This is a genomic window from Chryseobacterium lineare (assembly GCF_977014045.1).
Window position 1 is genome coordinate 2,652,889 of sequence record NZ_CDRNIQ010000001.1, and the last position, 922,746, is coordinate 3,575,634.

At 37.0% G+C, this 922,746-nt stretch carries 834 protein-coding genes, 15 tRNA genes, 6 rRNA genes, 5 pseudogenes and 2 riboswitches (2 of these 862 cut by a window edge); of the genes and pseudogenes, 401 read left to right on the forward strand and 459 right to left on the reverse strand.

Going from position 1 to position 922,746, the window contains the following annotated elements:
* The 3 genes in view from ACWNCI_RS11750 to ACWNCI_RS11760 are tightly spaced (at most 35 nt apart) and all read left to right on the forward strand, a layout consistent with a single transcriptional unit that may run on beyond the window.
* Positions 1-1,181, forward strand: partial view of a metallophosphoesterase family protein gene (locus ACWNCI_RS11750; RefSeq protein ID WP_449388452.1) — the 3' portion only. 25 nt of this gene lie to the left of the window's left edge; only the last 1,181 of its 1,206 coding nucleotides appear in the window; the start codon falls outside the window, past its left edge; the stop codon is at positions 1,179-1,181.
* A 3-nt stretch (positions 1,182-1,184) separates the two neighbouring features.
* Complete coding sequence (locus tag ACWNCI_RS11755; RefSeq protein WP_449388453.1) at positions 1,185-4,220, forward strand: AAA family ATPase; 3,036 nt, start codon at positions 1,185-1,187, stop codon at positions 4,218-4,220.
* 35 nt (positions 4,221-4,255) lie between these two features.
* Positions 4,256-4,702 (forward strand): STM3941 family protein, encoded by a 447-nt coding sequence (locus tag ACWNCI_RS11760; protein WP_449388454.1) that lies wholly within the window; start codon positions 4,256-4,258, stop codon positions 4,700-4,702.
* A 318-nt stretch (positions 4,703-5,020) separates the two neighbouring features.
* Here the strand turns inward: ACWNCI_RS11760 and ACWNCI_RS11765 are convergent, their stop codons facing one another.
* Together ACWNCI_RS11765 and ACWNCI_RS11770 are read right to left on the reverse strand one after the other, a co-directional pair.
* A complete protein-coding gene (locus ACWNCI_RS11765) occupies positions 5,021-6,040 on the reverse strand; it encodes an LLM class flavin-dependent oxidoreductase (RefSeq protein WP_449388455.1) in 1,020 nt (339 codons plus the stop codon).
* 167 nt (positions 6,041-6,207) lie between these two features.
* Positions 6,208-8,349, reverse strand: a complete 2,142-nt coding sequence (locus ACWNCI_RS11770; protein WP_449388456.1) for a DPP IV N-terminal domain-containing protein — start codon at positions 8,347-8,349, stop codon at positions 6,208-6,210.
* Between the two features lie 235 nt (positions 8,350-8,584).
* On the opposite strand from ACWNCI_RS11770, the gene ACWNCI_RS11775 reads away from it, so the two are divergent.
* Both ACWNCI_RS11775 and ygiD read left to right on the forward strand, forming a co-directional pair.
* Complete coding sequence (locus tag ACWNCI_RS11775) at positions 8,585-9,097, forward strand: YceI family protein (RefSeq protein WP_042722281.1); 513 nt, start codon at positions 8,585-8,587, stop codon at positions 9,095-9,097.
* 149 nt (positions 9,098-9,246) lie between these two features.
* Positions 9,247-10,074, forward strand: a complete 828-nt coding sequence (ygiD, locus tag ACWNCI_RS11780; RefSeq protein WP_449388457.1) for a 4,5-DOPA-extradiol-dioxygenase — start codon at positions 9,247-9,249, stop codon at positions 10,072-10,074.
* 65 nt (positions 10,075-10,139) lie between these two features.
* On the opposite strand, the gene ACWNCI_RS11785 is transcribed toward ygiD, so the two are convergent.
* On the reverse strand, positions 10,140-10,415 hold the full coding sequence (locus ACWNCI_RS11785) for a hypothetical protein (RefSeq protein WP_449388458.1): 276 nt from the start codon (positions 10,413-10,415) through the stop codon (positions 10,140-10,142).
* A gap of 546 nt (positions 10,416-10,961) precedes the next feature.
* Between ACWNCI_RS11785 and ACWNCI_RS11790 the strand changes: the two genes are divergently transcribed.
* Complete coding sequence (locus ACWNCI_RS11790) at positions 10,962-12,131, forward strand: hypothetical protein (RefSeq protein WP_449388459.1); 1,170 nt, start codon at positions 10,962-10,964, stop codon at positions 12,129-12,131.
* 32 nt (positions 12,132-12,163) lie between these two features.
* Here ACWNCI_RS11790 and ACWNCI_RS11795 read toward each other — a convergent pair whose 3' ends face one another.
* Entirely contained in the window at positions 12,164-13,663 is a 1,500-nt protein-coding gene (locus ACWNCI_RS11795; protein ID WP_449388460.1) for a S8 family peptidase, read from the reverse strand.
* 185 nt (positions 13,664-13,848) lie between these two features.
* On the reverse strand, positions 13,849-15,336 hold the full coding sequence (hutH, locus tag ACWNCI_RS11800; RefSeq protein ID WP_449388461.1) for a histidine ammonia-lyase: 1,488 nt from the start codon (positions 15,334-15,336) through the stop codon (positions 13,849-13,851).
* 131 nt (positions 15,337-15,467) lie between these two features.
* On the opposite strand from hutH, the gene ACWNCI_RS11805 reads away from it, so the two are divergent.
* From ACWNCI_RS11805 to ACWNCI_RS11815, 3 genes are all read left to right on the forward strand, one after another.
* Positions 15,468-16,229: a hypothetical protein gene (locus ACWNCI_RS11805; protein ID WP_449388462.1), complete on the forward strand. Its 762-nt coding sequence runs from the start codon at positions 15,468-15,470 to the stop codon at positions 16,227-16,229.
* 189 nt (positions 16,230-16,418) lie between these two features.
* Positions 16,419-17,540, forward strand: a complete 1,122-nt coding sequence (locus ACWNCI_RS11810) for a vWA domain-containing protein (protein WP_449388463.1) — start codon at positions 16,419-16,421, stop codon at positions 17,538-17,540.
* Positions 17,541-17,586: 46 nt separating this feature from the next.
* Entirely contained in the window at positions 17,587-19,026 is a 1,440-nt protein-coding gene (locus ACWNCI_RS11815) for an AAA family ATPase (protein WP_346984110.1), read from the forward strand.
* A gap of 280 nt (positions 19,027-19,306) precedes the next feature.
* On the opposite strand, the gene ACWNCI_RS11820 is transcribed toward ACWNCI_RS11815, so the two are convergent.
* The gene (locus ACWNCI_RS11820) at positions 19,307-20,935 is read right to left on the reverse strand and encodes an acyl-CoA carboxylase subunit beta (RefSeq protein WP_449388464.1); all 1,629 of its coding nucleotides are present in this window, start codon (positions 20,933-20,935) and stop codon (positions 19,307-19,309) included.
* Positions 20,936-21,322: 387 nt separating this feature from the next.
* On the opposite strand from ACWNCI_RS11820, the gene ACWNCI_RS11825 reads away from it, so the two are divergent.
* From ACWNCI_RS11825 to ACWNCI_RS11835, 3 genes are read left to right on the forward strand one after another with little or no spacing between them, the layout of a single operon-like run.
* Positions 21,323-22,201: a DMT family transporter gene (locus ACWNCI_RS11825; RefSeq protein ID WP_449388465.1), complete on the forward strand. Its 879-nt coding sequence runs from the start codon at positions 21,323-21,325 to the stop codon at positions 22,199-22,201.
* A gap of 12 nt (positions 22,202-22,213) precedes the next feature.
* Positions 22,214-23,296, forward strand: a complete 1,083-nt coding sequence (locus tag ACWNCI_RS11830; protein ID WP_449388466.1) for a putative type IX sorting system protein PorV2 — start codon at positions 22,214-22,216, stop codon at positions 23,294-23,296.
* Between the two features lie 11 nt (positions 23,297-23,307).
* Positions 23,308-24,048 (forward strand): hypothetical protein, encoded by a 741-nt coding sequence (locus tag ACWNCI_RS11835; protein ID WP_449388467.1) that lies wholly within the window; start codon positions 23,308-23,310, stop codon positions 24,046-24,048.
* A gap of 39 nt (positions 24,049-24,087) precedes the next feature.
* Here the strand turns inward: ACWNCI_RS11835 and uvrC are convergent, their stop codons facing one another.
* From uvrC to ACWNCI_RS11950, 23 genes are all read right to left on the reverse strand, one after another.
* Positions 24,088-25,881, reverse strand: a complete 1,794-nt coding sequence (gene uvrC, locus ACWNCI_RS11840; protein ID WP_449388468.1) for an excinuclease ABC subunit UvrC — start codon at positions 25,879-25,881, stop codon at positions 24,088-24,090.
* A 684-nt stretch (positions 25,882-26,565) separates the two neighbouring features.
* Positions 26,566-26,673: ribosomal RNA gene (gene rrf, locus ACWNCI_RS11845) — 5S ribosomal RNA — on the reverse strand.
* A 161-nt stretch (positions 26,674-26,834) separates the two neighbouring features.
* Positions 26,835-29,589, reverse strand: a 23S ribosomal RNA gene (locus tag ACWNCI_RS11850).
* A gap of 204 nt (positions 29,590-29,793) precedes the next feature.
* Positions 29,794-29,867, reverse strand: a tRNA-Ala gene (locus ACWNCI_RS11855).
* 84 nt (positions 29,868-29,951) lie between these two features.
* A tRNA-Ile gene (locus tag ACWNCI_RS11860) sits at positions 29,952-30,025 on the reverse strand.
* Positions 30,026-30,238: 213 nt separating this feature from the next.
* Positions 30,239-31,755 (reverse strand): 16S ribosomal RNA (locus ACWNCI_RS11865).
* A gap of 1,818 nt (positions 31,756-33,573) precedes the next feature.
* Positions 33,574-33,681: ribosomal RNA gene (gene rrf, locus ACWNCI_RS11870) — 5S ribosomal RNA — on the reverse strand.
* A 161-nt stretch (positions 33,682-33,842) separates the two neighbouring features.
* Positions 33,843-36,597 (reverse strand): 23S ribosomal RNA (locus ACWNCI_RS11875).
* A 204-nt stretch (positions 36,598-36,801) separates the two neighbouring features.
* Positions 36,802-36,875: transfer RNA gene (locus ACWNCI_RS11880), tRNA-Ala, on the reverse strand.
* 84 nt (positions 36,876-36,959) lie between these two features.
* Positions 36,960-37,033 (reverse strand) — tRNA-Ile (locus ACWNCI_RS11885).
* A gap of 213 nt (positions 37,034-37,246) precedes the next feature.
* Positions 37,247-38,763, reverse strand: a 16S ribosomal RNA gene (locus tag ACWNCI_RS11890).
* The 16S, 23S and 5S rRNA genes sit together here with 4 tRNA genes alongside, the layout of an rRNA operon.
* A gap of 978 nt (positions 38,764-39,741) precedes the next feature.
* Positions 39,742-40,068 carry a VanZ family protein gene (locus tag ACWNCI_RS11895; protein ID WP_449389494.1) on the reverse strand — a complete coding sequence of 109 codons (327 nt, stop codon included), beginning with the start codon at positions 40,066-40,068 and terminating at the stop codon, positions 39,742-39,744.
* Between the two features lie 25 nt (positions 40,069-40,093).
* Positions 40,094-40,471 (reverse strand): glycine cleavage system protein GcvH, encoded by a 378-nt coding sequence (gene gcvH / locus ACWNCI_RS11900; RefSeq protein WP_449388469.1) that lies wholly within the window; start codon positions 40,469-40,471, stop codon positions 40,094-40,096.
* Between the two features lie 111 nt (positions 40,472-40,582).
* Complete coding sequence (sov, locus tag ACWNCI_RS11905) at positions 40,583-47,638, reverse strand: T9SS outer membrane translocon Sov/SprA (RefSeq protein ID WP_449389495.1); 7,056 nt, start codon at positions 47,636-47,638, stop codon at positions 40,583-40,585.
* Between the two features lie 51 nt (positions 47,639-47,689).
* Positions 47,690-48,274, reverse strand: a complete 585-nt coding sequence (gene ruvA, locus ACWNCI_RS11910; protein WP_449388470.1) for a Holliday junction branch migration protein RuvA — start codon at positions 48,272-48,274, stop codon at positions 47,690-47,692.
* Between the two features lie 315 nt (positions 48,275-48,589).
* A complete protein-coding gene (locus ACWNCI_RS11915) occupies positions 48,590-50,884 on the reverse strand; it encodes an NADP-dependent malic enzyme (RefSeq protein WP_346984103.1) in 2,295 nt (764 codons plus the stop codon).
* A 19-nt stretch (positions 50,885-50,903) separates the two neighbouring features.
* Positions 50,904-51,755, reverse strand: coding sequence for a BadF/BadG/BcrA/BcrD ATPase family protein (locus ACWNCI_RS11920; protein WP_449389496.1), 852 nt, complete (start codon positions 51,753-51,755; stop codon positions 50,904-50,906).
* Positions 51,756-52,510: 755 nt separating this feature from the next.
* The gene (locus tag ACWNCI_RS11925; protein WP_449388471.1) at positions 52,511-53,233 is read right to left on the reverse strand and encodes a hypothetical protein; all 723 of its coding nucleotides are present in this window, start codon (positions 53,231-53,233) and stop codon (positions 52,511-52,513) included.
* Between the two features lie 98 nt (positions 53,234-53,331).
* Positions 53,332-54,198, reverse strand: coding sequence for a WG repeat-containing protein (locus ACWNCI_RS11930; protein WP_449388472.1), 867 nt, complete (start codon positions 54,196-54,198; stop codon positions 53,332-53,334).
* 157 nt (positions 54,199-54,355) lie between these two features.
* Positions 54,356-55,138: a hypothetical protein gene (locus ACWNCI_RS11935; RefSeq protein WP_449388473.1), complete on the reverse strand. Its 783-nt coding sequence runs from the start codon at positions 55,136-55,138 to the stop codon at positions 54,356-54,358.
* Between the two features lie 3 nt (positions 55,139-55,141).
* On the reverse strand, positions 55,142-55,621 hold the full coding sequence (locus ACWNCI_RS11940) for a hypothetical protein (protein WP_449388474.1): 480 nt from the start codon (positions 55,619-55,621) through the stop codon (positions 55,142-55,144).
* Positions 55,597-57,120, reverse strand: a complete 1,524-nt coding sequence (locus tag ACWNCI_RS11945) for a hypothetical protein (protein WP_449388475.1) — start codon at positions 57,118-57,120, stop codon at positions 55,597-55,599. The genes ACWNCI_RS11940 and ACWNCI_RS11945 overlap by 25 nt, the downstream gene beginning before the upstream one ends.
* Complete coding sequence (locus tag ACWNCI_RS11950; protein ID WP_449388476.1) at positions 57,017-57,634, reverse strand: hypothetical protein; 618 nt, start codon at positions 57,632-57,634, stop codon at positions 57,017-57,019. The genes ACWNCI_RS11945 and ACWNCI_RS11950 overlap by 104 nt, the downstream gene beginning before the upstream one ends.
* 106 nt (positions 57,635-57,740) lie before the next feature.
* On the opposite strand from ACWNCI_RS11950, the gene ACWNCI_RS11955 reads away from it, so the two are divergent.
* A complete protein-coding gene (locus ACWNCI_RS11955) occupies positions 57,741-58,106 on the forward strand; it encodes a helix-turn-helix domain-containing protein (protein WP_449388477.1) in 366 nt (121 codons plus the stop codon).
* A gap of 108 nt (positions 58,107-58,214) precedes the next feature.
* On the opposite strand, the gene ACWNCI_RS11960 is transcribed toward ACWNCI_RS11955, so the two are convergent.
* Complete coding sequence (locus tag ACWNCI_RS11960) at positions 58,215-58,478, reverse strand: hypothetical protein (RefSeq protein ID WP_346984095.1); 264 nt, start codon at positions 58,476-58,478, stop codon at positions 58,215-58,217.
* Positions 58,479-58,708: 230 nt separating this feature from the next.
* Between ACWNCI_RS11960 and ACWNCI_RS11965 the strand changes: the two genes are divergently transcribed.
* The 9 genes from ACWNCI_RS11965 to ACWNCI_RS12005 all read left to right on the forward strand — a co-directional run bounded on the left by ACWNCI_RS11965 (position 58,709) and on the right by ACWNCI_RS12005 (position 68,606).
* The gene (locus ACWNCI_RS11965; RefSeq protein WP_449388478.1) at positions 58,709-59,167 is read left to right on the forward strand and encodes a GtrA family protein; all 459 of its coding nucleotides are present in this window, start codon (positions 58,709-58,711) and stop codon (positions 59,165-59,167) included.
* 2 nt (positions 59,168-59,169) lie between these two features.
* Positions 59,170-59,898 (forward strand): lysophospholipid acyltransferase family protein, encoded by a 729-nt coding sequence (locus tag ACWNCI_RS11970; protein WP_449388479.1) that lies wholly within the window; start codon positions 59,170-59,172, stop codon positions 59,896-59,898.
* Positions 59,899-59,939: 41 nt separating this feature from the next.
* The gene (locus ACWNCI_RS11975) at positions 59,940-61,385 is read left to right on the forward strand and encodes a sugar MFS transporter (protein ID WP_346984093.1); all 1,446 of its coding nucleotides are present in this window, start codon (positions 59,940-59,942) and stop codon (positions 61,383-61,385) included.
* Entirely contained in the window at positions 61,375-62,436 is a 1,062-nt protein-coding gene (locus ACWNCI_RS11980; protein WP_449388480.1) for a DUF3810 domain-containing protein, read from the forward strand. The genes ACWNCI_RS11975 and ACWNCI_RS11980 overlap by 11 nt, the downstream gene beginning before the upstream one ends.
* Before the next feature lie 447 nt (positions 62,437-62,883).
* Complete coding sequence (locus ACWNCI_RS11985; RefSeq protein WP_449388481.1) at positions 62,884-64,389, forward strand: vitamin K epoxide reductase family protein; 1,506 nt, start codon at positions 62,884-62,886, stop codon at positions 64,387-64,389.
* A gap of 98 nt (positions 64,390-64,487) precedes the next feature.
* Positions 64,488-64,739 (forward strand): bacteriocin-like protein, encoded by a 252-nt coding sequence (locus ACWNCI_RS11990; RefSeq protein WP_449388482.1) that lies wholly within the window; start codon positions 64,488-64,490, stop codon positions 64,737-64,739.
* Between the two features lie 61 nt (positions 64,740-64,800).
* Complete coding sequence (locus ACWNCI_RS11995) at positions 64,801-66,993, forward strand: peptidase domain-containing ABC transporter (protein WP_449388483.1); 2,193 nt, start codon at positions 64,801-64,803, stop codon at positions 66,991-66,993.
* A 47-nt stretch (positions 66,994-67,040) separates the two neighbouring features.
* Positions 67,041-67,244, forward strand: coding sequence for a hypothetical protein (locus tag ACWNCI_RS12000; protein ID WP_042722904.1), 204 nt, complete (start codon positions 67,041-67,043; stop codon positions 67,242-67,244).
* A 63-nt stretch (positions 67,245-67,307) separates the two neighbouring features.
* Positions 67,308-68,606, forward strand: a complete 1,299-nt coding sequence (locus ACWNCI_RS12005) for an HlyD family secretion protein (RefSeq protein WP_346984085.1) — start codon at positions 67,308-67,310, stop codon at positions 68,604-68,606.
* Between the two features lie 133 nt (positions 68,607-68,739).
* Here ACWNCI_RS12005 and ACWNCI_RS12010 read toward each other — a convergent pair whose 3' ends face one another.
* The 8 genes from ACWNCI_RS12010 to greA form a co-directional block, all read right to left on the reverse strand.
* A complete protein-coding gene (locus ACWNCI_RS12010; protein ID WP_449388484.1) occupies positions 68,740-69,849 on the reverse strand; it encodes a hypothetical protein in 1,110 nt (369 codons plus the stop codon).
* Positions 69,850-70,329: 480 nt separating this feature from the next.
* Positions 70,330-70,403 (reverse strand) — tRNA-Met (locus ACWNCI_RS12015).
* Positions 70,404-70,447: 44 nt separating this feature from the next.
* Entirely contained in the window at positions 70,448-71,734 is a 1,287-nt protein-coding gene (locus ACWNCI_RS12020; protein ID WP_449388485.1) for a peroxiredoxin family protein, read from the reverse strand.
* 60 nt (positions 71,735-71,794) lie between these two features.
* On the reverse strand, positions 71,795-72,022 hold the full coding sequence (locus ACWNCI_RS12025; RefSeq protein WP_449388486.1) for a signal peptidase: 228 nt from the start codon (positions 72,020-72,022) through the stop codon (positions 71,795-71,797).
* Between the two features lie 5 nt (positions 72,023-72,027).
* The gene (locus ACWNCI_RS12030) at positions 72,028-73,983 is read right to left on the reverse strand and encodes a T9SS type A sorting domain-containing protein (protein ID WP_449388487.1); all 1,956 of its coding nucleotides are present in this window, start codon (positions 73,981-73,983) and stop codon (positions 72,028-72,030) included.
* A gap of 76 nt (positions 73,984-74,059) precedes the next feature.
* Positions 74,060-75,247, reverse strand: a complete 1,188-nt coding sequence (gene clpX, locus ACWNCI_RS12035) for an ATP-dependent Clp protease ATP-binding subunit ClpX (RefSeq protein ID WP_346984081.1) — start codon at positions 75,245-75,247, stop codon at positions 74,060-74,062.
* 60 nt (positions 75,248-75,307) lie between these two features.
* Positions 75,308-75,697 (reverse strand): HIT family protein, encoded by a 390-nt coding sequence (locus ACWNCI_RS12040; RefSeq protein WP_449388488.1) that lies wholly within the window; start codon positions 75,695-75,697, stop codon positions 75,308-75,310.
* A 36-nt stretch (positions 75,698-75,733) separates the two neighbouring features.
* Positions 75,734-76,204: a transcription elongation factor GreA gene (gene greA / locus ACWNCI_RS12045; protein ID WP_042721222.1), complete on the reverse strand. Its 471-nt coding sequence runs from the start codon at positions 76,202-76,204 to the stop codon at positions 75,734-75,736.
* Between the two features lie 109 nt (positions 76,205-76,313).
* Between greA and ACWNCI_RS12050 the strand changes: the two genes are divergently transcribed.
* The 3 genes from ACWNCI_RS12050 to ACWNCI_RS12060 are packed head-to-tail and all read left to right on the forward strand — an operon-like array spanning position 76,314 to position 77,931.
* The gene (locus ACWNCI_RS12050) at positions 76,314-76,766 is read left to right on the forward strand and encodes a hypothetical protein (RefSeq protein ID WP_346984079.1); all 453 of its coding nucleotides are present in this window, start codon (positions 76,314-76,316) and stop codon (positions 76,764-76,766) included.
* A gap of 2 nt (positions 76,767-76,768) precedes the next feature.
* The gene (dtd, locus tag ACWNCI_RS12055; RefSeq protein WP_346984078.1) at positions 76,769-77,218 is read left to right on the forward strand and encodes a D-aminoacyl-tRNA deacylase; all 450 of its coding nucleotides are present in this window, start codon (positions 76,769-76,771) and stop codon (positions 77,216-77,218) included.
* Between the two features lie 29 nt (positions 77,219-77,247).
* Positions 77,248-77,931 carry an FKBP-type peptidyl-prolyl cis-trans isomerase N-terminal domain-containing protein gene (locus tag ACWNCI_RS12060; protein WP_449388489.1) on the forward strand — a complete coding sequence of 228 codons (684 nt, stop codon included), beginning with the start codon at positions 77,248-77,250 and terminating at the stop codon, positions 77,929-77,931.
* Positions 77,932-78,008: 77 nt separating this feature from the next.
* On the opposite strand, the gene ACWNCI_RS12065 is transcribed toward ACWNCI_RS12060, so the two are convergent.
* The 9 genes from ACWNCI_RS12065 to ACWNCI_RS12105 all read right to left on the reverse strand — a co-directional run bounded on the left by ACWNCI_RS12065 (position 78,009) and on the right by ACWNCI_RS12105 (position 83,716).
* A complete protein-coding gene (locus ACWNCI_RS12065) occupies positions 78,009-78,521 on the reverse strand; it encodes a hypothetical protein (protein ID WP_346984076.1) in 513 nt (170 codons plus the stop codon).
* Between the two features lie 52 nt (positions 78,522-78,573).
* Entirely contained in the window at positions 78,574-79,116 is a 543-nt protein-coding gene (locus ACWNCI_RS12070) for a hypothetical protein (protein ID WP_449388490.1), read from the reverse strand.
* A gap of 180 nt (positions 79,117-79,296) precedes the next feature.
* Entirely contained in the window at positions 79,297-80,667 is a 1,371-nt protein-coding gene (locus ACWNCI_RS12075) for a DUF4153 domain-containing protein (RefSeq protein ID WP_449388491.1), read from the reverse strand.
* A 19-nt stretch (positions 80,668-80,686) separates the two neighbouring features.
* On the reverse strand, positions 80,687-81,172 hold the full coding sequence (locus tag ACWNCI_RS12080) for a Coq4 family protein (RefSeq protein ID WP_449388492.1): 486 nt from the start codon (positions 81,170-81,172) through the stop codon (positions 80,687-80,689).
* 10 nt (positions 81,173-81,182) lie between these two features.
* Positions 81,183-81,482: a hypothetical protein gene (locus ACWNCI_RS12085; RefSeq protein ID WP_346984072.1), complete on the reverse strand. Its 300-nt coding sequence runs from the start codon at positions 81,480-81,482 to the stop codon at positions 81,183-81,185.
* 22 nt (positions 81,483-81,504) lie between these two features.
* Positions 81,505-81,795, reverse strand: coding sequence for a hypothetical protein (locus ACWNCI_RS12090; RefSeq protein WP_449388493.1), 291 nt, complete (start codon positions 81,793-81,795; stop codon positions 81,505-81,507).
* A 64-nt stretch (positions 81,796-81,859) separates the two neighbouring features.
* Positions 81,860-82,150, reverse strand: coding sequence for a winged helix-turn-helix domain-containing protein (locus tag ACWNCI_RS12095; RefSeq protein WP_449388494.1), 291 nt, complete (start codon positions 82,148-82,150; stop codon positions 81,860-81,862).
* A gap of 32 nt (positions 82,151-82,182) precedes the next feature.
* Positions 82,183-82,800: a hypothetical protein gene (locus ACWNCI_RS12100; protein WP_346984069.1), complete on the reverse strand. Its 618-nt coding sequence runs from the start codon at positions 82,798-82,800 to the stop codon at positions 82,183-82,185.
* Positions 82,801-82,951: 151 nt separating this feature from the next.
* Positions 82,952-83,716: an enoyl-CoA hydratase/isomerase family protein gene (locus tag ACWNCI_RS12105; RefSeq protein WP_449388495.1), complete on the reverse strand. Its 765-nt coding sequence runs from the start codon at positions 83,714-83,716 to the stop codon at positions 82,952-82,954.
* Positions 83,717-84,177: 461 nt separating this feature from the next.
* Here ACWNCI_RS12105 and ACWNCI_RS12110 point away from each other — a divergent pair, with 461 nt between their 5' ends.
* The 3 genes from ACWNCI_RS12110 to ACWNCI_RS12120 are packed head-to-tail and all read left to right on the forward strand — an operon-like array spanning position 84,178 to position 86,156.
* Positions 84,178-84,723, forward strand: coding sequence for a phage tail protein (locus ACWNCI_RS12110; RefSeq protein ID WP_449388496.1), 546 nt, complete (start codon positions 84,178-84,180; stop codon positions 84,721-84,723).
* A gap of 37 nt (positions 84,724-84,760) precedes the next feature.
* Positions 84,761-85,306 (forward strand): phage tail protein, encoded by a 546-nt coding sequence (locus tag ACWNCI_RS12115; protein WP_449388497.1) that lies wholly within the window; start codon positions 84,761-84,763, stop codon positions 85,304-85,306.
* 22 nt (positions 85,307-85,328) lie between these two features.
* Positions 85,329-86,156, forward strand: coding sequence for a T9SS type A sorting domain-containing protein (locus ACWNCI_RS12120; protein WP_449388498.1), 828 nt, complete (start codon positions 85,329-85,331; stop codon positions 86,154-86,156).
* Positions 86,157-86,280: 124 nt separating this feature from the next.
* On the opposite strand, the gene ACWNCI_RS12125 is transcribed toward ACWNCI_RS12120, so the two are convergent.
* The 14 genes from ACWNCI_RS12125 to ACWNCI_RS12190 all read right to left on the reverse strand — a co-directional run bounded on the left by ACWNCI_RS12125 (position 86,281) and on the right by ACWNCI_RS12190 (position 100,088).
* Complete coding sequence (locus tag ACWNCI_RS12125; RefSeq protein WP_449388499.1) at positions 86,281-86,964, reverse strand: SMUG2 DNA glycosylase family protein; 684 nt, start codon at positions 86,962-86,964, stop codon at positions 86,281-86,283.
* Positions 86,965-87,021: 57 nt separating this feature from the next.
* Positions 87,022-89,517, reverse strand: coding sequence for a phenylacetic acid degradation bifunctional protein PaaZ (gene paaZ / locus ACWNCI_RS12130; protein WP_449388500.1), 2,496 nt, complete (start codon positions 89,515-89,517; stop codon positions 87,022-87,024).
* Between the two features lie 78 nt (positions 89,518-89,595).
* Entirely contained in the window at positions 89,596-90,189 is a 594-nt protein-coding gene (locus ACWNCI_RS12135) for an acyltransferase (protein ID WP_449388501.1), read from the reverse strand.
* Positions 90,190-90,328: 139 nt separating this feature from the next.
* Entirely contained in the window at positions 90,329-91,534 is a 1,206-nt protein-coding gene (gene pcaF, locus ACWNCI_RS12140) for a 3-oxoadipyl-CoA thiolase (RefSeq protein ID WP_449388502.1), read from the reverse strand.
* Between the two features lie 89 nt (positions 91,535-91,623).
* Complete coding sequence (locus tag ACWNCI_RS12145) at positions 91,624-92,037, reverse strand: PaaI family thioesterase (protein WP_449388503.1); 414 nt, start codon at positions 92,035-92,037, stop codon at positions 91,624-91,626.
* 274 nt (positions 92,038-92,311) lie between these two features.
* Complete coding sequence (locus ACWNCI_RS12150) at positions 92,312-92,623, reverse strand: hypothetical protein (protein WP_449388504.1); 312 nt, start codon at positions 92,621-92,623, stop codon at positions 92,312-92,314.
* 76 nt (positions 92,624-92,699) lie between these two features.
* Positions 92,700-93,833 (reverse strand): 3-hydroxyacyl-CoA dehydrogenase NAD-binding domain-containing protein, encoded by a 1,134-nt coding sequence (locus ACWNCI_RS12155; protein WP_449388505.1) that lies wholly within the window; start codon positions 93,831-93,833, stop codon positions 92,700-92,702.
* Positions 93,834-93,939: 106 nt separating this feature from the next.
* Entirely contained in the window at positions 93,940-94,740 is an 801-nt protein-coding gene (locus ACWNCI_RS12160; RefSeq protein ID WP_449388506.1) for an enoyl-CoA hydratase/isomerase family protein, read from the reverse strand.
* 125 nt (positions 94,741-94,865) lie between these two features.
* Positions 94,866-95,330 carry a 1,2-phenylacetyl-CoA epoxidase subunit PaaD gene (paaD, locus tag ACWNCI_RS12165; RefSeq protein WP_346984057.1) on the reverse strand — a complete coding sequence of 155 codons (465 nt, stop codon included), beginning with the start codon at positions 95,328-95,330 and terminating at the stop codon, positions 94,866-94,868.
* A 78-nt stretch (positions 95,331-95,408) separates the two neighbouring features.
* Complete coding sequence (paaC, locus tag ACWNCI_RS12170; RefSeq protein WP_449388507.1) at positions 95,409-96,158, reverse strand: 1,2-phenylacetyl-CoA epoxidase subunit PaaC; 750 nt, start codon at positions 96,156-96,158, stop codon at positions 95,409-95,411.
* Between the two features lie 84 nt (positions 96,159-96,242).
* On the reverse strand, positions 96,243-96,524 hold the full coding sequence (gene paaB / locus ACWNCI_RS12175) for a 1,2-phenylacetyl-CoA epoxidase subunit PaaB (RefSeq protein WP_263601573.1): 282 nt from the start codon (positions 96,522-96,524) through the stop codon (positions 96,243-96,245).
* 110 nt (positions 96,525-96,634) lie between these two features.
* Positions 96,635-97,573: a 1,2-phenylacetyl-CoA epoxidase subunit PaaA gene (gene paaA / locus ACWNCI_RS12180; protein ID WP_346984055.1), complete on the reverse strand. Its 939-nt coding sequence runs from the start codon at positions 97,571-97,573 to the stop codon at positions 96,635-96,637.
* Positions 97,574-97,685: 112 nt separating this feature from the next.
* A complete protein-coding gene (locus ACWNCI_RS12185; RefSeq protein ID WP_449388508.1) occupies positions 97,686-98,771 on the reverse strand; it encodes a 2Fe-2S iron-sulfur cluster-binding protein in 1,086 nt (361 codons plus the stop codon).
* Positions 98,772-100,088 carry a phenylacetate--CoA ligase family protein gene (locus ACWNCI_RS12190; RefSeq protein ID WP_449388509.1) on the reverse strand — a complete coding sequence of 439 codons (1,317 nt, stop codon included), beginning with the start codon at positions 100,086-100,088 and terminating at the stop codon, positions 98,772-98,774. It lies immediately after the preceding gene.
* Positions 100,089-100,492: 404 nt separating this feature from the next.
* On the opposite strand from ACWNCI_RS12190, the gene ACWNCI_RS12195 reads away from it, so the two are divergent.
* Positions 100,493-102,355: a M1 family metallopeptidase gene (locus tag ACWNCI_RS12195; RefSeq protein ID WP_449388510.1), complete on the forward strand. Its 1,863-nt coding sequence runs from the start codon at positions 100,493-100,495 to the stop codon at positions 102,353-102,355.
* Positions 102,356-102,414: 59 nt separating this feature from the next.
* Here ACWNCI_RS12195 and ACWNCI_RS12200 read toward each other — a convergent pair whose 3' ends face one another.
* From ACWNCI_RS12200 to clpB, 6 genes are all read right to left on the reverse strand, one after another.
* On the reverse strand, positions 102,415-103,407 hold the full coding sequence (locus tag ACWNCI_RS12200) for a zinc metalloprotease (protein WP_346984050.1): 993 nt from the start codon (positions 103,405-103,407) through the stop codon (positions 102,415-102,417).
* Between the two features lie 189 nt (positions 103,408-103,596).
* Positions 103,597-104,235, reverse strand: coding sequence for a response regulator transcription factor (locus ACWNCI_RS12205; protein ID WP_346984049.1), 639 nt, complete (start codon positions 104,233-104,235; stop codon positions 103,597-103,599).
* Positions 104,232-105,017, reverse strand: coding sequence for a sensor histidine kinase (locus ACWNCI_RS12210; RefSeq protein WP_449388511.1), 786 nt, complete (start codon positions 105,015-105,017; stop codon positions 104,232-104,234). Before ACWNCI_RS12210 ends, ACWNCI_RS12205 begins: the two co-directional genes overlap by 4 nt.
* Positions 104,996-105,643: a hypothetical protein gene (locus ACWNCI_RS12215; RefSeq protein ID WP_346984047.1), complete on the reverse strand. Its 648-nt coding sequence runs from the start codon at positions 105,641-105,643 to the stop codon at positions 104,996-104,998. Before ACWNCI_RS12215 ends, ACWNCI_RS12210 begins: the two co-directional genes overlap by 22 nt.
* A gap of 32 nt (positions 105,644-105,675) precedes the next feature.
* Complete coding sequence (locus ACWNCI_RS12220) at positions 105,676-106,218, reverse strand: hypothetical protein (protein WP_449388512.1); 543 nt, start codon at positions 106,216-106,218, stop codon at positions 105,676-105,678.
* Between the two features lie 210 nt (positions 106,219-106,428).
* A complete protein-coding gene (clpB, locus tag ACWNCI_RS12225) occupies positions 106,429-109,023 on the reverse strand; it encodes an ATP-dependent chaperone ClpB (protein WP_449388513.1) in 2,595 nt (864 codons plus the stop codon).
* A gap of 901 nt (positions 109,024-109,924) precedes the next feature.
* Here clpB and ACWNCI_RS12230 point away from each other — a divergent pair.
* Entirely contained in the window at positions 109,925-110,503 is a 579-nt protein-coding gene (locus ACWNCI_RS12230) for a TetR/AcrR family transcriptional regulator (RefSeq protein ID WP_449388514.1), read from the forward strand.
* 68 nt (positions 110,504-110,571) lie between these two features.
* Here the strand turns inward: ACWNCI_RS12230 and ACWNCI_RS12235 are convergent, their stop codons facing one another.
* The gene (locus tag ACWNCI_RS12235) at positions 110,572-111,399 is read right to left on the reverse strand and encodes an endonuclease/exonuclease/phosphatase family protein (RefSeq protein ID WP_449388515.1); all 828 of its coding nucleotides are present in this window, start codon (positions 111,397-111,399) and stop codon (positions 110,572-110,574) included.
* A gap of 134 nt (positions 111,400-111,533) precedes the next feature.
* A complete protein-coding gene (locus ACWNCI_RS12240) occupies positions 111,534-113,483 on the reverse strand; it encodes a M1 family metallopeptidase (protein ID WP_449388516.1) in 1,950 nt (649 codons plus the stop codon).
* Positions 113,484-114,075: 592 nt separating this feature from the next.
* Here ACWNCI_RS12240 and ACWNCI_RS12245 point away from each other — a divergent pair.
* From ACWNCI_RS12245 to ACWNCI_RS12255, 3 genes are all read left to right on the forward strand, one after another.
* Entirely contained in the window at positions 114,076-114,525 is a 450-nt protein-coding gene (locus tag ACWNCI_RS12245; RefSeq protein WP_449388517.1) for a hypothetical protein, read from the forward strand.
* Positions 114,526-115,115: 590 nt separating this feature from the next.
* Positions 115,116-116,708: a hypothetical protein gene (locus tag ACWNCI_RS12250; RefSeq protein WP_449388518.1), complete on the forward strand. Its 1,593-nt coding sequence runs from the start codon at positions 115,116-115,118 to the stop codon at positions 116,706-116,708.
* 98 nt (positions 116,709-116,806) lie between these two features.
* The gene (locus ACWNCI_RS12255) at positions 116,807-117,541 is read left to right on the forward strand and encodes a DNA-binding domain-containing protein (protein WP_449388519.1); all 735 of its coding nucleotides are present in this window, start codon (positions 116,807-116,809) and stop codon (positions 117,539-117,541) included.
* A 593-nt stretch (positions 117,542-118,134) separates the two neighbouring features.
* On the opposite strand, the gene ACWNCI_RS12260 is transcribed toward ACWNCI_RS12255, so the two are convergent.
* Entirely contained in the window at positions 118,135-119,016 is an 882-nt protein-coding gene (locus tag ACWNCI_RS12260) for an SDR family oxidoreductase (RefSeq protein WP_346984037.1), read from the reverse strand.
* 158 nt (positions 119,017-119,174) lie between these two features.
* On the opposite strand from ACWNCI_RS12260, the gene ACWNCI_RS12265 reads away from it, so the two are divergent.
* From ACWNCI_RS12265 to ACWNCI_RS12275, 3 genes are all read left to right on the forward strand, one after another.
* Complete coding sequence (locus ACWNCI_RS12265) at positions 119,175-121,472, forward strand: GH92 family glycosyl hydrolase (RefSeq protein ID WP_449388520.1); 2,298 nt, start codon at positions 119,175-119,177, stop codon at positions 121,470-121,472.
* A gap of 417 nt (positions 121,473-121,889) precedes the next feature.
* Complete coding sequence (locus ACWNCI_RS12270; RefSeq protein ID WP_449388521.1) at positions 121,890-122,897, forward strand: aldo/keto reductase; 1,008 nt, start codon at positions 121,890-121,892, stop codon at positions 122,895-122,897.
* A gap of 277 nt (positions 122,898-123,174) precedes the next feature.
* Positions 123,175-124,071, forward strand: coding sequence for a helix-turn-helix domain-containing protein (locus ACWNCI_RS12275; protein WP_449388522.1), 897 nt, complete (start codon positions 123,175-123,177; stop codon positions 124,069-124,071).
* Positions 124,072-124,203: 132 nt separating this feature from the next.
* Here ACWNCI_RS12275 and ACWNCI_RS12280 read toward each other — a convergent pair whose 3' ends face one another.
* On the reverse strand, positions 124,204-124,581 hold the full coding sequence (locus ACWNCI_RS12280; RefSeq protein WP_449388523.1) for a winged helix-turn-helix transcriptional regulator: 378 nt from the start codon (positions 124,579-124,581) through the stop codon (positions 124,204-124,206).
* 111 nt (positions 124,582-124,692) lie between these two features.
* Here ACWNCI_RS12280 and ACWNCI_RS12285 point away from each other — a divergent pair, with 111 nt between their 5' ends.
* On the forward strand, positions 124,693-125,295 hold the full coding sequence (locus tag ACWNCI_RS12285; protein ID WP_449388524.1) for an FMN-dependent NADH-azoreductase: 603 nt from the start codon (positions 124,693-124,695) through the stop codon (positions 125,293-125,295).
* 110 nt (positions 125,296-125,405) lie between these two features.
* Here ACWNCI_RS12285 and ACWNCI_RS12290 read toward each other — a convergent pair whose 3' ends face one another.
* Positions 125,406-126,743 (reverse strand): dihydroorotase, encoded by a 1,338-nt coding sequence (locus ACWNCI_RS12290; RefSeq protein ID WP_449388525.1) that lies wholly within the window; start codon positions 126,741-126,743, stop codon positions 125,406-125,408.
* Between the two features lie 202 nt (positions 126,744-126,945).
* Between ACWNCI_RS12290 and ACWNCI_RS12295 the strand changes: the two genes are divergently transcribed.
* The 8 genes from ACWNCI_RS12295 (at position 126,946) to ribA (ending at position 133,953) form a co-directional block, all read left to right on the forward strand.
* Entirely contained in the window at positions 126,946-128,364 is a 1,419-nt protein-coding gene (locus ACWNCI_RS12295; protein WP_449388526.1) for an oligosaccharide flippase family protein, read from the forward strand.
* Between the two features lie 119 nt (positions 128,365-128,483).
* Positions 128,484-129,500: a sugar phosphate nucleotidyltransferase gene (locus ACWNCI_RS12300; RefSeq protein ID WP_346984028.1), complete on the forward strand. Its 1,017-nt coding sequence runs from the start codon at positions 128,484-128,486 to the stop codon at positions 129,498-129,500.
* A 108-nt stretch (positions 129,501-129,608) separates the two neighbouring features.
* Positions 129,609-130,457: a DUF4292 domain-containing protein gene (locus ACWNCI_RS12305; RefSeq protein ID WP_449388527.1), complete on the forward strand. Its 849-nt coding sequence runs from the start codon at positions 129,609-129,611 to the stop codon at positions 130,455-130,457.
* Complete coding sequence (locus tag ACWNCI_RS12310) at positions 130,454-132,019, forward strand: peptidoglycan DD-metalloendopeptidase family protein (RefSeq protein WP_449388528.1); 1,566 nt, start codon at positions 130,454-130,456, stop codon at positions 132,017-132,019. The genes ACWNCI_RS12305 and ACWNCI_RS12310 overlap by 4 nt, the downstream gene beginning before the upstream one ends.
* 29 nt (positions 132,020-132,048) lie before the next feature.
* Entirely contained in the window at positions 132,049-132,255 is a 207-nt protein-coding gene (locus ACWNCI_RS12315) for a twin-arginine translocase TatA/TatE family subunit (protein ID WP_042721620.1), read from the forward strand.
* 16 nt (positions 132,256-132,271) lie between these two features.
* Positions 132,272-132,886: a DUF4254 domain-containing protein gene (locus tag ACWNCI_RS12320; protein WP_449388529.1), complete on the forward strand. Its 615-nt coding sequence runs from the start codon at positions 132,272-132,274 to the stop codon at positions 132,884-132,886.
* Positions 132,883-133,338 (forward strand): hypothetical protein, encoded by a 456-nt coding sequence (locus tag ACWNCI_RS12325; protein ID WP_449388530.1) that lies wholly within the window; start codon positions 132,883-132,885, stop codon positions 133,336-133,338. The genes ACWNCI_RS12320 and ACWNCI_RS12325 overlap by 4 nt, the downstream gene beginning before the upstream one ends.
* 18 nt (positions 133,339-133,356) lie before the next feature.
* Positions 133,357-133,953: a GTP cyclohydrolase II gene (gene ribA, locus ACWNCI_RS12330; protein ID WP_346984022.1), complete on the forward strand. Its 597-nt coding sequence runs from the start codon at positions 133,357-133,359 to the stop codon at positions 133,951-133,953.
* 65 nt (positions 133,954-134,018) lie between these two features.
* Here ribA and ACWNCI_RS12335 read toward each other — a convergent pair whose 3' ends face one another.
* The gene (locus ACWNCI_RS12335; RefSeq protein ID WP_449388531.1) at positions 134,019-134,534 is read right to left on the reverse strand and encodes a hypothetical protein; all 516 of its coding nucleotides are present in this window, start codon (positions 134,532-134,534) and stop codon (positions 134,019-134,021) included.
* A gap of 120 nt (positions 134,535-134,654) precedes the next feature.
* Here ACWNCI_RS12335 and ACWNCI_RS12340 point away from each other — a divergent pair, with 120 nt between their 5' ends.
* The 10 genes from ACWNCI_RS12340 (at position 134,655) to ACWNCI_RS12385 (ending at position 144,154) form a co-directional block, all read left to right on the forward strand.
* Positions 134,655-136,349 carry a glycoside hydrolase family 3 protein gene (locus tag ACWNCI_RS12340; protein ID WP_449388532.1) on the forward strand — a complete coding sequence of 565 codons (1,695 nt, stop codon included), beginning with the start codon at positions 134,655-134,657 and terminating at the stop codon, positions 136,347-136,349.
* Between the two features lie 37 nt (positions 136,350-136,386).
* Entirely contained in the window at positions 136,387-137,535 is a 1,149-nt protein-coding gene (gene bshA / locus ACWNCI_RS12345; protein ID WP_346984019.1) for an N-acetyl-alpha-D-glucosaminyl L-malate synthase BshA, read from the forward strand.
* Between the two features lie 229 nt (positions 137,536-137,764).
* Complete coding sequence (locus tag ACWNCI_RS12350; RefSeq protein WP_449388533.1) at positions 137,765-138,247, forward strand: hypothetical protein; 483 nt, start codon at positions 137,765-137,767, stop codon at positions 138,245-138,247.
* 380 nt (positions 138,248-138,627) lie between these two features.
* Positions 138,628-140,229, forward strand: a complete 1,602-nt coding sequence (locus ACWNCI_RS12355; RefSeq protein WP_449388534.1) for a hypothetical protein — start codon at positions 138,628-138,630, stop codon at positions 140,227-140,229.
* Positions 140,230-140,254: 25 nt separating this feature from the next.
* The gene (locus ACWNCI_RS12360; RefSeq protein WP_449388535.1) at positions 140,255-140,827 is read left to right on the forward strand and encodes a DUF6705 family protein; all 573 of its coding nucleotides are present in this window, start codon (positions 140,255-140,257) and stop codon (positions 140,825-140,827) included.
* Positions 140,828-140,864: 37 nt separating this feature from the next.
* Entirely contained in the window at positions 140,865-141,428 is a 564-nt protein-coding gene (locus tag ACWNCI_RS12365) for a DUF6705 family protein (RefSeq protein ID WP_449388536.1), read from the forward strand.
* 49 nt (positions 141,429-141,477) lie between these two features.
* Complete coding sequence (locus ACWNCI_RS12370; protein ID WP_449388537.1) at positions 141,478-141,951, forward strand: DUF6705 family protein; 474 nt, start codon at positions 141,478-141,480, stop codon at positions 141,949-141,951.
* Positions 141,952-142,149: 198 nt separating this feature from the next.
* On the forward strand, positions 142,150-143,427 hold the full coding sequence (locus ACWNCI_RS12375) for a DUF2851 family protein (RefSeq protein ID WP_449388538.1): 1,278 nt from the start codon (positions 142,150-142,152) through the stop codon (positions 143,425-143,427).
* The gene (locus tag ACWNCI_RS12380) at positions 143,417-143,638 is read left to right on the forward strand and encodes a PspC family transcriptional regulator (RefSeq protein ID WP_042721627.1); all 222 of its coding nucleotides are present in this window, start codon (positions 143,417-143,419) and stop codon (positions 143,636-143,638) included. Before ACWNCI_RS12375 ends, ACWNCI_RS12380 begins: the two co-directional genes overlap by 11 nt.
* A 3-nt stretch (positions 143,639-143,641) precedes the next feature.
* Positions 143,642-144,154 (forward strand): GNAT family N-acetyltransferase, encoded by a 513-nt coding sequence (locus ACWNCI_RS12385; RefSeq protein WP_449388539.1) that lies wholly within the window; start codon positions 143,642-143,644, stop codon positions 144,152-144,154.
* 16 nt (positions 144,155-144,170) lie between these two features.
* On the opposite strand, the gene ACWNCI_RS12390 is transcribed toward ACWNCI_RS12385, so the two are convergent.
* On the reverse strand, positions 144,171-144,947 hold the full coding sequence (locus ACWNCI_RS12390) for a carboxypeptidase regulatory-like domain-containing protein (RefSeq protein WP_449388540.1): 777 nt from the start codon (positions 144,945-144,947) through the stop codon (positions 144,171-144,173).
* Between the two features lie 24 nt (positions 144,948-144,971).
* Positions 144,972-145,709, reverse strand: a complete 738-nt coding sequence (locus ACWNCI_RS12395) for a hypothetical protein (protein ID WP_449388541.1) — start codon at positions 145,707-145,709, stop codon at positions 144,972-144,974.
* A gap of 181 nt (positions 145,710-145,890) precedes the next feature.
* Between ACWNCI_RS12395 and ACWNCI_RS12400 the strand changes: the two genes are divergently transcribed.
* Positions 145,891-149,031, forward strand: a complete 3,141-nt coding sequence (locus ACWNCI_RS12400; protein ID WP_449388542.1) for a UvrD-helicase domain-containing protein — start codon at positions 145,891-145,893, stop codon at positions 149,029-149,031.
* Positions 149,032-149,093: 62 nt separating this feature from the next.
* Here ACWNCI_RS12400 and ACWNCI_RS12405 read toward each other — a convergent pair whose 3' ends face one another.
* The 7 genes from ACWNCI_RS12405 to folE form a co-directional block, all read right to left on the reverse strand.
* Positions 149,094-149,603: a ferritin gene (locus ACWNCI_RS12405; RefSeq protein ID WP_346984010.1), complete on the reverse strand. Its 510-nt coding sequence runs from the start codon at positions 149,601-149,603 to the stop codon at positions 149,094-149,096.
* Positions 149,604-149,725: 122 nt separating this feature from the next.
* On the reverse strand, positions 149,726-150,178 hold the full coding sequence (locus ACWNCI_RS12410; RefSeq protein WP_449388543.1) for a hypothetical protein: 453 nt from the start codon (positions 150,176-150,178) through the stop codon (positions 149,726-149,728).
* Between the two features lie 173 nt (positions 150,179-150,351).
* A complete protein-coding gene (locus ACWNCI_RS12415) occupies positions 150,352-151,332 on the reverse strand; it encodes a hypothetical protein (protein WP_449388544.1) in 981 nt (326 codons plus the stop codon).
* Positions 151,333-151,471: 139 nt separating this feature from the next.
* Complete coding sequence (locus tag ACWNCI_RS12420; protein WP_449388545.1) at positions 151,472-154,123, reverse strand: 4-alpha-glucanotransferase; 2,652 nt, start codon at positions 154,121-154,123, stop codon at positions 151,472-151,474.
* Between the two features lie 123 nt (positions 154,124-154,246).
* Positions 154,247-155,413 (reverse strand): T9SS type A sorting domain-containing protein, encoded by a 1,167-nt coding sequence (locus ACWNCI_RS12425; RefSeq protein WP_449388546.1) that lies wholly within the window; start codon positions 155,411-155,413, stop codon positions 154,247-154,249.
* A 246-nt stretch (positions 155,414-155,659) separates the two neighbouring features.
* Positions 155,660-157,126, reverse strand: a complete 1,467-nt coding sequence (cysS, locus tag ACWNCI_RS12430) for a cysteine--tRNA ligase (protein WP_449388547.1) — start codon at positions 157,124-157,126, stop codon at positions 155,660-155,662.
* Between the two features lie 144 nt (positions 157,127-157,270).
* Positions 157,271-157,936, reverse strand: a complete 666-nt coding sequence (gene folE, locus ACWNCI_RS12435; protein ID WP_449388548.1) for a GTP cyclohydrolase I FolE — start codon at positions 157,934-157,936, stop codon at positions 157,271-157,273.
* A gap of 98 nt (positions 157,937-158,034) precedes the next feature.
* Here folE and ACWNCI_RS12440 point away from each other — a divergent pair, with 98 nt between their 5' ends.
* The 3 genes from ACWNCI_RS12440 to ACWNCI_RS12450 all read left to right on the forward strand — a co-directional run bounded on the left by ACWNCI_RS12440 (position 158,035) and on the right by ACWNCI_RS12450 (position 161,095).
* The gene (locus tag ACWNCI_RS12440) at positions 158,035-159,189 is read left to right on the forward strand and encodes a hypothetical protein (protein ID WP_449388549.1); all 1,155 of its coding nucleotides are present in this window, start codon (positions 158,035-158,037) and stop codon (positions 159,187-159,189) included.
* A gap of 17 nt (positions 159,190-159,206) precedes the next feature.
* Positions 159,207-159,695 (forward strand): hypothetical protein, encoded by a 489-nt coding sequence (locus tag ACWNCI_RS12445; RefSeq protein ID WP_346984001.1) that lies wholly within the window; start codon positions 159,207-159,209, stop codon positions 159,693-159,695.
* A gap of 182 nt (positions 159,696-159,877) precedes the next feature.
* Positions 159,878-161,095, forward strand: coding sequence for an IS4 family transposase (locus ACWNCI_RS12450; protein ID WP_449387048.1), 1,218 nt, complete (start codon positions 159,878-159,880; stop codon positions 161,093-161,095).
* Positions 161,096-161,213: 118 nt separating this feature from the next.
* Here ACWNCI_RS12450 and metF read toward each other — a convergent pair whose 3' ends face one another.
* The 6 genes from metF to ACWNCI_RS12480 form a co-directional block, all read right to left on the reverse strand.
* Positions 161,214-162,173 carry a methylenetetrahydrofolate reductase [NAD(P)H] gene (metF, locus tag ACWNCI_RS12455; RefSeq protein WP_449388550.1) on the reverse strand — a complete coding sequence of 320 codons (960 nt, stop codon included), beginning with the start codon at positions 162,171-162,173 and terminating at the stop codon, positions 161,214-161,216.
* 87 nt (positions 162,174-162,260) lie between these two features.
* Positions 162,261-164,927, reverse strand: coding sequence for a methionine synthase (gene metH / locus ACWNCI_RS12460; RefSeq protein ID WP_449388551.1), 2,667 nt, complete (start codon positions 164,925-164,927; stop codon positions 162,261-162,263).
* A gap of 90 nt (positions 164,928-165,017) precedes the next feature.
* Positions 165,018-166,028 carry a homocysteine S-methyltransferase family protein gene (locus tag ACWNCI_RS12465; protein WP_346983997.1) on the reverse strand — a complete coding sequence of 337 codons (1,011 nt, stop codon included), beginning with the start codon at positions 166,026-166,028 and terminating at the stop codon, positions 165,018-165,020.
* Between the two features lie 22 nt (positions 166,029-166,050).
* Entirely contained in the window at positions 166,051-167,211 is a 1,161-nt protein-coding gene (locus ACWNCI_RS12470) for an O-succinylhomoserine sulfhydrylase (RefSeq protein ID WP_449388552.1), read from the reverse strand.
* 112 nt (positions 167,212-167,323) lie between these two features.
* Positions 167,324-168,862 carry an ACT domain-containing protein gene (locus ACWNCI_RS12475; protein WP_449388553.1) on the reverse strand — a complete coding sequence of 513 codons (1,539 nt, stop codon included), beginning with the start codon at positions 168,860-168,862 and terminating at the stop codon, positions 167,324-167,326.
* A gap of 3 nt (positions 168,863-168,865) precedes the next feature.
* Positions 168,866-169,804, reverse strand: a complete 939-nt coding sequence (locus tag ACWNCI_RS12480) for an alpha/beta fold hydrolase (protein ID WP_449388554.1) — start codon at positions 169,802-169,804, stop codon at positions 168,866-168,868.
* A gap of 58 nt (positions 169,805-169,862) precedes the next feature.
* Positions 169,863-169,970, reverse strand: a riboswitch (SAM riboswitch).
* Between the two features lie 188 nt (positions 169,971-170,158).
* Between ACWNCI_RS12480 and ACWNCI_RS12485 the strand changes: the two genes are divergently transcribed.
* Both ACWNCI_RS12485 and ACWNCI_RS12490 read left to right on the forward strand, forming a co-directional pair.
* A complete protein-coding gene (locus tag ACWNCI_RS12485; RefSeq protein ID WP_449388555.1) occupies positions 170,159-172,774 on the forward strand; it encodes an MGH1-like glycoside hydrolase domain-containing protein in 2,616 nt (871 codons plus the stop codon).
* Between the two features lie 236 nt (positions 172,775-173,010).
* Positions 173,011-174,690, forward strand: coding sequence for a T9SS type A sorting domain-containing protein (locus ACWNCI_RS12490; RefSeq protein ID WP_449388556.1), 1,680 nt, complete (start codon positions 173,011-173,013; stop codon positions 174,688-174,690).
* Positions 174,691-174,767: 77 nt separating this feature from the next.
* Here the strand turns inward: ACWNCI_RS12490 and ACWNCI_RS12495 are convergent, their stop codons facing one another.
* The 7 genes from ACWNCI_RS12495 to ACWNCI_RS12525 all read right to left on the reverse strand — a co-directional run bounded on the left by ACWNCI_RS12495 (position 174,768) and on the right by ACWNCI_RS12525 (position 181,857).
* Positions 174,768-175,193, reverse strand: coding sequence for an OsmC family protein (locus ACWNCI_RS12495; RefSeq protein WP_346983990.1), 426 nt, complete (start codon positions 175,191-175,193; stop codon positions 174,768-174,770).
* 268 nt (positions 175,194-175,461) lie between these two features.
* Entirely contained in the window at positions 175,462-176,784 is a 1,323-nt protein-coding gene (locus tag ACWNCI_RS12500) for a DUF58 domain-containing protein (RefSeq protein WP_449388557.1), read from the reverse strand.
* A gap of 73 nt (positions 176,785-176,857) precedes the next feature.
* On the reverse strand, positions 176,858-177,889 hold the full coding sequence (locus ACWNCI_RS12505; RefSeq protein WP_449388558.1) for an AAA family ATPase: 1,032 nt from the start codon (positions 177,887-177,889) through the stop codon (positions 176,858-176,860).
* Positions 177,890-177,975: 86 nt separating this feature from the next.
* Positions 177,976-179,127, reverse strand: a complete 1,152-nt coding sequence (locus ACWNCI_RS12510; protein ID WP_449388559.1) for a hypothetical protein — start codon at positions 179,125-179,127, stop codon at positions 177,976-177,978.
* 7 nt (positions 179,128-179,134) lie between these two features.
* Positions 179,135-179,935, reverse strand: coding sequence for a DUF4129 domain-containing protein (locus ACWNCI_RS12515; RefSeq protein WP_449388560.1), 801 nt, complete (start codon positions 179,933-179,935; stop codon positions 179,135-179,137).
* Positions 179,928-180,890, reverse strand: a complete 963-nt coding sequence (locus ACWNCI_RS12520) for a DUF4013 domain-containing protein (RefSeq protein ID WP_449388561.1) — start codon at positions 180,888-180,890, stop codon at positions 179,928-179,930. Before ACWNCI_RS12520 ends, ACWNCI_RS12515 begins: the two co-directional genes overlap by 8 nt.
* Positions 180,874-181,857, reverse strand: a complete 984-nt coding sequence (locus ACWNCI_RS12525; RefSeq protein WP_449388562.1) for a stage II sporulation protein M — start codon at positions 181,855-181,857, stop codon at positions 180,874-180,876. Before ACWNCI_RS12525 ends, ACWNCI_RS12520 begins: the two co-directional genes overlap by 17 nt.
* Before the next feature lie 27 nt (positions 181,858-181,884).
* Between ACWNCI_RS12525 and ACWNCI_RS12530 the strand changes: the two genes are divergently transcribed.
* Both ACWNCI_RS12530 and ACWNCI_RS12535 read left to right on the forward strand, forming a co-directional pair.
* Positions 181,885-182,634 (forward strand): RDD family protein, encoded by a 750-nt coding sequence (locus ACWNCI_RS12530; protein ID WP_449388563.1) that lies wholly within the window; start codon positions 181,885-181,887, stop codon positions 182,632-182,634.
* 134 nt (positions 182,635-182,768) lie between these two features.
* A complete protein-coding gene (locus tag ACWNCI_RS12535; protein WP_449388564.1) occupies positions 182,769-183,059 on the forward strand; it encodes a GNAT family N-acetyltransferase in 291 nt (96 codons plus the stop codon).
* A gap of 65 nt (positions 183,060-183,124) precedes the next feature.
* On the opposite strand, the gene ACWNCI_RS12540 is transcribed toward ACWNCI_RS12535, so the two are convergent.
* The 6 genes from ACWNCI_RS12540 to smpB all read right to left on the reverse strand — a co-directional run bounded on the left by ACWNCI_RS12540 (position 183,125) and on the right by smpB (position 188,111).
* Entirely contained in the window at positions 183,125-183,304 is a 180-nt protein-coding gene (locus ACWNCI_RS12540; protein ID WP_449388565.1) for a hypothetical protein, read from the reverse strand.
* A 91-nt stretch (positions 183,305-183,395) separates the two neighbouring features.
* Positions 183,396-184,367: a glycosyltransferase family protein gene (locus ACWNCI_RS12545; RefSeq protein WP_449388566.1), complete on the reverse strand. Its 972-nt coding sequence runs from the start codon at positions 184,365-184,367 to the stop codon at positions 183,396-183,398.
* Positions 184,364-185,191, reverse strand: coding sequence for a UDP-2,3-diacylglucosamine diphosphatase (locus ACWNCI_RS12550; RefSeq protein ID WP_346983980.1), 828 nt, complete (start codon positions 185,189-185,191; stop codon positions 184,364-184,366). The genes ACWNCI_RS12545 and ACWNCI_RS12550 overlap by 4 nt, the downstream gene beginning before the upstream one ends.
* Before the next feature lie 57 nt (positions 185,192-185,248).
* On the reverse strand, positions 185,249-185,989 hold the full coding sequence (locus ACWNCI_RS12555; protein ID WP_346983979.1) for a YebC/PmpR family DNA-binding transcriptional regulator: 741 nt from the start codon (positions 185,987-185,989) through the stop codon (positions 185,249-185,251).
* A gap of 92 nt (positions 185,990-186,081) precedes the next feature.
* The gene (locus ACWNCI_RS12560; protein ID WP_449388567.1) at positions 186,082-187,575 is read right to left on the reverse strand and encodes an OmpA family protein; all 1,494 of its coding nucleotides are present in this window, start codon (positions 187,573-187,575) and stop codon (positions 186,082-186,084) included.
* A gap of 77 nt (positions 187,576-187,652) precedes the next feature.
* The gene (gene smpB / locus ACWNCI_RS12565) at positions 187,653-188,111 is read right to left on the reverse strand and encodes an SsrA-binding protein SmpB (protein ID WP_076391926.1); all 459 of its coding nucleotides are present in this window, start codon (positions 188,109-188,111) and stop codon (positions 187,653-187,655) included.
* A gap of 116 nt (positions 188,112-188,227) precedes the next feature.
* Here smpB and ACWNCI_RS12570 point away from each other — a divergent pair, with 116 nt between their 5' ends.
* The 5 genes from ACWNCI_RS12570 to ACWNCI_RS12590 all read left to right on the forward strand — a co-directional run bounded on the left by ACWNCI_RS12570 (position 188,228) and on the right by ACWNCI_RS12590 (position 195,303).
* Positions 188,228-189,850, forward strand: coding sequence for an ABC-F family ATP-binding cassette domain-containing protein (locus ACWNCI_RS12570; RefSeq protein ID WP_346983977.1), 1,623 nt, complete (start codon positions 188,228-188,230; stop codon positions 189,848-189,850).
* A gap of 96 nt (positions 189,851-189,946) precedes the next feature.
* Positions 189,947-191,659 (forward strand): single-stranded-DNA-specific exonuclease RecJ, encoded by a 1,713-nt coding sequence (recJ, locus tag ACWNCI_RS12575; protein WP_449388568.1) that lies wholly within the window; start codon positions 189,947-189,949, stop codon positions 191,657-191,659.
* A 36-nt stretch (positions 191,660-191,695) separates the two neighbouring features.
* On the forward strand, positions 191,696-192,280 hold the full coding sequence (nadD, locus tag ACWNCI_RS12580) for a nicotinate (nicotinamide) nucleotide adenylyltransferase (RefSeq protein WP_449388569.1): 585 nt from the start codon (positions 191,696-191,698) through the stop codon (positions 192,278-192,280).
* Positions 192,281-192,373: 93 nt separating this feature from the next.
* A complete protein-coding gene (locus ACWNCI_RS12585) occupies positions 192,374-192,712 on the forward strand; it encodes a DUF3817 domain-containing protein (protein ID WP_346983974.1) in 339 nt (112 codons plus the stop codon).
* A gap of 299 nt (positions 192,713-193,011) precedes the next feature.
* Positions 193,012-195,303 carry a TonB-dependent receptor domain-containing protein gene (locus ACWNCI_RS12590; RefSeq protein WP_449388570.1) on the forward strand — a complete coding sequence of 764 codons (2,292 nt, stop codon included), beginning with the start codon at positions 193,012-193,014 and terminating at the stop codon, positions 195,301-195,303.
* Positions 195,304-195,507: 204 nt separating this feature from the next.
* On the opposite strand, the gene ACWNCI_RS12595 is transcribed toward ACWNCI_RS12590, so the two are convergent.
* Positions 195,508-197,265: a discoidin domain-containing protein gene (locus ACWNCI_RS12595; RefSeq protein WP_449388571.1), complete on the reverse strand. Its 1,758-nt coding sequence runs from the start codon at positions 197,263-197,265 to the stop codon at positions 195,508-195,510.
* Positions 197,266-197,492: 227 nt separating this feature from the next.
* Here ACWNCI_RS12595 and ACWNCI_RS12600 point away from each other — a divergent pair.
* Positions 197,493-198,583 (forward strand): IS3 family transposase gene (locus tag ACWNCI_RS12600; RefSeq protein ID WP_449386732.1). Its coding sequence is split into 2 segments (ribosomal slippage): positions 197,493-197,745 and positions 197,745-198,583, totalling 1,092 coding nucleotides; the frame shifts between segments, so codons are not numbered across the junction.
* Between the two features lie 28 nt (positions 198,584-198,611).
* On the opposite strand, the pseudogene ACWNCI_RS12605 reads toward ACWNCI_RS12600, so the two are convergent.
* The 9 genes and pseudogenes from ACWNCI_RS12605 to ACWNCI_RS12645 form a co-directional block, all read right to left on the reverse strand.
* Positions 198,612-198,785: pseudogene (locus ACWNCI_RS12605) on the reverse strand (RHS repeat-associated core domain-containing protein); the annotation flags it as partial.
* A 122-nt stretch (positions 198,786-198,907) separates the two neighbouring features.
* A complete protein-coding gene (locus ACWNCI_RS12610) occupies positions 198,908-199,360 on the reverse strand; it encodes a hypothetical protein (protein ID WP_449388572.1) in 453 nt (150 codons plus the stop codon).
* Positions 199,332-202,907, reverse strand: a complete 3,576-nt coding sequence (locus ACWNCI_RS12615; protein ID WP_449388573.1) for a DUF6443 domain-containing protein — start codon at positions 202,905-202,907, stop codon at positions 199,332-199,334. Before ACWNCI_RS12615 ends, ACWNCI_RS12610 begins: the two co-directional genes overlap by 29 nt.
* Positions 202,908-202,912: 5 nt before the next feature.
* Positions 202,913-206,272, reverse strand: a complete 3,360-nt coding sequence (locus tag ACWNCI_RS12620; protein WP_449388574.1) for a hypothetical protein — start codon at positions 206,270-206,272, stop codon at positions 202,913-202,915.
* 7 nt (positions 206,273-206,279) lie between these two features.
* Complete coding sequence (locus tag ACWNCI_RS12625) at positions 206,280-207,977, reverse strand: T9SS type A sorting domain-containing protein (protein ID WP_449388575.1); 1,698 nt, start codon at positions 207,975-207,977, stop codon at positions 206,280-206,282.
* 927 nt (positions 207,978-208,904) lie between these two features.
* Positions 208,905-209,588 carry a hypothetical protein gene (locus ACWNCI_RS12630; protein ID WP_346983961.1) on the reverse strand — a complete coding sequence of 228 codons (684 nt, stop codon included), beginning with the start codon at positions 209,586-209,588 and terminating at the stop codon, positions 208,905-208,907.
* A 114-nt stretch (positions 209,589-209,702) separates the two neighbouring features.
* Positions 209,703-209,993: a hypothetical protein gene (locus tag ACWNCI_RS12635; protein ID WP_449388576.1), complete on the reverse strand. Its 291-nt coding sequence runs from the start codon at positions 209,991-209,993 to the stop codon at positions 209,703-209,705.
* A 231-nt stretch (positions 209,994-210,224) separates the two neighbouring features.
* Positions 210,225-211,451: a glycoside hydrolase family 16 protein gene (locus ACWNCI_RS12640; protein WP_449388577.1), complete on the reverse strand. Its 1,227-nt coding sequence runs from the start codon at positions 211,449-211,451 to the stop codon at positions 210,225-210,227.
* Positions 211,452-211,488: 37 nt separating this feature from the next.
* Positions 211,489-213,237 carry a hypothetical protein gene (locus ACWNCI_RS12645; protein ID WP_449388578.1) on the reverse strand — a complete coding sequence of 583 codons (1,749 nt, stop codon included), beginning with the start codon at positions 213,235-213,237 and terminating at the stop codon, positions 211,489-211,491.
* A 265-nt stretch (positions 213,238-213,502) separates the two neighbouring features.
* Here ACWNCI_RS12645 and ACWNCI_RS12650 point away from each other — a divergent pair, with 265 nt between their 5' ends.
* Positions 213,503-214,345 carry a tyrosine-type recombinase/integrase gene (locus ACWNCI_RS12650; RefSeq protein ID WP_449388579.1) on the forward strand — a complete coding sequence of 281 codons (843 nt, stop codon included), beginning with the start codon at positions 213,503-213,505 and terminating at the stop codon, positions 214,343-214,345.
* A 93-nt stretch (positions 214,346-214,438) separates the two neighbouring features.
* Here ACWNCI_RS12650 and ctlX read toward each other — a convergent pair whose 3' ends face one another.
* The 11 genes from ctlX to ACWNCI_RS12705 form a co-directional block, all read right to left on the reverse strand.
* Positions 214,439-215,362, reverse strand: a complete 924-nt coding sequence (ctlX, locus tag ACWNCI_RS12655; protein ID WP_449388580.1) for a citrulline utilization hydrolase CtlX — start codon at positions 215,360-215,362, stop codon at positions 214,439-214,441.
* Positions 215,363-215,469: 107 nt separating this feature from the next.
* Positions 215,470-215,862: a four helix bundle protein gene (locus ACWNCI_RS12660; RefSeq protein ID WP_449388581.1), complete on the reverse strand. Its 393-nt coding sequence runs from the start codon at positions 215,860-215,862 to the stop codon at positions 215,470-215,472.
* Positions 215,863-215,963: 101 nt separating this feature from the next.
* Positions 215,964-216,878, reverse strand: a complete 915-nt coding sequence (locus ACWNCI_RS12665; protein WP_449388582.1) for a dimethylarginine dimethylaminohydrolase family protein — start codon at positions 216,876-216,878, stop codon at positions 215,964-215,966.
* A gap of 1,077 nt (positions 216,879-217,955) precedes the next feature.
* A complete protein-coding gene (locus tag ACWNCI_RS12670) occupies positions 217,956-219,242 on the reverse strand; it encodes a citrate synthase (RefSeq protein ID WP_042719957.1) in 1,287 nt (428 codons plus the stop codon).
* Positions 219,243-219,328: 86 nt separating this feature from the next.
* Positions 219,329-220,621: a phosphopyruvate hydratase gene (eno, locus tag ACWNCI_RS12675; RefSeq protein ID WP_346983954.1), complete on the reverse strand. Its 1,293-nt coding sequence runs from the start codon at positions 220,619-220,621 to the stop codon at positions 219,329-219,331.
* A gap of 118 nt (positions 220,622-220,739) precedes the next feature.
* Positions 220,740-221,294 carry a hypothetical protein gene (locus tag ACWNCI_RS12680; protein WP_449388583.1) on the reverse strand — a complete coding sequence of 185 codons (555 nt, stop codon included), beginning with the start codon at positions 221,292-221,294 and terminating at the stop codon, positions 220,740-220,742.
* Complete coding sequence (locus tag ACWNCI_RS12685) at positions 221,291-221,491, reverse strand: hypothetical protein (RefSeq protein WP_346983952.1); 201 nt, start codon at positions 221,489-221,491, stop codon at positions 221,291-221,293. The genes ACWNCI_RS12680 and ACWNCI_RS12685 overlap by 4 nt, the downstream gene beginning before the upstream one ends.
* Before the next feature lie 71 nt (positions 221,492-221,562).
* Entirely contained in the window at positions 221,563-222,117 is a 555-nt protein-coding gene (locus ACWNCI_RS12690) for a hypothetical protein (protein WP_449388584.1), read from the reverse strand.
* 104 nt (positions 222,118-222,221) lie between these two features.
* Entirely contained in the window at positions 222,222-223,022 is an 801-nt protein-coding gene (locus ACWNCI_RS12695) for a sensor histidine kinase (RefSeq protein ID WP_449388585.1), read from the reverse strand.
* A 622-nt stretch (positions 223,023-223,644) separates the two neighbouring features.
* Positions 223,645-224,364 (reverse strand): hypothetical protein, encoded by a 720-nt coding sequence (locus tag ACWNCI_RS12700; protein WP_449388586.1) that lies wholly within the window; start codon positions 224,362-224,364, stop codon positions 223,645-223,647.
* Between the two features lie 5 nt (positions 224,365-224,369).
* Positions 224,370-225,002 carry a response regulator gene (locus ACWNCI_RS12705; protein WP_449388587.1) on the reverse strand — a complete coding sequence of 211 codons (633 nt, stop codon included), beginning with the start codon at positions 225,000-225,002 and terminating at the stop codon, positions 224,370-224,372.
* Positions 225,003-225,184: 182 nt separating this feature from the next.
* Between ACWNCI_RS12705 and ACWNCI_RS12710 the strand changes: the two genes are divergently transcribed.
* Complete coding sequence (locus ACWNCI_RS12710) at positions 225,185-225,604, forward strand: hypothetical protein (protein ID WP_449388588.1); 420 nt, start codon at positions 225,185-225,187, stop codon at positions 225,602-225,604.
* A 56-nt stretch (positions 225,605-225,660) separates the two neighbouring features.
* Here ACWNCI_RS12710 and rplQ read toward each other — a convergent pair whose 3' ends face one another.
* The 28 genes from rplQ to rplC form a co-directional block, all read right to left on the reverse strand.
* Positions 225,661-226,185 (reverse strand): 50S ribosomal protein L17, encoded by a 525-nt coding sequence (gene rplQ, locus ACWNCI_RS12715; protein WP_449388589.1) that lies wholly within the window; start codon positions 226,183-226,185, stop codon positions 225,661-225,663.
* 6 nt (positions 226,186-226,191) lie between these two features.
* Entirely contained in the window at positions 226,192-227,187 is a 996-nt protein-coding gene (locus ACWNCI_RS12720; RefSeq protein WP_346983946.1) for a DNA-directed RNA polymerase subunit alpha, read from the reverse strand.
* A gap of 33 nt (positions 227,188-227,220) precedes the next feature.
* Entirely contained in the window at positions 227,221-227,829 is a 609-nt protein-coding gene (gene rpsD, locus ACWNCI_RS12725) for a 30S ribosomal protein S4 (protein ID WP_169231317.1), read from the reverse strand.
* Positions 227,830-227,848: 19 nt separating this feature from the next.
* Positions 227,849-228,238, reverse strand: a complete 390-nt coding sequence (gene rpsK / locus ACWNCI_RS12730) for a 30S ribosomal protein S11 (protein WP_002983263.1) — start codon at positions 228,236-228,238, stop codon at positions 227,849-227,851.
* 12 nt (positions 228,239-228,250) lie between these two features.
* Entirely contained in the window at positions 228,251-228,628 is a 378-nt protein-coding gene (gene rpsM / locus ACWNCI_RS12735) for a 30S ribosomal protein S13 (protein WP_027381318.1), read from the reverse strand.
* A 9-nt stretch (positions 228,629-228,637) separates the two neighbouring features.
* Positions 228,638-228,754 (reverse strand): 50S ribosomal protein L36, encoded by a 117-nt coding sequence (gene rpmJ / locus ACWNCI_RS12740; protein ID WP_007839480.1) that lies wholly within the window; start codon positions 228,752-228,754, stop codon positions 228,638-228,640.
* 63 nt (positions 228,755-228,817) lie between these two features.
* The gene (gene infA, locus ACWNCI_RS12745) at positions 228,818-229,033 is read right to left on the reverse strand and encodes a translation initiation factor IF-1 (protein WP_029297754.1); all 216 of its coding nucleotides are present in this window, start codon (positions 229,031-229,033) and stop codon (positions 228,818-228,820) included.
* A 3-nt stretch (positions 229,034-229,036) separates the two neighbouring features.
* Complete coding sequence (secY, locus tag ACWNCI_RS12750; protein ID WP_346983945.1) at positions 229,037-230,416, reverse strand: preprotein translocase subunit SecY; 1,380 nt, start codon at positions 230,414-230,416, stop codon at positions 229,037-229,039.
* 9 nt (positions 230,417-230,425) lie between these two features.
* Complete coding sequence (rplO, locus tag ACWNCI_RS12755) at positions 230,426-230,875, reverse strand: 50S ribosomal protein L15 (RefSeq protein ID WP_449388590.1); 450 nt, start codon at positions 230,873-230,875, stop codon at positions 230,426-230,428.
* A gap of 19 nt (positions 230,876-230,894) precedes the next feature.
* On the reverse strand, positions 230,895-231,071 hold the full coding sequence (rpmD, locus tag ACWNCI_RS12760; RefSeq protein WP_029297759.1) for a 50S ribosomal protein L30: 177 nt from the start codon (positions 231,069-231,071) through the stop codon (positions 230,895-230,897).
* A 10-nt stretch (positions 231,072-231,081) separates the two neighbouring features.
* A complete protein-coding gene (rpsE, locus tag ACWNCI_RS12765) occupies positions 231,082-231,603 on the reverse strand; it encodes a 30S ribosomal protein S5 (RefSeq protein WP_034712988.1) in 522 nt (173 codons plus the stop codon).
* 19 nt (positions 231,604-231,622) lie between these two features.
* On the reverse strand, positions 231,623-231,976 hold the full coding sequence (gene rplR, locus ACWNCI_RS12770; RefSeq protein ID WP_346983944.1) for a 50S ribosomal protein L18: 354 nt from the start codon (positions 231,974-231,976) through the stop codon (positions 231,623-231,625).
* 15 nt (positions 231,977-231,991) lie between these two features.
* Positions 231,992-232,537 (reverse strand): 50S ribosomal protein L6, encoded by a 546-nt coding sequence (rplF, locus tag ACWNCI_RS12775; protein ID WP_346983943.1) that lies wholly within the window; start codon positions 232,535-232,537, stop codon positions 231,992-231,994.
* Positions 232,538-232,554: 17 nt separating this feature from the next.
* Positions 232,555-232,953, reverse strand: a complete 399-nt coding sequence (gene rpsH / locus ACWNCI_RS12780; protein WP_062162720.1) for a 30S ribosomal protein S8 — start codon at positions 232,951-232,953, stop codon at positions 232,555-232,557.
* Between the two features lie 148 nt (positions 232,954-233,101).
* On the reverse strand, positions 233,102-233,371 hold the full coding sequence (rpsN, locus tag ACWNCI_RS12785) for a 30S ribosomal protein S14 (RefSeq protein ID WP_007839501.1): 270 nt from the start codon (positions 233,369-233,371) through the stop codon (positions 233,102-233,104).
* 3 nt (positions 233,372-233,374) lie between these two features.
* The gene (gene rplE / locus ACWNCI_RS12790) at positions 233,375-233,926 is read right to left on the reverse strand and encodes a 50S ribosomal protein L5 (RefSeq protein ID WP_346983942.1); all 552 of its coding nucleotides are present in this window, start codon (positions 233,924-233,926) and stop codon (positions 233,375-233,377) included.
* A 13-nt stretch (positions 233,927-233,939) separates the two neighbouring features.
* On the reverse strand, positions 233,940-234,266 hold the full coding sequence (gene rplX / locus ACWNCI_RS12795; RefSeq protein ID WP_034678023.1) for a 50S ribosomal protein L24: 327 nt from the start codon (positions 234,264-234,266) through the stop codon (positions 233,940-233,942).
* A 20-nt stretch (positions 234,267-234,286) separates the two neighbouring features.
* Positions 234,287-234,655 (reverse strand): 50S ribosomal protein L14, encoded by a 369-nt coding sequence (rplN, locus tag ACWNCI_RS12800; protein ID WP_007839504.1) that lies wholly within the window; start codon positions 234,653-234,655, stop codon positions 234,287-234,289.
* Between the two features lie 2 nt (positions 234,656-234,657).
* Positions 234,658-234,912: a 30S ribosomal protein S17 gene (gene rpsQ, locus ACWNCI_RS12805; protein WP_042720938.1), complete on the reverse strand. Its 255-nt coding sequence runs from the start codon at positions 234,910-234,912 to the stop codon at positions 234,658-234,660.
* A 12-nt stretch (positions 234,913-234,924) separates the two neighbouring features.
* A complete protein-coding gene (gene rpmC / locus ACWNCI_RS12810) occupies positions 234,925-235,110 on the reverse strand; it encodes a 50S ribosomal protein L29 (protein ID WP_027381309.1) in 186 nt (61 codons plus the stop codon).
* 12 nt (positions 235,111-235,122) lie between these two features.
* Positions 235,123-235,548, reverse strand: a complete 426-nt coding sequence (gene rplP / locus ACWNCI_RS12815; protein WP_449388591.1) for a 50S ribosomal protein L16 — start codon at positions 235,546-235,548, stop codon at positions 235,123-235,125.
* Positions 235,549-235,648: 100 nt separating this feature from the next.
* Entirely contained in the window at positions 235,649-236,410 is a 762-nt protein-coding gene (gene rpsC / locus ACWNCI_RS12820; protein WP_042720940.1) for a 30S ribosomal protein S3, read from the reverse strand.
* Positions 236,411-236,417: 7 nt separating this feature from the next.
* The gene (gene rplV, locus ACWNCI_RS12825; RefSeq protein WP_027387214.1) at positions 236,418-236,816 is read right to left on the reverse strand and encodes a 50S ribosomal protein L22; all 399 of its coding nucleotides are present in this window, start codon (positions 236,814-236,816) and stop codon (positions 236,418-236,420) included.
* Between the two features lie 2 nt (positions 236,817-236,818).
* A complete protein-coding gene (gene rpsS, locus ACWNCI_RS12830) occupies positions 236,819-237,097 on the reverse strand; it encodes a 30S ribosomal protein S19 (RefSeq protein WP_002983209.1) in 279 nt (92 codons plus the stop codon).
* 2 nt (positions 237,098-237,099) lie between these two features.
* A complete protein-coding gene (gene rplB / locus ACWNCI_RS12835) occupies positions 237,100-237,921 on the reverse strand; it encodes a 50S ribosomal protein L2 (RefSeq protein ID WP_034678013.1) in 822 nt (273 codons plus the stop codon).
* A gap of 22 nt (positions 237,922-237,943) precedes the next feature.
* Positions 237,944-238,234: a 50S ribosomal protein L23 gene (gene rplW, locus ACWNCI_RS12840; protein WP_042720941.1), complete on the reverse strand. Its 291-nt coding sequence runs from the start codon at positions 238,232-238,234 to the stop codon at positions 237,944-237,946.
* A 3-nt stretch (positions 238,235-238,237) separates the two neighbouring features.
* Entirely contained in the window at positions 238,238-238,867 is a 630-nt protein-coding gene (gene rplD / locus ACWNCI_RS12845) for a 50S ribosomal protein L4 (protein WP_042720942.1), read from the reverse strand.
* The gene (rplC, locus tag ACWNCI_RS12850; protein ID WP_042720943.1) at positions 238,858-239,484 is read right to left on the reverse strand and encodes a 50S ribosomal protein L3; all 627 of its coding nucleotides are present in this window, start codon (positions 239,482-239,484) and stop codon (positions 238,858-238,860) included. The genes rplD and rplC overlap by 10 nt, the downstream gene beginning before the upstream one ends.
* 558 nt (positions 239,485-240,042) lie before the next feature.
* Here rplC and ACWNCI_RS12855 point away from each other — a divergent pair.
* Positions 240,043-241,020: a hypothetical protein gene (locus tag ACWNCI_RS12855; RefSeq protein WP_449388592.1), complete on the forward strand. Its 978-nt coding sequence runs from the start codon at positions 240,043-240,045 to the stop codon at positions 241,018-241,020.
* Between the two features lie 51 nt (positions 241,021-241,071).
* Positions 241,072-243,777: a hypothetical protein gene (locus tag ACWNCI_RS12860; RefSeq protein ID WP_449388593.1), complete on the forward strand. Its 2,706-nt coding sequence runs from the start codon at positions 241,072-241,074 to the stop codon at positions 243,775-243,777.
* 18 nt (positions 243,778-243,795) lie between these two features.
* Here the strand turns inward: ACWNCI_RS12860 and ACWNCI_RS12865 are convergent, their stop codons facing one another.
* The 6 genes from ACWNCI_RS12865 to ACWNCI_RS12890 all read right to left on the reverse strand — a co-directional run bounded on the left by ACWNCI_RS12865 (position 243,796) and on the right by ACWNCI_RS12890 (position 249,358).
* Positions 243,796-244,296 carry a low affinity iron permease family protein gene (locus ACWNCI_RS12865; RefSeq protein WP_449388594.1) on the reverse strand — a complete coding sequence of 167 codons (501 nt, stop codon included), beginning with the start codon at positions 244,294-244,296 and terminating at the stop codon, positions 243,796-243,798.
* Positions 244,297-244,483: 187 nt separating this feature from the next.
* Entirely contained in the window at positions 244,484-244,789 is a 306-nt protein-coding gene (gene rpsJ / locus ACWNCI_RS12870; RefSeq protein WP_002661363.1) for a 30S ribosomal protein S10, read from the reverse strand.
* Between the two features lie 17 nt (positions 244,790-244,806).
* Positions 244,807-246,924: an elongation factor G gene (gene fusA, locus ACWNCI_RS12875; RefSeq protein ID WP_346983933.1), complete on the reverse strand. Its 2,118-nt coding sequence runs from the start codon at positions 246,922-246,924 to the stop codon at positions 244,807-244,809.
* A 6-nt stretch (positions 246,925-246,930) separates the two neighbouring features.
* Positions 246,931-247,407, reverse strand: a complete 477-nt coding sequence (gene rpsG, locus ACWNCI_RS12880; protein ID WP_042722989.1) for a 30S ribosomal protein S7 — start codon at positions 247,405-247,407, stop codon at positions 246,931-246,933.
* 23 nt (positions 247,408-247,430) lie between these two features.
* Positions 247,431-247,844: a 30S ribosomal protein S12 gene (gene rpsL, locus ACWNCI_RS12885; RefSeq protein WP_027381287.1), complete on the reverse strand. Its 414-nt coding sequence runs from the start codon at positions 247,842-247,844 to the stop codon at positions 247,431-247,433.
* A 143-nt stretch (positions 247,845-247,987) separates the two neighbouring features.
* Positions 247,988-249,358, reverse strand: a complete 1,371-nt coding sequence (locus ACWNCI_RS12890; RefSeq protein ID WP_449388595.1) for a hypothetical protein — start codon at positions 249,356-249,358, stop codon at positions 247,988-247,990.
* 134 nt (positions 249,359-249,492) lie between these two features.
* Here ACWNCI_RS12890 and ACWNCI_RS12895 point away from each other — a divergent pair, with 134 nt between their 5' ends.
* The 3 genes from ACWNCI_RS12895 (at position 249,493) to ACWNCI_RS12905 (ending at position 251,840) form a co-directional block, all read left to right on the forward strand.
* Positions 249,493-249,969: a Dps family protein gene (locus tag ACWNCI_RS12895; RefSeq protein WP_449388596.1), complete on the forward strand. Its 477-nt coding sequence runs from the start codon at positions 249,493-249,495 to the stop codon at positions 249,967-249,969.
* An 86-nt stretch (positions 249,970-250,055) separates the two neighbouring features.
* Positions 250,056-251,234 (forward strand): nicotinate phosphoribosyltransferase, encoded by a 1,179-nt coding sequence (gene pncB / locus ACWNCI_RS12900; RefSeq protein ID WP_449388597.1) that lies wholly within the window; start codon positions 250,056-250,058, stop codon positions 251,232-251,234.
* A gap of 12 nt (positions 251,235-251,246) precedes the next feature.
* Positions 251,247-251,840, forward strand: coding sequence for a hypothetical protein (locus ACWNCI_RS12905; RefSeq protein WP_449388598.1), 594 nt, complete (start codon positions 251,247-251,249; stop codon positions 251,838-251,840).
* 8 nt (positions 251,841-251,848) lie between these two features.
* On the opposite strand, the gene ACWNCI_RS12910 is transcribed toward ACWNCI_RS12905, so the two are convergent.
* Entirely contained in the window at positions 251,849-252,508 is a 660-nt protein-coding gene (locus tag ACWNCI_RS12910; protein WP_449388599.1) for an SGNH/GDSL hydrolase family protein, read from the reverse strand.
* A 149-nt stretch (positions 252,509-252,657) separates the two neighbouring features.
* On the opposite strand from ACWNCI_RS12910, the gene rmuC reads away from it, so the two are divergent.
* Both rmuC and ACWNCI_RS12920 read left to right on the forward strand, forming a co-directional pair.
* Positions 252,658-254,166 carry a DNA recombination protein RmuC gene (rmuC, locus tag ACWNCI_RS12915; protein ID WP_449388600.1) on the forward strand — a complete coding sequence of 503 codons (1,509 nt, stop codon included), beginning with the start codon at positions 252,658-252,660 and terminating at the stop codon, positions 254,164-254,166.
* Between the two features lie 98 nt (positions 254,167-254,264).
* Positions 254,265-255,032 carry a TrmH family RNA methyltransferase gene (locus tag ACWNCI_RS12920; RefSeq protein WP_449388601.1) on the forward strand — a complete coding sequence of 256 codons (768 nt, stop codon included), beginning with the start codon at positions 254,265-254,267 and terminating at the stop codon, positions 255,030-255,032.
* 81 nt (positions 255,033-255,113) lie between these two features.
* On the opposite strand, the gene ACWNCI_RS12925 is transcribed toward ACWNCI_RS12920, so the two are convergent.
* On the reverse strand, positions 255,114-255,383 hold the full coding sequence (locus tag ACWNCI_RS12925) for a hypothetical protein (protein WP_449388602.1): 270 nt from the start codon (positions 255,381-255,383) through the stop codon (positions 255,114-255,116).
* Between the two features lie 184 nt (positions 255,384-255,567).
* Between ACWNCI_RS12925 and ACWNCI_RS12930 the strand changes: the two genes are divergently transcribed.
* Positions 255,568-256,731, forward strand: a complete 1,164-nt coding sequence (locus tag ACWNCI_RS12930) for a hypothetical protein (protein WP_449388603.1) — start codon at positions 255,568-255,570, stop codon at positions 256,729-256,731.
* Positions 256,715-257,299 (forward strand): hypothetical protein, encoded by a 585-nt coding sequence (locus tag ACWNCI_RS12935; protein ID WP_346983926.1) that lies wholly within the window; start codon positions 256,715-256,717, stop codon positions 257,297-257,299. The genes ACWNCI_RS12930 and ACWNCI_RS12935 overlap by 17 nt, the downstream gene beginning before the upstream one ends.
* Here the strand turns inward: ACWNCI_RS12935 and ACWNCI_RS12940 are convergent.
* The 3 genes from ACWNCI_RS12940 to ACWNCI_RS12950 are packed head-to-tail and all read right to left on the reverse strand — an operon-like array spanning position 257,245 to position 259,309.
* Positions 257,245-257,793: a 5-formyltetrahydrofolate cyclo-ligase gene (locus ACWNCI_RS12940; RefSeq protein WP_449388604.1), complete on the reverse strand. Its 549-nt coding sequence runs from the start codon at positions 257,791-257,793 to the stop codon at positions 257,245-257,247. The two genes, ACWNCI_RS12935 and ACWNCI_RS12940, sit on opposite strands and share 55 nt — an antisense overlap.
* 35 nt (positions 257,794-257,828) lie before the next feature.
* Positions 257,829-258,059 carry a ferredoxin gene (locus ACWNCI_RS12945; RefSeq protein ID WP_042722999.1) on the reverse strand — a complete coding sequence of 77 codons (231 nt, stop codon included), beginning with the start codon at positions 258,057-258,059 and terminating at the stop codon, positions 257,829-257,831.
* Positions 258,059-259,309 carry a peptidase U32 family protein gene (locus ACWNCI_RS12950; RefSeq protein ID WP_449388605.1) on the reverse strand — a complete coding sequence of 417 codons (1,251 nt, stop codon included), beginning with the start codon at positions 259,307-259,309 and terminating at the stop codon, positions 258,059-258,061. Before ACWNCI_RS12950 ends, ACWNCI_RS12945 begins: the two co-directional genes overlap by 1 nt.
* Before the next feature lie 322 nt (positions 259,310-259,631).
* Between ACWNCI_RS12950 and ACWNCI_RS12955 the strand changes: the two genes are divergently transcribed.
* Entirely contained in the window at positions 259,632-261,164 is a 1,533-nt protein-coding gene (locus ACWNCI_RS12955) for a trypsin-like peptidase domain-containing protein (RefSeq protein ID WP_449388606.1), read from the forward strand.
* A gap of 64 nt (positions 261,165-261,228) precedes the next feature.
* Here ACWNCI_RS12955 and ACWNCI_RS12960 read toward each other — a convergent pair whose 3' ends face one another.
* From ACWNCI_RS12960 to ACWNCI_RS12970, 3 genes are all read right to left on the reverse strand, one after another.
* Complete coding sequence (locus ACWNCI_RS12960) at positions 261,229-261,681, reverse strand: hypothetical protein (RefSeq protein WP_346983922.1); 453 nt, start codon at positions 261,679-261,681, stop codon at positions 261,229-261,231.
* Positions 261,681-262,061: a RidA family protein gene (locus ACWNCI_RS12965; protein ID WP_042723003.1), complete on the reverse strand. Its 381-nt coding sequence runs from the start codon at positions 262,059-262,061 to the stop codon at positions 261,681-261,683. Before ACWNCI_RS12965 ends, ACWNCI_RS12960 begins: the two co-directional genes overlap by 1 nt.
* Before the next feature lie 68 nt (positions 262,062-262,129).
* Complete coding sequence (locus ACWNCI_RS12970) at positions 262,130-264,718, reverse strand: putative LPS assembly protein LptD (RefSeq protein ID WP_449388607.1); 2,589 nt, start codon at positions 264,716-264,718, stop codon at positions 262,130-262,132.
* A 66-nt stretch (positions 264,719-264,784) separates the two neighbouring features.
* On the opposite strand from ACWNCI_RS12970, the gene ACWNCI_RS12975 reads away from it, so the two are divergent.
* The 4 genes from ACWNCI_RS12975 (at position 264,785) to ACWNCI_RS12990 (ending at position 269,100) form a co-directional block, all read left to right on the forward strand.
* Positions 264,785-266,071 (forward strand): N-acetylmuramoyl-L-alanine amidase family protein, encoded by a 1,287-nt coding sequence (locus tag ACWNCI_RS12975; protein ID WP_449388608.1) that lies wholly within the window; start codon positions 264,785-264,787, stop codon positions 266,069-266,071.
* A gap of 56 nt (positions 266,072-266,127) precedes the next feature.
* Positions 266,128-266,199: transfer RNA gene (locus ACWNCI_RS12980), tRNA-Glu, on the forward strand.
* Between the two features lie 330 nt (positions 266,200-266,529).
* Positions 266,530-267,309, forward strand: coding sequence for a hypothetical protein (locus ACWNCI_RS12985; RefSeq protein WP_449388609.1), 780 nt, complete (start codon positions 266,530-266,532; stop codon positions 267,307-267,309).
* Positions 267,310-267,393: 84 nt separating this feature from the next.
* Positions 267,394-269,100 (forward strand): PIN-like domain-containing protein, encoded by a 1,707-nt coding sequence (locus ACWNCI_RS12990; RefSeq protein ID WP_449388610.1) that lies wholly within the window; start codon positions 267,394-267,396, stop codon positions 269,098-269,100.
* A gap of 297 nt (positions 269,101-269,397) precedes the next feature.
* Here ACWNCI_RS12990 and ACWNCI_RS12995 read toward each other — a convergent pair whose 3' ends face one another.
* From ACWNCI_RS12995 to ACWNCI_RS13005, 3 genes are read right to left on the reverse strand one after another with little or no spacing between them, the layout of a single operon-like run.
* Complete coding sequence (locus ACWNCI_RS12995; protein ID WP_449388611.1) at positions 269,398-270,048, reverse strand: SEC-C metal-binding domain-containing protein; 651 nt, start codon at positions 270,046-270,048, stop codon at positions 269,398-269,400.
* Positions 270,033-271,025 (reverse strand): hypothetical protein, encoded by a 993-nt coding sequence (locus ACWNCI_RS13000; protein ID WP_449388612.1) that lies wholly within the window; start codon positions 271,023-271,025, stop codon positions 270,033-270,035. The genes ACWNCI_RS12995 and ACWNCI_RS13000 overlap by 16 nt, the downstream gene beginning before the upstream one ends.
* A 4-nt stretch (positions 271,026-271,029) precedes the next feature.
* Positions 271,030-271,515 (reverse strand): Pycsar system effector family protein, encoded by a 486-nt coding sequence (locus ACWNCI_RS13005; protein ID WP_449388613.1) that lies wholly within the window; start codon positions 271,513-271,515, stop codon positions 271,030-271,032.
* Between the two features lie 195 nt (positions 271,516-271,710).
* On the opposite strand from ACWNCI_RS13005, the gene ACWNCI_RS13010 reads away from it, so the two are divergent.
* Together ACWNCI_RS13010 and ACWNCI_RS13015 are read left to right on the forward strand one after the other, a co-directional pair.
* A complete protein-coding gene (locus ACWNCI_RS13010; RefSeq protein ID WP_449388614.1) occupies positions 271,711-272,067 on the forward strand; it encodes a helix-turn-helix domain-containing protein in 357 nt (118 codons plus the stop codon).
* Positions 272,060-272,590: an ImmA/IrrE family metallo-endopeptidase gene (locus ACWNCI_RS13015; RefSeq protein ID WP_103232457.1), complete on the forward strand. Its 531-nt coding sequence runs from the start codon at positions 272,060-272,062 to the stop codon at positions 272,588-272,590. The genes ACWNCI_RS13010 and ACWNCI_RS13015 overlap by 8 nt, the downstream gene beginning before the upstream one ends.
* Positions 272,591-272,615: 25 nt before the next feature.
* Here ACWNCI_RS13015 and ACWNCI_RS13020 read toward each other — a convergent pair whose 3' ends face one another.
* The 8 genes from ACWNCI_RS13020 to ACWNCI_RS13055 form a co-directional block, all read right to left on the reverse strand.
* A complete protein-coding gene (locus ACWNCI_RS13020; protein WP_449388615.1) occupies positions 272,616-273,197 on the reverse strand; it encodes a hypothetical protein in 582 nt (193 codons plus the stop codon).
* A gap of 76 nt (positions 273,198-273,273) precedes the next feature.
* Complete coding sequence (locus ACWNCI_RS13025) at positions 273,274-273,618, reverse strand: hypothetical protein (RefSeq protein WP_449388616.1); 345 nt, start codon at positions 273,616-273,618, stop codon at positions 273,274-273,276.
* Positions 273,615-274,298 carry a hypothetical protein gene (locus ACWNCI_RS13030; RefSeq protein WP_449388617.1) on the reverse strand — a complete coding sequence of 228 codons (684 nt, stop codon included), beginning with the start codon at positions 274,296-274,298 and terminating at the stop codon, positions 273,615-273,617. The genes ACWNCI_RS13025 and ACWNCI_RS13030 overlap by 4 nt, the downstream gene beginning before the upstream one ends.
* On the reverse strand, positions 274,298-275,260 hold the full coding sequence (locus ACWNCI_RS13035) for a hypothetical protein (RefSeq protein WP_449388618.1): 963 nt from the start codon (positions 275,258-275,260) through the stop codon (positions 274,298-274,300). The genes ACWNCI_RS13030 and ACWNCI_RS13035 overlap by 1 nt, the downstream gene beginning before the upstream one ends.
* Before the next feature lie 419 nt (positions 275,261-275,679).
* On the reverse strand, positions 275,680-276,579 hold the full coding sequence (locus tag ACWNCI_RS13040) for a phage/plasmid replication domain-containing protein (RefSeq protein WP_449388619.1): 900 nt from the start codon (positions 276,577-276,579) through the stop codon (positions 275,680-275,682).
* A gap of 353 nt (positions 276,580-276,932) precedes the next feature.
* Positions 276,933-277,388 carry a hypothetical protein gene (locus ACWNCI_RS13045; RefSeq protein WP_449388620.1) on the reverse strand — a complete coding sequence of 152 codons (456 nt, stop codon included), beginning with the start codon at positions 277,386-277,388 and terminating at the stop codon, positions 276,933-276,935.
* Positions 277,378-277,677 carry a helix-turn-helix transcriptional regulator gene (locus ACWNCI_RS13050; RefSeq protein WP_449388621.1) on the reverse strand — a complete coding sequence of 100 codons (300 nt, stop codon included), beginning with the start codon at positions 277,675-277,677 and terminating at the stop codon, positions 277,378-277,380. Before ACWNCI_RS13050 ends, ACWNCI_RS13045 begins: the two co-directional genes overlap by 11 nt.
* Positions 277,667-278,779, reverse strand: a complete 1,113-nt coding sequence (locus ACWNCI_RS13055; RefSeq protein ID WP_449388622.1) for a site-specific integrase — start codon at positions 278,777-278,779, stop codon at positions 277,667-277,669. Before ACWNCI_RS13055 ends, ACWNCI_RS13050 begins: the two co-directional genes overlap by 11 nt.
* Before the next feature lie 579 nt (positions 278,780-279,358).
* Here ACWNCI_RS13055 and ACWNCI_RS13060 point away from each other — a divergent pair.
* On the forward strand, positions 279,359-281,449 hold the full coding sequence (locus tag ACWNCI_RS13060; RefSeq protein ID WP_449388623.1) for a TonB-dependent receptor domain-containing protein: 2,091 nt from the start codon (positions 279,359-279,361) through the stop codon (positions 281,447-281,449).
* 128 nt (positions 281,450-281,577) lie between these two features.
* On the opposite strand, the gene ACWNCI_RS13065 is transcribed toward ACWNCI_RS13060, so the two are convergent.
* The 8 genes from ACWNCI_RS13065 to ACWNCI_RS13100 form a co-directional block, all read right to left on the reverse strand.
* On the reverse strand, positions 281,578-281,832 hold the full coding sequence (locus tag ACWNCI_RS13065; protein WP_449388624.1) for a hypothetical protein: 255 nt from the start codon (positions 281,830-281,832) through the stop codon (positions 281,578-281,580).
* Positions 281,833-281,881: 49 nt separating this feature from the next.
* Positions 281,882-282,103 carry a hypothetical protein gene (locus tag ACWNCI_RS13070; protein ID WP_449388625.1) on the reverse strand — a complete coding sequence of 74 codons (222 nt, stop codon included), beginning with the start codon at positions 282,101-282,103 and terminating at the stop codon, positions 281,882-281,884.
* 7 nt (positions 282,104-282,110) lie between these two features.
* Complete coding sequence (locus ACWNCI_RS13075) at positions 282,111-282,329, reverse strand: hypothetical protein (protein ID WP_449388626.1); 219 nt, start codon at positions 282,327-282,329, stop codon at positions 282,111-282,113.
* 124 nt (positions 282,330-282,453) lie between these two features.
* Positions 282,454-283,167: a hypothetical protein gene (locus ACWNCI_RS13080; RefSeq protein WP_449388627.1), complete on the reverse strand. Its 714-nt coding sequence runs from the start codon at positions 283,165-283,167 to the stop codon at positions 282,454-282,456.
* Between the two features lie 51 nt (positions 283,168-283,218).
* Positions 283,219-285,429 (reverse strand): peptidase domain-containing ABC transporter, encoded by a 2,211-nt coding sequence (locus ACWNCI_RS13085; protein WP_449388628.1) that lies wholly within the window; start codon positions 285,427-285,429, stop codon positions 283,219-283,221.
* Positions 285,419-286,741 carry a radical SAM protein gene (locus ACWNCI_RS13090; RefSeq protein WP_449388629.1) on the reverse strand — a complete coding sequence of 441 codons (1,323 nt, stop codon included), beginning with the start codon at positions 286,739-286,741 and terminating at the stop codon, positions 285,419-285,421. Before ACWNCI_RS13090 ends, ACWNCI_RS13085 begins: the two co-directional genes overlap by 11 nt.
* A gap of 287 nt (positions 286,742-287,028) precedes the next feature.
* Complete coding sequence (locus ACWNCI_RS13095) at positions 287,029-287,256, reverse strand: hypothetical protein (protein WP_346983912.1); 228 nt, start codon at positions 287,254-287,256, stop codon at positions 287,029-287,031.
* Positions 287,257-287,450: 194 nt separating this feature from the next.
* The gene (locus ACWNCI_RS13100) at positions 287,451-287,669 is read right to left on the reverse strand and encodes a hypothetical protein (RefSeq protein WP_346983911.1); all 219 of its coding nucleotides are present in this window, start codon (positions 287,667-287,669) and stop codon (positions 287,451-287,453) included.
* A 380-nt stretch (positions 287,670-288,049) separates the two neighbouring features.
* Here ACWNCI_RS13100 and ACWNCI_RS13105 point away from each other — a divergent pair, with 380 nt between their 5' ends.
* The 4 genes from ACWNCI_RS13105 (at position 288,050) to ACWNCI_RS13120 (ending at position 288,938) form a co-directional block, all read left to right on the forward strand.
* Positions 288,050-288,370 carry a hypothetical protein gene (locus ACWNCI_RS13105; RefSeq protein WP_449388630.1) on the forward strand — a complete coding sequence of 107 codons (321 nt, stop codon included), beginning with the start codon at positions 288,050-288,052 and terminating at the stop codon, positions 288,368-288,370.
* A gap of 66 nt (positions 288,371-288,436) precedes the next feature.
* Positions 288,437-288,691, forward strand: a complete 255-nt coding sequence (gene rpsT, locus ACWNCI_RS13110; protein ID WP_042721082.1) for a 30S ribosomal protein S20 — start codon at positions 288,437-288,439, stop codon at positions 288,689-288,691.
* Positions 288,692-288,702: 11 nt separating this feature from the next.
* Positions 288,703-288,774, forward strand: a tRNA-Glu gene (locus tag ACWNCI_RS13115).
* A gap of 92 nt (positions 288,775-288,866) precedes the next feature.
* Positions 288,867-288,938: transfer RNA gene (locus ACWNCI_RS13120), tRNA-Glu, on the forward strand.
* Between the two features lie 309 nt (positions 288,939-289,247).
* Here the strand turns inward: ACWNCI_RS13120 and ACWNCI_RS13125 are convergent.
* The 13 genes from ACWNCI_RS13125 to ACWNCI_RS13185 form a co-directional block, all read right to left on the reverse strand.
* Positions 289,248-290,195: a transporter gene (locus ACWNCI_RS13125; RefSeq protein ID WP_449388631.1), complete on the reverse strand. Its 948-nt coding sequence runs from the start codon at positions 290,193-290,195 to the stop codon at positions 289,248-289,250.
* A gap of 3 nt (positions 290,196-290,198) precedes the next feature.
* Positions 290,199-291,272, reverse strand: coding sequence for a cytochrome-c peroxidase (locus tag ACWNCI_RS13130; protein ID WP_449389497.1), 1,074 nt, complete (start codon positions 291,270-291,272; stop codon positions 290,199-290,201).
* A complete protein-coding gene (locus ACWNCI_RS13135) occupies positions 291,265-292,092 on the reverse strand; it encodes an MbnP family protein (RefSeq protein ID WP_449388632.1) in 828 nt (275 codons plus the stop codon). The genes ACWNCI_RS13130 and ACWNCI_RS13135 overlap by 8 nt, the downstream gene beginning before the upstream one ends.
* Positions 292,093-292,273: 181 nt before the next feature.
* Positions 292,274-292,645 (reverse strand): hypothetical protein, encoded by a 372-nt coding sequence (locus ACWNCI_RS13140; RefSeq protein ID WP_449388633.1) that lies wholly within the window; start codon positions 292,643-292,645, stop codon positions 292,274-292,276.
* Positions 292,646-292,654: 9 nt separating this feature from the next.
* Positions 292,655-293,329: a superoxide dismutase gene (locus tag ACWNCI_RS13145; protein ID WP_449388634.1), complete on the reverse strand. Its 675-nt coding sequence runs from the start codon at positions 293,327-293,329 to the stop codon at positions 292,655-292,657.
* A 109-nt stretch (positions 293,330-293,438) separates the two neighbouring features.
* Positions 293,439-294,119: an SCO family protein gene (locus ACWNCI_RS13150; protein ID WP_449388635.1), complete on the reverse strand. Its 681-nt coding sequence runs from the start codon at positions 294,117-294,119 to the stop codon at positions 293,439-293,441.
* Entirely contained in the window at positions 294,106-294,381 is a 276-nt protein-coding gene (locus ACWNCI_RS13155; protein WP_449388636.1) for a YHS domain-containing protein, read from the reverse strand. The genes ACWNCI_RS13150 and ACWNCI_RS13155 overlap by 14 nt, the downstream gene beginning before the upstream one ends.
* A gap of 232 nt (positions 294,382-294,613) precedes the next feature.
* A complete protein-coding gene (locus ACWNCI_RS13160) occupies positions 294,614-294,976 on the reverse strand; it encodes a hypothetical protein (protein WP_449388637.1) in 363 nt (120 codons plus the stop codon).
* Between the two features lie 553 nt (positions 294,977-295,529).
* Entirely contained in the window at positions 295,530-297,488 is a 1,959-nt protein-coding gene (locus tag ACWNCI_RS13165; protein WP_449388638.1) for a heavy metal translocating P-type ATPase, read from the reverse strand.
* Between the two features lie 45 nt (positions 297,489-297,533).
* Positions 297,534-297,953, reverse strand: a complete 420-nt coding sequence (locus ACWNCI_RS13170; protein WP_346983898.1) for a Fur family transcriptional regulator — start codon at positions 297,951-297,953, stop codon at positions 297,534-297,536.
* Positions 297,954-297,965: 12 nt separating this feature from the next.
* Positions 297,966-299,201 (reverse strand): efflux RND transporter periplasmic adaptor subunit, encoded by a 1,236-nt coding sequence (locus tag ACWNCI_RS13175; RefSeq protein ID WP_449388639.1) that lies wholly within the window; start codon positions 299,199-299,201, stop codon positions 297,966-297,968.
* Between the two features lies 1 nt (position 299,202).
* Positions 299,203-303,561 carry a CusA/CzcA family heavy metal efflux RND transporter gene (locus ACWNCI_RS13180; protein ID WP_449388640.1) on the reverse strand — a complete coding sequence of 1,453 codons (4,359 nt, stop codon included), beginning with the start codon at positions 303,559-303,561 and terminating at the stop codon, positions 299,203-299,205.
* A 220-nt stretch (positions 303,562-303,781) separates the two neighbouring features.
* On the reverse strand, positions 303,782-304,105 hold the full coding sequence (locus tag ACWNCI_RS13185) for a DUF6660 family protein (RefSeq protein ID WP_449388641.1): 324 nt from the start codon (positions 304,103-304,105) through the stop codon (positions 303,782-303,784).
* Between the two features lie 96 nt (positions 304,106-304,201).
* Between ACWNCI_RS13185 and ACWNCI_RS13190 the strand changes: the two genes are divergently transcribed.
* Entirely contained in the window at positions 304,202-304,615 is a 414-nt protein-coding gene (locus ACWNCI_RS13190) for a type II 3-dehydroquinate dehydratase (RefSeq protein ID WP_449388642.1), read from the forward strand.
* Positions 304,616-304,736: 121 nt separating this feature from the next.
* Here the strand turns inward: ACWNCI_RS13190 and pckA are convergent, their stop codons facing one another.
* The 13 genes from pckA to rimP all read right to left on the reverse strand — a co-directional run bounded on the left by pckA (position 304,737) and on the right by rimP (position 328,330).
* Positions 304,737-306,353, reverse strand: a complete 1,617-nt coding sequence (gene pckA, locus ACWNCI_RS13195; protein ID WP_449388643.1) for a phosphoenolpyruvate carboxykinase (ATP) — start codon at positions 306,351-306,353, stop codon at positions 304,737-304,739.
* A 128-nt stretch (positions 306,354-306,481) separates the two neighbouring features.
* The gene (locus tag ACWNCI_RS13200; RefSeq protein WP_449388644.1) at positions 306,482-307,387 is read right to left on the reverse strand and encodes a GYDIA family GHMP kinase; all 906 of its coding nucleotides are present in this window, start codon (positions 307,385-307,387) and stop codon (positions 306,482-306,484) included.
* Between the two features lie 13 nt (positions 307,388-307,400).
* On the reverse strand, positions 307,401-308,276 hold the full coding sequence (fabD, locus tag ACWNCI_RS13205) for an ACP S-malonyltransferase (protein ID WP_346983893.1): 876 nt from the start codon (positions 308,274-308,276) through the stop codon (positions 307,401-307,403).
* Between the two features lie 70 nt (positions 308,277-308,346).
* Complete coding sequence (locus ACWNCI_RS13210) at positions 308,347-310,281, reverse strand: LysM peptidoglycan-binding domain-containing protein (protein ID WP_449388645.1); 1,935 nt, start codon at positions 310,279-310,281, stop codon at positions 308,347-308,349.
* Positions 310,282-310,318: 37 nt separating this feature from the next.
* Entirely contained in the window at positions 310,319-311,905 is a 1,587-nt protein-coding gene (gene bshC / locus ACWNCI_RS13215; protein ID WP_449388646.1) for a bacillithiol biosynthesis cysteine-adding enzyme BshC, read from the reverse strand.
* An 11-nt stretch (positions 311,906-311,916) separates the two neighbouring features.
* Positions 311,917-313,860 (reverse strand): putative porin, encoded by a 1,944-nt coding sequence (locus tag ACWNCI_RS13220; RefSeq protein ID WP_449388647.1) that lies wholly within the window; start codon positions 313,858-313,860, stop codon positions 311,917-311,919.
* Between the two features lie 88 nt (positions 313,861-313,948).
* A complete protein-coding gene (locus tag ACWNCI_RS13225; protein ID WP_449388648.1) occupies positions 313,949-315,610 on the reverse strand; it encodes a SusD/RagB family nutrient-binding outer membrane lipoprotein in 1,662 nt (553 codons plus the stop codon).
* A 12-nt stretch (positions 315,611-315,622) separates the two neighbouring features.
* Positions 315,623-318,667, reverse strand: coding sequence for a SusC/RagA family TonB-linked outer membrane protein (locus tag ACWNCI_RS13230; RefSeq protein WP_449388649.1), 3,045 nt, complete (start codon positions 318,665-318,667; stop codon positions 315,623-315,625).
* A 328-nt stretch (positions 318,668-318,995) separates the two neighbouring features.
* Positions 318,996-320,360 carry a RagB/SusD family nutrient uptake outer membrane protein gene (locus ACWNCI_RS13235; RefSeq protein WP_449388650.1) on the reverse strand — a complete coding sequence of 455 codons (1,365 nt, stop codon included), beginning with the start codon at positions 320,358-320,360 and terminating at the stop codon, positions 318,996-318,998.
* Positions 320,361-320,380: 20 nt separating this feature from the next.
* Positions 320,381-323,215 (reverse strand): SusC/RagA family TonB-linked outer membrane protein, encoded by a 2,835-nt coding sequence (locus ACWNCI_RS13240; protein WP_449388651.1) that lies wholly within the window; start codon positions 323,213-323,215, stop codon positions 320,381-320,383.
* A gap of 308 nt (positions 323,216-323,523) precedes the next feature.
* The gene (infB, locus tag ACWNCI_RS13245) at positions 323,524-326,535 is read right to left on the reverse strand and encodes a translation initiation factor IF-2 (RefSeq protein ID WP_449388652.1); all 3,012 of its coding nucleotides are present in this window, start codon (positions 326,533-326,535) and stop codon (positions 323,524-323,526) included.
* A 77-nt stretch (positions 326,536-326,612) separates the two neighbouring features.
* A complete protein-coding gene (gene nusA / locus ACWNCI_RS13250; RefSeq protein WP_346983884.1) occupies positions 326,613-327,848 on the reverse strand; it encodes a transcription termination factor NusA in 1,236 nt (411 codons plus the stop codon).
* Positions 327,849-327,862: 14 nt separating this feature from the next.
* On the reverse strand, positions 327,863-328,330 hold the full coding sequence (rimP, locus tag ACWNCI_RS13255; protein WP_346983883.1) for a ribosome assembly cofactor RimP: 468 nt from the start codon (positions 328,328-328,330) through the stop codon (positions 327,863-327,865).
* Positions 328,331-328,540: 210 nt separating this feature from the next.
* On the opposite strand from rimP, the gene ACWNCI_RS13260 reads away from it, so the two are divergent.
* From ACWNCI_RS13260 to ACWNCI_RS13330, 15 genes are all read left to right on the forward strand, one after another.
* Complete coding sequence (locus ACWNCI_RS13260) at positions 328,541-329,854, forward strand: UDP-glucose dehydrogenase family protein (RefSeq protein ID WP_346983882.1); 1,314 nt, start codon at positions 328,541-328,543, stop codon at positions 329,852-329,854.
* Positions 329,855-329,859: 5 nt separating this feature from the next.
* Positions 329,860-330,939, forward strand: coding sequence for a dTDP-glucose 4,6-dehydratase (gene rfbB, locus ACWNCI_RS13265; protein ID WP_449388653.1), 1,080 nt, complete (start codon positions 329,860-329,862; stop codon positions 330,937-330,939).
* Positions 330,940-330,950: 11 nt separating this feature from the next.
* Positions 330,951-331,811: a glucose-1-phosphate thymidylyltransferase RfbA gene (gene rfbA, locus ACWNCI_RS13270; RefSeq protein ID WP_449388654.1), complete on the forward strand. Its 861-nt coding sequence runs from the start codon at positions 330,951-330,953 to the stop codon at positions 331,809-331,811.
* A gap of 175 nt (positions 331,812-331,986) precedes the next feature.
* Positions 331,987-332,835 carry an ABC transporter permease gene (locus tag ACWNCI_RS13275; RefSeq protein ID WP_449388655.1) on the forward strand — a complete coding sequence of 283 codons (849 nt, stop codon included), beginning with the start codon at positions 331,987-331,989 and terminating at the stop codon, positions 332,833-332,835.
* Between the two features lie 26 nt (positions 332,836-332,861).
* The gene (locus ACWNCI_RS13280) at positions 332,862-334,118 is read left to right on the forward strand and encodes an ABC transporter ATP-binding protein (protein WP_449388656.1); all 1,257 of its coding nucleotides are present in this window, start codon (positions 332,862-332,864) and stop codon (positions 334,116-334,118) included.
* Complete coding sequence (locus ACWNCI_RS13285) at positions 334,118-334,525, forward strand: sugar 3,4-ketoisomerase (protein ID WP_449388657.1); 408 nt, start codon at positions 334,118-334,120, stop codon at positions 334,523-334,525. The genes ACWNCI_RS13280 and ACWNCI_RS13285 overlap by 1 nt, the downstream gene beginning before the upstream one ends.
* Positions 334,515-335,294 carry a DapH/DapD/GlmU-related protein gene (locus ACWNCI_RS13290; protein WP_449388658.1) on the forward strand — a complete coding sequence of 260 codons (780 nt, stop codon included), beginning with the start codon at positions 334,515-334,517 and terminating at the stop codon, positions 335,292-335,294. Before ACWNCI_RS13285 ends, ACWNCI_RS13290 begins: the two co-directional genes overlap by 11 nt.
* A 46-nt stretch (positions 335,295-335,340) precedes the next feature.
* Entirely contained in the window at positions 335,341-336,441 is a 1,101-nt protein-coding gene (locus ACWNCI_RS13295; protein ID WP_449388659.1) for a DegT/DnrJ/EryC1/StrS family aminotransferase, read from the forward strand.
* An 8-nt stretch (positions 336,442-336,449) separates the two neighbouring features.
* Positions 336,450-337,370, forward strand: coding sequence for a glycosyltransferase family 2 protein (locus tag ACWNCI_RS13300; protein WP_449388660.1), 921 nt, complete (start codon positions 336,450-336,452; stop codon positions 337,368-337,370).
* A 19-nt stretch (positions 337,371-337,389) separates the two neighbouring features.
* Positions 337,390-338,508: a glycosyltransferase WbsX family protein gene (locus tag ACWNCI_RS13305; protein WP_449388661.1), complete on the forward strand. Its 1,119-nt coding sequence runs from the start codon at positions 337,390-337,392 to the stop codon at positions 338,506-338,508.
* Positions 338,477-339,418 (forward strand): glycosyltransferase family 2 protein, encoded by a 942-nt coding sequence (locus ACWNCI_RS13310; protein WP_449388662.1) that lies wholly within the window; start codon positions 338,477-338,479, stop codon positions 339,416-339,418. Before ACWNCI_RS13305 ends, ACWNCI_RS13310 begins: the two co-directional genes overlap by 32 nt.
* Before the next feature lie 35 nt (positions 339,419-339,453).
* Entirely contained in the window at positions 339,454-340,122 is a 669-nt protein-coding gene (locus ACWNCI_RS13315) for an NAD-dependent epimerase/dehydratase family protein (protein ID WP_449388663.1), read from the forward strand.
* A gap of 45 nt (positions 340,123-340,167) precedes the next feature.
* Positions 340,168-341,964: an asparagine synthase (glutamine-hydrolyzing) gene (gene asnB / locus ACWNCI_RS13320; protein WP_449388664.1), complete on the forward strand. Its 1,797-nt coding sequence runs from the start codon at positions 340,168-340,170 to the stop codon at positions 341,962-341,964.
* Entirely contained in the window at positions 341,964-342,899 is a 936-nt protein-coding gene (locus ACWNCI_RS13325) for a glycosyltransferase family 2 protein (RefSeq protein WP_449388665.1), read from the forward strand. The genes asnB and ACWNCI_RS13325 overlap by 1 nt, the downstream gene beginning before the upstream one ends.
* 5 nt (positions 342,900-342,904) lie before the next feature.
* Complete coding sequence (locus ACWNCI_RS13330; RefSeq protein WP_449388666.1) at positions 342,905-343,843, forward strand: glycosyltransferase family 2 protein; 939 nt, start codon at positions 342,905-342,907, stop codon at positions 343,841-343,843.
* A 1-nt stretch (position 343,844) separates the two neighbouring features.
* Here ACWNCI_RS13330 and ACWNCI_RS13335 read toward each other — a convergent pair whose 3' ends face one another.
* Both ACWNCI_RS13335 and ACWNCI_RS13340 read right to left on the reverse strand, forming a co-directional pair.
* The gene (locus ACWNCI_RS13335) at positions 343,845-344,888 is read right to left on the reverse strand and encodes an acyltransferase family protein (RefSeq protein WP_449388667.1); all 1,044 of its coding nucleotides are present in this window, start codon (positions 344,886-344,888) and stop codon (positions 343,845-343,847) included.
* Positions 344,889-344,896: 8 nt separating this feature from the next.
* Positions 344,897-345,667, reverse strand: a complete 771-nt coding sequence (locus ACWNCI_RS13340; RefSeq protein ID WP_449388668.1) for a class I SAM-dependent methyltransferase — start codon at positions 345,665-345,667, stop codon at positions 344,897-344,899.
* Positions 345,668-345,758: 91 nt separating this feature from the next.
* Here ACWNCI_RS13340 and ACWNCI_RS13345 point away from each other — a divergent pair, with 91 nt between their 5' ends.
* From ACWNCI_RS13345 to ACWNCI_RS13385, 9 genes are all read left to right on the forward strand, one after another.
* A complete protein-coding gene (locus ACWNCI_RS13345; RefSeq protein WP_449388669.1) occupies positions 345,759-346,304 on the forward strand; it encodes an acyltransferase in 546 nt (181 codons plus the stop codon).
* A gap of 32 nt (positions 346,305-346,336) precedes the next feature.
* On the forward strand, positions 346,337-347,176 hold the full coding sequence (locus tag ACWNCI_RS13350; protein ID WP_449388670.1) for a glycosyltransferase family 2 protein: 840 nt from the start codon (positions 346,337-346,339) through the stop codon (positions 347,174-347,176).
* Positions 347,176-348,339, forward strand: a complete 1,164-nt coding sequence (locus ACWNCI_RS13355) for a glycosyltransferase (protein WP_449388671.1) — start codon at positions 347,176-347,178, stop codon at positions 348,337-348,339. The genes ACWNCI_RS13350 and ACWNCI_RS13355 overlap by 1 nt, the downstream gene beginning before the upstream one ends.
* 23 nt (positions 348,340-348,362) lie before the next feature.
* On the forward strand, positions 348,363-349,517 hold the full coding sequence (locus tag ACWNCI_RS13360) for a glycosyltransferase (RefSeq protein ID WP_449388672.1): 1,155 nt from the start codon (positions 348,363-348,365) through the stop codon (positions 349,515-349,517).
* A gap of 10 nt (positions 349,518-349,527) precedes the next feature.
* Positions 349,528-350,079 carry a serine acetyltransferase gene (locus tag ACWNCI_RS13365; protein ID WP_449388673.1) on the forward strand — a complete coding sequence of 184 codons (552 nt, stop codon included), beginning with the start codon at positions 349,528-349,530 and terminating at the stop codon, positions 350,077-350,079.
* A 260-nt stretch (positions 350,080-350,339) separates the two neighbouring features.
* A complete protein-coding gene (locus ACWNCI_RS13370) occupies positions 350,340-351,008 on the forward strand; it encodes a carbonic anhydrase (protein ID WP_449388674.1) in 669 nt (222 codons plus the stop codon).
* 22 nt (positions 351,009-351,030) lie between these two features.
* A complete protein-coding gene (locus ACWNCI_RS13375) occupies positions 351,031-351,330 on the forward strand; it encodes a hypothetical protein (protein ID WP_346983857.1) in 300 nt (99 codons plus the stop codon).
* A 146-nt stretch (positions 351,331-351,476) separates the two neighbouring features.
* The gene (locus tag ACWNCI_RS13380; protein WP_449388675.1) at positions 351,477-353,069 is read left to right on the forward strand and encodes a SulP family inorganic anion transporter; all 1,593 of its coding nucleotides are present in this window, start codon (positions 351,477-351,479) and stop codon (positions 353,067-353,069) included.
* A 51-nt stretch (positions 353,070-353,120) separates the two neighbouring features.
* A complete protein-coding gene (locus tag ACWNCI_RS13385) occupies positions 353,121-353,756 on the forward strand; it encodes a carbonic anhydrase family protein (RefSeq protein WP_449388676.1) in 636 nt (211 codons plus the stop codon).
* 1,154 nt (positions 353,757-354,910) lie between these two features.
* Here the strand turns inward: ACWNCI_RS13385 and ACWNCI_RS13390 are convergent.
* Both ACWNCI_RS13390 and ACWNCI_RS13395 read right to left on the reverse strand, forming a co-directional pair.
* The gene (locus ACWNCI_RS13390) at positions 354,911-356,473 is read right to left on the reverse strand and encodes a fibrinogen-like YCDxxxxGGGW domain-containing protein (protein ID WP_449388677.1); all 1,563 of its coding nucleotides are present in this window, start codon (positions 356,471-356,473) and stop codon (positions 354,911-354,913) included.
* 638 nt (positions 356,474-357,111) lie between these two features.
* A complete protein-coding gene (locus ACWNCI_RS13395) occupies positions 357,112-357,561 on the reverse strand; it encodes a hypothetical protein (RefSeq protein ID WP_449388678.1) in 450 nt (149 codons plus the stop codon).
* 573 nt (positions 357,562-358,134) lie between these two features.
* Here ACWNCI_RS13395 and ACWNCI_RS13400 point away from each other — a divergent pair.
* Positions 358,135-358,572: a hypothetical protein gene (locus ACWNCI_RS13400; RefSeq protein WP_449388679.1), complete on the forward strand. Its 438-nt coding sequence runs from the start codon at positions 358,135-358,137 to the stop codon at positions 358,570-358,572.
* A gap of 28 nt (positions 358,573-358,600) precedes the next feature.
* Here ACWNCI_RS13400 and pth read toward each other — a convergent pair whose 3' ends face one another.
* From pth to mfd, 7 genes are all read right to left on the reverse strand, one after another.
* On the reverse strand, positions 358,601-359,164 hold the full coding sequence (gene pth, locus ACWNCI_RS13405; RefSeq protein WP_449388680.1) for an aminoacyl-tRNA hydrolase: 564 nt from the start codon (positions 359,162-359,164) through the stop codon (positions 358,601-358,603).
* An 87-nt stretch (positions 359,165-359,251) separates the two neighbouring features.
* Positions 359,252-360,187 (reverse strand): hypothetical protein, encoded by a 936-nt coding sequence (locus tag ACWNCI_RS13410; protein WP_449388681.1) that lies wholly within the window; start codon positions 360,185-360,187, stop codon positions 359,252-359,254.
* A gap of 102 nt (positions 360,188-360,289) precedes the next feature.
* Entirely contained in the window at positions 360,290-361,147 is an 858-nt protein-coding gene (locus ACWNCI_RS13415; RefSeq protein ID WP_449388682.1) for a hypothetical protein, read from the reverse strand.
* A gap of 74 nt (positions 361,148-361,221) precedes the next feature.
* Positions 361,222-361,971, reverse strand: coding sequence for a hypothetical protein (locus ACWNCI_RS13420; protein ID WP_449388683.1), 750 nt, complete (start codon positions 361,969-361,971; stop codon positions 361,222-361,224).
* A 3-nt stretch (positions 361,972-361,974) separates the two neighbouring features.
* Positions 361,975-362,796, reverse strand: a complete 822-nt coding sequence (locus ACWNCI_RS13425) for a hypothetical protein (protein ID WP_449388684.1) — start codon at positions 362,794-362,796, stop codon at positions 361,975-361,977.
* 20 nt (positions 362,797-362,816) lie between these two features.
* Positions 362,817-363,638 carry a hypothetical protein gene (locus tag ACWNCI_RS13430; protein ID WP_449388685.1) on the reverse strand — a complete coding sequence of 274 codons (822 nt, stop codon included), beginning with the start codon at positions 363,636-363,638 and terminating at the stop codon, positions 362,817-362,819.
* A 121-nt stretch (positions 363,639-363,759) separates the two neighbouring features.
* On the reverse strand, positions 363,760-367,128 hold the full coding sequence (gene mfd, locus ACWNCI_RS13435) for a transcription-repair coupling factor (RefSeq protein ID WP_449389498.1): 3,369 nt from the start codon (positions 367,126-367,128) through the stop codon (positions 363,760-363,762).
* A gap of 236 nt (positions 367,129-367,364) precedes the next feature.
* On the opposite strand from mfd, the gene ACWNCI_RS13440 reads away from it, so the two are divergent.
* From ACWNCI_RS13440 to ACWNCI_RS13540, 21 genes are all read left to right on the forward strand, one after another.
* Positions 367,365-367,757 carry a hypothetical protein gene (locus ACWNCI_RS13440; protein ID WP_346983845.1) on the forward strand — a complete coding sequence of 131 codons (393 nt, stop codon included), beginning with the start codon at positions 367,365-367,367 and terminating at the stop codon, positions 367,755-367,757.
* A 196-nt stretch (positions 367,758-367,953) separates the two neighbouring features.
* The gene (locus ACWNCI_RS13445; RefSeq protein ID WP_449388686.1) at positions 367,954-368,166 is read left to right on the forward strand and encodes a hypothetical protein; all 213 of its coding nucleotides are present in this window, start codon (positions 367,954-367,956) and stop codon (positions 368,164-368,166) included.
* 129 nt (positions 368,167-368,295) lie between these two features.
* The gene (locus ACWNCI_RS13450; RefSeq protein ID WP_449388687.1) at positions 368,296-369,795 is read left to right on the forward strand and encodes a GH3 auxin-responsive promoter family protein; all 1,500 of its coding nucleotides are present in this window, start codon (positions 368,296-368,298) and stop codon (positions 369,793-369,795) included.
* A 69-nt stretch (positions 369,796-369,864) separates the two neighbouring features.
* Positions 369,865-370,230 carry a hypothetical protein gene (locus ACWNCI_RS13455; protein ID WP_449388688.1) on the forward strand — a complete coding sequence of 122 codons (366 nt, stop codon included), beginning with the start codon at positions 369,865-369,867 and terminating at the stop codon, positions 370,228-370,230.
* A gap of 94 nt (positions 370,231-370,324) precedes the next feature.
* Positions 370,325-371,560, forward strand: coding sequence for an MFS transporter (locus ACWNCI_RS13460; protein ID WP_449388689.1), 1,236 nt, complete (start codon positions 370,325-370,327; stop codon positions 371,558-371,560).
* 90 nt (positions 371,561-371,650) lie between these two features.
* Entirely contained in the window at positions 371,651-372,313 is a 663-nt protein-coding gene (locus ACWNCI_RS13465) for a hypothetical protein (protein WP_346983841.1), read from the forward strand.
* Positions 372,314-372,339: 26 nt separating this feature from the next.
* A complete protein-coding gene (locus ACWNCI_RS13470) occupies positions 372,340-374,436 on the forward strand; it encodes a T9SS type B sorting domain-containing protein (RefSeq protein WP_449388690.1) in 2,097 nt (698 codons plus the stop codon).
* A gap of 83 nt (positions 374,437-374,519) precedes the next feature.
* Positions 374,520-376,868: a T9SS type B sorting domain-containing protein gene (locus ACWNCI_RS13475; RefSeq protein WP_449388691.1), complete on the forward strand. Its 2,349-nt coding sequence runs from the start codon at positions 374,520-374,522 to the stop codon at positions 376,866-376,868.
* A gap of 166 nt (positions 376,869-377,034) precedes the next feature.
* Positions 377,035-378,621: a replicative DNA helicase gene (gene dnaB / locus ACWNCI_RS13480; RefSeq protein ID WP_346983837.1), complete on the forward strand. Its 1,587-nt coding sequence runs from the start codon at positions 377,035-377,037 to the stop codon at positions 378,619-378,621.
* 62 nt (positions 378,622-378,683) lie between these two features.
* Positions 378,684-379,139, forward strand: coding sequence for a ribonuclease HI (rnhA, locus tag ACWNCI_RS13485; RefSeq protein WP_449388692.1), 456 nt, complete (start codon positions 378,684-378,686; stop codon positions 379,137-379,139).
* A 183-nt stretch (positions 379,140-379,322) separates the two neighbouring features.
* The gene (locus ACWNCI_RS13490; protein ID WP_449388693.1) at positions 379,323-381,578 is read left to right on the forward strand and encodes a T9SS type B sorting domain-containing protein; all 2,256 of its coding nucleotides are present in this window, start codon (positions 379,323-379,325) and stop codon (positions 381,576-381,578) included.
* A 79-nt stretch (positions 381,579-381,657) separates the two neighbouring features.
* On the forward strand, positions 381,658-383,913 hold the full coding sequence (locus tag ACWNCI_RS13495; protein ID WP_449388694.1) for a T9SS type B sorting domain-containing protein: 2,256 nt from the start codon (positions 381,658-381,660) through the stop codon (positions 383,911-383,913).
* Between the two features lie 176 nt (positions 383,914-384,089).
* Complete coding sequence (locus ACWNCI_RS13500) at positions 384,090-386,081, forward strand: T9SS type B sorting domain-containing protein (RefSeq protein WP_449388695.1); 1,992 nt, start codon at positions 384,090-384,092, stop codon at positions 386,079-386,081.
* A gap of 315 nt (positions 386,082-386,396) precedes the next feature.
* Positions 386,397-387,023 carry an NAD(P)H-dependent oxidoreductase gene (locus tag ACWNCI_RS13505; protein ID WP_449388696.1) on the forward strand — a complete coding sequence of 209 codons (627 nt, stop codon included), beginning with the start codon at positions 386,397-386,399 and terminating at the stop codon, positions 387,021-387,023.
* 30 nt (positions 387,024-387,053) lie between these two features.
* Positions 387,054-388,625: an L-aspartate oxidase gene (nadB, locus tag ACWNCI_RS13510; RefSeq protein ID WP_449388697.1), complete on the forward strand. Its 1,572-nt coding sequence runs from the start codon at positions 387,054-387,056 to the stop codon at positions 388,623-388,625.
* A gap of 18 nt (positions 388,626-388,643) precedes the next feature.
* The gene (locus ACWNCI_RS13515; RefSeq protein WP_449388698.1) at positions 388,644-389,282 is read left to right on the forward strand and encodes a hypothetical protein; all 639 of its coding nucleotides are present in this window, start codon (positions 388,644-388,646) and stop codon (positions 389,280-389,282) included.
* A 10-nt stretch (positions 389,283-389,292) separates the two neighbouring features.
* Entirely contained in the window at positions 389,293-390,153 is an 861-nt protein-coding gene (gene nadC / locus ACWNCI_RS13520) for a carboxylating nicotinate-nucleotide diphosphorylase (protein WP_449388699.1), read from the forward strand.
* A 209-nt stretch (positions 390,154-390,362) separates the two neighbouring features.
* Complete coding sequence (locus ACWNCI_RS13525; RefSeq protein ID WP_449388700.1) at positions 390,363-393,080, forward strand: TonB-dependent receptor; 2,718 nt, start codon at positions 390,363-390,365, stop codon at positions 393,078-393,080.
* Between the two features lie 98 nt (positions 393,081-393,178).
* Positions 393,179-393,619, forward strand: a complete 441-nt coding sequence (locus ACWNCI_RS13530) for a hypothetical protein (RefSeq protein ID WP_042720158.1) — start codon at positions 393,179-393,181, stop codon at positions 393,617-393,619.
* A gap of 33 nt (positions 393,620-393,652) precedes the next feature.
* Complete coding sequence (locus tag ACWNCI_RS13535) at positions 393,653-394,645, forward strand: aspartate-semialdehyde dehydrogenase (protein ID WP_346983830.1); 993 nt, start codon at positions 393,653-393,655, stop codon at positions 394,643-394,645.
* A 53-nt stretch (positions 394,646-394,698) separates the two neighbouring features.
* Complete coding sequence (locus ACWNCI_RS13540) at positions 394,699-395,697, forward strand: cation diffusion facilitator family transporter (protein WP_449388701.1); 999 nt, start codon at positions 394,699-394,701, stop codon at positions 395,695-395,697.
* A gap of 12 nt (positions 395,698-395,709) precedes the next feature.
* Here ACWNCI_RS13540 and ACWNCI_RS13545 read toward each other — a convergent pair whose 3' ends face one another.
* The 3 genes from ACWNCI_RS13545 to xrtF form a co-directional block, all read right to left on the reverse strand.
* A complete protein-coding gene (locus tag ACWNCI_RS13545) occupies positions 395,710-396,072 on the reverse strand; it encodes a helix-turn-helix transcriptional regulator (protein ID WP_346983828.1) in 363 nt (120 codons plus the stop codon).
* A 204-nt stretch (positions 396,073-396,276) separates the two neighbouring features.
* Complete coding sequence (locus ACWNCI_RS13550; protein WP_449388702.1) at positions 396,277-396,714, reverse strand: exosortase F system-associated membrane protein; 438 nt, start codon at positions 396,712-396,714, stop codon at positions 396,277-396,279.
* Complete coding sequence (gene xrtF, locus ACWNCI_RS13555) at positions 396,711-397,232, reverse strand: exosortase family protein XrtF (protein ID WP_449388703.1); 522 nt, start codon at positions 397,230-397,232, stop codon at positions 396,711-396,713. Before xrtF ends, ACWNCI_RS13550 begins: the two co-directional genes overlap by 4 nt.
* Positions 397,233-397,280: 48 nt before the next feature.
* Here xrtF and ACWNCI_RS13560 point away from each other — a divergent pair, with 48 nt between their 5' ends.
* The 5 genes from ACWNCI_RS13560 to ACWNCI_RS13580 all read left to right on the forward strand — a co-directional run bounded on the left by ACWNCI_RS13560 (position 397,281) and on the right by ACWNCI_RS13580 (position 400,866).
* Positions 397,281-398,300, forward strand: a complete 1,020-nt coding sequence (locus tag ACWNCI_RS13560; protein ID WP_449388704.1) for an aminoglycoside phosphotransferase family protein — start codon at positions 397,281-397,283, stop codon at positions 398,298-398,300.
* A gap of 43 nt (positions 398,301-398,343) precedes the next feature.
* Positions 398,344-398,763, forward strand: a complete 420-nt coding sequence (locus ACWNCI_RS13565) for a RapZ C-terminal domain-containing protein (RefSeq protein ID WP_449388705.1) — start codon at positions 398,344-398,346, stop codon at positions 398,761-398,763.
* 101 nt (positions 398,764-398,864) lie between these two features.
* The gene (locus ACWNCI_RS13570) at positions 398,865-399,578 is read left to right on the forward strand and encodes a nucleotidyltransferase family protein (protein WP_449388706.1); all 714 of its coding nucleotides are present in this window, start codon (positions 398,865-398,867) and stop codon (positions 399,576-399,578) included.
* A gap of 6 nt (positions 399,579-399,584) precedes the next feature.
* The gene (locus ACWNCI_RS13575) at positions 399,585-400,337 is read left to right on the forward strand and encodes an LOG family protein (RefSeq protein ID WP_346983822.1); all 753 of its coding nucleotides are present in this window, start codon (positions 399,585-399,587) and stop codon (positions 400,335-400,337) included.
* 58 nt (positions 400,338-400,395) lie between these two features.
* Positions 400,396-400,866 carry a DUF6702 family protein gene (locus ACWNCI_RS13580; protein ID WP_449388707.1) on the forward strand — a complete coding sequence of 157 codons (471 nt, stop codon included), beginning with the start codon at positions 400,396-400,398 and terminating at the stop codon, positions 400,864-400,866.
* A 107-nt stretch (positions 400,867-400,973) separates the two neighbouring features.
* Here the strand turns inward: ACWNCI_RS13580 and ACWNCI_RS13585 are convergent, their stop codons facing one another.
* Both ACWNCI_RS13585 and ACWNCI_RS13590 read right to left on the reverse strand, forming a co-directional pair.
* Positions 400,974-402,392, reverse strand: coding sequence for a DUF5689 domain-containing protein (locus ACWNCI_RS13585; protein WP_449388708.1), 1,419 nt, complete (start codon positions 402,390-402,392; stop codon positions 400,974-400,976).
* Between the two features lie 22 nt (positions 402,393-402,414).
* Complete coding sequence (locus ACWNCI_RS13590) at positions 402,415-405,258, reverse strand: carboxypeptidase regulatory-like domain-containing protein (RefSeq protein ID WP_449388709.1); 2,844 nt, start codon at positions 405,256-405,258, stop codon at positions 402,415-402,417.
* Between the two features lie 238 nt (positions 405,259-405,496).
* Between ACWNCI_RS13590 and ACWNCI_RS13595 the strand changes: the two genes are divergently transcribed.
* Both ACWNCI_RS13595 and ACWNCI_RS13600 read left to right on the forward strand, forming a co-directional pair.
* Positions 405,497-406,687: an endonuclease/exonuclease/phosphatase family protein gene (locus ACWNCI_RS13595; RefSeq protein WP_449388710.1), complete on the forward strand. Its 1,191-nt coding sequence runs from the start codon at positions 405,497-405,499 to the stop codon at positions 406,685-406,687.
* 41 nt (positions 406,688-406,728) lie between these two features.
* Entirely contained in the window at positions 406,729-407,151 is a 423-nt protein-coding gene (locus ACWNCI_RS13600) for a DUF6146 family protein (RefSeq protein ID WP_449388711.1), read from the forward strand.
* Between the two features lie 50 nt (positions 407,152-407,201).
* Here ACWNCI_RS13600 and ACWNCI_RS13605 read toward each other — a convergent pair whose 3' ends face one another.
* Positions 407,202-407,798, reverse strand: coding sequence for a superoxide dismutase (locus tag ACWNCI_RS13605; RefSeq protein WP_346983817.1), 597 nt, complete (start codon positions 407,796-407,798; stop codon positions 407,202-407,204).
* Between the two features lie 215 nt (positions 407,799-408,013).
* Positions 408,014-409,831 carry a transcription termination factor Rho gene (rho, locus tag ACWNCI_RS13610; RefSeq protein WP_449388712.1) on the reverse strand — a complete coding sequence of 606 codons (1,818 nt, stop codon included), beginning with the start codon at positions 409,829-409,831 and terminating at the stop codon, positions 408,014-408,016.
* Positions 409,832-409,976: 145 nt separating this feature from the next.
* Between rho and ACWNCI_RS13615 the strand changes: the two genes are divergently transcribed.
* From ACWNCI_RS13615 to ACWNCI_RS13625, 3 genes are all read left to right on the forward strand, one after another.
* Positions 409,977-410,366 (forward strand): DUF4293 family protein, encoded by a 390-nt coding sequence (locus tag ACWNCI_RS13615; protein WP_449388713.1) that lies wholly within the window; start codon positions 409,977-409,979, stop codon positions 410,364-410,366.
* Positions 410,367-410,623: 257 nt separating this feature from the next.
* A complete protein-coding gene (locus ACWNCI_RS13620; protein WP_449388714.1) occupies positions 410,624-412,462 on the forward strand; it encodes an ABC transporter ATP-binding protein in 1,839 nt (612 codons plus the stop codon).
* 24 nt (positions 412,463-412,486) lie between these two features.
* Positions 412,487-412,834 (forward strand): DUF1801 domain-containing protein, encoded by a 348-nt coding sequence (locus ACWNCI_RS13625; protein WP_449388715.1) that lies wholly within the window; start codon positions 412,487-412,489, stop codon positions 412,832-412,834.
* Positions 412,835-412,890: 56 nt separating this feature from the next.
* Here ACWNCI_RS13625 and ACWNCI_RS13630 read toward each other — a convergent pair whose 3' ends face one another.
* The 6 genes from ACWNCI_RS13630 to rsfS all read right to left on the reverse strand — a co-directional run bounded on the left by ACWNCI_RS13630 (position 412,891) and on the right by rsfS (position 419,075).
* Complete coding sequence (locus ACWNCI_RS13630) at positions 412,891-414,219, reverse strand: peptide-N-glycosidase F-related protein (RefSeq protein WP_449388716.1); 1,329 nt, start codon at positions 414,217-414,219, stop codon at positions 412,891-412,893.
* A 185-nt stretch (positions 414,220-414,404) separates the two neighbouring features.
* The gene (locus ACWNCI_RS13635) at positions 414,405-415,058 is read right to left on the reverse strand and encodes a phosphatidylserine decarboxylase family protein (RefSeq protein WP_346983812.1); all 654 of its coding nucleotides are present in this window, start codon (positions 415,056-415,058) and stop codon (positions 414,405-414,407) included.
* A 4-nt stretch (positions 415,059-415,062) separates the two neighbouring features.
* The gene (locus ACWNCI_RS13640; RefSeq protein ID WP_449388717.1) at positions 415,063-415,935 is read right to left on the reverse strand and encodes a phosphatidate cytidylyltransferase; all 873 of its coding nucleotides are present in this window, start codon (positions 415,933-415,935) and stop codon (positions 415,063-415,065) included.
* A gap of 26 nt (positions 415,936-415,961) precedes the next feature.
* The gene (locus ACWNCI_RS13645) at positions 415,962-416,543 is read right to left on the reverse strand and encodes an LUD domain-containing protein (protein ID WP_346983810.1); all 582 of its coding nucleotides are present in this window, start codon (positions 416,541-416,543) and stop codon (positions 415,962-415,964) included.
* Positions 416,544-416,677: 134 nt separating this feature from the next.
* Positions 416,678-418,690 carry an ATP-dependent zinc metalloprotease FtsH gene (gene ftsH, locus ACWNCI_RS13650; protein WP_449388718.1) on the reverse strand — a complete coding sequence of 671 codons (2,013 nt, stop codon included), beginning with the start codon at positions 418,688-418,690 and terminating at the stop codon, positions 416,678-416,680.
* 16 nt (positions 418,691-418,706) lie between these two features.
* A complete protein-coding gene (rsfS, locus tag ACWNCI_RS13655) occupies positions 418,707-419,075 on the reverse strand; it encodes a ribosome silencing factor (RefSeq protein ID WP_346983808.1) in 369 nt (122 codons plus the stop codon).
* 86 nt (positions 419,076-419,161) lie between these two features.
* Here rsfS and ACWNCI_RS13660 point away from each other — a divergent pair, with 86 nt between their 5' ends.
* Positions 419,162-419,878 (forward strand): biotin--[acetyl-CoA-carboxylase] ligase, encoded by a 717-nt coding sequence (locus ACWNCI_RS13660; protein ID WP_449388719.1) that lies wholly within the window; start codon positions 419,162-419,164, stop codon positions 419,876-419,878.
* Here the strand turns inward: ACWNCI_RS13660 and ACWNCI_RS13665 are convergent.
* The 4 genes from ACWNCI_RS13665 to ACWNCI_RS13680 form a co-directional block, all read right to left on the reverse strand.
* Complete coding sequence (locus ACWNCI_RS13665; RefSeq protein WP_346986624.1) at positions 419,872-420,981, reverse strand: LptF/LptG family permease; 1,110 nt, start codon at positions 420,979-420,981, stop codon at positions 419,872-419,874. The genes ACWNCI_RS13660 and ACWNCI_RS13665 overlap by 7 nt on opposite strands.
* A gap of 144 nt (positions 420,982-421,125) precedes the next feature.
* A complete protein-coding gene (tgt, locus tag ACWNCI_RS13670) occupies positions 421,126-422,259 on the reverse strand; it encodes a tRNA guanosine(34) transglycosylase Tgt (protein WP_449388720.1) in 1,134 nt (377 codons plus the stop codon).
* A gap of 7 nt (positions 422,260-422,266) precedes the next feature.
* Positions 422,267-422,647: a DUF4296 domain-containing protein gene (locus ACWNCI_RS13675; protein ID WP_449388721.1), complete on the reverse strand. Its 381-nt coding sequence runs from the start codon at positions 422,645-422,647 to the stop codon at positions 422,267-422,269.
* Positions 422,644-423,360 carry a polyprenol monophosphomannose synthase gene (locus tag ACWNCI_RS13680; RefSeq protein ID WP_346983804.1) on the reverse strand — a complete coding sequence of 239 codons (717 nt, stop codon included), beginning with the start codon at positions 423,358-423,360 and terminating at the stop codon, positions 422,644-422,646. The genes ACWNCI_RS13675 and ACWNCI_RS13680 overlap by 4 nt, the downstream gene beginning before the upstream one ends.
* A gap of 77 nt (positions 423,361-423,437) precedes the next feature.
* On the opposite strand from ACWNCI_RS13680, the gene ACWNCI_RS13685 reads away from it, so the two are divergent.
* From ACWNCI_RS13685 to fabF, 15 genes are all read left to right on the forward strand, one after another.
* Positions 423,438-424,106 carry a DUF4271 domain-containing protein gene (locus tag ACWNCI_RS13685; RefSeq protein ID WP_449389499.1) on the forward strand — a complete coding sequence of 223 codons (669 nt, stop codon included), beginning with the start codon at positions 423,438-423,440 and terminating at the stop codon, positions 424,104-424,106.
* A gap of 11 nt (positions 424,107-424,117) precedes the next feature.
* Positions 424,118-424,858, forward strand: a complete 741-nt coding sequence (locus ACWNCI_RS13690) for a uroporphyrinogen-III synthase (protein WP_346986623.1) — start codon at positions 424,118-424,120, stop codon at positions 424,856-424,858.
* Positions 424,859-424,944: 86 nt separating this feature from the next.
* A complete protein-coding gene (locus tag ACWNCI_RS13695) occupies positions 424,945-426,996 on the forward strand; it encodes a S9 family peptidase (protein WP_449388722.1) in 2,052 nt (683 codons plus the stop codon).
* Positions 426,989-427,333 carry a hypothetical protein gene (locus ACWNCI_RS13700; RefSeq protein WP_449388723.1) on the forward strand — a complete coding sequence of 115 codons (345 nt, stop codon included), beginning with the start codon at positions 426,989-426,991 and terminating at the stop codon, positions 427,331-427,333. Before ACWNCI_RS13695 ends, ACWNCI_RS13700 begins: the two co-directional genes overlap by 8 nt.
* 342 nt (positions 427,334-427,675) lie before the next feature.
* Positions 427,676-429,223 carry a sensor histidine kinase gene (locus ACWNCI_RS13705; protein ID WP_449388724.1) on the forward strand — a complete coding sequence of 516 codons (1,548 nt, stop codon included), beginning with the start codon at positions 427,676-427,678 and terminating at the stop codon, positions 429,221-429,223.
* Between the two features lie 92 nt (positions 429,224-429,315).
* Positions 429,316-430,002, forward strand: coding sequence for a response regulator transcription factor (locus ACWNCI_RS13710; protein WP_042721576.1), 687 nt, complete (start codon positions 429,316-429,318; stop codon positions 430,000-430,002).
* 68 nt (positions 430,003-430,070) lie between these two features.
* Positions 430,071-430,709 (forward strand): hypothetical protein, encoded by a 639-nt coding sequence (locus tag ACWNCI_RS13715; protein ID WP_449388725.1) that lies wholly within the window; start codon positions 430,071-430,073, stop codon positions 430,707-430,709.
* Positions 430,710-430,728: 19 nt separating this feature from the next.
* Positions 430,729-431,094, forward strand: coding sequence for a hypothetical protein (locus tag ACWNCI_RS13720; RefSeq protein WP_346983799.1), 366 nt, complete (start codon positions 430,729-430,731; stop codon positions 431,092-431,094).
* Positions 431,095-431,202: 108 nt separating this feature from the next.
* Complete coding sequence (locus tag ACWNCI_RS13725; RefSeq protein WP_449388726.1) at positions 431,203-433,875, forward strand: TonB-dependent receptor domain-containing protein; 2,673 nt, start codon at positions 431,203-431,205, stop codon at positions 433,873-433,875.
* A gap of 116 nt (positions 433,876-433,991) precedes the next feature.
* Complete coding sequence (locus ACWNCI_RS13730; protein WP_449388727.1) at positions 433,992-434,858, forward strand: helix-turn-helix domain-containing protein; 867 nt, start codon at positions 433,992-433,994, stop codon at positions 434,856-434,858.
* Positions 434,859-434,943: 85 nt separating this feature from the next.
* The gene (locus ACWNCI_RS13735) at positions 434,944-435,363 is read left to right on the forward strand and encodes an OsmC family protein (protein ID WP_346983795.1); all 420 of its coding nucleotides are present in this window, start codon (positions 434,944-434,946) and stop codon (positions 435,361-435,363) included.
* Positions 435,364-435,572: 209 nt separating this feature from the next.
* Positions 435,573-436,178, forward strand: a complete 606-nt coding sequence (locus ACWNCI_RS13740; protein WP_449388728.1) for a TetR/AcrR family transcriptional regulator — start codon at positions 435,573-435,575, stop codon at positions 436,176-436,178.
* A 10-nt stretch (positions 436,179-436,188) separates the two neighbouring features.
* The gene (locus ACWNCI_RS13745) at positions 436,189-437,457 is read left to right on the forward strand and encodes an acetyl-CoA C-acetyltransferase (protein ID WP_449388729.1); all 1,269 of its coding nucleotides are present in this window, start codon (positions 436,189-436,191) and stop codon (positions 437,455-437,457) included.
* A gap of 7 nt (positions 437,458-437,464) precedes the next feature.
* Positions 437,465-437,890: a PaaI family thioesterase gene (locus ACWNCI_RS13750; RefSeq protein WP_449388730.1), complete on the forward strand. Its 426-nt coding sequence runs from the start codon at positions 437,465-437,467 to the stop codon at positions 437,888-437,890.
* Positions 437,891-439,132 carry a beta-ketoacyl-ACP synthase II gene (fabF, locus tag ACWNCI_RS13755; RefSeq protein WP_449388731.1) on the forward strand — a complete coding sequence of 414 codons (1,242 nt, stop codon included), beginning with the start codon at positions 437,891-437,893 and terminating at the stop codon, positions 439,130-439,132.
* 233 nt (positions 439,133-439,365) lie between these two features.
* Here the strand turns inward: fabF and ACWNCI_RS13760 are convergent, their stop codons facing one another.
* From ACWNCI_RS13760 to msrB, 3 genes are all read right to left on the reverse strand, one after another.
* Complete coding sequence (locus ACWNCI_RS13760; protein ID WP_449388732.1) at positions 439,366-439,746, reverse strand: hypothetical protein; 381 nt, start codon at positions 439,744-439,746, stop codon at positions 439,366-439,368.
* A 7-nt stretch (positions 439,747-439,753) separates the two neighbouring features.
* A complete protein-coding gene (locus tag ACWNCI_RS13765; RefSeq protein WP_449388733.1) occupies positions 439,754-440,512 on the reverse strand; it encodes a murein L,D-transpeptidase catalytic domain family protein in 759 nt (252 codons plus the stop codon).
* 127 nt (positions 440,513-440,639) lie between these two features.
* Positions 440,640-441,083, reverse strand: a complete 444-nt coding sequence (msrB, locus tag ACWNCI_RS13770) for a peptide-methionine (R)-S-oxide reductase MsrB (RefSeq protein WP_449388734.1) — start codon at positions 441,081-441,083, stop codon at positions 440,640-440,642.
* Positions 441,084-441,230: 147 nt separating this feature from the next.
* On the opposite strand from msrB, the gene ACWNCI_RS13775 reads away from it, so the two are divergent.
* A complete protein-coding gene (locus ACWNCI_RS13775; RefSeq protein WP_346986622.1) occupies positions 441,231-442,475 on the forward strand; it encodes a DUF445 domain-containing protein in 1,245 nt (414 codons plus the stop codon).
* 9 nt (positions 442,476-442,484) lie between these two features.
* Positions 442,485-443,366 (forward strand): hypothetical protein, encoded by an 882-nt coding sequence (locus tag ACWNCI_RS13780; RefSeq protein WP_449388735.1) that lies wholly within the window; start codon positions 442,485-442,487, stop codon positions 443,364-443,366.
* 67 nt (positions 443,367-443,433) lie between these two features.
* On the opposite strand, the gene ACWNCI_RS13785 is transcribed toward ACWNCI_RS13780, so the two are convergent.
* Together ACWNCI_RS13785 and ACWNCI_RS13790 are read right to left on the reverse strand one after the other, a co-directional pair.
* The gene (locus ACWNCI_RS13785; protein WP_449388736.1) at positions 443,434-444,456 is read right to left on the reverse strand and encodes a quinone-dependent dihydroorotate dehydrogenase; all 1,023 of its coding nucleotides are present in this window, start codon (positions 444,454-444,456) and stop codon (positions 443,434-443,436) included.
* A 327-nt stretch (positions 444,457-444,783) separates the two neighbouring features.
* Positions 444,784-445,515, reverse strand: coding sequence for a pseudouridine synthase (locus ACWNCI_RS13790; RefSeq protein WP_449388737.1), 732 nt, complete (start codon positions 445,513-445,515; stop codon positions 444,784-444,786).
* Between the two features lie 231 nt (positions 445,516-445,746).
* Between ACWNCI_RS13790 and ACWNCI_RS13795 the strand changes: the two genes are divergently transcribed.
* Together ACWNCI_RS13795 and ACWNCI_RS13800 are read left to right on the forward strand one after the other, a co-directional pair.
* Positions 445,747-447,288 carry a glycine--tRNA ligase gene (locus ACWNCI_RS13795; RefSeq protein ID WP_449388738.1) on the forward strand — a complete coding sequence of 514 codons (1,542 nt, stop codon included), beginning with the start codon at positions 445,747-445,749 and terminating at the stop codon, positions 447,286-447,288.
* 101 nt (positions 447,289-447,389) lie between these two features.
* The gene (locus ACWNCI_RS13800; protein ID WP_449388739.1) at positions 447,390-448,523 is read left to right on the forward strand and encodes a serine hydrolase domain-containing protein; all 1,134 of its coding nucleotides are present in this window, start codon (positions 447,390-447,392) and stop codon (positions 448,521-448,523) included.
* A 1-nt stretch (position 448,524) separates the two neighbouring features.
* Here the strand turns inward: ACWNCI_RS13800 and ACWNCI_RS13805 are convergent, their stop codons facing one another.
* Positions 448,525-449,823, reverse strand: coding sequence for a Y-family DNA polymerase (locus ACWNCI_RS13805; RefSeq protein ID WP_449388740.1), 1,299 nt, complete (start codon positions 449,821-449,823; stop codon positions 448,525-448,527).
* Between the two features lie 155 nt (positions 449,824-449,978).
* On the opposite strand from ACWNCI_RS13805, the gene ACWNCI_RS13810 reads away from it, so the two are divergent.
* The 10 genes from ACWNCI_RS13810 (at position 449,979) to ACWNCI_RS13855 (ending at position 456,796) form a co-directional block, all read left to right on the forward strand.
* Positions 449,979-450,479, forward strand: a complete 501-nt coding sequence (locus ACWNCI_RS13810) for a M15 family metallopeptidase (protein WP_449388741.1) — start codon at positions 449,979-449,981, stop codon at positions 450,477-450,479.
* 187 nt (positions 450,480-450,666) lie between these two features.
* Positions 450,667-451,704 (forward strand): patatin-like phospholipase family protein, encoded by a 1,038-nt coding sequence (locus ACWNCI_RS13815; protein WP_449388742.1) that lies wholly within the window; start codon positions 450,667-450,669, stop codon positions 451,702-451,704.
* A 343-nt stretch (positions 451,705-452,047) separates the two neighbouring features.
* On the forward strand, positions 452,048-452,644 hold the full coding sequence (locus tag ACWNCI_RS13820) for a DUF2589 domain-containing protein (RefSeq protein ID WP_449388743.1): 597 nt from the start codon (positions 452,048-452,050) through the stop codon (positions 452,642-452,644).
* A 68-nt stretch (positions 452,645-452,712) separates the two neighbouring features.
* Positions 452,713-453,396 (forward strand): hypothetical protein, encoded by a 684-nt coding sequence (locus tag ACWNCI_RS13825; protein ID WP_346983776.1) that lies wholly within the window; start codon positions 452,713-452,715, stop codon positions 453,394-453,396.
* Positions 453,396-453,950, forward strand: a complete 555-nt coding sequence (locus tag ACWNCI_RS13830; protein WP_449388744.1) for a hypothetical protein — start codon at positions 453,396-453,398, stop codon at positions 453,948-453,950. Before ACWNCI_RS13825 ends, ACWNCI_RS13830 begins: the two co-directional genes overlap by 1 nt.
* 169 nt (positions 453,951-454,119) lie before the next feature.
* Positions 454,120-454,287 carry a hypothetical protein gene (locus ACWNCI_RS13835; RefSeq protein ID WP_449388745.1) on the forward strand — a complete coding sequence of 56 codons (168 nt, stop codon included), beginning with the start codon at positions 454,120-454,122 and terminating at the stop codon, positions 454,285-454,287.
* Between the two features lie 151 nt (positions 454,288-454,438).
* A complete protein-coding gene (locus ACWNCI_RS13840; RefSeq protein ID WP_346983773.1) occupies positions 454,439-455,359 on the forward strand; it encodes a helix-turn-helix transcriptional regulator in 921 nt (306 codons plus the stop codon).
* A 42-nt stretch (positions 455,360-455,401) separates the two neighbouring features.
* Positions 455,402-456,031, forward strand: coding sequence for an energy transducer TonB (locus tag ACWNCI_RS13845; RefSeq protein WP_449388746.1), 630 nt, complete (start codon positions 455,402-455,404; stop codon positions 456,029-456,031).
* 5 nt (positions 456,032-456,036) lie between these two features.
* Entirely contained in the window at positions 456,037-456,363 is a 327-nt protein-coding gene (locus ACWNCI_RS13850; protein ID WP_449388747.1) for a hypothetical protein, read from the forward strand.
* A gap of 1 nt (position 456,364) precedes the next feature.
* Complete coding sequence (locus tag ACWNCI_RS13855; protein ID WP_346983770.1) at positions 456,365-456,796, forward strand: nucleoside deaminase; 432 nt, start codon at positions 456,365-456,367, stop codon at positions 456,794-456,796.
* Positions 456,797-456,902: 106 nt separating this feature from the next.
* On the opposite strand, the gene ACWNCI_RS13860 is transcribed toward ACWNCI_RS13855, so the two are convergent.
* From ACWNCI_RS13860 to ACWNCI_RS13875, 4 genes are all read right to left on the reverse strand, one after another.
* A complete protein-coding gene (locus ACWNCI_RS13860) occupies positions 456,903-457,661 on the reverse strand; it encodes a type III pantothenate kinase (RefSeq protein WP_346983769.1) in 759 nt (252 codons plus the stop codon).
* A gap of 302 nt (positions 457,662-457,963) precedes the next feature.
* Complete coding sequence (locus ACWNCI_RS13865) at positions 457,964-459,805, reverse strand: M1 family metallopeptidase (RefSeq protein ID WP_449388748.1); 1,842 nt, start codon at positions 459,803-459,805, stop codon at positions 457,964-457,966.
* 230 nt (positions 459,806-460,035) lie between these two features.
* Positions 460,036-460,500 (reverse strand): DUF1572 domain-containing protein, encoded by a 465-nt coding sequence (locus ACWNCI_RS13870; RefSeq protein WP_449388749.1) that lies wholly within the window; start codon positions 460,498-460,500, stop codon positions 460,036-460,038.
* Between the two features lie 209 nt (positions 460,501-460,709).
* A complete protein-coding gene (locus ACWNCI_RS13875; RefSeq protein ID WP_449388750.1) occupies positions 460,710-462,398 on the reverse strand; it encodes a DUF6909 family protein in 1,689 nt (562 codons plus the stop codon).
* A gap of 280 nt (positions 462,399-462,678) precedes the next feature.
* Here ACWNCI_RS13875 and ACWNCI_RS13880 point away from each other — a divergent pair, with 280 nt between their 5' ends.
* Together ACWNCI_RS13880 and ACWNCI_RS13885 are read left to right on the forward strand one after the other, a co-directional pair.
* Positions 462,679-464,874 carry a glutamine synthetase III family protein gene (locus ACWNCI_RS13880; RefSeq protein WP_449388751.1) on the forward strand — a complete coding sequence of 732 codons (2,196 nt, stop codon included), beginning with the start codon at positions 462,679-462,681 and terminating at the stop codon, positions 464,872-464,874.
* A 416-nt stretch (positions 464,875-465,290) separates the two neighbouring features.
* Complete coding sequence (locus ACWNCI_RS13885) at positions 465,291-466,004, forward strand: C40 family peptidase (protein WP_449388752.1); 714 nt, start codon at positions 465,291-465,293, stop codon at positions 466,002-466,004.
* 749 nt (positions 466,005-466,753) lie between these two features.
* Here the strand turns inward: ACWNCI_RS13885 and ACWNCI_RS13890 are convergent.
* From ACWNCI_RS13890 to ACWNCI_RS13930, 9 genes are all read right to left on the reverse strand, one after another.
* Positions 466,754-467,488, reverse strand: coding sequence for a DNA-binding domain-containing protein (locus ACWNCI_RS13890; RefSeq protein ID WP_449388753.1), 735 nt, complete (start codon positions 467,486-467,488; stop codon positions 466,754-466,756).
* Positions 467,489-467,700: 212 nt separating this feature from the next.
* Positions 467,701-469,356, reverse strand: coding sequence for a hypothetical protein (locus ACWNCI_RS13895; RefSeq protein WP_449388754.1), 1,656 nt, complete (start codon positions 469,354-469,356; stop codon positions 467,701-467,703).
* A 140-nt stretch (positions 469,357-469,496) separates the two neighbouring features.
* Positions 469,497-470,105 (reverse strand): hypothetical protein, encoded by a 609-nt coding sequence (locus ACWNCI_RS13900; protein WP_449388755.1) that lies wholly within the window; start codon positions 470,103-470,105, stop codon positions 469,497-469,499.
* Between the two features lie 510 nt (positions 470,106-470,615).
* Positions 470,616-471,191 (reverse strand): pentapeptide repeat-containing protein, encoded by a 576-nt coding sequence (locus tag ACWNCI_RS13905; RefSeq protein WP_449388756.1) that lies wholly within the window; start codon positions 471,189-471,191, stop codon positions 470,616-470,618.
* Positions 471,192-471,296: 105 nt separating this feature from the next.
* Positions 471,297-472,526 (reverse strand): rod shape-determining protein RodA, encoded by a 1,230-nt coding sequence (rodA, locus tag ACWNCI_RS13910; protein WP_346983760.1) that lies wholly within the window; start codon positions 472,524-472,526, stop codon positions 471,297-471,299.
* Positions 472,523-474,562 (reverse strand): penicillin-binding transpeptidase domain-containing protein, encoded by a 2,040-nt coding sequence (locus tag ACWNCI_RS13915; protein WP_449388757.1) that lies wholly within the window; start codon positions 474,560-474,562, stop codon positions 472,523-472,525. Before ACWNCI_RS13915 ends, rodA begins: the two co-directional genes overlap by 4 nt.
* Entirely contained in the window at positions 474,559-475,065 is a 507-nt protein-coding gene (locus ACWNCI_RS13920; protein WP_346983759.1) for a rod shape-determining protein MreD, read from the reverse strand. Before ACWNCI_RS13920 ends, ACWNCI_RS13915 begins: the two co-directional genes overlap by 4 nt.
* Positions 475,058-475,912, reverse strand: coding sequence for a rod shape-determining protein MreC (mreC, locus tag ACWNCI_RS13925; RefSeq protein WP_346983758.1), 855 nt, complete (start codon positions 475,910-475,912; stop codon positions 475,058-475,060). The genes ACWNCI_RS13920 and mreC overlap by 8 nt, the downstream gene beginning before the upstream one ends.
* A gap of 27 nt (positions 475,913-475,939) precedes the next feature.
* Complete coding sequence (locus tag ACWNCI_RS13930) at positions 475,940-476,965, reverse strand: rod shape-determining protein (protein ID WP_027381028.1); 1,026 nt, start codon at positions 476,963-476,965, stop codon at positions 475,940-475,942.
* Between the two features lie 398 nt (positions 476,966-477,363).
* Here ACWNCI_RS13930 and hemA point away from each other — a divergent pair, with 398 nt between their 5' ends.
* The 6 genes from hemA to ACWNCI_RS13960 all read left to right on the forward strand — a co-directional run bounded on the left by hemA (position 477,364) and on the right by ACWNCI_RS13960 (position 481,974).
* Positions 477,364-478,638: a glutamyl-tRNA reductase gene (gene hemA, locus ACWNCI_RS13935; protein WP_449388758.1), complete on the forward strand. Its 1,275-nt coding sequence runs from the start codon at positions 477,364-477,366 to the stop codon at positions 478,636-478,638.
* A complete protein-coding gene (hemC, locus tag ACWNCI_RS13940) occupies positions 478,625-479,533 on the forward strand; it encodes a hydroxymethylbilane synthase (protein ID WP_449388759.1) in 909 nt (302 codons plus the stop codon). The genes hemA and hemC overlap by 14 nt, the downstream gene beginning before the upstream one ends.
* 38 nt (positions 479,534-479,571) lie before the next feature.
* Positions 479,572-480,255, forward strand: a complete 684-nt coding sequence (locus ACWNCI_RS13945; protein ID WP_449388760.1) for a uroporphyrinogen-III synthase — start codon at positions 479,572-479,574, stop codon at positions 480,253-480,255.
* A 40-nt stretch (positions 480,256-480,295) separates the two neighbouring features.
* The gene (gene hemE, locus ACWNCI_RS13950) at positions 480,296-481,327 is read left to right on the forward strand and encodes a uroporphyrinogen decarboxylase (protein ID WP_449388761.1); all 1,032 of its coding nucleotides are present in this window, start codon (positions 480,296-480,298) and stop codon (positions 481,325-481,327) included.
* 97 nt (positions 481,328-481,424) lie between these two features.
* Entirely contained in the window at positions 481,425-481,664 is a 240-nt protein-coding gene (locus ACWNCI_RS13955; protein ID WP_346983753.1) for a hypothetical protein, read from the forward strand.
* Entirely contained in the window at positions 481,654-481,974 is a 321-nt protein-coding gene (locus ACWNCI_RS13960; protein WP_346983752.1) for a type II toxin-antitoxin system RelE/ParE family toxin, read from the forward strand. The genes ACWNCI_RS13955 and ACWNCI_RS13960 overlap by 11 nt, the downstream gene beginning before the upstream one ends.
* A 58-nt stretch (positions 481,975-482,032) precedes the next feature.
* Here ACWNCI_RS13960 and ACWNCI_RS13965 read toward each other — a convergent pair whose 3' ends face one another.
* From ACWNCI_RS13965 to ACWNCI_RS14005, 9 genes are all read right to left on the reverse strand, one after another.
* Complete coding sequence (locus ACWNCI_RS13965) at positions 482,033-482,776, reverse strand: ABC transporter ATP-binding protein (RefSeq protein ID WP_346983751.1); 744 nt, start codon at positions 482,774-482,776, stop codon at positions 482,033-482,035.
* A gap of 1 nt (position 482,777) precedes the next feature.
* The gene (locus ACWNCI_RS13970; RefSeq protein ID WP_449388762.1) at positions 482,778-484,244 is read right to left on the reverse strand and encodes a DUF5687 family protein; all 1,467 of its coding nucleotides are present in this window, start codon (positions 484,242-484,244) and stop codon (positions 482,778-482,780) included.
* 103 nt (positions 484,245-484,347) lie between these two features.
* Positions 484,348-484,500, reverse strand: coding sequence for a hypothetical protein (locus ACWNCI_RS13975; RefSeq protein ID WP_449388763.1), 153 nt, complete (start codon positions 484,498-484,500; stop codon positions 484,348-484,350).
* Positions 484,501-484,642: 142 nt separating this feature from the next.
* On the reverse strand, positions 484,643-486,292 hold the full coding sequence (locus ACWNCI_RS13980) for a DNA repair protein RecN (RefSeq protein WP_449388764.1): 1,650 nt from the start codon (positions 486,290-486,292) through the stop codon (positions 484,643-484,645).
* Between the two features lie 64 nt (positions 486,293-486,356).
* Complete coding sequence (porD, locus tag ACWNCI_RS13985; protein ID WP_449388765.1) at positions 486,357-487,265, reverse strand: type IX secretion system protein PorD; 909 nt, start codon at positions 487,263-487,265, stop codon at positions 486,357-486,359.
* A 37-nt stretch (positions 487,266-487,302) separates the two neighbouring features.
* Positions 487,303-488,505 (reverse strand): bifunctional phosphopantothenoylcysteine decarboxylase/phosphopantothenate--cysteine ligase CoaBC, encoded by a 1,203-nt coding sequence (gene coaBC / locus ACWNCI_RS13990; RefSeq protein ID WP_449388766.1) that lies wholly within the window; start codon positions 488,503-488,505, stop codon positions 487,303-487,305.
* Between the two features lie 121 nt (positions 488,506-488,626).
* Complete coding sequence (locus tag ACWNCI_RS13995; RefSeq protein WP_034681463.1) at positions 488,627-488,950, reverse strand: DNA-directed RNA polymerase subunit omega; 324 nt, start codon at positions 488,948-488,950, stop codon at positions 488,627-488,629.
* Between the two features lie 41 nt (positions 488,951-488,991).
* Complete coding sequence (locus ACWNCI_RS14000) at positions 488,992-489,987, reverse strand: outer membrane protein assembly factor BamD (protein WP_449388767.1); 996 nt, start codon at positions 489,985-489,987, stop codon at positions 488,992-488,994.
* 103 nt (positions 489,988-490,090) lie between these two features.
* The gene (locus tag ACWNCI_RS14005; protein WP_346983746.1) at positions 490,091-490,720 is read right to left on the reverse strand and encodes a TetR/AcrR family transcriptional regulator; all 630 of its coding nucleotides are present in this window, start codon (positions 490,718-490,720) and stop codon (positions 490,091-490,093) included.
* 97 nt (positions 490,721-490,817) lie between these two features.
* Between ACWNCI_RS14005 and ACWNCI_RS14010 the strand changes: the two genes are divergently transcribed.
* From ACWNCI_RS14010 to rnpA, 3 genes are all read left to right on the forward strand, one after another.
* Positions 490,818-491,444, forward strand: coding sequence for a TatD family hydrolase (locus tag ACWNCI_RS14010; protein WP_449388768.1), 627 nt, complete (start codon positions 490,818-490,820; stop codon positions 491,442-491,444).
* Positions 491,437-492,162, forward strand: a complete 726-nt coding sequence (locus ACWNCI_RS14015) for a tRNA threonylcarbamoyladenosine dehydratase (protein ID WP_449388769.1) — start codon at positions 491,437-491,439, stop codon at positions 492,160-492,162. Before ACWNCI_RS14010 ends, ACWNCI_RS14015 begins: the two co-directional genes overlap by 8 nt.
* Before the next feature lie 113 nt (positions 492,163-492,275).
* The gene (gene rnpA, locus ACWNCI_RS14020; protein WP_449388770.1) at positions 492,276-492,650 is read left to right on the forward strand and encodes a ribonuclease P protein component; all 375 of its coding nucleotides are present in this window, start codon (positions 492,276-492,278) and stop codon (positions 492,648-492,650) included.
* Between the two features lie 88 nt (positions 492,651-492,738).
* Here the strand turns inward: rnpA and ACWNCI_RS14025 are convergent, their stop codons facing one another.
* From ACWNCI_RS14025 to ACWNCI_RS14080, 12 genes are all read right to left on the reverse strand, one after another.
* Positions 492,739-494,850 carry a hypothetical protein gene (locus ACWNCI_RS14025; RefSeq protein ID WP_449388771.1) on the reverse strand — a complete coding sequence of 704 codons (2,112 nt, stop codon included), beginning with the start codon at positions 494,848-494,850 and terminating at the stop codon, positions 492,739-492,741.
* A 1-nt stretch (position 494,851) separates the two neighbouring features.
* The gene (gene lptE, locus ACWNCI_RS14030) at positions 494,852-495,400 is read right to left on the reverse strand and encodes an LPS assembly lipoprotein LptE (protein WP_449388772.1); all 549 of its coding nucleotides are present in this window, start codon (positions 495,398-495,400) and stop codon (positions 494,852-494,854) included.
* Entirely contained in the window at positions 495,390-496,079 is a 690-nt protein-coding gene (locus tag ACWNCI_RS14035; RefSeq protein WP_449388773.1) for a hypothetical protein, read from the reverse strand. The genes lptE and ACWNCI_RS14035 overlap by 11 nt, the downstream gene beginning before the upstream one ends.
* A 16-nt stretch (positions 496,080-496,095) precedes the next feature.
* On the reverse strand, positions 496,096-497,388 hold the full coding sequence (locus tag ACWNCI_RS14040; RefSeq protein WP_449388774.1) for a sigma-54 interaction domain-containing protein: 1,293 nt from the start codon (positions 497,386-497,388) through the stop codon (positions 496,096-496,098).
* A gap of 84 nt (positions 497,389-497,472) precedes the next feature.
* Positions 497,473-497,904 carry a hypothetical protein gene (locus ACWNCI_RS14045; RefSeq protein ID WP_449388775.1) on the reverse strand — a complete coding sequence of 144 codons (432 nt, stop codon included), beginning with the start codon at positions 497,902-497,904 and terminating at the stop codon, positions 497,473-497,475.
* A complete protein-coding gene (locus ACWNCI_RS14050) occupies positions 497,888-498,982 on the reverse strand; it encodes a PDDEXK nuclease domain-containing protein (protein ID WP_449388776.1) in 1,095 nt (364 codons plus the stop codon). The genes ACWNCI_RS14045 and ACWNCI_RS14050 overlap by 17 nt, the downstream gene beginning before the upstream one ends.
* An 8-nt stretch (positions 498,983-498,990) precedes the next feature.
* Positions 498,991-500,430 (reverse strand): tRNA (N6-isopentenyl adenosine(37)-C2)-methylthiotransferase MiaB, encoded by a 1,440-nt coding sequence (gene miaB / locus ACWNCI_RS14055; RefSeq protein WP_449388777.1) that lies wholly within the window; start codon positions 500,428-500,430, stop codon positions 498,991-498,993.
* Between the two features lie 243 nt (positions 500,431-500,673).
* Positions 500,674-502,407: a thiamine pyrophosphate-dependent enzyme gene (locus ACWNCI_RS14060; RefSeq protein WP_449388778.1), complete on the reverse strand. Its 1,734-nt coding sequence runs from the start codon at positions 502,405-502,407 to the stop codon at positions 500,674-500,676.
* 166 nt (positions 502,408-502,573) lie between these two features.
* Positions 502,574-503,773, reverse strand: coding sequence for a diaminopimelate decarboxylase (lysA, locus tag ACWNCI_RS14065; RefSeq protein WP_346983734.1), 1,200 nt, complete (start codon positions 503,771-503,773; stop codon positions 502,574-502,576).
* 157 nt (positions 503,774-503,930) lie between these two features.
* Complete coding sequence (locus ACWNCI_RS14070; protein ID WP_449388779.1) at positions 503,931-504,122, reverse strand: DUF5808 domain-containing protein; 192 nt, start codon at positions 504,120-504,122, stop codon at positions 503,931-503,933.
* A 27-nt stretch (positions 504,123-504,149) separates the two neighbouring features.
* Positions 504,150-505,373, reverse strand: coding sequence for a 3'-5' exonuclease (locus ACWNCI_RS14075; RefSeq protein ID WP_449388780.1), 1,224 nt, complete (start codon positions 505,371-505,373; stop codon positions 504,150-504,152).
* Between the two features lie 191 nt (positions 505,374-505,564).
* Entirely contained in the window at positions 505,565-507,091 is a 1,527-nt protein-coding gene (locus ACWNCI_RS14080; protein WP_449388781.1) for a helicase HerA-like domain-containing protein, read from the reverse strand.
* Positions 507,092-507,351: 260 nt separating this feature from the next.
* Here ACWNCI_RS14080 and ACWNCI_RS14085 point away from each other — a divergent pair, with 260 nt between their 5' ends.
* Both ACWNCI_RS14085 and ACWNCI_RS14090 read left to right on the forward strand, forming a co-directional pair.
* Positions 507,352-508,761: an MBL fold metallo-hydrolase gene (locus ACWNCI_RS14085; protein ID WP_449388782.1), complete on the forward strand. Its 1,410-nt coding sequence runs from the start codon at positions 507,352-507,354 to the stop codon at positions 508,759-508,761.
* An 11-nt stretch (positions 508,762-508,772) separates the two neighbouring features.
* Entirely contained in the window at positions 508,773-509,072 is a 300-nt protein-coding gene (locus ACWNCI_RS14090; protein ID WP_449388783.1) for a thioredoxin family protein, read from the forward strand.
* Positions 509,073-509,371: 299 nt separating this feature from the next.
* Here ACWNCI_RS14090 and ACWNCI_RS14095 read toward each other — a convergent pair whose 3' ends face one another.
* Positions 509,372-510,130 (reverse strand): nitrilase family protein, encoded by a 759-nt coding sequence (locus tag ACWNCI_RS14095; protein ID WP_449388784.1) that lies wholly within the window; start codon positions 510,128-510,130, stop codon positions 509,372-509,374.
* Positions 510,131-510,228: 98 nt separating this feature from the next.
* Here ACWNCI_RS14095 and ACWNCI_RS14100 point away from each other — a divergent pair, with 98 nt between their 5' ends.
* The 4 genes from ACWNCI_RS14100 to ACWNCI_RS14115 all read left to right on the forward strand — a co-directional run bounded on the left by ACWNCI_RS14100 (position 510,229) and on the right by ACWNCI_RS14115 (position 512,544).
* A complete protein-coding gene (locus ACWNCI_RS14100; RefSeq protein WP_449388785.1) occupies positions 510,229-510,669 on the forward strand; it encodes a DUF6646 family protein in 441 nt (146 codons plus the stop codon).
* A 105-nt stretch (positions 510,670-510,774) separates the two neighbouring features.
* A complete protein-coding gene (rseP, locus tag ACWNCI_RS14105) occupies positions 510,775-512,124 on the forward strand; it encodes an RIP metalloprotease RseP (protein WP_449388786.1) in 1,350 nt (449 codons plus the stop codon).
* 77 nt (positions 512,125-512,201) lie between these two features.
* Positions 512,202-512,275: transfer RNA gene (locus ACWNCI_RS14110), tRNA-Asn, on the forward strand.
* 195 nt (positions 512,276-512,470) lie between these two features.
* Positions 512,471-512,544, forward strand: a tRNA-Asn gene (locus tag ACWNCI_RS14115).
* 64 nt (positions 512,545-512,608) lie between these two features.
* Here ACWNCI_RS14115 and ACWNCI_RS14120 read toward each other — a convergent pair.
* Positions 512,609-513,847, reverse strand: a complete 1,239-nt coding sequence (locus ACWNCI_RS14120) for an AbiH family protein (protein ID WP_449388787.1) — start codon at positions 513,845-513,847, stop codon at positions 512,609-512,611.
* A 354-nt stretch (positions 513,848-514,201) separates the two neighbouring features.
* Between ACWNCI_RS14120 and ACWNCI_RS14125 the strand changes: the two genes are divergently transcribed.
* Complete coding sequence (locus tag ACWNCI_RS14125) at positions 514,202-516,730, forward strand: DUF5686 family protein (protein ID WP_449388788.1); 2,529 nt, start codon at positions 514,202-514,204, stop codon at positions 516,728-516,730.
* A 40-nt stretch (positions 516,731-516,770) separates the two neighbouring features.
* Here the strand turns inward: ACWNCI_RS14125 and ACWNCI_RS14130 are convergent, their stop codons facing one another.
* The 3 genes and pseudogenes from ACWNCI_RS14130 to rplU all read right to left on the reverse strand — a co-directional run.
* Positions 516,771-516,956, reverse strand: coding sequence for a bacteriocin-like protein (locus ACWNCI_RS14130; protein ID WP_346983723.1), 186 nt, complete (start codon positions 516,954-516,956; stop codon positions 516,771-516,773).
* Between the two features lie 193 nt (positions 516,957-517,149).
* Entirely contained in the window at positions 517,150-517,407 is a 258-nt protein-coding gene (rpmA, locus tag ACWNCI_RS14135) for a 50S ribosomal protein L27 (protein WP_100076262.1), read from the reverse strand.
* A gap of 55 nt (positions 517,408-517,462) precedes the next feature.
* Positions 517,463-517,825 (reverse strand): annotated as a pseudogene (gene rplU / locus ACWNCI_RS14140) (50S ribosomal protein L21); the annotation flags it as partial.
* Positions 517,826-518,005: 180 nt separating this feature from the next.
* Between rplU and ACWNCI_RS14145 the strand changes: the two are divergent.
* On the forward strand, positions 518,006-518,893 hold the full coding sequence (locus ACWNCI_RS14145; RefSeq protein WP_449388789.1) for a metalloprotease: 888 nt from the start codon (positions 518,006-518,008) through the stop codon (positions 518,891-518,893).
* A gap of 110 nt (positions 518,894-519,003) precedes the next feature.
* Entirely contained in the window at positions 519,004-520,095 is a 1,092-nt protein-coding gene (locus tag ACWNCI_RS14150) for an acyltransferase family protein (RefSeq protein WP_449388790.1), read from the forward strand.
* Positions 520,096-520,103: 8 nt separating this feature from the next.
* Here the strand turns inward: ACWNCI_RS14150 and ACWNCI_RS14155 are convergent, their stop codons facing one another.
* Positions 520,104-520,337 (reverse strand): hypothetical protein, encoded by a 234-nt coding sequence (locus ACWNCI_RS14155; protein ID WP_346983720.1) that lies wholly within the window; start codon positions 520,335-520,337, stop codon positions 520,104-520,106.
* Between the two features lie 160 nt (positions 520,338-520,497).
* Here ACWNCI_RS14155 and miaE point away from each other — a divergent pair, with 160 nt between their 5' ends.
* The 3 genes from miaE (at position 520,498) to ACWNCI_RS14170 (ending at position 523,167) form a co-directional block, all read left to right on the forward strand.
* Positions 520,498-521,079, forward strand: coding sequence for a tRNA isopentenyl-2-thiomethyl-A-37 hydroxylase MiaE (gene miaE / locus ACWNCI_RS14160; protein WP_449388791.1), 582 nt, complete (start codon positions 520,498-520,500; stop codon positions 521,077-521,079).
* Between the two features lie 12 nt (positions 521,080-521,091).
* Positions 521,092-521,709, forward strand: coding sequence for a DUF502 domain-containing protein (locus ACWNCI_RS14165; RefSeq protein WP_042720253.1), 618 nt, complete (start codon positions 521,092-521,094; stop codon positions 521,707-521,709).
* Between the two features lie 81 nt (positions 521,710-521,790).
* Positions 521,791-523,167, forward strand: a complete 1,377-nt coding sequence (locus ACWNCI_RS14170) for a tryptophanase (protein WP_449388792.1) — start codon at positions 521,791-521,793, stop codon at positions 523,165-523,167.
* 54 nt (positions 523,168-523,221) lie between these two features.
* On the opposite strand, the gene ACWNCI_RS14175 is transcribed toward ACWNCI_RS14170, so the two are convergent.
* Positions 523,222-524,442 carry a PQQ-dependent sugar dehydrogenase gene (locus ACWNCI_RS14175; protein ID WP_449388793.1) on the reverse strand — a complete coding sequence of 407 codons (1,221 nt, stop codon included), beginning with the start codon at positions 524,440-524,442 and terminating at the stop codon, positions 523,222-523,224.
* A gap of 109 nt (positions 524,443-524,551) precedes the next feature.
* Here ACWNCI_RS14175 and ACWNCI_RS14180 point away from each other — a divergent pair, with 109 nt between their 5' ends.
* From ACWNCI_RS14180 to uvrB, 3 genes are all read left to right on the forward strand, one after another.
* Positions 524,552-524,926, forward strand: coding sequence for a BlaI/MecI/CopY family transcriptional regulator (locus ACWNCI_RS14180; protein ID WP_346983716.1), 375 nt, complete (start codon positions 524,552-524,554; stop codon positions 524,924-524,926).
* Positions 524,923-526,341, forward strand: coding sequence for a M56 family metallopeptidase (locus tag ACWNCI_RS14185; RefSeq protein ID WP_449388794.1), 1,419 nt, complete (start codon positions 524,923-524,925; stop codon positions 526,339-526,341). The genes ACWNCI_RS14180 and ACWNCI_RS14185 overlap by 4 nt, the downstream gene beginning before the upstream one ends.
* 143 nt (positions 526,342-526,484) lie before the next feature.
* Positions 526,485-528,476 carry an excinuclease ABC subunit UvrB gene (gene uvrB, locus ACWNCI_RS14190; protein ID WP_449388795.1) on the forward strand — a complete coding sequence of 664 codons (1,992 nt, stop codon included), beginning with the start codon at positions 526,485-526,487 and terminating at the stop codon, positions 528,474-528,476.
* Between the two features lie 39 nt (positions 528,477-528,515).
* On the opposite strand, the gene ACWNCI_RS14195 is transcribed toward uvrB, so the two are convergent.
* From ACWNCI_RS14195 to ACWNCI_RS14210, 4 genes are all read right to left on the reverse strand, one after another.
* On the reverse strand, positions 528,516-528,767 hold the full coding sequence (locus ACWNCI_RS14195; protein WP_449389500.1) for a DUF3820 family protein: 252 nt from the start codon (positions 528,765-528,767) through the stop codon (positions 528,516-528,518).
* Between the two features lie 13 nt (positions 528,768-528,780).
* Complete coding sequence (locus ACWNCI_RS14200; protein WP_449388796.1) at positions 528,781-529,866, reverse strand: AI-2E family transporter; 1,086 nt, start codon at positions 529,864-529,866, stop codon at positions 528,781-528,783.
* Positions 529,866-530,600 (reverse strand): beta-carotene 15,15'-monooxygenase, encoded by a 735-nt coding sequence (locus ACWNCI_RS14205; RefSeq protein WP_449388797.1) that lies wholly within the window; start codon positions 530,598-530,600, stop codon positions 529,866-529,868. The genes ACWNCI_RS14200 and ACWNCI_RS14205 overlap by 1 nt, the downstream gene beginning before the upstream one ends.
* Before the next feature lie 74 nt (positions 530,601-530,674).
* Entirely contained in the window at positions 530,675-531,397 is a 723-nt protein-coding gene (locus tag ACWNCI_RS14210) for a hypothetical protein (protein ID WP_346983711.1), read from the reverse strand.
* 47 nt (positions 531,398-531,444) lie between these two features.
* Here ACWNCI_RS14210 and ACWNCI_RS14215 point away from each other — a divergent pair, with 47 nt between their 5' ends.
* Both ACWNCI_RS14215 and ACWNCI_RS14220 read left to right on the forward strand, forming a co-directional pair.
* Positions 531,445-532,422: an aminodeoxychorismate synthase component I gene (locus ACWNCI_RS14215; RefSeq protein ID WP_449388798.1), complete on the forward strand. Its 978-nt coding sequence runs from the start codon at positions 531,445-531,447 to the stop codon at positions 532,420-532,422.
* Positions 532,406-533,032 carry an aminotransferase class IV gene (locus ACWNCI_RS14220; protein WP_449388799.1) on the forward strand — a complete coding sequence of 209 codons (627 nt, stop codon included), beginning with the start codon at positions 532,406-532,408 and terminating at the stop codon, positions 533,030-533,032. Before ACWNCI_RS14215 ends, ACWNCI_RS14220 begins: the two co-directional genes overlap by 17 nt.
* On the opposite strand, the gene menD is transcribed toward ACWNCI_RS14220, so the two are convergent.
* Positions 533,029-534,705 carry a 2-succinyl-5-enolpyruvyl-6-hydroxy-3-cyclohexene-1-carboxylic-acid synthase gene (gene menD / locus ACWNCI_RS14225; RefSeq protein WP_449388800.1) on the reverse strand — a complete coding sequence of 559 codons (1,677 nt, stop codon included), beginning with the start codon at positions 534,703-534,705 and terminating at the stop codon, positions 533,029-533,031. The genes ACWNCI_RS14220 and menD overlap by 4 nt on opposite strands.
* Positions 534,706-534,791: 86 nt before the next feature.
* Here menD and ACWNCI_RS14230 point away from each other — a divergent pair, with 86 nt between their 5' ends.
* Positions 534,792-535,742, forward strand: coding sequence for an isopenicillin N synthase family dioxygenase (locus tag ACWNCI_RS14230; RefSeq protein ID WP_449388801.1), 951 nt, complete (start codon positions 534,792-534,794; stop codon positions 535,740-535,742).
* A 36-nt stretch (positions 535,743-535,778) separates the two neighbouring features.
* On the opposite strand, the gene ACWNCI_RS14235 is transcribed toward ACWNCI_RS14230, so the two are convergent.
* Positions 535,779-536,669 (reverse strand): hypothetical protein, encoded by an 891-nt coding sequence (locus ACWNCI_RS14235; RefSeq protein WP_449388802.1) that lies wholly within the window; start codon positions 536,667-536,669, stop codon positions 535,779-535,781.
* 119 nt (positions 536,670-536,788) lie between these two features.
* Here ACWNCI_RS14235 and ACWNCI_RS14240 point away from each other — a divergent pair, with 119 nt between their 5' ends.
* Positions 536,789-536,950, forward strand: coding sequence for a bacteriocin-like protein (locus ACWNCI_RS14240; protein ID WP_346983706.1), 162 nt, complete (start codon positions 536,789-536,791; stop codon positions 536,948-536,950).
* A 54-nt stretch (positions 536,951-537,004) separates the two neighbouring features.
* Here the strand turns inward: ACWNCI_RS14240 and ACWNCI_RS14245 are convergent, their stop codons facing one another.
* Together ACWNCI_RS14245 and ACWNCI_RS14250 are read right to left on the reverse strand one after the other, a co-directional pair.
* Positions 537,005-538,051, reverse strand: coding sequence for a PA0069 family radical SAM protein (locus ACWNCI_RS14245; RefSeq protein ID WP_449388803.1), 1,047 nt, complete (start codon positions 538,049-538,051; stop codon positions 537,005-537,007).
* A gap of 117 nt (positions 538,052-538,168) precedes the next feature.
* Positions 538,169-538,363: a hypothetical protein gene (locus tag ACWNCI_RS14250; RefSeq protein WP_042720274.1), complete on the reverse strand. Its 195-nt coding sequence runs from the start codon at positions 538,361-538,363 to the stop codon at positions 538,169-538,171.
* Positions 538,364-538,514: 151 nt separating this feature from the next.
* Between ACWNCI_RS14250 and ACWNCI_RS14255 the strand changes: the two genes are divergently transcribed.
* Positions 538,515-538,865, forward strand: a complete 351-nt coding sequence (locus tag ACWNCI_RS14255; RefSeq protein WP_042720280.1) for a hypothetical protein — start codon at positions 538,515-538,517, stop codon at positions 538,863-538,865.
* 17 nt (positions 538,866-538,882) lie between these two features.
* On the opposite strand, the gene ACWNCI_RS14260 is transcribed toward ACWNCI_RS14255, so the two are convergent.
* Both ACWNCI_RS14260 and ACWNCI_RS14265 read right to left on the reverse strand, forming a co-directional pair.
* Positions 538,883-541,564, reverse strand: coding sequence for a hypothetical protein (locus ACWNCI_RS14260; RefSeq protein WP_449388804.1), 2,682 nt, complete (start codon positions 541,562-541,564; stop codon positions 538,883-538,885).
* Between the two features lie 31 nt (positions 541,565-541,595).
* The gene (locus tag ACWNCI_RS14265) at positions 541,596-542,393 is read right to left on the reverse strand and encodes a DUF2797 domain-containing protein (RefSeq protein ID WP_449388805.1); all 798 of its coding nucleotides are present in this window, start codon (positions 542,391-542,393) and stop codon (positions 541,596-541,598) included.
* A gap of 85 nt (positions 542,394-542,478) precedes the next feature.
* On the opposite strand from ACWNCI_RS14265, the gene ACWNCI_RS14270 reads away from it, so the two are divergent.
* The 9 genes from ACWNCI_RS14270 (at position 542,479) to msrA (ending at position 556,092) form a co-directional block, all read left to right on the forward strand.
* Positions 542,479-543,501, forward strand: a complete 1,023-nt coding sequence (locus tag ACWNCI_RS14270) for a GDP-mannose 4,6-dehydratase (RefSeq protein WP_346983702.1) — start codon at positions 542,479-542,481, stop codon at positions 543,499-543,501.
* A gap of 142 nt (positions 543,502-543,643) precedes the next feature.
* Positions 543,644-543,865, forward strand: coding sequence for a DUF2795 domain-containing protein (locus tag ACWNCI_RS14275; protein ID WP_027382805.1), 222 nt, complete (start codon positions 543,644-543,646; stop codon positions 543,863-543,865).
* A gap of 126 nt (positions 543,866-543,991) precedes the next feature.
* Complete coding sequence (secA, locus tag ACWNCI_RS14280; RefSeq protein WP_449388806.1) at positions 543,992-547,066, forward strand: preprotein translocase subunit SecA; 3,075 nt, start codon at positions 543,992-543,994, stop codon at positions 547,064-547,066.
* A gap of 151 nt (positions 547,067-547,217) precedes the next feature.
* Positions 547,218-549,386: a TonB-dependent siderophore receptor gene (locus ACWNCI_RS14285; RefSeq protein WP_449388807.1), complete on the forward strand. Its 2,169-nt coding sequence runs from the start codon at positions 547,218-547,220 to the stop codon at positions 549,384-549,386.
* 46 nt (positions 549,387-549,432) lie between these two features.
* Positions 549,433-550,638, forward strand: a complete 1,206-nt coding sequence (locus ACWNCI_RS14290; RefSeq protein ID WP_449388808.1) for a PepSY-associated TM helix domain-containing protein — start codon at positions 549,433-549,435, stop codon at positions 550,636-550,638.
* Positions 550,635-552,752 (forward strand): TonB-dependent receptor, encoded by a 2,118-nt coding sequence (locus tag ACWNCI_RS14295; RefSeq protein WP_449388809.1) that lies wholly within the window; start codon positions 550,635-550,637, stop codon positions 552,750-552,752. Before ACWNCI_RS14290 ends, ACWNCI_RS14295 begins: the two co-directional genes overlap by 4 nt.
* Before the next feature lie 65 nt (positions 552,753-552,817).
* Positions 552,818-554,029: a PepSY-associated TM helix domain-containing protein gene (locus tag ACWNCI_RS14300; protein ID WP_449388810.1), complete on the forward strand. Its 1,212-nt coding sequence runs from the start codon at positions 552,818-552,820 to the stop codon at positions 554,027-554,029.
* An 87-nt stretch (positions 554,030-554,116) separates the two neighbouring features.
* Positions 554,117-555,085 (forward strand): ROK family protein, encoded by a 969-nt coding sequence (locus ACWNCI_RS14305; RefSeq protein WP_346983697.1) that lies wholly within the window; start codon positions 554,117-554,119, stop codon positions 555,083-555,085.
* A 455-nt stretch (positions 555,086-555,540) separates the two neighbouring features.
* A complete protein-coding gene (gene msrA / locus ACWNCI_RS14310) occupies positions 555,541-556,092 on the forward strand; it encodes a peptide-methionine (S)-S-oxide reductase MsrA (protein ID WP_449388811.1) in 552 nt (183 codons plus the stop codon).
* Positions 556,093-556,406: 314 nt separating this feature from the next.
* Here msrA and ACWNCI_RS14315 read toward each other — a convergent pair whose 3' ends face one another.
* The 3 genes from ACWNCI_RS14315 to ACWNCI_RS14325 form a co-directional block, all read right to left on the reverse strand.
* Entirely contained in the window at positions 556,407-556,862 is a 456-nt protein-coding gene (locus tag ACWNCI_RS14315; protein WP_449388812.1) for a GNAT family N-acetyltransferase, read from the reverse strand.
* Positions 556,855-557,478 (reverse strand): ribosome biogenesis GTP-binding protein YihA/YsxC, encoded by a 624-nt coding sequence (gene yihA, locus ACWNCI_RS14320; protein WP_346983695.1) that lies wholly within the window; start codon positions 557,476-557,478, stop codon positions 556,855-556,857. Before yihA ends, ACWNCI_RS14315 begins: the two co-directional genes overlap by 8 nt.
* 64 nt (positions 557,479-557,542) lie before the next feature.
* The gene (locus tag ACWNCI_RS14325; RefSeq protein ID WP_346983694.1) at positions 557,543-558,304 is read right to left on the reverse strand and encodes an alpha/beta fold hydrolase; all 762 of its coding nucleotides are present in this window, start codon (positions 558,302-558,304) and stop codon (positions 557,543-557,545) included.
* A 273-nt stretch (positions 558,305-558,577) separates the two neighbouring features.
* Between ACWNCI_RS14325 and mraZ the strand changes: the two genes are divergently transcribed.
* The 15 genes from mraZ to ACWNCI_RS14400 all read left to right on the forward strand — a co-directional run bounded on the left by mraZ (position 558,578) and on the right by ACWNCI_RS14400 (position 576,681).
* Positions 558,578-559,036, forward strand: coding sequence for a division/cell wall cluster transcriptional repressor MraZ (gene mraZ / locus ACWNCI_RS14330; protein WP_449388813.1), 459 nt, complete (start codon positions 558,578-558,580; stop codon positions 559,034-559,036).
* Between the two features lie 41 nt (positions 559,037-559,077).
* Positions 559,078-559,971 (forward strand): 16S rRNA (cytosine(1402)-N(4))-methyltransferase RsmH, encoded by an 894-nt coding sequence (rsmH, locus tag ACWNCI_RS14335; RefSeq protein WP_449388814.1) that lies wholly within the window; start codon positions 559,078-559,080, stop codon positions 559,969-559,971.
* 88 nt (positions 559,972-560,059) lie between these two features.
* Positions 560,060-560,425 carry an FtsL-like putative cell division protein gene (locus tag ACWNCI_RS14340; RefSeq protein WP_346983691.1) on the forward strand — a complete coding sequence of 122 codons (366 nt, stop codon included), beginning with the start codon at positions 560,060-560,062 and terminating at the stop codon, positions 560,423-560,425.
* Positions 560,409-562,400, forward strand: a complete 1,992-nt coding sequence (locus tag ACWNCI_RS14345; RefSeq protein ID WP_346983690.1) for a penicillin-binding transpeptidase domain-containing protein — start codon at positions 560,409-560,411, stop codon at positions 562,398-562,400. Before ACWNCI_RS14340 ends, ACWNCI_RS14345 begins: the two co-directional genes overlap by 17 nt.
* Positions 562,401-562,489: 89 nt before the next feature.
* Entirely contained in the window at positions 562,490-563,950 is a 1,461-nt protein-coding gene (locus tag ACWNCI_RS14350) for a UDP-N-acetylmuramoyl-L-alanyl-D-glutamate--2,6-diaminopimelate ligase (protein WP_449388815.1), read from the forward strand.
* 83 nt (positions 563,951-564,033) lie between these two features.
* Positions 564,034-565,275 (forward strand): phospho-N-acetylmuramoyl-pentapeptide-transferase, encoded by a 1,242-nt coding sequence (gene mraY, locus ACWNCI_RS14355; RefSeq protein ID WP_346983688.1) that lies wholly within the window; start codon positions 564,034-564,036, stop codon positions 565,273-565,275.
* Between the two features lie 42 nt (positions 565,276-565,317).
* On the forward strand, positions 565,318-566,649 hold the full coding sequence (murD, locus tag ACWNCI_RS14360; RefSeq protein WP_449388816.1) for a UDP-N-acetylmuramoyl-L-alanine--D-glutamate ligase: 1,332 nt from the start codon (positions 565,318-565,320) through the stop codon (positions 566,647-566,649).
* A 48-nt stretch (positions 566,650-566,697) separates the two neighbouring features.
* A complete protein-coding gene (locus tag ACWNCI_RS14365) occupies positions 566,698-567,936 on the forward strand; it encodes an FtsW/RodA/SpoVE family cell cycle protein (RefSeq protein WP_346983687.1) in 1,239 nt (412 codons plus the stop codon).
* Positions 567,937-568,035: 99 nt separating this feature from the next.
* Positions 568,036-569,187, forward strand: a complete 1,152-nt coding sequence (murG, locus tag ACWNCI_RS14370; protein WP_449388817.1) for an undecaprenyldiphospho-muramoylpentapeptide beta-N-acetylglucosaminyltransferase — start codon at positions 568,036-568,038, stop codon at positions 569,185-569,187.
* A gap of 9 nt (positions 569,188-569,196) precedes the next feature.
* Positions 569,197-569,847 carry a hypothetical protein gene (locus ACWNCI_RS14375; protein WP_449388818.1) on the forward strand — a complete coding sequence of 217 codons (651 nt, stop codon included), beginning with the start codon at positions 569,197-569,199 and terminating at the stop codon, positions 569,845-569,847.
* Positions 569,848-569,857: 10 nt separating this feature from the next.
* Positions 569,858-571,216 (forward strand): UDP-N-acetylmuramate--L-alanine ligase, encoded by a 1,359-nt coding sequence (gene murC, locus ACWNCI_RS14380; RefSeq protein ID WP_449388819.1) that lies wholly within the window; start codon positions 569,858-569,860, stop codon positions 571,214-571,216.
* Between the two features lie 102 nt (positions 571,217-571,318).
* Positions 571,319-572,281, forward strand: a complete 963-nt coding sequence (locus ACWNCI_RS14385; RefSeq protein WP_449388820.1) for a cell division protein FtsQ/DivIB — start codon at positions 571,319-571,321, stop codon at positions 572,279-572,281.
* Positions 572,282-572,301: 20 nt separating this feature from the next.
* Positions 572,302-573,690 (forward strand): cell division protein FtsA, encoded by a 1,389-nt coding sequence (ftsA, locus tag ACWNCI_RS14390; protein ID WP_449388821.1) that lies wholly within the window; start codon positions 572,302-572,304, stop codon positions 573,688-573,690.
* Between the two features lie 90 nt (positions 573,691-573,780).
* Entirely contained in the window at positions 573,781-575,682 is a 1,902-nt protein-coding gene (ftsZ, locus tag ACWNCI_RS14395) for a cell division protein FtsZ (RefSeq protein ID WP_449388822.1), read from the forward strand.
* A 552-nt stretch (positions 575,683-576,234) separates the two neighbouring features.
* Positions 576,235-576,681 (forward strand): GatB/YqeY domain-containing protein, encoded by a 447-nt coding sequence (locus ACWNCI_RS14400; protein WP_346983682.1) that lies wholly within the window; start codon positions 576,235-576,237, stop codon positions 576,679-576,681.
* Positions 576,682-577,778: 1,097 nt separating this feature from the next.
* On the opposite strand, the gene ACWNCI_RS14405 is transcribed toward ACWNCI_RS14400, so the two are convergent.
* The gene (locus ACWNCI_RS14405) at positions 577,779-579,020 is read right to left on the reverse strand and encodes a tyrosine-type recombinase/integrase (RefSeq protein ID WP_449388823.1); all 1,242 of its coding nucleotides are present in this window, start codon (positions 579,018-579,020) and stop codon (positions 577,779-577,781) included.
* A 305-nt stretch (positions 579,021-579,325) separates the two neighbouring features.
* On the opposite strand from ACWNCI_RS14405, the gene ACWNCI_RS14410 reads away from it, so the two are divergent.
* The 3 genes from ACWNCI_RS14410 (at position 579,326) to ACWNCI_RS14420 (ending at position 583,061) form a co-directional block, all read left to right on the forward strand.
* Positions 579,326-579,868 (forward strand): hypothetical protein, encoded by a 543-nt coding sequence (locus ACWNCI_RS14410; RefSeq protein WP_449388824.1) that lies wholly within the window; start codon positions 579,326-579,328, stop codon positions 579,866-579,868.
* 1,181 nt (positions 579,869-581,049) lie between these two features.
* The gene (locus ACWNCI_RS14415; RefSeq protein ID WP_449388825.1) at positions 581,050-582,174 is read left to right on the forward strand and encodes a hypothetical protein; all 1,125 of its coding nucleotides are present in this window, start codon (positions 581,050-581,052) and stop codon (positions 582,172-582,174) included.
* 152 nt (positions 582,175-582,326) lie between these two features.
* On the forward strand, positions 582,327-583,061 hold the full coding sequence (locus ACWNCI_RS14420; protein WP_449388826.1) for a DNA-binding domain-containing protein: 735 nt from the start codon (positions 582,327-582,329) through the stop codon (positions 583,059-583,061).
* A gap of 1,966 nt (positions 583,062-585,027) precedes the next feature.
* Here the strand turns inward: ACWNCI_RS14420 and ACWNCI_RS14425 are convergent.
* The 7 genes from ACWNCI_RS14425 to ACWNCI_RS14455 form a co-directional block, all read right to left on the reverse strand.
* On the reverse strand, positions 585,028-585,567 hold the full coding sequence (locus ACWNCI_RS14425; protein ID WP_449388827.1) for an RNA 2'-phosphotransferase: 540 nt from the start codon (positions 585,565-585,567) through the stop codon (positions 585,028-585,030).
* 947 nt (positions 585,568-586,514) lie between these two features.
* A complete protein-coding gene (locus ACWNCI_RS14430) occupies positions 586,515-587,201 on the reverse strand; it encodes an SIR2 family NAD-dependent protein deacylase (protein ID WP_449388828.1) in 687 nt (228 codons plus the stop codon).
* Between the two features lie 427 nt (positions 587,202-587,628).
* A complete protein-coding gene (locus ACWNCI_RS14435) occupies positions 587,629-588,138 on the reverse strand; it encodes an O-acetyl-ADP-ribose deacetylase (protein WP_449388829.1) in 510 nt (169 codons plus the stop codon).
* Between the two features lie 14 nt (positions 588,139-588,152).
* A complete protein-coding gene (locus ACWNCI_RS14440; protein ID WP_449388830.1) occupies positions 588,153-588,566 on the reverse strand; it encodes an ADP-ribosylation/crystallin J1 in 414 nt (137 codons plus the stop codon).
* A gap of 178 nt (positions 588,567-588,744) precedes the next feature.
* On the reverse strand, positions 588,745-589,818 hold the full coding sequence (locus ACWNCI_RS14445) for an adenylosuccinate synthetase (protein WP_449388831.1): 1,074 nt from the start codon (positions 589,816-589,818) through the stop codon (positions 588,745-588,747).
* Between the two features lie 3 nt (positions 589,819-589,821).
* Positions 589,822-590,670 carry a hypothetical protein gene (locus ACWNCI_RS14450; RefSeq protein ID WP_449388832.1) on the reverse strand — a complete coding sequence of 283 codons (849 nt, stop codon included), beginning with the start codon at positions 590,668-590,670 and terminating at the stop codon, positions 589,822-589,824.
* A gap of 413 nt (positions 590,671-591,083) precedes the next feature.
* The gene (locus ACWNCI_RS14455; protein WP_449388833.1) at positions 591,084-591,779 is read right to left on the reverse strand and encodes an NUDIX hydrolase; all 696 of its coding nucleotides are present in this window, start codon (positions 591,777-591,779) and stop codon (positions 591,084-591,086) included.
* 289 nt (positions 591,780-592,068) lie between these two features.
* On the opposite strand from ACWNCI_RS14455, the gene ACWNCI_RS14460 reads away from it, so the two are divergent.
* Positions 592,069-592,278: a hypothetical protein gene (locus ACWNCI_RS14460; RefSeq protein ID WP_449388834.1), complete on the forward strand. Its 210-nt coding sequence runs from the start codon at positions 592,069-592,071 to the stop codon at positions 592,276-592,278.
* Between the two features lie 36 nt (positions 592,279-592,314).
* Here the strand turns inward: ACWNCI_RS14460 and lepA are convergent, their stop codons facing one another.
* From lepA to ACWNCI_RS14485, 5 genes are all read right to left on the reverse strand, one after another.
* Entirely contained in the window at positions 592,315-594,111 is a 1,797-nt protein-coding gene (gene lepA, locus ACWNCI_RS14465; protein WP_346983670.1) for a translation elongation factor 4, read from the reverse strand.
* A gap of 173 nt (positions 594,112-594,284) precedes the next feature.
* Positions 594,285-595,340, reverse strand: a complete 1,056-nt coding sequence (locus ACWNCI_RS14470; protein WP_449388835.1) for a hypothetical protein — start codon at positions 595,338-595,340, stop codon at positions 594,285-594,287.
* Positions 595,341-595,481: 141 nt separating this feature from the next.
* On the reverse strand, positions 595,482-595,982 hold the full coding sequence (locus ACWNCI_RS14475) for a hypothetical protein (RefSeq protein ID WP_346983668.1): 501 nt from the start codon (positions 595,980-595,982) through the stop codon (positions 595,482-595,484).
* Positions 595,983-595,991: 9 nt separating this feature from the next.
* The gene (locus tag ACWNCI_RS14480; RefSeq protein ID WP_449388836.1) at positions 595,992-596,624 is read right to left on the reverse strand and encodes a hypothetical protein; all 633 of its coding nucleotides are present in this window, start codon (positions 596,622-596,624) and stop codon (positions 595,992-595,994) included.
* A 17-nt stretch (positions 596,625-596,641) separates the two neighbouring features.
* The gene (locus ACWNCI_RS14485; protein WP_346983666.1) at positions 596,642-597,193 is read right to left on the reverse strand and encodes an RNA polymerase sigma factor; all 552 of its coding nucleotides are present in this window, start codon (positions 597,191-597,193) and stop codon (positions 596,642-596,644) included.
* Between the two features lie 514 nt (positions 597,194-597,707).
* On the opposite strand from ACWNCI_RS14485, the gene ACWNCI_RS14490 reads away from it, so the two are divergent.
* The 5 genes from ACWNCI_RS14490 (at position 597,708) to porW (ending at position 603,045) form a co-directional block, all read left to right on the forward strand.
* Positions 597,708-598,460 carry a Rossmann-like and DUF2520 domain-containing protein gene (locus ACWNCI_RS14490; RefSeq protein WP_449388837.1) on the forward strand — a complete coding sequence of 251 codons (753 nt, stop codon included), beginning with the start codon at positions 597,708-597,710 and terminating at the stop codon, positions 598,458-598,460.
* Positions 598,461-598,488: 28 nt separating this feature from the next.
* Positions 598,489-599,244, forward strand: coding sequence for an SIMPL domain-containing protein (locus ACWNCI_RS14495; RefSeq protein ID WP_449388838.1), 756 nt, complete (start codon positions 598,489-598,491; stop codon positions 599,242-599,244).
* A 21-nt stretch (positions 599,245-599,265) separates the two neighbouring features.
* Positions 599,266-599,784, forward strand: coding sequence for a KdsC family phosphatase (locus tag ACWNCI_RS14500; protein WP_449388839.1), 519 nt, complete (start codon positions 599,266-599,268; stop codon positions 599,782-599,784).
* A 9-nt stretch (positions 599,785-599,793) separates the two neighbouring features.
* On the forward strand, positions 599,794-600,348 hold the full coding sequence (locus ACWNCI_RS14505; protein WP_449388840.1) for a Maf family protein: 555 nt from the start codon (positions 599,794-599,796) through the stop codon (positions 600,346-600,348).
* Between the two features lie 87 nt (positions 600,349-600,435).
* Complete coding sequence (gene porW, locus ACWNCI_RS14510; protein ID WP_449388841.1) at positions 600,436-603,045, forward strand: type IX secretion system periplasmic lipoprotein PorW/SprE; 2,610 nt, start codon at positions 600,436-600,438, stop codon at positions 603,043-603,045.
* 54 nt (positions 603,046-603,099) lie between these two features.
* Here the strand turns inward: porW and tsaB are convergent, their stop codons facing one another.
* The 7 genes from tsaB to rpiB form a co-directional block, all read right to left on the reverse strand.
* Positions 603,100-603,786, reverse strand: a complete 687-nt coding sequence (gene tsaB / locus ACWNCI_RS14515; RefSeq protein ID WP_449388842.1) for a tRNA (adenosine(37)-N6)-threonylcarbamoyltransferase complex dimerization subunit type 1 TsaB — start codon at positions 603,784-603,786, stop codon at positions 603,100-603,102.
* 88 nt (positions 603,787-603,874) lie between these two features.
* The gene (locus tag ACWNCI_RS14520) at positions 603,875-604,624 is read right to left on the reverse strand and encodes an SDR family NAD(P)-dependent oxidoreductase (protein ID WP_449388843.1); all 750 of its coding nucleotides are present in this window, start codon (positions 604,622-604,624) and stop codon (positions 603,875-603,877) included.
* A 111-nt stretch (positions 604,625-604,735) separates the two neighbouring features.
* Positions 604,736-605,107, reverse strand: coding sequence for a YraN family protein (locus tag ACWNCI_RS14525; RefSeq protein ID WP_449388844.1), 372 nt, complete (start codon positions 605,105-605,107; stop codon positions 604,736-604,738).
* Between the two features lie 87 nt (positions 605,108-605,194).
* Entirely contained in the window at positions 605,195-606,130 is a 936-nt protein-coding gene (locus ACWNCI_RS14530) for a S66 peptidase family protein (RefSeq protein ID WP_449388845.1), read from the reverse strand.
* The gene (locus ACWNCI_RS14535) at positions 606,127-606,813 is read right to left on the reverse strand and encodes a LysE family translocator (RefSeq protein WP_346983658.1); all 687 of its coding nucleotides are present in this window, start codon (positions 606,811-606,813) and stop codon (positions 606,127-606,129) included. Before ACWNCI_RS14535 ends, ACWNCI_RS14530 begins: the two co-directional genes overlap by 4 nt.
* Positions 606,814-607,006: 193 nt before the next feature.
* Positions 607,007-609,160, reverse strand: a complete 2,154-nt coding sequence (gene rnr, locus ACWNCI_RS14540) for a ribonuclease R (protein WP_449388846.1) — start codon at positions 609,158-609,160, stop codon at positions 607,007-607,009.
* A gap of 366 nt (positions 609,161-609,526) precedes the next feature.
* Positions 609,527-609,961 (reverse strand): ribose 5-phosphate isomerase B, encoded by a 435-nt coding sequence (gene rpiB, locus ACWNCI_RS14545; protein WP_449388847.1) that lies wholly within the window; start codon positions 609,959-609,961, stop codon positions 609,527-609,529.
* A 643-nt stretch (positions 609,962-610,604) separates the two neighbouring features.
* Here rpiB and ACWNCI_RS14550 point away from each other — a divergent pair.
* Positions 610,605-611,795: a phosphoglycerate kinase gene (locus ACWNCI_RS14550; protein WP_449388848.1), complete on the forward strand. Its 1,191-nt coding sequence runs from the start codon at positions 610,605-610,607 to the stop codon at positions 611,793-611,795.
* A 51-nt stretch (positions 611,796-611,846) separates the two neighbouring features.
* On the opposite strand, the gene ACWNCI_RS14555 is transcribed toward ACWNCI_RS14550, so the two are convergent.
* From ACWNCI_RS14555 to ACWNCI_RS14595, 9 genes are all read right to left on the reverse strand, one after another.
* On the reverse strand, positions 611,847-613,595 hold the full coding sequence (locus tag ACWNCI_RS14555; protein WP_449388849.1) for a hypothetical protein: 1,749 nt from the start codon (positions 613,593-613,595) through the stop codon (positions 611,847-611,849).
* A gap of 163 nt (positions 613,596-613,758) precedes the next feature.
* Positions 613,759-614,580, reverse strand: coding sequence for a class I SAM-dependent methyltransferase (locus tag ACWNCI_RS14560; protein ID WP_449388850.1), 822 nt, complete (start codon positions 614,578-614,580; stop codon positions 613,759-613,761).
* 114 nt (positions 614,581-614,694) lie between these two features.
* On the reverse strand, positions 614,695-616,557 hold the full coding sequence (gene mnmG, locus ACWNCI_RS14565; protein ID WP_449388851.1) for a tRNA uridine-5-carboxymethylaminomethyl(34) synthesis enzyme MnmG: 1,863 nt from the start codon (positions 616,555-616,557) through the stop codon (positions 614,695-614,697).
* A 234-nt stretch (positions 616,558-616,791) separates the two neighbouring features.
* Positions 616,792-617,202 carry an rRNA maturation RNase YbeY gene (ybeY, locus tag ACWNCI_RS14570; protein WP_346983653.1) on the reverse strand — a complete coding sequence of 137 codons (411 nt, stop codon included), beginning with the start codon at positions 617,200-617,202 and terminating at the stop codon, positions 616,792-616,794.
* Positions 617,203-617,206: 4 nt separating this feature from the next.
* Positions 617,207-619,366, reverse strand: coding sequence for a patatin-like phospholipase family protein (locus ACWNCI_RS14575; protein ID WP_449388852.1), 2,160 nt, complete (start codon positions 619,364-619,366; stop codon positions 617,207-617,209).
* Between the two features lie 3 nt (positions 619,367-619,369).
* Positions 619,370-621,817 carry a bifunctional UDP-N-acetylmuramoyl-tripeptide:D-alanyl-D-alanine ligase/alanine racemase gene (locus tag ACWNCI_RS14580; protein ID WP_449388853.1) on the reverse strand — a complete coding sequence of 816 codons (2,448 nt, stop codon included), beginning with the start codon at positions 621,815-621,817 and terminating at the stop codon, positions 619,370-619,372.
* Positions 621,818-622,120: a type II toxin-antitoxin system RelE/ParE family toxin gene (locus ACWNCI_RS14585; protein WP_449388854.1), complete on the reverse strand. Its 303-nt coding sequence runs from the start codon at positions 622,118-622,120 to the stop codon at positions 621,818-621,820.
* Positions 622,101-622,421, reverse strand: a complete 321-nt coding sequence (locus tag ACWNCI_RS14590; RefSeq protein WP_346983650.1) for a hypothetical protein — start codon at positions 622,419-622,421, stop codon at positions 622,101-622,103. Before ACWNCI_RS14590 ends, ACWNCI_RS14585 begins: the two co-directional genes overlap by 20 nt.
* 59 nt (positions 622,422-622,480) lie before the next feature.
* Complete coding sequence (locus ACWNCI_RS14595; RefSeq protein ID WP_449388855.1) at positions 622,481-623,065, reverse strand: thymidine kinase; 585 nt, start codon at positions 623,063-623,065, stop codon at positions 622,481-622,483.
* A gap of 62 nt (positions 623,066-623,127) precedes the next feature.
* On the opposite strand from ACWNCI_RS14595, the gene ACWNCI_RS14600 reads away from it, so the two are divergent.
* The 4 genes from ACWNCI_RS14600 to fabG all read left to right on the forward strand — a co-directional run bounded on the left by ACWNCI_RS14600 (position 623,128) and on the right by fabG (position 627,706).
* Positions 623,128-624,633, forward strand: a complete 1,506-nt coding sequence (locus ACWNCI_RS14600) for a hypothetical protein (protein WP_449388856.1) — start codon at positions 623,128-623,130, stop codon at positions 624,631-624,633.
* A 7-nt stretch (positions 624,634-624,640) separates the two neighbouring features.
* The gene (gene rsmI, locus ACWNCI_RS14605; protein ID WP_346983647.1) at positions 624,641-625,315 is read left to right on the forward strand and encodes a 16S rRNA (cytidine(1402)-2'-O)-methyltransferase; all 675 of its coding nucleotides are present in this window, start codon (positions 624,641-624,643) and stop codon (positions 625,313-625,315) included.
* Complete coding sequence (locus ACWNCI_RS14610) at positions 625,316-626,791, forward strand: WG repeat-containing protein (protein WP_449388857.1); 1,476 nt, start codon at positions 625,316-625,318, stop codon at positions 626,789-626,791. It begins immediately after the preceding gene.
* A 171-nt stretch (positions 626,792-626,962) separates the two neighbouring features.
* Positions 626,963-627,706, forward strand: coding sequence for a 3-oxoacyl-[acyl-carrier-protein] reductase (gene fabG, locus ACWNCI_RS14615; protein WP_449388858.1), 744 nt, complete (start codon positions 626,963-626,965; stop codon positions 627,704-627,706).
* A 135-nt stretch (positions 627,707-627,841) separates the two neighbouring features.
* On the opposite strand, the gene ACWNCI_RS14620 is transcribed toward fabG, so the two are convergent.
* Positions 627,842-628,882: a GMP reductase gene (locus tag ACWNCI_RS14620; protein WP_449388859.1), complete on the reverse strand. Its 1,041-nt coding sequence runs from the start codon at positions 628,880-628,882 to the stop codon at positions 627,842-627,844.
* A gap of 357 nt (positions 628,883-629,239) precedes the next feature.
* Between ACWNCI_RS14620 and ACWNCI_RS14625 the strand changes: the two genes are divergently transcribed.
* The 4 genes from ACWNCI_RS14625 to ACWNCI_RS14640 are packed head-to-tail and all read left to right on the forward strand — an operon-like array spanning position 629,240 to position 631,907.
* Positions 629,240-629,473, forward strand: coding sequence for a hypothetical protein (locus ACWNCI_RS14625; protein WP_449388860.1), 234 nt, complete (start codon positions 629,240-629,242; stop codon positions 629,471-629,473).
* A gap of 24 nt (positions 629,474-629,497) precedes the next feature.
* Entirely contained in the window at positions 629,498-630,283 is a 786-nt protein-coding gene (locus ACWNCI_RS14630) for a prolipoprotein diacylglyceryl transferase (RefSeq protein WP_449388861.1), read from the forward strand.
* A complete protein-coding gene (locus ACWNCI_RS14635; RefSeq protein WP_449388862.1) occupies positions 630,261-630,494 on the forward strand; it encodes a hypothetical protein in 234 nt (77 codons plus the stop codon). Before ACWNCI_RS14630 ends, ACWNCI_RS14635 begins: the two co-directional genes overlap by 23 nt.
* Positions 630,495-630,503: 9 nt before the next feature.
* Complete coding sequence (locus ACWNCI_RS14640; protein WP_449388863.1) at positions 630,504-631,907, forward strand: radical SAM protein; 1,404 nt, start codon at positions 630,504-630,506, stop codon at positions 631,905-631,907.
* Positions 631,908-632,212: 305 nt separating this feature from the next.
* On the opposite strand, the gene surE is transcribed toward ACWNCI_RS14640, so the two are convergent.
* Positions 632,213-632,983, reverse strand: coding sequence for a 5'/3'-nucleotidase SurE (surE, locus tag ACWNCI_RS14645; RefSeq protein ID WP_346983639.1), 771 nt, complete (start codon positions 632,981-632,983; stop codon positions 632,213-632,215).
* Positions 632,984-633,130: 147 nt separating this feature from the next.
* Between surE and ACWNCI_RS14650 the strand changes: the two genes are divergently transcribed.
* Positions 633,131-635,260 (forward strand): carboxy terminal-processing peptidase, encoded by a 2,130-nt coding sequence (locus tag ACWNCI_RS14650; RefSeq protein ID WP_449388864.1) that lies wholly within the window; start codon positions 633,131-633,133, stop codon positions 635,258-635,260.
* Positions 635,261-635,336: 76 nt separating this feature from the next.
* Here the strand turns inward: ACWNCI_RS14650 and ACWNCI_RS14655 are convergent, their stop codons facing one another.
* Positions 635,337-635,840, reverse strand: coding sequence for a superoxide dismutase family protein (locus ACWNCI_RS14655; RefSeq protein WP_449388865.1), 504 nt, complete (start codon positions 635,838-635,840; stop codon positions 635,337-635,339).
* A 237-nt stretch (positions 635,841-636,077) separates the two neighbouring features.
* On the opposite strand from ACWNCI_RS14655, the gene ACWNCI_RS14660 reads away from it, so the two are divergent.
* The 8 genes from ACWNCI_RS14660 to ACWNCI_RS14695 all read left to right on the forward strand — a co-directional run bounded on the left by ACWNCI_RS14660 (position 636,078) and on the right by ACWNCI_RS14695 (position 642,983).
* Positions 636,078-638,318 (forward strand): TonB-dependent receptor, encoded by a 2,241-nt coding sequence (locus ACWNCI_RS14660; protein WP_449388866.1) that lies wholly within the window; start codon positions 636,078-636,080, stop codon positions 638,316-638,318.
* Positions 638,319-638,377: 59 nt separating this feature from the next.
* Positions 638,378-639,028, forward strand: a complete 651-nt coding sequence (locus tag ACWNCI_RS14665) for a hypothetical protein (RefSeq protein WP_449388867.1) — start codon at positions 638,378-638,380, stop codon at positions 639,026-639,028.
* Between the two features lie 140 nt (positions 639,029-639,168).
* Positions 639,169-640,485 carry a 2TM domain-containing protein gene (locus tag ACWNCI_RS14670; protein WP_449388868.1) on the forward strand — a complete coding sequence of 439 codons (1,317 nt, stop codon included), beginning with the start codon at positions 639,169-639,171 and terminating at the stop codon, positions 640,483-640,485.
* 5 nt (positions 640,486-640,490) lie between these two features.
* The gene (locus ACWNCI_RS14675) at positions 640,491-640,796 is read left to right on the forward strand and encodes a 2TM domain-containing protein (protein ID WP_449388869.1); all 306 of its coding nucleotides are present in this window, start codon (positions 640,491-640,493) and stop codon (positions 640,794-640,796) included.
* Between the two features lie 23 nt (positions 640,797-640,819).
* Positions 640,820-641,389 (forward strand): methyltransferase family protein, encoded by a 570-nt coding sequence (locus tag ACWNCI_RS14680; protein WP_449388870.1) that lies wholly within the window; start codon positions 640,820-640,822, stop codon positions 641,387-641,389.
* A 189-nt stretch (positions 641,390-641,578) separates the two neighbouring features.
* Positions 641,579-641,872 carry a 2TM domain-containing protein gene (locus tag ACWNCI_RS14685; protein ID WP_346983632.1) on the forward strand — a complete coding sequence of 98 codons (294 nt, stop codon included), beginning with the start codon at positions 641,579-641,581 and terminating at the stop codon, positions 641,870-641,872.
* On the forward strand, positions 641,841-642,182 hold the full coding sequence (locus tag ACWNCI_RS14690) for a 2TM domain-containing protein (protein ID WP_449388871.1): 342 nt from the start codon (positions 641,841-641,843) through the stop codon (positions 642,180-642,182). Before ACWNCI_RS14685 ends, ACWNCI_RS14690 begins: the two co-directional genes overlap by 32 nt.
* Positions 642,183-642,239: 57 nt before the next feature.
* On the forward strand, positions 642,240-642,983 hold the full coding sequence (locus tag ACWNCI_RS14695) for a LytR/AlgR family response regulator transcription factor (RefSeq protein WP_346983630.1): 744 nt from the start codon (positions 642,240-642,242) through the stop codon (positions 642,981-642,983).
* A 123-nt stretch (positions 642,984-643,106) separates the two neighbouring features.
* On the opposite strand, the gene ACWNCI_RS14700 is transcribed toward ACWNCI_RS14695, so the two are convergent.
* Complete coding sequence (locus tag ACWNCI_RS14700) at positions 643,107-643,391, reverse strand: hypothetical protein (RefSeq protein WP_449388872.1); 285 nt, start codon at positions 643,389-643,391, stop codon at positions 643,107-643,109.
* A gap of 110 nt (positions 643,392-643,501) precedes the next feature.
* The gene (gene mnmA, locus ACWNCI_RS14705) at positions 643,502-644,689 is read right to left on the reverse strand and encodes a tRNA 2-thiouridine(34) synthase MnmA (RefSeq protein WP_449388873.1); all 1,188 of its coding nucleotides are present in this window, start codon (positions 644,687-644,689) and stop codon (positions 643,502-643,504) included.
* Positions 644,690-644,805: 116 nt separating this feature from the next.
* Between mnmA and ACWNCI_RS14710 the strand changes: the two genes are divergently transcribed.
* A complete protein-coding gene (locus ACWNCI_RS14710) occupies positions 644,806-645,333 on the forward strand; it encodes a hypothetical protein (protein WP_346983626.1) in 528 nt (175 codons plus the stop codon).
* Between the two features lie 191 nt (positions 645,334-645,524).
* On the opposite strand, the gene ACWNCI_RS14715 is transcribed toward ACWNCI_RS14710, so the two are convergent.
* The gene (locus ACWNCI_RS14715) at positions 645,525-648,062 is read right to left on the reverse strand and encodes an ATP-dependent Clp protease ATP-binding subunit (RefSeq protein WP_346983625.1); all 2,538 of its coding nucleotides are present in this window, start codon (positions 648,060-648,062) and stop codon (positions 645,525-645,527) included.
* A gap of 153 nt (positions 648,063-648,215) precedes the next feature.
* Between ACWNCI_RS14715 and ACWNCI_RS14720 the strand changes: the two genes are divergently transcribed.
* The 4 genes from ACWNCI_RS14720 to ACWNCI_RS14735 are packed head-to-tail and all read left to right on the forward strand — an operon-like array spanning position 648,216 to position 650,984.
* Complete coding sequence (locus ACWNCI_RS14720; protein WP_027378606.1) at positions 648,216-648,440, forward strand: hypothetical protein; 225 nt, start codon at positions 648,216-648,218, stop codon at positions 648,438-648,440.
* Positions 648,440-649,561, forward strand: a complete 1,122-nt coding sequence (locus ACWNCI_RS14725; RefSeq protein ID WP_449388874.1) for a glycosyltransferase — start codon at positions 648,440-648,442, stop codon at positions 649,559-649,561. Before ACWNCI_RS14720 ends, ACWNCI_RS14725 begins: the two co-directional genes overlap by 1 nt.
* Before the next feature lie 32 nt (positions 649,562-649,593).
* Positions 649,594-650,013 (forward strand): SufE family protein, encoded by a 420-nt coding sequence (locus tag ACWNCI_RS14730; protein ID WP_346983623.1) that lies wholly within the window; start codon positions 649,594-649,596, stop codon positions 650,011-650,013.
* 2 nt (positions 650,014-650,015) lie between these two features.
* Positions 650,016-650,984: a glycosyltransferase family 9 protein gene (locus ACWNCI_RS14735; protein WP_449388875.1), complete on the forward strand. Its 969-nt coding sequence runs from the start codon at positions 650,016-650,018 to the stop codon at positions 650,982-650,984.
* Between the two features lie 61 nt (positions 650,985-651,045).
* Here ACWNCI_RS14735 and ACWNCI_RS14740 read toward each other — a convergent pair whose 3' ends face one another.
* The 8 genes from ACWNCI_RS14740 to ACWNCI_RS14775 all read right to left on the reverse strand — a co-directional run bounded on the left by ACWNCI_RS14740 (position 651,046) and on the right by ACWNCI_RS14775 (position 658,250).
* Entirely contained in the window at positions 651,046-651,522 is a 477-nt protein-coding gene (locus ACWNCI_RS14740) for a DUF3592 domain-containing protein (protein WP_449388876.1), read from the reverse strand.
* A gap of 11 nt (positions 651,523-651,533) precedes the next feature.
* Positions 651,534-652,511, reverse strand: coding sequence for a hypothetical protein (locus ACWNCI_RS14745; RefSeq protein WP_449388877.1), 978 nt, complete (start codon positions 652,509-652,511; stop codon positions 651,534-651,536).
* Positions 652,504-655,170 carry a hypothetical protein gene (locus ACWNCI_RS14750; protein WP_449388878.1) on the reverse strand — a complete coding sequence of 889 codons (2,667 nt, stop codon included), beginning with the start codon at positions 655,168-655,170 and terminating at the stop codon, positions 652,504-652,506. Before ACWNCI_RS14750 ends, ACWNCI_RS14745 begins: the two co-directional genes overlap by 8 nt.
* Before the next feature lies 1 nt (position 655,171).
* Positions 655,172-655,642 (reverse strand): DUF4280 domain-containing protein, encoded by a 471-nt coding sequence (locus ACWNCI_RS14755; RefSeq protein WP_346983618.1) that lies wholly within the window; start codon positions 655,640-655,642, stop codon positions 655,172-655,174.
* Positions 655,643-655,692: 50 nt separating this feature from the next.
* Entirely contained in the window at positions 655,693-656,673 is a 981-nt protein-coding gene (locus ACWNCI_RS14760) for a hypothetical protein (protein ID WP_449388879.1), read from the reverse strand.
* A gap of 108 nt (positions 656,674-656,781) precedes the next feature.
* Positions 656,782-656,856 (reverse strand) — tRNA-Val (locus ACWNCI_RS14765).
* 33 nt (positions 656,857-656,889) lie between these two features.
* Positions 656,890-656,964, reverse strand: a tRNA-Val gene (locus tag ACWNCI_RS14770).
* Positions 656,965-657,005: 41 nt separating this feature from the next.
* Complete coding sequence (locus ACWNCI_RS14775; RefSeq protein WP_449388880.1) at positions 657,006-658,250, reverse strand: bifunctional folylpolyglutamate synthase/dihydrofolate synthase; 1,245 nt, start codon at positions 658,248-658,250, stop codon at positions 657,006-657,008.
* Between the two features lie 98 nt (positions 658,251-658,348).
* Between ACWNCI_RS14775 and ACWNCI_RS14780 the strand changes: the two genes are divergently transcribed.
* The 5 genes from ACWNCI_RS14780 to ACWNCI_RS14800 are packed head-to-tail and all read left to right on the forward strand — an operon-like array spanning position 658,349 to position 662,581.
* Positions 658,349-659,695, forward strand: coding sequence for a TolC family protein (locus ACWNCI_RS14780; RefSeq protein ID WP_346983614.1), 1,347 nt, complete (start codon positions 658,349-658,351; stop codon positions 659,693-659,695).
* A gap of 1 nt (position 659,696) precedes the next feature.
* Positions 659,697-660,287 carry a SprT-like domain-containing protein gene (locus ACWNCI_RS14785; protein ID WP_449388881.1) on the forward strand — a complete coding sequence of 197 codons (591 nt, stop codon included), beginning with the start codon at positions 659,697-659,699 and terminating at the stop codon, positions 660,285-660,287.
* Positions 660,288-660,289: 2 nt separating this feature from the next.
* On the forward strand, positions 660,290-661,372 hold the full coding sequence (locus ACWNCI_RS14790) for a mannose-1-phosphate guanylyltransferase (RefSeq protein WP_346983612.1): 1,083 nt from the start codon (positions 660,290-660,292) through the stop codon (positions 661,370-661,372).
* 32 nt (positions 661,373-661,404) lie between these two features.
* On the forward strand, positions 661,405-662,079 hold the full coding sequence (locus tag ACWNCI_RS14795; RefSeq protein ID WP_449388882.1) for a hypothetical protein: 675 nt from the start codon (positions 661,405-661,407) through the stop codon (positions 662,077-662,079).
* Positions 662,039-662,581: a GNAT family N-acetyltransferase gene (locus ACWNCI_RS14800; protein ID WP_449388883.1), complete on the forward strand. Its 543-nt coding sequence runs from the start codon at positions 662,039-662,041 to the stop codon at positions 662,579-662,581. Before ACWNCI_RS14795 ends, ACWNCI_RS14800 begins: the two co-directional genes overlap by 41 nt.
* Before the next feature lie 136 nt (positions 662,582-662,717).
* Here ACWNCI_RS14800 and bcp read toward each other — a convergent pair whose 3' ends face one another.
* Positions 662,718-663,167 (reverse strand): thioredoxin-dependent thiol peroxidase, encoded by a 450-nt coding sequence (bcp, locus tag ACWNCI_RS14805; RefSeq protein ID WP_449388884.1) that lies wholly within the window; start codon positions 663,165-663,167, stop codon positions 662,718-662,720.
* A gap of 33 nt (positions 663,168-663,200) precedes the next feature.
* Between bcp and ACWNCI_RS14810 the strand changes: the two genes are divergently transcribed.
* Positions 663,201-663,821 carry an endonuclease III domain-containing protein gene (locus ACWNCI_RS14810; RefSeq protein ID WP_449388885.1) on the forward strand — a complete coding sequence of 207 codons (621 nt, stop codon included), beginning with the start codon at positions 663,201-663,203 and terminating at the stop codon, positions 663,819-663,821.
* Between the two features lie 85 nt (positions 663,822-663,906).
* On the opposite strand, the gene ACWNCI_RS14815 is transcribed toward ACWNCI_RS14810, so the two are convergent.
* From ACWNCI_RS14815 to ACWNCI_RS14825, 3 genes are all read right to left on the reverse strand, one after another.
* Positions 663,907-664,353, reverse strand: coding sequence for a DinB family protein (locus ACWNCI_RS14815; RefSeq protein WP_449388886.1), 447 nt, complete (start codon positions 664,351-664,353; stop codon positions 663,907-663,909).
* Positions 664,354-664,432: 79 nt separating this feature from the next.
* Positions 664,433-664,822 (reverse strand): DUF1398 domain-containing protein, encoded by a 390-nt coding sequence (locus tag ACWNCI_RS14820; protein ID WP_449388887.1) that lies wholly within the window; start codon positions 664,820-664,822, stop codon positions 664,433-664,435.
* Positions 664,823-665,002: 180 nt separating this feature from the next.
* Entirely contained in the window at positions 665,003-666,799 is a 1,797-nt protein-coding gene (locus tag ACWNCI_RS14825; protein WP_449388888.1) for a DUF885 domain-containing protein, read from the reverse strand.
* Between the two features lie 258 nt (positions 666,800-667,057).
* Here ACWNCI_RS14825 and ACWNCI_RS14830 point away from each other — a divergent pair, with 258 nt between their 5' ends.
* The 4 genes from ACWNCI_RS14830 (at position 667,058) to ACWNCI_RS14845 (ending at position 669,774) form a co-directional block, all read left to right on the forward strand.
* Positions 667,058-667,519, forward strand: coding sequence for a hypothetical protein (locus ACWNCI_RS14830; RefSeq protein WP_449388889.1), 462 nt, complete (start codon positions 667,058-667,060; stop codon positions 667,517-667,519).
* 176 nt (positions 667,520-667,695) lie between these two features.
* Entirely contained in the window at positions 667,696-668,400 is a 705-nt protein-coding gene (locus ACWNCI_RS14835; RefSeq protein ID WP_449388890.1) for a MotA/TolQ/ExbB proton channel family protein, read from the forward strand.
* Between the two features lie 59 nt (positions 668,401-668,459).
* Positions 668,460-668,858 carry an ExbD/TolR family protein gene (locus ACWNCI_RS14840; protein ID WP_346983604.1) on the forward strand — a complete coding sequence of 133 codons (399 nt, stop codon included), beginning with the start codon at positions 668,460-668,462 and terminating at the stop codon, positions 668,856-668,858.
* A gap of 34 nt (positions 668,859-668,892) precedes the next feature.
* Positions 668,893-669,774 carry a ferric siderophore ABC transporter substrate-binding protein gene (locus ACWNCI_RS14845; protein ID WP_449388891.1) on the forward strand — a complete coding sequence of 294 codons (882 nt, stop codon included), beginning with the start codon at positions 668,893-668,895 and terminating at the stop codon, positions 669,772-669,774.
* A gap of 15 nt (positions 669,775-669,789) precedes the next feature.
* Here the strand turns inward: ACWNCI_RS14845 and ACWNCI_RS14850 are convergent, their stop codons facing one another.
* Both ACWNCI_RS14850 and ACWNCI_RS14855 read right to left on the reverse strand, forming a co-directional pair.
* Positions 669,790-670,182, reverse strand: a complete 393-nt coding sequence (locus ACWNCI_RS14850; RefSeq protein WP_449388892.1) for a hypothetical protein — start codon at positions 670,180-670,182, stop codon at positions 669,790-669,792.
* 119 nt (positions 670,183-670,301) lie between these two features.
* A complete protein-coding gene (locus ACWNCI_RS14855) occupies positions 670,302-671,705 on the reverse strand; it encodes a nucleoside recognition domain-containing protein (RefSeq protein ID WP_449388893.1) in 1,404 nt (467 codons plus the stop codon).
* Between the two features lie 296 nt (positions 671,706-672,001).
* Here ACWNCI_RS14855 and ACWNCI_RS14860 point away from each other — a divergent pair, with 296 nt between their 5' ends.
* Together ACWNCI_RS14860 and ACWNCI_RS14865 are read left to right on the forward strand one after the other, a co-directional pair.
* Positions 672,002-672,343, forward strand: a complete 342-nt coding sequence (locus ACWNCI_RS14860) for a hypothetical protein (RefSeq protein WP_449388894.1) — start codon at positions 672,002-672,004, stop codon at positions 672,341-672,343.
* A 92-nt stretch (positions 672,344-672,435) separates the two neighbouring features.
* On the forward strand, positions 672,436-672,813 hold the full coding sequence (locus ACWNCI_RS14865) for a hypothetical protein (protein WP_449388895.1): 378 nt from the start codon (positions 672,436-672,438) through the stop codon (positions 672,811-672,813).
* Between the two features lie 60 nt (positions 672,814-672,873).
* Here ACWNCI_RS14865 and ACWNCI_RS14870 read toward each other — a convergent pair whose 3' ends face one another.
* The 7 genes from ACWNCI_RS14870 to ACWNCI_RS14900 form a co-directional block, all read right to left on the reverse strand.
* Positions 672,874-674,388, reverse strand: a complete 1,515-nt coding sequence (locus ACWNCI_RS14870; protein ID WP_449388896.1) for a GH3 auxin-responsive promoter family protein — start codon at positions 674,386-674,388, stop codon at positions 672,874-672,876.
* 239 nt (positions 674,389-674,627) lie between these two features.
* A complete protein-coding gene (locus ACWNCI_RS14875) occupies positions 674,628-675,038 on the reverse strand; it encodes a BrxA/BrxB family bacilliredoxin (RefSeq protein ID WP_042722826.1) in 411 nt (136 codons plus the stop codon).
* Between the two features lie 1,140 nt (positions 675,039-676,178).
* A complete protein-coding gene (locus tag ACWNCI_RS14880; protein WP_449388897.1) occupies positions 676,179-676,913 on the reverse strand; it encodes a DNA-binding domain-containing protein in 735 nt (244 codons plus the stop codon).
* Positions 676,914-677,124: 211 nt separating this feature from the next.
* Entirely contained in the window at positions 677,125-678,009 is an 885-nt protein-coding gene (locus ACWNCI_RS14885; RefSeq protein ID WP_449388898.1) for a hypothetical protein, read from the reverse strand.
* 577 nt (positions 678,010-678,586) lie between these two features.
* The gene (locus ACWNCI_RS14890) at positions 678,587-679,078 is read right to left on the reverse strand and encodes a hypothetical protein (protein ID WP_449388899.1); all 492 of its coding nucleotides are present in this window, start codon (positions 679,076-679,078) and stop codon (positions 678,587-678,589) included.
* Positions 679,079-679,455: 377 nt separating this feature from the next.
* Positions 679,456-681,246, reverse strand: coding sequence for a metallophosphoesterase family protein (locus ACWNCI_RS14895; RefSeq protein ID WP_449388900.1), 1,791 nt, complete (start codon positions 681,244-681,246; stop codon positions 679,456-679,458).
* Positions 681,247-681,321: 75 nt separating this feature from the next.
* Positions 681,322-682,176 carry a hypothetical protein gene (locus tag ACWNCI_RS14900; RefSeq protein ID WP_449388901.1) on the reverse strand — a complete coding sequence of 285 codons (855 nt, stop codon included), beginning with the start codon at positions 682,174-682,176 and terminating at the stop codon, positions 681,322-681,324.
* A 394-nt stretch (positions 682,177-682,570) separates the two neighbouring features.
* Between ACWNCI_RS14900 and ACWNCI_RS14905 the strand changes: the two genes are divergently transcribed.
* The 14 genes from ACWNCI_RS14905 (at position 682,571) to ACWNCI_RS14970 (ending at position 692,247) form a co-directional block, all read left to right on the forward strand.
* The gene (locus tag ACWNCI_RS14905) at positions 682,571-682,789 is read left to right on the forward strand and encodes a hypothetical protein (protein ID WP_449388902.1); all 219 of its coding nucleotides are present in this window, start codon (positions 682,571-682,573) and stop codon (positions 682,787-682,789) included.
* An 80-nt stretch (positions 682,790-682,869) separates the two neighbouring features.
* A complete protein-coding gene (locus tag ACWNCI_RS14910; protein ID WP_449388903.1) occupies positions 682,870-684,498 on the forward strand; it encodes an ATP-binding protein in 1,629 nt (542 codons plus the stop codon).
* Between the two features lie 10 nt (positions 684,499-684,508).
* Positions 684,509-685,171: a response regulator gene (locus ACWNCI_RS14915; protein WP_449388904.1), complete on the forward strand. Its 663-nt coding sequence runs from the start codon at positions 684,509-684,511 to the stop codon at positions 685,169-685,171.
* Positions 685,172-685,275: 104 nt separating this feature from the next.
* Complete coding sequence (locus tag ACWNCI_RS14920) at positions 685,276-685,443, forward strand: hypothetical protein (protein WP_449388905.1); 168 nt, start codon at positions 685,276-685,278, stop codon at positions 685,441-685,443.
* Between the two features lie 172 nt (positions 685,444-685,615).
* Positions 685,616-686,281: a response regulator gene (locus ACWNCI_RS14925; protein WP_449388906.1), complete on the forward strand. Its 666-nt coding sequence runs from the start codon at positions 685,616-685,618 to the stop codon at positions 686,279-686,281.
* Between the two features lie 139 nt (positions 686,282-686,420).
* The gene (locus tag ACWNCI_RS14930) at positions 686,421-686,753 is read left to right on the forward strand and encodes a YegP family protein (protein WP_449388907.1); all 333 of its coding nucleotides are present in this window, start codon (positions 686,421-686,423) and stop codon (positions 686,751-686,753) included.
* A gap of 10 nt (positions 686,754-686,763) precedes the next feature.
* Positions 686,764-687,834 (forward strand): type I restriction endonuclease, encoded by a 1,071-nt coding sequence (locus ACWNCI_RS14935; RefSeq protein WP_449388908.1) that lies wholly within the window; start codon positions 686,764-686,766, stop codon positions 687,832-687,834.
* Between the two features lie 5 nt (positions 687,835-687,839).
* Entirely contained in the window at positions 687,840-688,358 is a 519-nt protein-coding gene (locus tag ACWNCI_RS14940; RefSeq protein ID WP_449388909.1) for an SH3 domain-containing protein, read from the forward strand.
* On the forward strand, positions 688,355-688,804 hold the full coding sequence (locus ACWNCI_RS14945; RefSeq protein WP_449388910.1) for a hypothetical protein: 450 nt from the start codon (positions 688,355-688,357) through the stop codon (positions 688,802-688,804). The genes ACWNCI_RS14940 and ACWNCI_RS14945 overlap by 4 nt, the downstream gene beginning before the upstream one ends.
* On the forward strand, positions 688,791-689,183 hold the full coding sequence (locus ACWNCI_RS14950) for a hypothetical protein (protein ID WP_449388911.1): 393 nt from the start codon (positions 688,791-688,793) through the stop codon (positions 689,181-689,183). Before ACWNCI_RS14945 ends, ACWNCI_RS14950 begins: the two co-directional genes overlap by 14 nt.
* The gene (locus ACWNCI_RS14955) at positions 689,180-689,620 is read left to right on the forward strand and encodes a DUF6804 family protein (protein WP_449388912.1); all 441 of its coding nucleotides are present in this window, start codon (positions 689,180-689,182) and stop codon (positions 689,618-689,620) included. The genes ACWNCI_RS14950 and ACWNCI_RS14955 overlap by 4 nt, the downstream gene beginning before the upstream one ends.
* On the forward strand, positions 689,589-689,996 hold the full coding sequence (locus tag ACWNCI_RS14960) for a hypothetical protein (RefSeq protein WP_449388913.1): 408 nt from the start codon (positions 689,589-689,591) through the stop codon (positions 689,994-689,996). The genes ACWNCI_RS14955 and ACWNCI_RS14960 overlap by 32 nt, the downstream gene beginning before the upstream one ends.
* Positions 689,997-690,002: 6 nt before the next feature.
* The gene (locus ACWNCI_RS14965) at positions 690,003-691,343 is read left to right on the forward strand and encodes a beta-carotene 15,15'-monooxygenase (protein ID WP_449388914.1); all 1,341 of its coding nucleotides are present in this window, start codon (positions 690,003-690,005) and stop codon (positions 691,341-691,343) included.
* A 10-nt stretch (positions 691,344-691,353) separates the two neighbouring features.
* Positions 691,354-692,247: a hypothetical protein gene (locus ACWNCI_RS14970; RefSeq protein ID WP_449388915.1), complete on the forward strand. Its 894-nt coding sequence runs from the start codon at positions 691,354-691,356 to the stop codon at positions 692,245-692,247.
* Between the two features lie 404 nt (positions 692,248-692,651).
* Here ACWNCI_RS14970 and ACWNCI_RS14975 read toward each other — a convergent pair whose 3' ends face one another.
* Positions 692,652-693,107 carry an META domain-containing protein gene (locus ACWNCI_RS14975; protein WP_449388916.1) on the reverse strand — a complete coding sequence of 152 codons (456 nt, stop codon included), beginning with the start codon at positions 693,105-693,107 and terminating at the stop codon, positions 692,652-692,654.
* An 87-nt stretch (positions 693,108-693,194) separates the two neighbouring features.
* Between ACWNCI_RS14975 and ACWNCI_RS14980 the strand changes: the two genes are divergently transcribed.
* Both ACWNCI_RS14980 and ACWNCI_RS14985 read left to right on the forward strand, forming a co-directional pair.
* Entirely contained in the window at positions 693,195-695,396 is a 2,202-nt protein-coding gene (locus ACWNCI_RS14980; protein ID WP_449388917.1) for a S46 family peptidase, read from the forward strand.
* A gap of 93 nt (positions 695,397-695,489) precedes the next feature.
* Positions 695,490-695,966, forward strand: a complete 477-nt coding sequence (locus tag ACWNCI_RS14985; RefSeq protein WP_449388918.1) for a DUF1905 domain-containing protein — start codon at positions 695,490-695,492, stop codon at positions 695,964-695,966.
* A gap of 1,001 nt (positions 695,967-696,967) precedes the next feature.
* Here ACWNCI_RS14985 and ACWNCI_RS14990 read toward each other — a convergent pair.
* The 6 genes from ACWNCI_RS14990 to ACWNCI_RS15015 all read right to left on the reverse strand — a co-directional run bounded on the left by ACWNCI_RS14990 (position 696,968) and on the right by ACWNCI_RS15015 (position 702,220).
* Positions 696,968-698,503: a YifB family Mg chelatase-like AAA ATPase gene (locus tag ACWNCI_RS14990; RefSeq protein WP_346983579.1), complete on the reverse strand. Its 1,536-nt coding sequence runs from the start codon at positions 698,501-698,503 to the stop codon at positions 696,968-696,970.
* Between the two features lie 130 nt (positions 698,504-698,633).
* On the reverse strand, positions 698,634-698,960 hold the full coding sequence (locus ACWNCI_RS14995; protein WP_449388919.1) for a T9SS type A sorting domain-containing protein: 327 nt from the start codon (positions 698,958-698,960) through the stop codon (positions 698,634-698,636).
* Entirely contained in the window at positions 698,930-699,553 is a 624-nt protein-coding gene (locus ACWNCI_RS15000) for a hypothetical protein (protein ID WP_449388920.1), read from the reverse strand. The genes ACWNCI_RS14995 and ACWNCI_RS15000 overlap by 31 nt, the downstream gene beginning before the upstream one ends.
* Positions 699,554-699,634: 81 nt before the next feature.
* On the reverse strand, positions 699,635-700,987 hold the full coding sequence (locus ACWNCI_RS15005) for an outer membrane beta-barrel protein (RefSeq protein WP_449388921.1): 1,353 nt from the start codon (positions 700,985-700,987) through the stop codon (positions 699,635-699,637).
* Positions 700,980-701,546, reverse strand: a complete 567-nt coding sequence (locus ACWNCI_RS15010; RefSeq protein WP_449388922.1) for an RNA polymerase sigma factor — start codon at positions 701,544-701,546, stop codon at positions 700,980-700,982. The genes ACWNCI_RS15005 and ACWNCI_RS15010 overlap by 8 nt, the downstream gene beginning before the upstream one ends.
* 98 nt (positions 701,547-701,644) lie before the next feature.
* Positions 701,645-702,220, reverse strand: a complete 576-nt coding sequence (locus ACWNCI_RS15015; protein WP_449388923.1) for a DUF4840 domain-containing protein — start codon at positions 702,218-702,220, stop codon at positions 701,645-701,647.
* A gap of 229 nt (positions 702,221-702,449) precedes the next feature.
* Between ACWNCI_RS15015 and ACWNCI_RS15020 the strand changes: the two genes are divergently transcribed.
* The 3 genes from ACWNCI_RS15020 to ACWNCI_RS15030 are packed head-to-tail and all read left to right on the forward strand — an operon-like array spanning position 702,450 to position 703,843.
* Entirely contained in the window at positions 702,450-702,797 is a 348-nt protein-coding gene (locus ACWNCI_RS15020) for a tRNA-binding protein (protein WP_449388924.1), read from the forward strand.
* Between the two features lie 11 nt (positions 702,798-702,808).
* Positions 702,809-703,513: a 3'-5' exonuclease gene (locus ACWNCI_RS15025; protein WP_449388925.1), complete on the forward strand. Its 705-nt coding sequence runs from the start codon at positions 702,809-702,811 to the stop codon at positions 703,511-703,513.
* A 3-nt stretch (positions 703,514-703,516) separates the two neighbouring features.
* Complete coding sequence (locus ACWNCI_RS15030; protein ID WP_042722805.1) at positions 703,517-703,843, forward strand: SUF system Fe-S cluster assembly protein; 327 nt, start codon at positions 703,517-703,519, stop codon at positions 703,841-703,843.
* A 76-nt stretch (positions 703,844-703,919) separates the two neighbouring features.
* Here the strand turns inward: ACWNCI_RS15030 and ACWNCI_RS15035 are convergent, their stop codons facing one another.
* Together ACWNCI_RS15035 and ACWNCI_RS15040 are read right to left on the reverse strand one after the other, a co-directional pair.
* Positions 703,920-704,756, reverse strand: coding sequence for a sulfurtransferase (locus ACWNCI_RS15035; protein ID WP_449388926.1), 837 nt, complete (start codon positions 704,754-704,756; stop codon positions 703,920-703,922).
* Between the two features lie 118 nt (positions 704,757-704,874).
* Positions 704,875-705,723 (reverse strand): hydroxymethylglutaryl-CoA lyase, encoded by an 849-nt coding sequence (locus ACWNCI_RS15040; RefSeq protein WP_449388927.1) that lies wholly within the window; start codon positions 705,721-705,723, stop codon positions 704,875-704,877.
* Positions 705,724-705,910: 187 nt separating this feature from the next.
* Here ACWNCI_RS15040 and pepT point away from each other — a divergent pair, with 187 nt between their 5' ends.
* Positions 705,911-707,158, forward strand: coding sequence for a peptidase T (gene pepT / locus ACWNCI_RS15045; protein WP_449388928.1), 1,248 nt, complete (start codon positions 705,911-705,913; stop codon positions 707,156-707,158).
* Between the two features lie 271 nt (positions 707,159-707,429).
* On the opposite strand, the gene thiL is transcribed toward pepT, so the two are convergent.
* Both thiL and ACWNCI_RS15055 read right to left on the reverse strand, forming a co-directional pair.
* The gene (thiL, locus tag ACWNCI_RS15050; protein ID WP_449388929.1) at positions 707,430-708,485 is read right to left on the reverse strand and encodes a thiamine-phosphate kinase; all 1,056 of its coding nucleotides are present in this window, start codon (positions 708,483-708,485) and stop codon (positions 707,430-707,432) included.
* An 83-nt stretch (positions 708,486-708,568) separates the two neighbouring features.
* Positions 708,569-709,060, reverse strand: coding sequence for an acyl-CoA thioesterase (locus tag ACWNCI_RS15055; RefSeq protein ID WP_449388930.1), 492 nt, complete (start codon positions 709,058-709,060; stop codon positions 708,569-708,571).
* A 104-nt stretch (positions 709,061-709,164) separates the two neighbouring features.
* Between ACWNCI_RS15055 and ACWNCI_RS15060 the strand changes: the two genes are divergently transcribed.
* The 4 genes from ACWNCI_RS15060 to ACWNCI_RS15075 are packed head-to-tail and all read left to right on the forward strand — an operon-like array spanning position 709,165 to position 712,371.
* A complete protein-coding gene (locus ACWNCI_RS15060; RefSeq protein WP_449388931.1) occupies positions 709,165-710,364 on the forward strand; it encodes an NAD(P)/FAD-dependent oxidoreductase in 1,200 nt (399 codons plus the stop codon).
* Positions 710,365-710,375: 11 nt separating this feature from the next.
* Entirely contained in the window at positions 710,376-710,780 is a 405-nt protein-coding gene (locus ACWNCI_RS15065; RefSeq protein WP_449388932.1) for a hypothetical protein, read from the forward strand.
* An 8-nt stretch (positions 710,781-710,788) separates the two neighbouring features.
* On the forward strand, positions 710,789-711,418 hold the full coding sequence (locus ACWNCI_RS15070; RefSeq protein WP_449388933.1) for a DUF2306 domain-containing protein: 630 nt from the start codon (positions 710,789-710,791) through the stop codon (positions 711,416-711,418).
* A gap of 35 nt (positions 711,419-711,453) precedes the next feature.
* Positions 711,454-712,371, forward strand: a complete 918-nt coding sequence (locus ACWNCI_RS15075; RefSeq protein ID WP_449388934.1) for a YARHG domain-containing protein — start codon at positions 711,454-711,456, stop codon at positions 712,369-712,371.
* Here ACWNCI_RS15075 and ACWNCI_RS15080 read toward each other — a convergent pair whose 3' ends face one another.
* Complete coding sequence (locus ACWNCI_RS15080) at positions 712,372-712,755, reverse strand: ribosomal maturation YjgA family protein (protein ID WP_449388935.1); 384 nt, start codon at positions 712,753-712,755, stop codon at positions 712,372-712,374.
* A gap of 196 nt (positions 712,756-712,951) precedes the next feature.
* On the opposite strand from ACWNCI_RS15080, the gene ACWNCI_RS15085 reads away from it, so the two are divergent.
* The gene (locus ACWNCI_RS15085) at positions 712,952-713,749 is read left to right on the forward strand and encodes a hypothetical protein (RefSeq protein WP_449388936.1); all 798 of its coding nucleotides are present in this window, start codon (positions 712,952-712,954) and stop codon (positions 713,747-713,749) included.
* Positions 713,750-713,804: 55 nt separating this feature from the next.
* Complete coding sequence (locus ACWNCI_RS15090) at positions 713,805-714,233, forward strand: energy transducer TonB (protein ID WP_449388937.1); 429 nt, start codon at positions 713,805-713,807, stop codon at positions 714,231-714,233.
* A gap of 40 nt (positions 714,234-714,273) precedes the next feature.
* Here ACWNCI_RS15090 and mutS read toward each other — a convergent pair whose 3' ends face one another.
* Entirely contained in the window at positions 714,274-716,862 is a 2,589-nt protein-coding gene (gene mutS / locus ACWNCI_RS15095) for a DNA mismatch repair protein MutS (protein ID WP_449388938.1), read from the reverse strand.
* A gap of 195 nt (positions 716,863-717,057) precedes the next feature.
* On the reverse strand, positions 717,058-717,939 hold the full coding sequence (locus ACWNCI_RS15100) for a cupin-like domain-containing protein (protein ID WP_449388939.1): 882 nt from the start codon (positions 717,937-717,939) through the stop codon (positions 717,058-717,060).
* 467 nt (positions 717,940-718,406) lie between these two features.
* On the opposite strand from ACWNCI_RS15100, the gene ACWNCI_RS15105 reads away from it, so the two are divergent.
* Entirely contained in the window at positions 718,407-721,073 is a 2,667-nt protein-coding gene (locus ACWNCI_RS15105; RefSeq protein WP_449388940.1) for a carboxypeptidase regulatory-like domain-containing protein, read from the forward strand.
* Between the two features lie 55 nt (positions 721,074-721,128).
* On the opposite strand, the gene ACWNCI_RS15110 is transcribed toward ACWNCI_RS15105, so the two are convergent.
* The 5 genes from ACWNCI_RS15110 to ACWNCI_RS15130 form a co-directional block, all read right to left on the reverse strand.
* A complete protein-coding gene (locus ACWNCI_RS15110; protein ID WP_449388941.1) occupies positions 721,129-722,538 on the reverse strand; it encodes a sensor histidine kinase in 1,410 nt (469 codons plus the stop codon).
* Positions 722,539-722,541: 3 nt separating this feature from the next.
* Positions 722,542-723,249 (reverse strand): response regulator transcription factor, encoded by a 708-nt coding sequence (locus ACWNCI_RS15115; protein WP_346983558.1) that lies wholly within the window; start codon positions 723,247-723,249, stop codon positions 722,542-722,544.
* A gap of 292 nt (positions 723,250-723,541) precedes the next feature.
* Positions 723,542-723,625: transfer RNA gene (locus tag ACWNCI_RS15120), tRNA-Leu, on the reverse strand.
* Positions 723,626-723,630: 5 nt separating this feature from the next.
* Positions 723,631-723,706, reverse strand: a tRNA-Gly gene (locus ACWNCI_RS15125).
* Between the two features lie 6 nt (positions 723,707-723,712).
* Positions 723,713-723,794, reverse strand: a tRNA-Leu gene (locus ACWNCI_RS15130).
* Between the two features lie 182 nt (positions 723,795-723,976).
* Between ACWNCI_RS15130 and ACWNCI_RS15135 the strand changes: the two genes are divergently transcribed.
* From ACWNCI_RS15135 to ACWNCI_RS15145, 3 genes are all read left to right on the forward strand, one after another.
* Entirely contained in the window at positions 723,977-724,354 is a 378-nt protein-coding gene (locus ACWNCI_RS15135; protein ID WP_042722786.1) for a DUF3127 domain-containing protein, read from the forward strand.
* 62 nt (positions 724,355-724,416) lie between these two features.
* Positions 724,417-725,070, forward strand: coding sequence for a leucyl/phenylalanyl-tRNA--protein transferase (aat, locus tag ACWNCI_RS15140; RefSeq protein ID WP_449388942.1), 654 nt, complete (start codon positions 724,417-724,419; stop codon positions 725,068-725,070).
* A complete protein-coding gene (locus ACWNCI_RS15145) occupies positions 725,057-725,947 on the forward strand; it encodes a DMT family transporter (protein WP_449388943.1) in 891 nt (296 codons plus the stop codon). The genes aat and ACWNCI_RS15145 overlap by 14 nt, the downstream gene beginning before the upstream one ends.
* 58 nt (positions 725,948-726,005) lie before the next feature.
* Here ACWNCI_RS15145 and ACWNCI_RS15150 read toward each other — a convergent pair whose 3' ends face one another.
* The 6 genes and pseudogenes from ACWNCI_RS15150 to ACWNCI_RS15175 form a co-directional block, all read right to left on the reverse strand.
* The gene (locus ACWNCI_RS15150; RefSeq protein WP_449388944.1) at positions 726,006-727,394 is read right to left on the reverse strand and encodes a tetratricopeptide repeat protein; all 1,389 of its coding nucleotides are present in this window, start codon (positions 727,392-727,394) and stop codon (positions 726,006-726,008) included.
* 122 nt (positions 727,395-727,516) lie between these two features.
* Positions 727,517-728,899 (reverse strand): phosphoglucosamine mutase, encoded by a 1,383-nt coding sequence (gene glmM / locus ACWNCI_RS15155; protein ID WP_449388945.1) that lies wholly within the window; start codon positions 728,897-728,899, stop codon positions 727,517-727,519.
* Positions 728,900-729,244 (reverse strand): annotated as a pseudogene (locus ACWNCI_RS15160) (DNA damage-inducible protein D); the annotation flags it as partial. It abuts the gene before it with no gap.
* Between the two features lie 250 nt (positions 729,245-729,494).
* Complete coding sequence (gene feoB, locus ACWNCI_RS15165) at positions 729,495-731,528, reverse strand: ferrous iron transport protein B (protein WP_449388946.1); 2,034 nt, start codon at positions 731,526-731,528, stop codon at positions 729,495-729,497.
* Positions 731,528-731,773 (reverse strand): FeoA family protein, encoded by a 246-nt coding sequence (locus ACWNCI_RS15170; protein WP_449389501.1) that lies wholly within the window; start codon positions 731,771-731,773, stop codon positions 731,528-731,530. The genes feoB and ACWNCI_RS15170 overlap by 1 nt, the downstream gene beginning before the upstream one ends.
* A 137-nt stretch (positions 731,774-731,910) precedes the next feature.
* The gene (locus tag ACWNCI_RS15175) at positions 731,911-732,840 is read right to left on the reverse strand and encodes a GLPGLI family protein (RefSeq protein ID WP_449388947.1); all 930 of its coding nucleotides are present in this window, start codon (positions 732,838-732,840) and stop codon (positions 731,911-731,913) included.
* 205 nt (positions 732,841-733,045) lie between these two features.
* Between ACWNCI_RS15175 and ACWNCI_RS15180 the strand changes: the two genes are divergently transcribed.
* The 5 genes from ACWNCI_RS15180 (at position 733,046) to ACWNCI_RS15200 (ending at position 738,183) form a co-directional block, all read left to right on the forward strand.
* On the forward strand, positions 733,046-733,540 hold the full coding sequence (locus ACWNCI_RS15180; protein ID WP_449388948.1) for a hypothetical protein: 495 nt from the start codon (positions 733,046-733,048) through the stop codon (positions 733,538-733,540).
* 24 nt (positions 733,541-733,564) lie between these two features.
* Positions 733,565-734,404 carry a YoaK family protein gene (locus ACWNCI_RS15185; protein ID WP_346983549.1) on the forward strand — a complete coding sequence of 280 codons (840 nt, stop codon included), beginning with the start codon at positions 733,565-733,567 and terminating at the stop codon, positions 734,402-734,404.
* A gap of 258 nt (positions 734,405-734,662) precedes the next feature.
* Positions 734,663-736,450, forward strand: coding sequence for a DNA mismatch repair endonuclease MutL (gene mutL / locus ACWNCI_RS15190; RefSeq protein ID WP_449388949.1), 1,788 nt, complete (start codon positions 734,663-734,665; stop codon positions 736,448-736,450).
* Between the two features lie 2 nt (positions 736,451-736,452).
* Positions 736,453-737,181 carry a rhomboid family intramembrane serine protease gene (locus ACWNCI_RS15195; RefSeq protein ID WP_449388950.1) on the forward strand — a complete coding sequence of 243 codons (729 nt, stop codon included), beginning with the start codon at positions 736,453-736,455 and terminating at the stop codon, positions 737,179-737,181.
* 36 nt (positions 737,182-737,217) lie between these two features.
* Complete coding sequence (locus tag ACWNCI_RS15200; RefSeq protein WP_449388951.1) at positions 737,218-738,183, forward strand: endonuclease/exonuclease/phosphatase family protein; 966 nt, start codon at positions 737,218-737,220, stop codon at positions 738,181-738,183.
* A 5-nt stretch (positions 738,184-738,188) separates the two neighbouring features.
* Here ACWNCI_RS15200 and ACWNCI_RS15205 read toward each other — a convergent pair whose 3' ends face one another.
* The 7 genes from ACWNCI_RS15205 to ACWNCI_RS15235 form a co-directional block, all read right to left on the reverse strand.
* Complete coding sequence (locus ACWNCI_RS15205) at positions 738,189-738,698, reverse strand: DUF6973 domain-containing protein (RefSeq protein WP_449388952.1); 510 nt, start codon at positions 738,696-738,698, stop codon at positions 738,189-738,191.
* 54 nt (positions 738,699-738,752) lie between these two features.
* On the reverse strand, positions 738,753-739,607 hold the full coding sequence (gene accD, locus ACWNCI_RS15210) for an acetyl-CoA carboxylase, carboxyltransferase subunit beta (protein WP_346983545.1): 855 nt from the start codon (positions 739,605-739,607) through the stop codon (positions 738,753-738,755).
* Positions 739,608-739,711: 104 nt separating this feature from the next.
* Entirely contained in the window at positions 739,712-740,782 is a 1,071-nt protein-coding gene (gene fbaA / locus ACWNCI_RS15215; RefSeq protein ID WP_346983544.1) for a class II fructose-bisphosphate aldolase, read from the reverse strand.
* Positions 740,783-740,852: 70 nt separating this feature from the next.
* On the reverse strand, positions 740,853-741,719 hold the full coding sequence (locus tag ACWNCI_RS15220) for an NAD kinase (protein ID WP_042722768.1): 867 nt from the start codon (positions 741,717-741,719) through the stop codon (positions 740,853-740,855).
* 7 nt (positions 741,720-741,726) lie between these two features.
* Positions 741,727-742,377, reverse strand: coding sequence for a CBS domain-containing protein (locus tag ACWNCI_RS15225; RefSeq protein ID WP_042722767.1), 651 nt, complete (start codon positions 742,375-742,377; stop codon positions 741,727-741,729).
* Positions 742,378-742,562: 185 nt separating this feature from the next.
* Positions 742,563-743,093 (reverse strand): RNA methyltransferase, encoded by a 531-nt coding sequence (locus ACWNCI_RS15230; RefSeq protein ID WP_449388953.1) that lies wholly within the window; start codon positions 743,091-743,093, stop codon positions 742,563-742,565.
* Between the two features lie 62 nt (positions 743,094-743,155).
* Positions 743,156-744,037, reverse strand: a complete 882-nt coding sequence (locus ACWNCI_RS15235) for a bestrophin family protein (RefSeq protein WP_449388954.1) — start codon at positions 744,035-744,037, stop codon at positions 743,156-743,158.
* Between the two features lie 111 nt (positions 744,038-744,148).
* Here ACWNCI_RS15235 and ACWNCI_RS15240 point away from each other — a divergent pair, with 111 nt between their 5' ends.
* The 11 genes from ACWNCI_RS15240 to ACWNCI_RS15290 all read left to right on the forward strand — a co-directional run bounded on the left by ACWNCI_RS15240 (position 744,149) and on the right by ACWNCI_RS15290 (position 754,850).
* Positions 744,149-744,310, forward strand: a complete 162-nt coding sequence (locus tag ACWNCI_RS15240; protein WP_346983541.1) for a hypothetical protein — start codon at positions 744,149-744,151, stop codon at positions 744,308-744,310.
* A gap of 104 nt (positions 744,311-744,414) precedes the next feature.
* Positions 744,415-745,299: a cupin-like domain-containing protein gene (locus ACWNCI_RS15245; protein ID WP_449388955.1), complete on the forward strand. Its 885-nt coding sequence runs from the start codon at positions 744,415-744,417 to the stop codon at positions 745,297-745,299.
* 128 nt (positions 745,300-745,427) lie between these two features.
* Positions 745,428-746,657, forward strand: a complete 1,230-nt coding sequence (gene hflX, locus ACWNCI_RS15250) for a GTPase HflX (RefSeq protein ID WP_449388956.1) — start codon at positions 745,428-745,430, stop codon at positions 746,655-746,657.
* Positions 746,657-747,286: a DUF4919 domain-containing protein gene (locus ACWNCI_RS15255; protein ID WP_449388957.1), complete on the forward strand. Its 630-nt coding sequence runs from the start codon at positions 746,657-746,659 to the stop codon at positions 747,284-747,286. The genes hflX and ACWNCI_RS15255 overlap by 1 nt, the downstream gene beginning before the upstream one ends.
* A 27-nt stretch (positions 747,287-747,313) precedes the next feature.
* Entirely contained in the window at positions 747,314-748,594 is a 1,281-nt protein-coding gene (locus ACWNCI_RS15260) for a cation:proton antiporter (protein ID WP_346983537.1), read from the forward strand.
* Between the two features lie 73 nt (positions 748,595-748,667).
* Positions 748,668-749,384, forward strand: coding sequence for a DNA alkylation repair protein (locus ACWNCI_RS15265; protein WP_449388958.1), 717 nt, complete (start codon positions 748,668-748,670; stop codon positions 749,382-749,384).
* Between the two features lie 16 nt (positions 749,385-749,400).
* Positions 749,401-750,069, forward strand: coding sequence for a hypothetical protein (locus ACWNCI_RS15270; protein WP_449388959.1), 669 nt, complete (start codon positions 749,401-749,403; stop codon positions 750,067-750,069).
* A gap of 15 nt (positions 750,070-750,084) precedes the next feature.
* Complete coding sequence (locus ACWNCI_RS15275) at positions 750,085-752,130, forward strand: hypothetical protein (protein WP_449388960.1); 2,046 nt, start codon at positions 750,085-750,087, stop codon at positions 752,128-752,130.
* Positions 752,130-753,362 carry a hypothetical protein gene (locus ACWNCI_RS15280; RefSeq protein ID WP_449388961.1) on the forward strand — a complete coding sequence of 411 codons (1,233 nt, stop codon included), beginning with the start codon at positions 752,130-752,132 and terminating at the stop codon, positions 753,360-753,362. The genes ACWNCI_RS15275 and ACWNCI_RS15280 overlap by 1 nt, the downstream gene beginning before the upstream one ends.
* A gap of 13 nt (positions 753,363-753,375) precedes the next feature.
* Positions 753,376-753,714: a DUF6122 family protein gene (locus ACWNCI_RS15285; protein WP_449388962.1), complete on the forward strand. Its 339-nt coding sequence runs from the start codon at positions 753,376-753,378 to the stop codon at positions 753,712-753,714.
* Between the two features lie 65 nt (positions 753,715-753,779).
* Positions 753,780-754,850: a calcium:proton antiporter gene (locus ACWNCI_RS15290; protein ID WP_346983532.1), complete on the forward strand. Its 1,071-nt coding sequence runs from the start codon at positions 753,780-753,782 to the stop codon at positions 754,848-754,850.
* A gap of 23 nt (positions 754,851-754,873) precedes the next feature.
* Here ACWNCI_RS15290 and ACWNCI_RS15295 read toward each other — a convergent pair whose 3' ends face one another.
* Positions 754,874-755,254 (reverse strand): group III truncated hemoglobin, encoded by a 381-nt coding sequence (locus ACWNCI_RS15295; protein WP_449388963.1) that lies wholly within the window; start codon positions 755,252-755,254, stop codon positions 754,874-754,876.
* Between the two features lie 125 nt (positions 755,255-755,379).
* On the opposite strand from ACWNCI_RS15295, the gene ACWNCI_RS15300 reads away from it, so the two are divergent.
* The 7 genes from ACWNCI_RS15300 (at position 755,380) to ACWNCI_RS15330 (ending at position 761,348) form a co-directional block, all read left to right on the forward strand.
* Positions 755,380-756,351 (forward strand): ion channel, encoded by a 972-nt coding sequence (locus ACWNCI_RS15300; protein ID WP_449388964.1) that lies wholly within the window; start codon positions 755,380-755,382, stop codon positions 756,349-756,351.
* The gene (locus tag ACWNCI_RS15305) at positions 756,351-756,839 is read left to right on the forward strand and encodes a YkgJ family cysteine cluster protein (RefSeq protein ID WP_449388965.1); all 489 of its coding nucleotides are present in this window, start codon (positions 756,351-756,353) and stop codon (positions 756,837-756,839) included. The genes ACWNCI_RS15300 and ACWNCI_RS15305 overlap by 1 nt, the downstream gene beginning before the upstream one ends.
* A 122-nt stretch (positions 756,840-756,961) precedes the next feature.
* Positions 756,962-757,303, forward strand: coding sequence for a hypothetical protein (locus ACWNCI_RS15310; RefSeq protein WP_449388966.1), 342 nt, complete (start codon positions 756,962-756,964; stop codon positions 757,301-757,303).
* 179 nt (positions 757,304-757,482) lie between these two features.
* On the forward strand, positions 757,483-757,773 hold the full coding sequence (locus ACWNCI_RS15315) for a hypothetical protein (RefSeq protein ID WP_449388967.1): 291 nt from the start codon (positions 757,483-757,485) through the stop codon (positions 757,771-757,773).
* Between the two features lie 414 nt (positions 757,774-758,187).
* The gene (locus ACWNCI_RS15320; protein WP_449388968.1) at positions 758,188-758,721 is read left to right on the forward strand and encodes a hypothetical protein; all 534 of its coding nucleotides are present in this window, start codon (positions 758,188-758,190) and stop codon (positions 758,719-758,721) included.
* A gap of 579 nt (positions 758,722-759,300) precedes the next feature.
* The gene (locus ACWNCI_RS15325) at positions 759,301-760,485 is read left to right on the forward strand and encodes a hypothetical protein (RefSeq protein WP_449388969.1); all 1,185 of its coding nucleotides are present in this window, start codon (positions 759,301-759,303) and stop codon (positions 760,483-760,485) included.
* A 128-nt stretch (positions 760,486-760,613) separates the two neighbouring features.
* Positions 760,614-761,348 carry a DNA-binding domain-containing protein gene (locus tag ACWNCI_RS15330; RefSeq protein ID WP_449388753.1) on the forward strand — a complete coding sequence of 245 codons (735 nt, stop codon included), beginning with the start codon at positions 760,614-760,616 and terminating at the stop codon, positions 761,346-761,348.
* Between the two features lie 1,052 nt (positions 761,349-762,400).
* On the opposite strand, the gene gdhA is transcribed toward ACWNCI_RS15330, so the two are convergent.
* From gdhA to ACWNCI_RS15345, 3 genes are all read right to left on the reverse strand, one after another.
* Positions 762,401-763,759: an NADP-specific glutamate dehydrogenase gene (gene gdhA, locus ACWNCI_RS15335; protein WP_346983522.1), complete on the reverse strand. Its 1,359-nt coding sequence runs from the start codon at positions 763,757-763,759 to the stop codon at positions 762,401-762,403.
* A 190-nt stretch (positions 763,760-763,949) separates the two neighbouring features.
* On the reverse strand, positions 763,950-765,059 hold the full coding sequence (gene dprA / locus ACWNCI_RS15340; protein ID WP_449388970.1) for a DNA-processing protein DprA: 1,110 nt from the start codon (positions 765,057-765,059) through the stop codon (positions 763,950-763,952).
* A gap of 57 nt (positions 765,060-765,116) precedes the next feature.
* Entirely contained in the window at positions 765,117-765,893 is a 777-nt protein-coding gene (locus ACWNCI_RS15345; protein ID WP_449388971.1) for a rhomboid family intramembrane serine protease, read from the reverse strand.
* 266 nt (positions 765,894-766,159) lie between these two features.
* Between ACWNCI_RS15345 and ACWNCI_RS15350 the strand changes: the two genes are divergently transcribed.
* Positions 766,160-767,086 (forward strand): DUF3078 domain-containing protein, encoded by a 927-nt coding sequence (locus tag ACWNCI_RS15350; RefSeq protein WP_449388972.1) that lies wholly within the window; start codon positions 766,160-766,162, stop codon positions 767,084-767,086.
* Between the two features lie 378 nt (positions 767,087-767,464).
* Here ACWNCI_RS15350 and sufD read toward each other — a convergent pair whose 3' ends face one another.
* From sufD to ACWNCI_RS15370, 4 genes are all read right to left on the reverse strand, one after another.
* Positions 767,465-768,772, reverse strand: coding sequence for a Fe-S cluster assembly protein SufD (gene sufD / locus ACWNCI_RS15355; RefSeq protein ID WP_449389502.1), 1,308 nt, complete (start codon positions 768,770-768,772; stop codon positions 767,465-767,467).
* Between the two features lie 102 nt (positions 768,773-768,874).
* Complete coding sequence (sufC, locus tag ACWNCI_RS15360; protein WP_089857901.1) at positions 768,875-769,618, reverse strand: Fe-S cluster assembly ATPase SufC; 744 nt, start codon at positions 769,616-769,618, stop codon at positions 768,875-768,877.
* Between the two features lie 272 nt (positions 769,619-769,890).
* The gene (sufB, locus tag ACWNCI_RS15365) at positions 769,891-771,339 is read right to left on the reverse strand and encodes a Fe-S cluster assembly protein SufB (RefSeq protein WP_449388973.1); all 1,449 of its coding nucleotides are present in this window, start codon (positions 771,337-771,339) and stop codon (positions 769,891-769,893) included.
* 80 nt (positions 771,340-771,419) lie between these two features.
* Positions 771,420-771,749 (reverse strand): HesB/IscA family protein, encoded by a 330-nt coding sequence (locus ACWNCI_RS15370; RefSeq protein WP_346983517.1) that lies wholly within the window; start codon positions 771,747-771,749, stop codon positions 771,420-771,422.
* A gap of 144 nt (positions 771,750-771,893) precedes the next feature.
* Between ACWNCI_RS15370 and ACWNCI_RS15375 the strand changes: the two genes are divergently transcribed.
* Positions 771,894-772,715 (forward strand): GLPGLI family protein, encoded by an 822-nt coding sequence (locus tag ACWNCI_RS15375; protein ID WP_449388974.1) that lies wholly within the window; start codon positions 771,894-771,896, stop codon positions 772,713-772,715.
* Positions 772,716-772,760: 45 nt separating this feature from the next.
* On the opposite strand, the gene ypfJ is transcribed toward ACWNCI_RS15375, so the two are convergent.
* The 18 genes and pseudogenes from ypfJ to ACWNCI_RS15465 all read right to left on the reverse strand — a co-directional run bounded on the left by ypfJ (position 772,761) and on the right by ACWNCI_RS15465 (position 792,078).
* On the reverse strand, positions 772,761-773,612 hold the full coding sequence (gene ypfJ, locus ACWNCI_RS15380) for a KPN_02809 family neutral zinc metallopeptidase (RefSeq protein WP_449388975.1): 852 nt from the start codon (positions 773,610-773,612) through the stop codon (positions 772,761-772,763).
* A gap of 76 nt (positions 773,613-773,688) precedes the next feature.
* Positions 773,689-775,773, reverse strand: a complete 2,085-nt coding sequence (locus tag ACWNCI_RS15385; protein ID WP_449388976.1) for an LTA synthase family protein — start codon at positions 775,771-775,773, stop codon at positions 773,689-773,691.
* A gap of 217 nt (positions 775,774-775,990) precedes the next feature.
* The gene (gene ribH, locus ACWNCI_RS15390) at positions 775,991-776,509 is read right to left on the reverse strand and encodes a 6,7-dimethyl-8-ribityllumazine synthase (RefSeq protein ID WP_449388977.1); all 519 of its coding nucleotides are present in this window, start codon (positions 776,507-776,509) and stop codon (positions 775,991-775,993) included.
* A gap of 3 nt (positions 776,510-776,512) precedes the next feature.
* A complete protein-coding gene (locus ACWNCI_RS15395; protein WP_449388978.1) occupies positions 776,513-777,220 on the reverse strand; it encodes a tetratricopeptide repeat protein in 708 nt (235 codons plus the stop codon).
* A gap of 158 nt (positions 777,221-777,378) precedes the next feature.
* On the reverse strand, positions 777,379-777,918 hold the full coding sequence (locus tag ACWNCI_RS15400; RefSeq protein WP_449388979.1) for an adenine phosphoribosyltransferase: 540 nt from the start codon (positions 777,916-777,918) through the stop codon (positions 777,379-777,381).
* A complete protein-coding gene (locus tag ACWNCI_RS15405; RefSeq protein WP_449388980.1) occupies positions 777,919-779,103 on the reverse strand; it encodes a hypothetical protein in 1,185 nt (394 codons plus the stop codon).
* 200 nt (positions 779,104-779,303) lie between these two features.
* On the reverse strand, positions 779,304-779,444 hold the full coding sequence (locus ACWNCI_RS15410; protein ID WP_449388981.1) for a hypothetical protein: 141 nt from the start codon (positions 779,442-779,444) through the stop codon (positions 779,304-779,306).
* A 42-nt stretch (positions 779,445-779,486) separates the two neighbouring features.
* Positions 779,487-779,801: pseudogene (locus ACWNCI_RS15415) on the reverse strand (GLPGLI family protein); the annotation flags it as partial.
* Positions 779,802-779,816: 15 nt separating this feature from the next.
* Complete coding sequence (locus tag ACWNCI_RS15420) at positions 779,817-780,173, reverse strand: hypothetical protein (RefSeq protein WP_449388982.1); 357 nt, start codon at positions 780,171-780,173, stop codon at positions 779,817-779,819.
* 25 nt (positions 780,174-780,198) lie between these two features.
* Entirely contained in the window at positions 780,199-781,020 is an 822-nt protein-coding gene (locus ACWNCI_RS15425; protein ID WP_449388983.1) for a hypothetical protein, read from the reverse strand.
* A 224-nt stretch (positions 781,021-781,244) separates the two neighbouring features.
* Positions 781,245-782,261, reverse strand: coding sequence for a hypothetical protein (locus ACWNCI_RS15430; protein WP_449388984.1), 1,017 nt, complete (start codon positions 782,259-782,261; stop codon positions 781,245-781,247).
* 224 nt (positions 782,262-782,485) lie between these two features.
* Positions 782,486-783,487: a hypothetical protein gene (locus ACWNCI_RS15435; RefSeq protein ID WP_449388985.1), complete on the reverse strand. Its 1,002-nt coding sequence runs from the start codon at positions 783,485-783,487 to the stop codon at positions 782,486-782,488.
* Between the two features lie 158 nt (positions 783,488-783,645).
* Positions 783,646-784,977: a quinol:cytochrome C oxidoreductase gene (locus tag ACWNCI_RS15440; RefSeq protein ID WP_346983510.1), complete on the reverse strand. Its 1,332-nt coding sequence runs from the start codon at positions 784,975-784,977 to the stop codon at positions 783,646-783,648.
* Positions 784,978-784,985: 8 nt separating this feature from the next.
* Positions 784,986-785,711: a c-type cytochrome gene (locus ACWNCI_RS15445; protein ID WP_346983509.1), complete on the reverse strand. Its 726-nt coding sequence runs from the start codon at positions 785,709-785,711 to the stop codon at positions 784,986-784,988.
* Complete coding sequence (locus ACWNCI_RS15450; protein WP_042722727.1) at positions 785,704-786,225, reverse strand: DUF3341 domain-containing protein; 522 nt, start codon at positions 786,223-786,225, stop codon at positions 785,704-785,706. Before ACWNCI_RS15450 ends, ACWNCI_RS15445 begins: the two co-directional genes overlap by 8 nt.
* Positions 786,212-787,609, reverse strand: a complete 1,398-nt coding sequence (gene nrfD, locus ACWNCI_RS15455) for an NrfD/PsrC family molybdoenzyme membrane anchor subunit (protein ID WP_346983508.1) — start codon at positions 787,607-787,609, stop codon at positions 786,212-786,214. Before nrfD ends, ACWNCI_RS15450 begins: the two co-directional genes overlap by 14 nt.
* 25 nt (positions 787,610-787,634) lie before the next feature.
* Positions 787,635-790,694, reverse strand: coding sequence for a TAT-variant-translocated molybdopterin oxidoreductase (locus tag ACWNCI_RS15460; RefSeq protein ID WP_449388986.1), 3,060 nt, complete (start codon positions 790,692-790,694; stop codon positions 787,635-787,637).
* Between the two features lie 22 nt (positions 790,695-790,716).
* Entirely contained in the window at positions 790,717-792,078 is a 1,362-nt protein-coding gene (locus ACWNCI_RS15465) for a c-type cytochrome (RefSeq protein WP_346983506.1), read from the reverse strand.
* Positions 792,079-792,262: 184 nt separating this feature from the next.
* Between ACWNCI_RS15465 and ACWNCI_RS15470 the strand changes: the two genes are divergently transcribed.
* Complete coding sequence (locus ACWNCI_RS15470; RefSeq protein ID WP_346983505.1) at positions 792,263-792,802, forward strand: SPOR domain-containing protein; 540 nt, start codon at positions 792,263-792,265, stop codon at positions 792,800-792,802.
* Positions 792,803-792,904: 102 nt separating this feature from the next.
* Here the strand turns inward: ACWNCI_RS15470 and ACWNCI_RS15475 are convergent, their stop codons facing one another.
* The 5 genes from ACWNCI_RS15475 to ACWNCI_RS15495 all read right to left on the reverse strand — a co-directional run bounded on the left by ACWNCI_RS15475 (position 792,905) and on the right by ACWNCI_RS15495 (position 800,114).
* Entirely contained in the window at positions 792,905-794,179 is a 1,275-nt protein-coding gene (locus ACWNCI_RS15475; protein WP_449388987.1) for a DUF6080 domain-containing protein, read from the reverse strand.
* Between the two features lie 66 nt (positions 794,180-794,245).
* Positions 794,246-795,787, reverse strand: coding sequence for a protein adenylyltransferase SelO (locus ACWNCI_RS15480; protein WP_449388988.1), 1,542 nt, complete (start codon positions 795,785-795,787; stop codon positions 794,246-794,248).
* Between the two features lie 75 nt (positions 795,788-795,862).
* Positions 795,863-798,241 (reverse strand): transglycosylase domain-containing protein, encoded by a 2,379-nt coding sequence (locus ACWNCI_RS15485; protein WP_449388989.1) that lies wholly within the window; start codon positions 798,239-798,241, stop codon positions 795,863-795,865.
* 6 nt (positions 798,242-798,247) lie between these two features.
* Positions 798,248-798,712, reverse strand: a complete 465-nt coding sequence (locus ACWNCI_RS15490) for a gliding motility lipoprotein GldH (protein WP_449388990.1) — start codon at positions 798,710-798,712, stop codon at positions 798,248-798,250.
* Positions 798,705-800,114 carry a PSP1 domain-containing protein gene (locus ACWNCI_RS15495; RefSeq protein WP_449388991.1) on the reverse strand — a complete coding sequence of 470 codons (1,410 nt, stop codon included), beginning with the start codon at positions 800,112-800,114 and terminating at the stop codon, positions 798,705-798,707. Before ACWNCI_RS15495 ends, ACWNCI_RS15490 begins: the two co-directional genes overlap by 8 nt.
* 274 nt (positions 800,115-800,388) lie before the next feature.
* Here ACWNCI_RS15495 and ACWNCI_RS15500 point away from each other — a divergent pair, with 274 nt between their 5' ends.
* The 8 genes from ACWNCI_RS15500 to ACWNCI_RS15535 all read left to right on the forward strand — a co-directional run bounded on the left by ACWNCI_RS15500 (position 800,389) and on the right by ACWNCI_RS15535 (position 808,940).
* A complete protein-coding gene (locus tag ACWNCI_RS15500; RefSeq protein WP_346983500.1) occupies positions 800,389-801,621 on the forward strand; it encodes an OmpP1/FadL family transporter in 1,233 nt (410 codons plus the stop codon).
* Positions 801,622-801,630: 9 nt separating this feature from the next.
* Positions 801,631-803,190 (forward strand): G-D-S-L family lipolytic protein, encoded by a 1,560-nt coding sequence (locus ACWNCI_RS15505; RefSeq protein WP_449388992.1) that lies wholly within the window; start codon positions 801,631-801,633, stop codon positions 803,188-803,190.
* Between the two features lie 85 nt (positions 803,191-803,275).
* Complete coding sequence (locus tag ACWNCI_RS15510) at positions 803,276-804,214, forward strand: ribose-phosphate pyrophosphokinase (RefSeq protein ID WP_042720775.1); 939 nt, start codon at positions 803,276-803,278, stop codon at positions 804,212-804,214.
* Positions 804,215-804,269: 55 nt separating this feature from the next.
* Complete coding sequence (locus ACWNCI_RS15515) at positions 804,270-804,914, forward strand: 50S ribosomal protein L25/general stress protein Ctc (RefSeq protein ID WP_346983498.1); 645 nt, start codon at positions 804,270-804,272, stop codon at positions 804,912-804,914.
* Positions 804,915-805,342: 428 nt separating this feature from the next.
* The gene (locus ACWNCI_RS15520; RefSeq protein ID WP_449388993.1) at positions 805,343-806,563 is read left to right on the forward strand and encodes an aminotransferase class V-fold PLP-dependent enzyme; all 1,221 of its coding nucleotides are present in this window, start codon (positions 805,343-805,345) and stop codon (positions 806,561-806,563) included.
* Between the two features lie 141 nt (positions 806,564-806,704).
* Positions 806,705-807,265, forward strand: coding sequence for an RNA polymerase sigma factor (locus ACWNCI_RS15525; RefSeq protein WP_449388994.1), 561 nt, complete (start codon positions 806,705-806,707; stop codon positions 807,263-807,265).
* Positions 807,252-807,869, forward strand: coding sequence for a hypothetical protein (locus tag ACWNCI_RS15530; RefSeq protein ID WP_449388995.1), 618 nt, complete (start codon positions 807,252-807,254; stop codon positions 807,867-807,869). The genes ACWNCI_RS15525 and ACWNCI_RS15530 overlap by 14 nt, the downstream gene beginning before the upstream one ends.
* 33 nt (positions 807,870-807,902) lie before the next feature.
* Positions 807,903-808,940, forward strand: coding sequence for an outer membrane beta-barrel protein (locus ACWNCI_RS15535; protein ID WP_449388996.1), 1,038 nt, complete (start codon positions 807,903-807,905; stop codon positions 808,938-808,940).
* Positions 808,941-809,140: 200 nt separating this feature from the next.
* On the opposite strand, the gene fumC is transcribed toward ACWNCI_RS15535, so the two are convergent.
* On the reverse strand, positions 809,141-810,535 hold the full coding sequence (gene fumC / locus ACWNCI_RS15540) for a class II fumarate hydratase (protein ID WP_449388997.1): 1,395 nt from the start codon (positions 810,533-810,535) through the stop codon (positions 809,141-809,143).
* Between the two features lie 305 nt (positions 810,536-810,840).
* Here fumC and ACWNCI_RS15545 point away from each other — a divergent pair, with 305 nt between their 5' ends.
* From ACWNCI_RS15545 to ACWNCI_RS15555, 3 genes are all read left to right on the forward strand, one after another.
* A complete protein-coding gene (locus ACWNCI_RS15545; protein ID WP_449388998.1) occupies positions 810,841-812,448 on the forward strand; it encodes a fumarate hydratase in 1,608 nt (535 codons plus the stop codon).
* Between the two features lie 584 nt (positions 812,449-813,032).
* Positions 813,033-814,112 carry a serine hydrolase domain-containing protein gene (locus ACWNCI_RS15550; RefSeq protein ID WP_449388999.1) on the forward strand — a complete coding sequence of 360 codons (1,080 nt, stop codon included), beginning with the start codon at positions 813,033-813,035 and terminating at the stop codon, positions 814,110-814,112.
* 102 nt (positions 814,113-814,214) lie between these two features.
* Positions 814,215-814,505, forward strand: a complete 291-nt coding sequence (locus ACWNCI_RS15555) for a hypothetical protein (protein WP_346986618.1) — start codon at positions 814,215-814,217, stop codon at positions 814,503-814,505.
* A gap of 96 nt (positions 814,506-814,601) precedes the next feature.
* Here the strand turns inward: ACWNCI_RS15555 and ACWNCI_RS15560 are convergent, their stop codons facing one another.
* The gene (locus tag ACWNCI_RS15560; protein ID WP_346983489.1) at positions 814,602-815,471 is read right to left on the reverse strand and encodes a helix-turn-helix transcriptional regulator; all 870 of its coding nucleotides are present in this window, start codon (positions 815,469-815,471) and stop codon (positions 814,602-814,604) included.
* Between the two features lie 154 nt (positions 815,472-815,625).
* On the opposite strand from ACWNCI_RS15560, the gene ACWNCI_RS15565 reads away from it, so the two are divergent.
* The 10 genes from ACWNCI_RS15565 to ACWNCI_RS15610 all read left to right on the forward strand — a co-directional run bounded on the left by ACWNCI_RS15565 (position 815,626) and on the right by ACWNCI_RS15610 (position 832,255).
* Positions 815,626-817,653, forward strand: a complete 2,028-nt coding sequence (locus ACWNCI_RS15565) for a T9SS type A sorting domain-containing protein (protein WP_449389000.1) — start codon at positions 815,626-815,628, stop codon at positions 817,651-817,653.
* 235 nt (positions 817,654-817,888) lie between these two features.
* Positions 817,889-820,726, forward strand: a complete 2,838-nt coding sequence (locus ACWNCI_RS15570; protein ID WP_449389001.1) for an alpha-amylase family glycosyl hydrolase — start codon at positions 817,889-817,891, stop codon at positions 820,724-820,726.
* Positions 820,727-820,864: 138 nt separating this feature from the next.
* Positions 820,865-821,950, forward strand: a complete 1,086-nt coding sequence (gene prfA, locus ACWNCI_RS15575) for a peptide chain release factor 1 (protein WP_089858019.1) — start codon at positions 820,865-820,867, stop codon at positions 821,948-821,950.
* Between the two features lie 138 nt (positions 821,951-822,088).
* Complete coding sequence (locus tag ACWNCI_RS15580; RefSeq protein WP_449389002.1) at positions 822,089-823,618, forward strand: T9SS type A sorting domain-containing protein; 1,530 nt, start codon at positions 822,089-822,091, stop codon at positions 823,616-823,618.
* A gap of 92 nt (positions 823,619-823,710) precedes the next feature.
* Complete coding sequence (locus ACWNCI_RS15585) at positions 823,711-825,822, forward strand: prolyl oligopeptidase family serine peptidase (protein WP_449389003.1); 2,112 nt, start codon at positions 823,711-823,713, stop codon at positions 825,820-825,822.
* A gap of 415 nt (positions 825,823-826,237) precedes the next feature.
* A complete protein-coding gene (gene scpA, locus ACWNCI_RS15590) occupies positions 826,238-828,355 on the forward strand; it encodes a methylmalonyl-CoA mutase (protein WP_449389004.1) in 2,118 nt (705 codons plus the stop codon).
* Positions 828,356-828,415: 60 nt separating this feature from the next.
* The gene (locus ACWNCI_RS15595; protein WP_449389005.1) at positions 828,416-828,916 is read left to right on the forward strand and encodes a hypothetical protein; all 501 of its coding nucleotides are present in this window, start codon (positions 828,416-828,418) and stop codon (positions 828,914-828,916) included.
* A 661-nt stretch (positions 828,917-829,577) separates the two neighbouring features.
* Positions 829,578-830,969: an RtcB family protein gene (locus ACWNCI_RS15600; RefSeq protein ID WP_449389006.1), complete on the forward strand. Its 1,392-nt coding sequence runs from the start codon at positions 829,578-829,580 to the stop codon at positions 830,967-830,969.
* A gap of 85 nt (positions 830,970-831,054) precedes the next feature.
* Complete coding sequence (gene prfH, locus ACWNCI_RS15605; protein WP_449389007.1) at positions 831,055-831,753, forward strand: peptide chain release factor H; 699 nt, start codon at positions 831,055-831,057, stop codon at positions 831,751-831,753.
* Positions 831,740-832,255 (forward strand): tetratricopeptide repeat protein, encoded by a 516-nt coding sequence (locus ACWNCI_RS15610; RefSeq protein ID WP_449389008.1) that lies wholly within the window; start codon positions 831,740-831,742, stop codon positions 832,253-832,255. Before prfH ends, ACWNCI_RS15610 begins: the two co-directional genes overlap by 14 nt.
* Positions 832,256-832,290: 35 nt before the next feature.
* Here the strand turns inward: ACWNCI_RS15610 and ACWNCI_RS15615 are convergent, their stop codons facing one another.
* Entirely contained in the window at positions 832,291-832,581 is a 291-nt protein-coding gene (locus ACWNCI_RS15615) for a cytochrome C (RefSeq protein WP_346983478.1), read from the reverse strand.
* A gap of 19 nt (positions 832,582-832,600) precedes the next feature.
* The gene (locus ACWNCI_RS15620; RefSeq protein WP_042722567.1) at positions 832,601-832,891 is read right to left on the reverse strand and encodes a c-type cytochrome; all 291 of its coding nucleotides are present in this window, start codon (positions 832,889-832,891) and stop codon (positions 832,601-832,603) included.
* Positions 832,892-833,339: 448 nt separating this feature from the next.
* Between ACWNCI_RS15620 and meaB the strand changes: the two genes are divergently transcribed.
* Complete coding sequence (gene meaB, locus ACWNCI_RS15625; protein ID WP_449389009.1) at positions 833,340-834,323, forward strand: methylmalonyl Co-A mutase-associated GTPase MeaB; 984 nt, start codon at positions 833,340-833,342, stop codon at positions 834,321-834,323.
* 2 nt (positions 834,324-834,325) lie between these two features.
* On the opposite strand, the gene ACWNCI_RS15630 is transcribed toward meaB, so the two are convergent.
* Positions 834,326-834,871, reverse strand: a complete 546-nt coding sequence (locus ACWNCI_RS15630; RefSeq protein ID WP_449389010.1) for a DUF4251 domain-containing protein — start codon at positions 834,869-834,871, stop codon at positions 834,326-834,328.
* A 107-nt stretch (positions 834,872-834,978) separates the two neighbouring features.
* On the opposite strand from ACWNCI_RS15630, the gene ACWNCI_RS15635 reads away from it, so the two are divergent.
* Positions 834,979-835,785 (forward strand): M48 family metalloprotease, encoded by an 807-nt coding sequence (locus tag ACWNCI_RS15635; RefSeq protein ID WP_449389011.1) that lies wholly within the window; start codon positions 834,979-834,981, stop codon positions 835,783-835,785.
* A 96-nt stretch (positions 835,786-835,881) separates the two neighbouring features.
* Positions 835,882-836,196, forward strand: a complete 315-nt coding sequence (locus ACWNCI_RS15640) for a hypothetical protein (RefSeq protein ID WP_346983475.1) — start codon at positions 835,882-835,884, stop codon at positions 836,194-836,196.
* Between the two features lie 36 nt (positions 836,197-836,232).
* On the opposite strand, the gene ACWNCI_RS15645 is transcribed toward ACWNCI_RS15640, so the two are convergent.
* From ACWNCI_RS15645 to pgi, 9 genes are all read right to left on the reverse strand, one after another.
* Positions 836,233-836,844, reverse strand: a complete 612-nt coding sequence (locus ACWNCI_RS15645) for an outer membrane beta-barrel protein (RefSeq protein ID WP_346983474.1) — start codon at positions 836,842-836,844, stop codon at positions 836,233-836,235.
* A complete protein-coding gene (locus ACWNCI_RS15650; protein ID WP_449389012.1) occupies positions 836,828-837,643 on the reverse strand; it encodes an ABC transporter ATP-binding protein in 816 nt (271 codons plus the stop codon). The genes ACWNCI_RS15645 and ACWNCI_RS15650 overlap by 17 nt, the downstream gene beginning before the upstream one ends.
* On the reverse strand, positions 837,643-838,395 hold the full coding sequence (locus ACWNCI_RS15655) for an MlaE family ABC transporter permease (RefSeq protein ID WP_346983473.1): 753 nt from the start codon (positions 838,393-838,395) through the stop codon (positions 837,643-837,645). Before ACWNCI_RS15655 ends, ACWNCI_RS15650 begins: the two co-directional genes overlap by 1 nt.
* A gap of 104 nt (positions 838,396-838,499) precedes the next feature.
* A complete protein-coding gene (locus ACWNCI_RS15660; RefSeq protein WP_449389013.1) occupies positions 838,500-839,870 on the reverse strand; it encodes an exopolysaccharide biosynthesis polyprenyl glycosylphosphotransferase in 1,371 nt (456 codons plus the stop codon).
* Between the two features lie 40 nt (positions 839,871-839,910).
* On the reverse strand, positions 839,911-840,540 hold the full coding sequence (locus ACWNCI_RS15665; RefSeq protein ID WP_449389014.1) for a 7-carboxy-7-deazaguanine synthase QueE: 630 nt from the start codon (positions 840,538-840,540) through the stop codon (positions 839,911-839,913).
* Between the two features lie 7 nt (positions 840,541-840,547).
* Complete coding sequence (locus ACWNCI_RS15670) at positions 840,548-841,432, reverse strand: bifunctional 5,10-methylenetetrahydrofolate dehydrogenase/5,10-methenyltetrahydrofolate cyclohydrolase (protein WP_089856500.1); 885 nt, start codon at positions 841,430-841,432, stop codon at positions 840,548-840,550.
* A gap of 29 nt (positions 841,433-841,461) precedes the next feature.
* Positions 841,462-841,752, reverse strand: a complete 291-nt coding sequence (locus ACWNCI_RS15675) for a type II toxin-antitoxin system RelE/ParE family toxin (RefSeq protein WP_449389015.1) — start codon at positions 841,750-841,752, stop codon at positions 841,462-841,464.
* Positions 841,742-841,960: a hypothetical protein gene (locus ACWNCI_RS15680; protein WP_449389016.1), complete on the reverse strand. Its 219-nt coding sequence runs from the start codon at positions 841,958-841,960 to the stop codon at positions 841,742-841,744. Before ACWNCI_RS15680 ends, ACWNCI_RS15675 begins: the two co-directional genes overlap by 11 nt.
* 40 nt (positions 841,961-842,000) lie before the next feature.
* Positions 842,001-843,641 (reverse strand): glucose-6-phosphate isomerase, encoded by a 1,641-nt coding sequence (gene pgi / locus ACWNCI_RS15685; protein WP_449389017.1) that lies wholly within the window; start codon positions 843,639-843,641, stop codon positions 842,001-842,003.
* 191 nt (positions 843,642-843,832) lie between these two features.
* Here pgi and ACWNCI_RS15690 point away from each other — a divergent pair, with 191 nt between their 5' ends.
* Entirely contained in the window at positions 843,833-845,260 is a 1,428-nt protein-coding gene (locus ACWNCI_RS15690) for a glycoside hydrolase family 125 protein (RefSeq protein ID WP_449389503.1), read from the forward strand.
* Positions 845,261-845,332: 72 nt separating this feature from the next.
* Here ACWNCI_RS15690 and ACWNCI_RS15695 read toward each other — a convergent pair whose 3' ends face one another.
* On the reverse strand, positions 845,333-846,241 hold the full coding sequence (locus ACWNCI_RS15695) for a DUF4349 domain-containing protein (protein ID WP_449389018.1): 909 nt from the start codon (positions 846,239-846,241) through the stop codon (positions 845,333-845,335).
* Positions 846,242-846,444: 203 nt separating this feature from the next.
* Between ACWNCI_RS15695 and ACWNCI_RS15700 the strand changes: the two genes are divergently transcribed.
* Complete coding sequence (locus tag ACWNCI_RS15700) at positions 846,445-847,803, forward strand: acyl-CoA dehydrogenase family protein (protein ID WP_449389019.1); 1,359 nt, start codon at positions 846,445-846,447, stop codon at positions 847,801-847,803.
* Between the two features lie 91 nt (positions 847,804-847,894).
* Here ACWNCI_RS15700 and ACWNCI_RS15705 read toward each other — a convergent pair whose 3' ends face one another.
* The 3 genes from ACWNCI_RS15705 to lon all read right to left on the reverse strand — a co-directional run bounded on the left by ACWNCI_RS15705 (position 847,895) and on the right by lon (position 852,032).
* Positions 847,895-848,272: a DoxX family protein gene (locus tag ACWNCI_RS15705; protein WP_449389020.1), complete on the reverse strand. Its 378-nt coding sequence runs from the start codon at positions 848,270-848,272 to the stop codon at positions 847,895-847,897.
* A 67-nt stretch (positions 848,273-848,339) separates the two neighbouring features.
* Positions 848,340-849,452 (reverse strand): AI-2E family transporter, encoded by a 1,113-nt coding sequence (locus ACWNCI_RS15710; protein ID WP_346983464.1) that lies wholly within the window; start codon positions 849,450-849,452, stop codon positions 848,340-848,342.
* A gap of 174 nt (positions 849,453-849,626) precedes the next feature.
* A complete protein-coding gene (gene lon / locus ACWNCI_RS15715) occupies positions 849,627-852,032 on the reverse strand; it encodes an endopeptidase La (RefSeq protein WP_449389021.1) in 2,406 nt (801 codons plus the stop codon).
* A gap of 260 nt (positions 852,033-852,292) precedes the next feature.
* Here lon and ACWNCI_RS15720 point away from each other — a divergent pair, with 260 nt between their 5' ends.
* From ACWNCI_RS15720 to serS, 10 genes are all read left to right on the forward strand, one after another.
* The gene (locus ACWNCI_RS15720) at positions 852,293-854,440 is read left to right on the forward strand and encodes a peptidylprolyl isomerase (protein WP_449389022.1); all 2,148 of its coding nucleotides are present in this window, start codon (positions 852,293-852,295) and stop codon (positions 854,438-854,440) included.
* 128 nt (positions 854,441-854,568) lie between these two features.
* Positions 854,569-855,519, forward strand: a complete 951-nt coding sequence (locus tag ACWNCI_RS15725) for an MlaD family protein (protein ID WP_346983463.1) — start codon at positions 854,569-854,571, stop codon at positions 855,517-855,519.
* A 10-nt stretch (positions 855,520-855,529) separates the two neighbouring features.
* Positions 855,530-856,867 carry a 4Fe-4S dicluster domain-containing protein gene (locus ACWNCI_RS15730; RefSeq protein WP_449389023.1) on the forward strand — a complete coding sequence of 446 codons (1,338 nt, stop codon included), beginning with the start codon at positions 855,530-855,532 and terminating at the stop codon, positions 856,865-856,867.
* A 53-nt stretch (positions 856,868-856,920) separates the two neighbouring features.
* Entirely contained in the window at positions 856,921-857,706 is a 786-nt protein-coding gene (locus tag ACWNCI_RS15735) for a (Fe-S)-binding protein (RefSeq protein ID WP_449389024.1), read from the forward strand.
* A 19-nt stretch (positions 857,707-857,725) separates the two neighbouring features.
* Positions 857,726-858,865, forward strand: coding sequence for a hypothetical protein (locus tag ACWNCI_RS15740; protein ID WP_449389025.1), 1,140 nt, complete (start codon positions 857,726-857,728; stop codon positions 858,863-858,865).
* Positions 858,866-858,890: 25 nt separating this feature from the next.
* A complete protein-coding gene (locus ACWNCI_RS15745; RefSeq protein WP_346983459.1) occupies positions 858,891-859,379 on the forward strand; it encodes a hypothetical protein in 489 nt (162 codons plus the stop codon).
* Between the two features lie 109 nt (positions 859,380-859,488).
* The gene (locus ACWNCI_RS15750; protein ID WP_449389026.1) at positions 859,489-860,619 is read left to right on the forward strand and encodes a glycosyltransferase; all 1,131 of its coding nucleotides are present in this window, start codon (positions 859,489-859,491) and stop codon (positions 860,617-860,619) included.
* 1 nt (position 860,620) lies between these two features.
* Positions 860,621-861,874 carry a lipopolysaccharide biosynthesis protein gene (locus tag ACWNCI_RS15755; protein ID WP_449389027.1) on the forward strand — a complete coding sequence of 418 codons (1,254 nt, stop codon included), beginning with the start codon at positions 860,621-860,623 and terminating at the stop codon, positions 861,872-861,874.
* 72 nt (positions 861,875-861,946) lie between these two features.
* The gene (locus ACWNCI_RS15760) at positions 861,947-862,450 is read left to right on the forward strand and encodes a hypothetical protein (RefSeq protein WP_449389028.1); all 504 of its coding nucleotides are present in this window, start codon (positions 861,947-861,949) and stop codon (positions 862,448-862,450) included.
* A 66-nt stretch (positions 862,451-862,516) separates the two neighbouring features.
* Complete coding sequence (gene serS, locus ACWNCI_RS15765) at positions 862,517-863,785, forward strand: serine--tRNA ligase (RefSeq protein WP_449389029.1); 1,269 nt, start codon at positions 862,517-862,519, stop codon at positions 863,783-863,785.
* Positions 863,786-863,883: 98 nt separating this feature from the next.
* Here the strand turns inward: serS and ACWNCI_RS15770 are convergent, their stop codons facing one another.
* The 9 genes from ACWNCI_RS15770 to ACWNCI_RS15810 all read right to left on the reverse strand — a co-directional run bounded on the left by ACWNCI_RS15770 (position 863,884) and on the right by ACWNCI_RS15810 (position 874,175).
* Entirely contained in the window at positions 863,884-864,828 is a 945-nt protein-coding gene (locus ACWNCI_RS15770) for a T9SS type A sorting domain-containing protein (protein ID WP_449389030.1), read from the reverse strand.
* A gap of 426 nt (positions 864,829-865,254) precedes the next feature.
* Entirely contained in the window at positions 865,255-866,022 is a 768-nt protein-coding gene (locus ACWNCI_RS15775) for a sulfite exporter TauE/SafE family protein (RefSeq protein ID WP_449389031.1), read from the reverse strand.
* Positions 866,013-866,465 carry a FixH family protein gene (locus tag ACWNCI_RS15780; protein ID WP_346983453.1) on the reverse strand — a complete coding sequence of 151 codons (453 nt, stop codon included), beginning with the start codon at positions 866,463-866,465 and terminating at the stop codon, positions 866,013-866,015. Before ACWNCI_RS15780 ends, ACWNCI_RS15775 begins: the two co-directional genes overlap by 10 nt.
* Before the next feature lie 74 nt (positions 866,466-866,539).
* A complete protein-coding gene (ccoG, locus tag ACWNCI_RS15785) occupies positions 866,540-867,994 on the reverse strand; it encodes a cytochrome c oxidase accessory protein CcoG (protein ID WP_346983452.1) in 1,455 nt (484 codons plus the stop codon).
* 99 nt (positions 867,995-868,093) lie between these two features.
* On the reverse strand, positions 868,094-868,975 hold the full coding sequence (locus ACWNCI_RS15790; RefSeq protein ID WP_449389032.1) for a cbb3-type cytochrome c oxidase N-terminal domain-containing protein: 882 nt from the start codon (positions 868,973-868,975) through the stop codon (positions 868,094-868,096).
* 10 nt (positions 868,976-868,985) lie between these two features.
* Entirely contained in the window at positions 868,986-869,186 is a 201-nt protein-coding gene (locus ACWNCI_RS15795) for a cbb3-type cytochrome oxidase subunit 3 (RefSeq protein ID WP_042720415.1), read from the reverse strand.
* Between the two features lie 18 nt (positions 869,187-869,204).
* Positions 869,205-871,463 (reverse strand): cytochrome-c oxidase, cbb3-type subunit I, encoded by a 2,259-nt coding sequence (gene ccoN / locus ACWNCI_RS15800; protein ID WP_346983450.1) that lies wholly within the window; start codon positions 871,461-871,463, stop codon positions 869,205-869,207.
* 5 nt (positions 871,464-871,468) lie between these two features.
* Positions 871,469-871,690, reverse strand: a complete 222-nt coding sequence (gene ccoS / locus ACWNCI_RS15805; protein WP_346983449.1) for a cbb3-type cytochrome oxidase assembly protein CcoS — start codon at positions 871,688-871,690, stop codon at positions 871,469-871,471.
* A gap of 109 nt (positions 871,691-871,799) precedes the next feature.
* Positions 871,800-874,175, reverse strand: coding sequence for a heavy metal translocating P-type ATPase (locus tag ACWNCI_RS15810; RefSeq protein WP_449389033.1), 2,376 nt, complete (start codon positions 874,173-874,175; stop codon positions 871,800-871,802).
* An 89-nt stretch (positions 874,176-874,264) separates the two neighbouring features.
* Between ACWNCI_RS15810 and ACWNCI_RS15815 the strand changes: the two genes are divergently transcribed.
* From ACWNCI_RS15815 to ACWNCI_RS15885, 15 genes and pseudogenes are all read left to right on the forward strand, one after another.
* The gene (locus ACWNCI_RS15815; protein ID WP_042720418.1) at positions 874,265-874,978 is read left to right on the forward strand and encodes a Crp/Fnr family transcriptional regulator; all 714 of its coding nucleotides are present in this window, start codon (positions 874,265-874,267) and stop codon (positions 874,976-874,978) included.
* 61 nt (positions 874,979-875,039) lie between these two features.
* Positions 875,040-875,855, forward strand: coding sequence for a 3-methyl-2-oxobutanoate hydroxymethyltransferase (gene panB, locus ACWNCI_RS15820; protein WP_449389034.1), 816 nt, complete (start codon positions 875,040-875,042; stop codon positions 875,853-875,855).
* A 17-nt stretch (positions 875,856-875,872) separates the two neighbouring features.
* The gene (locus tag ACWNCI_RS15825) at positions 875,873-876,196 is read left to right on the forward strand and encodes a hypothetical protein (RefSeq protein WP_346983447.1); all 324 of its coding nucleotides are present in this window, start codon (positions 875,873-875,875) and stop codon (positions 876,194-876,196) included.
* Positions 876,197-876,877, forward strand: coding sequence for an RluA family pseudouridine synthase (locus tag ACWNCI_RS15830; RefSeq protein WP_449389504.1), 681 nt, complete (start codon positions 876,197-876,199; stop codon positions 876,875-876,877).
* Positions 876,878-876,890: 13 nt separating this feature from the next.
* On the forward strand, positions 876,891-877,748 hold the full coding sequence (locus ACWNCI_RS15835; protein ID WP_449389035.1) for a hypothetical protein: 858 nt from the start codon (positions 876,891-876,893) through the stop codon (positions 877,746-877,748).
* Between the two features lie 102 nt (positions 877,749-877,850).
* Positions 877,851-877,950: riboswitch (TPP riboswitch) on the forward strand.
* 57 nt (positions 877,951-878,007) lie between these two features.
* Positions 878,008-878,214: a sulfur carrier protein ThiS gene (thiS, locus tag ACWNCI_RS15840; protein WP_449389036.1), complete on the forward strand. Its 207-nt coding sequence runs from the start codon at positions 878,008-878,010 to the stop codon at positions 878,212-878,214.
* 23 nt (positions 878,215-878,237) lie between these two features.
* A complete protein-coding gene (thiC, locus tag ACWNCI_RS15845) occupies positions 878,238-880,049 on the forward strand; it encodes a phosphomethylpyrimidine synthase ThiC (RefSeq protein ID WP_449389037.1) in 1,812 nt (603 codons plus the stop codon).
* Positions 880,046-880,633, forward strand: coding sequence for a thiamine phosphate synthase (locus ACWNCI_RS15850; RefSeq protein ID WP_449389038.1), 588 nt, complete (start codon positions 880,046-880,048; stop codon positions 880,631-880,633). The genes thiC and ACWNCI_RS15850 overlap by 4 nt, the downstream gene beginning before the upstream one ends.
* Positions 880,606-881,349 (forward strand): hydroxymethylpyrimidine/phosphomethylpyrimidine kinase, encoded by a 744-nt coding sequence (locus ACWNCI_RS15855; RefSeq protein ID WP_449389039.1) that lies wholly within the window; start codon positions 880,606-880,608, stop codon positions 881,347-881,349. Before ACWNCI_RS15850 ends, ACWNCI_RS15855 begins: the two co-directional genes overlap by 28 nt.
* A gap of 37 nt (positions 881,350-881,386) precedes the next feature.
* A complete protein-coding gene (gene thiE, locus ACWNCI_RS15860) occupies positions 881,387-882,001 on the forward strand; it encodes a thiamine phosphate synthase (protein ID WP_449389040.1) in 615 nt (204 codons plus the stop codon).
* Entirely contained in the window at positions 881,998-882,774 is a 777-nt protein-coding gene (locus ACWNCI_RS15865) for a HisA/HisF-related TIM barrel protein (protein ID WP_449389041.1), read from the forward strand. Before thiE ends, ACWNCI_RS15865 begins: the two co-directional genes overlap by 4 nt.
* A gap of 265 nt (positions 882,775-883,039) precedes the next feature.
* Positions 883,040-884,158 carry a 2-iminoacetate synthase ThiH gene (thiH, locus tag ACWNCI_RS15870; RefSeq protein ID WP_449389042.1) on the forward strand — a complete coding sequence of 373 codons (1,119 nt, stop codon included), beginning with the start codon at positions 883,040-883,042 and terminating at the stop codon, positions 884,156-884,158.
* Between the two features lie 368 nt (positions 884,159-884,526).
* Positions 884,527-885,236: pseudogene (locus ACWNCI_RS15875) on the forward strand (HesA/MoeB/ThiF family protein).
* 486 nt (positions 885,237-885,722) lie between these two features.
* Positions 885,723-887,621: a hypothetical protein gene (locus tag ACWNCI_RS15880; RefSeq protein WP_449389043.1), complete on the forward strand. Its 1,899-nt coding sequence runs from the start codon at positions 885,723-885,725 to the stop codon at positions 887,619-887,621.
* Between the two features lie 126 nt (positions 887,622-887,747).
* A complete protein-coding gene (locus ACWNCI_RS15885; RefSeq protein ID WP_449389044.1) occupies positions 887,748-888,482 on the forward strand; it encodes a DNA-binding domain-containing protein in 735 nt (244 codons plus the stop codon).
* Positions 888,483-889,469: 987 nt separating this feature from the next.
* Here the strand turns inward: ACWNCI_RS15885 and ACWNCI_RS15890 are convergent.
* From ACWNCI_RS15890 to ACWNCI_RS15900, 3 genes are all read right to left on the reverse strand, one after another.
* Positions 889,470-891,704, reverse strand: coding sequence for an outer membrane beta-barrel protein (locus ACWNCI_RS15890; protein ID WP_449389045.1), 2,235 nt, complete (start codon positions 891,702-891,704; stop codon positions 889,470-889,472).
* Positions 891,705-891,761: 57 nt separating this feature from the next.
* Positions 891,762-892,577, reverse strand: coding sequence for a DUF5694 domain-containing protein (locus tag ACWNCI_RS15895; RefSeq protein ID WP_449389046.1), 816 nt, complete (start codon positions 892,575-892,577; stop codon positions 891,762-891,764).
* A gap of 285 nt (positions 892,578-892,862) precedes the next feature.
* Positions 892,863-893,702, reverse strand: a complete 840-nt coding sequence (locus ACWNCI_RS15900) for a DUF5694 domain-containing protein (RefSeq protein ID WP_449389047.1) — start codon at positions 893,700-893,702, stop codon at positions 892,863-892,865.
* A 189-nt stretch (positions 893,703-893,891) separates the two neighbouring features.
* Between ACWNCI_RS15900 and ACWNCI_RS15905 the strand changes: the two genes are divergently transcribed.
* The gene (locus tag ACWNCI_RS15905) at positions 893,892-894,908 is read left to right on the forward strand and encodes a sensor histidine kinase (RefSeq protein WP_346983434.1); all 1,017 of its coding nucleotides are present in this window, start codon (positions 893,892-893,894) and stop codon (positions 894,906-894,908) included.
* Entirely contained in the window at positions 894,895-895,578 is a 684-nt protein-coding gene (locus tag ACWNCI_RS15910; RefSeq protein ID WP_449389048.1) for a LytR/AlgR family response regulator transcription factor, read from the forward strand. Before ACWNCI_RS15905 ends, ACWNCI_RS15910 begins: the two co-directional genes overlap by 14 nt.
* 52 nt (positions 895,579-895,630) lie before the next feature.
* On the opposite strand, the gene ACWNCI_RS15915 is transcribed toward ACWNCI_RS15910, so the two are convergent.
* Positions 895,631-897,898, reverse strand: a complete 2,268-nt coding sequence (locus ACWNCI_RS15915; RefSeq protein WP_449389049.1) for an aconitate hydratase — start codon at positions 897,896-897,898, stop codon at positions 895,631-895,633.
* A 102-nt stretch (positions 897,899-898,000) separates the two neighbouring features.
* On the opposite strand from ACWNCI_RS15915, the gene ACWNCI_RS15920 reads away from it, so the two are divergent.
* The 9 genes from ACWNCI_RS15920 (at position 898,001) to ACWNCI_RS15960 (ending at position 907,887) form a co-directional block, all read left to right on the forward strand.
* Entirely contained in the window at positions 898,001-898,798 is a 798-nt protein-coding gene (locus ACWNCI_RS15920) for a WG repeat-containing protein (RefSeq protein ID WP_449389050.1), read from the forward strand.
* 297 nt (positions 898,799-899,095) lie between these two features.
* The gene (locus ACWNCI_RS15925) at positions 899,096-901,201 is read left to right on the forward strand and encodes a TonB-dependent receptor (protein ID WP_449389051.1); all 2,106 of its coding nucleotides are present in this window, start codon (positions 899,096-899,098) and stop codon (positions 901,199-901,201) included.
* Positions 901,202-901,510: 309 nt separating this feature from the next.
* Complete coding sequence (locus ACWNCI_RS15930; RefSeq protein WP_449389052.1) at positions 901,511-902,281, forward strand: hypothetical protein; 771 nt, start codon at positions 901,511-901,513, stop codon at positions 902,279-902,281.
* Positions 902,269-902,793 (forward strand): acyl-CoA thioesterase, encoded by a 525-nt coding sequence (locus ACWNCI_RS15935; protein ID WP_042720718.1) that lies wholly within the window; start codon positions 902,269-902,271, stop codon positions 902,791-902,793. Before ACWNCI_RS15930 ends, ACWNCI_RS15935 begins: the two co-directional genes overlap by 13 nt.
* An 87-nt stretch (positions 902,794-902,880) precedes the next feature.
* Complete coding sequence (locus ACWNCI_RS15940; RefSeq protein WP_449389053.1) at positions 902,881-903,186, forward strand: GxxExxY protein; 306 nt, start codon at positions 902,881-902,883, stop codon at positions 903,184-903,186.
* A gap of 143 nt (positions 903,187-903,329) precedes the next feature.
* On the forward strand, positions 903,330-904,259 hold the full coding sequence (locus ACWNCI_RS15945) for a 2-hydroxyacid dehydrogenase (protein ID WP_449389054.1): 930 nt from the start codon (positions 903,330-903,332) through the stop codon (positions 904,257-904,259).
* A 139-nt stretch (positions 904,260-904,398) separates the two neighbouring features.
* The gene (locus ACWNCI_RS15950; RefSeq protein ID WP_449389055.1) at positions 904,399-905,655 is read left to right on the forward strand and encodes a serine hydrolase domain-containing protein; all 1,257 of its coding nucleotides are present in this window, start codon (positions 904,399-904,401) and stop codon (positions 905,653-905,655) included.
* 25 nt (positions 905,656-905,680) lie between these two features.
* Positions 905,681-907,426, forward strand: a complete 1,746-nt coding sequence (locus tag ACWNCI_RS15955) for an Ig-like domain-containing protein (protein ID WP_449389056.1) — start codon at positions 905,681-905,683, stop codon at positions 907,424-907,426.
* Between the two features lie 2 nt (positions 907,427-907,428).
* Positions 907,429-907,887 (forward strand): heme-binding domain-containing protein, encoded by a 459-nt coding sequence (locus ACWNCI_RS15960; protein ID WP_449389057.1) that lies wholly within the window; start codon positions 907,429-907,431, stop codon positions 907,885-907,887.
* Between the two features lie 87 nt (positions 907,888-907,974).
* On the opposite strand, the gene ACWNCI_RS15965 is transcribed toward ACWNCI_RS15960, so the two are convergent.
* From ACWNCI_RS15965 to ACWNCI_RS15985, 5 genes are all read right to left on the reverse strand, one after another.
* A complete protein-coding gene (locus tag ACWNCI_RS15965; protein ID WP_449389058.1) occupies positions 907,975-908,490 on the reverse strand; it encodes an NUDIX hydrolase in 516 nt (171 codons plus the stop codon).
* On the reverse strand, positions 908,490-909,401 hold the full coding sequence (xerD, locus tag ACWNCI_RS15970; protein ID WP_346983421.1) for a site-specific tyrosine recombinase XerD: 912 nt from the start codon (positions 909,399-909,401) through the stop codon (positions 908,490-908,492). The genes ACWNCI_RS15965 and xerD overlap by 1 nt, the downstream gene beginning before the upstream one ends.
* Positions 909,402-909,407: 6 nt before the next feature.
* Entirely contained in the window at positions 909,408-909,830 is a 423-nt protein-coding gene (locus ACWNCI_RS15975) for a deoxycytidylate deaminase (protein WP_042720726.1), read from the reverse strand.
* Between the two features lie 49 nt (positions 909,831-909,879).
* Positions 909,880-910,647: an enoyl-CoA hydratase-related protein gene (locus ACWNCI_RS15980; RefSeq protein ID WP_449389059.1), complete on the reverse strand. Its 768-nt coding sequence runs from the start codon at positions 910,645-910,647 to the stop codon at positions 909,880-909,882.
* Between the two features lie 105 nt (positions 910,648-910,752).
* On the reverse strand, positions 910,753-912,240 hold the full coding sequence (locus ACWNCI_RS15985; protein ID WP_449389060.1) for a catalase: 1,488 nt from the start codon (positions 912,238-912,240) through the stop codon (positions 910,753-910,755).
* Positions 912,241-912,372: 132 nt separating this feature from the next.
* On the opposite strand from ACWNCI_RS15985, the gene ACWNCI_RS15990 reads away from it, so the two are divergent.
* The 5 genes from ACWNCI_RS15990 to ACWNCI_RS16010 all read left to right on the forward strand — a co-directional run bounded on the left by ACWNCI_RS15990 (position 912,373) and on the right by ACWNCI_RS16010 (position 917,106).
* The gene (locus ACWNCI_RS15990; RefSeq protein WP_449389061.1) at positions 912,373-913,323 is read left to right on the forward strand and encodes a LysR substrate-binding domain-containing protein; all 951 of its coding nucleotides are present in this window, start codon (positions 912,373-912,375) and stop codon (positions 913,321-913,323) included.
* A 236-nt stretch (positions 913,324-913,559) separates the two neighbouring features.
* Positions 913,560-914,840, forward strand: coding sequence for a methionine adenosyltransferase (gene metK, locus ACWNCI_RS15995; RefSeq protein WP_449389062.1), 1,281 nt, complete (start codon positions 913,560-913,562; stop codon positions 914,838-914,840).
* Positions 914,841-914,931: 91 nt separating this feature from the next.
* Complete coding sequence (locus ACWNCI_RS16000; protein WP_449389063.1) at positions 914,932-915,423, forward strand: hypothetical protein; 492 nt, start codon at positions 914,932-914,934, stop codon at positions 915,421-915,423.
* 195 nt (positions 915,424-915,618) lie between these two features.
* Positions 915,619-916,209, forward strand: coding sequence for an RNA polymerase sigma factor (locus tag ACWNCI_RS16005; RefSeq protein WP_346983417.1), 591 nt, complete (start codon positions 915,619-915,621; stop codon positions 916,207-916,209).
* A gap of 201 nt (positions 916,210-916,410) precedes the next feature.
* Positions 916,411-917,106 (forward strand): YjjG family noncanonical pyrimidine nucleotidase, encoded by a 696-nt coding sequence (locus ACWNCI_RS16010; RefSeq protein ID WP_449389064.1) that lies wholly within the window; start codon positions 916,411-916,413, stop codon positions 917,104-917,106.
* Between the two features lie 55 nt (positions 917,107-917,161).
* Here the strand turns inward: ACWNCI_RS16010 and trpS are convergent, their stop codons facing one another.
* From trpS to ileS, 7 genes are all read right to left on the reverse strand, one after another.
* The gene (trpS, locus tag ACWNCI_RS16015; RefSeq protein WP_346983415.1) at positions 917,162-918,130 is read right to left on the reverse strand and encodes a tryptophan--tRNA ligase; all 969 of its coding nucleotides are present in this window, start codon (positions 918,128-918,130) and stop codon (positions 917,162-917,164) included.
* A 283-nt stretch (positions 918,131-918,413) separates the two neighbouring features.
* Positions 918,414-919,058 carry a SanA/YdcF family protein gene (locus ACWNCI_RS16020; protein WP_449389065.1) on the reverse strand — a complete coding sequence of 215 codons (645 nt, stop codon included), beginning with the start codon at positions 919,056-919,058 and terminating at the stop codon, positions 918,414-918,416.
* Between the two features lie 15 nt (positions 919,059-919,073).
* On the reverse strand, positions 919,074-919,712 hold the full coding sequence (locus ACWNCI_RS16025; RefSeq protein ID WP_346983413.1) for a lipoprotein signal peptidase: 639 nt from the start codon (positions 919,710-919,712) through the stop codon (positions 919,074-919,076).
* Positions 919,712-919,903, reverse strand: a complete 192-nt coding sequence (locus tag ACWNCI_RS16030; protein WP_042720737.1) for a DUF2683 family protein — start codon at positions 919,901-919,903, stop codon at positions 919,712-919,714. The genes ACWNCI_RS16025 and ACWNCI_RS16030 overlap by 1 nt, the downstream gene beginning before the upstream one ends.
* A gap of 16 nt (positions 919,904-919,919) precedes the next feature.
* Entirely contained in the window at positions 919,920-920,165 is a 246-nt protein-coding gene (locus ACWNCI_RS16035; protein ID WP_346983412.1) for a DUF6576 domain-containing protein, read from the reverse strand.
* A gap of 82 nt (positions 920,166-920,247) precedes the next feature.
* Entirely contained in the window at positions 920,248-920,628 is a 381-nt protein-coding gene (locus tag ACWNCI_RS16040) for a TraR/DksA family transcriptional regulator (RefSeq protein WP_027378898.1), read from the reverse strand.
* 60 nt (positions 920,629-920,688) lie between these two features.
* On the reverse strand, positions 920,689-922,746 hold the 3' portion of the coding sequence (gene ileS, locus ACWNCI_RS16045) for an isoleucine--tRNA ligase (RefSeq protein ID WP_449389066.1). Its footprint extends 1,407 nt past the window's final position; the window shows 2,058 of its 3,465 coding nt (coding positions 1,408-3,465); the start codon falls outside the window, past its right edge — the gene reads right to left on this strand; its stop codon occupies positions 920,689-920,691.

Consider the following 922,746-nt stretch of genomic DNA (forward strand, 5'->3'; position numbering starts at 1 on the left):
GGCATTTGGGAAAACGTCTTGATCGCTTTTCAAGACTGGAAGAGCAGGTTCTGGTGATGGACGAGCTTGTACAGATCGCTGATGAAGAAAATGTTGATCTGGTGCTTATTGCCGGAGATTTATTCGACAACTTCAATCCCGGTGTTGAGGCGGTTCAATTATTTTATAAAACGTTAAAAAGATTATCGTTAAACGGAAAACGGCCTGTCATTGCTATCTCAGGCAACCACGATTCTCCCAGCCTTATTGATGCTCCCGATCCTTTGGCCCGCGAATGCGGCATTATCCTGATCGGCCATCCCAAAGCGATCATCAACCCTTTTGAGCTGGAGCATTTTAAAATCTTAAAATCAACGGAAGGATTTATTGAACTTACCTTAAAAAATCATGATTTTCCCATAAGAATTCTTCATACCCCTTATGCTAATGAAATAAGATTGAAACAATATTTCGGGGAACAAAAAGAAGCAGAACTGAATCAGGTTCTTGCGGAACACTGGCAGAAAAATGCAGATGAATTCTGCGACGAAAATGGAGTTAATTTACTCATGACCCATTTGTACATGAACAAAAAAGGAGCTCCACTGCTGGACGAGCCCGAAGGCGAAAAACCACTCAAAATAGGAAATGCAGATCTTATTTTTTCAGATAGTATTCCTCCGCAGATTCAATATACAGCGCTCGGGCATCTTCATCGTTTTCAGAACATCGGAACGGACGAAAAACCTGTGGTGTATTCATCTTCCCCGCTTTGCTACAGCTTCAGTGAATCAGGACAGACTAAATATATTTCCATCCTTAAGGCAGTACCCAATCAACCCGTTCAGTTTACAAAAATTCCGATCAAAAACGGAAAATGTCTCGAAAGAAAAAGCTTTGACTGTTTCGAAAAAACGATAGAATGGCTCACCGAAAATCAAAATGCCTTTGTAGAACTTACTTTGGAAAGCAGAACCTTTTTGAAAGCCGATGAAAGAAAACTTTTGTACCAGACCCACAGCGGAATCGTACATCTTATTCCGAAGGTTAAAAATCAGGAATTAAATGAAAATCAGCTTCGGGATATTAACCTCAGCCAGGATATTCAGTCATTGTTTAAAGATTATTTTAAATCTAAAAACGGTGGACAGGAGGCCAATAAGGAACTTATCGATCTGTTTAACGAAATTCTTAATCCTTAGCCCATGATTCCGATTCAACTCACTTTAGAAGGTATTTATTCTTATCAGGAGCGCCAGAAAATAGACTTTGAAAATCTGACGAAAGCCGGACTTTTTGGTATTTTCGGAGCAGTCGGCTCCGGAAAGTCGTCAATCCTGGAAGCGATTTCCTTTGCACTGTATGGGGAAACCGAAAGGCTTAACGCCAGAGATAAGCGTGCTTATAATATGATGAATCTGAAATCGAACAGATCATATATTGAGTTTGATTTCATCAATTTTGAGAATAAAAAATACCGTGCTACCCGCGAATTTAGAAGGAATTCTAAAAACTTTGAAGATGTAAAAACGCCTTCGGTCACATTTTATGAATGGAAAAATGAAAACTGGATTCCGCTCGACCATGCAAATGCAGAAGAGATTGTAGGCTTAAGCTATGCTAATTTTAAACGGACCATCATTATTCCGCAGGGTCAGTTTAAAGAGTTTCTGGAACTGGGAGCCGCGGAACGCACGAATATGATGAAGGAAATCTTCGGACTTCAACGTTTTGATCTTCAGAACAATGTTTCCCTTATCAATGCCAAAAACAGATCGGAGCTTGATCAACTGGAAGGTCAACTGAAAGGATTTGAGGAAATTACAGAGGAACAGATTACAGCCACAAAAGAAAATTTAAGCCTCGAAGAACTGAAGTTTAAGGAAACACTGAAAAGATTCCGCGAAACCGAAGAAAAATATATCAAGCTGAAAGGTTTAAAAGATGATTTTGAATGGCTGAATCAGAAAAAATCTGATTTTGAAAAAGTCACCCAACAGAAATCCGAAATAGATATTCTGGAAACAAGAACGGAAATCTACGACCGCATCTCAAGGATTTTCACGCCTCTTCTTTCGGAGAAAAAGAAACTTGCCCAGGAGATTTCTGAACAGCACCAGCAAAAAGAACGTCAGCAGAAAATTCTTAACACCACCGAACTTCAGTTTGAAAAGCTGAAAAGCGAACTGGCATCAATCCAGCCTCAATATGAAGCCTTGTCACAATCGAGAATTCAGGAAAACGATTTGAACCTGATCCTGCAGATGATGAAAGTTGCTGATGAAATTAAAATCTTAAAAGAAAGAACGGAAAACGGTTTCCAGAAAGTAAAAGAAGTCGAAGCACAACAAAAAGTGATTCAGCAGAAAATTGAAGAACTTTCTAAAAATGCCGAACTGCTTAAGCCAGGAAAGCTGGATCCAGGATTGCTCGTCAACGTAGGAAACTGGTTTCTCGAAAATAAAAAATTGCAGGAAAACCTCAGCGGACAGATCAAAAAAGCAGACACTAAAAAAATTGAAATCCACAGAATTTCTGAAGAGCTGGAGGTTTTAAAAATCAATCCCGAAACCTTTAAAGATGATTTCAGGATTCAGATCGAAAATCTGGAAAACAGAAAGAAAGAACTTTCAGAAAAACGAAATCATCTGGAAGTTCAGCAGAAGCTGGCTCATTTTGCCAGTGAACTTCATGACGGAGAATCTTGTCCGCTGTGTGGAGCTCTGGAGCACCCGAATATTTTGGAATACGATGATGTCACTTCAGAATTAAATGAAATTCAGCAACAGCTCAGCAAGATTGATCATCAGAGAGAAGAGATCCAGAAACAGTTATCAGAAGCGGAAAAGATTATTGACAGAAAAAAAATCTTTGAAGAACAGTTGAAATCCGAAGAAGAACTGGCTACACAGATTCAGATTCAAACGGAAATTCATCGTAAAAATTTTATCTGGGAAGGATTTCAGTCAGATAAAGAAAGTGATTTTGAAGCCAAAAGGCAACATTCTTTTGCGATCGAAAAACAAATGGAGGAGCTGAATCTGCAGATTAGTCAGGAACAGAAAAACCTAGATAAAGAAAGGAGCAACCTCGACAGCTACAATAAAGCACTGGAAAAATTCAGGCTGGATGAAGCGAAAAAAGAAGAGCAGATAAGGACTAATGAATCCAATCTTAAAGTGCTGGAATGGAAAAATTATGCTGAAAAAGAAGTTTCGGAGGTGGAAGAAATTTTCCATAAACTTTCTGAATCCAACCGCGAGACGGAGCGGAATTATCAGCAATTGCTGAAAGAAGAAAAGGAAATTTCGCCAAAGCTCGCCGAGCATAAAACCATTGTTACCCAACTGGAAAAACGCATTTCCGAACTGGAAAAAGAAATCGCAAACAATAATCTTTTGATCGAAACCGCTCTTGCAGAACAGCAATCTGACCAGCATAAAGTACTGGAAATTCTGGCAGAGAAAATTGATGTTCAGAAAGAAAAAAATGTCATCCAGCAATTCAGAATCATGTTTGAGACGCTGAAGAACAGCATTCTTGAACTGGAGCATAAACTGAAGGATTTTGCTTTTGATAAAGAAGAGTTTTTGGTAGCTGAAACTCATTTTACGTCTCTTGAAGTTGAGGTAAAAACAGCCAATGATTCGGTTGTAAAGATTCAGGCAGAAATTGAAAGGCTTGAAAAAGAATTTAAGAAAAAAGAAGATCTTTTAAAAATTTTTGTGCAGCTTCAGAAACGTGCGGATAATCTTAAGATCATGATGAACCTCTTTAAAGGAGCCGGATTTGTACAATATGTTTCGTCCATTTATCTTCGTCAGCTTTGTGATCATGCCAATGTGCGTTTTCATAGGATGACACGAAATCAGCTCAGCCTGCAACTTAATGACAATAACGATTTTGAGATCATCGATTACCTCAACGAAGGCCGCAGCAGAAGCGTGAAAACCCTTTCTGGCGGACAGGCGTTCCAGGTTTCTTTAAGCCTTGCTCTTGCGCTGGCAGAAAGTGTTCAGAGCAATGCAAAAGCGGAAAAGAATTTCTTCTTTATTGATGAAGGCTTCGGTACACAGGATCTGGAGTCAGTGAATATTGTATTTGAAACATTGGTGAACCTTCAGAAGGAAAACAGAATTGTAGGCATCATTTCCCATGTGGAAGAGCTGAAAGAAAAAATCCCCGTATCACTGAATATTATTAAAGATGAGGAAAGAGGCAGCCTTATCGAGGTTATTTAATCTGATAATCATATATTAAATTTTAAACTCCCATTATGCAAAATTTACCCCTTATTTTAAAACCCGGAAAAGTAAAAAGCATTGTTTTACTGATAATCAGTATAGGCTTTGTTATTTTAGGAATTTCCCTTTTAGACAAAAGTAAACTCATTGCGATTCTGAATATTGTTTTTTTCGGGATGTGCTTTATGGTCTTTCTTCTCAACCTTATTCCCGGTTCGTCTTATATCAAGATCGATGAAAAGGGAATTGAAATGAAAAATCTTTTCAGGATCACTTTTATCCCGTGGCAGGCAGTCAATACCTTTAAAACAAAATGGGTGGTTTTCAACAAGCTTGTGGTTTTTGACCTTAATAAAACTCTGGTAGGTAATAATATGAAGCTACGTCAGGGCGGTTTTCCAGACACTTATGGAATGTCCGCTGCAAAGCTCGCCCAACTTCTGAATGAATACAAATCAAAATTTGACCCTGAAGCATAAATTAAAAGAAGCTGTCCTACAAGTTTGGATAGTACTTTTTTATTTAGACTTTTTTCAGTTTTTTTACAGCATAGCCTAGGATAACCTTCATTTTAATTTGCTCCGAAGGAGCAATATCTGTGTAGATCAATATCAGCATCTTGTACCGGAACTCCGTAGGAGTTCTATCTTATTATAGCACACCTCCGGCGTGCTTGCGATATTGTATTGTTTTTTCTGCTACACAGATATTGCTCCTCTGGAGCATAAAAATTACTTTGTCTATTTACGGTAGCAAAAAAAGAGACTGCCAAACTTTTAAGACAGTCTCTTCTTGTATTATTTTACCTGCGGACCAACCTTTTCGCCAAAAAGTTCGATTGATTTTCTCATGATATCATCAGCCGGATCTCCGACATCCATATGCCCGATAAATCTTGTAATTCCGAAAATCTCTTTCATGTAAGCTACTTTATCGGCAACTTCATTGGCATTTCCTATGAATAAAGCACCATCCTTGCTCCTTCCCCCTTCATACTGCATTTTGGTATAGGGAGCCCAGCCTCTTGATGACCCGATCCTGTCCATCTGTGATTTATAATTATGGAAATATCCGTCTACAACATTCATATCATCACTTACAAATGTATGTGAGTGAATGGCAATCTGCATTTCAGATTCGGAGTGACCTGCTTTAAGATATTCCTGCTTGTAGAAATCTATAAGGCTCTTGAATTGTATTGGCATTCCGCCAATAATCGCTACCACTAATGGCATTCCTAATTTTGCAGCACTCAAAACAGATTGTGGAGTTCCGCCGACTGCTCTCCAGATCGGAAGCTTTCCGTCGTTTTTAGCCCTGGGATAAACAGTTTGATTCTGCATCGGAGCACGCAGTTTTCCTGACCAGGAAACGTTTTCTTCCGAATTGATTTTTAACAGCAATTCTAACTTTTCATCAAAAAGTTCTTCGTAATCATTCAGAGAGTATCCGTAAAGAGGAAAGGATTCAATAAAACTTCCGCGACCTACGAAAATTTCTGCGCGGCCATCTGAAATTAAATCCAGTGTTGAGAAATCTTCATAAACTTTTACGGGTTCAGATGAACTTAGAACTGTTACACCACTTGCCAGCTTTATATTTTGGGTAACACTTGCCGCAGCAGCCAACACCATCTCCGGTGAGGAAACCGCATAGTCGGGACGGTGATGCTCCCCCATGGCAAAAACGTCAATTCCCACTTCATCCATCAGTTTTACCTGATCAATGATCTCACGGATTTTTACGCCTGCGTCTTTATATTTTCCGGTAGTTTGGTCGAAGCCCAAATCACCGAACATTCCAATTCCTAATTCCATATTGTTGATTTTTATACAACAAAGATAGTTCAGCTAAAAAATTTATGCATTGATGTTTGATAAGAAACAAATGAATGGTGATCGGTACTTTTAATATCCTGAAAACAAAGAAGACAGAAACCTCAACATATGAGGCTCTGTCTTTTATAATTTATTTCAGACCGAAATTATTTTTTCAGATACAGGTCAAAATAATCGGTTACTTTCTGCATCAGATGTACTCTGTCTTTTCCGATCACATTGTGCGGATGTCCCGGATACACGAAATAGTCCAGCTGTACACCATTGTCAACCGCTGATTTGATAAACTTAACCGAATGCTGCCAAACCACGACATCATCCTGCGCACCATGAATCATGAGAAGCTTTCCTTTTAGATTCTGTACTTTATCCAGCAGATTGGCCTTAGCATATCCCTGTGGATTTTCCTGTGGGGTATCCATATATCGTTCCCCGTACATTATTTCGTACATGCTCCAGTCAATTACAGGTCCGCCGGCAACACCTACTTTGAAAATTTCCGGGTGGCGAAGCATAAAACTTGTCGTCATGAAACCTCCGAAGCTCCATCCGTGAATTCCCATTCTTGCTGAATCTACATAAGGTAGAGATTTCAGGTAATCGACCCCTTTCATCTGATCGTTCATCTCAGTAGTTCCCAGGTTTCTGAAAACGGCCTGTTCAAACTTTAGTCCACGGTTGGAAGAACCTCTTCCGTCCATCGTGAAAATGATATAGCCATTCTGTGCCATATATTCATACCAGAGATTTCCGGAAGCCGGGAACGAATTGGTCACAAGCTGCAGGTGCGGACCATTGTATAAATAAACAATTACCGGATATTTTTTATTCTGATCAAAATTGGTCGGCAGAATGATCTTTCCGTATAATGGAGTTCCGTCGTCAGCTTTTAAGACTACATTTTGAATTTCCGGTCGCTGATAGTTTCTCAACGGGTTCTCTGCGGTAAGAATAGTTGTTGATTTCAGTGTATTTGTGTTAATGATATTGGCTACTCTCGGAGTATTTGCATTCGTATAAATATCGTAGAGATGGTTTCCGTCACTGCTTAAAACACCTGCATGAACTCCTTCAGTATTATCCAGACGCTGCATTTTAAAGTTGACCCAGTTGATTCTGTACAAATGCTTTTCAAGCGGAGTTTCTTTTGTAGAAGTAAAATAAATTTCCTTTTTCTTTTCATTAAAGCCTAAAATATCGGTAACCAGCCAATCTCCCTTCGTGATCTGGGCTATAAGACCTTTTTCCAGACTGTAATGGAACAGGTGATTATAACCTGTTCTCTGACTTTGCCAGATAAAATCGGTATTAGAATTCGGGAAGAAGGTAAGCGGATGTTGTGGTTCAACATATTTGTCGCTGGTTTCTTCAAAAAGTGTTTTTACTAAATTTCCCGTAACGGCATCGTACTGATTCATTTTCATATGGTTTTGTCCTCTGTTCAGAACGCCTACAAAAATGTATTTAGAGTCCGGGCTCCAGGTCACTGCCGTCAGGTATTGGTCTTTTTCCCCTTCAATATTAAGGAATGTAGTGGATTGTGTTCTGATATTAAAAACACCCAACGTCACCTGATGAGAAGTTTGCCCCGCCATCGGGTATTTGATATTGTGGTTCACCGCCGGTGTTACCGACCAGTCGATGATCGGGTAATCGGCCACCATAGTTTGATCCATCCTGTAAAAGGCAACGCTTTCAGAATTCGGGGCCGGGAAAATTCCTGTATCGATGCCAAATTCGTTTCGGTGTACGTTGGATGCTCCGTTTAGAATATTTTCATCAGTATCATTCGTTACGGCGATTGTTTTACCGTTTTTATTAACGAATAAATTATTTTTTACCGTAAAAGCAAAAGTTTCATTATCCCCGAAAAGTTTCAGATCGGATGCATTCTGATCTATTTCAATCTGATTTTTTATTTTCCAGTCATTTCCGGATTTTTCAACCCAGATCATCTTTCCTTCTTTATTGAAATACCCTTTCGAATTGCTGATGAATTTGATCTGCGGAACGGCTTTAAATTTATTGTCTGTAAGAGTTCTGTTCAGTTGTGTTAAAGAAACCAGGGTATCCTGTTTGCTCGTTTTCAGATCTGTAATGAGATAACCTCCTTTCACAGCCTGAATGTAAGATTTTCCGTCTCCGGACCATGAAAACTGGGAAATATTTTTCACCGCAAGATTAGTTCTCAATCCATTTACAGCCTCCGCCATCGTAAATTTCTGAGTCTGGGCAAATGCAGAACTGCCCAAAATCAGCATCAGTAAAGAAAATTTATATAATTTCATTTGATAAAAATTGAATGGCTCAAAAATAAGAAATAAATATCATCTCTTAAGAAATGTTAAAATAAAAGATTTACAAATAAAATGATGGTATCAGATGAAATATTAATTAACTTAATGAAGTAATAATCTTACTTAAAAACAACACCAAAATCATTTCTTATCCTACGTCAATGACTTGAGTAGGTTTCCTGATATAAATTTGCATCATTAATAACAATCAAAAAATATAAATACAATGGCAACAAAATGGACATTAGACCCAGCGCATAGTGAACTTACTTTTAAAGTGAAACACATGATGATTTCTAACATTAAAGGAAACTTCACCAACTTTACAGCAGAGATCGATGCTGATGACGATACTTTTGCAAATGCAAAAACTACCGCTACGATTCAGACAGATTCTATCTCTACACACAATACAGACAGAGATAATCACCTGAAGTCTGCAGAATTTTTCAACGCAGAAGTAAATCCTACGATTACTTTCGAATCTTCAGCGTTGAATAACGAAGTAACAGGAAATCTTACCATCAACGGAATTACAAAGCCTGTAACATTAGACGTAGATTTCAACGGAATCAATGTAGACCCATGGGGTAATACAAAAGCAGGTTTTTCTTTTGAAGGAAAAATCAACAGAAAAGATTTCGGGCTAAACTGGAACGCTGCTCTTGAAGCGGGTGGTGTTATGGTAAGCGAAGAAGTGAAAATCGCCGGTGAATTACAGTTTGTAAAACAAGCGTAATTGAAAGGAAGTTTTTGGGGAGTCCCGAAGGGACGACTTATTTTAGAACAGGATGACAGTCCTGTTTAACTTCAACAAAATATAAATTAAAACATAAAGGTTCAGGGAGCAAAAGCCTTGAACCTTTTTAACGAATAGGAGATAAAAAAATGAACCTCAACGATCTTCAAAATATAAGCGATCTTTTCAGTAACACTCCTAAAATGCCGGTGTTGTTTCTGGGACACGGATCACCCATGAACGCTATTGAGGAAAACCAGTTTGTACAGGGATTCCGAAAAGCGGCATCTGAAATTCCCAAACCTAATGCCATACTTTGTATTTCTGCCCATTGGTTTACAACCGGAACGAAAGTAACCGCCATGTCAATGCCGAGAACCATTCACGATTTCGGAGGTTTTCCGCAGGCATTATTTGATGTACAATATCCCGCTCCCGGATCTCCGGAGCTGGCGAAAGAAACGGCTGAGCTTCTGACTCCCATCCCGGTAGAAGAAGACCATAGCTGGGGCCTGGATCATGGTGCATGGTCGGTGATTAAACATATGTATCCCGAGGCAGATATACCGGTGATCCAGATGAGTATTGATTATTCAAAACCTCCGCAATATCATTTTGATTTAGCTAAAAAGCTAAGCAAACTACGGGAAAAAGGAATTCTGATTATCGGAAGCGGCAATATCGTTCACAATTTAAGACTCATCGACTGGAAAAACATCAATACCGTAGGTGCCGGCTGGGATTGGGCTGTGGAAGCCCGTGAGAAAACCAACAACTGGCTTTTGGATGGGAATTTCAATAATATTATTGAGTATCATAAGCAGGGAACAGCTCTGCAGTATGCTGTACCAAGTCCTGATCATTACCTCCCGCTGATCTACACGCTGGGACTGAAAAACCAGTCGGACGATCTGTCTTTATTTAATGATGAGCTCATCGGCGGCTCACTGAGTATGACGAGCGTAAGGATAGGGTAAGAATATATAAAAAAAGAAAATCGGAAGATAAAAATCCTCCGATTAAAGATATATGTAAGTCTTATTTAGATTCTTGTGATACCGACAACGTGTGGCTTACCATCAATTGGCTGATAGATCTCCACAATTGCCTGCCAAATTACTTCTGAAGGCGGCATAGAAGCATTACACTTGTAACGGTAATTAACTCCGTTTACAACCTGTGTTGATACTTCAAGAGGAGTATATACAACTCCTACGAAGCCGTGCATCGCTTCTTCAAATACTTTTTTATCTTCCGGAGTTAATGGGTGAAAAGCTGTCCAACCCCCTACTAGTGCTTGTTCTTGTTCTGTTGACATGATTAATATTTTTATTTATTTTTCCTACTCTTATGGCCTTTCGGATACGCCCCGTTTGAATGGTTTCTGGTCTCCACAGTTATAGTTTTTTTACAGTACTGCTCCTGACATTATTGAATTCCAATTCTGTCATGACCAATACATGCATTGTTGTGATCACATGACAAAGCTACTTCAGTTCACAGATATTCTGTAGAGTAGATTTACTCATTTTTTGGAATACGTATAATTACTTATCAATGTACTTAATCTACTCCCTTTGTTTCCAGACTTACTTACTTTGAGTATTGTTCTACTTACCTTGGGTATGAGTCTATTGACCTTGGGTATTGCTCTACTTACCTTGAGTATGAGTCTACTGACCTCGGGTATTGCTCTATTTACCTTGGGTAATGCTTTACTTACCTCGGGTATCATTCTACTTACCTTGGGTATGAGTCTACTGACCTTGGGTATTGCTCTGCTTACTTTGAGTATGAGCCTACTTCACCCTTTGCATAACAGTAACTTTTTTTATCACTAAAAATTTAGTAATATTGTTTTACCATGAAAAAATCAACCATACTACTCTTACTATTGCTTCCTTTCTGCTTTTCATTTGCCCAAATGATTAAAGGAACTGTTGTGAATGATGCCGGAATGAAAATCGGAAATGTGAATATTTATATTGACGGAACCAAAACAGGAACGATTTCCCATGAAGACGGAAGCTTTACTTTAGATGTTTCCGGTAAAAATTTGGGAAATGTTATTTTCAGGAAAGAAAATTATGAAACTTTTGCAGCACCGGTTTCGGAAGTTGTAAACAAAACCCTGAAAGTCGTACTTCTCAAAAGCAACGACATCGAAGAAGTGAGAATCGTTCCGTACACGGAAGCAGCGTATAAAAATTATATCAATTATTTTCTGGATCAATTCATCGGGTACGACAAAGAACACGTAAGAATTAAAAATCAAAGATCCCTGAAGTTCTCTTTCGATAGTAAAAATAAAATCCTGAAAGTAAAAGCTCCGAAAACATTAATCATTGAAAATAAAAATCTTGGCTACGAAATAGAATATAATCTTGTGAATTTCTCCGCAGATTTTAATACTAAAATTGTGAACTGTTCAGGAACGAGCCTTTTTAAAGAGACAAAAAACAATAACAAGATCAGGCTTAACAGAATGAATGCTTTTGACGGAAGCCTGCTTCATTTTTTCAGAAGTGTTTACAATAATACGGTAAGCACCGACAAGTTTGTGGTGAATCATGTTGTTAAAGTTCCCAATCCGAAATATCCAACGGAAGAAGAATTAAAAACGTTAAAAGACTATATGGAGGTTGTAAGAAGTACAAAAGTGATAACGGTTGCTGACAACATCCGTGATATCGCTGAGAGAAAAAACAGCCAGAAACCCTATGCTCTTGCGATTGTAAAAACATTGATTCCCGATTCTGCCTATGTAAAAAGAAATAATGAAGAAGTTCTTTTTTCTTTTGAAGATATGCTACAGGTAAATTATCAGAAATATTACTATGAGCTTAAAGGGAATGATTTTGTTAAAAGTAAAATTCCTGTAGTTCAGTCTTCATTTCTTCATCCTGAGGGGGAAACTTTTGAAGTATCAAAAGACGGTAATATTACAAATCCTGATCTGCTGATCACCGAAGGAGAATTTGTAAAAAATAAAATTGAAAATATGCTTCCCTTGGATTATCAGCTGGGAGATTAAATCTTAATACTACCGCCTTTTTTTATCTTTAATTACTGCACAGCCTGCAGCACATTGATATTACCATATCCGTAACTTGAATTCGGAGTCGGATAATAGGTTGCCGATTGTCTCATTTTATTCAGCACCTGATCTCTTGTCCACGAAGGATTCTTAGCCCAAACTAAAGCGGCAATTCCTGCAGTAGAAGCTGTAGCAACAGAAGAGCCACCGACGTAATCGGTCTGCCCATTGTAGTAACTCAGTACAGGAATGCTGTTTCCTGAAGCCCTTTCCATCTGGTATGTAAAATCAATCTCGTCACCGGAATGACAGACATCACATTTCTGATTGGAAGTATTTTCCTTTACTCCTGTGATAGCCTGTGTTTCTGACATCCACGCAGGAAAAATTACTCCAACAAAGTTCGTAAAGCTGGTAGAAGTTCCGCCTGCACAAAAGATCAGTTTACCTTTTGAATAGGCATATTTTACTCCGTCCTCGATTTTACCTACTGAAAAAATATGTCCCATCGACATGGAAATGATCTTTACATTATTGTTATTCCCTAATTCGGTGAAGGCAATTTTTACTCCGTTTTGTTCATGATAACCGTCAAGAACTACATTAGAAGCCGCTCTATAGGTTACAAGATTGGCATTATAAGCAACCCCGACCGGTTGTCCCATATTATTTCTTGGAGCTGCCATTGCGGAAGCCATGCTCGTACCGTGGCCGCATTGATCCGCAGGGCCATCATATCCAGCAGAACTCCAAGGCCATACAGAATCTACATACACTCCGTTTTTACTGATGCTTCTACCTGAAGAAAGTCCGTTGTTGAAAGATGATCCCAATAAAGACTGCTCCGGGGAAACTCCGCTGTCGATCACACCAATAGTGATTCCCGCGCCGGTACTGTAGCTCCATGCATTGATGATATTGTGTTTTGTAAATGACCACGGTGCCTTTGCATTGGGAGAAACGGTTGTATAATCTGATGCGCTTAATGCAGTAGATTCAAATCCGCAGCCTGATGACGAGCTGCTTGATTTCGCTGCATTTCCGAATTGTTTTTCATTTTCAAAATACCGGTAATCTGCAGGTTCTACGTAACGGATATTTTTCATCTTGCGTAAAGCAACTATCGTTTCCTGCTTTTCTATCGCGACATCCATCTGGTTGAGATACTGGTCGGATGAAAGGAGAATCCTGTCACTTTTCCCTTCATACTGCTCAATTACTTTCATGATCTCCGCTTCAATTGCTTTGCTGTCAGAAGTCAAACTTCTATCGAAAGACGAGCCAAAACCGATAGAAGCAATTTTATTTCCCTGAAAAATAGCGCTCCATACGAAATGATCGGATGATTCCTTCCATGAAAATCTTCCTTTGGTTTTGGTGATTTCGTTAATTTTCTCGTTGATCTGCCTGGCCGTTAAAGGATCTTTCTGAGTGATCTCAACGTTTGCCGCAGAATTCTGCAGATCGTCTCTGTTACATGCCGTAAAAACAAAGAACAGCATGAATAAGTAAAATACATTTTTCTTCATGTTAAAATAATATTTGATTGGTAAAACCAAGATATCACTTTACATTGAATTACAGAACGTTGAACATTAAATTATGCCTATTTATTGTTATGCTTTAAATAATATCAAACAAAACATACGTTATCATCTGCGGACTCTGCGAATAAGAAAGGCTTTCATTTCTGGAAGCCTTTTTATCTATTGGATTAATTTACTACAAATTTTCTTTCATGAATCAATTCTGCGATGGCCAGCATATCTTCACCGATCAGCCGGTCGTCTTCAAGTTTTGCAACCTTTGAGCGGAGAATTGCATAATTTTCTTCAATAATTTTAGAACATTTTGCAGGTCTTCTGAATTCTAATCCCTGCGCCGCAAACATTAATTCTACCGCCAAAATATTTACCAGATTTCCCAGCACCTGATTAAACTTACGTCCTGAGATACTTCCCATGGAAACGTGATCTTCCTGCCCAAGACTGGTCGGGATCGAATCTGCCGAAGCCGGGAAACACAAGGTTTTATTCTCCGTAACCAATGCCGCAGAAGTATACTGAGGAATCATAAACCCTGAATTCAATCCTGAACTTTCCGTCAACAATCTTGGTAATCCGTATTTCCCTTCCAATAATAAATAACTTCTTCTATCTGAAATATTGCCAAGCTCAGCCGCAGCCAGCGTTGCATAATCCAACGGCAGGGCCATCAGCTGTCCATGGAAATTCCCTCCTGAGATCGACTCTTCAGCACTTAAAACGATCGGGTTATCTGTAACGGAATTCAATTCTGTTTCGGCCATTATTTTAAGATGTTCAAATGCGTTTCTGCTTGCCCCGTGAACCTGGGGAACACATCGCATAGAATACGGGTCCTGAACTCTCTCGCAATCTTCATGCGCCTGCAGGTTTTCCGAACCTTTTAAAAATTTCAGCATTCTTGCGGCTACTTTTTTACTTCCTTCAAAAGGCCTGATCTCGTGAAGCTCCTTTTTAAACGGACTGGCAGATCCTCTGTACGCTTCAAGGCTCATGGCTGCCGTCATATCCGCAAGATCCAGTAAATATCCAAATTTCTCTAGACCTTTAATAGCGTGAGACAAAATAAACTGGGTTCCGTTAATCAGCCCAAGTCCTTCTTTAGGGCCCAATGACAATGGTAAAAGATCGTTTTTATCTAATATTTCAGCCGTATTGAAAATTTCATTTCCAACCCATACTTTTCCTAATCCTAAAAGTGGCAGCACCAAATGTGCCAGCGGTGCCAGATCTCCTGAAGCTCCTACAGATCCCTGCTCAGGAACAACGGGAATAATATCTTTTTCCAGCATGAGAATCATCCTTTCGATGACCTCAAGAGAAACTCCCGAAAAACCTTTCGACAGCGCATGAACCTTCGCGATTATCATGATCTTAGACAATTCTTTATCAATGGGCTTTCCAACGCCTACTGCATGGGAAATAATCAGGTTATACTGCAAAAGTGCAGTTTCATCCGCTGAAATTTTTGTATCACAAAGAGGGCCAAATCCTGTGTTGATCCCATAAACACAACGGTCTGACTCTACAATTTTCTGAACATTCTTTTGTGATTTTAAAATCTGTTCTTTGGCTACTTTATTAAGTTTAGCTTTATTGGGAGTTTTACAGATCTCCAGAACATCATGGAAACTCAAAACATCTACACCGTATATCATTCTCTAAATTTTGTCCTAAAATTACACATTTGGCGATAATTGCGAAAACTAATTTTCCATGATGAAAATTTTCTGAAAACAAGCAGATTAATTTCCTATTTTTACCGCCGAAATAAAAAATTAATATCCTTATGAAACTAAAAACTTTGATGCTTGCATTAGTTCTCGCAAGTACTGCTTCTTTCGCACAGAAAGTAAAATATTCCAAAGAAGAAATCAAAAAGATGGAACAATATCTTTTCAACGAAGGGTTCAATACACCATCTCCTAAAAAGACATCTACTGTTATTCTGAAAGACGGTAGCGTTCACAAAGGTTTTTGCAGTAAAACAGATACCAAAAAAGGACAGATCTTTGAAGTTTCCCTTAAAGACAGCATTACAAAAAAGAGCCAGATTTTTGAAGCAGACCAGATCGCTGAAATGTACATTTACCCAAGTAACGCTGAGAAAATGGCAAAAGTGGCAAAATACATGGGCAACATCAGAAATTACAGCACAAGAAAATTAACCAAAACAACCAACAACGACAGAATCTACTTTGTAAATCAAACCGTTTCGTTGAAAAATAAAAAAGACGAGAAAGAATTCTTAATGCAGGTTATAAATCCCGGATTTGATGATATTATTTCCGTTTATCATGATCCGAGAGCGAAAGAAACAGGGGGTGTTTCATTTGGTTATGGCCCACAGCTTGGAGGTGGTGTGATCAAATCCTTTTATGTAAAAAAAGGTGATAAAGTGCTATGGCTCCACAAAGATGATTTTGAAGACAATTATGACTTTCTTTTCGGCGACAATGCAGAATTCATGAAAAAATATCCTAAAAAATCTGTGGAATGGGATTACTTCAGCTTTCTGGTAAATGAGTACACTGAAATGAGCAACGGATAAAACCGTAAGAAAAATTATACAATAAAAGGCTGCCTGTAAATCGGGCAGCCTTTTGTATGAAAAAAAATTAATTTAAGTTAATACTAAATCCTACACTCGATTATTATTTGTTAAGCCATTTTTTATCTTAAAAACTAAAATAGATGAAATCTCTTAACCAGTCGCGAATTTATATTGTAACTTTATGATATGAAAGAGCACATTGTGAGAGGTTTCAGGTTTGAAACATACAAAGCACCGGAACTATCCGTTTTCGACCGATTGCTGGAGGTTTTTACAGATCTGCTGACTCATACCTCAGGGGATTTTGATGAAGCGATCGACTGGCTCCGAATGCTGGATGAAGAATATCAGCTTACTACACCGGATTATACGATCGATGATTTTATTGAAGACCTTAAAAAGAAGGGATACATCCGTGAAGAAGTTGATTCCAATGGCAACGGAAATGGCATAAGGCTAAGTTCGAAAATGGAGCAGAATATCCGCAAACAGGCTCTCAATCAGATTTTCGGAAATCTTGGAAAAAGCGGGAACGGAAATCATAAAACCAAAAAAAGCGGAGCAGGAGAAGATACGACCGGAGAATTCCGCAATTATAATTTCGGAGATCCTGTAGAGAAGATTTCCATTACTGAAAGTTTAAAAAACGCACAGATCAATAACGGAATCGGAGATTTTCATCTTACGGAAAATGATCTGATTGTGGAAGACAGTATTCATCAGTCTCAGATGAGTACAGTGCTGATGATCGATATCAGCCATAGCATGATTCTGTATGGTGAAGACCGCATAACACCTGCTAAAAAGGTAGCTATGGCTCTTGCGGAACTCATTACAACACGTTATCCGAAAGATACGTTAGATATCATTGTCTTTGGAGATGATGCGTGGCCGGTGAAAATCAAAGAACTCCCTTATTTGCAGGTAGGACCTTATCATACCAATACAGTGGCCGGACTTCAGCTGGCAATGGATATTCTGCGTAGAAAACGGAATACCAATAAACAGATCTTTATGATCACCGACGGAAAACCAAGTTGTGTACGTGAGCCTGACGGTACGTACTATATGAATTCCTATGGACTGGATGAATATGTGGTGCAGAAATGCTATAATATGGCTGCTCAGGCGCGCAGGCTGCATATTCCGATCACCACTTTTATGATTGCTCAGGATCCTTATTTACAGCATTTTGTAAGTGAATTTACGGAAGCCAATCAAGGGAAAGCATTTTATACAGGACTCAACGGTTTAGGACAGATGATTTTTGAAGATTATGAATCCAACCGTAAGAAAAAAATACGTTAACTGATTTTTTAACATTAATCAAATATTATAAATCATATTAATTACAATGACTGCAAAGCCAGATATAAAAACACTAGGTTCGCTGAAAGCATCAGGATACAAAACCAAAAGCATTAAAGACGAGCTGAGAGATAATTTAAGAACTAAAATAAAAAATAAAGAATCGGTATTTGAGGGAATTTTCGGATATGAAAATACAGTGATTCCTCAATTGGAACATGCTATTCTCAGCCGTCACAATATTAACTTACTAGGTTTAAGAGGACAGGCAAAAACCCGACTGGCAAGAATGATGACGAATCTGCTGGATGAGTGGATTCCGTTTGTAGGAGGAAGTGAAATCAATGATGATCCTCTTAATCCTATTTCACGTTATGCAAAAGAGCTGATTGAAGCAGAAAGTGACAATACGCCGATAGAATGGCTTCACCGTGATGAACGGTTTTTTGAAAAACTGGCGACTCCGGATGTGACAGTTGCCGATCTCATCGGTGATGTTGACCCTATCAAAGCTGCCAATCTCAAACTTTCGTATGCAGATGACCGTGTGATTCATTTCGGAATGATTCCGCGTGCGAACCGCAGTATTTTTGTGATTAATGAATTGCCGGATCTTCAGGCGAGAATTCAGGTTTCTTTGTTTAATATTTTACAGGAAGGGGATGTTCAGATCCGTGGGTTCAAGGTGAGAATGCCGCTGGATATCCAGTTTATTTTTACTGCCAACCCCGAAGATTATACCAACAGAGGAAGCATCGTTACTCCATTGAAAGACCGTATAGGATCACAGATTTTGACCCATTATCCGGAAAATATTCATATTGCAAAAGAAATCACCAATTATGAATCCAGTTTAGACAGCCGTCAGAAAAACGGAGTATATGTTCCTGCACTGGCAAAAGACCTTCTCGAGCAGATCGGTTTTGAAGCCCGTGAAAGCGAATATGTAGATTCTAAAAGCGGGGTGAGCGCGCGTATGAGCATTACTGCTTTTGAAAATTTACTGAGTACAGCAGAACGCAGATCTCTGTTAACGGGTGATGAAAAAACTTCTGTTCGATTAAGTGATTTTGCCGGAGTTATTCCTGCGATTACCGGAAAGGTTGAGTTAGTCTATGAAGGTGAACAGGAAGGCGCAGAAGCTGTTGCCCAGCTTTTAATTGATAATGCAATCAGAACTTTATTTACTTCTCATTTCCCGAAAGTTGAAAAACTTGAAAAAAAGAATGCAGACGGCCCATTTAGCAAGATTACAGACTGGTTTTTGGAAGACGATGGTTTCTTGGAAATTACTGATGAATCTGCAGATGAAATGTATGCTAAAAGTTTAAATAAAATCAGTTCGCTCAATGAATTGATAGAAAAATACCAGCCGGATACAAAGCCAGAAGACCTATTGTTTTTGAAAGAATTTATCCTTTGGGGACTGGCAGTCAACAAAAAATTGAATAAAGAAAGGTTCAGGACAGGAATTTTCTTCTCGTAATTTTATTTGAAGCTTTTCCTGCTTTCCGCACTCGCTATTTAATAGATTAGGCTGCGGCGGCTTCGCCGCCGCAGCCTAATCTATTAAATGAGCTCAGACAATTGCTGCAATCAGGGCTAAGGGTTTTAGTCATTCATTTAAATATTAAAGAGTTTAGCAAAGTTAGATCATTATAGCAATAGTAAAATCAAGACTTAATTTTCAAAGCAAAATTCAAAACATAAAAAAAGATGTGGAAAGCAACTCCACATCTTTTTTATTAGCTATAACCGATTCATCATCAAACCTGAATAACTCCCAAATTAAATTTCTCTGTAATCGGAGAATGATTTGCGGCTTCAATTCCCATAGAAATCCATTTTCTGGTATCTACCGGATTAATGATGGCATCTGTCCAAAGTCTTGCAGCTGCATAAGTAGCTTCTGTCTGTTTTTTATACTTTTCTGAAATTGAATCTAAAATTTCTTTATGTTCTTTTTCAGTAATTTCTTTCCCTTGCTTTTTCAACGTAGATTCCTGAATCTGTGCCAACACTTTTGCAGCCTGCGCGCCACCCATTACCGCAAGATCTGCCCATGGCCACGAAACAATCAGACGTGGATCATAAGCCTTTCCGCACATCGCATAATTTCCGGCACCATAGGAATTTCCGGTAATGATCGTGAATTTCGGAACCACAGAATTGGAAACGGCATTCACCATTTTTGCTCCGTCTTTAATGATTCCGCCATGTTCAGATTTCGACCCCACCATAAAACCCGTAACATCCTGCAAGAAAACCAAAGGAATTTTTCTCTGATTACAGTTGGCAATAAATCTTGTCGCCTTATCCGCAGAATCAGAATAAATTACACCTCCGAACTGCATTTCACCTTTCCCGTTTTTCACCAGTTTTCTTTGATTGGCGACAATTCCTACGGACCAGCCGTCGATTCTTGCGGTAGCGCAGATAATACTTTTGCCGTAATCAGGCTTATATTCTTCGTATTCAGAATGATCAACTAAACATTTGATAATATCATATGTATCATATTGTTCTGCTCGTGAAACAGGCATGATTCCGAAAATATTCTCAGGTTTTTCTTTTGGCTGAAAACTTTCTATTCTGTCGAAGCCTGCTTTTTCAGTACTTCCGAGCGACTTCATTATATTTTTGATTCTGTTTAAAGCATCCTTATCATCCTTAGCTTTATAATCCGTCACCCCGGAAATCGAACAGTGTGTGGTTGCTCCGCCCAGCGTTTCATTATCAATAGTTTCTCCAATAGCAGCTTTCACAAGATAACTTCCTGCGAGAAAAATAGATCCCGTTCCCTCAACAATCATTGCTTCATCGCTCATGATCGGAAGATAAGCTCCGCCAGCAACACAACTTCCCATCACAGCTGAAATCTGGATAATTCCGGCAGCACTCATTTTAGCATTATTTCTGAAAATCCTTCCGAACATCTCTTTGTCCGGAAAAATTTCATCCTGCATTGGCAAATAAACACCTGCAGAATCTACAAGATATATAATCGGAAGTCTGTTCTCCATGGCAATTTCCTGAGCTCTGAGATTTTTCTTTCCGGTAATCGGAAACCAGGCCCCGGCTTTTACGGAAGCGTCATTGGCAACAATGATACACTGTCTTCCTGAAACATATCCCATAACCACTACAACACCGCCGCTTGGACAGCCGCCATGGTCTTCGTACATTTCGTATCCGGCAAAAGCACCTATCTCTATGGAATCTGAATCTTTGTCGAGAAGATATTCAATTCTTTCTCTTGCCGTCATTTTTCCTTCATCACGAAGTTTTTGAAGTCTTTTTTCACCACCTCCTTTTTTGATTTCTGAAAACAGTCGATTGATTTCTGATAATTTTAATCTGTTCTGATCTTCTCTTTTGTTGAATTCAATGTCCATAAAAATTTCTATTTTTTCCGTTTAAAGATACTATTTTTGAATGGAATGAAAATTGATGTAAACAATTGTTTAATAAATTGGTTTTCAGAAATTTATGAAATATTTAACAAAATAAATATTTTTTATGGTTCGTAATTTGCTAACTTTACAATAGAGTAAGTGAGAGTGAAATCTCATACTTATTCTAGTTCCTAGTTTATTTTTTTAATAGTTTATTATTTGAAGGCCCTGAAAGTTGAATAAATTTTCAGGGTTTTTGTATTTATATAGTAATAATGCGCTGAAAAACTAAATTTCTCAAAAAAAACAATTGCTTTATTATAAATTATTATCCAACTTGTAAAACCTATTTGTAAATTTGCAAAAATATTTTTAAGAAGATAGGATATGCATAAATTGGCTCTTTTCAGATTGCATTTGATTGTGTTTTTATGGGGATTTACGGCAATTTTGGGAAAACTGATTCATGCAAACGCAGAAATTCTCGTTTTTTACCGAATGTTATTTGCGGCGATATGTCTTTTTGTGTACATCCGTATTTTCAAAAAAGAAAGTATTAAGGTTTCAAAGAAAGTATTTTTTCAGTTGGCCGCAATTGGATTTTCCATGGCGCTGCACTGGTATTGCTTCTTTCATTCCATTAAGATATCAAATGTTTCGATTGCGCTTAGTTGCCTTTCATTATCAACATTATTTGCTTCGATTCTGGAACCTTTGATTTTTAAAAGAAAGATTGATATTTCGGAAGTCGTGATGGGGGTTGTGATTGTCGCCTGTATATTATTGATATTTAAAACTGAATTTCAATATAAAGAAGGAATCTTTTATGGTGTTCTATGTGCCGTTTTCGGAACTATATTTTCTGTTTTCAATGGAAAAATGTTTGGAAAGACCAGTTCAGGAAACATCATTTTTTATGAAATATTCTCCGGATGGTTTATAATTATGGTGATTTATCTGTTTACAGGACAATTTTTTCACTTAAATGAAATAAGTTACCGTGATATTGCGTTAATATGCTTGTTAGCAAGTGTTTTCACAGCTTTTCCGATGCTGGAATCGGTGAATCTCATGAAATATATTTCGCCTTTTACACTAATTTTAACAGTTAATTTAGAACCGGTTTACGGAATTATACTAGCTTTTTTTATCTTTGGAGAATCAGAACATATGAGTCCTGTTTTTTATGTGGCTTCAGGAGTTATGATACTGGCAATCATTGCCAACGGATTAATAAAAGCTAAGAAACAAAAAACTTTAAATTAAGCATCAATTTATATGATGAAAAAATATTTTTTACTTGTATTTTGTCTGACCTTCGGGATATCTCAATCCCAGATCATCAGGAAATATTCTAATGAATTTTTGAATATCGGAGCAGGAGCGCGAGGTTTAGCAATGGGAGGAGCTGTAGTTTCCAACCAGGATGATGTCTATTCTCCAATGTGGAATCCGGCAGGCCTTATGACTATCGAAAGAGACTGGCAGGGCGCAGCAATGCACGCAGAATACTTTGAATCCATCGCCAAATATGATTACTTAGCGTATGCTAAAGTCTTGGAAACTGGTGTTTTTGGAGTATCTGTGGTAAGATTGGGAGTTGACAATATCTTAAACACAACGCAATTAATTGATACGGAAGGAAATATTGATTACGACAAAATCACGAAATTTTCTCAGTCAGATTACGCTGCAATTCTTTCTTACGCCTTTAATCCGGGAGGAAATACGAAACTGGATGTCGGTATTAATGCCAAGATTGTTTACAGAAATGTCGGGAAATTTGCCAACGGCTATGGTTTTGGTTTTGATATCGGTGCGATCTATAAAATGGACAACGGTTGGAAATTAGGCGGTATGCTGAGAGATGCCACTACTACAGTGAACTTCTGGAGTGTCAATCAGAAAGAGCTTTCAACAATTGTAAACGGGGAAGAATTCAACCCTGCGCCAAAAGATAAAATGGAGCTTACGATGCCTAAATTAAATGTTGGCGCAAGTAAACTGTTTGAAATCAACAGCAGCGTATATGTATTGCCCGAAGCCGGAATCAACGTAGATTTTGCTAAAACAGCAGCTTTGGTTTCCACAGATTTCGCAAGTCTAACGCCTTATGCCGGAGCGGAATTGGGCTATCAGAAAATGATTTTTGTGAGATTGGGTGTCAACAGGTTCCAGTCCATTACTGATATTGAAGACCTTAGGAGAAAAGTATCCTTTCAGCCCAGTGCCGGGATCGGAATCAAATACAGAGGTCTTACCTTAGATTATGCTATTACCAACTCAGGAATCGGCGGATCAAATTTTTATTCCAACTTTTTTTCCCTGAAACTGGATATGGGGCAATTTAGAAATGATTAATTTAATTAAAAATGAAAAAACTTACACTTGTTATACTAACAGCCTGCTCAATGCTAGCTTTCGGACAAAAGGTTTCCGATTATAAATACATCTCACTTCCCGTGAAATTTGAAACTTTTAAGGAAGATTTCGGATTAGCTGATTTGCTGACCAAAATTTTAAGAAGTAAGAATTATACCGTAATCCCATCCGACAAATTACAGTGGCCGTCGGAAGCACAGGCTAATCCCTGCAATGTTTTAATGGCTGATGTAGTAAATGACAGTGGCTTTTTGAGAAATAAAGTATTGCTCCAGTTCAAAGACTGTAATAGCAAAGTAATATCGTCAGCGAAAGGAGCTTCCAATATAAAAGATTTCAAGGAAGGTTATCAGGATGCGTTGAAGCAGACTTTTGTATCGGTTTCTCCCGCTAATCCGGTAAACAATCAGACTGTCGCTCAGACAGGCGTTCAGGAAACGGCGGTTTCGGCTCAGCCTTCTTCAGCAGTAACCGATAACTCTGCTGTACGATTTAGTAATGGTAAAATTGATCTTCAGAAAGTTCAGATTGATAATACTCAATTTATTTTAGTGAATTCAGGTAGCTCCTCACCATTCGCTACTTTTAAAACAACAACAAAAAGTGATGTTTTCAGAGTGAAATTGCAAAACGGAGATGCAACTTTAGGTTATTATGAGAATGGAAATATCGTGATCGAAACTCCACAGCCGAGCGGAGAGTATATCAAAGAGATTTTTGTAAAGAAATAATTATAAAAAGGTTGCAAATTAATTTTTTCCAGTCTTTTTTTATTCACTATGAAAAAACTCCCAAACAATCTTCGCCTTACTTTTCCCTAAAATCTCCTCCAGTGTTTCCAGGCTAGATTCTTTAATTCTTTTTACAGATTTTAATTTAGATAAAAGCAGTTCAATCGTCTTACCCCCAACACCAGGAATTTCCTCAAGCTCAGATTTTATGGTTGAATTTTTTCTTCTCGTTCTGTGATGTTTTACCCCAAATCGGTGGGCTTCATCCCTAACCCTTTGCAGAATTTTCAGTGTTTCAGATTTTTTATCAAGATATAAAGGAATAGAATCTTCAGGAAAGAAAATCTCTTCCAATCTCTTGGCAATTCCCACAATAGTAATTTTACCGTATAGACCCAGTAAACGTAAACTTTTTACAGCTGAAGAAAGCTGTCCTTTTCCACCATCAATAAGAATCAGCTGGGGTAAATTTTCACCTTCATCCAAAAGCCTTTTGTAACGGCGATAGATCACTTCTTCCATAGTAGCAAAGTCGTTCGCTCCTTCCACGGTTTTAGGGTGAAAGATTCTGTAATCGGCCTTACTGGGCTTTCCGTCTTTGAAAACAACGCATGCGGAAACGGGATTCGTACCCTGAATATTCGAGTTATCAAAGCCTTCAATATGACGCGGCTCAACAGGCATTCTAAGCAGTTTCTGCATTTCTGCCATTATTCGGTTCGTATGCCTTTCCGGGTCTATGATCTGCACCTGCTTTAATTTTTCAAGACGATATTCTTTCGCATTTTTTTCGGAAAGTTCAACAATACGCTTTTTATCTCCCACTTTAGGAACAATAAGTTTTACGTTGGGGATTTCAATGGGCAAATGGAATGGTAGCAGCACTTCCTTTGAATTTGAATCAAACTTTTGCCGGATCTCAATTAAAGCCTGTTCCATGATTTCATCATCCGTTTCCTCAAGGACTTTCTTAATCTCAGTCGTAAAGCTCTGAATGATATTTCCGTTTCTGATCTTAAAAAAGTTGACATAAGCAGCCGTCTCATCGCTCGTCATTCCGAAAACATCAACATCATCAATGCTCGGATTTACAACCGTATTCTTTGCTTGATAATCTTCAAGAGCATCCAGCCTTTCCTTTACAATTTGTGCATTTTCAAACTGCAGATTCGTTGCATATTTCATCATCTGGTTCATCAGATAATCTTTTGCTTTTCGGAAATCTCCTTTTATAATTCCACGGATAGCATCGATCTTCTCGTCATAATCTTCTTTACCTTCTAAGCCTTCACAGGGGCCTTCACAATTTTTAATATGATATTCCAGACAGACTTTATATTTTCCTTCTTCGATTTTGGAGGGAGCCAGATTCAGATTACAGGTTCTAAGCTTGTATATATGTTTTATAGTATCCAGCAGTATCTTAGCCGGACGTACTTTGGCATAAGGGCCATAATATTCCGATCCATCCCTTATTTTTGTCCTTGTTAGAAAGATTCTCGGAAAATCTTCATTCTTTATACAGATCCATGGATAGGTTTTGTCATCCTTCAGCATTACATTATAAAAAGGCTGATGTTCTTTGATCAGATTATTTTCCAGTAGTAGAGCATCATACTCACTATTTACAATGGTCGTTTCCAGACGCTGAATTTTTCCTACCATTATTCTGGTTCTGTAGCCAGAAAGATTTCTATTAAAATAAGAAAGGACTCTTTTCTTAAGATTTTTTGCCTTGCCCACATATAACAGCTGATCTTTTTTATCATAATAGCGATAAACACCGGGTTCAGATGGTAAAGTTTTGAGCTGTAATTCTAAAGAAGGATTCATATAACAAAATTACGGAATTTAAAGCCATAAAAAAAGACATAAAATTATTACGGATTAGAATTTATATTAAACAAAATGATTCTAAATCAAATTAGAAATATCTATTATCCAGAATTATTTTATTATACTTCATTCATTTTTAATTAGCAGTATATCTTTAATTTTTTTCAGGAGCTTACTCTCGCTATCCGCTTATACTCCTCACGCCGATGCTTTCCGACACCTGACCCAACGGCCTTCGCTACCCGTTGCGGGGTAACCGCTTCTATCGAGGCTAGGGTGGCAGTCCGTAAACTATAAATATTGATTTCCTTAAGAAAAAACAATCAGCTTTTTAGGCGCTGACCATTTCATTCAGCAAATAAATCCGACATTTTTCTGTAGCTTTTTTCGCTTATAGCTATAGTTTAGTTTATTCAACTATCATCTTTGGTTCAGTTCAGGATCGTTTTATTCAGATTCGCATTGTGTGTTAGCAGAATAAAGGGAGTAGAGCGCGTTAAGATGCAGAATGTAGAGGTGTGAGGTTGAAGATGATGGGATATAGGGAATACAGGATTGTGGGTATCGGGGTGTGGGAGTCTTGTTCTAAAAAAGGAGAAGGCTTTTTGGGGATATATGATATTTTAGAGTATGGTAAAAACAAAAAAGTCTCACAGAGTATTCTGTGAGACTTTAAATAAAAACTGGCGGCGACCTACTCTCCCGCGTTAGCAGTACCATCGGCGCTGGTGGGCTTAACTTCTGTGTTCGGAATGGGAACAGGTGAGCCCCACCGCTAAAACCACCCTAAAAGTTGTATATAGCTGTAGGCAGTAGGCTATAAGCTTTAGGCTTACAGCGTAAAGCATACTGCTTTTTATCGGTAAATTTCATCACAAAGGCAAAACCAGTATTCGCACTTATAAGGCTTGGCTTACAGCATATTGCTTTAAGCTTACTGCAACCTTATAGGCTATAAATCTACGGGTAATTAGTACTACTCGGCTATGACATTACTGTCTTTACACCTGTAGCCTATCAACGTGGTCATCTCCCACGACCCTTAAAAGATGTCTCATCTTGAGGCGAGTTTCACACTTATATGCTTTCAGTGTTTATCTCTTCCAAACATAGCTACTCAGCGGTGCACCTGGCGGTACAACTGATACACCAGAGGTTTGTTCAATTCGGTCCTCTCGTACTAGAATCAAGCCCTCTCAAACATCTAACGCCCGCAATAGATAGAGACCGAACTGTCTCACGACGTTCTGAACCCAGCTCGCGTGCCACTTTAATGGGCGAACAGCCCAACCCTTGGGACCTTCTCCAGCCCCAGGATGTGACGAGCCGACATCGAGGTGCCGAACCTCCCCGTCGATGTGAGCTCTTGGGGGAGACTAGCCTGTTATCCCCGGAGTACCTTTTATCCTATGAGCGATGGCCCTTCCATACGGAACCACCGGATCACTATGTCCTGCTTTCGCACCTGATCGACTTGTTGGTCTCACAGTCAAGCACCCTTATGCCATTACACTCTACGCACGGTTACCAAGCGTGCTGAGGGTACCTTTGAAAGCCTCCGTTACTCTTTTGGAGGCGACCACCCCAGTCAAACTACCCACCACGCAATGTCCTTCTGAAAGAAGTTAGGCTCCAAGTAAGTAAAGGGTGGTATTTCAACGTCGGCTCCACCAACACTAGCGTGCCGGCTTCAAAGCCTCCCACCTATCCTACACATTACTTACTCAAAGTCAATACGAAGTTATAGTAAAGGTTCACAGGGTCTTTTCGTCCCATTGCGGGTAATCGGCATCTTCACCGATACTACAATTTCACCGAGCTCGTGGCTGAGACAGTGCCCAGATCGTTACACCATTCGTGCAGGTCGGAACTTACCCGACAAGGAATTTCGCTACCTTAGGACCGTTATAGTTACGGCCGCCGTTTACTGGGGCTTCAGTCAAACGCTTCGCTTACGCTAACGCCCTTCCTTAACCTTCCAGCACCGGGCAGGTGTCAGACCCTATACAGCATCTTTCGATTTAGCAGAGTCCTGTGTTTTTGATAAACAGTCGCCTGGGCCTCTTCACTGCGGCCAACATTGCTGTTGGCGTCTCTTCTTCCGAAGTTACGAGACTATTTTGCCTAGTTCCTTAGCCACGACTCACTCGAGCACCTTAGGATTCTCTCCTCGACCACCTGTGTCGGTTTTGGTACGGGTTGCTTCACTTCGGCTTTTCTTGGATCCGATTTCACTATAACAGCTTCGCCCGAAGGCTAGGCCTTGACACTTCCGTCCGTCTTCAATAGCTACGTCGAACCGTCCCCTTTTTAGTGTGAGCAAGTATGGGAATATTAACCCATTGTCCATCCACTTCCCCTTTCGGGTGCGCGTTAGGTCCCGACTAACCCTCAGCTGATTAGCATGGCTGAGGAAACCTTAGTCTTTCGGTGAGGGGGTTTCTCGCCCCCTTTATCGTTACTTATGCCTACATTTTCTTTTCTATAAGCTCCACCAAGCCTCACGACTCAGCTTCTACGCCGATAGAATGCTCTCCTACCAGATATAATTAATTATAAATCCATAGCTTCGGTATTCTGTTTATGCCCGATTATTATCCATGCCGGACCGCTCGACTAGTGAGCTGTTACGCACTCTTTAAATGAATGGCTGCTTCCAAGCCAACATCCTAGCTGTCAATGCAGTCCAACCGCGTTGCTTCAACTTAACAGAAATTTGGGGACCTTAGCTGTTGGTCTGGGTTCTTTCCCTCTCGGACATGGACCTTAGCACCCATGCCCTCACTGCCGACCATCATTTATTAGCATTCGGAGTTTGTCAGGAATTGGTAGGCGATGAAACCCCCGCATCCAATCAGTAGCTCTACCTCTAATAAACTATAAATCGACGCTGCACCTAAATGCATTTCGGAGAGTACGAGCTATCTCCCAGTTTGATTGGCCTTTCACCCCTACCCACAGGTCATCCGAAGACTTTTCAACGTCAACCGGTTCGGTCCTCCACTTTGTGTTACCAAAGCTTCAACCTGCCCATGGGTAGATCACAAGGTTTCGCGTCTAATCCTACTAACTATGCGCCCTATTCAGACTCGCTTTCGCTCCGGCTCCGGACCTGAAGTCCTTAACCTCGCTAGTAAAATTAACTCGTAGGCTCATTATGCAAAAGGCACGCCGTCACAGAATTAATCTGCTCCGACCGCTTGTAGGCGTACGGTTTCAGGTTCTATTTCACCCTTCTATTCGAAGTGCTTTTCACCTTTCCTTCACAGTACTTGTTCACTATCGGTCTTTCAGGAGTATTTAGCCTTGGAGGATGGTCCCCCCATATTCAGACAGGATTTCACGTGTCCCGCCCTACTCATTTATCATCTATATATGCCTTTCAAATACGGGGCTATCACCCTCTATGGCTGTTCTTTCCAGAACATTCTTCTAAACATATAAAGACTTTTGGGCTAATCCGCTTTCGCTCGCCACTACTTACGGAATCTCTTCGATTTCTTTTCCTCCGGGTACTTAGATGTTTCAGTTCTCCGGGTTTGCTTCCCCTAAGGGATGACAGGTCTTCAACCTGACGGGTTGCCCCATTCGGACATCTGCGGATCAATTCGTGTGTGCCAATCCCCGCAGCTTTTCGCAGCTTACCACGTCCTTCTTCGCCTCTGAAAGCCTAGGCATCCGCCATACGCCCTTAACGATTTCTTTCCTATTTTTAGGTTACTCAAGCACTTATAAGTGCTCGGTTTTCTCTTTGTGATGTCTTTACCGGTAATGTCAATGATCTTTATGCTTGTAATCCTGTAATCAAGTAAAATGTACTAATGACGGCTCCGTCATTATGTAGATATACAATTTCTTTTATTACACTCTTACAATTATACTCTGTACTTACGTACATCATATAATATGTGGAGAATAAGGGAGTCGAACCCTTGACCTCCTGCGTGCAAGGCAGGCGCTCTAGCCAGCTGAGCTAATTCCCCGCTAGTGTAGATGTTAGTAGTTAGAAGTTAGAGATTAGTTAAAACTAACTTCTAATTTCTAGATTCTAACCTCTATATAATTAGTAGTCTCGGGCAGGCTCGAACTGCCGACCTCTACATTATCAGTGTAGCGCTCTAACCAGCTGAGCTACGAGACTTCATCTAATTTTAAATTTTAAATTTTGAATTTTAAATTAATTTTCAAATCTAAAATCTATCATTTATAATCTAAAATCTCTTCCTCCCTTTTACTAATTTCTAGTGGGTTTGTATTTTTAATATAAGCAACCAATAAAAAACTAAAGCTTTACTTTAAGTAAGTACAATGTATCTTGCGATACTTTTTTTGTTTATCGTCAATAGACGCTCTAAAATGAGATGTTCCAGCCGCACCTTCCGGTACGGCTACCTTGTTACGACTTAGCCCTAGTTACCTGTTTTACCCTAGGCAGCTCCTTTTACGGTCACCGACTTCAGGTACCCCAGACTTCCATGGCTTGACGGGCGGTGTGTACAAGGCCCGGGAACGTATTCACCGCGCCATGGCTGATGCGCGATTACTAGCGATTCCAGCTTCATAGAGTCGAGTTGCAGACTCCAATCCGAACTGAGACCGGCTTTCGAGATTCGCATCACATCGCTGTGTAGCTGCCCTCTGTACCGGCCATTGTATTACGTGTGTGGCCCAAGGCGTAAGGGCCGTGATGATTTGACGTCATCCCCACCTTCCTCTCTACTTGCGTAGGCAGTCTTACTAGAGTCCTCAACTTAATGGTAGCAACTAGTAACAGGGGTTGCGCTCGTTGCAGGACTTAACCTAACACCTCACGGCACGAGCTGACGACAACCATGCAGCACCTTGAAAATTGTCCGAAGAAAAACCCATTTCTGAGCCTGTCAATTCCCATTTAAGCCTTGGTAAGGTTCCTCGCGTATCATCGAATTAAACCACATAATCCACCGCTTGTGCGGGCCCCCGTCAATTCCTTTGAGTTTCATTCTTGCGAACGTACTCCCCAGGTGGCTAACTTATCACTTTCGCTTAGTCTCTGAACCCGAAAGCCCAAAAACGAGTTAGCATCGTTTACGGCGTGGACTACCAGGGTATCTAATCCTGTTCGCTCCCCACGCTTTCGTCCATCAGCGTCAGTTAAGACATAGTGACCTGCCTTCGCAATTGGTGTTCTAAGTAATATCTATGCATTTCACCGCTACACTACTTATTCCAGCCACTTCTACCTTACTCAAGACCCGCAGTATCAATGGCAGTTTCACAGTTAAGCTGTGAGATTTCACCACTGACTTACGGATCCGCCTACGGACCCTTTAAACCCAATAAATCCGGATAACGCTTGCACCCTCCGTATTACCGCGGCTGCTGGCACGGAGTTAGCCGGTGCTTATTCGTACAGTACCTTCAGCTATCTACACGTAGATAGGTTTATCCCTGTACAAAAGAAGTTTACAACCCATAGGGCCGTCGTCCTTCACGCGGGATGGCTGGATCAGGCGCTAACCCATTGTCCAATATTCCTCACTGCTGCCTCCCGTAGGAGTCTGGTCCGTGTCTCAGTACCAGTGTGGGGGATCACCCTCTCAGGCCCCCTAAAGATCATCGACTTGGTGAGCCGTTACCTCACCAACTATCTAATCTTGCGCGTGCCCATCTCTATCCACCTCAGTTTTCAATAATAAATGATGCCATCTATTATATTATGGAGTATTAATCTTCCTTTCGAAAGGCTATCCCCCTGATAAAGGCAGGTTGCACACGTGTTCCGCACCCGTACGCCGCTCTCAAGATCCCGAAAGATCTCTACCGCTCAGCTTGCATGTGTTAGGCCTCCCGCTAGCGTTCATCCTGAGCCAGGATCAAACTCTCCATTGTATGTTTGTTCTTGACTCACTCAAAGTTTTTTAACGCTTTAGTTTTTCCTTACTTGGTTGTTATATTGTATGTCAATGATCTTCAAATCTTCCGCTTCATACTCCGCTACTTTCTCTGTCAGTTTCACGCCGTATTTGCGAGTGCAAAAGTAATAAATTATTTCTTATCAACCAAATGTTTTTTAAAGAATTTTTAACAACCCTAATCTCCATTCAAACATCCGTCAAACCTACTCCTGCGCTCCCGTTTTATCGGGACTGCAAAGATACTAATCTTTTTTATTCTCACAAATATTTTCTTAAAAAAATTCATGAACTAAATCCGACTTTTAAAAGTATCCTTATTAAATATAAAGGAGTTCTTTCTAATTTATCCGCTCTTCTTAAAAGCTCTTCTGCGCTTACTGAGATACTCTCGTTTTCAGTGGGGCAAAAGTAGTTCTTTTATCCCCTATAATCCTAATTTATTTAAGACAAAATTGGCTCTATGATTAGGCTTGTGGAAAATAACAGGTATAATACACTATTATCTAAACGGTTATCTTAATATTATAGTTATCCACATTAAACGATTACGAATCGATTAAATAATTAAATAAGAATTTGTGTGGAAAAATAATACCAAAAAACAACGAATTCCAGGTAATAGAAGATGAAAATAGCATTGAAAAAAGTGAAAGTATTTTCGTGTATAAAGACTATGGTTACACAAGTAGGATGATTCGCATGGTGTTCTATTCAAAAACAGTCAAGAATTTTCGGTAGATTTTATATTTAATAATTTTACTAGATTTTACAACTAGCAAAAATAATTCAATATGTATAAGGTATGTGAAAGAGAACGTTTTTGCAAGTTTTGTTATTATTTGGGATATTCAAACTCAGGAATGAGCATAAGATTACAATATTCCGTAATGGTACAGGGTAATACAGATCGGGATATTAAAATTCAAGCGACAAATATAGTAATTGATTACTGGTATTGTGTTGAAATAAAAAATGTAGGTTAGAATTTATAGCGTAGATGTATCATATAGAAAGATAAAGTTGACTAAATATAAATAAGAATAAATATGAAAATATTATTCAGTTGATTGAATACAATCCAAAAAAATAAGGATTGATGAAAAAAAATTAAGTAAACTGGTTTAGTAACAACGAGGATATTGCCGGTGATTTATTGAATTTATTCCTCTGAATAAGATCATAAATCCGGGTATTCTAAAATGGTGGTGTTTGACCGATGGCTAATTATTAATCCTATACTATAAGACATTCTACTATCATAAAGCCTGAGAACAACAATCAGCCAGCAGCTTACGGTAGAGATAATAAACCATATGCAAAACAGATGGCTACACAAAGAGTCAAATTAATCTGAAGAGAAAATGACTGTATCTCATTTTACCTAATCTGCTTTCCGAAGTTTTTTATCCTGGATAAGATAGTGGCTAGCACTAAACGAGCTAAAAAAATCTATCACATCTTAAATTTTATAAAATCCGACATTTTTCTGTAGCTTTTTTCGCTTATAGCTATAGTTTAGTTTATTCAACTATCATCTTTGGTTCAGTTCAGGATCGTTTTATTCAGATTCGCATTGTGTGTTAGCAGAATAAAGGGAGTAGAGCGCGTTAAGATGCAGAATGTAGAGGTGTGAGGTTGAAGATGATGGGATATAGGGAATACAGGATTGTGGGTATCGGGGTGTGGGAGTCTTGTTCTAAAAAAGGAGAAGGCTTTTTGGGGATATATGATATTTTAGAGTATGGTAAAAACAAAAAAGTCTCACAGAGTATTCTGTGAGACTTTAAATAAAAACTGGCGGCGACCTACTCTCCCGCGTTAGCAGTACCATCGGCGCTGGTGGGCTTAACTTCTGTGTTCGGAATGGGAACAGGTGAGCCCCACCGCTAAAACCACCCTAAAAGTTGTATATAGCTGTAGGCAGTAGGCTATAAGCTTTAGGCTTACAGCGTAAAGCATACTGCTTTTTATCGGTAAATTTCATCACAAAGGCAAAACCAGTATTCGCACTTATAAGGCTTGGCTTACAGCATATTGCTTTAAGCTTACTGCAACCTTATAGGCTATAAATCTACGGGTAATTAGTACTACTCGGCTATGACATTACTGTCTTTACACCTGTAGCCTATCAACGTGGTCATCTCCCACGACCCTTAAAAGATGTCTCATCTTGAGGCGAGTTTCACACTTATATGCTTTCAGTGTTTATCTCTTCCAAACATAGCTACTCAGCGGTGCACCTGGCGGTACAACTGATACACCAGAGGTTTGTTCAATTCGGTCCTCTCGTACTAGAATCAAGCCCTCTCAAACATCTAACGCCCGCAATAGATAGAGACCGAACTGTCTCACGACGTTCTGAACCCAGCTCGCGTGCCACTTTAATGGGCGAACAGCCCAACCCTTGGGACCTTCTCCAGCCCCAGGATGTGACGAGCCGACATCGAGGTGCCGAACCTCCCCGTCGATGTGAGCTCTTGGGGGAGACTAGCCTGTTATCCCCGGAGTACCTTTTATCCTATGAGCGATGGCCCTTCCATACGGAACCACCGGATCACTATGTCCTGCTTTCGCACCTGATCGACTTGTTGGTCTCACAGTCAAGCACCCTTATGCCATTACACTCTACGCACGGTTACCAAGCGTGCTGAGGGTACCTTTGAAAGCCTCCGTTACTCTTTTGGAGGCGACCACCCCAGTCAAACTACCCACCACGCAATGTCCTTCTGAAAGAAGTTAGGCTCCAAGTAAGTAAAGGGTGGTATTTCAACGTCGGCTCCACCAACACTAGCGTGCCGGCTTCAAAGCCTCCCACCTATCCTACACATTACTTACTCAAAGTCAATACGAAGTTATAGTAAAGGTTCACAGGGTCTTTTCGTCCCATTGCGGGTAATCGGCATCTTCACCGATACTACAATTTCACCGAGCTCGTGGCTGAGACAGTGCCCAGATCGTTACACCATTCGTGCAGGTCGGAACTTACCCGACAAGGAATTTCGCTACCTTAGGACCGTTATAGTTACGGCCGCCGTTTACTGGGGCTTCAGTCAAACGCTTCGCTTACGCTAACGCCCTTCCTTAACCTTCCAGCACCGGGCAGGTGTCAGACCCTATACAGCATCTTTCGATTTAGCAGAGTCCTGTGTTTTTGATAAACAGTCGCCTGGGCCTCTTCACTGCGGCCAACATTGCTGTTGGCGTCTCTTCTTCCGAAGTTACGAGACTATTTTGCCTAGTTCCTTAGCCACGACTCACTCGAGCACCTTAGGATTCTCTCCTCGACCACCTGTGTCGGTTTTGGTACGGGTTGCTTCACTTCGGCTTTTCTTGGATCCGATTTCACTATAACAGCTTCGCCCGAAGGCTAGGCCTTGACACTTCCGTCCGTCTTCAATAGCTACGTCGAACCGTCCCCTTTTTAGTGTGAGCAAGTATGGGAATATTAACCCATTGTCCATCCACTTCCCCTTTCGGGTGCGCGTTAGGTCCCGACTAACCCTCAGCTGATTAGCATGGCTGAGGAAACCTTAGTCTTTCGGTGAGGGGGTTTCTCGCCCCCTTTATCGTTACTTATGCCTACATTTTCTTTTCTATAAGCTCCACCAAGCCTCACGACTCAGCTTCTACGCCGATAGAATGCTCTCCTACCAGATATAATTAATTATAAATCCATAGCTTCGGTATTCTGTTTATGCCCGATTATTATCCATGCCGGACCGCTCGACTAGTGAGCTGTTACGCACTCTTTAAATGAATGGCTGCTTCCAAGCCAACATCCTAGCTGTCAATGCAGTCCAACCGCGTTGCTTCAACTTAACAGAAATTTGGGGACCTTAGCTGTTGGTCTGGGTTCTTTCCCTCTCGGACATGGACCTTAGCACCCATGCCCTCACTGCCGACCATCATTTATTAGCATTCGGAGTTTGTCAGGAATTGGTAGGCGATGAAACCCCCGCATCCAATCAGTAGCTCTACCTCTAATAAACTATAAATCGACGCTGCACCTAAATGCATTTCGGAGAGTACGAGCTATCTCCCAGTTTGATTGGCCTTTCACCCCTACCCACAGGTCATCCGAAGACTTTTCAACGTCAACCGGTTCGGTCCTCCACTTTGTGTTACCAAAGCTTCAACCTGCCCATGGGTAGATCACAAGGTTTCGCGTCTAATCCTACTAACTATGCGCCCTATTCAGACTCGCTTTCGCTCCGGCTCCGGACCTGAAGTCCTTAACCTCGCTAGTAAAATTAACTCGTAGGCTCATTATGCAAAAGGCACGCCGTCACAGAATTAATCTGCTCCGACCGCTTGTAGGCGTACGGTTTCAGGTTCTATTTCACCCTTCTATTCGAAGTGCTTTTCACCTTTCCTTCACAGTACTTGTTCACTATCGGTCTTTCAGGAGTATTTAGCCTTGGAGGATGGTCCCCCCATATTCAGACAGGATTTCACGTGTCCCGCCCTACTCATTTATCATCTATATATGCCTTTCAAATACGGGGCTATCACCCTCTATGGCTGTTCTTTCCAGAACATTCTTCTAAACATATAAAGACTTTTGGGCTAATCCGCTTTCGCTCGCCACTACTTACGGAATCTCTTCGATTTCTTTTCCTCCGGGTACTTAGATGTTTCAGTTCTCCGGGTTTGCTTCCCCTAAGGGATGACAGGTCTTCAACCTGACGGGTTGCCCCATTCGGACATCTGCGGATCAATTCGTGTGTGCCAATCCCCGCAGCTTTTCGCAGCTTACCACGTCCTTCTTCGCCTCTGAAAGCCTAGGCATCCGCCATACGCCCTTAACGATTTCTTTCCTATTTTTAGGTTACTCAAGCACTTATAAGTGCTCGGTTTTCTCTTTGTGATGTCTTTACCGGTAATGTCAATGATCTTTATGCTTGTAATCCTGTAATCAAGTAAAATGTACTAATGACGGCTCCGTCATTATGTAGATATACAATTTCTTTTATTACACTCTTACAATTATACTCTGTACTTACGTACATCATATAATATGTGGAGAATAAGGGAGTCGAACCCTTGACCTCCTGCGTGCAAGGCAGGCGCTCTAGCCAGCTGAGCTAATTCCCCGCTAGTGTAGATGTTAGTAGTTAGAAGTTAGAGATTAGTTAAAACTAACTTCTAATTTCTAGATTCTAACCTCTATATAATTAGTAGTCTCGGGCAGGCTCGAACTGCCGACCTCTACATTATCAGTGTAGCGCTCTAACCAGCTGAGCTACGAGACTTCATCTAATTTTAAATTTTAAATTTTGAATTTTAAATTAATTTTCAAATCTAAAATCTATCATTTATAATCTAAAATCTCTTCCTCCCTTTTACTAATTTCTAGTGGGTTTGTATTTTTAATATAAGCAACCAATAAAAAACTAAAGCTTTACTTTAAGTAAGTACAATGTATCTTGCGATACTTTTTTTGTTTATCGTCAATAGACGCTCTAAAATGAGATGTTCCAGCCGCACCTTCCGGTACGGCTACCTTGTTACGACTTAGCCCTAGTTACCTGTTTTACCCTAGGCAGCTCCTTTTACGGTCACCGACTTCAGGTACCCCAGACTTCCATGGCTTGACGGGCGGTGTGTACAAGGCCCGGGAACGTATTCACCGCGCCATGGCTGATGCGCGATTACTAGCGATTCCAGCTTCATAGAGTCGAGTTGCAGACTCCAATCCGAACTGAGACCGGCTTTCGAGATTCGCATCACATCGCTGTGTAGCTGCCCTCTGTACCGGCCATTGTATTACGTGTGTGGCCCAAGGCGTAAGGGCCGTGATGATTTGACGTCATCCCCACCTTCCTCTCTACTTGCGTAGGCAGTCTTACTAGAGTCCTCAACTTAATGGTAGCAACTAGTAACAGGGGTTGCGCTCGTTGCAGGACTTAACCTAACACCTCACGGCACGAGCTGACGACAACCATGCAGCACCTTGAAAATTGTCCGAAGAAAAACCCATTTCTGAGCCTGTCAATTCCCATTTAAGCCTTGGTAAGGTTCCTCGCGTATCATCGAATTAAACCACATAATCCACCGCTTGTGCGGGCCCCCGTCAATTCCTTTGAGTTTCATTCTTGCGAACGTACTCCCCAGGTGGCTAACTTATCACTTTCGCTTAGTCTCTGAACCCGAAAGCCCAAAAACGAGTTAGCATCGTTTACGGCGTGGACTACCAGGGTATCTAATCCTGTTCGCTCCCCACGCTTTCGTCCATCAGCGTCAGTTAAGACATAGTGACCTGCCTTCGCAATTGGTGTTCTAAGTAATATCTATGCATTTCACCGCTACACTACTTATTCCAGCCACTTCTACCTTACTCAAGACCCGCAGTATCAATGGCAGTTTCACAGTTAAGCTGTGAGATTTCACCACTGACTTACGGATCCGCCTACGGACCCTTTAAACCCAATAAATCCGGATAACGCTTGCACCCTCCGTATTACCGCGGCTGCTGGCACGGAGTTAGCCGGTGCTTATTCGTACAGTACCTTCAGCTATCTACACGTAGATAGGTTTATCCCTGTACAAAAGAAGTTTACAACCCATAGGGCCGTCGTCCTTCACGCGGGATGGCTGGATCAGGCGCTAACCCATTGTCCAATATTCCTCACTGCTGCCTCCCGTAGGAGTCTGGTCCGTGTCTCAGTACCAGTGTGGGGGATCACCCTCTCAGGCCCCCTAAAGATCATCGACTTGGTGAGCCGTTACCTCACCAACTATCTAATCTTGCGCGTGCCCATCTCTATCCACCTCAGTTTTCAATAATAAATGATGCCATCTATTATATTATGGAGTATTAATCTTCCTTTCGAAAGGCTATCCCCCTGATAAAGGCAGGTTGCACACGTGTTCCGCACCCGTACGCCGCTCTCAAGATCCCGAAAGATCTCTACCGCTCAGCTTGCATGTGTTAGGCCTCCCGCTAGCGTTCATCCTGAGCCAGGATCAAACTCTCCATTGTATGTTTGTTCTTGACTCACTCAAAGTTTTTTAACGCTTTAGTTTTTCCTTACTTGGTTGTTATATTGTATGTCAATGATCTTCAAATCTTCCGCTTCATACTCCGCTACTTTCTCTGTCAGTTTCACGCCGTATTTGCGAGTGCAAAAGTAATAAATTATTTCTTATCAACCAAATGTTTTTTAAAGAATTTTTAAAGTTTTTTTGACAACCCTAATCTCCATTCAAACATCCGTCAAACCTACTCCTGCGCTCCCGTTTTATCGGGACTGCAAAGATACTAATCTTTTTTATTCTCACAAATATTTTCTTAAAAAAATTCATGAACTAAATCCGACTTTTAAAAGTATCCTTATTAAATATAAAGGAGTTCTTTCTAATTTATCCGCTCTTCTTAAAAGCTCTTCTGCGCTACCTAATCAACTCTCCGTTTTTCAGTGGGGCAAAAGTAGTACTTTTATCCCCTATAATCCTAATTTACTTAACATAAAGTTTACTTTTGATTCACATTTACCCCTTAACCCACTGAATACTAAAGAGAATAATTTTAAACTAATGTTTAGCTTTTGGGGTATAGAGGATAAATGTTGGAGGATGTTAGTGTTTCGGGAGTGTGTGTATGGTTTGTTTTTGTATTTAAGCTCTCGCAGATTTTGCAGATGGCGCAGATGGTGAATTTAAATAGTAAAGGTTTTTTTTATTCTAAGAAAAGAGTTGGAGGGTTTAGATCATATGTTTTTGAGTGGTGACCGTTGAAATCAAGCACCCACAACCTAGCCCGGATAGTAGCGGATACCCCACAGCGGAGTTGGAGCGGTTGGGAAGGAATGGGTTTAGCGGTGGGGAGCATGGGAAGTTGCGGCGCGAGGAGTATGAGCGGATAGCCGGAAAAGCTCCCAGAAAATGAGTGTGATCATTGGAGGGTTGAGAAAAGTGAACGTAGGCTTATGTGGAAGCTGGTGAAGGCTTGTGAATAAGATTAGAAAAATCTTTTGACAAGTAGCTTATATGTATAGTAGCCTATGAGACAGCCGATGGTATCTGCAACAACATCCAGAGTCTCCATAGATCTGCCGAGTCTCATTTCCTGTTGGAGAATTTCTGTAAGGAAGGCATAAATCAAGATAATCTGAATGAAGTAGTAAAATTTTATTTTGGGAAATGCAGCTATGAAACAGAAACCAAGTGCCGCAAAAATGCTTAGATGCAAAACTTTATCAATTCCATTGAACATGAACCAGTATTCGTGGTTCTCTTCACCGGGTTTGAGAAGCATATAAGTAAGAAATGCCCAATAAATGGGCAGTATCTTACTCAATATTTTTGAAATTTTATCCAATGATTGCCTGATATTCTTCAGCGGAAAGTAATTCTGAATGATCTGCACCTTCAGCAACTTCTATTTTGATGATCCATCCGTTTCCATAAGGATCTGAATTTAAAAGTTCAGGTTGATCTTCAAGTTCTGAATTGAACTCAATCACTTTTCCTGAAATAGGCAAGAATAAGTCTGAAACTGTTTTTACAGCTTCTACACTTCCGAAAACCGCTCCTCCTTCCAATTCATCATCTACAGTATCAACATCTACATAAACGATATCGCCAAGCTCTCCCTGAGCGAAGTCTGTAATACCGATTGTAGCAATGTTACCCTCGATCTTAATCCATTCGTGATCTTTAGTGTACTTTAATTCTGATGGTGTGTTCATTTTTAATTTTTTATTTGGTACAAATGTATTCAAAATTCTACAAGCTTCAAATATCGGATATAAAAAATGTCCTCCAAAATTGAAGGACATTTAAATTTATTCTGATTCTCATCAGAAACCTCCTGAATCCCCGAAGGTGAACGTAGCGGAAATCCCTGCTCTTATGGTTGACAGCGGGAATGCTGTTGAGATTTTGTATTTCGAAGTCATCTGTTCATAGAACACTCTAAGATTCAGATTTTCTGATACATTATAGTCTGCAGATATTTTAATATTCATCAGTCTTTGCCCTCCGGTAACCTGTGAGTCATCCAGCAGGATGTTGGTGATACTGGTTCGGCTGTCTCTTAAGGAGAAATCTCCTCTAATATTGAGATCGCTTCCTTTGGCTTTTCCTCTTCCTCCTGTGTTGGCCATTCCCAGTCTGAAGTTTCTGATGATATATCCAACTCTCACCACATATTCGCTGTTTGAGTCTTCGGTTAACGTATGATTCACCAATCCTAGCAATAATGTCCTTAATCTGTTGTACTGGATACCGAACTGCATGTTATTTCTCATCGTCATATCTACTCCGATCAATGGTGAGAAGTTTTCTACGTATCCCACCTGAGCAAATGTAAATGGATTGATATAATCATCATTGATGTCTCTCTGGGTTGCATTAAAATTATTAAGTGAATTAAAATAATCTATACTCGACTGAACTCCCGTAGCTGTGTAGGTCGCCTGATAAGCATGAAGAAGATCAAACTTGGAAAACTGACCATTAATAATCGGGACATTTCTTAATCCTGAATACGTGATCTTCCAGTTAGGAATCGGAAATCCGGCTTTTTTAGGATTATCCATCATTTTCGGAGATTTACCTTCTACGGCGGCCCTGAACGCAGGAATCAGAATATAAGCATTTGATATTCCGTAGCCGTCTTTGAAACCGTTTGGTTCCAGGGCGCCCGGCATTTGTTGTGATAAAATCATTGCATTTTCCCGTATTGCCTGATAGATTGCAGCACCATCTTTAAATGCTGTTTTAAGTAACACCACAGAATTGGAATAGGTAACCATATCATTGGCAAATGTATAGTTAGGATCAGCAATTCCCGTATTCGAATCTCTATAATTAAATCCGGTATGGGTAAAGTTTCTGTTGTAATTATGAAGAGCGCTGATATCAATTCTAAGGTCATTCATTGGCATTATCTGAAGATTTGCACGAAGCTCTCTTGTTGACATCCGGACATAAGGATCAGTCATGAACTCCGAGTCACTTACCCAGCCATTCTCCATCACTGTTCTTCTGATATCTGCCTGTGAACCGAAAAGGAATCCGATCGTAGGGCCACCTAATGTCTGCCCATATCCATACCAGTTCGGCGCAGAAAGCAATCCCGGAAGTACGGTACCATTGTTTTCGGAATAGTTGATGTCTAACTGCTTCATTGACGTTAATAAATATGCCATGCTCTGAAGCGGAGTAAGCCTGTTTTTAAATTTGTATTTTTTATAGGCGTATTTGTTTTTCTCCCATTGCTGGGTATAAGCATTGTTTAACGAATCGACTTCCTGTTTACGTTTCTGAAGTTTTGCTGAAATATTTTTAAAATATTTAAACTGACCGAAGAACTTCGTAAAGTCTGCTGTTGCAGTAGCCTGAATTACATTGGTATTCTGCCCGACCGATCCAAGACTTCCATCCGGACTTGATAAAAGAACGGTGGATCTTGCATTCCAATTGTAGGTAAATCCGTACCCTAGTTCTGCATCAATGAAATCTAAATAGGGAAGATACTGGAACGGCAGTTTATAATTTAACTGAACTCTGTGATTATACAATACAGGTCTTCCGGCTCTGAACACATTTCCAAAGATCGATTTGTTATTCATTGTATTAACATCCACATTATCATTCAATGTTCTCGTGGCCGAGTTGATTTCCAGTTTTAATGATTTAGTGAAATTAAACCCTAAGCCGTACTGCCATCCAAAGTAGAAATTTCTGTTTTTGATTGCCCCGAAGTCATCATTATAGTTTCCATTTAAAATGGCATCAATATTACGGAACTCCAGTTCATTATAATTTCTGTCAATCTCAGTTCTGAAAGAGAATCTTGTCGGTACGGGATTAAAGTTAAATTCTTTTACCCATTTCAGATATTTTGTGGATTTAGCCGTATCACTGATCATTTTATTGAAAGGACGGATTACCCACGGTTTGAAAGTGTAGTTGTAATCCACATATCCTCTCAAATACTGTCTGTAGTTTCTTTTGGTATAAATATCTCTGTAAAAGTCATCGTTATAAACGGCAGTCACAGAAATATTTTCAACATCATAGAATTTTGGCTTTCTATTTTGATTTACTCTTTCTTTGTGCATATTTACAACCCCGATGCTTCTCTGTTGAGTGTATGTTCGTGCTACTTTTTTAAGTTCGTCCCTGTTGGCAGCTTTCTTAAATTCAACATCAGTATCCAGAGGATTATATTTAGGATCTTCGATGGTTTGCGAATATGAGTAGTTCAATGGGATTTTCACCCCAGTTTTTTCAGGTAAGAATTTATCAACATTAACGGCTGTATTGATACTGAAAGCAGACTGTGTAGACTGGTTTCTTTCTGCCGGCTTAGAATCAATATTTCCGAATCCTACGGACGTGTAGGATGCACTTGTATTTACCGTGGCAAAATCTCCAAGATTAAAGTTTAAACTTGCATTTCCTGCGTAGCCTCCGTCGTTTTCGATTTCAGAAAGACGGATTTCGTTTACCCAAAGGATTCTGTCTATAGAAACAGCCCCTAATTCTCCTCTCTCATAACCATTTCTAATACCAATCATTATAGTGGTGACATTTCCTAAGCTAGGACGTCCCTTGATATATAATTTCTTATAAGTTCCTCCTTCATCAAATAAAGGATCCATAATTCTTTTGTTGATATCGCCAGGATTATTTTTATCTCTTCTTATTTTAGCATCTACAAAATCCTGAATATTCAAATCCACATCATTTTCCGTCGGCCAGATTTCCAATGGTGCGGTTGCTGTAGTTGGTGTCATTTTCAAGGCAGACTCATACTCATAGTAGTTGTCTGTAGCATCATTTCCAAAACGGATGAAGAATTTTGTATTCTTATCAAGGCCCTGAACCCTGTTGGTAGGATCTTGTGCATGAACAAAAAGCTTCAGTTTTTTATATCTTCTCATATCGAGGCTGGTATTTTTAAATACTCCTTTTGCCTCGGTAGCAGCTAATTCTTTAACTTTTAAATATAAAGAAGCTTCGTTTTGTCTTTGTGCCCCTGCATTTCCACTAAGAATCTGTCTGTCGATTCCCGGAGGCAATACATAAGGAGGCTGATTTAACGCATTTTCTTCAATATTTACACTTCCTACTTCAAGATTACCAATAGTAACATCATCAGTTGAACCCTCATTTGTAGCCGGATCTGCTGTAGTATTACTTCCGAAGACGGCAACATTTTTAGGGTATTTTCTCCAGTCTGATCTTACAAGATCCATTGTTCCGAATCTTAATGTAGAAGTCTGATCAAATCCTGTCAATAATAATCTTGCAAATCTTACATTATTTAAAATTGAAGCATCATGATCTCCCGCAGTGGTCACATATTGTGAAACCGGAACTCTAAATAAATACCATTTTACCTGAGAAGTCTGCCCGTTCTGGAATTGTGCCTGAACTGTTTTAACATCAACGATATTATTTTGTCCCAATGCCAAACTCCCCTGATCCAGTTTTACTTCATACTGATTGTAGCTTTCGCTCTGATCTAAGTTATAATCTTTATTAATATCTTCAGAATCCGGAGTCTGCGTAGCAACCTCCAGAGAGTTGCTCTGTGAATTTCCTTCCGGCCCTCTGAAATATTTATAACGCTGTACTACTGAAGCTGCCTGATTTCCTGTAAATTTATTAGACATATAAAATACGAAATCATCTACAGCAGGATCCGACACATTGGTAACCGGATTGACAAATGTATTTCCAAACAAGGCAGCTTCCTGATCTGAACCTAACCCATCATATCCTAAATCCTGAGCAGTTCTATCTGCACCTTCGCTTGAGAAAGCATACAAAATCGGCGGTTGCTTAGGCTGTGTTCCCCAGTTTGAAGTTGTAGTAACAGAAGGCGCCGAAGGCGTAGGCAATCCATTTTCATATTGCATTTGTCCATCTTTCAGGATATCTTCGGACACGTTTCCTAACTGTAATAAAAGTTTTGGATTTGTACCTAAAGTATTTCCATCTGCATAAGGATCCATCATCCAGAATTCTACATATTCAATATTGGAACTTACAAAATTGGAAACTGAGATCGGTCTCATAATACCCGCCCATCTTTGCGCTGTACTTTCTGCAACAGGATTAGCATTATAAGGTCCCTTTTCTGCCGGATAATATGAAATATCAAAAGTATTGGTATAGGTCTGCTCGCCGGCTACAAAATCTCTGTTATTGAAAATCTCAGAAAACTGAACTCTTCTGGAAGCATGGTTAGAAACCGACTGAGGAGTAATACCGTTGGGTGCCTTACCTCCTACTCCCCAGAACCTAGGATCGATATTATACCAGGATAAAAGACCTCTTCCGTAACCTTCTCTAATGTCATTATTTTTACCTGCTCCCGCAAAAAGTTGATCAGATTGGTTTTTTTCAGGTTTTGAAGCCAGACTCCACGCTGTTGGTTCTTTTAAAGTAATCTTTGAAGTAGTCTGCTCGAAATCGTCGATATAAGACTGGTCATTAATTCCTTTATTTAGACCCGGAAGTAAATAAGCAGTCTCCATTTTGAAATTTAAATTGGAAGGTGCTTCCGTATTTACAAACGGAATTTTATCCGTTAATCTTGTCAGAAACGGCAACTGATTGTTGTACATCAAATTGATTCCTGCCATGGTATTGTTGACGGCTTCCTGTCCGTAATTTACCTTTTGGGTAAGTGGTGACTCAGAATAATTAACAACCGTTGCCCCTAAAATAAAGTTTTCATTAAATCTTCTTTCTAAATTTAATCCTAAGAAACGCTTTCTCTGGGTATTGAACGTAAGCTGATTTTCTAATGAAATATTAATAGCCTGACCGGATTGTTTCACCTGTTCATTAATGATGGTCACAGTACCCAGCATATAATCTACGGTATAGTCGATCCCTTCTGTCAGCTGAACACCATTTGCAGAGACTTTTACAGAACCTTGAGGAACGTTTACGGCTCCTAAAGATATTCCCTGTCCCTGCGTTCCTTTATAACGCCCTTCAATGGTATATCTCTGGGCGAGGTTACTGGATATGGCAACCTGCTTTTGCTGGCTGTACAGATCCGAGAAAACATACTGCGGATCATTACTTCCGATCACCGACTGAATATAATTACCAAACGGCTGTGCTTTTGTAAAGATCACCCTTCCGGTTTCCGGTCTGATGGTAATTCCGTTGACAAAGTCGAAAATTCCGTCTCCTGTTGTATTTCCATTGGATTGTAAGTCACCGTTGGCATTGAGTCGGTCCCAATTCAGTAATTTGATTAAAGGAACATTGTTTACCTGAGGATTATTGGCCACAGGAAGATAATTTAATTTACCTCCGGACTGCGGATCCCTGTATAAAACATTCAGCATAAACCCATCCTGAATGACCTGTCCGGCATCCAGAGAATAGATATTTTTCATCATCAGATCCCACATCGGAGAGGAAGTCTTTACAGTGGTATTCGGCTTTAAAAGTTTTGCCACCAACACCGTACTTTCTTCGGAGAATTCCCCGACTTTGTACACCTGGTTGCTTCCGTTTACCGTATATGAGAATGAAACTGCCAAAAGCTGATTGTCATTCAATTTCTGATTCAATGAAATATACCCTAATTGTGGCTGAAGGATGTATTCGTTGGTATTTAATCTTCTTGCTTTTTTATTAAAGATAAACTCTTCTCCGTCCTGATATGTTGCTGTCCCGCCGGATGCAACAGGGAGATTAGCACCTTTGATAGCATTGTAAGCCGTGCTGGCATCCCTTAATCCCGGTAATGCGTTCACTGCAGAGTAAAGATTAAATCCGGACTGGTCGTTATTTGGAAGTACTCCCGGAGCGTCTCCAAGGTCCCTAACCCCAACGATACTTTTCTGATATTGTAAGTTAGTATTTCCCTGATCCAGTACCCAAACTTCCATTCTGGTGATGCTGATCTTCGAATTGATCTGAGGATAATTTAGCAAAGAATTATCATAGTTGTTAAGAAAATAATGTCCTACGAAGTAATGCTGATTATCTTCATAATCAATAGCATTCAGCTTAAATGTATTCATTACACCGCCACCCTGAACGGTAATATTCCTGGATTCACCCTGTTGCTGAGATAACACAACGGTTCCATAAGTTTTTCCTAACTGGAATTCTGTCTTTACTCCAAATAATGACTGCGATCCACGGATCAGACTGGTTGAAAGCGGCATATTTACGTTACCGAATTCTACTCTTTTGATGATCTTGTCTTCGCCACCGGCGCTTGGTTTATCAACATCCTGAAGCCCTTTCTGCTGAAGATCTTTCCAGCTTCCTTTGGCCTGCCATACGAGGTTCATCCTGTTTTCAAAAGCGAAACCGCTTTGTGTATCATAATTGGCCTTCAACTGAAGATTTTCTCCCACTTTTCCTAATAAACCCAGCTGAATTCTCTGATCTATATCAAACGTAAAACTTTTCCTGTTTTGAGGTAAAATCAATGGGTTGTCAATCTTCTGGTAAAGTCCCGCAAAGTCGAAAGAAACATATCCTGTCGGAATAATTTCAATTTTATTGCTTCCGAAAAGCGTTTCAAAAAGCCTGTTGTTGATGGTAAGAGAAGGAATTAATCCTTTTCTGGCAGCATCACTTTTATCTTTTCTGAACATCAAACTGTAACGGTCTGATTTTTCCTTATAGTAAGCTCTCGTCTGCTCCGCCATCATAAATTCTTTATAATCTTCGGGCGACATGGCTGTAGGAGGTCCGGTAATAGTATTTCCGATCTTCGGATATACGTAATACATACCGCTTTTTATATCATAATAGGCTTCATACTGTGTAGGATCTGCCAGCTGATAGTCTTTTTTTATTATTGCTGTGTCGCGAACCGCCGGTCTCTGCTGTGCAAACGTCATTACTGACATGCACATGAACGACAGGAACAGGAATATATTGAAATACTTAATATTTGCCACCAAATGTTAAATGTTTTTTAAAATTTGTTTTACCAACTCTTCGATTGAAATCTCCGGATTTTGCTTTATGATGCTGTCTGCAAGCTTCTCACTCATCCTTTTAGGAATACCCAAAACTTCTAATGCAGATAACGATTCTTCCTTCACTTTATTATTCGCCAGCGTAGAAATATTTTCCTCCGGATTACTGAATTTCTGGACTTTATCTTTAAGATCTACTATAATTCTTTCGGCTGTTTTGGCACCAATCCCCTTAGCTTTCTGAATCAATGCACTGTTCCTTGAAAGAATGGCTGAAGCGATCTCATCAAGGGCTAAAGTAGATAGTAAAATGAGGGCAGATACCGCCCCCACTCCATTAACGCTTATTAACAGATTGAACATCTCTTTTTCTGATCTGGTTTTAAATCCGAAAAGCAAATGAGCATCTTCCCTGATGATCTGCTGAATAAAAAGAACGGTTTCCTGATTGGTGGTAAGGGTTTGCGAGGTCATTAAACTAATACCTACATAGTAACCAACTCCCTGGACGTTGATCACTGCGTAAGTAGGCGTAAGTTCCTGAACAATGCCTTGTAGTGAAAATATCATTATTAATTTTTAAAACTCCCAAATATAGCAAATTAAACTAATTAATGTTTTCATTTCATAGACGAATGATTTTTAACTTAATTTTTAATTTGAATTTTAAAGATATGCCACAAAAACAAAAGACTTGAAAAACATCATCCGGCACAGATTTTAAATTCATCCTGATGAATTAAGAAAATCATCAGGATAAATCCGGGAAATTATCAGGATAAATTCCAAAAGTTATCAGGATAATATTTTCGGACTATATATAAAAAAAACAAAGACTCCGGAAATGAAGTCTTTGTTTTACTATTTGGGAAATATATTGTAAGTCTATTTCTTGTCTTTAATTTCCCTTCTCTGGGCATCCAGAACAGCTATAGTTGCCAGATTCACAATTTCATCAACGCTTGAACGCATCTGGAGTACGTGAACAGGCTGTTTTAATCCCATTAAAACAGGTCCTATCACCTGTGCCAGTTTCATTCCTCTGAGGATTTTGTAAGAAAGATTGGCACTTTCAAGATTCGGGAAGATGAAAGTATTGGCCGGTGTATTTCCTAATTTTGAGAACGGATAATCACTCAGGTGATCGGAATCCATTGCGAAATCCGGTTGTATTTCTCCGTCAACAATCATTTTAGGATACTTTTCGTGAAGGATACTCACTGCTTTTGCCACTTTTTTAGAAGTTTCAGAAATCGCAGCAAAGTTTTCAAATCCCAGCATGGCGATTCTTGGCTCGATCGCAAAAGATTTTACCGTTAACTCTGCCATTTTAGCAATATTCACAAGATCTTCGGCGGTAGGATTCTGATTGATGGAAGTATCTGCAAAGAAAATCGGTTTCTTCTCAGATAAGATCATCATCATTGCGGCTACTTTATCAACGCCTTTATCTTTTTCGATCACTTCTAAAACCGGTCTTAATGTAGACACATAGTTTTTGGAGAAACCAACGATCAATCCGTCGGTATCACCATGTCTCAGCATCAAAGGGCCGAAATAATCTCTCTGACGAACGAATCTTTTGGCTTTATATTCGTTCATGCCTTTTCTCTGGCGAAGTTTCCACAGCGTTTCTCTGTATCTTTTTCTGTTTTCCTTCTGGTCGTCATCACTTGGGTCAATAATCGGAACATCAAGGGTAATTCCAAAACGCTCCATCTGTTCTTTGATGTATTTTTTGCTTCCTAAAAGGCTTGGGTAAGCAATTCCTTCTTCATAAAGGATCTGTGCAGCTTTCAGTACGTTGTACTCTTCAGCATTCCCTAAAGTAATTCTCTTAGGGTTTGCTTTTGCACGGTTCTGCATCATTCTCACCAGCTTTTCATCTCTTCCCATTCTGTCGAGAAGACTGTTTTCGTATTCGTCGAAGTCTGTGATGATCTTTCTCGCTACTCCACTTTCTACTGCAGCTTTTGCTACGGCACTTGAAACCTTTGTAATCAAACGGTTGTCAAACGGTTTCGGGATAAAATATTCTCTTCCGAACTGAAGATTCTGAAGATTATACGCTAAAATTACCGCTTCAGGTACCGGTTCTTTGGCAAGATCGGCAATCGCATGAACAGCAGCCAGCTTCATTTCTTCATTAATAGTTTTTGCCTGCACATCCAATGCTCCACGGAAGATATATGGGAAACCAAGAACGTTGTTTACCTGGTTAGGATAATCACTTCTTCCCGTTGCCATGATCACATCTTTTCGTGTTTCAATGGCAAGATCATAGGCAATTTCCGGATCCGGGTTGGCTAATGCAAATACGATAGGATTTTCGTTCATGCTTGAAAGCATGGAAGGAGTCATCACATTTCCTTTAGATAATCCTACAAAAACATCCGATCCTTTTACGGCATCTTCCAGGGTATCGATATCGGTTTGGGCGATAAAATCAAGCTTTTCAGAGGTAAGGTTTTCTCTTCTCTGGTTGATCACTCCTTTACTGTCACACATCATTACGTTTTCTCTTTTTAACCCTAAAGAAATATAAAGGTTGGTACAGGCAATCGCGGCGGCTCCTGCTCCGTTTACCACCATTTTTACTTCTTCGATCTTTTTATTGGCTATTTTTAAAGAGTTGATTAATGCTGCAGCAGAAATGATGGCTGTTCCGTGCTGATCGTCGTGCATTAAAGGAATATCCAGCTCTTCTTTTAATCTCTGCTCGATATAAAATGCTTCCGGGGCTTTAATATCTTCAAGGTTGATTCCTCCGAAAGTAGGGGCAATTCCTTTTACAATATCAATGAATTTATCAGGATCTTTTTCATCGATCTCGATATCAAAAACATTGATGTCTGCGAAAATTTTGAACAAAAGACCTTTCCCTTCCATTACCGGCTTTGAAGCCTCTGCACCGATATCTCCCAAACCGAGAACCGCTGTACCGTTGGAAATAACAGCTACCAGATTTCCTTTTCCTGTGTAATCGTAAACGGTTTCCGGCTTATGGTGAATTTCCATACAAGGAACTGCAACTCCCGGCGAATAGGCCAATGACAGGTCTCTCTGAGAAGAGTGCGGTTTTGAAGGAATCACTTCGATTTTTCCTTTAGGTTCGGCTTTATGGTAATCTAACGCGGCCTGATTAAAGTTCTTTTCGTCGCGGTGGTTTTTACTTGACATATAGAATTTTGTTTTTTGATTATAATATATATTGAATGTGGTAACTGACTAAACTTTCGATAGGTTTCTGTACAATCTGTCCCACATTTAAATTGAGTTCTGCCGCTGCTGCACGCAGAATATCTTCATAGTAATAGGCAATGGAGCCAATGAAATTGATTTCGGCTTCTCCTGATTCTTTGTAGGGAATCACCTGATAGTCGAAGAAATTAAGCATTTCTTCATGTACCATTTTTTTCAGGTACGGATGTTCTTTTCTTTCTACCACAAATTTATTGAAATCTGCAAGAAAGGCATTAGGCCGGGTGGTATGGTACATGTTTTTCAGCACTTCATCCAGGGTGAGGTTATACGTTTGCTCAAATTCGGATGAAAGATCTTCAGGAAGTTTCTGCATAAAGAATCTACGCACCAATTGTTTCCCGATGGCGCTTCCGCTTCCTTCATCACCGACAAGGAAACCTAGTGACGGTAATTGGATTTTTATGTTTTTGCCATCAAAATAGCATGAATTTGAACCTGTTCCTAAAATGCAGACGATGGCAGGCTTTCCTCTATACGCGGCATACGCTGCTGCCGTTAGATCTTCTTTTACAATGATTTCTGCATCGGTAAATACTCTTCCCAATTCTTCAATAATAGTGTCACAGTTCTGCTGTACCCCACATCCTGAACCATAAAAGTATATTTTCCGGATGGAATTTTTAACGGAGGTGATGCTTGTATTTTTTTCAATTTCGGGAACGATAAGTTCTCTGCTGATAAAGTTCGGGTTGAAGCCAATGGTTTCTGTTTTCAGGAAGATTTGTTTAAAATCGTCCAGAATCACCCAATCTGATTTTGTAGAACCACTATCAACAATAGCAACCATATTTTCCATTTTAGTTTAAGGATGCTAAATTATGAATTTATCTTGTAAGATGTGGGATAATTGACATGACATATGTGTTGTTTTTGGTCTGCAGAGTTCTTATGTATTTTGAATAATGAAGGAAATTGTTGAGAGTATGCGTGTTTTAGTTTGGCGGAAGGCTTATCTATTTTGGACGGTGTTATAAAGATTCCGGACGATGCTTTATCTATTTGAGACAAAGCCTTATATACCCTGGACAAGGCAATATATATTCCGGACAAGGTCTTATATATCCTGGACAATGCCTTATCTATTTTGGACGGAGCCTTATCTACTTTTGACTAAGCTTCATGTATTCTGGACAAAGCTTTATTTATTTTTTCAAAGGATAAAATTTGCTTTTAATTATCGCAAAGGTAGACAAAGCTTTTTTTAATAAACTATTTTATTAAGGTAAACAAAGGCACTTCGTTTATGGAAGTAATACAAGGAGCTAGTGCTTGAGCATATTTTAAACCATTAAGATTATTTAAGGAGCTAAGATATATTAAGAATATCAAGATATTTTATAAGTGCAGATGTTTTTACTTAAATTTTATTGTTAAAACTTTCGAGGATTTTTCTAGCGGCAATGAGTTTTCTAATACTATGCATAGATTTCTACGGAGATGACAAACAGATTGATAATGACGGAAGATTTAAAATATAAAAAAACTAAAGTAGGTTTTTATATAAAAAGAGCTTACATAAAAATTATATAAGCTCTTATCGTTTTAACGTTTTTTGAATTTTATTTTGGAGATAGCTTTGTATTCGGGGGAGTGGCTGTCGAGAATGGTAAATAGATAGTCTTTTGCTTTGTTGAAGATATCTATAAGATTATCATCTGCGTTATAGACCGTCTGATTTCTCAAACTCCTGGCAGCATTTAAAGGAATAAAGGCATCTGTAACAGCTTGCGTTGCCTGAAACATTTCATTTTTCTCCTGCTGTAATGTTAAGACCTGATATTCTGTTTCGTTGGGATTGTAATTGGGCGTATTCTGAAGAAGTGATATGAGCTGATCGTAATTGTTGGTTCTGAAATCATAGCTCATCTGCGAAACGGAGTTTTGTTTCTGCTCTTCTTCCGCATCTGTTGTTGCTACGGGTTTTACTTTTCTTATGCCTTTGAGCTTTCTGGCAATGGTCATAAAGTCTTCGAGCTGAGCCTGCGTCACTCCTTCCGTTACTTTATACATTTTGCGAAGCTTGGTGATTTTCTTACTTATGGGAGCAAAGGTTTTTTCGCGATGGTCTACGGCTAAAGAATAAGGTGCTACGGAATTATTTACGGTTTCCTGACTTGCAAAAGCGGAACTATAAATATTATGAAGATTGGCGAGTGATAATTTCTGATTAGAAGGATTGTATTTTGCCCCCAAATCGGCAATGTGAGAACATAATAGGTTGGCGTTTGCAATGTTTTTTGCATGCCCTGTTTCATTTTTTGACATATATGTGTTTTTTAAACTGTGGTAAATTTAGAAAAAATTTTGGTTTGAAGATAAAACCGCAGAAAGTTTTTTACGCTTTTTTAATTTGTGAAAAATCTCTAATTCATACTATTAAGAATTTTTTTCACATCTTCATATGAATCTTTAGGCTGTACTATTACTTTTCCTTTTTTATTTATAGCCAACCATTTTTTATTTAAGGTAACAACTGATAACCCATTAATAAATTCATTGCAATAATTATATTTGATAGGAATTACGACTTCACCTAATTCATTAATAAATCCATATTTATCTCCTATTCTAGCCTTCGCTAAGCCATCATGAAAATCTCCAAATACCATATAAATGAACTTGGTCAATGCAATACCTTTATAATTGAACAATGCCTGTAAATTATCTTTTTCTGCAACAATTAAATTATCATTTAAAAATATAATTTGATCATATATACATGAAATAACCTCTTTCCCATCAAGATCAAACAAGCCATATAAACTTTTTACTGATCGTAGATCTCCTGAATCATTTGACTTTAAAATTGTGTCAACATTTTTAGTAACCTTATAGAAGTTTTTATTTTTTTGTATATAATAAAAGCTTCCTGGAATTATTATTTTTAAATTTTTATCTATAATCCCCATATTATATTCTCCAAAATATTTTGCATGATATCCAAATAAGAAATGATCATTTTCTATATATTGAAGAAGATTGTATTTAAAGGGAATAATTACATTATTTTTTTTATCAATAATTCCTGCGGAATCATTTTTATAAACGACAGCATAGTTATTCATGAATTTTTTCGCAAATTGGTATTGGGGTTTTATTACAATACTATCCATTTTATCTTTATATCCCCACAATGTATCCTGATTAAAAACAGTCAATTCTTGGCTTTTTAAAATTAATGGCAAAAGCAGAAGAAATAATGATATAAGTAGGAGCTTATTTCTCTTCATAAATCCATTTTTTAAAAAAATAATAAATTATACTCGAAAAAGTAAATATTATTAATATTGATCACCAATACCAGTATCATAAAAAAAGTCCTTTCTTTCATATAAAAACTTGTAAGCATTTTAAATTGAGCCGTTCATTTCCACTATCAATATATTTTTAATTCATTTCATGCAAAATTATTTTTCTGATCATTCCCGGACTTTGAGAACTTTTCTCTTCTATATATAAAGGATAATATTTCTCTAAAATTTCGCGTACCTTAAAAGCAGGGTGATAAATGGATTTTATTTCTTCTGCTACCCACATATCCGCTTCTATTTTGTATATATCATCAGGAATTTTTTCTCCATTATCTTCCTTTTGATGTTCTATAATCCGAGAGTAGCTACATTTTATTCTGAAACATTCTACTCCTTGAATACTTTTCCTATCCTTTCGAAATTCTTTTATTTTTAAACTTTTTATTTTATCAAAAATATAAGAATACTGATCTATTCCATCATATGGATAACGATAATATTCTTTTTCTTTCGAAAGATCCATAAATACAGGAAGTGATAGTGTGTCACCATTTTCTTTTGCTTCCCATCGCTTCCATATGCTTTTGTCGATATTTTTATAATGATACACTATAATGGATTTGTCCAATTCATTTTGAGACATAGAATTCACTAAGCTATCCACTAAGTATCTGTTTGTTTCGCTTATTTTTTCAGAACTTCTACCTGTTAAAGATTGTGTAAAATCCACCGTTTTATTCTCCAACTGGGTAATTATTTCTCTCTGTCCTTTTTTATATTCTTCTAAATTAGTGATTGAATCTTTTTGGGTGAAAGAGATGCTTTTAAAGCTATCCTGCTTTTGTGAAAACAAATAGAAAGGAAAGAGCACAAAAAGTATAAAAAATTTGTTAAAAATCACTTTAGCTATATCTTTCATAAGTTATTTCATTTTTTGATAATACAATGTATATGCATAATCACTATTATCATCAGGGGATTTTAATCGAATGTAGAAATATACTTTTTTTCCTTTTTTAAAGCCACTTGTTCCACCAATGTATTGTGATCCATCAGGATACCCTTTAAAAATCAATATATTTTTTTCTGTTGGATATACTGTAAATTTATCTGTAAAATTTTTCGTTTTTATAGCCTTATCATGATAAAAATAATTAAAGATGAATGTTGAATCATTCTTTATCTCTAATTTTAATGTATCTCCTTTTCTAAGATTAAGGTATTTGAAATCATTCCTATTATATTCAATATTTTGTTGTGGAATATATACATAATCCCCAACCGCTTCATTAAGAGAAATATGATAATCAGGAAGATCATCGGGATACTCTTCTACATTACTACAGCCTATAAAAGTTGACACTATAATTATTAATATTAAAACACTATAACTTCTTCCCATGTGTAAGTATTTATTAAATTTCCACCTAAATGTAATCCCTCCCCTATTTCTTTATTAGGAATCACACCAATGGTTCCATTATTTGTTTGAACAAATCTAGTTCCCGAATCCCAACCTAAAATATTATAAATATAAAATCTTATAACAGCTGAATTACCTGATTTTGAAATAACAGTAGCTTTTGTTGGATAAGATCCTAACATTTGTATGCCTACATTTTGATTAGATAATGTAGCATAATATTGCGTGAAATTATAATGAAAATATCTTGTTATACTATCACCTACATTAAGACTTCCATTGTTTAAACCATTCTTAACATCATTCATCATATCTGGTTCACCTTTTGGAAATTTATAAACAGCATTAGTTGTTGAATTATAAAGTGTATTACCATTTATAACATTCGAACTCCATGTAAAATTAATACCGCTATAAGGATTTGGCATTAATTCAAAAAGCCAAATATTAAATAAATCTTGCCAATTCATTGTATCTTTATTCATATTGGTAGCCTGCTTTATTTCATTTCTAAGAGCATCAATATATGTATTTAGTACAACTCTGGTTGCTGCATTATTAGTATATGGATTACTACTTACTTCATCATAATATGTTTTTACAATTTTTGCTGTTTGATGCACACCATGAGCTATTGAATTCTTTATATTTTGCTTAACTTTTTCCCAATTTGGCCAACTAGCTTGCAATTGATTTAGTGTACCATTTTGATTTGCAATTAATAGATCATGAGAAAGTGCAGATAAATCTCCAGCAAATGCCACGTCTAAACTATTCTGGTAATCTAATTGACCTTTAATAAACCAATTTTCCAACTGTTGCCAAGTTACATTAGAATTATTTGCAGTAAAAGATTTAAAAAAATTAAAAAAGGGTTGAAATTCCAACCATGATATATTAGTATTTTGAATAAGAAAATTTAAAACTCCAATTCCTAAATCAGGATTATGCTCAACTAAAATATCATTAATTAATGCCCAACTATCTTGATAACTACCATTTTGTCTTAAAAAATTCATAATGTTGGCATATAACAAATTATCCTGAACATTATTTGAGGTTTTCATATAATCAATTACTGATCTAAGAAAGGTGAGGTGTTGTATAGTTTTATCAGTATTATATAATCTCGCAAGAGCCATTCCTAATGTAAGATGAGCGTCATACCACGAAAGCTGAGATGAATTTAGCTTCAATCTGAAAACCCTATTCATTTCTATCAATTCGGCTTCAGTATCTGAATAAGGTGTAGTATCATAACCTCCTCCTGAAGCCCCATCACCTGGAAATGGATTTGGATAGGAAGGCATCCCTCCATCGTCGATCGTTCCAGATCCACCACCACATGTATTCACTATAGATATAATTGTAGGATTAGGTGCTCCTCCTACAGTACATTCCAGCATCATTTCCTGATGAGTGTATTCCTTCTGAACACCACCCGGTTTCCCAAGTAATTGAATAACATCCAATAGCATCAGTCTGCACTCTTGAATTCAAATTTATTCTTATAGCATCAATATCAAAAATTTTTATTTTATTTTTAACATCAATATCATGACCGGAAATAAAGAGTTCTTTTTCTTTATCTGTAATATCATATTGTATCAGTACACCTGAAAAAATATTGTCTGATTTTTGTTTTAATACTAAATTTTCAATTTTTGAACTCTTAATAGATCTGCTTACGGGAAATGTATAAGTCTTCTGAGTTTCGTTTTCTACTAACATTACATTTTCTGTAGAGATGATTGCTCCATATAAAACAGAATCCTGAATACTTTTAGAAAATGAGTAAGTAGAAAATTTTTCATTTTGAATTTTTGAAATCTCATTAAAAAGAGTTGTATTCTTTATAATTTCATTGCTCTTAAGGATCGAAATTTTAAGTTCCTTTTTTGAAGTTTCGTCGTTTTGAATAATATCTAGTTCCCGACATCCTAACAAGAACAATCCCAATATAAATAGCTTTACAAAACTAATTTTTTTCATAGTTGCGTTTTGTTATTAATTTTCCCCAAAACTAAAATTAATTTCGTTAGACATCTCTCACTTTTTCGGAAAAATTATTACTTTTACGAAAAATATTTTTACTATTATGGAAAAAATTATCAAAAAGATAGCGGAGATCCGCAGTAAAAAAGGATTCTCTTATGAGAATATGGCTCATGATCTGGATCTGAGTGCCTCAGCCTATAGAAAAATAGAAACAGGTGAAACAAAACTTACTGTGGAAAGGCTTGTTGATATTTCTAAAATACTAGAAACTCCTTTGAATGAACTATTGGAAACTGATTCACAAAAAAATTTTAATCAAGAAATAAAAGAACAATCTACAGGATATCAAGGAGTAGACAATAGGGTTTATCATGAAAATTCCGAATTATCACAAAAACTCATTGCAATTTACGAGCAACAAATTAAAGATCTGAAGGCAGAGATTGAAGAATTGAATGCAAAGTGAAATAGATGCTTCGACTGCGCTCAGCATGACATTGCTAATAAAAAATTTAAATAAAAAAGAGAACTTAAAAATTTTAAGTTCTCTTTTTTATGATAATCGATTCATTTACTACTGTTTTATCTCTGCTTTTTTATCGTTGAACTGTATCAGCCAGTCTTCGATTTCGTCTTCGAGATAGGAGGCCTGAAGGATCATGGCATTGATAAAATCATCGGGAACCGGTTCGTTATCGGAATTTTCAAGATTCCAAAGCTCCTCAGACATATTTTCATACTCGGAATAGACACGTTTAAAGCGTGAATTATCTCTTTCAAGAGCTTCAATATTTTTCTGCTGAAGCTGGAATTTTCTGTATTTGTTTTGACGTTTCATACAAATATTATTAAAATGTGGTCGTAAAATTTTTTGGATCGTATGATTTAATCATATTACAAGATAGAAAAAACCATCAACACAAGGAGTTGAAAATGAATTTATTATCAGGTGGGGTTTACATCATTCTGAAAACTAAAATTAGAAATTATTTTGAATCTAAAAAAATTTTTAACATCTTTTTTCAGTGTTTAACATATAGTTATAAATTTGCACATTATATCATTCGGATGAGAGATTTACTATTACGGCAGAAACAGGTTTTATTCTTCATTATCGCAGGAGGGCTTAGCGCTGTCGTTGAAATCGGGAGTTTTAAACTTTTCAGCACTACGATACCGCAGTTTTTCCCTCGCGAGATTAATTTTCACGGAATTCACTATCCTTTAAGTAATATTTTCTCGACAAGCTGCGGAATTATCACCAATTATTTTCTGAGTATCTGGTTTGTTTTTGAAAGAGGAAAACATTCTAAAAGAAAGGAATTTGCCTATTTTATGGTAGTCTCTTTTATTTCAACTTTATTAAGCTTAGGTTTCTTTCAGGTTTTTTACAGCTATGTTTTTAAAGATACTATTGATCTCTTCGTCTATGCATTAAGTCCTGAAATAACGAGCAAGATTGCGGCGATTCTATTGGTTTCCGTTCTTAATTATTCGATTAAGAAAAAAGTAATTTTTAACGGATAGAAATGACAAAGATTTTAAACTATCTCTGGAGAGCATGGCTTCTGATACTGGCATTTGTTTTTACCCTTATTTTCGGGCTTCCTGTTTATCTGTTATCATTTAATAAAAAGCATTATAAATATGCCTACCGATTCGTGAGGTACTGGAGCTACTGCATCTTTTACGGTATGGGGCTGCGGTATGAGCTGACTAAACTTTCCGATGAAAGACTTGATAAGAATCAGCAGTATGTTTTTATTTCCAATCATACTTCGATTATGGATATTATGCTGATGTGCATCTTATGTGCCGATCATCCGATCTGTTTTGTGGGAAAAAAAGAACTCGTAAAAATCCCGATCTTCGGAACGATTTATAAAAGGATATGTGTAATGGTAGACCGGGGAAGCGCCCGAAGCCGCGCAGATGTTTACAGAAGGTGCGCCGAAAAAATGGAGGAAGGAAACAGTATTGTGATCTTTCCGGAAGGCGGTGTTCCGGATGACACTTCGATAATTCTGGATGAATTTAAAGACGGTGCTTTTACACTTTCTTCAAAGCATCATTCGCCAATCGTGATCTATACTTTCGTCGGATTAAAGGAAATTTTTCCGTTTGATAATTCAAAAGGTTATCCGGGTAAAGCAAAAGTATATTTTAACGGAATTTTATACCCTTCCGCGTCTCCAAAAGAGCTTAAATTGTCTTCTTTTGAGACAATAAAAAAAACATTGCTAAAACACTATAATTAAAAGAAATAATATATATTTGTTTTCAGAAATTTTCAACAAATATGTCAAATTATTCTAAACAAACCAATTGGGGACAATTCATCCCATTGGTTACTGTGTTTTTCTTCTGGGGATTTGTGGCGGCAAGTAATGACATTTTGATCCCGGTTTTCCAAAAAGCTTTTAAATTATCACAAACCGAAAGTATGCTGGTTCAAATATGCTTCTATGTGGCATATACAGTGGGTTCTTTAATTTATATGGCAATTTCCAAAGGTATAAAACAGGATTTGGTAAACAAAATCGGTTACAAAAATGGTCTTATTGTAGGACTTCTTATTTCTGCAGCAGGAACACTTTTATTTTATCCCGCAGCCAATCTGCATTCTTTCACGTTGATGATCTCAGGCCTTTTTATTGTAGGGTTAGGATTTTCATTGCAGCAAATTGTAGCGAATCCTTTAGCTATTGAAGTAGGACCTGCTGAAACAGGCTCTCAGAGACTTACCATGGCAGGAGGAATAAATAATCTGGGCACAACGATAGGTCCACTTATTGTTTCTTTCGCGATTTTCGGCTCTGCAGCAGCTGCTACGACTGACGTAAGTGTTGAAAGTGTAAAGGTCCCTTATCTTATATTAGGAGTAGCATTTGTTCTGGTTGCTATTATGTTGAAATTTTCTTCTCTTCCGGCTATTACGCCAACCGTTACTGAAAATACGGATGATTTGGTTCCCGGCGAACACAGAAAATCAGCTTTTCAGTATCCGCAGCTTTTCATGGGGATGATTGCCATATTTGTGTATGTGGGTGTGGAAGTTTCTACAGCGAGTAACCTTCCTGCCTACATGGAAAAAAGTTTAGGTTTTGAAACTAAAGATGTGGCTCCTTACATCTCTCTATATTGGGCTTCTTTGATGATCGGACGTTGGACAGGAGCTGTAGAAGCTTTTGATGTAAGCGCAGGAATCAAAAAAATCTTAAGATTTTTGGCACCTTATCTGGCCTTCGGGGTGTTCTTACTGGTGAATGCCATTGCGAAGCACGATCTTTCCCATTTCTACGTATATGGATTAATCATTATTGCGATGATCATCTGCGATATCATGAGTAAAGGTAACCCGGCGAGAATGCTTCTTATATTCTCTGTTGCAGGTATCGCTTCTTTATTAATAGGAATGTTTACTTCAGGGATGGTCTCTGTATATGCCTTCACCAGTGTAGGTTTATTCTGCTCTACCCTTTGGCCTTGTATTTTTGCATTGGCAATCAACGGTCTTGGAAAACATACGAATGAAGGATCCGGTCTTTTGATTATGATGATTATGGGAGGCGGAATCGTAAGTCTTATCCAGGGATATGTTGCGGATCTTACTAATATTCACTTTAGCTATATTGTAGGGGTAATCTGTTTTGCGTATCTTGCTTTCTATGCCATAAGAGTAAGCGGAATCCTAAAATCTCAGGGTATTGATCTTGACAAAATCACAAAAGGCAGTGGACACTAATACAACAAAAAAATTACATAAGAAAAGAGTTTGGGCAGGTTTATTACTTGCCCAATTTCTTTTGTTTTTCATGTTTTCCAGATCTGCGATCATGATTTCTTTTTTTGAACGGTTTTTTGAAATTCAAAAGAAACTTCATCAGCTTATTTTCGCATGGATTCCTTTTTCATTTGGCGATGTGCTTTATATTCTTTTGGGAGTTTTTCTCCTTTATCATGTTGTAAGATGTTTCAGCAAAAAGACTTGGAAAAATGCTTTATTAAAGATTTTTGTATCTGTCAATATCTTTTACTTTATATATCAGATATTTTGGGGAATGTTGTATTTTCAGACTCCGATTATTAATAAACTCCCTTCTCAAAAGGCGCCCACACTTGATAAAGCTAAAGCTTTAGCATTACAGTATCTGCAAAAATGTAAAGACACCAGAAAACTTACCGAAGAAGATAAAAACGGAATATTCATCATAACTGATTTGAAATCTGTTCAGGAAGAAATTTTATTTCGACAAACTTTACTTCCTGAAAATATTTCCAATAAAAAAGCATCTGGAATCAATTCTTTCAAGCCAAGCATCTTTAAAAACATCATGAGCTTTACCGGTATTTTAGGATATTATAATCCTTTTACGGCTGAATCACAATTTAATTCTCAGTTGCCCAACACGCTTATCCCTTTCACATCTGCTCACGAAAGCGCACATCAACTGGGGTTTGCCAGAGAACAGGAAGCTAATTTTATAGGATATCTAATTGGAGTTAATTCAAAAAATCCAGAATTACGCTACAGTACAGAATATTTTACGTTAAAAAGTTTATTAAATTATATAGTCGATAAAGATCCTGAATTTGTAAAAAATGTACTCCGGAATTATCCTCCAGAAATGAAAAAAGACAGGGCTTATGAAAAAGCTTTCATCCTGAAGCACCAAGGGCTACTTGACGATTTCTTTGGATTTACCAACAATATTTTTCTTAAAAGTAATCAGCAGGAAGGTTCCGTAACGTATTCTTATTTTATTGATCTTCTCCTGAATTACGAAAAGGGTTAAAAAACAAAAGAACCGTATCAGGCGATACGATTCTAAAAACACAAATGATGAAAAAAAATTTATTACCTTGACTTGTTCCCTCATTCAAGGCGTTGTAAAAGTACAATATATTTTATTAAAAAAAAAATATTTTAAAGTTTTTTTTCACAAATTTAGGAGAATTTGAAAACTGAAATTTCAGTCTGTACTTCATGTAACGTTAATTTTTCTTTTAAAATCGCCCATTATTACTCATTAAAAGGTGATTATATCGAATAATTTATTTTAGAAATACTTCTCATTTTGAAAGTGAATAGAATTTATAATAAAAGTTCTCAAAATTAAATCAGGCGAAATTTCAAAAATAAAGACCTTAATTATATTTACTAAAAAACAATATATCACATAAAATTGAAAATATATTTGTTATTTTGAAACATCTCCTTATTTTAGAGGAAAAATATTAATATGCTATTGGAAAAACTCATTAACCATCTCAAGCTCGACAAACAGGAGTTTCTTTTTCAGTTCAATTCGCATCCGAATTACCCTTCAGCATTAGCATTTAGTGACACACTTAATTTTATGGGAGTCAGAAACGATGCGTATGAGCTTGACAAAGAATATTGGGATGAACTTCCTGAGGAATTTATCGCCATTGTGGATAATTCTTTCTCCATCGTAAAAAAATCGGGGAATCAATATTCCATTTATTCTGATAAGGCAAAGACTTTAAACAAAGAAGAACTTCATCAAAAAGCCACGGACTTCGTCTTGCTGTTTGAAAAAGATAAAACAGAGAGTAAATCTGTTACAAGTTATAAGCCGTTTGTTTATGCCATTTTTGCAATTGTACTTGTATATTCAATTTTGACACAGACCTGGTATGAGGCTTTATTTAATATCCTTTCCCTCGCCGGAGTTTATATTTCTCTTGAAATTTTCAATCAGAAATTCGGAAATACGTCTGCGGTCATCGGAAGTATTTGCGGCGATACAGCGGGTAATCAGTCTGTCAATTCATGTAACAAAATTATTACTCAGGATAAAACAAGTATTCTCGGTCTTAAGTTTTCCGATTTTTCTCTGATTTATTTTATAGGAATTACCATTTTGGGATTATTTTTACCTGCAACATCTTTGGTAGTGAAAGGCTTTTCACTCGCTTCGGTCGTTGCTATCGGCTATTCCCTGTATATCCAGGGATTTGTGGAAAGGACTTTCTGTCGCGTTTGCCTTTTGATTATTTCTGTTCTTTTAGCTCAGCTATTCATCAGCGCTTTTCTGTTTGAAAATATTTATTTTGACACAGGGATTGCCTTATTAAGTATTATTTTATGGATCGTTCTGTTTTCTTCTGTTTTATACCTTAATAATACACTAGAAGAAAAAGAAAGTCTTCAGAAATCTAACGCTAAAAATTTAAGATTTAAAAGAAATTATGATCTTTTTAAAAGAGAACTGCTGGAAAAAGAAAAGGTAACTTTCAGTAATAATGAAACTTTTTTTGTTGGAAATAAAGAAGCAAAAATTCATCTTTCCATCATCTCAAACCCTTATTGTGGGTTTTGTAAAGATGCCCACAAAATCATGGAAAATTTACTTGAAAAATATCCTGATGAGGTTTCAGTTCAGATGAGATTCAATTATTCACCCGATAAACAGAACGAAAAATTTACGAATCTGATTTCCGATTTTATGTACATTTATCAACATAAAACCCAACAGGAATTTTTAAATCTTATTGAATATTGGTTTGAAAACAGGGATGAAAATAAATTAAGACAGAAAGCAGGAACCAATTCAAACAATGAAGACCTGACTTCACTTATTGAAATGTCAGCAGAAAACAGGGATGCAGGGCTTAATTTTACCCCGATAATTTTGATCAACGGATATCAGTTTCCGGATAAGTATGACCGTGAAGATATTTATTATTTCATTGATGAATTAGCCGAAGATGAAGAGATTTAATAAGAATCTTTTTAGTATTTCTAAATTCACTAAATTAGGAAAAAAGCGGAATCCGAAAAGCTAAATAGAGTAGGAAAAAATTAAAGAATTATTTTATCATGAAAAATTTAAAAAAGTTGTCTCGTAATTATTTAAAAAAAATAGATGGAGGAAAAAGGATTAATTTTGATCCAACCTTAACAATCTGTTATAATGTAACATACTGTTACCAAATTCCAGGTGATGTTATGGGTAGTACAGGTATACCAGTTCAACATACCGGTTCGGAGGTTCCATCGGATGCGACTAATGTTATGCCATGCGGTTACTCACCGGTGTACCCATTTCCTGCAGGATGTGGATCTTTATAATAATAATCAAAAATATAAAAATTTTAAAGGCTGGTTTTTACAGCCTTTTATTTAATTATTAATGAAGCAATTCCCCTTTTACCGCCAGCCGGATTCCAAAGACTGTGGGCCAACCTGCCTGCGAATCGTAAGTAAACATTACGGCAAAAGTATTTCTTTACAGCAAATCCGTAACCTTTCGGAGACAACCCGTGAAGGAAGCAGCCTGCTGGGCCTGAGTGATGCTGCTGAAGATCTGGGCTTCCGCTCATTAGGTGTTCAGATTAATTTTGAATCTCTTGCCGAAGAAGTCCCGCTTCCGTGTATCGTTCACTGGAACAAAAATCATTTCGTCGTTGTATATCATATAGATAAGAACAAAAAAATATATGTATCAGATCCCGGTTATGGCTTAATTACTTACACGAAAGAAGAATTCATAAAATTATGGATCGGCGAAAATGCTGATGAGAAAACAGAAGAAGGTATTGTTTTAATATTAGAAACCACGCCCGCTTTTTTTCAAACGGAATTTGATGATAAGGAAAGTAAAGCGAGTTTTTCTTTTCTCTCAAAATATTTATTAAAATATAAATCGCTTGTTATTCAGCTGGCGATAGGACTTTTGGCAGGAAGTTTATTATCATTGATTTTCCCTTTTCTTACCCAAAGTATTGTCGATGTCGGTATTCAGAATCAGGATCTGAATTTTATTTATCTGGTTTTGCTCGCACAAATCATGCTTTTTGTAGGAAGAATGGGAATTGAAGTCATCCGAAGCTGGATTTTACTGCATCTTTCCGCCAGAATTAATATTTCTATCATCTCCGATTTCTTTATAAAATTAATGAAACTTCCCATCAGCTTCTTTGATACCAGAATGACGGGAGATATTATGCAGAGGATTAATGATCATCACAGAATAGAACAGCTTTTAACAAGTTCTTCTTTAAATACTCTGTTTTCATTAGTCAATCTCATCATATTCAGCATTGTTCTTTTATTTTACGACTACAGACTATTTGTCGTTTATCTTGTGGGAGCTGGGGCGTATGTCGGATGGATCAGCTTCTTTCTTGGCAAAAGAAAAGAACTTGATTACAAAAGATTTTTTCAGGTTTCCCAGGAACAGAGTAAAGTCATCGAATTGATTAACGGAATGCAGGAAATAAAAATGCATAATGCCGAAAAGCAAAAAAGATGGGATTGGGAATTTCTGCAGGTAAAATTATTTAAAATAAGGATAAAATCTTTGTCGCTTGAACAGTGGCAGTCCGTCGGTGGAAATTTTATTAATCAGATGAAAGACATTCTGGTAAGTTTTCTTTCTGCAAAACTGGTGCTTAGCGGTAATCTTACGCTCGGGATGATGCTTTCTGTACAATATATTATTGGCCAGCTTAACAGCCCATTATTGCAATTGATCGATTTCATAAAGCAGACTCAGGATGCTAAAATTTCTCTTGAGAGGCTGGGAGAAATTCATGATAAGGAAGATGAAGAAAGCAAAGATGAGCAATATGCTCACGATCTTCCGCAGAAGGATATCGAAATAGAGAATCTTTCCTTCAGATATATCGGTTCGGATGCTTATGTTTTTGAGAATTTAAATTTAAATATTCCTTACCAGAAAACAACTGCCATTGTAGGTGCCAGTGGAAGCGGAAAAACAACATTATTGAAACTACTGATGAAGTTCTATGAACCCAATGAAGGCGAAATAAAACTTGGAAATACAAAGCTTAAAAATGTTTCTCCAAGATTCTGGAGAGATCATTGCGGAGTTGTGATGCAGGAAGGATATGTATTTAACGACACTATTGCTAATAATATCGCCGTAGGCGAGGATTACGTGGATAAACAAAAACTCAGAAAAGCGGTAGAAATAGCTCATATTAAGGATTTTATTGAAGAGCTTCCTTTAAGCTATAATACTAAAATAGGTAATGAAGGTCTTGGAGTAAGTGGCGGACAAAAACAAAGATTATTCATTGCCAGAGCCGTTTACAAATCTCCTGAATACATCTTTTTTGATGAGGCAACTTCAGCACTTGACGCCAACAATGAAAAAATCATTATGGAAAATCTGGAGCAGTTTTTTAAAGGTAAAACCGCTATTGTTATAGCCCACAGACTTTCCACCGTAAAGCATGCTGATAAAATTATCGTTTTAGATAAAGGTAAAGTCGTTGAAGAGGGAAATCATTCTGAACTGGTCGCTTTAAGAGGTGAATATTACAGGCTCGTAAAAAATCAACTTGAACTTGGAAACTGATCATTATTTTCACTAATTTTAATCAACCAACTCAAAATCTATCAGTTATGAAAAATTTACAAAAAATTGAAAGAAAGAAACTTAGAGAAATTCACGGTGCAGGACCAGTTCCGGTATTTCCGTGCAATTGTTTCTGCTACATCAACAATGTAAAACAGTGGAATGCATGCAACCGTTACTGTCCCGATGGTGACATTCCGGGAGTAGAACCCGGCAATAATCCGAAATGCGATTATACACTGCCGTTATAAGATTATTTTAAAACATACTCAATAATCTTCAGCTCCTTGGAGATTATTGAGTTTTATTTTTATATGGAAAAAGACGTATTAGACAATATTGAACTACGCTCAGAAAGTGTTCAGGATATCCTTACACAGCCCCCACATTGGATGATCCGATGGGGAAATACGATTATATTTTTAATTATTGTACTCATTCTTATCATGAGCTACATTATACGTTATCCGGAATTTATTCCTGCCCCGATTGTGGTAACCTCTCAAAATCCGCCGGAGAAGCTGGAAGCCCGTACCAATTCCAAAATCGAGAAAATATTTATAAAAGATCATCAGCATGTTAAAAAGAATGATGTTCTGATGGTCATGCAATCGACAGCCAATTATAAAGATATATTAGAACTGAAAAAACTTATTGATTCCATCACACCGGATCAGCTCGCTTCATTTCCTTTAAGCAAAACCTCTCATTTCAAACTTGGAGAACTTCAGGGAGATTACAACAGTTTTGCAAAGGCATTTCAGGATGAGGCTTTATTCAAAAGACTTCAGCCTTACGCTCCGGAAAATCTGGCCGCCAATCAAAGTCTTTCTGAATATAAAATAAGAATTTCAACTCTTAAGCAACAAAAAAGCCTAGAACAGGCCAAGTATGAAATTACCAAAAAGAATTATCAGCGCTCTCAGGAATTGTTTAAGCAGGGTGTCATCGCCGCAGTTGAGCTGGAAAATGAAAAAATAAAATTTCTCCAGGCCCAACAAAATTTAGAAAATATTACTATTTCTCTTTCACAGATTGAAGAAGGTATTTCCAATGTTAATAAGACAAAAAGCGGCGCCGCCATTAATACGGAAAAAGATAAAATTACCTATTCCTCACAGACTTTACAGCTTTTTGAACAGCTCAGAAAATCATTAAAACAATGGGAACAGAGTTATCTGATTATTTCTAATACCGATGGTGAAGCCAGCTTTCAGCAGTTTTTTGGCGAAAACCAGTTCGTAAAAGCCGGAGATGCTATTTTATCCATTTTACCGGATCATAAAGAAAAACTTGTGGGGAGAATGGCTGTACCTGCAGCTAATTCCGGTAAGATAATCACAGGAGAAAAAGTTTTAATTAAACTTGATAATTACCGGTATCAGGAGTATGGCATTGTGGAAGGAAAAGTACAAAACATTTCATTATCTCCCGATAAAGATGGAAATTACTATGTAGACGTCGCCCTTCCAAAAGGACTGAAAACTTCTTATAATAAAAATCTGGTTTTCGATAAGGAATTAAAAGGCAATGCTGAAATTGTAACTCAGGATTTACGATTAATTGAAAGGTTCTTTTATCAGATGAGAAAATTGCTGGGATATCAGAGTTGAAGAAAATGAAAGCCGGAGCATTGGCTTCGGCTTTACTATATTTTTTCTTTCTTTTTATTGAGATAAAAAATTAGTATGATATAAAAAATCATAATCAATTAAAAAATTCTCTGATTTTTGGTTCCCAATCTGGTCAGAAATTAAAATCCTTTGGTTCTCCGTTGAGTTCTCTTCCTCTTAGTATCGCTTCTTTCCACTTTTTGCCAATATCCATATAGATTTTAAATTGTTCCTTTTCTCTTTCTGTACCTAGTGAAATTCCTAACTGATGGGTCGCCTTATATTTTTGGAAAGCCATAGGCAAATGCTCTATGGTCCTTTTCAATCTATAGTTTTCCACTGCCCTGCTCAAAGCAATGCGATAGTCGTCATGAGCTTCTATGGGAACCATTTCATCTTTTATTTCGGATAGGTATTGCAGATTCTCATTTGCTCTTTCATTTTCATAGGTATGATGATGTTCTGTTCCTTTTAGGTATTCTGTTATGAGTTTACTGGTTTTTTTATCTTCTATGACTTGTGCTAAAGCTATATGTAAGTTGGTATCAAAAATATTCATATAAGGTTTTTCCAATTCCGGATCTTTTACATATAAATTAGCAGGGGCATGCTTCCGAGAATCTTCAATACTTAGGTTTTGATAAAATTTTTCTTTTTTTCCTCGTATATCGGGAAGGGTGAGGAGTACTTCATTACCCGTTTTTCCATTATGATAATCATACCATTCAGGAAAGTTTCGGTTTTCGTTATTGGTTTCATAAGCTTCTTTTATTTCCTCATAATTCTGCCAATCCTGAAACCCGTATTGTTCAAACTCTACATTGTTTTGTGAGAGGTATTGGCAATACCAGTCTACCTCATGATGAGTAATTGGAGGTATAAAAGAACAATTGAGTATATCTTCTTCCCAAGCTCTAAAGTCAAAAGTGATTTCTATTTCCTTTATTTCCAGTTGCTCGGCTCGCCAAAGACATTGCGCATCAAAAAGTTTTTTTTGTTGTATGATGCACAGATGTTCGAATGCAACATCAATCCATTCGTTTTGTTTTTGCTCATTTAATCTTTGGTACATTTCGCCCCATTTTAAACCGGACGCTTTTATGTTCGCATAAGCTTTACAAAAGCTTTCCATGGAATATTTTTGATAAGTCTTGCAGTATTCCTGTACGGCAGGGTTTTCCATGAGCTCTTTTGTCCATTGCTCACAAAATTGGTGATAATCTGTTTTTTTTTCTTCGTTCATTGTTTTTAGAAATTAGGGATGAAGGTAAAATTAAAAACTTTTGCACTGTTTTCAAATCTCTACTTACTCAAATTTACAAATTATTATGCTTTGATGATATTTTGACGTATATTATCTTCAGCATCCGGAATGGGAGCGCCTAATGATAAAGCTCTTGATGGTTCAGGTATTGTTTGGTTTAACCTACAAAATATTTATGATCTACATATTATAGTAGAATAAACAAGAAATAGCCGGACAAAAAGAATTGAAATTTGGACCTTCTATACTTAAGCTTATGAACTAAATCTATGAAGAATTCTTCTCTAATTCTTTTGCTTAAAAAAAGAATGAATGGCATGTGGCGAAAGCTTTGAAATATCGATATTCCATAGCGGCTCACTTTGATTAACAACGACCAACGATTGTACTAAAAAGATTAAAGCACAAAAAACTCTCTTGAAAAAGAGAGTTAAATAGCTAAAATCAGCTTATTATTTGTAGCGAAGACGGGAATTGAACCCGTGACCTCAGGGTTATGAATCCTGCGCTCTAACCAACTGAGCTACCTCGCCGTTTTGGTGGTGCAAATATAGAAAATATTTACAATTTACCAAAATTATTTTAACTTAAAATATTCCAAAACATCTCCTACATGCTCTGGTTTGCTGATAATCTTATTGTTAGCATCCAAAATAAAATAAGTCGGTGTTGCATGAACATTATACGTATCTGCATAGCTACTGTTCCATCCTCTTAATTCAGTATCATTCACCCATGGAAATGCGCTGATTTTTTTAGCGTAAGAATCTTTATCCACATCCAGCGATAAGCCTATAACCTGAATATTTTTCGATTTTAAATCGTTGTATTTCGCCAACAGTTGCGGAAGCTCACTCTCACAATGAGAGCAGGTAGATGACCAGAATATTACAACTTTTTGATCAGCTTTTATATCATGAAGGGTTTTAGCATTTGTATTCGCCGGAGATTGAAATTTATAATTAGGAAAAACAGCACCGATTTCAACATTAGCGTTTGATTTTAAGGTAGAGGCTAATCTATCTGTAATCGTACACTTCAGATTTTTAGCCAAACCTAGATATTTATCCTTAAAATCCTGCATGTCATAAACATCGAAAATGTCAATGAGTTCAGAAAGAACTGTTTGCCCTCTCGGTGTTTCTACTTTTAATCTGTCAAGAAGCTTATCGACCGATGTACTAACATTCGTGTTGCCTCCTGAATTAAGATAGGAAACCAAAATCGGTCTTAACAACGATGATGTTTCAAGCATATCATTCGACTTATCAATAAAATTAATAATATCGTCCTGAGTTACTTTCTTGGAAGTATCATTAGAGAGAAATTTATTGTAATTCGTATTATAGTAATAGATGAAAGGATGTTGAGCCTGATTTATCCCATCTGAACTACCACTAAGCCTGCTAATTTCAGTTCTAATAGCCTTACCAAAGTCGGTATTATCTTTATAGTATTCTTTTATCTGGGTGAGTGCAGGAAGTATAAGCTCCTTTTTCTGAGAGCCTTCCTGAAACTTGCTCATAAGGTCATTAGCTTCATCAAGATAAATAATATCCTTAATTTTATTAGCTTGTGTATCAAGTTTTACACTAACGTTTTTATTTTCAGAAATAAAATTAAATGTGTTATTTGAGCTTGGGAAATAAACTTTCATCATTCCCATGTAGTTTTTAGGGTATTTAAATGTCCAGGTATTATTCTTACTTTGCTCTTTTGAAAAGATAATATCTTTGGAACCATTTAAAGTATATAAAATCGCATCCTGATCTTTAAAATCAGCAGGCGCCTGAATAGTAACTGTAAACTGTGCCTGTAATGAAAATGCAACTATTAAAGTCGTTAATGTAAAAATCTTTTTCATAAGGTAAAAATAAAAAAACTCTCCGAGTAATCAGAGAGTTTAATATTATTTTAATAAAAATTATATTTTCTTCGGTGTGTATTTCTTACTGAAGAATGTTATTAGTATAATAGCTACAATAGCTAAAACATATATATACATGTCAACTGGTGAAGATTGTACTCCTGGCCCAACAATTCCTTTGGCATTTGAATTAGAATTAGGTGGCGGAACTTTATCCTGAGCACTGATAATCAGTTGAAATCCAAAGAAAAAAATAACGGGAATAAATTTATTTATTGATTTCATATTTATTATTTTAAGATTTTGGCAGTAACGATTTCTCCTTTTTCGGAAACAACTTTTACTAAATAAGCATTTTTAATTTTATTATCCAGTTCAATGACAAAATCTGTTGAAGTATCCACCGCTTTTTTAGTGATAACCAGCTTACCACTCATATCATAAACGTCAATATCTGCTTTTTTCCAGTTAGGATCAAATCTTACAATGTAATTGGTTATTGCAGGATTATAAACGACCATAGTTCGAGAAGGTGTAGATGTATCAACTGTTGACAATACAATATTGCTAGGTTCTCCATAATAGAGATCAAATTCAGCTATATTCGCAGGAATCACAGCTCCCTGAACAGCCTGTTGAACGGTTCCGTTTTGAGGCTTATAGTAGAACCCAATTCCTGAAGATAACGCATGAGTTCCATTAGCCACGAGATTGGCATTTTCTCTGATCTCAAACTTATAGGATTTTATTTTGTTAAGATCATAATTTACCATCTTAATATTTTTTCCTGTAAAGTTATTCTCATTTGCCTCATTAATATATAACCAGTATTGTCCTGAATAATTGGTATCATATCCACCTGTAGGAGCTTCCTCAAAAGTTCCTAAAAGATTAGAACTTCCTGCTTTTACTTGTGTTAAAGCTTCGGTAGTAGAGTGCCCTGTGGTACCATCAGAATAAACAACATAGTAAGTTCTTGCCACCTCGTTACCATTAGCGTCAAGCCCAATAACTCCTAATTGTTTTACTGTATTTGTTAATATATTTTTATTAGCAGTGACATTATAAGCCGTACCTGCGCTTCTACTATTATAATTGAATCTTCTAAGATTTGCAAAATTAATCTTATTATCATCTGGATTAACTACGTTATCACTGGTAAGCTTAATAACAAAAGTCCCCAATGGTCTTACCATTACATACTCAACATCACCTGTAGGAGCACCTGCAGAAAAAGTAATATACTTGTACGCACCATTTCCCACTGCAAAAGTACCTCCTGATGTACTCTGAACGGCATTAGGAGCAACTTCAAGCCTTACCCCTTGAATAGTTTTCAAGTTGACACCATCACCATTCGCATCGTCTATAGCTATTTGTGATAAATCAAGGTTCGTCAAAAATGGATTTGCATATTGATACATATATCTTCCGTATGTCCCGGACCAAGGTGTTGTTACAAATTCGTCTTGAAGATAGGTATAGTACTTTTCATGATATTGATTTTCAGCATTACCATTAGTTCCAAAATTTACGGAAGCACCTGCGCCTTGAAGCGTAATAACATTGCCCTCACTTAAAGGACGTCCTTTGATTGTTCTGGTAGTACTCAAATCAAGACCAGCTGCACCCAACATATAATAAGCTATACTAGGATATTCAGGACTTCCTATATATGAAGAAATACTAACACTCATTGGAACAGCAGTAGTGTTATTTACCATGAGAACGTCATTTTGCTGGCGTCTCAAATTGTTAAAGGTTTTACCCAATTCGGCACTCAAGCTTCCTACTCTTTTATAATAAAATGGTAATCCTATTTGTTGATACGTACCATGCGGAATAGCTCTAAACTCCTGATCTACAATACCTATAATATTCAATTGATCAAGTCCTGAGATGTAGAGCTGGCCGTAAGTGTAGGGAAAACTGTTATCGTTGTAGTGTTCATAATTGTCCGGTTCATTCAATTTATTGATAAAATTACCTCCTCCATTCGCTTCCGTTTTATCGTTGTTTGAACCATCAATTGTCTTAAAATAATCAGAGGTGGTTCCCTCAATCATAAAATTACCATGATTTTCAATTACACCGGTACTTTTCATTTGTAAGCCTCCCCCCGTATAAAACAGAGTTCCTTTCCCTACATAAGCAACAGCGGTATCATCCACGTGTACTAATATATTCTGCGCCTGAACAGAACAACTAGCTGCTATTAAGCTAATAGCAAATAAATTTTTTCTCATTGTATGTAATTATTTGTGTGTTATACAATATTTCAATTGCAAAGTTATATTTTTTTCATTAAAAAACAAAAATATTTTACTTATTAACAAAAATGTTATCCTCCGTTAATATAATTTCCTTTTCTTCCCCAATGGAAAACATATAATCTTCGAGAACTTTTTCAGTTGTACCTCTCAATCCTCTGGCACCTAATCCTTTTTCAATAGTTTCTTCCACAATTTTTTCAATGGCGCCGTCTGTGAAAACAAGCTTTGTTCCATCCATTTTGAAAAGTTCTATAAACTGATTAACGATAGAATTTTTAGGTTCTTTCATAATTCTTACCATAGTTTCCTTGGTCAGTTTATCAAGATAAGTAATGATTGGGAATCGTCCTAAAAGCTCAGGAATCAGCCCGAATGAACGAAGATCAATGGCGTTGATATTCGTTAAAACATATTCATCTTCATCTGTCTTATTGATTTTCTCTGCGCTGAAACCAATCGCCTGCTTGTTCATTCTTCGTTCAATAATTTCTTTGATTCCGTCGAATGCTCCACCTGCTATGAAAAGGATATTCTGGGTATTCACCTGAATATATTTCTGGTCAGGATGTTTTCTTCCTCCTTGTGGCGGAACGTTTACAATACTTCCTTCAAGCAGCTTTAATAAACCCTGCTGCACTCCTTCTCCGGATACATCTCTCGTGATACTCGGATTATCTGATTTTCTTGCGATTTTGTCGATCTCATCAATAAAAACAATTCCTCTTTCAGCTTTTTCTACATCATAATCTGCGACCATTAAGAGTCTCGACAGAATACTTTCAACGTCTTCACCTACATATCCAGCCTCCGTTAAAATCGTTGCATCTACGATACAGAAGGGCACATTAAGTTCCCTTGCAATGGTTTTTGCCAAAAGGGTTTTTCCTGTTCCGGTTTCGCCGATCATGATAATATTGGATTTTTCAAGCTCAACTTCGCGGTTTTCGTCCTGAGCGTGAAGCAATCTTTTATAATGGTTATACACGGCAACAGATAATTGTTTTTTTGCCTGATCCTGCCCGATAACATATTGATCCAGAAACATTTTAATTTCTTTGGGCTTTTTTAATTCTTCTATATTTTCGGCAGGAGAAAATCCTGTTTTTGCGGAACTGTCTTTTACAATAGCATGCGCCTGCTCGATACAGTTTTCACAAATAAAACCATTCTGACCGGAAATCAGCATCTGCACTTCATTTCTCTTTCTTCCGCAGAAAGAACACTGGTTTGAATTCATTTTTATATATAGATAAGTATAGATTAAATAAACTCGTAAAATTTACGAGTTTATATTGTTTTAAGGATTAATTATTGAGTCTTGAATTTCAGTATATTCTTCATGCGCCAGTTTCAATCTTTCGTTTCTGAAATTCATATCTTCTATTTTTTGTAAAGGAATTAAATGGATATGAGCGTGAGGTACTTCCAACCCCACAACAGCCACTCCTACTCTTATACAAGGGATTGCACTTTTTACTTTTTTGGCAACTTCCTGAGCAAACCCCCAAAGATTTTTATATTCTTCACTATCCAGATCAAAAATAAGATCTACTTCTTTTTTCGGAACTACCAAAGTGTGTCCTTTTACCAGAGGCATTGCATCAAGAAAAGCGATAAAATTCTCATCTTCGGCAATCTTATATGAGGGAATTTCACCATTGATGATCTTTGTAAATATTGTGCTCATTTTTTCAAATGTTTAGAGATTGGAAGTCCGATTTATTTACAGGGTAATTTCTAATACTTCAAAAGACAGCTTGTTTCCGTTTGGCAAAGTAATATCTGCAGTTTCGCCAACAGCTTTGCCTAAAAGCCCTTTTGCAATCGGGGTATTCACAGAAATTTTTCCAGCCTTAAGATCGCTTTCATTATCAGGAACCAAAGTAAACATCTGCTCCTGTTGTGTTGCATTATTCTTCAGTTTTACTGTTGTAAGAATTGAAACTTTTGAAGTATCCAGTTGACTTTCGTCTATGATTTTTGAAGTCGAAATAACATCTTTCAGCTTGGAAATTCTCATTTCAAGCATTCCCTGAGCTTCTTTAGCAGCATCGTATTCTGCATTTTCCGACAAATCGCCTTTGTCTCTGGCTTCTGCAATCTGCTGTGTGATTTTTGGTCTTTCTACAGTTTCCAACTGTTCCAGCTCAGCTTTCATTTTCTCTAATCCCTCCTTTGTAACATAGCTTGCCATAATTTTCAAAATTTAGTTTTAGTATAAAAAAATAATCCGACATTTGCCGGACAATGTTTTCGAGTTGTAATCGTTTAATTTTTACAAATATATAAAAATTTAAATTGAAATGAAAAAAACTTTTTCAATATTATCATTAATTACATTATTGATTTTCAGTATTTTATCAATAAAATCATGTGGAAGCAGAGAAGATACCGTAAGTTGCTTCCCCAGCAGCCCCATTAATGTCACACTTAATCTTAATCTTCCTGCGTATTATGCTCTGAATCAGGTGGGAGGATGGGTTTATATTAATGAACAACAGTCTGGCACCAGAGGGCTTATCGTTGTGAGGGCTTCGGATGCAACTTTTAAAGCATATGACCGTAATGCACCCCATATCTGCCCGGATAATAACACCACACTGGAAGTTCAGGATAACATCAGGGTAATATGTCCAAAAGATAATGCACAGTGGATTCTGTTGACGGGACAACCGACTGCCGTGGCCAATGTTCCTCCGAAGACTTACCTTTATAACTACGATCCTTCCGGAAAAATTTTAAATATTTATTATTAAAAATGAAAGTTGTCATACAAAGAGTTTCCGAATCCAGCGTAAAAGTAGACGGGAAAATTGTCGGAGAAATCGGAAAAGGGTTGATGCTTTTGGTAGGAATTGATGAAAACGATGAAAAAAGTGATGCAGACTGGCTCGTACAGAAAATTTTAAATCTAAGAATCTTCAGGGACGAGAATGGAAAACTGAACCTTTCTATACAGGAGATTAAAGGAGAAATCCTGTGTATCAGTCAGTTTACATTAATTGCGGATTACAAGAAAGGAAACCGTCCATCTTTCATTAAAGCTGCAAAACCGGATAAAGCGATTCCGCTATTTGATTATTTTAAAGATGAAATATCAAAATCCGGGTTAAAAACCGAGAGCGGTATTTTCGGCGCCGACATGAAAGTTTCACTGATTAATGACGGACCTGTAACAATTGTGATGGATTCTGCAATAAAATCTTAAATTTGCACCGAATTTTTAATTAACAAAAAATGAAAAAAACATTCGTTACTTTACTTATCCTCGCAGGAATAGGCTCTGTGTATGCTCAAAAAAATTATACTGAAGATCAAAAAGCGTCTTACTACATCGGTCTTGATATTGCACAGAATATGAAAAGACAAGGCTTTGCCGTAGATCCCGACTTACTTGCCCAGGCCATGAAAGATGAATTTGGAGATAAACCGAAGTTGTTTCCCAAAGAAGAAATGAGCAATTTCATGCAGGGCTTTATGCAAAAGCAGAATGAAAAAAGAATGGCTGCCGAAAAGGTAAAGGCAGAAGAAAACAAAAAGAAAGGCAATGATTTTCTTGCTAAAAATAAACTTAATAAGAATATAAAAACCACAGCCAGCGGCCTGCAGTATGAAGTTCTTAAAGAAGGCGACGGAAAAACCAAACCAACGGCAACAAGCACAGTAACTGTCGTCTATGCAGGTAAACTGATGGACGGAACGGTATTCGACTCTACAGAGAAAAATGGCGGAAAGCCGGCTGAGCTTAACCTTTCCGGGGTAATAAAAGGATGGACAGAAGGCATACAGTTAATGAGCGAAGGCGCGAAATACAGATTCTATCTGCCTGCTGACCTAGCGTACGGAGATAATGGAGCAGGAAACATCATTCCTCCCGGATCAACACTTATTTTTGATGTTGAACTGGTAGATTTCAAATAATTATTACTGATATAAAAAATAAAAACGTCTTTCATATTGCTGAAAGACGTTTTTTCAAATAAACTTTTATAAAAAAATTAATTCGCAGGAATACTGCTGAAATTAAGTGCAATTTTAAGATTCATGTCTGAACTCGTTTGATTTTTCAGTTCATAAACCGTTCTTACGGTAACCCCCGTACTTTTCACCACTTCATCAAGAAACCCTGAATTTTCAAGGTCAAGATTTAAGCTTGATGCGTTTGTTGATATATTTGCTCTGGAAGCGACCAGTCTTTCACCTGTACCGCTTGAAGAAATGTAAACCTTAATGGATTTAAAAGCGCTAAGATTTCCTCCCGAAGGTGACACTACAGAAACTTTAGCATCAGAAATTCTTACATCTTTAATTTTCGCATTGTTGTTTCCCCCAAACCAGGTCTGCACATTCGATGCCGTAGCGGTAGAAGAAACTTCTTTATCTGCAGGAACGCCGGTTGAAATCAAAACATTAGCTGTATAAGGAAATGTATTCTGAACCAACGACTGCACTGTTCCGCAGCTTACCAAAGCGAGCGAGGCTACTGCCGCTGTCAAAATTATATTTTTCATAATGATAAATTTTAAAGTTTTTTAAGCAGAAATTATACCAAATTGTTAAATGTTATTCAATACTTACTGTGAAATTTCCTTTGGTATTTCCAGAAGCCATATTGCTTTTCCCAATAATCAGCCATATCTCGCCTTTAGCCTTTAGTTCGTAGGTAAGATCTCTTCCGAAAGGCCCGTCATAATCGCCATTTGGAAGTTTTATCTGGTTAAATCTTATATTAAAATCTTTTTCTTTTGTTGAAATTTTGGCCTTTATTTCCGGATTCGTGTAGTCGGTGATCTTGAGAACAAGCTCCTGATTGTCTTTAGTAAATTCCTCACCCAGTGTTATCGGAAGATGTTCACCATCTACAGTTCTGACGATTTGTCCGTCTTTTACTTCTCTCATAACGCCGGTTCGTAAGACTTCTTTTGTTTTCGGAGCGTTGTTGATGACGGAATCTTTTATCTTTATGGCAGAAGAATCTGTTTTTTCTGCAGGTGCAGTTTGTTCCGTTGCTGTTGACAATGAATCTGTATTTTGTGTTTCCTGTATTTTCGATTCTTTTTTACACGATATGATGATCAGCGGGATAAGCAAAAGTATCTTTTTCATAATAGTTATTTTAATGATAAACTTAAATTTAAAATCCTCTGACATTTTAAAAGACTTCAAACTTTGAGTATATGGAGATGCCAAAATTATTCCATTAAGGTTATTCTTAGCTTAAAAAAATATTAGGATTTAATTTAAAGGAAATCAATTATGGTTTATCATATTCTAAGTTTTTCATCATTATTTTATAGTTTGATAATATAAAATCTTTGAAAGCATTTTCTCTTCGTGTTGTGGTTTCACCTTATTTAGTATTTCCTGCTTAAGCTTCCCGTCATGCCTTTTTTCAGCATATTCCAACAATTGTTTTTCATTGAAATTAACTGTTGTTTCATAATAACTCAGTACAAAATCTTTACGTTTCATATTTTGGGAGGTAATGATTCCGCCCCAGTTGATGTAGCTGCAGGTCAGAATTGTTCCATAAATATACCATGTCATCGTATTGAAAAGGAATGCATTTCTTTTTCTGAGCTGTATTTTCATGAACGTCATCACCAGGCCTATGAATGAAAGAATTAAAAATGCATATACTCCAAGCCTTTTGTAAGTAAAGCCATAATTTTCAATGTATTCCGAGTTCTTTACCAGCGCTGAAATTACGAGAGCGGCATTCAGGAAGATCCATATTTTTGCTAAAATTCTCATTAAACGTGCTTTAGAATCAAAATTAAAGCTGGATTTAAAATAAAACATAATCACAAAAATGGCCATAACGATAGATATAATTACAACATTTACTCTCTCATGAGTTTCCTGTGAAAGCCGTGATGGACTTTTTACAGTTTCAAAAAACTGTTCATAGTTATAGGTGATAATGAAAAATATCAACAGAATATTCAAAGCCAGCAAGGAAATCACGCCACTCATTCTTTCCGTATCAAGGTCAAAGAAAGAATAGGTAGGTTTCAGAATTTTATCCCTTTCATTAAAATCATTATTTAAAATGGAATTGGTTTTATAAATAGTTTTTTCAACAACATAATTCCAATAATTAAATGCAACAAAAAGTCCCAGCGCTATCATGGCGATAAGCTGCCAGAAATTAATGTCAATTTCAATATTTGTGAAAAGATTGGCAAAATGATCACTTCCGGCTGAATAAATTCCAAAGAAAACAGCAATCAACAGTAACGGAATAAAGATAAACGCAAACATTTTCTGCCAGAATCCCGGAATTTTTCTTTTTGGCAGCCATTTGTCAAAGCTGAAGAACCTGCATAAAAATGTAGAACAGTTGGTAACAATAACCGGGATAAGCAAAAGAATTTTCATTCTTCTGTTTCTTGAGCGGTAGCCCAAAAGAATCACCGAGCTTACGACAGCCAGAAATGAAGGAAAATCTCCGTACCAGGCAAATGCTCCTGCCGATAATAAACTTGTGATCAAAAGGAAAAAGAAGGTGGTTGTTTTATTTTTCGCGGGTGTTCTGAAAAACGTAAGGACGGAATATATTACGGCTATAATTCCAAGATTCAGTCCGATATTTTGGTCATAAAACAGAATGATAAATAAAATAGTTGTGAGAAAGATATAATGATGTGTTTTCATAGTTTTTTTCATTTAAATATTAATACAAAACTTGTGTATTTTTCTGTTGAATAAACTCATTCAGATGTTCAAAATTCTGCCACAGTAATGCTTCAAAATCCCATTGATGAAAGGGGCGCATGTTCTGTCCTTTTTTGTATGCTTTGATATAAATCTTGTAGTATTCCGGTAAAATAATACTTCCCAAAACGATAGCCGCCAAAAGATGAGCGTTGAGTTTTCCATTTCCCAAAAGCAGGAACTGCATGGCAATTTCATCCTCGAAATTGGTTCCGCAGCCTGTGATCAGATGATGAACATCATGATTTTCCATCTTTGGAATCATGGTGAAACCGTGTTTCTTATAAAATTCACCTAATTTCCTACCTAATGAATCTTCCTGAAATTCAAGCAGCTGTTTTTCTGTAAACTGCCATTGTCTCTTCTTTTTCTTAAAATATTTTCGGTAAAGCTTTTGGGTTTTGTTGTAAATGAAAAGCAGAAATTGAACGCGTATTTTTTTCATAAAACAATTATTAAAGTTTAACAAGTTCGAAACCTATAAATGAATATAGCAATGCAATGGGAATATTGACAGTGAGAATCACTGCAGATTTTCGACATAAAGAAAACTGTCGTTTATTAAAGAATCCATACAGCAGCAAAATCCCTATGATTAATAGATTAATAGCGGTTGCAGCAAAAAGGTATAGATAACCAAATATCGCAAAATCAATATTTTCCGTAAAAATGTATCCGAAAAGAAAAATATTTCCGAGAACAAAAGAAAGTAATGTCGTAAACTTTCCTATATTTTGAATTGTTGAATCTTTCATGATTGATATTTTGAAATTAAATTCAGCTCCCCGCCAAAAAGCTCCCGAAAATACCTACAGCCAACTCGATCCAAACCAGACAAACGATCATCAGTATAACCAATGAAATCAGCACTTTGGTGATAAATGCCTTGTTGGAAAGCGCCACAAGATTTACGAAAAAAGCAGTTCCGAAAAGAATTACTGTTGCGACAATGAAATCAAAGATGGACCAATTCCAGTCTTTCATCAAAAGGTTCGCAAAAAATGCTGTAGCAAGCAATAAAGCAGGAACAGCGAAAATAATTGTTGTTTTTTGTTGTTTTGTAATCATTATTTCAATATTAAAATTATAAAGTACTTTGTATTTCAAAGTTTAAAATCAAAAAAAATTTGAGCTATTTTTCCAGCAATTTTTCCAGTCCATTCAAATGATCAGTGAAAGCCTTTCTCCCGTTTTGTGTAACACGATACGATGTTTTGGGTTTCTTCCCGACAAATTCTTTTTTCACTTCAATATAACCCGCCTTTTCCAATGCGTTACTGTGGCTTGCCAAATTGCCATCTGTGATCTCGAGCAGACTTTTCATTTCAGAAAAATCAACCCAGTCGTTGACCATCAGAACAGACATAATGCCCAATCTTACACGGCTTTCGAATTCTTTGTTGAGTTGATTTATCTTTATCATTATTATATCAATTTAGATCCGCAAAAGTAGTATTATTTATACTTAATATGCATGATCGTTCCATAAACAATATGCAGCACTCCGAACCCAATGGTCCAGAAAAGCAATCCCCAGCCCAAAATAAATAGTGAGATTAATCCCAAAATAATCTGGCAATATCCCAAATATTTTATATCGGTCAAAGTATATCTTTCCGCACTTACCAAAGCCAATCCATAAAAAATAAGGGTTGCCGGTGCTACAAAAACAAACAGATGATGATAAAGAAGGCCCAAGCAAAATAATCCACCGGTAACCAGCGGAACTGCAAAAGTGACAAGCAGTCGTTTTGTCGTTGCATCCCAGATCTTCAGTCCTTTCTTTCTACTTTTATGAGCTGTAAATAGATATCCGCTCAGAATGGCGACAATAAGGATAGCGGTTCCAATGAAAATCAGTTCTTTTACCAAAGAAGGTCCGAAAATATTCCTGTCACCATCAAAATAGTCGATCCCTTCTCTTTTAAAAACAAAATAGACATAAACGGCACCAATAATAGCAGCCAAACCCGCAACAACACCTGATAATCCGCTTAAAGAAATAAATCTTGAAGAACGCTCCATCATGGAACGAATGTGTGATAAGTCTTCGTGATAATTTTTTGATTCCATAAAAAGAACTTTGAATTACAAAGTTATTATTTTTTTTGAATATTCAAAATTTTTTTCAAAAAACTGTTTTAAATTAATGTTGAATTTTAAAATTTATATGAAAAACCGCCGAAAAATCCGACGGTTGTATTCAGAATAAAAAGACTTTGTTTTATTTCGTTCTTAGTCTTTCCTTAATAGATTCAATATTTTTCTTTGCTGAATCTTCCAGAATCAGGCTGGCGCTCATGTGAATCCTTGCCGGCATCAATTCATTAAAATGTTCAGTACCTTCCCAGGAAACTTTCTTGATTAAAGCTAAAGCATCACTACTTCTTGAAGCTAATGTATCAAGGAATTTCTCAAGCTTAGCATCCATTTGTTCAATATTTTCAGAAACGGAATGATAAATATTATGCTGTTCCGCCCATTCTGCCGACCTGAAATCTGCATCAATAGCCATTGCCGAAAACTGCGATTTCCCGATTTTTCTTTCTACATAAGGACCTATTACAAATGGGCCGATTCCCAGATTAATTTCCGTTAATGCCAACGCAGCATCCTTTGTTGCAAAACAGTAATCCGCGCCGCAGGCAATTCCTACTCCGCCGCCGGTAGTTTTTCCCTGAACCCTTACAACGACAATTTTACCGCAGCTTCTCATGGCATTCAGAACTTTGGCAAAACCTCCGAAAAATTTCGTAGATTTTTCCAGTTCTTCAATTTCCAGCAATTCATCAAAGCTAGCTCCGGCACAGAATGCTTTTTCGCCTTCGCTTTTTATAAGAATTGCTTTTACCTCATCTTTTGCGCCTTCGTCAAGAATGTTTTGAGCTAATTTTTCAAGAATCTCTCCGGGAAGAGAATTGCTTTTCGGGGTTCCGAAAGTAATTTCGGCGATATTGTTTTTCAGTTCGGATACTACGAATTCGTTCATTTTTAGTTTCATTGGATTTCTACAAAAATAATAAATAGAAAGCGTTCTGCCTGAATAAAATTTGATAAAATAATTGCTTGAAAAGCTTATTTGTCCGGTTAAAAATTTAAGCCTATCATCAGTATGCTTAGTATATTTTTAATCATTTTCTTTTAATAAGTTTACACGTAAGAGAATTTGTCAATTTTATTTTAATAAGCTATAAATAATTATCATTAGTAATAATTCAAAAATAAGCAAAAATAATAATCGAAAATTCATCATAATTAACAAATTATTAATATATTTGTTATGCATCCGTAGAAATACGGAATGTTCAATTTGGTATTTTCTACTCTATTTGAGCTTTCATGATTGTTGTTACTTTGAGGTGTGAATAATTATAGCAATTCACAATTAAAAGGCGGAATCCGAAAAGCCCAAAAAGAGTAGGAATTTAAAACTGAAAAAAATTAATAATCATGGACGACGAATTAATGGGCGTAATCAAAGTATTCTCAGGAAACTTTGCACCCAGAGGTTACATGCTATGCGACGGCAGCCTTTTAAGCATCGCAGAGTACACTGCTCTTTATTCAATTCTGGGAACAACCTACGGAGGTGACGGAAGAACAACATTTGGTCTGCCTAATCTAAATGGGCGTATTCCAATCGGTACAGGAACTTCAACTACAGGATTATCTTATGAATTGGGAGAAGAAGACGGATCACCTACGAATACGCTTCTTGCATCCAACCTGCCAAGTTTCGCAAGCCAGCTAAAGGTTTCTTCATCGAATGCGACAACAGCCGTACCTTCGATTACAACATCGCTTGCTGTAAGCGGAACGCAGGCCGGAAGAGATTTTATAACTGTTCCAAGCTTCATAGATGCAGCTCCGGATACAATGATATATCCGCAGTCTGTTGTTTTTATCGGTCAAAATATGCCTGTCAACAACATGCCTCCTTATTTAGGAATCAATTATATTATATGCGTAGAGGGAATTTATCCTTCAAGACCATAATTTTTTTTACAAGTACTAACAACCAAATACAATAATCATGGACGAAGAATTAATAGGAACCATCAAGCTTTTTGCAGGAAATTTTGCACCAAGAGGATATATGCTATGCAACGGTGCAATATTAAGTATAAATCAGAATCAGGCACTTTTTGCTATTCTGGGTACCACTTATGGTGGAGACGGAAGAACAACATTCGCTTTACCTAACCTGAACGGGCGTATGCCAATTGGCGCTGGAACTTCAAATACAGGCAAAAGTGCTGCTTTAGGTGAAGCTTCAGGAACACCTCAGACTACGATTCTCAATTCAAATCTTCCTTCAATGGTAAGCCAGATGAGAGTTTCAAAATCTAATGCAACCTCTGCTTCACCGTCATCATCTTCTTCAATTGCTGTATCAGGAACACAGGCTGGAAGAGATTTCATTTCAGTTCCGAGCTTTGTAGATGCAGCTCCCGATACGGTAATCAATCCGGGTTCAGTGACTTTTACAGGGCAGAATTTACCAATCAATAATATGCCTCCTTACTTAGGACTCAACTATATCATTTGTACAATAGGCATTTACCCATCGAGACAATAATAATAACCTTAAAATTTAAATCATGAAAAGTACTTTACTTTCTACCATCTGTGGTCTTTTCATTTCAATCCTTTCATTTGGACAGACCAGTACAGAACAGTTTGAAACAGAATCTAACGGAAGCACAAGCTTTACGGATAACGGAGTGATCTTCAATATTATATCAAATGTAAATACTTACGACATTCAGGCTGCTTATCCCGGCACAGGATGGAATGGCACCGCAGCCGACGGCAGGTATATCGACAATTCAGGATCGGGCAATCAATCAGCAGGGACATCTTTTAGTATTAAAACCACTTCCAACCTGTTTAAAGTCAACAGATTCTGGGTGTATGCTGCTGCTGCAAACACAACACTGGGAGTTGCCGGTACGCTTACTATCACAGGAAAACTTTCAGGAGTAACAAAGTTTACACAAACTAAAACAACAGGGTTTACTGCAACAACGGCTACTGCTAATGGATATACTTTGATTGATCTTACTAACCTAAACGGTCAAAATTACAGCAACATTGTCATTGATCAAATACAGGTTACTGCCGGTGGGAACTTCCAATATCTTGCTTTGGATGCATTTACCTGGGTAAAAGACAGCGGATTGGTATTGGCTGCCAATGAAGCAAAACCTTCTAAAAAGGAAATCAAAATGTATCCGAATCCTACGAGCGGACCTCTTACGATAGAAGCTGCAGAGAATTCTAAATTTGAAGTTTACAGCCAATCCGGGCAACTGGTGAAAACCGTTGAAGCCAGAAAAGGTGTAAATCAAACAGATATCAGCGAACTTCCAAAAGGAGTTTATATAGTAAAATCTTCTTCGGAATCATATAAAATCATCAAGAAGTAGTAAACTCTAAGTATATCAATAAGAACTAATAACCAGGAAAACTTTTGATATAATAATTTATACCGGGAAGATTCTAATACATAAGTGTGTGATGTAAGATCCTCTGAAATAATTCAGGGGATTTTTATTTTTTCAATGCTAAAATATATTTGTCAATATACAATTGCTTCTCTTTCGATTTATATTGCTGAATATATCGTGGATGTTCCAGAACTGTCATTTTTTTAAACAAATCGGCTTCCTGATTGAGCTTTGAGATGAAATCGGCATTCTTCTTTCCCATGATAAAAACTTCTGACGTATCAAGATTAAGACTAATATGCTTTTTTAAGGATTCAATCATGAAATTTTTCACGTCATTAAACAAAGATTTATCATCATAATAATTGGCATTGATCCAACCGCCTTTTGACTTTCTTACGATCGCCAGAGGAAATGGAGAATTGATGTAAACGTCTTTATAAAACGCTTCTGCACCACCATATTCTGCAATCATATCATATACAAATACCGATGAAACTTCATGTGTACGCGCTGAGACCATTGGAATTCCACAGACACTTTCCAGACGTTTGGTATCGGTGAAAGGTACACCTGTAACACCGGCTCCGTGTCGGCTAGGATTGATCCCGATAAGAAATTTCCGCGGATGAGAATCGTTATAAAATTTATGGTAAAATTGCTGCATTACTTTCAGTGTTTCAGGATTATCCAGATAAGGATTTAAAACCTGAAAATCATCAGGAAGTTTTCCTGAATAATGAAGATTACGGTTAAATTCTATTATTTTGTCTGCTAAATTTTCCACAATACAATATAAAAAAAATGTAGCAATTTATTGCTAAACTGCTACACGGGTAAATTGTTATATTAAATCAAACTGTTCAAAATGATGCGTGAAATGCTTCTTGTGCATCAGTTCCCACATTTCTTTATTCAGTTTTCCGAATACGAAATTCATATGTTCCGCCTGCGGATTTTCTTTGTAATAAATTATAAATCTTTTCAGATTATCCATAAAAGACTGTTTTGCCGCTTCCAGATTTTTATATCTCAAATCCAATAATTTTCCGTCTTCAGCTAAGAACGGAGCAGGGAAATCTTTCGGCATTTTTCGGTGGTTGTACAGGGAATCCTGCCATTTTTCCAGTTGTTCTTCCGGCGTGAAACATTTGTCAGCTTCCGGCTCACCAAGACTTACCAGAATACCGTGTTCCAAATGCTCGATCATTTGCTGAGGCGACATTTCCCCCCATTTTGGCTGCGTTGTTTCCGTTAAACCATTCAATGTTTTTTGAATACTTTTCACATTTAAATCAATGAAAGGAGACTGTTTGGCCACCAACGTTAAAATCGTTGCAACACAAACTGTTTCTTCTCTTTGGTTTACCACCTCAACCAGCCATTTCACCACTCCTGAAGGAATATTTCTTCCTTTTACACCGCGGTTGATCTTTTCTTTTGCCGTTAAATAAACAGTGATCGTATCTCCTGCATAAACAGGCTTGAAGAATGAACAGTTTTCCAGTCCGTAGTTGGCAATTACCGGTCCTTTTTTACCGGAAACAAACAGTCCTGCAGCTGCAGAAAGGATGAAATATCCGTGAGCAACTGTTTTATCAAAGATAGTTCCTGTTAAACTTGTTGCATCGGTGTGTGCGTAAAAATGATCCCAGGAAACATTGGAGAAATTCACAATATCGGCATCAGTTACGGTTCTTCCTGCAGTTTCAAGGGAATCACCAACTTCTACTTCTTCAAAATATTTCTGGAAAGGATGTTTGTCTGAATATTTCTTTTCGGCACCCTGCTGATATACTTTGGTTATCGCCGTCAAAATATCCGGGGAACCCTGAATCGCTGTTTTCTGAAGGAAGAAATGAAGACCGTTCAGTCCACCCATTTCCTCTCCTCCCCCGGCTCTTCCGGGACCGCCATGCATTAACGTTGGAAGTGGTGAGCCGTGACCCGTGCTTTCTTTCGCACTGTCTCTGTTTAACACAAAAATTCTACCATGTTGAGAAGCCATTTTCCAGGAAGTTTCTGCTACAAAATTGTTATCATGAGAAACAATTGAACCTACCAAACTTCCTTTTCCTTTTTTTGCCAAAGCGGCAGCTTCTTCCGCATCTTTATATGGCATTAACGTAGAAACCGGTCCGAACGCTTCCACATCGTGAGAGATATTTTTTTCGAAAGGTTTGTCATTTAAGAATAATTTCGGACTCATAAATGCTCCGTTTTCATAGTTGGCATCTACCAATTCGTGCTGGCCGTCATAGATCAGTTCGGTTTCAGCTTTCAGCAGATTGATCTTTCTTAAAACTTCATCATACTGCTGTTTTCCTACCAGAGAACCCATTCTTGTTTCTCTGCTTAACGGATTTCCGATTTTGGTCTGGTCTAAAGCTTTAGATAAAGCATACTGGACATCTCCGATTAAATTTTCAGGAACGATAATTCTTCGGATCGCCGTACATTTTTGTCCGGCTTTTGTGGTCATTTCGTTACGGACTTCTTTGATAAATAAATCGAATTCAGGCGTTCCGGGTTTTGCATCAAGTCCAAGAATTGAACAATTTAAAGAATCTGCTTCCATATTGAAGCGAACAGCATTTCCTGCCACCGACGGTAAGGATTTTAGCTTTCTTCCGGTCGTCGCAGAACCAGTGAATAACACAGAATCTCCATCCTGAACATAATCCAGAATATTTCCGGGCTCTCCGCAAACTAATTGTATGGCTCCTTCCGGAAGAATTCCGCTTTCGATCATATCCTGGAAAACAGCGTTCGTCAAATAAGATCCAAACGGAGAAGGCTTTACAATGGATGGAACACCTGCCAACAGTGAAGTCGACAGTTTTTCCAACATTCCCCAAACCGGAAAGTTGTAGGCATTGATCTGCACAGAAACTCCTTCACTCGGTGTCAGAATATGAGTTCCCAAGAAGGTCCCGTTTGCCGAAATTTTCTGAGTATCCCCATCTACCCAGAATGGTGTGTTCGGAAGCATTCTTTTTGCCAACCCTGAATATGTAAAGAAAGTACCGAAACCTCCTTCAATATCTACCCAGGAATCTACGTGTGTTGCCCCTGTTTTATAAGATAATTCGTAATATTTTTTCTTTCTTTCTAAAAGATAGAGTGCTACTTTTTTCAGCATTTCTCCACGGTCGTAGAAGGTCATGGAGGAAAGATTTTTGTAGCCTACTGTTCTTCCATAGTCAAGCGCCTGTTCAAAATTCAGGCCTTCTGTGTCGGAAATGGCAACCTGCTCGCCTGTAACAGCATTATACAGAGGAATTCCGTTTCCATTTCCTTCGATCCATTCGCCGTAGATATAGTTTTTTAGTTTTTGCATAAAATTTAATTTAACAATGTAGCAATATAACAGTTTACCAATTTAATTGTTACATTTATACACTGGTATATTGTTATATTATTTAACGTCATCCCAGATACTGTAATCCACAACTTTCGTAGGAATCTGCTGAACATATTCTGTGAAAGGTTCACAAGGCAAAATTGCGTCTTTGCCTTCTCTTGCCAGTTCCTGATATAGTCTTGTTCCTTCTGTTTTCCATTTGATCATTTCATCTGAAACATCACGGATAATTTTTGCAGGACTTCCGACAATTAATTTTCTTGAATCACATTTAAAATTTGCAGGAACAAAAGCCAAAGCCCCGATGATACATTCATCTCCGATGACAGCTTTGTCCATCACGACTGAATTCATTCCGACCAGACAGTTTTTTCCGATATGTCCGGAATGGATAATCGCACCGTGACCGATGTGTGCAGATTCTTCCAAAACAGTTTCAATACCCGGAAAAACATGAAGCGTGCAGTTTTCCTGAACATTGGCACCGTCTTTAACGATAATCTTTCCCCAATCTCCACGGATTATGGCATTGGGACCCACGTAAACTTCTTCACCGATTTCTACATTTCCAATAATAACCGCCTGCGGATGAACGTAAGCGGACGGTTTAATAATAGGTTTTATCCCGTGATATGAGTAGATATTCATAAATTTTTTTGTTAAAATTCAATGTAACAATGAATCAGTTTACCAATTTACCAATTGAAATTATTCTACAATTCAGTAGTAACTGACTTACAAAAACACTACATTGCTAAATTGGTATATTGTTACATTTATTGAAAAATTATACTTTTTCAATCACCATTGCATACCCTTGTCCGACACCGATACAAAGGGTGCACAGGGCATATTTTTTATTCTGTTTCTGCAATTCCATGGCGGCAGAGCCTACGATTCTCGCACCGGAAACTCCGAGTGGATGACCGATGGCAATGGCTCCTCCGTTTGGATTGACTCTTGAATCATCATCTTTTAAGCCCAAAGTTCTTGTTACCGCTAAAGCCTGAGCGGCAAAAGCTTCATTCAGTTCGATGACGTCCATATCTTCCAACGAAAGATTCAGTCTGTTCAATACTTTCTGAGCGGCCTCTACCGGACCAATTCCCATGATTCTAGGCTCAACACCGGCAACGGCTGAACCTAAAACTTTAGCAATAGGATGAAGACCATATTTTTTTACAGCCTCTTCGCCGGCTAAAATTAATGCTGCTGCACCATCGTTCATTCCTGAAGCATTTCCTGCTGTTACTGTTCCTTCTTTTCTGAAAGCCGGACGAAGTTTTCCCAAACCTTCCATTGAAGATGCCGGTTTGATGAATTCATCGGTATCAAAAACTTTAGGATCACCTTTTTTCTGTGGAATTTCAACTTTTACGATTTCTTCTGCCAGTCTTCCGCTTTCCTGAGCTTTGGTTGCTTTCTGCTGTGACCAAAGCGCAAATTTATCCTGATCTTCACGGCTGATGTTATGCATTTCTGCTAAATTTTCAGCAGTATCTCCCATACTGTCAACACCATACATCTCTTTCATTTTAGGATTTACAAATCTCCATCCGAAAGTAGTATCGAACATCTGGCTGTCTCTTCCGAAAGCCGTACTTGGTTTTGACATTACATATGGTGAACGCGTCATATGCTCTACACCACCCGCAATATAAATTTCACCCTCCCCGGCAGCAATGGCACGGAAAGCATTAGCTACCGCCGACATTCCCGAAGCACAAAGCCTGTTTACCGTTTCACCACCAATTTTATAAGGAAGTCCGGCCAACAGCAACGCCATTCTCGCCACGTTTCTGTTATCTTCGCCTGCCTGATTCGCACACCCGAAAATAACATCTTCAATTTCCTCAACGGGAACTTCCGGGTTTCTTGCCATAATTTCTTTAATAACTACCGCTGCCAGATCATCTGCACGAACTTCTGAAAGCCCTCCGCCTAATTTTGAAATGGGAGTTCTGATGTAGTCTATAATGTAAACGTTGTTCATTGTATTTGCTTTAGGCTTTAGGCTTTAAGCAGTAGGCTTGTCCAGCTTCGAAAAAGCTTACTGTCTATTGCTTAAAGCTTACTGCTTATTTATAATTCTGTTACTTTCTTCCCTATTTTGTACACTGTTCCGACAAATTTGGCAATCAGTTCGTCACTTTGATTGGTAATTTTGATGTCGTAAACAGCAGTTTTTCTGGTGTTGTTGACTAAGATGCTTTCTGCTCTGAAAACGTCTCCTTCTTTTCCGGCTTTGGTAAAATTGATGATACAATTCAATGCAACGGCAGCATCTCCCAAATTGTTGGACGAAAATGCCAGTGCAGAATCTGCAAAAGCAAAGGTAATTCCTCCGTGAACTGTTTTCAGCCCGTTGATCATTTCCTTTTTGATGGGCATTTCCAGTAAGCAATAATGCTCTTTAACTTCGATCAGTCTGATATTCATCCATTGGGAAAAAAAATCCTGATCGAACATATATTCTGCAACCTGTCTTGGTGTCATTTATTTTTATTTAAATTTTTAAACTTTATCACATCTTTCCAAGTATAGTCTCTACCATCTAAAATGAAGAAAGCTAAAAACATAAAGACGAAATAAAATATAAAACCGTACATATTCATGCTTTTTTCATCATCCCATCCGAAATAGTAAAAAAGAAATTTAATGATAGAAAAACCAATAACAAAAATGATTGCGTTTATTAGAGAGCGCAGAAAGTTTTTCTTTGTAAAAATTCTTTTAAGCATAATTTTCTAATATTTCAGATTTAAGTGTATTAGTGATGTGTTATTTTTTCATATAACTCATCCACTAATTGATCATAAATACTCATAGTTTTACCTAAGATCATCTGTCCATAAGTAAGACTTCCTGAATTTGATGGATTTTCTGTGGGATAAGAATCAGTCAAATTAATACCTTCTTCATTAGCAATTCTTTTAATCACCTCTTTATATTTTTCATTGAATTTCCCTAACAGCTCCAATCTTTCATCATATTTATCTGTCGAAGAAATTTCCTGAAGAATATATTCTTTTTCAATGAAAAGCCTGATTTTCAATTCGGCTCTGAATGATTCTATATTCATTTTAATGTAACAATTTATCAATGTAACAGTTTACCAATAGTTTTATTAATATTGATAAACTGTTACATTGGTACATTTATAATCTACGCAGTAACGGGCTTTGTCTGTATCTGTCTTCCTGATATTCATCATAAAGATTTTCAAGGACTTCAGAAACTAAATCGTAGCCAATTTCCTTACCCCACTGTAAAAGCCCTTTTGGATAATTTACGCCTTTCTGCATGGCTAATTCAAGATCTTCATCACTGGCGATGCCTAATCTTTTTGCTTCAACAGCTTCATTAATAAGCATGGAAAGAATTCTGTGGAAAATATCATCGTATAATACTTCATCTTTCTGAGGAACAGGCTTTTCTGCCCCTTCAGAATAATCGTAAAAGCCTTTTCCTGTCTTTCTGCCGTGAAGTTTGGCTTCCGACATCCTTTGCTGCAATAAAGACGGCTTATATTTCGGATCGTAAAAATATTCTTTATACACCGTTGTAGTCACGGAAAAATTCACATCAACGCCGATAAGATCCATTAATTCAAAAGGTCCCATTTTAAAGTTTCCTAAAGTTTTCATGGCATCATCCACCTGATCAGGAGTGGCAATATTTTCTTCAACAATTCTCAATGCTTCCCCGTAATAAGGACGCGCAATTCTATTCACGATGAATCCCGGAATATCTTTAGCGATGACAGGAGTTTTACCCCATTCTTTCATCAGGTTATAGATTTTCTCGGGTAAAGATTTATCCGTAAGCAGAGAAGGAATTACTTCTACTAAAGGCATCAGAGGAGCCGGGTTGAAGAAATGAATCCCGATAAACCGCTCAGGTTTTTTCAATTCGGCACCGAGAGAAGTGATAGAAATGGAAGATGTATTGGAACCAATGATACACGATTCGGAAACGTGGTTTTCCAGTTCTGTAAATACTTTGGTTTTGATTTCTTTATTTTCAACGATGGCTTCAATAATGAGTTCACAATCTTTGAAATCCTTTAATTCTGTAGCGATAGAGATATTGGTTAAAATTTCAGTCATTGTCTCGGCTGAAATTTTTTGCTTATCTACCAGTTTGGTCAGTGTTTTTTCAAGACCGACGGTCGCCGTTTCCACCTGTTTCGGATTGGCATCATAGACCCAAACTTTACAGCCGTTCGTGGCGGCCACCTGCGCGATGCCTATTCCCATAGTTCCGGCACCGATGATTCCTATATTCGTCATAATGTAACAGTGTATCAATGTAACAATGTAACAATCACTGTCATGCTGAGATTGTCGGAGCATCTCATTGGTAAACTGCTACATTGGTACATCGTTATATTAATTCTTATTTCCCTTTATAATCAGGTTTTCTTTTTTGTAAAAATGCATTTACGCCTTCAATGAAATCTTCGGTGGCTGCGGCTTCCTGTTGCAGGTCGGCCTCCAGTTCCAGCTGTTCTTTCAGTGTATTGTCGTAAGAATTAGCGAATGCTTTTTTGGTTAATTTAATTGCTGCAGTCGGCATATTGGCCATCTTTTCGAGAATTTCCATTGATTTTGAGTTGAATTCCTCTTCAGGGAAAACTTCTGCAACCAATCCATAGGCTTTTGATTCTTCTGCGGATAGCTTTTTGCCGGTAAAGGCAAGATAATTGGCCATTTGACGACCCAATAATCTAGGTAAAAAATACGTTCCTCCCGTATCAGGAATTAGTCCGATATTGGAGAAAGCCTGCGCAAAATAGGCTTTATCATTAGCTAAAACAAAATCACTGATCAACGCCAGCATGGCTCCGGCTCCTACTGCAGGGCCGTTTACCAATGCAACGACCGGTTTACGGCAACGGGTAATTTCCAGTACCAATGGATTGTAATAATCGGTTACAATTTTCCTGATGATATCATGATCGTGATGCTCTTTACCGTTTACGAAGGCATCATCGAGATTTTGGCCTGAACAGAAAGCTCTCCCTCTACCGGAGATCGCAACACATCGTACAGTCGGGTCTTCATTACATTCTTTAACAAAATCCTTCAGATCTGATAATGATGGCTTTGTAAGCGCATTCATGGTGTCAGGCTGGTTGAGATAAGCGATTTTTAATTTTCCTTCAAAGTGGCTCTCAATATCGAGTTGTGTGTACATAGTATTATTTTTTTTATTTAACAAATATAAAATAATGTAACAATGTAGCAGTATAACAATTTAACAATTATTATTCACTGCAATTTCATTGGTAAACTATTACATTGATACATTGTTATACTAATTTAATGGCATTTAAAATAATCAAAAGGTTCTAAGCAATCTAAACATTGATACGAAGCTTTACATAATGTAGATCCGAACCTGCTGATCTGTTTTGAATTCATAGAACCACATCGCGGACATTTCTTAGGTTTGCCGATATGATGTTCATCTGCTCCTTTTTCAGGAGGAGTAATTCCGTAAACGCGAAGTTTTTCCCTTGCTTCATCGGTCAGCCAGTCTGTTGTCCAGATCGGAAACATTTTGGTGACGACTTTTGTCTCCCACCCGTTTTGTTTCATGATCTTGATGATGTCTTCCTCAATAGTAAACATGGCGGGACAGGCCGAATAAGTAGGCGTGATCGTTACTTCGCAAGAATTCTCACCAGTAACTTTCGCCTCTCTTACAATGCCTAATTCCACAATATTGATCACAGGAATTTCCGGATCGGGAACGAGTTCTAATATGTCTAAAGGATCTCTCAATTTAATCTAACAATTTAACAGTCTATCAATATACCAATCATTGCCAGACTGCTACATTGATATATTGGTACATTTTATTTACCACGTACAACCCGGATATGCTCGCTGCATATACTGCAATTCACAAAGGATATATCCAAAATATTCTGTGTGATAACCTGTTCTGGATTTTGGCTGCATGAAAGGATTTGCCGGATATTCTAAGCCGAAATCTGCAAAATCTTTTTGGGTGATAGCCAGAAAATCTTCATAAAGCGCATCTGCATTAGGAGCAATATTTAATGCTACCAAATCATTTTCACCTTCTGTTTTTGCGAATAGACCTTTTGTATATTCCCAGATATTTTCGATTGTTTTTACCAGTCGGGATTTACTTTCTTCCGTTCCCTGAGCAAAAATTTTCATCCAGGAAGCTGCGTGCGTATAATGATATCTTACTTCTTTCAAAGACTTTTGAGCAATGGCAGAAAGTTCTTCATTCGCAGAATTTGATAATGCTTCATACATCAGCTTTTGATATACTGCGAAAACATACACTTTCAAAATTGTCTGTGCATAATCTTCGTTGGGAAGTTCAGTCCAGTGTGCATTTACGTATTCATGTTCATATCTTAAAAAGGCAAGATCATCTTCGCTTTTTCCGTCATCAATAAGCCTTGAAGCGTACACATAAAAGTTGTTGGCCTGTCCAAGTTCATCCAGTGCGATATTCGTCAGCGCAATATCTTCCTCAAGATAAGGACCTTCACCGCACCACTCAGACAAACGTTGTCCCATGATGAAGCTGTCGTCTGCCAGTTTTAATAAATAATTGTATAATGGATTCATTGTTTATAGATTTAAAGACTGAGAGACATGAGACGAAGAGATTTTAAAATCTCATATCTGTTGTCTATTGATCTCATGTCTCATTTACATATTTTTTACATCATTCGGAATTTCGTAGAACGTCGGGTGACGGTACAACTTGTCATCAGCCGGATCGAAGAAAGCTTCTTTATCAATCCCTTCTGAAGTGACAATATATTTACTTGGAACCACCCAAACTGAAGTCCCTTCTTTTCTCCTTGTGTAAACGTCTCTTGCATTCTGCAAAGCCATTTCAGCTGTTGGTGCCTGTACCACTCCAACGTGTTTGTGAGATAATCCCGGTTTAGTCTGAATAAACACTTCCCACATATCTAAATTTGCCATAATTAAAATTAATTTAACAATGTATCAATGTAACAGTTTAACAATAATGAGATTTCTTCGCTTCGCTTAGAATAACAATAGGATTGTTACATTTTTACATTGGTATATTGTTATATTGAAATTTTTTCCTGTTTTTCTGCAAAAGCTGCTGCGGCTTCTTTTACCCAAGAATTTTCTCTTTGAGCTTTTCTTTTTGTTTCAATACGCTTCTTGTTGCAAGGTCCGTTACCTTTTAAGATTTCCATGAATTCATCCCAAGGAAGCTCTCCGAAATCATAATGCTGTCTTTCTTCATTCCATTTCAGATCTTTATCAGGAATGGTTAATCCTAAAAACTCTGCCTGAGCAACCGTAACATCGATGAATCTCTGACGAAGACTGTCGTTGCTTTCTCTTTTCACTCTGTAATTCATAGATATTTTAGAGTTGGGTGAGCTGTCGTCATTCGGTCCGAACATCATTAAAGCCGGCCACCAGAAACGGTTTAACGAAGCCTGAGCCATTTCTTTCTGTTGTTTGGTTCCACGGCAAAGGGCCATTAAAATCTCATAGCCTTGTCTTTGATGAAAAGATTCTTCTTTACAGATTTTCACCATTGCTCTTGAATAAGGACCGTAAGAATTTCCCATCAGCATCACTTGGTTCATAATTGCAGCACCGTCTACCAGCCAACCGATTGCGCCGATATCTGCCCAACTCAACGTCGGATAATTGAATATGCTGGAATATTTTGCTTTTCCTGAAAGCATATCGTCATACGTAGCATCTCTGTCTGCCCTTACCGTTCCGTCACCTAAAGTTTCTGTTGCGGAATAAAGGTATAAACCATGACCTGCCTCGTCCTGAACTTTTGCCAAAAGAGCCATTTTTCTTCTCAATGACGGCGCTCTGGAAATCCAGTTGGCTTCCGGCAACATTCCCACGATTTCGGAATGCGCGTGCTGTGAGATCTGACGAACCAATAATTTCCTGTAATCGTCAGGCATTACATCTTTTGGCTCTACTTTATTTTCATCGTGTACGTATTGTACAAATTTTTCTAAATCCATAATTTTTTAATTTGAAAATTAATTAATTTGAAAATTTGAGAATTAGGCAATTTGAAAATTAACATAATAATAGCATTTTCAAATTAGCACATTGACTCATTTTCAAATTGAATTAAACATCATAATTCAACATCACCACATTCGTTGTCGGGTGACACTGGCAGGTAAGAACGTAACCTCTGGCTACTTCTTCTTCGGTAAGCGCGTAGTTTTTCTCCATGAAAACTTCTCCTTCCAAAACTTCCGCTTTACACGTACAGCACACTCCTCCTTTACACGCAAAAGGTACGGGAAGATTGTCTTTCAATGCTTTATCTAAGATACTCTCTTTTTTTGAGTTGAGGTGGAACGAATATTCATCATCATCAATAATTACCGTTACCATACTTTCGATATTGGCAATAGCTTTGAATTCATCACTCATTTCTTCCGTATTTTCTTCATCCGGAGCAGTAAAATATTCAAATAAAACCTGAATGGCCGGTACTTTTTTATCTTTTTTAAGATAATCTGCAACGCTCTTAATCATCTCTGAAGGACCACAAATGAAATAGGTAGATTCTTTAACGTCAATTTCAGGATGTCTTTCAAACAGCTGCTCCAGCTTATCCGGACAGATTCTTCCTTCAAATAATTGATCTTCATGCTTTTCGCGGCTAACCATATAGATTACTTTCAGCCTTCCGTTGAATTGTTGTACCAGTTTATCAATTTCAGCTTTTTTCATAACGTGATTCATGCCTCTGTTGCTGTAGAACAGGTACGCGTTTGAATTCGGCTCCTGGTAAAGGCTTTCTTTAATATTGGACAACACCGGAGAAATTCCGCTTCCTGCCGCCAAACCAATATAGGTTTTCACATTGGTCGGGTGATAAGACGTGTTAAAACCGCCCATCGGGGGCATCACTTCCAGCAGTTCATCCATGTGAAGATGTTCGTTGAAATATCCTGAAACTTTTCCGCCTTCCAATAATTTTACCAATACTTCCAATGTATTGCTTTTTTCGCTGGGTGCATTGCAGATAGAATAAGAACGTCTTTCTTCATTTCCGTCGATCATCATTCTGAAATTAAGATACTGTCCCTGCTTAAACCTGAATTTATCCTTCAGCTCCTCAGGAATTTCCACGGCTACGTTTACGGCATCCGTTGTATCTTTCTGAACCTTAACCGTTTTTAGTTTATAAAATGAATTCATTTATTTTTTAAGTATTCTGTTAATTTTTCCACCTTCGCATTTCGGAAGACTGTCTTGGGCATGAATTTTTACTTTCGTTGTGATTCCTACCCGCTTTTTAATTTCGTTTTCTATATTTTTTCCGAAATTTCCGACAAAAATAGCATAATCATCGGTATTTAAACTTAAATTTTGCGCCCTGACCAATTCATCATCTACTTCCACATCAATATCCAGCGCGACACACATTTGTTCTTTTTCAACAGGTGTCAGATAATAATTTGGAACAACACCTTCCACATGAGAGAATGCTTCTTCAATCTGGCTTGGGTAAACATTTACGCCTCTCACAATCAGCATATCATCCGCTCTTCCAAGAATAGGTTTCATCTTCACCATAGTTCTTTTACCGTTTTCATCGTAGTAAAGACTGGTAATATCGTTCGTCCAGTAACGCAACAGCGGCATTGCCTTTTTCGTTAAAGTTGTGATTACCAAAACTCCTTCTTCCCCAAATGGAACCGGCTGTTTCGTAACCGGATCTAAGATTTCAGGATAAAAATGATCTTCCCATATGTAAGAACCTCCTTTTTCTTCAAAATCCTCTACCGACACTCCCGGACCGATTATTTCACTTAAACCATAAATATTGGTCGCATGAACGCCTAATCTTTCTTCAATATGATGCCTGATAATTTCCGTCCATGGTTCTGAACCTAAAACGGCATATTGTAAGCTGATTTCCTCTGCGGAAATTCCACGTTTTGCAAATTCATCAGCCAGCGTTAAAGCATAAGAAGGTGAACAGCAAAGAACTTCAGGTTTAAAATCTATAATTAAATCCACCTGTCTGGCTGTCATTCCTCCTGAAATCGGCAACACACTCATTCCTAATTTCTCGGCTCCGTAATGAAGTCCCAGTCCGCCGGTGAAAATCCCATAACCATAAGCATTGTGTAACTGCATTCCTGGTTTTGCTCCCGCTGCGTTTAACGATCTCGCCACTACTTCGCTGAATAAATCAACATCTTCTCTGGTATATCCTACTACTGTCGGTTTTCCCGTTGTTCCGCTGGAGCAGTGAATTCTCTGCAGCTCATTTTTCGGAACGGTAAATAATCCGAACGGATAATTGTCTCTCAAATCCTGTTTGTAAGTAATCGGCAGTTTAGCAATATCATCAATGGATTGTATATCTTCCGGTGCGAGCCCAGACTCCATGAATTTCCCTGCATAAAACTCCGATTTCTCACCAAGATAATGTACCAAATTAACCAATCTTTCAGACTGTAAAGCCCGCAACTGATTCAATTCTAAATATTCCACTGAAAAATCCATACTAAACTAACTAACACTTGTTAGGTGTAAATGTAAAAAGATTTTTTGTTTCTGACAAATTTTTATGATTTTCGTCATGTGCGTTTATTTTAATTGTAAAAAGATTGGAATCATTTAAGAAAATCTCCTAAGCAGTTTCATTTACCAGAGTGAAAAAAAACAATATCCTATTTACGAGAAAAAAGGAATTTAAAGTACAGTTGTTTTCCATTTATTCTATATTTCCGTCAGGGCAAAATAGTTTATCTTTGTCGTTCTGTTGTGATGATTTTTTGGCAATCAAATGAAGAGATGACAGCAGAAATGGTTTAAATATTTTGTAGTTAATAAATAATTGACAGTCATTATTTTATTGTCTTTTTTTGCTACTTTTATGGTAAATTAAAAATGATAACAAAACTTAAATGAGAAGATTGGTTTGGGGTTTGTTGCTATTGAATTCATGGCAACTTTCCGCTCAGGAACTTTATATGCCCAGAAATATTAAAAAAGCATATGAAAACGGAACCCGCGATTTGTCGGGCGCTCCAGGGAAAAATTACTGGCAGAATAAAGGAATTTATAATGTAGACGTAAAAGTAGACGCCACTACAAAAATGGTTTCGGGGAAAGAAACTATTCTTTATACCAATAACAGCCCTAACAGTCTTAACGAACTGGCCATCCGATTTGTAAATAATTTACATAAACCTCAGTCTCCGAGATCAGGAATGGTTTCCAAAGATTTTCTATCGTCCGGATTACATATCAAATCATTTGTGGTAAATGGTGAAAAATATAACGTCAACAGTGAAAATTGGGGAACTGTTGAAAAGGTAAAATTGCATTCAGCTTTAAAATCTAAAACGAAAGCGGAAATAAAAATAGAATGGGAATACCCACTCTCGGTACAAAGCGGAAGAGAGGGACAGATTGATCCGGAAACCTTCTATGTGGCCTATTCTTTTCCAAGGATTTCTGTGTATGATGATTACAATGGCTGGGATATGCTTCCTCATTCCGACAGGCAGGAGTTTTATAATGATTTTAATGATTACAGCTTTGCCATCACTGCTCCCAAAAACTATGTAGTCTGGGCAACAGGAGATTTCCTGAACCCTGAAGCAGTTCTTCAGCCTTTATATTTAAAAAAATACAAATCTTCATTAAAAAGCGACAAGATAATTCATGTCGCTACTGAGCATGAAATGAAATCCGGTAAAGTTACCAAGCAGAATAAATGGAATGTCTGGAAATTTAAAGCCAGCCACATTACGGATTTCTGCTTTGCATTAAGCAATCATTACGCGTGGGATGCATCCAGTGTTCAGCTAAAAACAAAAAGAGCCAGCGTACAGGCCGCTTACAAAGCCGATGCAAAGGATTTTGAACATTATGTAGAATGGATGCGCTACAACCTGGATTGGTTTTCAAAAAACTGGCCGGGCGTGGAATATCCTTATAATGTAATGACAGCAGTTCAGGGATACGCAGATATGGAATACCCGATGATGATCAACGACACCAGTATTCCTGATGATTTTCAGGATGCAAGGTTAACGGCGGATCACGAAATTGCACATACTTATTTCCCTTTTTATATGGGAATTAACGAAACCCGATATGCTTTCATGGATGAAGGCTGGGCAACTACGCTGGAATATCTCATCGGAATTGATGAGAACGGCGAGGCAAAGGCTAAAGAGTTTTATAAAAATTTCAGGGTAAAAAGATGGATCAACGATCCTTCTGCAGAACAGGATCAACCGCTCATTACAATGAGTACGCAGGTAAGTGGTGCGGGATATGGCAACAACTCTTATGTAAAAGCATCTTTATCTTATTTAGCTTTGAAAGATTATCTCGGAGACGATCTGTTTAAAAAAGCACTTCATCATTATATGAACAACTGGAATGGGAAACATCCGATTCCGTGGGACTATTTTTATTCGATGAATACAGGTTCAGGGAAAAACCTCAACTGGTTTTTCAATAATTGGTTTTATACGAATAATTATATTGATCTTAAGGCTGCAGGAGCCAGCCAGGCAAATAATCTTCTTACCGTAAACATCAGCAATATCGGCGGCTTTGCCATTCCTTTTGATGCAGAAATAAAGTATGATGACGAAACGGTTGAAAAACTGCACTTCTCACCTTCTGTATGGGAAAAAGACCAGAAACAGACCATGCTGACGATTCCCATCACAAAGAAAGTAAAATCTGTGAATATCGACGGTGGCATCTTTATGGATTACACACCCGAAGACAATCAGAAAATGCTTTAAAATACAACCGGCTGTTTCAATCTGAAACAGCCGGTTTTTTATAAAAATTAATGAAAAGATTAGTATAGTCTCAATCCTGATCTTGCACCTGAAGATGCTACAACAGACTGCATTCTTGTTTTTTGCCCGGATGAGAACATAAACATCGCCGCATCGTCCACATAATCCATATAATTCATGAACATAACGGATCTCTGTACACCACCGCAGGTATTATACAACGGATAGCTCGGTGTTCCGTAATTAGGTCCCGTCTGCGTAGGTGTATCTGAAACAAGGTCGTTTCCACAGTTGGCATCTCCCCAGATATGTCTCAGATTCAGGTAATGCCCTACTTCGTGTGTCGCAGTTCTTCCTTTGTTAAACGGAGCTGAGGCGCCGGTTTTTCCGAAATAAGAAGCGGCGATTACGACACCGTCATTCCATAATCCTGAAGATTCCGGGAAAGTGGCATAGCCTAAGATCTGTCCCATATTTCCAACCACCCAAATATTAAGATAATTGGAAGGGCTTGTAGCATCAATACCTCCGCTTGAAGATTTTTTCATTGCATCATTGGTACTCCAGCTTGTTTTGGTTGTCGATTTTCTTACCGTATTGGCCAGTCTGAATCTTACTTTTACATCGCCAGCTTTTAAGCTTTGAAATGCTGTCGGAATATTGGCAGCATCACTGTTTGTACCTCCATAATCTGCATTCAGTACAGCAATCTGCTCGGCAATACGGGAAGCAGAAATATTTTCTGAAGAAGTTCTGTAGAGAACATTTACCACAACAGGGATTTCAACAGTTCCGTCAGAAAGTACTTTACCGAGCTTAAGATCATTTACAAATTTTTCAGTTTTAGTTTCAAGCTCAGAATATCTCTGCCTGAGTTCAGGGCTACTCTGAAGGGCGATTTTCCTGATTTCTTCAGACGGACAGCCTCTTTTCAAAGCAGATCCTCCTAAATTTTCTGTGTTGTTTGATGACTCTTCAGTTTGGTTGTTAATGTTGTCACTGTTACAGGACAAGAAGCTCAACATGAGAACTCCGAATAGTAGTTTTTTCATAAAAGGAATATTTTGTTACAAAAATGAAATTATAAAATTTGGAGTTCACACACAAGTATTTCACCAAAATGTTATTTATTTTTATTATTCAATCAATAACATTTTTTAATTTACACTGATTATAAAACACTTTTAAACCGCTATCAATACATATTATTAAATGATTTTAAACATTCATTAAACCCTAACTTAAACAGCAAAACCGTTTTTAATCGCAAATACCGCCAATCCCACACGCGTTTTGAGATCCAGTTTGTCGCAAAGCTGATCTCTGTAACTTTCTACTGTTCTCGGACTGCAGCACATTTTATCTGCGATTTCTTTATAGCTAAGCTCGGTGACCGTATATTTCAAAAATTCTTTTTCACGCTCCGAAATCCTGATATTGCCGGCAGATTCATCGTTATTCATCGTAGAGAAAATAATTTTTGACGCCCAGTCCGGATAGAAAAATCCGTCGGTATTAAGCTTGATTAAAGCATTTTCCAGTTCCTGAGGGTGCGTATTTTTCAGTAAATATCCTTTCGCACCGTTTTTAATCATTTTAATAACACTTTTGTCATCACCCTGCATGCTCAATGCCATCACTTTGATTTTTGGGTGGTTTTCTCTGAGCCACAGCACAGTTTCAAATCCGTCCATAATCGGCATACTGATATCGAGTAAAATAATATCCGGAATCCTGTTGTTATTTTCAAGTTTCTGAATCAGATCTTTACCGTTTTCAGCAACATAAATCACTTCAAAATCTTTAAAGTTACCGATGATTCCTTCCAATGCTTTTGCGATAAGGATATGGTCGTCTACAATAACTATCGTTTTTTTCATGGCTGTTTTTTTAAAATAATGTTGAGTGTTGTTCCTAAATTTTCTCCGCTTTCGAGTCTGAAATCGGCTCCGATAATTTCGGCTCTGTTTTTCATGTTGGTAAGACCGATGCCGTTTGACTTAACATCTGAAGGATCGAAGCCAATACCGTCATCTTTAATATTCAGTTCCCAAAGTATTTTTTCCGAAGTGTTAAGATTAATGAAAATATTCTTGCAATTGGCATGCTTCATACTGTTCTGAATAAATTCCTGAGTAATTCTCAATAAAACATTTTTATGCACAAACCCTAAATCCAGCTGTTGAAAATTATGCTTAAAATCAACATGACACTTTTGAAAAGCGTTGGTATTATCTACCTCTTCCTGTATTAAAGTTACAATTTCCTTTTGATTAATGTTGTCATCGGTCAACGTTTTCGACAGGCTCCTCAGATCGTGCAGTGTCTGATTGATAATCTGCGAAACCTGTTCGATTCTTTCAATCACTTCAGGAACTTTATTTTCGTATAAAAGCTGTTGCGTGTAAAGGCTGACAAGGGTAAGCTTTTGCCCTATGTTATCATGAAGTTCGCGCCCGATCTGCTGCATGGTAACCTGCTGTATTTCCAGCTGGGTAGCCAGAAGCTCACGTTGATGGATCTCGTTTTTTATCTCAATTTCATTCAGATATTCTTTCTTTCGCTGTCTGTATTTTCGGATGTACACCATTACAGCTGCTACAAACAACACGAAAAACATGTTGAATAGCATAATTGTGATCAGGAGTTCTGTTTTCCCCATATGAATGAAATTGAAAATAATACATACATAGTGATTCCTGAAATCAGGAAATAATTAAAATAAATATTCCATAGCTCCGGATATTTGCTTAATAAATTAAAAAATGTCCAGAATGGCAACGTTCCGATATAAAATAAGGTGACTCCAAGATTAATGTAAAACATTTTATTTTTATTAAAATGTAAAATATCCGAAGAATTAATCTGTCTGTAATATTCCATTATTACAAGCACCATAAGAATAAGGCAGCCAAATGTATAATTGAACGAAAAAATTATTTTTCCAGCTTCAAAAAAATATTCATTGGGAATAAAGGAAAGCAAATAAAGAACAGACAAAATATAAAATAATTTAGGCCTTTTAAATGTTTTTGAAGCATATAGCCAATAGAGAAATAAAAATTCAATGGGAATGACAAAATAATTAAAAAATTTTGGTTTGCTATATTCTATCAGATTGCCACCCCATTTCCCAAACACTTCACTTAAAAACATGAGTATTAAATAAATGGAAAAGTACTTCCAGTAAGAATCCTTTGCATTCCTATAAAATATAATAGAAATAATGGCGGCCAGCCCTTCAGTCCAGATTAAAGATTGCTGTAGTACTTCTTGAAATTCACTCATTGTGCCTGTTCGTATAAATATAAATTTCTATCCTAAAACAATTGTGTTATTTTTGTTGCAGGAGGGGATAATGTACCATGGTTCTGGCAAATAAACTCAAGATCCGTATCTGAATCCTTTCCAAAAGTCCTCGCATTCACACCATTCCGGTTCATGTCTAAAGGATTGAAATCATAATTACCCACTTCGCCGTTTTCTTCCATTCTTTTAATCGTAGGAATCATCACCAGCGTATGCATTTGTGCACATTCTATCCCAATTGGCGTACCAGCCATGATATCCCAGTTTTCAGCATTCGGATAAGCAGCATAATAAAACCTGATGCCGAGATCTTCTGTGGTAACATCAGGATTATTTGCCATCGTTTCAGTTTCAATTTCGGAAATAAATCTCTTTAATGTTGCGAGATCAAACTGGATGGAATCTGCATCTTCAATCCCCATTGTTTCTTTTACAGAAAGCAGCTGGTTTGTTCTGTAGTTATTCACCAGAGTCTGAATAAGATCAGTCGTCATCATGCTTAAAGGCTGTTTAAGCCCTTGCGCTTCAGTTTCTAGCTTAGCTTTTGGTTTCATAATGTTAGTTTTTAATAAATGTTAGTTTTGATATGCTAATTTCGTAAAAAATCCTTTTGCTAAGACACGGTTTTTTCCTGATTATTTATGGGGTTTTTACGGATTGTAAAATTGAATTAAATCTTCAGAGTACTTATAAACAAAAAAATAAGTGCCGCAGAAATCATCTACAGCACTTACTTACAAAAATAATATATATGAAAAAACTACTTATAAATCTGTTGGCCTGAATACCAATCCTGTCTCTTCAAAATAATCCAGGGTGATACGGTCGCCATCATTTACCTTGCCTGCAAGGATCTCTCTGGAAAGTCTGTTCAGAACCTCCTGCTGAATCACTCTTTTCAAAGGTCTTGCTCCGAAAACCGGGTCGTAACCTTTGTTGGTCAGATAATCCAAAGCATCTTGTGTTGCAGTCATAATGATGTTTCGTTTTGCCAGCATATCATTGAAACTTCTCAACTGATACTGAACGATTTTTCCAATTTCTTTTTTTCTTAAAGGCTGGAACAACACTGTTTCATCAATTCTGTTTAAGAATTCCGGACGCAAAGTCTGTTTCAACAAATCGAAAACCTGAATTTTCGTTTTCTCAACAATTTCATCCTGGTTTTCTTCCGTAATATTCTCAAAATTCTCCTGAATGATATGAGACCCCAAATTGGAAGTCATAATGATGATCGAGTTTTTAAAATTCACGACTCTACCTTTGTTATCCGTCAAACGACCGTCGTCCAAGACCTGCAACAATGTATTGAAAACATCAGGATGCGCTTTTTCAATCTCATCTAAAAGCACTACAGAATACGGTCTTCTCCTCACCGCTTCCGTCAGTTGTCCGCCTTCATCATAACCCACATATCCGGGAGGCGCACCTACCAATCTTGAAACACTGTGACGTTCCTGATACTCACTCATATCAATTCTTGTCATATTGTTTTCATCATCGAATAAAAACTCTGCCAGCGCCTTGGCCAGCTCGGTTTTCCCGACTCCGGTTGTTCCTAAGAATAAGAAACTTCCAATTGGTTTTTTATCATCACTCAATCCTGCTCTGTTTCTTCTGATCGCATCAGCCACCGCTGTAATAGCTTCATCCTGTCCGACTACTCGATGATGAAGTTCGGTTTCAAGATTTAATAATTTTTCTCTTTCCGACTGCAACAATTTTGTAACAGGAATTCCCGTCCACTTAGCAATTACCTCAGAAATATTTTCAGAAGTAACTTCCTCTTTAATCAGCTCATTCTGATGATTCTGCATTTCAATTTCAAGCTTGGAAAGTTCTTCCTCTTTTTCACGAAGTTTTCCGTACTGGATTTCAGCTACTTTAGCATAATCTCCGGCTCTTGAAGCTCTTTCGGCCTCTAATTTCAGAGATTCTATTTCCTTCTTTATATTCGTTAAATCTTCCGATTTTTGTTTTTCTTTCAGCCATTTGGCATTGATCTCGTTTCTCTGTTCAGAAATTTTCGCAATATCTTCTTTTAAATGGTCGATTTTAGTCTGGTTTCCTTCTCTTGAAATGGCCGCCAATTCAATCTCCAGCTGCATTAATTTTCTGTCTAAAACATCCAGTTCCTCAGGTTTTGAATTGATCTCCATTCTCAGTTTAGCCGAAGCCTCATCAATCAAATCAATCGCTTTATCCGGTAAAAATCTGTCGGAGATATATCGCTGAGACATTTCCACCGCTGCGATAATCGCCTCATCTTTGATTCTTACTTTATGGTGGGCTTCATATTTATCTTTAATTCCACGAAGAATGGAGATTGCGGATTCCGTATCCGGTTCTTCCACCATCACTTTCTGGAAACGTCTTTCTAATGCCTTATCTTTTTCAAAATATTTCTGATATTCATTTAAAGTGGTTGCACCGATCGCTCTTAACTCACCTCTTGCCAGGGCTGGTTTTAAGATATTGGCAGCATCCATCGCACCTTCACCGCCTCCGGCTCCCACCAAAGTGTGGATTTCATCAATAAAAAGGATGATTTGACCGTCCGATTTAATAACCTCATTTACGACAGATTTTAACCTCTCTTCAAATTCTCCTTTGTATTTTGCACCGGCGATCAATGCTCCCATATCCAATGAATACAAAGTTTTATCCATCAGATTTTCAGGAATATCTCCGCTGATAATTCTGTGCGCGATTCCTTCGGCGATGGCTGTTTTACCAACACCCGGCTCACCAATCAGGATCGGATTATTTTTTGTTCTTCTCGAAAGAATTTGCAAAACCCTTCTGATCTCTTCATCACGGCCGATTACAGGATCAAGTTTCCCTTCCGCAGCCAGCTCATTAAAGTTTTTAGCATATTTATTTAAGGACTGATACGTTTCTTCCGAGCTTGCAGAAGTCGCCTTGCTTCCTTTTCTTAATTCTTTAATTCCACCTTCCAGAAGGTTTTTCGTAACGCCCATATCTTTCAGCATTTTCGAAACTTCTGAATTGGTTTCTAACAATGAAAGCCACAAATGCTCGATTGTTACATATTCGTCGCCCATTTTTTTGGCAATGTTTGGCGCATCAAGCAAAACTTTATTGGCCGATTGCGAAAGATAAATGCTTCCTCCCTGCACTTTTGGAAGTTTTTCTAAATTCTCCCGGTTGCGCTCTCTTACCAAAGTAGCGTCTGCTTCAGACTTTTTCAGTAAGAAAGGCGAAATATTTTCATCCACCTGAAAAATACCTTCAAGAAGATGTTGCGGCTCAATACTTTGGTTGCCAAATTCCATAGCTACCTGTTGTGCGGCCTGGATGGCTTCCTGCGATTTTACGGTATATTGGTTTAAATTCATATTATTTATTTGATTATTGTTGGTTTATAGTTAATAGATTATCATCAAAATTTATACAATTCTCAGTTTTAAAATGATGATTTTTGTTATTAAAAAACATTAAGACCAAAGTTGCTAAGTCTAATCTTAATGTCTTATCAATCATTTAATTCGAGAACTATATCACAAAAAGTATTCAATTATTGAATTTTCAAAAAATACAGACAAATTTTCCGAAATATTCATTATTAACAACACTTACAAAGACAAATTTTCCGATTATGAGGGTATTGAATAAAATTTATCGGAAGAAGAGTCATAGTCGGAAACAAGTACGAAAGCAATAATCATCTAAAATTAAGAGCCAGTTTAAATTTTATCTAATAATTTTATGGACTTATAATTAATGTGCTTTATCCAAATAAACAAAGTTTATTCTTAACATTAAGGAATTCAGTTTATTAAGTGGGAAAAATTAAGAAATCAATTGATTGATTTAAATTAAGTTAATTAAGAAATTATACCTTAATTCTTAATGTTGAAAATATATTTAGAATTTAGACAGGCTCTAAGGCATCACTCAGTTTTATTTAACGCAAAGATTTATATAATTTATGCATAATGAGAGGAAGCAAAGAAAGGATCAGCAAGCTGATTTGATCAAGCTTACACATTATCCACGCTTAATCAGCGGCTTTGCCGTCTTACTTCGCTTCCTTAAAAATATACGGAATGATGATCAAACTTTGCGTTAATACTATGAATTTTAAGATGAACTTCGCTTTTAGCTTAATGTTTTAAATGAATTTTATTTGAGTTTATTCTGAATCAACTCAATCGGCGTTAAGAGTCCCTAATCCCAAAATCAGAATCCAAAAATCAGAATATTACAATCAAAATAATTACTTTTGCGTTTTACCTGATGGAACTTAAAGAAAAACAAAAGAAAATACTGGATGTTGCCGTAGAACTTTTCAAGGAAAAAGGCTATATGGGAAGCTCTGTGCGGGATCTGGCCACAAGACTGAACATCAAAGCCGCTTCACTATACGCACACATCCGTTCTAAAGAGGAGATCCTGGAATGGATCTGTTTCGGTATTGCCCGGGAATTTTTCGACGAGCTTCAGGCAGTAAAAAATACGGATATCGCTCCTAGAGAAAAACTAAACCTGTTTATTGAAAAACATTTATCCGTAGTTCTTCAGAACCGCGATGTCACGCATATTTATTCCAACGAATGGAAACATCTGGAAGAGCGACTTCCCGAGTTTGTAGAGCTGAGGAAGAGCTACCAGCAGGAAGTAGAGCAGCTGATTTCGGATATCTATAAAGCTGAGCAGTGGGAGCTTCGTTCACCATCGTTTACCACACGTTTTATCCTTCACACGCTGAACAATTCTTATTTCTGGTTCAAGAGAAACACAGAATCTACCACGGAAATTACGGATGAGATCAGAGATAAAATCCTGTTTGGTCTTTTGGGAAAGCATAAAAAGTAATGGAGCCTTTTATCATTACGACAAAAAGCTCCATTTTATTTTAGCTTACCTTTAAATTGGTATCTTTTCTAAAACTGCAGATCCACAAGAACCGGGAAATGATCTGACGGGTACAGCAGGTTTTCCCTTCTGTCATTGATATGCCTGTGAGATTTAATCTTAAATCCTTTTACGAAAATATAATCAATCCTTTCTTTAGGAACCTCATTCACATTGAAACCTGTGAAAGTGCCTTTTGGACCGTAATGTTTGGTTTCAGAATGATAGAAGCTGTCCTGCATATTCTGCGACATGATTTTAATAGGTTCGGAATCTTCCGTTAAATTAAAATCGCCGCTCACCGTTACCGGTAAATTTTTAGGATTCAGTTCTTTGACCTTTTTTAAGATCAATTCTGAAGATTTTACCCTGGCTACGTTTCCGATATGATCAAAATGAAGATTCATGGCTATAAATTCCTTGTTGGATTTTTTATCCTTAAAAACCGCATAGGTACAGATTCTGTTCAGCGCGGCATCCCATCCTTTAGAAGGTTTTTCGGGCGTTTCGGAAAGCCAGAACGTCCCGGATTTCAGCACCTGAAGCCTTCCGGTATCATAAAAAATAGCAGAAAACTCACCTTTTTCTTTACCGTCGTCTCTTCCTACTCCTACATAATCATAGTTTTTCAATCCGTTTTTAATGTCCTTCATCTGCTCCGGCAATGCCTCCTGAACGCCAAAATAATCCGGGTGGTAATACATAAGAAGATCTGCAACATCCTGTTTTCTGTTCGTCCAGGAATTCTCTTTATCCGAATCTACATTCAGACGGATATTGAAACTCATTACTTTAAGATCCTGCGAGAACCCTAGGGCAAACATCATAAGGCATACGATTGAAAGTCTGAAATTCATATTCATATATATTTTAATTAGTTCACACAAAAGTAAGGCTTATCATGAACACAACACTCAGTTTGAACTTAATTTAAAATAAAAAACTCCGGTATTTCCGGAGTTTGATGATGAAGTAATTTTTTAATTTCTCTTTACGGCTTAGCGTCTGCTGAATTCCAGGTATTATTTGTACTGTTGATATCAGGGAGCTGTGAGGCCGGATCAAGCTTTACCTGATCTATTTCTTTTGTCGAATCAACCCTGAATGTCCATTCGGTGTTTCTTTTCCAGACTTCGATCGGCAGCTTCACCGTTTGCTCCGTTCCGTCTTTAAACTTTACCTGGACGGTAGTCGGCATCGGCAGTTGCCCGATATTCTCAACGGTGATTTGTGCTCCGTTTTTAAAGTCTCCGTTTACATACTTCACATTTTTTACCGCCTGATCGATTTTCCATTTATTCATAAACCATCCTCTCCAGAACCAGTTCAGCTCTTCCCCTGAAACATTTTCCATCGTGTGGAAAAAATCCCATGGTGTAGGATGCTTAAAAGCCCAACGGTCTATATATGTTCTGAAAGCTTTATCAAACTTTTCGGGTCCGAGAACAGATTCCCTTAACACCTGCAACCCAAGTCCCGGTTTAAAGTAAGCCAGAACACCGATGCTGCTTTCCTTCATATTATCGGCTCCTACCATGATCGGCTCAAAGCGATCGTTCATCAGGAAGCCACCCATCTGGGCAATATTTTTCCTGTAGTAGTATTCCCCCTTATTGAAAGCCTCTGTAGACAGTTCGTTGATGAATGTATTAAAGCCTTCATCCATCCAGGCAAACAATCTTTCGTTGGAGCCCACGATCATTGGGAACCAGTTGTGTCCGAATTCATGATCGGTTACCCCCCAAAGTTCTGAGCCTTTAGAATTCATATGGCAGAATACGATTCCGGGATACTCCATACCGCCTTCATTTCCGGCTACGTTGGTGGCGGCAGGATAGGTATAGGGATACCATTTTACAGAATAATGTTCAATGGCAGCTTTAGTGTACTCTGTAGATCTTCCCCAGGCTTTTTCTCCGGCACTTTCTACGGGATAGGCAGAAATAGCGAGTGATTTCTTACCGTCCGGAAGATTGATTCTGGCGGCATCCAGCATAAAAGCAGGGGAAGATGCCCAGGCAAAATCTCTTGCCTGTCTGATTTTAAATTTCCAGGTTTTCGTTCCGGTTTGCTGGTTTTTACCAACCTCGGATTCGGGGCGGATCATAACGGTTTTATCGCTGCTCTTTGCCTGTTCCCATCGGCTGTTTTCTTCTTTGGTGTAGACTTCTTTAGCATTCAGCAGTTCTCCGGATGCCACGACGTAATGACTGGCCGGCACTGTAATATTGGCTGTAATATCCCCATATTCAAGATAAAACTCCGAAGCTCCCAGATAGGGCAACGTATTCCATCCCAGCACATCATCGTAAACGCACATTCTCGGATACCATTGCGCCACGGTAAAAACCTTCCCGTTTTTGGTATCCTCAATTCCCATTCTGTCGGATCCGTATTTAGGGGAAAGGAAAGAATATTCTATGGTTATTTTGGCAACACCTCCCCGGGCTTTCAGTTCCGAAGGAAGGTCGATCTGCATTCTGGTATCGGTAATGGTATATTTCACGGCTTTACCGTCAAGCTTTACCGATTTTATATGATATCCGCCTTCAAACTCTTCACCATGAGAGCCATTCCTACTTCCGGACATAGGAATTAATGCATTCCCCCTTGAATCTTTTTCAAATAAATTCTGGTCAAGCTGCAGCCACAGGAAGCCCAATCTGTCGGGGCTGTTGTTGGTATAGGTAATTTCTGCCGTGCCGGCAATCTCGTTTTTAGCCTCGTTAAGACTTACATTAAGATGATAATCTGCAGAGTTTTGCCAGTAGGCATGCCCGGGCTGGCCGCTGGCCGATCTTGTTTCGGTACCTGTCTGGGTGTAAAAGAATGGCTTGAAAGCTTCTACGTAATCATATTTTGGGGCTTCCTGCGCAAGTGCTGAATGTGAAAAAAACATCACGGCAAGAGCAGAAACGAGAGTTTGAAACTTGCTGTTCATAATTAATTTTTGTTTCACCAAGGTAACAAAAAAATAATACATTTTTGAGGTGTGTTAGCAATGACTATTTTACCCTCCGCAGCTTCTGAATTGTGACATCAGGTAACTCACCGTGTTTAGCTTTTAGAAGGTATCTTAGCCGAAAACCAAAGACATTGCACTCAATTATTTAGTCTGCAATACCCAACAGCTTCCTTTTCTCTGAAACTCTTTATTGATGCGCTTTCCTGAGGGACGGTAGAACATCACAAAAAAAGTAGTCTAGATTAGACTACTTTTTTCATCTACAAATGTAAACAAATTCTTTTTACTTCCAAACACAAGATATTGTTTTCTAATTTCTTGCTTTTTTGCATCATAAATCTGTTCATTACAAATTTTTGGAGCAAAACAACCGGAATTTTGCACCCGTTTTTCACCTGCTTTTTACTACGTTTTATATTGGTCAGTTTGTTATGTGAAAAAGTAGTCTAATCTAGACTACTTTTTACCAAAAATGAGACTACAAATGATATTTCCCTCTAAAGCCCTCTCCCTCAAACGCTTTTGCGTGGTATTGCTGTGCTTTTTTGTGGTCTTAGTATCATCATTGTTGAGCGCTCAAACCTTTTTACACTCCGATTCTGTAGTCTTTGTGTCCGAAGACTCGTATTTGTATGTAGAATCTCCAATATATATTTCCAGTCAAAACCTGAGAAAAGCATCTTTTAAGAAGTGGTCCGGGGTTTTGATCAAAACATCTTGTTCCAAAGTTTCCCATAAGAAGTTCACAAATACTCCAACAGAAAATACTTGCTATAAAAATGGTCCAATAGGCAAACATAGTCTTGGACTCCTTTTCAATTCTTCACTTACAGCTATTATCGGAAATCCTTCTCCGATAAAGCTTCAGCATAAAATAATACCATTATCTTTTATTCTATTTATAAGCACAAGAAGGGATGAGGAAAAACATGTTCATATCATTTCTTATCCTTTCCAGCTAAAACATATCACCATCAATCATTTCGGGCGCCCTCCGCCCAATTTTAAACATGGATAACACGAATCTTTTATCACAAATGACACTAATGGTTGAAAGCCAATAAAAACAAATGCTTTAGCAAAGGAGATTATCCACTCTGTTTGTCATCCCGTAGGGATCTCAGCAAAGAATTCCACATAACATTTGTGAAATTAGTGTTCAACCATTAGTGCCATTCGTGTTTCGTCAATTCGAGTGTTTTTTCGTAACAAGGTGAAGAAAAAATGTATCGAGAATGAATTTATCTTCAAACTCACAAACTTCTCGATACGATTTTTTCAAAATCTACTCGAAGTGATGAGCCTGTCGAAGCTATTATTGAGTCGGAGGGTTTGAGAGTGGGAGGGTTTTAGGGTGGAGTGAAATATGGGAGAATTTGAGAAGGGAAATAGTGGCTTCGGCTCCGCTCAGCCACCAAGACTCTCCCACGCTCAAACTCTAAAACTCTCCGACCCTCCAACTCTAAAAACTCTGCGAACTCTTATAAGTCAAACGCCTTTGTTAAACTTAAAAACACATCATATATAAAAAAATCTTCGTGCACTTAGTGTTCAAATAAACGCTGACTAAGTCACCAAAAACATAAACAAACCCATAAATACAAAACAATGAAACAATTAATTACAACAGCTGTTCTGCTCTTCAGTATGACAGTATTTGCGCAGGTGGGGATCAACAATACCTCTCCAAAAGCCACCCTCGACATCACCGCTAAAACCAGCGGAACCAAACCTGAAGGATTGATTATCCCACAATTAACCGGCGACCAGATTCGAGCAGCCACTACCGCTACACCTACACCGGTGTACGGATCAAACCAGAAGGGACTCATCATTTATGCAACCGTCGCTGATTCGGCTCCCAGTGGAGCAACTGCTAATATTACTACCCCTGGATATTATTATTTTGACGGCAGTGTATGGCAGAAAATGAACGGTGCAGCAGCGGGTGACACCACCAATGATGCGTGGATTAATGATACTACCAATGGCTTAATAAAATTAGGAACAAAAGCAGATGGTACAGCCAGAGCCGCAGGTGCGGATTTTGTCGCCAAAGATAATGGACAAGTGGGAATAGGAACAAGCAGTCCGGATGCCAGCGCAGCCTTAGAAGTGGCTTCTACCAATAAGGGAATGCTTATTCCACGGGTGGCGCTAACAGGATCTACTGATCAAACGACGATACCTTCTCCGGCGACTGGATTATTGGTTTACAATATAGGGAGTTCGGGATTAAGTTATGAAGGTTACGTTTTCTGGAACGGTTTAGAATGGAGAACCTTTAATAACTCTAGTTCTTTATCTGGTACAATAGGGGATATTAATTGTAATTCGGTATCCATTACACCTAATACATATACTGCTGGTATAATGTACAATGGGGTATTATCCGTGCCTTATACAGGAGGAAATGGTGGAGCTTATGCTGCACAAACCATTTCATCCACTGGAGTTACAGGGCTTACTGCCACACTTACTGCTGGCAATTTTGAAAATGGTTCAGGTATATTACAGTATATAGTATCTGGCATACCTTCAGGCTCTAGTCCCTCTTTAGCAACTTTTGCTATTAATATTGGAGGAAAAACTTGTAGTGCATCAATAGGAGATAGTAGTAATATAGCTACTGAAACGAGTAGTGCTGTAATGGGAGCTTTAACCTTGTCGAATGATAATGGTAAAGTAGGATATGGAATAACTGCAACAACTCCGGATGGTAAATTTTCAATTAGAATATTTGTCGCATCAGGACAAAGCTATGGAAAAGCGAACGTCCAAATAAGGAGTAATTTAGGAACTCCTACTATTACCTGGACTAGCTCAACTTTTTATGCCAATGCGGACGCTTCAAGCAATGGAGTTTGGGAGCTTCACAATAATGCAACTCCATTTCCTGTAGCTAATGAATGGTGTGGAACCTTTAATGAAGGTTCTTCTACAATGAACAGAATAACAACTGATAGTAGTGATTATGGTTCGGTTGCATTTGGCGATAGAGGTATTGGTGATGGTGGTAGAGTAGAATACAGAAGATATTCTTGGACGAGTACTGATGTTAATGATAAAACTTTATATGAAGCTTATATTACAATGGGATCTAACAATTTATCTACAATAGCTAATACGACGAATTGTCCTTCAGGAAAATGTATAGGTCCAAAAGGTTATATAAGAATAGTTCAAGTTTCGTCTAATTAGAAATAAATATCAACAAACCTAATCCTCACAGGTTTTGAAAACCTGTGAGGGTTTAATAACAACAATTCAATACCTCAACAATCAAAAAACAATTAAGAATGTCCAATATACTACATAAAATAAAAGCCTATTTATACGATAACGTTTTAACGAAAGACAATCCCAATGATTTCACGGCAAGAACCATCAGCGAGCGAAGCCTCAATGTCAAAAGAATTTGCCAGTCGGCGGTAAGCCGCGGGGGTGCCGATATCTCCGCCGCTTCGATGGAGCATGCCACAGAGCTGTTCCTTCAGGAAATGGCGTATCAATTGTGCGATGGGTATTCCATCAATACCGGTTACTTTACGGCAAACACTACCATCCGCGGGGTGTTCGACAGCCCTTCGGAGAAGTTTAATAAGGATAAACACAGTATTATTTTCCAGTTCAACCAAGGAGAAAAGCTACGAGCAGAGATCCCCAATATTGAAGTCGACATCCTTGGCCTGGCAGAAGCTTCTTCTGTCATCCTACAGGTGACGGATGTGAAGAGTGGTTCGGTCAACGACCTGCTTACTCCCGGTAAAAACCTGAAAATCGTGGGCAGTAAGATCAAAATCATGGGCGATGATCCCACTCGGGGCGTGTATTTCGTCAATACCGCTACCCAATCCAGAATCCAGGTAGAAGCGTTCGATATTGTCGTCAACAATCCTTCGGAGCTTATTGTGGTCATTCCTATACTACCTGCCGGAAGCTATACCCTGGAAGTACTGACCCAATACACGGAAGGTAGCCTTCTGAAGCAAACCAGAACGGCTTCTCTGGATAAATTGCTGACGGTAGAATAGCCATCATTGTACAGCCTTTCCAGATCGGTCGATCCCACAGGTACGTGTGGGTAGGTCCCACAGCCTCGGACCGGTTAGTCCCACAGGTATGGGTGGGATGGTGCCACAGGCGGGAGGTTATTCTGATGTTTTGAAGAAAGGGGATTATTATTGGTTTTTTGACTCCGGTTTGGGTAATAGTATTCCCGACCGGAGTTTTTTTGTGGCTTCGACTCCGCTCAGCCACCATGGAGTCGGAGATTGGGAGTTTGATTGTCGGAGAGTTTTAGAGTATCTGGGTATGGGAGTTTCTACAGAACGACAAAAGGTTGTCGGCTGGCGGACCCTGAGGCTCTCGAAGGGTTGCGTACACTGGAAGGAACTGGTGGCTTCGAGAACCTCGGCCACCATTGAACAGAGACCACCATTTCCCTCGTAATAGCAACCCGAAATTTCACCGTAAGAAAAGAGTAGGAAAAATTCCCCTCCCTTGGAGGGGTGGCGAAAATTCAGAGAATTTTTGACGGGGTGGTTCAAGGAGAGTAACTGGTTTAATAACAAAAAAATGGCGGCTTCGATTTCCTCAGCCACCATTTAGAAAGTTTTATCTCAGATTAATTCGATTTCTTCGCTTTGATCATTGCTTCCAAAGCATCCCACATCTCCTGCGGAATATCTTCCAGCATATTGAATTCTCCGGCGCCCTGCAGCCATTCTCCACCATCAATGGTCACAACTTCACCATTCATATACGCGGAATAATCGGAAACGAGGTATGCCGCAAGATTGGCCAGCTCCTGATGCTCTCCTACTCTTCTCAGCGGAACTTTTTTTCTCATATCGAACTTCTCCTGCAGATCTCCCGGAAGTAACCTGTCCCAAGCCCCTTTGGTAGGGAACGGTCCCGGTGCAATGGCATTGAAACGGATTCCATATTTAGCCCATTCTACTGCCAGAGATCTTGTCATAGCCAGCACACCCGCTTTTGCACAAGCAGATGGAACAACGTAGGCAGACCCCGTCCATGCATAAGTGGTAACGATATTCAAAACCGTACCCGGAGTTTTAGAGTCGATCCAGTGTTTTCCGATGGAAAGGGTGCAGTTTTTAGTTCCCTTCAATACGATATCCAGAATAGAATCAAAAGCGGAATGCGTTAATCTTTCCGTTGGAGAAATGAAATTCCCCGCTGCATTATTTAATAAGATATCTATTCTTCCGAATTCTTTTAAAGTGGCTTCTTTCATAGCTTCTACCTCATCCCAGTTTCGTACATCGCAGGCCACGCAAAGCACTTTACCTCCGGTTTCCTCTTCCAGCTCTTTGGCTGTTCCCTGTAATTTCTCCAGATTCCTGGAAGTGATAACTACTTTTGCGCCTAATTGAAGGAAATATCGGGTCATGGCCTTCCCGAGGCCGCTTCCCCCTCCTGTAACGATGGCTACTTTATCTTTCAGGGCATCTTCGCGCAACATGGGCTGTGTATATAGATTCATAATTTTATTGTTTCAGTAAATTTAAGATTTTAAGTTATTTGATGCGTTATAAATAATATGCTAGCAATAAGAGGTTGTGATTAGTATAGCCATAATAATATCTGTTTATTACATTTTAAATTTAACTAAATTTACGTTCCCACAAAAAATATGTATTCATGAAAAAGCCGCAAGCTTCTTTTTTTCTATTTCTTTTGCTTTTCAGCGTATATGGTAAAGCCCAACAATTTGAAAAACTGATTCAGTATGTGAATCCTCTGATCGGAACGGAAAAGATGGGGCATACTTATCCCGGAGCAACGGCACCCTTTGGAGCGATACAGCTAAGCCCGGAAACCGATACGATCTCTTATGCCCTGAACGGCAAATACAATGGAGAGGTGTACAAATATTGCGCGGGATACCGCTATGAGGACAAAACCATTGTAGGCTTCAGCTCGACACACTTCAGCGGTACAGGGCATTCTGATCTGGGAGATTTCTTAATCATGCCGACGGTGGGAATATTACAACTGAATCCGGGGACTGCAACTCATCCTGAAAGTGGCTACAGAAGTCGATTTTCACACCAAACCGAAAAAGCAGAAGCCGGATATTATAAAGTAAGACTGGATGACCACAATATTTTGGCAGAACTTACCGCAACAACCAGAGTGGGCATTCACCGTTATACATTTCCAAAATCTGATCAGGCACATATCATTCTTGATCTGATGGCCGGCATTTATAATTACGACGGTAAAAACGTATGGACCTACGTTCGCGTGGAAAATGGAAACACCGTAACAGGTTACCGACAGACCAACGGATGGGCGAGAACGAGAACGGTTTATTTTGCTATGACGTTTTCAAAGCCTTTCAAATCATACGGGCAGAAGAATTACGACGGTAAACAAGTGTACAACGGATTCTGGAGAAAGTTTGACCAAACCAAAAACTTCCCTGAAATCGCCGGAAAGAATCTGAAAATGTATTTTGACTTCGATACTGCCGAAAATGAAGCCATTGAAGTGAAGCTGGCTATTTCACCAGTCAGCCAAGCCAACGCCTTGGAAAACTTAGAGAAAGAAACCGGCAATTTGTCTTTTAACCAGATCAGAGCACAAACCCAGGAAAATTGGGATAAAGAATTAAATAAAATCGTCATAAAAAGCTCTGAAACAGAGAAAACCAATTTTTATACAGCCTTATATCACACGTTTATTAATCCTACCGTGTATATGGATATAAATGGAGAATATAAAGGATTAGATCAAAACATTCACAAAGCAGAAAACTTTACCAATTACACCACTTTTTCGCTTTGGGATACCTATCGGGCGCTTCATCCTTTCTTTAATATTATTCAACCTAAAAGAAATGGTGACATGGTACAATCAATGATGGCTCATTATGATCAGTTTTCTATGAAAATGTTGCCGATCTGGTCGCATTATGCCAACGACAACTGGTGTATGAGCGGCTATCACAGTGTAAGTGTGGTGGCTGATGCAATCATTAAAGGAAATTACTCCGGCAATGCCAGAAAAGCGTTGATGGCCTGTGTAGAAACAGCCAACAAAAGAGATTATGAAGGAATCGGGCAGTATATTGATCTGGGCTATATTCCTGCAGAGAAAAACGGAACTTCAGTATCCAATACCCTGGAATATGCTTATGACGACTGGGCTATTGCTCAACTGGCGAAGCATCTCGGGGAAACGGAAATTTATAATCAATTCAGCAAACGGTCTGAAAACTGGAAAAACAACTTCGACCAGTCGACCGGATTTATGCGCCCGCGTTTGGCAGACGGCAGCTTTAAAAAAGATTTTAATGCATTAAGCACACACGGACAAGGCTTCATTGAAGGAAACTCCTGGAATTACAGCTTCTTCGTTCCGCAAAATCCGGATGAATTAATTCAGCTCATGGGTGGGAAGAAAAAATTTGCATCAAAGCTGGATGAACTGTTTGCCATGCATCTGCCGGACGAGTTTTTTGCAGATACGGAAGACATTACAAGAGAGGGAATTATCGGCGGCTATGTTCACGGAAACGAGCCCGCACATCACGTAGCCTATCTTTATAACTGGGCCGGGCAACCGTGGAAAACTCAGGCGCAGATCAGAAAAATACTGGCGATGCAGTACAAAGCAACGCCCGATGGGCTAGGCGGAAATGATGATGCAGGACAAATGAGCGCCTGGTATATTCTGAGCTCACTTGGCTTTTATCCTGTTGCGCCCGGTTCGGAGGATTATGCAATCGGAAGCCCAGCAGTAAATCATGCCGTATTGAATTTAGAAAACGGAAAGACATTTACCATTGAAGCGATCAGTCAGAGTCCGAAGAATATATATGTACAGAAAATTCTTTTGAATGGTAAGGAGATTAAAAATTTCACGCTAAAGCATTCTGATATTATGAATGGCGGAAAATTGAGTTTTTATATGATTGCTAAGCCAAGAAAGTAATCTTGTAAATATGAATTTTAATCTTACTTGATTTTTCACAGATGATTCCGCTGTACTTTTGTCATCCTGAACACAGCGATGTGGAATGAAGAATCTCTACTTATAATTTTATCTCCCGCTGATGTTGCAGATAACGCAGATTATTATAATGTTAAAACTTTTTATTTAACCGCAAAAGCCACAAAAGATTTTCAGCGTGTTTAGATATTCAAAAGGTTACAAAATTTTTCATTCTGCTTTTTTGAACTTTTGCCAATCTAAATGTTTTCCCGATTTTTCTTTTGTAACTTTTGCGGTTAAATAAAATATCAGTTAACATTATATTATAACTTCCGTAATTTGCATACGACAATCAGCGTTTTGCATACATCCGGTTTTGAATTTCTGCTGAATTTTGTATCAATAAAAATCAACAATATGAAATTGAAACAGGTAAAATTAGGAAGTCAGGGCTTAACAGTTCCCAATATCGGTTTGGGATGTATGGGAATGACCGGTTTTGGCGATGCAGATATGTACGGTAAAACCGATGAGAAAGAAGCCATCGCCACCATTCACCGTTCTTTGGAGCTGGGTGGAAATTTTCTTGACACTGCCGATTTGTACGGCCCCTTCAAGAATGAACAATTGATTGCCAAAGCCATTGAGGGCAATCGCGATCAGTATATCATCGCCACCAAATTCGGATGGGAAATTGATGATAATGACCAGGTAACCTGGAAGATCAACGGAACTAAAGACTACGTAAAAAAATCGGTAGAACGCTCTCTGAAAAACTTAAAGACAGACTATATCGATCTTTACTACATGCACCGTCTTGACAAGAACACCCCTATCGAGGAAACCGTAGGGGCAATGAGTGAGTTGGTAAAAGAAGGCAAAATCGGGTATATCGGTTTATCGGAAGTATCTTCTGAAACGGTGAAAAAGGCCCATGCCGTTCATCCCATTTCCGCAGTGCAGAGTGAATATTCTCTTTTTGAAAGAACGGTCGAAGAAAAAGGTGTCATCAAAACGCTGAATGAGCTGGGAATTGGTTTTGTGGCCTATTCGCCTTTAGGAAGAGGTTTCTTATCCGGACAAATCCGCACGATTGATGATCTTCCGGAAAATGATTTCAGAAGAGGAATTCCCCGTTTTCAGGAACAGCATTTTTATAAAAATATCGAGCTGGTGGACGCGATTGAAAGTCTGGCTAAAGAAAAGAATATCACTTCATCTCAACTGGCTCTGGCATGGATTATTAGCAAAGGGATTCTTCCTATCCCGGGAACGAAACGCAGAAAATATATCGAGCAAAATATCGAAGCCGCCAATATTCAGCTGAGTGAGTCTGAAATCCAACAACTGGAAAGTATTGTTCCACTGGGAACGGATACGGGAGCTACCTATGACGAATTCGGAATGGGATTGCTGGATTATTAATTTGTAATTTTAACTGTTTAAATTATTCTACAGTTTGTCATTCTGAACATAGACTGAAGGTCTACGAATGTAGTTCAGAAATGTAGTGAAGAATCTCCCCCTTATTTATTTGTGAGATTCTTCCTTCGTCAGAATGACAGACTGCTAGATTTATAAACGCAGTAATGTCGCGTCCCGGCTTGAACGGAGCTCTTTTTGTGGAGCGAAGCGGAACAAAAAAGCGGGAGTGGAAGACGGAAAAAGGCGCCCAAATTATCATTAAAAAGGTTTAAAAGCTATGAACACAATAAAATCTATTTCGGCATTTCATAAATTGCTTTCTCTGCCGGAACCGAAGCATCCTATGGTAAGTATAATCAATCTTTATGAAAGTATTTTTATTGAAGATAAAGTGTGGGATGGTTTTGTAAGCAAGCATTATTGTGTCGCTCTGAAACGCAATGCGAAGGGAAAAATAAAATACGGACAGCAGCATTATGATTATGATAAAGGTGTCCTGAGCTTTACAGCACCTAACCAGGTTCAGTATCTGGATCTGAAGACGATGGATTGCGAAAATACAGGCTACCTGTTGGTTTTTCATGAAGATTTTCTATTGAAACATCCTTTGGCAAAAACTATTTCTTCTTATGGTTTTTTCTCATATGCCGTGAATGAAGCTTTGCATTTATCTGAAGATGAAGAGAATGATCTGCTTGAAATCATGTATAAAATTGATAAGGAATGTCAGCATATCGATCATCATACCCAGGAAATTATCCTGTCGCAGATTGAATTGCTGTTGAATTATTCCAAACGTTTCTACGAAAGGCAGTTTATTACCCGAAAAAGCGGCAGTCATCAGCTTTTAGCAAAATTTGAGTCTTTCCTGAATGAGTATTTTGATAGAGAATCATCTGAAAAAGGTTTATTAACCGTTCATCAAATTGCAGAGGCAATGAATCTTTCTCCGAATTACTTAAGTGATCTTTTAAGAGTTCATACCGGGCAAAATACGCAGCAGCATATTCACGAAAAGCTGATCAGTAAAGCCAAAGAGAAGCTTTCGACAACAGAACTTTCGGTGAGCGAGATTGCTTACGAACTCGGGTTCGAGCATTCACAGTCTTTCAGTACGCTGTTTAAAAAGAAAACGAATATGTCGCCGCTGGAATTCAGGCAGTCTTTTAATTAATAGCCTTCTAATTCTTTCCCACAGATTTTTCTCAGATCTTCACAGATGATTGCGGTAAAATTTAATTCATTTGTTAATCTGTAAGAGACAATATGTTCGGTTAAATTTAATCTTGATAATTTTAATTAAATTTTAAAAAGCATCTTCTCTGATGTTTCGTTTATGCGTCTTGCCCCAATCTGAAAGGGCCATGATCACAGGCTGTAGCGTTCGGCTGTAATCGGTTGAAATATATTCTACTACCACAGGCGTCTGTTCTGCATGGACTACCCTTTTTACAAATCCGTTCAGCTCTAAATCTTTCAGCTCGTTCGACAAAACTCTCGCAGAAATTCCGGGAATCAGTCTCTGTAATTCGTTAAACCGAATATTACCCATTTCCTGCAGTACGATAATGATCTTCAGTTTCCATTTTCCTGAAATCACATACAATGCATCTTCTACCGCAGCAAGATTCTCGCTACAGGTAACCTTACATGCATTTTTACAAATCTGATCCTGATTTTCCATACGTTTAAAGATTATAACTAACAAAAAGGTTACTACTAACCTTTTGTTCACTACTTACTTTTCATAAGCAAATGTACATAATTTTGCTGAAGAAATTTTAATATTCAAACAATGAAAAATGTACTTCATATTATTTCAAGTCCGAGAACGAACGGTTCGGCGAGCAGAACATTAGGAAATGCCATCGAGGTAAAATTGCAGGAAGCATATCCTGAGCATACCATAACAACATTAGATCTGTTAAAAAATCCGTTCCCTCATTTGGGTGAAGAACAGGTAGATTCCTGGTTCATTCCTGCAGAGAGCAGAACTCCTGAACAAAATGCAGCCGTACAACGCTCTGATGATGCGATTGCGCAATTACATGCTTCAGATGTTATTATTATCTCTGTTCCGATCTATAATTTTGGAATTCCTTCTGCCTTGAAAGCCTATATTGATCATATTGCACGCGGCGGAATGACTTTCCGTTATTCAGAAAATGGTTTTGAAGGATTGGTAAAAAACAAAAAAGCTTATATCGCGGTGGCCAGCGGTTCCATTTTTTCAGAAGGTGATTATCAATCATATGATTTCGTAGTGCCTTATCTGAAAAGTGTTTTAGGATTCATCGGAATTACAGACATTAGTGTTTTCCGCGCAGAAGGCCTTGGACTTCCTGTTGTGCAGGATACCGCATTAAGCAAAGGAATTGAAAGTATTGTCATTGCTTAACTTAAATCATAAAAAACTCTCGCAGATCCGGAAAGTTATCCTGAAATCTGTGAGAGTTTACTAATAAAGTGAATTAAAGCCAGCCTCTATTGGTTCAGCTTTACTATAATTTATTCCTGAACTTCAAAGAGCAAACGTTCCCCGAATTTCTGTTCATTAATCTTTCCGTTTTCATAAACAAGATTTCCATTAACGAAAGTGTGAGTTACTTTAGAGCCGAAATTCATCCCTTCCAACGGACTCCATCCGCATTTGTAAAGGATATTTTCCTTAGCGACCGTCCAGTTGTCGTTCAGATCAACCAATACCAGATCTGCTTTGTAGCCTTCTCTTACAAAACCTCTTTTTTCAATTCTGAAAAGAATAGCCGGATTGTGCGCCATTTTTTCAACAATCTTTTCTAAAGAAATCTTGCCATTTTTATAATTCTCCAGCATCACAACTAATGAATGCTGTACAAGTGGTGCCCCGGAAGGACATTTGGTATAAACATTCTGCTTTTCTTCCCAAGTGTGCGGCGCGTGATCGGTGGCAATAACATCAATCCTGTCGTCTAGCAATGCTTCCCAGAGACCGTCTTTGTCTTTTTGTGTTTTTACGGCAGGATTCCATTTGATCAGTCCGCCTTTGGTATCGTAATCTTCATTGGTAAAAGTAAGATGGTGAACACAAACTTCTGCCGTTATTTTTTTATCTTTTAAAGGAATGTCATTTCTGAAAAGTTCCGTTTCCTTAGCCGTTGACAAGTGGAAAACATGGAGTCTCGCCCCTGTTTTTTTCGCAAGTTCGATGGCTTTTGAGGAAGATTTGTAACATGCCTCTTCACTTCTGATCAAATGGTGAAATTTTACCGGAATATCTTCCCCGTATTCATCTATATATTTTTGTGTATTGGCTTTGATAGTCGCTTCATCTTCACAATGCACCGCGATCAGCATTTTGGTATTGCTGAAAATATTTTCCAGGGTTTCCGGATTATCAACCAGCATATTTCCGGTGGAAGAGCCTAGAAATAATTTAATTCCCGGAACATTTCTCGGATTTGTTTTCAGGACTTCTTCAAGATTATCATTGGTTCCACCCATCATAAAGCCATAGTTCGCATATGCTTTTTGAGAAGCTATCTCATATTTATCCGCTAATAATTCCTGTGTTACGGCATTCGGAACGGTATTGGGCTGATCGATAAAGCTTGTCGTTCCGCCCGCAATGGCAGCTTTTGATTCTGTTTCAATATCTCCTTTATGGGTAAGTCCCGGCTCACGAAAATGCACCTGATCGTCGATCACTCCCGGCAGAAGATATTTTCCTGCCCCATCAATGATTTGGTCTGCATCGTCAGAAATTTGGGTGTCTATTTTGGAGATTAAATCGTTTTCAATTAAAACATCACCTTCAACGATTTTACCTTCGTTGACGATTTTTACATTTTTGATTAAGGTCTTCATTTTTACCGAGAAATTAGATGTTAGAATTAGAAGCTAGTTTTAAAGATTATACATTATAATTAAGACATCAAGTTGATCACTAATTTCTAACTTCTAATCTCTAGATTCTATAAAAGCAAAATTAAGGTTTATGAATGAATTTTAACCCCGCCGACAACAAATCAATTTCTAAATATTTACATTTGCATAAAAATTTCAGACTTTGAAGAAGCTTCTTAACGAAACAATTATATATGGTATCGGGGCTATTATGCCGAGAGTCATTCTATTTGTTTTAAATCCATTATATATTGATCAGATTGATAAAAAAGATTTTGCTATATTTTCAAATCTTTATGCCTTAATTTCTTTTATTAATATTCTTCTTTCTTTTGGATTTGAAACTGCCTTCTTCCGTTTTTCCTCTGAGAAAGATAATCAGAAGAAAACATTCAACACTTCGTTTTGGGTTCTGTTCGGATTATCCACACTTTTTCTACTGGGATGTCTTATTTTCACTCAACCTATTGCAGACACTTTAAAGTATTCTTCAAACCCGGAATATATCCGCTGGTTTGCATGGATAGCATTTTTTGATAGCCTTTGTGTTATTCCTTTTGCCTGGCTCCGTTACAACAATAAACCCATAAAGTATTCGATGGTAAGGGTATTACAATCGTTGTTTCAGACCGTTTTGACTCTTGCTTTGTTTCTCTATATTCCTTTAAAAATATCTCATGATTTCGGGTTAAAAGAAAAAGTTTCTTTTCCTTTCTACAGCAATCTGGCGGCAAGTTTTATGGGTTTTGTTTTGCTGCTTCCAGTAGTTTTCAAAGTCAGGATTGAGTTTTCTGTTGATCTTTTCAAGAAGATGATAAAGTATTCGTGGCCCATCATGATTGCCGGCCTTGCTTTTATGTTTAATGAAAATTTTGATAAGGCCATTCAGATTTGGTTTATTCCTGAAGAAGATGCCGGAGCTTATGGCGGATGTTATAAACTGGCAGTTCTGATGACTTTATTTGTAACCGCTTACAGGATGGGAATCGAGCCATTTTTCTTTAAGCAAATGAATAATGAAAATGCTAAAAATACGTATGCTAAAGTAACAGAATATTTCACGTTCTTCGCATCAACTGTTGCGATGGGCATTATTGCCAATATTTCATGGCTGAAACAGATTTTAATTCCCAACAGCTCATATTGGACAGCAATTGACATTATCCCGATTATCGTAATTGCTAATCTTTGCTTTGGAATTTATTATAACTTTTCAACCTGGTATAAAGTAACGGACAGGACTAAAATCGGAACTGTGATTTCTTGGCTAGGAGCCGGGTTAACCATTGTATTAAACCTCGTCTTCTTAAAGAAATATGGTTTTATGGTTTCGGCCTGGGTCACTTTTATAGCCTATTTTGTGATGATGGTAACATCTTATTTATTAGGTCAGAAATATTATCCTATCCCTTACCGTATCCGTAAAATGACGTTATTTTTGGGAATGCTGATAATTTTCAGCTACGCAATCGTAGAATTTTTCGATTACAATCTGTGGGTTGGCAACTTACTTTTCGCTGTGTATGCGGGTATGCTGATTTATTCTGAAAAAGATATGCTGCTGTCGAGAATTAAAAAATAACTTTGGCCTTTTATTTGTTGCTTATGGATTCCGTGAAATAAGAAGGACGCGATCTCAGCATTGGTTTTATTACTATCTTTATACAAAATTATAACTCAACGAAACATATTAAATAATTTATGAAAATTATCGTTCCTATGGCTGGACGTGGTTCCAGATTACGTCCACATACTCTTACCGTTCCGAAACCTCTGATTCCTATCGCCGGAAAGCCAATCGTACAGAGGCTGGTAGAAGATATTGCCAAAGTCGCAGGAGAAGAAATTGAAGAAGTCGCTTTCATTATCGGAGATTTTGGGCAGGAAATTGAAAAATCCCTGATTCAGATTGCTGAAAAGCTGGGAGCGAAGGGCAGCATCTATTATCAGAATGACCCGCTTGGTACCGCACACGCCATCAAATGCGCCGAACAGTCTATGACCGGAAATGTGGTGATTGCTTTTGCTGATACTTTATTCCGTGCAGATTTTATTTTAGATAAAAATTCCGACGGGGTAATCTGGGTAAAAAGCGTGGAAGATCCTTCTGCCTTTGGAGTTGTAAAACTGGATAATTACGGATTTATCACAGATTTTGTTGAAAAGCCCCAGACCTTCGTTTCAGATCTTGCTATCATCGGAATTTATTATTTCAACAGCGCAGAAAAGCTGATGAACGAGATCAACTATCTGATGGATAACGACATTAAAAACGGCGGAGAATATCAGTTGACAACCGCTTTAGAAAATCTGAGAGCGAAAGGTGCAAAATTCACACTCGGAAAAGTAAACGACTGGATGGATTGCGGAAATAAAAATGCTACCGTAGAAACTAACAGCAAAATTCTGGCTTACGAGCAGGAAGAAATGTCTCACTTTCCGGCTTCGGCCCAGATTGAAAATTCATTGATCATTCCACCGTGTTTTATAGGAGAAAATGTAAAAATATCCAATTCAAAAGTGGGTCCTGGTGTTTCTTTGGGAAATAATACGGTGATTGTCAATTCAAACATCGAAAACTCTCTGATTCAGGAAAATACAAAAATCAATCACGGAAATCTTTCCAATTCAATGATCGGAAATTCTGCACAGTATTTCGGTGTGGCAAGGGAAATTTCTTTGGGAGATTATTCGGTTCTTGATTTCTTATCGAAATAATTAAGAGGAATATTCAACGTAAATAATTATCTTCAGACCACACAAAATGTTTTGTGTGGTTTGGCGTTAATATTGCAAGGTAATTTTTAAAATTGAAAAGGTAAATACATGAAAAACTGGATCATAGTACTATTATTGCTCTTTGTTGTAACTTCTTGTAAAACGAGAAATTCAGCTAAAAAAGTTAATAAAAATATTAATATTGACAGCGCATTTGTATTGGGCGAAGACCAAAATCCCAAAGACAACAATGAGCCAATAAGAAATAAACTTCCATTTTTTGAGCATGTAATTCCCACGCCTCAGTTTGAGCAGATCAAAATAAACAGTAAAGTTAATGTAGAAACAGGAAGTTTTATTCCGACTCTTGACGCTACTATTTATATTGAAAAAGATAAAAAAGTATGGATGAACCTTACGGCATTCATCATTACCGTAGCCCGCGGAATCGCTACTCCTGAAGGCATTAAAGGACAGGACAAAACCAGCAAAACATACATCGACTCAGATTTTGATTATCTCAACAACCTTCTGAATGTTAATTTCTTTGATTACAAATCATTAGAAAAAATCCTGTTAGGACGCACTTTTGTTAAAATAAACGATTCCCAGTTTACATTAACTCAAAATGCTCAGGGCTTTAGAATGGCATCCAATGTCACTCAGAAAATTGTTACAGATGAAAAAACAAGAGAATACAATATTATTTTGAATTATGATACCAATTATGATTTATTAAACGTAAATCTTAAAGATGTTTTGTCTCCTGATGAGCTTGATGTATCATACAGCAATTGGGAAGAAATCAACGGAATTCGCTTACCCAGAAATGTTAAAATAATTATAAAAGGCTCAAAAAACAGTCAGATTTTACTGGAAAATACGAAATTTGACTTTTCGAGGATGGACACACCCTATTCTGTGCCGTCTAGTTATAAGAAAATTGAGATTAAATGATTAAGAAATTTAGCTTTTTAATAGGTATTTTATTCTTTGGTCTCCATCAGGGCCAAAGCAGCAAAAAGGAACAATTGCAGAAGCAAAATGCTGAACTTAAAAAACAAATTGCACAGATAAATACAGATTTAGCAAAAACAAGAAATGAATCTAAACTTTCTATAGCCTATCTTGATAATGTTAACAAGAAACTGGTATTGAGAGAAAAGGTTTACAATAATACTCAGAAGGAAAAGAGATTTATTGAAGACGAAATCTATCTTCGTCAGTTGGAAATCAACCGTCAGAACAGAGAACTGAAAATCCTCCGGGAAAATTATGCTAAAGTTCTGGTCAACGCCTACAAAAACAAAGGTGTTCAGAATAAAGTTACTTTTATTCTGTCCGCCAAAAATATGGGTGAAGCTATACGAAGAGTTCAATATTTAAAGCAATACTCCGATTATCAGGACAAAAAAGCAGCAGAAATTACTACTGCCGCCACAAAAATAAAACAGTCTATCGCACAGAAACAGAATTCTGTGAAAGAGAAGGCGAATCTGCTTGTCAATCAACAAAAAGATTTAACGACAATTAATGCTGAAAGGGCTCAAAAAGAACAACTCGTAGCAGATTTTAAGAAAAACGAATCTAAACTTACCAGCGAGCTGAGACAAAAACAAACACAGTCTAAGGTGCTGGAAGGACAAATCAGATCGATTATTGCGGAAGAAATCAGGATTGCAAAAGCGGAGGAAGAAGCCAGAAAAAAGGCAGAAGCTGAGAAAATACGCCTTGCCAAGATTGCTGCAGAACGAGAAAAAGCAAGAATTGAAGCTGAAAACAAAGCAAGGGCTGAAGCTTTGGAAAAAGAAAGACTTATCGCTGAAGCCGAATCCAGAAAAGCATCTGAGCTAGCCACTAAACGCGCCGAGGAAGAAAGAAAGCGCAATGAAGAGGCAGCAAGAGCAGAATCTACTACCCGGGATGAGGCAAGAAAAGTAGCCGCTAAAAAAGCATCTGATGAAGCAAGCGCAAAGGCCAAAGAAGCATCTGAAAAACTAGCAGCAGCAAGAGCAGCCGAAGCTGCACTGGCCAAAAAGAAAGAAGACGACAAAAAAGCTGCAGAAACAAAGGCAATGACCAGCTATGGTGTTACAACAGTTGCCGGAAGTAATTTTGCAGACAATAAAGGCAGATTAGGCTACCCTGCAGATAAGATCGGGCAGATTACTCACCGCTTTGGAAGACATCCACACCCAGTATTCAAAAATATTGATGAAGAAAACAATGGTATTAAAATTTCTGTACCATCCGGAACAAGGGCAAGATCTGTATTTCCGGGAACCGTTTCATCCGTATTGGCAAACAGTGACGGAACCAAGACTGTTATCCTTAAACATGGTAATTATTTCACCATATATTCCAATTTAGGAAGCGTGAATGTTTCAAAAGGACAGCAGGTATCAGCAGGAACCCCGGTAGGAGTGATCGGCCAGGATTTCGACGGAACCTATACCCTTGATTTTCAGGTATGGAACGGAAGCACACCTGTTGATCCTTTAGGTTGGGTTTCTTATTAAAAAAGATTAACTTTGTAAAAAATTTAGCAATGAATACATTAACAATATTGTCATTATCTTGGCAACACATCCTGATCGTGGCTATCATTCTTCTGTTACTTTTCGGAGGTAAAAAAATCCCTGAATTAATGAGAGGAGTTGGTTCCGGTATTAAAGAATTTAAAGATGCTGTAAAGGAAGAGGACAAGCCTGGTTCTGAAAACAAGACCACCAATAATAATTCTTCTAGCAACTAAAAATTTCTAAAACCCGATGAATTTTACTGAGACCGCATGGAAAGTCTTTAATAAGTCTATTGAAGATTATCACGTGTCTGATGACGTTAACACTCTAATTAATAACCCGTTCGAAAAAGACACTTTGGAACGAATTTTGTATGCAAAGAACTGGATTGATACCGTTCAATGGCATTTGGAAGATATAATTAGAGATGAAAATATTGATCCGGCTGAAGCTCTTAAGATTAAAAGAGTGATCGATGCCTCCAATCAGAAAAGAACTGATCTGGTAGAATTTATAGACAGCTGGTTTCTTAAAAAATTTGAAAGTGTAACTCCTAAACCTAACGCAAAAATCAATACGGAAACTATCGCATGGGCGGTAGACAGGCTATCAATTCTTGCACTCAAGGTTTATCATATGTCGTTAGAAGCAAACAGAGATTCAGCTTCAGAAGAACACAGAGCCAATTGTAAGGCAAAACTGGATGTCCTTCTTGTTCAACATGAAGATCTTTCGACTTCTATTAATCAGTTGCTTACTGATATTGAGAACGGTGATGTTAAGATGAAAGTGTACAAACAGATGAAAATGTACAACGATGAAAGTCTTAACCCAGTCCTATATCAAAAGGGGCAACAAAAATGAAACGATTACTTTTTTTTGGAGTATTACTGATTATAACATCCTGCGCAACGGAAAAGCCAAATTTTTCTCCGTTGTCGACCAGCTTTTATAGCGAAACCAAAGGATCAGATTCTGAAAATGGAGCAGAAAACAGTATTGATATCAATATAAAAAGTAATGTAAATGCTTCAGAAATTTCCAATCTGATCGCTACTTTCCCAAAATTCAAAGACACAGCTTTAAACAGTGAAATTACTACGTTAAAGTACAGCCTGCAAAACTATCTTTATGCAATAGATGCCGCTAATGTGAATGGGAAAAATAAAGCTATTAAAGACTTTGAAAAATCATATAAAAAAGTTCAGAAACTGAGGGTAAATCTCAATAAAGATGATAACGAGGTTCTTAATCGGTATCTTGTAAGATTAAAAACCAATGTTTCTGCAATTGAAGACTATATCAAGGGAAATTAAACTAATTAAGGGGTATCAATGATTAAAATTCAGGCGGAGTCCAACGTTCCTACGGAATATGGCACTTTCCGAATGATTGCTTTATCCGAAAACGAGAATGACTGGATGCCTCATATGGCAATTATCGCAGAAAAAACAGATTTTTCAAAGCCTGTGAACGTGCGTTTCCATTCAGAATGTATTACCGGAGAAGTTTTCCATTCAAAAAAATGTGAATGTGGTCAGCAACTCGACGCTGCCATGAAATACATCCATGAAAATGGAGGAGTTATCATCTACCTTCGACAGGAAGGAAGAAATATCGGAATCATCAATAAATTAAAAGCATATTCTTTACAGGAAAAAGGATTTGATACAGTGGAAGCCAATCTGAAACTGGGACTTCCCGCTGATGACAGAAATTTTGGGGTAGCCATTGAGATCCTGAATTTACTGGAAATAAAAGATATCAATCTACTTACCAATAATCCTGAAAAGGTAAAATATGTAGAGGAAAGTAATATTCATCTGAATTCAAGAATTCCTCTGCAAATACCGGCCAACGAAATCAGCAGAGGTTATCTGCAGACAAAGAAAGATTATTTTGGCCATCTCCTTGATGACAACGATAAATAAAGCAAAAGCTCCGAAATAAATTCCGGAGCTTTTTTGTAATTATAAAAAACTGAAAAGATATATTTTTATTTAAATGAATAAGTCTTTATTCTTGATTCATCAATATTATAATATTTGATCACTGCATTGTAATCGGTTTTATCAACAGTGTTTACATTTTTACCTGCACTTGCCGGAACCAAAACGATTCTGAAAGTTTGGTTTGATAAATATTGTGTTGCCTCTGAAGGTGACATCTGTGTCTGCTGATTAAAGTTTGCAGCTGTTGTGATGTTTACTTCCTGCGTATTGAAATCAAAGTTGTAATCAAGCTCTCTTCCCGTAGGATATCCTGAAACATCATCTAAATAATAAGTCTTAGGAATACTCTGCCATGTATTGCCTACCCTTCTGTACACCAATACAACATCTGTACTCTCAATTCTAATATCTAATGATAATGTCCAGTTTCCTGCACTGGTAAATGTCCCTGTGGCATCCGTAGATTTTGAATAAGTATCGTAATCTGTATCATCATCCTTGCAGCTGAATATAAATAAGCCTACAAAGGCTAATAGTAAAATTGGAAGAAATTTTTTCATTTTATAAAAGTTTAGTTATTGTTTGTTATTTATAAAGCGTATTCAAATCATATACCAAAAAATTCAAAAACATTGTTTTCATCATTATTTTAATTGTATTTTTGTTATTATTCAATAATTATGAAGAAACTGGTTTATACATCACTCTTTGTTTTCTTATTTTTAAGCTCAAAACTTACAGCCCAATACACCCCGCAAAACCTTTCTAAAGATGATCTTAGAAAAGCAAATCATTGGGTCGACAAAACCTATAAACATCTTTCACAGGACGAAAAACTTGGCCAGTTGTTTATTGTTGCATTATATACAAACAAAGGAGAAAATGAGATCAGTAACGTCAGAAACATTGTCGTTAAAGAAAAAATCGGCGGGCTTATCCTGATGCAGGATGATGCAGCAAGAGAAATAAATCTTGTCAACGAATTCCAACAGAAATCAAAAGTTCCTTTGATGATCGGGATGGATGCCGAATGGGGAGTATATCAGAGAATTGCAACGGCTCACAAATTTCCCTGGGCAATGACATTGGGAGCTATTCAGGATAAAAACCTGATTCACCAGATGTCTGCCAAAATTGCGGAAGATTGCCACAGAATGGGGATCAATTGGGATTTTGCGCCTGTTGTGGATGTCAATACCAATCCCGATAATCCAATTATTGGCAACAGAAGTTTCGGATCCGAGGTGAATAATGTCATCAGTTCTGCTTTGGCCTATGCAAACGGGCTTCAGGACAATAATATTTTAGCGGCCATTAAACATTTTCCGGGACACGGCGATACCAGCACAGATTCGCATCTTGACCTTCCTGTCGTTTCTCACCATTTGGAAAGACTGAATACTATTGAACTCGCTCCTTTTAAAGCATTAATGAATAAAGGCATTGGTGGTGTAATGGTAGCGCATTTATACGTTCCAGCCTTGGAATCAGGAAAAGGAATTCCGGCTTCGGTTTCCAAAAATGTTATTACAGGTCTGTTGAAAGATCAATTAGGCTATAAGGGTTTAATCATTACTGACGCATTAAATATGGGCGCAGTCGCCAACAAATACAAACCCGGCGAACTGGATGCCATGGCTTTTAAAGCAGGAAACGACATCATGCTTTTTTCACAAGGTGTTTCTGAAGGTAAAAAATTAATTCAAAAGGCTATTGATAATGGCGAAATTCCTCAGTCAAGGGTAGAAGAAAGTGTAAAAAAGATTCTTCTGACAAAATACTTTTTAGGATTAGATAAATACAGTCCCAGAAATCCTGACAATATCAATTCAGATTTAAATAATGATTCGCATAAAACATTAGTTCAAAATTTATATGCTAATGCTTTAACATTAATAAAAGATGATAAAAACCTTCTTCCTTTACAAGGCAAACAGACTTATTATGTTCCTTTAGAAGAAGCCCCGTACCAGACTTTTGCCAATGAAATGAGTTCTGGGATAATCATTAAAAAAGGAAATGAAATCAATACAATTCCTGCGAATTCTACTGTGATTGTCGGGTTCCATAAAGATAATACAACAGCTTATAAGCCTTATAAAATTTCAGAAGCTTCAAAAAAGGTTTTAGCCGAGCTTACAAAGAATCAAAATATTATCCTTACCGTTTTCGGAAGTGCGTATGCTTTGAAAGACATTGATATTTCAAAAGTTTCCACGGTGTTGGTTTCTTACGAAAACAATGACGACTCTATGACGGCCACAGCCGATGCATTAAAAGGCCAGACAAAAATATGGGGCAGGCTTCCGGTTCTGGTAAATGATGAATTAAAAGCCGGGATGGGAATTGATCTTGAACCAAAGGCTAAAAAATAAGTGAATTTATATTTACAAATCAAACAACAATACATCAATGAAAATAGGCATACTTTGCTATCCGACATACGGAGGAAGCGGAATCGTAGCAACAGAACTGGGAATGTCCCTTGCCAATAAAGGCTACGAGGTACATTTTATCAGCAATGCGCTTCCGGCGAGATTAGATATTACAAATCCGAATATTTTCTTTCACAGGGTAAATGTTCAGACGTATCCTCTTTTCCAGTATCAGCCTTATGATATTGCGCTGAGTTCAATGATCTATCGTGTAGTGAACCTTTACAAGCTGGATCTCCTTCATGCGCATTATGCGATCCCTTATGCTTATGCCGCTTTTACGGCAAAGCAGATGCTGAAGGAAGATGATAATGACATCCCGTTGGTCACTACCCTTCACGGAACAGATATTACGTTGGTTGGCCAACATCCAAGTTATAAACATGCAGTAGAATTTTCCATCAATCAATCCGATGCCATTACTTCCGTTTCCGAAAGTCTGAAAAGAGATACCTTACAGTTCTTTAAAATCAAAAAAGAAATTCAGGTCATTACCAATTTTATTGATAATTCTGAATTTGATGAGCCCAGTGATTGCCAAAGGACACAATTTGCGAACCCTGATGAAAAAATTCTGATTCACGTTTCAAACCTTCGTCCGGTAAAACGGGTAGATGAAGTACTACAGATCTTCAAAAATGTTCAGAAAAAAGTAAAATCGAAATTAATTATTATCGGCGAAGGGCCCGATATGGAAAAAGTCAATCAGTTTCTGGAAGAAAATCCTGATCTGATTTCAAAGATCCGTCTCCTCGGAAAAGTAAATGACCTGTACCGAATTCTTCAGCTTTCGGATGTATTTTTACTACCGTCGGAACAGGAAAGTTTTGGATTGGCAGCATTAGAAGCAATGGCCGCCAATACACCGGTGATCAGCTCCAATGCAGGAGGAATTCCGGAAGTAAACATCCAGGGAGAAACCGGATTTCTCGCAGAAATCGGAAATGTGGAAGCCATGAGCAATTACACCATTAAACTGCTGAGCAATGAAGAACTTTTAACCAAAATGAAAAAGAATGCGAAGGAACAAGCCATAAAATTCGATTTGAAAAACATTCTTCCTATCTACGAAGCGATGTACAGAACGACCATCGAAAATTTTAAAAATGAGCTGACGAAAGCATAGGCATTTTTACAGTATAAAATACAGGCTGCATTTCTTGATAATGTGGCCTTTTTTAATTGCTTTACTCTTAATTGACTGATTTTTTAAATATAAATCTGAAATTCCATTACAATTATAAACGTATTTAATATTTTAAAGCAATAAATTTCTTATTACTCTGATTTTTAAATATTTAAAGCAAATTAAAAAGTTTTTTTACTATTTTAGTTTCATTAATTAAAAATTATAAATGATGAGTACAAACAATCAAATCAGTGTAGAAATCCCACAGACTGTACTTAATGACGTAGCGCAAAAGCTACAGGACTGCAAAACATTATTGGCTCCTTATCTACAGGGGCTAACGGTAGACCAGAGAAAAAAACTTTTTAAAATGGGCGACAAAACCGTTGCTACCGTACAGAAAGTAAAAGACTACCTTAAAACCAATCCTGAATTTGCGCCGGCCTATATGGACAAAGCAGAATTTCTGAAAGATGAAGCCGTGGTTACCGGTCTCAGCCCATTAGGAAATCTGGCAACTCAACTGGCTTCTGACATAGCCGACACCGTAACGATCGCGGGAAGTGAGGCTTTAGTCTCTGCCTTGTTTTATTACGGAACGACCAAAGAAGCTGCCGATAAAGGAATTGCTTCTGCGAAACCAATTTATGACGATCTTAGCCAAAGATTTGTAAGAAAGGGAAGCAAAGCTGTTTCTAAAAAAGAATAAATTGTCATTTCTTATCTGAAAAACGACTCTTTTACACTCGCCATTGAGTATAAAAGAGTCGTTTTTCAATATAAAAGACTCAACGTTGTCACAAAAAGACTCACCGACGAGGTAAAAAGACTCAAAAACCAGCCTTTGAGATTCGTTTTTGAGATAAAAAGACTGGATCGCCAGTCTTTTTGCCTGAACGGCGAATGCTTCAGTCTAATTTTGTTGAGATCGTAACAAATTGTTTTTCTTACTGAAGTTTTAGGATTATGCGAATAAACCCCGAATAAAATTCCTTGAAAAATTTCAGGATTTTATTTTAGATTTGCAGCAACACATCGAAGTGATAAAAAAATTTATATATTTAACCCCTTTAAAAAACTAAATTAACTATGAAGAGAAAAGTTATTCTCAGTCTATCTTTCCTGATAGTCTTTCTCGCTATTCTATGGTCTTGTCACAATGAAGATTTTACCAAAGGCGAAACCAACCCTCAACGAAACAATACCAATTTCTTTAAACATTCTCAAAAAGGCGGTATGAATGCCAGAGCAGGGGTAGATTATGTGGCTATTCTGGAAGCCTACAACAGAGAAACTGATTTCTTATCTAAAATGCCCGATCAAAGAGGAATGCCTATTTGGGACAAAATGCAGGTGGTAGATACGGAACAAGCAACAGGACTGATGATTCCACTTTCGTATGATAATGAGACGATGAGTTCTGTACTTTTTGTCACTTTGGATGACAAAAATTCGGTAACAGGAGTGAAAGATTATGATAATACAATGCTGAAAGATATCGTTTATAATGAAGGTATTGACATCAAATTACGAGAACAGATGTTTTTTACCTTTATGTATATGGATAACAAAACTTTTGGAACAATTCTTTTTACCAATGCCCCCGAAGGTATATTGGATGAAATGAAGTTTGATAAGGAGAATGGAAGGATTTTGATAAAAGATTTTGAAGAACCTAAACCTGTTCATAGTGAATCTTCAAAGATTCTGTTCTTTGAGAGTTGCGGTCTCAGTTGGTCCTGCAAAAATCATGAAACCTGGTCGAAATGCGATCATTGCCCTGCTTGCTATTCAACGTCCTGCAATACCATTATGGTCTACATCCCGGACGAAAGTTTCCCGGGGTCTCCCGGATTGCCCGGCGGCGGAGGGGGCGGGGGCGGCGGAACTCCCGGTTCAGGAACACCACCGAAGGATCCTTGTACTTTAAGTACGGACGTATTTTACAGATTAGCTCCCGGATGTAATGGCGGCGGCGTAAATCCGGATTTGCCATCTCTTGATGATCCGTGTCAAAAAACAAATGATATGTTAGCCAGACCAAATGTTCAACAAGGTATTGCTAATGTAAAATCACAAGCATTACAAACTCTTAGTAATATAAATGCAGGAGAAACAGGCTTTAAAGAAAAAAAGGACGGAACAGTAGTTCCAGCAGATGTAAACTCAGCGCACCAAGTTGTTTTTAATAATGTAACAGATGGTTACGGAGGCTATCATAATCATACTGCAACAGGAACCCACATGTTTTCCCCCCCTGATATTGTTGATACTTTATTCGGATTTGCATCTTCTCAAAGTATAAATGATGGAGTTGGAAATGCATATTTTGGTATGATTGCAGCGGAATGGTGTAATACTTGCCCCAACAATGTACAATATATACATTATATAATATCCTATTCAGGAACTGGTACAGAATTAGGGGGCTATGTTTATACTCCTGCACAAATGAATCAATTTTTAATAGATTATCGAAAAAAAGTTAATAAATTATTAAAAGATCCACTAAATTCAAACAATAATGGTGCAAGTCTTAATAATGTAGGTTTAGAAAAATTATTCTTTGATACTTTAAAAAATATCGGATTAAATGGAAAAGTAAATTTACAACGTGTGGAAAGTAATGGAATTGTAAAAAATATTACTGAAAATAGTAATGGTACTATTAATGCGACTCCATGCCCATAGATATTAATTAAATAATAAATAAGATATGAAAACAATATATTTAAGAACAGTAATTTTTATTTTAATCACAAATTTTATTTCTTGTAAAGCTCAGCAAGTTTATCCATTAAATGAAGACTATGAAGAGATTCCTCAAAATTCATATTTAAAAGACCTGAATAATGAACTCACACCTTACGTTGGAGTTTATAAAGCAAATTTTAATGGCAACGAAACCACACTCTACATAACCAAACAAGAACAAAAATTAGAAAAAACTGGGCAAAAGAATTACTATATGGATGCTTTAGTAATAAAGTATATTATAAAAAGTTCAACAGGGGTAATTTTACAAGACACTAAAAACAATAATTATCCAAATATTGAATTATACAGTATTGGAACAACCCCTGCTCAAAATACAGTGAATTTTATTTATACTGGTACAAATTGTCATGTTGGATGGGGCGACATTTATTTAAAAAAAATAAATGCAACTCAAATCTCTTGGGAATATCGTCCTGATGATATATCATCTACCTCACAAAGTTGTCCAAACAATCTTGACACAACAATTTATTTACCAGAAACAAAGGATTTAATTTTTACGAAGCAGTGATAAAAGCCTCCAAAGAGGCTTTTTAGCTTATGATATTATGAAAAATATAATTTTAATATCAATTATGTTGCTGACCATCTCTTGTAAGGCACAGCAGATACTTCCTTTAAGTACTTTTTTGGATGATATTCCTCCTAATGCATATGTTAAGGACTTAAATCATGAATTAGATCCTTATGTTGGAATTTATAAAGCTAATAATCAAGGACAAGAGATTACTTTATATATTAATAAAATTGAGAATAAACTGGAAGAGAGTTTTAAGAAAAATTATTATTTGGATGCTTTGGTTATGAAATATATAGTTAAAAACTCTTCAGGAACTGTTCTGCAAGATACCCAAAATAATAATTTACAAACTAATCGTATTTCCAGTTTTAGAATAAGATCTTACGACAGCACTGTTCTCTTAGCTTATGAAGGGACAAACTGTAGGGTTGGATGGGGTACTATTTTATTAAAAAAGATAAATGCTACCCAGATTTCCTGGTTGTATGAGCCTAATGACAGAGTCATTCTTCCCGGACAATGCCCCGGAAATCCTGATTTGAAGATCTACCTTCCCATAACGGAGAATCCTTTAATCTTTACGAAACAATAAAATCAAAAGAGGCTGCCAAATACAGCCTCTTAATTCGTGACACAAAATCATGAAAAATACAATTTTTAAAACATTTCTTTCAATCGTTTTGATGAGCAATTTTTTGTGTTGTAAAGCACAACAATATCCATTGAATACCGATTATGATGATATTGCAAATAATTCTTATTTAAAAGATCTAAATAATGAATTAGATCCTTATATAGGAGTTTACAAGGCAAACTATAATGGTAAAGAAATTATATTATATATAACAAAAGTCAATAATAAATTAGAAAAACGTCCAAATAAAGTTTTTTACCGAGACGTTTTAATAATAAAATATATAGTAAAAAATTCTTCTGGCACAACTTTACAAGATACCCAAAATAATAATTTACAAACTAATCGTATTTCCAGTTTTAGAATAAGATCTTACGACAGTACTGTTCTCTTAAGTTATGAAGGGACAAACTGTAGGGTTGGATGTGGTACTATTTTATTAAAAAAGATAAAATGCTACTCAAATTTCCTGGCTGTATGAACCTAATGACAGAGTCATTCTTCCCGGACAATGCCCCGGAAATCCTGATTTGAAGATCTACCTTCCTATAACGGAGAATCCTTTAATCTTTACTAAAAATCAAAAGAGGCTGCCAAATACAGCCTCTTAATTCGTGAAACAAAATCATGAAAAGTAACAGCAATTCCCTAAATTAGCCCAACACAAAAAAAAACACTCATGACAGAAAAATTACTCCAATACCTTTGGAACTATAAGGTTTTCACGCATTTTGACTTCAGGGATATTGAAGGAAATCTCGTTGAAATTTTAGATTTTGGAAAATGGAATACCGATTCCGGCCCGGATTTTTTAACGGCAAAAATAAAAGTTAACAACATCATTTTAGCCGGTCATATAGAGCTGCATGTAAAAGCTTCCGACTGGATTTTTCATAACCATTCTCACGATCCCAATTATCAGAACATTATTCTGCACGTCGTTTACCACAACGATATGGAAATAGATGAACTAAAGAATAAAAATATTCCGACTCTTGAGCTTAAAAGCTACATCAACCAGAATATTCTCTGGAAATACGAAAAACTGTCGAGCGGAAACCAGTTCATTGCCTGCGAGAATATCTTTAATACTGATAAAATTCCGTTACATTTTCATGAAGAAAATATTCTTAAAAAACTTAATGAAAAATCTGCCGAACTGGAGAAAAGTCTCGAAAAATTTAAAAATAATTTTGAAGCGGTATTATTCCACAGTTTAGCCTATTCTTTTGGGCTGAAAGTAAATGCTGATATTTTCAGACAAATTGCAGAAAGCATTGACTTTAGTATTATTCTCAAAATCCGCCAGAACAAAACACAGCTGGAAGCATTATTATTTGGAGCTTCAGGATGGCTGGAAGATCCAAAGGATGAATTTATGAAAATCTGGAAAAGAGAGTTTGATTTCCTGAAAGCAAAATTCAACATCCCTGATTTGAAACTCTTTCCTAAATTTCTAAGACTGCGACCTCCCAATTTTCCGACCATTCGCCTGGCCCAACTTGCAGATCTGTACCATCAGCAACAAAATTTATTTTCCAGGATTATCCATGTTAAATCAACTGAAGAATTATTCGATTTATTTAAAAATATAAAAGCTTCCGATTATTGGAACAACCATTTCAACTTCGGGAAAATTTCAAGTGTAGATCAGCCGAAAGCTGTAAGCAGAGATTTTATTGAGCTTGTAATATTGAATACCGTTTTGCCATTGAAATATACTTATCACAAATACCACAGCGAAGAAATTACTGAAGATCTTATTGCTTTGTATAATAATTTGCCTGCAGAAAAAAATTCGATAGTCGAAAGCTGGAAAACCCTGAAAGCACCGGTGAATACATCTCTTGAAAGCCAGAGTTTCATTTATCATTTCAATCATTTTTGCTTACAAAAAAATTGCTTACATTGCGGTATTGGATTTAAACTTTTAAAAGAATCTAAAAATGCTAGATAACATCCGTCACAAAATGGAAAGAGAATGGTTCGGTGTTCTTACCAGAACCGGCGCAAAATTGGGTATTCCGGTATCCAAGCTCAGAGTTTTCTTTATTTACTCTACTTTTGCTACGGCAGGTTTTTTCTTTTTAATTTATCTCGGAATGGCATTCACACTGTGGGTGAAAGATATTTTCATCACCAGAAGACCTAATGTTTTTGATCTTTAAACTATGGAATTTTTACAGATTACATCTTCTGAAGACTACAGAGTTCAGGAAATTTACGATGCTTACTGCTCTACCTTTCCTAAAGATGAAAGAAGAGATTGGGATAAACTTTCCACATTATTTTCACATCCAAAAGTGAAAATACTTTCCGTGCTGCATGAATCTGAGAATATCGGTTACCTCATTCTGTGGGAGCTCAGCAGCTATACTTTTGTAGAGCATTTTGAAGTTTTTGAAAAATTCCGAAGCCAAAAGCTGGGATCACATATTACCAAGTATCTTTTTGAAAATTACCCGAGAATTATCTTAGAAATAGAACCTGAACATACCGGAGAAGATGCCGCAAGGCGCTACTCTTTTTATCAGAGAAACGGTTTTCGCCTGATCGATGAAATGTATGTACAGCCAAGTTACGGAAAAGGTAAAAAACCAATGGATCTGTGGCTGCTTTCTAATTATACTCCGGAAAATTTAAAAGAAATTAAGGACGAGATTTATGATATCGTATATCATTAAATTGCTGTTGAAGAAATCATTTTCCATTTGAGCTTTCTTTTAATCTTTTAACGAAAACAACAAAAGATTCTTCCATTCTTGACAAAGCACCCGTTAAGTTTTTAGCCCTTACAAAAGTTCTTGTCTGAGGTTTATTCAGGAACGAAAACTCGATGAATTCTGAAATTCTTTCCTTCGGAATTCCTTCTTTCACAAAGTAATCATCCTCTACTCTGTCCCGGATCCACGAAATATCTTCCTGGAGATCGTCGTATCTGTACTGACGTTTCATTCTTCTTGCATCCCCGCTGACAAGATCATACAATCCCTGAACATTCAGGTTTCCTAAAAGGATGGGAAACAGAACTTGTTTTACGGTAGCCGGCTCCTCACGCATTTTTCCTTTCGGTTCCGGAAGTCCTACTGCATCCTCGACAATTTTACCCTTATCTATTTTTGCTACCGCACGGGAATCTTTGGCAATATCACCTGTAATTTTGGCAACTTCTACCTCCTCGATAGGCTGCGCTACCCTTATTAGTTTAATATTCAAATTATTATTTACAAGATATTTTGCCTTTATAGAAGATCTTTCGAAACCCTGACGTACAAAACGCAGCTCATCTTCCGGTGCAGCTTCTATGGAAAAAGTTCCGTCAGAAGAAGTGTAAGCTTTCTTTTCCGAGGATACATTCATAACCGTAACGGCCGGGAGTAAAACTCCGTCTTCATCGGTAACAATTCCCTTCACAGTTTCTTGTGAAAATATATTTAAAAACGGAAATAAAAGAAAAATTAAAAGTTTTACTCTCATCACTTTTAAATTACACTTACAAATTTAAGGAGTTTTATAGGCAGCAATTCTATTCAGGACAGCATTTTTGAATCTGTTCATATCTGCTTCGGTAACATATCCGTATTTCAGAATATTTTTTCTTTCAAAGCCAGTCCTCAGAATATAAAGAATAAAGTGTTGTATCTGAGATTTATCGATTTTAAGTTCTTGAAAAAATTCATTTCCAAGAGCATTCTGAAGATAATTCAGCAGGTCAACATCATCCCATTTGTTTTTAATTTTTCCGAGCGAGAATATGCCTTTCGTGACCGGCTGCACAAACTCACCAGGCCTTGGCGCCAGAACAGAAGGATCAGATTTTCTGGACATGTAAATAGCCAAATCACTCTTCAGCTTCTGCACTTTTCTCGGTGGATTCAGGTTCTTGGAATCTATTTTAATATCTCCTGTAATTTCTTTTTTTATTTCAACCTCAGCGATCAGTTCGGCAGATCTGATGAGACTTACATTGATGGATTCACTGATATTTTCTTTGGTAATTTTCCTGTATGCCCGCTCGTAACCGTTTTTTATGAAACGAAGCTCGTCTCCGCTTCTTCCCGAAATCATAAAATGGCCGTCGCGGTTGGTAAGAACCCGTTCGTCAGTTCTGATATTGATGATCGTAACGCCAGAAATTTCGGCACTATCCTCAGAAGTTACTTTTCCGAAAATGTAATCCTGAGCCTGAGCATTAATAAAAAAAATAGTAAATAAGAGAAAGAATAGTTTAATTTTCACGGACAGTTTTTTGTTAGAGCAAAACTAAAATTATTTTTAAATAGTACGGCAAGTTTAACCACACTTAACTCGTTTTAGGATTTCTTTTAGATTTTTCTTTCTAAAACTGTTAAATCCTGATCCATAATTGTTAAAATTTCATTTAAAAATTAATTAACTTGCAAATTGAATTCCTCTCAAAATGCAAAATTCTTACACAGTTATCAATGCTTCAGCCGGCTCAGGGAAAACATATGCCCTGGTGCAGCGGCTTTTGATGATCTGTCTCCGCTATCCCAATCAACAACAGTCGATCAGGAATATTCTGGCATTGACTTTTACCAACAAAGCCGCCAATGAAATGAAGGAAAGAATCCTGACGTGGCTGGGAAATTTTTCTTCGGAAGACTTTGCTGAAAACGGAGACCTTAAGAATATTCAGAAAGCATTTGAGCAGGAAGGTTTAAAAATTACTATCGATGAGCTCCATATACGCGCCAAAAAGCTGCTGGATTATGTTCTTCATAATTATTCTACCCTGAATATCGGAACGATTGACCGTTTCAATTCACGGTTGGTAAGAAGTTTCTCATATGAATTAGGATTAGCTAAAAACTTCAATCTCGAAATTGAAGCCGAACCTTTCCTGATAGAAGCTGTTGACAAAATGCTTGATCAGATCGGGGAAAACGAAGTGATTTCCGAGTCTTTCATGGATTATGTAGATTACAGCCTTGAAAACAATGAGAGAATCAATTTAAATAAAAACCTGTACGATTCTGCGAAGGAATTTGTGAAAGATATTCACTACGAACATCTGAAAAACAATAAAGATTTCGACAGCACGAATTATGAAAACATTAAAAATACACTCCGCAAAGAGATCGTATTACATAAAAAACAGGCTGTTGAACTCGCCGAAAAATCAATTGAATTATTCAGATCAAGAAATATTGAGATTGAAGATTTTGCGCAGGGAAAAAACGGAATCGGCGGATTTTTCACGAAGGTTTTAGACTTTTACCAGCAAAAACGCTCGGGTTTTCCTTTTCCGACCACAGCGGAAGAATCGGTAGTTAACAATTACCGAAAAGGATCTTCTGCAAAATCAAAACATAAGGAAAACGACATTCTGGAAATTCTTGATCAGTTGCTGGACAATAGAATGCAGCTGATTCTTCTTTACATCGAAACGCAGAAAAAAGAGAAAATTCTTTCTGCGCTTTTGCCCCTGAAAGTCAATAAAGACATTCAGGATGAGCTGAAAAAGATAGAGGAAGAAAATGATCTTGTTCTCCTGTCAAAATTCAATATTCTTATCAATGAAAATTTAAAAAACGAGCCTTCTGCTTTCATTTATGAGAAGGTAGGATCTCAGTTTCAGCATTATTTCTTTGATGAATTTCAGGATACTTCCGAACTGCAGTGGCAGAATTTCCTTCCGCTGAGAGATCATTCGATTTCAACTGAAAACACTTCATTCACTTTGGTAGGTGATCCAAAACAAAGTATTTATCGTTTCCGCGGTGGGGAAAGTAAGCTGATGCTTGACATTATCAACAAAAAAGAAGTTACTCCGAAGGAAGCCGAACTTTTGGTTTTAAAAGACAACTGGCGCAGTGCTAGAAATATCGTCCATTTTAATAATGACCTGTACAGATTTCACTCTGAAATTCTGGAAGAAGAGCACAAAAATATTTTCGGAACCGACGCCGAGCAAAACCCAAAATCTTCGATGGAAGGACGGGTGAAAGTCAATCTAATTGAAAACCTTACCAACGATGATTTTTACAATGACACTTCCGAAAGAATGCGGAAAGATATTCAGGAAAGTCTGGATAATGGTTTTAAATTTTCTGATATTACCATTCTTTGCCGGGGGAATTTCGATATTTTCAGCTATTCCCAGAAACTGGGAAATCTAAAAGTAATTTACAAAGGTGAAGAAACCAATATTAAAACGATCTCTGACAAAGGACTTACCCTGGAACTTTCAAACACACTAAAGGCTGTCATTGAATTCCTGAAATGGGAAGTTAATCCCAAAAGCAAAACCAATCTGATTATGATGATGTATTATCTGAATCAGCTGGGAAGAATCCGCATGGCAGATTTCACATTGGAGATGAAAGAAATCCTTGATATCAATTCTCATGAGGAAATTTTGCTATTCATACAAAGTAAATATTCTTTAAGCCTTAAACAAGATCATTTTCCGAGGTTCAACTTATATAATTTTGTAGAATACTATATCAATGAATTTTCGGTTGAAAATAAAGAAACAGACTTTTTGCTGAATTTTCTTGAAATGCTTTTCAACTTTACCCAAAATGCAGGTGCAAGTACAAAAGAATTTTTAAAGTATTGGGATGAAGAGGCTTCTTCATACACCATTCAGGCTTCCGAAAATATTGATGCGGTACAGATCATGACGATTCATAAAGCAAAAGGTCTTGAGTTCCCTATTGTTTTTATTCCGATGATGAATAAAAACCGTGATGCCGAATTTAGCAACTGGTTTGAAACTTCGAATGACACTCCTCTGAAATCCGTTAACATCAATCAATTCAATAAAAATCTGGAGGTTTACGATGAGGAGATTGAAAAATTTAATAAACAAAATTCCTACAAAAATTTTGTTGACCGGCTATGCCTGCAATATGTTGCCACTACCCGGCCTGTTGAGCAGTTGTTTTTCTATATTCAAAAGGCCAATAAAACCTCCAACAATCTTGAGCTTTTAGAATTTCTCCAATCGAAAAACACTGAGAATCTTGATGAGTTTGATCTGTATGAGGTAAATCCTGAACTATTAAAGAAATATTCAAAAGAGAAAACCTCATCTTTTAAAACCAAAGATATCCGTGTCCTGAAAAATATCAGCGAGAATACTACTTCAATAAAGATTGCCACCCCATCTAAAAATTATCAGGTAAGAAATGAAAAGGTGAGAATCGGTGTTTTTGTACATGAACTTTTGTCACAGATCAATACGGCAAAAGATATTTCTAAGGTTGTAGAGTGCTATATTCTTGAAGGGCAGATCACCATTGAAGAAAGCCAGACAATACAACTTGAGCTCGAAAAAATACTGGAAACCCACGCTGAATTTTTTGATGAGGGATGGAAAGTGATTAATGAAAAAGATATCATGATCACTGAAAATGGAGAAAGCAGAGTGTACAGGCCGGACCGTATTTTAAAAAGCGATGAAGGCTACATGATTGTCGATTTTAAAACAGGAGAAGAGTCTGTTAAAAATGAACGCCAGATCGAGAATTACCGGAACATTCTGGAATCTCTTGGCAAAAAAGTTCTGAAGACACAGCTTATTTACCTGTAAATAATAAAGCTTCGGCGGCACCAAAGGTGCCGCCGAAGCTTTATTATTGTATGATGGCCAGATTAAGCCGTTGTATTCGGATTGAAAACTCTCTGTGCAAGCTCCTGATCAAAAAGATACAGAGCTGACGGGTTGTCACTTACCATTTTAATTTTTGTAACCAGTTGGGAAGCATTTGCTTCTTCCTCTACCTGCTCGTTGATGAACCATTGAAGAAAAGAAGTAGTCGCAAAATCTCCTTCATCATTAGCATTTTTCACGATATTGAAAATACTTTTTGTCACTTTCCTTTCGTGTTCCAATGCTCTTTCAAAAATATCGATAGCCCCCAGAAATTCGTGGGGTGGCTTTGGTATTTCACCAATGATAATCTCTCCCCCTACGTCATTAAGATAATCAAACATTTTGTCGGCGTGCATTAATTCTTCTTTGCTCTGCACTCTGAAATAGTTGGCAATACCGTCCAGGTCTTTTCCGGAAAACCATGCAGACATTGACAGGTAATATTGAGCAGCGTATTGTTCGTGAGCTATTTGTTCGTTAAGTAATTTCGCAATTTTCTCGCTAATCATAAGAAATAAATTTACAGTCAAAATTAGGGAATAAAACCCCGAAATCAAAAGTTTTAATAAAAATTAGTAAAAAGGACGGATTTTTTCCGTCCTCTAACACATTAAAAAATCAAAATTATAAACTACTTTGTTGCATCCGGAGCCACCGTATTCATTGGCCTGTGCATTTTAGCTCCTCTTTCTTTCATTGCTACTTTTCTCTTCTCCATTTCAGCTTTTCTGTCAGCCTGCCATTTATCATATTGCTGAGGCGTTAAGATCTGTTTCATTTCAGCATCCATCTGCGCTCTTTTAGCTTTCATCTGCTCCATTCTAGCCTGTCTTTCACCTTTGTTTTTTTCAAACTCGGCCTTCATATCCTCTTTTCTTTTATCCTGTAGCGCCTTGATTTTATCAACCTGAGCCTGGTTTAAATTTAAATCCTTCTGCATTTTTGCCAGATGCTCCTGCTCTCTTTGCTGAAACTTCTGCTGCATTTCTGCTCTCTTCGCCTGTTTGTCCTGTGGAGTAGTTTGTTGAGCCATTGCTAAACCTCCGAATCCGATAAATGCTATCGCTAATACTAATTTTTTCATATTCTAAAATCTTTAATTATTTCTTTTATATCTTTTTGATTATTAGTTAAAACAAAAGTTAAACGATAAAATTCATAAATTTTGTTAAAATTAAATACCAATGCAATAATTAAAAAAAAAGAGCAGATTATAAAAACCCGCTCTTCACACCACTTAAATATAATATATGAAAATTAATTCTTTGCAAATCCGTTTCTGAAACCACCATTACTTTTTCTTTCACCCCCATTATTCTCCTGTCTCGGTGCCGGACTTTCATTTCTTCTGAAACCTCCGTTGTTTTCTCTTTTCGGAGCTTCTTCTCTTTTTACCTCTCCGCCTCTGAATCCGCCGCGGTTTCCATTATTTTCAGCTCTTTCATTTCGGAATCCTCCATTATTTCTAACTCCTGCGTTATCATTCCCTCTGAAACCTCCATTATTTTTGGGCGCATTGTTATCACTTCTGAAACCGGAATTGTCATTATTTCTTTTATCTGCCTGGCCACGGAAGCCTCCGTTGTTTCCATCTCTTACCGGACCTCTGAAACCGTTGTTCGGTCTGTCGGACCTAACGATATTGAAGGTCGGGTTATCCATTCTTCTGAATTTCACTCTATCGACCCTGTAGATATTGATGTTTACATTTCTGTATCTCGGCATAGGTCTACAGATAGCAGCATAATGTGTTCTTCTGTAGTTTTGGAAATAAACTACCGGACTATATCCTCTGTAATAATTGTTCTGGAAGACAACAAATACTCTCGGTCCCATGATTCTCTGTAAAGCGTAGAATCTGTCGTAGTACCATCTGTCCGGATTGTATCTGTAGAATCTATTCCATGATGAAAAACTCACATACAGATTGTTTAATCTGATAATCTGATCAACCTGCCATGGGCTCAATCTGTTTTGGGTAAAGAAAACATTCCAGTTGATATTCACGATACTGTTTCGGTAATCGTTGTAATTGCTCTGGTAATAATTCTGTGGGTAATAGTCCTGTGGATAGTTGTAATAATAATCATCAGGGAAATAGTTCTGATCATCTTCGTCGCTGTAATATCCTCCATCATTCTGATAATATCCGTCATCCTCCCAACCGTTGTTTGGATACTGCTGAGCAAAGGAAAAAAACCCAAGGCTCAAAGCAAAACCGATCAATATTTTTTTCATTTTTATAGTTGTTAATTGGTTAATATATAGTCGAATTTCTTATTCTACCTTTTTGATATAAATGAAAAAAAGAAGTTAAATCTCACGATAAAACTTCTTTTTAATTTAATATTAATCAATTGATAATCAAATGTTAAATTTACAATCTTCCGCTATCTTTCACCCAATTGGATATTTTTTCATTAAAGTCTTTTCTGTGTTTGAGATCTTCAAGCTTAAGATGCATACGATACCTCCAGTAATGCGGAAAAACAGCAGGATTATTGATTCTTTCATTATCCATTTCTGCATTCGCAAGCTCTTTATCAGTAGCCAAAAACTCCTGTATCGGGAAAATAGCCAGCATAGCATCATTATACAAATGCTGCTTCATAATGATCTCAGCCAGATGTGGATCAAGATCTGCAGGCGCCTGGCCAAACTGGATCAGCTGAAGATTAAAATATTCCTGAGTAAGAGCAGGATTTTCTTTCCACCACTGTCTCAGCGTTGAGCTGTCATGAGAAGAAGCTGTCACAACATTCAGATAACCGGCATTTTTAGGATTATAAAAAGGAATATTCTCCGACGGCATTCTCTGAACTTTTAAAGCAACGATCGCCAACTCATCCATCACAGCAGGAACGCAAGCAGGAACAAGTCCCAGATCTTCACCACAAATCAACATTTTTGTTGCATTGAGTATGACAGGAAGTTTCTCCATAGCCTTTTCGTACCACAAGCCATCCTGTCTTTTAAAGAAATAATCCTGATATAAATCGTAGATCGCTTTCTTTTCCCAATCTGAAAGATATTGATAAGAATCTGTATGAAACACATTAAACCTTGGATGATAAACTACCTGTCCGTTTCTTTCTTCAATTAAAAATAAAACATTGGCACAAAGTGAAATCAGCTGTTTTTCTATAGGACCCCTCGGATTGTTTTTGAAGAAATCAGATAACTTTCTCTGTGTATTAAATTCTTCTTTAAATAAATAAGTCCCGTCGTGATTGTTGTTGATGAATTCAAGAGCCTTGTCGGTATCTTCTCCAAAATACTTCCATAAAATCTGATCATTGATAAACGGCTTGCAATATCTGTCAAAATTAAACGGAATATGCCAAGCATTGAATTCCTCCAGCGTCACAGGTACAGCAGGATAAAAATAGCCAAGAATTCCCTGTGTCGCAGAAATCGGCATTCTCCAGATCCTGAAAAAGCCGAGAATATGATCGATTCTCATTGCATCAAAATACTGCTCCAATGCTTTAAACCTGTTTTTCCACCACTTATAATCGTCGGCTTTCATGGCCTCCCAGTTGTAGGTCGGGAATTCCCAGTTTTGACCAAGTTCTGTAAACTGATCAGGTGGCGCTCCCGCCTGGAAATCCATTCCGAATAACTCAGGTTCCGTCCATGCCTCTACGGAATATCTGTAAATTCCGATTGGCAGATCTCCTTTTATCGAGACACCTAAACCATGCATATAATCAACCGCCTCTTTCAGCTGTTTATGAAGCTGGTACTGCACCCATGCATGAAGCATAGAAGCATCATAATCTTTACTTTTTGGAGTAAAGAACGGAGCTATTTTTCCCGGAATGTATTTCTTGTGCGTTTTCCATTCATTAAAATTCGGAGTTTTATATTTATCTCTTAAAACACAGAATGCGGAGTAAGGAATCAGCCAGGATTCATTGTCTTTAATAAACTTTTTGAAGTTCCTGTCTTTGTAGATTTTATCTTTATCTTCATTAAAAACCGCTTTCAGATATTTCCATTTACCGGAGATCATTTTTTCATAATCGATCAGCTCAAGAGAATTCAATTCAGACTTTTCAATTTCGTATTCTGAAGTAAGATTTTCAGGTAAAGGAAAATCAAGATTTTCAAGAGAAATATATTGCGGATGCAGTGCATACACCGAAACAGCTGCGTAAGGATAAGAATCCGTCCATGTATAATTTGCCGTTGTATCATTAATCGGCAGAATCTGAATGATCCCAAGATCGGTTTCATTCGTCCAGTCTGCAAGTTTTTTCAGATCAGAAAATTCACCCACTCCAAAGCCGTCATCAGTTCTCAAGGAAAATATAGGAACGGCAACACCAGCATCATGATAAAGCTGATACAGCTTAAATTTAAAATAATGATCCGAAACGATCTGCAGAGTATCTTTTGAATTATTAGGTAAGGCAAAACGATTCTCTCCGGTTTCCACATCAACAATCTTTCCGGTTTCCTTATCATAAAGACAATATTTATACTGAATAAATTCGTTTTCAGGAATTTCTACAGATGCTTCCCAGACTCCGAAATCTGTCTGTGATAAGTGAATTGCTTTTTCGTAATCCCAATTCCCGAGAGAAGACGTACTCCCGAATAATGCGATTTCCCAATTCGAATTGTAGACTGGTGCTTCAATTCTGAATAAATGAGAATGTTTTTTTAAAACTGATATTTTTTCAGGCTTAAATGCGTTCAGTTTATTATAAAGAATTTTATTATTCAGATAATTTTCAGGAAAATTTTTATTATTCCAATGGTCATAAATGATAAATTCTTTATAATTATGAGGAAAATTCAGACGATGCGGAACAAATTCTTCACGCAGGATATCTCCTTTATCACCTATAAGCTGATATTGGTAAGAAATAGTTTTTGAAAAGTAATCAACCTCACATTTCCAAAGATCATTTTCTGTATAAAACATAGGATGAATCTGTGATACAGCATCTTCTTCGCTAATAACCAACTGAAGTCTTTCTCCAACTTTTGTACTGTACCCTACATTAAAATATAGCTTCATTTACATTTTTTTATAAAAATACATTATAATATCGAAAAATAAAACTTATTGAATATCAAATATTCATTAAAAAAGCCTTCTCAAAATTATTTGAAAAGGCTTCTGTTTTATTAAAATAAAAGACTATTCTGTCACGATAATTTTTTTATTAAGCAATACTTTTCCGGATTCGTCGGTAATGTTTACCAAATAAGCTCCACTTACAAGATTTTTCAGGTAAACCTGTTGATTCAAAGCGCCACCTTTCACAGATAAATTCTGACTCATTACATTTTTCCCTGATATATCGAAAATATTCAGTTTAATATTTCCTTTAATGCTTTTATCATTCACATTTACGTTGATTAATTTTTCATCAACTCTTGTCGGATAAATATCAAGATTTGTAAAAATATTGTTTGAGGCCGCCCTGTCATTAGCGAAATATTTACTTGCTAAATCATAAATATGTAAGTTCTCTTCGCCGGGAAGCTGTTTTGCCTGTAAAGTATTCAGATCGACTTCATATAAAGGCGCGCCTTTTGCGCTTGCGATCACCACTTTTCCTTTTGAATTCACCGCGGAACCATTGACCGAATAATTATCCGGAATTCCGGAAATTTTGCCAACAAACTTTGCTTTTAATTCTTTCGTTGAAATTTTAAATACATTTCCTGCGGCCGAGAATACATAAAAATTGCCATCAGCATCAGCAATTATATCGCCACCAAAACCTGTTTCAATCTTTGTGAAGGAATTTTTACCGTTAGAAGCATCATCCATAATGATCCCGAGATCAGTGACTGCATATTGATTTCCTTTTCTGCTGATCTGTAAAAACTGCGTTCCAGCATTATTGATTGCGTAAATATTACCGTTATAGCCCGTTGCCATTCTTGTAAAATGTGAATTAATATCACATGAGGTAACTCTTGCTACGCTGTTTTCCACCAAAGTAATTTCCTTGGATTTTGCATTCAACACATAAATATTCGAGGAGAACATCGGCATATATACCAAATTATTATTGGAAGATTCATAAGCCAACGTTGCCATATTGATTGCCTGAGCGTTATTGTATGTATTTTTATCCTCAGTTACAGAACCATTTCTGTTCTGCGAGAAGACTTTAGCGGAAGAATCTGATGTAAATATTCTTTCTCCGGAAATACCATTGGCAGCGTCAATCGCTCGGAAATCATTGAAAATAATGCTTGGAGTATCTTTACCGACAAGCGCAAAAAAATCCTGCTGAGCAGATGTATTAATACCGATTAAAACCAGAAATAAAGGGAGTAAATGTTTTTTCATAGATATAAATTTTAATTTTTAATCATTTTATTATGACTAAGTTACGTAATTTTTGAATTGAATTTTAAAAAATTTTTGAGGTTAAAAAAGAATTTTGAAAAGGAATCTCTGTCATTCTGACGAAGGAAGAATCTCATGCAAATTATATAAGAGATTCTTCATTTCGCTTTGCTTCCTTCAGAATGACATTTGCGCATAAAAAAACTCCCGCAAAAATTGCAGGAGTTTATATAAATATTTTAAATTCTAGTTCAAAACATAAGTCGTTCCGTCTCTTCCGTCCTTCAGCTCAATTCCTTCTGCAAGGAGCTTATCACGAATCTGGTCTGAAAGCTCGAAATTTTTAGATTTTCTTGCCTGGTTTCTTAATTCAATTAAAACCTTCAAAGTCTGATCAAGTTTTTCATTGTTATTTTCTTCAATGGTCTGAAGTCCTAAAACATCAAAAACAAGCGCATTTAAAGTGAATTTTAATTCTTCTAAATCTTTCGTTGAAATGGTTTCTTTACCATCATTCAAAGCAAAAATATATTTTACCGCTTCAAATAAATGCGCAATCATAACCGGCGAATTAAAATCATCTGTTAAGGCATCGTAAGCTTTATTTTTCCATTCTTCCAGACTGAAAGCAGATTGTTTTTCATCATTAGGAACAATATTATTTAAAACTTTAATGGCTTCCATCAATCTGATGAATCCTTTTTCACTGGCCAGCATCGCATCATTGGAAATATCCAGCACACTTCTGTAATGCGCCTGCAGAAAGCAGAAACGTACAATTGACGGATGGAAAGGTTTCTCAAAAAAATCATTTTCACCAGTCACCAACTGCATTGGCAAAATATAATTCCCTGTAGACTTGCTCATCCGTTGAGAATTCATCGTCAGCATATTGGCATGCATCCAGTAATTTACCGGAGCTGCATCATTGCATGCCTTTCCCTGTGCGATTTCACATTCGTGGTGCGGAAATTTAAGATCCATTCCTCCGCCGTGAATATCAAAAGTTTCGCCTAAATATTTCGTGCTCATGGCAGTACATTCCAGATGCCATCCCGGGAAACCTTCTCCCCAAGGCGAATTCCACCTCATGATGTGCGCCGGGGAAGCTTTTTTCCACAATGCAAAATCCTGCGGGTTTTTCTTTTCTCCCTGCCCATCCAGATCGCGGGTATTGGCGAACAGCTCTTCAATATTTCTTTTGGATAGTTCACCGTAGTTCAGGCCTCTCCTATTGTATTCCAACACATCGAAATACACAGAACCGTTGCTTTCGTAAGCGAATCCTCTTTCAATTAATTTTTGGGTTAATTCAATTTGCTCTACGATATGTCCGGTTGCGGTCGGCTCGATATTAGGCGGCAATAAATTAAACATCTCCAGCACTTTATGAAAATCTACGGTATATTTCTGTACGATTTCCATAGGTTCCAGCTTTTCCAATCGCGTTTGTTTTACGAAACGGTCGTTGTTTACGTCTCCATCGTCGGTAAGGTGTCCTGCATCGGTGATATTTCTTACGTATCTTACTTTGTAGCCAAGATGCATCAAACTTCTGTAAATGAAGTCGAAAGAAAGAAAGGTTCTTACATTTCCTAAATGCACATTACTGTAAACGGTTGGTCCACAGACATACATTCCAACATTTCCTTCTAAAATCGGTTTAAATATTTCTTTTTCGCCCGCAAGCGAGTTGTATATTTTTAATTGCATGATTCTTTATAAATGATAATTAATGATTGATAAGTGATTTTTAAAACTAATTCAAGACAAATCTTTCACAACAAATAATTGTTGTAATAAAAATTTTATTTGAAACTTTTTTAAATTTTATCATATAACAAACTCTGTATTAATTTAATCCAATTTTGCATGGCTTCCCACATAATGAAGGAATTCCTGTCTTGTAATGGGATTTGTCCTGAAAATTCCGCTCAATTCGGCGGTAATGGTAGAACTTGCCGTATCTTTTATTCCTCTGCAATTTACACAAAGATGTTTAGCATCAATAATACATGCAACATCTTTTGTACCTAAAGCTTCTTTTAAGGCATCCACGATCTGCATGGTAAGTCTTTCCTGAACCTGCGGCCTTTTTGCATAATAATCGACAATTCTGTTGATTTTCGAAAGACCGATCACTTCTCCATTTGAAATATAAGCAACATGCGCCCTCCCAATAATTGGCAAAAAATGATGTTCACAGAACGAATATACTGTAATATCTTTTTCCACCAACATCTGGCGGTATTTGTATTTATTTGAAAATGTAGAAATTCCGGGTTTGTTTTCAGGTAAAAGACCTCCGAAAATTTCATTGACATACATTTTGGCAACTCTTCTGGGAGAATCTTTCAAAGAATCATCCGTCATGTCTAAACCTAACGTCTCCATGATTTCACCAAAGAGTTTCGTGATTTTTTCTATTTTTTCCTCTGGCGATTTATCAAAAGCATTTTCCCTTATTGGCGTGTGTTCTTTTCCCGTGAAAATATCATCGTCGTTGTCCGTAAAATCAACCATTTTTATTTAATTTGCACAAAAATACGGATAATATCTTTTTAATTGATTTTGATTTAAATGAAAAATATTATCTTTCTTATTCACTACCAAAACGAAATATGATTACTGTAGAAGAAGTACGAAATGAAAATCAGAAACGAGAATTTTTAGAGTTTCCCCCGAAACTTTATCAGCATGATAAGAACTACATAAGACCTTTAGACAAAGATATTGAAGCTATTTTTAATCCTCTTAAAAATAAATTTTTCAAAACCGGTGAATGTGAGAGATTTTTATTTAAAAACAAAAAAAATGAAACCGTAGGAAAAGTTGCCGTTTTTATAAACGAAAATTATCCCCAAAAACAGCCAACGGGCGGAATCGGGTTTTTCGACTGCATCAACAATCAGGAGACGGCAAATTTTATTTTTGATCACTGCAAAGACTGGCTTCAGAAAAGAGGAATGGAAGCCATGGACGGACCGATAAATTTTGGGGAACGGGATAAATTCTGGGGACTTGTCATTGAAGGCTTTACTGAGCCTTTATACGGAATGAATTACAATTTCCCTTATTACAAAGATCTTTTTGAGAACTATGGCTTTAAGATTTACTTTGAGCAGCTCTGTTTTTCAAGATCTATTTTTGCCGAGGTTTCGAGAGTTTTTACGGTAATGCATGCCAAGCACAGCAAGAATCCCAATATTTCGGCAAGACCTATGACAAAGGACAATCTGGAAAAATTTGCCGCAGATTTTACTGAAATTTATAATAAAGCCTGGGAATCTCATGGTGAAGGGAAATGTATGGATGAGTCGAAAGTCCTGAAAATGTTCAGAACAATGAAACCCATTATTAATGAACATATTTCATGGTTTGTATATGAAAATGAAAAACCTGTTGCCATGTGGATGAATATTCCGGATACGAATCAATGGCTTAAATATTTAAATGGAAAATTCGGGATTTGGGAAAAACTAAAATTTCTTTGGGTTAAAAGGTTTAAGAAAAACGAAAAAATGGTTGGCCTTGTTTTTGGTGTTGTTCCGGAATGGCAAAAGAAAGGTCTTGAAGGCTACATGATCTGGGAAGGAACGCAGCATCTTAGAAAGCATACCGATTTCAAAGTCACCGAAATGCAGTGGATTGGGGATTTTAATCCTAAAATGATCAAGATTGCAGAAAATCTGGATACACGTGTTACAAGAAAATTGGCAACGTATCGCTATCTTTTTGACAGAAGTAAAAATTTTGAACGTCATCCTGAATTATAATTTTAGATATAAACCATATGGATTCATCAGTAATTATTTTAATTATTTTTCTCCTCCTTTTCTTATTATCAATTCCTGCGATTATTTTTCTGATTGCTTATCTTGCTGCGAGAAGCCGAAAGAAGAAACAGAAACTTTTGCTTGAACAAATCGGAACTCCGGAGTATTACGCTTTTGTCCGCTACAATATGGGAAATGCTCAAAACGAGTTTTTCAAGATCAAAGCTTTTCAAGGAAGCGGAATGCTTTATGTTGAAGGCGAAAATATTCACTTTGTAGATACTTTACATCAAAATCCCCATACTTTTCCTTTACATGAAAGTTCAATAAAATGGGAAGACATTAATATTGTCAATGGTCTTTTAAAATGGTTTTCGATATCAGATCAGGAAAAGAAATATTATTTTAATATCGAAAGTGGAATGTTTATTTTCAATTTAAATTCTTCAAAACCGACCACTAAAAGTGTTTTTGAAAGACTCTTAAAATATCAGACTGAGATCTGATCATTAATTTATTGTTTTCGGCGGCGGCAAAGCCGCTAGTCATGGTCGGAAGATTTTTTCTTCCGATTTTTTTATGTTAAATTAAGGAATATTCAAACTGAAAAAAGATATAACTTTTTGTCTTCCAGTTAATTGTGTTTTTTTTGAATTTCCGTATCTTTAAATCTGATAATCAATATTTTATGTCAGTTTTTAACGATCACAAAATCTCTCTTAAGCAAGTTTTGGAATTTATTCCAAAAGCCTTATTGCAGCATCTTTCGGCAACTACAAATGTAGATTACTACAGCAAGGTTTTACATGGTGAAAAAATGTTTTATCTTTTATTATTCTGTATTTTCGATAACGAAAGACTGAGCCAAAGAACTCTGGAAGATACTTTCAACGCAAGTGGATTTAAGGCTTTATTCGGCTTGGGCGAAGAAGAAAAAATAAGACGAAGTTCTATTTCTGAAAGATTATCAAAAATTGATCCCAATTATTTTAGAGAGATTTATGAGCATATGTATAATCGGTTTCGGGAGTATTATTCCGGTTCTGAAATCGAGGGGTACAATCTTATTCGTGTAGACAGTACTATTGTCTCGGATACCTGCGTAAAACTAAAAGAAGGAATAGACCAAAAAAGCGGTAAAAAACTAGTGAAATTTAGTTTTTCATTTGATGGAATTTTACCCTCGGGCGTGAAAGTTTTTAATACTCAAACCTATTCTTCTGAAGATATGGCTCTTCCAGAAGCAATTTTAAACCATACCCTGAAAGAAAAAGACCATGATAATATTTACGTTATGGACAGAGGCGTACAATCTGCTCGAACGATGAAAAACTTTGATGAAAATGGAGTAAAATTTATTGTTCGTTTAAAGGAAAACAGGAAATTTGAGGAGGTAGCGTCTTTTTTAAATTCCGAATATGAACAAAAATGGGATGATTGGCATGTTGCTAAAGATTCTAAAGTAAAGCTTTATACAAAAGCAACCCCTGAAAACAACCCTAAAAATATACATTATCATAATGGGAAGGTAGAAACAGAGTTTCGTTTAGTGGTGATAAGAAACCGAAAAACGAATAAAGAGCTATGGTTTTCAACAAATGAATTTGAGTTGACCCCTAAAGAGATTGCTGATTACTATCGTAAAAGATGGGACATTGAGGTTTTCTTCAGGTTTATGAAGCAAGAGCTTAATCTTAGTCATTTGGTATCACTCAACAAAAATGGTATTGAGGTAATGCTTTACATGACTATGATTGCGGCAATGCTGCTTTTAATCTATAAAAAAGCGAACAACCTGGGTTACAAAACTGCTAAAAGGCGTATTAAGATGGAGCTTGGAGAAATGATTACAGTAATTTTAATAATCTTTGCCGGTGGAGATCCAAAGAAAGTTTTTAAAACTTAAAAATGGCCGGAATTTTCTTCCGACCATGACTACAAAGGCTCCGCCGAAACTAAAAAAACCAAAAAAAGAAAAGCTCTGCTACTCGGCAAAGCTCAAAATCAAATATCATTTTACTTTATTAGAATAGCGCTCCTGCTATTTTTTTGATATTATCACTTTTCCCCATGGAATAGAAATGTAAAACCGGAACTCCAAAATCCAGCAGTTCCCTGCACTGATTGATTGCCCATTCAATTCCTATTTGTTTGACAGCTTCATTATTTTTAGCGTTTTCCACTTCATTAATCAATTCTTCCGGTAAATCAATTTTAAAAATTTGCGGTAAAATCTTCAAATGCTTTTTCATGGCAATCGGTTTTATTCCCGGAATGATGGGAACAGTGATCCCCATTTCCCGGGCTTTTTTCACAAATTCAATATATTTTTTATTGTCGAAAAACATTTGCGTAACAATATAATCTGCTCCGGCATCTACTTTTTGTTTTAACCATTTCAAATCGTAATTCATAGAGGGTGCTTCCATGTGTTTCTCCGGATAACCCGCCACTCCTACACAGAATTTATTGTGTTCCTGACATTCTTCTTCCTGATTATGCAGATATTTCCCTCTTCCTAAATCATTGATCTGATGTACAAGATCCATTGCACTGGCATGGCCCCCATTTGTTGGCTCAAAATATTGATGTCCCTTCATCGCATCACCCCTAAGCGCCATAATATTTTCGATTCCGAGGTACATACAGTCGACCAGAAGATATTCGGTTTCTTCTTTGGTAAAACCTCCGCAAAGCAAATGAGGAACAGTATCTACATTATATTTATGCTGAATAGCCGCACAAATTCCCAATGTTCCGGGACGCATTCTCGTAATTCGGCGTTCCATTAAACCATTTCCTTTGTCGATATAAATATACTCCTCCCGGGAAGTCGTCACATCAATGAATGGTGGTTTAAATTCCATCAAAGGATCAATATTTTTATATAAATCTTCAATACCAATTCCTTTTTGCGGCGGAACCACTTCGAGGGAAAACAACGTTTTTCCGTTAGCGTTTTTTATATGATCGGTGATTTTCATTATTAGTTAATCGTAAGTTTTGTTTTAATTTATTTTTTTTGGGTTTTATTTTCGCGGCGGCTTCGCTGCCGCGAAAACTAAACCCAATCAGATACCATCTGCCAAATTTGGATTTAACCATTTTCTTGCTTCCTGTAAAGAAATTCCTTTTCTTTCGGAATAATCTTTCAATTGATCTTCTGCAATTTTTCCTAAGCCAAAATATTTCGCATGCGGACTTCCGAAATAATATCCGGAAACCGAAGCGGTCGGAAACATGGCTAAACTTTCCGTTAGATAGACTCCGATATTTTCCTCCACTTTTAATAGATCCCAAATTGCATGTTTCTCCAAATGATCAGGACAAGCGGGATAACCCGGAGCAGGACGAATACCTTTATATTTTTCAGCGATTAATTCTTCGTTGCTTAAATTTTCCTGATTCGCGTAGCCCCAATATTCAGCTCTTACTTTTTTATGTAAAAACTCGGCGTAGGCTTCTGCAAAACGGTCTGCCAAAGCTTTTACCATAATGGCATTATAGTCGTCACCGGCTTTTTCATATTCTGCTGCCAGCTCATCCGTTCCAAAACCTGTCGTAACGCAGAAAGCGCCCATATAATCGACTTTTCCTGAATTTTGAGGTGCAATAAAATCACTTAATGCCATATAATCTTTCCCTTTTGAACGTTGGGCCTGTTGTCTTAAAGTGATGAATTTTACTTTCTGTTCATTATCTTCATCAAAAATTAAAATGTCATCCTTGTCAGTAGAATTGGCTTTAAAAATTCCAAAAATAGCTTTTGCCGTCAATAATTTTTCGTCTAAAATTCTTTTTAAAATACCCTGTGCATCTTTGAACAGTTCTTTCGCCTGGGTTCCTACAACCTCATCTTCCAAAATATTCGGATATTTCCCATGAAGATCCCAGCTTCTGAAAAACGGCGACCAGTCTATAAAAGGTAACAATTCTCCTAAATCCTGATTTTCAAAAACCTGAATTCCCAAACGATTTGGGGTAAAGATATCTTCATTGTTCCAATCAATTTTAAACTTATTTTCTCTTGCTTCTTCAATAGAAACATAATCTTTTTCGACCTGCCTGTTGAGAAATTTTTCCCTGAATTCCGAATATTCGCTTTTAAGATCGTCGACGTATTCTTTATTTCTATCGCCCAATAATGAACTGACCACGTTTACCGCTCTGGAAGCATCATTTACATGAACAACAGCATTTTTATATTTTAAATCAATTTTCACAGCGGTATGTGCTTTGGAAGTTGTCGCACCGCCAATCAGTAAAGGAAAATTCAAGTTTTGTCTTTCCAGTTCTGAAGCAATGTACACCATTTCATCCAAACTTGGCGTAATCAATCCGCTTAAACCAATAACATCTACCTGATGTTCAATTGCAGCCTGAATAATTTTTTCGGCCGGCACCATCACTCCAAGATCCACAATTTCATAGTTGTTACAGCCCAACACAACGCTCACAATATTTTTACCGATATCATGAACGTCACCTTTTACCGTTGCCATCAGAATTTTTCCATTCGCAGGTTTCGCACCGTCTTTTTCAGCTTCGATGAACGGCTGTAAATAAGCTACTGCTTTTTTCATTACCCGCGCCGATTTTACGACTTGCGGCAAGAACATTTTCCCGCTCCCGAAAAGATCTCCCACAACACCCATTCCCGTCATTAAATTAATTTCAATAACATGAAGCGGTTTTTCTGCATGCAATCTTGCTTCCTCAACATCTTCTTCGATGAAACGGTCAATTCCTTTTACCAGAGAATGCGTAATTCTTTCCTGGAGGGGATAATTTCGCCATTCAAGATCCTCAACTTTTTCTTTTTTTACCGATTTATGCTTTTCAGAATAATCTAATAGTCTTTCTGTGGCATCTTCTCTTTTGTCAAGGATAACGTCTTCAACTAATCCGAGCAGTTCTTTATTAATTTCATCATAAACCTCAAGCATTGCAGGGTTTACGATTCCCATATTCATCCCCGCCTGAATGGCATGATAAAGAAATACCGAATGCATCGCCTCTCTCACCGTATCATTTCCCCTGAAAGAGAATGAAACATTACTAACACCTCCACTTACAGAGGCATACGGAAGATTTTGCCGCACCCATCTTGTCGCTTCGATAAAATCAATGGCGTTTCTACGGTGTTCATCCATTCCTGTTGCAACAGGGAAAATATTTAAATCGAAAATAATATCTTCCGCCGGGAAATTTAAACGATTCACTAAAATATCATAAGACCGTTTTGAAATTTCGATTCTGCGTTTATACGTATCCGCCTGCCCGACTTCGTCAAATGCCATAACAATCACAGCTGCACCATATCTTTTGATACGTTTTGCCTGTCTGATAAATTCTTCTTCACCACCTTTAAGGCTTATTGAATTTACCACGCATTTCCCCTGCGCCACCTGCAATCCCGCCTCCAGAATTTCCCATTTTGAAGAATCGATCATCAATGGAATTCTGGAAATATCAGGCTCGGAAGCAATTAAATTTAGAAACTTAATCATGGAAGCTTTTCCGTCGATTAATCCATCATCGAAATTAACGTCCAGAATCTGCGCTCCGCCTTCCACCTGGTGACGCGCAATATCTAATGCTTCTGCAAATTTTTCTTCTTTTATTAATCTTAAAAATTTCTTTGATCCTGCAACATTGGTTCTTTCACCAATATTGATAAAGTTACTTTCCGGCGTAATAATCAAAGGCTCAAGCCCCGATAATCTTAAATATTTCATAGTTTAATTTACCAATGTATCAATGTAACAGTTTATCAATTAGATTCTTTATTTCGCTAAGAATGACACTGATTGTTACATGGATAAATATTAGATTGTTATATTAACTTTCCTCGGCTCGTATTTTTCTACCAAATCAGCTATTGCTTTTATATGGTCAGGCGTTGTGCCACAACAACCCCCAATAATATTGATTAATCCTTTTTCCACATATTCCTTGATCTGGCTTGCCATATCTTCAGGCGTTTCATCATACTTCCCGAAAGCGTTTGGTAAACCGGCGTTGGGGTAAGCCGAAACATGGAATTCTGAATTATGCGCCAATGTTTCCAGATACGGCGTTAATTGGTTCGCTCCCAGTGCGCAATTAAAGCCAACACTCAACAGGTTCAGATGTGAAACAGAAATTAAAAATGCTTCTGCAGTTTGTCCGCTCAGCGTTCTTCCCGAAGCATCAGTAATCGTTCCCGAAACCATTATAGGGATTTCAATTCCTCTTTCATCCTGAATTTCATCGATTGCGAATAAAGCAGCTTTTGCATTCAATGTATCGAAAATAGTTTCTACTAAAAGAATATCCGAACCTCCGTCTAATAATGCTTCGCACTGCTGCTTGTAAGCAATTCGCAATTCTTCAAATGTAATCGCTCTGTATCCTGGATCATTTACATCAGGACTCAGACTTGCCGTTCTGTTGGTCGGACCGATAGAACCCGCAACAAATCTTGGTTTATCAGGGTTTTGAAAAGTAAATTCATCACATACTTTTCTTGCGATTTTTGCAGATTCATAGTTCAATTCATAAACCAGATCTTCCATGTGATAATCTGCCATGGCTATTGTCGTTCCCGAAAAAGTATTCGTTTCCAGAATATCAGCTCCGGCTTCAAGGTATTTTCTGTGTACTTCTTCAATCGCCTGGGGTTGCGTAAGGGAAAGCAGATCATTATTTCCTTTCACAGGATGTTCCCAATCTTTGAAACGTTCGCCACGATAATCTTCTTCCTCGAATTTGTATCGCTGAAGCATCGTTCCCATCGCTCCGTCCAGAATCAAAATTCTTTCGGATAATGCTTTATATAATTGTTCTGAATTTTTCATTTTTTATTATTTCATCGTTGAATTAATCCAATGCCTGTTTTAAATCTGCGATAATATCCTCCACATTTTCCAGACCAACTGAGCAACGAACCAATCCGGCAGTAATTCCTACTTCATTTCTTTCTTCGTCCGTTAATTTAGAATGTGTTGTTGAAGCAGGATGCGTAACAATTGTTCTCGTATCTCCCAGGTTTGCGGAAAGCGAGCACATTTTTATGTTATCTAAAAAGTTTCTTCCGCCTTCAATACCTCCTTTGATTTCGAATGCGACGATATTTCCACCCAATCTCATTTGTTTTTTTGCTACTTCATAACTTGGATGAGATTTCAGGAAAGGGTATTTCACCAATTCAACATTGGGATGGCTTTCTAAAAATTCAGCAACTTTTAAAGCATTTTCACAATGCTTTTCAACACGAATTGCTAATGTTTCCAAGCTTTTTGATAAAACCCAAGCGTTAAAAGGTGACATTGCAGGTCCCGTATTTCTTGCGAAAAGATAAATTTCACGAATCAGATCTTCTCTGCCGACAGCTACTCCACCCAGAACACGGCCCTGACCGTCAATTAATTTTGTTGCTGAATGAACGACGATGTCTGCTCCGTATTTTATCGGTTGCTGTAAATAAGGTGTTGCAAAACAGTTATCCACGATGAAAATTAAATTATGCTTTTCCGCAATTTTTCCGAAAAATTCCAAATCCAATACTTCAATAGCGGGATTGGTAGGTGTTTCCAGATATAAAATTTTTGTATTAGGCTTAATATATTTTTCAACGTTTTCCGCATCTTCTGCCTTGAAATAGGTAGTTTCAATATTCCATTTCGGGAAGTATTTTGTGAATAAAGTATGTGTAGAACCAAAAACAGACTGGCAGCTCACGATATGATCCCCCGCATTCAATAAAGTGGCAAAAGTGGAATAAATAGCGGCCATCCCGGTAGCGAAAGCATAACCTGCTTCTGCGCCTTCCATCTTCGTAATTTTATCGGTAAATTCCGTTACATTAGGATTTGAAAAACGGCTGTATAAGTTCTTTGATTTTTCTTCCGCAAAACTTGCTCTCATATCTTCCGCATCTTCAAAAACAAAGCTTGAAGTCAGAAAAAGCGGCGTTGAATGTTCCTCAAACTGCGTTCTCTCAGTTTGGGTTCTTATGGCTATGGTCTCAAAATTTTCCATAATATATTTAATTTACCAATGTAGCAGTGTATCAATGAGATTCTTCACTTCGTTCAGAATGACAAAGGTTAGATATTGGTAAACTGCTACATTGTTATATTGTTACATTTAATTACTTTGTTTCACTTACTCTTAAAATATCTCCGAAAACTCCTCTTGCGGTCACTTTTGCACCAGCTCCGGCCCCCATAATGACAATAGGGTTTTCACCGTAACTTTCTGTATAAATCTCAAAGATTGAATCAGAACCTTTTAATTGTCCTAAAGCTGAGCTTGCAGGAACGGAAATTAAATTTACATCCAGTTCACCTTTTTCTTTCTGTAGATCTCCATGCAGATCACCAACGTATCTTAACACATGACCAGGTTCCTGATTTTCTTTTATTTTTTGGTATTCTACATCCAGCTCATTCAATCTTGAGAGAAATTCTGATTTTGAAACTGAAAGCAGATTTTCAGGAACTAAATTCTGAATATTGATATCTTCAAATTCATTAATCAAATCTAATTCTCTAGCTAAGATCAATAATTTTCTTGCGACATCATTTCCGGATAGGTCTTCTCTTGGATCCGGTTCTGTATAACCTTTTTCCAATGCTTCGTTGATGATGGTTGAAAAATTATCATTCCTCAAAGAAAAATTATTGAATACATAACTTAGTGTTCCTGAGAAAACACCTTTAATTCTTGTGATATTTTCCCCCGAAAGGTGTAACAATTTTATCGTATCAATTAACGGCAAACCTGCACCAACGTTCGTTTCATATAAATAGCGTCTGTTATTTTTGTTCAACGTATATCTTAGTTTACGGTATTCTTCAATCGGAAGGGTATTGAAAATTTTGTTTGAAGAAACGAGATCAAAACCATTTTCTGCCAAAGCATGATAATTATGAACAAAATCTTTACTTGCCGTATTATCAACAACGATAAGATTTTCCAGCTGATTTTCTTTTGAAAAATTAATCAATTCCTGAACTTCCGATGGATTTCCTGCCGCTAAAACATCATTACTCCAATTGCTGTCAAAACCTTTTTTGTTAAAAGCCATTCTTTTGGAATTCGCCACCGCCACAACTTTTAAATCGATCTTTTTTCGTCTTTTAATTTCTTCTGAAGATTCCAGAACTTGCTCTATCAAAGTCTTTCCAACGTTTCCGTGACCGATGATGGCTAGGTGTACCGTTTTAGGTTTTTTAGAAATTTCAGATTCGATGATATTTTTTGCCTTTTCGTCCTGAGAAGAAGTGACAACGATGTTTACTCTTTTTTCCGCCGCAATCTGATTTAAAAGTAACGGGAAAACATTGTTTCTTGCCAGTTCTGCCAAAACTTTGTTGAAATCTTCTGCCACAAAGCCCAAAACCGACACGTTATTTATGCTGTAAATCTGGGAAACTTTACCCGATTTTCTTTCTGCTTCAAATTCATCAATCAGACAATTTACCGCCTTTTCAGAATCCGCTTCCTGAACGAGAATAGAAAGCCCGTTTTCGATTGCCTGTTGAGAAATTACTCCCACACTGATTCGCGCCAAAGTAAGCGCTTTAAAAATTCGTCCGTCAATCCCGATTTCACCTAAGAAATCTTCTCCTTCAAATTTGATGATTGATCTGTTTTTCAAAAATTTTATTTCGTTTACATTCTTCATCTTCTACAAAATATTTTTAATGATAGTATTTAATTGTTCATATTCCATTAAGAAGGCATCATGCCCATGAATTGAGGTGATCTCGTGATAGAAAACATTTTCCTTTTTCTCTTTAAGCCTTTTAAAACACATTCTGATTTCGGAAGCGGGGAAAAACAAATCTGTATCTACAGAGATCATGTGCATTCGTGCCTGAATTTTTTCCAATTGATACTCGTCAGCATTAATATTCATCAGCAAATGATTCATCAGCTTGTAAGATTTTAAACTAAATCTTCCGTTTAAAGCATTTCCGTGATAAACCAACCAGTCTTCAGACTCTAATCTCTGTTTTTCCTGATTGTATTTGTTTTGAAATCTGTCATTTAACGATTCCGGCGTTCGATAGCACAGCATTGCATGAATTCTGGCTTTTTGTAAAGGTTCATCATCCTGATTCAACAAAAATTTCTGTACCAGACATTGCGCATGAAGCCAGTCATGGGTTTTAAAATCGCAGGCAATAGGAATGAAAAATTCGGCAAGCTGTGGTTTTTTCACCAGCATTTCCCAACCGATTCCGCCTCCTAGAGAGCCTCCGATAATGGTGTGTAATGTTTTTATATTTAAAATTTCAAGACCCTGCAGAAATATATTGGCAATATCTGAAACTGTAAAATCTTCATATTCATCAATAAAAAAATCATCGTAACCATTTCCCGGAATATTGAAACATAAAATGGTGTATTTTTTTGTATCAATTGCTTCACCATCACCTATCAATTTTTTCCACCAGCCTTTTTCTCCCGAAACATCTGAGTTTCCGGTTAAAGCATGATTTACCAGAAAAATAGGAGCGGAAAACAATTCTTTCCCGAAAAGCCGGTAGCTCAACGGGATATGATATTCCTTACCGGAATTTGTGCGATACGAAAAATTGATATGTTTTAGTTCTGCTTTCAATTCTATTATTTATTAATACAATTGAAAATGCCACAGGAATGGCTGAAAGAACTTCAGTAAGTTATCTGTCCAAAATAATTTTGGTAGAACGTAGCACCTTCTCCGCTTTCGCGAAGGGTTGCTAAGGTTTCATAGGGTCTAATCCCTCAACCTTTCTTGATAACATTTTCAATATTTGAATGAACGAATGGTGCAAAGATAAAACTTTTCTTTTAAAATTTTATAAAAATTTAATTTAATATCACAAACACCCTTCAGCAGGCGGTTTGCAGAAAGATATTAAGTTTAATTCAAATTTGTGAAGTTGGAATTTTTTACCAAAAAAACTAACTTCGTAATGAAAAGTGACGACATATGATTGCAGAAAAACAAAGATTACAAGATACAGACTGGAAAAACTGGGGTCCTTATGTGAGTAACCGGCAGTGGGGAAACGTACGGGAAGACTATAGCTCAAACGGTGACGCATGGAATTTTGCCAATCATAATAATGCGGAAAGCTATGCTTACCGCTGGGGAGAAGAAGGAATCGCCGGAATCTCCGATGCCAAGCAACTTTTCTGTTTTGCCCTTTCATTCTGGAATAAGAAAGACAAGATCGTGAAAGAGCGTTTTTTCGGGCTGAGCAATCCTCAGGGAAATCACGGTGAAGATATCAAGGAAATTTTCTACTATCTGGATAATACGCCTACTCACAGCTACATGAAAATGCTGTATAAATATCCTATTAATGCTTTTCCTTACGATGATATCCGCGCAGAAAATGCGAGACGAAGCAAAAAAGAACCTGAATATGAGATTATTGACACCGGAATTTTTGATAAGGACGAGTATTTTGATATTTTCATTGAATATGCAAAGGCCGATCATAATGACTTGTTAGTACGTGTAACTATTTTTAACAGAAGTAGTGTTGACGCTCCTATTGTTGTGGCACCCACCGTGTGGTTCAGAAATAACTGGAAATGGGGCTACAATACTTATAAAGGTCAGACAGCCGCTTCGCACGAAGGTTGTATTAATATTGATCACGATAGTATTTCCATAAAAAAGTTTTATTCCAGAAATACTGATGCGGAAAGTGTTTTTTGTGAAAATGAAACCAACACCCCCAAACTATACGGAGCTCCATATCTTGGAAATACTTATTTTAAAGATGGAATTAATGACTACATTATTTATGGCAGTAACACGGTAAATCCTGAAAAAAAGGGAACAAAGGCTTCCTTTCTTTTGGATGAAATCATAGAAGCAGGAAGTTCAAAATCTTTTGACTTTAGACTTTCTCCGGATCATTTGGATGAGCCCTTTGAAAATTTTGATAAAATTTTTAATACCAGAATTGCCGAAGCGGATGAATTTTACCATGAAATTCAGAATGATGTGATGAATGATGATGAGAGAAATGTCCAAAGACAGGCTTTTGCAGGATTACTCTGGAATAAACAGTTTTATCATTACAATGTAGGAAAATGGCTGAAAGGTGATCCGAATTTTGAGGCTCCGAGAGATTTCAACAATTATGTACGAAACACGGAATGGAACCATATGCATAATAAGGATATCATTTCCATGCCCGACAAATGGGAATATCCGTGGTATGCCACCTGGGACCTGGCCTTCCATTGTGTTCCGTTTGCGATTATTGATGCAGATTTTGCTAAAAACCAATTGCTTTTGCTCACTAAAGAATGGTATATGCACCCGAACGGACAAATGCCTGCTTACGAGTGGAACCTGAGTGACGTAAACCCTCCTGTTCATGCTTGGTCATGCTTCAGGGTTTTTAAAATTGATGAAAAGCAGAACGGAAAACCGGATCTTTTATTTTTAGAAAAAGTCTTCCAGAAATTGCTCCTTAATTTCACATGGTGGGTAAACCGAAAGGATAAAAATGGTAAAAATATCTTTGGTGGAGGCTTCCTGGGTCTTGATAATATCGGAGCTTTTGACCGAAATATGATCCTGAAGGACGGCCAACATCTGGAACAGGCCGACGGTACAAGCTGGATGGCCATGTATGCATTAAATATGATGCGTATTGCTATGGAACTGGCTCAATATTATCAGGTGTATGAAGATATGGCGATTAAATTTTTTGAGCATTATTTATATATTGCAGAGGCCATGGAAAATCTTGGAGAAGGAACCAAAGGACTTTGGAATGAAGAAGACGGATTTTTCTACGATGTGCTTCAGCTTGGAAACGGAGATAGTGTTTCATTAAAATTACGAAGCATCGTAGGGCTTATCCCGATGTTTGCCGTAGAAATTATAGATCACCATCTGCTCGACAAAATGCCTAATTTTGTGGAAAGGATGGATTGGGTACTAAAAAACAAACCCGAACTTACCAAACTTGTATCCCATTGGGAAGAGGAAGGCCAGGGAAGAAAACATCTGATGAGTATTCTCCGCAAAACAAGACTCACAAAAGTGCTGAGCCGTATGCTTGATGAAAAGGAATTTCTAAGCGATTACGGAATTCGTGCCATGTCTAAAGTATATGAAGAAAATCCGTTTGTATTCTCTGTACACGGGACAGAAAATGTTGTTTATTACACACCGGGCGAAAGCGACAGCCGGATGTTCGGAGGAAACAGTAACTGGAGAGGACCCATTTGGTTTCCTATCAACTTCCTGATTGTAGAGAGCTTACAGAGATTCCATTTTTATTACGGAAACAGCATGAAAGTTGAACTGCCTACCGGAAGCGGAGATAAGAAAAATCTTGACGAAGTCGCACAGAATATCAGCAACAGACTGTGTTCTATTTTCCTCAAAGATGCAGTGGGCCAAAGAGCATTCAACGGAGGGAATGCAAAATTTAATTATGATGAAAACTTTAAAGACTATATAACATTCTTCGAGTATTTCCATGGTGATAACGGACGCGGAATCGGGGCATCTCATCAGACAGGATGGACTGCTACGGTTGCAAAACTGATGAAACCAAGAATGACATTTTAACATTATTTCTCCATACAATACAGGCCTCTTAATACAGAGGCTTTTTTATATCAAAAAAAACAAAATATTTATTATTTCAATATAAAATCATTGATGCAATAGTTACCATCTATTCACATTAAGCAAAAATCATTATATATTGCATATATGTAAAAAATTATCATCAATTTTTAATTTATAATAATTTTTTATCAATAAAATATCTATATTAGCCAAATAAACCTAATATAAACTTTATGAAAGGAAAATTACTACCTCTAGCAGTCGTGGCATTATCGGCTGTTTGTACTCATCAGCTTAAAGCTCAGGAATATCAGCCGATGCCGGTTCAAAGTGGCTTTAATGCAGATGTCATTGCCAACGGAGTGGGACCGTCTGCTTCTTCAACCAACAATGATGTCGATGGAGTAAGCTATGCTTTTATCTCAAGAGATTTTCAATTGACAGCTGCAAGTACACCGCTTACCTATGGTCTCCCTATCAATGGAATTATTAATTCGGCTGTATCTTCAACATCAGGATTATCTTATCAGATGGCTCCTTACAGCTCAAATAACAGCCTTCGATTAGAAACTGCCGGCGAAAACGGAACCTTAGTTTTTTCAACACCTCTTCAGGCTCTTACTGTGTATATGCTTGCAACGGGAGGAAGCGGTAGCTGTACCGTAGATGTAGACGTAAATTTTACAGATAATACTTCACAGACTCTCTCGGGAATCAGTATTTCCGACTGGTACGGAGGAAGCAGCTACGCAATCCAGGGGATCGGAAGAATTAACATCTCCAATGACAACCTTGAGTCAGGCTCGGGGACCAATCCAAGACTATATCAGATTCCTTTGGCAATCAGCACAGAGAATCAATCAAAGAGCGTAAAAAGTGTAACAGTAACAAAGGTAGGAACAGGAGGAATCCCAAATATTTTTGCTTTCGCGGCCGACGCCTATAATGCCTGCAGTACTCCGACAGACATTACTGCTACGACTACCATGTCGGATGCAACGTTAAGCTGGACAGCACCTACCAATGCCCCGGCTTCAGGATATCAATATTACTACAGCACTTCGCCTACTGCCCCTACAGCAACGACAACTCCTACCGGGAATGTGACCTCAGGTACTTCTGTAACTCTTAATTCACTTACTACCGGACAAACTTATTATTTCTGGGTAAGATCCAATTGCGGTGGCTCATCTCAAAGCTTCTGGAAAATGAAAGAATTTACACCGGGGCAGATCAGTACCATTTATACAGCCGGGGATATCAATACACAATATAACAATTCGGGAGTTTCCACTTCATCTACTACAGACTGTGCAGGAAGTGTAAGCATCAATGTTCCGGCAGGATATAAAATAAAATCTACAGCAGTTTCTTATAAAATGTCTACCGTTTCCAACGGATGGATGGGAGAGCAAAGAAGCCTTTTGGTTTGTACAACAAACAATACCACCGAATCTTCTGTAACCTCCGGATCCGGATCGTCCACAGGTACCTATTCTTATAACAGAACCGGACTTACTCTCGCCAATGAGCTTACAGGAACTGTAAACTACGAGCTGAGAGCATGGAGAACATATGGCGGATCAGGCTGTAGTGCAGATTATAACAAAGTTGATAATAACACATTAACGGTAACCATTACTCTGGAGCCATTATCTCTGGCAACAAGCGAGGTGACCGCAAAAGAAAAAGAAAGAATTGCTTATCCGAATCCGTTCGCTGATACCTTATATCTTGAAAAAGCGGAAAATGTGAAAAAAGCTGTTTTAACAGATCTTTCGGGAATTGTAGTTAAAACCGTTGAAAATCCTTCTTCAGCATTATTCTTAGGAGGAATAAGATCCGGAATGTATATTCTGACTTTAACCATGAAAGACGGATCTTTAAAAAGCATGAAAACAATTAAAAGATAATACATACACTTCCATATTCATAATGAAAACGCGGATATTTTATCCGCGTTTTTTGTTTTGTATGAGATTGGAAAAGATTAAGCCTCAACAATTTCTCCATTCACGAAAACCTCGTAGCCAATTTCCACATTGGGTTCCAGGGTCTTAGAAACAGAACAGTATTTTTCGAATGAAAGCTGAGCTGCTTTTAATGCTTTCTTAGGATCCATATTACCTTCAAGAAAAAACTTTACTTTGATTGATTTAAAAGGCTTGGCATCATCCACCGGGATTCTTTCTCCTTCAACTTCAGCCTTAAAACCGGTGATTTCCTGTCTTTGCTTTTTCAGAATTGAAACCACATCGATGCCGCTACAGCCTGCAACCGCCATCAAAACGCTTTCCATAGGAGAAACTCCTTTTGCTCCCGGCTGAGTCGTATTATCTAAAAGAATTGAATTTCCCTGAGAATTGGTACATTCAAACAAAAAATCGTCGTTGATTCTGTTAAGTGTTATTTTCATTATATGTATGCTTGATTTAATGATTATTAATTGCTGTTTATACTACATGATTAAACTCCGCCCCTCGGAATTTAGGTGATTTGATGAAAATTTTACGCTTTAGTATTAAAAGTTTAAGCTTAAGGTTTAAAATTTTATACATTATACTCAAAACTTTAGCCACAACATCTAAAACTTTAGCCTTAAGGCTTAAATTTTTACCTGTCAGACCTAAAATTTCCGCTTAGAGCTTACTGCTTATAGCCTACAGCTTAATGCTTATAGCAAGTTATAAAATTCCCCTGGCTTTGATCTCCAGATATTTATTGATAACCTCAATATTTAAATTTTCGGGCAATGTATAAACAGTATAAATTCCATATTTGCGGAGTTCCTGAATGATCAGTTTCTTTTCAAACTCAAATTTTTCGGCAATGATCTCATCATAAATTTCCTGCATGCTTTCAGGATTTTTATGGATTAATGTCTGAAGTTCGGAGTTTTTAAAGAAAACCACCACCAGCAAATGGTTTTTGGCAATTCCGCGAAGATATTTTAACTGCCGGTTAAGGCCATCAAGAGTTTCAAAATTAGTAAACAGTAAAATTAAGCTTCTCTGATTTAATGAATATTTTACATCCTGATACAACCGGTTAAAATCACTTTCAAAAAAATCTGTTTTGATATTATAAAGCGCCTCTGAGATTTTCCTTAGTTGTCCCGATTTATTTTCGGCAGCAATTTTATTTTCTGTTTTTTTAGAGAAGGTCATCATTCCTGCACGATCGCCCTTTTTCAGGATAATATGGGATAAAGCCATTGTCGCATTGATGGAATAATCCAGCAGGCTTAATCCTTTGAAAGGCATTTTCATCGTCCGTCCGGTATCAATCAGCATAAAGATGCGTTGCGATTTTTCATCCTGAAACTGATTAACCATCAATCGGTTAGTTTTAGAAGTCGCTTTCCAGTTAATTGTCCTGATATCGTCTCCGGGAACATATTCTTTGATCTGCTCGAATTCCATCGTATGTCCCAGCTTCCTTATTTTCTTGATTCCCCCTAACAAAAACTCGCTCTGAATAGCCATCAGCTCATATTTTCTCAAATGGATAAATGACGGATAGGAAGGTAAATTGGCATCTTTCTGAAAATTAAACCTTTTGGAAACAAAGCCTAATGGCGAAGAAACATATACGTTCAGGCTTCCGAAATTGTATTCCCCGCGTTCTTTAGGTTCCAGAAGATATTGAAAGAACGTATTTTTTCCGGGCACAATCTGTTTTTCAATCATGAAATCCCGCTTCTGAAACTGGAACGGAATTTCATCGATTACTTTAACATTAATCTTAAAATCGTAATTATTTTTAATGTCGATTTTCACAGGATTTTCATCGCCGTTTGATAGTTTTTCGGGCAAAATTCTCTGTGCTGCAATGCCTTTATTTTTGTTAAAGACAAAAAGATAATCTACCATTACCGCCAAAAAACATAACAACAAAAGACTATGTGCCCCCCACATCAGAAAAGGGAAGAAAAATGCAAAGACATACAGTATTCCCACTGCAATGAGTGTGTAAAAAAAGCGGGTATTGATGTATAAGTTTTTCATTGGCTATATGCTGTAAGCAATATGCCGTAAGCTTAAAACTGTCAACCGACAACTCTGAGCCAACAGCCAATTTTTATCTTGGAATTTCTATTCCTTCTAAAATCTGTCTGATAATTTCATCGGCGGTAAGACCTTCCATTTCCCTTTCCGGCGACACGATCACTCGGTGTCTTAATACGGCGTAGCTTGCTTCTTTAATATCTTCAGGAGTTACAAAATCTCTTCCTCTTAATGCAGCAAAAGCTTTAGAAGCGGTTAATAACGCAAGACTCGCCCGCGGAGAAGCTCCGAGATACAGGAATTGGTTCTCCCTGGTATTGACAATGATCTTGGCAATATATTCCATCAACTGGGCCTCTACAATGATTTCTTTTACAAGCTGCTGATAATTCTTCAATTGCTGCGCAGTGATTACACGGTTCACAACCTCTGTTTTATCTTCATTCCTGCTTTCGTGCTGATTTTTAATAATCGAAATTTCCTGTGCCAGATCAGGGTAACCAACGTTTATTTTAAACAGAAAACGATCCAGCTGAGCTTCCGGAAGCCTGTACGTCCCTTCGTGTTCAATTGGGTTTTGGGTAGCAACAACCAGGAAAGGCTCATCCATCGTGTAACGTGTACCATCCATCGTAATTTGTCTTTCCTCCATTACCTCGAATAATGCAGCCTGCGTTTTTGCAGGAGACCTGTTGATCTCATCAATTAAGATAAAGCTTGAGAAAATAGGACCTTTCTTAAATTCAAATTCAGAATTTTTTACGTTGAAAACAGAAGTTCCCAAAATATCGGAAGGCATAAGATCCGGCGTAAACTGAATTCTGCTGAAGCCTACATCAATAGTTTTGGCCAGCAATTTTGCAGTAATCGTCTTTGCCACTCCCGGAACGCCTTCAATAAGGACATGTCCGTTTGACAGGAGTGCAGCCAGAAGATGATCTACCATACTCTCCTGCCCTACAATCACTTTGGCAATTTCAGATTTTACCTTATCAAGACTTGTACGAAGCTCAATCATATCAATTCTCGACTGAAACTGATCTTCTTTTTTATCAAGATGTATAGAAGACTGATCTTCTATATTTGGGTTTTCAAAGTTTTCCATATAATATAATTTAACAATTTACCGATGTACCAATTTATCAATCAAGAGAATTGTTACATTGTTATATTTTTAGATTGTTATATTTTTTAAATTATTTCGTCCAGCAATTTATTCATTTTTGCAAGATCTTCTTTCATCACCTGCGCGTAAGGATCCTGTGCTTTTTTGATCAGATTCAGAGCTTCGGCGATCATTTCAACCGGTTTTCCTGTTTTTAGATGAAGCTTTTTTGCAAATTCTTCGTCCAGATGCTGGGTATCAATCAGAAGATCCATTCTCACTTTATTCAGAAAATACTGAGCTTTTTTGGCCATCATATCATGAAAATCACCTTCCTGAAGATACAGATTACCAATACTTTTCACAAAGTCGACGGACGTATTTTTTAAGGGTTCTATGATTGGTACAATACGCTGTTTCCTTTTCGCATTAAAGAAAATAAATAGCACAAGCCCACCCAGCAATATCCACCATGCATATTTCAGGGCCGGATGAGATAGGATAAACCTCAGGAAAAACTGTGAAACTTTCGCATCACTTTCTACAAACCATACGGTTTCCCGGTCTTTCAGGTATGAAAAAACATCCTGTGTATATTTTACGTTTCCGCGTTTTAAAAGATAATAATTCGTGACAAAAAGCGGCTCGCAATGAACATAAATGTTTCCTTTTCCGAATGTAATTTTAATAAAATTGGCCTGATCGGAATTATTCTTCTCAACCGTTTTACCTAACACCTCAACCCCTTTTTTTATATAGGTAAAACCTCTTCCTGACGGAAATTTATCGAGATGAATAAAATCATTCTGATACGTTTTATCCGTAAGCTTTAAAACATTTTCGTCTTCAAAAGAAATCTGTGAATCATAAAAGCCTATGCTGTCTGAAATGTCTTTCGGCATTTCACTCACAATCAGCATTGCGTCAGATCCTTTTGAAACTTCATCGAGAATTTTATTCCATGACTGCTTGTCGATTTCTTCTTCTATGACAAGAATGTTATGGATTTCCTTTTCAGACTGATAATAATCGTAGGGTGTCTGTTCTATTTTTTTAACCTTATTTTTAAAAAGCGTATTGATTTCCCTGTTAAAAACAAACAAACCGAAAGGCGACTTCTGATTGATATCGAAATTTTTTCTCCAGTCCGTACTTTCCGTTTTGTTCACTTCAAACAACGCCAGAATAATCATCACAACGATGAAAATCACAGCATATATTTTGAAAGTTTTTTTCATGATAAAGTTACGGTTTAAAGGATTGATACTGGTTTTTAAATTTCTGATAGCTTTCCTCAGAAATACTGAATTCTCCGTACCATACATAATCAAAAATGTATGACAGATTAAAAAATTCGTCCTTGAGAGGCGCAGATTTCAATTCTGCAACATAATCTTTATTGGTTTTTTCGGGATTCCAGATAATCAGTTTTTTATCGCTTAATTTTTTTAATACAAACAAAAACTGGTACCGCACCGCAGAACGGAAATCTCCGGATTTTTCAAATTTCAGGATGCTCTCAGGAAAATTGATTTCATGGATGTTTTCATGAAGCTCCTCGTCTTTGATATTTACCTTTCTATTTTTCTTTCCAAACAGGAAGTTTCCATCTTTTCCGATAAGATATTTAATGATAAAATAAAGCAGAAAACCGACCAGGATGATCGCAAATAAACGCACGAGAATTCCAGCAATATCGCCGGACTTTGTGAACACAGTTTCACCAAAAATGCTGTTCAGGATTTTTGCAATCTTTGCCATGAGCTTTTGCCACAAAGACAATCGCGGTTTTACTGTCGTATAGTCAAAATCTTTCCCTTTGTATCTCGACTGAATATTGTCTTTAAATTTTTTAGGGTAAAGTGTATTTTCAGTAACGGGCTTTTGCAGCAGGACAGAATCTGCGCGGTACATATTTTTGTAGTGTCCCGTATTCAGAGAATCGATATAAACTTCCGCGACCGGTGGCGGCGGATCGTCCTGTGTCTGCGCATTAATAGGGCCTGCAGAGATAAGAATCAGTAAAATTAAAAAAAACTTATTCATTAATTCCGATGGTATCTATTTCTGCCAGTTCCACTTTTTGATGAAGGTCTGTACGGCTGTCGTAATACATTAATCCAGAATTGATATACAGAACGTTCATCAGCAAAGTTGAAACAATTGAAGAAATCCCGTATAGAATAAAAAATAACATTCCGAAACTTCCCACAAACGGATTATTCTCAAATTGTGCATCAGGAGCAGTGGTAGAAAGTTTTATAAAGAACAGAATCATCGGAATTGAAGAGAAAAATATACTTACGATATAAAACAAAATTGCCATGATAAGTGTCCCTCCCCAATATTTCCAGTATGGAGATTTTTCTCTGCCGTTCATATATGAAAATTGTGAACGTACAGCATAACTCAGTGATTCAAAAAAGCCTCTCTTGCCATTAAAATAATCATAGCAGAGAAATGTAATAATATTGAATAACGTAGGCCCGACAAAAAGCATCAGCGCAAGCCCTATGATAATGAAAATAAGGATGTATGAAATTCCGAAAATAATGGTTGCGCCCGGCAGCACCAGGAAAGTCAATCCGAAATAGGTTGCGATAACTTTTTTCCTGTTTGACTTGAAATCACTTAAAATGTCATCTGCTTTAATATTGATTTCCCCTTCGGCAATTCTTCTCATGTAGAAAACCGGAAATAGGAAATTGATAGTGATCAGTGCTGTAGAAAGTATAAACAGTACTATTCCGGAAATAATAAATACTCCGAGATTATCATTGAAGAACTGTTCAAAATAATAGCTTTGCCCGCTGATATTAGACCCGAAAATAACTCCGAAAAACTCCTTGTAACCGAAGACTATGACAATGACCATAAGAATCAACAGCAAGCCGTTGAGAAGTAAAAAATTTTTAAAGTAATTCTTTCCGTATAATTTGAAAAATGCGAAACTATCTGTTATGAAAGTTCCAAAATCTCTCTTTTTATATAACTGCATCATGGATTTGGGTATTAATTTTTCTGTTGACAATAGAAGGATATATGCAATAGTAAAATCCTATTACGAACAAAGATCCGAAGATAATGATTAAGTTTAAAAACAAAGGCATTTTCAATGCGTGTCTTGTGACATATCCTTCGATAATTCCGGCACAAATGGTAAATGGCACTGTACTTAAGAATATTTTAAATGAATCTTTAAATCCGTACTTAAAAGAATTAAACCTTGAAAACGTACGCGGAAATAAAATAGATGCTCCCAGGATCAATCCGCACATCGCTTCTACTACCATGGAAAATATTTCGAAAACGCCATGAAGCCAGATCCCTCTCGCGCTGTCCTGCAATGCTCCGTAATCATAAAAAAAGTATTGGAAAGAGCCGAGCATCACACTGTTTGATAAAAGCGCCCATAACGTACCCACACCGCCGAAAATTCCATAAATATAAAGTTTGGCTCCAACTCCGATATTGTTGAATATAATTCCGATCGTACTTCCCCAGGTCGAACCACTTTGGTATATGCCGACCGCATTTCCTGATTTTATATTTTCAATCGTCTGATTAACGTATCCTTCTCCTAAAATAACATTGGCGAAATCTTTATCATAGATCGCCGAAAGCACCCCGATAAGCGTAAATAGTGTAAAAAACAAAAAGGCATATCCAAGATATCTTCTATACTGATAAACCAGCAACGGAACCTCAGTTTTGAAGAAATACAGAAGGCGGTTTTCCTCAACCCTTTTTGTTTTGTAAATTTTCTGAAAGATCTGTGAAGACAGATGATTCAGGTAGACTGTCGTGTTACTTTTCGGGTAATAGGTCTGTGCAAAAGAAAGGTCATTGATAAGATTAATGTACAGCGATGACAGGTCATCAGGATTTTTTTTAATTTTCCCCTGGATAACCTGTTCGATTCCCAACCATTTTTCTTTATTTTGTTTAATAAAATAAACTTCTCTCATAACTGTAAGGCTAAAATAATAAAAATTATGTCTCAAATTGCGATTAATACTTCACAAAATGTAAATATTAATTTCAACATTGCCAGTGTTGGAGACCGGATCGTTGCGTTTATTATTGATCTGATGATAAAAATAGCATACGGAATTGCTGTGCTTTATACTTTTTTCAATATACTCGACCTTGGTTATCTGTTTTCCGGTATGGATCAATGGTCGATAATGGCCATCTATATTATCCTTCTTTTCCCTATATTCGTTTATCCGGTCGTTCTTGAAAGCCTTATGGAAGGGCAGACTCCGGGAAAGAAAGTAATGAAAATCCGGGTGGTAAAGATCGACGGTTATCAGGCTGGATTCGGAGATTATCTCATTCGCTGGGTTTTCAGAATCATTGACACCTCTTTTGCGGGAGTAGTTGCCCTGGTTTCTATGATTGTTTCTAAAAACAACCAACGTTTGGGAGATATTGCATCAGGAACGGCGGTCATTTCTTTAAAGAATAAAATCAATATTTCTCACACTATTCTGGAAAATATTAAAGAAGATTATATCCCGACATTCCCTCAGGTTATCGCACTGAGTGATAATGATATGAGAATCATAAAAGATAATTATTTAAAAGCTTTAAGAGTAGATGACCGGCAAATCATCAATAAACTGTCAGATAAAATCAAAAGCATCCTGAAACTGGAAGTCGACCCTACCAAAATGACAGAAAGACAGTTTATAGGCGTTATTATTAAAGATTATAATTATTATACCGGGAAAGATAATTAATTGAGTCAATTATCTATTGGGCTTTGCCAATGAATAGTGAATTAATTCAATCTTAAATTGACGAACGAAAACGAATTGACAATTCACCATCTCGGTGTGGTTTTTGTAGTTTTATGGTCATTAAAACTTATGATATGAAATTTGAAAATAATAAATCAGGAAACGGAGGAGTCATTACTTTAAATAATGAAATTAAAGAAGTAGGCAGGTTAACGTACACGATTTTTCCCGAAGAAAATAAATTAATTATTTCATTTGTATTGGTTCATCCTGAATTTGAAGGTCGCGGAATGGGAAAATATCTCGTAGAAGAAGCCATAAAATTCGCAAGAGAAAACAACTGGAAAGTTTATCCTCACTGCTCTTACGCCAGATCTGTGATGACGAGAATGAATGATGTTGATGATATTTTTTTGAATAAATAAGAATATTTAATTCCCTATAGATTAACAAAGACCGTTTTTAGCGGTCTTTTTTGATTTAATACGATTTATTTCGGAACAGTTGGTATTCTAGGACATTGTACGCCATTACAATTCACAAATCCGCACGGTGGCAGCTTTGGATCACAACATGAGATCACACATGGAGAATTTTTATCTCCTGCATACAGATTTTTCAATTCATTTTTAGACAGAGCCTTAAATTTTTCGATTCCTGATTTTTTCATTTAATAATTTTTTGGTGGTAATAAAATATTGGCTTTCAATAACGTAAAGATAGTTATTTATCTTTTACAATATCAAACCCTTAAGAGATAACTAAAAATGCAAGACCTCATTCAATAGTATGCTTTCAATGTCGTCAGGATAATCTACATGAAAATAAAGATCAGAATTTACCCAATTTTCAATTTCTGTTTTATCTAAAATCTTAGAATTCGGAATTCCCATTTTATCTAAAGCACAGGCATTACATTCCTGCTCATACTGGTTATGGATCGGAATGACAAACAGCTTTTTATCCATAAATAGTGCTTCCGCAGGACTTTCAAAACCTGCGTTACAAAGAATCCCTTCGCAGTTTTCAAAGCTTTTTAGATATTGAATTTCGTCAATAGGAAAAATCTCAACATTATCTTCTTTAAACTGAAGTTTCGAATATTTGGAAAAAACTTTCCACTCAATAGGAATTTGCTTTAAAACTTTAATGATATTTTCATCCGAAAAACTTGGAAGATATACCAGGTAAAAACCTTTTTTGTTTGGATTTAGATTTCTGATTTTTCTTCTGATAACAGGCTTTTTGATCTGCGGATGATAACTTTCAAAATGAAAACCAATTCTTTTTTTACTGGGAACATAATATTTCAGCACCAATTCTCCAAAAAAGTCTCTCTTTTCCGGCTTAGGAGTTTCTTTGAATAGCATGGAAGCTTGGTGACTCAGTTCAATCATCGGGTATTTTCTCATTTTACATGCCCAGCCGGTAAGTGGTTCGTAATCATTAATGATCAGATCATATTTTGAAAGCTCAATTTCATTAATGGTCTTAATTGCTTCAATAAAACTATTATCCGTAAATGTTTTCCGATAGGATAAGCCGCCTGCTTTATTATAGAGTAAGGAAATACCTTTATGTTGATAATTAACATCAAAATCGGCCTTTAATTGTGACTGGTGACCACTTATCAAAGTCTCGACTGAAGCATATTTTTTTAAAAGGGGAACAATTTCCTGTGCTCGCGCTACATGACCATTTCCTGTTCCCTGAAATGCATACAGGATTTTCATTTCGTAAAATTGGTTACTATTTTTAAAAGCTCCTCGCTGTCAATATCTTTGATTTCATCTGTTGTGTCGTCTTTCAGCAAATGTTTGTGATCTTCATAATAAAAGATTTTCCATTCTTTATCATGATATTCCAGAGCGGAAAGATTTTCGATCCAGTCTCCTGAATTCAGATAAGTACAGGAACCTTTTTTATTAACTACTTCACGGATTTGTGGCTGATGGATGTGTCCACAAATTACATAGTCATAATGATTGTCGATAGCCAGTTCAGAAGCGGTAAGTTCAAAATCACCGATATATTTTACGGCTTTTTTCACATTATTTTTAATCTTTTTTGAAAACGAATATTTTTCCCTACCCATTTTCTCCAGAAACCAATTTACAACATTATTGATAACAATTAAAAGATCATATCCTTTTCCGCCGAGTTTGGCAATCCATTTTGAATGCTGAACAGATGCATCGAAAACGTCACCATGGAAAATCCATGTTTTTTTATCGTTAATATCTAAGCAGATTTTGTTGCAGACTTTCAGCTTACCCAATTCGAAGTCGGTAAACTTCCGGAACATCTCGTCATGGTTTCCGGTGATGTAGTACACATCGGTATTTTTTGTCGCCAATGAAAGGATCTTCCTGATCACCTTCAGATGAGGCTTAGGAAAGTAAGACTTTTTGAATTGCCAGATATCAATGATATCACCGTTCAAGACTAAAGTTTCAGGCTGAACAGAATTAAGATATCTCAGTAACTCTTTAGCCTTACATCCATAAGTTCCCAAATGAACATCCGATATGACAACTAATTCAACGTTTCTTTTCATAATCTTATGCAAAGAAACTAATTGAAAATTAACTGTATATGAATGTTATATTATTTTTTACAGCGTTTCCATCATCTCTTCTGTAATTTCCATGTTGTGATAAACGTTTTGTACGTCATCATCATCTTCGAAACGCTCAAGCATTTTCATATTAGCTTTAAACTGCTCTTCATTCACTTCTTTTGTATTATTCGGAATTCTTTGAAGTTCTGCGCTTTTCGCTTCAATTCCTAACTCGTCCAGTTTGTGAGATAAAGAACCGAAATCTTCAAAAGCCGTTGTAATCATTACTTCTTCCTCATCTTTTTCCACATCTTCCGCACCTCCGTCAATCATTTCCATTTCAAAATCATCCCAATCCATTTTGATTTGGGCTAAATCGATGGTAAAAATACCTTTTCTATCGAATATAAATGCGAGTTCACCATTTTTACCAAGGTTACCGTCAAACTTATTAAAAACAGCTCTTACGTTGGCAACAGTTCTTGTAGGATTATTTGTTGTACATTCAACAAAAAAAGCAACTCCGCCTTGTCCATATCCTTCGTAAGTAATTTCTTCGTAGTTTTCTGCATCTGCACCGCTTGCTTTCTTAATAGCTCTTTCAACATTATCTTTTGGCATGTTGGCTCCTTTTGCATTCTGGATACATCTCCTCAATGCAGGATTGGCTTCAGGATCTGATCCTCCCGCTTTTACTGCCAGCGCAATATCCTTTCCTATTTTAGAGAAAGTTTTGGCCATCTTATCCCATCTGGCCATTTTAGAAGCTTTTCTATATTCAAACGCTCTTCCCATTTTATTTTTAAATTTTTAACAAAATTACTTAAAAGTCAACAAAAAAAAATACCCCCAGAAGACTGGAGGTATTTATATTTAGAAAAATTTAATTATTTTTTCTTTTTAACTACTTTTTTCTTAGTAGTTTTTTTAGCAGCAGCTTTTTTAACTTTTACTGGAGCTGGATCTTCGTAGTCTCTTTTCTTAAGAGATTCCCACTGAGCAGCATCTTCAATGGCAGTTACAACTACTTTTCTGTCTACTTGTCTTTCTGCATCAGAAGCGGTAGCAGGGATAGTAGCTTTAGCTTTACCAACACCGATAGATTTAAGAGCATTAGCATCTACACCTCTTGCATCTAAAGCAGCAACTACAGCAGCAGCTCTTTCTCTAGATAATTTCAAGTTGTAAGCTTCAGATCCTTTAGCATCTGTTCTACCTTCTAGTAGATAGTTACCTCCATCTTTCTTAATGATTTCAGCAGCTTCATCTAGAGCTGGTTTAGATTCAGCTTTAATAGTTGCTTTGTTGAAATCGAAGAATACACTTCCTAATTTAGTTTCAACATCTTTAGCTGTTACAGTTTTAGGTTTAGGACATCCGTTGTATTCTGGAAGACCTGGAACTGTAGGACAAGCATCATCTTTATCTAAGATTCCATCGCCGTCAGTATCTGGCCAAGGACATCCGTTATTTTCTGCAGGACCTGCAACTGTAGGACAAGCATCATCTTTATCGATTACACCGTCACCATCAGTATCTGGCCAAGGGCATCCGTTGTTTTCAACCGGACCTGCCACATCTGGACATTGATCGTCTTTATCTGGAACTCCGTCACCGTCAGTATCAGGACATCCCTGAAATTCTGGTAAACCTGGTGTATCAGGACACAAATCGTCTTTATCTAGGATACCGTCCTTATCTCTGTCTCTGTTACCGAATCTGAAGTTTAATGAAGCAGAAGCTTGCCAGAAGTTTGCAACATTAGACTTATCTCCAGGTGTAGAAACGTAATCTCCCTGAACTCCTAAACCGAAGTTTTTAGTTACCCAAAAGTTAACACCAGCACCTGTAGCAACAGTAAAGAAATTTGCTTTACCATTTTCATTACCATTTTCTCCATTACTGATCATCTCACCGTTAGCATCAGTTCTAGGGAAAGTAAGAGACGTATAGTCATGTCTAAGGTAGTTGGCACCAACTCTTAAATACGGATCGAACCAAGATTCTTCATCCCATAAAAGACCTGCAGCTTTTGCCTGGAAACCAAGACCTGTCATTAACATGAATTCTTTACCCATGTTAAATCTCTTGTTTTCAACGTTACCTACAGTAGTTTGCCAATCGATTACTAAACCTTTACCTATGTTTCTAGCAACAGTAAGCTTAGATAATGGAGGAGTAATAGAGAAGTTGTTCATGTTGAACATTGTCTTCGTCAAATTATTAGCAGAGAACGTATTACTGAAGTTACCTCTCTGTGCCATATGGTTTTCCGCGTGAGCACCAACTCCGATTAACCACGGATTGTTGGTAGTCTGAGCGAACACAGTAGAAGCGACAGTAAGCGCCAATGCTGAAATTCCTAATTTTAGATTTTTCATAGAATTAAATGATTAAATAATTGATAATGCAAAATAAATATAATTTTTCTTTATATACAAAGTTTTTCCGATGATTTTTAACTTTTCTTTAATATTCTGTCGAGGTTTCTTTTATTTTCTCTATCTTTAATGCTCTCCCTTTTATCAAAGAGTTTTTTCCCTCTTCCAAGAGCAATCAGCACCTTTGCTTTTCCTCTGTCGTTAATATATAATTTTAAAGGTATAATTGTGTTTCCTGCATCCTTTAATTTCTTCTCGAGTTTCTGAAGTTCTTTTTTGTGCAACAGCAATTTCCGTTCCCTTTTTGTTTTATGGTTGTAAAATGTACCCAATTTATACTCATCAATCATCATGTTAATAATGTACAGTTCCCCATCAATAAACTGGCAGAACGATTCTGCGATGGAAGCCTTGGAAGAACGCAAAGATTTTATTTCCGTACCTGTAAGCACCATTCCTGCCTCATATTCTTCCAGAATTTCGTACTCGAATCTGGCTCTTCTGTTAAATATATTAACTGTCTTTTCGATCTTCATCTTAAAAATTTCTTTTTAAATATATAAAAAATACCCCACATTAAAAACTTGAATATTACATTATTACGAAATACCCAAATTCTTTTCGTATTTTTGCGCCAAATTTACAAAACTATATGTTAACAGTATCTAACTTATCTTTACAATTCGGGAAAAGAGTTCTTTTTGACGAGGTAAACATTATGTTTACGAAAGGAAACTGCTACGGGATTATCGGAGCAAATGGTGCAGGAAAGTCTACATTCCTTAAAATATTGACAGGAAAACAAGACCCAACAACAGGACACGTATCTTTGGAACCTGGGAAAAGAATGTCGGTTCTGGAGCAGGATCACTTTGCTTATGACCAATATACGGTGCTAGAAGCGGTTTTGAGAGGTAACAAGAAATTATTCGAGATAAAAGAAGAGATGGACGCGCTTTATGCGAAAGAAGACTTCTCTGACGAAGACGGAATTAAAGCAGGAGAACTAGGTGTAATCTACGACGAAATGGGTGGCTGGACTGCCGAATCTGATGCGCAGACAATGCTTTCAAACGTCGGTATTAAAGATGATATGCACTGGCAGATGATGAGCGAGCTTGAAAACAAGGACAAAGTAAAAGTTCTTTTGGCCCAGGCGCTTTTCGGAAATCCTGATGTGTTGATTCTGGATGAACCTACGAATGACCTTGACATCGATACAATTTCATGGCTCGAGGATTTCCTTGCAGATTATGAAAACACAGTAATCGTTGTATCTCACGACCGTCACTTCTTAGACACAGTATGTACACATATCGGTGACCTTGATTATGCTAAGTTAAACCTTTATACAGGTAACTATACTTTCTGGTACCAAGCGTCACAATTAGCAACAAGACAAAGAGCCCAGGCTAATAAAAAAGCGGAAGAGAAGAAAAAAGAACTTCAGGACTTCATTGCGAGATTCAGCTCAAACGTTGCTAAAGCCAAGCAGGCAACGGCGAGAAAGAAAATGATCGATAAATTAAACATCGATGATATTAAACCATCTTCAAGAAGATACCCGGCAATCATTTTCGAAATGGAAAGAGAGGCGGGAGATCAGATTTTAGATGTTAAAGGTTTAGAAAAAACGAAAGATGGCGAATTATTGTTCTCAAATATCGATTTAAATCTTAAAAAAGGAGACAAAGTTGCGGTATTGTCTAAAAACTCATTAGCCATTACAGAATTTTTTGAAATTCTAGCAGGAAATACTGAAGCAGACAAGGGAACTGTTGCCTGGGGAGTTACCACAACACAGTCTCATATGCCTTTAGACAACACCAATTTCTTTCAGGAAGATTTAAGCTTGGTTGACTGGTTGAGACAATTCACCAAAAATGATGAAGAGCGCCATGAAGAATTCGTAAGAGGATTTTTAGGAAGAATGCTTTTTTCAGGTGATGAAGCCTTAAAATCTTGTAAAGTACTTTCCGGAGGCGAAAAAATGAGATGTATGTTCAGCCGAATGATGCTTCAGAAAGCAAACATTCTTTTGCTGGATGAACCGACCAACCACTTAGACCTTGAAAGTATCACGACTTTGAACAACTCATTGTCTAATTTCAAAGGAAACATTCTATTGTCTTCTCATGACCACGAAATGCTTTCCACAGTCTGTAACAGAATCATTGAGTTGACTCCGCAGGGAATCATCGACAGAGAAATGACTTACGACGAATATCTTGCCGATAAAAAGGTAAAAGAATTAAGAGAAAAAATGTATTCTTAAATATTTAGAAACCGTTCATCCACTGAGCGGTTTTTTTTAACATTTAGCCCAAACAATAAACTTTCCTTTTAAAATATATTTCCCTATTTTTGTGAAATGAGTCAAAAATGGATTTACAAGCCTGAACCCGATGAAGAAATTGTGGATGGATTAAGTTCGTCTCTTGGTTTTGGAACTTTTGAATCTAAACTCCTCGTTCTTAGAGGAATTGACAATTATCAAAAGGCCAGAGAATTTTTTAAACCGAACCTTACCGACATTCACAATCCTTTCCTGATGGCAGATATGCAGAAAGCGGTAGAGCGCATTGCAAACGCCATTGAAAACGGAGAAAAAATACTGGTGTATGGAGATTACGACGTAGACGGAACTACAGCCGTCGCGCTGATGTATCTGTATCTCAGCAAAATTGTACAGAAAAAATATCTTGATTTTTATATTCCCGACAGAAATTCTGAAGGGTACGGAATTTCCACAGAGGGAATTGATTTTGCCAAAGAAAACGGATTTTCTTTAATTATTGCCCTGGATTGCGGAATCAAGGCATTGGATATGATTAATTATGCCCAAAGCCTGGGAATTGATTTTATCATTTGCGATCACCATTTACCCGGTGAAGAAATTCCAAATGCAGTTGCAGTACTTGATCCGAAGAGAAGCGATTGCCGTTATCCCTTCAAAGAACTTTCCGGATGCGGAGTAGGATTTAAACTTTGTCAGGGTTTAAATACGATCTACAAACTCCCCGAAGCGGAACTATTTGAACTTACGGATCTTCTGGCCATTTCCATTGCGGCCGATATTGTATCCATGACCGGCGAAAACAGGGTTTTGGCTAAAATGGGACTTAAAATACTCCGTAAAACACGGAATTTAGGACTAAGATTACTCATTCCTGAAGATAAACTTTCCCATTTTGAAATTTCAAATATTGTTTTCGAAATCGCTCCAAAGATCAATGCTGCCGGAAGAATTTCCCATGGAAAAGCCGCCGTTGAATTAATGGTTTCCGATAATCTGAAGCATGCCCATCAGATTGTAAGCGACATCATGAATCTTAATGATGAAAGAAGAGAACTTGATATGAACTCTACCCTTTCAGCTTTAAACCAAATCATTGAATCTCAGCAGGAAACAAAATACACAACAATTGTTTATCATCCGGAATGGAACAAAGGAGTGATCGGAATTGTGGCTTCAAGACTGATTGAAACTTATTACAAACCAACTTTGGTTTTTACCGACGGAAATAATGGAGAAATGGTTGCTTCGGCGAGATCCGTTTCGGATTTTGATGTTCATGAAGCGCTCGATATGTGTTCCGAGTACTTTTTAAAGTTCGGAGGACATCACGCAGCAGCAGGACTGTCGATGGAAAAAGATAAATTTGATGCCTTTAAGGAAAAATTTGAAAGAGTGGTTTCCGAGAAAATCAAAGAGCATCAAAAAGAACCTTCAATTACCATTGATTCTGAAATTCAGATTGATGAGATCAACCGGGAATTTATTAATTTCCACCGGAAACTGGGGCCATTCGGGCCACACAATATGAAGCCGATCCTGGCGCTCACCAACCAAAAGCTTTCAGGATATATTAAGACTATGGGAAAAGATAATAATCACCTGAAGTTTTATATCAGACAGGAGTCTACCGGAAGAAATATTGAATGTGTAGGGTTCAAACTTGGTCAGTTTGCAGATGATTTCAGAACGAAAAGCTTCGATCTGGTTTTTACACTGGAAGAAAATCATTGGAAGGGAAATGTGACCCACTATCTGAATATTAAAGATGTTAAATTTAGAGATTAATACTATACAGGAAATTTTATTTATCCACCAGCTTAAATGAAAAAAATCGGACTTTTTTTCGGTTCATTCAATCCTATTCATATCGGGCATTTGATCCTTGCCAATTACATTCTGGAACATTCGGATATGGATGAATTGTGGTTTGTGGTAAGTCCGCAAAATCCTTTTAAAGAGAAGAAATCTTTGCTGAAAGATCATAACCGTCTTGATATGGTGCAGCTCGCAGTGAAAAATTATCCGAAAATGCGCGCTTCCAATGTCGAATTTTCTTTACCTCAGCCAAGTTATACCATCGAAACATTAACTTATCTTCATGAAAAATACCCGGATCATTCTTTCAGTTTAATCATGGGAGAAGATAATCTTAAAAATTTTCATAAATGGAAAAATGCTGAAACTTTGGTTAAAAATCACCACATTATTGTATATCCAAGGGTTTTTGAAGGAGATAGAAAAGATTCAGAATACCTGCAGCACGAAAATATTTCTTTGATAAAAGCACCTGTTATTGAGCTGTCTGCAACGGAAATCCGGAATATGATCAAAACCGGAAAAAATGTAAGACCTATGCTGCCGCCGGAAGTTTTTGAGTATTTGGACGGAAGCAGTTTTTATAAGTAAATTTGTAGACGTGTAAGGCGGATGAATGGAATTGGATACTGGAAATTTTCTTAGTCTTAGTTCTGAATTATCTCTAATGATCAATTAACAATTATGAATTTCTTAGAAAAATTATTCTCAAAATATCCACAGGAAAAAGTGATCAGATGGTTCAAGAACATTTGCCTGGCAGAAGCGGTTTCCTGGTTCTTCCTTTTTACGGCGATGATCTGGATCCGTACCAATCCTGAAGACATCTTCCCTATTGTCTATATCAGTACGATTGGCAGTATTCACGGTTTGTTTTTTACACTTTATCTTTTGTTCCTGCCAGCGATCAGAAAAATATTTGTCTGGGACGATGAAGACAGCGTCTTTTCGCTGATTGCAGCCTTCTTCCCTTTCGCTACAATCTGGATTGATAAAAAACTCGCACGTTTCGACAGAGAATAAAATATACAGGATCTTTTTCAGATCCTTTTTTTGTCCTTTATTTTAAAAAACTTTTCAGAAGTTTTATTTTTTTTAGGTTAAGATGTAACAGAATTCTGACCAGAATTGTCTATTTAAATAACAAAGACAGTATAGGCTAAAATTTTATTTAAAATTTTATTTACTGAAAATCAACCAGTTAAATAATATTTAAAAACATTTTAAGTACTTTGTATTGCAAGATACTTAATTTATTATATATCTTTGCAATGTTAAATAATAACAAATACAAGCTATTAAACTCTCAAAAAAAATAAAACATGAAAACGACCATTCTTATTGCAGCTATATTTTTCAGTGGGCTTACTTTCGCTCAGGAAAAAAAACAGGACACTTTAAAAACAAAAAGTATTGAAGAAGTGACTTTAACCAAACAGGTTTTCAAAAAACAAAGCGACCGTTTTGTGTATGATGTTGCAGCTTCTCCGGTAGCCAAAGGAAATACAACGTTTGATCTTTTGAAACAAACTCCCCTTTTGTCGACTACTGACGATAAAACATTGAAAATTGTAGGAAAGAATAACGCTCTTATCTACATCAATGGCAGAAAAACAAATATGGATGCGGAATCTTTAACACAATTCCTGAAAAACACCCCTGCTGAAAATATCCAGAAAATTGAAGTGATTACCGTACCGGGCAGTGAATACCAGGTAGAATCTTCCGACGGGATTATTAACATCATTCTAAAGAAAAAAATGAGCGACGGCACAAGTGGAAACATGAGAATGTCTAATACTCAAAATAAATATAATGCGAGCAATGCAAGTTTCTCAGTGAATTACAGAAAAGACAAGCTGGGAATCAATGCCAATCTTAGTGGTGGAGAAAATATCAATCCACAATCGTATATACTTAGAAATGGGACGGATAAAATGCAGAATGAATCTGTAGGAAACATTGATGATCCGAATAAAAACCTTGGAGGGTATTTAAATATTGATTATCAACTGAATGAAAAGAGCAATCTTGCATTATCATGGAACTCCTGGGCCAATAAAAGCTATAATTCCACAATTGATTTATACAATACCCTTATACAACCAAATAATGCAGGAGTAATGACCACTACTCACAGCTGGACGAAAAATAAGGAAGATGCCAGAAACTATAATAATTCTGTTAATTTAAATTATGAAATAAAACTTGATTCTTTAGGCAGTAAATTCAATGCAAATGCTGCTTATCTGAACTATAAGAGGTTTCAGTTTTCAAATAACAATACGCTCGTTTATGATAATCAGGATGAGATTACAACAGGTAAGACCATCACTCAGAATATTCCGCAGATCATCAATAACTTTTCAGGAACAGTGGATTACATTCAAAAGTTTAAAAATGATTTTACGTTTTCCATAGGAGGAAATTTTAATAAAACAAAAACGGACAATGATACTCAGAACAACACCTATCTTTTTGTAAATGAACAGGGAGAACACATTCCTAATGTGCAGCCAGATCCTGATTTCAATCACTTTATCTACGACGAAAATATTTATGGAGCTTATCTGACTCTTGAAAAGAAATTCTCAGATAAATTTTCCGGGAAAGTGGGAGCAAGATATGAAATTACTAACAGTCTGGGCACGGCAGATGGTTGGCGCAATGACAAACCGTCTCATCAGGAAATCGAAAGAAACTATAACAACCTGCTTCCTTATTTAAGCTTTAACTATGCGATCAACGATAAAAACAATATTTCTTATTCTTTCTCAAGCAGAATGCGCAGACCAAGCTTCTGGGAGTTGAATCCGGTAAGAAATTACATTACCGATTTCAACTACACTCAGAACAATCCATTTGTAAAGGCATCTTCAACGTATAACCAGGAACTTACCTATATGTATAAAAATTCGTATTTCCTGATCGTGAATCATACCTATGTTAAAGATCAGATTACACAGGTACCATTGCAGGGTTACGTAAAATCAGTGGACGGTCAGATCGGGTCTCAGAATGTATTACGATACATCAGAACCAATTTTGGTGACAAGCAGGAAATGTCTGCCATGCTGGGTGTTCAAAAATCTTTATTTAAACAGTATTTAACTTTGAATTTCAACGCAGGGGTACAGCACAATATCAACAACGGCACGCTAGCCCAGGATCCTACAACGGGAGATACTTTTGTAAATAAAGACGGAAATCCATTAGTATATAGAAATAATGTGAAATCAACCAGCCTTATCATCACGAGTAACAATACCATCCGTTTAGACAAGAAGAAAACATGGTTCCTGGGAGTAAATTATTTCTATGTTGACAAACAACAGATCGAACTTGGAATGCTGAAAAACCTGATGAGTCTTGACCTCAGCATCAAGAAAAACTGGAACGACTGGACGTTTGCCGTGAATGTAAATGATGTACTAAGAACAAACGTTGTAGAAATCGAAGATTATCAGGCTAATGGAAATTACAATTATATCAGAAACGATCAGTACAGAAGAAGTATAACTGTAAGCCTTACCTATAACTTCGGAAATCAGAAAGTGAAAAAAGTAAGAGATATTGAAAGTGCTTCTGATGCTATCAAAAACAGAACAAGATAAATCAATCATTCTTCATATAGATTATTTTTTGTGGTAACTCATCGGTTTTCCGGTGAGTTTTTATATTTATTACGAATTTAATGGCGATCATCTCGGCTGGGAAAAAGATTCCAACGCAGAATTTTTAATCCAAAAAACAGATGAATTTCTAAAAAATATTGACAAAAAATAAACGCTCTGAAAAATTTCAAAGCGTTTACTATTTTATTCTGATTTAAAAACTTCCGATCGTTCCGAAACTCCGTTCGCATTGAATGCTTCGATCTGGAAATAATAGGCATCCGTTCTGTCGGCTCCGGTGAAGAAATATTCATTTTTGCCGTACACCATGATGCTTCCGTACAATTTCTCAGGAGATTTGCCCCAGTAAATTACATATCCGTCGGCATCAGAGTTTTGTTGCCACTTCATCCAGATGCTTCTTCTTTCGCCATATTTTTTAGGATCAGATCTCAACGGAACAAAATTCTGAACTTTTCCCGGCACTGCCCCTGCTCCTTTTCCGAATACCCTGAAACCGCTTAACGCAAATTTTCCGGTCGGCATTTTCAGATTTTCCATTTTCAGGTATCTTGCTTTGGCAGGTTTTTCCAGTTCTACATAATCATGAGGAACATCTTTTGTATTTTTGCTTTTATCTACAATTACATTCCATTTCTTACCATCATTGGAGCCGTAAATCTTATACTGATGCATTTTACCCTGCGTTTTACCCATAAACTCAACATCCTGATCAGCATAATTGATCTGAATGGCATTAATGGTGGAAACCTCTCCTAAATCCGTCTGAAACCATTCTCCCGAATTTCCTGTTTTGGCACTCCAATATGTTTTAATATCTTCATCCACCGCATAATTTGAATGGTAACCTCCTAATGTTGACGAAACCTGAACCGGTTTATTATAATTCAACAACATCCATCCGGCAAAAAGTCCTTTCGAAAAATCCTTTCCCTGGGCATACTGCGGAAGATAGGTCGGATAATCTCCGTACGCCGTGTTACAGTACATCACATCATCCTTATCAAATCCTGCAGGCCAGATTCCCAGCCGTCTTTCAAAATTATTTTTAGTGGAAATAAATATCGTGGAAATATGCCACCAGTTTTTATAGTTGTCCTCAAAAGTGGCACCGTGTCCCGCTCCTCTGGCAAAGCCTCCCGGCTTATACGAAAAAGGATTGTGCTGCTGATACTCGAAGCCTTCCAATGGTTTGTCACTCACATATACTCCATCTGAATAACCGCTGAATTCAGTTGCCGGCGCTCCATACTGCATATAATATTTACCGTTATGCTTGGTCATCCACGCTCCTTCTACAAAAGGTTGAAGGAAAACATTGTCATTGTATTCCCCGAATCTTTCCCAGCCGTGATCTTCAGGCTTCAATCTTACAATCGGCTTTACAAAACCTTCCGACTGCAGGGTATTCACTTTTACTTCCGTTCCTAACAGTGGCCACTCGTTACTGGAACCCCAATACAGATACAGCTTATTTTTGTCTTCATCATAATGAAAAGCAGGATCCCAGGCTCCGACTTTCAGGGTGTCAACGGCAATTTTCCAGTCGTCTTTTGCAGGATTGGTACTTTTCCAGATTGGGAAATCCTGTTCCCACGTTGATCCGAAAACATACAAAGTGTCCTTCATCGCCCAAACGGCCGGCGCATTCAGGTCGTGAATATATTTGTTATCTCTCAGGAATTTCCTTTTCACGAATTTCCAGTCGAGCATATCGTCGCTGTACCAGTATCCTTCCTGATTAGTAGAGAAAAGGAACAGTTTATTTTTAAAATTAACAATCACCGGATCAGCTGTGGCACGGTGTTTTCCCTGTTTTGAAAAAACCTCGAACGGTGTATATCCGTAATCAATATTGATTGGGTTACAAAATGTCTTCTGCTGAGCGTTCATACTGAATATTGCCAACAAAAACATTAATGAAAGAAGATACTTCTGCATTTTCATACGTTTTAACTTTAAAAACAAAAATAGGTAAGTTTTTTGGGTTCTTTAATTGAGTGGTGGAATTTTTTGTAGTGGCCTTGTTGTAAATTTAGTTAGAATCTTCTCGATAATTTAACTTGATTTAAACAAATGAATAAAAAAGCAAGCTCAAATGTAAACTTCCCTGAAAATGTATCCATTTAAAGATAGAGTTTTTGCTTTAAAAAACTTTAAATTTAAATATGAAAAAGAGTAAGTATTCAGAGAGTCAGGTTTTTGGAATTTTGAAAGAACAAGAACTTGGGAAGAGTGTGATAGAAATATGCCGTACTCATGGTATTACACAAGGTACATTTTATCGTTGGAAGAGTAAATATTCTGGGATGGAAAGTTCGGATATTCAAAAGATGCGGGATCTGGAATCCGAAAATTCTAAACTTAAAAAACTTTATGCAGAAAGATGTTTAGAGATTGAAGCTTTAAAAGATGTTCTGTCAAAAAAGTGGTAAAGCCTTCTGGACGGCGTGAAATTGTCAACTTTATCCGGGAGAAATATAATTTCAGTGAGAGGAAAAGTTGTTTAACAATTGGTATCAGCAGGCGCAGCTATCGGTACAAAAGCAGAAAGAACGACGATGAATTAATTGATGCTCTGACCAGACTTTCGCAAGAGCATCCAGGTTATGGTTTTTGGAAGCTATATCATAAACTTAGGAATTTGGGATATATTTGGAATCATAAACGGGTTCATAGGGTTTATGTGGCCTTAAAAATGAGCATTCGCAGAAGGGTAAGAAAAAGACTTCCCACCAGAATCAAAGAAAACATCAATATTCCTCTGGAGCCTGATGAATGTTGGAGTATGGATTTTATGAGCGACAGTTTATATGACGGGAGAAGATTCAGAATATTAAATATTGCTGATGATTATAACCGGGAATTACTGTCTATGGAAATTGATACAAGTATCTGTTCTGCAAGAGTAGTGAGAGTTTTAGAACAGTTAAAACAACAAGGGCGTAAGCCTAAACGCATAAGAGTTGACAATGGCCCTGAGTTTATATCTAAAAATCTTCAGCTATGGGCTCAGGAAAATAAAATAGAGATCCATTATATACAACCAGGGAAACCTACACAAAACAGCCTTATTGAAAGACTGAATAAAAGCTGTAGAAATGAGCTTCTCAATATGTATGTCTTTAAAAATCTACAGGATGCCGAAGAAAAAGCAAATCAGTGGTGGATAGAATATAATTACAACAGACCGCACGAAGCATTAGGAAATATAAGCCCTAAAAAATATAAACAAAAAATGAAAGAATCTATCATTTAGAATGGTCACAAAATTGGGTAGCTTACAGATCCACAACACCCCATCTTCCAATATCCGGCATATAGAATCTCGCCCCATAATTATACATTCCAGTCTCCAGCTGTAGCTCTTTACCATTATACTTATAAGAATACAACCCTCCTAAGTTAGACGTTCCAAAACTACCTGCGATATGGTTCATTCCAAAAGCGTAATAATTGTTGGAAAGAGTCCGGCATAATACCGAACTCTTTCTCTAATAATTATTCTTTTCTAAATTCTTTATATCGACTGTAATCGATTTTTTTTAATTGGAAACAAATTATAATCTCGCCAACCGAAGAATTACTTTTTATCTTTATATCTTGTTAGAATTATAATACCTTTATATTCTTCTTTTTTAGTTGCCTGTAAAATAATAGAATCTTGACTTTTATAAAGAATCTTTCTATTTTGCTTAATAAAATATCCTGTAGTAAGATTTTTTTGGGATTCAATACTTACAATCGAATCATTTATTATATACCATTTCTCAGGGTTATATAAATCATCTTTTGGAATTTTCTCAAGCTTTCCTGTTGATCTTACATTGATGTATTGATATTCATTACCATTAGGAAAAAATTCATATACTCTATACGGATAAAAGTCATGCTGTCCATCAATGGAATAATAATTCCATTTCTTTCCTTGTTTTCCAGAAAAGAGTGATATTAATTCTTCTTTTTTTTCGCCTTGGCACGAAAGAAGTAATAACGTTAAAAGTAAATTAATTTTCAGGGGTCTTAAGATCTTCATAGTTAGTAGTTCTTGTAATATTACCTATAGTTGTTGTTATTGTTGCACCATTACCTGCTGTGCTAACGGAAACATTAACACCACCAGAGTTTTCGTTATTAAACCGTTCTAAAAGATTATTAAAATCCTTACCATAAGAAGCTTCTTTGTTATTAGCATTCAATACATGATTGACAAATGAACCAGCTTGTCCGAATCTAAAATCCATTGAAGTTTTTCCAAAGTCTGAATTTATAGCTTGATTTAAATATACTTCAGAATGTTTCTCGAAAGTATAAGCTCCCGTTATTTTTTCATTTTTATGTCCAAGGCTTCCTCCTTCATGATCAAGCACGGATCTAATATTATAAGCATTGTTAAATGTTCCATTATCAAGTTTTATACTATTGAAGAAAATGTTTTTTGAAGATGGATCGTAATGACCAAGCGTATTTTGACCCAACTTTTTAACGAGAACTTGTCCAGATATCCCTTTTTCATTTCCATAATGTGATAAAATATTTGATACGGCTTTTATTGTTCCTCGACTGTTATAATCTAAAGCTGATACTTTTAAAGCTCCTGTATTACCTTTTAATTGAGACAATTTTGTTGCTGTACTATTGATATGTACAATAACATTATTAGTTTTTTTATTATCTGTACCAATATATCGTCCATATTTGTTAAAATGATCATCTGTAGGAGCCATTCCATCCGGATCAATAAATCTGATTGGATTATCAAATGCATAAGTATAAGGTGACCATCTTCTCATCTTCTCTGCCAGCGGATCCACCACACCCCATCGTCCAATATCCGGCATATAGAATCTCGCCCCATAATCATACATCCCCGTTTCTTGTAGCTCTTTACCATTGTATTTGTAAGAATACAACCCTCCTAAGTTAGACGTTCCAAAACTACCTGCGATATGATTCATTCCAAAAGCGTAATAATTGTTTGTATCCTTTATTTCCAGTGCGCCACTGCTGTTTTTAGCATAGCTCACCCTGGCATTTCCCAAATGATCTCTGTACTGGTAAATATAGCGGTTTTCCGTGAAACTGTAAAACCCTTCTGCGGTCGGTACAAAATCAAGCTTCCATGTCGGCGTTAATGTACCCGGAGTGATCGGATCAACAATGATTGGACCTTTAAAAGCTTCTTTTTCATAAGCCACACTCGTCCGGCACCAGAGACACTGGGTAACCTCTGAATAACTATATTGAAAACCATCCAGATAATCCGTAATGTTAGTAGTAATCGTAGGATTTGCTTTGCTCCCGCCACTGCTATACGTTTTGCGGACTTTAGTTCCATCTGCCCTGTACAAATAGTCTAAGCCGAAACTCGTAGAAGTTCCGCTAAAGGGATTCGCTTGAGTAATGGAATAAGAATCAGGTAAATTTAAATGATTGTAAGTAATCCCCTGAATTCCTTTGTCCTTCATAGTAATCATGCTTCCATTCAGATTATAATCAATAAGATTATTTCCTCCCTCATAGCCGGTATCATTTAATGCATTCTCAGTGATTTTATCAAGACGGTTTCCTGTGTATTGATAATCAAGATCATCCACCTTTGTTGCTGTAGGAGAATAGACCTGCGGGGCATAGCGTTTCAGGTTTGAGATATTTCCATTTAGATCATACGTTAGATACTCATCAAAGTTACCACTGATCCCGGTGCTTGGCTCTTTATAGAAAGCATTGGTTAGCCTGTTGATTTTATCATAGGTATAGTCGTATCTTTTTAAAAGATTTTCAGAACCATTATTCCAGTCGATCTCCGCAATATTTCCATTAAATCTTCCGGGAGTAATATTTGCATTTTCCGGATTGTTGTATTTTATTTCATATCCAAATAATTTTCCATTAAGATTTACCGGATCGTTGATCTTGGTCATCCATCCTCTGATATTATAGCTATAGCTGATGTCCTGAAGTGGCGTTGATGGAGATACTCCCCCGACTTTCTTTCCGGAAAGCTGGGACAGTTCATTATAAGTGTTCTGCGCTAAATATTCCACAGGATTACTGTCCACCTGATGCGTATGGGTCAATAATCTGTTCTGAGAATCATAGGTGAAGTTTTCGGTAATGACTTTGTCGGTATCGGTATCCAATCGTTTGTGGCGGGTGATGCTCTGCTGAGCCACTCCCGCAAAATCAAGCCTGGATTCTACTTTTGTTCTTCCACCTAAATGATTGATCGAGTAACTTCCGATGGTTCGCCCTTTTTTGTCGTAGTAGGTGTAGTTTTTCGTCCAGTTATTGTCCTCAATGTTTTTCACCAGGCTCATTACCGGAAGGCTTTTAGTACTTAATCCTTCTGCCGTTGGAGTATCGGTCAGTGTGTCTTCTCCCAGAATGTTTGTCGGAAAAGAAGGGTTAAAACTGTAAGCAGGATAAGTGTCGTAATAATTGACAGACAACAAAACATAATTAGTCTGTGGATAGGCTGAACTGGTGGTGTAATACACATCCATTCCTGTATTGTTGAAACTTGATGCTGTTCTTATTTCATTATTAGAACCTACTCCTTCTACGGCTACTACCTGTTGGGCTCTGCCCGGCGGACTGTCCAAAATACCGGTATAGATAGGTCTGGAAAACTGATCGTATTTCGTGAAAAGCCATTTTCCCTGGCCTTCCAGCACAGTATCACGAGTAAGAACCAGCCTGTCCTGTTTATCATACACCATATATTCCCAGCCTTTTCCGGGAAGCTTCTTTTCTACCAGACGACCTCTGCCATCGTATCTGTATTGGTAACAGAGATTTTCTAAGTCGGAGAGTGATAGCGTGGTAGTGTTTGAGGCTAAAGGAGGAATGACAAAAGCCAGCTGGTTGTATTCATTATACACGTAATAGGTGTCGGCTTTTTCCGTGTCACCAAGCATTTTCCTCACTAACAGAACCTGTCCTTCTCCATTCTTAAATTCAATGGTCTGGTTGCCATCTTCATCCGTTACCGTGTTTTTGTAAAGTTGAGCTGCCAGATAGTTTGTACTCTGGCTGATCTGTGAACTGGTAGCCCCATTTACCCAGGTGGTTACCACAGTGTATTTTTTAACCGCATCTTCAACAGTATTGGCATCGTAGCCAAACTGCACAGGTTTATCGTTCCAGGCAGTGCCTACCTGTTTCTGTTGCAGAATCCTGTCCAGCGGAGAGTTTTCCAGGATTTTCTCTGCAAAGATTTTCTCCGAACCGTAAAGATTGGGCTGGGTGGCATTACTCAAAGGTGACGTATAAATGGCTCCGTTTTGTGTCCCTTGCTGGGGTACCGGAAGGTAGTCTTTTACCTGTCTTCCAAAGCCGTCGTATTCGATATAGGTTACTACATCTTTGCCCTGCGGGGAAGCTTTGACATTCACTACCTGCTTGGGTCTTCCCAAACCATCGAAATACTGGACGGTTTCTGAGGTTTTCGTAGGAGTGGTTCCGTTATAATCTAAATACGTTTTGCTGTAAATGTAATTTTCTGTGGTACTTGATTGGTTCTGGGCATGAGAAAACCCGGACAACAGCAAAGCGCCTATGGGGATTAATATTTTTTTCATCGGTATTAGTTTTTGTAGTTGTATTTGAATTCTTTTAAGAGCTTTCCGGTCTGGCTGCCTTCTCTGATCTCCATTAATCTGTTAGCAGAATCATACAAATAGACTTCTCTTATTCCTGAAGGAGGCGTGATGCTTCTTACTCCAATTAAAGGATCGTAAGTATAGGTGGTAATCTGGTAACCTGCCATACTGCTGTCTTTTCTGAAATTGTCTAACGCGGTTAAGATTGCTGTCTCATCATTTCCGGGAACTGCAGAAGCATCGGTGTCTGAAGCGGAAATAATGGCCGCTGCCAAACTGCTTACCTGTGTATAGGTAGCTCCTACAACTTTGGCAATAGGCTGAGTGTTATTATAGCCCCAGATTATTGCTGTTGAAATGCCATTTTTCGTTGTGTACTGCTGAATATTGCCTTTGTTATCGTATTTGTCGTAGGTAACTTCTGTTGTCGAAGAAGTTGCGTTTTGAAGATCATACGACAAAACGGAAGTGGGAAGTACTAGATTTCCAGTCTGAGTGGTAGGTAATGACGTTGGATAAATGGTTTCGGTTTTACTCAAAGTTTTGGTTGTGTTTCCCATTGTCTTGGTCGTGGTTGTTTCCAATGGAATACCGATCATGTTTCTATCAATCATTAACTGATTGTTCTTTTCATGAGCGTATTGATAGATAGTCTCATTCGTTACTCCATCGGAGGTGGTAGATTTCTTTTTTGTTAATTGATAATGATCAGGATTGTTGTAGAAGAACTCACTTTTTGTAATAATATTATCCTTTGTTACTTCTTCTTTTTGCAAAAAAAGATTGTTTGTAAACAATTCATAACTTCCTCCTACACCGTTGATACTTTTAGAATCAACTAATGCCAGTTCCATTGTACAGTTGGATGTAGGAATCCATTTTGTGTAGAAATTAAGACTGCTTGTGTCAATTCCTTTAACAAACTTAGTATTGGGATGATAACCATAATCATACGTTTTTGAAATGTTGGCAGCATTCTCAACTCTCAAATTACCAGACTCCCACTGTCTTGACTGTGGTTCACTCGGAAAGTGAAAATAAGGCTCTACAAAACTATATTTATATTGATGGTTAATTATCTGATTAGTTTGTGGATTTACTTCCTTTTCTTCAACATTGGTATAAGTGATATAATTGCCTAAATCAATTAACGGGAAATAACTGGAAGACGAAAAATTTAATGCATAGCCATCATATAAATTGTATAGACCACAAGGAGGACTACCGCTAACATCTTTGTAAGCAGCATATTTAGCCTCTTTTATTTCCATATGATTAGGATAGGAATAAAAATAACCTGACGATAAATTAGGCTTATCCGGTCTTGTGTACGAGTATGATTTCTTTAATTCCAGATTATTATTTTTATCATAGGTCAAAATTTCTTTAACTCTTAGTCCTCCGAAATAGTAATTATCCGGATCTTTTTTTGACTGATAGGTCATTTCGATAGACCAATCGGGAATTGGGAGATTATTATTCATATAATAATTGTATTCTTGCTTTTTAACTTTTACATGAACTTCATAATTACCCGGATTTAAATCTAAAATATAAGTATCAACTCCCAGTGTTCTGTCTACAGGAAATACATATGAGTTGGTATTAAGATTGTAAATATTAAACCGTGAACAGTCAATATTACCTCCGAATTCATTCATTGGCTGACAATCTCCTGCTTTGGAAACATAATCGATTCCCCAGCTTTTCATAAAGGCTTGGGTTAATGTCAGTTTTTTCTTAAAAATGAAATAGGTTGCATTTTGAGAAGTTGTTTCATAGTCTAATGCAGAGGTATAGACAGTTATCTTATCCGAAGCATCCATAATGGATAGATCAAGACTGTCTCTTTTATAAGATGTCCTGTTATTTTCAAAGTTGTAAATCGAGTACCCGCCTGTAGGATAGATAATCTTTTTCAACATATTTGCTTGTGTAAAGTCTGGATTTATTATTCTGTTTGCCCCTAAATTTCTGTGATGAGTAACTTGAATTCCATATTGATTCAGATATTGCGGATCAATAACCATGTTTGGGATCAAATTCCTGTTCTGTTGACCGTTATAGTATCCCCAGTAATCCTGAGCAAAAGAATTTCGATTCGGAAGGTTTACATCCGTATTATATTCAAGTGTATAGCTGTTGATTTTAGTCAAATTTTTATCATTGTAAATAACCTGATCCAGTTTCAGCCTTTTTGAAAGTTCGCTCATATCCAATCCCTGACCACAACCATACTGCATAGCCACATAATTATCAGTGGCATTGAAGTAGGAAAAATTGAATTTTACCTGATTTTGCAAAATATTATAGGAATATACATCCACTGAATTAATCAAACTGCTGTATTTCAAATCCTGTCTTACAGATCCTTTTGTAAATACAATTTTTACATTATCAGAAATAATATTGTCAATAACACTATTTTTTCCTACAGTTCCAGTTAGTGTATAAGAGGTATTGTATTCCGCTTTAAGACCATTAACCAATTGCAGATTTGCAGTCATTGTATTATTATAACAATGATTAGCCTGATTGAAATTTTCGTTTCTGTAATTAAAATAGATAAAATTATTGTTTACCGTTTTAATTTTAGTGAGTTTCCATGAAGTAATAGCATAGTCATACACCTGCATATCTTCTGCCGGAAGTGACCCGTTTTCAGGATCATAACCGTAATACTTCATCTTGCTATTGTCATATGCTCCATTTTCACCGAAATAATAAATTGTTCCGTCCGTATCGATCACCTGCCAATAATCCACACCCTGACCGTATGGAGAAATGATTTTAAGATCTGATAGAGGATAAGTAATAATATTATTTTGATTATTAGGCTGATCCTGAGCAAACATAAACTGAACGCTTTTTCCATTAGGAAGTGAAATATTATATAAATCAGGTTCATAATCAACAACAGATGTTCCGCCTGCTCCACTCATCGAATTTTGTAAAGTGGTCTGTGTTGCATTTGCTGCTTTTTTATCGGTATAGATGTATCCATTAGGCTCATTTTCATCCTTTAACCCTCTTACATTCCTTGTGATTTCTCCTAATCCGTTTAAATTCCAGCCCAATCCAAATGCGGTAGCAATTTCGTTAACTTTGATTCCTTTAGCATGATACGAAAGGCTTAAATTCAAATTGATATCATCTTTTGTATAACTGTAAATAGGAATTGATATTTGAGGTAATCCTGAAGCATAAGAAACGGGAGTTTCCGTATATTTTAGCATTTGATAAGCTTGTGGACTTACAATACTTGGAATTCTTATCTTATGTTCATTCTGAGCTGTTAATGAATAAAAAGTTGTTATTAACAATAAAAGTATTATTTTTCTCATAGGTGTTTTATTTTTTAATAATTTTCGCACTTGCCGTTTTATTATCATTTATTTTCACCCTCACCAGATACGCCCCCTGAACCAGAGACTGCGTATTAATCTTTGTCACTTTATTCTTTGTTTTTACACTCTGCAGCTGTCTTCCACCCATATCATACATCACAATATCCGCTTCCTTGAAATCAAATCCTATCTCGACATAAGCATAATCTGATACCGGATTTGGATAAATCTTAATATCCTGCTTCTCGATCAGCTGATCAATCTGCTTGTCTCCCAGCTTTACAATCTTCCAGTTTTCTTTTCCCAATTCTTCAGCACTCGTTCCGGCCAGTACAATCGAACCATCTCTGTTTAGGTTAATATCTGAAAGTCTCTCTTCTCTTTGTCTCTTGTCTCCAATGACATGCTTTCTCCACTGCTCATTTCCGTTTTGATCCAAATAAAGCATCCAGAAAGTTTCATCGTCACTTTCAATCCGTCCTTCTGCTTGAGTATAACCGCCCAGCAAAATCCCTTTGGTCAGGTTGCCAGATTCCCCTCCTTTGGAGGGACCAGGGGAGGATATCACACTCATCCCCATCAATACATCCCTGTTTTTAAAATTGTAAGACTTCTGCCATATTTCTTCGCCTCTTTCATTAAGGGAGATCAGCCAAAGATCTGTTCCTTCTTCAATCCCTACCGTTTTATTTCCTGATCTTTCCGATCTTGATTCACCCCCGATTAAGTAGCCTGTGGAAGTCAAAGCCAGCGTTCTCAAATGGTCGTCTCCTGTTCCTCCGAAATTCTTTTCCCACTCAACTTTCCCATCTTTATTCAGCTTGATGATCCAGTAATCGCCCTCGCCAAAATTGTTGGTAGACTTTGCATAACCGGAAAGTGATTTTGAATTTTGGGTTGAAGCGTCTTGCTCCCCTCCTTTGGAGGGGTTGGGGGAGGATGCACTTCTCGAATACACGCCCAACAATGCTCCGCCGTCTTTCGTCGGAATCATTCTCTCCACCTCATCCAATCCTTTTCCGCCCAAAACCAGGTGTGATAATTCTTTTCCGTTTTTATCCAGCCGTACCACCAGAACATCTTTAGAACCATAGCCTGCTGTTCCCATCCCTTCGGCTCCGCTCAGGGAACGCGGATCCGTTGATTGGCCTGTTGCCTGAGCGGAGCCGAAGGCAACATTCCCCGCCACAAAAAATCCCATATCCGTGGTCTGAATCACCGCTCTGGCTTCTTCATCTGAAGCACCACCAATGGTTTTCTGCCACAATTCATCCCCAAATTCATTAATTCTTATCAACCAGATATCCGAACCTCCTTTGGAATCCTCTTTTTTATCTAAGCCTTTCGAACTGAAACTCGTTCCAGCAAGAAGAAATCCACCTTCCTGTGTATTTACCGTAGCCGATAAAAAATCATGGTTCTGCCCAGAGAAATACTTTTCCCAGACTTCTTCACCCTGCTGGTTTAATTTTATCAAATGATAGTCGTAACCGTTGTTCTGTTTTTGGTTGATGGTTGACGGTTGATTGTTGTTGGACTTAATAGAGCTTCCGGTTATCAGATATTGCTGATCGATGGTTGTGGTGATCTGGGAAAGAAAATCCTGTGTTGCAGATTTGATGTCTTTCTGCCAGACTACTTCCTGGGCCTGAATAGCCAAGGCAGAGCATAAGAATAATGCTCCTGAGTAGATCTTATTCATACTTAGTGTCTATTTTGAGTTGTTATTAATTATTAATTTTTCAATCGTTGCAAAAATATTCTTTTTATCTCACGCCGAAAAGATATAGAATGTCAATTGTATGTGAATATTATCATCCTATCATTTAAAACCGTTTTGTATTTTGATTCATTTTCGTCCCTTCAAGTAGATTTTGAAAATCATATTGAGAAGTTAGATTACCGGTCGGTAATATTGATGAGTTCTCGATACATTTTCTCCGCTTTGCTCCAAAAAATACTCGAACAGACGGAAATATTTGTATTGTACAATTAACGCACACATCACTTCGAGTAGATTTTGAAAATCATATTGAGAAGTTAAACTCCAAGTCGGCCGTACTCAAAAGTTCTCGATACATTTTCTCCGCTTTGCTCCAAAAAATACTCGAACAGACGGAAACATTTGTATTGTGCAATTAACGCACACGTCACTTCGAGTAGCTTTGAAAAAGCGTATCGAGAAGTTACATTCCCAGACGACCGTACTCAAAAGTTCTCGATACATTTTTTCTTCACTTTGTTACGAAAAAACACTCGAACAGACGGAAACATTTGTATTGTACAATTAACGCACACGTCACTTCGAGTAGATTTGAAAAAGCGTATCGAGAAGTTACATTCCCAGACGACCGTACTCAAAAGTTCTCGATACATTTTTTCTTCACTTTGTTACGAAAAAAACACTTGAATTGACGAACCCAATACCAAAATTTTGCAAAATGCATAATTAGTTATTATTTAAATCTAATATTCATTATTTTCTGAAGCGAAGGTATTGCTGTACTGCGACAAAACCTGTCGTGTTATATCATGAAACCGGCTTTAAGAAAAAACATAAGCTTAGCAGATTCATTTTCAGATATCTGTAAGCTTATGCTGAAAAAAAATCACATGTTAAATCTCCCATTTAAGATTCTCCTTTCGAAGAAGAATCTGTACTGCCGTTTCTTTTTGCGGCATGAAGCATCGGAAGAATGTGGTCAATCGTGTACTCCGAGGCTTTTTGCTCACCGCTGAAAATAATCTTTCCCAGCTGAGCAACTTCGCTGATGTACTGGTAAAGCTCCTTGTACAGGTGATTGTTCGTCGACGTAAATGTCTTACGCTGCTGCTGAAAAGCGGTCTGCTCATTACTTTTCGCGGTAATCGCCGTGAAGGCATCTTCCAGGGTGGTTAGCATATCGGCTTTCATTCCCTTGGCCTGTAATAATGCTGATTGTGCAGAAACGATTTGCTTCAGGGAATTAAGCGACATTAATGCCCCTTCAAAGTTTCTTTTTTTGATTTTTTTCAGCACATCTGTGGCGAGAGATGTTTTTACATTCGCCTTTTTAATGGCCATGTTGAGAATCTTCAAAGGTTTGCTGAGCTGATTTCCCAGGATGTAAAGATCTTCAGTAGTCTGCTTTTGCTGCACAAGCACCAGGTCAGCAGCCTCTTTGGCACGCACCTCATCTGTTTTGCTTTGCATGGCCTGCAGGTAACCGGAATTGAATAAATGATTCTCCGCTTCGAATAAAGACAAATCCCTACTTAAGCTTCTGAGTAATGCATCCGACATCGGAACATACTCTTCTTTTTGTAATTTCATAAATTGTATTTTTTTAAAATCGGGATAAAAATATATATTTTTTTGCAGTTTCTAAAATTTTTACCAATTTTTTTCACCATCCTTGGGATTATCTGATCCTGTCAGTATCATGCCTCATTTCCTGAACTTTTTGTCTTTTATCTTTTTCTTGAGTATAATTCCACTTACCTTGAGTATAACTCCACTGACCTCGGGTATAAGTCTACTGACCCTGAGTATGGGTCTACTGACCTCGGGTATAGCTCTACTTACCTTGAGTATGAGTCTACTGACCTTGGGTATGAGTCTACTTACCTCGGGTATAAGTTTAGTGACCTTGAGTATAGCCTTACTAACCTCGGGTAAAACTCTACTTACCTTGAGTATAAGTCTACTGACCCTGGGTATAGCTCTACTTCCTTCCATTTTTATTCTGATTTCGTAGATCTGAAATAAAAAAACTGACCTTGTTTCCAAGGCCAGATTATGATTAATGGCTAATGTTCTGTACCGTTTTTAAATTATAAAATGCTTTAGCCAAGATGTATTTTAAATTTTGGCTAAAGCCTGACATTCTTTTGCCTATTAAGATTGGGCTAAAGCCCAATCCTATTGATGCGGCAGTGTTTCTGTTATCCCGAACCTAAATCATTAAGTTCAGGAAACAGCTACGGCAACAGTTACACTTCCTATATTGTCCCTTAAGCCTTCGCCATATAATCCTTTTAAATCATCATTGATACAAAGCCAGAGCTGTCCGCTTGTCTGGCTGGTTCCGTTGTAACTATCCCCCACAAGAAATGCGTTATCAGATCCGTCTCCAACAGGCTGTTCACCTATAAATCCGCACAAAGCTCCCATGTTTGCTCCAAGCAGGGTGTATCCGGGCTGGTCTACTATAATCCCCGAAAATCCGTTAGCATCATACAATTCGCGATGGTCTGTATTAGGATCAGCTGTCCATAAGCCGTTTTGGTAATCAATTGAAATGGTATCGCCCGGCACTATTGTTAAACCTGTGTTTTGCCATGTCTGGTTTGCTTCAACTGTTACATTCATGGTCTTTTCTATTACCCAAACTTTTGCCCAATTTACCTGGTAAACCCATGTTGTGCCGGGAGCAGCGGTAGGTTGTAAATTAGAATTATAAGCCCAGACCCAGCCGGAATCGGGAACCCAGAAATTAAGAACCAGACTCATATCGGATTGCGGAACATTGGTTTCTGTGTAAAAAGGAGTGGGATTTTTATCTTTATTGATGTACCATTTTACGCCTTCTTCCGACCATTCTATACGCAGGACTACTGTTCCTGACAAGCTTGGCGGAGTGGGATTACTTACCACCTGGTCAAAATTATTCATGCTGCCATCCGTAACCACATATACGTTGGTATTAATTTGCTCCCCTTTGTCTTTCCAATAGTTGGATGAAATTTCAAAATCGATTTCATCATGTAAAAACGGACTTGAGGATATTAAATTATAGGCAAATAATGCCGCAACTACACCACCGGGAGCTGCTCCTTCGCCCAATATTGGTAAAATGACTTCCGCTTCAAAAGCAACACTATTGTAGGAAGCAAGACCCCATTTTTGAATGGTGCCTATTTGTGCGCCAAGGAAGGTCGTGTTGTTGGAATTGTTCGGATCATTGGTGCCCAGGTATAATTGTGCTACACTATTAATGACGGGTACATATCCATCTGGGCCAGGATAGTCGACCGGATTACGGATATTGGTTCGTCCGAAAAAGTCGGGGTTGTTGTTTTGTTGCCATTGCGGACTTTCCCAAACGGTACGGTCTACATCATTCCCATCTGTGAATGTGAAATACTCTAATAAAACCCAATTGCTTTGGGTTTCTGGTTTTGTTACTGTTTTCATGGTTGTTTTGGTTTTTTAGTTTTGGTTAAAGAGTTCTTTATATTTTATTGTAGCTTTTAAACAAAATATCAGCGATAAATACAGGTCTGGCATACTGAAAATAGTCCAGATACAATAGATTGGAAAAATAGCCAAATTGATTAGGTTGTCTTTGTGACATCATTTTCCTTCCTAATACTCTATTGGCATCCTGCGCATAAGACCACACAGCCGTTACTGGTGTAAGTGTCCAGGAAAGCAGGAATAAATCACATGGAACCTGTGGATCGTTTTTACATTTTCCATTAAAATTTCTAAGTTTCTCGAATTGGTCATTCTCCATTTTTGCTAAATCTGTTGTATCAGAATATTGATCAAAAACGGTAAGATTTCCTTTTGCCGGAGAACCGGAATTCCAGTCTCTGTAGACCCAATAGCCTGCTTCAGGATAATCTATCGCCCAATCTCCGTCAACCACTATTAAAACAGCTCCTTTACCGGCATTTAAATAAGCACCCATAGACACATCCGCTAATCTGGAAACACCTTGTGGCAAAGTTTTAAAAAGCCAGTTCCCTAAATATGAATTGATAAGATTTCTCATATTCTGATAACTCGCTTGTGAGAAATCATCAAAGTGAGAGAACTTTAAGATGGCTAGTTCCTGATGACCTTCATCAAAGAATTGTTTTATATTCTTTAACACAGAATCCAGCGAAGGCCCATAGACGATTCCATGACGTATATTTAAGTTGCCATCCAACCTTAAGTCAAAATATCTTGAACCTCCGCTTAGTTGTTCATACAAGTTCAGATCCTGTGTTCTTCCTGCCAGCCCTCCAGCGTACATTCCTGTATCATGGGTAGCGGGAAGCACCATTTTTTTCAACGGCAAATTGCTGATAACCGGCAACAGATTTTTCATAAAGTTCGCAGTGTCCATCACTTTACTATTGGAATACCATAATTGATACATACTTCCTTCATGAACCTGAACAGCTACGTTACCATTAAGAGATACACCTACTTGCGGATTGGCACCGGAATCAAAATTAGAAGAACCTCCCCAGGTAATTTCGTTTCCATTCACTTTTCCTACAAGCTGCCATAAACCTGTTAATCCTTGTGACTCATGAACCTCTACGACTGTCCCATCGTTTGTAAGGCCAACGCTCGGCGCTATACCATCCTGATATTCATGTGCACTTCCCCAGGTAATGCTTTTACCGTTAATTCTACCTACTCTGCACCAAAGTTTATTGTACGCCTGAGACTTATGAACCTCAACTACTAAACCATCATTATTAATACTTACAGACGGGGTTACTCCGTCATCATATTTATGACTGTCTCCCCATTCTATTTTTTTGCCTTTGATCTGACCAACCCGATAATACAATGAATCATACGACTGGGATTTGTGTACTTCCACAACTACTCCCTGGTCATTAACAGATACTGAGGGCTGTCTGCCACTGTCATACTTTTCATCTCCGCCCCAATCTATGGTATCTCCATTGATGGTTCCTACTTTGTAGTACATACTATTGGTAAAAGCATTACTCGTTTCATGTACTTCTACAACTACGTTGTTGCTATTGACCGCTACGGAAGGATGATAGCCACTGCTGTATTTATGGCTTGCCCCCCAGTTGATGGTAGCTCCATTCATACTTCCTACGTGGTACCACATATCAGAAGAAGCTTCTGAGTTGTGTACCTCTACTGCAAACTGACTGTTGGCAGCAACATTGCAATTACGTCCAGAATCATACTGTTCTGCTAATCCAAATTGAATTGTGTTCATGGTAATTTAGTTTTTTGGTTGATTGTTTTTTATGTTATGTTTTAAAAATTACAGTTTTAGTTCAGGGATTGACGAAACGATATCTGCGCTTAAGATCAATGTCAATCCAAATTTACGCACTGCATCAATGCCATCCTTACAACCTGCGCCAATCATATTTTCTATTTAAGATACAATTCGGTTATTAATACCATATATATCAGAATATTATACCACATTTTTTTTGTATGGGCGAATAATTTTCATACATTTATAAAAAACTACCATGAAAATCAACTCACTATTAGATATCTATAGAGAGAAACTCCTCATTCAGAGATACAGCCTGTCTTCGGTTAAAAATTACTGCAGTGCTGTTCAGCATTTTCTTACGATTTCTTCCGCAAGGTATTCTGATGCGGAAGCCATATCGCTGGCCTATATTGAGAATTTTGTGTTATGGAAAAAAAATGTACACAAAGTTTCTGCATCTCATCAGACGATTATCCTTTCCAGCATTGTTAAATTTTATAAACTGCTGTATAATAAGAATCTTAATCTGAGACATCTTTTCCCAAAACGGTATGAATCAACACTGCCAAAGTTTCTTACTAAACAAGAAATGAAGAAGTTGTTGGATTCCACAAAAAACCTAAAGCACAAAACCATTCTCACCACGATCTACGCCTGCGGCCTGAGACTCAGCGAAGCATTGGAACTGAAAATCTCAGACATCCAATTTGCTGATGCTCTAGTTCTGATAAGACATTCAAAAGGTAAGAAGGACAGGGTGGTCAGTCTGTCTCCGAAACTCATCGAGCTTCTGAGGTTATACCACAGAGAATACAGCCCCGGGGAATATCTTTTTGAAGGGCAATCCGGCGGGCCCTATTCCAAAAGAAGTGTACAGCAGATTCTCAAAAATGCATTGAGGGACGCGCATATTATTTCTGATGCCACCGTTCATACCCTCAGACATTCTTATGCCACCCATCTTCTGGAAAACGGAACAGATATCAGAATTGTAAAAGATTTACTGGGACACACGAATATCAAAACCACAGAAATATACACCCATGTTACGGATGTCAGTAAAATCAAAATCAAAAGTCCTTTAGAATCTTTATAATCCTGATTTAATTTATAATATTAAAAAATCTGACCCCTGTTTCCAAAGTCAGATTAATTTATTCATTAAAGGTGATCACTATTTGATCGGATCTTATTTTTTCGGCAGGAAAACTTCTGCCAACATACAGCGTGCGCTTCCGCCACCATTTACTTCAATAGTATTGAGATCTGAATAAATAATTTCACAGTATTTTTCTATTGCAGCAAGCTGGTCAAGATGTAAAGATTTATAGGCGGTTTCGCTCATTACTAGAAATTTGTCACCTTCTTTATTCTGAACCTGAAGCATATTTCCTGCAAACTGCTGCATCTGCTCTTCAGAAATTTCGATGATTTCTTTGCCCGAATTTTTAATGGTTTCGATTACCTTATTTCTTTCCAGTTCATCATCAATACAATCAAGGCAGATCACAACAAACTTATCGGCGACACACATCATCACATTGGTGTGGTAGATCGGAAGCCTTTCTTCTCCTACTGTCTGGAACGAATGAAAAACAACCGGAGTAAATCCGTATTTCTCACAAAATTCTCTGAAGAGATTTTCATCCAATCTCAATGATACGGATCCGTAAGCAATTTTATTATCGTGGTCGAAGATCATACTTCCGGTTCCTTCCAGAAAATGTCCCTGTGTTTCAGGGAAAGACCAGTCGTCGATTTCAGCAACTTCGAATCCCTGCTCTTTGATGGTTTCGATAATATCATCACGTCTTTCTACTCTTCTGTTGGAAGCGAACATCGGATATAAAACTACTTTCCCATCTTTATGGAAACTTACCCAGTTGTTCGGGAAAATAGAATCCGGAGTATGTGGATCCAATGTATCTTTTATGGTGATTACATTAATTCCTTTGCTTCTCAGTTTTTCCACGAACATTTTAAATTCCGATAAAGCTTTAAACTGAATATCAAAACCTTTCTGCTCAGTCTGGAAGTAGTTGTTTTTTGCGGTTTCTTCGTTAAAGCCAAATGCAATCGGCTCTATCATTAATACGGTATCTGTTGTCTGCATAATTTTAGTTTGTGGTTGATGGGTTTGAGAGTCTGAGTGTTTTAGTGTTTTAGTGTTTTAGTGTTTTAGTGTTTTAGTGTTTTAGTGTTTTAGTGCAAATTTATTTACTATTCATTTGTTGTAGAAAATGTACACCAGCTTTTTGCTTGACTCATCATATTCACCAACTTTCCTATTATCTGGTTGTACTGATTGTTTAAAATAATAAATTGATCTTCATTTATATAATTACATTTTCTGGCAAATAATAACCATGTCTGAGTTTCTCTTGCTTCGCCCTCTGAATCTGTAATTTTGGAAATAAAAGATTTTTCATATCTCCTTTTACCCCAGGCTTCACTAATGTTGGCCGAAACCGACCGTGAAGATCTTCTGATCTGATCTGTAAGGGAATAAAGCTCTTCTTTAGGGAAAATTTTTGAAATCTCATAGATTTCCATTGCGGCTTCAATAGATTTCTGATAAACCTTTAGATCCTGATAAAATTTTATAGTAGGCATAATCATTTGTATTTAATTTTAAAAATATAAAACTTTTTAAACAAACACAACTCTGTTACCCTAAAACCCTCAGACTCTAAAACTCTACCACTCAAACATTATCACTCTCTCACAAGCGGCATTGTAGAACATCTCAGCAATCCTCCCATTTTAGAAATCTCGCGATACGGAATTTCTTCTACGGTCATTCCCCATTCGTTTTTAAGGTGGCTATTCATTCTGGTAAAAGTTTTATCAGAAACGACTACTTCAGGGGAGATCGAGAAAATATTCGGAAACATTTCAAACATTTCTTCTGATGTTACATGGAAGCAGTTTTCTTCGCCGAAAATATCAATGATGAGGCGGTAATCACTTTCATCCACAAAGCCATCCTTATAGATAATGCATTTATCTTTACCGATCGGGTTGAACGTGCAATCAAGGTGTAAAATACCCTCATAAGGAATTTTATCATTTTTCTTTAATTCAAGATCGATAATTCTTTTTTTAGGAAAGTATTCTTTAAGAATTTCAATCGCATATTCGTTGGTCCTGGCGGTTTTATAGCTTCTGTAATCTTCGCTGAAGCAGGTCCCGATGAATAAGAAATCATCCCATACAATGACATCTCCTCCTTCAATATGGGCAGTTTCCGGGAGATTGATTATTTTCCGCCATTCTACTTTTTCAAAAATATTTCTGTACGCATCCTGTTCATCCGCTCTGTCTGCAATAACATTGGAGATAATCATTTTATCATCTATCACAAACGCAACATCTCTAGCGAAAACCTGATTGTAATCTTCGATAATGCTTGGCCTCAGCACTTCGACATCATATTTCTTGAGTACTGCTTCAAAAGCATCCATTTCACTGATGATATCTGATTCCTTCGGATATATATTGTTTTGGATGGAATAATATGACTTAGCATCGTAGCTTTCCTCAAGTGTAGGAATCCCTCCCATTGAATTAGGTTGTCCCAAAACCACTGATTTCAGCCTTCCTGTTTCGTTTTTAATATTTAGATTCATAAAGATTTATGCAATGCTACAAATATAAGTAAAGGTCTGTATCTGGGAAACTTTTGAAGCGTTTTTAAAGGCAGGCCGCAATATTAATCTGGAAAATATTCTTATTACAGTTTTTTACTCGAGTCAATCAATAGACTAAAATAATTGTTTGCTTAGTTAATGGATTTTCACAGATATTTTTTTAATCAATAATTTTTATTTTTTTTTAAATAGCATTCAATTTAATTTCCTATATTAGTGATATATTAATCAACCTAAATCATTAAAAATCAATCATCAAAATCATTACATTATGAAAACAAAAAATCCTGTGCTAAAAAAAGCACAAAAACTTGGGAGAGATCAGCAAAAATCTATTATTGGAGGAGCATCGGCGGCGAGACGCTGTTGCGAGTTTGACTTTGAAACCGGAGCATGTACTCTTTGGACGTGTGACAGATGTCAATGTCCATAAATAAAAATTAAAAGGCCGTTTCACGAATTGTGAGACGGTTTTTTATAAAATATTTCTTTGTATTTAATCCTGTTTCATTTTTTCAGGACATTACAATTCCGTGAAATAAAGTTCTTTAAAATATTGTGTTCTCCAAAAAGGAATGAAGAATTTCCAAAAAGTATTTTTATCTATAATACCTTTTTGATATAGTCTATAAAAATCTGTGATTCCACGATAAAAATAGTACAGAAGTACCAACAAAGCAAACATATTATAATGCCCTTGTTTTGCGACTATAAACATTATAACCAACGGAAATAATATACATAGATAATAAACTATTATATTCTTCATAAACTCTATTTATTCATGATGGCAAGAATGTAAACAACCTCCCGCTATTATTATTGTTAATTCAGGGTAAAATATTAATCCAATTGTAAGCTTCCAAAATAGAAAATGGAAAATTAATAATAAGTTTAATTTTGACACTGGCTATTTTTCGTCAATTATCTTTGACAGCTCAAGAAATGTTAGAAATATTAGAAAATATTTCTTTATAAAAGATAGATATAAATAATTTGATTAAATATAAAAACTCCCAATTCTTGGGAGTTTTTATACTTGATATTAATCTTGTATTATCTGTTTACCATATCGATGTAATCTCTCTTCTGAGCACCCTGATATACCTGTCTTGGTCTTCCGATAGGATCGCCTTTCAGTCTCATTTCTTTCCACTGAGAAATCCATCCCGGAAGTCTTCCTAATGCAAACATTACGGTGAACATTTCCGTAGGAATTCCTAATGCTCTGTAAATAATTCCTGAGTAGAAATCTACATTCGGATATAGTTTTCTTTCTACGAAATATTCGTCTTCAAGAGCTACTTTTTCCAATTGCATTGCGATATCAAGCGCTTTATCATGAATACCCAGTGAATTAAGGATGTCATCTGCCGCTTTCTTAATGATTTTTGCTCTAGGATCAAAGTTTTTGTACACTCTATGTCCGAAGCCCATTAAACGGAAGTTGTCATTTTTATCTTTAGCTTTAGCCACCCATTTGTTCACATCTCCGCCATCTTTTTCAATAAGTTCAAGCATTTCGATTACTGCCTGGTTTGCACCACCATGAAGCGGCCCCCAAAGTGCAGAAACCCCTGCTGAAATAGAAGCAAAAAGACCTGTATGAGCAGAACCAACCATTCTTACGGTAGATGTAGAACAGTTTTGTTCATGATCTGCGTGAAGGATTAATAATTTATCTAAAGCCTGAACTACCACAGGATCAATTTCAAACTCCTGGTTTGGCATTCTGAATGTCATTTTGTAGAAGTTTTCTACATAATTCAGACTGTTATCTCCGTGGTTAAGCGGTAATCCCTGAGTTTTTCTATACGTCCATGCGCAAAGATGAGAGAATTTGGCGATCATCAATTCTGCAGCAAGATCCATTTCTTCTTTAGAATTTACATTAACCGCTTTTGGGTTAAAAGCTGTCAAAGCAGAAGTTAATGAAGATAAAACTCCCATGGGATGAGCAGAACGAGGAAAAGCATCGATGATCTTTTTCATCTCCTCTGCTACGAAATTATATTTTTTAATGTTTGATTCGAAAGAACTGTACTGATCCTGAGTAGGCAATTCACCGTTTAACAACAGATACATTACTTCTGTAAAGTTTGATTTATCAGCAATCTGCTCGATTGGATACCCTCTGTAGAATAATTCTCCTTTATCTCCGTCTAAGTAAGTGATGTCGCTAAGGGTAGCTCCGGTATTTTTGTAACCTAAATCAAGAGTAATAAGACCCGTCTGGTCTCTTAATTTTGAAATATCAATTCCTCTGTCTCCGATAGTACTATCCACAATTGGATATTCATACGAATTACCGTCGTAATTCAATATTACTTTGTTGTCTGACATTATTTATTTTTTTTCTAAATATACTATTTATTATAAAATACGGCAAACTAAAAATTTCGCTTGCCGTTATTTATAAATTCGATTAATTATCTTTTGATTTTAAAGGCATCTAAGCCTGGAAACACTGCTGTTTCACCCAACGCTTCTTCAATTCTCAACAACTGGTTGTATTTTGCCATTCTGTCTGATCTTGAAGCAGATCCTGTTTTGATCTGTCCGCAGTTCATTGCTACTGCTAAATCAGCGATTGTGGAATCTTCTGTTTCGCCAGATCTGTGAGACATTACTGAGGTGAATCTGTTGTTTTGCGCCATTTGTACAGCGGCCATTGTTTCAGAAAGAGAACCGATCTGGTTTACTTTTACAAGGATTGAGTTGGCAATTCCTTCTTTTACTCCTCTTGAAAGTCTTTCAACATTCGTTACGAATAAATCATCACCTACCAACTGTACTCTGTCACCTATTTTATCGGTTAACATTTTCCAACCTTCCCAGTCATTTTCCTGCATACCATCTTCGATAGAGATGATCGGATATTTTGCGGCTAATTCTGCCAAGTAAGAAACCTGCTCACTGCTTGTAAATTGAGCGGCATCCGGAGTCTGGAATTTTCTGTAATCGTAGATTCCGTCTTTATAGAATTCTGAAGCAGCACAGTCAAGCGCTAACATGATGTCGTCACCCGGCTTATAACCTGCCTTTTCAATTGCCTGTAGCAATGTGTCCAAAGCATCTTCAGTTCCTTTAAAAGTTGGCGCGAAACCACCTTCATCACCTACCGCGGTGGATAAGCCTCTTGAGTGAAGAATAGATTTAAGGTTATGGAAAATTTCAGTTCCTTTTCTTAATGCGTGAGAGAAAGAATCTGCTTTCACCGGCATGATCATAAATTCCTGAAACGCAATCGGCGCATCTGAGTGAGAACCTCCGTTGATCACGTTCATCATCGGAACAGGAAGTGTATTGGCATTAACACCACCAACATATTTGTATAAAGGCATTTTCAACTCTGCTGCCGCTGCTTTGGCTGCAGCTAAAGAAACACCAAGGATTGCATTGGCGCCAAGATTTCCTTTATTGCTCGTTCCGTCAAGATCAATCATAATCTGATCGATAAGATTCTGATCGTAAACCGGAAGCCCTACCAATTCAGGCGCAATTACTTCTCTTACATTCTCAACAGCTTTAAGAACACCTTTCCCCATGTATTCTGAACCGCCATCACGCAATTCCACGGCTTCATGCTCTCCTGTAGACGCTCCTGAAGGTACTGCTGCACGACCCATCGCACCGCTTTCCGTGAATACATCTACTTCAACTGTAGGATTTCCTCTTGAATCTAAAATTTGTCTCGCTTCTATGTAAGAAATGTAACTCATTGTTCTTTTTTTATAGTTTAGACAAATTTAATCAATTTTTAACTTTTCAAAGCACAGAGGAACCAATTTATACGTTTATTCTGAGTTAAATTTTAGTTAATTTTAGGATTGTGATAATTTATTTTAAATTATATTTTTCTCTCTCTTCAGGGGTAAGAGCTCTTAAAGTCTTTGCTTCTTCAGCCTTAGCATCACTTGCGGCTGTTTCAGAAATTTTTTCCTGCAGTTTGACTATTAAATCTACAACCTTATCAAAGCTATTAAAATAACTATCATCTTTACATTGCTCAGGAAAATTAACACAGTGTTCTTCAAGTCTATACAATGCGTCTCTGAGCATATTTACCGGCGCTGTTCTTTCTCCTAATTTGGATAATGTTTCAGCTATTTTTGTTATTTGTTCAGCTGAAACACTGTCTCCTGATTTCAGTTTACCTGTAAGTTTACTGGTAATATCCGTTGTAGTCGCTATAGCGGCATCCGGCTGAACTTCTGATAAAATTTTATCAATTTTACCATTATTATCAAGACTTATAACAGCTCCTCTGCGAGTAGCATCATACGACATCTGATAATTTGACCCTTTATTTTCCAGTTCCTTCAACGTGGCTTTATGTCTTATGTTACATGACATTAATGACACAATTACGAATAGATAAAAAACTATTTTCATGGCATTACATTATAAATTGAATTTTCTTTTTCATTAAATCTTACATTTCCTTTTTCAAGCACTATTGCTAATGCTGAAAATTCCTGAAAGTCCAAATCATCTATAATCTCAGGATCTGTATCTTTAAGCTTTAATATAACCTTCCCTTTTTTTGAAGTTATATTCCATTCTAATAAATAGTCAACAATTATTTTCATGGTCCATTTTATTTTAAGTTAATTAGTATTTATTTTTAAATGTATTTGCTAGCAATCATATAAATGCGTTATTAAGAAACACTTTTTTTCTGTTTTTCATTTGTTTTAATAAGTAAATAGCCCGCACTACTTGTTCCCATTAAAGCCAAAGCATAATTATCAAAAACAGGAAACTCTGTAGTATTAGTAATGAATTGGCAGACAAATACTAAACCGAAAATAATATTAAACAATAAAGCCTGGTAACGATGCACACTTATTCCGCCGGCATCTGATAATATATCTTTTATAAAACTCTTACTCTCAGTATTTTTTTTGGAGGTTGGTATTTCATTATCAATATATGTTGCCACACTTGCAGTCCCCACACTGATTCCTAATAAAAGTAAAATTGAAGGTTCTTTTAGGTTCAAAAGCAAATCAAAGTTACCATTGTTTCCTATACCAGCGCACAAACATATTATTACAATCATTGTCCAGTAAAACAACTGGCTTCTGGAAAAGCTAAATGTTTTGTCTGACCCATTATCGACCTGTCTGTCTTTTAATAAATCCGTTTTAACAGCAAGCCACATTCCGAATGTAAAAATGGCTACAGGAAGAACATATTCGAATAAAATTTTCATGGTTGTTAATTTTTAATTTATACTTCAAAGTTATTTAAAAAAGTAATTTGTTTCAATTACACCTAAGGGTGATTTATAAAAATACTAATAAAATTTTGTCTTTCTCAAACATTCATTCTGAAAAACAAATGCGTTCCGTTTTCAGTAGTAATTTCACAATGTCCGTTCTGTTCCTGCATTCTTCGTTTCATATTACGAAGGCCATATCCTTCCGGATTTTCATTGTTAATTCCAATTCCGTTGTCGGAAATCTTCATGATGAATTTGTTATTCTTTTGAAGAAATGACAAGATAATCTGATTGGCCTGACTGTGCTTATAAATATTATTCAGAGCTTCTTTTAAACACAAGAATAAATTTCTTCTTTGTTCGGTTGAAATGGTTGTTTCTTCAGTTATATTTTCGCTTTCTGTAATGATTAGAATTGTTGTTTTCTTAAGAAAGTTTTGTGCATACATTTCAGCATAATCGATAAAACTTCCCAGTGTATCATTCCCTGAATTCAGGCTCCAAAGCATTTCTCTCATGGAAATATTCATTTCTTCGGAGGTTTTCAGAAGTTCGTCGATATCACTTTTTAGATCTTCATTTTCAGCGCGCTGTTTTAGAAACTCTGCCTGCAGCTTTAAAGCCGAAATACCCGCTCCGAGATCGTCGTGCATATCATGGGAAATTCGTTCCCTTTCTTTTTCTATTGATCTTTGTTTTTCGAGTTCTTTTTGAAGGAGTTGGTTTTGGTATTCGGATTCTTTGAGTTGTTTTTCTTTAATGTATAGAAGTTGCTTTCGGTTGTACATTAAAACAACGAAAATTATAAACATAACAAATAAAAGTACTATAGCTATTGCTATTATATAAGTACTTCTAATAATCTGAGGCAATTCTTCTTTTAAAATTATACTCATATTTATATAAAGAAATATAAAACATTAAATACAACAGGATATTTACCGCATCAAAATTACTTTTAATGAAATCTGAAAATTCCTTATCGTTATAATAAAAATAATACATCGGTAAACATCTAAAAATACCAAAACAGCTCCAAATTAATAACCCTGAACTAATCCAAAAGTTAGGATCATTAAAAATTTTAGTGTCATCTACTGTTAGAATCTTATTAGAATACCAAAGAATAGAATGACATATCAAGAACAACATCACTGCAATAGCTACTTTTTCATCGAAATCCAATCCCCAAAATTTTGTGAAAAATATTATAAATACTAAACAAAGTAAAAGTGATATTTTGGACAAAGTTTTGAGAACTTTTTTATATAAAATTTTAAAATAAAAAGAATAAAAAAAAATAGAAACAAAAATTAAATATAAATTGTATTGTAATCCTATCAATATATTTTTGTCAATTTTATCAATAATGAACGAATATACTTCAACTATTACTGTTACTAAAAGGTATATTAGCAAATTATTCTGAGCAGAAAGACCATACTTCCTGCCCAGAATAAAAGATTTGAAAAAAACAACAATTAATACTATGTTGTATATAAAATTTAATATCAATTTCTATGGTTTTAGGTTACCTAAATCATAATATCCTTCGTAAACTTTATTGTTTGCAGCATCGATATGATGAATTCTGTCACTATCTTTAATGTATGCACATAATGTTAGTCGATTTTTTCGGTTTTGGTCTTCAATACATATTACCTCAAACCTCACATCATCTTCAAATCCATTAAATAAGAATATTTTTTTCATTGAATAAGTAATGTACTCTGTAAGCAGAGAATTTTGAATCAGCTCAATTTTACTTCCTACCCCGCTTTTATAACGTGCAGATATATTGTCAAAATCGGGAGAATATCTATCCAGCTTTGTAAACTCTCCTTCTTTTAATGTATAGGCGCTCTCCATATTTAAGTCTACTTTTATATTTGAAGCATTAAAAGTTTCAATATCAGAAAATCTAAATAAAAGGCTTAAATCACCATTGTCATCGATAAAAAATATATGCATAAATCTTTTATCCCAATTTTCACCGATAATTTTATTAAATAATTTTTTATCAATAATGAATTCGTCTTTAATTTTAATTTGAGCAGTATTACAAGCATTGACAAATCTTTCCTTATCTGATTCATAAGTAAATATTGGATCATTAAGATAAAGATTTAAGTAATATTTAATACCTATCAGTAATTCACTATCACAATCAGCATTTTCAATAATTGTAACTAGTTCTTTTTTCAATTCTTCACATGATAAGTCAAGATTTGTTCTCATAATTCTTAGTTTTTAAAATGGTTAAGTTTATTAATAGCCTCCACTTTGTTACTGACGTGGAGTTTTCTGTAAATGTTTCCGACGTGTTTTTTCACGGTATCAATACTGATAAATTTCTTATCAGCGATTTCTTTGTAAAGCAACCCTTGAGAAAGAAGCTCCAGAATTTCCTTTTCTCTTTCTGTTAACTCATCAAAACCCTTTATTTCCGGAAGTTTTCTCTCGAAGTAACTTAATACCTTTCTGGCAATTGAAAAGCTCATGGGCGCACCGCCATTGTAGACGTCACGAATAGAAGTAAGTATTTTATCCATGCTTTCGCCTTTCACAAGATATCCCATTGCACCCGCTTTAAGAGAACTAAACACCTTGTCGTCGTCCTCAAAACTTGTACACATGATAAACTGAGTATTCGGAAGTTCTTTTTTTAGCTTTTCAATAATTTCAATGCCGAGCATATCCTGTAACTGAATATCCATCATCACGACATCCGGAGAAATGTCAGAAAGATTTTTCAGCGCTTCATTGCCATTGAAGAACTGGGCAACAACTTTCATATCATCCTGATAATTGATGACTTTCTTCAACGCATTGTTGTAGTTCTTTTCGTCTTCTACTATGGCTATGGAAATGCTCATGCTTTTGGTTTGTTTAAAGCAAATTTCACCAGAAAAAAGAGAAAAGTCAATTACTCTTTTGTGTAATTTTAAAAGTTTGAGTCTCCTTTTATTGGTTTAGTTTTTGTTTTTATTAAATTTAGTGAAAATTACTTTACTTTTTAAAATAATTAACAATCAATACATTAAAAAAAATTAACATCATGAAAAAGGGAATTTTCATCGCAGTTGCAATGATTTCATTATCGCTGACAGGCTGTAAAAAAAGTGAAAGCGGAAATAAAAGTGTACTAAAATCAGACAGTTCAGGAGTAATATTGGCAGATAACGGTAAAGTAGATTCTACCGTTCAATATCAAACTGATGTCAACGGAAAAAAATATGTAAAAACAGATTACGTTTACAAAGCCACTGATGGAAGCCTGGTAAAAGTAGTTTTTAATTACGAAGAAAAAACAATGAGTGTCAGAAGTAATAATAAGACTTTTATTCTGAATAAAGTAGAATCTAAAGGAAACGAAACGACTTACGAAAAAATGGATATGAAAGCCACCGTAAAAGGAGATAGTTTGATTTTAGATCAGGAAAATAATATTATCCAACTCGTAAGGACGAAAATTTAAACATAAAAAAACCGTTCAGCAATCTGAACGGTTTTTCTTTTTATATTCTGAGAATATTATTCTTCAGTTCTTTCCTCTGTAGAATCAGCAGCTTCAGCCGTTGGCTCAGCAGCTTTTTCTTCTACTACAGGAGCTTCAGCAACTACAGCTTCTTTTTTAGCCGTTGTAGATCTTCTGCTTCTTCTTGTCGCTTTTTTCTCTTCAGCATTAGGATTATAAAGCTCGTTGAAGTCTACCAATTCGATAAGAGCAGTATCAGCAGCATCACCTGGTCTGAAACCTGTTTTGATGATTCTTGTATAACCACCGTTTCTCTCAGCGATTTTAGGAGCTACTGTTCTGAATAATTCAGTAACCGCTTCCTTGTTTTGAAGATATGAAAAAACAATTCTTCTGTTGTGTGTAGTATCTTCTTTTGCTTTAGTTAATAGAGGCTCAACATATACTCTTAAAGCTTTAGCTTTAGCAACAGTAGTGTTGATTCTTTTATGCTCAATTAGAGAACAAGCCATATTAGAAAGTAAAGCACTTCTGTGAGAAGCTGTTCTTCCTAAGTGATTGAATTTTTTACCGTGTCTCATTATTAATTATTTATCAGCGTCTAACTTATATTTTGCAACGTCGAAACCGAAGTTAAGACCTTTTGAATGCACTAATTCTTCTAGTTCTGTCAAAGATTTTTTACCAAAATTTCTGAATTTCATCAAATCAGACTTACTGTAAGAAACCAGTTCTCCAAGAGTTTCTACTTCAGCAGCTTTCAGACAGTTAAGGGCTCTTACGGAAAGATCCATATCTGCTAATTTAGACTTAAGTAGTTGTCTTGTATGAAGAGTTTCCTCGTCGTATTGGATAGATGCTTTTACAGCTTCTGTTTCAAGTGTGATTCTCTCATCAGAGAACAACATGAAGTGATAAATTAATATCTTAGAAGCTTCTGTTAAAGCATTTTGAGGACTAATGGAACCATCAGTTTCTATATCTAATACAAGTTTTTCGTAGTCTGTTTTTTGCTCTACACGATAATTTTCAATGCTGTACTGTACTTTCTTGATTGGCGTAAAAATAGAGTCGATGGCAATAGTACCAACAGGTGCATTGTTTGACTTATTTTGTTCAGAAGGAACATACCCTCTTCCTTTTTCTATGTTGAAAGTAATTTCGAAAGTTACATCACTGTTTAGGTTACAAATCACTAAATCCGGGTTTAATACCTCAAATCCGTTGATAGATTTACCTAAATCACCAGCAGTAATAACCGTTTGACCCGAAACCTTAGCAACAACCTGCTCATTAGACTGGTTTTCTGCTGTAGCTTTTAATCTTACCTGCTTAAGGTTAAGAATAATTTCGGTAACATCTTCGATTACTCCTGGAATAGTTGAAAATTCGTGCTCTACACCTTCTATTTTGATAGATGAAATAGCGTATCCTTCCAGAGAAGAAAGCAACACTCTTCTCAAAGCATTACCGATTGTAAGCCCGAAACCTGGTTCTAGTGGTCTGAATTCAAACTGACCTCTAAAATCATCAGAGTTAAGTAAAATTACTTTATCGGGTTTTATGAATTGTAAAATTGCCATATTATTGGGTTGAGCAAAAATTTGATTAAAAAATTATTTAGAGTAAAGTTCGACGATAAGCTGTTCCTTGATGTCTTCCGGAATTTGGATTCTCTCAGGAGCAGAAACGAAAGTACCTTCTTTCTTCTCATCGTTGAATTGTAACCACTCATAATTTGCTTTAGAAGCCAATGCGTTTGTAACAACTTCAAGAGATTTAGATTTTTCTCTTACAGCAATTACGTCACCTGCTTTTACCAAATATGAAGGAATGTTCAGAATCTCTCCATTCACAGTGATGTGTCTGTGAGAAACTAATTGTCTTGCAGCAGATCTTGTTTTAGCAAAACCTAATCTGTACACTACGTTATCCAATCTAGATTCGCAAAGTTGTAATAGAACTTCACCTGTTACACCTTTACTTCTGTGTGCTTTGTCGAATAAGTTAGCAAACTGCCTTTCTAAAATACCGTAAGTATATTTAGCTTTTTGTTTTTCAGCCAACTGAACTGCATATTCAGATTTTTTAGCACCTCTTCTTTTGTTAGGACCGTGTTGTCCTGGCGGTTGGTTTTTTCTTTTTTCGAAGTTTTTGTCATCTCCGTAGATTGCAGCACCAAACTTTCTAGCAATCTTAGTTTTAGGTCCAATATATCTTGCCATAATGGGTAAATTCTAAAAATTAAACTCTTCTTCTTTTTGGTGGTCTACATCCATTGTGTGGCATAGGAGTCACATCAATGATTTCGCTAACTTCAATTCCTGAATTGTGAATAGATCTGATAGCAGATTCTCTACCTGCACCTGGCCCTTTCACAAACACCTTTACTCTTCTTAATCCAGCTTCGTGAGCTACAGCAGAGCAATTTTCAGCTGCCATCTGAGCAGCAAATGGAGTATTCTTTTTAGAACCTCTGAAACCCATTTTACCGGCAGAAGCCCAAGAGATAACCTCTCCGTTTTTATTTGTTAAAGAAATGATGATGTTATTGAAAGAAGCCTGAATATGAGCTTCACCAATAGCTTCAACTTTTACTTTTCTTTTCTTAACTACTTTAGTTTGTTTTGCCATAATTCCTAACGATTATTTACTAGCTTTTTTCTTGTTAGCAACAGTTTTTCTCTTTCCTTTTCGGGTTCTAGAGTTGTTTTTCGTTCTCTGGCCTCTTAAAGGTAATCCAAGTCTGTGACGTATTCCTCGTTGGCATCCTATGTCCATCAATCTCTTGATGTTCAATTGCACTTCAGATCTAAGCTCTCCTTCCACTTTAATGTTTTCAGAGATATAGTTTCTGATTGCAGCCAATTCATCGTCATTCCATTCGTTGACTTTCTTGTCTTCGCTGATACCGGCAGCTTTAAGGATTTCTGAAGAAGTACTTCTTCCAATTCCGTAGATGTAAGTTAAACCGATAACACCTCTTTTGTTTTTTGGTAAATCAATACCTGAAATTCTCGCCATAATTTAATGTTAGCCTTGTCTTTGTTTAAATTTTGGGTTCTTCTTGTTGATTACGAATAGTACACCTTTTCTGCGTACGATTTTGCAATCAGCGCTTCTTTTTTTAATTGATGCTCTTACTTTCATTTTGATCGTATTTATTTTTTAACAACAGCCAAATGAAACGCGTGTTCCATTTGGCAGATTGTTTTAATATCTAAATGTAATTCTCCCCTTCGACAAATCGTAAGGAGACATTTCTAATTTTACCTTATCACCAGGTAATAACTTAATATAGTGCATACGCATTTTACCAGAGATATGAGCAATAAGAACATGCCCATTTTCCAGTTCAACACGGAACTGAGCGTTCGAAAGTGCTTCCGTGATAACGCCGTCCTGTTCAATATGTTTTTGTTTTGCCATAAATTAATATCCAGTCGTTCTTGATAATTTAGACTGCATTAAGCCATCATAATGATGGTTCAGCAGATAAGTATTAATCTGTTGAACAGTATCTAAAATTACTCCCACCATAATCAATAGTGATGTTCCCCCGAAAAATAAGGCGAACGCATCTGTCTGAACAAAGCTTCCGTGTACAATTGCCGGAAGGACTGCAAAGATAGATAAAAAAATTGCACCTGGCAAGGTAATTTTTGATAAAATATCATCTAAATAATCAGCCGTCTCTTTTCCTGGTCTTACTTTCGGTACCAAGCCTCCATTCCTCTTCAAATCATCAGCCATCTGGTTTACCGGAATCGTAATTGCAGTATAGAAAAACGAGAAGATAATAATTAATAATGCAAACAATACGTTGTACTGCCAGCTAAAAACATTCTTGAAACCTGCAAGAAAAGTATTAGATTCATCCACTTTAGTTAATAATCCCGGTACGAACATCAATGCCTGAGCAAAGATAATCGGCATTACACCGGCAGCATTTACTTTCAATGGGATCCACTGTCTCGCTCCCTGCATAAGATTTCTGTTTACACCTCCTCTTGCCTGAGCTCTGCTTACATACTGGATAGGAATTTTTCTGACAGCAACGGACAATACCACCGCTAAAAGAACCACTACCATCCAGAAAATTACTTCAATAAGGATCATGATTGATCCCATTCCTCCTTTTCCGTTCTGAACCGCCATTTCCTGTACGAATGCTTCAGGTAATCTTGAAAGAATCCCCACCATAATAAGGATAGAGATACCGTTTCCAATACCTTTGTCGGTGATTTTCTCACCCAACCACATTGCGAATACTGACCCGGCAACCAAAATAACAATACTTGGCAACCAGAACATGATAGAATTTGGCTCTACATAATATGCAGATGAGAACTGAGCATACGGTAAGAATAATTGAGTAATAGAAGTTAAATAAGAAGGTGCCTGTACTAAACAAACGCCAATTGTTAACCATCTAGTTATCTGATTCAATGTATTTCTACCTGACTCTCCATCTTTCTGAAGCTTCTGAAGATAAGGAATAGCCATCCCCATCAACTGAACAATAATAGAAGCAGAAATATAAGGCATGATACCTAACGCCATTACGGAAGCATGACTGAAAGCTCCTCCCGTAAACGACGAAAGCAAGCCAAGGAGACCTGCTCCTTGCTTGTTACCGCCTTGATTTTTATAATGCTCTAAGAGATCTCCCACTTCTGCAAGGTTAATTGCAGGTAAAGAGATATAAGATGCGAATCTATACACAAGGATAATTCCTAAAGTGAAGATAATTTTATCTCTAAGTTCTTTAAGACTCCAAATATTTTTGAGTGTTTGTATAAATTCTTTCATTAGTAATTATTATAAGGTAATTGCTTTTCCACCTGCTTTAGAGATCAACTCTTCAGCAGATTTAGTGAACTTGTCAGCAGAGATTGAAACCGCAGATTTCAATTCTCCTCTACCCATAATTTTCACTAATTCGTTTTTAGTAATTAAACCATTTTCAATCATAACTTCTCTTGTAATATCTCCTGTGATAGATTTATTTTCAATTAAAGTCTGGATTGTATCAAGGTTAATTCCTCTAAACTCTTTTCTGTTTATATTTTTGAATCCGAATTTCGGTAATCTTCTTTGTAAAGGCATCTGACCTCCTTCAAAACCGATTTTCTGAGAATATCCGGCTCTTGCTTTCTGTCCTTTGTGACCTTTTGTAGAAGTACCTCCTTTTCCAGTACCCTGACCTCTACCAATTCTTTTTGAATTGAAAGTTGATCCTGCAGCTGGCTTTATGTTGTTTAAATTCATTTTAAAATTATTTTAAAAATTATTTTTGAACTTCAAGTAAGTGACTAACTGCAGCTATCATTCCTAAGATAGAAGGAGTAGCTTCGTGTTCTACAACTTGGTGAAGTTTCTTTAATCCTAATGCTTCAAGCGTTCTCTTTTGGGTTTTTGTTCTTCCAATAGCGCTTCTTACTTGTTTTACTTTGATTGTTGCCATTGTTTATATATTAACCGTTAAACACTTTACTTAGAGAAACTCCTCTCATTCTAGCGATCTCTTCAGGTCTTCTGATATCCAATAACGCTTTGAAAGTAGCTTTCACCACGTTGTGAGGGTTAGAAGATCCTTTAGATTTTGAAAGGATATCGTGAATACCAGCAGACTCCAATACGGCTCTTACCGCACCACCGGCGATAAGTCCTGTACCGTGAGAAGCAGGTCTTAAGAAGATATCTGCACCTCCGTATCTAGCAGTCGTCTGGTGAGGAATCGTATGGTTCATTACAGGAACTTTCACAAGATTTTTCTTAGCATCTTCAACTGCTTTAGCAATTGCAGAAGCTACCTCTTTAGATTTTCCAAGTCCGTAACCGATAACACCTTCTTCGTTACCTACTACAACAATAGCAGAAAATCCGAAAGCTCTACCCCCTTTAGTTACTTTTGTTACTCTGTTAACAGCTACGAGACGATCTTTAAGTTCTAATCCTCCCGGTTTTACTCTTTCTATATTATCTAGTCCTAACATATTTTCCGAAATTTAATGATTAGAATTTAAGTCCACCTTCTCTCGCACCGTCAGCAAGAGCTTTTACTCTTCCGTGATATACGAATCCGTTTCTATCAAATACAATATTTTCGATTCCTGCAGCGATAGCCTTAGCAGCAATAGCTTTACCTACAGCAGCAGAAACTTCAGTCTTATTTCCGTTAGCCTCAACGCCTTTCTCTCTTGAAGAAGCGGAAGCTAAAGTTTTTCCACTGTTATCGTCGATTAACTGAGCGTAAATTTCCTTATTACTTTTGTATACAGATAATCTTGGCAATTCAGAAGATCCGGAGATTTTTCCTCTTACTCTTCTTTTGATTCTTATTCTTTTTTCTACTTTACTTAATGCCATAATACTTATAATTTATTAAGCAGATTTACCAGCTTTACGTCTAACAATTTCTCCTACGAATCTTACACCTTTTCCTTTGTATGGCTCAGGCTTTCTGAAAGAACGGATCTTTGCAGCTACCATCCCTAGAAGTTGGTTGTCGTGAGACGTTAAAGTAATAATTGGGTTTTTACCTTTTTCAGTCAATGTATCAACTTTTACTTCGCTAGGAAGTTCTAATACGATACCGTGAGAGAATCCTAAAGCCAACTCAAGTTTTTGACCTGCGTGTGATGCTCTGTATCCTACCCCTACTAGTTCCAGTTTCTTTTCGAAACCTTGATTTACACCAACAATCATGTTGTTGATTAACGCTCTGTATAAACCGTGAAGCGCTTTGTGTTGTTTAGCTTCAGATGGTCTGTTTACGTTCAGTTCACCATCTTTCTGTTCTATAGTAATTCCTGCTGTAAGCTCCTGAGAAAGTTCTCCTTTAGGACCTTTTACAGTTACCACACCATTGTTTTCAGTGATTGTAACTCCTGCTGGAACTGTTATAATTGCTTTACCAATTCTTGACATTTTCCTGTGATTAAAAATTAATAAACATAGCAGATTACTTCACCGCCTACTTTTTCTTCTCTGGCTTTCTTGTCAGTCATTACTCCTTTAGAAGTAGAGATGATAGAAATACCCAAACCGTTTAGTACTCTTGGAAGTTCAGTAGAACCTTTGTACTGTCTCAAACCTGGTCTAGAAGCTCTTTGGATAGATTTAATAGCAGGTTTGCTGGTTTGTTTGTCGTACTTTAAAGCGATTTTGATTGTTCCTTGAACAGCGCTATCTTCAAACTTGTAGTTTAAGATATACCCTTGATCAAATAAAATCTTAGTAATCTCCTTTTTGATTTTCGATGCAGGAATTTCCACCACTTTGTGGCCTGCGCTTTGTGCGTTCCTTACTCTTGTTAGGAAATCTGAAATTGGATCTGTTACCATTTTTCTTTTATAAATTATTGGTTAAAGAACAATCAGTATTGTAAGGACTTGAAGAGTAAAATATCAGGCCTCAGAAACTTTGGCCTGATATTTTGTATTCTTTAGTATCCAGACAACTTAATTGTCCCGAATTTTTAATTAGTAATTATTACCAACTAGCTTTTTTAACTCCCGGGATAAGACCGTTGTTTGCCATTTCTCTGAAAGTTACTCTAGAAATACCGAACGTTCTCATGTACCCTCTTGGTCTTCCTGTCAGCTTACATCTGTTGTGTAATCTTACAGGAGAAGCATTTTTAGGTAATTTCTGAAGTGCTTCATAGTCACCTGCTTCTTTTAGAGCTTTTCTTTTATCAGCGTATTTAGCAACTAACGCTTCTCTTTTGCGCTCACGCGCTTTCATTGATTCTTTAGCCATTTCTTAGTTCTTTTTGAATGGTAAACCGAAGTGAGTTAATAATGCTTTAGCCTCTTTATCTGTTTTCGCAGTAGTAACGAAAGTGATGTCCATCCCTTGGATTTTTTTCACTTTGTCAATTACAATCTCAGGGAAGATGATCTGCTCAGTGATCCCTAAGTTATAATTACCTCTACCATCGAAACCATCAGCCTTGATCCCAGAGAAATCTCTGATACGCGGCAATGCAGAAGAAGTTAATCTGTCTAGGAACTCATACATTTTGTGAGCTCTCAACGTAACTTTAGCACCTACAGGCATTCCTTTTCTTAGTTTGAAAGCAGCCTCGTCTTTCTTAGAGATCGTGCCTACAGCTTTCTGACCAGTGATGTTCGTTAATTCTTCAACAGCATAATCGATGATTTTTTTATCTGCAGTAGCATCTCCTAAACCTTGAGATAAAATAATTTTCTCCAGTCTAGGTACCTGCATTACAGATTTGTATCCGAATTCTTCCATCATTGCAGGAATAATCGTTTCTTTATATGCTTTTTTGGGTCTTGCTATATATTCCATGTGTTATTTAAAATTATAAAGTTTCACCCGTTTTTTTGTTGATTCTTACTTTCTTATCTCCTTCGATTTTGTAACCTACTTTGATAGCTTTTCCGTCTTTACCAACTAAAGCTACGTTTGAGATATGAATAGAAGCTTCCTTCTCAGTGATTCCTCCTTGAGGGTTAGAAGCTGAAGGCTTAACGTGTTTTTTAACGATATTAAGTCCTGCAACGATAACTCTAGGGTCTCTTCCTTCTTTTTTGATCACTTCAATAACTTCACCGGTACCACCTTTAAGACCTTTCTTACCGGTAGTTACGATTACGTTATCTCCTCTTTTTATTTTTAACTTTGACATTTTTTTTAAAATTTTAAATATTAAAGTACTTCAGGAGCTAATGAAATGATTTTCATATATTCTTTGTCTCTCAACTCACGGGCAACCGGTCCGAAAACACGGGTTCCTCTCATTTCTCCTGCTGCGTTAAGCAATACACAAGCATTGTCTTCGAATTTGATGTATGAACCATCTTTTCTTCTAACCGCTTTTTTAGTTCTTACTACTACAGCTTTAGATACCTGACCTTTCTTAGCGTTTCCTGATGGTGTAGAATCTTTGATAGTAACAACGATTTTATCACCAACTGAAGCATATCTTCTTCTGGTTCCTCCCAGAACTCTGATAACCAATACCTCTTTAGCACCTGTGTTATCAGCAACTTTTAATCTTGATTCTGTTTGTAACATTATTACTTAGCTTTTTCAATGATTCTTACTAATCTCCATCTCTTGTTCTTACTCAAAGGTCTAGTTTCCTGGATCAGAACTGTATCACCTTCTGTGCATTCGTTGTTCTCGTCGTGTGCAGTATATTTTTTCGTTTTCAAAACGAATTTACCGTACATCGGGTGCTTTACTCTTGTAGTTTCACTAACAACAATAGTTTTTTCCATTTTATTGCTGGAAACCACTCCGATTCTTTCTTTTCTTAAATTTCTATCCATTGTAAAATGAAATTATTGTTTGTTAGTTAACTCAGTATTTAGTCTAGCGATTGTTTTTCTCAAATCTCTGATTTGGATCGGGTTTTCAATTGGGCTGATTGCATGAGCCAATTTCAATTTAGAATATTGAGCTTTTGCTTCAGTTAATTGAGCTTGAATATCACCCGCGCTTAAATTTTTAATATCAGCTTTTTTCATTGTATTCAAAGATTAAAGAGGTTTAACAAAATCGTTAGCAACGATGAATTTAGTAACTACCGGTAATTTTTGTGCAGCAAGTCTAAGAGCTTCCTTAGCGATTTCGTAAGGTACACCTCCGATTTCGAACATAATTTTACCCGGTTTTACTACAGCTACCCAATATTCCACGGCACCTTTACCTTTACCCATCCTTACTTCAGCTGGTTTTTTGGTAATTGGCTTATCCGGGAAGATTTTAATCCATAGCTGACCTTCTCTCTTCATATATCTTGTCGCAGCGATACGAGCAGCTTCAATTTGTCTTGCAGTGATCCAAGCACCTTCTGTCGCCTTAATCCCGAAAGTTCCATAAGCAAGTTGACTACCTCTCTGGGCACTCCCCTTCATTTTCATCTTATGTACTCTACGGAACTTGGTTCTTTTTGGTTGTAACATAATTTCTAAATTTTAGATTTTAGATTTTAGATTTTAGATTGTTTTTTATTTTAAAAAAGTAACGGTAATTTAAAATTCAAAATGGTCTAATCTAAAATTTTTAATTATTATTGTTATTATTGTTATTGTTCTTTCTAGGTCTTCTGTTGTCTCTGTCTCCTCCTCTGTTGTTTCTGTCTCTGTCTCCTGACTGACCTCCTTTTTTCTGTTGTCCCACTAGCGGAGAAAGTTCTCTTTTACCGTAAACTTCACCTTTCATGATCCAAACTTTTACCCCTAGCTTTCCGTACTGAGTAAGTGCCTCACCGATATGGTAATCGATATCTGCTCTGAAAGTAGACAATGGAATTCTTCCGTCTTTGAAAGATTCTGATCTTGCCATTTCAGCACCGTTCAATCTACCAGAGATCTGAACTTTGATCCCTTCTGCACCCATTCTCATTGTACCTGCTATCGCCATCTTCACAGCTCTTCTGTAAGAAATTCTGTTTTCGATTTGCTTAGCAATACTGTCAGCTACTAATACTGCATCAAGCTCAGGTCTTTTGATTTCGAAGATGTTGATCTGAATATCCTTTTTAGTCAATTTTTTCAACTCTTCTTTCAATTTATCAACTTCCTGACCTCCTTTACCGATGATAAGTCCCGGTCTAGCAGTAGTGATCGTAACTGTTACTAATTTTAATGTTCTTTCAATATAAATTCTTGAAATCCCACCTTTAGATAATCTAGCTTCAAGGTATCTTCTGATTTTGTAGTCTTCCGCGATTCTGTCTCCATAATCGTTTCCACCAAACCAGTTAGAATCCCATCCTCTGATGATACCTAATCTATTACCAATTGGATTTGTCTTCTGTCCCATACCTTGATTAATTTTCTTTTGTACCTAAGATTAACGTAATGTGGTTTGATCTTTTTCTGATTCTGTACCCTCTTCCTTGTGGAGCTGGTCTCAGTCTCTTCAATTGTCTTGCACTGTCTACAAAAATTTCTTTAACGATAAGGTTTGCTTCTTCGATATCAGCCCCTTCGTTTTTTGCTTGCCAGTTGGCCATTGCTGAAAGTAAGACTTTCTCTAACTTGTTAGATGCGTCTTTCTTAGAATATTTTAGAATGTATAAAGCTTTGTCTACTTCTACTCCTCTGATGATATCAGCTACTAATCTCATTTTTCTTGGAGAAGACGGGCAATCATTATGTAATGCTTTTACTACATCTTGATTTGTTAATTTACGTGCTAATGCACTTTCTCTTTTTCTTGATCCCATGATTATCTGCTTCCTTTGTTTTTGTTACCACCATGACCTCTGAAAGATCTTGTTGGAGAAAATTCGCCTAACTTGTGACCTACCATGTTTTCTGTAACATAAACAGGAATAAAAGATTTTCCATTGTGTACAGCAATAGTTTGTCCTACGAAGTCCGGAGAGATCATCGATGCTCTAGACCAAGTTTTGATAACTGTCTTCTTACCAGACTCTATATTTGCCTGAACCTTCTTATCTAAAGTATGATGAATGAACGGTCCTTTTTTAAGTGATCTTGCCATAATTATTTTCTTTTAGATACGATGTAACGGTTAGACACTTTGTTTTTCTTTCTAGTTTTGTAACCTTTAGACGGCATACCGTTTCTAGATCTTGGGTGACCTCCTGAAGAACGTCCTTCCCCACCACCCATTGGGTGATCTACAGGGTTCATTACTACCGCTCTTGTTCTTGGTCTTCTACCTAACCATCTGCTTCTACCAGCTTTACCTGATACTGTTAATTGGTGATCAGAGTTGGAAACTGAACCAATCATTGCCATACATTCAGTAAGGATCATTCTTGACTCTCCTGAAGGCAATTTAATGATTGCATATTTTCCGTCTCTTGATGTTAATTGAGCTGAAGAACCAGCACTTCTTGCTAAAATAGCACCTTGACCAGGCTTCATTTCAACACAAGAAATTACAGTACCCAATGGAATATTTTTCAATTTCATTGCGTTCCCTACATTTGGTTCTACGCTTTCACCTGAAACTACTTTCTGATCTACTTTGATACCGTTTGGAGCGATGATGTATCTCTTCTCTCCGTCAGCATATTCTAATAAAGCGATAAATGCAGTTCTGTTTGGATCGTATTCTACAGATTTTACAGTGGCTTCAACGTTTGCTTTGTTTCTTTTGAAGTCAATAATTCTGTATTTCTTTTTGTGTCCACCGCCGGTGTAACGCATGGTCATTTTACCAGTTTGGTTACGTCCACCTGACTTTTTAATACCAACTGTTAGAGATTTCTCTGGCTTGTTGGTAGTAATTTCCTCAAAATTGTTTACAATTCTGAATCTCTGTCCCGGGGTGATAGGTTTTAATTTTCTAACAGACATTACTATTATTTATAATTAATAATTAATTTACAGCAAAAATATCGATAACCTCACCTTCAGCAAGTTTGATTACCGCTTTTTTCAATTTGTTTGTCTTTCCAACCTGAAGACCTTTTTTAGTGTATTTCGAAGAAACCTTCGGAGCATAAATCATTGTATTAACGTCTGCTACTTTTACACCATAAGCCGCTTCAACAGCTTTTTTAATCTGGATTTTATTCGCCTTAGTATCTACCAAGAAAGAATAAGAACCTCTTAAATCCGTAAGGTAATTAGCCTTTTCTGAGATAACTGGTTTAATGATAATAGACATGATTTATTTCTTTAAATTTTCCTGGAATTTTTCAACTGCACCTTCGAAGAATACGATCTCACCTGCATTTACTAAATCGTAAGAGCTTACTTCGTTGAAGTTCATTACTTTAGTTTTAGGTAAGTTTCTTGAAGATAAATACACATTCTTGTTAGCTTCAGGAAGAATAAACAAAGATTTTTTACCGTTCAATGTTAATGCATCTAATAAAGTAATGAAATCTTTAGTTTTAGGAGCATTAAGGCTCACATCTTCTAAAACTCTGATGCTGTTATCTCTCATTTTCTGAGATAAAACAGATTTTTTAGCTAATCTCTTAAGAGCTTTGTTCAATTTGAATCTGTAGTCTCTCGGTTTTGGTCCGAATACTCTACCTCCACCTCTGAAAGTTGGAGATTTGATATCCCCGTATCTAGCAGAACCAGATCCTTTTTGCTTCTTAAGTTTTTTAGTAGAAGCAGTAATTTCGCTTCTTTCTTTTGCTTTATGAGTTCCTTGTCTTTGTGCAGCAAGGTACTGTTTAACTTCTAAGTAAACCGCGTGCTGATTTGGCTCAATTCCGAATACTGTTTCGTCTAGAGTTACTTTTCTTCCGGTCTCTTTTCCTGATGTATTTAATACTACTAGTTCCATTTTCTGATAATTACATAAGAATTTTTAGCTCCCGGAACAGCACCTTTTACTACTAAAAGATTTTGTTCTTGATCCACTTTTAATACCTGAAGGTTTTGAACAGTTACCTGCTTACCTCCCATTCTTCCAGCCATTCTCATCCCTTTGAATACTCTTGAAGGGTCTGATCCAGCACCGATAGAACCTGGAGCTCTAAGTCTGTTGTGCTGACCATGAGTTGCCTGCATTACACCTCCAAAGCCATGTCTTTTAACAACACCCTGGAAACCTTTACCTTTAGAAGTACCTGTTACGTCTACGAATTCTCCCTCGTTGAACAAGTCTACTTTTACTTCCTCTCCTACTTTTACTTCATCAACGAATTCTCTGTAGAATTCTACCAATTTAGCTTTAGGAGCAGAACCAGCCTTTTTAAAATGGCCAGCTAACGCTTTACCAACGTTCTTCTCACTCTTGTCATCGAAACCTAACTGAACTGACTTATAACCGTCTTTTTCAATGGTTCTGACCTGTAAAACCGAGCACGGACCAGCTTGAATAACTGTACAAGGAATGTTTTTCCCTTCTTCGTTAAACAAAGATGTCATACCGATTTTTTTACCAATAATACCTGACATTGTTTATATTATAATAAAATTTATCCTTTATTTATCACCTTTTTCAGGAAGTCTGAAGTAATTTCTACGTTTGATGTAGGCATACTACGTCCCTAAAATGAGTGTGCAAATTTATGAATAAAATTTAATCTGACAAATATTTGTAGTAAATATTTTGATTTTTAATCATTTAGATCATTTTTGCAGAATTCCGAGAAAATAAATGAACGAAATATGAATGAATAATAAAAACCACGAACAAACTATATATTTTATCAGGTTCTTTCTTTATCGTAAAAATTTAAAGCATTCATAATGAGTAATTATGTAATATAAACCTAAAAGATCAATTAATATTTAATTCAAAAAAACAAAATCACATCCGATTTCATTTTCTGTTATGGTTCATATACCATAATTTGCGGTTTAATTTTTGATAAGGTATTTTTAAATTTCATTTAATAGCCTTATGAAAATAGAGAATTGTTCCATGAAGTCATTAATAGCAGATTATTGTGACACTCCACTTCTCGTCCGGAAATCAAACCCAACATCAACTGTAAACGCTAAAGACCGTTAATGAAAACTCTTAAGCTTTTATGGATCTTTCTGCTGATTATTTCATGCAATAAAAAAGAAGATCATCCGTACACGTTTTACTATTGGAAAACAAAACTTTCAATTAACACCAAAGAAAAAGAAGTTTTGAATAAAACCACTCTTCCATTGCTCTACACAAGATTTTTTGATGTAGACAAATCAAGCGGAAAGTTTCAGCCTATAGGCGTCATTACCAAAGACACCAGTTTCAACCTCAGTCAAAAAATTGTTCCTGTTGTTTTCATTACCAACCGCACATTTCTTTATATAAAAAACGATGAAATTACATTTCTGGCCAAGAGCATCAGTGAACTTATCAACAAAAAAAAATCAGAATATCATTTGAATACCGCGCCGGAAATCCAAATCGACTGCGACTGGACTGCCGGAACCAGGGATGATTATTTCAAATTTTTAAAAGAATTAAAAAAAATTTCAGGGAAAGAAATTACCTGCACGTTGAGACTTCACCAAGTTAAGGATAAGGCACTGACAGGAATTCCTCCAGTGGAAAAAGTGTACCTTATGTGCTATTCTACGTCGTCGCCTTTGGAGAATTCTGACAAAAACTCAATTCTTGATGTCAATACATTGAAAAGCTATTTAACAAATATTAATGAATATCCTGTTAAGAAAATAGAAGTTGCCTTACCCATTTATTCCTGGGGAATTGTAACCAATTATCTCGGAAAGCACAAGCTCATCAATGCTTTATCTGAAAAAGATCTTGAAAACGCAAACTTTAAAAAGATTTCAGACAATGAAATTGAAATACGTAAAGACGGCTTCTATTTCGGAAATTATATGAATAAAGGTTTCAGGATCAAAATTGAATCAGTCTCGCAACAACAACTTACAGAGGTGATCAGTTTCCTGGAGAAAAAAATACAGCATTTCAACATCATTTATTATCAATTAGACAGTAAATTTGTTACAGGACAGAATTTTAATTTTTAAAATTGTAATTATAGACTTATTAAAATTGTCAACTAAAAACACCATCATAAAATGAAAAAGTACTTTCTTTCGCTTGCGGTTTTCTCGCTTTTTTATACCAAATCTGAGGCCTGCGCATGGTCGGATCCGGATTATGAGTATTTTAATCTTTTTACCCAAAGTATTATCAAAGATAAATCTTATCTGCCTTTTCTTCACAGCTATTCAACAAGATTTTATACGGATTTTAAATCTTCCGCCATTCCTGATGAAAATATTGATTCTTGGAAAAGATATTTTAATAATCAGCTGAGCTATGTCCAGACGGAATATCTGGTAAACAAGATGAATATTAATGACCTTAACGCTTTAAAAAAAGGAACTCCTACCAACCAGCTTTTGGTAACATTAGGACCCGGATTTTATAACAAGTACCGTGAAGGAATCGATTATCTGATAGAAGCAAAATATCTTGAACCTTATATGAAGATCAACTATATTGAAAGTGGAGATTCATTTTATTATCACCCGGAGCCGGGAACAGGAAAAAATGCGACTAATCTTGATTACAACAAAACAATTTCTGCACTTACATCACTATACAACGCTACAAAAAATCCCGAAATTAAGCAGAGATATGGCTACCAGCTTGTCAGGTTTAATCATTATACAAGAAATTATGACGTAGCGCTGAAAGCTTTCAAAACGTACGTAGAACCTTTAAGATTGAAAGGCGCCCCCTACATTATGGCACTTGACCAGCTCGCAGGAGCGCAGAGAGGTTTAGGAATGAACAGTGAAGCGAACTGGAATTTCTTTCAGGTTTTCAAAGACAGTAAAAGTCGTAAAGAATCTGCTTTTGTATCGATGAAACTTTCGGATACTGCTTCTTTCAATAATATTTTGAAACGTGCGGCAACAAACGAAGACAAAAATATGGCCTACTTTCTTTTAGGTTATGAAGATTTCAACAACCCTATTCCTGTCATGGAAAAAATGTATGAGATCAACCCTGATTCAGAAATTCTGAAAGTAATGGCGGTAAGAAGTATCAACGAGCTTGAAAGGAGCTATCTCCCTATCTATTACTATACAGACGATAGCAATACAACTGTTCAGAAAAATAATACAGGTCAAGACACCAAGGATCAAAATAAAACTGAGACAGCTGAGCCCAAAAAAGAACTTTCTTTCTGGCAGAAGATTATCCGGTTTTTTAAAAATCTTTTCAGCAGCAAGAAAGATAAAAGTTCCGGTGACAGCAAAGCTGATCAAAGCGACGATGAACTTCTCGAAAATCCAAACAGAATTCCGGTCTTCTCAAAAAACAATTACTGGTATGATGATAAGACCAAAGATTTTCTGGATGACCTGGAAAAATTCACCTCAAAAGCAAAAGAAAAATCCAAAGATGAATATTGGCAGATTGCGGATGCTTATTTAAAATTCCTGAAAAAAGATTATACATCCAGCACCGAAATTTTAGAAAATATAAAAACCAATAATCCTGAATATCTGGAAGAGATCAAAAGAATGAAGGTGCTGAATGATATTGTCTCACAGCCGAAAATCGATGCGGCATACGAAGATCATTTAATGAAAGATTATTCGGAATATTTCATTGAAAAGCCCGCTGCGAAAAAAGACAGTACTGAAACAGATGAGTATGATTATTATGGTGAAGTTCCTTCTACGGCAGATTTTCTTAAAGACGTTCTGGCAAACCGTTATTTCCTTCAGGGTGAAGACGGAAAGTCTTTCCTGATGAATAATAAACTTTCTGATCTTCAATACAATCCGAATTCAAGCCTGGTGAAAAGTGTGGAAGATTTTTACAGAAAGCCCAATAAGACACAATTTGAACAGGAAATTATTGCTAAAAACATTAATGACGTAGGAAATATTGATGCGTTCTTTGCCGTGATCTATGGTGACAGAGCGATGAGACAGGCAGATTTTGACAAAGCAAAATCATACTATGCGAAGGCACAAAACTTTTCCGGAATTCCAAGATCTGAATGGAACTATGATGAGAAAAAAGTCACTGTTCTGAAATATTCTCCGGGAGCATACAATGGATTCAGTAATATTTCTGATCTTGTTTTCGGACATAACGTTTGGGAAAGTTTCCAGAGTTCACCGGAAGAAAGCATGAAAAAAGAAGATTACTCAGCATTTCCGTTTATAAAACCTACTATGGATAAATTGGAATTATCAGAAGCTTTAATTCAGTTAAAGAAGATCGGTGAAGGAAAAAATCAAACCGCTGCGGCAGCCAATCAGCTTATTGGAAACCTTCTTTACAACACTTCTATTTTAGGATATTACCGACAACTTTTTGTGATGGATATAGATAACACAAACGGCGGAAAATATGATTTCCAAAGTACAGACCATAAAAATCCTTATCAATATTATTATAAAAATTTCCTGGACAGAACTTATATCGAACCGGATAATTTTGACTTGTCCATCGATTATTACAAGAAAGCATTAAACCTTTCAGCCAATAAAGAACAGAAAGCAAGAATTTTATTCCAGATGGCAAGTGCAGAACAGGGGAAATATTATCAGTATGAAGCTAAAAATCCTTCAAAAGTCGATTACTCTGATCCTAAATACAGTGAAAAAAGTGATGCTTACCAGGCTCATCTTGATCAGATAAAAAATCAGAAATACAGAACCTATTTTGCGATGCTAAAATCTCAATATGCAGATACGGAAACTGCGAAAGACCTATTAGGAAGCTGCACTTATTTTAGCTTTTTTATGAAGTAATTTAAATAAAAAAAGGAATCAAATTGATTCCTTTTTTTGATTTTGTTCCTGTAGCCACTCTTCATGCTTTTTTCTGAAAATCCTGTCTTTATGATCCTGATTTCGCTGTGCGGCATCAATAGAATGCGAAGAATGAATATCATCATCTTCTTCGGCAAAATCAGCAAGTTTTTCGTAATAGCAATGAAGTTGATCGAGTTCTTTTTCCGTAAGATCCTCGATATCAACAATTCGGTTGCTTGCTTTTTCGTTGGCCGCAATCAATTCATTTAATTTGATCTGGATTGCTTTTGAATCTTTATTCTGAGCCTTCTGTATCAGGAAGACCATAAGAAATGTTATGATCGTCGTTCCGGTATTAATGACGAGTTGCCATGTTTCGGAGTATTTGAAGACCGGGCCGGTTACAGCCCATAAGACAACTATGATTGTTGCTCCTATAAAGGCATAAGAACTTCCTGTGAATTTTGTCGCCCAATTTGAAAATCTTTCAAATACACTTTGATTTGTTTTAGACATTTTGTTCTTTTTTTACAATGAATCAGCATCAAAAATTCCGCCGAAAAGCAGAGTTTCGTAGTCTAAGTTAATTAAAATCAATATAATTGAAGCTTAAGGTAATAAAAAAATCCCTATTCTTTCGAAAAGGGATTTATTATCATAGCAAAGTTGATTTGCGTTAAAGACTTTAGGTCTCAGGCAATTATCACACTTTAATTTCTACGTCTACACCAGAAGGAAGTTCTAATTTCATTAGAGCATCAACCGTTTTAGAAGAAGAAGAGTAGATATCCATCAATCTCTTGTGAGCTGATAATTGGAACTGCTCTCTTGCTTTCTTGTTTACGTGTGGAGATCTCAACACAGTGAAGATTCTCTTGTTTGTTGGTAATGGAATTGGTCCGTTTACAACAGCACCGGTAGCCTTTACCGTTTTTACGATTTTCTCTGCAGATTTATCTACCAGGTTGTAATCGTAAGATTTAAGTTTTATTCTGATTCTTTGTGACATTTTAATCTAATTTAATATTAACCTTTAGCCTTAGCGATTACATCTTCAGCAACGTTTGAAGGAGCAGCTTCATATTTCTCGAATTCCATAGAAGATGTTGCTCTACCTGAAGATAATGTTCTAAGAGAAGTTACATAACCAAACATTTCAGATAGCGGAACAAAAGCTTTAATAACTTTAGCGTTGTTTCTATCATCCATACCGTTTACAGTACCTCTTCTTCTGTTAAGGTCACCCACGATATCCCCCATATATTCTTCCGGAGTTACTACTTCCAGTTTCATAATTGGTTCCATGATCACCGCTTTAGCTGCTCTACCAGATTCTTTGAATCCCATTTTAGCTGCTAATTCGAAAGATAGCTGATCCGAGTCAACCTGGTGGTAAGATCCGTCTTTCAATACGATTTTCATTGATTCAACTTCGAATCCGGCCAATGGACCGTTTTTCATCGCTTCTCTGAATCCTTTTTCAACTGAAGGGATAAATTCTTTAGGAATATTACCACCTTTAATTTCATTGATGAATTCAAGACCTGTTTTACCTTCGTCTGCAGGACCAATTGTAAATACGATATCTGCGAACTTACCTCTACCTCCGGATTGTTTTTTGTAAACCTCTCTGTGGTTGGCAGTTTGTGTAAGTGCTTCTTTGTATTCTACCTGTGGCTGTCCTTGATTAACTTCAACTTTAAACTCTCTTCTCATACGGTCTACGATGATATCCAAGTGAAGCTCACCCATACCAGAGATGATTGTCTGTCCTGAAGCCTCGTCAGTTTTAACCTGGAACGTTGGATCTTCTTCTGCCAATTTAGCAAGAGCGTTACCCATTTTATCTTGGTCAGCTTTCGTTTTAGGCTCAACAGCGATACCGATTACTGGATCCGGGAAGATCATAGATTCAAGAACGATTGGGTTCTTTTCATCAGATAATGTATCCCCTGTTTTGATATCTTTAAATCCTACAGCAGCACCAATATCTCCAGCTTCAATATATTCAACCGGGTTTTGTTTGTTTGCGTGCATCTGATAGATTCTGGAAATTCTTTCTTTGTTTCCTGATCTTGTGTTAAGAACATAAGAACCGGCATCCAATCTACCTGAATAAGCTCTGAAGAATGCCAATCTACCTACGAATGGGTCAGTAGCAATTTTGAAAGCTAACGCAGCGAATGGCTCATCCACAGATGGTTTTCTTTCGATTTCAGCGTCAGTTCTTGGGTCTGTACCTGCGATATTATCCTTATCCAGTGGAGAAGGAAGATATTTACAAACAGCATCAAGCATGAACTGTACTCCTTTGTTTTTGAAAGAAGATCCACAAGTCATTGGGATGATAGAAAGGTCGATAGTCGCTTTTCTAAGTGCTTCGTTGATTTCCTCTTCAGAAATTGAATCCGGATCTTCGAAGAATTTCTCCATCAAAGTTTCATCATAATCAGCAACAGCTTCTACTAATTTCTCTCTATATTCAAGAACTTCATCTTTCATGTCTTCCGGAATTGGAACTACTTCATAAGTAGCACCTTGTCCTGCTTCATCCCAGATGATCGCTCTGTTTTTGATTAAGTCTACAACCCCTTTGAAATCTTCTTCAGCACCGATTGGTAAAACGATTGGAACTGCATTAGATCCTAACATTTCTTTTACTTGTTTTACAACGTTCAAGAAGTCAGCACCCTGTCTGTCCATTTTGTTTACGAATCCCATTCTCGCAACTTTGTAGTTGTCAGCAAGTCTCCAGTTGGTTTCAGACTGAGGCTCTACACCGTCTACGGCAGAGAAAAGGAATACCAATCCGTCCAATACTCTCAAAGATCTGTTTACTTCTACAGTGAAGTCAACGTGTCCCGGTGTATCGATGATGTTGAAGTGGTAAGGTTTTGTTTCAGGTAATTTTTTACCCTGATCTGTTGGAAAGTTCCAAGAACAAGTAGTTGCAGCAGAAGTAATGGTAATACCTCTTTCAGCTTCCTGCTCCATCCAGTCCATTGTAGAAGCACCATCGTGAACCTCTCCAATTTTGTGGTTTACCCCTGTATAGAATAAAATCCTTTCTGTAGTGGTAGTCTTCCCTGCATCGATGTGAGCAGCAATACCAATATTTCTTGTAAATTTAAGATCTCTTCCCATTTCAGATTAGAATTTGAAGTGTGAAAACGCTTTGTTCGCTTCCGCCATTTTGTGAGTATCAGATTTCTTTTTGAAAGCTGCACCTTCTTCTCTTGAAGCAGCTACAACTTCGTTAGCTAATTTCAAAGCCATAGACTTATCATTTCTAGCTTTAGAATATTTGATTAACCATTTCATTGCCATAGAAATTTTTCTGTCAGCTCTGATTGGCATCGGGATCTGGAAGTTTGCTCCACCTACTCTTCTGGAACGTACTTCTACGTGAGGCATAACGTTAGTTAATGCATCTTTCCAGATTTCAAGGGCTGTTTTTTCCGTATCTCCTTTTTTAGTTTCTACGATATCTAATGCATCATAGAAAATTTTGAATGCGATTGACTTCTTACCGTCAAGCATTAAGTTATTTACGAATCTTGTTACCAATTGATCATTAAACTTCGGATCTGGTAACAACGGTCTTTTTTTCGCTTTTGTCTTTCTCATTGTTTCTGTACCTTATTTAATGATTATTTTTTCTTTCCTTTAGCTGGTGCAGCAGGTGCCTGACCTGGCTTAGGTCTCTTAGCTCCATACTTAGATCTTCTCTGTGTTCTTCCATTTACACCTGCAGTGTCTAATGCACCTCTTACGATGTGGTAACGTACTCCCGGTAGGTCTTTCACCCTTCCGCCTCTCACCAATACTATCGAGTGCTCCTGAAGATTATGTCCTTCGCCCGGGATGTAGGCGTTAACTTCTTTACCGTTAGAAAGTCTTACCCTTGCAACTTTTCTAAGTGCAGAGTTAGGTTTCTTCGGTGTAGTAGTATATACTCTCGTACATACACCACGTCTTTGTGGACAAGAATCAAGGGCAGCCGATTTGCTCTTCTTGGCAAGCGTGGCTCTTCCTTTTCTTACTAATTGTTGAATAGTAGGCATTTAATTGCTTTTTATTTTAGGGTGCAAAAATAATAATATTTTTTTAATTAACAAGCAGTTATGTAGAAATATAATCTTTTATTAAATTTTAATCGACAATAACTCATCAATAAGGAGCTTAAATGAAATCAGTTTTTAATCAGTCAATTAAGCTTCAGTTGTGAAGTGTACAAAACTGTAGACTTATCCCGAACGGTATCTTCTTTTATCCATTTTATTTTAGGATTTAGCGTTCCGGCAATACTTTCTTTAAGTTTACCTTTCTGGTTATTGGTATGATTGTATTTGAAAGACTTATTGATTAATGGGAAATAATAGGTCGTAACCGTTACAAGATTTTTTTCATTATTATAAAGGTACTTCTTGTTAGTAAACTTAGACATTTGAGGTTCAATCTTATCCTTATTTTCCAGATAATTACCAGGATCCTTTAAACCATATAAAACAAGAAAAACGAAAAAGAAACAGCTCACTCTCCAAATCAGTTTATCCGAACTATTCTTCTGGAAATATAAAATGAGAAATGAAAAGAAAAGGCAAAAATTAGAAGCAGCCATAAGCCTTACTCCCATTTCTTCAATTTGCTGAAACCATCCCGAAATCAACAATGCAACACCATAAAATCCTGCCATAATCCATAAAAGAATATGAAAGTAATATAAAGATGTGCCTTTTGCGTTTTTATAATATTGAAGCAGGTAACGAAAAATAAACAGGTCAATAATAAAAACTACAGACTGAAAAACCATACTTCCGAAACTGCTGGAAATCGGTTTTATTGCTATAAATGGATCAACAGCATTTATAAGGCCAAACAGGTTTCTTATTAATTGTATAAAAGAATGATCACCGGCTTTTCCTCTCAGACCTTCCCCGGTAAAATTTCCAAAGTGCAGATAATTAAAGAAGAGATATCCTCCTATTCCCAATCCGGAAATTATAAGAAACAGCAGTAAAGATTTACAATACGGTTTTCCTTTTAATTTAAAAATGAAAATGAAAACAAATAATACAACTGCCGCGTAAATATAAATCCCTGAATATCTGGTAAAAAACATACAGATCATTACCACTGATGCTCCTACAGCATTGATGTACAGATTTTTATTTTCAGAAAATAGCTGATGTAAAAAATAAAATAAGAAATACATGAAGAAAATAAAAGGACCTTCTGACATGGCACCAAAAAAGGCAAAATAAAATGTCTTTCCCGCGAAGAGCAGAACCGTCTCTCGGAAATAAAATTTTTTATAATAAGAAAATAATAAAATGATAACTGAAAATAATCCGTTCAGAATCTTTGAAGCCCAGAAGTAATCTTGAGATAAAAAATGAACCATCCTCAACAGAATAGGATATCCCAAAGGGAAAAGATTGGTTTCAGGGTGAGGAAGATCCGCGGCAATTCCAAAATACGAAAGACTGTCAGCACCAATTCCGCCAAAAGAAATGAAGAAAGTCTGAAAAAAATATACAACAACTATTATGACCGCCAAAATCTTATATTTCAACATAGCATTAATTTTCTTAGCTACAATAATAGGTAAACTTATTTAAAAAATTTTGCAATAGCTATCATCAATTACATTTGCTTGATTTCGGTATAATATTTACTTAAATTTGTTATAGAAATAAACTACGAAATAATATGAAAAATGCGAACATTATCGGTCTTAACGAAGACGACTGCAAAAAAATTTCAGAAAAACTAAATATTCTATTGGCCAACTATTCCGTGTTCTATCAAAATACAAGAGGCTCACACTGGAATATAAAAGGAGATCAGTTTTTCACCCTGCATCCGAAATTTGAGGAGCTGTACAACAGTCTGGTTTTAAAAATCGACGAAATTGCAGAAAGAATTTTAACATTAGGTGCAACACCGGCACATAACTATTCTGATTATCTGAAAGTAGCTACCATTAAAGAAAGCCAGGAAGTAAGCGACGGAACTAAAAGTGTGGAAAATATTTTAAATTCATTTAAAGTTGTGATCGATCTACAGAGAGAACTTTTAGACATTACAGAAAAAGCCGGAGACGAAGGCACCAACTCCCAGATGAGCGACTATATCACAGAACAGGAAAAAGAAGTATGGATGTACAATTCTTACCTTGGCAAGTAATATTTTGACAGAAAAATTAAAAAAATCACCTTACATTTAGGTGATTTTATTTTTTATAATTAAATTTGCGTATAAATTACACAATTATGCATATCGTACGATTGAATTCTATTCTGGATAATGACTTTTACAAAATAACCATGCAGAATGCCGTGGTAAAATTATTCCCAGGCACAATAGTAAAATATGAATTTATCAACAGAGGAAAACATCAGTTTCCTGAAGGTTTTGATGTTGCATTGAGAGAAGCGGTAAACAAAATGGCCGAACTGAAACTTACCAAAGAAGAGAAAAAATTCATGGCGAAGACTTGTCCTTACATTGATCTTCCTTATCTGGATTTCCTGGAAGGCTATCACTACGACCCATCTGAAGTAAAGATTCACCAGGAAGGAAGTGATTTGTCGGTAATCGTGGAAGGGCTTTGGTACAGAACAATTCTTTGGGAAGTTCCTTTGCTCGCCCTCATCAGTGAACTCCATTACGAAATGAACCATATGGAGAGAGATTCCAACGAAGCGGTAATCAGTAAAACATCTGAAAAGACGGAAACTCTTGCTAAATTAGGAGTAAATTTTGCTGAATTCGGTACCCGCAGAAGACATTCTTATAAAGTGCAAAACCTGGTGATGGAAACGCTGACACAGAAAAAAGACTCTACTTTTATCGGAAGTTCAAATGTTCATTTCGCCATGAAATATGGTGTAAAACCTATTGGTACGCATGCCCACGAATGGTTCATGTTTCATGCCGCGGAATATGGTTTCAAAATGGCAAACGAACTAGCCCTAGAACATTGGGTAGACGTTTACAGAGGCGATTTGGGAGTTGCGCTTTCCGACACGTACACAACAGATGTTTTTTTCCAGCAGTTTGATAAAAAATTTGCCAAGCTTTTTGACGGTGTACGTCACGACAGCGGTGACCCTCTCGAATTTGCAGATAAAACGATCGCTCATTATCAGAAACACGGTATTAATCCTTTGTTTAAATATATTATTTTCTCAGATGGATTAAATCTAGAAAAGGTAGAAGAAATCACCAATTACTGTAAAGGTAAAATCGGCGTATCTTTCGGAATCGGAACCAACCTGACCAATGATGTGGGTTTAAAGCCAATGAATATTGTAATGAAACTTATTGGCGTTCAAGCCCCCAATAAGGAATGGATCCCTACTGTAAAACTGTCCGACGAACACGGAAAATATACAGGAGATCCTAAGATGATTGAATTGGCAAAAGAGTTTTTAAGAATTCAGAATTAATAAATTTATAAAGTGTCTTTTTATAGTAAATTTTCAGAAAAAGATCTGATTGAATCCTACAAGAATCAATTGGATTACCAAGGCAAAGCAAGTCAGGAGCTTTTAGAAGAAATTATGAAACGAGGCTCGTTGGAAGAGTTTCAGGATACCATTGAAAATCAAAATAAAATATGTAATGAAAGAAATAGAATTATAAGAGAAATTCATCAACATTATATGAACAAATCTTCTCAGCAAGAATGTCTCGCTTTAATAACTTCAGACCTGCTATCTCAAAAAGATCTAGAAGAACTTGTTAACATTAAATACGCACATATTCATCAAAATATTGAAAATTTAAAAGTCGATTCTATAATAATACTAAAAAGCTTTTATGCTGTTCTTATTTCCTCAATAATAACTTTTGTTTTATTGACAATAGCTATTTATACAATGGAATTCTTAATAGCATTTCACTTTTTTCTGCTTATCCCCGTTTACATCATAAATTATTGGATTATAAGAATGATCGTCAAGAAGACAAGAAAAAATGTTGCAGTTTTTACAGCTACTTTTTTAGCTACTTTATTAAATGTTTTTTATTTCCTCTTTTTCATTTCTCAATAAAATCGGGTTTAATTTTTATTCAGTTTTTTCATCAATATAGCTTCCATTTTTTCATAACCTTTTGCAGTCGGGTGAATTTCGTCTTCCGTGTAAATTTTATCAAGTCCATTTCGTGCATCTTTCATTTCGGAATGATAATCTACGTAAGGAATATTATGTTTTTTTGCATAGCTCTCAATCATTTTGTTGAGGGCAATTACTTTCTCTGCCGGGTGCATATCTTTTCGCCATCCAAAATCATAAGCCGGAAGAACGGAGCAAAGAACGACTTTGATATTATTTGCTTTCGCAAGCTCAACCATAGAAACGATATTTCCAAAAACTTTATCCAAAGAAATTGGCCCCTGATTTTCTGCAATATCATTCGTACCTGCAAGAATTATTACACGTTTTGGCTTCAGTTTAATAACATCTTCCCTGAATCTCAAAAGCATTTGTGAAGTCACCTGACCGCTGATTCCTCTTCCCACAAAGTTATTTTTTGTGAAAAATGCAGGATCTGTAGAAAACCATCCCTCAGTAATAGAATCTCCCATGAAAACCGTATTTGGAGCTATATTTTTAGATACTATTTCACTATTCTGCTTTTCATATTTTGCATAATTGGCAAAATCCTGTCCTGATACTATAGCTGAAAACATAATGGCTGAAAAGATTAAAAATTTCATTAAATCTGATTTTAATATTTGAATACCTGAAATAACGAAAAACAAATTGATTTTACAAATACAAAACCCGAAAATATAAAACAATTTTCTTTCAATAAAACTTAAGGATTTCCGTAAAAAATAAAGTTTCCTTTTTGTAATTTTGAAATATGGAGATGACCTATTTAATTATCGGATGTATTGCAGGAGGAATCATTGGAGCAATCATCCTGTATTTTGCCCTGAAATCCTCGATGGTAGCAAGAAGTTCGTACGACGGACTGAATAATTTATATATTAAAAACAATTCTGATCTGGAAAATTCAAATCTGAAAATCAATGAATTAACAAATACTCTCAATGAAGAAAAAGAGCTTAATCTGCAACAATCTGATCTGCTTAATGATCTAAAAAATGAATTTGCGAAGATCTCCGCAGAACACGCTTCTTTACAGACTCAGTTTCTTGAACAAAAACAATTAAACTCAAAACAGGCTCTTCAGATTGAGGCTTTGACTGATGACAAGCAATCTCTTTTTGCAAAAAATTCTGAACTTTCTGCCATTAATGAAAGCTTACAAAAATCTCTTGAGACCCAAAAAGAAGAAATAATAAAAATTCAGGAAGAATCTAAATTACAGTTTGAAAATCTTGCCAATAAAATTCTGGAAGAAAAAGCAGAAAAGTTCACCACTTTAAATCAGAATAACCTTAAAACAATTCTAGAACCTTTTCAGGAAAAAATAACAGACCTTAAAAACCGTGTCAATGAAGCTTATGAGAAAGAAAATAAAGAACGTTTTTCTCTGGCGGAAAAGGTAAAAGAACTGGCAGAACTGAATCAGCAGATTTCAGAAGACGCTAAAAAACTAACCCGCGCCTTAAAAGGCGAAAGCAAAACACAAGGTAACTGGGGCGAAATGATTCTGGAAAGCATTCTGGAAAAATCAGGCCTTGTAAAAGGAAGGGAATACTTCCTGGAACACGAGCTGCGCGATGAAGACAATAAAGCTTTGTTTTCGGAATTTTCAGGAAAAAAAATGCGTCCTGATGCTGTTGTAAAATATCCGGATGAAAGAAATGTGATCATCGATTCTAAAGTTTCTCTGACAGCTTTTACAGAACTTGTGGATGAAACCGATCAGGACGTCTACCTCATGAAGCTCAACCAGCATTTATCTTCCATTAAAAATCATATCACGCAACTTAGTCAGAAGGCATACGATGATTATGGAAAATCACTGGATTTTGTAATGATGTTTATCCCTAGTGAGCCGGCGTATATTGCAGCTATGCAGGCAGATCAAAACCTATGGAATTATGCCTATGAAAAAAGAATTCTACTGCTTAATCCAAGCAATCTGATTACATCATTAAAACTGATCGCCGACCTGTGGAAACGTGAATATCAGAACAAAAATTCCATGGAAATCGCTGATAGAGGTGCCAAGCTTTATGATAAATTTGTAGGTTTTGTAGAAAATCTTGAAAAGGTGGGTAAGAATATTGATCAGGCAAAAAATGTTTATAATGAAGCGTACAAACAGCTTTTCACAGGAAATGATAATCTTGTCATACAGACTCAGAAATTAAAATCCCTGGGTATTAAAAACAAAAAAGACGTCCCACAAAGTCTTATAGACAATTCTCAGCTCTACTTGGACAACTCAATTGAATAAATCTAAAATAATAACTCCGTTCAATAGTTCGGAGTTTTTTGTTTTCTAAAATCAGTTTTTAAATGCTCTTAAAAAATAATTTTACATAATTTTGTGGAATGTTAATAGAAAGTTTTCAGAACGAAAAGGTAAAATACATCACCAAACTCCTTACGGATAATAGATTTAGGAAAAAAACCAATGTTTTTGCAGTAGAAGGTCAACAGGAAAATGAGCGTGCACAGACATTCGGTTTTGAAGCCATTGAATTTTTCATCTGTGAAAATATCTTTCAGAAAGAATTGCCACAAGGAAAAATTCACTGGGTAAGTGACAAAGTGTACGAAAAAATAGCTTATCGCGGAAGCTCAGAAGGAATTATCGGGATTTACAACACAAAAAAAGCAGATTTATCTTCATTTATTCCCAAAGAAAATTCTACCATTATTGTTGTTGAAGGTGTAGAAAAGCCCGGTAATCTGGGGGCTATTTTAAGAAGCTGTGAAGCTTTCGGCATCGATGCATTGATCGTTTCAGACGGAAAGACGGATTTTTACAACCCGAATGTTATACGATCGAGTGTTGGCTGTCTTTTCGGGATGCAGGTATTTCAGGCAGAAAACCAACAGACGTTAGAATTTCTTAACAAAAACGGCTATCACGTTTATACCACCATTATGGATGAAACCTCAAAAGATCTTTACACAAGAGATTTTAAGCAGAAATCTGCCGTAGTTTTCGGGACAGAACATTCAGGGCTGAGCGATTTCTGGATCGGGAAAGGGAAAAATACGCTTATCCCTATGTCAGGCAGCATAGACTCTCTGAATCTGAGTAATGCCGTTGCAATTACTTGTTATGAAACATTGAGACAGAAAAGAATTTAAATAATAATCATTTACACTTAAAAGCATAAAAAAACCGCATCACTGGGTGAGCGGTTCTTTTATTTTTAAAGCTTGCTTGAATTATTTCTTAGCAGCTTCTTCTTTCTTAGCTTCAGCTTTTACTTCTTCTTTAGCTACTTTAGCGTCAGCTTTTACTGAATCTTTAGCAGCATCAGCGTTAGCTTTTACTGTATCAACAGTAGCGTTAGCAGTAGAATCGATAGCAGTTGTAGCTGAATCAGCAGTAGCGTTTACTGAATCTACAGATCCTTCAGTAGTGTTAGCTTCAGTTTTTTTACAAGCAACTAGAGAGATTGCAGCGATAGCAGCTACGAATAATGACTTTTTCATAATAAATTAAATTTAATTTTGTTAATATTGTTTTATAAAATCTTTTCTCTGTTCTATTATTTGAACAAGACAAAGGTATAGCAGATAGAAAATTTGTGTAGGAAAAATAATTGTAATACCTTTGTAAAATAGATTTACAAATTAATATAACTGATAATCAATAATTTAATCATTTCAAAATACATTGACGGATTTAGATATATTACACTTTGAGCAGCTAAAAAAGGATGTCCAGGCTCAATACTTGAAAGAATACACCCCTTCCAATGATGATATATCTAAATGGAAGGGAATCGACATCATCTATTTTCAGGAAGATCTTCGGAAAAAAGCTAAAGGAAACATTAGCGAAAAATCTTTTTACACTTATTTTAAAAATTCACCTGTCACTAAATTACCAAGGATTGATATGCTCAATTTATTGAGTATTTATGCAGGTTACGATTCTTGGTATGAATTTAAAAAACAACATCTTTTTACAGGAGAACTATTGCGGGATGATGAAGATTTAAATGCTGAAGATATTGAGGAAATTGAAAAAACAGTTTCCGCAGCACCGGATCTCCTTACGAATGAAAATTCGCTTAAAAAACAGGACGAAAAACCTGCTGAAAATACAAATTTACAAAAATCAATTACTGAAAATCAAACATTTAACCAAAATAAAGAATCATTTCCAACAGCAAACTTTAAAGAGCTGAAGCCGCAGAAAAATTTCATCAGAAAGAATGTCTGGGCTATTATAACTTCTGTTTTGGTTGTTCTTACAGGTCTTTTAGGTTTTAAAGACGTTCTTTTTTCAAAAACATATAAATATTGTTTTACTGATGCAGACCGGGGATTAGGTGTTGTCAATACTCTTGAAATAAAAGTGATCAAGGAAAATGAGTCTCCTATCCTTTATAAGATAAAACCGGGAGAATGCTTTTATTATTCTACAAAGGACAAAAACCTGAAAATGCAGATCAGCTCTCCTTTTTATGAATATCTGGAGATCAACAGAAGCCTTGAAAATGCACCGGATGAAGAAATTATAGAGTTAAAGCCTGATGATTATAAAATGGCGGCCTATTATTTCTCGATTAAAGATGCGAATGGAGATCCTGAAGAGCTTAAAAGAAAGAGAAACCAATTGGAAAGCCTTATCAGCAACAACGCTATCATTTATCAGATATATGACAATAATATCTACGGAATAGAAAGACTCGACAAACAGAAATACATTACACTGGTTACCACTCCAACCACTTCATTGAAGAATCTAAGTGTAATAGAAATGAAAAAAGATAACAACGGAAAGATCATCTCCATCAAATTTAAAATTGCAACAGATGAAAAGAATAAATAACTTTTTAATTTTTACCCTATTGCTTCTTGCATTTGTTTCCTGTAACAACAAAAAGACAGAAATAAGTGATCTTGACAAGCTTAGAAACAGCAATAATACCAAAACGTATCCTGCCGTGCAAATGGACAGCGCACAGGCAATCAACTTCATCACAAAACAAAAGGTTCAGGAACTCCTTGATCTGTCGACACTTTATCTATCCGGAAACAGAAATACGGAAATTGATACGGTTATCTATTCCCAGATGCAGAGTTATTTTCATAAACCTGACAGCCTGACTTTTAAGAACCTGTTTCACGAACTTGACAGCTTAAAGGTAAAATCCGTAAAAGTAAATAATCTGGAAGTTTATAAAGACCTGCAGAATCAGGATACACTGGATTTTGCCAAGTTTAATGTAGAATATTTCGACAATAAGAATAAATCGTTGGGAACTTTTGAGAAGAACGCACAATACATTCTTGTTTCTACTCCTAATACAAAAAAAGAATTCAAATTTTTCTTTCTAAATTTTTATTCCAATCCTTTATTAAAGAAAGACAGTACATCTGTAGGAGTTACCAGATAATCCAGCGGAATATCATTCTCCCAGACATCATCGATATTTTCATCGGGGTTAAAATAATTAACTCCGATTTTCTTTGGTTCCTTAGAAATATTTTCAAAAAAACCATCGTAAAAACCTTTGCCATATCCTACTCTGTTTCCATTATTATCACAGTATAATAATGGAGTAATGATATAATCAAAATCGAAAACTTTGGAATCTTCATTTGAAACAGGTTCAGAAATATCCCATTGATTAAACTCAAATTTTGTATCACTAAAAATTTCTAAAGAGATCAGCTGGGTATCGACTATTTTCGGAACAAAAACCCTGATATTCCGGCTAAGAAAATAATCAATAAATAAGTGTGTATCAATTTCCCTGAATTTAATAACAGGAATGAAAATATGAACTTTATCTCCAGATACAGGTTTAAAATAATCAATGAAATTCTTAAAAACCTTTTGGGATAACAAGAAAGCCTCATCATCTGACAAGGCTTTTCTTTTCTGCATATATTTTTTTCTAAGTTCAGCTTTTAGCATCGTAATCAGATCATTTTTACTGAAATAATTTTTACCGGGCAAGCTTTCGCTGCTTTATCACATGGTTCCAAAGCTTCGGGATTCGGCGTTTTCAGCGTATAAAAACCTTTTTTATCAACGGTTTTCAGCAATACCGATTTTCCGTCTTTTTTAGACATCCTGAAATATTCCGGAGCAAATTCTGCGCAATAATTACAGCCTATACATTTATCCCTCTGAAGCGTAACGATGACCATTAATTAACTTCTTTTACAATTTTGTAAAGTTTGTCACTTGCCCTCACACGGAATTTTGTAGGGAATGTGATCACGTCTGATTTTGTAGCTTTTTCAGAATCTCCTTTTTCATCTACCATCATCGTTTCAATCACCATTTCCTGAGAACCTGTTGTCGGTCCCTGGATTAAAACACTGTCACCAACATTAAGATCATAGGCTTCAATTAAAAATTCAGCGATATTGGATTTTGGGTAAAAATGTCTCCCTTTTCCGATATAAACTTTCTTTTGTGTTGCACTTGAACCTGAATTTGAAGACCATTCTCCCAATTCCTGACCAAGGTAATACCCGCTCCAGAAGCCTCTGTTATAAACCGTTTCCAGCTGGGTCATCCATTCAGCAACCTTTTCCTGAGAAAAAGTACCATCTGCAATAGAATCTATCGCTTCTCTATAGCATTTTGTAACCGTCGCTACGTATTCAGGAGCTCTTCCTCTTCCTTCTACTTTAAGAACTTTAACACCGGCATCTACAATCTCATCCAAAAATCCTATGGTGCAAAGATCTTTTGGTGACATCATATATTCATTATCCAGTTCGATCTCGAAACCTGTTTCCTGATCAATCACTGTATATTTCTTACGGCAGTTTTGCTTGCAAGCCCCTCTGTTGGCAGAAGAATTAGCAGAGTGAAGACTTAAATAACATTTCCCTGAAACAGCCATACAAAGCGCGCCGTGTCCAAAAATTTCAACTTCAACAAGATTTCCCGATGGGCCTTTTACCTGATCTTTTTCAATTTGGGTACAGATTTTTTTAATCTGGGAAATACTTAATTCACGACTCATCACCATGGTATCTGCAAAAAGAGCATAAAACTTCACCGTTTCAATATTCGTGATATTGATTTGTGTCGAAATGTGCACTTCCATGCCAATTTGTCTCGCATAGGCTATAACCGCCTGATCCATAGCGATTACTGCAGTAAGATTGGCTTCTTTTGCTTTATCAAGAAGAGTTTTTATGATAGAAAGGTCATGATCGTAAATAATTGTGTTCAGCGTAAGATACGTTCTTACTCCTTTTTCCGTGCATCTTCTGGAGATTTCCGGCAGGTCTTCTATCGTGAAGTTCATCGTTGCTCTTGCACGCATATTCAGCTGCTCTACTCCGAAGTACACAGAGTCTGCTCCATTATCTATAGCCGCCTGAAGGGATGTAAAATCGCCTGCAGGAGACATCAGTTCTATTTTTCCGCTTTTTGTCATTTCTTGTTGAGAAAATTTTTGCAAAGATAAACAATTTTCAATTGAGTATATTTATCAGGCAAAATCACAACCTCTATGAAAGCCTTTTAACTTAAAAAACAAAAATTCATCTTATGAATATGACATTTTGTCTTTAATAATATTTTAAGAAATGTTAATGAAGATACCAAATTACGACTTAATGCATAAAGTATTCCTATTCCTGTTAAATTTTAGTTAAAAATGAAACATTACATACTAAGTGCATACCTATTTAGCATTAAATTTGTTTACAATAAAAACGAAAAAATTAATTAAAATAAATAACAAAGAAAGATATACAATGAAGAGTACTTTAAAAAAACTATTACCATTTGCCGTAGTAGGAGTGATGTCAGGAGCTACTACCGTTGGAACATTACAATATTTCAACCACGATGCCAATAGTACGGACCAGTCTTATTTTACAAAATCAGCAACTAATGTCAATTTTGCAGGGATGAATTCTTCTGCAGTAGGTGATGACTTTGTGAAAGCAGCCAAAACAACTGTTCCCGCCGTGGTTACGATTAAAAATTACCAGTCCAGAACAACCAGCCGTGCCTCTGAGCAGGATCTTTTTGATTTCTTCTTCGGAGATCCGTTTGGAGGAAGAGGACAACAAAGGCAGCGACAGCAGCAACAGGCACCGGACAATATGCCTTCGGGAATGGGATCTGGGGTTATTATTTCGCCTGACGGTTACATCATTTCAAACAACCACGTTGTAGCAGGTGCCAATAAACTGGAAGTCGTTTTAAGCAATAAAAAATCTTATATCGCTACGCTAATTGGCACAGATCCTAACACAGACATTTCATTATTAAAAATCGAAGAAAAAGGGCTCCCTTATCTGAATTTTGCTAATTCGGACAATATTGAAGTCGGACAATGGGTGCTTGCAGTAGGAAATCCACTCGGGCTGAACTCTACTGTGACAGCAGGTATTATTTCTGCGAAAGGAAGAGGTATCGGAATTTTAGGATCCCAAGGAAAAGCAGCAAATCCTATTGAAAGTTTTATTCAAACGGATGCAGCGATCAATCCCGGAAATTCAGGAGGCGCACTTGTGAATACAAACGGAGACTTGATCGGTATCAACTCGGCAATCCAATCAACAACAGGATATTATCAGGGTTATGGATTTGCAGTTCCTGCTAACCTGGCAAGAAAGATCGTTGAAGATATCAAAAAATTCGGTATTGTACAGAGAGGATTCCTTGGGGTAACTTCTTTAGATCTATCCGATGACCTGCTGGTGGCAGCGTATAATAAACAAAAGAAAACGAATATCAAAGCAGGTTCAGGAATTTTGGTTACCGGGTTCGGTGAAAAAAGTGGTGCTGAAGATGCCGGTTTAAAAACAGGGGATATCATTACAAATATAGACAATACACCTATTACAGACTTTGCAGATCTTTCCATGTCTATAGGAAGCAAGCGTCCTGGTGATAAAGTCGTGGTAACCTACCTGAGAAATGGTAAATCAGCAACAACAACCGTTACCCTTAAAGATCAAAAAGGAGGAACATCAACAAGAACAAAGGCAGATCTTAGTGTAACTGAAAAAATCGGGGCAGAATTTGAACCGCTTAACGATAGAATTAAAACAAACTATGGTCTAAGTAGTGGGGTCACTGCTAAAAATGTTGCAGAAGGTGGTGAGATTGCTAAGATTGGAATTGTAGATGACTACATTATTATGGAAATTAATGGCAAGCCTGTCAATTCACAAAAAGACGTTGATAAAATCCTTGATAAATATTCAGGAAATGTATCGGTAAAATTTGTGGATAATTATGGACAGATCTACACCAGAGGATTCAAAATGCCTTAAGAGAAATCAACTTAAACTTTCCATATCAACAAAAAATCGCTGCAGAGTTGCAGCGATTTTTTTATTATGATTGATTCACCTTTTCGGAGATTCTTTTTTTCTTTTGGCGCTCATAGATAATTTCGACAATTTTACCGCCTATCCATGAAAAAGGGAAAAAAGTAAGGAAAATCGAGATCTTATAAAATGTAGGATGATAAGGAAAAATAATAACATCCAGCATGGCCAGAAAAAGCATTATAAACCCGATAAGAATAGCATAGGCAACTTTAGCGTATTTAACGATCATCGCTGTTGCAACACCTCCTATCGTGGTTCCCAATCCGGAAATAAATAAAAGAAACCCAAAGAATGCATCATTATTCTGCATACTTTGAAGAAATCTCTGCCAGTGCTCAAACGGCGCAAAAGCATCGAAAGTAACCCATTGCGGAAATACTCTTATTCCAAGAGTAATGGTGAGGCCGGCAATTCCCAATCCCACGATAAGCGCAATTGTATTTCTTATAAAATTCATTAATCCTGATGAGCAATCATAGAAATTTCGATATCCACATTTTTCGGCAGGCAAGAAACCTGTACTGTTTCGCGAGCCGGAAAGCTTTCTGCATCCAGATAAGAAGCATAAATATCATTCATTACCGCAAAATCATCCATATTTTTAAGGAAGATCGTAGCTTTTACAACATTTCTGAACGTCATTCCTGCTTCTGTAAGAATAGCTTCAAGGTTTTTCATTACCTGATGTGTTTCTTTTTCAATTCCTTCCACCAATTTGCCTGTTGCAGGATCTACAGGGATCTGGCCAGAGATATATAAAACTCCGTTGGCCATGTTGGCTTGTGAGTAAGGTCCGATCGCTGCAGGAGCATTTACAGTGTTGATTATTTTTTTCATTAGAATTTATTTTGGGTGCAAATATAAAATTTATATTCTATTTCTATAATCAAATATCAAATCTAATGCTAGAATGGTGCATTCGGTTGTGTAAAACTTCTGTCTTTATATTTTAAAGCATCACTCAGAATATTCGCTTTGATTCCGATGAAGAAGTCGTAGACCTTATACTGGCCGAAAGGTACCCAGTTAAAATTAATGGTAAAACTTCGCTGATCTCTTGAAAAACCAATTCTGGTGTATGCCAGTTGTTTTGTCACCATATCGTAATGTGTGCTTCCATTGATATTCCAGTATGGGGTAAGCTTTATACTTCCATCCAGCCCGACAGAAGCCAGCCTAGTCGGAGTTCTGGAAGCGTAGCTTTTGGTATAGGCATAATTGGCATTTACATTTAACGTCCACGCCTGATCAAAGTGGGCATAATTGTCATCGTCAAAATAATAATTTTCATTTCTCACCTCCCCTTTCGACTTATATTTTTTTGCGAAATCCGTTTTTTCACCAAAAATTTCGCTACTTAAAGGATAAGAAAGCTGAACATTAAATCCCTGAATACTGAAGCCTCCAAGATCTTCCGTTCTGATTCCCGCATCCTGGCCGGGAAGATAAACGATCTTATAAGGATCTAATGACAAACTCGTATTGACGTTTAATTTATTATTGAAAAATGAAGATTGTCCGTTGATTGTAATGATAGAAAAAGGATGATCTTTTGCAGCAAAATTGTAGCTTCCGGAAAGGTTTAATGATTCAAAAATCTTTAGTTTCTTTACTCCCGTAGAATCACTTTTAGACTTTACTTTCATTTCAATATTATTTCCGATATTGAATCCTAATGCACCAACCATTCCGCTGCTTGGGCTTCCGATAATTCCTCCATCAAATATAGAATAAGGCGTTAAAGCTCCACTTGCATCATAATAATTTTTATAATATCCGAAACCTGAGCCCCCGAAATCAGGAGAGTATGTAAATCCGATACTCGGCGTCATCATATGTCTGATAGCTTCAATAGCTGATCCTTTTTTAAATTTCAGCATTCCGTACAATGTTGTCTGAAGGCTTGCCGTTGTGGAAAAAGTGGAGTATCCCGCGATTCCTTTGTTAGTTTCCGTGACCACTGCATTCTGAATCGGATCGTAAAATTTATTCACCGTTTTTGTAGTCAGGGCATTATCAACGTTCGCTCCCAAGCTGAACGTAAAATATTTGGCAATCGTTGTATTGGTTCCTAAAGCAATATTATTTTTCAAGCCAGTCTGCATTTTATCCCACATGGCAGCAGTGAAAAGCTCTCCTTCGTTCGTTTGTACAAAATTGGTAAGGTTAAGCCCTGTATTCACTGTAATATTTTCCAGCAAACCAGTTCTTGTTCCGGTTTTAGATTTAAAAAGATAAAACTGATTGATGGCAACATTCATCTGTGGCAGACGAAGATCTGATAATCCGGTCGCAAAATTCTGAGAATACGAAGCTGTTGCTGTAATCGTCGCCGGCAGCTTCAGGAATCTTTTGGTAATGGTTACCGTAGAGTTTTGTTGTGTATTTAATACGTTTTGATTTAAGATATAATTATTGTTCAGCGTATTGTTGTAGAACTTGGTACTTACGATGTCTACAGAAGCCGAGAAATTCAGAAACGGATTGGCTTTAGTATCCTGCGTATGTCTCCATGCGATTCTGTAAGTGCTTGTTTTTCCATAATCATCCAGACCTTTGATACCCCGCACCGCCGTTCCGATATCTGCAGAAAAGTTCCCCGAATAGCGGTATTTTTTCATGTAATTCATTTCTGGGCGCAGGTTCCAGCTTCCTTTGGTATAGATATCTGAAAGAATTTTAAGGTCAAAATGTTCTCCGATCGGCTGATAGTAGCCTAGCCCATTCAGGAAAAAACCGACATCCTGTCTTTCTCCGAAACTTGGAATAAGAATACCTGCAGACCGTTTATCCGAAAAGGGCAAAATGGCAAAAGGCATAATCAACGGAGTCGGAACCTGCTCGATATACATCTGAATAGGCCCTGAGATAATGGAGGATTTATTTTTGGTTTTAACCAATTTAATATTAGAAGCACGCAAATGATAATCCGCAGCAGTATCTTTCTTTTTTATAAAATAATCATCCGTTGTATAATTGGCACGTCTCATCGCAAAAACGGAATCATTATACTTTTTTGTTTTTTCAGCGACAATTACGCCTTCATTCTCTTCGGTTCTGGCATTGAAAGCAATAGCTTTCTTGGTCTTTGTATTGTACTGAAATTCATCGGTCTCAAACTTTTTCCCGGCCTGTGTAATAACAGCAGGTTCTATATATTTACCGGAAGAATCCTGTTTTCCGCGGGCGTACATAAGACTTTTAGACTCATCTATGGAGATATAATCTGCATCAATCTGAACATCCTGATATTTTACCTGGGCGTTTTTGTTGAGATAAATCATTTTTTTCTGAAAATCTCTGCGATTATAGTCTGCCTTCGTCTGAAGAACACTTTCGAGAGGTTCTTTTTTCAGAACGATCGTATCTTGTTTAGGAATAGTATCATTAGCCGTATTTTTAGTCAGTTTTTCAGGAGCTTGCTGTGCTAAAAAACTGTTAAAAATTAGGATAATTAAAATTTGTAATATATTTTTGGAGACGGTTTTGGCCAATTTATTTATTATATTTATGAATATACAATTAAGGCTCAAAATTAATATAATTTTTAAAACTGTAGGATGCACAAAGTAAATTTTAAAATAATTTTATCATTTCTCCTTATTCTGTCGATCAACTTTATTTTTTCGCAAAAGAAATTCACCATTGTTTTGGATGCAGGACACGGAGGAAATGATCATGGCGCTAACAGATCCTATGCAGACATAGGAAGAATTGCTGAAAAAGATATCACTCTTGCCATTACCTTAAAAGTAGGGGCAATGCTCGAAAAAAATAAAGACTTCAAAGTAATTTATACCCGAAAAATAGATGAATACCCTTCTCTGTCAGACAGAACAAATCTGGCCAACAGAAGCAAGGCAGACCTTTTTATTTCCATTCACTGCAACTCTTCTAAAAAACCGACAGCTTACGGAACTGAAACTTTTGTACAGGGGCCTGATCAAAATGACACCAATCTGGAAGTTGCAAAAAGGGAAAACGACGTGATCTTTTTAGATGAAAAAGATAAGCAAACCTTCGGCTCGTACGATGCCAGCTCCCCGGAATCTCTTATTGCGCTGAAGCTTCAGCAAAGTAAATACCTCGAATCGAGTCTTCTATTGGGAGGTTTGGTTGAAGAAAATTTTGTAAATAAAGATAAAAGAACATCCAGAGGCGTGTGGCAGAAAAACCTTCACGTACTCCGTATGAATGCCATGCCATCGGTACTTATTGAGACCGGATTCATCAATCACCCTGAAGAGAGCCATTATCTGGCTTCGGAGAAAGGACAGGACGAAATCGCAGAAAGTATATACAAAGCAGTTATTGATTATAAAAAAGCGATCGACCGTAAATCAGGATATATGGCATCTACCAGAAAACCGGAACCAGAAAAACCTGCGGAAGTTGCCTTGAAAAATGATTTCAGAATACTTCTGCTTAGTTCTCCGACAAAATATAATGACGGCGACCCTGCATTAAAAGGTCTTAACTATATTTTACCTCTTAAAGAAAACGGCCAATACAAATATTATTATGGAGTAACGAACCTGGCTTCTGTAAGAGATATTAATATTAAAACTGCCAAAGATGCGGGATTCAGGAATGCGTATGCCGTAGGATTTATGCCAAATCAGAAACTTAGTACCGGCTATTATACTATTGAAGTTTATACAGGAGACAAACTGAATGGAAATTCATTCATTCTTCAGACTCTGAAAAATGTGGAAAGAAATAAAGAAAACGGGGTCTTCTACTACACATACGGAAAGGTATTTACGCTCGAAGATGCGGCAAAACTTCAGAAAGATCTTGAAGCTAAAGGCATTAAGAATACCGTGATTCAGAAAGTCTTTAAATAATGTAATATAATTTTGAAGTTAAAAAGTTAATGATTACTTTTGCAACCTCAAAATTTGGCCTATTCGTCTAGTGGTCAGGACTCAAGATTTTCATTCTTGCAACAGGGGTTCGATTCCCCTATAGGCTACTAAACTACATGATTCAATCCCTGATCAATACAAAGTTCAGGGATTTTTTTATTCCAAAAGTCAACGGAATCTCCACTAATTTTAAAAGAACTCTCTTACACGATTTGTACAGGGCGAATATCCAAAATCTTTTTGGATTTCTAAAATTTTCAAACTTGCTAATTAATTACCAATTCCACTTGCAATTAATTTCTTTTGATTATTTTTCATTGTACGCAAATCAAATTACATTATTTTTGTTATATCATACAAAACTTAATCAAAAGCAAAATCTCAATTTATTCCTATGGAAAGATGCTAATCTTGTATGACTATTTTATTTATAATTTATGATAATTGATAAAAAATTCAGGAAGCTTAGAACTCAGATGAGACAATCTGCTAAAAAGATTATTGATGAATCAATAAAGGAACGCCTGTATTTTGAAATAGAAAATAAGAAACCAAATAAAGTTTGCATTTTTTGCTCTTCTGAAGATGCATTAACAAAAGAACATGTACTTCCTAAATGGGTATTTGAGAATTGTGAGAAAAAACAATTTATTTCACCCGCAAATGGAAACTCACAAACATTTAACAAGACTACACTACCAACATGTGCGGTATGTAACAATGATTTATTAGGTAACATTGAGAAATATATTACTTCATTATTTAGTAATATTGATCAAAAAAGTTTTTTTTTCAATGATTATGAGCTCGAAAACATAATAAGGTGGCTAGAAACAATAGATTATAAATTTCAAGTTTTAGAAACAAGAAGGAGATTTTTAAAACATAAATCATCTGAATTTGTCCCTTATTTAAGCAATGCTCCTCTTGCATTATTTTCAAAAAGAACAGACTTCTCACCGAGTAAAATTTTAGCAAATATTCGAATTGCTCAGCAACGCATTACTCAAAAATCGAAAAATAAATCTTTAAATTCAATACTCATATTTAAATCAAAAAATAAAAATTTTCATTTTATATATAATTACAATGAATTTATTTTTATTGAATTACCAAAGTTTGGATTAGCTCTATTTTATTTTTTTTCAAAGGAATTTATATCAGAAGAAGACGCTCATATAGAAGCAATGAAAATTATAAAATTACATTATCAATGATGCTATTATATAATTCAAAAAAAAATTACCTATTTAAAAAATTAAAAAAACTAATAACATAATCTCAAAAAAACCTTAGTTAAAATGGACAGAAATTCTATTAAACCATATAGATTAACAGATGAGAAGGAAGCAATTCTCTGGAGAGATGCAATTATAGTATTTGATTCTTCTGCACTTTTAGATTTATATTTCTCCCCCAAATCCGAAAGAGAAAAAATTGATAAAGAAATATTTAACGAATTAAAAGACAGATTGTGGCTTCCGAATCATGTGCAATATGAATATTTGAAAAATCGTGAAAATATTATAAAGAAGCCAATTACAGAAAAATATGAACCTTTAAGAAAAAAAATACAAAACTTATCTAATAATCCTAAATTCGAAATATCAAAACGAATTGACGAGATAATAAGAGAAACAAAAAAAGGAGATAAGCATCCTCATCTCAAACAAGAGGGATTAAATGATTTCAAAACTATTGTTGAGGACTTTGTGAAGAAAGTAGAAGATTTTCATAGACAAACAGAAGATTTTCAAAAGGATATATTATCTGAAATTACTATTGCTGAAGAAGAAATTAAAGAAGTTGAAAATGATGATGATGTTTTAGATTCTTTAGAAACACATTTTAAAGTCGGAAGGGAATATACTTTTAATGAGATTATCGAAATCACAAAGGAAGGTAAGCATAGATATGAATTTAAGATTCCTCCTGGCTATGGAGATTTTTATAATGGTGAAAAAAAAGGAACTCAGATATTTGGAGATTTAATAATTTGGAAACAAATTTTAGAATATTCAAAAGAAGTCGAAAAACCAGTCATTTTCATAACAAATGACATAACAAAAGATGATGACTGGGGTTATATCGATAAGGGAGCAACGGAACCAAGAATTTATAGTCCACGAGAAGAACTTATTAAAGAAATAAAAGATAATTCTTCGGTAGATTTCTGGATGTATAATTTACCACAATTTTTATTTCAAGCAAATAAACATCTAAAATCAACTATTAATGATGAAACCATTCAAAACTTTTTTCAATTCATTAATACTAAAAAAAGTAAAAGTGATTATTTAAAATTCAAGTGTAGTAGTTGTGGTAGAATTCATAGATATGATAAATCCGAATTTAACTTAGATTTTGGTTGTGTTTCTAGTAATGAAAGGAATATGGGTACTGAGAATCAATACGAAGCCGAAGAACATTTTGAATGCAGCTGTGGAAATGAAATAGAAGTCAAATTTGAATTATGGGAATATCCAGCAGGAGTTCATAATTATGATAGCATTGAGATTGAAAATGCAAAATTATTAGAGTCTTTTTATTTCACCATTGATTTTTATAATGATGAATACGAAGATGAACATGATTTTATTACTTGTCACATTTGTGATGGCAATAAAGATAATACGGGAAATTTCGTAATTCTTGATAGGCATATGAATTTAGATAATGAATTTCTCGATAAGATTCCAGAAAGTGAATATTTATCAGTCTCATACGGAAATTGTGATTGGTGTAATAGTTTACACATAGAATGCCCTAAATGTAATTCTGTCACTTCGATAGATGATTATCAAGCAAATGAGAATATTGAATGCGAAGGTGGTTGTGGATTAATATTCAAAATGGACAACTCTAATGATCGAGATAATATCGGTGAATTTGATTTAAAACTAGTAGATGTTAGAATTAACCAGTGTGTTAGTTGTGGAGAAAATTTTGTAGATGAATCAGGTACAGAAATCTGTGAAAAATGCGAAGAAAAATATGATCAAAAATAAAACTAACCTATTAAAATTTAAAGTATATTTTGTAAGTCTGGTAAAATAGAAATTATAGAAAAAACAATAAAAAAACTTTGATACATATAAGTATCAGAGTTTTTTTTGTTTTGAATCTCTACGAAATTCTTTCTTCTAAAATATCTCTTACACAATCTTGTGTAAGCTAATTTTCATTTTTTTTGATTTCTAAAACTCGTTTTTCTGCTAAATAAGTTAAAAAATTTTCATATATTTTTTAAAACAGCGGTGAAACCGCTCCAATTTTGGAAGATTTTTATTGGATGTTTAAAATTTTCACTCTGGCATCATTGATTCAATAGCTTTCAAATCATTTTCAATTTGAGTTTTAGGCAAAGACAAAATTTTCTTTAATGACTCTTTATGACAATACTTTAATTTTTTTCCTGATCCACAAAAACAAACCTCATACATCTTTAGATTAAATGTTTTTTCAAGATTAGATAGTAAATAATGTAACTCCACAAGATTCTTTATACCAGTCATTTCAAAATAATCTTGTAGTTTTCCATCAAATCCATGCTTATAATCACCATTAGCCCACACCTTCTCTTTTTCAAAATACAATTGATTGGCAAAATAAGGAACAACATATTCGTCCAAAAACTGAAGTATTGTTATTCCTTTTCTTGCTCTTAATAATTGTTTTTGTTCAACTTCAACACAGCAACTATTATTAGAATGTATATGCCTTTCTTCATTTTTAGGAATTCTTGCATCTTCTAAATAAACAACAGGAAAATAGTATGGATATTTTTTAATATCAATAACAATCTTAATATTAAATGAATCCCAATAGACATTCATTTTATCAAATATATCAACACTTCCTCTACATATAAAATTATCCTCTTCCCAAAAAAGTTTGATTTTTGGGTATTTTAGCACTGCTTTAGTAAAATCATTTTTGATTACCTGTTTAACCATGGTCTACTAACTTCTGCAATGGGTTTTATAGCGGAAGATTGTAATTCCGACAAATAACTAGGTCTGTTTGGCTTAATTTCGATATTTCCATTAAAATGTGAGGTTACCACAAAGTCTAACTGTTTTAAAAATTTCAACCAATTAAATTTATATTGTCCGTAATAAAAACTTTTTTGAGGGTCTTTATAAATGTACCTTTCATCATCAACAGGAGAGTATAAATCTTTACCAACTTCTCCAAAATCAATAACATTTTTACCAATAACAGTCCCATTAGAATCCGCATAGTGTTGCATTTTAGGAGCAAGACTAGTATGCAAACTAACAGTAGTTACTTCACTTGATTCTCCAATTCCTGACATCGCCCACAAAACATCCTTATCATCTCCGAAATCAATTCCAATTCTTGTTTTTATTTTCTCGATACCGTGCTGTTCAAATAATTGCTTTAAATCATTTTCTAAAAAGGCATTAAATAAACTCGTTGCAATTAAAGCATGTGTATTTGCAGACTTTTTATCTACACCTTTTCCTCCAAAATAAACAAATAAGCCGTCACCCTGCAGTCTATGAATAAAACCACCAAATATTTTGACTAAATTAATACCTAGAAGTTGAATGGTATCCGTAATAATAAAGATCGTTTCATTATCATATTTTTTGTAGAGATTTGTCGATCCTTTTACATCAATGAAAACAGACACAATATTATGATTCTCCTTATTCTTTGTTCCTTTAAGATGAACAAAATCAGGATGATGCCCAACTTTTTGTTCTGTGATTTCTTTTATACCTAATCTAGAAGCCAATAGTTCTAAATCTCTTGGTCTTGATAGTTCTTTCTTAGAACTTTCATAATCATTTAAAGAGAAAAACTTCGTTCTTGCATACGCACTTTCATTAAGTGATAAGTTTAAAGAATTATCATTGTTCAAAGCAGACTCAATGATTTTTTTGTAAGAGTTAAAAACCTCCATAATATTATAAATTTTTAAATACATATAAAAAAATCCAAAATATAATTAATACAAATTGGACTACTACTAACCAACCCGCAGATTTAAGTTCTTTATATTTTTTGCTTAAACCCTTTGAGACACTATAAACCTGACAAATCAAGTCATCTCTAAATTCTTCTTCAGTAACATTCTTATAAGAGTCTTCAAATGTTGAAAACTCAGTTTTTGAAATGTCACCAAAAAATATTAAAGACTGATTATTTTTTGTTTTTAGGTATGGAGTCAAAGCAATAAGCACTCTGATTATTGAACAACAACTAACAATAACCATTGAAACTAATATAAAGTACATTAAATTATCCACTTTATTTTTGTCTACTGATAAAATCATTGTTATTACACCTGTTAATACAAAAGTGTTTAAAGCAATATATAAATTGCTTTTAGATTGGATACTTTCAATGTAGTGATCACATCTTTCCAGCACAAATTTTAAATTTTCATTCATAAATATTTTTTAAATTCCATTTTAATTGACATAAATAAATAAATGCACTATATATTGACATTTCACTGGAATGAAACAAAATTTATACCAATCTTCAAATTATGACAATGTGTCATATAACAAAAATCATTGTTTAATTGAGTAGGATATTGTAGATTTACAAAATAAATAAAGGAAAGAATCGTTTATCATAATATGAGTACATTCAGTAAAGTCTTATATTCAATGGTTGGGGAAAAACTCAAATCATTAAGAATCAATAAAAAATTGAGTCAAACTGAATTATCAGCAAAAATCCCCAATATTGGCAGAACCTCTATATCAAATATAGAAAAAGGCAAACAGCACCCTCCATTACATATATTATATCAAATATGTAATGAATTAGATATTGATATTCAATCTATCTTACCCGCATATTCTGAAATAGAGAAAGAAATTGAATCAAAAAATAAAGGTGAGGTAGAAAAATTTTTAGATGATCAAAATCTAGATGATAAAACAAAAGAATTTCTTGAAAAATTAATCAATAAAAATTTGAAAAATGACTAACACTTATAGTTACATTGAAACAAAAGCTGAACAAATACTAAAACAGCAAGGTTTTTTTGAGGCAGGGTTTGATGTTGTAGCGTTAGCAAAACAATTAAATGTTGATGTTGTTCCTGAAAATTTAAATGATGACATTTCTGGACTTTTTGTCAGAATTAATGACAGACCTGTAATTTCTTATAATAAAGGTGAAAAAAATCAAGCAAGAAGAAGATTTACTATAGCACATGAATTGGGACATTTTATTCTTCATTCTGATAAACCATTATTTATTGACAAAACTCCAAAGGTTATGTTTAGAAATAGTGCATCATCAAGCGGTGAACAACTTCAAGAAAGAGAAGCTAATCATTTTGCAGCGGCTTTATTAATGCCTAAAACATTATTAAAACTTGAGATTGAAAATGCAGCAATTACAGACAATATAAACCCTATCGATTACTTAGCAAAAAAATTTATTGTTAGTGAACAAGCAATGACTTTTAGATTAGCAAATCTTGGATATGATATTGGCTTATACTAAAAACGGTCTCAATTGAGACCGTTTTTTAATTTGCTATGTACCTGTCAAGATTTGACAAATATCTTGTTATCAAACCTATATCTATTTTTGTCTCAAATTGATCTTCATCTGAAACAACTGTATACGTCACTGTCCTTACCAAAAACCTTATCGCTTCCTTAATATCTTCATCACCTAATTGAGAAAAAAAATCTTGGTAAGCATTGTAAGGAATATAATAGGCATTTTTACTCTCAACATAATAAATCCAAAACCTTTCTTTTAAAACAGCAATTAATTTTTCTACTCCTTCCTTAAAAAAATTAAGTAGCTCATAAAATAATATGTGATTAAATTCAAAGTGTAGCCTGTACCCCCCATCAACTTTTTCCGCTAAATATTTATCTATATATCGCCCTCCATAAAGAGCAAAAAATTGATTTTCTGGATTTAGAGCTTGTGAAACTTTTTTTTGTTCATATTCTACAAGTGCTTCTTGAAAAGAATCTAGTTTTTCATCAGTGAAAAATTCATTATAATTATCAAAATCTCGATGCCTAAATGATAAATCCTGCTCATTTAATCTTCTGTACAATCTAATTTTTTCTTTTGCTTGTAATAAATTCATTGTTAAATTTTTATGGTTATTAATTTTTTAAATATACAAGTTAAAACTGATTCTAAAAATTTTTCTTTTTACCAAGCTATTCCATTAATCTCGTTCTTCCAAATTTCAAAGCTTTTAAACTGTTTGATTTGTTATAAATAAACACATTGTTTTGAGCAGATACATTCATTCCTTTGTTGAATTTGAAATCTTCTGAAAACAAGTCATCAGTAAACAAAAGTTCACAATCAAAATAAACACTGTCTAATTCCTGACCGTTTTCAGAAAAAGGAGAGATTTTCCTGATTTCCAAATTCTGAACCTCAACCTTGTTTTCAAGCATTCCTTTTAAATCATAATCTACCTGCTGAATTGTTGTTCTTTTGGAACAGGAGAACAAGAAGAGAACAACTGTTGATATTATAGTGATCTTTTTCATCATTTCAAAGGAAATTTAGTTTGTTGAACTTCGGGATCAATCCCTCTTTCAGAAACATTCTGAACCATTAATAGCTTATCATCTGAACCGTATATTTTGATTTTCACCAAGCCTTTATGTTTTTGGTAATATTCAATGTCTTTCTCAAAACGTTCTGTTGAACCATTATTTGGAAATGCTTCCCTCACAACAACCAACTGTTTTTCTTTTCCTTTTTTCAAAAGCCAAAATGATGAACAGTTAAATATTCCATCATTTTTTGAATAGTTCCAACGAAGGGTATCATTATCAGCAGGAAACTGAAAATACAATGAATTTGAGTGTGTAGTTTCTTTATTTTCAGAACTAATTTTTGATTTCACCAAATGGATTTCATGATTTGTTTTTTCAAACAAGAGAGCTTCACTTACACCCATATTTTCATTGACAAAAGAGGCTGACAAAGTACCGAAGTGCAAACTGTCTGATCTGAAATAATAAACTTTTCGCTTCATTTCAAAATCATCTGCACTTTTATCATAAATTTTGTAGCTAAACCAAAGATAATTGTTTTGGGTTGGGAAAATCCACTCATTCATTCTTTCAGAGTAAACTTTTTCAATGTTTTGTTCTGATTCCCTTTTGTTGCAGGATAAAACAAGCAACAAAAACAAGCAATAAAATATTTGATTTGTATTTTTCATCATTTAAATATTGTGCTTCGATGTTTTCCGTCAAGATATTTCTGCCTGTTTATAGCTTCTTCTCGGGGAAACCAAAGTACATTGACAATTTTATGTCTCCTTATTCTGAAATCATATACCTTGACTTTTTTGATTTCTCTTTTCGGTAAATGTTTAAACATTTTCTCATAATCATCCCATGAGCGACCATATTTTTCCAAGTATTCCGCATTCAGCCTCTCCATATCTGTAAGGTCTTGTTTCTTTGTTTCAGGAGTATTCGATTGTTCTTTTGTCTCAACAGGCTTGTCTTTTTCGATTGTTCCGATTGAATCAAACAAAGGAAAATCCTGAATATCCATTTGAGAATCAAATCCTGATTCTTCAACAGCGTAGAACTCTGTGAATTTGCCTGTTTTTATGTTGAGGTTTTCTCGTTTTGTCAATCCTTTGCCCTTAGAATAGTATTCAACTTCTTTTTCAGGAAATTGGTTGTTTTCTGATGCTTGACGTTCAACGACAAGAAACTTTTCTTTGTTGTTGTTTTCTTTCCAATAGGATTGGCAGTGATAAATATTTCCGTCTCCTTCATCATAATTCCATTGGATTTTTTGATTTTGTTTAGGGAGCTTGAAATAAACATTATCTTTTCCGAAGCTGTATTCTTCCCCTCCTGAATCAATTGAAGCACCTTCTTTCAGCTTAATTAATGAAATTTCATCATTCCCGATCTGAAAGAGCTTGGCACTCGGAATTGAGTTCATAAACCCAATTTCAAGGGATGTTCCGATAAGTTGATTTGAAATTTTGAAATAATTGATTCTGAAAAAATCCTCTGAATTTGTTTTGGATTTCAGGGAAAGGAAATTGTTTTTGGCTGGAAAAATCCATTGTTCCAGTTTTTCTGTTTCTTGTCCTTTTACTCCTTGACAAAAAACCGTCAAAGCCAATAAAAGGAAGAAAAAACCATAGGTTTTGTTCATATCGTTACTGTTTTATTCTTCAATGATGTGATGAAGTCTATCGTAAAACAGCTTTTCTGGAAAAAAAGAAAAGCAAGTGGTTCTCACATGCTTTTAGTTCAGAAGGCTCTGCAAAGCCCATACCACATAAAAACAGGATAAGCCACTTGCCCTATAAGGACAAGCGTACTGAAACTGTTTGCGTTTTGTGGTATTAAGAGGCTGTCTCAAAAAACAATCTCTTGGAATTTTGCAGATTCACTGAACAAAAGCAAAAGTTTTACACTTTTATTTTCCGATAAAATTTGAACTGCAAAGATAGAAATTTTTCTAATTTCTTTCTCTGTTTCGCTTCAATAAAAAGATTTTCAAGGATTTGACATTTTTTCTTTGATTCTCCTTGTCTTCTTTTAAAAAGCACAAAGTAGGTCAACAATGACCTACTTGACTGAATTTTGAGCTGTTTCTGGCATTTTGAAAAGCTGATTGATTATTATATCAAGCAACATCAAATTCACTTTGCGATTAAGCTCATTGGTATGTTCCTGATAAATGAAAGGTCTTTTATCAAGCATAGCTCTGGTATATTGTTTTCTCTTATCACTCTTCATTTTTGTTGTGATACTTTTCTGCTTTACCAATTGATCTAATCTGTAATCAAGAATTTCCCAGCCGTATGTTTGAATGAATTCTCTTTTTTTCAAAGGCTCATAATCATTTAATCCTTTTGTTTCTAAAGGAAAAAGAGGAATTCCCCTTTTTTGGATTCGTCTATATAATCTAAGCCAATGTTTAATAAGTTCCTTGCAAAAATCCCGAGAAAACAATTCAGAAACTTTTACTGGCTCTGTTCTTTTGAGGAACAATTGAAAGCTTTCTTCAATTTGAAGTTCTATTCTCATCAGGTTTTTGTATTTTAATACCAATTCAACATCATCAAAATTTGTCCTGCTTTTCAAAACAAGCCTTTTCTTATCATAAAAACAAAAATTAAACCTGTGAGAATTATTTTCAAAACGCAGGGTTGTCTTGTGTTTGTGAATCCTCTGATAACAATGCAAATGAAACATTTCAGGAAAGTATTCAACAACATCCCTGTCAACACTGAAATTCATTCCAATATCAATTCTTCTGAGAATTCCTTCCTTAAGAGGCAAACCCATTTCCCAAGAAAGTCTCGTGATGGCTTTTTCGACATCAAGCCAAGAGAATAGTTCAATGTTGTTACCGTTGAAATACTTTGCAAGACTGCCCTCAATGATTAGCTTTTTATTTCGGGTTGTTACTCTGAAATTTCTGACCCAAAACAAAGCAGGATTGTTCGGGTTGCCTTTTTTCATTTTTGGGAATTTTTTAATCAGTTTTTCTAGTTCTAATTTGAAGTTTGTCCACTTGGGATCAAATTCTATTTTTATGGTGCAGATCATGTTGATTTCTTTTTTATTATTTGACGTTGTTTGAGTTGGGCTACCGAAGTCAATTGAATAATACTGTTAGGTATTACTGTTATCAGGTATTTAATATCCTTTTTATTCTAAATGAAAGGTTTTTATTGCAACATGCTTACTTATGCAAAGACATATCGGGTGAAATCTGTTTATTTTTTTATTGCTGAATATTACATTTCTGATTTCAGTAACGATTCTGGACAGATAAAAACCCAACCTCAAAATCAGAGGTTGGGTTGTTCAAATTATATGAAGGCTGAGTAATATGCCATTGGCTCTTGCTTGCAATTAACCAAAACTGCTTGTTCTCTAATAAGTTCTAATTCTTCATCATAATAACCCTCTACTATATCTTCCAAATATTTCCTACTTTTGCCCCTTAACTCAACTATTTCGGTACGATTTGCAAAAAAAAGATACCCATATCTATAATAGCCTGATTCTCGTACACCAAAACTATATCCAAGAAAGTTTGAATCAGTTGACCTCTGTGCAAGAAAATCTATTCCTTTACTTGGGAGTGTTTTTATAAAAAAATCTATTTTAGCCAACACCTCTTTTTGATCAATTTCTTTTATGTCTCCAAAAGAATTTGATTCTTTTTTAAGATAATCTCCTGCATAAAAGTTAAATTGATACTCATTATTTTTACCTATAACAATACTTGATATTGAATAATAATGCTTAACTCTATTTTCCATTTTTTCTAATTTTATTGTTGTTAATAATTTGATTGGCTTCTTCTTCAACCTGATGTCGTGTTTTTATCGGATTCCGATTCAGCCACTCGTCAATTTCTTTTTTTTGGAAGAAAATGCTTTTTCCTCCTGGTTTAGAATGAGGAATTTTTGCCTCGCTTGTCAATTTGTATAGGTATGATTTTTCATAGCCTGTATAGAGGGAAACCTCATCAATATTCAGGACTTCCTTGTTCAGAAGCATTAGATTTCTGATCTGAACCAAAATGTCATAAAATTTGTTATTTTCCATTGGTTCTACTTTGTTTGTTGGTTCTATTAGCATCATTTATTAAAATATTTGGTAATTTATTGATAGCAGTGGTTCTTGACAATTCAGCCGTACGAACATAAATTTGGGTTTGTTTAAGGTCTTTGTGACCGAGCAGTGATGAAACGGTATTGATTCCAACTTCTTCAAAAACCAACGATGTCGCAAAGGTGTGTCTTGAGCAATGCCAAGTGATATGTTTGTCAATTTCCGCCTCAGACGTCCATTTCTTAAGAATTTTCAAACAGCCTGTATGAGTAGGCAGGTTAAAAACAAGCGATTCACCTGAGTTTTTCCTTTTCCCCAATAAGTCAACAGCATTGGGATGTAGAGGCATTACCAATTTTTCTTTGGTTTTTATCTGAACTATTGTCAAAACATTGTCTCTGCTTATATTACTCCAATTAAGTGCTTTAACATCACAAAATCTAAGTCCTGACAAGCAACTGAAAAGAAAGGCTCTTTTTACATCATCATTGGGGCAGTGGGTATCTGACAATAAAATAGTTTCCTCTAATGTCAAAACGTCTTTTTCAGTAGAAATTCCCTTCAAATTTTTCACGTGTTGAGAAGGATCAACTTTGAAATGTTTGGCAATCGTTGCTTCTTTGATAATCCTTTTCAGCTTTTTGAAGTAGTTGAAGGGCGTACTTCCATTAAGTATTGTATTCAGATAATCTTTGAATAGGAGCAAAAACTCTTCATCAATTTCGGAACAAAGCAGTTTTTTTCTTTTGTTGAATGTTTTAAGTTTTTCAACCATTGCCCTGTAAGTACGCATTTCACAGTGGGGTGCTTTTCTTTGTATAAATTCTTCGCAATATTCAAAGAAGTCTTTGTTGCAATGAAAACCTTTGTCAAGCATATTGGTTGCGTACAGCTCGTCAACCTCCAGTCTTGCCCTCATCCTGTCTGCCAATTGGCGCTTTTCTTTTCTTTCCTGACGTTCTGCTGCTGTTCTTGGGTTTCCAACATAGGTGATTTTAGGTCTGAACATTCTTCTTTTGCCGTTCAGGTTTAAATCAAATTCAAGAGTTACTCTCTTGTTGTCCTTTAATCGTATTTCACGATAGGTTACTGACATAATGTAATTTTTTTAATTATTTATTTCTTTTTTGTAAGTCTACACTAATGTGTACCCCCTTACACTTATATATAACAGGGATGTCGAACTGACACCCCTGATTTTTGCCCATTTTAGGCTGTTTTGAAAAAACATTAACACATGTTAACATTTTGATTTTTTTCGCACGAGGAAATGTTAAAGCTCTTTAACATAGATTTCTTTAACATTTATTAACCTTTAAAGGTTTTGGATTTTCTTGTGAAAAAACTTGTTGACGAAAAGTTCACGGAAAATTCACGGAACATCTACGAAACTTCGACAAAACGTGTATGGGGAGAGTATCAAAAAAAAGAAGTGAAAATCAAAAAACTTTTGTTAAATTTGCGAACTCAAAATAATTTGAGCGTAAAAAATTAGCCTATTATTTAACCTATAGGCTACTAAACTACACCTCAATCCCTGATCAATACAAGATTCAGGGATTTTTTTAATCAAATAAAAAAATACGCATAGATATTTGCACTTTTTTCAAAATAAAGTGATATTTATTTTGGGAAACTTCCTATTAATTTTAAATTTGCTCCCAATAAGTAAATAATGAGAAAACAGATAATTTTAGCTCTTTTGTTGACTAGTAGCTTTAATTTTGCTCAGGAGATTAAGAGTGCAACGGTTCAAGATTCAGTACAAAATATAAAAGATATCCAGGAAGTTCTTATAAAAGCGCAACGAAAAAAACAATTTGTAGACAAAGCCGTCTACAGTTTTGATGAGGAGGCATTAAAGAAAGCCAGATATGCCAATGATTTATTGCAAACATTACCAGAACTTCAATTTGACCCTATTTCCAGCAGTATTTCCAGTATTAAGGGAGGTAAATTTTTACTTTTAATCAATGGTGTTGAATCAACAGAATTGCAGGCAAGAGGTATTCGTCCAGCAAATGTAGTAAGAGTAGAGTATTATGACAATCCTCCTACACGATGGGCAAACAGGGCAGATACAGTAGTTAATATTATCACTAAAAATCCTGAAGTGGGTTTTGCTGCCGGAACCTCCGTAAGTACAGCATTGACAACTGGTTTTGTAAACGGACAAGCCTACGCCAACTACACCAATGGAAGAAATAATCTAGGGCTTGAGTATTCCATTAATTTAAGAGATTATGATAACAGGATCGTAAATAGAATTTATGATTATACTTTACAGAACTCGCATTATAATACCAACGAAAATAAAAAAGATCATTTTGGCTACACCTATCAAGATATTGCCTTAAGATATACCAATTCTTTGTCGGATAATTATGTATTTCAGGCAAAATTTTCAATGAACATCTATAATGATTTCTCTAAAGGAAATGGAGAAAGTATTTTTTCAAAAGACAATGCTACAGAACAGCATGGAACTTCACAATACAGTGGGAAAAAGTATAATCCGCCTACGCTTGATCTTTATTTTTCTAAGAAACTGAGTAAGAAAGATGAAATAAGTTTTAATATTGTAGGATCTGCTTATACGAGTAAAAGTTTTGAGGTGGGTAAAGAATGGGTAATCGGCTCTGGCAATATTGTTTTCGATAACGATATGAATTTAGACGCAAAACAGAAAAGCATTGTTGGAGAGGTTGCCTATACACATGATTTTAAAGCAGGAAAATTAAGCACAGGATACCGAATTGATAACAATAGTGTCAATAATACTTTAGAAAATTTAGCCGGGAATTTTGATTTTTCCGTCAATTACCTGACCCAATATTTATACGCTGAATTTGCAGGTAAAAGCAAAAAACTGATGTATCGTTTAGGTTTAGGTGTAACTAATATTAATAATAAAACTGCTACAGCTAATGATGATGACTGGACAATTACTCCTAAAATTATTTTAGGATATGAACTTAAAAAGAATCATAGTTTACGATTGACAAGCAGCTATACTCCTTATAGCCCCGGAAGCACAGCACTAAGTCCGAATATTAATCAGGTAGTTCCCAATATTGTATCTACAGGAAATCCCTATCTTACCATACAAAAAGCCTGGAACAATAATTTAAACTATTCTTATAATAATAAGTTTTTTGATTTTAATGCTAATATTTTCTATAATTACATAGATAATGCAATTAACAGTATATATGTTTTGTACAATAACAATACTCAATATGCATTAACCTATGAAAATACAAAATATAGCTCACGTACCGGAATTCAGCTAACAGGATCAGTTAAACCTTTCGGAAATAGATTATTGGTTATTAAGGCGAATATTTATCCAACGATGCAACGCGTAAAGGCAAATTCGGGGGCGTTGCTTAAAAACAATTATTTTGGAAACAATTTTACGATTTCTTCCGAATATAAAAATCTGAGCCTAACCTATATGTTTAACATTCCGGTTTATACCTTAAGTGGTGCATTTTTAAATACTAATGAAAATCAAAATCATATTTTCATAAATTATAAACTCAAAGACTGGACATTTACTACCGGAATGTACTGGCTGGGGATGCCATCAAGATATAAGACTAAAACACTTGATGAAAGTTTGGTAAACTATTCGGGGGTCACCAATATTTACAATAACAAAAATATGTTTATCTTGGGGATTGGGTATGATTTTGCTAAGGGTAAAAAGAATGAGATCAACAGGAAATTATACAATAATCCTGCACCTGCAATAACTTTCTGATAGTCTTTTTAGTACTTTCGGGATATTGATTTTCTCTAGAATTTATTATAGTAATAACAAAAAGAATCCGTCTTACTATTATAAGGCGGATTCTTTATATTCATATTAAAGACTTTTAATCTATTTTATTAGAAAAGACAAACCGTATTTGGCCCTACCGGAGTATCCGGAGGATAAAAGCCACACTGTTTATGGCAATTTGCTCCGTTACAATTGTTAGTCTGTCCATCGGAAATAGTATCATCAATTCCGATCGATATAGATTGGCTAAAACCACCGATAAGCTTATCAATAGATTTATCTTTTTCAATTTTTGCAGAGGCTATCAGATGTGTTAAACGATCAATCTTTAAACTAGCATTTTTATTCTTAAAGTTTTTCATTTTTTTAATTTCAGGTTAAGCGATATGTTATTTGAAAATGATTGGAGAATTATGAATATATATCGCCAGCGCAATATTTACGACAATTTACTCCATCACAATTATTAGATTGCCCATCAGAAATAGTATCTTCAATTCCTTTTGACAAAGATTGGCTAAAACCACCGACAAGTTTATCAATAGTTTTATCTTTTTCAATTGTGGTAGAAATTATTAGATATTTCAAACGATCAATATTTACACGGTTTCTTTTATTATTAAGGCTTTTCATGATTTAATTAACCACACGCTGATTGACAATTAAGATTCTGATGTATGCTACAGTTAATAGCACAGTTACCTCCTTGGCAATTATTTGCGACACCATCATCAATGCCCGTGGCAGGCCCCGAAATAATATTGGAAAAACCTCCCAATAATTTTTTCTCCTGTGATTCTGAAATTTTTTCAAAACCCTTCAAAACCAACTTGGTTTTACTTTTGACGTTTTTTTTCATAAGTAAGATTTTTTAAATTTGTTAGTAATAATTATTAAAAATGAATATAAATTAAATTCTTAAGATTCCTGCAAGGAACAGAGATTTCTAATTTTCATTATTTCTATCTTATATGATTTAGCAATTATTTTCCACCTTTGTAGGTTACAATTCTTATCTCCCCGTTTTCCGTATGAATAATATCTCTTATTTCGCTCCGTTTTAAATATGAATTGATATCTTTAGATATGATTTTTTTAGAATCAACGATAATTGAAGTTTGGGGAGAATCTAATTTTAGCCAACCTGTATCACTAATTATATAATAAGAGTGGTCAAGCTCAAAAAAACTATTTTGGTTTTCTTTTCTTAGATTATTAATTGTATTTCTGAATTTTATTTTTTCTAAGACTTTATTTAAGCCATTAGAGATAGCCTCAAATGAATTATCTCTACTTAAAAAAAATTGTGAAAAAGATTCTGCCTCAGAAGGCTCATTGGTTTTTGTCATTCCAAAATAATAGTTAATATTAATTTGCTCTTTTTGGCTATCTGCCCAATTTTCCGTTTGGGTAAATTTTAAGTATCCTTTTTTCTCTAGCCTGATTTTAAACTTTAAACTATTATTTGATCTGTCACCTTTTAATTTACCTTTGAAATAGCCTTTTGTATCTGTTTTAGCAATATGCTCTCCTTTTTCATCATAAATATTAACATCCTGTAAAGGAAGAAGGGTTTTTGAATCAAAAACAATTCCTGCTATATTAATTGATATATCATTCGTAGAACTCTTCGCATATATTTGCGAAATAAATATATTTCCAATCAGGAAAATAAATAAATTAACAATTTTTTTCATATTGAATAGATAATACGATTAGATTTGGCGTTTTTAAGTTGGAATAAGAAATTAATTTCCTAATTCCAACTGGTTTTTTACTAATGAATAATATTTATCTCTTATTTTAATTAATTCTTCATGAGACCCCTTTTCAGTTATTTCCCCTCTTTCCATAACAATAATCTGATCTGCATTTTTAACGGTACTTAAACGATGGGCTACAACTATTACAGTTCTACCAACGAAGAAATCTTTTAAATTATTTAAAATTTGTTTTTCTGTATTGGCATCTAATGAACTAGTAGCTTCGTCAAAAAATAAAAACTCAGGATTTTTATATACCGCCCTTGCTATTAAAACCCTTTGGCTTTGCCCACCACTCAATTGCATTCCAACGTTACCTATTTTTGTCTCCGACCCTAGGGGTAAAGTTTCAATAAAATGATCTAAACATGCCACTCTGATTGCATTTTCAAGTCTCTCTATATCTATAGCATCATTCTCACAAAGAGCAATGTTGTATTTGATTGTTCCTGAGAAAACATGTCCGTTCTGAAGTACCACTCCACATTTTTTCCTCCAATCATCCGGGTTTAATTCAGAAAAGCTATATTCTCCCAAAAATAGATCTCCGGAGTTTGGAAAATAGTATTTCATCAGCAGCTTCATCAATGTTGTTTTACCACTCCCACTCGTCCCAACAATTGCAGTAATCTTATTCTTGGGTATTGTAAAAGATAAATTATTAATCACAAACGGATTAAAACTTCCAGGATATTTAAAGGATACTTTATCTAATCTTATATCTTCTATATATGCAATACTTTTAGAGTTTTCCTGATAAGCCTCGTTCTTTATTGTAAAGACATCCTCAATCCTGTTTTGTGATATCAGAGCATCCTGTGCGTCTTTAATATTATTTATCAAGTTTATAATCGGACCACTTAGTTGGCCTATGATAAAGGAAATACTTAGTAATGTCCCTACTGTCATCTGTGAATTTATTATAAAATATGCACAAACAGCAATTATAGTTATTTCTTTAAATTTTAAAAGAAAATTTGCTCCAGATAGCTGATATGTATTCAGATATAAAGACTTCAGCTCTAATTCATTTAGGCTTCGCTGCAACCTTAGAATTTTTGATATAATGGTATTATGCGCTTGATTTACTTTTATTTCGGGCATATTCATTATAAATTCATATAAATTATTACTATTGTCAGATTGCTTTATAAACAATGAATATTCTAATGCTGCTCTTTTTTTAAGAAAAAAGGAAATCCATATTACGGATAAAGTACTCAGCACAACAAATATTAAAAATACTATTGTATTTAAAGTCAATAATATAGCACTAAAAACAATCAAATTAAGAATATTAATAAAAAAGCTTATTCCTTTCCATGTAAAAAATGTTTGTAGCTTCGACAAATCCCCTAATCTCAATAATGTGTCAGTATTAAGCCTAGTATCGAAATAGTTTACAGGTAGTTTTATCAGTTTATTAAGGAACTTTTCTTTAAGAGATATGGATAGATTAAAGTTTAATTTTGTTAATATAAAATCACTTAAAAACTGCGACACAAAATTTCCCATGAATAATAGAAACTGTGCCAATAAGAGGATAATAACTAAATTAAGGGATTTTGCAATAATACCTTCATCAATTATTTTTTTAAATATAATAGGAATGAACCAGTTGGTAGCCAATCCTGCAATTAATAATAATGTAGAAAATATATATTTGTAATTATATCTCTTAACAAAAGTGATTAAATGATTAATAACGGTACTATTTCTAAGGCTAATACCGTGAGGTTCCTTAAAATTAACATTTTCATTAATGAGCTCAAAATCATCTTTAGGTTGAAAAATAAGACAAACACCTTTTGCCTCATTTCCCAGCCATTCTCTTATTATTAAGTCTTCTTCAATTTTAATCTTACCATAACCAGGATCGGCGATATAATATTTTTTTTCACCTTTCTTAGTAATGATATTATATAAAACAACATAATGATCCTGCTTCCAAAATAAAATAGCAGGTAAGGGTATTTCTTCAAGCTGATCTAGAGTAAGTTTTAAACCATGGGATTCAAAACCTACTTTTTCACCACCATATAGAATATCCTTCACTGAAACTCCCATTCTTGTTATTCCGCAAATTTCTTTTAATTTCTTTACCGGAATATTTAGCCCATAAGAGTTAAGGACCATTGATAAGCAAGCCGGTCCACAGTCATTGCTTTCAAGTTGATTAATAAATTTAAACTTCATTTAAAACTAAAGCTTCAACTACTTCCTTAATTTTAGACACTACAACTTCATCCTTTAATTGATCGTCGCCATAATAAACACAGTATTCCGTTTGCTTCTCTTCTGCTTCCATAGCGTGCTGAGAACAGCCACCATTGCAAATAGGAAGTAATCGACAAGACAAACATGGTTTATTTTTAAATTTAGTATTCATTCTTCGTTCAAGATAATTGTCTTCCCATATCAAATCCCCATCATCATCGATATATCCAGCTCTCTTAGCAGTAGTAAAATCTCTGGCTGTACATTTGAATAAGTCTCCGTTATAATTAATAACAGCACTATTTCTCTTATCTGCATAGCACGAATTCCGTACATTATCTGGAGTCATGTGCTTAACCTGAATTCCATTTTCTTTGATCCTGTCTGTATTTTCATCCACAATTTCATTGATGTTATCATTCTGCGAATCCTGCCAAACTCTATGGAAATCCATCAACAAATATTTTTGCTTGATATCAGCCGGAATATCATTAAATTCTTCGGATATTTTATAAGTATCAGTAATATTTTCGGAAGTATAATTCACCCTAAGTCTTACAAAAAAGGAATTATTTATAAGTCGCTTTATATTTTTGACTATTTCATGATAAGAGCCCTTCTTTGCACTTACAAATCTTACCTCATCATGCTTTTCCCTATAGCCATCCAGTGTAATTTGAAACGAAGGAGTTATTTTACGTGATTTGAAGAAATCAATAAAATAATCATCTATCAGATATCCATTTGTCGTAAAACTAACGGAATAGTCTACAGAGTTTTTGACGCATTCTTCCTGAAGCTTTATAATGACAGGAACTACGTCTTTCTTAAAATAAAGCAGCGGCTCTCCTCCAAAAAAAGCTAATTGAAAGTAACTCATCGCAGGTTTCATTGCTGTTTTTTCAATAAATTTCCCCACTTTTTCAATCATACTTTGAGAAAACTTAGAGGTTTTCACATGTGTTTCGTAACAATACCAGCATTTGAAGTTACAATTCATCGTTGGATTAATTGTAAGTAAAAAGTTAGATTGATTTTCATCAACAGCTCTTGCAATTTTTTTTACTTTCTCAATTTCGTCAATTTCAAGAGGTATGATAAATTCCTCTGCAATTAAATAATGATAAAAGGTTGGATGGATTTCTTCCAAATCTTCTATATTTTCGTTTTTTGAAGCTTCAAGTAAATCCTTAAGTATAGGATCTATTACTAAAAATTTTTGATTAAATGAATTATATAGATAATACTCATCATCTATATATACAATAGAATTAAATTGGCTATATTTCATAGTTAGTGTTTAAAAAAGACTGTACCAAAAGTAAATATCTCTTAAAATTTAGGGGTTCGAAAAAGAATACTTTTGATACAGTCTCTTGTATTTTTTGTTAATAAATAAAGAACTTGAATACAAGTTTATATGAGTCCACAGCATACTTTCGGACATTTCACAACTAGTAGATCTTATTGTTTTATTGTGTTTATCTATTTATTATAAGTCAAGATCTAGTTAAGGTTTATATTGTGATTATCCATAAAATACCTATAAGACACTTTTAGAAATAATTTCTAACACTTTTATCCACCACAACCTTGAATACAGTTTACATTTTGCCCTTGTCCACATCCATCTCTACAGTTACCTCCCTGGCAGTTATTTGTAGTGCCAGTACCATCATCAATTCCTGTAGTCGGACCTAGAATAGCATTGGAAAAACCTCCCAATAATTTTTTTTCCTGCGATTCTGAAATTTTTTCAAAACCTGTTAAAACCAACTTGGTTTTACTTTTGATTACTTTTTTCATAAAAAGATTTATTTTAATTATTAATAAAGATTATTTATAAGCTTTAAAATGTCTAAAACTATAAAATAAGAAGTATTTTCTCATTATAAATCAGATACAGTTGAGATTTAACTTAATGGAAATACCTGAATATTATCTCTCTAAAACCTGAATATTTTTAAATAAGTAAATTTTGAGACCTTTTAAAAAGGTATTTATTTCCCACATTGAACACAGTTTAAGTTTTGCCCTTGGCCACATCCTGCTCTACAATTGCCTCCTTGGCAATTATTTGTAGTACCATCATCAATGCCAGTAGTAGGATCTGAAATTACATTAGAAAACCCTCCCAATATTTTTTTCTCTTGTGATTCTGAGATTTTCTCAAAGCCTGTTAAAACCAGCTTAATTTTACTCTTGTTTATTTTTTTCATAACACATAATTTTATCACAATAATAAGAATTAAACCGATATCTCTCTATTTGTTGAATAAATTTATACTCATTCTAAATTATTATTTTCTGTTTATTTAAAAGAAAAATTCTCATAATATTTACAAAATATAAAACCACAAACAAATAAGCTATTTCCAATTGAAAGAATTCATTGAATATTGGTTGTACCAGATCTAAGACTATTAGTACAAGGTCATCGTTATAACAAGCAAACTGTACAATTACAGGAAAATTACTAATATCTTAACAAAAGCACATTCAAAAATCAGCAGCATATTTTGTTTAAAAGAAAAAAATATTATCTTTGCACCGCTTTAGCAGAGAATGGTTATTCTTGATAAAGCCACAAATATATATCATGCCGGATTTAAAAATACAAGAAGCGAAATTGCTTTTTAAAAAAATCCACTCTAACCCAAAAAGTTACGATTTAAAAATCAATGAAGGCGGGATTACGGGCAGTGATGATGAAATAAGTTTCAGACTTTACAGGACAGGAGAAAGGGTCGATTTTGAAGTAATAATTGACGGACTTACCTTCACCAATACCACTGGAGAATGGAACAACGCGATGGTAATGCTTACGAGTACCATCAAAAAATTAGAAAGAGAAGAAGAGAATATTAAAATAGAACAGGCAATTGATAAACTCCGAAAATATTTATCAGAAGAAAATTAATTTTTTTAAAAATTAATTTGGCAGATAAAAAAAAAGTTTATACTTTTGCACTCACATTTGAACGATATGGCAAATCATAAATCAGCATTAAAGAGAATTAGACAAAACGAAGTAAGAAGACTTCGCAACAGATACTACCACAAGACTGCTAGAACAGCAATGAAGGTGTTAAGAAATGAAGAGGACAAAGCTGCTGCTGCAGAACAATTGCCAAAAGTTATCTCTTTGTTGGATAAATTAGCTAAGAAAAACATTATCCACAAAAACAAAGCAGCTAACTTAAAAAGCAAATTAACTAAGCACGTTAATAAACTAGCTTAATAAGTATAGTTGGCCCGTTCGTCTATCGGTTAGGACCTCAGATTTTCATTCTGGTAAGAGGGGTTCGATTCCCCTACGGGCTACAAAATAATCATTATCTAACCTGGTGATTATTAATAAGAGTTGAAACTTATAAAAACAAAAACTAACACACAGGAAACAGTGGAAGATAGCTGGCCCGTTCGTCTATCGGTTAGGACCTCAGATTTTCATTCTGGTAAGAGGGGTTCGATTCCCCTACGGGCTACTTAGAGAGATTCATTTACATGAGTCTCTTTTTTCGTTGTATTCTCCCTACTCCTCATTGCTTATCTGCAAATTCGACTTTCATTACAGTTTAACCTTCATGATGCGTCAGTAACTATTGCCTCTTTAAAGCTAAAGTAATTGATGAAACTGTGAAAATTTAAGATCATTGAGTTGTTTTAAATTCATAGCAATCTTAGATATATTTCATTTTTATAGCTTAAATAAAAGGCTTCCACTTTTGATAATTGTGAAAGCCTAAAAAAACGATGTTAAAAGAGATATACTTTCTTTTTAAAATTAATAAAGTTTAAATTCCAAAGTTCACAAAAACACTGAAACGAGATCTCGCCTCAATATCGCCCCCGGCTAAATTGGAATATGCAGGAAGCATTACTTCACTTCCCAGGCTTATTTTCCGGTAAGATATTTCAAATCCCAATTTCCCGTACAGAGCGCTTCCTGAAGTATTGGGCAAAATCTCACTAAACTGTCGATTGGTATCATAGACTTCGCCCTGCAATCCTGTTTTACCGGATACAATAAATCTATCATTCCCGGCAATCCTGTAAAATCCGGTCGCAGAATAATTCCATTGGTTTCCGAAACGGTAATGCTTTTTGTTTTCGGTTTTTATGGTATAATCCGTATTCAGTAAAACGGCAATTTTATTTTTTTGGAATTTATAATTTAAAGCCAGCTGATAATCCCAGCTTCCCGTTCCCAACTGAAAGCTTGGGTTAACTCCCGACACTCCTTTTTCATCAAACTTACCCAGCGGAATTTTCACTCCAAACCCGCCGTTCAGCTGATGAATATTCTCTTTTGAGTTGATCAGCCGGTAAATTCCCATCAGGTTTACATCCCCGACACCCTGCATTTTTACATCTCCCTGTAATGTTTTCTTTTCATGAAAATGGAAAGGCATACTGGCATAAACACTTATCTTCTCAGTCAGTGGAATTTTTCCCCAAAGCTGAATGGTATTGAAATACTGATCCTGCGTAAGATTATTAACAAACAGATTTTCTTTAGCCTTATAATGCTGTGCAAAATATTTAATCCCGATAAATTGTGGATTCAGTAAAGATTCAAATCCGGAAGAACCGTTTCCGGCAGAACAACCACAGGCATCACAATCGTCATAAAAAATAACTTTGGTGAAACTGCGGGGGACGTAGAGACTGTCATTGTCCGTTTTGGCCTGATTTATATAAAAACACATCAGGTTCATTAATAAAAATATTTTTTTCATCATGGCTTACTCGGCAAATTTTGGGTTGGCAATGAAATTTTGATCACTTAAGGTTTTCAAAAATGCGATAATATATTGTTTCTCCTGTGTGTTCATGGGGATGCCCAGATGTCCGTTCTGCTTCAAAAGAGGATCAAGATTTGACTGATTCTCCACATTGACTGAATAAAAATTCAAGACGGCATCCAGTGTATAGAATCTTCCGTCATGCATATATGGTGCGGTATATTCTACATTCTTGAGACTTGGCACACGGAATTTCATATTGTCATTCCAGTCTAACGTCACTCTGTATCTTCCTCTGTCATCAAACTGGCTGTTGTAATACATCCCAGTATTCCGGTAACTTTCATCGGTAAATAAATCTCCCGAATGGCAGGAAGCACATTTATTCTGAAACAAATTCATTCCCTGATTTTCTTCACTGGTAAAAACAGCCGTTCCTTTTTTCATACGGTCGTATTTAGAATCTGCTGATACCATCGTAGCCATAAACTGGGAAATCGCCTTTAAAACCCGGTCTCCTGTGATATTTTCATCTCCGAATGCTGCCTTAAACAATTTTTTGTAATTGCTGTCAGCATTAAGTTTTCCAACCACTTCGGGAAGGGAGCTGTCCATTTCAAAATCTGCTGTAATGGGAACCAAAGATCTTTCATCCAGATTATGTCCTACTCCGTCCCAGGTATAATTTTTCAGAAAAGCCATATTCTGTATCGGCGGCGCATTTCGGATTCCAAGTCTGTCGTCTATTCCGTGGCTTACATTATGGCCGTGATGTGTAAAAGCATATTCCTGAATATGGCAGAACCCGCATGAAATCGTATTATTTCGTGATAATTTACCTTCATAAAAAAGCTTCTTACCCAAAGCAATTCCGTTTACGGTGATAGGATTTCCTGTAACGTCAAATGTGATATCAGGAAAACCGGCAGGCTTATCAAGATGGTAGGCTTCATTTTTTTCTAAAGGTTCGATAACATCGTCAGAACACGATGAAAGGATGAATATGCTTACAATCAAGAAAACCGGAAGAGCGCTGAACGGCCCTCTTCCGAATCTTATGAATGGATTAATCATTGTGAACATGATCTACTTTAAACATTTTTGAAATATTATTGGTCACATTTACCAGATGCTGACTGGAACCCATCGCCATATCATTGGTATTATCAAGTGTTAAAGCAGTTTGCCCGCTCAGATACTGATTAAGATCTGCCAGAATATGGATGGAAGGAGTAATTTCTTTTGACACTCTCGCTGTAGTTGGAAGATCAAGAGTAATTTCGCGATAAAGATCAGGCGTATTGTTTGCAGAAGTATTTCCCATATTCCCACAGTGATTCATAAACTCGTTGGTCGGTGCAGAAGTTCCGTACTTACCCTCCAGTTTCGTGAAAATATATCCTGCTGCCCAAGACCAAGCCATTCCTGAAGTTTTTGCTTTTTGCCAGAAAATGCCCTGCCCTTCCTGACCAATAAGATAAGCGTTCTGACTGATTCCCAGCCCTAATCTTATCTTTTTATAATTATTTTTCGGAATTTCCGTAAGGTTGATATAATTAATTCCTGCCACAGCTTCCGCCTGATCGATGATGAAGGCTCCTTTATCAGGGTCGTTCTCATGATATTTGAATTCATTTCCTTTTTCATCAATTAAGGTAATGTTGCTGATGATGTATTTCAACGTTGAAAACTGATGTTTTTGTCCGTTAGAAGAAGTTTGCGTAGTTTGATTTAAAACAATATTACCGAGATTATTAAAACCGTTTTCAAACTTTACCTGAAGATTTCCCGGAGTGGCATCCTGAACCTCATCGTCGTCATTGCCGCTGCATGATGAAAGAGTACCTAGTGTAAATGCAATAAAGAGTAATGATAAAATTTTATAAATTTTCATTGTTGATTTTTTAAGTTAAATTTTTTAAATAGAATTGTCGATCGAATGACCACACATTCATTCGATTAGGACTGAAAAGTTTAGGCTGGAAATAACATTAAATACTTTGCTGAGATTCTTACAGAATGACAACCAAGCAATAAAAAGCGTAAACTTTTACAATTAAATAGGTCTAAAAAAATTAACTTAAAACAGGTGGCCTGAAAATATGCTTCAGAAACAGAAAAGAATATTCTGATTTGAAGAGAAAATTGAAATGTGAAAAGAAAGTATTCTCTGTGGTATTGATTCCGGCTATATCAGGAAGAATGTAGATATCAAGTAGTTTCTGTCCGGAATTTTTTGTCTTGTTTAAAGGAGAAGAATCTACATCATTAACCTTGGAAAGCTGTTTGCTGAGATAACATTTTCCGTTACAATGCAACTCGACATTGTTTTTGTTGATACATAAAACTTCAGATATATAATCATAGTTTACAGCATATTCCACCAGCGGTACCAGAGGCCTGAATACCACAAATAAGGTGAGGAATATGCTGCAAATATAATTCATGAAATCAGATTATTTTTTACTGATTGCTTCTTCATATCTTCTGCTGATCTCCTTCCAGTTGGTCACGTTCCAGATAGCGGTTAGATAATCTGCTCTTTTGTTCTGATATTTCAGATAATACGCGTGTTCCCAGACATCAATTCCAAAGATTGGCGTTCCTCTTTCTTCTACTACATCCATTAGTGGATTGTCTTGATTTGGCGTTGAAGAAACGAACAGCTTACCACTCTTATTCACCGAAAGCCACGCCCATCCGGAACCGAAACGGTCTGCTCCTGCCTTGCTCATTTTTTCTTTAAAAGCATCCATGCTGCCAAAAGCATCATTGATCGCTTTCGCTAATTTTGCTGAAGGTTGTGTATTTTTCTCAGGGGTCAGTACTGTCCAGAACAACTCATGATTGTAATGACCTCCGGCATTGTTTCTTACTGCAGGACTCATTTTTGAAGCGTTCGACAAGATCTCAAACAACGTTTGCTTTTCCTGCGGTGTTCCGGCAATTGCTTTATTCAGATTGGCTACATATGCAGCAGCATGTTTTGAATAATGAATTTCCATCGTCTGTGCATCAATGTTTCCTTCCAGTGCATTGTAAGCATACGGCAGAGGCGTTTGCTTAAATTGCGCCATGGCAAACTGGGCCGCAAATACTGCCGTCAAAGCAGCAATTTTCATAATTTTCATAATTTCCTATTTTTATATATGGTTAATATTTTTTTGGCTGGAAGATGGAGGTTGGAAGAATGGAAGTTGTTCTAAACACCATCAAACTTCCATCTTCTAACTTCCATTTTTACTTCAACAACTTCCTGATATCTTCAATCAGGATTTCACGATCGGGATGATATTTTCCGTTAAGCTTCGGAACTGTTCCGTCCGTATCTTCATAATTCAACCCTGAATAATACAGGATCGGCATATTTTCTTTATTATACCGGCAGCGGATATTTCCTTCTTTATCCACCAGAGCGATCATTCCGCTGTGGTTCAGGCTTTCACTTTCATCTTCCTTATCGCCAACATAAATATTAAACTGATCTGCCAGCTTACCGATATAATCTCTGTTTCCGGTCAGAAAATGCCAGTTCGGAGATTTTGCCCCTATTCTTTCTGCATGCTCTTTCAGCAATTCAGGGGTGTCATTTTCAGGATCAATGCTGATGGAGATAATTCCGAAGTCCGGGTTGCTGATCTCATCTTCGATAGCCCGCATATTGCGGTTCATCACCGGGCAGATCGTAGGACATTTACTAAAGAAAAATTCTACCAGATATACTTTTCCCAGCATATCTTTATCGGTGATTTTCTTATTATTCTGGTCGGTAAGTTCAAAAGCAGGAACTTTCATTACCGTGTAAAGACTTTTTTTAAAGTATCCCATTCCTACGCCTATTCCTAAAAAGAGCAAAGCAATAACTACAATCGGAACAATGATCTTTGTTTTTGAGCTGGTTCCTTTTTTATTTCTTGACATATTTTTCAGGATTCTTTTTGAATTCGTCTTTACAGTAAGCACTGCAAAAACCGTACGTTTTATTTTTATAAACTGCCGTATCTTTCATATCGGCTTCGGTCGGCATATTACAGATCGGGTCTACTGCGTTGGCAAATTTCACCGGTTTTGCATTAGACTTTGCGGCTGTATCTGATTTTTTATGCTTTACTTTAGGGGTTTCCTGGGCACAGGCCATCAAAGAGACAGACAATAATGCCATTACAATAACTTTAGATTTCATATTGATTTAGATTGAAATTAATAATTGTATTGAATAAAATTGATTGATTTTTAAACTAAATTTAATAATGAATTTAGTTTAACGCCAGGCTCGCAAAGTTTTTCGTAAAACTTCATGTTTATATGTTCGCAAGGGTACTTCGACAGGCTCAGCATAAACTAAACACTCAGCAAATGATAGCTAAATTTATTTCAATGTCAAATTCAACTAAAAAAATGAGCTGAAAACAGTTTTATGCTAAAGGAGGATGGAATATTCTGGAAAAATATTCTGAAGTACTGAAGTTGATATAATCCGGGGTTGGATTTTTGAGCTTACAGGGAAATCGGTTACCTGCTGAGAAGGAAAGAATTTCATTGGAAAGAAATACATCTACACTGCCAATCTTTATATTCTGATTGTTGTTGGATTGTTTTTCCGTTTTTGCAAGTTCTTTAGCAACGTAGCATTTTCCTTTGCAGGTAGATTGAGGAACGTTTCTGTTTTCGCAAAGATTTTTCACGATATAATCATAGTTCATGGCATAATTCAACAATGGCAAAACAGGACGTAATGCAATGGTAAAAATGATGAATATGGAAATGAAAAATTTCAACTTCTTTTTGTTACCACAAATATACTACTGAAAATCTTCCTATACAGCATTTATGATGAAAGTCATTGATAATTTCCCCGAAACCTTTCTGCATCATGCAGGAAACCTTCGGAACTTACCGAAAACGCGCTGCAACCTGCAGGAGACTTTCGGGAACATCCGAAAACGCGTTACACCCTTGCGACAAACTTTCGGGAACACCCGAAAACGTGTTGCACCCTTGCAAGAGATTTTCGGGTGAAAGGAAAATGTGTGGTGCTTATTTAAATTTTGGCTGAAGCCAGATTTCCCGACTGATAAAAAAACCGGACTAAAGTCCGGTCCTATTGAAATTAAAAGAGTTTTCTTAATTTCAATTCATTCATTTAGAGTCTGTTTAAATTTATCATCTTAAATTACTTAATCAAAACAAACATAGTATATTCCTTTTTACCATTTAGAATTTAAGCTGATTAAAAACGCATTAAAAATTAAGAATCAATACATTGATTTGTGTAAGATAATTAAGTGTGATTGCTCAAAATCTTATTCTTTTAAGAAATCTAAACAGACTCTAGGAAGTAAAAGTCATTCTCTGGATTCTCACGGCATTCAGAATAGCCAGTAAAGCAACGCCAACATCTGCGAAGACCGCCTCCCACATCGTAGCCAGCCCACCAGCACCTAAAATAAGAACCACCGCTTTTACAGCAAATGCCAAAATGATATTCTGCCAGACAATTTTTTTCGTCTGCTTTCCAATATTGATGGCCATCGGAATCTTACCTGGTTTATCATCCTGTATCACGACATCGGCAGTTTCGATGGTGGCGTCACTTCCTAATCCGCCCATAGCAATGCCGACATCACTGAGGGCAACAACAGGAGCATCATTCACGCCGTCTCCCACAAAGGCAACGGTTTCTCTCTTTGATTTTATTTCTTTTACTTTATTCACTTTATCTTCCGGCAGCAGATCTCCGTATGCATTAACAATTCCTAACTGATCTGCTACATGTTTCACCACAGAAGCTTTATCACCGCTTAACATGGTGGTTTTTACATGCAGAGCTTTCAATTTATTGACGGCAGATTGCGCATCGGTTTTCACGGAATCGGCAATCGTAAAATATCCGGCAAACTTTTTATCATAAGCTATGGCAATGAAAGTATAGACGATATTTTCAGTATTGACATCATAATGGATGTTGAATTTATCCATCAGCTTCAGATTCCCAACCAGCAGTTCTTTACCATTAATTAATGCTTTAAGGCCATGTCCGGCAATTTCCTCAACGCTTTCCAGATGAAGAGAATGATCGACTTCTCCCACATATTCGTGGATAGCTGTTGCCACAGGATGTGAGCTTTTACTTTCCAGGGAATTAACAAGTTTAAGAATTTCATCTTTATCCACCTCATTTTTAAAAACAGCTTCCTGTACTTTGAATACACCTTCTGTCAGCGTTCCGGTTTTATCCATTACAACATTTTGAATATTGGCCAGCACATCCAGGAAATTGCTTCCTTTAAATAAAATTCCGTTGCGGCTGCCTGCACCGATACCTCCGAAATATCCCAACGGAATGGAAATCACCAACGCACACGGACAGGAAATCACCAGAAATACCAATGCTCTGTAGAGCCAATCTCTGAAATGATATTCCCCCACGAAAAAGTATGGCAAAAGGGTGATACCGACAGCCAGAAATACAACAATGGGTGTATATACTTTTGCAAATTTTCTGATGAAAAGCTCAGTGGGCGCTTTCTGGGCTGTTGCATTCTGTACGAGTTCCAAGATTCTGCTCAGCTTACTGTCTTTGTAATCAGCGGTCACTTTAATCTGGCTAAGCGTATTTAAATTAATCATTCCCGCCAGCACGGTATCGCCTTTTGTTTTGGTATTGGGCTTACTTTCACCGGTCAGTGCCGCTGTATTGAATGAGGCGGTTTCAGATAAGAGCTCTCCATCCAGCCCCAATTTTTCACCTGATTTCAACTGGATGATCTCTCCGATATTTACGTTTTGTGCTTTAACAGTCTGTGGTTTTCCGTCCTTTATAACCGTTACCTCATCGGGACGCTGGTCGAGCAGGGATTTGATATTGCTTTTTGCCCTTGTCACGGCCATTCCCTGAAACACTTCCCCTACAGAGTAGAAAAGCATAACGGCAACCCCTTCCGGATATTCTCCGATCGCGAAGGCTCCGACTGTTGCAATGCCCATCAGAAAAAATTCTGAGAATACATCTTCATGGGTAATACTTTCCCAGGCTTCTTTCAATACGGGTAATCCTACAGGAATATAGGCAATCAGATACCAGACCAGACGAATCCAGCCGGTAAACCAATCGGCTTTTATCAGGTTATCCAGCACGATACCGACTAGAAGCAATCCAAAAGACACCATCGCCGGAAGAAACATCTTAAATACCGACTGATTTTCCGTTCCATGAGAATGGTCGTGATCGTGACCGTTATGGTCATGAGATTTTTCCTGTTTTGATTTTGTACTACAGCATTCTTCCATACTTTAAAACTTTTAATCAAAATTATACATAAGCCCGATGCAATGCTATTGCAAACTTTCCAGGCAGTTTTCGCAGATTCCTTTGGCAAAGAGTCTTATTTCATCGATCCTGAAATTGGTTGTAACATCTTCAGGGAAAGAAATATCTTCTTTGCAGGTGGTCTGTTTGCAGATCTTGCAGTAGAAATGAAGATGCCAGTCATTGTGTGTATTTTCGTCGCAGCCATCATGACACAGCTTGTATTTGGTGGTGGTATTTTCCTGAATACTATGGACAATCCCTTTTTCCTCAAATGTTTTTAAAGTCCTGTAAATGGTTGTTCTGTCTGCATTGTCAAAGTAGTTTTCTATTTCAGACAAAGAGAGCGCCGCCTCCTGAGAACTCAGAAAATCATACACCAGAATCCTCATGCTGGTGGGCTTGGTATTCTTATCCATTAATTTATTTTCGATATCCTTTTTCATGATCTTGCTGAATTAATGTTCGTGTTCCCCTGAATTTGTCAGTTTCGCATTAATAAAAAATGCACCTTTTACGGCGATCTTTGCACCAGGTGCAATATTCTGTACGGAAGTTATGGCGGTGTAACCCATATCCGATGATCCTTTTACGACTTCCACCTTTTCAAAGGTAATGGTTTTAGGGTGATTAATCTTTTCTTTTTCATGACTTTCCCCGGCAGCTTCATCGGCCATTTTATCCGTCTGAACAAAAACATAAAACTTACCATCGGCTTCCACAATCGCTTCATCAGGGATTGCCGGGGTTACTGTTTTGTCGAGACTTACGATACCGGTAATATTCATTCCGTCGATCAGCCCCGCTTTATTACCCGTCACATTGGCGTGTACGGAAATGGTTTTGCTGTCGTTCTCAAAGGAAGAGCCGATGCTGTAGATTTCCGCGTCGTATTCTGTTCCGGGATTGTTGGTTAATTTAAAATGAACAATCTGTCCTACTTTCATCTTCGGCAGATCTTTTTCAAAAACCTGCAGATCCAGGTGGATGGAATTATTATCGATAATTTCTGCCACCGGCGAAGAAACATCTACATAGCTACCAATCTGTGAAGTAATACTGCTGATCGTCCCATTGATCGGTGCCGTAATGGCAAGTCCAGACCGCATACTGCCATTATTTACTTTTCCCGGACTTATGCCCATCATCTGCAGCTGTCTCACGAGTGAGGCTTTGCGGGTTCGCAGTGTTTTAAGCTCGGCATCAGCGCTCTGCAGATTTTTCTTTGCTCCCGCATCATTGTCGAAAAGCTCTTTTTGTCTGCGGTATTCCTGTTCTGCATACGCCATCCTGCTGTTTACGGTGAGATAATCTTCCTGAAGCTGTATGAATTCCGGGTTGGTAATCGTTGCAATTATCTGTCCTTTTTTTACAAAACTTCCTACCTGAATCGGTAGAGTTTTTATAATTCCACCATAGAGAGAAGTCACCGTTGCCTTATTATTGTTCGGAACCCGCAGCAATCCGTTGGCTTTGATGGTGGAAGTAAGTTCCTTCATTTCAATATTTCCCAGAGTAATACCAACAGTGCCGATCTGCTCTTGCGTTAAAGAAGCGATTGTCGGAGCTTCCTCATGATGATTCTGCTGCTCCGTTGTATTATCCGGATTTTCAGCAGCGGTTTCTTTTTTACTACAATTTGTTGTAAGGGTAGCAAAGATGAAAAGGGATATAATGTTATATTTAAATTTCATGCTATTTATTAATAAGTGAATTAATGATAATGACCGACTGATTAACCTGCTGAATAGATTCCAGGTATTTTAGCTGGATATTCGTAGCAGTCTGTAAAGCAAAAAGATATTCCACATAAGAAATTTCGCCCGTGGTATATCCTAGCTGAGCAGCTTTTACGATTTTATCAGCATTCGGAACAGCCTGACTTACGTAATATTCATACTGCTGGAGATCGTGTTTATGTTGGTTAAAAGCATTTTCCCACTGCGCCAGTAACTGTTTTTCCTGATGCCGGGCATTGATTTCAGCAGCCTGTTTCTGGTATTCCCAAGACTGTATTCTTGCTTTGGTAGCTCCAAAAGTTAACGGTATTGCCACGCCCAGACTCAGAGAACTGAAACGGTCGCCGGCGTTGTAAAATTGTTCCTGCCCATTTTTTGTATGAAATCCTATCAGTGACTGATTGGTATATCCGATACTGAATTCCGGAAGTCCCTGTGACTTTTCAACATTTTTATTCTTTTCTGCAATACTTATTTCCTGATAGAATGCTCTTACGGTTGGATGTGCGGCAATTACGCTGCTGTCAAGAACATTTTCTGCTTTTAACGGTTCATAATTTTTATTGAATACAATTTCAAAATCACTGGTAGTATTCAGGATGGTTTTTAAATTGTTGTAGGCATTATGTAAATACACTTCGTTCTGTTTCAACAACAAATTAATTTCACCTTTCTGCGTTTCTGCGGTATTGATTTCAATCTTTTTGATATCTCCCGCTTTAAATCTTACCGTGGCAATCCTGATAAAATCCTGATACAGACTGTCGAGATTTTTCAGCTTCGATTCGTTGTACTGTAAATATTCGATCTGGTAATAATACGTTCTTACCTGCTTTATCAGTTCATTCACGGAAATCTCTTTTTCAATCTGCCTGCTTCTCACATTTTCATTAATCAATTCTTTTCTTGCTTTAAATAATGTTGGAAAAGGAATGCTTTGTGAGATGGAAAACGACTGATCGAATTTCGGACTGTTGTATTGTCCGAGCTGGGCATCAACATTAAGTTTCGGGAGTTCTTTTGCAGTTGCTTTCAATGCTTCAGCAGATTTTATATTTAAATCTTTTGACTCTATATTTAAGTTATTGCTAACTACCATTTCGATAGCCTCATCAATGGAAAGTTTTCGGGACTGAGCATTTGTATTTGCGCCAAGGAGCACGAACACCAGCACAAGAATTGGGCTTATGGATTTCATTTTCAGATTTCCCATTTTAGTTTTTGAATTAAAAATGATATACAGCATCGGCAAAACAAATAAAGTAAGGAAAGTTGCCGACAAAAGCCCTCCGATAACAACTGTGGCGAGTGGCTTCTGCACTTCTGCGCCGGCTCCTGTAGAAATGGCCATCGGCAAAAACCCTAATGATGCCACCGTTGCTGTCATCAGAACGGGTCGCAACCTGATTTTTGTGCCTTCAAGGACTCTTTTCATGATATCTTTTTCCCCATCTTTCTCCAGCTGATTAAAGGTTCCGATCAGGACAATTCCGTTTAGGACGGCAACTCCGAAGAGCGCAATAAAGCCTATCCCGGCACTGATGCTGAAAGGCATATCCCGCAAAATCAATGCAAACACACCTCCGATAGCACTCATCGGAATGGCAGAAAAGATTAAAGCCGCCTGCTTCAAAGAATGAAAAGTAAAATACAACAGCATAAAAATCAATAACAATGAAACCGGAACTGCGATCATCAGCCTTTTGCTTGCTGCCTGCAGGTTCTCGAACTGCCCACCGTAGGTAAAGTAATAACCGGATGGCAACTTTACCTGATCCAGCTTTGTACGAATATCTTTCACAACGCTTTCTACATCGCGGCCGCTTACATTAAACCCAATGACAATTCTCCGTTTTCCTTCCTCACGGCTGATCTGCGCGGGACCAAGCTTATAACCGACATTTGCCAACTGGGAAAGCGGAATCTGCGTTCCTGTACCGGTAGATATCATTAAATTATTCACATCATCGATATTGGTGCGGTGAAGGCTGTCGAGGCGCACCACCAGATCAAAACGTCTTTCATTTTCAAAAATCTGCCCGGCACTTTTCCCGGCAAATGCGGTGCTTACGGCAGTATTAACGTCTTCAATATTGAGTCCGTAGTTAGCCATTCGTATTCTGTCGTATTCCACATTAATCTGAGGAAGACCACCAACGCGTTCGATCTGTGGCGCTGTCACCCCATCAACCGACTGAATAACCTTACCCGCTTTTTCGGCATATACTGATAATGAATCAAGGTTTTCCCCGAAAATTTTAACGGCTACATCCTGGCGAATTCCCGTCATTAGCTCATTAAACCGCATCTGGATCGGCTGATTCTTTTCAAAGAAAACGCCGGGAATGACTTCGAGCTTTTCCATAATTTCATCTGCCAGCTCATCATAATTTTTATTGGACTTCCATTCTTTCTGAGGTTTTAAAACAACGATTAAATCTGAAGCTTCAGGAGGCATGGGATCGGTGGGAACTTCTGCAGAGCCCGTTTTCCCAATCACCATTTTTACCTCATCAAATTGTTTGATAATCCTTGAAGCCTGCATGGATGTTTCGATACTCTGGCTTAATGAGCTGCCTTGTGGCAAAATGCAGTGAAATGCATAATCGCCCTCCTGCAGCTGAGGAATAAACTCACCACCCATATTTTTAAAAATGAACACTGTAACAACAAAAACGGCAATTGTTGCAGAGACAATGATATATTTCAGACTGATCGCTTTTTTTAACAAAGGCTGGTATATTTTCTGAAGCTTTCCCATCATTCTGTCGGAGAAACTTTCTTTATGAGATATATTCTTAGAAAGAAATAAAGCGCTCATCATAGGGATGTACGTTAATGATAAGATCAAAGCCCCCAGAATAGCAAACCCCACCGTTTTGGCCATTGGTGTAAACATTTTTCCTTCTACACCGGCGAGTGTAAGAATGGGAATATAGACAATCAGAATAATGATTTCTCCAAAAGCGGCGCTGCTTCTGATTTTTGACGCAGAAAGAAAAACTTCTTCATCCATTTCTGCCTGGGTGAGTTTCCCTACGGATTTTCGCAAGCCTAAATGATGAAGGGTTGCCTCAACAATAATCACTGCCCCGTCGACAATCAATCCGAAATCAATAGCTCCCAGGCTCATTAAATTGGCGCTTACGCCAAATACATTCATCATTCCTAAAGCGAACAATAAAGCGAGCGGGATCGCAGAAGCAACAATCAGTCCTGCCCGAAGATTCCCAAGGAAAATAACGAGAACAAAAATAACGATGAGCGCGCCTTCAATAAGATTTTTCTCCACTGTTTTCATAGCTCTGCCTACGAGATCTGTCCTGTCAAGAAAAGGTTCTATCACGATATCCTCAGGAAGCGACTTTTGTATTACCGGAATTTTTGCCTTGATATTGCCGACAACGTCATTGCTGTTGGCACCTTTCAGCATCATAACCACTCCACCTACGGCATCCACATTACCATTGTATGTCATTGCTCCATACCTTACGGCACTTCCTAAATGAACCTCTGCCACATCTTTCACAAAGATCGGAACACTTCCTGTTTCATTTTTCACCGCAATATTTTTAACATCATCCAGAGACATCACCCTTCCGATTCCACGGATGAAATAAGCGTTGGGCTTTTTATCTATATAAGCACCTCCTGTATTCTGATTGTTTTTTTCCAGCGCTGTAAAAATATCGGTAATGCTCACTCCCATCGCTTTCAGGCGGTTCGGATCAATGGCAACCTCATACTGCTTCAGCTGTCCCCCGAAACTGTTGACTTCTGCCACCCCGGGAGTTCCGTTAAGCTGTCTTCTGACGATCCAGTCCTGCATTGTTCGGAGTTCTTTAGCATCATATTTTTTTTCACTTCCTTTTTTAGGATGGAGAATATATTGATACACTTCACCCAGACCTGTACTTACAGGGGCAAGTTCCGGAGAGCCGATCCCCTTTGGAATTTCTTCGGCAGCTTCTTTCAGTTTTTCACTGATCAGCTGGCGTGCAAAATATATATCTACTTTTTCTTTGAAAACAACCGTAATCACCGATAATCCAAACCGGGAAACACTTCTGGTTTCTTCAATATCCGGAATATTGGCTATACTCTGTTCAATAGGAAACGTAACGAGCTGTTCCACTTCCTGCCCTGCGAGCGCAGGACACGTCGTGATAATTTGAACCTGATTGTTGGTAATATCCGGTACCGCATCTACCGATAATCTGGTTGCACTCCAAATGCCCCAGACAATCAAAAGCAATGTCATTACGCCAATGACAATTTTGTTCTTGATGCTAAATTTTATGATTTTATCTAACACAAACTAAGATTTAATGGGTGACTGTTTTTATCTTTCACCACATAATATTTTTAAAATTATTGCGTATTCGCTAAGACGTTCACTCAGCAAAATGAAGAAAATACAGTCATTAATATGATTGAAATAATTAAAATTCTATCATCCTGAAAATGACAGATTCAAAGATATATTCTTGTACTCTGCAAAGGAATTGCAAAGTTTCAGAATGTTAAATCAAAAATTAAATTTTAGGAGGTTGCCAGATGTGATCGTAAATCTGGTAGACAAAATTATTCTTCTGGAAAAGAATTTTCTTTGAAAAATACACCCGGATTTGTTCCGGAATATCGATCAGCGTATCCAGTTTGAAGGCTGCTACCGTAATCTGACAGCAGTTGCAGACACACAAAGGAGAGCAGATATCTCCATGATCTTTTGAATGAGAATTATCAGCAATAAAAGAAAGCCGAAGCTGATCTGAACCGTGTGATTTCTGCATATCTTCACAAGGCATCAGCGATAATGCCACGAAATAAAATGCAAGTATTAATCTTAACAGGTTCATCCCAACAAATGTAAAGCTTTTTTTATAAAGAGATTAATTAAAATAAAATTTTGCAAAATTTTGCTGCCATACTGTAAAAACCATTAATTTTATCCTATGAAAGTTTTAATTGTAAACGGCCCGAATCTTAACCTGCTGGGAACTCGCGAACCGGAGGTCTACGGTACAACATCAATGGAAGATTACCTGAAAAATTTAAAGTCTCAATTTCCATCTCATGAACTGGATTATTATCAGTCCAATATTGAGGGTGAAATTATCAACAGGCTGCAGCAGGACGATTTTGACGCTCTGGTAATTAATCCGGGTGCATTTACCCATTATTCTTACGCTATTGCCGATTGTTTAAAGAATATAGGTAAGCCTAAAGTAGAGGTTCATATCAGTAATATTTACAAAAGGGAAGAATTTCGTCAAAAATCTGTTACGGCAGCAAATACTGATGCAGTTTTATCCGGCTTTGGTATGGATGGATACAGGCTGGCTTTGTTGAGTCTGATTTCTGCTTAAGCTAGCCTATAACTACAGATTGCACGAATTTTCACACATGATGTGCAAGTATAATGCTTTTTAGAGTTCTCGATAGCTTATATAAAAAAACCTCATCAAATGATGAGGTTTTTTACATTTATTAAATTGTCTGTTCCTGTAACTGAGGACCGGAAGTCACTAATTTTTTAGCTTCGTCCGAATTGCAATACTGTTCAAAATTCTTGATGTATTTTGCAGCAAGATCTTTTGCTTTTTCTTCCCATTCTTCAACATTGCTGTACGTATCTCGCGGATCCAAGATGCCTTCAGAAACATTTGGCAATGAAGTAGGCACTTCCAGATTCATAATCGGAATTCTTGTTTTCGGGGCATTTTCTATAGAACCATCAATAATAGAATCAATAATTGCTCTCGTATCTTTTAATGAAATTCTTTTTCCGGTTCCGTTCCATCCTGTATTTACCAGATAAGCTTTTGCCCCGTTTTCTTTCATTTTCCCGATCAGTGTTTTCGAATACATGGTAGGATGTAATGTAAGGAAAGCTTCTCCAAATGCCGGTGAAAAAGATGGTTCCGGTTCGGTAATTCCTCTTTCTGTTCCGGCTAATTTTGAGGTATAACCACAAAGGAAATGATACTGAGCCTGGTCTTCATCCAACACAGAAACCGGAGGCAATACTCCGAAAGCATCTGCAGAAAGATAGACAATCTTCTTGGCGTGTCCTGCCTTTGAAGGTAAAACAATTTTATTGATATGGTAAATAGGATAAGATACCCTTGTATTTTCTGTAATAGAATTGTCTGTATAATCAGAAACGCCATTATTCACAACCACATTCTCAAGAAGCGCATCTCTTCTGATGGCTCCGAAAATATCCGGCTCTTTTTCTGCTGAAAGGTCGATTACTTTTGCATAACATCCGCCTTCATAATTGAAGACTCCGTTATGGTCCCAACCGTGCTCATCATCCCCGATAAGGTATCTTTTCGGATCGGCAGACAACGTTGTTTTTCCGGTTCCGGACAGCCCAAAGAAAAGAGCTACATCACCGTCTCCACCAACGTTTGCAGAGCAGTGCATGGAAGCCATTCCTTTTAGCGGGAGGTAATAATTCATCATTGAGAACATTCCTTTTTTCATCTCACCACCATACCATGTTCCTCCGATAATCTGAATTTTTTCAGTAAGATTAAACATGATAAAGTTTTCAGAATTCAATCCCTGCTCTTCCCAGTTCGGATTTGTAGCTTTAGAACCATTGATTACGGTGAAATCCGGTTCTCCAAAATTTTCCAGATCAAAATGGGAAGGGCGGATAAACATATTCGTCACGAAATGCGCCTGCCACGCAACTTCTACAATGAATCTCACTTTTAATCTCGTATCTGCATTGGTTCCGCAAAAAGCATCCACCACGTAGATTTTTTTTGATGTTGAAAGCTGATTCAGCACTAATTCTTTACAAGATTGGAAAATTTCCGGAGTTGTCGGAAGGTTTACCTTACCGTCCCAAAAAATTGTGTCTTTTGTAACATCATCCTGAACAATGTATCTGTCTTTAGGTGAACGACCTGTGAAAATTCCTGTTTTTACTGATACTGCACCAGATTCCGTAAGCTCAGCTTTCTCAAAGCCCTGATTTTCAGGAGAAACTTCAGCCTGATACAATTCTTCGTAAGAAGGATTATAGACGACTTCATAGTTTCCTTTAATCCCTAATTTTTCTAAATCCTGGATGATTTTAGCGTGTTTCATTTTACTTATATTTTCTATTTCTTTTTTGGGGTTTAACAAAATTAATATTAATTAATTGTTAAAAGTGGTTTAAATATAATGATATAAGTCAGAATGGCAAATAAAAAAACAAGTTTGTAACGCCCTGATTACAAATTAATTATATCTGACCATTCAAAAATAGTGTTAAAATCTTTTCCCCAAAAATAGTCCTCAAAGCCGCCAAATTTTCTGCTCATGACGAAATCTCCACCCCAGGCACCCAAACTTTTGACAAAAACAGGACAATCTGCGAAAAAACGATCCTTAACTATAGGAATTTCAAGAAATTCCGATATTTTTTGTTCATGAAACAACATTAAGTCTGAAAAATTTTCCAATTCATGGCATAATAAAATTTTTCTTGTAAGATCCGAAAATTCATCGACCAGTTTTTGAGACTTATTTTTTGACCGGTAAAAGTTAATTCCTTCACGGCTGTCCTGCTTCTGATTAAGGTGGATAAAAATCAGTTCATTTTTAAAAGAAGGATTGAAGTCTACCTTTTCATATTTGATCTCCGGCTTGCTCTGATAAAGCACCGCAGATTTCTCTTTTGCCACGGCTATATCATAACCGCTTCCGCCAAGACTTATCGTATTTAAATAAAAAGGATCAATATCTGCCCATTCTGCAAGATTGTTCATTAATGTAGAACTGCTTCCTAAACCGTAGTCTGCCGGAAACTGAAGATTGGTCGAAAGATGGTAAGTAAAATTGCTTTTGAATTTTGTATTGGAAAGCAACTGAACGTTTTTTAATGTTTTTAAAATAAACTCAGCGCTTACAGGGATATTGGTTTCCAAAATCTGCCAGTCCTGATAATTGATGACAGCCTTCAACCATAATTTATTCTGATGATACGCCTCCCAGAAGATAAGGGATTTCTCATCATTTTCTTCTTTAAAAGAAAACTCTTGTCCCAGCTTAGTTGGTACTGCCAGGACAAGAGCTCCGTCTATTGCGAAATATTCTGAAGTAAGCATCAGCTTTCCCGGTGAAAATATCTCGCCCATGATTTATTACATTTTAGATTGCAGAAGCGACATCAACAGAACTGTCAATTTTCTTAATCAGTCCCTGTAATGTTTTTCCGGGTCCAACTTCTACGAAATTGGTTGTACCGTCTTTGATCATATTTTGTACAGACTGAGTCCATTTTACAGGACCGGTAAGCTGTGCAATCAGGTTTTTCTTAATTTCATCCGGATCAGAAACCGCCGTTGTCGTAATATTCTGATACACCGGAATGGTTGCTTTTCTGAATTTTGTCAGCTCGATTGCTGCTGCCAGTCTCTCCTGTGCCGGCTGCATCAAAGGAGAGTGGAATGCCCCGTTTACCGGTAACAATAAAGCTCTCTTTGCACCTGCTTCCTTTAATTTCACACACGCTTCTTCAACTGCTGCGGTTTCGCCGGAAATTACCAGCTGGCCAGGACAGTTGTAATTGGCAGGAACTACGATTCCATTGATTTGGGAACATATTTCTTCAACTTTAGCATCTTCCAGTCCTAAAATTGCCGCCATGGAACTTGGATTGGCATCACAAGCAGCCTGCATAGCCTTTGCTCTTTCAGAAACCAATTTCAGACCGTCATCAAACGACAGAACACCATTGGCAACCAATGCTGAAAATTCTCCTAATGAATGTCCCGCAACCATTTCTGCGCCGAGACCATTTACTGCTTTCAATGCAGCAACAGAATGTATAAAAATTGAAGGTTGGGTAACTTCGGTTTTTTTTAGATCATCATCTGTTCCGTTGAACATGATAGAAAGGATATCGAATCCTAAAATTTCGTTGGCAGATTCCATCAGATCTTTGATGTCTTTTCTAGAATCATATAATTCCTTTCCCATTCCTACGAACTGAGAACCCTGCCCAGGAAACACAAGTGCTTTCATGTATTAATTTAAAATATTTTGCAAATATAAATATAATGTTAATAATATTCTTAAGAAGTGACCAGATGATTTATGGAACCAGTCTGATAACACGGTAGCCTGTATTTACGTATGCTCCGTTTGCTTTAGATTTTACAAACTCAAATTTGGTGGCTAACTGCGTCTGTACTTTATTCATTTGTTTAAAAATCTCCCCTTTTTTGTTCTCTCTGGTCAGCATATCGTTAACCACATCAAAACCTATGATAGCATATCTTGGAGGAGTTTTACAGTATTTACTTTTATAAGCGGCAAGAATTTCTTTTTCAAAATTTCCTTCTGTATTGATTTTTCTGTCCATCAGATAAACCAAATTGGCCTGACTCAGATCATCTACTTTCTTTTCAAAAACCGGAACATAATTCATACTAAATGCTTTTACCCCCTGAACTTCTTTAGATAAAGCAATCACTTTATTGGCAAAAGCTTCGCCGATAGCATCGTTATCACTTGCAAGAATAGCGATTACCGGAGCAGATTGTCCGGTCATCATATTTTGATCCAGCTGAATATCTGCAGCCGAATTTACAATCGTAACATTAGGATTTTTCAGTACTTTTTCAAGGCCTGCCTTGATGTAATTGGCATTTTCTTTTTTAGCATCAGGCAGGATATATATTTTCTGATCAGAATATGCAGCTTTTACTTCTTCAACAATTTTATCGGCATAGGTCTGGTCGTTGGTTTCAACGATAATCAGGTTGCTGTAATTGTACAATTCCGGAGAGTTGGCGAAAGGTGCTACAATAGGAATTTTCTGATTTTTTGTAAAATCAAGAACATCAACAACATTCGATTTAAAGAACGGGCCAATGATCAAATCTGTATTGTTGGGATTTATCTGTGTCAATGAGTTTCTGAAAGAAGCTTCATTTCCTGAATCTACAATTTTTACATCCAGTTTCTGTCCGTTTCTTGCATTTCTTTCAATGGCAAGTTTCGCTCCAGTCAGGAAATCCATCGCCATCGTTCTGTACTGGGTTTCTCCGGTACTATATCCGAAAGGCAGCATAACTACGACACTTAATGCATCTCCATTTTTCTTAACATAAGCAGGGTCCATTTTTTTTATTTTTAGAACCATTCCTGCTTTTAATCCTTTAGACAATTCAGGGTTCAGTGCGATTAATTCATCAATGGAAATCCCGAATTTATTAACGATCGAAAAAACAGTATCCCCCTGCTGAACAGTGTAGGTAACATAATCATCGGCAGCAACATCATTTACAGAGACTGATGATTTTTCGTTTCCGGAATCTACCTTTGTTTTCGAATTGGCTTTTTCTTCAGAAACTGCTGTTCCGGAATTGCTTTCGTTATTTGATTTTTTAACTGAAATTTTTTCACCAGGTTTCAATCCTTTTTCTTCCAAACCAGGATTTAAAGCAAACAGCTCTTCTTTGGTAATGTCAAACTGTTTTGAAATTCTATAATAATTGTCTTTCTGCTGAATGATGTATTCTCCTTCAGAAGCAGTTACCACCGGTGTTTCAGCTATTGTTTCCACAGGTTTTACGGTTGGTGCGACTGCCTGCTGATTTCCCCCATATTTTTTAATACTTTCAAGAGGTAACGTAATTTCGTCGCCGATCTTCATATGAGAATCCAGATCGGGATTCAGTTTTCTGAGATCAGTTTCTGCAATTCTGTACTGTTTTGTAATTCCGTAGATCGTTTGTTTTGGCTGAAGAACAATTTTCCCCAACTGAGCATTACCGGAAGATTTTGTCTGAACGGCCGTCTTTGATGAGGCTGTTGCTTTATCATTTTTAACCGTTAAAATCTCACCTATCGCCAGCTTTCCGTCTTTTACAGAAGGATTGAGCTTCAGCAATTCGTCTACAGTAAGTCCGTATTTTTTAGCAATATTATAAGGAGTATCGCCTTTTACAACGGTGTGCGATTTCTGAGCAGACACCCCCAAAACCATGCATAAACTGGACAGAATAAAAAACCTCTTTATCATATTGGAAAATTATATGTACAAAAATACTTCTTTAAAATTAAATGGCAAGGATTATTAATTTCGACTCGTCAATTTGCATTTCTTCTAAACAAGTCTCAAGCCACGAATACCCCTGATCCGCAAAAAAGACACTGAAATTATAAACTCTTTCCTGCCAGTTTTTAGAGGGATGAACATCAAGAAACAAATTTTCAAGCCTTTCGAGCATTTCGTTCTGTTTGATTTTCTCAGCATACAGCAGGCGTTTTTTCATTCTTTTAAAGGATTTCATCTGCCTTACCTCTTCGGCTTTCACCATATTTCCGAAAGATTTCTCGGTGGTTTCCGCAGCTCGTTTTAATTCTGAAAACTGATGTGTTAATAGATTTTCTTTTTTATCAAGCAATCTTAAGATTTCACTATTATCTAAGATCTTATTATTTGTAATTGTTGTGAAATTCTGGAAAAAATCTTCAATTTTTAATTGCAGTTTTTCAATTTTCCCTACTGTTTTTTCCTTTAAAAATAACATTGAATTCCTTGGAATCAGAATTGGAAACGGTATATTTATTTTTGTAAAGTAATCTTTCAACTCCAGCCAGTACATGATTTCCGCATTCCCACCGATATAAGCCAGATTTGGCAAAATAGTTTCCTGATAAACAGGGCGCATCAATGCGTTGGGACTGAATTTCTCCGGATAATTTTCCAGTTCACTGAGAATTTCTTCTTTTGTAAATTGTAAATTTTTATCAACAATATTATATTTTTTTCCATCAAAATCAATCCGGTCTCTTGTATCCGTGAGATAAAAAAGATTAATTTCACGAGGATTAACCTGAACTTTGCCATATTTCTCAGTTAAGAAATCTACTTTTTCTTTTGAGGTTTTATATAAAGTGAAGTTCAGAAGCTCATCTTTGAACGTTTCCTTTATTTGGCTTTTTAATTCTTTAGAATCTCCGTCTACCATCAACAAACCGAAATCGGAGAACAATCGGTTAACTAAAATCCGAATAGCTTCTGTTAAAGTATTTCCAGCTTTATATGCTTCTTTTAACATTAAAATCAATTCAGTTCCGAAAACAAAATCTTTAAATTCTTTTTCGAATTCTGAAATGAAAAACGTATCGGTAATCTGAATTCTTCCTACGGCTCCGCCGGATTTCTCATTGATTTCGTAATAATTATTCTCAGTTTTAAAATGATTAATTTCTGCAAAATCGTGGTCTTCCGAAGCCATCCAATAAACAGGAACAAAATTGAATTCCGGAAAGTTTTCTTTTAAGTAGGAACACGTTTTTATCGTCTGCAAAATTTTATATACAAAAAAAACAGGTCCGGAAAAAAGATTTAGCTGATGTCCTGTCGTAATTGTGAACGTATTTTTAAACTTTAAATCATTCAAATTCTGTTTCTGCTTTGATGAAAGCCTGAGTTCTGAAAGCTGATTTTCCAATGCGTCAGCAAGAATTTCTCTCTGCTGCAATGTGAAAGAGTTCTGCTTTTGATGGAGACTCTTTTTAAAATGATCTAAAGAAAATGTGCTTTCTTCAAAACCCTCAATTTTCTGATTTAAAAAATCTTTTATCAGCTGAGGAATACTTTCTATATCTTGAAATGATATCTTGTTAGTTGTTTTCAACCCTATAATTTTTAGTTGAACAAATACCACACAATTCCGAGGTTCAATCTGAAATCGTAGACCGGATAACTCGGAAATGCATAAGCTTTATTGTGAGAAATAAAAGTTCCGATCTGCTGGCCCTCGATGAAGAAAAACATTTTTTTAACCTTCATATTGAAGTACACATCAGCGATCGGTTGTCCTCCGATTGAGAACGAATTGGCTCCGGGTAAAATATATTCATTAAGAATCGGGAAATATTCTCTGGATGCAAATTTTGAGAAATAATATACTTTTATTCCAGCCTGAATTTCTGCTGCATTTTTAAACGCTTTTGACTGATAAAAGAAATTAGCCCTTCCAATGAAATCCGGCAGAGGCAAAAGATCTTTGTTCGTAAGCACATTCTGGAACTGTACTCTTGTATTTAAATGAAAATTTCCATAGCTGAAAGTGGCATCACCTCCGATCTGGGAAATATTAACTGAACTTTCACTTTGTTTTGGCATCGCAGCCACATCAAAATAAGTATAATTTTCAATTCTGAAATAATTGGCAAACAATTCTGTTTTAAACCATTTTAGATTAAGACTTCCGCCTGCCTCCATTACCGTCTGGTTTTGTACATTCTGGAAATAGTAGTTGAAATTATTATAAATTGACGTGTTCAGCAGGTAATTGAACGATGGATAAGCAGTCTGAAAATTTAATTTAGCATTTACGAAATAATCTTTTACAGGTTCAAACTTAATATTATTTGTAGTTTTCAGGTAATTTCCGAATTGACTTCCATTTGAAAACTCTAAAAATGAATTCAGCTGAAATTTATCAAAAAGTCTGATCTGCAGATTTCCAACCGCTCCAATTCTGTTTTCTTTGATTTCAGTAGGAATTTCAAGTAAGGGCAAAATGACCTCACTCGTTCCTAATTTCAACATCTGATACCGAACTCCCGCATCAAGCTTAAATTTCTCATTGTCCCAAACCAGGCTTACCGTATTGCTGAAATTATCAGAGTATTTCTTTGATGAAACAGGTCCGTCTGTTACAAGTTGTTGCGGAGCCTCATACCAAAAAGCTTCAGGCGAACTCTGGGTATAATAATATTTATTTCCCTGATGAGAAATTGTATGTCTGATTTTAAAAGGTATTTTCTCTGAATTGAAAGGCGCAAACTGATGCGTCAGATAATATCTTCGATAAGAAAACTGGGAGCTTGAAGAGGCCAGATTGACCTGCATATTCTGCCTGTTTCTGGAATCACTGTTGCCATTCTGGAAAAGGCTGTCTACAGCAATTCCACCGTTTTCCTGGTTGTTGACATTTTGATGTAGATAATGGGCAAACAATTCATAATTTCCACTTTTGGAAACATAATGTCCCGAAAATAGTGTATTGTTATTAGAAGCCAAAGAATTCCTGTACATGCCCTGAGAGCGTAAACCACTGTATTCCAACGAAAAATTGAATCTTTTTCCGATATTCTGAGTATAAGATGATCTTAAAGCCGCTCCGTTTTTCATTGCGTTATGATAAATGAAGGTAGCGGTTGGCGTTTTGACATCGTAATAATGGATATCGTTTACTCCAAGAATGCCGTATGACTTGTTAGTAGGCAATAATGCCAAATTCTGTTCTGAATTGAACTCATAAGAAATGGGATTGAATCCTGCTCCAATATTGGCAACCTGTACCCTACCGAAATTATCCCTGTTATTGTACTGTGAGAAGATATAGGTTTTATCAAATGTCATCACCGTATCAAATACTTTCTTTTCTGAAAATTGAGTCTGATACAGATAATCATTAATGGTTGGCTTGAATATTTTTAAGGAATCTTTCTTTCCGGAGTCGATGACCAGGGTGTCTTTTGCCTCTAACTTTTTATCCAGCCTGTTCGAATCTGTCTTGTTAACCACCTGAGCATGAGTTATAAATCCGAAGAAAGTTATTATGAAAAGTATATACTTCATTATTCTTTTTTGTACAGCAAAAATAAGAAATAATGGGGAATAAAAAACCCCGCACAATAATGTACGGGATCTAATAAAAATAATCAATTTAATTTTGATTCCAAAATGGAGTATATTGATTTTTCGTGAATAACTGATTCATTGATAAATTAGGGACATTAGCACTATTAGCAGAGGACTCTGATATCGGGTACATCAAACGATATGGCTTATTTGCAACAGAAGCCGTTACCGCCATTGGTGTATAAGGATATGCTGTTCTTAGATAATCAATAAAAGATTCTATTGGACTCACATTTGTTAGGGCCAGCCATTTCTGTGTCATGATAGCTTCCAATTTCTGAGCATCTGTACCTACCCATCCCAATCCATTTCTAGTTGAAATTGCTGTTTTATAAGTTGTCATGCTTGTAGTACTTGCGCCTAGCCAACTTGCAGAGGCATCAATCCCTTCGTTAAAGCGGCTTTGTGCATCTGAAAACAATGAAGGGTATCTTAATCCAGCCTCCGCCTGCAAAAATTTTGATTCCGCTAATGACATTATCAGTCCTCCCCTTGTATTTCCTGACGAAATTAATGCTGATAAATTGGCTGAAGTATTTGCACTTGTAACAGATGTAGAATTAGTAAACATTCCTGGTCCCGGCCTTGAAGTAGTCGTTAAATCTAGCGGCGCTCCCGGTTGTCCTGACTGTGCCCCTTGTCTGACACCCTTTACCTGACCAACACCTTGATATGTTACTCCCGTAAATATTCTGAAGCTTCTTGGATCTGTGATGTTATTAAATTTTGAATAAAAAGCATCCGAAGAATAAGGTTGTACATTCCCTATTCTATTTCCATTCAAACAAATCGCAATATGTTCTGAAGCTGTAATAGCATTATAATTTTGTGGAATAGTTGTTATACCCGAATTAATTCTATATGCTGCAATTATCGGATTCATCTTTTCATCATTTGCATTACTGAATCCTGGATTAACCGTAACACTTTGATTTATAAATGTAGCTCCAGAAAGAGTTGCCAATTTCTGGTCTCTGTAAGTAACCATATCACCAGTTGTTAAATTGGACATTCTTAAAAGCATTCTCAGCTTAATTGTATTTGCGAAAGCTTTCCAGTTAGTCATATTTCCGGCAAATACAATATCAGTAGATGACGGGTTTATTGCACTTGAATTCTGTGCATCTATAAGGCCAATAGCGTTTTCTAAATCTCCAATTAATGCTTTATAAATATTTTTGTCATCATCATATCTAGGTGACTGATTTGCATTTCTAAGAAATGCTTCAGTATAGGGTGCATCTCCGTATAAATCTACAATATATTGCATATAGAAAGCTTTCATAATTTTAGCCATTGCCACATAGTAATCCTGTTTATGATCTGCATTCGGATAATCTTCTATAAGCTTAAAATTAGCACACTGAAGATATATAGTATTCCAAATCCCTCCATAAAAAGAGCCATCTACAGTAGATAGGGTAAACTCTCTACTGAACCCTCCACCAAATGCATACACATTCGATCCCCAATTGTTCATCATTAGGTTTCCAAAATCCATCATTGAACCTGTTCCGCCTGTTTGCACTCGGTGAATATCTGTAACTGCACCAGGGAAAATCAAAGAAGGCGCTACATCTTCAATATGAGCTGCATTTGGATTTTCATTAATATCCAAGTAATTATTGCATGAAACGGCACCCAAAGAAAGTATTAATATCAGAATTGTATTTTTTATTTTATTCATTTTTTTCAAATTTTAAAAAGTTACATTAAAACTAAATCCAAAAGTCCTTGTGGTTGGATATTGTCCGGCATATGCAATCCCGAAAGCATTTGGACCTCCAACACCTAATGCCTGACCTGGCGTTCTATCAATAGCTCCTGAATTACTAGCAGTTTCAGGGTCGGCAAAATTCCTGTTTGATTTTGCATACCAAACAAAAGGATTTCTGGCATATACACCGAATGTAATACTATTAACAAAAGTATTTTGTAATAAAGTCTTAGGAAGTGAATAGCTTAAAGCTATTTCTCTTATTCTAAAAGCACTACCATCAACAACCATATTTTCACCGACAGTTCTATATGGCCCCGTGAAATAAGCGTTCACATTGGTATAATCTCCAACCCCATTTACAGGTGTTGTATTTGCTACATATTGCCCACTTACCAATTGAACTGAATTTGGCACAATATATCCTTTAGATCTATCAAAGTCGGCAGTTTCTTCTAATGCTCCAACAAAAGCAAGTTCACTTTTTGTAAGAGCTACAAAACTATTACCCGTACGGTAATCCGCAGTTCCGGAAATAGTGAAACCTTTGTATCTAAATGACGTATTGAATCCTAAAATATAATCTGGATTAACTTTTCCTAAAACCTGTAACTCGGAATTTATTAGAGGAACACCATTAGAACCCACAATTATTCGCCCTTCAGGATCCCGCTGATAGGCAGATCCCATAATTAGAGGAAATTGCTCTCCTACTTTAGCATAGATCCCTACGTTAGGCGTTCCTACATTCAACAAATTCACTCTTTCAGTACCACCATCTAAAGCCGTAACTTCAGATTTGTATGTAGAATAAGATCCGCTTAATCTCCATTCAAAATCTTTTGATCTAAACGGAACTAATTCCAAATCCAGCTCATAACCTTTATTAGTCATATCACCTACATTAGCTAAATATGATGAAATCCCTGAAGCTGAAGACGTTGTCTTTCTTGTTATAAGGTCATTGACATCTGTCTTGTAAACGGCCGCGCCTAAGGAAATTCTATCTTTAAAAAAGCCCAACTGAAGAGAAGCCTCTTTTGAATAATTATATTCAGGATTTATGTTTGGATCAACAGGAGTTCTGTTGATTGTATACGAAGCCACATTAAATGGATATCCTGTAGGCAACACACCTGTTACCTCATCTGTACCAAACGTTGGAATACCCGACGCATTACCCACTCTTGTGTAACTGGCTGTTAATTTGGCGTAATTTAACACACTGTTATCTCTAATAAAGTCAAATGCTTTAGTTGGAATAAAAGAAATTCCAAATGAGTAATATGGAGTTGCTTTGATGGTAAGTTCATCCGTCCCTGTTGCTGTTGTGGCAGTTCCTGAATTCTTTTCATATCTAAAGGTTGAATTCATATACAAATAGTCTTTATACGATAAATCCAAATTAGCTAAACCTGCAACAGTTCTTCTTCTTGTCTGCGTATTTGCTAAATTCCTAGTAGTGTCAAGATTTAAGACATTGTTAATATGATAAAAGCCCGGAACTTGTAAGTTTGTTCCTCCTTGTGTAACTACTGAGAAAGATGTATCAGTATTGTTAAAACCTAGGTTTAACTTCATATTAATATCATCTGTCAAATCATAATTAAAATTCAATAGCAAATCTCCGTAGTATTCAAATCTTTTGTCAATGCTTTTATAATAGTTAGAAGTTGTCGCTGAATGCGCAAAAAGAGTTCCGGGATTTTCTCCATCAAATATGGTTCCCGGGGCGTTCCAAAAATCAGTAAATTGATATCCATTATTATGGCTTTCCGATAAATTGCTTAATGTCCGTATATTAGCTAAATATGAAATGTCAATATTTTTATTAATCTCATATTCTAATTTTAAGTTACCAATAAAATTTGTTGATTTATTGTCGTATCTTACATTTTGGATTGTCCAGTAAGGATTATCAATATAAGCGCTCCAACCACCCATTATTCCGGAATTAGCAAACTTTCTCACATCAACATTTGTTGGAGTCTGCAATAATTGATCGTAAAGATTAGAATCTGTTTCGGAAGTATGCTGGTCTATCAAATTGAATGTTCCTTCAACTCTTAAATCACCTAATTTTTTACCCGCTTTAAAAAGTATATTGTTTCTCTTCAGCTGATCTCTATCTACAACAAAATCATTCTGCACTCTGTTAATAGATAAAAAAGCATATGAGTCTTTACCTCCAGCATTCATAGACAATCCGTTTTGGAACAATACACCAGTCTTGAAAAAGTTTTTTAAATGATTATCAATGGGAGCAAACAATCCTTTATTAAAACTACCATCTGCTTGTGGCAGCCCTACAATAGTCTCCTGCCCTGCAAATGCAGGATGAGTATATTCAGGCCCCCAAGAACCATTTTCAAAAGGAACCCAGTTAGTACCATTATAATCAGTTGTGTCATAAATACCATCTCCCGGCCATCCTTGTCCATATTTTTTTTGATATATTGGAAGTTTATATACGGATGAAAAATCAATATTTGAACTTAATGTAAAATTAATTTTTTCAGAATTTGTTCCTTTTCTAGTTGTTACTATTATAACACCATTTCCTCCTCGTTCACCATATAAAGCAGCTCCTTGCTGGCCTTTAAGAATATTAGTACTTTCAATAACTTCAGGAGGTAATTGCTGAAAAACGGAGGCACTAGAAATCGCTCCGTCAATAACAATAAGTGCACTATTGTCACCTGTAATAGACCTTTGCCCTCTAAGATTAATTGTTGCCTGAGAATTTACACTACTGTTAGGAATATTGATTTGCAAACCTGAGACTTTTCCGGTCAATGCCTGCACAGCATTTGGATTTCCTGCTTTTTTAAGTTCATCGGTTTTAATAACAGTATTACTACTTGTAAAAGCATCTTGTTTTTTCTTAATACCCAGCGCTCCAGTGACAACAACCTCTTCTATTGTCTTTTCTTTAGTTATTGTGTCTTTTTTTGTTTTCTGTGCAAAAGTCACCTGTCCCAAAAAGAACAGTGCTCCAGCACTCAATACACGTAATTTCACATTCATATTAACAAATTTTAATATTTATAATGGCAAATATGTTAATAAATATTAAAATCTCCAAAAAATAAAACCATATAACAAACTGATAATCAAATATATAAATTCATAAAAAACAGTATTTTTGATTAAAAATTTTATTTCATAATCAATTTTCAAGAAAAAAAATTTGTTCCAAAATTTTATTCACTAGACTTCTTTAACATAAGAAAATTATTTAGAATTATTCTAAATTTTCGCCATGCTTGTTAAAAAGCCTTTGTCGTCACTATTTGGATAATAAAAAAGCCGTCTCAAAATTGAGACGGCTTCTATAGCAATACTATATAAATTATTAATTATCGTAACCAGGGTTAGAAACAATTGGTGTTCCTGCAATATCAGTTTCTACTCTAGGGATAGGAAAAGCTGTTAGTCTTACATCAGTGCTTGCAACAGCAGGTCTAGGAACCGGATCTCCCCATCTTAGTAAATCCCATTGTCTGAACCCTTCTCCCACTAATTCTTTAGCCCTTTCAAGTTTTAGAGTGGACATATTTACAGATGTTGCAGCAGCAAGACCTCTGTTTTGAACAATTTGATTGTAGTAAATTAGGGCTGTAGCAGCACTTCCTCCATTAAGCTCTGCTTCAACTCCATTTAGAAGAACTTCTTCATATCTAATAAGCTTAAGATTATCAGCTCCTTCCAAGCTTGGATACTTGTATAAATAATATTCGCCGTCAGTAAGCTCGATTATACTCTTCCTTACATCATTATTACTGTATTGATTATACAAACCAGAACTTACCACAGTATTTCCATACCCATTATAGTTGTAAAGGTATCCCAGTGAGTTTGTGCCATTAGCACCTGCAACACCTACAGCCAGTTCAAAGATGCTATTATTTTGCTTAGAAGAGTTCCATGAACCTGCATAAGAAGCAGCTGGAATTACCTGATATAAACCACTATTAACGATATCACTTACTAACGTTCTCACTTTAGCATAATCTCCTTTGTAAAGGTAAAATCTGGACATTAATGCTTTCGCTCCGTAAACATTTAAGTATGCACGATCTGTAACTCCTTGGTCATATTCTTCCATCATAGCCAAACCTGTGGTAAAATCAGATTCTATCTGAGCTTCATTCTGGGCTATTGTACCTCTTGCTTGTAAAGCTTTAGGATCATATTTCAATGGAGTAACAATACCTAAACTACCACCAGTGTATTTCTGCCCGTATAATTTTAGAAGATCAAAGAAATATAATGCTCTTAATACGTAAGCCTGTCCGATATGATATCTGACAGCATCACGATCAGCTACTGTTCCCTGAATACCGTTTACATCAGTATTAATTAAGATATTTGCTTTCGCTACAGCAGTATAAATCTGTCTGTAAGTATCTCTTGCATAAGCATCCGCAGACGTCATCTGATAATTGTATACTGTCGTAAAATATCCTGCATAAAGGTTACTGTACATTTCGTCAGATCTTACTTCAGCAAATGCGGTATAATCTCTTCCGTAATAAGTTTCTGATCTCATTGATGTGTACATTCCTCTCTCGAATGACTCTACTTCATTCAAGCTTGTAAGGGGTGCCTGTTCTACCGATTGAAAGAATTTAGTTTCTACAAAGTCTTCACTACAAGAAACAATCGCAGTAGATAAACCAGCAGTTAACAATATTGTTTTTAAAATATTTAATTTCATAATATTCATCTTATTTTTAATTAGAACCCTATATTAACACCAATACTATATGTCTTCAAAATAGGTAAATTTAAATTTGAAGTTCCTTCTAAGTTAATTTCCGGATCTAGTTTTAATCTATCATCAAATGTGTGAGTCCAAATATTGGTTCCCATAACATAGATTTGAACAGAATTTAATCCTGAGCCTCCTAACATTTCATTATTGAATGTATATGAAAGTTTTGCATTACCTAATCTGATATAATCACTGTCATATAAAAATCTTGTAGAGGCCTGATTTGAACGCTTGTTTCCACCATAAATTGGTTTTGGATTTGCTGCGTTCGGATTATCAGGCGTCCAGTAATCCATCTGATCTGCATATCCAGGATAGTTTACAGTATACTGACCGTCACTCATTGTATAATTTGCCCAATCATCATATACCTTTCCTCCGAATCCGTACGTAAATTGTGCATCAAGACCGAATCCTTTGTAAGACATATTAATATTAGCACCTCCAAAAACTTTACTCAAGAAACTTCCTTGTACAGCCTGTTTAGCAAGGTTATAATTATTAGTGGTTTCACCGTCAACACCATTTACATACCATAGAGGATCACCATTAGTAGGATCTACACCAGCCCATTTTCTAAGATACCATGTTCTAACACCTTCTCCAACTCTTAAAGTTGTAGTCCCAGTATTGACATCTCCACCATACAAAGAAGTGATTTCGTTAGTTAATGTGCTTAAGTTCGCTCCTAAGCTTAAATTAAACTCATCTCTTGTCCCAGTAAAGATATCGCCATTAATAGAAAATTCAAAACCTTTATTAACTAATGTACCAATGTTATCAACATAACTAGCCAATCCTTGCGCAGAAGATAGTGGAATATTATAGATAAGATCTTCAGTTTTCTTGTTATAGTAATCTGCACTCACTGTTAATCTGTTCTTGAAGAATCCAAAATCTAATCCTACTGTGAAAGGCTTAATAGTTTCCCATTTTAAATTCGGATTATAATATCCTGCATATGTAGCGGCAGCCAAGTCATCATAATTTGTCGAATAAGAATAAGTAGCATATGGCATTGCAAAAATCTGATTTCCAACTTTACCATAAGATGCTCTGAACTTTAGACTTGAAATTTCATCAATTTCTCTAATAAAATCGAGTTTAGCTAAGTCAACTCCTAAACCTGCAGACCAGAAATTCCCTCCTTTTTGCCCTGGTGTGAAGTTAGATAAAACATCTCTTCGATATGATGCATCAAGTAAAATTAACTTTTGGAAATCATAATGCCCAGTTAATGCATATCCATATCTGCTATTTTGAGATTTTGTTCCGGCAATAGACTGCATTTTGACAAAATTCGAAATTGTTGTCAGTGATAAACTACCTACGGCAGATGCATTTGCCGTTAAATCTCTGAAATCAGATTTGTAAGCTTCCTGAATTGCTGAGAAATCGAAGTTATGCTTTTCTGCAAGACTAAAGTTATAACTTAAGATATTCTGTACGTTGAAATTAAAATATCTTCTGGTTCCGGAAACAGCCAATCCATTGTAATTGGTTCCGTCACCATGAAGCGGGCTTCTGTACTCATCTTCCTCAATATTGATATATTCGGGAGCAAATACAAATCTATATTTTAAATTTTTCAGAATATCATATTCAGCATATAAGTTACCAAACACTCTTGCTGTTTTACCCACTTGAGAATTGTAATCTAACAATGCCGCATTATTAAAAAGGCCGTTTGAAGTTCTTCCATTTGCGCCCCAATAATAGCTTCCATCCGCTCTATATAGAGGATCTGTAGGTCTTAAGAAATATTCTCCCAAAATAGGATTTGCAAAACCTCCACCATTTGGTAATGTATTGATCTTGCTATAAGACATCTGTAGATTCGTACCAAATCTAAATTTATCAGTAGCTTTTACATCTAACTTATTTGTGAAAGTTAATCTGTTGAATGAAGAATTCTTAATAATACTATTTTGATCAAAGTAGTTGATGGAGTTATAATAAGATATCTGTTCATTTCCTCCAGACATACTTACATCAGCATTCTGAACATATGCACCACCTTTATTAGAGACAGCATCTCTCCAATTTGTATTTCCACCAGTATTATAAATAGCGGCTGCCGAAGCTCCAAGTGCTCCACCGGCTAACTGCTCTTTTGTATCTTCAATAGTACCCAACTGAGGATATCTGTTCAACACCTGAACAGCTACTAAGTCCTGATATTGCTGAGCACTTAAACCTCTATAACCATCTACAGCTCTATCACTTACCCCGTGGTTAAAGCTTAAATTAAATCTTGGTTTTCCTCTTCTACCAGATTTCGTCGTAATAATGATTACTCCGGCACCAGCATCTGCACCATAAACAGCAGTAGAAACAGCATCTTTAAGAACCGTTACACTTTCAATGTCATTCGGGTTCATACTTGCAAGAATATTGGAAGAAGTACTGTTACCAGTTAGGTCTCCAGAAGCAACCCTTACACCATCTACAACATAAATAGGAGTAACACCTCCGTTAATAGAAGCAACCCCTCTAACTCTTACAGAAGCAAACCCACCAGGCTGACCTGAAGCAGCTCCCGTTTGCACACCAGTTACTCTACCCTGAAGTAATTTATCCACAGAAGCTACAGGAATATCTTCAATAGCCTTAGCTTTCATTGTAGACGTTGAACCGGTAATTTCTTGAACTGCTCTTTTTTGACCGAATCCAACCATAACAACTTCTTCAATCTGAGTCTCGTTAGCAGCCGTGTCTGTTTTAGTTTTTTGCGCAAAAGCAGCTTGTCCTAAGAAGAACAAAGCTCCCGCACTTAATACACGTAATTTCACATTCATATTAACAAATTTTAATATTTTAAAAAAAGTAAACAAATATGTTAATAAATTTTAACATCAGCAATTTTTATATCTAAATATTTCGTAACTATATAACCTTACGCCCATCTATTGCTATAAAATAAAGCTATTTCGTTATGTTATTATGCATATGATTATTGTTTTAAATTCATAAACAATATTGAATTTAAAATTTTAACATATATGGAGTAATTACGAAAATTCAATTTAGAATAATTCTAAATTTATATTCATCACAAAAAAACCCGCTTTTCAAAAAAGCGGGTCAATTATAATGTAGAAAATACTTACTTCAACTTCTTCTTCACAGCAACCTCCTCATACACCTCAAGAATATCTCCAACTTCAATGTCATTATATCCTTTAAGGTTAAGTCCACATTCGTAGCCTTTTGTTACTTCTTTTACGTCGTCTTTGAAACGTTTTAAACTCTCAAGTTCTCCTTCGAATTTAACAATACCATCTCTCAATAGACGTATTTTTGATTGTCTTGTAACCTTACCGGTAAGAACCATACAACCGGCAATTGTTCCTACTTTAGAAATCTTAAATACTTCACGGATTTCAACGTTACCAATCACCTGCTCCTGGATCTCCGGAGATAGCATTCCTTCCATCGCTTCTTTTACCTCATCAATTGCTTTATAGATTACAGAATATGTTCTGATCTCAATTTCTTCACGGTCAGCAAGATCTTTTGCATTAGCACCAGCCCTAACATTGAAACCAATGATAATAGCATCAGAAGCCGCAGCAAGGTTGATATCGGATTCTGTGATCTGTCCTACACCTGAGTGAAGAATTTTCACACTGATCTCCTCTGTTGATAATCTCTGTAGCTGATCAGAAAGTGCTTCTACAGAACCATCTACGTCACCTTTAAGGATGATATTCAATTCCTTAAATTCACCTAAAGCAATACGTCTTCCTAATTCCTCAAGCGTTGTATGTTTTTTAGTTCTGATCGACAATTCTCTCTGAAGCTGCTCTCTCTTATTGGCAATAGCCTTACCTTCACTTTCATCAGCATATACACGGAATTTATCTCCCGCCGTAGGCGCCCCGTCCAGACCTAAGATCGTTGCAGGAATTGAAGGTCCCGCTTCTTCAAGATTTTTACCTCTTTCATCAAGTAAAGCTTTTACTTTACCGTGATTTTTACCTGCTACTACATAGTCGCCAACTTTTAAAGTTCCGGATTGCACCAACATAGTTGCTACATAACCTCTTCCTTTATCTAGTGATGCTTCAATAACAACTCCATTTGCAGAACGTGCAGGGTTAGCTTTCAATTCTAACATTTCTGCCTGCAATAATACTTTCTCCAATAAAAGATCAATATTATTACCCATTTTAGCTGAAATCTCCTGAGCCTGAACATTTCCTCCCCATTCTTCCACTAAAACCGGTGGGTTTAAGCCTGAAAGCTGCTGACGAATATTATCCGGATTTGCATTTGGTTTATCAACCTTATTGATCGCAATAATCATTGGTACCTGTGCAGCCTGAGCGTGAGCAATCGCTTCTTTTGTCTGAGGCATCACATCGTCATCAGCAGCAATTACAATAATTGCAATATCGGTGATTTGTGCACCTCTCGCTCTCATTGCGGTAAAGGCTTCGTGACCAGGGGTATCCAGGAATGTAATTCTTTGACCGTTTTCCAGTTTCACATTATAAGCCCCGATATGCTGGGTAATACCACCGGATTCTCCTGCAATAACGTTAGTTTTTCTGATATAATCCAATAATGAGGTTTTACCGTGGTCAACGTGTCCCATTACGGTAACTACCGGCGCTCTTGATACTAAATTTTCTTCATTGTCGATCTCGTCCTCAGCTTCTGTTTCTTCAAGATCTGCATCAGAGAATTCAATTTTATATCCGAATTCATCAGCCACTAATAATAAAGTATCAGCTTCAAGTCTCTGATTCATGGTAACCATTACCCCTAATGAGAAACAAGCTGAAATTACTTCTGTAGGAGATACGTTCATTAAACTCGCCAATTCACCTACTGTGATGAATTCCGTTACTTTTAATGTTCTGTCTGCTGCATCAATTTCCTGCTGACGTTCGTCTTGTTCTCTACGGAAGTTTCTCTTATCTTTTCTGTGTTTCGCAGATTTTGATTTACCTCCTTTATTGGTTAATTTTTCAAGAGTTTCCTTGATTTGATTTTTTACCTGCTCATCTGTAAGCTCAACAGGCATTGTTCTTTGTCCAGGCCTGTTGTTTCCAAAGCGGTTTCCGCCTTGTCCTGGTGGACGGTTACCCTGTCCTGGAGGACGATTGCCTTGGTTATTGTTTCCAAAACGGTTTCCGCCTTGTCCGGCACCTTGTCCCTGAGGACGGTTTTGACCACCCTGATTATTGTTTCCGAAACGGTTTCCACCCTGGCCTTGGGGACGGTTTTGGCCACCTGGTCCACCCTGACCTTGAGGACGGTTTTGTCCACCCTGATTATTTCCGCCTTGTTGATTGTTGTTTCCTCCTTGTTGGTTCTGACCTCCGGGTTTCTCAATTCTTTTTCTCTTCTTTTTAGCACCCGCACCTTGTTTAGGGGCAAACTGTGTTAAGTCGATTTTTTCACCAACAATTTTAGGTCCGTCAAGTTTTTGATAAACCGTTTCAATCTTCTGAGATTCATGAGGTTCATCCGGAGTATTTATCATTGTTACTTTCACTTCATCCGGTTTAGCTTCAGGTACAGGCACTTCTGCAACAGGTTTTGGAGTTTCTTTTACAGACTCCACTGCAGCTGGCTTTTCAACAGGCTTTTCTTCTGCTTTTTTATCCTCCACTTTTGGTTTGTCTTTTTTTACGGGCCTGTTTCTGGACTCGATCTGGGACAAATCTATTTTATCCAGGACTTTGAATTCCTGTTTTTCAGGAGTTGCTTTCACTTCAGGTGCAACTTCTTCTTTTTTCTCTTCCACCACAGGTTCCGGTTTCGGAGCAGGAGTTTCTTCTACTTCAGGTTTCTTAGGCTCTAAGTCTATTTTACCTAAAATTTTAGTTTCCGGTTTGTTTGCTTTAGCTCTTATTACTTCAGGGGTTTTCTTTTCCTCAATTTCCAGTTTTTCTTCCGGAACCTTGGTGATCACCACCTCATGGGACGCTTTACGCTGTTCGCCGTCCTTGGCAAACTCAGCCTCCAATGCAGAATATGCCGCTTCTTCTAATTGAGCGTTAGGATTGCTTTCAACCTCGATACCCTTAGCTTGTAAAAATTCCACTAATCTGGACATCGAAATATTGAATTCCTTAACCGCTTTATTTAATCTTATTTTTGGCATCTATATTATTTACTGTTTTTTAATTCTTAAAATTAAAGTATTTCTTTTTTACTGTTTATTAAAATTTAATTAAAATCTTAATCTTCAAATTCTTCTCTCAGAATACGTTTCACTTCTTCAATGGTTTCTTCTTCAAGATCTACCATATTTAATAAACTCTCAGTTTCCTTATCCAGAACCGATTTTGCAGTCGTAAGACCCACTTTTTTGAATTCATCAATAATCCACTGATCGATATCATCATTGAATTCTCTTAGTTCAACATCATCATCTTCGCTGGCTTCTCTGTGTACATCAATCTCATAACCTGTCAACCAAGAAGCAAGTCTGATATTTTGTCCCTGCTTTCCGATCACTTTCGAGATCTCTTCAACAGGCGTATAAACCAAAGCGTATGTACTGTTTTCATTGATATCAATTTTGTTGATCGTAACATTTCCTAATGCTCTTTTCACCAAAATTTCAGGGTTTTTCGACCACTGAATAACATCAATATTTTCATTTCTCAACTCTCTTACAACGCCATGAATTCTGGATCCTTTCACACCAACACAAGCTCCTACCGGATCAATTCTGTCATCGTAAGCATCAACGGCAATTTTCGCCTTCTCACCAGGAATTCTCACTACTTTTTTCAGCATAATCGTTCCGTCCTGAATTTCAGGAATTTCCAGCTCTAATAATTTCTCAAGGAATTTAGGTGCAGTTCTGGAAATAATAATCTGCGGCTTTGAACCTTTGAAATCTACCGTTTCCACAATAGCTCTGATGTTTTCACCTTTTTTAAAGAAATCGGATGGAATCTGATTTTCTTTAGGTAAGATAAATTCATTCCCTTCATCATCCAGCAAAATTACGTGTTTGTGACGGATATGGTGAATTTCTCCCACAACAATCTCTCCGATTCTGTCTTTAAACTGCTCATACAACATGGCATTGTTGTGTTCCTGCAATTTCGTAGCCAAAATCTGTTTCAAAGTAAGGATATTTCTTCTTCCCAACTGTGCAACAGGAATTTCCATTGTAAAATCTTCACCAACTTCGAAAGTAGGGTCAATCTTTTTAGCTTCAGAGATTTCGATTTCCAGATCATCATCTTCAGACATTTCATCCTCAACGATCGTTTTATTTAAAAATATCTGAAAATCTCCTTTATCAGGGTTCACAATCACATCAAAATGATCATCAGAATCGTATCTTTTTCTCAAAAGTGTCTTCAGTGAATCTTCAATAATCGCCATAAGATCAATCTTACTGATCCCTTTTTCGTCTTTAAAATCACCAAAGGATTCAATCAACGCTATATTGTCCATTTATTCTTTTTCTTTTAAAATTTAATTGTTACTAATGCTTTTTTAATCTCAGAGTAAAAGATTTCCTTTTCCTCTTCCACATCAACTTTTCCTTTACCGATATCTTTTGGTTTTCGGTAACGAAGTATCAGTGTGATTTTCTCTTCATCTACTTTTGCCAGCTCACCTTCAATTTTAGTAGAGTCATTCAACAATACTTCAATTTCTCTTCCGAGGTTTTTGGCAAACTGTCTCGGAGTTACCAGAGGCTCGCTTAATCCGGCAGACATTACCTGAAGGCTGAAATCATGCTCTTCGCGATCCATATTAAATTCTATGGCGCGGCTTGCATCAAGACAGTCCTGCAGAGAAACTCCGTTATCACCATCCAAAATCACCGTAATATCATCCCCGGCAGAGATTTTAAGATCTATAAGAAACAGATCTGTTCTCGTTTCCAGGAACTCATTTAATAATTCTTCAATTCTTTTTCTAAACTCCATACGTTATTTAAAATGCTGATTTACCCGTACGAAAAAAGGCTTTCTTCCGAAGGCCTTTGCATGTTTACCGTAAATCCACTGCAAATATACGAATATTTATTAAAAAAGCAAAATAACTTATTATCAACAGGATAAGTTATTTATTATTTAAAAGTTTACCATGATGGTATTTTTATTACTTTTGTATTAATTTTAAAAAAAACATACATTTTGAATATTACTATTGTAGGAACAGGTTATGTAGGATTAGTCACAGGAACGACTTTAGCAGAACTTGGAAATTCAGTATACTGTGTAGATATTGATGAAAAAAAAGTAGAAGGTATGAAAAACGGCGTAGTTCCCATTTATGAGCCGAACCTTGAAGAAATGTTTTTGAGAAACATCCAGTCTGAAAGATTATTTTTCACCACCAATTTAAAAAAAGCATTAGATAAAAGCGAAGTCATCTACCTGGCTTTGCCAACGCCTCCCGGAGAAGACGGCTCTGCAGACCTTTCGTATGTAATCAAGGTTGCAAATGACATCGGAGAAATGATGACAGACTATAAAGTCATCGTCAACAAAAGTACGGTTCCGGTGGGTACAGCTGATAAAGTGAGAGAAGTGATCGAATCCAAAACAACAATTCCTTTTGACGTGGTTTCTAACCCGGAATTTCTGAGAGAAGGTTTTGCCGTTGAAGACTCCATGAATCCGTCGAGAGTAGTTGTAGGATCTAGTTCGGAGAAGGCAAAGGAGATCATGGAAAAAATTTACCAGCCTTTTACTAATACCGGTGTTCCTATTATTTTCATGGACGAAAAATCTTCGGAGCTTACAAAATATGCAGCGAATTCATTCCTTGCTGTAAAGATCACGTTTATGAATGAAATTGCCAACTATTGCGAAAAAGTAGGCGCAGATGTAGATAAAGTAAGGTTGGGAATGGGTAGCGACGACAGAATCGGGCACAGATTCCTTTTTCCGGGAATCGGTTATGGCGGAAGCTGCTTCCCTAAAGATGTGAAAGCTTTGATAAAATCAGGAAAAAATGAAGATTTTGATTTTAAAATTTTAGAAGCAACCGAAAATGTAAATGCATCGCAAAAAGTAATTTTAGTTTCTGAAATCGAAAAGTATTTTGGCGGAAACATTGAAGGGAAAACCATTGCGATGTGGGGATTGGCTTTTAAGGCAAATACCGATGACATTCGCGAAGCCTCTTCGCTTGACAATATTTCTATTTTACTGGAGAAAGGTGCAAAAATTGTAGCGTATGACTCCGTTGCAGAAAATAATGTTAAAAAACTTTTGGGAGATAAAATACAATTTGCCAAAACCATGTATGAAGCACTGGAAGATGCAGACGCCTTATTCATCGCAACGGAATGGCCGGAATTCAAAAATCCCAATTTTGAAATGATGGCTAAAAAGATGAAAAATAAAGCTGTTTTTGACGGAAGAAATATGTACCCTCTGGAAATACCCGAACAGAACGGATTTTACTATAAAAGTATTGGCCGGAGAACCATTGTAAATTAAAAAAAATGAAAAATATTATCATTACAGGTGGCGCCGGATTTATCGGCTCACACGTTGTAAGAGAGTTTGTGAAAAATAATCCTGACAGTACAATCATTAACCTCGATGCGCTTACTTACGCCGGAAATCTTGAAAACCTGAAGGATATTGAAAGTGAACCCAACTATGTTTTCGAAAAAGCAGACATTACAAAACCTGAAGAATTAAGAGTAATTTTCGAAAAATATAATCCTGATGCCGTTGTCCATCTGGCTGCAGAAAGTCATGTTGATAGAAGTATCACGGATCCGATGGCATTTATCAACACGAATGTAAACGGAACTGCTAATCTTTTGAATTTATGTAAAGAATTCTGGACACTCAATCCTGATCACACACACGGAAGATTTCCTGATGAAAAAAGAAAAAATCTTTTCTATCATATTTCTACCGACGAAGTGTATGGAAGTTTGGGAGAAACAGGATTCTTTCTGGAAACCACTGCTTACGATCCGCAATCTCCGTATTCTGCTTCAAAGGCCGCTTCGGATCATTTGGTAAGGGCTTACGGAAATACTTATGGAATGCCTTTTATCGTATCAAATTGTTCAAATAATTATGGCCCGAATCATTTTCCTGAAAAGTTAATTCCTCTCTGCATTTCAAATATTATCAATGAAAAACCTTTGCCTATTTATGGTGACGGTAAATATACAAGAGACTGGCTTTTCGTAATCGATCACGCAAAAGCAATTCATCAGATTTTTAATGAAGCTAAAACGGGAGAAACCTACAATATCGGAGGTTTCAACGAGTGGCAGAATATTGATTTGGTGAAAGAACTCATCAAACAGATGGATGCAAAACTTGGCCGACCTGCAGGGTATTCTGAAAAGCTGATCACTTTCGTAAAAGACCGACCAGGGCACGATAAACGTTATGCGATTGATGCTACCAAGCTTAATAAAAATCTAGGCTGGCAACCTTCTGTGACATTTGAGCAAGGTTTAGCAAAAACGATTGACTGGTATCTTGAAAATAAAGAATGGCTGGAAAACGTGACAAGCGGAGATTATCAGAAGTATTACGAAAAACAATATCACTAAAATGCATAAAGATGAAAGGTATTATTTTAGCCGGAGGTTCAGGAACCCGACTTTATCCCCTTACGATTGCGGTCAGTAAACAGCTGATGCCTATTTATGACAAACCGATGATCTATTATCCGTTATCGACACTTTTATTGGCAGGTATTAAAGATATTTTGATTATCACAACACCATATGACCAGGAAGGTTTCATTAAGCTTTTGGGTGATGGCTCTCATATAGGCTGTAATATTCAGTATATTGTTCAGCCAAGCCCGGACGGCCTGGCGCAGGCATTTATTCTGGGAGATGAATTCATTGGAGATGATGCCGCAGCATTAGTTTTAGGTGACAATATTTTCTACGGTTCCGAAATGGGAACATTGCTTAAAAATAAAACAAATCCTGAAGGCGGAGTCGTTTTTGCCTATCACGTTTCAGATCCTGAGAGATATGGTGTGGTAGAATTTGATGATGATTTTAAAGCCGTTTCTATTGAAGAAAAACCATTGAATCCAAAATCAAATTATGCTGTACCTGGTTTGTATTTTTATGACAATGAAGTCGTAGAAATAGCAAAAAACATTCAGCCTTCTGCAAGAGGTGAGCTTGAAATAACCGATGTTAATAACGTTTATCTTCACAAAGGCAAGCTTGAAGTAGGCGTTCTCGACAGAGGTACCGCATGGCTGGATACTGGAACTTTTGATTCTCTTAATGATGCTTCAGAATTTGTACGTGTGATTGAAAAAAGACAGGGATTCAAAATCGGATGTATTGAAGAAATTGCTTTCAGAAACAAATTCATTGGCGAAGAGCAACTCCTTAAAGCCGCTGAGAAATATGGAAAAAGTGGTTACGGCGAGTATCTCAAAAATCTGGTAAAATAGAGTGACATAATCACGAAATAAAACTGACATTTGACTATGTCAGTTTTTTTATTTGCTACAACAAATATTATATTTTCAGTATTAATGATTTAATTTTTAACTAAATAATATTTTTTTCAAGAAAAAAATACAAGATATTATTAAAATATATAAATTTGCATCAAACTCTACACAGATGAATGAACCACAACAACAGTGGACCGAAATAATTGAATCCCGACATTCTTTGTTCGACTTAAAATTAAAAGAGGTATGGAAATACAAGGATCTTGTTTACATGTTTGTAAAAAGAGATTTCATATCGAGTTTTAAACAGACAATTTTAGGTCCCGTCTGGTTTTTTATTAACCCTATTTTTACCACCATTACTTACCTTATCGTTTTCGGAAAAATTGCCAATCTTCCTACAGATGGTGCACCACCATTATTATTTTATCTTTCCGGTGTTATCCTTTGGAATTATTTTTCTGCCTGTCTTTTAGCAACTTCATCCATATTTTCAGGAAACGCCGGCATTTTTGGCAAAGTTTATTTCCCAAGGCTGGTAACTCCTCTCTCTATTGTAATCTCTAATCTGATGCGATTCGGAGTACAGTTTCTTTTGTTTTTGATCGTCTGGATATATTATTTATCCAAAGAGGAAATACACCCCAATATATGGATGTTGGCTACACCTTTTCTGGTGATTCTTATGGCACTATTCGCCTTGGGAACAGGAATGATTTTTTCGGCACTTACAACAAAGTATAAGGATATGAGCATGCTTTTGGGGTTTGGAGTCAGCTTATATATGTATGCAACACCAGTCATCTACCCTACATCAGCCTTGCCTGGCTTTTTCAAAAAATTAGCATTCTATAATCCTTTAACAGGAATTTTCGAATGCTTTAAATACGCATGGCTTGGGATTGGAAGCTTTTCACCTGTCATGCTTACTTTCAGTACAATCATAATTCTTTTACTGTTAATGATTGGTACCCTTACATTCAACAAGGTTGAAAAGACTTTTATGGATACTGTTTAAAAACCGTTAATCTTTAATACTAAAAAATGCTGGCTTTAAAAACAGAAAACATATCAAAACAATACAGATTAGGTCAGGTAGGCACCGGAACCCTATCTCATGATCTCAACAGATTCTGGCACAAAATGCGCGGAAAAGAAGATCCGTACCTGAAAATCGGTGAAGTTAATGACAGAACCACAAAAGGAGAATCTGAGTATGTCTGGTCCCTGCGTGATATTAACTTTGAAATTGAACAAGGTGATGCTGTGGGTATCATCGGGAGAAACGGCGCCGGGAAATCTACCCTTTTAAAATTACTGAGCAAAGTAACAAAACCTACAACAGGAAAAATTTATACAAGAGGAAGAATAGCTTCTTTATTAGAGGTAGGAACCGGTTTTCATCCGGAAATGACGGGCCGTGAAAATGTATTTCTTAACGGGGCCATTCTGGGGATGACCCGAAAAGAGATCAGTAGAAAATTTGATGAAATTGTTGATTTTTCCGGGGTTGAAAGATATATTGACACACCGGTAAAAAGATACTCTTCAGGAATGTATGTACGTCTTGCCTTTGCAGTTGCAGCACATCTGGAATCTGAAATTCTGATCGTAGATGAAGTGCTGGCAGTTGGTGATGCAGATTTTCAAAAGAAGTGCTTAGGGAAAATGGGAGACGTCACCAAAGGAGAAGGAAGAACAATATTATTTGTGAGCCATAATATGACGGCAATAAAGGAACTCTGCAATAAAGGTATTCTTCTAAACCAGGGACAATTAATTTACAAAGGCAGTATTCTTGACACCATTGTAGAATATCAAAAAAATTCTGAGATCCGGAATAAATATATTCACGAAGGTTCCTTTGAAACAGCATTAGGTAACGAGAATATAAAAATTCTTGAATTTTCTGTACAGCCATCCCAGGGAGAATTATTAGATATCGAATCCGGAGTTTCGGTAAAACTTAGATTCTTCAACTATAAATCCGGAATAAATATGGATGCGACCTTCGAGCTAAGAACATACGAGGAAGTCGCTGTTTTTCATACAGGTGTTTTAATTACGACCAATAACGACTCAGAGGCTAAAGAATACTGTATTGAATTTGATATTCCTAAGAATCTGCTCAATGCAGGAAATTATTATTTCAAGCTGATTTTTGGGGAAAACCAAAGGGTCCCATTATACATTGCATCAAACATAATTGGCTTCGAGGTCGACAATATAAAAATCGGGAAAAATATGGAAATTCTTCCTGGGATTATAAGACCGGAATTGGATTTTAAAATAATCAGCTAATGAACGATCCTCAATATTTCAGTTTAGATAAAATTGGCAATTCTTCCCTTGGCTACATTACCGTGGCTGAGAGTCTGAAAAATATACCTTTTGAAATTAAACGTGTGTACTGGACGTATTATACTCCTCAGGATGTCACGAGAGGAGGCCATGCTCACAGGAAATTAGAACAACTCATATTTGCAGTTTCCGGAAGAATAGAATTTAACACCATCAATTTGGAAGGGATAGAAGAAACCTTCATTCTTGACTCTCCTTCAAAAGGATTATATCTTCCAAGACTGATCTGGCGCGATATAAAATTCAATCACAGTGCCGTATTATTGTGTCTGGCATCCGAACTGTACGATGAAAGTGACTACTTTCGAAATTACCAGGACTTTAAAAATTATCAATATGAAATTTAATAACAGAAATGTATTTATAAGTGATAAAGCAGTAATAGGCAAAAATGTAAAAATTGGCGACAACACGGTAATTTATGACCATGTTGTAATTGGTGATAATTCTGTTATTGCCAATGACTGTGTTATCGGAGAACCTCTAAACGATAATTATTTTAAAGATAATTATATAAACCCTGAAACCATCATCGGTGAAAATGCATTGATCAGAAGTCACACGATCTTATATGCAGGTTCGAGGTTCGGAAATAATTTCTCCACAGGACATCGCGTTACCGTAAGGGAAAATTCTGTTTTCGGGAATAACTGCAGATTAGGTACTGTTACGGATATTCAGGGGCATGTGACTTTTGGCAATAACTGTTGGCTTCACAGTAATGTCCACATTGGACAAAACTCTACAATTGGGAATTTTGTTTTTATTTACCCTTATGTGGTATTCACGAATGACCCAACGCCTCCTTCCGACGTTTGTGTAGGTCCTGTAATCGGAGATTTTTCTCAGGTAGCTGTAGGCTCTGTCTTATTGCCCGGAACTAAAATCGGAAAACATTGTCTGATAGGCGCTCAATCTTTGGTTGGAGGAAGCCATGAAGACTATTGTTTAATTGTCGGTAATCCCGGGAAAAAAATTAAAGATGTTCGGGAAATGAGATCAAGGGAAACAGACAGATCACATTATCCATGGCCATATAACTTTTCGAGAGGAATGCCTTGGGAAATAGAAGGATTTGATCAATGGAAAAAAGAAAACGGATACGAAAATGATTAAATAAAATTATCAAACAAATAATATATCCTTTAGAAATAGCAAAAAGATGATTAAATTTTTAGACCTCCAAAAAATCAATGTACAACATCAGGAAGAAATTGAAAAAAAACTTTCCCAGGTTTTCCGTTCCGGATGGTATCTTATGGGGCAGGAACTTTCAGCTTTTGAAAGCAGTTTCTCTCAATATATTGGAGTAAAACACACTATTGGCGTAGCCAATGGCCTAGATGCATTGCGTCTTATCCTTCGTGGATATATCGAACTGGGAATTATGAATCCCGGAGATGAAATCCTTGTGCCATCCAATACTTACATTGCTTCCGTTCTTGCAATTTCAGATAATGGGTTAGTTCCTGTTTTTGTAGAACCAGATCTTAATAATTATAATATTGACATCACGAAAATCGAAGAAAATATTACTTCAAAAACAAAAGGGATTCTAATTGTTCATTTGTACGGTAGAACTGTTTTCTCCGATAAACTTAAACAACTAGCAGAAAAATATCATTTAAAAATCATTGAAGATAATGCTCAGGCGATCGGCGCAGAATGGAAAGAAAAAAAAACAGGTAGTTTAGGTGATGCTGCCGGCTTCAGCTTTTATCCTGGGAAAAATCTTGGCGCTTTAGGAGATGCGGGAGCTGTTACAACCAATGATGAAAATTTAGCAAAAACAATCAGAGCATTGTCCAATTATGGATCTGATCAGAAATACGTCAATATTTATCAGGGGCTTAACTCAAGATTAGATGAAATTCAGGCGGCAGTATTGGGCGTTAAATTAAAATATATTGACGAAGAAAATACAATAAGGAGAAAAATTGCCGAAAAATATATTTCTAAAATATCAAACCCGAAAATAATTCTTCCGGAAAACCCGGCTGATGAAAAGGAACACGTCTGGCATTTATTTGTAGTGAGGAGCAAAAACCGTAGTGAATTTCAAAAATATCTGGCTGAAAATGGCATTCAAACCCTAATACACTATCCCATTCCGCCTCATAAACAACAAGCTTACAAAGAATGGAACAGCTTATCTTTCCCTATCAGTGAAAAGATTCATGAGGAGGTACTGAGTCTGCCAATTTCTCCTGTAATGACTGAAGAAGAAACATATAAGGTAATCGAAATCTTAAACTCTTATTAAATAATAACATGATTCAGTTGCCACTTGTTTCCATTCTATGCCTTTGTTACAATCAGGAACGATTTGTTGTAGAATCTCTAGAAAGTATAAAATCTCAGAGCTACAGCAATATTGAAATTCTGATCTGTGACGATTTTTCTAAAGATAATTCTGCGGAAATTATCCATCATTGGGTCAAAGATAACCCAAAGCTAAATATCAAATTTATCCGTCATTCAGAAAATCAGGGTATATGTAAATCATTAAACGAACTGCTGAATCTTTCAAAAGGTAAATATATCATTACTATAGCATTAGATGATCTGATGGAATGCGATAAAGTGGAACGACATGTAAATATTCTTGAAAAATCTTCTCCAAATGAAGCTTTAGTATTTTCAAATGCCTACTTAATAGATGATCATTCGGTGCGCTTTCAAAATACATTTATCCCTTATTTTCATCAATATCTGAGTATTGAATCAGGTAATTTTTACCAGGCTTTACTTCATGATAATTTCATTCCCGCCATGTCATGTGTCACGAAATCCGCTTTGATAAAGGACATTGGAGGCTGGGATGAAACATTAACCTTTGAAGATTTCGATATGTGGCTGAGGTTAAGTGAAAAATATGATTTCATCTATGATGACTATAAATCCTGCAGCTATAGATTACATACCACAAACTCTCATAAAAAGAAAGATTTCTTAAATGCTTCTTTTTTTGATATTTATTTAAAGCACAAAGAACAGCCTGTCATGAAAAAGAAAATTTCACAACTTATACAGCAGGCATATAAAGAAAATAAATTGACTAAAAGTCATAAAAATTACCTTAAAGAACTTGACAATAAAACGCTTACAGAAAAATTAATACTGAATAACGCAGGAAATTTCACCTATAACGCTTTGCTTTTTCTTCAAAAAATTTATTATAAAAGTTGGTAAGAATATTTAAAAACATAAAATGAAAACAAAAGCCCGAGCCATAGCCTATTATCTCCCTCAATATTATCCTATTCCCGAAAACGATGAATGGTGGGAAAAAGGCTTCACGGAATGGACGAATGTAACGAAAGCAAAACCGCTCTTTCCGGGACACCATCAGCCGAATCTGCCTTCGGAACTAGGGTTCTATGATCTCAGAGTCCCTGAAGCGAGAGTTCAGCAGGCACAACTTGCAAAAGAACATGGAATTGAAGGGTTCTGCTACTGGCACTACTGGTTTGGAAACGGAAAAAGAATTTTAGAACGTATATTTAAAGAAGTTCTGGAAAGCGGAAGCCCTGATTTTCCATTTTGTCTTGCCTGGGCCAATGAAACATGGAGAGGAATATGGCACGGACTGGATAATCAAATTCTTGCCGAACAGAAATATCCTGGAACAGAAGATTATATCAAACACTTTTATGAACTGTTGCCCGCATTTAAGGATAAAAGGTACATCCGGGTCAATAATAAACCTGTATTTATCATTTATAAGCCACTTGACATTCCTGACATTAGTTTTTTTATGGATTTATGGAATTCTTTAGCTAAAGAAAACGCTCTGGAAGGGATTTATTTCATAGGCCATCTTTTCGACTACAGGAGATGTCAGGAGCTTTTGAATCTTGGATTGGATGCTGTGAATGTCGTTAGAATGAATGAAGTTCAGCGGTTGCTGCCAAAACCGAAACTTAGTATAAAGGAAAAATTTAAATATAAACTTAAAAACATTCCTACAAATCTGCCTGTCTATAAATATGAAGATGCCATAAAAGTTTTACTGGGAGAGGAAGCAAAAACGGACAATATCATTCCTACTGTTTTTCCAAATTGGGATCATTCGCCCAGAAGTAATGGAAAAACACTGATTCTTCATGATTCTACGCCTGAGCTTTTCAGAAAACATGTACAGGAAGCGATCAGTCTTATAGAAAATAAACCGGACGGTAAAAATATCATATTTATTAAATCCTGGAATGAATGGGCAGAAGGAAATTATTTAGAGCCTGACCGTAGATATGGCAGAAAATATTTGGAAGTACTGAAACGAGAAAACACAAAAGAAGATGACTATCACAGTAATAATACCGGTTTATAATGCAGAGACTTTCATTGAAAAGGCAGTAAATTCTGTGATCCAGTTCCCGGAAGTCAAGGAAATACTGCTGATTGATGACGGATCAAAAGATGATTCTTTTAAAATATGCCTTGAAGCCGCTGAACAATATGAAGTTGTAAAAGTTCTTCAGCACGCCGATCAGGAAAATCATGGCGTATCTGCCACAAGAAATCTGGGAATGGACATGGCAACTTCAGAATTTATCACTTTTCTGGATGCTGATGATTATTATCTCCCCAACAGGTTTGACGCTGAAAGGGAATATTTTAAAGATCCTAAAATTGAAGGTGTCTATGGTGCTATTTCAACAGAATTTGTTACAGAAAAAGGAAGGGAAATATATCTGGAAAAATTTCTTAATGATGATCTTACCACGGTTTATCAGGAAGCTGAAGGGATTGATGTTTTCAAAGGTTTGTCTGAAATTAACCAAAAGCATGGAACGTTTTTTTCCATGATTGCCCTTACCATCAGGAAAACGGCTCTTCAAAAAACAGGATTAAGACTTAATGAAAAACTGAAAATCGGTGAAGACAAAGATTTTATTGTAAAACTTTCTTACCTCGCCTATCTGAAATCCGGCTTTATCAGCAAGCCTGTAGCTGTACGCACGGGACACGAAAACAATACAATTACCAAAATCAGGAACTATTCTTCGGATTACTTTTACCATCAGTCTCTCATTTTTGAATCATTGTACCAATGGGCAAAAAAACAGAAAAAAATGCCTGCAGAAGCTATTGAAATTTTCAGATATAAATATTTATCATCCAAAATTGCCTGTATGAAAGGGATTGAGAAATATTTTAATTATATCCGATATACAATATTCAATCCTAAACTTTTAAAAACAAGATACCGGTATTACGCCCTCAAAAATAATCACTGATACCTCTTGAAATATAAATTAAAAACACAAATATTATGATAATTGGAAATGGCATGCTGGCCAATGCATTAAGTGAATACGACAGAGATGACGTGGTATTTTTTGCCTCCGGAGTTTCAAATTCCCAGGAAACAAACAGCGTTGAATTTGAAAGAGAAATTTCGCTTTTAAAGTATGTTTCAGGTCATCACAAAGATAAAAAGCTGGTTTACTTTTCAACTTGCAGCATTTATGATATTTCTAAATCTGAAAGTCCTTATGTGCAACACAAAATTAATATGGAACTCCTCATTTCTGAAAACTCTCAGGATTATTCAATCTTTAGAATAGGAAATGCCGTTGGCAGAGGTGGAAATCCAAATACTTTAATCAATTTTCTGAAAAATGCCATTGAAACCAACAAGGAGATCTCACTGCATAAAAATGCGGGAAGAATCCTTGTAGGCGCCGATGATATTGCAGATTTTGTTCATTACTTCTTAAAGCATTTTAATAATCAGTATATTGATTTTGCCTATCCTTATCAATATAAGCCTTTGGAAATTATCTCCCGAATGGAAAAATATTTAGGGAAAAAAGCAAATTATGAAATCATAGACGAAGGAGCCTTGTATAATATGGAATTTGATGTGATCGTTAAAGATTATTTCAAAAGTATATCGCCATCAGATTATTTAGATAAAATTTTTAACAGTTATTTATAATGATCTTCAAAGCAAATTACAAATCAAAATCATCAATAAAAACCTATGTGTGGAATAGCAGGAATCATCGCAAATAATGCCCGGAATTATCACCAAGAACTCCATATGATGACTGATGCTATCGCACATCGAGGACCAGACTCTTCTCATTGTGAATTTTACGATAATGCAGCTCTTGGCCATCGAAGGCTGTCTATTATTGATCTGTCGGAAACAGGGAAACAGCCCATGCTTTCTAATACCAAGAAAGAATGCATTGTTCTGAACGGCGAGATTTACGGCTATCAGGATCTTAAAACCAAATATTCAGAATATCCTTATCATGGCAGTTCAGATACGGAAGTGATACTGGCCATGTATCAGAGAAAGCAGGAAAACCTCATCCACGACGTTCCCGGAATGTTTGCTTTTGCCATTTGGGATAATGAAAAACAACAGCTTTTCTGCGCCAGAGACCGCTTTGGCGAAAAACCTTTTTATTATGCTGTCGGTAAAAACAATGAATTCATCTTCGCATCGGAAATCAAGGCGATTCTGGCATCAGGTCTTATTCAACCAAGAGTAAATCAGGAAGCTCTTTCCTATTACCTTCAACATGGCTACGTGAGTTCCCATCAAAGTATTTATGAGAACATCCATACATTACCGCCGGCTCATCAGCTGATCTGGAAAAAGGGTGAAATATCTGTATCAAGATATTACAGTCTTCCGTCGAGAGACCGTTTTTTGAATCTTTCTGAAGCAAAAGAAGAGTTTAATTATCTTCTGAAAAAAGCAGTTAAGAAGCAGCTTGTGGCTGATGTAAAAGTAGGCAGCTTTCTGAGCGGCGGACTGGATTCTTCTTCCATTGTCGCCTTGGTTGCAGGCTTTTTGCCTCATCAGACAACCATTAGTTTTGGTTATGATCATATAGAAAGCGAATTGAAATATGCAAAAGAAATTGCCTTAAAATACAATACCGATCATATTGAAGTTCACGAAAAGAAAAAAGATCTGGCAACATCACTGCTGAAAATATCTCCATTTTTTGATGAACCCTTTTCAGACATATCTTTCATTCCACATTTTGAGATTTGCAGAAGTGCAAGGGAAAAACTCACGGTTGTTCTTTCCGGCGATGCGGGAGACGAACTCTTTGGAGGATATGATTTTTACAGGGTAGAGAATCTCCTGCGAAATCATTTTAGCTATAAAAATATCATCGCAAAGTTTGGTTTAAAATTATATCAAAAGTTCCGACCGGTTTCTTTTCTCACACAGAAAAACATGGAATATGAAAACATCCTCGATTTTCATCAGAATTTTGTGAGAAATGCATTTAATAAAGAAGAAAGAACAGCCTTGGGCATTACAGCAAATTATTGTCAGCCTTTTAGCTTATCACCTAATCCGGATTCTCTCAATGATATTATGCGGATTGATATAGAAGGTTATGTTCCCGGAAATATGCTGGTAAAATCCGACAGAATGGCAATGGCAAATTCACTGGAAGTCAGAACTCCTTTTCTTGATATTGATTTTGCTGAATTTTGTATCCAGCTTCCCGAGCAATTAAAAATCAATCATGGAAATGATAAAATTATTCTGCGGGAAGCAATGGAATCTTACTGGACGGAAAACATCAGAAAACGAAAAAAACAAGGTTTTGGCATGAGCGTGAAAAGCTGGTTTGAAGAAGAAAACCTCATCAGTCTTTCCGATGATCTGTTAAAAGATCCTGCTCAGAAAGTATTTAATTATATTGATTTTAAAACGACACAGCAATTTCTTAATCAAGATCATAGACACTGGAATTTGCTGCAATTGGCCTTATGGGCATATAACAACCAAAAATATTTATAATGCTTAGTATTTCCGTTATTATTCCTGTTTATAATGCAGCACAGTTTTTGGAAAAATCTGTACAATCGGCCCTGCAATTTGATGAGGTAAAAGAGATTTTATTAATTGAAGATCAGTCTACAGACAATTCACTGGAAATATGCCGGAAAATAACTTCTGAGAATCCAAAAATAAAATTACTTCAACATGAAGATAAAGGAAATCATGGAGCCGGAGCCTCAAGAAATCTCGGAATTGAAAAGGCAGGTTGTGATTTTATTGCATTTCTTGACGCTGATGATTATTATCTTCCCAACAGGTTCGAAGCAGAGAAAGAAATTTTTAAAAATCCTAAAGTAGATGCTATTTTTGGTGCTATTGGCGTTGAATATCTCACGGAAAAAGGCAGACAGGAATTTCAGGAAAAGTTTAAAGATATATCGCTTACCACCGTGAATTATCCGGCTGAAGGAGAAGAGGTTTTCAGAGGCTTGCTGGGCCTTACTTCAAAAACATTCGGTACTTTTTTTCATTTAAATGCACTTACCATAAGAAAATCAGCGCTTGAAAAGAAAAGACTTCGCTTCAATGAAGGTCTGCGTGTACATCAGGATTCGGATTTTAATATAAAACTCTCCTATTTCTGTCATTTAAAATCGGGAATCATCGATAAAGCGGTCTCCATAAGAGGAGTTCATGACAATAACAGAATTACCAAGATCATTCAGTATTCTCCTCAATATAATGTGAGACAGTTCATTTTGTGGGAATCTCTCTACAATTGGGCTGTTACCAACAATTTACAATCAGAATACCGGAAAAGAATCTATTTAAGTTTTAAATCTTTTGATCTTTCTCAACAAAAAGGTTTAAAAAAATATATGAATATCATTTGGGAGGCCTTAAAAAACTACGAAATACTAAAAACAAGATACCGATACAATTACCATAAATAATAATCATGAAAATTTCCGTTATCATTCCCGTGTACAACGCAGAAAAGTATGTCACTCAAGCTGTAGAATCTGCCCTTCAGTTCCCTGAGGTTTCCGAAGTTATTCTGATTGAAGATAAATCTCCGGATAATGCTCTGGAAGTCTGCAGAAAACTGGCAGTGATTTATGACAGAGTAAAACTTTTTCAACATCCGGATAAAGAAAACCATGGTGCCGGCCCTTCAAGAAATCTTGGAATTGAGAAAGCTACGGGTGACTATATCGCTTTTCTGGATGCTGATGATTACTATTTGTCCAACAGATTTGATGCAGAGAGAGAGCTTTTTGAAGATCCTGCAATAGAAGGAGTATATGGAGCTTTGGGCGTTCATTATTATTCCGAAAAAGCCAGAAACGATTACTATAAAGTATTTGGTGACCGGCTGACTACCGTGTATCAAAAGCATTATTCTGAAGATGTTTTTCCAGGCCAACTGGGTATGAAAGGAAGTTTTGGACTTATCCATCTGGATACCTTAACAATCCGGAAGAATGCATTACATAAGTTAAATTATTTCTTTAAGAAAACATTGCGATTGCATCAGGATACAGAATTTCTTTTCCGACTGGCTTTTTACACCAATCTTTATCCGGGAATATTAGACGAAGCCATTGCCATAAGGGGAGTTCATGAAAATAACAGGATCACAAAAGTTGATACTAAAAAAATAAATCCTGCAACAACGAGAGTTCTGCTATGGAGAGAAATTAACGAATGGGCAAAAGATGAAGACACAATTCCGGAAGATATAAAACTGCATATAACGAGAATGACCCGCAGTTTTGAAATTGCTGTTGCTCCGTTTTTTAAGAAGTGGTTCATGATTTTAAAATACCTGATCACTGATTATCCGAGCATCCGTTCCGGGTTATACAATATTAATTTCAGACGGGATTTACTTTAAGCTATCTGATTTTTATTTTCTTCAGATAATCTCTTGCCGGTTTTTCAATAAAGCGATAAAAAATTGCTGAAACAATCATCAAAACTAAAATGTAAATCCAAAATACAGTATTGCTCTGATATATCTGAAAGTTATCCCATAAAACCGATCTTAAAATATACAGCACGGGAATATGAACAATATAAACAGCATAGCTGATCTCTCCAAGAAATTCCAGCGGCTTCAATGAGAATACTGTTGTCAACATCCCACTATTACAGGAAATTAAATAAATTAAAGGGACAAACAGAATTGCCATTAAACCATTATGGAAATTCAGCGGAATAAAAATTAAGGATAATAAAATTCCGGTAAAAATTAAAGCGATAACAATATCATAATTCTTTCTCTTACGGTTTTTCACAAAAAATAAGCCGGCCAGATTACCAATTAAAAACTCATTGACATGCCAAAGAGGAAAATAATGACTGAATTCATGACTTACCGTATGTGGCCCTTTATAAGCGTGAGAATTAACATACAGATTTGTAAAAAACTGGGTTCCTATCCAGATGAGTATTGCAATAATCCATATGCTTTTATTCCCTTTTGAATACAAATAATTGTACAGCCACGGGAAAATAAGATAAAATAAAAATTCTACGGAGATAGACCAACCCGGAAAATTAAGCACAAGAGCTCTTCCCGGAATCCAGCTCTGAATACCCAGGAGATATAAAAGACCCTTATAAATACTGAAGTCTGAATATCTGGTCACAAGATATAGCAGTAATCCTAGTACGTACAAAGGATAAATTCTGGCAAATCTATTTCTGTAAAAATCTTTATAATCTATTCTTTGCTTTTTATGATATGCAATGATCATAATAAAACCCGAAAGAATAAAAAAATAACTCACCCCAACATTTGCCTTTAAGAAAATCTCAGAGATATAAGGAATTTTATATAAAAATAAATCTTTATTAAAATGGGAAATAACGATCGCCATAGCGGCGACAAACCGGGTAAATGTAATCTGACCTATTTTCACGGACCAAAAATACATCTAAAAGTCTATTTCACAAAGACTCCGATGTATTTTCCTTCATATTCTACCACTGTGGTTTCGATATTGTTCTTTTCACAAAAGTCCTGGTATGCAGAATTGTCACCAATGTCATCACTGATGAATACTCCACCAGGCTTTAATCTGTCATAAACCTCATTATAAGCCCACATTCTACCATTATAGCTTTTATCAGAATCATAGTGAAACACATCGAACGAAGAACTTTCAGCGAAAATTTTAGGTAAAGATTCTTTATCGGCAAATCGGAATAATTTCCAGTATTTTTTAAGATGATCAGGAACAATGCAACCTACAAATTGATCACCATCCTGTGCAAGATACGGCATATCTGAGCTATACAATGTTCCGTGTCTCTTTGCTAAAGAAAGCAGAGCTGCCAGAGAAGACCAGCCGTAAGCCACTCCTGTTTCAAGAACACGTTCCGCTTTGGTAAATTCACAGGCATAATAAATAAGTTCCAGCGCACCCGGACCGCCCATTTTTATAGGACATTCTTTTTCTTTTCGGTCTGCTTCCTGTAAGATTTCAGCAAACTGACTTCTGAAATCATCAATATTCATAGAGAAAAGTCCAGAAACGGCTTCTTTCTGAGAAACAGCTACCGATGCAGCCCAGGAATTCGTCTTTTCCTTTCCTTTGAATGCACTTCCTCGGTTTACTGTATTCTTAATGATTTTTCTTCCCAGCTCGGGATAGAGATCAGGCCTTTTAAGATAAGCTACAAATGTTTTGAGAACTCTCGATATTTCAGTCATTGTGTTAAATTTAAAAACAAAAATATATATTTTTTTTAATTACACAAAACTATTATATTTGTAATGCAAATATGATGAAAAATTTACACCGATGGCTTTCAATATTTTCGAGAAAATCCAAAGAAGAAATCAAATTTCTCTTCTTAAAAAACATAAAAAAGTATCCTTTAAAGATATTAAACTAGGGAATTACAACCATTTCATCATTGACCCGGATATTCAAATCCTGAAAATAGACCATGCTGCATCTTTAAGAAATTTCATTCATATTTTTGTCGGTAAAAAGGCATCGCTTGAGATTGGAAAAAACTTTTTTATGAATAATTTCTGCTCCATCAATTGCCTTGAAAGCATAAGCATAGGTGATAATACCTTATTCGGGGAAAATGTAAAACTCTATGACCATAATCATCACTACGAAACCACACCGGAGTTTAAAATTCATCCTAATCAATTTAATACAGAACCGATAACGATAGGCAATAACTGCTGGCTGGGAAGCAACGTAACTGTTCTTAAAGGAGTTAGCATAGGAGACAACTGCATTATAGGCGCAGGATGTGTGATTTATAAGGATGTTCCATCGAACACCATCCTCATGAATTGCCAGGAATTGATAAGCAAACGCTCTATCTGAATTATTAAATTTCATAATCATAAACACAAACAATGAAATTTTCGATACTTATTGCCAATTATAATAACGGTAAATACTTTAAAGACTGTTTTCAATCTCTTCTGTCTCAAAAATATCAGAATTGGGAAGCTATTATTCTTGATGATGATTCCACTGATGATTCTGTAGAGATTATTAAGAAAATAGTGGAAAATGACGAGCGGTTCAGAATTTATCATAATGAAACCAACAGTGGCGTCGGAGTTACCAAAAACAAACTGATAGAACTGGCGAAAGGAGAGATCTGTGGATTTGTGGATCCAGATGACGCTATCCTGTCGACGGCAATATCTTCAAGTATAGAAATTTACCAAAAGAAACCGGATGTGGTACTTACCTATTCCCTTTTTACAAAATGTGATGAAAATCTCAAACCTCAGGAAGTTTTCAACGGCGGAAAACAGATCATCAATCAATCTCCTTATTTTTTTAACAGCCCTATTGAAATCGCTCATTTTGTGACGTTTAAAAAAAATATTTACAACCAGACGGAAAAAATGGATACCTCTATGAAAATTGCCGAAGATCAGGATCTCTATCTGAAAATGTATGAAAAAGGAAAAGTGTATTTTATTAATGAACCGAATTATCTCTACCGAATGCACTCTGGCGGAATTTCTCAGAATGAAAATAAACAGAAATCAAGAGAATATTTTGCTAAAGTGATTCTCAATGCGATGAAACGGAGAAATTTAAAAAATATTAATGGCAGACCTGTTCCGGAACAATTCAGACATGCTGATGAAATCTATACTCTCCTCGAATACCAGAATACATTGATTTCAAAAATAAAGAGAAAGATAATCATCGTTATTCAGCAAATTTTTAATTAATGATTAAAAAAGATAAAATAAAAGTTCTGTTCAGACATCGCTCTATGGAAATGGGCGGTGTGGAAAAGGTGGTTTTGAGCATGCTTAACAACCTCAACAGGGAAAAATTTGAGCTTACAATATGCCTTAATATCAATCAGGGTGAGCTGCGGAACGAATTTCCTTCCCACGTCAGGAAAGTATATATAGCAGAAGGTAAGGAAGATCTTTCAAAAAATCCACTGATCCAAAGATTACAGTTGGCAATACGATGGATAAAACTTAATAAAGCCCGAAAAGATCCCTCTATTGCAGACCGTATTCTTCAGGACCAATTTAATGTGGAAATTGCAACAACGTATTCAGTTTACGAAACAGTCCTTAATTCCAGCAATAAAAACTCAAAAAAAATTGCGTGGCTGCATTCTGATCTTACCCTTCCCTCTTTTAATCCTTACCGTGACAATATTTTCAACAGTATAAAGCAGTTTGATTATATCATCTATGGCTCCCAGCAGTGCAAAGATGTTTTGAAAGAAAAGTATCCCGATGTACAATTTCCTCCCGGAAAAGTGATTCTCAATGCAATACCTATTGAAGAGATTAAGGAAAAAGCGCTGGCTTTCAAACCTGAATTTGAAAATATACCTACATTCGTTTCAGTGGGACGACTGGATATAAGAAAAGGATACAGAACTCTTCTGGAAGCACACCAAAAACTTCTGGCAGACGGATATGCTCATCATATTTACGTGATCGGAAATGGTGAAGACTATGACTTTCTCTCCAAGAGAATTGATGAACTGGGAGTAAAAAAAACTTTCAGACTTCTAGGTACACTGATTAATCCTTATCCGTTTGTAAAAAATGCTGATTTCTACATTATGCCTTCTGAAAGTGAAGGCTGGCCATTAATTATTGCGGAAACCCTGATTCTGCAGAAACCGATCGTAGCAACAGCAGTGGGCGGTGTTCCTGAAATGATCGATCATAAGATGACCGGATATCTCACCGAATATTCCCAGGAAGGTCTTTATTATGGGATTAAAGAGTTCCTGACGAATAAAAATCTGGTTGAAAATATTCAAATGAATCTGGCAGATATTGAGGATGAATTCGACAATAAAAAGATTTTTGATGCTGTTGAAGAAATCATCGAAGAACTGGCTCGAAAACAGGAATGATAAATAAAGGAATTCAAAATACAATGATGAAAAAGAAAAAAATCCTTATCCGAATCGGTTCATTGCGCCATGGTGGTGCGGAAAAAGCACTGATCAACTTTTTGAAAAATATTCCTTCAGACAAATATGAGATTGATCTTTTAGTCAACCTTTATTCGGGACAGTATATTCAGGATGTTCCGGCATGGATTAATCTGTGCTATCTCATCAAAGGTGATATGATCACGACTAACAGAATACAGGATATCCCTATAAAAGCTTTCAGAGTGCTATACCAGAAAATATTGCTGATGTTTCCGTCCATTCTTTATAAAACCATTTTAGCAGGCAAACAATATGACGTTGAAATAGGAGCTATTCACGCAATATATAAAGACATCCTTTCAAGTCCCCAGAAAAATTCAAAAAAGATCATATGGGTACAAAACGATATTTTTAGTTTAAAAGAATATACTCCTGATATCATCCGTAAATTCTTCAGATTTGATAAGATACTGGTAATTTCCAATAAGCTGGAAGAAGAAATACTAAAGCTTGCATCCAATGAAAAAGAAAGGAATTCAGTTATTAAGATCTTCAATCCGATTGATAAAAATGACACTTTGCAGAAAGCGAATGCTTTTATCGATGATATGCCATTTAAAGCTTCCGGACTTCCGCTTTTTGTTTCAGTAGGTACCGTTTACCCACAGAAAGGGTATGACAGGCTTCTGAATGTTCACAGGAAATTATGGGACGAGGGACTTCATCACAATCTCATTATTATTGGTGACGGATATGATTTTGAAAAAATCTACAGCCTTCTCGACAATTTACAGATTTCCCAAAGCGTAAAGATGCTGGGCTACCGCAGCAATCCTTATCCTTATCTGCAGCAATCGGATTTTTACATCATGTCTTCACGACACGAAGGTTTTCCTACCATCATTGCAGAAGCACTCATATTGGAAAAACCTGTTTGCGCAACCGATATTTCAGGCATAAAAGATCTTTTGCAGAATGGAAAGCTGGGCATCATAACACCCAATTCGGAAGAGGGGATTTATGAGGGAATGAAAAAAATCATGACAGAAAAACACCTTTCGGAAAAGTATAAGTCAGCGATACAAAATGCTGAGCTTCCGTTTGTTCTTGAGAAATCGGTACAGCATCTTCAGGAAATCATTGATCACATTTAAATAATCGGTTATGCCACACTCTATCATCCAAAAAGATTTTTACCGTGAAAGCGGAAAATGGCTTTCCGGCATACAGATCATTACAAAATGTATTAATCCGAATCTGCACTTTATTTATCTGCTGAGAAAAGCACAGAAATACAGTAAAACACCGTTGATCGGTATATTTTGGAGATTAATTTTAAGACATTACCAGATCAAATATGGTTACCAGATCTATCCCGAAACAGAAATCGGAGAAGGTTTCTATATCGGGCATTGGGGCGCATTGGTCATCAATCCGAAGGTGAAGATCGGTAAGAACTGCAATATCGCGCAGGGCGTAACGATCGGTCAGCAGAACCGGGGAAAAAATGCGGGTTTCCCGTTAATTGGTGATGAGGTCTGGATCGGCACCAATGCGGTGATCGTAGGAGGAATTACCATCGGTCACAATGTTTTGATTGCCCCGAACGCTTATGTTAATTTTGATATTCCGCCGCATTCTGTTGTTATGGGAAATCCTGGCACCATTTATCCTTCAGAAACAGCCATACAAGGATATATTAATAACAAAATCTGAAAATTAATCTTATAATTTTAATATTGATTTTTTAGGAATTGTTCGTAATTTTATCGAAATACACCATTTGTGTATATTTTGCCAATTGCAATTAGCCGAAAAATAAGATATAAAGCATGATTTTAAGCATATTTTAATATTAAATTTTGTTAAATGTATTTGCTTTTTCATCAAATATTCTATTTTTGTAGTGTTATTGATTTAGTCTATTGATTTTAAAAATAATTTACACGAAATAAATAATTATAAATAGTTAAATTATGTCACAATCGTACGAAGTTATTTTTGAAAACAACAGAAAATGGGTAGAATCCAAATTGGAAAACAACCCGGATTTCTTTCACGATCTGGCTAAAGCCCAGAATCCTGATTACCTGTACATTGGATGTTCAGACAGCAGGGCAACCGCGGAAGAGTTGATGGGAGCAAAGCCCGGTGAAGTTTTTGTTCACAGAAATATAGCCAATATCGTCAATACTTTGGATATGAGTTCCACAGCCGTTATTCAATATGCCGTAGAACATCTGAAAGTAAAGCACATTATTGTCTGTGGCCATTACAACTGCGGCGGTGTAAAAGCAGCGATGACGCCCGAAGATCTCGGATTGCTGAATCCATGGCTGAGAAACATCCGCGACGTTTACAGACTTCATCAAAGCGAGCTGGATTCTATCGAAGATGAAGGCAAACGTTATGACAGGCTTGTAGAACTTAATGTTCAGGAGCAGTGCATCAACGTTGTAAAAATGGCCTGTGTACAGGAAAGATACATCTTAGAAGAGTATCCTGTGGTTCATGGGTGGGTATTTGACCTCAGAACAGGTAAGATCATTGATCTGGAAATTGATTTTGAAAAAATCCTCAAAGACATCCAGAAGATCTATAACCTTACAAGTTCTGACTGGGTCATGAGCAGAAAGACCAAATAGTTTTTCTAAAAAAGAATGTGAAATGAAACTCTGGAGTATTATTACATTACTGTTTTTTCTGAACTTCACGGCTTTACCGGGTATTGCCTCGGTTTTCGGCTGGGATCTCACAAGAACAAATGTCGTGATCAGTGAAGAAGAGCCACATTCTCATCCATCATCTTTTATTGTTTACGAAAAGACACTTCCAAAACCTCTGGATGTATTCGATTATCTTAAATTTTTCGAAACCTCCCTGGAAGAAAGATCTTTTGTGCTGGTAGATGATTCCTTTCATCTGTCACCTTTACTCACCATATTTTCTCCGCCTCCGGAAGCTTAATTATTATAATCAGAATTTTTAATGCCTATTCATATCATTTTTGATATCGGATACCCATGTACTATTATAAAATTAAATTTCCAATCTTATGCAATTGATTTATTGAAGCAAAAATAAATCAGTTCTATTCACAGCAGTTTGATATCATGAAAAAAACATCATTAATAGGAGGAATAAAGGAGAATTTCCCTTCAGGACTCGTCGTATTTTTAGTAGCGCTTCCCCTTTGTCTGGGGATTGCACTGGCATCAGGAGCCCCACCCTTATCCGGAATTATCGCGGGTATCGTGGGAGGTCTTGTGATAGGTTCAATAAGTAACTCCAACATCTCGGTATCGGGACCGGCGGCAGGATTAACAGCCATCGTTCTGACTGCCATCACAGATCTCGGTGCATTTAATATTTTTCTGTGCGCAGGAATTATTGCGGGAGTTATTCAGTTGGTCTTAGGATTTGTAAGAGCAGGAAGTATTTCCAATTATTTTCCCAATAATGTTATTGAGGGAATGCTTGCCGCTATCGGGATCATTATTATTTTAAAGCAGATTCCTCATGCTCTGGGATTTGATAAAGACTATGAAGGTCATCAGTCGATCTTCGATAACGGGCTGAACTTCGGCTATTTTTCCGAACTGTTCGGAGCCGTGCATCCGGGAGCGATTGTTGTGACGCTTGTTTCCGTAGGAATATTAATCATCTGGGATAAAGTTCATGTTTTAAGAAGAATAAAAATGCTTCCGGGCGCTCTTGTAGCTGTGGTCGCAGGAATTATCCTGAATGAACTTTTTAAAATAACAGGAAGCTCGCTGGCCATACAGACCCAGCATCTGGTGTCTCTTCCGGTTCCGCAGTCTCTGGATGATTTCAAGAATCTTATCACCCTTCCGGACTTTACAGGCTTTACCAATCCGAAAGTATGGGTTGCCGGTGCGACCATTGCCATCGTAGCTTCTATTGAGACCCTTCTTTGTATTGAAGCATCAGACAGGCTCGATCAGCAGAGAAGAATTACGGATACTAACCTTGAGCTTAAAGCACAGGGAATCGGAAACCTGGTAAGCTCATTTATCGGTGGGCTTCCAATGACTTCAGTGGTTGTACGAAGCTCTGCCAATGCCAATGCGGGAGCAACCTCGAAATTATCGGCGATTATTCATGGAGTCCTTTTATTACTATGTGTTTTGTCTATTCCCGTTGTATTAAATCTTATTCCTCTGGCAACTTTGGCAGCAGTATTGATCTTAGTCGGATACAAGCTGGCCAAGCCGGCGACCTTCAAGCATTTCTGGCATCTGGGCAAATTTCAGTTCATTCCGTTCGTGGCAACAGTTATTGCTGTTGTGGCAACAGATTTATTGAAGGGAGTAGGAATCGGACTTGCCATTTCCATTTTCTATATTCTGCAGGGAAATATGAAAAGAGCGTATTATCTCAGCAGAGAGAAACTGAATGACGCAGACGGAATTACTATCAGACTGGCTGAGGAAGTTTCATTCCTGAACAAAGCTGCGATTAAAAAAACATTGAAGAATATAAAACCGAACTCTACCGTAATTATTGATGCCAGAGGAACCTCCTATATCACGACCGATGTCTTAGAGATGATTCAGGATTTCGCCAATATAAGGGCCAAAGAAGAAGACATCAATGTAGAATTGTTAGGGTTCAAAACATCATACAGAGACTATGAAAGAGACGAAGATTCTCATATCGTAGTCACCCATAAAAGAGCCATGTAGGCTTATTGTTTAATAATTTTTTAACTTTAAAAATATAAATAGATTATATATATGAAAGCACATACTCACGAAACTCAATCCTCCATTACTCCTGAAAGAGCATTAGAATTTCTGAAGGAAGGAAACCAGAGATTTGTCAATAATCTGAAAGCCAACAGAGATCTTCTGGAGCAGGTAAATGCTACCCGCGAAGGACAATGGCCATTCGCCGTGATCCTGAGCTGCATAGACAGCCGTACTTCTGCCGAGCTTATTTTCGATCAGGGGCTGGGAGATGTTTTCAGCATCAGAATTGCCGGAAATTTTGTGAATCAGGACATCCTGGGTTCTATGGAATTCGGATGTAATGTAGCCGGTTCCAAGCTGGTAGTTGTATTGGGACATACCAAATGTGGTGCATTAAAAGGCGGTCTTGATGCCGCAAAAATCGAAGGACTGGGAATGGATAACCTGAACCATCTTATCAATCATTTCGACCCAATCATCAAAGAAGTGATGGAAGATGGAGAAGAGCGTTCTTCAGCAAACAGTTCACTTTTAGAAAGACTGAATCATCAGAATGTAAAAAGTGCGATTGAAGATATCCGTAAACAAAGCTCAACACTCAGAAAGCTTGAGCAGGACGGTAAAATTAAAATCGTAGGCGCCAATTATGATGTGGAAACCGGAGTTGTAAGCTGGTTGTAACATTACCCCTTCTGTCTAGGAACAGAACGCAGAACAATTAAAATAGGTTATAGTTAGATAAATTGGAAATTACTTTCTTAAAAGTACATCAGAGAGACCATCGCTTGCGGTGGTCTTTTTGTATGAAATCACCAACACTCTTATGTGATATTCATTATTAACATCACACTGCCATTCTGAACACAGCGAAGCGAAGTGAAGAATCTCTCTGTATTTACTAGCGCAACGTTCGCAAGAGGCATTTACCGTAAGCATATTCTTTCGAGCGCAAAGGTACTTCGGCAGGCTCAGCATAAACTCTAACACTCAGCAAATGATAGCAACTCTTAAAAAAGTCTTTGTGGCTTCGGCTCCGCTCAGTCACCAAGACCCTCCCACTCTACAACTCTCCGACTCTCAAACCTTCCCACTCTAAAAATCTCAATCCTTACACTCAGTATCAATGGTGGCTGAGGCGACTCGAAGCCACCAGTCCTTCCAGTGTACGCGGGCCTTCGAGACCCTCAGGCCCCGCCAGTCGACTACTTTTCGTCGTTCCATAGAAAATTCCATATTCATATACTCTAAAACACTCCAATTCTCCGACTCCAAAAACTCTCCCACAAAAAAACTCCGCCGGGAAATCTTTCCCAAACCGGAGTGCATTCATACTATTAAAACTATCCTGTAAAAAGAGTCGCTTTCCGAGAGATGTTCTCATCGGCCGATGAGAACACCTTATCACGCTCGAGATAACCTCCTTATCCCGCCCGATGAGAGATCCTTGCGTCGGGCGACGAAAGCGTCTCTCGGAAAATAGAGACCGGCTGTTTACGCTACCGTCAATATTTTATCGAGGGTAGCGATTCTCGCATCCTTCAGTAAAGTACCGCCTCCATATTGTGTCACCACTTCCAGATGATACGTTCCCGTGGGTAATAGTATTCATTTCATTACTACAGAACTCACGTACTAAGGAAACGCCATACCGCGAGCGAAGGAGACACTTTCCTCGGACCCAAGGACAAGGTTGTTGACGGGCAATATCCTTAAAACGTTATCTTAGAGATACGCTTTGATTTTGTGTAATATTGACATTGTAGTTGTTTTGATTATTGTTTGTTTAAACCTTCAAGGTATCGGAAACCTTGAAGGTTTAGTTGTTAGTTAAAATACTATCTTACCCATGTAGATGCCCATGGATCTCCATTATTAGCAGACCCTCTGTTGCTTAATTGATCTGACATAAACCAGTGAACCCCATTAGGATTACCGCAGTCATGATACATTATTGGCCATCCATCGACAGTAGTACCGGTGCAAGTAGATCCATACCATATCCATGTACCTATAGGAGCAATTGTTGTATTATTGCTAAAATCTTCTGGCGCCCCCGATCTGTGCCAGGTTCCAAGTCCTAGCAACGTAGTATCTGAACTTCTTAAAGCAAGGATAGCCGGACCTCCGCTCTGAGAGGTTATTTTATTGGCATAGCTTGAAGAAGAATTTCCAGCTCTTAACTGAACCTGTGTACTAACATTGGCAATCTGCTGTACAACTGTACGAGATAGGTAGCCACTGCTGTTAGGACTTGTCATTTCAGTCTTCTGAGTTGGCGCCGAAAGACTTGATCCATTAACGGAAATAAGCATCCATCCTCCACCATTGGTATTCATATCGCAGTATGCCCTCATTGGCGAATAGGTCGTTCCCGCCTGATCAATATCCACATAGTAAATACCATCCACTGCTGTTAGCCCTTTATCCTTAATTTCTTTACAAGTAGCACAAGGTCCCAAATAGATGGTACATCCTCCCGCTGTTGTAAAGCTTATTGAACCATTACTTGTGCCGGTGTAGGTTCCCGATAAAGTATAAGTTAAATTTCCGCTGGTACTATAGTTTCCTGCTGGAAGGGTTAAGGTTAGTCCACTTTGGGTAATGGTTTCACCTGTGTAAGCACATGAGCTTCCTCCAGCAGTATATGGTAATGTATAATTACCGGAATAAGCTGTTCCGTTCATCAGTCCATTAAGTCTGTATTCCGGTAATACGCTTACCCATGATCCTGCACTACAGGTAAAGGTAGGCATCACAGTAGATGTTCTAATCGAACTCAGTGTAAGTTTGCTCCATGTCGCCGTAAGTGTTCCGCAGGCAGCCGCAGTTCCTGATAAAGTATAAGTTACCGTCACACTCGCTCCTGCAATCAAAGTACTGGAAGCTGTACTCACTGAAGCCACCGAAAGGCCGGTAACGCCTGAGAGAGCTAAATCTGATGTACTGAAAGCAATCGTAGCGGTACTGAAAGAATTATTGGTCAGGGTAACGGTGAATGTATTGGAAGCGGTCATTGCAGTTCCTGCCTTATACGTTCCGTTAAGAGCGGATGATGTCACGATCACAGCCGGTACGGAAGAATTAGACAGCTTCTGCCATACGCTTCCGTCAAAATAATAGTATCCTTCGGCAGTAATATTGGCAGTTTTGGTACTTGGAGAGGCAACCGCTGAAAGGGCATAAATGATTGCTCCTTTGAGATCAGGAGTATATTTTGTGTCAGCAATTTTGATCTTATCACCTTCTAATTGAGGAATGATCAATCCTTCTGCTCTACTGCCGTCTGTCGTTTTTCCGGTAATATCGAGGGTCACTTTTGGGGAAGTATTATTAATCCCCACTTGAGCATTGAGGGCTAAACTGAAGAGCAGAATAGCCATTGTAATTAAATGTTTCATTGGTTTGTATTTATGTTTGTTTATGTTATGATGACTTAGTCAGCGTTTATTTGAACACTAAGTACACTAAGTTTTTTTATTATATGCTTTTTAGTTTCACAAAGGCGTTTCACTTATAGGAGCTCACGCTTGGTAAACACGAATGACACTAATGGGTTTCACTAATTTCACGAATGTTGGTTGCCTTGCTGCCTATTTGTGCTAAAATAGTAGTGTTATTTGTGCAAGACCATTAGTGCTATTTGTGTTTAGATCACGCTGCCGGTTGAGCACTAAGTGCACTAAGATTTTTTTATCTATGATGTGTTTTTAAGTTTCACAAAGGCGTTGCACTTATAAGAGCTCGCAGAGTTTATCGCCACTTCGAGTAGATTTTGAAAAAATCATATCGAGAAGTTTGTGAGTTTGAGAATAATTTCATTCCCGATACATTTTTTCTTCACCTTGTTACGAAAAAACACTCGAATTGACGAAACACGAATGGCACTAATGGTTGAACACTCAATTCACAAATGTTAAGTGGAATTCTTTGCTGAGATCCCTACGGGATGACAAATAGAGTGGATAATCTCCTTTGCTAAAGCATTTGTTTTTATTGGCGTTCAACAATTTGTGTCATTTGTGATAAAACATTAGTGTTATCCGTGTTTAAAATTGGGCGGAGGACGCCCGAAATGATTGATCATAATATGTTTTAGCTGGAAAGGATAAGGAATGATATAAATACATTTTTCTTTATCCCTTCTTGCGCTTGTTAATAGAAAAAAGGAAGATGGTATTGTTTTATGCTGAAGTTTTACCGGAGAAGGATTTCCGATAATAGCTGTAACTGAAGAATTGAAAAGGAGTCCAAGACTGTGTTTGCCTGTTGGACAGCTTTTATAACACAAATTATCCGCTGGACTACTTGTGGACTTCTTATGAGAAACTGTGGAACAAGATGTTTTGATCAAAACCCCGGACCACTTCTTAAAAGATGCTTTTCTCAGATTTTGACTGGAAATATATACTGGAGATTCTGCATAGAGATAGGAGTCTTCGGATACAAAGACTACAGAATCAGAGGATACAAAGATTTGAGCGCTCAACAATGATGATACCAAGACCACCAAAAAGCACAACAATACCACGCAAAAGCGTTTGAGGGAGAGGGGTTTAGAGGGAATCATTTGTAGTCTCATGTTTTGTAAGAAAGTAGTCTATCGTAGACTACTTTTTTACATACAAGGCTCACCACTGCAAAACTTCTTAAAAACAGGTGTAAAATGAGGTGTAAAATTGCGCCTGTTTTGCTACAAATTTTTCTTTAAGACTTTATGATGAACAAAACTAAGAAATTAGAAAACAATTTGTTATGTTTGGAAGTAAAAAGAATTTGTTTACATTTGTAGCTGAGAAAAGTAGTCTACGATAGACTACTTTTTTTCTGTTATTGCTGGTCAAAGAGAATGGGTTTAGGTGTCTTCCAAAAGCTTTGAAACATGATTTCTGAGAATGAGGGACCATCTTGCGTATAACCTTTCGATCCGTTTTTTCTCCATTTCATTACAAAAAAACCTACTCGAAATGACATAAAAATCCGATTAATTAAATATAATTTTGTCATAGACACTAAGTCATTTTAAAAATACCTACTTTTGATTAAATATCACATATTCACTATGAATATCAATTTCAATATACTATCTATCGTATTCTTATTATGCTTCGGAGCTGCAGAAGCTCAGGAGATTTCCGGTAAAAAAGTTATCTCTGATACACTTGCTTATGCCAAGAAATTTGAAACTAATAAAGAAAAATACATTGGTAAACCTTTTTCCCTTTTATTAAAGGATATGGCTCAGATGCAGCCCAGGAAAGCAAAGTCGGATATCCGGGAAGACAGAGACAATCCGCTTCCAAGTACGGTATTTACCTTTTCAGATAAAGATATTAATGCCGGAAAGGAGGTTACCATGGCTATCAAATGGAGAGCCGATGCTGTTCCGACGACTCCTTTAGAGTTTTTTGAGCAGGAACACAATTACCGTTTTACGGTGAGCGAAAAGAACTTTCTTGAGAAGAAGATCATAAAAGATATTACAGTTTACAAACCGTAGAGCAATTAATCTTTCCCGGCTGATATGATTATTTTCCGTTAAATGCAGACATGGTATTGTTAATCCCCGCAAATACAAAGGACAGGGAAGCTTTTGTAAACTTTTCAATTCTCTCCGGCAGTGCGGCATTTTCTTCTTCGTTCCATGTTCCCAGAACATAGTCTACCTGTCTACCTTCCGAAAAATCTGCAGAGATTCCGAAGCGCAGGCGTGCATAATTTTGGGTCTGAAGTACTTCATTGATATTTTTCAATCCGTTGTGTCCGGCATCAGATCCTTTCGCTTTCATCCTGAGAGTTCCGAAAGGCAGTACCAGGTCATCTGTTATAATCAATACATTTTCCAAAGGGATATTCTCTTTCTGCATCCAGTATTTTACGGCGTTTCCTGAGAGATTCATATAGGTATCCGGTTTTAATACCAATACTCTTCTCCCTTTGTACTTTCCGTCTGCCATCCACCCGAAATTGGTGGTATTGAAAGGAACCTCCAGAGTTTCTGCAATTTTATCTGCTACTTTAAAGCCTATATTATGGCGTGTATTTTCGTATTCGGAGCCTTTGTTTCCCAGCCCAACTATTAAATATTTCATCGAGAAATTTTTTGCAAAATTAAGGTATTAAAACAAAAAACTCAATCTAAGGAAAGATTGAGCTTAATAATATTTTTAAGATTAGTCTTACAACGGCTTGTAAATATAATTTACGCTAAACCCTTTTCTCATATAGGTCTGAGCATCATAATTATAGTTTGTTGAGTGGAGAAGAGGGTTTGGAATAGGAACCGAAAGGTCTGTGACCGAATATCTTTCAGGATTATTAGGAGACAGCATCATACTTTTCTCATCACCGTACCTTGTAGATAAAATAAAGGATATTTTATAAGCAAAAGGCAATAGTGTATAGGGATTGATGTGAGCATCATAATTGGTGTACTCATAACCAAGCTTCTCGGTAGCTGTTCCGAATGCACCGCCCGGCATGATAGGCCCGTAGCTTCTAACAACCTTAGATACATTGTCTCCTGAATATTCATATGTTGTTTCGGAATAGTCGGTAAAGCTAAATATAGCCCCAGGAACTTCGTCTCCTGTCATCATTGTAATCTTGCTCAGCTTTCCGGTCGTTGAACTGTAAACCAGTTTATAAAGTTTTTGCGTTTTTGTAAGAAGCACCCATGGTCCTGCAGGAGTTGTAGGAGGTATAGCAGCTGTTCTATTGTACACAGAGCGTTTTTCAGAAATAGATTCTAATCTGGAAGTCCCATCATAAGTAAACTGCTGTTCGTAGGAAGTACTGTCTAAATCCAGTGTTCCGTTATTATCGGAATCCAGAAAACCTTTGAATGTAATTCTGCTTATTTTATCGCCACTATATTGTACGTCTCTCACGGAAGCTCCTCTTGTCGTTACTTTTGACATTTGAAGCCCATTGTAATAGTACGTAGCTAATGTATCCGAATCTGTAATTTCTCTGTAAAGAGCGCGTTTACCGTTCAGCCCGGTATTGGTGTTGGTATCGAGCAGCGGATTTCCGTCTTCATCTGCTAAGTCTTTGCAAGAATGAACTGCAGAAACACTTACTAAAAGTAAAACAAAATAAAAAAGTCGTTTCATTCCGATATGGGATTATTTATTTTTCCACAAATATAATTTTTTTTTGAATAAAAATCATCTTTTTATTGCTTTTAGGGCAAAACTATTAAACATAATTTATACCTATAACGGTTTATATACATATTTAATTGCCTGACCCTGGTCTGAAACGGGATAATTTTGAGTATCATACAAATAACCTTTCGGCACACTGACTGGCGGGCCTGCAGGGTTGATTAAAGTGATTTTTCCGGGATTATTGGATGATAACCAACTAAAATTAACAGTAAATAATGTCCCTGTCACGATGAAGTATTCTTTGGGTAATGTTTTGTAAGGATTTATTTTTGAATCATAATTATCATACGCATAAGACATTGTCGTTGCTGTGGAAGTATCAGGATTTCCTCCGCTCATCAGCATGGTGGTGTGATCCAGCTTTGCAACGTTATTTGCAGCAAATGTAAATTTGTATTCCATATAATGGGTGTAGTTCGTAGTACTTCCCAGTTTCTTTTTTTCCACAATTCTGTACAGCTGCCCGTTGGCATCGTAATATACTGTGAAATCACTGTGGTTCGTGATCGACATGGCGGTCTGATCCATCGTTATTCCGGACAGCTTCCCGGAATCGTAAGTTAGGGTATAAAGATTATCTATAACATGCGGATTAACATTATCCTGATATTTTATTTTTGAAATTTTATCACCCGCATAGGTTACAGTGGCGGTAATGGTGTTGCTGCTTGCTACATCTCTGAGAAAAGCCTGAGAGAGAAGACCTGAGTTGGTAATATATTCTTCAATATTCAAATTTCCGCTGGTGATTTTACTTAAAATCCTTGGCCCTGTAATGGTTGCCCCTGTTGAACTGTTATTATTGTTATTCTGGTTAGGCGGATCTTCTGTTGTATTGTCGCAGGAAACAGCAAAGCTCAGCGCTATAGCAGCAAGAGATGAAAGGATGTACTTTTTAAACATAAGTTATTAATTTTTAACGTCCAAATATATTGATTTTCTGCGATCAGGGAATTAAATTTTAGTGTAACCGATAATCATTGATAAGACTGCAGTACGGAGGTAGTAAGGACAGACTGTGACATTGTCGCATTGAGATAAGGATTGTTATCAGTAGCTGGTGTACCTATGCCTAATGTTCCGCCGTTCAACGTTCTTTTTATGCACGCTGCTTTTACCGAATAGTTATTTTTCGGAGGAATATTAGTAAGTGTTGCATTCAGGTTAAAGATTTTATAAGATCCCTCCGGCCCCAATAAAACATCTGTTCTTACAGCTTTTAGCTTATTATCTAAGTAAATACCGCAGGCAAATCCTGATGAAGAATTTCCATTCCCCATTTTCTGTGCAGTAGTCTGAAAGGTAAATACAATTTTGTTGACGGCATTACTTACTGAGAATGTATATTCTGTGTCATTCAATACCTTCCAATCCGGGGTAATTTCAGAATTTTCAGTATATGGGACTGAATTCCCATCTTCAGTGAATCTAACCCCATTCTGATCTGTGGCTGTATTAATGAAAAACACAGACATACTGCCTTGTCCGTCGGCAATTTTTATTTCTTTCCAGTCGTTTACCGGAAGGTCGGCATTGTTATGAAAAATTCTTCCGGCTACACCTGCATTCCCCTGTACTGTATTTGTACCTCCTGTTCTCAGTGAACTTCTAACGTTAAGATCACCGTTAATATCCAAAGCGCCTACGGGATTTGCTGTTTTAATACCAATTTGTGCATTGGTATATACAAAAAGTAGAAATAAAAGTATGATAAATATTCTTTGCATAATTTAATTTATGATTGTATTAAATACCTGAGGGATTTCATAAACATCAACTCTAAGGAATGATTGTGCAATAAAGCTATTTATATTACTGTACACATTGGTTCCTATACCAAGTGTTGCGCTGGTATTATAAGATTTTAGCCTTTTACAGCCTACACTTATAGTATGTGTCCCTTTAGAAAGGTTTTGAGCCATTCCGATCTGATTATGGGTGATAAATGTATTTGTTGCCGAGCTTGCCTTAATATTTCTGATTCTCATATTCGCCAGTTTATCATCAATAAAAATCCCACAGGCATAATCGATTGAGCTGTCGGGATTTGCATTAGCACCAAAAGTACCCTGAACTACCGTTTCAAACTGGAAATATACTTTACTCTGCTCACTGTATGCCTCAAACTGTTGCGACAATAATGCTATTTTTTTAAATGTATTCAACGAACTGAAATTGGTGTTCTTTACGAATAAAGAGGACAATGTGGATAATGCGGCAGCTGTAGCAGGTTCTTCATTAGAGTTGAAAGTAATCCCTACCATGTCTGAAAAGGAATTATTATAAATGAGAAAGAACTTATTCTGCTCATAATCCGGAATACGAAGACTTTTCCACGCAGGTGGATATCCCTCACCCTGGGAAACCAGTATCTGGTCGTTGGTTCCCCCGAAAATTGTATTATCGTTCGTATTTAATACCGATAATTTTCCTCTGAGGTTCATATCACCATTCACATCAAGGATAGCTTTTGGAGACGCTGTCTTTATACCTATCTGAGCAGATATTGTAAATCCTGAAACAATTGATAAAAGTAAAATTAATCTTCTCATGCAGTATTGATCGTGTTTAGTTAATAAGTGATGAATTCAATGATGTCCATTTTAAATTCAGATTCTAAAATAAATGGATTGGAAATATAGGGATCAGAAGTCTGGTTTGCTAAATTCCTCCCAATAGAGAATGCACTGCCAGTGTTTGAAGAGATTATCTTCCGGCAAGCAACCTCTATCTGATGAGTTCCTATAGCAACATCCTTCTCGGTATAATTAAGCGTAAATATATAGTCTTGAAGACCGTTTTTTCCTACATTATTGGTCGATGAAACTTTATCAGCCCGAACTGCTACCAGTTTTCCGTTTCTGAAAATTCCGCAGGCAAAAGTAACATTCTCAGAAATCGCTGGTGTTGGTGACCGCATTTCAACGCCTGTCTGGAACTGATAGGCAATCCTGTTATTACCATTTTTGATTTCAATGGCATTACTAAGGGCGCCTAATTTGACCCATAGACCTGTATTGGTATCATTAATATCATCTCCTACATTATTTTTATATACTGTCCCATTACTATCATTTGGAAAAGTAGTAATACCTACCTGATCTGAAAACAGATAAGAATTGGTAAGTTTGTATTGTCCTGCTTCCACCAAGGGTACATTCAAAGACTTCCATATGGGAGGCAAACCTTCTCCCTGCGAAACTAAAACCTGCCCGTTTAGTCCGGGATTCCCTACTTGTGTCGAAGTGCCACCTACTCTAAGCTCTTTTCTTAGTGTTGTTGCCCCATTCACATCTAGTGTGGCATTTGGCGCATCCGTTTTAATCCCCACTTGAGCGTTACCATGAATAGCAAAAATGAATCCTGCTACAATGTTATATATTTTTTTTTTCATAATAATGACTGCAAATGTAATCAAAATCACAATAAGTAAAAATAACTTTTGCCTGAAATTAAAAGATTAATCCTGATAATGAATTCAATAAAAATAGAGTTAAAATTGAAAATGCATTACATTAGCTCATTGTAAGCATCGATTTTAAAAGAGAGTTTACCTCATATACATTATTCACTTTGTCTTTTCTCATCATCAGCTGATTACCCTCCTTACCTGTTTTTTCTTTCAGCTGAGCTTCAGCAGGATTTTTGGTGAGGTAATTGATAATATGACGGAATTTATCAGTCTGATAAAACTTATCCTGCGGATTTCCCGGGAAATACCCTAAAAACACACCGTTTTTCATGACGATCTTTTCAAAGCCGATCTCGGCTGCAAGCCATTTTAAGCTTACACTTTTTAATAGATTTATGGCTTCATCCGGCAGATTTCCGAATCGGTCTTTCAGTTCAGATTCAAACTTTTCAAGGCTCTTTTCATTGTCGATATCAGCCAGTTTCTGATACAGCAATAATCTTTCTTCTGTATTGGAAATATACCAGTCAGGCAACATCAGTTCAAGATCTGTATCAATATTGATGTCTTTTGTAGTTTTGAAGAGTTTATTTCTTTCTTCCTCATTTTCAAATAAATTCTCGAATTCCTGATCGTCTTTCAGCTCTTCCAGAGCTTCCTGCATTAATTTCTGATAGGTTTCAAATCCCATTTCATTAATAAATCCACTCTGCTCGGCACCCAGCAGATCTCCGGCTCCACGTATTTCGAGGTCTTTCATAGCAATCTGAAAACCGCTTCCCAAATCGGAAAACTGTTCAATCGCTTCCAGTCTTTTTCTGGCATCCGAGGTCATCATATCGTACGGCGGTGTGATCAGGTAACAGAATGCTTTTCTGTTGCTCCGTCCTACTCTTCCTCTCATCTGGTGGAGATCTGCCATTCCGAAACGTTGGGCATCATTAATAAAAATGGTATTGGCATTCGGAACATCCACCCCACTTTCTACGATTGTGGTAGAAACCAATACGTCATATTTTCCTTCCATGAAATCCAGGACATTTTTTTCCAGTTGCTTTCCTTCCATCTGTCCGTGACCGGTAATGACTCTTGCATCCGGAACCAGTCGCTGTATAAGCCCGGCGATCTCCTTGAGGTTTTCGATTCTGTTGTTAATAAAATATACCTGACCGTCACGCTGCAGCTCATAAGAAACAGCATCCCGAATAATTTCTTCATTAAAGCCTACAAGCTGCGTATCAACAGGTTGCCTGTTTGGCGGTGGAGTTTTAATTACCGATAAATCTCTCGCAGCCATTAAAGAAAACTGAAGCGTTCTCGGAATAGGCGTCGCCGTCAATGTTAAGGTATCGACATTACTTTTTAGTGTTTTTAATTTATCTTTCACCGAAACTCCGAATTTGTGTTCCTCATCAATAATCAATAATCCCAAATCTTTGAATTTCACCGAACTTCCTGCCAGCTGGTGGGTTCCGATGACGATGTCAACTTTTCCGTTTTTAAGCGCTTCCAATGTTTCAGACTTCTGCTTTGCGGTTCTGAAACGGTTGATATAACTGACATTCACCGGAAAATCTTTGAGTCTTTCTTTAAAACTTCTGTAATGCTGAAAAGCAAGAATTGTCGTAGGCACAAGAACAGCCACCTGTTTACCGTCAGTTGCAGCCTTAAAAGCCGCACGGATGGCAACTTCAGTTTTACCAAAACCTACGTCTCCGCACACGAGCCTGTCCATCACCGTGTCGGCTTCCATATCTTTTTTTACATCAATAGTTGCTTTTTCCTGATCCGGAGTATCTTCATAAATAAAGCTCGCTTCCAGTTCATTCTGCAAATAAGAATCCGGTGTATAGGCAAATCCTTTGGCGGTTTTTCTCTGCGCATAAAGTCTTATAAGATCGAAAGCAATCTGCTTTACTTTTGCTTTTGTTTTTTGCTTTAAAGACTTCCAGGTTGGAGATCCGAGTTTGCTTAAAACCACTTCACGGCCTTCCGGGCCATTATATTTCGAGATTTTATGAAGAGAATGAATACTTACATACAACAAATCTCCATTTTTATAGGTAAGTTTAAAACATTCCTGAATTTTACCGTCATTATTTACTTTTACCAATCCCATGAATTTTCCGATACCGTGGTCTATATGGGCAATATAATCACCAATTTTAAGAGACATTAAATCTTTTAACGTAAGCTGTTCCGACTTGGCAAAAGTGTTTTTAGCTTTATATCGCTGATAACGGTCAAAAATCTGATGATCAGTGTACACCAGCAATTTATGATTATGATCGACGAATCCTTCATGAAGTTCAGATTTAAAACTTTTAAAAGGAAGCTGATGCTCCAGCTCTTCAAAAATAGACTCCAGTCGTTCTTTCTGCTTTTCTCCCGAAAAAGAAATCCAGGTATCGAAACCTTCGTTCTGTTTTTCTTCAAGGTCTTCGATCAACAATTCAAAATTCTTATGAAAAGCCGGCTGCGGCACCTGGTCTATTTTAATCTCTTCAAGCTCAATAAGTCCTTCAATCGAAACGCTTCCGAAATCTACTGTTTTAAACTTTTTATAATCAAATAAAAATTCCTGATCGGAGATAAATAATTCCTGAGGACTTCTGTGGGCGATATCTTTACTTAGTGTTTCATATTTTTCCAACGCCTTTTCATAGAAGGTTTTCAGCTTCTGCATACCGATGATTCCGTTTTTGGAAACTACTATACTTTCTTTAGGTAACAGCTGAAGTAAGGAAACCCGGCTTCCGGTTACCGTAAAATTCATATTGGAAACCAGCTGAAAATCGCTGACCTTGTCTACTGAAAGTTGTGTTTCGATATCAAAGGTTTTAATACTTTCAATCTCGTTCCCGAAAAAAGTAATACGATAAGGCTTTTCATTAGAGAAAGAAAAAACATCCACAATTCCTCCTCGCACAGAAAATTCTCCCGGCTCCGAAACAAAATCTGTTTGCTGAAAGCTGTAATGATTCAGTAATTCATCAACAAAATCAAAATCAAGCTGGTCTCCAACTTTAATATGATGCGAAATGGCTTTAAAATCTTCTTTCCTCAAAACCTTTTCAGAAAGCGCACCGGCATAGGCAACAATGACTTTCGGAGATTTCCCTGAGGTAATCTTATTAATGGCTTCAGTTCTTAAAACCAGATTGGCATTCTGCGTTTTTTCTACCTGATACGGTTCGAGATGAGTGGCAGGAAAATACAGCACTTTATCCTTTCCGAGGAGGTCTTCTACTTCCGTACTGGCATACAATGCATCTTCTTTATCGTCAATGATATAGAGAATATGTTTTTTACGGCTAAGGAAAAGTTCTGCTAAAAAGACAGAGGTAGCAGATCCTGCGCTGCCTTTTACGGATATATGTTGATGGTTTTCCAGTTGAATGAAAATTTCTTTCCCGAACTCTTTCTGAAGCAGATCCGGAAGAAACTTTTCGCTGATGGTTTTTAACTGCATAAATAATTCTATATAAACGGCAAAAGCGATTTCGGGAGTTTTCCGAAACCGTTTGATCTTCACAAAGGTACTACTTTATTTTTTTTTCGGGAAAATGCGCAGCTTTATCTAGATCATTGCTAAAAATAAATTGCATTTTAATATTATACCTAAAATAAGTTAAAATAGATAACCTTTCCCCGAATGGCACATTGTTTGGAAACCTTACACTACCAAAATTAAAAGAAATTATTATTATGAAAAAAGCAATCAGAATTTTAGGAATGTTTGTCTTAGTGTTTTTTGCAGTCACGGCAATTACATCATGCAGCGACGACGACGACCCTGCCAACAACGACTTTTTCGCAGGAACTTACAAAGGAAGTGTAGGATATACTGACGGAGATAACAACATCAGTTCAAATGACGGAAGTGTGTTTGTAACCAAAATTGCCAGCGGAACAAAGTACAATTTCGCCTTCTCCAACGGAATTCCGGACCTTAACGGAGTTGAATTTAATCAACAAGGTGATAATACACTGGTATCAGTAGGATCTACGGCAACATCGTATATCAGAATTGATAATAACGACTTAAAAATATTGTATATAAAAGACGGTAAAACGTGGACCGCTAACTGTACACGGTAACCAACTTTTCACACATTATATCAGAGCCTGCTTTTCTTTATAAAGGAAAGCAGGTTTTGTTTGTAATACCCTTTTGAGACTGGGTTGTTTAATCTTTTTTTAAGCTGTGATAAACTTTAGTTAAGTTTCTGAAATTGAGATTTCAGGTCGCAATTTTGCCTAACTTTGACTCAACAAACAAGAAAATATAATTCTTATGAAAAAGTTATTATCTGCAATGTCCATCGTATTAGGACTTGGCCTTGCAACAGCACAAAACACAACTCCAACTCCTCATCAAACTGCAAAACCGGCGAAAGCTGCAACAGCAAAAGTGAAAAAGGAGGAAACAAATGACAACAAAAGTAAAGAAAGCAAAAAACTTAAAAAAGAAGAAAAACACGATAAAAAACATAAGGAAAACAAATAAGACTCAACAATAGTTGTTATTTTCATAATCAAATTTCGAAGAACCGATGACCACTCATTCATCGGTTTTTTTGTTGGATATTGTCGTACAAATTGTTACAGATTCTTCAGTTATTTATAAATTTGAAGCATGGTAAACTTCCTAAAGAAAAATATAGCATTGCTGTGGGCAAAAAATCATGTAGGCAAAGCCGAAGAATTAAAAAAAAACGCTGAAAGCAATCAGGAAAAGCTGTTGCTTTCTCTGGTAGATACCGCAAAAAAAACACTTTTCGGGAGAGAGCATGATTTTGAAAATATTAAATCCGTACGCGATTTCCAGGAGAAAGTTAACATCTCAGATTACGAAGATCTGAAACCTTATATTGAAAGAGTAAAAAAAGGACAGGCAAACATTCTCTGGACAGATATTCCCGAATATTTTGCTAAAACTTCCGGAACAACATCCGGCTCAAAATATATTCCTATTTCGAAAGAAGGAATGCCATATCAGGTAAAAGGAGCGCAGAGCGCACTTTTTCATTACATATCCAAAAAAAACAATGCAGATTTCGTCAACGGTAAAATGATATTTTTACAGGGCAGCCCCGAATTGGAAGAAGTTTTCGGAATAAAAACCGGCCGCCTTTCCGGGATTGTCGCACACCATATTCCAACATATCTGCAGAAAAACAGGCTGCCAAGCTGGGAAACCAATATTATGGAAGACTGGGAAGCCAAAGTTGACAAAATCGTAGAAGAAACGGAAAAAGAAAACATGACGCTGATTTCCGGCATTCCGCCATGGCTCATCATGTATTTTGAAAAATTGGTCGAAAAACATGGTAAAAAAATCAAGCAGATATTTCCTAATCTTCAGCTGATCGTCACCGGAGGGGTAAACTATGAGCCTTACCGCGATAAAATGGAAGAACTTTTGGGTGGTAAGGTGGATATCGTGCAGACTTTTCCGGCATCGGAAGGCTTTTTTGCATTTCAGGATGATTACACGAAAGAAGGTCTGCTACTTTTAACCAATCATGGTATATTTTATGAATTTGTTCCTTTGGAAGAATATGGCAAACCTGATGCAAGAAGATTAACCTTAAAAGAAATTGAAATCAATAAAGATTATGCTTTGATTTTAACAACAAATTCCGGTCTTTGGGCATACTCTATCGGTGACGTTGTGAGGTTTATCGATAAAAATCCACATAGAATTCTCGTGAGCGGAAGGACGAAACACTTTACCTCTGCTTTCGGTGAACATGTGATTGCTTATGAAGTAGAAGAAGCCTTAAAAGCAACTCTGGAAAAATATCCCGCACAGATTACCGAATTTCATCTTGCCCCGAATGTAAATCCCAGGGAAGGCCTTCCTTATCATGAATGGTTTATTGAATTTGAAAAAGAGCCTGAAAATTTAGAATTATTCAAAAATGAGTTAGACGACCAGCTGAGAAAACGCAATAGCTATTATGATGATCTTATCTCCGGAAATATTCTTCAGAAATTGCATATTGCGAATTTAAAGAAAAACGCGTTTCATGAATATGCCAAATCACAGGGAAAACTGGGCGGGCAAAATAAAACACCAAGACTTGCCAATGACAGGAAAATTGCAGAATTATTGGAAATTTACAAACTTTAAGCATATTTTTTCAATTCCGGAAACGTATATTCGAAAAAAATTATAAATTTGGAAAACTAAAAAATAATAATGAAAGCATCTGTACTTTTAAAATCATCTTTACTGACATCTTTATTTGTAATTTCATCTTGTGCAACCACAAAATATAGTATGGATACTGCAAAAAATGATTATTCTAATCTTGAAGCAGGCAAAATGTACACTGTGATGATGAGAGATGGCTCAAAGAATCAAAAAATGTTATTCCGGAATGTTGACGGCGACAATTTGATCGGAACTGCAGGCAAAAAAGACAGTACAGTTGTTACCATTCCAAAGTCTAACGTTGCGGCAGTAAGAGACAGCAGAAAAGCAAAAACGGTAATAGGAGCTACCGTGATCGGAGCAGCTGGTGTTGCAGCAATAGTGATAAGCGCTTCTCGCGCAGACAACTAAAATAGATTTTATCTTTTAGGAGTCATACAATTTTTCATTTAAAAATATACCATAACAATAGCCTTAAATCAATATTTGAGGCTATTTTTGCGAGATGATTTCGTTTACCCCGTTACAGACATTACAAAATGTCGAATTCAGAAACCTTCTTACGGGAAGATTTTTTATTGTTCTTGCTTTCAGAATGCTTGCCACTTTATTGGGATGGTGGGTATATCAACTAACGAAAGATCCTTTTTCAATAGGTCTTATCGGGCTTTCGGAAGTGATTCCGGCAGTAAGCTGTGCTTTGTACGCCGGTCATGTGATCGACATGAATGAAAAGAAAAGACTACTCTTAATCTGTAACTATACTTACATTTTTTTAATCGGCTTATTGCTTATTCCAGCATTTTTCAATGTAGAAATTCATTTTTCGGGGCATCAGATTACCTATTTCATTTACGGTGTCATTTTCTTTACAGGGATTGCCAGAGCTTTCATCGGCCCTATCGTTCCTTCTATGATTCCTAAAATTGTAAAAAAAGAAAATTTGCCGAATGCGGTTACTCTAAACCAGGCAACATTCCTTATTTCATCTGTCTGCGGTCATGCTGCCGGCGGATTTCTGATTGGTTATTTCGGGATAAAATGGACACTGATTGTTATTATTTCATTAATATTTTTAGCTTCACTATTTTTCTTTCAGTTAAATAAACAATATTCCGAATACAAAAAAGAGAATATTAACGTTATAGATAGTATGCGGGAGGGGATTTCTTATATTTTTAAAACCAAAGAAATTCTGGGAGCTCTTTGTCTTGATATGTTTGCCGTGCTTTTCGGAGGTGCTGTTGCGATGATTCCGGTATATGCTACCGATATTCTGAAAGTAGGTGCTGAAGGCTTCGGATTGCTGAATGCGGCATCAGATATAGGATCAATGTGTATCATTACCATCCTGTCGGTTATTCCGTTAAGGAAAAATCAGGGGAAAATCTTACTGGCTGTGGTTACGGGATTTGGGTTATGCATTATTGGTTTCGGATTATCCAGACTCTATTGGCTTTCTTTCATGTTTTTAATGATGAGCGGAATGCTGGATGGAATTTCCGTGGTCATCAGAGGAACAATCGTTCAGTTGAAAACCCCGGATCATATCAGAGGAAGGGTGTTGAGTGTGAATTCAATATTCATAATGTCGAGCAATGAAATGGGACAGTTTGAGAGCGGGCTTACGGCAAAATTAATGGGAGTGGTACGTTCCGTGATTTTCGGAGGAACGATGACTGTGCTGATTGCATTAATCGTAGGAGTAACCAATCCGAAGTTAAGAAAAATGCAATATTAGGACAATTTATATATTTTTTTTAAATTAATCTTAAAAACTTTAAATTAAAATTAATAATTTTTTATCTTTGTTTATAAAATATTTTCTATTATGGTAAAAAAACTATTCTTTTTATTTTCGTTAGCCGTGGGAGCATATAGCTATGCTCAGTCGTCTTATGAAAAAAGTCTGCCGACTCAAATTGCTAAGTTAGAGTCTGCAAAAAAATCTGAAGACTTTCAGCAGCCCAAAGATTTTTTTGTTAAATATGTCAATGCTCTCTCTAAAGGTACTGAAACAAAAAAAGAAGACTGGAGAGCTTATTATTACACAGCTTTATCATTAGTAAGAGCTGAGATAAGTTCTCAGCGGGAGGGTAAAATGTCAAATATTGATGAAACTTCAGCTCTGGCAGAAAAATACATTGCTGGAATATTTGTGAAAAATCCGAATAATGCAGAAGCAAACATTCTTTTATCACAAATTTATCTATTAAAATCATCAAATAATCCGACAGATCATGCTTCTTATCTGGCTAAAGCAAATGAATATTTGGCTAAAGCAGAGTCAGAAGACAAAAATAACCCAAGAATTGATGTGGTTAAAGGTGAAATTACCTTAAATTCTCCGGTAAAAAATGGAGGAGATAAAGAATTGGCAAAAACGTATTTCAATTCAGCCTTGGCTAAATTGAAATCTTATAGTAAGAAATCCAATCTTGACCCAAGCTGGGGAAAAGAAGATGCAAACTATTACCTATCTATTCTTAAATAATCATAATCAAGATAAACTCGACTATTATGAAAAAAATCTACCTTATATTATTACTCACTTTTTCACAAATCTTTTTTGCACAGTCTGATTGTGTTTCTGCAATACCTGTATGTGGAAATTCGGATGTCTCTTATTTCCCCACAGGTCCAGGAAACGTTGATGATCAGGTAAATGCTAACGGAAGTTGTTTGAACTTGAACGAACACTTCTCGGTATGGTATCAGTTCACAGTTGCAACATCCGGAACTTTAACTTTTGTAATTTCTCCTTCGGCTCCTTATAATGCGGATTATGATTTTGCGGTATATGGACCCAATAAAACCTGTGGTACTAAAGGTACCCCAATACGATGTAATTACGCAGGTGTACAACCTTTTCCAAACCAAACAGGATTACAGGTTGGTCTGCCGCCAGGTACACCCGGTGCGTTTGAACCGGCATTGAACGTTATAGCCGGTGAAAGCTATTATCTCGTTGTAGATAACTGGTCTGGTGCAAATGCGGCAATACCTTTTTCAATGACTTGGGGTGGTACTGCTACATTAACCTCACCATTTAATGATCCGGCAATTCAGCCTAATCCGTTTAACCCTATCGGAATTCCCGGGGCTGCACCAGCAGATCCAAGAGTCATAGAACTATGTAATATTAATGCACCATACAATTTCCAAAGTAATAGCAACAATATTATTAATGGAAATCCGAATTTCTTTGTAAAATACTACAGAACATCCAATGATGCTTTATCTGATGTAAATGAAATTACAGCACCAATTGTTGTAAATACTACAAATACATATTATTATACAATTCGTTATCAGGATCCAAGCAACCCTAACAACCCAACAAATAAATGCTTCAACATCAACCCATTTAAGTTTAAAGACATAACCTTTACAGCGACAGATGCCACTTTAACAGAATGTAGCAACAATAATAGCGGGGTGGCGACATACAATCTTACTTCGACAACATTATATACTCCAAACCCATTATATACCTATACTACCAAGTATTATCCAACACTTACAGATGCCAATAATGGAACTAATGAAATTACCACCCCATGGGCTTACACTTCGGCTCCGGGAGAAGTATATGCAAAAATAACAACCAACTTAGGATGTTCTGATATTGCTAAAATTACTTTAAATTTCTTCCCAATTGTTACAGTAAATGAAGCAACCCTAAGATCATGTTTTATTGAATCAAATCCGTCTACAGCAATGTTTAATCTCACGACAGCTGCCGTGACAGGGATGACAGGAGTAACTAAAGAATATTACCCTTCAGTTGCTGATGCGGTAAATGGCACCAACATTATTTCGAATTTCCAGACGTATATTGCTCCGACAGGCGTAGTATATGTAAAAGTGATCAATTCAAACGAATGCTATAATGTAGCTAAAGTAAATCTGGTTGTTCTTCCTCCCGTTTATTCAAATGTTTTGGAAGATAAAATAATCTGTATGGAAGACACGACTACATTGGATGCAGGACCCGGATTTAACGGATATAAATGGAGCACCGGCGCTACTACCCGTACGATCAGTGACGTTACAGTAGGTACTTACTGGGTAGAGCTTAAAACAGGAGAATGTATTACAAGACAGACCGTGAAGGTTTATGCTTCCGAGCAACCTGTTGTTTCTAATGTTGACATCACAAACAATACAATTACTGTAAATGTAATCGGAGGAGCTGCTCCTTACAAATATTCTCTTGACGGCATCAACTGGCAGGATTCAAATGAATTTAAGAATGTACCAAGAGGTGATAATACAGTATATGTAAAAGACGGCTACGATTGTGATCCTATTACAATAACTGTAGTTGTTCCTAATCTGGTAAATGTCATTACTCCGAACGGAGACGGTGTAAATGATGTGATAGACTATTCAGCTTTGGCCAGCAAACAAAACTTAGTACTGAGTATCTACGACAGATATGGCGTAAAAGTAGGACAGGCAGATAAATTCAGCGCATACAAATGGGACGGAACCACAGGAGGTAAAAAAGTACCTACCGGAACCTATTGGTACAGCGTAACATGGAATGAAAATGACAAGAAAAACACACCATTCAAATTCTCAGGATGGGTAATGGTAAAAAACAGAGAATAGAATACTAAATATTGTAGAAAAACCGCTTTCTCAAGCGGTTTTTTTCACATACAGAATTAATTAAATAATAAAAAGAATCTATAATGAAGAAATTACTACTACTGACTGTTTTATTTTTCTCACAGATGGTTTTTTCACAGTCGGACTGTATTTCGGCAATTCCGGTTTGCGGAAACTCAGATATTTCTTATAATCCAAGCAGTTCAGGTACCGTTCAGGAAGCAACTTCCGGCAGCTGTCTGGCTGATGAACATTTTTCCGTATGGTATAAATTTACAGCAGCCACTACAGGAACTATTGAATTTACAATTAATCCGAATACCGTTCCCGGTGTAACACATTATGACTATGATTTTGCGGTTTACGGACCCGATATCGATTGTGCCACATGGGATTTTGGTGATGCCATAAAATGTAACTTCTCCGGGACCAGCGGAGCTACCGGATTGAGTTCTACAATAACGGGAGACCAATGGGAGACTCCACTGAATGTCATTGCAGGAGAAACATACTATTTGCTTATTGATAATTATATTCCCAGCAATCCTTACGGATTTGCATTGACATGGGGAGGAACAGCTTCTTTAACTTCGGTATTTAATGACCCTGCGTTGACACCAAACCCTTTCATTACTCCGGGAACACCGGCTGCAAATCCGGCTAACCCGAATGAAATTTTAAAGTGTGCCCTGCCTACAATGTTTGATTTCAGCACATTATCTGCAGGAATTATCAATAACAATCCCAACTTCACGGTAACTTATCATTTATTGAGTAATGATGCCATTACAGGAGCAGCACCTATCACAACCCCTATAATGGTAGATGCCACAAGTATATATTATTACAGATTGAAATATACGGATCCTACTAACCCGAATAATGCACTGAATGGGTGTTTCCAGGTAGGAAGATTTAAATTCAGGTCGGGTAATATCGTTGTACAGAACGCAACCATTACAGCCTGTAATTATGACAATACCGGCATAGGTTATTTTGATTTAAATTCTGCAAACGTCTACGACCCTACAAACGTTACCAAAAAGTATTATCCTACCATGGCAGATCTTAATGCAGGAACCAATGAAATCACCAACCCTAACTATGCATCTTCTGCTCCAAAAACAGTATTTGTAAAGATTACTACTTCAGAAGGTTGCGTAGGAACTGGGCAGATAACCCTGCAATTCTTGCCTGCACTTGATGTAGTGCCAACCACAGTAAAAGCATGTAATAACAATAATGCGGGAACAGGAGTTTTCAATTTGACAGCAGCAAATGTTTACCCGACATCAACGAACGTTACAAAAAAATACTTCCCGACCCTTGCAGATCTTAATGCTGGAACCAATGAAATCACAAACCCTGCAACTTTTACTTCTATTGCTCCAAGAACAGTATATGTAAGAGTGAGAACACCTCAAGGTTGTACAGGATATAACCAGATAACATTACAGTTTTATCCGGTTGTTGTTGTAAATGATGCTTCTATTGAAGAATGCTTTATCGAATCAAATGTTACATCCGCTTTGTTTGATTTAACTAAAGCCAATGTAACATCGCAAACAGGTATTACAAAAAAGTATTACAAAACTGAAGCTAACGCTATTGCGGGAGTTAATGAAATCCTGAGTTCTCAAGCTGAAGCTTACATCTCAGAAACAGGTGTTGTATATGTAAAAGTAATAAGTGAAAATGACTGTTATGCAATTGCTAAAATAAACCTTAAAGTTTTACCTCCGGTACAATCCAGCGTTCTGAAAGATAAAATCATCTGTATCGAAGATAAAACGACTTTAGATGCAGGACCGGGGTTTGATGGCTATGAATGGAGCACAGGAGCGACAACTCAGTCAATTTCCAACGTAGGAGCTGGGGCTTATTGGGTTAAATTAAAAACCGGAAAATGCTGGACTTTACAGCTTGTAAAAGTAAATGCTTCCGTACAGCCGGTGATTACTAACATTGAAATCAATAATGATTCATTTACAGTAACTGCAAATGGAGGAAAAGGACCTTACCAGTATTCACTTGACGGAATCAACTGGCAGGATTCAAACGTCTTCACAGGTCTTCCGAGAGGTGAAAATAAAGTCTATGTGAAAGATGCTTACGACTGTAATCCTATCAGTGTTCAGGTAACGGTTCCTAATCTGATCAATGCGATCACACCAAACGGAGACAACAAAAATGATTTTATCGATTATTCGGCACTGGCATATAAGAAAAATGTAGTATTCACAGTTTATGACCGATACGGAAACATGATGTACCGTGCAGATAAAATCCGAAACTATACATGGGACGGAACTTCCAATGGTAAGAAAATCTCAACAGGAACTTACTGGTACACCATCACATGGACAGAGAATGATAAAAACAATACCGAAACCAAATATAGCGGTTGGGTATTGGTAAAGAACATTGAATAAATGAAATGTCTAATTTTAAATATAAAATCACCTCTTTTAAGGGGTGATTTTTTTTATGCACATCAACACGACAGCCCGCCGATATTATATCGAAGCTACCTTATGTTTATAAATTGTTGAATACTATTTTTTAATTGCTTTTCAAAAAAACTATCTTTGCAGAACTATGGCGCAGAAAGAAACACTATCTTCATTGACGAACGGAAACTTTGCAAAAGAACTCTCCATTGCCGATGGTAAAATGCCTCCAAACGCACTGGATTTCGAGAGACTGGTTATCGGAACTTTTTTAATTGATAAGAAAGGGCTCGATCATTCTATCGATTTGCTGACGCCCGAAGTATTTTATGATCCGCGACATCAGGTAATATTTTCTACCATTTTAAAACTCTATGAAGGGAACCAGCCTGTTGATTTAATGACCATCATTCAGGATTTAAAGAAAGACGGAAAATTAAACCTGGCCGGAGGAGACAGCTATATCATTGATCTTACGATGGGTGTAAGTTCATCTGCTCATATTGAATATCACGTTCGTGTTATCCTTGAAAAATATATCTTAAGAAGCTTAATTAATGTTTCAGCAAACGTGATTGATGCTTCCTATAAAGAATCTACCGACGTTTTTGAACTTTTAGACAAAGCCGAACAGTCATTCTTTGAAATCACCAACGGAACTATCAAAAAAGGATTTGACACCGCCAATTCATTGGTAAAACAGGCTATCGAAACCATTAAATCATTAAAAGATAAAGAAGGACTTTCCGGTGTTCCATCAGGATTCCGGGATGTAGATAAAGAAACCGGAGGATGGCAGAATTCCGACCTTATCATTATCGCGGCACGTCCGGCGATGGGGAAAACAGCATTTCTTCTTTCGATGGCAAGAAACATTGCGGTAGGTCACAAAATCCCAATGGCACTATTCTCTCTCGAGATGGCTTCCGTACAGCTAATCACAAGGATGATCGCCTCCGAAACAAGAATTTCTTCAGAAAAATTAAGAAAAGGAACTTTGGACGATGAAGAATGGCAAAGGCTATTCTCCAACGTATCAGAACTGGAAAATGCCCCTTTATATATTGACGAAACACCATCCCTTTCAATATTCGATTTCCGGGCAAAATGCAGACGACTGGTGATGCAGCATGGAGTAAGAATCATCATGGTCGATTACCTTCAGCTGATGACAGCCGGCGGTGGAGGAAAAGGAACCGGAAACCGTGAGCAGGAGATTTCCATGATTTCACGTTCACTGAAAGCCATTGCAAAAGAACTTAATGTGCCGGTGATTGCCCTTTCCCAGCTTTCCCGTAGTGTGGAAACACGTCCCGGAAAAAGACCTCAGCTTTCTGACCTTAGGGAATCCGGAGCGATCGAGCAGGATGCGGATATCGTATCCTTCATTTTCCGTCCGGAATACTATAAAATTACCGTTTGGGATAATGACGAAGAAGGCCAGGAAACATCAACCGAAAACCAGGCCGAGCTTATCATTGCAAAACACAGAAATGGTGCAACAGCCGATGTAAGATTATCTTTCTTAAAGCATTTTGCTAAATTCGGAGATGTGGAAGCAGCTTTTGATGGCGGCGGCGGATATCCTTCCAATTTCGGTTCTAATGAACCGAGCGGTTTTGATAAAATCAAAACGACCATTCAGCCGGGAGCGGCATTTGATCTTCCGAATAATTCCCAGGTATCAGGATCTTCGATGAATGATTTTGATGACGACGATGATTTCCCTTTTTAAAATAAAGACCAGGATTTAGATTAAAGATACAAGTCTAAATCTTAGCCTTAATCTCAACCTTAATGAAAATAGAAATATACACTGACGGAGCGTGCAGCGGAAATCCCGGAAAAGGCGGATACGGAATTCTCATGCGCGTACCTGAAAAAAACTATCAGAAAACATTTTCAAAAGGTTTCAGGAAAACAACAAACAACCGTATGGAGCTTCTGGCGGTAATCACTGCTTTGGAAAAGTTGAAATCTCCGGAAAACGATATTCATATTTACACAGACAGCAAATATGTGGCAGACGCCATTAACCAGAACTGGCTGGCCGGATGGATCAAAAGAGGCTGGAAAAATGTCAAGAACCCAGACCTTTGGAAAAGATTTGTGGTACTGTATAATCTGCACAAACCAAAAATGCACTGGATCAAAGGTCATGCAGGACATTTTGAGAACGAGCTTTGCGATAAACTTGCAGTAACTGCTGCTGCATCAGCCAATTTGGAAGTAGATGAGTATTTTGAAAATTAGGATAATAATTCTTTATTTTAATTTATATCCAAACTAAACTCCGCTAAAAGGTTTTCAGTATTTTGCCTTTTAACTTATCATTTATTGTAAAATTACCATCAATCCCCTCAAAATTAACATTAAATATACATTTATTGATTGGGATTTAATATCTTTGACACGTCTAATTTAAGTGTCTAATAAATGAATAAGAAAATCTATCTCCTTTTTTTTCTGAATTTACTGCTGTTTTTTCCGCAATATTTTTCCTCTCAAACCTATCAGCTTACAGGAAGTCCTGTGAATACAACAGGTTGGACGATGGTTGCGCCCACTGTAGTGAATACAGACTTTGTACAGCTAACCCCGGACACCAACAACCAATCCGGATCTATACGTCTCAACGACCCTATCAACCTGAAATATTGCGATAAATGGAGAGTAGAGTTTGATTTCAGAATGGATTCCAATCAGACTGCCAACGGTGACGGTATTGCTTTTTGGTATCTTGCCAATCCGCCGATTGCCAGCGTACTTGGTTCAGGTCTTGGGGTATCTCAGAATGCAGTAGGTTTTATCGTAGGTTTTGACACCTACAACAATACCACTACTGCGGTAATGAGTAAAGTACACGTTGCGTACGGGCAGGTAGCCAACACAACAGATAATAATAATGTTGAATTCTTCAATACTGCAGGAAGTTCTTTTCACTCACCGGACATGAATACCACCCTTCCTTTTCAGGGAACAACGTACAAGCATGTTGAGGTAACTGCAGAGGTAGATCCTGCTGCTCCGGCAAACTGGATCGTAAAAATAACGATAGACGGAAACGTGATCTGCAACCAGTCTTTTGCACCTGCAGGAGCTGCAGCCGCAGCAATGACGGTAGGCTATTTCGGATTCTCGGCTTCTACCGGAGGAAACAGATCAAGACATTCTATTAAAAATGTAAAGGTTTATATTGATAAAGTAGCTATTAATCAGGCGACAGTAACGGATACTTTCTGTCCAAACCCATCAACAGGACAGGGAACAGTGAACCTGACAAACTACCAGAGCCAGTTTGTAACTAATCCTGCAAACTACACGTTTTCATACAGTGTATCAGGAACACCGGTTTCAAATCCTAATAACTTTCAGTTCAGTGCCAATACAACGGTCTCGGTATTGATTAAAGATAATTCGGGAATTCTGTGTGATAATCCTGATGGTAAAATACAACTTAATCTTTCGCCATTTACGGCTACACCGGCTACCCTTACGGCATGTAATAACAATAATGCAGGAACTGCAACATTCAATCTTACTCAGGCTAACGTTAACGAACCTGCAGGATCAACAAAGAAATATTATAAAACATTGAATGATCTGAACGCCGGCGTCAACGAAATTACAAACTTTGCAAATTATGTATCCGCAGCAGGAGTTGTATATGTAAAAGTAACTACACCATTGGGATGTGTGGGATCTGCACCGATTACACTGGCATTTTTCCCGCCCATTGTATCGAATGATGCAACGATAGAATCTTGTTTCATTGCAAGCGCGCCTACAACAGCTTCTTTCGACCTGACGCAGGCCAATGTGACTTCAGCATCAGGTATTACGAAAAAATATTATAAAACAGAGGCTGATGCACTTGCTGAAACCAACGAAATTGTACCCGCCAACAATTATATTTCAACATCATCCACAGTTTATGTAAGAATTACCAATCTTGCAGGATGCTATATAATTGTTAAAATAACACTGAAAGTTTTGCCTCCTATTTATTCTTCAGTATTAATGGATAAAACAATCTGTATCGATGATAAAACAACTCTCGATGCAGGTGCCGGTTTTGACACTTATCTATGGAGTACAGGAGAAAACACCCAGACTATTCAGGATGTAACCCCTGGTTTATATTGGGTTCAACTGAAAACAGGCAGATGTACAACGATGCAGATGGTAAGGGTAAACGCTGCGCCACAGCCCGTAATTGCAAATATCGATATTACCAACAATACCATTACCGTTAATGTAAAAGGAGGAAAAGCTCCTTACAAATACTCTCTGGACGGTATAAACTGGCAGGATTCCAATATATTCACGGGGCTTGCAAGAGGTGAAGTGGTAGTGTATGTAAAAGATGCTTACGATTGTACTCCGATTCACGTACAGATTACCGTTCCGAATCTTCTCAATGCCATCACTCCAAATGGTGATAATAAAAATGATTATATTGACTATTCTGCGCTCGCATATAAGAAAAACCTTGTTTTCACGATCTATGACAGATACGGAAACAAAATGTATGAAGCCGACAAGCTCAGAAATTACACATGGGACGGAACCAGCGGTGGTAAAAAAGTGATTACTGGCACTTACTGGTACACCATTACCTGGAACGAAAACGATAAAAACAATACTCATACCACTTACAACGGCTGGGTATTGGTAAAAAACAGAGAATAATTTCACAAAAAGATCACTCCGATTTGCGGGTGGTCTTTTTTTAAACTTTTAGAAAAAGCTAAATAACACCATCTACTCCATGAAAAATAACCTGCTTTCTTGTCTACTTTTGATTTTCATCGGTCTGTCCTGCAAATTTTCTGCACAGACCTATCAGCTTACCGGAAACCCTGTTAATACTACAGGTTGGGATCTTGTTTCCAGTGCTGCGGTAAATACAGATTTTATTCAGCTTACACAGGATGTCGGAGGCCAGTACGGAGCGATAAAGCTTCAGAGTCCGATTAATCTAAAGTATTGTGACAAATGGAAAGTAGAGTTTGATTTCAGAATCGACGGAAACGGTACTGCACAGTACGGAAGAGGCGACGGATTCACATTTTGGTATCTGGCCAATCCGCCAACAGGATTTGTTTCGGGAGGAGGACTTGGGATTCCGGCCAATGCCAGCGGTCTGATGGTAGGTTTTGATATCTTCAACAATTCTACGGAAGGGCAGATGAGCAAAATTCACGTTCTGTACGGAACCAATAATGGACTGAATAACAATATCGAGTACAACAATACGGCAGGAAGTACATTTCATTCTCCTGATCTTAATCCTACCCAGCCTTTTGTGGGTGCAACCTACAAGCATGTAGAAGTAAACGGAGAAACAGATCCTGCCAATCCCACCAGTTGGCTCATTAAGATAAGAATAGATGGCGTCGTGATTGTAGATCAGTCTTTTGCCCCTTCAGGAGGCGCCGTAGGAATGACAACAGGATATTTTGGATTTTCTGCCGCAACCGGAGGAGCAAGCGCAAGACATTCCATTAAAAATGCAAAAATCTACATTGATAAAGTTCCGATCTTAACCAATAGCATTAATCCTTTTGTCTGCGTAAATCCTTCCACCGGAAACGGAACAGTGGATTTAACTTCATTCCAGAATCAGTTTGTGGCTAATCCTGCGAACTATACTTTTAGCTATTTCGGACCGGGAGGAACGCCAATTACCAATCCTTCCAATTATCAATATTCTACTGGCACAACTACCATTACGGTAGTGGTAAAAGATCCCTCTTCCACGCTATGTGATAATGGCGACGGAACTATCGTGCTGACACCAAGTCCGTTTGCCGCGAATGATGTAACGCTGACAGGGTGCAACAATAATAATGCAGGCGGAGCGGTCTTTGACCTTACTTCAGCGGCCTTATCATCTGTTCCCGGAAGTACAGCTGTATTTTATAATACGATGTATGATCTGAATAATCACCTCAACCCTATTGCCAATCCTGCAGCTTATCTTTCGCCTGCAGCTACGATTTATGCTCAGGTTACTACGCCGCAAGGATGTACAGACGTCGCACAGATCACGCTGGCGCTGTTTCCTGTTGTAGAAGTTCAGGAAGCAACTTTGCGGGAATGTGCCATTGAAACCAATCCTTCAACAGGACTATTCAATCTTACTACAGCTCCTGTAACCACCCAGACCGGAACAACGAAAAAATATTACCCTTCTTTAGCAGATGCCCTGAACGGAACTAATGAAATTTTAACATTTTCATCCTATATCTCTCCGAACGGAGTGATCTATATCAAAGTGACAAATTCAAACGGATGTTATGCCGTTGCCAAGGTTAATTTAATCGTTATTCCTCAGGTATTTTCTACCACCCTGGAAGACAAGATTATCTGCATGGAAGACACTACAGTTCTGGATGCAGGTCCCGGATTTACAGGCTACGAATGGAGTACCGGCGCCACTACCAGAACAATAACAGCGGGAGTAGGCGTGTACTGGGTGAAGCTAAAAACAGGAAACTGTATAGCTACCCAAACCGTGAAGGTATATGCCTCTGACCAGCCTGTAATCACCAGTGTTGACATTTCTAATACAACAGTTACCGTATATGTAAATGGAGGCACTGCACCATACAAATATTCCACAGATGGTATCAACTGGCAGGATTCTAATGAATTTAAGAATATGCCGAGAGGAGACAGCCGTATCTATGTGAAAGACGCCTATGATTGCAACCCTATTGATATCGGCATTGTCGTTCCGAACATGATTAATGTTATTACCCCGAACGGAGACGGCATTAATGATGCTATTGACTATTCCGCTCTTGCAGGAAAGCAGAATCTGGTATTCAATGTTTACGACCGGTACGGAACAAAGATTCATCAGGCCGACAAATCCAACCTATACAGATGGGACGGAACACAGGCAGGAAGAAAAGTCCCTACAGGAAGCTATTGGTATTCCGTATCATGGAATGAGAATGACAAGAAGAATACTGCTGTAAAATATTCAGGCTGGATTCTTGTAAAAAACAGAGATTAATTATTTGAAATATATTCAGTGAAGATCACTTCATCTTTTTGAAGTGGTCTTTCATTAAACAAAAGAGGTTTTGGATACACATTATCTACTCATAAGGTCTATGAACACTAAGGATACCACGAATGCGTTGAAAATTTAATTACATTTACAAACCATAAACTAATACACTTTAATATATGAAGAAAAACTATCTTTTTTTATTTTTAATTTTTGTACTTTCATTTTACAACAAGGCTTTTTCACAAACCTACCAGCTCGCAGGAAGTCCTGTGAATACCACAGGCTGGACAATGGTTGCGCCCACCGTAGTGAATACAGATTTTGTACAGCTGACGCCGGACACCAACAACCAATCCGGATCGATACGTCTCAACGACCCTATCAACCTGAAATACTGCGACAAATGGAGAGTAGAGTTTGATTTCAGAATGGATTCCAATCAGACTGCCAATGGTGACGGTATCGCTTTCTGGTATCTTGCCAATCCACCGGTTGCCAGTGTACTGGGTTCGGGTCTTGGAGTGTCACAAAATGCAGTAGGTTTTATTGTAGGTTTTGATACCTATAACAATACCACTACTGCGGTAATGAGTAAAGTACATGTTGCGTACGGACAGGTAGCCAACACAACGGATAATAACAATGTCGAGTTCTTCAATACTCCCGGTAGCTCTTTTCACTCACCGGATATGAACACCACGCTTCCTTTTCAGGGAACAACGTACAAGCATGTTGAGGTAACTGCAGAGGTAGATCCTGCCGCACCAGCAAACTGGATTGTAAAAATTACGATCAACGGAAATGTGATCTGTAATCAGTCTTTTGCCCCATCGGGAACTGCTGCAGCAATGACGGTAGGCTATTTCGGGTTCTCAGCTTCTACCGGAGGAAACAGATCAAGACATTCTATTAAAAATGTAAAAGTTTTTGTGGATAAGATTCCTCTGCTTCAGACAGCGATCACCAAAAATATCTGTCCGGATGTTACAGGAATGTCAACTATTGATTTAACAACATTAAATTCTCAGCTTACCGCAACACCAAGTAATTACAATTTCTCCTATTATGTAACAGGAAGCGGAACGCCGATTGCCAATCCTACTAATTTCCAGTACAGCACGGATACCAATATTTCCGTGATAATCAAGGATCCTACTTCGGTATTATGTGATAATAATGATGCTACGGTTTCTCTGAAGGTAGCACCTACCGTTACAACAATGGACGCAACTCTAAGAACATGCTTCCTGGAGACTAATCCTTCCACCGGACATTTTGATCTTACCACTGCTCAGGTGATAGGTATCTCCGGGGTTACTAAAAACTATTATCCTTCCTTGACGGATGCTCAGAATCAAACGAATGAAATTCCGAATCCTGGTAATTACATTGCTCCAAATGGTGTTATTTACATCAGGGTAAGTAATAGTTTCGGGTGTTTTGATATTGCCAAAGTAACATTGGAAGTGATTCCACCTGTTTTCTCTACGGTGCTTGAGGATAAGATCATTTGTATGGAAAGCACAACGACTCTGGATGCCGGACCTGGATTTACAACCTACGAATGGAGTACCGGCGCCAATACCAGAACGATTTCTAACGTAGGAGTTGGTACCTATTGGGTAAAACTGAAAACAGGAAACTGTGTGGCGACGCAGGAGGTAAAGGTGTATGCTTCGGAACAGCCGGTTATTTCCAATGTCGATATATCTAATAATGTGGTTACGGTATATGCAATAGGAGGAACTGCCCCTTACAAATATTCTATAGATGGAGTCAACTGGCAGGATTCTAATGAATTTAAGAATATACCGCGAGGAGACTTAAAAATTTATGTAAAAGATGCATATGACTGTCAGCCAATCGATATCACGGTAGTCGTTCCGAATATCATCAATGTGATTACCCCCAACGGAGACGGTGTTAATGACGGAATTGATTATTCGGCGCTGGCAGGGAAACAGAATCTTGTATTTAATGTTTTCGACCGGTATGGAGCGATGATCCACAAAGCGGATAAATCCAACCGATACCGATGGGACGGAACCATGGGCGGAAGAAAAGTTCCTACAGGAAGCTACTGGTATTCAGTTTCCTGGAATGAAAATGATAAGAAAAATACTCCTGTAAAATACTCAGGATGGGTATTGGTTAAAAACAGGGATTAATAACTAATATATTATTCGAACTTTCGGCGGCCTTTCAGGCCGCCGAAAGTTTTTTATAGCATTTAATTACCTTATACAACGATTGCATCGGTGCATGCAAGAGGTATGTTAGGGAGCTTGTAAGGATCTTGCAAGGTAATTACTAAGCGGCATCTCCTTACGGTACTAAGTGACATTCACTTACGAACCACACAATAGATTAGAAAAAAAATGTTCTTTCGCCGTTACGAATATTGCCTAAAATATCAATTATTCATGCTAATAATTAATAAAGATATTCTCAGTTAATTCAAGCCCAATGCTTAAATTTGTCATATGAATTATTTGGAAGCTTTAAGCAGAAGATATTCTGTGAAAAAATTTAATACCGAAATTATCCCCGGGGAAACATTGAACAACATTCTGGAATCCGGGAAATTATCGGCAAGCTCTATGGGTCTTCAGCCTTACAAAATCATTGTGGTAGAAAGTAAGGAAATGAAGGAAAAACTAATTCCGGCATTTTATAATCCGTCACAGATTTCCACCTGTTCGCATCTGATCGTTATTATTTCAAAGAAAACACTGGATGAAAGCTACATCAACGGATATTTCAGACATATTTCAGAAGTAAGAGAGACGCCTGCAGATAAACTTGATCCCTTCAGAAACAGCATCAATCAGCATATTAACCAAAAAACTCAGGATGAAATTTTCAACTGGGCAGAAAAGCAGTCTTATATCGTGTTGGCCAATTTAATGTACGCTGCCGCTATTGAAAGTGTAGATACATGCCCGATGGAAGGCTTCCGCCAGAATCTTATCGAAGAGGTTTTAGACATAAATCCTGACGAAGAAAAAGTAACCGTAACCCTCGCTTTGGGCTACCGCTCGGAAGAAGATCATTTTCAGCACATGAAAAAAGTAAGAAAACCAAACGAAAAATTGTTTAAATTTATTTAATTATTTAGACGATTGTCTTAAACTAAGGATATGATAAAAGCGGATGTATTAGTAATCGGTTCCGGGATTTCGGGACTTTCTTATGCCATTAAAGTTTCTGAGCAGCTTCCCGATGCCAAAATAATTATCGTAACAAAATCTGACGAAGATGAAAGCAATACCAAATACGCACAGGGTGGTCTTGCAGTGGTTACGGATTCTAAAAATGATAATTTCGACAAACATATTGAAGATACCATGCGTGCCGGAGACGGTGAAAATAAACGCGATGTTGTAAAAATGGTAGTAACCGAAGCTCCTGCAAGATTCAACGAAATTGTGGAATGGGGTGCCAACTTCGACATGAAAAACGGCGAATTTGCTTTAGGCAGAGAAGGCGGGCACACAGAAAACCGGATCGTACATCACAAAGATATCACAGGTTTCGAGATTGAAAGAGCCTTGCTGGAAACAGCCAATAGGAGTGAAAATATAGAAATCCTCGACCATCATTATGTTATTGACATCATCACCCAGCACCACGTTCCTGGAAAAGAATTGAACGAAGGAGACATCCACTGTTATGGTGCTTATATCTTAGATGAAAAGTCTAAAAAAATTAAAAAAATTACCTCAAAGATAACCTTGGTAGCTACAGGAGGTGCCGGACATGTTTATAAAAATACCACCAATCCTACGATTGCAACAGGAGACGGAATCGCTTTCGTTGCCAGAGCAAAAGGAAAAGTGTCGAATATGCAGTATTACCAATTCCATCCGACCGCTTTATACAGCAAAATCGACGGAATGCTGTTCCTGATTTCAGAAGCCGTACGTGGAGACGGGGCAAAATTAAGAACGAAAAGAGGTGAAAAGTTCATGCATAAATATGATGAGCGTGAAGAGCTGGCCTCCAGAGATATCGTCGCAAGAGCTATTGACGCCGAAATGAAAATCACTGGTGATGAATACGTAGGACTTGACTGTCGCGAGATGGATCATAAAAAATTCCTCGAGCATTTCCCCAATATTTATAAAAAATGTAAAGATGAAGGAATTGATCCTTTTACCCAGCTGATTCCCGTAGTTCCGGCATGCCATTATCTCATGGGCGGCATTGAAGTCGACAAAGACGGACAATCTTCCATCAGAAATCTTTTTGCCGTAGGAGAATGTACCAATTCAGGACTTCATGGAGCTAATCGATTGGCTTCAAATTCATTATTGGAAGGTTTGGTTTTCGGACATAATGCCGCTATGAAAACAGTTAATTTATTAAACGAAAACAATTTTAATTTTGATGATCTGAAAGCTGTCCCGGAATGGAATGAAGAAGGCATGAAAATCATGGATGAAATGGTAATCGTTTCTTATCTGAGAAAACAGCTTCAGGAAATGATGAGCGACCTTGTAGGAATCGTAAGAAGCAATCGCCGTTTGAATATGGCGCTTCAGAAACATCAGGAAATCGCCGCCGCTGTGAATGAAATCTACCACTATTCCATCCTTTCACCACAACTTTCGGAACTGAGAAATTTAACAACCGTCGCTCACCTCATAATTATCCAATCGATGGAGATGAAGGAGAATAAAGGAGCGTTTTATAATAAAGATCTGGCTTAATAGTAGCAATTACAGAGTATGGAAATCTTCAGTCTGAGAATTTTAACCATCATGAATCTTTTAAACTTTTTAAGAATCCTGTTAATTTTTACTGTTCTCATCGTACTTGGTTTTCTTATTTTTGGAAGTAAGCATCATGATGAAATCTATTTTCTGGGTTGGATGTTCATTTTAGCGGCTGTATCTTTTGGAGTTCGATTCTTTAATTACGTAAAGAAAATTATCATTTCAAGGGCAAAGTATCCTCTTCCATTAAATCTATTGTGCAATATCCTTACAATTGGAAAACCTTATTATTTCGGAAAAGATCAATTCGATCTGGATGAAATTATAAATGATAACAAACTTCCTCAGATACTTTATTATATCAACAATCATCAACATCCGATTTTAGAATTTAAAAGAGATACTCTTCTTTTTCATGGGACAGAATATCAGTGGAAAAATTTAAGCTGGAAATATTTCATTTATCAGGAAAATCCATGGGATACAAAAAATACCAAACGGACTATTGAATTTACTGGCACCAACAAAAATGACATCCGTATAAATAATAAAATTGAGTTTGAAAAAATAAAAGCTGATGAAAATGAAGTAATTTTGCTTTTTGTGATTCACGATTTGTTATTCGGAACCAAAGCATCTTATTATTACTAAAATTAAAAATATGAAAAGACCCGCATACGTTACAGATAAAGCTTTAAAACACTTCATTAAAAATGCTTTGGAAGAAGATATTCAGGATGGGGATCATTCTACCCTTTCCACCATTCCAAAAGATCTTGAACAAAGCGCAAAACTTCTGGTAAAGCAGGATTGTATTTTGGCGGGCGTTGAACTCGCTAAAATTATATTTAAAACTTTTGATAAAAACCTGAAGGTAGAAACTTTTGTGAAAGATGGCGATGCCGTGAAAGTAGGAGACATTGCATTTATTGTTACCGGAAGCGCTAGATCTATCCTGTCAACAGAAAGGCTTGTCCTCAACTGTATGCAAAGAATGAGCGGAATTGCAACCCTTACCTATGACTGGGATTCCCGGCTGATAGGCACTAAGACCAAGCTTTTAGATACCAGAAAAACAACCCCGAATTTCAGGATCTGCGAAAAATGGGCAGTAGCCATCGGCGGTGGCACTAATCACCGATATGGTCTTTACGATATGATCATGCTGAAAGATAATCACATTGACTACAACGGAAGCATTACCAATGCTGTAAAAATGGCTAAGGATTATATCAAAAAGAATAAAAAGAAACTGAAGATCGAGGTGGAAACCAGAAATCTTGAAGAAGTACAAGAAGCCATTAAAGCAAAAGTAGACAGAATCATGCTTGACAATATGGATGTGAAAACAATGAAGCAAGCAGTGAAAATGGTAAATGGCTCATGTGAGACAGAAGCATCAGGCGGAATTACGCGTGAGCAACTCAAGGAAATTGCTTCTACAGGCGTTACTTACATATCCGCAGGCGCATTGACACATTCCGCAGAAAATATGGATCTCAGCCTTAAAGCGGTGAAATAACGTTAAACTTTTAATAAAAACAAAGGCTTTTTGTTAAAAATTTAATAATGTGATTTTTTTCATATAAAATACCGATTATTATTCAAGGCATTGTAAATCAGAAAAATAACACTTATTAAGATCGAGTAAAAATTAACATACAGTTAATATTAGTTAAAATTTATTTTCCCAATTTTGCAGAAAATTAAATCTAACTATTACTAACGATTATGAAATTAATCAACAAATCGATGCTAACTGCGATAATTACATTATCTACAGCTAGCGTTTATTACGCTCAACAGGTTCAGGACACTGTAAACGATACAAGGTCCAAAGATATTGAACAGGTTGTACTTACAGGTGTTGCTGATATCGCAAAAGAGAGAAAAACTCCTGTAGCAGTTTCAACAATCAAAGAAGCTCAGATTGTACAAAGATTAGGAAATCAGGAATTTCCGGAGATCTTAGCGACAACTCCATCTGTGTATGCTACAAAAGGCGGAGGAGGTTTTGGAGATGGACGCTTAAACGTTAGAGGTTTTGACACTAATAATACGGCTGTAATGATTAATGGAGTACCTGTTAACGATATGGAAGGAGGTACTGTTTATTGGTCTAACTGGGCAGGACTTTCTGATGTAACTTCTGCGATGCAAATACAAAGAGGTTTAGGAGCTTCAAAATTAGCAATTGCTTCTGTTGGAGGTACAATTAATATTATCACAAGAGCTGCAGATAAAAAGAGAGAAGGTAATGTAACTCTAGGTGTTGGTAATGATGGTTATCTTAAAACTTTATTTTCTTATAATACAGGAAAATCCGCAAAAGGCTGGTCGACATCATTCTTAATGTCAAGAACCGCTGGAGCAATGTACATAGATGGATCTGATTTTGAAGCGTACAACTATTATTTTGCTTTAGGTTATCAACCAAATAAAAAGCATGATTTCCAATTTACCTTTACAGGAGCCCCACAATGGCATAATCAAACTTTCAATAACACCATCAAAACAGATTTAGATATGGGCGATGGCAGATTAGATGGAGTCTTATCTGATAAGCCAAATAGAAAATACAACTCAAACTGGGGATATTTAAATGGGCAGCAATTTTCACAATCTGTAAATTATTACAGTAAGCCTGTTGCTTCAATCAACTGGGATTGGAATATTTCTGAAAAATCAAAATTATCTACCGTAGGATATGCTTCTTGGGGTAGAGGTGGTGGAACTGGAATTTTAGGTTCTATTAATGGAAAAGGTATTAATGCTTTACCCAAAACAGCAGACGGATTGATTCGTTTTGATGATATTTACGCTTGGAACACTGGACAAGCAGTTGCTGATTTTGGAGCAAATAATAAGACACCTTTTGTTGGTACAAGTTCCAATGGTATTACAAGAAGAGCTAGTGTAAATTCCCATGACTGGTATGGAATCCTATCTAATTTCCAACATAAAGTTAACGATAATTGGAATTTTTCAGTAGGTATTGACGCTAGATATTATTATGGGTATCACCCAGGTCTTGTTACTGATTTCTTAGGAAACAGAGAATACCGCGAAGCAGGAAACTACAATCAATACCCATATTATACGGTGACACAATCATACGCTGCAGAACCTTCAGCAAATCCTTTTGCAGCTGCTGTAAAAGACAAATCACAGATTGTGTACAGAAATTATGATGGTAAAGTTCTTTGGGGTGGTGTTTTCGGACAATTAGAATATACAAACGACAAAATTTCTGCATTTGTTCAAGGTTCCGCATCTGAGCAAAGTAACCAAAGAATTGACAACTGGGTAGGAACACAAGATCTTTATGCAGTAATTAACGGAACAAACACTTTAGTAGCCTCTCATCTACAACAAGGACAAGAAGTGAGCAGGACTACAGAGCAAAAATTCAGATTCGGATATAACGCAAAAGCTGGTGTGAATTATAACATCAACGAACAACACAATGTTTTTGTAAATGTTGGTATCTATTCAAAACAGCCGAATCAAAATGCTATTTTCCCGTATAATTTGCCATCAAAAACATTTGGTTCATTATATCAACAAATCGAAAATAAAGATATAAGAAACGAAAAAGTATCCTCTGCTGAAATCGGTTATGGATTCAAAAGTGGGAAATTCAGAGCAAATCTAAATGGATATTACACAGATTGGAAAGACAGATTTGTTCGTGTTACAGGTATAGCTTATAATAATGCTGATGGAACTCCTGCTACAAATGGTACTGCAAGTTTAACAGGTGTAAGAGAAGTTCACATGGGTGTTGAATTAGAAACATTCTATAAGCCTTTAAACTGGTTGGAGTTCAACGGAATGTTTTCTTTAGGAAACTGGAAATACAAAAACAACCCAACAGGAAGAGTCGCTGATGTAAATGGTGATCCAGTTACAACAAATGGAAAAGATGAAGTTGTTCTAGCTTTGGATGGATTAAAAGTCGGAGATGCTGCACAAACAACTGCTGCAATAGGAGCAACAGTTAAGCCTGTTAAAAATCTTGATATTTTCGGAACATGGAGATATTATGATAATTTGTACGGAACATTTAGCATCAACAATAGTTTTATTATTCAAAACGGAAACATTCCTGCTGCAAGAGCAGAAAAAGGATCTTTAAAAGCTCCTTCTTATAATCTTACAGATGTTGGAGCCTCTTACACATTTAATTTGAAAAATGGTAGTAGACTAATAGTTACGGCGAATATTTATAACTTATTCGACACTACGTATATTTCAGATTTAAGATCATCAGTTAAGAAAACGTTCTCAGATTTCAAAACTGGTTCAAATACAGATGCGCAAGCACAAGCATTGCTAGATGCTTACAATGCAAACTCTAATAATTTCTACAAAGGTCTAGATGTTAGCAACAACGTTTATTTCGGATTCGGAAGAACTTGGGCAGCTTCACTTTCTTACAGATTCTAAGATCTAACTAATAAAACATTAGATTTTATACATATCAATCCCGGCTTTTCGCCGGGATTTTTGTTATATTTGTGTCCTAGAAAAGAAAAAATAGAATTATGGATTTTTACAAAATTTTTCTTAGTGCCCACAAAGGATTTGGGTATTTGGAATTGGTTTTAGTGGCATTATTTATTATTGCTCTTTTAACCGTCATGTTTGGCTTTAGTGGTAAAGTAAACAAGTTCCTTAAGAAGACCACACTCTTCACAATGATTTTCTTTCATGTTCAGTTCTTAGTAGGAATATGCTTGTTACTGATCTTCTCACCAGGCTTTAAAGCTGCACTGGATTCAGGAACTTTAATGAGTGACTCATATTCAAGATTCCAGTATGTAGAACATCCTTTTTCTATGCTGATCGCTGCCGTTTTAATGACGATCATCAACAAAAAAGTAAAAACCAACCCTACCATTTCATTAGGCGTAGTGATTATGGGATTAATCGCAGCAGGTTTATTCGCATTCGCGTTCCCTTGGGCAAGAGTCTTCGGGGCATAAATATATTAACGTAAACAATTTTTAATTAAATCAATGAAAGTAGCTGTAGTAGGTTCAACAGGAATGGTTGGACAAGTTATGCTTAAAGTTCTCGAGGAGAGAAACTTCCCTGTCACAGAATTAATCCCGGTAGCATCCGAAAAATCTGTTGGTAAGAAGGTGAAGTATAAACAGGAAGAATTTACGATTGTAAGCATGAAAGACGCTATAGCTGCCAAACCTGATATTGCCATTTTCTCAGCCGGAGGGGCCACTTCACTGGAGTTTGCTCCCCTGTTTGCAGAAGCCGGCACTACCGTGATCGACAATTCTTCCGCATGGAGAATGGATCCTGATAAAAAACTGGTCGTTCCGGAAATTAATGCCCATGTGCTGACAAAAGAAGATAAGATCATCGCCAACCCGAATTGTTCCACAATTCAGCTGGTAATGGTTTTAGGGCCTTTAAATAAGAAATACGATCTGAAAAGAGTAATTGTCTCTACTTATCAATCCGTTACAGGCACAGGTAAAGCTGCCGTAGATCAGTTGAATTCCGAAATTACAGGAGATGAGACTATCGCAAAAGTTTATCCTTATCAGATCTTTAAGAATGCACTTCCTCACTGTGATGTTTTTGCAGATGACGATTATACTAAAGAAGAGATTAAACTGATGAAAGAACCTAAGAAAATTTTAGGGGACGACACATTTAACCTTACAGCAACCGCGGTGAGAGTTCCTGTTCAGGGTGGTCACTCGGAAAGTGTAAACATCGAGTTTGAAAACGAATTCGATCTTGACGAAGTAAGAAAGATCTTATCTGAAACTCCCGGAGTCGTGGTGATGGATAACGTTAAAAACAACGAATATCCTATGCCGCTGTATTCCGAGGGTAAAGACGAAGTTTTCGTCGGGAGGATAAGACGGGATCTTTCACAGCCCAAGACCCTGAATCTCTGGATTGTGGCAGATAACCTGCGAAAGGGAGCCGCAACCAACGCAGTACAGATCGCAGAATATCTTGCAGCCAACAACTTAGTGTAAACTAACAAAATACAAAGAGTCTCAGAATTGAGATTCTTTTTTTTATCAAACCTATGAACGTTCAGAAAAATAATAATACAGATAAATTAGCCTTTCAAAAGCTTATTGCAGCATTTGGAATTATTCTCTTTATCGGAAAAATCGTTGCCTGGAAACTCACAAATTCGGATGCTGTATTTTCCGATGCTATGGAAAGTATCGTCAATGTCATCAGCGCATTTATGGGATTGTATTCGCTATATCTTGCGGCCAAACCCAGAGACGAAGATCATCCGTACGGACATGGAAAAGTGGAATTCGTAACCTCCGGAATCGAAGGCGCCTTAATTGCCATTGCCGGACTCATGATCATGTACGAAGGAGTCCATAGCCTGATCATCGGGAAAGTTTTAAACAAACTCGATCTCGGGATCTGGATTATTGCCGCAACCGCCATTATCAATTATCTTTTAGGGTATATCTCCATTAAAAAAGGTAAAGCAGAAAATTCTTTAGTATTGATATCATCGGGGAAACATCTTCAATCCGATACTTTTACAACACTCGGTGTTGTTGTCAGTTTGATTGTGGTGTATTTTACTAAAATTTACTGGCTGGATTCTTTCGTTGCATTAGGCTTCGGGGGATATATTATTGTGGTGGGATACAAAATCGTCCGAAAATCTTTAAGCGGAATTATGGATGAGCAGGACCCCGAACTTTTAAACCAGATCATCAGAGTGTTGGAAGAAAACCGCCGCACAGAATGGATCGATGTTCACAACATGAAGATACAGCAGTTTGGGGCTCATCTCCACATCGATGCTCATATTACACTTCCATGGTATTACAGTCTCCGTGATGCCCATAATGAAATGGAAAAGATGATCATTCTTCTTGTTAACAACATTGATAGAACCATAGAGTTTAATTTTCATATGGACGACTGCAGACCAATCTCCTGCTCTATCTGCCAGATCGCCGACTGCCCCGTACGGGAAAATGATTTTGTAAAAAGAATAACCTGGACACCCGAGAATGTAACCTGCGTGGATAAACACACCGCAGAATAAAGTATAGCAATTTTATTCTTTAATTCCCAAGGCTCTTTTATAAATGCCTATTTCTTTTTGAAGGTCAGCAATCAGCTTGTTTTTTTCATCCAGCTCTTTGATAATCTTAGATTCAGGATTGAGGTGCAAATCTTGTGGATAATAATCGGTAATCTCGGTGAGAAAATCATACTCCATAGCAATTCCCAGATTCCAGAGAATCCCGAACTGCAGCGAAGGCTGTTTGAAATAATTGGCGAGAGAAGAAGGACTGATCGTCATCCGTCTTGCCACTTCAGCCTGGCTGAGCTTTTTATCCCGCATCACCTTCTTTACCAATTGTCCTATATGAGGATGCGGATGACTGCTTTTCCGAAGATATGTTCTATTCATCATAATATTATTTTTTTAAATGGTTGGGGTTATAAACAGGTCGATTGGCGTTGCAGATCCTTCGCTATACGTCTTAGATATATCCGTTGACGTGTAACATATATAAACACACGTCTTAAATACATCCGTCTACGTTTTGTAATAAACCAAATACGTCTAACACAAATAATTGTATATCTTAAACGTATAGGAATGGGTCTTAAACGTCTAAATATCATTCTCAGACGTATATCGACGGTAATAAAACATCGGGATAATAAGCAAAAGAATCAGTGGCTGTATCACAAACCTTCTCATATAGAAAGAGAAGAGATATCCGACCTCAAACTGAGTGTAGATACAGTAAACGTAAATCGGAAAGGTGATGCCGAAAATGATCAGCATTAAAACAGAACCCTGAGCCGTCCATTTTTTATTTTTAAACCAAAAATGAATCACCACACAGGAAAAGAAAAGATTTACAATAAACCTGAAAAGATAATTTACAATCAATTTTCCCCACTCGAATTCGGGAAAAGCCATATTCCTGTCGGCTTCATGAAAGTAAGGGAGAAAGGGATCATAGAAAATATGGTCTTCCAGAACTCTTACACCGATAAGACCTGAAATACCTGCAATGACGAGCAACCAGTTGAGAATTTTCATTTTTTTAAAGCAAAGAATTTAATCCATATTAACCAAAGTACTACAACCGTTCCGTAAATAACGGCCGGAAAGATAAAATCATGAGCCATTTTGCCGTATTGCTCGTAATCAGTCATCACGATATTGAGCCCAACAATTCTAAAAACATTCATCACATATAATAAAAATAGACCCGAAAATACAAAAATGAATGTTTTTTTACCTTTATAAAAAGCAAAAACAAAAGAAGCAAAGAGGATCATCACGGATATCGCATTACACCCCTCAACCATTCTGGTAGCGTAACTATTTTTTACCTTGAAATATACCTGTTGTCCTTTTATATCATTATAAAGACTTGTAGGATATCCCATAAAATTCTGAAGATCCTTTACCTTTTCCGCAATACAACGGGAAAACGGATCTAACCCTAGCTGCGCAAAACTATTTAAATAAAATTGATATGATAAAAGCAGCACGACATATACAATAATGAAGCGCAGCAAAATACTCAAAACCGGTTTAAAATCCTTTAACATATTACAAAGATAGAAATTAGACCGTAATTTACTATATTTGTTTCATCTATGAATTCTGAAAACGCTAAACGATTTTTTGAAAACAATACAGGAAAAAAATCTTCTGAGTTTATCACTTTAGCTCAAAGCGGTTCTGCGAGGGTGAATTTTCTGGCCATCGCCGGAGATGAAAAATATATCGTCACTTACAACGAAAATATCCGGGAAAACGAAAGTTTTTTATATTATTCACAGGTATTTTCAGAGCTAAAGCTCAGCACACCAAAGATCTTTGCCGTTTCAGAAGACCGGAGAATGTACATTCAGGAGTTCCTGGGAGAGCATACACTTTCTGATTTTATTGCTGCAGAGGGGCTGTCGGGAAATGTAAAAACTTTAGTAAAGCAGACGTTAGAAAAGCTTTATCAGCTTCAGGTTCTTACCCAAAACAAGATTGATTTTGAAAATACTTTTGAATATGAAGCTTATGATGAGCTTCCGGTGATTCATGATCTTTATTATTTTAAAAATTTCGTGGCAGATATTCTGGAGCTGGAATATCATAAATCTTCCCTACTGAAAGAGTTTAAAAAGATCGCCACACTCATTGAAAATCTTCAGCCCAAAGGTTTGATGATACGGGATTTTCAGTCAAGGAATATTATGGTTGATAAAAAGGGTTCGGTTTCATTCATTGATTACCAGTCTGCGATGAAAGGCCCTTTGATGTATGACGTAATTTCTTTTCTTTTTCAGGCTAAAGCCAATTTCCCGGAAGATTTTAAACATGAAATGCTGGAATATTACATTCAACTGTTTGAAAATGACGAAATAAAACTTCAACTAAAACAATCGGTAAAGCCGCTTCAGATGATGAGATTCCTGCAGGTTTTGGGAGCTTATGGTTTCAGGGGCCTAATTCAGAGAAAGCCGCATTTTATGGCAAGCCTGGAGCAGGGAATCAAAAACATCACAGAATTCGCTGAAACTTGGCCTAATATGAAAGACTATCCGGAATTGAAGAAGGTAATTGGACAATTGAATCTTGATAGTACAAAATTTAAAATTGAGAAGATTTTGAACCATTAAGATTTTGTTTAAGAAGTTAATGGTTTAATAAAATATAAATAAAATGCTACACATCGACATACACAGTTTTTCATACAAGAAGGGAGGAATTCCTAAGGACACAACAGGAAACGGAGGCGGATTTACATTCGACTGCCGCGGAATCCTGAATCCCGGAAGAGTGGAAGAATATAAAATTCAGACCGGAAACGACATCGGTGTTCAGGAATACCTGGAAACAAAAACCGATATGCCTAAATTTTTAGAGCTCATCAAAAGCCTGATCTCTATTAATATCGACAATTACCTGGAAAGAGGTTTTGAAAATCTTCAGATTAATTTCGGATGTACGGGCGGACAGCACAGATCGGTATATTCTGCAATAAAAATCGCTCATTTCATTGAGGAGAAATATGGTGATAAAGTGGAGATCAGCCTTCATCATGATGAGCAACACCAGCTTAACATGAATAATAAGCAATAGGTAATGAGTGATATTTTTAACTTCGTTAAATTATTATCTATTACTTATAATTTTACATCATCATTGATTACTCATTATTCATTACCAATTACTCATAAAAAATGAAAGCTCTTATTTTTGCTGCGGGAAAAGGAACCCGGCTGAAACCATTTACTGATCATCACCCCAAAGCATTAGCAAAAGTAAATGATGTTCCGCTTTTGGAAAGAAACATCAGATATTTAAAAAATTTCGGGATAAACGATTTTGTCATTAATATTTATCATTTTGGAAATCAAATAGTTGATTTTTTAAAGCTAAATGATAATTTTGGATGTAAAATAGAAATATCAGACGAATCCGATGAGCTTCTGGAAACGGGTGGCGGCTTGATTTTTGCTAGAAAATTCCTCGATCATGGGGAAGATTTTCTGATCATGAACGCTGATATTCTTACCGATATCAATATCACAGATTTTGTAAAATACCACAAAAAGATAAAAGATTTCGCTACATTAGCTGTTTCGGATCGGGAAAGTTCCAGAAAACTGCTTTTCAATGATGAATTGGTATTAAGGGGCTGGCTGAATGTACAGACCGGTGAACAGAGACTTGCAGAATTTAATAAAGGATTCAGAGCCTTAGCTTTCAGTGGTGTTCACTGCATAAATCCTCTCATTTTTGAAAAAATAAAAAGAACAGGAAAGTTTTCCGTAATGGAAGAATATCTTGATCTGATGCACACTGAGAAAATACACGGATATGTACACGACAGTATCCTGATAGATGTAGGAAGGCCGGAATCTATAAAAGAAGCCGAAAAATATTTTAAATAAATTGCAATGGAAATTGAAGGAAGCAGAGACGAAAGTTTGGTGAATCCTGAACTTAATATCAACGAAACAAAACTACAGAACAGTCTGCGACAGAAAACGTGGGATGAAACCATTACCAAAGACAGCTGGATGGTGTTTAAGGTGATGGCTGAATTTGTAGACGGCTATGAAAAACTTGCCAAAATCGGCCCTTGCGTTTCAATTTTCGGGTCTGCTAGACTGAAGCCTCAGAGCAAGTATTATAAAATGGCAGTGGAAATCGCGGAAAAAATCACGAAATTAGGATTCGGGATTATTACCGGAGGAGGTCCGGGAATTATGGAAGCCGGAAATAAAGGTGCTTTCAATGCTCAGGGAAAATCAATAGGATTAAATATTGATCTGCCTTTTGAACAGCATTTCAATCCTTTTATCAACAAATCTTACTCCATGAACTTTGATTATTTCTTTGTAAGAAAAGTGATGTTTGTGAAGTACTCTCAGGGTTTTATTGTAATGCCGGGAGGTTTTGGTACGTTGGACGAATTTACGGAGGCACTCACACTGATCCAGACCAACAAAATAGGAAGATTCCCAATTGTTCTGGTGGGCTCCGATTTCTGGAGCGGATTACTGGATTGGTTTAAGGAAACTTTAATCAAAGAAAAAATGATTCACGAAGAAGATCTCGATCTTTACCGTGTGGTAGATACAGCTGATGAAGCAGTAGCACATATTAAAGCATTTTATGATAAATATTCTGTAAATGTGAATTTTTAATTGGCATATTATTTGTCACCCTTAATAAACAATCATGATTGTAAATCGATTATTTAAGATGAAAAAATATTTTTATATATCAGGAATGTTAACACTTTTTGTGTTAATGAGTTTCATGTATGTAGACTTTTTCTCTTCAATGACAAAGGTGGATTATATTGACGGAAGTAAAACATTGAAGTTTACCACTAAAATGAATACAAACCATATTTCGGATGCTATTAAAATAAATCCTAATACAGCAGGATTTGAAGCAGAAGTAAAAAAATATGTAAATAATAATTTTGATGTGTATGTCAATGGCTCTCCAAAAACACTTACATTCACCGGAAGCCAGGTAAGCGGAGAAACAGTATGGGTATATTTTGAGACAGGAGGTGTCTCAGATATCAGTACCTTAAGAATTAAAAACACCATTCTTCTGAGTGCTTTTCCCAAACAAATCAATCTCGTGAATATTGCTTATAAAGGCAAGCAGAAAACGATGAATTTTCAACGGGGAAAAGAAGTGAATGAGGTTTCTTTTTAGAGTAAAATAAAATTATATGAGCCATCGCAATTGCGGTGGTTTTATTTTATATTGATATCAATTAAAAAAAGCTGTCGTTACCGACAGCTTTTGCAGATTTAAGTGGCTTATTGTATAACAATGTCATCCAGTTGTATGGTTGTGGTAATTCCTGAACTGTTTCCTTCATATTTAAATACGATAAAACCATTACCCGTAAGCGAATTGGGAAGATTGTATGTACCTGATGATGCAAAGGTTCCATAACCGCTGGTAGGAAGTGAAGGAATCGTGAAGTTTGAGGTGATTTCGTTCAGGGTGGCTGTTGTAATTTCTGTTCCCTGAGTGTAATTCGTTGTTGTATATACTTTAAGCACTTCACCGTTATAATACCCGACATTAACTTTGAAAGATAAAGTATTGGCCGTCGTAAAATCTACCGGAACAAGGAAATAGTTCGTATATGTTGTATTAGCAGTTCCTCCATTGGCCGACATTTGAATATATTTGTTATTGCTGAAAGATTTTACCTGCCAATATCTGTTTCCGGTAAATGCATAATTCAGATACTTGGGGAATAATGCATTATCTGCGGCGTAACTTTCAAAATTTTCTGATAAAGAGCCTGAATAAGTAATATTAGTGCCTCCAATAATACCTTCGGCAAACCGCGGATTTTTAAAATCAATATCATTGATTCCCCTAATTACTCCCTGATAGGCAGCATTATACCGGCTCATCACAAACGTAATATCACCGTTTGCATTTGGAATCTGATAGGCAGAAGGTTTAAAAAATGCATCAGTACGGATAATTGCTGTATTTCCATTTGCATCTACAAGAGTTCGGTTGGTATCAATCGTATTACCTGAAATATCAACGCCTACGATAGGTTTACCAATATCAGTTTTCGTAAACTGAACATTTTTAATTTTAACTAAAGTGCTGATCCAACTACTGCTACTGTTATTAATATCAGTAATGTTAATTTCTCTGGGTACAATATTGACGATCTCCAGGCCAGATCCGTTGCAAACACCGGAAATATATCTTCCGATAATAGATTCAGGAATTCTTCCGATTGGATAGTCGGGATCTTCAACGCCTAATGTAATCACTCCTGAAGATTTCCCGATAAGCATTCCATTTGCCTTTATTCTTATATGAGCTCCGATTGGAAAGTCAGTGTAGCTAAGAGATTTATTGATTCCCACGGTTAATCCAACAGTTGGATTTTCCGGTTTATCCTGAAACGTAATGGTTTTATAGAAATTTCCGTTAGCATCAGAGGAGACAACATATCCATCGAAAATGACTGCCGGATGAAGTGCATCCTGAGCGGGAATTTTATACATCTGCCCGGTATAAACACTTGATGATGTAGCAGGAGCCAATGCCACAACATCTGCCATCGTCATGGTAGGAGCATCGAACTTATTGTTACATACAATTTCCGGTGCATCCCATTTCTCATCGTGGATACATGAAACCTGGGCTATTAACAATGTAATCCCCAAACTAATTTTTAAGAAATTTTTTATATTCATTTTTTTATATTCTATTTAAATTTTAAAATCTGACCTGTAAGCTTATAAAATAAGAACGCCCTTGCTGATACCAGTATTTTGGAGCAAAGTTGGGATACTTGCTGCTAAAATCGTTTTCAAAATCCACATCCCCATTTGCGCTCCTTATTTGCTCAAAACCACCCGTTATGTATCTTTTATTATCAAGAATATTATTTACAGATCCTGAAACCAATACATAATACTTCCCGAACAGCCAGGATTTTCCTACGTTCGCGTTGAAGAAGAATGCCGAAGGAAGCTGAACCTGTTTTATGTAATGCTCAACTTTAGAATCATCAAGATTTACAAATGGAGTATTGCTGTTATTGTTCTGAATAAATTCATCGGTTCTGAGAATCGCAGAAGGATCAAGGTTATTATCGTCAAGGTAATTCCAGCTGGCTCCGAACCGCCAATATTTGGGAGAATTATAACTAAATCCGGCACAGAAAGCTTTCTGTGCGGTACCTCCTACTTTGAAATTTTTGATATATGCAGTACCCAGATCACTGTAAGGAGCAGCCATAACATCTGATGAAATATAGACCTCAGGATTATTTGTATATCTGAAATCTCCCCAGCTCGCCGCACCCTGCAGCGAAAGTGCAGGCAAAACTTTCACATCAATTCCCAGCTCGACACCCATATTTCTTTTGTCAACTTTAGACATTGTCTGAGTAACAAACGCACTGGCCGTTTTATCCTGAATACTTGTACCATCTGAAACACTGATCTGCAATCCGTCTGCAAAAAAACGCTGAACATTTGTATCATTTTTCACATCAACGATATAGCCGGTTGCTCTGAGTTTTATAAAAGGTGTTGAAATAACATAGCTGATGTCATTAGCACTGATTACAGCATTTTTAATATTCGGAACGGAATAATTATTGGCTCTCGGATTGATGAAAATATCGTCCAGAAAAGGGGCCTGGGAGAAATAAGCCCCATTACAAACAAAGAAACTCCGTCCGTTCAGCCTGTAAATGAGCTGTCCTTTTATTCCTCCATTCAAATAATTAAAATCGTTACTTTTTCCGAAAGAATTGTTTTGATAAAGATAATTTCGAAATAATCCTTCTCTGTTGGATGTTGAATAGGCGATCAGCCCACTTACAAAAATATCAAAAGGTCCTTTGGAGAATTTAAGTCCGGGATTTATTTTGATTTCCTGCCTTCTTACAATATAATCGTAGTTTAATTTATCTCCAACATGTTTATGCGTTTCCGGATCATTTACATTATATAATCCTGAAGAGCCTCGTTTATTGGAATCGGCATAAGGGTCTATATTTAAAGCATAATCTGCACCCAATAAATCATTGATTTCTCTGTAATTTTCCGATTTAAAATTCTGATAAGAAATATTTAAAAAGAATCTTGATGTATCATTTATATTATACGTATAATGTGTTGCTGCATTCAAAATTTTATCATCGCTTACATCATTCACCAGAAAATACCTTGCGCTTTTGTCTGCACTGTTGCGGTTTGCCGTGTACAATGCATTCCAGTTGATTTGGGTGACATCCTGATTATTATTCTCCCAGTTTTCATGAGCGGCAAGATATCCCTGCTGCAACATTTCGTACTGGTCTGCCGGTGTATTATTATGAAGCTGGCTGTACGTAATACTATTTAAGTAATAGCTCGGTAATTTTTTATTATAAGTAGGAGAAGGATTCTGTGCGCTCTGCCAGTCTAATCTCGATCCTTTATCTTTTCCGGACTGATACGAAACGGAACTCCACAGATTAGATTTTCCATTAATTTTCCAGAAGTCCTGCAACTGAAATATTGGCTGAAAACCTTTTCTTATCCTTTCATTTCTTTTTTCGCCATTCTGCCATCCCCAATACGAATTGTAATGAATTCCTCTGTAATCATAAACTTCCTGAGTGTTGGGACTCGAGACAGATCTTCTGTAGGGCGAAGCAAAGGCATTGAAAGTGATTGTATGATTGTCATTTATCTTTTTCTCAATTCCCAGATAGGTGCCATAACCATCATAAAATGTTCCTTCCTGAATGCCTTCTTCTGCCCATCTTTTTGCCCCCATTATGGTAAAAGCCCATCCGTTTTTATTCATTCCGGAGGTGTATCTTAAAGTGAGTCTCTGCCGGTAATTTCTGTTGGTAGCAGAATAACTGACCTGAAAACCTTTTCTGTATTCACTCGATTTGGTATTTTTATAAATAGTTCCGTTGACACCGCCAAAAACATATTCAGAAGGAGAATGATTGGCAGAAATTTCCGGGTATCTTACAATTTCATTAAGACCACCCCAGTTTGAAAAATCAACATTCCCATTATCAGATTTCACCATAGAAATACCGTTGAGTATATTTTCCGAAGCTCTGCCATCGACCCCTCTTGGACGGAACCCGTAAAATCCCAGATCAAAGCTTGCAATTTTACTAAAAACATCCTGAGACGACTGCAATAAACCAACTGTAGAAGTCTGGCCGCTGCCTTCTTCATCATCGCTACTGCTGTTATCAATAATCACCAACCCCTGATCTGCGGCTGTTGGTTCAGGAAAGAGTGTAATAATTCCTAAATCTTTTTTCTTTTCATTGTCTTCGACTTCAAACTCCATTACTTTTGTTTCGTAATTCGGTTTGGTAATAACAATCTGGTAATGTCCAGGCATCACATCCACAAACTGGAAATATCCAATTTTGTCTGCTGTTACCTCGTTATCTCTTCCTTTGATCTCTACTTCTGCCCTTTCGATGGGCTTTCCATCCACATCTTTAAGATACGCAGAAACAGTGGTCTGCGCAAAATAGTATGAAGCCGGAAGTAAAGTAAATAAAGAGACCAACGATAATTTTTTCATCATAGTATTTATTTTTAATCACTTTTCGTGTTTAGTTTCAGAAGTCTGAAAGCTTTGGGCGACAAATTTAATAAAATTTTACAATTCACACTATTTTGATATTAATTTTTTATAATATTGCAAACATTTAGATGTAATTCAAAATAAAACACAAATAAGACCCCTTAAAATTAAATATATCTAAATATTAATTTATAAAATAATAAAGTTTGTAAATAACATTAAAAATAACACAATGATAATGAAGAAATTTTCAATTTTAGTTACTATTCTTATTTCAATAATGACCTTTTCACAGCAACAGGGAAAACTAAGAAAAGTCGCCACAGTAGGCTTTTTAAATGTTGAAAATCTTTGGGACACAATTCGTTCAGCAGATTATATAGACGGAACGAAAGACCCTACAGACCCGGCATTCCATCGAAGTATTCCTTTTGATTCCATTCAATTTTTAGAATCAGAAAAATATGATGGTGTTTGGAGTGACAATGCTCTGATCGGTAAAAAAGTTGTAAAATACCAAAACGGCTCAGAAGATTTCACCCCGAAAAGTTCAAAAAATTACAACTCCAAAATTTACAAAACAAAACTCGCCAACGAGGCAAAAGTGATCTCAGAAATGGGTGCTCAATATACAAAAACAGCTCCTGCCATCGTCGGACTGATTGAGGTTGAAAACAGGCAGGTGATTGAAGATCTTATCAAAGAGCCTGCTTTAAGGAAATATGATTATGGAATTATTCATTACAATTCTTATGATTACAGGGGAATTGATGTTGCCCTGATTTATCAGAAGAAAAGATTTACTCCTGTGAATTCATTAAAAAAAGAACTGAAAATTTTTGGCGACTCGGGAAAAAGAGAGTACACAAGAGATATTTTGGTAGTTACAGGTTTTCTTGATGATGAAAAAGTGGCGTTTTTCATGAATCACTGGCCATCAAGAAGAGGTGGAGAAGAGGTCTCACTTGCTAAAAGAAACGCAGCAGCAGCATTATTAAAACAACAAATGGACAGTATAAGAGCAACAGATCCTACGACAAAACTTTTTGCAATGGGTGATTTTAATGATGATCCGGTCAGTTCAAGCTTGAAAAATTACTTAAAGGCACAGCCTTCTCCGAAAGATTTAAGCGAAACTACACCTTACCTTAATTTGATGTATCCTTTGTACAAAAAAGGAGTTGCTTCGCTGGCTTATCAGGATGCCCCGAATTTATTTGACCAGATCATTGTTTCTAAAAACTTACTATCAGATCAGGTGACAAAAGAGTATTCCGTGTATAAGACAGAAATTTTTGCACCGCCATATCTTGTTAATAAAGAAGGAAATTACAAAGGCTATCCTTTCAGATCATGGAATGGCGACCAGTTTACAGGAGGATACAGCGACCACTTTCCGGCATTCGTGATTCTTCAGAAAGAACCTTAATTAAAATGTTGATTTTGAGTGTTTTTACGTAAATTTATCTTATGAAAAATATAGTATTCCTTTTACTTGTAGCACTTTTACCATTCAACTGTCTGGCGCAGACTGATTCTAAAAATGACAAAGAAAAATCAGAAATGAAGCCTTCAAAAAACGAAGATGGCGAATGGGACCTTACAGTGATCGACACGCAATTCGATTATTTTCTGAACGCTGTTGCAAAACCGATCAGCCAGTATTCCGAATCTTATTTAAAGAGCAGGAATACCTTATTGGTTTCTGAATGGAATTCGTATTATTCTTCAGGAAGATACAGAAACGTTATAGAATCGTCCATCGATTATGACCCTAAAGAAAAATACGGATTAAAATTTGAGTATAAACTATATCAGGTTTTTGCTTATGTAAACTGGAAATACGGCTTGAGAATGAATGGGCTTTCGGGAAGTGATACCACGAGATATTAAAAAAGGTTCAGCGTTTCGCTGAACCTTTCCTTTTTATAAATAGCTTATAATTATTTGTTGAATAATTCCTCAACTTTATCCCAGTTTACCACATCGAAAAATGCAGCAACATAGTCAGGTCTTCTGTTCTGATAATTTAAATAATAAGCATGCTCCCAAACATCAAGTCCTAAAACAGGAGTTCCTTTTACATCTGCAACAGGCATTAATGGGTTATCCTGATTCGGAGTAGAAGTAACAGCAACAGAACCATCAGCATTTTTTACCAGCCAAGCCCATCCTGACCCAAATCTTGTTTTGGCAGCATCAGAGAAATCAGTTTTAAATTTCTCAAAACCTCCATACGTTTCAATAGCAGCTTTTACATTTCCTACAGGCTCTTTGCTTCCGCCAGGTGTAAGGATTTCCCAGAACAGAGTATGGTTGAAATGTCCACCACCATTATTTCTTACCGCAGGCTTATCGGTTCCGGTCTGGCATATTTCTTCAATGCTTTTTCCTTCAAGATCGGTTCCTTTAATAGCATTGTTCAAATTATCGATATAAGCCTGGTGATGTTTTGTATGGTGGATTTCCATTGTTTTTGCATCAATAGTCGGCTCTAATGCGTCGTATGCATATCCTAGTTTTGGTAATTCAAATGACATATTTTTATTTTTTAATTGTTATTAACCCAAATTTAACCATAAATAAAACGATATTCAAAAATCAGGTATTACTTTAATAAATCTTTAACATTGATATATTGATTTAGAATGAATTAAATTTTGAAACAAGAAGTTTGACAATTATTCATTTTAGTAAAAAAAGCAAAAGCACGAACCGAACGATCCGTGCTTTCTATTTAACAAATTAAATCAATTTATTTATTCATTGACATAAGGAATTCTTCATTATTGATGGTTCCTTTGATATTTTTATCAACAAATTCCATGGCTTCAATAGGATTCATTTCAGAAAGATATTTCCTTAAAATCCACATCCTTTGTGAAGTAACCTCATCAAGAAGCAAATCATCTCTACGCGTGCTTGAAGCCACGAGATCAATAGCCGGATAAATTCTTCTGTTGGCAATTTTTCTGTCAAGCTGAAGTTCCATATTCCCGGTTCCTTTAAATTCTTCGAAAATCACTTCGTCCATTTTAGAACCTGTATCAATAAGTGCTGTTGCAATAATCGTTAAAGAACCACCTCCTTCAATTTTTCTTGCAGCCCCGAAGAATCTTTTCGGTTTGTGAAGCGCATTGGCATCCACCCCTCCGGAAAGTACTTTTCCTGACGCCGGTGTTACCGTATTGTATGCTCTTGCGAGTCTTGTAATAGAATCCAGTAAAATCACGACATCATGTCCGCATTCTACCATTCTCTGGGCTTTTGCCAAAACAAGATTGGCCACTTTCACGTGTTTCTCTGCCGCTTCATCAAAGGTAGATGCGATTACTTCAGCATTTACGCTTCTTTCCATATCCGTAACTTCTTCAGGACGTTCGTCGATCAAAAGCACCATCATATAGACTTCAGGATGATTGGCAGCGATAGAATTGGCGATGTCTTTCAGCAACATGGTTTTACCTGTTTTTGGCTGGGCAACAATCATTGCTCTCTGTCCTTTCCCGATTGGCGCGAACAGATCAACAACCCTTGTGGAAATCGTAGATCCTTTTCCTGCCAGATTGAATTTTTCCTCAGGGAAAAGCGGTGTAAGATATTCGAATGCAACACGGTCTTTAATGAACGCCAGGTCACGTCCGTTAACCTCAGTAGGTCTTAATAAGGAAAAATATTTTTCTCCTTCTTTAGGTAATCGTACGATACCTTTTACAGTATCTCCGGTTTTTAAACTGAAATTTCTGATCTGAGCGGTAGAAACATATACATCATCAGGTGAAGAAATATAGCTGAAATCCGATGAACGGAGAAAGCCATAATTATCAGGTAAAATCTCTAAAACTCCTTCAATACTAACCATTCCATCGAAAGAAAATTCTTTTTTCTGATCCTGATGGTCATCATTTTTCTCAGAATGCTGCTGTTGCTGCTTATTCTGATTTTGGTTTTGATTCTGATGCTGATTTTTATTTTGATTTCCGTTGTTTTGCGGATTGCTGTGTTGTCCTCTTTGAGGTCTGGCCTGATTCTGAGGGATATTTGGCCTTTCTTCTGCTGGAGCAGATTCCTGAGTTTCTGTGTTTTTAGGGGCTTCCTGCTTTTCTTGCAGAATCTCTGTAGGAGCCGTATTCGCCGGAGTTACCCTTTTTCTTTTTTTCTTCGCCGCAGCTGATGAAGTTTCTTCTGTAGTGGTTGCCTGCTCAGGTTTTACTTCTTCCTGCTTTGGTTCTTCAGAAGGTTTCTCTTCTGTTTCTATTTTTTCTTCAGCCTTTGGTTTTTGTTCTGTCGGAGCTTTTACTTCCGTTTTCGGTTTGGCTGCTGTTTTCTTTGGAGCAGCTTTTCTTGCAGGTGCCTTTACCGTTTTTTCTGCGGTTTCCTCTCCGGTATCTATACTGCTTTCTGTGGCGTTGAAATATTCTTTCGCTACTTTGGGATTCGAAGCCTGAAAGTCAAGAATTGCAAAGATTTTGTCATTTTCAGTGCTGTTTCTTGCAACTTTAACGCCCAAATCCTTTAAGATTTTAGTCAGCTCCGTTACGGATTTTGACCTTAACGTTTCAATGTTAAACATATTTAATGTAAAAAATGTAATTAATTGTGAGTAAGAAAAGTAAGTCGGGTGACTTTTGTTTTCAAGTACATTTGTATAATGCAAATCTACACTTATTTTTGAATTGTGCAAAATTTATGTTATTTTTGCCTGGAATTTAATTGTAATGATACAAAGAATACAGACCATATGGATATTTTTAGCAGTTTTAGCTGCTGTATTTCTGTTCATTGCGGGTCAGGATGTGGTTATTTCAGATGGTTTACCGGTACTGGATGCTGCCTGTGTGATCCTTGTTTTGGTTGGTTTACTGAGTGTATTCAGTTATAAAAACAGAAAAAGACAAATTTTGCTGAATAACATCAGCATCATTATAAACGTTTTGTTGGTTGGTATATTGATTTACTGGTTACTAAAATTATCCGGAGGAATGCAGATTCCTGAGAAGGGTATTGAGCCAATGTTTCCATTCATTGCGATTGTATGTTTGTTTATTGCAAACATTTACATCAAAAAAGATGAGAGGCTCGTAAAATCTGTAGACAGGCTTCGATAACCGTACAACGATTTTTTGAGTGAGAACAGCTCCTTTTTGGAGCTGTTTTTTTTGTTTTTAAATTTAAATAAAAACCACTTATCTCCCCCTAATTTACTTCGGAATCGGAAACCACATCAAAAATCTTGTTATGATCTTTAAATGATGACATTTGTAACAAATGGATCATAAGTAACACCTATTAGACAAAGTAAAAGACCATTAAAAACGTCTTATCATTTAAATTACGTAATTTTGCTATCCAATTTTTTCATTGAATGAACCAGTACATTAAAATACTCAAATTTGCAAAACCTCATCAAAAATACATTTACGGAAGTTTATTCTTCAATCTTATGTATTCGGTATTTCAGATCGCTTCGCTAGGAACTATTCTGCCGGTTTTGGGAATGCTTTTCGGGACTATTGAAGCTAAAAAATACAGTACCCCTCCGGTGTATTCAGGGGAAATTCTGGATTTTTTCTCTTATGCTAAAGAATATGCTAATTATTATGTTCAGCATCTTGTCACACAGTATGGTGCGCTTACGGTACTGGCATGGCTCTGTGTGATTACAGCATTCATGTTTTTGCTGAGAAATATTTTCAGATATCTGGGATCTTTTTTGCTGATCAATTATCGCGTAGGCGTTACCAAAGATCTTCGTGGAGCAATGTACAGAAAAATACTTTCCCTTCCTGTTGCTTTCTTCACGGAAAGCAGAAAAGGAGACCTTATGTCGCGTATGTCGAATGACGTAGGAGAAGTAGAAGGAAATATTTTGGGAAGTTTGGTGGAATTAATCAATGCCCCTTTCATGCTGATTAGTACGTTGGTGACTTTGTTCTTTTTAAGCACGGAAATGACGCTTTTCTCACTTCTTGTTTTACCGGTGATGGGAACAATGATTGCTTTAATCGGGAAAAGCCTTAAAAAAGATTCTCATCAAGCACAAAATGAGATGGGAAATATTTTCTCTGTTGTAGATGAAACCCTGAAATCCACGAAAGTGATCAAAATCTTCAGTGCTGAAAAAATAATGGACAACCGGTTTATGCAGTCGATGCAACGATGGATCAACAGTTCCATAAGTCTGGGAAGAAAGAAAGAACTGGCCTCCCCGATGAGCGAATTCTTAGGCTCTGTAACCTTCTTAATTATTGCATGGTATGGAGGAAAACAGATTATTGTAGATCAAAGTATTTCTCCTGCTGATTTTCTTGTGTTTTTAGGAATTTTCTTCCAAATTTTACCTCCTGTGAAGAGTTTATCTCAATCTATTTCAAATGTTCAGAAAGGAGAAGCTTCCCTGGAAAGAGTATTGGAAATCCTGGATGCCGATGTAAAAATTGATGAAGTTCCGAATCCGGTAAGTATTTCAACTCTTAATAATTCAATAGAATTTAACAATATAGGTTTTTACTATGATAAAGACCATACCATTCTTAAAAACTTCTCACTGATTATTCCAAAAGGAAAAACAGTAGCACTCGTAGGACAGAGCGGTAGCGGAAAAACAACGATTGCCAACCTTCTCGCCAGATTTTATGATGTTTCGGAAGGAGAAGTTCTTATTGACGGAGAGAATATCAAGAACTTAAAATTAAAAGAATATCGTAAGCTATTGGGAATGGTAACCCAGGAATCCGTTTTATTTAACGATACGGTGTATAACAATATTCTGATGGGTAAACCTGATGCGACACGTGAAGAAGTAATTGCCGCCGCAAAAATTGCAAATGCAGATTCATTTATTTCGCAGCTTCCGGAAGGCTATGATTCTAATATCGGCGACGACGGAGGAAAGCTTTCCGGAGGCCAGAAACAAAGAGTTTCAATTGCAAGAGCGGTATTGAAAAACCCTCCGATCATGATTCTTGATGAAGCAACCTCTGCATTAGATACAGAATCTGAGAGATTTGTTCAGGATGCCTTGGAAAAAATGATGGAAAACAGAACTTCCCTGGTGATTGCTCACCGTCTTTCAACCATTCAGAAAGCCGATTGGATCGTCGTAATGGAAAAAGGAAATATCGTAGAACAGGGAACGCATCACGAGCTTATCGCAAAAAAAGGAACGTATCAGAAATTGGTGGAGTTGCAGAATTTTGATTAAAATTATTTTAAACCAGCATTTAAAATGAATCCCATACAAGAGTATTTCTACAGAATCGAAGAACCTGAAAGAAGTACTCTCCTTTTTTTACGCAAAAAAATCTTAGAATCCGATACGGAACATATCACCGAAACTTTAAGTTTCGGATTACCGTTCTTTAAATATAAAAAGAAAATGTTATGTTATTTGTATTACAGCAAAAAATACAAGCAACATTACATTAGTTTTTATCACGGCGACAGATTAGATTATCCCGAACTCCTCAGTGAAGGCAGAAAGAAGTTTAAACTCCTTTTAATCGATATGAATGAGGATCTGCCTTTAGAATTCATTTTAAACCTCATTAAAGAAGTAAAACAACACATTAAATAAAAAAGGAGAAACCATTCAGGTCTCTCCTTCTCATTTTTAAAAATATTGATCTTAGATTACTTCTTAATAATTTTATGCTTAAACTGCGTTCCGCCTTCAAGAAGGATATCTAAAATATATACTCCTTTAGGATAACCCGAAAGATCTATTTTAGAATCTTTCACCTCATTCAACTTTCTCCCTTCTATAGAATACACCGAAATGCTTCTCATTTTCTTATCAGAACGGATATTCACAAAATCTGTCGTAGGATTCGGGAAAACAGATACATCAATCGTTGAAACATCTTTCACAGATAGTTGCTGGCCAGTGCTCTGCATGTACATTGAAAGAACGATCCTTCCGTCCTGTCCGTAAAACACGGCACTAGGCACCTCATATTTAATTGTGTGATTTCCTGCCGACAAAGAAGCCGCTGTAAAACTTCTTATAGGAACAGCATCACCCGGGCACCAGTTATTCCAGGAAGTCCACCATGATGTAGAATGAACAGATGTCCCATAGATTCCATTTGCTTGTGTATTATAAACCCTAAAAGGTTCACAAGAAATTCCTCCCGGCGTGAAAGTCAGAACCTGATTATTATCCAGTGATATAAAGTTCTGTCTTCTTACATATTCTTCGCCGTTGGTATTCGCTCCGTGAGGCGTGGAAACAATGAAAAATTTGGCGTTGCTTGCGCTTTGTGTGAGGTTAAAATTAACAAGCCTTACTGTTTGTCCCGCCTGATCTGTATTGTTGTAATTATTTAATTCATTAGAATCTAAAAGCGGAAGAAGATTATTATAGGTCGTATTGACTGACGGGTCATTATAAGTAACAAAGTCAAGTGTTCCGGCGAACACATCATTTCTTCCAGCGCATCCGGCGACCTGAGTATTCGCAGCGTAAGGCACTCCAAAAACATCAAGCTCTACCCAGATATCGTAAGCGTTCCGTAAAACAGTATTGCTGAAAACAGAATAAAGATTATCCACCTGATAAGTATAAGGAACTTCTGTAGGCGAAAGATTCTTATTCATGAAAGGGGTAATATATCTTCCGATTTCTATTCTCTTTACATTTGCATCACTCAATGTATAAGAGGACTGTCCCTTCGGAACCAGCGCAATATGAACACCACCGATTCTGTCATAATTATCACAAAGCGCTCCGATAGTTACATTCATCTGAATCTTATTCTGAAATGAATTCAGTTCCGAATCCGTTAATTTTTTAGCATATCTGAAATTAGCTAGCCTAATCGTATTAGCAGGAACAGGATTGGAAACATTGGCTGCATATCCGTCGTAAAATACAATCTGTGAAAATACATTCACTGTTGTTTGGGCTATAGTTTTACAAAACCCTGTAAAGACCATTAAATAAAGTAAAGTTTTTTTCATGAAGATTAAAGTTAATTTATCAAAAATACAACTTTAGCCACCACTAAATACCACAAAGTATCAAATAAGTATCAAAATAATTAACATAATATCTATATTAATACAAATTTTTCAATACGGTTTAATCCTAAATAAAAAAAAGACCGTTCCTCACGAAACGGCCTACTTATTTTTAAGTAACTTCTTTACTCTTTCATTCTTGCGATTACATCCAGTCCGCCTTTTGTAATATCGCCTATTTTACAGACAATTTCTGTATCCAAAGGAAGAAAAACATCCATTCTGGAACCGAATTTAATGAATCCGAATTCATGGCCTGCTTTGGCATCATCGCCTTCATTACAGTAGAAAACAATTCTTCTGGCCACGTATCCCGCAATCTGGCGGAAAACAACCTGATGATTGGTTAAACTTTCTATAGCAACCGTAGTTCTTTCGTTCTCTGTAGAAGATTTCTCATGCCACGCTACAAGATATTTTCCGGGATGATATTTTTTGTAAATAACCTTTCCGGATACCGGATATCTGCAGATATGAACATTCAAAGGTGACATAAATATAGAAACCTGAATTGCTTTTCCTTTAATAAACTCATCCTCTTCTACTTCTTTAATCATAACTACTTTTCCGTCAACAGGTGCGATCACATTTTCTCTATGTTCCAGAATATCCCGATTTGGCACCCTGAAGAACCAAAATACCAGACTGTAAACAACCAGCAAAGGCAGAATGATCACCAGTGACCACATTTCAAGGAAGTAAATAGCCAATGCACTCAAAATGATAAACAATAAGGAGGCAACAGTGATTGTTCCTTTCGATTCTCTGTGTAATTTCATGAGATTAAATAAATTTTTCTAAAATAAAGTACAAATATACGACAGGAACGCAGATTAAAAAACTATCAAGCCGATCTAATACTCCGCCATGCCCCGGAATAATGTTTCCACTGTCTTTGACGCCGAAATTTCTTTTCAGCTGACTTTCCACCAAGTCTCCAACAGGAGCAAAAGCGGCAACCAGAAATCCTACAACCATCCAGTTTCCACGAAGATCTGGATAATAATGTTCAATAAAATAGGATAATATTAAAGTAAGAATTACGCCTCCTATATAGCCTTCCCAGGTTTTTTTCGGAGAAATTTTAGGAGCCATTTTATGCTTTCCGAAAAACTTTCCGGTAAGATAGGCAAATGTATCGCTGCTCCATATCAGAATAAAAAGGAAAAGAACCTCAAGAGAGAATCTGTCATCGAATCTGGAAAACTTTGGTAAGCCTAATGCAAAACTGAATGGCAGTGCAACGTAAATAACCGTAAAAATCAGTTTTCCGCTGTCGTAGTACAGTTCGTTCGGATATTTAAATAGAGTGACCACAGCAATGACAATTAAAAGCAAAGCCAGAATCTCACTTATCCTGAAATCAAAATAAAAATCAAAGTGGAAATATCGTTTAGAGAAAATATAAAATATAAAAATGATCAATGGAAGAACAACCCATCTTTCGTATCCGTTTCCGAACTTCATGATTTTAAAACATTCCCAGGAGCCTACTCCCAAAAGAAGGGTAATCAACCCGTAATAAAGATATTCCTGTTTTACAAGGTCCGGAATTATGCTGTTGATCAAGTGAGCTCCCAGCGGTGTAGTACAAAGAATAATGATTGCTACGTAAACAATTCCCGATAACGTTCTTTGAATGAGATTTTTGTCCAAGATTTTAAAAATTTATAAGTTGATACTTAATCTTCAAGCAACAGTAAAAACAGTTTGGTGTTGCTATTGGAAGAAGTATCCAGTTTTGACTGAGCTCCGCTAATGGAAGTAAGGTTTTTGATATTTCCGTTTCTTTTAATCTTTCCCATTGCATCATTCAGGTTGTTTACAATCTGTGAAACATTTGCCATAATGATAATCTTATTAGGCAACCTTGAAGAATGGTAGTGAAGAATATTGTTGTGAGAAAGCATGATTCTTCCGTCATAAGCGATAAGATACTCGCAAGTGATGAAACTCGCATCATTATCACTTTTCAGTTCTGCGGTATAAGGAGCTTTCACAACATTTAAAAAATTCTGGAGATCTTTATCCCAACAGAAAACATTGCTGATTCCTTCTATTTTGATGATCTGATGTAAAGTCTGTAAAGCTTCCGCTTCATCTGCGCAGTAATTGAAAAATCCTCCTGAATGAGTAAACAATTGGGCAAATTTGTAGTCAAGATCCGCATTTTTAAGCGAATCTCCTAGCTTTTCCAGACTTGGTTTTTCTTCTTCTTCAGGCTGGTTGGTAAGTTTGCTTACAATCCTCTTGAATAAACTCAACTTATTTATTTTTTAGTCACTTATACAAAAATATAAAATTAATCACATAGAAATCCAAAAACATGCTGATAAATATGAAAAAACCTGACAATTCAAGGACTGTCAGGTTTTTACTTATTTGATTTTAAAGACTTTTAGAGTTGTGTCGGACTTTCAGGTGCCTGAATTTCACTTTCTTCCTCTTTATCTTTAATGATAACTTCTTCATTCGGCTCTTTTGTCGTCGGTATCGTATTCGTCACAGGCTTCTCCGTTAATTCCGGATCCCATGCTCTTTTTCCGAATACTTCTTCCAGATCTTCTCTGAAAATCACTTCTTTTTCTAAAAGTTTATTCGCAAGAGCATCCAGCTTATCCTTATTTTCAGCTAAAATCTGAACAGCCCTCTCATATTGAGCCTCGATAATACCTTTGATTTCAATATCAATTCTCTTCGCGGTTTCTTCAGAATATGGTTTACCAAAACTATATTCAGACTGCCCTGAACTGTCGTAGTAAGAAATATTACCGATATTCGGACTTAATCCATAAATGGTAACCATAGCCTGAGCCCTTTTCGTTACACTTTCAAGATCAGAAAGTGCTCCTGTTGAAATATTGTTGAAGATTACCTGTTCTGCGGCTCTACCTCCTAGTGTTGCACACATTTCGTCAAGCATTTGTTCAGTAGTTGTCAACTGTCTTTCTTCCGGAAGATACCATGCTGCCCCTAAGGAACGTCCTCTCGGAACGATTGTTACTTTTAAGAGCGGTGACGCATGTTCTACCAGCCACGAAATTGTTGCATGCCCCGCTTCATGATAAGCAACTCTTTTCTTTTCAGAAGGTTTGATCGCTTTATTTTTCTTTTCAAGACCTCCGATGATACGGTCTACCGCGTCAAGGAAATCCTGTTTTGTAACGGATGTATGATTATTTCTTGCTGCTATCAGCGCTGCTTCGTTACAAACATTGGCAATATCTGCTCCACTGAAACCAGGAGTTTGTTTTGCTAAGAATTCACGATCTACATTATCATCAAGCTTGATTTTCTTTAAATGCACATCAAAAATCTGTCTTCTTTCATGCAATTCCGGAAGGTCTACATAGATTGAACGGTCAAAACGTCCGGCTCTCATTAATGCTTTATCTAAAATATCAGCTCTGTTGGTTGCCGCCATTACGATAACATTCGTATCGGTTCCGAAACCGTCCATTTCTGTAAGAAGCTGATTAAGCGTATTTTCTCTTTCGTCATTTCCTCCCGAGAAATTATTTTTTCCTCTTGCACGTCCTATGGCGTCAATTTCATCGATGAAGATAATAGCCGGAGATTTAGCTTTCGCCTGAGCAAAAAGATCTCTTACTCTTGAAGCACCAACACCTACAAACATTTCTACGAAATCTGAACCTGAAAGAGAAAAGAAAGGAACTTTAGCTTCTCCCGCTACAGCTTTCGCAAGTAACGTTTTACCAGTTCCCGGAGGCCCTACCAAAAGAACACCTTTAGGGATTTTACCTCCCAGTTTTGTATATTTTTCCGAGTTTTTAAGGAAATCTACAACTTCCTGAACCTCTTCTTTAGCACCTTCCAAACCTGCGACATCTTTGAATGTCACCTGAATTCTTTCTTTTTCGTCAAAAAGTTTGGCTTTAGATTTCCCGATAGAAAAAATCTGTCCTCCCGGGCCTCCCCCACTTCCCATTTTTCTGAAAAGAAGGAAATAAAATAATCCTAGAATCGTGATCCAGATCAAAGCCTGAATAAGAATGCTCATCAACGGGCTTTCTCCTTCTGCATAATCTTTAGATGTTGTGAGCTGCGGATTTTGTTGTTTTAAAGCATCAAATTTTTCCAGAAACAATCTCAGATCTCCATATTTAAGCGTATAATCAGCTTTTGGAGCCATCGAAAGGGCAGAAAAAGGGTTTGCTTTATCGTCTTTTTTTACGGTAGCTGTTTTGGCAGCCTGTGTCAAAAACACGTCAGCCTTCTGGGCCTGTTTATCTATCAAAACTCGCTGGATTTTTCCTGCCTGCATTTCTTTAAAGAAACCGTCTTCATCGATAGATTTTGCATTATTATCCCCTAAAAAATTAGGAATAAAGAATAACAAAAGAGCTATGATCGCAATCGGAAAAAACCAGTTAAATCCTTTATTGTTCATTTATACTTTTTAAAATTTAATATTCATTTTCAATTCTGGTAATGACGGCGTCACCCCAGAGTTCCTCTATATCGTAGTACTCTCGTACCTGCTTCTGGAAAATATGTACAACTACTGAAACGTAGTCTACCAGCACCCACATTGCATTTTCCGTACCCTCTACGTGCCAAGGTCTGTCTTTAAGATCATTTCTCACTTTTTTCTCTACGCTTCCTGCCAACGCAGAAACCTGCGTGTTTGAGTTTCCACTACAAATTATAAAAGTTTCTGCTACTGAATTTTCAATATTAGAAAGATCAAAGATCATGACATCTTCACCTTTTACATCCTGAATAGCTTCTACAATTTTATCTATTAGCGCTTGTTTTTCTACTGTTTTATTCATTAAAAAATACTATAATCTGCAAATTTATTGTTTTTCTTTCACTTTAGCCTTACTTTTACCCCTCGAAAGTCTTAAAGTTTTCTTAAATGAGTCAACTATTCTACCTGAAGGAATGCTCTTCTACTAATGACGAAATTTCAAAGTTTTTACTTTATAAAAATTCGGATTTTACTGCACTTCATACATTCAATCAAACAAAAGGGAGGGGACAGTACGGGAATATCTGGTCATCATCCGCTGAAAAAAATTTAGCCTATACCCTTGCCGTAAATGTGGAAAACACTAAGCTTTCTGATTTTATGTTCAATTATTATACCGCAAACATAATCCGTGATTTTCTTGCCAATTTGACTGAAAACACTGTAAAAATAAAGTGGCCGAATGATATCATCCTTAAAAATAAAAAAATCGTCGGAATTCTGATAGAAAAGAAAAAAATTAATCAGAATAATTATTTCATCATTGGAGCAGGCTTCAATATTCTGCAGGAAAAATTCGATGAAATATCAAATGCAGGCTCGCTTTTAACCCAGACCGGAAGGTATTTTAACCTTAATGAATTGACTATTGACCTGCATGATTTTATGGTGAGAAAATTAAAACAAATTCCATCAGAAAATGAAATTATGGATCATTTCAATGCTAATTTATTCAGGAAAGATGAAATTTCTGTTTTCGAACTGAATGGAAAGCGACAAAATGGCATCATCAAAAATGCAGAAAGGAGCGGAGAAATCCGGATTGATCTCGAAAATGACGGCTTACGATCTTTTTATCACAAAGAAATAAAACTTCTTTACTGATTGGCCCTTTTCAGATATAAGAATAAAGCCAGCGGTGAGAAAACGATATTCGGGAACCACATAGCCAATGCCGGTGACATACTTTTATTTTCCGAAACCACTTTCAAAGCTTCAAAGGAGAATACGAAAACAAATGCAAGAGAGATTCCCAATGCAAGATTGATCCCCAAGCCGCCACGCTTTTTCTGTGATGAAAGGGAAAGTGCCAGAAATGTAAGAATCACGATAGAAACCGGCATAGACGTTCTCTGATAAAGTTCATTTAAATGCGTATTCAGGTTACTGTTTCCTTTTTCGGTTTCTCTTTTGATGAATTTCAGAAGTTCCGGCGTTGTTTTATTCTGTCCTAAAAGTTCATTAGGAAAAAGTTCTTCCGGATCGTGACCATAACTTTTTTTCAGATCAAAACCATTGGCTAATTTTTCCGTATCGTCTTTATTGATCGTCTTTTCGGTGTAGGAATTCAGGACAAAAAGTTTTTTATCCTTATCCCAGGACACATCCGAAGCTTTAAGCTCATAAGTCATCTTCCTATTTTTATCAAATTTCTGATAAACGAACCCTGAACCTCTTTTCTCGCGTTTATTCCAGGAGTTAATAAAAATGTATTCCATCTTGCTCAACTGTGCAGAAACCGGCGCCGTTCCTAATACTTTTTCTTTATTAGTAGCATTGTAGGTATAAGCTTCCAGCTGATTTTTCTGAATATTTGCCCAAGGCAAAACAAAATGATTAATCCCCAAAGATATTATTGCAATAAAAAGAGACGTCAGCAAATAAGGCCGTGCAAACCGATGGAAACTCGCACCACTACTGATAATCGCCACAATCTCAGTATTGTTTGCCATTCTGGAAGTGAAATAAATCACTGAAATAAACACCAAAATGGAAAGGAATGTCATCACAAGATTGACGATCCAGAAAGGATAGAAATGCACCAGAAAATAGGTAACATTCAGTTTCGGGTCAATTGCGGTTGCATTTTCAATTCTTGGGATCTTCTGCTGAACATCGATCACCAGAACGACTATAGACAGCAGTATCAGCATGAAACTAAACGTTCCAAGGTATTTTCTAATGATATATCTGTCTATAATTTTCAGCATTATTCTATTTTTTAATGCGTTTTTAATTTATATTAATTGGAAATGACCACGCCATTTCCGTTAATCATGTAAATTAATAGGATTTCATCCTATCCTGTTTTCAAGTCTTCCCTTCGGGACTTCCCGACTTTATGTTTAATCTTACAACCTCTGACGAAGAACAGGTACCACAGAATTTTTCCACTGATAAAAATCTCCTGCTATGATGTGTTCTCTCGCTACTTTCACCAAATCTAAATAAAATGCTAAGTTATGAATTGAAGCAATTTGTTTCGCCAAATATTCTTTAGAAACAAATAAATGTCTCACATAAGCTTTTGAGTACTCTCTGTCTACGAAACTTGTTCCAAACTCATCGAGGGGCGAAAAGTCTTTTTTCCACTTTTCATTTTTCATATTCATTACGCCCTGCCAGGTGAAAAGCATGGCATTTCTGGCATTTCTTGTCGGCATTACGCAATCCATCATATCTATTCCCAATCCGATGGATTCAAGAATATTCCATGGAGTTCCTACGCCCATTAAATACCTCGGCTTTTCTTTTGGCAAAATATCCGTTACCTCATCGGTAATTCTATACATTTCTTCTTCAGGTTCTCCTACAGAAAGTCCGCCGATAGCATTTCCTTCTGCACCGGCTTCCGCAATTACTTCTGCTGAAATTTTTCTTAAATCTGAATAAGTAGACCCCTGAACAATGGGAAAGAATCTTTGTCTATGACCATATAATTCCGGATTTTTCTCATTCCAGTCGATGCATCTTTTCAGCCAACGGTGCGTCATTTCCATGGAAGATTTCACCTGATTGTATTCGCATGGATAGGCAACACATTCATCAAAAGCCATAAAAATATCTGCTCCGATCTGCCGCTGGATTTCCATAGATTTTTCAGGAGTGAACAAATGAACACTTCCGTCAATATGAGACTTAAATTTCACCCCTTCTTCAGACATTTTTCTCGTTCCTGAGAGTGAAAAAACCTGAAAACCTCCTGAATCGGTAAGAATAGGAAGATCCCAGTTCATAAATTTATGTAAACCTCCTGCTTCCTGCATTGCTTCCATTCCGGGACGAAGGTAGAGGTGGTAAGTATTTCCCAGAATAATCTGAGCTTTTATATCTTCTTTTAACTCCCTTTGGTGAACGGTCTTTACACTTGCTACTGTTCCTACAGGCATAAAGATCGGCGTCTGGATCTTACCGTGATCCGTTGTAAGCTCTCCCGCTCTTGCCTTCCCTTCAGAAGTTTTTTCTATATTAAAAAATTTTTGCATCTTAAAATTATCTCGATAAAACAGGAGGATTCTGAAGATTATTCTCCGTTTTACTTTTTTTATCCTTTACATATTTTTCCGCTTTCGGATCTTTCTTTACCAGTATTTTCTGTGCATCTTCAGCGATTGCCGTCATTTTTTCTTTAACCACATAATACTTGAAACTTTCAATATAGTCAGCTGACTTTACGTTATGTGTTTTAAGAACATATCTTGTTCCTGCTTCCAGATTTGAATTCGGATACATGATCGTCGCCTGATCATTGATTGCCAGGTCGGCCATGATTTCAGCCATTTTGTCTTTTGGGATCAGGTTTTTCGGTTTATCGACATAATCTCCGCAAGAAAACAGGCACACGAGAAGGAAAATGAAGATCAGTTTTTTCATAATCTGTTGATGATAGATTTCCATTTTAGATTTAAAACTCCAAAAACCGCTTCATGAATGATTCCGCCATTCATTTTGCTTTCTCCCAGGATTCTGTTGGTAAAAATAATTGGAACTTCTACAATTTTGAATCCTTTTTTAAAGGCTCTGAATTTCATTTCAATCTGAAATCCATATCCTTTTAATTTCACATTATCCAAGCCAATTTCTTCAAGTACTTTTCTTGAAAAACAGACAAAACCTGCCGTTGTATCATGAATCGGAAGCCCTAACACAAATCTTACATATTTCGAAGCGAAATAAGAAAGCAGCACCCTTCCCATCGGCCAGTTGACCACGTTTACGCCTTTTGAATATCGTGAACCGATGGCCATATCAGCATTCAGACAGGCTTCAAAAAGTTTCGGCAGATCATTGGGGTTGTGCGAGAAATCGGCATCCATTTCAAAAATATAATCGTAATTATTTTCGATTGCCCATTTAAATCCATGGATATAGGCTTTCCCCAGACCATCTTTAACTCTTCTGACGGACAGGTGCAGAAAATGCGGATATTTTTTCTGAAGATCCTTTACCAGATCGGCCGTTCCATCAGGAGATGAATCATCTACAACCAAAACATGAAAGTCATCTTCCAATGCAAAAACTGCGGAAATAATATTTTCAATATTTTCCTTTTCGTTATACGTGGGAATGATGACGAGTTTTTTCATTTCAGTTTGCAAAGATAGTTTATTTAACCTTTTTATTTTATACAAAATAATCTATAATTTTGCAAAAAAATACTCCTTTGCCGATATCACAACATTTTATAAATCATGTAAGAATACCTGAGAACAACGATTGGGTTATTTTTATATTGTTGGCCTGCATCTTTTTATACCTTTTTATGATGAACATCATTGAAAGAGAAGCCAATCTGAGAGACTTTCTGATTCAGAAATATTTTGATGCCAGCAATAATCTCCCGAGTTGGGCGATCACTTCATGTGTGACCGCTCTCACTTTATCCGTACTGATCTCACAGTATATTCCTACTGTTCCGAAATATATTGCAGACATGCAGATTCTGGGATATCAGCTGAATAAATTTGGATTTTGCTTCATTGCCGTTGTCGTTTTTTATATGGTAAAGTCCGGATTGGGATTTTTATTTTTCCAGAGTACCGGCGACGGAAAAAAGTGGACTGTTTTTTATTTTACCTCTACAAAATTTTATTTCATCCTGTCTTTTCTGTTAATAATTTTATGTGTAACCCACTATTATTTCCCAATTGACAGAAATAAAATGTTTTTGTATTATTTTTACTTTTTTTCTTTTGTATTCATTTTCAAGCTTTTTTTCTATTTATTTCACAAGAACAACATCTTACCTGAAAAATGGTATTATAAATTTTTGTATATTTGCACCCTCCAAATTGCACCTCTTTTGTTGCTTTGGAAATTATTGTTTTTTTAATACTGTCAATGATGAGAATAAAGTCTATATTGGTTTCTCAACCAGCGCCAAGTGAGTCGTCTCCGTACCTGGATATTGCAAAGAAGGAAAAGATAAAGATTGATTTCCGTCCTTTCATCCACGTCGAAGGAGTTGACAATAAAGAATTGAGAACACAGAAGATCGATCTTACGCAATATACCGGAATTATTTTCACGAGTAAGAATGCGATTGATCATTACTTCAGATTAGCGGAAGAACTGCGTTTTGCGGTTCCTGACACGATGAGATACATCTGCCAGTCGGAAGCGATCGCCAATTATCTTCAGAAACATATTGTTTACAGAAAAAGAAAGATCAGTTTCGGGGAAAAGAATTTCTCGGATCTTCTTCCTTTATTTAAAAAATTTCCGACAGAAAAATACCTTTTGCCTTCATCGGATGTTCTGAGTCCTGATATTGTAAAAACAATGGAAGCTTCTAATGTAGACTGGAAAAGAGCCATCATGTACAGAACGGTATGCAGTGATCTTACGGATATTAATGTGAAGGATTACGACATGCTGATATTCTTCAGCCCACAGGGAATCAAATCTTTACAGCAGAATTTCCCGGATTTCAAACAGGAAGATACAAAAATCGGTGTTTTCGGAACGACAACTTTAGCAGCAGCGGAAGAAGCCGGACTGAAAGTAGATCTAATGGCACCTACGAAGGAAACGCCTTCTATGACCATGGCACTGGAAAAATACGTTAAAACGCTTCACAAGTAAGCTTTAATATAAAAATAAAGCAACCGTCTTTTCATAAAGGAAAGATGGTTTTTTTTTAACTAAATTTGAACAAGAATTAATATTGAATGGAAGCTCCAAAGGCAAAAAAAATAGAAAAAGTACTTGAAATACACGGTGATAAAAGAGTTGACAGTTATTTCTGGCTCAACGAAAGAGAAAATCCAGAGGTCATAAAATATCTTGAAGAAGAAAACGCGTTTGCAGATTTCATCATGAAAGATACGGAATCGTTTCAGGAAGAGCTTTTCGAAGAGATGAAAGCCCGCTACAAAAAAGATGACGAATCTTTACCGTATTTCTTCAACGGATATTGGTACATCGTACGCTATGAGGAAGGAAAAGAATATCCTATTTTCTGCAGAAAGCAACAAAGTCTAGATCGTCAGGAAGAAATCATTCTTGATGTGAATATTTTGGCAGAAGGACAGGAATATTTCGAAGTGGGAAGTGTCGCTGTTTCTCCGAATAATGAACTTGCTTCTTTCTCTTCCGATAATGTAAGCCGTAGAATTTATACCATCAATTTTAAAAATTTAAAAACAGGGGAAATCCTTCCTGATAAAATTGAAAATACCACCGGAAAAGCGGTTTGGGCAAATGATAATGAACACGCCTTCTACATCCGTAAAGATGAAAGTCTGAGAGCTTTTCAGGTTTACAGACACAAATTGGGAACCGATCCGTCGGAAGATGTCTTAATTTTCCATGAAAAGGATGATACTTTTGATGTGAATGTTTTTAAGACAAAATCTTTAGAATACATCTTCATTGCAAGTTCAAGCACAATCTCCGATGAACACAGGTTTATTCCTTCTGATAATGTTTTTGCAGACTGGACGATTATTCAACCGAGAATTGACGATCTGGAATATTCTGTAGAACATTACGAAGATGAGTTTTACATCATTACCAATGCCGATGATGCTTTTAATTTTAAAATTGTAAAAACAAAAATCGACAATTGCGGAATGGAAAACTGGGTTGATGTAATCCCCCACCGTCCCGAAGTTTTGCTGGAAGGTTTTGAGATTTTTAAAAATTATCTGGTTCTCGAAGAACGAGAGCAAGGTTTATTACAGATAAAAATCATTGACGAAAAAACGCAGGAATCTCATTATCTGCCTTTCTCGGATCCTACTTATACCACTTATATTGGTGTAAATCTTGAATTCGACACGGAAGTTTTGCGTTATGGCTACACTTCTTTAACACAGCCAAGCTCGACCTACGAATATAACATGAAGGAAAAAACCACAAAACTTCTGAAACAACAGGAAGTTTTGGGAGGAAATTTTTTCCCTGAAAACTATATTTCCGAAAGAATTTGGGCAAATTCCAGAGATGGAAATACCAAAATTCCAATTTCACTGGTTTATCATAAGGACACGAAAAAATCTGCAGACACCCCATTACTTTTGTATGGTTATGGAAGTTACGGACATACGGTAGATGCAAGTTTCTCTAATGTAAGATTATCGATTCTGGACAGAGGTTTTATCTATGCCATCGCACATATCCGTGGTGGTGAATATCTGGGACGAGAATGGTATGAAGACGGAAAAATGCTGTTTAAGAAAAATACATTCTTTGATTTTATTGATGCCGGTAAATTTTTGATTAAAGAAAATTACACCTCTTCAAAACATTTGTACGCAATGGGTGGAAGCGCGGGCGGGTTATTGGTAGGAGCTGTGATGAACTACGAACCCACTTTATTCAACGGGATTGTAGCGCAGGTACCTTTTGTAGATGTTGTGACAACAATGCTGGACGAAACCATCCCTTTAACCACCGGAGAATACGACGAATGGGGAAATCCTAATGATAAAGAATATTATCACTACATGAAAGAATATTCGCCGTACGATAATGTGGAAGCCAAAGATTACCCTAATATACTGATTACAACAGGATTACACGACTCCCAGGTTCAGTATTGGGAACCGGCAAAGTGGACTGCAAAATTGAGAGAATTGAAAACGGACAACAATATTCTCATTTTCAAAACAGACATGAGCGCGGGGCATGGCGGTGCGAGCGGAAGGTTTGAATCATTGAAGGAAGATGCATTGGAATATGCGTTTTTATTAAAATTAGAAAACAAAAGAAATGATTAACGAAGGAGAATACTGGCAGAAAATACAACAATTTTTCATTGAAAATTTTGATACGGAAAAAGATGCTCCCATAGAAACCTACCTTTTTTTAATCGGTCTTCAGGAACTGGGCAGTGGTCAGCAGAAATATACAAAAGACGACAAGGTAAATTTAATCCATATCGCAGTATGCAGACTGCTGGAACCTTTCGGATATTATAAATTTTCGCATTACGACGACGACGGATATCCGCATTTTGAAAAACTGGAAGAGCTTCCGGAACTGAAGCCAAATGAACAGCAACTTTTAATGAAAAAGGCGATCATTCAGTATTTTCAGGATGAGGAATTACTTTGAGAATTAAACATCGATCGTTAAATATTAAATTATCACAAAAATGGAGAGTACTATTACTTTCCATTTTTTAGCACTAACGTTTTATTTTAAAAATAAAAGCTCGATTAATTTTTGATTAAAAATTAAATCCATTTGTTAAAAAATATGATTAGACTAATTTATACAAATCCGCTTTTTTATTTATTGGACAGCCTTTTTACACAACAGGCAGTTAATAATTTATAAATAAATGTTAAAAAACTGCTTTTTAAGAAAAATTATACAATTTTATGGCTCGTTTTTTGTTTATGAAGTCATAAAATATTTAATTTTAACATTCTATTTTTTAAACTGAAATAAATAATGAATAATAAATTCATCCCAATAATATCAGTGTTTATGACGATCTCACTGATTGTCTTCGTTACGCTGCAGTTTTATTGGCTGAAACGTTATTACGGTGCGTTGGATCAGGATTTCTCCTCTAAAGTGTATTCTGCGCTGGAAAACACATCAAAAATCGTTGGTGAGGCGGAAGTCGACAAATACCTGAATGTTGAAAACAAGGATTTCCGCAACAGCATTCTTGCCAGTGGCAGCCAACCTTCTTTAACTACGATACAGCAGGTAGAAGATTCAGGAACGCAGAGACAGATTGTCTATTCAAAAAGTATTATTGAGAAAAATCAGCTTCCCATTTCCGCAAAAGGAGATTCGCTGAAACTGACTACATTATACTCTGACGAAGCAGCTTACAAAATAAAAAGAGATACCACCAATCGTGAACTTCTGACGACGGATATCAACCGTGACATCGAAAACGGTGATTATGCCATGAAGGAATTTGTGAAAGTCAACGGAAATAATCTGCCTATCACCAAAAGAGTAGACGAAAAAGTTCTTGATTCTGTAATCACAAAAGAACTGAGAATCAGAGGCATCTCAGCAACTTTCGGATATGGAATTACCGATAAAAACAACAAACTGACAAGCGTCGTTAATAATTTATATAAAGAAAAGAAAGACAACAATACCTACAGCTATCCGCTTTTTACAGATTCAAAAGAAAGAACACTTTATACACTGGCCTTGGTTTTTCCTAAAAAAGAATATTCTCTGGCGATGAACAACTGGCCGATGCTTTTGGGAACTTTCCTTTCCCTGCTTACGATATTGGGAATTTATATTATTTCCATTAATTATATGATGAGACAGAAAAAGATGGCCGAAGTAAAGACAGACTTCATCAACAATATGTCCCACGAGTTTAAGACTCCGCTTGCCACCATCTCCGTAGCAACAGATTCTTTGGCGAATGATAAAATTGCAACAAATCCAGACAAAGTAAAATACTATTCCGAGCTGATAAAACAGGAAAACCTGAGAATGAAAAAGCAGGTGGAAAATGTATTAAATATGTCGAAACTGGAACGAAACGAAGTAAAATTATTTTTAAAAGAAACCAATGTAAGGGAATTAATCAGAAAGACCACAGAATCCTTCAATCTCATCGTACAGCAAAGAAACGGAAGCCTTAAGCAGGAATTCAATGCAACGGAATACAACTTTAAAATTGACGAATTTCACATTTCGAATATGCTGGTGAACCTTCTGGATAATGCCAACAAATATTCTCCTGAAACTCCTGAAATCAGTATAAAAACAAGAAATGAAGGACACCTGTACGTCATTGAAGTTTCTGATAAAGGAATGGGAATGGAAACACAGAATAAAACGAAAATTTTTGAGAAATTCTTCAGGGAAGAAACCGGAAATATCCATAATGTAAAAGGCCAGGGATTAGGGCTTTCTTATGTGAAAAAAATTGTAGAACTACATAAAGGACAGATTTTGGTAGACTCCCATAAAGGAAAAGGAAGCACATTTACCATAAAGCTGCCGATGAGCTAAATTAAAAATCAAACCAATAAACAAAATATAGGAAGAAAAGAGTGATATAATCATTCTTATTATTAAAATTTTAATTCTAAATTATTAAAATTATGAGCAACAGAATATTATTAGTAGAAGACGATCAGAGTTTCGGGGCAGTATTAAAGGATTATTTAACCATAAATAATTTTGAAGTTACACTTGCCATGGATGGCGAACAGGGATTAAAGGAGTTTACGGAGAATGAATTCGACATCTGTATTTTCGACGTGATGATGCCAAAGAAAGATGGATTTTCATTAGCTGAAGACGTAAAAAAGATTGATAAAAATACACCGATCATTTTTCTTACCGCCAGAAATATGAGAGAAGATATCCTGAAAGGTTATCAGCTGGGCGCGGATGACTACATAACAAAACCTTTCGATACAGAGCTACTTTTATACAAAATAAAAGCAATTCTCCAGAGAAGTTCTACGTTGGAAAATGAGGAGCAGGAACAGTTCAAAATCAGCAATATTTTCTTTGATTCTATGTTGAGACAACTGAGAGTCGGTGACAACGAATATAAACTTTCGCCTAAAGAAAACGAACTGCTGAAACTTCTTTGCATTCACAGAAACGATTTCATGCCGAGAGACTTAGCATTGCGAAAAATCTGGAAAAAAGAAAACTACTTTACGGCAAGAAGTATGGATGTATATATCGCAAAACTCCGTAAATTATTGAAAGATGACGAAGGATTGGAAATCATCAATGTTCACGGTGAAGGATTCAGACTTTTAGTTAAAAATTAATTATAAAAATCCCTATTAAATATAAAATTAGCAAAGCAATTAAAAATGTTTTGCTAATTTTGTTTTATATGAAGAATACATTATTTGGCATACTTGCGATTTCCATATTGACGATTTCTTGCAAAAAAGATGAAAGAGCAACCTACTTAAAAGAAGAAGCAGGTGTTCAGCAGCCAGTTGCGGTAAATCAAACACCCAAGCCGTCCCTTCTGGATCAGGCAGGAGTTCAGTCGGTAACACCGAATGCTCAGCCAACAGCAGTTACACCACCGGGAATGAATCCGCCTCACGGACAGCCCGGACATAGATGTGACATTCCTGTGGGACAGCCTTTAAGCAGTAAACCCGTTTCAACACAACAAAATCCGAATCCATCAGCAAATCAGACCCAGCCCATTCAGATTGATCCTAATTCTTTACAACCGGGAAAATTCTCTGTAGATAATACCGGAAAAACTAAGAATATAAAAACACCTAAAGGAATGAACCCTCCCCATGGCGAACCCGGTCACCGATGCGACATTCCCGTTGGGCAGCCACTGAACAGCAAGCCGGCTCCGGCTGCACAACCGACGCAGGTTATTGCCCAAAACACACCTGCCCCAAATCCGACTCCGGCTCCGACAGGACCTAAGCCAGCCTTAAATCCGTCTCATGGTGAACCCTGGCATAATTGTGGCGTAAAAGTTGGTGAACCTTTACCATAATTTTTGTATTTTTGCAACAATGAAATTAGTTCAGATCATAACAATTATTTTCTGCTTGGGAATTTTTCTTATTCCTAAGGATAATTTTTATGCTCAGAACATGCAGGAATCATGCTGCAAGAAAAGCTCCGGAAGTGACTGCTGCAAAAAACAGCACAAAGAAAACTCAAAAGAGAATCATCACAAAAAGCAAAAAAAATCTTGCAATGACGACTGCTGTTCATCTTGCGCTACCTGCTACAGCTTTATAGAAACTCCTTTTTCCAAAGGTTTTAAAATGGATATTTCCTATTATAAAGCCAACAAAAATCTACAATTCCAGTATTCGGATCCTTATATTTTTGATCGTTTAAAAGAAATCTGGCAACCGCCGAAAATAGGTTAATTTAAAAGAATTGCAACAATGTACCAGTTTATCAATCTACCAATGACTGTTAAATTATTACATTGTTAAATTGTTACATTAATTAAATTAATCTAAATTTTAAACAAAATGAAATTATATATTTCCAAGGTTATTCTTGGTATATTCTTACTATTTACACCATTTATATTTGCGCAGAATCTTACTCAGAACCAATTTAAAGTAAAAGGAAATTGCGAACTGTGCAAAGAACGAATCGAAACTACTGCGAAAAAAGCTGGCGCTAAAAAAGCAGATTATTCTATTGACTCACAGACTTTAACATTAGAAACTGAAGGCGTTATTTCTACAGATGATATATTAAAAGAAATCGCAAAAGCGGGGCATGACAGTGAGAAATTTAAAGCCTCCGAGAATGATTATAATGCCCTTCCCGCCTGCTGTCATTACGACAGAGATCAAGTATTTGCCAATGAAGGTCATCATATCCATTCAAAAAAAGAGAATGAATTTTATGTGAAGGGAAATTGTGAATCCTGTAAGGCAAGAATCGAAAAAGCAGCAAAAGATGCCGGAGCAGACCTTGCAGAATGGGACGCTGAAAAACAGACCGTCATATTAAATTTTGATGCGCGAAAAACTTCAGCTGATAAAATTTTAAAGAAAATCGCTGATGTAGGACATGACAATGAAAAGTACAAATCCAGCGACAGTACTTATAAAAATTTGCCTTCCTGCTGTCTTTACGACAGAGAAATCCCATTTGGTGAAGCAAATCCGAAAGTTCATTTAGAAGAAAATGGTCAATCGGAACATACAAAAAATGGAATTATCAACACAGAAAATCAAAATGAAAAAGCCATTGAAGGCGTTACAATAACGGGCGGAAAGGCATCAACTTCACTCAGTAAAAAAGAAGCAGGATTAATTTTCAATATTGATAAAAAAGAACTACTCAAAGCGGCCTGCTGTAATTTATCCGAAAGCTTTGAAACCAATGCCACGGTAGATGTTTCTTTCAGTAATGCAGTAACAGGTACCAAGCAGCTAAAAATGTTAGGTTTAGACCAGAAATACACAAGCTTAACAAAAGAACTTCTGCCTGAAGTAAGAGGTTTGGCATCTGCTTACGGATTAAGTTTTATTCCCGGAAGATGGATCGAAAGCATTCAGCTCACCAAAGGCGGAAGCACTGTGACGAACGGCTACGAAAGTATTACAGGGCAAATTAATACAGAATTATTAAAAAATTCAGAAAAACCTGAAACATCGCTCAATCTTTTTGCAGATTTCAACGGAAGAACGGAAGCTAATATCACCAGTGTCTCTAAAATCGATGACAAATGGTCGCAGACGTTTCTTCTTCACGGTAACGGAACTTTTGGGGATACAGATATGAATAATGACGGCTTTTTGGACAGGCCGAAAGGCACACAACTGAATGCGGCTTATTTACTCAATTATAATGATCTTGAAAAATCGGGATTCGGATCTCATTTCGGAATCAACTTTATCAAAGATGAAAGAACAGCAGGCCAGGCAGGATTTGATAAAAAAATTCCGCAGAATCAACAGTCACTATACGGTGTAGGGATTGATATTTCACGATTTCAGGTTTGGAATAAAACAGGATACGTTTTTAAAGGAAAACCTTACCAAAGCTTAGGCTGGATGAACCAGTACACTTTTCATCAGCAGGACAGTTTCTTCGGTCTTAGAAATTATTCCGGAAAGCAGCAAACCTATTATTCAAATTTAATTTTTGAAAGTATTTTAGGCAATACCAATCACAAGTACAAAGCAGGAGCGAGTTTCATGTATGACGGTTACGACGAAACTTATTTAACCGGAAATTTTAAAAGAAATGAAATTGTTCCGGGAGCTTTCGCAGAATACACTTTAACGGGCTTAAAATATACTTTGGTAGCAGGTGCAAGAGTTGACTTTCACAATCTGGCAGGAACCCAATTTACGCCAAGGTTAAATTTTAAATACGACATCACTCCTCAGACCATTGTAAGACTTTCTGCCGGAAGAGGCTTCAGAACAGCGAATGTTTTTGCAGAAAGTCAGCAATATTTTGCTTCCAACAGGAATATTCAGATTCTTGAAAATGGAGGAAATATTTACGGATTAAGACCGGAAATCGCATGGAATTATGGGGCAAGCCTGCAACAGGAATTTAAACTTTTCGGAAGAAAATCGACCATTGTAGCCGATTTTTTCAGAACAGATTTTCAGGATCAGGTGATGGTAGACCTGGACCGCTCGCCTCAGCAACTGACGTTCTATAATTTAGACGGAAAATCATTTGCCAATTCTTTTCAGACGCAGTTGGATTTTACTCCTTTCAGAAATTTCGACGTAAGGCTGGCGTACAAATATTATGATGTACAGGCTGATTATCTTAACGGAAGAAGAGAAGTTCCCTTCATGGCCAAACACAGAGGTTTCGTAAATGTAGCTTATTCTACAAACAAAAATAATAATGGTGGTTTCTGGAGTTTTGATACGACTTTAAATTTAGTTGGAAAACAAAGGCTACCGGACACATCAGCAAATCCTGACGCATTTCAATTACCTACATATTCGCCATCTTATGCTGTTTTAAATGCTCAGATTTCGAGAAATTTCAACAAAAAAATCAGAGCTTATCTGGGTGGTGAGAATCTAACTTCCTATTATCAGAAAAATGCAATTGTTGACGTAAAAAATCCTTTCGGAAATTATTTTGACGGCGGAATGGTTTACGCTCCGATTATGAAAGCTAATTTTTATGTCGGACTGGATGTGACGTTCTAAGTTTTAGGGTTTGAGAGTTGTAGATTTTGAGTTATTTTCAAATTAACACAAGCATGGTTTTAATAATTTACTCATTAAAATCATGCTTTTTTGTATATTTATCATAAAGTAAATTTATGTCACAGTCACTTATTTTTGAAGATCATTACAAGAAGCTCGGTATAGAAAATCTTTCTGAAAATCTTCTTGATGCCTTCAACGGAAATAAGTTTCGTTATGATATCAAAGTTTTATATATTCCATCCGGTTCTGAGATTGCTGTAGACTTTAATCATTTTAAAACGGCAAAACCAAGTCTTTTTTTCCTGACCAATCAGCACATAAAAATTTCAAAAACTAAAGAAAATGCAACTTTGCTTTTCTATAACCGTGATTTTTACTGTATCCAGATTCATGATAAGGAAGTTGCGTGTGATGGTCTTCTTTTCCATAATGTTTTTGAAATCCCTTTTGTAGAGCTTGAGGAAAGCGAAGACTTCATTATTAAAAATTTATTTCAGAGCATTAAAGATGAACTTGAATGGAAAGATTCTTCTGCAGAAGAAATGATCAGAACGTACGTAAAACAGATCATTATACGTGCTACAAGAAACTGGAAAAAACAGAATCTTGATAATGATATCTTGAAAATTCCAAATAATGAAATTGATATTTTCCGGGACTTCAGCAGATATCTGGAAATTCATTTCAGAGAAAAACACAATGTTTCAGAGTATGCAGATCTTCTTCATATGGCTCCTAAGACATTGGCTCATAGATTTAAAAGCTTACATCTTGAATCTCCCAATCAATTGATCATCAACAGAATTCTATTGGAAGCAAAAAGACTTCTTATTTACACGGATAAACCTGTTAAAGAAATTGCTTATGATCTGGGATATGATGATCCGGCCTATTTTAATCGTCTTTTTACCAACAAAACCGGAAGCACGCCTACAAATTTTAAGAAAAATTACATTCCGGGAAAAAAGTACAACATTTAGTTCATTTTATGTATTTATTTGGAATGCTATCTGATATATCTTTGTAACATCAAACAAACAATATTAACAAAAAAATTAAAGTATTATGAGACGTAACGCAACAGCCGTTTGGAACGGTAACATCAAAGAAGGAAAGGGACATCTGACTACACAAAGTACTACATTAAACCAGACTCAGTATTCATTCAACAGCCGATTCGCGGATGGCGTAGGAACAAATCCTGAAGAATTACTGGCTGCAGCACACGCAGGATGCTTTACCATGAAATTGAGCGCTGAACTTTCTCAGGCAGGTTTTACTCCAGAAGAACTAACGACAAAATCAGTTATCACTTTAGATCCGAACATCGGAAAAATTACAAAATCTGAACTGACTTTAACCGCTAAAGTTCCCGGAATTTCGGAAGAAGAATTCCAAAAATATGCTAAAATCGCCGAAGAAGGATGCCCGGTAAGTGCTGCGTTTAACTTTGAGATTACTCTAGAGGCTACTTTGGAGAACTAAAACTATAAAGTTTAAATCATTAGTAGGAACGGGCTTTTAGCCCGTTTTTTTTTCATTTAAAATCAATCAGATTGGCTTTAGCCGAAACCTAAAAATCATTTCATTACATTTAATGGCACATGCTTATAAATTAAAACCATGTTTAATCTTTAATCAAAATATACCGATTGGTATATTTTATGTATATTTGTTTCCTAGTTTATTAAAAAATGTCAAAAGCAGAAAAGACGAAGCAATTTATCATTGAGAAAACAGCATCTTTGTTCAATACCAAGGGGTATATTTCTACGACATTATCAGACATTACGGAAGTCACAGGATTAACGAAAGGCAGTATTTACGGAAACTTTGAGAATAAGGACGAAGTCGCCCTTGAAGTGTACAAGTACAATGCAAGATTATTAAAGCAAAACATGTCGCGTTCTTTCAGTGAAGAATTTCCTACTGCCATTGATAAGCTGCAGGCTTTTGTTTCATTTTACAGGAAAAACTGGCAACCGGTATTTATCAATGGAGGATGTCCTTTGATGAACGCCGCAACCGAAGCTGATGATACTTTCCCTGACCTAAAAAATCAAGTTAAAAAGTCTTTTGAAGAATGGATGATCAAAATTTCAGAAGTCATTACACAAGGACAAAAAGCTGAAGAGTTAAATGAAAATGCTGATGCCAAAGAATACGCTTCACTATTTGTCATGTTGATTGAGGGAGGCATTTTGCTTTCTAAAACAACCGGAGAAGAAAAATTTCTCAATCAGGCTTTAGACAGAATTCTTAATATTATTAATAACGAACTAATCAAACACCCATCATAAACTTCATTTTATGGAAACAAAAAGAGTGGCCATCGTAGGATACAACAGAATCCCGTTTGCCAGAATGAATACAGCTTACGCAGACAAAGGAAATCAGGATCTATTGCTTCCTGCTTTGAATGGTTTGATTGACCGTTACAACCTTAAAGGAAAACTTTTAGGAGAAGTTGCGGGAGGTGCAACGATCAAGCATATTTCCGAGAGCAATCTCATCAGAGAAACTGTTATGAATACGGATCTTGATCCTGCAACTCCGGCTTGTGATCTACAGCAGGCTTGTGATACAGGTATTGAAGCGGCCGTTTATATCGGAAACAAAATCGCTTTAGGTCAGATTGAAAGTGGAATTGCATGTGGTGTTGAGGCGATGAGCAACATACCGTTTGAAACGTCTTTAAATTTAAGAAAAGCTTTATTAAAAGCCAATAAAGAAAAATCTGTCTTTGGAAAAGTAAAACAACTATTAACTCCGCAATTAAAAGACTGGATGCCGATTCCATACAAAGGTCAGGAACCTAAAACAGGTCTGGTGATGGGCGGTCATACAGAAATTACTGCAAAGTATTATGGAATATCCCGTGAAGAACAGGACGAACTGGCATTTAAAAGTCATCGAAATATGGCAAAAGCTTATGATGAAGGATTTTTTGACGATATGATATCGCCTGCTTTCGGACTGGACAAAGACAATAATCTTCGTCGTGATACAAGTTTAGAAAAATTAGCTACTTTAAAACCAGCTTTTGACAGACAAAACGGCACATTGACAGCCGGAAATTCAACACCTTTTACGGATGGCGCTTCAGCAGTTCTGCTGGCGAGTGAAGATTGGGCAAAAGAAAATAATTTACCGATTTTGGCGTATATCACTTTCTCGGAAGTGGCGGGCATCGAATATGTTGAAAATAAACAGAATTTGTTATTGGCTCCGGTTTTCGCAGCTGAAAGAATGCTGAAAAAAGCAGGTATGAACCTTGAAGATTTTGACTATTACGAAATTCATGAAGCATTTGCCGCACAGGTTTTAGCTACCTTAAAAATCTGGGAAAATAATGATCTGGCAAAAAAATTCGGGCTGGAAAAAGCATTAGGAAAAATTGACCGCAATAAATTGAATGTAAAAGGCGGAAGCTTAGCAGCAGCACATCCTTTTGCAGCTACTGGCGGCAGAATTATCGGAACATTAGCCAAACTGCTAAATGAAAAAGGAAGCGGAAAAGGATTTATTTCCATCTGCGCTGCACGCGGTCAGGGTGTTACAATGATTTTAGAAAAATAAAAATGATATGGACAGATTAGCACAATTACAGCAATTCATCGGAAAGGAGTTTACCCAATCCCCATCTCCGTTTATGAGGTGGCTCAACCCGGTTATACTTTCTGCAAAGGAAGGACAGGTGGAATTTCAGTATAAAGTAAGAGCAGAATGGCTGAACCCTGTCGGAAATCTCCACGGCGGCATAACCGCAGCCATTGTAGACGATATAATAGGAGCTACTATGTTTTCTTTAAATGAAACTTCTTTCATCACCACAATCAATAATGTCATTGATTATTTTTCAACTGCAAAAGAAAATGATAATATTGTAGCAGAAACAAAAATTATTAAAAGAGGTAAACAATTTGTAAATGCACAATGCGAGATATGGAACGAAGACAAAACTCGCCTGATTGCAAGAGGAACCTCTAATTTATTCAAAATCAACAACTAAATGAAAAGAGTGGTCATTACAGGTCTCGGCGCTGTAACTCCCTTGGGAAACAATGTCGAAGAATTCTGGAAAAACAGCATCAACGGGGTAAGCGGAGCAAATAAAATAACTCATTTTGACACGGAAAAATTTAAAGTGCATTTTGCCTGTGAAGTGAAAAATTTTGATCCTAAAGTTCATTTAACCCAAAATGAAATCAAAAGAAGCGATCTTTTTTCACAGTATGCGATGTATTCAACTGCTGAAGCCCTGAAGGATTCAGGTCTTGAACTGGAAAATATGGATCCTTTCGACACCGGTGTTATCTGGGGAACCGGACAAGGCGGAATGTGGACTTTCGAGAGCGAAGTGATGGAATTTACAAAAGGAGACGGAACTCCAAGATTTAATCCTTTTTTTGTTCCAAAATTCATTGCCAATATGGCTTCGGGAATGATCTCCATGAAATTCGGGCTTCAGGGAATCAACTATACAACAATCTCTGCTTGTGCGACAGGAAATACGGCATTAATGGATGCGTTTAATTATATCAGACTCGGGAAAGCAAAAGTTATTGTGAGTGGAGGTTCTGAAGCTGCCATCACGCCGGCATCCATAGGAGGGTTTTCGATTATGAAAGCCATGTCTACAAGAAATGATGACTTTGCCACCGCAAGCCGTCCGTATGATGCAGACAGAGACGGTTTTGTCATGGGAGAAGGCGCAGGATCATTAATCCTGGAAGAATATGAACACGCTAAAGCAAGAGGAGCAAAAATCTACGCAGAACTTGTAGGAGCCGCAATGACAGCAGATGCCTATCATATGACAGCACCTCATCCCGATGGTGTCGGAGCCATAAAAGCCATGCAACTGGCGTTAAAGGAAGCACAGATTAATATGGAAGACATTGACTATATTAATCCTCATGCAACTTCCACTCCGATGGGAGATCTTGTAGAGCTGAATGGTATTAATAAATTATTTAAGGGAAGTAAAAACCTCGATATCAGTGCTACGAAATCGATGACAGGCCACTTATTGGGTGCTGCCGGAGCTGCGGAAGCAATTCTTTCCATTAAAGCTATTGAAAACGGAATTATACCTCCAACGATCAATCTTCACTGCATTGATGAAAATATCCCGAAAGATCTCAATATCGTTTTTGGAGAAGCTAAAGAGAAGAATATCAATTACGCTTTAAGTAATGCTTTTGGTTTTGGAGGGCATAATGCTACGGTGATTTTCAAGAAGTTTTCTTAATTATTAATCAGCTTAAATGATATATTTTAAATCTTATTCCCTGTGTTTTTAAAACGCAGGGATTTTTATATAGAAGTTTTTTGTAAGTTAGCCCGCAATTAAAGTAAAATAATCGCAAGAACCAGCTGTAATCTTGAAGAGGCAAAAAACAAAATGACAGAATACCTGCAAAAATTTTAACGAAAAAAGCAGTCAAAAATGACTGCTTTTTATAAATCAATTAAAAAATAATTCTACTTAGGATCCGGAATAAAAAAACTTTCTCCATTATCAGCAACCGGAATATAAAGTCTTTCCCATTTTTCTCCTTCTTCCAACTCCCAGCTGTGCCCTTTTCCTTCTACATCTTCAGCCAAAAGAATAATTCCGGGTTTGATAATAAATGTTGAACCATCACTTACCTTAAATCTTATTTTTCCTTTTAAAGTAACGACAAACTGTTTTCTTGGTGCTGCATGTTCAGCTTTTTCCCATTCTTCAATTGTATTGCTGATCCAGAAAGAAGTGGTATGTATTGGTTTTAAAACAGGAATTTTACCTTTTTCAAAAAAACAGCTTCCATCAGGACTATTTATTAGTCTTATCGCTTCAATAAATTCCGGATTCTGTTCCATTTTAAACTTATGCTTTCAACCATTCTGATTTAGAAAGATAGTTTTGATCGGGATAATAAATAAAAAGAAGGTTTCTTCCTTTTATTGTATTAATGATCGGCTGTGTGAGATCTCTCGGTACAGCCGGGCAACCCCAGCTTCTTCCTATTCTTTTGTGCATGGCTGCAAATTCATCGCTTACATAGTCGGCGCCATGCATTACGATTGCTCTTCTGTAGGCAGCATCATTAAAGCCTTTATCCATTCCCAGTAACTTCAGGGAATATCCGTTGTCCCCGTTATACGTTGCGTCCGTAATATAAAAACCTAAGCTGCTCTGAAGCGAACTTTCGGTATTGGAAAAATTTGTAGCAAATTCTTCCCCGGTATTTTTTCCGTGTGCCACCAATGAGTTGAACAATACTTTTCGCTCATTCATGTCAATTACCCAAAGTCTTTTCGTATTTGAAGACATAGAAAAGTCGCAAACCGTAAGTAAGTGCGACTCCTGATTAAGCAAACCAGCTTTCTTCAAATTCTCAAAACCAGTTAAGGCTTTGAAGAAAACTTCTTCGTTAAGTTCATGTCCTTGTTCAAATGCGATAGACTTGTATAATTCTGCTGCTGAGGATGAAGTATTTTCCGTGGTCTTCACCGATTTTATATCGGTTGGTCTTTCAATCTTTTTTGTACTGATTTCATTCTTTGCCATTTCCTTTCGGGGCGACAGATAGAACGAAGTAGTAACCATGTAAACAATACTTAATAAGCTATACAATCCTTTCATTCAATATTATGTTAAATCCAATTCAGTCAGCAAATGTATAAAAACATAGCGATCTGAAAGAATAACTCCACAAAATTTAACGCAAATTTAAGAAACTTTAACTTCCTGATTCTGTGAATAAAACAGCTTATTTTTCATTATCCTGAACAAATTCCAGGCTCACGGAATTCATACAATACCGCAATCCTGTAGGCCTCGGCCCGTCATCAAAAACATGACCTAAATGAGAATCACATCTTTTACAAAGCACCTCTACCCTGTCCATCCCATATGCCAAATCTCTTTTGTAATAAACGCCATCCTTATCGGCTTCAAAGAAACTCGGCCAGCCACAGCTGCTCGAAAATTTAGAATCGGAACGGAACAGATGGTTCCCACAAACAGCACAGTAATATTCACCCAACTCATCGAATTCATTGTATTTCCCGGTAAATGCTCTTTCTGTAGCAGCTTCTCTCGCCACAGCATAAAGATCAGAAGAAAGTATTGTTTTCCATTCATTATTAGAAATATTCAATGGTGTCTTGTCTGTTCTCGAATAGTATGGATTGTTTTTTGCTTCGTTTTCCATGAAAATTATTTTAGTATTTTAAATAAAAGGTTTAAAATTAACTACAAAAGATTAATATAGATTAAAAATTGATATTTTTAAATATTCTATAACATCTGAATCTTTGTTGTGAACTACATCACAACCAAATTTACTAAATTTGAGAATATGAATGATGAGGCAAAAAGAAAACAGTTAAGGAAATATAAAGCGTTTGCCACAGGATTATTTCTGTTGATGGCAGTGGTTTTTATTGCTACTTCTCTTTTACAGAAAAACATCGATTCACATTGGATAGGCTATGTTCGCGCATTCTCTGAAGCAGCAATGGTAGGCGCTTTGGCAGACTGGTTTGCCGTTACCGCTCTTTTTCGCCATCCTCTCGGGCTGCCTATCCCGCACACCAACCTTATTGAAAACAGTAAACAGCGACTGGGTGACAATCTCGGGAGTTTTGTGGTGAGCAATTTTCTTTCTCCTCAAAACATCAGACCTTATATACAAAAACTGAAAATCTCGGGATTTTTGGGAGAATGGCTGGGCAAAGAGAAAAATCAGGAAGTTCTGATTAAAAATCTTTCAGATATTGTTCTGGATATTTTAAATAAACTTGATGATTCTGCAGTGAGCCATTTTATCAGCAAAAAGGTTCAGGAAATGACCGATGATATCAAACTCAACAAAATCGTCGGAAACGGAATCGGCTATATTATCGAGAAAAATGATCATCAGAGAATGGTAACGAATCTGTCTTCACAAATCAAAAATTATATTATTGAGAATGACGAAATGATCAAAGAACGTGTGAAAAAAGGAAGTTACACATTCATACCATCATTTGTCGACAATAAGATTGCGGATAAAATCGCTGTTGGGCTCTCAGATTTTTTCAGAGAAATCGAAGAAGATCCTCAGCACGAAATCAGAACATTGATCACTCAAAAAATTCATGAATTTTCGGTTGATTTAAAGGAAGATCCAAAATGGGATGAAGAATTCACCAGCATTAAAAACGATCTTTTAAAAGGCAATAAACTGGAAGAATATTCAAATGACATCTGGGTTTCTATTAAAAATACTTTAAAAAATGAATTGCAGGAAGAACAGTCTACATTAAAAATTTATCTGTCCAGAAACCTGAATGAATTTTCGGAAAACCTAAAATCTGATGAAAACCTTCAGAATAAGATCGACGATTGGGTGCGCGTTACAGCCTACAAATACATTCTTAAAAACACGCATCAGTTCGGAAACCTCATCAGCTCAACCGTAGGAAACTGGCAGGGAAAAGAATTAAGCGAAAAGCTGGAGCTTGAAGTGGGAAAAGACCTTCAATTCATCAGGGTCAACGGAACTCTGGTCGGCGGACTGGTCGGATTAATTATCTATACCATTTCTCATTTCTTTCTATAAAAGCTTACCATGAAAAAAATATTGTCCTTACTATTTATCCTGAGTCTTACTTATTCCTTTGCTCAAAAAGTGGAGCTTAAAAAAGTGACAGATTCATTTCAGGTTTTTAAAGGTGAAATTGCCGGAAATCCCATAACCCTACACCTCAATTATGATGATATAATCGACTGTCATCAATATCAGCATTTTGTGGATGGCTGGTACTACTATGACAAATACAAAAAGAAAATTCCGCTGACGGGCATTTACAATCTTGGCGATCTGTACCTCTTCAATTTTGGTAACGCGCAGGAAAAGGCAGCCAGGCTTTTTAAAGAAACAATAAAACGTGATCTCATCGAAAAATCAGACAGCATTGCCAAAACATTAAATGCAAAAGAAATAATAGACATCAAAGGTAGCGAAAGGGACAAAAAAGCATCCGGAAATTTCTATACGGGAAATAAAAATCTGCCGGTAAAGTTATATACGAAGGACACCAGAATCTACCGGTTCAACAATTATATCACCGTTCCGAATCATAAAAAGATAAATACCTACGACTTTATCAATAAGCTTGGTGGAAATCATCTGGTATCGTATGTCTCAAATCAATCGGGAAACCGCATTTTATTATATTTTGAAGAATTATCAAACTTCAATTACTGCGGAATGTGCGGCGCGGGAGATGGTGAGAAAGGTTACAGAATACTCTATTTTACCAATGACTGGAATTTTAAAAGCTATGAAGATTTTCTGATTGAAAGCTGCCTTGAAAACATCTATGATACGACATCAACAAGACTTAAAGATCAAAAAATATTGAAATTCAGTATTAAAAAGACAACAGATTCTCCTGCTTATAATTTAATTGTAGACGTTAAAAACGCAACGGTTACGAAATCAAAATAAAATAGGAAGCCATTTCTGACTTCCATTATTGTTGAATATTTTCCTTAAAACTCAGGGTTATATTACATTATCTTGGCAAACGGCTTGCTCTCTTCAGAAGCTCTTTATTGATTTCATTAATCAGCTCCGGACCTTCATAAATAAATCCGGTGTACAATTGAATAAGGCTTGCTCCGGCATCCAGTTTCTCGATCGCATCTTTTGCGGTATGAATTCCGCCAACGCCGATAATCGGGAAAGCTCTGTTGCTTTTTTCGGAAAGAAACCGGATTACTTCCGTTGATCTTTTAGTCAGAGGTTTTCCGGAAAGTCCGCCTGTTTCACATTTATTTTCTGACTTTAATCCTTCTCTTGAAAGCGTTGTGTTTGTTGCAATCACTCCTGCTATTTTTGTTTCTTTTACAATATCAATGATATCCAAAAGCTGGTCATCCGACAAATCAGGGGCTATTTTTAAAAGAATTGGTTTTGGAGCTGTTTTCTCAGAATTCATTTGCTGTAAAGTCCCCAACAATTGTGTTAAAGGTTCTTTATCCTGTAGTTCACGAAGATTCGGAGTATTTGGCGAACTCACATTGACTACGAAATAGTCTACATAAGGGAAAAGTTTTTCAAAACAGATTTTATAATCGTTTACGGCCTCTTCATTCGGGGTTATTTTATTTTTCCCGATATTTCCACCGATCAGAACGTTTTTATTTTTCTTTAATCTTTCAACTGCGGCATCCACACCTTCATTATTAAAACCCATTCTGTTGATAATTGCAGAATCTTCCATCAGTCGGAACAACCTCTTTTTATCATTTCCAGGCTGTCCTTTCGGCGTTAAAGTGCCAATTTCAATAAATCCGAAACCAAGATCAGAAAGTTCTTCAAAAAGCAGGGCATTCTTATCAAAACCCGCTGCCAATCCGACAGGATTTTTAAATTTCAATCCGAATACTTCTCTTTCCAGTCTTTTGTCGACAATAGGTTTCGGAAGAAAAATTTTGGCTAAAAAAGAGAAATTTTTAAGCATCGAAAAAGTAAAATAATGTACTTCTTCAGGATCAAATTTAAAAAGGATCGGGCGGATCAGGTTTTTGTACATGCCTTTTTTTGGAATACAAAGATATTGATTTTAGTTGAAAATTAATGAGCCTGGAAGCAAAAGGAGCAACTGTATAAATTAATTACTCATTGCAACTGCTTTTCGATGCAAGTCTTTACTTTCTGTATGTATAATTTGAGAAGATCAAGAATGAATCACCAAGCTGATTGAAGAAGCGTGCGCATGAGCTTCACGCAGCAAATTTATGTGCCTTTGCCTTCTTGAAATAAACGGTTTAGATATTCATCTTTGTGTCAAAAAATCCAGTAATAAAAAAATCTGCGCTATCTGCAAAATCTGCGTGACTAATTTTACCACAAAAAGATATCAGCTAATTGCTTGACAAACCGAACTTTCATCATCCTTTACATATTCACTCAAATCCAGATTCAGAATATCTCCTACTCTCTTGAACTCATCATCGATCGTTGCATTCAGTGTAATTCTTTCGTTAGAGACCGGATGATTAAAGGTGAGTTGATAGGCGTGAAGCGTCATTTTGGTCATATTGAAAGTCTGCAGCAACAATTTGTTCTGTTTGTTGCACCCATGCTTCCGACAGCCTAAGATCGGATGCAGAATATGTTTAAAATGTTTTCTCAACTGATGAAACCTCCCTGTTTCAGGAATTGCTTCTACTAAACAATATCTCGAAGTCTGATGTTTTAAAAAAGGCAAATCGATTTCCGAAGTCTGTAGACGACGATAGTACGTGATTGCGTTCTGTTTAACTTCATTTTCATTAATTAAATCATAATCGATGGTTTCTTCTTCTTTCGTCCAACCCCGAAGGATGGCTATGTATTTCTTCTCGACTTCCCTTGTTGCAAACTGATCACTCATCGCCCGCAAAGCTTCTCTATCTAAAGTAAATAATAGAACGCCCGAAGTTTTCCGGTCTAATCGATGAACAGGAAAAACTTTTTGTCCAATCTGCTTTTTCAATTCCTGAATCGCATACGTATCTGCTTCTCCGGAGTAAAAAGATTTATGTACCAATAATCCGCTCGGTTTATTAATGGCAATGAGATGCTCGTCGCGGTAAAGAATTTCTAACATTTGCCAAAAGTAGAGATTTTTCACTAATCTTTAGCCCTGATTGAGCGGCATGTCTGAGCTCTTTCTATTGATTTTGGCGCGGCGGCTCCGCCGCCGCGCCAAAATCAATAGAAAAGCGAGTAGCGAAAGCAGGTTCCCGGCTCCTGATTTTTCGTATTCTAAAAACTTGCTGCTTCCTTTTCCCAACTTCCCTCTTTTTCACTACTTTTGCACTTCAGACGTTAAAAAATTATGGCAAAGCAAGAAGATGTTTTCAAGAAAGTGATTTCTCACGCGAAAGAATATGGTTTTATTTTCCCTTCGAGTGAGATCTATGATGGTTTATCCGCTGTTTATGATTATGGACAGAATGGTGCTGAACTCAAAAATAATATCAAACAGTATTGGTGGAAAGCGATGGTACAGCTTAACGAAAATATTGTGGGTATCGATTCGGCGATCCTTATGCATCCTACCACATGGAAGGCATCGGGCCACGTAGATGCTTTTAACGATCCGTTGATTGACAATAAAGATTCTAAAAAACGTTTCAGAGCAGACGTTTTAGTGGAAGATTATTGCGCCAAAATTGAAGATAAGGAAAACAAGGAAATTGAAAAAGCAGCGAAGAGATTCGGAGAGTCATTTGATAAAGAACAGTTTGTTGCGACGAATCCAAAAGTACTGGAATACAGAGCAAAGAGAGAAGCCATTCTTTCAAGACTGGCAAAATCTCTGGAAAATGAAGACCTTGCCGATGTAAAGGCATTAATTGAAGAACTTGAAATTGCCGATCCTGATACCGGTTCTAAAAACTGGACGGAAGTACGACAATTCAACCTGATGTTCGGAACTAAATTGGGAGCTTCTGCAGATTCTGCGATGGATCTTTATTTAAGACCGGAAACGGCACAGGGTATTTTCGTTAATTTTTTAAACGTACAGAAAACATCCCGTCACAGACTTCCTTTTGGTATTGCACAGATCGGAAAAGCCTTCAGAAATGAAATTGTGGCAAGACAATTCATTTTCAGAATGCGTGAATTTGAACAGATGGAAATGCAGTTTTTCGTAGCTCCGGGTACAGAACTGGAATTCTACGAACAATGGAAACAAAAGCGTCTGAACTGGCACTTAGCTTTAGGATTAGGTAACGAAAATTACAGGTTCCACGATCACGAGAAACTGGCTCATTATGCGAATGCTGCTGCTGATATTGAATTTAATTTCCCATTCGGCTTTAAAGAACTGGAAGGTATTCATTCAAGAACAGATTTTGATTTAAAAGCGCACGAAAAATTCTCGGGAAGAAAGCTTCAGTTCTTCGATCCTGAAAGAAACGAAAATTACATTCCTTATGTAGTAGAAACTTCTGTAGGTCTGGATAGATTATTCCTTTCCATTTTCTCTCATTGTCTGAAAGACGAAGTATTGGAAGACGGTTCCGAAAGAACAGTTTTATCCTTACCGCCGGCTTTAGCACCAATTAAAGCGGCTATTCTTCCACTAATGAAAAAAGACGGACTCGCGGAATATGCCGAGCAGATCTTTAATGATTTAAAATATGATTTCAATCTGTTCTACGAAGAAAAAGACGCGATCGGAAAACGTTACAGGAGACAGGATGCGATCGGAACGCCTTACTGTATCACCATCGACCACGATTCTCTTACAGATCACACCGTAACGATAAGAGACAGGGACACCATGCAGCAGGAAAGAGTGCCGGTTTCGGAACTAAGAAGAATTATCGATGAGAAAACGAGTTTCAGAAATTTACTTTCGAAAATATAGACAGAAAGCCTTGAGAAAATCAGGGCTTTTTCTTTGTAATAAATTATCTTTCTGTTTCTTGTTGTCAAATTTATTTTAAATTTGTTTCAAGATCAATTCGTATGATAATTCTTATTTATTTTGTGACCTTTGTTGTCATTGCAGCAGCACTTTTCTATCTTTTCGGATACAGCTATATTTTCAGCGGGATATCAAAAACATACCTGAAAGGAAAAATGAGTGCGCATATTGATGACGGAAAATTTTTCTCCCATAATGTAATTGCTGCCGGAAATCCCGTTCCGTGGAAAGAAGATCCTGAATACAATAAAAAAGAATTACCGAAAAACGTAGTTGAAGATTTAACACATTCCAACACAGCTTCTTTTCTTGTTATCCGTAATGGTAAAATCCTTCACGAACAATATTGGAACGGCTATGATAAATTCTCAAAAACCAACTCTTTTTCCATGGCAAAAGCTGTTACGGTCATGCTGCTAGGAAAAGCCATTGAAGAAGGAAAAATCAGCAGTATCGACGATAAGTTTTCCGATTATTTTAATGAATTTAAAGGTAAAGAATTCACAGAAAATTTAACGCTGAAAAATCTGGCACAGATGGAATCCGGCCTCAACTGGGAAGAAAATTATAAAAATCCCTTTTTGCCGAATGCCAGAGCATATTACGGAAGAAGTCTTATAAAAGCTACTTTTTCAAGAAAATTCAAACAGAATCCGGGAGAAAAATTTGAATACCAGAGTGGTTCTACGCAGCTTTTAGGTTTCGCGGTAAGAAAGGCAGTTAATCAATCTCTTTCAAGCTATTTATCAGAAAAATTTTGGATTCCATTGGGAATGGAGCAAAATGCAGAATGGAGTACCGACGAAAGCGGAATGGAAAAAACGTATTGCTGCATTCATTCCAATATCCGTGATTTTGCGAAACTTGGTCAGCTATTTTTAAATAATGGAAAAGTGAATGGCGAACAGATTTTAAGTCTTGATTTTATTAACCAAATGCGGACACCGACGGAAAAATCTGAAGAAACTTACGGGATGGGCTTTTGGATTAACAATGACAATCCGATTAAACATTACTATTTTTTAGGACTGCAGGGACAATACATCATCATGATTCCGGAGCATAATATGGTCATCGTAAGAACCGGCAGCTACAACAATCTTCCTAAAAATGACAGAGGAAGGCCGGATCAGGTGAAATTTCTGGTGAATGAAACGGTAAGATTATTTCAGTAGTTTAATGAAATCTGAAATTGGCTTCCGTGAAGGTATTATTTTTAAGAAAAGCTTCGTATTCCGGTGAAAGCTGTTTTCTGCCGTATGTATTTTCTCCGCTCATGCTTCCGAGACGAACTTTATCTCTCCCGAATTTCTTATTCATCGCATCCATCGCTTTCATTACCGGAAGATGCTGGTTCTGTGTATCTTCTTCAAAAAGATTAATTAATCTCTGATCTTCAGGGACAAAATCATTAACGATCACTCCGGCTTTTTTATAATGAAATCCCTCCTTGAAAACAGCCTCAAAAAGTTCATTCACCACCCTTCCTATAAGAATTGAAGAATTGGTAGGGTTCGGAAGAATCTGTGTGACTGCATTTTTATATTCCGGCAGATCTTTCCGGAAGCGGTTGGTCTGCACAAAAACCGTTACCATTTTGCAGCATGTATTTTGTTTTCTCAGGCGCTCAGAGCAATACATTCCGAAAGTTTCTACCCTTTCGCGTACATCTTGTTTATTGGTAAGCATTTCCATAAAACTTCTGGTCACTGCAATAGACTTTTTAGGCGACGGAGCGTCCAGCTCCAGCTGGCGGATTCCTTTCAGCTCATTAATCATTCTCACGCCGTGAATTCCCATCACTTTGCGAACCCATATTTCAGGTTTCTGCAACAGATCCCAGGCTTTATGAACGCCGTTATCATGCATTTTTACGGCAAGCCTGCGGCCGATTCCCCAAACACCACCTATATCTAACCATTTTAAAGCTTTCTCTATTTTTTCAGGGGTGTCTAATATAAATACTCCGTCAAAATTTTCAGGATATTTTTTCACAATCCTATTGGCCACTTTACACAACGTTTTTGTAGGTGCAATACCTATGCTTACCGGAATATTGGCCTCCAGCCTGATTTTGTTTTTGATTTCAGTACAATAATCATGGATATTGATGTATTTATAGCCTGTGAAGTCCAGAAACAGCTCATCAATACTATATACTTCATGATTCAGCACATATGATTTCGCAATCTTAATAACCTGCTGACTTTTAAAATTATACAATTCAAATTTTGCAGAAAAACTTTTTACGTCATGTTCTTTAAAAAGCTCTTTGTATTTAAAAGCCGGCGCAGCCATAGGAATACCGAGATCTTTTGCCTCTTTGCTTCGGGACACAACACATCCGTCGTTGTTGGAAAGTACCACAACGGGTTTGCCTTCAAGCGCAGGGTCTAAAGTCCTTTCACAGGAAACAAAGAAATTATTGCAATCTACCAGAGCATACATGATGAAAAACGGGACAGTTCGATGCACAAAATTAGAACTTTTATAATATAATATTATGTTTAATAGAAATTTTAACATTAAATTTAAATATTTGATATACAGTAATTTAATTTATTTAAACACGTCACGTTTTGTCGCTTACTGCCTATAATTTTGTTTTTCAAAACTTTAAAATTATTGATATGGATAAAATAACATTACAGAGAATTGAAAAGCTTCACCCTTTGGTAAGGGAAGAGGTAAAACAGATTATTAAAGATTGCGACACAGCATTAACAGGAAGAGCGAAGATAAGGATCACACAAGGCCTTAGAAGCTTTGAAGAGCAGGAAAAACTGTACGCTATCGGAAGAATTACTACCGGAAAAAAAGTGACCAATGCCAAAGCCGGGCAAAGCATTCATAATTACGGACTGGCCGTTGATATCTGTCTGATGATCGACGGAAAAACAGCCAGCTGGGATACCGTTAAAGACTGGGACAATGACAGAGTAGCCGACTGGTATGAATGTGTAAAAATTTTCGCTAAATATGGTTGGGACTGGGGCGGAAACTGGAAAACATTTAAAGACCTTCCTCACTTCGAGAAAAAATCTTTGTCTACCGAAAAAGGTACCATCAAAACAAGTTGGAGAACACTTATTAAAATGAAAAGAGATAAAGATGATTATGTGGTATTTTAATTCTCTATTATTTGAAAAATTATTTTAAACACGACAAGTTCTGTCGCTTTCCGCGCCTACTTTTGCTTTAGAGAAACACCAAAACAATCTCTATAAAAAGTTAAAACCAATAGTTATTTCTTCCGGAATCTATTGGTTTTAGTTGTCTAATATTGTCAGGGATTTCTCCAAAAAAAAGTAAAATCAAATGAAAAAGACAACCATTCTTTCTTTGGACGGGGGCGGAATCAGGGGAATAATTACCTGCATTATCCTGCGCTACATAGAAGAACAGCTGCAGAGTCATGATAAGCCGGGCGCTAAACTCGGCGATTATTTTGATTTTGTTGCCGGAAGCAGTACAGGAGGACTTATTGCGTCTATTATTCTATGTCCCGATGAACACCGGAAAGCAAAATATTCCATCCAGAAAGGGCTGGAGCTATATGCTGAAAAAGGTGGCGACATATTCCAGGTTTCTTTTTGGGAAAGACTTGTCAATCCTTTCGGATTGATTAATGAAAAGATATCTCAGGAAGCACTTAAAAAAAACCTGAATGATTTTTTCGGAAATTTAGAATTAAAGGAATTAATAAAACCTTGTTTAATAACAAGCTATGACATCGAGAACAGGAGAGCAAAACTATTCAATTCATGGAAGGCGAGCCTGAGTACGGACAACTTTTATGTAAAAGACGTTTGTAGGGCAACTTCAGCGGCACCAACCTATTTTTCGCCGGTTCAGATCAAGTCGATGTACGGGCAGATCTTCAGTCTGATTGATGGCGGAATGTTTGCAAATAATCCTTCACTCTGTGCTTATGCCGAAGCCCGGAAAATTCCTTTTGCAGAGGTTTTGAAAAATCATCAGAAAACCAATCATCCTGTAGTGAACGACATGATTATTATTTCCATCGGAACCGGTATTGAAGCAAGATCTTATTCTTTCAAAAAGCTGGAAAAAGCCGGAAAAATAAGCTGGGTAAATCCTATTATTGACATTTTAATGTCGGCGAACGCAGAAACAGTAGATTATCAGCTTTGCCAGATGTTCCAGACACTTGGGCAAAGAAACCAGAAAAATTATTACCGCCTCAATCCTTCGTTGAAAAACGCTTCTCCGGCAATGGATAATGTAAGAAGATCAAATATTGAAAATCTTATACAGGCAGGTTTAAGTTATATTGATGACAACAGAGAGATCCTAAATCAAATCGTTCAAAAGCTGATCAAAAATAAAATATAAGCCCTTTTGCTTATAAACCCAACAAATAAGCTATAAACCTTATAATTTAAATTTTAAAAATTTATTTTTTTATACGTCAAGTTCTGTCGCCACGGTAAAGTATTTTTGAATTAGGATTAAAAACAATAACCAAAAGACTAAATACCATGAAAAATATTCTACAGCGCTGTAGTTTTTATTTAGAAAATTCAATAGCCGGAATTCCCGGACTATAAAACCTCAGACATATTCAATTCTTAAGATTCAGCTTCCAAAGCTGAACAGGATATGTATTACCCAATAATATCAGTTTGCTAGCACTGCTATAATCAATTTATTAACCATTTAAAAACCCATTAACATTATGGCAACAAATTTAGTACAAGAATTAAACAGCTTGGATTTCAGTGTTTATATCGGCGGTCCGTTACAGGCTGCGGTAAAAGCGCAACATGACGCATCCATCTCTCAGGTGAACTTCATTAAAGAAGTAGGTTTCACTCCGGGAACCAGCGGACAGCCTGATCTATTAAAGTATGTAGATTTTAATTACAAAAAATCAGTTCCTAATCCGGATTATGATTCAACAGCAACAAGTGGGACAGCAAGCAACCCGTTCATTGATTCAGAAGTTAATCTGAAAGTTCCTTTTCTGGCAATGCTTACTATTCCTGCTTTGAGAATTGATGAACTTACCATTGATTTCAACGCTAAATTAAACTCTGTGGAAACTCAGAATGTTTCAAGTGAATTCAGTGGTTCTGCAAGCATAAGTGCAAAATTCTGGAAAGTGAAGTTTAATGCATCTGCATCATACAAAAAAACTTCATCAAGCACTTCAACAACCGAAAGGACATACACTTTAGGTGTTCATGTAAAAGCGGTAAACGACGAATTGCCGGCCGGGCTTGCAAGAGTTATGGATATGTTGGAAGACAGCATTTCCGCAGTCAACAATTAATCTTTTTTTGGATGGTTGCTCATGCAGCCATCCTTTTCTATCATCCTATTAACTTAAAAAAAAACATCATGCCAAAATTAAATGAATACCTGGGAGGAATTATTTCAGAAATTGCTTCTTCCCGAAAAATGGCCGACTTGCAGACACTGGAGATTGCAAGAGAATACGCAGCAGACGACATGCTGAAAAATTTTTCAATCCCGAGAATGAAAATAGGAACTGTAGACCTTACTATTCCTTTTGCCCAAGGTGGAGTTTTGCCCATTCTCAAGCTGAGAGATTTCGCTTATGATGAAATTACCAAAGTGATGAAAACAGGCTACATTGCTTCTGATACTTCAAATGATCAGAAACTCAAGGCTTTTTTGATTGATATGGAAGTGTATTATGATGATATTATTGATCAAATAAAAAAAGAAAATACCCCGACTCTTACTGCAGAACAGGAAAAAAAATTCGATATCATTCCAGAATATATTACGGAGTTCTGTTTAAGTCTACCAAATTTCAAATGGGACCAGGTAAAATCTGAGGTACTACAGAAAAGCCTTAGAGACCGCACGCTTCTTGAAGCCAGAAAAATCATTGAAAAAGTGGAAGAAAATGAAATCATCGTAGAGGCAAGCAAACTCATGAGCATCGACCCCAAGTACCTCATCTATGCAAAAATGAGTGTAAGCGAATCCGGAATGGAATGGTCACGATACGAAGATATCAACGGAAATATTATTGAAACTTTAATTCCTGAATAATGAGAAAATCACAGTTTATTTTGGTAAGCCAGCTCAAAGAAAAACTGCTGGAGTTTCCCGGGATCGTTTCTTCTCTTGAAAAAAAAGATCCTTACTTCGTCGACAAAGTAATGTTCTGGCTGAAATCTTCAGAAGACATCTTCTCTACTTACAATATCAGCGAAGTATCTGAACTGGCGGGTTTCAGGAGCAAAATAATTGCTGCAAGAATGACAGAAGGAAGAGGGACAAACATCAAAAAAAATCAGGTAAAAACAGCCGCCGGAATCTTATATGATGTCCAGAATACCGTACTCACCGTACTAACGCCTTATGAGAAAAAGATGAACGATTGTCGGGAAATTGTAAAGCAGCTACTGGCACTTACCGCTCAGACTCACACGCAGATTTACGATCAAAGCCTCCCATTTGAAGATTTCATCAGGAAAATCTGGATTTATATTTTATCTGACAACGATCTCAGGATGGGCGCAGTCAGACTCAAATCATCACTCTCGGAAATGGATATTCTTATGCTGATGAGCGACGAAATAGAATTAAACGACTTTACCTAAAAAATAACTCAGTTTTGAGTTATTTTTTTTATCACGTCAAGTTCTGTCGCTACCCGATTATACCTTTGAATCAGAATTAATAACCATGAAAACATCAAATAATACTCTCAGTCCCGAGTCTGATTCTTACCTCAAACAAAAAATTATAGCCCAATACAAAACTCACTCTATGGAAACACAAAATCATAATTCAGATATTGTTTTTAATGAAGATATCTACACCATCGACTGGGCCGAGATCGAAAACACAGACATAGATTACGAAAACTACCTGAGTGATATTGAAACTTTCTTCAGAGAAGATTTCAAAAATGATATTCTGGAGAAAGATATGTGACGCACATCCTACAGTTCTTACCTAAAGCCTATTTGTTAATACCGCAAAAGGATAAATTATCAAAAATAACTTCTAAAACTTATCCACAAAAATAAAACACGACACCTTTTGTCGCATTAAGCCCATATATTTGTGTCAGAAACTTTTAATAATGAAAAAAGACTTTTACCTGACAAGATATGCTTTAATCATCAAAAGATTAGAAAGTTCTCCTGCTACGTATGGGCAGCTGGAGGAGTATCTGCTCAACTCTTTCGAATTTCAGGATGCAGACATTAAAAGCTATTCGATCCGCACTCTGCAGAGAGATATCCGTGAGATTTCTGATCTTTTCAACCTGTCTATCCACAACAAAAAGAAGGGAGATAACCGATATTATATCGAAAGCCGCCCCATTATGGAAGTCGACGAATACAACCAGAAATTACTCGAATCTTTCCAGGTAAGCAATGCCCTGAACCTTCATCCGGATTTTTCAGATTTTATCTTTTTTGAAAGCAGAAAGCCCACCGGAGTTGAACATTTCTATGATCTTTTTTTCGCGATCAGAAACAAAAGAATTGTTTCCTTTGAACACTACAATTACAAAAATAAGCTGATGACCTCCCGTAAAGTTCATCCCTTAGCGTTGAAAGAATCCAAAGACAGATGGTATCTCATCGCCATTGACACGAAAGATAAAGCGCTGAAATCTTTTGGACTGGACAGGATTAATTATCTTGATGTAAGCGACAAACAGTTCAGGGAAAAATATAAATACAATTTCAGAGAACATTTTAAAAATGCTTTCGGTGTCATGAATCTTACCGCTCAAAATCCTCAGAAAATTGTTCTGAAATGCAGCAGACATCAGGGAGAATATATTAAAAGTTTCCCACTTCACCAGTCTCAGAAAGAAACAAAAGAAACACCGGAAGAGATGTTTTTTGAATTCTTTCTGCATCCTACGTATGATTTTATGCAGGAAATTTTATCCTACGGAAAAGAAGTGCAGGTTTTGGAACCTAAAGGCTTAGTTGATGAGATCAGAAAACATTTGCAGGAGTCGTTGAACAGCTATCTTGAAAACTGAAAATGTAAGATATTTTGAGTACATTTACATAAATATATCCAAGTGAAACTCCTTTTTCTGTATCTTTTTTGCTTTATCCCTGCCTTGTGTTTTTCGCAGCAAACCGAAGATTTCAGGCTCGTAAAGCAATACTACAACCAGCACCGTTCCATGCTGGGCACCGAGTTCAAGAAAAAGTTTGATACCGAGACAGATAATTTTCGGAAATTTTCTATAAAACAGGATTATTTGCTCTTCATGCAAAAGATGGACAGTATTGAAAATGTTGCCCTGACCGGCGTTTTATTAAAGACAAAAAACCTGGAAGATCTTTCCAGACTCAACCTGATTAAAACCGATTCTTCTGCGAAAGCTCCCATTATTACGTCATCAGCGATCGATAAAACAGCAGATTATCCCGGAGGAATTAATGAACTCCGAAAAGAGGTTGCGGATCTTTTTTATCTCGGAGGCGTCTATTCAGAAATTAAAACCGTAAAAGCAATCGTAGCCTTCATCGTTGAAAAAGATGGTACTATCACTCATGTTGAAGCGCAGGGAGATAACTTCACGTTCAACAGACAGGCCGAAATCGCACTGTATTCGGTTTCGCAGAAGTTTTCTCCGGCAATCGTCAATGGCAACCCGGTGAGATATCGTTTCAGGCTTCCTTTAACGATGAATATTGAATAATTTTTATGAAGAAATATTTCTCTTTCCTTTCTATCTTAATACTCAGTTTTTACAGTTCACAACAAACAGAGGGATTGCGGCTTATCAAGGAAAAATATGCTCTTGAATTTGAAAATATCATATCCAGATACAAAGATATTACTACTGTAAAACTCTCAAAAAAAGAGCTCAAAGCCCTTCATTTGCTAAAGGAAAAAGAGTTAAATGCTCTGGAATTTAAAAGAAATGATGAATATTTAACGGAGCTTGCTAACATACAATCAAATCCGCCTGTTGTTCATTTTGATCCTAAAACCATTCAGCCGATTCCTCTTAATTTAAATTTTGACTAAAATGTTTACCGACGAATATTTCATGAAAATGGCGCTTAGCGAAGCCGAACTCGCTCTGGAGAAGGACGAAGTCCCGATTGGCTGTGTCGTAGTATCCAATAATCGTGTTATTGCTAGGGCCCACAATCTTACCGAAACATTAAATGACGTTACCGCTCATGCAGAAATGCAGGCCATTACTTCCGCCGCGAATTTTCTTGGCGGAAAATACTTAAAAGATTGCACGCTTTATGTAACGCTGGAACCCTGCGTAATGTGTTCGGGAGCATTATCATGGGCGCAGATCTCAAAAGTAGTGATCGGAGCAAGAGACGAGCAACGCGGCTTTATCAATAAACATCTTTCCCTGCATCCCAAAACAGAAATCGTAACAGGAATTATGGAAAATGAATGCTCTTCGATTGTAAAAGAATTCTTTAAATCAAAAAGATAGATTTAGATTAAGGTTGTTGAGGTTGAAATTTAGTAACTCGTATAAATGATTCAGCCGTAGAAAACAATTTTATTAGCTTTGCTTTAACCTTAGCCTCAACCTCACTCTACAAATCTTTTCCTAAAAAGTAAAGTCCTTTCAACGTGTGAAGCCTGTCCATCACATGGATTTTATCCGTAAGAGGTTTATAAACATGAGAAACTCCACCTGTTGCTACTACAAAACAGCTGTCTTCCACCTCATCATTGATCCTGTCGATAAAACCTTCCACCATTCCCAGAAAGCCATAGACCATTCCGCTTTGCATACAGGTTACGGTATCTAATCCCAAAACCGTTTTTGGTTTTACGAGTTCGATTTCCGGAAGCTGGGCCGTCTGACTGATAAGTGAATTTAAAGCAGTAATAATCCCCGGAGCAATGATGACCCCTAATGTTTCTCCATTTTCTGCAACACAGCTTGCTGTAAGTGCCGTTCCAAAGTCTAATACAATCTTCTTTCTGTCCGGATACATATTGTGAGCCGCCACAAGATTGGCATAAATATCAGTCCCCATCTGTTTAGATTTTGCCTGAACCCCGGAAGGAGTATTCCGGTCAACAATCACCGGGCTGATATCATGAATCTTACGGATAGCCGCACTCATTACTTTTGTAAGCTGAGGCACTACTGATCCTACAATTACTTTATCAATTTCTTTTGGTTCAATTTTATAGGTTTGATACAGCAGCATCATCTGAACATATAATTCATCTGCCGTTCTGTAAGGTTTGGTATTGATCACCCATGAAATATCACAGTTGTCATCATTAAAAAGACCAAATCTTATATTGCTGTTTCCTACATTAATTACGATCGAATTCATTTATTTACTGTAAAGTGGAATCTCTATTATTTAAGGCATTAAATTTAATGATTTTAATATAAGCGAAAAGCGAATTCATCAGGAATCATTTTATTAAGAGGATTATCGTCGTTTAATAAATAGTGAGGAACCTGAAACAATTTTTATCTTCATCCAAACAGCCTCGTTCGAACTAAATAATTCTGCCGAAAGGTTAAAATAAGGTTGTTTTAAATAAATTACATGATACATTAGAATACCATCTGTTTTAAGCAAAAATCCCCGAAAAAAAATTTCAGGGATCATTTTCTATAGAGGAATGATTATTTCACTTCAACAACATTATCTTCCAGATTCACGTCTGCCAGTCTTTGACTAAGATCAATTACTAAAGCTGACAACTGAGATTTGCTGTAAGGAACGGTGATCGTATATTCTTTTTGAGTCCAAGGCCAGTAAGGCATTGTTTTGAACTCTCCATACAGATCTTTTTCTTTCCATGTATGCGTCATGTTCATCGGGATCTGATAATTAACCAGCTTATTATCTTTCGTCACCACACTGAAATCTATCGGCATCGGAATCTGCCCATTATTGACCAATGTAATGGTGGTAGACTTCTCATCGTACTTCACATCTTTGATTCCGTAGTCGATCGTTTTAGTTGTATTGATCCAGTAATGCTGAAACCACTTCAGATCCATCCCCGAAACCTGCTGCGCAATATGCAGAAAATCTCTGTCGGTAGGATGTTTCAATACCCATTGATCGTAGTATTGCTTTAATGTTTCCGCTAAATTTTGCTCCCCCATAATATATCCCAGCTGTACCAGGTACAATTCTCCTTTTACATAAGAGGCATACGTATAGGAAGTACCGTTGTCGTGGTGATCTCCCAGCCAGACTGCCGGCTCTTCAATTCCTTTTTTAATAAAATTTCTGTAGGCATTGATTGAATTCACAAAAGGATTCGGAAGTTCTTTTGCCGGAGGAAACAACTGGTTCATCACAAACCCTTCCGCATAACTTGTAAACCCTTCATCCATCCACGGTCGCAGTGGTTCGTTGGTAGCCAGCATCTGCTGATACCATGAGTGTGCGCCTTCGTGAGCCATTAGCCCCATTAATCCTTCGATATTTTTAGCTTCTCCCAAAATCATGGTACACATTCCGTATTCCATACCGCCGTCGCCACCCTGAATAAATGCGTAGGCAGGATAAACATATTTTCCGAAGTGGGAATTCATTAACTGATAATATTTTGTAAGATATGGCTGTGCTTCTTCCCATACTTTTGTTTTGTCGTTGTTCTGATACACAAGGAAAACTTTTGGACCTTGGGGAACATCAAAACTTTTTACGATATAATCTTTGTCCGCAGCCCAGGCAAAATCGAGAATGTTTTTTGCCGTCCATTTCCAGGTCGCTTTATTTTTATCTGCTTTAATTTTTGCATTCGCATCGTATCCTTTTACTTCTGCAGGATTTTCAAGAATTCCGCCTGCTCCGATCACGTAGTCTTTATTTATTTTAATCGTTACATCAAAATCAGCAAACGGTGCATGAAATTCTCTTCCGATGTAGTCGAAGGTTGCCCAGCCATCATAATCATATTCCGCAATTTTCGGATACCATTGCGTCATCGTCATATCCACTCCTTCTTTATTATTTCTTCCGCTTCTTCTGATCTGCTGTGGAATGACAGCATCCCATTCGAGGGTAAACGTTGTTGATGAATTTGGCTTAATCGGTTCTGCCAAATATACTTTCATCACGGTTTCCTGAACTTCAAACTTCAGGTTTTTACCGTTTTGTTTGATCCAGTGGATATTTTGTGCGCCTTCCTGATCTTTTGGGATGGAAGCCAGTCTTGAAATTCCATCTTTCTGCAATCGCGAATCACCGTTTTTTCCCTGTGCAGCCACGCGCTGATCCATCATAGAATTAGGTTTAAAAGCATTCCAGTATAAATGAAAATATACTACATTAAGCTCGTCCGGTGAGTTATTTTTATAGTCTAAAGTCTGTTTACCTTCGTAAGTGAATTTTTCAGCATTCACATCAATATCCATCTTATACTTCGCATTCTGCTGATAATAAAGCCCCCGCTGAGCCTGAAACTGAGAAATGATAAACGCAAACAGGATTGCAACCAATTTTTTCATTTAAAATTTTATTTTTTTTAAAGATATGTATTTAAAATAAGAACTCAAATGTGGAGTTATTGTTGAGATTTTGGATTACATTAACGTATTTAATTATTGAATTCTCCCGCTGATTTTGCAGATTACGCAGATTTTCAACTCAAACATCTGCCCGATTTGTTTGATCTGCGAGATATATTAAACACAAATAAAATTCGTGTTATTCGTGAAGATATTTGTGCAATTTGTGTTTAGCTCAAAAGCTTCCTGATCAAAGTAATTTGTCCTAAATGATAATAGCAATGCTCGATCATTCCGTCAATATTCCTGAGATAGGTTCCGTATTTTTCATCCACAAAAGATTCATTCATTTTAGAATCAGGCATCTGTTCCAGCAGGATTGCAAATTTTTCGGCATCGTTCCATAATTTATTCTTAAGATTTCCCCACTGTTCCTGAGATTCAACCGGAGGAAGATCAAAGCTGTATTTATCCCTTATTTCGAGATCACCGCCTTCAAAAACATTTATCAATCCCGAGATATAATAATCTATATGAAAGGTAAGCATGGCGATGGTATTCAGGGAACCTACCTTTTTTGTAGCCACGTCCCAGGTGACATCAGAAAGCTGATCTTTAAAATTGGTATTGGCAATCCACAGACCATCCAGCAATACTTCTCTGAATCTTTTGGCCAATTGTAAAGTTGTACTCATTTGTTTATTTTTTTAAAGATAATTATTTTTTGCTTGTGTTGATTTATCTAAAGAAACCACAGATCTCACTGATTTACGCAGATGATTGCGGATATTTTAATAAGTAAATGCGGCACATTCCTAATGCAATCTATGAAAATCGTAGAAAATAAAATCCTCCAAGATTTTGAAACCTTGAAGGATTAAATATCGCTAATATAATTTTTAAATTATTTTTTAGCAGAAATTTCTTTCTTTCCGCTTTGCAGGATCTTTTCTAAGATTCTTAATGTAATAAGATAGGTTGGCTTTACACCCGTCAGTCCCAGACCACCTGAAGAAAGCGTACTTCCCGTTTCCAGAGGATTATCAGATGCATAATAAGCATACATGACAAACAGATCCGGCGTAATGTGATGCCTGATTTTAGAAGCTACCTGAATTGCTTTCTGATAATGCGCGCCTTCCATTTCGAGTCCGATTGCTTTCCATGAAGTATTCATAAAATAAGAAAGAATATCCCTGTTTTGAAGCGAAGTTCCCAAAACAGTAATCATCGGACCTTCAAAAGCCTGTAATTCATCATCTTTAAAATCTTCCAGTTTTAAAGCATTTTCAAAAGGATAATTGTCTGCTGTTCCTTCAAAAATATGTGATGTGGGAATCATAATATCTCCTTTTGCGCCGGCAAGAATCCCGGCTTTTCCCATGATGGAAACAGATTTCACTTTCATCATATACACTTCACCTTTATGCTCAAAAGGTCTCAGAAGCTCATCCATCACTTCAAAAGCCTGTTCTCCGAAAGCATAATCGAAAACCATGATCACGTCATCGCCTCCGAATTTGATATCCTGAAACGGTGTATTTTTAAGATTGGTCTTGCTGAGATCAATGATCTGAACATCGATATTACTTCCGCTTTTATCGTTAATATAGATCATGTCCTGCTCCACAGCATATTTTGAAACTTTATCACGAAGCTCTTTCTTATCCGAAATTTCTCCGTACATTTTGTAGTCTACCTGATGATCCTTTTTCTTTAGGGCTTCATTCGCGTAAAGCATATTTTTCACCGAATGCATATTGGCAGAAATAATATGAAGCGGGCGCATATGAAGATCATTTTCATATAACACTTCTTTCACTTTATTGGCCCACTTTTCACCGAAATAGTGATGTCCTACTCTTTCCCTTAAAATGGCACTGAAGTGAATCTCGCGTTCTCTAGTCTGTTTAGCATCTTCAAGACTTACTTTTGCCAGGTTATAGATAATTTTAAACAAACGATCCGGATTACTGTCTTCCCCGAATGTATTATATGCATTTAATGTTTCATCAAATGTTCTTCCTATTAAAGAAGACAGGTGAATTAAGGCTACTTCCTTTTCCTTTCTGCTGAACTTCTTTTCACCTTTCACCACTTCCTCAATGATTTTGAAAGCACGTGTCGGCTTCCAGTTTTCATCCTGTATGAATGCTAAATTTCTGATTTTATCTGCCTCTATAAAAAGGAATGTTAAATGGGTAAGAATGTCATAGATTTCAGAACGCCCCAGAAGAACTTCAATATTCATCTGATGCTCATCAATCCGGTAACAGTTTCTTCTTCTCTTTTTAGGCACGATCGGCTCGAAACTTCCTTTATCAAATCCTTCATCCGATGTAAGATGAATGAAAGCACATTCTTCAATTCCTTCAGGAAGCCTGTCTAATACATACATCAAGCCGTTCAGTTCCAGTTTACTCGGCACATTCATACTTCCGTAGATCTCCGGATTGATGGTCTTCAACAAACTTCTGATACTGTCTCCCGAAACACCGGCAGGTTTAAAAAAACCTCTGTAAAAGAGGTGTCTCATAGAAATATACAATCTTTCGATTGCTTCCGTTGTTTCTCTTGCTCTAGAATTTGTCATAAAATAAATTTCACACAAATATACAAAATCTCCGCTCAAATTATTTTAAGTATCTTTTAATAAAAGGTTTAACATAATAATGCTTATCTTTATTCCACGGTTATTCATTTAAATATTTTCTGATTTAATTTTTAACCTAGAAAACCCATTCACCCCTTCAAAAATATAAATGCCTGTTTAAATTTTTTGTTAAATTTTAATTCACCCCTTAAATTTCCAGGGTAAAAATATTTTTTATTCATTTTTTTCGTAAATTTGCCCCGTAAAAATCAAACCTAATATGTCAACTTTAAGATTCAAAGCGTTAGAAACTTTACCATTCAAGGACTTTAGAAGAGATAATTCCGTTGAAGTTCCCGTAAAATTGTCAGAATTGTTCTGCCAAAATGTTTTCTCAGAAGAAACAATGAGAGAATATTTAACAAAAGAAGCATTCAATTCTATTTTGGATGCGATGAAAAAAGGAACGAAAATCCAGAGACACATCGCAGACCAGGTAGCAGTAGCGATGAAAGACTGGGCAATGAGCAAAGGAGTGACTCATTACACTCACTGGTTCCAGCCTTTAACGGGTAGCACTGCTGAAAAACATGATTCTTTCTTTACCCCTATCGAAGGCGGAAGAGCAATCGAAAGATTCAGCGGAAACTTATTGATCCAGCAGGAGCCGGATGCGTCTTCTTTTCCGAATGGCGGTATCAGAAACACTTTTGAAGCGAGAGGTTATACAGCTTGGGATCCTACATCTCCGGCATTTATCATGGGAACGACTTTATGTATTCCTTCTATTTTTATCTCTTACACCGGAGAAACTTTAGATTATAAAGCGCCTCTTTTAAGAGCATTGAATGCGGTAGACGAAGCTGCAACCAACGTCATGCAGTATTTTGACAAAAACGTAACGAAAGTAACGCCTACCTTAGGCTGGGAGCAGGAATATTTCCTGGTAGATTCAGCATTGTTCCAATCTCGTCCGGATTTGGTTTTAACGGGAAAAACTTTGTTAGGCCATTCTCCTGCAAAAGGACAGCAGCTGGATGACCATTATTTCGGTTCAATTCCTACAAGAGTCATGAATTTCATGAAAGAGTTGGAAATCGAATGTATGAAATTGGGAATTCCGGTTACTACAAGACACAACGAAGTTGCTCCAAACCAATTTGAGCTGGCTCCGATGTTTGAAGAAGTAAACGTTGCTGTTGACCACAACTCTTTGTTGATGGATGTAATGGCAAGAATCGCTCACAGACACCATTTCCATATTTTGTTCCATGAAAAACCTTTCGCAGGGGTAAACGGAAGCGGAAAACACAATAACTGGTCTTTAGCAACAGATACAGGAGAAAACCTTTTAAGTCCCGGAAAAAACCCGAAGAAAAACTTACAGTTCTTAACGTTCTTCGTGAATACGATCAAAGCAGTACACGAATATGCGGATCTATTAAGAGCAAGCATCGCGTCTGCAAGCAATGACCACAGATTAGGTGCTAATGAAGCTCCGCCGGCAATTATTTCCGTATTCATCGGAAGCCAGCTGTTCAGAGTTCTGGAAGAGCTTGAAAAAGTAAAAGAAGGAAAACTTTCTCCTGATGAAAAGACAGACCTTAAATTAAATGTAGTTGGAAAAATTCCTGAAATATTGTTGGACAACACCGACAGAAACAGAACTTCTCCGTTTGCGTTTACAGGAAATAAATTTGAAATCAGAGCGGTTGGATCTTCTGCCAACTGTGCAGAATCTATGACGGTAATGAACACCATCGCAGCAAAACAGCTTCGTGATTTCAAAAAAGAGGTTGATGCATTAATTGAAAAAGGCCTTAAAAAAGACGAAGCGATCTTCAATGTACTAAGAGAATACATCAAACAATGTAAAAATATCATGTTTGAAGGTGACGGATATTCCGACGACTGGGCAAAAGAAGCTGAAAAGAGAGGTTTAAATAACTTAAAAACCACTCCGGAAGCACTTAAACAGGAGATGGATGAGAAGTTTTTAGCACTTTACGAAGAACTGGGAATCTTCACTCACAGAGAAGTTGAAGCAAGAAACGAAATCAAATTAGAAAAATATTCAACAGTTATTGATATTGAAGCAAGAGTATTAAGTGATATCGCAAGAAACCACATTATTCCTTCCGCTTTGAATTACCAGAACAGACTGATTGAAAACGTAAAAGGTCTTAAAGATATCTTTGGAGACAAGGAATTTAAAAGCCTTGCAAAAGAGCAGATGAGCCTGATCACGAGTATTTCTGAAAATGTATCTAAGATCAAATTGGGCGTTGAAGATCTTATCCAGGCCAGAGAAGAAGCAAAAGCAGTTTCTGAAAGCCAAAAGCAGGCGGAAGATTACTGTAATAAAGTAAAGCCTTTATTTGACGTAATCAGAGACGCATCAGATGCTCTGGAAATGATGGTAGATGATGAGCTTTGGCCGATGACCAAGTATAGAGAAATGTTATTTACAAAGTAACATCTGTAAAGTTCCATATTAGTTAAACTCTCCGGTACAGTCCAGTTCCGGAGAGTTTTTTTTATGTTAGAAGAATAACCAATTTACCATTTGCAATTCCCTGTAAAAGAACTTATACTAAACTATAAAAACCATCTAAAAAACGTAGGTGAAAATTAGAGTTATTTACAATCTACCACACTAAGTAGGTGATATACAAATTAATTTTGTTAAAGAATCTTAATAAAAAAAACCGCACACTTACCTGAAACAGGCTGTTGCGGTTTATTTTTCTTTAACATACTTAAATAATATGTTAAAATGTGTTAAAAAGAGAACTCAGCAATAACCATATCAGAGTCCTTTTAGCGGGAATACATATTTTTGTAATGCTTTTGAAAAATACTATTCCTTATTAACACGGTAATCAAATATATATGAAGAAAAGAGTTTTGTTTTATCTAGTTGCTTTAGTCTCTACTGTATCGTTACAATCGTGTGTTACCAACTACGTAGTTTCAAAACCAGCAACTTACGCTAAAGAATACAAAACAGATGCCAAACTTGCCTCTATTGATATGAACAAAATGGAGCAGGATAAGCAGCAACTGATCAATTCATTTCTTGCCGAAAAGGCAGCTTCTTTGGCTAATGCTAAAAATTCCATTAAGAATTCTGAGATTGCAAAAGCAATCATGCACAATAAAACTATTGACAATATTTTAACAGAAGCCCAAACTTATCTTGGAACTCCTTACCGATACGGAGGCATGACGAGAAACGGGATCGACTGTTCAGCTTTTGTTCTTTCTGTTTTCGGTGCAGCAGCAGGGCTTAGCTTACCAAGAGTAGCAGCTTCTCAGTCTCAGGAAGGTGAAACGGTAGAGAAAGAAAATTTACAGAAAGGAGACCTGATCTTCTTTTCTCACGGAAGAAGAATTTCTCACGTAGGTATTGTAGAAAGCGTAGATGAGAACGGAGAAGTGAAATTTATTCATGCAGCTACGTCAAAAGGAGTAATGATTTCTTCACTGAACGACTCTTATTGGGGACCGAAGTACAGGTTCGGAAAAAGAATCATCAAGGAGAACGGAGAAGCTTACAATAATCTTGCTACAACCACTCCGGCATCAAGCGGAACAAGTTTTTAATTTTAAATAATTGATTTAAATAATGAAACCATCAAATCCCTGATGGTTTTTTTATTTTTAGCTTCAAAAGCTGCTTCCACACCCATACCCTAAAACTCTTAAACCTTCCACCCTTCCATTTTGTCATTCCGGAGGAATCTCGGCACAGCTGGTAAAAAACAAAATGAAAAGATTCGGGTTTAAAGATCAGAAATCAGGATGACAATCGAGTGGTAGAATGATGGTCATTCTGTGAAGCTCTTATAGAACCACCCCGCCAAAAATTCTTTGAATTTTCGCCACCCCTCCTAGGGAGGGGAATTTTTCCTACTCTTTTCTTACGGTGAAATTTCGGGTTGCTATTACGAGGGAAATGGTGGTCTCTGTTCAATGGTGGCTGAGGCTCTCGAAGCCACCAGTCCTTCCAGTGTACGCGACCCTTCGAGAGCCTCAGGGTCCGCCAACCGACAACCTTTTGTCGTTCTGTAGAAACTCCCATACCCAGATACTCTAAAACTCTCCGACAATCAAACTCCCAATCTCCGACTCCATGGTGGCTGAGCGGAGTCGAAGCCACAAAAAAACTCCGGCCGGGAGTTCTACTACCCAGCCGGAGCCGTTGGTGAAATAAATGTTAAATTTCATCAGGAATGCCTCCCGCCTGTGCCACCATCCCACACGTACCTGTGGCACTAACCGGTCCGAGGCTGTGGGACCTACCCACTCGTGCCTGTGGGATCAACCGATCTGGAAAGGCTGTACAATGATGGCTATTCTACCGTCAGCAATTTATCCAGAGAAGCCGTTCTGGTTTGCTTTAACAGGCTACCTTCCGTGTATTGGGTCAACACTTCCAGGGTATAGCTTCCGGCAGGTAAGGCAGGAATGACCACAATAAGCTCCGAAGGATTGTTGACGACAATGTCGAACGCTTCTACCTGGGTTCTGGACTGGGTAGCCGTATTGACAAAGTAAACTCCCCGCGTAGGATCATCGCCCATGATTTTAATCTTACTGCCCACGATCTTAAGATTTTTACCGGGAGTAAGCAGGTCGTTGACCGAACCGCTCTTCACATCCGTCACCTGTAGGATGACAGAAGAAGCTTCTGCCAAACCCAGGATATCAACTTCAATATTGGGAATCTCCGCTCTCAGCTTTTCTCCCTGGTTGAACTGGAAAATAATACTGTGCTTATCTTTATTAAACTTCTCCGAAGGACTGTCGAACACACCACGTATAGTGGTGCTAGCGGTGAAATACCCGGTATTAATGGAATACCCATCACAAAGCTGGTACGCCATTTCTTTCAGGAAAAGCTCTGTGGCATGCTCCATCGAAGAGGCGGAGATATCGGAACCACCGCGGCTTACCGCCGACTGGCAGATTCTTTTGACATTAAGGCTTCGCTCGCTGATGGTTCTTGCCGTGAAATCATTGGGATTGTCTTTGGTTAAAGTGTTATCGTATAAATAGGCTTTGATTTTATGTAATATATTGGACATTCTTTATTATTTTTTAATTGTTGAGGTATTGAATTGTTGTTATTAAAACCTAACAGGTTTTGGAAACCGGTGAGGTTATTGTTCATTAATTTGTTAATATCGGGTGGCTGGCGAGCGTTTAGATCGTGTCCCCCTGTTATCTCCGTTTATATTTTAAAACTGGCACGAACGAAATGCTAACGCCAGTGATGGCAAAATCGATAAAAATATTATTATCGTAACCTTTGTATCATTATCAGACTTCTATATGATTGACCTAGGCCTGGTGTCGCTCTTGATCCTACAAAAAAATTATTGTTTGTTGGATAGACTGTAAAATCTATAGACTGAGGGGTATCAATTATAATATAATCATCAAAATAACCAACTCCATATGAGCCGCTAGTACTAGAATAATTAACAAGTGAATATTCATTATTTCCTACTATAGCTTTAATCATTAATGTATTATTTCCATTATTTACAGATGCAAAATTTCCCCATACTCTTGCTTGCACTTTATAAACACCAGGTTGTAAAGCTATACGGTCTGTTGTTCTACTTGGTGTCCCATACCCAGCAGTTAATGTTACATTCTCACTAATAGTACAACCATTAATGGTGTTAATAAAATTAGATGCACCATTAGAAGCTATGTCCATTTCTGCAGCACTATTATGTAAGCTAAAACGGAGTGATGATTCCGAACCCGCATTGTAAGTAACTTCATTTAAGCCTATTCTAAGTATTTGTCCTTCTGTAGATGTCGTACTATTTTTGTAAATATCTCCATTGGCATCAACTACCAATCCAGTAGAACTAGTTCCTGTAGATAATGATGGTAAATTCTCAAACCTTATTGAAGTATTATTGGCATTTACATGTAAAACTCTTTGAGGTGCTGTCGTTCCAATTCCCACATTACCTAAAGTGGTTCCTCCCGTTTTAACAGTCAGAAATTCTAAGCCCTCATAGGTTCCTAATGATATACGGCTGTCGCTAGCATTATCTATATTCGTATAATTGATAGCTCCCCACGTAGGTGTACCTCCGCCAATTCCCAATCTTGTTACCGTACCTGCAGTGGTAGTGGTGTTGGTTACAGTAGCCCCTTGACGGTTGGCAGAAGCAGCCACGTATAGCTTATCAACAGCATAATCGGTTCCTACTCCCACATTACCGCCTTGAAAAACGTGATTAACACCATTTTCTGCTTTATATAAAACATTGGTATTATCCCAACCTATATAACCAAGGCGGGTATTATCCCCCTTCATTATTTCCATATACCCTGTATGGGAAGTATCACCAGGTGCTAGACGTATCTTCCCAGAGTTATCAGCATTTTGAACAATCAATTGCCCTCCCCCTGATACTTTCAATGCATTTCCAGCCGTATTTACCGTTCTGGTTCCTGTTAATGCCCCATCTGTATTATAAAGATTGGAAGTATTGCCGGTTACGATCTTCTGCCAAATACTGCCATCGAAATAGTAGTATCCCGGAGCGGTAATACTGGCTGTTGCCCCAGCGGGAGCTGAATCTGCGACGGTTGCATAAATGATGAGTCCCTTCTGGTTTGATCCATACACTGGTGTGGGTGTAGCTGTAGTGGCTGCACGGATCTGGTCGCCGGTTAATTGCGGGATGATCAATCCTTCAGGTTTGGTTCCGTTTGTTTTGGCGGTAATGTCAAGGGTTGCTTTTGGGGAAGTGTTATTAATCCCCACTTGAGCGAATACTGTGATGCTGAAAAGCAGAACGGCGGTTGTAATTAATTGTTTCATTGTTTTGTATTTATGTTTGTTGTTTGTATTTTTTGATGACTTTGTTATTTGAACACGAAGTGCGCTAAGATTTTTTATTATATGATGTGCTTTTAGTTTCACAAAGGCGTTTCACTTATAGGAGCTCGCAGAGTTTTTAGAGTTGGAGGGTTTTAGAGTTTGAGTGTGGGAGAGTCCTGGTGGCTGAGGTGACTCGAAGCCACTATTTCCCCTCTCAAACCATCCCATATTCCCCTCCAACCCTAAAACCCTCCCACTCTCAAACCCTCCGACTCAATAATAGCTTCGACAGGCTCATCACTTCGAGTAGATTTTGAAAAAATCATATCGAGAAGTTTGTGAGTTTGAGGATAAATGCCATTCTCGATACATTTTTTCTTCACCTTGTTACGAAAAAACACTCGAATTGACGAAAGCACAGGCGGAGGACGGCCGAAATGATTAATCGTAATAGGTGTAAGGTGAAAATGATGAGAAGTAATATGAATATCTTTTTCTTGATCCCTTCTTGCGCTTAAAAATAGAATAAAGGATGATGGTATTGTTTTATGCTGAAGCTTTACCGGAGAAGAGCTTCCGATAAAAGCTATTGAAGAAGTATTAGAGAGTAGTCCAAAAGTGTGTCTGCCTGTTGGACTACTCTTATAACAAGTATTTTCCGTAGGACTACTTGTGGACTTCTTATGGGAAACTTTGGAACAAGAGGTTTTGATCAAAACCTTAGACCACTTCTTAAAAGATGCTTTTCTCAGGTTTTGACTGGAAATATATACTGGAGATTCTGCATATAAATAGGAGTCTTTGGATACAAAGACTACAGAATCAGAGGATACAAAGGTTTGAGCGCTCAATAATGATGATACTAAGACCACTAAAAAGCACAACAATGCCACGCAAAAGCATTGGAGGGAGAGGGGTTTAGAGGGAATCATTTGTAGTTTCATTATTTTGTGTAAAAAAGTAGTCTAGGTTAGACTACTTTTTTACATAAGAAACTAATCACCATAAAAGATAGTAAAAAACAGATGAAAAATGGTGCGAAATTCCGGTTGTTTTGCTCCAAAAATTTGTAATGAACAGATTTATGATACAAAAAAGCAAGAAATTAGAAAACAATATCTTAGTGTTTGGAGGTAAAAAGAATTTGTTTACATTTGTAGCTGAAAAAAGTAGTCTAACCTAGACTACTTTTTTTGTGATGTTCTACCGTCCCTCAGGAAAGCCCATCAATAAAGAGTTTCAGAGAAAAAGGAATCATTCTTATTTCCTGCTCAACAAAAATGTATTACCTTAATAGATCCTCGACAAGAATCCTCCATTTCACATATGAATTGTGAGAGTTACTTTTTCTGTGCAAAAAATTAAGTGTTTCTATCAATTTCAATATTAAATGTATGCAAGAGGCCCGGAATTCCGGACAGTGAAAATTTTGCCTTTTTAAGCTTGTTTCTGGATGGATCTATTGAATATCCTACGGATGTTCTGAAATCTGTTTTTTCAAGGTTCGTATAGTCGAAAACAGCTCCCGACAAATTACATTCTTTAAATACAGCATTCGATAAATCACATTCCGAAAAATCAACTTCAGTAAGGGTACAGTTTTTAAAAAGGATTTTCTTAAGGGTTGTTTTATAAAACACTGAATTGTTCAGAAAACATCCATCAAAGCTAAAAGTCATTCCGAATTCATTGCATTCATTAAAGTGTAGCCCAAACATTTTACATTCTTTAAAATGAACATCACGAAAAGCTGTTGACACCAGTTTCGCCATGCTGAGATTGCACCCGGTAAAATCGCAATTATTAAAACTGAAACCCGAAAGGTCCGCATATTCAAAATTGCAGTTCTGAAATGTACAGTTTTCGTATTCGCCTTTTTGAATCTGAGAAATAACTGCATTTTTTAAAGTTTGATCTAAAATGTATGCTTCCTTCATGAGACTAATGATTTAGATTAAAGAAATTGGCTCTCGTTGATTTTTCAGATTGCGCAGATTTTTAAATATAGAAAAGGCGCATGACCGTAGACGACTTCCATTCTTCTACACCAAGCTGTTTTTATCCGAATAATTTAATTTAAAGAAAATAAAAGTCATGATCGAGAAAGCCAACAGCGAGCTTCCCCCATAGCTGAAGTACGGCAACGGAATCCCAACGGTAGGAAAAAGCCCCATAACCATGCCTAAATTGATGGTAAAGTGCATCAAAAGGATCGAAGCAAAGCAATACCCGAAAACACGGTTGAAAGAGGATTTCTGCTGCTCTGCGAGGTAATATATTCTTCCGATAAAGATCATATAGCACAGAATAAGTATTGCACTTCCCGCAAATCCCCATTCTTCACCCACAGTACAAAAAATATAATCGGTTTCCTGCTCCGGAACGAATTTCCCCTGGGTTACAGAACCCTCACGGTATCCTTTCCCCCAAAGTCCGCCGGACCCAATAGCTGTTTTGGAATACAATAAATTATAGCCGGATGTATCCCTGAATGCTTTTTCGCCTTTGTAGAGAACTTCAATTCTTTCTCTCTGGTGCTTGGGCAGTTTTTCTAAAATATAAGGTGACCCAAATGCCAGTCCGCAAAGCAGTACCACAGAACCCGCAATTCCTGAGATCGAAATGATGTTCCAGGACATTTTGTAATAATTCATGGCAATCCAGGCTCCTACAATTACAACAATGGTAATAGCTACCCAGATAGGATCGACCGCAAGGGAAATCAGGAAAACGCCGGCAAAAAGAAAACCAATCCCGAATAATAATCCGCTCATTCCTTCCCGGTACAGGGCGATAAAAAAGGCAATAAATACGAGCATAGAGCCTACATCCGGTATTGCCAGAACAACCACTGCAGGAATACCTATGATGGCCAGAGTGGTCAGTAAAGATTTTCGGTTTTTTAAATTAAATTCAGGTCCGGATACATAGTTGGAAAGCATAAGAGCAGTTCCTATTTTAGCAAACTCCACAGGCTGCATGGTGAAACTTCCGAATTTGTACCAGTTTTTCTGTCCGAGAATTTCCTTTCCGAAAGGGAAAAGACCAATAAGCAGCAATACACCTCCGATATAAATGATGCCGGACATATTCTCGAAAAACTTGCTTCTTCCCACAAAAATCACAAGCCCCACAAACAAGGAAATACAAAAGAAAATCAATTGTTTTTCTCCCAATTTCTGGTCGACACTGTAAATATTTGCGATGGCAAAAATGCAAAGCAGGAAATACAGGCCAAGACCGAGTTTATCTATTCCTTCTGCCCATTTCATTGCTTAACCGGTTTTGTTTTTTTTAAATTCTTAGTCTCCTCATCTATTTTTTTCTGCATCTTAGCCTTCTGCTCCCTCACCAGTTTTAAGCTGTCCTGAATTCTCTTCTGTTTGATTGAGTCTTCGCTTGGCTTATAAAGACCTTTACGCTTAAGGTCGGCAATCCACTGTCTTTTATATTCGGGCATAAAACTGGAGGTGATCATTTTCTTGTAGAGGTGTTCACGTTTTACATCTCCTGTGATGTATTTTTCAGCAATCACCGTCGCTGCAGGCCCCGCCCACGTAGCTCCGAATCCTGCGTGTTCCATAACTGCCGCTACAACGATCTTAGGCTTATCTGCAGGTGCAATCAACACAAAGATTGAATTGTCTTTTCCCTGAGGAACCTGAGCCGTACCTGTTTTTGCGAGCTGTGTAAAGTCACTCGATTTTAAACCGCGTGCCGTCCCGTTCAACACTACGGCCTCCATGCCTTTCAGTACCGGGTCAAAATATTTTTTATCAACCAATGTCTGGTGTTTCTTTTTAAATCTCGGATCAGGATTGGGTTTTCCATCAATCGCTTTTACAATATGCGGTGTATAATACCAGCCTTTATTAGCGATCGCAGAAACATAATTGGCAAGCTGAAGCGGCGTTACCAGTACATCTCCCTGTCCCATTCCGTTGTAGATCGCTCCGGTAGACATTTCGTCCCAGTTTTTAAAATCTGTTCTTTTGGAGCCGCTGGCTTTCATAATGGTCTTAAATCTATTTTCATAGAAATCCCCTGAAGGAATTCTACCCCTTGCGCCTACCGCAAAATCATTATTTAAGAACTCACCTACCCCAAAACTGCTCATGATTTTCTTCCATTCATCCACCCCTCTTGACGGATCTCCCGGATATTTTTTAAGGATAGCAATAAAGGCGTATGTGAAAAAACAGTTACTGGAAACCTGAATGGAAGGAATTAACGGATCTGCACCTCCATGGCCTTTGATTCTTTTTCCTTTGTAATAAAATCCACCACCGCAAGGGAAAATGGTATTTTCATCCATTACGCCCATCTGCATAGCTGCAAGAGCTGTCAACAATTTAAAGGTAGATCCCGGCGGATAAGCTGCCTGAAGAGATCTGTCGAAAGTCGGTTTATTTTCGTAGATGGTATCCTTCGATAAGGCGTATAGATTTTTAGATTTATTCGGGCCTGTAAAAAGATTGGGATCAATATCCGGGCCTGTTGCGGCAACCAGAACTTCTCCGTTATTAGGGTCAATTGCCACAATCGCTCCGTGTTTATTCACCAGCATTTCCTCTGCAATTCTCTGAAGATCATAGTCAATCGTAAGAGTGATATCCTTTCCGGTAACTACATCTTTGTCGAGAGAACCATTTTTATAGGGTCCTACATTCCGCAGCTTAATATCTTTCTGAATGTATTTCATTCCTTTTATCCCACGAAGCTCTTTTTCATAAGCTTTTTCAATCCCTGTTTTACCGATGAAATCTCCCGGCAGATAATAGGCAGAATCTTTTTTAATTTCCCTTTCGTTTACCTCACTCGTATAACCTAAAAGATTTCCGGATGTTGAAACTTCGTACTGTCGCTGAGGTCTTGAAACGATACTGAAGGCGGGATATTTAAATATAATCTCCTGAACCCTTGCAATGTCTTCCCTGCTAAGATTCTTCATGAAGGTCATCGGAGTGAGCTTGGAGTAATATTTTTCTTTTTTAATATTTTCAATCGTTCTGATGAAATCATTTTTTGAAATTTTCATCAGGTTACAGAAAGCCATAGTATCAAAATCAGGTCTCATCAATGCCTGGGTAAAAGAAATTTCGTACGCCGGCTGATTTCCCACCATGATTTTACCATTTCTATCGAAGATAACTCCCCGTTGAGGAATAACATATTCAATTTTAATGGATGTGTTGGCCGCGTTCAGCGCGTATCTGTCAGTAAAAAGCTGTAAATAAGCCAGCCTCGCCACAAAAATCGCAGCGATTACAATGATAACAGAAAAAATTTTTAAATAACGTGTGTTCAAACTTTTTGTTTGATTTTAAATATTAATGCATAAATAACTATAAATATAAACGAAATTATACTCGTTACCACTACATTAAATAATATTTCAAAAAATCTACTCAGCTTAAAGAACTCTATATACTGTACCAAAAGCTGGTGTAAAAAGATACTTGTAAATAAAAACAGCAAAAACTGCGCCCATTGAAGGGACTGAAAGGAGAAGAAATCGGTTGAAGTATCTGTAGAGGTTCTGAAAATCAAAGTTCTGAAATAGGCTATCAGGGTTGTTGCAAAAGCATTAATCCCCCAAGAAAAGAGGAATGCGTCAACCGACAGGCCGATCAGAAAACTTAAAGCCAAAAACTGATATTTATTTCTGAAGAAAGGATAAAACATGACAAATACCGGATAAAGCACCGGCGTGTACTTTCCGAAAAACGTAATTCTGTTCAAAACAAAAATTTGTAATGCAACCAGAAATATCATGATTAATATGTCCGTAAATAAAGTCCTGCTAATCATCTTCCTTTTTTATTACAGATTGCATGGTATCCTGAATTTTTTGCACTTCAGCTTTTTTAAGATTTTTAACAACATAGACTTTATTCAAAGCGCCCATTTTCTCACTCAGCTCCACTGAAATATCCCAAAATCCCGTTTTATTATCTACTGAATATCCAGCGATGGTACCGATCATTACGCCTTTGGGAAAGATTGCAGATTTTCCGTCTGTTACGACAGTATCTCCCACTTTTAAGGCCACATATTTTGGAATGTCTGCTAGGTGCATCACTCTGGAATTATCTCCGTTCCAGGTCAATGTCCCGAAATATCCCGAATTCTTAAGAGCAGCATTAATTCTGATTTTATTTACACTCAACACCGACTGCACCAAGGCATAGCTATCAGTAGAATTGATTACAATTCCTGCAATACCTTTAGGAGCCATTACACCCATCTGTGGAAATACACCGTCTCTTCTACCTCTGTTGATGGTAAAGTAGTTATTTCTTCTGTTGATGCTATTGAAAACAATTTCTCCGTCAACAAATGTATAGATCTGTCCGCCTCCCAATGTATCATGCACCTTTCTGAACTGAGGATTTTTCGCACCCTGTTTTCCGTACAGCTCCATCATCAAAGATTTATTCTGAGCCACCAGATCATCATTAATCTGTTTTAGCTTAAGATAAGAAACCCCTTCATCAATATACCCCGAAACCCAGGAATTGAAAGCGGCAGACTGCCCTGCGATCCAGGATCTCTGCATGGCATTTTTAGAGAATATCAGAATCAGAGCAATAATTTGCAGAAATATAAAGAAGACAAAAAGCGCATTCTTGGAAAATAATCTCAGCAAAAATCCCATTCAGATATATGTCGTAAAAAGTTAGAATTATTTAATTAAGAAATTGAATTTATCCATATTCTTAAGTGCGATCCCCGTTCCGCGAACGACAGCCCTCAACGGATCTTCTGCTACAAACACAGGAAGACCTGTCTTTTTGTGCAATCTGTCTGCAAGCCCTCTTAATAAAGCACCGCCTCCGGCTAAATAAATACCTGTTTTATAGATATCAGCAGCCAATTCAGGAGGCGTAAGGGAAAGTGTTTCCATTACCGCATCCTCAATTCTGATGATGGATTTATCTAAAGCTCTTGCGATCTCTTTGTAACCAACCATGATTTCCTTAGGCTTTCCTGTAATAAGATCTCTACCCTGTACCGGAATATCTTCAATGTCAACATCAAGATCTTCAACAGCAGAACCTACTTCAATTTTGATTCTCTCTGCAGTTCTTTCTCCGATGTAAAGATTATGGTGCGTTCGTAAATAATAAGCAATATCATTGGTAAATACGTCTCCTGCAATTTTCACAGATTTATCGCAAACAATACCTCCCAAAGCAACCACAGCAATTTCTGTAGTTCCGCCACCTATATCGATGATCATATTACCTTCGGGCTTTTGAACGTCAATTCCAACCCCGATGGCAGCAGCCATTGGTTCGTAAATAAGACGGACTTCTTTGGCGTTTACTTTCTGAGCAGAATCTCTTACCGCTCTTTTTTCAACCTCTGTAATTCCTGAAGGAATACAGATTACAATTCTCAATGCAGGCTGAATGAATTTACCTTTGATTCCCGGAATTTTTTTGATAAACTCTTTAATCATATGTTCAGAAGCATGGAAATCGGCAATCACCCCATCTTTCAACGGACGGATTGTTTTGATATCCTCGTGAGTTTTACCCTGCATATGTTTTGCCTGTTCACCCACGGCAATTGGTCTGCCAGTAGAACGTTCAATGGCAACAATCGACGGCTGATCTATAACAATTTTATTATTATGGATGATAAGGGTGTTGGCAGTACCAAGGTCTATCGCAATCTCTTGCGTAAACATATCGAATAAACTCATACTTTTAGTTCTGATTTTTTTAAAGAGTTACAAAGATATGAATTTAAGACGTCTAAAGAAATTTCGCGAGCAGATAATTTGGTTAAAATTTTATTAAAATTTATAAACCCTTATTAACTTTTGGTTTAAGTATTTACAGACTTCAATTTCAACCAGATTTAAGATAACTGCTGCCTTCAGGAACATAATTGAAAAGATTTATTATAGGCTGTTCAGAAAAAGACATAAAATGATCAGGATGGATTTAATTTTTTTAACATAAATTAAACGCTATATATTGAAAATTCTACGTAGGAAATTTTATTATTTAGAATAATCCCAAAATAGTTTTTCACGATAATTATCATATACATTTTCAGAAACCTATTTATCAAAAAAAACGTAAATTTGCCCCGCTTATGTTACAGTATTCAAACATACATCAAACGTCTAATTTTTCTGTGCTTTCCATTAGTTATGAAAAGGCTGATGTAGAAACCAGGGGAAAATTCGCATTCTTTGATGAAAATATCAAAAATTTTGTGACCCGGATTCATAATGAAGATTTAGGGGATGCATTTGTTGTTTCCACCTGTAACAGAACCGAAATCTATACGACTTCCCCCAATTACCTTCTTGTTGCTGAAGAATACTGCAAAACGATCGGCGTAAATCTTATGGATTTTCTTCAGTTTGCCAACATTCTCACTAAGGAAGAAGCGTTAATTCACCTTTTCAGAGTAGCAGCAGGCCTGGAAAGCCAGATTATCGGGGATTTTGAGATTATCGGTCAGATCAAAAAAGCATACAGCAGATTCAGAAAAGAAAGACAGAATTCCAATCCTTATCTGGAAAGAGCCATTAATGCGGCCATTCAGATTTCTAAGAGAATCAAAAACGAAACGGGAATTTCCAACGGTGCGGCTTCGGTTTCTTATGCGGCGGTTCATTATATTTTAAATAATCAGAAAAGACTTACCGAAAAGAATATTCTTCTTTTGGGTGTGGGCGAAATAGGCCAAAATACGGTAGAGAATCTGGTAAAGCACGTCTATCAGCCTAAAATTAAAATTGCCAACAGAACACAGGAAACAGCTGAAAAGATCTCTGAAAAATATAATATTCCTCATATCGATTATGCCGAATTCGATCAGGAACTGAAACAGACAGATATTCTGATCGTAGCTACCGGCGCCAGGCATCCGATCGTCAATAAATCTCATTTTCCGAATGGAAAAGAAACCCTGGTCATCGACCTTTCTATCCCGAACAATGTTGATAAAGACGTTACGGATAATAAAAATGTAACTTTAATTGATGTTGATGAACTTTCCAAACAGATTCAGGAAACGATTCAGCAGAGAGAGAAAGAAATCCCGAAAGCGGAACAAATCATCAAGGAACTGATGAAAGACTTCCTTGAGTGGGAAAAAAAGAGAAAGCTGGCTCCCAACATTCATCATTTCAAAGCGGTTTTAAAGAACATGGAACGCAACGAAATGCATAATTTTTACAAAAAAAATAAGTACATAAACATCACGGACATGGAACTTTCTGATAAAATGATTCAGAAAATTACCAACCGTTTTGCAAAATATATCATCGATAATCCGTTAAAAGCCGAAGAAATTAGTAAATTAATGCACGAAATATTAGTTGAACAACCAAACAACGAATTTAATGAAAAGCATTAGAATCGGAACCAGAAATTCCGCATTGGCACTTTGGCAGGCCAGAGAAGTTGCGCGGCATCTTCAGAACAGCAATTATTTAACGGACATTGTTCCTATCGTATCATCAGGTGACAAGAATCTTCATCAGCCACTCTACGCTCTCGGGATTACGGGCGTTTTTACACGAGATCTGGATATCGCATTATTAAATGATGAAATCGATATCGCCGTACACTCGCTGAAAGATGTACCCACCAATCTTCCGGAAAATCTTGAAATTGTTGCCTATCTGGAAAGAGACTTTCCTCAGGACGTTTTAATAAGAAAAGAATCTGCAAAAGATAAAGAATTTCACGAACTGAAACTTGCCACGAGCAGCTTAAGGAGAAGAGCTTTCTGGCTTAAAAATTTTCCTAATGCAGAGTTTTCAGATATTCGCGGAAATATCCAGACGAGATTGAAGAAACTGGAAGAAGGTGACTTTGACGCCACCATTTTATCTTTAGCCGGAATTAAAAGAATGAAAATGGACATCGATTACGAGATGATTCCTTTCATGATTCCTGCACCGTCTCAGGGCGTTATTGCCGTTGCCGGCCATTCTGATAAAAAAGAGATCAATGACATTCTGAGTTCAATCAACCACAAACCCACCCAGATCTGTGTAGAAATGGAAAGAAACTTCCTGAATACACTGGAAGGAGGCTGCACCGCACCGATTGGAGCTTTTGCCGAAATCTTTGAAGACCAGATCCGTTTTAAAGCAGCACTTTGCTCATTGGATGGCAAAAACTGTATTGCTACGGATGAAAATTTCATCTATAATGAAGAAGAAAATTTCGGGAAAAAGTTTGCTAGAGTTGTTCTTGAGAACGGAGGAAAAGAACTGATGGCTGAAATTAAAAATCAGATTTAAAACTTTCATCATCCACCTTTAAGCTTAACGCCTAAAAAATGAAAATCTTATTTACCAAAAATATAGACCGCAATGTGATATCCAAAGAATTAGGAGATGATATTGTGGTTGATTGTATTGAGGTAATTAAAACAACTCCAGTACAGGTAAAACCCTTTGACCTAAAGGATAAATCCCTGATCTTCACAAGCACAAATGGCGTAGATTCGTTTTTTAAAAATGGCTTTACTCCTAATGAAGATTTCACAGCGAAAAATTATAACAAGATTTACTGTGTCGGCGAAAAAACAAAAAAAGAAGTACGAAAACACGGTTTCGGAACTTTTAAAGTATTGAAAAATGCCGATACACTTTCCAAATTTATCACCGGAAAATGCCAGCATGAAAACTTCCTGCATTTCTGTGGTAACCTCGCCATAAGTGTTCTGGATAATGATCTTCCGCTGCAAAATATTAAATATAAAAAAATTACCGTTTACAAAACGGAAGAGATCAATCCGAAGATAAATGAAAAATATCATGCTGCTGTTTTTTTTAGTCCGAGCGGAGTTCGTAGTTTTGCAAAGCAGAATTCACTAGAAGATATGATCCTGATATCCATTGGCGAAACGACTTCCCGGGAACTCAGAAAACACACTTCAGAAAAGGTTTTAACTTCGGAGGGAAACAATCTTTTATCCGTTCTTAAACTGATTCGAAACAAAATTGTAAATAAAGACTGATATATAATTGTTGATTGGCAACAATGTTATTTAATAGATTATGATTAAAAACGACCTATATTTAAAAGCGCTTCGCGGAGAAACCGTAGAAAGACCTCCGGTATGGATGATGAGACAGGCCGGAAGATATTTGCCGGAATTCATTGCCCTGCGTGACAAATACGATTTCTTCACAAGATGCCAGACTCCAGAGCTTGCTTCCGAGATTACAGTACAACCGATCCGACGATTTCCTCTGGATGCGGCCATTCTGTTTTCAGATATTCTTGTAGTTCCGCAGGCAATGGGAATTGATTTTAAAATGAAAGAATCTGTCGGGCCATGGCTGGATACTCCTATCAGAACGATGGAGCAGGTTCAAAACGTTGTGGTTCCGGATGTGAATGATACTTTAGGTTATGTTTTTGATGCGATTGAATTAACACTACAGAAGTTAGACAACGAAATTCCGTTGATCGGCTTTGCTGGTTCTCCATGGACGATCCTTTGCTACTGCGTGGAAGGAAAAGGAAGTAAAGCTTTTGATATTGCCAAATCTTTCTGTTTCCAGCAACCGGAAGCCGCACATTTATTATTACAAAAAATTACAGATACCACGATCGCTTACTTAAAAAGAAAAGTTGAAAAAGGCGTTTCTGCTGTACAGGTTTTCGATTCCTGGGGCGGAATGCTTTCTCCTGCAGATTACCAGGAATTCTCTTGGAAATATATTAACCAGATTGTTGAAGCATTAAGCCCTTTGACTCACGTTGTCGTTTTCGGAAAAGGATGCTGGTTTGCGCTGGAAGATATGGCACAGTCTCCGGTTTCAGCTTTAGGTGTGGATTGGACAATCACTCCGGAATTTGCACGAACGCTTACTAATCATACGATGACCCTTCAGGGAAATTTTGATCCGGCAAGATTACATTCAACTCCTGAAACGATCAAAAAAATGGTGACTGAAATGATCAACCGTTTTGGAAAAGACCGATATATTGCCAATCTTGGCCACGGAATTTTACCAAATATCCCGGTGGAAAATGCAGAGGCGTTCATCAGAGCGGTGGTGGATTGGAAACCGACCATTTAAACTTAAACTTTCCAAAATAAAATATTATCCCTTTCAATTTCTGGAAGGGATTTTAATTTAAATATTTTTTATACATTTGATTATCAATATTTCTAAAATGGATATTCAAACTAGAAAACTAAATTTTATACAGGATTTCCTCAAGCTTCAAAGCGAGGAAGCAATCGCTCAGTTTGAAAAATTAATGAAAAATACTAAAAGTGTAGACCCAAAGAATAATCCTCAGCCATTTACAGTGGATGAATTGAATGAAAGAATTTCTAAGTCTGAAGAAGACTTTAAAAATAAAAAATTCAAAACGACAACTGAACTGCTTTCAAAGTATAATGGAATATGAAGTAATATGGTCAGAATTTTCTGAAAAGCAAATTGATGACATTTTTAATTATTATCAGCAAACTTCCCAAAGCTATCAGGTTGCATTAAAAATTGTGACAAAAATTCTTTTAGCTCCTGAAAAATTAAAGAATAATCCTAAAATTGGTCAGAAAGAATTTTTATTGGAGCAACGTAATGTTGAATATCATTACCTCTTAGAATCTAATTATAAGATCATTTATTCCATTGACGAAGAAAGATGTCATATTAAAATTGCAGACGTTTTTGACACAAGACAGAATCCTGAAAAAATCAAAAGAGAAAAATAAAAATATCCTTTCAGCCGCATAGTTGAAAGGATATTTTTTATCTCTATAATAAAAGCGTTTAACTTAAACTATCACTTACAGTAAACGTTTCCACAGGCTTCGAAATCTGATCTGCAAAATACTGTTCCAGCTCTTTCAGGGTTTCAGGATTGGTCTGAATATCTTTCACAAGCTGACCCTTATTCACTACAACAATTCGGTTGCAGACTTCGGTTGTATGCGAAAGATCGTGGCTGGAGATCAGGAAGGTCACACCATCTTGTTTTGATAATTCTTTAATAAGATTTTTAAGTTTAATCTGAGTCGACGGATCCAGGTTGGCAAAAGGTTCATCCAAAATAATAATCTCGGGACTACCTAAAATGGCCCCTACGATTCCTACTTTTTTCTGATTTCCTTTCGAGAGGTCACGTACATATTTTCCCGAATTTAATATTTCTCCGTTGAAAAGATCATGAAACTGCTTAAGGAAATCATCCACGGAAGCCTTATTCTGCCCTCTCAGTTCGCCGATAAAGTAGAAATATTCTTCGGGTGTCAGATAGCCGATAAGGAAAGAATCATCTACAAATGCGGAAACTTTGTTTTTCCAGGCTTCGGATTCGTTTACTTTAATTCCGTCAATGCTTACAAATCCTGTCGTTGCCTGAATGAGATCCAGCATCAGACTGAATAATGTTGTTTTTCCGGCACCGTTGTTCCCTACAAGCCCGAAGGTTTCACCATTAGGAATTTCAAGATGTTCTATATTTAAAACGGTTGCTTTTCCGTATGTTTTTGATAAATTCTGTATTGTAATCATATTAGTCTTTGTTTTTGAATGCTTCCAGTGTACTGTATTTTTCTACCTTATAATGTTTAACGATAATATCGAATATTTTCTCCCGTATCAGAAATCCGATCAGTCCCATGATCGCCACACTTACAACGCCTGCTTCAATTCCGTAGAAATGTTGCACGATTCCGAATACGACCATCGGCAAAAACATTTTGGGAATAAGCAGAAGCAACGACTTCATATTGAAGCTGTTCTTTTGCCCGAATCTTTTTTCTTTAGCATTGAGGTCGATCTGCATTTTATTGAAAGCTCCCGACCAAAGGGTAAACTGTGAATTCACCCCGATATTATAGATTCCCGCCGCAAAAAACGTGAGATACATTTCCCACCCGAAGTAAGCATAGCAAATTGCCAGTATCATTGAAATCCCGGTAACAATATTCATCAACCACCACTTTGCCTTTAAATACTCTTTATAAGGTACATTCAGGGTCATCATCAGCGGATAATAAGAACTGTCGAATGCAGGCACTCTTTGCCCGAACAGAAACTGAAAACCTCCGGTTACAAATAGCCCCATAAACATCATCATAGCCGGTGTTTTATAAATAGGCGAAGTAAACATCAGCATTCCATAGAAAAGAAACAGCAGGCTTCCCCAGACAATTCCTTTTGTGACTTTATTTCTCTTCAGCATTTTAATATCATTGTTAATAAATGTTCCGATAGCGCCATATTTATTAAGGAAAGCAATATTCTCGGTTTTTCCGACAGTTTTCTTTGCCTCAAGTCCTTCATCAAGATAAAATACATTCCGGATATGATTAAAACAAACTTTCCATAAAGCAATGAACAGAACGGCGGGAATAACCGCAAAATAAGGACTGTCATAGAAACTATAAAAGCCCTTTTCAGAATATTCCAGCGTTGGAATAACGTTATAGTAAGTAAGGCCGGCGATCGCTGCAATGACACAGCCTACCGCAATAGCAATGGTTTCTTTATCGTTAAAAAGAATATTGATGAAATTATTCAGGTAAAATAATAAAGAGATTCCCACAAACCACCCCAGAACACCGACTACACTATATCCGTTAAAAACGGCAATTATAGAAAAGGTAACAAAAAACAATGAATTCAGCCAGCTGAAAGCCGATAAGAAGGTCTTTGCAAACATGTAGTTGACCAATGTTTTCTTAGAAATATTCAATGTCAGGAAGGGCTTGATATTCTGAGTAGGCATTTCCTGCCATATATATTTTAAAATAAGATCAACCGCCCAGGCAGCAATCATAAACCGGGATATGATCTTCAGCGGATCCTGATGGATCTCCTCCTGAATATAGAAAAAAGCGCCGAATGCACCGCCTACCAGACATACCATAAAGTAGAGAATCCCGATAAAACGAAGAATTTTCATCGCCAGATTGATGCCTAAAGAACTGCCACGAAAAAAACTCTTGATTTCTAACCTGAGAAATTTTAAAAACATAGTTATCTTTTTTACATTAGTTCATGTAAAGATACAATTGTTACAACGTTTAACTTTAATCAATATGTATTTTTACAATAATCAAAAACAATTCTGTTTTGAATCACCCAGCTTCTCCGGAGATTGCAAACAGCTTGCTTACGTCTTCAAGCGGTATCCGTTTGTTTAAAACAATTTGCAGGTAACCAACGGAGATCTCCGGAAGTTTCCCACAAGTTGCAGGAAACCAAAGAACATCTCCGGAGGTTTCAAACATATTTGTTTGTACTCTCCGGAGATTTTTAATTTAATTATATAAAATTCCTACAGAATGACAAATAACTTGAATATGAATGATTTAACGCATAAAAAAGGACCTCTGAAATATCAAAAGTCCTCATTATATTTTTATTACAAAATTATCCTATCAGCTCTTTTGCCTGGGCCAGTGCCGCTTCCGTAATTTTACTTCCTGAAAGCAATTGGGCTATTTCATTGAGCTTTTCTTCGTCATTCAGAGGAACGATGGTAGATTGGGTTCTACCGGAAATATCCTGCTTCAGGACTTTATAGTTGTTATTTCCTTTTGCGGCTACCTGTGCCAGATGAGAAATGACGATCAATTGCATATCTGTTGACATTTCGCGCATAAGGTTTCCTATTTCTTCGGCAACTTTCCCGGAAACTCCGGTGTCGATTTCATCTAAAATCAATGTTGGAAGTTCGTCACTTTCGGCAATAATCTTCTTTACGGCCAGCATTACTCTGGATCTTTCACCTCCTGAAATAGCGGTCTGGATAGGCTTTAAAGGAAATCCGGAATTTGCCTGAAATAATAATTGAATATTTTCCTTTCCGAATTGATTGAATTCTGGGGAGTTTTGCAATTCAATATCAACCCTGGCTTTTTCAAGACCAAGCTTTTTTAGTAATTCTTCTGCTTTTTTAATAAATACAGGAACGTTTTTCTTTCTGTTTTTTGAAAGTTTTTCGGCAAGGTTCTGCAACGTTTTTTCTTTCCCGGAAATATTCTTCGTGATATCGGCAATCTGGGTTTCCAGATCGGAAGCACCCTGCTGCTCGTTCGCCAGATGATCTCTGATTTGTTTTAATTCAGAAATATCAGAAATATTATGTTTCAGGAAAAGGGAATTGATTCTGTTATTTAATTCCGCCAGCAATACCAAATTTTCAGGATTAATTTCAATTTTCTCAGCCTCATCTTCAAGCTCGGAAATAATATCTTTTAATTCCACAAAAGAGGTTTCCAGTCTTTCGTCAAGCTCAGCAAAGCTGCCGGATACTTCTGCAATTTTTGATAATTTATTTTTAGCCTCATTAAAGAAAGATAAGATCCCGACTTCTTCCTGGTGAAACCTTGACAGTACCTGCGCAAGATTATCGGAAATCATTTCAGCATTTTCCTGAATGGAAAGCTGGTCCTGAAGTTCTTCATAATCTATATCATCCAAGTGAAGCTCTTCAAGCTCATTAAGAAGAAATGCTTTATAATCGCTTTCTTTATTAGCTTCCGAAAGTTGTGCCTGAAGCTTTTTAAGCTGAATCTTTAAACTTTGGAAATCAGAAAATTCATGTTGATAATCGTTGATGATCTGTTTATTATCAGAAAGTCCGTCAATAATTTTAAACTGATATTCTGCGGTAAAAAGATTGGATGTTTCAAACTGCGAATGAATATCGATTAATTGGGAAGACAATTCTTTTAGAATATCCAACGTGACAGGAACATCATTAATAAACGCCCGTGATTTTCCTGAGGGAAGAATTTCTCTTCTGATAATGGTCTGATGTTCATAATCAAGATCGTTCTCGATAAAGAATTTTTTAAATTGATTATTGAGAGAAAATTCTGTTTCAACAATACTTTTTTCTTCCGCCTTTGAGATGGATTTCACATCTGCCCTTTCGCCAAGAATCAAGCGTAAAGCCCCGAGAATAATAGATTTTCCGGCACCGGTTTCTCCAGTGATCACCTGTAAACCATTGTGAAGAGATACTTCAAGAGTATCGATCAGGGCAAAATTTTTAATATAGATTCTCGAAAGCATTGATAATAGCGATTATTTAGCTATTGCAAATATAGAACTTTAGATTTCAGAATTCAAGCGAAGATTACTGTTTCCATTTGTTCCATCTGGATTCTATATTTTTTGGAGAAAGGATGATCATTTCATTTTTCAGATCTGCCAGAACAATTCCTCCATTATTCCCCGAATTGAAAAGATTGAATATTTCATCAGCTTTCGTATCCATAAAAAGATTGAAATAATAAGCCTGCTGAAAGCTATTTTCATATTGTTTAAGCTGCATGAGGGCATCAAAAATCACTTTCTTTGCGGCAGTCTGATCCTGGTTAAAAAGATTATCCAGCCCTGCTCTGTGATAAGAATAACTGGTAGAACGCAACTGGCTCCAGTTCGGGCTCAAAATTTCTTTGATTAAAATAGAGCGGCTTCTGGGTTCATTTATCTGCTTCCAGCCGTCATACGTATTCTGCGATTCTCCGTTCTGGGCAATCTGCTGAGCTTTCTGGAACCATTGCGTTCCTGCCATTGACTGAAAACTGTCGGCATCAACTCCTAAAATTATATATACATAGAAACTGACAACATCAATAAGATTCTTACCTGAAAACTGTCTTTCATTGAAAATCAGGTTCTCATTTTCTACGTAATCAAAAGAAAATCGCTGATCCTGAAGGTTGATAAGGGGAGATTCGTAGGTCGTGTTAAAAACCGGGCGCACAGCCTGGACAACAATAGTTCCTTTGAAACGATTTCCGTCTCTTTCGCTGATAACGATCGCAAAATTGGACTTTATTTTTTCAAAGTTCTGAAGTCTCTTTCCCGTCCAGCTCGTATTATTGATAAAATCCCGAAGGCTTTTCTCCAATGCTTTGTATGCCGACTGGTTACTCCCTCCCAACTGCTGCGAATTCACCTGAACGGTAGCCAGCAACTCCTGAGAAAAACTGAGATTACACAAAAACAGAAGTAAAAATATGCTTATAATTTTTTTCATTTTTCTAGTAAAGATTGAGAACGGAAATTTATTAAATTTATTTTAAAAGTTGAGTTTCAACGAAATCCAAAATATCTTTGGCGACATGCTCTTTAGATTTCAAATCAAATTCTTTCTTTTCTGTTGGGGTAAATATTTTTATTTTATTGGTATCATTTTTAAAACCCGCGCCTTCGTCACGAAGTGAGTTTAAAACAATCATATCCAGATTTTTCTTTTGTAATTTAGCTTTGGCATTTTCCTCTTCATTTTGAGTTTCGAGTGCGAAACCTACCAAAAACTGATGGGTTTTCTTTTCACCCATGGTTTTAAGAATGTCAGGATTTTTAACCAGTTCAATTGTTAAATGATCATCATTCTTTTTAATCTTTTCTTTAGCAATTTCCTTGGGTGCATAGTCTGCAACAGCAGCACTTGCAATTCCGATGTCAGCTTTATCATAGAATTCAAAAACCTTTTCCAGCATCTCTTTTGCTGAAATTACTTTATGAAGTTCAATATTTTTATGATCTGTTTTTTCAGAACTCGGCCCGGAAATTAAAATAACTTTCGCCCCTCTTTTTGCAGCTTCTTCCGCTAAAGAAAACCCCATTTTCCCGGAAGAATGATTTCCGATAAATCTTACAGGATCAATGGCCTCGTACGTTGGTCCGGCTGTAATTAAAACCGTTTTTCCTTCCAGCGTTTTTTTAGTATTAGAATTAAAAAAGTCTTCAATTGTTTTGGTTATGGTTTCAGGTTCAGACATTCTGCCCTGCCCGATCAATCCGCTTGCCAGCTCGCCATTTTCTGCAGGAATAATAATATGACCAAAACTTTCAGCCAATTCCAGATTCTTTTTTGTAGAAGGGTGTGCATACATATCCAGATCCATCGCAGGCGCAATAAAAACAGGACATTTTGCAGACATGTAAGTTGCAATAACCAGATTATCACACATCCCGTGAACCATTTTCGATAAGGTACCTGCCGTACAAGGCGCAACAATCATTACATCTGCCCATAAAGCCAGTTCCACATGACTATTCCATGTTCCGTTGTCACTATAAAAATCTGAATACACAGGTCTTTTAGACAATGTTGAAATACTTAGTTTGGTCACAAAATTTTCTGCATCCGGCGTCATGATTGCCTGTATTTTTGCACCTTTTTTAATAAAATCTCTGATGAGAAAGTGAATTTTGTAAGCTGCAATTCCTCCGGAAATTGCGATGAGAATTTTTTTGCCGGAAAGACTCATTCAATTTTAATTTTTAAGAATACTAAATTACTTATTTTTTCTTACAAACCTGTTCAAACAACAAAGGTCATAAAGAAAAGATTTCCTTTATGACCTTTATATATAAAAAACACATTGATTCTTATTTTCTTTCTTCAGTTTTTCTGAAGTAAACATCTTCGTTCAGCCATTCTTCGATCGCAATGGAAGTCGGTTTCGGAAGTTTTTCGTAATGTTTTGAAATTTCGATCTGCTCTCTGTTTTCGAAAACTTCTTCCAATGTAGAATTGTGCACAGCGAATTCATCAAGCTTATTGTGAAGTTCCGTACGGATTTCAGCGTTGATCTGCTCTGCTCTTTTTCCCATGATAACAATCGCTTCGTAGATTGAGCCTACTTTGTCTTCAATCTTATCCTTATCGTAAGTAATGGTATTTACTTCTGCTTTTGTATCTTTTACACTCATTTTGAGAATATTAATTTTAATTTAGTTCGCAAATTTACGAATTATCTTTGAATTTTGAAAGTCGCTGCCGGCGGAGGTGTATTAATCGTTGCACTATCTCTACGGATTTGGGTTGCTTTTTTCTCTGCATCTACCTGATCTTTCATCTGCTGCTCTGTTTTTGTTTTTTCTGCATTCTGAGCTTCCAGCTTTTTCTGTCTTTCAGTTAAGGTAGCGATTCTTGCTTCAGTCTGCTTTTTAACAACGGCAAAATCTTTTTTCTCTTTTTCAAGCTTCTCTTTGATGTCCATTGCAGTTTTGGCAACATCTGTATTCGGCATTTCTTTTTCTATCTGTCTTGTAAACGCAAGCGCGCTTTCAATACGCTCATCTTTAAGATCATACACGGATTTGTTTGCCAGCTCGTAGCGTGATTTTACAATGTAATCGTATATCTCAGGACGAAGTTTTGTACTTGGAAAATCTTCCAGTACGTTTTCAAAAGCCACGTTTGCAGCTTTATACTCTCCCATTTTATAGTATTGTCTTGCATTCTCATAAGCTTTGAATTCAAGCTTGTAAGAAAGTTCCTCAATAAGTGTATTGATATTTTTAGATCTTTCAGAATTCGGATAGTTGTTCAGAAATTCCTGAAGTTCGTTGATGGCAGACTGTGTGGTAGACTGATCCAGATTATAATCCATCGATCCTTCGTAATAACACAGAGCCGACATATAAGCCGCTTCCTCCGCTCTGGGATCCTTAGGAAAATTTACAGCAAAATTTTTAAACTGATTTCCTGCCAGTCTGAAATTCTTATCATAATAGTTGGCATAGGCCGTATTGAACCCTACATTGGTTACATCATCGGTTCCTGCTACCAGATTTGTAAGCCTGTCATAAAGTGCCAATGCATTTTTCCATTTCTTTTTAGCAAAATTTTCATTGGCGGTTTTTAGGATGAGGTCTTTATCCGCGCTTTTCATTGCTCTTTCCTGTTTGCTTACGCATGATGCTACTACAGCTACAGCAAAAAGTCCTAAAATATATTTTTTCATATAAAAAATTCAACAGTTTTCGGATTTTACATCCGATTTACTAATTTGCAAAAATATAACTTTTTTGTCAATAGATTTTTTTTTATGATTATTTAACGTAAATTTAGTCTGCTGCGTATCCTAAAATGGCAAAAACACTCATTAAAAGATTCATTTTCACTTTTTTTTCTGCTTCTTTAGCGTAGGTTTCTTCATCTTTGTTGGGTACATAAAGCTCGTAAAAATTTCTGTTACGGATAACAAATAAAGTAGAACCAATAATAGACGTCAGAATATCTTCAGGTTTTGGCGTAAAGGTAAATACTCCTGATGCCACCCCTTTTTTGATAACTTCGTCAAGTTTTTTAACAAAAAGCTGATAAAAATCCATAAGTTCATCTTTCAGATTTTCTGTATGACGAAGCTCCTGTGTTACAAATCCGTGAAAATAATTGTATTTAAATAATTGAGCAACAATATATTTAATAATTTCTTTCATCTGCATTTCCGGTTTTCCATCTTTAATGGTATCCGCAAATTCAGAAAAATTTTCTCTTGTTTTCAATACTCTGTACTGATAGAGATACGACATCATTTTTTCTTTGGAACCGAAGTAATAAGAAATCATTGCAACATTGATATTCGCTTTGGAGCAGATATCTCGCACCGATGTGCCTTCATATCCTTTTTTGGCGATCAGCTCTTCGGCAATGTCTAAAATGTGTATTTGTTTTTCTGTAAATTTTTTCCTCATGAATTGCACTTTGAGTAAAGTTAAGAAATTTTTAACATATTTATAAACGTTCGTTTAAGAATTTTATATTAAATCTAAATTTATAGTATTTTTGAATATGAATTTTTTTGATTTTCATCATCATAAGAAAAATAACTCTTGCGGAATCTACAACCTCAACTGGAAAAGCACACCAACAAATTTTCCTTATTCTATAGGAATCCATCCTAAAGATATTGATACTGAAAACATTGATAGTCAATTCAACTGGCTTCTTTCAAACATTACTGAAAACTGCTTTGCCATCGGAGAATGCGGCCTTGACTCTTTTGTTGATACGGATATGAAAATTCAGGAAGAAGTTTTTTTAAAACAGATTAAATTGACCAATGAAATTAAAAAGCCAATCATCATCCATTGTGTGAGAAAATTTTATGAAGTAATTTCGTTTAAGAAATATGCGGAACAGCCGATGATTATTCATGGTTTTAACAAAAAAGGAAGTGTTGCAGAAGACTTGTTGAAAAATAATTTTTACCTGAGTTTTGGAAAAGCAGTTTTGTATAATTTATCTTTGCAAAATACTTTGAAAATGATTCCTTTAGATAAAATATTTCTGGAAACCGACAACGAGAATTTCAATATCGAAGAGTTGTACGTAAAAGTTTCTGAGCTAAAAGGCATTTCACTGGAAAATTTAAATAAACAAATTACAGAAAATTTAGAGACAATAAAAAATGGATAAAAAGTGGTTGGAAAGAACAGAACTTCTTATTAAGGAAGAAGGTTTGAAAAAGTTGAATAAAGCGACTGTTCTGGTTGTAGGATTAGGAGGTGTCGGTTCTTTTGCAGCAGAATTTCTTGCCAGAGCCGGAGTCGGGAGTATGACGATCGTAGATGGCGACACAGTAGATATCACCAATGTCAACAGGCAATTACCAGCCCTACATTCGACCGTAGGAAAGCACAAGGTGGAAGTTGTTGCGGAGAGGCTTCTGGATATTAATCCTGATCTTAATTTAATAAAAATCAATGAATTTCTGAATCCTGAAAGAATGGACGAAGTGCTGGATTCTGCAAAATTCGATTATGTTTTGGATTGTATCGACAGTGTTACGCCGAAGCTATGCCTGATTATTGCCGCTAAAAGAAGAAGAATAAAAATTGTAAGCTCAATGGGAGCAGGCGGAAAAACCGACCCAAGCAAAGTGATGGTAAGAGACATCAGCAAAACCGAACACTGCCATCTCGCAAGGCAGGTAAGGAAAAGGCTTAAAAAAGAAAAAATCGATAAAGGAGTACGCTGTGTTTTTGCCAATGATATTCAGGATGAAGATAGTTTAAGAATGACCGACGGCACTCAATACAAGAGATCTTTTTACGGCACCATAAGCTATATGCCTGCCATTTTCGGGTTATATGCTGCTTCAGAGGTTATCAATTATTTAATTAAGAAAGATTAAATTTATGCTATTTAAACGCATTCTGCCGTTGCTGCTACAGATCAGCCATTAATCTTATTGCAGCTTATCACAATTAGAAACATGAAAAATTGCATTATATTTACAGTCCGTAAATGACAAACTTCAAATATCCCAAAGCCGAAAAGCTTAAGAAAAATTCCGAGATCTCTTTACTTTTTGAAAAAGGTAAATGGAGGACGAATGGGAATTTGAGAATTATTATCCTTAAAAATAAGCCAACAACTCCTGTTGAAGCCACAAAATTTGCGGTTTCAGTTTCTAAAAAATATTTTAAAAAAGCGGTTCACAGAAATAGAGTAAAAAGACTTTTGCGTGAATGTTATCGTCTTCATAAAGATCTTTTTAGAGAGGCTTTTGGAGATCAGACACTGGCAATGCTTTTCTGGGTATCGCCTGAAATACCGCAAAAATTTCAGGATATTGAAGAGCAGTTCATCAAGCTTTGCCAAGCTCAGAAAAAAAGCTGAAATACAAAAAGAAATCGTTGCATATAATAAAAAATAACAGGCAGAAAAATTCTGCCTGTTATTTTTTTATAATCGTTAAAAAAGGAATTTATCCTTTTGTTCTGAAATCTTTAATTTCCTGAATTCTTTCTTCAAAATACTCTTTTTTCGCAGGTGTTTTTTTAATTAAAATTTCAAACGCTTTGATTGCCTTTGTATAAAGCTTTTGCTCGAAATACAAATTAGCCAGAGTCTCTGTCATCAAATGAGAAATATCGTCTCCTTTTTCCCTGACAATGAAATTACTTTCTTCTTTGAGCTGACTGATCTTAGGATTGTTTTCAATAAAACTTTCAATAACCTTATTCTTTACTTCTATTTTTTCCTTTTCAGGCTCCTCTTGGCGGTCAATTTTCAGCCAGCTCTGCCATGTGTTGATGAATCCAGGAACGTTACTGTCAATAGGACCGGATGTTTTATTTTCAGCAGTATTTGCTACAGGAGCTTTGGTAGATTGTTCCTCTGCATTGATGATCTGCTCGCTTTCTTTTTGTTCGTCTTTTTTCTCAGGCTGAGGAATCGACCAGCCGGAACCAAAGAAAGAAACATTCATAACAGGTGCTTCTTCTTTAGTTGCATCCGTTTTTTCAAAAACATTGTTTTCTTCCTGTGTTTTTTCTGATGTTTCTACATCTTCAGAATTCTTATCCTGCAATGGTTCAGAAGGATTTTCTATTTCAGGATGAATCTCGTTTTGAACTTCATTTTGTACCTGTTCTTGGGAAGTTTCTTTTAAAGATATTTCCGGTTCAGGCTGAGTGATTTCTTCAGGTTTACTGAGTAAAGCATCAGGAAGGTTCGTTTCAAATGACATAGGCTTCCATGCAGAATTTACTTCGGGTTCGGGCTCCTGAATATTTTCTGGCGCTTCATCTTTGGGCTTTATTTCAGGCTGTTCAATTTCAGACTTTATCTCTTTGGTTTCATCCTTCGCATTTAATTCTACCGGTTTCACATCAAAGCTTTGAGTTTCTGCAAAACTAATGTCGTGACCAATATTTTCCGGCTCTTCCTGCTTTTGAGTTTTTTCGGAAGCAGCTTTCTCTTTCATCTTTCTCTCAACTTCTTCAATGAGACGGCGCATTTCATCTTCATGTTTACTGAAGTTTGGCTGAGGAATTTCCGGTATTTTCTCTTCCGTATTATTAGCCTTTATTTTTACCTCGGGCAGGAAAGATTCCATGCCGTGAAAACTTAATTCAGCATTATCGCGAACAGATTCTTCTTCTTTCAACGATGAGATTTCATCTTCATTGATAATGGTTTCGGGAGTAAAATCTGCCGTTTCTTCCACATTTAAATCTAAATCCTTTTGTTCCGTAAAAGTTTCTGTATTCTTTTCAAGGTTTTCCTCAGATTGATTTGCTGGAACCTGAACATCAGAAAGAAAAGGTTCCGTTTCATGGAAACTCAGGTTAGATTCATCAAGAATATCCTTTTTTTCAGTTTCGGAAGGTATTTTTTCTTCCTCTATAATTGTTTCAGGGGCAAAGCTTTCTGCTTCCGAAATCTCGGTCCTTCTTTCTTCCCGAAGGTCTGTGGCAATTTCATCAGATTGCGGCAGTTCACTTTTCTCAGTTTTCTGCGTAATGATAGAACCGGATTCTAAGGTAGCTTCAAGATCAATAGTTTCCACGCTTTCATCTTCCAGGAAATTTTCTTCTCCTTCAAATAAAATTCTGTTGCGCTCTCCTTTAACAAAAACTTCTTTAAATTCAGGCTTTGGAACAGGTGGCACTCCAAAACTTTCTTCACTTTTTTGGATATTATCTGTCTGCTCTTCAATAACCTCTTCAATACCAGAATCATCCTCTCTTTTCAAAGGAAAAGCCGAAGCCTTGGATTTCAGTAAAAGCTGAAACGGATTTCCAGCAGGAATTTTCTTTTCCTTTACCGTTTCAGCCGGCTCTTCAACTTTTGGTTTCTGCTGAATTTTTCCGTTAATCAACTGATAAAGAATTTTCTTATCTGTAGTGTAAGCAGCCGTGGTGGAAAGCACTCTCTGATAATTATCCTTATCATAAAGATGCACTCCATACAAATATAACGCTCTGATATTTTGAACATAGGGAAAAGAATTAATTTCCTCTTCCAGAAGATGGAGATCTTCTGACTGTATGTTTTTCGGGGTCTTTAATAATTCTAAAACTCTATGATTCATCTTACCAGTTCGCTACAATGTCGTTAAATATCTTATTAATAATCCTGTCGGTCGCAATTTTCACCTGAGAGCTTTCGATTTCTGACTGTGACAAATTACTGTTAAAAACCGCTTCATCAGAATACGTTCTGTCGAAACTTACGTCCGGGTGAATTTTGTTTTCATAATGCACTTTTACGGTGATCGTCAGCTTATTCTGAGATTCCTGCACAGTTCCTCCTGTAGTTGTAGCCACTGTAGTTGAGCTGATTGTCGTAGGGGTAATGGAATAATCCGTAATCTCTCCTTCTACCAGAATATCAGGACTTTCTTTCGTTCCTTTTAAAGTCGTTCTCTGTAAAAACCGGTTCTGAATATCGGTTGAAAACTGCTGCGAAAGTGTCGGATTCACCAAAGGAGCATTATTCGGGAATTCGTTGATCTGAATCGTCTTTTCATCAGTAAGAGATGATCCCGTGAAACTGTAGCAGGAATTCAGAATTCCTACACACAGCAATAAAAACCAGAAACCTGGTTGTTTAACTTTGATATTTTTAATTTTAAAATTCATTTTTAATTCCAATTTCCTGAATTTCATCATAAGTAACCTGCTTCATTGCATCTTCAAACGCAAAATAATTGCACACATATACCAATGGTAATGTAAAAATAAGACCGATGAAACAAGCTATAACTCCTAGCTGTCCTAAAATTCCCACGACAAGAGAATATAAAAAGATAGACAGCAGATTGCCTTTTCCCATTGTAACAGACATATTCCAGGCTGTTTTTACGTCTGTTACTCCTCCCAAAGAAATTAATGCCGGCATATAAAATGCTTTCAAAGAAACTATTAAAATGGCAATATAGATCACAAAAGCATAAACCATAAAAAGTAATGGCGGCCCCGCAGAAGGATCTCTGTCTGCCATCATAGGTAACATGAAAAGCATCGGAATATAGATAAGCAAAATTGCTCCGACTAAAATTAACTGCATGATAAAATACGGCGTAAAGTTGTCGAAATTAAAAATATCTCCTGCACTTACAGGCTTCCCGGCTTTCAGGTCTCTGCAGTATCTGTAGAAATTACCGACTGCCAATAATCCGCAGAAGGGAATAATACACATCAGAATACACAATAAAAACGCTCCCAAAATATTTCCGAAATTGTTTTTTAGAAATTCAAAGCCATTGCTGATGTACTCACCAAGTTTAAAGTCAACCGGTTTCGCATTAATTTTTATCATGATTTAATTTTTAATTTTATTCTTCTAAATTATATTGTTTTATTTTTCTGTACAATGTTCTTTGTGAAATCCCCAGCTCGTCCGCAGCTTTATTCCTCCTCCCTTTATGCTTCTCCAAAGCTTTGATTATCAAATCTTTTTCATTATTCTGAAGGGATAAAGATTCCGGTTTGTTTTCCTCGATCTCAATATCTTCAATATCTTCATAGCTGTCGTCCTGTCCTGAAATGATCGTAGGATTCTGGATAACCGGAACATCATTATTTTTATTTTCAAAAAATAATAAAGAATTCGGAGCAACATTCTGTTGATTTTCAGGAGTATAAATCCTGTTAATCAGATTTTTTTCATGATTGCTGAGATCAGAATTATCGCGGTTCTTTATCAATTCCGAAGTTAAGGATTTTAAATCATTAATATCGTTTCTCATATCAAAGAGAATCTTATACATGATCTCTCTTTCACTGCCGAAATCGTTTTGTTTCTGATTATTAGGAGTATTCACAACCATCGGAAGGTGTGATTCCATCGGAATATACTCTGTCAATTTTTCTACGGTAACCTTTCTGTCTCTTTCAACTACGGTCATTTGCTCAACCAGATTTCTCAGTTGGCGAACATTTCCCGGAAAGGTATAATTTTCTACGTAATGAACTGCTCCCGGCTCCAGCTCCAATTCCGGCATTCTGTATTTTTCAGCAAAATCAATAGCAAATTTCCTGAATAACAGATGAATATCTCCTTTTCTTTCTCTTAAAGGCGGCATATCGATTTGAACGGTATTCAGACGATAAAACAAATCTTCGCGGAATCTTCCGTCCTGAATAGCCTTCATCATATTCACATTGGTAGCCGCAACAATTCTTACATTTGTTTTCTGAACCTGAGAAGACCCCACTTTCATGAATTCGCCACTTTCCAACACTCTCAAAAGGCGCACCTGTGTCTGCAGAGGTAATTCTCCTACCTCATCCAGGAAAATTGTTCCGCCGTCTGCTACTTCAAAATATCCTTTTCGGGTTGCAGTAGCACCTGTAAATGCACCTTTTTCGTGTCCGAACAATTCAGAATCAATGGTTCCTTCCGGAATAGCTCCGCAGTTTACGACGATATAAGGCTGATGTTTTCTTTTAGACTCCGAATGGATAATTTTAGGGATAAATTCTTTCCCGACACCACTTTCACCAATTACAAGGACGGAAATATCTGTTGGAGCCACCTGAATGGCTTTTTCTAAAGCTCGGTTTAGGGCCGGAAAATTCCCGATAATTCCAAAGCGGTTTTTTATGTTTTGTAGCTCGTTACTCATAAATATTAGATTATTTTATTCACAGTTGTTATTTTTCTGTAAAATTTGATTGATAGTTAAAATGATTTTGAACTTATATTTAAATCAAATTATATCTAAATAATCTTTATTTCTGACTTTTGAAACTTTAGTTTTAAAATATAAAATCCCGGCAAAGAGATTGTCTTTACTGCTTTTTTCGTAATTGTAAAGGAATAGCTTATGTTTTTGGTTATTACCAAAATCTGTCCCGAATTTGCTTTTGAAAAACGAATTTTGATTCTGACTAGGAAAACCTCTTCCAATCAGGTCAGCGGCTTTTTCTTTATAACCGATTGCAAAATTTCGGATAGATCGTTTATTAACGCAAAATCCACCTGAAACTTCGTGATTCTGATTTAAAATCTGATTGTAAAGTCTGTATAATTGTTGACAGTCATCATTATTTTTGAAAGAACCATTGGTGGCCTGCCCCGAAATATTGCTGCAGATTATTACCAACAATACACTTAGGCAATATTTATGAAGTTTTTCCATTGTCTGAGTTTAAAATGTTAATAAAATCTTGTTTACTCGGCAATACTGTAAAATATTTACTCGCAAAAATTTGTTCGTTGTCTTCCGGCAAAGTGTATTGAACCAACGCTTCACTTTTGTCCTGACAAAGAATAATTCCTATTGTCTTATTTTCTCCTTCCAGAAGCTTTTCTCTGTCAAAATAATTCACATACATCTGCATCTGTCCGATATCCTGATGCTTCAACTCACCAATTTTTAAATCAATCAACACAAAGCATCTCAGGATCCTGTTATAAAAAACCAAATCTATATAAAAATGTTTCTCTTCAAAAGTAATTCTCTGCTGTCGTCCGACAAATGTAAAACCGTTGCCTAGCTCTAAAAGAAAATGTTCTAATTTATCAATTAATTCAGATTCCAGATCATTTTCAGAGTAATTTGGTTTTTCAGACAATCCTAAAAATTCCAGCACATAAGGATCCTTGATGAGATCTTTCGGCTTTTCTATAATATGTCCTTTTTCTGCAAGCTGAAGAATTTCTTCTTTATTTTTACTTAAAGAAAGCCTCGTGTATAAAGCAGAATCATATTGTCTTTGCAGTTCGCGTAAGCTCCAGTTATTTTTATCGCTTTCAATTTCGTAGAATTTTCTTTCATTACTATCCTTGATCCTCATCAATTTAAGATAATGCGACCATGAGAGATTGAATTTCGCAGGCACCGCCTGCTGAATTTGCCTACTTTGCAGATCGTCAGATAGTGTTTGTCCTTTTTCACTCTGTTTATCAGAAGCTTGTAAAAAGACAGACGGTGTTTGTCTTTTTGAGTAAACAATATAAAATTGTCTAATTTGTTTAAGGTTTGAAACAGAAAATCCCTTACCAAATTTTTCTGTAAGATGTAAAGATAAATCTTTAAGAGCAGCCTTGCCGTATTCCGCCCTGCTTTCACCCTTTTGCTCATCTTCTACAATCATTCTTCCGATTTCGTAATAAGTAAAAACAATGGTTTGATTAACAGCAATCACAACTTTATTCCTGGCATTTTCAAGCAATGCAGAAATATTCTTTATAAGCTGTTCATTCGTTAAATCCACGTTATCGTTTATTTTGAAACAGTTTCCCCTAAAAGTGTGCCTTGCGTATTATCGAATACAAAAACGTCCACAATGTCACCAATTTTCTGCCCTTCGAGTTTATCAAAAACACAAACGGCATTCTGGGAATTTCTTCCTTTCCACTGATTTTCGTTCTTTTTGGAAGTTCCTTCGATCAAAACCTGGTGAACTCTTCCTACATAAGACTTCATTCTTTCTCTGGATAATTCCCCCTGCAAAGCAATTACCTCAGCCAGACGTCTTTGTTTAACATCAGCAGGAATGTTATCTTCCATTTTTTTATGAGCAGGAGTTCCGGGTCTTTCTGAGTAGGCAAACATATAACCGTAGTCATACTCCACTTCTCTCATCAGACTTAATGTATCCTGGTGATCTTCTTCAGTTTCATTGCAGAAACCAACGATCATATCTTGAGAAAATGCTACTTCAGGAACAATTTCTTTCGCTTTTTTAATGAGATCTAAATATTCTTCGCGGGTATGCTGTCTGTTCATCGCTTCAAGCATATTGTTGCTTCCGCTCTGAACCGGCAAATGAACATATTTGCAGATATTATCGTGTTTTGCCATCATCCTGAATACATCCAGACTCATATCCTGAGGATTAGAAGTCGAGAATCTTATTCGCATCTGAGGCACTGTTTTAGCCACTAAATCAAGTAATTGTGCAAAATTAACGGCGGTTGCCTTCTGCATTTCAGATGCTTTAGCAAAATCTTTCTTAGGTCCGCCTCCATACCAAAGATATGAGTCTACATTCTGTCCCAAAAGAGTTATTTCTTTATAACCGCTTTCCCAAAGGCTTTTACACTCATCCAAAATTGAATGCGGGTCACGGCTTCTTTCTCTTCCTCTCGTAAAAGGAACCACACAGAAGGTACACATATTATCGCAACCTCTGGTGATGGTAACGAAAGCAGTAACACCGTTTCCGCCCAGACGAACAGGATTGATATCTGCATACGTTTCTTCTCTTGAAAGAATGACATTAATGGCATCTCTTCCGTCTTCAGTTTCTTTTAAAAGATTGGGTAAATCCCTGTAAGCATCGGGGCCAACAACCAGATCAACCAATTGTTCTTCTTCCAGGAATTTTGTTTTCAGCCTTTCCGCCATGCAGCCAAGAACACCAACGGTCATATTGGGTTTTTCTTTCTTCAGATTTTTAAATTGGGAAAGACGCATTCTCACGGTCTGCTCAGCTTTTTCACGGATAGAGCATGTATTAAGGAGAATGAGATCCGCTTCTTCAACTTTAAGCGTAGTATTGTAGCCCTGTTCATTAAGAATAGATGCAACAATTTCAGAGTCAGAGAAATTCATCTGACAACCATAACTTTCCAGAAACAATTTCTTTGAGTTTCCATCTTTTTCTGCAATCGCAAAAGCCTCTCCCTGTTTTGTTTCGTCTATATATTTTTCCTGCACGATAATCTGTTTAATGTTCTATATTTAAAGTTCAAAGTTTTCGACATTAAATTTTTAAACTTTAAACTTCTGAATTAATTTGCAAAGATACAAAATATTGTGACAGAATGTCAGAGCAGTAATTTAATTAAATAAAGCATTTTCATAGAAATGGGAGATCCAAAACTTAGAACTCCCAATTATAACAATTAGTTTTCAAAAAATCAAAAACTTTAGTGCATTACAATTAAATATCGATTGAAATTACAATATATCTTTAATATGCTTAAAATTACTTTTCACCGTATCCAGGGCCTCTTCCATTTTTCCGCCAAGCATTAGTTGAGCCATGGATTTGGTCATTCCCAGCACCTGGTCAAATTCAATTTTCGGAGGCAAGGCCAACGCATTGGGATTGGTAAAAATATTCAGCAGATAAGGGCCATTATAATCAAGACATTCTTTAATCGCAGATTCTGCTTCTTCAGGTTTATGAACATTTTTACCAGGATATCCCATCGCGTGAGCAATCATTGCAAAATCGGGATTGATCATATCGGTTTCATTATCCGGCATTCCTCCGACTTCCATCTCGAGTTTTACCATTCCTAACGATCTGTTGTTGAAAACGATAATCTTTACAGGAAGTTTATACTGAAATATTGTTGCCATATCTCCCAAAAGCATCGATAGACCTCCGTCACCGCACATTGCGATTACCTGTCTTCCCGGATATGCCAGAGAAGCACCAATAGCCATTGGCATTGCGTTCGCCATAGAACCATGATTGAAGGATCCCAGCATTTTTCTTTCGCCTGTTCCAGTAATATATCTTGCACCCCAGACGCAGCACATTCCCGTATCTACCGTAAAAACGGCATCTTTTTTTGCCAATTTATCCAAAGTATAAGCAACAAATTCAGGCTGAATAGCATCTTCTTTCCCAGGATCTTTTACATACATTAATTGATTTTCTTTAACCTTTTCATAGAATTCCAGCTGTTGCTTCAGGAAATTTGTATCTATTTTTTCTTTTAATAAAGGCAATAAAGCTTTGATCGTTTCTTTCACATCTCCTGCCAGCCCAAGTTCAAGCTTGGCTCTTCGTCCCAATCTCTCAGGATTTTCATCAATCTGAACAATCTTATTTTTTACAGGCATAAATTTCTCATAGGGAAAGTCTGTTCCCAGCATAATTAAAAGATCCGCCTCATGCATCGCATGATATGCGGAAGGAAGACCTAAAAGACCCGTAAGACCTACTTCATTAGGATTATTCGGCTGAATGGCCATTTTTCCACGGAAAGAATATCCTACAGGAGCTTTTAAATATTTAGATAATTCTACCACTTCTGTATTAGCATTTTCTGCTCCTATTCCGCAATAGATTGTTACTTTTTTGCTTTCATTAATTAAACCGGCCAATTGACTCAGCTCTTCATCAGATGGGCGAATAACAGGATTGGTTTTGAAAATTTTATTGGAAGTCACCGCCTCTTCCGCATCCAGTTCTGAAACATCACCCGGAAGTCCGATTACGGCAACGCCTTTTTTGGAAATCGCATGCTGAATTGCGGTCTGAACGGTTCTTTGTACCTGTTCCGGCCTTGTAATCATCTGATTGTAGTAACTGCAATCGTCAAAAAGCTTGATGGTATTCGTTTCCTGAAAATAATCCATTCCCATTTCTTCGCTCGGAATGGTAGAAGCAATCACCAACATTGGAACATGAGAACGATGCGCTTCGTAAACTCCATTAATTAAATGAACGTGACCCGGACCACAACTTCCGGCACACACCGCAAAACCATCCAGCTCGGCTTCTGCAGCGGCCGCATAAGCTCCTGCTTCTTCGTGTCTTACGTGGATCCATTCGATACTGCTTTTTTTAACGGCAATATTCAGGTGATTAAGGCTGTCGCCGGTAACTGCGTAGATTCTTTTCACATTTGCATTTTCGAGCATTTCTACTATTTGCTCTGCTATGTTTTTAGCCATAATTAATATTTTTTTGATGTTTATTTTATGAATGAACTGGAATGGATCAACAGCTTATCTCTGTAAAGATTATGCCATTAACAAATGTAAGAATTATCGGAATCCGAAGTAAAGGGCTTATTAATTTTAAATAAAAAACTCCACAATTTTCTGTGGAGCCTATGTTTTAAATTATTTCAATCTGATTTCTCAAAAGGTCTTCAAATTCATCTCTTTTTCTGATAAGGTGCGCTTTTCCGTTGAGGAAAAGAACTTCAGCGGGTTTTAATCTTGAATTAAAATTTGAACTCATCTCAAAACCATACGCTCCTGCGTTATGAAATGCCAAAATATCACCTTCTCTCACTTCGTTCAGCTTTCTGTCCCAGGCGAAAGTATCTGTCTCACAAATATTTCCGACTACAGTATAAATCCTCTCTGCTCCTTTCGGATTCGATAAATTTTCGATAACATGATAGGAATCGTAGAACATCGGACGGATCAGGTGATTAAATCCTGAATTTACGCCAACAAAAACGGTTGCCGTTGTCTGTTTGATTACATTAGCCTTAACCAATAAATATCCGCTTTTTCCTACAAGGAATTTCCCCGGTTCAAACCATAATTCAAACTTTTTCCCGGTAGATTTTGAAAATTCGGAAATCACTTTTTCTACTTTCTGTCCTAATGTTTTTACATCCGTTTCTTCTTCAGTATCCTGGTAAGGAATTTTAAAGCCACTTCCCATGTCAAGATATTTTAAATTCGGAAAATGTTCCGACAGTTCCAGCATGATATCCAACGCCTGCAGGAATACATCCGGATCTTTGATCTCGCTTCCCGTATGCATGTGAAGCCCTTCAACATTAAGGTTGGTAGATTTCATCACTCTTTCAATATGGCGAACCTGATGAATGGAAATCCCGAATTTGCTGTCGATATGCCCTGTTGAAATTTTATAGTTTCCTCCTGCGAAAATATGCGGATTGATTCTTACTAAAATAGGATAAGTATTTCCATATTTATTTCCGAACTGCTCAAGAATAGAAATATTATCAATATTAATGTGTACTCCGAAGCTCATCGCCTCTTCAATTTCGGCAAGATCAACACAATTCGGCGTGAATAATATTTTTTCTTTCGGGAATCCTGCTTTAAGCCCCAGCTTAACTTCATTAATTGACACGCAATCCAAAGAAGCACCCAGGTTCTTGACATACTTCAGGATGTTGATGTTTGTCAACGCCTTCGCAGCATAGAAGAACTTTGTGTGTTTAAGAAAAGATGATGTAAGTTTTTCATATTGAGTTTTGATGGATTCAGCATCGTAAACATACACCGGCGTGCCAAATTCATTGGCAATCTTTAGTAATTCTTTCGGATTCATAATTAATTAAGTAAAAACTTCTTTTATGTTATTAAGAAACCACAAAGGTAATAAGAAATTCTTTATCATTTAAAATCAAATACATAGAATATTATTCTTTTGTTTTTTATCTTAAAGAATAAAAATCTTTAAAAAGATAATAAAAAGGTTTTTTTTATTACCTAAGAAAAAGTTTTGGTATAAAAATAATTACCATTAAAATCAATAAAAACAGAGCGATAGAAAGGGGATTGGCAAAATTAACCGTCCAGCCTAAACCCGTTCTTTTGGGAGGGAATAAACGCTTGTCCTGTTTATTGTAATAGAACACGCCAAGTTTCCAGAAGGAATTTTCATCACGATTATTCATGATTGTATTTATTTAAAATGATTCTTTTTATTTCGGAAGCGGCAAAGTCTCAAAATCACCGCGGAGCAGAGCCAGCTGAAGATCGTTGATCAGATCGGCAGACTGATATTGTAAATTAATCTTTAGTTTAGAAATTTTGCTTAACGTCTGAATCTGAGTGAAGAGCTCATAAAATCCATAAGAAACGACTTTTCCGTTTTCAATAATAAGAAAGAGTTTTTCTCCGAGTTTACGGCCCTGCCCGAGCCAAAGTTCATTTCGCTTCTTGCAGTCGATTTTCTTTTTAAAAAACTCAACATCAGCATATTCTTCTATTTTTCCGATGAACTCAACCGCTTTTGCCCCCTGTGTAAAGGATCTGAATTTCAGGATGGGTTTTTCGGTTTTATTCAGCTTATTCTTTTCTACAAGATATTTGTTGTGTCTGTGATAAAGGCCGAAAGGCAATGTTTCTTTTTTTCTGATTCCTTTTGAATTCAGGATCAGCTTGGCAATAATATCCGTTCCGGTAAGCTCATAATTGATCTGTGTGACATCTTTCTGAATATTTTCCCATTTTTTAGATTTCGAATTGAAAACTTTTTTCGAGAATTTATTAATATCCTGCACATGATCGGAAAAGATAATCCGGCCTTCCTCATCCTGAAAATAAACAAATCCTTTTTCATTCGGAATATCCTGCGTCAGCTCTTTGATCTTGTTGATATAAGTTTTTGCGTTAGTCTCTTCGTGCTGTTTCTGAATGATCTCGTTTTCAGTATCTTTTGAAATTAAAAGTTTAAATAACTCCAACGTAGCACGTGCATCTCCGTCTGCGCGGTGATGATTGGTGAGAGGAATACCTAAAGATTTAACAAGTTTTCCTAACGAATAGCTTACCTCATCCGGAATCAATTTTTTAGCGAGAGGAATTGTATCTAATGTATTGATTTTAAAATCATACCCGAGTCGTTGAAAAGACTGACGAAGCATTCTGTAATCGAAATCGATATTGTGCCCCACCAAAGTGCTGTTGGCTGTGATTTCTATAATTCTGCGTGCAATTTCATGAAATTTCGGCGCCGTTGCCACCATTTTCGGGGTAATGTTCGTGAGTTTCTGAACAAAAGGGGTAATATCACTTTCCGGATTTACAAGCGAAATGAACTGGTCAGTGATTTTCTGCCCATCATACCTGTAAATAGCAATATCTATAATGCATTCTTTTCTGTAACCTGCACCATTGCTTTCTATATCAATAATTGAATACATTAAATTTTATACAACTTTATCTTTTATATTAATCTTTAAATAATAGATGTACAGACTTCATAACCGATGCCATAACGCCAGCGATTTTGTCCGGACAACCCTGCTAAATTAGGAAAAATTATATCAATCATAACAAATTCAGTTTGAATCTGTCTATAATATGTTTATGCTTTACAAATCAATAATCCGAATTATCTTTTTCTGCCGCCAAGACCAAGCATTCCTAATATTGCTTTTGCGCCTTCCCGCATCAGCGTGCTTGTAAATGTACGCCCAGCTTTACTCTGAAGAACTTTTTCAAACATTCCGGGCTCTTCCTTTACCTGTTTTGTTTTTTGATTGGGTGATGCCCGTTCCGTCGCCTTTTCCATTCTTTGTACTAAAATTTCGTACGCAGATTCATTATCAATAATCTTCTCATATTTAGCCACTAAAGCAGATTTGTCCGTCAGTTCCGAAATCTCTGCATCATTGAGAACATCCATTCTGGATTCGGGAGAAATTAAGAATGTATGCACCAACGGTGTAGGAATTCCTTTTTCGTCCAAAGCAGTTACAAAAGCTTCTCCGATTCCCAGATTCTGAATTAAAGTCGGAGCATCATAAAATTCCGTGGTCGGATAATTCTCCACGGCTTTTGAAATTTCTTTTTTATCTTTTGCCGTAAACCCTCTCAGCGCGTGCTGAATTTTTAATCCTAGCTGAGAAAGAACAGCCTCGGGAACATCTCCCGGAATTTGGGTAATAAAGTAAATTCCGACTCCTTTTGAACGGATGAGTTTTACCATTGTTTCGATCTGAGAAACCAATGCTTTTGAAGATTCATCAAAGATCAGATGCGCTTCATCAATAAACAGAACGAGTTTCGGCTTACCGCTGTCACCTTCTTCGGGGAAAGTCATATAAATTTCCGCAAAAAGCGAAAGCATAAATGTTGAAAACAGTTGCGGCTTACTTTGAATATCAGCCACTCTTAAAACATTAACAACTCCTTTTCCGTCTCTCGTCTGCAGCAGATCATGAACATCAAAGCTTAATTCTCCAAAAAATTTTGATGCGCCCTGCTGCTCCAACGCAACGATTGATCTCAGAATTGCTCCTAAAGAAGAGGAAGCAATCGATCCATAATCTGCAGAAAGTTCTGCTTTGCCCTGAGGATTTTCCGTGACATACTGAAGAACTTTTTTAAGATCATTTAAATCGATTAAAGGCAATCCTTTATCATCACAATATTTGAAAACAATAGCCATGATACTTTGCTGTGTATCATTCAATTGTAAAATTTTACTCAATAAAACCGGACCGAATTCCGTTACTGTAGCTCTCAATTTTACCCCTCTTTCTCCCGAAATGGTCATCAGCTCTACCGGGAACGGTTGCGGATTATAAGGTAGCTGCGTTTTTGCATATCGTTCCTGGATAGCAGGATTTTCTTTTCCTGCTTCTGCAATTCCTGAGAAATCTCCTTTGATATCCAGCACCAGGGATGGAATTCCGGCGTGGGAAAGCTGTTCTGCGAAGACTTGCAGTGTTTTCGTTTTTCCGGTTCCTGTAGCTCCGGCAATAAGCCCGTGACGGTTAATGGTTTTTAAAGGAATCGTAACATTCACCTCGGGAACGACTTCTCCGTCCAGCATTCCTTTTCCCAGTATGATATGTTCTCCTTTAGGCGTATATTTTTTGTTTAATTCTTCAATGAATTGTGTTTTATCTGCCATTTCATTTTTTACATAAATATAGAATTTTTAGGATATAGAATCTGTAAGTTTTATTATGATTTTATTTGGATTCCAAGTTTTAACAAATATACCTACCTTAGTACCACGAAATCCTGAACTATTTGTATTATAAATTGATAATGAGAATATCTGGCCTTTATAGATTTATTCTATCAATACAGATTTTTTTATTTTGCTTTTTTTAAAAAAATAAACACGATTTTTGTACTTTAAAACATTAAAATAGTCACAACCGCATAATGAAAGTTGAACAAATATATACCGGATGTCTTGCTCAGGGCGCTTATTATATCGTATCCGAAAACGAAGCAGCAATTATTGATCCTTTGAGAGAGGTAAAACCTTATCTGGATCGCCTGGAAAAAGACAATGTAACATTAAAGTATATTTTTGAAACCCATTTTCATGCAGATTTTGTCTCAGGTCATCTTGATCTGAGCAGAAAAACAGGAGCGCCTGTAGTTTACGGACCTACCGCACAGCCGGAATTTGAAGCACTTATTGCAGAAGACAATCAGGTTTTCGAGTTGGGAAAAGTTAAAATAAAAGTACTTCACACTCCCGGTCACACCATGGAAAGCACCACCTATCTTCTGATTGACGAAAACGGCGTGGAAACAGCTATTTTTACCGGTGATACCTTATTTTTAGGAGACGTCGGAAGACCGGATCTTGCTCAGAAAGCCACTAACCTAAGCCAGGAAGACCTTGCCGGAATTTTATACGACAGTCTGCAGACTAAGATTATACCGCTTGACGACAACATTACGGTTTATCCTGCGCACGGAGCAGGTTCTGCATGCGGAAAGAATATGCAGAAGGAAACAGTAGATATTTTAGGAAACCAGAAAAGAACAAATTACGCGCTCAATCAGCCAGATAAAGAATCTTTTATAAGAGAAGTTCTCGACGGACTGACCGCTCCTCCCAAATATTTCGGGATGAATGTAGCCATGAACAAAGGCGGTTATGAAAGTCTTGATTCTGTAATGGATAAAGGGCTTACCGCAGTTCCTGTTGAAGATTTTGAAGCGTATGCCGAAGAAACCGGTGCATTAATTTTAGACACAAGAAGTCCCGGAGAATTCTACAAAGGATTTGTTCCCAATTCTGTAAATATCGGGCTCAAAGGCGATTTCGCCCCATGGGTTGGCGCTTTAGTTGTTGATGTAAAACACCCTTTATTATTGATTACTGAAGAAGGAACTGAAGAAGAAACTATTACAAGATTGAGCAGAGTTGGTTTTGACAATGTTTTAGGCTACCTGAAAGGCGGTTTTGAAGCCTGGAAAAACAACGGAAAAGAAACCGATGAAATTAAAAGAATATCCCCTGAAGAATTTGCTGAGCAGTTTAACGAAACTTCAAAAGTAATTGATGTCCGTAAAATTTCAGAATATTCTGCGGAACATGTTGATAATGCGTACAACAAACCTTTGGACGTAATCAGCGATTGGGTCAATACCATTGATGATTCCGAGCATTTTTTCCTGCATTGCGCAGGCGGATACAGAAGCATGATCGCCGCAAGCATTCTTAATTCTCACGGAATCAGGAATTTCACAGAAATAGAAGGAGGCTTTAACGGAATCAAAAAAACAGGAAAACTTCCGACTTCGGATTTTGTCTGTCAATCTAAAACCTTATAAAAAATAAAACGATGTCACAAAAATTCCAGGAAATAATAGAATCCGAAAGACCTGTATTGATTGATTTTTTTGCAACATGGTGTCAGCCTTGTAAAGTACAGTCTTCGGTTCTCAACACTGTAAAAGAAAACGTAGGCGAGAGCGCAAGAATCATCAAAGTAGACGTTGATCAATATCCGGCATTAGCATCCCAATATGGCGTGCGTGGCGTTCCGACATTGGCCATCTTCAAAAAAGGAGAAATGCTCTGGAAAGAAAGCGGCGTACATGATGTCAATACGTTGACTCAACTTTTAAAACAATACGCTTAATAAAGTAAGGCTAAGGTTAAGGTTAAGATCGAGGTTGAGAAATCTTAGAGCCTGTTTAAATTTTATTAAATATTACAAATCATCATTCATTTTTTTTGATGCGAAGATTTTATTTGAACACTTAATCATTTAAGTGAGCCAAGAAGAATCAACAAGTTAATTGGATGAAGCTATGTTTTCAAGCTTTGCGAAGCAAATTTTATTTGCATTTGCTTTCTAAAAGTAATAGGTAAAGTTGAATTAAAATTTTGCGTTATGAAATCTTAAACAGCCTGTTATTCTGAACCTTAGCCTTAACCTCAATCTTTATAATTCAATTGAAAAGAATCGCGATCATTTAGGAACTGAAAATGATTTCTGAAATCTTTCAATTCTTCTAAATTTAATTCTGCATTAACAACATTTCCTTGTTTTTCTGAAATTTCTTTTCCGTCAGCAAAAAAACAATGTGAGCTTTCCTGATAAAAAAGATTGTTTCCATCGGTCCCGATCCTGTTGAGGCCAAAAACAAACGATAAATTTTCAATAGCCCGTGCCTTCAGAAGATGCTCCCACGCTCCAACTCTTTTCTCCGGCCAGTTGGCTAGATATAAAATGACATCATAATCATTATTATTTCTCGCAAAGACAGGGAATCTAAGATCATAGCAAACCTGCAGCAAAATCCTGAACCCTTTATAATTTACAATGACTCTTTCCTTTCCGGGTGTGTACACCTGATCTTCTCCTGAAAAAGAAAATAAATGCCGCTTATCGTAGAAATCAACAGTTAAGTCAGGATGAACAAAATACATCCTGTTATAAAATTTACCGTTTTCCTCTACAGGGGCACTTCCGCAAAATGCTGCATTTTTCTCCTTCACCATCTTCTTTAAAAATTCCAAAGATTCCTGATTTTTATCCGAAACTTCCGCAGCATCCATACAAAAACCTGTTGAAAACATTTCGGGCAAAAGGAAAAGATCTGCTTCCTGATTCTGCAATTCTTTTTCAATCTGTTGAAAATTCTGCTCTTTGCTTTTCCAGATAATATCTAAATTCAGTCCTGTGATTTTCATAAACTATGTTAAAAACTTCATTAAAAATACGATTTTCAGATGATTTCGGTTCTATCTTTGTTGCAGATATTTTTTTTAACAACCTTAAAGAATAATTTATGAAGAAATTGATTTTTGTGCTGATGTTTATTTTCACAGGAGCAACAGCCAATGCACAGGCATGGACAGGAAAAGGAGACCAGAAAATCAATGCCGGTTTAAGCGCCTGGGGATACGGAACCGGGATTACAGGAACATACGACTATGGCCTTAACGGACTGATCTCTGTAGGCGCCGGACTGAATGCCTATTTCAGCAATTATAAAGACAACGATGACGACAACCGTGTTTTTGTATTCGGAAGATTAAATTTTCACTTAAAAGATGCATTGCAGCTCCCGGAAAAGCTTGACATTTATCCAGGCGTTGACATCGGTGTTGTAGGAAGAAATTTCGGTCTTGGCGCTCATATCGGTGCAAGATACTTTTTCTCGGAGAGAATCGGAGTTTTTGCAGAAGTCGGCAACAATGGCAGTCTCGGCGTTTCTATTAATTTGTAATAAATCATCACATTATATGACAAAGCTTCTCGTTTCGGGAGGCTTTTTTATTTGGCATAGTTTTGAGAATTGTTACCTTTGCAAATTAAACATACAAAAGCATTAATGGAAATAGCAATCAAACTGTTTCAATTTATATTGAGCATTTCTATCCTGGTCATTCTTCACGAACTTGGGCATTTCTTACCCGCAAAATGGTTCAAAACTAAAGTTGAAAAATTCTACCTGTTCTTCGATCCATGGTTTTCTTTAGTAAAGAAAAAAATTGGTGAAACCGAATACGGTATCGGATGGCTTCCTTTTGGAGGTTACGTGAAAATTGCCGGAATGGTAGACGAAAGCATGGATACAGAGCAGTTGAAACAGCCTGCACAACCTTGGGAATTCAGAGCAAAACCGGCATGGCAGAGACTGATCATCATGCTGGGAGGAGTTACGGTAAATTTTTTCCTGGCGTGGCTGATTTATTCTTGTCTTTCCTTTTTCAATGGAGAAACCTATGCAGACCTTAATAAGTTTAGCAGCGGTATTGGCGTAACGGAAGCCGGTAAAAAAATGGGATTCCAAAATGGAGATAAAATTGTAAATATCGACGGCAAACCAGCGGAGAGACTAGAAAATGCATCTATCAATATTCTTTTAGGTGATAACGTAACTGTACTAAGAAATGGCAAGGAAATTACTTTTCCTATCAATAAAGACGGAGTGGCAGATGTATTAAAGCAAAAAGAAGCAAAACTGTATATCACGCCACGCTTCCCGATGATTATTGACTCTCTGGCAAGTCCTTCTGCAAAAGCATCCGGTTTGGCCAAAGGCGATAAAGTAATTGCTGTTAATGGAAAGCAAACAAATTTCTTCGACGAAGTAAGCGCTACTTTATTGGAAAACAAAGGAAAGACCATTAGTATTGATGTGATAAGAAACGGTAAACCAGAAACGGTTTATGCGTCGGTTGATAAAAACGGAAAACTAGGCGTTGCCGTTGACCAAAAAGCATTGGCAAATGTCGTAACCGACAAAAAATATTCTTTTGGAGAATCTATTCCAAGAGGTTTTGAAAGATCTATTGAAGCACTTACCATGCAGGTGAAGCAATTTAAGATCATGTTTAATTCTAAAATCCAGGGATATAAAAACGTTGGTGGACCGATCGCTATCGTTAAAAATATGCCTGTAAATAAAGATGCCAACGGTGATATTTCCATCAACTGGGCAGCATTCTGGAGTTTTACAGCGATGTTTTCCGTATGGTTGGCTTTCCTGAATTTAATTCCTATTCCGGGATTGGATGGCGGACACGTAATTTTCACATTATATGAAATGATTGTAGGAAAACCTGTTCCTCAAAAAGTTCTTGAAAATGCCCAGATGATCGGTGTAGTATTCCTTTTAGGCTTAATGATATTGATTTTTGGAAGTGATATTTTCAAGATATTTACAGGCAAATTGTAATATATAAAAATTTTAAAAAAATATTTGCAGAGTATAAATATTCGTCCTATATTTGCACCACTTAAAACAAAGGACATTCCTCCTTAGCTCAGTTGGTTAGAGCATCTGACTGTTAATCAGAGGGTCGCTGGTTCGAGCCCAGCAGGAGGAGCAAAAAAGACTTACAGAAATGTAGGTCTTTTTTATTTACATCTTACTAAAAATATTTTCATTTTTAATTAACTGAAAAATAATTATATAGCTTACATCGCCCATTATTACAGGAAAATTCTTATTATTTTTAAAACAAAAATTTGTTTGATATTAATATTCCTGTTATATTTGCACCACTAAAACAATAGGAAATTCCTCCTTAGCTCAGTTGGTTAGAGCATCTGACTGTTAATCAGAGGGTCGCTGGTTCGAGCCCAGCAGGAGGAGCAAAAAAAGACTTACAGAAATGTAGGTCTTTTTTTGTTCTAAGATTTAATTCAAATCATTATATTTATTTTAAATCATATCGTACAGTTTGTGGTAATGGAATAGAAAGACTTTTGTCAACAACTTTTTCCCGCATCATTGATTTTTTATTAAAATGTCTTGAAATATTTTGAGATAACTCTGTAAAATTATCAGTACCATCTGGCTTTTGGTGATAAAAAATTTTAATTGATTTACAATTATTATGTTCAAATAAGGTATTCAATAACGTTCTGTCAGAAAGACCACAAGAGTGTCCCATTATAAATATTTGATAATCTTTACTTTCAATCCAATTTAGCAGCTTCCTATAATTGGAATTATTAAAATACATAAAGGATTTAATATTTTCTAAATATTTATTTTCACCGGTATTTTCTAAAATTTTGTAATGATCATCCATTTCGTCTCCGAAACCAAAATTTATTGGATTTCCAGAATCAAATATTTTTCCATGAATTTGTATATGACTAGCTCTCCCAAGCAATGTTGATTTCTTTTTATTTAACAAATTAGTGTAAAAATTAATATTTTGTGTATAATTAAAATCTAAAAAGAGATTTTCGAATAAAGAAATATTATTCATTATATTAATTCCAGTAAAGGAATTAACAAACATTTTTAACTCTTTTTGATAATTTGCTGGAAATTCAAGAAATAATTCATCTATAGAAGCATATTTAAATTCAAACAAATCCAAAATACTTTTACAGTGAGAAAATTTATTGTCAAAGCGATAACAATTATCAACTTCCTCAAATAAGTAATTTTCTAAAAGTTTTTTTATTTCTAAAAATTCTGCATTCAATTGATTAATTGATCCCAATTGGGGAAACTTATTATCTTCTTTGACTATTGATATTAAAGCTTGATAATAGACATGTTCAATATCAACCCAGTTTTCAGCACTTCTAATTGTTATAAGTTCAAATAGTTTATTTTTAAACTCAAAAATTAAATTAGCATTCTCATCAACTAGAGGGTGCTGATAGAAAATTTTAAAAGTCTTTTCCCCGTAGAATGAATTTTCGAAAAAATAATAGGAGTTTCGACACTGAGATTTAATAGTAGAACAAAATTCTTGATAGTTAGAAAAACTTTCTAATTTTATATATGAATGATCAACATAAAACAAACTTTTAAATATTTCATTTGTTTTAATTTGTCCAATATTTTTCCATATCCAATTTAAAAATGATCCATAAGATGTAGGTAAACCATGAGCTAAATCAAAGCCATTACCAATAATTACAAGCCTGTTCATGTATTAGTTTTTCTGCAAAGTTAATTGTTTAAAATTCAATGTAAATAAAACATATTAAAAAAACTCAAAATATTTAACTGTTAATCAGACACGTAACTGATTCGAGCCCAGCAGGAGGAGCAAAAAGACTTACAGAAATGTAGGTCTTTTTTTATTTTTAAACATCACGATCACACTTCAATACCAGTTTGGTTATTAACTCATAAATAATAGCAATAACACCCTCTGAATAACCACCTTATTTCACTACCTTTGCAGTTTTGTATTCAGATATTTAAAAATTTAAATATAATTGAATCTTTTTACAATAAATCTGCATACTTTTTGTTTATGCAATAGCTTGAAGAACAACAAATGTTAATTAACAACTCGCGATATTATCCTCTTTTTATTTTTGTCCTCTTATCACATTTTGTATGCGCTCAAAACGCTGCATCCGGAAAAATCGTAGATGCCAAAACGAATAAAGAACTCACCGGTGTCGATATCTTTATCAATGAAAGTAATAAGCCATCGTTGACAACAACTTCGGGGAACTTTGCAGTTCAGTCCGACAGCATTATTTACAAATTAAAATTTTTAAGGAAAAACTATTCTTTAGAAAGTATAGATGTAACTTCTGATAATGCCACAAATATTTTTGTAAAGCTTTCCCAGGAAAAAGAAAGCAATATCCAGGAAGTCGTGATCCACAACGAAAGACCTAAATACAAAAACAAAAAAGAAAACCCTGCCTACGCCATCATGCAGAAAGTCTGGGCCAGAAAAAGAAATAACGGTCTGGATAAATTCGATACCTATACTTACAAGGAGTACGAGAAAATCCAGTTTGACGCCAATAATCTGGACAGCGCTTTCATGAAGAAGAAAATCTTCAATAAACTTGAATTCATCTTTGATTATAAAGATTCTACTGCTAGCGGTAAAATCGGGCTTCCTGTATTTCTAAACGAGGCTGTCTACGAAAATTATGGTGAAAACAGACCTTCTAAAAGAACAAAAAGACTTTTAGTAGCACAAAAAACATCAGGCTTTCAGGATAATCAGATTGTAACACTTACTGCTAAAAACCTTTACCGGGATATTAATATTTACGACAATACGTTAAATTATTTTGATATTGGTTTTCCGAGTCCTGTAGGAGAAACGGGCTTCAGCACGTATGATTATAATTTGGTGGACACCATCTCCATTCGGGGAGAAAATGCCTTTAAAATCCGTTATCAGCCTAAAAGAACAGAAGTTCTGGCGTTTCAGGGATATCTTTATATCGACACAGACAGCTATGCCGTTTTGGGAGCTACTTTAAAATCTACCCAGAAAATCAACGTTAATTTTATTAATGGAATTTCTACCGAACTGGAATACGACAATCCTGACGAAAATACCTTTTTACCAAGAAAATTTGTCACGGAAATTGAAATGACCCCGTTTTCGAAAAAGAAAACCGCAAAAAGTCTTGTTGCCAAACGATCGGTTGATTATTCAGAATATCAATTTAATAAACCTTTAGAAGACAAAATTTTCAAAAGAAAAGAAGAAGAATACGCCGACAGTTTTGTAGACAAGGATGACGCTTACTGGCTTAAAGCAAGACCCGATTCTTTATCCAAAACCGAGCAGGGAATTTACGATATGCTTGATAAACTTCAGCAAACTCCGAAATTCAACAGAATCGTAAAGTTATATGAAACGTTGGGTTCCGGTTATTATAATGTAAAAAAATTAGGCATCGATATAGGCCCTATCTTCTCTGTTTACGGGAAAAACGAGGTAGAAGGAGACAGAATACGGTTGGGTGCAAGAACTTATTTCACACGAAATGACCCTTGGAGAGTACAGTTTTATACGGCTTATGGATTCAAAGATGAGCAGGTAAAATATGGCGCTGAAGCAAGATTTATGTTTAACAGGGTAAACCGTTTTACGGTAGGAGCCGGAACCAGAAGAGACATTTTACAACTTGGGGTACAATTGACTAATGACGATGGAATTATGGCCAGAACATTTGCTTCATCAACGATTTTTGCGAGGGGAGAAAATGCATCTTTAAGTTCCGTTAACCAAACCAATGTTTTCACTTCAATAGAACCTTGGAAAAACTTTCAGATCAGACTTGATGGCACTATGCAAAGCATCAAATCTGCCAATCCTGACGGCTTTAGCCTGATGTACTATAAAGATGGCGCTCTGAGAAAAACAACAAACGATTCGCACTTTACGCTAAGTTTAATCGCAAGACCCGGCGCAAAATTCTCGCAAACCGGACTCGATCGTTATGAGCATGGAACATTAGCCCCAACTATCGTTTTAAAGTACACAAGAGGCGTTGAAGGATTATTCGGATCTGATTTTAATTATAATAAGCTACAGTTTCTATTCTATAAGCCTGTTTTAATCGGGAGTTGGGGAAAGACACTGATCAGCTTTGAGGCCGGTAAAAACTTTGACACCGTTCCTTTGGCATTACAGAATGTAATTCCGGGAAACCAGTCGTACAGTCTTGCCCAAAATACGTTTGCTCAATTAAACTATTATGAATTTGTTGCTGATACTTATACAACGCTTCATCTTGAGCATCATTTTAACGGCAAAATACTTTCTTTTATCCCTTTGATTAAGAAATTAAAATTAAGAGAAATTGCCTTTATCCGAGGTGCTTACGGAACATTGAGCAAGGCATCGCAAGGCATTAATGTTGAAGGATTTAAGTATTCTGCACCAAGCGATCATATTTATTATGAATATGGATTCGGGATTGAGAATATTGGTTTTGGCAATCTAAGGATTTTCAGAGTCGACTTCAACTGGCGAGGAAATTATCTTGATCGTCCTGACATTTCCACATTCGGAATAAAAGCAGGATTCCAGGTTGGGTTCTAAAAAAAATCTCCTTTTGCGAAGGAGATTTTTTGTTAGTTGATTAAGATTCTGAAGGATAATTTTTGCAGCCGTTACAATGTGCTACAATGTAAACAATATTGCACGGAGGCCTTTCTCCTTCCGGAATACTGCAATAAATATCGCAGGGTAAACATTCTTTTACAGGTGCTGCACCTCCCATAACATCCTTAAGATCCTGTCTTGTGATTTTCTTTAAATTTTTCATATTGATTTTGTTTAATTTGTTGCCTACTCTATTTGCTTTTCGGCTTCCGCGATTTTAGTAACTTTGTGATTATCAAATATAAAAATATTTCTCAATTAAATGAAAAAAACATAATAAAATTAAATTCCCTATATAAACGCATAAAAAAACCTCAGCAGTTATGCTGAGGTTGTCATTTTATAAAACGCTTAAATTATGCGTTTGCTTCTACAGATACGAAAGATCTGTTGTTTGCTTTCTTTCTGAAAACTACTTTACCATCTACCAAAGCGAACAAAGTGTGATCTTTACCGATACCCACGTTTGCACCCGGGTGGTGTTGCGTACCTCTTTGTCTAACGATGATGTTTCCGGCAATAGCCTCCTGACCACCGAAAATCTTTACCCCTAATCTTTTAGAGTGAGATTCTCTACCGTTTTTGGAACTACCAACTCCTTTCTTATGTGCCATTTTATTTTAAGGTTTTTTGGTTTAACAATTATTCTGCGCTTTCAGCAGCTTCAACATCTGCCTTTTTTGTTGTTTTTTTAGCAGGCTTCTCTGCTTTCTTAGCTCCTTCAAATCCTGTAATACCAGTGATTTGAATCTGAGTTAATGATTGTCTGTGACCGTTTTTCACTTGGTAACCTTTTCTTCTTTTCTTTTTGAAAACGATTACTTTATCAGCTTTTACGTGGTCTAGGATCTCTGCTTCTACAGTGATTCCGCTTACAGCTGGGGCGCCTACAGTGATTGCTCCGTTTACAGTAAGAAGTACTTTATCAAAAGATACTTTACCTCCTTTGTCTCCTGACAAACGGTTTACAAACAACTTCTGGTCTTGTTCAACTTTGTATTGAAGCCCTGCTATTTCTACAATTGCAAACATTGTTTATAGATTTTTAGTTATTTCGAGGTGCAAATATAAGAATTATTTTCTAATCTACTCAAATTCAATCCAATCTTTTTTAATTAAAATTTTAACTATGCTTTGAATAATTTATCACAATAAAGTGATAATAAATTACGTTAAAGTTAATATCTTCGTTAACACCAAAAAATATTGTATATGAAAAGAAACTTTAATTTCCGCATCATTGCGGGAGCCATTGCTGCACTTTTCCTGTCAGCATGTAACGACGAATCACTGGAAACTCCTGTACAGCCTGAACAACAGACAGAAAGCCTGAAAATTGACCAGCCCAACGAACTTGAAAAAGTGTGTTATTACGTAGACCAATACTGGAGTTCGTCTTCGGTTTTGCTAACTTCTCTACAAAATTCTGCCGATACGAATTTTATGAATTCCCAAATGACAAAAATTGCAAGCTTGTGGGGAAGAAGCAATCCAACGCTTCGATTTGTCAATGATCCGTCAAATTATAATTCTACGTATAATGCGATATCTTATTCAACAGGGAAAATTTATTATGGCTATGCTATTTATTATGATGCCAAGTCAAAAGGCGGAGATATCGTCAATGCCATGATCCTGGCTCACGAGTACGGGCATCAGTTGCAATACATCTTCGGACTTCCTTCCGTAAGTGAATCTACAGCAAGACCCAATGAACTGGAAGCAGACGGATTCGCAGGTTATTATCTGAGAAGACCAAATGGCTACAACCAGACCAGTTTTGCACAGATCGCTGCAGCATATGAATTTGCACAAAGCATCGGAGATTATCAGACATCAAGTCCGGGACATCACGGAACGCCGCCACAAAGAAGATCGGCCGTACGTCTGGGTTTCCTGTTGGGACAATATGATCTTACCGCATCAGCATTTGATTATAATTTCTTCTATTATTATCAGGGAGTTCTGAACGGAACTTACAAAACCGCAAAAAATGCTCAATATCCTGAGCTGGATGCCTACATGAGCCAGTATCTTGATGAATTAAAAAAAATCCAGACCGGAGAAATCTCAGCAGAAGAGTTTAAAAATCTTAAGTAACATTCATTTTCGATATATCTTTCTTAAGAGGCAGGGTAATTCCTGTCTCTTTTTTCTTTTTAAAAAAATTCATAAAGTTTATTTACTTTTGAAGAATCTATATATAAATAATGAAAAGAGATCTCTATATTGATTTTGCAAAAGGATTGGCAACACTTTCCATCATATTCATTCATACGGCTTTCTGGTCTGGCCAGTTTTACATTCCGGCAGAAGTGAGAGTGTTTTCCCTCGTTTTTGATGTTGCTCTGTTTTATGCTTTAAGTGGGCTTACTTCAGGTTCCAATATTGAAAAGACTTTTTACAGATTACTGAAACTACAGATCACGTACATGATTTTCGTGACCTTCCTGTTCTTCTTAGATTATTTCTTTAAAATTTTTGGCCTGAATTTTTTCTCTCTGGAATGGCTAAAGAGTTTCTATTCCACATTTGGATCGAAATATACAATTAACAATATTTCAACATTACCGCAATGGGAGAATCTCGGTAACTGGTATCTTCATCAATACACCAATGCGGATACTTTCCCCGTAGTAATGGGAAGTTTCTGGTATCTGAAGGTCTATTTTATACTTACCGTTTTCGGAGTGCTGATCTTAAGGTTTTTCCCAAAACATATCAACTGGTTTATCGCTCTTTGTATTGCATTAACGCTGTTGTTTAATATTTTCTCTGAAATATATCCGGATGGGCAGGTAGGTTATGTTGCATTTTATCTGACTTTCTTTCTGATCGGAAATAGAATGAAAGGAAAAAAAATACCCGGTAAAATGATTCCGGCTCTGTATTTTTTGGTGGCAGCAGCTTTAATATGGATGTTTTGGTACTATGGAAACGAGATCTTTTATAAGATCAACAGGAATAAATTCCCACCGAAAATCCCGTACATTATCTGGACTTTGTTTTCTTTGGTAACTTTGTTTGTGTTTTATAATCGATTAAAGATTTCAGCAGAAAGCTTTGTAACATATATTGGTAAAAATGCCATATTTTTTTACTTCGCACAGGGAATGAGCTCTTCATTGGTTTATTTTCTGGTGGTCGCTCTAAAAGAATATATGCCCTGGTGGGTTTTAATGGTATTAATCTATATTATTAATGTTCTTCTGGCATTCGGAATTTCTTCTGTATTAAAGAAAGTAGACAGCTTTGGATGGAATATCCTGGAAATATTGCGAAAAAAAACTGCTATTAAATAGCAGTTTTTTTATTCTCTTTTTCCGCTTCTCGCAATTAAAGCTATGATAATGATGAGAAGAATTGCCCCTCCGATGATATACATGGGGTCAGCATACCATTCTGTTGTAGTCGTAGTCTTGTTTTCCGTAGTTACTGCACCACCCGCCGTATCCTGTGCAAATGTAAAAACAGACATTAATACTGAAAATGCTAATGTCAGCAAAGCATTCATTTTACTTTTAATAAGTGTAATTGTTTCCATAATGTTCATATTTTTCAATTGGTTTTTAAAACAATAACAAAAAAAGTACCATCAATTTTACATATTTTATTAAAAAGATCAATTTAAATGAAAATCTTCAAACAAAATAAAACTTCTGACATATCGCAAATTATTTTAATTTTACACAAAATTTTAAAATATGTTTAAGTTGAAACTTCCTACTGATCCAAGGTGGGCAAATATTGCAGAAGGAAACATTGAAGAAATTTTAACGGATCACGCGTGGTGCGAGCAGAAAGCTGCAACCAATGCTATCGGACTTATCACAATGCTTCCTGAATATCCGGAAATTGTAACCGAACTTCTTGCCATCGCACAGGAAGAGCTGGAACATTTCAGACAGGTGCATGAAATTATTAAAAAAAGAGGCTACACATTCGGACGTACCCGAAAAGATGACTATGTGAACGAACTGGTTAATTTTATCCAGAAAGGAGGCAACAGAGATGATCTGATTGTCGACAAAATGCTTTTTGCAGCCATGATCGAAGCCAGAAGCTGTGAACGTTTTAAAGTGCTTACTGAAAATATAAAAGATGAAGAACTTAAAACCTTCTACCGGGAATTAATGATTTCCGAAGCCACTCATTATACCACATTTATCGGTTTTGCAAGACAACTTGGCGAAGAGCAAAAAGTAAATGCAAGATGGGAAGAATGGCTGGAGTATGAAGCCAAAATCATACAATCTTACGGAAAAGGAGAAACAATCCACGGATAAACTATATTTAAGTTGAAAAAACTGACGTTTGAAAATATTGCCAATTTCTTCCTGAAAAACTTCTTTCAGGGACTTGTCATTATCGGGCCTATCGGATTGACAATTTTTGTAATCTGGTATGTGGTCACATCCATTGATAATATTATCCCTTCGGTGGCCAAAGAGATTCCGGGACTGGTTTTTATTTCGACAATTCTGTTTACTGCAATTTTAGGATACCTCGGTAATAAATTTGTTGTGGGGAGATTCTTTTTCGATGCGATGGATCGTCTTCTTGAAAAAACTCCGGGAGTTAAGCACATTTATACCCCCACAAAAGACGTCATGTCTTCATTCGTCGGAGATAAGAAAAAATTTAATGATCCCGTCTGGGTAAAAACCAACGAAAATCCTGAAATCTGGAGAATAGGTTTTCTCACCCAGAAGGAAATGGCTGATGTGGAAAAGCATAATTACGTTGCTGTGTATTTGCCTCATTCTTACGCCATTTCGGGATGGGTAATTGTTACGGAAGAAAAAAACATCAAACCTGTAGTAGGAATGACAGCGGCTTCTGCAATGAAATTTGCAGTGAGTGGTGGTGTGGCAGGATTCCACTCGGATGACAATATATTTAAGGCTCCTGAATAATACGGCTTTAAATATCTTTTGATGAATTTGAATTATTTCAAATAAAATTTTCTTTACAAAAACAATCTAATAAATACTATCATGAATTTACCTTACGCGGAACCTTTCCGCATTAAAATGATTGAGGAAATCCGTCAGTCAACAAGAGAAGAAAGAGAACAATGGCTTAAAGAAGCAAACTATAATTTATTCAATCTAAAATCTTCACAGGTTTTCATCGATCTTCTCACGGATTCCGGAACCGGAGCGATGTCCGACAGACAATGGGGCGCTTTGATGATGGGTGACGAAAGCTATGCCGGGTCACGTTCATTTGAGCAGCTTCACCAAACCGTACAGAATATCACAGGGTTTAAATATCTTTTGCCAACACACCAGGGAAGAGCTGCAGAGAATGTGCTTTTTTCGGTTTTGGTGAAAGAAGGAGATGTAATTCCCGGGAACTCTCATTTTGACACCACAAAAGGACATATCGAATTCAGAAAAGCGCATGCGGTTGACTGTACCATTGATGAAGCTTTTGACATTAATGACCTTTACCCTTTTAAAGGAAATATTGACCTTGAAAAACTGGAAGAAGTTTATAAAAGCCATCCAAAGGGAAAAATACCTTTTTGTTTAATAACAATTACCTGCAACTCTTCCGGAGGGCAGCCTGTTTCTCTGGAAAACATGAGGGCTGTAAAACAACTTTCCGATCAATACGGAGTTCCTGTATTCTTTGATTCAGCGAGATTTGCAGAAAATGCTTACTTCATCAAAAAAAGAGAGGCGGGACAGGAAAATAGAACCATTAAAGAAATCTGTAAAGAAATTTTCTCTTACGGAGAAGGGATGACGATGAGTTCTAAAAAAGACGGATTGGTAAATATCGGAGGTTTTATTGCTTTAAATAATGAAGATACTTTCAGAAAAGCATCTAATTTCACTATCATTTACGAAGGATTTATTACCTATGGTGGAATGGCGGGAAGAGATATGGCCGCTTTGGCCGTTGGTCTTAATGAAGCTACAGAATTTGCTTATCTGGAAAGCAGAATTTCACAGGTAGAATATCTTGGAAATAAATTAATTGAATACGGAATTCCTGTTCAGAAACCTATCGGGGGACACGCTGTGTTTATTGACTCTCTGAATTTTCTTCCAAAAGTTGACCGCTCGGAATATCCTGCCCAGACTTTAGGACTTGAAATTTACAAAGAGGCAGGAATCAGAACGGTGGAAATCGGAACTTTGTTAGCCGACAGAGATCCTGAAACAAGAGAGAACCGCTATCCAAAGCTGGAATTGGTACGTTTGGCGATTCCTAGAAGAACATATACCAACAATCATATGGATTATATTGCAGCCGCAATCAAGAACGTATATGAAAGACGTGATGAAATTGCAAAAGGCTACAAAATTACATGGGAACCAGATTTGTTGAGACATTTCACCGTTCAGTTGGAAGAAGCTTAAAAAGCGGCTCGGGCTCAAAACTTCGTTTTGAGCCCGAGCCTTATATAAAAAAGACTACTTCTTAGAAATTTTATACAATTTTCCGCTGTCTGTCACCGCATACAGATTGCCGTCGCTGCCGTTCAGCACATCTCGGAACCTTTCATTCTCATCTGCTAAAAGACGCTCTTCACCTATCACTTTATTGTCTTTCATGACAATTCTGTTGATATGCTCACCGCTGAGACATCCGATCATCAGATTTCCTTTCCATTCCTCGATATTTCCGGTGTAGAAAGTCACGCCGCTCGGTGAAATTACCGGATCCCAATAGTACACGGGCTGTTCTGTTCCTGCTTTCTGCGTTGTTCCATTATTTATTTTTTCTCCGGAATATTCAATTCCATAGGTAACATCACCCCAGCCATAATTTTTCCCGGGTTTAATTAAATTAATTTCATCCCCGCCTCTCGGACCCATTTCTACATCCCAAAGATTTCCGTTAGGATCAATTGCCATTCCTTGGGGATTCCGGATTCCGTATGCATAAATTTCAGGTTTAAATCCTGGTTTTCCGATAAATGGATTTCCAGGTGCAGGTTTGCCTTCCTTCGTAATTTTTAAAATTTTACCTAAATAATTATCCGTTCTCTGCGCATAAACTCTTGTTTGTTTATCGGATCTTTCGCCAGTGCTCACAAACAAATTCCCATCCTTGCCGAATGCCAGCCTGCTTCCGTAGTGTTTATCGCCGTCATAAGTAGGAGTCGCACGAAAAATAACTTTTACATCCGTAATACTTTTAAAATCAGGTGAGAGTTTGCCTTTTGCTACTGCAGTATGATTTCCTTTTTCGTAAGGTTCTGAAAAACTGAAATAAATCGTATTGTTTGTTGTAAAATCAGGATCAAGAGCAACATCAAGCATTCCACCCTGCCCTTTGTCATCGACTTTGGGAAAACCATTAATTTTAGAGATCTGCTTGCCATCTGTTGAAACTACATTCATATAACCCCTTTTATCAGTAATCAAAAGTCTACCATCGGGCAGATTGATAATTCCCCAAGGTTTTCCCAGATCACTGCTTAAAACTTCTACGTTGTAAGGCGTTGAGGTTTTTACGGCTTTAATTCTTGTTTGTCCCACAAAAGCTGGTTTATACTCCGGTGAATTGGGTTCTTTTGTCTCAACACTTCCATCATTTCCGACCTGCTGCGCATTGAGTTTATTTTCTTTACATGATGAAAAAATCAGAAATAAACTGACCGTTGAAATGTAAAATTTATTGATTTTCATATTATTATATTAAGTGATTCTCCTAAAGAATGGAAAAATAATGCCATAAAATTTTGGAAAATAAAATTTTTATTCTACATTTGTAGAATAAAATAGCAAATCGTAGAATATGAAAGAAATAAAACTGACAGATTCTGAAAAAGACCTTATGGAAATTCTTTGGGAAAAGCAAAAAGTTTTTATGAAGGATATTTTAGAATCGTATCCTGATCCTAAACCTGCAACCACAACCGTTGCTACACTTCTCAAAAGAATGCAGAATAAAAATTTTGTAGGTTACACTCTGTATGGAAATTCCCGCGAATACTTTCCGAAAATCGCGAAAGGAGAATATTTCAAAGAAGAAATGTCTTCTATGATTGACCGTTTTTTCAATAGTTCCGTGACTCAGTTTGCTTCGTTTTTTACCTCGAATGCAAAATTGTCTCAGAAACAACTGAAGGAACTCCGTGAAATCATTGACCAGCAAATCGACGAAAAATGATTCTCATTTTAAAAATAATTCTGTGTTCTTCATTGCTTATTGCAGTGTATTATCTGTTTCTGCAAAAGGAAAAAATGTATGTATTCAACAGATTTTATCTGATTTTTTCATTACTGTTTTCTTACACGGTTCCGTTTATTTCTATTAAATCTGAAGTTCCTAAGCCTTCAAATCGCTTTCAGACAACCATCGAAGCAACACAAGATGTTTTAGATCTTAGCTCTGGGCACGAACGTTTCAATCCGATTAATCTTATATGGATTATATATGGAATTATAACACTGATTCTTTTAACAAAGACCATCCACTCTATTTTAAAAATTAAAAAAATAAAGGGTGAGAAGATAATTTATAAAAATCAGACTGTAGTTTTGGCTGATGAAAACATTTCCCCTTTCAGCTTTTGGAACACCATTTATCTTGGGAAAAATTATCTGATCAACAACCAGATTGATCCACGGATTTTCCTTCACGAAAAAACTCATATCGATCAGAAACACAGCATTGATCTTTTATTTATTGAAATCTTAAAAATCCTGACATGGTTTAATCCTTCTCTTTATTTCTACAAAAAAGCTATCGTTACCAATCATGAATTCCTGGCGGATGAATCTGTATTAAAGAAAAAATTTAACGTAAAAGATTATCAGCATCTTATTCTTGATGAGATTATTTCACAAAAAAACTATAACCTTACCCATACATTCAATTTTAATAACACCAAAAAACGATTTATTATGATGAACACTAAAAAGTCTAAACTGACAAAACTTAAAAAAATATCCAGCATACCTGTTTTACTTCTTGCGTTCGGATTATTTGTGCAGAAAACATATGCCAATCCGATCGAAAAAATCATTGAGGAAACGCAGAATAAGATTTCAGAACCTTTGAAAAACTCAGTTTCTGAAAATCCCGGAAAGACATTTGAAGATGCTGAAAATAAAAGTTCAGATCAACAAATTGAAACACAAGGAATACCAATTGAAAATACAAACAGTAGAAAAGCTGTTCAGGATACAATTCGCCCGAAAGATGGTAAAAGCACAAATATAAAAGAGGAAACAGAAACAAGGAACACAGAAACAGCAACGCCTAAAGACGATGTGACATTACTTCCACAGTATCCTGGAGGATTTAATGCATTGAGAACGAAGATTTCAAAGTTATTTGACGCATCAAAAATGAATGCTGACAAATCCAAAAACCTCAATAGAGCTGAACTTACCTATACCATTGATGAAACAGGAAATGTTATTGATGTAGCCGCCACCGGAAATGATGAAATTTTCAATACTGAAGCGATTTCAGCACTAAAGAAAGCCAATGAAAATGTTGTCTGGACACCTGCGGAAAAAGACGGAAAACCAGTCCGATACAGAATGAAAATTCCGTTGACTATGTCTTTTCAGTAAATTATTAAACACTCATCTCGAGTGTTTTTTTATTTTTCAATGCTTTAGAATTTTTCTATGGATACTATTTTTTCGAGGTATCGAATACTTTTCAATGTCAAATATTTCTTTCGTACTTTTGTTAGATAAGATCACAATTTTCTATGCAATTCAACCTTCAATCAGAATATAAACCTACCGGCGACCAGCCGCAAGCCATTGAAAAGCTTACAGAAGGTATCCAAATCGGTGAAAAATACCAGACTCTTCTGGGCGTAACCGGTTCCGGTAAAACCTTTACCGTAGCCAATGTTGTACAGAATGTACAAAAGCCAACACTCGTCCTGGCCCACAATAAAACACTGGCGGCACAGCTTTTCATGGAATTTAAGGAGTTTTTTCCGGAAAATGCCGTTGAATATTTTGTAAGTTATTACGACTATTATCAGCCGGAAGCTTATATCGCAACAACCGGAACTTATATCGAAAAAGATCTCAGCATTAATGAAGAAGTTGAGAAACTAAGACTTTCTGCAACGGCAAGTTTACTTTCCGGGAGAAGAGACGTTCTGATCGTAGCATCGGTATCATGCATCTATGGTATAGGAAATCCTACAGAATTCCACAAATCACTGATTTCCATAGCTATTGGAGAGAAAGTTACGCGAACAGCACTTCTGCACTCATTAGTCAATGCACTTTATTCAAGAACATTAAATGAGTTTCAAAGAGGAACATTCCGGGTAAAAGGCGATGTTATTGATGTTTTTCCTGCCTATGCGGATAATGCCGTAAGAATTCAGTTTTTTGGAGATGAAATTGAAAAAATTCAGAGTTTTGACCCCGTTTCAGGAAATGTAACTTCCAGTTTTGAGCAGATACAGATCTATCCCGCCAATCTTTTCGTAACCTCAAAAGAAACTTTGAATGGTGCCATTCGAAATATTCAGGATGACCTTGTAAAACAGGTAGATTTTTTCAGTTCCATTGAAAAGCCGTTAGAAGCAAAAAGACTTCAGGAAAGAACGGAACTGGATCTCGAAATGATAAAGGAATTAGGGTATTGTTCCGGGATTGAAAATTATTCAAGATATCTGGACGGCAGATTGCCTGGCACGAGACCTTTCTGTCTACTTGATTATTTTCCAAAGGATTATTTAATGGTCATTGATGAAAGCCATGTTACCGTTCCGCAGGTTCATGCCATGTACGGCGGCGACCGTAGCAGAAAAGAATCTTTGGTGGAATACGGATTCAGGCTTCCTGCCGCGATGGACAATAGACCTTTAAAGTTTGAAGAATTTGAAGCTATTCAGAACCAGGTAATCTATGTTTCTGCGACACCCGCAGATTATGAGCTGGAGAAAACAGGAGGTGCCTATATTGAACAGATTATACGTCCTACAGGCCTACTCGATCCTATTATTGAGATAAGACCTACGATCAATCAGATTGATGATTTAATGGAAGAAATTCAAAAAAGATCTGATGTTGACGAAAGAGTTCTTGTAACTACTTTAACGAAAAAAATGGCAGAGGAATTAACCAAATATTTCACAAAATTCGGAATCAGAACGAGATATATCCACTCTGACGTTGAAACGCTGGAACGTATTCAGATCATGCAGGATTTGCGTGTAGGACTTTTTGATGTTTTAATCGGAGTAAATTTATTGAGAGAAGGTCTGGATTTACCTGAAGTTTCTCTTGTAGCCATTTTGGATGCCGATAAAGAAGGAATGCTGCGAAGCCGAAGATCCATGATCCAGACCGTTGGACGGGCTGCGAGAAACCTTAACGGGAAAGCCATTATGTACGCCGATAAGATTACAAAATCAATGCAGGCCACACTGGACGAAACTGAATACCGTCGGGCAAAACAAATTCAGTACAACGAAGAACATGGTAAAGTTCCTGTTGCTTTAAATAAGAAAATCTCCGAAAGTTTAGTCGGAAGAACTAAAGATTTCCCGGATGAAAGGTACACCCAGAAGGAAATTCTTCAGAAAGTAGCGGAGGCAAAAGCCAATTACACCACCGAAGATATCGAAAAAGTAATCTTACAAAAGCAAAAAGAAATGGAATCTGCGGCAAAAAATCTGGATTTTATTAAGGCAGCAAAATTGAGAGATGAAATTGCAGCTTTAAAGGGATGATAATAGTTTCGGCGGCACCAAAGGCGCCGCCGAAAATTTTCAAAAATAGGTCTTGTTTTTATATTTTTCATAATTCACGGCTCCTCCGCGAATAGGAATCAGCAGATCCATAAGGCCATTTAATTTGATCTCATAAATTGTTGACAGCTGCATTCCTAATTTTCCTTTGGGCATTCCTTTACGGTGAAACCACTCAAGGTAACTTACAGGCAGATCTGCCAAAACCGTTCCTTCATATTTCCCGAAAGGCATTTTCACCTCACAAATTTCTTTTAATATCTCGGGGTTTATTCCGTATTCCATTTTATACAATTAAATCAATTTTCTGTTCAAGTTCATCATCTTTATCCGGTAACTTGAGATCCGGTGTATCATCATCCGAAAATTCATTTCTGTAAACCTGGATCAGCAGTAATGTAAGAGAAATAAGAATGGGACCGAAAACTAATCCCATGAAGCCAAAGAGATTCATTCCCATAATAATTCCGAAAACAGTATTTAAAGGATGAATATCTTCCAGCTTTTTCAACAGCGTAAAACGCAAAACATTATCCGTCAAGCCAACAACAACAACACAATAAGCCGCCAGCCCAAGTCCCATTCCGGTATTGCCTTCAGCAATCATATAAATACAAATCGGGATATAAATAATGGCAGCACCTACAACAGGGATCATAGAAGCAGCCGCCGTTAAAGCAAAAAGCAACACCGGGCTTGGTGCTCCGAATATAAAATATCCTATCAGTGCGACAATACCCTGGCCAAGAGCCACTACAGGAATTCCTATAGCATTTGCCATGATCAGCTTTCTCATTTTTTCTCCTATTAAAGAAACGTTTGATCGCTTCAATGGAGCTGAAGATGATAATATTCTTTCAAAAAATCTTGGCCTTTCAAGCATGAAATAAAGAATAAAATACATTGACATGACAACAGTTAATGTATTGAAGGTGCCGCTCAGCGCTTTGGTAGAAAACTGTCCGACATTATTCTTAAGCTTATCCATATTTTCTTTGCTTAAGATATCAAAGCCGGTCTTGGAATAGATATAGGTATGAATTTTTTCAAGAAAAATATTAAACTTATCCATATAAGCCTGTGCATTTCCCAGCTTTTCAATCAATAGATCGCCGATAAAATAAACAGGAAGAATAAGCACGACAAGACTTGCAAACATTAAAGCCAATGAAGAAGCCCATGGTTTCCATTTTTTTTCTTCCTGAAGATAAAAATTATATTTTCTGCAAACTACATAAATGGTAATCGCTCCCAAAACAGAAGGGATAAAAAGAGCAAGATTGAAACAGATTAATCCCGTCAAAACCAAAATGATGGCAAGAAGTGAAACCTGCTTTATTTTAACACTGCTTATTTGTTCTTGTTTATTCATTATTTATTAAACATTATTTGTCTTGGTTTTCCCAGATAAGCGCAGTACAAAGAATACATTACTACAAAGATAAATGGCGCCGTTAAAATGATTCCGATAAAACACAGTACAATTCCTGCCATTGATAAAAGGAACCCTACAAATGTTGCGCCAAGGAAAACTCCGTAATTTTCTTTTACGATATTAAATGATTTTCCTAAGGCTTCCGTTGCAGATACATTTTCAAATAACAAAATCGGATATCCCAACATCAGGAAAGGATAAACAAAAATGATGGGCAGGACACACAACGAAAGAGCAACTGTAGAAATTATTCCCGCTAATAAAGCGTAGATTAAAATATTGACAAAATTCTGTTTGTAACCAATGAAAAGATCAGAAAATTCAATAGGGTTTTTCGTATTGTATTTATTGGTCATGTAAATTAACCCAACATACAGAGGAGAAAGCAAAAGCCCCAAAAGTCCCGATAAACCAAAATACAGAGGCATTCCGGGTGCACTGAAAACCGAGAAATTTGAATAATCGCCAGAATCGCGCATTTCTTCAATCATCGCGGCAGAATTCATTCCCGTAAGAGACTGGATAATTGCACCTAAAATGCTATAGATAATCATCGCAACTACCGCGTAAAGGAAAATCCCTTTATACATTTCGAAAGCATGAGAAATAACGGATCCTGTACTCTTTTCCGGAACAGAACCCTGTTGGTCAAATTCATTAAATTCTGACATAATGTGATTTTTTTAATGTTATTACTACCAAATTAAACTTTTTCCGGCAGAAATACATTAAAAACAGTTTAAAATTAATTCTTCTCTGAAAAAATAACCTTATAAAGCGAGTAAATCATCGCGTTCCAGAACGGAAAAGTAAATAATCCTCCTATAAAAAACAACGCAAAACCAATATATTTAAACAAAACAGCAACCATAATGCACACCAAAATTTCCAGGAAATACATTCTGAGTGCTTTAAAATTTAATGAAATTGATTCTAAAATACTTTTGTTCATAAAGAACATCATCGGTGCCACAAACATTGTAATCGCAACCCAGATTACACCCAATATAATCGTCTGGATACTGTATGCAAAAATGAAATACCAGAAAATATAATAACCAATATATTTAAAAAAATTCAATCCATTGTATCCGGTAAAAAGATCACCAAGTTCAATTTTTTCACCAAGATCCATCTTTCTGTAGATCTGGTAAAAACCGAGATTCAAAGGGTACAAAAATATATTTGTTCCCATTATCCAAAGCGAAAAATTCTGAAAATTTTCCGTTGAAAGAAGCTTCTGAAGTTCTGCCGTGTACACCTGAACGCCTTCTTTAGCATACTTTGCAGTTTCTAAATAGCCCGTTAAAATTCCATATTTCGCATCGCAGAAAAACAATACGGTCATCATAATTCCAAAATATATGATGGAAAACATCAGCTGAAAAACCAATGTTTTATTCCAGTAGAAAAATGCCTGCTTCAGTATAAGATCTAATCCCGGTTTCTGTGGATATTTGTTTTCCATGAAAAATATTTTGTGCAAAAGTAAACATCAATAATTACTTTTGCGGAATGTTTTCAGTGAATCATCAAAAATTTATGGAAATGGACGAACTCTCACTTCAGAAAGTTCCTTATTTCTTCATTGTCGATTTTCTTGCGCAGAATGTTGAAATATTTAAAGAAAATGAAATTGAAAAATCAAGCTTATTAATTGATTTTCAAAACTTTTCAAACATAAAAAAACAACATGCATTATCCAAAAAAATAGAATGGAAATCATTTCCCGAGACGTTGGAAAGCTTTAAAAAAGGCTTTGATAAAGTTCAAAAAAATATTCGCTTAGGAAACTCATATCTGGTAAATTATACCCGAAAAACTAAAATTGAAACGAATTTAACACTAGAAGAAATTTTTTATCATTCTTCTGCGAAATATAAAGTGTTTTATAAAGATTTTTTTGTATTTTTTTCTCCTGAAACTTTTGTTAAAATCATTGACGGCAAAATCCTTACTTATCCCATGAAAGGAACTATTGATGCTTCGCTTGATAATGCGGCAGAGATCCTCAAAAATGATAAAAAGGAAAAAGCAGAACATTACACCGTGGTAGATCTGCTGCGAAATGATCTCAGCATGGTGGCAGATGATGTGAAAGTTGATAAATTTCAATATATCGATTTCATTAAAACCAAGCAAAAAGATCTGTACGCCATGAGTTCTGAAATTTCAGGAACCTTACAGCCCGAATATGACGGAAAAATAGGAAGCATTATGGAAAGAATTCTTCCGGCGGGATCTATTCTCGGCGCTCCAAAACAGAAAACATTGGAAATAATTCTTGAGGCAGAAGAATACAGCAGAGATTATTACACCGGAGTTTGCGGCTGGTTTGATGGTAAAAACCTCGACAGCTGCGTGATGATTCGTTTTATTGAAAAAGAAGGCGATGAGCTGTATTTCAAAAGCGGCGGCGGAATTACGCACATGAGCAGATTAGAAGACGAATATCAGGAAATGAAAAACAAAATTTATGTCCCAATTCATTGAAAGTATTAAGATAGAAGATCAGGAGATTTTCTTGTTAGATTTGCATCAGAAGCGTGTAGACGCGACTTTTGCCCACTTCGGAAAAGAAGGCACGATTGATCTTGCCAAAATTTATAAACATCTCGAACATGATGAAGATGGTCTTTTCAAGCTAAGGATTGTTTATAGCCTGGACCAAAAAATCCGGACTCAGTTGATTCCTTACGCTATTCCTGAAATTGAAAACTTTCAGCTGGTGGAAAACAACAGTTTCGACTATTCTTTCAAATTTGAAGACCGAAAAGAACTGGAAAAAATGAAAATGAAGGCTAAAGCCGAAGAGATCATTATCATCAAAAACAACCATATTACCGACACTTCCTACTCGAATCTTCTTTTTCTCAAGGGAAAACAATGGTTTACCCCAATTTCTTATCTTTTAAATGGTGTACAGAGACAAAACCTTTTAAGAAAAAAAGAAATTAAGGAAACCGAGATTACCTTACAAAACATCAAAGAATTTTCTCATTTTCAGATCATTAATGCTTTAAATGACTTTGATGAAAATTTCATTTATCCTATTGACAGAATTATTAACTTACCGGGAAATGAAGAATATTCTGATCTTTAATTTTCCTTCAGATAATTAAAATATGCTTTCTGTATATCGGCATTGTTTTTACCGTAGGTGTTGACTTCCAATATTTTAGGCTGCACATCCGGTTTGAAGAAATTCTCAAGTACGCGATCTAAAGTTAATTCTTCATCGACTTTAGTGTAAGAAAATCCGAAATGTTTTGCCAGAAACTCTGCATTCTTATGATGCTTCGTGGCAATAAACTCGTCCAAAGTATTCGGATTTGCATTTCCAGGTCCTGGAATAATTTTAAAAATATTTCCTTCTCCATTATTAAAAATCATAATTCGTACAAACGGAGGAATATATTGATTCCAAAGACCATTGACATCATAGAAAAAACTTAAATCTCCCGTAATCAACAAAGTAGGATTAGAATTTTTTATGGCAAATCCCATTGCCGTGGAAGTGGAACCGTCAATTCCACTCGTTCCTCTGTTGCAGTAGATTCTTCTTTTACCATAATCAAAAAGCTGTGCATATCTGATCGCAGAGCTGTTACTAAAATGTATATTGTAATTTTCAGGAATTGCCTGTGATATTTTATTGAAAAAATAAAAATCAGAAAATTCTACTGTAGTCAGGAATTTCTCGTGCTTTGCATCTTTTTTATCCCTTAAAACATCCCAGAGATTAAAGTACGGACTTGGCTCGAGATTAATGAATTTCAGCAATTTAGAAAAGAAAGTTTCCGGTTTCACTTCTACTTTCTCCGTCAATGCAAAATAAGTGTCCGGCTGCCATACTTCATCCAGATGCCAGTGCTGTTTTGGACGTGCCTTTCTAAGAAATTGTTTCACTTTTTTTGAAACTACATTCTGTCCTACCGTAATCAGCAGATCAGGGGCATAGGTTTTAAAATCTTCTTCCGTAAAATTAAAAACATAGCGATCAATATGCCTGAAAAACTTTTCATGATGAAGGTTGGAATTCGCTTCACTTAAAACCACAACGGAGTGATTTTTCACCAATTGTGTCAGCTGATTTTCCAGTTCGGGACTATAATCCCTTGTTCCCACCAAAATCATTATTCTCTGCGAAGTATTCCAGTCAGCCACCAGATTAGACGGGATTTCGTATTCTTTTTGCTTTAATGTTTTTTCTATTGTAGGGAAAGTCGGCAGCTCCGAAACCAGCTCATACAGAGGCTCTTCAAGAGGAATATTGATATGAACAGGTCCTTGTTTTTCAATACATAATTCAATGGCTTTTTTAATAGTATCAAAATTTATATCTTCCGCGTTTTCCTTACTGTCTTCAAGTAACTGGAAATCTCCGTAAGAATGCTGATGAAAAAGATTATTCTGCCTGATGGTTTGTCCGTCAAAAATATCCACGTAATCCATTGGTCTGTCAGCTGTTAACACTAAAAATGGAATGTTGGAATAAAAAGCTTCCGTAACCGCGGGATAATAATTTGCTGCTGCCGAACCACTGGTACAGGTTATTGCCACAGGTTTCTTCTCGCTCATCGCCATACCTAATCCTACAAAAGCCGCACTTCTTTCATCAACAATACTGAAACAGTTGAAGCTGTCCGTCTCCGAAAAATGGATCGCCAGAGGAGCGTTTCTGGATCCCGGTGAAATGATAATATCTGAAATTCCGTATTGCTGAAGAAGGTGTGCGAGTATCTGAATACTTCTTTTGGAAGAATATTTTTTCATAAAGCAAATTTAGCGGATAAATGCTTAACACGAAAAGAATTTAATTTAAAAAAACTGTAATTTAGCCATTCGTTAAATTTCTAAAAATGGACAAAATACCTAGTGTAGACCTGCGTGATTTCCTTTCGGGTGACCCGGAACGCAAACAGAAATTTGTAAATGAAATCGGAAAAGCTTATGAAGAAATTGGTTTTGTTGCCTTAAAAGGCCATTTTCTTGATGACAAATTAGTAGATGAACTGTATGGAGAGGTGAAAAACTTTTTTGAACTGCCAACGGAAACGAAACAGAAGTACGAGATTCCTGGAATTGGCGGGCAAAGAGGCTATGTAGGATTCGGTAAAGAAACTGCAAAAGGCTTCAAAAAAGGAGACTTGAAGGAATTTTGGCATTTCGGGCAATACGTGTCTGATGATTCCAAATATAAAAGCGAGTATCCTGACAATGTAATTGTTGAAGAGCTACCAAAGTTCAATGAAGTGGGTAAAGAAGCTTATCAGATGCTTGAAAAAACAGGACAGTATGTGCTTCGGGCTTTGGCATTGTATCTTGATCTGGATGAATTTTATTTCGATGATAAAATTGCGGAAGGAAACTCTATTTTAAGGCCAATTCATTATCCGCCAATCACAGAAGAGCCGAACGATGCGGTAAGAGCAGCAGCTCACGGCGATATCAATCTGATTACCCTTTTGATGGGATCTCAGGGGAAAGGTCTTCAGGTTCAGAATCATAAAGGAGAATGGATTGACGCCATCGCTGAACCTGACGAACTGATGATCAATGTTGGAGATATGCTTTCCAGACATACCAACAACAAACTGAAATCTACGATTCACAGAGTGGTAAATCCGCCAAGAGAACTGTGGGGAACTTCAAGATATTCCATTCCGTTCTTTATGCATCCTGTGAGTTCGATGTCGCTGAATGCTCTTGAAAACTGTGTCGACGAAAACCATCCGAAATTGTACGAAGACACTACAGCAGGGGAATTTTTACATGAAAGATTAATCGAATTGGGATTGATAAAAAAATAATAGTGAAACCGGGTTGTCTAGCCCGGTTTTGTTTTTTTAAAAGTTCGCGTGAAATTTTTCTATTAGAATCTTCTTGTATTTTTCAGCTCTTACCAGATCTTTTTTATGAACCCAAAAATCATAAGAACTTCTGAAGTAATATTCCTGGCATTTTGGCGGTAAATATTGATTGATTTCATCCTCATCCGTATGCTCTATAATGTCATATTTCGGAAGTTTCAGATTGAGCAATTTCCGATGTAAGGAATATCTGCGCAGAATATCATAATCTACCCATGAATTACATGAGAAGGTCGCTATATCTTTTTTAAAATACTTTTCAAAATAATAAAGCATGAGTTGTTTTTCGGTATTAGTCAATTTATTGCTTCCGAAACTGACAAAAACAGTAAAAAACCAACGATCTTTAGCAATCTTCTCAATTTCTTTATAGTTCACATCTTCTCTTCCGAATGGTGAGTTGTTTAGCCTTTCAGCCTTTTTTAATACATCTGCTAAATACATTTCTGAAGTACGGATAAACCCCTTAGCGTCATTTTTTTGATAATAGTTCTGGTACTCAGGTATCTTTAAAGTTAAGTCACCCTCCAACCGACGATTGACATAATCATGAAGTTCGCTTTTATCTCCCGTGAACATTACAGAATCCTGCTTAATATTTATATTTAAATATTCCTGAGAATTTAAGAACAGAGAAATTTGTCTTTGCTTATTGTTATTATAAAAGACAGATAAGGTCTTTGCTTCATTTTTCACATTAATTATTCTCTTTTGATTAACACCAATATCAACTTTTTTTTGAGCGTATTTAACCTCAATCGGAAAATTACTCTTATTGTTAATCGTTATATTCTGAGCCGGACACAAGCAGGAAAATACCAGAAATAATAATATTTTACTGCTTATTTTTAATCTTACATATTTCATCGAGGATAAACTTAAAAAAATTATTAAAGAATTTAAAATAAATTAATATACCACTCTGTATTGACATATTATATTTTTGATTATCTTTACATTAGTATCAAATTTATAACTAAAACAATATGAAAAATTTAAAAAAACTAAGCAAAGGCCAATTAAAAAACATTAAGGGAGAAGGAATCAATCTTCCGGAGCCTGAATTTTGTATGTATGCATGCGGAAACATCATCGTCTGCGCAGCTTGCAGTAAAGATTTCAAATGTCCGGTGGATGACACTATGTAATTGAAATTCAGAAAAATCATAAAGAAAGCCGTTCCTTTTGGGAGCGGCTTTCTTTCAATCAAAGAACCTCAATTGCTGATCCTTTGTTCCCGTAAAATTTTTGGTTGAAAGCTTAGGAAATTCCTTACCGTTAAAAAACTTTTTACGTCCTATTTTAAAGGTATTATGAATCATTTCTGCAATATTTCCCTCACCTTTCTGCCTGTTAAAATACCTTTTATCACCAAGCTTTCCGCCTCGCATGGAACGGATCAGGTTCAGAACTTTCTGAGCACGATCCGGAAAGGCATTTTCAATCCAATTTACAAATACAGGTTCCACTGCATCATTTAACCTTACCAAAGTATAGCCAAAACTTTGCGCCCCAGCGTCCGCAATAGCTTTTAAAATTGCCAAAGGCTCATCGCTGTTTAGTCCCGGAATGATGGGCGCCACCATTACATTCACCGGAATTTTGTTTTCAGACAAGATTTCTATGGCTTTTAATTTGTTTTTTGCAGAACTTGTGCGGGGTTCCATTTTTCTTCGCAGATCTTCGTTAATGGTCGGAATACTTAATGAAACCGAAACAAGATTTTGTTCAGCCATTGGTTTCAATAGATCAAGATCTCTCAGTACCAAAGCATTTTTTGTAAGGATATTGACAGGATGTCTGTAGTCAAGACAAACCTGCAGAATTTTTCTTGTGATTTCAAACTTTCTTTCGGCAGGCTGATAACAATCTGTATTTCCCGAAAGTAAAATGGGTTCCGGTTTATAATTTCTTTTCTGAAAAAATTTCTCTAAAAGTTCAGGCGCATTTTTCTTAACCATGATTTTTCTTTCAAAATCGATTCCGGCGCTGTATCCCCAATATTCATGGGTTGGTCTTGCAAAACAATACGAACAACCATGTTCACAACCCTGATACGGATTCATGGAATATTCCATCGGGAGGTCTTCGCTTTTTACCTGATTTACAATGGTTTTTGGAAAAACTTCTGTAAAAGAGGTTTTCAGAGATTCAAAATCTTCATCTTCAGGTTCAAAGGTGTAACGATCGAAACGGTTGATTACATTTCGCTGAGCTCCCTGACCTTTTATGATGTTTTCATTCTGCATTGCACCGTAAAATTAGAACGGAAATTTTACATAATAATAAGTTTTAACATTAAAGTTTTCCACAAAAAAATCCGGCACTGATACAGTGCCGGATTGTCATAAATTGAATATATTTTACTACTTCAGTGCATAAAATTCTATTCCATGATAATCTTCTTCCTGACTTTTCTTATCGAAATGTCTATGATAATCTGAATAGGAATCACTGTATTTTTTATCTTTTCTGTGTAATATTTTCTTAATTCCGATGATACTTAATACCGCCAAAAGACCAACTCCTCCTGCCAGTATAACTCCAACTTCCTTTTTCATATTTTGCTTGATTTATTAACCCTTTTACTGCAAAAAGCATACCCAATTATTATTTCAAATGTATAATTTTTGTTAACATATTGAGCATACATTAAAATACCACATGAAAGACAATTGGTTTAATTATTGTATTTTAAAATGAAAAAGTATTATGGAAGGCACAGGAAATATTGACAAAATGACAACATTAAGCCAGGTCATGACAAGACTTGCGCAAAGAGGCATTCACAGAGAATTCAGAATGAATGAAAATGGTGAGGTAAAATTGGATAATTCTGAAAAATCATATCTAGCTAAAGAGCTTACCATCATAAAAACCTACCGCTTTGAAGGAGCAAGTAATCCTGATGACAGTGCGGTACTCTATCTGGTAAAAGGCTCTGACGGAAATCTGGGCATCATCATAGATTCATACGGTGCGGAAAGCAATCATCCTAAGGAATTTGACAATTATCTTCGTGAAGTCCCTATTCTTGAAAGCGACGAATTTGATTTTGATTAATATTAAAAAGCCCGGAACTATTCAGTTTCGGGTTTCTCTTTTTTCTTAAATATTCCTTTTAGAAATCCTTTTTTCTCCTGATCTTTATCTTTCTGCTGAGATTCTACATGATCCTTCTTCATAGCCTGACCGATCTGCCTGGCAGATGTTTTCATATCTTTTACATCTTCTTTTACATTTTTCACGGTAGTTTTAGCTTTATCTGCCGTTTTTTTAGCTTTATCAATATTAATTCCGATAAGTGTTTTCTTTAAACCCTGCTCAATACCTTTCCAGAAAAGATTGAAAAATGATTTGGTAGGATCTCTTTCTACATCTTCTACATCAACATCTTCGGGAAGTTTCCCAGAGTCTGATTTTACGAGAAGATTGGCAATAGCGGTAAGGAATCCTTTTTTCTCTTTGTTTTCTTTATCCAAAATAGCGACCTTCAGATCCTTATGTTTAAGGTTGAATTTCCCGTTCAGTCCTTTAGGGTTTCCCTTGAAATTGAAAAGCATTTCCTGAATCGTTCCTGTAGCGGTAACATGCAGGTACGGGCGGATAAAAGGATTAATTCCTGTGGCAGGAAGATTGGTCGTTCTTCCGGAAATCGTAAAGTTATCTCCTTGATCGGCAACATCGAAGCCCCAGTTTACAGAAAGTGGTGCCATATTCATGAATGAACAGTTGATTTTAATGTCAACCTTTGTAGGTTTACCCTCCATTTTTGCAGAGTTGAGGTTTGTAACATTCATATTAAAGTTGCCGAACGTCAGTTTTCCCGGGCCTGCACTTTCCGGGGTATCTTCCTCATACACCAATTTAGAATCCTTAAGATTAAGATGATTCACAACCATCGGAATCTTAATAGAACGCAGCATTCTTGAATACAAAGGTTTTTCCTTCGGATCATCTTTAGGAATTTTACTTCTGAAAATATTAGCATCCGCATTCTGAATCGTAACATTTGAAGTATTTATTAATTTCTGGTCCGAAAACAGATCCCAACTTCCATTCGCTGTAATCTGATTGGCTGTAATATCATATAAATCCCTTTCTACAGGAATCATTTTGATAAACTGAGCCCTAGAAATACGCGGTTTCATTGCAAAATCTGTTACTTTGATGTTGTTTTGATCCAGTTTTAAAAGTCCGGCTGTCATATTATAGAACTGGGTTTTATAGGCGAAATTCTTAGTCGAAAGAACGTATTTTTTTATTTTCGCTTCAATCCCGGAATTATCCTTTTTTGATAACAATTGAATATCATTAATAGTAGCATTCAGATCACTAAAACTAAGAGGCTGATTGTTTTTTTCATATGTAATATCCGAATTCTGCAAAACCACTTTTCTGATCAGAATCGGAAATTGGATTCCATCTAAATTTGGTTTCTTGATGGGTTTTACCTTTGCCGTACCGGCTGTAATTTTACCTTTAATATGGCTCAGAAGAATGTCCTTTACATCAAGATTCATTTTTTTATCAACGAAATCCCATTTATTAATAGTAAATCCGATATAATTTGCCACAAGATTCATCGATGTTTTTTCCGGCGCGGCACCGTTCGGAACGATGGAAATATTTCTTATTTCTCCTTTTTTAGGGGTTAAATTAAAACTGCCGAACGTAAAATCCTGGTGATTGGAAAACAAGACATCTTTCCCGGAAACTTTAAAATCTTTGTATCCTACAGGAATTATTTCTGCTCTGGTTTCTTTATCGAATTTCAGCTGGCTCACATCTACATTAAGATCTTTCGCATACATAAGCTTAGTGCCGTTCGGTTTCATGATCTGCACTGTAGCATTATTCAGTTGTATATTTTCGAGATTTAATTCAAAATCGGAAGTTTTTTTCAACTTCACAGGAACCGCGCTGGTAGTGTATACCAAAAGATTGGGATCATAAAAACTAGCATTACCAAGAGAAACTTTATTTTTTTTCAGAACCACGTCTTTAAATTCCATCTTTTTGATGACAAACTGAAACAGCTTATTTTTTTTAGGGTAATATTTTTTAAACTGATCAAAATCCAATACCGGAACAAGCTGAAAATTATCTATAGACATCTGTCCGTCTGATGTTTTAATGGAATTAATTCTTAAAGCATACACATCATCGGGACGAACAAAAAAATTCTTTCCCTTGATATCATATTTATCAAAAACAACAGGAAGCTTGTCTTCAACGGATTCTTCGGTAAGCTGCAGATTTTCTACATACAGGTAAAGATTCTGAACGGATATAAACTTTTGTTTAGTATGCCTGAATACACTGATATCTCCGTCATTAATTCTGATATTCTCAAATCGTACAGGGTTTCTTTTTTTTCCGGTTTTGTCATCCACAGGCTTGGCGAGAATAACATTTAGATTTGGTTTTGAAAGCAGAAGATCCGATGAACTTATCTGCTTGTTAAAAATCGCATCATAAATCCCGAATCGACTTATTTTCAATGTATCGATAGTTCCCTGAAGTCCTATTACATTGATATTTTGAGGATTTTTACTATTGACCGATATTTTGGTGGCCAGAATATTTCCGGACATCAGATCAACTTCCATGCTTTTGTAGGAAACTTTGTAATCGGTATTATTCTTAATGTATTTCGGGAGCTGGGTTTTAAGCCAGATGTTGAGTCCGAAATTCGCCAATAAAATAATCACCAACAAAATTCCCAGACCTATAAACAGCTTTTTAACCCATTTTTTCATGTGTTCCTATTTTGTTTTATTTGTATAAAGATCAATTCTTTATACCAAGCTCAATCACATATCCTTCATGCCCTCTGATATTGATAAATTCTCCTCCGTCAAAACCCAGATACTGTCCCTTAATGCCTGTCAGTTTTCCAGTAAATTCAGGTCTTTTGTCAAGCGTGAAAGATGTCACTTTATCCGGCTTTTCATGGGGATAATCCAACCTCCACAGATCTTCACCTTCACTGTAAAATTTTTGGAAATCTTCAGGAAAATATTCTTTTATTTTCTGCTGGAAATCCGCCAGATCGATATCATCTTCCAGATCGTCTTGGAGCATTTTTTTCCAGCTGGTTTTATCAGGAACATGTTGTTTGAGAGCAACCTCTATCATTCCCGCTTCATATCTGTTTTCAGTTCTCGCGATAGGCAGAGCAAAAGTCGCGCCCTGATCAATCCAACGTGTCGGAATCTGTGTATTTCTTGTGACTCCCACTTTCACTTCTCCCGTATAAGCCAGATAAACCGTATGAGGCTGTAGCTGAATTCCTTTTTCTACTTCCAAATCCCGTTCCGCAATTCCGAGATGTGCTGTAGAAAGTTCGGGACGAATGATCGTATCGCTGGCGTAGGGACTTTCAAAAAAACAGTTTTTGCAGAAACCCATCCTGTAAATAGGTTTATTCTGCTGGCAGTTTACACATTGAAACCCGGTATGCTTTATAGTTAATTCTTTCCCGAAGAGCTCATTCATATGGATAATATCACCCGAAAGATTAAGATAATATTGAATCGGCTCATCGTTGAAGCTGGTCATTTTTAAAATTTGTCCCTGAAACTGCATATTAGTTCTATTACTTTTTAAAGTAAATTTAATGATTATATTTTCAAAAAATAAATTTATATTTTTGTGTAAATAAAAGTCACGAATGATCTATCTAGTAACTGGCGGAAGCGGATTCATTGGTTCTCACCTGGTTGAGAAATTATTAAAAAAGGGACATTCTGTCATAAACATTGACAATTTTGATGATTTTTACAATTATCAGATAAAAATTAAAAATACATTAGAGTCAATTGATAAAAATTCGGATTTTGAGTTTTCTGAAAAGGAGAAAGACATTCAGCATTTAATTTCTATTTCAAAATCAGACAATTACACACTTTATTATCAGGATATCCGGGATAAGGTTGGCTTGGAGGAGATTTTTAAAAAACATAAAATCGATTTAATTATCCATCTTGCCGCATTGGCAGGTGTTCGCCCATCCATCGAAAGGCCGCTAGACTATGAAGAAGTCAACATCCGCGGGACCATGAATCTTTGGGAATTATGCAAAGATTTCAATATTAAAAAATTCGTTTGCGCTTCATCTTCAAGTGTTTACGGGAATAATGAAAAAATTCCTTTTTCTGAAACCGATAATGTAGACAATCCTATTTCGCCTTATGCTGCGACCAAGAAATGTGGAGAAATTTTAGGCCATGTATATTATGATTTGTATAAAATCGATATGATCCAGCTGAGATTTTTTACGGTGTATGGACCCAGACAAAGACCTGATTTAGCCATTCACAAATTCACAAAACTAATTTCGGAAAATCACGAAATCCCTTTCTACGGCGACGGAACTACCGCCAGAGATTACACCTATATTGATGATATCATTGATGGCATCACAAAATCCATTACTTATTTGGAAAACCACTCAGGTATTTATGAAATTATAAATCTTGGAGAAAGCCAGGTAATCAGTCTTCATCAGATGGTTTCTACGATAGAAAATGAATTGGGAAAATCTGCCATCCGGAAAAATCTGCCAATGCAGCAGGGAGATGTCCTTAAAACCAATGCAGATATTACAAAAGCCAGGACATTAATAGGCTATAAACCTGACACAAACTTCCAAAATGGCATAAAAAAATTTGTGGAATGGTTTTTGAGAAAATGACCTCAAGTGGGCTACAGGAGATTATTCTAAGGGTTTCCGTGGCTTATAAATGAACAAAATTTAATAAAAAGAATTGAAAATCAGGTATAAAAAAGCGTATAATATAAGCTATTTTTATACTTTTGCAAAAAATTAAAAAATTATGTACTGGACATTAGAATTAGCTTCATATTTAAGTGACGCACCTTGGCCAATGACAAAAGCAGAGCTTATTGATTATGCAATCAGAACTGGTGCACCTATGGAAGTTGTGGAAAACCTTCAGGCCATCGAAGATGAAGGAGAAATCTATGATGCAATCGACGAGATCTGGAGCGACTATCCTACGGATGAAGATTATCTTTGGAACGAAGACGAATATTAATTGAAAGCATTAAGCTTTAGGCCTGGCTTAGAGCTTTTTTGCCCTTTTTTATATATCAATTTTACACGATAAGCGTGTTATTAAAAACGCTTAAAGCATATCGCTTAGGCATAAAGCAAAAAATTTATGAGTTTTTTAAACAAAGTTCTTAAAGGGTTTTTGGGAGACAAAAAAGCGCAGGACCTAAAAGAAGTAAAAAAAGTTGTAACAAAAATCAAGGCTGTTGAACCGACTATTCAGGAATTATCTGATGATGGTTTAAGAGAGAAAACTGCTGAGTTTAAAGAGAACATTAAAACGGCAACAGAAAAAATTACTGCTCAGATAGAACAGATCCAGGAGCAGATAAAAAATTCTAAAAACGTAGACGAAAAAGAAGCGCTTTTTTCAAAAATTGAGGCTCTAAAAAAGGAATCATACGAAATTGAAGAAAAAGTTCTCAGCCAGATCCTTCCTGAAGCTTTTGCACTGGTAAAAGAAACAGCAAGAAGATGGGCTCAGAATGGCCAGATCCGTGTAAAGGCAACCGACTGGGACAGACAGCTGGCCGCTGCAGGAAAGGACTTCCTGGAAATCCAGGGAGAAGATGCTATCTGGAAAAATTCATGGGATGCAGCCGGAACTCCTGTAAACTGGGACATGGTACATTACGACGTTCAGTTTATCGGAGGGGTAATCCTTCACAGCGGAAAAATCGCCGAGATGGCAACCGGTGAAGGTAAAACGTTGGTAGGTACACTTCCTATTTTCTTAAATGCACTTCCCGGAAGAGGGGTTCACGTAGTAACAGTGAATGATTACCTTGCCAAAAGGGACTCTGCATGGATGGGACCATTGTACCAATTCCACGGAATGTCAATCGACTGTATTGATAATCACCAGCCGAATTCGGATGGAAGAAGAAAAGCTTATAACTCAGATATTACCTACGGAACCAACAACGAATTCGGGTTTGATTATCTGAGAGATAATATGGTGACTTCCCCTTCAGAACTTGTACAGAGAGAACTGAATTTTGCTATTGTCGATGAGGTTGACTCCGTATTAGTAGATGATGCGAGAACACCATTGATTATTTCGGGACCTGTTCCTCAGGGAGACAGACAGGAATTTGATGTGCTAAAACCTTCTATCGACAGAATCGTTGAAGTTCAGAAGAAAACTGTTTCTGCGATATTTAATGAAGCTAAAAAATTAATTGCAGCAGGAAACACCAAAGAAGGAGGATTTAAATTACTTCAGGCCTATAGAGGTCTTCCTAAAAACAGACAGTTAATTAAATTCTTGTCAGAAAGCGGAAACCGTGCATTGCTTCAGAAAACAGAAGCACAATACATGCAGGACAACAACCGTGACATGCCGATTGTAGATAAAGATCTTTACTTCGTCATTGAAGAAAAAAACAATCAGGTTGATTTGACAGATAAAGGGGTAGAATACATGTCTCAGGGTAATTCTGACTCTAATTTCTTCGTACTTCCGGATATCGGAACAGAAATAGCTGAATTGGAAGCTAAAAATCTATCTAAAGAAGAAGAATTTGAAGCTAAAGAAAGACTTTTCTCAGATTTTGCCGAAAAATCAGAGAGAGTTCACACCATGAGCCAGTTACTGAAAGCTTATACTTTATTCGAAAAAGATGATGAGTATGTAGTGATCGACGGCGAGGTAAAAATCGTTGATGAGCAGACGGGTCGTATTATGGAAGGAAGACGTTATTCAGACGGACTTCACCAGGCGATTGAAGCGAAAGAAAACGTAAAAATTGAAGCGGCAACGCAGACTTTTGCAACCATTACACTTCAAAACTATTTCCGTATGTACAACAAACTTGCGGGGATGACGGGTACTGCAGAAACAGAAGCCGGTGAGCTTTGGGAAATCTACAAACTTGATGTAGTGGTAATCCCGACAAACCGCCCTATTCTAAGACATGATAAACAGGATTTAGTTTTTAAAACTAACCGTGAAAAATATAACGCAGTCATTGAAGAAATTGAAAAATTAACAGCTGCAAGAAGACCTGTTCTGGTAGGAACAACTTCTGTTGAAATTTCACAATTACTATCAAAAGCGCTGCAGTTAAGAAAAATTCCTCACCAGGTTCTGAATGCGAAACTACACAAGAAAGAAGCTGAAATCGTTGCAGGAGCGGGGCAACCGGGAGTTGTTACTATTGCTACCAACATGGCAGGTCGTGGTACCGATATTAAACTTACCAAGGAAGTAAAAGAAGCCGGCGGTTTAGCAATTATCGGTACAGAAAGACACGATTCAAGACGTGTTGACAGACAGTTAAGAGGTAGAGCAGGACGTCAGGGAGATCCGGGAAGTTCTCAGTTCTATGTTTCTCTGGAAGATAATCTGATGCGTCTTTTCGGATCTGAAAGAATCGCTAAAATGATGGACAGAATGGGTCATAAAGAAGGTGAAGTTATTCAGCATTCTATGATTTCCAAGTCGATTGAAAGAGCTCAGAAAAAAGTAGAGGAAAATAACTTCGGAACAAGAAAAAGACTTCTTGAGTATGATGACGTAATGAATAAGCAACGTGACGTAATTTACAAAAGAAGAAAGAACGCCTTATTCGGAGATCACCTGAAGTACGATATTGCCAATATGATTTTTGATGTGGCCAATTCTATCGTCACAAAAGGGAGAGCCACAGGAAATTATAAGGATTTTGAGTTCGAAATAATCAAGACTTTCACCATGGAATCTCCGGTTTCTGAAAATGATTTTAAATCTAAAACCATTCAGGATCTTACCAATATTTTGTTTAAAGCTGCGCAGGAAGATTATCAGATGAAACTGAATCTGCTGAAAGAAAAATCATTCCCAATTATTGAGAATGTGTATCAGAATCAGGGATCGATGTTTAAAATGATTCAGGTTCCTTTCACTGACGGACACAAAACGATGACGATCGTTACAGATCTTAAAGAAGCGTACGAAACTCAGTGTGACAGCTTAATCAATGATTTTGAAAAGAATATTACCCTATCAATCATCGACGAAAACTGGAAGCTTCATCTTCGTGAGATGGATGATCTGAGAAGATCTTCACAGGGAGCTGTATATGAACAGAAAGATCCGTTGGTAATTTACAAACAGGAATCTTTCCATTTGTTCAGCGAAATGATCGACAAACTGAATAAAGAAATTATTTCATTCTTGTATAAAGGAGAAATCCCTGCATAAAATAAATAATTTCAAAACTATATAAAACCGTTTCAGAACAGCCTGGAACGGTTTTTTGTTATTCTGCGTATATTAATTTTATGACAAATATCAATTCGATTATTTATTTAGAATAATTAAAAACAATATATTTGCAGAAAATTTTACTTTCATGAAAAATGTACTGATTTGTGCGTCACTATTGGGTTCTATGCTGACATTTGCTCAGGAGAAAGATTCTATCAAATCTAATGATATTGAAGAAGTCGTTGTAAATGGGAAATATTACAAAAAGTATGTAGAAAAAGAAGGATCTTCTTCATTACGTCTGAATGAAGAGCTTATAAAGATCCCCCAAAACATTTCCATTATTACTAATAGAGCCTTAGAAGACCAGCAGGTTACTACAATTTCGGATGGACTTTTAAGAAATGTGGCGGGAGCTCAAAGATTAGAACATTGGGGAGAAATGTACTCAAGAATTAATATGAGAGGATCTCGTGCAGGTGCTTTTTTTAACGGAGTAAATGTAACATCAAATTGGGGTCCATTATCTGAAGATATGAGCTATGTTGACCATATTGAATTCGTAAAGGGGCCTGGAGGATTTTTAATGTCTGCTGGAGAGCCCAGTGGAATTTACAATATTGTTACTAAAAAACCTACAGGAAATCCATTTAATGGTTCAGCCAGAGTTACATTAGGCAGTTTCGATATGTACAGAGCTGAAACAGACTTGGACACCAGAGTTTCTAAAAAAGTTTCAGTTCGTTTAAATTTAATGGGTTCACAAAAAAATAGTTTCAGAGACTATGAATTTAATAATAGATATGTTGTAAATCCTTCTGTAAAAGTAGAGTTGACAGAAAAAACAACTTTAACTGCGGAATACATCTACCAAAAAGCAAAAATGTCCGAGGTAGGTTCAGCTTATGTATTCTCTACAGAAGGTTATGCTACCAGACCTGTAAATTATACACATACTGATCCCGGAATTATGCCTTCAAATATGGAAGACCATACTGTGAATCTAAATTTACAACATCAGTTTAATAAAAACTGGAAATTAACAGCTCAGGTTACTTATCTTAATGATTACACTAATGCAAGTGACATTTGGCCGGATGCAGTTAATCCAGACGGCACCATGATTAGAAGACTTTCTTACTGGGAAGGCTCCAATGTTATGAGATTCGGACAGGTTTACTTGAATGGATACGAAAAAACAGGAAAAGTTTCACACAGGATTCTAGCCGGTTTAGATTTAGGAAGTAAAAAATATTTAGCCGACTGGAATTATTCTCACGTTTTAGATTCAACACCATTTAATACTAATATTTTAACGTATCAACCTGTAACTAATGGATATGGATATGAAGGTTGGATTGAGCGAATCAATAATTCGCCTTTAAACCAAAGAGCAACTCCGGGAGGAACTATTGATCAAAATTATTCCGGTGTATATTTGCAGGATGAATTAGGATTTTTTGAAGACAGATTACGTTTAACAGTCGCTGCGAGATATACAAATATCAAACAAAACAATTATGGGGATACTTTTGAAGCAGATAAAATCTCTCCAAGAGTCGGTTTAAGTTATTCTATTGATAATAATACATCCGCATATGCTTTATATGACCAATCTTTTACACCACAATCCGGCTTGTTCAGAGATGGATCTACTGCAAAACCTTTAACAGGAAACAGCTATGAAATAGGATTAAAAAGAGATTGGTTTAATGGTAAATGGAATACAACGTTGTCCATCTATAATATCAGAAAAGACAATGCTATCAGTAGTGATCCAACAGATCCAACCTACAAGTATTCAATTCTGGATGGGAAAACTGGTGTTCAAGGTGTAGAATTCGATCTGAAAGGAGAAATCTTGAAAGGCTTTAATGCAATCTTGAATTATGCTTATACAGATAATGAATATAAAGAGGCAATAACTTATATAGATCCACTAACAAATACTCCTAAAATTCTTCACAAAGAAGGAGATAAAGTAGCAGGCTACGCAAAGCATACCTTAAACGGGTGGTTAAATTATACATTTACGAATGGTGTACTTGAAGGATTTGGACTTTCTTTTGGAGGCAGTTATTTAGCGGACAGAACATCATGGACATGGGATTCCACGGGTACAACTAAACCAATGAATGATTATTTGAAATTTGACGCAGGAGCTTCTTGGGAAAATTCAAAAATACGCGTGAATCTTAATATCTTTAATGTATTTAACAGATACCTTTATTCAGGTGCAAATTATGGTTCGTACTATTATTATCAAGCAGAAGCGCCTAGAAACTGGAGATTTTCAATTTCTTATAAATTCTAAATAATTAAAAGTTAGCCTCTCAAAGGGTTAACTTTTTTCTCATCCCATGAGAAAGAAACATCATCATAAAAAAAAGCCTTCATTTGTCAAAAAATGGTCTGCCAAACTGCATTTGTGGTTTGGCTTATCTGTTGGTTTGATTGTTTTTATCGTTTCGCTTTCAGGGACAATATATGTTTTTAAGGATGAAATTCAGAATGTTCTGAGAAAAGATGCGATATATGTAAAAGCTGAAACGATTACGCAAAAACCAATTTCCATTGAAGTTTTAAAAGAAAAAGTCTCTTTGGAAATTAATGAACAATTTCCGGTAGCTTCTGTTGAAATCACTTTGGATAAAAACAAATCCTACGAATTTCTCTACTACGAAAAAGACAAAAAAGCGTGGAATTATTTTGACGAAGTTAAAATCAATAAACTAGTATATGTCAATCCGTATAATGGCGAAATTCTTGGCGTTTACAATGAGAAATACGATGTTTTTCCAATCCTTAAATCCATTCACTGGAGTTTATTGTTAAAAACAGACTGGGGGAAATATGTCGTGGGGATTCCTGTTGTCCTGTTCATTATCATGCTGATCACCGGAATTATTCTTTGGTGGCCGAAAAATAAGAACGCAAGAAAAGGACGCCTTTCATTCGACTGGAAAAATGTAAAAACCTGGAAGCGTAAAAACTACGATCTCCATAATATTCTTGGATTTTATGTCTCATTTATCGCTCTGTTATTAAGCTTATCCGGAATCTATTTCTCATTTCCGTGGGTGAAAAACACTTTTAATTTGGTATTATCCGGAGCATCAGAACTTCCCAAAGAAAAAGAGATAAAGTCGCAGGATTCGCTTTCAACCAAAAACAACTCGGTTTTTGATCTTGTTTCACAAGAGACAAGAAAATTGTATCCAACTTCATCAAGTTTCAGAATTCCACTAAATGGAAAAAATAAAAAAGGGAAAGAATTAAAAAATATTCCTGTCACGGTTTACGGTGAAGAAGGAAAATTTGCAATAAGACACCAGGTTGTTTTTGATAAATATTCAGGGAAATTATTATCCGATAAACCTCATCATAAGCTTAATAACGCTGAAAAATATGCCCATGCCAATTATGACATCCATACAGGTTCCTACTTTGGGATCTTAGGGAAAATCATCTGGTTCATCGCCGGGCTGGTTTGCACATCATTGCCGGTAACCGGATTTTTAATATGGCTAGGTAAAAAAAAGAAAAAAGGAATTAGAACATCATGAAAAAGATCATCTTATCAGTAGCCGCTTTAACTGCGATTACAATTACAGCACAACAAAAAGACTCTTTACAGATAAAAAACGTGGATGAAGTCGTTCTGACGGCTTCCAGAAAAAGAGAAAATATCAAAGAAATTCCAAGTTCTGTAACAATTGTCAATCAGAAACAGATTCAGTCGCAACTTACTGTAAATTCCGATATCAGCAATATATTACAATACACCGTTCCCAGCCTTGCCACAAGCTCGGGAATGACCACAAATAGCGGCCAGACTCTGAGAGGAAGACAAGTTTTGGTGCTGATTGACGGAATCCCGCAGTCTACCCCTTTACGTAATGGTTCAAGGGATATCCGATCTATTGATCCATCGGTAATTGAAAGAATTGAAGTGATAAAAGGTGCCACATCAATTTATGGAAACGGATCCGACGGAGGAATCATCAATTATATCACCAGGAAAGCCGGCAGTGACCAAAATATTTCAGGGCAATCGCAAATCGGGATTACCGGGCAGCTTTACGGAGGAACGTTAGGTTTTCGGGCAAGCCAGTTTTTAGCCGGAAAAATTACTTCGAAATTTGATTATGCTGCCTCCATGGCGTATGAAAAGACCGGATATATGAAAGATGCTGATGGCATCAACCTCAGCCCTACTTCAAGCCCTGCCCGAATGAATAATTACAACGGAATGCTGAAGCTTGGCTATAATCTGAACGAAAAACAGAGAATAGAAGTTTCTTATATAGGGTACGCTTCAAAATCTGATCTCGATCTTGGCCTTAAAACCGGAAAATACGGAATTACTCCAACGATTGGGGAAGGATCAGCGATAAACCAGGAAACAACCCCACAGGGAACACCAAGAAATCATAATTTCAAGCTCAGCTATGATAACAGAAATCTGTGGAAAGGCACTTCTCTGAACATCAATTTATATCTACAGGATTTCAGAACCGTGTACGGATACAGCGATACCTTCCTGAACGGCGGGCAGTCTAATGTTATTTCAAAGAAAAAAGGGGCACGTTTTAACTTAGATACCCAACTTTGGAATACACCGAATTCACAAGGAGAAATTATATACGGAGCTGATATTTTGAATGACCAAACTGTTCAGAAACTGGAAGACGGCAGATATTGGACACCCGATATGAATATGACCAACATCGCTCCTTTTATGTTAGTGAAAATAGATTTATTTAAAAAATTCATCCTGAAAGGAGGACTCCGTTACGAAAATATAAAGGTGAAAGTCGGCGATTTTAACACTCTTTCCACCATTAAAAATGACGGAACATTTACCAAAAGTATTTTCGTAAAAGGCGGAGATCTGGAATACAATGCCCTCGTCGGAAATATCGGATTCCGTTATAATATTAACCCTGAAATTAATATTTTCGGAAGTTTTTCTCAGGCTTATTCCATCAATGAATTGGGAAGAATCTTAAGAACCTCAACTTCAGATACAATTAATAATCTGGAAACAAAACCCATCATCGTAAACAACTACGAACTTGGAGCAACCGGACAGATTACCAGATGGCTCAATTATGAAGTGACTTCTTATGTGAGTACCTCAAAACTGGGAGCCTCTTTCATTCAGAGTCCGGATCGCGCACTGATGATTCAGAGAGCGCCGGAAGTGGTATATGGCGTTGAAGGGTTTTTACATTTTAATCCGGCAAGATGGATCAATTTCGGAGGAAGCTACAGCTGGATGGAAGGAATCACTTCTCCAAAGGACGACGGCGATTATTCAACCAAAATCAACAACAGCAGGATTTCCGCACCGAAGGTTTTAGCCTATATTCAGGTAAGACCAATTCAGAATCTATCCGTAGGATTGGATATGCTTCATGCGTTTGAGCAGGACAGATTCCAGCCGAATGCCAAGACAGGACTGTACGTCTACGGTGAAGGAAAAGTTCCCGAATATACAATTTTCAACTTTAAATCCAGTTACGAAATTAATAAAAACTGGAGAGTTGCCGCAGGCATCGAAAACCTTTTCAACAGAATGTACCAGCCTGCAATTGCCTGGTGGGCGGCCAGAGACAGTGATTTTACCAATGCCCTGGGAATGAGAGGAACATTTATGGTGGAATATAAATTCTAAAATAACTATTTATAAATATTCTAAATAAATTTAAAGGCTTATCTTTGCCGTACTTAAGGATTTTTATGAGAAAAAAACATCATCATAAGAAAAAAACAAGCACTTTTAAAAAATGGGCAGGCAAACTGCACCTGTGGTTTGGTCTTGGGATCGGGTTCTTAATTTTTATCATTTCCATTACGGGAGCCCTGTATGTTTTTAAAGATGAGATTGAAAACTTTACCCGAAAGGATGTTATCTATCACAACGAAAAAAATATTGAACAGAAGCAGGTTCTTCCGATCCGTTTTCTGGAAAAGGCTGTTGTAGAACAGGTAAAGGAAAAATATCCGGTACATTGGGTAAATATTCCGATTGATAAAAAAATGTCGTATCTCTTTTACTGGTACGAGCATGACCCAAAAGGCTGGAACTATTTTGATGAATTTCCGATCTATAAAGTCGCTTATGTAAATCCTTACAACGGAAAAGTTTTAAGAACCTACGATGAGAAAAACGGATTTTTCCAGATCGTAAAAATGATTCACTGGAGCTATCTTCTCAAACAGTCATGGGGAACGTATCTGGTGGGAATTCCTGTGATTATTTTCATCATCATGCTGATTTCCGGGATCATCCTCTGGTGGCCCAAAAATAAAGCAGCAAGAAAACAGCGCTTTTCTTTCAAATGGCAAAATGTAAAAGGCTGGAAAAGGAAAAACTATGACCTTCATAATGTTCTTGGCTTCTATGCTTCTATTTTTGCTTTAATATTTTCGATTACAGGATTATTTTATGCTTTCTTTGTCGTTCAGGCAGCGATTTACTTTATTTTTTCTGGAGGAAAGACTGCTTATCCTGATTTTTCATCGATCAAAACCAAAGCTCCGATCGAATTGAGAACCGAAGGAACTTTAGATAAAATCAGCAATACTGTTAAAGCAAAATATCCCGATTCTTATGGATTTTCTATTGATCTTGGCCATGAACACATGGATGATCACGAACACCCGAATTTTGAAGTTTATGTGAAACATTTATCTTACTCTTATCATAAAAGCAGCAGTCTTATTTTTGATGAAAATTCTGGAGAATTGCTTCATACTCATGATATGAAAGACAAAAATTTCGGTGAAAAAGCGGTTGGTGCCAACTATGATATCCACGTTGGATCCATTCTGGGACTTCCAACAAAGATCATAGCTTTTTTCGTGAGCCTCATATGTGCCTCATTACCAGTGACTGGCTTTATGATCTGGTGGGGAAGAAGAAAAAAGAATAAACTGAAAACAACATAATATTTTTTTAAAATAAAATGCTGCTTAATCGTCTAATAATAAGATCTTTTTTATAATTTTAACCTTTTACAATTATTAAGAAGAGAAATGTCATTAGTAGATTTGTCAAAACACGTTGCGCTGGGAATTGATATCGGCGGAACGAACACAAAATTTGGAGTGGTAAACCACAGAGGTGAAGTTTTGGAAAAAGGAAATATCCGAACAGATGCCTATCCTACCGTAGAAGAATATATTGATGCTTTATACGAGGCTGTTTATCCACTGATCGAAAGCCACGGAAAAGAAAAAAACTTTGATGGGATAGGAGTAGGTGCTCCAAATGCCAACTACTATACGGGAACTATAGAGCAGGCGCCCAATCTTCCCTGGAAAGGAGTAATTCCGTTTGCGGAACTGATAAAAGCCAAATTCGGACTGCCTTGTACCATCACCAATGATGCCAATGCTGCTGCCATAGGGGAAATGCTTTTCGGAGCCGCAAGAGGGATGAAGGATTTCATCATGATCACTCTGGGAACCGGTGTGGGAAGCGGTATCGTTGCCGGGGGTAAACTGATCTACGGACATGACGGATTCGCAGGTGAACTTGGACATACCATCGTGAAACCAGGCGGAAGAAAACATTGGAGCACAGGTTCTGAAGGCTGTCTTGAAGCCTATGCTTCTGCAACAGGAATTTCAATTACCGCAAAAAAAATGCGTGCCGAATTTCCGGAATCTATGTTGAATCAGTATCCTGAAGAATCCATCAATTCTAAAACGGTACACGAATGCGCCCTGAAAGGCGATCCTATTTCTATAGAAGTTTTCCGATATACGGGTCAAAAATTAGGTGAAGCCCTGGCCAATTTTGTTATGTTTTCGTCTCCTGAAGCGATCCTTCTTTTTGGCGGAGTGATCAAAGCAGGTGATTTTATTTTAAAACCTACAAAACTTCATATGGAAAGAAACTTACTTCCTATTTTCAGAAATAAAGTGAAACTGGTTTTCAGTGAGCTTGACGAAGCAGATGCTGCTATTTTAGGAGCAAGTGCTTTGGTCTGGGAAAAATAAATTGAAAGTCATTTTACATAATACAAGCATCCTTTTTCAAGGGTGCTTTTTTATTGATAATATTTTAACGCAAAGAAGAATTCTTGTCACGCTTATTTTAAAAGGCAAAGGCAATAGAAGCGAAACACCAGCTGATTCATTCTTTGCTTGCTTTAAACTAACACTCTGTAATAAGCTTTTTGCGTTAAAACATCACGCAGATTTTACACATTGAGCAGATTTTTGTTTTTGGAATTCATAGTTATACTGTTTTAATATGCTTAAAAGAACGTTTCAATCTCAAAGCAAATTATTAGTAGCTTCTGTAAAAAATAATTTGTCTCATCTATCGTCACAATTTGTGTTTAGAAACCTTTGAAAGTATAAATTGAAAAACTTTTCCTTATTTTTGATCTGTTTTTTCTCCATTACTATTCCTTAAACGAGAAAATATTTAAATACAATAATCAACCAAAATGGATAATAATAATTTAGAGCAAATTACGTTCGGAGGTGGATGTTTCTGGTGTGTAGAAAGCTGTTTTAATATGCTGAAAGGCGTACAATCTGCTATTTCAGGATACTCCGGTGGACATAAGGATAATCCGACCTATGAGGAAGTATGTACCGGAGAAACAGGTCATGCGGAAGTGGTACAGATTACCTATGATCCAGCAATTATTTCTTACGAGCAATTGATGGATGTCTTTTTTTTCCTTCACGATCCTACTCAACTGAACCGTCAGGGTAATGATATCGGCACTCAATATCGTTCGGTAATTTATTATAAAGATGATGCAGAAAAGGCAAAGGCTAAAGAGGCTATCGAAAAGTCTAAGGAGTCCGGAAGATGGCAGGGAACTTACGTAACGGAATTAACGAGATTTGAAAAGTTCTGGCCGGCGGAGCAATATCACCAGGGATATTATAATGAGAATCCTACGCAGCCTTACTGCAGTGCTGTTGTCGGACCGAAAATTCAGAAATTCAAAAAGTATTTCGGTGAGCTTGGAATGCTGAATGAGTAATAGAGTAAATGAGTGCTGTTTCAGAATATGGGACAGCACTGTTTTATCTAAAAACACTGTTCTTTTAATCCGAACAATGCTTTATTTATTCTGGCCAATGCCTTATATACTTTAGCGAAGCCATATTTATTTTTACCAACGCCTTATCAGGTTGAGACAAAGGCTTATTTACTTTGGAACATACCTTATATACTTTTGCCAAAACCTTATATACTCCGGAGGATGCCTTATACACTTTGGAGGATGTCATATTTATTTTGTAAGAAGCCTAATATGTAAATTGAAAAGGCTTTCATCAATCTGAAAGCCTTTTATTATTTTTTCCTGTAAAACATTTCCGTATGTGGAATATCGTCTTCAAGATATTTTTTGCCGGTGTCTTCAAAACCGAATTCTCCGTAAAAATTCAATAAATAATCCTGAGCAGAAATCCTTACTTCAGAGGTGTGAAAACGTGCTTCGATAGTATCAAGAGCATATTGTATCAACTGTTTCCCGAGTTTTTTTCCTCTTGCCTTTTCTGTGGTAAGAACCCTTCCGATGGAGGCTTCGGGATATTTAATTCCTTTATCAAAAATACGGCAGTTGGCAAGGACTTCGCCGTTTTGTTCCGCCCAAATATGAAATGCTTTCTGGTCATAATCGTCAAGATCCGGATACGGACAGTTTTGCTCTACCACAAAAACATCTATTCTTGCTTTTAGAACATTGTATAATTCGAGAACGGTAAACTCGTCGAATGTTTTAATTTTCCAGAGAATGTTATTCATCGAAGCTTACATTATTATTAGCCAAAAATTCGTTGGTCTTCTGGATAAAGTTAAGAATTTCGTCACAGCCTTCTTTTTTCTCCGCAGACGTAACGTAGATTTCAGGAAGATCTTCCCATGTTTTGTGAAGCTCAGCTTTATAATCTTCAACATTTTTTATAGCGACATTAGGCTTCAGCTTATCCACTTTGGTGAAAACAATGGAAAAAGGAACTCCGCTTTCGCCACACCACTGAATAAATTCCATATCAATCGTCTGGGGTTTGTGGCGGGAATCTACGAGAACAAAAAGATTAACGAGATTTTTTCTGTTAAGTATGTAATTGGTAATCAGCTTTTCAAAATCTTTCCTTATTGACTTTGAAACTTTGGCATAGCCATATCCCGGTAAATCCGTTAGGTACCAGCTTTCATTGATCAAAAAATGATTGATAAGCTGTGTTTTCCCGGGTGTCTGCGAAGTTTTAGCAAGATCCTTATGGTTCATCATTGCATTGATCAATGAAGATTTTCCCACGTTGGATCTCCCTATGAAAGCATATTCGGGAATATTGGGCTCCGGGCAATCCTGCCATTTTCCGCTACTCTTTACGAAGTTTGCTGTTTTAATAACCATTTTGAAATATTTTTAGAAAAATAAACCATTAAGAAGTTCTTAATGGTTTATCTGTATTTTTAATTTAGACTTTATCTTTTAACCAGCTGTACAGAATTTCATTGAATTCATCTGGCTTTTCCATCATCGCTGCATGACCGCATTTTTCAATCCAGAACAGATCTGAATTCGGAATAAACTTGTGCATATCCTCCGCAACTTCAGGGGGCGTCACATTATCCTGTCTTCCCCAGATCAGGCAGGTGGGCGTCAAAATCTTCGGCAGATCATGAAGCATATTATGTTTAATAGCACTTCTTGCCAGCATGACGGTTTTAATTCCTTTCATTCTGTCATTGACTACCGAAAAAACCTCATCTACAAGGTCTTCCGTTGCAATCTTCGGATCGTAAAAAACCTCTTCCGTTTTCTTTCTGATATAGGAACGGTCATTCTTTCTCGGAAAACTATCCCCGAACGTTCTTTCATATAAACCGGAACTTCCTGTAAGAACAAGATTTTTGATAAGATCTGGTCTTGCCAACGTTAAAATCAACCCGATATGACCTCCCATTGAGTTTCCTACAATGGTTACAGGCGCATCTATATGAGTTTCTATAAACTTGGCGATATATTTTGCTATCGTTGTAAGATTGGTATTGAGTACCGGCAAATCGTAGATTGGCAACTGAGGAACATATACTTTGAATCCTCTGTCTGAAAAAAAATCCACCATCTTATCGAAATTACTCAACCCACCCATTAAACCGTGCAGCAGCACCAATGGATGTCCTTCTCCCGCCTCAACGAAGGTATATTTCTTTTCTTTTTTTGTACTGAATATCATATAATGCCTTTAATAAAGCCTTGCAAAAATACAAATTAAACCTCAAAAATATTTTGATAAGCCTAATTTAAAATAAAAATAATATACCAAACTCTTTTTTAAAGCTTTTTTTCTTAAACACTTTGCTATGGCTTGAATAACAATCGATACAACAATCTACATACCAGTTTATTATATAGCTGGAATTCAATCTTTAATAAAACTTATCAACATTAAGGCAAAAAGTGGGAAAAAGTGGGAACTTTTGGAAATTATTATATAAATTTGTCCCAAATGAAAAATTTCATTGGAACATATGAGTGTAAAATCGATGATAAAGGGCGCTTAAAGCTACCTTCTTCTTTGATTAAACAAATGGAAAACTTCGACGACAAAGCGTTTGTAGTTAAGAGATCCGTGTTCCAATCCTGCCTGGAGGTTTATCCCATGAATGCCTGGGATAAAGTGATGGGCAAAATTAATAAACTAAACAGATTCATTAAAAAGAATGCTGATTTCATTAGAATGTTTACGGCAGGTGTAAAAACAGTAGAGCTGGACAATGCGGGAAGACTTCAGATTTCGAAAGATCTTATGACTTTTGCTGATCTTCAGAAGGATATTGTAATTACCAGTGCAGGAGAACTTTTCGAGATTTGGGATAAGGATGCTTATGAAAAAGTGATTTCCATTAACGAAGAAGATTTTGCAAGCCTCACCGAAGATGTGATGGGCGCTTTCGATGAAGAATAACAAAGCTGATTATTAATTAAAGCTAAAAACACAACTTAAACATGTATCATAACCCCGTTTTGTTGAAGCAAAGTGTTGATGATTTGGTGACGAATCCAGACGGAACATACGTGGACTGTACTTTTGGCGGCGGCGGCCATTCAAGAGAAATATTGAGCAGACTCTCTGATAAAGGAAAACTTTACAGTTTTGATCAGGATCTGGATGCACTGAAAAATACAATTGATGATCCGAGATTTACATTAATCAATCAGAATTTCAGGTTTCTGGAAAACTCATTGCTGATGTATGGTATTTCTCAGGTTGACGGTATCCTGGCTGATCTGGGAGTTTCATCCCACCAGTTTGATGAGGCAGACAGAGGCTTTTCAACAAGAAGTAATGCACCGCTGGACATGAGAATGAACGTGATGCAGAATCTTGATGCCAAAAGGGTGATCAATGAATATGAAGAAAGTGAACTGGCCGATATATTTTACCATTACGGTGAATTGAGAGAAGCAAGAAAACTGGCAAGAGATATCGTTCATCACCGGAAAACAAAAAGCATAGAAACAACGGAAGATCTGAAGAAAATGTTCAGCTATATTCCGCCACACAAAGTGAATAAATTTTATGCACAGCTGTTTCAGGCCATCAGAATTGAAGTAAATCAGGAGCTGGAAGTGCTGAAAGAAATGTTGGTTCAGGCCTACAGAGTATTAAAGCCGGAAGGCAGACTCGTCGTAATTTCTTATCATTCTCTGGAAGACAGGCTGGTTAAAAGATTTTTAAAGAACGGAATGTTTGAAGGCGAACCCGAAAGAGACATTTACGGAAATTATAAAAAAGCGTTTGAATTAGTGAAGAGCAAAGCAATCATTCCCGATGACAGGGAAATTGAAGAAAACTCAAGGGCCAGAAGCGCAAAAATGAGAACAGGAATAAAAGTTTAAAAGTGAATGAGTGAATTGTCAATAGTGAATTTTTAAAATTGACAATTGACAATGAAATGACTTCACTGCTTAGCAAATTGACATAACATTGGCAAAAAGAACAACATATCGTCCTCAGAAGAAACTCACTTTTATAGACATTATAAAAGGAAACTTCCTGAATCGTGATGAGATCAAAATACATTACAGGTATTTTCTGCTGTTGTTTATTTTAATGATGGCGATGATTTACAGTAACCATCTGGTGAATAAGAAGATCAAAATCGTTAATGCCTTAAAGGAAGAAACGGAAGAGTATAAATCAAGAAACGCTTACGCACAAAGTAAGCTTATCAAAGTAAAAATGGAATCGGAATTGGGGAAAGAGGTTGCCCGGGATTCGTTAATGACCTTGGAAAGCCACCCTCATAAATTGCTCATAAAACTGGATAGTACGGATGCAAAAACAAAATGAATACGATAACAAGCGTAAGAAAACATTACGTTGGGGCTACCTCTTTGCAGTGGTAGCTTTGTGCGTGTTTGTCATGTTCTTAGCGAGGATCGTCATTCTTCAGAATACCAACGTCCAGGAAATTAAAGACGATTACATTAATAAGAATTATCGCGAAGCTACTCTTAAAGCAGCTCGTGGAAATCTATTTGCTTCGGATGGCTCCATTCTCGCAACGACTGTCATGCGTTACGATATTTATCTTGATTTTAAAACAATGAAGGATACCATTTACACGAATAATATTGGTGCATTGACGGATTCTTTAAGTAAAATGTTCGGAAAGCCAAGAGGCGAATTCAGGAAAAAATTTGACGAGCAGAGAAAAAAGAAAAACCAATATTATACGTTGGTAAAAGGTCTCGATTTTGATCAGTACGACAGAATCAGAAAATTCCCGATCTTTAAAAAGGGCAAAAATAAAGGAGGTTTCATCGTCGACAGAAATTACAAGAGAGAGCTTGCCACTTCTGAGATAGGTGCAGGAACGATCGGGATGGATGACGGCGTACACACTGCCGGTCTTGAAGGCGCTTTCTCAAAATATTTAAGAGGAACCGACGGCAAAAGACTTGAACAAAGAATCAACTCCTCTCAATGGAAGCCCATCGATTTCTGGAAAGTTCAGGAACCTGTGGATGGCGAGGATGTTTATACGACTTTAGACCTTAGAATTCAAGACATTGCGCATTCAGCTTTACAAAAACAGCTTATCAATTTCGAAGCAAAACACGGAACGGTGATCGTAATGGAGGTTGAAACAGGTAAAGTCCGCGCCATGGTCAACTTAAGAAGAGATGACAACGGTGACTATGTAGATTCCTACAATTATGCTTTAAAAGACAATATTGAACCCGGTTCTACTTTTAAAACCATTTCGCTTCTTGCAGCTATGGATGATGGTTTCATCGATGAAAATACAACGGTAGATGTCGGTAACGGAGTCTGGGTGTATGCAAAACAAAGAATTTCCGATGGCCACGGTGGAGGAACGTATGACATCAGTGATGTTCTGGCCAAATCAAGCAACGTTGGTTCGGCCAAGCTGATTACAAAATACTATGCAGAAAAACCACAGATTTTTCTTGACCATTTAAGACGGTGGAAATTGTTTGATAAAATGGATATTGAGTTGCCGGGAATCACAAAACCTAAAATTGTAACACCCGAAAACAAAAGATGGAACGCCGCAACGCTGGCATCAATTGCCTACGGATATTCGTCAAATATTAACCTGTTACAATTGGCCACGTTTTATAACGGTGTTGCCAACAAAGGTAAAATGCTGAAACCCCTTTTCATCGATAAAATCATGAAAGACGGAAAAGTAATGTACACCGCAAACCCTGAAGTAATGGTTAATAAAATGGCATCCGAAAAGGCCATCAGTATGATGACTCATGCTTTGACGAAAGCTGTGGAAAAAGGAACGGCAAAAAGTATTTTCACTCCCAATTTGAAAATGGCAGGAAAGACAGGAACGGCAAGATTTGAATACTGGCTTCCGGGTCCAATGAAATACCGCGCATCATTTGCAGGATTCTACCCGGCAGATAATCCGAAATATACGTGTTATGTAATGATCAGCGAGCCTAATACGGCAAAAGGATTTTATGGAGCAACCGTTGCTGCACCGGTATTTAAAGAGATTGCAGGAAAAACCTTTCTGAAAACACCTCAGAATATCGAAAGAGAAATGCTGGTCGACAAAAAGGTAAACCTTAATAAAATGGTTGAACCTAATGTAAAAGTCGCCGTCAATAATAAACAAATGCCCAATGTTGTAGGACTTATCGGTAAAAACGTAATCCCACAGTTGGAAAATTTAGGATATCGTGTTGACTTTAAAGGCGTGGGAAGAATTAAAGAGCAATTTCCGCTGGAAGGCACCATGATTAGTAAAAATCAGAGAATTTATTTGTCTCTGCAGAATTAAAGAGAGTCCCGAAGGGACGATTTAAAACAGAATAGGATAAAATCCTATTAAAAAAGAAAATATTTTAAGAATATAAAGCATCAGTATACATGCAGTTAAATGAATTATTAAAGAGAATTCCAGTTTTAGAAATTCACGGTGATGATAGTTGTGAAGTTTCAGAATTGGTATTCGACAGCAGAAAGGTTACGGAAAACTCATTGTATATCGCAATGAGAGGCACGGTTGTGGATGGGCATTCATTTATTGCATCTTCTGTTGAGAGAGGCGCAAAAGCGATTGTTTGTGAAGAATTTCCTGAAAATATAGATGAAAATGTCACCTATGTTAAAGTAAAAGATTCTTCTAAAGCTTTAGGTCAGCTGGCTTCTAATTTTTACGGAAATCCTTCAGAAAAATTAAAACTAATCGGTGTTACAGGAACCAACGGAAAGACTTCTGTTTCTACGCTGCTTTTTGATATTTTTAAAAATTTAGGTTATGACTCGGCTTTGCTTTCTACAGTGGAGATTAGAATTGCAGATCAAGTAATTCCGGCAACGCATACGACTCCTGATGTTATTACCATCAATAAAATTTTGGCTCAGGCCGTTGAAGAAGGATGTGAATTTGCTTTTATGGAAGTCAGTTCCCACGGGATTGCCCAAAACAGAATTGAAGGACTTCATTTTAAAATCGCTGGTTTTACCAATCTTACTCATGATCATCTGGATTATCACAAAACTTTTGATGAATATTTAAAAACAAAGAAAAGATTTTTTGATGGACTTGATGCCGAATCTGTTGCGATCACCAATATTGATGATAAAAACGGAAACGTAATGCTTCAGAATACAAAAGCTACGAAAAGGTCTTATGCCTTAAAAACAATGGCAGACTATCACGGAAGATTACTTGAGGTAGATTTTAACGGAATGCTGCTGAATTTCAATGGAAAAGAATTCTGGACTACACTGACAGGAAAATTCAATGTTTATAATTTATTGCTTGTTTTCGGAATTGCTTCTGAGCTGGGCTTTGAACAGGATGAAATTCTTCAGGCGATCAGCCAGTTGAAAAGAGTTTCGGGGAGATTTGAGACGTTCAAATCAGACGGTGGAATCTTTTTTATTGTAGATTATGCCCACACTCCTGACGCCCTGGAAAATATCCTGGACAGCATTAATGATATCAGAACGAAAAACGAAAGACTGATCACAGTATTCGGTTGCGGAGGCGACAGAGATCACTCAAAAAGGCCTGAAATGGGAAATATTGCCACGAAAAAATCAACATTGGCCATTATCACTTCAGACAACCCTAGAACGGAAGATCCAGCAGCTATTATTAAAGAGATTGAAGCAGGCGTTGAACCGCAGAATTTCAGCAAATACACTTCAATTCCCGACAGAAGAGAAGCGATAAAAATGGCCATAAAATTTGCCGAGCCAAAAGACATCGTGCTTGTAGCCGGAAAAGGGCATGAAAACTATCAGGAAATCAATGGTATAAAACATCATTTTGATGACAAAGAAACGATTAATGAGCTTTGGAAATTAATGAGCAAATAAAAATTTATAATCGATAATTGATAAATGTTAATTGATTTTATCATTCATCAATCATCATTTATCATTTATTAAAATTTGAAAAAATGCTATACTATCTATACGAATATCTGACCGACCACGGCATCCATGTTCCCGGACTTGGATTGTTAAAATACATCTCTTTCCGTGCAGGAATGGCGGTTCTGTTTTCTTTGACCATTGCACTTATTTATGGGAAAAGAATCATCAATTATCTGAGAGCAAAGCAGATGGGTGAGCTGGTGCGCGATCTTGGACTGGATGGGCAGAAGCAAAAAGAAGGAACTCCTACAATGGGAGGTCTTATCATCATTTTGGCAACCCTTATCCCGGTTTTATTGTTCACAAGAATCACAAATATTTATATCGTTCTTCTCATTGTCTCCGTGCTGTGGATGGGTGCTATCGGTTTTCTGGATGATTATCTGAAGAAAATCAAAAAAAATAAAGACGGTCTGAGTGGTAAATTTAAAATCGTAGGACAGGTAGGATTAGGGCTAATTGTCGGAGTTACAATGTATTTCCACCCTGATATTACAGTTAAAAGAAAATATGCAGATGCCAAAGTGGTAAACCGCAACAATGTAGAGCAGAATTTCATGCCTACAGAAAAAATTGCTGTTTCTACAGTGCCTTTTGCCAAAAATAATGAATTCGATTACAGCGGAATGCTTTTCTGGATGAATGATAAAGATGCTCACGAATGGGCATGGATAGTATTCATTCCGATTGTCATTTTTATTGTAACGGCAGTATCCAACGGTGCCAATATTACAGACGGAATCGACGGACTTGCCGCGGGAACCAGCACAGTTATTTTACTTACGCTCGGGCTGTTCGCGTACCTTTCGGGAAACATTATTTTCGCTGATTATCTGAATATTATGTTCCTTCCGAATATGGGTGAAACCACCATCTTCGTGGTGGCTATGGTAGGAGCTGTGATTGGTTTTTTCTGGTACAATACCTATCCTGCACAAGTTTTTATGGGAGATACCGGAAGCTTGATGCTGGGAGGCGTAATCGCTGTTTTAGCTATTATTTTAAGAAAAGAATTGATGATTCCCATACTGTGCGGAATCTTTTTGATAGAAAACATTTCCGTGATGCTACAGGTTATTGTTTTCAAATACAGAAAAAGAAAATACGGGCTGGAATACGCCCAGAACAATAGATTATTCAGAATGTCACCTCTGCATCATCATTATCAGAAAGGCGGTTTCCACGAAAGTAAAATCGTAAACAGGATGATCATTATAGGGGTAATGTTAGCAATTGTATGTCTCATTACATTGAAGATGAGATAAACCGGCAGTAAGCATCAGGCTTACAGCATAAAGCAAAAAAGTATGAAAATAGTTGTTTTAGGAGGAGGAGAAAGCGGTTGCGGTGCTGCTTATTTGGCTAAAAAACAAGGTCTGGAGGTTTTTCTTTCAGACAAAGGTGCTATTAAAGATCACTATAAGCAGTTTCTTACTGAAAATGAAATTGAATTTGAAGAAGAAAACCATAACGAAGAAAGAATCCTGAATGCAGACTGGATTGTCAAAAGCCCGGGAATTCCCAAAAAAGCGGAGATCATCTATAAGATTCATGATAAAGGAATCAGGCTTTCTTCTGAAATTGAATTTGCTTCGGAATTTACAGATGCCAAAATTATTGCCATCACAGGAAGTAATGGAAAAACAACGACCACGTCTCTGATCTACTATATCCTGAAAAACGATGGATTGAATGTAGGTTTAGGCGGAAATATCGGTTACAGCTTTGCCAAGCAGGTTGCCGATGAAAATCATGAATATTACGTATTGGAAGTCAGCTCTTTCCAACTCGATGATATTCAGAATTTCAGACCATACATCTCTTTATTACTGAATTTGTCACAGGATCATCTGGATCAGTACAATTACAATTATGAAGAATATGCTTTGGCGAAATTCAGAATAGCTGAAAACCAAGAAAATGATAATTTCTTTATCTACAACAAAGATGATGAAATGAGCAAGAATATTCTTGAAAAGCTGGAAATTAAAGCGAAAATGATTCCTTTTTCCACCAAAGAAAGACTCAACGAAGGAGGTTTTGTAGATGAAGACCGTATTGTGGTGAAGATCAAAGATGAATTCTCCATGAAAATTGAAGAATTGTCGCTCCTGGGAAATCATAATGTTGCCAACAGCCTGGCAGCGTCAATTGCCGGTAAGATATTGGAAATCAATAATGAAAGCATAAGAAATTCATTAATGACTTTTCAGGCGGTTGAACACAGGCTGGAGTTTGTCACAGAACTTGAAGGGGTGAAATACATCAACGACAGCAAAGCAACCAATGTCAACGCCACCTATTATGCCTTGGAAAGCATGAAAAACCCAACCGTTTGGATCGTGGGCGGAATAGACAAAGGAAATGACTATACCGAAATTGAAGATTTAGTTAAAAGAAAAGTAAAAGCAATTGTTTGCTTAGGTATTGATAATGAAAAAATTATAAGCTTCTTTAAAAATAAGAAAGAGTTTATTTACGACACTTCAAGCATGGAAGAGGCGGTAAAGATCTCAAAATCTCTGGCTCAGAAAGGAGATACTGTTTTGCTCTCCCCATGCTGTGCAAGCTTTGATTTATTTAAAAGCTATGAAGACAGAGGAAAACAGTTTAAACAGCAAGTATTAAAAAATAAATAGAGTCCCAAAAACTCCCTCTCCCTTGGAGAGGGTTGGGGTGAGGATATTATGAACGAACAAGACACAGAAAACAGATTTGAATTCCTGAAGGGCGATAAAGTACTTTGGATGGTCATTCTTGTGATCTCCATTTTCTCTATTTTCCCGGTCTATTCTGCAAGCTCAAATCTGGAATATATTGTGAATAACGGGACTACAACAGGTCACGTGATTAAGCATATGTTCTTTGTGGTCTTAGGTCTTGCGATCATGAGAGTAGTAGGAATGGTGAAATATGAATACATCGGCAAGCTCAGCAGCATCCTGCTTGGGCTCATGATTATTCTGTTGGTTGTCACTATGTTTACCGGCCAGACCATCGATGGGGCAAGTGCTTCCAGATGGCTAAAAATCCCCGGAACACCGATATCCTTTCAGCCATCTTCATTTGCTTTCCTGATGCTGATTATTTATCTCTGCAGGTATTTAACCAAAAAGATCACAAGAGAAAGGCTTCCGATTGAGAATATTATGTACATATTCGGGCCTATTCTGCTGGTTTTTGTACTCGTTGCAAAAGACAACGGATCTACGGCATTAATGATTTTAATGGTCTCTGTCATTGTTTTGATTATCGGGCAGCTGCACTGGAAATATATTGCAGGATTTATCTCTGTATCATTTATCGCTATTGTTTTGTTTTTAATTGTTGCTTTAAACACCAACCTTATCGGAGGAAACCGGGTACACACCTGGATGAGCCGTATCGAAACATTTACCTCAAGCAAAGCCAAAACAGCAGATGTTGACGATGAAAGTGTGAAAGCCAAAAACTACCAGGTGATGCAGGCCAAAGCGGCTATTGTCCATGGCGGAATTACCGGAATGGGACCCGGAAAAAGTGCATTAAAGCAAATGCTGCCACAATCTGCCTCCGACTTTATTTTCGCAGTGATTGTTGAAGAATACGGACTTATAGGAGCGGCTTTTCTCATCAGTCTGTATCTCATTATGATGATCAGGATCGTGATGATCGCCAGCAAGATGCCGGCTTTCTTCGGATCGTTGCTCGTGCTCAGCCTCGGGGTGATGATCTTTGTGCAACTTTCCGTAAATATTGCGGTGGCCATTAATCTGATTCCGGTGACTGGTCAACCATTGCCATTGATCAGCTACGGAGGAACATCCATGCTCGTCACCTATTTACAGCTGGGAATCATTCTAAATATCAGCTCAAGAATACAGATTTATGATGAGGAAGGATTGGGCAAAAGGCAAAGTATTGCAGAAATAAATGACATTGCTTAAAGCAACAGAGAGTCCCGAAGGGACGACATAAATAAGGATATGATGCAATCCTGTCAAAAATAAAACGAATCATATAAAATTTGATTAAATAAAATAAAAATGGACAATCAATCAGCCAATAGTCAAAAGCCAAAAAACATCCGCGTATTATTATCCGGAGGAGGTACAGGAGGACATATCTTCCCGGCAATTGCTATTGCAGACGAAATCAAAAAGAGATTTCCTAAGGCCGAGTTTTTGTTCATTGGTGCCAACGGCAAAATGGAAATGGAAAAAGTTCCGCAGGCCGGGTACAAAATACAAGGAATCGATATTGCCGGAATCAACCGCGGAAATATCCTTTCCAATTTAGGGTTGCCTTTTAAGATTTTAAAAAGTTTATCCAAGTCCAAAAAGATCATTAAAAACTTCGCCCCTGATTTGGCTATAGGCACAGGTGGTTTTGCCAGCGGGCCGGCTCTGTATGAAGCCAGTAAACTGGGGATTCCGATTTTTATTCAGGAGCAGAATGCACACGCAGGCGTAACGAATAAAATTTTAAGTAAAAAAGCAAAAGCCGTGTTTACCGCTTATCCCAAAGTAGAAGGCTTCCCGGCTGAAAAAATAAAGTTTCTGGGTAATCCCATTCGTTCAACTATTGTTTCCGGAATGCAGGATATTGTTCAGGCAAAAGAAAAAATGGGTCTTGATAAAGATAAACTGACCATTTTATCTGTCGGCGGATCTTTAGGTTCAAGAACATTAAACAATGCCTGGAAAGAAAATCTGGAAAACCTAAAGGAAAAAAGCTATCAGCTGATCTGGCAGACGGGAAAACTGGACTATAAAGAAATTGTTGATGGGTTTCAGTTGTCAGTTGATGGAAATAACCAACAACCAGCAACCAGCAACCAGATACAAATAAAAGAATTCATCAAAGATATGGAAACCGCTTATTCCGCAGCAGATGTTATTGTTTCAAGAGCGGGAGCCATTGCCATTTCAGAACTGGCAGTAGCACAGAAACCGGTGTTATTGGTTCCATTTCCTTTTGCAGCGGAAGATCACCAGACTAAAAATGCGATGAACCTGGTAGAAAAAAATGCTGCAAGAATGGTAAAGGACTCTGAAATACAGGAAAAATTCTGGAATACCCTTTCAGAGATCTGCGAAAGTGAAGAATTGAGAAAAGAAATGTCCGGCAATCTCAGATATTTTGCGAAGCCAAACGCAGCAAAAGAGATTGTAGACGAGATTTTAAAATTGATATAAGTATAGTAGATGTCAAACGAACTTTCAGTATATAGAAAATTCATTTATAAAGATGATGCTTTAGAATTGGCAAAAATTCTGGAAGAGAATTACTTCGTGTATGAGCTTACGGATAACTCTTCGAAATTAGATTCAAGCTTCGGAGGAGATATCAATACAAAACAATATGAATTAAAAATTAAGAAAGATGATTTTATTGAGGTTGAAAAAATTGAAGAAGACCTCGTAAAAAATGATCTTGAAAATGTAGAAGAAACCTATCATCTCTTTGATTATCCCGATGAAGAACTCATAGAAATTGTGACCAAAAAAGATGAATGGAACAAGTTTGACTATTTGCTTGCTCAAAAAATATTAAAAGAAAGAGGGAAAGAAATTAATCCCGAACTCTTAAATGTTATAAACAAACAGAGAATTGAAAGTCTCTCAGTACAAGAAGAAAGTCCTGTATGGCTGATAATCATTGGATATATATCCGCCTTCTTAGGTGGATTCTTGGGAGTATTCATCGGTGGTTATTTAATGTATTATAAAAAAGCTTTGCCAAACGGAGACAGAATTTATGGGTTCAACAGAAACGACAGGAGTCATGGCCAAAATATCCTTATCATCTCTGCAATAGCATTTTTTGTGTGGATCGGATTTAGGCTTTTTAATTAACAGATATAAAATGAACAATTTAGAAACATATCAGAATTTTTACTTCGTGGGTATCGGAGGTATCGGGATGAGTGCTCTGGCACGGTATTTCCATGCTTCGGGCAAAAAAGTGTCGGGGTATGATAAAACCAACACCAAGCTTACACAGGCTCTGATGAACGAAGGAATTGATATTGTTTTTGAGGATATAATTGCCGAAAAAATCACGCCTCTTCAAAAGGAAAATACATTGGTAATCTATACGCCGGCTATTAAAAAGCTTAGGATTTTAGATTACTTTAATGAACATCAGTTTGAAGTTCTCAAACGGGCAAAAGTTTTAGGCTTAATTACAGAAAATACAGATTGTATCGCCGTTGCCGGAACTCATGGAAAAACAACAACTTCTACATTGGTTTCGCATTTATGTAAAGAAGCAGATTTGCCGTTTTCCTGTTTCCTTGGAGGAATTTCTGAGAATTTTAAATCGAATTTCCTTTATAATGGGACACAGTATTCTGTAGTTGAGGCAGATGAATATGACCGAAGTTTCCTGAATCTATCCCCTGACTGGGCCGTAATCACATCGATTGATGCCGATCATCTCGATATTTATGGAGATAAAAATACTATTGAAGAAGGATTCAGACAGTTTGCCGCATTGGTTCCGGAAGACAAACAGCTTTTTGTAAGAAAAGGAATTGACATCGGAAGACCTCATCTTACCTATGCTGTAAACGAGGAGGCAGATTATTATTCCGATAACCTGCGCATGGAGAATGATACGATCTATTTTGATTTTCATACTCCTGAAGAAACGGTAAAAGACTTTGCGTGGGAAATTCCCGGAATTCACAATGTGGAAAATGCAACCGCTGCCTTGGCGATTCTCCACAAGTTAGGAGTAAGCTTTGAAACTCTTAAAAAGGCAATAGCCAATTTTAAAGGTATTAAAAGAAGATATACCAAACACAGATATGATAACGGTAAAATTTACATCGACGATTACGCTCATCACCCGACAGAAATTAATGCGGTAATGAGCTCGATCCGGACTTTTTACCCGGAAAAGAAACTGTTGGTGGTTTTCCAGCCGCACCTTTTCAGCAGAACGAGAGATTTTGTTGACGGTTTTGCAGAAAGCCTGAGTCAGGCCGATGAATTGATCCTGCTTGATATTTATCCTGCAAGAGAGCTTCAGGAAAACTTTGAAGGCATTACTTCAGATTGGTTACTGGAAAAAGTGACCTTGAATAAAAAGGAAGTCTCAACATTAAGCGATGCTTTCAATAAGATAAAAGAAAAAGAATTTGACATCCTTCTGACGGTAGGCGCAGGGAATATTGATACGCTGTATGATCCTATTTGTGAGTGGATGAGTAAATATTAATTTAATAAACGCAACGAGCGCAACGGAATTTATATATGACAAAAAAGTAACAGATAACAATAGAAACAAAACCTTGCGAGCATAGCGTTAAAAAATTAAAGAATGAAAAATAAATACAGAATATTAAAAATTGCCGTCACAGTAATTCTTCTTGGGTTTCTGCTGAGCTTTTCACTGAAGAAATTCAGTGGGCAGAAGATTACGGACAATAAGATTTCTGTAAAGATGAGCGAGAAAACGCCGGTTTATTTTATTGACGAAAAAGACATCAGGGAGATTGTAAAGAAAGAAAACCCTTCCGGGAAAGTGGGCGACTTGAATATTCCTGCGCTGGAAAAAAAGATCAATGCCCTTCCTGCGGTCGACAGTGCCAATGTTTATTTGAATCTGAATGGAAAACTGAATCTGGATATCAAGCAAAGAGTACCTGTTTTCAGGCTGAATAAAAACGGCAGAGACTTTTATGTAGATGAAAAAGGAGTTGAATTTCCGATCTCTAAAACATATTCCCATCCTTGTATGCTGGTGACGGGAGATGTCCAGAAAGATGAATATAAGAAATTGGCTGAGCTGGTTGAGAAAATTGATAAAGATGATTTCAGCAAGAAATATTTTATCGGAATATCGAAGGACAATGGCGATTATAACCTGCTGACCAGCGAAGGAAACTATAAAGTGGAAATCGGGGATCTTGATAATATTGAATTTAAGGTAAAAGGCTTTAAAACTTTCGTGGAAAAATATCTGGTGTATCAGGATCCTGAAAAGTACAATATGGTGTCTGTAAAATACCAGAATCAGATCGTAACGACTTTGAATCCTTATTTTAAAGAAAACGACAGTATTCTGAATGTAAGAAATAAAGAACTGGCTAAAGCTTCCATTGTTCCGGTGAAAAAACCCAACGATAAGCCAAAGCCGGCTGAGATAAAAAAGACAACGAAAAAACTAACCCCCTCTTCAGTAAAACCAAAAACAGTAACCAAGCCGAAAGAAACAAAAAAAACAGAGAAGAAACCAACGGCAGCAAAGCCGAAAACAAAGGCAAAAGTTAAAATAGAATAAAAATCAAATCGATATAAACAATGGAAAATCAAGAGTATTCAGTAGGTCTGGACATCGGGACGACGAAAATCGTCGCGATTGTCGGAAGGAGGAATGCACACGGGAAAATAGAAGTTCTCGGTGTAGGGAAGGCTAAGAGTCTTGGTGTTCACAAAGGTATTGTGAATAATATTTCACAGACCATTAATTCAATCAAGGCTGCTGTGTCTGAGGCACAGTCCAGCGCAGGAGTGCCTATCCGTAAAGTAACGGTAGGTATTGCAGGAAAACACATCCGTTCGCTGCAGCACTCCGATTATATTATGCGTGAACATCCGGACAAATTCATCACAGATGATGACATTGAAGCATTGAAAGATCAGGTCAAGAAGCTGGTCATGCTTCCCGGTGAAGAAATTATCCATGTACTTCCTCAGGAATATAAGGTAGACTCCGAAGGAGAAATCCAGGAGCCTGTCGGCATGCACGGAAAACGTCTGGAAGCCAACTTCCACGTTGTCGTAGGCCAGATGGGAAGCATCCGCAACATTGCAAGATGTGTCCGTGAAGCAGGACTCGAAATGGAAGCTCTTACGCTGGAACCTTTAGCGTCTTCGGAAGCCGTATTAACGAAAGAAGAAAAAGAAGCGGGGGTAGCCATCGTAGACATCGGTGGCGGAACAACAGATATCGCTATTTTTAAAGACAATATTATTCGCCACACCTGTGTAATTCCTTACGGTGGCGGAATTATTACGGAAGATATTAAAGAAGGCTGTTCGATCATTGAAAAACATGCGGAGCAGCTGAAGGTAAAATTCGGATCTGCGGTTCCCGAGCTGGAAAAAGACAGTACGTACGTAACGATCCCCGGACTTCACGGCAGACCGGACAAGGAGATTTCTCTGAAAACACTTGCTCAGATTATCAATGCGAGAGTGGAAGAAATTCTGGAAATGGTGAATACCGAATTAAAAGCGTACGGCGCATTCGAGCAGAAGAAAAAGCTGATCGCCGGAATCGTGCTTACAGGAGGTGGTTCCAATCTGAAGCATCTGCGACAGCTGGCCAATTATACCACAGGCTTCGACAGCAGAATAGGTTTTGCCAATGAATATATAGCGAACGATAAAAATCAGTATCTTAAAGGACCTGAATTCGCGACTTCCATTGGGTTGCTGATGGAGAGTTTAAAGATCAGGGACAAAAAGCAGCATGCTGACATTCAGGAGACCGTTCAGGAACAGGCAGAAGTAAAAGCAGATGCTCACGTTCCCGCAGCCGATACAGTAAATGAACCACTGCAGCAGACAGAAGCTGCCCGGCAGGAACAGACAGTAAGCGAGCAGCAGGCTAAAAAAGCAGCGAAACTGACGTTCGGACAGACGCTAATGGAAAAAGTAAAAAAATTCTTTGAAGAAGTAGAGTAAATTATAAATGATGAAGTGATAAGCGATAAATGACTTTCCTTATCAATTATCATCAATCAATTATCAATTATAATTATAAAAAGTATAGTTATGGAAAATTTAGGGACACAGGGGTTTTCGTTTGATTTGCCAAAAGGAAATTCATCAATAATAAAAGTAATCGGTGTAGGAGGCGGTGGAAACAATGCCCTGAAGCACATGTACGAAAAAGGAATTCACGGGGTAGATTTCGTGATCTGCAACACAGATGCCCAGACATTGGATAATAACCCGGTTGCCAACAAAGTGCAGCTGGGAACTACCATTACCGAAGGTCTTGGTGCGGGGGCAGACCCTGAAGTAGGAGAAAAATCTGCTATCGAAAGCATCGAGGATATCAAAGCGGCAATGGGGCAAAATACCAAAATGGTCTTCATCACTGCCGGAATGGGTGGTGGTACTGGAACCGGTGCGGCTCCTGTTATTGCCAAAGTCGCAAAAGATATGGGAATCCTTACGGTAGGGATCGTTACCGTTCCTTTCAGCTTTGAAGGAAAAAGAAGACTGGAGCAGGCGGAAAACGGACTAGATAAATTAAGAAACAACGTAGACTCTCTTATTGTTATTAATAATGATAAGCTGAGACAGCAATTCGGAAACCTTGGTTTCAAACAGGGATTCTCAAAGGCCGATGAAGTGTTGACTAATGCTGCCAAAGGAATGGCTGAAGTAATTACCGGTTACTTCGATGTAAACATTGACTTTAGAGATGCTAAATCTGTGCTTCAGAACTCGGGAACGGCATTAATGTCTACAGGGGTAGCTTCAGGGGAAAATAAAGCCGAAGAAGCCGTAAGAAAAGCACTGGATTCCCCATTGCTGAACGATAACAAGATTACCGGAGCCAAAAACGTGCTTTTGCTGATCAGAAGTGGCGCGGAAGAGGTAACGATGGACGAAATCGGGGTGATCATGGATCATATCCAGAAAGAAGCCGGACACACAGCCGATATTATTTTCGGGGTGGGTTCTGATGAAGAGCTTGGCGATTCTGTAAGCGTTCTTGTAATTGCTACAGGTTTCTCAAACGACAATAAAAAGTTTTCCGGGCCTACAGAGAAGATCAAGATCAGCCTCAATGACAGCTTCGATTCACCGAAAGAATCTCCTTTTAAAACAAGACAGGAGAGAGAAGAAGTGCCTGAGCAGGGCTATGATTTCGGGGGGAAAAACCTTTTCAGACTGGATGATGAAGACAATGATGCGCCATTCTTCGGATCGTCCCCTGAAAAAAAAATGACCATTGAAGAAGAACCTGCCAGAACCGAAATAAAATTCACTGACAGAGAAGAAGATACATTACATACACCGGAACAAAGCTGGAGAAACGAAGAGGAAGAAGAATCATTCAGCCTGTTTTCACTGGATGAAGAACAGGAAGATGCCAACGACCTTGAAATAGAATCTTTCAAGTTTGATTTCGACCATAAAAAAGAAGAACAGCAGACCACAGGATCTTCCACATCTTCTTATTTTGAAGAGAAGTCTGTAGAATTCAGCTTTTTTGTGAATGAGCCGAAGAATAGCGAGCCGAAGTCTGACTCCGGACAGCCAAAAGCTGAATTCACCGCTGCAAGCGAAGTAAACCAGCTTACGCAAGAGCCTCTTCAGAAGGTAGAGCATTTCTTTCAGCATCTGAAAGAAGAGCCGGTAGTGGAAACTAAATCGGAAACGGAAGCTCCGAAGCCTTCGGAAGAAGAGTTCACGTTTGTGAATAAAACTGTAGATCAGGAGAGAGTAATGGAAAGAAGAAACAAGCTGAAGGAATTCAATTCACGCTACCAGAGCTTCGACAGCACCAGCGAGTTTGAGTCTGTTCCTGCCTTCAAAAGAAAGAATATCTCTATTGACGGATCCAACGCTTCAGACCAGAACATCAACACCTATCTGTCTGACAACAACGGAAACATGCAGATCAGAGAAAACAGGTTTTTGAATAAAGATGTAGATTAAATCAATATACCAATGTAAAAATGTACCAACGTAACAATATATAACTCTGGTGCTGAGCTTGTCGAAGCATTTATTGGCAAACTGTTACATTGATACATTGTTAAATTAAAAATAGTGTAACAGCGAAAAAGTGTACCAACGTAACAATATATAACTATGATGCTGAGCTTGTCGAAGCAATTATTGGTAAACTGTTACATTGATACATTGTTAAATTAAAAATAGTGTAAAAGCGAAAAAGTGTACCAACGTAACAATATATAACTGTGATGCTGAGCTTGTCGAAGCATTCATTGGTAAACTGTTACATTGATACATTGTTAAATTAAAATAGGGAACAGTGAAAAAATGTACCAACGTAACAATATATAACTGTGATGCTGAGCTTGTCGAAGCATTTATTGGCAAACTGTTACATTGATACATTGTTAAATTAAAAATAGTGTAACAGCGAAAAAATGTCCCAACGTAACAATATATAACTGTGATGCTGAGCTTGTCGAAGCACTCATTGGTAAACTGTTACATTGATACATTGTTAAATTAATTAAGATGAGTTTAGAAAATACCATAAGCGAAGCGATAAAAACAGCGATGAGAGCTAAAGACAGAGTGGCTTTGGATTCTCTTCGTGCTGTAAAGTCGCAGATATTACTTCTGAAAACGGAAGCCCGGGACGCAGAAGTGACCGAGGAGCAGGAGATCGCCATTCTTCAGAGAATGGTAAAGCAGCGTAAGGATTCTTACGATCAGTTTACTGCGCAGGGAAGAAATGACCTGGCAGAAGTGGAGGAAGCCCAGATGAAAATCATAGAGCAGTTCCTTCCCAAGCAGCTCTCTGCAGAAGAGCTGGAAGCTGCGATAAAAAACATTATTGCCGAAACAGGAGCCGGATCGATAAAAGATCTGGGTAAAGTAATGGCAGCAGCTTCAAAATCTTTAGCCGGTAAATCCGACGGAAAGAGTATTTCCGAGACGGCAAAGAGACTGCTCTCCTAATTAGTTGTTGGTTGACTGTTGCTTGTTGATAGTCCTTAAAACAATCAACTATTAATCAAAAACCCATCAACTATTTTATAAGGATATTCAACCTTTGCATATCGATTTGATTAAAGAAGCCCGGAACCTTATCAGTTCCGGGCTTACTTTTATCCTTAGTTAATGTTCAGTTCCGGGGAACTGAACGTTGTCTTAGTTCTGAGAGGGAAATCTTTTCATGGTAGTGATTTCAGAATCTTTTCAAATATAAGCTTTTTTATTGATGATACCCTCTAATAACCATCATAAAATCAGCTTTATATACAGAATATACAGATCTTTTAGTATTCTTGGATGCCGTCCCTCAACAGCACTGCCTTCACTCTATAAGATCCATATCTATTCCAATAGCCTTCCACATTATATACAGGCCTTTTAGCATTCCTGCATTGCCGTCCCTCAACAGCACTGCTTTCATCCTATAAGATCCCTGCTCATGAGACCTCCAAATCATCGCTTTCCTTTAAAACACTCCACTCTGAAATTCCCCTTCGCTCTCAAACGCTAAGACGTTTCTATTTTTTTATTTTCCGACTTCAAAACCCTTCCACATTATATACAGTTCCTTTATTATTTCCCGCATTGCTGTCCCTCAACAGCACTGCCGTCATCCTATAAGATCACTGTTCATGAGAACTCCACATCATCGCTCTCCTTTCAACACGCTACCCTCAAATACTCCAACTCCAAAACCCTTCCCCATTATATACAGGCCTTTTAGCATTCTCTGCATTACTGTCCCTCAACAGCACTGCCGTCATCCTATAAGATCACTGCTCATGAGACCTCCACATCATCGCTCTCCTTTCAAAACACTACAAAACTACTACTAATGAAACTCCCATCCCGCTCTCAGGCGCTAAGATGTTCCGATTTTTCTATTTTCCGACTTCAAAACCCTTCCACATTATACAGTTCCTTTATTATTTCCTGCATTGCTGTCCCTCAACAGCACTGCAATCATCCTTAAGATCACTGTCCATGAGTTCCTCTACATTACGCTCTTCTTCAAATACTCTTACGCTAAAATTCTTCTCATACTGTTATCTTCTCATACTTTACATTAATACTGGTCCTTTACTCATCTCATATGCCTGATCAAAATAGCCACTCAGCGAAACAACCTTTGAATTATCCATTGGGTTGATATACCTTAGGAACATCTGTTCCGTAGAATGTCCTGTTGCTTCCATCAACAGAGAAGTTGGGATCTTTCCGTAGAAGTTCGTGGCAAAGCTCCGTCTCCCGATGTGGCTGGTAATCAGCTCCCATTTCTCTTTGATCACTGTTGCCAGCCTGTGAAACACCCTTTTTTTCGCCTTCACTTTGTTGTGCAATCCTGCCAGCCTGGCGATCTCCTTGATCTGTCTGTTGTAGACTGCATCTCTTATCTCTTCAGGGAATTCGCCACCATTTTCCCTGATAATCTCAACGACGGCGGGGTGCATGGGCAGGGTAATTTCTTTTCTGGTTTTCTTCTGCATAAAAGAGACACATGTGATCCCTTTCACCTCGATCAGCTTTTCGCTGGTGAACTTCATAAAATCGGAAACCCTCTGACCGGTATAGCAGCTGATCAGCAGCCACTTTTTCGCCGATAGCAGCTCATCCGGAACCTCACACTCCTCAATACTCCTGATCTCATCGTCTGAGAAGGTGATCATTTCACGGCGAAGGCCATCCCTGCGGATATCCAGCTCGCGGACTTTCGTTCTCATTCCTTGCCGCTCTAAATAATTAAGAATGGTCTTTACAAAGTGGATGCTTCGGTAGATGGTATTTTCGCTGTACCTTTCTTGTTTTCCGAAATCGATGAATTCGCGTACAAACTCGTAGTTGATCTCATTGACCTGAAGCCTTCGGCAAAGTTTTCCCTGGAAACGCCCCATAAGACGAAAAAACACCATATACCTCTTGTAGGTAGAATGGCATATCAGCGCTCTTCGTGAAGCAATATACTCGTGCATATAGCTCATGAAAGTATCAGGGGTGTACACATGCTCCTTTTCCAGGCTGAGGTCTTTGACGATTCTCGCGAGCCTTCGGTGCGAAACCGGTCTTTTTCTTTTGATGCTAAGAATATCCAGGAGACACATCCGGATATTATCAAGCTTGTGATTGATCATTTTGTTTCTTTTCAGGTAGATGTTGATGGGCCTTTGCCTGTCGCTATCCCATTCATGAGGGTCTATCCTGAGATAGGTTCTGAAGCGAAAATGAACTTTGCCCTCTGCGTCGCGAACCACAACACGCAGATCGGCCGATTCCCCCTTGGCAGGGAGGAAATACTGAATTTCCATAGTGTTAAATTATAGGTTTTTTAAAAAGTTTTTTTTTGACCCCTAATTTAACATAAAAAAGTAGTCCAGCCTAGACTACTTTTCCGGACAAATGTAAACAAATTATTTTTACTTCCAAATAAATAACGAATTGTTTTTTAGTTGATTAGTTTTTAAGCAATGTAAAGACTGCTTGAGAAACCCTCAAATTAATACACCTGATTTTTACATAGAATTTAGCATTAAGTCTTTGTAACACTTCATTAATGTAGAAAAGTAGTCTAGGCTGGACTACTTTTTAAAACACTCCCTCGATAAAACTAAAAATGATGATTTATTCCCTGACACCCAACTCTCTGCGCGTATTCCTGAGGATTTTGTCCTTTGCGGTACTGCTTATTCCGGTGTCAATATCCTCTCAGTTTCCTTGTTCATCCGCCGATCTCTTTATTTCCGAAGGCTCCTACCTGTACACCGAACAGCCGGTTACCCTTACCATTACAGACACTCCACGCCCGCAGCTATCAACAAACAGCCAGGCAGTAGCTCCCCAACCTAAGGTGATAAAAGCTTCTTCAAAAAAATTAGCTTCCGGACCTTCTGCAGAAAGTAAAAGAAATCCTTCTTTCCGTTATATTCCTTCTGAAAACACGCACCACTTCAGTACCCCCGGAAGCCTTTCTTCACTGGCCGTCCTGGGAACTCCTCTCCTGAAGCTGCAGCAAAAAACAATACCATCATCTTTTATTCTATTGATAAGCGCAAGAAGGGATCAGGAAAAACATATTCATAACACGTTCTACCTTTTTCAGCTAAAACCTATCACGATCAATCATTTCGGCCGCCCTCCACCTGTGATTCAATCATAAGGCACAAGAGTTTTTTTAACACATCAATCACATAAGAAGTAACGTTACAACTTTGAAAACAAAAAGAAACACATCAGTTCATGAAAATCTTTGATTTTCCTGCGCAGCAAATGGTCATTCACTATCCACTCTGTTTGTCATCCCGTAGGGATTTCAGCAAAGAAAATCACATAACATTAGTGGAATTAGTGTTCAACTATTAGTGCCATGCGTGTTTCATCAATTTGAGTGTTTTTTCGTAACAAGGTGAAGAAAAAATATATCGGGAATGAAATTTATTCTCAAACTCATAAACTTCTCGATACGATTTCTTCAAAATCTACTCGAAGTGACGGAGGTTTTTAGTGAGGGTGAATTTTAGGGTTGGAGGGCCGTCAATTCGAGTGTTTTTTCGTAACGAAGTGAAGAAAAAATGTATCGAGAATTAAATTGACCCTCAAACTCACAAACTTCTCGATACGATTTTTTCAAAATCTACTCGAAGTGACGAGCCTGTCGAAGCCATCATTGAGTCGGAGGGTTTGAGAGTGGGAGTGTTTTAGGGTCGGAGGGCCGTCAATTCGAGTGTTTTTTCGTAACAAAGTGAAGAAAAAATGTATCGAGAATTAAATTGACCCTCAAACTCACAAACTTCTCGATACGATTTCTTCAAAATCTACTCGAAGTGACGAGCCTGTCGAAGCTATTATTAAGTCGGAGGGTTTGAGAGTGGGAGCGTTTTAGGGTCGGAGGGCCGTCAATTCGAGTGTTTTTTCGTAACAAGGTGAAGAAAAAATGTATCGGGAGTGAATTTATCCTCAAACTCACAAACTTCTCGATACGATTTTTTCAAAATCTACTCGAAGTGACGAGCCTGTCGAAGCCATCATTGTGTCGGAGTGTTTGAGAGTGGGAGCGTTTTAGGGTTGGAGGGGAATATGGGAGGGTTTGAGAGGGGAAATAGTGGCTTCGAGTCACCTCAGCCACCAGGACTCTCCCACCCTCAAACTCTAAAACCCTCCGACCCTCCAACTCTAAAACCTCAGTGGACTCTTATAAGTGCAACGCCTTTGTGAAACTAAAAAACGCATCATAGATAAAAAAATCTTAGTGTACTTAGTGTTCACGGTGTCAGGCTGAGCCTGTCGAAGCCCAAACCAATTAGTCTTTAATAATATAACAACAAACATAAATACAAAACAATGAAACAATTAATTACAACCGCTGTTCTGCTCTTCAGCACCACAGCATTTGCCCAAGTGGGGATCAATAACACTTCCCCAAAAGCAACCCTTGACATCACTGCCAAAACCAACGGAACCAAACCAGAAGGGCTCATTATCCCGCAATTATCTGGAAGTGATATCCGTACCGCAACCGCAGCATCTGTCTATGGGACAGCACAGAAAGGACTCATCTTGTACGCATCTGCTGCCGATTCGGCTCCCGCAGGCGCGACAGCCAGTATTACGGCTCCGGGATATTATTATTTTGATGGAAGTGCATGGCAGAAAATGAACGGCGCGGCGGCAGGTGATACCACCAATGATGCCTGGATCAATGATACGACTAATGGTCTGGTAAAGTTGGGAACAAAAGCAGACGGTACAGCCAGAGCAGCAGGAGCGGACTTTGTAGTCAAAGATAACGGTCAGATAGGAATAGGCACAAGCAGCCCAGATGCCAGTGCAGCTTTAGATGTTACATCTACTAATAAAGGATTGTTAATTTCAAGGATAGCCTTAAACAGTACCACAGATTCCTCAACAATTGCATCACCTGCCGCAGGGTTACTAATTTATAATACTAATACATTATTAAGTGACGGAGCTGGCATATATTATAACAGTGGAACGTCTGCATCTCCATTATGGAGCAAATTAGCTTCAAATTCTTCTACAGCTTTTATTCCTACTTTAAAGCTCGCTACTAAAGGAAATTCAACAACTGTCACAACCTCACCAGGGGCTTACTCAACACTTAGCCTTTCTAATGTTTCTTTTAATGATGGCAATTATAATAGTTCATCCAGTACATATACAGTTCCTAGTTCGGGTTATTATCAAATTAGTGCGATGTTAACTGCTGCTGCTAACGCAAGCGGAAATAACAATGGATCTATTTTTATATTGGTAAACGGAAGTACTTATTATTCTATGACTACATTTAATAATGTTGCAGTTGATAATTACAATGGAGGTACAATTACTTTACCATTTAATACAGGAGATACAATAAAACTAACAAGTCAGGGATGTAGTGGTTGTAACGCCACTGCTTATTATTGGAAAAATCCATCTATGACAATTATGAAGGTTTCAAATTAAAATTAACCCGCTGGCACGAGTGTCTCGCTCGTGCTAGTTTTAAAGATTCAGAGAGGGTGTCGGGCCACGAGCGAGACGCTAGCGCCAGCCCATCTTATAACAACAATTAATGTCTAATAATAAATTTAACAACCATTTAAAAATATACAACAATGGCAACAATTCTTCACAGAATCAAAGCGTATCTGTACGATAATGTTTTAACGAAAGACAATCCTAATGATTTCACGGCACGCACCGCAAGCGAACGCAGTCTCAATGTACAACAGATCTGCCAGTCAGCCGCCAACCGCGGAGGGGCAGATATTTCTGCTTCGGCAATGGAGCATGCGACGGAGCTGTTCCTTAAAGAAATGGCGTACCAGCTTTGTGATGGGTACTCCATCAATACTGGTTATTTCACGGCTAATACCACCATTCGTGGGGTTTTTGATAGTCCGTCAGAAACTTTTAATAAAGATAAGCACAGTATTATCTTCCAGTTCAACCAGGGAGAGAAGCTGAGGGCAGAGATTCCCAATATTGAAGTAGAAATCCTGGGCGTGGCAGAGGCTTCTGCAATAATCTTGCAGGTAACGGACGTAAAGAGCGGTTCGGTCAATGACCTACTTACTCCGGGCAGAAACCTTAAGATTGCCGGAAGCAAGATCAAGGTAGCAGGCAACGATCCTTTTGTTGGGGTATTCTTTGTCAATACCTCCTCTAATGTCAGAACAATGGTAGAGGAAAGTGATATCGTAACGAACAATCCTTCAGAGCTTATTGTAGTGATTCCTGCATTACCCGCAGGCACCTATCAGCTGGAAGTGGTGACGCAATATGCAGGCAGTATGACGCTCAAAGAGCCTCGCACCGCCGTTTTTGACCGTGAACTCACCGTCCAGTAAAACATGAGGATTGCAACGGTGCTTGCAAGGGGTATGCAAGGGCGCTAACAAGGCTCTTACACCGAGGCTTGCAAGATGCCTGCAACGTACCATGCAATCGGATTGCAAAAAGAAGAAGCTCTTTTCCGGCCGGCAAAGGAGCAGTGTATCATAAAGTCCGGCTAATATCATTTGTCTGCGCTCCGGTTGGGTTTTGGGTCCTGGCCGGAGTTTTTTGTGGAAGGGTTTTTGAGTTTGAGGATTTGAGTTTGAGGGTCGGAGAGTTTGAGGGTCGGAGGGTGAGAGTGTTTTAGAGTATCTGAGTATGGGAGTTCTACGGAACGACAAAGAGTTGTAAAATGCCGGTGACTGAGGATCTCGAAGTCACATCCTCTACATCATGGAAAATTAATTTTAACGCCACGAGCGCAAGGTTTTATTTGAAATGATTGCGTATATTTTCCGTTCGCAAAGGTACTTCGGCAGGCTCAGCATAAACTATAATGCTCAGCAAATGATAGCTAAATTTAATATTGCATTGTTTTTTTTGAACACGAAGTGCGCTAAGTTTTTTTGAAAGTATAATGCTTATTAGTTTCACAAAGCCGTTCCACTTAAAAGAGCTCGCAGAGTTTATCGTCACTTCGAGTAGATTTTGAAAAAATCGTATCGAGAAGTTTGTGAGTTTGAGGATAAATGTCATTCTCGATACTTTTTTTCTTCACCTTGTTACGAAAAAACACTCGAATTGACGAGGAATCCAATACTTAAAATTTAGTATCACCAAGCCGTTCCACTTAGAAGAGGACACCAAGCCAACTATTGTGAAGACTAACTATAAACTTTAGAAACCCCACCTTACCACTCCGATTGTCATCCCGTAGGGATCTAAGCCCGAATCTTTCCATGCTATCTTTAACAACTATGCCGAGATTCCTCCCGGAATGACAAAGTGGGTGTTTTAGGGTCGGAGGGTTTGAGAGTATGAGAGTGGGAGTATTTGGTGGCTGAGCGGAGCCGAAGCCACCATTTAACGGATTCCACCATGCCCCCTTGTCATCCCGCAGGGATCTAAGCCCGAATCTTTCCATGCTACTGTTACCAACGATGCCGAGATTCCTACCGGAATGACAAAGTGGGTGGGAGGGTTTTAGAGTAGTAGGTATGAGGGTTTCTGAGTAACGACAAAGAGTTGTAAAATGCCGGTGACTGAGGATCTCGAAGTCACATCCTCTACATCATGGAAAATTAATTTTAACGCCACGAGCGCAAGGTTTTATTTGAAATGATTGCGTATATTTTCCGTTCGCAAAGGTACTTCGGCAGGCTCAGCATAAACTATAATGCTCAGCAAATGATAGCTAAATTTAATATTGCATTGTTTTTTTTGAACACGAAGTGCGCTAAGATTTTTTGAAAGTATAATGCTTATTAGCTTCACAAAGCCGTTCCACTTAAAAGAGAACGCAGAGTTTATCGTCACTTCGAGTAGATTTTGAAAAAATCGTATCGAGAAGTTTGTGAGTTCGAGGATAAATGCCATTCTCGATACATTTTTTCTTCACCTTGTTACGAAAAAACACTCGAATTGACGAGGAATCCAATACTAAAAATTTAGTATCACAAAGCCGTTTCACTTAAAAGAGAACACAAAGCCAACCATTGTAAATGCTGACTGCAAGTGATCATAGGGACAATTTAAAAATTCCACTCCCCTGGAGGGGTGGCGAAAATTCAAAGAATTTTTGACGGGGTGGTTAGAATAGAGATTTGAGAATGGGAGGGTTTGAGAGTATGAGAGTGGGAGTATTTGGTGGCTGAGCGAAGCCGAAGCCACCATTTAACGGATTCCACCACGCTCCCTTGTCATCCCGTAGGGATCTAAGCCCGAATCTTTCTATGCTAATGTTACCAACGATGCCGAGATTCCTACCGAGATGACAAAGAGTAGTAAAACGGTGGGACTGAGGTCACTCGAAGGCCTGCGTTACAAGATATACTTAGGATCTATAAAATCAGTCAGCCAGACATTATTTTCGGAAAGGTAAAACAGAATTCCTTCTTTAAACATTTGCCCTGTCATGATGGTCAGAATAACTGGTTTTCCATGACGCATGCCGACCTTTGTTGCCGTTTCTTTATCACTGCTTAAATGAACATGTTGCCTGTTTCTTTTTTCGATTCCTTTATCTAAAATAGAATCGAGATTGGCCTGCGCCGTTCCATGGTAAAGGAACTCAGGCGGTTGTTGTGGATTCAGCGCTAAATCAATATCAATAGAATGCCCCTGATTGGCTCTGATCCTGGTTTTGTCTTCGTTAAAAATAAAACGCCTCTTGTCATTGGTTTCTACCACCTCATCAAGATCTTCAAGGGTGAAATGTATTGCATGGTTTGAGCATTTTTCCTTTAATTCCTCAACATCTGCCCAGCCGTTTTCATCTAAATTTAAGTTGATGGTTTCAGGTTTATGACGGAGAATGAGGCTGAGGAATTTACTTATCTTTTTCTTTTGCTGTTCGTTCATGGTTAGTGTTTTATTTCATTAATTTATTCTCTAATATAATAATTTTTCAATATCCTGCCTTGTTACCAATTGTGTCTGACAATCACTGGTGGTGACTGAGGGCCTAGAAATGAATTTTAACGCTACGAGCGCAAGGTTTTATTTAAATGATTGCATATATTTTCGTTCGCAATAGTACTTCGGCAGGCTCAGCATAAACTATAACACTCAGCAAATGATAGCTAATCCACACATTAATATCAATCACTGAAACTATGTACTCTTGTCACCCTGAGCTTGTCGAAGGGTCAATACAATACTCACATCCTAATAACTAAGGCTTCGACAGGCTCAGCCTGATACCTTATATCACATTCTTTTTTGAACACGAAGCTCACTAAGTTTTTTTGAAAGTATGGCGCATATTTAGTTTCACAAAGCCGTTTGACTTAAAAGAGAACACAAAGACAACTATTTTAATGGCTGGCTGCAAGTGATAACAAAGACAACTTAAAATTCCACTCCTCTGGAGGGGTGGCAAAAATTCAAAGAATTTTTGACGGGGTGGTTCTAGAATACTTCCTACACAATGACCTCCATTCTATCCATCCCCATTGTCATCCCGTAGGGATCTAAGCCCGAATCTTTCCATGCTAATGTTACCAACGATGCCGAGATTCCTCCCGGAAATCGAAGATTATCTCCTTTTAGTCGATGAATGTTATTTCGACGGAGTCAATGACAAAGTGGGTGTTTTAGGGTCGGATGGTTTGAGAGTATGAGAGTGGGAGTATTTGGTGGCTGAGCAGAGCCGAAGCCACCAAGACTTTTTAAGAGTTGCTATCATTTGCGGAGCGTTAGAGATTCTTCACTCCGCTTCGCTGTGTTCAGAATGACAGCTGAGTGTAAGAAACCGCAAATAGTTGTAAAAAGTGGGGTCTGAGGATCTCGAAGTCACACCCTGTACATCACGCAAGACTGACGAGTTTATCAAACAGTAATTTCATTCCTTTTGTAGCCGTTTCTTTCATGACAACGGCTCTTTGTCCGTACCCAAAGCTTGTTTCATTAGGGTTAATAACAATAAGAAGACAGTCGTCTTTGATCTCATGGAGCAATCCGGCAGCCGGATATACCTGTAAGGAAGTACCGATTACAAGGAAAATATCAGCTTCCCTTGCCATTTTGGTCGCTTCTCTCATCAACGGGACATCTTCCCCGAACCACACGATGAAAGGCCGCAACTGCGCACCATCTTCTGCTTTATCGCCAATGTTGATATCGCCTTTCTGTTCGTAAATCAGGTTTTTATTATTGCATGAGCATGATTTGAACAGTTCACCATGCAGATGCAGGATATTGGTGGAGCCTGCTCTTTCGTGGAGATCATCAATATTCTGGGTAATGATCTGAACATCGAAATGCTGTTCCAGTTCGGCCAGTAAATGATGTGCTTCATTGGGTTGTACTTCATGAAGCTGGCGACGGCGCTGATTGTAAAATTCCAGGACCAGATTCCTGTCTTTTCTCCATCCTTCCGGACTGGCAACATCTGTAATGCTATGATTTTCCCAGAGTCCGTCTCCATCTCTGAAGGTTTTTATTCCGCTTTCGGCACTGATTCCGGCACCGGTTAATATGGTTAGTTTTTTCATTTTGTTTTGTTATGTAATTAAACACAAAGAATTTTTGTAAACAATCTTTAAAATGGGCTAAATTCCTATTGATGATAACCCACATTTTGATACAATACACCCATTGTGCATTTTGATCCATTCTCGTCACTTCGAGTTTTCAAAAAATATTATCGAGAAGTTGCACTGCGAGTTGCCATACTTATAGGTTCTCGATAAAAAATTCTTTCAGAATTTTACTCGAACAGACGGACGAACATTCGTATTGTGTAATTAATGCACACGTCACTTCGAGTAGATTTTTTTCAAAAATCGTATCGAGAAGTTGGATTACGAGTCTCCCGCACTTAAAAGTTCCCGATACATTTTTTCTTCACTTTGTTACGAAAAAAATACTCGAATTGACGAATCGAATATTGAAATATTTCAAAATGCACAATGGATTATATTATTTTTCAATAATTCTTCTATAAATGTCTTCATTTTCATCATCAAAGCATACGAAAATGACTTTCTCAAGGATATCAGATTTAAAATCCCTTACCGATTCAACGGCAATTGTTCCGGCTAATGCTTTAGGAAATCTGTACACTCCTGTGCTGATGTTAGGAAAAGCGATGACTTTTACATCCAGACTTTCAGCCAGCTTCATGGAATTTCTATAGCAGTTGGCCAAAAGAGTGGAAGTCTCTTCTTCTTTACCGGTCCAGACCGGTCCGACCGTATGAATGACATATTGTGAAGGGAGGTTTCCGGCTGTTGTCACAACCGCTTCTCCGGTTTTGCATTTTCCCTGCCTGTTTCTGATTTCTTTACATTCTTCTAAAATCTTTGATCCACCCGCACGGTGTATGGCTCCGTCTACTCCACCCCCGCCGAGCAAAGAAGAATTGGCGGCATTGACGATAGCATCTGCTTGAATTCGGGTAATATCTCCTTTTATTATTTCGATTTTCATGAGACCTTAATTAACTAGAATTTAAAATTTGCAATCAAGTTTTCAATTTCAGTATTGGCTGGCTTCTTAAAATCCTTTCCTATAAATACTTTTATTACCTCAATATTTCCGACAATAGCTTGGTTAAAAGCTCCCAGCTCTTCAGCAGGAATCCATAATTCATTATGATTCTTTGCTCCGACATTTTGAGACGGATATTTATTCAGGAAACTCTCCACCATTTCAAAACGTGTTACGAACCCAAGATAGTTTCCTGATTCGTCTCGCGTATTCCATTTTTCGGCAATTTCGGAAGCATAATCTTCGTTAAGAACCGGATAGAATATCGGCTGCCATTCCAGTCTGGCAGGAAATTCTTTGTACTTACTTTCGATAATTAAAAGCATTTCTTTCTCCCCGACCGGTCTGTATAGCGTTTTTGTTTTCATTTCTTCTTCTTCTTAATTTAAGTTTCGGCTAAAGCCTTTTAACCATTCAATCTTTAAAATGGGCTAAAGCCCATTCCTATTGATATGATAATCCACTTGACGAATCAACGGGTATAGTACATTTTGACATGCTGTATTTTGATACAATAGCCAACTTAAAATTGTCTTTATTTAAAATTTATTCATCCATCCTTTTAAAATCCTTTGCATACGGAGAATACGATCCGAATAGGGCATCAAACTTCGTCGTAAGCTTTTCAACACGGAATTCCTCATCCAGCTGATCCAGGCAGGTAATGATCAGGTTTTTGCGGTATGCATATCCATAGCCTTCATCCACTTTCAAAGCATAATTCAGCAGCTCATAATCCAGATCTCCTGTACGGAAGACTCCCTGGTATTCATTAAAGGTACAGGTTTCTTCTTCATTGTTCTGCAAAGGCAGTTGCTTTTCATTACTCATCCATCCGTTGCCGTGGCGTGTAGCATAGATTCTGGTGACATAAAACATTTCGATATGCTCAATTTCTAATTGCCGGCATACTTCATGGGCATTTTTTGATGTGGTATGAGCATACGTCACATTCGGAAATACACCATGATCCATATCGAGCAGGATTCCCTGGCTGCCTTCAAAAATAAGATGTTCAAATGAATTGAGGTAGTCATAACCTGCAATATTCCACTCTATCTGATCGATGGCATTCAGAAAATCATCCAGCGCATTTTGTATCTCCTCTCCTTCCGAAAAGCCATAATAAAAGGCTATCCCTTTTAGCTTTTCGATCAGCAGGGATCTTGGAGTGATCAGGTCGGCGGCAAAAAGCCTGTAGGGGCTTTCATGACGTTTCATGGTAGCTCCTACTCCTTTTCCGCAGGTTCCGTGTTCTGTATTTCTTATATCTTTCCTGTTGTGAAGGACATCGAAAGGCGTCGTCACCCTGGCCAGCGGATGAATATGAAGGTTGGTGTTTCCGTTTTTATCTTTTAATTCCTTCCATTCATTATACAGGAAAACCGGATGAATGGTACAATGTTCCGTAAAATAAGACGGCAGTCCCCGCAATGCTCCACTGCAAAAGCTAGAATGCACATGCTTCCTGTCATCGATCATCACCGTATGTGCAGCCTGTTGCCCTCCCGAAAACCGGATCACAACAGCATTGGGATTTCGGGATGCCAGAAAGTCTGTGGTAATCCCTTTTCCTTCGTCTCCGAATCCCAAACCTATGACAATATCTGCTGTTTTCATCTTTTATAGTATCTGAATTTCACCCCATCCTTCACGGTTTCCGTATCCTGCCTCTTTATAGGTCTTGCATACGATTTCTTTGACAACGTATGGCACATCCCTGTAATCGGTTATGGAAACACAGTGTTGCCCCAGCAGTTCTTTCCAGCCACGGTCTGCCCGTATGGCCTGCTCTGAGTGCAGAACACTGATGTGATACACCTCATACTTCTTTCTTGCTTCGGCAAGGAGTTCTGTATGGGTAAACGTCTGCTGCCCCGTTCCCACGATTTCTCTGATTGCAGAGGCAGGAAGCGTTTTCAGGCAAGGTTCATCACCTATGGTAAACAGCAGCCCTTTTTGGTTTCTTTTTTCAAAGGCATCGGTTCTGGTATGGAAAGCGGCAAAATACCAGGCCAGAAGATAACTTTCTCCAGCGTTTCCGCCCCCTCCGGATTCTATATACGTTCGGGTAAGCCACATATCGAGTTCTTCATCCCCGGATTCAAACTGCCCTGCCTGTAGAGGGTAATTGTCACATTCATGATCCCCGATTCCCATAAATAGCAAGGCAGCATCGGGAACGCCCCCTTGAATGATTCCGCCCATTAATTTAGGAAGCCCTTCCTGAATCAGGTTGTAAGGAATATGTCCCATGCTTCCGGTAACATCCAGCCCTAAAATAATTGGAAATGAGTTCGGATGTACGGATGAATCTCTTGCCTCCCTGAAGGAAATACCATTTGGATTCATAGATTCATGTGCCTTTCTTTTAGCATTCTGAGTGAAAATTTCACCTGCACTTTTTGATGCATATCCCATCTTTCTTGCTCTGTCGAAACGAGCGTCCATGTCGTATCTTGTACTTCCCATAACTTAAAATTTTAGTTTAAGACTGATTTGTATTGTTTATTCACTTTAATAACACCTTTTTGAATGTACTTGCAACCCTAATTGCGTTATTATTACACAAATTTAAAGCATTATGATTTTATCTGCCAAATCAATTTGTGTTAATTTTACGCTAAAAATATTAAACAATTGATTTTCAGTATTAAAATTTCAGGAAGTAAGTATTGGGACTGATAAATTTTGGCCTAAACCCGTATGGTATAATTAATGAAAACCGACTGAAGCGTGTTCCTATTGAATGTCGTTTCTACAGGATTTCCTGCTTTTCTTTTTATAATCCCACGCAGATCATGATGATTACGCAGATTTATTTATCAGAATAAGTAAGATGTGTCATTTAAATCATAGATCATAAACCTGATATGAAACTAAAACTATTTTATTTCAAAATAAAAGCCTTCTTCTTCCAGTTCCTTGTATTTCTCCTGATTGAAGGTAAACAGCTTTCCGGGCCTTCCGCTGCCTTCTTTCCTTACATTCTGAGTTTCATTTAATAGTCCGTAGCTCATGATCTTTTTACGGAAATTACGACGGTCGATCTCCTGTCCGATAATGGTTTTATAAAGATTCTCGAGATCTGAGAATGGAAATTCTTCATTCAATAAATTAAAACCGATCGGGTGATACTGTATTTTGGTTCGAAGTCTTTTTAAAGCCAGATCAATGATGGTTTTATGGTCGAAAGCCAGTTCAGGAAGATTATTGACACTGAACCATTGGGCATCATCCGCATCCGAGTCGGCAGAGAGCTGATGGTAAGAAGGGTTCACTAATCCAAGATACGTCACCGAAACGACCCTGTTTCGGGGATCACGGCCCACGTCGCCAAAAGTGTACAGCTGCTCCAGGAAATCGGGCTTTATTCCTGCCTCTTCATGAAGTTCTCTTCTGACAGCATCATCAAGGTTTTCATCATCGAGAACCAGTCCGCCAGGCAGCGCCCATCCTCCTTTGAAAGGTTCGATATTCCTTTTGATAAGAAGAATCTGAAGGTCTTTTTTATCAAAGTATCCGAAAACAACTGCGTCTACCGCTACTTTTATATCCTGTAACTTCTTTGGAGTATTCATTGTCTTAATTTGCGTTGTGAGTACACAAAATTACGATTTAGAAGAAATACTTTCAACGGTAAACCGAAAATTCTGTAAAATATAATCTGTTCTTTAAAATTTAACGAAAGGATAAACCATTTATAAGATTGCCTGATTTTAAGTTCCTGTGTAAATTATCGTGAATCTACTGTAACAAAATAGTGATTTTACGTATTGATTTTCTGATAATTATATTCAATTTTGGATAAACAAAAGGGAACGCCGAAATCCTTAAAAAGTAGGCATTAAAAACTAATTTTATACCATTATGAAATCATTATTAAGAGCATTTATTGTGGTCATCATTATCATTGGAGGAGTTCTGATTATTATTGGAGGAAAGAGACCTTTTCCTGAGCCGGAATGCCTTGTATGCGGTCCGAATCTTGTGAGAATTTTAGGAATTGCAGAAGTAATCATCGGATTAGGAGCATTGGTAATCCAGGGAAATCTTCTGCAAAAGCAGAGGAATATTTAAAAGAAAAAGACCGAGAATTCTCGGTCTTTTTTTATGTTAATCATTAAGTTTCAGAACTGCCATGAAGGCCGATTGAGGTACTTCTACCCTTCCGATCTGCTTCATTTTCTTTTTACCTTCTTTTTGTTTTTCAAGGAGCTTTCTTTTTCTGGAAATATCCCCTCCGTAACATTTTGCGGTAACATCTTTTCTTAATGCTTTAATCGTTTCCCTCGCAATTACTTTTGTTCCTAAAGCGGCCTGCACAGCAATATCAAACTGCTGTCTCGGAATCAGCTCACGAAGTTTTTCGCACATCTTTTTTCCAATATGATACGCATTGGAATCGTGAATCAGTGAAGATAATGCATCTACCATATCTCCGTTGATCAGGATATCCATCTTTACCAGCTTGGAAGCTCTGAAACCTATAGGATGGTAATCGAATGACGCATATCCTTTTGAAATTGATTTCAGCCTGTCATAGAAATCAAAAACAACTTCAGCCAACGGCATATTGAAAATAAGCTCTACTCTTTCAGAGGTAAGGTAGCTTTGGTTAACGATCTCTCCTCTTTTCTCAATACAAAGGGTCATTACCGCGCCCACAAAGTCAGATTTTGTAATAATGGAAGCTTTGATGAAAGGTTCTTCCACTCTATCCATCGTAGACGGATCCATCATTTCGGACGGATTGTTGATGAGGATCGGAACTTCCGGTTCTTTTTTGGTATATCCGAAATAAGAAACGTTCGGTACTGTGGTGATCACATTCATGTTAAACTCACGATCCAGACGTTCCTGCACGATTTCCATATGGAGCATTCCCAGGAATCCGCAACGGAAACCAAAACCTAATGCTGCCGAACTTTCCGGCTCGAATACCAGTGAAGCATCATTTAATCTCAACTTTTCAAGAGAGAATCTGAGCTCTTCGAAATCTTCAGAATCAATAGGATAAATACCCGCGAAAACCATCGGCTTTACTTCTTCAAAACCTTCAATAGGTCCTGATGCCGGCTTTTCGAATGATGTCACGGTATCTCCCACCTTTACTTCTCTCGCATCTTTAATTCCGGAAACAAGATATCCTACATCACCACACTGAATGGTCTTTTTCGGAACCTGCTTAAGTTTCAGTGTTCCCACTTCATCTGCACCATATTCTTTACCGGTAGCGAAAAACTTAATTTTCTCATTTTTAGAAATACTTCCGTTTACTACTTTAAAGTAAGCCTCAATTCCTCTGAACGGATTATACACCGAGTCAAAGATTAATGCCTGAAGCGGCGCATCAGGATCTCCCACCGGAGCCGGAATTCTTTCAACAATCTGCTCCAGCAGTTTGTGAACGCCTTCTCCTGTTTTCCCTGAAACTCTTAAAACGTCATCATAATCACAGCCGATCAGATTCATGATCTCATCGGTTACTTCTTCCGGATTTGCGGAAGGAAGATCTATTTTATTCAGAATCGGAATGATGGTAAGATCATTTTCCAGGGCAAGATACAGATTACTGATCGTCTGTGCCTGGATGCTCTGTGCTGCGTCTACAATAAGAAGCGCTCCTTCACAGGCAGCAATGGACCGGGAAACTTCATAGGAGAAATCTACGTGTCCAGGAGTATCAATAAGGTTTAAGATATATTTTTCGCCTTTATATTCATAATCCATCTGAATGGCGTGAGACTTAATCGTAATCCCACGTTCTTTCTCCAGATCCATATCATCCAGTGTCTGAGACTGAAGTTCTCTTTGAGTGACGGTATTCGTGTACTCCAAAAGACGGTCTGCCAGCGTACTTTTCCCGTGGTCGATATGAGCGATTATGCAAAAATTTCGTATGTTTTTCATTTAAGAACGTTGTAATTTGCAAAGATAACAAAATGCGAGAGAATTTCTAATTCTTAATTTTAAATCGTGATTTAAATACTTTTAATAACAATTTTAAGTTATAATAGAAAATACTTTCTCTTTCTATTCTACGGATGAATGAAGCAAAAAGAGAGACACATCGTATTCCTTTTTTATTGTTCATATTCTTCTGAAAAATCATATTCTCCGGTTAACGGATCAATATAAACAGGAAACTTATCTTCTCTCCTCATCCTGCTTTGTCTCATGCTCTTTTCAAACAATCCTACAAGACCTACGGCAAGACCACCATACACCCCTCCGTTTGTAGCTCCTCCAACACTTATAAACAGAGAGGAATTCCTAGCCGGTACCAGATATCCCCAGTTGCTGATCAGATAAAAACCTCTGTCATTTTTATTCAGCTCCTGAAATCCGGAATAGGTTTGTTTATACGGTTTTCCATTTTCTACATATCCATACATTTCCCTTGCTGAAATTCTGTTTTTTTTGCCGTTCTCTTCTTTTACGGCTTTTGTTACAGATCCATTTGCATTTTTTTCCAAGATATATTTTCCATGTTCCGGAGTTTGGTTCATAAAGGCTTCATGGCTCAGATAGACACCATCTTTCAGCTGATCATTCTTATATGCCGCAGAATTATTTCTTACATAGCCTTCATAATCTGTGAGAGCATCCAGAGAAACTGCATTTTCTCTGGGCTTAACCGTATAGGTTTTCTTTAGGAACATAGCAAAAACCACCGGGATGTTTTTCATCATTACATCCGAAATATTCCTGCTTTTGAAGCTGTACACCGTATCTTTTTTATAGATAAATTTATATTGGTCGCCTTCTTTCATGAAAGCCTGGGCAGAAAATTCAATATCGCCTTCGGTTTCTTTTCCGTTCGTTTCTCCAAGATATGTCTTCAAGTGTTTCAGCACCAAAACCATTTCGTATTTTCCGCCTTTGTGATTGCTGTCGGCATACCATTTTCCAAGGAAATCGCCGACTGTGGCAGGAAAAATGATTTCTCTCATTTCTTTATTATCTCCAAAAGGCAGTTCGCCAATATTCTGATCAGCTCGTTGGTCGATGACTTCCAGAGATTTGTAAATATTTCCTTTTGGATTGGAGAGATTTCCCCTTTCTTTAATTATTTCCTGCTTCTGCGAAAAGATGAGGACTGAGACGAAGATTAGAATGATTTGCAGTAATTTTTTCATAAAATAAAAGTCGTTGGTGAATAAAGATAGCTTTATCGGTTGAAATAACCTTTTGTAAAAATAAAGATTATTTTAAATTAAACGACTCTCACAATAAATTGCAAGAGTCGTCCAACATTAAAAAAATAAACTATTATGGTTTTATTTTTGTCTTGTAGCGTTGTTGTTTCCGTGAGGTTTTCTTTCATTCATTTTATCTCTCATCATTCCCTCTGTCTGAAACAGCTTCAAGACTTTCTGACAAGGAATTACCTGCTGCATTTTATCAGCATATTTTTTCCTGTTGTCCAGCAGCTTCTGCCCTACGTCAAAACTTTGCTGAAGTTTAGCCTTCGCTTCATCATCAGACAAATTATCCGGATTAAAATCAGAATTAAACTGACTTTTTATCTGCTTCTGACTTTCAAGATATTCATTGTAAACATCTGTAAATTCTTCTTTGTCACTGGGATCTATATCCAGATTATCCATCACCATATTATTTCTGAATTTTGTCAGAAGTGCTTTTCTTTCTTCCGGGGACAGACTGTTGATGACTTCCTTTCTTTGCTTTGGATCCATCTTTTTCCAGTCGTAATCGGTTTTTTGGGCATTAAGACCAAACCCGTATATGATAAAAAGCGTAAATAATATCTTTTTCATCTTTTCTTTTTAATTATACAAATCCAAATAAACATCCTGAGTTGAATTGCTCGCCAATTCTGAGATTTCAGAATTTGAGAATGAATCCAGGTATTCGCTCATCTGAGTTTCCTGCTGTTTAGCTGTAGATTTCACCGCCGGTGTCAGCGTTTGCTGTTTTTCTTCCGATTGTTCCGGAGCAGAAGACTTGCTATTACTTTTGGTTGCCACTTTTTGATCATTGTTTTCAACAGAAGTTAAATCAGATTTCAACGTTTCGTAGGCGATCTCACTTTCTGTCTTCTCCTCCTGTTTGTCTGCTGTATAAGAAAGATTTGAACTTGCATTCTCTTTCGTTATTTCATCGTCTGAATTGAAAACAAAAGTCGCTCCAAAAATCAATGCCAATGATGCCGCGGCGGCATAAGCCCAATTGAACCTGAAAACCGGAGCTTTCTTACGAGGAAATACCTTGTTTATGACATGATTCTGAACATCCTCATATACGTTTTCAGAAACTGCATAAATATTCTTACGTTCCAGCTTTTCCAGGTCAAATTCATTCAATCCGCGTACTACTCTCTCCTGAAGATTTTCAAACAAATCATCAGGCATCGTGTAAATATTTTTACGTTCTAATTTTTCTATGTCGAACTCTTTCATTTCAGTTTTCTCAAAAATTATCTTTCGTAATTTTCCTTTATATAATCTTCTATTTTTTGTTTGGCATAATGATAATTTGTTTTCAGCGTCCCTACCGACATATCTACAATTTTAGATATTTCTTCGTAAGGTAGATCATCATAATACCGCATCATAAATACCAGTTTCTGTTTTTCAGGCAGGCTTTGTATGGCTTTCTGAAGCAAAATCTGTATTTCCTCAGCATCTTTACCCACATTATCAGCCACAAGATTCTGCATATGATACTCCGGATCTTCATCTGTTTTCTGCATTTTCTTCAGTTTATTGATCTGCTGCAAGGCCTCATTGGTTGCAATTCTGTAGAGCCAGGTGTAGAGCTGACTATCATTTTTAAACTGATGAAAATTCTGATAAGCTTTAATAAAAGTTTCCTGCAAAGTGTCCTGAGCAAGATCTCCGTCCACAATAATTCTTCTTATGTGCCAGTACAATCTGCTTTGATAAGCATCCATCAAAGCGCGAACTCCTTTTTCCTGAGTTCGTGGGTTTTGCATCAACGAAATAATTTCCGCGTCCTTAATCTTCATAAGATGCTTTCACTGTTTTGGATTACAAAAATAACTGAAAGTTAAATGAACTATTCAATTTTCAGTCCAATATACTCATTATTTACAAATATTTATACGCCCTGCTCTGATAAATATTGTATCCGTGCCGATGCGTTTTCCTTTTTAATATTATGTTAAATTGCTGTGTATCCTTTAAAATTTGAGCCAAAAAGTTTTTAAATATAATCAATTGAATTCTCAAAGAAATTTGTTTCAGTCTAAAATGAAAAACCATTTTAATTTAAAATGATGTAAACAAGTATCAATAGCGTCGGGCTTTAGCCCGATTCCAAATAAGAATACAATAAAGGCTTTAGCCAAAACTTATGGTAGGTTTTGGCTAAAGCCCGGCTTTTTTCATGGTGTAAATGGACTAAAGCCCATTTCTATTGATCTTACCGTTGAAAACATCTTTAAAAGAAATTTAAAAACTTAAACCAAAAAACTTCTGTCTTCCCTCTCCCATCTTCCTTCTAAAACTTATCTTTGTTAAATGCAAATAGTAATTATCGGTTCCGGAAATGTGGCCTGTCATCTGGCAAAAGCTTTTGTTCTGAATCATATTCCTTTAGCCCAGATTTTTGGAAGGAATGAGAAAGAGCTAAGCAAAATCTCCGAAGAATTAAAGATTCCTTTTTCTACGGAAAAACTTCAACCCGCAAATCTGTATATTATTTGCGTAAGTGATAATTCAGTGGAAGAAGTTTCCGGAATTATTACCTCAAAAGACTGTCTGGTAGCTCATACTTCCGGATCGCTGCCTAAAGAAATTTTGGTTGGAGAATATAGAAAATCAAGCCTTTATCCTTTGCAGACTTTCTCGAAATCTAAAGTCCTTGACTATTCCAAAATTCCCTTTTTTATCGAAGCTGAAAATGAAGAAGACCAACAAATCCTCTTTGATCTTGCCTCTAAGATTTCAGAAAATGTAATGGAAAGCACTCATGAAAAGAGGAAATACATTCATTTAACCGCTGTTTTCGCATGTAATTTTGTCAATCATCTTTTTGCAAGAGCCAAAGAAATTTCAGATTCCCAGGAAATTCCGTTTGATTATTTTTTACCGTTGATTGATGAAACCGTTCAGAAGATTCACGAAATAGATCCGAAAGATGCGCAGACCGGACCGGCCGTAAGAAATGACAAAAGAATTCTGGAACTGCACGAACAGTTATTAAAAGACGAAAGTCTTGAAATTTATAAAACTCTGAATCTTTCCATCAAAAAGATGTATCAATTGCCATAATGTTTTAACTTTGAGAAAAACCAAAAAAATGAATACCAACATTATACGCTCCCTTATCACCGGAGCGGCCATTGTAATCACAGCACTTATCCTGGGCTCAAGCTTTAAAAACAGGAATTTAAAACAAGATACAATATCCGTTACGGGTCTGGGTTCCAAAGATTTTATTTCGGACGAGATCAGCTGGAGCGGAAGTTTTGATGCCAGCGCTTTTGATGCGAAAGAAGCGTATAATATCATCTCGCAGGATAAAGAAAAAGTAAAAGCTTTTTTCTACGGCAAGGGTTTCAAACCCGGGGAATTTACTTTTGGCGGAGTCAATTTTTCCAGATCTTACCGTACCGTAACAGCAAAAGAGTCTGACGGAACAGAAAAGTCCGAAGATATTTTTGATGGCTACAAAGCCACCCAAAGTGTGATTTTCAGGGCTAAAAAAAATCCTGCTTTGATGAAGAAAATTGAAAGCGTGATCGACAAAACCGCAGAGCTCATCAATAGTGGTGTACAGTTTGAGCCTTCTGCGGCACAATATACCTATTCCGATCTTTCCTCATTGAAGCATAGCTTAATAGAAGCCGGATCAAAAGACGCCAGGCAAAGGGCTGAAAAAATTGTAAAAAGCGCAGACGGAGATTTAGGCAAATTGAAAGATGCTTCGATGGGTGTATTTCAGATTACCGCAAAAGGATCTACGGATGAAGACAGCTATGGTGGGAATTTTGACACTTCAAGTAAGGAAAAATCAGCAAGGATTACGGTAAGACTTACTTATAATCTTGATTAGATTAAACTTTTTAAATTAAAAATGAGTTATAAAGAAAAATTAAAAAATATTAAAGCTTTTGTATTTGATGTAGACGGCGTTTTCACAGACGGAAGCGTGTATCTTATGCCCGGCGGAAATATGTGCAGGGTAATGAATGTTCTGGACGGATATGCAGTCGTAAAAGCTTTAAAAAATAATTATTTAATCGGTGTGATCACAGGCGGAAACGATGAAATGGTGAAACACAGAATCAATTATCTGGGGATTGAAGATTATTACCCGAAATCTCATGATAAGATGGTTGATTTTGAAGATTTTAAATTAAAATATGATCTCACCAATGAAGAAATCCTTACCATGGGCGACGATATTCCGGATCTTCATATCATGAAAAATTCTGCCATTGCCGCCTGTCCTGAAAATGCAGTTCCCGAAATTAAAGAAATTGCCACCTATATTTCCCCGGTTAAAGGTGGGAGCGGGGCAGTGCGTGATGTCATTGAGCAGGTGATGAAAGTACAGGGAAAATGGCATGATGACAACACTCAATCCGTTTAAGTAAAATCAATGAAATTATTATTAGCATCACAATCTCCGAGGAGAAAAGAATTACTGACCAACTTGGGCTTTACCTTTGACGTTGTAAAAATTGACTGTGAAGAAATTATTCCGCAACATATAAAAGTAGAAGAAGCCGCCGGTTATCTTTCTGAACTGAAAGCTGATACATTCCGTACATTGGAAAAAGGAGAAGTTCTGCTGACCGCTGATACGGTAGTAGCGATCGACAACCAGCTTCTGGGAAAACCAAAAGATGAAAATGACGCGAGAGAAATGCTGAGATTACTTTCAGGCAAAACCCACCAGGTTTATACCGGAATTACCATCAAAACACAAGACATAACTATTACGGAAACTGACGTTGCAGATGTGGAATTCGAACATCTTAATGATAATGAAATAGAATATTACATCCAGCACTACAAACCTTTTGATAAAGCCGGAAGTTATGGAATTCAGGAGTGGCTTGGGATGGCAAAAATAAAAAAAGTAAACGGAAGCTTTTATACCATTATGGGGCTTCCTACCCATTTGGTTTACAAAATTTTGAAAGAAATATAACGAGTTTCAAAATAAAATTTTATTATTTTTACAGAATTATCAAACCGCTTTATAATAAAAAGTGGATTAGCGAGTTATATTGAAATAATGAAAAAAAATATTTTATTCCTTTTAACACTTTGTATTGTTGCATCTTGCGCTACGAAAACCAAGAAGCCGGAGCAGCGATCGAAGTTCATGAAAGGATTTTCGACATACTACAATACGTTATTTAATGCTAAAGATGCCTTAAATAACGAGTTTGAAACAAGAGATAAGGCCCATAAAGATAATTTTTATGCGCCTTATATTCCTGTTCTTACTTACGAAGACCAACCTTTGGGAAGTGATCTGGGACAATCTACCGCTTTTGCAGAAAATTCCATGAAAATGGCGGAAGTAAACCGTCCTGCACAGAACAACAATAAGAGGGGAGGACCTCCGGCAATGCCACCCGGAATGCCAGGAGATGCAATGTCCGGAGGAAATAATACTATGATTTCCGAAGATCCGAACCAGCCCGAACAGAAAGGAGCAACTACACTGGAAATTGCAGAGGCTAAAGCTTTAAAGGCCATCAATAAATATTCTGTCATCAAACATGGCGAAGAGCAGAACAAGCAGATTTTTGATGCTTATATGATTCTTGCACAGGCAAGAATATATAGAGGAAAATCACTGGACGCGCTGGATGCCTTAAACTATGTGTTCACACATATGAAGGACGATAAAAGAATTCCTCTGGCAAGAATTTATCAGGGTCTGGCATACGATCAGATTAAAAACTATCATAAAGCCCATGAAACTTTTGCTAAATTAAAAAGTGAAAAAATCAGTAAGCAATATGAAAAATTATTAAGCATCTATTATTCCGAGTCCCTTCTGGATGCCGGAAAAAAAGAGGAAGCGGTGAAAGAACTTGATAATGCTTTTGAACTCAACAGCAACAGAAAGCTTAAAAGCAGAATTGCCTACCTGAGAGGACAGGTGCTGGAGAATCTCAATCAGAATGAAAAGGCGAGAGAAAGCTTTATGGCAGCTTACAAATATGCCAACGATTTTGAGTTTGAAGTAAAATCGCAGATCGAAATTGCCAAAACTTTTAACGGCAACGGAGATTACAGCGGTGCCAGAAAATACCTGGAAGATATCAGTAAAAAAGGAACTTACGGTTCCAGAAAGAATGAGTTTTATTACGCTTTAGGATTAATGGCCAACAAAGCCGGAAAGAAAGAAGAAGCTCAGGAATATTTCAGAAAGTCATTGAAAGAAAAGGTTTCCGACGGGCAGATCCGGGGTCTGGCTTATTATGAAATAGGGAAGGGGTATCTTGATAAAAACGACTATATCGGAGCCGGTGCTTATTATGATTCAGCGTTAGCGGTAATGACGTACGAGCCTTCGAAAGTTCTTTTAGCCGATCAGTCTGTCTACATTAAGAAAATCTCAAGAAATTATTACCTGATCAAGAAAAACGACAGTATTCTGAATCTGGCAAAAATGTCTACGGAACAGAAAACTGATTTTTTCACGAAATATATTGCTAAAATTAAAGCCAAAGAAGAGAAAGAAGAGCTTGAAAAAAGACGTGCGGAAAGAAACAAAGGTTTTGATACAGGAGATTATAGCTCGACTTCTATTTTTGCCAACAGTTCAAATTCTTTCGAAGACTTTGGCGTAACAGCAAAAGGATTTTATTTCAGCAATACAGGTACGGTTTCCAAAGGGACACAAACCTTTAAACAAACCTGGGGAGACAGAGCACTTATTGATAACTGGAGGTTTTCCAAGAAAATGGCTACGATCGAGGATATGAAGAATGATGCGTTGGGAACAACCGCTGCGCCAAACCCGAGACGTTTTGAGCCGACTTTCTACATCGAGCAGATTCCTACCGATGCCGGGAAGCTTGGCCAGCTGAAAAAAGACAGAGATACCGCTTCGTTAGGACTTGGAATCATGTATCAGAATTACTTTACCAATACCCCTTTAGCCACCAAAACCCTGTATGATCTGGTAGATGTGAAACCCGAAGAAAAAGTAATGCTTCAGTCTTTGTATGAGATTTTTGCGATGAATCATGAGAAGAATCCGCAGGCTGCAGAACGTGCAAAACAAATCCTTTTAAAAGATTATCCTTATACTTCCTACGCAGAATTTGCAAGAAATCCAAAGAACAGTACTTTCGTAAAATCTTCAGCAGATGTTGAAAATCAGTATAAACAGGCCTTTTCTTTATATGAATCTGAAAAGTTTGCTGAAAGTAAAGATCTGATTGATAAAACTATTCAGCAATATCCGAAGGATGCACTGGTTCCGAAACTCTATTTGCTGAATGCATTTAATTCCGGAAAGGCGAGTGGGAAAGAGGTGATGATCCTTCAGCTTGAACAGATTGTTTTAAATTATGGCAAAACTCCGGAAGGTGAAAAAGCCAAAGAAATGCTCAACTATCTGAAATCTGATATCTCTTTTCAGCCAACGGATAATAAAGGAAATGTGATGGTTCAAAACAACGTGAATAACGTGAACAATCCTCCTCAGCAACCCTCTTCACAGCCCCTCAACAATAATGGTGTTCCTCAAAAACCCGGTAGCGGACAGATGATGAATCCGCAACAGGGACAGACGCAGAGATTAAATAACAACAGGCCACAAAGAAAACCGAATCCTAATCAGCAGTTACAAGTGGAATCAATTCCTACGAAACCACAATAAATAATAAAAGCGAAGAGTAATTTCTTCGCTTTTATTATTTTATTTTAAACCTGATCAGATTGAGTCTGAAGATTTCTTTTTCTTTACACCATGAAAATCTTTAAGATAAAAAGGCTCAAAATAGGCAATATCTTCAAATTCTTTTTTATTAATTTTTTCTAACGTTTTCTTTATCAGGAATTGAGCAGAAGGGTAAACCTCTTCATTAAAATCGACATTTGGCAACTGTAAAACCTCTTTTGCTTTTTTGGCTCCGTCGCCTACAAAAATTACTTTTTTATCTTTCAGTTCTTCAAATGAAGTTTCATCTAAAATTTTTGCTTCCGTTTCAGATAGTTCCTTACCTGTTGTGCCATCATACATGGCCGTATAAACCTCCATCCGTCTTGCATCGACTAACGGAACAATAATATCATAGTTTTTGCCTAAAAAAGGCTCTATCATGCTTTCCAGAGAATTCACAGCAAGCAACGGAATTTTTAATCCGTAACAGAATCCTTTTGCAGACGAGGCACCAATCCTTAATCCAGTGTAAGATCCTGGACCTTTTCCCAAAGAAACCGCTTCAATATCCTTTAAAGAAATCCCGGCTCCTTCCAGAGCCCATTCCACAAATGTGTGAAGACTTTCGGATTGTTTATAGTTTTCTGAAACTTCTTCGGTGAGACACAGTAGTTTTTCATTATCTGAAATCGCTACTGAGCAGTTTTTTGAAGAGGTTTCGAGGTATAATATTTTCATTTTAAATGTAACAATTATCAGTATAGAATGTCCCGATATTATTTAAATTCTTAAAATATCCGGTACAAATTTAACCATTATTTTGATACTACTTTCTGTAGATTGTTCTCGGTTCGGCCTGAGCGGAAGGGTAGATGGTCATATCGGAAATACAGACATGTTTGGGTGCATTGATACAATAAGCAATAGAATCTGCAATATCTTCGGCTCTCAGAGGTTCGTATCCGGCATAGACTGTCGCCGCCTTTTCGCTATCTCCTTTGAATCTTACCATTGAAAAATCGGTTTCTACGGCACCCGGCTGAATATTGGTCACTTTGATCCCAAATTCTGTCAGCTCTATTCTCATTCCTTCGGAAATCACATCAACTGCTTTTTTTGTAGCACAGTAGACCACGCCGTTGGCATAGGTTTGCCTAGCAGCAACAGAACTGATATTCACAATGTGCCCCGAATTTCTTTCCTTCATTACGGGAATAATCATTTTTGAAACATATAAAAGTCCTTTTACATTTCCATCGATCATAGAATCCCAGTCGTCAGTTTTTCCCGCAGAAAGCGGATCCAAACCATGTGCATTTCCGGCATTGTTAATCAGAACATCAATATTTTTCCATTCTTCGGGAAGTGAATTAATGGCAGTTTCCACTTCCTCCAGATTTCTAACGTCAAAATTTAAACTAAATATTTCGGTGAATTGAGAAAGTTCTAATTTCAACCTTTCCAATACTTCTGATCTTCTGCCACATATAATGATTCTGTTTCCTTGTTTTGCCAGAAGTTCTGCTGTGGATTTTCCTATTCCGGATGTTGCTCCGGTGATTAATATTGTCTTCATAAAAAATTGAAAATTTTTAAATATACCAATGTAACAGTGTATCAGTGTAACAGTCTGGCAATAAGTATATTCATTAATTGGTAAACTGCTAAACTGATACATTACATTAATTTAATTAGCGTCGAATGCTTTAAATGCATCAGCAATATGTTCAATAATTAAATTTCCTTTTTCATCAGGAAGAACGGAAATGATATCAAACCGCACTTCCTTGGTTACATTAAATTCCTGCATATAATGATCTGCTGCAGAAACCAGCAATCTAATTTTCTTTTTGTTAACAGATTCCTGTGGCAGGTTAAAAACATCAGTAGAACGGGCTTTCACCTCGCAGATGATAATGAAATCATCCTTTTCTGAAATGATATCAATTTCAGCTTTCTGAAAACGAAAGTTTCTCGCCAGAATTGTATAGCCTTTTTTCAGTAAAAATTCTGCTGCTAATTCTTCTGCCTTTTTTCCTAAATCATTGTGTTGTGCCATTGTTGGGTGGGAGGGTTTTAGCGTTTGAGAGTTGAGGGTCTCGGGGTTTAGCGTTGAAATTATATTTAAAAATATACCATAGAATATTTAATTTTCAAATTCAACCATAACCTTATCCTTAACCTCCAATCTCACATTTGCGCCAATGATCAAAGGCCGGTTATCTTTAATATGCCCATTCGGAAAGCCAAAAACTACCGGAAAATCATATTTTGAAATCCGGTCAGAAATTAATTGATAAGCAAATTCATCGAAGCTTTTATTATAGTCTTTATTCTCTTTTTCATTACCCATATTGGTCATTCCTCCGATAATTAAGCCTTTAATTTTTTTGAAAACGCCTGCAAGCTCCAGACTCATGATCATTCTGTCGAGTGCGTAAAAATTTTCCCCGATATCTTCTATGAACAATATTCTATTTTTAAACTTAAAAGAATAATCGGTTCCCAGAAGTGCATAAACCAACGCTAAATTACCTCCGACCAGCTGTCCTTCACAAGAACCTGTTTTATTTAATTGGTGCGGTTTAAGATCATATATTAAACTTTCACCATTTAATATATCAAAAATAAGATCATAGCTTTCTTCAGTAACTCCGAAACTCGACGTTTTAATCGTCTGTCCATGAATTGAAGCAAAACCTTTTTTAAGAAGAAAACTCTGAATCACCGTATTATCAGAATACCCGATATACCATTTCGGATCTTTTTTAAACTTTTTCAGATCAATACTTTCAAGAAGATGCTGACATCCGTATCCACCTCTGGAGGCCCAAATGGCAGAAATTTCGTTATCATTTAAGGCCCAGTTGATATCTTTAATTCTTTCTTTTTCTGTTCCGCCATAATTGTAGCCATTGGAAAAATTACTGTAAAGATGCTCTCCGAATACAGGTTCGTATCCTTTATTTCTGATCATCTCAATTCCTTTTTCAAGCTGAGAAGGTTCTACCGCACCGGCAGGGGAAATGATGGCTATTTTATCACCTTTATGTAATGATTTAGGGAAAATTATTTTTTTCATTTCTGTTTTTGGTATTTTACCTCGGTTTTTTCGGCTTCTTCAAGTCTTTTATCAAACTGGTTGAATTTTTTGAAACTTTGTAAAAAGATAAAGAAACTGAAAACAATAAGTATTCCGCCTACGATTCTTCTTATTTTATTGGCCAATTTCTGGGTGAGCTTATCATGAAACTGCTTGGCAAGGAAGATCTTGGCAAGATCTATAAGAAGATAAGTTCCGATCACAATTCCTATGTATAAAATAAAATTGCCGGTATTCGGATACTGATTTCTTACAGATATCACCGTTACCAGCCAGAAAAGAATGACACCAACATTCAGAAGATTAAAGAAAAATCCGTTAATGAAGGTTTTAAAATAATTCTGATTAATAAATTTTTCTTCTCCCGGGATATGCATTTTGGTCTTCGTGACCATCATTACAATTCCGTAGACAAATATCAGAATGGCGGTAATTCTGTAGAAACCGGGGTGTTTGTCGATTAAAGTTACGATATCCGCACTTGCATAATAGGCTGCCAATATGCAGAGAAGATCTGCTGAAATAACCCCGATATCAAGTGCTAATGCGTGTTTCGGGCCTCTGGAGAAGCTGGTTTCGATCAGAAGGAAAAATATCGGTCCTATAAAAACCAGACTCAGCATGAATCCTAATATGACTGCAGATAAGATAAGTTCAAACATCAAGTTATTTTTTAAATGAAAATCAGCATTTTCATTCATTTATACAAATTTAAACTTTATGATTTAATTATTCAATAACTCTGGATTTAAGAAAAGTATTAATTAAAATAAATTTTTAAGTTTATCTGCTTTACAATAAAAATCCGTCTCACTTTATCATGAGACGGATTCTATCTTTTAGCTTGAAAATTATTTATTCAACAATCTTAAAATCCAGTTGTTTCTGAATCAGATTGGCTTTCACAACCTTGATCTGTACCTGATCTCCAAGCTGATAACGTTTTCCGTGTCTCATGCCATAGACCGCGTGGGTTTTGGCGTCATAAGAATAGGAGTCATCAACAAGATCTCTCAGTTTAATTAAACCTTCCGCGCCGTTTTCAGGAATTTCAACCCAGAAACCAAACTCCGCCACTCCGGAAATCACTCCGGTGAAAGTTTCTCCCAAGTGTTTTTCCATGAATTTCACCTGCATGAATTTAATGGAATCTCTTTCCGCATCGGCAGCCAGACGTTCCATAGAGCTGCAGTGTTTTGCTTTTTCTTCAATTTCAGTTTTATTCGGTGATTTTCCTCCGTCAAGATAATGCTGCAGCAACCGGTGTGCAATAAGATCGGGATAACGGCGGATAGGAGAGGTGAAGTGGCTGTAGTACTCGAAACCAAGGCCATAATGCCCGATTGGTTCCGTAGAATACACGGCTTTACTCATACTTCGCATCGCAAGCGTTTCGATCATATTCTCTTCGCCTTTACCTTTTACATCATGCAAGAGCTTATTCAATGATTCTGCAACTTTTTTAGTATTGGCCAGATCCATTTTATATCCGAAAGTCGAGACAAAATCTCTCAGCGATTCTAACTTTGCAGGATCCGGATCATCGTGAACCCTGTAAATAAAGGTATTTTGGGTAATATCTCCTTTCTTATTTAATGAAACAAATTCAGAAACCTTTTTATTGGCCAATAACATAAATTCCTCGATCAGGTGATTGGAGTCTTTGCTTATTTTGAAATATACTCCGATCGGTTCATTGTTTTCATCAAGATTAAATCGTACTTCACTTCTGTCAAATGTGATAGCGCCCTGTCGGATACGTTCTGCCCGCATTATTTTCGCTAATTTATCCAGAACATTGATTTCTTCCTGATAATCACCTTCTTTTGTTTCGATTCTTTCCTGAGCTTCCTCGTAGGTAAATCTTCTGTCGGAATGAATAACCGTTCTTCCAAACCATTGTTTTTTGATTTTGGCATCATCATCAAGCTCAAAAACGGCTGAAAATGTAAATTTATCCTCATTGGGACGAAGTGAGCAGACATCATTACTCAAAACTTCGGGAAGCATAGGTACTACACGATCTACCAAATAAACCGATGTTGCTCTCTGATACGCTTCGTCATCCAGAATTGTTCCGGGAACCACGTAATGAGAGACATCAGCAATATGAACCCCGATTTCCCAATTTCCGTTTTCCAGTTTTCTGATGGATAAAGCATCATCAAAATCCTTAGCATCTTTCGGGTCAATAGTAAATGTGGTGATTCCACGCATATCCCAGCGTTTTGATACTTCCTCATCATTAATACTTCTATCGATTTTATCGGCCTCTCTTTCTACTTCTTCAGGGAATTGATAGGGTAGTCCGTATTCTGCAAGAATAGAATGAATTTCTGTTTCATGTTCTCCGGGAGCTCCCAAAACCTGTATAATTTCTCCTTGCGGATTTTTATCTCCGGGTCTCCATTCAGTCATTTTTACAACAACTTTATTACCGTCTTCAGCACCTCCGAATTTTCCTTTCGGAATAAAAATATCCGTATTGATGGTCTTTTTATCGCAGACTACAAACCCGAAATCCTTGTGAGGAACCACCTGTAGAGTACCCACAAATTCTGTTCTCGTTCTTTCCAAAACTTCCAGAACGGAACCTTCCAGTTTTTTACCTTTGTAAGTGTAAGTAACGATTAAAACTTTATCACCCTGCAATGCATCTTTCACATTTTTAGAATGGATAAAAATATCATCTTCCAGGCCTTCTACTTTTACGTAGGCATTTCCGGACTGGTTAAAATCTATGGTTCCTGTTAAAGTTCCTTTGATATTAAGATTGACGATATACTTTCCTTTTTCAGTTTCTTTAATTCTCTCAGCAGCCTGCAACTTGTGCAAAGCCTGAATGACAAGCTCTCTCTGTCTGGGATTTTTATAATCTATTCCATCCGAAATTTGTTTATAATTGTATATTTTCGTGGAATTTTCATTCATAAAACGCAAGATCAGTCTGCCGATTTCCTGTAGTTTATGATCATTTTTCTGACTTATATATTTTCTTTTTTTTGGCATTTTTTAAATTTTAATTTTTTTTAGTTTGAACCTAATTTGACCATTTGTGGTAATATTACATAGAATAGCACACAGAATCACGCTTTCATTAGTCATCATTAATAAAATGTGATATGTAGTTTTGCAAGGTTCATTTATTACGACTTCAGCAATTTTCTTTCCAAGTATTTCAATAAAGAGAAGTTTAGTTCTGCATAAATTTAATACAAAAATGGAAAAGTGATGGGAAAACCTTTTATTAAATATTTTTAATTAATAATATAGGCTTTTTTGGAAATGACAGCATGACAATGTCTGCCGGACTGTGCAAATATACAAAATAAAAAATAAATAAGGCTTGTAATTTGATTTACAAGCCTTTATAATTTAGCAGTATGCTATTTTATCAACTCTTTTTTGGTGTCTGCCACCTTCAAAATCTGTAGAGAGGAATTTATCTACTATTTCAATGGTCAGCTCTTTGGAAATGAATCTTGCCGGTATTGATATCATATTGGCATCATTATGCTGTCTTGCCAAGGAAGCAATCTCCGGCATCCAGCACAGTGCGCAACGAATCTTCTGATGCTTGTTGGCTGTAATCTGAACACCATTTCCGCTTCCACAAAATAAAATTCCCAATTCATTTTCTCCCTTCTCTACTGAAGTAGCTGCCGGATGTACAAAGTCCGGATAATCCACACTGTCTGTGGAGAACGTTCCAAAATCCTGAACGTCAAAGTTTTCCGACAAATAGTTCTTAACAATCTCTTTATACTCGAAACCTGCATGATCAGCAGCAATAGCAATTTTTCTTTTCATAACTGTTTAATTAGTCTTTTCCAGATTTATTTCAACACAAAGGTAAGAATAATAACAATGCTTGTTAGTCTTTCGGGAGTAAATTGTGAATTGCATTGTGAATAACTGTGGATAACTCCGGTAAAATAAATGTTTCGTAACATTAGAAAAATTTGTAATGAAAACTTCGTCCAAAAAAAATGTTAAAATTTTCAAAAAACTTCTTTGCACGAATTCTTGGGGTTTTCAAGAAATCACTTACTAATAAAGAGAATTGGGGAAAAGTTATCAATAATTGTTAGTAACGAAGTGAAAAATCAGATTCACAGCAGATTATAAAGTAAATAAAATGTTAGTTGAATATAAAATTAAGTGTTATGAAAATTTTAACAAAAACTTATCCCCTAAATTCACAACACTCAACAACAATGACATATTCTTTTTTTTTAATAAAGAAAAAATTGTTGATAGATGATTGTTGGGTTTTGCGGGAAACTTTTCTGAAAACTTTTATCGGGTTGCGACAATTCAAAAATTTTAAAATCTTACATTTGTGAAAAGAAAATCCAACGATATTAATGGAGCAGGTTAGCGGCGGGATTATTAAAATCCTGTATTAATAACCGGCTGCCAATGACCCCGAAGAAATAATATAAATGTACATATGAAAACAATTAACGATTTTAATTTTAACGGTAAGAAGGCTCTTGTAAGAGTTGATTTCAACGTTCCTCAGGATGATCAGCTTAAAGTTACAGATAATACCAGAATTGTAGCGGTAAAACCTACAGTAGATAAAATTCTTCAGGATGGTGGGGCTGTAATACTCATGGCACATCTGGGAAGACCTAAGGGTGATGTAAAGGATGAATTTTCTCTTAAGCATATTCTTGACGAGGTTTCAAATGTCTTGGGACATCAGGTGAAATTTGTTGAGGAATGTATAGGGGAGAAAGCAGAGCAAGCTGCTTCTGATCTTAAACCCGGAGAAATCCTTTTACTGGAAAATCTACGTTTTCATAATGAAGAAGAAAAAGGTGATGAAGCTTTTGCGGAAAAGCTATCCAAATTAGGTGACGCTTATGTAAATGATGCCTTCGGAACAGCACACAGAGCGCATGCTTCCACTGCTGTAATTGCTAAGTTCTTCCCTTCAACTAAATTTTTCGGTTTATTGATGGCTAATGAACTTAAAGCGATTGATAAAGTATTAAAATCTGGTGAACGTCCTGTTACAGCGATACTTGGAGGCTCTAAAGTTTCAACCAAAATTACGATTATTGAAAATATTCTTCCTGCAGTAGATAATCTGATCATTGGGGGCGGTATGGCTTTTACATTCATTAAAGCGCTTGGCGGTAAAATCGGTACTTCATTGGTAGAAGAAGATAAATTACCTTTAGCGTTGGAAATTTTAGGAAAGGCCAAAGAACACAATGTAAAAGTATATCTTCCTTCTGATACCATTATTGCCGAGAGTTTCAGTAATGATGCGGAAAGAAAAGAATCGGATATTTATGATATCCCTGAAGGCTGGATGGGAATGGATGCTGGTCCGAAATCAAGAGATCAGTTCAATGATGTTCTGCTAAATTCAAGAACGATTCTTTGGAACGGGCCGATAGGAGTTTTTGAAATGTCAAATTTTGCTGCGGGAACTGTAGCTCTTGGTGACAGTATTGCTGAAGCTACAAAACTTGGAGCGTTCTCACTAGTTGGGGGAGGGGATAGTGTAGCTTTTGTGAAACAATTCGGTTATGCTGAAAAAGTAAGTTATGTTTCTACCGGTGGAGGAGCGATGCTGGAAAGTCTGGAAGGTTTAGAGCTTCCTGGTGTAGCTGCAATCAATAATTAATAAATGAGAACTATAAAAGAGGCTGTCCAGAAATAGGACGGCCTCTTAATTTTAATATTCTACTACAAGGAAGGTTTTAACACCTAAAGTTTGGCTCCAGGCACCAATATTTTGTACCTCAATATGAATTTTATCATTGTTAGCCACAAAATAACCTCTGTTGTCATTTAATTCTAGTTTATTGGAAGTATTTAAAATTCCTGAAGCTATTTCGACAGATTTATCTGTGTTATAAACTTTTACGTTATAGCTTAAGCCGCCAAATCCACTTTGCCATGCCTTATCGAAGATAATTTTTACGGAATGAATTGGAACATTAGTAAGATTAAAAGTCACAAGGTGTTTATATTCATCATTGTTTTGCCCTAAATCAGCATAAATTCTATCTTGAACCATACCGGTTATTTCAGTACCATCATTTCTATATCCTTTGCTAATAATTTTTTTACTGATCTTATACACATCATTATTTAAGAAGAACGTATCTCTTCCAAAAGGCCTGTAATAAGAATTTAAGCCACAATTTTCGAAAATATATATCGGATATCCACCAGTATTAACTACTTCATTACATAGGCCGTTATCAATAAGATTTAAGTCTGGACAAGTGTTTATGAATTTAATCTTAGTGGGATTTAGGTAGCTATTTGCATTATTAATTTCATGCTTAAACTTGAAATTTTCATAATTACTGCAATTATCAAAAATAAAACTACCTTTTCCTTTTAAATCTACCGTATATGTTGAAGAATTTAGATTAAAACCACCCATCCCACAATTATCGAATTTGGCAGAGAAATCAACGTCAGGATTTTCAATTTTAATTAGTTTTGTATCTCCTCTAAGCTCAAATCTAACACCGTACATTTGCAAATTCGGACTATTTGATGAACCAAAAAGATTCGGATTAGCTCCACTATTTACTTTAAATATTACAGTATTTGGATTATCATTACCAATAATTGATCCTTGAAAATAGGATATTGTTGTTCCTGCATAGAAGTCAAAAACAGTTCCTTTTACACTTTCAATTTCAGTGGAGTAAAATCTCCAGTTCACTGCTTGAGGATTATTAAGTTTAAAAAAAACAGCTTCTGAATCACCTTCAAGAATTTTACAATTTCTAAAAGTTACCTCCGACATCATTTTATTTCCTGACACATCAAGAATTGTTTTGAAGTCTAAAAAAACGCAGTCAGAAAATATAATCGATTGAGCGCGTCCAGTTTCTTCTACTTCTGCATTCATAAATTTACCTTTGCAGTTCGAAATAAAGGATATATTACTGAAGGTTGTATATCCAAATATGTCCTCATTATTAAATAGAAATTTTTCTGAATTAGGTTTGAATGAAATAACGGTATTTTGATGTCCTTCGCCTTCAAAAACAAATTGCGCTGCCAAAACATTAGATGAAGAATCGATAATAGTATCATCTACTGTAAATCTACCTGTTGGAATTTTTATTTTTAATGGCTCTCTATAACCTTCTTGAATGAGAGATAAATTATACGCAAGTTTTATTACATACTTTAGTAGGCTTGTTATATTAAGTCCATATTCGTTACTACGATCAATAAAATTATTTAAGTTAATTACATTATCATGAAATACTGCTCTATAATAATACCCATTATTTTTGATGTAAATGTTATAAGCATTTGCTATTAGATTGTCATCAATAAGTGTCCCATTGTGATCGTGAGTTACTCTTTCATAATTTAATGTTTCTTTGGATTTTGGATTGTACGTTACTAAAACTTCCGGTGTTGCTGTTAATGTTTGATAAATTGTTTCCATAATATTTTTAATTTTTATCTGGGTCAAAAATATAATGGCAGTGCGACAAAACTTGACGTATAAAAATAAACATTAAAAAACTCATCAATTTTGATGAGTTTTTTAAATTTTTAAGATCAAAGAGTAAAAATCGGCCTTCAGAAATAGGCTAAATTTCTATTTTCTATTTTTTTTCGATAATATATATCAAACTTGAAAATTCGTTAGAAAAAAGTGCTTTTACGTTCGAAATTGTTCCAAAGATGATAGCTTTTAGCCAAAATAGACCGGATTTTTTGTATTTTTCGCTCAACATAGAGATATAATATGAATCCAGAACCAAAGGTTTGATTTTTCTTAATTTCCAGTTTGGTTTTTTGGCGATGAGATTTTCCATTCCTTTTTTTGTGAAATGATAGATATGTCTTGGTATGTCATAAGCTGCCCAATATTCTTTATAATGTAGGGCATCATAAGAAGTGGGGTTGGGAACGGCAATAATCAATAATCCATTGTCTTTTAATTTTTTATTGAAAATTTCAAGCATCTCGTCCTGATTTTCAATATGCTCAAATACATGCCATAAGGTAATTGCATCTAAGCTATGATCTTCAATAGAATGAATATTATCTAAAATACTAGCTTTAGAAGTTTTAGACTTCGCTGCTTTTCTTGCATCATCGTCCGGCTCAAATCCGAAGGTTTCAAAATCATTTTCTATATACTTCACAAATTCTCCTGCACCACAACCATAATCCAAAACTCTTGAATTCTTAGCAATCCTGTCGAGAAGAATTGTTTTCTTATACTGAAGATTGAATGATTGTAGAAATTTATATAATTTTTCTTTTAAGCTTCCTGAATCCTGATGATGGGAAATATAGTCTTCACTTTCATAATATCTGGAAATATTTTCCGGAATAGGGGAGGTTTTAAAAACTCCTTGTGTTTCGGTTTCTTTAATTTCAAATATTTCCTGTGTGAGAAAATGATCTTTAATTTTCATTGTATTCGGTTTCTATAATAAATAAAATTAAGATATTCATTGCTTATAATACGTTAATAAATACCTTAATTTTCGCTTTAAATTTAATTATGTTTCACGTGAAACATTTATTATTTAACGGCCTAAATAGACCAGTAAAACATTAATATCGGCAGGTGAAACACCGCTTATTCTTCCTGCCTGAGCAATTGTTTTTGGCTTTACATTTGACATCTTTTGTTTTGCTTCTGCAGAAAGGCTTGATATTTTGGTGTAATCAAAATCTTCAGGGATTTTTATATTTTCCAACCTATTAAGTTTAGCTACATTTTCTTTTTCTTTTTCAATATAGCCTCTGTATTTAATATTTACTTCCGCCTGCTCTCTTACTTCTTCGTCATAACCAGAAGAGACTTCATTGATAAAATCAATTTCATCCAGCTTTTCCAATGTCATGTTAGGCCTTGTCAGAATCTGAGCTGCTCTGTAAGCCTGATCAACAGGACTGCTTTCAATGGATTCTAATATAGGATTTATTACTCCCGGTTTTAAAGAAGTTTCCCGAAGGAAGCTTTCAAGTTCCTCACTCTTAGATACTTTCTCTTGAACTCTTTTTAATCTTTCTTCTTTTGCTAATCCTAAGTCAAATGCCTTTTTTGTTAATCTGATATCTGCATTATCCTGTCTTAACAGGAGTCTGTATTCAGCTCTGGAAGTGAACATTCTGTAAGGTTCTTCAGTACCTTTTGTAATCAGATCATCAATCAATACCCCAATGTAGGCTTCATCTCTGTTAAGGATAAATTCATCCTTTTCGTGTACTTTATTATGAGCATTAATACCTGCAATAAGACCTTGTCCCGCTGCTTCCTCATAGCCTGTTGTCCCATTAATCTGTCCGGCAAAGTATAAATTATCGATTATTTTTGTCTCTAATGTATGCTTTAACTGAGTAGGAGGGAAGTAGTCATATTCAATGGCATAGCCAGGACGGAAAACCTTTACATTTTCAAATCCGGGAATATGTTTCATCGCTTTGATCTGAACATCTTCCGGAAGGGAAGAGCTGAATCCATTTACATAGATTTCTACTGTTTTCCATCCTTCAGGTTCTACAAATAACTGGTGTCTGTTTCTTTCTGCAAAACGGTTGATTTTATCTTCAATACTTGGACAATATCTTGGTCCTAAGCTTTGAATGGTACCGTTGAACATAGGGCTTCTGTCGAATCCTTCACGTAAAATATCATGTACTGTTTCGTTCGTATAAACGATATGACAGCTTAATTGTTTGGTTAATTTAGGTGTATCTAAATAACTGAATTTCTGTGGATTTTCATCTCCTTTTTGTTCTTCCATTTTAGAATAATCGAGACTCCTTCCATCTACTCTCGGTGGAGTACCAGTTTTCATTCTTCCAGCTTCAAAACCAAGTGAAACCAGTTGCTCTGTGATTCCAAAAGCTCGTGGTTCGCCCATTCTTCCTCCTCCGAGCTGTTTGTCTCCTACGTGAATTAATCCGTTTAGAAATGTTCCGTTAGTAAGAACGACAGAACGGCTTTTTATCTCTATTCCTAATGAGGTAACAACACCTGTTACTTTATTATTTTCTACAATAAGCTGTTTTACCATATCCTGAAAAAAGTCAAGATTGGGTGTATTTTCTAAAGCTAATCGCCATTCTTCTGCAAAAAGCATTCTATCGTTTTGTGTTCTTGGTGACCACATGGCAGGACCTTTTGAAAGGTTAAGCATTTTGAACTGTATGGCGGATTTGTCCGCTACAATTCCTGAATATCCTCCCATGGCATCGATCTCGCGAACTATCTGTCCTTTGGCAATACCTCCCATGGCGGGGTTGCAGCTCATTTGCCCGATAGTCTGCATATTCATTGTTACCAGCAGTGTTTTTGAACCGAGATTGGCTGCTGCTGCGGCAGCTTCACATCCTGCATGGCCTGCGCCCACTACAATAACATCATATATTTCTGAAATCATTTTTATTGCTTGTTTTAAGCTTGAAATTTTAATCTTTTATATAAATGTTTCACGTGAAACATTCTTTCAAATTACAGTCTGAAATCGCCTGTAATACGCTTATTTAGCCCCGATCGCAGCATTTGTCTGAGCTCATTTTCTTTTGAAAAAAGAAAATAGCGAGTGCGGAGAGCGGGATCAAGCTCCTGAAAAAATAATTAATAAAATAGAATTAAATTATTACACTTTTTTATTTCAGTTGCTGTATTTTGCTAAATAAAAATCTTCTTTGCTTCGCATTAATTGTTCCTCTTCTTCGGATTTATCTTTGTATCCCGAAAGATGGAGAATGCCATGTGCCAATACTCTTCTCAATTCTTCTTCATAATTTTTGGATAGAGTAGAAGCGTTGTCTGAAATGCGGTGCAAAGATACAAAAATCTCTCCGCTTATGGTTCTGCCTTTTACATAGTCGAAAGTAATGATGTCTGTGTAGTAATCATGCTGTAAATAATCCTGATTTACTTTGAGAAGATATTCGTCGTCACAGAATATATAGTTGATTTCGCCAAGCTTTTTTCCTTCTGAAAGAATAATATCTTCCAGCCAGGCTTTATAATCTGAATTAACAGTTTCGGGTAAGTTTTCGTAAAAGAATTGTATCATTGTATTAAAACCAGTGTCCTAAAATAACACTGAATATGCCTTTTTGATTATTTTTAAGTGAGTGACTGAAGTTTATTTTAATCTGTCCAAACGGTGATCTGTATCCTGCGGTAATTCCCGTGGAGCTGTAATTTAATTTGGCAGCATCTCTGAAGCTAATGTCATCTGATAAATTGGCAAAAGAAAAGTTTCCGCTTATGAAATAATTTTTATTGAATTTAAATTGAACATCATTGGAAATGAGGGCAACATTATTTGTACTTAACTGTCCGAAATAAAAGCCTGAAAAGCTTCTGAAATTTATGATGTTCTGTTCAAAAATTCCACCCAGTTTATATTGATAAAACTGAGGGAGATTTTCTCCTATCGTGATTCCTCCATAAAGATTCAGACGGTAAGAAAATTGCTTTGAGAGCGGAATATTTATTCTGATGTCTGCTCTTACCTGCACCAGTCTTTTTTCAACTTCCGATTTCATAAGATCGATTACTTTACCTTCTGCACTTATATAAATACCACGGGTAGGGAAGTCTTTGTCATTCTGAGTATCACTTTTTAGAAAAACATAGGGATTCAGAAAACGGTTAATGCGTAAATTGTTCCCATTGGCTTCAGCTTCGAAATAATCATGGCTGATACCTGCCCCAACAGCAAATTTGTCTCTCCAGATAGATTGTATATAAGCTTCATTTCGGAGCCATGTCCATTGATCTATTTCATAATTATTGATGTCTTTTAAATTAAAACGCATTCCGGAAGAATAAAGTCCAAATCCGGGTATATATCCATTATCTATAAAATAATTTAAATAATATCTGGGTTTATCACCAATGACAACATCAAGAGATAAATTAGAATTTTTAAATAAAAGGCGCTTTGCAGAATAGTTAAGGAGAAGCCCCGTTTTGAAAATTTCATCATAATGTAATCCGAATTTCAGGAAATGTCGGGCATTATCCTCAGTGACATATAATTTGAGATAATTAGCATCATTTTCTGATACAATATCGTAATTAATAAATTTATAATTATTGGTAGCAACAAGCTTGTCGATCCTCTTATTAATACTTCCATAAGTCTGCATAGAAGGAAGGCGTAGACCCATCTTTCCGAGAACGTAGTTTTTACCGTAAATTCTGCCTCCTTCTATCGAAAGGCTGTCTATCTTATAGACATTTGAATATATTGGATTTATACGCTGTCTGAGACGGTCGAATGGTCGTTTGGGAAGCTCATCCAATATCTGTGAATATTTAAGACCTTCTGCATACCCGCTGTCAAGAATTTTTTTCTTTTCATCGTAGCTTGTTGCAGTCATCCCTTTTAAATCGGGCTTTATATTAATATCGGTGTATTTATACTGTCTTCTGGTGTCTTTTTTAATCCCAAAATCAATCACCTGATTCAGGATAGAGATGATGTTTCCCAAATCTTCACGTTTAGATAGATCCTGGTTAAGGTCAACTCCGATTACAATGTCGATTCCCTTATCTTTTAATGGTTTTGAAGGATAATTGACGGTCATTGCACCATCTATATAAATACTGTCGCCAATTTTTACAGGATCCATTAATGAAGGAAAAGCTGAACTTGCCATTATAGACTGCACAAGATCTCCTTTTTCAAAAATTTCCATATTTCCACTTTCCAGATTGGTCGCTACACACATGAAAGGAATAGGCAGTTTTGAAAAGTCATTAATATTAGAAACATTTTTAAAAAGCTCTTTTAATAGATAAACGTTCTTTTGTCCTGTACTTATGGAAGAGGGGAGTGAAATTTTTCCATCTTTTAAAGGAATGGAAAGCAGATATTTGTCGACAGATTTATTAAAGAAAGTGGTTTCCTGTCTCGTAGCCTTAGGATCCATGATTAATGAATAAAAATCTGTATCCATGACGATTTTTTCGATCTCTTTACCGGAATATCCTGAAGCATACAAACCTCCTACGATGGCTCCCATGCTTGTTCCTGCGATATAATCTACCTTTACTCCTAACGAATCCAGCACTTTAAGTACACCGACATGAGAAAATCCTTTAGCTCCGCCACCGGCAAGTGATAATCCTATTTTTGGATTTTTCGGAATTACCAGATTTTTCTTTACCTGTGATTGTATCAAAAACAGATGAAATACCAATAAAAGGATCAGGAATTTTCTCATTTGTTAATCTTTTACATAAATCCGTTTCACCCGCGGTGAAATGGAGGTTAATACTTCGTATGTGATGGTTTTGCAGTAATCTGCAAATTCTTTTAATGTTGGCTTTGCGTTGAATACAGTTACCGTATCACCTTCTTTTACATTTGAAATTTCATCTACATTAATCATCATCATATCCATACATATATTTCCAACAATAGGTGCAAGGGTTTTATGTATTCCTACGTTTCCAACCTTATTTCCGATCAGTCTGGGGATACCATCGGCATATCCTACAGGAATTGTAGCAATTTTTGTGGGATGATCAGTTTTGAATTTTCTGCTATAGCCTACTGATTCTCCGTTTTCTACTATAGATATTTGGGAGATGACTGTTTTAAAACTAACTACAGAACGCAGCTGTTTTTGTATTTCACTATTCGGTGATTCTCCTAGCATTCCGATCCCGATTCTTACCATATCATACTGGTGATTCGTATAACTTGTGATTCCGGATGAGTTCAGGATATGACGGATAGGAGTGTAACCTAAATTTTCTATCAGATAATTTGAATTCTTATCAAAAATTTCAAGTTGTTGTAAGGTAAATTCTTTTTCTGAAGGAACATCGGAAGAAGAAAGATGACTGAAAATACTCTGAACTTTCAGGTTTTTATGATGTAAAGTCTGGCTTAGTTCTTTGAGTTCAAAATCTTTAAAACCAAGACGATGCATTCCGGTTTCCAGTTTGATATGGATCGGATATTTTTTATCATAACCTGATTTTTGTACAGCCTGATAAAATAGTTCCAGTACCCTGAAACTGTAAATTTCCGGTTCAAGATTATAGGCAATGATAGTTTCATAGCTGTGCTGTTCCGGATTCATAACTACGATTGGCACTGTAATACCTTTCTTGCGAAGCTCAACACCTTCGTCAGCAAAAGCAACGCCCAGATAATCAATATGATGATGTTGTAAAAATTCTGAAACTTCATAACTTCCCAGACCATAAGCATTTGCCTTGACCATGGCCATCATTTTAGTTGTTGGTTTCAGTAAAGATTTATGAAAGTTAATATTGTGAAGAATTGCATTAAGATTAATTTCAAGTACCGTATCATGTTTTCTCAGTTCAAGAATATCTTTAAGCTTTTCAATCTCAAATTTTCTCGCACCTTTCAATAATATAATCTGATTTTCAATTTCTGTAAGATGTTTACTGTCAATTAATTCCTGAGTATTAATGAAAGTGAAAGTTTTAGATTTAAATAATTCACTATATTTTGATATTAAATGGCCGATCAGAAATACAAAATCAAATTTCTGCTCATTTACAAGTTCCGAAACTTCATGATAAAGCTCTTCTGAATTCGAATTTACTCCCAGAATATCCGTAAGAACAAGGGATTTTTTAGGCTTATTATATTCATTTAAAAATTGTAAAGCTGTTTTTAAAGAATCCAAATCAAGGTTAAAAGAATCATTAATGATAATATTATTTTTAATTCCTTCAATAGCTTCAAGCCTCATTTCAACCGCCTTTAATGCATTGATTTTTTCGACAATCTTTTCGTTTTCGAGTCCTAGTTCCTTTAAAACGGTTAGAAGGGCTAAAGCATTTGTTAAAGTTGCTTCATCTCTCTGATTAACAGGAAAAGAAATTTCTTCACCGAAATATTGAACAACAACATTTTCTTCTTTTGAAATATTACTTTTAAAATAAACCTGATTATCTTGTTTAAAACCGTAAGAAATTAATTTTTTACTTGAATATAAAACCTTTATTTTTTTGTCAACCAATATATTATCTCCATTGTAAATGATGACTTCAGAATCTTTGAAAAGCTTAATTTTTTCATCAATCAACTCTTCTTCTGATTTGAAATTGGCAAGATGTGCAGTTCCGATATGAGTCAGTAAACCAATTTGCGGATGGAAAATATTTTCCAGTCTTTCCATTTCATCAGGCTTTGAAATTCCTACTTCAAAAATTCCCAACTCATGAGACTTATTAATTTGAAGCAAAGATAGTGGAAGACCAATCTGAGAATTAAAACTTTTAGGGCTTTTTACGGTTGAAAATTCATTCCAAAGACATTGATAGAGCCATTCTTTTAAAATAGTTTTACCATTACTTCCTGTAATTCCGATTGATTTTATATGAGAATTTTCAAAGTGATATCGGGCAAGTCTCTGTAGAAATTCCACAGAATCATCAACAATAATCCATGTAATATTTTCGTATTGAGCATCATAATGTTCACAAATGATCACCTCAATTCCCCGGTCAATGACGGCTTCAATAAACTTTTCTCCTGAATTTTTCTGGGTATTGATGGCGACAAATGCAGTATTTTTGGTAGAATAAATAATCCTGCTGTCAAACGCTATATTTTTGATTATCTGGTTTTTATCTCCAATAACTTTAGCGCCGGTGATTTTTGCGATATCTTCTGCGTTGTAATTCATTTATAAATCGTCTATTATGAATTTTTTGTCTTCATCCTGATAATTATTATACAATCGTAATATTTTCAGATGTTCTGATTCTAATCCGTAGATCAGAGTTGTTTGTTCCGCAATTAAGAGTTTATTGTAATCAGGAAATTTTTCAAGCTTCTGAAAAATTACTTTTTTATCAATGATTAATCCTAATTTATGATTAAGGATATTTATAAAATTCTGATATTCTTTATAGGTAAATCTGTTTCCTATATAATCTTCAATCTGTTCCAAATCCTGAAGAGCAAATCTAGACCACCTTATTTCCATATTTTTTCAGAAATCGTTCTTCAGAAATTTTCATAACATCTTCATGAGAATGATAAATCCCATTTTTAAAGTCATTTTCAGCATCTTCTAATGATTGTAAAAAAGAATTTTCAGGTTCAATAATCTCTGCAATTCTCAGTAATTCTTCCGGAAGAAACTTTTTCTCTTTCATCTTCCGGAAAAAAGTAGGCTCGGAAATACCGCTCTTTTCTATGATATATTTCAGCTTGAAAGGTGAATTTTTCAAGATCTCATCAATCGAATTGCTTATTTTTATATAATTTTTAATTTCTAATATCATTTTCTGATAGTTTTTACTATTATATTTTGAGTAAAATTACTAATAATTTTGATATTAAATTATTTTTTATTTAAAACTTCATCCACAAAAACCTTTCGGCTCACAGCATCATAAGATTCTGTTTCTCCGAGTTCTACGAGATCTTTTCCCTCGGAAGTTCTCATCGAATAATTAGCCAGATTTCCTGTTCTTCTACAGATGGCGTGTACCTTGGTTACATATTCTGCAGTTGCCATGAGATTCGGCATCGGCCCGAAAGGCCTTCCTAAAAAGTCCATATCCAAACCGGCAATTACAACCCGGATTCCGCTGTTGGCTAATTGGTTCGCTACATCTACAATGCCTTCATCGAAAAATTGTGCTTCATCAATTCCCACCACATCACAATAGGAAGCCAATAAAAGTATTTCATTGGGATTTTCTACCGGCGTACTTCGGATTTTATTCTGATTATGAGAAATCACATCTTCCTCAGAATATCGTGTATCCAGTTTTGGTTTGAAAATTTCCACATTCTGCCCCGCCATTTCTGCCCTCCTCAGCCTTCTGATCAACTCTTCGGTTTTACCGGAAAACATCGAGCCACAAATAACTTCCATCCAACCGCTTTGTTTGGAATGATTAATTGTATTTTCTAAAAACATTTGTTAAATTAGCCGTATATTTTTAACATCAAAAGTAAGCAATTTTTTAACAAGATTCTTATATGCAAAACATCCAAGATTTAAAGGAAAAGATTTTTTTTGAATCCAAGAATATGATCGCTATTCTGGATAAAATAAGCAATGTAGACGAGTTACTTTCCAAGCAGGATCTTGTGGATGAGCTTGCCAACAGGATCTCGTTTTTACGCTTGCTTGAAAAAAATATAGAGTATTTCGGAACTGAAAATTTTTCGCCATCTCAAGAAAATCAGGAAAAAATTTCCTCTATTCAGTATAATGAATCAGAAAATATAATAGAGGAAGAAGAAGTTATTTTCAATAACAGGCTCAACGAGATCGGGGAAAATGAAAAATACCCTTCATCTGATCAGGTAACTGAAGAAGAAGCAATCTTCAATAATCAGCTGAATGAAATTGTGGAAGGTGAGCTTCACGAAACATTAGTTAATTTTGTTGAAGAAAATCCTGAACCAGAAATTTCTGACAATGAAAATTTTGCTGCTGTTGAAAAAACTGAAGATGTATTCACTGAGCAAATGGAAGAAATTGATGAAAATGAAATTTCTAATGAATCAGATGATATCTTAAATTTTGTAGATGAAGAAAGAATTTTAGCCAATTCAGAACCTGAAAATGATGACGATATCGATGAGGATATGTTCAGCAACGAACATACTGAAGAAGAGGCTATTTTTAATAATCAACTAAACGAAATCGATGAATTTGAGAACGAAGTTTCTGATGATCAGGCAGATTTAAATGATATCGAAGAACAGGAAAATATTCGTCATCATTTTGAGACTGAAGTGAAAAGCGAAAACAGTCCGGAGATCACAGAAAGAATTCCCAGTATTTTTGATACGGAAACTTTAGAAGAAGAACTATTAATTGAGGAAACTGAAGATCATTTTACGGTTACCGGAATGACGGTTGAAAACGGAGAAATGCCTACTGATACATCGAATGTGGAAAGTATTTTAACGGAAATCAAGCATGAAGCGGCAGCCGAGGAAATACAGGAGCAGACCGTTCTTGCTGAAATCAACGACAGACGCAAAATCGTTGATATCGACAGACCTGTTCCGGAAAAAGAAAAAGATAAACCGGCATCTGATGAAAGTTTTGAGAATCTTGATGCTTATCATCACGAGAAAAAGATAAAATTAGCCCATATCAAAGGCTTAAAAGCTGTTCAGTCACTTTTTGACGATGATCATCTGGAAAGAGATGTACCGGTAGAAAAAGCAGTGGAGAAAAAAGAAGATAAAGGCGGCATTTTAAAAACCAACATACCGACCGACTTTATGGAAGCAGAAAAGAAAAAACCGGAATTTAAGCTGGATTTGAATGATCGTATTGCTTTCACAAAAACACTTTTCGGCGGAAGTCAGTCTGAACTTAATGAAACGGTAAATAATCTCAACAGTTTCAGAACATTAGAAGAGGCAAAAGAGTACCTGAGCGATCTTTATTATTCTAAAAAATGGAATAAAGTGGATGAATATGCCCAAAGACTCTGGATATTGGTAGAAAACAAATTTTTATAACTTAATTTTGAGCGGAATTCTATATTTTGTTCCCACACCGATCGGGAACCTTGAAGATATGACCTACAGAGCGGTAAATGTGCTGAAAGAGGTAGATTACATACTGTGTGAAGATACAAGAACTTCCGGAATTCTTCTGAAGCATTTCGAGATTTCCAAGCCGTTAAAATCTTATCATCTCCATAATGAACATCAGGCAACGGAAAAAGTAATTACTGATCTTAAAAGCGGACAGAATATTGCTATTATTACCGATGCCGGAACTCCGGGAATTTCGGATCCTGGTTATCTTCTTGCAAAAGCAGGTGCCGATCATCAGATTGATATGATCTGCCTACCGGGAGCAACCGCATTTGTTCCGGCTTTAGTAGTTTCCGGCTTACCGAATAACGAATTTCTTTTCGCAGGATTTCTTCCCCAAAAAAAAGGGAGACAAACTAAGCTGAAGCAGCTTGCCGAAGAGAAAAAAACCATCGTTATCTACGAAAGTCCACATAAAATCAACACAACATTAGAACAGATCAAAGAATTTTTCGGGGAAGAAACTAAAATCAGTCTCAGTCGCGAAATTTCAAAAAAATTCGAAGAAACAAAGCGCGGAACAATTCTTGAACTCATTGAATTTTCAAAAAGCAAAACCTTAAAAGGTGAGATCGTACTCATCGTAAATAATTCCATTTAATTGAAAAAATTAATTTTCGTACTGTTTTCGTCGGTTTGCCTCGGACAGACGGATCAGTATAAACAGATACTTTTAACTAAAAAGCTGGGCAAAGAAATACGTTCTTATTCAAAAGGTTACGGAATGCTCACTGATGTCAAAACCGGGAAAGCCGGAATTGTAGATTCTTTAGGGACTATTACTTTTAATTCTTCTTTTAAAAGCGAAATTTCACGGATCTGGAAAGATCGGTTTATTCTTAAAGTCAAATCCGGAAATTCAAACGGAAAAACCGCAGTCATTGATGAAACAGGGAAAGAACTCATTCCTCTGGATAATTTCAGATTCAGGACATGGGAAAATAAAGACCGCCTGATCTATACAAAACAGGGAAAAGAATGTGTATATGACTTTAACGGGAAGCAGATTATTCCTTTTTCAGATAAAATAGAATTTGGGAGTGAGAACAGATTTTTTGTTAAAAAGAACGGAGTCTGGCTGATTTATGATTTTGACGGAAAACAGGTTTCAGACAGGGAATTTACGACTGATCTCCGCTTTTACAAAGGGAGAACTTATATCGTAACCGGTGACAAATCAGGTGAAATTATTGACAATAATGGCAAAACTTTAACGACCATTTCCAATCATAACGTCGATAATATCAATGCGTTTCCATTTCTCGTGACACTCGATACCGCAAAAAATACCTACGGAATTATTAATGACAAAGAAAGTGTAATTGCTGATGAAATCTATGATCAGGCTTTTGTGGGCCGGGAATATATTTATCTCACAAAAGATGACAAAGTAAGTATTTTTTCAAAGAAAGAAGGGAAAGTATATGATCTTGATTATCATTATGTAAATCCGCTCTTTAATGGTTTGTTTAAAACATCACAGGATCAGAACAATCCCAAAGCAGCAGTGGTGCGCTTATCAGGTGAAGTTGTTTTTCCGAAAGAATACGACAGGATAGAAGGGCTAAGCATGCATGGAGAAAAGTATCTGTATTTGCGAAAAAACGATGACGAACAGATTTTAGATAAAAATTTGAAAAGTATTTTAAAAGACGATTACGAGATTGAAAAAATATTTCCCAATACTCTTATCTTAAGCAAAGAAGATCTTTACTACAAATTCTCCCCTAAAGACGGGCAATATGTGGAATTGAAAGGTTTCAAAGAAATTAAACCTTTTGAAATGTATCCCATGCTTGTTGGCAAAAACATCGACAACTTCTACGGAATATTGGATGAAGAGGGAAAAGAAGTCGTTCCGTTCATCTATGATGACATTATTACTTTTCCCGGAGCCAATGAATTTGTCATTAAAAAAGATAATAAATTCGGGGTTAGCAACCATCAAAATGAACCTTTAGCGGAAGTTGTTTTTGATAAATTTATACAGGATAAAAAAGGAATAAAGCTCATCAGGGGAAAAGAAACGCAGTATATCTATTTTACTGAGCAGAAAGACCGTAATTTTATGGATTAGAAAATTGGCTGATTAAAAGGCATAAAATTTTGCTAAAACTATGATTTAAAATGCAATGAATAACATTTTGTAATATCTTTGCGCACTGTTTTATTTCTGTAAAATTAAATAATGTATATTAGTCAACTTTCAAAAGACTAGTAAGTTATAAAGAAAATAATTGTCATAAATATGAAACTATTAGAAGGAAAAGTAGCGCTAATAACGGGAGCTACAAGAGGAATCGGAAAAGGTATTGCTGAAATGTACGCTCAGCAGGGTGCAAAAATTGCTTTCACTTACGCCGGATCCGTTGACAAAGCTAAGGAATTAGAAGCCACTTTAAGTTCTGTAACTCAAATTAAAGGCTATCAGTCTGACGCATCAGATTTCGATGCGGCTCAGACATTGGTAGACGAAGTAATCAAAGAATTCGGAAAAATTGATATTCTCATCAACAATGCGGGAATCACCAGAGACAACCTGCTTCTGAGAATGTCGAAAGAAGACTGGGATAAAGTAATCAACGTAAACCTGGATTCTGTATTCAACCTTACTAAAGCGGTAATCAAACCAATGATGAAAGCTAGAGAAGGATCTATCATCAATATGACTTCAGTAGTAGGAATCAGCGGAAATGCAGGGCAGGCCAATTATGCAGCCTCAAAAGCAGGAGTTATTGGTTTTACAAAGTCTGTAGCCCTTGAATTAGGTTCAAGAAATATCCGTTGCAACGCCATCGCTCCGGGATTCATCCAGACTGAAATGACAGACGCCCTTGATGACAAGGCAAAAGAAAAATGGAATGAGGCCATTCCTATGAAAAGACTGGGGCAGACAAGAGATATTGCCAATGCCTGCGTATTCTTAGGAAGTGAAATGGCTTCTTATGTTACAGGCCAGACCCTTAACGTTGATGGAGGTTTATTAACTTAAAATACCATTAAATAAAACTAACAAAATCCGCCTGATATGGGCGGATTTTGTTGTTTATGTAACTAAGTTCCATACTTTAATTTGGTTCTTTGGTCTTAAGAAAAAGAACACTTATAAAAAGAATTTATATAGAAATCAATCTTTAAAAACCTGATTTTCCTGCTCCTGAACCCTGATAAAAGTCGTCCTTTTAGAAAGTTCTTTCAAAGTAGAAGCGCCCACATACGTACAGGTAGACCGTACACCACCCAAAATATCCTTTACCGTTTCGGAAACCGGACCTTTGTAAGTAACCTTTACGGTTTTTCCTTCAGAGGCTCTGTATTCCGCAACACCTCCGGAATGCTTTTCCATAGCTGTTTTTGAACTCATTCCATAAAAAAGACGGTATTTCTTGCCGTTTTCCTCCACAATTTCACCGCCGCTCTCATCGTGTCCGGCAAACATTCCCCCCAGCATCACAAAGTCGGCGCCACCACCAAAAGCTTTCGCCACATCTCCCGGAACTTTACAGCCGCCATCTGCAATGATATGACCTTTCAATCCGTGCGCAGCGTCTGCACATTCAATAATGGCTGAAAGTTGGGGATATCCTACACCTGTTTTTATGCGGGTCGTACAAACGGAACCCGGACCGATGCCTACTTTAATGATATCTGCTCCCACGAGAAGAAGCTCTTCCACCATTTCTCCCGTCACTACATTTCCGGCAATAATGATTTTATCAGGGAAATTGGTCCTTGCTTTCTTCACAAATTGCACAAAATGTTCTGAATACCCATTGGCTACATCAATACAGAGAAACTCTATTTTCGGGTGCTTTTCAAGAATGGTTCTTATTTTTTCTTCATCTGATTTCCCGGTGCCGGTGCTTAAGGCAATATACTGATAAATACTTTCAGGCTGTGAATCCAGAAACTGAGACCATTCTTCGGTCGTGTAATGCTTGTGAATGGCTGTGATGATCTTTTCTTTGGCAAGTTCTACGGCCATCTCAAAAGTACCTACCGTATCCATATTGGCGGCAATGACCGGTATGCCGCTCCATTTTTTCTGGGTATGTCTGAAGGTAAATTCTCTTTCCAGATCAACTTCCGAACGGGATTTTAAAGTAGAACGTTTCGGACGGAACATTACATCTTTAAAACCTAATTTTATATCATTTTCTATTCTCATAATTTGGATATTATTGAATAAAAATAAGGAAAAAGATTGATTGTAAATCTCAAAATTACCCCTATTTTACCATAAGTACTTTATAACATAGCGTAGGATTTGCTCCTTCGGAGCAATATCTGTGTAGATCAATATCGCATCTTGTACCGGAACTCCATAGGAGTTCTATCTTATCATAGCACACCTACGGCGTGCTTGCGATATTGTATTGTTTTTCTGCTACACAGCTATTGCTCCTCTGGAGCATAAAAATTATTTTTGTCCATTTCTGATAGAAAAAAGAGGCTGCCCAACTTTTAGGACGAGGCAAAAAGGCTCGTTGATGAACCTCAAAGATTGAAAAACGAAGCATAAAGGGTGGATGTTGATGCAAAAAGGCTCGTTGATGAACCTAAAAGGTTGAAAAACCAAGCAAAAAGGGTGGATGACGAAGCAAAAAGGCTCAACGTTGAACCTAAAAGGCTCGATTTCCATGCAAAAAGGCTCAACATTGAATCTAAAAGACTGGATTTTCAGGCAAAAAAGCTCGTTTACGAAGTATTAAGGGATGATCAGTACCCTATTTTAGGATCAGTCAGAGCATTCAGATAGGAAAAATAAGCAGAACTCCTGTAAATGATTTTAAAAAGCAATACATTTGAAGCGATGGATTTCCCCGTAACCTTTCATATTTTCGGTAAAGACATTTTACTGCATCCAATCACAGAGTCTCTGGGGATTTTTGTAGGGATGCGCTATTATACTTTTTTAAAAAGAAACGATAAAGAAAAGTTCAGCAATGTAAACTCTTTACTGGTACTTATTGCGGCTACGTTGGGAGCTTTAATCGGTTCGCACACGATCGGATCCCTGGAAAGACCTGATGACTTAATGAAAGCGCCTGATATATGGGCTTACATCTGGCTGAACAATACCATTGTCGGCGGGCTTGCAGGAGGGTTGATAGGCGTCGAAACCATGAAGAAAATTATCGGTAAAAAGGAAAGTACAGGTGACAGAATGGTTTATCCTTTACTTGTGGCCATGTTTATCGGCAGAATCGGATGTTTTTTCACCGGAGTGTATGAAGAAACCTATGGGCTGCCTACCGATTCAATTTTTGGGATGAATTTGGGAGATCATGTTCCTCGACATCCGGTAGCTTTATACGAGATGGTATTTTTGGCAGTATTATTTATATTTTTAAAATATTTTCAGAAAAACTTCAGCTACAGATCCGGCGTTTTATTCCAGATTTTTATGCTTCTTTATTTTACTTTCCGCTTTTTTCTTGATTTTATTAAACCTAAATACAATATCATTTTTGGGTTAAGTACCATCCAGCTGGTGTGTGTTTTCGTTATCATTTATTATATTTATCTATTAAAAAAGAACAGGTATGAAATTATTAGAAGTAGGTAATTTAGGAGGGCAGTTAGCAGGATTTGGATTGCTGTTCCTCATTGGAGGAATTATAATCATCGCGATTTCTGCGATTACTATTCTTATCTTAGGGATTATGTCTGCTTCCAACCCCGGAAAGAAATATAATTTCAAAGCGCCTTTAATAGGAATTCTTATCGGAATACTGACCTTTATAGCGGGCGGGTGCATCTGTGGTTTTAATTTATAAAAGAGTATCATGCCAGTAAGAAACTATACGTATTACGATTATACCATAAGCCTTTGCCCGGAATGCCTGAAAAGAGTGGGCGCAAAGATTATTATTGAAGACGAAGCGGTTTTCATGACGAAAAGATGTCCCGATCATGGATTTTTCAAAACGAAAATTGCTTCTGATGTACAGTATTATAAAAATATCAGAAACTATAATAAAGCTTCGGAAATGCCTGTCCATTTCGGAACGGATGTAGAATACGGATGTCCTTATGACTGCGGTTTATGCGTCGACCATGAGCAACATAGCTGCCTCTCCATTGTGGAAGTTACCGACCGTTGCAATCTCACCTGTCCGACCTGCTATGCAATGTCTTCCCCACATTATGGAAGTCACAGAAGCCTTGAGGAAATAGAATCGATGTTTGATACCATCGTTAGAAATGAAGGCGAGCCGGATGTCGTGCAGATCAGTGGAGGAGAACCTACGATACATCCCGAGTTCTTTAAGATCATGGATATTGCCAAGTCGAAGCCGATCAAGCATTTAATGTTGAATACCAATGGCGTACGGATTGCTAATGACCCAGGTTTTGCAGAAAGGCTGGCGACTTACGCTCCGGAATTTGAGATTTATCTTCAGTTTGATTCCTTTAAACCGGAAGTTCTTGAGGATTTCAGAGGAAAAGACCTCACGGATATCAGGATGAAAGCCCTGGAGAAATTAAATGCTTTGAATCTTTCTACAACGCTCGTTATTGTGCTTCAAAAAGGAAAAAACATTGACGAGATCGGAAAGATTATTGATTTTGCTTTAAAGCAGAAATGTGTCCGCGGAATTACTTTTCAGCCTGTCGAAATTGCAGGAAGAAACCGTGAAGATTCTGCGTATGAAAAGATAACACTGACCGAAGTAAGGCAGGAAATCCTGAACCAGTTTCCGCTTCTCAATTCAGATGATATTATTCCGGTTCCGTGTAATCCGGATGCTCTGGCGATGGGATACATTCTGAAACTTGAAGGTGAAACGATTCCTTTAACAAGATATATTAATCCCGCTGATCTCCTGAATAATGAAACGAGAAACACCATTGTATATGAGCAGGATACCGGGCTACAGATGCAGCTTCTGGATATTTTCAGCACCGGAATCTCGGTGGATAAAGTGAAACCGAAGGTAAACCAGCTGCTGTGCTGTCTTCCTGAAGTTTCGGCCCCGAACCTCGATTATGATAATCTTTTCAGGATCATCATTATGAATTTTATGGATGCGCACGATTTTGATGTTCGCGCCGTAAAGAAATCCTGTGTGCACATTGTAAATAAAGATTTAAAACTGATTCCTTTTGAGACGATGAATCTTTTCTACAGGGATGATAAGAGTAAGTATCTGGAAGAATTGAGAAGAGAGGATAGAGTTTTATTCTAATGTTCTTTTGATTTCCTATAAATTTTCACGGATGCTTAGTGATTTTTTGTTCACTAATAACGACATAGGAAAATGGAGCGTTAAGAAAATTAATTCTGTGAACGTTAAAAAAATTCTACTGTTTGAGTGCGACACAGATTTTGAGTCGAAGAACAAAATGTTCAATTCGCGCGAGTTTTAGAATTTTTAGAGAACAGAAATAATTTTTAGCGAAAGTTTCCAAGTCTTGAATTTTTCGTTCTTTTGTTTCAAGACAAGAGAACAATAAATAAGGCGTAAACAATTTTACGCCTCAATATTTTAAATTAATCAAACTTCATTACCTCACTCAACGTATTCATATACTCATATGCCGTAAGGTCGAATTTCACGGGAACAATCGAGATATAGCCATTCGCTAAAGCCGTTTCATCGGCATCTTCAGATTCATCCATATTGTTGAAGTATCCGGTAAGCCAATAGTATTTTTTACCGTGAGGATTTACCCTTTCGTCAAAACTTTCTTCCCATTTGGCGTTGGCCTGTTTGCAGACTTTTACGCCTTTGATTTCTTCTTTCAAAAGTTTGGGAATGTTTACATTTAAAACAACACCTTTAGGCATTGGGTTTTCCAGTGTTTTCTTTACAATATTCTGAATGTATTCTTTTGCCTGAGTAAAATCTGCTTCCCAGCTGAAATCCAGTAAAGAGAAACCGATGGCCGGAAGGTTTTCTACACCGGCTTCCACTGCTGCAGACATCGTCCCGGAATAGATCACATTAATGGAAGAATTTGCCCCGTGATTAATTCCTGAAACAACAATATCCGGTCTTCTCGGTAATATTTTATCAAGAGCCATTTTTACACAGTCAACCGGCGTTCCGCTACAGGAAAAATCTCTTTGCGGACCGTCAAGGTGTACTTCTTCGTAACTTAAGGTAGAATTGATGGTAATGGCGTGGCCTTTACCGCTTTGGGGAGAGTTGGGTGCTACCACCACTACTTCTCCAATTTCGTTCATAAAACTAACAAGATTTCTGATACCAGGTGCTGTAATTCCGTCGTCATTAGTAACCAGAATAAGTGGTTTTTCCATATTAAAATTTAATTTTAACAAAAATACTTAAAACTATCTGATATTTGTAAAGAAGGTATTAAATTTGATAATTTGTAACAGTAATTTAAAAATTACTACTCATTAAAATACTTTTTTTAAAATTAATTAAAAATACATTACAGATTTATGTGGAAAAATTTTAAGCTGAATAAATTTTTACTCCTCATTCCATTAACAAGTCTAATGTTTTGTTTCAACTCGCCTAAAAATGATGATGAAAAGATGCAGACGATAATGGTGAGCGTTAAAAATACACTTTCTTACTTGCATTACAGCCCGAAACCCATTAATGATGCTTATTCTAAAGATGTTTACAAGCATTATTTTGAATTGGTAGATCCGGGCAAAAGATACTTCCTGCAGGCAGATATGGATGAATTTGCAAAGCACGAAACCAAACTTGATGATTATATCAATCAGGGAGATCTTACCTTCTACAAACTCACGGTAGACAGATTGTATCAGAGAGCAGACGAAATCGATAAAATGACTCAGGATATTTTCAGTAAACCGATTAATCTTAAAGAAGACGAATCTTTGATTCTTGAGCCTAAACTGAAAAAAGCACCCGTAAGCAAACAGGAATTATATAATGAATGGAAAAAATTCATCAAATACAATATTCTTCAGGAAATTGAGTCGATGAACAGTAAAGAAGAGGCTCAGAAGGAAAAGAAAGATTCTGTTCAGAAATATAATCTTAAAGATACTATTAAATACCAGCCTATTGCGCCGGATCAGAAGATCAAAAAGGCAACAGATGAGGTGAAAGATCTTGTGAAAGAAACATTTACAAGATTTAAGAAGAGAAAAAAAATGGATTGGTTTACCGTGTATATGAATGCGTACACTGAAGTTTTTGATCCTCACACCAACTATTATTCACCAAAAGATAAAGAAGACTTTGATACCAACTTTACAGGGAAAGTCATCGGAATCGGAGCCATCATTCAGGAGAAGAAAGGAAACCTTTATCTGGGGGCTTTAACGATCGGAGCACCCGCGTGGAAATCCAAACAGCTTTCCGAAGGAGATAAAATTTTAAAAGTAAAATCCAAACCTAAGGAAGATGCCGTAAACGTAGTAGGAATGCTTTCTGACGAAGCAGTACGCCTGATAAGAGGTGAAAAAGGAACACCGGTAACTTTAACTGTTCAGAAAAAGGACGGATCCATAAAAGACGTTACCATGATCCGTGAAGAGGTTGCCATTGAAGATACTTTTGCAAGAAGTATTGTGATGAATTCACAAAACGGGAAAAAATACGGGTTTATTAATTTACCAAGCTTTAACGCAGATTTTGAGAATCCGAACGGAAGAAATGCTTCTGATGATATTAAAAATGAAATACTTAAGCTTAAACAACAGAATATAGAAGGAATTGTTCTTGATCTGAGAAATAATGGTGGAGGATCATTAACGGAGGTTGGTGATATTATGGGACTTTTCATGCAGGCAGGGCCTTACGTTCAGGTAAAAGACGGAAACGGAAAAATTCAGACCTTAAAGAATAAAAATGAAACACCTGTATGGACTGGTCCGTTGGTGATCATGCAAAACGAGCTTTCTGCTTCAGCATCAGAAATTTTGGCGGGTGTAATGCAGGATTACGGAAGAGCAATGATCATCGGATCGCCGCAATCTTTCGGGAAAGGAACAGTACAGACTTTTGTAGATTTAAACAGATTTTTAAATACCGAAGATGATTTTGGCTCTTTAAAACTGACGATCCAAAAGTTCTACAGAATCACCGGTGAGTCTACGCAGAGAAAGGGAATTGTTTCAGATATTCAGATGAAAGATTTCTTTACTTATGCTGAAATAGGCGAAAGATATGATGATTATGCATTGGCTTGGGATAAAATTCCGGCAACGAGCTTCCAGAAGCTCAATTATTTCAATATCCAGGCTTTAGAAAAAGCAAGTAATGACAGAATGGCTAAAAATGCAAAATACCAGTTGCTTTTGGAATCTGCACAATGGAGAGAACAACTGGATAAAGAAGAAACAATCACGCTTAATATTGATAAGTTTAATGAACTTACAAAACAGAGAAAAGCGCAGATTGAAAAATTCAAATCATTAACCAAATTTGAAAACGGACTTCAGTTCTCCATGTATCCGAACGAAATCGAAAGAGAAAAGAAAGACGAAGCTTTCAAGAAGAAATCTGAAATCTGGATCAAAAATCTTAAAAAAGACCTTTACCTTCAGGAAGCAATGAATATCATTGCAGACATGAGTGTAAAATCCTAATTTAGAAAAATATAGGTATAAAAAACCGTTGCCCGAGATTCTCAAGCAACGGTTTTTTTAATGGATGAAAATCAGACTATTTAATTTCCACACATCCTACTCTTCCTCCTGCATTTCCGGTTGGCTGAGTATGGAAATCATCAGCCGCAGCATGTACAATCAGTCCTTTGCCCAAAATATTTTTAGATTCGTCAGTACATCCCAGGCACCATTTATTGGTTTTAAATGTAAGAGTGGCATTTCCGGTCTGGTCGGCAACAAGATTTCCGATATCACCCATATGGAAGTGTTCTGCGCCCCACTTTCCGTGATCGTCTTTTGCCGGATTCCAGTGACCTCCTGTAGAAGTTCCGTCAGCTGCTGAACAATCGCCTTTTTCATGAATGTGTACAGCATGAATTCCTGGCGTAAGGTTGGTTACATCAAGTTTCATAATAACTTCGTCACCTTTCTGAGTAAATTTCGCCGTTCCTCCGGTCTGCGTGTTACTTTTAGACATGACCTGATAGGTTTTTGTTGTTCCGCAAGAAACAACCAGCAAAGCACCGGCCGCGATTAATGATAATGTTTTAGCTTTCATTTTTGAATGATTTAAGTGATTTCAATATAAAATTAAAAAAACATTTACTCAAAAGCCGTATGATTTCCGATTCTTTTCTGGAATAACGATAAATGGCAAATATTTTTCGTCTAAAGATAATATTTCAGCATTTGATTGCTATTTCTGAAACGATTCAGAATTCAAATTCTACGACTCAGCAACAAAAATTTATAGGAGATAAAATTTCATCCTACTTTTGAATCGAAATTAAAAGCTATGAAAACAAAACTATTATTTCTCGTCTTATTTTTATGTGCTGCTTTAAGTTTTGCACAGACAAAAATTTCAGGAAAAGTAAGCTATAAAAATAAAGGAGTAGGAGAGGTAAATGTAACACTAAAAGATACTTATGACGGTGCAACAACGGATGCCAACGGAAATTTCTCTTTCGAAACTTCAGAAAAGGGAAATCATGTTCTTGTTTTTACCCATCCGAAATACATTGATGTTGAAAAACAAATTGTCATTGAAAATCAGGAAATTACAGTCAATGCGGAATTAAAGGAACAGATCAGTGAAATTGATGCCGTTGTTGTATCTGCGGGATCTATCGAAGCAAGCGACCGAAAAAGAGCGACCACATTGCTGACGCCGATTGATATTTATACCACGGCTGGTGCTGACGGACAGATTTCTTCGGCGTTAACCTATCTTCCGGGAGTTCAGAAAGTTGGCGAATCAGAAGGACTTTTCATTCGTGGCGGAACCGGGACGGAATCTAAAATTTTTATGGACGGAAGCTTAATCAACAACTATTTTTCCAACTCGGTGCCGGGAATCGCCGGGAGAGACCGTTTCAATACTTCGCTTTTTAAAGGGAATATTTTTTCAAGCGGCGGATATTCAGCCTTGTACGGTCAGGCTCTTTCCGGTGCCCTGATGCTGGAAAGCGTTGATCTCCCGGATGAAAGTTCTTATGATTTTGGGTTTTCACCCATATTTTTAAACGCGGGATTTCAAAAGCTCGGCGAAAATAAAAATTATTCTTTTGGTGCGACCTTAGGCTATTCAAATTTAAAAATGATGCAGGAAGTTTTTAATTTTAATACCAATTTTACGGAAGCTCCTCAGGGACTTAACGGCGACCTGAATTTCAGATTTAAAACAAAATCAGGAGGGTTCTTTAAATATTACGGTATGTATGATTCCAATAAAATGGGAGTGAAAACGCCGAGTCTGGAGCCGGAAGATTATGAATGGTCTTTGGTTTCATTAAATGGTAAAAACACATATCATAATTTATCTTTCAAACAAAAATTCGGCAAATATCTGCTGAACGCGGGAACTTCTTATTCTTTCAACAGATCGGATCTTGATTTTTCGACTGAAAAAAATGATATTAAGACCGGAAATACAAAACTTTTAACAGATGGAAATTATATTAATTTTAAAGCTGTTGTGGAAAGGAAAATAAATAAAATCAGTGCGTTACGAGGCGGTTTTGAACTCAACAGTACCAGCGAAAAAATGAATTTTAATGATTTTGTGGAAAAACATTACAAAGATTTGATTTCATCGGCTTTTGTGGAAACAGATTTAGGATTCAGCAATCATTTATCGGCTAAAATAGGAGTGAGAGCAGAGCATTCGTCTTATCTTGGGAAAAGCAATATTGCGCCACGTTTAGCATTGGCTTACCGTTTGGCTAAAGACTGGACAACCTCTCTAGCGTACGGACTTTTCTACCAGAATCCTGAAAGCAAATACATCAACGGACCGGCTAATCTTGATTTCCAGAAGTCGCAGCATTATATTTTTCAGGTTCAGCGAACGACAGAAGGAAGAAGTCTCAGATTTGAAGCGTTCTATAAAAAGTATGATGATTTATTAAAAGTAAAAAATATGCAATATATTGACGGACAGAATCAATATGTACAGACCGCAGACAATAATAGCGGCTACGGCTACGCAAAAGGATTGGAATTATTCTGGAGAGATAAGAAGACTTTTGACAATATTGATTACTGGATCAGCTATTCGTTTCTGGATTCTAAAAGGGATTTTATGAATTATCCGGTAAGTCTGAAACCTAATTTTGCATCTGAACATACCATTTCTGCTGTCGCAAAAAGATTTGTACCTAAATGGAAAACAGGTTTTAATCTTTCTTATACATATGCAAAAGGCCGCCCGTATTACGATATTGCAACACACGATGTAAACGGCGAGCAAAAATATTTTGTAAGAAATGAAGGAAGTTTAAGAGATTATAATGCGCTGAACTTCAGTGTGAATTATCTTCCGAATTTGGGAAAGAAAGATGCAAAAGCATTTACCGTTCTTGTATTGAGCGTGTCGAATATTTTAGGCTCAAAAAATGTCTACGGATATAATTTCTCAATGGATGGCTCAAGAAGTTCTGCTGTGGTTCCGCCGGTGAATACTTTTGTTTTCGTTGGAGCATTTATCAGCTTCGGGGTAGACAGAACACAGGATGCTATTAATAATAATCTGTAAATAAATAATTTAAAATCTATCTTTATTCAATTAAATATTAACTTAAAAAATTAGAAAAAATGAAAAAATATCTATTAACCTTTGCTTTAAGTCTGATAAGTTTAACCGCTTTTGCCCAGACTGATTATGAAAAAGTAATGTCTGAAAAAATTGCTAAGCTAGAGGCCTGTAAATCACTGGATGAATTCCAGACGCTGGCCAACGATTTTGACAGAATCGGAAAGAAAGAAACTAAACAGTGGCTGCCGTCTTATTATGCCGCTTTTGCTTACATTCAGAAAGGAAGAATGCTGATGCGGGAAGGAAAAATGACCGAACTTTCTACACAAGCCAACGCTGCGGAAAAATATATGGATCAGGCAGAGGCTATTGTCGGGAAAGATAATTCCGAGATTCATCTGCTTAAAAAAATGGCTTTTTCGCTGAAAATGATGGAAAATCCCGCAGAAAGATATATGACAGACGGAATGAAAGCCATGGAGGAGCTTAAAAAAGCAGAAAGCCTTGATCCAAACAATCCAAGGGTGGCTTTAATAAAGGCTGAGGATACGTATTTCACTCCGGAACAATACGGCGGAAGCAAAGCAAAAGGAATGGAAGAATTCAAAATTGCTTTGGAGAAATTTAAAACGTACACTCCGAAATCTAAAATTGATCCAAACTGGGGAAGGGCGGAAGCAGAATATTTTCTGAGTGGTGCCGCAAAATAAAAGAATAATGATTGATCTGAAAAACCTTCTCGTCGCAGAAGGTTTTTTTTATTCCGTTCAGTCACGAAAAATAACGGTTCGGCAAAAAATTATTTTTAATACTTTTAATATAGACTATTTTTGAACCAAGAAAATGAACAATGAAACGTAAGAATCTTATTAATCTATGCTGGATATCATTGGCAACGGCCATGTTCTTCTTTTTTGTTTTTACAGATGAGAAAACGGTGGGAAATTTTCTGCTTACTATTATTATATCTTTCATGTATTCCTTTGTTTTGAGTATTGGTAATGGCTTGATTAATGATTTTCTCAACAAAAAGTTTCCCTGGTCTGAAGCGACAACCAAGAGGGCGATTGTAAGTATAGTTTCTATTCTGATCGCCAATATTATCATGGTGTATTTCTGCAATTATATGAACTTTGTTGTTTTCCAAAAAGTGGCTACTACAGAACAGTATTTTTCTGGAAAATATAATTTTATCAATTGGTTTACCATCAATATTGCATTGCTGATTTCGGCTTTTCTCCATGCAAAAGGTTTTATGGAAGAGCTGAAAAAAACATCCAAAAAAGAAGTTGTCGAGCAGAAACTGATTGCAAAATCTGCCAATGCACAGTTTGAAAGTCTTAAAAATCAGCTGGATCCGCATTTTTTGTTTAATTCTTTAAATGTTTTAAGCTCCTTAATTGATGAAAATCCGAAACAGGCTCAGAAGTTTACTGCTTCAATGTCAAAGATTTACAGATACGTTCTGGAGCAGAAAGACAAAGAACTGGTAACTGTGGAAGATGAACTGGAATTTGCAAAAACGTATTGTGAATTATTAAAAACACGATTTGAAGACAGTGTAGGTTTTGTTTTTGACGTTAAAAAAGAAGATTACAGGAAATTTGTAGTTCCGTTGTCATTGCAATTGCTGTTGGAAAATTGTATTAAACATAATTTTGCCACTTCTTCAAAGCCTTTATTAATTAAAATTTTTTCTGAAAATGATACGCTTTGCATCGAGAATAATCTGCAGGTAAGGGAACAGATCAAAGAAAGCTCGGGAATAGGGCTTCCAAATATTGTTCAGCGTTATTCATTATTGACAAAGAAAAATGTTTTTATCGAAAAATCCGAGGATTATTTCAAAGTAAAACTTCCGGTTATCTCTTCTAAATTAAATATAGCTAATGCAATAATAGAAGATCATGATAAGTCCTACGAAAGAGCGCAGAAACGCGTAAAAGAAATAAAAAGTTTCTACAGTAATCTTATTTCTTACTGCATTATAATTCCTTTTTTAATCATTATTAACTTAATGACAAGCCCTGATAACATCTGGTTTTACTTTCCAATGCTGGGCTGGGGAATTGGCGTTGCTGCCCACGGAATGAGTGTTTTTGCAATCGGCAAAAGCTGGGAAGAAAAAAAGATCAGAGAAATTTTAGAAAAACAAAATAAAAGATAAATAGTATGGAAAATATTAGTAAAGATGACTTCCGATATAAAGAAGCTGAAAGACAGGTAAAAAGAATCAAAAATTTTTATTTTTTTGTCTTCATTTACATTGTGGTTAATATTTTTATTTTTTTGATAAACTACAGAGAATTAAAACCCGGTGAAACAATCTGGCGGCTGAAATATTTTTTACTTCCAATCTTTTGGGGAATTGGCGTTGTTGTTTCTGCGATGAGAACTTTTATTCCTGGTTTTATGTTAGGAAGCAATTGGGAAGAGAAAAAAATTAAGAAATTGATGGAAAAGGAGAAGCAACCATAATAAGGATTTAAACAAAATATCGATTGAAAACTTTACAGATTCTCTTTACCATTTCCATGTTCACATGGTTTCTGACAGAATTTCTTTACAAAAATCTCCTGAAATCGGGCGAAAAAGATAAAAAAGGAACAGATAAATCTACTTTAAATATTCTTTGGGTTGCTATTCCTTTTTCAATCATGAGTTTTGTCACGGCTTCTTACGTAACGAAATTTCCGATCACTGATGAGATCTGGATTTATTATCTCGGTGCCGGATGTATCTGGATTGGGATCATTTTGCGATTTATCATCATCAAATCTTTGGGAAAATATTTTACGGTGGATGTCACCATAAGACAGGATCATAAAATTAAGAAAGAAGGATTTTACAAGTATGTAAGGCATCCGTCTTATACTTTTTCTTTACTCACATCTCTCGGACTCGGATTGTATCTTAATAATTGGCTCTCTTTGGTTTTGGCTTTAGTTCCTACTTTTGTTGCTTTCAGTTATAGAATTAAAGTAGAAGAAAAAGCCTTAATAGAAGAATTCGGAGAAGAATACCTGGAGTATAGAAGAAAGACAAAAAAGCTTCTTCCGTTTGTTTATTAGCGTAAATTTTAATGGTTAAGGTTTACTAATAAATACAAAAAGCAAAAACATATTTTTCCATTGAATTCAGATTTTTACAATTCAGGATGAATATTCAACGGTTCGGTAACATAAAATTGAGTTGAGGCTCTTCCCCTTCATACATTTGTCTCAACAAAAACAAACAACTAATTATTAACATTAAAAATTATGGAAACTTACATCAACAAAGAAGATCTTGCATACCAAAAAGCTACCAGAAGAGTAAAAGAACTGAAAGGATTTTATGGAAATCTCACATCATATGTCTTGGTAATTTCTTTTTTAGCTGTATTAAATATTATAACGTCACCGGGCTATCTATGGTTTTTCTGGCCGATGCTAGGCTGGGGAATAGGAATTGCGGCCCATGCAGCAAATACCTTCTGGATAGGAAAAGAATGGGAGGAAAAGAAAATCAGGGAACTGATGGATGAAGAAAGAAGAAATACAAAATCTTTATAATAAACTCAATCAAATAACTTTAAAAATTAATACGATGAACTACAATCAGGCACAACAAAGAGTCAACGATTTAAAAAAATTCTATAAAAGCATTTTATGGTTTGGTATCGTTGCGGTAATCATTTTTGCAGATGATATTTTTGAAAAAGGAATTTTCAATTTTTCACTTTGGGACGGATCAATTATTCTGGTGATCTGGGGAATTATTTTGACCGTAAAAGCAGTAAAACTCTTCCTTCTGGATGATGAATGGGAAAGAGATGTTATTGAAAAAGAAATGAAAAAATCAAAACAGCCGCTGAAGTTTTAAAGCCTGTAATTTTGATTAATTTTATTCCGAAATTGTAAAAACTAAATCTGAAACTCAATGATAAAAACCGTTATTATCGAAGATGAAAAACCTGCTTCAAGAAAATTGGAAAGAATGCTTAGTGAATTCCCTGAAATTGAATTGGTTGGCAAAATAGAATCTGTAGAAGAAGGAGTAAAATGGTTTTCGGAAAATGAACATCCGCAGCTTATCTTTTCGGATATTGTGTTGGGAGACGGTTTATCATTCGATATTTTTGAGAAAGTTCAGACAAAAGGTTTTATCATTTACACGACGGCTTTTGATCAGTACACGCTGAAAGCTTTTAAATTAAACAGCATTGATTATCTTTTAAAACCGATTTTAGATGAAGATCTGTCGGCCGCCATTGAAAAATTCAAATCGTTTATTCCGTCAGACAGTTCTGTGAATTCTCAGGAGATCAAGCAACTGATAAAAAAGGATAAATCTACACTTTCCCGGATTTTGGTAAAAATTGGTTACAACCTTAAAATTATTCAGACACAGGAAGTAAGCTGTTTTTTTAGTGAAAATAAAATTGTTTATCTGCAGACGCAGGAGAGAAATTATCCTTCAGATTTCACACTGGATGAACTGGAAGATGTACTTGACGAAAAGAATTTTTTCCGTGTAAATAGGCAGTTTATTATCAATTCAGATTATATAAAAAATATTCACACTTCGCCCAACTATAAAGTCGAACTGGAGTTTCAGCCGCAGGAAGAAATTACCGTCAGCCGTGACCGTGTGAAGGATTTTAAAGACTGGCTGGTAAGTTAGTTGGAGAGGAAAGATAATAGAGAAAAAGGTAAAAGACTTTCACTACCCGAAACTCAAAACTCAAAACTCAACAAAAAAAATTTTTAACCAGAAATCTATCAACCATTAACTAAAAACGATCAGCTATTTGTAATCTATACGATTGGCGTCTGTGTCTTCAAGTTGTTTCACAATAGATGAAGGGATCTCATCACTGTCGATCGGAAAGCTTATGGAATCTGTAATAAATGTTTTCCTGTCTGCCTTTCTGAAGATTTCAAAAAGAGCAATCGGTTCTTGATTAAAACTGATACATGTATTTATAAAATGCAACTCATGGAGCTTATATTCTGGATTTTTCAGCTTTTCCTTGATATCTTTTATTCTTGAGATGAAATGTCTTTGCCGTATGAAAGTATTGCTGTTCATGATAATGAAAACATAATCAGAATATGCTGTTACTTTCCCAAAGTATTTGTGACGGTCTTAAAATAAAAACCCGAAACTAAATTGCTTCGGGCTTATTATTTAAATTTATACTACGAAATTACTCCGCTTCCGATTAATTCATCGTCAATATACCAGGCTGCAAACTGTCCTTCTGCAATCGCGGATTGTGGCTCTTCAAATTCCACATATAATCCTTCTTCAAACTGATACAAAGTTGCTTTCTGCAAAGGCTGTCTGTATCTGAATCTAGCCATCACTTCCATTGATTCTCCGTTTTTTAGTCTTAAATCTTCACGAACCCAATGCAGTTCAGAATTATCAATTTTCAAAGCCCTTTTCAGCAATCCCGGAAACTGATGTCCTTCTCCCACAAAAAGAATATTATTTTCCATATCTCTGGAGATGATAAAACAGCTTTCTTTATGTCCGCCGATTCCCAACCCTTTACTTTGCCCGATCGTAAAAAACTGAGCGCCCTGATGTTTGCCGATCACTTTTCCGTCGGATTTTTTATAATTTATTTTTTGACTTAAATATTCGAGTTCTTCCCGTTTTGAAGAAAATTGAGGTTTTTCCTGGGCAAAAATCGGAGAGTCTTTAAAAATTTCTACAATTTCACCTTCTTTCGGAACCAATTGTTGCTGTAAAAACTGCGGAAGGCTTACTTTTCCGATAAAGCATAATCCCTGAGAGTCTTTTTTATCAGCCGTTACCAACCCGATTTCTTTGGCAATTTCCCTCACCTGAGGTTTTGTCAGTTCACCAATCGGAAACAACGCTTTAGAAAGCTGATCCTGGCTTAGCTGGCACAAGAAATACGACTGGTCTTTGTTGTTATCTTTACCGGCTAGCAAATGGAAAATTTCTTTACCATTTTCGTCAATTGTGGAATCTACACGGGCATAATGTCCTGTTGCTACTTTATCTGCTCCCAAAGACATCGCCGTTTTCATAAAAACATCGAATTTTACTTCTCTGTTGCACAAAACATCAGGATTTGGAGTTCTTCCTTTCTGATATTCATCAAACATGTAATCTACGATTCTTTCTTTGTAAAGATCACTCATATCGATCACCTGAAAAGGAATTCCAAGCTTTTGAGCGACCATAAGAGCGTCATTACTGTCTTCAATCCAGGGACATTCATCTTCTAAGGTCACTGAAGCATCATTCCAGTTTCTCATAAACAGCGCCACCACTTCGTGACCTTGTTGTTGCAGCAAATATGCTGTCACACTGGAGTCTACACCTCCTGAGAGGCCTACTACTATTTTCATTGTATTCAATTTTACGAAACTCTTAACGGGAGTTCTTAGTTTGATGCGGCAAAAATACGATTTAAAAGATTCGTAAAAAAGTTATAATTTTAAACATCGACAAAAACAATAGTATTATGAAAAAGATTATTATTTCTCTGTTTACTACAATTTCAGGCCTACTATTTTCGCAGGTCGCCGTAGGAACCTCACCGGAAAACAGTAATCGCTGGACCTTCGGAGGCGGAATCGGAGTGGGTTTTGGCAGCAATAGCGCTTTTTATTTATCCGCTTCGCCACGAGTGGGTTACAGGCTTACAGATGATCTGGAAACCGGAATTGTGGGAAGTGTGTCATGGCAGACCTCCGATTTTTATAGATCAACCATGTTTGGAGCAGGGCCTTTTGTTAATTATTATTTCGCGAGATCATTTTATGTCGGTGCTAATTTCCAGCATTATTTTATCAATTATAAAGACAAATATTACGACTATAAAATGAATGAAGAAGAAAGTGCTTTATATCTCGGTGGAGGTTATATGCAGAGAATCGGGAATAATTCTTTTATGCAGATCGGATTGATGTACAATGTTTTATGGCAAGAAAATTCAAGTATTTTTTCGAGTGGATTAATTCCGAATATCGGTTTCGTGGTGGGATTATAATCTATTTTTTCATAATTTTTTTGCTGTTTGTATTCAAATTATTCCCGCAGATTTTGCAGATGGCGCAGATTTATTTAAATTATCTTTTAAATCCTGCAAAATAGGCGAGAGAAAATTTTACTTACATAAAAATAAAACAAAAAGCACCGAGAATTTCCCGATGCTTTTTTCATTATGATTAAATTATTTATTTACGATTGAGAAGACTTTTCAGCCGCAGATTTTTTTGGCTTTGAAGTTTTTCCGGTCAAACCATCTTTAGCTTCGTTCAGCTCCAAAACTACAGTTTCTCCTTCAGATAATTGTTTGTTTACCAGCATTTCTGCCAATAAATCTTCAATATATTTCTGGATCGCACGTTTCAGTGGTCTTGCTCCAAAATCTTTATCCCATCCTTTTTCGGAAATAAAGTCTTTCGCTTCATCAGTTAATTCAACTTTATATCCTAGTTTTTCAAGTCTGCTGTAAAGCTTATTCAATTCAAGATCAATAATTCTCTTAATATCATCTTTTTCAAGAGAGTTGAAGATGACAATATCATCAATTCTATTAAGGAATTCAGGAGAGAATGCCTTTTTAAGCGCATTTTCAATGGTGCTTCTCGCTCTTGAATCCGTAGTGGATTTTTTAGCAGAAGTTCCAAATCCTACACCGTCTCCGAAATCCTTAAGATCTCTTGTTCCGATGTTTGAAGTAAGAATGATAATCGTATTTCTGAAATCGATTTTTCTTCCTAAACTGTCTGTAACATGACCTTCATCCAGAATTTGCAGCAAGATATTGAATACATCAGGGTGAGCCTTTTCGATCTCATCCAAAAGAACCACAGCATAAGGTTTTCTTCTTACAGCTTCCGTTAATTGTCCGCCTTCTTCGTATCCAACGTATCCCGGAGGTGCACCAACCAATCTGGAAACCGCAAATTTTTCCATGTATTCACTCATATCGATTCTGATTAAAGATTCATCAGATTCGAATAATTCTCTTGCCATTACTTTAGCCAGCTCCGTTTTACCAACTCCGGTAGTTCCTAAGAAAATGAATGTACCAATAGGACGGTTCGGATCTTTAAGACCGGCTCTGTTTCTCTGAATAGCTTTAACGACTTTTTTCACAGCATCTTCCTGGCCGATTACTTTTCCGTTGAGATTGTTATCCATTCCGGCAAGTTTATCAAGCTCATTTTTACCTACTTTGGTTACAGGAACACCACTCATCATAGAAACGACTTCCGCTACATTTTCTTCGGTTACGGTTTCTTTTTTCTCCTTTACATCTTTGTCCCATTTATCCTGAGCAGAATTTAGCTCCATCTGAAGTCTTTCTTCCTCATCCTTCAGTTTTCTTGCTTCGAGATAATCCTGAGCTTTTACCGCTTTTTGCTTTAATTCCTTGATCTCTTCGATTTTCTTTTCAAAATCAATGATTTCGGTAGGAACTTTCATGTTTTTAATATAGACACGAGATCCGGCTTCGTCCATTGCATCAATTGCTTTATCCGGTAAAAAACGGTCTGTAATATATCTTGACGTCAAATTAACACAAGCTAAAATTGCTTCATCCGTATAAACAACATTGTGGTGTTCTTCATATTTATCTTTAATCTGATTTAAGATCTGAACAGTCTCTTCAATAGAAGTCGGTTCTACCATTACTTTCTGGAATCTTCTTTCCAGAGCACCGTCTTTTTCAATATACTGACGGTATTCATCAAGTGTAGTGGCTCCGATGCATTGAATTTCACCCCTTGCCAAAGCTGGTTTAAACATATTGGATGCGTCCAGGCTTCCTGTTGAACTTCCCGCACCAACAATAGTATGAAGCTCATCAATGAATAAGATGACATCTCTGTTTTTCTCCAGTTCAGTCATGATCGCTTTCATTCTTTCCTCAAACTGACCACGATATTTTGTTCCGGCGACTAAACTTGCCAAATCCAGCGTGATCACACGTTTTCCGTAAAGAACTCTTGATACTTTTTTCTGTTGAATTCTTAATGCCAGACCTTCTGCAATGGCAGATTTACCAACCCCAGGCTCCCCGATAAGAAGCGGATTGTTTTTCTTTCTTCTTGATAAGATCTGAGAAACCCTCTCAATTTCTTTTTCACGACCGATGACAGGATCTAATTTTCCGTCTCTGGCCAAAGAAGTCAGGTCTCTTCCAAAGTTATCCAAAGTTGGCGTTTTACTTTTTGCCGAACCCAGATTTCCCGTAGGTTTTCTCATTTGCTCAAAATCCTCTCTTTCATCATCGTCATCATAAGCACTCATTTGTGGTGCCTGCCCCGAGTTTTTAAGCATAGTCTGGTATTCTTTTGAAACTCCTTCATAGTCAACATCATAAGCGCCTAATATGTTTGAAGTAGGGTCCTCATATTTATAAAGAATGCCCAAAAGCAGGTGAACGGTATTAATCTCATTGCTTTTATATTGTCTGCATTCCAGTTCAGCACGCTTGATCGCATGATCTGCCATCTTCGTGAAAGAAATATTGGTAACCTCCTCAGAAATAGGATTAAGACTTGCTGTATTTAAAGTTTCAATTTTTCTTCTGATTTGTGTAAGATCCGCATTAAGGTTTTGAAGGATTTCTTTTGCAGAGTTTTCTGTTTTTATAATACCTAAAAGTAGATGTTCTGTATTAAGAAATTCACTCTTGAGCCTTTTCGCTTCGCTCTTGCTTTGTTTGAACACCTGGCTCAAACCTTGTGAAAACTTATAATCCATAATATATCTCATTAGAATAAAGGCAGCATTGCCATTTATTCATTATCTAAATTACAAATATTTTACCAAAATTCAATAAATGACTTTATGGCAGAAAAAATTTTATTATCTTATTGAAAATGATTAAGTTTGTTGTCCTTTTAAAAAATTTTCATGATTCCTGAAATTGCCACCTATATAGGATATTCCGCATCATTGTTTATCGTGCTGAGTTTTATACTGAAAGATATCAGAAAAATCAGGATCGTAAATATGATTGGCTGCATTTGCTTCGTGATCTACGGAATCTTCAGTGGAATGCTTTGGCCGGTTATCATCCCGAACGGACTCATCTGTTTCATACAAATTTACCATCTTTTAGCAGATAAAAAAAAGTAATGGGCAGGAGAAAGATCATTACGTCTGCATTCAGTAATTTGTGTACGGATCAGCGTATAGAAAAGGTATGCAAAACGTTACATGATAATGGCTACCAAATCGAGCTCATAGGAAATGACTGGAACGGAGCCGAAAAAATGTCCCGTCCTTATCCTTTTACCAGAATACATTTAATTTCAAAAAGTTTAAAAACAGCTTATTTTGAATTCAACTGGAAATTATATCGTGAATTAAAGAAAGAAGCAGATCAGAATACCATTCTGCACGCCAATGATCTGGATGCTTTGCTTCCGAATTATTTAATTGCTAAAAAGCTGAATATCCCGCTGGTTTTCGACAGTCATGAAATTTTTTCGGAAATGCCGGCTATTCAGGGCAAAATGTCACAAAAATTGTGGAGGTATGTTGAAAAAAAGATCATTCCTGACATAAAATTCATGATTACGGCAAGCTCAGGGTACGCCGATTGGTTTAAAAATAAATATGCTATCGATCCTGTGGTCATTCAGAATTCTCCCAGAAAGCTTGATTTTAATCAGCAGATTCCTGAGAATACTCCTAAAGTTATTTTGTATCAGGGTGCTATTAATCCGTTTCGCGGGATAGATAAAGCGATCTTGGCCATGCAGCATTTAGATAATGTCATTTTTAAAATTGCTGGTGACGGACCTCTCAAAAAGGAATATGAAAATTTGGTCCTGAAAGAAAATCTACAGCATAAAGTTGAGTTTTTAGGAAAACTATTACCTGAAGATTTAAGAAAAGTTACACTTACTGCCGATTGCGGAATGAGCATTGAAGAAAACGCAGGGGAAAGTTATTATTATTCTTTACCGAACAAAGTCCTGGATTGCATTCAGGCGAGAGTGCCGGTAATACTGTCAAATCTTCCTGAATTGCAGAGGATTAAGCGACAATTTGACATCGGAGAAATTATTAAGGATCATCATCCTGAAAATATTGCACAATCAATACGGGTGGTTTTAGATAAAGGGAGAAAAGCTTATCAGGCTGAACTTGAAAATGCTGCTGATATTTTTTGCTGGGAGAATGAAGAGGTAAAACTGTTACGTGTTTTTGAAAAAGCTTCATCTTCGCGGGGCTTCAAGCCTAAAGCATAATTTAGTATCTTTGCACAAGAAATTAGTTTAGAATGACCATTAAAGAAAAACAGCAGGAAATTATTGACGAATTTGCATTTCTTGAAGATTGGGAACAGAAATACGAATATATTATCGATCTTGGAAAAGAGTTGAAAGGACTTTCTGATGATAAAAAAAAGGACGAAAATCTGATCAAAGGCTGCCAAAGTAAAGTCTGGATTGATGCTGAATTCAGAGACGGTAAGTTATTTTTTAATGCCGATTCTGACGGGATTTTACCAAAAGGAATTGTTTCTCTTCTGGTAAGCATTTACAGCGGTCATTCTACTCAGGAAATTTTAGATTCTGATTTTGATTTTATCGCTGAAATAGGATTGCAGGAATTCCTTTCCCCCTCAAGAGCCAACGGATTGATGGCCATGACAAAACAGATTAAATTTTACGCAGTCGCCTACCAACTGAAGTCGTAATTGTGACAAGAATTTTAGCATATCGTTTTTCTGCTTTTGGTGATGTTGCCATGACAGCACCTTTTTTCCGGGAATTTCTGGAACAAAATCCGAATGTGGAAATCATCATGGTTTCAAGAAGTAATTTTGAGGCTTTATTTGCTGATATTCCGAATGTTACATTCAAAGGAGTGAATCTTGATGACTATAAAGGTTTTTTTGGATTGACAAGACTGGCTAACGAGCTGATTAATGAATTTCATCCCGATCTTATTGCCAATCTTCACGATGTGATCAGAACGAAAATTCTTGATAAAATCTATCGAAGAAAGGGACTAAAAGTTTTTAAAATCAATAAAGGAAAAGAAGAAAAAGAACATTTAACGGATATTTGGAATCTTGATAAAATTCAGCTGAAAAAAACGGTAGAACGTTATGCTGATGTCTTCCGCGAAATGGGATTCAAGGTTAAACTTTCTCACACTTTAAGGCCAAAAGCAGTAGAAAAATCCGGAATTGGTTTTGCCCCTTTTGCCCAGCATAGAGGAAAAATGCTTCCGCTGGAAAAGTCCTACGAATTGGCAAAAATTCTATCGCAAAAGTACCATGTCTATTTCTTTGGTGGTGGAAAAGGTGAAGCTGAAACACTGCAACAATGGGAAATGGAAATCCCCAATACACAAAGTCTTGCAGGAAAATTAACCCTTACGGAAGAATTAGAAAAAATTTCACATTTAGAATTAATGATCTCTATGGATTCCGCCAATATGCATTTGGCGAGCCTTATGGGAACGAGGTGTATTTCCATTTGGGGGCAAACGCATCCGTATGCCGGGTTTTTAGGATTTGGGCAAAGCGAAAATGATGTTGTGCAGGTGAAAGATCTTACCTGCAGGCCTTGTTCCGTTTTTGGAGACAAGCAGTGTTTCCGTGGAGACTGGGCCTGCCTGGAAGAAATGAATATTCAGAAGATTGTTGAGAAAGTGATATAAAGAAAGTTCTATTTGAATCAATATTTTAGATATTCCAATAGCTGATTAGTTCGAAAATGTCTTACAATTTACTTTTTCTGAAACCTTCTTTCAATCCTTTTGCCATATAGCCTCCGATTGAAACAGCTAAAAGAGCAAAACAAAATATAAGAAAAGGCCAGAAAAAAATGTTCAGGAAACCCCCACGAACTGCTTTTGAAGGTTTTTCGGGGTCATAATATACTGTTACTTCATCATCACTTTCCTTTCCGCTGCTGCTGTATTCCGTTTCAATGCTCCGGATTGTATTGTTCTGATCCATGTACTGTATCACTGGAGTGTACATTTTTGTCGGATTTCCCTGATTATTATTGGTGTAGCTTCCTGAATACCCGACAATTTTCCCCTCAGTTTTATTACCTGTAAAAAGCAGCGTGAAATTTCTTCCCAATTTTCCGAGACTGTACACTATTCCTCCTCCGCCTAGGGTAAGAAGAATTAGGGTAAAAGAAATGAAAAAAAGATTGACTAAAAAATCAGGTTTTCTGCTGCTTTCCATTTTATTATTATTTACCGTATAATTTCAAGCTCATCTGAATTTTTTGGAATGTGAAATAATATCGGAAATTTGATAACTTCCTCTTTTACTTTTCCATCTGCAGAAACATGTTTTATTTTTGTTCTTAAAGCAGAGCCTTTATCATCTATATTTTCTAGTGTAACGAGTCTTCCGTTGCCGTAAAAAACAACTTTAGTATTGGTAAAAGGCTGAACTTCTGCATTTTTCTCCGTAAAAGCTTCCCTGTCAAAAGCGTCTCCTTCGGCAACTTCATTGGGTTTTAAATAAAAAGAAGTATTCATTTCTACATCTTTTTTGTTTTTCATTTTGGCAAAAGCCCCATAATTTTTTGCTGCTAGTAGTTTTTTAATTTCTTCATATTTGTTCATCACTTTTTGCTCGATATCAGAAATTTTGGTTAAATCTTTCGATGTCGACCATCCTTCAAACTGATAAGGAACTTCAGCCTCAAATTCAAATTCTTTTTCAAAATAAGGAAGTCCCGACTCAGGAATCGCAACGGTAGGGAGCTGAAATACAGTTACTTCACTGATATCGTTATGATCCCAGGCATCTTTTCTGTAGCTTACTGAAAGGGTAAAAGGGGAAGCATTTTTATCTGAAGTTGTAATCCTGTCTTTTCCTACATTCGGATAGAGCTTTATGGTAAGCTTTTGTTTTCCACTGTGTAAGATGCAGGAATTGATCGGGGCAGATGAAGTCATTGCTCCTTTTATTCCCATTTTCTTTGCCACAGGAACATCATTTACAAGGATCTCAAACTGGCATCCACTGTCACCATTGTCAAAATCTACACTGTAATAAGGTCTTGTGGCAAATGAGTTTACTTGTTGTGCTATCTGTGATGTCATTTTGTTTTCTGTTTTTACTTGAGATGGTTGGTCTTTTTTTTCATTTTTGTTCTGAGAACAGCTGTAGCTGAAACAAGATGCCGCTACCAAAATGAATTGTATGCTTTTCTTAATCATTTAAATAAAATCTTTGATCTATATCTGCTTTACCTTCTTTAATGATAACAAATTCTTCAGTGGTTTCTCTTTCTGCGCTTCCGAATTTTGCTTTGTATGTTAAAGTTACTTTAATTCCCGAATGTCTCACCACCGGTTGTACATAAATTCCTTTATTATCGTCCCAGCCAGCCCCGAATCCTAGTGAAAAATATCCTTTTCCTTCGGCTTTAGCTTCAAAATCGTAATCTGCTTCGTAGATTATTGCTTTTACTTTTCCTGTTGCTTTTGCAGATAATGTCAAGCTAAATCCGAACTGTCCTTCGGCTTTCAATTCTCCTTCTTTCTTTAATCGACTTAGTTCTATATTGCCTTGAATAACGAGTTTACCGTAAAATTTAAGATCAAAGCGGACTTCCGCATCAGCTGCATAAGCCAGCAGGTCTAAAGCTGTAATTACAGCCTGAGCTGCAGGGTGAAGCTTTTTTCCCCAGGCAATCAGGTCAATGGTTGCTTCGGCACCAATGAAGGGATCTGCTTTGGCAACAAGTCCTATGGTAGGAACTAAAATATGGTCTTCATTTTTTTCTTTCCGTCCGAATTTGTATTCCCAGCCGGCACCAATAGCAATCTGAGGAGACAGAACTTCTATCGTCAACGGTGTTCTGCGAACTCTGGCCATCATACTTTCCGCCATTCCCGAGGTAGAGCTGCCGCGGTCTTTTCCGGTTACATTGTCTACGAACTTTTTAATTTTAACAAACCTTCCTATAAGTATTTTAAGGTTTTCAGCTAATTTCTGATCCAGTTTTGCGGTCTCCGTCCCGTTCCATTTTGCTTCAACCGACAGACTGAATTTTGTTTCAACAGTTCCGTCATAGCCATCAATATCGGAAGCCTGTGCTTTATTTACGGCGTCACTTACTCTGTGCTGCCGCATTTCTACCCATGTATCCCGATAGTATAATGGATTTTTCATGCCATAATTAAGATTGATCGTCCAGCTTACATTGGGGAAGACTTTTATTTTTGCAATCTGATTCGGATAACGGCATGTGCTGACAGGAAGAAAATACGTTTGTGCCATATCTTCTTTCAAAATGAAATAGTTAAAAAGCCATAGAAGATTAGCGACATCCGGTGCAATATTATATTTATTTCCCTCCAGAAATGTTTTGTTAAAATGATAAGGAAGCATTAGGGTAATTTTGCTGTCTCCCTGAAACTTATAGTCAACATCTGCCCGCCAATGCTGTACAGCAGAGGGATTGTAAGATTTGTCGGTTTTTATAACATCCCTGTCGTTTTTATTCTGATCAGTAGCTGTAATTCCTGCATTTTTCTGCTGTTGACCATGTGTTGAATCTTCCTGTGTATTAAATCCTGACTTATCTCTTTGTGCAGCATATACTTTTTCAATCTGGAAAACATTGGTCTGGACGGTATGTTTTTGTCCTTCATCTAAAAGAAGTCCCTGGCAGAAAACATCTTTTGTCGATAATTTATCTAAAGTAATGGAAATGTTTTTTCTGGTATCCCCGGCTAAAATTCCGAAGGTTTGGCTGGTTCTGTCAATAGGATTTGCTGTATCTTCTTCGTCAAAAATCACCAATGGAGATCTTTCTGCGTCGTCTTCGTCTTTTATTGAGATCTTGGAATAGCCGCAAGGATCATATTCCCTTTTTGTGTATCTAATATCTCCGATATACTGGATCTGATTGTTTTTCTGAGTTTCAAACTGCCCGAAAAGCGAGCTTATCGTGTCGTAAGGAACCAATAATTCTCTTGAAGTATCGTAAACCCATTTTCCATTTTCAAGCCTGGCCCAATCGGTGGCCGCTTTTTCCGAGTCATATTCACCGGTAGGACGTATTGCATCTGCGGAAATCAATACCGGAGCGGTATAGCCGATACTTCCTTTAAGTTTCAGATAAAATTTCTCATCCTGTTTTTGTGTATTGTGATTTTTCTGCCATTCCGGATCGAGAAAGAATCTGACGATTTTTCTTCCATTATAAACAAACTGTCCCGGATTAGTTATTTCAACATTTTTCTGTATAGCAACAGCTTTTCCTTTGTTCATTAATTCAACATCAAAAACAAACTTATCTAATCTGTTGTTGAAATCAGGAAAAAGATGAGTGTATATTTCCACTTCCACCGTTTGCCCGTAAGCTGCTTTTTTCTCTGTATCCTGTAATGGAATATAACCGCCTTTAGGAAATTTGAAGTGACAGTACAGAACCTGGGGTTTATCTAAAGCAACGACTCTTATCGCTTCTGTTTCATTGAGTTCGGGATAAACACTGTAGGGTATCAGTAAGTGGATAACCCCGACATTTCCTGCTCCTGTTTTAATATCGGAAACACTGATTTCTTTATTATTGCCTTCAAGAATTTTATGATCCTGCGTTTTTATCGTCTGAAAAAAATCATTCGGACCCAGTTGCGGATGTAGGGTTTTATAGGCCTTCCATATATGTTCACGGATGAGCAGCCATTTAACGGTATTTATCGTATTTTCAGGATTTCTTGTACCTGCTCCCAAACAGGTTTTGTCAAGATAAGCTGTAAAAGAATTTTGGGAATGTCCCAATTCTACAATGAATCCGGATCCGTATTGTTTTACGTTCTGTTTCGGCTCTCTGATGAGCGCTTTTTTTATTCCTGCCGTTCCCATCTTAAAAACCGAATTTATAAGGTTTGTCTCCGTCAAAATTCTGCATATTGACCAAAGGATTTACATGAGACTGTAGCTCATTATCTGCATTTTTAATATTCTTTTTTGAAGGTTCTCCAATTTGTCCGGTTTTAAGAATGCTGATGCAATCCTTTCCTCCGATAGGGCAGGTCGCTTTACTATCTTCCAGAAGGATATAGCCATCGGGCGGTGAATATTTTTCTTTTTCATAGAAACCGCTCCATTCAGTGACAGTGGCAGAACAGGGTGAATTATTCTGTTTTTTGCAGGAGCCGAAAGTATTCTTCTCAAAAGTAGCTCCGATATCTTTATGGGTAGCAACGAGCTTGGTACTGCCGTTGAGGTCGTTGACGAAATATTTTTGTTGTGTGAGTACTTTTAATTTGTCCGGTGTAGTACCAAACTGACATTGGCACAAGGCACCCTGTACTACTTTTTCTTTTTGAGACATATTAATAATTTTGTGTGGTATGTAAAATTAGTGTTTTTTATTTAAACGGATTACCAGTCATTTTCATATTCATTTTTATAAAAACCCCATTTTTTCTGTTCAGAAACTACCAGTCCTCCCGTAATGAACGGGCTGCTTTTATTCAGCTCTTTATCGTTAAATTCTTCAGTATTTTGCTGATATTGTGTATATTGTATTGTTTTAATGAGAAGCTTATTGCCATTTATATCTTTTGTGTAAACCTCAAAATAAGCTCTTGTATGCATTGGAAAATGATAATAAAGATCCAGATCAAAAATTACCTTTAAAGACATAAAAGCTTCCGTTTTTCCCGGATTTTTTGAGGTAAAGTAAGGATCGGCAGGAAGTTCTTCACTTTGAAATTCTATCATAAATGAATGATAATCAGTAGGTATTTTCTGAATTGTCTGTATTCCGGGAAATCTTAAAGCCGGTTGGTAGGGGATAACGGATAGAAATAAAGCGCTCGAAGTTCTTCTTGTTTCACCGTAATCTATGAATTTAGGATGAAAAAAAAGATTCCAGAACCAATCATGATGCAGGCTTTTTTCTATTTCTGACCGGTCATTGAGTTTTTTGTCGACGGTTTCAAAAAATGTTTCCAGGGCTTCACTGGAATACTTATCAGATAATTTTGTTTTTTCCTTTTTCCAGCGTTCTCTTATTTCTTCAATATTGATAATTTCATGAGTAGAAAGTCCTTTTTCATTGAGATAGGTCTGAAGAGGATATAAAGCTTTTGAAACAGCATTTCCCAAGATTTCACTCATTCCGTCGTGTTCATGCTGATTATAAAAGATAAATTCTTTGTGGATCGTTAAAATTCCCTTGTAATCTTGTAAATCTAATTCTGTGGTAAGCTCATAATCCATTCTTTTTTCCGGAATATCTGATGTGCCGGTAAAGTATTTCACTGAAACGCCGTATTTTCTTGGCCTCAGACCTGAAGGTTGTATCCGGATGCTGTTTAATCTTCGCAGTATTTCTTTTTTGGGCATGAGTATGTCCATAGCTGAATCAATATTTAGAATTGGCTAGGCAAATTTAATAATTTGTTTGCAAAGGGTAGGAAAGGGATTAAAATAAAAAAAATCTCTCTTAAAAAAGAGAGATTTCTGTGGGCCCTGAGGGATTCGAACCCCCGACCCTCTGGGTGTAAACCAGATGCTCTGAACCAACTGAGCTAAGAGCCCGAATTTTTTTGAAAGGTTTCGTTTCCTTTTCTGTGGGTCCTGAGGGATTCGAACCCCCGACCCTCTGGGTGTAAACCAGATGCTCTGAACCAACTGAGCTAAGAACCCTCTTTATCGTTTCCTCGATTAGAGTGGTGCAAATATACGACTTATTCGGAAATCTCCAAATTTTTTTCTAAAAATTCTCCCACTACAAAATTACTTCCGCCGATAAAAATCATTTCATCTTTTGTACATTTCTCTTTTGCAGACAGATACGCTTCCTGTACAGAATTGAAAATTATATAAGAAATTTTTGCTTCCTTCAGCATGTCTTCATACTCTTGTGGGTGTCTGCCCCGTTGGATAGACGGTTTCGCAAAATAAAACTTGGCATTTTCCGGTAAAATTTTCATGACTTCATCAATTTTCTTGTCATTCACAAAACCTAAAATAATATGCTTATGCTTTTTAATGGAGTTTAATTGTGAAAAAACATATTCCAGGCCTGCCTGATTATGTGCTGTGTCACAGATGGTAAGCGGATTTTGAGAGAACTCAAACCAGCGTCCAATAAAACCTGTATTAAGATGAACATTCAAAAGCCCTTTTTCAATATTTTCATTAGCAATATTGAAATTCAATTTTCGTAATTCTTCAATTAATGCTAAAACAACTCTGATATTTTTCTCCTGATAATTTCCTTTTAAATCAGATTTTAAATCACTTCTTATTAAAGTTGCATCAATAAAAGAAGTGTTTTCTTTGTCGGCTTTATTTCTAATGATGGTTTTTACGACCTCATTTTCATCCCCGGAGATAATGGGAACGTTGGTTTTTATAATCCCGGCTTTTTCGACTGCGATTTCTTCAATGGTATTTCCTAAAATATTTTGATGATCGAGCTGAACATTAGTAATCGCTGAAACTAAGGGGGTAATAATATTTGTAGAATCCAATCTTCCTCCTAAACCAACTTCAATGATCGCAATATCAACTTTTTGCTGATAAAAATATTCAAAAGCCATGATGGTGGTAAATTCAAAAAAAGAAGGACGGATATCTTCAGGCAGGGTTTTCAGCTTTTGAATAAAATGATAGACAAACTCTTTATCACAGTTTTTACCATTGATTTTTATACGTTCCGTAAAATCGATAAGATGGGGTGAATTGTAGATTCCGACTTTATATCCCGACTCCTGAAGAACGGAAGCCAGCATATTGCTCGTAGATCCTTTTCCGTTGGTCCCTCCAATGTGAATGCATTTTATTTTTTCCTGGGGATTCCCGAAGAAATCACAGAGCCTTTGGATGTTATCTAATCCGGGCTTATAGGCTTTCTGTCCGTCGGTCTGATAATTTGGAGTCTGTACGAACAGCCATTCTACAGCTTCCTGATATTGCGAGTTTGTCATAGTGCAAAATTCTCAAAAGTTTCAGAAATATGAAACAATAATTTTTTCAAGTTGTAACTTTTTTATATTTGGTTCGTCTAATAGGAAAAATCGTAATTATGAAAAGAGTTTTGACTATTATTTTGGGATTATCTTGTCTGGCTGTCAGTGCCCAGAAGAAGTGGTCTTTGAGAGAATGTGTGGATTATGCGACTAAACATAATCTTCAGGTGATCCAAAATGAATATTCGAAACAGACGCAGGATATTAACCTGAAAATTGCGAAGAAAAATTATCTTCCTTCCATATCCGCAAATATTGGAAGTACAGTAAGTTTCGGGCAGGCTTCCTTAGGAACGGGAAGTATCAGGAATGACAGGTATGGTAACAGTGCCAATCTTTCCGCGGATATACTCGTTTATAATTATGGCAGATTAGAAAAGACCATCAGAAAGACAGAATTTGATGTAGAGGCAAGTCAATATGATATTGAAACGATTAAAAATGATATTTCCCTTCAGATTGCCCAACAGTATTTAACAACCTTACTGAACAGGGAAATTGTAAAAATTTCTCAGGCAGCAGTAGAAAATGCGCAGAAACAGTACGACAGGTCGAAAATTACTACAGAGGTCGGAACTACGGCTCAAACCGTTTTAGCTGAAGCGGAGGCTGGCCTGGCAAGGGAAAAGCAAAATCTGAAAACAGCTGAAATCAATGTAGGAAGAAGCCTTTTTGCCTTGGCTCAGTTGCTTCAGCTTCAGGATTATAAAGATTTTGATGTGGAAGATGTTAATGTGCCGGATCAATTGGCACCACAGTTGAAATCGGTAGATGAGGTTTTAACGACAGCTTATGAAAATCAACCTCAGATTAAAGCAGCAGAGAGCAGAATCAAGTCGGCTGAAGCACAGACAGAAGTTACAAAGACCGCTTTCTGGCCAACCTTAACAGCAAGTGTCGGAATAGGATCTTTCTATAATAATCTTCTTAATACAGATATTACAGGAATAGATGAAAACAGGAATTTAATTTATGAAAGAATGTTTTTCGGACAGTACAAGGATAATTTCGGACAACAGGCTGCCATATCTTTAAATATTCCGATCTTTAATAAAGGCATTACGAAACTTCAGGTAGAGCAATCAAAACTCAATGAAAGTATTGCTAAAGTAAGTATGCAGCAGCAAAAACAGGTCGTTCGTGAAAACGTACAGAAAGCACAGTTTGATGTAGATGCGAATTATGAAATTTATTTATCTGCGGTTCAGACCGAGAAAAGTACAAAGCTTGCTCTTGATTTTGCAGATAAAAGCTACGCAGCAGGAAGATCTACGATCTATGATGTAAACATTGCAAGAAACAACTACGCCAATGCCCAGGGAACGGTAGCCCAGGCAAAATATAACTATCTTTTCAGTCTTAAATTGTTGAATTTCTATTCAGGAATTCCGCTAAGTTTGTAAAATGTCTATCCAATCATTAGAAAAATATTTACCACAGCATACGCTTCAATATTTAAAAATCTGGTTTGCAGATTATTATATTCATATAAAGATTACACGCAACAGGAATTCAAAGTTGGGAGATTATCGTAAACTTCCGGATCATTCTCATGAGATTACGATCAATTCAACGCTGGTTCCGGAGCTTTTTTTCTTTGTGCTTACCCACGAGCTGGCTCATCTTATAGCCTTTGAGAAATATGGAAGAAGAATTTCTCCTCACGGCAATGAATGGAAAGAAACTTTTCGCCAGATGCTCTTACAAAGCATCAATGTTTATCAGGAAGATCTAAGGCCAATTATTGCAAACTTTTCAAAATCTCCTAAAGCCAACTTCATGGCGAGCCCGGATCTCGTTAAATATTTTCATATTGAAAAACAGGACGATACCCTTGTATTTATTGAAAAACTGCAAAAAGGAGACTTCTTTATTTACCGAAACGAGAAGTATTTGTTAGAAGGTCTTATTAAAAAAAACTATCTTTGTAAGAACCTGGCTACGGGAAGGAAGTATTCTTTCAAGCCTTTGGCGAGGGTAGAAAAATGCACTTAAGAATGTCAAAATCAAATAGATATTGCGTGATTATGGCGGGAGGAATCGGCAGTAGATTCTGGCCTTTGAGTACGCAGAAATTTCCAAAACAGTTTCACGATATTTTAGGAGTGGGGCGCACGATGATTCAGCAGACATATGACCGAATCAGCAGGATTATTCCTAATGAAAATATATTTGTGATTACCAACACAGAATATGTTGAGCTTTCGCATCAGCAGCTGCCGGAACTTCCACAGGAAAATATTGTTGGAGAACCTCTTCTGAAAAACACGGCACCATGCAATCTTTATATGGCAAATAAAATTGCCGAAATTGATCCTGATGCCACAATGATCGTTTTGCCGGCAGATCATCTCATTTTAAAAGAAGATACTTTTCTGGAAAAAGCAGAACTGGCTTTTGAGCTGGCTTCTGAAAATGAATATCTGGTTACGTTGGGAATTACCCCTACGAGGCCGGATACCGGATATGGATATATTCAATTTGTAGACAAGCATGATTCTGATTATTATAAAGTAAAAACTTTTACGGAAAAACCGATTCTCGAAATCGCAAAAAGCTTCCTGGAAAGCGGAGATTTCCTTTGGAATGCCGGAATTTTTATATGGAATGTTAAAAGTATTCACCACGCTTTCGAAAAATATCTTCCCGAAATGACACAGCATTTCATGGCCTGCGAGTACAATGCAGAGAGTGAAAAAAGCTGTATTGAACAGATTTATCCTAAAGTTCAGAAAATCTCGATTGACAATGGTATTTTAGAAAAAGCAAAAAACGTGTATGTGATTCCCGCAGATCTCGGATGGAGTGATTTGGGAACGTGGACTTCCGTGTATGAAAATACCGAAAAAGACGAAAACAGAAATGCCGCCAGGCAAAAACATATCTTAACATACAATTCGGAAGGTAATGTCATCAATATTAAAAACAGTAACAAAGCGGTAATTATTGATTCATTAAAAGACTATATTGTTGTAGATACAGACAAAGTTTTGCTCATCTGTCCGAAAGAACATGATCAGTTAATAAAGGATTATGTAATGGATCTTAAAAACTTCAAAAAAGGAGATAAATTCATATAAAATAATCAGGAAGCATCTGCGTTCTTTTAAATATGATAAAACTTATAGATAAAGTCCATCTTCTTATTTTTATGGTGTTGGGAATTCTTTTGTATGCTCAGGAGAAAAAGCAGTTTCCCAATGTGCCGGTGATTTTACAGAAAATTAATCCGAATACTAAAACAGATTCCTGGATTTTAGTTTATAAAAGCTATGGGAAAGATAATATTCTCCGACAATCCGGTGCTAAACAAGAATATGAATCACAATCTTCAGGATTCAATATCGGAATTGCTGAAGAAGATGAATTCTATTATATTGTAGACTTTTCATCCGGAAAACCTGAATACATTACAGATCTTAATGCACTCCGAAAGTTTGTAGGAAAAGTAGATAATATTCAGGATGCTGCTGTTTTTGCAGCGACGGAAGGATACATTATTGATGAAGAATTCAGAGATCTGGCGGCAAATTATTATGAAGATAAATCCAATTATTACCTTGATTTGGGAAAATTAACTTCAAAAGAATGTCCTTATCAGAAAAAACATTTTACCTTAACCATCGGGAAATCAGCAGAAACAATTTCAAATGTTAAAGATAATGGTCCTTATATTGAGCTTTATAATAAGAAATGCACCAATAATCCGAGGCTTTTAAAAATTGAAAAAAAAGAAGAACCAAAAGATGAGCCTAAAAAATCAAAAAAATCTACAAAACGCAGATAACTTTTACGAAACAGAGCGGTTAATTCTTTGTCCGATGAATTTGGAAGACGCAGAATTTATTTTTGAACTTTATAACAGTCCGAAATTCATTCAGTATATTGGTGATCGCGGAATAAAAACTGTTACAGATGCTGAAAATTATATTAAAAACAGATTTCTTCCTCAGTTTGAGAAATTAGGCTACGGCAATTATTTAGTGATGACGAAAGATGGTAATCATAAAATTGGCGGCGTGGGAATATTTGAAAGAGAGGGACTCGACGTTGTAGATATCGGTTTTTCTCTTCTTGATAAATTTGAAGGAAAAGGATATGCTTACGAAGCTGCTTTAAAAGTAAAATCCATAGGAATGAAAGATTTCGGCTTAAAAAAGATTTCAGCGATTACCACCAAAGATAATTTTTCTTCCCAAAAACTGATTGAAAAATTAGGTTTGAAATTTAAAAAATACGTTACCATTCCAGGCGATTCTGAAGAGCTGATGTATTTTGAAACAGACTAATTTACTGTTCTTTATAGGATTCGTAATGAAGGAAATCTTAAAATAAAATCATTAAGTTTGTCATCCTGAAAGGATCTATACAAATCTTGAAAAGTTTGCATTGAGATGCTTTCAGCATGACAAATAGGCTGTAAAATTATCCTTCTAAAATCTGTTCTGCAGCCGTTTTGGAAGTCACTTTTTCAATTACTCTTTCGCAGATCCCTTTCTCATCAAAAATAAAGGTGGTTCGCACAATTCCCATATATGTTTTTCCAAACGTTTTCTTTTCCTGCCATACCCCGAATTTTTCAAGAATTTCGTGGCTTTCGTCGGCAATAAGATCATATGGGAAGGCAAATTTACTATGGAAATTTTTCTGCTTTTTTACAGAATCACCACTGATTCCCAACAATTGAAATCCGGCCTTTTCCAGTTTAGAATAATTATCACTCAGATTGCACGCTTCCACAGTACACGTAGGAGTATTGGCCTGAGGATAAAAGAAAATAACTAATTTCTTCCCGATTAAATTTTCAGAACTCACTGTTTCTCCATCCTGATTTATTCCTTTAAATTGAGGTAATTTATCTCCAGTTTTCAACATAATGATTTATTTTTGTTCAAATTTAATGGTTACATGACAAAAAAGCAAAGAGCCGAGCTTGTTCAGACAGAATTAGAAAAATTATATCCCGAAGTTCCCATTCCACTGGATCATACTGATCCCTATACTTTAATGGTTGCCGTAGCACTTTCTGCCCAGACGACCGATAAAAAGGTAAACCAGGTTACCCCAAATCTTTTTAGAGTAGCGGGAACTCCCGAAAAAATGGCTGAGCTGGAAGTTTCAGAAATTAAAGAATTAATTAAGGAAATCGGACTTGCGAATACAAAAGCCAAAAACCTGAAAAGAATGGCAGAACTGTTGCTCGAAAGGCACAATGGAGTAGTACCCCAAACCTACGAAGAACTGGAAGCTCTTCCCGGAGTTGGTCATAAAACGGCTTCAGTGGTCATGAGTCAGGGCTTCGGATTTCCCGCTTTTCCGGTAGATACGCATATTCATCGTTTGATGACACAATGGAAACTGACTTCAGGTAAAAACGTCGTAGAAACCGAGAAAGATGCAAAAGCCATATGGCCGGAAAGTGTCTGGAACAAGCTTCACCTTCAGATCATTTTTTATGGACGAGAATATTCCCCGGCAAGAGGAAAAGGGGAAAAGGATTTTATTACAAAAATGTTATTTGAAAAATAAATATAGCGGCATAAATTACCCTCTTCTGGAAAAGTGGATAAATTTTCAATGAAAATTTAGACGGGGTGGTTTAAAGATTAAATCACTACAAATCAAGCAATCTGCGATGATAATTAATCTGCCCCAAATGATAGCTCAAATGCCCAAACAGATGAATCAGGAAATACCCTGTAGTCATCTCATAGCCTAAAGGTTCAGACGGATATTCTTTCTGAAGGTCTTCTGGGGATAATCTTTCAAGCGATGAATTTACGATTTCGATCGTACTTTCGATCTGCTGAATCAATTCGGTTCTCGGAACATCTTTTAATGAAAATTCAAGCTCTCTGTTTCTTACATAGCCTGAATTTCCAAGTGTTGCGCCGATGTAATTATTAAGGTTTCCAACCAGGTGAAGGCAAAGATTTCCGGCAGAATTTGAGATATTTTTATCGGTTTTCCAGATGATTTCTTCATTTCGATATGATTCGATCTCCGTTTTTAATTTATTCAAATCTCTGGTGAAAAGTGATTGTAAGCTTTCCGTCATCATGATCTTTCTTTATGAATTTGAGATAAAATTAAAGAATATTCCAAAAAAAGCCACAAAAATTAATCTGTGGCTTCAATATTTAGTGAGGGATTTCTTCTGTCAGAATTTCGTTTCCTGCTTTATCGTAATAAATGCAGGTAAAATTATCCAGATCAACAACCCATTTTTCAATTCCGGTTTCCGCGCAATCTTCACAAAATTTCATATAATCGGTTTCACCTTTCTGATGACTTTTAAGTTGCTGAACAAACGTTTCTTTATCAGAAGCATCAGCAATCACTAAATCTTCATATTGAGGCTCTGAAGTTGTCGTAAAACTATCTTCTCCAAAATATTTGGTATGGCTGTCCTTCACCCAGGTTTCAAAAGATTTTACCCCGAACCTTTTAATTTCTTTAATGTAATTCGGGAAATCTGCACCTGATTTTACTTTGCTGTGCGCATTTTCAATTTGTTCTATGGTAAACATTTTTTTCTTTGTATTTTTTATTAAGCTTATTTTTACCGCAAAAGGGGGCAAAAGAATTTTAAAAATATTTTAATTTAAAGTCAATTAAAAGTTTTCAAAAGCTTATGTTTTCTTTCAAATTCTATTAATTTTTCTCAAAAAAATTATTTAAATCTTTTGTAACTTTTGTGGTGAAAATAATTATTTCTGTTTTTTCGCCCAAAGCTCCATTTTTCTGTTCAAAACATCTAAAGGAAGACATCCCTGACTCAAAACTTCGTCATGAAATTTAGCTAAACTGAATTTACTTCCCAGCTCCTTCTGATATTGATCTCTCAGCTCACGGATTCTCAACGAACCTATTTTATATCCCAACGCCTGGCCCGGCATTGCCATATAACGTTCAACCTCTGCGGTCGCACCGGCTTCATCATAGGAAATATTGCTTAAAAAATACTTGATGGCTTCTTCCCGTGTCATTCTTCCGGTATGTAAACCTGTATCTACAACCAATCGTACAGCTCTCAGCATCTGGTCGCTTAAATATCCCATTTTTTGATAAGGATCTGTATACAACCCGAATTCAGGACCTAAAGTTTCACAATAATGTGCCCAGCCTTCTCCATATGCACCAAACCATCCGAATCTCATGAATTTAGGTAGCTTTGTATTTTCCTGTTGAAGGGAAACCTGATAATGATGTCCGGGAATTGCTTCATGCAGAAAGAGTGATTCCATTCCTGAAGTTACGTTGAATTTTGTAGGATCCGGAAGTGGAACATAGAAAATTCCCGGTCTTTTTCCGTCAGGTGTTCCCTGAATATATTCTGCACTCGCACTGGCTTCCCTGAATTTTTCCGTCTGCCTGATCTCAAACTTAGTTTTCGGGGTTACGGAAAACATGGTTTTCAGCTGTGGAGTTATTTTGGTTAATATTCCGTTAAAAGCATTCAAAACTTCTTTCGATGTTTTATAAGGCATTGCTTTAGGATCTGTTTTTACATAACTGATGAATTCTTCCAGCGTTCCGCTAAAGCCAACCTGCTGTTTTACTTTTTCCATTTCAGAACGGAGCATCGCTACCTGCTGAAGTCCTATTTTATTGATTTCTTCAGGAGTTTTGTTGGTTGTCGTCCAGCTTTTTGCATAATACTGGTAAATTTCCTTTCCGTTAGGCAGGCTGTTGTAACCATCTGTGTCTCGCGCTTTTGGCAGATATTCTTTCTCAAGAAAATCGCCCATCTTAACGTAAGCAGGAATAATTTTCTTGGTAATGGTTTCTTTATAAAGAGCTGAAAATTTTTCTTTCTGCTCTTTAGTAAAATCTTTAGGGAAGTTTTTTATTGGCCCGTAAAAAATATTTTTATCTAAATCGGTCGTCGTAATTTCTTCGGCTCTCATCTGCGGAATCATTTTTACGACAAGTTTTTTAGGCAAAACCATTTTGTTGTTGATTCCTTCGCGGAAATTATCTGCTGCTGCATTCATCCAGTCCGGAAACTTTTCCATTCTTTTGAGCCAGTCGCTGTAATCTTTTTCTGTTTTGAAAGGCTGGCTGCCTTCTCCGCTTCCGTACAGCGGGAAGTTCAATGGAAGTCCTCCGAATTGGGTGAAAGGAATGTATTCCGGGTGATACCGGTATGCCTGAACTTTGTCTTTCAGCATAAAATCCAACACATCATACACAACTTTATCGTCATCAGAAAGATTTTTATAATCAACATTTTCCAGCTGCTTCTGCACAGAATTGTAAAAAGCAACCTCCCCGGAAATAAAATCCTTATCTATATTGATGGGAAGCTGGTCATTATATCTTAAATCTCCCTGCGAAGTGGCGTCCAAAGGATATAATTTCAGATATTGCTCATAATAATTGGAAGCAATGGAGTCCAAATTGGAAGGCGTTATTTTGGTTAAAGGAGAATCATATTTTTTGCAGGAAGTAAGGCTTACAGCGATACCCAACCCGATCATGGTTTTCGATAAAATGTTTTTCATTTTTCAGATTTCTTAAAAAACAAAAATAAATATTAAAACGATTGATTTTATTTTTAAATTTAAAAACGCTAAAGATTTTGTACAAAAGTTGTAAAGTCTTTTAAATATGGCTTATTTATGTTAGAAATCACATCAGCAAATTAAATAAAACGATTTTCCCAAAAAATATTTTCCCAAAAATTTTTCACGTTCAATCTATTTTTTATCTTTGTTGAAAACGTTTACAATCATATTATTACAGTTCTTTTTTAAGAAAAAATGAAAGGGATTTTAAAAATTTACCATCCGGACGAAACGCTAAAATACAATATCAGAAATACTTATTGTAAAGCGGTTTACAGCAACCAACAACATTTCCTAGAGGTTGAAATTATTACGGATGACAGTCTGGATCATGTGGATGATGATTCTCTGCAGTACAACTTTCCTCAGCTTTCGCTTGAAGTTTTTGATTTCCCTATCGACTCTGCGGAAATAGAAGGAAAAACCATTACGATTAATGATTCCGACGAAGACACTTTCACGGAAGTAGATCTTTTTGATGACGAAGAAGCTTTTATCTATGATAATGAGCTTCAGTTTGATAAGAATGAAGAAGACGTACTTCAGGTAGTATGGAAAGGGACGATCAATGATTTCTACACCGGTTCGGAAACCCCGATTCCTTTCAGGCTAAAATGCGAATTTAAGCAGGACGATATTGAAGTAGACGAGGATTAATCCTTCTCACTTCTTTTTCCGATCCTTATATCAGATTTCTTTTCAGAATTTTTTGGAAAGAAGTTTGCTGTGGATGAAAATAACAAATTTTAAAGTGTTTTTAAGCATTTTTTAAGATATGATTTCATAATATTCCACTACATTTGTCGTTACAACTCTTATAAAAATACACATTAATGCTGTTAACGGAACTTACTCAGATTTTATTCGCACAGATTGCTGCACCTGCGGTCGGGGCAGAAGATTTAGAATTTTCATTTTGGAAGATCATGTTTCATGGAGGCGCTTTCGCCAAAATAGTAATGGTGACCGTGCTCCTGTTGGGTGTATTTTCCGTTTATCTCTTCTTTGAGCGTTTTTTCTTTATTAAAAGACTGACGTCAAAAACAGATGCCAACTTTATGGATAATATTGAAGATTTTATTAAAGAAGGCAAAATGGAATCAGCGCTGGATTACTGTAAACGACAAAACTCACCGGAAGGAAGAATCCTGGAAAAAGGAATATCAAGACTTGGAAGGCCGGTATCTGACATTGTAAGTGCTATGGAATCTCAGGCTCAGGTTGAGGTTGCCAATATGGAGAAAAACCTGAACCTTCTGGCAGTTGTACCAAGTATTGCACCGATGTTGGGGCTTTTGGGAACGGTGATCGGGATGATTATTGCTTTCTTTAATTTGTCTCATGCAAGTGGGTCTTTCTCTCCAAAAACGTTGTCTGAAGGTATTTATACGGCATTAGGACAGACTGCGGTTGGTCTTGCAGTGGCAATTCCGGCCAACTTTTTCTACAATATTTTATTAACGAGAATTGATAAATTTGTATTGAAAGCTCAGAATATGTCGGGAGAATTTCTAGATCTTATCAACAAACCTTTATAAATCTTCATATGAAACCGAAAGGTTCCGTCTGACCATTAAAAAACAAGAAAAGTAAACAGATGAAAATTCAGAGAAGAAATAAAGCAAACCCCGAGTTCAGTTTGGCAGCGATGACCGATGTTATCTTGCTGATGCTGATCTTCTTTATGGTAACATCTTCCGCTGCGAATCAAAGCGCCATTGATGTAAAACTGCCGAAAACGGGAGCTGTTGAAGATAATATTCCAAATCCTCTTACGGTAAGTATCAAGCCTGACGGATCTTATTTTGTAGATGATACTCCTGTTGAAAAAGCACAGCTTGAGCAGACGATCGTGAATAAGCTAACCAGCCAGACCAACAAATCTTTTACCATACGTGCAGACGAAAATACCATGCATAAAGATGTTGTTTTTGTAATGGAGATTGCCGAAAAGTATAAATTTAATATTGCCATTGCAACGGTTAAAGATAAATAACAACTCCGAAACCCTCGGAAAGGATCCTTTTAAAATGAGAAGCGAGATTATAAACAGAGACGAACAAAACCGGGATCGGGTAAAAAGTGCACTGCTTTCTATCCTGATCTGGTCTGCGATCTTGTTATTTGTTTTTTTATATAAATTAAAGCCGGAACTGGATGAGCAACCCGAAATTGTAACCACAATGCTGGTGAATTTCGGGGACAACAGAAACGGAAACGGAGCGGAAGAGCCTGCCGACCAACCGGGAAGCTTAGCGACTGCAACGGAAGAAGTTACGGAGCCAGCAGAAGCTTCTGTTCCTGAAACGAAAACGGTAATCAAGCCGGAGCCTCAGCCTGAAACACAAAAATCAGAAGCTAAGGATAAAATTATTACCGGAAACAATTCAAAAATAAGTGTTCCGAAAAAAGAAGAATCTAATGCAGAAACCAAGAAATCTTCAGCCAGTACCAGCGCTGCAAAGAACAATAAAAAATCCGGAGCCGCAACTTCAAACTCAAAGACAGGAAACGGAGACGGGAAAGGAACAGCAGCCATCGGAAACCTGATCAGAGGACGAGGAACAAAAGCCGGTAGCCAGGGAGACGGAAATGGAATCGGAAATGCCGGAGATCCGTTGGGTGGCGATGGAAATGGGGACAGCAAAGTCGGGATCGACAGAAAATTAGTCGGCTTCATTCCCGGAACAATGGGTAGAGGAGGAGCGCAACCTGCCAACAGCTGTACCGCAAGCGGAACCATCACCATTGCCTACACGGTTGATAAAGCCGGAAATGTAGTTTCTGCAAGAAGATCAGGCGGAACTTCAGATCCGTGTATTACCTCCAATGCAGTCTCATGGGTTAAGAAATATGTAAAAGCTGAAAAAGCCAGTGTTTCTTCCACCGGAACCTATAAAATTACTTTCTAAAAATACAAAAGCACTTTATTCAAGTGCTTTTTTTATTTCTGAAATTCTGTTAATCACTGGTAACGCGAAAATACCGCTGGTCTGAAGATAGAGTTCATAAAAGGTTTTTCCTTTGTCCAGAAAATCTTTATTATCTTCTGTTTTACCTTTATAATAAAAGAGATTTCCCAGCATTTCATAATAATCTTTATGATCTCTTTCCTGTCTTTCACTCACGATTTCGATTATATCCTCTTTTGTTTTGGAAGAAATTTCTGTAAAGCTCATCTTGAAAATATCTCTCATTAAAGAATCGAAATCCAATTCTTTTTGCATTAAACTTTCTTCAGGTTTATCCAAAATCAGTTTTTCCAAGGCTTGGCTTAACTGGCGTATAAGTCTTAACGTAAATTCTTTATCTGTTATCATAATCTGATTTAAAATTAACGGTGATTTCGAGAACCTCAATCACCGAAAGGGTTTGAATATTATCCTAATTTTGTTGTTATCATAAGTTAGTTGGTGCATGAGGCTTCCGAAGTCACCTTTTATGCAAAAAATAAATATGCCAAAGCAATAGAAGTTATAATTCCTACGAGATCTGCCAGAAGCATTGCAACTACAGTATATCGTGTATTCTTCACGGCTACTGCCCCAAAATAAACGGCGATTACATAAAAGGTCGTATCTGAGCTTCCTTGAAGAACAGCTGCTAATTTTCCCTGAAAGCTGTCTGCCCCGAAAGTTGCCATTGTATCGACCATCATTCCTCTTGCTCCTGAGCCGGAGAGCGGCTTAATGAGCGCTGTCGGCAGTCCGTCTACAAAGCGTGGATCCAGATTGGCGGTATTGGCAACCCATTTCATTCCGTCAATAATCACATCAAAAACCCCGGAAGTTCTTAGCAGGGAAATCGCGATCAGCATTCCGACCAGGTAAGGGATAATTTTAACGCAGGTGGTAAAACCTTCTTTAGCCCCTTCAATAAAAGCATCAAAAACATTAATCTTTTTATAGACTGCTCCTAAGACTATTGCCAGAAAGATAAAGAGTATTAAACCATTGCTTAAAACTTTACTGAAATCATCCAGCTGATCTTTGCTCAGTTGAACGAGATACACCACCAATAAAGCAATTATTGCCGAAATTCCTCCCACATAAGCGATCACAACAGGTCTTAATAAATTGATCTTCTGATAAAGGGAAACAATAATCATGGCTGCCAAAGTTGCCGCAAAAGTAGCAATCATACAAGGCAGGAAAATATCTGTTGGTGTTTTCGATCCCATAGAAGCGCGGATGGCAATGATAGAAACCGGAATCAGCGTCATTCCTCCTGCGTGGAGACAAAGAAACATAATCTGCGAATTGCTGGCTGTATCTTTATTCGGATTAAGTGCTTGCAGGCTTTCCATTGCTTTTAAACCGAAAGGTGTGGCTGCATTGTCCAGCCCGAGAAGGTTGGCACTGAAATTCATCAGCATATGCCCGAAAGCAGGATGGTTTTTAGGAATCTCAGGAAAAAGCTTTGAGAAGAAAGGCTGAATAAAGCGGCTTAAAAGATTGATTCCGCCGGCTTTCTCCGCAATGCTCATGAATCCCATGAACAAGGTCATAATACCGATCAGCCCGAGACATATTTTTACGGCCGTTTCGGAAGTTCCTATTACGCCGTCTGCTTCCTGAACACGGTAGACTTTTACATCCTGTGTAAGAGAGTCTGTTTTATAGTGAATTCTGCTGTCTGCAAAATCAGTTCTTTTTACCAGACTGTCCCTCACGAGTGGGGAAAGTGTACTCATTTTCTGGGTTGCGATCTGCACTGTGTCACCGCCTTTACCCACCACCATATCGTTAAAAATGGTTTTGTAATGGCTTGATGAAATGTATTTTATACTGGCGATGGCGATGGCAATAATGATAAAGGCCGACCAAATTCTGCTGAGAACCATTCGATTGAATTAAATTTGTTTAAACTTATCAAAAAAACTTCAGATAACAAAGGTGTGGATAGGTTTTTAAAGTTTCTGCATGAAAGTTTCGTTGTTCGTCTGAAATTTACCTTGAGAAAAATAAGATCGGCCCTGCCTTTGTAATGATATTTATTATTTTCAATTGGGTTAAAAGCAAAGTTCTGTTATCGTTAAGGAAAGGCACAATGAATTCAGCTGAATTATTAAATAAGCCATATAATAAAATTGTGGGATCACTGTACGGTAATTCCGGAATTTCTGCTAAATTCGTTATCATGAAAAATTTGTTTTTTATACTCTATGTTTCAACGGTTGCAGCCGTTTCCTGTTCCAAAAAGGAGCCACAGGATCTTTATCCGGCAGACAGCCCGAAAGCAAATTACGATACGGTGGCAGTAGATTCTTTTTCGTCCGGTGCGACATCTGTGGATGTGGTTCGACAAATCAGAATGTCTTCTAAAAAATATCAGGATTCCCTCAAAGAAGCTCTGGAACTTCAGGAGCAGGAGAAAAAGATTCAGCAGGAACTGGAAAAGGAAAACAAGAAAAAAGCTGAAGAAGAAAAAAAGGAGAAGACGGCTGAAACAACTCCTGAGGCAGGAACAAAAACAGAATAACAGACTTTTCATTGAAGAATCTGATGCATCAAAAGAATAAAGAATCATCTTCAACAGATTTAATATTAAATATCATTAAATTATTAATACATATGAAAAAAAACATTTTATCAGGATTAATTGCAGCAACATTGGTTGTATCATGTACAAAATCAACCTCAAAGACGGAGAAGGTAGAAAATCCTGACGGATCCGTTACGACGACGACCACTACTGTTTCCGAAAATGGGATTGGGGTAGATACATCAAAGATCAATGATGTGAAGGAAAAAACTGAAGTCAGAATTGATGAGGCAAGTAGAAAGATAGACAAAGCGGCGGAGGATGCAAAAAATAAGATCGATGCCACTGCAGACAAAACAAAAGAAAACCTGAACCAGGCAGGCGAGGATGTGAAAAAAGCAGCTGCCAAAGGTGCTTCGAAAGTAGAAGAGGGCGCAAAAAAGCTTAAGGAAGATTTGAGTAAATAATCCGACATTACATAAAACCACAGCAAAATGCTGTGGTTTTTTTATTAAAAAGATTGTTATTTATTTATTCAGTTCCAGTAACGGATCTATATATTCTCTGTCATTGCTCAGTCTCGGTACTTTATTCTGGCCTCCCAGTTTACCTTTGGATTCCAGCCAGCAGTAAAAAAGATTGGGTTTGGCAATGTGAACGATCGGCCTTTTCAGTGTCATATTGTTATAGCGTTTCGCTTCGTAATCTGAGTTGATGGATTTCAGATGATTGTCAAAAACATCAATAAAACGTTCCAGATCAACCGGCATTTTACAGAACTCGAAGATCCATTCATGGGCACCACCTTCGTTGTCTTTCATAAAAACGGGCGCCCCCGTAAAGTCGGAAACGGCGGCATGGGTTTCCTCACAGGCTTTTGAAAGTGCAGATTCTACATTCGTGATCATTAGTTCTTCACCGAACGCATTGATGTAATGCTTCGTTCTTCCCGTAATCTTTATTCTGAAAGGATTGGTACAGGTAAATACGACGGTATCGCCGATCAGATATCTCCACAATCCGCCGTTGGTTGTGATAACCATGGCATAATTCTTACCGACTTCTACATCTTCCAGGCTTACCACTTTCGGGTTGGAAAGGTGAAACTGATCCATCGGGATAAATTCATAGAAAATACCATAATCCAGCATCAGCAGCATTTCGTCGCTGTTTGATCTGTCCTGAATTCCGAAGAATCCTTCGGAGGCATTGTAGATTTCGTAATAGTTAATATTTTTTCCTATGATCTGCTTATACTGCTCTCTGTAGGGTTTGAAGCTGATGCCGCCATGAAAGAAAACCTCCAGATTCGGCCATAGCTCAGAGATATTGCTGATATCAGTTTCCTTTATGACCCGCTGAAGAAGAACCATCATCCAGCTCGGAACCCCCAGGATACTTCCTACATCTTCATTTTTTACTTCCGAGGTTATGGCTTTCAGCTTGCTTTCCCATTCTCCCATCAGCGAAACCTTCTTGCTGGGCGTTGTGGTTATTTCTACCCAGAACGGAAGATTATCAATGAGGATCGCCGAAAGATCACCAAACTTGGTGTTGAAATCCGCATACAGCTCTGAGCTTCCGCCCAGACGAAGGTTTTTATAATTGAAAAGCTGGTTTTCCGGATGATTGTTGGCATAGATAGATACCATATCCTTTCCTGCTTTCATGTGGCAATATTCCAGACTCTCTGCGGAAATAGGGATAAATTTGCTTTTGGCATTGGTGGTGCCTGAAGACTTGGCGAAATGCTTTATATAGCCGGGCCAGGTAACATCTTTTTGTCCCTGACGGGCTTTTTCGATATAAGGTTCTATCTGTTCGTAGGTTACGATAGGAACCTTATTTTTAAAATCCTGGTAGCTGGAAATAGAATTGAAGCCATATTTCTTTCCGTACTCGGTATCTTCAGCATGGAACAGCTGTGAAAATAAAATCCCATTCTGTGTTTCAACAGGATGATCCATAAAGTTCTGAATCTGATCTATCCGCTGACGGATAAACCAGTTGACCACAGTATTGAAAAGTGCTTTCGTTGCCATTTCAACAAATATAACAATATTTGTATTTTCTGAGAACTTTTTATTATGATAAATAATAGGTAAAGCTTATTTTCCCACTACCTTCCAATACTTCAGGATAATTTGTTCTTACAGAGTGTCTTAAGGAAAGTTTTCAAACGTATTAATAAATACCTCCTAAGGCAATCGGGCAAAGTCAAGGCTTTAAAAACAAAAACCGTTACTGATAGGGTAACGGTTTTTATATAAGATAAGTTGGTCTAGCAATATTCGTCGTAAGCTGCCTGAAGGTTGGCTGCGATAGCTCCTGCAGGATTTCCTTCGATATGGTGTCTTTCCAGCATGTGTACCAGTTCCCCGTCTTTAAAAAGAGCTACACAAGGAGAACTTGGCGGGAAAGGAGCCAGGTGTTTTCTTGCTTCCATGACAGCTTCTGTATCGAAACCTGCGAAAACAGTAGTCAGGTGATCAGGTTTTTTATCTCCGGTCAAAGAATATACTACGCCCGGTCTTGCTGCTCCTGCTGCACATCCGCAAACGGAATTGATTACCAGAAGAGTTGTTCCCTGTTGTTTTAATGCTTCTTCTACCTGAGCAGGTGTTGTCAGGTCTTCGAAACCTTTATCTGTAAGTTCAGCCTTCATAGGCATTACTAAATCTGTTGGATACATATTTTTGTTTTTTATTCAGCTACAAATTTAAGCATTTCTTTAGTTTCCTTCAATATATAAAAACTATCGGTGCTTTTGTTAAATGAAATGGGTACCAACAGTGGGCCTTCGACTCCGCTCTGGCTGCGCCAATCGAAATTCCCCTCGGTGGAGGGGTGGCGGAAATTCCATTGGAATTTGCGACGGGGTGGTGTGTTACGCTATCAGAGTGCAAAGGATATATTTCAACCATGGTTTGCTTTAAGTAGTTTTATCGGTTATGATAGCAATATAAATAATGGCATACGCTCGATGGTGGCTGAGCGGAGCCGAAGTCAGCACTCTCACAATCTCCCTTGAACCACCCCGACAAAAATTCTTTGAATTTTCGCCACCCCTCCGAAGGAGTGGAATTTTTAAGTTGTTCCTATTATCAATTGCAGCCAGTCATTACAATAGATGTCTTGGTGTTCTCTTCTAGGTCGAACGGCTTGGTGAAACTTATATACGTAATGCTTTCAAAAAACCTTGGTGCGCTTCGTGTTCAAAAAAAAACAATGCAATATTAAATTTAGCTATCACTTGCTGAGCAGAGCGCCATTGCGAACGGAAAATATGCGCAATCATTTAAATAAACCTTGCGCCCCTTGCGTTTGAAATCCATTCCCATGATGTAAAGAGGTGATGATTTCAAGACCCTCAGTCACCGGCATTTTACAACTTTTTGTCATTACGCAGAAACCCTCATACGCTAGCACTCTCAAACCCATCCACACAGTTTGTCATTGACTCCGTCGAATCTTCGATTTCCGTTAGGAATCTCGGCATCGTTAGTAATAGTACCATGTAAAGATTCGGGCTTAGATCCCTACGGGATGACAAGGGAATGTGGTGGCTTCGGCTCCGCTCAGCCACCAAGATCCCTCCACTCTCAAACTCAACCCTCCACTCAGAAACCCCCAAACTCCAAAACCCTCCCACAAAAAAGACTGCCCTTCCGGACAGCCTCTCTACTAAAATATCTACGTTTTGTCAACGCCGCTTACATCGTACCGTCAACACACCCTTGACAGTACGGTCAACACCTCGTTGATGCTACCATCTACACCCCCTTGATCGGGCGGTCAACGAGGTGTTGACAAATATGACTGATTTTCTGCCTCAGACAACCGTAAGCAATTTATCGAATGTAGCGGTTCTCGGTTCCTTGAGCAGGGCACCTTGGGTAAATTGCGTCAAGATCTCTAAGCGATAGGTTCCTGCTGACAAGTTCGGAATCACCACCATAACCTCCGAAGGATTATTGGTTACCATATCGCTTTCTTCTACCATTGTTCTGACATTAGAGGCGGTATTGACAAAGAATACCCCGATAAAAGGATCATTGCCTGTTACCTTGATCTTGCTTCCGGCAATCTTAAGGTTTCTGCCGGGAGTAAGAAGATCATTGACCGAACCACTTTTGACATCCGTTACCTGTAAGATCACCGCAGAAGCCTCTGCCATACCCAGGATTTCAACTTCAATGTTTGGAATCTCTGCCCTCAGCTTCTCTCCCTGGTTGAACTGGAAGATGATGCTGTGCTTATCTTTATTAAAAGTCTCTGACGGACTGTCGAAGACCCCACGGATGGTGGTATTGGCCATAAAGTAACCGGTATTGATGGAATACCCATCACACAATTGATACGCCATTTCTTTAAGGAACAGCTCTGTTGCATGCTCCATTGCCGAGGCGGAAATATCCGACCCGCCACGATTGGCTGCTGACTGGCAGATCTGCTGTACATTGAGACTTCGTTCGCTTGTTGTACGTGCCGTGAAATCATTAGGATTATCTTTCGTTAAAACGTTATCATAGAGATACGCTTTGATTCTGTGAAGAATTGTTGCCATTGTTGTATATTTTTAAATAGTTATTAAATTGTTATTAAACCCTAACAGGGTTGAGAACCCTGTTAGGGTTAGGATTAATTAATGTAGTTGTTGTCGTATTGCTGGCGCGAGAGTGACGCTCGTTACCAACATTTTGCCTGAATCTCTGTTTTATATTTTAAAGCTGCACAAGCGAGACGCTCGCGCCAGCCGGGGCGGGACAGCTTTATTTTTAATAGTATTCATACCAAGAAGAGACTGCTGCAGGTGAAAAGTTCGCTCCCGTTTGAGAAGCAAATTTATAAGTTGCTCCCGGTGGTATGATATAAAATAGCTGCATTTGCCTACCATCATCAAGATTTTGATATAGCATAGAAAAACCGCCTATAACAGGTGTAAGATGGCAATATAATGAGCCACCTGATTTGAAAGCCGTCATAAATATTTTCATTTCCTTTCCCGTTGAATTTGTATACAAAGTTTCTAATGATCTTGAACTAGAAACATCGTGATAAGACGCCGATTGTCCAACAGGAGTCCATGTTGCAAGGCCATTGGCATCACTAGTTAATACTCTGCCAATTGCCTGGGTTCCATCCACTATTTTAATTGCTCCAGATGTAGACGAATTAATTTCAAGTTTAGTTGTAGGAGTAGAAGTTCCAATTCCGATCTCGCCATTATCTTTAACGACAAAATCTGTCCCTGCTGCTCTGGCTGTACCATCTGCTTTTGTTCCCAACTTTACCAGACCATTGGTGGTGTCATTGGCCCAGGCATCGTTGGTGGTGTCACCCGATGCTGCGCCGTTCATTTTCTGCCATGCACTGCCATCGAAGTAATAGTAACCTTCTATAGTGACATTAACGGTTTTGGTATCCGTGGGACTAGCTGCCGATTTGGCATAAACAATCACTCCTTTTTGGGCTGTTCCGTACGCTGCTGTCTTGAGCGAATTGCCATCCAATTGCGGAATAAGAAGTCCTTCCGGCTTGCTGCCGTCTGTGGTTTTGGCCTTGATATCGAGAGTGGCTTTTGGAGTCGTAGTATTGATCCCCACCTGAGCGAATGCTGTGATGCTGAAGAGCAGAGCGGCGGTTGTAAATAAATGTTTCATTGTTTTGTATTTATGTTTGTTTATGTTTTACTTAGTTTGTGTTTATTTGAACACGAAGTGCGCTAAGATTTTTTTATATATGATGTGTTTTTAAGTTTCACAAAGGCGTTTCACTTATAGGAGCTCGCAGAGTTTTTAGAGTTGGAGGGGTTTTAGAGTTTGAGTGTGGGAGAGTCCTGGTGGCTGAGCGGAGCCGAAGCCACTATTTCCCCTCTCAAACCATCCCATATTCCACTCCGACCCTAAAACGCTCCCACTCTCAAACCCTCCGACTCAATAATAGCTTCGACAGGCTCGTCACTTCGAGTAGATTTTGAAAAAATCGTATCGAGAAGTTTGTGAGTTTGAGGATAAATTCATTCCCGATACATTTTTTCTTCACCTTGTTACGAAAAAACACTCGAATTGACGAAACACGAATGACACTAATGGTTGAACACTAATTTCACAAATATTATGTGGAATTCTTTGCTGAGATCCCTACGGGATGACAAACAGAGTGGATAATCTCCTTTGCTAAAGCATTTGTTTTTATTGGCGTTCAACAGTTTGTGTTATTTGTGATAAAACATTAGTGTTATCCGTGTTTAAAATTGGGCGGAGGACGCCCGAAATGATTGATGGTGATATGTTTTAACTGAAAAGGGTAGAACGTGTTATAAACATGTTTTTCCTCATCCCTTCTTGCTCTTACAGATAGAAGAAAAGATGATGGTATTATTTTATGCTGAAACTTTACCGGAGAAGAAGCTCCGATAACAGCTATTGAAGATGAATTGAAAAGGAGTCCAAGACTATGTTTGCCTGTTGGACAGCTTTTATAACACAAATTATCCGTTGGACTACTTGTGGACTTCTTATGAGAAACTTTGGGACAAGAGATTTTGATCAAAACCCTAGACCACTTCTTAAAAGATGCTTTTCTCAGGTTTTGACTGGAAATATATACTGGAGATTCTGCATACAAATACGAGTCTTCGGATACAAAGACTACAGAATCAGGGGATATAAAGGTTTGAGCGCTCAATAATGATGAAACGATGACCACAAAAAGGCACAGTAATACCACGCAAAAGCGTTGGAGGGAGAGGGCTTTAGAGGGAAATATCATTTGTAGTCTCATGTTTTGTAAGAAAGTAGTCTATCGTAGACTACTTTTTTACATACAAGGCTCACCATTGCAAAACTTCTTAAAAAACAGGTGAAAAACGAGGGGCAGAATTCAGCCTGTTTTGCGCCATATTTTTCTTTAAAGACTTTATGATAAACAAAACTAAGAAATTAGAAAACAATTTGTTGTGTTTGGAAGTAAAAAGAATTTGTTTACATTTGTAGCTGAGAAAAGTAGTCTACGATAGACTACTTTTTTTGATACTCCTATACAACAAGATACATTTTTGTATGATGAAGTGTAGAAGCTTCATTTATGAATGACAGATTATACGGTTAAAGCCTGTTAACGGAACTTGTTTTCAGATCGATCTCAAAATGATCTGCCGGATCTCCTGTATAAAGGAGGGATAGTACTTTAAAAACACTTTTTAGATTCAGGATCATAGGATCATCACCCTCATATTTACTGAAAAGCTTTTCCAGCATCATATACTGCTGAAGTCTTTCGCCGGGAATATCTTTTTTAGCAAGCTCATCAGCCGACTGAAACTTGTACAGATCGAAGATCAAATCTTCCATTTTCCATTTCTTAAAAGCTTCCTTATGTATTCTTGTTTCCTGCAGTTGCTTGTTGGTTTGTACCAACAGCAATAAGTCTTCACCGGTGAACTCTTTCGTTTTTTCAATAAAATCTTTTGGCCAGTCGCCGGGAATCATTCTCAATCTTACCAGTTCTTTCAGATGGAACAACATAAAATCGTGATAGGATGCCGATTTCAGGATATCTTTATTCCAGACGGTCTTTCTGCCGTCTTTCTGTAATACTTCATATTCTTTTTCATACAGCGGGAACAGTTCATCAAATCGGGGAACATCATTTAATACTTCTGTCCGTACCTCCATCTTATCAGGAGACTGTATCGTAAGCACTTTATAAGCCGGAATATAAGCGGCGAGCGATGGAACCTGAATATTCACCAGCATTCTGCCATTAATTTTTCTTATTCCTGTGTCGTTGATATGCATATGTCCTGCGAAATGGATCTGCAGACCGGCCTCCGCAAAAGCCTGTGCGACCTGTTCTTCAGGCACTCTTTCCATCTGCCATTTCTTTTCTCCCAGCAGATCTTTGATCTCTTTTGTTGCCCCGTCGTTGAAGTCAATCATCGGATAGTGGGTGAATGCAATCACTGTTTTGCCGTTCCTGCGGGCTTCTTCCATGGTCTTTTTTACCCATTCAATGAGATGTTTTTTGTGGGTGAGCACGTTGTTGTATCCGATGCCGGCACCTTTGTAATTCTCTGCATTGGTAGGATTTTCTTTGGTGTTTTTAGGAATGTAGGTGTTGCCGTCGATGGCCATTAACCAAACCCCTTGTACAGGTTCTGCGACATAGCTGAGATCGGGAACCGGAAAACCTTCGGAGACATTGTACATTCTTTGGGTGTAATCTGCGCCCTGCAATGCTTTTTCGTAGGAATAATCTTTCAGGGAATACTTTGTGAATGGCGTTCCCCAGAAAAGATCTTGCTTTTTGGGGTAAAAACCGAAGTCTTTAAGCTCATTCAAAATTTCGAGATATCCTGATTCTGCGATGTCTTTGGTAATGATGATGTTACCGCTTTTCTTTACCCCTTCTTTGCTGTAAATTCCGATAGGGTAGCCGTCCTGCCCGAGAAAATCGTCTTTCCCTGCATCCTGCCGGAATGGCCCTACCGGATCATGATTTCCGGTTGTCATATAAAATTCGATGCCGTATTTCTGAAGGTACTGCTCCAGAATCTTATGCAGTCCGCGGAGATTATAGGCCTGTCCGTCGTCTGAAAAATCACCGGGCATGGCGACGATCTTAATGTCTTTTTTGGCAATATCATCTAAAGCTTTCAGGAGGGCAAAGTAGTTTTCATTAAAAATCCTGGTAGAATGCAGCTGCGTATCCATGGTCCTGAGAATCGCTTCTTTACCTGTCCGTGGATTGATAATTCCTTTAAAATCATTATCCGAAAAGCTTCCGTACAGATCCTGAAAATGGACATCCGATAGAAAAGCAATCTGCACCGGCTTCTGCTGCGCCGAGAACAGCGTAAAAGCAACTATCAATAATGAGAATATTCCTTTATTCATCTTAAAAAAAGACGAAGGTAAAGGAATATTTCAGGAAAGGTTTTAATTGAGTTTTAAATAATAGTTAAAGAGTATTTATTCTTCAACATATATAGAATCCGTATTACGTCCGGCATATTTTAAAATCATATGATCACTTGCCATTTTCAATTCTCTTCCATTATCTGGGTTTTTACCATCCATTGTAAAAAAATCTACTTCATTGTTCCATTTTGAACACCAAACCTTTCCTAAAGAATTAGCAATTGTCATGGTATCTTTTCTTTTAATCTTTCTAAAGTGAATGAACTCGTTTCTATTCATTGCCACTACTTTGAATTCAGGGTTGATATAGCTACTATCTGTGGCAATATATCTTTCACCATTCCAATACATATATTTTTTATCTGTGTCTGATTTACCAAAGAATAAATATCCTGAAGAAAAATTAGAATCCTGTGAATTCTTTTGGGCTTTGGGGAAAACCACGCCTCCTGTCGCGAGAAGTATAACGAAAGCCATTTCAAGAATTCCTAATCCATTTTGCTTAATAAAAGCGGGCATTTTGAAATGTTGTTCATTTGTAATATTGATTATAATTTTCGAAAGCTTCTCAGTTAAAGATTCTTCATCATGATCAACACTTATTTTTACGGTAGTTTTGTTGGTATCTTCATCCTTTTTCACAAATGTTCTTGAGAAATCTGTAAAATCTTTATACCCTAGATACTCACTCAATCTATCTAAACGATCTGGTTGAATCCTGATTTCACCATTTCCCATTACATATGTATCGTAATAGCGAGAAAAGCTCTTGTCGGTTATTTCAAATCCTATATCATCTTTAAAATATAGCCATAAGTATAACGCCAAACCATTTTTAGTATCTCTCTGTGATTCTTCTTTTGCTTTTCTGAATACTTCATTGATTAATAGTTTTTTCTTGGACATAATTAGTTTTTTAAGGGTATTACAAAATAAGTGATTTTATACCGTGTCGCATTACGGCTTTCCGTAAAGGTTTGTGTGTCCATTTTTGTGTCCATCGATGTCCAGGTTTTGTCTAACACATGCGTCAACCTTTGTCGCATCTTTGCTTCAGAAATCAGTGAGAAACAAAACATTAAAACAAACAGACAGAAACAAATTTACAAAACTGATTTCAAAAATCACCAGATAAAACGGAAGAAAACTCCGGGTTGGGAAGCAGATGTTTCTCTTCCGTTTTTGAAGGTTCACTTCCCAAAAAATTTAAGAAGCGCTTCGAAATTTTAACAGTGTACGGCTCATGATAAATACTTCGTGAGAGGAAGAAAAACAATTTCAACTTCAAAATTTTAAGGAAATGATCCAATTTATATTAATGCTATTCAGTTTAGCATTCGGACACAATAATGCCCATACATCAACATGCAACAACAATAACAACGGACAGATAACGACACAATTGGCACCGGGAGGCGGAACAGATCCGGGAGATGGGGTCGATCCGGACGGACCGGGAAATGGTGGAAGTACGGGAGGCAACACTGGGCAAAACCCTCCTCCATTTACAAATCCATAATTACTAATTATAATACAGAGCAGATTGTTTTAATCTGCTCTTTTTTATTACTTTGCAAAATAAAACTACAACAGACCACCATGAAAAATTTTCTTTTATTGATGCTTCTCATCCTGTTATCTTGCTGTAACAAGAAAACATCAAATATTCAAAATGATACTATTGCCACCACTTATTATAAGAAAGCTAAAAAGTTAACCGGGGATTCTGCTTATTATTATTACAATTTAGCAAAAAATGCCTATTTAGATATACAAGATTCTTCAGGTGTCGGAAGATCATTGGTCAATATGGCTATTATTCAACAAAGTAATGGTGATTATTATGGTAGTATTGAATCATCTGTTGAAGGTAACAAATACCTTAAAAACGTTAATGATAGTATTATAAGGTTATCATTAGGGGGCAGCTTTAACAATATGGGAATCAGCTCATCTTATCTCTATGAGTTTGATAATGCCGTAAAATTTTATATTCAAGCATTAAAGTATGCAAATAAACCTAATGACGTTGCTTTGTATCACAACAATCTAGGAGATGCATTAATGTCGTTAAAAGACTCAAAAGCAGCCGAGCAGAATTTCATTCTGGCTCTTAATACCACTGTAAAAAAAGACTACGCTAGAGCGTTAAATAACCTTGCAAGAGCAAGATATAGTGAGAATCCAGAATATGATCCTCTTCCAAATTTCTATGAAGCTTTAAGACTGAGAGAGGAAGCCGGTGATCCTGTTGAGGAAAACTCAAGTTATGCTACGTTATCTAATTATTTTTTAGATAAGGATAAAGAAAAGGCTTTAGAATATGCTAAAAAAATGCTTGCAGTATCAAAGCAAAAAGACAGCAAAGAAGACCAAGCGCAGGCACTTCAAAAAATAGTTAATCTTGATAAAGAAAACTATCTGCAATATTTCAAAGAATTTCAGGTAATAAATGACAGTTTACAGATTTCAAAAAGCAAAGCTAAAAATCAGTTTGCATTTATTCGATATGACGTAGAACAGAAAAATGCGGCCTATGAAAGATTGAGTAAAACTAGCTTTCAAAAAAACATTGGGATTCTTGCTTTAGTATTAGGTTTACTACTCGGTTTTTTTTGGCACAAAAGAAGAAAGAAGCTTCTCGAGCAACAGAAAGAACTCGAAGTAAAAAACACGCAGCTCAAAATGTCTAAAAAAGTACATGATGTGGTGGCGAATGGCATTTATCAGGTGATGACGAAAATTGAAAACCAGGAAGATTTCGACAGAAACCGTGCGCTGGACGAATTAGAATTTGTTTATGAAAAATCCAGGGACCTTTCTTATGAGAAAGCTTGGGAAGAAAAGGAGTTCAGCCAGGAAATTTCAGAGCTTATCGCCGGATTTAATAATGCGACGGTGAAAACCTTTACGGCAGGTAATGATCCTTCGGTTTGGGAAAAAGTTTCTCCGGAAGTAAAAGGTGAGGTGTTCCAGATGGTCCGCGAGCTGATGGTGAATATGAAAAAGCACAGCCAGGCCAGCCATGTAGCAGTTAAATTTGAAAAGGCCGATGAAACCGTTGAAATCCAGTACAAAGACAATGGTGTAGGGATTTCCGGGGATCTTATCTATAAAAATGGGTTACGGAATACGGCTTCCCGTATTGAAGCGATCGGCGGGACGATTACTTTTGACACAAAAATTGAAAAAGGGTTGAAAGTGAATCTCTCTTTCCCTGCTTCGTAACCGTTTTGTTATGTTTAAAAAAGTATTAATCGTTGAAGACCAAGAAGTCGCCAACCTGGGCATTATACGAAACATGGAAGAATTATCAATTCCCCATTGTGAATTTGCAACCCATTGTGATGAAGCCCTGCAAAGGCTGAAATCCGCAGCCGCAGAAAAAAAGCCGTACGACTTGCTAATTGCAGACCTTTCTTTTCAAAAAGATCATGTCAACCAAGACCTGAAAAACGGCCAGGAACTGATCCGAGAAGCGAGAAAGGTCCAGCCCGAACTTAAAGTCGTGGTGTTCTCAGTAGAAAAGCGGGCAAGGATCATAGATGATCTTTATAAAACCTACCGCATCGACGGGTTCGTAAGCAAATCCAGAAATGACGGGAAAGAACTCAGGAAAACCATTCGGAAAGTTTTTGAAGGAGAAACCGTGATGTCGCAGGAAATTCTGAATGCCATCCGGAATATCCCTTTCGCTCTGGATGCCTATGATCTCAAACTGTTGGAACTGCTAGCTAAAGGATTAATACAAGATGAAATCGAAATGTATTTCAGACAAAATCTTATTAAGCCTTTTAGTAGAAGAGCCATCGAAAAAAGACTTTATGAACTTCGCGATGGCGTTGGTGCAAAAAACAATGTTGAGATGATTGTTATCTTTAAGGATATGGGCCTGATATAATTTTAAAATAGAATTGAACATTTTTTCATGGTTTACGTGAAACCGTAAGGATTGCAAAATAAAGGAATATATTTTTGAGGTGTTAAACCAATAAAGTTATTACAATGAAAAAGCCATTAGGAACCAAAGTAAGGACCGGAGAAAGTTGTCCTGAATCAGGAGTGTGGAAAGTAGTGGGAACCCCATCAACAACCGCTCCGATTTCAAAAGGAAACAGAATGCCTCCTTACAATGGGCAAGCCGTAACTTGGGAATTAACCCAGTACGCTTAATTCATTCCGGTGGTTGTACGCAACAATCACCGGATATGACTTTCTCTTAAAATTTTATTCAAAAATACATTAAAGGTTTTTCTTAATTATTTTATCTTAAATTTAATACTAATCAAAAAGGAATTATACAATAGTATATAGTACTTCTATTTCCTGCATAAAATATATAACCATGTTCAAAAAAATTTTAATTGCCGAAGATCACGAAAGCATCAATATTTCCGTACAGAAAACGCTGGAAGAGCTCAATATTCCGATTGTAGATTATGTGTATTATTGCGACGACGCCTTGGCTAAAGTGCAGAAATCAATACGTGACAAGCAACCTTATGACTTACTGATTACCGATCTTTATTACGAAGAAGATCACCACACCCAAAGCATAAAAGACGGAAGAGAGCTTATTGAGAAGATCAGGGAAATTCAACCTACGTTAAAGGTCATCGTATTTTCTGCCGAACACAAATCCGGCATTATAGATTCGCTTTTTAAAGATTATCTCATCAACGGCTATGTTCGGAAAGCACGAAATGATTCCAAAGAGCTGAAAAAATCCATCGCCTCCGTCTACATTAATGAAAATTACCTTTCCCTCGACCTTAAACAGGAAGTTAGAAAACTGAACAGTTATGATTTTTCGGCCTACGATATTGCGCTGGTGTCTCTTCTTTCGAAAGGCGTTCTTCAGAAAAATATTCCATCGTACTTACAGGAGAAAAATATCAAGCCCTACAGCTTAAGCAGTGTCGAGAAAAAGCTGAACAGCCTTAAGGAAGATTTGGAAGTTACCAGCAACGAGCAGCTGGTCGCCTTTTGTAAGGATATTGGGATTATCTGATGCATTTTTTTCTTTCCATACTAATAATAAGCCTTTCATTTGTTTGAAAGGCTTATTATTTTTTTGCTGGTTTTACGGGTTTCCGTAATTATTTGATTGTTAATGCTCATAATTTTGGATTATTAATTAAAAATCAATTATGGGAAAATTTACAATCAGTCAAAGAGTAAACAAAGAGTATCAGTTTAACCTGAAATCAGGAAACGGAGAAATTATTTTAACCAGCGAAGGTTATATTCAAAAAGCTTCTTGTTACAAAGGAATCGAATCGGTGAAAGTAAATTCTCAGGACGATTCCAGATATGACAGAAGAGTAGCAGTGAATGACAAAGACTATTTCGTCCTGAAGGCCAGGAACGGTGAAATCATCGGAAAAAGCCAATTCTACACTTCAAAATCCGCAATGGAAAACGGCATTGCCTCCGTAAAATCTAATGCACCGAGTGCAGAAATTGTAGATGAAACCCTTTAATACTAATTCTATGGATCTTAAAATTAAACTTGAGCAGCTTCACCAGAAAGTCATCGGACTGAAAGATCAGATCGGCACCGAAGAGGCTACAAAAAATGCTTTTGTCATGCCTTTTATACAGATTTTAGGCTATGATATTTTTAATCCTACAGAAGTGGTTCCCGAACACGTTTGTGATATCGGGACCAAAAAAGGGGAGAAGGTAGACTATGTGATCAGAAATAATGATGAACCTATTTTCATCATTGAATGCAAACACTGGAAAGAAAGTGCCGATGCCCACAATTCGCAGCTTCACCGGTATTATCATGTTTCCAAAACAAGATTTGGCGTGTTGACGAACGGGATTATTTATAACTTCTACACAGATCTTGAAAAGCCCAATATTATGGATGAAAAGCCCTTTTTCACGATTAATATTGAAGATTTAAAAGACAGTTCGATCAAAATCCTGGAGAATTTCACCAAGAAAGATTACAACCTGGAAAGTATCTTAGACTCTGCAGAAGCGTTGAAATACATCAAAGCCATCCGCAAAGAATTTGAAAAGGAAATTGAAAACCCTTCCGATGAACTGGTAAAACTTCTGGTCAACCGCTTTTTTGAAAAGCATCTGACTGCCAACAGAATGGTTTCTTTTAAGGAATATACAAAAAAAGCACTCACGACTTCTATTAATGAATCGATCAGCTTCCGGTTGAAATCGGCATTGAGCATCAACGAACAGATCGAAAAAAGAGAAGAGGATGTAAAAAATGCACAGCCCATCGACGATAACAACGAATCTAAAATCGTCACCACCGAAGAAGAGCTGGAAGGATTTCAGATTGTAAAAGCCATTTTGCGGGAGAAAATTCCGGCTTCAAGAATTGCCTACAGAGATACTTTATCCTATTTCGGGATTTTACTGGATGACAACAACCGGAAACCCATTTGCAGGCTGCATTTTAATACAAACAACAAATACCTGGAAATTTTCCATAACGGCAAAGATGCCGGAGAAAAGATTTTATTAAACAATCTTGATGAAATCTATCATTACAGAAATCAATTGCACCAAACGTTGGAAAATTATAATTAATACCTATGAAAAAACTAATACCCTTCATTATACTTACTTTCAGCGTATTTCTTTTACATTCCTGTGTGAAAGCCAATGACAATATTGGGCACGACGGAAGATGTACTGGTTCTGCCTATTGCACAGCCTGCTCAAATTGCTCGCGATGCGGACATTGCGGTAGCGGAGGAACCTGTGGTAAATGCAGCGGAAGTTCTTCTGGCAAAAGCTCATCTTCCGGCAGCTCCTATAAAAAAAGCAAGTCTAAAAAGGACAAAAATTCAAGTTCCTATACCTCTTCAAAAAATAATTCAGGTAAGATTCCGAAAGTTGAACTGAATGTCAATATCAATTCCAACAACAGGTATCTCGCAGGAAATGGAGCCGTCAACATCTATGAAAAAAAATCATTAAAATCTAAAATAGTAGCCACCGTTACTAAAAATGCCAAACTGATTCAGCTTTCAAAAGAAGGTCTATGGTATAAAGTTCAGGTGAAACCGAGTGGAAAGAAAGGGTTTGTCTATTATAAGGATGTAAAATGATTATTCGTGTATTAAGAATAAGCGCATCACTTTTTCTATTATTTTTAGGAGGCCTTATTTATCTTATTTTCAGAACGGAAAGACTGATCATGTTTCGTTGGGTCGAGTATCTGAAGCTTTCCGATGTCATTACTAATTTACAAAAGATAAGCACTCTTTATATTTTGCCAGATTGGTTTAAATACAGTTTGCCAGATGGATTATGGATCTATTCTTACACAGCTATTTTATTAGAAATATGGAAGCAAACCGTTACAAAACAAAATGTTTTTTGGATTCTAAGTATTCCTTCAACAGCTGTTTTATCTGAATTTTTTCAACTACTTAAAATTCTTCCGGGAACTTTCGACCTTATAGATCTGATCTTTTATTTTGTAGGAATACTGATTCCTCTTTGTTATGCAACAATAATACATTTTAACAATAAAAAATATGAAAACTATTAAACATGCAATTTCAGCAGCCTTATTTTTATTCTTTATTTTCATTGCTTTTGGAAGTATTGATGATAAAAAAAACAAAGTGTCAACGTATAGAAGCATAGAAACTTCTGACGTACATCCACAGGAAGTAAAGTTGGAAAATATTGATCCTAAAAAGGAAGCTATCATTATAAAGCTAAAAGAAAAAGCAAAAGAAGATTGGCCAAATGATTATTCAACACAGGAATATTGGATTAATGAGCAAATTGAAGCGTATGATTATATGGAAGCCATTGAAAATAATTCCATTAAAAAGCAGGCAGAAAGAGATTGGCCACTAGATTTCAGTACGCAGAAATATTGGTACGGAGAACAGCTTGAAGCTAAAAAAAGATTAGAATGAACCCTTTTAAATTCTTTCTCACCTTCTGTGCGCTATGTTGTTTCATCGGTATTTTCAGGCTTCCTATAGAATATTATACTTTCCTCAGAATTCTTGTTTCTGTTGCAGCGTTACTGGTGTTATACATTACCTTAAGCGCTAAGCAACATTATTTCAGCATCATTTTTCTTGTTATTCTTATCCTTTTCAATCCTGTTTTTCCCATTTATCTGTTCCGGAAAAGCTTGTGGGTTCCCATCGATACCATTACAGGAATACTATTTCTGCTGATCACTTTCGTGGACAAGCTGGAGCTGATAAAAGAAAAAATCATTACCGAAGAAACAACAGATCAGGCAACAAACCTCAGACTTCCTTCGCGGGACCGAATTATTAACCCTAAAAAGCCAAAAGAAAACCAATCTTATGGACAACAATCAGATAACGGAAAATCTTAAAGCTCATTTTTTAAGATTATATCAAATGGCGATTTGTGATGATGATTTCAGTGCCCTGGAACTGAAAATGCTTTACCGGTGCGCCGAAGAAAGAGGCATTTCCTCCAGAAATCTGGACGAAATTCTTTTAAACCCGATCAATCTAAAATCAATCGTTCCGCAGACAATTGAGGAAAAAGTAGATTATCTGTACGATCTCACGGTAATGATCTGGGCAGACGGAGTCGTTTCTCCCAATGAATATTCTGCCATGCAGAAGTACGTGCTGATGTTCGGATTTCTGGAAGAAAACGTAACGGCCATTGTCGATTATCTCATCGAAGCCGTAAAAATAGGAAAGAACAAAAGTGAAATTTTATATGAACTAAAAAACTAACCTGCCATGGATACCACCAGCATAAAAAACTTATTTAAACTAAAATCGGTTCCGATAGAAAAACAGGAGGAACCGCTTCCCAAAACCGAAATCAATACTTCCGAAGAATCTTCTGAAGAGAGCCGGAAAAGAACGTATCACGAATCAGGATACAGAGACAGCTCGCGTACCAGCGGAAACCATTCTACTTTGTCCATCTGCCTGGATGCCGTTTATTCCAAATTCCAGAATGAGGAGAAAGAAATGGTTGAAAAACAGCAGAAGCTGAAAGAATCTTACATCAATGAACAGAAAAACAGGGAAACTGAAATCAAAGCTTTAACAGTTTCTCAGGAAACGAAGGAAGAGCAGCTGAAAACCAAAAACAGGGAAATTGAAAATCATCAGAATAGTATTGACGATTTAAAAGCGGAGGTTCTTGATCTGCCCAGAAACCCCGAAAAATATAATGTAAAAGCCACCAAAGGAGCTTCTGCAAAATTCTGGATCGGGCTGATTCTTCTGATTCCCATCACGTTATATTTAGCTACCTTTTACATTTCCACTTCCTATTCTGCTTTCTTTAAGAGCTTTGATGCAAGAAGCACTGTCATACAGAGTGTTTTGGATGCCAATGCATGGATGAAGGCCTGGAATGACGGCTTTATCGAAGTAGCTTTCGTTACCCTGATTCCCTTTGTATTTCTGGGTTTAGGTTTTCTGATTCATATGTTTGGGGAAAATAAAACGAAAGTTAATTACATTAAATTGGGCTTGCTATTTCTGGTAACTTTTGTTTTCGATTCTATTTTAGCGTATGAGATCGAGTCAAAACTATATGAATTAAATAAAACCTTTGATTCTCCTCCGTTTGACCTTAAAATAGCATTTACCAAAATTCAGTTTTGGGGAATTATTTTCGCGGGATTTATTGTTTATATTATCTGGGGACTGGTTTTCGACTTTGTCATGAAAGAACATCGTGAAAAAGACAGAATAAGAAGCGAACAGGAAATCAGGCAGAAAAAAGTTCTTTCCCTTTCAGAAAAAATTACTGCTTTAAAACATGAAATTGAAGAGATTACCGCCGGTATCGGAAACATTAAAGAGTTGATCATCAAAACACGCGGCAGAATTGAGGAGCTTCAGAATATCATAGACAGTGTTATTATTCCTACTAAAGATTACAAACGGTATGCTTCAGAATACGTTCAGGGCTGGATCACATTTATCGGAGAAAAAATTGCGGTTTCCAAAACAGAAAAACAGACCATGATCGAAAGCTGTATTGAGACGTATACTACCAATCTCGAAACAGTGGGAGCCAATTCGGATACTCAGAATTTAGTGTATTTATCAGCTTTATAAAATCAATCTTATGAAAAAAATATGTTATCTGTTCATGATTATTTCTCTGGTATCATGTTGTAAAGAAAGCAATAAAGAAGATGAACCCAAAAAAGATTCTGTGGTAATAGTCCCTGATCTCAACAACATCAATGTAAGCATTCTGATTGACTTATCAGACAGAATAGATCCTGCCACCAATCCAAATCCTACAATGCAGTATTTCCAAAGAGATGTGGAATACATCAAAGCCATCGAAAAAGGATTTCTAAATCATATCAAATCAAAGAAAATCATCACTTATGACGATCAGATGCAGGTGTTTTTCAATCCGGAACCTTCCGATCCGAAAATCAATGACTTTACGAAAGAGCTGAAAGTTTCATTCGATAAAAACACCCAGAAAAGCTACTTTGGTCTGGTTGATAAAAAGTATTCCGAATTGCCTTTAAATATTTACCAGTCAGCAATAAAAGACGGAAATTATGTAGGATCCGATATCTGGGAGTTTTTTAAAAACAAGGTGAAAGATTATTGTATTAAAGAAGACAAAAGAAACATCCTTTTTATTCTCACGGATGGCTATATGTACCATGACAACACCAAGTTTGCAGAAGGAAACAAGACTTCTTACCTGACGGGTAAATTAATTAAAGCCAACAATCTCACCAATTCAGATTTTAAAAATTTAATTGAAAAGAATGAATATGGTTTTGTAAAAGCCAATGACAACCTCAGCAATCTTGAAGTGATCGTCCTGGGAATCAATCCGGAAAAAGGAAATCCTTTCGAGGAAGCTATTATCAAAGAATACTGGGAAAACTGGTTCAAAGAAATGAAAATCAAAAAGTATGAGATAAAATCTGCCGACCTTCCTTCTAATATGGAACCAATTATCTTAAAAGCCATTTCAGGAAAAAACTAAAAAACACAATTAATATACGCGTTCTGCATTTGATTCATCTCCGTCCATTCGAGTAGATTTTTGAAAAAAATCGTATCGAGAAGTACTCTTTTCTTTCGCCACCGAAAATGAACGTGTAATTTTTATGCTCCGGAGGAGCAATATCTGTGTAGCAGAAAAAAACAATACAATATCGCAAGCACTCCGGAGGTGTGCTAACTAAATGAAAACTGTCGCAAAATATTGAACTCCTCCGGAGTTCTGGTATTACAAGATGCTGATATTGATCTACACAGATATTGCTCCTTCGGAGCAAATTAAAATGATGATGCCACGCAATATGCTGTAAAATTATTACTAAAAAAACGGGAAAAAAGCCTTAATAAAGAGACTATCCAAACTTTTCGGACAGCTTTTTGTTTTATTTAATCCCAGTCTGCGGCTATAAATTCCATCTTGTGTCCCTGGTCATCTGTAAGGGTTAAAAAATGGCCTTTCACAGAATATCGGGTTACATTTCTGAGTTCCTTCGAGAAATCATTTTCCAGCTTCATATCCTTGCAGGCTTTCAGCGTAGAGCCGATCTCTGAAATTTTCACTTTTCCGTCATTTTTAAATTCGGCCGTAAAGAACATATTATTGCAGCCTGCAAAGGCGGTTCCTTTGACCTTTTCTTGTTCTGCTTTTTCGGTAAGGTTAATATTGGCATTATTTCTAATAAGATCAGATTTGGAATACCCTGCAAAAGAAGTAAGCATCCACTCGCGTTGAATCCCGGAATTGAGATCTGCGTGTTTTGAAATATGTGTACTTGCAGAAGTGCAATTTATCAACATTCCTGAAAATAAAACGGACAAAACCGAAACAAATATTGTTTTCATAGCACACTGAAATCCAATTTCATACCATTCCGGGGGCAGAATATGGTAAAAATTAGTAAATTAGCGACACAAAAATTATTTTATAAAATGAAAAGAATACTTCTACTATTCACTTTCCTTTTAAGTTTTGCTCAAATGAGGGCAGACGAAGGAATGTGGTTGTTAATGCTTGTTAAAAGACTCAATGGTGTCGATATGCAAAAAGAAGGTTTGCATCTTACACCGGAAGAAATTTACTCCGTGAATAATTCGAGCTTAAAAGACGCGATCGTAAGCTTCGGGGGATTCTGTACCGGGGAAATTGTTTCGGGACAGGGCCTTATCTTCACCAATCACCATTGCGGTTATGGTGCAGTAGCAGCAGCTTCTACTCCGGAAAAAGATTATTTAAAGAACGGATTCTGGGCAATGAAGCAGAAAGACGAATTCAATGCTAAAGATCTTTATGTGAGATTTTTGGTAAGAATGGATGATGCTACACAGAGAATCAATTCAAAATTAAACAACAATATGTCCGCTGCAGAAAGAAAAGCGGTGATCGATGCTGAAACAAAAGCGATCCAGTCTGAAAATTCTGAAAACGGAAAATATACAGTAGTCGTAAGAGATTTTTTCAACGGAAATGAATTTTATTATTTTGTTTACCAGGATTATAAAGATATCAGACTGGTTGGTGCTCCGCCATCCGCATTAGGAAAATTCGGGGGTGATACCGACAACTGGGAATGGCCAAGACATACGGCAGATTTCACTGTTTTCAGAGTGTATGCTGATGCAGCAGGAAATCCGGCTGAATATTCTCCAAGCAATGTTCCGCTAAAACCTAAACATTTCTTACCTGTTTCCCTTAAAGGTGTGAAGCCGGGAGATTTCTCAATGATCTTAGGATATCCGGGAAGAACAAACCGCTACCTTACTTCTTACGGAATTCAGCAGATGGTCAACAAAGATTACCCGGCTTGGGTTGAAGCTTCCAAACTTGCCATGGATGTTATGAAAAAATACATGGATAAGGATAAAGGAACTCAGCTGAACTATGCTTCTCAATATGCTTCAGTAGCCAATTACTGGAAAAACAGACAAGGTACTATCGATGCTGTAATTAAAAACGGAACGATTACAGACAAGCAGAAAGTTGAAGAAAAATTCAAGACATGGGCTGTGCAACCGGAAAATATCGTTCAGTATGAAACGGTTTTAGAAGATATCGGGATTTATTATAAGCAGACATCAGACAGAAATGTTGAAAGAATGTATATGTCTCAGCTTTCAAGAAATGCTAAATATTTCACTTTGGCCTTACAGGTGGGAAGTGTTCTTAAAGCATACGCAGATCAGGATATGAAAGGAAGGCTTGCGATGAAGCCAAAAGTGGATGCGGCTTTAAAAACAGCTTACGAAAATATCAACACTAAGCTTGAAGGTGAAATGATGAACTCTATGGTCAATCTTTATCAGACAAGAGTCAACAAAGATGTTGCTTCAGAAACGATCATGGGTCTTGATGCTAAAAACCTTTCCAATGTGGCGTATTCTTCCATATTTGCCAATAAAACCTCAGCAACGAACTTTGTATTAAACCCTGACAAACTGAAACTGGATGCCGATCCGCTTTGGAAAATTGCCAACGGAATTGTGGCTGATCAAAAGGTTTCAGCAGAAAGATTCGTGAAGATTGATGATAATTTTGCTAAAAACAACAGGTTATTCTTAGCAGGATTAATGAAGGCGATGCCTGAGAAAAAGTTCTACCCGGATGCCAACTCTACGATGAGATTGACGTACGGAACAGTAGATAAATTGCCAATCAGAGAAGACAGAAACTATTTCGGTGTTACGGATAACTATTATACGGATATGACCGGTCTTGTTGGAAAATACAAGAAAGGTGATGAAGAATTTGATCTTCCGCAAAGAGTGATTGACCTTTATAACCTTAAAGATTTCGGTCAGTATGCTGATGCTAAAGGATATATGCCGGTTAACTTCCTTTCTAACAACGATATTACAGGAGGGAACTCAGGTTCACCGGTAATCGACGGAGATGGAAATCTTATCGGTATCGCATTCGACGGAAACAGTGAAGCATTAAGTGGTGACATCGTTTTCGAACCTGAATGGCAGAAAACCATCAACGTAGACGTTCGTTTTGTTCTTTGGACGATCGACAAATACGCCGGAGCAAGAAGGCTGATCGACGAATTACAATTGGTAAGAGACGAAAATACGCCTGCAGATACCAAAACAAAAATGCCTAAAGCAACATCTGCTAAAGGAAAAAGAAAATAATATCTATTGATATATTTTAAAGCCGCGAAAGTTTTCTTCCGCGGCTTTTTTTATTTTTGATTGAATATATTAGCAACAAAATTCGAATAATAAATGAAAACTGATGGCATACAATTTAAAGCAGTCATTAAACAAAGCGGTAATCTGAACGCGGCCTTTGTGGAATTTCCTTTTTCTACGGAAGAATTGTTCAACAAAAAAGGACAGGTAAAAGTCAAGGCAATCTTTGACGATAAAGTAGAATATCGCGGAAGCCTGGCTAAAATGAAATCTGATGGTCATCTTTTAGGTTTAACCCAAGAAATAAGAAAAGAGCTGGGGAAGACTTTCGGTGATGAAGTTTCGGTCAGTCTCATTGAAGACAAAGAAGAAAGGACGGTAGAAATTGCGAATGATATTCTTATCATTTTCAATGAAAATCCTGAATCAAAAGCATTGTTCGACAAGATGAGCTACACGCACCAGAAAGAATATATCCGATGGATTAATGAAGCTAAAAAGCCTGAAACGCGAGAAAACCGCAAGGTCAAAATGGTACAGATGATTCTGGATGGGAAGAAGGGGGGTTAGAAAATTTATATAGCTCAACAGCTTATTGATAAGATATTTTTGACAAATTCTGACTAAGAAAATCTGGTATCTTTTGAAAAATATTTAGAAATCCAGAAATGTGCCCTTATAATCCTTTTTTAGCATTATCATCCATCTTTGAAATTATTAGCAGCAGGAATTTACACAGGAATTAGAAATGATATTAAGTAATAATTATAAATATGAATTTTTTACTATCAGTAAAGTGGATATTCTGATTTCGTAAACAGCTTTGTTATTTAATATTTTAATATAATTTATAAAAATCAACACGTGTTTAACTGTACAACCATTTTTATAAAAGCTTTTTTACATTTTGTTTAATAAATATAAGCTATAAATCTTAAGATTAATGCTAATTTATGCGAAGTCCTTTATTTAAGCGGTTTACATGTAAATGTGGAAAACTTTATGTATTGCTAATTTTCTAATACAAAAAGTCTTTAATACCTTTGAAAAACAATAAACTCGAGGGGCAACTCGAGTTTATAATTTTTTCCTTTATGGAATATCTTATTAAGTTTTTAGAACTTATAGCGGCTCTTCTGAATTTTTATCATGCGGTTTTGCCGTTCTTCAAAAAGAATCAATAAGAGTACGTTCTAAAAAAAGCCTCCTCATCACAGGAGGTTTTTTTATCAAAATAAAATTTCAATTTGAAATGTCTTTTTTGATGAGACAAATATAGAACAAAATATATTATTGTTGTCATCTGTAACAAATATTTTCAAGTCTAAAATATCTTCGTAGAATAGATTTTAATTGTTTAATGCCTTTATTTAAAGACATCGTAAGTTAATAATTAATAAACAAAAAGTTATCAACGTACATGATTTGCATAATTAAAAAAAAAGTTTATATTATCAATATTTTAAATAATATCATTGATCCAAGCTTATAAAATATTTTACAAATGATTTCACATATTTATCTCATCAATTATTCAGCTATTTTTAAATAAAACTTTTATTATTAACACATCAACCATTCCAAAATTCCCGATCAAGACTTCTGTATTGTATCGCTTCCGAAACGTGATACGAAAGGATGTTTTCAGATTCTTCCAGATCGGCAATCGTTCGGGCTACTTTCAGGATACGATCGTAGGCTCTTGCTGAAAGGTTCAGTTTTTCCATTGCGGTTTTTATCAGGCTGAATGAGCTTTCGTCAAGTTCACAGTATTTTTCAATTTCTCTTGGTCCGATTTGAGCGTTGTAGCTTATTTTCAAATCTTTATATCGCTCTCTCTGAATTTCACGCGCGATCAGGACACGCTTTCTGATGTCTTCGCTTTTTTCACCTTTTCTCCGTTCTGCCAACTGCTCAAATTCTACTTTCTGTACTTCAATATGAATGTCTATCCTATCCAGAAGCGGCCCGGAAAGCTTGCTCATATACCGCTGCATTTCATAGGTCGTTGAGGTGTTATTAGGATCATCAGGAAAGAAACCGCTGGGACTTGGGTTCATGGAGGCAACAAGCATAAAACTTGCGGGATAATTAACGGTAAATCTTGCTCTTGAAATCGTTACTTCGCGGTCTTCCAACGGTTGCCTCATTACTTCAAGTACTGTTCTTTTGAATTCCGGCATTTCATCAAGAAACAGCACGCCATTGTGGGCAAGAGAAATCTCTCCGGGTTGTGGATAACCTCCGCCACCAACCAGCGCAACGTCAGAAATTGTATGATGCGGAGCGCGAAAGGGGCGAACCGTCATTAAGGAAGTTTCCGTTCCCATCTTACCGGCAACGGAATGTATTTTTGTTGTTTCCAAAGCTTCTTTTAAACTTAACGGAGGTAAAATACTGGGAACCCTTTTGGCGAGCATTGTCTTTCCGCTTCCGGGTGGTCCTATTAAAATAATATTATGTCCGCCGGCCGCAGCAACTTCCATGGCCCGTTTTGCGGTTTCCTGTCCTTTAACTTCGGAAAAATCAAAAGGGAAATCATTTATTTTCTCCTGAAATTCTTTTCTGGTGTCTACTTCTACTTTCTGGAGTGGTTTTCCTTCGTTAAAAAAATCGATAACTTCTCTGATATTTTCTGCAGCGAAGACTTCAAGATTACTTACGATAGCGGCTTCCCGGGTATTTTGTTTCGGAAGAATTATTCCTTTAAAGCCTTCTTCACGGGCTTGTATGGCGATTGGTAAGACACCGCGCACCGGCTGTAGTGTTCCGTCGAGAGAAAGCTCTCCCATAATGATGTAATCCTGAATGTTTTCGGCAAGAATCTGGTCGGATGCCGCAAGGATACCAATGGCTATGCTCAAATCGTAGGCAGCGCCTTCTTTACGGAGATCAGCAGGTGCCATATTGATCGTGATCTTTTTTCCGGGAATTTTAAATCCTACATTTTTCAGAGCGGCGGAAATCCTGTAGCTGCTTTCTTTAATGGCATTATCCGGAAGACCAACGAGATGATATCCGACACCACCGGTATCTACATTTACTTCAATCGTGATCGTCTGTGCCGAAACGCCATGAATGGCACTTCCATAAATTTTTATCAACATTGTCTGTGTTTTGATGCAAAAATAATAAATTTTATAATCATCCTCAGATGAAAATGTAATGTAAATTAAAAAGGCTCCGAAAATTAATCCGGAGCCTTTCATCAAATTGAATTCAAACTATGACTTAGATCTATTTCTTAATAAATTTATTTTTAAATACTTTTCCGTTCTCAGATTTAGAGACGATAATATAGGTTCCCGGAACTAAAGAGCTTACATCAATAGCTTCAGAGAATCTGTGATCCTTTTTTTGTTGAATCAGCTTTCCGGACATATCAATGATGGATACTTCTGTGTATTTCTTATCAGATTCTTTTCCGATGTAAATGACCTGTGATGCAGGATTCGGATAAACGCTGAGGTTATTTTCTTTAGGTTTTGTTTCTCCTGTTCCAAGGCTTCCACAAAAGTCCCAGTTTCCGAAATTTAACTTTGTAAAAGCAAATTCTGACAGCATTTCACACTGATCAGGGCAATATTCCGTACAGGCATAAAATCCGAAAGTTCCTGAAGTCGTAGCGGTGTAAGAATCTCCTGTTTCCCCGGAATGATACAAGGCTCTGAAGGGGAAGGCGGATTACTTCCCGGAAGACAGCTGAACCAGGTGTGAGTTCCGTAAAGCTGTGGAAATCCGTCATTAAACTGTACCGAAGCTCCTTCGCAAACATTATATTCTCCCGGAGCAATTTCCTCAAAAGTTCCCGGCTGTAGGTCTACCATCATAAAAGGAAGTCCATACGCATATCCGTCCGCAAGAATAGGCGTACTTTCCGCGGTACAGTCGGCCTGCGTCACTTCAACTTTAAAATAATACAGCATATCATCGGTCCCGTTGATCGTTAAGGTCTGCGATGTTGCTCCGGGAATTGCCACCCATGGATTGGTATTTGGAGTCTGCCAGTCCCATTCCTGCTTATACCATTGGTAGGTTGCATAAGTCTGAGTTGTGGAAAGCGTTTCTGATTCCGTATTACAGAAAACAACCTTATCAGGAAACATGGTTCCCAGCCTTGGACTTGTAATTTCCGGCGTACATTGTTGTGCTTTCATATTTAAAAAACTTAAAAATAAAAGGCTTAAAAAAATCAGTTTTGTTTTCATATAAAATTATTTTGTCATTATTATCTGCGACTAATCAAGTAATATCCTGATCCCGAGTTTTACATTAAAATTCAAAGGTTTTTCTTTATAAATCGTTTTCAGCGAACTGTTGTCTTTAAAATGATATCCGAGTCCAGGCTCGGCATAAATTCCTATATATTTTACCACTTTTAACTGAACACCTACGGCTGTATTTACCGATACCTGAATAGGTTTTTGACTGAGTTCCTCTTTTGTTTCCTGTTTCACCGTTCCGTCCACTATATACTTTGTCCTGATATCCCCGGAAACAGCTTTTTCCACAGCGCCTCCTCCCGTAATGTAACCTGTAAAAGCTCCTTTCTTTATCACATTGTAATTCACCTGAACCGGAATACCTACATAATGAATATTCTGTTCACTGCTGATAAAATCAGACTGACTGCCGGAAGTCAGCTCTGCAGAAAGCTTTGTATAATTGATGCCTGTTCCGATGCTCCATCTTTTTCCTAAATTCTTGTACACGGAAGCACCGAAAGTAACCGGGGTTTTGTGCCTGATGGTTGCATCCACTTTTTTATCCTGATTGGCCAGAAGAATTGCCATCAAAGGATCTTCGCCTGTTTCCAGCCCCCAGATTTCAGGGAGGCTGGGCGTTGTTCCGTTCAAAGTGGCATACCCGGGGAACTGATCGGTAGCATTTGAAGATGCATTACCTGTAGCAAAACCAAGCATCCAGTTTTGTTTAGTTTTGTTTAATGCCAGCTTTGTTTTTTTATCTTTTTCAAACTTTTCTTTCCATTCTCTTTCTTCTTTTGTCATGAGAATGCTGGTTCCAACCTCTTCATTGTCAGAATTATTTTCAATCGAAATCACATCTTCCGATTTTGTTAAACTCTGATCAGAACCATTTTCATAAATATTATCTTGGTTTGGTATTGCAGGATTAATGCTGTTTATAGGAATTTTATTATAATCTTTAAATATGTGCAATGCCATTCTTTTATCAAAATCGAACTGCTGTATTTTAACAATTTGCCTGGAAGAAATAGCATTCTGCGTAGGTTTTACTATCGTACGATCCTGAAAATCCCTTCCGGTGATTTTATATTCTTTTTTTAATTCCTTGTCTTGTCTGTTAATATTAAAATCAAACAGCTTACCCAGAATCAAGAACATGACAATAACCGCCGCAGCACCGCCAATACGGTACCACAAGGATAAATGATTAAATGGAGTAACAGCCTTCTGCGCCTTAAGATCATTCGGTACAAAGCCAGGCATTGCCTTGTCTTCGTCCTTTACAAATAATTCTTCACTGATATTTTTCCACAATCCATCAGGAACATCTTCTGTGTGATCTTCCATTTTTCTGCGCAGATCATTTAACCATTCATTACTCATATTGCGCTGTTTTAGATATTTTATGTTCTTTTATTTTCCGGGCAAGCATTGATTTTGCCCTGTGAAACTGCGATGCCGATGAATTTTCTGCAATTCCCAGTATTTCCGCTATTTCTCTATGACTTTTCTCTTCAAAAACAAACAGGTTGAAAACCATTCTGTAGCCGTCGGGAAGCGTATGGATCATATTCATAATTTCCTGCTGCGATATTTCTTCAAGATCTGGCTCTTCTTCATGTTGGATATCAGGAATTTCCGAATCATCAGCGATGATCTTAAAATCCACATTTTGTTTTATATGCTTTAAAGATTCATTGACTACAATCCTGGTGATCCAGGCATTTAAAGAACCGTTTCCTCTGAATTCAAAAGAATCTATCGAACGGAACATTTGTATAAAGCTGTTTTGTAAAACATCATTCACACTGTCCCTGTCAATGATATATCTCGAACAAACATAGGCCAGACTGCCTGAATGAACTTCAAAAAGCTCTTTCCAGGCCGCTTCTTCCTTTTGTAAAAGGCGGCTAACCAGACTCTGTTCGTTACTTTCTTTCATTGGATTTATGGCATCCTCACGGACCACCACTTACTTAACATAATGCAAAGATAGGCTGCTCCAAATTGAAGCCTGCCTATCTTGCCAATAACCGTTGCCTAATTTTTAATACTAATGGGAATTTCATACTTTATGCTCTGATAAGGGGTCAGATCAACTCCTTCAACGGTTATTTTTTCTGCTTCCCAAGCAAATCTCATAGACCAGTCGTATCCTACAAAAAAACCTTTTTGCTTGGATGCCATAAGAACAGAGACATTCTTTGTCACTCCGTCCAGAGTCATTTGAAAACTAAGGATTTTCGGTTCAAAAGTAAGCTCTACGACATTCTGTTCCGGATTTAATTTGGATTTAAAATTCAGTTTATATTCAATTTTTCCTAAATGTGCCAAAACGGTATCTGCTTTCACAGGATCATTTACAATGCTTCTTACAATCTCTTTCATCGGAAAGTTTCCGAATGTGATAATACTGTCTTTAGCTGTAAAATCAATAATTTTCTCATTAAACATTCCTCCTTGGGAGGTTACTAATCTTGCTCTGTAATTCCCGTTGATATCATTCAGCTTTACCGGTACAGGCTCGTAGTTTTCATTCATACAGGATGTTAAAGAGAATCCTAATATGGCGATCGCAGCAACGATCAGGAAATTAAGTACTGTCTTTTTCTTCATTACTTTAAATTTTAACATTAAACATTATCCTTGAGTACTCATTATATAAATCCTGATTTTGAGAAATCTTGCATGAAAATTGACAGAAATTCTTAAAAAATTCATAATCACCTGATTTTTAATGGTAAAAATTTTATATTTTAAAAATTATTTAACTTTCATTATTTTAATACTTTTGTTAAAGCATAAATTTTAAATCATAACAGAGCAAACTAGATAATTCATCATCATGACAGTAAAACCTGAAATCTCATGGGAAGATTTTGAAAAAATTGATATCAGATGCGGAACGATTATTTCAGCGAATGATTTTGAAAAGGCCAGGAACCCTTCTTATCAGTTAGAAATAGATTTTGGAGATTTAGGCATAAGGAAATCCTCTGCACAAATAACCTCTTTATATCAGAAAGAAGAATTAATAGGCATGCAGATCCTTGCTGTTGTTAATTTTCCGAAAAAGCAGATCGCCAATTTCTTTAGCGAATGCCTGGTTTTAGGATTGTACGGTGAGGATAAAAAAGACGTAACCCTTCTGACTCCTTCATTGCCGGTGAAAAACGGAATGCAGGCAGGATAAAATAAAAACAAATGATACAACACATCCCTCTAGAAAGAATCTTATTTATTGATATTGAAACCGTTCCGAGCTCCGGGGCTTGGGAAGAATTATCCGAAACAGAGCAAATGCTTTGGGATAAAAAGACAAAACACCAAAGAAAAGATGAAATTTCCGCCGGTGAATTTTATTCCGAAAGAGCGGGAATTATGGCCGAATTCGGGAAAATCATTTGCATTACCATCGGAATGCTGGAAAAAAATGATACGCTAAAAATCAAAAGCTTTGCAGGAGACGATGAGAAAAAAATTCTCATGGAGTTTGGCGAAATCTTCAACAGCCCACGATTAAAGGACGTAATTCTGTGTGCCCACAACGGTAAAGAGTTTGATTTTCCGTGGATTGCCAGGCGTTTTCTGATTAATGGAATTATGCCGCCGGTGCCATTTCAGATGTTTGGAAAAAAGCCTTGGGAAATTCCTCATATTGATACGATGGAACTCTGGAAATTCGGTGATTATAAAAGCTTTGTTTCATTGGAACTCCTGGCCCATCTTTTCGGAATTCCCACCCCGAAAGATGATATTGACGGCTCAATGGTTTCATCAATCTACTACATAGAGAAAGACTTGCAAAGAATAGTTGACTATTGTGAAAAAGATGTCTTAACTTTGGCAAACATTTTCCGGCGCATGCGTCAGGAAGATTTATTGAAAAGGTACATCAATTTAGATTAAAAAATGAAATTTACAGACGATCAGATTGCTGACATTGGTGAAGAGATCATCAAAGTCTTAAAAACCGTATATGACCCTGAAATTCCGGTAGATATCTACGAGCTTGGACTTGTGTATGATGTTCAGATTTCCGATGATGCGGACGTTAAAATCATCATGACACTCACGACTCCAAACTGCCCTGTTGCAGAAACGCTTCCACAAGAGGTAAAAGATAAAGTAGCTGAAGTTGAAAATGTAAAAAGTGTCGATCTGGAGCTTACTTTCGAACCAAGCTGGCATAAAGATATGATGAGTGAGGAAGCTAAATTTGAGCTGGGAATGCTTTAATTTAGTTAAAATAAATCAGGCTGTCAAAAATAAATTGGCAGCCTTTATTTTGTTTAAAATTCAGAATATTAATGATCTAAACTTCTCTCGCGATCTGCTTCCCTTCGCGTCTGCTCCATTCGCTCCAGGAACCCACATATAAAGACGGAATATTAAATCCTACATAATCCAGCGCTAAAATCGTATGACAAGCCGTCACTCCTGAACCGCAATGAATAATCAGGTTTTCAGGTTTTCCTTCCAATAATTTTGAATATTTTTCTTTTAAAACCTCAGGTTTCAGAAAGTTACCATTCTCATCAAGATTCTCAGAAAAAGGAATATTAATCGCTCCCGGAATATGTCCGGCAACCAGATCAATCGGTTCAGATTCGCCTTTATAGCGGTAAGCATCCCGAACATCGATGACCGTTGAAGAATGGTTTGTTAGTTCATTTTCAACGTCTTCCAGTGTCGAAACAGGAAGAAGCCATTTATCTTTTTTGATAAATTCAGTTTTTTCAAATGTTTCTTCTCCGGAAGAAAATTCTAAACCTTCTTTTTCAGCATTCTGAAAACCACCGTCCAAAACCTGCACCTTTTCAAATTCAAAAGCTTTCAGCATCCACCAAACTCTTGCGGCTGCATTGGCTCCGCTTTTATCATCATAAACAATAATATGTGATTCTTCTGAAATCCCAAGATTGGAAAGAGTTACCATAAATTTTTCAATACTTGGAAGCGGATGTCTTCCACCGAAAGCGGCATTCTCCCCAATTTCCGCCAAATCCTTATCTAAATCAATGAACCTTGCACCTTTGATATTTTTGTCTAAATATTTTTGACGAACGTCTTTTCCTACTCTTGCGTCTAGGATGATTAGATTTTCTGTAGATAAATTTTTTAATTCGGAGGGTGAAATTATTGGTGACATTTTATTGATTTTTTTGGATTGGTTTAAATATAAGTTTTGGCTAAAGCCATTTTGTATTTTGAAAAATAAAGCGGGCTAAAGCCCGCCCCTATTGATTATTTTATCTGATAATTTATATTTAAAAATGAAAAATATCTTTCGCTTTGTTATAAGAACTTTCGAAATTGAGAAGGTTCAGCTTATGGCTGGCTTTTTCCACGCTCATAAAATTAATGACCTGTTCGGTCGGCATATTTCCTACCAGGTCATCTTTTGCCATCGGGCAGCCGCCGATTCCTTTGATGGCGCTGTCAAATCTTCTGCAACCCTTGTCGTAAGCCGCTTTTAATTTAGAATAGGAATCTTCATAGCGGTTATGAAAATGACCTCCAAAATTGATCTCCGGATATTTTGAGGGGATTTTCTCAAATAAAAGAGCAATCGTTTCCGGCGTTGCAACTCCTGTTGTATCAGAAAGTAAAATATCTTTAATTCCAATTTCTGAAAACCGTTGAGCCCAGAAATCTACATCTTCCCATTTCCACATTTCACCATACGGATTCCCGAAAGCCATAGAGAAGTAAATATTTAGCTGCTTATTTTCATTTTTCACCAGTTCCGACATCTTAATAATCTCATTAAAAGCTTCTTCCTGGCTTTTATTGGTGTTTCTGTGCTGAAAAGTTTCAGAAATAGAAAAAGGAAAGCCTATAATATCTACAGATTGGTGTTTTAGCGCTTTTTCGGCACCTCGGTAGTTGGCGACGATCGCAGAAACTTTTGTGTGGGATCTGGATTTATCAATGTTTTCGGCAACTTCGGCAGAATCTGCCATTTGTGGAATTGCTTTCGGAGAAACAAAACTCAGGCAATCGAGCACATCAAAGCCCACATCCATCAGAGAGTTGATGTAATCTATTTTTTTATCTGTGGGGATAAATTCTCCCCAACCCTGCATTGCATCACGCGGACATTCAGTAAGAAACATGTTTTACTTTTAGATTTTCTCAAATATAATAAAACTAAACAATTTCGTTTTATCATGAGCAAATCTATCATTATTTTGATTGTCAAACCTTTATATGTCATTTAAAATTTCAATCGAATATATCAGTTTACAAATAAATCATTCAGAACATCAAAATTGTTAACTTTGCGGGAAATTTATACTAATAATGAGCGCAATAGAATTCAACCCTTTGTGGAAAGAAAAGTTACTGAACCGTTTTCTTAATTATGTAAAAATATATTCAACCAGCGATGCCGAAAGCGAAACAACACCTTCTACAGAAAGACAGTGGAATATCGCAAACTACATCTTGGAAGAACTGAAAACGATCGGTCTTGAAAATGTATCGATTGACGAAAGCGGCTATATCATGGGATATGTACCTTCTAATCTTGAAAATAATGACAAGCCAACAATTGGATTTATTTCGCATTATGATACTTCACCCGATTTCAGCGGGGAAAATGTAAAACCGCAGGTGTGGGAAAATTATGAGGGAAGTGATCTGGTTTTAAATCAGGCAACAGGATTTACTTTATCGCCTTCAAAATTTGAAAGCCTGAAAAAATATGTTGGCCAGACGTTGATTACAACTGACGGAAATACGCTTTTGGGGGCCGACGACAAAGCCGGTTGTGCTGAGATCGTAACCGCTGCGGAATATCTTGTTGCGCATCCTGAGATTAAACACGGAAGAATTGCCGTAGGATTTACGCCGGATGAAGAGATCGGGAGAGGCGCACATAAATTTGATGTTGCTAAATTCGGGGCCGAATTCGCTTATACGATGGATGGTGGAGAAGTAGGAGAGCTTGAATACGAAAACTTCAATGCTGCAGGTGCGGTGGTGAAAATCCATGGATTGAGCGTTCACCCGGGTTATGCCTACGGAAAAATGGTAAATGCCGCTTTATTGGCTTCTGAATTTGCCCAGATGCTGCCTGCAAATGAAACTCCAGCCACTACAAAAGGATTTGAAGGATTTTATCATTTAATGGATCTAAACGCTGATATTTCCGAAGCTAAACTGCAGTATATTATCCGTGATCACGATGCTGAAAAATTTGAGACAAGAAAGAAATTCATGGAAGAAAAAGTAGCTGAATTTAATCAGAAACATGGCGAAGGAACCGCCGAAATCGAGATTAAAGAGCAATACAGAAACATGAAACAGCAATTTGAAGGAAAGATGCATATCATTGATCTGGCTGCAGCTGCCATGAAAGAAGCAGGTATTGAGCCGAAGATCAAAGCGATCAGAGGAGGAACCGACGGTGCACAATTGTCTTATATGGGACTTCCTTGTCCGAATATTTTTGCAGGAGGAATCAATTTCCACGGACCGTATGAGTATGTTGCTTTGGAAAGTATGGAGAAGGCAATGGAGGTGATTGTGAATATTGTGAAAGCGTAATAATTCTTTTCAAAATTTTACGAATTATAAAACAACTTTGTCAAAGTCGAACTTTGACAAAGTTATTTATTTACAGAAGCTTTAAAGCAGGCTTTATATGAATTAGCTAAAAACCCAATAATAAATTAACGCCCAGACTACAGCAAAAAATAAAGTAACCCTAAAGGTATCCTTTAAGTTCTGAGTCTGTTTTTTAATGAAATGCTTATAAAGTGTTACTATTAAAAATGTAACAATAATTAAAGTCGGAAGTGCGGTAAAAGTTAGCATTCTAATTTGAGCTTAAAAAAGCATCCCAACCCTGCGCCGTCAGAGCAATCAATTGGTTAGATCCTCTTGCGATCATGAAATTTCCTTCTTCTTTTTCAACCGCATGCCCAATAATGGTAAAATCCGGATGATTTTTAATCTTATCAAAATCATTAGGAGAAATCGTGAATAATAATTCATAATCTTCCCCACCGCTTAAAGCAGTCATGACAGGATTTAGATTAAATTCATCTGCTGTAGTGATCGTCAGATTATCCATCGGAATTTTCTCTTCGTATAATCGGAAGCCTACTTTCGACTGATCCGAAAGGTGAAGGATTTCCGAAGCCAGGCCATCAGAAATATCAATCATGGAAGTAGGGGTGATATCCAGTTGCTTCAAAATTCCTTTTACATCGGTTCTCGCTTCAGGCTTCAACTGTCTTTCCAGAATATAATCATAACCTTCCATTTCAGGCTGCATATTAGGATCTGCAAGAAAAACGGCATGTTCTCTTTCCAGGATCTGAAGTCCCATATAAGCGCCTCCCAAATCGCCAGTCACGACAAGCAGATCATTGGGTTTTGCACCGCTTCTTTTAACAATGTTTTCGTCGTTTTCAAGTCCGATAGCGGTAATGCTCATGACAAGGCCTGCGTTTGAACTTGTCGTATCACCTCCGATTAAGTCAATTTTATATCTTTCACAAGCAGCCTGAATTCCTGCATAAACTTCTTCCAGCGCTTCCACCGGAAATCGGTTGGAAACCGCCAGCGAAACCAGAATCTGAGTCGGAGTTGCATTCATGGCAGCAATATCGCTAAGATTAACAACCACGGCTTTGTAACCCAAATGTTTCAGCGGAACATAGCCCAGATTGAAATGCACGCCCTCTGCCAGAACATCTGTCGTAATGACTATTTTTTTATTATCAGGATTAATAACCGCTGCATCATCTCCTACACCAAGCTCCGAAGATTCGTTGGATAAAGGGAAGAATTGCGTTAAGTGTTTAATCAGTCCAAATTCTCCCAGTTTGGAAATGGGTGTCAGTTCAGGATTTTTATCTTCAAACATATTTTTAATTATAATTGATGTTTGATAGTTGATAAATGATTACCGATAATTTTTATCGCAGATCATTTATCGCTTATCATGTATTAATTGAATGCTGCCGGATCAATATTTTCCGGTCGGAAGGGAAGGTTTTTAAAATCTTCTCTTGTTAGGACTACTGTTTCAGGAGTTTTGTATTTATTCATGGCTTCTACCACATCATCTGGCGGCGGTGTCATTTTTCTCAACATCATATCGATCCAGACGCCTGTTGCTTCAGCGGTTGCGCAGTGTTCTCCATCCGGAGTATAAAATTTGTGTACAAAACGATAGATGGAAGAGTCTTCTGCGCATCCGTCGATTTCCAGGCTTACGATCACGGTCTGATCGGCATAAATTTCTTTAAAAAAAGAATATCTTTCATGAAGAATTACAGGCCCGATTCCCCAGCGGCTAAGCTGGGTAACCCCCATTTTTTCTTTGGTCATAAAAGCCATCCTCGACTGAGCGCAGTACTGAACATATGATGAATTGGCTAAATGCTTGTTGGCATCGAGATCGCTCCAACGGACCTCGAATTTATGGTAGAATATCATTTACAATTTATTTTGGTGATAATTTTTCAAAATTACTCAAATAAGATGGTTTATAAAAATTGTAGTTTTGCAAAAATAATCTTGCGCATAAGATTAATAGAACTATGAGACGAATCATCATTATCGGAGGTGGCGCTGCAGGATTTTTCTGCGCTGCCAATCTTGACGAAAACCTTTACAAAATTACTATTCTCGAACAGAACTCGGATGTACTTCAGAAAGTGAAAATTTCCGGGGGAGGTCGATGTAATGTTACTCACGCCTGTTTCGATCCGAGAGAACTCGTTCAGTTTTATCCGCGTGGGAATAAGGAATTGCTGAGTGTTTTCACCAAGTTTCAGCCGGGAGATACGATGGAGTGGTTTGAAAACCGAAAAGTTTCGTTAAAGATCGAAAATGACAACCGTGTTTTCCCGGAAAGCAATTCTTCACAGAGTATTATTAATGCAATGCTGCAGGAAATTCAGCAAAAAAGCGTCGAAGTAAAAACCAAATGCTCCGTAAAAGAAATAGAAAAGCTTGACGAAAAATATATAGTTAAGACAAGTTTAGGAGATTTTGAAGCAGACTATATCGTTTACACTACCGGAAGTTCTCCGAAATCTCTGAAAATGATTGAAAATTTGGGCCATAAAATTGTTGATCTGGTTCCATCGCTTTTTACTTTTAATATCAAAGATGATCTGTTGAAAGACCTTGCCGGAACAAGTTTTGAAATGGCAGAAACCTCCATTCCTAAACTGAAAACAGAAGAAAGTGGTCCGCTGCTGATTACGCATTGGGGACTTTCGGGTCCGGCAATTCTGAAAATTTCGGCCTGGGAAGCGATTAATTTGGCAAAGGCGAAATACAATTTTGAAATTGTGGTGAATTTTATTTCTAAAGATCCTGATGAAGCTCAAGAATTGTTTCAGAAATTCAGACAATCCAACCCAAAGAAAACGATCGGGCAGTCGAAAATCTTTGATGTAACGAACCGTTTCTGGCAGAGAATTCTGGAGGTTTCGAAAGTAGATCTTAATAAGCAGATGGCGAATATTTCAGGAATAGAAATACAGACAATCATCGAAAACCTGTGCAGAAAGAAATTTCAGGTGACGGGAAAATCTACATTTAAAGATGAATTTGTTACCGCCGGAGGTGTTGATTTAAAAGAAATCAATTTTAAAAATATGTCTTCGAAAGTTTTGCCTAACTTTTATATCGCAGGAGAGGTTCTGAATATTGATGCGGTAACCGGTGGCTTTAATTTCCAGGCGTGCTGGAGTGAGGCTTGGCTGATTGCACAGGATTTGAATAAATAAATAATTATAATATGAATAAATTACTCTTACTTATTATTTTAGCCGGTTCTACAAAAGTTTTTTCACAAGAAATGATATCTTCAAAACAAGAAAATGTAATTGATGAAAATGTTTATGAAACAGCAGATAGCCAGCCGGAATACCCTGGAGGCATAAATGCATTTAGAACCAATTTTACTAAAACCTTTAATGCTTCTAACATTAATGCTACAGGTTTTATAAAATCTGAGGCTCAATTTGTAATCTCAAAAGAAGGAATGATCACCGACATCAAAATAGTAGGTGCAAATAAATCTATGAACAAAGAGATGGAACGTTCAATAAAAGCCTTGTCAAAAACAATATGGAAGCCTGCTGAAATAAAAGGGAAGCCAGTAAAATATAAATTTAAATTACCTATAACAATGAATTTATAATAACATAAATGATTTCAGTCAAAAAAAATATTCCTAAAATCCTTTTCATTCTGGGATTTGTGTATTTTTTCTGGCTGATGCTGAAAATTACATGGGAATATGTTCCGCTGAAGACAGATGTAAGTTTTTTAATGATTAAGCAAACGGAAGTCACCAGCCGTCCGGAATATCTTTATTTCTTCTATACTCACGTTTACACGAGCATTTTTGTGCTGCTCACAGGCTTTTTGGCTATTCTCAGAAAAGATTTAGGAATAAAAGACCTTCACAAAAACATTGGAAAGATCTATATTTTTCTGATTCTTTTTCTTGCGGCTCCTTCAGGTATTTACATGGGCATTTTTGCCAACGGAGGGATATGTTCTAAAATTTCGTTTGTTATTTTGGGATGTTTATGGTGGTTTTCTACGTTGAAAGCGTATCAGCTGGCGCGGCAAAAGAAATTTAGAGATCATCAACAATGGATGTGGCGGAGTTTTGCACTGACGATTTCTGCCATTACGCTGCGAATGTGGAAAGTAATTATCGTATATTTATTTCACCCGGATCCGATGGATGTTTACCAGATCATTGCATGGCTGGGCTGGATTCCCAATATTTTATTCATTGAATATTTAATTGCAAGAAAATTGCTGTGACAGTCTTGTATTATCATTAACACCAACCATATTATATGAAAATTTTAAAATTAACTTTCGTTTTCGTTTTTGCCATTGCCTTGATAAGCTGTAAAAAAGAATCAAAAGATACAAGTAGTAACAAAGACAGTCTTACCGCCAAAAAAGATTCGGTTGTTGTTCCTGAAATTTATAAAGAATATTATGGAATTTACATGGGCGACTTTGCGGGAAAGGAGATGATCACACCAGAAATCGGAGAAGAGTACGAGGGAGAAGTTTATAAGAAAATATCCCTGAAAATCAATAGAATCACGAAAGACAGTGTCTACGGACAAAGCATTGTTGATGGAAATCAAAGACCTTTTCGCGGTGTTTTTAATGAAACGTCAAAATCTTTTATCCTTGATGAGCCGGGAAATGATAAAACTGACGGAAGATTTGAGGTTAAGTTAAAAAACGACAGCCTTACCGGAACATGGAATGCATTTAATAAAACGGCAGTAAAGGCACCATCGAAAAATTTAAAACTGATCAAAAAAGAATTTGTTTACAATCCGAATTTCATGCTCGGCCCGGATAATGACCTCATCGACTGGGAAAATCCGAAGAACTTTGTTGAAAAATATACCGACGAACACACCGGTAATACAGAAACCTATACCGCTTCCAAAAACAGGGTGGCTTCTGATGCGGTATTTAAAATCAATGCATCCAAACAGAAATTAACGGAGAAAGATCTTAAGAATCTCCGTAAGCTGGATATGGAAATCATTAAAAACTCCGTATTTGCTCGTCACGGCTATTCTTTCAAAAAAGCTACCTATAGAAATTTCTTTGAGCAGACCGACTGGTATATTCCTGTTTCCAATAATGTAGATAACGATCTTACCCCTCTTGAAAAAGAGAATGTAGCCTTGCTAAACCGCTTTATCAAATACGCGGAAGACAAATACGACAGCTTTGGAAGGTAATTATATGGTAATTTCTGATTTAGTGAAAGGCAACAGAAGCAGACATCCGACCACATAACAAGCGATATCCACCCAGGAAAAAGAATTTCCCACAATAATATACATGATGCTTCCAGGCTGAAGTCCCAGCTTATCGGCAATATTGAAATATTGTGCCCATTCTATGAGACAGGAAAAAATAAAGATCCCCAAAATAAGTTTCCGGGTGTCTTTAATGATTACAAAAGATTTCACGAGTGTATAAAGCAATATCATAACGATCACATCTCCAAGATAGGCCCGGATAAAGAAAATATCTTTTAATACGGTAGCAATGAGAACTTCAATGAAGAAAATAAAAATGGAGAAAAGAAAATATTTCAGGTTGAAGGTTAATTTTATCATAGGGGAGTGCTGTTTTTCTTAACAATGATATTGAAAATTTGATCAATATATTCAATGAAAGTTTTATGCTAATTTAGGTGATTTCGGCGGCCGAAGGCCGCCGAAATCACCTAAATTAAATATTCTATCCTAAAATTTTGCATTAAATTTCGATATTAAAAAATATTTCTGCTATTTTTGCTGAAATTAATACAAGATGAGGAAAAATTATTTATTATTCACTTTATGTGTCGTGATTTCTTGCGGAACTGCAGATCAGGACACCTCGGAATTCGACAATCCGATTTTGGTAACAAAAATGGTTCAGGATGGCGACAATTTTACATTCAGCTACAGCGGCACCAAGATAACCGAAATGAAAAACACGACTGAAAACTGGACGAGAACCTTTACTTATACAGGAGACTTAATTACAAAATATGTTGATACTTTCTCCGACGGTACTTTTGATACTGTACTTCTTACCTACAACAGCAATCAGAAAATTACGAAGAAAACATCTACCTCAAGTGATCTTCCCAATTCATCGAATATCATAACGTATATTTATATAGGAAGTGATCAGATTAAAATAACACAGGCTTTTGTTTCTCCGGGGAATACGAAAACATACGTCAGGGATGCTTACACCAATTCTGATGGATCATTAAAAAACTGGACAGAAACCGTTACGGATGTTCAGCCTACAGTTACCTACACCGGAACGGGAAGCTTGCAAAATATTGTTTACGACGGAGGACATTATCCTTTCAAAAATATAACAGGCTTTACAAAAATGCTGGAAAGTGAGGACATGAACGGATCCGCAAGGAATGTTAAAGAGTATAAGAATATCATAACTTATTCCAACGGAGGCGAAGAATCAACCATTTTTAAATCGGCCTACGAGTACAATACTAAAAGCTATCCTACAAAAGCAATCCGGGATTATTATCACAGTAATAATCAGCCTTACAAATCGGAGATGACAACCTACGAATACAATCATTTATAATACAGAGCGCTTCGGCGCTCTTTTTGCTGCTAAAAAACAATCAAATATTTACGGCATGAAGAAAGTTATCTTATTTTCAATATTGTTTGTTAGTAGCTTATTGTTCTCGCAGACAGAGTACGCTTCAGTTTCACAGCTTCCGGATTATGCTGTCTTAAAGAAGAAAATGAAACTGGATGATGTCTTTACCAAGGCTGATACTCCTGCGGAATTCCCCGGCGGAATGGAAAATTTCAGACGGCAGTTTGCAGAAAAAATGGATATCATCGATGTGAAATCCAAAAGTATTGATACCCGTGTTTATTTTATTGTCGAAAAAACAGGCTATGTGAGATCTGTAGCGGCGACAGGAAGCGACAAAAAGCATTCGGATGCGGCAGAAGTAGCCGTGAGAAGGTTATTCGTAAAATGGAAACCCGCAACTATTAACGGAGAGCCGGTACGCTATCTTTATACATTTCCTCTTACGCTAAAAAAGCATTAGGTTAGAATAAAACTCACACAAGCTCATAAAAAATGATTGGTTATCCACCAATCATTTTTTTTATGGAATTAAGCTTCATTAAAGCTTCTATCGGTGTCAAAGTATTGATGTCTATTTTGGTAAGTTCTTCCCGGATATTTTCCAAAACAGGATCATCGAGCTGAAAGAATGAAAGCTGCATATTTTCTTCAGTTACCCTTTTGATACTTTCCGAAGAGCTACTCTGAGTACGGCTGGCTTCCAGAGTTTTCAGGATTTCATTGGCTCTGTTGACCACCTTTGACGGCATTCCCGCCAGCTTGGCCACATGAATCCCGAAGCTGTGTTCGCTTCCGCCGGGAATCAGTTTTCTTAAAAAAATGATATTGCCTTTATTCTCCTGGATTGAAACGTGAAAGTTTTTTACCCTGTCAAAATTCACCGTCATTTCATTTAATTCATGGTAATGGGTAGCAAACAAAGTCTTTGGCTGAGTCGGGTGCTGATGAAGGTATTCTGCTATGGCCCAGGCAATGGAAACTCCATCATATGTGGAAGTTCCGCGGCCGATTTCATCTAATAAAATTAAACTTCGTTCGGAAATATTATTCAGGATATTGGCAGCTTCGTTCATTTCTACCATGAAAGTCGATTCTCCTGCAGAAATATTATCTGTTGCCCCAACTCTTGTGAAAATTTTATCTAAAATACCGATTTCAGCATGTTTTGCCGGAACAAAACTTCCGATCTGAGCCATGAGACATACGATGGCAGTCTGACGAAGGATCGCCGACTTACCCGCCATATTCGGTCCCGTAACCATGATAATCTGCTGAGAATCTTTGTCTAAGAAAATATCATTCGGAATATATTTTTCTCCTAAAGGAAGTGCGTTTTCAATGATGGGATGTCTTGCTTCTTTTAGATCAATAGCAAAGCTTTCATTGAGAACAGGTTTTGTATAACTTTCAGAAACAGCTAATTCCGATAATCCTACTGCCACATCAAGCTGTGCAATGATATTCGAATTTTCCTGAATCTGATCCATATAAATGATCGTGTCTCCGCATACTTTTCTGTAGAGTTCATTTTCAAGGACTCCGATTTTCTCTTCTGCACCCAGAATCTGGTTTTCATATTCTTTCAGCTCTTCTGTAATGTAACGTTCGGCGTTTACCAACGTCTGTTTTCTGAGCCAGTCTGCCGGAACTTTATCTTTATGGGTATTCCGGACTTCAATATAGTAGCCGAAAACATTATTAAAATCAATTTTAAGGCTTGAAATTCCTGTTCTTTCAATTTCTCTCCGGCACATTTCATCAAGAAAACCACGTCCTTTTGACTGAAGCCCCCGTAACCTGTCGAGTTCTTCGGAGATGCCCTCTTTAATAACATTTCCTTTCGCCAGATTCACCGGAAGCTCATCATTCAGATGATTCTGAAGACATTTGATCAGTTCCTCCTGATCATATAAGGGATCCAGCCATGCCAATACATCTGCATGAGGATGAAGCAGACCTTTAATTTTATGAATATTAATTAAACTTTGGCGCAGATATCCCAATTCTTTCGGGGAGATTTTTTCGGCTGCCAGTTTTCCCATCAGTCTGTCAAGATCTGAAATGGATTTCAGCAGCTGGGAAATTTCATATTTAAGATGATCGTTTTCGTTTAAAAAATCAATTAAAGAAAGCCGTCTGTTGACTTCCCCGACTGATTTCAAAGGGAGAATAATCCTTCTTCTCAACAGTCTTCCTCCCATTGACGTTGAGGTTTTATCTATAATATCCAGTAAAGATTTGCCTTGTGGGCTGCTCGGATATACAATTTCAAGATTTCTTAAGGTAAAATGATCCATCATCAGATAATCCTCCTGAGGAATGATCTGAATTTTGGTGATGTGTGACAGTAAATTGTGATGGGTATCTTCAACCAAATAAGCGAAAATAGCACCGGCAGCAGTGATGGCCAGCTGCTGATTTTCAATACCGAAGCCTTTTAAAGAATTGGTTTTAAAATGGGTCGTAAGTTTTTCATACGCAAAGTTATATTGGAAGGCCCAGTCTTCAAGTTTAAAAGCACTCCTGTTTTTGATCTGCTCCGGGATCTGGACGCTTCTCTGATAAATAATCTCACTGGGATCAAAGGTATTGACAATATGAAGCAGCTTTTCCAGGTTTCCTTCACTTACTAAAAATTCTCCGGTAGAAACATCTACCAAAGCGATCCCGAATTTCTCCTTTTCCTTATGCAGAGAAAGCAGGAAGTTGTTCTTTTTTGAATTTAAAACCTGATCATTGAAGGTAACTCCCGGTGTCACCAATTCCGTTACTCCTCTTTTTACAATCCCTTTCACCATTTTCGGATCTTCCAGCTGGTCGCAGATCGCTACCCGCATTCCTGCCCGTACAAGTTTTGGCAAATAAGAATCTACGGAATGATGGGGAAATCCGGCCAATTCTATATGCCCTTCTCCATTCGCTCTTTTGGTAAGAACAATCCCTAAAATCTGTGACGTTCTGACAGCATCCTGACCGAAAGTTTCATAAAAATCCCCAACCCTGAATAGTAATAGCGCATCAGGATATTTCGCCTTGATGGTATTGTACTGCATCATTAAAGGAGTTTCTTTCTTCGCTGTTTTTGCCATTAAATCTGTCTTAAAATTAGGTTGGTAAAAGTATGAAATAAAATAAAAGAAGGAAAGTGTTTAAAACCCCGATGTGTGTTTTATTTCACAGAATTTTCTTGAAATCAAAATACATAAGAGACATCTCGTTTGATGAAATGTCTCTTATCGTTATGCATTTAAGTCTTGACTTAAATTAATTATTTTTAAAATGGTCTATTTTGGAAGTCCTCTTTTCAGGGCGATTTCTGCTCTTTTGATGGCTATTTTCTCTTTCCAGTCCATGTATTTCTTTTTGAAATTCTTCTTCATTATATCGTCGAATTTACGCTGAACGGTAAGATTCCATAGAGAATGTGCTTTTACGCCCCACGATTTGTCCCAGGCTCTCAGAGAAATGGAGAAACTGCCGTCGAGATACTTCATCCAGTGCCACCAGCCCGTTGGCATAAACAAGGTATCTCCATGCTCAAGGAAACATTCGATTCCTTCTACGCCATCCAATGCCGGAAATTTCGTAAAGTCGGGTTTTTCAATATTGTAATCCTCCAGGGCATAGGTTGCATAAGGAAGTTTATAAAGTCTTTCTTTCCATTTGTAATCGAAAAGAAGGATATGCTTTCTTCCGTTGAAATGGGTGTGAAAGATATGCGCCATGTCAATATCAAAGTGAAGAAATGTCTCAGACCCTTTTCCTCCGAAAAACATGGAAGGATATTTATCCAGAAACCCTCCCATTAACTCTTTGGGAGCAATATAATCGGCCAGTAATTTTTTAGCATGCTTTATAGGGTCAAAAAAGAAAATTCTCAGATCGGTGGGTTCTCTTTGGATAAGATCGATATAATCGGCAAATTTCATTTTTGCGACAGCAGCATTAATGGGAGCTGCGGGATCTGCCTTGGAGCTGTCATACAACGGAACTTCTACATCTCCTACTACTTCCTTCACGTACTCCATCGTCCATTTTTGATAAGCAGGCCACTTTCTCGCCATGTTTTTGATTACCACAGGTTTTCTTGGCTTCAGATACTTTTCAATGAATTCTTCTCTTGTAATGTCATCTACGATATCTATCGGCTTTAGATTGATTCCCATTTTTTTTAATTTAATGTTACAAAATTATTAAATAAAAATAGATGTTAACATATTTAAGCTTTTTTTAATCTATGATTCCAATCATTTTTACCTATTTGTTCTAAATAAAAATCTTTTATACAAAATACCCTGTAAAATATTACAGGGCAAAAACACAAAAATGAATAGTGCGAATCCATTCCGTGGCTAATATAAGGCTTTGATTTATAAGATAAATTTTATAGAAGTTAATAGAAATAAGCGAAAGCAAATCTTTAGGAAATATTTTTCTCTTACAGTAATTTCTGGCTTAAAATAAGAAATCAGGATTTAGTTTTTTACTAATATTTTTCTTTTTTTTAAATTTCAAAGAAATTATAACTATATTCGTAGTGATAAAGACGTTTTAACTTATTGCTTTGATATGAATCTTTAAAATTGTGTAACAAATAGCTTTAAAGACAAACTAATTGCATAAATAATAAATTATGAAATCGAAAATTACTTTATTCGTCATGATTTTTTTCTCTGTGCTGTCATTTGCACAGAAAACAGTTTCAGGAAAAATCACGGATGAAGACGGCGTTGCAATCCCCAGTGCGAGTGTAACGATAGAAGAGCCGGGAAAAGATGCCATTCTTGCCTACGCTATTACCAACTCCAAAGGAGAATACAAAGTGTCCTTTACTTCCGCAGAATCTAATGTAGACCTGAAAGTAAAGGCATTCAACCAAAGACCTTTAACCAAGCAGATCAGCAACAGCGATCAGACGGCAAACTTCAAGATGGAAGGGGAGGCCACTGAAATTAAAGAAGTGCAGCTGAAAACAAAAATGATCACGGCGAGAGGCGATACCATTGCTTACGATCTGAAAGCTTTCGACAGCAAAAGCGACAGAACGCTGGCCGATGTGATGAAAAAAATACCCGGCATCGAAGTAAATACAGACGGAACTATTCTTTACCAGGGTAATGCCATCAACAAATTTTACGTCAACGGAAAAGACCTTATGGAAGGCGGATACGGAACCATCAACAACTCGCTTCCGAAAGATGCGGTACAGAAAGTTGAGGTTCTTGAGAACCACCAGCCCGTAAAAATCCTTCAGGATAAAGTGCCTTCGGATCAGGCTGCCATTAACATCAAGCTGAAAAACTCCGTAACTATGACCGGAAGAGGCGAAGTGGGAGTGGGAGGAAGTCCTCTGCTGTGGAATGTTAAATTAACCCCCATGTTTTTCGGACAGAAAAGTCAGTGGGTCGTTAACTATAAAACCAATAATGTTGGCGAGCAGGTAGAAAATGAAGGAAATATCCTTGCATTCGGAAACAGATTTGAGGGAAGAAGAATCAATGCTTCCCAAAACGACTGGCTGAATGTAGAAAATGCAAGCACGCCCAATCTTCCGGTGAAGAGATATCTGATGAACAGCGTACATTATGTATCCGCCAACTATCTTACCAATATCGATAAAAAGAAAGAATGGGAACTGAAAGCTAATGCGAATTATACGAATAATGCAGTGGAAAGGGAATCTAGCTCTCAGTCTAATTATTTCAACGGAACATCCAATAATCTGAATATTTTCAATAACTTTTATACGGACAAGGCAAAGGGAGAATTGATATTCACAAAGAATGCAAAAAAAGGATTTTTTAAGAATACTACAAGTTTTTCTCAATACTGGAATGCAGACAGAGGGATTGTGGACAGAACGGATAATAATCAAAGACATGGAGAAGAGGCGCTGGAATCTCCTACAACATCGTTCCAGAACTCGCTAAGTACAATTGTTCCATGGAAGGAAAAAATGGTTAATGTATTGTCTTATTTGAGTTATCAAACAGACAGACAAAATTTAAGTGTTACTCCTTCATCTTATCTTGCGATTCCTGGATTTACTCCGAATCTATCGGCCGGTTCTGTTGATCAGCGCCTAAGGCTTAAAACGTTTGAAGCCAATCATTCTGCCAATATAGGATTTTCTACAAAAGGCTGGACTTTCACACCAGAAATAGGATTTAATTTTAAATCGACACAATTAGTTTCTGATCTGTCAAATATCACTTCACAAGGAACAGCGCCATTATCGCAGTACAGTAATGATCTTACTTACACCACGGCAACGCCTTACGGAAGTGTGGGTGTGAATTATAAAAATGATTCCTGGATGTTATATGCTAACTTCCCGGTAAATTCCAATAATATAAAAGCAGATGATCCTATGAGATCAGTATCTAAAGACGTAAATAAGGTAACCTTTGAACCAAGCATTTTTGCGCAATATACTTTCGCTTCTTTCTGGAAGACTTCGGTAAATGCCAATATTAATAATAATTTTGGTGAAATTAATACTGCTTATTCAGGTTTTCTGATGACTTCTCCGGCAGGGATCAATGCTATGGATCCAAAGAACCCGATCCCTCAGAATAATAATAAATCGGCAGGAACAAGAATAGAATACAGAAATCCACTTAATAACATATTCTTTAATGTTAATTATAGATTCTCCGATGCTAAGAGAAATTTGATATCGAATCCTACTATTGTTTCCGGTTACACTATAATGGGATATCTTGAGCGTGATAATCACGTACTGACGAATGGATACAGTACTGAAATTGGAAAATATTTCCCGAAATTCAAGACTAATGCTTCCGTAAGCTATAGCAATAACAACACAAAGTCTGATGTAATTTTGGATGATAAATCTTATACCAATAAAAATAATGGTCAGTCATTTGGGGTGAAGTTTAATAATACGTACTTCAGCTGGATGAGTATTGATTACAATGCAAAATTTACAAGAACCAAGCAAAACAGTTCCGGAGAAGTAGATACCAATGCTACGACAACAGGATTCAACCATAATCTTGCTTTGTTCTTTTATCCTATCGAAAATCATACAATTGGGTTCAATTGGGATCAGGTTAATACCAATACAACTAACCAAAATTACCATAATGGATTCTATGATGTTTCTTATCAGTTCACATGGGCTAAAAAGAAAATTGATTTTGAACTGAAGTGGATAAATATTGCCAATAAAAAAGTATTTGAAACTTTTGATATTGATACTTTCAAAACAACCGCTACCAGGTTCCAGCTTCGGCCAAGTCAGGTAATGTTTACCGTAAAATTCAACTTTAAATAAAAAAGCAAAACCAATCTCACTGAGGTTGGTTTTTTTATGTTTAAAAGCTTTTTGGTTAAATTTCACTATTCTCGTGCATCATGCTATAGAAATTCGGGAAACGAAGTTGTACGGTTGTTCCCTGGTTTTCGTATGAGCTTACAATCAGTTCGCCGTGGTGCATTCTTACGATATTCCGGGCCAATGGGAGGCCGATTCCATAGCCTTCATAATTGTGCGTGTTGGAGGCTCTAAAAAACGGATCGTAGATTTTATTCATTTCTTCCTGCGGAATTCCGATTCCATTATCTTTAATAATGATATAAACATCATTGTCCGTCGCTCCGAGCGAAACTTTTACCTGCTGAAAATTAGAATATTTACAACCGTTCTGAATAATATTGGTAACCGCAAGATGAAGAAGCTGCTCATTACCTTGTACTTTCAGCTTTTTAGGATTATCAGGAAGCATACTGATATCAAGATAAATGTTGTTTCTTGAATCGATTCTGCGTAGCGTCTCAATAACATCCCAAAGAAGCTGATCCATCCTTACCTTATCCATTTTCTGGATCTTACCGTCGAATCCGGTCTGCGCGATCATCAGCAATGCTTTGATCTTTTTGTCCAATTTTTCGGCTTCATCCAGGATGATTCCAAGAGTTTCCTTGTATTCGCTGTTAGTTCTTGAGATCGAGAGTGCTACATCTGCTTCTCCCATAATAGACGTTAAAGGGGTTCTCAGTTCATGGGAAACATTTCCGATGAGGTGGTTTTGGGTTTCAAAAGAAGTCTCGATACGATTCAGCATATCGTTGAATGTTTCTACCAGTTCGTTGAGTTCTTTATTGTCGGGCTGAGGTTCCAGTCTGAGGTGAAGGTTTTCTGAGCTGATTTCCTTTACTTTACCTGTGATTTTTAAAATTGGTTTAAACAATGTTTTCGACAGATAAAAAGAAAAAATCATACTGAAAAACAGAGACAGAACGATACAGGTGATTAATGTTCTTTTCAGAAAGCCGAGATAATAAACCACATAATGGTTTTTTGCCGAAGCGATAGCGATATAGCTTTTATCATCATGCCGGAAGGTCTGACCTATATAGTAAAATTCTTTATCATTATAATTGGCCTCTCCTTTTTTTACAATATTCCTGAAAAAAGATCCCGGAATATGGATTTCCTGAGAGATTTTATTGAAATTGGAATCGGTGGGAACCGCGAAAACATAGTCTCGCTCCATGGGAAGTTCTTCATCATTCAGGCCGTTCAGAATATAATTTTCCGGGAGATCCAGATTATCCTTGCTTTTCTCAACCTGTATGATCGTCGTGGTACGTATTTTTAAAAGCTCATAAAACCGTTGGTGAGAGAAATTAACAATCGAAAAATATACCAAACCACTGAAAAGCAGAATGATAGCTGTAAAAACCAGCATCAGGAGAACCATGGTTTTGGTTTGGTTGGTAATAACTTTATTGAACATCTGTTATGGCTTTTTTAAAACATATCCCATTCCTATAACGGTATGGATGAGTTTGTTATCTTCCTGATTGTCCAGCTTTTTCCTTAGGTAATTAACATAAACATCTACAACATTAGTTCCCAGTTCATAATTAACGCCCCATACAGCATCCAGAATTTCCGCCCTGGAAATCACCTTTTCAGGGTTATTCAGGAAATACATCAGCAGTTTATATTCTGTTGAGGTAAGCGAGATTTCTTCATTGTTTCGGGTAACCTTCTTAGTATAATCATTCAGAATAAGATCTGAAAACTGGTAGATATGTTCTTGGTCTACTTCAGGCTCAGGAATTTCCGGATTACTTCCGTTGCTGCTTCTCCTTAAGAGCGATTTCACACGAGCGACTAATTCAATGAATTTGAAAGGTTTTACAAGATAATCGTCGCCTCCGTTTTCGAGTCCCAGCACAATATTTTCCGAAGTTCCGAGCGCCGTCAGAAAAAGGATCGGAACATGTTGATTGGTCTTCCGGATTTCTTTGCAGACATCAAGACCGTTCATTTCCGGGAGCATAATATCCAGAATCACCAGATCAAAATCGCTCGACTCCACCATCTGAACGCCTGTTTTTCCGTCAAAAGCTACCGAAATTTCATAGCCGTTTTCCTGGAGTCCTTTTTTGATAAAGGATACTACGCTTGTTTCGTCTTCGATGAGAATGATTTTTTTCATTGGAGTAAGGAATTATACAAAAATAGAAAAATTAAATAACCAGAAAAATTGCTTATCGAAGTTGGATGGTAATTATAATGAGTGTATCTCGGATCTGAATGTTCTTAAAAGAATTTTTAGAATATTGTATAAATGAACATCGGATGGATTCACAGATAAGAAAAATTTAAATCGAACTTTCTAAAGGAGAATTCTAATAAACTTCTAATATGAATTTTTAGTATAAAAAGAATGCGGGTGAATGGATAAAAACAAAAAACCTCTGTTAACCGAAGTAACAGAGGTTTTTTAGTACCCCGGGCGGGACTTGAACCCGCACGCCAAAAGAGGCACAGGATTTTAAGTCCTGCGTGTCTACCAGTTCCACCACCAGGGCAGGCGTGGAGCGAAAAACGGGATTCGAACCCGCGACCCCAACCTTGGCAAGGTTGTGCTCTACCAGCTGAGCTATTTTCGCAAACTGTGCGGATGAAGGGACTCGAACCCCCACGCCTCTCGGCACCAGATCCTAAGTCTGGCGTGGCTACCAATTACACCACATCCGCGTTGTTTTTTATTTCTGAACTTATTTTAAAGAACTTCTCTCGTTTTCAGTGGTGCAAAGATAGAATAATTTCTTTTACCTCCAAAATTTTCAATAAAAAAAATTAAAATTTTTACATTTTTTATGTCCGACCCCCTTTATTACATTTCATTTTATTACTTTTACATCGTTAATTAATATGATATGGAATTACAAGGAACTGTAAAGAAACTTTTTGATGCTCAGACTTTTGCGAGCGGTTTCCAAAAAAGAGAAATGGTTATTTTAACGCAGGAGCAATATCCGCAGCCGATAAACATAGAATTTTTGTCTGATAAAATCAGTTTATTGGATAATCTGAAAGAAGGCGAAAATGTAAAGGTAGGAATCAACATCAGAGGAAGAGAATGGGTTTCTCCACAAGGTGAAACTAAGTACTTCAATTCGATTACAGGATGGAGAATCGAGAAAGTTTCTGACAATGCTTCAGAGCCTACACAGGCAGCACCTTCTCAGTCTGCATCCTCTGTTTCCAATGAAAATCCTTTCGCCGGAGACGATGATGACGATTTGCCTTTCTAAATTAAAAAATACTATTGAAATACAAATCCTGCTTTCTTAAGTGGGATTTTTTTTCCTGAAAAATGATTCGACTAGACGAAAATGAGATTTCTTTTCCCGATCCGGAAGTGTATGACGGCCACGAAGGAATAATTGCTTTTGGTGGCGATCTGTCGGTAGAAAGAATTTGGTTTGCCTATCAACACGGTATTTTCCCTTGGTACAATCCGGGTGAAGAGATTCTTTGGTGGTGTCCTGATCCGAGGTTTGTACTGTTTCCTGATGAGATAAAGATATCAAAATCAATGAAGAAAATTCTGAACCGGGGAACTTTTACATTTTCTGAAAACAAAAACTTTGGGGCGGTTATAAAAAACTGTCAGGAAATCAGCAGAAACGGACAGGCCGGAACCTGGCTGTCAGATGAACTGATGGAAGCTTTTATTAAACTTCATGAATACGGCCTAGCAAAAAGTATAGAAGTCTGGCAAAATGATGAGCTGGTAGGTGGTTTTTATGGTCTGCAGATCGGAAATGTTTTCTGTGGCGAAAGTATGTTTGCTAAAGTAAGCAATGCTTCAAAAGCCGGATTTATCCATTTTGTTGAAACCCATAAAAATAAATTGGAACTCATTGACTGCCAGTCTCACACCGATCATTTGGAAAGTCTTGGTGCGAAAATGATTCCCAAGCGGGAATTTTTGAAAATTTTACATAAAAACAATGAACACCGATAGAGAAAAATGGATTCTTCTGGTCTTCCTGAGTATTATCTGGGGATCTTCTTTTATTTTAATTAAAAAATCTCTTGATCACTTTAGCCCGTATCAGGTAGGAGCATTGAGAGTGCTTATTGCCGGAATTATCCTGATGCCTATTGCGGTTTCAAAATATAAACTCTTTCCGAGAAAACATCTGAAATGGTTGTTGCTGGCTGCTTTCACGGGGAATTTTATTCCAATGTTTCTTTTTCCTATCGCTGAAACTGAAGTCAGCAGCAGTATTGCAGGGATTGTTAACTCAATGATGCCGATCTTTGTGATCATTGTCGGAGCTTTAATCTGGAAGTTTGAGACGACAAGACGACAAATTACGGGAACTTTGATAAGCTTTACCGGCGTTTGCCTGCTTGCTTTCGGAGGTAATGCGGAAAGCGGTACATTTAAGCTGATTCCTATTTTGTTGCTGTTGCTGGCTACCCTGTGTTATGCAGTAAGTACAACAACCGTAAAATCTAAATTAATGGAGGTTTCTTCCACGGTTTTATCAGCTTTTGTCTTTTCGTTTGTATTGTTCTTTCCATCATTGATTGCGCTTGCATTTACGGGATTTTTCTCAACTTTCAGTTTTGACGAAGATCATCTGACGGGACTGATGTTTGTAAGTTTGCTGTCGATTTTCGGAACCGGACTGGCTATGATGATGAATTATCGTTTGCTGAAAGTCTCTTCTCCGTTATTCGCTTCCACAGTTACGTTATTGATGCCTATTGTTGCGATTATATGGGGAATTCTCGATGGCGAAAAATTATCTGTTCTGCAGTTCGCCGGAGCAGGAATCATTATTGCAGGACTGATCTTTTTAAGAAGTAAACCTGGTGTTATAAAAAAATAAATCCCACTTTCTGTGGGACTATTTTATGGTAGGTTTAAAGATTTACGTTTAAATTGAATTACCCTTCAGAATTTTTCTTTTTTACCCGGGCTTTTACCTTTTTCACTTCATCTTTGATAAAAGGATATTTCTTCTGCATATCCGAAACCAGAGTAGGGTCCAGCTCCAATGCATGAAGCAGCATTTCATTGCCTTTTTCCTGATCTTTCAGGTTGAGATAACAATTGCTCAGCTGATAGTATAATTCCGCTCTGTGATGCGATTTTAAAGCATTATTTAAAACCAAAATGGCTTCCTCATATTCGCCTAGCAACATCAGAACTTCAGAATAAGCATACCAGTTATAAAACCTTGAAGGTTCTGTTTCCACCAACTTTTTAAGGCAGGCAAGACTTTCCTCAAATTTTCCGGCATCAATGAACAAAAATGCTAATCTTTTCTGGTAATCGAGATTGTTTTCATTCAGGTGAGTCGCTTCTTTTGCAAAATGCAATGCTTCTGTCATACCCCCCATTTCTTCATAAATATAAGATTGCTCCATCATCGCAAGATAAAACTGAGGGTCTTCTCTTAATGATTTCTGAAAAGCATTTAAAGCAACAATCGGTTGTTTTAGAGCTTTATAGCAAAGTCCTATTTTATAAAATGTAAATGCCTTTGTGTATTCCAATTCAAGCATTTCTTCATAAACGGCAATCGCTTTTTTATAATCACCCAACGCTTCATAGCAGGCTGCCTTATTGGCATAAACACCTACAGAACTTGAGTTGATGGCGAGTAAATAATCGTAGCCTTTGATGGCTTCTTCGTAATTTTTCCTGTTAAAGTAAAATTGTCCGTACTCAAACCAGGCAATTTCTGAATAGGCATATTCATCCAGATATTCATTCAGAAAGGCAATTGCCTCATCGCTCTTATTCAGGTCTGAAAAGCAAACCATACAGTTTTCCAACGCATAATCGTCGGTTGGATCTTCTTTAAGGGCTTTTCTGTAGTGTTTAAGGGCGTTAAAAGGATCTCCAAGATTCACATATTCATCGGCAATAAAGTTGTGAAGAAAGTTTTCTTCTTCTTTCAGTTCTAATGCTTTCTTACAAATGTCAATCGATCTTCTCGGGTTTCCCAGATTCGAATAATACTTCGCGTAGCAGACCAAAAAGTCTGTGTTTTCCATAGAAGAACCTTTCAGCTCGTCAATCAGCTCTTTTGCGGTATTATAATCTTCCCATTCCAAAAGAATTTCAAGCTTTTTGATCTTGATGTCTAAGGAATTGGGATGAAGCTTCAGTCCATAATTCACTGCAGTATCTGCATAATTAAAGTCTCCAAGCTCCAGATAATAAACAATAATGTCTTCCAACTCTTCTGTATCAAAGTAGAATTCATCATTATTTTCCATCATTTCCTCGAACTTTTTTACAAGTTCATTTCCAAAATATTCTTCCAATATAAAACAGTTTTAAGATTTAAGACCAGAGATATGAGATGTACAAATACTCGCTTCTGAAAATCTTAGTTTTAAATTTAATAATAAATACGATTAAAATGATGAAAAGGTTGTAACTTTTATTAAATCAAACTATTGATTTTAGCTATCATCTCATCACCTAACCGGTCGGCTTCCTCTTGTGATTTAGCCTCTGTATAAATTCTGATAATAGGTTCGGTATTCGATTTTCTTAAATGAACCCAATTGTTTTCAAAATCTATTTTTACGCCGTCTACCGTAGATACCTCTTCATTTTGATATTCTTTTTCCATTTTAGTTAAAATATCATCTACATTAATCTCAGGAGTCAGCTCTATTTTCTTTTTACCCATAAAATAGCTTGGGTATCCGGCTCTTAGTTCAGAAACCGTTTTGTTTTCTTTCGCCAGATGTGTTAGAAACAAAGCTACGCCAACTAAAGAATCTCTTCCGTAGTGAAGGTCAGGATAGATAATTCCTCCGTTTCCTTCGCCGCCGATCACTGCATTTTTCTCTTTCATTAAATTGACCACATTGACTTCTCCCACCGCACTGGCAAAATATTCAGAATTGTGATTTCTGGTGACATCTCTCAGTGCGCGGCTTGAAGAAAGGTTAGAAATGGCAACCCCGTTTTTATTTTTTAATAAATAATCTGCTACGGCAACCAGCGTATATTCTTCCCCAAACATTTCACCTTTTTCGTCGATGAGCGCCAGTCTGTCCACATCAGGATCCACTACGATTCCAAAATCTGCACCTTCTTTTTTTACCAGCTCACAGATGTCTCCTAAATGTTCTTTCAACGGCTCCGGATTGTGAGGGAAATGTCCTGTCGGCTCGCAATATAATTTTACCGTTTCACAACCAAGCTTATCCAACAACATCGGAATGGCAATACCTCCGGTTGAATTAACAGCATCTAAAACTACTTTGAAGTTTTTAGCTTTAATGGCTTCCACATCGACCATCGGTAAATCCAGAATCTGCTGAATATGAATATCAAAAGCATCATCTCTTGTTTCATATTTTCCTAAATCATCAACTTCCGCATAATTGAAATCTTCACTTTCTGCAAGCGCCAAAACTTCCGCACCATTTTCCCCGCTGATGAATTCTCCTTTGTTATTGAGTAATTTCAGGGCGTTCCACTGTTTTGGGTTATGGGAAGCTGTCAGGATAATTCCGCCATCGGCTTTCAGTTCAGGGACCATAATTTCTACGGTTGGCGTGGTGGATAATCCCAAATCAACAACATTAATTCCCAATCCCTGCAGTGTTGCGGTAACCAGAGAGGAAACCATCTGCCCGGAAATTCTCGCATCTCTACCGATAACGAGAGTAAGGTCCTTTTTATTGTTGTTATTCTGAAGCCAGGTTCCGAATGCGGAAGCAAATTTCACCACATCAAGCGGTGTAAGATTATCGTTTACTTTTCCTCCGATCGTTCCACGGATTCCTGAAATACTTTTTATTAGTGACATTTATTTTTTCTTAGTTTGTTTTAGAATTTTCTTTTCATCTCCCTCCAGTTTCCGCTGCACTTTTTTGATATCTTCCAATGCGGGTAGGCTTTCAGGTTTTATGCCTCTTTCTCCTAATATTTTTCTTACCGCCAAATTATTTTCTATATGTTCATCGGTAATCTGAGAATCTCCATTCAGATCTTTTTCAACAACATTATGACTGGTCAGTTCGGCAGCAAAGTCTTTGGCTTTTATCGTTAATGTCGGGAGAAAATCAGCTAGTGGACGTGCTTGGGGAACTCCCATTCTTTTCTTCATATCATTTGTTGTAAAACCACCGAACAAAGCCTGGTCGCCTTTAGAAATAAATTCTTTTTTCATATGTTCCTGTGTATTTTTTACAAAAATAAGTAAAAACTGAATCCTGATAATGTTTAGTTTTCCACAAGAACATTATTTTTTTATGAACAACCGCAATCTTTGTCGCAGTTTGTCCTTTTGGAGCTGAATTTTTTCGGCGCAAAATTCTTTTTAAGTATTCTGAACAAAGAATAACAGGCAAATGCCACAACCACAAGAACAATGACGTATTGTAATAGTAAGGAAGAATCCATTATTTCAATATTTGATAAGCAAACATGGACACAAAATATGCCAAACCTGTCATCATCGCAACCTGAAAAGCTGTCCATTTCCAGCTTTTGGTTTCTCTGTAGACTACTGCAAGCGTAGATACACACTGCATTGCAAACGCATAAAACAAGAGAACTGAAATACCTGTCGCAAAGCTGAAAACTTTTTCGCCATCCGGCTTCACATCTCTTCTCATTTTATCAATCACTTTCACTTCGGGAGCGTCATCTTCAAGGCTGTATAACGTAGACATCGTTCCCACAAAAACCTCTCTTGCAACAAAGCTGGTGAGAATTCCAACGCCCATTTTCCAGTCGTAGCCGAGAGGAGCAATTACCGGTTCTATTCCTTTTCCCATTTTGGCAAGGTAAGAATGATCAAGCTCGACGTTGGTCGCTACAAACTGATCCGGCTTTTGTTTGGGACCGAAATAGCTTAAAAACCAGATGATAATGCTTACGATGAAAATAATTTTCCCTGCTCCCGTAATAAAGTCCCACACTTTCCCCAAAACCATTTTAAAATCGTATCCGAAAAGGGGCTTTTTATAGGTAGGGAGATCCATTACCAGGTAGGTTTTTCCTTTATTTTTAATGAATTTATTAAGAATTGCTGCTGAAAATAAAGCCACTACAAAGCCTAATAAATACATTCCCATTAATACCAGGGCTTTATATTTTATTCCTAAAAATGCTCCGTCTGAAATAATTAGTCCGATAATAATACTGTAAACCGGAAGCCTTGCGGAACATGTCATAAAAGGTGTAACCAGAATCGTTAATAATCGTTCTTTTACATTTTCTATATTTCTCGTCGAAATGACTGCCGGAATTGCACAGGCTGTACCAGAAACCAAAGGGACAATACTTTTTCCGTTTAACCCGAAAGGACGTAAAATCCTGTCCATCAGGAAAACGACTCTTGCCATGTATCCCGAATCTTCAAGCAGATAAAGGAAATATAATAAAATCCCGATCTGTGGCGCAAAGATCACAATTCCCCCAATTCCCGGAATAATTCCGTTGGAGATCAGGGAGTTTAAAGGTCCTTCAGGCAAATGCTCTCCTGTAAATGCGGAAAGCCATGCAAAGAAATCGTCAATCCAGTTCATCGGATATTCTGCAAGGAAGAAAACGCTTTGGAAAATGATTAATAAAATCATCATGAAAACGACGTATCCCCAGAATTTGTGAACGAGTATTTTGTCCAGTTTTTCTGTTAATAGCTCCTTAAATTGAGGTTTTTTAGAAATAACATCTGATAATATCTTGTCAATATGCTGATATCTTCTTACGGTTTCCTGCACCTGTAGTCTTTTCGGAACCAGGCTTTTTGAGTCGGGTTCATTGATCTGTTCAACAACAGAGCTTATTCTTTCAAGATCTGTTCCCAAGGATAAACCCAGCCATGCTTTGTATTCATTATCAATACCTTTGTGGGCGGCAACTTTCTGAATAAAATCTTTATGCTCGGCAGGTGTTTCGAAGGATTGAACGGATGTTTTAACGAAATCATTCTGTAAAACAGCTTCTTTTATTTCCTCAATACCAATCTGTTCCTTGGCGTTGGTCTGAATTATTTTTATCCCTAAAGCTTCTGAAAATTTCTGAATATCAATGGAAATTCCTCGTCTCTGAGCCTGGTCAATCTGATTAACCACCAAAATCATAGGAATCCCAAGATCCTGAATCTGCTGAAATAAAAGCAGGCCTCTTTTCAAGCTTAACGCTTCAAGAATGTAAATGACTCCGGCATAATCTTTCTGATTATCCATCACAAATTTTGAAAAAATGGCTTCATCCTCCGAACTTGGATAGATGCTGTAAGATCCCGGAAGATCTACCACTTCCACTTCTTCATTTTTATACGTATAGTATCCGGAATGGCTGGCTACCGTCACTCCCGCATAATTTCCTGTCTTCTGCTTTTTGTTGCAAAGCGCATTGAAAACCGTTGATTTCCCGACATTAGGATTCCCAACTAAAAGCACCTGTTTTTTATGATTTCCCTGCATCAATTCAATTCTTCAACAATAATAAAGTTGCCTTCTTCTTCACGAAGGGCAATGCGGCTTTTTTCCTCTCCGAATTCCACATACATGGGTCCTTTGAAGGGCGCCTGATACAGAATCCTGAATGACGTTTCCGGAAGAAGCCCCATTTCAATGATTTTGTTAGGCATTTTAAGGCTGTCGTTATCATACCCTAAAATCTTTCCCATCCTGTTTTTAGGAAATTCACTTAATTTATGTAAACCCATCTCTTTCAAGAGCCAAAATTTTGTATGCAAATATACGCTATTTAAATTTAATCTAAATAACAAGTTTGTATGAAAGAAATCAACCCAAATACAATTTTGCATTTGGGTTGATCCAATATAATTAGTTATGAATGTTGTTAATCTGCTCTTCCTACTTTTTCAACCTTTCCTACTTTCACCTTTTCGTAAGGTTCTTCAATCGGGTTATTGTTGGCATTGAAGAAATCTTTGTACATTTTTTCCTGCTTCTTCATCATATCTCCGATGGTTCCGTCCATTCCCGGAATTGTTTTAGACATGATTTCCTGTGTCATCATAGGTCTGGCTGTTGCAAAAGGATCTTTCTTGAAATCACTAAATGTTTTTTCAAATTTCTCTCTTGGCATATCCGTTACTTTCAGAGACATATTGGAAATTTTTTCAGAATAAGAAAGTTCTTCCCAATTCTGAACCTTTTTATTTCCCTGCAATACCCAAGAATAATTTTTACCTTCGTCTTCAATTTTTACAATAAGTCCTGGCAATCCTGAAAATTTATAAGGCCCATCCTGGAAGGGTAGTTCCGTGCTGAACCAGGCTGTCCACTTTCTTCCTCCGAAATCTACCGTTGCTTTTTGAGCATTATAGGGTCCTATTTTCTCCTTTTCATTAGAAATCTTCCAGTCAAACTTGATGGTTTCATTATATGCAATAGCCATCGGCGTAAAACCGCTTGCTATTCTTTCCACATACTGAACTTTCATATCAGGATAGTGCTTTACAATCTTTTCTGAAAATTTTGGCATCCTGATCGTTTTTGACAGGTCTTTGAATACTCCGGACTTCTGCATGGCTTCAATCTGAACTTTGATAATGGAATCTTGTCCTATCACTGTGTAATCTCTGTAAACGGATCTGTCTTTAACAATATCCAGTGCGGTCAGTACTTTTTCAACTTTGGCAGAATCTTTTTTAGGCTTAAAGGTAAGCTCATAAAAAAAACGGTTGGCGGTTTCTTTGGAATCATTGTCCTGAGCGCTTGCTAAAGCAAAAAGAGCGATAAAAAATATTGAAAATAGCTTTTTCATTGTTTTTCTGATGTTTATACAGTATTAGTTAATGATGTCCTGTTTTTGTTACAGTTTTTTGTATTCTTTTTTTCAGAAAACAATATTCTAATGTGATTTTAATCTCTTTAATCACATTTTAATTTCATTCCAAAGAACTTTTAATATGGTCATTTTAGTTTTGTATCATCGAAAAAGATAAAATACGAACCTAAATCTTAAAAATATGAACAGAACGATTTTAATAGCCACGGATTATTCTCTTGAATCTTTGAATATTCTTAAAAAGGTAATGAGAGAGAAAGACGCTTCGGAAGACCAGAATCAGTATAATATTCTTTTGGTTTCAGGATATGATACAGGAGATTCTATCAGGGATCTTTTGTTTAATACGAAAAGCACAATTTTTAATAAACTTCGTCCGCAGGAATTTTGCGAGGCTTTTGGAATTATTAAAAATAAATATCCACACCTGATCAATAAAATTGTGTGTGATATTTTCACAGGAAGTTTCCAGAGAACATTTAACAATTATGTGAAGGCTGAAAATATTGTGGAAGCGTACTATTCGCCGTCAATCAAAAGTAAAGGGGAGGGGAAATTTGATCTTATTCCCTATATCAAAAAGTGTAAAGATCTTAAAAGTCATGAAATTTCTGTTGAGATCCAGGAGCGCCTTCCGGAAAAAGGAAGACTGGCTGAAATCTTTGCGGAAGCATAAAAATCATAATTAAAATTAAAGAAAATGTTAAGGAATTATAGTAACAGCAGGACGTTGGGAGACAACATAAGACTGGGAGCGCTGACTGCCTTTACGGCAGGTACTATAAATATTGCTTCTCTGTTGATATTCCTCTCATTTACGTCAAACGTGACGGGGCATTATGCGATTCTGGCAGCAGAAATCAGCAAGGCAAACTGGGCGCAGGTTGCTGTAGTGGGATTGTGGATCTTCCTGTTCTTTTTCGGAGGATTTGTATCGAATTTTATTGTGATTAATTTCAATAAAAAAAGTAAATATTTTGCACACGCAATGCCTTTGATTCTAGAAATAGCCTGTCTTTTGTTTGTGGGAATCTACGGACAGTTTTATTATCGGAAAAGCCTTGAAGAAACTCAGTATTTGGTGGCGGTAATGCTTTTTGCCACAGGTCTGCAGAATGGGTTAACGGCAAGTATCTCCAACTTTTCCGTCAAGACTACGCATCTTACAGGGACTACGACCGACCTGGGAATTCTTTTCTCTATGTTTACCCAGAAAAAATTCAGAAAAAATGGAGAACTGGTAGGAAGAGCCAAACTCCTGATGAGCATTATGCTTGCCTATGTTTTTGGAGCAGTCTTTTCAGGGCTCACTTATTATTATCTGGAATTCCGGGTTTTCTATGTGATCAGCCTGTGTTTATTAGTCGTGATTGGATATGATGCCTACAAAATTCATCTCAGACATTTTAATACCCAATACAGATATAGTAAAATTTATAAAAAGCCTAATCTGCTGGCCTTTCTGTATGATAAAATTCACGGGTCTTCCGAGGTGAAGCAAAAAGGAGAAAAAAAACGAAAGCTTATTTTCGAAGAATAACACCTGTTCAAGAAGACTTATATTTAAAAGAGATAAATATCAGTATTAATTTTGTGTAAACTAGCTGTGAATCAATCCTCTAATTGTGTAGTGCAATTGGGGGATTGTATTTTAAAAAAGTCTTTAGGATAGCAGTTTTTCAGGAATTGTTCGTAAGGTTACCCTGTTGATATGTTGATAATTAAATTTTAATTAAAGGTTTTATTGTTTCAATTCTTATTCTGAATCCCTATTTTTGTAAGTTGATTTACTTTTTTTATGTCAGATATTATTCAGCTTTTACCGGATCATGTAGCCAACCAAATTGCGGCAGGAGAAGTCGTGCAGCGACCCGCATCCATTGTAAAGGAACTTTTGGAAAATGCGATCGATGCCGAAGCTACGAAGATTGAACTGATTGTAAGAGATGCCGGAAAAAACCTGATCCAGGTAGTGGATGACGGAAAAGGGATGTCGGAAACAGACGCCAGAATGGCTTTTGAAAGACATGCAACCTCCAAAATCAGGGGGACGGAAGATATTTTCAAAATTGCCACAAAAGGTTTTCGCGGTGAGGCGCTGGCTTCTATTGCAGCAGTTTCCCAGGTCGAGCTGAGAACCAAACAGAAAGATGCAACGATAGGAACCAATATTTACATAGAAGGCGGAGTATTTCAGTTTCAGGACCCCATTCAGACGGCAGACGGTTCAAATTTTTTAGTAAAGAATTTATTTTATAATGTTCCTGCCAGAAGAAAATTCCTTAAAAACAATAATATCGAATTCAGACATGTGATCGATGAGTTTCAGAGGGTTGCGCTGGCACACGAAAATCTTGAATTTTCCCTGTTTCATGATGATGAAGCGATTTTCAGATTAAGAAAAGGAAGCCAGATGCAGCGTATCGTGGATATTTTCGGGAGAAAACTGCAGCCACAGCTGATTCCTATTAAAGAAGATATTATCTGGTGCAAGCTTCACGGATTTGTAGCTAAACCTGAAGGCGCCAAGAAGACGAGGGGAGAGCAGTTCCTTTTCGTGAACGGAAGATATTTTAAAAGCCCGTATTTCAATAAAGCGGTGCAGGAAGCTTTTGAAGGATTGCTGCTGCCGGGATATATTCCGACGTTTTTCCTTTTCCTGGAGCTTGATCCGGAGAAAATTGACGTCAATATCCATCCTCAGAAAACTGAGGTGAAATTTGAAGATGAGCATCTGATCTTTGCTTTGCTGCGTTCTACCATTAAAAGATCATTAGGGATTTATAACGTAGCACCAAGCCTTGATTTTGAAAAAGATCCTCATCTGGATGAAATCATGCAGAAAACATTTCCAAGCAAAAGTAATGGAGGTGGGAGTGGATTTATCAAAATGCCGGAAATTATAGTAGATAAAGACTACAATCCGTTTCTGGAAGAAAAAGGCGTAAAGCAGTCTGAAATTCAGAATCTTGCAGAAATGTATCATCAGAATATTTCAGCTGAACCTTCAAAAATTAATCTTTTTGAAGATGAGGATTTTGATGAAGACCTGATGAGACTTCCGAACGGCTACTGGCTCTTTAATAAAGGAGATAAAACCCTGATGCTGGATCTGGGAAGAATGCACAGGCTGGTGGTTTCAGAAAGTACAAAACCTTTAAAAAAAGGAACGACCAACAGTCATTCATTGCTTTTCTCTCTGGAATATCATATGAATGAAATTGAAAAGAATAAATATAAATCAATCAAGAAATTTCTTCCTGAATTAGGTTTTGAGATGAGTATTGCCCATGAAAGCGTACTGAGAATTGATGCGGTGCCGGAAGGACTGAAAGAAACTCAGGTGATGAAGTTTCTGGAGAATCTTTTCGACATTCTGGAATATAAAACCGAAGAAGAATTCATGCAGTTTTATCGGAATCAATGGAGTAAAATGCAGTCGAAATCAAGATTTGATTTTATCTATAAAAAAGATGCGGAACAGCTCATCAAAGATTTTACAGCACTGGGTTTCCCGGAATTTTTACCGAATGGGAAAAGGTGCTTTTTTGAAGTTCCGTTTAATGATTTTAAAAATAAATTTTAAGTATGTTTAACAGTATCCCTCCGATTACGAGAAATATTATCATCATCAATGTTATTGTATTTATTGCAGTGAATCTTTTATTTCCACAATTAGATTACTATCTGTCTGCATTTTATCCGTTTTCTCCCAATTTCAGATCATGGCAGGTAATTACACACATGTTTATGCATGGCAATATTCCTCATATTCTTTTCAATATGATGACTTTATGGAGTTTTGGGCCTATTTTAGAACAGGCATTGGGAGAAAAAAGATACCTTATTTTATATTTTTTAAGCGGATTGGGCGCATTTTTCTTATTTAATCTTTGGAATTTTTATGAAGTGCAGCAGCTTACCGCAGAACTTACCAATGCAAATATCAATGTTTCAGATATTTTTATGAAAGCGGATCTTACTAAATACCCGCGTAATTTCTCGCTGTATGAATATAATGAACAGGTTTTAAATCTCTATGCATCGCTCACGGTACCAATGGTTGGCGCTTCTGGCGCTATTTTCGGAGTTGTGGCGGCTTTCGCTACATTATATCCGGATGCGAAAATCGGAATTATGTTTATTCCGATTCCGATGAAGGTTAAATATTTATTACCAATTATTATCATCGGATCGGTATGGCTTGGTGTTTCGGGTAATGTCGGAGGTATTGCTCATCTTGCCCACGTGGGAGGCGCTTTGGTAGGCTGGATTCTGGCAAGGAACTGGAGAAAACATTTATACAGATTCAATTAAAATCCTGTGAAAGTCATACGTCTCATACTTTTCGTTATGCATATAGGAGTTTTTTTTCTGCTGGCAGCAATGCTCCTGAATGCTTATGTTCCGCCGAAAACTTTTCCGTGGCTCAATCTACTTTCTTTAGGATTTCCTGTATTGATATCTGTATATGTCATCCTGACTCTTTTCTGGATATTTAGCTGGAAAAAAAGAGCGTTTGTTTTTGTATTTCTTGGACTTATGTTTTTTAAACCTGTTATGAGATGGGTAAATTATTCTCCGCAGAAAAATGAAGTTCCTGATCTGAAAATAGTTTCACTTAATGCCAAAGGCGGCCTTTACGGAATTAATAATATAAATTCATACGTTAACAGCCAGCATGCCGATATTGTTATGCTACAAGAATACGGAGGTGAAATGAAGTATCACTTCGAAGGATTGCAGGCAGGTCCGCAAAGTTATGTGATCCAGATTTTTTCAAAGTACAGAATTATCGATCAGAAGCAGCTTATTGAAAGCGATTATATTTATAATAATGCCTATGCCTCTCAAACGGATATTGAGATCAAAGGGAAAGGTTACCGTTTTATTAATGTATATCTGCAGCCTTTCAAGTTTAGAAAACATATGGTAAAGCTTAACGGCAACAGCGAAGAAGATGAGCAAAAGGTAAAAAACGTAATAAAAAGGCTTATTCCTACCTTCAAAATGCATCAGGATCAAATATCCTCGATAAGAGAAAGCATTGATAATTCACCGTATCCGGTGATTCTGTCCGGAGATTTCAATTCGGTTCCCAATTCTTATGAATATTACCACTTGCTGAAAGGTCTTCAGGATGCTTTTGTAGAATCAGGTAAAGGAAGCGCCACCAGTTTCCATGATTATAAATTCCCAATAAGAATTGACTATATTTTTTCTTCAGAATCTGTAAAGCCGCTGAGTTATCATGTAGATCGTTCCGTGAAACTTTCAGATCATTTTCCGGTTATTGCCACTTTTAAGCTTGAAAAATAACATCGTTATTCTTCCAGGTAAACCAAAAACCCGTCAAAATCATCATCCTGGTTTTTTAAAACTTTGGCATCTTTCATCTTTTTTTCTAAGCCGTCGATAAAAAAGCTTTTTTCAAAAAACTGACGGTGAATTCCAGGTAATAATTCCATGAAATAATCCATGCCGATTTTATTGTTGTGAAGATCCATTTTAGTTTCCAGCGGCTTATTGGGAAATAGTTCTTCGTGAAGATCAGTGAGATGTTTACAGAATGCAAGAGCCTTTTCTGGTGACGAAACTTTACAGCAATACATCATAATAAAACAACACCATAAAGCATGTCTGAAAGCATTTCCAATTCCATTGGTAGAAGCTGTTTTCGGAAATTTTTTCTGTGCAATGGCGTAGGCCTGCAATGTCGCATGAAAGCTTAGTAGGGAGAAAATAGGATGCAGAAGAACAAGCGATAAAAGACGCATGATCTTTTTAATGCTCATACTCCGGATCGTATTGAAAAATATATTGAAAGTTCTCATCAATAAAAATCTCTCTCCTGTTCAGAGAGAGATTGCTGTATTTTGTTAAAATTCTTACGCTTTTACGGTCAACAGATTCACTGTTTTAGAGATCGTTTCTCTGATTTCCGTTCTCTTTACGATAAAATCAACGAAACCTTTTTCCTGAAGGAATTCCGAAGTCTGGAAACCTTCCGGTAAATCTCTTCCGATCGTTTCACGAATTACTCTTGGTCCTGCAAAACCGATCAGCGCACCCGGCTCTGCCATGATGATGTCTGCTGTCATTGCAAAAGATGCGGTAATACCTCCGAAAGTAGGATCACAAAGATAAGCGATGTACAGAAGTCCTGCTTCAGAAAGCTGGGCTAATTTAGCCTGTACTTTTGCCAGCTGCATCAGTGAATAAGTCGCTTCCTGCATTCTTGCACCTCCCGACTGACAGATAATCATATACGGAAGTTTTTTCTGAATACAGTAATCTACTGCTCTTCTGATCTTTTCGCCCATTACGGACCCCAGAGATCCTCCGATAAAAGCAAAATCCATACATGAAACCACCATTTCAGTACCTTTTACAGTTCCTACTGCATTTCTGATAGAATCGGTGAGTTTTGTTTTGGCCTTTACTTCTTTCAGCCGGTCTGCGTATGGTTTGGTATCTTTAAAGTTCAGAATATCTATACTTTCAACATTAGCGTCCAATTCTGTGAATTTACCTTCATCAAAAAGGATTTCAAAGAACTCTGCACTTCCTATTCTCACATGAAAGCCATCTTCAGGAGAAACATAGTTGTTTCTTCTCAGCTCGTCGTGTTCAACGATTTTTCCTGAAGGAGTCTGATGCCAAAGACCTTTGGGAACGTCTTTTTTCTGATCAGTAGATGTCGTAATATTTTGTGCTTTTCTCTTAAACCACTCGAATGCCATTTATAAAATTTTAGATTTTGAATTTTAAATTATAGATTAAAAAAGTTGTCACTATAAAAATCATACGGACACCAATTTAAAATCTATAATCCAAAATTTATAATTTATTTAAGCGTATTTACGTTATTTAAATCTTCAAATGCCTGAACAAGTCTCTTAGAGAAAGTTTCCTCTCCTTTTCTTACCCAAACTCTCGGGTCATAGAATTTTTTGTTCGGTTTTTCTTCGCCTTCCGGATTTCCGATCTGAGATCTTAAATAATCGATATTATCAACCATATAATCTCTGATTCCTTCTGTATAGGCAAACTGAAGATCCGTATCGATATTCATTTTGATCACTCCGTAGTCAATTGCTTCTCTGATTTCTTCCAAAGTAGATCCTGAACCTCCGTGGAATACGAAATTCACCGGCTTGGCAGCAGTTCCGAATTTCTCCTGAACGTATTTCTGAGAATTATCTAAAATTTTAGGAGTAAGAACTACGTTTCCTGGCTTATAAACTCCATGTACGTTTCCGAAAGCGGCAGCAATCGTAAAGTTATCTGAAATAGCTCTTAATTTTTCGTAGGTATAAGCTACGTCTTCAGGCTGAGTATATAATTTTGAATTGTCAACGTCAGAGTTGTCAACACCATCTTCTTCACCTCCTGTCACCCCGATTTCCACTTCCAGTGTCATCTGCATTTTAGCCATTCTTTCAAAATATTTAGCCGAAGTTTCAAGGTTTTCTTCTAAAGATTCTTCAGAAAGGTCAAGCATGTGAGAAGAATAAAGGGATTTTCCGGTCTGCTTGTAGAATTCTTCATTGGCATCCATCAATCCGTCGATCCAAGGCAATAATTTTTTTGCACAGTGATCGGTATGAAGTATTACAGTTGCTCCGTAAGCTTCTGCAAGCGTGTGAATATGTTTTGCTCCGGCGATAGCTCCCAGAATGGCAGCTTTCTGACCGTCATTGCTTAATCCTTTTCCTGCATTGTAAGCAGCTCCTCCATTAGAGAACTGAATAATGACAGGTGAGTTTAGTTTTGCTGCAGTTTCCAAAACCGCGTTTACGTTGCTTGAACCAATTACGTTTACTGCTGGTAATGCAAATTTATTTTCTTTAGCATGCTGAAAAATATCAGTAACTAATTGACCTGTGGCAACTCCTGCCGGGAAAATTCTGCTCATGTTTTACTTTTTAATATAAATTATTAGGGTTTGTAAAATTCCTGTAAAGGTAATCATTTTTGCTTAATTGTTAATTTCTTTTGTCTCTTCCCCAAAGTAGCTTCTGGCGGATAGTTTCATAGAAACTGAGATTGTTCGGCTGCACCAGAAGGATCTGGAAACCTGCCTTTTTTATGATGATCTCTTTGTCTGTTTCGATGTGTACCAGCCTCGAGTCCAGGGAAAGTGAATATTGCGGTACACGGCTTTCCACTTTGAATTTTATTTCCACCTTATCATTTACCACCAATGGCCGCACATTGAGATTGTGGGGTGCAATAGGGGTGATGACAAAATTTTCGTTATTCGGAGAGATAATTGGTCCTCCGCAGCTTAACGAATAGGCAGTAGAACCGGTAGGTGTAGAAACGATAACGCCGTCTCCCCAGAAAACATTCAGAAATTCATTGTTGATGTAAGAATCCACCGTAATCATGGATGTGGTTTCTTTTCTGGAAACCGTCACGTCATTCAGGGCATATGGAGAAAAATCTTCTATTTCCGGTGATATTACTTCAATCACTGAGCGTCGACTGGTTTTTATATCTCCTTTTAATATGGAATCCAGCTCGTTGAATGCTTCTTCTTTGGTAAAGCTGGCCAAAAATCCCAGTCTTCCGGTATTCACTCCTACGATAGGAATTTCCAGATCTTCAATAAAGGTTAAAGAATTGACGATGGTTCCGTCTCCGCCGAAGGTAAAGAAAAGATCAATCTCCTTATCCAGCAGATCCTGTTTGCAATTGAAGGTTTCAAAGATTTTTGAAAACTGTAGTGCTTCAGCCATTTCGTCATACAAAACAGATTTTACACCTCTGTTTTCAAGCTCGGAAATAAATTTGCTTAAATATAAAAAGGTATCTAAATCTTTTTTCTGGGAATATATGGCTGCCTTCATTCGTTTTTTATATTTCTATAAATTTTTGGAAAAACCCGAACCTGTCCTGAAACAAATCTGATTTTTCATCAGAGTAATACTTTTGTACAATCCGGTAGTCGTACCGGTCGAATGTTTCATCAATAGAACTCAGATTTTCATTGCTGATCTTGATCGTTACCTGGATCACATCTTCCGTCATATGGCTGATAAAGGCTCCGTAAAATTTGGAATTGTTGCTTTCCACAATATTGGCGATTTCCGTCATCGAGTATTTTCTGCCGGGCGTTTCAACTGTGAGAATAGCTCCTGATTCTGAAAACAGCGGATATTTCGACAGATCCTGAAAGATATCTTCACAGGTTATATACCCCAGGTATTTTTCATTCTTGTTGATGACAGGAATCACATTGGCATTGAATGTATAAAACAGCCTGATGCTATCCATAATATTGTTGTCCTCAAGAATGGCGAACCGCTCGATCTGATGTTCAAGATCCTTAAGAATCCCATCTTGCTCATAAAGAAAATCTTCTGCAATGGCTCCATAAAAGTGGTGGGATTTTTTGATGAAAATATGAGAATATCCAAATGCTTCTAGCGTATCCCTTGCTGATTCTATAGAGTCAGTCAGGCTAAAACACGGAAAGTCTTTTGAGATATATTCCTTGATAAACATTGTGCTAATTTATAAAAAATTAAACGAAACTATTTCTGAAATTCAAACTTTTTTTCTGTAAAAAATAAAAAAATGAACTTAAAATTTGTTCGTGACGAAAAAAAAAGTATCTTTGTCGCCTTTCATTTTTACTTTTTATTAGATTTATTTCAAACTGCACTGTCTCTTAGGCATATGCAGTTTTTTCATTTCAGGGCTTTGGCAAACTCCCACATTACAATTCCCCCACATACGCTTACGTTCAGAGAATGCTTGGTTCCCAACTGAGGAATTTCTATGAAAGAATCAATATTTGGCAGTGCTTCATCACTGATTCCTTCCACTTCATTTCCTAAGATGACAGCATATTTTTTAGACTGATCAATGGTAAAATCTGTAATCATCTTACTGTTGGTCGTCTGCTCAATTCCCACGACTTCAAATCCTTGCGATTTTAAATCATAAATGGTTGTGTTAATATCACTTTCATGGCTCCAGTCTACACTTTCCGTTGCGCCCAATGCGGCTTTATGAATTTCACGATGCGGCGGCTGAGGCGTAATTCCGCAAAGAATAATCTTTTGAACCAGAAAGGCATCCGCTGTCCTGAAGGTTGCCCCTACATTATGCATGCTCCTGATGTTATCCAGAACAACAATTAACGGAATTTTTTCAACGGTTTTGAAGGTTTCCACGTCAATCCTGTTGAGCTCTTCCAGTTTTAATTTCTGTACCAATTGTCTATTTTATTTAAATTAATTTATAAATATTTACGATTTCCGGATCGTTTCAGATTTAATTATTTCCCTGAACACATGATCTGGTGAACGCTTCTCTCTATATTCTGTGCAATAGTCTCCATCGGAATATCATTTTCATCATTATTAAAAGGATCTTCAATTTCTTCGGCAATCATCTCCAGGCTCATCAGAACATAATACACAAAAACCGTAAGCGGAATCATAAAAAGACCGATAGAAATCACATACGCAATCGGCAACGCCAATACGTAAAGGATGATAAACTTTTTCACAAAAGAAGAATAGGAATACGGAATTGGTGTGTTCTTAATCCGTTCACAACCTCCGCAGACATCCAGAAAACCCGAAAGCTGGGTATCCAGATACAGCATTTCAATGTCGGATATTTTACCTTCTTTTTTAAGTTGGTGCAGCTTATGCGTCAGGAGAATGACAATTTCGCTGGGTCCGTGATGCTTTATATAGTCTTCAATTTCGGAATAATCTTCATCCAAAGCGCGTCTTGTGGATTCTTTTGAAAGATGCTTGGCCAGAAAATGAGGAAAAAACTTCAGGTATCTTGCAATCTGTTCAGTACTCTTTCTGTCGTCGGCAAGAATAGTATTAATCTTAACAGCAAAGTTTCTGGAATCGTTAACAAGTTTGCCCCAGAGTTTTCTGCCTTCCCACCATCTGTCGTATGCCGTATTGGTTCTGAAAACCAAAAGCAGAGATAATACAAAACCCAATAGAGAATGAATCATGCTTACATTGCTGATGGGCGATTTTGAAGAAAGATGAAGATATTCCACCTCAAGATATTCTATTCCCCAGGAATATAAGCCTATCAGCAGCATGGTCGGAAAAAGGATTTTCAGAGTGTCGCTTTTATGCAGGCTGAAAAGGATTTTCAGGAAATGTTTGGTATTGTAAACTCTCATAAGATTGGTTAGTCCGTACAAATATAAAATTTCACTTTTACTTTTGTTTTACGGAAAACCATAAATTTTATTGCCTCGTTCATTTTTTCTTTGTTAAAAAAAATTAATACCATGGGATATTATAGAAAAGGACATTTCAGAAAAGACGGAAAATGGGTAAGTGGTCACTACGTGAGTACATTCGGTAGGAAGAGAAAATCCGCGAGTCCGCAGGGGTGTGCGGTGGTTATTTTTGGAGGAATCATTTCATTGTTAATTTACTTGCTGAGGTAAATTAGGTTGATGCATTAGAAATGATAACTGATATTATCTTTAAAATTTTCCTGAAATTCAAAAAAGCCTTACTTTTATTTCACAATTAAAAACACCACACCAAAATGATCCTCGGAAACGTAGATGTTGTAGCAGATATTAGTAAAGAAGACTTTCAGAAAAATTATTTTAAAAAGCATAAACCGCTGCTGATCAAAAATTTTGCCAGCAGATGGGATGCCTTTGATCAATGGAATTTTGATTTTATCCGTGAAAAGGCGGGAGATCAGGAAGTTCCTCTTTATGATAACAAACCTGCGGATGCTTCCAAAAGCTCCGATGCTCCGGTTACGCATATGAAAATGAAAGATTATATTGATACGATCAAGACTAAACCCTCAGATCTTCGCATTTTCTTTTACATCATTACCGACCGCCTCCCGGAATTGCTGAAAAACTTTACTTACCCTGATCTGGGCATGAAGTTTTTCAAAAGGCTTCCGACATTGTTTTTCGGGGGAAGTGATGCGCATGTTCTGATGCATTATGACGTAGATTTAGGCGACTTTCTGCATATTCATTTTGAAGGAAAAAAAAGAATCCTGCTGTTTGATCAGAAACAGTCGGCATTTTTGTATAAAGTTCCGTTGTCAGTTCATACTGTTTATGACCTGGATTTTGAAAATCCTGATTACGAAAAGTTTCCTGCATTAAAGCACGCAAGAGGCTATGAAATTTTTATGGAACATGGCGATGCGCTTTTTATTCCGGGGGCATTCTGGCATTTCAACAGATATCTGGAGCCGGGATTTTCGATGTCTCTCCGTGCGCTTCCCAATAAACCCAACGTTTTTGCAAGTATGCTGTATCACGTCTTCATTATGAGGTACACCGACAAATTGATGAGAAAGCTTTTTAAGGCTAAATGGGTGAATTACAAGCAGAAATGGGCGTATGAGAAAAGCTCGAAGGCTGGCTTACGGCAAGATGGGGCAAAAGTGGTGGAATAATTTTAATCTTGAGGATATGAACAATATCTTAATTTCACGTAGACATTACAAGGTGCCACAAAAATTCATCTTTGTTTTTTTGATGAAAAATGGTATCTTGTAAATCTCACAAATACAGATAGAATTTAATGCTAGAAAAGAAAGAACATAATTACGAGAAAGCTGTTTTGGTAGGAGTTGTTACACAGCATCAGGATGAGGATAAACTTCAGGAATATATGGATGAGCTGGAGTTTTTGGCGTACACCGCAGGAGCTACCGTAGACAGGCGTTTTACTCAAAAATTAACACAGCCGGATTCCAAAACGTTTATCGGAAGCGGTAAAGCACAGGAAATTAAAGAATACGTAAAAGAGAACGAAATAGGAACAGTCATTTTTGATGACGAACTTTCTCCATCCCAGCTTAAAAACCTGGAAAGAGAAATGGAAGTGAAAATTCTTGACAGAACCAACCTCATTCTCGATATTTTTGCACAGAGGGCGACGACTTCTTATGCAAGAACCCAGGTAGAACTGGCGCAGTACCAATACCTTTTGCCGCGTCTTACCAGAATGTGGACCCACCTTGAGCGTCAGAAAGGGGGAATCGGGATGAGAGGTCCCGGGGAAACAGAAATTGAAACCGACAGACGTATCATTCGTGACAGGATTTCTTTGTTAAAAGATAAACTGAAAACCATCGACAAGCAAATGGCTACCCAGAGAAATAACCGCGGAAAAGTGGTAAGGGTAGCGCTGGTAGGATACACCAATGTTGGAAAATCGACATTGATGAATTCGCTGTCCAAATCAGAAGTTTTTGCTGAAAATAAATTGTTTGCTACGTTGGATACTACGGTAAGAAAAGTAGTGATTGGAAATCTTCCGTTTCTGCTTACCGATACGGTAGGATTTATCAGGAAGCTCCCGACTCAGCTGGTAGAATCCTTCAAATCTACACTGGATGAAGTGCGGGAGGCAGATCTTTTGATTCATGTTGTGGATATCTCTCACGAAAGTTTTGAAGATCATATTGATTCTGTTAATCAGATTTTAATGGAAATCAATGCACATCAGAAACCGATGATTATGGTATTCAATAAGATTGATGGTTTCAGCTACGAAAAGAAGGATGAGGATGATCTTACGCCTTCTACAAAAAAGAATATCTCCCTGGAAGAATGGAAAAATACATGGATGGCAAAATCTAAATATCCTACAGTCTTCATCTCTGCGCTTACAAAGGAAAACTTTCCGGAAATGAAGAAAATGATCTACGATGAGGTAATGAAGATCCATATTTCAAGATTCCCGTACAATGATTTCCTTTTCGAGTATTTCGATAACGACGAGGAAGAAAACAACCATAAAGAATAATGAAATATTACTTGTTTCTTTTACTTTTTCTGACTTCGGTTTTCAGCTTTGGCCAGAAATCAAAGATCGATCTGAAGACAATCAGGAAAGATCTTAAAAACGAAAAATCTCCCTACAATTACGATAAGCTGATTTTTAAATATAAGGCTTATCCCAAATCGCTGGATACGATAGAATCACAACATCTTTATTATGGAAGGAACTTCAGAGAAGATAAGATTTCTACCTTGGATGACGATTTTAAAGTTTTAGCAGAATCCTTCAAAAACGGAGACTTTGACGAATGTATCAGGCAGGGAAAGATCCTGTATGAAAAAGATCCTACCAATCTTGATATTCTGCTGATCTTAATGAGGTCTTATGATTCTAAGAAGGAAGGAAGCAATTTCATGCATCATCTCAATCAGTTCCGTACTCTCACGGATGCGGTCAGAAGTTCTGGTGACGGAAAATCTGAGAAAACGGCTTACTTGGTAAATTCCGTAGGAGACGAATACATTTTGTTGAATATTTTAAATCTCGGGCAGGAATACACCCGTGGTTCAAAACCGTCACGAGACGGAATGCTTGACATTTGGCAAAAAGACCAAAATACCGTTTATATCAAAGTACTTTATATAGATATTTAATTTAAAAATAAATTTAAAAACAGCTTAGTGGAATTATATTATTCATTTTCAGCTTTAATCGTTTTAGCATCCATATTTTCATACCTTAATTACAGATTTCTGAAACTTCCGAGTACCATCGGAATTATGGTGATTGCCATTGTTGTTTCCATATTTCTGGTTTCTTTCGGGGAAACTGTACTGCCGAGAACATTCGGACATCTTCATAGCCTGATGAGCAGCATCGATTTTACAGAGGTGCTGATGGGGGCCATGCTTAATTTTCTTCTGTTTGCCGGAGGGATTCATATTAACATAGATGATCTTAAAGAACAATTTCGACCGGTATTGATATTTTCAACGTTAGGCGTTGTGATTTCTACATTTGTAGTGGGCTTCGGAATGTTTTATATTCTGCCTTTTTTGGGGATAGAATTACCCTTTATCTACTGTCTTCTTTTTGGAGCGCTGATTTCGCCAACAGATCCTGTGGCAGTTCTCAGTATCCTGAAACAGGCGAACGTTTCAAAATCCCTGGAAACAAAAGTTGCGGGAGAATCTCTTTTTAATGATGGGATGGCCGTGGTTGTTTTTACGGTTGTACTTCAGCTGGCGATTGGTAACGAGGTTGATCTCGGAGCAGAAAGCATCGGATTGCTGTTGCTGAAAGAAGCTGGAGGCGGATTGTTGCTGGGTATCGTCTTAGGTTGGGTAACTTCCAGGCTGATGCGTGAGGTGGATGATTATATTATTTCCGTCCTGGTAACGCTGTCTGTTGTAATGGGAGGATATCTTATTGCCCGCCAGATGCACATTTCCGGGCCTCTGACTATGGTCGCTGCGGGATTGTTTATGGGTAATTTTAATGTTAAATTTAAAATGAAATCCATTACCCAGGATTATCTGATCAAATTCTGGGAGCTGATTGATGAGATCCTGAATGCTGTGCTTTTCCTGTTCATAGGCTTTGAACTTTTGGTGATAAAAGATCTTACTCACTTTATGATTCCTGGGCTCGCTGCCATTGTAGTCGTATTGCTGGGAAGGGTGATCTCTATCTATGGGCCCACCAAATTTATGCAGAGAACATTCAGTCCGCAGACGGTAAAAGTATTGGTTTGGGGAGGAATACGGGGTGGAGTTTCCATTGCGCTGGCACTTTCAATTCCGAAAAATGAGTACAGTAATGTTGTATTAAGTATTACTTACTGTGTGGTTGTGTTTTCTATTATTGTTCAGGGACTTACCATTGCGAAGGTGGCTAACCCAAACAAAATTGCCAAAGAAGAGCAGGAGCTGGAAACGATCACTTTAAATGAGGAGAAATAACAAACTGTAAATAAATATAGTAAAATAAAAATTGTTCTACAGCTTGTAATTCATTCATAGTATAAGATTTCAGATGAGTATCGTTGAAGAAATAAAAGAATCACTCGCCGCATTATCAATTCCTGAAAAAGCAGCATTCTTTCCGAAGTTTTTTAAAACAGGAAAAGGGGAGTACGGTGAGGGCGATTTGTTTTTGGGAGTAACAGTTCCGGATCAGCGTTCCGTTGCTAAAGCTTATTATCCTGGAATCTCTTTAACGGATTTAAGCAAGCTGCTTTCATCAGTATATCACGAACATAGATTAACTGCTTTGTTCATGCTGATTGCGAAATTTGAGAAAACAAAGAATGATGAGATTAAAACTGAAATTATTGATTTTTATCTGAATCATCTGAAATATATAAACAATTGGGATCTGGTAGATTCAAGCTGTTATAAAATTCTGGGCAGATATTGCTTTGAAAATCAGAAAGAAGTACTGCTGAGAAAACTCTCGGTATCTGAAGAAATGTGGCACAAAAGAATCGCTGTTGTCGGAACAATGCATTATGTAAAAAAAGGTTTTTTTGATCTCACGAAAGAATTTGTTACCCAAAATCTGAAACATCCTCATGATCTGATGCATAAGGCCAACGGCTGGCTGCTTCGCGAAATGGGACGGAAAGATGAACCGGAACTAATGGGTTATTTAAACCGATATTACAAACAAATGCCCAGAACCTGCCTGAGATACGCCATCGAAAAACTGGATGAAGATCTGAGACAGGATTATCTGAAAGGCAGAATTTAAATATGAAATAAGCATTATGAAAGACTGTATTAAACTGCTTCTCCTATTATTGCCACTATTATTGGTGACGAGTTGTTTCGATATTTTAGATAAAGTAAATGTAAAAGCCGACGGAAGCGGCGAGTACACACTCATCCTGAACGCCAGTAAAAGTAAAACAAGGCTGGCTTCCATCTCCAAAATGGAAACTGTAAATGGAAAAAAAGTTCCGAAAAGAGCAGAGATTGAGACTAAAATTAATGAAGCTGCCAGAATTTTCAAAACTACCCAAGGAATTTCCAATGTGAAAACTTCTATGGATTTTGATAATTATATTATTAAATTAAGCTGCAGTTTCAGGAAGATTGAAAACATCAATACCGGACTGGATCAGCTGAAAGCCCGAAATATAATCGGGAAAATGGTTCCTACAAATATCTACGGACAAAATCCGGCTAAGAAAGTATTTACCAGAAATAAAGTCAGTACTTTTAAAAGCGATTATGATAAAATGAGCAGTGCCGACAAAGAAATTTTCAATGATGCCCGCTATATTTCCGTGCTACAGTTTGAAAATACAGTTAAATCGCAATCTAATAATCAGTATTCGCTTTCCCCGAACAGAAAAGCGGTAAAGCTGGAAGCCAATATTTTAGATCTTATCCTTCAGAAAAAACAACTGCAGAACAATATTCTCTTTCAATAATATCAATCACGAATCATGAAATATCTACTACAAAAAACACAAATTATCATCTTTTTCCTGGGTTTCTCTATGGTTTTTGCACAGCAACGAATGAAAATGCCCGCTGATGCTCTTTTCTATATGGAAATCAACGGGAAGCAGCTGGATAAAAAGATCAACTGGCAGAAATTCAATCCTATTTTGCAGGAAGTTGTTAAAAAAGGGAAAGAAAAACCGACATGGACAGATTATTCCAAAACCGGAATCAAATATGATGCGACACAATATCACTATGCATCCTTTAATGATTCGGTACAGGCTTATACGGCAATTTTTCTTCTTGATAATAAGGATAAATTTCAGGAATTTGTCAATTCAAATAAGAAAACAGGATTGGAAGTCTCCCGAAAAAAGAACTATTCTTATGTAAATCTGGATGATGATACTTTTATAGCATGGAACGGAAACCGTGCTGTGCTGAAGCTGATCAATTACAACAAACCCTATAAGGACAAATGGAATGATGAGACAATTGCAGATAGTGCTGCAGCAGTCATAGATAGTGTAGCTGCTACCGTTGTAGACAGTGCCTATGTTGAAGAACCCGAAAAAGCATTCGATTATAAGGAAGAAATAAAATATCTGAAGGATGATATTAAATATTTAAAAGAAAGCATAAAAGATAATAATGCCGAAATAGCAAGAATTCAAAAAGATATCAAATATCTTGAAAAACATCACGAGTATCCGAAAGAAAAGAAAGATACAACAGATGAAAATTATTCGGACGACAGTGTAGAAGTACAGCCCGCGCCTGGCCTGGAAGAAGATATGGAAGATCTGCAAATCCCCGAATATGATGATTTTAAGAAAGAAATGGATTCTCTGAAAATAGAAAAGTTCAAGGTGGTGAAAAAATTGGCAGAACAATCTTTCGATCAGTATTTTAACTCTAATCTGGAACTTGACGTACCTGCTGAAATGACCGCTTTCCGCGATACCGGCTCTGATGTTTTTGTGTACACAGATTATGGGCAAATTGTCAATAACGGAATTTATGGTAAAATGATGAAGCGCTATGAATTCGGAAGCCTTTTTAGTACGATTTACAATTCAAATTCTTCTTATAATCTCTATTTTGATAAAGATAAAGTAAGGTTGGTGAACAGCTATCAGCATAAAAATCCTGAAGTTCAGAAAACCGTTTCGGAAATCTATAAAGGACATAAAAATAAAAAGCTTGCGAAACTTATCAGTGAAAAAAGCATTGGCTACTATGCAATTAACGTTGATGGAAGCAAATATTTTGACATGATGTATGCGCTTATGAAAAATGCGGGAGATTCCGGTTATCAGAAAGAAACGGAACTTGTTATGGAAACCGTGAAAATCGTTCTGGATGAAGAAGCCATCGCAAAAATAGCTCCCGGAAACGGAATCTTTGTCCTCAATGAGTTAAAATCTAAAACCGTAGAGTACACAGATTTTGAATATGATGACGATTATAATGAAAAAGAGGTGAAAAAAACAAAAGAAGTGGTGGTTCCGGATTTTACTTTTGCTTTCGCTACACAAAATGAGGGATATTGGGAGAGAATATTCAACTTACTGGCTACCAATAAAAATACAGCAAAAAACTTTTCTAAAAACCGAGATTTCTACACATTTAAAGAAGATAAAAGTACAGGATTTATGGATGAACTTTTGTTTGCTGTAAAAGATGGAATCGTTTATGTAACTACTGCTGCAAAGAACTTACAACCGCAAAATCAATCGGAAAAGTCAAAAAACTGGATGAAAGATTCTTCAAAATATCCGGCTTCAGGGAGATTTGATATTCAAAGGCTTTTAATTGGGCTGGAAAAAGAATTTAAGAGTACTTCCGAAAGAAAAATGCTTGATGTAGTAAGAAAGAATGTTGGTGAGATCTACTTTAAATCAGAATCAAAAGGAGACAGGATAGAAACTGAGATCGACTATTCGGTGAAAAATTCTTCCGAAAACAGTCTCATGTATTTCTTTGATTTGTTTGATGATATTTATAAAATTAAAGAATCAGACAAAAAGCTGCCGATCTTATAATGAAGAAGAAACTTATTGTCATCGTTGTACTTATTGCAGCGATATTCGTTTATTTTAAATTATATTATCGGGATAAAGAGTTAAAATTTATTCCCCGAAATGCTGATGTGGTCATTCTTATGGATACCAAAAAAGCAACAAGACAATATATTTCAAGCTTTCTGAGTCATCCTTCAGAATGGACCAATGATAAAAATAAAGATCGAAATACAGTTTCCTTTCTTGAATCGGGACTGAAGATTCCGGATTTTTTACAGATTTTTCACCTTCAAAATACAGGGTTTTCCGATTGGTATAGTATTTTGGAGCTTAAAAACAAACGGAAATTCCTGGCTTATTTACAACAGGAAAAATTTGTTGATAAAGGCAATGGGCTTTTTCATAAAGGGCATATTTTTATTAAAATAGAAGGAGAAAACTGTATTCTGGGAACTTCCGATTCAGCTTTTGAAAATATAAACCGTCTGTTTCTGGCTTTTTCCCAGAGAACGAATTTTACGTCAGATACTTTTATTGATGGGTCTTTAGGGAGTATTTCAGTTATTTCGAACGGTAAAATCCGTAATTTTTCAATTGATGTAAATGCTAATGATATAGAAATAAAAACTCCCGCCAATACGAATGATTTTATTTCTCTTATTTCTAAAATTCAGCAAAAGACTCCTTTCTTTACGGCCGAACTGAACCGCGGAAATATTAAAAATTTCACTGCATTTTTTGATAAAACCTTTCCCGATTCTGCAGGAATTGATTATTTAAAAGCAACGGCTGACCTTGAACAGGTGAATGACACCATTATCACTTACGGATACGATGATGATTTTAATGAAATCGAGAAAAAAACTGTTCAGAAGATCATTCAGCCTAATTATTCTATTTCTCTTCAAAGTTCAGATCCTGAAAAGACAGAACAATATTTTGAAAATAAAAAATGGATTAATGCCCAGCAGCAGTTTGTTGCGATTCCTTTCCAGCCGAATGTAATTGAGAAGAAGAAATCAGGTTTTGAGATTAAATCAACGAGGAAAATAATTCAGCCTTCCGATCAGCTCAATGAAAATTATATTTTCATCAGAAATAATGAATTATTATTTTCTAATTTGAAGTCACTTACCTCGAACGAGAAGAAAATAATTTCAGAGATTGACTATATTTTTTATGGAAACAAAGGGCGAAGTTATTATGTTAAGTTAAAGAGTAAAGAAAACAATCTGCCTCTGATTCTGAGGTAGCAAAGGGTTAAAAATGGATTTATCAGACGTTGCCTATATTAAAACATTCGTACATTATTTTCTTCATTTTGTATTTCCGGTATTTATCGCATTGATCTTTTACCGGGAAACCTGGAAAAAGGTATATCTTATTTTATTGGCTACCATGCTCGTAGATCTGGATCATCTTTTTGCAAATCCTGTTTTTGATCCGGACAGAGGGAGTATAGGATTTCATTTTCTACATTCTTATTACGCGATTGCGGTGTATTTTTTGATGCTGTTTTTTAGAGGAAATATAAGAATCATAGGCATTGGACTTTTACTTCATATGCTGACCGATTTTCAGGATTTTTATTGCTGGAATCATTAAAATAAGATTAATATTTTCTTTTAATATTTCAAAAACCATAGATTTTTTGTATTTTGTAAACGCTTATGAAATTAAAAGAACTTTTACATTATACTTATATTTTTCCCATTTTAGCCGTAGGATATTATTTTTCCGGGTTGATGGGAAACGGAATTGTTTTTGATATCATTGCGGGAATTTTATTGACAGGAAGTGTAATTTCTGCGGTTCACCATGCGGAAGTGGTTGCTCATAAAGTGGGAGAGCCTTTCGGGACTATTATTCTGGCGCTTTGCATCACTATTTTGGAGGTCGCCTTAATTATTTCGTTGATGGTAGCCGGTGGCGACCAGGCCATTACGCTGGCCAGGGATACGGTTTTTGCTGCAGTAATGCTGATCCTTAACGGGATTTTGGGAATAGGTATTCTTGTGGGAGGCGTTAAATATTATGAACAGTTTTTTGCAAGAACCTCTGCTACAACGTATCTGGTGAGTATTGTGTCAATTCTTATCCTTACTCTTGTCCTTCCAAATTTTACATCCAGTGTCAATGGACCTTTCTATAATCAGGCGCAACTGATATTCGTTTCGATTGCGTGCCTTGTCATTTATGGTGTTTTCCTGATGGTGCAGACGGTAAGGCACCGTAATTATTTTATCGTACCGGACGAACATCCTGAAGAAAATTATATACCTTCTTTTCAAAAAACGATGATCAGTTTTGTTTTTCTTGTAATCTGCCTTGCGATTGTTGTGCTCATGGCAAAAGGACTTTCGGGAACTATAGAAAATATGGTTCAAAGCCTTGGGGCGCCAAAATCATTGGTAGGAGTAATCATTGCGGCGGTCGTATTATTGCCGGAAGGTCTTGCGGCAATCAGAGCGGCGCGCAGTAATCAAATTCAGTCGAGTCTTAATCTGGCGTTAGGTTCTGCTTTGGCGAGTATCGGGCTTACGATTCCTGCGGTTTCTATTGTGTGCATCATGTACGATATTCCTCTGGTTTTAGGTTTAGATAAAAAGGATATTATCCTTCTCTCTTTATCGGTTTTCATCGTCATGCTGTCATTAAGCAGGGGAAAGACCAATATTCTGTATGGAACGGTTCTTCTAGTAAATCTTGCCGCATACATTTTCACAGTTATTGTTCCGTAAAATGTCAGATTTTAATAATTCAACTATAATCTTCTCGCAAGATCCATTTTGAAAGCCATAAGTTTGGCGATATTTTCAGACTTATAGATTGCCATGTCGGCATTTTCGCCAACGAAATGCTCTTCAATTGTTGCTTTCCAAAGCTCAAGCCAGCGGTCAAAATGTTTTTGTTCCATAGCCTGGATTTCATTGATGGGGAAGTGGGCGCCCATAGGATTTCCTTTATAGGTCATCTGCCCGAACAGTATAGATTCCCAGAAAGAATACATCTTCGGCAAATGCTTGTCCCATTCTACTTTAGCAATATCGGTAAAAAAGAAATTTATGGTGTCGTCTTTAATGACTTTCGCGTAAAATGAATTAACAAGATGCTCAATATCTTCTCTTGATTGCAGCTTTTTCATATCTCAAATTTAGTTTAAAATTTATTCTGAAATTCAATCATAAGGTTGATAAATTTCATATCAACAATGTTTTATCTTTGCATATTGTTTTAAATTCAGAGAATTAAAATTTAAAGGAGATAAAAATGGCAAAAGGATTCAGGCAGAAAATTCGCCAGAAGAATACTGATAACAGCGGCTTCGGAGATTATGCTTCGGGACGGTTTATCAACAAAGACGGCCTTCCGAATGTGAATAAGAAAGGGGTGAATATTTTCAACCGTTTCAGCTGGTATCATACGATGCTTGATCTTTCGACGTTCCATTTTCTGTCTTATCTGGTGATCGCTTATATTCTGGTCAATCTCTTTTTCGCATCAATATATTATCTCATCGGTGTTGAGCATTTGACAGGTATTGATAAAAGTGATCCTCTGAATGAATTTATTGATGTGTTTTTCTTCAGTTCGCAGACCTTTACTACAGTAGGTTACGGGAGAATTGCTCCTGTAGGTTTTATGGCAAGTCTGGTGGCCACTTTTGAGGCTTTCCTCGGATTGCTTACCTTTGCGATTGCAACGGGACTTTTTTACGGAAGGTTTTCAAGGCCGAGAGCCTATCTGAAATTTTCTGATATTGCTCTCATTGCTCCTTTTAAAGATCGAACAGCATTGATGTTCAGGCTTGCGCCTTATAAAAATAATTCTTTAACGGATGCTGACATCATCGTTTCAGCGGCTATTGAGGTTGTTGAAAACAGTGCTTCCAGAAGTAATTTTTATACATTGAAAACACAACTGAGCAAAATCAATACACTGGCGCTGAACTGGACTATTGTTCATAAGATTGATGAAGATTCGCCGTTTTACGGTTTTTCTGAAGAGGATTTTAAAAATACGGATATTGAAATTATCATTCATGTGCGTGCATTCGACGAGGTTTTTTCCAATACTGTGGTGCAGAGAACGTCGTATATATCAAAAGAGATTGTGTACGGAGCCAAATTTGTTCCCATGTATTATCCTGATGAACACAATCTTTCAACAGTGCTGAATCTGGATAAAATCAACCATTATCAACCAGCGGACCTTCCGGTATTTCAGCAAGAAACTGAATAATGAATTTAGAATTTTACAAAAAACAGGCTTTACAAAAGCAAAAAGAGCATAAAAAGTTTTTGGATGGTATTAAAAAGAAGCCGCCAAAAAATCTTGATTATATAGTACAGGAAACCCATGATGAGGTTTTCGAAACAATTGACTGCCTGCAATGTGCCAATTGCTGCAAAACTACGGGACCTCTGTACACAGAGAAAGATATTGAAAGAATTTCTAAACATCTCCGCATGAAGCCCGCTGATTTTGAGGCTAAATATTTGCGTACGGATGAAGACAACGACAAAGTTTTACAGAATCTTCCCTGCTTTTTCTTAAACAGCGACAATACCTGCTCTATCTACGATGTACGTCCCAAAGCTTGCCGGGAATATCCTCATACCGACAGAAAAAAGATCTATCAGATTAATAATCTGACCATGAAAAATACCCTCATATGCCCCGCAGCATATGAATTTGTGGAAAGAATTATGAAAAATTTAGCAAAATAATTTATTATTCAAAATCATTCTTAAATAATTATAAAGTACGTTAAATAAAGGCTTCCCGGATAATATTCTGTAAATCGCCGGCGTTTTAGCTAAACAAACCATATTAAAAAATATTAATTATTATGAAGAAGTTAGTTTTAACAGCAGCGTTTACATTAGTCGGAGTAATCGCAGTATCGGCTCAGACGGAACAACAGAACCCGTCGCAAAATCAAAATTCTAGTAACCCATCGACAACTCAAACACAACAGGATCCACAGGCAGCTTCAAGTTCGGGAACAAACGCAACAACGACTGCCCAAGACCAGAATACGGCAGCAACTGCAACGGTAGATGCATCTGCGGCAACCACCGCGACTGATGCTTCAGCAAGTGTAACCACAGATCCGAATGCAGCAGCTACCAAACCTAATGACGAAGCAACTAAAGAAGAGAAAAAGTCTAAAAAGAAAAAGTCAAAGTAAGTATTTAAGCAAAGTAGAAATGAATCCTGGAATTTTATATTCCGGGATTTTTCTTCCAACTATTTATAATTTAAATTGTCTTAATTTATTATAAATCAAGTTAAAACATTCTACACGGCTACCACTTTGTACAATTATTGTACTAATCAGAACACAACAACCACTAAATCATTTATAATATGAAAAAGTTAATTTTAGCGACAACGTTCGCAATGTTCGGAACGATCGCAGTATCTGCACAGACAACACAAACAACAACAGTTGACACGGCAAGACCTGATACAACTAAGAACAAAGACATGAGAACCGACAACATGAATACCGGAAATACCGGTACCATGAACAACGGTAATGCCGATGGCACTATGAATAGTACTAAAGATTGGGACAAATCTAAGACTGATACTACCGCCCTGAAAAATAAAGAGGCAACCACCGGCGATAGAAAAATGAAAAAGAAAAATAAGTAGATAATGCATAATATCGAAATCCTGAATATATTTTCAGGATTTTTTTGTGCTATATTTTCAATTAAATCTATCGGGAGATCTTCATTCCGGGAAATTGTACTGCGCTTTTGAAAACGTACACACTCCGGAGCCATTCTGTATAACTAGGAATACCATAAAAAAAGTAGTCTAACCTAGACTACTTTTTTCAGCTACAAATGTAAACAAATTCTTTTTACTTCCAAACACAACAAGTTGTTTTCTAATTTCTTAGTTTTGTTCATCATAAAGTCTTTAAAGAAAAACTTGGAGCAAAACAGCCGGAATTTACACCCCCGTTTTACACCTGTTTTTAAGAAGTTTTGCAATGGTGAGCCTTGTATGTAAAAAAGTAGTCTACGATAGACTACTTTCTTACAAAACATGAGACTACAAATGATATTTCCCTTCAAAGCCCTCTCCCTCACACGCTTTTGCGTGGTATTGCTGTGTCTTTTTGTGGTCATCGTTTCATCATTGTTGAACGCTCAAACTTTTGTACCCTCCGATTCTGTAGTCTTTGTATCCAAAGACTCCTATCTCTATGCAGATTCTCCAATATATATTTCCGATCAAACTTTTAGAAAAGACTCTTCTAAAAAGTGGTCCAAAACTGTTATTAAAAGGTCCTCTCCAAGAATTTCCAATCAGAAGTCCGCAAATACTCCAACGGATAATTTGTGTTATAAAAGCTGTCCAACAGGCAAACATAGTCTTGGACTCCTTTTCAATTCATCTTCAATAGCTGTTATCGGAGCTTCTTCTCCGGTAAAGTTTCAGCATAAAATAATACCATCATCTTTTCTTCTATCTGTAAGAGCAAGAAGGGATGAGGAAAAACATGTTTATAACACGTTCTACCCTTTTCAGTTAAAACATATCACCATCAATCATTTCGGGCGTCCTCCGCCCAATTTTAAACACGGATAACACTAATGTTTTATCACAAATAACACAAACTGTTGAACGCCAATAAAAACAAATGCTTTAGCAAAGGAGATTATCCACTCTGTTTGTCATCCCGTAGGGATCTCAGCAAAGAATTCCACATAATATTTGTGAAATTAGTGTTCAACCATTAGTGTCATTCGTGTTTCGTCAATTCGAGTGTTTTTTCGTAACAAGGTGAAGAAAAAATGTATCGGGAATGAATTTATCCTCAAACTCACAAACTTCTCGATACGATTTTTTCAAAATCTACTCGAAGTGACGAGCCTGTCGAAGCTATTATTGAGTCGGAGGGTTTGAGAGTGGGAGCGTTTTAGGGTCGGAGTGGAATATGGGATGGTTTGAGAGGGGAAATAGTGGCTTCGGCTCCGCTCAGCCACCAGGACTCTCCCACACTCAAACTCTAAAACCCCTCCAACTCTAAAAACTCTGCGAGCTCCTATAAGTGAAACGCCTTTGTGAAACTTAAAAACACATCATATATAAAAAAATCTTAGCGCACTTCGTGTTCAAATAACAAAGTCATCAAAAAGTACAAACAACAAACATAAATACAAAACAATGAAACATTTAATTACAACAGCTGTTCTGTTATTCAGCGCAATAGCATTCGCTCAGGTGGGGATTAATAATACTTCCCCAAAAGCAACCCTCGACATTACGGCCAAAACCAACGGAATCAAACCCGAGGGACTCATTATTCCACAATTAACCGGCGACCAGATCCGTGCAGCCACCACCGCAACACCTACACCGGTGTACGGATCAAACCAGAAGGGACTCATCATTTATGCAACCGTCGCCGATTCAGCTCCGGCAGGGGCAACGGCCAATATTACCGCTCCGGGATACTACTATTTCGATGGCAGTATTTGGCAGAAGATCGTAACCGGCAATACTCCTAATCTTTATAATGCAGATGGAACATTAACAAGTACCAGAACGGTGAATACCGCAGAAAATCCATTGAAAATATCGGGGGGAGGATTATTGGTTGTTCAAACGGCTGATAACTCTGGAAAGATACGTCTAACACCTGCAGACACTTCCCACACAGGGCATATGGAAGTAATAAAGGGAGATGATACCCGCCTTGGTTATATAGGTTGGGATAACACCAACCTAAGCTATGTCTCTGAGAATGGTGCAAGTCACGTTTTTTCTGGTGGCAAAGTTGGAATTGGGACTTCATCTCCTGGAAATTTATTAGAGATTTCATCAAGCAGTAACAATACTGGTTTAAAACTACCTTATGGTGCGGCCGCAGGTAAGATTCTCACTTCCGACGCTTCTGGAAATTCAAGCTGGCAAACTAATAATGCTGTATTTATATATTCAGAAGTACATTCTACAGGAGGAGGTACATCTTTCTCTGCTGGAACTGCGGTGAATTTTTTTCATACAATAAAAGGAGAAAATATCAAAACTATTTATGGAAGCTCTTACGGATGGATTGATGCTACACAACGATGGGTAGCCCCATATACTGGTAAATATAGAGTAACTACTAATATGTACTTTAATCCAACTTCATCAGTCAATCCTCGTCTTTATGCATATATAAATAATTATAGTGTCTGCAATATAACTTCTGCAACAAACAGTGGGTCTAGTGATGGAACTGCATATACATCAGCTATAGTCAGCTTAAACCAGGGTGACTATATACAATGGAAAGCAGAAACAAATGTAGTATTGTATGGAGATAACTATCATACATTTATTCGTGTTGAATCTATCGAATAAAGTGTTGAATCACGAATTTACACCATCCGTGATTATATAATAATAAAACCTACCCTCACAGGTTTTGGAAACCTGTGAGGGTTTAATAACAACAATTCAATACCTCAACAATTAAAAAATAATAAAGAATGTCCAATATATTACATAAAATCAAAGCCTATTTATACGATAACACTTTAACCAAAGACAATCCCAATGATTTCACGGCAAGAACCATCAGCGAGCGAAGCCTTAATGTCAAAAGAATCTGCCAGTCGGCGGTAAGCCGCGGTGGTTCCGATATCTCCGCCTCTTCGATGGAGCATGCCACAGAGCTTTTCCTGAAAGAAATGGCGTACCAGCTTTGTGATGGGTATTCCATTAATACCGGGTATTTCACCGCTAGCACCACTATACGTGGTGTGTTCGACAGTCCTTCGGAGAAGTTTAATAAAGATAAGCACAGTATTATTTTCCAGTTCAACCAGGGAGAAAAGCTGAGAGCGGAGATTCCCAATATTGAAGTTGATATCCTGGGTTTGGCAGAAGCTTCTTCTGTCATCCTACAGGTGACGGATGTGAAGAGCGGTTCGGTCAACGACCTGCTTACTCCCGGTAAAAATCTTAAGATCGTGGGCAGTAAGATTAAAATCATGGGCGATGATCCTACGCGGGGAGTTTACTTTGTCAATACGGCTACCCAGTCCAGAACCCAGGTAGAAGCGTTCGACATTGTCGTCAACAATCCTTCGGAGCTTATTGTGGTCATTCCTGCCTTACCTGCCGGAAGCTATACCCTGGAAGTGTTGACCCAATACACGGAAGGTAGCCTGTTAAAGCAAACCAGAACGGCTTCTCTGGATAAATTGCTGACGGTAGAATAGCCATCATTGTACAGCCTTTCCAGATCGGTTGATCCCACAGGCACGAGTGGGTAGGTCCCACAGCCTCGGACCGGTTAGTGCCACAGGTACGTGTGGGATGGTGGCACAGGCGGGAGGCATTCCTGATGAAATTTAACATTTATTTCACCAACGGCTCCGGCTGGGTAGTAGAACTCCCGGCCGGAGTTTTTTTGTGGCTTCGACTCCGCTCAGCCACCATGGAGTCGGAGATTGGGAGTTTGATTGTCGGAGAGTTTTAGAGTATCTGGGTATGGGAGTTTCTACAGAACGACAAAAGGTTGTCGGTTGGCGGACCCTGAGGCTCTCGAAGGGTCGCGTACACTGGAAGGACTGGTGGCTTCGAGAGCCTCAGCCACCATTCGGGCTGAAGACTTTTGGTATTCTCTGAGCGCTTTTATAAGTGGAACGGCTTTGTGAAACTTATGCGCATCCTACCAAAAAGAATCTTCGCGTACTTCGTGTTCATCAAACGGCACGTATGACTTTAGCACTGCTATCATTTGCTGAGCGTTAGCGCCTTTGCGAACGGAAAAATAAGCATACAGCAAATTACCTCTTGCGAACGTTGCGTTAACAAGTATAACAGCTTATTATCAGAGATTCTTCACTTCGCTTCGCTGTGTTCAGAATGACAAGGAGTGTGGTAGTGTTTGCGAGTTTAAAAGTGATAGGGTTATCTTCAGCGATATCTTGTATTGCTATCATTTGCTGAGTGAAACGCCTTTGCGAACGGAAAAATATGAATACAGCAAATTACCTCTTGCGAACGTTGCGTTAACAAGTATAGCAGCTTATTAGTAGAGATTCTTCACTCCGCTTCTGAACTTCGTTCGTAAACTTTCAGTTTATGTTCAGAATAACAAGGGACACCGGACAGCGTGTGAGGGTTTAAGTGTCGTAGGGTTTTAAAAATAAAAAAAGCGCTGAATAAATCAACGCTTTCTCCTTTCACTTTTTACTTTTATCCCATTTATAATCCCGGGAACAGGTTGTATGAAAAAAGGTCGGGAAATTTTCCCAACCTTTATATTTTATACGACTCCCTGAGCAAGCATTGCTTCTGCAACTTTCACGAAACCGGCGATATTAGCGCCTTTTACGTAGTTTACATAGCCGTCTTCCTCTTTACCGTAGTCTCTGCATGCTTTATGAATTCCGATCATGATCTCTTTCAGTCTTGCATCTACTTCTTCTGAAGTCCAGTTCAGACGGATAGAGTTCTGTGTCATTTCTAATCCGGAGGTAGCAACTCCACCTGCGTTAGATGCTTTCCCCGGAGAGAATAATACCTTATTATCAAGGAAATAATTGATGGCATCCAAAGTTGAAGGCATATTAGCTGCTTCCGTTACACAAACACATCCGTTTTCAACCAATTGTTTAGCATCATCAAGATCAAGCTCATTCTGGGTTGCAGAAGGGATGGCTACATCACATTTTATTTCCCAAGGACGTTTTCCTGCAAAAAATTGTGCAGAAGGGTATTTTTTAGCATAGTCTTCTGCTCTGTTGTTTCCTGAAGATCTTAATTCTAATAGGTAATCAATTTTTTCACCGTCGATACCGTCCTTATCATAAACATAACCGTCCGGTCCGGAGATGGTAACTACTTTACCACCAAGTTCAGATACTTTTTTGATAACCCCCCAGGCTACGTTTCCGAAACCTGAAACCGTTACGATTTTATCTTTGAAAGTTTGCCCGATTGTTTTAAGCATCTGTTCAGCGAAATAAACTACCCCGTATCCTGTAGCTTCAGGACGGATCAGTGAACCACCGTAGGCAAGACCTTTACCGGTAAGTACTCCTGTAAATTCATTTCTGATTTTTTTGTACTGCCCGAATAAATATCCGATCTCTCTGGCTCCTACACCGATATCTCCCGCAGGAACGTCGGTTTCTGGCCCAATATGTTTGCATAATTCTGTCATGAATGCCTGGCAGAAACGCATTACTTCCATATCAGATTTTCCTTGCGGATCGAAGTCAGAACCTCCTTTTCCACCACCCATCGGAAGTGTAGTAAGAGAGTTTTTAAATACCTGCTCGAATGCTAAGAATTTAAGAACCGAAAGGTTTACCGTAGGATGGAAACGGATTCCTCCTTTATATGGCCCGATAGCAGAGTTCATCTGAATTCTGAACCCTCTGTTTACCTGGATTTCTCCCTTATCGTCAACCCACGGAACTCTGAAGATGATGATTCTTTCAGCTTCCGCCATTCTTTCAAGAAGTTTCATTCCCGTATATTCCTTTTTGGTCATAATAAACGGAATTACTGTAACAGCAACTTCTTTTACGGCTTGTAAAAATTCTGGCTCATTAGGGTTTTTGGCCTCAATTTTTGCTATAAACTCTTGGATTTTCTGGTCAATATTATATTGTTCCATATATTAGGGTTGAATATTATTGCCAACAAATTTAATTTTTTTTTCAAGATTCACAACACCTTAATGAATGATTGTTGAAAGTTTAATAATATAAATACTTAATATTATTAAATTGATAATTTACGCTTTAATATTATTAAAAATTAAATGTTATGTTTAAAATAATGCAATATTAAGAAAAGGTTAAATCTCACATTGCTAAAAATTGTCTCCCTGAAAGTGATTTTACTTTCCCCAAAAGTTCCAATTCAAGAATTATGGGCAAAATTTTGTGGGAAGAAAGCTCTGTTCTTTCTATGATATCATCCAGAGAAATCTTCGGGTTACCTGAAATAATATTGAATATTAATTGTTGGGATTCAGTGAATTGAATATTAATTTCACTGTGAGAAAACAATTCTTCTATTTTTTCTTTAGGCTTTTTAATTCCCAAATTATCAATGAGATCTTTCACCGTAGAAATTGCTGCCGCCTTATTCTGAAATATGAGATGATTGCAGCCCTGACTTTGCTTTTCGGTAATTTTTCCGGGAAGCGCAAATACTTCGCGATTATACTGATTGGCAAAAGTTGCCGTACTTATCGATCCGCCTCCGAAAGCTGTTTCAACAACAATTGTCGCAGGAGAAATACCGGCTACAATCCGGTTTCGTTGAATGAAATTTTCCCGGTCAGGTTTTCGTGAAGAATTAAATTCTGTGAATAATGCCCCGCCTTCTTCTATAATCTTTTCAGAAAGTTTGCGGTTTTTTGAAGGATACATGGTATGAAAGCCGTGTGCTAATACAGCCGCCGTGGAAATATTGTTCTGTAGGGATTGTTCGTGAACTTCTTTATCGATACCTAACGCAAGGCCGCTGACTGAAATGAAATTGCAGGATTGTGTTTCTTCAAAAAAAGAATGAAGAAACTGGCTGCCATAAGAAGTTATATTTCTCGTTCCTACAATGCTTATTTTTTGTTTTGTATCATCAAAGTTTCCCTTCTGATACAATATGGCAGGAGCATCATAGCATTCATTTAACAGCTGGGGAAGCTCTCCAAGATGTCTCAAATTGATCTGGATATTATTCTTCTCACAGAATGAAAGCTCATTTTCAGCAAATTTAAGGTGTTCGGGATTTCCGATATCTGAAACAATTTTGTAGCCCAGCCCATCAATCTTTTTATATTCTTTTCTGGTATTTTGCCAGGCATTTTTTGCACTTCCGAAAATTCGTACAAGCTTGTAGAAGTTGATGTCGCCGATTAAGTTGCATTCGCGTAGGGCAATGGAATAAAGATGTTCTTCAGAATACATTTGTGTTGTTTTGACAAATGTAGAAAATTTTAACGTTAATTTAAATATTGTTCAAACTTAAACCTTTTTTTTTCTCAGTTCATCCAGGTGTTCCCAGATGTTATCTCTCTTTTTGTAAGGAAGTTCCATGAAATCTTCAGGATGATTTTCTTTGTATTCCTGCCAGAGTTTATCGTCTTTTTCGCTGTAATAATTGGGAAATTCCCAGATAAATCTTTTCTTTTTATCCCCCACTTTTTTGAATAGTAAAGCCAGAATAATGCCCACTACAGCTCCTGCAAGATGCGCCTGCCATGCAATTTTACTCGGTTCCTGAAGATTGTAAAATAATTCTTCCGGCAGCATTCCCCAGACAAGACTGCCATAGTATAATACCACGAGTAAAGATATGGTGAGCAGTTTCATATTCCATTTGAAAATACCACTGAAGAAAAGAAAGAATGCAAGTACATATACGACACCGCTGGCGCCGATTGTGCATGTATAAAGGTATTCCCCCGTCATAAAATCAATAGGCGGAAGAAGCCATACGAGCAAACCTGTAGCCAGCCATCCCAAAACAAAAACTCTGTTGGCCACCAATGGATAAAACTGATACAGAAGAAACATGAGAATAGCAATAGGAATGGAATTCCCTACAATATGGTCGATATTTCCATGTAAGAGAGGAGACGTGATAATCCCAACCAAACCTTCCGGAAGAAGGGGAATAATGGCTCCAAAACAACTTTCAAAAAAGCCCAGAAATTGAAGGAAATATCCCAGCCACATGGCGGTAAGCATGAGCAGGGGACTGATGATCGCTTTTTTGGAAATTACGTTGTTTTTTAGCATGAAATGTTTATGTCAAATGAAAAGCCAATGATAAATTTCGGAAAATTTGTCGATGAATTGATTAGTTATTTGTTTTATTTCAGCCAAAAAGTAATGATTTCATTGGCATTTATTCAGGTTTATTTTGTCTGTCATTAAAATTTAAGTAAAAACAGATGGGAAGGATATAAAATCAACAAAGCGTGGATTTGCAGATGTAATTTGTCTCATCCAATTTATATTTAATATTTTTGTGTAGAATTTTTGTAAAATGAAATCCTGAACTCATGAAGAAGTTTTTATTAATTCTTTCCCTTTCTTTGGGAATTTTCAGCAGTGCCCAGATCATTCTTGATACAGCTTCTGTAAAAATTGATACAGTAAAACACTGGTCGGTTTTGGGCAAGCAGACTTTAATGATCAATCAGGCGGCATTCTCCAACTGGGTAGGAGGAGGAGGCAATAATGTCGGCTGGCTGGCAGGTGTAGATTACAACATTACCTATGAAAAAGACAACGATCTCTGGGAGAATATTATTCTCCTGAATTATGGACAGAATGATACCAAAGGGCTTGGCGTAAGAAAAACCCAGGATGTCATCAATGTTTCCACAAACTACGGAAGAAAGGTTTCTAAAAGCTGGTATCTTTCCGCGGGAGCCGGGATAATATCTCAGTTTACGGTAGGGTACGAAGACGGTAATAATCCCGAAGCCAAGAAAATTTCCAACTTTATGGCTCCCGGCTATCTGAATGTCGGTATGGGGATCACGTACAGACCCAACGATAATGTTAATGTAACATTGCGCCCTTCGAATGCCAGATGGGCTTTTGTTTTTGATAAAGACCTTCAGGTTGCAGGAACGTACGGATTGAAAGCAGATGGAGATAATTCTTTGCTGCAGTACGGTTTCCTGGGAACGGCTTATTATAAATTTAAATTGATGGAAAACGTGAATATTACCAATACAGCTTCCGTTTTCTCCAATTATCTGGACCATCCTGAAAGACTGGTTCTTGCCTATGGGATGATACTTAATTTAAAGGTTAATAAATTTATTTCATCCAATATCACCGTCGATTTGATGTATGATCACAATCAGATCAAAAGAACACAGCTGAAACAAACTTTGGGCGTTGGTTTTGCCTATATTCTGGATAATGGCGTAAAGCGTTCCGGAAGAAAAGACAGCCAGTGGTGGATTAAAAAATAATCATCATCAATTTGAATAATAGTGCAAAATATCAATAGGAGTGGGCTTTAGCCCACGTTTTTATGTGTAAAATATTGGCTTTAGCCCACACTTGAACTCAAATGCCACAAAATATTTTTTCACAAAATTGCACGATTTTCTGCAGTGCTTTTATAAGTGAAACGGCTTTGTGAACTTAAAACAGTTAATAATCAAAAAAAACTTAGTGAGCTTCGTGTTCATCTATTCAACTTAAAAAAAGTGTTGTCATTTGCTGAGTGAAACGCCTTTGCGAACAAAAAGATAAACAAAATCATTTCAAAAAATCATTGCGCTCTTGGCGTTTAAAAAACAAAAGCACCTCAATTTGAAGTGCTTTTTATTATCAATTATATATTGTTAAAACTCTATATCAACTTCAAGTTTCTCAGCTAAAAGCTTTGAAATTTTTTCTTTTAAAGGCTCAATATCGATATTCTGCATCGCATCATTTGCGAAAGCATATAATAACAGCGCCTGAGCTTCTTTTTTAGAGATACCTCTTGCTCTCAGATAGAACAAAGCATCTTCATTCAACTGCCCAACAGTACAGCCGTGAGAACATTTCACATCATCTGCAAAAATCTCCAGCTGAGGTTTTGTATCGATGATTGCACCTTCACTCAATAAAACATTGTTGTTTTGCTGATAAGCATTCGTTTTCTGAGCAATTTTATCCACAAAAACTTTCCCGTTAAAAACGCCGTGAGATTTTCCGTCAAAAATACCTTTGTAGTTCTGATAGCTTTCACAGTTTGGTTGATTGTGGTGAACAGCGGTGTGGTGATCTACAAGCTGATCTTTTCCGATAATCGTGATTCCATTCATGAATGAATTGATATTCGATCCGTTATGGATAAAATCAAGATTATTTCTTACCAGTTTACCTCCGAAAGAGAACGTATTCACAGTTGTTAAGCTGTCTTTTTCCTGTCTTGCAAAAGTATTGTCAATTAAATAAGAAGTATCATTATCATTCTGCAATTTATGCCAGTCTGCTTTTGCATTCGGATACGTGAAAATCTCTGTCACAGAATTGGTCAATACATAAGTACTGTCAAAATTATGATGACTTTCAATGATTTCCACTTTGGCACCTTCCTCTACGATCAATAAATTTCTTGTGTTGTAGAAAGTATTTTCTTCCTGATTCTGAGAAATATAGAAAACGTGAATTGGCTTTTCAATTACAATGTTTTTAGGAACTTTCAAGAAAAAGCCATACTTGCAGTAAGCCTGATTCAGATTGGTAAAAGAAGATTTATCTGAAGCAATCGTATTAAAATATTTCTCGAAAACATCTTTGTGTTTCTCATCATTTAAAGCATAATTGAAGGAAAGAAACTCAACGTTTTCGATCGAAACATTTGATAACTCTTTATTAAGTTTACCGTTGACGAAAGTAATCCAGTCAAAGTTTTCTTCACCCAAGTGCAATTCATCCAACTGCTCCTTGGTGATATTGTGATTTTCCTTCGGGAAAAAGTTATATGCTTTTTCAGTAATTTCTTTTAGACTGGTATATTTGTATTCTTCGTCTTTTTTAGTCGGAAAGCCCGCATGCTCAAATCTTTGAAGAGCCGCCTTTCTATCCTCATCCAGAAACCTGTGATGCAGACTCTCTAAAAATTCATGATGGTTTTCTGTAATCTGTTCTTTTAATGCCATTACTGGTATATCTGTGGTTTGCACCATTTTTTCTTTTTTTGTTTGGCTAAAATTGTTAAACTGAGAGATCAATCTAAATCTCTGAATTTTTTAATCTTTTAATTAATTTAAAAGCCAGTCATATCCTTTTTCTTCCAGTTCCAAAGCAAGAGATTTGTCACCTGTTTTGATGATTTTTCCGTTTGCTAAAACATGAACGAAGTCAGGCTGAATATAATTAAGCAATCTTTGATAATGCGTAATCAAAAGCACTGCATTTCCTTCATTTTTGAAAGCATTTACACCGTCAGCAACAATTCTCAATGCATCAATGTCTAATCCTGAATCTGTTTCATCAAGAATAGCCAATTTCGGATCAAGCATCATCATCTGGAAAATCTCGTTTCTTTTCTTTTCACCTCCCGAAAATCCTTCGTTTAATGATCTTGAAAGAAAATCTTTTTTGATGCCTAACTTTTCAGATTTTTCACGAATCATTGCCAACATTTCTTTCGCTGGCATTTCATCCAATCCGTTTGCTTTTCTGTTTTCATTCATCGCTGCTTTGATGAAGTTGGTTACAGAAACTCCCGGAATTTCTACCGGATACTGGAAAGATAAGAAAATCCCTTTGTGCGCTCTGTCTTCAGGAGCATCTTCGATAATATCCTCTCCTCTGAAGATAATTTCCCCGTCGGTTACTTCATAATCTTCTTTTCCTGCGATAACAGAAGAAAGAGTAGATTTACCGGCTCCGTTTGGTCCCATGATCGCATGAACTTCCCCCGGTTTTATTTCAAGATTGATTCCTTTTAAAATTTCTGCGCCGTCTTCAATTTTGGCGTGCAAGTTTTTTATCTCTAACATATATTTTAGTTTATCGCAAGGTTAGATTTTGAGTATATCCTTTATAACACTAAACTACAATTACAAAGGCATTAACGCTGGCGAATGAAATACTATTTTTATTTTTTATTTAAACATTAAGAATTTAAGTTGATTCTAAATGTTTTTTTATTTTCCTTTCGAATTAAAAATCCTTATGATTTAGATATCCTTCACTCCGCTTCTGAACTTCGTTCGTAAACCTTCAGTTTATGTTCAGAATGACAGATGTTCGACCTTCTAAGTCAGTCAATTTATCCTACAGAACCTTCCAAAGAAATCTCCAGTAATTTTTGGGCTTCAATGGCAAATTCCATTGGAAGTTTATTTAAAACTTCTTTACTGAAACCATTTACAATCAAGGCGATTGCTCTTTCCGTATCGATGCCTCTCTGGTTGCAGTAGAAAATCTGATCTTCCCCGATTTTTGAAGTTGTCGCTTCGTGTTCCAATTGAGCTGTCGGATCTTTTATCTCGATGTATGGGAAAGTATGTGCTCCACATTCATTACCCATCAACAAAGAGTCGCACTGGGAAAAGTTTCTTGCTCCTTTTGCAGAAGGCATTACTTTTACCAAACCTCTGTATGAATTCTGAGATTTCCCGGCAGAAATACCTTTGGAAATAATTGTTGATTTTGTATTCTTTCCGATGTGGATCATTTTTGTTCCTGTATCTGCATATTGGTGATTGTTGGTCACAGCAATAGAGTAGAACTCACCGATTGAATTGTCACCTTTTAGGATACAAGAAGGATATTTCCATGTTACTGCAGAACCTGTTTCCACCTGAGTCCAGGAAATTTTCGCATTCTTTTCGCAAAGTCCTCTTTTCGTCACGAAATTGAAAACTCCCCCTTTTCCCTCTTCGTTTCCGGGATACCAGTTCTGAACGGTTGAATATTTAATTTCAGCATTATCCAAAGCGATCAATTCAACAACAGCGGCGTGAAGCTGGTTTTCGTCTCTAGATGGTGCAGTACATCCTTCTAGGTAAGAAACATAACTTCCTTCATCGGCGATCACCAATGTTCTTTCAAACTGACCTGTTCCTGCCTGATTGATACGGAAATAGGTTGATAATTCCATTGGACATCTTACACCTTTTGGAATATAGCAGAAACTTCCGTCAGAGAATACTGCGGAATTCAATGCTGCATAGAAATTATCTCCTCTCGGAACTACCTTACCAAGATGTTTTCTTACTAAATCAGGGTGATTTTTAATGGCTTCAGAAATGGAACAGAAGATAATTCCTTTTTCCATCAAAGTATCCTGAAAAGTAGTCTTTACAGAAACTGAATCTATCACGATATCTACGGCAACCCCTGAAAGTCTTTTCTGCTCCTCGATATTGATTCCTAATTTTGCGAAAGTCGCCAATAATTCAGGATCAACTTCATCCAGGCTTTCAAGTTCAGGTTTTGCTTTTGGTGCGGCGTAATATTTAATCGCTTGAAAATCAGGTTTTTCATACTTAATGTTTGCCCATTCAGGTTCTGTCATTTTCAGCCAGATTCTGAAAGATTCCAAACGCCATTCCGTCATCCACTCAGGTTCCTCTTTTTTAGCGGAAATTGCGCGGACGATATCTTCATTTAAACCAGTAGGGAAATCTTCATAATCGATTTGCGTTTCCCAGCCGAATTCGTATTTTTTATTTTCTAAGTCGACGCGTAAATCGTCTTCAGTGTATTTATTCATTTTATTAGATTTTAGATATTAGATTTTAGATGTTAGTTTTGCAATACGCTAATTTCTAACCTCTAGATTCTAATTTCTAATTATAAAGAAAAACTTTCCCCACATCCACATGTTCTGGATGCATTCGGATTGTTAAAAACAAATCCTTTTCCATTTAAGCCTCCTGAATATTCAAGAGTTGTTCCTGCCAGATAGAGGATTGATTTTTTATCAACAACAATTTTGATATTATTGTCTTCAAAAATTTGGTCTGCGTCTGTTTTTTGGTTGTCAAACTTCAAAACATACTCCAAACCAGAACATCCTCCGCTTTTTACTCCCACTCTTATATAATCTTCAGCTGGGTTAAAGCCATCTTCTGTCATCAGCTGAATAGCTTTTTCCTTTGCGTAATCTGATACCTTTATCATTGTATTTATTTAGAATGATTTAATAATGCGAAAATACGAACAATAATTAGTATATAAAAATTAGCGATTTTATTTTATCGATTTTTATTATTGATAGTTTTAACTTTGCTAATGATTTAAAATCCAAATAATAAATTCACCTCAATGAAAAAACTAGGCATTATTGCTTTAACGCTGTTCATGCAGGCCTTTTTCGCACAAACCAACCGATTTGTGTATCAGGTAACCATGAAACCGGATGCATCCGACAAAAATGATATCAAAACAGAAAATGCATATCTGGATATTTCTCCCGAAAAGTCGGTTTTTTATTCTGAAAACAGAATTAAAAGAGATTCTATAATCCAATCGGCCATGCAGAGTGGAGGAGCAAGGGGATTTAACAGAGATCAGATGGAAAACCTGAGATCAATTATTAATTATTCTGTAGAGAAAGATAAAAAAAATCAGAAGACTATTTTCAAAGACAGAATCGGCCGGGATGTTTATACTTATGAGGAAGACAGGTCGTTAAACTGGAAAATATTGCCCGAAACCACAAAAATAGGCGAATACAAGGTTCAGAAAGCCGAAACTGATTTTGGAGGAAGGAAATGGACGGCATGGTTCACCACAGATTTACCTTATCAGGACGGTCCGTACAAGTTCGGAGGACTTCCCGGGCTTATCGTAAAAGCTGAAGATGACAAAGGAGAATATTCTTTTGACCTGATGAAAAATTATAAAATTGCTGATTTCCCGACATTGAATCAATTCGGAAATACCATTAAGGTAAAAAGAGCCGACTACGTAAAACAACAGAAGAAATTTATGGAAGATCCTGTGGCTTTTATGTCTCAGGGCGGCGGGCCTACACCACCAATGAGAATGGGTGGAAACTCAAATCCTGCTGATATGAGAAAAAGGATGGAAGACAGAATCAAGGAAGAAGCAAAAAAGAATAGCAATCCTATTGAACTGCAATAAAATAAAAACCTGAAGAATTATAATCTTCAGGTTTTTATTTTGTCATTATTTAAGTAGCTGGTCGAATGTATCGCCCTGCCTGATATCTCCGGTATTATAACCTTTCATGAACCATTCTTTACGCTGTGCGGAAGATCCGTGCGTAAAGCTTTCCTGATTTACATATCCCTGAGATCTTCTCTGGATATTATCATCTCCTACAGCTTCGGCCGCATCAATGGCAGACTGAATATCTCCGGGTTCTAAAATATGTTTTTCAGCATCTGTTCTTCTAGCCCAAAGTCCGGCGTAAAAATCCGCCTGCAATTCTGTAGCTACGGAAACTTTGTTCATTTCTGTTTCGCTGTATTTTCCGCTTCTTCTCATTTCATCTACTTTTTGCGTTGTACCTAAAAGAGTTTGAACATGGTGTCCTACCTCGTGAGCGAGAACGTATGCAACAGTAAATTCTGTTACCTTGGCCCCGAATCTTTTCTGAAGTTCATTGAAAAAGCTCATGTCCATATAAACTGATTGATCTGCAGGGCAATAAAATGGTCCCATAGCGGCTTGTGCTGTTCCGCATGCTGATTGGGTTGTGTCTTCAAAAAGTACAATTTTGGGAGGATCGTAGGTCATTCCGTTTTCTTTAAAAACCTCTTCCCAGGTAATGGTATTCCATTTTCCCATCATATCTACCATTTCTCCGATTTTCACTTCTTCGGGTGATAGCTCTCTCTGTTCAGTTTGTGCCGATCCTGATCCACTTCCTGAAGAAAGTATGGAAGAAGGATCTCCTCCGAGGAAAAAAATAATAGCAGCAATAATCAGCGTTCCCAGTCCGCCTCCTACAACGGCTCCCCCGCCTAGTCCCCGCCTGTCTTCTACGTTGCCGCCCCTGTCGTCAGTCCATCTCATAGTTTTATTATTTTGTGATATATAAATTTAGAAATTTAAAATGTATTTTCTATGGATGGAGTAATATTTTTAGAAATTAGCGGTTAAGTTTATTTTTCTTCAGCCAGTATGATGTAGACTGATAAGCCGCAATGGTTTGTTCAATAAGCTTTTTATTCTGAGAATCGGGCTTCAGATAATTTTCATCATAATAAATATTGAATTCAGGGCTTAGATTATTTTTTTGCTGTTGCAAAGTATATTGTTTGATTTTCTTTAATGGAGAAATGATGGTTAAATAATTATCTTTAATAAATCCAAGGTCCTGATAAGTAGCAACATAAGCTTTCGGCTGAAATTCTTTGGTGAAAACATCCTGTCCTAAAAATTTAGAATGGTAATTAAAATTAAGCAATCCAAAAAGAGTAGGCATCACATCAATCTGTGACATGGTCTGCGTGAATTTTTGTGGCTCAATGAATTCTTCCGAAAAGATCATTGCAGGAATTCTGTATTTATCCATCGGAAGTTCCATATCTCCGGCACTTGAAGCACAATGATCGGCAATAATAACAAAAACTGTGTTGGCATACCATGATTGTTTTTTAGCCATTTCGAAGAATTTTCTTAAAGAATAATCGGTGTACTTCACGCCACCTTCACGGGATTTTGCATCTCCGGGAATATCTATTTTTCCATTTGGATAGGTAAACGGTCTGTGATTGGAAACTGTCATCCAGTGATTGAAAAATGGTTTGCCGGATTTTGCTTCAGCATTCATCGTCTGAATAGCTTTTTTCGCCATATCCTCATCCGCAACACCCCAGACGTTGGCAAACGTAATCTCCTCAGGTTTGAAATTGTTTCTGTCAACGATGCCGTAGCCATTTCCTTCGTAGAAATCCTTCATATTGTCAAAGTAACTGTAGCCGCCATACAGGAATTTTACGTCATACCCCTTGGATTTAAAGACACTTCCGGTTGTAAATTTATTCTTATTATTTTCCCTTTTAATAATGCTTTCACCGGCGGTTGGAGGAATACAAAGTGTAAGTGCCTCAAGTCCGCGAACGGTTCTGTTTCCGGTAGCATAAAGATTGGTGAATAGTAGAGAACGATCAGCAAGGCTGTCCAGAAAAGGGGTGATCTTCTGCGTATTTCCGTAGTGTTCCATAAAATCTGCCGACAGACTTTCGATAGAAATTAGAACAACATTTTTCTTTAATTCGGGTTTGCCGGACTCAATATTTCTATTTAAAACCGGTGGAGAATATTGGCTCAGAAATGTATTGTCTGCCTGTTGCTGATTCATTACAGGATAAAACTGAAAATAATCTAGCTCGTTGTGGGTAAATGCCCAATAAAATTTAGGCAATCCGTTGGCCTGAATTTCTTCCTCAAAAACATTTTCAGATTTAAGTTTTGTCGTGAAGTTTAAGCCAATAAGGCTTACGGCTACCAATACGCAAAAAGAGATCAGCAAAATTAATTTTTGCTTCAGGTTTGGAAGATCCAAAAGTTCCGCCTTCGTTTTTCTATAAATATAAACTGTAAATAGTGCAGCAACAGCGAAAATACCCAGAAATAAGGGAACGACCGGATAACTTTCCATGATATTCCCGATGACCTCATTGGTATAAATCAGATAATCTACCGCTATGAAATTATATCTGAGTCCGAATTCATTATAGAAAAAATATTCGCTTACTGCATTAAATATAATAAGCATCACATACAGGAAAATAGTAATAAAGTACAAGATACTCCTGATTTTGATACGTTTTTCTGGAAGAAACAACATTAAGCTAAAGAAAATAATCTTGATTCCTATGAATGTCAAAGCAATTTCTGCAACAGAACCTCCGTATTGTTTAAAAATATTATTCGGAATAAGAAGAATATACAGAAAGAAAAGCAATAATAGCCCCAGGATAATGTACCCATAAGGCTTTTGGTATTTTGAATCTGACAAAAAAAGAAAATACAAAGCCAGAAAAGGGCAGGTTAATACAAAAACCAAAGAATCATTTACTACGCCCATCAGTAAAATTTTAACGACTTCGAAAAAACTGAAATCTGCCGTGGTAATAGGATGGAAAATAAATATCATTCTCAATACCAATGATATAGTCAGGTAGAAAATGCCTAAATAGAGAAAGGGCTTTATTTTTTGAAGGAACATATGAACTAAATGTTAATTCCTGCAAATTTAGCAATTGATACTATTTATTTATTATAAAATCTTAAAATTTAAAAATACTTAGGAAATTTATAATTATTTAAAATAAAATTAAAAATTTAATAGTAAAGAAAAACAATAGCAGTGCTGTTTTGCGATATTTATAAAAAAAGAGGACCGTTTTGTCGATCCTCAAATATCTAAAATTGTTATATCTAAATTATGAATGTCCAAAACCGATATTACCCTTTTTAACGGATAAATTCTTTTTGAAATCGATCATTCTTAATGCTGTAACTGCTGCTTCCACGCCTTTGTTCCCAAGATCTCCGCCGCTTCTCGCCATTGACTGTTCCTTTGTGTCATCTGTAAGCACACAGAAAATAGTAGGAGTATCTGTTAAAATATTACAATCTTTTATTCCCTGAGCGACTGCCGAGCAAACATAGTCAAAGTGAGGGGTTTCACCACGAATTACACACCCGATAGAAATTACTGCATCATATTTTCGTTCTTTGCAAAGCTGCATACTTGCATAGTTGAGTTCAAAAGCCCCAGGAACAGGAAAAAGGTTGATATTTTCAGGTTTTACTCCTTCTTTTTGAAGGATTTCCAGCGCTGCATCACGAAGATTATAGGTTACAAAGTCATTCCACTCAGAAAAAACAATGCCGATAGAAAATTCATCGGCATTGGTTATATTAAGTGGCTTGTAATCAGAAAGATTAACTGTTGCCATTGTTTAGTAATATTTAGTCATTTCAATATAAGAATCAGACATTCCGTTGTCATAATCCTGGTATTTTTCATCAATAGTAGCAAAATATTTTTTAGCATCTGCTTTTTTGTTAAGGCCTAATGCCAAAATACCTGCTTTTCTTGTGAAATAATACGTTGTGTAAGGATCTTCAGAAGCAGAAGCTGCTTTATCTAACAATTGTAATGCATCGTCATTTTTGTTAAGCCCAGACTGTGCATCTGCCATAGCACCATATTTCATGGCCACTAAAGTTTTATTGTCAGATGAAAACTTGTCAAGAAGATCGTATGCTTCCTGGAATTTTCCTTCTTTAAACTTTAAAATTCCGGCATTATAAGCAGAAAGTTTACCGATGTTTGTCGCGGAATACTCATTATAAGTTCCCAAAAAACCGGGGTTTGCAGCAGATTTTCCTCCTAACGCTTCTTTATCTTTACCTTCAGTAAGGTTCTTCTGAGCAGCAAGGAAACTTTTTACAGCTTCAGCATTTTTAGGAGCGACAACAAACTGTTTGTAAGCGAAGAACCCCAGAACACCTAAAACCAGCACCCCGAAAACAATACCCAAAGGTTTTGAATATCTTTCAATAAATCTTTCGGTATTTAAAGCTTCTCTGTCAAGGTCTTTAAAAAACTCCACTGTTTCTTTACCTTCTTGCTCATGCTGAGCATTCTTTGTAAGTTTTGCCATAAATTGTTAAAAATTGAAATGCAAATTTAATTGTTTCTGAATGATTTACAAAATACTTTGTGAGTATTATTGATTTTATTTAAACAAATAAAGTGAATTGTGAATTGTTAAGCGTGAATTTATAAAAAAAATGCTTCAGGCTCAGCATCTATTAAAGTTTAATATTCTAAAATATGATAGACTTCTGCATTGAATTTCTTGAGTTTTTCTTCTCCGTTTAATCCTTTTAGGCCGATCAGGAAACTGAATTGTGCAACGGTCGCTCCTTGTTTTTCAACCAATTTTGCCGCTGCTTCTGTTGTTCCTCCCGTTGCAAGAAGGTCGTCGTGGATGAGGACTCTCTGTCCAGGTTTTATCTGCCCTTCGCGGGTTTCGATTACTGCGCTTCCGTATTCAAGATCGTATTTTTCTGAGATGACCGGCGGTGGCAGCTTTCCTGATTTTCTAATTAGGACAAAAGGAACTTCCAATGCAACCGCAATAGCAATCCCGAAAAGATAACCCCGGCTTTCAATTCCGCAAACAGCATCAACCTTTCCTTTGCTGAATGCCACGAGATCTGCAATCACATCTTCATATAATTTCGGATCTAAAAAGATCGGCGAAATATCTTTAAACTGAATTCCCGGAATCGGAAAATCAGGAATGTTTTCTATTGTTTCCTGCAGTCTTGTGATTAATTCTTTTGAATCTGTCATTTAAGGATTGATTTTATAGCTGGAAATTTTCCATTCTCCATTTACATTTTTCAAGCCAAAAGTAACTTTTAATGAAGTTGTTCTTCCGCTTTTATCCGTTACATCATAAGTAGCATTTACACTTGCTACATTGGTGTTTGAGAGATTGGTGGCGATATTTTTAACGCTAACATTCTTCACCGAGCCGAATCCTGAAGTAGGATTGGCGAATGACTCGTAGCTCCCCCAGTTAGGATTGCTGGCGGCACCGTAAGCTGCTTTCAGGTTTTGAGAACTTACATTATTTAAAAATCCTGATACCACAGTTTTAGGATCTGCGGCCGGCTGTTTTGGAGTTGCCGGTGCGGCATTTGGATCTGCAGAAGGAACTGTCGCTGTTGGATTATTAGGGTCGATCACTGCAGGATCCTGATTTACAGCTGTAGAATCTACGACAGGAGCAGCAGGTACTTTCAATAATAATGGGTTTACATCTAACCCAATTTTTGTCATTTTAAATGTTTTTGTTGTTGTTTTTACAGAAACAGTGATGTCGATTTTATTATCAACTACTTTGGCTGCCGGAATTGAAGAGAATTTTAAATTAAACCCTCTAAAATTATTATCCTGCATCAAATTTTTTGCGGTAGAAAGTTTTACACCATTACTGAAAACTTCGAGAGTAGCTTCCAGTCCTGCACCTGTAAATGCAACAGGTTTTCCTGTATTGTCAACAAGTCGCGGAACAATCTGTATGGCGGTTGGGGCACCTGTTCCATCGTCTCCAGTAGGCGTGGTATTTATAGTCAGTGAGCTTGCTTTCACGTCGTTCGAATCACTTTCTTTTGCTTCTTCGTCTCCAAAAATATTCATTTCACCTAAAGAAGGCGGTGCTGTACTGGCCCATTCTATGCCGTTTTTCTGTGCTACTTCATCGGCCATTGCCATAATTTCAGGAACCTTTTTTCCGTTGATCAGCTGTCCGAGTGCTTTTAGTTCTGCAACATCACCATCTGCTTCCACCCCGAAAGTTTTTAAAATATAGAGTGCTTCATTAAATTTTATCTGTTTAATGGTTGGCAGACTAGCCGCCATATCATTGATACTCGACTGTAACGTTTTAGTATTGGTAGCATCTACATGATCTTTCTTGCAAGCTGTAAAAAGCAACAAGCTGAAAATTAGTAGAAAAGACAACTTTTTCATTTTTTTTTCCGTTTGTCACAAATTTAGTAAAACGTTTATTAATAGAGGATTTTATTTTTGTTTTTGTTATCAGGGATATCTGTCTCAATAAATTATTTTGAAATCATAATGAGACTTAAGATCACTCCTATCAAAAAAGACTGATTTAATCATCAGTCTTAAATATTGTTTTTCGTTATAAAGCCCTCTAGCAGATATTTTTATTTCTTTTTAGCCAACAGTTCTATGCTGTTGTTGTTTTTTGCAAGGCTTTCTTTCATTTGTTTTTCTGCCTCACGCATTTCTTTCGATATTGAAGATTCATCGGATAATTTGGGATCTGATGGCAGCTGGCCCAACATCTGTTTCAATCCTGCAAGAGGATCATTTTTATATTGTTCGTATTTTTCTGTAAATTTTTCTTTTGTGATTTCTTTGGAAACAAATAGTCCTGTCTTACTCAGTAATCCTTCAACGGACGAGACTTCTGCGATATTATCTGTTTTTCTGTTGCCTTTCAGTTCCCAGGAATAATTCCCCGCTTCATCGCCAACTTTTACAATTAATCCTGGCAGTCCATAAAATTTATAAGGTCCGTCCGGGAAAGGGATTTCTGTGGTAAACCAGGCGATCCACTTTCTTCCGCCAAAATCGGCAATTGCTTTCTGGGCATTATAGGTTCCGATCTGCTGTTTTTCATCTGAAATTTTCCAGACCAGCTCCGGATTTTCACGTTAGGAATAATAATCCATAGAAATGCGATCCTTGTATAGTACCTCACGGATCGGGTAAGTTTTTGAAATCTGATGCGTAAACCTGGCACGTCTATTGCCGATTCTCTTGAAATCCGGGAATCTCGTATTTGAAGCTTCTTTTATTATTATACTTGCTATCGAATCCATCTGAATTTTTGTATAAGATTGATAAAGGGATTTGTTCTGATCAATATCCAAAACCATCATTTCTTTTTCCAGTTTTGAAGAATCCTTGTTAGGTTTATAGGTCAGTTCATAGAAAAACCGGTTTGCTGTATTTTGTGCATTGAGCAAAATAATTGTTGTGGTTAGAATAATCTGAAATACTTTTTTCATAACAGAAGTTTTTACAGTGTTACATTTAATTTTTGATATCAATTGAATTTATATTTTGTTTCTCTTTCAGGGTTCCTTTTAAGAAAGGATTAATGACATTCTGCATATCCGGAAAATTAGGATTTTCCCAATATTTTGAAGTGTAATGGCTTTTTTTAAGATCAAACTTCACTTTATAATCATCTTTATTGCCGCCGGAAGCAATTGCTGTCGGATAAAAATTAGTGTAGACGTTAATAACGTTGTACATCGGTTCGTTTTTGTATTTCAGTTTCATCGATGAAAATTCCCTGTATTCCAGAAGGTCTTCCGGGAGTTTCCGGGAATTCCGGGTGTAGGCGATATGGCTACTGTTTTTTACATCAGAAAAGTGGAACCCGAGCATGGCGAATTCCTTTTCCTGAAGGCGTTCTTCTTTGATTTCAATTTTATCTATTTGTCCGCCTTCCATATTATGGAAAATCATGTTTTTGTTTTTTTTGTATGATTTGGTATTTCCTACCCATTTCATTTGCGGAACATGCATAAACATGGCGTAATCCCAGGAAGATAATTTTTGTAGGTCCCATTCTGCTTCAGGCAATCTGAAAATCCGGTACTGCTCAATGCGGGTTGTTTTCAATTTTTTTGTTTTACCGTCAAAAATGTATGTTAAGATTCCGTCAGCATATCCGTTGATGGTGTTGTTGAGGGTTGCATACGTATTAAAGTTGCCTTTTACATAGAGGTACTTTGCAGTAACTTCTGGCTGCGGCTTACTCGTTTTTTCAGATGCTGAAGTGATGCCCTGTGCGTTGATCAGACTGTACAATGTGATCATTAAGAATAACAATGTACTCTTTTTCATAGTATATTATTTATTAGTGATTAATTCATCCTGCTATTTGTAAGACAACCTAAACGGCAAAAAGGTTTCAGACTGGGAGTATTTTTATCATAAATATAAAAGACTGATTGCTGGCATCAGCCTTTTCTGTTAATCTGCAAAATATTCTATGAAAAATGTCTATAGTTTTCAAAACGTTTCCAAAGTGTCTTTTTCAGACTTAAATGCTAAAAAGGGCGTGTCCATTATTTTTCGTTGGGCTTTTCTTTTAAATCGTCTTTAAAGAATGAACTGAAAACTGATTGCATATTTGGGAAGGAAGGGTCTTCCCAATATTTTGAGGTGTAATGGCTGGTCTTGATATCAAGTTTTTCCTTATCCTTCTCATTTTCATTACCAAAGTCCACTTCTGTAGGATAAAAGTTGATATAGGAGGCAATGGAGTTATAATCAGGCTCGCTTTTGTGTTTCATTTTTAAGAAAGCAATTTCATTGTATTCTACCAGGTCTCTCAGTTGCTTTTGGGAATTTTGAGTGTAGGCAATATTGAGAATCGATCTGGAATCAAAAAAACGGTAGCCGAAAAATGCAAATTCTTTTTCCTGAAGGGCTTCGCCGGTAATTTCGATTTCATCTTTGTTTGTGCCTTTTAGTTCTTTGAAAACTGTGTTTTTAGCTTTTCTGTATTCATCGACATTTCCGACATTTTTAAGTTTAGGAACTCTTAAAAACATACCATAATCCCAGGAAGACAGCTTTTTCCTGTCCATCTCTGCGTTTTCAAGTCTGAAGATCCGGTATTGTTCGATCTGTGTACCTTTTAGTTTTTTTGTTTTGTTGTCGAAAACATATGTCACAATCCCGTCGGCGTAGCAATTCAGTTTGTTGTTAAGTGTGACATAAGTGTTGAAGTTTCCTTTTACAAAAACATATTTTGCAGGTTTTTCATTTTTAATGACAACTGCTTCGATGTCTTTTATACGATCATCAATTTTAATAACATCCTGATTAAAATCTGAATAAGACAACGTTGCTACTGAAATATTATCATACACCAGCTGGAATTTTTCCTGATCGGGCTTCAACAATTGTTTGTCGATTTTACCGTCAATATCCGAAAATGCCACAATGCTTCCGTCTTTTGCAAAAACTGAAACTTTCGGTAGTGGCTTATTTGTTTTTTCTGAAATAAATGTAATATTTTGTGCATTTAAAAAATGAAATGCGAACATCAAAAATAATAATAGGAAACTTTTCTTCATGGTTTTATTAAATTTAAATTGAATTTATTGTGTTTATAAGACAACCTAAAAAGCAAAAAGGTTTCCAAACACTAAATATTTTATTGGGAATAAAAATACCAATGATTGCCATCAGTCTTTCTCTGTTGTTGTACAAATATTCTATGAAAATGTCTGTGAATTTCATCTGTTCCAGAGAAGTCTCCGACAGCATATATCTCCGTTTAACAAAATATGGGACCGCTTTATTTTTCATTTGGTTTTTCCTTTAAATCATCTTTGAAAAACGAGCTGAAGATCTTCTGCATATTTGGAAAGGAAGGGTCTTCCCAGTAAGAAGTCTGGTAATTACTGTTGCTTTTGTTGAATCTTACTTTTTTAATATCATTATCATTACCAAAACTATATTCTGTCACATAAAAATTATTGTATAAAGCTAATTCATTAGGGTCTGGTTTTTCTTTATATTTAATTTTTGAGTAGCGTAGATCACTATATTCCAGAAAGTCTCTAAGCGTTTTTTCTGATTCTTTTTCAAAAGATATGTTTATAATTTTTCTGTAATCATAGATTGTTATTCCTAAAAGTGAAGATCCTTTTTCCGAGCCGATTCTATCTATGATTTCAATTTGATCACTCTTGTCTCCCTTTAATTCTTTAATATTATTTTTTCCGGTTTTATATTCCTCTGGGTTTCCTAAATATTTAAGTCTTGGTATCTCTAATCCTGCTGTGTAAGATAAGAAAGCTCCATTTATTTCAGTCTGCAATGTGAAGATTCTATATTGCTCCACATTAATACTTTTCAATTTTTTTGTTTTATTGTCGAAGATATAGGTTACAATTCCGTCAGCATAAGATTTGAGTTTATTGTTGACAGTTACGTAGGCATTGAAATTTCCCTTGATAAGAATATATTTTGCCGGCTTCTCATTTCTAATGACGACCGCTTCGATGTCTTTTATACGATCGTTAATTTTAATAACATCCTGATTAAAATCTGAATAAGACAATGTTGCTACTGAAATATTATCATACACCAGCTGGAATTTTTCCTGATCGGGCTTCAACAATTGTTTGTCGATTTTACCGTCAATATCCGAAAATGCCACAATGCTCCCGTCTTTTGAAAAAACGGTAACCTTTGGTAACGGTTTATTGGTTTTTTCAGAAATAAATGTAATAGTTTGTGCATTGAATAGATTTAGTACGAATATCAAAAATAATAATAGGAGACTTTTTTTCATGATTTTTTCTATTAAATGATTAAATGAATCTTCTTTAATTATAAGACAACAAAAATTAAAAAAGGTTACACGAAGTTTTAAAATTTCTTCAATTATTTCACAAAAAAAGACTGATCGTTACAATCAGTCTTTTTCGTTTTTATCTTGTTATAAATTCCTTAGAAAGGATATTCATAAATTTCAGATTCGTGTAAGTAAGGGTTTCCTGTAGGGATAAGTTTAAGTTTAGATAATGCTGAAAGCACGGTAAACATAAATAATCCAACTACGAACAGAAGAGCTCCTAAGATCAGGATGAATACTTCAGGAGTTTTCCAGTATGGTCCTACCGTTCCCGGCATTACCATGTTGAAGTAATCTAAAATGTGACCACATATAACAACGATTGCCATTGTTGTAACCACTTTGTAGTTTCTCTTGATGCTGCTACTCACTAATACCAATAGTGGTAATAAGAAGTTTACAATCAGCATTGGCAAGAAAGTAGGAGAGTAGTGCTGGAATCTTCCGAAGAAATAGTTAACCTCTTCCGGAATGTTCGCATACCAGTACAACATGAACTGCGCAAACCATGTGTATGTCCAAAGCATACTTGTTGCAAAAAGGAATACTCCTAAATCATGTAAGTGATTATCATTAAATTGTGGAAGGAATCCATTTTTCTTTAAATAAACACTTAAAAGAATGATTACTGCAATACCACTTGAAAGACAGCTCACCATTGAATACCAGATATACATGGTAGAATACCAGTGAGGGTCAATAGACATCAACCAGTCCCAAGCCCAAGCCGCAGAAGCAAATCCGAAGAATGCAATATATCCTACTGCCCATCTGTAAAGCATTTGATAATCTACTTTGGATTTGGTTTCGTCAACTTTTTTAGACTGAGCTTTCAGTTTCCATGCGAAGAAAGAAGCACCTAATACATAGATTAAAGTTCTTACTGCATAGAAAGGTATGTTTAAGAAGATTCTCTTTTCGAATAAGATCACATCGAAATGAGCCGAGTTAGGATCTGTAAGATCCGGATCCATCCAATGGAAAAGGTGACCTTGGTGGGTAATGTTTAAGATCATCAGAATGATCAAAATAGCACCACCATAAGGAATATAAGAAGCAATTGCTTCCATTACTCTTGTAATAATGATCGGCCATCCTGCGTGTGCAGCGTGCTGAATAGAATAGAAAAATAATACGCAGCAGCTTACTCCGAAGAAAAATACAGCGATAAAATGTATTGCCGCTAAAGGCTGGTTGTGTACCTGAAGGGTAGCATGCTCTAAATGAGCCGCATGATCCTGAGGTCCTACCATTTCACTGGAATGTGTAGGAGCAGTATGACCAGAAGCGTGAACAGCTTCCATCATTTGTTCTATTTTTTCAGTAGAAATCCCTTTATTCAAGAAGAAACCGATACCAAACAGAACTAAACCTACAACAAGAAGGATTATAGAAGTTGATTTTAATTTTGGTGAAAAACTATACATTTCTTTTCTTATTTTTTAGTTTCGGTAGTCTTTGTTTCAGTTGTTGCCGGTGCCGCTGCTGTAGCCGAAGCTCCTGCAGCAGGTGAGGCTGTTGTAGGGGCAGCAGCTCCTTTTTTGAAGGCGCTCATCACATACATCGCTACTCTCCATCTGTCTCCTGCGTTCAATTGTCCCGCATAAGATCCCATTGCGTTTCTACCGTTTGTTATTACATAATGAACAGATCCTACAGTGATTTCTCTGTCAGCGTAGTTAGGTACACCGGAAAAGGCTCCTGACTGAACGATTGGTCCTTGTCCATCTCCTCCTACACCATGACATGCTGCACAAGTATGCTCAAACAATACTTTTCCTCTTTCGATATCTTTCGCTGCGTTGGCAGGATTCAAAGGAGAAGTGGTCATACTTTTGGAAGCATCATAACCAGCGTTATATTGGTCCGGTGTTTTTGGAAGTAATCCTTCTTCAAAAATTCCGTCTTTGTTCTGAGGTACAGATCCTTCTACCGGAGAAAGTCCTGTTGCCCCATTATTTTTTACAAAAGCAGGAATTTCATTTTCATGATCTGAATAGGCATCCTGAGCTTTCATCAATGGATCGTACGCTACCGGAAAATACATATCCGGGAAATATACCAACGGTGTATTTTCTTTGGGACCGCAAGAATTAAGTAAAACTGTTGTTAGACCTAAAACTGCTGTAATTTTTAATACATTCTTTTTCATTTTAAGCATCTTTAACAGTTATTTCTTCAACTCCAGTCTCAATGAGTAACTGTTTTACAGATTCTACATCTTCAGTTACAAATTCCATCATGAATTTATCATCCGTTGTTCTTGGATCAGGGTTTTGTGCAGGTGCTCCGGGATACATTTTGTTTCTTACCAAGAAAGTCAATGACATCATGTGAGCGGCACAGAATACCATAAGCTCAAACATTGGAACTACGAATGCCGGCATATTGTGAGCCCAATCAAAAGCGGGTTTACCACCAATATTCTGAGGCCAATCGTGATTCATAACATACCAGGTCAAAGTAGAACCTATGGTAACACCGTAAAGTGCGTAAAGAAATGCGGCATCAGAAATTCTTGTTTTCTTTAACCCTAAAGCCTTATCAAGCCCGTGAACCGGAAACGGAGTATAAACTTCGTTGATTGCGATTCCTTTATCGTTGAATGCTTTAACGCCGTTCATTAAATCGTCGTCATCAGCATAAAGTCCGTATACAATTTTAGTGGTGCTCATCTCCTTCTTTTGCTTTATAAGTTTCACCTGAGATTTTCAAAATCGATTTTAATTCAGCCTGTGCAATTACAGGGAATGTTCTTGCGTATAGTAAGAATAATACGGAGAAGAATCCGATTGTTCCTAAATATACACCCACATCAATGATCGTTGGCTTAAACATCGTCCAAGATCCTGGTAAATAGTCTCTGGAAAGGTTGATAACGATGATGTCGAAACGCTCAAACCACATACCTATGTTGATGATTAATGCAATGATAAACGTTGCAATAATATTTGTTCTTACTTTCTTGAACCAGAAGAAGGCAGGAACGATCAGGTTACAAGTGATCAATGCCCAGAAAGCCCACCAGTAAGGTCCTACAGCAGCACCCGGAGAAAGATAAGTAAAGTCTTCAAATCTTGAACCTGAGTACCATCCGATAAAGTATTCAGTGGCGTAAGCTACTGTTACCATACCACCTGTTAAGATGATTACGATGTTCATAATTTCGATATGATACATCGTGATGTAATCTTCAAGGTGACAAACTTTTCTTGCAACTAACAACAGGGTCTGTACCATTGCGAATCCTGAGAAGATCGCACCGGCAACGAAGTAAGGAGGATAGATCGTAGAGTGCCATCCTTTAATAACCGAAGTTGCGAAGTCAAAAGATACGGTTGTGTGTACTGAGAATACAAGCGGTGTTGCCAACCCTGCAAGAACCAAAGAAAGTTCTTCAAATCTTTGCCAGTGTTTTGCTTTACCACCCCAACCGAATGCAAGGAATGTATAAATTTTCTTTGTCCAAGGCGTTTTAGCTCTGTCTCTGATCATTGCAAAGTCAGGGATCAATCCCATGAACCAGAATACTGTTGATACCGAGAAATACGTAGAGATTGCAAATACGTCCCAAAGTAGAGGAGAGTTGAAGTTCCCCCAAAGAGAACCAAACTGGTTTGGTAAAGGGAATACCCAATATCCTACCCAAACTCTACCCATGTGAATTACCGGGAAGATTGCTGCCTGTACTACCGCGAAGATCGTCATAGCTTCTGCAGATCTGTTTACAGACATTCTCCATCTTTGTCTAAATAATAATAATACCGCTGAGATTAGGGTTCCGGCGTGACCGATACCTACCCACCATACGAAGTTGGTAATATCCCAACCCCAGTTAATAGTTCTGTTAAGCCCCCATGCTCCAATACCTGTTCCGATAGTATAAGCGATACATCCGAATCCATAGATGAATAGAACTAAGGCTGCATATAATGAGATCCACCATAATTTGCCTGCTCTTTCTTCGATAGGTCGTGCAATATCTTCCGTGATATCGTGATAAGTTTTGTGACCAATAATCAGAGGTTCCCTTATCGGAGCTTCGTAATGTCCTGACATTTTTTACCTATTTATTATTTAAACTTTATTTTTCTACTCTGTTTCTTACTTTAGTATGATAGAACACATTTGGTTTGGTTCCGATCTCTTCAAGTAAATAATATCTTCTGTCGCCAGCGTATAATTTTCTAACTTCAGATGCTTTGTCGTTCATATCCCCGAACTGGATAGATCCTGTAGTACATGCTTTTGAACATGCCGTCTGGAATTCTCCGTCTTTTACAATTCTATTCTCTTTTTTAGCTTCAAGAATAGTCGTCTGAGTCATTTGGATACACATTGAACATTTCTCCATTACCCCTCTTGTTCTTACAACAACGTCAGGATTAAGTACCATTCTTCCAAGATCGTTGTTCATATTGAAGTCGAACTTGTCATTTAGGTTGTATGTAAACCAGTTGAAACGTCTTACTTTGTAAGGACAGTTGTTGGCACAATATCTGGTACCGATACATCTGTTGTAAGCCATGTGGTTCTGACCTTGCTTACCGTGTGAAGTTGCCGCTACCGGACATACAGTTTCACAAGGAGCGTGGTTACAGTGCTGGCACATTACCGGTTGGAAGATCACGTCAGGATTATCAGCAGGGTGGTTCAATGCTCCTCCGTCGCCGAATGCGGTACCGTATAATTCAGGAACTGCCATTCCTTCTTTTAATCCTTCATATACTTCTACTTTCTGTCTTGAAGAATAATAACGGTCAATTCTTAACCAGTACATATCTCTTGACATTCTGATCTCTTCTTTACCTACAACAGGAACGTTGTTCTCTGCCTGACAGGCAATGATACAAGATCCACAGCCTGTACATGAGTTAAGGTCGATAGACATATTAAAGTGAGGTCCGTCTGTATCATCGAAAGCATCCCAAAGGTCAATCTTTCTTGCAGGAAGCGCTCCACTGATGGTATGATATTCCAAAGGTTTATTCCATCCTTTATGTTCATCATCGAATGCTACATTTAAGAATTCTGCTAAAGGAACTTCTTTAGCGATTTCGTAACGTCCCATTAATGTATTCTGAAGCTGGATGCCTGCAAACTCGTGATCTTCACCTGTTTTCTCCAATTTAACGTTAGAAACAGCGAGATTAGAACCATCAAATAATGGATAAGCATTTACTCCTGTATCAGCCGTAGCTCCTGAGTTTTTCTTACCATATCCAAGCGCAAGACCTACAGATCCTTCTGCCTGTCCTGGCTGAATGAATACAGGAACATCTTTTATAGTAACTCCGTTTACAGTCAGGTTTACTATAGAACCGTCCAACTGCATCCTTGCATTAAGATCGTTTTCAATTCCTAATCTTTCTGCATCTTTAGGAGAAATTGTAAGGTAGTTATCCCACGACATTCTTGTAATTGGATCCGGTAATTCCTGCAACCAAGGGTTGTTGGCTTGTGTACCATCTCCCATTGCTGTCTTAGTATATAATACCAATTCTAAATCAGAAGCTTTAAAGTTTCCTAATTCAGCAACAGCCTGAGCTGCGTTTCCTCCTGCATACGATAATGTTGTAGCATTGGTAGAGGTATTAAATCCATTATATAAAGCTTTGTTGAATGAAGTTCCTCCTAGTACGGAAGAAGCATTCGCTTTTAAATAATCGTAGTAGTTGTTAGCAGCGTTATTTTTTCCGTTTTTCCAAACCAATAAAGATTCTTCGATCTGTCTTGACTTGTAAATTTTCTGGATTGTCGGCTGCATTAATGAATATACTCCTGTCTGTGGTTCGATATCTCCCCAAGATTCAAGCCAGTTGGCTACAGGAATCACAGCTTTCGCTGCTTTGTACATTTCATTTTTCTTATCAGCAACAGCAATTACGTAAGGAACTTTTGCTAAAGATTTTTTGAAATCTTCTCCTTTGTGGTAAGAGTAAATAGGATCTACATTGTTGGCGATCAATACACCAACCTGACCTGCATTTACCCATCCAAGGAATTCCTCGAATCTTGCTTTGTCAAATTCTTTTAATAGATTCGCTTTACCTGTGAAAGCTGTAGAACCAAGTTTTTGGTTGATAAGGTGAGCTAAAACCTGAGCACCTTTAGAACCGTCAGCAAAAACTACTGCCTTGCTTCCTTTTGCCTGTAATTCCTTAGCAATTTCAGAAGCTGTTTTGTCAGAAGTTGCTCCTCCAACGATGGCGTTGTAAACTTCAACTAAAGTTTTATTTACCTGGCTAGGCTTTAATCTGTATCTTGAATCCGCATTAGCACCAGTCAAAGACATGTTTGATTCCACCTGAATGTGTCTCAACATGTTTGCTCCCGGCTTTCTTGCAGCAGCGTAAGAAGATTCTAATCCTCCTCCGTTATAATCTCCCAAGAAATCTGCCTGGAAAGAAACCAATAACTCAGTCCCTCTAAGATCATAAACAGGTAATGCTCTTGTTCCGAAAACTTCCTGAGCTGCGTCTAATGCAGCAGCGTATGGATAAGCATCGTATGTTACCAGTTCTGCTGTAGGATATTTAGCCTTAAAATCAGCGAATAATTTTTTGAAAGTAGGTGAAGCAAAAGAATGTGATAATAACACGATTCTTTTACCGGCTGCATTAGCTTCTTCCAATCCTTTGATCACGAAGCTGTCTACTTTATCAAAAGTTTCATCTTTACCTTCAAATTTAGGTTGCTTTACTTTATCATTATCATAAAGAGAAAGTACACTTGCCTGTGCTCTTGCACTTGTTTTTCCTAAATCCCCGGCTACCGGATTGGGTTCGATCTTGATTGGTCTTCCTTCTCTTGTTTTTACTAAAACACTCGCAAAGTCAAAACCATCGAAATATGTTGAAGCGTAATAGTTAGGAATTCCCGGAATAATGTCATGCGGTTTTACCACATAAGGAATCGTTTTGATTACCGGAGCTTCACATGCAGCCAGTGTTACCGCTGCAGTAGAGAATCCTAATAGTTTTAAGAAATCTCTTCTTGAAGTACTGGATCCGTTCTTTTCAGCATCTCCAAGGAAATCTTCTACCGGAATTTCTTCCTGGAACTCTTTCTGAGCCAGCTTATTATTTAAAGCCGGGTCTTTAAGTTCGTGAATACTTCTAAATTGTATTTTGTTTGAAGCCATTTATACTTCTAATTTTTAGTTATTAATAATGACATTTACCACACTCAAGACCTCCAATTGCATCTACAGTAATTTTACCACCATCTTTAGGGTATTGTTTTTTCAACTTGTCATGTAGATTTTTGAAGTATTCTTTATTATAACCGTTGTTCATATCAACTTCAGTAGTTCTGTGACACTCGATACACCATCCCATTGTGAAGTCATTGGCCATCTGAACAACATTCATTGTGTCGATTTTACCGTGGCAAGCTTTACATACAACATCGATTTTGTTGTTTGGATTCTTTTTGTTGAAAGAATTGATGATTGCCTGCTCACCTGCTACAACGTGCTGAGAGTGGTTGAAGTAAACGAAGTCCGGCATGTTGTGGATTCTCGTCCATTCAACCGGTTGCGTTTTTCCTGTGTACTGTTGTTTTGCAGGATCCCAGCCTGTAGCAGCATATATTTTCTGAATTTCTCCGTCATAGAATGCCTTGTCTTTTCCTGGCTCCATGTAGTGCTCTGCATTATACTCGGAAATTGTTCTGTGACAGTTCATACAAACATTCATAGAAGGGATTTCAGATACTTTACCATATTTTGCACTTGAGTGACAAAGCTGACAGTCGATTTTCTGTTCTCCTGCGTGGATTTTGTGAGAAAAATAGATTGGTTGCTCAGGTTTGTATCCTTTGTAAACCCCGATCCACATGATCCAGTTCCAGACTCCGTATGCTGCCAATAAAGCCAGCACAGCAATGATTCCTTTGCCGATATAATGGTATTTCTCGTAAATTTCTCGGAAAGATTTTACTCTTGTTTCATTAAGCCCTGCCAAGTCTTCGGATTGTCCTAGTTTAACTAATTGTCTTAGTTTCAATAAGATCCAAACCAATAAAGCTGCAATCGCTAAAAGTGAAATGATTACTACGTTTGTAGTGGTAGAGCTGTTCGCCGGAGTGGCTTGAGCTGCATCAGCAGTAGGAGCTGCATCTGTTTTTTTCTCTTCCGGAGCCGGAGGATTTGTAGTGTACGCTAAGATGTCATCAATATCCTTATCGGTAAGATTTGGAAAGACCTGCATCTCAGTCTTGTTGTACTTTTCAAAAATCTCATTGGCGTATTTGTCTCCCGAAGCTCTAAGAGCTTTGTTGTCCTTGATCCACTTGTGAAGCCAGTCTTTGTCTACACCACCCTCTGTCTTCACTCGTTCTACAACTCCCTTCAGAGGAGGTCCTACAACTTGTTTGTCTAGTGCGTGACATGCAGTACAATTCGCTTTGAAAAGTTTCTCACCATTCTTAGGATCGCCATCTTGCCCGTAAATTGAAGCACTGGTTGATAACAATAAGCCTATTGCGATCAACGTTTTTCTATAATGCTTTCTCCAACTAATCATTTAAATTATCTTATGTTAGTAAATATTGAACATTCAATCAATTCCGCAAAAATAATATATTTAACAGGAATTTAACGGTATATAGAAAGGGGAAAATATCATTTACGTTTAATTTGTAATTATTCTAAATAACTGTATTTGGTATAATTTTTTAATTTGTCTAAATTTGCGGAAACAAGTTTAAATGAAAAATTTGATTAAAATATTTTCGATATTGTCGCTGGCAGGTTTTTATACTGTTGAAGCCCAACAAATTGTAAAAAAAGATACGCTGGCCGGCACAGAATTGGTAATGACGATGGATTCTAAGGTGAATACAGCGCTCGAAAGCATTGAAGATAAATGCTCAAGAACTGTAAGTACAGTAATTTCCAAAGATGATGAAGAAGATTATGCAGCAGCTAAACCTACAAAAATTTATGTTCCAAGCAGGGAATTGACCAATGCCGAAATATGCAGAAAAAACCCGCGAATTTTGGGATATAAAATCCAGATTACAACGGTGAAAAGCAATGATGAAGCCAATGAAGTGAAATCATATTTCAGAAAGAGATTTCCTAATCTAAAGGTAGAAACTGATGCTTCTTTAAGACCGAATTATAAAATTCTGGCAGGAAGTTACTTCACTAAACAAAGTGCATCTTCTGACCTTGCAAGAATAAGAGAATATTTCAAATCTGCGGTTGCCGTACAATACAGAATTTTCTGTGCAGAGGCAAAATAAAGGTCTTAAAATCGATAAAAAAAATTAAAGCTGGGAATGATTTTCTCAGCTTTTTTATTGGATTTAATATTTAACAAATTTATTTAAACTGGTATTAATTATTTAATAATAAGTATTTAAAAACCAGAAGAATTCGGTCATTCTGAGATAGTTGTTTATCACTAAATAAACAAACAGAATACAGAAGATAACCATGAGAGAAGACAATGTTTTTGGAGAATTTTTATAAGACCGGAACAGCCATCCCAAAAGCAAAGGATAAACGAAAATAAAATGTCCTCCATAGATAAAAGAGGTATGCAATCCGAATCTCATCACGCAGTGGATAATAATGTCCAACAGAAAAGAAATCATAAGAATCTGCACCAGCTTGCTTTTGAAATTTCTGAAATAACTCCAAAAAGTAAGACCTAATAAAACAGCAATAAATATATAGGGAATCCATGAAGAATACACATCCATAAGAAGTCCTTTGTACTCATATCCCTGCATATTATTTCTGTTGGTGATAATAAAATTGGAAAACAATACATTTCCTCCAAAAAAATAAGAAAGAATCATATCCCAAAGAGGAGTCGTATTTACATTGGAGAACTTTTCGTATTGCTCATTCGTCTTGTTGAAAATATTTTCATACTTAAAATCGATTCTGTTCAGATACAGTAAAATAAAACAAATACATGTTAAAATTACTCTTAAAGCAGCATTTCCAAATTTTTTCCAGTTTTTAAATACATCTTTTTCGAAGGCAACCGGAATAAATACTTTAACAATATTGGTAATCGTAAAACCGCCAATGCCGATTCCGGAAGCAACTAAAGCCAAAGCCGGAATTTTTTCCTCATTTTTTATCTTTATAGCTGAATAATAATTGAAAAGCGTAAGTAATAATAGAGTGTAAGTGAAATTTTCCGGGGTGAAGGACAATAAAATAGTGGTAGAAAATGATCCCAAAAAAAGAATCAATAAAATACTGATGAATAAAGGAAGCTGAATAATGTTTTTTAAATATTTAAATACCTGGACAATGCTCAGACTCACCGCAATATTGCTGAACCAGGCTAGTGCAAACCTGAAGTTCCCGTCCATTTTGCCGTCTGAAAAGAGCAATGCAAGCTCTCTGATGCGTTTAAAGAAATAATAAGATAAAGGGTGTCTTTCGAAGCTCCCGCCGGACATCACGATCGATTTGTTGTCAAAACTGAAATAAGCATCCCATGGAATTCTGCTGTCAAAAATTATTTTGTAATGGATTGCAATATAAGATCCGAGATAGCCATAAACAACCATAAAGAAAAGGAAAATGACCAATTCAATTCCGGTTGAGGGAAAAATAATCTTTAAAAGATCTATAAATTTTTTCTTGAATGTTGACACTTTTAATAGTTTTTGCAAAAGTAAAATAAAAACCCATCAGTTTTGATGAGTTTTAAATTGATTTTGCTATGAACTGCAAGAAAGCATTGAACATCCTGAAACATCATCATAACCAGAAGGTCTTTTCGCTGAAAATTCCGGATAAATTGTATGGTACGGATTTTCAAGGGCATGAATTAATTTTCCAAGCATTTCCATTTTTCCTTCGTTAATTTCTTCGATGCATTGATACAAAAGATAATTTCTTAGGATAAATTTCGGATTTGTTTTGTGCATGATTTCTAAAGATTTTTCTCTTGAAATAACGTTTTTTTCCAGTCTGGACTGATAGTCTTTCATGAAATCATTCAATCTTGAAATTTTTTCATCATTCAAAAAAGTATAGGAAACATTTTCAAACTGAAGTCTTAAATCTTTTTGATCATCATATTTTTCAATTTCATTAAAAAACAGAGTATAATCCAACTGTAAATCCTGCATTAAGCTTTGCCAATTTGTAAAAAATTTCTCATCATTTGTTAGCAACTGATCGAAACCAAATTTTCTGCATAGCATTTTATCATGAGATTCCCAGAAATAGCTTCCGTAATCATTCAGAACATCTTCCAGAAATTTTTCATCATTAATTAAAGGATGAAGTGCATTGGCAAGCTGCCATAGATTCCATTGTGATATTTGCGCCTGTCTTCCGAAGGCGTATCTTCTTCCCGGAAGGTCGGTCGTATTTGGGGTGAAATTCAGATTGTATTCATCCATCATCGAATAAGGTCCGTAGTCGATGGTAAGCCCCAGAACCGACATGTTATCTGTATTCATAACCCCATGAACAAATCCTACGCGGTACCATTCCACCATCAGATCGGCTGTTCTTCTGCAGACATTTTCAAAAAAATCCTTGTATTTCTGGTTGCCTTCTGTTTGAATTTCTTTAAAATAATTTTCAATGGTGAAGTCAACAAGTTCCTGTAGCGTGGTATATTCTTTCTGGGCAGACATCAGTTCAAAATGTCCGAAACGTAAGAAACTCTCTGCTGTACGGATGATGACTGCTCCTTTTTCCAGCTCAGGATTTCCGCTGTACATGATATCTCTTAATACATCTTCTCCTGTAAAAGCTAAACTTAAAGCCCTTGTTGTAGGAATTTCAAGATGGTGCATCGCTTCGCTCATCAGATATTCACGTAAAGAAGATCTAAGAACAGCTCGTCCGTCTGCATTTCTTGAGTAGGGTGTAGCCCCGGCACCTTTCCACTGTATTTCGTTTTTTTGTCCCGAGCTGTTTGTAATTTCTCCGGCAAGAATTGCTCTTCCATCACCGAGTTGTCCTGCCCAGTTCCCGAACTGATGTCCGGCATAAGCGGTAGAATAGGTTTTGATATTTTCAGGAAGATTGTTTCCAACTAAAAAATCCAGATCTTTTTCTTCGAATTTTCCCAGCCCGATTTCTTCTGAAAGATTTTCATTAAAAGCAATAAGCTTCGGATTGTCAAAACCAACAGGACTTACTGTTGAGAATAAAACTTTCGGGGTATTTCTCTGCATGGTATTTCCTGAAAAATCTCCCGGAAATTTTTTTATAAAGGGTTGTTGTATATTTTCAATATTCATATCTCAAAGGTATTAATTAAAAAAGAAAAGACCTTCCAAATCATTGAAAGGTCTTATGTATTTCTAAAAGAGAATTTATTTATTATTGAAGTCTACATCTTCCCCTGTATTAAGGTTCTCATTTACATTTTCTTCTTTTTTGCCTGAATTTTTCGGTCCGGCCGGTTCTGCAGGTTTCGGATTCTTGATCTCATCGATTGTTTGCAGTCCTCCGTCGTCACCGTATCCCGCACCTAATCCTTTAAGATTTGAGCAACCATCTTTCCATTCGGAAGGTTTCACAAATTTATCGGAAGGCGAAACTCCCAGGCTTTTATCTGCCCATACTTTTTTCATGTAGATTGCCCAGATTGGAAGAGCCATTTTAGCTCCCTGTCCTTCACCGGTTCCGTAGAAGTGGGTAGCTCTGTCTTCCCAGCCAACCCAGGCACCTGTTGCCAGCTTCGGAACAATACCCATGAACCAACCGTCTGAGTTGTTCTGTGTTGTACCGGTTTTACCTGCAATTTCTATATCTTTTGAAATTCCTTTTCTTCCTAATTCTCCCGAAGCGGTACCATACTGCGCAACACCTTTCATCAATTCGATCATTGTGTAGGCATACAATGGATTCATTACCTCTTTAGGCTCCACATTTACTTCTTTGATTACTCTACCGTTGGCATCTTCAATTCTCCAGATCATTTCCGGCTTATTGTAGTTGCCATAATTGGCAAACGTACTGTATGCGCCTACCATTTCGTAAATCGTAATATCTGATGAACCTAATGCCATCGGAAGGCTTGTAGAAATATCCTCAGTCACACCAAGATCTCTCGCAGTCTGAATTACACTCTGTGTAGTTGTCATTTCGGCAAGACGTAGCGCTACCGGGTTCTGAGAGTGCGCCAAAGCGTCTTTTAAAGTAAGCATTCCGCCTCTTCCCGGTACGTGATAGGTCCCTTTGTTAAAGCTTGCATTAGAAACTACGGAACATGGAGTCATACCCAATTTCATAATTGCAGTTGCATATACAAAAGGCTTGAATGTTGATCCCACCTGTCTTTTTCCTTGCTTAATATGGTCATACTGGAAATGTTGCCAGTCGATTCCTCCTACCCATGCTTTTATTTCTCCGGTTCCCGGTACCACAGACATTAAACCTGCCTGAGCCACTTTTTTATGCCATCTGATAGAGTCCCATGGAGACATTTCGACTTCTTCTTCACCAGCCCATGTAAAGCGTGATGTTTTGATCGGTTTTTTGAACTCCATCATGATAGAATCTTCAGAAACACCTGCTGCTTTCAGCTGTTTGTAACGCCCGGTTCTTTTCATGGCCTGAACCATCAGATCATTGATCTGCTTGCTATTAAGGTAATAGAATGGCCAGTCTTTTCTACCCCTCTGTTCGGCGTCAAATCTTTTCTGAAGATCTGTTAAATGTTCTCTGATTGATTCTTCTGCATATTTCTGCATTTTAGAATCAAGCGTTACGAATATTTTTAAACCGTCTTTGTACAGATTCAGTTTTTTACCGTTTTCTTTTTCGTAATCTTTAAGGTAGGCATCGATTTCTTTCTTCAGATAAAACTTATAATAAGCGGAGTAATCGTCATTGATATTTTTGATCGGATGATAATCCAAAGCAATAGGCGTTGCAATTGCTTTATCATAAGTAGCCTGATCAATGTACCCTGTTTTTAACATCTGCTCCAAAACGACATCCCTTCTGGCCTTCGCTTTTTCGGGGTTTCTCATCGGATTGTTTTTCACGGGATTTTCAAGCATTGCTACAAACATAGCAGCTTCCGGTAACGTCAGCTCAGAAGTTTTTTTATTAAAATAAATCTTTGATGCCATTTCAATACCGTTGGCATTATAAAGGAAATCGAATTTATTAAAATACAAAGTAACGATTTCTTCTTTCGTATATCTTTTTTCAAGACTTACAGCTACAACCCACTCTTTCAGTTTTTGAAAGGCTCTTTCAATTTTGTTCTGGGAAGCACCGTTTGTGAAAAGCAGTTTTGCCAGCTGTTGCGTAATGGTAGAACCTCCACCACGTCCCCCTCCATAAACAACAGCTCTGGCAACGGATTGCAGATCAATACCTGAGTGTTCCTTAAAACGTTCATCTTCTTTGGCTTGTAAAGCATACACCAGAAAAGGAGGTAGGTCTTTATACGTTATAGGCTGCGTTTTTTCTTTCTCGAATTTACCCAGCAGCACTCCGTCTGAAGAGTAGATTTGTGAGGCAACATAAATATCCGGGTTTTCAAGCTCTTTTACATCCGGCATTTCCCCAAGAAAACCCTGAGAAACAGCAAAGAAAAGCCCTGAAATTCCTAAAACTACAGCAAAGAATCCGATCCAGATAAATTTCACCCACTTTTTCCAGGCAGTATTTTTCTTTTTAGGGGGAAGAGGGAATGTTTTCCCTTTATTTCCTGTATTTTGTTTGTTCACTTCCATTTATGATTACGGTTTAGCCGTTTCTATTTTTACTCCAATGTCTTCAATTCCCGGAAGGTTATCATTTCTCATAGCCTGTGTAAGGCCGATCTCATATTTTCCCTTTGCCGGAAATCTGTAGTTCAGTTTATACTGAAATAAAGTTTCCTTGGTATCTCCAAAACCTGTTCCCAGCCATTCTCCATTAGGTTTAGCCAAAACATAATTCAGCGTATCCGTCTGCTTTTTTTTAGTTTGCAGGTCGGTGAGATTCACAATAAATCTAATATTGCTGTAAGGATATTCGTTATTATTTCTTACAACAAATATAATATTTTTAGGATTTTGCGGATCTGAAACTTCAAGATTAAATTTCTGTTCACTTTTCTTATTCCATTTGTTGTTAACGGAATTCATAATGACTTCTCCCTCAGAGGAAGAATGGCAGCTAAAGAAAAGGATAAATGAGAATAATCCTAAAATTTTACGCATTGTTGTCTTTTTTTGGAGGAAACTTTTTCTTAAATTTTTTCTTATTCGGGTTAGGTTTTTTGTCAGCCTGAGAATCTGTCGCTGCTTCTGCTTTTTCCAACTGAGGCTTTTGTTGTTGTTGGGGTTTTTGTTGCTTCTGCTGGTTGTTTGGATTCGGGTTTTGCTGTCTTTCCTGCCTTTGAGGTCTGTCAGGTCTTTCAGAACGTTCCTGTCTTTCGGGTCTGTTGTTGGTATTTTTTCTCTGGCCCTGGTTTTGGTTGTTCTGATTGTTATTTTGCCTGTTCTGATTCCTGTTTTTATTATTGTTTCGTCCTTTCTTCTCGAAACGGTCAACATTATTCTCCTGAATCAGATCTATACTTGCAAAGGGCGTTTCAGGCTGTTTCAACTCTTCCAGCGGAAGTGTTTTTTCACCACGTTTATTTTTCGCAATTAATTTTTTAACTAATTCAATATCAAAATCATACCACGCGATGGAATTGTCTACATAGGCAAACCACATCTTCTTTTTGAAAACATCAATTTTAATACAGAAGGCTCGTCCTTTCTCTGTATCAAGCATTGTTGACGAAGAAGGGAAATTGCTCAATGCATCGAGATAACTGTCAAGTTCGTAATTAAGACAGCATTTTAGTTTACCACACTGCCCTGCAAGCTTCTGAGGATTAATGCTCAGTTGCTGATATCTGGCAACATTCGTGTTTACAGATCTGAAATCCGTAAGCCATGTCGAGCAGCAAAGTTCTCTTCCGCAGGAACCGATTCCTCCTACTTTTGCGGCTTCCTGTCTGAAACCGATCTGTTTCATATCGATTTTTGTACGGAAAGCACCCGCATAATCTTTAATTAACTGTCTGAAATCTATTCGGTTATCTGCAGTGTAATAAAACGTAACTTTTGAGGCATCTCCCTGATATTCTACATCGGTGATTTTCATTTCAAGACCAAGCCGGTGAGCAATCTTTCGGGCTTCTATTTTTACACTTTCCTCTTTTTTTCGTGCTTCCTGCCATACCTCAAGATCTTTCTGGTTGGCCAGCCTGTATATTTTGAGTACAGAATCGTCAGAAAATCTTTTCTTTTTCATCTGAATCTTTACCAGTTCGCCGGTGAGACTTACCACACCTACATCATGTCCGGGACTCGATTCTACTGTTACTACACTACCTATGTGTAAAGGGATATTGTTTATATTTTTATAAAAAGATTTTCTGTCATTTTTAAATCTAACTTCAACAAAATCACACCTGTTCGGTGCAGGATTGCTGATGTTGGAAAGCCAGTCAAAAACACTTAATTTATAACTATTACCACAGGTATTTACATTTTCACAGCCATTCGCGGTCTTCTTGGGTCCGCAAGAATGTGCAGAATCGCCGGATGTTTTACATCCACAACTCATATATTATATATTTAATTTGCAAATTTATGATTTTTATCTTTATGAGGTCTAAAATAATCAAATATTAAGAAAGAAGGCTGTTTAGTTTTAAACAAAGTATTAGATCTGCTTACTTTTTTTGCTTTAAAGTTCTTGTAATGTTTTATTTATGTCACATTTTAATGAAAATGCTATTTTAAACATAGTTTTCTTTGGCTTTAATGTTTAAAAATTTATGATTTATTAACAGGGGTAACCAAAATAATTTTATATTTGGGTTATATAATAATAGTCTATGAAAAAAATATTAGTATCAACTGCATTATTGGCAGGTGTTTTATCTTACGCAGGCGGCTTCAGGGTTTCTCTGCAAGGGGTAAAACAATTGGCAATGGCACACACGAGTGCCCATGCTGAAGATGCGAGTGTGGCATTCTTTAATCCTGCAGGTATGTCATTCATTCCCTCTAAACTAAGCATTGTAGCCGGTGGATTTGGTGCAAGCAATAAAGTGACTTTCCAAAATCTGAATACATTACAGAGCACTCAGACGGATAACCCGATGGGAACGCCTATTTATGCTGCCATAACGTACAGGCCGTTGGAAAAACTATCTGTAGGGTTCAGTTTTTCTACTCCTTTCGGTAGTACTATTGAATGGCCGAATGATTGGGAAGGAAAAGAAATGGTTCAGAAACTTGAACTGAAAAGCTACTATTTCCAGCCTATGGTTTCCTATAGGTTTAATGACTGGTTAGCTTTCGGGGCAAGCTATATCTATGCAAAAGGTACAGTGAACTGGGATAAAGCGATTACCCAATTCGGAGGGCAGCTTAATCTTGACAGCAAAGCGAGTGGTCACGGATACGGATTCGGATTCTATTTCAGGCCAGATCCTAAATTGGATGTGAGTGTGGCTTATCGTTCTCCGGTTGATATGAAGGCTAAAGACGGAACTGCTACCTTTAAATTCCCTTCACAGTCTGTTTATTCATTGTTAGGTTTAAGTGCGTCAGGTACAGATAATTTTACAGCAACATTGCCTTTGGTGGAAGAATATACTGTAGGTTTGACCTATAAAGTTACTCCGAAATGGTTGGTTTCGGCAGACTTCAATTATCACGGATGGTCAAGATATTCAAAGCTGACACTTGATTTCGGTCATGCACCTGTAGGAAATCAGGCAGATCCGACCGTTTCTGTTTCTCCTAAAAATTTCAGAAATTCCAAAACAGTAAGATTGGGAACTCAGTATGCCTTTACAGATATGATCTACGGACGTCTTGGAGCTTACTACGATGAGTCTCCCTACTCTGACGAAAACTTTATCCCTGAAACACCTTCATTCAATACATTTGTAGTGACAGGTGGGGTAGGATTTAAGTTGAAACAATTCGGAGTTGATGTGGCCGGAGGGTATGCAATGCCACAGGCAAGAGATGTAAATAATAAAACCCTTGGTTTCTATGGACAGGCTAAAGCTACTGCATTCTATTTAGGTTTAGGTTTATCTTACAATCCTTTTTAATTGAAGACTATGAAAAAAATTATAATTTCTACATTCGCGATTTCCGCACTTCTGTTTACAACGAGCTGCGAGGATGATTTTGATACAGACGTTAATGACGTGGTAGTAACCAGCGGGGAAGCGAACTTTTCTAAATATATCGCCTTAGGAAATTCCTTAACATCAGGCTACAGAGATGGAGCTTTATATTCAGGAGGGCAAAATGAGTCTTATCCTTCAATGATTGCCCAGCAAATGAAACTTGCCGGCGGTGGAGAGTTTAAGCAACCTTTAATGCCTAATAATATCGGAGGCTTCAATAACTTACCGGGATTTGCAGGAAAACTTACGCTTCAGTTGGTTAACGGATCTTTAACTCCTGTGGCGAGTACTCCCGCAGGTGCTTTGGATAATGTAGCTTCTGGAAGACCTTATCAGAATATGGGAGTACCCGGAGCAAAATCTTATCATCTTGTGGCCCCTGGTTATGGAAGTTTAGCCGGTCTTTCTCTAGGAACTGCGAATCCTTATTTTGTAAGATTTGCTTCGTCAGCCACAACTTCTGTTTTAGCTGATGCAATGTCACAGACTCCTACATTTTTCTCTCTTTGGATAGGAAGTAATGATGTTTTATTATATGCAACAAGTGGAGGAACTAATTCTCAGACTGTAGGAGGAGTTACAACATATACAGCGGCGACGGTTCAGCCCGCAACTGCAAGTCCTACGGTTTACAAATCGAATGATATTTCAAATCCTAATGTTGTTGCAGCTTCTATTAAAGGAGTTTTAGATGGTCTTAAAAGTGTTGGAACAACAAAAGGAGTTATTGCAAATGTTCCTTATGTTACTTCAATCCCTTATTTTACAACAGTTCCTTATAATCCTTTGACACCATCTGCTTTAGGAGCTAATCTTACGACACTTAATACCAGCTTATACGGTCCGTTGAAACAGGCCCTTACTGCTTTTGGAGCGGGGGATAGAATTAATTTGCTTTCAGCAACGTCTAATAATCCTGTTTTAATTAAAGATGAATCGCTTACCAATCTTTCTGTCCAGCTTACTGCAGCTTTAACGCCTTCGTTGGGCTTACCGACAGCTACGGCATTCGGACAGATTTTTGGACAGGCAAGACAGGCTACATCAGAAGATTATATTTTACTTACTTCAAGTTCGGTAATTGCAAGTGTAGCGCCGGGGGCACCTTCTCCTGTGAATATTTACGGGATTTCTTATCCTTTGCAGAACCAGCATGTTTTAACTAAAACCGAAGCCGGATATGTAAAAACAGCAATAGATGCATACAATACCTCCATAAGATCTATGGCAGATTCTTACGGACTTGCTTTCGTAGATGCCAATGCTAAAATGCTTGAACTTAACGGACAGTCCGGAATTACATTTGATGGAGTCAAGTACACCGCTAAATTTGTAAGTGGAGGAGCCTTCTCTCTCGATGGGGTACATCTTACCGGTAGAGGGTATGCTATCGTGGCTAATGAATTTATTAAATCAATTAATACGAAGTATAGATCTACCTTGCCACAGGTAAATCAAAATAGTTATTCCGGAGTTACCTTCCCGTAATTCTGATTAAAATAAAAACTTAGAAACCACAGGATAGATTCTTGTGGTTTTTTTTTAAATTTGCAAAATCTTTTAAAAAGTAAAAATGGCCCACCAGTTAAGTTATCTATTTTGTACAAGGACCAGCAAGGACCTGGCAGAGAAAATTGCCCAATATTACGGGAAAGAATTAGGAAAAATCAACTTTCAGACCTTCAGTGACGGAGAATTTGAACCGGTATTGGATGAGTCTGTAAGAGGCGGAAGAGTTTTCCTGATCGGATCTACATTCCCCCCGGCAGACAATTTATTGGAACTTCTTTTAATGATTGACGCGGCGAAAAGAGCCTCTGCGAAGAGTATTACCGTAGTGCTTCCTTATTTCGGACTTGCCAGACAAGACAGAAAAGACAAACCAAGAGCGCCAATTGGTGCAAAGCTTGTTGCCAATCTTCTAACAGCTGCGGGAGCAACAAGAGTAATGACTATGGATCTCCATGCCGATCAGATCCAGGGATTCTTTGAAATTCCCGTAGATCATTTGTATGCCTCTACCATTTTTGTGGATTATATCAGAAATCTGAATCTCGAAAATCTTACCATTGCTTCCCCGGACATGGGAGGTGCAAAAAGAGCAAAAAACTACGCCGGTCACCTTGGAGCAGATGTGGTAATTGCCTATAAAGAAAGAAAAAAAGCAAATGTTGTAGAAGAAATGTTTCTTATCGGAGATGTTGTGGGCAAGAATGTTATTCTTATTGACGACATGATCGATACGGCTGGAACTCTTTGTAAAGCAGCAGATATCTTAATGGAAAAAGGAGCAAAATCTGTACGTGCAATGGCTACCCATGGCGTGCTTTCAGGCAAAGCGTATGAGAATATTGAGAATTCAAAATTACTGGAAGTGATTGTAACTGACTCAATTCCTGTAAAGAATAATTTGTCATCTAAAATAAAAGTGCTATCTTGCGCCCCATTATTTGCGGACGTTATGAAGATGGTTCATGAGCATCAGTCAATTAGTAGTAAGTTTATTATTTAATTGATTTTCATAAGGTTGCAGAATTAATTTTAAACAATTTTTTAAATTTTTATAAATGAAATCTATTACAATTCAAGGTACAAAAAGAGAAAGCGTGGGCAAAAAGTCTACAAAAGCTTTACGTGATGCTGAATTAGTTCCTTGTGTTGTTTACGGAGGTGGTGAGCCATTGAACTTCTCTGCAGAAGAGAAAGCTTTCAAAGGTTTGGTATATACTCCTGAAGCACACACGGTATCTATTGAGGTTGATGGTCAAACAATTCCGGCTGTTCTTCAGGATATTCAGTTTCACCCGATTACAGACAAAATTCTTCACGCAGACTTCTATCAGTTAGCTGAAGATAAGCCAGTAGTTATGGAAGTTCCTGTAAGAATTACAGGTCGTTCTAAAGGTGTTGTAGCTGGTGGTGTTTTACGTCAGTCTTTCAGAAAATTGAAAGTAAAAGCTATCCCTGCTAACTTACCTGATGAGATCGTTGTGGATGTTACTCCATTAAGAATCGGTAACAAACTTTATGTTGGTGGTATCAAAACTGAAGGATATTCTTTCATGCACCCGGACAATGCAGTTGTTGTAGCTGTTAAGATGTCTAGAAATGCAATGAAAGGAGGTGCTGCAGCTATGGATGATGAAGATGAAGAAGAAGTTGCAACTGAAGAAGGAGCAGCTCCGGCAGCTGAAGAAACAGCGGCAGAATAAGAATTTCTTATCTGGACAATATAGAACCTGTCAATTTCTTGGCAGGTTTTTTGTGTTAAAAAACTTTATAAGCTAAAAAAGCTTTGCGACCTTTTATAAGTGAAACGGCTTTGTGAACCTGAAGCATTAAGTAATAAAAAAAACTTCGTGATCATTGTGTTCAAAATTTAAGTTTTTAGTATTAAACAACATTGCTATCATTCGCTGAGTGTCCAGTTTATGCTGATCCTGCGAAGTACTTTTGCAAAAAAATATCCACAAAAAAATTATCCATTCCTTGCGATCCTTAGCGTTAAAAGAAAAATATACATTTAATCCATCGAATCTTTCTATCAGCCACCAAGTACCAACTATCAGCCACAATCCGAAAAAAAGCCGTAAATTTGAAGAGTTCTAAATAAGAATATTTTAATTTAAATTTTTAATAAATGTTTGACATTCAGGAAATCAGAGGTCAGTTTTCTATATTGGATCAGGAGGTAAATGGTAAACCTTTGGTTTATCTCGATAATGCAGCAACGTCACAAAAGCCAAATTCTGTTTTAGAAGTCTGGAACAGATATTATACAGAAATTAATGCGAATGTACACCGTGGAATTCATACGTTAAGTCAGCTGGCGACCGAAGAGATGGAACTTTCAAGAAGGAAAATCCAAAAATTCATTAATGCAAAACATGATTTTGAAGTAATTTTTACCAAAGGAACCACAGAAGGATTAAATCTTATCGCTTATGTTTTGACTCAAAAGTTAAAAAAAGACGATGAAATAATCATTTCTTACCTTGAGCATCACTCCAATATTGTTCCATGGCAGATGCTTTGTGAAAGAACGGGAGCCAAATTAAGAGTTATTCCGATGGATGAAAACGGAATTCTTCAGCTTGATGTATTTGAGACATTTTTAAGTGAAAAAACAAAAGTTGTTTCTGTAAATCAGGTTTCCAATGCGTTGGGAATCATAAATCCTATTGAAGAAATCATTGCAAAAACAAGAAAAAATACAGATGCCTATATCGTAATCGACGGAGCGCAGTCTGCCCCCCATTTTACTATTGATGTTCAGAAAATGGACTGTGATTTCTTCGTTTTTTCAGGACATAAAATGTATGCGCCGATGGGAACGGGTATTTTGTACGGAAAACAGCATATTTTAGAAGATCTTCCGCCTTTCCATGGTGGTGGCGAGATGATTGCAATATGTTCTTTTGATGGAACAACATATGCCGGACTGCCTTTTAAATACGAAGCCGGAACTCCTAATGTGGGTGGAAATATTGCGTTAGGAGCAGCTGTGGATTTCATCCAAAAAGTTGGTCACGAAAATATTCAGAAGCATGAAAATGCTTTGCTGGAATATGCACAAAAAAAGCTTTTGGAACTGGATGGCTTAAAGATTTATGGTGAAAAAGCTAATAGAACCGGAGTGGTTTCTTTTAATCTTGAGGGTGTTGGTATTGCTTCCGATGTAGGAATGATACTGGATAAACTGGGAATTGCCGTGAGAACGGGACACCACTGTACACAACCAATAATGGATTTTTTCAATATTGCAGGAACGGTAAGAGCGAGCTTTGCAGTGTATAATACTTTCAATGAAATTGATCTTCTCGTGGAAGGCGTGAAAAAAGCACAGAGAATGCTGAGCTGATTTTTTCCTTCTTTAAAAATAAAAATACCCGGGCGGAAATTTTTCTGCCCGGGTATTTTTTTTAGTAAATATTAAAAAAAAAAATTTCTGATTTGTAACCTTTTCAGTTTTTCACTGTCTTACTAATAGAAACAAGTAATTATGAAACTTTTGTTCGGAAATAAAAAAGATGATTTGCTCAGCCGCCTCAAAAAGCAGGATCCGGCTGCACAGAAAATTTTTTATGATCAGAATGTAAAGAAATATCTGAGTGTCAGCAGAAGCTACATCAACGATCTTTATCAGGCTGAAGACTGTGTGATCAAAGCATTTTGCAAAATTTTTAAAAATATTGAAAGTTTCCGGGGAGAAGGAAGTTTTGAGGGATGGGGTAGAAGAATAGTGGTGAATGAATGTCTTAATTTTATTAAAAGCAATAAAACAGTTTTTTATCTCGAAGACATCAATCCTAATTATTCTGATGAAATTCCGGAAGAGTATATTGATTTTAATTTTAATGCACAGGAACTTCTTGATCAGCTGCCGGATGCTTACAGAATGGTTTTTAATCTTTATGTACTCGAAGATTATTCACATCAGGAAATTGCAGAAGCTTTACAGATTTCCATGGCAGTAAGCAAAACCCAGCTTTTCAGAGCAAAAGAAAAGATGAGAAAAATTTATCATCAGCAACAAAAAAAATTACAAAATGAAAATTACTAAAAACACAATCGAATATCAGATCAAAAAGCAGATCGGTGAACGGGAAATTACTCCTGCACGTGATCTTTGGGCTGAAATAGAAAACCATACGGAGAAGAAAACAGGCCAATCAAGAGTCAATTGGTTTCTGATAGCAGCGTGTCTGATTTTAACATTCAGTTTAGGAATAGTTCTCTTTTTTAATCAGGATAATCAAGTGACAGAAAAGTCCGAAAATATTGCAAAGGTTGGTAAGACTGAGGCTCAGCTTCCTGCACAGACTGAGGTTCAGAAGAAACCTGTTGAAATAATTATTAAAAATAATGAACAAAAAATTGCAGTAGAAAAAACTTCAACAGATAATAAAAAAGTTCTCAAGGAATCACCTGCTTTTACAGATGATGAAATGTCTTCAATACAACAAAATTCACCATACATCATACCAGAAATCTTACCTGCGGAATCGGCTAAAGCTATTGCGCAATCAGATTCAGCTAAAATACAGGTTAAAAAGAAACGGTATGTTGATCCTTCCACACTGCTTTTTTCAGTCGAGCATAAAGATGTTATTGAAAAAACAAAAGGGAAAAGCAATGTGGCAAGTATTGATCTGAACGAAAATTAAACTCAATTTTAAACAATTAAAAACTATTATAATATGATTAAGAAATTTATCATGATGGGCGGACTATGTCTATTATCTACAACGATATTTGCTCAGAAAAAGCCGGTATTCAATCTTCAGCCAAAAGAAGATACCGAAGTAAGCCCAATCGTAAAAGAAAAGGTAGACGAATATGCAAAAAAGATTGATACCATCATTAAAGAAGAAAAAAAACTGATGGAAGTAGAGTTAACTGAGCTTCAGTCTAAAAATCTCTCTAAAGCAGAATTTGATGAACAAAAATCATTGATTGCCAGTAAGTATTCTGAGAAGATAGATCAGAGAATTGAAGAATTGGGCTTTGATATGGACGCCGTTATTCAAAAGCAGGTACGATATTCTCTACTTAATTCCGACGTAACTTCTAATGAGGAATTGAAAGAAAAGCTGCTGAAAAAGTTCAGACCGACAAAGGATGTTTCTCCCTACATCTCTTATTCTATTATGAATCTTACTAATAGTAAGGCGGATAATGCTTTAGATAACTATCTGCGCTATGCCGGAAATTTCGAATTTGGGTTTAAATTCAATTATCAATTCAGCAGAACAAGTCCGTGGGGTTTGATTTCCGGAGTCGGTTTTTCGTGGAGAACTTTGATTATTGATAACAATATGTTTGTGACAAAAGACACTAATTCCAATGTGTATCTGGCAAATTATGAAAAAGGATTGAGCAAAAGTAAACTCAGAACGGGGTATATTATCGTTCCGCTAGGATTACAGTATAATTTTTCAAAGTTGAAAAATGCTGGTCTGGATGTCCAGTACAGAGATTACTCAGATGGATTTAAAGTGGGAGCCAATATTTATGGAGGTGTAAAAATGTCTACCAATAACATTATCAAAGGTGAGGGGATAAGTGACAGGGATAGGAGTGATTATCGGGTAAGTCCTTTTATTTACGGAGCACAATTCACTGTTTCTTATGACGACTTCAGCATCTTTGTTAAAAAAGATTTTGGGAACTTCTTTAAAAGCGGAACCTTTGAAAACGATAAAGCTTTAACTTTTGGAGTAGCGCTTTGGTGGTAAAAATACACCTGATTTTATTCATATTTAAATGATAAACGCCGGAAAATTTTCTTCTCCGGCGTTTTTTCATTAGCATATTGAATTTTATTTTGTCACAAGACAGGTATTGAATATTTTAAATCCCAATTATTGAATCGGAAAATCTTTGATTTCCTCTTATGAATATTTTCAAAATTTCATGTTCCTAATGTGTTAAAAATCTACTTCAGGCTTCCTACCATATCTTCAGGCTTCACCCATTCATCAAATTGATCTGCTGTGAGAAATCCCAGATTAACGGCTTCTTCTTTTAATGTCGTTCCGTTTTTGTGGGCGGTTTTTGCGATTTTTGCCGCATTTTCATAGCCAATGTGCGTATTCAGGGCGGTAACAAGCATTAGTGATTTATCAACAAGCTCCTTGATTCTCTCATAATTAGGCTCAATTCCCACCGCGCAATGATCGTTAAATGAGACACATGCATCCGCAATTAATTGTGCAGACTGCAAAAAATTAAAAGCCATCACCGGTTTGAAAACATTAAGCTCATAATTTCCCTGCGTTCCTGCAAAAGAAATCGTGGTGTCATTCCCTAAAACCTGTGCGCAAACCATGGTCATGGCTTCATTCTGGGTAGGATTCACTTTCCCCGGCATAATGGAAGATCCCGGCTCATTTTCAGGAATGTGAATTTCCCCGATTCCTGAGCGCGGTCCCGAAGCGAGTAATCTGATATCCTGAGCAATTTTAAACAATGAAACCGCCAGTTGCTTTAAAGCGCCGTGAGATTCCACAATAGCATCGTGGGCGGCCAGGGCTTCAAATTTATTTTCTGCAGTTACAAAAGGATGATTGGTAAATTTAGAAATATATTCAGCGACTTTTACATCGTAGCCTTTCGGAGTGTTCAGTCCGGTTCCTACTGCGGTGCCTCCCAAAGCCAGTTCTGAAAGATGCGGAAGCGTATTTTTTAAAGCTTTTATACCATAGTTCAGTTGGGCAACATACCCTGAAAATTCCTGTCCCAAAGTCAATGGCGTGGCATCCATTAAATGCGTTCTCCCGATTTTAACGATATCTTTAAATGCTTCTGATTTTTCGGCTAATGTATCTCGTAATTTTTCAACCGCAGGAATAGTAGTCTCCACCACTTTACGGTAGGCTGCAATGTGCATTGCTGTAGGATAAGTATCGTTGGACGACTGGGATTTATTAACATCATCATTAGGATGTATTTCCGATTTTTCTCCTAATGTTCCGCCGTTGTTTACATGGGCCCGGTTTGAGATTACTTCATTCACATTCATATTAGACTGTGTTCCTGAACCGGTTTGCCAGATCACGAGAGGAAATTGATCATTCAGTTTTCCTTCTAATATTTCATCACAGACTTTTGCGATCATATCTCTTTTTTCGGAGGGAAGAACGCCTAAATCGGCATTTGTGAAAGCAGCCGCTTTTTTCAGATAGGCGAATGCTTCAATGATTTCATGAGGCATAGATCCTTCCGGACCGATTTTGAAATTGTTTCTGGATCTTTCGGTTTGTGCACCCCAGAATTTATCTGCAGGAACCTGCACTTCGCCCATGGTGTCTTTTTCTATTCTGTAATTCATTATGATGATAGATTTAATTTAACCACAAAAGGCACAAAATATTCAGTTTCAATTTTAAGATTGATAATAATCTGTAAAGTTCACAAAAATTAAAATCAAAGATTTTAAAAACTGATGAACCCTTCTGAATACTATATTATTAAACTTAAAAAAGGAGAAAAACTTTTGTGACTTAAAGTTTTCCTAAAGTTAATCATTGTCTGAAACATTTGCAATTTATAATCATTATAAATATCAATCTAAGTCTCTGATTTTACTCATGTTTTTTAGCGATGTTTTATTTTTGCACCCAAATAAAAAGAAGAATGGAATTTAGATATCAGGATCCGTATCCGATTCAGAAGGATGATACGGTGTACAAGAAACTTACATCAGATTATGTAAAAGTTGAACAACTTGGGGAAAGAGAAATTTTAACCATCGACCCGAAAGGCCTGGAACTGCTTGCTGAAGAAGCTATGGCAGATGTTTCTTTTATGCTTCGTTCTTCACACCTGGAAAGTCTCAGAAGAATTATTGATGATCCTGAAGCGACTGACAATGACAGATTCGTAGCGTACAACCTTTTACAAAATGCAGCGGTTGCAGCGGAAGGCGCTTTACCTTCATGCCAGGACACGGGTACAGCTATTGTAATGGGAAAAAAAGGAGAAAATGTTTACACCGGAGTTGATGACGGAGAATATTTAAGCCGTGGTATTTACAATACCTATCAAAAAAGAAATTTAAGGTATTCTCAAGTGGTCCCTTTAACGATGTTTGATGAGAAAAATTCAGGATCAAACCTTCCGGCGCAGATTGATATCTATGCTAAGAAAGGAGATTATTACGAATTTTTATTTTTAACGAAAGGAGGAGGTTCTGCCAACAAAACCTTCCTTTATCAAAAGACTAAATCTTTACTGAACGAAAAGTCTCTTGAAGAATTCATTAAAGAGAAAATTTCAGATCTTGGAACGGCGGCATGTCCGCCTTACCACTTGGCTTTGGTCATTGGTGGAACTTCTGCTGAAGCAAATTTAGCGGCAGTAAAAAAAGCATCTGCAAAATATTATGATAATCTTCCTACTGAAGGAAATGAAGCTGGTCAGGCTTTCAGAGATCTGGAATGGGAGGCAAAAGTTCAGAAAATTTGCCAGGAAAGTGCTATCGGAGCGCAGTTTGGTGGTAAATATTTAACGCACGACGTCAGAGTGATCAGGCTTCCTCGTCATGCGGCATCTTGTCCTGTAGGAATGGGAGTTTCCTGCTCTGCGGACAGAAACATTAAAGGTAAAATAACAAAAGAAGGTATTTTTCTGGAACAACTGGAAGAAAACCCTAAGAGATTCTTGCCCGATACGCCGCCGCATTTGGAAGAAGCTGTAGAAATCAATCTGAATAAACCAATGCCTGAAATTCTGGCTGAACTTTCTAAATATCCGATCAAAACAAGATTAAAGTTAAACGGAACTTTGATCGTTGCAAGAGATATTGCTCACGCAAAAATCAAAGAAATCATCGACAGTGGGAAACCAATGCCTGAATATTTTAAAAATCATCCAATCTATTACGCGGGACCTGCAAAAACTCCGGAAGGAATGGCTTCAGGAAGTTTCGGGCCTACGACAGCCGGAAGAATGGACGTATATGTTGATGAATTCCAGAGCCATGGGGGAAGCATGATCATGCTGGCTAAAGGAAACAGAAGTAAAGATGTGACGAATACGTGCGGAAAATATGGAGGTTTCTATCTGGGTTCTATCGGAGGTCCTGCGGCTATTTTAGCAAAAGACAATATTCTTTCCGTTGAGGTTGTGGATTTCCCGGAATTAGGAATGGAAGCAGTAAGAAAAATTGAAGTGAAAGATTTCCCTGCATTTATTATTACTGATGATAAAGGAAATGACTTCTTCGCAGATCTTACAAAATAGGGATATAAATTTGGATTGTTTTTTATAATCATTATTTTTGCAAAAAAAGCTGACTCAAGTTGTCTTTGGGGTGATTATGGATGTGTGGCATCACAATCTATCACATGTAGTGGTTCTGGATGTAACGTGAGCTTTGGACATTTATAGTCGATATTTCAACAATCTGTTTAATTTATTATGGGTTTTATAGTTCCAGAATATACAATTCCAGTAATTATATCTATTTATATACTAAGTATAATAGGAATATTAATTTTATTTTTTAAAAATAAGCATTCTATTTCTTTATTTGAATTTTTATTAGGCATAATTGCATGTATTGTTTTTCCAATTATTGGTTTTATTGTTGTAAGTCTATTTTTTATTAAAAAAGCTAAAACAACATATAATCTGCCAAAATAAGTAGAAGTAGAGCTTCCTTTTAGATGCTAATTGTTAATAATAATTTCAAAAAAATAGTTATTATTCTTTGTTTAAAAAGAAAGTAACTATTTTTTTTGTCTAAAATGTTTTACTATAAATACTACTTTGTATTGCAAGGTATTTTAAAATACAATACATTTGCAATACAAAATAGTATAACTATGAAAAAAATCTTGTTCTTATTAGTATTGTTTATTGCTGGCTGTAATGTATCTCTTGCACAGCTTAATGAGAAGGTAGACAGTATAATACAAAAAGAATTCAACGATCGTAACGGACCGGGCGGTGTATTTCTTATTTCTCAAAAAGGGAAAACGATCTATGAAAAAGCCTTTGGGAAAGCAAACCTGGAACTCAGTGTAGATATGACTTCTGATAATGTTTTTCAGATTGGATCTATGACAAAACAGTTTACGGCGATTTCAATTCTTATTCTGGAATCTCAGGGAAAACTTAAAGTGAGCGATGCGATTTCAAAATATATTCCGGGTTATCCCGCAGGTAATTCAATTACTATACATCACCTTCTTACCCATACTTCAGGGATAAAAGATTTTACCAAAATGAAAACTCTTTCTGACATCGCACAGAAAGAAATGACCCCTAAAATGATGGTCGACTTCTTTAAAAATGAGCCTGTTGACTTCAAGCCGGGAGAAAAATTTGAATATAATAACTCAGGCTATGTGCTTCTGGGATATGTAATAGAAATTGTTTCGGGGGAGAAGTATGAAGATTTTGTTAAGAAGAATATTTTCGACAAAGCGAGAATGAGCAATTCTCAATATGCAAGCGACAGAAGAGTCATTAAAAAAAGGGCTTACGGATATCATCAGAAAACCGACGGCTACGTCAATAAAACTGTTATAAACTTTAGTGTTCCTTTCGCTTCCGGATCATTGATGTCGACTGTGGAAGATATGGTAAAATGGCAGCAGGCGCTCAATAAAAATCTCATTCTTGATGCGGCGCATAGTCGTGAAGCTTTTACCAAATATAAGCTAAATGACGGAGAGGAGTTGACATACGGTTACGGCTGGCATTTGAAGGATATCAATGGTGTTCCAACCAGGGAGCACGGCGGAAGTATTTTCGGTTTCAAGTCTATGGGTGTTTATATTCCGAAAGAGGATATTTACGTAATCGGATTCAGTAACTGCGACTGTAATTCGCCGACCCAGGTGGTGAAAGATATTGCGAAAGTTGCTCTTGAGAATTTGGAAACCGGCCCGAAAAAATAGTCATTAGTTTAAAATTAAAATAAATAATAAAAATAGGGCGTATATCTTTTGTGTAAAAAAATAAAAAGTCCTATTTTTGCCTAAAATCTTTTAGAAATGATAATGATTTTATCAGCATTTTGGCCATTTTACCAGTTCCTTTGGACTGTATTCTTCATTATAATGTTCCTTGTGGGATTCTGGTGTATTTTTATGTTCTTCGGTTTTGTAATTCCTTTATGGTTAACGGAAGGCTTGAAAGAATATTTCGGTAAGGTGAAACCTTTTGATCCTGAAGAAGTAAGAAGCAAAATGGTTTTTGAGCAGGAAGGCGCAGAAGTAATCTACAATGAGCCTAAAGGTCATGGTCCATTCATTCACGATCATAGCCACGACAGCCACGGACATCATTAATTGATTGTCATTGTTTTCCCACATGAATTCAGGGAAAGCAATATCAAAGCAAAACAACATATATTGAAACCACTTATCTCGGTAAGTGGTTTTTATTTATTCATTCCTTAATTTTTCAGGAGAAATTCCAAATTTCTTTTTGAAAGCCCGCGTAAAATTCTGTACATATTCGTAGCCGCATTCTATTGCAATTTCTTTGATTAAAACTTCCTTGTTGATGATAAGTTTTTTAGCTTTCAGCATTCTTAATTCTGCAATATAATCATTGACAGTCATGTGATATTGCGCCTTGAATTCTTTTCTGATCTTATTCTGGTTAATACCAATCATATTACCGATTTCTTCCACTTTGATATTTTTGTGAAAATTTTCATCTACAAACTTTTTAATCATAAAAGGAATTTTAGGAGAGTCCTTCACTGTGTTTTTTTCACTGAACTGTTCGAAAATCAGCATTAAAAGTTTGATGATTTTTGCTTCAATGAATAATTTCTGCAGCATTCCTTTTTTAGAATAGCTTATAATTTCCTTTACAATCATATGCATTTCAACAGTCATATAAGGCGGAGTCTGCTTATGAAGAAAAATATAATTGTTCCGTGTGAGATTCTCCAAAATATCTTCACTTTCTGTATTTGAAACAGGGTTAATAAGGTTAAAAATATAATCATACATGATTTCAATCTGCATATATTTCAGAGGATCATTGTTTTCTGTCCATAGTTCTGCCATGCTTTCATCGTGGGAATAATGGAGTACATATTGATTTTTTTTGAATAAGAAATTAGTTCCGCAATCCTGTGCCTCAAGATTGATATTGGAGCTCAATAAAAAAAGTAAATTAAAACTTGACCGGCTCTCTATCATGTCAATCCTTGAAAATTTTTCATTCACTGAACCTTTCTGAAACAAAATTTTGATGGCTTCCGAGCTGAATAATACTTCTTTAGATGGCAGATTCTTCATGATGGTACAATTGGATAAGCTAAATATCAGATAACAAAAAGTTCGGAAATGATAACTTTAGACTGAACTTCTGAACTAATTTTGCGCAAAATTAATTATAATTTAGAATAAATAAAAATAATAATCTGTTATGTGTAGAAAAATATTTTTTAGAATGTTTAATCTCTGCTGCGCATTATTTTCCTTAATTTCAGTTGGTGCATACGCTCAACAATGGGAAAATGTAGGTGGTTTGTCAACTGTTTCCGCTGGGGGCAGCAGTTTTAATAATCTGGTAATAAGCAATGGGAAATATTATGTTTCTTACTACGATACTTCCGTTGCAAAAGGTTCTGTACAGGCTTTTGATGGAAATTCATGGTCGTATGTCGGGGGTAGTCCGGGAATTACGAATAGCTATGCAACTTATAATTCTTTATCATCGGCACCAAATGGAAATATCTACTATACCAATCAGGGCAGTGGCCTGGAAGTCCGACAGTTTGATGGATCTGCATGGACACAGCTGCCAAGTGCTACAACGTCTGCGATTAATTATCATGCTTCCGCGGTTTCGGCTTCAAATATTCTGTTTACTTATTCTACAGATAGTTCAGGGATGGTAAGACGATATGTCAACGGTACATGGGAACAGGTCGGAAATGCAGGATTTTCCAACGGAGCTACTTTTGCTGAAATGGTGATCGGGACAAACAATAAAGTTTATACCTGTAATGTTTCCGGTGGAGTGCGGGTTTATGAGAATATAATAACCGCAACAACTTCAGACAATTGGATGTTGCTAGGAGGAAGTATTGTGGATGCAGCCTCTTCAAGCGAACAATATAATTCTGATATCGCAATTGATGGCAGTAATAATCTGTACGTTGCTTATGTTTCCAATTCGACAAACGGACAGAAACTGAATGTGAAAAAGTTCAACGGAACAAGCTGGACACAATTGGGAAATGCCAACTTTTCAGAGGGAAAGGTTCAACATGTGGCAATTGCCGTGAGTGCATCAGGAAATCCTTATGTTGTGGCAAGCCGTTGGGAAAATGATGATTTTTTAAAGAATAAGGTTTATCACTTAAACGCTTCATCCCAAACGTGGGAGGCGCTTGGCGGAAGTTTTATTTCAGACGGGCAGGCTACTTATAATGATCTTGCTTTTGATAATTTTAATAATGCTCTTGTGCTGGTATATTCCCAAAATGGAACAAAGGTGAAAAGATTTTCCCTAAATCCAGTTTGTAATAATACAGATCCGGGAACCAATACGGGTGATCTGGGTTGCGTTAAATTTACCTATAACGGGCAGAATGTAAGTTATACAACAGTAAGAGGTGCCGACGGAAAAATATGGCTACAGCAGAATTTGGGCAGTTCCCGGGTGGCAACGGCTTTAGACGATTCAGACGCATATGGGGATCTTTTCCAGTGGGGAAGATGGGACGACGGACATCAGTTGAGAAATTCCGCCACCACGACAGCTCCTTCTGTGAATTCGCCTGACGGACTTTCAGGAATCGGTTCTTTTATTTTAGGATCAGGTTCTGCTTCATGGTGGGCTACCAACGCCACCAGTGATGCCTGGAATGCTGCCTCGTTATCTGATATGACATCTGCTATCGGAATAGATCCTTGCAAAGCTGTCGGACAAGGCTGGAGACTTCCTACTCCCGCAGAATGGACAGCACTGGTAGCCGCAGAAGGAATAGCAAATCCCGCTACGGCATATGCAAGTTATATTAAATTACCCGCAGCAGGATACAGAAGCAATACAACCGGCGGATTTACCTATGAAGGAACAAGAGGCTATTATTGGAGCTCGGGGACAGCCAACAGCGGAGGAAAATACCTTTACATAGGATCATCTATTGCTAATCCCGGATCAGGCGCTCCCAGAGGACAGGGAGAATCTGTGAGATGTATAAAAGATTTTTCAGGTCTGGCAACATCCGATATCCGTCTTACTGTAAATTCAGTCGGATTCTATCCTAATCCTACGAAAGGAATAGTTAATATCAAAGCGGATTCTTCTATTGAAGCGATAAAGGTTACCAATGTCGTTGGGCAACAAATCAATGTTCGTTTTTCTCAAAATCAGTTGGATATGAATGGACTTCCTAATGGTTTGTATATAATAGAATTAAAGCTGAAAAACGGACAGTCAGTCTCTAAAAAAATAATAAAAAATTAGGTTAAATAATCTGTGCTTTTTTAATTTTAAATAGTTCACTCAATTATATTGAGAATCCGGCGCGGGACGAAGTCCCGCGCCGGATTCTGTTTTTATAAAATATAATTAACCAAAACGTTTATATTGAAATACATTTTCAATCTGTTGCATAATATTCTAATACGTTAAAATTGATCTTAACAAGTCAACTTCTCTAAAAATAAATTACTTTAGTATTATCAATTAAAAAATATTTATGAAGAAACTTTATTCTGGTATTTTACTGTTTATGATAGCTATAATATCAGGTCAGATAAGCTATATCATTACTCCAAATCCTTTTAATGAAACGGATGCTATAACTTTAACTATTCCCGGGAACCAGATTGACGAATCAGCCTGGGGCATTTCAAACAATGCGGTCTACTTTTGGTCGTGGTCGCTGGATGCCAATTATCAGAATAGTCAGGATTGCCCTACCAATGGTAGCTGGAACAACTCCAACGAGCTGAATAAGCTTAATTATAATTCCACTGCCGACACCTATTCTTTATCTTTTACTCCAACGACGTTTTACGGCAGAACCGGCATCGGAAGATTCGGCTTTTTATTGAAGGATAAAACAGGAGCACATCAAACGGCGGATGTTTTGGTAAATGTGGGGATTCTGAATATCAGCATGACTAATCCTGCACCAAACAGCCTTACGTCAGTACCTTCAGGAAACGCGATCAATATTACGGCAACAACAAATGTTAATGCCACATTTCAGCTTAAGGCAAATGACGCAGTTATTAATTCTACTTCTACGGCATCAACTTCATATTCTTACAACTACACAGTAACAGGAGATGCCAATATGGAGCTGATTGCCACAGATGCCAATTCAAATACAAAAAATACCACATTTATTCTTCAGGTTCCCCGAAATGTTGTTTCTGAAGCTATTCCGAGCTGGATCAGACAAGGAATAAATTATCATCCTACAGACCAGACAAAAGTAGGATTGGCATTATATGCACCATTCAAAAGTTTTGTTCACGTTATCGGAAGTTTCAATAACTGGACGGTAAATGATAATTATCTCATGAAAAGAGATACTGCCAATCCTGATTTATACTGGATTGAATTGAATGGCCTTACTCCGCAGCAGCTTTATACTTTTCAATATCGTACAAATGATCTCAGGAAAGTCGCAGATCCGTATTCGTCGCAGATTCTGTCTTCTTATGATGATCAGTGGATTTCATCTTCAACCTACCCGAATTTACCGGCATTTCCGGCAGGGCAAGGTTTTGAAGTTTCTATGTTTAAAACCGGGCAGGCTCCTTACAACTGGCAGGTTACCAATTTCCAGCGACCTGCAAAGGATAATCTCGTAGTTTACGAATTGTTGCTGAGAGATTTTACTCAGGAAAAAAACTGGCAGTCATTAATTAATAAAATAAATTATTTGAAAGGCTTAAATATTAATGCTGTTGAACTAATGCCTATCATGGAATTCGAAGGAAATCTTTCGTGGGGCTATAATACATCATTCCATTATGCTTTAGACAAAGCTTACGGAACTCCGGAAAAGTTTAAAGAATTCGTTGATCTTTGCCATCAGAACGGTATTGCTGTTATTTTAGATATTGCTTTTAATCACGCAACAGGTCGTTCACCATTAGTAAGACTATGGAATGTAGATCCGGATAATGACGGCTATGGCGACGTTGCCTCTAATAATCCATATTTCAATACAGTACCAAAACATTCATATAACGTATTCAATGATTTCAACCATACAAGTTCCTCAACTAAATATTACGTTGAAAGGTGTCTTCAACAATGGCTGACGGAATACCGTATCGACGGCTTCCGCTGGGATCTTACCAAAGGATTTACCCAAAGCTGCTCTGAAAATGATGAAACCTGTACCAATGCCTATCAGCAGGACAGAGTAGATATTTTAAAATATTATGCAGACCGACAATGGGCAATAGATCCGAATTCTTATATGATTTTTGAGCATTTGGGAACAGATGCAGAAGAGCAGCAGTGGGCAAATTACAGGATCGCAGAAGGAAAAGGTGTCTTGCTATGGAATAAGCAGACAGATCCTTACAACCAAAATACGATGGGATACAAGGATAACAGCAATTATGACAGGATGAATCATTCACTTCACGGTTTTACCAATATGTCGGCGGTTGGTTATGGCGAAAGTCATGATGAAGAACGATTAATGTTTAAAAATCTGTCCTATGGCGCAGTAAACGGAAGCTACGATGTGAAAAATCTTAATACGGCTTTAGATAGGATGAAAACTTTCGGGGCAACATTTTTTACTATTCCCGGACCAAAGATGATATGGCAGTTTGGTGAGCTGGGTTATGACTTCAGCATCAACAGATGTAGCGATGGATCTATCAATTCCGGTTGCAGAACCGATGAAAAACCAATCGCATTTACCTTGGGCTATGACACTGATGTAAACAGAAAAGGCGTTTACGATACATGGGCTAAAATTATCAATATTAGAAATACATATCCGGTTTTCAGATCAAAAACCTACACTATAGAATCAAATAACCTTGCTAACGAGCCAAACGGACTGATTACAAGAATTTACGTATATGACAATACCATTACAAACGGAGTGAAAAACATTGTTGTACTTGCGAATTATACCACCGCTGTTCAAAGTGTGGTTCCATATTTCCCATATACCGGACAATGGCAGAACCTTATGGATACTACTGTTTCAAATGTTACTTCTACAACCGCTGCAATCACATTGCAGCCAGGAGAATTCAGGATTTTTGGAAACTATACAGGAAGTTTATCGACAGCTGATGAAAATGCAGCGTCAAAATTATCTTTACAGGTTGCAGACAATCCTGTGAAAAATAATATGGCAAAATTAGTCTATCATAAAGCGAAAAACGGAGAAATCACCATCTATGAGATGAGTGGTAAAAAGCTTGATCGCTTTAAACTTAAAAATGAAGACGGAACCTATGACTTAAAAATAAAGTATCCTCCGGGAATTTATCTTGTTCATTTAACGTCTGATTCAGGAATTGCTACTCAGAAAATGATTGTAAAATAATACAGAGGCCGCTGAAAAGCGGTCTTTTATATGCAAAACAATAATTTATTCGTCAGCCGGCAATTATACGTCAGTCATTTCATTCTAAATTAGCACATCTACAAATCAATCCGTATCTTTGCCAACTAAATTTTTACTATGTCTAAGAGTTTAATTCCAAAATTAGAAGCTATAAAACAAAGATATAATGAGGTGGCAGACCTTATTATTCAGCCTGATGTTATTTCGGATCAGAAAAGATATTCTTCTCTGAACAAAGAATATAGTGATTTGGGGAAAATTGTAAGAGTTTACGATCAATATAAAGGCGCTTTGGATACGATTGAAGAATCCGACGAGATCATTGCTGACGGGTCCGACAAAGATTTTGTGGAATTGGCAAAAATTGAGAAAAACGAAGCTTTGGAAAAAATTCCCGGCCTGGAAGAAGAATTAAAAGTATTGTTGATTCCTAAAGATCCGGCAGATGATAAAAACGTTATTGTGGAACTTCGTGCCGGTACCGGTGGTGATGAAGCTGCGATTTTCGTAGAAGATATCTACAGAATGTATTCTATGTATTTCAAAACAAAAGGATGGAGACATGAAGTGACAGATTCTAACGAAGCGGCAAAAGGCTACAAGGAACTGATCATGAAAGTGGAAGGAGAAGGCGTGTACGGAATCATGAAATTTGAATCCGGAGTGCATCGTGTGCAGCGTGTTCCTGAAACCGAATCTCAAGGCAGGGTTCACACTTCCGCCATTACGGTAGCGGTCCTTCCGGAAGCCGAAGAGGTGGATTTCGAACTGAATCCTGCGGATATCGAAATGCAGACTTCCAGATCCGGAGGAGCAGGAGGGCAAAACGTGAACAAGGTTGAAACCAAAGTTCAGCTGACGCACAAACCTTCAGGATTGGTGGTGGTTTGTCAGCAGGCGCGTTCCCAGCTGGCTAACCGTGAATTGGCAATGGAAATGCTGAGAACCAAACTCTACGATATCGAGCTTCAGAAAGTTCAGGGCGATATTGCTGCCCAGCGTAAGTCGATGGTTTCCACGGGAGACCGTTCGGCAAAGATTAAAACCTATAATTATCCGCAGGGAAGGGTTACAGATCACCGAATCAACAAATCCATGTACAACCTGGATGCCTACATGAACGGAGATATTTCTGAAATGATCGATGCCGTGATCATGGCAGAAAACGCCGAAAAAATGAAAGGCGAAGAAGAAAATTTATAAAATCTTTATTATAGAATCTTTGTAAGGCCTCTGTTAGCAGAGGCTTTTTTATTGACAGATAATTAATCTTTAAAGATTATATTTGCAAAAAATATTTTACCAAAACTTATTTAAATCATTAGATAAAACTAATAATACATGAAGAAATACTACTTTTTACTGCTTTTAGCGGTTTCATACTTTACGACAGCACAGACCTTCAGTCTTGATCCTTCTTTCGGTGAAAGCGGATATAGAAAAATCAACAGTACGACACTCTCGGATGCGATTATGCTGCCGGACGGACAGTTTATGACGGCATACAACTCAAGTTCCCATATTAACATCAAAAAAATAAATCAGAATGGTACGGTGGATGCAGCTTTTGGAACAAAAATAATTGATGTCGACAGCTACAGTTCAATTGATGAAAGCGAATCTGTGAAAAAAATGGTTTTGTACAATAATAAAATAATTATTATCGGAAGAGCTAATGCCAATCCTACTTACAGCTTGTATAATATGTTTATTGTAAGAGTAAATTTAGATGGAACTTTAGATACCAGTTTCGGGACAAATGGTTTTACAAAGATCCCATTGGGACAGAATGGAACGGCAGATGATATCGTTGTTGATGATACTGGTAACAGCTATGTACTCGGCTATAATATGGGAAATTTTATAGTGAAATTTAATGCTAATGGAATTAAAGATAATAGTTTCGGAACTAATGGAAGTCTGGCGCTAGGTTCTTTTGATCCGAGAAAATTGTATCGTCAAAATGACGGAAAATTTGTACTGATAGGCTCAAAAAAGAATACTTCTACCAATATCAATGAGTCTTATATTGAAAGAAGATTGTCAGATGGAAACTATGACACTGCATTTGGTAATAATGGAAGCATCATTGTGCCAAGTAATATGCACACTGTTATAAGCAATTTTGAATATGACTATTCAAACAATACCATTCTGCTTTTACATTCTGCTTCAGATGGATATGACAGTGTTTTTTTATCTAAAATCCAGATCTCGGATGGTGCATTTGTTACCGGATTCTCAAACGGAGGAAGAACACCGAACTATTCATTCACCAACGCCCCTAGTCTATATATTTCACAGATTAAAGTGCTTCCAAATTCCAAAATATTGGTGATAGGAAATGTAAGCAATTTCTGGACGGCCAATATTAATACACAGTTATTCCTGATGAGATTCAATGGAAATGGAACTATTGATTATTCAACGTCATCCAACGGCTACCAGATATTTAATACTACGCCGCCATCAACGTCAGTAAGGGCAGATTATATTCAGCGAATGTTTGTTCTCGATGAAGGTTCATTTGTTCTCAGCTATTCAGGGAATAGTGCCACAAATGGCTATTCAAGTTACTTAACCAAATTTACGGGTGGTTTCTTAGGAGTGAACAATACCGCTGTCGGTAGAGGCCAAAGTTCATTGACACTTTACCCGAATCCTGCTGGAAATACATTTGCCATTCAAAACAAAAATAAAGGAAATGACAGTTTTGAATACACAATTTTCGATGTTTCAGGAAGAATGGTACAAAGTGGAAGTTCAAAGTTCAATACAGAAACAAATATTCAGGAATTACAAAAAGGCAGCTATATCATTAAGATCGAAGCAAAAGATGAGAGACAATCATTAAAGTTTATCAAAAACTAATATTCCCGGAATAATTCTATAAAAGCTGTCAGTCTGATCTGATAGCTTTTTTTATTTAAACAGTTTCCTTATTTTTGGGAAAATAGCTTAATATGAAATTCAGACCAATATTACTAACCGCCGGAGTCTTGTTTTCGGCGACATTCTATTCACAAAAAATGATGTATCCTAAAGCTTTAAAAGGAAAGCAAACCGATAATTATTTCGGAACTACTGTTGCAGACCCGTTCAGAGACCTTGAAAATGATTCTGAAGCCACCAGAAAATGGGTCGATGAAGAAGTGAAGCATAGCCAGGATTACCTTGCAAAAATTCCTTTCAGAGAAGAAATCAGGAAACAGCTCACCGATATCTGGAACTACGAAAAAATTTCGGCGCCTTTCAAAGAAGGCGATTATACGTATTATTACAAAAATAACGGACTACAGGCACAATCTGTTCTGTACAGGACCAACAACAAAACAAAAGCAACAGAAGTCTTTTTAGATCCAAACAAGTTTTCTGAAAAAGGGACAACTTCACTTTCTCAGTTATCTTTTAATAAAAAAGGAAATCTGGCCGCTTATTCTATTTCAGAAGGAGGAAGCGACTGGAACAAGATCATCGTCATCGATGCCTTATCCAAAAAACAGATCGATGAAACGCTGGTAGATGTAAAGTTTAGCGGAATTTCGTGGCAGGGTGATGAAGGCTTCTATTATTCAAGCTACGACAAACCGAAAGAGGGAACCGTACTCTCCGGAATGACAGATAAGCATAAAGTTTATTTCCATAAGTTAGGAACAAAACAATCTGAAGACCAGTTGATTTTCGGAGGCGATAAAACACCGAGAAGATATCTTGGAGCCGGCGTGTCTGAAGATCAGCGCTATCTGATTATTTCCGCGGCGAATGCCACCAACGGAAATGAACTCTACATAAAAGACCTTAAAAACGGCGGTGACTTTATTCAGATCAATAAAGGTTTTGATATCAACGTCGATATCGTAGATACACAAGGAGACGATTTATATATTTTTACAGATAAAGATGCACCGAATATGCGTCTCGTAAAAACAACCATTAAAAATCCTTCTCCTGAAACCTGGAAAGATGTGATTCCACAAACGGATAATGTGTTGGGAATTACAACCGGCGGCGGGTATTTCTTTGCTACTTACATGGTGGATGCGATTGATAAGGTGAAACAATATGACAGAGCCGGAAAACTCATCCGTGAAATTACACTTCCGGGTAAGGGAAATGTTTCAGGTTTCGGAGGAAAAGAGGATGAGAAAGAACTGTATTTTTCTTTTACCAACTATATTACGCCGGGGACAACCTATAAATTCAATGCAGATTCCGGAAAGTCGGAGGTATATGAGAAGCCGAAGGTGAAATTTAATCCTGAAGATTATATTTCAGAGCAGGTGTTTTACACTTCAAAAGACGGCACAAAAATTCCGATGATGATTAACTATAAAAAAGGAACAAAGCTCGATGGTAAAAATCCTACCATTTTATATTCTTACGGAGGTTTTAATATCAGTTTGCAGCCCGCTTTCTCTGTAGTGAATGCCATCTGGATGGAAAATGGCGGGATCTATGCCGTTCCGAACATCCGTGGCGGTGGTGAATATGGAAAAAAATGGCACGATGCCGGGACAAAAATGAATAAGAAAAATGTATTCAATGATTTCATTACTGCCGGAGAATATTTACAGCAGAAAGGGTACACTTCCAAACAGTTTATGGCTCTTTCGGGAAGATCAAATGGCGGACTGCTGGTAGGGGCAACAATGACGATGCGTCCCGACCTGGCAAGAGTGGCTTTCCCGGGAGTTGGCGTTCTGGATATGTTGAGGTATAATAAATTTACTGCCGGAGCAGGCTGGTCTTACGATTACGGAACCGCTGAAGACAGCAAAGAGATGTTTGAGTATTTAAAATCCTATTCTCCTGTTCATAATGTAAAAGCCGGAACATGCTATCCTTCCACGATGATCATCACCAGCGATCATGATGACAGGGTGGTTCCTGCGCATTCTTTCAAATTCGGTGCTGAGCTTCAGGAAAAGCAGGCATGCGATCATCCGATTCTTTTAAGGATTGAAAAAAATGCAGGTCACGGAGCAGGAAGATCTACAGATCAGGTAATCGGAGAAAACGCAGACTTGATTTCTTTCGCTTTATTTGAAATGGGAATCCGAAAACTTCAGCAGTAAGAATTCTTTGATTAAGATTTTAAAATAAATACCACTGTCATAAGATGTATTATGAGATAGTACATTGATTCAGTAGTGCAGTAAAGACCTTCATCTCAGATACAAGAATATTACTTACAGTTGCAAGAATATACTTACAGGAGCGAAAATGTTACTCGCAGGTACAAGAATATTATTGTTTATAGAAATGACAATATTCAGGAAAAGAAGAAGAGCCATCGTTACAGAAGAAAAAAAATTCTTTACTATTGTTAGCTGAAAATTTCAGGAGAATTTATTCATAGTTATTTTGTATAGTTAAAATACTCTTTAAAGACAGAAAAAGCGACTTTGCAGTTTTGCAACTTCGCTTTTTTTATTTAAAAAATATTCTCTCAAAAATGTGTAATTTTAGCCATCTATTAAATCTGAAATTATGAGACGGGAAGTTCAGAATAAAACTCCTCAATTTAAGATAGCTGAAAGGCAGACCGAAATATATCTATTCGAAAAAGACGGATTACAATTAAAATCCTCTTACCGGGCAGAAGACGTTAAAGATAAAGATCTAACATACACGACTCCCGGAATCGAACCTTATTTAAGAGGTCCCTATTCTACGATGTATGTGCAGAAGCCTTGGACGATTCGTCAGTATGCCGGGTTTTCTACGGCAGAAGAATCCAATGCTTTTTACAGGAGAAATCTGGCGGCCGGACAAAAAGGACTTTCTGTGGCGTTCGATCTCGCAACACACAGAGGATACGATTCAGACCATGCAAGAGTGGTCGGCGATGTGGGAAAAGCAGGAGTAGCTATTGATTCTGTTGAGGATATGAAGATTTTATTTAATGAAATTCCATTAGATCAGATTTCGGTTTCCATGACGATGAACGGGGCTGTTTTGCCTATTTTATCTTTCTATATTGTAGCTGCAGAAGAGCAGGGTGTCTCACAGGAATTACTTTCAGGGACGATTCAGAATGATATTTTGAAAGAATTCATGGTAAGAAATACTTACATTTATCCGCCGGCACCTTCCATGAAGATTATTGCAGATATTTTTGAATACACTTCTCAGAATATTCCGAAATTCAATTCCATTTCAATTTCAGGATATCACATGCAGGAGGCTGGTGCAACACCTGTACTGGAAATGGCTTACACGCTTGCAGACGGATTAGAATACGTAAGAACCGGAATAAAAGCAGGTATGAATGTCGACGATTTTGCACCTAGATTATCATTTTTCTGGGCTATCGGGATGAATCACTTCATGGAAATTGCTAAAATGCGTGCGGCAAGATATATTTGGGCAACACTTTTAAAACAGTTTGATCCACAAAATCCGAAGTCTTTAGCCTTAAGAACTCATTCACAAACTTCCGGCTGGTCGTTAACCGAACAGGAACCTTTCAATAATATTACCAGAACAGCGATTGAGGCATTATCTTCAGCATTGGGAGGGACTCAGTCTCTTCATACGAATGCGTTAGATGAAGCCATTGCGCTTCCAACAGATTATTCTGCAAAAATTGCAAGAAACACCCAGATTATTCTTCAACAGGAAAGTGGAATTTGTGATGTGGTGGATCCTATGGGAGGAAGTAACTTGGTAGAAAGTCTTACTCAGCAGATGATCGAAGAAGCCATGAAATATATCGATGAGGTAGAACAGGAAGGCGGAATGACAAAAGCCATCGAAGCCGGAATCCCGAAAATGAGAATTGAAGAAGCCGCAGCGCGAAAACAGGCAAAAATTGACAGTGGAGAAGAATTCATTATCGGAGTTAATTCATTTAAATCAGCTTTAAAACAAGAGCCAATTGAAATCTTAGATATCGACAATACGGAAGTTCGCAGAAAGCAGATTGAAAGATTAAACAAAATAAAAGAAGAAAGAAATCCGGAAGCCGTTGAAGAAATTCTAAATGAAATCAGAGAATCTGCAAAAACAGGAAAAGGAAACCTTTTGGCATTATGTATAGAAGCGGCACGCAGAAGGGTAACACTTGGCGAAATGAGCGATGCCATGGAGGAAAGCTTCGGAAGATATAAAGCTAACATCAGAACAATCTCAGGAGTATATGCCATGAATGCCGGGAAAAATGAATATTTTGAAAAAGCCTTAAACCTTACTCAAAAATTTGAAGAAGAAGAAGGACGTCGCCCAAGATTGATGGTCGCCAAAATGGGACAGGACGGTCATGACAGAGGGGCGAAAGTCGTAGCAACAGCATTTGCAGATATGGGATTTGATGTGGATGTTGCACCATTGTTTCAGACTCCGGAAGAAGTGGCGAAGCAGGCTGTAGAAAATGATATTCACATTCTGGGGGTTTCTTCTCTGGCAGCCGGACACAAAACATTGGTTCCGCAGGTTGTGGAAGAATTGAAAAAACTCGGTGCCGATGATATCACGATCGTCGTTGGAGGGGTAATTCCGCAACAGGATTATGAATTTTTATATGCCAACGGAGCCGACTTTATCTTTGGACCCGGAACCAATCTTCCTAAGTGTGCGGTGGATATTCTAGAAAAGTTTTTAAGTTAAATTAAAATTAAAAAACAATAAGTTGCACAGCTTTTGTATGGGTTAATGAAAATTTTCATTATGGCTTATACAGTAGTTTCAGTATTTCCGGTGACTGTAGATACAGAGGAAATTAAAAAAGATTTAAAAGAAAACGGTTTCAATGAAGCCAATATTATTGTTTCAAAATCAAGCGTAGAAAGTGGCTTGTCAACGGATCATTATCAGGAAGATGAACAGACGAAAGGCTTTTTCGAATACACTTTTGCTCACGATGCAGAAATGTTAGATGCTTACCGTAAGCACAGCATCGGACGAAATAATGTCGTTGTTTATGCAGATAATCTCGAGCAGGCAGCCACCGCAAAATCCATTTTAAATAAAAACGGTGCGTTAGAAGTTTTTAAAAAGCCTTCAGAAGATCAAAAAGATATTCCTGAAGGAATGACAGAAGAAGAATACAACGGAATCATCGCCAAAGCGAGACATAACATTTATTTCCTCGGTTCGGAAAGAGTATATCATTCAAATGAAGTGAGAGGAATGGATGATGATATGGATAGTCTCGGTTCAAAAGATTAATCAATTTCCAATAATAAATAAGCCTGTCGGAGTTTTTCGGCAGGCTTTATTTTGTTTATATTTTCATGTAATTCTTTAATTTAGATTGTGTCTAAAGAAAATTATTTTATATTTGCATCTGAAAATCAAGTTTAACCATTAAAAAACGAAGCAAAATGTTCAGATTTACTCAGAATTCTTCAGTAGGATTACCGCTTATGGTGGTAAGGCTTCGTGGTTTGGTACATTCTTAGAATAACAGTATATGAAATATCAAAACCCGAAGTCGCAAGATTTCGGGTTTTTTATTGCGCAATATTCAAACTCAAACAGTTTCCCCGAAATCGATTTATAAAATTCAGGAACTTTCCGAATAGCAGACAATTTTTTATTTGAAGCTATTTCCGGCTTTCCGCTATTACTCCTCGCTCGCCTTTCAGGCTCGCTGCGGGGTAGCCGCTGCAATCCGGGCTAGGAAAGTATCCGCTCTGTCATTCTGAAAGTAGCGAAGCGAATTGAAGAATCTCAATATTAAGATAGATTCTTTAAACCGTGTTCACAGACGTTTCAGTTTGTGTCAGGAATGGCAAACCAACCAACTAATATTTAGTTGAAAAGAATGTATGTGATGTATTAAAGTCTAATTTCTAATATCTCACATCTAAAGTCTAAAACGAAAACAATGGGAAATTTAAAACTAAAAGGAAAAGATATATTAAAAATAGGATATCCGAATAATCAGAGTGTAAACATCGCTTTGGAAGTTATGAAGAGAAATTTTGCAACAAAAAATATTCATCATGTGAAATCTCTTTTAAAGGAAATCCTGCAAAATCCGGAACAATTTGAAAAAGATTTAACCTTCGGACAAATTGCGGAAGCATTACTCTCATCAAAGAAAACGGAAAAAAGAATGCTGAATACCAGCCGCGCCTCTTTTCAGATCTTCGGAAGTCATATTTCCGATGAAGCAAAAAGCCAGCTGTACACCGCATTGAAACTTCCAATTTCAACACAGGGAGCTTTAATGCCGGATGCACATAGCGGCTACGGCCTTCCGATCGGTGGAGCTCTGGCGGTAGAAAATGCCGTAATTCCTTATGGGGTAGGCATGGATATTGGCTGTAGAATGAGCCTCAGCATTTTGGATACGCCGGTTTCATATCTCGCCGGGGCCAAAGATAAGTACGAAAAAGCGCTTGCAGAACATACGAAATTCGGGATGTATGAAACGCACAAATCTCACGTCGAACATGAAATTTTTGACAGGGATACATTCGACATGATCCCGATCCTCAGAAGGTTAAAAGGAAAAGCCATCAAACAGATGGGAACTTCCGGAGGCGGGAATCATTTCGTAGAATTCGGAGAAGTGGAAATCACGGAAGAAGATGAGCAGATCGGCCTTCCGAAAGGTAAATATCTCGGAATCCTTTCGCACAGCGGTTCTCGCGGATTAGGGGCAGAAATTGCCCAGTATTATTCCAGGGTGGCTACGGAACAATGTCCACTGCCAAAAGAAGCACAAAATTTCGCCTGGCTGGATTTGAATACGCATCTGGGATTAGAATATTGGACTGCAATGAATCTTGCCGGAGATTACGCATCAGCCTGTCATGACGATATCCACAGAAGATTAGTGAAAGCGGTAGGAGGAAGAGTGAAGGCGAAAATTGAAAACCATCACAATTTCGCATGGAAAGAAATCCACAACGGAAAAGAAGTGATCATTCACCGGAAAGGAGCGACGCCTGCTCATGAAAACGAGCTGGGAATGATTCCTGGTTCTATGACCGCCAAAGGTTTCATTGTGCGTGGTAAAGGTAATCCGGATTCCCTGAATTCCGCCTCACACGGCGCAGGAAGAGAACATTCGCGGGGAGCATGCAGAAGCCTTTTTACGCAGAATGACATTAAGAAAGAACTGAAACTTAAAAATGTCACCCTTATTGGCGGAAATGCAGAAGAAGCTCCGATGGCATACAAAGACATCAACGAAGTCATGAATGCACAAAGTGAACTGGTCGATATTCTGGGAACTTTTCAGCCGAGAATTGTGCGGATGGATAAATAAAAAGTTGTTAGTTTTTGGTTGATTGGTGTTAGAATTTTTAGCACGATCAACTAAAAACCATCAACTGACAACAAATCAAACAACAATGGACAAACTTATACAAATCACCTCAGGAAGGGGGCCTTTAGAATGCCAATGGGTAGTGGCAAAAGTGCTGAAGGTTTTCCTTGAGGAAGCAAAAAATAACAACATCGATTACGAGATCATTCACCGGGAGAATGGGGATGAAAATCTTACATTGAAATCTGTAACCCTGCTTTTAAAAGCAAAAGAACTGACGGGTTTTTTAGAAAGCTGGTTGGGAAGTATTTGCTGGACAGGCAAAAGTACATTCCGCAAACTGCACAAAAGAAGCAACTGGTTTATCGGAGTTTTTGAACTGGAAGGTCTGGAGAAAATCAGTTTTAATGAAAAAGATATTCAGTTTCAGACGACCAGAAGCCAGGGCAGCGGCGGACAGAACGTCAATAAAGTAAATACGGCTGTCCGTGCAACCCATATCCCGACGGGACAAAGTGTTTTTGTACAGGACTCCCGCTCACAACTGGAAAATAAAAAGTTTTCCATTGCCCGACTGAAAGAAAAAGTATTGGAGCAGAACATCATTCAGCTTCAGAATAGAATGCAGGAAACATGGAATAATCATTTGCAGGTGCAAAGAGGAAATCCGGTTCGTACATTTTCCGGAACGGATTTTAAAAAGAATTATCAGGAAAGATCTTTCAAAAAGCAAAGAAATCAACTGAAGAAAGAATTAAAAAATTACAACAATGACCTTAACTAAAAATAAATACTACTTTGAGGCTTTAGACAATTATCCATATAGCTTGCCGGATTGCCTGGAAGCACTGAATTATGCTTTATCCTATGATCCCGAAGATGCAGACAGTCTCTGCCTGATGGGGAGAATCTACAGTGAGATGCTGAACGATTACGAAAAAGCAAAACTGTATTTCGAAGAAGCCATGCAGTGTGATGTGACCAATCTGAATACGCCGCAGTATTACATTAGATGCCTTCTCGACAATGAAGATTTCCGTGAAGCTGATAAGCTGATCGCGTATTCTTTAAAAATCAAAGGAATTGATAAAGCGACATTATGGCTGCACAGATCGCTGCTTTCCGAGAAAAGAGGAAGTTTTGCCAATGCCGTAAAATTTTTGGATGAAGCTGAAAAATATTGCTTTACCGAATACAGTTTGAATCTGGTGAAAGACCGCAGGAAATTCATAAAATCAAAAATGCCAAAGAAAAGCAAGATGAAAAAGAAGAAGGAGACTAATTAAGGTCTCCTTTTTTGTATAAGAATCTTCTGAGAAACCTATTTTTTATTTGCAGAAATCAGATAGTCATAGACCATTTGGTGCTGGTCTTCACTCAGCTTGGCTTTAGGAGCCATTCTGCTCAGTGTTTTCAGCCATCCCTGATCATCGTGTTTTGCAGGATCCGGAAGCTTGTGGCATCTGTTGCATGAGTTTTCGAAGATTGTTTTCCCCTGTGCCAGCTGCTCAGATGAGGTGTACTTCGGCCCTGTTACCGCCATGCTTTTTGGTCCGCACGATACTAACAATGATGCAGAACCGAGAATCATACCCAAAATCAATTTTTTCATACTAATATTTTTGAAGAGATTATTTTTTCGCAGAAACGATATAATCATACACCCACTGATGTTGCTCATCCGTAAGCTTGGCTTTAGGAGCCATTCTGTTCATAACCCCAACCCATTGTACCGAAGTATGGGAAGCCGGATCCGGAAGTTTATGACATCTTCCGCAAGAGTTTTCGAAAATTGTCTTTCCCTGTGCGATTTGTTCTGCAGTAGAAGTTGCAGCTGCGGGAGCAGTTGCTGTAGAAGCTTTTGGTGTACAAGATGCCAGTAAAACAGCAGTAAAGGATGCTACAGCGATTATTTTTTTCATGTTTACATTATTTGATTAAAACAAATGTAGGAAATTCCCCTTCTTATTGATGAGACGGAGGATAATTTAGAAATAATAAAAATTAGAAGATGTCATCAATGATATTCTTAAAGCTTTAAAGTTAATTATTAAAAAAGGTGCGCATCTTTTTTAGCAAACCTGCGCATCTCTTGACCAACTCTTAAGCAAGAGTTGAATGATTTGTGCTTAGGAGTTGCTAAACTCCTAAGCAAGAGTTGTGAAAGTCTTAGGCAAGAGTTACGCAGAGGTTTGTGGCTTTCCTGATTTTTTTAGAGAGATGACTACTAAAGTTTATCCTTTCAATTCCTGAAATTCAAAGATAAAGCAGGGGATGTGTTAATTTTAAATGAAAGTTATTTTCACAAAAATATCAGGTGAGACCAATTGGCTATTGATCGTTCACACTTTAATCCTTATTTTTGAATGAATGAAATTTTCTACAGAAGAGCTAATAGAAGGAATACAGTCAGGCAACAAACGCCTGATTGCAAAAGCCATTACATTAGTTGAAAGTAAAAAGGCTGAGCACCGTCAGCAGGCTGAAGAATTGTTGAAAGGGATCATGTCTTTTACAGGAAATTCGATCAGAGTGGGTGTAACAGGCGTTCCGGGTGCGGGAAAATCAACTTTTATTGAAAATTTTGGGAGGCTTGCGATTGCCAACGGCAAAAAGGTGGCTGTTCTCGCGATTGATCCAAGTTCAGCGATCAATAAAGGAAGTATTCTCGGGGACAAAACCAGAATGGAAGAGCTTGCCAAAGAAGAAAATGCTTTTATCCGGCCTTCCCCAAGTTCAGGATTTCTGGGAGGTGTTGCCAATACGACTTTTGAAACAATGATGATCTGTGAAGCGGCAGGATACGATTATATTTTAATTGAAACCGTTGGAGTAGGGCAATCTGAAGTTCTGGTGGCTGATATTACCGATGTTTTTTTGTTTTTAAAAATTATCGGAGGTGGTGATGAACTGCAGGGAATCAAGCGCGGAATCATGGAGATGGTAGACGTGATCTTCATTAATAAGGTTGATAAAGACAATCTCCAGAAAGCGAAGAATACAAGGCTTGAACTGAAAAGAGCTTTAGATTTTATTCCTCCTAAAGAAAAAGGCTGGAAAGTTCCGGTTTTATTGGGGTCTGCCTTAAGCAATGAAGGCCTTGATGAGGTTTTTGAAAGAATAAATGAATTTATTTCCCTAAAAAAGAAATCCGGCAGATTTTCTGAAGTTAGGAATCAGCAGGCTGAAAAACGTTTCGAGTACTGGGTTCAGGAATATATTCTATCGGCGATGAAGAAGAATAATTCTCTGGAAGAAGCTTATATTCAACATAAAAAAAATGCTTCAGCACTGGTTTCCAATCCAAGTACCGAAGCAAAATTATTTGTAGACAAGTTTTTATCTGAAGACTAAAGTTAAGGCTGTACTTTCTGCTCTTCATTCTTTGTAATGTATCCGTCATAGGAAATCGGCTGTCTGTCATTGCTTCTTATCGATGTGAAAGCTCTGCCTGATTTCGTAATCTCCATAATAATCTCATCAGCTCTGTTTGTATCGTTTAGCTTTATTCTTACAGTCCAGGTTCCTTTTTTGTTCTGGCTTTTGTTTACTGTGAAATCGTTTGATGTAAATCTATAACTGTTTTGAGAATTATCGCCGTAGCTGGGATTAAATACTCTTCCGAAATAAGGCAATACCACTTCCAGTTTATCCGGCCTTACATCAACACTGTAATTGCTTCCCGAAAGGTCGAGTATTCTCGTCGCAGGGGCATTCGGCATTGAAGTCATGACGTTGATGACATCATAATTCGTAGGGTTTGCCCTTTGTGCATGAAAAGAAAAGTCCTGAGAATTGATTAGTGCCGTAACTGCCTGCGGATCCATATTACTCTGGGATGAGCAGTTTTCAAAAAACATCAGAAAACTGAATATGCATATTATTGAAATTAACTTTTTCATAATTAAATATATATTGCTAAATTAAACATCAAATTGTATGCAAATATAAGATCTGAAATTTATTTTGGAATAAAAATTGTAAAGGTTGAACTAATAACACTCGAACTATGAAATTTACACATTTATTAGGAATTGGAGCTATGGCTCTTACCCTTGCAGCTTGTACTACCAATCCGATCACGGGAAGGTCTTCTTTACAGTTGGCAAACAATTCGGAAATCCTGACGATGTCGGCTCAGGAATACAAATCAACATTAGGGAAATCTAAGGTAATCACAGGAACAGCAGACGCAAAAAAAGTGGTAAATGTAGGATCGAGAATAAAATCTGCTGCTGAAAGATATTATCAGTCGATTGGCCGTTCTGCAGACCTTGCCAATTACAGTTGGGAATTTAATCTTATACAAAGTAATGAGCTTAATGCCTGGTGTATGCCTGGCGGAAAAGTAGCTGTCTATACGGGGATTTTACCTATTACAAAAAATGAAAATGGACTTGCCGTTGTGTTGGGACACGAAGTATCTCATGCTCTTGCAGGACATGGTAATGAAAGAATTTCACAAGCTATGGTAGCACAATACGGCGGAGCAATCTTAGGAGGAACCATATCAAACGCTCAGTGGGCAAACGTATTTGAAGCCGTGTATCCTATCGGTTCTCAGGTCGCATTATTGAAATACGGGAGAAATCAGGAATCTGAAGCAGATCAGATGGGGCTTTACTTGATGGGAATGGCTGGATATGATCCGAGAGAAGCAATTCCTTTCTGGGGAAGAATGGAAGCAGCATCCAAAGGAGCAAGACAACCGGAATTCTTATCTACTCACCCGAATCCTGAGACAAGAATTTCAGACATTAACAAAGACTTGCCAAAAGCTTTAGAGTATTACAAAGCAGCAGGTGGGAAAATATAATATTTATACTACAAAATAATTTAATCTTGAGTAAAGGCCTTATTGAATTTTCATTAAATTTAGTAAGGCTTTAAATTTTAAACTTAATATAATACTATGAAAAATTTAACAGTAATAGGACTTATTCTTTTAGCGTTATCGATACTTCTGTTTTATCTGACGGCTAATAATTTCACAATTAATGATTTGGGAATGCCTCACATCATGGGGATTTTAGGAGGTATCGGAATTGGTTTAATTATCGGAGGAATGGTGGGATATGTAAGCAAAGGAAGTGCTATAAAAGCTGAGCAAAAAAGAAAAGAATTTAAACAGCTTCAGTATGAAAAAGAAGAGCTTGAGAAAAAAGCAGCAGACATAGCAAGACGTGAAGCTGAGCTTGATATGAGAAATCAAAATCCTCAGCTCTAGAGAGAACTGAGGATTTATTATATTTTTAAATTTAATTTAAAACTTATATCCTACACCTACCATAAACAGGTTGGGTCTGTTGTCATAGCGAATTTCTTCACTCGTGTTTCTGTTGATAAATTCTCGGGAATCTTTACTGAATGCTCCTTCATATCTTGCATTTAAGATCAATTTTGAGATTTCTACCTGAGCACCGAACTGGTATCCTACGGTAAAATTATCTCTTGCATTTTCTTTAAAATCGTTGAAAGTGTCTTCCTTGGCTAAGTTGTAGCTCGCCACCGGACCTACAAAAACGCCCAGGGTATTTCCTAAAATGTTGTATCCTAAAAGAACGGGAAGATCAATTCTACTGCTTTTAATGTCAAAAGTTGTATTGGCTGTAGTGAATTCATTTTTAAAATTGGTATAATACAATTCCGGCATCAGATAAAATGAAGTAGGCAATCCTACTTTTAAAGACAAACCTACGTTAAATCCCGCATTGTTCTTGCCCTCTCCTTCAATCGCCTGGTTTACGGTTCCTTTAATATTCTGCCACGAAGGAGATCCTGTAGGGAATATTATATTTGCTTTTCCTGCCAGAGAAATCTGTGCAGAAGCCAGCATGGAAAAACCTATTAATGCTATACTAAGAATCTTTTTCATTATCTTCAATTTTTGTAATGGTATTATCAATGGTTTTGTTATTTTCAAGCATATATTCTCTCAGCTCTTTAAATAACTCTGATGAATAAACGAAATCAATAAGATTTTTATTGCCTGCTGTGATCAGGATATCTTTGTTGCCTTCCCACTCTTTAATTCCTAATCTCAGATATACAATTTTCTCGCCAATCGTCATTACAGAATTCATATCGTGGGTATTGATGATGGTTGTCGTGTTGTATTCTTTTGTGATTTCCAGTAACAGATCATCAATTACATTAGAGGTATAAGGATCCAGCCCGGAATTCGGCTCATCACAGAAAAGATATTTAGGATTGTTGACAATTGCTCTTGCAATCGCCACACGCTTTTGCATTCCCCCTGAGATTTCAGATGGAAATTTTTTATTGGCTTTATCGAGATGCACTCTTCCGATTACTTCAAAAACACGTCTTTTCTTTTCTCTGAATGTTAAATTAGTAAACATATCCAGCGGGAACATGATATTTTCTTCAACAGTTAAAGAATCAAACAAAGCACCTCCCTGGAAAACCGTTCCGATTTCTGAGCGCAGATGCTGCTTATCATCTCTTGACATAACGTTGATGTCTTTACCTTCAAACAGGATTTCACCTGAAGTAGGTTGATAAACATTAAGCAGACTTTTCAGGAAAACCGTTTTTCCGGAGCCACTTTGCCCGATGATCAGATTTACTTTCCCTTTATCAAAACAAGTTGAAATTCCTTTAAGTACCTCAACCTGGTCAAAACTTTTTTTAAGATCTTTTACCTCAATCATTAGCTTAATATTAATTGGGTTAATAGTAATTCTGAAAGGATAATGAATACCATCGTCCAAACTACCGCCTGAGTACTTGCTCTACCCACTTCCAGTGAACCGCCTTTTACATTGTATCCATAATAAGAAGGTACTGTTGCTATAATAAAAGCAAAAACAATTGTTTTGGTAAATGCATAATAAATAAACAGGTTTGGCATATACATCTGGATTCCCACAATATAATCATTGGTCGTCCAGTTTCCGGTGAGAATCCCGGCGATATAGCCTCCTCCAATTCCGAATACAATGCTTATTGCAATTAATAAAGGATTAAATATAACACAGGCAACGATTTTCGGCAAAATCAAAAAGTTAGGAGAATTTACTCCCATGATATCAAGGGCATCGATTTGCTCAGAAACCCTCATCGTTCCTATACTTGATGCTATATAAGATCCTACTTTCCCTGCCAGAATAAGACTGATGATGGTAGGTGAAAATTCCAGTACCAAAACTGCTTTTGTAGCATAACCAACAAAAGAAGGCGGAATAGGAAATGAAGAGGCATCAAAGTTATTGAACATCTGGATAGCGACTACGGCTCCTACGAATATAGAAGTAAAGATGACGAGCCCAAATGAATTAACACCCAAATCATTGATCTCTCTCATGAGAAGTTTCCAGAAAACCTTCATTTTCTGTGGCTTCTGCATAGATTTACCGAGAAGGATGATGTATTCTCCGACTGCTGTAAAAAACTTTTTTAACATTCTGCTAAATTAGACTTTTTTTTATTTAATTCATTAAAGATTGAAACCAGATCCAGGCTCTGTTCACGATCACATTTAGTATATCATAATGTAGACCAAAATATTTACTTTGCATTTTTATCTCCACCGATTACCAGGAAAACAGTTTTTAAAATAATGACCATATCCAGTGTAAAACTCCAGTTTCTTACATAGAAAGAATCTGCAAGGACTCTTTTATTCATTTCAACTTCCACATCGCCCGCGTCACCACGCAGTCCGTTTACCTGGGCAAGTCCCGTAATTCCGGGGTTTACCATGCTTCTCAGGCTATATCTTCCTATTTTAGGCTTGTAATAATTGTCTACTGCCAGCATATGAGGTCGTGGTCCTACAATTGACATCTCGCCTTTTAACACATTAATAAACTGTGGCATCTCATCAAGACTTGTTTTTCTTAAAAATTTCCCGAAGCGGGTAATTCGTACGTCATTCTCCTCAGTTGTTTTTGTTGAAGACTCGTCATTAACAATCATTGTCCGGAATTTAATGCATTTAAAAACTTCTTCGTGAAAACCATATCGCTCCTGAATAAAAAATACAGGTCCTTTTGAGGAAATTCTAATTAAAACAGCAATGACAGGAAACAGCCATGAACAGATCCCGATGATGACGACAACGGAAAATACAATATCAAAAGCTCTTTTCAGTAAATAATTGGAGTAAAAATCCAGCGGATATTTTGCCTGATTAAGAACCGGCTGTGTCTGAATGTACCCTAAATCATAGAGGAAAAAGTCGCTTTGAGTGATGCTTGGGATTAGTGAAATGTGTACTTTATGGGCTTCTGCCAATTTGAAAATCTCTTTTTCGGTACCGGGGCTGTACGTATTTTCTATAGGGATAAAGAGTGTGTGAATTCCGTTCTTTTGCCAGAATTCTATCAGCTCATCCGTTTTTATTTCTGTATGCTTGTATTCAAAAATTTTATATCCGTAATCTTTTCTTTCCTTTAAAATGTTTTTTAAAACTTCCGTAGAGCTGTTTTCATTTAAAAACATGATATTCCGGTGATTGATTCCCAGACTTCTGACGTATTTTATGCCAAAGAATATCAATGATTTAACAAAGAAAATGAAGAAGAATAAATAGAATGAAAGCCAGTAAATATCTGAGTTGAAAAAAACATTATAGCTGACTTTTCCAATCAGCAGAACGCCCAGAATAAACAGTAAAAAATGAATCAGCAGGCGTTCCAGAAACAAGGTATAGGTGAGATTCCTGGGAATATTATAAATTCTTGTTCTGCTACTCAGAAGCATCCAGAACAAAAACAATAACATCAGGGAAAACGAATTCTGATACCATATCTCCGGGCTTTGTTTAAGATTCTGATTCCTCGTTATATAAAAGAACATGAAGATAGATGCAATAACCAAAAGGTCAAGCAAAGCGATGATCGATTTCAGGTATCTGGAGTATCGGATTCTCTGCATCTATGATAATAACGGATACGAAAAGCTAATTTACATATTTTTACGGGATATTCAGATATTTGTGTGTCTGAACTGATGCTCTCCATTCCGGATGTTCTAAAATGAAGTCTGTGATTTTCGGATACATCTCATCACGCTTACTCCATTCACTCTGAAGATATAATGTACAGCTATCCGATACCTTAGCTGCCTGTTCCTGTGCAAATTTCAAATCATTATTATTAAATACAATGACCTTAAGTTCATGCGCTTTCTGATAAATTTCTTCTTTTGGCAGTCCTGTTTTTTTAGGAGAAAGTGTAATCCAGTCGATCTGCCCGCTAAGCGGATAAGCTCCTGAGGTTTCTATATGAATAGTACAGCCCAGCTCTTTTAATCTTGATGTTAAAATATCAAGATTCCACATCAGGGGTTCGCCGCCTGTTAAAACTATTGTTTTGCAGTATTTTGCCGCTGTTTCTGCAATTTCTTCCGCATTCATTAAAGGATGCAGATTCGGATCCCAGCTTTCTTTTACATCGCACCAGTGGCATCCGACATCGCATCCGCCCAATCTGATGAAATAAGCTGCTTTTCCGGTGTGCGCTCCTTCTCCCTGAAGAGTGTAAAAATGCTCCATTACAGGGAGCATTTTACCTTCTTTTAATAAAATATCTTCTTCTATTTTCATTTTAAATTTAGTCATTATAGACCGAAGTCTTATAGGCAATGATGGTATTTTTCATCAACATCGCTCTTGTCATGGGGCCCACACCTCCGGGAACAGGCGTGATCCAGCTAGCTTTTGCAGCACAGCTGTCAAAATCTACATCACCTGCCAGATAATATCCTTTCGGAGAGTCATCGTCTACTCTTGTAATGCCTACGTCAACGATCACTGCTCCTTCTTTGATCATATCTCCTTTCAGGAAATGAGGGTCACCTAAAGCCGTGATTACAATGTCTGCTTTTTTAGTATATTCTTCAATATCTTTGGTATAAGAGTGTGTAAGAGTAACGGTTGAATTTCCGGGGAAATCTTTTCTTCCCATCAGAATACTCATCGGTCTTCCGACGATTTTACTTCTTCCGATGATTACACAGTCTTTCCCTTTTGTTTCAATATTGTATCTTTCCAGTAATGTTAAAATTCCAAATGGTGTTGCCGGCAGGAACGTGTCCATTTCCAGTGCCATTCTTCCGAAATTTTCCGGGTGGAAGCCGTCAACATCTTTTCTTGGATCAATAGCATTGATGATTTTTTCCTGATCGATCTGATCGGGTAAAGGAAGCTGAACGATAAATCCGTCAACGGCTTTAGACTTATTTAATTCATCAATTTTTTCCAATAATTCGGACTCAGAAACCGTACTTGGAAATTTAATTAAGCTTGATTGAAAGCCAACTTCTTCGCAGTCTTTTACTTTTGAATTGACATACGCTTTGCTTGCTCCATTGTTTCCTACAAGAATGGCTACCAGATGCGGCGCTCTTCTTTTACCTGCAACGATCTTTTCAACTTCAGCCTTGATTTCCTGTTTTATTTCTTTGGATATTTTTAATCCGTCAAGAATTTCTGCCATTTTTATTTATTACTTTTATTATTAGATTTTTAAGGATATTTTTCCGGGGTCTGATGAGTGCAGAAAACGGATAGGATGTATATCATTTTTTCGTTTTCATTTACTTCGTAGAAAATGATATAAGGGAATTTTTTTACGGGGAAAGCTCGTACAGATTTAAACCTTTTCTGAAAATAGGGATTGGTGATAATCCTGCTTATAGAAAGATCCAACTGTTTGTTAAAATCCTTCAGAACTTTCAGTGAAATTTTAGCATAATAGTCTGTTGCTTCTTCGATATTCTCTTCAGCAATAGGCAAAAATTTAAAATTAAAGTCCATACTTGGCTCTAATTCTTTTTAATGATTCCCAACCATCTACAGCTGTAGATCTGTCCTGTTTCAACGCCTCATCAATCACTCGTTTCATTTCATCTGTCAGCTCAAAATCATCTTCGTTTTTCTCAAAGTTGATTTTCATTCTTTTTAAAAGATTCTCCATTAAAGTTTCCTCTTCTTTATCTTTGAGATGTATCGTAATGGTACTCATATCTTTATTTTTAATCAAAATTAATGAAAATCTGTAATAGTTATCTGTTGGCTTTATAATAATTAATCAATCCGTTTGTTGAAGTATCGTGAGAGCTAATGTTCTCATTATTTTCAAGTTCCGGTAAAATTTTATTGGCTAAAACTTTTCCTAATTCCACACCAAACTGGTCGAAGCTGAAAATGTTCCAAATTACACCCTGAACGAAAATTTTATGCTCATACAACGCAATTAATTGTCCTAGTGAAAAAGGAGTTAATTCATTGAATAATATAGAGTTGGTTGGTGTATTTCCCTGGAAGACTTTATAATTTAATAAAAATTCAATTTCCTCGTCAGATTTTCCGGAAGTTCTTAATTCTGCTTCTACTTCTTGCTCTGTTTTTCCGAACGCAAGTGCCTCGGTCTGAGCGAAAAAGTTCGCTAATAATTTATCTTGATGATCAGAAACTTTATTTGGACTTTTTGCATAGGCAATAAAATCTGCAGGAATCAATTCTGTTCCCTGATGAATTAATTGGTAGAAAGCATGCTGTCCATTAGTTCCCGGCTCTCCCCAGATAATTGGTCCTGTCTCATATTCTACAAATTCACCGTTTCTATCGACACATTTTCCGTTACTTTCCATATCTCCCTGCTGAAAATATGCCGGAAATCTATCTAAATATTGAGAATATGGAAGGATTGCGACTGTTGTAGCGGCATAAAAATTACGATACCAAATTCCGATTAATCCCATTAAAACAGGAATATTTTCACCAAAATCTGCTGTTTGAAAATGCTGGTCTGTATCGTAAGCTCCTCTTAATAATTGTTCAAAATTTTCATATCCTACAGCAAGAACAATACTTAAGCCGATTGCACTCCAAAGCGAATATCTTCCGCCAACCCAATCCCAGAATTCAAAGATATTCTCTTCCGCGATTCCGAAGTCTTTAACGGCTTGAATATTAGTCGATAAAGCGACAAAATGTTTTGCTACATCTTCCTGTTTTCCAGCTTTTAAGAACCAATCTTTTGCTGAATTTGCATTGGTCATGGTCTCCTGTGTCGTAAATGTTTTGGAAGCCACAATAAATAAAGTGGTTTCAGGATTTAAATTCTTTACAACTTCTGCAATATGATTTCCGTCTACATTGGAAACAAAATGAACGTTTAACCTTGTTTTAAAATGCTTCAAGGCAGAAACTACCATAACAGGACCCAAATCTGAACCTCCGATTCCGATGTTCACAACGTCAGTAATTTCTTTGCCGCTGAAACCTTTGTGAGTTCCTGAAATAATACTTTCCGAGAAAGATTTCATGTGATCCAAAACCCTTTTGATCTGAGGTTTGATGTTTTCTCCGTCTACTATAATTTCTCTATCGGAAAAATCCCTCAAAGCTGTATGCAGAACTGCTCTTCCTTCTGTTTCGTTGATTTTATCACCGGAGAACATTTTGGAAATAGCATCTTTCAATTCGCATTCTTCCGCAAGATTTAATAAAAGATTCTTTACTTTAGAATCCATTAAGTTTTTAGAATAATCAAATAAAAAATTAGTTCTTTTAACAGAAAATTCATTAAAACGATTTTCATTATCCTTAAAAAGGCTTCTTAAATCAAAATCATTATTAGTAAATTCTTCGTCGAGCGCTTTCCAGCTGTTGGTTTGGGTAGGATTTATTTTTGATAGCATATATTTAGAATTAAGGTTTTAAGACAGGAAATTCAGCATCGATGATCGCTAAATCTCCGTAATAGATTGTTGATTTGCAAATTTACGGAATTTTACTCCAATGATGTTAATGGATGATTAAAAATGAGATGACAAGTTCGCGTTACGTGTAAAATCATTATTTTTAAAATTAAATTTTAATCGACACAATGATCAACAGACGGGAATTTATAAAAAAGTCAGGAATAGGATTCGGTTTTCTTGCCATACCAACATCTGCAAAATTTTTAATCATAAACGATTATATTTCCAAAAGACCCAATCCGGATCAAAGGAAGTTTACCTCCGAAGCCGTTGAGAAAACAATTAAAACCATAAAAAAAACAATTGCTGATGAAGAATTGGGCTGGATGTTCGAAAACTGCTTTCCCAATACATTAGATACAACTGTAAAATTTTATCATAAAAACAATAAACCTCACACCTATGTCATTACAGGAGATATTGATGCGATGTGGCTTCGGGATTCTTCGGCGCAGGTTTATCCTTATTTGAGTCTTGTCAACGAAGATGAAAAACTGAAACAACTGCTGAAAGGAGTCATCAATAAACAGATTGAATGTGTTCTTCTTGATCCTTATGCCAATGCATTTTTCGATGATGCCCATAAAATAAGTGAATGGAAAGAAGATCTCACCGATATGAAACCGGGAATTCATGAACGGAAATGGGAAGTGGATTCTTTATGCTACGTCATGCGTTTGTCTTACAATTACTGGAAAGCAACCGGAGATTCTTCTGTTTTTGATTCAGATTGGAAGAAGGCGATGCGCCTGATTTTACAGACCTTTAAAGATCAGCAGCGAAAAGATTCAAAAGGGCCATATAAATTTCAGCGTGCAAATGGAAACCCTTTGGATACGCAATATGCCGGTGGCTACGGAAATCCGACAAAGAAAGTCGGACTGATTCATTCTATGTTCAGGCCTTCCGACGATGCTACTTTCTACCCGCTTTTAGTTTCTTCGAATATGTTTGCAGTGGTTTCTTTACGTGAAACTGCTGAAATTTTTTCTAAAGTTTTAAAAGATGAAAATTCTTCCGCTCAATTCGAAACCTTAGCCGCTGAAGTGGATGAAGCGATTCGGAAATATGCTATTCTCAATCATCCTGAAGCCGGAAAAATTTATGCTCTGGAAATTGATGGTTTCGGAAATGCTTTATTTATGGATGACGCGAATGTTCCGAATTTGTTGTCGATTCCTTATTTAGGCTACGCTTCAAAAGATGATGATATTTACCGAAATACAAGAAAATTTTCTTTAAGTAAGACAAATCCGTGGTTCAGTGAAGGAAAATTTGCTAAAGGAATCGGCGGGCCGCACATCGGAGAACATAAAATCTGGCCGCTCGGTTTAATTATGCAGGCTTTAACGACCGATGACGATGACGAAATTGTTTCCTGTTTAAAAATGCTTAAAGTCACTCATGCCGGAACAGGATTTATTCATGAATCTTTTGATGTCGACAATCCCAAAGATTTTACAAGATCGTGGTTTGCATGGGCTAATACGCTTTTCGGTGAACTTATTCTCCATCTTCATAAAACAAAACCTGAAATTTTAAAGAGAAAATTTTAAGCATAAAACCTCCGGACTTTTCCAGAGGTTTTAAGTTGAAATATATATTGATAACCCGAAGGTTATGATAGCTTATATTTCAGTGGTCGGCTGTCGCTTTTTGGTAGGTTTTCTTTTTCTTACAACATAAACGATTACCGCTCCGATTAATATAATTGGCCAAATAGTAATCAATCCGACTACAATTTTTTGTATTAAGTAAAAGCCTTCCACGAATGCTGATTTTGCGCCATATACAAAATCAAACTTATATTGATCATCAATGCTCTTGGTGTTGGTAATAGCGATTGTGGCAACTCTTACTTTAGGTTCTTTAATGTAAATATCGACGGTACTATATTTTAAATTATCGGTTACATCCATGTTTGCCAGTTGCTGTTGATTGGCTTCCGCCATATTTTCATTGCCCATATTGACTTTATCTTTATTGGTCTTCAGTTTGTCAATATTTTCTTCAGTTTTTTTAATTCTTTTTCCTTCCAGCTCAGCATATTTTATCCCTGAAGTCACATCTTCTGCATGAATGGATCTTGAATTAAGAAATAGCTTTTTGTCATTTATTAAAGTTAGTAATTCACCAAGCTTAGCAGTCGGAACTCTTACCTGCATCATGTTTTCTGATTGATATTTTTTGATCAGCATGGCTTCCTTATCCGACGTATTATAGGTGTCTTCGGAAATAACATTGCTTTTCAGATCACTATGTGTTACAAATCCTCCAAGTTCCTGTACCGATTTTTCAATGGAAATAGTCGCGTTATAAACATCTTTTACTTCCATATTTACATTAGCGGTTTTAATGAACTGTTTGTCTTTTACGCTCATCGTTGCTGCAGATGAAATACTGTCTGAAACAATTGCAGCTGTAGAATCTGCACTCGTGCTAGCATCATAATCTGCCGTTGTTTCTCCTTTTTTACATGAATAAATTCCAAGTAAAAGTGCGCTTGCTAATGATAGTCTGATGTACGTTGTTTTCATAGATTTATTTTTTTAATGTTTTGCTTAATCCAAAGTTCAGGCGGAATCATTTGTAATATTTGAAAATCACACGTAAAAGCCTTGTAAATAAATATATAATAATTAAATGTCTTTAAATCAGGTATTTGTAAATTAATCTGTCTGTATTAATACCACGTCGGATTGATTTTTGCTGATGTTTTACAAATTAAATTTCAAATAATATGTCTAATACCTTTTCTAAAATCCGAAACGCTATAGAATTATTCAGATCCATTGATTTTGATCAGCTGAGTACTATTTCCCAAAAAGTAAATCTTCCCAAATTAATGGAGAACTTTTCTAAGCTGGATGATAAGCAATTGAAAGGCATGATGAAAATGCTTGATCCTGATAAAAAAAAGAAAGATCTTCCGCCGATCGACGGAGATTTTTACGATATCTATCATACCTTAAGCCCGGAGCAAAGGGAAATTCAGCTTAAAGTAAGAGACTTCATGGAAAAAGAAGTGAAACCTCTGGTGAACCATTACTGGCTGAGAGACGAATTTCCGCATGAATTAATTCCTAAATTTCAGAAGCTGAATATTTGTGGTGTTACTTATGAAGGTTACGGTTGTCCGGGAATGCCTTTTTTGATGGAAGGTGTTTTGGCTATGGAAATGGCGAGGGTTGATGCTTCTATCGCGACTTTCTTTGGGGTGCAGTCCGGGCTTTCCATGGGTTCGATTTATATCTGCGGATCTGAAGAGCAAAAACAGAAATGGCTTCCTCAGATGCAAAAGTTTGAGAAAATCGGTGCATTTGGCTTAACGGAACCTGAAGTGGGTTCCGGAGCAGCAGGCGGATTAACGGTAACCTGTAAAAAAACTCCCGACGGATGGATTTTAAACGGACAAAAAAAATGGATAGGAAACGCAACATTTGCGGATATCATTATCATCTGGGCAAGAGATTTAGGTGACGGAGAAGTAAAAGGTTTCATCGTTGAAAAAGATAATCCCGGTTATTCCGTGGAGAAAATTAAAGGAAAAATGGCTTTAAGAATTGTTCAGAACGGATTGATTACTTTAAAAGACTGCTTAATAACGGAAGAAAACCGTCTGCAAAATGCCAACTCATTTAAAGACACGGCAAAAGTTTTGAGAATGACGAGGGCCGGCGTTGCGTGGATGGCAACAGGTTGTGCAAGAGGTGCGTATGAAAGTGCATTAGACTACACCCGGAAAAGAGAACAGTTCGGGAAGCCGATTGCTTCTTTCCAGATGATTCAGGGGCATCTGGTGGAAATGCTGTCGAATTTAACGGCGATGCAGACGATGGTTTTCAGACTTTCAGAAATGCAGGATGAAGGAATTTTAAAAGATGAACATGCTTCTTTGGCTAAAGTTTTTTGTACCATGAGGACAAGGGATATTGTTTCCAGAGCCCGCGAAGTTATGGGCGGAAACGGAATCCTCCTTGAATACGACGTGGCTCGATTTGTTGCCGACGCCGAAGCGATTTATTCCTATGAAGGAACAAAAGAAATCAATTCACTGATTGTCGGAAGATCGATTACCGGTTTCAGTGCATTTGTTTAATATTCAATGGTCAATTGTGAATTTTGCTTCGCAAGTGGATTTTTAAAATTGACAAGCAAAGCGAATTGACAATTGACCATTCACATTTTTATCAGCTCACCAGATGTCTGTATTTTTCTCTGTTGTCGATAATCATCCAGAGATTAATCAGGAACATTACTCCGGCAATTGCCATTCCCATTTCTGATTTATCCAGTGTGAATACGTGTGCTACAATTCCTACCATGACAGGCAAAATAACAATGGCTCCCAATGCTCTTGTTTTTGGAAAGATAAAAAGTATGCCTCCAATTATTTCAACAATTCCTACAAGAGGCATCAGCCAGCCAATCTCGCCGAAGGCACTGAAGATTTTCATTTGCTCGGGAGTAGGCTTTTCCATTGGCATGTAATTAAAAAACTTGTTTAATCCGGCATTAATAAACATTAAGCCAAAAAGGAGAGACAGAATAAATTTAACAGCTTTCATAAAAATTATTTTTTATTAAAGTTAAATAAAAATATAATCCGCTGATTCAAAAGGGAATAAAAATTAATCAATCCATTTCCTTCAAAGTAATATTTTTAGAAATTTTGTAGGTTTTTTTCTTTTTATTGATTTTTTCTTCTTCGCCAAGTAATTTTCCCCAAGGTTTTAATCCTTCAACTCTTTCAAAAATAATTTTAATAATAGCAATAGCCGGAATACACAGAAACATACCTGCTATCCCCCAAAGATGTTCCCCAACCAGAATTCCGATAAAGGAAAACAAAGCGTTGATTTTCACTTTCGATCCTACTACAAAAGGAAGTATAATATTTCCGTCGATAGCATGCACAATCACATATCCTATTGCTACATAAATACATGTGGATGGAGTAGTGGTTGCAAAGGCAATGAAACATGAAATAAGAAGCGAAATAAAAACACCTATGTAAGGAATTACATTTAATAAACCGGTGAGAACGCCCAACAATATGGCATATTTTACTCCCAGAATGGTAAGAAGTATAGTTGTAAGTACAGAAACAATAATAATCTGAAGACACAGGCCTATGATGTATCTTTTTGTCATTATTCTGACTTCTGAAACTACTTCCTGAACACTGCTTTTGTGCTTTTCGGTAAAAACATTGACGATGAAATTATTTAAAATTCTTCTATAATTTAAAATAAATATAAAAAATAGGATGAAAAATGCCAAAAAACCTAACCCACTGGAGAAAATCCCGAAAGTAAATCCTAAGATAATTCCGGTAGAGGATAAGAGTTTCTTTAATCCCTCATCCAAATAGGTAAACTGCTCATCAATTTTTACATTGAATGTTTTAGAAACCCATCTTTGCAGATCATGAAAAACATTGGTTGCCTGTTCGGTAAGCTGGGGAATGTCTCTGCTAAAGCTGGAAATCTGGGAACCAAAGAAAAAAATGAGTCCTGTAATAACAATCAGCAAAATCATTACCGAGAAAATAGTAGAAAATGATCTGGGGAATTTTAATTTCTGTTCCAGAAAATTGGCAAGTGGTAAGAATATCATAGCCATAAGAAATGCCAGGAAAAAAGGTGCCAAAATGCTTTGTCCAAGAGCCAGAAGATATCCGATACCAATGATGGAAATTACAACCAGCGTAAGCTTTACAAGAAAAGGAAGTCGAAGAAAATTCATAATTTCAAAACTGTTGTATAAAAATAACAAAACCCTCCCGATTAGAAGAGTTTTATTGTGAATTATTTTGAGATCAGAAAATTCCATGCCACATCATGCTTTCGTTTGAGTTTACACAATAAAAAAACACATCCTAGTGTGAGATGTGTTTTTTTTATTGAGAAAGTGAATATGTTATTTTTCCAGCGCTAGTTCCAGAACTTCATTCATCCAGTTTACATAATGAACTTTCAGATTTTTCAGATAATCTTTTTTGATTTCCTCTACATCCTTTCTGTTAGCTTCACAAAGAATGACTTCTTTTATTCCTGCTCTTGTTGCAGCAAGAAGTTTTTCTTTGATTCCGCCCACAGGAAGTACTTTTCCTCTCAGTGTGATTTCGCCGGTCATCGCAAGATGAGGTTTTACTTTTTTATTTTTAAACGAAGAAACCATTGATGTCAGCATGGCAATACCTGCAGACGGACCGTCTTTGGGAGTTGCTCCTTCAGGAACGTGAACGTGGATGTTTTTCTTTTCGATATCATCCTGCGAAATTCCCAGTACATCATGCTTTGCCTTAATATATTCCAGTGCTATGGTTGCTGATTCTTTCATTACTGTTCCCAGATTTCCTGTCATGGTTAGTGCGCCTTTTCCGTTGCTGATAATACTTTCTATGAACAAAATATCTCCACCTACACTTGTCCAGGCAAGACCTGTGACTACTCCGGGAACATCTGTAAGTTCCGACAGGCTTTTAGGCCTTGGCACTCCCAGAATTTCATCGATTTTTTCAATAGAGATTTTTGAGTCATATTCTTTTACCAAAGCAGTTTGAAGGGCAACCCAGCGTGCAATAGCCGCGAGTCTTTTTTCTAAGGTCCTAACACCGCTTTCCGAGGTGTGTGCTTCAATAATGTGCTTAAGCTCATTATTTCCAAGCTTAAACGATTTAGAATCCAGTCCGTTTTCTTCCTGCTGTTTTTTTATTAAATGTCTTTTTGCGATTTCAATTTTTTCTTCCAGCGTATATCCTGCAATCTGAATAATTTCCATTCTGTCCAGCAAAGGTGTCTGAATGGTAGAAAGTGAATTTGCCGTTGCAATAAACATTACCTTCGACAAATCGTATCCCATTTCCAGGAAGTTGTCGTAAAAAGATTTATTTTGTTCAGGGTCAAGTACTTCTAAAAGCGCTGAGCTGGGATCGCCATGCATGCCTTTTCCTACTTTATCAATCTCATCAAGCACAATCACAGGATTAGAGGTCCCGGATTTTTTAATAGATTGCAGAATTCTTCCCGCCATTGCTCCAATATAGGTTTTTCTATGGCCACGGATTTCACTTTCATCATGAAGCCCGCCCAAAGAAACGCGTACATATTTTCTTCCCAAAGCATCGGCAACAGATTTTCCAAGAGAGGTTTTACCGACTCCCGGAGGCCCTACCAAAAGAAGAATCGGAGATTTCATATTGTTTTTAAGCTTTAAAACAGCCATATGTTCCAGAATTCTCTTCTTGATATCTTCCAGTCCGAAATGGGCTTTATCTAAAATTTTCTGAGCTCTTTCGATGTCAAAAGTATCTTTTGTAAAAGTATCCCACGGAAGATCGGTGAAGAAATCCAGATAGTTTCTCTGAACATTATAATCCGGAGAATTGGGATTCTGACGTTGAAGTCTGCTGATCTCTTTCTGAAAGTGCTCTTCCACTTCTTCGCTCCATGATTTTTTTCTTGCTTTTACAACAAGCTCTTCAACGTCGCTTTCAGGACCACCGCCAAGTTCTTCCTGAATGGTTCTTATTTGCTGGTTTAGAAAATATTCTCTCTGCTGCTTATCCAGATCTTTTGAAGTTTTCTGATGAATTTGATTTCTCAATTCCAGCTTTCTGAAATCTTCATGCATCATTTCGTAGCACTTGTTTGCTCTTTCCATCAGGTTTTTTTCCTCAAGAAGTTTCTGCTTTTCGAGCGACGGAAAGTTTGAATTGGTACAGATGAAATTCAACAGATCATCATTATTGTTGATGTTTTTAATAGCAAAATTGGCAGCGTTCGGAATGTTCGGATCCAGCTCAATAATTTTTAAAGCAAGATCTTTTACATTTTCAAGTAAGGCGTCATATTCTTCCTTGTTCTTCGGTTTTGAATCTTTTAATTTTGAAATTTCAGCTTTAAAATAAGGCTGCGTTGAAACAATTTTTTTTACCTTAAATCGGTGAAAACCTTTTGTAATTGCCGTAATATTACCTTCCGGGAGCTTAATGATTTTAATGATCTTCGCTAAAGTTCCTATCTGGTAAATATCTTTTTCGGAGGGTTGCTCCAGATCCGAATTTTTCTGGCTTATAATCCCTATAAAATCGCCGTTTTTCTGAGCTTCCTCAAGAAGCTGTATGGATGCCTTTCTTCCTGCGGTAATAGGAATGACAACATTGGGAAACATCACCATATTTCTTACCGGAAGTATAGGAAATATTTTTTGTCCGGAATTCTTCTCTGTTTCTGAAAGATCAGAAAGATTGATCTCTTCGGCTACAATATCAAATCCTTCGCTTATCATTTCTTCTAAACTTATATCTTCAAATTCTGTCATAGTAAATCGAATGACAAATTGTCATTGCCGTTTTAATTCGTTAACGTAAAATGCTGCAATATATGTTAAAAAGCATATTGCATACGATGTGAGTTTTTATGACACAAGAGCTATGCCATTTGTTTTTTACTAAAAAATACGGTCAAAATTTCCTTTTTTACAAAAATTAAATTTTAAAAATTAAAATAAAGAACTAGGATTTCCGTAATTTCTTAAAAATGTGTATTTTCGCACACTGATAAAAAACTATAATTTATATAATGGCAATTTTAGGACAAATTAGGAGTAAGCCTTGGCTTTTGATGGGAGTAATTGCATTGGCGCTTTTGGCGTTCCTTGTAAACCCGGATAGTATCGATAAGGTTTTTGGTAAAAATCCTGATGTTTTAGGAAAAGTAAATGGTGAGAAAATTACCCGGGAAGAGTTTAATGATCAACTTTTCGTGCTACAGCAGCAGGCGGAACAACAGGGGCAGCCGAAAGCTGGTCTTGAAGAACAGGCCTGGCAGTTGTTGGTACAATCTAAATTGATCAAACAACAATTCGAAAAGCTTGGCTTTGAAATGACAGAAGATTATTTCTGGAATCAACTTCAGTATGATCAGATGTTTGCTCAGCAGAAGCAATTTTTCGATGAAAAAGGTAATTTTAAGACCCAGGAGCTTAAAAAACAGATCGAAGACATGAAGGCTACATCGCCGGAAGGATACAACCAGTGGTTGAAGACCAGAAAATCAATCGAATACCGATTGATGGCGAGACAGGTGTTTGCCAATATTTCTACAGGGATCACAACAGGAAAGAAAGAAGCTGAAGAATTGATGAAGCAAAGAGATCAGCTGGCTGATATCGACTTCGTAAAAATTGATTATGCGACTTATCTTCAGAAAAACAACATTAAAGTTACCACTGAAGATCTGGCAAACTATATCAAGCAGCATCCTGTAATGTTTAAAGCTGAAGAAAGCAGAAATCTTGGAATTGTCTTTTTTCCTTCTCAGCCAAGCGCTGCGGATGATGCGGCGGCACAGAAAGAAATCAATAAACTGTTTTCCGGAGGTACTGATGCGAGTGGAGGTACCGAGAATTTCCAGAATACTAAAAACGATTCTATGTTTGTAATGGCAAATTCTGATATGCCTTACAATCCTCAGTATATGAAGCCTAATCAATTGCCGCAGACTATTCAGGCGCAGATTCCTTCTGCTGCTATCGGACAAACTTTTGGGCCTTACAAAGAACAGAACTTCTATGTAGTTTCTAAACTTTTAGATAAAAAGACTTCAGATTCTACATTATCAAGACATATCCTAATTGCTTTTAAAGGAAGCCCGGCAGGAGAAGGTGTTACAAGATCTAAAGAACAGGCTAAAAAACTTGCAGATTCTATCGGAGCTATTGTAAAAGCCAATCCTGGTAAATTTACAGAATTCCTTAAGCTTTCAAACGATCCAAATTCGGCCGCTCAGGGTGGAAGTTTAGGATGGACGACTCCTGAAACGCCTTTCGTTCCTGAATTCTTAACGTATTTAGCGAACAATCCTAAAGGTGCAACAGGTGTGGTAGAAACTCAGTTCGGATACCATATCATTAATATTGAGGATAAAAAACCAGGAGCAATGAGCTATAAAGTTGCTAACCTTGTAAAAGCAGTTAAGCCTTCAGATGCTACAGAAGCAGATACAGATAAAAAAGCAAGAAGATTTATTCAACAGATTCAGGGGAAATCTTTCAACGATTTCGTGAATATTGCTAAAAAAGGAAATTATCAATTCTCCAATCCAAAACAGGCAAAAAGATTTGACGGTCAGCTTCAAGGTCTAGGAACAGAGAAAGATGGTGAAATTCTGGCTTGGGCTTTTGATAAAAAGAGAGAAAAAGGAGATACTGAATTCTTTACCGTTGATGGAACCGGTGATAAAATTGTGGTTTACTTAAACGGTAAACAGGCAAAAGGTATCGCAGATCCTGAATCTGTAAGAGATCAGATTGAAATTGTCGTAAAAAACAAATTGGCGGCAAAACAGATTTCTGAGAAAATTGGTAAGGCAGGAAACCTTGATCAGATCGCAAAACAATTCGGGACAACCAAGCAATCTGCACAAGTTAATTTATTGAATCCTTCAGTAGCAGGCTCCATGGAACCTAAAGTAGCCGGAGCTGCATTTGGTGTAGCGAAAGGTAAAATCTCTAATCCTGTTGAAGGTGGAACCGGGGTTTATGTTTTGATTAAAAAGAATGAAACAACAAATAAACAACCTGGAGATCTTAAACAGTTCACAGAGTCTGTTACCCAGAGAAATGCAGGTATGTTCGGACAGGCTTGGTTAAAGAGCTTGCAGGATAATGCTGATATCGATGATTACAGAATTGAGATCTGGAACAAATTGGGTTCTCAGCAACAATAAAAAATTATTTTTCAAAAAGATAAAAAAGCGGCAAAGTTTTTGCCGTTTTTTTTGTGTTTAACGCAGAGCAATAGAGAAAAACATTAATTTAAATGTAGTATATTTGCTCATTAGAAAAAAATTAGCAAGTGAAGTTCAGTAAAGAATTAAAAGCTGGTGTGATCGCACTTCTAGCCATAGCTGGCTTTGTGGTGTTATTTCAATTTATGAAAGGCAGAAGCCTTTTTACTACCGATAATATATTTTATGCAAAATATGATAACGTGGAGGGGCTGGCTCAATCTGCACCTGTTTCAATCAACGGATTGAAAGTCGGGCAGGTTGACAAGATTATTCCGCATACCTCCAAAGACGGGAAAATTGATTTTCTTGTAAAAATTACGGTTGATAATAATTTTGAATTTTCTAAGAATTCTACCCTTGAAATTTTTGAACCGGGATTAATGTCCGGAAAAGAAATGAGAATCAACCTTATGTATGGTGGTGTTACTGCCAAGGATGGTGATACATTAAAGGGTGCCTTCAAATTGGGAACATTAGGAAGTCTTTCTTCTCAGGTAGGTCCTGTAAAAGATCAGCTGCAAACTGTTCTTTATAGAGTGGATTCTTTGATGTCTAATGCCAATCAGGTGGTTAATGCACAGAACAGAGAAGAAATCAGATTATTATTGGCTAATCTTAATAAAACGGTGGCTGCTTTACAGACTACTGCAGGTAGTGTGAACAGTCTTGTAGGACACAATGATCCTAAGCTTCAGAAGGTTTTGGATGATGCAAGTCTTACGATGCAAAGTGGAAAAGTTACTTTAGATAAATATGGAAATTTAGCGGAAAGTATCGATACCAAGAAGCTTAATGAGACCATTGCCAATCTTGATGAAACTGTTGGTAAGCTTAACAATGTTGTTGCCGGAATTAATAATGGAGAAGGTAGTTTAGGTAAGCTTATGAAAGATGAGCAGTTGTACAATAACCTGAATTCTGCATCCACAAATCTGAATTCTTTAATCGAGGATGTAAAAGCAAATCCTAAGAGATATGTAAATTTCTCAGTATTTGGGAAAAATAGTAAAGACTAATAAATAATCCATGCAATATATCGCTCATATTATTTTTCTGATTTTATTAGTTGCAGGTTTTGGGCTGTTTGCAAAAAGTCTGCAAAAGATATACAGAAACATCAGATTAGGACGTGAAATAAAGCGCAACGACAGAAAAGGCGAACGTTGGGAAACCATGGCCAGAGTAGCAATGGGCCAAAGTAAAATGACAAAACGTCCTGTAGCAGGAATTTTACACCTTTTCGTATATGTTGGTTTTATCATCATTAATATAGAACTTATTGAAATTGTTGTTGACGGAATTTTCGGGACTCACAGATTCCTGGCAACCATATTTGGAAATACTCTTTACAGCTATTTCACGGCAACACTTGAAGTACTTGCACTTTTAGTGGTTATAGGAGTAGTCGCTTTTTTCATCCGCAGAAATTTTTACGGTGTTAAAAGACTCAACATGAAAGAGCTTTTCGGTTGGCCGAAAGAAGATGCAAACTGGATTCTTATCATTGAATTCGCCTTAATGATGGCCTTCTTTACCATGAATTCGTCAGACTTTATTCTACAGACAAGAGGTTATGACCATTTTGCACAGCTTGGATCTTTTCCTGTAAGTCAGATGACTTTAGTTCCGTTATTTGAAGTTTTCAGCTTTGACAACGGATTTTTATTCGGAATAGAAAGAGCGGCCTGGTGGTTTCACTTTGTAGGAATTTTGTTCTTCATGAATTACCTTTATTATTCTAAGCATTTGCATATTATTTTAGCGTTTCCAAGTACGTGGTATGCAAATCTTGAAAAGAAAGGGAAATTCAATAATCTGGATTCTGTTACCAAAGAAATCAAATTAATGATGGATCCGAATGCAGATCCATACGCTGTTCCGGCTGAAGGTGAAGAAGCTCCTTCAAAATTTGGAGCGGAAGATATTTTTGATTTGAATCAGGTACAGCTGTTAAATGCTTATTCATGTACTGAATGCGGACGCTGTACAGCCGTTTGTCCGGCCAATATTACAGGTAAAAAATTATCTCCGAGATTGATTCTGATGAAAACCAGAGACCGTCTGGAAGAAGTTGGTCGAAACATCGATAAAAACGGAAAATTTGAAGATGACGGGAAAAAACTTCTGAATGATTATATCACAAAAGAAGAATTATGGGCCTGTACTACATGTAATGCATGTACAGAAGCTTGTCCGGTATTGCTTGATCCGCTTTCTATTATTTTCGAAATGAGAAGATTCCTGGTAATGGAACAGTCTGCTGCACCACAGGAACTGAATCTGATGATGACCAATGTAGAAAACAATGCTGCCCCATGGCAGTACAATCAGGCTGACCGTCTGAACTGGGCAAAAGATAATTAATATAACAATGTAAAAATGTAACGATATAACAATCATTGGTAAACTGAATTAAAATGGATTTCAACATAAAAACAATGGCAGAATGTGCTGCCGAAGGAAAATCACCCGAAGTTCTGTTTTGGGTTGGTTGTGCGGGAAGTTTTGATGACCGTGCCAAAAAAATTACGAAAGCATTTTGCAAAATATTAAATAAAATAGGCGTTGAATTCGCTGTTTTAGGGCAGGAAGAAAGTTGTACGGGAGATCCTGCGAAACGGGCGGGAAATGAATTTGTTTTCCAGATGATGGCTTTAACGAATATTGAAGTTCTTAATGCATATGAGGTGAAAAAAATTGTTACCGCCTGTCCGCATTGTTTCAATACACTCAAAAATGAATACCCCGGACTTGGTGGAAATTACGAGGTGATTCATCATACGCAGTTTCTGAGAAATTTAATGGAAGAAGGCAGACTGAAAATTGAAGGAGGTGCTTTCAGCGGTAAGAAAATTACCTTCCATGATCCGTGTTATTTGGGAAGAGCAAATAATGAATACGAAGCACCAAGAGTTTTACTGGAAAAACTTGATGCAGAACTTGTCGAAATGAAGCGCTGCAAATCCAACGGACTTTGTTGCGGTGCCGGGGGCGCTCAGATGTTTAAAGAACCTGAAAAAGGAAATAAAGATATCAATATCGAAAGAACGGAAGAAGCTTTGTCTTTCGAGCCTAAAGTAATTGCTACCGGTTGCCCGTTCTGTAATACAATGATGACGGATGGCGTAAAGCATTTCAATAAAAACCATGAAGTTGAAGTAAAAGATATTGTGGAACTTTTGGCAGAAGCTGAAGATTTATAATCTAAATTTCAAGAATTCCATGAAGTCAAAATGGAAGATTTCCTTTTTCTTTATTGTAATCATTGTTGCTGCGCTTAGCTTTTGGAACTATAAAAACAGAGTCTACGATTGGGATATGCCAGGTTATATCGGGTGTTTATATACCTTAAAATTTCCCGATTCTCCGGATAAAATTCGCAGGCTTACCTATACGGAAATAAAGAAAAAAGCTCCTGAATACGAGTTCAGAGATATTTTAGGAATACTAAAGCCTGCCGACAAAGCCCGACAGGCTTTTGCAAATAATACGCAAGCTTTTATCGAACAATTGCCTTATTTCCAGATCAAAGTTGGCTATAATCTGGCGATTTTACTTCTGTATGAGGTCGGCTTTTCCTCACCGGATTCTGTGACATTATTAAGTGTCTTTTCCTATTTTATTTCCGGGATCATGATCTTTTTTATATTAAAAATCATTTTTCCCGAAAACTATATTCTTGCTGTAATATTGAGTGTAGGAGCACTGCTTTTACCACCAATGACGTATATGTCAAGAGTCGCGACGCCCGATATGTTCATTGTTCAGATTCTTTTGCTGTTCATTATAGGATTATTAAAAAAGTGGAATTCGTGGGTCATGTTTTCAGTTCTTTTTGCCATTACTTTCACAAGACCCGATTATATTCCTTTCACATTAACCTATCTTGCGGCAGCAGGGATTTACAGATATTTCCAAAACAAAAAGCTGGATTTTATTCTGATACTACAGGGAATTATTCTTGTTGTTGTTTATTTTATCATCATAAAACTTTTCCATTATCCTGGTTGGAAGCATCTTTTTTATGATACTTTTATTCACCGGCGTTCATTTATTTCTGCTCCGGCACCAAATTTCGGTTTGAATGAATATCTTCATATCATCTACATAAAAATCATTTATTTTAAAAGGGTAACTGTTGTATCGGTAGGGCTTCTCTGTCTTACTTTTTATTGTTCAAAAGACTTATGGACAAGAATTTGCTCGGTTTTGATATTTGTAAATATTTATATTAAATTTTTCTTTTTTCCACATTCTTCCAGTCTCAGATTTTTCTTTCCTTATATCCTGATGCTCTTAATGATAGCTTTGTATGCACTGAGCAAAAAGTATAATGGTTTCAAACTCAGGAAAATTACGTAATTTTGAACTTTAAAATGTATCAGAAATGAAGATCGAAGAATCAAATATAGTAGAGACAAACGATTACAGAGTTGTTATATATCCTGCATCAAGACCTTTTGAAACAAAGGAGGCAAAAGTAATTACCGAAAAACTTTTTGATTTTCTGGCGACTTGGGCTGCACACGGAAAGCCACTTTCATCATCCTTTAAAATTGAAAAAAATCAATTTATCATCATCTGTGTAGATGAAGAGAAAGAAATGGCTTCAGGTTGTAGTATTGATGCCTTGGGGAAAGTAATGAGGGAAATAGATGAAGAATATCAGCTCGGCCTTTTCGACAGAATGAAAGCCAGTTTTATTGAAAATGGAGAAGTAAAAACCCTGAAACTTATTGATTTTAAATCAAAAATAAAAAGCGGAGAAATTTCCAGAGATATTCAGGTTTTTGATTTTTCAAAAAATACATACCTGGAGTTTTTAGGAAACTTTCTATTGCCTTTCGAAAGAAGCTGGGCTGCTGGGATTAAATAAAAGTTCAGCACAGAATCAATAAAATAAAAAGTGGAGTTTTCCACTTTTTTTGCTTTAGTTATATTTGTTAAAAATTCTGAAATAAAATTCAGTTTAATATCGGATCAAAATGCCTAAAATTCTTTTTTTAACGACCGCACACCGACATGATGATGACAGGATTTTTTATCATCAGGCAAAAGCGTTAAAGGAAGAAGGATATCAAATCAAAATAAGCAGTCTTTCGTCAGAATTTCAGGGAGCAGTTGACGGAATAGAAATAGAATCTTACGCCGTGCTTGAAAAAAGCATTGCAGAAAAAAGAAAAATTCTTGAGGATATATGCGAGGGCTATATGCCGGATGTTGTCATCTGTTCGGAACCCTTAGCTGTTATTTCAGCAAAGAAAATCAAAAGAAGGAAGAAAGTAAGCATTATCTACGATATTACAGAATGGTATCCTTCGATGAGAATGGTTGAGCAATTTTCTTTTCCTCTCAATATTATCCATGCGGTAAAATTCTTTCTTATTCAGTTGTATGCAGGTTTTATAAGTACACATTATATTATTGGGGAAAATACCAAAAAATTTCCGCTGGCTTATTTTTTTCCGTTTAAAAAGTCTGTCATTTTACCTTATTATCCCGATGATATTTATATTCATCAAAATATCAAAACATTAAAGCCCGGTGAAATAACACTTTGCTATACCGGTCAGTTTTCCGAAGAAAAAGGGATTGGTAATTTTTTTGCAGCAATAGACTGTTTAAGAAAAAAAAGTCCTGAGCTTAAGATATCAATTCTTTTGATTGGTGGCTCCCGAAAAGAAAAAGATGAAAAATATTTCTCTGGGCTACTCAGAAAGTATCAGTTTGAAAATGTCAGAATAGAAAAACCGACATCTTTTGAAACTTTTACTGAATCTTATGCAGATGTCGATATCTGTTTTGATCTCAGGATATTAAATTATGAAAATCATCACTGTCTTCCGATCAAAATATTTTATTATGCAGCTTCCGGAAAACCGGTAATTTATACTGATTTAAAAGCAACTCGACAACATGTCGATGTTTCACAATTTGGATTTCTTGTTGATCCTCAAGACTCGTACAGCATTTCAGATATGATTTTGAGATACATTGAAAATCCACAATTGTATTCTGAGCATGCACACAACGCAAGAAAAGAATATGAAACCAAGTACAACTGGAATGTGATCAGAAATTCTTTTCTAAACTTCGTACGAAAATCATTAGAATAACATGAAGCAAAACACAATTTTAAAAACTTTTGTTTCAAGATTTTTAATTCTGATATTAAATTTCGGACTGGTAATCTATTCTACCAACATGTGGGGAAGCGGTGGGAAAGGGGAAATATCGATTATTATTGCAGACCTTACAATCATCAGTTTTTTTGGGAATATTTTTGTGGGAAGCAGTATGAGCTATTTCGCAAAAAAATTCAAAATAGAGGAGATACTGCCTTTCGCATATATTTGGGCAATTCTTACGGGGGTTTTTATTCCTGTTCTTTTCAGTTTCAGTCACAATGCAGAATATTCTTATTACCTTATTTCGCTCTGCGTCATGTCTTCACTTCTGACCGCCAATATAAATCTGTTTGTCGGGCAGCAGAATATCAGAATGTTCAATTTATATACGATTCTACAGCAGGTTGTTCATATTTTATTTATTATAATCATTGTTTATGTCATTAAAATTACTTCCGTTAATGCTTATTTCATTGCTCAGATAAGCTGTTTTGCTTTGTTGTTTATCATCAGCACCGTTCAGGTTACCAGGCATGTGCATTTCAATACATTTTCCTTTCCTAAAAAAATTGGGAAACAACTGTTCAATTATGGTTGGAAAACACAGCTCAGCGCATTTCTGCAATTTCTGAACAACAGATTATCATTTTATTTCCTTGAATATTTTAAAGGAATAGTAAGTGTCGGTATATTTTCCGTCGGAATTGCTTTTTCCGAAGCGATATGGACCGTTAGCCGCAGCCTTTCTGTCGTGCTTTATGCAGATGTGGTCAATAATACCAATTCCAACGATGCTATTGAAAAAACGAAGATCTCGCTGCGTATCGGCTTTCTGATTACTTTATTATTTATTCTCATCATGTTGCTGATTCCTGCGGATATGTATGCTTTTATTTTTGGAAAAGATTTTAGCCAGACCAAAGAAATTGTTCTGTTTCTTTCTCCCGGAATACTGGCTATTGCCGTAAGCAATATCATCGGATATTATTTTGCAGGAATCAATAAACTAAGAATATTAAATGTAAAATCACTGATCGGGCTTATTTTTACCATCATTTCTTCATTTTATATCATACCGAGATGGGGAATTCACGGAGCTTGTATGGTGAGTTCTATTTCCTATTGCCTGTCATCAGGATTGCTGTTCTGGCGGTTTTATCAGATCACAGAATTTCGTGTGCAGGATTTTATTCTTTCCAGAACAGAGATTAATCTTTTATGGAGAAAAGTTCTGAGAAAATAATGTGTTCAATAATCCTGAATCTCAAAATAAATCAGAAGAAAAATTAAAAATAAGTTTTTATCTTTGCTGAACATGAAGAATATTTTTTTCGGAGTTTTGGTTGTTTTTTTTGCCTTTCAGAGCTGCAGTACAGGTGATGATGAGTTGCAGAGAGTTGACCAGATCTTAAATATTTATATGAAAAACAAAGCAGGGCGAGATCTTTTCCATCAAAAGAAAGACCTCACCTATTTTACCTATTCATTTAATGATGTAAACGGAGTGGCAGATCTTGCACCCGTAAGCAGCACTTTGAAAGCAACTACAGACTCTACACTTTTTATAGAATATATTGCCGGAGCAAAAAGAGTAGGCATTGATACTTTAAATGCTGAAAACAAAACATACCAATCCCGGATTACCGTTTCTCTCATCAAGAGGTTAAACAATACTATTCTGGACACGATCAACGAAGATCTGAAGATCGAATACAGAATGACTCCTTCGGTATTTGAAGTCTCGAAAGTGTATTATAACGATACTTTAAGATTCTCAAAACAGGAGGGTTCCCCGAATGTAGTTACAATCGTAAAATAATTTATACATTTGCAAAACTGTTGACATTCTGATGTTCAACATTCTAATAACTAACATCTAAATAAAATGTTACAAGTCAATTTTTTGCGCGACAACAAAGAGCGCGTTTTAGAAGGTCTTAAAAAAAGACAATTCAGGAATCTTGAGTTGGTAGACGAGGCTATTGCTACTGACGACGAAAGAAAAAGAATTCAGTTTGAATTGGATTCCCAGCTTTCTGAGAGCAACAAAATTTCCAAAGAAATCGGGCTTCTGATGAAAGAAGGAAAAAGAGAAGAAGCCGAATCTGCAAAATCTAAAACTGCACAGCTTAAAGAGTCGACATCAGAATTGAAATCCCAATTAGATGTAAAAGAAAAAGAACTTATTAATATTCTATATCAGCTTCCGAATATTCCTCACGAGAAGGTAAAAAGAGGAGCTTCTGCGGATGATAACGAAATTATCTATCAGTCTCATGATGTAGAAGGTCTTGGGGATGGAGCAATTCCTCATTGGGAACTGGCAAAAAAATACAACCTTATTGATTTTGAATTAGGGGTAAAAATTGCAGGAGCAGGTTTCCCTGTTTATCTTGGAAAAGGAGCGAGACTGCAGAGAGCTTTGGTTCAGTATTTCCTCGATAAAAACGTTGAGAAAGGATACATGGAAGTGAATCCTCCTCACGTGGTGAACGAAGCTTCAGGATATGGAACGGGCCAGCTGCCGGATAAAGAAGGCCAGATGTATTTTATCAATGAAGATAATCTTTATCTGATTCCTACAGCCGAAGTGCCTGTTACAAACCTTTATCGTGATGTTTTGCTTGAAGAAAAAGATTTACCGATTAAGAACACAGCATTTTCCCAATGCTATAGGAGAGAAGCAGGAAGTTATGGCGCTCATGTAAGAGGTCTTAACCGTCTTCATCAATTCGAGAAAGTAGAAATTGTAAGAATTGAAAAGCCTGAAAATTCTTATGCAGTGTTGGAAGAAATGGTAGAGCACATCAAAGAAATTTTGAGTGAGCTGGAATTACCTTACAGAGTCTTGAGACTTTGCGGCGGTGATACCGGTTTTGCTTCTGCAATGACCTATGATTTTGAAGTATGGAGTGCGGCTCAGGAGATGTGGCTGGAGGTAAGCTCAGTTTCCAATTTTGAAACGTTCCAGGCTAACCGATTGAAATGCCGTTACAAAACAGACGGAAAATCTCAATTGGTTCATACGTTGAACGGTTCTGCGATGGCTTTGCCAAGAATAATGGCGGCTTTGCTTGAGAACAATCAGACCGAAGAAGGGATCAGGCTTCCAAAGAAGATCGCTGAATATGCGAGATTTGATGTGATCAATTAAGAAGAGACTATTCAATTAAATAACAAAACCACTGTCTAAAGCAGTGGTTTTGTTTTTAATATTTATTACAAATTTTCCAATTACTTGCAATAGCCGAATTATTCCTTAATAAATTTAGTTGAAGTTGAGCTTCCGGTTTTATCAATCGTCTGCAAAATGTAATTTCCTTTTGCTAAGCTTGATACATTAACCTGTGGATTTTTAAGTGAATTTTTTTGAGAATAAACTTTTTGTCCGACTAAATTAAAAATATTTAATTCCACAATATCGTTAGCCGATTTTACAAAAAGCTGATCTTTTACAGGATTAGGATAAACCGTTGTGCTGCCATCTATTTCAACTGACTTTACTCCTAACACACTTCCTGCGTTGATTTTTACATAAGAAAAGTTTCCTTGTAATACACTGCCTGTGCTGGCCCAGCAAGCGGTAAAAAGAGTGCCATATCCCGATGTACTTGTTCCAACAGCATCAATAGAAGTTGTAGTCCCGTTGCTTCCGGTATGGCGCACCTCTATTACAAGGTTGGTACCTGTGTATAAATAAGGCGTGTTAAAGTTTATATTAAAAGTGAAATTTCCATTGTTGGAAACCGAACCTGCTGGTACTAAAAGGCTTCCAGCGCGTACCTGTGTTTGTGTTCCTACTACGTTTGCCGAAAAGTTAAGCTGTCTGTTGACAGGATCCACACCATTACTCAAATAAATCTGATAGTCAGGAAATGTAGTGTCAGCAATTGGCCATGCTGCGGTAGCTGAAGTTGGAAGTCTGAATGATATCGACGTTATATACTGTCCGGATAAAGCAGTTAGTTGAGAATCATCAATAATCATCTGGTAAGTTCTGGTAGAATTAGCAAATGGTCCTGTAAATGCTCCCGCTATGGCTAAATTAGGAACCGTAACTGTAGTTTGAGATTTCATGGATGAAAACATCAGGATCATACTTAATGTAAGTGCATGAAAAGCAATTTTTCGAGAAGGATACAATGGTAATTGATATCCGGATTTTCGAAAATCAGAAATAGATAGTTTTGTTAACATATTATAAGTTTTTATTATAGGATAAAGGTATGAAAATGATTTTATAATAAAATGCTATTTAAAGAGATTATTTTATAGCATTTTTGTTTTTATTAGTAAATTTTTAATAGAAATATTTCGTATGAATTATATTATTCCCTTTTTCTTCTGTCGGGAAAGTTTCTTACGAGGTTACGACAAGGTTTCCCGCTTTCCGGAAAGTTTGTCGCAAGGGTGCAACAGCCTTTCCCGGTTACCGGAAAACTCGCTGCAGGGTGCAGGAAGGTTTCTGGCTTCCCGGAAAGTTTACCGTAGGGTGCAGGAAGCTTTCCGGAAACATTTGCTTTAGCTTTAATGATAATGCATAATGCGATTGTTAATGATAAACTGAAAACCCTTCGAATAATTGTTCGAAGGGTTTGTATGATTTTAAATTTAACTTAAAATTTAATGGCAGTTTGTATTGCTGTGGCTGTGTGTGCTGTGATCTCCCGGCAAATGACAGTCGCCCCGATTTTCTTTAGAAATTGTCATCGCTTCTGCTCTTGGGGAAATGTAGGGTATTCCCAATTCCAGGCCTCTTACGATAAACAGGCCGCCTAAAATAATCATCACTAAAGGAATCACTTTTAAAACTTTCACCCTAAAGGCCTGGCTCATAAGATTGCCAACCAAAACTACTGCAAACATGAAGGGTAGCGTTCCCAAACCGAACAGCGCCATATATAAAGCTCCCTGCCATATTCCACCGCTGGCAAGGCTTGCCGTTAAAGCCATATATACCATGCCACAGGGTAAAAACCCGTTCAGCAGGCCGGTAGTGAATCGTGAGCGGTAATCTGCCTTCTGAAGCAACCTTCCCAAATTTGATTTAACCTTAAATAAAAATCGTGAAAAGAACGGTACTTTCGAAGCGAAATCTTTACCTCCGAAAGAAAATATAGCCATAATAATCAGAAGTATTCCCACCGCAATCGTAAGGTATTTCTGAATTCCTGCCATCTCAAAGCCTTCACCAATAATTCCCAGGATAGCTCCTAAAATAGAGTAGGTGAAAATTCTTCCGAACTGGTAAGTAAGATTCTGCAGGTAATAATTGGTCGCCTGTTTTTTGGTCAGTCCCATCGACAGGGCAATTGGTCCGCACATTCCGACACAGTGAAAGCCGGAAGCAAACCCCAACCCGATGGCCGATATTATCAGTGCTATTTCCATATCACATCATAATCCATTCGATAGTCTGTTTTGTCTTTGGTCCAGTTTAATCTTAATGTATAATTTCCCACCTTTAGTACCTGACCGGGAATTAAAAAAGATTTGCTGGCATCAAGCTGTACAGATTTGCGTATATCTAAATTCTGATCGTCGGTTCTGTTTAAAACAAATTTTACCGTTGTATTGGAATTGTCATAATCTTTCGGGAAAGTAATTTTAATCCCGGATTTATCCTGACTGTAAACCGGTTTTTCCTGCAGCTCATCGGCTCTTTTCTTGGCATCGATAACGTCCTGATACTTCAGCTCCTCTTCATAATAATTATCAGTTACCATTTCAGAATTCTTCTGCCCGTTCGGGAAGAGAAACAACATGGATAGAATAAAGATCATGAAAGCTGCTAATGCGATTACAACACCGTGTCCCCAACTGAATTTTTTCATTTCTCGGAATTATATATGGTTTAAGAAACCTCAATCACACGGGATTTTTCCTGATCGACTGCGGTTTCTGAAAATTAAAATTGTAATTTGAATGGTCCTTCAAAATAAGTCTGATAAGAGTCGACCAGTTTACCTTTCATATCATACACCCCAATGGTGATATTTTGCTTGGAAAGATTCATTTCACTTTCCGGGAAGCTGATATTGATAGTTCCTTTGGAAATCTTATCGCGGTCTACGGTGATCTTGCTGGATGCACTGTAAATTACTTCTCCGTGTTTCGGTTCAATTACTTTTACAGTTACGACTTTCTTTTCATTGGTTTTATTCAGGAAAGTATAATTGTAGGTATTGGTAATTTTTCCATCTCTTACAAAGAATGTACTTCCTGCGGGTTTAATGAACTTAGCTTCCATTTCACCTCTGTTATAAAGAAGATATCCTAGAAAGGCTGTCAAGAGTACAAGAATTAAGGCAAAGCCTTTCATTCTTCCCGTAAATTTGAATTTGGTTTCCTTCTCTATTTCGTTCTCTGTAGCATATCGGATAAGGCCTTTTGGAAGACCGACTTTTTCCATCACTTCATCACAGGCATCAATACATGCGGTGCAGTTGACACACTCAAGCTGCTGGCCATCTCTGATGTCAATTCCTGTAGGGCATACAACCACACACTGATGACAGTCTATACAATCGCCTTTTCCGGCAGCTTTTCTGTCTTCGCCTTTTCTCCATTTCGCTCTGTTTTCACCTCTTTTAAAATCGTAGAAAACATTCACGGTATCTTTATCGATCAGTACGCCCTGTAATCTTCCGTAAGGGCATACCAGCGTACAAACCTGCTCTCTGAACCATGCAAATACAAAGTAAAATGCTGCCGTAAGCAAGATCATTACAATGAAATTTGTAGGATGGGCAAACGGTCCTTCAGAAACGATTTTTAAAACCTCTTCATATCCCACAATATACATGAACATAAAGTGGGTGATAACCAGCGAAATGATAATGTAGATTGTCCATTTAAGGCTTCTTTTCCAGATTTTCTCTGTATTCCATTCCTGACGGTCAAGTTTCATCTGCTTATTTCGGTCTCCTTCAATCGCATATTCTATTTTACGGAAAATCATTTCAAGGAAAATTGTCTGAGGGCATATCCAACCGCAGAAAATTCTACCGAAAGCAATCGTAAATACAATAATGAATATAAGAGACGCAATAGCTCCAAGCGTAAGGATGAAGAAATCCTGAGGATAGAAAGGCTGTCCGAAAATGAAGAACTCTCGATCAATTACATTAAACAAGATAAGAGGGTTGCCATTAATTTTAATAAATGGTACCGAAAAATAAATCAATAATAAAATACAGCTTACAAGATATCTATAGTTGGTGTATTTTCCTCTAGGCTTTCTGGGATATACCCATTTCCTTTTACCGGACTGATCCATCGTGCCTATAGAATCTCTGTAAGTCTCAGGGTCCAGAACCTGTCCCTGTCCGCCACGTGCTTCTATTTCTTCTATGTCTGACATTTGTAATAATATTTAAAAAAGAAAAAACATAATTCGTTACTATTTTTTAATGTAATAACAAATTATGTTTTTTCATATGTTTCTAATTTTTAAATTAAATTATTCTTTTTCCCAATGCGCTTCAGTTCCCTGAGGAGCGGCACCACCCTGAGCAGGTGTCACCGGCGGTAATTCCTGGTTGATATGATACACATACGCTGCAATTTTTTCAATTTCAGCTCCTGATACTTCACCATTCTTACCGAAAGCTCTCATCGCAGGATTGGTAGGCGAACCGTTCCAGTCCATATGGAATACATTTTTGAATAATGTTTTCTCAGGCTGATTGATCCAGAAATTATCTGTAAGGTTCGGCCCGATACCACCACTACCGTCTTCCTTGTGACAAGATGCGCAGTTTGTTTTAAAGAGTTCTTTACCTTCTGCAATATTATCCGCCGAATATTTTGCCGTTTCAATAGTTACAGGAGGCTGTGTTTTCTGATATTCTTCAATACTGGCCAACTGCTCCTTATATTCCTGTTCATATTCATTGATAGGATGTGCAAAATTGGTAAACGAGAATGCTGCTACATATACAATACAAAAAGCAGTCCCAAAGTAGAATAGACCTAACCACCATTTTGGTAATTGATTGTCCAATTCCATGATACCGTCGAAACCATGGTCAATAAGGATATCTTTCTCTTCAGCAGCAGATTGTTTTTTAAATGCGGCATTATATAATCTTGTAAAGTAAGGTACTTTCTTCTCTGCAAGATAGGCTGCTTTCTCTTCAGGAGATAATCTTTTGAATTTATTGTTCTCAATAAGATCTCCGATAGCATTGTGAATGTATGCTAAAATACCAGCAATGATTACAGTTCCCCAGAAATAAGGTGAACCCAGGAACTCATAGCTTTGTACAAACAGATAATAAAAAACTATTAAAAGTCCGATTATGATTAAGATGTTTATAAAAACCGGTGTTCTTTGTTTCATAATAAATAGATTAATTTTTTAAATTAAAATCATCATCCTGATCGTCACTCAGAGGAGCTTCTTCTTCTTCTTTATAATATTTTTTAGGCTTGCTAAAAACATAGATTACCAGAGCTACGAAGAACAGCATAAAGAAAATCAGAGCCAGAGTCTGGTAAAAACCAGCGTTATCGGTATTGGATAATATGTCTTTAAAGTTCTGAGGTATCATGATGGGAACGTTTTAATGTTAGTTATTACTTGCTGTTTTAATTTCAGTTGTTTTGATATCCGTTCCTAACCTCTGAAGGTACGAGATAAGAGCTACAATCTCTTTTTTCTCCAATTCTCCTTTAGGTCTTTTTGCGTAAGCGTCTTTAAGATCGGCTGCTTCTGAGAATATATCTCTTACAATTTTAGAAGCCTGGTTGTCTGCCCATGAATTGGCAGAATCAATTTCTGACTTAGTGTAAGGTACTTCAAATGCACTCTTCATCAGCTTCATTTTATCAACCATTTTAGATCTGTCTAAGTTGGTGGCGATCAGCCAAGGATAACGAGGCATGATAGAACCTGCAGAGGTAGATCTTGGGTTGTACATATGTTTGTAGTGCCAAGAACTTGGGTTTTTACCACCTTCTCTGTGCAAATCCGGCCCTGTTCTTTTTGATCCCCAAAGGAACGGTCTGTCATATACGAATTCTCCGGCTTTGGAATACTGTCCGTTTTTACCGTTGAACCTTACAATCTCATCTCTGAATGGTCTTACCATCTGTGAGTGACATGCATTACATCCTTCTCTGATATAAATATCCCTACCTTCCAGTTCCAGCGGAGAATAAGGTTTTACTGCTGAGATAGTTGGTACACTTTTCTTAAGGGATAATGTAGGAATAATTTCCACCATACTACCGATTGAGATCGTCAACAAGGATAGAATACCCATCAATACAGGAGTTCTTTCCAGCCAAAGGTGAGTTCCTTCTCCTTCTTTACGTTTTGCATTAATGTTTGCCAAAGCCGGAGCTTCTGCAGGAACATCTTTCTGGAATGATCCTTTTCTTACTGTAGCAATAAGGTTTACCACCATTAAAAGAGCTCCTGAAAGGTATAATAATCCTCCGAAGAATCTCATTTTAAAGTAAGGGATAATTGCCGTTACCGTATCCAGCCAGTTTTTCCAAACCAAGGTTCCGTCCGGGTTGAACTGTTTCCACATTAATCCTTGTGTGAAACCTGAAATATACATTGGAACTGCATAGAAAATAATTCCTAATGTCCCCAACCAGAAATGCCAGTTAGCAAGCTTCGTTGAGTATAATTTCGTTCTCCACATGATCGGGATCAGATAGTAAATAACACCGAATGCCATGAAACCATTCCATCCCAAAGCTCCTAAGTGTACGTGACCGATTACCCAGTCTGTAAAGTGACCGATTTTGTTAATATTTTTAGTTGCCAAAAGTGGCCCTTCAAATGTTGCCATACCATAACAAGTAACGGCTACAACGAAGAATTTTAATATCGGATTTTCTCTTACTTTATCCCAAGCCCCTCTTAGTGTCAAAAGACCATTCAACATACCTCCCCAAGATGGTGCGATAAGCATGATAGAGAAACCTGTTCCTACTGCCTGTGCCCAAGCAGGTAAAGCAGTATATTGAAGGTGGTGAGGACCAGCCCAGATATAAACGAAAATTAATGACCAGAAGTGAATAATAGACAGTTTATAAGAGAAAACCGGTCTGTCAGCAGCTTTTGGTAAGAAATAATACATCAATCCTAAAACCGGAGTTGTCAGTACGAATGCAACCGCATTGTGACCGTACCACCACTGAACGATAGCGTCTTTTACTCCCGCGTACGCTGAATAAGATTTCCAGCCTGTGAAAGATAAAGGAACCTCAAGGTTATTGAAAATATGAAGCATTGCTACAGCAATCCAGGTTCCGATGTAAAACCAGATCGCTACATATAAATGTCTTACTCTTCTTTTAGCAATGGTTAGGAACATATTTGCCCCGAAGATTACCCATGAAATGGTAATTAAAATATCAATTGGCCATTCGTGTTCTGCGTATTCTTTAGAAGTGTTAATTCCCATAAAGAATGTAACATAAGTCACTAAGATCATGATCTGCCATGTCCAGAAATGGATCCATGACAAGGTGTCACTGTACATTCTCGTTTTCAACAGTCGTTGTAGAGAGTAATATACTCCTACATATACGACATTCATTACGAATGCAAAAATAACGGTGCTTGTGTGCAGCATCCTGATTCTTCCGAATCCAAATGCACCATGTGTGTTTATCAAGCCCTGTATACCACCACCTAAACTATTAATGGTTGTATCATCCGTTCCGAAAAAGAATTCCGGAAGCTCAGGGTAGAAAAGCATTAATGCAGCTGTAAGCCCAAACAAGAACCCTATGATCCCGAAAACTACGGTCGCATAAAGGAATGCCCGGACAATACTGTTGTCATAACTAAACTTTTGTGTTTCCATATCAACTATTCACTTTTTTCTTCAATTTTTTTACTTTCTCCTTTTTCATCGTCTTCTTTGTTGCCAGGTTCTTCTTTTTCCCTGATTTCATCAGAGTCAAAAAGAATTCTTACAGCCGGAGATTCGTCATCTTCAAACTGTCCTTTTCTGGCGTACACTATAAACACGACCAGGAAAACGGCAGCCAAAGAAACGCTGCACAGGATCATTAAATATAGAATATCCATTAGACAACAAAATTAACCTATTTTCGGGGTTCAAATTTAGTGAAAAATAATGACATTCGTCACGAAATACGGCGTTCCGCTAATTTAAAATCAGTCTAAATAAGGGCGTTTACGCGTGATTTTTGAAATATTTTCTTCCCAGGATCCAGGTCGAAAGTGTTGTGAATGAAACAACCGTGATAGAACTTGCCGGCATGATCAAAGCTGCGAAAAGGGGGTGCATGTGTCCTGTAACTGCGTAACTTAAACCTACAACATTGTAAAGAAAACTGATTATAAATGTCATTTTCACAATCGTCATGGAGCCTTTGCATACATTCAGGTATTTGTCAAGGTGTACCACTTTTTCGCCATTCATGATGACGTCAGAAGAAGGGGTGAAGCTGTTGGTGTCGTCCGCAATTGCTATACCTACGTTACTTTGCTTCAAAGCTCCGGCGTCATTTAATCCGTCTCCTAACATTGCTACTTTAAAGTTTTGATCCTGAAGGTTTTTGATATAATTCAGTTTGTCTTCCGGATTTTGGTTAAATGCCATGCCTTTGTATGCGGGAATTAGTTCCTTAAGCTGATTTTCTTCTGAAGAATTGTCACCACTTAATATGAAAACGTTGTAGTCGGTAAGCTTTTTAAACAAATTTTTAAGATTTTCGCGGTATTCATTTTTAAAAATAAATTTCCCTAAAAACTCATTGTTTTTGCTGATATAGACTGCAGTCTCAAGATTTTTGGATTCCTGATTGTTATATTTTGCAGAACCGATTTTATAGATATTTCCTCTTACGCTTGCCTCGTAACCTTTTCCGGAAATTTCCTGGAATTTTTCAACAGGATAGTAATCGTCATTTAATTCGATAAAATCGTAGAGGGATTTTGAAAGCGGGTGATTAGAGTTCTTTAATAAAGCTTTAATATTCAGTAAATCAAACTCTTTGATCTCTGATCCCTCGTATTTGATATTCGATTTTTTTCTGTGAGTAATCGTTCCTGTCTTATCGAAAACAATAGTGTCCAGTTTGGCAATTTTTTCTATGGTTAAAGTATCTTTTACGTAGAATTTATTTCGTCCTAAAATCCTCATAATGTGACCGAAAGTGAAAGGTGCCGACAGTGCAAGCGCGCATGGACAAGCAATGATTAAGATAGCGGAAATGACCTGAAACATTTTATCTAAATCAATAAAATACCAGTAAATTCCTGAAATCAGAGCAATGCCTAAAATAATGAATGTGAAATATTTACTGACGTTGTTCGTTAAGGTGTCGAGTCCTGTCTCGTGTTTTTTAAAGGCTTCTTTATTCCAAAGCTGGGTTAAATAACTTTGGTCAACGTTCTTAATAACTTCCAGTTCAAGAGAAGATCCGATCTGTTTTCCGCCTGCAAAGATCTTATCACCGGGCTGTTTGCTGATTGTGGCGCTTTCACCGGTAATAAAGCTGTTGTCTATATTTCCTTCACCATTAATCAGAATGGCATCAACCGGAATGATTTCCTGGTTTCTCACTAAAATACGGTCACCTATTTTAATTTCCGAAAGGAGAATATTATCCTGTTTTCCTTCAAAATCAACCTTTGTAACCGCAATAGGATAAAAAGACTTGTAATCCCTGTCGTACGACAGGGCATTATAGGTTCTCTTCTGGAAAATTTTACCTAAAAGCATAAAGAACAGAAGTCCGCATAATGTATCGAAATAGCCGGGTCCGTAATCTGTAGCAACCTCATAAAGGCTGCGTCCGAAAAGGACAATGATCCCTAAAACGATAGGAACGTCAATATTTACGATCTTATTTTTTAAACCATACCACGCTGATTTGTAATAATCCGAAGCCGAATAAACGACAACAGGAATAGCGAGCAGACACATCAAAGCCCGGAAGAGTCCTTTGTAATGTTCCATCCAGTAATCTTCGCCGCCGATATATTCTGGGAAAGCCAGGAACATTCCGTTTCCGAAAGCAAAAGCTGCGATCGCAAATTTCACCAATAAAGACTTGTCTAGATGTTCAACGTTTTTATCTGCTGTCTCAAGACTGATCACGGGTTTGTAGCCTAAATTGGTAAGAAAATTGGCTAATTCACTTAATTTTAAATCATTATGATTGAATGAGATCTGTAAAGTCTTTCTGGTAAAATTAACTTGGGAATAATTAATATTTTTGTTTAAAGTATGTAAACTTTCCAATAACCAAATGCATGAAGAGCAATGGATTACTGGAATTTTGAAAGTTACCAGGCTGGTGTTTCCTTCGGAGAAGTCTGTTACTTTCTCAAAAATTTCGGGAGTATCAAGATAATCAAATTGTGATAAGCTTTCGTCCGGACGGATTCCGGCCCGCTTGTTTAGTTCGTAAAAGTTACTTAAATTATTGGTGTTCAGTATTTCATAGACCGATTTGCATCCGTTGCAACAGAAAGTCTTCTCATCAAATAAAATTCTTTCTTTTTCGATACCTTGACCACAATGAAAACAGTTTTCGCTCACCTCCATAAATTATTGAACTACAAAATTATAACAATTTTTTTTGTTTATCGAGTTAAAAAGTTCTATTTTTGTGATAAATGTCATATAAAATGTCGCAGGAACAACAGATTGCAATCGAAGACAGGTTCGCCAGAGTTTTTAATGATAAATCATTTAAGGAAAGACTTTCCAGTTCTGATTTTGAAAAATACATCAATGCTAAAAAGAAACTGAGCTTCCAGAAGCATGATACGATTTTTGAAGACGGCGAAAGTCCAAAAGGAGTATTCGTTCTTGAAAAAGGGGCTGCAAAGCTTTCAAAATCCGGGGCGTTTGGGAAAGACCAGATCTTAAGATTTATCAAAGAAGGTGATATCATCGGTTACCGTTCTTTACTTTGCGGAGAAAATTTCCAGGCAAAGGCTGAAGCCATGACTGACATCGAGGCGACTTTTCTGCCGGCGGATGTATTCATGTATCTTCTTGAAGTAGATCCTCAATTATCTTTTGTAATGCTTCAGAAAATTTCTTATGAATTGGGAGAATCTTCCAATACCATTACTTTCCTTGCGCAGAAAACAGTAAGAGAAAGACTCGCGGAAATCCTGTTGCTTTTGGAACAGAAATTAGGGGTCGATCCGGAAGGGTTCATCAAAATCTCTTTAACGAGAGAAGAGATTGCCAACATCATCGGGACGGCAACGGAAAGCGCTATCCGTCTCATTTCCGAATTTAAGGGAGATAATCTCATTGAAGTAGACGGAAGAAATATCAAAATTCTCAACCACGACAAATTAATGAAACTAGGTCACGTAGTTTTATAAAATCATACAAACTTCAAGTCGGCCCAGCGCCGACTTTTTAACGTTTAAAATAGATACAATTATGTCTGTTCATTCTGAAATTAAGAAAGTTACCACTGAAACCTTGCGCAAAATGAAATTTGACAAGGAAAAAATAACGATGCTTACGGCATATGATTATACCACTGCGAAAATGGTGGATGCAGGAGGAATTGATGCGGTTTTGATCGGTGATTCTGCAGCTAATGTAATGGCGGGTTTTGAAACTACTCTGCCTATTACTTTAGACCAGATGATTTACCATTCTCAAAGTGTGGTCAGAGGAACCGACAGAGCTTTGGTCGTAGCCGATTTACCTTTCGGAACGTACCAGAGTAATCCTGAAAAAGCGCTGGAATCGGCAGTAAGGATGATGAAAGAAGGAGGTGCTCATGCCGTGAAAATTGAAGGCGGAAAGGAAATTTCAAAATCTATTAAAAAAATCATCAACGCCGGAATTCCTGTGATGGGGCATTTGGGATTAACACCGCAGTCCATTTACAAATTCGGAACGTATAAAGTACGCGCAAAAGAAGAAGCTGAAGCAGAAAAGCTAATTGCAGATGCACAACTTTTAGAAGAACTGGGCTGTTTTGCTGTTGTTTTAGAGAAAATCCCGGCAGATCTGGCTAAAAAAGTAACGGAATCTATTTCCATCCCAACTATTGGAATCGGAGCTGGCGCGCACTGTGACGGGCAGGTTTTGGTGTACCACGATATGGTAGGAATGAACAAAGGGTTCAGCCCCAAATTTTTAAGAAGATACCTTGATCTTTATACCGAGATCACCGGAGCTGTTGCTCAATATGTAAAAGATGTAAAAGGTCAGGATTTTCCTAACGAAAGCGAAAGTTATTAATATTCTTATACTCATTAATGAAAAATCAACAATCTATTCAGGGAATTTTATCAGTCGTTGCATTGCTTTGTCTTGCAGCAGGGTGGTTCAATTTCTTTTCCGAAGATATCAATCTGCTACTTTCAAGAAAAGTTTTTTATGTGTTGATCGGGATCAGTTTTTTCCTGCAGGCTCCTTTTTTAAATAATAAAAATTTTATGTACGCCATGTACGGTGCTGCTGCATTATGCATTGTGGGGGCATTATTTCCTATAGAATGGAAGATTTCAGGAATAAAAACAATAGGCCTTTTGGCGGGTATTATCCTTTCATTTACAAACAGACCCACTTACCGTCAGTAGATCATGGAGGAGCAGATTGTTTATGAAGATAACCATCTTTTAGTGATTAATAAAAAGGTCGGGCAACTTGTTCAGGGTGATAAAACCGGTGACGAATCGTTACTGGATTCCATTAAAAACTTCATAAAAAAACGGGACAATAAACCGGGGAATGTTTTTCTTGGTTTGGTTCACCGCATCGACAGGCCAACTTCAGGGTTGGTAATTTATGCTAAAACTTCCAAAGCTCTGACCCGTTTGACGCAAATGGTTAAAAACCGTGAAATCACAAAAACATATTGGGCTGTTGTGGCAAAAGAAATGATTCCACATACTCAAAGGCTGATTCATTATTTAAAGAAAAACGAAAAAAATAATAAGGCTATTGTTTTCCCAAAAGCAACTGACGGCGCAAAAGAAGCTATTCTTACGTATAATGTTATTAAAACCTTAGATAATTACCTCTTACTGGAAATAGATCTGGAAACCGGAAGACACCACCAGATCAGGGCTCAGTTATCGAAAGCCGGTGTCCCGATTAAAGGTGATTTGAAATACGGTTCACCTCGTTCAAATCCAGACGGAGGAATCAATCTCCACGCCAGAAAGTTGGAATTTATTCATCCGGTTACCAAAGAAAATATAGAGATTATCGCTCCTGTTCCGCAGAATGATGCGATATGGAGAGCTTGTGAGATTTAAAAACTAATATTTAATGAAACTTAAGTTAATTTTATTTTCAACGCTAGTTCTATTTACAATTACATATTGTTCTGATAACGATAATGAAAATCAATCTGATGAATTACTGCAAACGGTTGTAGTAAGCCCCAATAAAATATCTTGGACATATCCCAGCCTTTATTATCCACCCACATCAGCACCAGACCCCAATTATCATATCGAATATGATTCTCAGGGAAGAGTGAGTAGAAGGGTCGGTGTAAAAATAAATGCGGCTCCTGGTTCTGGGCTAATTTATACATATTCAAACTTGTTTTATACAGATATTACGTACAATGGGAATTTAGTAACTTTAGGAGATTATAGTTTTAATCCTTCTGAAGGAAATATATATTTGAACGAAAGAAAAGTTGAGCTTGATGGTCAGGGCAGAATTTTTAAAAGAATCATTCCTTCACCTTTTGCATATGAATATGAAGAACATCTTACTTACCATTATGATAATAATGGAAAACTGGAAGATATTTTAACTGAGTTTCCTAATCGTCCTTATGATCCTACAGACCCAAGTGATTTCATATTGACATACTTAGAGAAATTTACTTATAATAATGATAACTTAATACTCGCCGAAAAAATATATCAACGAAATTATATTAATTTTCAAACGTTTAAAATAGTGGAGTTTGGTAACTTTGATACAAAGCCCAATCCATTTTCAAAATTAGGAATACTGGATGACTATTTTTACCTTTCCTTATCTAAAAATAATCCTCAGAAGAATGTAATTAAAGAGTTTGATTATAACAATAATATATGGAAAACTACTTACACAGGATCATGGATTAATCAATATGACACCAGTGGAAACTTAAAACTTTCACAATAATTTATAATACTAAAAATATAAGACTGTCTTTAAATAAAACAGTCTTTTTTTTATTTTAAATTAAAATCAATTTTGCCCGTTCCAAAAAAATCTCTACCTTCGTCTCAACTTTAGGGGTGTCTGTTTACAAACAGGCTGAGATTTTACCCTTTGAACCTGATTTCTAGATCATACTAGCGTAGGGAAAAGTGAAATGACTTTGCGGTACATTCTATTGTACCATCATGGACATTCCTAAAGTATATATAAAAATTTAGGAATGGAACTCATAATCAACCACACATTAAGAACATTCGATATACTTCCAGAAACACTGGAAGCATTATTGGCTATGGAAATTCCTCAAAAGCGAAAGGGTATTGCCGTAGCACTCAACAATCGTATTATTCCGCAGTCATTCTGGGCGGAAACATTACTCAACGACAAAGATTCAATCTTAATTATCACGGCCACTCAGGGCGGTTAATTCCACATAAAAACAAATATTGTATGGCTCACAACATCACACGTTCGCCGTTTCCGAACTCAAAAAAAATCTATGTCAAAGGGGAAATTCATCCCATCCGTGTAGCAATGCGCGAAATAGAACTCAGTCCGACGAAACTTTCCAGCGGATCTTTAGAACATAATCCACCGGTCACTGTTTATGACACCTCAGGACCTTACACCGACGAAATTTCAGAAATCAATATTGAAAAAGGACTTCCGAGAATCAGAGAACAATGGATTTTAGACCGGAACGATGTAGAAATTCTTGAGGGAATCACTTCCGAATATGGAAAGTTACGTCTCACGGATTCAAAGCTTGATGAATTGCGCTTTTCTTACAACCACAACCCAAAAGTTGCTAAAGAGGGAAAAGAAGTTACCCAATTATACTACGCAAAACAAGGCATCATCACTCCCGAAATGGAATATATTGCTATCAGGGAAAACCAACGAATCGAGCAGCTGCATTCTGTTTCCAAAGAAATGGCTTTTCAGCATGAAGGAAACAGCTTTGGGGCGAGAACTCCAAAAAATAAAATCACTCCCGAATTTGTAAGAGACGAAATTGCGGCCGGAAGGGCAATCATTCCCAATAACATCAACCATCCGGAAAGTGAGCCGATGATCATTGGAAGAAATTTCTTGGTTAAAATCAATGCTAATATCGGAAACAGCGCAGTTTCATCAAGTATCGAAGAGGAAGTGGAAAAAGCAGTCTGGGCTTGTCGTTGGGGAGCGGATACAATCATGGACTTATCCACCGGAAAAAATATTCATGAAACCAGAGAGTGGATTATCAGAAACAGTCCGGTTCCGATTGGTACGGTTCCTATTTATCAGGCCTTGGAAAAAGTAAAAGGGGTTGCAGAAGATTTAACTTGGGAAATCTTTAAAGATACTTTGATTGAACAGGCAGAGCAGGGTGTTTCCTATTTCACGATTCACGCCGGTGTTTTGTTGCGATATATTCATCTTACCGCAAAAAGGGTGACGGGAATTGTTTCCCGGGGAGGTTCTATCATGGCAAAATGGTGTCTTTTCCATCACAAGGAAAACTTTTTGTACACGCATTTTGAAGAAATCTGCGAGATCATGAAAAAATATGACGTTGCTTTTTCTCTGGGTGACGGTCTTCGTCCGGGTTCGATTGCTGATGCCAATGATGAAGCCCAGTTTGCAGAGCTGGAAACACTGGGTGAGCTGACAAAAATCGCTTGGAAACACAATGTTCAGGTCATGATTGAAGGTCCGGGACACGTTCCGATGCACATGATTAAAGAAAATATGGATAAGCAATTAGAGGAATGCCACGAAGCACCATTTTACACGTTGGGACCTTTGACTACTGACATTGCGCCGGGTTACGACCATATCACTTCGGGAATCGGAGCGGCAATGATCGGATGGTTTGGTTGTGCGATGTTGTGTTATGTGACACCAAAAGAACATTTAGGACTTCCAAACAAAGAAGATGTAAAAGTAGGAGTGATCACTTATAAGCTGGCTGCTCATGCAGCTGATCTGGCGAAAGGGCATCCCGGAGCGCAGTACAGGGATAACGCTTTGAGCAAGGCAAGATTTGAATTCCGTTGGGAAGATCAGTTCAACCTTTCTCTGGATCCTGAAACAGCAAGATCTTACCATGATGAAACACTTCCTGCCGACGGAGCGAAGATCGCGCATTTCTGTTCGATGTGCGGACCGAAATTCTGCTCAATGAAAATCACACAGGAAATCCGTGAATCAGCAGAGAAAGGAATGTTCGACAAATCTCAGGAATTCATTGAAAAAGGAAAGGAAATTTATATATGATTATCGTAATCACTCCTGAAGAATGTGTTCAGAACGAAACTGGTATTATTAATGAATTGTTTCAAGAAGGACTGGATTTACTTCATCTCAGAAAACCGTTTATCAATCGGGAAGAAATGGAAGACTTTATTCAGAAAATAGATCCGCAGTTTCATCATCAGTTGGTTCTGCACAGTCACTATAATCTGGCGAAAGAGTTTAATATTTCAAGATTTCATTTCAGGGAAGCGGACAGACAGAATGGATTGGCTGAAAATTTTATAGATAAACTCATTTCAACTTCGGTTCATGACATCGAAACTTTTAATGAATTAAATGAAGAATGGAATTATGCCTTTATCAGTCCTGTTTTTCCGAGTATTTCTAAAAAAAGGTATGGAGAAGATTCAACTGTTTTGAATGATATTAAAAACCGAAATAATCCGAGAGTAAAGCTTGTTGCACTGGGAGGAATTAATGAAAATAATATTCATGAAGTTTTCAAAAGTAAAGCAGAAGGAGCGGCTTTATTAGGTGCCATCTGGGAAAGTAATGAACCTTTACATATTTTCAAAAAATGCAGACAGAACGTCCTTTCGTTATGAGTGTCGCGGGCTATGACCCAAGCGGGGGAGCAGGCTTGCTGGCAGATATTAAAACATTCGAACAGTTGAAAGTTCAGGGATTGGGAGTTTGTACAGCAATGACAATACAGACAGGATCTCAATGCATTAGTCTTGAATGGCAACCTTTGGAAACAATTCTTTCATCAATTGATATTTTGATGAAAAACTACCCAGTTAAAGTGGTAAAGATCGGCGTGGTAAAAGATGCTGAGTTTTTAAACGAAATAATTTCAACTATTAAAGCCAATCATCAGGAGACAAAAATTATCTGGGATCCGGTTTTAAAAAGTACGTCAGAGTTTTCTTTTTTTGATCTGAATACCATTCCACAATTAAAAAATATGATACAGCAAATTGATTTACTCACACCAAATTATCATGAATATAAAGTTTTGCAGGAAAATAATGTTTTTCAAGTTGGGGATGGTTCATGTTCAGTTTTAATTAAGGGAGGTCACCGGAAAAATCAGTTAGGAACAGATGTTTTAATAGATAATGGAAAAGAAATCGCTATTGAACCCAATGATACAAGTTCTGATTTTTATCCAAAACATGGTTCAGGTTGCGTCCTCTCTTCAGCCATCGCAGGTCATTTAGCAAAAGGAGAAAATATGGAACAGGCTTGCAGGAAAGGAAAATTATACATTGAAAAGTTTTTAACAAGCAATCCCACTTTATTAGGATTTCATTCTTAAAATCTTAGCGCTCTTCGTGTTAAATCAAAATAAGAAAATGGAAAAATTACAATACATCTCTCAAGGCTTCACCATAGAAGATCAGGAACTCAATATCCGGAAAGCACTTGATAACGGCATACAATGGATACAGGTTCGTTGGAAAAATGCTCCTGAAAACGAATTTATAAGGCTTTGCGAAACTTCAAAAGAACTTTGCTTAAAATATCGGGCGGTCTGTATTATTAACGATCATATTCAGATCGCAAAAGACATCGATGCAGACGGAGTTCATGTCGGTTTACAGGATATGTCGGTAGAAGCGGCAAGATTTATTTTGGGTGAACAAAAAATTATTGGAGGCACGGCCAATACATTTCAGGATGTGCTTCAGAGAATGGCAGAATCCTGCGATTATATTGGGCTGGGACCTTTACGGTTTACGCAGACCAAAGAAAAGTTGAGTCCTGTTTTAGGTTTCGGAGGCTATCAGAAAATCATACAGAAATTAGAAGAAAAAGCATTGGAAATCCCTAAGATATTTGCTATCGGAGGTGTTGTTCTGAACGATATAAAATTATTACAGCAGATCGGAATTTATGGTGTGGCGGTTTCAGGGCAAATTACGGAGCAACCGTCCATAATCAGTCAATTTAAAACAGCATTACAATGAAAAATCAACAATTAACAATAGCAGACCGAACCTTCGAATCAAGATTGTTTTTAGGTACCGGAAAGTTCGGAAACCTTTTACAAATGACAAATTCCATCATTGCTTCGGGAAGTGAAATGGTAACCATGGCATTGAAAAGGATCGACGCACAATCTTCTGAAGATGATTTATTAAATGCCCTGAGGCCGGCAAACGTTCATCTTTTACCTAATACTTCGGGAGCGAGAACGGCAAAGGAGGCCGTATTGGCAGCACAATTGGCAAGGGAAGCCCTGGAAAGCAACTGGGTCAAGCTGGAAATTCATCCCGATCCGAAATATCTTCTCCCTGATCCGATTGAAACCTTATACGCGACCGAAGAATTAGCCAAATTAGGGTTTGTCGTAATGCCATATATTCATGCTGATCCGGTATTGTGCAAACGTCTCGAAGATGCAGGAACGGCTGTAGTGATGCCATTAGGTGCACCAATCGGAACCAATAAAGGATTGAGAACCCTTGACTTTTTAGAAATCATCATCAGCCAGACGAATGTTCCTGTGGTGGTAGATGCCGGAATTGGCGCACCTTCCGATGCAGCAAAAGCCCTAGAGATGGGAGCAGACGCGGTATTGGTGAATACTGCCATCGCCGTAGCTCATGATCCTGTACGAATGGCACAGGCTTTTAAAGAAGGAGTAATCGCCGGACGAAGAGCATTTGAAGCAGGTCTCGGCGCTATTGTTCAGCACGCAGAAGCATCAAGTCCGCTGACCTCTTTTTTGTTTGACTAACTGAATAAGCAAGAGCAGAGCCCTAAAAGGGCAACCCAATACAAAAATAGGATGAAATCCTATCGTGAATAGAACATTTAATAATGATTAGCTTATATCAATTTCAGGAAGGATTGTAAAAAATCCCGTAGTAGAATTTAAGAGCCCTGAAAGGGCGACCCAATACAAGAATAGGATGAAATCCTATTTTTGAGACGACCTAACAAAGGATAGGATGAAATCCTATTTAAAGAATAACATTTACACATAAATTGGATTAAACGGGATGAAGAGTTTTGAAAACCTTTTTGCACAATATCAATGGGATGAAATAAAAGAAAGACTCGGGAAAGTAACCTTGTCCGATGTTGAAAGAAGCCTCCAGAAAAAGAACAGAACGATAGAAGACTTTCTGAATTTTCTTTCGCCAGTAGCTGCTCAAAAGTTAGAAGTAATGGCAAAAATGGCACAGCAGCTTACCCAGAAACGATTCGGAAAAACAATTCAGCTGTATGCTCCGTTGTATCTCAGTAATGAATGCCAGAATATCTGTACATATTGTGGATTTAGTTTAGATAATTCCATTAAAAGAAAAACATTGACCGACACAGAATTAATGACCGAAGCATCAGTGTTAAAAGCAATGGGGGTAAATCATGTTTTGCTGGTAAGTGGAGAAGCGAATAAAACCGTGGGAATTGATTATTTTTTGAATGCTGTTCAGTTACTGAAGCCTCATTTTGCCAATATTTCCATTGAGGTTCAGCCTTTATCTGAAGAAGAATACCGACAATTACATCATGCGGGGGTGAATGCCGTTTTAGTATATCAGGAAACCTACCATCAGGAAGTGTATAAAGAATACCATCCAAAAGGAAAAAAATCCAACTTCGGTTTTCGGCTGGAAACGCCTGACAGAATCGGTAAAGCGGGAATTCATAAGATCGGACTCGGTGTTTTACTGGGACTTGAAGACTGGAGGGTTGACAGCTTTTTCAACGCGCTTCATATCGATTGTCTTCAAAAACAATATTGGAAAAGCAGGTTTTCCGTTTCATTTCCCAGGCTGCGTCCGGCTGAAGGAATCATAGAGCCGAATTTCATCATGGAAGACAAAGATTTGTTGCAATTAATCTGTGCTTACCGAATCTGGAATGAAGATCTTGAACTTTCCATTTCAACAAGAGAAAATGAAAAGTTCAGGAACAACATCATTTCCTTGGGAGCAACAGCAATGAGTGCTGCTTCAAAAACCAATCCCGGTGGATATGCCGTAGATAGAGAATCCCTGGAACAGTTTGAAACCAGTGACGAAAGAAGTATGGATGAAATCAAAAACATCATTAAAAAAGCCGGATACGATCCCGTCATGAAAGATTGGGATAATATTTATAGTGGCATTTAAAAATTAAAAATAATTTCAACCATTAAGATTTTATTAAGGAAAAGCTGTTTAAACTTTTTATATAACCACAAAAGTGACAAAAGATGAGCTCAATTTTATCTAAAGTTGATGACTATAAATGAAAAAAGGGTACAATAGTTTTAAAAATCTTCGATTTTTATTCTTTTGAGAACTTTGATTTTTCTAATCATTGCGTTAAGATTATCTTTTGTGACTTTTGCGGTTAATTCTGGAATTAGTTTAAACAAGTTTGGAGTTAAGTTTTATTAAGAAAATACTTTTTAGCATTCAACTTATTTTATTCGTTGGCGAATGCTTAATTTTTTCTTAACTCCTTAATAAAAACTTAATGTTTCAATAAAAAACTCATGAAAAAAGAAGACCCCTTCGCACGCTACAGCCGGCAGATCTTTATTGAAGAAATCGGATTGGAAGGTCAGCGGAAAATCATCAATGCCAAAGTACTCGTTATCGGAGCAGGAGGATTGGGCAGTCCTGTAATCCAATATTTAGCTGCGGCTGGCGTGGGAACTTTAGGGATTGCAGACTTTGATGAGGTTGAACTTCACAATCTGAACCGCCAGACCATACATACTAAAAGTTCCGTAGGACAATCGAAAGTGAAAAGTGCGGAACGGTTTATTAATGAACTGAACCACCAGGTGAAATGTATAGGGATAAAAAAAAAATAGATCCTTCAAATGCAGAAGAAATCATTTCCGGGTTTGATATTATCGTCGACGGTTCAGACAACTTTACCACAAGATATCTGGTCAATGATACCTGTGTACGATTACAAAAGCCGCTTGTGTACGGAAGTATTTTGGGTTTTGAGGGGCAGATCGCTATCTTCAATTATAAGGGCAGCAGAAATTTAAGAGATATCTTCCCGGAGCCACCGTCTGAAAATCATATTCCCGATTGTGACAGCCTGGGAGTTTTAGGGCCTTTGCCCGGAATGGTGGGAAGTATGATGGCTGATCTGGTTTTGAAAATAGTGACGGGTTTGCCTTTGCCGCTAAATAAAATTATATTAATTGATACTTTTAAATGGCAGTTTCATGGCATTGATTTTTAGATGATTAGATTGTATTCATTGTGATGTAATGTATTTCTGAATTCTATTTACAAGTTTATCAATTGGAAATAACAATAATTTGTTTAAATTTGTACCGAAAATAGCCTGACACAGGCAATTTTTTAACATAAATGATAAATGAAACACGCATGATGAAAAAATTTCGTCTTTATACTTTTTTGCACCTCTATGAAAGGTCGCTAAACTTGCATATAATAATCCTGCAAAACTCAATATATTTTCAGAAATACTTTTTGGATCATTCCATTTTCAAAATGTTTTTTCCGTGTTCATCAAGCGTTAGAAATAATTTCAGAGCTTCGGATATCATGTCAGATTACTTCAGCCGTCCTCCGCCATGATATTAACCGTTAATTCAGTTCTTTAAAGAATCGGATACATCGATTTAATAGGTTAAACAAGCTTATTTTTAGGTTTAAAGTTACTCATGATGAGTTAATCATAAACATTATGTAAATACAAACAATGAAAAAAATTATTACAATTGCTGTTTCATTATACAGCTTATCACTTTTTAGTCAAGTTGGGATTAATACCACTCAGCCAAAAGCGACTCTTGATGTAACCGCCAAGACCACCGATGGCAGCAGACCAGAAGGGTTTATTGCGCCTCGCCTTACCGGAGATCAAATTAAGGCAGGAGATGACCAATACGAAACTGCGCAGACAGGAACCATTGCATATGCTACTTCAGCTGCTACGATGCCTAGGACCACTAAAACGGCAGGTATCACGGCACCCGGATACTATTATTTTGACGGTGCCGTATGGAAGAGCTTAAGTATGGTAGGTACCACAGCTTCTGTAGTGTCAGACTGTAATACAAATGGTTTTACGGGTAACTATACCAATGGAACGGCTATGACGGCGTCAAACAAATTTTCTGTCACCGTTACCAACAACTCATTCACTACGGCAACTATTGCATTTCAAGCCTCTGATTTGGTACTAAGTGGTGTTTCAGGTATTACAGTTGCTTCCGCAGCCCCTACAAGCGCTACTTTAATTTCAGGTCAGTCTCAGTTGGTTGAATATACCCTTAGCGGTACACCAACCTCTTCCGGGACTTTATCGGGAACCTGGACAAAATTAGTGTTAAACTGTACAAAAACAGTTGCAGTAATTGAACCGCCTATTACCTCGCTTGATTGTGCAGGGGCAACTAAAAACGGAAATTTAACAGGAGGTCTTGCAGCAAACGGTGTATCTGCAGTAATCAGCTATGGCGGAGGCAATGGTTCTGCATACAGTGATCAGACAATTTCATCCACGGGTGTTACCGGATTAACGGCTACCTTGGTGGGCGGTAATTTTACGCCAGGAGGCTCTTTAACCTATAATATTACAGGAACTCCATCTGGCGGAGGGACAGCGGTTTTCCCCATCAGTATAGGAGGAAAGAGCTGTACGCTTAACTTCACAGTAAACAACACGCCTGCTGTTACCTGTGGCAGTACGACACAATCTCCTGCAGGCACATTAATAAACAATACTGCTTATACCGGTTCCTATACGATGTCCTATACCGGTGCACCGGTGGGCGTAAGCTATCCTGCACAGACATTTACTGTAAATGGGCTTACATTACAAAGGAGTGCTGGTACATTCACCTCTACAAGTGGTACAGTCACATATACCCTTAGTGGTACATACACTGGTGTAAGTAACCAGATTGTTACTTTTAATCCGTCATTAGTTGCAGGCTCTACGTGTACTGTTGTATATGGTGATGCCATACGAGGCGCCCTTGAAGCAGCAGCATCAGCCGGAGGAACAGCATGCGAAAGCTGTGCTGCTTATGATACAGCATCGGTAAACGATTGGGTAAAAGTCAATGCGGCAGAATATGCTGCGGTTTACAATACGGCCAATATTCCCGGAGCTACTTTAGTTGGTCAGGCGAATGCACAAATGAATACATCATCATTAATTAATCAGGGAAGTAATTACACTTTTGCAAGCAATGACAATGATGCACGGGTACCTGCAAATAGTTATATGATCGGTTTTTCTGTGGTTATAGGTTCGAACCAAAATGGCAATAATAATAACGTAAAAGTATCAGCTTCACAAACAACAGGTTTTACCCAAATGGGGAATAAATTCACAATACAAGGCAGTGGTAGAGTGTATTTCGTTTGTAAGCGACCAACTACAACCACACCTAACACTTCGGGGAATGGTTATTTTGGCTCCTATTTGTCAGTTGGAGTATATAGTACTTTGGTAGGTTCTAATACTTATTATTTTAACTATCATTCTGGCGGGGATGAGAGCTCAGTTCCTTTCAGACAGAATAGCTATGGAGGTAATTATGGGGTTATACTTCAGCAAGGTATAGCAACAACCACAAAATCCTGGTAATCTTCTTTTCTTGGTTTTTACCATAGAATGCACCAACAATCCACAACAATTAAATAATGATCCTAATCCTAACAGGTTTTCAAAACCTGTTAGGATTTAATAACAACTATTTAAAAGTCAATAATAATGGCAAAAATTCTTCACAAAATCAAAGCGTATCTCTATGATAACGTTTTAACCAAAGACAATCCTAATGATTTCACGGCAAGAACCATCAGTGAGCGAAGCCTTAATGTAAAGCAGGTCTGCCAGTCAGCCGTGAGCCGCGGCGGTGCAGATATCTCTGCCTCTTCGATGGAACATGCAACAGAGCTATTTCTTAATGAAATGGCGTATCAACTGTGCGATGGGTATTCCATCAATACCGGTTACTTTACTGCCAATATCACCATCCGAGGAGTCTTCGACAGTCCTTCGGAGACTTTTAATAAAGATAAGCACAGTATTATCTTCCGGTTCAATCAGGGAGAGAAACTGAGAGCGGAGATTCCCAATATTGAAGTTGAAATTCTGGGTGTGGCAGAATCTTCTGCCGCAATTTTACAGGTAACGGATGTGAAGAGCGGTTCGGTCAATGATCTCCTGACTCCTGGCAGAAATCTTAAGATTGCCGGAAGCAAGATCAAAGTAGCGGGGAACGATCCTTTTATCGGGGTGTTCTTTGTCAATACCGCCTCTAATGTCAGAACAATGGTAGAGGAAAGCGATATGGTGACCAATAATCCTTCGGAGCTTATTGTCGTGATTCCCGCATTACTGGCAGGCACGTATCAGCTGGAAGTGGTGACGCAATATGCAGGCAGTATGACGCTCAAAGAGCCTCGCACCGCCGTTTTTGACCGTGAACTCACCGTCCAGTAAAATATGAGGATTGCAACGGTGCTTGCAAGGGGTATGCAAGGGTGCTAACAAGGCTCTTACACCGAGGCTTGCAAGGTGCTTGCACCGTACCATGCAATCGGATTGCAAAAAAGAAGAAGCTCTTTTCCGGCCGGCAAAAGAGCAGTTCATTATAAAGTCCGGCTAGTATCATTTTTTTGTGTGCGCTCCGGTTCGGGTAATAAAAACGATGGTTTGATATTCTCATCGTTTGAAAATCCCGGCCGGATTTTTTTTGTGAGAGAGTTTTTGGAGTTTGAAGGTTTTAGGGTTTTAGAGTGTGAGAATTTTAGGGTTGGAGAGTTTCAGGGTCTGAGAGTGGAGAGTCTTGGCGCCTGTCACTGAAGCGATGCACTTCTGTCACCCTGAGCTCGTCGAAGGGCCAGTACAATAGTCACATCCTAATAACTAAGGCTTACCGTATATAACACTGTTTTTGAACACTAAGCGCACCAAGGTTTTTTGAAAGTATAGCGCATATTTAAGTTTCACAAAGCCGTTCCACTTAGAAGAGAGCACCAAGCCATCTATTTTTGTGGGAGAGTCAGAGTGTTTTAGAGTTGTAGGGCGTGAGAGTTGTGGTGGTTCTAGAATACTTCCTACACAACGACCTCCATTCTATACATTCCCATTGTCATCCCGTAGGGATCTAAGCTAGAATCTTTCCATGCTACTGTTACCAACGATGCCGAGATTCCTACCGGAAATCGAAGATTATCTCCTTTAAGTCGATGAATGTTATTTCGACGGAGTCAATGACAAACTGGGCGGATGGGTTTGAGGGTGCTAGCGTATGAGGGTTTCTGAGTAATGACAAAGAGTTGTAGAATGGTGGTGACTGAGGGTCTCGAAGTCACATACTCTTTACATCCTAATAACTAAGGCTTCGGCGCCGCTCAGCCACCATTTGCTGTGCCACTGGTCTGGCTCCAAAAAATAAGGACTTCGATAACGAAGCCCTTATTTAGTTTATTGTCCCTGCTGCATCACGCCGCCGGTTTCTTCTTTTTTAGTCTGATTCAGGATGTTGGCATCTTCTTTCGCCAGCTTGTTTTTCGTCGGAATCTTGTAGTTAATGGAAAGTCCGAAGTTTCTTGTGTCATATTTACTTTTGATGTAAACCGATTCACCCGTTGGCGGGTTTGACCGTACCTGCATCACCTGTCCGTTGAAGATATCATTTGCAAAGACGGAAACCGTCAGACGGTTATCCATGAATTTCTTTGTCACCGTAAGGTCAAACGAATTGTTGAAAGGTTTCTCGGCTGTGAAATAAAAGTATCCTGCTTTTGGGGTCAGGTAACTGTAATTGGCCGTCAGCTTAATGTCTTTCGGTAAAATGATCTGCGTCATGATGTTGAAGATCCAAAAGCCTTTGTTGTTCAAATTGTCAATATCGTGTTTCTGGTATCCTGCATATAAGTACATGAAATTAATTTTATCAGGATTGAAATTAAACTTCATGATCTCGCTCAGCGGCTTGCTGAAGATCATAAACGGAACAGGCAATCCGACATTGAAATTATGAATTCTCATGTCTGAAATATTAATCTGCTCATTAAATAAATTCCTGCCGTCTTTTCTGATGATCTGAGCCACCTGGTTTTTTGCTGAGCTCACACTGTAACCGATAAAGGCATAGTCGAAGGCTGAGATCTTCAGTTCATAATTGTCGAAAATAGTGGGCTGAAGATTCGGGTTACCGGTCACCTGGGTATTGGGTCCCTGGAAAGTCACGTTGTTCGGGTTCAGGGCAGAAATGCTCGGTAAGCTTATCTTTTTATTATAGTTGGCCGCTATATAGACCTGGTTCATCAGGTTGTACTGAACGCTTGCATTCGGGAATAATTTAAACTTATTGAAAGGAATAAGATTGGCTTCCGTAAGCGTATTATTTTTATCATAATATCTGGTAATCCCCGAAATGTCATAATTTTCAGCACGGGTTCCCAATATGAAATCAAACTTCTTCAGCTTTGCCTGCAATTCCAGGTAGGTTGAAGTGGTCTGCCTTGTATAATCAAGATTGGTAATTCCTTTGCTCTCCGTATCGAAGTTCTGGTGTTCATACAAGCCTCCCAAACTCACTTTTCCTCCATCGAGAAGATTAATCGGTTGAGAATAATCCACCTTGAAATTGGCGATTTTCATATCCGATGTATTATCCAAAACATTTCCCAAAGAGATTCGGGGTTCCGCAGAATTCAAATCTTCATAGGTTTTATCTCTGAAAATATTGTCCTGGGCAAATTTGCTGTCGGATTTGGTATACCCAAACTGGAAATCCAGCTTTTGAGCTTTGTCTGCAAAACGTTTTTGGTAAGTAACCACTGCTTCCTGTCTTGTTGTGAGCGTGTGGGCACCATCGAATGCATCAAATGTAAAGTTTCTAAACGTGTATTGTTGAGGGGTTGTATTGGGAATCGGATTTTTTTCCTCTCCCTTACCGTTGCTTGCAGTATAATTGTCGTTATTGTTATGGTAAATATCGTAGTTTAAGAGCAATCTGTCCTGACCCAGATCAAAAGTTAATCCCGATTTGGCAAAATAACCTCTTCCGAATCTGTCGGTATTGCTGGTTAAAAGATTATCCTGCTGGCCGTTCAGCATACTTTCACGATAGTTCTGACCAATATTTAGTTGCCATCCGAAGATTTTATTTCTTGCATTTAAATTTAACGAGTTGCTCGTTCTGCTTCGGAATTTATCATAGTTCGTAAATGAATAGTTTCCGGAATAGGTAGCTGTTAAATATTTATTGGCGTTCTTGTTGGTAATAATGTTCATGATGGCACCCCCTGAAGTAGCAGGGAATTCTGCTCCCGGCTGGGTAATCACTTCGATTCTGTCCACGGAATTGGCAGGCATTCCTTCCAGGAAGGAATTAAGCTCATTGGAAGTAATATTCAAAGGTCTTCCATTAAGATATACATCCAGCACCTTTCCCTGATACATCATTCCGGCGATATCAGTAGATACAAGTCCCGGAAGTTTTTTAATGCCTTCTAAAACATTTCCGTTATTAAGCTGTGGCTGCTCTGAAAAGTCGAAAATCGTACGGTCGGCTTTCTGCTCAACGGCTTTTTTAGTTTTGGTGATGGTAACCTCTTCAATCTGTTTTTCTTTAACCTGGTTATTGGTCTTTTCCTGAGCGTAAGTAAGAACCGTACCCAGAAAAGATAAAGCAATAATTGTTTTTTTCATAATGTCCTGTCGTATCAGGTTAGACGCATGAAATTTATTTTTGTTACAGGATAGGCTTTATTTTATATACTTTAAAACAGATTCGGGTCTGTATTTTGGGCTTCTCTTCAGGAAATCCATGAAAAAAGCGGTATGGGTGCCTCCCATGAGCAGGACGATGCGGTCATTTTTATTGATATTGATCTTATTGAAGTTCGAAAACATCACGAGATTTCGGTGATACATTTTAGCGGCCTCATCAGCTCCTTCATGCTGATCTTTAGTTGAAACATAGGTGAGCATATCGGCATTAATATTTATAAGCATATCCAATACCTGCGGATGATTATTGAATTTAAATAACTCACGGAAAGCCATTTGATCTTCAGGATACTTTTTTTCGCTTTCTTCTACAAGTTCGCCGTATTTCTGATAGGTATTATCTTCCTGTTTGTTTTTGAGATTATAATAAAGACTATAATTGTACGACTCTTTATAATCTATACCGAAGATTTTAGATTCATGCGAAAGTCTTCCGATTTCAAAGGCCAGTAATTCTATTTCTCCCGGATTTTCATACTTCTTTTCGGGGTTGTCCAGATATTCGAGATAGGCTTTACGAAGCTTTTCATTGTTTTCAGGCAATTCTTCCACAACGATAATGGTGGGCCTGAAAGCGGCAATCTCCGCAGCAATTTCATGGATCCGTCTTTTATTTTCCGCATTGTGCTCATCAAATTCGGTAGTATTTGCATCAGATGTCGTTCCCATGTGGAAGGTGGCGATGTTTAAGACAGGAACGGCGTCATCAAATTTATCTTTGAATTGAACATGTTGTGCCTGCAGGGAAGCTGCAAAAGCAAGGGTAAGCAGGGTGAAATGGATGGGTTTCATAGTTATGGGTTTGTCGGAATGAGGAGGTGTCGAATAGAAGGTTTGTGATATAAGTATTAAGTCTGTTTAAACATTAATAACCGCAAAAGTCACAAAAGATGAGTTGAATTTTATCTAAAGTTGATGACTGCAAATGAAAGAGATGACAATAGCTTTAAAAAATCTTCGATTTTATCTTTTGAGAACTTTGAATATTCTAATCAATGCATTAAGAATATCTTTTGTGACTTTTGCGGTTAATTCTGGAATTAGTTTAAACAAATTTATTCTCAAAAGAATATTGCTTTATTTCAAAGAATTGAATTCTATGTAATTGAAGTCGGGGGATGAGGTGAATAATTGTCTCAAAACAGAGGCATGCCCATTGCCAACAATGATCAGCAATCGGTCTTCCGGATTATGCGGAATATTCTGAATGTTTCTGAATATTCTCAGGTTCCTGTTGTACCAGTACAATGCCAGCATATCGGCACCATCATATTTTCTCAGCTTAAAATCTCCACTCAAGTAAGCCCCATATTCATGTTGATGATATTCTTTTCCGTTCATGAATTTGAACATATCCAGCAGCGATTTGAAATTCTTGGGTTCTGTACTTTTAAAGAAAGCATCATATTGCTTTGAAGCAGGATCGTTGCTCTGAAAATCATATTCTGCACTCAAATTCTTAAAATACAATGAATCTGTCTTTCCGAATTTTTCCTGCAGATCATCCAGCACCGAATTCGCATCAATGCTATACAGCTCGTTTATTCCAAGATCTTTTGCAATGCGCATGGCAAGCTGATAACGCTCGTCTCTTTTGTCATTATATTTACCTTCTTTATAGTCTTTTAATTTCTGGTTGGCATTCCAGTTCGGAAATGCTTCGATGGCGATTTTTGTAGGTTTGAACTTTTTAATATAATCTACAAGCTCAGTGACTTCTTTTGCCGTTTTCGGAGACAGCACATCGACCTGATCTCCTTTTTCAGTTTTGTGGGCGTCGAGATTCGGGTAATCGAAATGGAAGGATCCTACGACGAGCACTTTTGTTTTGGCACCGGGAAAATATTCCGCAGGCTTTTTCTGGGCGGTAATGATTGTCGATAAGCAAAGCAAAAATGTGCATACTAATGTTTTCATAATTATTGATTAAAGTTTAATGAATGGTTACTTTGTACTGTTCTCTGCAAAATTATTGTTTGTCATTAATCAGAAATAGTGCATTTCGGCGAACCACGATAAAACAGCCACAAAATAGATTTATCGGAAAAAAAGAATAGTTTATCGAGAATGGGAGGTAGATTTTCATAGAAAATCTATTTTTGCTGTATGAAAAACAGCAAACTGCTTTATCTGCATATTTTCTTTTGGACGATCTATATTATTGGGGCGGTTCTGATTCCCTATTTTGTATTCCATTCCAACGCTACTATATTTAATATAACCTTTTTTATTACCAGTATCATCTGTTTTTACGTCAACTATTTTATTGTCGTTCCCAGGTTTTTTGACGCCGACAAAATTTATAAATCCTTTGTTGCTTTTTTCCTGAGTGTAAGTTCTTTTGTATTGGTCAGATATTTTGCAGAGGAATGGTTTCTGCCAACCTATTTCGGAATCAGGAATTATTCAGAAGATACAAGTTTCGGCTTTTATTTCTTCGATAATATTTTTTATAGCAGCACTACGATCTTTATCAGCACTACGTTCTGGTTCTTCAAATATTCCATCATTGCAGAAGAGGAGAAATCCCAGCTTGTTGAAGCCAAAAAAACCGCGGAATTACAGGCGCTGAAAACCCAGATCAATCCTCATTTTATCTTTAATTCTTTAAATAACATCTATTCTCTGGTCTACCAGAAATCGGATAATGCATTGCCCGCGATTGAAGAGCTGAGCCGACTGCTCCGGTACAGTACGAAAGACCTCGGCGAAGATCGCATTGCTTTGGAAAAAGAGATTGGTTATATTGAAAGTTTGATGGCGTTGGAAAAACTCAGAATTAAAAATCCTGAACTGCTAGTCATGGAAAAGAAAATCCTTCATCCGAACCTCAGTATTTCACCGATGATCCTGGTTCCGTTTGTTGAGAATGCTTTTAAGCACGGAGATTTTAGAAATAAAGGTTTTGAAATGAGAATTTCTGATGAGAATAAGATATTACACTTTTATCTTTTAAACTATAAAAAAGAAAAGATGAAAGATCCGGTATCAGGAATTGGTATTGAAAATGTGAGAAAAAGGCTGGAAATTTTATATCCTCAAAGATATACCCTGAATATTAAAGACCTGGAAAAAGAATTTGTGGTAGATTTGAAAATTAATTTAAGAGATGAAAACCATTAAATGTATTATTGTCGATGATGAGCCGTTGGCGATCTCTTTGCTGGAAAATTATATTCAGGAAATTCCTTTTCTTGAATTGGTATCTTCCAATGAAAATCCTATTGAAGCTTTAGAATATATTCAGAATAATGAGGCTGATCTTGTGTTTCTGGATATCCAGATGCCGGAACTTACAGGAATCAATTTCATGAAGATCCTTGGCGATAAGATGAAGTATATTTTAACAACCGCTTATTCCGAATACGCTTTGGAAGGCTATGAACATCATATTGTCGACTATCTTCTGAAACCGATTTCACTTGAACGTTTTCGCAAAAGTGCTGTAAGGGCTCAGGAACGTTTTTCATTGGGAAAGCAGGAACAAAACCATTTCTTTGTAAAATCTTCGGGACGGCAGCACAGAATCATTTTTGACGATATCTTATATATTGAGAGCATCAGAGATTATGTTAATATAAAAACTGCTGATGAAGAATTTATTGTGTTAGATACACTGAAATCAATGGAACAGCAACTCCCGGAAAGTTCTTTTGTCAGAATTCATAAATCTTTTATTGTTAATCTGAATCAGATTAAAAACATTGGAACTAAAAAAATCATCATCAATCCTGAATATGAAATTCCGATAGGAGAGAACTACAGAATGAATTTTCTGACCCGCATCAAATAAAAAAGCAACTTCAATTGAAGTTGCTTTTTCTATCATTAATTAAATCTAACAATTAATTTTCTTGTTGCTTAATCAGGTTTAGGGCAGAACCCGCTTTGAACCATTCGATCTGCTGATCATTGTAGGTATGGTTTGCCATAACGATGTCTTTAGATCCGTCTGCGTGTACGAATTCTAATGTAAGTTGTTTTCCAGGAGCAAATTGCTCAAGATCAAGGAAATTAACAGTGTCATCTTCCTGGATTTTATCATAATCGGCTTCATTGGCAAACGTTAATCCGAGCATCCCTTGTTTCTTAAGGTTGGTTTCATGGATTCTTGCAAATGATTTTACCAATACTGCTTTTACTCCAAGATGTCTTGGTTCCATTGCCGCGTGCTCTCTTGAAGATCCTTCACCATAATTCTGGTCTCCTACAACAATTGAAGGGATTCCCGCAGCTTTATAAGCTCTTTGTACAGCAGGAACTTCTCCGTAAGAACCATCTAACTGGTTTTTTACTTTGTTGGTTTCCATGTTGTAAGCGTTTACCGCCCCGATCAGCATGTTGTTGGAAATATTGTCAAGGTGGCCTCTGTATTTCAACCATGGCCCAGCCATAGAAATATGGTCGGTTGTACATTTTCCGAAAGCTTTGATCAGAACTTTAGCACCTTCAATATTTTTACCGTCCCAAGCAGGGAACTCTTCTAATAACTGAAGTCTGTCTGAAGTAGGGCTTACATTTACCATAACATGAGATCCGTCTTCAGATGGAGCCTGGTATCCGTTGTCATCCACAGCGAAACCTTTTGCCGGTAATTCAGAACCTTTTGGCTCGTCTAATCTGATCTGCTCACCCGCTTCGTTGGTTAAAGTATCTGTAATCGGGTTAAAGTCTAATCTTCCGGAGATTGCTACCGCAGCCACCATTTCAGGAGAAGCTACGAAAGCGTGGGTATTTGGGTTACCGTCTGCTCTTTTTGCAAAGTTTCTGTTGAAAGAGTGAATGATGGAGTTTTTCTCTCCTTTTTCAGCACCTTCTCTGTCCCATTGTCCGATACATGGTCCACAAGCGTTGGTAAATATTCTTGCGTTCTCGAATTTTCTGAAAGAGTCTAAGAATCCGTCTCTCTCAGCGGTATATTTTACCTGCTCAGAACCTGGGTTGATTCCTAAGATTGCTTTAGGTTTTACGCCTTTGGCAACAGCATCTTCCACGATGGAAGCAGCTCTTGATAAATCTTCATAAGAAGAGTTGGTACAAGATCCTATCAATGCCCATTCAACTTCTAAAGGCCATCCGTTAGCTTCTGCTTTTGCTCTGAATTCAGAAACAGGAGTTGCCAAATCCGGAGTGAAAGGTCCGTTTAAGTGAGGGGTAAGTTCAGAAAGGTTGATTTCTATTAATTGGTCGAAATATTGTTCAGGGTTTGCATATACTTCAGCATCACCTGTCAAGTGTTCTGCAATCTGGTCTGCAGCATCCACAACATCCTGTCTTCCGGTAGAAGCAAGATATCTTCTCATAGAATCATCATATCCGAAAGTAGAAGTCGTAGCACCGATCTCAGCACCCATATTACAGATTGTTCCTTTTCCTGTTGCGGAAAGAGATTCTGCGCCTTCACCGAAATATTCTACGATGCATCCTGTACCTCCTTTTACGGTAAGAATACCTGCTACTTTAAGGATAACGTCTTTTGCAGAAGTCCATCCTGACATTTTTCCGGTAAGTTTTACCCCGATGAGCTTAGGCATTTTAAGTTCCCATGCCATACCAGCCATTACGTCTACTGCATCAGCGCCACCTACACCGATAGCCACCATCCCTAAACCTCCTGCGTTTACCGTGTGAGAGTCAGTTCCGATCATCATACCTCCAGGGAAAGCATAATTTTCCAATACTACCTGGTGGATGATTCCTGCTCCCGGCTTCCAGAAGCCGATTCCGTATTTATCACAAACAGAACTCAGGAAGTTGAAAACCTCCGAGTTTTTATTGATACCTTCCTGTAAATCTTTATCAGCGCCTACTTTTGCCTGAATAAGGTGATCGGCGTGAGCTGTTGAAGGAACAGCGACCTTTGTTTTTCCGGCCTGCATAAACTGCAAAAGCGCCATCTGTGCCGTTGCATCCTGCATTGCTACTCTGTCCGGTGCGAAGTCTACGTAAGAATTTCCTCTTTCATGTGCCTGTGTGGCATTTCCTTCCCAAAGGTGAGTGTATAATATTTTTTCTGATAATGTAAGAGGTTTTCCCATCACCTGTCTTGCTGCTGCAATCCTTTCAGGGTAACGCTCATACACTTTTTTGATCATATCGATATCAAATGTCATATCTCAAAAACGTTTTAAAATTATCAAACAATTATAAATGTTCCCAAAAGTACGAATTTTTAATATTTTATAGGGGCTATATTATTTAGATTCTTTATAAATATGAGTTTTATAATTTCTATTTTTCAACGTATTTTTGCAGGCAGTATGGGTGTAAAAAATATAATTCAGGTTCTAAGTTTGTTGATTTCGGTTACTGTATTTTCTCAAAAATCAGCTCCAAAAAAAGGACCTGTAAAAAAGAAAGTGATTGTTGCTAAGGAAAATACTGTTTTACCTGTTGTTAATGAGGACCTTCCTCTTTTAATTCCAAAAAAGAAAGACGGTAATTTCGGGTATGTCGACCAGAAAAGAAGATTTGTCATAAAGCCCGAGTATCATATCGCGGTTTTCTTTTATGAAGACTGCAACCTGCTGAATTCTCCGAATGAAAAACTAAGAAAATTCGGAACGGCAGAATATGCAACAGTAGAGAAGGACGAAATCTCGTATAGAGTAGATAAAAAAGGAAAAAAAGTGTACCGTTTCAAGCAGGAAGATCTTGGCAGATGTGTACACAAAGAATATACACAACAGCTTTATCAGGCTTATGTTTTAAACGGATTCTACGGAATCATTGAGAAAGATACTTTTAAAGATCCGGCAGATTACAGGCAGTTTCAGATTTATCCTCAATATGATTATCTTTTTATTCTTGAAGGCGATGATGTGGCCAATCCGATGATCGTTGCCTCTAAAAACAATATGTTTGGAGTTATTGATGTTCACAACAGAATCATCATTCCTTTTGAGTATGACGACATCAAACGCAACTTCAGCTGGAAGCTCGGGAAAATGTTTGATGTTTCCAAAGACGGTAAAAATTATTATTATATTGATTCAAATAACAAGACATATTAGAGGTAAGTATCCTGAAAGTTGGGGGTTAGTTTAAGAAAATAGTATAAATTGATGAGTTTGGTGAAAAACTCTGACAATATTTTCATACTTTTGCAGCAGATATAAAGGGGTGCTGTCACAAGCTGAGATTATACCCAATGAACCTGGAACGGGTAATGCTGTTTAGGGAATTTAAAAAATGTAACAATAGAACAGTGTAACAATATACCAATTCTTATTGTTAGACTGGTAAACTGGTGCATTTTTACATTAATTTTAATCCGCCCCTTTTATTCATTAAATGTTAAAATTTATAGAATGAAAGGATTATTTTTTTTAGGTCTTACCGTAGGCTCAGTGGCCTTTATCCAGGCACAGAATAGCGATTCCTTACAAATAAAGGAAATTGAAGCCGTTAATTTTACCAAAAGACTTCCTGTTGCCAAAGAGATTGTCAACGTTCAAAGAGATTTAGACAGTAAAAATCTTGGGCAGGATCTTCCGATTCTTCTTAAAAATCAGACTTCCATTATCTCAACTTCCGATGCGGGCAACGGAGTTGGTTATACCGGTTTCAGGATTCGTGGTGTTTCGGGAAGCGGCATCAATGTGATGATGAACGGAGTGCCATATAATGATTCTGAAAGTCAGGGTACTTTCTTTGTGAATGTTCCTGATCTTACGAGTTCTGCATCACAAATTGTCATTCAGCGGGGTGTGGGAACATCGAATAATGGAGCCGCGGCTTTCGGAGCAAGCATTAACGTGCTTTCAAAAGATCCGGAAGACAAGTTTTATGTAAAAACAGATGACAGCTACGGATCATTTAATACTTATAAATATTCAGCTGAAATAGGTTCCGGAAAATTCTGGGGAAACCGTCTTTCTGTGATGGGAAGATATGCGCATATCAATTCCGACGGATATATCGACAGGGCTTTTTCAAAACTGAATTCATATAACTTCACGGCTTTATATGAGGAAGGGAATACCAGAATCCGCCTGATGGCTTTCGGAGGTAAAGAAAAAACCTACCAGGCCTGGAACGGAATCGACAGGAAAACCTGGGACACCGATCCCAAATTCAATTATTCCGGGGCGATTTACGATGCCAACTGGGAAAATATTGTAGGCTTTTACGATAATGAGACAGACAACTATCGACAGAATCATTATCAGTTGCTTTGGCAGCAAAAGTTTAATGATAAATGGAACCTTGAAACCACTTTCCATTATACAAAAGGAAAAGGATATTACGAAAATTATAAGCAGGGCGATCCATTTGCCAGATATAATTTGTCGGATTTTAATGGGGAAGAATATTCAGACTTTATCAGAAAGAAATGGCTGAATAACGATTTCTACGGAATGGTGTCAACCCTGTATGGAAAACTGGGAATTGTTGACCTGAACTTCGGCGCAGTGGCCAATCAATACTATGGAAGACATTTCGGAAATGTAACGGGAGTTTTCATTCCGCAGATCGATGAACATGAATATTACAGAAACCGATCGGTTAAAAATGAAGTGGCAGGTTTTGCAAAAGCATTGGTAAGAGTTTATGACTTCGAATTCTTCGGAGATCTTCAGTTGAGAAATGTTGATTATAATACGAAGATCATTACCTCAGGAGATGACGAAGGAGCTAATTTAGATAAAAACTGGCTGTTCTTCAATCCTAAATTTGGGGTCAACTATAAAATTGGCAATGGAAAAATCTTTGTTTCCTACGCCCATGCCCACCGTGAGCCGAATCGTGACGACCTTTTGGCAAACAACGATGTAAAAGCAGAAAAACTTCACGATTTTGAAGCCGGTCTTGAAAAACAATTCGGCCCCGTATCTTTTACGGCGAATGTATATTATATGTATTATGTTAATCAGCTTGTTCTGAATGGTGAGCTGAATAATGTAGGCGCTTTCATCAGGACCAATTCAGGGAAAAGTTTCCGCAGCGGGATTGAGCTGGGAGCTTTGGCTAAACTTTCCAAGCAATGGGAGCTTACCGGAAATGTAAGTTTCAGCAACAACCGCAATTTAGACTTCAAAGTGGAAAATGAAAGTGGCGTTCAGGATCTGGGGAACACACAAATTTCTTTCTCTCCGGATATTATTGCTAATCTTGGAATCAGATTTAATCCTGATAAAAATTTCCAGTTTGCCCTCACCAATCAGTATGTCGGAAAACAGTATCTTGACAATTCCGAAGATCAGAATCTTCAGCTGAAAGATTATTTTCTGACTGATTTTAATGTTCAATACAAATTCAAAATTCATAATAATGACATTGCGCTCAAGCTGCTGGTCAATAATATTTTCAACAAAAAATATGTGAACAACGGTGCTGTGTACGATGGATCTCCCTACTATTTTTCTCAGGCAGGTACGAATTTTATGTTCGGGATCAGCTGGAAAATTCAGTAATCAATCAGGCTATATTGAAATAATTATAGTAAAAAGTAAAGTTAGATTTTTAAGACTGCTTCGGCAGTCTTTTTTTTATCAGGAGTTTTATCCTGCTATCCACTATATCTTTTTGGTTACGGCCTCCTGAACCACGTTCATAAACCTTCAGTTTATGCTCCGGCCGCAACCCAAAAGGATGTTGTTTCTATCGGGGGTAGGGTGGCAGTCGGTATTTAGCGGCAGAGGCTCTCGAAGTCAAAATGGTTACCAATGCATTGAAAATAAATCTCACAAAAAGTCATGAAAAAGTCATAAATTTGCCACCAAATGAATATTTCAGCTTACATTTTAGAATATTTGAAACAGTTCGGAACCGTTACTGTTCCGGATTTTGGGGTATTTTCGTTAGAAAACTCCAAGGCAATTATCAATTCCGAAAATGGGAGCATTCTTCCTCCTGCAAGCAAAATTGTGTACATTCCGGATTACCGGGTGAAGTCTGAGGATCTGGCTGCTTTTATCGCCGGTCATAAGCAGATGACTCTCGAAGCATCGGGAACAGATCTGCAGATCCAGACCGATTTCTGGAAGAAAAAACTGCAGGCCGATCAAATGCTGGAGATTCAGGGATTGGGCACCATATTTATTGAAGACGGCGAAACTCACTTTAAAGGAAACAGGCTTCAGTCGGATCATCCCGATTTCTATGGTCTGGAGGAAATTAAATTTTCAGATATCAGCAACAAAGAATCTAAAACTGCCGTTGTTAAAAATTCTGAAAAAGATTACCGGTTTAATAAATCTATTCTTTGGATCTTTCTTATCATTATTCCTGTTTTGGGAATTCTGTACGTAGCTTATACACAACAGGAACTCCTTTTCGGTAAAAAATCTTTTGATAAAGCAAATGTTTCCGTGCAGACCACGACGCACAGGATTCCAAAAGATACTGCGAAAATAAACGCAATTACACCGCCGGTTGTCGCGGATTCCCTGAAAAAGGATACTGTGATGAACCATAATAGTAAGCCCGCAGCGAAAAGTACGGCAAAGACTCCGGCACCGACAAATAACACTAAGAAGAAATGGCAAAAATAAAAAAAGCGTCAGAATCCCTGACGGTGATGACCAATATCGTCCTTCCCAATGATACCAATCAACTAAGGAATCTATTCGGAGGCGAACTGTTGGCAAGGATGGACCGATGCGCATCCATCTCAGCAACAAGACACTGTGAGAGAAGAGTAGTAACTGCTTCAGTGAACCATGTTTCATTCGATCATCCGATTCCTGAAGGCGGAATCGTAGTGATGGAATCCAAAGTTTCAAGAGCATTCTCTACTTCAATGGAAATTTATGTAGATGTGTGGCTGGACGACCCCATCAATCACAAAAAAATACAGACCAATAAAGGTATTTACACTTTTGTGGCGGTGGATGAGTTCAATCGTCCGATCCCAATTCCCCATATGGAACCGGAAACAGATCTGGAAAAAGAAAGATATGCAGCAGCTTTAAGAAGAAAAGAACTTTCTCTGATTCTTTCCGGAAGAATGAAACCATCTGAATCGATTGAGCTTAAAAAGCTTTTCCAGGAACCGACTAATTAAAACACAAAAACACAAATCTTTACACAAATTTCCACAAATAATTAATCTTGTCATTAATGTGAAAATAGTGTATTTCGTAATTTAAATATGATGAAAAATGTTATTTCTGAAAATGAAATCTCGAAAATTGTATATGAATCTGGTTATTTGATACATAAAATCTTAGGTCCTGGATTGTTGGAAAATGCTTATGAAGAATGTATGTTTTATGAACTTCAGAAACAAGGTCTTTTTGTAGAAAAACAAAAACCAATGCCGTTAATTTATGAAGATGTTAAATTGAATGTAGGTTACAGATTAGATCTGTTTGTTGAGAATAAATTTATATTGGAAATAAAATCAGTAGAGTTACTGAACGACGTACATTTAGCTCAGATTCTTACATATCTTTGATTGAGTAATTGCAGACTTGGAATGCTCATTAATTTTAATACTCATCAATTTAAAGATGGCGTAAAAAGAGTAATTAACGGCAAATTGTAAATTAGTGCCATTTGTGCAAAACTATTAGTGTCATTAGTGTTTATAATAAAAATATGAAAATATTACTTCTTGATAAAAATCATCCTCTGATTACCAAACAGCTTTTAGCTAAAAATTTTATTCTTGAAGAAGATTTTACGTCTTCATATGATGAGGTTTGTGAGAAAATTTATGATTATGAAGGTGTTATCATTCGAAGTAGAATTCCTTTAGACAAAAACTTTTTAAAAAAGGCAAAAAATCTGAAATTCATTGCAAGAGTAGGAGCGGGTATGGAAAATATTGATATCCCTGTAGCTGAAGAACTTGGAATTCAACTGATCAATTCTCCGGAAGGAAATAGGGATTCCGTGGCTGAACATGTTGTCGGAATGTTGCTGATTCTTATGAACCGCCTTTTTATTGCTTCTCAGGAAGTTAAAAATGGCATCTGGCTTCGTGAAGAAAACAGGGGCGATGAACTATTAGGTAAAACAGTAGGCCTTATCGGCTATGGAAATATGGGAAAAGCAACGGCAAAGAGGCTTTCCGGTTTTGGATGTAAAGTGATTTTCCATGATATTCTTCCGAATCTTTCTGATGAATACGCTACACAGGTTTCTCTTGAAGAGCTCAAGGAAAAAGCAGAGGTCCTAAGCCTTCACATTCCGTTGACTGACGAATCGTACTATCTTATCGACGGACCTTTTATATCAGACATGAAAAATGATTTTTATTTCGTAAATACTGCCAGAGGAAAAAATGTAGAAACAAAAAGTCTCGTAGAAGCGATAAAAGAAGGCAAAGTAAAAGGAGCCTGCCTTGATGTTCTGGAATATGAAAAATCATCTTTCGAAAAGCTTGAGACTGAAAATGAAGATCTGCAGTTTCTCCTTGAATCCGAAAAAGTAATTGTAACGCCACACATCGCCGGGTGGACTATCCAAAGCAAGGAAAAGCTTGCGCAGATAATCGTTGATAAAATTGTAGCACAATTTGCTTAAAATAGCTTCATTAGCTTTTAGGATTTGAAGTGCGTTTTCTGTGCTTTATTATTATGTTAAATAATTCATAATTCGGAGTCATTCTTTAATAGTTATTTTCAGTTTTATTAAATTGCCGCTCATTTTTGAAACTCGTAAGATGCGTACTTTTATACTTATTATCACTGTCTTTTTATCTTTAATTTCATGCAAAAACAAATCTGAAACTCAGGAAACGGCTGGTGAAAATACAACCGCTCTTCCCAATTACGGAAATGTAGATTTAAGCAAAGTTTTTACAAAAGAAGATAGTCAGATTCCTGATAAATTGTCACTTACAAGATATATCGATCAGTATTATAAAAGAGTATGGGAAAGAGGAGATCTCAGCGGTGGAATTCTGGTAGCAAAAGGAGATGATATTCTTTATGAAAATTATCGAGGATTTGCGAGAGAAGGTAACCAGAATCCTATTAATAAAAACACTCCGCTACACGTAGCTTCTGTCTCAAAAACACTTACGGCAATGGCTATGCTTAAACTTGTGGAAGCGGGTAAAATACAGCTTTCAGATCATCTGACTAAGTTTTTCCCGGGATTTCCTTATCCGAATGTAACCGTTAAAACGTTACTTGACCAGAGAAGCGGTCTTCCGAAATATGAGTACTTTATCACCAAAATACAGCCGGCCCCTGCTGAGCTTTCCAAACCTTTCATTACCAATCAGGATGTTTTAAATATGATTATTAAATATAAACCTGATCTGGCAAGAGAGACGGATACAGGTTTTATGTACTGCAATACAAATTTTGCTATGCTGGCGCTGTTGATTGAAAAAATAACAAAAACACCTTTTCCGCAGGCCATGAAAGAAATGGTGTTTGATCCGCTGAAGATGAAGAACACCTTTATTTTTCAGGAAAAAGATATTCCTACGGCTTCGCAGTCATTTTATTACGGTGGAAAAAGATTGTATCCTTTAGACCGACTGGATCTGATTTACGGAGATAAAAATGTTTATACGACACCAAGAGATCTTTATAATTTTTCCAAAGCTATGTTTTCGAAAGATTTTTTGAAACCGGAATTGATGGAACAGGTTTTCACACCTTACAGCAACGAAAAATTTGGGATGAATAACTACGGTTTGGGTTTCAGGATGAAAATTTTTGATAACGGTGAAAAGCTTACCTATCACAATGGCTGGTGGCACGGAACAAACTCAGTTTTTGCACACCTGCTGAAATCAAAAGTAACGATTATTGCCATTGGAAACAGATATTCCGGCAAGGTGTACACTGCCCTTGCTCTTTCCGGATTGTTTGAAGATTTCCCTGCTCAGAAAGATAAACTACACAGTGTTATGAGTGATGATAAAGACACATTGAAAGGACATGGTGAAGTTTATGGAGAATAATGTTTATTTTTGCGTAAACATGTTCATGAAAAGACTTCTTTTATTATTGGTCATTGGCTTTCTCTTGCAATCTTGCGCAAGGGTAGGTTCGCCTGTAGGTGGTCCGAAAGATTCGCTGGCTCCCAAGTTTTTAGGCTCAAATATAGATACTACGCGAATCAATGTTCCCCGGGATATTAAAGAACTGCGAATTGATTTCGACGAATATGTCACGCTGAAAGACATCAATAAAAACCTCAGTATTTCTCCTCCTATTAAAAATATTACGAGAATCATTCCTTCAAATATTGCGAATAAGTTTATTCTTATTCAGTGGAAAGATACTTTGCAGGCCAATACAACATATAATTTCAATTTCGGAAACGCTATTGCAGATAATAATGAGAATAATATTTTAAGGTATTTTAATTTTGCCTTCTCTACAGGCGAAAAATTGGATGATCTCTACATCAGCGGAGAGGTAAGAGATGCACTTTCCATTAAAAAAGCAACTGAGAATAAATTTGTTGTAGGACTTTACCCGGTAAAGGATACGATTGATTATAAGCAAAAACCATATTATATCACAAAAGTTGATGACGATGGATATTACGAGCTGAATTATCTTGCTCCCGGAAAATACAGGGTCATTGCCTATGAAGATGAAAACGGAAATTCAGTCTACGATCCCGGAAAAGAAAAGGTAGGATTTCAGAAAGATCCTGTGATTGTGGAAAAATCTATTTCAGGGTTAAATTTAAAGCTTTATCCATCTAAAAAACCGGTAAAATATCTTGAAATGAAGGAGGCTCCCGGAGGTGTTTCAATGGCTTTCGAAGGCCGGCCGGATAGTGTGAAAGTGAAATCATTAAACGAAAAACTTACGGATTATAAGGTGACCCATAAACCAAAATCAGATACGGTAAGAATTTGGTTTGATGCCGTAAAAAGCAATATCGGGCAAACAGGAGTCGAAAATCTGAAATTCGGATATAATGCCGGAACTAAAAAAGATACGCTTTATAATGCTTCTCTTTTTTACCGCTACAATGCGAAGAATACTATGGATATAAATAGTGATAACGGTGGCGGAATGCTCCCTCCGAAAGAAAATTTTAAAATAAGTTCAAACTATTATATCAATACAATCAATACGGATAAATGGATTTTCAGAATGGCAGGAGACAGTCTGAATACATTACCTTTTACTGCAAAAATTTCTGAAACGAATCCTTATCAGATCCTTGTAAGTGCTGACTTTGTTTCAGGAAAGAAATATCAGCTTACAGTTCCGAAAGAAACGGTTTCATCTTTTTATGCCAAAAATTATCAATCAAAACGTTTTGATTTTGAAGCTGATAAGATTGAAAATTATGGAAGTCTGACCTTTAAACTGGAAAATGTGCCGACTTCAAGTTATTGGATTCAGTTGGTAGATCCTTCAGATAAGGTTCTTTATCAGAAATATACAAAAGGCAGCGATGTTAAATTTGATATTCTCAAGCCTGGTGAATACATCGTGAGGATACTGGTTGATAATAATGAGAATAAATATTGGGATGAAGCAGATTTTGCAAATGATGTGTTTGCGGAAGATTCTTATATTTATTACAAAACAGCGATTGTAAGACCTTTATGGGACAGCAATGAAAACTGGGATCTCAAAGATACAAGAGTGCTGGATACTTCAAAACTGAGTACTCCAAAAACGGACAATTCCCAAACACCCGCCAAAAATAGCACGAGTATGGATTTAAGTTCTGATAAATCCTTACTGACACCAACACGGTAACAATGAAAACATTTAAAAAAATACTGTTTTGGTGTGTAGTAGGTTTTGCTCTGATTCAACTTATTCCGACTGACAAAGTGAATAAGCCTGTTGATCATAAGGTAAATTTTGTCGATGTAAAAAAGACACCGCAAAAAATTGCACAACTTATCAAAGGTGCTTGCTACGATTGCCATTCAAATGAAACGGTATATCCTAAATATGCCTATGTGGCTCCCATTTCCTGGTCTGTGAAAAGCCATGTCAATGAAGGGAGAGAACATCTTAATTTCTCCGTTTGGGGTACATACAATAAAGAGCTGAAAGAAAGTATGCTGGATAAATCTATTCAGACAATTCAAAATAAAACAATGCCAATGCCCGGCTATATTGTCTATCATAAAGAAGCCAATTTATCCGATGCTGAAAGAGCATTGCTGATACAGTATTTTGATGAAATGTTGAAGTCAAAAACCTATTGATATAATCCCACAGATTATACAAATTATCACAGAATTGTTTCTAAACCTCTGAAAGTTTGTATGTTCTGCGGGATATGTAAAGTAATATTATACAGTTTTCAGGTATTCTTTAAAAAACTTTTTCTGAGAATCAAAAGCAAGATCCTCCAGATTGAGTTCTTTTAAAGGAATCCAGACTGCTTCCGAAATTTCCGAAGTATCAAGATTTACTTCAAATTTTTCGGTGACATTATATTCGTAAAAGAGATCAATCGTATTATAATCAATTTCTTTGTATTGATAAACATTCGGAAGACTCGTCAGGTATTTTAGATTTGAAATATCAACATTAAGCTGCAGCTCTTCAAAAAGCTCTCTTTTGCAGGTTTCTTCAGCACTTTCCCGCGGATCGACAAATCCACCTGCCAGGTCAAGCTTCCCTTTTTTAGGGTCTCTGTTTCTTCGTGTAAGGTAAATTTCGTTGTTGTATCGTATCACCACAGCCACGGCTCCGGCAACATTATTATATAAACGAAATTCACAGTTTGGGCAGCTCCATTTCTTTTCGCCGTCCCAGTTCAGAGATTCTTTACCACAGTTTGGGCAATATTTCAATATTTTCATTAGACTGTATTAATATTTCTCGGGTGAAAAGTCAGTATGACATCCCGGAGTTCTTCTGTTTTAAGGTGTGTGTAGATCTCCGTACTCGTAATGCTGGAATGTCCCAGCATTTCCTGAATAAAACGAAGATCTGCGCCATTTTGCAGCAGATGTGTTGCAAAAGAATGCCTGAAGGTATGAGGAGAGATTTTCTTACTCACCCCGGCTTTATCGGTCAGCTCTTTTATGATTAAAAATACGATCACTCTGGACATGGATGTTCCTCTGCTGTTCAGGAACAGAGTATCCTCATGCTTTTTATTCACCTTAATTTTAGACCTTACTTCAAGAATGTAGTTTCGCAACAATTTGGCGGTATAATCTGCTAAAGGGACAAAGCGTGTTTTATTTCCTTTTCCTAAGACTTTAATATAATGCTCTCTGAAGTTGATGTTGGAAATTTTCAGTTCTATAAGTTCCGAAACGCGGAGACCGCAGCCGTAAAGCACTTCAATAATACACTGATTTCGCTTTCCGAGATCAGAATTCAATTCAATGGCGCCGATGATTTTATTAATATCAAGGAGGCTTAATGTATCAGGAAGATAAAGGCCGAGTTTCGGACCTTCCAGTAATGAAGAGGGGTTGTCGGCGCGATATTCGTCTTCTACAAGATATTTGAAAAATGCTTTGATAGAAGATATCCATCTGGCCTGAGAACGCTCGCTGAATTTTTGTTTGGAGAGGTTAAAGATATATTCCTGCAGATTTTCGTATGTAATAGTGTCCGGACCTGTATTTTCCAGATCTTCTTCTGCATATTCCTTTAGTTTTTTGATATCCCGAATGTAGGCGTCGAGAGTGTTTTCTGAAAAATTTCTTTCGAAACGAAGAAAGATTTCAAAATCCTTAATTTTTTCATCCCAAGTCATGTTGTGTTATTTTTTTAGTTCACAGTCCGAAATTTGTTCTATTTCAATTCCATGGTTTCTTAAAAATGATATCCCGTCGTCATCCGAATACTCATTGATATACACAAGTCTGGTAATTCCCGCCTGCAGAATCAGTTTGCTGCATTCTTTGCACGGAGAGAGCGTTAAATACAGCGTGGCTCCTTTTGCAGATTGAGTGGAAGCTGCCAGTTTTAAAATGGCATTGGCTTCCGCATGGAGTACGTACCAGTGTGTTTTTCCTTCATTGTCCTCGCAGCAGTTTTCAAATCCTGAAGGAGTACCATTATAACCATCTGAAATAATCATCCTATCTTTTACGATAAGAGCTCCTACCTGCTTTCGTTTACAGTAGGAGAGTTTTGCCCATTCCTGAGCCATTTTTAGATAAGCTTTATCAAACTTATTCATACAGCAGCATTGATTTTCGAAATAATTTGTATTAAGGGTAAAGTAAAGGTCAGAAGTTAGGTTTTCTCTTTTCTAAAAAAGCGGAAACTCCTTCTTTTTTATCGTCCAGGTCAAAAAGCTCTCCGAAATATCTGATCTCGGTTTCAAAACCTTTGTCTGTATCCGACAGGTTAACAGCATGAATTGCTTTGGATATTGCCATTGGGGAATTGCGGGCAATAGTACTTGCTAATTCTTGTGTCTTGGTTAATAATTCTTCAATGGGGTACACTTCATTCACCAGCCCGATTTCCTTTGCTCTCTGAGCGGGAATCATTTTGGCAGAGAAGATCATTTCGTTGGCCATACCTTTTCCTACAAGCTTCGGAAGTCTTTGGGTTCCTCCGTAACCGGGAATTAACCCTAACGTTACCTCAGGAAGCCCGAGTTTAGCATTCTCCGATGCGTATCTGATGTGGCATGCCATGGCAAGCTCCAGACCACCACCTAATGCAAAGCCATTTATGGCTGCAATTACCGGCTTGGTCATATTTTCTATTTTGTTGAATAATGAGTTTTGCCCGTTTCTGGCAAGTTCTTCTGCTTTTTCCTGTCCAAAATCACTGAATTCTTTAATGTCGGCTCCCGCAACGAAAGATTTTTCGCCGCTTCCTGTAAGAATGATTACTCTGCAGTTTGTGTCAGAGTTCAATTCTTCCAAAGCTGAACTTATTTCGCTGATGGTTTTGGCATTTAATGCATTTAAACTTTCAGGACGGTTTATCGTAATAACAGAGATTTTATCCTCCTTATTTAATAATATATTTTCGTAACTCATTTTCCACTTTAAAATATTATTCTGTGCAAATTATAAATTTTTTGTAAAAAAAAGGAAAAAATATTGACTTTTTTTCCTTTTGATTCAAATTACTGTTTGAGATGCTTATTTGGAATGATTCATCATATTAGGATCAATAACCACGCTCAGCTGTGTGGCAACTTTCATGCCCAGTTCAATATTGGCCCTGAAAAAATGGCAGAGCTGTCGGTTGATGATTTCGTCTTTTTTTGGTCCTGTTATTCCTTTCATACTTCCCACAATATTGTTGACAAGATTTTGTCTGTCTTCCTGATTCATCGCTTTTGAATAAAGTAATCCCGGCTGGGTATAATGATCGTCATCATTTTCATTTCTGCCGTAGTTAGCGACATGAGCACTGTCCAGCTCATACTCATAGTTTTTATAAGATGCGTCTGGTTTAATATCATCAAAACTATTCGGATGATAATTCGGTTTGTCCTGATAATGGCTGGAATCTGCCATGAATCCGTCTCTCTGATAATTATTTACTGCAAAAGGGCATCTGTTTACTTCCAGATGATGAGCATTAACGCCTACTCTGTATCGGTGGGCATCAGGATAAGAGAATAATCTTCCCTGAAGCATTTTATCAGGAGAAAAACTGATTCCGTTGATCAAATTGCTTGGCGAAAAAGTAGATTGCTCTACATGAGCAAAGTAGTTGACGGGAACTTCATTTAATTCCATTTCTCCAACTTCAATTAAAGGAAAATCTCCCTGAAACCATACTTTAGTAATATCAAAAGGGTTCCATCTGAAATCTCTGGCCTGCTCTTCCGTCATTACCTGGATGTACATGGCCCATTTCGGGAAATTCCCTTCCTCAATGGCATTGCATAGATCCTCCTGAGCAAAATCAGGATTTTCACCTGCCATTTTTACCGCATCTTCATCCGTGAAATTCTTGATTCCCTGTTTTGTTTTTAAATGGAATTTTACCCATACTCTTTCATTTTTATCATTAATCATCGAAAACGTATGAGATCCGAAACCGTGCATATGACGGTATCCGTAAGGGGTTCCTCTGTCTGACATTAAGATAAGTACCTGGTGAAGAGATTCGGGATTAAGGCTCCAGAAGTCCCACATCATGGTGGCACTTTTCAGATTGGTTTTGGGAACTCTTTTTTGAGTGTGGATAAAATCAGGGAATTTTTTAGCATCTTTAATAAAGAAAACCGGTGTGTTGTTTCCCACCAGGTCCCAGTTTCCGTCTTCGGTATAAAATTTCAAAGCAAATCCTCTTGGGTCCCTCGCTGTATCGGCGCTTCCTTTTTCGCCTCCAACTGTAGAAAAACGGGCAAACATTCTGCACGAGTTTCCGACTTTTGAAAATAATTTTGCTTTTGTATATTGGCTGATATCGTGCGTTACCGTGAATGTTCCGTAAGCGCCGGTTCCTTTAGCATGAACAATTCTTTCAGGGATTCTTTCTCTTACAAAATGGGCAAGATTTTCCTGTAAAACGAAATCTTGCAATAATACCGGACCTCTCGGGCCTACTGTTTGCGAATCCTGATGCTCATAGTAGGGAGCGCCATTGCTTAACGTTAATTTTTTAGAATCCATATACTTATGATTTGTTTTGCTGATATTGATCTCGAATCAGTTTATAATGACGTATTAAATATCAAATTTACTCTAATTTTTAATTACAAATACCAAAAACATTTTATCTTTGTAATAGATAATATTAATCAGATGAACATTCAGCAATTGGAATATCTTATCGCTGTAGATAAGTATAAACATTTTGGCAAAGCGGCTCAGGCATGCTTTATTACTCAGCCTACGTTAAGTGCAATGATACAGAAATTTGAAGATGAACTGGATGTAAAGGTTTTCGACAGGACTACACATCCTATCCGTACAACGGATGTAGGCCTTCAGATCATCGATCAGGCCAAGGTGATTATAGAATCTGTCAATGAACTTAAAAATAAAGCCAATCTTCTAAATAATATTTTAGGAGGAACTATTAATATAGGAATTATTCCTACAGTATCTTCTTTCATTCTGCCGACTGAAATATTCAAATTTCTGGAAGATAATCCGAAAATTCAGATGAATGTGAAGGAAATGACAACGGATAATATCATTAAGGCTTTAAAAGCGGGAGAGCTTGATGCGGGAATTATTTCAACCCCTTACGACTCTGCAGATGAGTTTTATCAGGATTTTCTTTTTAATGAAGAACTGATGATTTACAGCTCTGATACGGAGGCAAACAAGAAAAATACGTATGTCGTTCCTGAAGATCTGAATGTAGAGAAAGTATGGTTGCTTGAGGAAGGAAACTGCCTGAGAAATCAGTTTGAAAATATCTGTCATTTAAAAGAAAATACACTGAAACCGAAGAATCTTGATTTCCTTGCTTCCAATATTCAGACGTTGGTTCACATGGTAGATAAAGTTGGCGGAATCAGTATTTTGCCGGAACTTGCATTAAGCCAGCTGTCGGAGCAACAGAAAGAAAATGTTTTCAGGTTCAAAAAACCTTTTCCATACAGAGAAATCAGCATTATTTATTATAAGCCGACATTTAAGCAAAAAATCATTGATGAATTATCACATTCTATCAGAACTTCATTAGAGAAAAAACTTAATTACAACGAAAATCCAAAAGAATTCGTAAGCATAAAACCACAATAGTTTTTTATTATTAAAGATTTGATAAACCGTTAATTTCAAGAAAATTATAATTAGTAAACAAAAATTTGAGTATTAAAAAAATAGTACTTAAATTTGCCCACGTTTACGAACGAGGAAAAATTTGACCTGATTGCAACCTCTTTAAAAAAATGCTAAAACAGTTTTTCTTTTTAGCCTTTCCGACAATTATTCTTATTTTTTCTCGTGAATTTTAATCTTAAAACAAATAGAATAATATGTCTTATTTATTTACGTCTGAATCCGTTTCAGAAGGACATCCGGATAAAGTTGCCGATCAGATCTCTGATGCATTAATCGATCATTTTTTAGCGTATGATAAATCTTCAAAAGTGGCTTGTGAAACGCTTGTTACGACAGGACAGGTGGTGCTTGCAGGTGAGGTAAAATCTGACGCTTATCTTGATGTGCAGACTATTGCCAGAGAAGTGATTAACGGAATCGGATATACGAAAGGAGAATATATGTTTAATGGCGATTCTTGTGGTGTGATTTCGGCGATTCATGAGCAGTCTCCCGACATCAACCAAGGTGTTGACAGAGCGGTAGAAGACGGATCTTTCGAAGCTAAGGCTAATGCACAGGGAGCAGGCGACCAGGGAATGATGTTTGGTTATGCAACGAATGAGACGGCGAATTATATGCCTTTGGCACTTGATCTTGCCCATACTATCCTTAAAGAACTTTCTGCTCTGAGAAGAGAAGATGCTGAGATCAAATATCTTCGTCCGGATGCAAAAAGCCAGGTGACGATTGAATATTCTGATGACCATAAACCGGTAAGAATAGATTCTATCGTAGTTTCTACCCAGCATGATGATTTCGGATCTGAAGAAGAAATGCTGAACAAAATCAGAGAAGACATTAAAAATATTCTGATTCCAAGAGTTGTGGCTTTACAGTCTGATGAAATCAAAGCCTTGTTTAATGATCAGATTAAATATCACATCAATCCTACCGGAAAATTTGTAATTGGAGGTCCTCACGGTGATACGGGTCTTACAGGAAGAAAGATCATCGTTGATACTTACGGTGGAAAAGGTGCTCACGGTGGTGGTGCTTTCTCAGGAAAAGATCCGTCAAAAGTTGACAGAAGTGCTGCATATGCGACAAGACATATTGCTAAAAACTTAGTTGCTGCGGGTGTGGCAGATGAAGTCTTGGTACAGGTTTCTTATGCTATCGGTGTTGCCGAGCCTTGCGGATTATACATTAATACATACGGAACAGCTAAGGTTGGACTTCATGACGGAGACATTGCCAAAAAAGTTTCTGAAATTTTTGACCTAAGACCTTACGCTATTGAGCAAAATCTGAAGTTGAGGAATCCAATTTATCAGGAAACAGCTTCTTACGGACACATGGGAAGAGAGCATTATGTAGCTGATAAAACGTTTAATAAAGGGCAAAAGAATGAACTTACCGTTACTGGCTTGGAGTTCTTTACCTGGGAAAAATTAGATAAAGTTGATGAAATTAAAGCCGCTTTTGGGATTTAATTTTTAAACTTATACCATCAAATGACTGCTTTATCTTTCAGGTAAGGCAGTTTTTTTTAATTTTACATATAAATAGAAAATAGAACAGAACATGAATAAAGCACAATTTGCTATAACGATCCTTGCCTTATTTTTTCTAAGCACTTTTTTCAAAGCGCAGTTAACAGTGCATAAAATGATAACCGTAGGATATACCTATCAAAACCAGAGCTTTGGTGAGGCAGGCGGAAAGCTGCTTTTTCTCAAAAATGACGATGTAATCTATAGATTGGGAGCCTCTGCATTAATGGGTTCTGCCAATTCAAAGTTTGCCATTATGCCGAAAGTCTCTGCGGATGTTTTGCTTAATTTTCAGAAAAATGTAGACTTTTATCATTCTTATTATTTCCTGATTGGGGCTGAAGGTACCAATAAATATGTTGCCCCAAAAATTGGCATTACCCTTTTCGGGATGCTTGATCTGACAGGAGGGTATGCTTTTCCGGTAGGAGACAGCGGAATCAACGGCAAAGAATTGAAAGGACTGAATATTAATTTTACACTAAATATCCCTACTGCATTCATTCACGACATGTTTAAATGATTTTTTTTAAATTTTTCTCTTAAAAATTTAATAATAGGTTAACAGTTATTAAAAAATTATTATATTTACATCATTAAAAATTGTATCCGCCTATTGATTGGACTTTACTCTGAAGAATTGTTTTGTATTTACAGCTGAAGCCAGGTAAAAAATCTGGAAAGTGTTTTATCAGCAAAAATAGTATTGAGAAGAGTTATGAAATCAAAATCGGATAGTTTACTAATTTCCCTTTATCAAAAAGGAGACGAAGAGGCGTTGTCTACCCTTATTCACCGCCATCAGAGAGAACTGTTTACATTCATTTTTTACAAAATTAATGATGAAGATCTGGCAAACGATGTTTTTCAGGATACTTTTATGAAAATTATCGTGATGCTAAAAGAAGGACGCTACAACGAAGAAGGAAAATTTATTCTGTGGGCAAAAAGGATCGCCCATAATCTTATCATAGACCATTTCAGAGCAAAAGCAAAAAATATTAAAGTTTCAGAAACAACTTTTGAAACGGATGAATATTCTATTTTTGATCTCCTGAAAGAGCCTTCCGAAAACATTGAAGATCAGCTGGTGACCAATCAGATCCAGGAAGATCTTTTACGAATGCTTCAATTTCTGCCTGAAAATCAGCAGGAAGTGATTAAATTAAGATTTTTTGACGGGTTAAGTTTTAAAGAAATCGCTGATCATACGGATATGAGCATCAATACCACATTGGGAAGAGTACGTTACGCGCTCATCAACCTGAGAAAAATCATGGATGAAAATAATATTGTCTTGACACGATAGATAATAATTTCGGAAAATTCTCGTTTTAAGGAAAAACATTTAATCGCCTATGAGAAAAAATGATTCCTTAAAAGTGAAAACTTTGAAACCAAAAAAGCAAACAATTGAGTTTCTACTCAACTTTTCGAAGAATCTTGAGGTTATAAAAACCAAGAGTAAGAATTATCCGATTTCCAAAAATTAAAATTAATTTTGTGCTGTATGAAAATTCAGCACATTTTTTTTGATCTCGACAATACGCTTTGGGATCACCGCAGAAATGCCTATCTGACGATCAAAGAACTCTTTGAAAAAGAAGAAATCACTTTAAAATATACGATCGGTTTTGAACAGTTTCATTCCGTTTATCATGGAATTAATGAGAAACTCTGGGAAGATATACGAGATGGAATTATCGATAAAGAATATTTAAGAAAGCATCGTTTTTATGATACCTTTAAACATTTCAACGTAGATGACGAAAAGTTATCGATGTATTTTGAAGAGCATTTCTTGGATAAAATTCTCAATCATAATGAATTGGTAGAAGGTACAACGTATATTTTAGATTATCTTAAGGCTAAAAATTACATATTACATATTATTTCGAATGGTTTCAAAGAAGTCACGGAACGAAAATGTATTTTATCCGGAATCGACAAATATTTCCAGACCATTACCAGTGCAGATGCCGTCGGTGTCAGAAAACCACGTCCTGAAATTTTTGAATATTCACTAAGCCTTTCCGGTGCTCAAAAAGAAAACAGTATTCTGATCGGAGACGACTGGATCGCAGATGTTACAGGCGCACAGAATTTTGGGATGGATGTTATTTTCTTTGATGCTTTAAAGGAAAACAGAAAGGAAGAAGGAATGAAAGTCATACAACATCTTCTTCAGATTAAAGAGTATTTATAAATAGTTTCGGCGGCACCGAAGGTGCCGCCGAAACTATATTATTAAGCTTAAAATATTATAGACCTAAACTTCCTCGTACTCTTTTAATGGTCTCGGTTGCAATGACTCTTGTTTTTGCGGCTCCTTCCTGAAGTTTGGCTTCCAATTCCTCAGGATTGTTCATATAATAAGAGAACAGTTCTCTTTCCTTTTCAAATCGTGTCAGGATGAGATCTAAAAGCTCTTTTTTCGCGTGGCCATAACCGAAGTTTCCGGCTAGATATTTTGCTCTCAGTTCTTCAGTTTGTGCAGGTGTGGCAATTAATTGATAGATAGCAAATACTTTATCCGTTTCAGGATCTTTCGGTTCTTCAAGAGATTTAGAATCGGTTTCGATGCTCATTACCTGTTTTTTCAGTTCTTTTTCAGGTAAAAAAATATTGATGATATTTCCTCTCGATTTAGACATTTTGTGGCCATCGATTCCGGGAACGTACTTTGTGTTTTCCTGAAGTTCAGATTGAGGCAGCACAAACACTTCACCCATCTGGTTATTAAATCTTGAAGCTACATCTCTTGCAATTTCCAAATGCTGGAGCTGGTCTTTTCCTACCGGAACGATTTCTGCGTCATACAATAAAATATCAGCAGCCATTAAAATAGGATAGGTAAATAAACCTGCATTCACGTCCTGTAATCGATCCGCTTTATCTTTGAATGAATGTGCTAATGTCAATCTTTGGTATGGAAAAAAACATGATAAATGCCAAGAAAGTTCACAGGTTTCAGGGATGTCGCTCTGTCTGTAAAAGTATGTTTTTTCGGTATCCAGCCCACAAGCAAGCCAAGCCGCAGCAATTTCGTAGGTATTTTGTTTCAGCTCTTTCGCATCTTTAATCTGTGTGAGAGAATGAAGATTGGCGATAAATAAAAAAGATTCATTTCCTTCCTGCTTTGATAGCTCAATTGCAGGAATAATAGCACCCAAAAGGTTTCCCAAGTGCGGTGTTCCGGTGGCTTGAATGCCGGTAAGAATTCTTGACATTGTTAAAAATTTATTTAAAATTAATGATTTGCAAATTTAGGGATTTCTCCCACAGATCGCGCAGATTTACATAGATGATTATATTTATCTTGTTTTAAAAATTAATTTAAACACAAAGATTTTATTTAAAGTCTGCTATTTTTAGAAAAGAAGGCAAGTAAATTTGCTGCGCAAAGCTTGAAATACGACAGCTTCATCAAATCAATTTGTTGATTCGCCTTTGCTCACTTGAATTTTCATCATTCAATATAAACTCTGCGTTAAAAAAATCACCCTGGAGAAATCAAGGAATCAAAACTTTGTCTCCTCCAAATTTCGGTTCGATACCAAAAATAAGATCCCAATAGGCTTTTGCTTTAGCCAGATATTCTCGCATATTGGTTTTGAGTCCGGCGTATTTATTCACATCTTCAGCATTAAACCCGAAAGCTTCCATTCCGTATTTCCTGGCAAGGAATACGGCTCTTTCATTATGGAATTTCTGGGAAACAATTATTACTTTATTTTGCCCGAAAATTTCTTTCGCCCTTACCACAGAATCCAATGTTCTGAAACCCGCAAAATCCAGAAAGATTTTGTCCTTGGGAACTCCATGTTCCATTAAGGCGAACTGCATATCTTCGGGCTCGTTGTAGTCTTTACGGCTGTTGTCTCCGCTTACGATAATGTAATGTACTTTTCCGCTTTTATATAATTCTACAGCAGCGTTGATCCTGTTGTAGAAATAGGCATTTGGAAAACCGTTATTGAGAGTCTTACTGGTTCCCAAAAGCAATGCTGTTTTGACTGCCGGTAGATCTGCCGTCTTGTAAGAAGTAAATGGATCACTGCTTGTCTTAATGCTGTAATTGGCCCAGGCAATAAAAATAATTCCTGCCACAAAGAGAAGCAGGAAAATTTTAAAAATATTTTTGATTATTTTTTTCATTGAATGAAAATTTCTTTAAAATTCCAAGCCGTTCGGGAAAGCTTTTTTTCTGAAAATCAGCAATAAAGCAGCTCCAACTGTAATGGCCGAGTCTGCCACATTGAAGATATATTTAAAAAACTCAATATGTTTTCCGCCGATTAAAGGCCAGCTTTCAGGAACGTTCCAGTCTACCAGAGGAAAATGCAGCATATCTACAACGCAGCCCTTCATAAATGAGGAATATCCCTGTCCGAATGGAACAAATTTAGAAACTCCTCCATAGCCAATCCATTGATTGACACTTTCATCATAAACCATTCCGCTGTCGAAAATCAAACCGTAAAACATTCCGTCGATAAGATTGCCGATTGCTCCTGCGAAGATCATAGCCATCGGAATAAGAAGATAATTGGATTCTCCTCTCTGTAACCATTTTTTAAATAAATAAATCATTCCTCCAATCAGGAAAACCCTTACGATAACCAGGAAATATTTACCGATAATACCTCCGAAATGAAGACCGTAGGCCATCCCCGGATTTTCTACAAAAGTAAGTCGGAAGCCCGGGAAAACAGAAACACTGTCATTCAGTTCAAAATGCGTTTTTATATAGATTTTTGATATCTGATCGATCAGTAAAATAAGAAAGGTTACAAATACTATCTTTTTCATTACAATCCTTTGGGTTTTGTAGATTTCCCTATTTTTTCGTTTTTCTTATCAACGATCTTTTTGATCGTTTTTTCGTTGTGATGCGTATTCTTGGTATGGAATTTCTCGAACTTAATGTTCATTTCTTTTAAAACGCTTTTCAATGCGTTCAGTTCCATTGCATTTTTAGTATGTACAATAATGGATTCCATTTTTTTTTAATTTAAATTATTTTTTGGACAGCTCATCAAGCTTTTTTCTTTCTTTGGGTGACAGATCGTTGATTCCGTTTTTGCCCATTTTGCTTAAAAGCCGGTCTATTTCTTTTTCCCGTTCGCGTTTATCAGAATTGAACTGATCATCAATCGTGTAGTTGGTGTGTCTTTCGGAAAAGAATCTTTTCCTGATTCTCTCTTTATTAAAAAAAGCTACAGCGACAACAATAATGATAATTACAATTAACAATTCGCTCATGGATATATACTAAAAATTAGGTTTATAAAGTATTTTTCAAAAATACAATATAAACCCAAATTTATTTTGATAAACCTTTCGGTTATTTCTGCATATTTTTCGCTTCGATGCTTAGCGTAGCATGAGGAACAGCCAGAAGTCTTTCTTTCGGAATTAGCTTTCCGGTTACTCTGCAGACACCGTACGTTTTGTTTTCAATTCTTATAAGAGCATTCTTAAGATCACGGACGAATTTTTCCTGTCTTCCTGCCAAAATAGAATTCTGTTCTTTGCTTAATGTTTCAGCACCTTCTTCAAACGCCTTAAATGTTGGTGAAGTATCATCAGTGCCATTATTCTGGTCGTTAATGAAACTCTCTCTGATCAGCTTAAGATCGTTTTCCGCTTTTTCTATTTTTTCTTTAATGATTGCTTTAAATTCTTGTAAATCAGCATCACTGTATCTTACTCTTTCGTCTGACATAATCATTTTCTCTTTTTTAATAAAATTATGAAATGAAATTTGAAAAACAATAACTATATGTTAAATTTTTTCAACATTTATCTTAAAATTAACCTCATCTATTTCGATTTCGTTAAAATTTGAAAGTGAAGATACAATTTCTATTTTATTTGACAAGACTTCGGAAGAAATATATTCTTCATTTTTCTTGATGTCATTGATAAACGGAGAATTTTCTTCAATGGAGATGTTTATCCTGTCAGTCAGATCAAAATCTTTATCTTTTCTAAGATTCTGAATTCTGTTGATAAATTCTCTTGCAATTCCTTCGGATTTTAACTCGTCTGTTAACGTCAAATCTAATGCCACAGTTGTTTTACCGTCAGAAGTTACCGTCCATCCCGGAATATCTTTTGTGGAAATTTCTACATCTTCAATCGTAATTTCATAGCCCTGAATTTCAATCTTTCCTTCTTTTTCTAATGATGAAATTTGCTCTGCCGAAAGATTATTGATTTCATTACCAACGACTTTCATATCTTTTCCAAGCCTTGAACCTAATGTTTTAAAGTTAGGTTTAATCTGTTTTATAATAAGATGAGATGCTTCTTCGGCATTGATCAATTGCAATTCCTTAACATTAACTTCCTGTTTAATTAATTCAGAAACTGCAGAAATCTGCTCTTCAGTTTTCGAGTCTAAAACCGGAATCAAAACTTTCTGTAACGGCTGACGAACTTTTACATTTTCTTTCTTTCTCAACGAGAAAACCATGCTTGTAATGCTTTGTGCCAAATGTGTTTTCTCCACAAGATCCTGGTCAATCAGGCTTTCGTCAGCAACCGGGAAGTTTGTCAGGTGGATCGATTCTGCATTTTCTTTTCCTGTTACTTTATTTAGATCCTGATACAACTGATCCATAAAGAACGGAGCGATAGGCGCAGATAATTTTGCAACTGTTTCAAGACAGGTATATAAAGTCTGGTAAGCTGAGATTTTATCTTCCGAATAATCGCCTTTCCAGAAACGTCTTCTGCATAATCTTACATACCAGTTTGATAAATTATCGTTCACAAAAGTATTGATGGCTCTTGCCACTCTTGTTGGCTCGTAATCTTCGTAGAATGCTTTAACTTCCTTAATTAATAAATTTAATTCAGACAAAATCCATCGGTCTATTTCCGGTCTGTTTTCTACTTCTTTTTCAGAATAATTGAATCCGTCAACATTCGCGTACAACGCAAAGAATGAATAGGTATTGTACAGTGTTCCGAAGAATTTTCTTCTCACTTCATCAATTCCTTCAATGTCGAATTTCAGGTTTTCCCAAGGATTCGCATTGGAAATCATGTACCAACGCGTTGCATCAGGACCATAAACAGCAAGTGTTTCAAACGGATCTACGGCATTTCCTAAACGTTTTGACATTTTCTGTCCGTTTTTATCCAGAACCAGTCCGTTACTCATTACATTTTTATAAGCCACCGAATCAAAAACCGCTGTTCCGATTGCATGAAGGGTGTAGAACCAACCTCTCGTCTGGTCAACGCCTTCCGCGATGAAGTCAGCAGGAAATGCTTTATTTGTATCAATTAATGCTTTATTTTCAAAAGGATAATGCAGCTGTGCATACGGCATGGCACCCGAATCAAACCAAACATCGATAAGATCACTTTCACGTTTCATCGGTCTTCCTGAATCTGAAACCAAAATTACCTTGTCAACTACATTTTTATGTAGGTCAACCAACGCATAATTCTGTTCAGACATATTCCCAATCACAAAACCTTTGAACGGATTTTCTTTCATCAATCCTGCTTCAACAGATTTTTCGATTTCGTTGTATAATTCTTCTACAGAACCGATGATTTTTTCTTCAGTTTGTCCTGTCGAAGCATCTGTTCTCCAGATCGGCAACGGAATGCCCCAATATCGTGAACGGGAAAGATTCCAGTCGTTTACATTTTCAAGCCAGTTGGCAAAACGACCTTCTCCTGTTGCTTTCGGCTTCCAGTTGATTTCTTTGTTTAAATCGACCAGTCTGTCTTTCACAGCTGTCATTTTTACAAACCATGAATCCAGCGGATAATATAATAACGGCTCATCTGTTCTCCAACTGTGCGGATACGAGTGAACGTA

Coding starts and splice junctions, on each gene's coding strand:
- ACWNCI_RS11755 (WP_449388453.1), top strand. CDS start 1,185: ATGATTCCGATTCAACTCACTTTAGAAGGTATTTATTCTTATCAGGAG.
- ACWNCI_RS11760 (WP_449388454.1), top strand. CDS start 4,256: ATGCAAAATTTACCCCTTATTTTAAAACCCGGAAAAGTAAAAAGCATT.
- ACWNCI_RS11765 (WP_449388455.1), bottom strand. CDS start 6,040: ATGGAATTAGGAATTGGAATGTTCGGTGATTTGGGCTTCGACCAAACT.
- ACWNCI_RS11770 (WP_449388456.1), bottom strand. CDS start 8,349: ATGAAATTATATAAATTTTCTTTACTGATGCTGATTTTGGGCAGTTCT.
- ACWNCI_RS11775 (WP_042722281.1), top strand. CDS start 8,585: ATGGCAACAAAATGGACATTAGACCCAGCGCATAGTGAACTTACTTTT.
- ygiD (WP_449388457.1), top strand. CDS start 9,247: ATGAACCTCAACGATCTTCAAAATATAAGCGATCTTTTCAGTAACACT.
- ACWNCI_RS11785 (WP_449388458.1), bottom strand. CDS start 10,415: ATGTCAACAGAACAAGAACAAGCACTAGTAGGGGGTTGGACAGCTTTT.
- ACWNCI_RS11790 (WP_449388459.1), top strand. CDS start 10,962: ATGAAAAAATCAACCATACTACTCTTACTATTGCTTCCTTTCTGCTTT.
- ACWNCI_RS11795 (WP_449388460.1), bottom strand. CDS start 13,663: ATGAAGAAAAATGTATTTTACTTATTCATGCTGTTCTTTGTTTTTACG.
- hutH (WP_449388461.1), bottom strand. CDS start 15,336: ATGATATACGGTGTAGATGTTTTGAGTTTCCATGATGTTCTGGAGATC.
- ACWNCI_RS11805 (WP_449388462.1), top strand. CDS start 15,468: ATGAAACTAAAAACTTTGATGCTTGCATTAGTTCTCGCAAGTACTGCT.
- ACWNCI_RS11810 (WP_449388463.1), top strand. CDS start 16,419: ATGAAAGAGCACATTGTGAGAGGTTTCAGGTTTGAAACATACAAAGCA.
- ACWNCI_RS11815 (WP_346984110.1), top strand. CDS start 17,587: ATGACTGCAAAGCCAGATATAAAAACACTAGGTTCGCTGAAAGCATCA.
- ACWNCI_RS11820 (WP_449388464.1), bottom strand. CDS start 20,935: ATGGACATTGAATTCAACAAAAGAGAAGATCAGAACAGATTAAAATTA.
- ACWNCI_RS11825 (WP_449388465.1), top strand. CDS start 21,323: ATGCATAAATTGGCTCTTTTCAGATTGCATTTGATTGTGTTTTTATGG.
- ACWNCI_RS11830 (WP_449388466.1), top strand. CDS start 22,214: ATGATGAAAAAATATTTTTTACTTGTATTTTGTCTGACCTTCGGGATA.
- ACWNCI_RS11835 (WP_449388467.1), top strand. CDS start 23,308: ATGAAAAAACTTACACTTGTTATACTAACAGCCTGCTCAATGCTAGCT.
- uvrC (WP_449388468.1), bottom strand. CDS start 25,881: ATGAATCCTTCTTTAGAATTACAGCTCAAAACTTTACCATCTGAACCC.
- gcvH (WP_449388469.1), bottom strand. CDS start 40,471: ATGAACACACCATCAGAATTAAAGTACACTAAAGATCACGAATGGATT.
- sov (WP_449389495.1), bottom strand. CDS start 47,638: ATGTGCATGTCAGTAATGACGTTTGCACAGCAGAGACCGGCGGTTCGC.
- ruvA (WP_449388470.1), bottom strand. CDS start 48,274: ATGATATTTTCACTACAAGGCATTGTTCAGGAACTTACGCCTACTTAC.
- ACWNCI_RS11915 (WP_346984103.1), bottom strand. CDS start 50,884: ATGTCAAGTAAAAACCACCGCGACGAAAAGAACTTTAATCAGGCCGCG.
- ACWNCI_RS11920 (WP_449389496.1), bottom strand. CDS start 51,755: ATGGTTGCTATTGTTGATAGTGGTTCTACAAAATCAGATTGGGTGATT.
- ACWNCI_RS11925 (WP_449388471.1), bottom strand. CDS start 53,233: ATGTCAAAAAATGAAACAGGGCATGCAAAAAACATTGCAAACGCCAAC.
- ACWNCI_RS11930 (WP_449388472.1), bottom strand. CDS start 54,198: ATGAAGAGAAATAAGCTCCTACTTATATCATTATTTCTTCTGCTTTTG.
- ACWNCI_RS11935 (WP_449388473.1), bottom strand. CDS start 55,138: ATGAAAGATATAGCTAAAGTGATTTTTAACAAATTTTTTATACTTTTT.
- ACWNCI_RS11940 (WP_449388474.1), bottom strand. CDS start 55,621: ATGGGAAGAAGTTATAGTGTTTTAATATTAATAATTATAGTGTCAACT.
- ACWNCI_RS11945 (WP_449388475.1), bottom strand. CDS start 57,120: ATGCTATTGGATGTTATTCAATTACTTGGGAAACCGGGTGGTGTTCAG.
- ACWNCI_RS11950 (WP_449388476.1), bottom strand. CDS start 57,634: ATGAAAAAAATTAGTTTTGTAAAGCTATTTATATTGGGATTGTTCTTG.
- ACWNCI_RS11955 (WP_449388477.1), top strand. CDS start 57,741: ATGGAAAAAATTATCAAAAAGATAGCGGAGATCCGCAGTAAAAAAGGA.
- ACWNCI_RS11960 (WP_346984095.1), bottom strand. CDS start 58,478: ATGAAACGTCAAAACAAATACAGAAAATTCCAGCTTCAGCAGAAAAAT.
- ACWNCI_RS11965 (WP_449388478.1), top strand. CDS start 58,709: ATGAGAGATTTACTATTACGGCAGAAACAGGTTTTATTCTTCATTATC.
- ACWNCI_RS11970 (WP_449388479.1), top strand. CDS start 59,170: ATGACAAAGATTTTAAACTATCTCTGGAGAGCATGGCTTCTGATACTG.
- ACWNCI_RS11975 (WP_346984093.1), top strand. CDS start 59,940: ATGTCAAATTATTCTAAACAAACCAATTGGGGACAATTCATCCCATTG.
- ACWNCI_RS11985 (WP_449388481.1), top strand. CDS start 62,884: ATGCTATTGGAAAAACTCATTAACCATCTCAAGCTCGACAAACAGGAG.
- ACWNCI_RS11990 (WP_449388482.1), top strand. CDS start 64,488: ATGAAAAATTTAAAAAAGTTGTCTCGTAATTATTTAAAAAAAATAGAT.
- ACWNCI_RS11995 (WP_449388483.1), top strand. CDS start 64,801: ATGAAGCAATTCCCCTTTTACCGCCAGCCGGATTCCAAAGACTGTGGG.
- ACWNCI_RS12000 (WP_042722904.1), top strand. CDS start 67,041: ATGAAAAATTTACAAAAAATTGAAAGAAAGAAACTTAGAGAAATTCAC.
- ACWNCI_RS12005 (WP_346984085.1), top strand. CDS start 67,308: ATGGAAAAAGACGTATTAGACAATATTGAACTACGCTCAGAAAGTGTT.
- ACWNCI_RS12010 (WP_449388484.1), bottom strand. CDS start 69,849: ATGAACGAAGAAAAAAAAACAGATTATCACCAATTTTGTGAGCAATGG.
- ACWNCI_RS12020 (WP_449388485.1), bottom strand. CDS start 71,734: ATGAAAAAGATTTTTACATTAACGACTTTAATAGTTGCATTTTCATTA.
- ACWNCI_RS12025 (WP_449388486.1), bottom strand. CDS start 72,022: ATGAAATCAATAAATAAATTTATTCCCGTTATTTTTTTCTTTGGATTT.
- ACWNCI_RS12030 (WP_449388487.1), bottom strand. CDS start 73,983: ATGAGAAAAAATTTATTTGCTATTAGCTTAATAGCAGCTAGTTGTTCT.
- clpX (WP_346984081.1), bottom strand. CDS start 75,247: ATGAATTCAAACCAGTGTTCTTTCTGCGGAAGAAAGAGAAATGAAGTG.
- ACWNCI_RS12040 (WP_449388488.1), bottom strand. CDS start 75,697: ATGAGCACAATATTTACAAAGATCATCAATGGTGAAATTCCCTCATAT.
- greA (WP_042721222.1), bottom strand. CDS start 76,204: ATGGCAAGCTATGTTACAAAGGAGGGATTAGAGAAAATGAAAGCTGAG.
- ACWNCI_RS12050 (WP_346984079.1), top strand. CDS start 76,314: ATGAAAAAAACTTTTTCAATATTATCATTAATTACATTATTGATTTTC.
- dtd (WP_346984078.1), top strand. CDS start 76,769: ATGAAAGTTGTCATACAAAGAGTTTCCGAATCCAGCGTAAAAGTAGAC.
- ACWNCI_RS12060 (WP_449388489.1), top strand. CDS start 77,248: ATGAAAAAAACATTCGTTACTTTACTTATCCTCGCAGGAATAGGCTCT.
- ACWNCI_RS12065 (WP_346984076.1), bottom strand. CDS start 78,521: ATGAAAAATATAATTTTGACAGCGGCAGTAGCCTCGCTCGCTTTGGTA.
- ACWNCI_RS12070 (WP_449388490.1), bottom strand. CDS start 79,116: ATGAAAAAGATACTTTTGCTTATCCCGCTGATCATCATATCGTGTAAA.
- ACWNCI_RS12075 (WP_449388491.1), bottom strand. CDS start 80,667: ATGAAAACACATCATTATATCTTTCTCACAACTATTTTATTTATCATT.
- ACWNCI_RS12080 (WP_449388492.1), bottom strand. CDS start 81,172: ATGAAAAAAATACGCGTTCAATTTCTGCTTTTCATTTACAACAAAACC.
- ACWNCI_RS12085 (WP_346984072.1), bottom strand. CDS start 81,482: ATGAAAGATTCAACAATTCAAAATATAGGAAAGTTTACGACATTACTT.
- ACWNCI_RS12090 (WP_449388493.1), bottom strand. CDS start 81,795: ATGATTACAAAACAACAAAAAACAACAATTATTTTCGCTGTTCCTGCT.
- ACWNCI_RS12095 (WP_449388494.1), bottom strand. CDS start 82,150: ATGATAAAGATAAATCAACTCAACAAAGAATTCGAAAGCCGTGTAAGA.
- ACWNCI_RS12100 (WP_346984069.1), bottom strand. CDS start 82,800: ATGGAATCAAAAAATTATCACGAAGACTTATCACACATTCGTTCCATG.
- ACWNCI_RS12105 (WP_449388495.1), bottom strand. CDS start 83,716: ATGAACGAATTCGTAGTATCCGAACTGAAAAACAATATCGCCGAAATT.
- ACWNCI_RS12110 (WP_449388496.1), top strand. CDS start 84,178: ATGGACGACGAATTAATGGGCGTAATCAAAGTATTCTCAGGAAACTTT.
- ACWNCI_RS12115 (WP_449388497.1), top strand. CDS start 84,761: ATGGACGAAGAATTAATAGGAACCATCAAGCTTTTTGCAGGAAATTTT.
- ACWNCI_RS12120 (WP_449388498.1), top strand. CDS start 85,329: ATGAAAAGTACTTTACTTTCTACCATCTGTGGTCTTTTCATTTCAATC.
- paaZ (WP_449388500.1), bottom strand. CDS start 89,517: ATGCAAAAACTAAAAAACTATATCTACGGCGAATGGATCGAAGGAAAT.
- ACWNCI_RS12135 (WP_449388501.1), bottom strand. CDS start 90,189: ATGAATATCTACTCATATCACGGGATAAAACCTATTATTAAACCGTCC.
- pcaF (WP_449388502.1), bottom strand. CDS start 91,534: ATGAACAACGTTTACATTATAGACTACATCAGAACTCCCATTTCAAAA.
- ACWNCI_RS12145 (WP_449388503.1), bottom strand. CDS start 92,037: ATGACACCAAGACAGGTTGCAGAATATATGTTCGATCAGGATTTTTTT.
- ACWNCI_RS12150 (WP_449388504.1), bottom strand. CDS start 92,623: ATGAATATAGAATCATTCAGAGCCGAATTGAAAATCAGGCTTTTCATT.
- ACWNCI_RS12155 (WP_449388505.1), bottom strand. CDS start 93,833: ATGACGAATATAGGAATCATCGGTGCCGGAACTATGGGAATAGGCATC.
- ACWNCI_RS12160 (WP_449388506.1), bottom strand. CDS start 94,740: ATGTACACACAACTCGATATTGAGAGCCACTTTGAAGGAAAATTAAAA.
- paaC (WP_449388507.1), bottom strand. CDS start 96,158: ATGAATCCATTATACAATTATTTATTAAAACTGGCAGACGACAGCTTC.
- paaB (WP_263601573.1), bottom strand. CDS start 96,524: ATGGCAAATTTAGATATGTGGGAAGTGTTTATTCAGACTAAACCGGGA.
- paaA (WP_346984055.1), bottom strand. CDS start 97,573: ATGGATTTAGAAAAATTTGTACAATACGTACACGATGAAAATAAAGTA.
- ACWNCI_RS12185 (WP_449388508.1), bottom strand. CDS start 98,771: ATGAATTCATTTTATAAACTAAAAACGGTTAAGGTTCAGAAAGATACA.
- ACWNCI_RS12190 (WP_449388509.1), bottom strand. CDS start 100,088: ATGGATTTTTCAGTGGAATATTTAGAATTGAATCAGTTGCGGGCTTTA.
- ACWNCI_RS12195 (WP_449388510.1), top strand. CDS start 100,493: ATGAGAAGATTGGTTTGGGGTTTGTTGCTATTGAATTCATGGCAACTT.
- ACWNCI_RS12200 (WP_346984050.1), bottom strand. CDS start 103,407: ATGAAAAAACTACTATTCGGAGTTCTCATGTTGAGCTTCTTGTCCTGT.
- ACWNCI_RS12205 (WP_346984049.1), bottom strand. CDS start 104,235: ATGAAAAAAACGATAGTTATTGTAGACGACCATATCCTTATCGCAAAA.
- ACWNCI_RS12210 (WP_449388511.1), bottom strand. CDS start 105,017: ATGGGGAAAACAGAACTCCTGATCACAATTATGCTATTCAACATGTTT.
- ACWNCI_RS12215 (WP_346984047.1), bottom strand. CDS start 105,643: ATGAGTGAATTTCAAGAAGTACTACAGCAATCTTTAATCTGGACTGAA.
- ACWNCI_RS12220 (WP_449388512.1), bottom strand. CDS start 106,218: ATGAAACCAAAAGCTAAGCTAGAAACTGAAGCGCAAGGGCTTAAACAG.
- clpB (WP_449388513.1), bottom strand. CDS start 109,023: ATGAATTTAAACCAATATACCGTAAAATCGCAGGAAGCCATCCAGGCC.
- ACWNCI_RS12230 (WP_449388514.1), top strand. CDS start 109,925: ATGGAACTTAAAGAAAAACAAAAGAAAATACTGGATGTTGCCGTAGAA.
- ACWNCI_RS12235 (WP_449388515.1), bottom strand. CDS start 111,399: ATGAATTTCAGACTTTCAATCGTATGCCTTATGATGTTTGCCCTAGGG.
- ACWNCI_RS12240 (WP_449388516.1), bottom strand. CDS start 113,483: ATGAACAGCAAGTTTCAAACTCTCGTTTCTGCTCTTGCCGTGATGTTT.
- ACWNCI_RS12250 (WP_449388518.1), top strand. CDS start 115,116: ATGAAACAATTAATTACAACAGCTGTTCTGCTCTTCAGTATGACAGTA.
- ACWNCI_RS12255 (WP_449388519.1), top strand. CDS start 116,807: ATGTCCAATATACTACATAAAATAAAAGCCTATTTATACGATAACGTT.
- ACWNCI_RS12260 (WP_346984037.1), bottom strand. CDS start 119,016: ATGAATCTATATACACAGCCCATGTTGCGCGAAGATGCCCTGAAAGAT.
- ACWNCI_RS12265 (WP_449388520.1), top strand. CDS start 119,175: ATGAAAAAGCCGCAAGCTTCTTTTTTTCTATTTCTTTTGCTTTTCAGC.
- ACWNCI_RS12270 (WP_449388521.1), top strand. CDS start 121,890: ATGAAATTGAAACAGGTAAAATTAGGAAGTCAGGGCTTAACAGTTCCC.
- ACWNCI_RS12275 (WP_449388522.1), top strand. CDS start 123,175: ATGAACACAATAAAATCTATTTCGGCATTTCATAAATTGCTTTCTCTG.
- ACWNCI_RS12280 (WP_449388523.1), bottom strand. CDS start 124,581: ATGGAAAATCAGGATCAGATTTGTAAAAATGCATGTAAGGTTACCTGT.
- ACWNCI_RS12285 (WP_449388524.1), top strand. CDS start 124,693: ATGAAAAATGTACTTCATATTATTTCAAGTCCGAGAACGAACGGTTCG.
- ACWNCI_RS12290 (WP_449388525.1), bottom strand. CDS start 126,743: ATGAAGACCTTAATCAAAAATGTAAAAATCGTCAACGAAGGTAAAATC.
- ACWNCI_RS12300 (WP_346984028.1), top strand. CDS start 128,484: ATGAAAATTATCGTTCCTATGGCTGGACGTGGTTCCAGATTACGTCCA.
- ACWNCI_RS12305 (WP_449388527.1), top strand. CDS start 129,609: ATGAAAAACTGGATCATAGTACTATTATTGCTCTTTGTTGTAACTTCT.
- ACWNCI_RS12310 (WP_449388528.1), top strand. CDS start 130,454: ATGATTAAGAAATTTAGCTTTTTAATAGGTATTTTATTCTTTGGTCTC.
- ACWNCI_RS12315 (WP_042721620.1), top strand. CDS start 132,049: ATGAATACATTAACAATATTGTCATTATCTTGGCAACACATCCTGATC.
- ACWNCI_RS12320 (WP_449388529.1), top strand. CDS start 132,272: ATGAATTTTACTGAGACCGCATGGAAAGTCTTTAATAAGTCTATTGAA.
- ACWNCI_RS12325 (WP_449388530.1), top strand. CDS start 132,883: ATGAAACGATTACTTTTTTTTGGAGTATTACTGATTATAACATCCTGC.
- ribA (WP_346984022.1), top strand. CDS start 133,357: ATGATTAAAATTCAGGCGGAGTCCAACGTTCCTACGGAATATGGCACT.
- ACWNCI_RS12335 (WP_449388531.1), bottom strand. CDS start 134,534: ATGAAAAAATTTCTTCCAATTTTACTATTAGCCTTTGTAGGCTTATTT.
- ACWNCI_RS12340 (WP_449388532.1), top strand. CDS start 134,655: ATGAAGAAACTGGTTTATACATCACTCTTTGTTTTCTTATTTTTAAGC.
- bshA (WP_346984019.1), top strand. CDS start 136,387: ATGAAAATAGGCATACTTTGCTATCCGACATACGGAGGAAGCGGAATC.
- ACWNCI_RS12350 (WP_449388533.1), top strand. CDS start 137,765: ATGATGAGTACAAACAATCAAATCAGTGTAGAAATCCCACAGACTGTA.
- ACWNCI_RS12355 (WP_449388534.1), top strand. CDS start 138,628: ATGAAGAGAAAAGTTATTCTCAGTCTATCTTTCCTGATAGTCTTTCTC.
- ACWNCI_RS12360 (WP_449388535.1), top strand. CDS start 140,255: ATGAAAACAATATATTTAAGAACAGTAATTTTTATTTTAATCACAAAT.
- ACWNCI_RS12365 (WP_449388536.1), top strand. CDS start 140,865: ATGAAAAATATAATTTTAATATCAATTATGTTGCTGACCATCTCTTGT.
- ACWNCI_RS12370 (WP_449388537.1), top strand. CDS start 141,478: ATGAAAAATACAATTTTTAAAACATTTCTTTCAATCGTTTTGATGAGC.
- ACWNCI_RS12375 (WP_449388538.1), top strand. CDS start 142,150: ATGACAGAAAAATTACTCCAATACCTTTGGAACTATAAGGTTTTCACG.
- ACWNCI_RS12380 (WP_042721627.1), top strand. CDS start 143,417: ATGCTAGATAACATCCGTCACAAAATGGAAAGAGAATGGTTCGGTGTT.
- ACWNCI_RS12385 (WP_449388539.1), top strand. CDS start 143,642: ATGGAATTTTTACAGATTACATCTTCTGAAGACTACAGAGTTCAGGAA.
- ACWNCI_RS12390 (WP_449388540.1), bottom strand. CDS start 144,947: ATGAGAGTAAAACTTTTAATTTTTCTTTTATTTCCGTTTTTAAATATA.
- ACWNCI_RS12400 (WP_449388542.1), top strand. CDS start 145,891: ATGCAAAATTCTTACACAGTTATCAATGCTTCAGCCGGCTCAGGGAAA.
- ACWNCI_RS12405 (WP_346984010.1), bottom strand. CDS start 149,603: ATGATTAGCGAGAAAATTGCGAAATTACTTAACGAACAAATAGCTCAC.
- ACWNCI_RS12410 (WP_449388543.1), bottom strand. CDS start 150,178: ATGAAAAAATTAGTATTAGCGATAGCATTTATCGGATTCGGAGGTTTA.
- ACWNCI_RS12415 (WP_449388544.1), bottom strand. CDS start 151,332: ATGAAAAAAATATTGATCGGTTTTGCTTTGAGCCTTGGGTTTTTTTCC.
- ACWNCI_RS12420 (WP_449388545.1), bottom strand. CDS start 154,123: ATGAAGCTATATTTTAATGTAGGGTACAGTACAAAAGTTGGAGAAAGA.
- ACWNCI_RS12425 (WP_449388546.1), bottom strand. CDS start 155,413: ATGAAAAAACATTTACTCCCTTTATTTCTGGTTTTAATCGGTATTAAT.
- cysS (WP_449388547.1), bottom strand. CDS start 157,126: ATGCAATTAAAAATATACAACTCGCTTGCGGGCGAAAAAGAAATATTT.
- folE (WP_449388548.1), bottom strand. CDS start 157,936: ATGGTTGATTTTACGGACAACGACGATGATATTTTCACGGGAAAAGAA.
- ACWNCI_RS12440 (WP_449388549.1), top strand. CDS start 158,035: ATGATTACTGTAGAAGAAGTACGAAATGAAAATCAGAAACGAGAATTT.
- ACWNCI_RS12445 (WP_346984001.1), top strand. CDS start 159,207: ATGGATTCATCAGTAATTATTTTAATTATTTTTCTCCTCCTTTTCTTA.
- ACWNCI_RS12450 (WP_449387048.1), top strand. CDS start 159,878: ATGTCAGTTTTTAACGATCACAAAATCTCTCTTAAGCAAGTTTTGGAA.
- metF (WP_449388550.1), bottom strand. CDS start 162,173: ATGAAAATCACCGATCATATAAAAAACGCTAACGGAAAAACGTTGTTT.
- metH (WP_449388551.1), bottom strand. CDS start 164,927: ATGAAATATTTAAGATTATCGGGGCTTGAGCCTTTGATTATTACGCCG.
- ACWNCI_RS12465 (WP_346983997.1), bottom strand. CDS start 166,028: ATGAAAAATTCAGAACAATTATATAAAGCATTATCCGAAAGAATTTTG.
- ACWNCI_RS12470 (WP_449388552.1), bottom strand. CDS start 167,211: ATGGAAAATTTTGAGACCATAGCCATAAGAACCCAAACTGAGAGAACG.
- ACWNCI_RS12475 (WP_449388553.1), bottom strand. CDS start 168,862: ATGAAGAATGTAAACGAAATAAAATTTTTGAAAAACAGATCAATCATC.
- ACWNCI_RS12485 (WP_449388555.1), top strand. CDS start 170,159: ATGATTGCAGAAAAACAAAGATTACAAGATACAGACTGGAAAAACTGG.
- ACWNCI_RS12490 (WP_449388556.1), top strand. CDS start 173,011: ATGAAAGGAAAATTACTACCTCTAGCAGTCGTGGCATTATCGGCTGTT.
- ACWNCI_RS12495 (WP_346983990.1), bottom strand. CDS start 175,193: ATGAAAATAACACTTAACAGAATCAACGACGATTTTTTGTTTGAATGT.
- ACWNCI_RS12500 (WP_449388557.1), bottom strand. CDS start 176,784: ATGAAAAACTTATACATCAATACCCGCTTTTTTTACACACTCATTGCA.
- ACWNCI_RS12505 (WP_449388558.1), bottom strand. CDS start 177,889: ATGGAAAACTTTGAAAACCCAAATATAGAAGATCAGTCTTCTATACAT.
- ACWNCI_RS12510 (WP_449388559.1), bottom strand. CDS start 179,127: ATGAAAAAAACTTTCAAAATATATGCTGTGATTTTCATCGTTGTGATG.
- ACWNCI_RS12515 (WP_449388560.1), bottom strand. CDS start 179,935: ATGAATAAGTTTTTTTTAATTTTACTGATTCTTATCTCTGCAGGCCCT.
- ACWNCI_RS12520 (WP_449388561.1), bottom strand. CDS start 180,890: ATGATGCAGTTATATAAAAAGAGAGATTTTGGAACTTTCATAACAGAT.
- ACWNCI_RS12525 (WP_449388562.1), bottom strand. CDS start 181,857: ATGAGAGAAGTTTATTTTATTAAACAAAATAAAGAAAAATGGTTGGGA.
- ACWNCI_RS12530 (WP_449388563.1), top strand. CDS start 181,885: ATGTCTCAAATTGCGATTAATACTTCACAAAATGTAAATATTAATTTC.
- ACWNCI_RS12535 (WP_449388564.1), top strand. CDS start 182,769: ATGAAATTTGAAAATAATAAATCAGGAAACGGAGGAGTCATTACTTTA.
- ACWNCI_RS12540 (WP_449388565.1), bottom strand. CDS start 183,304: ATGAAAAAATCAGGAATCGAAAAATTTAAGGCTCTGTCTAAAAATGAA.
- ACWNCI_RS12545 (WP_449388566.1), bottom strand. CDS start 184,367: ATGAAAATCCTGTATGCATTTCAGGGAACAGGAAATGGTCATGTAGCG.
- ACWNCI_RS12550 (WP_346983980.1), bottom strand. CDS start 185,191: ATGAAAAGAAACGTTGAATTAGTTGTCATATCGGATGTTCATTTGGGA.
- ACWNCI_RS12555 (WP_346983979.1), bottom strand. CDS start 185,989: ATGGGAAGAGCGTTTGAATATAGAAAAGCTTCTAAAATGGCCAGATGG.
- ACWNCI_RS12560 (WP_449388567.1), bottom strand. CDS start 187,575: ATGAAAAATCTAAAATTAGGAATTTCAGCATTGGCGCTTACTGTCGCT.
- smpB (WP_076391926.1), bottom strand. CDS start 188,111: ATGAAGATCGAAAAGACAGTTAATATATTTAACAGAAGAGCCAGATTC.
- ACWNCI_RS12570 (WP_346983977.1), top strand. CDS start 188,228: ATGTTAACAGTATCTAACTTATCTTTACAATTCGGGAAAAGAGTTCTT.
- recJ (WP_449388568.1), top strand. CDS start 189,947: ATGAGTCAAAAATGGATTTACAAGCCTGAACCCGATGAAGAAATTGTG.
- nadD (WP_449388569.1), top strand. CDS start 191,696: ATGAAAAAAATCGGACTTTTTTTCGGTTCATTCAATCCTATTCATATC.
- ACWNCI_RS12585 (WP_346983974.1), top strand. CDS start 192,374: ATGAATTTCTTAGAAAAATTATTCTCAAAATATCCACAGGAAAAAGTG.
- ACWNCI_RS12590 (WP_449388570.1), top strand. CDS start 193,012: ATGAAAACGACCATTCTTATTGCAGCTATATTTTTCAGTGGGCTTACT.
- ACWNCI_RS12595 (WP_449388571.1), bottom strand. CDS start 197,265: ATGCAGAAGTATCTTCTTTCATTAATGTTTTTGTTGGCAATATTCAGT.
- ACWNCI_RS12610 (WP_449388572.1), bottom strand. CDS start 199,360: ATGAAGATCTTAAGACCCCTGAAAATTAATTTACTTTTAACGTTATTA.
- ACWNCI_RS12615 (WP_449388573.1), bottom strand. CDS start 202,907: ATGAAAAAAATATTAATCCCCATAGGCGCTTTGCTGTTGTCCGGGTTT.
- ACWNCI_RS12620 (WP_449388574.1), bottom strand. CDS start 206,272: ATGAGAAAAATAATACTTTTATTGTTAATAACAACTTTTTATTCATTA.
- ACWNCI_RS12625 (WP_449388575.1), bottom strand. CDS start 207,977: ATGAATAAGATCTACTCAGGAGCATTATTCTTATGCTCTGCCTTGGCT.
- ACWNCI_RS12630 (WP_346983961.1), bottom strand. CDS start 209,588: ATGAAATTACAAAAAGAAGAGTATGTTCCGATGTCGGATGCATTACTC.
- ACWNCI_RS12635 (WP_449388576.1), bottom strand. CDS start 209,993: ATGGAAGGAAGTAGAGCTATACCCAGGGTCAGTAGACTTATACTCAAG.
- ACWNCI_RS12640 (WP_449388577.1), bottom strand. CDS start 211,451: ATGAAAACAGTAACAAAACCAGAAACCCAAAGCAATTGGGTTTTATTA.
- ACWNCI_RS12645 (WP_449388578.1), bottom strand. CDS start 213,237: ATGAACACAATTCAATTTGGATTAGCAGAACAGTATGATTCTGGACGT.
- ACWNCI_RS12650 (WP_449388579.1), top strand. CDS start 213,503: ATGAAAATCAACTCACTATTAGATATCTATAGAGAGAAACTCCTCATT.
- ctlX (WP_449388580.1), bottom strand. CDS start 215,362: ATGCAGACAACAGATACCGTATTAATGATAGAGCCGATTGCATTTGGC.
- ACWNCI_RS12660 (WP_449388581.1), bottom strand. CDS start 215,862: ATGCCTACTATAAAATTTTATCAGGATCTAAAGGTTTATCAGAAATCT.
- ACWNCI_RS12665 (WP_449388582.1), bottom strand. CDS start 216,878: ATGAATCTAAATATTAAAAACGAAACAGGAAGGCTGAAATCAGTGGTT.
- ACWNCI_RS12670 (WP_042719957.1), bottom strand. CDS start 219,242: ATGTCAGACAACAAAGTAATATTGAATTACGACGGTAATTCGTATGAA.
- eno (WP_346983954.1), bottom strand. CDS start 220,621: ATGAGTTACATTTCTTACATAGAAGCGAGACAAATTTTAGATTCAAGA.
- ACWNCI_RS12680 (WP_449388583.1), bottom strand. CDS start 221,294: ATGAAAATAGTTTTTTATCTATTCGTAATTGTGTCATTAATGTCATGT.
- ACWNCI_RS12685 (WP_346983952.1), bottom strand. CDS start 221,491: ATGAAAATAATTGTTGACTATTTATTAGAATGGAATATAACTTCAAAA.
- ACWNCI_RS12690 (WP_449388584.1), bottom strand. CDS start 222,117: ATGAAAATTTTATTCGAATATGTTCTTCCTGTAGCCATTTTTACATTC.
- ACWNCI_RS12695 (WP_449388585.1), bottom strand. CDS start 223,022: ATGAGTATAATTTTAAAAGAAGAATTGCCTCAGATTATTAGAAGTACT.
- ACWNCI_RS12700 (WP_449388586.1), bottom strand. CDS start 224,364: ATGAGAACAAATCTTGACTTATCATGTGAAGAATTGAAAAAAGAACTA.
- ACWNCI_RS12705 (WP_449388587.1), bottom strand. CDS start 225,002: ATGAGCATTTCCATAGCCATAGTAGAAGACGAAAAGAACTACAACAAT.
- ACWNCI_RS12710 (WP_449388588.1), top strand. CDS start 225,185: ATGAAAAAGGGAATTTTCATCGCAGTTGCAATGATTTCATTATCGCTG.
- rplQ (WP_449388589.1), bottom strand. CDS start 226,185: ATGAGACACGGTAAAAAATTCAATCACTTAGGAAGAACAGCTTCTCAC.
- ACWNCI_RS12720 (WP_346983946.1), bottom strand. CDS start 227,187: ATGGCAATTTTACAATTCATAAAACCCGATAAAGTAATTTTACTTAAC.
- rpsD (WP_169231317.1), bottom strand. CDS start 227,829: ATGGCAAGATATATTGGACCTAAAACTAAGATTGCTAGAAAGTTTGGT.
- rpsK (WP_002983263.1), bottom strand. CDS start 228,238: ATGGCAAAACAAACTAAAGTAGTTAAGAAAAGAAAAGTAAAAGTTGAA.
- rpsM (WP_027381318.1), bottom strand. CDS start 228,628: ATGGCGAGAATTTCAGGTATTGATTTACCAAAAAACAAAAGAGGTGTT.
- rpmJ (WP_007839480.1), bottom strand. CDS start 228,754: ATGAAAGTAAGAGCATCAATTAAAAAAAGAAGCGCTGATTGCAAAATC.
- infA (WP_029297754.1), bottom strand. CDS start 229,033: ATGGCAAAACAAAAACATATTGAACAGGACGGCGTTATCACGGAAGCA.
- secY (WP_346983945.1), bottom strand. CDS start 230,416: ATGAAAGAATTTATACAAACACTCAAAAATATTTGGAGTCTTAAAGAA.
- rplO (WP_449388590.1), bottom strand. CDS start 230,875: ATGAATTTAAACAACATAAAGCCAGCTGCAGGATCAACTTTCAATTCA.
- rpmD (WP_029297759.1), bottom strand. CDS start 231,071: ATGGCAACAATCAAAGTAAAACAAGTAAGAAGCGCTATTGGAAGAACA.
- rpsE (WP_034712988.1), bottom strand. CDS start 231,603: ATGTTAGGACTAGATAATATAGAAAGAGTAAAACCGGGAGGATTAGAA.
- rplR (WP_346983944.1), bottom strand. CDS start 231,976: ATGGCATTAAGTAAAGTAGAAAAAAGAATAAGAATCAAAAGAAGAGTA.
- rplF (WP_346983943.1), bottom strand. CDS start 232,537: ATGTCAAGAATTGGTAAAGCAATTATAACAGTTCCAGCAGGAGTTACA.
- rpsH (WP_062162720.1), bottom strand. CDS start 232,953: ATGGTAACAGATCCAATTTCAGATTTCCTAACAAGAGTAAGGAACGCA.
- rpsN (WP_007839501.1), bottom strand. CDS start 233,371: ATGGCTAAAGAATCAATGAAAGCGCGTGAGCGCAAAAGAGAAGCGTTA.
- rplE (WP_346983942.1), bottom strand. CDS start 233,926: ATGGAATATATAGCAAGACCCAAAAAAGCATATAAAGAAACGATTATT.
- rplX (WP_034678023.1), bottom strand. CDS start 234,266: ATGTCAAAGTTAAAAATAAAAAGAGGAGATAACGTAATCGTAACTACC.
- rplN (WP_007839504.1), bottom strand. CDS start 234,655: ATGTTACAAACAGAATCAAGATTAAAAGTTGCTGATAACACAGGTGCT.
- rpsQ (WP_042720938.1), bottom strand. CDS start 234,912: ATGGATAGAAATTTAAGAAAAGAAAGAATCGGAGTGGTTTCCAGCAAT.
- rpmC (WP_027381309.1), bottom strand. CDS start 235,110: ATGAAAAAAGCTGATATTAAAAATTTAAGCGCGGGTGATATTCAAGCT.
- rplP (WP_449388591.1), bottom strand. CDS start 235,548: ATGTTACAACCAAAAAGAACCAAGTTCCGTAGAGTACATAAGATGAAA.
- rpsC (WP_042720940.1), bottom strand. CDS start 236,410: ATGGGACAGAAGACAAATCCAATTGGTAATAGATTAGGTATCATCAGA.
- rplV (WP_027387214.1), bottom strand. CDS start 236,816: ATGGGATCAAGAAAAAGAGAAAGTGCATTAGCACGTAAATTAACAAAT.
- rpsS (WP_002983209.1), bottom strand. CDS start 237,097: ATGGCAAGATCACTTAAAAAAGGACCGTTCATTCATCATACTTTAGAT.
- rplB (WP_034678013.1), bottom strand. CDS start 237,921: ATGTCTGTTAGAAAATTAAAACCTATCACCCCGGGACAGAGATTCAGA.
- rplW (WP_042720941.1), bottom strand. CDS start 238,234: ATGTCTATTATCATTAAACCAGTTATCTCAGAAAAGGCTAATTACCTT.
- rplD (WP_042720942.1), bottom strand. CDS start 238,867: ATGGAACTAGTAGTATTAAATACATCAGGAAAAGAGACCGGAAGAAAA.
- rplC (WP_042720943.1), bottom strand. CDS start 239,484: ATGTCAGGTATTATTGGTAAAAAAATCGGTATGACATCTTTGTTTAAC.
- ACWNCI_RS12855 (WP_449388592.1), top strand. CDS start 240,043: ATGAAAACTCTTAAGCTTTTATGGATCTTTCTGCTGATTATTTCATGC.
- ACWNCI_RS12860 (WP_449388593.1), top strand. CDS start 241,072: ATGAAAAAGTACTTTCTTTCGCTTGCGGTTTTCTCGCTTTTTTATACC.
- ACWNCI_RS12865 (WP_449388594.1), bottom strand. CDS start 244,296: ATGTCTAAAACAAATCAAAGTGTATTTGAAAGATTTTCAAATTGGGCG.
- rpsJ (WP_002661363.1), bottom strand. CDS start 244,789: ATGTCACAAAGAATCAGAATAAAACTTAAATCTTACGATTACAACCTG.
- fusA (WP_346983933.1), bottom strand. CDS start 246,924: ATGGGAAGAGATCTTAAATTTACAAGAAATATTGGTATTGCTGCTCAC.
- rpsG (WP_042722989.1), bottom strand. CDS start 247,407: ATGAGAAAGACAAAAGCGAAAAAAAGACCGTTGTTACCAGATCCGAAG.
- rpsL (WP_027381287.1), bottom strand. CDS start 247,844: ATGCCTACTATTCAACAATTAGTAAGAAAAGGAAGAGCCACGCTTGCC.
- ACWNCI_RS12890 (WP_449388595.1), bottom strand. CDS start 249,358: ATGTTGAAATATAAGATTTTGGCGGTCATAATAGTTGTTGTATATTTT.
- ACWNCI_RS12895 (WP_449388596.1), top strand. CDS start 249,493: ATGAAAAATGCGAACATTATCGGTCTTAACGAAGACGACTGCAAAAAA.
- pncB (WP_449388597.1), top strand. CDS start 250,056: ATGCATATCGTACGATTGAATTCTATTCTGGATAATGACTTTTACAAA.
- ACWNCI_RS12910 (WP_449388599.1), bottom strand. CDS start 252,508: ATGAAATTTTTAATCTTTTCAGCCATTATGTTTTCAGCTATAGTATCA.
- rmuC (WP_449388600.1), top strand. CDS start 252,658: ATGGAGATGACCTATTTAATTATCGGATGTATTGCAGGAGGAATCATT.
- ACWNCI_RS12920 (WP_449388601.1), top strand. CDS start 254,265: ATGTTAATAGAAAGTTTTCAGAACGAAAAGGTAAAATACATCACCAAA.
- ACWNCI_RS12925 (WP_449388602.1), bottom strand. CDS start 255,383: ATGAAAAAGTCATTATTCGTAGCTGCTATCGCTGCAATCTCTCTAGTT.
- ACWNCI_RS12935 (WP_346983926.1), top strand. CDS start 256,715: ATGAAAAGAATAAATAACTTTTTAATTTTTACCCTATTGCTTCTTGCA.
- ACWNCI_RS12940 (WP_449388604.1), bottom strand. CDS start 257,793: ATGCAGAAAAGAAAAGCCTTGTCAGATGATGAGGCTTTCTTGTTATCC.
- ACWNCI_RS12945 (WP_042722999.1), bottom strand. CDS start 258,059: ATGGTCATCGTTACGCTTCAGAGGGATAAATGTATAGGCTGTAATTAT.
- ACWNCI_RS12950 (WP_449388605.1), bottom strand. CDS start 259,309: ATGACAAAAAGCGGAAAAATAGAACTGATGTCTCCTGCAGGCGATTTT.
- ACWNCI_RS12955 (WP_449388606.1), top strand. CDS start 259,632: ATGAAGAGTACTTTAAAAAAACTATTACCATTTGCCGTAGTAGGAGTG.
- ACWNCI_RS12960 (WP_346983922.1), bottom strand. CDS start 261,681: ATGAATTTTATAAGAAATACAATTGCGCTTATCGTGGGATTGGGAATT.
- ACWNCI_RS12965 (WP_042723003.1), bottom strand. CDS start 262,061: ATGAAAAAAATAATCAACACTGTAAATGCTCCTGCAGCGATCGGACCT.
- ACWNCI_RS12975 (WP_449388608.1), top strand. CDS start 264,785: ATGCACAAAGTAAATTTTAAAATAATTTTATCATTTCTCCTTATTCTG.
- ACWNCI_RS12985 (WP_449388609.1), top strand. CDS start 266,530: ATGATAATTGATAAAAAATTCAGGAAGCTTAGAACTCAGATGAGACAA.
- ACWNCI_RS12990 (WP_449388610.1), top strand. CDS start 267,394: ATGGACAGAAATTCTATTAAACCATATAGATTAACAGATGAGAAGGAA.
- ACWNCI_RS12995 (WP_449388611.1), bottom strand. CDS start 270,048: ATGGTTAAACAGGTAATCAAAAATGATTTTACTAAAGCAGTGCTAAAA.
- ACWNCI_RS13000 (WP_449388612.1), bottom strand. CDS start 271,025: ATGGAGGTTTTTAACTCTTACAAAAAAATCATTGAGTCTGCTTTGAAC.
- ACWNCI_RS13005 (WP_449388613.1), bottom strand. CDS start 271,515: ATGAATGAAAATTTAAAATTTGTGCTGGAAAGATGTGATCACTACATT.
- ACWNCI_RS13010 (WP_449388614.1), top strand. CDS start 271,711: ATGAGTACATTCAGTAAAGTCTTATATTCAATGGTTGGGGAAAAACTC.
- ACWNCI_RS13015 (WP_103232457.1), top strand. CDS start 272,060: ATGACTAACACTTATAGTTACATTGAAACAAAAGCTGAACAAATACTA.
- ACWNCI_RS13020 (WP_449388615.1), bottom strand. CDS start 273,197: ATGAATTTATTACAAGCAAAAGAAAAAATTAGATTGTACAGAAGATTA.
- ACWNCI_RS13025 (WP_449388616.1), bottom strand. CDS start 273,618: ATGATGAAAAAGATCACTATAATATCAACAGTTGTTCTCTTCTTGTTC.
- ACWNCI_RS13030 (WP_449388617.1), bottom strand. CDS start 274,298: ATGAAAAATACAAATCAAATATTTTATTGCTTGTTTTTGTTGCTTGTT.
- ACWNCI_RS13035 (WP_449388618.1), bottom strand. CDS start 275,260: ATGAACAAAACCTATGGTTTTTTCTTCCTTTTATTGGCTTTGACGGTT.
- ACWNCI_RS13040 (WP_449388619.1), bottom strand. CDS start 276,579: ATGAAAAAAGGCAACCCGAACAATCCTGCTTTGTTTTGGGTCAGAAAT.
- ACWNCI_RS13045 (WP_449388620.1), bottom strand. CDS start 277,388: ATGGAAAATAGAGTTAAGCATTATTATTCAATATCAAGTATTGTTATA.
- ACWNCI_RS13050 (WP_449388621.1), bottom strand. CDS start 277,677: ATGGAAAATAACAAATTTTATGACATTTTGGTTCAGATCAGAAATCTA.
- ACWNCI_RS13055 (WP_449388622.1), bottom strand. CDS start 278,779: ATGTCAGTAACCTATCGTGAAATACGATTAAAGGACAACAAGAGAGTA.
- ACWNCI_RS13060 (WP_449388623.1), top strand. CDS start 279,359: ATGAGAAAACAGATAATTTTAGCTCTTTTGTTGACTAGTAGCTTTAAT.
- ACWNCI_RS13065 (WP_449388624.1), bottom strand. CDS start 281,832: ATGAAAAACTTTAAGAATAAAAATGCTAGTTTAAAGATTGATCGTTTA.
- ACWNCI_RS13070 (WP_449388625.1), bottom strand. CDS start 282,103: ATGAAAAGCCTTAATAATAAAAGAAACCGTGTAAATATTGATCGTTTG.
- ACWNCI_RS13075 (WP_449388626.1), bottom strand. CDS start 282,329: ATGAAAAAAAACGTCAAAAGTAAAACCAAGTTGGTTTTGAAGGGTTTT.
- ACWNCI_RS13080 (WP_449388627.1), bottom strand. CDS start 283,167: ATGAAAAAAATTGTTAATTTATTTATTTTCCTGATTGGAAATATATTT.
- ACWNCI_RS13085 (WP_449388628.1), bottom strand. CDS start 285,429: ATGAAGTTTAAATTTATTAATCAACTTGAAAGCAATGACTGTGGACCG.
- ACWNCI_RS13090 (WP_449388629.1), bottom strand. CDS start 286,741: ATGAAATATAGCCAATTTAATTCTATTGTATATATAGATGATGAGTAT.
- ACWNCI_RS13095 (WP_346983912.1), bottom strand. CDS start 287,256: ATGAAAAAAGTAATCAAAAGTAAAACCAAGTTGGTTTTAACAGGTTTT.
- ACWNCI_RS13100 (WP_346983911.1), bottom strand. CDS start 287,669: ATGAAAAAAATAAACAAGAGTAAAATTAAGCTGGTTTTAACAGGCTTT.
- ACWNCI_RS13105 (WP_449388630.1), top strand. CDS start 288,050: ATGCCGGATTTAAAAATACAAGAAGCGAAATTGCTTTTTAAAAAAATC.
- rpsT (WP_042721082.1), top strand. CDS start 288,437: ATGGCAAATCATAAATCAGCATTAAAGAGAATTAGACAAAACGAAGTA.
- ACWNCI_RS13125 (WP_449388631.1), bottom strand. CDS start 290,195: ATGATGAAAAAAATATTTTTATTAATGAACCTGATGTGTTTTTATATA.
- ACWNCI_RS13130 (WP_449389497.1), bottom strand. CDS start 291,272: ATGATTAATCCATTCATAAGATTCGGAAGAGGGCCGTTCAGCGCTCTT.
- ACWNCI_RS13135 (WP_449388632.1), bottom strand. CDS start 292,092: ATGAAAATTTATAAAATTTTATCATTACTCTTTATTGCATTTACACTA.
- ACWNCI_RS13140 (WP_449388633.1), bottom strand. CDS start 292,645: ATGAATTATATTTGCAGCATATTCCTCACCTTATTTGTGGTATTCAGG.
- ACWNCI_RS13145 (WP_449388634.1), bottom strand. CDS start 293,329: ATGAAAATTATGAAAATTGCTGCTTTGACGGCAGTATTTGCGGCCCAG.
- ACWNCI_RS13150 (WP_449388635.1), bottom strand. CDS start 294,119: ATGTCAAGAAATAAAAAAGGAACCAGCTCAAAAACAAAGATCATTGTT.
- ACWNCI_RS13155 (WP_449388636.1), bottom strand. CDS start 294,381: ATGAAATCTAAAGTTATTGTAATGGCATTATTGTCTGTCTCTTTGATG.
- ACWNCI_RS13165 (WP_449388638.1), bottom strand. CDS start 297,488: ATGGAAGAATGCTGTAGTACAAAATCAAAACAGGAAAAATCTCATGAC.
- ACWNCI_RS13170 (WP_346983898.1), bottom strand. CDS start 297,953: ATGAAAAAGGATATCGAAAATAAATTAATGGATAAGAATACCAAGCCC.
- ACWNCI_RS13175 (WP_449388639.1), bottom strand. CDS start 299,201: ATGAAATTTAAATATAACATTATATCCCTTTTCATCTTTGCTACCCTT.
- ACWNCI_RS13185 (WP_449388641.1), bottom strand. CDS start 304,105: ATGAACCTGTTAAGATTAATACTTGCATTTTATTTCGTGGCATTATCG.
- ACWNCI_RS13190 (WP_449388642.1), top strand. CDS start 304,202: ATGAAAGTTTTAATTGTAAACGGCCCGAATCTTAACCTGCTGGGAACT.
- pckA (WP_449388643.1), bottom strand. CDS start 306,353: ATGAAACACGCTAAAATCATCCAGGATTTAGAAAAATTAGGGATTAAA.
- ACWNCI_RS13200 (WP_449388644.1), bottom strand. CDS start 307,387: ATGGGCGAGATATTTTCACCGGGAAAGCTGATGCTTACTTCAGAATAT.
- fabD (WP_346983893.1), bottom strand. CDS start 308,276: ATGAAAGCACTTGTGTTTCCTGGGCAGGGTTCTCAGTTCGTAGGAATG.
- ACWNCI_RS13210 (WP_449388645.1), bottom strand. CDS start 310,281: ATGATAAAGAGGTTTTTTATTCTGTCCAGTTTATGCATGGTTTTGGGG.
- ACWNCI_RS13220 (WP_449388647.1), bottom strand. CDS start 313,860: ATGAAGTATATACTTTTCATAATAACTTTCTTCGGATTTATAACTCAT.
- ACWNCI_RS13225 (WP_449388648.1), bottom strand. CDS start 315,610: ATGAATAAAATAAAAAATACAATTCTGATATTAATACTTTCTTTGGGT.
- ACWNCI_RS13230 (WP_449388649.1), bottom strand. CDS start 318,667: ATGAATGTGAAATTACGTGTATTGAGTGCTGGAGCACTGTTCTTTTTG.
- ACWNCI_RS13235 (WP_449388650.1), bottom strand. CDS start 320,360: ATGAAATTAAATATTTTAAAAACAATATTGTTAACTGCTGGTTTATCT.
- ACWNCI_RS13240 (WP_449388651.1), bottom strand. CDS start 323,215: ATGAATGTGAAATTACGTGTATTAAGTGCGGGAGCTTTGTTCTTCTTA.
- infB (WP_449388652.1), bottom strand. CDS start 326,535: ATGCCAAAAATAAGATTAAATAAAGCGGTTAAGGAATTCAATATTTCG.
- nusA (WP_346983884.1), bottom strand. CDS start 327,848: ATGGACAATATAGCGTTGATTGAATCCTTTGGTGATTTTAAAGACGAA.
- rimP (WP_346983883.1), bottom strand. CDS start 328,330: ATGGAGTTTAGAAAAAGAATTGAAGAATTATTAAATGAGTTCCTGGAA.
- rfbB (WP_449388653.1), top strand. CDS start 329,860: ATGAAAAATATTATCATTACAGGTGGCGCCGGATTTATCGGCTCACAC.
- rfbA (WP_449388654.1), top strand. CDS start 330,951: ATGAAAGGTATTATTTTAGCCGGAGGTTCAGGAACCCGACTTTATCCC.
- ACWNCI_RS13275 (WP_449388655.1), top strand. CDS start 331,987: ATGAATGAACCACAACAACAGTGGACCGAAATAATTGAATCCCGACAT.
- ACWNCI_RS13280 (WP_449388656.1), top strand. CDS start 332,862: ATGCTGGCTTTAAAAACAGAAAACATATCAAAACAATACAGATTAGGT.
- ACWNCI_RS13285 (WP_449388657.1), top strand. CDS start 334,118: ATGAACGATCCTCAATATTTCAGTTTAGATAAAATTGGCAATTCTTCC.
- ACWNCI_RS13290 (WP_449388658.1), top strand. CDS start 334,515: ATGAAATTTAATAACAGAAATGTATTTATAAGTGATAAAGCAGTAATA.
- ACWNCI_RS13295 (WP_449388659.1), top strand. CDS start 335,341: ATGATTAAATTTTTAGACCTCCAAAAAATCAATGTACAACATCAGGAA.
- ACWNCI_RS13300 (WP_449388660.1), top strand. CDS start 336,450: ATGATTCAGTTGCCACTTGTTTCCATTCTATGCCTTTGTTACAATCAG.
- ACWNCI_RS13305 (WP_449388661.1), top strand. CDS start 337,390: ATGAAAACAAAAGCCCGAGCCATAGCCTATTATCTCCCTCAATATTAT.
- ACWNCI_RS13310 (WP_449388662.1), top strand. CDS start 338,477: ATGACTATCACAGTAATAATACCGGTTTATAATGCAGAGACTTTCATT.
- ACWNCI_RS13315 (WP_449388663.1), top strand. CDS start 339,454: ATGATAATTGGAAATGGCATGCTGGCCAATGCATTAAGTGAATACGAC.
- asnB (WP_449388664.1), top strand. CDS start 340,168: ATGTGTGGAATAGCAGGAATCATCGCAAATAATGCCCGGAATTATCAC.
- ACWNCI_RS13325 (WP_449388665.1), top strand. CDS start 341,964: ATGCTTAGTATTTCCGTTATTATTCCTGTTTATAATGCAGCACAGTTT.
- ACWNCI_RS13330 (WP_449388666.1), top strand. CDS start 342,905: ATGAAAATTTCCGTTATCATTCCCGTGTACAACGCAGAAAAGTATGTC.
- ACWNCI_RS13335 (WP_449388667.1), bottom strand. CDS start 344,888: ATGTATTTTTGGTCCGTGAAAATAGGTCAGATTACATTTACCCGGTTT.
- ACWNCI_RS13340 (WP_449388668.1), bottom strand. CDS start 345,667: ATGACTGAAATATCGAGAGTTCTCAAAACATTTGTAGCTTATCTTAAA.
- ACWNCI_RS13345 (WP_449388669.1), top strand. CDS start 345,759: ATGGCTTTCAATATTTTCGAGAAAATCCAAAGAAGAAATCAAATTTCT.
- ACWNCI_RS13350 (WP_449388670.1), top strand. CDS start 346,337: ATGAAATTTTCGATACTTATTGCCAATTATAATAACGGTAAATACTTT.
- ACWNCI_RS13355 (WP_449388671.1), top strand. CDS start 347,176: ATGATTAAAAAAGATAAAATAAAAGTTCTGTTCAGACATCGCTCTATG.
- ACWNCI_RS13360 (WP_449388672.1), top strand. CDS start 348,363: ATGATGAAAAAGAAAAAAATCCTTATCCGAATCGGTTCATTGCGCCAT.
- ACWNCI_RS13365 (WP_449388673.1), top strand. CDS start 349,528: ATGCCACACTCTATCATCCAAAAAGATTTTTACCGTGAAAGCGGAAAA.
- ACWNCI_RS13370 (WP_449388674.1), top strand. CDS start 350,340: ATGTCACAATCGTACGAAGTTATTTTTGAAAACAACAGAAAATGGGTA.
- ACWNCI_RS13375 (WP_346983857.1), top strand. CDS start 351,031: ATGAAACTCTGGAGTATTATTACATTACTGTTTTTTCTGAACTTCACG.
- ACWNCI_RS13380 (WP_449388675.1), top strand. CDS start 351,477: ATGAAAAAAACATCATTAATAGGAGGAATAAAGGAGAATTTCCCTTCA.
- ACWNCI_RS13385 (WP_449388676.1), top strand. CDS start 353,121: ATGAAAGCACATACTCACGAAACTCAATCCTCCATTACTCCTGAAAGA.
- ACWNCI_RS13390 (WP_449388677.1), bottom strand. CDS start 356,473: ATGAAACATTTAATTACAATGGCTATTCTGCTCTTCAGTTTAGCCCTC.
- ACWNCI_RS13400 (WP_449388679.1), top strand. CDS start 358,135: ATGAATATCAATTTCAATATACTATCTATCGTATTCTTATTATGCTTC.
- pth (WP_449388680.1), bottom strand. CDS start 359,164: ATGAAATATTTAATAGTTGGGCTGGGAAACAAAGGCTCCGAATACGAA.
- ACWNCI_RS13410 (WP_449388681.1), bottom strand. CDS start 360,187: ATGAAACGACTTTTTTATTTTGTTTTACTTTTAGTAAGTGTTTCTGCA.
- ACWNCI_RS13415 (WP_449388682.1), bottom strand. CDS start 361,147: ATGTTTAAAAAGTACATCCTTTCATCTCTTGCTGCTATAGCGCTGAGC.
- ACWNCI_RS13420 (WP_449388683.1), bottom strand. CDS start 361,971: ATGCAAAGAATATTTATCATACTTTTATTTCTACTTTTTGTATATACC.
- ACWNCI_RS13425 (WP_449388684.1), bottom strand. CDS start 362,796: ATGAGAAGATTAATTTTACTTTTATCAATTGTTTCAGGATTTACAATA.
- ACWNCI_RS13430 (WP_449388685.1), bottom strand. CDS start 363,638: ATGAAAAAAAAAATATATAACATTGTAGCAGGATTCATTTTTGCTATT.
- mfd (WP_449389498.1), bottom strand. CDS start 367,128: ATGCAGTTAAAAACCATCAGCGAAAAGTTTCTTCCGGATCTGCTTCAG.
- ACWNCI_RS13440 (WP_346983845.1), top strand. CDS start 367,365: ATGAAAAAAGCAATCAGAATTTTAGGAATGTTTGTCTTAGTGTTTTTT.
- ACWNCI_RS13445 (WP_449388686.1), top strand. CDS start 367,954: ATGAAAAAGTTATTATCTGCAATGTCCATCGTATTAGGACTTGGCCTT.
- ACWNCI_RS13450 (WP_449388687.1), top strand. CDS start 368,296: ATGGTAAACTTCCTAAAGAAAAATATAGCATTGCTGTGGGCAAAAAAT.
- ACWNCI_RS13455 (WP_449388688.1), top strand. CDS start 369,865: ATGAAAGCATCTGTACTTTTAAAATCATCTTTACTGACATCTTTATTT.
- ACWNCI_RS13460 (WP_449388689.1), top strand. CDS start 370,325: ATGATTTCGTTTACCCCGTTACAGACATTACAAAATGTCGAATTCAGA.
- ACWNCI_RS13465 (WP_346983841.1), top strand. CDS start 371,651: ATGGTAAAAAAACTATTCTTTTTATTTTCGTTAGCCGTGGGAGCATAT.
- ACWNCI_RS13470 (WP_449388690.1), top strand. CDS start 372,340: ATGAAAAAAATCTACCTTATATTATTACTCACTTTTTCACAAATCTTT.
- ACWNCI_RS13475 (WP_449388691.1), top strand. CDS start 374,520: ATGAAGAAATTACTACTACTGACTGTTTTATTTTTCTCACAGATGGTT.
- dnaB (WP_346983837.1), top strand. CDS start 377,035: ATGGCGCAGAAAGAAACACTATCTTCATTGACGAACGGAAACTTTGCA.
- rnhA (WP_449388692.1), top strand. CDS start 378,684: ATGAAAATAGAAATATACACTGACGGAGCGTGCAGCGGAAATCCCGGA.
- ACWNCI_RS13490 (WP_449388693.1), top strand. CDS start 379,323: ATGAATAAGAAAATCTATCTCCTTTTTTTTCTGAATTTACTGCTGTTT.
- ACWNCI_RS13495 (WP_449388694.1), top strand. CDS start 381,658: ATGAAAAATAACCTGCTTTCTTGTCTACTTTTGATTTTCATCGGTCTG.
- ACWNCI_RS13500 (WP_449388695.1), top strand. CDS start 384,090: ATGAAGAAAAACTATCTTTTTTTATTTTTAATTTTTGTACTTTCATTT.
- ACWNCI_RS13505 (WP_449388696.1), top strand. CDS start 386,397: ATGAATTATTTGGAAGCTTTAAGCAGAAGATATTCTGTGAAAAAATTT.
- nadB (WP_449388697.1), top strand. CDS start 387,054: ATGATAAAAGCGGATGTATTAGTAATCGGTTCCGGGATTTCGGGACTT.
- ACWNCI_RS13515 (WP_449388698.1), top strand. CDS start 388,644: ATGGAAATCTTCAGTCTGAGAATTTTAACCATCATGAATCTTTTAAAC.
- nadC (WP_449388699.1), top strand. CDS start 389,293: ATGAAAAGACCCGCATACGTTACAGATAAAGCTTTAAAACACTTCATT.
- ACWNCI_RS13525 (WP_449388700.1), top strand. CDS start 390,363: ATGAAATTAATCAACAAATCGATGCTAACTGCGATAATTACATTATCT.
- ACWNCI_RS13530 (WP_042720158.1), top strand. CDS start 393,179: ATGGATTTTTACAAAATTTTTCTTAGTGCCCACAAAGGATTTGGGTAT.
- ACWNCI_RS13535 (WP_346983830.1), top strand. CDS start 393,653: ATGAAAGTAGCTGTAGTAGGTTCAACAGGAATGGTTGGACAAGTTATG.
- ACWNCI_RS13540 (WP_449388701.1), top strand. CDS start 394,699: ATGAACGTTCAGAAAAATAATAATACAGATAAATTAGCCTTTCAAAAG.
- ACWNCI_RS13545 (WP_346983828.1), bottom strand. CDS start 396,072: ATGATGAATAGAACATATCTTCGGAAAAGCAGTCATCCGCATCCTCAT.
- ACWNCI_RS13550 (WP_449388702.1), bottom strand. CDS start 396,714: ATGAAAATTCTCAACTGGTTGCTCGTCATTGCAGGTATTTCAGGTCTT.
- xrtF (WP_449388703.1), bottom strand. CDS start 397,232: ATGTTAAAGGATTTTAAACCGGTTTTGAGTATTTTGCTGCGCTTCATT.
- ACWNCI_RS13560 (WP_449388704.1), top strand. CDS start 397,281: ATGAATTCTGAAAACGCTAAACGATTTTTTGAAAACAATACAGGAAAA.
- ACWNCI_RS13565 (WP_449388705.1), top strand. CDS start 398,344: ATGCTACACATCGACATACACAGTTTTTCATACAAGAAGGGAGGAATT.
- ACWNCI_RS13570 (WP_449388706.1), top strand. CDS start 398,865: ATGAAAGCTCTTATTTTTGCTGCGGGAAAAGGAACCCGGCTGAAACCA.
- ACWNCI_RS13575 (WP_346983822.1), top strand. CDS start 399,585: ATGGAAATTGAAGGAAGCAGAGACGAAAGTTTGGTGAATCCTGAACTT.
- ACWNCI_RS13580 (WP_449388707.1), top strand. CDS start 400,396: ATGAAAAAATATTTTTATATATCAGGAATGTTAACACTTTTTGTGTTA.
- ACWNCI_RS13585 (WP_449388708.1), bottom strand. CDS start 402,392: ATGAATATAAAAAATTTCTTAAAAATTAGTTTGGGGATTACATTGTTA.
- ACWNCI_RS13590 (WP_449388709.1), bottom strand. CDS start 405,258: ATGATGAAAAAATTATCGTTGGTCTCTTTATTTACTTTACTTCCGGCT.
- ACWNCI_RS13595 (WP_449388710.1), top strand. CDS start 405,497: ATGAAGAAATTTTCAATTTTAGTTACTATTCTTATTTCAATAATGACC.
- ACWNCI_RS13600 (WP_449388711.1), top strand. CDS start 406,729: ATGAAAAATATAGTATTCCTTTTACTTGTAGCACTTTTACCATTCAAC.
- ACWNCI_RS13605 (WP_346983817.1), bottom strand. CDS start 407,798: ATGTCATTTGAATTACCAAAACTAGGATATGCATACGACGCATTAGAG.
- rho (WP_449388712.1), bottom strand. CDS start 409,831: ATGTTTAACATTGAAACGTTAAGGTCAAAATCCGTAACGGAGCTGACT.
- ACWNCI_RS13615 (WP_449388713.1), top strand. CDS start 409,977: ATGATACAAAGAATACAGACCATATGGATATTTTTAGCAGTTTTAGCT.
- ACWNCI_RS13620 (WP_449388714.1), top strand. CDS start 410,624: ATGAACCAGTACATTAAAATACTCAAATTTGCAAAACCTCATCAAAAA.
- ACWNCI_RS13625 (WP_449388715.1), top strand. CDS start 412,487: ATGAATCCCATACAAGAGTATTTCTACAGAATCGAAGAACCTGAAAGA.
- ACWNCI_RS13630 (WP_449388716.1), bottom strand. CDS start 414,219: ATGAAAAAAACTTTACTTTATTTAATGGTCTTTACAGGGTTTTGTAAA.
- ACWNCI_RS13635 (WP_346983812.1), bottom strand. CDS start 415,058: ATGAAATTACACAGAGAATCGAAAGGAACAATCACTGTTGCCTCCTTA.
- ftsH (WP_449388718.1), bottom strand. CDS start 418,690: ATGAACAATAAAGGATTTAACTGGTTTTTTCCGATTGCGATCATAGCT.
- rsfS (WP_346983808.1), bottom strand. CDS start 419,075: ATGAATAAAACAGTAGAAAAACAAGCGCTAATAGATAAAATTGTAGAA.
- ACWNCI_RS13660 (WP_449388719.1), top strand. CDS start 419,162: ATGAGTCAACTATTCTACCTGAAGGAATGCTCTTCTACTAATGACGAA.
- tgt (WP_449388720.1), bottom strand. CDS start 422,259: ATGCAAAAATTTTTTAATATAGAAAAAACTTCTGAAGGGAAGGCAAGA.
- ACWNCI_RS13675 (WP_449388721.1), bottom strand. CDS start 422,647: ATGAAAAAACTGATCTTCATTTTCCTTCTCGTGTGCCTGTTTTCTTGC.
- ACWNCI_RS13680 (WP_346983804.1), bottom strand. CDS start 423,360: ATGAAAAAACTCGTCATCATTCCCACGTATAACGAAAAGGAAAATATT.
- ACWNCI_RS13690 (WP_346986623.1), top strand. CDS start 424,118: ATGAGAATAAAGTCTATATTGGTTTCTCAACCAGCGCCAAGTGAGTCG.
- ACWNCI_RS13695 (WP_449388722.1), top strand. CDS start 424,945: ATGGAAGCTCCAAAGGCAAAAAAAATAGAAAAAGTACTTGAAATACAC.
- ACWNCI_RS13700 (WP_449388723.1), top strand. CDS start 426,989: ATGATTAACGAAGGAGAATACTGGCAGAAAATACAACAATTTTTCATT.
- ACWNCI_RS13705 (WP_449388724.1), top strand. CDS start 427,676: ATGAATAATAAATTCATCCCAATAATATCAGTGTTTATGACGATCTCA.
- ACWNCI_RS13710 (WP_042721576.1), top strand. CDS start 429,316: ATGAGCAACAGAATATTATTAGTAGAAGACGATCAGAGTTTCGGGGCA.
- ACWNCI_RS13715 (WP_449388725.1), top strand. CDS start 430,071: ATGAAGAATACATTATTTGGCATACTTGCGATTTCCATATTGACGATT.
- ACWNCI_RS13720 (WP_346983799.1), top strand. CDS start 430,729: ATGAAATTAGTTCAGATCATAACAATTATTTTCTGCTTGGGAATTTTT.
- ACWNCI_RS13725 (WP_449388726.1), top strand. CDS start 431,203: ATGAAATTATATATTTCCAAGGTTATTCTTGGTATATTCTTACTATTT.
- ACWNCI_RS13730 (WP_449388727.1), top strand. CDS start 433,992: ATGTCACAGTCACTTATTTTTGAAGATCATTACAAGAAGCTCGGTATA.
- ACWNCI_RS13735 (WP_346983795.1), top strand. CDS start 434,944: ATGAGACGTAACGCAACAGCCGTTTGGAACGGTAACATCAAAGAAGGA.
- ACWNCI_RS13740 (WP_449388728.1), top strand. CDS start 435,573: ATGTCAAAAGCAGAAAAGACGAAGCAATTTATCATTGAGAAAACAGCA.
- ACWNCI_RS13745 (WP_449388729.1), top strand. CDS start 436,189: ATGGAAACAAAAAGAGTGGCCATCGTAGGATACAACAGAATCCCGTTT.
- ACWNCI_RS13750 (WP_449388730.1), top strand. CDS start 437,465: ATGGACAGATTAGCACAATTACAGCAATTCATCGGAAAGGAGTTTACC.
- fabF (WP_449388731.1), top strand. CDS start 437,891: ATGAAAAGAGTGGTCATTACAGGTCTCGGCGCTGTAACTCCCTTGGGA.
- ACWNCI_RS13760 (WP_449388732.1), bottom strand. CDS start 439,746: ATGGAACAGAATCCGGAATTTATTGAAGCGATAAGACTAATAAATAGT.
- ACWNCI_RS13765 (WP_449388733.1), bottom strand. CDS start 440,512: ATGAAAGGATTGTATAGCTTATTAAGTATTGTTTACATGGTTACTACT.
- msrB (WP_449388734.1), bottom strand. CDS start 441,083: ATGGAAAACGAAGCAAAAAACAATCCATACTATTCGAGAACAGACAAG.
- ACWNCI_RS13775 (WP_346986622.1), top strand. CDS start 441,231: ATGAATGATGAGGCAAAAAGAAAACAGTTAAGGAAATATAAAGCGTTT.
- ACWNCI_RS13780 (WP_449388735.1), top strand. CDS start 442,485: ATGAAAAAAATATTGTCCTTACTATTTATCCTGAGTCTTACTTATTCC.
- ACWNCI_RS13785 (WP_449388736.1), bottom strand. CDS start 444,456: ATGTACAAAAACCTGATCCGCCCGATCCTTTTTAAATTTGATCCTGAA.
- ACWNCI_RS13790 (WP_449388737.1), bottom strand. CDS start 445,515: ATGTTAGAAATTCTTTACCGCGACGAGCATCTCATTGCCATTAATAAA.
- ACWNCI_RS13795 (WP_449388738.1), top strand. CDS start 445,747: ATGGCAAAGCAAGAAGATGTTTTCAAGAAAGTGATTTCTCACGCGAAA.
- ACWNCI_RS13800 (WP_449388739.1), top strand. CDS start 447,390: ATGATAATTCTTATTTATTTTGTGACCTTTGTTGTCATTGCAGCAGCA.
- ACWNCI_RS13810 (WP_449388741.1), top strand. CDS start 449,979: ATGGATAAAATAACATTACAGAGAATTGAAAAGCTTCACCCTTTGGTA.
- ACWNCI_RS13815 (WP_449388742.1), top strand. CDS start 450,667: ATGAAAAAGACAACCATTCTTTCTTTGGACGGGGGCGGAATCAGGGGA.
- ACWNCI_RS13820 (WP_449388743.1), top strand. CDS start 452,048: ATGGCAACAAATTTAGTACAAGAATTAAACAGCTTGGATTTCAGTGTT.
- ACWNCI_RS13825 (WP_346983776.1), top strand. CDS start 452,713: ATGCCAAAATTAAATGAATACCTGGGAGGAATTATTTCAGAAATTGCT.
- ACWNCI_RS13830 (WP_449388744.1), top strand. CDS start 453,396: ATGAGAAAATCACAGTTTATTTTGGTAAGCCAGCTCAAAGAAAAACTG.
- ACWNCI_RS13835 (WP_449388745.1), top strand. CDS start 454,120: ATGGAAACACAAAATCATAATTCAGATATTGTTTTTAATGAAGATATC.
- ACWNCI_RS13840 (WP_346983773.1), top strand. CDS start 454,439: ATGAAAAAAGACTTTTACCTGACAAGATATGCTTTAATCATCAAAAGA.
- ACWNCI_RS13850 (WP_449388747.1), top strand. CDS start 456,037: ATGAAGAAATATTTCTCTTTCCTTTCTATCTTAATACTCAGTTTTTAC.
- ACWNCI_RS13855 (WP_346983770.1), top strand. CDS start 456,365: ATGTTTACCGACGAATATTTCATGAAAATGGCGCTTAGCGAAGCCGAA.
- ACWNCI_RS13860 (WP_346983769.1), bottom strand. CDS start 457,661: ATGAATTCGATCGTAATTAATGTAGGAAACAGCAATATAAGATTTGGT.
- ACWNCI_RS13865 (WP_449388748.1), bottom strand. CDS start 459,805: ATGAAAAAATTGGTTGCAATCCTGTTTGCGTTTATCATTTCTCAGTTT.
- ACWNCI_RS13870 (WP_449388749.1), bottom strand. CDS start 460,500: ATGAGTACAACTTTACAATTGGCCAAAAGATTCAGAGAAGTATTGCTG.
- ACWNCI_RS13875 (WP_449388750.1), bottom strand. CDS start 462,398: ATGACAAATTCTAGAGCAAGAGAAACAACGGAAGCAATCGAAAGATTG.
- ACWNCI_RS13880 (WP_449388751.1), top strand. CDS start 462,679: ATGTCAACTTTAAGATTCAAAGCGTTAGAAACTTTACCATTCAAGGAC.
- ACWNCI_RS13885 (WP_449388752.1), top strand. CDS start 465,291: ATGAAGAAAAGAGTTTTGTTTTATCTAGTTGCTTTAGTCTCTACTGTA.
- ACWNCI_RS13890 (WP_449388753.1), bottom strand. CDS start 467,488: ATGTCCAATATATTACATAAAATCAAAGCCTATTTATACGATAACACT.
- ACWNCI_RS13905 (WP_449388756.1), bottom strand. CDS start 471,191: ATGAAGGAAGCATACATTTTAGATCAAACTTTAAAAAATGCAGTTATT.
- rodA (WP_346983760.1), bottom strand. CDS start 472,526: ATGAAATGGGCAGAAGGAATAGATAAACTCGGTCTTGGCCTGTATTTC.
- ACWNCI_RS13920 (WP_346983759.1), bottom strand. CDS start 475,065: ATGATTAGCAGGACTTTATTTACGGACATATTAATCATGATATTTCTG.
- mreC (WP_346983758.1), bottom strand. CDS start 475,912: ATGGGATTTTTGCTGAGATTATTTTCCAAGAATGCGCTTTTTGTCTTC.
- ACWNCI_RS13930 (WP_027381028.1), bottom strand. CDS start 476,965: ATGAGTTTATTCGATATGTTTACGCAAGAGATTGCGATAGACCTTGGT.
- hemA (WP_449388758.1), top strand. CDS start 477,364: ATGTTACAGTATTCAAACATACATCAAACGTCTAATTTTTCTGTGCTT.
- hemC (WP_449388759.1), top strand. CDS start 478,625: ATGAAAAGCATTAGAATCGGAACCAGAAATTCCGCATTGGCACTTTGG.
- ACWNCI_RS13945 (WP_449388760.1), top strand. CDS start 479,572: ATGAAAATCTTATTTACCAAAAATATAGACCGCAATGTGATATCCAAA.
- hemE (WP_449388761.1), top strand. CDS start 480,296: ATGATTAAAAACGACCTATATTTAAAAGCGCTTCGCGGAGAAACCGTA.
- ACWNCI_RS13955 (WP_346983753.1), top strand. CDS start 481,425: ATGGATATTCAAACTAGAAAACTAAATTTTATACAGGATTTCCTCAAG.
- ACWNCI_RS13960 (WP_346983752.1), top strand. CDS start 481,654: ATGGAATATGAAGTAATATGGTCAGAATTTTCTGAAAAGCAAATTGAT.
- ACWNCI_RS13965 (WP_346983751.1), bottom strand. CDS start 482,776: ATGATTACAATACAGAATTTATCAAAAACATACGGAAAAGCAACCGTT.
- ACWNCI_RS13970 (WP_449388762.1), bottom strand. CDS start 484,244: ATGTTTTTAAAATTTCTCAGGTTAGAAATCAAGAGTTTTTTTCGTGGC.
- ACWNCI_RS13975 (WP_449388763.1), bottom strand. CDS start 484,500: ATGTTTGAAACCTCCGGAGATGTTCTTTGGTTTCCTGCAACTTGTGGG.
- ACWNCI_RS13980 (WP_449388764.1), bottom strand. CDS start 486,292: ATGCTTTCGAGAATCTATATTAAAAATTTTGCCCTGATCGATACTCTT.
- porD (WP_449388765.1), bottom strand. CDS start 487,265: ATGAAAAAAATTATAAGCATATTTTTACTTCTGTTTTTGTGTAATCTC.
- coaBC (WP_449388766.1), bottom strand. CDS start 488,505: ATGAGTCTTTCCGGCAAAAAAATTCTCATCGCAATTTCCGGAGGAATT.
- ACWNCI_RS13995 (WP_034681463.1), bottom strand. CDS start 488,950: ATGAGTGTAAAAGATACAAAAGCAGAAGTAAATACCATTACTTACGAT.
- ACWNCI_RS14000 (WP_449388767.1), bottom strand. CDS start 489,987: ATGAAAAAATATATTTTAGGACTTTTTGCTGTAGCTGTAGTAGCATCA.
- ACWNCI_RS14005 (WP_346983746.1), bottom strand. CDS start 490,720: ATGAGGAAAAAATTTACAGAAAAACAAATACACATTTTAGACATTGCC.
- ACWNCI_RS14010 (WP_449388768.1), top strand. CDS start 490,818: ATGAATTTTTTTGATTTTCATCATCATAAGAAAAATAACTCTTGCGGA.
- ACWNCI_RS14015 (WP_449388769.1), top strand. CDS start 491,437: ATGGATAAAAAGTGGTTGGAAAGAACAGAACTTCTTATTAAGGAAGAA.
- rnpA (WP_449388770.1), top strand. CDS start 492,276: ATGACAAACTTCAAATATCCCAAAGCCGAAAAGCTTAAGAAAAATTCC.
- ACWNCI_RS14025 (WP_449388771.1), bottom strand. CDS start 494,850: ATGAATCATAGAGTTTTAGAATTATTAAAGACCCCGAAAAACATACAG.
- lptE (WP_449388772.1), bottom strand. CDS start 495,400: ATGAATTTTAAAATTAAAAATATCAAAGTTAAACAACCAGGTTTCTGG.
- ACWNCI_RS14035 (WP_449388773.1), bottom strand. CDS start 496,079: ATGATAAAAATTAATGCGAAACCGGTTGACTTTAAACTTGGTGAGTAC.
- ACWNCI_RS14040 (WP_449388774.1), bottom strand. CDS start 497,388: ATGAGTAACGAGCTACAAAACATAAAAAACCGCTTTGGAATTATCGGG.
- ACWNCI_RS14045 (WP_449388775.1), bottom strand. CDS start 497,904: ATGGAAAAACTTCATAAATATTGCCTAAGTGTATTGTTGGTAATAATC.
- ACWNCI_RS14060 (WP_449388778.1), bottom strand. CDS start 502,407: ATGGCTAAAAACATAGCAGAGCAAATAGTAGAAATGCTCGAAAATGCA.
- lysA (WP_346983734.1), bottom strand. CDS start 503,773: ATGAATCCGAAAGAATTACTAAAGATTGCCAATGAATTTGGCACGCCG.
- ACWNCI_RS14070 (WP_449388779.1), bottom strand. CDS start 504,122: ATGAATAATCGTGATGAAAATTCCTTCTGGAAACTTGGCGTGTTCTAT.
- ACWNCI_RS14075 (WP_449388780.1), bottom strand. CDS start 505,373: ATGTATTCAATTATTGATATAGAAAGCAATGGTGCAGGTTACAGAAAA.
- ACWNCI_RS14080 (WP_449388781.1), bottom strand. CDS start 507,091: ATGGCAGATAAAACACAATTCATTGAAGAATTAAACAAAAAATATACG.
- ACWNCI_RS14085 (WP_449388782.1), top strand. CDS start 507,352: ATGAAAGTTGAACAAATATATACCGGATGTCTTGCTCAGGGCGCTTAT.
- ACWNCI_RS14090 (WP_449388783.1), top strand. CDS start 508,773: ATGTCACAAAAATTCCAGGAAATAATAGAATCCGAAAGACCTGTATTG.
- ACWNCI_RS14095 (WP_449388784.1), bottom strand. CDS start 510,130: ATGAAAATCACAGGACTGAATTTAGATATTATCTGGAAAAGCAAAGAG.
- ACWNCI_RS14100 (WP_449388785.1), top strand. CDS start 510,229: ATGAAGAAATTGATTTTTGTGCTGATGTTTATTTTCACAGGAGCAACA.
- rseP (WP_449388786.1), top strand. CDS start 510,775: ATGGAAATAGCAATCAAACTGTTTCAATTTATATTGAGCATTTCTATC.
- ACWNCI_RS14120 (WP_449388787.1), bottom strand. CDS start 513,847: ATGAACAGGCTTGTAATTATTGGTAATGGCTTTGATTTAGCTCATGGT.
- ACWNCI_RS14125 (WP_449388788.1), top strand. CDS start 514,202: ATGTTAATTAACAACTCGCGATATTATCCTCTTTTTATTTTTGTCCTC.
- ACWNCI_RS14130 (WP_346983723.1), bottom strand. CDS start 516,956: ATGAAAAATTTAAAGAAAATCACAAGACAGGATCTTAAGGATGTTATG.
- rpmA (WP_100076262.1), bottom strand. CDS start 517,407: ATGGCACATAAGAAAGGAGTTGGTAGTTCCAAAAACGGTAGAGAATCT.
- ACWNCI_RS14145 (WP_449388789.1), top strand. CDS start 518,006: ATGAAAAGAAACTTTAATTTCCGCATCATTGCGGGAGCCATTGCTGCA.
- ACWNCI_RS14150 (WP_449388790.1), top strand. CDS start 519,004: ATGAAAAGAGATCTCTATATTGATTTTGCAAAAGGATTGGCAACACTT.
- ACWNCI_RS14155 (WP_346983720.1), bottom strand. CDS start 520,337: ATGGAAACAATTACACTTATTAAAAGTAAAATGAATGCTTTGCTGACA.
- miaE (WP_449388791.1), top strand. CDS start 520,498: ATGTTTAAGTTGAAACTTCCTACTGATCCAAGGTGGGCAAATATTGCA.
- ACWNCI_RS14170 (WP_449388792.1), top strand. CDS start 521,791: ATGAATTTACCTTACGCGGAACCTTTCCGCATTAAAATGATTGAGGAA.
- ACWNCI_RS14175 (WP_449388793.1), bottom strand. CDS start 524,442: ATGAAAATCAATAAATTTTACATTTCAACGGTCAGTTTATTTCTGATT.
- ACWNCI_RS14180 (WP_346983716.1), top strand. CDS start 524,552: ATGAAAGAAATAAAACTGACAGATTCTGAAAAAGACCTTATGGAAATT.
- ACWNCI_RS14185 (WP_449388794.1), top strand. CDS start 524,923: ATGATTCTCATTTTAAAAATAATTCTGTGTTCTTCATTGCTTATTGCA.
- uvrB (WP_449388795.1), top strand. CDS start 526,485: ATGCAATTCAACCTTCAATCAGAATATAAACCTACCGGCGACCAGCCG.
- ACWNCI_RS14200 (WP_449388796.1), bottom strand. CDS start 529,866: ATGAATAAACAAGAACAAATAAGCAGTGTTAAAATAAAGCAGGTTTCA.
- ACWNCI_RS14205 (WP_449388797.1), bottom strand. CDS start 530,600: ATGTCAGAATTTAATGAATTTGACCAACAGGGTTCTGTTCCGGAAAAG.
- ACWNCI_RS14210 (WP_346983711.1), bottom strand. CDS start 531,397: ATGGAAAACAAATATCCACAGAAACCGGGATTAGATCTTATACTGAAG.
- ACWNCI_RS14215 (WP_449388798.1), top strand. CDS start 531,445: ATGTTTTCAGTGAATCATCAAAAATTTATGGAAATGGACGAACTCTCA.
- ACWNCI_RS14220 (WP_449388799.1), top strand. CDS start 532,406: ATGTCCCAATTCATTGAAAGTATTAAGATAGAAGATCAGGAGATTTTC.
- menD (WP_449388800.1), bottom strand. CDS start 534,705: ATGAAAAAATATTCTTCCAAAAGAAGTATTCAGATACTCGCACACCTT.
- ACWNCI_RS14230 (WP_449388801.1), top strand. CDS start 534,792: ATGGACAAAATACCTAGTGTAGACCTGCGTGATTTCCTTTCGGGTGAC.
- ACWNCI_RS14235 (WP_449388802.1), bottom strand. CDS start 536,669: ATGAAATATGTAAGATTAAAAATAAGCAGTAAAATATTATTATTTCTG.
- ACWNCI_RS14240 (WP_346983706.1), top strand. CDS start 536,789: ATGAAAAATTTAAAAAAACTAAGCAAAGGCCAATTAAAAAACATTAAG.
- ACWNCI_RS14245 (WP_449388803.1), bottom strand. CDS start 538,051: ATGCAGAATGAAAACATCATAAAAGGTCAGGGAGCTCAGCGAAATGTA.
- ACWNCI_RS14250 (WP_042720274.1), bottom strand. CDS start 538,363: ATGAAAAAGGAAGTTGGAGTTATACTGGCAGGAGGAGTTGGTCTTTTG.
- ACWNCI_RS14255 (WP_042720280.1), top strand. CDS start 538,515: ATGGAAGGCACAGGAAATATTGACAAAATGACAACATTAAGCCAGGTC.
- ACWNCI_RS14260 (WP_449388804.1), bottom strand. CDS start 541,564: ATGAAAAAATGGGTTAAAAAGCTGTTTATAGGTCTGGGAATTTTGTTG.
- ACWNCI_RS14265 (WP_449388805.1), bottom strand. CDS start 542,393: ATGCAGTTTCAGGGACAAATTTTAAAAATGACCAGCTTCAACGATGAG.
- ACWNCI_RS14270 (WP_346983702.1), top strand. CDS start 542,479: ATGATCTATCTAGTAACTGGCGGAAGCGGATTCATTGGTTCTCACCTG.
- ACWNCI_RS14275 (WP_027382805.1), top strand. CDS start 543,644: ATGTACTGGACATTAGAATTAGCTTCATATTTAAGTGACGCACCTTGG.
- secA (WP_449388806.1), top strand. CDS start 543,992: ATGAGTTTTTTAAACAAAGTTCTTAAAGGGTTTTTGGGAGACAAAAAA.
- ACWNCI_RS14285 (WP_449388807.1), top strand. CDS start 547,218: ATGAAAAATGTACTGATTTGTGCGTCACTATTGGGTTCTATGCTGACA.
- ACWNCI_RS14290 (WP_449388808.1), top strand. CDS start 549,433: ATGAGAAAGAAACATCATCATAAAAAAAAGCCTTCATTTGTCAAAAAA.
- ACWNCI_RS14295 (WP_449388809.1), top strand. CDS start 550,635: ATGAAAAAGATCATCTTATCAGTAGCCGCTTTAACTGCGATTACAATT.
- ACWNCI_RS14300 (WP_449388810.1), top strand. CDS start 552,818: ATGAGAAAAAAACATCATCATAAGAAAAAAACAAGCACTTTTAAAAAA.
- ACWNCI_RS14305 (WP_346983697.1), top strand. CDS start 554,117: ATGTCATTAGTAGATTTGTCAAAACACGTTGCGCTGGGAATTGATATC.
- msrA (WP_449388811.1), top strand. CDS start 555,541: ATGGATAATAATAATTTAGAGCAAATTACGTTCGGAGGTGGATGTTTC.
- ACWNCI_RS14315 (WP_449388812.1), bottom strand. CDS start 556,862: ATGAATAACATTCTCTGGAAAATTAAAACATTCGACGAGTTTACCGTT.
- yihA (WP_346983695.1), bottom strand. CDS start 557,478: ATGGTTATTAAAACAGCAAACTTCGTAAAGAGTAGCGGAAAATGGCAG.
- ACWNCI_RS14325 (WP_346983694.1), bottom strand. CDS start 558,304: ATGATATTCAGTACAAAAAAAGAAAAGAAATATACCTTCGTTGAGGCG.
- mraZ (WP_449388813.1), top strand. CDS start 558,578: ATGAAAAATTTCATTGGAACATATGAGTGTAAAATCGATGATAAAGGG.
- rsmH (WP_449388814.1), top strand. CDS start 559,078: ATGTATCATAACCCCGTTTTGTTGAAGCAAAGTGTTGATGATTTGGTG.
- ACWNCI_RS14345 (WP_346983690.1), top strand. CDS start 560,409: ATGCAAAAACAAAATGAATACGATAACAAGCGTAAGAAAACATTACGT.
- ACWNCI_RS14350 (WP_449388815.1), top strand. CDS start 562,490: ATGCAGTTAAATGAATTATTAAAGAGAATTCCAGTTTTAGAAATTCAC.
- mraY (WP_346983688.1), top strand. CDS start 564,034: ATGCTATACTATCTATACGAATATCTGACCGACCACGGCATCCATGTT.
- murD (WP_449388816.1), top strand. CDS start 565,318: ATGAAAATAGTTGTTTTAGGAGGAGGAGAAAGCGGTTGCGGTGCTGCT.
- ACWNCI_RS14365 (WP_346983687.1), top strand. CDS start 566,698: ATGAACGAACAAGACACAGAAAACAGATTTGAATTCCTGAAGGGCGAT.
- murG (WP_449388817.1), top strand. CDS start 568,036: ATGGACAATCAATCAGCCAATAGTCAAAAGCCAAAAAACATCCGCGTA.
- ACWNCI_RS14375 (WP_449388818.1), top strand. CDS start 569,197: ATGTCAAACGAACTTTCAGTATATAGAAAATTCATTTATAAAGATGAT.
- murC (WP_449388819.1), top strand. CDS start 569,858: ATGAACAATTTAGAAACATATCAGAATTTTTACTTCGTGGGTATCGGA.
- ACWNCI_RS14385 (WP_449388820.1), top strand. CDS start 571,319: ATGAAAAATAAATACAGAATATTAAAAATTGCCGTCACAGTAATTCTT.
- ftsA (WP_449388821.1), top strand. CDS start 572,302: ATGGAAAATCAAGAGTATTCAGTAGGTCTGGACATCGGGACGACGAAA.
- ftsZ (WP_449388822.1), top strand. CDS start 573,781: ATGGAAAATTTAGGGACACAGGGGTTTTCGTTTGATTTGCCAAAAGGA.
- ACWNCI_RS14400 (WP_346983682.1), top strand. CDS start 576,235: ATGAGTTTAGAAAATACCATAAGCGAAGCGATAAAAACAGCGATGAGA.
- ACWNCI_RS14405 (WP_449388823.1), bottom strand. CDS start 579,020: ATGGAAATTCAGTATTTCCTCCCTGCCAAGGGGGAATCGGCCGATCTG.
- ACWNCI_RS14410 (WP_449388824.1), top strand. CDS start 579,326: ATGATGATTTATTCCCTGACACCCAACTCTCTGCGCGTATTCCTGAGG.
- ACWNCI_RS14415 (WP_449388825.1), top strand. CDS start 581,050: ATGAAACAATTAATTACAACCGCTGTTCTGCTCTTCAGCACCACAGCA.
- ACWNCI_RS14420 (WP_449388826.1), top strand. CDS start 582,327: ATGGCAACAATTCTTCACAGAATCAAAGCGTATCTGTACGATAATGTT.
- ACWNCI_RS14425 (WP_449388827.1), bottom strand. CDS start 585,567: ATGAACGAACAGCAAAAGAAAAAGATAAGTAAATTCCTCAGCCTCATT.
- ACWNCI_RS14430 (WP_449388828.1), bottom strand. CDS start 587,201: ATGAAAAAACTAACCATATTAACCGGTGCCGGAATCAGTGCCGAAAGC.
- ACWNCI_RS14435 (WP_449388829.1), bottom strand. CDS start 588,138: ATGAAAATCGAAATAATAAAAGGAGATATTACCCGAATTCAAGCAGAT.
- ACWNCI_RS14440 (WP_449388830.1), bottom strand. CDS start 588,566: ATGAAAACAAAAACGCTATACAGACCGGTCGGGGAGAAAGAAATGCTT.
- ACWNCI_RS14445 (WP_449388831.1), bottom strand. CDS start 589,818: ATGAAAACAGCAGATATTGTCATAGGTTTGGGATTCGGAGACGAAGGA.
- ACWNCI_RS14450 (WP_449388832.1), bottom strand. CDS start 590,670: ATGGGAAGTACAAGATACGACATGGACGCTCGTTTCGACAGAGCAAGA.
- ACWNCI_RS14455 (WP_449388833.1), bottom strand. CDS start 591,779: ATGAATACTCCAAAGAAGTTACAGGATATAAAAGTAGCGGTAGACGCA.
- ACWNCI_RS14460 (WP_449388834.1), top strand. CDS start 592,069: ATGAAATCATTATTAAGAGCATTTATTGTGGTCATCATTATCATTGGA.
- lepA (WP_346983670.1), bottom strand. CDS start 594,111: ATGAAAAACATACGAAATTTTTGCATAATCGCTCATATCGACCACGGG.
- ACWNCI_RS14470 (WP_449388835.1), bottom strand. CDS start 595,340: ATGAAAAAATTACTGCAAATCATTCTAATCTTCGTCTCAGTCCTCATC.
- ACWNCI_RS14475 (WP_346983668.1), bottom strand. CDS start 595,982: ATGAAAAAGATATTATTTACGCTTTTTATCATATACGGGTTTGGTCTT.
- ACWNCI_RS14480 (WP_449388836.1), bottom strand. CDS start 596,624: ATGAAAGAGTTCGACATAGAAAAATTAGAACGTAAAAATATTTACACG.
- ACWNCI_RS14485 (WP_346983666.1), bottom strand. CDS start 597,193: ATGAAGATTAAGGACGCGGAAATTATTTCGTTGATGCAAAACCCACGA.
- ACWNCI_RS14490 (WP_449388837.1), top strand. CDS start 597,708: ATGCAAATAGTAATTATCGGTTCCGGAAATGTGGCCTGTCATCTGGCA.
- ACWNCI_RS14495 (WP_449388838.1), top strand. CDS start 598,489: ATGAATACCAACATTATACGCTCCCTTATCACCGGAGCGGCCATTGTA.
- ACWNCI_RS14500 (WP_449388839.1), top strand. CDS start 599,266: ATGAGTTATAAAGAAAAATTAAAAAATATTAAAGCTTTTGTATTTGAT.
- ACWNCI_RS14505 (WP_449388840.1), top strand. CDS start 599,794: ATGAAATTATTATTAGCATCACAATCTCCGAGGAGAAAAGAATTACTG.
- porW (WP_449388841.1), top strand. CDS start 600,436: ATGAAAAAAAATATTTTATTCCTTTTAACACTTTGTATTGTTGCATCT.
- tsaB (WP_449388842.1), bottom strand. CDS start 603,786: ATGAAAATATTATACCTCGAAACCTCTTCAAAAAACTGCTCAGTAGCG.
- ACWNCI_RS14520 (WP_449388843.1), bottom strand. CDS start 604,624: ATGAAGACAATATTAATCACCGGAGCAACATCCGGAATAGGAAAATCC.
- ACWNCI_RS14525 (WP_449388844.1), bottom strand. CDS start 605,107: ATGGCACAACACAATGATTTAGGAAAAAAGGCAGAAGAATTAGCAGCA.
- ACWNCI_RS14530 (WP_449388845.1), bottom strand. CDS start 606,130: ATGAAAAAAATAATTTTCCCTAAATCATTACATAAAGGTGATAAAATA.
- ACWNCI_RS14535 (WP_346983658.1), bottom strand. CDS start 606,813: ATGTTTGAACTTATCTTATCTGCAGTCATATTAGGATTCATGCTGAGT.
- rnr (WP_449388846.1), bottom strand. CDS start 609,160: ATGCCAAAAAAAAGAAAATATATAAGTCAGAAAAATGATCATAAACTA.
- rpiB (WP_449388847.1), bottom strand. CDS start 609,961: ATGAAAAGAAAAATTGCTATTGCTGCTGATCATGCAGGTTTCGAGTAT.
- ACWNCI_RS14550 (WP_449388848.1), top strand. CDS start 610,605: ATGAAAACAATTAACGATTTTAATTTTAACGGTAAGAAGGCTCTTGTA.
- ACWNCI_RS14555 (WP_449388849.1), bottom strand. CDS start 613,595: ATGGAAACAATTTATCAAACATTAACAGCAACACCGGAAGTTTTAGTA.
- ACWNCI_RS14560 (WP_449388850.1), bottom strand. CDS start 614,580: ATGAAAATTAAAGATCATTTTCTCACACAGGAAATATTTGAAATTAAA.
- mnmG (WP_449388851.1), bottom strand. CDS start 616,557: ATGATTTCAGAAATATATGATGTTATTGTAGTGGGCGCAGGCCATGCA.
- ybeY (WP_346983653.1), bottom strand. CDS start 617,202: ATGATACAATTCTTTTACGAAAACTTACCCGAAACTGTTAATTCAGAT.
- ACWNCI_RS14575 (WP_449388852.1), bottom strand. CDS start 619,366: ATGAGAAAATTCCTGATCCTTTTATTGGTATTTCATCTGTTTTTGATA.
- ACWNCI_RS14580 (WP_449388853.1), bottom strand. CDS start 621,817: ATGAATTACAACGCAGAAGATATCGCAAAAATCACCGGCGCTAAAGTT.
- ACWNCI_RS14585 (WP_449388854.1), bottom strand. CDS start 622,120: ATGGAAATAAGGTGGTCTAGATTTGCTCTTCAGGATTTGGAACAGATT.
- ACWNCI_RS14590 (WP_346983650.1), bottom strand. CDS start 622,421: ATGATATTAGAAATTAAAAATTATATAAAAATAAGCAATTCGATTGAT.
- ACWNCI_RS14595 (WP_449388855.1), bottom strand. CDS start 623,065: ATGTTTTTAGAAAATACAATTAATCATTCCAAACAAAGCGGTTGGATG.
- ACWNCI_RS14600 (WP_449388856.1), top strand. CDS start 623,128: ATGCAAAACATCCAAGATTTAAAGGAAAAGATTTTTTTTGAATCCAAG.
- fabG (WP_449388858.1), top strand. CDS start 626,963: ATGAAACTATTAGAAGGAAAAGTAGCGCTAATAACGGGAGCTACAAGA.
- ACWNCI_RS14620 (WP_449388859.1), bottom strand. CDS start 628,882: ATGAGAATAGAAAATGATATAAAATTAGGTTTTAAAGATGTAATGTTC.
- ACWNCI_RS14630 (WP_449388861.1), top strand. CDS start 629,498: ATGATTTTAAAAAGCAATACATTTGAAGCGATGGATTTCCCCGTAACC.
- ACWNCI_RS14635 (WP_449388862.1), top strand. CDS start 630,261: ATGAAATTATTAGAAGTAGGTAATTTAGGAGGGCAGTTAGCAGGATTT.
- ACWNCI_RS14640 (WP_449388863.1), top strand. CDS start 630,504: ATGCCAGTAAGAAACTATACGTATTACGATTATACCATAAGCCTTTGC.
- surE (WP_346983639.1), bottom strand. CDS start 632,983: ATGGAAAAACCACTTATTCTGGTTACTAATGACGACGGAATTACAGCA.
- ACWNCI_RS14650 (WP_449388864.1), top strand. CDS start 633,131: ATGTGGAAAAATTTTAAGCTGAATAAATTTTTACTCCTCATTCCATTA.
- ACWNCI_RS14655 (WP_449388865.1), bottom strand. CDS start 635,840: ATGAAAGCTAAAACATTATCATTAATCGCGGCCGGTGCTTTGCTGGTT.
- ACWNCI_RS14660 (WP_449388866.1), top strand. CDS start 636,078: ATGAAAACAAAACTATTATTTCTCGTCTTATTTTTATGTGCTGCTTTA.
- ACWNCI_RS14665 (WP_449388867.1), top strand. CDS start 638,378: ATGAAAAAATATCTATTAACCTTTGCTTTAAGTCTGATAAGTTTAACC.
- ACWNCI_RS14670 (WP_449388868.1), top strand. CDS start 639,169: ATGAAACGTAAGAATCTTATTAATCTATGCTGGATATCATTGGCAACG.
- ACWNCI_RS14675 (WP_449388869.1), top strand. CDS start 640,491: ATGGAAAATATTAGTAAAGATGACTTCCGATATAAAGAAGCTGAAAGA.
- ACWNCI_RS14685 (WP_346983632.1), top strand. CDS start 641,579: ATGGAAACTTACATCAACAAAGAAGATCTTGCATACCAAAAAGCTACC.
- ACWNCI_RS14690 (WP_449388871.1), top strand. CDS start 641,841: ATGAAGAAAGAAGAAATACAAAATCTTTATAATAAACTCAATCAAATA.
- ACWNCI_RS14695 (WP_346983630.1), top strand. CDS start 642,240: ATGATAAAAACCGTTATTATCGAAGATGAAAAACCTGCTTCAAGAAAA.
- ACWNCI_RS14700 (WP_449388872.1), bottom strand. CDS start 643,391: ATGAACAGCAATACTTTCATACGGCAAAGACATTTCATCTCAAGAATA.
- mnmA (WP_449388873.1), bottom strand. CDS start 644,689: ATGAAAATAGTAGTAGGCCTCTCAGGAGGTGTAGACTCCAGTGTGACA.
- ACWNCI_RS14710 (WP_346983626.1), top strand. CDS start 644,806: ATGAAAAAGATTATTATTTCTCTGTTTACTACAATTTCAGGCCTACTA.
- ACWNCI_RS14715 (WP_346983625.1), bottom strand. CDS start 648,062: ATGGATTATAAGTTTTCACAAGGTTTGAGCCAGGTGTTCAAACAAAGC.
- ACWNCI_RS14720 (WP_027378606.1), top strand. CDS start 648,216: ATGATTCCTGAAATTGCCACCTATATAGGATATTCCGCATCATTGTTT.
- ACWNCI_RS14725 (WP_449388874.1), top strand. CDS start 648,440: ATGGGCAGGAGAAAGATCATTACGTCTGCATTCAGTAATTTGTGTACG.
- ACWNCI_RS14730 (WP_346983623.1), top strand. CDS start 649,594: ATGACCATTAAAGAAAAACAGCAGGAAATTATTGACGAATTTGCATTT.
- ACWNCI_RS14740 (WP_449388876.1), bottom strand. CDS start 651,522: ATGGAAAGCAGCAGAAAACCTGATTTTTTAGTCAATCTTTTTTTCATT.
- ACWNCI_RS14745 (WP_449388877.1), bottom strand. CDS start 652,511: ATGATTAAGAAAAGCATACAATTCATTTTGGTAGCGGCATCTTGTTTC.
- ACWNCI_RS14750 (WP_449388878.1), bottom strand. CDS start 655,170: ATGGGAACGGCAGGAATAAAAAAAGCGCTCATCAGAGAGCCGAAACAG.
- ACWNCI_RS14755 (WP_346983618.1), bottom strand. CDS start 655,642: ATGTCTCAAAAAGAAAAAGTAGTACAGGGTGCCTTGTGCCAATGTCAG.
- ACWNCI_RS14760 (WP_449388879.1), bottom strand. CDS start 656,673: ATGGACATACTCATGCCCAAAAAAGAAATACTGCGAAGATTAAACAGC.
- ACWNCI_RS14775 (WP_449388880.1), bottom strand. CDS start 658,250: ATGACAAACTCGCAATATCAGGAAGCTGTAGAATGGCTGTTCGTACAG.
- ACWNCI_RS14780 (WP_346983614.1), top strand. CDS start 658,349: ATGAAAAGAGTTTTGACTATTATTTTGGGATTATCTTGTCTGGCTGTC.
- ACWNCI_RS14785 (WP_449388881.1), top strand. CDS start 659,697: ATGTCTATCCAATCATTAGAAAAATATTTACCACAGCATACGCTTCAA.
- ACWNCI_RS14790 (WP_346983612.1), top strand. CDS start 660,290: ATGTCAAAATCAAATAGATATTGCGTGATTATGGCGGGAGGAATCGGC.
- ACWNCI_RS14795 (WP_449388882.1), top strand. CDS start 661,405: ATGATAAAACTTATAGATAAAGTCCATCTTCTTATTTTTATGGTGTTG.
- ACWNCI_RS14800 (WP_449388883.1), top strand. CDS start 662,039: ATGAGCCTAAAAAATCAAAAAAATCTACAAAACGCAGATAACTTTTAC.
- bcp (WP_449388884.1), bottom strand. CDS start 663,167: ATGTTGAAAACTGGAGATAAATTACCTCAATTTAAAGGAATAAATCAG.
- ACWNCI_RS14810 (WP_449388885.1), top strand. CDS start 663,201: ATGACAAAAAAGCAAAGAGCCGAGCTTGTTCAGACAGAATTAGAAAAA.
- ACWNCI_RS14815 (WP_449388886.1), bottom strand. CDS start 664,353: ATGATGACGGAAAGCTTACAATCACTTTTCACCAGAGATTTGAATAAA.
- ACWNCI_RS14820 (WP_449388887.1), bottom strand. CDS start 664,822: ATGTTTACCATAGAACAAATTGAAAATGCGCACAGCAAAGTAAAATCA.
- ACWNCI_RS14825 (WP_449388888.1), bottom strand. CDS start 666,799: ATGAAAAACATTTTATCGAAAACCATGATCGGGTTGGGTATCGCTGTA.
- ACWNCI_RS14830 (WP_449388889.1), top strand. CDS start 667,058: ATGAAAGGGATTTTAAAAATTTACCATCCGGACGAAACGCTAAAATAC.
- ACWNCI_RS14835 (WP_449388890.1), top strand. CDS start 667,696: ATGCTGTTAACGGAACTTACTCAGATTTTATTCGCACAGATTGCTGCA.
- ACWNCI_RS14840 (WP_346983604.1), top strand. CDS start 668,460: ATGAAAATTCAGAGAAGAAATAAAGCAAACCCCGAGTTCAGTTTGGCA.
- ACWNCI_RS14845 (WP_449388891.1), top strand. CDS start 668,893: ATGAGAAGCGAGATTATAAACAGAGACGAACAAAACCGGGATCGGGTA.
- ACWNCI_RS14850 (WP_449388892.1), bottom strand. CDS start 670,182: ATGATAACAGATAAAGAATTTACGTTAAGACTTATACGCCAGTTAAGC.
- ACWNCI_RS14855 (WP_449388893.1), bottom strand. CDS start 671,705: ATGGTTCTCAGCAGAATTTGGTCGGCCTTTATCATTATTGCCATCGCC.
- ACWNCI_RS14860 (WP_449388894.1), top strand. CDS start 672,002: ATGAAAAATTTGTTTTTTATACTCTATGTTTCAACGGTTGCAGCCGTT.
- ACWNCI_RS14865 (WP_449388895.1), top strand. CDS start 672,436: ATGAAAAAAAACATTTTATCAGGATTAATTGCAGCAACATTGGTTGTA.
- ACWNCI_RS14870 (WP_449388896.1), bottom strand. CDS start 674,388: ATGGCAACGAAAGCACTTTTCAATACTGTGGTCAACTGGTTTATCCGT.
- ACWNCI_RS14875 (WP_042722826.1), bottom strand. CDS start 675,038: ATGTATCCAACAGATTTAGTAATGCCTATGAAGGCTGAACTTACAGAT.
- ACWNCI_RS14880 (WP_449388897.1), bottom strand. CDS start 676,913: ATGGCAACAATTCTTCACAGAATCAAAGCGTATCTCTATGATAACGTT.
- ACWNCI_RS14885 (WP_449388898.1), bottom strand. CDS start 678,009: ATGAAACATTTATTTACAACCGCCGCTCTGCTCTTCAGCATCACAGCA.
- ACWNCI_RS14895 (WP_449388900.1), bottom strand. CDS start 681,246: ATGAATAAAGGAATATTCTCATTATTGATAGTTGCTTTTACGCTGTTC.
- ACWNCI_RS14900 (WP_449388901.1), bottom strand. CDS start 682,176: ATGTCCAAGAAAAAACTATTAATCAATGAAGTATTCAGAAAAGCAAAA.
- ACWNCI_RS14905 (WP_449388902.1), top strand. CDS start 682,571: ATGATCCAATTTATATTAATGCTATTCAGTTTAGCATTCGGACACAAT.
- ACWNCI_RS14910 (WP_449388903.1), top strand. CDS start 682,870: ATGAAAAATTTTCTTTTATTGATGCTTCTCATCCTGTTATCTTGCTGT.
- ACWNCI_RS14915 (WP_449388904.1), top strand. CDS start 684,509: ATGTTTAAAAAAGTATTAATCGTTGAAGACCAAGAAGTCGCCAACCTG.
- ACWNCI_RS14920 (WP_449388905.1), top strand. CDS start 685,276: ATGAAAAAGCCATTAGGAACCAAAGTAAGGACCGGAGAAAGTTGTCCT.
- ACWNCI_RS14925 (WP_449388906.1), top strand. CDS start 685,616: ATGTTCAAAAAAATTTTAATTGCCGAAGATCACGAAAGCATCAATATT.
- ACWNCI_RS14930 (WP_449388907.1), top strand. CDS start 686,421: ATGGGAAAATTTACAATCAGTCAAAGAGTAAACAAAGAGTATCAGTTT.
- ACWNCI_RS14935 (WP_449388908.1), top strand. CDS start 686,764: ATGGATCTTAAAATTAAACTTGAGCAGCTTCACCAGAAAGTCATCGGA.
- ACWNCI_RS14940 (WP_449388909.1), top strand. CDS start 687,840: ATGAAAAAACTAATACCCTTCATTATACTTACTTTCAGCGTATTTCTT.
- ACWNCI_RS14945 (WP_449388910.1), top strand. CDS start 688,355: ATGATTATTCGTGTATTAAGAATAAGCGCATCACTTTTTCTATTATTT.
- ACWNCI_RS14950 (WP_449388911.1), top strand. CDS start 688,791: ATGAAAACTATTAAACATGCAATTTCAGCAGCCTTATTTTTATTCTTT.
- ACWNCI_RS14955 (WP_449388912.1), top strand. CDS start 689,180: ATGAACCCTTTTAAATTCTTTCTCACCTTCTGTGCGCTATGTTGTTTC.
- ACWNCI_RS14960 (WP_449388913.1), top strand. CDS start 689,589: ATGGACAACAATCAGATAACGGAAAATCTTAAAGCTCATTTTTTAAGA.
- ACWNCI_RS14965 (WP_449388914.1), top strand. CDS start 690,003: ATGGATACCACCAGCATAAAAAACTTATTTAAACTAAAATCGGTTCCG.
- ACWNCI_RS14970 (WP_449388915.1), top strand. CDS start 691,354: ATGAAAAAAATATGTTATCTGTTCATGATTATTTCTCTGGTATCATGT.
- ACWNCI_RS14975 (WP_449388916.1), bottom strand. CDS start 693,107: ATGAAAACAATATTTGTTTCGGTTTTGTCCGTTTTATTTTCAGGAATG.
- ACWNCI_RS14980 (WP_449388917.1), top strand. CDS start 693,195: ATGAAAAGAATACTTCTACTATTCACTTTCCTTTTAAGTTTTGCTCAA.
- ACWNCI_RS14985 (WP_449388918.1), top strand. CDS start 695,490: ATGAAAACTGATGGCATACAATTTAAAGCAGTCATTAAACAAAGCGGT.
- ACWNCI_RS14990 (WP_346983579.1), bottom strand. CDS start 698,503: ATGTTGATAAAAATTTATGGAAGTGCCATTCATGGCGTTTCGGCACAG.
- ACWNCI_RS14995 (WP_449388919.1), bottom strand. CDS start 698,960: ATGCTGTCAGAATTTGCTTTTACAAAGTTAAATTTCGGAAACTGGGAC.
- ACWNCI_RS15000 (WP_449388920.1), bottom strand. CDS start 699,553: ATGAAAGCACAACAATGTACGCCGGAAATTACAAGTCCAAGGCTGGGA.
- ACWNCI_RS15005 (WP_449388921.1), bottom strand. CDS start 700,987: ATGAGTAATGAATGGTTAAATGATCTGCGCAGAAAAATGGAAGATCAC.
- ACWNCI_RS15010 (WP_449388922.1), bottom strand. CDS start 701,546: ATGAAAGAAAGTAACGAACAGAGTCTGGTTAGCCGCCTTTTACAAAAG.
- ACWNCI_RS15015 (WP_449388923.1), bottom strand. CDS start 702,220: ATGAAGAAAAAGACAGTACTTAATTTCCTGATCGTTGCTGCGATCGCC.
- ACWNCI_RS15020 (WP_449388924.1), top strand. CDS start 702,450: ATGACAGTAAAACCTGAAATCTCATGGGAAGATTTTGAAAAAATTGAT.
- ACWNCI_RS15025 (WP_449388925.1), top strand. CDS start 702,809: ATGATACAACACATCCCTCTAGAAAGAATCTTATTTATTGATATTGAA.
- ACWNCI_RS15030 (WP_042722805.1), top strand. CDS start 703,517: ATGAAATTTACAGACGATCAGATTGCTGACATTGGTGAAGAGATCATC.
- ACWNCI_RS15035 (WP_449388926.1), bottom strand. CDS start 704,756: ATGTCACCAATAATTTCACCCTCCGAATTAAAAAATTTATCTACAGAA.
- ACWNCI_RS15040 (WP_449388927.1), bottom strand. CDS start 705,723: ATGTTTCTTACTGAATGTCCGCGTGATGCAATGCAGGGTTGGGGAGAA.
- pepT (WP_449388928.1), top strand. CDS start 705,911: ATGAGCGCAATAGAATTCAACCCTTTGTGGAAAGAAAAGTTACTGAAC.
- thiL (WP_449388929.1), bottom strand. CDS start 708,485: ATGTTTGAAGATAAAAATCCTGAACTGACACCCATTTCCAAACTGGGA.
- ACWNCI_RS15055 (WP_449388930.1), bottom strand. CDS start 709,060: ATGATATTCTACCATAAATTCGAGGTCCGTTGGAGCGATCTCGATGCC.
- ACWNCI_RS15060 (WP_449388931.1), top strand. CDS start 709,165: ATGAGACGAATCATCATTATCGGAGGTGGCGCTGCAGGATTTTTCTGC.
- ACWNCI_RS15065 (WP_449388932.1), top strand. CDS start 710,376: ATGAATAAATTACTCTTACTTATTATTTTAGCCGGTTCTACAAAAGTT.
- ACWNCI_RS15070 (WP_449388933.1), top strand. CDS start 710,789: ATGATTTCAGTCAAAAAAAATATTCCTAAAATCCTTTTCATTCTGGGA.
- ACWNCI_RS15075 (WP_449388934.1), top strand. CDS start 711,454: ATGAAAATTTTAAAATTAACTTTCGTTTTCGTTTTTGCCATTGCCTTG.
- ACWNCI_RS15080 (WP_449388935.1), bottom strand. CDS start 712,755: ATGATAAAATTAACCTTCAACCTGAAATATTTTCTTTTCTCCATTTTT.
- ACWNCI_RS15085 (WP_449388936.1), top strand. CDS start 712,952: ATGAGGAAAAATTATTTATTATTCACTTTATGTGTCGTGATTTCTTGC.
- ACWNCI_RS15090 (WP_449388937.1), top strand. CDS start 713,805: ATGAAGAAAGTTATCTTATTTTCAATATTGTTTGTTAGTAGCTTATTG.
- mutS (WP_449388938.1), bottom strand. CDS start 716,862: ATGGCAAAAACAGCGAAGAAAGAAACTCCTTTAATGATGCAGTACAAT.
- ACWNCI_RS15100 (WP_449388939.1), bottom strand. CDS start 717,939: ATGGGAATCAATCTAAAGCCGATAGATATCGTAGATGACATTACAAGA.
- ACWNCI_RS15105 (WP_449388940.1), top strand. CDS start 718,407: ATGAAATCGAAAATTACTTTATTCGTCATGATTTTTTTCTCTGTGCTG.
- ACWNCI_RS15110 (WP_449388941.1), bottom strand. CDS start 722,538: ATGTTCAATAAAGTTATTACCAACCAAACCAAAACCATGGTTCTCCTG.
- ACWNCI_RS15115 (WP_346983558.1), bottom strand. CDS start 723,249: ATGAAAAAAATCATTCTCATCGAAGACGAAACAAGCGTAGTATCCTTT.
- ACWNCI_RS15135 (WP_042722786.1), top strand. CDS start 723,977: ATGGAATTACAAGGAACTGTAAAGAAACTTTTTGATGCTCAGACTTTT.
- aat (WP_449388942.1), top strand. CDS start 724,417: ATGATTCGACTAGACGAAAATGAGATTTCTTTTCCCGATCCGGAAGTG.
- ACWNCI_RS15145 (WP_449388943.1), top strand. CDS start 725,057: ATGAACACCGATAGAGAAAAATGGATTCTTCTGGTCTTCCTGAGTATT.
- glmM (WP_449388945.1), bottom strand. CDS start 728,899: ATGTCACTAATAAAAAGTATTTCAGGAATCCGTGGAACGATCGGAGGA.
- feoB (WP_449388946.1), bottom strand. CDS start 731,528: ATGCAGGGAAATCATAAAAAACAGGTGCTTTTAGTTGGGAATCCTAAT.
- ACWNCI_RS15170 (WP_449389501.1), bottom strand. CDS start 731,773: ATGGGTTTACATAAATTAAGTGAATTTCCTAAAAACAGGATGGGAAAG.
- ACWNCI_RS15175 (WP_449388947.1), bottom strand. CDS start 732,840: ATGAAAAAGCTATTTTCAATATTTTTTATCGCTCTTTTTGCTTTAGCA.
- ACWNCI_RS15180 (WP_449388948.1), top strand. CDS start 733,046: ATGAACAGAACGATTTTAATAGCCACGGATTATTCTCTTGAATCTTTG.
- ACWNCI_RS15185 (WP_346983549.1), top strand. CDS start 733,565: ATGTTAAGGAATTATAGTAACAGCAGGACGTTGGGAGACAACATAAGA.
- mutL (WP_449388949.1), top strand. CDS start 734,663: ATGTCAGATATTATTCAGCTTTTACCGGATCATGTAGCCAACCAAATT.
- ACWNCI_RS15195 (WP_449388950.1), top strand. CDS start 736,453: ATGTTTAACAGTATCCCTCCGATTACGAGAAATATTATCATCATCAAT.
- ACWNCI_RS15200 (WP_449388951.1), top strand. CDS start 737,218: ATGCATATAGGAGTTTTTTTTCTGCTGGCAGCAATGCTCCTGAATGCT.
- ACWNCI_RS15205 (WP_449388952.1), bottom strand. CDS start 738,698: ATGAGAACTTTCAATATATTTTTCAATACGATCCGGAGTATGAGCATT.
- accD (WP_346983545.1), bottom strand. CDS start 739,607: ATGGCATTCGAGTGGTTTAAGAGAAAAGCACAAAATATTACGACATCT.
- fbaA (WP_346983544.1), bottom strand. CDS start 740,782: ATGAGCAGAATTTTCCCGGCAGGAGTTGCCACAGGTCAATTAGTTACT.
- ACWNCI_RS15220 (WP_042722768.1), bottom strand. CDS start 741,719: ATGAAGGCAGCCATATATTCCCAGAAAAAAGATTTAGATACCTTTTTA.
- ACWNCI_RS15225 (WP_042722767.1), bottom strand. CDS start 742,377: ATGTTTATCAAGGAATATATCTCAAAAGACTTTCCGTGTTTTAGCCTG.
- ACWNCI_RS15235 (WP_449388954.1), bottom strand. CDS start 744,037: ATGAGAGTTTACAATACCAAACATTTCCTGAAAATCCTTTTCAGCCTG.
- ACWNCI_RS15240 (WP_346983541.1), top strand. CDS start 744,149: ATGGGATATTATAGAAAAGGACATTTCAGAAAAGACGGAAAATGGGTA.
- ACWNCI_RS15245 (WP_449388955.1), top strand. CDS start 744,415: ATGATCCTCGGAAACGTAGATGTTGTAGCAGATATTAGTAAAGAAGAC.
- hflX (WP_449388956.1), top strand. CDS start 745,428: ATGCTAGAAAAGAAAGAACATAATTACGAGAAAGCTGTTTTGGTAGGA.
- ACWNCI_RS15255 (WP_449388957.1), top strand. CDS start 746,657: ATGAAATATTACTTGTTTCTTTTACTTTTTCTGACTTCGGTTTTCAGC.
- ACWNCI_RS15265 (WP_449388958.1), top strand. CDS start 748,668: ATGAGTATCGTTGAAGAAATAAAAGAATCACTCGCCGCATTATCAATT.
- ACWNCI_RS15270 (WP_449388959.1), top strand. CDS start 749,401: ATGAAAGACTGTATTAAACTGCTTCTCCTATTATTGCCACTATTATTG.
- ACWNCI_RS15275 (WP_449388960.1), top strand. CDS start 750,085: ATGAAATATCTACTACAAAAAACACAAATTATCATCTTTTTCCTGGGT.
- ACWNCI_RS15280 (WP_449388961.1), top strand. CDS start 752,130: ATGAAGAAGAAACTTATTGTCATCGTTGTACTTATTGCAGCGATATTC.
- ACWNCI_RS15285 (WP_449388962.1), top strand. CDS start 753,376: ATGGATTTATCAGACGTTGCCTATATTAAAACATTCGTACATTATTTT.
- ACWNCI_RS15290 (WP_346983532.1), top strand. CDS start 753,780: ATGAAATTAAAAGAACTTTTACATTATACTTATATTTTTCCCATTTTA.
- ACWNCI_RS15295 (WP_449388963.1), bottom strand. CDS start 755,254: ATGAAAAAGCTGCAATCAAGAGAAGATATTGAGCATCTTGTTAATTCA.
- ACWNCI_RS15300 (WP_449388964.1), top strand. CDS start 755,380: ATGGCAAAAGGATTCAGGCAGAAAATTCGCCAGAAGAATACTGATAAC.
- ACWNCI_RS15305 (WP_449388965.1), top strand. CDS start 756,351: ATGAATTTAGAATTTTACAAAAAACAGGCTTTACAAAAGCAAAAAGAG.
- ACWNCI_RS15310 (WP_449388966.1), top strand. CDS start 756,962: ATGAAGAAGTTAGTTTTAACAGCAGCGTTTACATTAGTCGGAGTAATC.
- ACWNCI_RS15315 (WP_449388967.1), top strand. CDS start 757,483: ATGAAAAAGTTAATTTTAGCGACAACGTTCGCAATGTTCGGAACGATC.
- ACWNCI_RS15320 (WP_449388968.1), top strand. CDS start 758,188: ATGATATTTCCCTTCAAAGCCCTCTCCCTCACACGCTTTTGCGTGGTA.
- ACWNCI_RS15325 (WP_449388969.1), top strand. CDS start 759,301: ATGAAACATTTAATTACAACAGCTGTTCTGTTATTCAGCGCAATAGCA.
- ACWNCI_RS15330 (WP_449388753.1), top strand. CDS start 760,614: ATGTCCAATATATTACATAAAATCAAAGCCTATTTATACGATAACACT.
- gdhA (WP_346983522.1), bottom strand. CDS start 763,759: ATGGAACAATATAATATTGACCAGAAAATCCAAGAGTTTATAGCAAAA.
- dprA (WP_449388970.1), bottom strand. CDS start 765,059: ATGTATTCTGAAGAACATCTTTATTCCATTGCCCTACGCGAATGCAAC.
- ACWNCI_RS15345 (WP_449388971.1), bottom strand. CDS start 765,893: ATGCTAAAAAACAACGTAATTTCCAAAAAAGCGATCATCAGTCCCCTG.
- ACWNCI_RS15350 (WP_449388972.1), top strand. CDS start 766,160: ATGAAGAAGTTTTTATTAATTCTTTCCCTTTCTTTGGGAATTTTCAGC.
- sufD (WP_449389502.1), bottom strand. CDS start 768,772: ATGGCATTAAAAGAACAGATTACAGAAAACCATCATGAATTTTTAGAG.
- sufC (WP_089857901.1), bottom strand. CDS start 769,618: ATGTTAGAGATAAAAAACTTGCACGCCAAAATTGAAGACGGCGCAGAA.
- sufB (WP_449388973.1), bottom strand. CDS start 771,339: ATGAATAAATACACTGAAGACGATTTACGCGTCGACTTAGAAAATAAA.
- ACWNCI_RS15370 (WP_346983517.1), bottom strand. CDS start 771,749: ATGATAAAGGTATCAGATTACGCAAAGGAAAAAGCTATTCAGCTGATG.
- ACWNCI_RS15375 (WP_449388974.1), top strand. CDS start 771,894: ATGAAAAAACTAGGCATTATTGCTTTAACGCTGTTCATGCAGGCCTTT.
- ypfJ (WP_449388975.1), bottom strand. CDS start 773,612: ATGAGATGGACTGACGACAGGGGCGGCAACGTAGAAGACAGGCGGGGA.
- ACWNCI_RS15385 (WP_449388976.1), bottom strand. CDS start 775,773: ATGTTCCTTCAAAAAATAAAGCCCTTTCTCTATTTAGGCATTTTCTAC.
- ribH (WP_449388977.1), bottom strand. CDS start 776,509: ATGGCAACAGTTAATCTTTCTGATTACAAGCCACTTAATATAACCAAT.
- ACWNCI_RS15395 (WP_449388978.1), bottom strand. CDS start 777,220: ATGGCAAAACTTACAAAGAATGCTCAGCATGAGCAAGAAGGTAAAGAA.
- ACWNCI_RS15400 (WP_449388979.1), bottom strand. CDS start 777,918: ATGACAGATTCAAAAGAATTAATCACAAGACTGCAGGAAACAATAGAA.
- ACWNCI_RS15405 (WP_449388980.1), bottom strand. CDS start 779,103: ATGAAAAAGTTGTCTTTTCTACTAATTTTCAGCTTGTTGCTTTTTACA.
- ACWNCI_RS15410 (WP_449388981.1), bottom strand. CDS start 779,444: ATGTTGGGCCAGCTGCCATCAGATCCCAAATTATCCGATGAATCTTCA.
- ACWNCI_RS15420 (WP_449388982.1), bottom strand. CDS start 780,173: ATGAAAAAAGTATTTCAGATTATTCTAACCACAACAATTATTTTGCTC.
- ACWNCI_RS15425 (WP_449388983.1), bottom strand. CDS start 781,020: ATGAAAAAGAGTACATTGTTATTCTTAATGATCACATTGTACAGTCTG.
- ACWNCI_RS15430 (WP_449388984.1), bottom strand. CDS start 782,261: ATGAAGAAAAGTTTCCTATTATTATTTTTGATGTTCGCATTTCATTTT.
- ACWNCI_RS15435 (WP_449388985.1), bottom strand. CDS start 783,487: ATGAAAAAAAGTCTCCTATTATTATTTTTGATATTCGTACTAAATCTA.
- ACWNCI_RS15440 (WP_346983510.1), bottom strand. CDS start 784,977: ATGTATAGTTTTTCACCAAAATTAAAATCAACTTCTATAATCCTTCTT.
- ACWNCI_RS15445 (WP_346983509.1), bottom strand. CDS start 785,711: ATGCTTAAAATGAAAAAGAATGTATTAAAAATTACAGCAGTTTTAGGT.
- ACWNCI_RS15450 (WP_042722727.1), bottom strand. CDS start 786,225: ATGAGCACCACTAAAATTGTATACGGACTTTATGCTGATGACGACGAT.
- nrfD (WP_346983508.1), bottom strand. CDS start 787,609: ATGTCAGGACATTACGAAGCTCCGATAAGGGAACCTCTGATTATTGGT.
- ACWNCI_RS15460 (WP_449388986.1), bottom strand. CDS start 790,694: ATGGCTTCAAACAAAATACAATTTAGAAGTATTCACGAACTTAAAGAC.
- ACWNCI_RS15465 (WP_346983506.1), bottom strand. CDS start 792,078: ATGATTAGTTGGAGAAAGCATTATAGAAAAACGTTGATCGCAATAGGC.
- ACWNCI_RS15470 (WP_346983505.1), top strand. CDS start 792,263: ATGAAAAATTTGATTAAAATATTTTCGATATTGTCGCTGGCAGGTTTT.
- ACWNCI_RS15480 (WP_449388988.1), bottom strand. CDS start 795,787: ATGAATATTGAAAATATACAACAACCCTTTATAAAAAAATTTCCGGGA.
- ACWNCI_RS15485 (WP_449388989.1), bottom strand. CDS start 798,241: ATGGAAGTGAACAAACAAAATACAGGAAATAAAGGGAAAACATTCCCT.
- ACWNCI_RS15490 (WP_449388990.1), bottom strand. CDS start 798,712: ATGCGTAAAATTTTAGGATTATTCTCATTTATCCTTTTCTTTAGCTGC.
- ACWNCI_RS15495 (WP_449388991.1), bottom strand. CDS start 800,114: ATGAGTTGTGGATGTAAAACATCCGGCGATTCTGCACATTCTTGCGGA.
- ACWNCI_RS15500 (WP_346983500.1), top strand. CDS start 800,389: ATGAAAAAAATATTAGTATCAACTGCATTATTGGCAGGTGTTTTATCT.
- ACWNCI_RS15505 (WP_449388992.1), top strand. CDS start 801,631: ATGAAAAAAATTATAATTTCTACATTCGCGATTTCCGCACTTCTGTTT.
- ACWNCI_RS15510 (WP_042720775.1), top strand. CDS start 803,276: ATGGCCCACCAGTTAAGTTATCTATTTTGTACAAGGACCAGCAAGGAC.
- ACWNCI_RS15515 (WP_346983498.1), top strand. CDS start 804,270: ATGAAATCTATTACAATTCAAGGTACAAAAAGAGAAAGCGTGGGCAAA.
- ACWNCI_RS15520 (WP_449388993.1), top strand. CDS start 805,343: ATGTTTGACATTCAGGAAATCAGAGGTCAGTTTTCTATATTGGATCAG.
- ACWNCI_RS15525 (WP_449388994.1), top strand. CDS start 806,705: ATGAAACTTTTGTTCGGAAATAAAAAAGATGATTTGCTCAGCCGCCTC.
- ACWNCI_RS15530 (WP_449388995.1), top strand. CDS start 807,252: ATGAAAATTACTAAAAACACAATCGAATATCAGATCAAAAAGCAGATC.
- ACWNCI_RS15535 (WP_449388996.1), top strand. CDS start 807,903: ATGATTAAGAAATTTATCATGATGGGCGGACTATGTCTATTATCTACA.
- fumC (WP_449388997.1), bottom strand. CDS start 810,535: ATGAATTACAGAATAGAAAAAGACACCATGGGCGAAGTGCAGGTTCCT.
- ACWNCI_RS15545 (WP_449388998.1), top strand. CDS start 810,841: ATGGAATTTAGATATCAGGATCCGTATCCGATTCAGAAGGATGATACG.
- ACWNCI_RS15550 (WP_449388999.1), top strand. CDS start 813,033: ATGAAAAAAATCTTGTTCTTATTAGTATTGTTTATTGCTGGCTGTAAT.
- ACWNCI_RS15555 (WP_346986618.1), top strand. CDS start 814,215: ATGATTTTATCAGCATTTTGGCCATTTTACCAGTTCCTTTGGACTGTA.
- ACWNCI_RS15560 (WP_346983489.1), bottom strand. CDS start 815,471: ATGAAGAATCTGCCATCTAAAGAAGTATTATTCAGCTCGGAAGCCATC.
- ACWNCI_RS15565 (WP_449389000.1), top strand. CDS start 815,626: ATGTTTAATCTCTGCTGCGCATTATTTTCCTTAATTTCAGTTGGTGCA.
- ACWNCI_RS15570 (WP_449389001.1), top strand. CDS start 817,889: ATGAAGAAACTTTATTCTGGTATTTTACTGTTTATGATAGCTATAATA.
- prfA (WP_089858019.1), top strand. CDS start 820,865: ATGTCTAAGAGTTTAATTCCAAAATTAGAAGCTATAAAACAAAGATAT.
- ACWNCI_RS15580 (WP_449389002.1), top strand. CDS start 822,089: ATGAAGAAATACTACTTTTTACTGCTTTTAGCGGTTTCATACTTTACG.
- ACWNCI_RS15585 (WP_449389003.1), top strand. CDS start 823,711: ATGAAATTCAGACCAATATTACTAACCGCCGGAGTCTTGTTTTCGGCG.
- scpA (WP_449389004.1), top strand. CDS start 826,238: ATGAGACGGGAAGTTCAGAATAAAACTCCTCAATTTAAGATAGCTGAA.
- ACWNCI_RS15595 (WP_449389005.1), top strand. CDS start 828,416: ATGGCTTATACAGTAGTTTCAGTATTTCCGGTGACTGTAGATACAGAG.
- ACWNCI_RS15600 (WP_449389006.1), top strand. CDS start 829,578: ATGGGAAATTTAAAACTAAAAGGAAAAGATATATTAAAAATAGGATAT.
- prfH (WP_449389007.1), top strand. CDS start 831,055: ATGGACAAACTTATACAAATCACCTCAGGAAGGGGGCCTTTAGAATGC.
- ACWNCI_RS15610 (WP_449389008.1), top strand. CDS start 831,740: ATGACCTTAACTAAAAATAAATACTACTTTGAGGCTTTAGACAATTAT.
- ACWNCI_RS15615 (WP_346983478.1), bottom strand. CDS start 832,581: ATGAAAAAATTGATTTTGGGTATGATTCTCGGTTCTGCATCATTGTTA.
- ACWNCI_RS15620 (WP_042722567.1), bottom strand. CDS start 832,891: ATGAAAAAAATAATCGCTGTAGCATCCTTTACTGCTGTTTTACTGGCA.
- meaB (WP_449389009.1), top strand. CDS start 833,340: ATGAAATTTTCTACAGAAGAGCTAATAGAAGGAATACAGTCAGGCAAC.
- ACWNCI_RS15630 (WP_449389010.1), bottom strand. CDS start 834,871: ATGAAAAAGTTAATTTCAATAATATGCATATTCAGTTTTCTGATGTTT.
- ACWNCI_RS15635 (WP_449389011.1), top strand. CDS start 834,979: ATGAAATTTACACATTTATTAGGAATTGGAGCTATGGCTCTTACCCTT.
- ACWNCI_RS15640 (WP_346983475.1), top strand. CDS start 835,882: ATGAAAAATTTAACAGTAATAGGACTTATTCTTTTAGCGTTATCGATA.
- ACWNCI_RS15645 (WP_346983474.1), bottom strand. CDS start 836,844: ATGAAAAAGATTCTTAGTATAGCATTAATAGGTTTTTCCATGCTGGCT.
- ACWNCI_RS15650 (WP_449389012.1), bottom strand. CDS start 837,643: ATGATTGAGGTAAAAGATCTTAAAAAAAGTTTTGACCAGGTTGAGGTA.
- ACWNCI_RS15655 (WP_346983473.1), bottom strand. CDS start 838,395: ATGTTAAAAAAGTTTTTTACAGCAGTCGGAGAATACATCATCCTTCTC.
- ACWNCI_RS15660 (WP_449389013.1), bottom strand. CDS start 839,870: ATGCAGAGAATCCGATACTCCAGATACCTGAAATCGATCATCGCTTTG.
- ACWNCI_RS15665 (WP_449389014.1), bottom strand. CDS start 840,540: ATGAAAATAGAAGAAGATATTTTATTAAAAGAAGGTAAAATGCTCCCT.
- ACWNCI_RS15670 (WP_089856500.1), bottom strand. CDS start 841,432: ATGGCAGAAATTCTTGACGGATTAAAAATATCCAAAGAAATAAAACAG.
- ACWNCI_RS15675 (WP_449389015.1), bottom strand. CDS start 841,752: ATGGACTTTAATTTTAAATTTTTGCCTATTGCTGAAGAGAATATCGAA.
- ACWNCI_RS15680 (WP_449389016.1), bottom strand. CDS start 841,960: ATGAGTACCATTACGATACATCTCAAAGATAAAGAAGAGGAAACTTTA.
- pgi (WP_449389017.1), bottom strand. CDS start 843,641: ATGCTATCAAAAATAAATCCTACCCAAACCAACAGCTGGAAAGCGCTC.
- ACWNCI_RS15695 (WP_449389018.1), bottom strand. CDS start 846,241: ATGAAAACAACGTACATCAGACTATCATTAGCAAGCGCACTTTTACTT.
- ACWNCI_RS15700 (WP_449389019.1), top strand. CDS start 846,445: ATGTCTAATACCTTTTCTAAAATCCGAAACGCTATAGAATTATTCAGA.
- ACWNCI_RS15705 (WP_449389020.1), bottom strand. CDS start 848,272: ATGAAAGCTGTTAAATTTATTCTGTCTCTCCTTTTTGGCTTAATGTTT.
- ACWNCI_RS15710 (WP_346983464.1), bottom strand. CDS start 849,452: ATGAATTTTCTTCGACTTCCTTTTCTTGTAAAGCTTACGCTGGTTGTA.
- lon (WP_449389021.1), bottom strand. CDS start 852,032: ATGACAGAATTTGAAGATATAAGTTTAGAAGAAATGATAAGCGAAGGA.
- ACWNCI_RS15720 (WP_449389022.1), top strand. CDS start 852,293: ATGGCAATTTTAGGACAAATTAGGAGTAAGCCTTGGCTTTTGATGGGA.
- ACWNCI_RS15730 (WP_449389023.1), top strand. CDS start 855,530: ATGCAATATATCGCTCATATTATTTTTCTGATTTTATTAGTTGCAGGT.
- ACWNCI_RS15735 (WP_449389024.1), top strand. CDS start 856,921: ATGGATTTCAACATAAAAACAATGGCAGAATGTGCTGCCGAAGGAAAA.
- ACWNCI_RS15740 (WP_449389025.1), top strand. CDS start 857,726: ATGAAGTCAAAATGGAAGATTTCCTTTTTCTTTATTGTAATCATTGTT.
- ACWNCI_RS15745 (WP_346983459.1), top strand. CDS start 858,891: ATGAAGATCGAAGAATCAAATATAGTAGAGACAAACGATTACAGAGTT.
- ACWNCI_RS15750 (WP_449389026.1), top strand. CDS start 859,489: ATGCCTAAAATTCTTTTTTTAACGACCGCACACCGACATGATGATGAC.
- ACWNCI_RS15755 (WP_449389027.1), top strand. CDS start 860,621: ATGAAGCAAAACACAATTTTAAAAACTTTTGTTTCAAGATTTTTAATT.
- ACWNCI_RS15760 (WP_449389028.1), top strand. CDS start 861,947: ATGAAGAATATTTTTTTCGGAGTTTTGGTTGTTTTTTTTGCCTTTCAG.
- serS (WP_449389029.1), top strand. CDS start 862,517: ATGTTACAAGTCAATTTTTTGCGCGACAACAAAGAGCGCGTTTTAGAA.
- ACWNCI_RS15770 (WP_449389030.1), bottom strand. CDS start 864,828: ATGTTAACAAAACTATCTATTTCTGATTTTCGAAAATCCGGATATCAA.
- ACWNCI_RS15775 (WP_449389031.1), bottom strand. CDS start 866,022: ATGGAAATAGCACTGATAATATCGGCCATCGGGTTGGGGTTTGCTTCC.
- ACWNCI_RS15780 (WP_346983453.1), bottom strand. CDS start 866,465: ATGAAAAAATTCAGTTGGGGACACGGTGTTGTAATCGCATTAGCAGCT.
- ccoG (WP_346983452.1), bottom strand. CDS start 867,994: ATGTCAGACATAGAAGAAATAGAAGCACGTGGCGGACAGGGACAGGTT.
- ACWNCI_RS15790 (WP_449389032.1), bottom strand. CDS start 868,975: ATGAAACAAAGAACACCGGTTTTTATAAACATCTTAATCATAATCGGA.
- ACWNCI_RS15795 (WP_042720415.1), bottom strand. CDS start 869,186: ATGATACCTCAGAACTTTAAAGACATATTATCCAATACCGATAACGCT.
- ccoN (WP_346983450.1), bottom strand. CDS start 871,463: ATGGAAACACAAAAGTTTAGTTATGACAACAGTATTGTCCGGGCATTC.
- ccoS (WP_346983449.1), bottom strand. CDS start 871,690: ATGGATATTCTATATTTAATGATCCTGTGCAGCGTTTCTTTGGCTGCC.
- ACWNCI_RS15815 (WP_042720418.1), top strand. CDS start 874,265: ATGTCGCAGGAACAACAGATTGCAATCGAAGACAGGTTCGCCAGAGTT.
- panB (WP_449389034.1), top strand. CDS start 875,040: ATGTCTGTTCATTCTGAAATTAAGAAAGTTACCACTGAAACCTTGCGC.
- ACWNCI_RS15825 (WP_346983447.1), top strand. CDS start 875,873: ATGAAAAATCAACAATCTATTCAGGGAATTTTATCAGTCGTTGCATTG.
- ACWNCI_RS15835 (WP_449389035.1), top strand. CDS start 876,891: ATGAAACTTAAGTTAATTTTATTTTCAACGCTAGTTCTATTTACAATT.
- thiS (WP_449389036.1), top strand. CDS start 878,008: ATGGAACTCATAATCAACCACACATTAAGAACATTCGATATACTTCCA.
- thiC (WP_449389037.1), top strand. CDS start 878,238: ATGGCTCACAACATCACACGTTCGCCGTTTCCGAACTCAAAAAAAATC.
- ACWNCI_RS15850 (WP_449389038.1), top strand. CDS start 880,046: ATGATTATCGTAATCACTCCTGAAGAATGTGTTCAGAACGAAACTGGT.
- ACWNCI_RS15855 (WP_449389039.1), top strand. CDS start 880,606: ATGCAGACAGAACGTCCTTTCGTTATGAGTGTCGCGGGCTATGACCCA.
- thiE (WP_449389040.1), top strand. CDS start 881,387: ATGGAAAAATTACAATACATCTCTCAAGGCTTCACCATAGAAGATCAG.
- ACWNCI_RS15865 (WP_449389041.1), top strand. CDS start 881,998: ATGAAAAATCAACAATTAACAATAGCAGACCGAACCTTCGAATCAAGA.
- thiH (WP_449389042.1), top strand. CDS start 883,040: ATGAAGAGTTTTGAAAACCTTTTTGCACAATATCAATGGGATGAAATA.
- ACWNCI_RS15880 (WP_449389043.1), top strand. CDS start 885,723: ATGAAAAAAATTATTACAATTGCTGTTTCATTATACAGCTTATCACTT.
- ACWNCI_RS15885 (WP_449389044.1), top strand. CDS start 887,748: ATGGCAAAAATTCTTCACAAAATCAAAGCGTATCTCTATGATAACGTT.
- ACWNCI_RS15890 (WP_449389045.1), bottom strand. CDS start 891,704: ATGAAAAAAACAATTATTGCTTTATCTTTTCTGGGTACGGTTCTTACT.
- ACWNCI_RS15895 (WP_449389046.1), bottom strand. CDS start 892,577: ATGAAACCCATCCATTTCACCCTGCTTACCCTTGCTTTTGCAGCTTCC.
- ACWNCI_RS15900 (WP_449389047.1), bottom strand. CDS start 893,702: ATGAAAACATTAGTATGCACATTTTTGCTTTGCTTATCGACAATCATT.
- ACWNCI_RS15905 (WP_346983434.1), top strand. CDS start 893,892: ATGAAAAACAGCAAACTGCTTTATCTGCATATTTTCTTTTGGACGATC.
- ACWNCI_RS15910 (WP_449389048.1), top strand. CDS start 894,895: ATGAAAACCATTAAATGTATTATTGTCGATGATGAGCCGTTGGCGATC.
- ACWNCI_RS15915 (WP_449389049.1), bottom strand. CDS start 897,898: ATGACATTTGATATCGATATGATCAAAAAAGTGTATGAGCGTTACCCT.
- ACWNCI_RS15920 (WP_449389050.1), top strand. CDS start 898,001: ATGAGTTTTATAATTTCTATTTTTCAACGTATTTTTGCAGGCAGTATG.
- ACWNCI_RS15925 (WP_449389051.1), top strand. CDS start 899,096: ATGAAAGGATTATTTTTTTTAGGTCTTACCGTAGGCTCAGTGGCCTTT.
- ACWNCI_RS15930 (WP_449389052.1), top strand. CDS start 901,511: ATGAATATTTCAGCTTACATTTTAGAATATTTGAAACAGTTCGGAACC.
- ACWNCI_RS15935 (WP_042720718.1), top strand. CDS start 902,269: ATGGCAAAAATAAAAAAAGCGTCAGAATCCCTGACGGTGATGACCAAT.
- ACWNCI_RS15940 (WP_449389053.1), top strand. CDS start 902,881: ATGATGAAAAATGTTATTTCTGAAAATGAAATCTCGAAAATTGTATAT.
- ACWNCI_RS15945 (WP_449389054.1), top strand. CDS start 903,330: ATGAAAATATTACTTCTTGATAAAAATCATCCTCTGATTACCAAACAG.
- ACWNCI_RS15950 (WP_449389055.1), top strand. CDS start 904,399: ATGCGTACTTTTATACTTATTATCACTGTCTTTTTATCTTTAATTTCA.
- ACWNCI_RS15955 (WP_449389056.1), top strand. CDS start 905,681: ATGAAAAGACTTCTTTTATTATTGGTCATTGGCTTTCTCTTGCAATCT.
- ACWNCI_RS15960 (WP_449389057.1), top strand. CDS start 907,429: ATGAAAACATTTAAAAAAATACTGTTTTGGTGTGTAGTAGGTTTTGCT.
- ACWNCI_RS15965 (WP_449389058.1), bottom strand. CDS start 908,490: ATGAAAATATTGAAATATTGCCCAAACTGTGGTAAAGAATCTCTGAAC.
- xerD (WP_346983421.1), bottom strand. CDS start 909,401: ATGACTTGGGATGAAAAAATTAAGGATTTTGAAATCTTTCTTCGTTTC.
- ACWNCI_RS15975 (WP_042720726.1), bottom strand. CDS start 909,830: ATGAATAAGTTTGATAAAGCTTATCTAAAAATGGCTCAGGAATGGGCA.
- ACWNCI_RS15980 (WP_449389059.1), bottom strand. CDS start 910,647: ATGAGTTACGAAAATATATTATTAAATAAGGAGGATAAAATCTCTGTT.
- ACWNCI_RS15985 (WP_449389060.1), bottom strand. CDS start 912,240: ATGGATTCTAAAAAATTAACGTTAAGCAATGGCGCTCCCTACTATGAG.
- ACWNCI_RS15990 (WP_449389061.1), top strand. CDS start 912,373: ATGAACATTCAGCAATTGGAATATCTTATCGCTGTAGATAAGTATAAA.
- metK (WP_449389062.1), top strand. CDS start 913,560: ATGTCTTATTTATTTACGTCTGAATCCGTTTCAGAAGGACATCCGGAT.
- ACWNCI_RS16000 (WP_449389063.1), top strand. CDS start 914,932: ATGAATAAAGCACAATTTGCTATAACGATCCTTGCCTTATTTTTTCTA.
- ACWNCI_RS16005 (WP_346983417.1), top strand. CDS start 915,619: ATGAAATCAAAATCGGATAGTTTACTAATTTCCCTTTATCAAAAAGGA.
- ACWNCI_RS16010 (WP_449389064.1), top strand. CDS start 916,411: ATGAAAATTCAGCACATTTTTTTTGATCTCGACAATACGCTTTGGGAT.
- trpS (WP_346983415.1), bottom strand. CDS start 918,130: ATGTCAAGAATTCTTACCGGCATTCAAGCCACCGGAACACCGCACTTG.
- ACWNCI_RS16020 (WP_449389065.1), bottom strand. CDS start 919,058: ATGAAAAAAATAATCAAAAATATTTTTAAAATTTTCCTGCTTCTCTTT.
- ACWNCI_RS16025 (WP_346983413.1), bottom strand. CDS start 919,712: ATGAAAAAGATAGTATTTGTAACCTTTCTTATTTTACTGATCGATCAG.
- ACWNCI_RS16030 (WP_042720737.1), bottom strand. CDS start 919,903: ATGGAATCCATTATTGTACATACTAAAAATGCAATGGAACTGAACGCA.
- ACWNCI_RS16035 (WP_346983412.1), bottom strand. CDS start 920,165: ATGAGCGAATTGTTAATTGTAATTATCATTATTGTTGTCGCTGTAGCT.
- ACWNCI_RS16040 (WP_027378898.1), bottom strand. CDS start 920,628: ATGTCAGACGAAAGAGTAAGATACAGTGATGCTGATTTACAAGAATTT.